This is a genomic window from Phenylobacterium sp. J426 (assembly GCF_024699945.1).
Lineage (GTDB): Bacteria > Pseudomonadota > Alphaproteobacteria > Caulobacterales > Caulobacteraceae > Phenylobacterium.
Window position 1 is genome coordinate 387376 of sequence record NZ_JAJOMY010000001.1, and the last position, 888143, is coordinate 1275518.

At 69.3% G+C, this 888143-nt stretch carries 838 protein-coding genes, 5 tRNA genes, 1 other RNA gene, 120 pseudogenes and 1 riboswitch (2 of these 965 only partly in view); of the genes and pseudogenes, 451 read left to right on the forward strand and 513 right to left on the reverse strand.

Translation table 11 applies throughout. The annotated features are described in order from the left end of the window. The 4 genes in view from LRS10_RS02005 to LRS10_RS02020 are tightly spaced (each overlapping or abutting the next) and all read left to right on the forward strand, a layout consistent with a single transcriptional unit that may run on beyond the window. Nucleotides 1-917, forward strand: partial view of a hypothetical protein gene (locus LRS10_RS02005; protein WP_257835796.1) — the 3' portion only. 457 nt of this gene lie to the left of the window's left edge; only the last 917 of its 1374 coding nucleotides appear in the window; its start codon lies beyond the left edge, outside the window; its stop codon occupies nucleotides 915-917. Beyond that, nucleotides 914-1873, forward strand: a complete 960-nt coding sequence (locus tag LRS10_RS02010; protein WP_257835797.1) for a glycosyltransferase family 2 protein — start codon at nucleotides 914-916, stop codon at nucleotides 1871-1873. The genes LRS10_RS02005 and LRS10_RS02010 overlap by 4 nt, the downstream gene beginning before the upstream one ends. Next, on the forward strand, nucleotides 1874-2605 hold the full coding sequence (locus LRS10_RS02015; RefSeq protein ID WP_257835798.1) for a bifunctional 2-polyprenyl-6-hydroxyphenol methylase/3-demethylubiquinol 3-O-methyltransferase UbiG: 732 nt from the start codon (nucleotides 1874-1876) through the stop codon (nucleotides 2603-2605). Next, nucleotides 2602-2997, forward strand: a complete 396-nt coding sequence (locus tag LRS10_RS02020; protein WP_257835799.1) for a GtrA family protein — start codon at nucleotides 2602-2604, stop codon at nucleotides 2995-2997. Before LRS10_RS02015 ends, LRS10_RS02020 begins: the two co-directional genes overlap by 4 nt. Here LRS10_RS02020 and LRS10_RS02025 read toward each other — a convergent pair. Next, nucleotides 2982-3786 (reverse strand): annotated as a pseudogene (locus LRS10_RS02025) (TIGR00730 family Rossman fold protein). The gene LRS10_RS02020 and the pseudogene LRS10_RS02025 overlap by 16 nt on opposite strands. A 65-nt stretch (nucleotides 3787-3851) precedes the next feature. Here LRS10_RS02025 and LRS10_RS02030 point away from each other — a divergent pair. From LRS10_RS02030 to LRS10_RS02065, 9 genes and pseudogenes are all read left to right on the forward strand, one after another. Next, entirely contained in the window at nucleotides 3852-4400 is a 549-nt protein-coding gene (locus LRS10_RS02030; protein ID WP_257835800.1) for a hypothetical protein, read from the forward strand. Between the two features lie 750 nt (nucleotides 4401-5150). Further along, nucleotides 5151-5702 carry a hypothetical protein gene (locus tag LRS10_RS02035; protein WP_257835801.1) on the forward strand — a complete coding sequence of 184 codons (552 nt, stop codon included), beginning with the start codon at nucleotides 5151-5153 and terminating at the stop codon, nucleotides 5700-5702. Then, the gene (locus LRS10_RS02040) at nucleotides 5699-6580 is read left to right on the forward strand and encodes a hypothetical protein (RefSeq protein WP_257835802.1); all 882 of its coding nucleotides are present in this window, start codon (nucleotides 5699-5701) and stop codon (nucleotides 6578-6580) included. The genes LRS10_RS02035 and LRS10_RS02040 overlap by 4 nt, the downstream gene beginning before the upstream one ends. An 18-nt stretch (nucleotides 6581-6598) precedes the next feature. Beyond that, the gene (locus LRS10_RS02045) at nucleotides 6599-7594 is read left to right on the forward strand and encodes a hypothetical protein (protein WP_257835803.1); all 996 of its coding nucleotides are present in this window, start codon (nucleotides 6599-6601) and stop codon (nucleotides 7592-7594) included. Between the two features lie 294 nt (nucleotides 7595-7888). Next, nucleotides 7889-7993 (forward strand): annotated as a pseudogene (locus LRS10_RS24810) (transcriptional regulator); the annotation flags it as partial. A gap of 40 nt (nucleotides 7994-8033) precedes the next feature. After that, nucleotides 8034-8501: a type IV toxin-antitoxin system AbiEi family antitoxin gene (locus LRS10_RS02050; RefSeq protein WP_257835804.1), complete on the forward strand. Its 468-nt coding sequence runs from the start codon at nucleotides 8034-8036 to the stop codon at nucleotides 8499-8501. Continuing rightward, complete coding sequence (locus tag LRS10_RS02055; protein ID WP_257835805.1) at nucleotides 8498-9406, forward strand: nucleotidyl transferase AbiEii/AbiGii toxin family protein; 909 nt, start codon at nucleotides 8498-8500, stop codon at nucleotides 9404-9406. The genes LRS10_RS02050 and LRS10_RS02055 overlap by 4 nt, the downstream gene beginning before the upstream one ends. 118 nt (nucleotides 9407-9524) lie before the next feature. Beyond that, nucleotides 9525-10301, forward strand: coding sequence for a DUF5131 family protein (locus LRS10_RS02060; protein WP_257835806.1), 777 nt, complete (start codon nucleotides 9525-9527; stop codon nucleotides 10299-10301). Between the two features lie 37 nt (nucleotides 10302-10338). Further along, nucleotides 10339-11598, forward strand: a complete 1260-nt coding sequence (locus tag LRS10_RS02065) for a three-Cys-motif partner protein TcmP (RefSeq protein ID WP_257835807.1) — start codon at nucleotides 10339-10341, stop codon at nucleotides 11596-11598. Between the two features lie 444 nt (nucleotides 11599-12042). Here LRS10_RS02065 and LRS10_RS02070 read toward each other — a convergent pair whose 3' ends face one another. Further along, nucleotides 12043-12465, reverse strand: a complete 423-nt coding sequence (locus LRS10_RS02070; RefSeq protein ID WP_257835808.1) for a hypothetical protein — start codon at nucleotides 12463-12465, stop codon at nucleotides 12043-12045. Between the two features lie 16 nt (nucleotides 12466-12481). Here LRS10_RS02070 and LRS10_RS02075 point away from each other — a divergent pair, with 16 nt between their 5' ends. Further along, a complete protein-coding gene (locus tag LRS10_RS02075) occupies nucleotides 12482-12757 on the forward strand; it encodes a hypothetical protein (protein ID WP_257835809.1) in 276 nt (91 codons plus the stop codon). Between the two features lie 2 nt (nucleotides 12758-12759). Here the strand turns inward: LRS10_RS02075 and LRS10_RS02080 are convergent, their stop codons facing one another. Both LRS10_RS02080 and LRS10_RS02085 read right to left on the reverse strand, forming a co-directional pair. Then, nucleotides 12760-12963, reverse strand: a complete 204-nt coding sequence (locus tag LRS10_RS02080) for a hypothetical protein (RefSeq protein ID WP_257835810.1) — start codon at nucleotides 12961-12963, stop codon at nucleotides 12760-12762. After that, complete coding sequence (locus tag LRS10_RS02085; RefSeq protein WP_257835811.1) at nucleotides 12932-13531, reverse strand: hypothetical protein; 600 nt, start codon at nucleotides 13529-13531, stop codon at nucleotides 12932-12934. Before LRS10_RS02085 ends, LRS10_RS02080 begins: the two co-directional genes overlap by 32 nt. 175 nt (nucleotides 13532-13706) lie before the next feature. On the opposite strand from LRS10_RS02085, the gene LRS10_RS02090 reads away from it, so the two are divergent. Beyond that, a complete protein-coding gene (locus LRS10_RS02090) occupies nucleotides 13707-13916 on the forward strand; it encodes a hypothetical protein (protein ID WP_257835812.1) in 210 nt (69 codons plus the stop codon). A 551-nt stretch (nucleotides 13917-14467) separates the two neighbouring features. On the opposite strand, the gene traA is transcribed toward LRS10_RS02090, so the two are convergent. Continuing rightward, nucleotides 14468-16951 (reverse strand): Ti-type conjugative transfer relaxase TraA, encoded by a 2484-nt coding sequence (traA, locus tag LRS10_RS02095; RefSeq protein WP_257835813.1) that lies wholly within the window; start codon nucleotides 16949-16951, stop codon nucleotides 14468-14470. A 300-nt stretch (nucleotides 16952-17251) separates the two neighbouring features. Between traA and traD the strand changes: the two genes are divergently transcribed. The 3 genes and pseudogenes from traD to LRS10_RS02110 form a co-directional block, all read left to right on the forward strand. Next, a complete protein-coding gene (traD, locus tag LRS10_RS02100; protein WP_257835814.1) occupies nucleotides 17252-17401 on the forward strand; it encodes a conjugal transfer protein TraD in 150 nt (49 codons plus the stop codon). Nucleotides 17402-17465: 64 nt separating this feature from the next. Further along, a complete protein-coding gene (locus LRS10_RS02105; RefSeq protein ID WP_257835815.1) occupies nucleotides 17466-17714 on the forward strand; it encodes a conjugal transfer protein TraD in 249 nt (82 codons plus the stop codon). Between the two features lie 95 nt (nucleotides 17715-17809). Then, nucleotides 17810-19206: pseudogene (locus tag LRS10_RS02110) on the forward strand (TraM recognition domain-containing protein); the annotation flags it as partial. A 64-nt stretch (nucleotides 19207-19270) separates the two neighbouring features. Here the strand turns inward: LRS10_RS02110 and LRS10_RS02115 are convergent. Further along, nucleotides 19271-20623, reverse strand: coding sequence for a site-specific integrase (locus tag LRS10_RS02115; RefSeq protein WP_257835816.1), 1353 nt, complete (start codon nucleotides 20621-20623; stop codon nucleotides 19271-19273). A gap of 164 nt (nucleotides 20624-20787) precedes the next feature. On the opposite strand from LRS10_RS02115, the pseudogene LRS10_RS24815 reads away from it, so the two are divergent. Together LRS10_RS24815 and LRS10_RS02120 are read left to right on the forward strand one after the other, a co-directional pair. Beyond that, nucleotides 20788-20955 (forward strand): annotated as a pseudogene (locus tag LRS10_RS24815) (DUF3703 domain-containing protein); the annotation flags it as partial. 25 nt (nucleotides 20956-20980) lie between these two features. Then, nucleotides 20981-21154: pseudogene (locus LRS10_RS02120) on the forward strand (DUF3703 domain-containing protein); the annotation flags it as partial. Between the two features lie 17 nt (nucleotides 21155-21171). Here the strand turns inward: LRS10_RS02120 and LRS10_RS02125 are convergent. Together LRS10_RS02125 and LRS10_RS02130 are read right to left on the reverse strand one after the other, a co-directional pair. Then, nucleotides 21172-22083 (reverse strand): ArdC family protein, encoded by a 912-nt coding sequence (locus tag LRS10_RS02125; RefSeq protein ID WP_257835817.1) that lies wholly within the window; start codon nucleotides 22081-22083, stop codon nucleotides 21172-21174. Nucleotides 22084-22154: 71 nt separating this feature from the next. Continuing rightward, nucleotides 22155-22466: a DUF736 domain-containing protein gene (locus tag LRS10_RS02130; protein WP_257835818.1), complete on the reverse strand. Its 312-nt coding sequence runs from the start codon at nucleotides 22464-22466 to the stop codon at nucleotides 22155-22157. Between the two features lie 423 nt (nucleotides 22467-22889). Here LRS10_RS02130 and LRS10_RS02135 point away from each other — a divergent pair, with 423 nt between their 5' ends. The 3 genes from LRS10_RS02135 to LRS10_RS02145 all read left to right on the forward strand — a co-directional run bounded on the left by LRS10_RS02135 (nucleotide 22890) and on the right by LRS10_RS02145 (nucleotide 24825). Further along, nucleotides 22890-23894, forward strand: coding sequence for a DnaB-like helicase N-terminal domain-containing protein (locus LRS10_RS02135; protein ID WP_257835819.1), 1005 nt, complete (start codon nucleotides 22890-22892; stop codon nucleotides 23892-23894). After that, a complete protein-coding gene (locus LRS10_RS02140) occupies nucleotides 23895-24500 on the forward strand; it encodes an RES family NAD+ phosphorylase (RefSeq protein WP_257835820.1) in 606 nt (201 codons plus the stop codon). A 136-nt stretch (nucleotides 24501-24636) separates the two neighbouring features. Then, complete coding sequence (locus LRS10_RS02145) at nucleotides 24637-24825, forward strand: hypothetical protein (protein ID WP_257835821.1); 189 nt, start codon at nucleotides 24637-24639, stop codon at nucleotides 24823-24825. A 57-nt stretch (nucleotides 24826-24882) separates the two neighbouring features. Here LRS10_RS02145 and LRS10_RS02150 read toward each other — a convergent pair whose 3' ends face one another. The 3 genes from LRS10_RS02150 to LRS10_RS02160 all read right to left on the reverse strand — a co-directional run bounded on the left by LRS10_RS02150 (nucleotide 24883) and on the right by LRS10_RS02160 (nucleotide 28893). Beyond that, entirely contained in the window at nucleotides 24883-26853 is a 1971-nt protein-coding gene (locus tag LRS10_RS02150; protein WP_257835822.1) for a ParB N-terminal domain-containing protein, read from the reverse strand. Nucleotides 26854-27331: 478 nt separating this feature from the next. Then, entirely contained in the window at nucleotides 27332-28438 is a 1107-nt protein-coding gene (locus tag LRS10_RS02155; RefSeq protein ID WP_257835823.1) for an IS110 family transposase, read from the reverse strand. A 122-nt stretch (nucleotides 28439-28560) separates the two neighbouring features. Further along, a complete protein-coding gene (locus tag LRS10_RS02160; protein ID WP_257835824.1) occupies nucleotides 28561-28893 on the reverse strand; it encodes a MerR family DNA-binding protein in 333 nt (110 codons plus the stop codon). A 236-nt stretch (nucleotides 28894-29129) separates the two neighbouring features. Between LRS10_RS02160 and LRS10_RS02165 the strand changes: the two genes are divergently transcribed. Continuing rightward, nucleotides 29130-29447: an MFS transporter permease gene (locus tag LRS10_RS02165; RefSeq protein ID WP_257835825.1), complete on the forward strand. Its 318-nt coding sequence runs from the start codon at nucleotides 29130-29132 to the stop codon at nucleotides 29445-29447. Next, nucleotides 29444-29692: a GDCCVxC domain-containing (seleno)protein gene (locus LRS10_RS24200; RefSeq protein WP_293383824.1), complete on the forward strand. Its 249-nt coding sequence runs from the start codon at nucleotides 29444-29446 to the stop codon at nucleotides 29690-29692. Before LRS10_RS02165 ends, LRS10_RS24200 begins: the two co-directional genes overlap by 4 nt. 200 nt (nucleotides 29693-29892) lie before the next feature. Here the strand turns inward: LRS10_RS24200 and LRS10_RS02170 are convergent, their stop codons facing one another. Both LRS10_RS02170 and LRS10_RS24820 read right to left on the reverse strand, forming a co-directional pair. After that, nucleotides 29893-30165, reverse strand: coding sequence for an AlpA family transcriptional regulator (locus LRS10_RS02170; protein WP_257835826.1), 273 nt, complete (start codon nucleotides 30163-30165; stop codon nucleotides 29893-29895). A 184-nt stretch (nucleotides 30166-30349) separates the two neighbouring features. Continuing rightward, on the reverse strand, nucleotides 30350-30589 hold the full coding sequence (locus LRS10_RS24820) for a multiprotein-bridging factor 1 family protein (protein WP_367133058.1): 240 nt from the start codon (nucleotides 30587-30589) through the stop codon (nucleotides 30350-30352). A gap of 96 nt (nucleotides 30590-30685) precedes the next feature. Here LRS10_RS24820 and LRS10_RS02175 point away from each other — a divergent pair, with 96 nt between their 5' ends. From LRS10_RS02175 to LRS10_RS02205, 7 genes and pseudogenes are all read left to right on the forward strand, one after another. Next, nucleotides 30686-31210, forward strand: coding sequence for a helicase (locus LRS10_RS02175; RefSeq protein WP_257835827.1), 525 nt, complete (start codon nucleotides 30686-30688; stop codon nucleotides 31208-31210). A 173-nt stretch (nucleotides 31211-31383) separates the two neighbouring features. Continuing rightward, complete coding sequence (locus LRS10_RS02180; protein ID WP_257835828.1) at nucleotides 31384-31725, forward strand: hypothetical protein; 342 nt, start codon at nucleotides 31384-31386, stop codon at nucleotides 31723-31725. A gap of 16 nt (nucleotides 31726-31741) precedes the next feature. Next, a complete protein-coding gene (locus LRS10_RS02185; protein ID WP_257835829.1) occupies nucleotides 31742-31954 on the forward strand; it encodes a hypothetical protein in 213 nt (70 codons plus the stop codon). Nucleotides 31955-32303: 349 nt separating this feature from the next. Then, nucleotides 32304-32975: a DUF305 domain-containing protein gene (locus LRS10_RS02190; RefSeq protein ID WP_257835830.1), complete on the forward strand. Its 672-nt coding sequence runs from the start codon at nucleotides 32304-32306 to the stop codon at nucleotides 32973-32975. Nucleotides 32976-33080: 105 nt separating this feature from the next. Continuing rightward, nucleotides 33081-33443 carry a copper homeostasis periplasmic binding protein CopC gene (gene copC / locus LRS10_RS02195; RefSeq protein WP_257817735.1) on the forward strand — a complete coding sequence of 121 codons (363 nt, stop codon included), beginning with the start codon at nucleotides 33081-33083 and terminating at the stop codon, nucleotides 33441-33443. A gap of 613 nt (nucleotides 33444-34056) precedes the next feature. After that, entirely contained in the window at nucleotides 34057-34374 is a 318-nt protein-coding gene (locus LRS10_RS02200) for a CopD family protein (protein ID WP_257835831.1), read from the forward strand. A gap of 23 nt (nucleotides 34375-34397) precedes the next feature. Next, nucleotides 34398-35461 (forward strand): annotated as a pseudogene (locus LRS10_RS02205) (efflux RND transporter permease subunit); the annotation flags it as partial. On the opposite strand, the pseudogene hutC (LRS10_RS02210) reads toward LRS10_RS02205, so the two are convergent. The 12 genes and pseudogenes from hutC (LRS10_RS02210) to LRS10_RS02265 all read right to left on the reverse strand — a co-directional run bounded on the left by hutC (LRS10_RS02210) (nucleotide 35448) and on the right by LRS10_RS02265 (nucleotide 44223). Continuing rightward, nucleotides 35448-36181: pseudogene (hutC, locus tag LRS10_RS02210) on the reverse strand (histidine utilization repressor). The pseudogenes LRS10_RS02205 and hutC (LRS10_RS02210) sit on opposite strands and share 14 nt — an antisense overlap. Nucleotides 36182-36237: 56 nt before the next feature. Beyond that, nucleotides 36238-37029, reverse strand: coding sequence for a PepSY domain-containing protein (locus tag LRS10_RS02215; RefSeq protein ID WP_257835832.1), 792 nt, complete (start codon nucleotides 37027-37029; stop codon nucleotides 36238-36240). After that, nucleotides 37026-37169, reverse strand: a complete 144-nt coding sequence (locus LRS10_RS02220; protein WP_257835833.1) for a hypothetical protein — start codon at nucleotides 37167-37169, stop codon at nucleotides 37026-37028. The genes LRS10_RS02215 and LRS10_RS02220 overlap by 4 nt, the downstream gene beginning before the upstream one ends. Then, nucleotides 37156-37734 carry a PepSY domain-containing protein gene (locus LRS10_RS02225; RefSeq protein WP_257835834.1) on the reverse strand — a complete coding sequence of 193 codons (579 nt, stop codon included), beginning with the start codon at nucleotides 37732-37734 and terminating at the stop codon, nucleotides 37156-37158. The genes LRS10_RS02220 and LRS10_RS02225 overlap by 14 nt, the downstream gene beginning before the upstream one ends. A gap of 72 nt (nucleotides 37735-37806) precedes the next feature. Further along, a complete protein-coding gene (locus LRS10_RS02230) occupies nucleotides 37807-40482 on the reverse strand; it encodes a TonB-dependent receptor (protein WP_257835835.1) in 2676 nt (891 codons plus the stop codon). Between the two features lie 600 nt (nucleotides 40483-41082). Then, entirely contained in the window at nucleotides 41083-41532 is a 450-nt protein-coding gene (locus LRS10_RS02235; RefSeq protein WP_257835836.1) for a DUF4198 domain-containing protein, read from the reverse strand. A 60-nt stretch (nucleotides 41533-41592) separates the two neighbouring features. Then, complete coding sequence (locus LRS10_RS02240) at nucleotides 41593-41877, reverse strand: hypothetical protein (RefSeq protein WP_257835837.1); 285 nt, start codon at nucleotides 41875-41877, stop codon at nucleotides 41593-41595. A gap of 32 nt (nucleotides 41878-41909) precedes the next feature. Beyond that, nucleotides 41910-42446, reverse strand: a complete 537-nt coding sequence (locus LRS10_RS02245; RefSeq protein ID WP_308238009.1) for a TonB-dependent receptor domain-containing protein — start codon at nucleotides 42444-42446, stop codon at nucleotides 41910-41912. A gap of 20 nt (nucleotides 42447-42466) precedes the next feature. Next, nucleotides 42467-42727 (reverse strand): annotated as a pseudogene (locus LRS10_RS02250) (MFS transporter); the annotation flags it as partial. A 256-nt stretch (nucleotides 42728-42983) separates the two neighbouring features. Next, nucleotides 42984-43361: a hypothetical protein gene (locus tag LRS10_RS02255; RefSeq protein WP_257835838.1), complete on the reverse strand. Its 378-nt coding sequence runs from the start codon at nucleotides 43359-43361 to the stop codon at nucleotides 42984-42986. Continuing rightward, nucleotides 43337-43909 carry a cation diffusion facilitator family transporter gene (locus LRS10_RS02260; protein ID WP_257817728.1) on the reverse strand — a complete coding sequence of 191 codons (573 nt, stop codon included), beginning with the start codon at nucleotides 43907-43909 and terminating at the stop codon, nucleotides 43337-43339. Before LRS10_RS02260 ends, LRS10_RS02255 begins: the two co-directional genes overlap by 25 nt. 38 nt (nucleotides 43910-43947) lie before the next feature. Next, nucleotides 43948-44223 carry a metal/formaldehyde-sensitive transcriptional repressor gene (locus LRS10_RS02265; protein WP_066680703.1) on the reverse strand — a complete coding sequence of 92 codons (276 nt, stop codon included), beginning with the start codon at nucleotides 44221-44223 and terminating at the stop codon, nucleotides 43948-43950. Between the two features lie 241 nt (nucleotides 44224-44464). Here LRS10_RS02265 and copC (LRS10_RS02270) point away from each other — a divergent pair, with 241 nt between their 5' ends. From copC (LRS10_RS02270) to LRS10_RS02285, 4 genes are all read left to right on the forward strand, one after another. Further along, a complete protein-coding gene (copC, locus tag LRS10_RS02270) occupies nucleotides 44465-44836 on the forward strand; it encodes a copper homeostasis periplasmic binding protein CopC (protein WP_066680701.1) in 372 nt (123 codons plus the stop codon). Nucleotide 44837: 1 nt separating this feature from the next. Continuing rightward, nucleotides 44838-45767: a copper homeostasis membrane protein CopD gene (gene copD / locus LRS10_RS02275; RefSeq protein WP_257835839.1), complete on the forward strand. Its 930-nt coding sequence runs from the start codon at nucleotides 44838-44840 to the stop codon at nucleotides 45765-45767. A gap of 70 nt (nucleotides 45768-45837) precedes the next feature. Next, the gene (locus LRS10_RS02280; protein WP_257835840.1) at nucleotides 45838-46218 is read left to right on the forward strand and encodes a hypothetical protein; all 381 of its coding nucleotides are present in this window, start codon (nucleotides 45838-45840) and stop codon (nucleotides 46216-46218) included. 93 nt (nucleotides 46219-46311) lie between these two features. After that, entirely contained in the window at nucleotides 46312-46605 is a 294-nt protein-coding gene (locus LRS10_RS02285; RefSeq protein WP_257835841.1) for a hypothetical protein, read from the forward strand. A gap of 416 nt (nucleotides 46606-47021) precedes the next feature. Here the strand turns inward: LRS10_RS02285 and LRS10_RS02290 are convergent, their stop codons facing one another. The 8 genes from LRS10_RS02290 to LRS10_RS02325 form a co-directional block, all read right to left on the reverse strand. Continuing rightward, on the reverse strand, nucleotides 47022-47471 hold the full coding sequence (locus tag LRS10_RS02290) for a DUF411 domain-containing protein (protein WP_257817722.1): 450 nt from the start codon (nucleotides 47469-47471) through the stop codon (nucleotides 47022-47024). A gap of 20 nt (nucleotides 47472-47491) precedes the next feature. Beyond that, on the reverse strand, nucleotides 47492-47737 hold the full coding sequence (locus LRS10_RS02295) for a heavy-metal-associated domain-containing protein (protein ID WP_257817721.1): 246 nt from the start codon (nucleotides 47735-47737) through the stop codon (nucleotides 47492-47494). Nucleotides 47738-47811: 74 nt separating this feature from the next. Continuing rightward, a complete protein-coding gene (locus LRS10_RS02300; protein ID WP_374570879.1) occupies nucleotides 47812-48279 on the reverse strand; it encodes a DUF305 domain-containing protein in 468 nt (155 codons plus the stop codon). A gap of 171 nt (nucleotides 48280-48450) precedes the next feature. Then, nucleotides 48451-49593 carry a copper resistance protein B gene (locus LRS10_RS02305; RefSeq protein WP_257835842.1) on the reverse strand — a complete coding sequence of 381 codons (1143 nt, stop codon included), beginning with the start codon at nucleotides 49591-49593 and terminating at the stop codon, nucleotides 48451-48453. Further along, nucleotides 49590-51440: a copper resistance system multicopper oxidase gene (locus tag LRS10_RS02310; RefSeq protein WP_257835843.1), complete on the reverse strand. Its 1851-nt coding sequence runs from the start codon at nucleotides 51438-51440 to the stop codon at nucleotides 49590-49592. The genes LRS10_RS02305 and LRS10_RS02310 overlap by 4 nt, the downstream gene beginning before the upstream one ends. Further along, nucleotides 51421-52056: an RNA polymerase sigma factor gene (locus LRS10_RS02315; protein ID WP_257835844.1), complete on the reverse strand. Its 636-nt coding sequence runs from the start codon at nucleotides 52054-52056 to the stop codon at nucleotides 51421-51423. The genes LRS10_RS02310 and LRS10_RS02315 overlap by 20 nt, the downstream gene beginning before the upstream one ends. A 74-nt stretch (nucleotides 52057-52130) precedes the next feature. Beyond that, nucleotides 52131-52571: a periplasmic heavy metal sensor gene (locus tag LRS10_RS02320; protein WP_257835845.1), complete on the reverse strand. Its 441-nt coding sequence runs from the start codon at nucleotides 52569-52571 to the stop codon at nucleotides 52131-52133. Beyond that, nucleotides 52568-52861, reverse strand: a complete 294-nt coding sequence (locus LRS10_RS02325; protein WP_257835846.1) for a hypothetical protein — start codon at nucleotides 52859-52861, stop codon at nucleotides 52568-52570. The genes LRS10_RS02320 and LRS10_RS02325 overlap by 4 nt, the downstream gene beginning before the upstream one ends. 257 nt (nucleotides 52862-53118) lie before the next feature. Between LRS10_RS02325 and LRS10_RS02330 the strand changes: the two are divergent. Beyond that, nucleotides 53119-54153: pseudogene (locus LRS10_RS02330) on the forward strand (acyltransferase family protein). Between the two features lie 68 nt (nucleotides 54154-54221). Here the strand turns inward: LRS10_RS02330 and LRS10_RS02335 are convergent. From LRS10_RS02335 to LRS10_RS02355, 5 genes are all read right to left on the reverse strand, one after another. Beyond that, a complete protein-coding gene (locus LRS10_RS02335) occupies nucleotides 54222-54581 on the reverse strand; it encodes a DUF305 domain-containing protein (RefSeq protein ID WP_257835847.1) in 360 nt (119 codons plus the stop codon). A 17-nt stretch (nucleotides 54582-54598) separates the two neighbouring features. Next, on the reverse strand, nucleotides 54599-54862 hold the full coding sequence (locus LRS10_RS02340) for a hypothetical protein (RefSeq protein WP_257835848.1): 264 nt from the start codon (nucleotides 54860-54862) through the stop codon (nucleotides 54599-54601). Nucleotides 54863-55341: 479 nt separating this feature from the next. Next, nucleotides 55342-55716 (reverse strand): hypothetical protein, encoded by a 375-nt coding sequence (locus tag LRS10_RS02345; protein WP_257835849.1) that lies wholly within the window; start codon nucleotides 55714-55716, stop codon nucleotides 55342-55344. A gap of 91 nt (nucleotides 55717-55807) precedes the next feature. Then, complete coding sequence (locus LRS10_RS02350) at nucleotides 55808-56113, reverse strand: hypothetical protein (RefSeq protein WP_066680675.1); 306 nt, start codon at nucleotides 56111-56113, stop codon at nucleotides 55808-55810. 131 nt (nucleotides 56114-56244) lie between these two features. Continuing rightward, entirely contained in the window at nucleotides 56245-56523 is a 279-nt protein-coding gene (locus tag LRS10_RS02355) for a metal-sensitive transcriptional regulator (protein WP_066680674.1), read from the reverse strand. A 92-nt stretch (nucleotides 56524-56615) separates the two neighbouring features. On the opposite strand from LRS10_RS02355, the pseudogene LRS10_RS02360 reads away from it, so the two are divergent. Next, a pseudogene (locus LRS10_RS02360) lies at nucleotides 56616-58970 on the forward strand (heavy metal translocating P-type ATPase). A 273-nt stretch (nucleotides 58971-59243) separates the two neighbouring features. On the opposite strand, the gene LRS10_RS02365 reads toward LRS10_RS02360, so the two are convergent. The 10 genes from LRS10_RS02365 to LRS10_RS02410 form a co-directional block, all read right to left on the reverse strand. Then, the gene (locus LRS10_RS02365; RefSeq protein WP_257835850.1) at nucleotides 59244-59813 is read right to left on the reverse strand and encodes an SRPBCC family protein; all 570 of its coding nucleotides are present in this window, start codon (nucleotides 59811-59813) and stop codon (nucleotides 59244-59246) included. 66 nt (nucleotides 59814-59879) lie between these two features. After that, entirely contained in the window at nucleotides 59880-60332 is a 453-nt protein-coding gene (locus LRS10_RS02370; RefSeq protein ID WP_257835851.1) for an MgtC/SapB family protein, read from the reverse strand. Further along, nucleotides 60325-61212, reverse strand: coding sequence for a ribose-phosphate diphosphokinase (locus LRS10_RS02375; protein WP_257835852.1), 888 nt, complete (start codon nucleotides 61210-61212; stop codon nucleotides 60325-60327). Before LRS10_RS02375 ends, LRS10_RS02370 begins: the two co-directional genes overlap by 8 nt. Nucleotide 61213: 1 nt before the next feature. Further along, complete coding sequence (locus tag LRS10_RS02380; protein ID WP_257835853.1) at nucleotides 61214-62737, reverse strand: thymidine phosphorylase family protein; 1524 nt, start codon at nucleotides 62735-62737, stop codon at nucleotides 61214-61216. Further along, the gene (locus LRS10_RS02385) at nucleotides 62734-62922 is read right to left on the reverse strand and encodes an MBL fold metallo-hydrolase RNA specificity domain-containing protein (protein WP_257835854.1); all 189 of its coding nucleotides are present in this window, start codon (nucleotides 62920-62922) and stop codon (nucleotides 62734-62736) included. The genes LRS10_RS02380 and LRS10_RS02385 overlap by 4 nt, the downstream gene beginning before the upstream one ends. Nucleotides 62923-62972: 50 nt before the next feature. Next, nucleotides 62973-64100, reverse strand: a complete 1128-nt coding sequence (locus LRS10_RS02390; protein ID WP_257835855.1) for an MBL fold metallo-hydrolase — start codon at nucleotides 64098-64100, stop codon at nucleotides 62973-62975. A gap of 85 nt (nucleotides 64101-64185) precedes the next feature. Then, entirely contained in the window at nucleotides 64186-65460 is a 1275-nt protein-coding gene (locus LRS10_RS02395; RefSeq protein WP_257835856.1) for a hypothetical protein, read from the reverse strand. Nucleotides 65461-65700: 240 nt separating this feature from the next. Further along, the gene (locus LRS10_RS02400) at nucleotides 65701-66396 is read right to left on the reverse strand and encodes a cytochrome C (RefSeq protein WP_257835857.1); all 696 of its coding nucleotides are present in this window, start codon (nucleotides 66394-66396) and stop codon (nucleotides 65701-65703) included. Continuing rightward, entirely contained in the window at nucleotides 66393-67079 is a 687-nt protein-coding gene (locus LRS10_RS02405) for a hypothetical protein (protein ID WP_257835858.1), read from the reverse strand. The genes LRS10_RS02400 and LRS10_RS02405 overlap by 4 nt, the downstream gene beginning before the upstream one ends. 1 nt (nucleotide 67080) lies before the next feature. Further along, a complete protein-coding gene (locus tag LRS10_RS02410; RefSeq protein ID WP_257835859.1) occupies nucleotides 67081-68295 on the reverse strand; it encodes an FAD-binding oxidoreductase in 1215 nt (404 codons plus the stop codon). Nucleotides 68296-69238: 943 nt separating this feature from the next. On the opposite strand from LRS10_RS02410, the gene LRS10_RS02415 reads away from it, so the two are divergent. Further along, nucleotides 69239-70288 carry a type II glyceraldehyde-3-phosphate dehydrogenase gene (locus tag LRS10_RS02415; protein WP_257835860.1) on the forward strand — a complete coding sequence of 350 codons (1050 nt, stop codon included), beginning with the start codon at nucleotides 69239-69241 and terminating at the stop codon, nucleotides 70286-70288. 44 nt (nucleotides 70289-70332) lie between these two features. Here the strand turns inward: LRS10_RS02415 and LRS10_RS02420 are convergent, their stop codons facing one another. The 7 genes from LRS10_RS02420 to LRS10_RS02445 form a co-directional block, all read right to left on the reverse strand. After that, on the reverse strand, nucleotides 70333-70782 hold the full coding sequence (locus tag LRS10_RS02420) for a DUF411 domain-containing protein (RefSeq protein WP_257835861.1): 450 nt from the start codon (nucleotides 70780-70782) through the stop codon (nucleotides 70333-70335). 20 nt (nucleotides 70783-70802) lie between these two features. After that, nucleotides 70803-71057, reverse strand: a complete 255-nt coding sequence (locus tag LRS10_RS24825) for a heavy-metal-associated domain-containing protein (protein WP_367133096.1) — start codon at nucleotides 71055-71057, stop codon at nucleotides 70803-70805. A 144-nt stretch (nucleotides 71058-71201) separates the two neighbouring features. Further along, the gene (gene gnd, locus LRS10_RS02425; protein WP_257835862.1) at nucleotides 71202-72188 is read right to left on the reverse strand and encodes a phosphogluconate dehydrogenase (NAD(+)-dependent, decarboxylating); all 987 of its coding nucleotides are present in this window, start codon (nucleotides 72186-72188) and stop codon (nucleotides 71202-71204) included. Then, on the reverse strand, nucleotides 72179-73399 hold the full coding sequence (gene tal / locus LRS10_RS02430; RefSeq protein ID WP_257835863.1) for a transaldolase: 1221 nt from the start codon (nucleotides 73397-73399) through the stop codon (nucleotides 72179-72181). The genes gnd and tal overlap by 10 nt, the downstream gene beginning before the upstream one ends. Then, nucleotides 73396-75486, reverse strand: a complete 2091-nt coding sequence (gene tkt, locus LRS10_RS02435; protein ID WP_257835864.1) for a transketolase — start codon at nucleotides 75484-75486, stop codon at nucleotides 73396-73398. Before tkt ends, tal begins: the two co-directional genes overlap by 4 nt. 337 nt (nucleotides 75487-75823) lie before the next feature. Continuing rightward, nucleotides 75824-76159 (reverse strand): hypothetical protein, encoded by a 336-nt coding sequence (locus LRS10_RS02440; protein ID WP_257835865.1) that lies wholly within the window; start codon nucleotides 76157-76159, stop codon nucleotides 75824-75826. A 99-nt stretch (nucleotides 76160-76258) separates the two neighbouring features. Then, nucleotides 76259-77779, reverse strand: coding sequence for an aldehyde dehydrogenase family protein (locus LRS10_RS02445; protein ID WP_257835866.1), 1521 nt, complete (start codon nucleotides 77777-77779; stop codon nucleotides 76259-76261). Between the two features lie 204 nt (nucleotides 77780-77983). Between LRS10_RS02445 and adhP the strand changes: the two genes are divergently transcribed. From adhP to LRS10_RS02465, 4 genes are all read left to right on the forward strand, one after another. Next, nucleotides 77984-79009 carry an alcohol dehydrogenase AdhP gene (adhP, locus tag LRS10_RS02450; protein ID WP_257835867.1) on the forward strand — a complete coding sequence of 342 codons (1026 nt, stop codon included), beginning with the start codon at nucleotides 77984-77986 and terminating at the stop codon, nucleotides 79007-79009. Nucleotides 79010-79266: 257 nt separating this feature from the next. Continuing rightward, nucleotides 79267-79632 carry a hypothetical protein gene (locus LRS10_RS02455; RefSeq protein WP_257835868.1) on the forward strand — a complete coding sequence of 122 codons (366 nt, stop codon included), beginning with the start codon at nucleotides 79267-79269 and terminating at the stop codon, nucleotides 79630-79632. Nucleotides 79633-79856: 224 nt separating this feature from the next. After that, the gene (locus tag LRS10_RS02460) at nucleotides 79857-80291 is read left to right on the forward strand and encodes a four-helix bundle copper-binding protein (protein WP_257835869.1); all 435 of its coding nucleotides are present in this window, start codon (nucleotides 79857-79859) and stop codon (nucleotides 80289-80291) included. 889 nt (nucleotides 80292-81180) lie between these two features. Continuing rightward, nucleotides 81181-81600 (forward strand): DUF1622 domain-containing protein, encoded by a 420-nt coding sequence (locus LRS10_RS02465; RefSeq protein ID WP_257835870.1) that lies wholly within the window; start codon nucleotides 81181-81183, stop codon nucleotides 81598-81600. Nucleotides 81601-81605: 5 nt separating this feature from the next. Here the strand turns inward: LRS10_RS02465 and LRS10_RS02470 are convergent, their stop codons facing one another. From LRS10_RS02470 to LRS10_RS02480, 3 genes are all read right to left on the reverse strand, one after another. Then, nucleotides 81606-82463, reverse strand: a complete 858-nt coding sequence (locus LRS10_RS02470) for a copper resistance protein B (RefSeq protein WP_257835871.1) — start codon at nucleotides 82461-82463, stop codon at nucleotides 81606-81608. A gap of 9 nt (nucleotides 82464-82472) precedes the next feature. Then, nucleotides 82473-84401: a copper resistance system multicopper oxidase gene (locus LRS10_RS02475; protein WP_257835872.1), complete on the reverse strand. Its 1929-nt coding sequence runs from the start codon at nucleotides 84399-84401 to the stop codon at nucleotides 82473-82475. A gap of 257 nt (nucleotides 84402-84658) precedes the next feature. After that, nucleotides 84659-84874 (reverse strand): hypothetical protein, encoded by a 216-nt coding sequence (locus LRS10_RS02480; protein ID WP_257817688.1) that lies wholly within the window; start codon nucleotides 84872-84874, stop codon nucleotides 84659-84661. A gap of 283 nt (nucleotides 84875-85157) precedes the next feature. Between LRS10_RS02480 and LRS10_RS02485 the strand changes: the two genes are divergently transcribed. Continuing rightward, the gene (locus LRS10_RS02485; protein ID WP_257835873.1) at nucleotides 85158-85811 is read left to right on the forward strand and encodes an RNA polymerase sigma factor; all 654 of its coding nucleotides are present in this window, start codon (nucleotides 85158-85160) and stop codon (nucleotides 85809-85811) included. 129 nt (nucleotides 85812-85940) lie between these two features. Here the strand turns inward: LRS10_RS02485 and LRS10_RS02490 are convergent, their stop codons facing one another. From LRS10_RS02490 to LRS10_RS02515, 6 genes are read right to left on the reverse strand one after another with little or no spacing between them, the layout of a single operon-like run. Then, nucleotides 85941-87590, reverse strand: a complete 1650-nt coding sequence (locus tag LRS10_RS02490) for a phosphoglucomutase (RefSeq protein ID WP_257835874.1) — start codon at nucleotides 87588-87590, stop codon at nucleotides 85941-85943. Next, nucleotides 87587-88033, reverse strand: coding sequence for a GH36-type glycosyl hydrolase domain-containing protein (locus tag LRS10_RS02495; protein WP_257835875.1), 447 nt, complete (start codon nucleotides 88031-88033; stop codon nucleotides 87587-87589). Before LRS10_RS02495 ends, LRS10_RS02490 begins: the two co-directional genes overlap by 4 nt. 22 nt (nucleotides 88034-88055) lie before the next feature. Continuing rightward, complete coding sequence (locus tag LRS10_RS02500; RefSeq protein WP_257835876.1) at nucleotides 88056-90428, reverse strand: GH36-type glycosyl hydrolase domain-containing protein; 2373 nt, start codon at nucleotides 90426-90428, stop codon at nucleotides 88056-88058. Between the two features lie 5 nt (nucleotides 90429-90433). Further along, complete coding sequence (locus tag LRS10_RS02505) at nucleotides 90434-92113, reverse strand: glucoamylase family protein (protein ID WP_308238010.1); 1680 nt, start codon at nucleotides 92111-92113, stop codon at nucleotides 90434-90436. 18 nt (nucleotides 92114-92131) lie between these two features. After that, nucleotides 92132-92536 carry a hypothetical protein gene (locus LRS10_RS02510; RefSeq protein ID WP_257835877.1) on the reverse strand — a complete coding sequence of 135 codons (405 nt, stop codon included), beginning with the start codon at nucleotides 92534-92536 and terminating at the stop codon, nucleotides 92132-92134. After that, nucleotides 92491-96090 carry a hypothetical protein gene (locus LRS10_RS02515; protein WP_257835878.1) on the reverse strand — a complete coding sequence of 1200 codons (3600 nt, stop codon included), beginning with the start codon at nucleotides 96088-96090 and terminating at the stop codon, nucleotides 92491-92493. Before LRS10_RS02515 ends, LRS10_RS02510 begins: the two co-directional genes overlap by 46 nt. A 362-nt stretch (nucleotides 96091-96452) precedes the next feature. On the opposite strand from LRS10_RS02515, the gene LRS10_RS02520 reads away from it, so the two are divergent. The 12 genes from LRS10_RS02520 to LRS10_RS02575 all read left to right on the forward strand — a co-directional run bounded on the left by LRS10_RS02520 (nucleotide 96453) and on the right by LRS10_RS02575 (nucleotide 111380). Beyond that, the gene (locus LRS10_RS02520; RefSeq protein ID WP_257835879.1) at nucleotides 96453-96740 is read left to right on the forward strand and encodes a hypothetical protein; all 288 of its coding nucleotides are present in this window, start codon (nucleotides 96453-96455) and stop codon (nucleotides 96738-96740) included. Between the two features lie 578 nt (nucleotides 96741-97318). Further along, nucleotides 97319-97852, forward strand: a complete 534-nt coding sequence (locus LRS10_RS02525) for an RNA polymerase sigma factor (protein ID WP_257835880.1) — start codon at nucleotides 97319-97321, stop codon at nucleotides 97850-97852. Nucleotides 97853-97900: 48 nt separating this feature from the next. Beyond that, nucleotides 97901-98365: a DUF2933 domain-containing protein gene (locus tag LRS10_RS24830; RefSeq protein WP_257835881.1), complete on the forward strand. Its 465-nt coding sequence runs from the start codon at nucleotides 97901-97903 to the stop codon at nucleotides 98363-98365. Nucleotides 98366-98376: 11 nt separating this feature from the next. Then, nucleotides 98377-99036 carry an isoprenylcysteine carboxylmethyltransferase family protein gene (locus LRS10_RS02535; protein ID WP_257835882.1) on the forward strand — a complete coding sequence of 220 codons (660 nt, stop codon included), beginning with the start codon at nucleotides 98377-98379 and terminating at the stop codon, nucleotides 99034-99036. A 36-nt stretch (nucleotides 99037-99072) separates the two neighbouring features. Then, nucleotides 99073-101448 (forward strand): cation-translocating P-type ATPase, encoded by a 2376-nt coding sequence (locus LRS10_RS02540; RefSeq protein WP_257835883.1) that lies wholly within the window; start codon nucleotides 99073-99075, stop codon nucleotides 101446-101448. A 1456-nt stretch (nucleotides 101449-102904) separates the two neighbouring features. Next, the gene (locus tag LRS10_RS02545) at nucleotides 102905-105388 is read left to right on the forward strand and encodes a heavy metal translocating P-type ATPase (protein WP_257817679.1); all 2484 of its coding nucleotides are present in this window, start codon (nucleotides 102905-102907) and stop codon (nucleotides 105386-105388) included. Continuing rightward, nucleotides 105385-105819 (forward strand): Cu(I)-responsive transcriptional regulator, encoded by a 435-nt coding sequence (gene cueR, locus LRS10_RS02550; protein ID WP_257817678.1) that lies wholly within the window; start codon nucleotides 105385-105387, stop codon nucleotides 105817-105819. The genes LRS10_RS02545 and cueR overlap by 4 nt, the downstream gene beginning before the upstream one ends. A 133-nt stretch (nucleotides 105820-105952) precedes the next feature. Continuing rightward, nucleotides 105953-106300, forward strand: a complete 348-nt coding sequence (locus LRS10_RS02555) for a hypothetical protein (protein ID WP_257835884.1) — start codon at nucleotides 105953-105955, stop codon at nucleotides 106298-106300. Continuing rightward, a complete protein-coding gene (locus LRS10_RS02560; protein WP_257835885.1) occupies nucleotides 106255-107439 on the forward strand; it encodes a calcium-binding protein in 1185 nt (394 codons plus the stop codon). The genes LRS10_RS02555 and LRS10_RS02560 overlap by 46 nt, the downstream gene beginning before the upstream one ends. A 63-nt stretch (nucleotides 107440-107502) precedes the next feature. Next, nucleotides 107503-108162: a DUF2231 domain-containing protein gene (locus tag LRS10_RS02565; RefSeq protein ID WP_257835886.1), complete on the forward strand. Its 660-nt coding sequence runs from the start codon at nucleotides 107503-107505 to the stop codon at nucleotides 108160-108162. A 180-nt stretch (nucleotides 108163-108342) separates the two neighbouring features. Then, the gene (locus LRS10_RS02570) at nucleotides 108343-110913 is read left to right on the forward strand and encodes a TonB-dependent siderophore receptor (protein ID WP_257835887.1); all 2571 of its coding nucleotides are present in this window, start codon (nucleotides 108343-108345) and stop codon (nucleotides 110911-110913) included. Continuing rightward, nucleotides 110910-111380: a RidA family protein gene (locus LRS10_RS02575; protein WP_257817674.1), complete on the forward strand. Its 471-nt coding sequence runs from the start codon at nucleotides 110910-110912 to the stop codon at nucleotides 111378-111380. Before LRS10_RS02570 ends, LRS10_RS02575 begins: the two co-directional genes overlap by 4 nt. Here the strand turns inward: LRS10_RS02575 and LRS10_RS02580 are convergent. Continuing rightward, nucleotides 111377-112309 (reverse strand): LysR substrate-binding domain-containing protein, encoded by a 933-nt coding sequence (locus LRS10_RS02580; protein WP_257817673.1) that lies wholly within the window; start codon nucleotides 112307-112309, stop codon nucleotides 111377-111379. The two genes, LRS10_RS02575 and LRS10_RS02580, sit on opposite strands and share 4 nt — an antisense overlap. Before the next feature lie 95 nt (nucleotides 112310-112404). Here LRS10_RS02580 and metC point away from each other — a divergent pair, with 95 nt between their 5' ends. The 8 genes from metC (at nucleotide 112405) to LRS10_RS02620 (ending at nucleotide 118906) form a co-directional block, all read left to right on the forward strand. Then, nucleotides 112405-113601 carry a cystathionine beta-lyase gene (gene metC / locus LRS10_RS02585; protein WP_257835888.1) on the forward strand — a complete coding sequence of 399 codons (1197 nt, stop codon included), beginning with the start codon at nucleotides 112405-112407 and terminating at the stop codon, nucleotides 113599-113601. 3 nt (nucleotides 113602-113604) lie between these two features. Beyond that, nucleotides 113605-115233 carry a transporter substrate-binding domain-containing protein gene (locus tag LRS10_RS02590; protein ID WP_257835889.1) on the forward strand — a complete coding sequence of 543 codons (1629 nt, stop codon included), beginning with the start codon at nucleotides 113605-113607 and terminating at the stop codon, nucleotides 115231-115233. After that, complete coding sequence (locus LRS10_RS02595) at nucleotides 115188-115850, forward strand: ABC transporter permease subunit (protein ID WP_257835890.1); 663 nt, start codon at nucleotides 115188-115190, stop codon at nucleotides 115848-115850. The genes LRS10_RS02590 and LRS10_RS02595 overlap by 46 nt, the downstream gene beginning before the upstream one ends. Before the next feature lies 1 nt (nucleotide 115851). Next, on the forward strand, nucleotides 115852-116928 hold the full coding sequence (locus LRS10_RS02600; RefSeq protein WP_257835891.1) for an amino acid ABC transporter permease: 1077 nt from the start codon (nucleotides 115852-115854) through the stop codon (nucleotides 116926-116928). Next, a complete protein-coding gene (locus tag LRS10_RS02605) occupies nucleotides 116925-117686 on the forward strand; it encodes an amino acid ABC transporter ATP-binding protein (RefSeq protein ID WP_257835892.1) in 762 nt (253 codons plus the stop codon). Before LRS10_RS02600 ends, LRS10_RS02605 begins: the two co-directional genes overlap by 4 nt. A gap of 14 nt (nucleotides 117687-117700) precedes the next feature. Continuing rightward, entirely contained in the window at nucleotides 117701-118018 is a 318-nt protein-coding gene (locus tag LRS10_RS02610) for a helix-turn-helix domain-containing protein (protein ID WP_257835893.1), read from the forward strand. Between the two features lie 34 nt (nucleotides 118019-118052). Then, complete coding sequence (locus tag LRS10_RS02615; protein WP_257835894.1) at nucleotides 118053-118439, forward strand: hypothetical protein; 387 nt, start codon at nucleotides 118053-118055, stop codon at nucleotides 118437-118439. 206 nt (nucleotides 118440-118645) lie between these two features. Next, nucleotides 118646-118906: a hypothetical protein gene (locus LRS10_RS02620; RefSeq protein WP_257835895.1), complete on the forward strand. Its 261-nt coding sequence runs from the start codon at nucleotides 118646-118648 to the stop codon at nucleotides 118904-118906. Between the two features lie 219 nt (nucleotides 118907-119125). Here LRS10_RS02620 and LRS10_RS02625 read toward each other — a convergent pair whose 3' ends face one another. The 3 genes from LRS10_RS02625 to LRS10_RS02635 all read right to left on the reverse strand — a co-directional run bounded on the left by LRS10_RS02625 (nucleotide 119126) and on the right by LRS10_RS02635 (nucleotide 124244). Next, nucleotides 119126-119917 (reverse strand): DUF4198 domain-containing protein, encoded by a 792-nt coding sequence (locus tag LRS10_RS02625; protein ID WP_236611880.1) that lies wholly within the window; start codon nucleotides 119915-119917, stop codon nucleotides 119126-119128. Between the two features lie 37 nt (nucleotides 119918-119954). Continuing rightward, complete coding sequence (locus tag LRS10_RS02630) at nucleotides 119955-122942, reverse strand: TonB-dependent receptor domain-containing protein (protein WP_257835896.1); 2988 nt, start codon at nucleotides 122940-122942, stop codon at nucleotides 119955-119957. Between the two features lie 933 nt (nucleotides 122943-123875). Next, nucleotides 123876-124244 (reverse strand): cation transporter, encoded by a 369-nt coding sequence (locus tag LRS10_RS02635; protein WP_308237894.1) that lies wholly within the window; start codon nucleotides 124242-124244, stop codon nucleotides 123876-123878. Between LRS10_RS02635 and LRS10_RS02640 the strand changes: the two genes are divergently transcribed. From LRS10_RS02640 to LRS10_RS02665, 6 genes and pseudogenes are all read left to right on the forward strand, one after another. Beyond that, a complete protein-coding gene (locus tag LRS10_RS02640; RefSeq protein WP_257835898.1) occupies nucleotides 124159-124905 on the forward strand; it encodes a calcium-binding protein in 747 nt (248 codons plus the stop codon). The genes LRS10_RS02635 and LRS10_RS02640 overlap by 86 nt on opposite strands. A gap of 203 nt (nucleotides 124906-125108) precedes the next feature. Then, nucleotides 125109-125594, forward strand: a complete 486-nt coding sequence (locus LRS10_RS02645; RefSeq protein ID WP_257835899.1) for a hypothetical protein — start codon at nucleotides 125109-125111, stop codon at nucleotides 125592-125594. A gap of 98 nt (nucleotides 125595-125692) precedes the next feature. Then, on the forward strand, nucleotides 125693-126901 hold the full coding sequence (locus LRS10_RS02650) for a TolC family protein (protein WP_257839065.1): 1209 nt from the start codon (nucleotides 125693-125695) through the stop codon (nucleotides 126899-126901). Next, nucleotides 126898-128371: pseudogene (locus LRS10_RS02655) on the forward strand (efflux RND transporter periplasmic adaptor subunit). Before LRS10_RS02650 ends, LRS10_RS02655 begins: the two are co-directional and overlap by 4 nt. Then, a pseudogene (locus LRS10_RS02660) lies at nucleotides 128368-131521 on the forward strand (efflux RND transporter permease subunit). The pseudogenes LRS10_RS02655 and LRS10_RS02660 overlap by 4 nt, the downstream one beginning before the upstream one ends. Continuing rightward, nucleotides 131518-131913, forward strand: a complete 396-nt coding sequence (locus LRS10_RS02665; protein WP_257835900.1) for a copper-binding protein — start codon at nucleotides 131518-131520, stop codon at nucleotides 131911-131913. Before LRS10_RS02660 ends, LRS10_RS02665 begins: the two are co-directional and overlap by 4 nt. Nucleotides 131914-131950: 37 nt before the next feature. Here LRS10_RS02665 and LRS10_RS02670 read toward each other — a convergent pair whose 3' ends face one another. The 5 genes and pseudogenes from LRS10_RS02670 to LRS10_RS24835 form a co-directional block, all read right to left on the reverse strand. Then, nucleotides 131951-132592 carry an MAPEG family protein gene (locus LRS10_RS02670; protein ID WP_257835901.1) on the reverse strand — a complete coding sequence of 214 codons (642 nt, stop codon included), beginning with the start codon at nucleotides 132590-132592 and terminating at the stop codon, nucleotides 131951-131953. Further along, the gene (locus LRS10_RS02675) at nucleotides 132589-133794 is read right to left on the reverse strand and encodes a methyltransferase (RefSeq protein WP_257835902.1); all 1206 of its coding nucleotides are present in this window, start codon (nucleotides 133792-133794) and stop codon (nucleotides 132589-132591) included. The genes LRS10_RS02670 and LRS10_RS02675 overlap by 4 nt, the downstream gene beginning before the upstream one ends. Nucleotides 133795-134200: 406 nt before the next feature. Then, nucleotides 134201-134863, reverse strand: a pseudogene (locus LRS10_RS02680) (tetratricopeptide repeat protein); the annotation flags it as partial. 7 nt (nucleotides 134864-134870) lie between these two features. Continuing rightward, nucleotides 134871-135044 (reverse strand): hypothetical protein, encoded by a 174-nt coding sequence (locus LRS10_RS02685; RefSeq protein WP_257839066.1) that lies wholly within the window; start codon nucleotides 135042-135044, stop codon nucleotides 134871-134873. A gap of 541 nt (nucleotides 135045-135585) precedes the next feature. Beyond that, nucleotides 135586-135744: pseudogene (locus LRS10_RS24835) on the reverse strand (cation transporter); the annotation flags it as partial. Nucleotides 135745-135907: 163 nt separating this feature from the next. Here LRS10_RS24835 and LRS10_RS02695 point away from each other — a divergent pair. Beyond that, complete coding sequence (locus tag LRS10_RS02695) at nucleotides 135908-137845, forward strand: cytochrome c/FTR1 family iron permease (RefSeq protein ID WP_257835903.1); 1938 nt, start codon at nucleotides 135908-135910, stop codon at nucleotides 137843-137845. Here the strand turns inward: LRS10_RS02695 and LRS10_RS02700 are convergent. Continuing rightward, nucleotides 137842-139887 carry an NAD(+) synthase gene (locus LRS10_RS02700; protein WP_257835904.1) on the reverse strand — a complete coding sequence of 682 codons (2046 nt, stop codon included), beginning with the start codon at nucleotides 139885-139887 and terminating at the stop codon, nucleotides 137842-137844. The two genes, LRS10_RS02695 and LRS10_RS02700, sit on opposite strands and share 4 nt — an antisense overlap. Nucleotides 139888-140349: 462 nt before the next feature. Here LRS10_RS02700 and LRS10_RS02705 point away from each other — a divergent pair, with 462 nt between their 5' ends. Beyond that, nucleotides 140350-140934, forward strand: coding sequence for a sterol desaturase family protein (locus LRS10_RS02705; protein WP_257835905.1), 585 nt, complete (start codon nucleotides 140350-140352; stop codon nucleotides 140932-140934). A gap of 18 nt (nucleotides 140935-140952) precedes the next feature. Here the strand turns inward: LRS10_RS02705 and LRS10_RS02710 are convergent, their stop codons facing one another. The 10 genes and pseudogenes from LRS10_RS02710 to LRS10_RS24220 form a co-directional block, all read right to left on the reverse strand. Then, complete coding sequence (locus LRS10_RS02710) at nucleotides 140953-141594, reverse strand: helix-turn-helix domain-containing protein (protein WP_257835906.1); 642 nt, start codon at nucleotides 141592-141594, stop codon at nucleotides 140953-140955. A 139-nt stretch (nucleotides 141595-141733) separates the two neighbouring features. Beyond that, a complete protein-coding gene (locus tag LRS10_RS02715) occupies nucleotides 141734-142687 on the reverse strand; it encodes a cytochrome P450 (RefSeq protein ID WP_257835907.1) in 954 nt (317 codons plus the stop codon). A 28-nt stretch (nucleotides 142688-142715) separates the two neighbouring features. Continuing rightward, complete coding sequence (locus LRS10_RS02720) at nucleotides 142716-142979, reverse strand: hypothetical protein (protein WP_257835908.1); 264 nt, start codon at nucleotides 142977-142979, stop codon at nucleotides 142716-142718. Continuing rightward, complete coding sequence (gene lspA, locus LRS10_RS02725) at nucleotides 142976-143470, reverse strand: signal peptidase II (RefSeq protein ID WP_257835909.1); 495 nt, start codon at nucleotides 143468-143470, stop codon at nucleotides 142976-142978. Before lspA ends, LRS10_RS02720 begins: the two co-directional genes overlap by 4 nt. A gap of 237 nt (nucleotides 143471-143707) precedes the next feature. Next, a pseudogene (locus tag LRS10_RS24210) lies at nucleotides 143708-146165 on the reverse strand (heavy metal translocating P-type ATPase). 11 nt (nucleotides 146166-146176) lie between these two features. Beyond that, nucleotides 146177-146779 (reverse strand): cation transporter, encoded by a 603-nt coding sequence (locus LRS10_RS02740; RefSeq protein ID WP_257835910.1) that lies wholly within the window; start codon nucleotides 146777-146779, stop codon nucleotides 146177-146179. 32 nt (nucleotides 146780-146811) lie between these two features. Then, nucleotides 146812-147153, reverse strand: coding sequence for a hypothetical protein (locus LRS10_RS02745; protein WP_257835911.1), 342 nt, complete (start codon nucleotides 147151-147153; stop codon nucleotides 146812-146814). 148 nt (nucleotides 147154-147301) lie between these two features. Next, nucleotides 147302-150521: pseudogene (locus LRS10_RS02750) on the reverse strand (efflux RND transporter permease subunit). A gap of 8 nt (nucleotides 150522-150529) precedes the next feature. Further along, complete coding sequence (locus tag LRS10_RS24215) at nucleotides 150530-150745, reverse strand: hypothetical protein (protein WP_308237895.1); 216 nt, start codon at nucleotides 150743-150745, stop codon at nucleotides 150530-150532. Nucleotides 150746-150786: 41 nt separating this feature from the next. After that, nucleotides 150787-151092: an HlyD family secretion protein gene (locus LRS10_RS24220; protein WP_308237896.1), complete on the reverse strand. Its 306-nt coding sequence runs from the start codon at nucleotides 151090-151092 to the stop codon at nucleotides 150787-150789. Between the two features lie 77 nt (nucleotides 151093-151169). On the opposite strand from LRS10_RS24220, the gene LRS10_RS24840 reads away from it, so the two are divergent. Continuing rightward, the gene (locus LRS10_RS24840) at nucleotides 151170-151694 is read left to right on the forward strand and encodes a hypothetical protein (RefSeq protein ID WP_374569431.1); all 525 of its coding nucleotides are present in this window, start codon (nucleotides 151170-151172) and stop codon (nucleotides 151692-151694) included. A 26-nt stretch (nucleotides 151695-151720) separates the two neighbouring features. On the opposite strand, the gene LRS10_RS02760 is transcribed toward LRS10_RS24840, so the two are convergent. The 3 genes from LRS10_RS02760 to LRS10_RS02770 all read right to left on the reverse strand — a co-directional run bounded on the left by LRS10_RS02760 (nucleotide 151721) and on the right by LRS10_RS02770 (nucleotide 154097). Further along, nucleotides 151721-152974, reverse strand: coding sequence for a TolC family protein (locus tag LRS10_RS02760; protein WP_257835912.1), 1254 nt, complete (start codon nucleotides 152972-152974; stop codon nucleotides 151721-151723). A gap of 48 nt (nucleotides 152975-153022) precedes the next feature. Then, nucleotides 153023-153352 (reverse strand): hypothetical protein, encoded by a 330-nt coding sequence (locus tag LRS10_RS02765; protein WP_257835913.1) that lies wholly within the window; start codon nucleotides 153350-153352, stop codon nucleotides 153023-153025. Between the two features lie 115 nt (nucleotides 153353-153467). Next, complete coding sequence (locus tag LRS10_RS02770; RefSeq protein ID WP_257835914.1) at nucleotides 153468-154097, reverse strand: cation transporter; 630 nt, start codon at nucleotides 154095-154097, stop codon at nucleotides 153468-153470. A gap of 69 nt (nucleotides 154098-154166) precedes the next feature. On the opposite strand from LRS10_RS02770, the gene LRS10_RS02775 reads away from it, so the two are divergent. Genes LRS10_RS02775 through LRS10_RS02785 form a run of 3 tightly spaced genes read left to right on the forward strand, consistent with a single transcriptional unit; the run spans nucleotide 154167 to nucleotide 155499 of the window. Further along, nucleotides 154167-154607, forward strand: coding sequence for a helix-turn-helix domain-containing protein (locus LRS10_RS02775; RefSeq protein ID WP_257835915.1), 441 nt, complete (start codon nucleotides 154167-154169; stop codon nucleotides 154605-154607). 23 nt (nucleotides 154608-154630) lie between these two features. Continuing rightward, nucleotides 154631-155002, forward strand: coding sequence for a copper-binding protein (locus LRS10_RS02780; RefSeq protein ID WP_257835916.1), 372 nt, complete (start codon nucleotides 154631-154633; stop codon nucleotides 155000-155002). Further along, the gene (locus LRS10_RS02785) at nucleotides 155002-155499 is read left to right on the forward strand and encodes a Fur family transcriptional regulator (RefSeq protein ID WP_308237898.1); all 498 of its coding nucleotides are present in this window, start codon (nucleotides 155002-155004) and stop codon (nucleotides 155497-155499) included. The genes LRS10_RS02780 and LRS10_RS02785 overlap by 1 nt, the downstream gene beginning before the upstream one ends. A 35-nt stretch (nucleotides 155500-155534) precedes the next feature. Here the strand turns inward: LRS10_RS02785 and LRS10_RS02790 are convergent. Then, nucleotides 155535-155619, reverse strand: a tRNA-Leu gene (locus LRS10_RS02790). Nucleotides 155620-155665: 46 nt separating this feature from the next. Next, nucleotides 155666-156898 (reverse strand): site-specific integrase, encoded by a 1233-nt coding sequence (locus LRS10_RS02795; RefSeq protein WP_257835917.1) that lies wholly within the window; start codon nucleotides 156896-156898, stop codon nucleotides 155666-155668. Between the two features lie 276 nt (nucleotides 156899-157174). Here LRS10_RS02795 and LRS10_RS02800 point away from each other — a divergent pair, with 276 nt between their 5' ends. The 3 genes and pseudogenes from LRS10_RS02800 (at nucleotide 157175) to LRS10_RS02810 (ending at nucleotide 159777) form a co-directional block, all read left to right on the forward strand. Then, nucleotides 157175-157477, forward strand: a complete 303-nt coding sequence (locus tag LRS10_RS02800) for a ferrous iron transport protein A (RefSeq protein WP_374569435.1) — start codon at nucleotides 157175-157177, stop codon at nucleotides 157475-157477. After that, nucleotides 157474-159352, forward strand: a pseudogene (locus LRS10_RS02805) (ferrous iron transporter B). The gene LRS10_RS02800 and the pseudogene LRS10_RS02805 overlap by 4 nt, the downstream one beginning before the upstream one ends. 101 nt (nucleotides 159353-159453) lie before the next feature. Beyond that, nucleotides 159454-159777: a hypothetical protein gene (locus LRS10_RS02810; protein WP_257835918.1), complete on the forward strand. Its 324-nt coding sequence runs from the start codon at nucleotides 159454-159456 to the stop codon at nucleotides 159775-159777. Between the two features lie 13 nt (nucleotides 159778-159790). Here LRS10_RS02810 and LRS10_RS02815 read toward each other — a convergent pair whose 3' ends face one another. From LRS10_RS02815 to hppD, 6 genes are read right to left on the reverse strand one after another with little or no spacing between them, the layout of a single operon-like run. Then, nucleotides 159791-160291 (reverse strand): MarR family winged helix-turn-helix transcriptional regulator, encoded by a 501-nt coding sequence (locus LRS10_RS02815; protein WP_257835919.1) that lies wholly within the window; start codon nucleotides 160289-160291, stop codon nucleotides 159791-159793. Further along, on the reverse strand, nucleotides 160291-161295 hold the full coding sequence (locus LRS10_RS02820; RefSeq protein ID WP_257835920.1) for a fumarylacetoacetate hydrolase family protein: 1005 nt from the start codon (nucleotides 161293-161295) through the stop codon (nucleotides 160291-160293). Before LRS10_RS02820 ends, LRS10_RS02815 begins: the two co-directional genes overlap by 1 nt. Next, nucleotides 161295-161579: a hypothetical protein gene (locus tag LRS10_RS02825; RefSeq protein ID WP_257835921.1), complete on the reverse strand. Its 285-nt coding sequence runs from the start codon at nucleotides 161577-161579 to the stop codon at nucleotides 161295-161297. Before LRS10_RS02825 ends, LRS10_RS02820 begins: the two co-directional genes overlap by 1 nt. Then, the gene (locus tag LRS10_RS02830; RefSeq protein WP_257835922.1) at nucleotides 161576-162709 is read right to left on the reverse strand and encodes a homogentisate 1,2-dioxygenase; all 1134 of its coding nucleotides are present in this window, start codon (nucleotides 162707-162709) and stop codon (nucleotides 161576-161578) included. Before LRS10_RS02830 ends, LRS10_RS02825 begins: the two co-directional genes overlap by 4 nt. Further along, nucleotides 162709-163812, reverse strand: coding sequence for an isoaspartyl peptidase/L-asparaginase family protein (locus tag LRS10_RS02835; protein ID WP_257835923.1), 1104 nt, complete (start codon nucleotides 163810-163812; stop codon nucleotides 162709-162711). Before LRS10_RS02835 ends, LRS10_RS02830 begins: the two co-directional genes overlap by 1 nt. Next, nucleotides 163812-164912, reverse strand: a complete 1101-nt coding sequence (hppD, locus tag LRS10_RS02840; RefSeq protein ID WP_257835924.1) for a 4-hydroxyphenylpyruvate dioxygenase — start codon at nucleotides 164910-164912, stop codon at nucleotides 163812-163814. The genes LRS10_RS02835 and hppD overlap by 1 nt, the downstream gene beginning before the upstream one ends. 276 nt (nucleotides 164913-165188) lie before the next feature. Here hppD and LRS10_RS02845 point away from each other — a divergent pair, with 276 nt between their 5' ends. From LRS10_RS02845 to LRS10_RS02865, 5 genes and pseudogenes are all read left to right on the forward strand, one after another. Next, nucleotides 165189-165638 carry a YqaA family protein gene (locus LRS10_RS02845; protein WP_257835925.1) on the forward strand — a complete coding sequence of 150 codons (450 nt, stop codon included), beginning with the start codon at nucleotides 165189-165191 and terminating at the stop codon, nucleotides 165636-165638. Between the two features lie 28 nt (nucleotides 165639-165666). Then, nucleotides 165667-166116: a disulfide bond formation protein B gene (locus LRS10_RS02850; RefSeq protein ID WP_257835926.1), complete on the forward strand. Its 450-nt coding sequence runs from the start codon at nucleotides 165667-165669 to the stop codon at nucleotides 166114-166116. Further along, nucleotides 166095-166178: a hypothetical protein gene (locus LRS10_RS02855; protein ID WP_257839070.1), complete on the forward strand. Its 84-nt coding sequence runs from the start codon at nucleotides 166095-166097 to the stop codon at nucleotides 166176-166178. Before LRS10_RS02850 ends, LRS10_RS02855 begins: the two co-directional genes overlap by 22 nt. Further along, nucleotides 166175-166739 (forward strand): annotated as a pseudogene (locus LRS10_RS02860) (demethoxyubiquinone hydroxylase family protein). Before LRS10_RS02855 ends, LRS10_RS02860 begins: the two are co-directional and overlap by 4 nt. A 167-nt stretch (nucleotides 166740-166906) precedes the next feature. Then, entirely contained in the window at nucleotides 166907-167194 is a 288-nt protein-coding gene (locus LRS10_RS02865; RefSeq protein WP_257835927.1) for a hypothetical protein, read from the forward strand. Here the strand turns inward: LRS10_RS02865 and LRS10_RS02870 are convergent. After that, the gene (locus LRS10_RS02870) at nucleotides 167191-167472 is read right to left on the reverse strand and encodes a hypothetical protein (RefSeq protein WP_257835928.1); all 282 of its coding nucleotides are present in this window, start codon (nucleotides 167470-167472) and stop codon (nucleotides 167191-167193) included. The two genes, LRS10_RS02865 and LRS10_RS02870, sit on opposite strands and share 4 nt — an antisense overlap. 62 nt (nucleotides 167473-167534) lie before the next feature. Beyond that, nucleotides 167535-168096: pseudogene (locus tag LRS10_RS02875) on the reverse strand (HNH endonuclease). A gap of 785 nt (nucleotides 168097-168881) precedes the next feature. Between LRS10_RS02875 and LRS10_RS02880 the strand changes: the two are divergent. Further along, entirely contained in the window at nucleotides 168882-169511 is a 630-nt protein-coding gene (locus LRS10_RS02880) for a TetR/AcrR family transcriptional regulator (RefSeq protein WP_257835929.1), read from the forward strand. 9 nt (nucleotides 169512-169520) lie between these two features. After that, on the forward strand, nucleotides 169521-170357 hold the full coding sequence (gluQRS, locus tag LRS10_RS02885) for a tRNA glutamyl-Q(34) synthetase GluQRS (protein WP_257835930.1): 837 nt from the start codon (nucleotides 169521-169523) through the stop codon (nucleotides 170355-170357). A 92-nt stretch (nucleotides 170358-170449) separates the two neighbouring features. Here the strand turns inward: gluQRS and LRS10_RS02890 are convergent, their stop codons facing one another. Both LRS10_RS02890 and LRS10_RS02895 read right to left on the reverse strand, forming a co-directional pair. Beyond that, on the reverse strand, nucleotides 170450-171859 hold the full coding sequence (locus LRS10_RS02890; protein ID WP_257835931.1) for a protein adenylyltransferase SelO: 1410 nt from the start codon (nucleotides 171857-171859) through the stop codon (nucleotides 170450-170452). A gap of 169 nt (nucleotides 171860-172028) precedes the next feature. Then, the gene (locus LRS10_RS02895; protein WP_257835932.1) at nucleotides 172029-172613 is read right to left on the reverse strand and encodes a carboxymuconolactone decarboxylase family protein; all 585 of its coding nucleotides are present in this window, start codon (nucleotides 172611-172613) and stop codon (nucleotides 172029-172031) included. 199 nt (nucleotides 172614-172812) lie between these two features. Between LRS10_RS02895 and LRS10_RS24845 the strand changes: the two are divergent. Continuing rightward, nucleotides 172813-173528: pseudogene (locus LRS10_RS24845) on the forward strand (Na+/H+ antiporter NhaA); the annotation flags it as partial. Nucleotides 173529-173598: 70 nt separating this feature from the next. Next, a complete protein-coding gene (locus LRS10_RS02905) occupies nucleotides 173599-173925 on the forward strand; it encodes a Na+/H+ antiporter NhaA (protein WP_374570885.1) in 327 nt (108 codons plus the stop codon). 149 nt (nucleotides 173926-174074) lie between these two features. Here LRS10_RS02905 and LRS10_RS02910 read toward each other — a convergent pair whose 3' ends face one another. The 3 genes and pseudogenes from LRS10_RS02910 to LRS10_RS24850 form a co-directional block, all read right to left on the reverse strand. Continuing rightward, entirely contained in the window at nucleotides 174075-175511 is a 1437-nt protein-coding gene (locus LRS10_RS02910) for an aldehyde dehydrogenase family protein (protein WP_257835934.1), read from the reverse strand. Nucleotides 175512-175614: 103 nt separating this feature from the next. Further along, nucleotides 175615-176337 carry an SMP-30/gluconolactonase/LRE family protein gene (locus tag LRS10_RS02915; RefSeq protein ID WP_374569442.1) on the reverse strand — a complete coding sequence of 241 codons (723 nt, stop codon included), beginning with the start codon at nucleotides 176335-176337 and terminating at the stop codon, nucleotides 175615-175617. Nucleotides 176338-176452: 115 nt separating this feature from the next. Further along, nucleotides 176453-176551: pseudogene (locus LRS10_RS24850) on the reverse strand (hypothetical protein); the annotation flags it as partial. A 220-nt stretch (nucleotides 176552-176771) separates the two neighbouring features. Here LRS10_RS24850 and LRS10_RS02920 point away from each other — a divergent pair. The 7 genes and pseudogenes from LRS10_RS02920 to LRS10_RS02950 all read left to right on the forward strand — a co-directional run bounded on the left by LRS10_RS02920 (nucleotide 176772) and on the right by LRS10_RS02950 (nucleotide 181368). After that, nucleotides 176772-177501: pseudogene (locus tag LRS10_RS02920) on the forward strand (SDR family oxidoreductase). Beyond that, nucleotides 177498-177866, forward strand: coding sequence for a dihydroneopterin aldolase (gene folB, locus LRS10_RS02925; RefSeq protein WP_257835936.1), 369 nt, complete (start codon nucleotides 177498-177500; stop codon nucleotides 177864-177866). The pseudogene LRS10_RS02920 and the gene folB overlap by 4 nt, the downstream one beginning before the upstream one ends. A 65-nt stretch (nucleotides 177867-177931) precedes the next feature. Continuing rightward, complete coding sequence (locus tag LRS10_RS02930) at nucleotides 177932-178327, forward strand: hypothetical protein (RefSeq protein WP_257835937.1); 396 nt, start codon at nucleotides 177932-177934, stop codon at nucleotides 178325-178327. 49 nt (nucleotides 178328-178376) lie between these two features. After that, a complete protein-coding gene (locus tag LRS10_RS02935; RefSeq protein ID WP_257835938.1) occupies nucleotides 178377-178868 on the forward strand; it encodes a MarR family winged helix-turn-helix transcriptional regulator in 492 nt (163 codons plus the stop codon). Further along, nucleotides 178865-179572, forward strand: a complete 708-nt coding sequence (locus LRS10_RS02940) for a response regulator (protein ID WP_257835939.1) — start codon at nucleotides 178865-178867, stop codon at nucleotides 179570-179572. The genes LRS10_RS02935 and LRS10_RS02940 overlap by 4 nt, the downstream gene beginning before the upstream one ends. After that, nucleotides 179572-180933 carry an ATP-binding protein gene (locus LRS10_RS02945; protein WP_257835940.1) on the forward strand — a complete coding sequence of 454 codons (1362 nt, stop codon included), beginning with the start codon at nucleotides 179572-179574 and terminating at the stop codon, nucleotides 180931-180933. Before LRS10_RS02940 ends, LRS10_RS02945 begins: the two co-directional genes overlap by 1 nt. Before the next feature lie 24 nt (nucleotides 180934-180957). Next, nucleotides 180958-181368, forward strand: coding sequence for a DUF2147 domain-containing protein (locus LRS10_RS02950; RefSeq protein ID WP_257835941.1), 411 nt, complete (start codon nucleotides 180958-180960; stop codon nucleotides 181366-181368). On the opposite strand, the gene proC is transcribed toward LRS10_RS02950, so the two are convergent. The 3 genes from proC to LRS10_RS02965 all read right to left on the reverse strand — a co-directional run bounded on the left by proC (nucleotide 181365) and on the right by LRS10_RS02965 (nucleotide 183126). Beyond that, nucleotides 181365-182162, reverse strand: a complete 798-nt coding sequence (proC, locus tag LRS10_RS02955; RefSeq protein WP_257839072.1) for a pyrroline-5-carboxylate reductase — start codon at nucleotides 182160-182162, stop codon at nucleotides 181365-181367. The two genes, LRS10_RS02950 and proC, sit on opposite strands and share 4 nt — an antisense overlap. Nucleotides 182163-182208: 46 nt before the next feature. After that, on the reverse strand, nucleotides 182209-182712 hold the full coding sequence (locus tag LRS10_RS02960) for a YbjN domain-containing protein (protein WP_257835942.1): 504 nt from the start codon (nucleotides 182710-182712) through the stop codon (nucleotides 182209-182211). Nucleotides 182713-182856: 144 nt separating this feature from the next. Continuing rightward, nucleotides 182857-183126 (reverse strand): accessory factor UbiK family protein, encoded by a 270-nt coding sequence (locus LRS10_RS02965; protein WP_257835943.1) that lies wholly within the window; start codon nucleotides 183124-183126, stop codon nucleotides 182857-182859. A 119-nt stretch (nucleotides 183127-183245) separates the two neighbouring features. Between LRS10_RS02965 and lgt the strand changes: the two are divergent. The 3 genes and pseudogenes from lgt (at nucleotide 183246) to pgeF (ending at nucleotide 185936) form a co-directional block, all read left to right on the forward strand. After that, nucleotides 183246-184125, forward strand: a pseudogene (gene lgt / locus LRS10_RS02970) (prolipoprotein diacylglyceryl transferase). Beyond that, complete coding sequence (locus tag LRS10_RS02975) at nucleotides 184112-185167, forward strand: class I SAM-dependent methyltransferase (protein ID WP_257835944.1); 1056 nt, start codon at nucleotides 184112-184114, stop codon at nucleotides 185165-185167. Before lgt ends, LRS10_RS02975 begins: the two are co-directional and overlap by 14 nt. Nucleotides 185168-185171: 4 nt before the next feature. Continuing rightward, a complete protein-coding gene (gene pgeF / locus LRS10_RS02980) occupies nucleotides 185172-185936 on the forward strand; it encodes a peptidoglycan editing factor PgeF (RefSeq protein WP_257835945.1) in 765 nt (254 codons plus the stop codon). A gap of 88 nt (nucleotides 185937-186024) precedes the next feature. Here the strand turns inward: pgeF and LRS10_RS02985 are convergent, their stop codons facing one another. Then, nucleotides 186025-187461 (reverse strand): sensor histidine kinase, encoded by a 1437-nt coding sequence (locus LRS10_RS02985; RefSeq protein ID WP_257835946.1) that lies wholly within the window; start codon nucleotides 187459-187461, stop codon nucleotides 186025-186027. A gap of 154 nt (nucleotides 187462-187615) precedes the next feature. On the opposite strand from LRS10_RS02985, the gene LRS10_RS02990 reads away from it, so the two are divergent. The 7 genes from LRS10_RS02990 to LRS10_RS03020 all read left to right on the forward strand — a co-directional run bounded on the left by LRS10_RS02990 (nucleotide 187616) and on the right by LRS10_RS03020 (nucleotide 193643). Then, the gene (locus tag LRS10_RS02990) at nucleotides 187616-188551 is read left to right on the forward strand and encodes a ribose-phosphate pyrophosphokinase (protein WP_257835947.1); all 936 of its coding nucleotides are present in this window, start codon (nucleotides 187616-187618) and stop codon (nucleotides 188549-188551) included. A gap of 112 nt (nucleotides 188552-188663) precedes the next feature. Beyond that, complete coding sequence (locus LRS10_RS02995; RefSeq protein WP_257835948.1) at nucleotides 188664-189680, forward strand: hypothetical protein; 1017 nt, start codon at nucleotides 188664-188666, stop codon at nucleotides 189678-189680. Nucleotides 189681-189843: 163 nt separating this feature from the next. Beyond that, nucleotides 189844-190467, forward strand: coding sequence for a 50S ribosomal protein L25/general stress protein Ctc (locus tag LRS10_RS03000; RefSeq protein ID WP_257835949.1), 624 nt, complete (start codon nucleotides 189844-189846; stop codon nucleotides 190465-190467). 29 nt (nucleotides 190468-190496) lie between these two features. Beyond that, entirely contained in the window at nucleotides 190497-191114 is a 618-nt protein-coding gene (gene pth / locus LRS10_RS03005) for an aminoacyl-tRNA hydrolase (RefSeq protein WP_257835950.1), read from the forward strand. A 55-nt stretch (nucleotides 191115-191169) separates the two neighbouring features. Beyond that, entirely contained in the window at nucleotides 191170-192267 is a 1098-nt protein-coding gene (gene ychF / locus LRS10_RS03010) for a redox-regulated ATPase YchF (RefSeq protein ID WP_257835951.1), read from the forward strand. A 12-nt stretch (nucleotides 192268-192279) separates the two neighbouring features. Next, nucleotides 192280-192951 (forward strand): dienelactone hydrolase family protein, encoded by a 672-nt coding sequence (locus LRS10_RS03015; protein ID WP_257835952.1) that lies wholly within the window; start codon nucleotides 192280-192282, stop codon nucleotides 192949-192951. A gap of 5 nt (nucleotides 192952-192956) precedes the next feature. Continuing rightward, on the forward strand, nucleotides 192957-193643 hold the full coding sequence (locus LRS10_RS03020; RefSeq protein ID WP_257835953.1) for a dienelactone hydrolase family protein: 687 nt from the start codon (nucleotides 192957-192959) through the stop codon (nucleotides 193641-193643). On the opposite strand, the gene LRS10_RS03025 is transcribed toward LRS10_RS03020, so the two are convergent. The 5 genes and pseudogenes from LRS10_RS03025 to petA form a co-directional block, all read right to left on the reverse strand. Further along, the gene (locus LRS10_RS03025; RefSeq protein WP_257835954.1) at nucleotides 193640-194197 is read right to left on the reverse strand and encodes a hypothetical protein; all 558 of its coding nucleotides are present in this window, start codon (nucleotides 194195-194197) and stop codon (nucleotides 193640-193642) included. The genes LRS10_RS03020 and LRS10_RS03025 overlap by 4 nt on opposite strands. Then, nucleotides 194175-194696 carry a hypothetical protein gene (locus LRS10_RS03030; RefSeq protein WP_257835955.1) on the reverse strand — a complete coding sequence of 174 codons (522 nt, stop codon included), beginning with the start codon at nucleotides 194694-194696 and terminating at the stop codon, nucleotides 194175-194177. Before LRS10_RS03030 ends, LRS10_RS03025 begins: the two co-directional genes overlap by 23 nt. A gap of 363 nt (nucleotides 194697-195059) precedes the next feature. After that, nucleotides 195060-195908: a cytochrome c1 gene (locus LRS10_RS03035; RefSeq protein ID WP_257835956.1), complete on the reverse strand. Its 849-nt coding sequence runs from the start codon at nucleotides 195906-195908 to the stop codon at nucleotides 195060-195062. A gap of 8 nt (nucleotides 195909-195916) precedes the next feature. Next, nucleotides 195917-197201 (reverse strand): annotated as a pseudogene (locus LRS10_RS03040) (cytochrome bc complex cytochrome b subunit). A 5-nt stretch (nucleotides 197202-197206) separates the two neighbouring features. Next, complete coding sequence (gene petA / locus LRS10_RS03045) at nucleotides 197207-197761, reverse strand: ubiquinol-cytochrome c reductase iron-sulfur subunit (RefSeq protein WP_257835957.1); 555 nt, start codon at nucleotides 197759-197761, stop codon at nucleotides 197207-197209. Between the two features lie 190 nt (nucleotides 197762-197951). Here petA and LRS10_RS03050 point away from each other — a divergent pair, with 190 nt between their 5' ends. Then, nucleotides 197952-198332, forward strand: coding sequence for a TrmH family RNA methyltransferase (locus LRS10_RS03050; RefSeq protein ID WP_308237899.1), 381 nt, complete (start codon nucleotides 197952-197954; stop codon nucleotides 198330-198332). 87 nt (nucleotides 198333-198419) lie between these two features. After that, a complete protein-coding gene (gene hemF, locus LRS10_RS03055) occupies nucleotides 198420-199295 on the forward strand; it encodes an oxygen-dependent coproporphyrinogen oxidase (RefSeq protein ID WP_257835958.1) in 876 nt (291 codons plus the stop codon). A 121-nt stretch (nucleotides 199296-199416) separates the two neighbouring features. Here hemF and LRS10_RS03060 read toward each other — a convergent pair whose 3' ends face one another. The 6 genes and pseudogenes from LRS10_RS03060 to LRS10_RS03085 all read right to left on the reverse strand — a co-directional run bounded on the left by LRS10_RS03060 (nucleotide 199417) and on the right by LRS10_RS03085 (nucleotide 203354). After that, the gene (locus LRS10_RS03060) at nucleotides 199417-200127 is read right to left on the reverse strand and encodes a type 1 glutamine amidotransferase (RefSeq protein WP_257835959.1); all 711 of its coding nucleotides are present in this window, start codon (nucleotides 200125-200127) and stop codon (nucleotides 199417-199419) included. Then, a pseudogene (locus LRS10_RS24855) lies at nucleotides 200124-201373 on the reverse strand (CCA tRNA nucleotidyltransferase). The gene LRS10_RS03060 and the pseudogene LRS10_RS24855 overlap by 4 nt, the downstream one beginning before the upstream one ends. Then, the gene (locus LRS10_RS03070) at nucleotides 201370-201633 is read right to left on the reverse strand and encodes a hypothetical protein (RefSeq protein ID WP_257835960.1); all 264 of its coding nucleotides are present in this window, start codon (nucleotides 201631-201633) and stop codon (nucleotides 201370-201372) included. Before LRS10_RS03070 ends, LRS10_RS24855 begins: the two are co-directional and overlap by 4 nt. Continuing rightward, on the reverse strand, nucleotides 201626-202279 hold the full coding sequence (locus LRS10_RS03075) for a CoA pyrophosphatase (protein WP_374569452.1): 654 nt from the start codon (nucleotides 202277-202279) through the stop codon (nucleotides 201626-201628). Before LRS10_RS03075 ends, LRS10_RS03070 begins: the two co-directional genes overlap by 8 nt. Further along, nucleotides 202276-202806 carry a DUF1285 domain-containing protein gene (locus LRS10_RS03080; RefSeq protein WP_257835961.1) on the reverse strand — a complete coding sequence of 177 codons (531 nt, stop codon included), beginning with the start codon at nucleotides 202804-202806 and terminating at the stop codon, nucleotides 202276-202278. The genes LRS10_RS03075 and LRS10_RS03080 overlap by 4 nt, the downstream gene beginning before the upstream one ends. Before the next feature lie 35 nt (nucleotides 202807-202841). Continuing rightward, entirely contained in the window at nucleotides 202842-203354 is a 513-nt protein-coding gene (locus LRS10_RS03085) for a GNAT family N-acetyltransferase (protein ID WP_257835962.1), read from the reverse strand. 224 nt (nucleotides 203355-203578) lie between these two features. Between LRS10_RS03085 and LRS10_RS03090 the strand changes: the two genes are divergently transcribed. Both LRS10_RS03090 and LRS10_RS03095 read left to right on the forward strand, forming a co-directional pair. After that, entirely contained in the window at nucleotides 203579-204832 is a 1254-nt protein-coding gene (locus LRS10_RS03090; RefSeq protein WP_257835963.1) for an MFS transporter, read from the forward strand. A gap of 42 nt (nucleotides 204833-204874) precedes the next feature. After that, complete coding sequence (locus LRS10_RS03095; RefSeq protein ID WP_257835964.1) at nucleotides 204875-205801, forward strand: SDR family NAD(P)-dependent oxidoreductase; 927 nt, start codon at nucleotides 204875-204877, stop codon at nucleotides 205799-205801. A 12-nt stretch (nucleotides 205802-205813) separates the two neighbouring features. Here LRS10_RS03095 and LRS10_RS03100 read toward each other — a convergent pair whose 3' ends face one another. After that, on the reverse strand, nucleotides 205814-206155 hold the full coding sequence (locus LRS10_RS03100) for a glycine zipper 2TM domain-containing protein (RefSeq protein WP_257835965.1): 342 nt from the start codon (nucleotides 206153-206155) through the stop codon (nucleotides 205814-205816). Nucleotides 206156-206313: 158 nt separating this feature from the next. Here LRS10_RS03100 and LRS10_RS03105 point away from each other — a divergent pair, with 158 nt between their 5' ends. Continuing rightward, nucleotides 206314-206538 carry a hypothetical protein gene (locus tag LRS10_RS03105; RefSeq protein WP_257835966.1) on the forward strand — a complete coding sequence of 75 codons (225 nt, stop codon included), beginning with the start codon at nucleotides 206314-206316 and terminating at the stop codon, nucleotides 206536-206538. On the opposite strand, the gene LRS10_RS03110 is transcribed toward LRS10_RS03105, so the two are convergent. Together LRS10_RS03110 and LRS10_RS03115 are read right to left on the reverse strand one after the other, a co-directional pair. Further along, nucleotides 206535-207032: a GNAT family N-acetyltransferase gene (locus LRS10_RS03110; protein WP_257835967.1), complete on the reverse strand. Its 498-nt coding sequence runs from the start codon at nucleotides 207030-207032 to the stop codon at nucleotides 206535-206537. The two genes, LRS10_RS03105 and LRS10_RS03110, sit on opposite strands and share 4 nt — an antisense overlap. Nucleotides 207033-207052: 20 nt before the next feature. Beyond that, nucleotides 207053-207256, reverse strand: coding sequence for a hypothetical protein (locus LRS10_RS03115; protein ID WP_257835968.1), 204 nt, complete (start codon nucleotides 207254-207256; stop codon nucleotides 207053-207055). 250 nt (nucleotides 207257-207506) lie between these two features. Here LRS10_RS03115 and LRS10_RS03120 point away from each other — a divergent pair, with 250 nt between their 5' ends. Next, a complete protein-coding gene (locus tag LRS10_RS03120) occupies nucleotides 207507-208547 on the forward strand; it encodes a TIM44-like domain-containing protein (RefSeq protein ID WP_257835969.1) in 1041 nt (346 codons plus the stop codon). Between the two features lie 124 nt (nucleotides 208548-208671). Here LRS10_RS03120 and LRS10_RS03125 read toward each other — a convergent pair whose 3' ends face one another. After that, nucleotides 208672-209061, reverse strand: a complete 390-nt coding sequence (locus tag LRS10_RS03125) for a PEGA domain-containing protein (RefSeq protein WP_257835970.1) — start codon at nucleotides 209059-209061, stop codon at nucleotides 208672-208674. A 321-nt stretch (nucleotides 209062-209382) separates the two neighbouring features. Between LRS10_RS03125 and LRS10_RS03130 the strand changes: the two genes are divergently transcribed. From LRS10_RS03130 to LRS10_RS24245, 7 genes and pseudogenes are all read left to right on the forward strand, one after another. Then, entirely contained in the window at nucleotides 209383-209856 is a 474-nt protein-coding gene (locus LRS10_RS03130) for a GatB/YqeY domain-containing protein (RefSeq protein WP_257835971.1), read from the forward strand. Between the two features lie 1001 nt (nucleotides 209857-210857). Then, nucleotides 210858-210950, forward strand: a riboswitch (glycine riboswitch). 177 nt (nucleotides 210951-211127) lie between these two features. Beyond that, entirely contained in the window at nucleotides 211128-212306 is a 1179-nt protein-coding gene (gene gcvT, locus LRS10_RS03135) for a glycine cleavage system aminomethyltransferase GcvT (RefSeq protein ID WP_257835972.1), read from the forward strand. Nucleotides 212307-212321: 15 nt separating this feature from the next. Next, on the forward strand, nucleotides 212322-212687 hold the full coding sequence (gcvH, locus tag LRS10_RS03140) for a glycine cleavage system protein GcvH (protein ID WP_257835973.1): 366 nt from the start codon (nucleotides 212322-212324) through the stop codon (nucleotides 212685-212687). A gap of 18 nt (nucleotides 212688-212705) precedes the next feature. Then, nucleotides 212706-214037, forward strand: coding sequence for an aminomethyl-transferring glycine dehydrogenase subunit GcvPA (gene gcvPA, locus LRS10_RS03145; protein ID WP_257835974.1), 1332 nt, complete (start codon nucleotides 212706-212708; stop codon nucleotides 214035-214037). After that, nucleotides 214034-215600 (forward strand): annotated as a pseudogene (gene gcvPB / locus LRS10_RS03150) (aminomethyl-transferring glycine dehydrogenase subunit GcvPB). Before gcvPA ends, gcvPB begins: the two are co-directional and overlap by 4 nt. Nucleotides 215601-215729: 129 nt before the next feature. Next, nucleotides 215730-215897: a hypothetical protein gene (locus LRS10_RS24240; RefSeq protein ID WP_308237902.1), complete on the forward strand. Its 168-nt coding sequence runs from the start codon at nucleotides 215730-215732 to the stop codon at nucleotides 215895-215897. Further along, complete coding sequence (locus tag LRS10_RS24245) at nucleotides 215897-216115, forward strand: hypothetical protein (RefSeq protein ID WP_308237903.1); 219 nt, start codon at nucleotides 215897-215899, stop codon at nucleotides 216113-216115. Before LRS10_RS24240 ends, LRS10_RS24245 begins: the two co-directional genes overlap by 1 nt. A gap of 9 nt (nucleotides 216116-216124) precedes the next feature. Here the strand turns inward: LRS10_RS24245 and LRS10_RS03160 are convergent, their stop codons facing one another. The 9 genes and pseudogenes from LRS10_RS03160 to LRS10_RS03200 all read right to left on the reverse strand — a co-directional run bounded on the left by LRS10_RS03160 (nucleotide 216125) and on the right by LRS10_RS03200 (nucleotide 224310). Next, complete coding sequence (locus tag LRS10_RS03160) at nucleotides 216125-216628, reverse strand: F0F1 ATP synthase subunit B (protein ID WP_257835975.1); 504 nt, start codon at nucleotides 216626-216628, stop codon at nucleotides 216125-216127. 11 nt (nucleotides 216629-216639) lie between these two features. Continuing rightward, nucleotides 216640-217260: a hypothetical protein gene (locus tag LRS10_RS03165; RefSeq protein ID WP_257835976.1), complete on the reverse strand. Its 621-nt coding sequence runs from the start codon at nucleotides 217258-217260 to the stop codon at nucleotides 216640-216642. A gap of 79 nt (nucleotides 217261-217339) precedes the next feature. Then, on the reverse strand, nucleotides 217340-217564 hold the full coding sequence (locus LRS10_RS03170) for a F0F1 ATP synthase subunit C (RefSeq protein ID WP_012521147.1): 225 nt from the start codon (nucleotides 217562-217564) through the stop codon (nucleotides 217340-217342). Nucleotides 217565-217619: 55 nt separating this feature from the next. Beyond that, nucleotides 217620-218405, reverse strand: coding sequence for a F0F1 ATP synthase subunit A (locus tag LRS10_RS03175; protein WP_257835977.1), 786 nt, complete (start codon nucleotides 218403-218405; stop codon nucleotides 217620-217622). A gap of 16 nt (nucleotides 218406-218421) precedes the next feature. Then, nucleotides 218422-218775, reverse strand: a complete 354-nt coding sequence (locus LRS10_RS03180) for an AtpZ/AtpI family protein (RefSeq protein ID WP_257835978.1) — start codon at nucleotides 218773-218775, stop codon at nucleotides 218422-218424. Between the two features lie 189 nt (nucleotides 218776-218964). Next, nucleotides 218965-222409 (reverse strand): annotated as a pseudogene (gene smc / locus LRS10_RS03185) (chromosome segregation protein SMC). 1 nt (nucleotide 222410) lies between these two features. After that, complete coding sequence (locus LRS10_RS03190) at nucleotides 222411-223037, reverse strand: DsbA family protein (protein ID WP_257835979.1); 627 nt, start codon at nucleotides 223035-223037, stop codon at nucleotides 222411-222413. Next, nucleotides 223038-223658: a DsbA family protein gene (locus LRS10_RS03195; protein WP_257835980.1), complete on the reverse strand. Its 621-nt coding sequence runs from the start codon at nucleotides 223656-223658 to the stop codon at nucleotides 223038-223040. Between the two features lie 115 nt (nucleotides 223659-223773). Beyond that, nucleotides 223774-224310 (reverse strand): DUF721 domain-containing protein, encoded by a 537-nt coding sequence (locus LRS10_RS03200; protein WP_257835981.1) that lies wholly within the window; start codon nucleotides 224308-224310, stop codon nucleotides 223774-223776. Nucleotides 224311-224338: 28 nt separating this feature from the next. Between LRS10_RS03200 and mutY the strand changes: the two genes are divergently transcribed. Further along, the gene (gene mutY, locus LRS10_RS03205) at nucleotides 224339-225376 is read left to right on the forward strand and encodes an A/G-specific adenine glycosylase (RefSeq protein WP_257835982.1); all 1038 of its coding nucleotides are present in this window, start codon (nucleotides 224339-224341) and stop codon (nucleotides 225374-225376) included. On the opposite strand, the gene LRS10_RS03210 is transcribed toward mutY, so the two are convergent. From LRS10_RS03210 to LRS10_RS03235, 6 genes and pseudogenes are all read right to left on the reverse strand, one after another. After that, nucleotides 225373-225567, reverse strand: coding sequence for a hypothetical protein (locus LRS10_RS03210; protein WP_257835983.1), 195 nt, complete (start codon nucleotides 225565-225567; stop codon nucleotides 225373-225375). The genes mutY and LRS10_RS03210 overlap by 4 nt on opposite strands. Further along, entirely contained in the window at nucleotides 225560-226528 is a 969-nt protein-coding gene (locus LRS10_RS03215) for an MFS transporter (RefSeq protein ID WP_257835984.1), read from the reverse strand. Before LRS10_RS03215 ends, LRS10_RS03210 begins: the two co-directional genes overlap by 8 nt. A gap of 29 nt (nucleotides 226529-226557) precedes the next feature. Continuing rightward, complete coding sequence (locus tag LRS10_RS03220) at nucleotides 226558-227637, reverse strand: site-specific DNA-methyltransferase (RefSeq protein ID WP_257835985.1); 1080 nt, start codon at nucleotides 227635-227637, stop codon at nucleotides 226558-226560. An 80-nt stretch (nucleotides 227638-227717) separates the two neighbouring features. Then, the gene (locus tag LRS10_RS03225) at nucleotides 227718-228392 is read right to left on the reverse strand and encodes a ribonuclease HII (protein WP_257835986.1); all 675 of its coding nucleotides are present in this window, start codon (nucleotides 228390-228392) and stop codon (nucleotides 227718-227720) included. Next, entirely contained in the window at nucleotides 228392-228979 is a 588-nt protein-coding gene (locus LRS10_RS03230) for a DNA-3-methyladenine glycosylase I (RefSeq protein ID WP_257835987.1), read from the reverse strand. Before LRS10_RS03230 ends, LRS10_RS03225 begins: the two co-directional genes overlap by 1 nt. 62 nt (nucleotides 228980-229041) lie before the next feature. Further along, nucleotides 229042-229849: pseudogene (locus LRS10_RS03235) on the reverse strand (folate-binding protein YgfZ). 63 nt (nucleotides 229850-229912) lie between these two features. Between LRS10_RS03235 and LRS10_RS03240 the strand changes: the two are divergent. The 5 genes from LRS10_RS03240 to LRS10_RS03260 all read left to right on the forward strand — a co-directional run bounded on the left by LRS10_RS03240 (nucleotide 229913) and on the right by LRS10_RS03260 (nucleotide 233925). Next, nucleotides 229913-230515 (forward strand): glycosyltransferase family 9 protein, encoded by a 603-nt coding sequence (locus tag LRS10_RS03240; protein WP_257835988.1) that lies wholly within the window; start codon nucleotides 229913-229915, stop codon nucleotides 230513-230515. Then, entirely contained in the window at nucleotides 230512-230874 is a 363-nt protein-coding gene (locus tag LRS10_RS03245; RefSeq protein WP_257835989.1) for a glycosyltransferase family 9 protein, read from the forward strand. The genes LRS10_RS03240 and LRS10_RS03245 overlap by 4 nt, the downstream gene beginning before the upstream one ends. A gap of 3 nt (nucleotides 230875-230877) precedes the next feature. Next, complete coding sequence (locus LRS10_RS03250) at nucleotides 230878-232215, forward strand: dihydroorotase (protein ID WP_257835990.1); 1338 nt, start codon at nucleotides 230878-230880, stop codon at nucleotides 232213-232215. A 158-nt stretch (nucleotides 232216-232373) separates the two neighbouring features. Next, nucleotides 232374-233486 (forward strand): hypothetical protein, encoded by a 1113-nt coding sequence (locus LRS10_RS03255; RefSeq protein ID WP_257835991.1) that lies wholly within the window; start codon nucleotides 232374-232376, stop codon nucleotides 233484-233486. Nucleotides 233487-233778: 292 nt separating this feature from the next. After that, nucleotides 233779-233925, forward strand: coding sequence for a hypothetical protein (locus LRS10_RS03260; RefSeq protein ID WP_257835992.1), 147 nt, complete (start codon nucleotides 233779-233781; stop codon nucleotides 233923-233925). A 4-nt stretch (nucleotides 233926-233929) separates the two neighbouring features. Here the strand turns inward: LRS10_RS03260 and argS are convergent. Both argS and LRS10_RS03270 read right to left on the reverse strand, forming a co-directional pair. Then, nucleotides 233930-235700 (reverse strand): annotated as a pseudogene (gene argS, locus LRS10_RS03265) (arginine--tRNA ligase). Beyond that, nucleotides 235697-236392 carry a Tat pathway signal sequence domain protein gene (locus LRS10_RS03270; protein ID WP_257835993.1) on the reverse strand — a complete coding sequence of 232 codons (696 nt, stop codon included), beginning with the start codon at nucleotides 236390-236392 and terminating at the stop codon, nucleotides 235697-235699. Before LRS10_RS03270 ends, argS begins: the two are co-directional and overlap by 4 nt. A 162-nt stretch (nucleotides 236393-236554) precedes the next feature. Between LRS10_RS03270 and LRS10_RS03275 the strand changes: the two genes are divergently transcribed. The 7 genes and pseudogenes from LRS10_RS03275 (at nucleotide 236555) to LRS10_RS03305 (ending at nucleotide 242461) form a co-directional block, all read left to right on the forward strand. Further along, the gene (locus LRS10_RS03275; RefSeq protein WP_257835994.1) at nucleotides 236555-236716 is read left to right on the forward strand and encodes a hypothetical protein; all 162 of its coding nucleotides are present in this window, start codon (nucleotides 236555-236557) and stop codon (nucleotides 236714-236716) included. A 72-nt stretch (nucleotides 236717-236788) separates the two neighbouring features. Beyond that, entirely contained in the window at nucleotides 236789-237748 is a 960-nt protein-coding gene (ispH, locus tag LRS10_RS03280; RefSeq protein WP_257835995.1) for a 4-hydroxy-3-methylbut-2-enyl diphosphate reductase, read from the forward strand. 33 nt (nucleotides 237749-237781) lie between these two features. After that, a pseudogene (gene thrB / locus LRS10_RS03285) lies at nucleotides 237782-238748 on the forward strand (homoserine kinase). A 10-nt stretch (nucleotides 238749-238758) separates the two neighbouring features. Further along, nucleotides 238759-239208 carry a ribonuclease HI gene (rnhA, locus tag LRS10_RS03290; protein ID WP_257835996.1) on the forward strand — a complete coding sequence of 150 codons (450 nt, stop codon included), beginning with the start codon at nucleotides 238759-238761 and terminating at the stop codon, nucleotides 239206-239208. Nucleotides 239209-239309: 101 nt separating this feature from the next. Further along, on the forward strand, nucleotides 239310-240560 hold the full coding sequence (locus LRS10_RS03295) for a serine hydrolase (protein ID WP_257835997.1): 1251 nt from the start codon (nucleotides 239310-239312) through the stop codon (nucleotides 240558-240560). Nucleotides 240561-240801: 241 nt separating this feature from the next. Further along, a pseudogene (locus LRS10_RS03300) lies at nucleotides 240802-242025 on the forward strand (DUF885 family protein); the annotation flags it as partial. 121 nt (nucleotides 242026-242146) lie between these two features. Next, a complete protein-coding gene (locus LRS10_RS03305; RefSeq protein ID WP_257839074.1) occupies nucleotides 242147-242461 on the forward strand; it encodes a DUF885 domain-containing protein in 315 nt (104 codons plus the stop codon). On the opposite strand, the gene LRS10_RS24860 is transcribed toward LRS10_RS03305, so the two are convergent. From LRS10_RS24860 to LRS10_RS03330, 6 genes and pseudogenes are all read right to left on the reverse strand, one after another. After that, nucleotides 242458-242685: an ATP-binding protein gene (locus LRS10_RS24860; protein ID WP_374570890.1), complete on the reverse strand. Its 228-nt coding sequence runs from the start codon at nucleotides 242683-242685 to the stop codon at nucleotides 242458-242460. The two genes, LRS10_RS03305 and LRS10_RS24860, sit on opposite strands and share 4 nt — an antisense overlap. 283 nt (nucleotides 242686-242968) lie before the next feature. After that, nucleotides 242969-243274, reverse strand: a pseudogene (locus LRS10_RS24865) (HAMP domain-containing protein); the annotation flags it as partial. Further along, nucleotides 243168-243812, reverse strand: coding sequence for a hypothetical protein (locus tag LRS10_RS03315; protein WP_257835999.1), 645 nt, complete (start codon nucleotides 243810-243812; stop codon nucleotides 243168-243170). The pseudogene LRS10_RS24865 and the gene LRS10_RS03315, both read right to left, overlap by 107 nt. Beyond that, nucleotides 243809-244480: a response regulator transcription factor gene (locus tag LRS10_RS03320; protein WP_257836000.1), complete on the reverse strand. Its 672-nt coding sequence runs from the start codon at nucleotides 244478-244480 to the stop codon at nucleotides 243809-243811. The genes LRS10_RS03315 and LRS10_RS03320 overlap by 4 nt, the downstream gene beginning before the upstream one ends. 19 nt (nucleotides 244481-244499) lie before the next feature. Continuing rightward, nucleotides 244500-245033, reverse strand: coding sequence for a PepSY domain-containing protein (locus LRS10_RS03325; RefSeq protein WP_257836001.1), 534 nt, complete (start codon nucleotides 245031-245033; stop codon nucleotides 244500-244502). Nucleotide 245034: 1 nt separating this feature from the next. Further along, nucleotides 245035-246240, reverse strand: a complete 1206-nt coding sequence (locus LRS10_RS03330) for a glycosyltransferase (RefSeq protein WP_257836002.1) — start codon at nucleotides 246238-246240, stop codon at nucleotides 245035-245037. Nucleotides 246241-246394: 154 nt separating this feature from the next. Between LRS10_RS03330 and LRS10_RS03335 the strand changes: the two genes are divergently transcribed. The 4 genes from LRS10_RS03335 (at nucleotide 246395) to LRS10_RS03350 (ending at nucleotide 249285) form a co-directional block, all read left to right on the forward strand. Beyond that, nucleotides 246395-246841, forward strand: coding sequence for a MarR family winged helix-turn-helix transcriptional regulator (locus LRS10_RS03335; protein WP_257836003.1), 447 nt, complete (start codon nucleotides 246395-246397; stop codon nucleotides 246839-246841). Between the two features lie 63 nt (nucleotides 246842-246904). Next, complete coding sequence (locus LRS10_RS03340) at nucleotides 246905-247972, forward strand: MBL fold metallo-hydrolase (protein WP_257836004.1); 1068 nt, start codon at nucleotides 246905-246907, stop codon at nucleotides 247970-247972. Between the two features lie 36 nt (nucleotides 247973-248008). Then, entirely contained in the window at nucleotides 248009-248806 is a 798-nt protein-coding gene (locus LRS10_RS03345) for an enoyl-CoA hydratase-related protein (protein ID WP_257836005.1), read from the forward strand. Next, complete coding sequence (locus LRS10_RS03350) at nucleotides 248803-249285, forward strand: GNAT family N-acetyltransferase (protein WP_257839075.1); 483 nt, start codon at nucleotides 248803-248805, stop codon at nucleotides 249283-249285. Before LRS10_RS03345 ends, LRS10_RS03350 begins: the two co-directional genes overlap by 4 nt. 147 nt (nucleotides 249286-249432) lie before the next feature. Here LRS10_RS03350 and LRS10_RS03355 read toward each other — a convergent pair. Further along, nucleotides 249433-250506: pseudogene (locus LRS10_RS03355) on the reverse strand (serine hydrolase domain-containing protein); the annotation flags it as partial. A 299-nt stretch (nucleotides 250507-250805) separates the two neighbouring features. On the opposite strand from LRS10_RS03355, the gene LRS10_RS03360 reads away from it, so the two are divergent. From LRS10_RS03360 to LRS10_RS03375, 4 genes are all read left to right on the forward strand, one after another. Then, nucleotides 250806-251162: a YciI family protein gene (locus tag LRS10_RS03360; protein ID WP_257836006.1), complete on the forward strand. Its 357-nt coding sequence runs from the start codon at nucleotides 250806-250808 to the stop codon at nucleotides 251160-251162. Between the two features lie 93 nt (nucleotides 251163-251255). Next, nucleotides 251256-253028 carry a feruloyl-CoA synthase gene (locus tag LRS10_RS03365; protein WP_257836007.1) on the forward strand — a complete coding sequence of 591 codons (1773 nt, stop codon included), beginning with the start codon at nucleotides 251256-251258 and terminating at the stop codon, nucleotides 253026-253028. Nucleotides 253029-253032: 4 nt separating this feature from the next. Continuing rightward, nucleotides 253033-253665, forward strand: coding sequence for a thiamine pyrophosphate-binding protein (locus tag LRS10_RS03370; protein WP_257836008.1), 633 nt, complete (start codon nucleotides 253033-253035; stop codon nucleotides 253663-253665). Further along, complete coding sequence (locus tag LRS10_RS03375) at nucleotides 253547-254575, forward strand: acetolactate synthase large subunit (protein ID WP_257836009.1); 1029 nt, start codon at nucleotides 253547-253549, stop codon at nucleotides 254573-254575. The genes LRS10_RS03370 and LRS10_RS03375 overlap by 119 nt, the downstream gene beginning before the upstream one ends. Before the next feature lie 75 nt (nucleotides 254576-254650). Here the strand turns inward: LRS10_RS03375 and LRS10_RS03380 are convergent, their stop codons facing one another. The 4 genes from LRS10_RS03380 to LRS10_RS03395 all read right to left on the reverse strand — a co-directional run bounded on the left by LRS10_RS03380 (nucleotide 254651) and on the right by LRS10_RS03395 (nucleotide 258047). Then, nucleotides 254651-255964: a hypothetical protein gene (locus LRS10_RS03380; RefSeq protein WP_257836010.1), complete on the reverse strand. Its 1314-nt coding sequence runs from the start codon at nucleotides 255962-255964 to the stop codon at nucleotides 254651-254653. Between the two features lie 208 nt (nucleotides 255965-256172). Continuing rightward, entirely contained in the window at nucleotides 256173-256637 is a 465-nt protein-coding gene (locus LRS10_RS03385; RefSeq protein ID WP_257836011.1) for an NfeD family protein, read from the reverse strand. Between the two features lie 4 nt (nucleotides 256638-256641). Then, the gene (locus LRS10_RS03390) at nucleotides 256642-257610 is read right to left on the reverse strand and encodes an SPFH domain-containing protein (RefSeq protein WP_257836012.1); all 969 of its coding nucleotides are present in this window, start codon (nucleotides 257608-257610) and stop codon (nucleotides 256642-256644) included. A gap of 89 nt (nucleotides 257611-257699) precedes the next feature. Continuing rightward, nucleotides 257700-258047: a hypothetical protein gene (locus tag LRS10_RS03395; RefSeq protein ID WP_257836013.1), complete on the reverse strand. Its 348-nt coding sequence runs from the start codon at nucleotides 258045-258047 to the stop codon at nucleotides 257700-257702. Between the two features lie 120 nt (nucleotides 258048-258167). Here LRS10_RS03395 and LRS10_RS03400 point away from each other — a divergent pair, with 120 nt between their 5' ends. Beyond that, nucleotides 258168-258749: a hypothetical protein gene (locus tag LRS10_RS03400; RefSeq protein ID WP_257836014.1), complete on the forward strand. Its 582-nt coding sequence runs from the start codon at nucleotides 258168-258170 to the stop codon at nucleotides 258747-258749. A gap of 12 nt (nucleotides 258750-258761) precedes the next feature. Here the strand turns inward: LRS10_RS03400 and LRS10_RS03405 are convergent, their stop codons facing one another. The 5 genes from LRS10_RS03405 to LRS10_RS03425 form a co-directional block, all read right to left on the reverse strand. Then, nucleotides 258762-259745, reverse strand: a complete 984-nt coding sequence (locus tag LRS10_RS03405; protein ID WP_257836015.1) for a nitronate monooxygenase family protein — start codon at nucleotides 259743-259745, stop codon at nucleotides 258762-258764. Nucleotides 259746-259859: 114 nt separating this feature from the next. Then, nucleotides 259860-260657 (reverse strand): 3-hydroxybutyrate dehydrogenase, encoded by a 798-nt coding sequence (locus LRS10_RS03410; RefSeq protein WP_257836016.1) that lies wholly within the window; start codon nucleotides 260655-260657, stop codon nucleotides 259860-259862. 2 nt (nucleotides 260658-260659) lie between these two features. Next, nucleotides 260660-261460 carry a peroxide stress protein YaaA gene (gene yaaA, locus LRS10_RS03415; protein WP_257836017.1) on the reverse strand — a complete coding sequence of 267 codons (801 nt, stop codon included), beginning with the start codon at nucleotides 261458-261460 and terminating at the stop codon, nucleotides 260660-260662. A 41-nt stretch (nucleotides 261461-261501) separates the two neighbouring features. Further along, nucleotides 261502-262911, reverse strand: a complete 1410-nt coding sequence (locus tag LRS10_RS03420) for an FAD-binding oxidoreductase (protein WP_257836018.1) — start codon at nucleotides 262909-262911, stop codon at nucleotides 261502-261504. Nucleotides 262912-262924: 13 nt separating this feature from the next. Next, on the reverse strand, nucleotides 262925-263845 hold the full coding sequence (locus tag LRS10_RS03425; protein ID WP_257836019.1) for an L-threonylcarbamoyladenylate synthase: 921 nt from the start codon (nucleotides 263843-263845) through the stop codon (nucleotides 262925-262927). Nucleotides 263846-263918: 73 nt separating this feature from the next. Here LRS10_RS03425 and LRS10_RS03430 point away from each other — a divergent pair. Together LRS10_RS03430 and LRS10_RS03435 are read left to right on the forward strand one after the other, a co-directional pair. Then, nucleotides 263919-265681 (forward strand): annotated as a pseudogene (locus tag LRS10_RS03430) (acyl-CoA dehydrogenase). A 74-nt stretch (nucleotides 265682-265755) separates the two neighbouring features. Then, nucleotides 265756-267639 carry an ATP-binding protein gene (locus LRS10_RS03435; protein WP_257836020.1) on the forward strand — a complete coding sequence of 628 codons (1884 nt, stop codon included), beginning with the start codon at nucleotides 265756-265758 and terminating at the stop codon, nucleotides 267637-267639. Here LRS10_RS03435 and LRS10_RS03440 read toward each other — a convergent pair. Further along, nucleotides 267636-268823: an amidohydrolase family protein gene (locus LRS10_RS03440; protein ID WP_257836021.1), complete on the reverse strand. Its 1188-nt coding sequence runs from the start codon at nucleotides 268821-268823 to the stop codon at nucleotides 267636-267638. The genes LRS10_RS03435 and LRS10_RS03440 overlap by 4 nt on opposite strands. A 52-nt stretch (nucleotides 268824-268875) precedes the next feature. On the opposite strand from LRS10_RS03440, the gene LRS10_RS03445 reads away from it, so the two are divergent. Then, nucleotides 268876-269433 (forward strand): DNA-3-methyladenine glycosylase, encoded by a 558-nt coding sequence (locus tag LRS10_RS03445; protein WP_257836022.1) that lies wholly within the window; start codon nucleotides 268876-268878, stop codon nucleotides 269431-269433. On the opposite strand, the gene LRS10_RS03450 is transcribed toward LRS10_RS03445, so the two are convergent. After that, on the reverse strand, nucleotides 269430-269912 hold the full coding sequence (locus LRS10_RS03450) for a peroxiredoxin (protein ID WP_257836023.1): 483 nt from the start codon (nucleotides 269910-269912) through the stop codon (nucleotides 269430-269432). The two genes, LRS10_RS03445 and LRS10_RS03450, sit on opposite strands and share 4 nt — an antisense overlap. A gap of 83 nt (nucleotides 269913-269995) precedes the next feature. Here LRS10_RS03450 and LRS10_RS03455 point away from each other — a divergent pair, with 83 nt between their 5' ends. Next, nucleotides 269996-270559 carry a YqgE/AlgH family protein gene (locus LRS10_RS03455; RefSeq protein ID WP_257836024.1) on the forward strand — a complete coding sequence of 188 codons (564 nt, stop codon included), beginning with the start codon at nucleotides 269996-269998 and terminating at the stop codon, nucleotides 270557-270559. Between the two features lie 41 nt (nucleotides 270560-270600). On the opposite strand, the pseudogene LRS10_RS03460 reads toward LRS10_RS03455, so the two are convergent. The 12 genes and pseudogenes from LRS10_RS03460 to coxB form a co-directional block, all read right to left on the reverse strand. After that, nucleotides 270601-272263 (reverse strand): annotated as a pseudogene (locus tag LRS10_RS03460) (putative bifunctional diguanylate cyclase/phosphodiesterase). 32 nt (nucleotides 272264-272295) lie between these two features. Further along, nucleotides 272296-272907 (reverse strand): GNAT family N-acetyltransferase, encoded by a 612-nt coding sequence (locus LRS10_RS03465; RefSeq protein WP_257836025.1) that lies wholly within the window; start codon nucleotides 272905-272907, stop codon nucleotides 272296-272298. A gap of 47 nt (nucleotides 272908-272954) precedes the next feature. Then, entirely contained in the window at nucleotides 272955-274253 is a 1299-nt protein-coding gene (locus LRS10_RS03470; protein ID WP_257836026.1) for a pitrilysin family protein, read from the reverse strand. Continuing rightward, nucleotides 274228-275616, reverse strand: coding sequence for a threonine synthase (thrC, locus tag LRS10_RS03475; protein ID WP_257836027.1), 1389 nt, complete (start codon nucleotides 275614-275616; stop codon nucleotides 274228-274230). The genes LRS10_RS03470 and thrC overlap by 26 nt, the downstream gene beginning before the upstream one ends. After that, nucleotides 275616-276332, reverse strand: coding sequence for an SURF1 family protein (locus tag LRS10_RS03480; protein ID WP_257836028.1), 717 nt, complete (start codon nucleotides 276330-276332; stop codon nucleotides 275616-275618). Before LRS10_RS03480 ends, thrC begins: the two co-directional genes overlap by 1 nt. Before the next feature lie 25 nt (nucleotides 276333-276357). Continuing rightward, nucleotides 276358-277227, reverse strand: a complete 870-nt coding sequence (locus tag LRS10_RS03485; RefSeq protein ID WP_257836029.1) for a cytochrome c oxidase subunit 3 — start codon at nucleotides 277225-277227, stop codon at nucleotides 276358-276360. A gap of 140 nt (nucleotides 277228-277367) precedes the next feature. Further along, entirely contained in the window at nucleotides 277368-277817 is a 450-nt protein-coding gene (locus tag LRS10_RS03490) for a hypothetical protein (RefSeq protein WP_257836030.1), read from the reverse strand. Nucleotides 277818-277870: 53 nt separating this feature from the next. Next, the gene (locus tag LRS10_RS03495) at nucleotides 277871-278479 is read right to left on the reverse strand and encodes a cytochrome c oxidase assembly protein (protein WP_257836031.1); all 609 of its coding nucleotides are present in this window, start codon (nucleotides 278477-278479) and stop codon (nucleotides 277871-277873) included. Further along, nucleotides 278457-278609, reverse strand: coding sequence for a hypothetical protein (locus LRS10_RS03500; protein WP_257836032.1), 153 nt, complete (start codon nucleotides 278607-278609; stop codon nucleotides 278457-278459). Before LRS10_RS03500 ends, LRS10_RS03495 begins: the two co-directional genes overlap by 23 nt. Continuing rightward, nucleotides 278610-279590: a heme o synthase gene (cyoE, locus tag LRS10_RS03505; protein ID WP_257836033.1), complete on the reverse strand. Its 981-nt coding sequence runs from the start codon at nucleotides 279588-279590 to the stop codon at nucleotides 278610-278612. Between the two features lie 81 nt (nucleotides 279591-279671). Continuing rightward, nucleotides 279672-281330, reverse strand: coding sequence for a cytochrome c oxidase subunit I (gene ctaD / locus LRS10_RS03510; RefSeq protein ID WP_257836034.1), 1659 nt, complete (start codon nucleotides 281328-281330; stop codon nucleotides 279672-279674). A gap of 19 nt (nucleotides 281331-281349) precedes the next feature. Further along, the gene (gene coxB / locus LRS10_RS03515; RefSeq protein WP_257836035.1) at nucleotides 281350-282369 is read right to left on the reverse strand and encodes a cytochrome c oxidase subunit II; all 1020 of its coding nucleotides are present in this window, start codon (nucleotides 282367-282369) and stop codon (nucleotides 281350-281352) included. 264 nt (nucleotides 282370-282633) lie between these two features. Here coxB and LRS10_RS03520 point away from each other — a divergent pair, with 264 nt between their 5' ends. The 4 genes and pseudogenes from LRS10_RS03520 to LRS10_RS03535 all read left to right on the forward strand — a co-directional run bounded on the left by LRS10_RS03520 (nucleotide 282634) and on the right by LRS10_RS03535 (nucleotide 288855). Beyond that, nucleotides 282634-282990: a DUF3140 domain-containing protein gene (locus LRS10_RS03520; RefSeq protein ID WP_257836036.1), complete on the forward strand. Its 357-nt coding sequence runs from the start codon at nucleotides 282634-282636 to the stop codon at nucleotides 282988-282990. A 33-nt stretch (nucleotides 282991-283023) separates the two neighbouring features. Continuing rightward, nucleotides 283024-284455 (forward strand): annotated as a pseudogene (gene tldD / locus LRS10_RS03525) (metalloprotease TldD). A gap of 122 nt (nucleotides 284456-284577) precedes the next feature. Then, nucleotides 284578-286593, forward strand: a complete 2016-nt coding sequence (locus LRS10_RS03530; RefSeq protein ID WP_257836037.1) for a TonB-dependent siderophore receptor — start codon at nucleotides 284578-284580, stop codon at nucleotides 286591-286593. Nucleotides 286594-286737: 144 nt separating this feature from the next. Continuing rightward, nucleotides 286738-288855 carry a TonB-dependent siderophore receptor gene (locus LRS10_RS03535; protein WP_257836038.1) on the forward strand — a complete coding sequence of 706 codons (2118 nt, stop codon included), beginning with the start codon at nucleotides 286738-286740 and terminating at the stop codon, nucleotides 288853-288855. Here the strand turns inward: LRS10_RS03535 and LRS10_RS03540 are convergent. Next, nucleotides 288852-290699, reverse strand: coding sequence for a peptide MFS transporter (locus LRS10_RS03540; RefSeq protein WP_257836039.1), 1848 nt, complete (start codon nucleotides 290697-290699; stop codon nucleotides 288852-288854). The genes LRS10_RS03535 and LRS10_RS03540 overlap by 4 nt on opposite strands. A 209-nt stretch (nucleotides 290700-290908) precedes the next feature. Between LRS10_RS03540 and LRS10_RS03545 the strand changes: the two genes are divergently transcribed. Continuing rightward, on the forward strand, nucleotides 290909-291451 hold the full coding sequence (locus tag LRS10_RS03545) for a DUF427 domain-containing protein (protein ID WP_257836040.1): 543 nt from the start codon (nucleotides 290909-290911) through the stop codon (nucleotides 291449-291451). Here the strand turns inward: LRS10_RS03545 and LRS10_RS03550 are convergent. After that, nucleotides 291448-291807: a GFA family protein gene (locus LRS10_RS03550; RefSeq protein WP_257836041.1), complete on the reverse strand. Its 360-nt coding sequence runs from the start codon at nucleotides 291805-291807 to the stop codon at nucleotides 291448-291450. The genes LRS10_RS03545 and LRS10_RS03550 overlap by 4 nt on opposite strands. A 37-nt stretch (nucleotides 291808-291844) precedes the next feature. Continuing rightward, nucleotides 291845-293200, reverse strand: coding sequence for a glutamate--cysteine ligase (locus tag LRS10_RS03555; RefSeq protein ID WP_257836042.1), 1356 nt, complete (start codon nucleotides 293198-293200; stop codon nucleotides 291845-291847). 158 nt (nucleotides 293201-293358) lie between these two features. On the opposite strand from LRS10_RS03555, the gene LRS10_RS03560 reads away from it, so the two are divergent. Further along, entirely contained in the window at nucleotides 293359-293784 is a 426-nt protein-coding gene (locus LRS10_RS03560) for a glyoxalase/bleomycin resistance/extradiol dioxygenase family protein (protein ID WP_257836043.1), read from the forward strand. Here LRS10_RS03560 and LRS10_RS03565 read toward each other — a convergent pair. After that, nucleotides 293781-294497: a 16S rRNA (uracil(1498)-N(3))-methyltransferase gene (locus LRS10_RS03565; RefSeq protein ID WP_257836044.1), complete on the reverse strand. Its 717-nt coding sequence runs from the start codon at nucleotides 294495-294497 to the stop codon at nucleotides 293781-293783. The two genes, LRS10_RS03560 and LRS10_RS03565, sit on opposite strands and share 4 nt — an antisense overlap. A gap of 48 nt (nucleotides 294498-294545) precedes the next feature. Here LRS10_RS03565 and ppk2 point away from each other — a divergent pair, with 48 nt between their 5' ends. Next, nucleotides 294546-295298, forward strand: coding sequence for a polyphosphate kinase 2 (ppk2, locus tag LRS10_RS03570; protein WP_257836045.1), 753 nt, complete (start codon nucleotides 294546-294548; stop codon nucleotides 295296-295298). A gap of 345 nt (nucleotides 295299-295643) precedes the next feature. Continuing rightward, nucleotides 295644-296528, forward strand: coding sequence for a winged helix-turn-helix domain-containing protein (locus tag LRS10_RS03575; RefSeq protein ID WP_257836046.1), 885 nt, complete (start codon nucleotides 295644-295646; stop codon nucleotides 296526-296528). On the opposite strand, the gene LRS10_RS03580 is transcribed toward LRS10_RS03575, so the two are convergent. Together LRS10_RS03580 and LRS10_RS03585 are read right to left on the reverse strand one after the other, a co-directional pair. Beyond that, entirely contained in the window at nucleotides 296525-298195 is a 1671-nt protein-coding gene (locus LRS10_RS03580) for a carboxylesterase/lipase family protein (RefSeq protein WP_257836047.1), read from the reverse strand. The genes LRS10_RS03575 and LRS10_RS03580 overlap by 4 nt on opposite strands. 93 nt (nucleotides 298196-298288) lie before the next feature. After that, on the reverse strand, nucleotides 298289-300076 hold the full coding sequence (locus LRS10_RS03585) for an ABC transporter ATP-binding protein (protein ID WP_257836048.1): 1788 nt from the start codon (nucleotides 300074-300076) through the stop codon (nucleotides 298289-298291). A gap of 353 nt (nucleotides 300077-300429) precedes the next feature. Between LRS10_RS03585 and ubiA the strand changes: the two genes are divergently transcribed. The 5 genes and pseudogenes from ubiA (at nucleotide 300430) to LRS10_RS24870 (ending at nucleotide 304329) form a co-directional block, all read left to right on the forward strand. Beyond that, nucleotides 300430-301353 carry a 4-hydroxybenzoate octaprenyltransferase gene (gene ubiA / locus LRS10_RS03590; protein ID WP_257836049.1) on the forward strand — a complete coding sequence of 308 codons (924 nt, stop codon included), beginning with the start codon at nucleotides 300430-300432 and terminating at the stop codon, nucleotides 301351-301353. A gap of 43 nt (nucleotides 301354-301396) precedes the next feature. Further along, on the forward strand, nucleotides 301397-302011 hold the full coding sequence (locus tag LRS10_RS03595; RefSeq protein WP_257836050.1) for a TetR/AcrR family transcriptional regulator C-terminal domain-containing protein: 615 nt from the start codon (nucleotides 301397-301399) through the stop codon (nucleotides 302009-302011). Continuing rightward, nucleotides 302011-302958, forward strand: coding sequence for a fatty acid desaturase family protein (locus LRS10_RS03600; RefSeq protein ID WP_257836051.1), 948 nt, complete (start codon nucleotides 302011-302013; stop codon nucleotides 302956-302958). Before LRS10_RS03595 ends, LRS10_RS03600 begins: the two co-directional genes overlap by 1 nt. Continuing rightward, complete coding sequence (locus LRS10_RS03605) at nucleotides 302955-303617, forward strand: methyltransferase (protein WP_257836052.1); 663 nt, start codon at nucleotides 302955-302957, stop codon at nucleotides 303615-303617. The genes LRS10_RS03600 and LRS10_RS03605 overlap by 4 nt, the downstream gene beginning before the upstream one ends. Before the next feature lie 366 nt (nucleotides 303618-303983). Then, nucleotides 303984-304329 (forward strand): annotated as a pseudogene (locus LRS10_RS24870) (VOC family protein). Nucleotides 304330-304385: 56 nt separating this feature from the next. Here the strand turns inward: LRS10_RS24870 and LRS10_RS03620 are convergent. From LRS10_RS03620 to LRS10_RS03625, 3 genes and pseudogenes are all read right to left on the reverse strand, one after another. Continuing rightward, the gene (locus LRS10_RS03620; RefSeq protein WP_257836055.1) at nucleotides 304386-305369 is read right to left on the reverse strand and encodes a hypothetical protein; all 984 of its coding nucleotides are present in this window, start codon (nucleotides 305367-305369) and stop codon (nucleotides 304386-304388) included. 622 nt (nucleotides 305370-305991) lie between these two features. After that, a pseudogene (locus LRS10_RS24875) lies at nucleotides 305992-306363 on the reverse strand (hypothetical protein); the annotation flags it as partial. 97 nt (nucleotides 306364-306460) lie between these two features. Further along, nucleotides 306461-308031: pseudogene (locus LRS10_RS03625) on the reverse strand (M17 family metallopeptidase). 117 nt (nucleotides 308032-308148) lie between these two features. Between LRS10_RS03625 and LRS10_RS03630 the strand changes: the two are divergent. Further along, nucleotides 308149-309924 (forward strand): gamma-glutamyltransferase family protein, encoded by a 1776-nt coding sequence (locus tag LRS10_RS03630; RefSeq protein ID WP_257836056.1) that lies wholly within the window; start codon nucleotides 308149-308151, stop codon nucleotides 309922-309924. On the opposite strand, the gene LRS10_RS03635 is transcribed toward LRS10_RS03630, so the two are convergent. After that, entirely contained in the window at nucleotides 309918-310124 is a 207-nt protein-coding gene (locus LRS10_RS03635; RefSeq protein ID WP_257836057.1) for a hypothetical protein, read from the reverse strand. The two genes, LRS10_RS03630 and LRS10_RS03635, sit on opposite strands and share 7 nt — an antisense overlap. A 76-nt stretch (nucleotides 310125-310200) precedes the next feature. On the opposite strand from LRS10_RS03635, the gene LRS10_RS03640 reads away from it, so the two are divergent. Then, nucleotides 310201-310551 (forward strand): MmcQ/YjbR family DNA-binding protein, encoded by a 351-nt coding sequence (locus tag LRS10_RS03640; RefSeq protein WP_257836058.1) that lies wholly within the window; start codon nucleotides 310201-310203, stop codon nucleotides 310549-310551. Here the strand turns inward: LRS10_RS03640 and LRS10_RS03645 are convergent. Next, nucleotides 310548-310769: a hypothetical protein gene (locus LRS10_RS03645; RefSeq protein ID WP_257836059.1), complete on the reverse strand. Its 222-nt coding sequence runs from the start codon at nucleotides 310767-310769 to the stop codon at nucleotides 310548-310550. The two genes, LRS10_RS03640 and LRS10_RS03645, sit on opposite strands and share 4 nt — an antisense overlap. A 46-nt stretch (nucleotides 310770-310815) precedes the next feature. On the opposite strand from LRS10_RS03645, the pseudogene LRS10_RS03650 reads away from it, so the two are divergent. From LRS10_RS03650 to LRS10_RS03670, 5 genes and pseudogenes are all read left to right on the forward strand, one after another. Beyond that, a pseudogene (locus LRS10_RS03650) lies at nucleotides 310816-312343 on the forward strand (UbiD family decarboxylase). Nucleotides 312344-312399: 56 nt separating this feature from the next. Further along, on the forward strand, nucleotides 312400-312801 hold the full coding sequence (locus LRS10_RS03655) for an MAPEG family protein (RefSeq protein ID WP_257836060.1): 402 nt from the start codon (nucleotides 312400-312402) through the stop codon (nucleotides 312799-312801). 37 nt (nucleotides 312802-312838) lie between these two features. Further along, complete coding sequence (locus tag LRS10_RS03660; protein WP_257836061.1) at nucleotides 312839-314170, forward strand: TldD/PmbA family protein; 1332 nt, start codon at nucleotides 312839-312841, stop codon at nucleotides 314168-314170. A gap of 2 nt (nucleotides 314171-314172) precedes the next feature. Next, entirely contained in the window at nucleotides 314173-314955 is a 783-nt protein-coding gene (locus LRS10_RS03665; RefSeq protein ID WP_257839076.1) for a 3'(2'),5'-bisphosphate nucleotidase CysQ, read from the forward strand. A 33-nt stretch (nucleotides 314956-314988) separates the two neighbouring features. Next, nucleotides 314989-315222 carry a DUF4170 domain-containing protein gene (locus tag LRS10_RS03670; protein ID WP_257836062.1) on the forward strand — a complete coding sequence of 78 codons (234 nt, stop codon included), beginning with the start codon at nucleotides 314989-314991 and terminating at the stop codon, nucleotides 315220-315222. Here the strand turns inward: LRS10_RS03670 and LRS10_RS03675 are convergent, their stop codons facing one another. Then, nucleotides 315223-315438 (reverse strand): hypothetical protein, encoded by a 216-nt coding sequence (locus LRS10_RS03675; RefSeq protein ID WP_257836063.1) that lies wholly within the window; start codon nucleotides 315436-315438, stop codon nucleotides 315223-315225. 71 nt (nucleotides 315439-315509) lie between these two features. Next, nucleotides 315510-316193: a protein tyrosine phosphatase gene (locus LRS10_RS03680; protein ID WP_257836064.1), complete on the reverse strand. Its 684-nt coding sequence runs from the start codon at nucleotides 316191-316193 to the stop codon at nucleotides 315510-315512. 81 nt (nucleotides 316194-316274) lie between these two features. Here LRS10_RS03680 and LRS10_RS03685 point away from each other — a divergent pair, with 81 nt between their 5' ends. From LRS10_RS03685 to lpxK, 5 genes are read left to right on the forward strand one after another with little or no spacing between them, the layout of a single operon-like run. Then, nucleotides 316275-318044, forward strand: coding sequence for an ABC transporter ATP-binding protein (locus LRS10_RS03685; RefSeq protein ID WP_257836065.1), 1770 nt, complete (start codon nucleotides 316275-316277; stop codon nucleotides 318042-318044). Beyond that, nucleotides 318041-318763, forward strand: a complete 723-nt coding sequence (locus LRS10_RS03690) for a lysophospholipid acyltransferase family protein (RefSeq protein WP_257836066.1) — start codon at nucleotides 318041-318043, stop codon at nucleotides 318761-318763. Before LRS10_RS03685 ends, LRS10_RS03690 begins: the two co-directional genes overlap by 4 nt. A gap of 32 nt (nucleotides 318764-318795) precedes the next feature. Beyond that, on the forward strand, nucleotides 318796-319788 hold the full coding sequence (locus LRS10_RS03695; RefSeq protein ID WP_257836067.1) for a cation diffusion facilitator family transporter: 993 nt from the start codon (nucleotides 318796-318798) through the stop codon (nucleotides 319786-319788). Next, nucleotides 319785-321017, forward strand: coding sequence for a 3-deoxy-D-manno-octulosonic acid transferase (locus LRS10_RS03700; RefSeq protein ID WP_257836068.1), 1233 nt, complete (start codon nucleotides 319785-319787; stop codon nucleotides 321015-321017). Before LRS10_RS03695 ends, LRS10_RS03700 begins: the two co-directional genes overlap by 4 nt. Further along, nucleotides 321014-322000, forward strand: coding sequence for a tetraacyldisaccharide 4'-kinase (gene lpxK, locus LRS10_RS03705; protein ID WP_257836069.1), 987 nt, complete (start codon nucleotides 321014-321016; stop codon nucleotides 321998-322000). The genes LRS10_RS03700 and lpxK overlap by 4 nt, the downstream gene beginning before the upstream one ends. On the opposite strand, the gene LRS10_RS03710 is transcribed toward lpxK, so the two are convergent. After that, nucleotides 321997-323079 (reverse strand): phosphotransferase family protein, encoded by a 1083-nt coding sequence (locus LRS10_RS03710; RefSeq protein ID WP_257836070.1) that lies wholly within the window; start codon nucleotides 323077-323079, stop codon nucleotides 321997-321999. The two genes, lpxK and LRS10_RS03710, sit on opposite strands and share 4 nt — an antisense overlap. Nucleotides 323080-323192: 113 nt before the next feature. Here LRS10_RS03710 and LRS10_RS03715 point away from each other — a divergent pair, with 113 nt between their 5' ends. After that, the gene (locus tag LRS10_RS03715) at nucleotides 323193-323639 is read left to right on the forward strand and encodes an SRPBCC domain-containing protein (protein ID WP_257836071.1); all 447 of its coding nucleotides are present in this window, start codon (nucleotides 323193-323195) and stop codon (nucleotides 323637-323639) included. Here LRS10_RS03715 and purD read toward each other — a convergent pair. The 8 genes from purD to LRS10_RS03750 all read right to left on the reverse strand — a co-directional run bounded on the left by purD (nucleotide 323636) and on the right by LRS10_RS03750 (nucleotide 331478). Beyond that, nucleotides 323636-324907, reverse strand: a complete 1272-nt coding sequence (gene purD / locus LRS10_RS03720; protein ID WP_257836072.1) for a phosphoribosylamine--glycine ligase — start codon at nucleotides 324905-324907, stop codon at nucleotides 323636-323638. The two genes, LRS10_RS03715 and purD, sit on opposite strands and share 4 nt — an antisense overlap. Nucleotides 324908-324950: 43 nt before the next feature. Continuing rightward, complete coding sequence (phoB, locus tag LRS10_RS03725) at nucleotides 324951-325640, reverse strand: phosphate regulon transcriptional regulator PhoB (RefSeq protein ID WP_257836073.1); 690 nt, start codon at nucleotides 325638-325640, stop codon at nucleotides 324951-324953. Further along, nucleotides 325637-326344 carry a phosphate signaling complex protein PhoU gene (phoU, locus tag LRS10_RS03730; protein WP_257836074.1) on the reverse strand — a complete coding sequence of 236 codons (708 nt, stop codon included), beginning with the start codon at nucleotides 326342-326344 and terminating at the stop codon, nucleotides 325637-325639. Before phoU ends, phoB begins: the two co-directional genes overlap by 4 nt. Before the next feature lie 10 nt (nucleotides 326345-326354). Beyond that, the gene (pstB, locus tag LRS10_RS03735; protein WP_257836075.1) at nucleotides 326355-327191 is read right to left on the reverse strand and encodes a phosphate ABC transporter ATP-binding protein PstB; all 837 of its coding nucleotides are present in this window, start codon (nucleotides 327189-327191) and stop codon (nucleotides 326355-326357) included. 35 nt (nucleotides 327192-327226) lie between these two features. After that, complete coding sequence (pstA, locus tag LRS10_RS03740) at nucleotides 327227-328528, reverse strand: phosphate ABC transporter permease PstA (protein ID WP_257836076.1); 1302 nt, start codon at nucleotides 328526-328528, stop codon at nucleotides 327227-327229. Continuing rightward, complete coding sequence (gene pstC / locus LRS10_RS03745) at nucleotides 328521-329966, reverse strand: phosphate ABC transporter permease subunit PstC (protein WP_257836077.1); 1446 nt, start codon at nucleotides 329964-329966, stop codon at nucleotides 328521-328523. The genes pstA and pstC overlap by 8 nt, the downstream gene beginning before the upstream one ends. A gap of 85 nt (nucleotides 329967-330051) precedes the next feature. After that, a complete protein-coding gene (locus LRS10_RS24250) occupies nucleotides 330052-330441 on the reverse strand; it encodes an ATP-binding protein (protein WP_308237904.1) in 390 nt (129 codons plus the stop codon). After that, nucleotides 330438-331478 carry a histidine kinase dimerization/phospho-acceptor domain-containing protein gene (locus tag LRS10_RS03750; RefSeq protein ID WP_308237905.1) on the reverse strand — a complete coding sequence of 347 codons (1041 nt, stop codon included), beginning with the start codon at nucleotides 331476-331478 and terminating at the stop codon, nucleotides 330438-330440. Before LRS10_RS03750 ends, LRS10_RS24250 begins: the two co-directional genes overlap by 4 nt. Nucleotides 331479-331593: 115 nt before the next feature. Between LRS10_RS03750 and LRS10_RS03755 the strand changes: the two genes are divergently transcribed. From LRS10_RS03755 to LRS10_RS03770, 5 genes and pseudogenes are all read left to right on the forward strand, one after another. Then, nucleotides 331594-332232 (forward strand): sensor histidine kinase, encoded by a 639-nt coding sequence (locus tag LRS10_RS03755; RefSeq protein WP_257836078.1) that lies wholly within the window; start codon nucleotides 331594-331596, stop codon nucleotides 332230-332232. Nucleotides 332233-332238: 6 nt separating this feature from the next. Further along, the gene (locus LRS10_RS03760) at nucleotides 332239-332529 is read left to right on the forward strand and encodes a SemiSWEET family sugar transporter (RefSeq protein WP_257836079.1); all 291 of its coding nucleotides are present in this window, start codon (nucleotides 332239-332241) and stop codon (nucleotides 332527-332529) included. Nucleotides 332530-332611: 82 nt separating this feature from the next. Beyond that, nucleotides 332612-332890, forward strand: a complete 279-nt coding sequence (locus tag LRS10_RS03765; protein WP_257836080.1) for a tetratricopeptide repeat protein — start codon at nucleotides 332612-332614, stop codon at nucleotides 332888-332890. Continuing rightward, nucleotides 332827-333213: pseudogene (locus tag LRS10_RS24880) on the forward strand (tetratricopeptide repeat protein); the annotation flags it as partial. The gene LRS10_RS03765 and the pseudogene LRS10_RS24880, both read left to right, overlap by 64 nt. A 298-nt stretch (nucleotides 333214-333511) precedes the next feature. Further along, nucleotides 333512-334897: a hypothetical protein gene (locus tag LRS10_RS03770; RefSeq protein ID WP_257836081.1), complete on the forward strand. Its 1386-nt coding sequence runs from the start codon at nucleotides 333512-333514 to the stop codon at nucleotides 334895-334897. Here the strand turns inward: LRS10_RS03770 and LRS10_RS03775 are convergent. Genes LRS10_RS03775 through LRS10_RS03795 form a run of 5 tightly spaced genes read right to left on the reverse strand, consistent with a single transcriptional unit; the run spans nucleotide 334894 to nucleotide 339215 of the window. Further along, a complete protein-coding gene (locus LRS10_RS03775; RefSeq protein WP_257836082.1) occupies nucleotides 334894-335838 on the reverse strand; it encodes an NAD-dependent epimerase/dehydratase family protein in 945 nt (314 codons plus the stop codon). The two genes, LRS10_RS03770 and LRS10_RS03775, sit on opposite strands and share 4 nt — an antisense overlap. Next, on the reverse strand, nucleotides 335835-336365 hold the full coding sequence (locus LRS10_RS03780; protein ID WP_257836083.1) for a dTDP-4-dehydrorhamnose 3,5-epimerase family protein: 531 nt from the start codon (nucleotides 336363-336365) through the stop codon (nucleotides 335835-335837). The genes LRS10_RS03775 and LRS10_RS03780 overlap by 4 nt, the downstream gene beginning before the upstream one ends. Further along, nucleotides 336365-337603: a class I SAM-dependent methyltransferase gene (locus tag LRS10_RS03785; RefSeq protein WP_257836084.1), complete on the reverse strand. Its 1239-nt coding sequence runs from the start codon at nucleotides 337601-337603 to the stop codon at nucleotides 336365-336367. Before LRS10_RS03785 ends, LRS10_RS03780 begins: the two co-directional genes overlap by 1 nt. Next, a complete protein-coding gene (gene rfbG, locus LRS10_RS03790; protein ID WP_257836085.1) occupies nucleotides 337600-338661 on the reverse strand; it encodes a CDP-glucose 4,6-dehydratase in 1062 nt (353 codons plus the stop codon). Before rfbG ends, LRS10_RS03785 begins: the two co-directional genes overlap by 4 nt. Beyond that, complete coding sequence (locus tag LRS10_RS03795; protein WP_257836086.1) at nucleotides 338649-339215, reverse strand: sugar phosphate nucleotidyltransferase; 567 nt, start codon at nucleotides 339213-339215, stop codon at nucleotides 338649-338651. Before LRS10_RS03795 ends, rfbG begins: the two co-directional genes overlap by 13 nt. A gap of 4 nt (nucleotides 339216-339219) precedes the next feature. Between LRS10_RS03795 and LRS10_RS03800 the strand changes: the two genes are divergently transcribed. Together LRS10_RS03800 and LRS10_RS03805 are read left to right on the forward strand one after the other, a co-directional pair. Beyond that, nucleotides 339220-340227 carry a hypothetical protein gene (locus LRS10_RS03800; protein WP_257836087.1) on the forward strand — a complete coding sequence of 336 codons (1008 nt, stop codon included), beginning with the start codon at nucleotides 339220-339222 and terminating at the stop codon, nucleotides 340225-340227. Nucleotides 340228-340254: 27 nt separating this feature from the next. Next, nucleotides 340255-342111, forward strand: coding sequence for a hypothetical protein (locus tag LRS10_RS03805; protein WP_257836088.1), 1857 nt, complete (start codon nucleotides 340255-340257; stop codon nucleotides 342109-342111). Here the strand turns inward: LRS10_RS03805 and LRS10_RS03810 are convergent. Next, a complete protein-coding gene (locus LRS10_RS03810) occupies nucleotides 342108-342911 on the reverse strand; it encodes a sialate O-acetylesterase (RefSeq protein ID WP_257836089.1) in 804 nt (267 codons plus the stop codon). The two genes, LRS10_RS03805 and LRS10_RS03810, sit on opposite strands and share 4 nt — an antisense overlap. Nucleotides 342912-343639: 728 nt before the next feature. Between LRS10_RS03810 and LRS10_RS24885 the strand changes: the two are divergent. Continuing rightward, a pseudogene (locus tag LRS10_RS24885) lies at nucleotides 343640-343993 on the forward strand (glycosyltransferase); the annotation flags it as partial. Nucleotides 343994-344129: 136 nt separating this feature from the next. Then, nucleotides 344130-344657 (forward strand): glycosyltransferase, encoded by a 528-nt coding sequence (locus LRS10_RS03820; RefSeq protein ID WP_257836091.1) that lies wholly within the window; start codon nucleotides 344130-344132, stop codon nucleotides 344655-344657. Here LRS10_RS03820 and hutU read toward each other — a convergent pair. From hutU to hutI, 4 genes are read right to left on the reverse strand one after another with little or no spacing between them, the layout of a single operon-like run. Continuing rightward, the gene (gene hutU / locus LRS10_RS03825; RefSeq protein WP_257836092.1) at nucleotides 344654-346318 is read right to left on the reverse strand and encodes a urocanate hydratase; all 1665 of its coding nucleotides are present in this window, start codon (nucleotides 346316-346318) and stop codon (nucleotides 344654-344656) included. The genes LRS10_RS03820 and hutU overlap by 4 nt on opposite strands. Next, nucleotides 346315-347139 carry an N-formylglutamate deformylase gene (hutG, locus tag LRS10_RS03830; protein WP_257836093.1) on the reverse strand — a complete coding sequence of 275 codons (825 nt, stop codon included), beginning with the start codon at nucleotides 347137-347139 and terminating at the stop codon, nucleotides 346315-346317. Before hutG ends, hutU begins: the two co-directional genes overlap by 4 nt. Next, a complete protein-coding gene (gene hutH / locus LRS10_RS03835) occupies nucleotides 347139-348671 on the reverse strand; it encodes a histidine ammonia-lyase (RefSeq protein WP_257839077.1) in 1533 nt (510 codons plus the stop codon). Before hutH ends, hutG begins: the two co-directional genes overlap by 1 nt. Then, entirely contained in the window at nucleotides 348656-349849 is a 1194-nt protein-coding gene (gene hutI, locus LRS10_RS03840; RefSeq protein WP_257836094.1) for an imidazolonepropionase, read from the reverse strand. Before hutI ends, hutH begins: the two co-directional genes overlap by 16 nt. A 69-nt stretch (nucleotides 349850-349918) precedes the next feature. Here hutI and LRS10_RS24890 point away from each other — a divergent pair. From LRS10_RS24890 to hutC (LRS10_RS03850), 3 genes and pseudogenes are all read left to right on the forward strand, one after another. Next, nucleotides 349919-350005: pseudogene (locus LRS10_RS24890) on the forward strand (hypothetical protein); the annotation flags it as partial. Between the two features lie 577 nt (nucleotides 350006-350582). After that, nucleotides 350583-351278 (forward strand): amidohydrolase family protein, encoded by a 696-nt coding sequence (locus tag LRS10_RS24260; RefSeq protein ID WP_308237906.1) that lies wholly within the window; start codon nucleotides 350583-350585, stop codon nucleotides 351276-351278. Next, on the forward strand, nucleotides 351275-351988 hold the full coding sequence (hutC, locus tag LRS10_RS03850) for a histidine utilization repressor (RefSeq protein ID WP_257836095.1): 714 nt from the start codon (nucleotides 351275-351277) through the stop codon (nucleotides 351986-351988). Before LRS10_RS24260 ends, hutC (LRS10_RS03850) begins: the two co-directional genes overlap by 4 nt. A gap of 94 nt (nucleotides 351989-352082) precedes the next feature. Here the strand turns inward: hutC (LRS10_RS03850) and LRS10_RS03855 are convergent, their stop codons facing one another. Continuing rightward, the gene (locus LRS10_RS03855; RefSeq protein ID WP_257836096.1) at nucleotides 352083-352325 is read right to left on the reverse strand and encodes a hypothetical protein; all 243 of its coding nucleotides are present in this window, start codon (nucleotides 352323-352325) and stop codon (nucleotides 352083-352085) included. Between the two features lie 252 nt (nucleotides 352326-352577). Here LRS10_RS03855 and LRS10_RS03860 point away from each other — a divergent pair, with 252 nt between their 5' ends. Together LRS10_RS03860 and LRS10_RS03865 are read left to right on the forward strand one after the other, a co-directional pair. Then, on the forward strand, nucleotides 352578-352865 hold the full coding sequence (locus LRS10_RS03860) for an alcohol dehydrogenase catalytic domain-containing protein (RefSeq protein WP_257839078.1): 288 nt from the start codon (nucleotides 352578-352580) through the stop codon (nucleotides 352863-352865). Between the two features lie 425 nt (nucleotides 352866-353290). After that, the gene (locus LRS10_RS03865; protein WP_257836097.1) at nucleotides 353291-354289 is read left to right on the forward strand and encodes a DUF563 domain-containing protein; all 999 of its coding nucleotides are present in this window, start codon (nucleotides 353291-353293) and stop codon (nucleotides 354287-354289) included. A 367-nt stretch (nucleotides 354290-354656) separates the two neighbouring features. On the opposite strand, the gene LRS10_RS03870 is transcribed toward LRS10_RS03865, so the two are convergent. Continuing rightward, a tRNA-Arg gene (locus LRS10_RS03870) sits at nucleotides 354657-354733 on the reverse strand. A 176-nt stretch (nucleotides 354734-354909) separates the two neighbouring features. On the opposite strand from LRS10_RS03870, the gene LRS10_RS03875 reads away from it, so the two are divergent. Then, nucleotides 354910-355731, forward strand: a complete 822-nt coding sequence (locus tag LRS10_RS03875; RefSeq protein WP_257836098.1) for an FkbM family methyltransferase — start codon at nucleotides 354910-354912, stop codon at nucleotides 355729-355731. 4 nt (nucleotides 355732-355735) lie between these two features. Here LRS10_RS03875 and LRS10_RS03880 read toward each other — a convergent pair whose 3' ends face one another. The 3 genes and pseudogenes from LRS10_RS03880 to LRS10_RS24270 form a co-directional block, all read right to left on the reverse strand. Continuing rightward, nucleotides 355736-356656, reverse strand: a complete 921-nt coding sequence (locus LRS10_RS03880; RefSeq protein WP_308237907.1) for a hypothetical protein — start codon at nucleotides 356654-356656, stop codon at nucleotides 355736-355738. Between the two features lie 436 nt (nucleotides 356657-357092). Further along, on the reverse strand, nucleotides 357093-357380 hold the full coding sequence (locus LRS10_RS24265) for a P1 family peptidase (protein ID WP_308238011.1): 288 nt from the start codon (nucleotides 357378-357380) through the stop codon (nucleotides 357093-357095). A gap of 214 nt (nucleotides 357381-357594) precedes the next feature. Next, a pseudogene (locus LRS10_RS24270) lies at nucleotides 357595-358116 on the reverse strand (P1 family peptidase); the annotation flags it as partial. 128 nt (nucleotides 358117-358244) lie between these two features. Here LRS10_RS24270 and LRS10_RS03890 point away from each other — a divergent pair. Next, a pseudogene (locus LRS10_RS03890) lies at nucleotides 358245-359933 on the forward strand (gamma-glutamyltransferase family protein). A 9-nt stretch (nucleotides 359934-359942) separates the two neighbouring features. Here LRS10_RS03890 and LRS10_RS03895 read toward each other — a convergent pair. From LRS10_RS03895 to LRS10_RS03910, 4 genes and pseudogenes are all read right to left on the reverse strand, one after another. Beyond that, nucleotides 359943-361427: a sensor histidine kinase gene (locus LRS10_RS03895; protein WP_257836100.1), complete on the reverse strand. Its 1485-nt coding sequence runs from the start codon at nucleotides 361425-361427 to the stop codon at nucleotides 359943-359945. Nucleotides 361428-361499: 72 nt separating this feature from the next. Continuing rightward, a pseudogene (locus tag LRS10_RS03900) lies at nucleotides 361500-362544 on the reverse strand (quinone-dependent dihydroorotate dehydrogenase). After that, complete coding sequence (locus LRS10_RS03905) at nucleotides 362541-362882, reverse strand: DUF952 domain-containing protein (protein ID WP_257836101.1); 342 nt, start codon at nucleotides 362880-362882, stop codon at nucleotides 362541-362543. Before LRS10_RS03905 ends, LRS10_RS03900 begins: the two are co-directional and overlap by 4 nt. Further along, nucleotides 362879-363376, reverse strand: coding sequence for a histidine phosphatase family protein (locus tag LRS10_RS03910; protein WP_257836102.1), 498 nt, complete (start codon nucleotides 363374-363376; stop codon nucleotides 362879-362881). Before LRS10_RS03910 ends, LRS10_RS03905 begins: the two co-directional genes overlap by 4 nt. Before the next feature lie 89 nt (nucleotides 363377-363465). Between LRS10_RS03910 and LRS10_RS03915 the strand changes: the two genes are divergently transcribed. After that, nucleotides 363466-364623, forward strand: a complete 1158-nt coding sequence (locus tag LRS10_RS03915; protein WP_257836103.1) for a homoserine O-acetyltransferase — start codon at nucleotides 363466-363468, stop codon at nucleotides 364621-364623. A gap of 10 nt (nucleotides 364624-364633) precedes the next feature. After that, nucleotides 364634-365347, forward strand: a complete 714-nt coding sequence (metW, locus tag LRS10_RS03920; protein WP_257836104.1) for a methionine biosynthesis protein MetW — start codon at nucleotides 364634-364636, stop codon at nucleotides 365345-365347. Here metW and LRS10_RS03925 read toward each other — a convergent pair. Then, nucleotides 365344-365688 carry a P-II family nitrogen regulator gene (locus LRS10_RS03925; protein ID WP_257836105.1) on the reverse strand — a complete coding sequence of 115 codons (345 nt, stop codon included), beginning with the start codon at nucleotides 365686-365688 and terminating at the stop codon, nucleotides 365344-365346. The two genes, metW and LRS10_RS03925, sit on opposite strands and share 4 nt — an antisense overlap. 31 nt (nucleotides 365689-365719) lie before the next feature. Beyond that, nucleotides 365720-366535 (reverse strand): class I SAM-dependent methyltransferase, encoded by an 816-nt coding sequence (locus LRS10_RS03930; RefSeq protein WP_257836106.1) that lies wholly within the window; start codon nucleotides 366533-366535, stop codon nucleotides 365720-365722. 64 nt (nucleotides 366536-366599) lie between these two features. Here LRS10_RS03930 and gloB point away from each other — a divergent pair, with 64 nt between their 5' ends. Next, nucleotides 366600-367361: a hydroxyacylglutathione hydrolase gene (gene gloB / locus LRS10_RS03935; RefSeq protein WP_257836107.1), complete on the forward strand. Its 762-nt coding sequence runs from the start codon at nucleotides 366600-366602 to the stop codon at nucleotides 367359-367361. A 6-nt stretch (nucleotides 367362-367367) separates the two neighbouring features. Here the strand turns inward: gloB and LRS10_RS03940 are convergent, their stop codons facing one another. The 3 genes from LRS10_RS03940 to LRS10_RS03950 form a co-directional block, all read right to left on the reverse strand. Next, nucleotides 367368-368093: a DUF4908 domain-containing protein gene (locus tag LRS10_RS03940; protein WP_257836108.1), complete on the reverse strand. Its 726-nt coding sequence runs from the start codon at nucleotides 368091-368093 to the stop codon at nucleotides 367368-367370. A gap of 94 nt (nucleotides 368094-368187) precedes the next feature. Further along, on the reverse strand, nucleotides 368188-368913 hold the full coding sequence (locus tag LRS10_RS03945) for a beta-ketoacyl-ACP reductase (protein ID WP_257836109.1): 726 nt from the start codon (nucleotides 368911-368913) through the stop codon (nucleotides 368188-368190). Between the two features lie 34 nt (nucleotides 368914-368947). Beyond that, nucleotides 368948-370123: an acetyl-CoA C-acetyltransferase gene (locus LRS10_RS03950; protein ID WP_257836110.1), complete on the reverse strand. Its 1176-nt coding sequence runs from the start codon at nucleotides 370121-370123 to the stop codon at nucleotides 368948-368950. A gap of 179 nt (nucleotides 370124-370302) precedes the next feature. Here LRS10_RS03950 and phaR point away from each other — a divergent pair, with 179 nt between their 5' ends. Then, the gene (phaR, locus tag LRS10_RS03955) at nucleotides 370303-370929 is read left to right on the forward strand and encodes a polyhydroxyalkanoate synthesis repressor PhaR (RefSeq protein ID WP_257836111.1); all 627 of its coding nucleotides are present in this window, start codon (nucleotides 370303-370305) and stop codon (nucleotides 370927-370929) included. Nucleotides 370930-370962: 33 nt separating this feature from the next. Then, nucleotides 370963-371286 (forward strand): hypothetical protein, encoded by a 324-nt coding sequence (locus tag LRS10_RS03960; protein ID WP_257836112.1) that lies wholly within the window; start codon nucleotides 370963-370965, stop codon nucleotides 371284-371286. Here LRS10_RS03960 and LRS10_RS03965 read toward each other — a convergent pair. Next, complete coding sequence (locus LRS10_RS03965; RefSeq protein ID WP_257836113.1) at nucleotides 371283-371588, reverse strand: helix-turn-helix transcriptional regulator; 306 nt, start codon at nucleotides 371586-371588, stop codon at nucleotides 371283-371285. The two genes, LRS10_RS03960 and LRS10_RS03965, sit on opposite strands and share 4 nt — an antisense overlap. A gap of 132 nt (nucleotides 371589-371720) precedes the next feature. Continuing rightward, nucleotides 371721-372446, reverse strand: coding sequence for a glycosyltransferase family 2 protein (locus tag LRS10_RS03970; protein ID WP_257836114.1), 726 nt, complete (start codon nucleotides 372444-372446; stop codon nucleotides 371721-371723). A gap of 196 nt (nucleotides 372447-372642) precedes the next feature. On the opposite strand from LRS10_RS03970, the pseudogene LRS10_RS24275 reads away from it, so the two are divergent. The 3 genes and pseudogenes from LRS10_RS24275 to LRS10_RS03980 all read left to right on the forward strand — a co-directional run. Then, nucleotides 372643-373143 (forward strand): annotated as a pseudogene (locus LRS10_RS24275) (ArnT family glycosyltransferase); the annotation flags it as partial. A gap of 355 nt (nucleotides 373144-373498) precedes the next feature. Continuing rightward, on the forward strand, nucleotides 373499-374170 hold the full coding sequence (locus LRS10_RS24280) for a hypothetical protein (RefSeq protein ID WP_308238032.1): 672 nt from the start codon (nucleotides 373499-373501) through the stop codon (nucleotides 374168-374170). Next, nucleotides 374167-375081: a hydroxymethylglutaryl-CoA lyase gene (locus tag LRS10_RS03980; RefSeq protein ID WP_257836115.1), complete on the forward strand. Its 915-nt coding sequence runs from the start codon at nucleotides 374167-374169 to the stop codon at nucleotides 375079-375081. The genes LRS10_RS24280 and LRS10_RS03980 overlap by 4 nt, the downstream gene beginning before the upstream one ends. A 6-nt stretch (nucleotides 375082-375087) precedes the next feature. Here the strand turns inward: LRS10_RS03980 and LRS10_RS03985 are convergent, their stop codons facing one another. The 4 genes and pseudogenes from LRS10_RS03985 to LRS10_RS04000 all read right to left on the reverse strand — a co-directional run bounded on the left by LRS10_RS03985 (nucleotide 375088) and on the right by LRS10_RS04000 (nucleotide 378782). Further along, nucleotides 375088-376023 (reverse strand): glycosyltransferase family 2 protein, encoded by a 936-nt coding sequence (locus tag LRS10_RS03985; protein ID WP_257836116.1) that lies wholly within the window; start codon nucleotides 376021-376023, stop codon nucleotides 375088-375090. Between the two features lie 49 nt (nucleotides 376024-376072). Next, nucleotides 376073-377992, reverse strand: a pseudogene (gene thrS / locus LRS10_RS03990) (threonine--tRNA ligase); the annotation flags it as partial. Beyond that, nucleotides 377989-378261, reverse strand: coding sequence for a membrane protein insertion efficiency factor YidD (gene yidD, locus LRS10_RS03995; RefSeq protein ID WP_257836117.1), 273 nt, complete (start codon nucleotides 378259-378261; stop codon nucleotides 377989-377991). The gene yidD and the pseudogene thrS, both read right to left, overlap by 4 nt. A gap of 71 nt (nucleotides 378262-378332) precedes the next feature. After that, the gene (locus tag LRS10_RS04000) at nucleotides 378333-378782 is read right to left on the reverse strand and encodes an iron-sulfur cluster assembly scaffold protein (protein ID WP_257836118.1); all 450 of its coding nucleotides are present in this window, start codon (nucleotides 378780-378782) and stop codon (nucleotides 378333-378335) included. Between the two features lie 110 nt (nucleotides 378783-378892). On the opposite strand from LRS10_RS04000, the gene LRS10_RS04005 reads away from it, so the two are divergent. Then, nucleotides 378893-379651, forward strand: a complete 759-nt coding sequence (locus LRS10_RS04005; RefSeq protein WP_257836119.1) for a transglycosylase domain-containing protein — start codon at nucleotides 378893-378895, stop codon at nucleotides 379649-379651. A 239-nt stretch (nucleotides 379652-379890) separates the two neighbouring features. Continuing rightward, nucleotides 379891-380910 (forward strand): transglycosylase domain-containing protein, encoded by a 1020-nt coding sequence (locus LRS10_RS04010; RefSeq protein ID WP_257836120.1) that lies wholly within the window; start codon nucleotides 379891-379893, stop codon nucleotides 380908-380910. Nucleotides 380911-380920: 10 nt separating this feature from the next. Here LRS10_RS04010 and LRS10_RS04015 read toward each other — a convergent pair whose 3' ends face one another. Then, nucleotides 380921-381487, reverse strand: a complete 567-nt coding sequence (locus tag LRS10_RS04015) for an SRPBCC domain-containing protein (protein WP_257836121.1) — start codon at nucleotides 381485-381487, stop codon at nucleotides 380921-380923. Continuing rightward, nucleotides 381487-382902: a cysteine--tRNA ligase gene (gene cysS, locus LRS10_RS04020; protein WP_257836122.1), complete on the reverse strand. Its 1416-nt coding sequence runs from the start codon at nucleotides 382900-382902 to the stop codon at nucleotides 381487-381489. The genes LRS10_RS04015 and cysS overlap by 1 nt, the downstream gene beginning before the upstream one ends. 180 nt (nucleotides 382903-383082) lie before the next feature. On the opposite strand from cysS, the gene folE reads away from it, so the two are divergent. Further along, nucleotides 383083-383709 (forward strand): GTP cyclohydrolase I FolE, encoded by a 627-nt coding sequence (gene folE / locus LRS10_RS04025; RefSeq protein WP_257836123.1) that lies wholly within the window; start codon nucleotides 383083-383085, stop codon nucleotides 383707-383709. On the opposite strand, the gene LRS10_RS04030 is transcribed toward folE, so the two are convergent. Continuing rightward, complete coding sequence (locus LRS10_RS04030; protein ID WP_257836124.1) at nucleotides 383657-384583, reverse strand: DUF817 domain-containing protein; 927 nt, start codon at nucleotides 384581-384583, stop codon at nucleotides 383657-383659. The genes folE and LRS10_RS04030 overlap by 53 nt on opposite strands. Before the next feature lie 162 nt (nucleotides 384584-384745). Between LRS10_RS04030 and hisI the strand changes: the two genes are divergently transcribed. The 3 genes and pseudogenes from hisI to LRS10_RS24290 all read left to right on the forward strand — a co-directional run bounded on the left by hisI (nucleotide 384746) and on the right by LRS10_RS24290 (nucleotide 385762). Continuing rightward, nucleotides 384746-385138: a phosphoribosyl-AMP cyclohydrolase gene (hisI, locus tag LRS10_RS04035; protein ID WP_257839079.1), complete on the forward strand. Its 393-nt coding sequence runs from the start codon at nucleotides 384746-384748 to the stop codon at nucleotides 385136-385138. Further along, nucleotides 385135-385503 (forward strand): annotated as a pseudogene (locus LRS10_RS24285) (LysE family translocator); the annotation flags it as partial. The gene hisI and the pseudogene LRS10_RS24285, both read left to right, overlap by 4 nt. Nucleotides 385504-385639: 136 nt before the next feature. Continuing rightward, complete coding sequence (locus LRS10_RS24290) at nucleotides 385640-385762, forward strand: hypothetical protein (RefSeq protein ID WP_308238012.1); 123 nt, start codon at nucleotides 385640-385642, stop codon at nucleotides 385760-385762. 103 nt (nucleotides 385763-385865) lie between these two features. Here the strand turns inward: LRS10_RS24290 and LRS10_RS24895 are convergent. Then, nucleotides 385866-387514 (reverse strand): annotated as a pseudogene (locus LRS10_RS24895) (alkaline phosphatase). A 65-nt stretch (nucleotides 387515-387579) separates the two neighbouring features. Between LRS10_RS24895 and LRS10_RS04050 the strand changes: the two are divergent. Together LRS10_RS04050 and LRS10_RS04055 are read left to right on the forward strand one after the other, a co-directional pair. Further along, entirely contained in the window at nucleotides 387580-387897 is a 318-nt protein-coding gene (locus tag LRS10_RS04050) for a ferritin family protein (RefSeq protein ID WP_257836125.1), read from the forward strand. After that, entirely contained in the window at nucleotides 387887-388876 is a 990-nt protein-coding gene (locus LRS10_RS04055; protein WP_257836126.1) for an RluA family pseudouridine synthase, read from the forward strand. The genes LRS10_RS04050 and LRS10_RS04055 overlap by 11 nt, the downstream gene beginning before the upstream one ends. Here LRS10_RS04055 and LRS10_RS04060 read toward each other — a convergent pair. Further along, nucleotides 388873-389349, reverse strand: coding sequence for a VOC family protein (locus LRS10_RS04060; protein WP_257836127.1), 477 nt, complete (start codon nucleotides 389347-389349; stop codon nucleotides 388873-388875). The two genes, LRS10_RS04055 and LRS10_RS04060, sit on opposite strands and share 4 nt — an antisense overlap. A 341-nt stretch (nucleotides 389350-389690) precedes the next feature. On the opposite strand from LRS10_RS04060, the gene rpoH reads away from it, so the two are divergent. Then, the gene (gene rpoH, locus LRS10_RS04065) at nucleotides 389691-390578 is read left to right on the forward strand and encodes an RNA polymerase sigma factor RpoH (protein ID WP_257836128.1); all 888 of its coding nucleotides are present in this window, start codon (nucleotides 389691-389693) and stop codon (nucleotides 390576-390578) included. 42 nt (nucleotides 390579-390620) lie between these two features. On the opposite strand, the gene LRS10_RS04070 is transcribed toward rpoH, so the two are convergent. Beyond that, the gene (locus LRS10_RS04070; protein WP_257836129.1) at nucleotides 390621-391433 is read right to left on the reverse strand and encodes a two-component system response regulator; all 813 of its coding nucleotides are present in this window, start codon (nucleotides 391431-391433) and stop codon (nucleotides 390621-390623) included. An 85-nt stretch (nucleotides 391434-391518) separates the two neighbouring features. After that, nucleotides 391519-392806: pseudogene (locus tag LRS10_RS04075) on the reverse strand (adenylosuccinate synthase). 142 nt (nucleotides 392807-392948) lie between these two features. Here LRS10_RS04075 and LRS10_RS04080 point away from each other — a divergent pair. Both LRS10_RS04080 and LRS10_RS04085 read left to right on the forward strand, forming a co-directional pair. Further along, on the forward strand, nucleotides 392949-393368 hold the full coding sequence (locus tag LRS10_RS04080; protein WP_257836130.1) for a VOC family protein: 420 nt from the start codon (nucleotides 392949-392951) through the stop codon (nucleotides 393366-393368). Then, entirely contained in the window at nucleotides 393365-394345 is a 981-nt protein-coding gene (locus LRS10_RS04085; RefSeq protein WP_257836131.1) for a threonine/serine dehydratase, read from the forward strand. Before LRS10_RS04080 ends, LRS10_RS04085 begins: the two co-directional genes overlap by 4 nt. On the opposite strand, the gene LRS10_RS04090 is transcribed toward LRS10_RS04085, so the two are convergent. From LRS10_RS04090 to LRS10_RS04115, 7 genes and pseudogenes are all read right to left on the reverse strand, one after another. After that, nucleotides 394342-395430 carry an alkaline phosphatase family protein gene (locus LRS10_RS04090; protein ID WP_257836132.1) on the reverse strand — a complete coding sequence of 363 codons (1089 nt, stop codon included), beginning with the start codon at nucleotides 395428-395430 and terminating at the stop codon, nucleotides 394342-394344. The genes LRS10_RS04085 and LRS10_RS04090 overlap by 4 nt on opposite strands. 59 nt (nucleotides 395431-395489) lie before the next feature. Then, nucleotides 395490-396386 carry a hypothetical protein gene (locus LRS10_RS04095; RefSeq protein WP_257836133.1) on the reverse strand — a complete coding sequence of 299 codons (897 nt, stop codon included), beginning with the start codon at nucleotides 396384-396386 and terminating at the stop codon, nucleotides 395490-395492. A 62-nt stretch (nucleotides 396387-396448) separates the two neighbouring features. Beyond that, nucleotides 396449-397447, reverse strand: a complete 999-nt coding sequence (locus tag LRS10_RS04100) for a glutathione S-transferase family protein (protein ID WP_257836134.1) — start codon at nucleotides 397445-397447, stop codon at nucleotides 396449-396451. Between the two features lie 27 nt (nucleotides 397448-397474). Further along, nucleotides 397475-400617: pseudogene (locus tag LRS10_RS04105) on the reverse strand (efflux RND transporter permease subunit). Then, complete coding sequence (locus LRS10_RS04110; protein WP_257836135.1) at nucleotides 400614-401231, reverse strand: efflux RND transporter periplasmic adaptor subunit; 618 nt, start codon at nucleotides 401229-401231, stop codon at nucleotides 400614-400616. Before LRS10_RS04110 ends, LRS10_RS04105 begins: the two are co-directional and overlap by 4 nt. Before the next feature lie 209 nt (nucleotides 401232-401440). Beyond that, nucleotides 401441-401722, reverse strand: a pseudogene (locus tag LRS10_RS24305) (efflux RND transporter periplasmic adaptor subunit); the annotation flags it as partial. Continuing rightward, the gene (locus tag LRS10_RS04115; RefSeq protein ID WP_257836136.1) at nucleotides 401719-403200 is read right to left on the reverse strand and encodes an efflux transporter outer membrane subunit; all 1482 of its coding nucleotides are present in this window, start codon (nucleotides 403198-403200) and stop codon (nucleotides 401719-401721) included. The pseudogene LRS10_RS24305 and the gene LRS10_RS04115, both read right to left, overlap by 4 nt. Nucleotides 403201-403386: 186 nt before the next feature. On the opposite strand from LRS10_RS04115, the gene LRS10_RS04120 reads away from it, so the two are divergent. The 14 genes from LRS10_RS04120 (at nucleotide 403387) to LRS10_RS04180 (ending at nucleotide 415772) form a co-directional block, all read left to right on the forward strand. Next, a complete protein-coding gene (locus LRS10_RS04120) occupies nucleotides 403387-404166 on the forward strand; it encodes a TetR/AcrR family transcriptional regulator (protein WP_257836137.1) in 780 nt (259 codons plus the stop codon). 71 nt (nucleotides 404167-404237) lie between these two features. Further along, on the forward strand, nucleotides 404238-405182 hold the full coding sequence (locus LRS10_RS24310; RefSeq protein ID WP_308237910.1) for a PA domain-containing protein: 945 nt from the start codon (nucleotides 404238-404240) through the stop codon (nucleotides 405180-405182). Then, nucleotides 405148-405903, forward strand: coding sequence for a M28 family metallopeptidase (locus tag LRS10_RS24315; protein ID WP_308237911.1), 756 nt, complete (start codon nucleotides 405148-405150; stop codon nucleotides 405901-405903). Before LRS10_RS24310 ends, LRS10_RS24315 begins: the two co-directional genes overlap by 35 nt. Nucleotides 405904-406023: 120 nt before the next feature. After that, nucleotides 406024-406848: a DUF72 domain-containing protein gene (locus tag LRS10_RS04130; RefSeq protein ID WP_257836138.1), complete on the forward strand. Its 825-nt coding sequence runs from the start codon at nucleotides 406024-406026 to the stop codon at nucleotides 406846-406848. A 64-nt stretch (nucleotides 406849-406912) separates the two neighbouring features. Then, nucleotides 406913-407827, forward strand: coding sequence for an SDR family oxidoreductase (locus LRS10_RS04135; RefSeq protein ID WP_257836139.1), 915 nt, complete (start codon nucleotides 406913-406915; stop codon nucleotides 407825-407827). An 86-nt stretch (nucleotides 407828-407913) separates the two neighbouring features. Next, nucleotides 407914-408537, forward strand: coding sequence for a TetR/AcrR family transcriptional regulator (locus LRS10_RS04140; RefSeq protein WP_257836140.1), 624 nt, complete (start codon nucleotides 407914-407916; stop codon nucleotides 408535-408537). Then, entirely contained in the window at nucleotides 408537-409583 is a 1047-nt protein-coding gene (locus tag LRS10_RS04145) for an alpha/beta hydrolase (protein ID WP_257836141.1), read from the forward strand. Before LRS10_RS04140 ends, LRS10_RS04145 begins: the two co-directional genes overlap by 1 nt. Then, nucleotides 409583-410563: an NADPH:quinone oxidoreductase family protein gene (locus tag LRS10_RS04150; protein ID WP_257836142.1), complete on the forward strand. Its 981-nt coding sequence runs from the start codon at nucleotides 409583-409585 to the stop codon at nucleotides 410561-410563. The genes LRS10_RS04145 and LRS10_RS04150 overlap by 1 nt, the downstream gene beginning before the upstream one ends. A gap of 10 nt (nucleotides 410564-410573) precedes the next feature. After that, nucleotides 410574-411323 (forward strand): type I methionyl aminopeptidase, encoded by a 750-nt coding sequence (map, locus tag LRS10_RS04155; RefSeq protein ID WP_257836143.1) that lies wholly within the window; start codon nucleotides 410574-410576, stop codon nucleotides 411321-411323. 74 nt (nucleotides 411324-411397) lie between these two features. Beyond that, nucleotides 411398-411532, forward strand: a complete 135-nt coding sequence (gene rpmH / locus LRS10_RS04160) for a 50S ribosomal protein L34 (RefSeq protein ID WP_068877158.1) — start codon at nucleotides 411398-411400, stop codon at nucleotides 411530-411532. A 169-nt stretch (nucleotides 411533-411701) separates the two neighbouring features. Beyond that, on the forward strand, nucleotides 411702-412079 hold the full coding sequence (rnpA, locus tag LRS10_RS04165) for a ribonuclease P protein component (RefSeq protein ID WP_257836144.1): 378 nt from the start codon (nucleotides 411702-411704) through the stop codon (nucleotides 412077-412079). Between the two features lie 33 nt (nucleotides 412080-412112). Next, a complete protein-coding gene (yidC, locus tag LRS10_RS04170) occupies nucleotides 412113-413906 on the forward strand; it encodes a membrane protein insertase YidC (RefSeq protein WP_257836145.1) in 1794 nt (597 codons plus the stop codon). A 4-nt stretch (nucleotides 413907-413910) separates the two neighbouring features. Next, complete coding sequence (gene yihA, locus LRS10_RS04175) at nucleotides 413911-414567, forward strand: ribosome biogenesis GTP-binding protein YihA/YsxC (protein ID WP_257836146.1); 657 nt, start codon at nucleotides 413911-413913, stop codon at nucleotides 414565-414567. A 62-nt stretch (nucleotides 414568-414629) separates the two neighbouring features. Next, a complete protein-coding gene (locus LRS10_RS04180; RefSeq protein ID WP_257836147.1) occupies nucleotides 414630-415772 on the forward strand; it encodes an acyl-CoA dehydrogenase family protein in 1143 nt (380 codons plus the stop codon). 16 nt (nucleotides 415773-415788) lie between these two features. Here LRS10_RS04180 and LRS10_RS04185 read toward each other — a convergent pair whose 3' ends face one another. From LRS10_RS04185 to LRS10_RS04195, 3 genes are read right to left on the reverse strand one after another with little or no spacing between them, the layout of a single operon-like run. Further along, nucleotides 415789-416040: a hypothetical protein gene (locus LRS10_RS04185; RefSeq protein ID WP_257836148.1), complete on the reverse strand. Its 252-nt coding sequence runs from the start codon at nucleotides 416038-416040 to the stop codon at nucleotides 415789-415791. Beyond that, nucleotides 416021-416242, reverse strand: coding sequence for a hypothetical protein (locus tag LRS10_RS04190; RefSeq protein ID WP_257836149.1), 222 nt, complete (start codon nucleotides 416240-416242; stop codon nucleotides 416021-416023). Before LRS10_RS04190 ends, LRS10_RS04185 begins: the two co-directional genes overlap by 20 nt. A 9-nt stretch (nucleotides 416243-416251) precedes the next feature. Then, nucleotides 416252-417697 carry an NADP-dependent isocitrate dehydrogenase gene (locus LRS10_RS04195; RefSeq protein ID WP_257836150.1) on the reverse strand — a complete coding sequence of 482 codons (1446 nt, stop codon included), beginning with the start codon at nucleotides 417695-417697 and terminating at the stop codon, nucleotides 416252-416254. Between the two features lie 103 nt (nucleotides 417698-417800). Between LRS10_RS04195 and LRS10_RS04200 the strand changes: the two are divergent. Continuing rightward, nucleotides 417801-418430, forward strand: a pseudogene (locus LRS10_RS04200) (LysR family transcriptional regulator); the annotation flags it as partial. 85 nt (nucleotides 418431-418515) lie between these two features. Further along, nucleotides 418516-418689: a hypothetical protein gene (locus tag LRS10_RS04205; RefSeq protein ID WP_257836151.1), complete on the forward strand. Its 174-nt coding sequence runs from the start codon at nucleotides 418516-418518 to the stop codon at nucleotides 418687-418689. On the opposite strand, the gene LRS10_RS04210 is transcribed toward LRS10_RS04205, so the two are convergent. Then, complete coding sequence (locus LRS10_RS04210; RefSeq protein WP_257836152.1) at nucleotides 418686-419957, reverse strand: amidohydrolase family protein; 1272 nt, start codon at nucleotides 419955-419957, stop codon at nucleotides 418686-418688. The genes LRS10_RS04205 and LRS10_RS04210 overlap by 4 nt on opposite strands. Before the next feature lie 113 nt (nucleotides 419958-420070). Here LRS10_RS04210 and argB point away from each other — a divergent pair. The 6 genes and pseudogenes from argB (at nucleotide 420071) to LRS10_RS04240 (ending at nucleotide 424278) form a co-directional block, all read left to right on the forward strand. Beyond that, nucleotides 420071-421002: pseudogene (gene argB, locus LRS10_RS04215) on the forward strand (acetylglutamate kinase). A gap of 71 nt (nucleotides 421003-421073) precedes the next feature. After that, nucleotides 421074-421646, forward strand: a pseudogene (locus LRS10_RS04220) (pyrimidine 5'-nucleotidase); the annotation flags it as partial. A gap of 9 nt (nucleotides 421647-421655) precedes the next feature. Further along, nucleotides 421656-422474, forward strand: a complete 819-nt coding sequence (gene dapD, locus LRS10_RS04225) for a 2,3,4,5-tetrahydropyridine-2,6-dicarboxylate N-succinyltransferase (RefSeq protein ID WP_257836153.1) — start codon at nucleotides 421656-421658, stop codon at nucleotides 422472-422474. Between the two features lie 283 nt (nucleotides 422475-422757). Then, a pseudogene (locus tag LRS10_RS24900) lies at nucleotides 422758-422835 on the forward strand (histidine kinase); the annotation flags it as partial. A gap of 106 nt (nucleotides 422836-422941) precedes the next feature. Beyond that, nucleotides 422942-423652, forward strand: a pseudogene (locus LRS10_RS04235) (histidine kinase dimerization/phospho-acceptor domain-containing protein); the annotation flags it as partial. A gap of 245 nt (nucleotides 423653-423897) precedes the next feature. After that, on the forward strand, nucleotides 423898-424278 hold the full coding sequence (locus LRS10_RS04240) for a response regulator (RefSeq protein WP_257836155.1): 381 nt from the start codon (nucleotides 423898-423900) through the stop codon (nucleotides 424276-424278). A gap of 10 nt (nucleotides 424279-424288) precedes the next feature. On the opposite strand, the gene LRS10_RS04245 is transcribed toward LRS10_RS04240, so the two are convergent. The 4 genes from LRS10_RS04245 to LRS10_RS04260 all read right to left on the reverse strand — a co-directional run bounded on the left by LRS10_RS04245 (nucleotide 424289) and on the right by LRS10_RS04260 (nucleotide 425803). Then, on the reverse strand, nucleotides 424289-424570 hold the full coding sequence (locus LRS10_RS04245; RefSeq protein ID WP_257836156.1) for a hypothetical protein: 282 nt from the start codon (nucleotides 424568-424570) through the stop codon (nucleotides 424289-424291). A gap of 92 nt (nucleotides 424571-424662) precedes the next feature. Continuing rightward, entirely contained in the window at nucleotides 424663-424836 is a 174-nt protein-coding gene (locus LRS10_RS04250; protein ID WP_257836157.1) for a hypothetical protein, read from the reverse strand. A gap of 29 nt (nucleotides 424837-424865) precedes the next feature. Beyond that, complete coding sequence (locus tag LRS10_RS04255; protein ID WP_257836159.1) at nucleotides 424866-425345, reverse strand: cupin domain-containing protein; 480 nt, start codon at nucleotides 425343-425345, stop codon at nucleotides 424866-424868. Continuing rightward, nucleotides 425345-425803: a cupin domain-containing protein gene (locus LRS10_RS04260; protein WP_257836160.1), complete on the reverse strand. Its 459-nt coding sequence runs from the start codon at nucleotides 425801-425803 to the stop codon at nucleotides 425345-425347. Before LRS10_RS04260 ends, LRS10_RS04255 begins: the two co-directional genes overlap by 1 nt. A gap of 41 nt (nucleotides 425804-425844) precedes the next feature. Between LRS10_RS04260 and dapE the strand changes: the two genes are divergently transcribed. Further along, on the forward strand, nucleotides 425845-426993 hold the full coding sequence (dapE, locus tag LRS10_RS04265) for a succinyl-diaminopimelate desuccinylase (protein WP_257836161.1): 1149 nt from the start codon (nucleotides 425845-425847) through the stop codon (nucleotides 426991-426993). 68 nt (nucleotides 426994-427061) lie between these two features. Then, a complete protein-coding gene (locus LRS10_RS04270) occupies nucleotides 427062-427379 on the forward strand; it encodes a hypothetical protein (protein WP_257836162.1) in 318 nt (105 codons plus the stop codon). On the opposite strand, the gene lepB is transcribed toward LRS10_RS04270, so the two are convergent. The 3 genes and pseudogenes from lepB to fmt all read right to left on the reverse strand — a co-directional run bounded on the left by lepB (nucleotide 427376) and on the right by fmt (nucleotide 430343). Continuing rightward, nucleotides 427376-428131: a signal peptidase I gene (gene lepB, locus LRS10_RS04275; protein WP_257836163.1), complete on the reverse strand. Its 756-nt coding sequence runs from the start codon at nucleotides 428129-428131 to the stop codon at nucleotides 427376-427378. The two genes, LRS10_RS04270 and lepB, sit on opposite strands and share 4 nt — an antisense overlap. Nucleotides 428132-428666: 535 nt before the next feature. Beyond that, nucleotides 428667-429405 (reverse strand): annotated as a pseudogene (gene truA, locus LRS10_RS04280) (tRNA pseudouridine(38-40) synthase TruA). Next, nucleotides 429405-430343 carry a methionyl-tRNA formyltransferase gene (gene fmt, locus LRS10_RS04285; protein ID WP_257836164.1) on the reverse strand — a complete coding sequence of 313 codons (939 nt, stop codon included), beginning with the start codon at nucleotides 430341-430343 and terminating at the stop codon, nucleotides 429405-429407. The pseudogene truA and the gene fmt overlap by 1 nt, the downstream one beginning before the upstream one ends. An 84-nt stretch (nucleotides 430344-430427) precedes the next feature. On the opposite strand from fmt, the gene LRS10_RS04290 reads away from it, so the two are divergent. Continuing rightward, nucleotides 430428-430751: a hypothetical protein gene (locus tag LRS10_RS04290; RefSeq protein WP_257836165.1), complete on the forward strand. Its 324-nt coding sequence runs from the start codon at nucleotides 430428-430430 to the stop codon at nucleotides 430749-430751. A 145-nt stretch (nucleotides 430752-430896) separates the two neighbouring features. Then, nucleotides 430897-433413 (forward strand): hypothetical protein, encoded by a 2517-nt coding sequence (locus LRS10_RS04295; protein ID WP_257836166.1) that lies wholly within the window; start codon nucleotides 430897-430899, stop codon nucleotides 433411-433413. Here LRS10_RS04295 and LRS10_RS04300 read toward each other — a convergent pair. The 7 genes and pseudogenes from LRS10_RS04300 to ffs form a co-directional block, all read right to left on the reverse strand. After that, complete coding sequence (locus LRS10_RS04300; RefSeq protein WP_257839080.1) at nucleotides 433410-433919, reverse strand: peptide deformylase; 510 nt, start codon at nucleotides 433917-433919, stop codon at nucleotides 433410-433412. The two genes, LRS10_RS04295 and LRS10_RS04300, sit on opposite strands and share 4 nt — an antisense overlap. A 50-nt stretch (nucleotides 433920-433969) precedes the next feature. After that, nucleotides 433970-435187 (reverse strand): DNA recombination protein RmuC, encoded by a 1218-nt coding sequence (locus LRS10_RS04305; RefSeq protein ID WP_257836167.1) that lies wholly within the window; start codon nucleotides 435185-435187, stop codon nucleotides 433970-433972. Nucleotides 435188-435219: 32 nt separating this feature from the next. After that, nucleotides 435220-435822 carry a recombination mediator RecR gene (recR, locus tag LRS10_RS04310; RefSeq protein ID WP_257836168.1) on the reverse strand — a complete coding sequence of 201 codons (603 nt, stop codon included), beginning with the start codon at nucleotides 435820-435822 and terminating at the stop codon, nucleotides 435220-435222. Next, nucleotides 435823-436149: a YbaB/EbfC family nucleoid-associated protein gene (locus LRS10_RS04315; RefSeq protein WP_257836169.1), complete on the reverse strand. Its 327-nt coding sequence runs from the start codon at nucleotides 436147-436149 to the stop codon at nucleotides 435823-435825. It lies immediately after the preceding gene. A gap of 7 nt (nucleotides 436150-436156) precedes the next feature. Further along, nucleotides 436157-437951 (reverse strand): annotated as a pseudogene (locus LRS10_RS04320) (DNA polymerase III subunit gamma/tau). 40 nt (nucleotides 437952-437991) lie between these two features. Beyond that, nucleotides 437992-439585: pseudogene (locus tag LRS10_RS04325) on the reverse strand (family 43 glycosylhydrolase). Nucleotides 439586-439669: 84 nt separating this feature from the next. Then, nucleotides 439670-439768, reverse strand: an RNA gene (ffs, locus tag LRS10_RS04330) — signal recognition particle sRNA small type. Between the two features lie 144 nt (nucleotides 439769-439912). Between ffs and LRS10_RS04335 the strand changes: the two genes are divergently transcribed. The 4 genes and pseudogenes from LRS10_RS04335 to LRS10_RS04350 all read left to right on the forward strand — a co-directional run bounded on the left by LRS10_RS04335 (nucleotide 439913) and on the right by LRS10_RS04350 (nucleotide 441415). Next, nucleotides 439913-440281 (forward strand): glycine zipper 2TM domain-containing protein, encoded by a 369-nt coding sequence (locus LRS10_RS04335; protein ID WP_257836170.1) that lies wholly within the window; start codon nucleotides 439913-439915, stop codon nucleotides 440279-440281. A gap of 161 nt (nucleotides 440282-440442) precedes the next feature. After that, nucleotides 440443-440931: pseudogene (locus LRS10_RS04340) on the forward strand (calcium-binding protein); the annotation flags it as partial. Nucleotides 440932-441013: 82 nt separating this feature from the next. Continuing rightward, nucleotides 441014-441160 (forward strand): annotated as a pseudogene (locus tag LRS10_RS04345) (calcium-binding protein); the annotation flags it as partial. Between the two features lie 54 nt (nucleotides 441161-441214). Beyond that, nucleotides 441215-441415: a hypothetical protein gene (locus tag LRS10_RS04350; RefSeq protein ID WP_257839243.1), complete on the forward strand. Its 201-nt coding sequence runs from the start codon at nucleotides 441215-441217 to the stop codon at nucleotides 441413-441415. On the opposite strand, the gene LRS10_RS04355 is transcribed toward LRS10_RS04350, so the two are convergent. The 3 genes from LRS10_RS04355 to LRS10_RS04365 all read right to left on the reverse strand — a co-directional run bounded on the left by LRS10_RS04355 (nucleotide 441412) and on the right by LRS10_RS04365 (nucleotide 443601). Continuing rightward, a complete protein-coding gene (locus LRS10_RS04355) occupies nucleotides 441412-442200 on the reverse strand; it encodes a transglutaminase family protein (protein ID WP_257836171.1) in 789 nt (262 codons plus the stop codon). The genes LRS10_RS04350 and LRS10_RS04355 overlap by 4 nt on opposite strands. Nucleotides 442201-442203: 3 nt before the next feature. Next, nucleotides 442204-442458 (reverse strand): hypothetical protein, encoded by a 255-nt coding sequence (locus tag LRS10_RS04360; protein ID WP_257836172.1) that lies wholly within the window; start codon nucleotides 442456-442458, stop codon nucleotides 442204-442206. Nucleotides 442459-442581: 123 nt separating this feature from the next. Further along, nucleotides 442582-443601 carry a BON domain-containing protein gene (locus LRS10_RS04365; protein WP_257836173.1) on the reverse strand — a complete coding sequence of 340 codons (1020 nt, stop codon included), beginning with the start codon at nucleotides 443599-443601 and terminating at the stop codon, nucleotides 442582-442584. Between the two features lie 216 nt (nucleotides 443602-443817). Between LRS10_RS04365 and LRS10_RS04370 the strand changes: the two genes are divergently transcribed. The 3 genes from LRS10_RS04370 (at nucleotide 443818) to nudC (ending at nucleotide 445598) form a co-directional block, all read left to right on the forward strand. Next, nucleotides 443818-444411 (forward strand): alternative oxidase, encoded by a 594-nt coding sequence (locus LRS10_RS04370; protein WP_257836174.1) that lies wholly within the window; start codon nucleotides 443818-443820, stop codon nucleotides 444409-444411. Then, nucleotides 444404-444562, forward strand: coding sequence for an alternative oxidase (locus LRS10_RS04375; protein WP_257839081.1), 159 nt, complete (start codon nucleotides 444404-444406; stop codon nucleotides 444560-444562). The genes LRS10_RS04370 and LRS10_RS04375 overlap by 8 nt, the downstream gene beginning before the upstream one ends. 97 nt (nucleotides 444563-444659) lie before the next feature. Continuing rightward, a complete protein-coding gene (gene nudC / locus LRS10_RS04380) occupies nucleotides 444660-445598 on the forward strand; it encodes an NAD(+) diphosphatase (RefSeq protein WP_257836176.1) in 939 nt (312 codons plus the stop codon). A gap of 13 nt (nucleotides 445599-445611) precedes the next feature. On the opposite strand, the gene LRS10_RS04385 is transcribed toward nudC, so the two are convergent. Next, entirely contained in the window at nucleotides 445612-446457 is an 846-nt protein-coding gene (locus LRS10_RS04385) for a prephenate dehydratase (RefSeq protein ID WP_257836177.1), read from the reverse strand. Then, a complete protein-coding gene (locus tag LRS10_RS04390) occupies nucleotides 446454-447200 on the reverse strand; it encodes a 3-deoxy-manno-octulosonate cytidylyltransferase (RefSeq protein WP_257836178.1) in 747 nt (248 codons plus the stop codon). Before LRS10_RS04390 ends, LRS10_RS04385 begins: the two co-directional genes overlap by 4 nt. Before the next feature lie 125 nt (nucleotides 447201-447325). Here LRS10_RS04390 and LRS10_RS24325 point away from each other — a divergent pair, with 125 nt between their 5' ends. Then, nucleotides 447326-448264, forward strand: a complete 939-nt coding sequence (locus LRS10_RS24325) for a cytochrome c family protein (protein WP_308237913.1) — start codon at nucleotides 447326-447328, stop codon at nucleotides 448262-448264. On the opposite strand, the gene LRS10_RS04400 is transcribed toward LRS10_RS24325, so the two are convergent. The 5 genes from LRS10_RS04400 to LRS10_RS04420 all read right to left on the reverse strand — a co-directional run bounded on the left by LRS10_RS04400 (nucleotide 448158) and on the right by LRS10_RS04420 (nucleotide 452882). Then, nucleotides 448158-448985, reverse strand: coding sequence for a C40 family peptidase (locus LRS10_RS04400; protein WP_257836179.1), 828 nt, complete (start codon nucleotides 448983-448985; stop codon nucleotides 448158-448160). The two genes, LRS10_RS24325 and LRS10_RS04400, sit on opposite strands and share 107 nt — an antisense overlap. Further along, nucleotides 448982-450370 (reverse strand): M17 family metallopeptidase, encoded by a 1389-nt coding sequence (locus LRS10_RS04405; RefSeq protein WP_257836180.1) that lies wholly within the window; start codon nucleotides 450368-450370, stop codon nucleotides 448982-448984. Before LRS10_RS04405 ends, LRS10_RS04400 begins: the two co-directional genes overlap by 4 nt. 36 nt (nucleotides 450371-450406) lie before the next feature. After that, entirely contained in the window at nucleotides 450407-450925 is a 519-nt protein-coding gene (locus tag LRS10_RS04410; protein ID WP_257836181.1) for a prepilin peptidase, read from the reverse strand. A 103-nt stretch (nucleotides 450926-451028) separates the two neighbouring features. After that, entirely contained in the window at nucleotides 451029-451199 is a 171-nt protein-coding gene (locus LRS10_RS04415) for a Flp family type IVb pilin (protein WP_257836182.1), read from the reverse strand. Nucleotides 451200-451367: 168 nt separating this feature from the next. Then, nucleotides 451368-452882, reverse strand: coding sequence for an MFS transporter (locus tag LRS10_RS04420; RefSeq protein WP_257836183.1), 1515 nt, complete (start codon nucleotides 452880-452882; stop codon nucleotides 451368-451370). Between the two features lie 274 nt (nucleotides 452883-453156). Here LRS10_RS04420 and LRS10_RS04425 point away from each other — a divergent pair, with 274 nt between their 5' ends. From LRS10_RS04425 to LRS10_RS04435, 3 genes are all read left to right on the forward strand, one after another. Continuing rightward, nucleotides 453157-454161 carry an alpha/beta hydrolase gene (locus LRS10_RS04425; protein ID WP_257836184.1) on the forward strand — a complete coding sequence of 335 codons (1005 nt, stop codon included), beginning with the start codon at nucleotides 453157-453159 and terminating at the stop codon, nucleotides 454159-454161. A gap of 170 nt (nucleotides 454162-454331) precedes the next feature. After that, nucleotides 454332-454778: a carboxymuconolactone decarboxylase family protein gene (locus tag LRS10_RS04430; RefSeq protein WP_257836185.1), complete on the forward strand. Its 447-nt coding sequence runs from the start codon at nucleotides 454332-454334 to the stop codon at nucleotides 454776-454778. 114 nt (nucleotides 454779-454892) lie between these two features. Then, entirely contained in the window at nucleotides 454893-456329 is a 1437-nt protein-coding gene (locus LRS10_RS04435; protein WP_257835611.1) for an IS1182 family transposase, read from the forward strand. 159 nt (nucleotides 456330-456488) lie between these two features. On the opposite strand, the gene LRS10_RS04440 is transcribed toward LRS10_RS04435, so the two are convergent. After that, nucleotides 456489-457262: a tyrosine-protein phosphatase gene (locus LRS10_RS04440; RefSeq protein WP_257836186.1), complete on the reverse strand. Its 774-nt coding sequence runs from the start codon at nucleotides 457260-457262 to the stop codon at nucleotides 456489-456491. Between the two features lie 10 nt (nucleotides 457263-457272). Continuing rightward, nucleotides 457273-458721, reverse strand: a complete 1449-nt coding sequence (locus LRS10_RS04445) for an AMP nucleosidase (protein WP_257836188.1) — start codon at nucleotides 458719-458721, stop codon at nucleotides 457273-457275. 126 nt (nucleotides 458722-458847) lie between these two features. Between LRS10_RS04445 and LRS10_RS04450 the strand changes: the two genes are divergently transcribed. Beyond that, complete coding sequence (locus LRS10_RS04450; RefSeq protein WP_257836189.1) at nucleotides 458848-460104, forward strand: dicarboxylate/amino acid:cation symporter; 1257 nt, start codon at nucleotides 458848-458850, stop codon at nucleotides 460102-460104. A 1-nt stretch (nucleotide 460105) separates the two neighbouring features. Here LRS10_RS04450 and LRS10_RS04455 read toward each other — a convergent pair whose 3' ends face one another. Then, nucleotides 460106-461329: a dicarboxylate/amino acid:cation symporter gene (locus LRS10_RS04455; RefSeq protein WP_257839082.1), complete on the reverse strand. Its 1224-nt coding sequence runs from the start codon at nucleotides 461327-461329 to the stop codon at nucleotides 460106-460108. 219 nt (nucleotides 461330-461548) lie between these two features. Between LRS10_RS04455 and LRS10_RS04460 the strand changes: the two genes are divergently transcribed. Together LRS10_RS04460 and htpX are read left to right on the forward strand one after the other, a co-directional pair. After that, nucleotides 461549-462943, forward strand: coding sequence for a bifunctional diguanylate cyclase/phosphodiesterase (locus LRS10_RS04460; RefSeq protein ID WP_257836190.1), 1395 nt, complete (start codon nucleotides 461549-461551; stop codon nucleotides 462941-462943). A 76-nt stretch (nucleotides 462944-463019) separates the two neighbouring features. Continuing rightward, a pseudogene (htpX, locus tag LRS10_RS04465) lies at nucleotides 463020-463884 on the forward strand (zinc metalloprotease HtpX); the annotation flags it as partial. Between the two features lie 1150 nt (nucleotides 463885-465034). Here the strand turns inward: htpX and minE are convergent. From minE to LRS10_RS04490, 5 genes are all read right to left on the reverse strand, one after another. Continuing rightward, nucleotides 465035-465292 carry a cell division topological specificity factor MinE gene (gene minE, locus LRS10_RS04470; protein ID WP_257836193.1) on the reverse strand — a complete coding sequence of 86 codons (258 nt, stop codon included), beginning with the start codon at nucleotides 465290-465292 and terminating at the stop codon, nucleotides 465035-465037. Continuing rightward, nucleotides 465289-466110 carry a septum site-determining protein MinD gene (gene minD / locus LRS10_RS04475; protein ID WP_257836195.1) on the reverse strand — a complete coding sequence of 274 codons (822 nt, stop codon included), beginning with the start codon at nucleotides 466108-466110 and terminating at the stop codon, nucleotides 465289-465291. The genes minE and minD overlap by 4 nt, the downstream gene beginning before the upstream one ends. 13 nt (nucleotides 466111-466123) lie before the next feature. Further along, the gene (gene minC, locus LRS10_RS04480) at nucleotides 466124-466762 is read right to left on the reverse strand and encodes a septum site-determining protein MinC (RefSeq protein WP_257836196.1); all 639 of its coding nucleotides are present in this window, start codon (nucleotides 466760-466762) and stop codon (nucleotides 466124-466126) included. A gap of 216 nt (nucleotides 466763-466978) precedes the next feature. After that, nucleotides 466979-467191 carry a DUF2945 domain-containing protein gene (locus tag LRS10_RS04485; RefSeq protein ID WP_257836197.1) on the reverse strand — a complete coding sequence of 71 codons (213 nt, stop codon included), beginning with the start codon at nucleotides 467189-467191 and terminating at the stop codon, nucleotides 466979-466981. Between the two features lie 229 nt (nucleotides 467192-467420). Beyond that, nucleotides 467421-468473 carry a ribonucleotide-diphosphate reductase subunit beta gene (locus LRS10_RS04490; protein ID WP_257836199.1) on the reverse strand — a complete coding sequence of 351 codons (1053 nt, stop codon included), beginning with the start codon at nucleotides 468471-468473 and terminating at the stop codon, nucleotides 467421-467423. A gap of 103 nt (nucleotides 468474-468576) precedes the next feature. Between LRS10_RS04490 and LRS10_RS04495 the strand changes: the two genes are divergently transcribed. Further along, nucleotides 468577-469248 (forward strand): glutathione S-transferase family protein, encoded by a 672-nt coding sequence (locus tag LRS10_RS04495; RefSeq protein ID WP_257836200.1) that lies wholly within the window; start codon nucleotides 468577-468579, stop codon nucleotides 469246-469248. 40 nt (nucleotides 469249-469288) lie between these two features. Here LRS10_RS04495 and LRS10_RS04500 read toward each other — a convergent pair whose 3' ends face one another. The 5 genes and pseudogenes from LRS10_RS04500 to putA form a co-directional block, all read right to left on the reverse strand. Next, on the reverse strand, nucleotides 469289-469465 hold the full coding sequence (locus LRS10_RS04500; RefSeq protein ID WP_257836202.1) for a hypothetical protein: 177 nt from the start codon (nucleotides 469463-469465) through the stop codon (nucleotides 469289-469291). Between the two features lie 62 nt (nucleotides 469466-469527). Beyond that, nucleotides 469528-470346, reverse strand: a complete 819-nt coding sequence (locus tag LRS10_RS04505) for a lipid A deacylase LpxR family protein (protein ID WP_257836204.1) — start codon at nucleotides 470344-470346, stop codon at nucleotides 469528-469530. 207 nt (nucleotides 470347-470553) lie between these two features. Next, a complete protein-coding gene (locus LRS10_RS04510) occupies nucleotides 470554-472413 on the reverse strand; it encodes a ribonucleoside-diphosphate reductase subunit alpha (RefSeq protein WP_257836206.1) in 1860 nt (619 codons plus the stop codon). A 193-nt stretch (nucleotides 472414-472606) separates the two neighbouring features. After that, nucleotides 472607-474406, reverse strand: coding sequence for an SLC13 family permease (locus LRS10_RS04515; RefSeq protein WP_257836207.1), 1800 nt, complete (start codon nucleotides 474404-474406; stop codon nucleotides 472607-472609). Nucleotides 474407-474456: 50 nt separating this feature from the next. Next, nucleotides 474457-477549 (reverse strand): annotated as a pseudogene (gene putA, locus LRS10_RS04520) (bifunctional proline dehydrogenase/L-glutamate gamma-semialdehyde dehydrogenase PutA). 103 nt (nucleotides 477550-477652) lie between these two features. Here putA and LRS10_RS04525 point away from each other — a divergent pair. Then, nucleotides 477653-478123, forward strand: a complete 471-nt coding sequence (locus tag LRS10_RS04525; RefSeq protein ID WP_257836208.1) for a winged helix-turn-helix transcriptional regulator — start codon at nucleotides 477653-477655, stop codon at nucleotides 478121-478123. A gap of 305 nt (nucleotides 478124-478428) precedes the next feature. Here the strand turns inward: LRS10_RS04525 and LRS10_RS04530 are convergent, their stop codons facing one another. The 3 genes from LRS10_RS04530 to LRS10_RS24330 form a co-directional block, all read right to left on the reverse strand. After that, nucleotides 478429-479625 (reverse strand): OmpA family protein, encoded by a 1197-nt coding sequence (locus LRS10_RS04530; protein ID WP_257836209.1) that lies wholly within the window; start codon nucleotides 479623-479625, stop codon nucleotides 478429-478431. 571 nt (nucleotides 479626-480196) lie between these two features. Then, the gene (locus LRS10_RS04535; RefSeq protein ID WP_308237914.1) at nucleotides 480197-481810 is read right to left on the reverse strand and encodes a cation:proton antiporter; all 1614 of its coding nucleotides are present in this window, start codon (nucleotides 481808-481810) and stop codon (nucleotides 480197-480199) included. Beyond that, nucleotides 481807-481992, reverse strand: coding sequence for a hypothetical protein (locus tag LRS10_RS24330; protein ID WP_308237915.1), 186 nt, complete (start codon nucleotides 481990-481992; stop codon nucleotides 481807-481809). Before LRS10_RS24330 ends, LRS10_RS04535 begins: the two co-directional genes overlap by 4 nt. A gap of 156 nt (nucleotides 481993-482148) precedes the next feature. Here LRS10_RS24330 and LRS10_RS04540 point away from each other — a divergent pair, with 156 nt between their 5' ends. Both LRS10_RS04540 and LRS10_RS04545 read left to right on the forward strand, forming a co-directional pair. Then, on the forward strand, nucleotides 482149-482622 hold the full coding sequence (locus LRS10_RS04540) for a copper chaperone PCu(A)C (RefSeq protein ID WP_257836210.1): 474 nt from the start codon (nucleotides 482149-482151) through the stop codon (nucleotides 482620-482622). An 84-nt stretch (nucleotides 482623-482706) separates the two neighbouring features. Further along, complete coding sequence (locus LRS10_RS04545) at nucleotides 482707-484776, forward strand: M13 family metallopeptidase (RefSeq protein ID WP_257836211.1); 2070 nt, start codon at nucleotides 482707-482709, stop codon at nucleotides 484774-484776. 296 nt (nucleotides 484777-485072) lie between these two features. On the opposite strand, the gene hisG is transcribed toward LRS10_RS04545, so the two are convergent. The 6 genes from hisG to LRS10_RS04575 all read right to left on the reverse strand — a co-directional run bounded on the left by hisG (nucleotide 485073) and on the right by LRS10_RS04575 (nucleotide 493493). Then, the gene (gene hisG, locus LRS10_RS04550) at nucleotides 485073-486050 is read right to left on the reverse strand and encodes an ATP phosphoribosyltransferase (protein ID WP_257836212.1); all 978 of its coding nucleotides are present in this window, start codon (nucleotides 486048-486050) and stop codon (nucleotides 485073-485075) included. Continuing rightward, nucleotides 486047-487186, reverse strand: a complete 1140-nt coding sequence (locus LRS10_RS04555; protein WP_257836213.1) for an ATP phosphoribosyltransferase regulatory subunit — start codon at nucleotides 487184-487186, stop codon at nucleotides 486047-486049. Before LRS10_RS04555 ends, hisG begins: the two co-directional genes overlap by 4 nt. Continuing rightward, nucleotides 487186-488655, reverse strand: coding sequence for a histidine--tRNA ligase (gene hisS / locus LRS10_RS04560; RefSeq protein WP_257836214.1), 1470 nt, complete (start codon nucleotides 488653-488655; stop codon nucleotides 487186-487188). The genes LRS10_RS04555 and hisS overlap by 1 nt, the downstream gene beginning before the upstream one ends. Nucleotides 488656-488962: 307 nt before the next feature. After that, a complete protein-coding gene (gene pgi / locus LRS10_RS04565) occupies nucleotides 488963-490522 on the reverse strand; it encodes a glucose-6-phosphate isomerase (RefSeq protein WP_257836215.1) in 1560 nt (519 codons plus the stop codon). 191 nt (nucleotides 490523-490713) lie between these two features. Further along, nucleotides 490714-491328 (reverse strand): thioredoxin family protein, encoded by a 615-nt coding sequence (locus LRS10_RS04570; protein ID WP_257836216.1) that lies wholly within the window; start codon nucleotides 491326-491328, stop codon nucleotides 490714-490716. A 23-nt stretch (nucleotides 491329-491351) separates the two neighbouring features. Then, nucleotides 491352-493493 (reverse strand): protein-disulfide reductase DsbD, encoded by a 2142-nt coding sequence (locus LRS10_RS04575; RefSeq protein ID WP_257836217.1) that lies wholly within the window; start codon nucleotides 493491-493493, stop codon nucleotides 491352-491354. Nucleotides 493494-493635: 142 nt separating this feature from the next. On the opposite strand from LRS10_RS04575, the gene LRS10_RS04580 reads away from it, so the two are divergent. Beyond that, complete coding sequence (locus tag LRS10_RS04580; protein WP_257836218.1) at nucleotides 493636-494028, forward strand: acyl dehydratase; 393 nt, start codon at nucleotides 493636-493638, stop codon at nucleotides 494026-494028. Between the two features lie 132 nt (nucleotides 494029-494160). On the opposite strand, the gene LRS10_RS04585 is transcribed toward LRS10_RS04580, so the two are convergent. Then, nucleotides 494161-494964 (reverse strand): SapC family protein, encoded by an 804-nt coding sequence (locus LRS10_RS04585; RefSeq protein WP_257836219.1) that lies wholly within the window; start codon nucleotides 494962-494964, stop codon nucleotides 494161-494163. Nucleotides 494965-495146: 182 nt separating this feature from the next. Here LRS10_RS04585 and LRS10_RS04590 point away from each other — a divergent pair, with 182 nt between their 5' ends. Next, on the forward strand, nucleotides 495147-496037 hold the full coding sequence (locus tag LRS10_RS04590; protein WP_257836220.1) for a MaoC/PaaZ C-terminal domain-containing protein: 891 nt from the start codon (nucleotides 495147-495149) through the stop codon (nucleotides 496035-496037). A 14-nt stretch (nucleotides 496038-496051) separates the two neighbouring features. Then, nucleotides 496052-496828 carry a phosphatase PAP2 family protein gene (locus LRS10_RS04595; RefSeq protein ID WP_257836221.1) on the forward strand — a complete coding sequence of 259 codons (777 nt, stop codon included), beginning with the start codon at nucleotides 496052-496054 and terminating at the stop codon, nucleotides 496826-496828. On the opposite strand, the gene aguB is transcribed toward LRS10_RS04595, so the two are convergent. The 3 genes from aguB to LRS10_RS04610 all read right to left on the reverse strand — a co-directional run bounded on the left by aguB (nucleotide 496825) and on the right by LRS10_RS04610 (nucleotide 502121). After that, nucleotides 496825-497703: an N-carbamoylputrescine amidase gene (gene aguB, locus LRS10_RS04600; RefSeq protein WP_257836222.1), complete on the reverse strand. Its 879-nt coding sequence runs from the start codon at nucleotides 497701-497703 to the stop codon at nucleotides 496825-496827. The two genes, LRS10_RS04595 and aguB, sit on opposite strands and share 4 nt — an antisense overlap. Then, nucleotides 497703-498695 (reverse strand): agmatine deiminase family protein, encoded by a 993-nt coding sequence (locus tag LRS10_RS04605; protein ID WP_257836223.1) that lies wholly within the window; start codon nucleotides 498693-498695, stop codon nucleotides 497703-497705. Before LRS10_RS04605 ends, aguB begins: the two co-directional genes overlap by 1 nt. Nucleotides 498696-498827: 132 nt before the next feature. Beyond that, nucleotides 498828-502121 (reverse strand): TonB-dependent receptor, encoded by a 3294-nt coding sequence (locus LRS10_RS04610; RefSeq protein ID WP_257836224.1) that lies wholly within the window; start codon nucleotides 502119-502121, stop codon nucleotides 498828-498830. A gap of 453 nt (nucleotides 502122-502574) precedes the next feature. Here LRS10_RS04610 and LRS10_RS24335 point away from each other — a divergent pair. Then, nucleotides 502575-502994: pseudogene (locus LRS10_RS24335) on the forward strand (glycosyltransferase family 39 protein); the annotation flags it as partial. A 918-nt stretch (nucleotides 502995-503912) separates the two neighbouring features. Here the strand turns inward: LRS10_RS24335 and msrA are convergent. From msrA to LRS10_RS04640, 5 genes and pseudogenes are all read right to left on the reverse strand, one after another. Beyond that, the gene (gene msrA / locus LRS10_RS04620) at nucleotides 503913-504491 is read right to left on the reverse strand and encodes a peptide-methionine (S)-S-oxide reductase MsrA (RefSeq protein ID WP_257836225.1); all 579 of its coding nucleotides are present in this window, start codon (nucleotides 504489-504491) and stop codon (nucleotides 503913-503915) included. 77 nt (nucleotides 504492-504568) lie between these two features. Next, the gene (locus tag LRS10_RS04625) at nucleotides 504569-505219 is read right to left on the reverse strand and encodes a 3-oxoacid CoA-transferase subunit B (protein WP_257836226.1); all 651 of its coding nucleotides are present in this window, start codon (nucleotides 505217-505219) and stop codon (nucleotides 504569-504571) included. Between the two features lie 3 nt (nucleotides 505220-505222). Beyond that, nucleotides 505223-505931 (reverse strand): annotated as a pseudogene (locus LRS10_RS04630) (CoA transferase subunit A). Nucleotides 505932-506006: 75 nt separating this feature from the next. Next, entirely contained in the window at nucleotides 506007-506729 is a 723-nt protein-coding gene (locus LRS10_RS04635; protein ID WP_257836227.1) for an NAD-binding protein, read from the reverse strand. Beyond that, the gene (locus tag LRS10_RS04640) at nucleotides 506723-507865 is read right to left on the reverse strand and encodes a monovalent cation:proton antiporter-2 (CPA2) family protein (protein WP_257836228.1); all 1143 of its coding nucleotides are present in this window, start codon (nucleotides 507863-507865) and stop codon (nucleotides 506723-506725) included. Before LRS10_RS04640 ends, LRS10_RS04635 begins: the two co-directional genes overlap by 7 nt. Nucleotides 507866-507999: 134 nt before the next feature. On the opposite strand from LRS10_RS04640, the gene LRS10_RS04645 reads away from it, so the two are divergent. Beyond that, a complete protein-coding gene (locus LRS10_RS04645; protein ID WP_257836229.1) occupies nucleotides 508000-508953 on the forward strand; it encodes an isopenicillin N synthase family oxygenase in 954 nt (317 codons plus the stop codon). A gap of 86 nt (nucleotides 508954-509039) precedes the next feature. Here the strand turns inward: LRS10_RS04645 and LRS10_RS04650 are convergent, their stop codons facing one another. The 6 genes and pseudogenes from LRS10_RS04650 to LRS10_RS24905 form a co-directional block, all read right to left on the reverse strand. Further along, nucleotides 509040-510869, reverse strand: coding sequence for a M2 family metallopeptidase (locus LRS10_RS04650; protein WP_257836230.1), 1830 nt, complete (start codon nucleotides 510867-510869; stop codon nucleotides 509040-509042). A 77-nt stretch (nucleotides 510870-510946) separates the two neighbouring features. Next, a complete protein-coding gene (locus LRS10_RS04655) occupies nucleotides 510947-511594 on the reverse strand; it encodes a carbonic anhydrase (protein WP_257836231.1) in 648 nt (215 codons plus the stop codon). Continuing rightward, a complete protein-coding gene (gene maiA / locus LRS10_RS04660; RefSeq protein ID WP_257836232.1) occupies nucleotides 511594-512238 on the reverse strand; it encodes a maleylacetoacetate isomerase in 645 nt (214 codons plus the stop codon). The genes LRS10_RS04655 and maiA overlap by 1 nt, the downstream gene beginning before the upstream one ends. Further along, nucleotides 512238-512918 carry a fumarylacetoacetate hydrolase family protein gene (locus tag LRS10_RS04665; protein WP_257836233.1) on the reverse strand — a complete coding sequence of 227 codons (681 nt, stop codon included), beginning with the start codon at nucleotides 512916-512918 and terminating at the stop codon, nucleotides 512238-512240. The genes maiA and LRS10_RS04665 overlap by 1 nt, the downstream gene beginning before the upstream one ends. 261 nt (nucleotides 512919-513179) lie before the next feature. Continuing rightward, a complete protein-coding gene (locus LRS10_RS04670) occupies nucleotides 513180-513671 on the reverse strand; it encodes a hypothetical protein (RefSeq protein ID WP_257836234.1) in 492 nt (163 codons plus the stop codon). Nucleotides 513672-514002: 331 nt separating this feature from the next. Next, nucleotides 514003-514596 (reverse strand): annotated as a pseudogene (locus LRS10_RS24905) (HWE histidine kinase domain-containing protein); the annotation flags it as partial. Nucleotides 514597-514746: 150 nt separating this feature from the next. On the opposite strand from LRS10_RS24905, the gene LRS10_RS04680 reads away from it, so the two are divergent. The 3 genes from LRS10_RS04680 (at nucleotide 514747) to LRS10_RS04690 (ending at nucleotide 515705) form a co-directional block, all read left to right on the forward strand. Beyond that, entirely contained in the window at nucleotides 514747-515049 is a 303-nt protein-coding gene (locus LRS10_RS04680; protein WP_257836236.1) for a YqjD family protein, read from the forward strand. Then, nucleotides 515046-515450, forward strand: a complete 405-nt coding sequence (locus tag LRS10_RS04685; protein WP_257836237.1) for a hypothetical protein — start codon at nucleotides 515046-515048, stop codon at nucleotides 515448-515450. Before LRS10_RS04680 ends, LRS10_RS04685 begins: the two co-directional genes overlap by 4 nt. 72 nt (nucleotides 515451-515522) lie before the next feature. Further along, on the forward strand, nucleotides 515523-515705 hold the full coding sequence (locus tag LRS10_RS04690; protein WP_257836238.1) for a DUF1328 domain-containing protein: 183 nt from the start codon (nucleotides 515523-515525) through the stop codon (nucleotides 515703-515705). Nucleotides 515706-515719: 14 nt separating this feature from the next. On the opposite strand, the gene LRS10_RS04695 is transcribed toward LRS10_RS04690, so the two are convergent. From LRS10_RS04695 to LRS10_RS04705, 3 genes are read right to left on the reverse strand one after another with little or no spacing between them, the layout of a single operon-like run. Beyond that, complete coding sequence (locus LRS10_RS04695; protein ID WP_257836239.1) at nucleotides 515720-516508, reverse strand: metallophosphoesterase; 789 nt, start codon at nucleotides 516506-516508, stop codon at nucleotides 515720-515722. Then, complete coding sequence (locus LRS10_RS04700; protein WP_257836240.1) at nucleotides 516508-517374, reverse strand: diacylglycerol kinase family protein; 867 nt, start codon at nucleotides 517372-517374, stop codon at nucleotides 516508-516510. Before LRS10_RS04700 ends, LRS10_RS04695 begins: the two co-directional genes overlap by 1 nt. 31 nt (nucleotides 517375-517405) lie before the next feature. Then, nucleotides 517406-517561 (reverse strand): hypothetical protein, encoded by a 156-nt coding sequence (locus tag LRS10_RS04705; RefSeq protein WP_257836241.1) that lies wholly within the window; start codon nucleotides 517559-517561, stop codon nucleotides 517406-517408. 324 nt (nucleotides 517562-517885) lie between these two features. Between LRS10_RS04705 and LRS10_RS04710 the strand changes: the two genes are divergently transcribed. The 4 genes from LRS10_RS04710 (at nucleotide 517886) to LRS10_RS04725 (ending at nucleotide 519706) form a co-directional block, all read left to right on the forward strand. Next, nucleotides 517886-518227, forward strand: a complete 342-nt coding sequence (locus LRS10_RS04710) for a YMGG-like glycine zipper-containing protein (protein ID WP_257836242.1) — start codon at nucleotides 517886-517888, stop codon at nucleotides 518225-518227. 97 nt (nucleotides 518228-518324) lie between these two features. Next, nucleotides 518325-518771 carry an OmpA family protein gene (locus LRS10_RS04715; protein WP_257836243.1) on the forward strand — a complete coding sequence of 149 codons (447 nt, stop codon included), beginning with the start codon at nucleotides 518325-518327 and terminating at the stop codon, nucleotides 518769-518771. Nucleotides 518772-519165: 394 nt separating this feature from the next. Continuing rightward, on the forward strand, nucleotides 519166-519375 hold the full coding sequence (locus LRS10_RS04720; RefSeq protein WP_257836244.1) for a hypothetical protein: 210 nt from the start codon (nucleotides 519166-519168) through the stop codon (nucleotides 519373-519375). A 10-nt stretch (nucleotides 519376-519385) separates the two neighbouring features. Further along, nucleotides 519386-519706, forward strand: a complete 321-nt coding sequence (locus LRS10_RS04725) for a hypothetical protein (RefSeq protein ID WP_257836245.1) — start codon at nucleotides 519386-519388, stop codon at nucleotides 519704-519706. An 82-nt stretch (nucleotides 519707-519788) separates the two neighbouring features. Here the strand turns inward: LRS10_RS04725 and LRS10_RS04730 are convergent, their stop codons facing one another. After that, a complete protein-coding gene (locus LRS10_RS04730; RefSeq protein ID WP_257836246.1) occupies nucleotides 519789-520589 on the reverse strand; it encodes a response regulator in 801 nt (266 codons plus the stop codon). Nucleotides 520590-520824: 235 nt separating this feature from the next. Between LRS10_RS04730 and LRS10_RS04735 the strand changes: the two genes are divergently transcribed. Genes LRS10_RS04735 through LRS10_RS04750 form a run of 4 tightly spaced genes read left to right on the forward strand, consistent with a single transcriptional unit; the run spans nucleotide 520825 to nucleotide 523558 of the window. Next, on the forward strand, nucleotides 520825-521013 hold the full coding sequence (locus LRS10_RS04735) for a NepR family anti-sigma factor (RefSeq protein WP_257836247.1): 189 nt from the start codon (nucleotides 520825-520827) through the stop codon (nucleotides 521011-521013). Next, complete coding sequence (locus LRS10_RS04740) at nucleotides 521013-521618, forward strand: sigma-70 family RNA polymerase sigma factor (protein ID WP_257836248.1); 606 nt, start codon at nucleotides 521013-521015, stop codon at nucleotides 521616-521618. The genes LRS10_RS04735 and LRS10_RS04740 overlap by 1 nt, the downstream gene beginning before the upstream one ends. 19 nt (nucleotides 521619-521637) lie before the next feature. Then, entirely contained in the window at nucleotides 521638-523428 is a 1791-nt protein-coding gene (locus LRS10_RS04745; protein ID WP_308237916.1) for a histidine kinase dimerization/phosphoacceptor domain -containing protein, read from the forward strand. Next, nucleotides 523421-523558, forward strand: a complete 138-nt coding sequence (locus LRS10_RS04750; protein WP_257836249.1) for an entericidin A/B family lipoprotein — start codon at nucleotides 523421-523423, stop codon at nucleotides 523556-523558. Before LRS10_RS04745 ends, LRS10_RS04750 begins: the two co-directional genes overlap by 8 nt. Nucleotides 523559-523621: 63 nt before the next feature. On the opposite strand, the gene LRS10_RS04755 is transcribed toward LRS10_RS04750, so the two are convergent. From LRS10_RS04755 to chpT, 3 genes are all read right to left on the reverse strand, one after another. Then, the gene (locus tag LRS10_RS04755; RefSeq protein ID WP_257836250.1) at nucleotides 523622-524425 is read right to left on the reverse strand and encodes a protein-glutamate O-methyltransferase CheR; all 804 of its coding nucleotides are present in this window, start codon (nucleotides 524423-524425) and stop codon (nucleotides 523622-523624) included. Next, on the reverse strand, nucleotides 524422-524814 hold the full coding sequence (locus LRS10_RS04760) for a PleD family two-component system response regulator (protein ID WP_257836251.1): 393 nt from the start codon (nucleotides 524812-524814) through the stop codon (nucleotides 524422-524424). The genes LRS10_RS04755 and LRS10_RS04760 overlap by 4 nt, the downstream gene beginning before the upstream one ends. 66 nt (nucleotides 524815-524880) lie before the next feature. Then, nucleotides 524881-525555, reverse strand: coding sequence for a histidine phosphotransferase ChpT (gene chpT, locus LRS10_RS04765; protein ID WP_257836252.1), 675 nt, complete (start codon nucleotides 525553-525555; stop codon nucleotides 524881-524883). Between the two features lie 65 nt (nucleotides 525556-525620). On the opposite strand from chpT, the pseudogene LRS10_RS04770 reads away from it, so the two are divergent. Continuing rightward, nucleotides 525621-525828, forward strand: a pseudogene (locus LRS10_RS04770) (DUF3553 domain-containing protein). Next, complete coding sequence (gene cysQ, locus LRS10_RS04775; protein WP_257836253.1) at nucleotides 525800-526612, forward strand: 3'(2'),5'-bisphosphate nucleotidase CysQ; 813 nt, start codon at nucleotides 525800-525802, stop codon at nucleotides 526610-526612. Before LRS10_RS04770 ends, cysQ begins: the two are co-directional and overlap by 29 nt. Nucleotides 526613-526617: 5 nt before the next feature. Here the strand turns inward: cysQ and LRS10_RS04780 are convergent, their stop codons facing one another. After that, nucleotides 526618-526803, reverse strand: coding sequence for a hypothetical protein (locus LRS10_RS04780; RefSeq protein ID WP_257836254.1), 186 nt, complete (start codon nucleotides 526801-526803; stop codon nucleotides 526618-526620). A gap of 168 nt (nucleotides 526804-526971) precedes the next feature. On the opposite strand from LRS10_RS04780, the gene LRS10_RS24340 reads away from it, so the two are divergent. The 9 genes and pseudogenes from LRS10_RS24340 (at nucleotide 526972) to LRS10_RS04805 (ending at nucleotide 535483) form a co-directional block, all read left to right on the forward strand. Continuing rightward, on the forward strand, nucleotides 526972-527484 hold the full coding sequence (locus LRS10_RS24340) for a TonB-dependent receptor plug domain-containing protein (RefSeq protein WP_308237917.1): 513 nt from the start codon (nucleotides 526972-526974) through the stop codon (nucleotides 527482-527484). Between the two features lie 74 nt (nucleotides 527485-527558). Continuing rightward, a complete protein-coding gene (locus LRS10_RS04785; protein WP_308237918.1) occupies nucleotides 527559-529262 on the forward strand; it encodes a TonB-dependent receptor domain-containing protein in 1704 nt (567 codons plus the stop codon). 95 nt (nucleotides 529263-529357) lie between these two features. After that, a pseudogene (locus tag LRS10_RS04790) lies at nucleotides 529358-530040 on the forward strand (Fe2+-dependent dioxygenase). Nucleotides 530041-530105: 65 nt separating this feature from the next. Then, on the forward strand, nucleotides 530106-531293 hold the full coding sequence (locus tag LRS10_RS04795) for an acyl-CoA dehydrogenase (protein WP_257836255.1): 1188 nt from the start codon (nucleotides 530106-530108) through the stop codon (nucleotides 531291-531293). A 161-nt stretch (nucleotides 531294-531454) separates the two neighbouring features. Continuing rightward, nucleotides 531455-532015, forward strand: a pseudogene (locus LRS10_RS24345) (PAS domain-containing protein); the annotation flags it as partial. 190 nt (nucleotides 532016-532205) lie between these two features. Beyond that, the gene (locus LRS10_RS24350; protein ID WP_308237919.1) at nucleotides 532206-532514 is read left to right on the forward strand and encodes a PAS domain-containing protein; all 309 of its coding nucleotides are present in this window, start codon (nucleotides 532206-532208) and stop codon (nucleotides 532512-532514) included. 152 nt (nucleotides 532515-532666) lie between these two features. Next, nucleotides 532667-533074 (forward strand): annotated as a pseudogene (locus tag LRS10_RS24355) (sensor histidine kinase); the annotation flags it as partial. Continuing rightward, nucleotides 533013-533735 carry a response regulator gene (locus LRS10_RS24360; RefSeq protein ID WP_308237920.1) on the forward strand — a complete coding sequence of 241 codons (723 nt, stop codon included), beginning with the start codon at nucleotides 533013-533015 and terminating at the stop codon, nucleotides 533733-533735. The pseudogene LRS10_RS24355 and the gene LRS10_RS24360, both read left to right, overlap by 62 nt. Nucleotides 533736-533805: 70 nt before the next feature. After that, nucleotides 533806-535483, forward strand: a pseudogene (locus LRS10_RS04805) (MFS transporter). Here the strand turns inward: LRS10_RS04805 and LRS10_RS04810 are convergent. From LRS10_RS04810 to LRS10_RS04820, 3 genes are all read right to left on the reverse strand, one after another. Further along, a complete protein-coding gene (locus LRS10_RS04810; protein ID WP_257836256.1) occupies nucleotides 535480-536784 on the reverse strand; it encodes a dipeptidase in 1305 nt (434 codons plus the stop codon). The pseudogene LRS10_RS04805 and the gene LRS10_RS04810 sit on opposite strands and share 4 nt — an antisense overlap. Nucleotides 536785-536890: 106 nt before the next feature. After that, complete coding sequence (locus LRS10_RS04815; RefSeq protein ID WP_257836257.1) at nucleotides 536891-537775, reverse strand: siroheme synthase; 885 nt, start codon at nucleotides 537773-537775, stop codon at nucleotides 536891-536893. A gap of 16 nt (nucleotides 537776-537791) precedes the next feature. Continuing rightward, a complete protein-coding gene (locus LRS10_RS04820) occupies nucleotides 537792-538136 on the reverse strand; it encodes a cytochrome c family protein (RefSeq protein ID WP_257836258.1) in 345 nt (114 codons plus the stop codon). A gap of 157 nt (nucleotides 538137-538293) precedes the next feature. Between LRS10_RS04820 and LRS10_RS04825 the strand changes: the two genes are divergently transcribed. Together LRS10_RS04825 and LRS10_RS04830 are read left to right on the forward strand one after the other, a co-directional pair. Beyond that, entirely contained in the window at nucleotides 538294-538800 is a 507-nt protein-coding gene (locus LRS10_RS04825; protein ID WP_257836259.1) for a (2Fe-2S)-binding protein, read from the forward strand. Between the two features lie 11 nt (nucleotides 538801-538811). Continuing rightward, nucleotides 538812-541002 (forward strand): annotated as a pseudogene (locus LRS10_RS04830) (molybdopterin cofactor-binding domain-containing protein). A gap of 12 nt (nucleotides 541003-541014) precedes the next feature. On the opposite strand, the gene LRS10_RS04835 reads toward LRS10_RS04830, so the two are convergent. Beyond that, complete coding sequence (locus LRS10_RS04835; RefSeq protein WP_257836260.1) at nucleotides 541015-541299, reverse strand: NTP transferase domain-containing protein; 285 nt, start codon at nucleotides 541297-541299, stop codon at nucleotides 541015-541017. A 79-nt stretch (nucleotides 541300-541378) separates the two neighbouring features. After that, nucleotides 541379-541594 (reverse strand): annotated as a pseudogene (locus LRS10_RS04840) (NTP transferase domain-containing protein); the annotation flags it as partial. A 29-nt stretch (nucleotides 541595-541623) separates the two neighbouring features. Between LRS10_RS04840 and moaA the strand changes: the two are divergent. Genes moaA through glp form a run of 6 tightly spaced genes read left to right on the forward strand, consistent with a single transcriptional unit; the run spans nucleotide 541624 to nucleotide 545548 of the window. Then, the gene (gene moaA, locus LRS10_RS04845; RefSeq protein WP_257836261.1) at nucleotides 541624-542646 is read left to right on the forward strand and encodes a GTP 3',8-cyclase MoaA; all 1023 of its coding nucleotides are present in this window, start codon (nucleotides 541624-541626) and stop codon (nucleotides 542644-542646) included. A 2-nt stretch (nucleotides 542647-542648) separates the two neighbouring features. Then, entirely contained in the window at nucleotides 542649-542888 is a 240-nt protein-coding gene (locus tag LRS10_RS04850) for a MoaD/ThiS family protein (RefSeq protein WP_257836262.1), read from the forward strand. Then, nucleotides 542885-543343 carry a molybdenum cofactor biosynthesis protein MoaE gene (locus tag LRS10_RS04855; RefSeq protein ID WP_257836263.1) on the forward strand — a complete coding sequence of 153 codons (459 nt, stop codon included), beginning with the start codon at nucleotides 542885-542887 and terminating at the stop codon, nucleotides 543341-543343. Before LRS10_RS04850 ends, LRS10_RS04855 begins: the two co-directional genes overlap by 4 nt. After that, entirely contained in the window at nucleotides 543340-543885 is a 546-nt protein-coding gene (gene moaB / locus LRS10_RS04860; protein WP_257836264.1) for a molybdenum cofactor biosynthesis protein B, read from the forward strand. The genes LRS10_RS04855 and moaB overlap by 4 nt, the downstream gene beginning before the upstream one ends. Next, the gene (moaC, locus tag LRS10_RS04865; protein WP_257836265.1) at nucleotides 543882-544349 is read left to right on the forward strand and encodes a cyclic pyranopterin monophosphate synthase MoaC; all 468 of its coding nucleotides are present in this window, start codon (nucleotides 543882-543884) and stop codon (nucleotides 544347-544349) included. The genes moaB and moaC overlap by 4 nt, the downstream gene beginning before the upstream one ends. Then, a complete protein-coding gene (gene glp, locus LRS10_RS04870; protein ID WP_257836266.1) occupies nucleotides 544346-545548 on the forward strand; it encodes a gephyrin-like molybdotransferase Glp in 1203 nt (400 codons plus the stop codon). Before moaC ends, glp begins: the two co-directional genes overlap by 4 nt. Here glp and LRS10_RS04875 read toward each other — a convergent pair. Beyond that, nucleotides 545470-546501, reverse strand: a complete 1032-nt coding sequence (locus LRS10_RS04875) for an XdhC family protein (protein WP_257836267.1) — start codon at nucleotides 546499-546501, stop codon at nucleotides 545470-545472. The two genes, glp and LRS10_RS04875, sit on opposite strands and share 79 nt — an antisense overlap. 95 nt (nucleotides 546502-546596) lie before the next feature. Here LRS10_RS04875 and LRS10_RS04880 point away from each other — a divergent pair, with 95 nt between their 5' ends. Then, on the forward strand, nucleotides 546597-547460 hold the full coding sequence (locus LRS10_RS04880) for a bifunctional regulator KidO (RefSeq protein ID WP_257836268.1): 864 nt from the start codon (nucleotides 546597-546599) through the stop codon (nucleotides 547458-547460). Between the two features lie 107 nt (nucleotides 547461-547567). Here the strand turns inward: LRS10_RS04880 and LRS10_RS04885 are convergent, their stop codons facing one another. From LRS10_RS04885 to LRS10_RS24365, 4 genes and pseudogenes are all read right to left on the reverse strand, one after another. Continuing rightward, on the reverse strand, nucleotides 547568-548428 hold the full coding sequence (locus LRS10_RS04885) for a dienelactone hydrolase family protein (RefSeq protein WP_257836269.1): 861 nt from the start codon (nucleotides 548426-548428) through the stop codon (nucleotides 547568-547570). Nucleotides 548429-548561: 133 nt separating this feature from the next. After that, a pseudogene (ald, locus tag LRS10_RS04890) lies at nucleotides 548562-549675 on the reverse strand (alanine dehydrogenase). Between the two features lie 747 nt (nucleotides 549676-550422). After that, nucleotides 550423-550674 (reverse strand): biopolymer transporter ExbD, encoded by a 252-nt coding sequence (locus LRS10_RS04895; RefSeq protein ID WP_308237921.1) that lies wholly within the window; start codon nucleotides 550672-550674, stop codon nucleotides 550423-550425. Between the two features lie 73 nt (nucleotides 550675-550747). Then, nucleotides 550748-550804, reverse strand: a pseudogene (locus LRS10_RS24365) (biopolymer transporter ExbD); the annotation flags it as partial. Between the two features lie 196 nt (nucleotides 550805-551000). On the opposite strand from LRS10_RS24365, the gene LRS10_RS04905 reads away from it, so the two are divergent. Next, on the forward strand, nucleotides 551001-551987 hold the full coding sequence (locus LRS10_RS04905; RefSeq protein ID WP_257836270.1) for a WD40 repeat domain-containing protein: 987 nt from the start codon (nucleotides 551001-551003) through the stop codon (nucleotides 551985-551987). Here LRS10_RS04905 and LRS10_RS04910 read toward each other — a convergent pair. Further along, nucleotides 551984-552643, reverse strand: a complete 660-nt coding sequence (locus LRS10_RS04910; protein ID WP_257836271.1) for a nitroreductase — start codon at nucleotides 552641-552643, stop codon at nucleotides 551984-551986. The two genes, LRS10_RS04905 and LRS10_RS04910, sit on opposite strands and share 4 nt — an antisense overlap. Nucleotides 552644-552687: 44 nt before the next feature. On the opposite strand from LRS10_RS04910, the gene mtgA reads away from it, so the two are divergent. Next, complete coding sequence (mtgA, locus tag LRS10_RS04915; protein WP_374569556.1) at nucleotides 552688-553467, forward strand: monofunctional biosynthetic peptidoglycan transglycosylase; 780 nt, start codon at nucleotides 552688-552690, stop codon at nucleotides 553465-553467. 6 nt (nucleotides 553468-553473) lie between these two features. Here mtgA and LRS10_RS04920 read toward each other — a convergent pair whose 3' ends face one another. From LRS10_RS04920 to LRS10_RS04945, 6 genes are all read right to left on the reverse strand, one after another. Further along, entirely contained in the window at nucleotides 553474-553629 is a 156-nt protein-coding gene (locus LRS10_RS04920; RefSeq protein ID WP_257836272.1) for a hypothetical protein, read from the reverse strand. 206 nt (nucleotides 553630-553835) lie between these two features. After that, nucleotides 553836-554210, reverse strand: a complete 375-nt coding sequence (locus LRS10_RS04925) for a glycine zipper 2TM domain-containing protein (protein ID WP_257836273.1) — start codon at nucleotides 554208-554210, stop codon at nucleotides 553836-553838. A gap of 236 nt (nucleotides 554211-554446) precedes the next feature. Further along, a complete protein-coding gene (locus LRS10_RS04930) occupies nucleotides 554447-554872 on the reverse strand; it encodes an OsmC family protein (RefSeq protein ID WP_257836274.1) in 426 nt (141 codons plus the stop codon). A 57-nt stretch (nucleotides 554873-554929) separates the two neighbouring features. Further along, entirely contained in the window at nucleotides 554930-555121 is a 192-nt protein-coding gene (locus LRS10_RS04935) for a hypothetical protein (RefSeq protein ID WP_257836275.1), read from the reverse strand. Between the two features lie 50 nt (nucleotides 555122-555171). Then, nucleotides 555172-555408 (reverse strand): EamA family transporter, encoded by a 237-nt coding sequence (locus LRS10_RS04940; protein ID WP_257836276.1) that lies wholly within the window; start codon nucleotides 555406-555408, stop codon nucleotides 555172-555174. Then, nucleotides 555408-556076 (reverse strand): hypothetical protein, encoded by a 669-nt coding sequence (locus tag LRS10_RS04945; RefSeq protein ID WP_257836277.1) that lies wholly within the window; start codon nucleotides 556074-556076, stop codon nucleotides 555408-555410. The genes LRS10_RS04940 and LRS10_RS04945 overlap by 1 nt, the downstream gene beginning before the upstream one ends. Nucleotides 556077-556212: 136 nt before the next feature. Between LRS10_RS04945 and LRS10_RS04950 the strand changes: the two genes are divergently transcribed. From LRS10_RS04950 to LRS10_RS04960, 3 genes are all read left to right on the forward strand, one after another. Further along, nucleotides 556213-556644, forward strand: a complete 432-nt coding sequence (locus LRS10_RS04950) for an MAPEG family protein (protein ID WP_257836278.1) — start codon at nucleotides 556213-556215, stop codon at nucleotides 556642-556644. Between the two features lie 22 nt (nucleotides 556645-556666). Then, nucleotides 556667-556831, forward strand: a complete 165-nt coding sequence (locus LRS10_RS04955) for a hypothetical protein (protein ID WP_257836279.1) — start codon at nucleotides 556667-556669, stop codon at nucleotides 556829-556831. 74 nt (nucleotides 556832-556905) lie between these two features. Then, nucleotides 556906-557565, forward strand: a complete 660-nt coding sequence (locus tag LRS10_RS04960; RefSeq protein ID WP_257836280.1) for a DUF2726 domain-containing protein — start codon at nucleotides 556906-556908, stop codon at nucleotides 557563-557565. Here LRS10_RS04960 and LRS10_RS04965 read toward each other — a convergent pair. Then, entirely contained in the window at nucleotides 557562-557837 is a 276-nt protein-coding gene (locus LRS10_RS04965; protein ID WP_257836281.1) for a hypothetical protein, read from the reverse strand. The two genes, LRS10_RS04960 and LRS10_RS04965, sit on opposite strands and share 4 nt — an antisense overlap. Nucleotides 557838-558074: 237 nt before the next feature. Between LRS10_RS04965 and rplU the strand changes: the two are divergent. The 17 genes and pseudogenes from rplU to LRS10_RS05045 form a co-directional block, all read left to right on the forward strand. Beyond that, nucleotides 558075-558569, forward strand: a pseudogene (gene rplU, locus LRS10_RS04970) (50S ribosomal protein L21); the annotation flags it as partial. A gap of 215 nt (nucleotides 558570-558784) precedes the next feature. Then, nucleotides 558785-559063, forward strand: a complete 279-nt coding sequence (rpmA, locus tag LRS10_RS04975; protein WP_257836282.1) for a 50S ribosomal protein L27 — start codon at nucleotides 558785-558787, stop codon at nucleotides 559061-559063. A 134-nt stretch (nucleotides 559064-559197) separates the two neighbouring features. Next, on the forward strand, nucleotides 559198-559722 hold the full coding sequence (locus LRS10_RS04980; RefSeq protein ID WP_257836283.1) for a GNAT family N-acetyltransferase: 525 nt from the start codon (nucleotides 559198-559200) through the stop codon (nucleotides 559720-559722). 74 nt (nucleotides 559723-559796) lie between these two features. Beyond that, nucleotides 559797-560372, forward strand: coding sequence for a biotin transporter BioY (locus tag LRS10_RS04985; RefSeq protein WP_257836284.1), 576 nt, complete (start codon nucleotides 559797-559799; stop codon nucleotides 560370-560372). Next, nucleotides 560369-561413, forward strand: a pseudogene (obgE, locus tag LRS10_RS04990) (GTPase ObgE). Before LRS10_RS04985 ends, obgE begins: the two are co-directional and overlap by 4 nt. After that, nucleotides 561413-562544 (forward strand): annotated as a pseudogene (proB, locus tag LRS10_RS04995) (glutamate 5-kinase). Before obgE ends, proB begins: the two co-directional pseudogenes overlap by 1 nt. A 103-nt stretch (nucleotides 562545-562647) precedes the next feature. Beyond that, nucleotides 562648-564216, forward strand: a complete 1569-nt coding sequence (locus LRS10_RS05000; RefSeq protein ID WP_257836285.1) for a PAS domain-containing sensor histidine kinase — start codon at nucleotides 562648-562650, stop codon at nucleotides 564214-564216. Between the two features lie 73 nt (nucleotides 564217-564289). Continuing rightward, a complete protein-coding gene (locus tag LRS10_RS05005; RefSeq protein ID WP_257836286.1) occupies nucleotides 564290-565864 on the forward strand; it encodes an aldehyde dehydrogenase family protein in 1575 nt (524 codons plus the stop codon). Between the two features lie 8 nt (nucleotides 565865-565872). Continuing rightward, a complete protein-coding gene (locus LRS10_RS05010) occupies nucleotides 565873-566532 on the forward strand; it encodes a nicotinate-nucleotide adenylyltransferase (protein WP_257836287.1) in 660 nt (219 codons plus the stop codon). A 198-nt stretch (nucleotides 566533-566730) separates the two neighbouring features. Continuing rightward, nucleotides 566731-567000 (forward strand): ribosome silencing factor, encoded by a 270-nt coding sequence (gene rsfS, locus LRS10_RS05015; RefSeq protein WP_374570902.1) that lies wholly within the window; start codon nucleotides 566731-566733, stop codon nucleotides 566998-567000. Between the two features lie 9 nt (nucleotides 567001-567009). Next, nucleotides 567010-567474, forward strand: a complete 465-nt coding sequence (gene rlmH, locus LRS10_RS05020) for a 23S rRNA (pseudouridine(1915)-N(3))-methyltransferase RlmH (protein ID WP_257836288.1) — start codon at nucleotides 567010-567012, stop codon at nucleotides 567472-567474. Next, on the forward strand, nucleotides 567475-568167 hold the full coding sequence (locus tag LRS10_RS05025; RefSeq protein WP_257836289.1) for a hypothetical protein: 693 nt from the start codon (nucleotides 567475-567477) through the stop codon (nucleotides 568165-568167). Beyond that, nucleotides 568055-568324, forward strand: a complete 270-nt coding sequence (locus tag LRS10_RS24910) for a murein hydrolase activator EnvC (protein WP_374570905.1) — start codon at nucleotides 568055-568057, stop codon at nucleotides 568322-568324. Before LRS10_RS05025 ends, LRS10_RS24910 begins: the two co-directional genes overlap by 113 nt. 76 nt (nucleotides 568325-568400) lie before the next feature. After that, nucleotides 568401-569799, forward strand: a pseudogene (locus tag LRS10_RS05030) (S41 family peptidase). A 126-nt stretch (nucleotides 569800-569925) separates the two neighbouring features. Continuing rightward, complete coding sequence (locus tag LRS10_RS05035; RefSeq protein WP_257836290.1) at nucleotides 569926-571050, forward strand: divergent polysaccharide deacetylase family protein; 1125 nt, start codon at nucleotides 569926-569928, stop codon at nucleotides 571048-571050. Next, nucleotides 571050-571538 carry an RNA pyrophosphohydrolase gene (locus LRS10_RS05040; protein WP_257836291.1) on the forward strand — a complete coding sequence of 163 codons (489 nt, stop codon included), beginning with the start codon at nucleotides 571050-571052 and terminating at the stop codon, nucleotides 571536-571538. The genes LRS10_RS05035 and LRS10_RS05040 overlap by 1 nt, the downstream gene beginning before the upstream one ends. A gap of 73 nt (nucleotides 571539-571611) precedes the next feature. Further along, nucleotides 571612-572373 carry an alpha/beta hydrolase gene (locus tag LRS10_RS05045; RefSeq protein ID WP_257836292.1) on the forward strand — a complete coding sequence of 254 codons (762 nt, stop codon included), beginning with the start codon at nucleotides 571612-571614 and terminating at the stop codon, nucleotides 572371-572373. 9 nt (nucleotides 572374-572382) lie between these two features. Here the strand turns inward: LRS10_RS05045 and sugE are convergent. The 8 genes and pseudogenes from sugE to LRS10_RS05080 form a co-directional block, all read right to left on the reverse strand. Next, nucleotides 572383-572694 (reverse strand): annotated as a pseudogene (sugE, locus tag LRS10_RS05050) (quaternary ammonium compound efflux SMR transporter SugE); the annotation flags it as partial. A gap of 82 nt (nucleotides 572695-572776) precedes the next feature. Next, on the reverse strand, nucleotides 572777-573223 hold the full coding sequence (locus LRS10_RS05055) for a hypothetical protein (protein ID WP_257836293.1): 447 nt from the start codon (nucleotides 573221-573223) through the stop codon (nucleotides 572777-572779). Between the two features lie 265 nt (nucleotides 573224-573488). Then, nucleotides 573489-573752, reverse strand: a complete 264-nt coding sequence (locus tag LRS10_RS05060; protein WP_257836294.1) for an ATP synthase F1 subunit epsilon — start codon at nucleotides 573750-573752, stop codon at nucleotides 573489-573491. Nucleotides 573753-573758: 6 nt separating this feature from the next. Further along, the gene (gene atpD / locus LRS10_RS05065; protein WP_257836295.1) at nucleotides 573759-575291 is read right to left on the reverse strand and encodes a F0F1 ATP synthase subunit beta; all 1533 of its coding nucleotides are present in this window, start codon (nucleotides 575289-575291) and stop codon (nucleotides 573759-573761) included. An 18-nt stretch (nucleotides 575292-575309) separates the two neighbouring features. Then, on the reverse strand, nucleotides 575310-575531 hold the full coding sequence (locus LRS10_RS24915) for a F0F1 ATP synthase subunit gamma (protein WP_374570908.1): 222 nt from the start codon (nucleotides 575529-575531) through the stop codon (nucleotides 575310-575312). A gap of 64 nt (nucleotides 575532-575595) precedes the next feature. Then, nucleotides 575596-576183: pseudogene (locus LRS10_RS05070) on the reverse strand (FoF1 ATP synthase subunit gamma); the annotation flags it as partial. 31 nt (nucleotides 576184-576214) lie between these two features. Then, nucleotides 576215-577747, reverse strand: a complete 1533-nt coding sequence (gene atpA, locus LRS10_RS05075; RefSeq protein WP_257836296.1) for a F0F1 ATP synthase subunit alpha — start codon at nucleotides 577745-577747, stop codon at nucleotides 576215-576217. A gap of 5 nt (nucleotides 577748-577752) precedes the next feature. Next, nucleotides 577753-578307, reverse strand: coding sequence for a F0F1 ATP synthase subunit delta (locus LRS10_RS05080; RefSeq protein WP_257836297.1), 555 nt, complete (start codon nucleotides 578305-578307; stop codon nucleotides 577753-577755). Between the two features lie 1246 nt (nucleotides 578308-579553). Here LRS10_RS05080 and LRS10_RS24920 point away from each other — a divergent pair. The 3 genes and pseudogenes from LRS10_RS24920 to LRS10_RS05090 form a co-directional block, all read left to right on the forward strand. Then, nucleotides 579554-579655, forward strand: a pseudogene (locus LRS10_RS24920) (hypothetical protein); the annotation flags it as partial. 298 nt (nucleotides 579656-579953) lie between these two features. Beyond that, a pseudogene (locus LRS10_RS24925) lies at nucleotides 579954-580067 on the forward strand (hypothetical protein); the annotation flags it as partial. Nucleotides 580068-580433: 366 nt separating this feature from the next. Next, the gene (locus tag LRS10_RS05090; protein WP_257836299.1) at nucleotides 580434-580826 is read left to right on the forward strand and encodes a type I secretion C-terminal target domain-containing protein; all 393 of its coding nucleotides are present in this window, start codon (nucleotides 580434-580436) and stop codon (nucleotides 580824-580826) included. 113 nt (nucleotides 580827-580939) lie between these two features. Here LRS10_RS05090 and LRS10_RS05095 read toward each other — a convergent pair whose 3' ends face one another. After that, a complete protein-coding gene (locus LRS10_RS05095; protein ID WP_257836300.1) occupies nucleotides 580940-581284 on the reverse strand; it encodes a hypothetical protein in 345 nt (114 codons plus the stop codon). 316 nt (nucleotides 581285-581600) lie between these two features. On the opposite strand from LRS10_RS05095, the gene LRS10_RS05100 reads away from it, so the two are divergent. Continuing rightward, the gene (locus LRS10_RS05100; RefSeq protein WP_257836301.1) at nucleotides 581601-583580 is read left to right on the forward strand and encodes a transglycosylase domain-containing protein; all 1980 of its coding nucleotides are present in this window, start codon (nucleotides 581601-581603) and stop codon (nucleotides 583578-583580) included. On the opposite strand, the gene LRS10_RS05105 is transcribed toward LRS10_RS05100, so the two are convergent. The 3 genes from LRS10_RS05105 to LRS10_RS05115 form a co-directional block, all read right to left on the reverse strand. Beyond that, nucleotides 583577-584314 (reverse strand): M48 family metallopeptidase, encoded by a 738-nt coding sequence (locus tag LRS10_RS05105; protein WP_257836302.1) that lies wholly within the window; start codon nucleotides 584312-584314, stop codon nucleotides 583577-583579. The genes LRS10_RS05100 and LRS10_RS05105 overlap by 4 nt on opposite strands. 9 nt (nucleotides 584315-584323) lie before the next feature. Beyond that, on the reverse strand, nucleotides 584324-585595 hold the full coding sequence (locus tag LRS10_RS05110; RefSeq protein WP_257836303.1) for a polyhydroxyalkanoate depolymerase: 1272 nt from the start codon (nucleotides 585593-585595) through the stop codon (nucleotides 584324-584326). Nucleotides 585596-585681: 86 nt separating this feature from the next. Beyond that, nucleotides 585682-586293 carry an SCO family protein gene (locus LRS10_RS05115; protein ID WP_257836304.1) on the reverse strand — a complete coding sequence of 204 codons (612 nt, stop codon included), beginning with the start codon at nucleotides 586291-586293 and terminating at the stop codon, nucleotides 585682-585684. Between the two features lie 52 nt (nucleotides 586294-586345). On the opposite strand from LRS10_RS05115, the gene LRS10_RS05120 reads away from it, so the two are divergent. Together LRS10_RS05120 and LRS10_RS05125 are read left to right on the forward strand one after the other, a co-directional pair. Then, nucleotides 586346-587719: an ActS/PrrB/RegB family redox-sensitive histidine kinase gene (locus LRS10_RS05120; protein ID WP_257836305.1), complete on the forward strand. Its 1374-nt coding sequence runs from the start codon at nucleotides 586346-586348 to the stop codon at nucleotides 587717-587719. An 81-nt stretch (nucleotides 587720-587800) separates the two neighbouring features. Further along, nucleotides 587801-588358: an ActR/PrrA/RegA family redox response regulator transcription factor gene (locus LRS10_RS05125; protein WP_257836306.1), complete on the forward strand. Its 558-nt coding sequence runs from the start codon at nucleotides 587801-587803 to the stop codon at nucleotides 588356-588358. Between the two features lie 4 nt (nucleotides 588359-588362). Here LRS10_RS05125 and mmcB read toward each other — a convergent pair whose 3' ends face one another. The 5 genes and pseudogenes from mmcB to LRS10_RS05150 form a co-directional block, all read right to left on the reverse strand. After that, a complete protein-coding gene (gene mmcB / locus LRS10_RS05130) occupies nucleotides 588363-588818 on the reverse strand; it encodes a DNA repair putative endonuclease MmcB (RefSeq protein WP_257836307.1) in 456 nt (151 codons plus the stop codon). A 95-nt stretch (nucleotides 588819-588913) separates the two neighbouring features. Then, complete coding sequence (locus tag LRS10_RS05135) at nucleotides 588914-590038, reverse strand: ferritin-like domain-containing protein (protein ID WP_257836308.1); 1125 nt, start codon at nucleotides 590036-590038, stop codon at nucleotides 588914-588916. A 142-nt stretch (nucleotides 590039-590180) separates the two neighbouring features. Next, a pseudogene (locus LRS10_RS05140) lies at nucleotides 590181-591309 on the reverse strand (ferritin-like domain-containing protein). 132 nt (nucleotides 591310-591441) lie between these two features. Beyond that, nucleotides 591442-591849 (reverse strand): metallopeptidase family protein, encoded by a 408-nt coding sequence (locus LRS10_RS05145; RefSeq protein ID WP_257836309.1) that lies wholly within the window; start codon nucleotides 591847-591849, stop codon nucleotides 591442-591444. A 6-nt stretch (nucleotides 591850-591855) separates the two neighbouring features. Further along, a complete protein-coding gene (locus tag LRS10_RS05150) occupies nucleotides 591856-592389 on the reverse strand; it encodes a hypothetical protein (protein WP_257836310.1) in 534 nt (177 codons plus the stop codon). A gap of 103 nt (nucleotides 592390-592492) precedes the next feature. Here LRS10_RS05150 and LRS10_RS05155 point away from each other — a divergent pair, with 103 nt between their 5' ends. Beyond that, on the forward strand, nucleotides 592493-594811 hold the full coding sequence (locus tag LRS10_RS05155) for a PAS domain-containing sensor histidine kinase (RefSeq protein WP_257836311.1): 2319 nt from the start codon (nucleotides 592493-592495) through the stop codon (nucleotides 594809-594811). Nucleotides 594812-594842: 31 nt separating this feature from the next. Here LRS10_RS05155 and LRS10_RS05160 read toward each other — a convergent pair whose 3' ends face one another. The 7 genes and pseudogenes from LRS10_RS05160 to sdhC form a co-directional block, all read right to left on the reverse strand. Next, nucleotides 594843-595163, reverse strand: coding sequence for a 2Fe-2S iron-sulfur cluster-binding protein (locus LRS10_RS05160; protein ID WP_257836312.1), 321 nt, complete (start codon nucleotides 595161-595163; stop codon nucleotides 594843-594845). Between the two features lie 23 nt (nucleotides 595164-595186). Next, a pseudogene (locus LRS10_RS05165) lies at nucleotides 595187-596417 on the reverse strand (NAD(P)/FAD-dependent oxidoreductase). A 36-nt stretch (nucleotides 596418-596453) separates the two neighbouring features. Further along, nucleotides 596454-597464: an endonuclease/exonuclease/phosphatase family protein gene (locus tag LRS10_RS05170; RefSeq protein ID WP_257836313.1), complete on the reverse strand. Its 1011-nt coding sequence runs from the start codon at nucleotides 597462-597464 to the stop codon at nucleotides 596454-596456. Between the two features lie 86 nt (nucleotides 597465-597550). Then, nucleotides 597551-598333 (reverse strand): succinate dehydrogenase iron-sulfur subunit, encoded by a 783-nt coding sequence (locus LRS10_RS05175; RefSeq protein WP_257836314.1) that lies wholly within the window; start codon nucleotides 598331-598333, stop codon nucleotides 597551-597553. Between the two features lie 21 nt (nucleotides 598334-598354). Then, nucleotides 598355-600142 carry a succinate dehydrogenase flavoprotein subunit gene (sdhA, locus tag LRS10_RS05180; RefSeq protein WP_257836315.1) on the reverse strand — a complete coding sequence of 596 codons (1788 nt, stop codon included), beginning with the start codon at nucleotides 600140-600142 and terminating at the stop codon, nucleotides 598355-598357. Nucleotides 600143-600149: 7 nt separating this feature from the next. Further along, on the reverse strand, nucleotides 600150-600536 hold the full coding sequence (gene sdhD / locus LRS10_RS05185; protein WP_257836316.1) for a succinate dehydrogenase, hydrophobic membrane anchor protein: 387 nt from the start codon (nucleotides 600534-600536) through the stop codon (nucleotides 600150-600152). Beyond that, entirely contained in the window at nucleotides 600536-600943 is a 408-nt protein-coding gene (gene sdhC, locus LRS10_RS05190; protein WP_257836317.1) for a succinate dehydrogenase, cytochrome b556 subunit, read from the reverse strand. The genes sdhD and sdhC overlap by 1 nt, the downstream gene beginning before the upstream one ends. 174 nt (nucleotides 600944-601117) lie before the next feature. Here sdhC and LRS10_RS05195 point away from each other — a divergent pair, with 174 nt between their 5' ends. Next, nucleotides 601118-602005, forward strand: a complete 888-nt coding sequence (locus tag LRS10_RS05195) for a LysR substrate-binding domain-containing protein (protein ID WP_257836318.1) — start codon at nucleotides 601118-601120, stop codon at nucleotides 602003-602005. A 4-nt stretch (nucleotides 602006-602009) separates the two neighbouring features. Here LRS10_RS05195 and LRS10_RS05200 read toward each other — a convergent pair whose 3' ends face one another. Together LRS10_RS05200 and zapE are read right to left on the reverse strand one after the other, a co-directional pair. Continuing rightward, nucleotides 602010-602291 carry a DUF1801 domain-containing protein gene (locus LRS10_RS05200; RefSeq protein ID WP_257836319.1) on the reverse strand — a complete coding sequence of 94 codons (282 nt, stop codon included), beginning with the start codon at nucleotides 602289-602291 and terminating at the stop codon, nucleotides 602010-602012. A gap of 151 nt (nucleotides 602292-602442) precedes the next feature. Then, nucleotides 602443-603568 (reverse strand): annotated as a pseudogene (gene zapE, locus LRS10_RS05205) (cell division protein ZapE). A gap of 170 nt (nucleotides 603569-603738) precedes the next feature. Between zapE and LRS10_RS05210 the strand changes: the two are divergent. Beyond that, nucleotides 603739-604194: a hypothetical protein gene (locus tag LRS10_RS05210; RefSeq protein ID WP_257836321.1), complete on the forward strand. Its 456-nt coding sequence runs from the start codon at nucleotides 603739-603741 to the stop codon at nucleotides 604192-604194. A 49-nt stretch (nucleotides 604195-604243) separates the two neighbouring features. On the opposite strand, the gene LRS10_RS05215 is transcribed toward LRS10_RS05210, so the two are convergent. Next, a complete protein-coding gene (locus tag LRS10_RS05215; RefSeq protein ID WP_257836322.1) occupies nucleotides 604244-605740 on the reverse strand; it encodes a CoA-acylating methylmalonate-semialdehyde dehydrogenase in 1497 nt (498 codons plus the stop codon). A 74-nt stretch (nucleotides 605741-605814) separates the two neighbouring features. On the opposite strand from LRS10_RS05215, the pseudogene LRS10_RS05220 reads away from it, so the two are divergent. The 7 genes and pseudogenes from LRS10_RS05220 to trxA all read left to right on the forward strand — a co-directional run bounded on the left by LRS10_RS05220 (nucleotide 605815) and on the right by trxA (nucleotide 615833). After that, nucleotides 605815-606685, forward strand: a pseudogene (locus LRS10_RS05220) (GNAT family N-acetyltransferase). Next, a pseudogene (gene tsaE / locus LRS10_RS05225) lies at nucleotides 606682-607158 on the forward strand (tRNA (adenosine(37)-N6)-threonylcarbamoyltransferase complex ATPase subunit type 1 TsaE). The pseudogenes LRS10_RS05220 and tsaE overlap by 4 nt, the downstream one beginning before the upstream one ends. A gap of 1 nt (nucleotide 607159) precedes the next feature. Further along, nucleotides 607160-608249: pseudogene (gene amgK / locus LRS10_RS05230) on the forward strand (N-acetylmuramate/N-acetylglucosamine kinase AmgK). A gap of 17 nt (nucleotides 608250-608266) precedes the next feature. Further along, entirely contained in the window at nucleotides 608267-608971 is a 705-nt protein-coding gene (locus LRS10_RS05235) for a nucleotidyltransferase family protein (RefSeq protein WP_257839085.1), read from the forward strand. Then, nucleotides 608968-611958 (forward strand): double-strand break repair protein AddB, encoded by a 2991-nt coding sequence (gene addB, locus LRS10_RS05240; RefSeq protein WP_257836323.1) that lies wholly within the window; start codon nucleotides 608968-608970, stop codon nucleotides 611956-611958. The genes LRS10_RS05235 and addB overlap by 4 nt, the downstream gene beginning before the upstream one ends. Beyond that, nucleotides 611955-615404 carry a double-strand break repair helicase AddA gene (gene addA, locus LRS10_RS05245; RefSeq protein ID WP_257836324.1) on the forward strand — a complete coding sequence of 1150 codons (3450 nt, stop codon included), beginning with the start codon at nucleotides 611955-611957 and terminating at the stop codon, nucleotides 615402-615404. The genes addB and addA overlap by 4 nt, the downstream gene beginning before the upstream one ends. Nucleotides 615405-615503: 99 nt before the next feature. Further along, nucleotides 615504-615833, forward strand: coding sequence for a thioredoxin (gene trxA / locus LRS10_RS05250; RefSeq protein WP_257836325.1), 330 nt, complete (start codon nucleotides 615504-615506; stop codon nucleotides 615831-615833). A gap of 6 nt (nucleotides 615834-615839) precedes the next feature. Here the strand turns inward: trxA and LRS10_RS05255 are convergent, their stop codons facing one another. From LRS10_RS05255 to LRS10_RS05280, 6 genes and pseudogenes are all read right to left on the reverse strand, one after another. Next, the gene (locus tag LRS10_RS05255) at nucleotides 615840-616094 is read right to left on the reverse strand and encodes a hypothetical protein (protein ID WP_257836326.1); all 255 of its coding nucleotides are present in this window, start codon (nucleotides 616092-616094) and stop codon (nucleotides 615840-615842) included. Then, entirely contained in the window at nucleotides 616082-617440 is a 1359-nt protein-coding gene (locus tag LRS10_RS05260) for a folylpolyglutamate synthase/dihydrofolate synthase family protein (protein ID WP_257836327.1), read from the reverse strand. The genes LRS10_RS05255 and LRS10_RS05260 overlap by 13 nt, the downstream gene beginning before the upstream one ends. After that, nucleotides 617415-618342 (reverse strand): annotated as a pseudogene (gene accD, locus LRS10_RS05265) (acetyl-CoA carboxylase, carboxyltransferase subunit beta). Before accD ends, LRS10_RS05260 begins: the two are co-directional and overlap by 26 nt. A gap of 5 nt (nucleotides 618343-618347) precedes the next feature. Next, nucleotides 618348-619181 carry a tryptophan synthase subunit alpha gene (trpA, locus tag LRS10_RS05270; protein WP_257836328.1) on the reverse strand — a complete coding sequence of 278 codons (834 nt, stop codon included), beginning with the start codon at nucleotides 619179-619181 and terminating at the stop codon, nucleotides 618348-618350. 12 nt (nucleotides 619182-619193) lie between these two features. After that, the gene (trpB, locus tag LRS10_RS05275) at nucleotides 619194-620414 is read right to left on the reverse strand and encodes a tryptophan synthase subunit beta (RefSeq protein ID WP_257839086.1); all 1221 of its coding nucleotides are present in this window, start codon (nucleotides 620412-620414) and stop codon (nucleotides 619194-619196) included. A 10-nt stretch (nucleotides 620415-620424) separates the two neighbouring features. Continuing rightward, on the reverse strand, nucleotides 620425-621069 hold the full coding sequence (locus LRS10_RS05280; RefSeq protein ID WP_257836329.1) for a phosphoribosylanthranilate isomerase: 645 nt from the start codon (nucleotides 621067-621069) through the stop codon (nucleotides 620425-620427). Nucleotides 621070-621170: 101 nt separating this feature from the next. Here LRS10_RS05280 and LRS10_RS05285 point away from each other — a divergent pair, with 101 nt between their 5' ends. Together LRS10_RS05285 and LRS10_RS05290 are read left to right on the forward strand one after the other, a co-directional pair. Beyond that, nucleotides 621171-621728 (forward strand): hemerythrin domain-containing protein, encoded by a 558-nt coding sequence (locus LRS10_RS05285; protein WP_257836330.1) that lies wholly within the window; start codon nucleotides 621171-621173, stop codon nucleotides 621726-621728. A gap of 100 nt (nucleotides 621729-621828) precedes the next feature. Further along, nucleotides 621829-622374, forward strand: coding sequence for a hypothetical protein (locus LRS10_RS05290; RefSeq protein WP_257836331.1), 546 nt, complete (start codon nucleotides 621829-621831; stop codon nucleotides 622372-622374). Here LRS10_RS05290 and mscL read toward each other — a convergent pair. From mscL to aroA, 5 genes and pseudogenes are all read right to left on the reverse strand, one after another. Continuing rightward, nucleotides 622371-622808: a large-conductance mechanosensitive channel protein MscL gene (gene mscL / locus LRS10_RS05295; RefSeq protein WP_257836332.1), complete on the reverse strand. Its 438-nt coding sequence runs from the start codon at nucleotides 622806-622808 to the stop codon at nucleotides 622371-622373. The genes LRS10_RS05290 and mscL overlap by 4 nt on opposite strands. Before the next feature lie 15 nt (nucleotides 622809-622823). Then, nucleotides 622824-623114 carry an integration host factor subunit beta gene (locus LRS10_RS05300; RefSeq protein WP_257836333.1) on the reverse strand — a complete coding sequence of 97 codons (291 nt, stop codon included), beginning with the start codon at nucleotides 623112-623114 and terminating at the stop codon, nucleotides 622824-622826. A gap of 196 nt (nucleotides 623115-623310) precedes the next feature. Then, nucleotides 623311-625020, reverse strand: a complete 1710-nt coding sequence (gene rpsA, locus LRS10_RS05305; protein ID WP_257836334.1) for a 30S ribosomal protein S1 — start codon at nucleotides 625018-625020, stop codon at nucleotides 623311-623313. Nucleotides 625021-625146: 126 nt separating this feature from the next. Then, a pseudogene (gene cmk / locus LRS10_RS05310) lies at nucleotides 625147-625798 on the reverse strand ((d)CMP kinase). After that, a pseudogene (gene aroA, locus LRS10_RS05315) lies at nucleotides 625795-627127 on the reverse strand (3-phosphoshikimate 1-carboxyvinyltransferase). The pseudogenes cmk and aroA overlap by 4 nt, the downstream one beginning before the upstream one ends. A 126-nt stretch (nucleotides 627128-627253) precedes the next feature. Between aroA and LRS10_RS05320 the strand changes: the two are divergent. The 3 genes from LRS10_RS05320 to LRS10_RS05330 all read left to right on the forward strand — a co-directional run bounded on the left by LRS10_RS05320 (nucleotide 627254) and on the right by LRS10_RS05330 (nucleotide 628426). Continuing rightward, a complete protein-coding gene (locus tag LRS10_RS05320; protein WP_257836335.1) occupies nucleotides 627254-627724 on the forward strand; it encodes a TIGR02300 family protein in 471 nt (156 codons plus the stop codon). A gap of 102 nt (nucleotides 627725-627826) precedes the next feature. After that, nucleotides 627827-627902 (forward strand) — tRNA-Ala (locus LRS10_RS05325). A gap of 287 nt (nucleotides 627903-628189) precedes the next feature. Further along, a complete protein-coding gene (locus tag LRS10_RS05330; RefSeq protein WP_257836336.1) occupies nucleotides 628190-628426 on the forward strand; it encodes a hypothetical protein in 237 nt (78 codons plus the stop codon). A gap of 409 nt (nucleotides 628427-628835) precedes the next feature. On the opposite strand, the gene LRS10_RS05335 is transcribed toward LRS10_RS05330, so the two are convergent. Both LRS10_RS05335 and LRS10_RS05340 read right to left on the reverse strand, forming a co-directional pair. Further along, entirely contained in the window at nucleotides 628836-630077 is a 1242-nt protein-coding gene (locus tag LRS10_RS05335; RefSeq protein WP_257836337.1) for a DUF3363 domain-containing protein, read from the reverse strand. A 300-nt stretch (nucleotides 630078-630377) separates the two neighbouring features. Then, a complete protein-coding gene (locus LRS10_RS05340) occupies nucleotides 630378-631310 on the reverse strand; it encodes a DUF2493 domain-containing protein (RefSeq protein WP_257836338.1) in 933 nt (310 codons plus the stop codon). A 782-nt stretch (nucleotides 631311-632092) separates the two neighbouring features. Here LRS10_RS05340 and LRS10_RS05345 point away from each other — a divergent pair. Continuing rightward, nucleotides 632093-632533 carry a hypothetical protein gene (locus LRS10_RS05345; protein ID WP_257836339.1) on the forward strand — a complete coding sequence of 147 codons (441 nt, stop codon included), beginning with the start codon at nucleotides 632093-632095 and terminating at the stop codon, nucleotides 632531-632533. A gap of 397 nt (nucleotides 632534-632930) precedes the next feature. On the opposite strand, the gene LRS10_RS05350 is transcribed toward LRS10_RS05345, so the two are convergent. Together LRS10_RS05350 and LRS10_RS05355 are read right to left on the reverse strand one after the other, a co-directional pair. Next, nucleotides 632931-633986 (reverse strand): IS110 family transposase, encoded by a 1056-nt coding sequence (locus LRS10_RS05350; RefSeq protein WP_257836340.1) that lies wholly within the window; start codon nucleotides 633984-633986, stop codon nucleotides 632931-632933. 183 nt (nucleotides 633987-634169) lie between these two features. Further along, the gene (locus LRS10_RS05355; RefSeq protein ID WP_257836341.1) at nucleotides 634170-634904 is read right to left on the reverse strand and encodes a hypothetical protein; all 735 of its coding nucleotides are present in this window, start codon (nucleotides 634902-634904) and stop codon (nucleotides 634170-634172) included. Nucleotides 634905-634973: 69 nt separating this feature from the next. Between LRS10_RS05355 and LRS10_RS05360 the strand changes: the two genes are divergently transcribed. Continuing rightward, on the forward strand, nucleotides 634974-636308 hold the full coding sequence (locus LRS10_RS05360; protein WP_257836342.1) for a hypothetical protein: 1335 nt from the start codon (nucleotides 634974-634976) through the stop codon (nucleotides 636306-636308). A gap of 54 nt (nucleotides 636309-636362) precedes the next feature. Here the strand turns inward: LRS10_RS05360 and LRS10_RS05365 are convergent, their stop codons facing one another. The 4 genes from LRS10_RS05365 to LRS10_RS05380 all read right to left on the reverse strand — a co-directional run bounded on the left by LRS10_RS05365 (nucleotide 636363) and on the right by LRS10_RS05380 (nucleotide 639530). Then, nucleotides 636363-638036: an exonuclease domain-containing protein gene (locus LRS10_RS05365; protein WP_257836343.1), complete on the reverse strand. Its 1674-nt coding sequence runs from the start codon at nucleotides 638034-638036 to the stop codon at nucleotides 636363-636365. Between the two features lie 97 nt (nucleotides 638037-638133). After that, entirely contained in the window at nucleotides 638134-638607 is a 474-nt protein-coding gene (locus LRS10_RS05370) for a GcrA family cell cycle regulator (protein WP_257836344.1), read from the reverse strand. Nucleotides 638608-638743: 136 nt separating this feature from the next. Next, nucleotides 638744-639157: a single-stranded DNA-binding protein gene (locus LRS10_RS05375; protein ID WP_257836345.1), complete on the reverse strand. Its 414-nt coding sequence runs from the start codon at nucleotides 639155-639157 to the stop codon at nucleotides 638744-638746. Between the two features lie 25 nt (nucleotides 639158-639182). Then, nucleotides 639183-639530, reverse strand: coding sequence for a single-stranded DNA-binding protein (locus LRS10_RS05380; RefSeq protein WP_257836346.1), 348 nt, complete (start codon nucleotides 639528-639530; stop codon nucleotides 639183-639185). Nucleotides 639531-639701: 171 nt separating this feature from the next. Between LRS10_RS05380 and LRS10_RS05385 the strand changes: the two genes are divergently transcribed. After that, complete coding sequence (locus tag LRS10_RS05385) at nucleotides 639702-640016, forward strand: hypothetical protein (RefSeq protein WP_257836347.1); 315 nt, start codon at nucleotides 639702-639704, stop codon at nucleotides 640014-640016. Here LRS10_RS05385 and LRS10_RS05390 read toward each other — a convergent pair. The 3 genes and pseudogenes from LRS10_RS05390 to LRS10_RS05400 all read right to left on the reverse strand — a co-directional run bounded on the left by LRS10_RS05390 (nucleotide 640017) and on the right by LRS10_RS05400 (nucleotide 647451). Continuing rightward, a pseudogene (locus tag LRS10_RS05390) lies at nucleotides 640017-644269 on the reverse strand (strawberry notch-like NTP hydrolase domain-containing protein). A 273-nt stretch (nucleotides 644270-644542) separates the two neighbouring features. Then, the gene (locus LRS10_RS05395; RefSeq protein WP_257836348.1) at nucleotides 644543-646621 is read right to left on the reverse strand and encodes a ParB/RepB/Spo0J family partition protein; all 2079 of its coding nucleotides are present in this window, start codon (nucleotides 646619-646621) and stop codon (nucleotides 644543-644545) included. 68 nt (nucleotides 646622-646689) lie between these two features. After that, nucleotides 646690-647451, reverse strand: coding sequence for a toprim domain-containing protein (locus tag LRS10_RS05400; protein WP_257836349.1), 762 nt, complete (start codon nucleotides 647449-647451; stop codon nucleotides 646690-646692). Nucleotides 647452-647722: 271 nt separating this feature from the next. Between LRS10_RS05400 and LRS10_RS05405 the strand changes: the two genes are divergently transcribed. After that, on the forward strand, nucleotides 647723-647947 hold the full coding sequence (locus LRS10_RS05405; protein ID WP_257836350.1) for a hypothetical protein: 225 nt from the start codon (nucleotides 647723-647725) through the stop codon (nucleotides 647945-647947). A gap of 12 nt (nucleotides 647948-647959) precedes the next feature. Here LRS10_RS05405 and LRS10_RS05410 read toward each other — a convergent pair whose 3' ends face one another. From LRS10_RS05410 to LRS10_RS05420, 3 genes are all read right to left on the reverse strand, one after another. After that, nucleotides 647960-648151, reverse strand: coding sequence for a hypothetical protein (locus tag LRS10_RS05410; protein WP_257836351.1), 192 nt, complete (start codon nucleotides 648149-648151; stop codon nucleotides 647960-647962). Next, nucleotides 648129-649334: a Fic family protein gene (locus tag LRS10_RS05415; protein WP_257836352.1), complete on the reverse strand. Its 1206-nt coding sequence runs from the start codon at nucleotides 649332-649334 to the stop codon at nucleotides 648129-648131. Before LRS10_RS05415 ends, LRS10_RS05410 begins: the two co-directional genes overlap by 23 nt. Nucleotides 649335-649766: 432 nt before the next feature. Next, on the reverse strand, nucleotides 649767-649997 hold the full coding sequence (locus LRS10_RS05420) for a hypothetical protein (RefSeq protein WP_257836353.1): 231 nt from the start codon (nucleotides 649995-649997) through the stop codon (nucleotides 649767-649769). 436 nt (nucleotides 649998-650433) lie between these two features. Between LRS10_RS05420 and LRS10_RS05425 the strand changes: the two genes are divergently transcribed. From LRS10_RS05425 to LRS10_RS05455, 8 genes and pseudogenes are all read left to right on the forward strand, one after another. After that, nucleotides 650434-651057, forward strand: a complete 624-nt coding sequence (locus LRS10_RS05425; protein WP_257836354.1) for a type I restriction enzyme HsdR N-terminal domain-containing protein — start codon at nucleotides 650434-650436, stop codon at nucleotides 651055-651057. Then, on the forward strand, nucleotides 651020-652879 hold the full coding sequence (locus LRS10_RS05430; RefSeq protein WP_257836355.1) for a hypothetical protein: 1860 nt from the start codon (nucleotides 651020-651022) through the stop codon (nucleotides 652877-652879). Before LRS10_RS05425 ends, LRS10_RS05430 begins: the two co-directional genes overlap by 38 nt. A 280-nt stretch (nucleotides 652880-653159) precedes the next feature. Further along, on the forward strand, nucleotides 653160-654068 hold the full coding sequence (locus LRS10_RS05435; protein WP_257836356.1) for a HEPN domain-containing protein: 909 nt from the start codon (nucleotides 653160-653162) through the stop codon (nucleotides 654066-654068). Between the two features lie 223 nt (nucleotides 654069-654291). Beyond that, complete coding sequence (locus tag LRS10_RS05440; protein WP_257836357.1) at nucleotides 654292-654843, forward strand: RNA polymerase sigma factor; 552 nt, start codon at nucleotides 654292-654294, stop codon at nucleotides 654841-654843. Between the two features lie 17 nt (nucleotides 654844-654860). Next, on the forward strand, nucleotides 654861-655052 hold the full coding sequence (locus tag LRS10_RS05445; RefSeq protein WP_257836358.1) for a FecR/PupR family sigma factor regulator: 192 nt from the start codon (nucleotides 654861-654863) through the stop codon (nucleotides 655050-655052). Between the two features lie 67 nt (nucleotides 655053-655119). Then, entirely contained in the window at nucleotides 655120-655845 is a 726-nt protein-coding gene (locus LRS10_RS05450; RefSeq protein ID WP_257836359.1) for a FecR family protein, read from the forward strand. A 123-nt stretch (nucleotides 655846-655968) separates the two neighbouring features. Continuing rightward, a pseudogene (locus tag LRS10_RS24930) lies at nucleotides 655969-656280 on the forward strand (STN domain-containing protein); the annotation flags it as partial. A 28-nt stretch (nucleotides 656281-656308) separates the two neighbouring features. Beyond that, complete coding sequence (locus tag LRS10_RS05455) at nucleotides 656309-659020, forward strand: TonB-dependent receptor domain-containing protein (protein ID WP_257836360.1); 2712 nt, start codon at nucleotides 656309-656311, stop codon at nucleotides 659018-659020. A 52-nt stretch (nucleotides 659021-659072) separates the two neighbouring features. On the opposite strand, the gene LRS10_RS05460 is transcribed toward LRS10_RS05455, so the two are convergent. After that, on the reverse strand, nucleotides 659073-660137 hold the full coding sequence (locus LRS10_RS05460; protein ID WP_257836361.1) for a hypothetical protein: 1065 nt from the start codon (nucleotides 660135-660137) through the stop codon (nucleotides 659073-659075). A 535-nt stretch (nucleotides 660138-660672) separates the two neighbouring features. Between LRS10_RS05460 and LRS10_RS05465 the strand changes: the two genes are divergently transcribed. After that, entirely contained in the window at nucleotides 660673-661587 is a 915-nt protein-coding gene (locus tag LRS10_RS05465; protein WP_257836362.1) for a S9 family peptidase, read from the forward strand. Nucleotides 661588-661965: 378 nt separating this feature from the next. On the opposite strand, the gene LRS10_RS05470 is transcribed toward LRS10_RS05465, so the two are convergent. The 4 genes from LRS10_RS05470 to LRS10_RS05485 all read right to left on the reverse strand — a co-directional run bounded on the left by LRS10_RS05470 (nucleotide 661966) and on the right by LRS10_RS05485 (nucleotide 664838). Continuing rightward, a complete protein-coding gene (locus LRS10_RS05470; RefSeq protein ID WP_257836363.1) occupies nucleotides 661966-663267 on the reverse strand; it encodes an asparagine synthase-related protein in 1302 nt (433 codons plus the stop codon). Between the two features lies 1 nt (nucleotide 663268). Further along, nucleotides 663269-663940 (reverse strand): lasso peptide biosynthesis B2 protein, encoded by a 672-nt coding sequence (locus tag LRS10_RS05475; protein WP_257836364.1) that lies wholly within the window; start codon nucleotides 663938-663940, stop codon nucleotides 663269-663271. A gap of 54 nt (nucleotides 663941-663994) precedes the next feature. Further along, entirely contained in the window at nucleotides 663995-664117 is a 123-nt protein-coding gene (locus LRS10_RS05480) for a hypothetical protein (RefSeq protein WP_257836365.1), read from the reverse strand. 73 nt (nucleotides 664118-664190) lie between these two features. Beyond that, nucleotides 664191-664838, reverse strand: a complete 648-nt coding sequence (locus tag LRS10_RS05485; protein ID WP_257836366.1) for a GntR family transcriptional regulator — start codon at nucleotides 664836-664838, stop codon at nucleotides 664191-664193. A gap of 354 nt (nucleotides 664839-665192) precedes the next feature. Between LRS10_RS05485 and LRS10_RS05490 the strand changes: the two genes are divergently transcribed. The 18 genes and pseudogenes from LRS10_RS05490 to LRS10_RS05575 all read left to right on the forward strand — a co-directional run bounded on the left by LRS10_RS05490 (nucleotide 665193) and on the right by LRS10_RS05575 (nucleotide 681181). Beyond that, complete coding sequence (locus LRS10_RS05490; protein ID WP_257836367.1) at nucleotides 665193-665621, forward strand: helix-turn-helix transcriptional regulator; 429 nt, start codon at nucleotides 665193-665195, stop codon at nucleotides 665619-665621. A 139-nt stretch (nucleotides 665622-665760) separates the two neighbouring features. Next, on the forward strand, nucleotides 665761-667650 hold the full coding sequence (locus tag LRS10_RS05495; RefSeq protein ID WP_257836368.1) for a type IV secretory system conjugative DNA transfer family protein: 1890 nt from the start codon (nucleotides 665761-665763) through the stop codon (nucleotides 667648-667650). Next, complete coding sequence (locus LRS10_RS05500; protein ID WP_257836369.1) at nucleotides 667634-668080, forward strand: hypothetical protein; 447 nt, start codon at nucleotides 667634-667636, stop codon at nucleotides 668078-668080. Before LRS10_RS05495 ends, LRS10_RS05500 begins: the two co-directional genes overlap by 17 nt. Nucleotides 668081-668296: 216 nt before the next feature. Further along, nucleotides 668297-668869: pseudogene (locus tag LRS10_RS05505) on the forward strand (ATPase, T2SS/T4P/T4SS family); the annotation flags it as partial. A gap of 623 nt (nucleotides 668870-669492) precedes the next feature. Then, nucleotides 669493-670029, forward strand: a complete 537-nt coding sequence (locus tag LRS10_RS05510; RefSeq protein WP_257839245.1) for a hypothetical protein — start codon at nucleotides 669493-669495, stop codon at nucleotides 670027-670029. Next, nucleotides 670026-670727 (forward strand): hypothetical protein, encoded by a 702-nt coding sequence (locus LRS10_RS05515; RefSeq protein ID WP_257836370.1) that lies wholly within the window; start codon nucleotides 670026-670028, stop codon nucleotides 670725-670727. Before LRS10_RS05510 ends, LRS10_RS05515 begins: the two co-directional genes overlap by 4 nt. 588 nt (nucleotides 670728-671315) lie before the next feature. Next, nucleotides 671316-671636 carry a TrbC/VirB2 family protein gene (locus LRS10_RS05520; RefSeq protein WP_257836371.1) on the forward strand — a complete coding sequence of 107 codons (321 nt, stop codon included), beginning with the start codon at nucleotides 671316-671318 and terminating at the stop codon, nucleotides 671634-671636. Further along, the gene (locus tag LRS10_RS05525; RefSeq protein WP_257836372.1) at nucleotides 671636-671905 is read left to right on the forward strand and encodes a VirB3 family type IV secretion system protein; all 270 of its coding nucleotides are present in this window, start codon (nucleotides 671636-671638) and stop codon (nucleotides 671903-671905) included. Before LRS10_RS05520 ends, LRS10_RS05525 begins: the two co-directional genes overlap by 1 nt. 7 nt (nucleotides 671906-671912) lie before the next feature. Beyond that, entirely contained in the window at nucleotides 671913-674339 is a 2427-nt protein-coding gene (trbE, locus tag LRS10_RS05530; RefSeq protein ID WP_257836373.1) for a conjugal transfer protein TrbE, read from the forward strand. A gap of 257 nt (nucleotides 674340-674596) precedes the next feature. Continuing rightward, nucleotides 674597-675061 (forward strand): conjugal transfer protein TrbJ, encoded by a 465-nt coding sequence (locus tag LRS10_RS05535; protein WP_257836374.1) that lies wholly within the window; start codon nucleotides 674597-674599, stop codon nucleotides 675059-675061. A 122-nt stretch (nucleotides 675062-675183) separates the two neighbouring features. Beyond that, nucleotides 675184-675390 (forward strand): annotated as a pseudogene (locus tag LRS10_RS05540) (type IV secretion system protein); the annotation flags it as partial. 91 nt (nucleotides 675391-675481) lie between these two features. Continuing rightward, nucleotides 675482-676486 (forward strand): type IV secretion system protein, encoded by a 1005-nt coding sequence (locus tag LRS10_RS05545; RefSeq protein WP_257836375.1) that lies wholly within the window; start codon nucleotides 675482-675484, stop codon nucleotides 676484-676486. 5 nt (nucleotides 676487-676491) lie between these two features. Beyond that, nucleotides 676492-677175: a conjugal transfer protein TrbF gene (gene trbF / locus LRS10_RS05550; protein WP_257836376.1), complete on the forward strand. Its 684-nt coding sequence runs from the start codon at nucleotides 676492-676494 to the stop codon at nucleotides 677173-677175. Then, nucleotides 677154-678236 carry a TrbG/VirB9 family P-type conjugative transfer protein gene (locus tag LRS10_RS05555; protein WP_257836377.1) on the forward strand — a complete coding sequence of 361 codons (1083 nt, stop codon included), beginning with the start codon at nucleotides 677154-677156 and terminating at the stop codon, nucleotides 678234-678236. Before trbF ends, LRS10_RS05555 begins: the two co-directional genes overlap by 22 nt. Nucleotides 678237-678281: 45 nt before the next feature. After that, nucleotides 678282-679349 carry a TrbI/VirB10 family protein gene (locus tag LRS10_RS05560; protein ID WP_257836378.1) on the forward strand — a complete coding sequence of 356 codons (1068 nt, stop codon included), beginning with the start codon at nucleotides 678282-678284 and terminating at the stop codon, nucleotides 679347-679349. Then, nucleotides 679346-679837, forward strand: a complete 492-nt coding sequence (locus LRS10_RS05565; protein WP_257836379.1) for a S26 family signal peptidase — start codon at nucleotides 679346-679348, stop codon at nucleotides 679835-679837. Before LRS10_RS05560 ends, LRS10_RS05565 begins: the two co-directional genes overlap by 4 nt. Further along, nucleotides 679831-680424 (forward strand): lytic transglycosylase domain-containing protein, encoded by a 594-nt coding sequence (locus LRS10_RS05570; RefSeq protein WP_257836380.1) that lies wholly within the window; start codon nucleotides 679831-679833, stop codon nucleotides 680422-680424. The genes LRS10_RS05565 and LRS10_RS05570 overlap by 7 nt, the downstream gene beginning before the upstream one ends. A gap of 280 nt (nucleotides 680425-680704) precedes the next feature. Further along, nucleotides 680705-681181, forward strand: a complete 477-nt coding sequence (locus LRS10_RS05575) for an AlpA family transcriptional regulator (protein WP_257836381.1) — start codon at nucleotides 680705-680707, stop codon at nucleotides 681179-681181. Between the two features lie 318 nt (nucleotides 681182-681499). Here the strand turns inward: LRS10_RS05575 and LRS10_RS05580 are convergent, their stop codons facing one another. Then, nucleotides 681500-682375, reverse strand: coding sequence for an alpha/beta fold hydrolase (locus LRS10_RS05580; RefSeq protein WP_257836382.1), 876 nt, complete (start codon nucleotides 682373-682375; stop codon nucleotides 681500-681502). 161 nt (nucleotides 682376-682536) lie between these two features. On the opposite strand from LRS10_RS05580, the gene LRS10_RS05585 reads away from it, so the two are divergent. The 3 genes from LRS10_RS05585 to LRS10_RS05595 are packed head-to-tail and all read left to right on the forward strand — an operon-like array spanning nucleotide 682537 to nucleotide 684995. Continuing rightward, a complete protein-coding gene (locus LRS10_RS05585) occupies nucleotides 682537-683346 on the forward strand; it encodes an enoyl-CoA hydratase-related protein (protein WP_257836383.1) in 810 nt (269 codons plus the stop codon). 45 nt (nucleotides 683347-683391) lie between these two features. Beyond that, nucleotides 683392-684534 (forward strand): nitronate monooxygenase family protein, encoded by a 1143-nt coding sequence (locus LRS10_RS05590; RefSeq protein WP_257836384.1) that lies wholly within the window; start codon nucleotides 683392-683394, stop codon nucleotides 684532-684534. Between the two features lie 17 nt (nucleotides 684535-684551). Further along, nucleotides 684552-684995: a PaaI family thioesterase gene (locus LRS10_RS05595; RefSeq protein ID WP_257836385.1), complete on the forward strand. Its 444-nt coding sequence runs from the start codon at nucleotides 684552-684554 to the stop codon at nucleotides 684993-684995. A gap of 16 nt (nucleotides 684996-685011) precedes the next feature. On the opposite strand, the gene LRS10_RS05600 is transcribed toward LRS10_RS05595, so the two are convergent. The 5 genes and pseudogenes from LRS10_RS05600 to LRS10_RS05615 form a co-directional block, all read right to left on the reverse strand. Beyond that, nucleotides 685012-685794 (reverse strand): IclR family transcriptional regulator, encoded by a 783-nt coding sequence (locus LRS10_RS05600; RefSeq protein ID WP_257836386.1) that lies wholly within the window; start codon nucleotides 685792-685794, stop codon nucleotides 685012-685014. A 23-nt stretch (nucleotides 685795-685817) separates the two neighbouring features. Beyond that, complete coding sequence (locus LRS10_RS05605; RefSeq protein WP_308237922.1) at nucleotides 685818-687452, reverse strand: FAD-dependent oxidoreductase; 1635 nt, start codon at nucleotides 687450-687452, stop codon at nucleotides 685818-685820. Next, a pseudogene (locus LRS10_RS24370) lies at nucleotides 687388-687987 on the reverse strand (hypothetical protein); the annotation flags it as partial. The pseudogene LRS10_RS24370 and the gene LRS10_RS05605, both read right to left, overlap by 65 nt. Beyond that, entirely contained in the window at nucleotides 687869-688717 is an 849-nt protein-coding gene (locus LRS10_RS05610) for a MaoC/PaaZ C-terminal domain-containing protein (protein WP_257836387.1), read from the reverse strand. The gene LRS10_RS05610 and the pseudogene LRS10_RS24370, both read right to left, overlap by 119 nt. Further along, complete coding sequence (locus LRS10_RS05615) at nucleotides 688714-689322, reverse strand: carboxymuconolactone decarboxylase family protein (RefSeq protein WP_257836388.1); 609 nt, start codon at nucleotides 689320-689322, stop codon at nucleotides 688714-688716. The genes LRS10_RS05610 and LRS10_RS05615 overlap by 4 nt, the downstream gene beginning before the upstream one ends. A 198-nt stretch (nucleotides 689323-689520) precedes the next feature. Between LRS10_RS05615 and LRS10_RS24935 the strand changes: the two genes are divergently transcribed. From LRS10_RS24935 to LRS10_RS05675, 13 genes and pseudogenes are all read left to right on the forward strand, one after another. Next, nucleotides 689521-689802, forward strand: coding sequence for an alcohol dehydrogenase catalytic domain-containing protein (locus LRS10_RS24935; RefSeq protein WP_374570913.1), 282 nt, complete (start codon nucleotides 689521-689523; stop codon nucleotides 689800-689802). Further along, nucleotides 689729-690562, forward strand: coding sequence for a zinc-binding dehydrogenase (locus LRS10_RS05620; RefSeq protein ID WP_257836389.1), 834 nt, complete (start codon nucleotides 689729-689731; stop codon nucleotides 690560-690562). Before LRS10_RS24935 ends, LRS10_RS05620 begins: the two co-directional genes overlap by 74 nt. A gap of 61 nt (nucleotides 690563-690623) precedes the next feature. Then, on the forward strand, nucleotides 690624-691790 hold the full coding sequence (locus tag LRS10_RS05625) for a transporter (RefSeq protein WP_257836390.1): 1167 nt from the start codon (nucleotides 690624-690626) through the stop codon (nucleotides 691788-691790). Further along, nucleotides 691790-692263, forward strand: a complete 474-nt coding sequence (locus LRS10_RS05630; RefSeq protein WP_257836391.1) for a Zn-ribbon domain-containing OB-fold protein — start codon at nucleotides 691790-691792, stop codon at nucleotides 692261-692263. Before LRS10_RS05625 ends, LRS10_RS05630 begins: the two co-directional genes overlap by 1 nt. A 10-nt stretch (nucleotides 692264-692273) precedes the next feature. Then, nucleotides 692274-693479 carry an acyl-CoA dehydrogenase family protein gene (locus LRS10_RS05635; RefSeq protein ID WP_257836392.1) on the forward strand — a complete coding sequence of 402 codons (1206 nt, stop codon included), beginning with the start codon at nucleotides 692274-692276 and terminating at the stop codon, nucleotides 693477-693479. A gap of 29 nt (nucleotides 693480-693508) precedes the next feature. Beyond that, a pseudogene (locus LRS10_RS05640) lies at nucleotides 693509-693772 on the forward strand (acyl-CoA dehydrogenase family protein); the annotation flags it as partial. Nucleotides 693773-694055: 283 nt separating this feature from the next. Then, nucleotides 694056-694568, forward strand: a complete 513-nt coding sequence (locus LRS10_RS05645; protein ID WP_257836393.1) for an acyl-CoA dehydrogenase family protein — start codon at nucleotides 694056-694058, stop codon at nucleotides 694566-694568. A 146-nt stretch (nucleotides 694569-694714) separates the two neighbouring features. Then, on the forward strand, nucleotides 694715-696190 hold the full coding sequence (locus tag LRS10_RS05650) for an acyl-CoA synthetase (RefSeq protein ID WP_257839087.1): 1476 nt from the start codon (nucleotides 694715-694717) through the stop codon (nucleotides 696188-696190). A 4-nt stretch (nucleotides 696191-696194) separates the two neighbouring features. Continuing rightward, a complete protein-coding gene (locus tag LRS10_RS05655; RefSeq protein WP_257836394.1) occupies nucleotides 696195-697025 on the forward strand; it encodes an NAD(P)/FAD-dependent oxidoreductase in 831 nt (276 codons plus the stop codon). Then, complete coding sequence (locus LRS10_RS05660; protein ID WP_257836395.1) at nucleotides 696949-697854, forward strand: hypothetical protein; 906 nt, start codon at nucleotides 696949-696951, stop codon at nucleotides 697852-697854. Before LRS10_RS05655 ends, LRS10_RS05660 begins: the two co-directional genes overlap by 77 nt. A gap of 30 nt (nucleotides 697855-697884) precedes the next feature. Next, nucleotides 697885-699153 (forward strand): cytochrome P450, encoded by a 1269-nt coding sequence (locus LRS10_RS05665; protein ID WP_257836396.1) that lies wholly within the window; start codon nucleotides 697885-697887, stop codon nucleotides 699151-699153. A gap of 318 nt (nucleotides 699154-699471) precedes the next feature. Further along, on the forward strand, nucleotides 699472-699900 hold the full coding sequence (locus LRS10_RS05670) for a hypothetical protein (protein ID WP_257836397.1): 429 nt from the start codon (nucleotides 699472-699474) through the stop codon (nucleotides 699898-699900). 4 nt (nucleotides 699901-699904) lie between these two features. Next, complete coding sequence (locus LRS10_RS05675; RefSeq protein ID WP_257836398.1) at nucleotides 699905-701026, forward strand: patatin-like phospholipase family protein; 1122 nt, start codon at nucleotides 699905-699907, stop codon at nucleotides 701024-701026. A gap of 217 nt (nucleotides 701027-701243) precedes the next feature. On the opposite strand, the gene LRS10_RS05680 is transcribed toward LRS10_RS05675, so the two are convergent. The 5 genes from LRS10_RS05680 to LRS10_RS05700 form a co-directional block, all read right to left on the reverse strand. Then, entirely contained in the window at nucleotides 701244-703973 is a 2730-nt protein-coding gene (locus LRS10_RS05680) for a TonB-dependent receptor (protein WP_257836399.1), read from the reverse strand. A gap of 128 nt (nucleotides 703974-704101) precedes the next feature. After that, a complete protein-coding gene (locus tag LRS10_RS05685; RefSeq protein WP_308238015.1) occupies nucleotides 704102-705070 on the reverse strand; it encodes a TonB-dependent receptor domain-containing protein in 969 nt (322 codons plus the stop codon). Then, nucleotides 704970-705377, reverse strand: a complete 408-nt coding sequence (locus LRS10_RS05690; RefSeq protein WP_257836400.1) for a TonB-dependent receptor — start codon at nucleotides 705375-705377, stop codon at nucleotides 704970-704972. The genes LRS10_RS05685 and LRS10_RS05690 overlap by 101 nt, the downstream gene beginning before the upstream one ends. Then, on the reverse strand, nucleotides 705301-705903 hold the full coding sequence (locus LRS10_RS05695) for a hypothetical protein (RefSeq protein WP_257836401.1): 603 nt from the start codon (nucleotides 705901-705903) through the stop codon (nucleotides 705301-705303). Before LRS10_RS05695 ends, LRS10_RS05690 begins: the two co-directional genes overlap by 77 nt. Nucleotides 705904-706209: 306 nt before the next feature. Further along, nucleotides 706210-707226, reverse strand: a complete 1017-nt coding sequence (locus LRS10_RS05700; RefSeq protein WP_257836402.1) for a TonB-dependent siderophore receptor — start codon at nucleotides 707224-707226, stop codon at nucleotides 706210-706212. A 1128-nt stretch (nucleotides 707227-708354) separates the two neighbouring features. Between LRS10_RS05700 and LRS10_RS05705 the strand changes: the two genes are divergently transcribed. From LRS10_RS05705 to LRS10_RS05715, 4 genes are all read left to right on the forward strand, one after another. Then, on the forward strand, nucleotides 708355-708666 hold the full coding sequence (locus LRS10_RS05705; RefSeq protein ID WP_257836403.1) for a hypothetical protein: 312 nt from the start codon (nucleotides 708355-708357) through the stop codon (nucleotides 708664-708666). A 658-nt stretch (nucleotides 708667-709324) separates the two neighbouring features. Continuing rightward, on the forward strand, nucleotides 709325-709633 hold the full coding sequence (locus tag LRS10_RS24940; protein WP_374570918.1) for a MarR family winged helix-turn-helix transcriptional regulator: 309 nt from the start codon (nucleotides 709325-709327) through the stop codon (nucleotides 709631-709633). Between the two features lie 163 nt (nucleotides 709634-709796). Next, nucleotides 709797-711215 carry a hypothetical protein gene (locus LRS10_RS05710; RefSeq protein WP_257836404.1) on the forward strand — a complete coding sequence of 473 codons (1419 nt, stop codon included), beginning with the start codon at nucleotides 709797-709799 and terminating at the stop codon, nucleotides 711213-711215. Between the two features lie 180 nt (nucleotides 711216-711395). Next, on the forward strand, nucleotides 711396-712319 hold the full coding sequence (locus LRS10_RS05715; protein ID WP_257836405.1) for a lipopolysaccharide assembly protein LapB: 924 nt from the start codon (nucleotides 711396-711398) through the stop codon (nucleotides 712317-712319). A gap of 6 nt (nucleotides 712320-712325) precedes the next feature. On the opposite strand, the gene LRS10_RS05720 is transcribed toward LRS10_RS05715, so the two are convergent. The 4 genes from LRS10_RS05720 to LRS10_RS05735 form a co-directional block, all read right to left on the reverse strand. After that, the gene (locus tag LRS10_RS05720) at nucleotides 712326-712562 is read right to left on the reverse strand and encodes a hypothetical protein (protein WP_257836406.1); all 237 of its coding nucleotides are present in this window, start codon (nucleotides 712560-712562) and stop codon (nucleotides 712326-712328) included. An 8-nt stretch (nucleotides 712563-712570) separates the two neighbouring features. Further along, nucleotides 712571-713017, reverse strand: a complete 447-nt coding sequence (locus LRS10_RS05725) for a hypothetical protein (RefSeq protein ID WP_257836407.1) — start codon at nucleotides 713015-713017, stop codon at nucleotides 712571-712573. 17 nt (nucleotides 713018-713034) lie between these two features. After that, the gene (locus LRS10_RS05730) at nucleotides 713035-713514 is read right to left on the reverse strand and encodes a MarR family winged helix-turn-helix transcriptional regulator (RefSeq protein ID WP_257836408.1); all 480 of its coding nucleotides are present in this window, start codon (nucleotides 713512-713514) and stop codon (nucleotides 713035-713037) included. Between the two features lie 860 nt (nucleotides 713515-714374). Then, nucleotides 714375-715013 carry a TetR/AcrR family transcriptional regulator gene (locus LRS10_RS05735; protein WP_257836409.1) on the reverse strand — a complete coding sequence of 213 codons (639 nt, stop codon included), beginning with the start codon at nucleotides 715011-715013 and terminating at the stop codon, nucleotides 714375-714377. Nucleotides 715014-715255: 242 nt separating this feature from the next. On the opposite strand from LRS10_RS05735, the pseudogene LRS10_RS24945 reads away from it, so the two are divergent. The 5 genes and pseudogenes from LRS10_RS24945 to LRS10_RS05760 form a co-directional block, all read left to right on the forward strand. Next, nucleotides 715256-715438, forward strand: a pseudogene (locus LRS10_RS24945) (biotin/lipoyl-binding protein); the annotation flags it as partial. Between the two features lie 538 nt (nucleotides 715439-715976). Beyond that, on the forward strand, nucleotides 715977-716240 hold the full coding sequence (locus LRS10_RS05745; RefSeq protein WP_374569603.1) for an HlyD family secretion protein: 264 nt from the start codon (nucleotides 715977-715979) through the stop codon (nucleotides 716238-716240). Nucleotides 716241-716244: 4 nt separating this feature from the next. Continuing rightward, the gene (locus LRS10_RS05750; RefSeq protein ID WP_257836411.1) at nucleotides 716245-717744 is read left to right on the forward strand and encodes an efflux transporter outer membrane subunit; all 1500 of its coding nucleotides are present in this window, start codon (nucleotides 716245-716247) and stop codon (nucleotides 717742-717744) included. Continuing rightward, nucleotides 717722-719248 carry a DHA2 family efflux MFS transporter permease subunit gene (locus tag LRS10_RS05755; protein ID WP_257836412.1) on the forward strand — a complete coding sequence of 509 codons (1527 nt, stop codon included), beginning with the start codon at nucleotides 717722-717724 and terminating at the stop codon, nucleotides 719246-719248. The genes LRS10_RS05750 and LRS10_RS05755 overlap by 23 nt, the downstream gene beginning before the upstream one ends. A gap of 622 nt (nucleotides 719249-719870) precedes the next feature. Beyond that, the gene (locus LRS10_RS05760) at nucleotides 719871-721490 is read left to right on the forward strand and encodes an AarF/ABC1/UbiB kinase family protein (RefSeq protein ID WP_257836413.1); all 1620 of its coding nucleotides are present in this window, start codon (nucleotides 719871-719873) and stop codon (nucleotides 721488-721490) included. On the opposite strand, the gene LRS10_RS05765 is transcribed toward LRS10_RS05760, so the two are convergent. From LRS10_RS05765 to LRS10_RS05780, 4 genes are all read right to left on the reverse strand, one after another. Further along, a complete protein-coding gene (locus LRS10_RS05765) occupies nucleotides 721440-721925 on the reverse strand; it encodes an Hsp20/alpha crystallin family protein (protein ID WP_257836414.1) in 486 nt (161 codons plus the stop codon). The two genes, LRS10_RS05760 and LRS10_RS05765, sit on opposite strands and share 51 nt — an antisense overlap. 608 nt (nucleotides 721926-722533) lie before the next feature. After that, a complete protein-coding gene (locus LRS10_RS05770) occupies nucleotides 722534-723115 on the reverse strand; it encodes an SDR family NAD(P)-dependent oxidoreductase (protein ID WP_257836415.1) in 582 nt (193 codons plus the stop codon). Continuing rightward, nucleotides 723112-723612 carry an aldo/keto reductase gene (locus LRS10_RS05775; protein WP_257836416.1) on the reverse strand — a complete coding sequence of 167 codons (501 nt, stop codon included), beginning with the start codon at nucleotides 723610-723612 and terminating at the stop codon, nucleotides 723112-723114. The genes LRS10_RS05770 and LRS10_RS05775 overlap by 4 nt, the downstream gene beginning before the upstream one ends. 147 nt (nucleotides 723613-723759) lie before the next feature. Continuing rightward, nucleotides 723760-725193: a site-specific integrase gene (locus LRS10_RS05780; protein WP_257836417.1), complete on the reverse strand. Its 1434-nt coding sequence runs from the start codon at nucleotides 725191-725193 to the stop codon at nucleotides 723760-723762. 196 nt (nucleotides 725194-725389) lie between these two features. On the opposite strand from LRS10_RS05780, the gene LRS10_RS05785 reads away from it, so the two are divergent. Continuing rightward, entirely contained in the window at nucleotides 725390-725902 is a 513-nt protein-coding gene (locus LRS10_RS05785) for a hypothetical protein (RefSeq protein WP_257836418.1), read from the forward strand. Here LRS10_RS05785 and LRS10_RS05790 read toward each other — a convergent pair. Next, the gene (locus tag LRS10_RS05790; RefSeq protein ID WP_257836419.1) at nucleotides 725899-727026 is read right to left on the reverse strand and encodes a class I SAM-dependent methyltransferase; all 1128 of its coding nucleotides are present in this window, start codon (nucleotides 727024-727026) and stop codon (nucleotides 725899-725901) included. The genes LRS10_RS05785 and LRS10_RS05790 overlap by 4 nt on opposite strands. Before the next feature lie 261 nt (nucleotides 727027-727287). Here LRS10_RS05790 and LRS10_RS05795 point away from each other — a divergent pair, with 261 nt between their 5' ends. Both LRS10_RS05795 and LRS10_RS05800 read left to right on the forward strand, forming a co-directional pair. Continuing rightward, nucleotides 727288-727710 carry an Hsp20 family protein gene (locus LRS10_RS05795; protein WP_257836420.1) on the forward strand — a complete coding sequence of 141 codons (423 nt, stop codon included), beginning with the start codon at nucleotides 727288-727290 and terminating at the stop codon, nucleotides 727708-727710. A 114-nt stretch (nucleotides 727711-727824) separates the two neighbouring features. Next, entirely contained in the window at nucleotides 727825-728079 is a 255-nt protein-coding gene (locus tag LRS10_RS05800) for a DUF1150 domain-containing protein (protein ID WP_257836421.1), read from the forward strand. A 73-nt stretch (nucleotides 728080-728152) separates the two neighbouring features. Here LRS10_RS05800 and ptsN read toward each other — a convergent pair whose 3' ends face one another. The 6 genes from ptsN to LRS10_RS05830 form a co-directional block, all read right to left on the reverse strand. Further along, nucleotides 728153-728626, reverse strand: coding sequence for a PTS IIA-like nitrogen regulatory protein PtsN (gene ptsN, locus LRS10_RS05805; RefSeq protein WP_257836422.1), 474 nt, complete (start codon nucleotides 728624-728626; stop codon nucleotides 728153-728155). Between the two features lie 74 nt (nucleotides 728627-728700). Beyond that, the gene (gene hpf, locus LRS10_RS05810) at nucleotides 728701-729336 is read right to left on the reverse strand and encodes a ribosome hibernation-promoting factor, HPF/YfiA family (RefSeq protein ID WP_257836423.1); all 636 of its coding nucleotides are present in this window, start codon (nucleotides 729334-729336) and stop codon (nucleotides 728701-728703) included. Between the two features lie 32 nt (nucleotides 729337-729368). After that, the gene (locus tag LRS10_RS05815; protein WP_257836424.1) at nucleotides 729369-729989 is read right to left on the reverse strand and encodes an exopolysaccharide biosynthesis protein; all 621 of its coding nucleotides are present in this window, start codon (nucleotides 729987-729989) and stop codon (nucleotides 729369-729371) included. Nucleotides 729990-730057: 68 nt separating this feature from the next. After that, the gene (gene rpoN, locus LRS10_RS05820; RefSeq protein WP_257836425.1) at nucleotides 730058-731566 is read right to left on the reverse strand and encodes an RNA polymerase factor sigma-54; all 1509 of its coding nucleotides are present in this window, start codon (nucleotides 731564-731566) and stop codon (nucleotides 730058-730060) included. 87 nt (nucleotides 731567-731653) lie between these two features. Beyond that, on the reverse strand, nucleotides 731654-731965 hold the full coding sequence (locus tag LRS10_RS05825; protein WP_257836426.1) for a glutathione S-transferase C-terminal domain-containing protein: 312 nt from the start codon (nucleotides 731963-731965) through the stop codon (nucleotides 731654-731656). An 8-nt stretch (nucleotides 731966-731973) separates the two neighbouring features. Continuing rightward, nucleotides 731974-732246 carry a hypothetical protein gene (locus LRS10_RS05830; protein WP_257836427.1) on the reverse strand — a complete coding sequence of 91 codons (273 nt, stop codon included), beginning with the start codon at nucleotides 732244-732246 and terminating at the stop codon, nucleotides 731974-731976. A 96-nt stretch (nucleotides 732247-732342) separates the two neighbouring features. On the opposite strand from LRS10_RS05830, the gene LRS10_RS05835 reads away from it, so the two are divergent. Further along, the gene (locus LRS10_RS05835) at nucleotides 732343-733050 is read left to right on the forward strand and encodes a YafY family protein (RefSeq protein WP_257836428.1); all 708 of its coding nucleotides are present in this window, start codon (nucleotides 732343-732345) and stop codon (nucleotides 733048-733050) included. 51 nt (nucleotides 733051-733101) lie between these two features. On the opposite strand, the gene LRS10_RS05840 is transcribed toward LRS10_RS05835, so the two are convergent. Then, nucleotides 733102-733665 (reverse strand): hypothetical protein, encoded by a 564-nt coding sequence (locus tag LRS10_RS05840; protein WP_257836429.1) that lies wholly within the window; start codon nucleotides 733663-733665, stop codon nucleotides 733102-733104. A gap of 125 nt (nucleotides 733666-733790) precedes the next feature. Between LRS10_RS05840 and LRS10_RS05845 the strand changes: the two genes are divergently transcribed. Then, complete coding sequence (locus LRS10_RS05845; protein ID WP_257836430.1) at nucleotides 733791-734261, forward strand: hypothetical protein; 471 nt, start codon at nucleotides 733791-733793, stop codon at nucleotides 734259-734261. Here LRS10_RS05845 and LRS10_RS05850 read toward each other — a convergent pair. The 3 genes from LRS10_RS05850 to LRS10_RS05860 form a co-directional block, all read right to left on the reverse strand. Then, entirely contained in the window at nucleotides 734245-735567 is a 1323-nt protein-coding gene (locus tag LRS10_RS05850) for a PepSY domain-containing protein (RefSeq protein WP_257836431.1), read from the reverse strand. The genes LRS10_RS05845 and LRS10_RS05850 overlap by 17 nt on opposite strands. Before the next feature lie 2 nt (nucleotides 735568-735569). Continuing rightward, the gene (locus LRS10_RS05855) at nucleotides 735570-737660 is read right to left on the reverse strand and encodes a TonB-dependent receptor (protein ID WP_257836432.1); all 2091 of its coding nucleotides are present in this window, start codon (nucleotides 737658-737660) and stop codon (nucleotides 735570-735572) included. A gap of 61 nt (nucleotides 737661-737721) precedes the next feature. Further along, the gene (locus LRS10_RS05860; protein ID WP_257836433.1) at nucleotides 737722-738732 is read right to left on the reverse strand and encodes a LysR family transcriptional regulator; all 1011 of its coding nucleotides are present in this window, start codon (nucleotides 738730-738732) and stop codon (nucleotides 737722-737724) included. Between the two features lie 73 nt (nucleotides 738733-738805). Between LRS10_RS05860 and LRS10_RS05865 the strand changes: the two genes are divergently transcribed. Further along, complete coding sequence (locus LRS10_RS05865) at nucleotides 738806-739084, forward strand: hypothetical protein (RefSeq protein WP_257836434.1); 279 nt, start codon at nucleotides 738806-738808, stop codon at nucleotides 739082-739084. A gap of 27 nt (nucleotides 739085-739111) precedes the next feature. On the opposite strand, the gene lptB is transcribed toward LRS10_RS05865, so the two are convergent. From lptB to LRS10_RS05890, 5 genes are all read right to left on the reverse strand, one after another. Then, nucleotides 739112-739837: an LPS export ABC transporter ATP-binding protein gene (lptB, locus tag LRS10_RS05870; protein WP_257839090.1), complete on the reverse strand. Its 726-nt coding sequence runs from the start codon at nucleotides 739835-739837 to the stop codon at nucleotides 739112-739114. A gap of 32 nt (nucleotides 739838-739869) precedes the next feature. Beyond that, nucleotides 739870-740391, reverse strand: coding sequence for an LptA/OstA family protein (locus LRS10_RS05875; RefSeq protein ID WP_257836435.1), 522 nt, complete (start codon nucleotides 740389-740391; stop codon nucleotides 739870-739872). 55 nt (nucleotides 740392-740446) lie between these two features. Next, on the reverse strand, nucleotides 740447-741079 hold the full coding sequence (gene lptC / locus LRS10_RS05880; RefSeq protein ID WP_257836436.1) for an LPS export ABC transporter periplasmic protein LptC: 633 nt from the start codon (nucleotides 741077-741079) through the stop codon (nucleotides 740447-740449). Nucleotides 741080-741087: 8 nt separating this feature from the next. Then, a complete protein-coding gene (locus tag LRS10_RS05885; RefSeq protein WP_257836437.1) occupies nucleotides 741088-741705 on the reverse strand; it encodes a ribonuclease D in 618 nt (205 codons plus the stop codon). A 103-nt stretch (nucleotides 741706-741808) separates the two neighbouring features. After that, nucleotides 741809-741895, reverse strand: a tRNA-Leu gene (locus LRS10_RS05890). A gap of 152 nt (nucleotides 741896-742047) precedes the next feature. Between LRS10_RS05890 and LRS10_RS05895 the strand changes: the two are divergent. Then, nucleotides 742048-743027 (forward strand): annotated as a pseudogene (locus LRS10_RS05895) (complex I NDUFA9 subunit family protein). On the opposite strand, the gene LRS10_RS05900 reads toward LRS10_RS05895, so the two are convergent. Beyond that, nucleotides 743024-743824 carry an undecaprenyl-diphosphate phosphatase gene (locus LRS10_RS05900; RefSeq protein ID WP_257836438.1) on the reverse strand — a complete coding sequence of 267 codons (801 nt, stop codon included), beginning with the start codon at nucleotides 743822-743824 and terminating at the stop codon, nucleotides 743024-743026. The pseudogene LRS10_RS05895 and the gene LRS10_RS05900 sit on opposite strands and share 4 nt — an antisense overlap. A 210-nt stretch (nucleotides 743825-744034) precedes the next feature. Here LRS10_RS05900 and LRS10_RS05905 point away from each other — a divergent pair, with 210 nt between their 5' ends. Both LRS10_RS05905 and gltB read left to right on the forward strand, forming a co-directional pair. Next, nucleotides 744035-745471, forward strand: a complete 1437-nt coding sequence (locus LRS10_RS05905) for an NAD(P)-dependent oxidoreductase (protein WP_257836439.1) — start codon at nucleotides 744035-744037, stop codon at nucleotides 745469-745471. Between the two features lie 5 nt (nucleotides 745472-745476). Next, nucleotides 745477-750026: pseudogene (gene gltB, locus LRS10_RS05910) on the forward strand (glutamate synthase large subunit). Nucleotides 750027-750032: 6 nt separating this feature from the next. On the opposite strand, the gene LRS10_RS05915 reads toward gltB, so the two are convergent. Beyond that, complete coding sequence (locus tag LRS10_RS05915; protein ID WP_257836440.1) at nucleotides 750033-751196, reverse strand: citrate synthase; 1164 nt, start codon at nucleotides 751194-751196, stop codon at nucleotides 750033-750035. Nucleotides 751197-751275: 79 nt separating this feature from the next. On the opposite strand from LRS10_RS05915, the gene LRS10_RS05920 reads away from it, so the two are divergent. Beyond that, on the forward strand, nucleotides 751276-752349 hold the full coding sequence (locus tag LRS10_RS05920) for a citrate synthase/methylcitrate synthase (protein ID WP_257836441.1): 1074 nt from the start codon (nucleotides 751276-751278) through the stop codon (nucleotides 752347-752349). A 57-nt stretch (nucleotides 752350-752406) separates the two neighbouring features. Here LRS10_RS05920 and odhB read toward each other — a convergent pair whose 3' ends face one another. The 5 genes from odhB to LRS10_RS05945 form a co-directional block, all read right to left on the reverse strand. Further along, on the reverse strand, nucleotides 752407-753669 hold the full coding sequence (gene odhB / locus LRS10_RS05925; protein WP_257836442.1) for a 2-oxoglutarate dehydrogenase complex dihydrolipoyllysine-residue succinyltransferase: 1263 nt from the start codon (nucleotides 753667-753669) through the stop codon (nucleotides 752407-752409). A gap of 53 nt (nucleotides 753670-753722) precedes the next feature. Beyond that, nucleotides 753723-756671 (reverse strand): 2-oxoglutarate dehydrogenase E1 component, encoded by a 2949-nt coding sequence (locus LRS10_RS05930; RefSeq protein ID WP_257836443.1) that lies wholly within the window; start codon nucleotides 756669-756671, stop codon nucleotides 753723-753725. An 83-nt stretch (nucleotides 756672-756754) separates the two neighbouring features. After that, nucleotides 756755-757633: a succinate--CoA ligase subunit alpha gene (sucD, locus tag LRS10_RS05935; protein ID WP_257836444.1), complete on the reverse strand. Its 879-nt coding sequence runs from the start codon at nucleotides 757631-757633 to the stop codon at nucleotides 756755-756757. A 3-nt stretch (nucleotides 757634-757636) separates the two neighbouring features. Continuing rightward, nucleotides 757637-758836, reverse strand: a complete 1200-nt coding sequence (gene sucC / locus LRS10_RS05940) for an ADP-forming succinate--CoA ligase subunit beta (protein WP_257836445.1) — start codon at nucleotides 758834-758836, stop codon at nucleotides 757637-757639. A gap of 162 nt (nucleotides 758837-758998) precedes the next feature. Next, nucleotides 758999-759547 (reverse strand): DUF2306 domain-containing protein, encoded by a 549-nt coding sequence (locus LRS10_RS05945; protein ID WP_257836446.1) that lies wholly within the window; start codon nucleotides 759545-759547, stop codon nucleotides 758999-759001. Between the two features lie 159 nt (nucleotides 759548-759706). Here LRS10_RS05945 and LRS10_RS05950 point away from each other — a divergent pair, with 159 nt between their 5' ends. Continuing rightward, nucleotides 759707-760468: a LytTR family DNA-binding domain-containing protein gene (locus LRS10_RS05950; RefSeq protein ID WP_257836447.1), complete on the forward strand. Its 762-nt coding sequence runs from the start codon at nucleotides 759707-759709 to the stop codon at nucleotides 760466-760468. On the opposite strand, the gene LRS10_RS05955 is transcribed toward LRS10_RS05950, so the two are convergent. Continuing rightward, on the reverse strand, nucleotides 760465-761007 hold the full coding sequence (locus LRS10_RS05955) for a GNAT family N-acetyltransferase (protein WP_257836448.1): 543 nt from the start codon (nucleotides 761005-761007) through the stop codon (nucleotides 760465-760467). The two genes, LRS10_RS05950 and LRS10_RS05955, sit on opposite strands and share 4 nt — an antisense overlap. A gap of 131 nt (nucleotides 761008-761138) precedes the next feature. On the opposite strand from LRS10_RS05955, the gene LRS10_RS05960 reads away from it, so the two are divergent. Further along, nucleotides 761139-762350: a hypothetical protein gene (locus LRS10_RS05960; protein ID WP_257836449.1), complete on the forward strand. Its 1212-nt coding sequence runs from the start codon at nucleotides 761139-761141 to the stop codon at nucleotides 762348-762350. Nucleotides 762351-762487: 137 nt separating this feature from the next. Here LRS10_RS05960 and LRS10_RS05965 read toward each other — a convergent pair whose 3' ends face one another. Further along, nucleotides 762488-762823: a hypothetical protein gene (locus LRS10_RS05965; RefSeq protein WP_257836450.1), complete on the reverse strand. Its 336-nt coding sequence runs from the start codon at nucleotides 762821-762823 to the stop codon at nucleotides 762488-762490. Nucleotides 762824-763001: 178 nt separating this feature from the next. Here LRS10_RS05965 and LRS10_RS05970 point away from each other — a divergent pair, with 178 nt between their 5' ends. Continuing rightward, nucleotides 763002-763265: a lysozyme inhibitor LprI family protein gene (locus tag LRS10_RS05970; protein WP_257836451.1), complete on the forward strand. Its 264-nt coding sequence runs from the start codon at nucleotides 763002-763004 to the stop codon at nucleotides 763263-763265. A gap of 55 nt (nucleotides 763266-763320) precedes the next feature. Here LRS10_RS05970 and LRS10_RS05975 read toward each other — a convergent pair whose 3' ends face one another. Then, nucleotides 763321-764310 (reverse strand): malate dehydrogenase, encoded by a 990-nt coding sequence (locus LRS10_RS05975; protein ID WP_257836452.1) that lies wholly within the window; start codon nucleotides 764308-764310, stop codon nucleotides 763321-763323. 85 nt (nucleotides 764311-764395) lie between these two features. Here LRS10_RS05975 and LRS10_RS05980 point away from each other — a divergent pair, with 85 nt between their 5' ends. Further along, nucleotides 764396-764812 carry an HIT domain-containing protein gene (locus LRS10_RS05980; RefSeq protein WP_257836453.1) on the forward strand — a complete coding sequence of 139 codons (417 nt, stop codon included), beginning with the start codon at nucleotides 764396-764398 and terminating at the stop codon, nucleotides 764810-764812. On the opposite strand, the gene LRS10_RS05985 is transcribed toward LRS10_RS05980, so the two are convergent. After that, the gene (locus tag LRS10_RS05985; protein WP_257836454.1) at nucleotides 764787-765284 is read right to left on the reverse strand and encodes a hypothetical protein; all 498 of its coding nucleotides are present in this window, start codon (nucleotides 765282-765284) and stop codon (nucleotides 764787-764789) included. The two genes, LRS10_RS05980 and LRS10_RS05985, sit on opposite strands and share 26 nt — an antisense overlap. A 104-nt stretch (nucleotides 765285-765388) precedes the next feature. Here LRS10_RS05985 and LRS10_RS05990 point away from each other — a divergent pair, with 104 nt between their 5' ends. Then, nucleotides 765389-765778 (forward strand): DUF2237 family protein, encoded by a 390-nt coding sequence (locus LRS10_RS05990; RefSeq protein WP_257836455.1) that lies wholly within the window; start codon nucleotides 765389-765391, stop codon nucleotides 765776-765778. Between the two features lies 1 nt (nucleotide 765779). On the opposite strand, the pseudogene thpR reads toward LRS10_RS05990, so the two are convergent. After that, nucleotides 765780-766317 (reverse strand): annotated as a pseudogene (gene thpR / locus LRS10_RS05995) (RNA 2',3'-cyclic phosphodiesterase). A 9-nt stretch (nucleotides 766318-766326) separates the two neighbouring features. Beyond that, nucleotides 766327-766977, reverse strand: coding sequence for an arylesterase (locus tag LRS10_RS06000; RefSeq protein WP_257836456.1), 651 nt, complete (start codon nucleotides 766975-766977; stop codon nucleotides 766327-766329). Between the two features lie 160 nt (nucleotides 766978-767137). Here LRS10_RS06000 and LRS10_RS06005 point away from each other — a divergent pair, with 160 nt between their 5' ends. Next, the gene (locus tag LRS10_RS06005) at nucleotides 767138-767890 is read left to right on the forward strand and encodes a Bax inhibitor-1/YccA family protein (RefSeq protein WP_257836457.1); all 753 of its coding nucleotides are present in this window, start codon (nucleotides 767138-767140) and stop codon (nucleotides 767888-767890) included. Nucleotides 767891-767964: 74 nt separating this feature from the next. Here LRS10_RS06005 and LRS10_RS06010 read toward each other — a convergent pair whose 3' ends face one another. Then, complete coding sequence (locus LRS10_RS06010) at nucleotides 767965-768300, reverse strand: DUF2794 domain-containing protein (protein ID WP_257836458.1); 336 nt, start codon at nucleotides 768298-768300, stop codon at nucleotides 767965-767967. A 312-nt stretch (nucleotides 768301-768612) separates the two neighbouring features. Next, on the reverse strand, nucleotides 768613-769320 hold the full coding sequence (locus LRS10_RS06015) for a thioredoxin family protein (RefSeq protein WP_257836459.1): 708 nt from the start codon (nucleotides 769318-769320) through the stop codon (nucleotides 768613-768615). Between the two features lie 272 nt (nucleotides 769321-769592). On the opposite strand from LRS10_RS06015, the gene LRS10_RS06020 reads away from it, so the two are divergent. Further along, nucleotides 769593-769946 (forward strand): hypothetical protein, encoded by a 354-nt coding sequence (locus LRS10_RS06020; protein WP_257836460.1) that lies wholly within the window; start codon nucleotides 769593-769595, stop codon nucleotides 769944-769946. 62 nt (nucleotides 769947-770008) lie between these two features. Here the strand turns inward: LRS10_RS06020 and acnA are convergent, their stop codons facing one another. Beyond that, entirely contained in the window at nucleotides 770009-772699 is a 2691-nt protein-coding gene (acnA, locus tag LRS10_RS06025) for an aconitate hydratase AcnA (protein WP_257836461.1), read from the reverse strand. Nucleotides 772700-772924: 225 nt separating this feature from the next. Here acnA and ccmA point away from each other — a divergent pair, with 225 nt between their 5' ends. Beyond that, nucleotides 772925-773527, forward strand: coding sequence for a heme ABC exporter ATP-binding protein CcmA (gene ccmA, locus LRS10_RS06030; protein WP_257836462.1), 603 nt, complete (start codon nucleotides 772925-772927; stop codon nucleotides 773525-773527). After that, a pseudogene (ccmB, locus tag LRS10_RS06035) lies at nucleotides 773524-774190 on the forward strand (heme exporter protein CcmB). The gene ccmA and the pseudogene ccmB overlap by 4 nt, the downstream one beginning before the upstream one ends. Before the next feature lie 8 nt (nucleotides 774191-774198). Here ccmB and LRS10_RS06040 read toward each other — a convergent pair. Continuing rightward, nucleotides 774199-774681: a nuclear transport factor 2 family protein gene (locus tag LRS10_RS06040; RefSeq protein ID WP_308237923.1), complete on the reverse strand. Its 483-nt coding sequence runs from the start codon at nucleotides 774679-774681 to the stop codon at nucleotides 774199-774201. 104 nt (nucleotides 774682-774785) lie between these two features. Between LRS10_RS06040 and LRS10_RS06045 the strand changes: the two genes are divergently transcribed. From LRS10_RS06045 to LRS10_RS06070, 6 genes and pseudogenes are all read left to right on the forward strand, one after another. Beyond that, nucleotides 774786-775409, forward strand: a complete 624-nt coding sequence (locus LRS10_RS06045) for a Spy/CpxP family protein refolding chaperone (RefSeq protein ID WP_257836464.1) — start codon at nucleotides 774786-774788, stop codon at nucleotides 775407-775409. Nucleotides 775410-775451: 42 nt separating this feature from the next. After that, nucleotides 775452-776181, forward strand: a pseudogene (ccmC, locus tag LRS10_RS06050) (heme ABC transporter permease CcmC). A gap of 4 nt (nucleotides 776182-776185) precedes the next feature. Further along, entirely contained in the window at nucleotides 776186-776329 is a 144-nt protein-coding gene (ccmD, locus tag LRS10_RS06055) for a heme exporter protein CcmD (RefSeq protein WP_257836465.1), read from the forward strand. A 10-nt stretch (nucleotides 776330-776339) separates the two neighbouring features. Further along, nucleotides 776340-776855: a DsbE family thiol:disulfide interchange protein gene (locus LRS10_RS06060; protein WP_257836466.1), complete on the forward strand. Its 516-nt coding sequence runs from the start codon at nucleotides 776340-776342 to the stop codon at nucleotides 776853-776855. A gap of 66 nt (nucleotides 776856-776921) precedes the next feature. Further along, a complete protein-coding gene (locus LRS10_RS06065) occupies nucleotides 776922-777179 on the forward strand; it encodes a hypothetical protein (RefSeq protein WP_257836467.1) in 258 nt (85 codons plus the stop codon). A gap of 106 nt (nucleotides 777180-777285) precedes the next feature. Further along, nucleotides 777286-777474, forward strand: a complete 189-nt coding sequence (locus tag LRS10_RS06070; RefSeq protein ID WP_257836468.1) for a hypothetical protein — start codon at nucleotides 777286-777288, stop codon at nucleotides 777472-777474. Here the strand turns inward: LRS10_RS06070 and LRS10_RS06075 are convergent. The 4 genes from LRS10_RS06075 to ftsY form a co-directional block, all read right to left on the reverse strand. Continuing rightward, complete coding sequence (locus tag LRS10_RS06075; protein ID WP_257836469.1) at nucleotides 777471-778325, reverse strand: glycosyltransferase family 9 protein; 855 nt, start codon at nucleotides 778323-778325, stop codon at nucleotides 777471-777473. The genes LRS10_RS06070 and LRS10_RS06075 overlap by 4 nt on opposite strands. Nucleotides 778326-778364: 39 nt before the next feature. Then, the gene (locus LRS10_RS06080; protein WP_257836470.1) at nucleotides 778365-778931 is read right to left on the reverse strand and encodes a MarR family winged helix-turn-helix transcriptional regulator; all 567 of its coding nucleotides are present in this window, start codon (nucleotides 778929-778931) and stop codon (nucleotides 778365-778367) included. A gap of 86 nt (nucleotides 778932-779017) precedes the next feature. After that, nucleotides 779018-779608, reverse strand: a complete 591-nt coding sequence (locus LRS10_RS06085) for an inner membrane-spanning protein YciB (RefSeq protein ID WP_257836471.1) — start codon at nucleotides 779606-779608, stop codon at nucleotides 779018-779020. Further along, nucleotides 779605-780549 (reverse strand): signal recognition particle-docking protein FtsY, encoded by a 945-nt coding sequence (gene ftsY, locus LRS10_RS06090; RefSeq protein WP_257836472.1) that lies wholly within the window; start codon nucleotides 780547-780549, stop codon nucleotides 779605-779607. Before ftsY ends, LRS10_RS06085 begins: the two co-directional genes overlap by 4 nt. A gap of 56 nt (nucleotides 780550-780605) precedes the next feature. Here ftsY and LRS10_RS06095 point away from each other — a divergent pair, with 56 nt between their 5' ends. Then, entirely contained in the window at nucleotides 780606-781235 is a 630-nt protein-coding gene (locus LRS10_RS06095; protein ID WP_257836473.1) for a trimeric intracellular cation channel family protein, read from the forward strand. Between the two features lies 1 nt (nucleotide 781236). Here the strand turns inward: LRS10_RS06095 and LRS10_RS06100 are convergent, their stop codons facing one another. From LRS10_RS06100 to LRS10_RS24955, 6 genes and pseudogenes are all read right to left on the reverse strand, one after another. Further along, nucleotides 781237-781665: a GFA family protein gene (locus LRS10_RS06100; protein ID WP_257836474.1), complete on the reverse strand. Its 429-nt coding sequence runs from the start codon at nucleotides 781663-781665 to the stop codon at nucleotides 781237-781239. Continuing rightward, nucleotides 781662-782927, reverse strand: a complete 1266-nt coding sequence (gene mtaB / locus LRS10_RS06105; RefSeq protein ID WP_257836475.1) for a tRNA (N(6)-L-threonylcarbamoyladenosine(37)-C(2))-methylthiotransferase MtaB — start codon at nucleotides 782925-782927, stop codon at nucleotides 781662-781664. Before mtaB ends, LRS10_RS06100 begins: the two co-directional genes overlap by 4 nt. Continuing rightward, entirely contained in the window at nucleotides 782924-783745 is an 822-nt protein-coding gene (gene dapF / locus LRS10_RS06110; protein WP_257836476.1) for a diaminopimelate epimerase, read from the reverse strand. The genes mtaB and dapF overlap by 4 nt, the downstream gene beginning before the upstream one ends. A 49-nt stretch (nucleotides 783746-783794) precedes the next feature. Continuing rightward, nucleotides 783795-784199 carry a response regulator gene (locus LRS10_RS06115; RefSeq protein WP_257836477.1) on the reverse strand — a complete coding sequence of 135 codons (405 nt, stop codon included), beginning with the start codon at nucleotides 784197-784199 and terminating at the stop codon, nucleotides 783795-783797. A gap of 123 nt (nucleotides 784200-784322) precedes the next feature. Further along, nucleotides 784323-784580: pseudogene (locus LRS10_RS24950) on the reverse strand (ATP-binding protein); the annotation flags it as partial. A 169-nt stretch (nucleotides 784581-784749) separates the two neighbouring features. Next, nucleotides 784750-785553: pseudogene (locus LRS10_RS24955) on the reverse strand (histidine kinase dimerization/phospho-acceptor domain-containing protein); the annotation flags it as partial. Between the two features lie 246 nt (nucleotides 785554-785799). Between LRS10_RS24955 and LRS10_RS06125 the strand changes: the two are divergent. After that, nucleotides 785800-787722 (forward strand): prolyl oligopeptidase family serine peptidase, encoded by a 1923-nt coding sequence (locus tag LRS10_RS06125; protein WP_308237924.1) that lies wholly within the window; start codon nucleotides 785800-785802, stop codon nucleotides 787720-787722. A 4-nt stretch (nucleotides 787723-787726) separates the two neighbouring features. On the opposite strand, the gene LRS10_RS06130 is transcribed toward LRS10_RS06125, so the two are convergent. Together LRS10_RS06130 and LRS10_RS06135 are read right to left on the reverse strand one after the other, a co-directional pair. Then, nucleotides 787727-788623, reverse strand: a complete 897-nt coding sequence (locus tag LRS10_RS06130) for a hydrogen peroxide-inducible genes activator (protein ID WP_257836479.1) — start codon at nucleotides 788621-788623, stop codon at nucleotides 787727-787729. 228 nt (nucleotides 788624-788851) lie between these two features. Then, on the reverse strand, nucleotides 788852-790327 hold the full coding sequence (locus tag LRS10_RS06135; RefSeq protein WP_257836480.1) for a PLP-dependent aminotransferase family protein: 1476 nt from the start codon (nucleotides 790325-790327) through the stop codon (nucleotides 788852-788854). 94 nt (nucleotides 790328-790421) lie between these two features. On the opposite strand from LRS10_RS06135, the gene LRS10_RS06140 reads away from it, so the two are divergent. After that, a complete protein-coding gene (locus LRS10_RS06140) occupies nucleotides 790422-791141 on the forward strand; it encodes a pyridoxamine 5'-phosphate oxidase family protein (protein ID WP_257836481.1) in 720 nt (239 codons plus the stop codon). Here the strand turns inward: LRS10_RS06140 and LRS10_RS06145 are convergent. Beyond that, nucleotides 791098-791625 carry an SRPBCC family protein gene (locus LRS10_RS06145; RefSeq protein ID WP_257836482.1) on the reverse strand — a complete coding sequence of 176 codons (528 nt, stop codon included), beginning with the start codon at nucleotides 791623-791625 and terminating at the stop codon, nucleotides 791098-791100. The two genes, LRS10_RS06140 and LRS10_RS06145, sit on opposite strands and share 44 nt — an antisense overlap. A gap of 14 nt (nucleotides 791626-791639) precedes the next feature. Next, on the reverse strand, nucleotides 791640-792491 hold the full coding sequence (locus tag LRS10_RS06150; RefSeq protein ID WP_257836483.1) for a glutamate racemase: 852 nt from the start codon (nucleotides 792489-792491) through the stop codon (nucleotides 791640-791642). Between the two features lie 148 nt (nucleotides 792492-792639). Here LRS10_RS06150 and LRS10_RS06155 point away from each other — a divergent pair. Beyond that, nucleotides 792640-794762 (forward strand): annotated as a pseudogene (locus LRS10_RS06155) (M3 family metallopeptidase). Here LRS10_RS06155 and LRS10_RS06160 read toward each other — a convergent pair. Genes LRS10_RS06160 through LRS10_RS06170 form a run of 3 tightly spaced genes read right to left on the reverse strand, consistent with a single transcriptional unit; the run spans nucleotide 794759 to nucleotide 796918 of the window. After that, a complete protein-coding gene (locus LRS10_RS06160; RefSeq protein ID WP_257836484.1) occupies nucleotides 794759-795130 on the reverse strand; it encodes a DUF4345 domain-containing protein in 372 nt (123 codons plus the stop codon). The pseudogene LRS10_RS06155 and the gene LRS10_RS06160 overlap by 4 nt on opposite strands. Next, nucleotides 795127-795663: a methylated-DNA--[protein]-cysteine S-methyltransferase gene (locus tag LRS10_RS06165; protein ID WP_257836485.1), complete on the reverse strand. Its 537-nt coding sequence runs from the start codon at nucleotides 795661-795663 to the stop codon at nucleotides 795127-795129. Before LRS10_RS06165 ends, LRS10_RS06160 begins: the two co-directional genes overlap by 4 nt. 55 nt (nucleotides 795664-795718) lie before the next feature. Next, on the reverse strand, nucleotides 795719-796918 hold the full coding sequence (locus tag LRS10_RS06170; RefSeq protein WP_257836486.1) for a GAF domain-containing sensor histidine kinase: 1200 nt from the start codon (nucleotides 796916-796918) through the stop codon (nucleotides 795719-795721). A 336-nt stretch (nucleotides 796919-797254) separates the two neighbouring features. On the opposite strand from LRS10_RS06170, the pseudogene ffh reads away from it, so the two are divergent. The 3 genes and pseudogenes from ffh to rimM form a co-directional block, all read left to right on the forward strand. Then, nucleotides 797255-798607 (forward strand): annotated as a pseudogene (ffh, locus tag LRS10_RS06175) (signal recognition particle protein); the annotation flags it as partial. Between the two features lie 199 nt (nucleotides 798608-798806). Then, nucleotides 798807-799334: a 30S ribosomal protein S16 gene (gene rpsP, locus LRS10_RS06180; RefSeq protein WP_257836487.1), complete on the forward strand. Its 528-nt coding sequence runs from the start codon at nucleotides 798807-798809 to the stop codon at nucleotides 799332-799334. 11 nt (nucleotides 799335-799345) lie between these two features. After that, on the forward strand, nucleotides 799346-799861 hold the full coding sequence (gene rimM / locus LRS10_RS06185; RefSeq protein ID WP_257836488.1) for a ribosome maturation factor RimM: 516 nt from the start codon (nucleotides 799346-799348) through the stop codon (nucleotides 799859-799861). Here the strand turns inward: rimM and LRS10_RS06190 are convergent. Both LRS10_RS06190 and LRS10_RS06195 read right to left on the reverse strand, forming a co-directional pair. Then, a complete protein-coding gene (locus LRS10_RS06190) occupies nucleotides 799858-800733 on the reverse strand; it encodes an acyl-CoA thioesterase II (protein ID WP_257836489.1) in 876 nt (291 codons plus the stop codon). The genes rimM and LRS10_RS06190 overlap by 4 nt on opposite strands. Before the next feature lie 74 nt (nucleotides 800734-800807). Further along, nucleotides 800808-801680, reverse strand: coding sequence for an acyl-CoA thioesterase II (locus tag LRS10_RS06195; RefSeq protein WP_257836490.1), 873 nt, complete (start codon nucleotides 801678-801680; stop codon nucleotides 800808-800810). 78 nt (nucleotides 801681-801758) lie between these two features. On the opposite strand from LRS10_RS06195, the gene trmD reads away from it, so the two are divergent. Together trmD and rplS are read left to right on the forward strand one after the other, a co-directional pair. Then, a complete protein-coding gene (gene trmD / locus LRS10_RS06200) occupies nucleotides 801759-802469 on the forward strand; it encodes a tRNA (guanosine(37)-N1)-methyltransferase TrmD (protein ID WP_257836491.1) in 711 nt (236 codons plus the stop codon). A gap of 21 nt (nucleotides 802470-802490) precedes the next feature. Beyond that, nucleotides 802491-802892: a 50S ribosomal protein L19 gene (rplS, locus tag LRS10_RS06205; RefSeq protein ID WP_257836492.1), complete on the forward strand. Its 402-nt coding sequence runs from the start codon at nucleotides 802491-802493 to the stop codon at nucleotides 802890-802892. A 64-nt stretch (nucleotides 802893-802956) separates the two neighbouring features. On the opposite strand, the gene LRS10_RS06210 is transcribed toward rplS, so the two are convergent. Next, on the reverse strand, nucleotides 802957-803325 hold the full coding sequence (locus LRS10_RS06210) for a hypothetical protein (RefSeq protein ID WP_257836493.1): 369 nt from the start codon (nucleotides 803323-803325) through the stop codon (nucleotides 802957-802959). Nucleotides 803326-803504: 179 nt separating this feature from the next. Here LRS10_RS06210 and LRS10_RS06215 point away from each other — a divergent pair, with 179 nt between their 5' ends. After that, a complete protein-coding gene (locus LRS10_RS06215) occupies nucleotides 803505-804419 on the forward strand; it encodes a LysR family transcriptional regulator (protein WP_257836494.1) in 915 nt (304 codons plus the stop codon). Here the strand turns inward: LRS10_RS06215 and LRS10_RS06220 are convergent. After that, the gene (locus LRS10_RS06220) at nucleotides 804416-805309 is read right to left on the reverse strand and encodes a LysR family transcriptional regulator (RefSeq protein ID WP_257836495.1); all 894 of its coding nucleotides are present in this window, start codon (nucleotides 805307-805309) and stop codon (nucleotides 804416-804418) included. The two genes, LRS10_RS06215 and LRS10_RS06220, sit on opposite strands and share 4 nt — an antisense overlap. A 138-nt stretch (nucleotides 805310-805447) precedes the next feature. On the opposite strand from LRS10_RS06220, the gene leuC reads away from it, so the two are divergent. From leuC to LRS10_RS06250, 6 genes are read left to right on the forward strand one after another with little or no spacing between them, the layout of a single operon-like run. Further along, on the forward strand, nucleotides 805448-806872 hold the full coding sequence (gene leuC / locus LRS10_RS06225; RefSeq protein ID WP_257836496.1) for a 3-isopropylmalate dehydratase large subunit: 1425 nt from the start codon (nucleotides 805448-805450) through the stop codon (nucleotides 806870-806872). Beyond that, entirely contained in the window at nucleotides 806869-807741 is an 873-nt protein-coding gene (locus tag LRS10_RS06230) for a VOC family protein (RefSeq protein ID WP_257836497.1), read from the forward strand. Before leuC ends, LRS10_RS06230 begins: the two co-directional genes overlap by 4 nt. Continuing rightward, on the forward strand, nucleotides 807741-808352 hold the full coding sequence (leuD, locus tag LRS10_RS06235; RefSeq protein ID WP_257836498.1) for a 3-isopropylmalate dehydratase small subunit: 612 nt from the start codon (nucleotides 807741-807743) through the stop codon (nucleotides 808350-808352). Before LRS10_RS06230 ends, leuD begins: the two co-directional genes overlap by 1 nt. Then, nucleotides 808349-808651: a putative quinol monooxygenase gene (locus LRS10_RS06240; RefSeq protein ID WP_257836499.1), complete on the forward strand. Its 303-nt coding sequence runs from the start codon at nucleotides 808349-808351 to the stop codon at nucleotides 808649-808651. The genes leuD and LRS10_RS06240 overlap by 4 nt, the downstream gene beginning before the upstream one ends. A gap of 15 nt (nucleotides 808652-808666) precedes the next feature. Continuing rightward, on the forward strand, nucleotides 808667-809719 hold the full coding sequence (gene leuB, locus LRS10_RS06245; RefSeq protein WP_257836500.1) for a 3-isopropylmalate dehydrogenase: 1053 nt from the start codon (nucleotides 808667-808669) through the stop codon (nucleotides 809717-809719). 12 nt (nucleotides 809720-809731) lie between these two features. Further along, nucleotides 809732-810136 carry an EVE domain-containing protein gene (locus tag LRS10_RS06250; protein ID WP_257836501.1) on the forward strand — a complete coding sequence of 135 codons (405 nt, stop codon included), beginning with the start codon at nucleotides 809732-809734 and terminating at the stop codon, nucleotides 810134-810136. On the opposite strand, the gene LRS10_RS06255 is transcribed toward LRS10_RS06250, so the two are convergent. Further along, nucleotides 810133-810747 (reverse strand): GNAT family N-acetyltransferase, encoded by a 615-nt coding sequence (locus LRS10_RS06255; protein ID WP_257836502.1) that lies wholly within the window; start codon nucleotides 810745-810747, stop codon nucleotides 810133-810135. The two genes, LRS10_RS06250 and LRS10_RS06255, sit on opposite strands and share 4 nt — an antisense overlap. Next, complete coding sequence (locus LRS10_RS06260; RefSeq protein WP_257836503.1) at nucleotides 810710-811057, reverse strand: MarR family winged helix-turn-helix transcriptional regulator; 348 nt, start codon at nucleotides 811055-811057, stop codon at nucleotides 810710-810712. The genes LRS10_RS06255 and LRS10_RS06260 overlap by 38 nt, the downstream gene beginning before the upstream one ends. Before the next feature lie 207 nt (nucleotides 811058-811264). Here LRS10_RS06260 and LRS10_RS06265 point away from each other — a divergent pair, with 207 nt between their 5' ends. Together LRS10_RS06265 and LRS10_RS06270 are read left to right on the forward strand one after the other, a co-directional pair. Next, nucleotides 811265-811852 carry a response regulator gene (locus LRS10_RS06265; protein WP_257836504.1) on the forward strand — a complete coding sequence of 196 codons (588 nt, stop codon included), beginning with the start codon at nucleotides 811265-811267 and terminating at the stop codon, nucleotides 811850-811852. After that, nucleotides 811849-812310: a hypothetical protein gene (locus LRS10_RS06270; protein ID WP_257836505.1), complete on the forward strand. Its 462-nt coding sequence runs from the start codon at nucleotides 811849-811851 to the stop codon at nucleotides 812308-812310. Before LRS10_RS06265 ends, LRS10_RS06270 begins: the two co-directional genes overlap by 4 nt. A gap of 9 nt (nucleotides 812311-812319) precedes the next feature. Here the strand turns inward: LRS10_RS06270 and LRS10_RS06275 are convergent, their stop codons facing one another. Beyond that, nucleotides 812320-812616: a PaaI family thioesterase gene (locus LRS10_RS06275; RefSeq protein ID WP_257836506.1), complete on the reverse strand. Its 297-nt coding sequence runs from the start codon at nucleotides 812614-812616 to the stop codon at nucleotides 812320-812322. A 272-nt stretch (nucleotides 812617-812888) separates the two neighbouring features. Here LRS10_RS06275 and LRS10_RS06280 point away from each other — a divergent pair, with 272 nt between their 5' ends. From LRS10_RS06280 to LRS10_RS06295, 4 genes are all read left to right on the forward strand, one after another. Next, nucleotides 812889-813920: an aspartate-semialdehyde dehydrogenase gene (locus LRS10_RS06280; protein ID WP_257836507.1), complete on the forward strand. Its 1032-nt coding sequence runs from the start codon at nucleotides 812889-812891 to the stop codon at nucleotides 813918-813920. Nucleotide 813921: 1 nt separating this feature from the next. Further along, a complete protein-coding gene (rarD, locus tag LRS10_RS06285) occupies nucleotides 813922-814860 on the forward strand; it encodes an EamA family transporter RarD (RefSeq protein ID WP_257836508.1) in 939 nt (312 codons plus the stop codon). 183 nt (nucleotides 814861-815043) lie between these two features. Then, nucleotides 815044-815445 carry a response regulator gene (locus LRS10_RS06290; RefSeq protein WP_257836509.1) on the forward strand — a complete coding sequence of 134 codons (402 nt, stop codon included), beginning with the start codon at nucleotides 815044-815046 and terminating at the stop codon, nucleotides 815443-815445. A gap of 120 nt (nucleotides 815446-815565) precedes the next feature. Further along, nucleotides 815566-816123, forward strand: coding sequence for a porin family protein (locus LRS10_RS06295; protein WP_257836510.1), 558 nt, complete (start codon nucleotides 815566-815568; stop codon nucleotides 816121-816123). On the opposite strand, the gene LRS10_RS06300 is transcribed toward LRS10_RS06295, so the two are convergent. Next, a complete protein-coding gene (locus LRS10_RS06300) occupies nucleotides 816120-816530 on the reverse strand; it encodes a GNAT family N-acetyltransferase (protein ID WP_257836511.1) in 411 nt (136 codons plus the stop codon). The genes LRS10_RS06295 and LRS10_RS06300 overlap by 4 nt on opposite strands. A 112-nt stretch (nucleotides 816531-816642) precedes the next feature. Next, nucleotides 816643-817450 (reverse strand): annotated as a pseudogene (locus tag LRS10_RS06305) (SDR family NAD(P)-dependent oxidoreductase). Nucleotides 817451-817506: 56 nt separating this feature from the next. Between LRS10_RS06305 and LRS10_RS06310 the strand changes: the two are divergent. After that, a complete protein-coding gene (locus LRS10_RS06310; protein WP_257836512.1) occupies nucleotides 817507-817899 on the forward strand; it encodes a hypothetical protein in 393 nt (130 codons plus the stop codon). Here the strand turns inward: LRS10_RS06310 and LRS10_RS06315 are convergent. Then, entirely contained in the window at nucleotides 817865-818662 is a 798-nt protein-coding gene (locus LRS10_RS06315; RefSeq protein ID WP_257836513.1) for a CPBP family intramembrane glutamic endopeptidase, read from the reverse strand. The genes LRS10_RS06310 and LRS10_RS06315 overlap by 35 nt on opposite strands. 81 nt (nucleotides 818663-818743) lie before the next feature. Between LRS10_RS06315 and LRS10_RS06320 the strand changes: the two genes are divergently transcribed. After that, nucleotides 818744-819517 carry a CPBP family intramembrane glutamic endopeptidase gene (locus LRS10_RS06320; protein WP_257836514.1) on the forward strand — a complete coding sequence of 258 codons (774 nt, stop codon included), beginning with the start codon at nucleotides 818744-818746 and terminating at the stop codon, nucleotides 819515-819517. A gap of 43 nt (nucleotides 819518-819560) precedes the next feature. Here LRS10_RS06320 and LRS10_RS06325 read toward each other — a convergent pair whose 3' ends face one another. From LRS10_RS06325 to LRS10_RS06350, 6 genes are all read right to left on the reverse strand, one after another. Next, nucleotides 819561-821354 carry a PAS domain-containing methyl-accepting chemotaxis protein gene (locus LRS10_RS06325; RefSeq protein ID WP_257836515.1) on the reverse strand — a complete coding sequence of 598 codons (1794 nt, stop codon included), beginning with the start codon at nucleotides 821352-821354 and terminating at the stop codon, nucleotides 819561-819563. A 279-nt stretch (nucleotides 821355-821633) separates the two neighbouring features. Beyond that, nucleotides 821634-822758: a serine hydrolase domain-containing protein gene (locus LRS10_RS06330; protein ID WP_257836516.1), complete on the reverse strand. Its 1125-nt coding sequence runs from the start codon at nucleotides 822756-822758 to the stop codon at nucleotides 821634-821636. Further along, entirely contained in the window at nucleotides 822758-823039 is a 282-nt protein-coding gene (locus LRS10_RS06335; protein WP_257836517.1) for an acylphosphatase, read from the reverse strand. Before LRS10_RS06335 ends, LRS10_RS06330 begins: the two co-directional genes overlap by 1 nt. A 45-nt stretch (nucleotides 823040-823084) precedes the next feature. Continuing rightward, the gene (locus LRS10_RS06340; protein ID WP_257836518.1) at nucleotides 823085-823930 is read right to left on the reverse strand and encodes a PfkB family carbohydrate kinase; all 846 of its coding nucleotides are present in this window, start codon (nucleotides 823928-823930) and stop codon (nucleotides 823085-823087) included. Between the two features lie 102 nt (nucleotides 823931-824032). Next, entirely contained in the window at nucleotides 824033-825424 is a 1392-nt protein-coding gene (ahcY, locus tag LRS10_RS06345; protein ID WP_257836519.1) for an adenosylhomocysteinase, read from the reverse strand. Nucleotides 825425-825502: 78 nt separating this feature from the next. Then, a complete protein-coding gene (locus tag LRS10_RS06350) occupies nucleotides 825503-826078 on the reverse strand; it encodes a CYTH domain-containing protein (protein ID WP_257836520.1) in 576 nt (191 codons plus the stop codon). 75 nt (nucleotides 826079-826153) lie between these two features. On the opposite strand from LRS10_RS06350, the gene bioB reads away from it, so the two are divergent. Genes bioB through LRS10_RS06365 form a run of 3 tightly spaced genes read left to right on the forward strand, consistent with a single transcriptional unit; the run spans nucleotide 826154 to nucleotide 828892 of the window. Next, the gene (gene bioB, locus LRS10_RS06355; RefSeq protein ID WP_257836521.1) at nucleotides 826154-827161 is read left to right on the forward strand and encodes a biotin synthase BioB; all 1008 of its coding nucleotides are present in this window, start codon (nucleotides 826154-826156) and stop codon (nucleotides 827159-827161) included. A gap of 46 nt (nucleotides 827162-827207) precedes the next feature. Continuing rightward, nucleotides 827208-828134, forward strand: coding sequence for an ABC transporter ATP-binding protein (locus tag LRS10_RS06360; protein ID WP_257836522.1), 927 nt, complete (start codon nucleotides 827208-827210; stop codon nucleotides 828132-828134). After that, complete coding sequence (locus LRS10_RS06365; protein WP_257836523.1) at nucleotides 828131-828892, forward strand: ABC transporter permease; 762 nt, start codon at nucleotides 828131-828133, stop codon at nucleotides 828890-828892. The genes LRS10_RS06360 and LRS10_RS06365 overlap by 4 nt, the downstream gene beginning before the upstream one ends. A gap of 59 nt (nucleotides 828893-828951) precedes the next feature. Here the strand turns inward: LRS10_RS06365 and LRS10_RS06370 are convergent, their stop codons facing one another. The 5 genes and pseudogenes from LRS10_RS06370 to LRS10_RS06390 all read right to left on the reverse strand — a co-directional run bounded on the left by LRS10_RS06370 (nucleotide 828952) and on the right by LRS10_RS06390 (nucleotide 832415). Further along, complete coding sequence (locus LRS10_RS06370) at nucleotides 828952-829257, reverse strand: HPr family phosphocarrier protein (RefSeq protein WP_257836524.1); 306 nt, start codon at nucleotides 829255-829257, stop codon at nucleotides 828952-828954. Continuing rightward, nucleotides 829235-829641 (reverse strand): annotated as a pseudogene (locus tag LRS10_RS06375) (PTS sugar transporter subunit IIA). Before LRS10_RS06375 ends, LRS10_RS06370 begins: the two are co-directional and overlap by 23 nt. 59 nt (nucleotides 829642-829700) lie before the next feature. Further along, a complete protein-coding gene (locus LRS10_RS06380; RefSeq protein WP_257836525.1) occupies nucleotides 829701-830135 on the reverse strand; it encodes an HPr kinase/phosphorylase in 435 nt (144 codons plus the stop codon). Next, entirely contained in the window at nucleotides 830132-831730 is a 1599-nt protein-coding gene (locus tag LRS10_RS06385; protein WP_257836526.1) for a sensor histidine kinase, read from the reverse strand. Before LRS10_RS06385 ends, LRS10_RS06380 begins: the two co-directional genes overlap by 4 nt. Continuing rightward, nucleotides 831699-832415, reverse strand: coding sequence for a response regulator transcription factor (locus LRS10_RS06390; protein ID WP_257836527.1), 717 nt, complete (start codon nucleotides 832413-832415; stop codon nucleotides 831699-831701). Before LRS10_RS06390 ends, LRS10_RS06385 begins: the two co-directional genes overlap by 32 nt. Before the next feature lie 158 nt (nucleotides 832416-832573). Between LRS10_RS06390 and LRS10_RS06395 the strand changes: the two genes are divergently transcribed. Both LRS10_RS06395 and LRS10_RS06400 read left to right on the forward strand, forming a co-directional pair. Next, nucleotides 832574-834043: a hypothetical protein gene (locus LRS10_RS06395; RefSeq protein ID WP_257836528.1), complete on the forward strand. Its 1470-nt coding sequence runs from the start codon at nucleotides 832574-832576 to the stop codon at nucleotides 834041-834043. A 17-nt stretch (nucleotides 834044-834060) separates the two neighbouring features. Next, a complete protein-coding gene (locus tag LRS10_RS06400; RefSeq protein WP_257836529.1) occupies nucleotides 834061-834288 on the forward strand; it encodes a hypothetical protein in 228 nt (75 codons plus the stop codon). 26 nt (nucleotides 834289-834314) lie between these two features. On the opposite strand, the pseudogene pseC reads toward LRS10_RS06400, so the two are convergent. Together pseC and pseB are read right to left on the reverse strand one after the other, a co-directional pair. After that, a pseudogene (gene pseC, locus LRS10_RS06405) lies at nucleotides 834315-835480 on the reverse strand (UDP-4-amino-4,6-dideoxy-N-acetyl-beta-L-altrosamine transaminase). 5 nt (nucleotides 835481-835485) lie between these two features. Then, the gene (gene pseB / locus LRS10_RS06410; protein WP_257836530.1) at nucleotides 835486-836547 is read right to left on the reverse strand and encodes a UDP-N-acetylglucosamine 4,6-dehydratase (inverting); all 1062 of its coding nucleotides are present in this window, start codon (nucleotides 836545-836547) and stop codon (nucleotides 835486-835488) included. A 92-nt stretch (nucleotides 836548-836639) separates the two neighbouring features. On the opposite strand from pseB, the gene LRS10_RS06415 reads away from it, so the two are divergent. Beyond that, nucleotides 836640-837056: a hypothetical protein gene (locus LRS10_RS06415; RefSeq protein ID WP_257836531.1), complete on the forward strand. Its 417-nt coding sequence runs from the start codon at nucleotides 836640-836642 to the stop codon at nucleotides 837054-837056. A 16-nt stretch (nucleotides 837057-837072) separates the two neighbouring features. Here the strand turns inward: LRS10_RS06415 and LRS10_RS06420 are convergent, their stop codons facing one another. The 3 genes from LRS10_RS06420 to LRS10_RS06430 are packed head-to-tail and all read right to left on the reverse strand — an operon-like array spanning nucleotide 837073 to nucleotide 838811. Next, nucleotides 837073-837846 (reverse strand): SDR family oxidoreductase, encoded by a 774-nt coding sequence (locus LRS10_RS06420; RefSeq protein WP_257836532.1) that lies wholly within the window; start codon nucleotides 837844-837846, stop codon nucleotides 837073-837075. Nucleotides 837847-837857: 11 nt separating this feature from the next. After that, on the reverse strand, nucleotides 837858-838151 hold the full coding sequence (locus LRS10_RS06425; protein ID WP_257836533.1) for a 4a-hydroxytetrahydrobiopterin dehydratase: 294 nt from the start codon (nucleotides 838149-838151) through the stop codon (nucleotides 837858-837860). Between the two features lie 12 nt (nucleotides 838152-838163). After that, nucleotides 838164-838811 carry an HAD-IA family hydrolase gene (locus LRS10_RS06430; RefSeq protein ID WP_257836534.1) on the reverse strand — a complete coding sequence of 216 codons (648 nt, stop codon included), beginning with the start codon at nucleotides 838809-838811 and terminating at the stop codon, nucleotides 838164-838166. A 62-nt stretch (nucleotides 838812-838873) separates the two neighbouring features. Between LRS10_RS06430 and LRS10_RS06435 the strand changes: the two genes are divergently transcribed. Then, nucleotides 838874-839212: a hypothetical protein gene (locus tag LRS10_RS06435; protein ID WP_257836535.1), complete on the forward strand. Its 339-nt coding sequence runs from the start codon at nucleotides 838874-838876 to the stop codon at nucleotides 839210-839212. On the opposite strand, the gene LRS10_RS06440 is transcribed toward LRS10_RS06435, so the two are convergent. After that, nucleotides 839180-840691 carry an MFS transporter gene (locus tag LRS10_RS06440; RefSeq protein ID WP_257836536.1) on the reverse strand — a complete coding sequence of 504 codons (1512 nt, stop codon included), beginning with the start codon at nucleotides 840689-840691 and terminating at the stop codon, nucleotides 839180-839182. The genes LRS10_RS06435 and LRS10_RS06440 overlap by 33 nt on opposite strands. A gap of 213 nt (nucleotides 840692-840904) precedes the next feature. On the opposite strand from LRS10_RS06440, the gene LRS10_RS06445 reads away from it, so the two are divergent. Further along, nucleotides 840905-843274, forward strand: a complete 2370-nt coding sequence (locus tag LRS10_RS06445; RefSeq protein WP_257836537.1) for a transketolase — start codon at nucleotides 840905-840907, stop codon at nucleotides 843272-843274. Here the strand turns inward: LRS10_RS06445 and LRS10_RS06450 are convergent. The 4 genes and pseudogenes from LRS10_RS06450 to LRS10_RS24970 all read right to left on the reverse strand — a co-directional run. Further along, entirely contained in the window at nucleotides 843271-844443 is a 1173-nt protein-coding gene (locus tag LRS10_RS06450; protein WP_257836538.1) for a cystathionine gamma-synthase, read from the reverse strand. The genes LRS10_RS06445 and LRS10_RS06450 overlap by 4 nt on opposite strands. After that, nucleotides 844440-844736, reverse strand: a complete 297-nt coding sequence (locus LRS10_RS24960; protein WP_374570923.1) for a CBS domain-containing protein — start codon at nucleotides 844734-844736, stop codon at nucleotides 844440-844442. Before LRS10_RS24960 ends, LRS10_RS06450 begins: the two co-directional genes overlap by 4 nt. 226 nt (nucleotides 844737-844962) lie before the next feature. After that, nucleotides 844963-845163 (reverse strand): annotated as a pseudogene (locus LRS10_RS24965) (cystathionine beta-synthase); the annotation flags it as partial. A gap of 70 nt (nucleotides 845164-845233) precedes the next feature. Beyond that, nucleotides 845234-845761 (reverse strand): annotated as a pseudogene (locus tag LRS10_RS24970) (PLP-dependent cysteine synthase family protein); the annotation flags it as partial. Nucleotides 845762-846049: 288 nt separating this feature from the next. Between LRS10_RS24970 and LRS10_RS06460 the strand changes: the two are divergent. The 4 genes and pseudogenes from LRS10_RS06460 (at nucleotide 846050) to LRS10_RS06475 (ending at nucleotide 848976) form a co-directional block, all read left to right on the forward strand. Next, entirely contained in the window at nucleotides 846050-847084 is a 1035-nt protein-coding gene (locus LRS10_RS06460) for a CHASE3 domain-containing protein (RefSeq protein WP_257836539.1), read from the forward strand. Continuing rightward, nucleotides 847084-847266, forward strand: a pseudogene (locus LRS10_RS24975) (histidine kinase dimerization/phospho-acceptor domain-containing protein); the annotation flags it as partial. The gene LRS10_RS06460 and the pseudogene LRS10_RS24975, both read left to right, overlap by 1 nt. A 187-nt stretch (nucleotides 847267-847453) precedes the next feature. Further along, entirely contained in the window at nucleotides 847454-848584 is a 1131-nt protein-coding gene (locus LRS10_RS06470) for an ATP-binding protein (RefSeq protein WP_257836541.1), read from the forward strand. Then, the gene (locus LRS10_RS06475) at nucleotides 848581-848976 is read left to right on the forward strand and encodes a response regulator (protein WP_257836542.1); all 396 of its coding nucleotides are present in this window, start codon (nucleotides 848581-848583) and stop codon (nucleotides 848974-848976) included. Before LRS10_RS06470 ends, LRS10_RS06475 begins: the two co-directional genes overlap by 4 nt. 6 nt (nucleotides 848977-848982) lie before the next feature. Here the strand turns inward: LRS10_RS06475 and LRS10_RS06480 are convergent, their stop codons facing one another. From LRS10_RS06480 to LRS10_RS06550, 15 genes and pseudogenes are all read right to left on the reverse strand, one after another. Next, nucleotides 848983-850689 carry an NAD(P)/FAD-dependent oxidoreductase gene (locus LRS10_RS06480; protein ID WP_257836543.1) on the reverse strand — a complete coding sequence of 569 codons (1707 nt, stop codon included), beginning with the start codon at nucleotides 850687-850689 and terminating at the stop codon, nucleotides 848983-848985. Beyond that, the gene (locus tag LRS10_RS06485; protein ID WP_257836544.1) at nucleotides 850614-851096 is read right to left on the reverse strand and encodes a hypothetical protein; all 483 of its coding nucleotides are present in this window, start codon (nucleotides 851094-851096) and stop codon (nucleotides 850614-850616) included. Before LRS10_RS06485 ends, LRS10_RS06480 begins: the two co-directional genes overlap by 76 nt. Further along, the gene (locus tag LRS10_RS06490; RefSeq protein ID WP_257836545.1) at nucleotides 851096-851701 is read right to left on the reverse strand and encodes a two-component system response regulator; all 606 of its coding nucleotides are present in this window, start codon (nucleotides 851699-851701) and stop codon (nucleotides 851096-851098) included. Before LRS10_RS06490 ends, LRS10_RS06485 begins: the two co-directional genes overlap by 1 nt. Next, entirely contained in the window at nucleotides 851698-852054 is a 357-nt protein-coding gene (locus LRS10_RS06495) for a hypothetical protein (RefSeq protein ID WP_257836546.1), read from the reverse strand. Before LRS10_RS06495 ends, LRS10_RS06490 begins: the two co-directional genes overlap by 4 nt. 13 nt (nucleotides 852055-852067) lie before the next feature. Continuing rightward, a pseudogene (locus LRS10_RS06500) lies at nucleotides 852068-852651 on the reverse strand (chemotaxis protein CheD). Further along, nucleotides 852648-853037, reverse strand: coding sequence for a response regulator (locus LRS10_RS06505; RefSeq protein WP_257836547.1), 390 nt, complete (start codon nucleotides 853035-853037; stop codon nucleotides 852648-852650). The pseudogene LRS10_RS06500 and the gene LRS10_RS06505 overlap by 4 nt, the downstream one beginning before the upstream one ends. Then, entirely contained in the window at nucleotides 853037-854077 is a 1041-nt protein-coding gene (locus tag LRS10_RS06510) for a chemotaxis response regulator protein-glutamate methylesterase (RefSeq protein WP_257836548.1), read from the reverse strand. The genes LRS10_RS06505 and LRS10_RS06510 overlap by 1 nt, the downstream gene beginning before the upstream one ends. Then, nucleotides 854074-854928: a protein-glutamate O-methyltransferase CheR gene (locus LRS10_RS06515; RefSeq protein WP_257839091.1), complete on the reverse strand. Its 855-nt coding sequence runs from the start codon at nucleotides 854926-854928 to the stop codon at nucleotides 854074-854076. The genes LRS10_RS06510 and LRS10_RS06515 overlap by 4 nt, the downstream gene beginning before the upstream one ends. Before the next feature lie 17 nt (nucleotides 854929-854945). Next, nucleotides 854946-855410, reverse strand: coding sequence for a chemotaxis protein CheW (locus tag LRS10_RS06520; protein ID WP_257839092.1), 465 nt, complete (start codon nucleotides 855408-855410; stop codon nucleotides 854946-854948). 5 nt (nucleotides 855411-855415) lie between these two features. Further along, the gene (locus LRS10_RS06525) at nucleotides 855416-855667 is read right to left on the reverse strand and encodes a chemotaxis protein CheW (RefSeq protein ID WP_257839093.1); all 252 of its coding nucleotides are present in this window, start codon (nucleotides 855665-855667) and stop codon (nucleotides 855416-855418) included. 259 nt (nucleotides 855668-855926) lie between these two features. Further along, nucleotides 855927-856583, reverse strand: a pseudogene (locus LRS10_RS06530) (chemotaxis protein CheA); the annotation flags it as partial. A gap of 769 nt (nucleotides 856584-857352) precedes the next feature. Continuing rightward, a pseudogene (locus LRS10_RS06535) lies at nucleotides 857353-857580 on the reverse strand (Hpt domain-containing protein); the annotation flags it as partial. 11 nt (nucleotides 857581-857591) lie between these two features. Beyond that, nucleotides 857592-857957, reverse strand: a complete 366-nt coding sequence (locus tag LRS10_RS06540; RefSeq protein WP_257836549.1) for a response regulator — start codon at nucleotides 857955-857957, stop codon at nucleotides 857592-857594. After that, complete coding sequence (locus tag LRS10_RS06545) at nucleotides 857954-858253, reverse strand: STAS domain-containing protein (RefSeq protein WP_257836550.1); 300 nt, start codon at nucleotides 858251-858253, stop codon at nucleotides 857954-857956. The genes LRS10_RS06540 and LRS10_RS06545 overlap by 4 nt, the downstream gene beginning before the upstream one ends. A gap of 2 nt (nucleotides 858254-858255) precedes the next feature. Then, entirely contained in the window at nucleotides 858256-859989 is a 1734-nt protein-coding gene (locus LRS10_RS06550; RefSeq protein ID WP_308237925.1) for a methyl-accepting chemotaxis protein, read from the reverse strand. A 43-nt stretch (nucleotides 859990-860032) separates the two neighbouring features. Between LRS10_RS06550 and LRS10_RS06555 the strand changes: the two genes are divergently transcribed. After that, the gene (locus LRS10_RS06555) at nucleotides 860033-860260 is read left to right on the forward strand and encodes a hypothetical protein (protein WP_257836551.1); all 228 of its coding nucleotides are present in this window, start codon (nucleotides 860033-860035) and stop codon (nucleotides 860258-860260) included. Nucleotides 860261-860300: 40 nt separating this feature from the next. Here LRS10_RS06555 and LRS10_RS06560 read toward each other — a convergent pair whose 3' ends face one another. The 8 genes from LRS10_RS06560 to LRS10_RS06595 form a co-directional block, all read right to left on the reverse strand. After that, on the reverse strand, nucleotides 860301-862259 hold the full coding sequence (locus LRS10_RS06560) for a methyl-accepting chemotaxis protein (protein WP_308237926.1): 1959 nt from the start codon (nucleotides 862257-862259) through the stop codon (nucleotides 860301-860303). Between the two features lie 53 nt (nucleotides 862260-862312). Continuing rightward, the gene (locus LRS10_RS06565) at nucleotides 862313-863017 is read right to left on the reverse strand and encodes a TorF family putative porin (RefSeq protein WP_257836552.1); all 705 of its coding nucleotides are present in this window, start codon (nucleotides 863015-863017) and stop codon (nucleotides 862313-862315) included. Nucleotides 863018-863206: 189 nt separating this feature from the next. Beyond that, nucleotides 863207-863662 (reverse strand): MarR family winged helix-turn-helix transcriptional regulator, encoded by a 456-nt coding sequence (locus LRS10_RS06570; RefSeq protein ID WP_257836553.1) that lies wholly within the window; start codon nucleotides 863660-863662, stop codon nucleotides 863207-863209. A gap of 338 nt (nucleotides 863663-864000) precedes the next feature. Next, the gene (locus LRS10_RS06575; RefSeq protein ID WP_257836554.1) at nucleotides 864001-867039 is read right to left on the reverse strand and encodes a TonB-dependent siderophore receptor; all 3039 of its coding nucleotides are present in this window, start codon (nucleotides 867037-867039) and stop codon (nucleotides 864001-864003) included. Nucleotides 867040-867107: 68 nt separating this feature from the next. Next, entirely contained in the window at nucleotides 867108-868922 is a 1815-nt protein-coding gene (locus LRS10_RS06580; protein ID WP_257836555.1) for an amidohydrolase family protein, read from the reverse strand. A 118-nt stretch (nucleotides 868923-869040) separates the two neighbouring features. Next, nucleotides 869041-870654, reverse strand: a complete 1614-nt coding sequence (locus tag LRS10_RS06585; RefSeq protein ID WP_257836556.1) for an ATP-binding protein — start codon at nucleotides 870652-870654, stop codon at nucleotides 869041-869043. Between the two features lie 115 nt (nucleotides 870655-870769). After that, complete coding sequence (locus tag LRS10_RS06590) at nucleotides 870770-874693, reverse strand: putative Ig domain-containing protein (RefSeq protein WP_257836557.1); 3924 nt, start codon at nucleotides 874691-874693, stop codon at nucleotides 870770-870772. Continuing rightward, the gene (locus tag LRS10_RS06595) at nucleotides 874611-875477 is read right to left on the reverse strand and encodes an Ig-like domain-containing protein (RefSeq protein WP_257836558.1); all 867 of its coding nucleotides are present in this window, start codon (nucleotides 875475-875477) and stop codon (nucleotides 874611-874613) included. The genes LRS10_RS06590 and LRS10_RS06595 overlap by 83 nt, the downstream gene beginning before the upstream one ends. Nucleotides 875478-876007: 530 nt before the next feature. On the opposite strand from LRS10_RS06595, the gene LRS10_RS06600 reads away from it, so the two are divergent. Continuing rightward, nucleotides 876008-876280 (forward strand): nuclear transport factor 2 family protein, encoded by a 273-nt coding sequence (locus LRS10_RS06600; RefSeq protein ID WP_257839095.1) that lies wholly within the window; start codon nucleotides 876008-876010, stop codon nucleotides 876278-876280. A gap of 145 nt (nucleotides 876281-876425) precedes the next feature. Here the strand turns inward: LRS10_RS06600 and LRS10_RS06605 are convergent. Next, a tRNA-Arg gene (locus tag LRS10_RS06605) sits at nucleotides 876426-876502 on the reverse strand. Between the two features lie 161 nt (nucleotides 876503-876663). Between LRS10_RS06605 and LRS10_RS06610 the strand changes: the two genes are divergently transcribed. Next, a complete protein-coding gene (locus LRS10_RS06610; protein WP_257836559.1) occupies nucleotides 876664-878709 on the forward strand; it encodes a PQQ-binding-like beta-propeller repeat protein in 2046 nt (681 codons plus the stop codon). On the opposite strand, the gene LRS10_RS06615 is transcribed toward LRS10_RS06610, so the two are convergent. From LRS10_RS06615 to LRS10_RS06640, 6 genes are all read right to left on the reverse strand, one after another. Then, complete coding sequence (locus LRS10_RS06615) at nucleotides 878607-879236, reverse strand: response regulator transcription factor (RefSeq protein WP_257836560.1); 630 nt, start codon at nucleotides 879234-879236, stop codon at nucleotides 878607-878609. The two genes, LRS10_RS06610 and LRS10_RS06615, sit on opposite strands and share 103 nt — an antisense overlap. Before the next feature lie 58 nt (nucleotides 879237-879294). Continuing rightward, nucleotides 879295-880002, reverse strand: a complete 708-nt coding sequence (locus LRS10_RS06620) for a transglutaminase-like cysteine peptidase (protein WP_257836561.1) — start codon at nucleotides 880000-880002, stop codon at nucleotides 879295-879297. 114 nt (nucleotides 880003-880116) lie between these two features. Further along, on the reverse strand, nucleotides 880117-881286 hold the full coding sequence (gene dnaJ, locus LRS10_RS06625) for a molecular chaperone DnaJ (protein ID WP_257836562.1): 1170 nt from the start codon (nucleotides 881284-881286) through the stop codon (nucleotides 880117-880119). Between the two features lie 169 nt (nucleotides 881287-881455). Continuing rightward, entirely contained in the window at nucleotides 881456-883366 is a 1911-nt protein-coding gene (dnaK, locus tag LRS10_RS06630; RefSeq protein WP_257836563.1) for a molecular chaperone DnaK, read from the reverse strand. A gap of 203 nt (nucleotides 883367-883569) precedes the next feature. Further along, complete coding sequence (locus LRS10_RS06635; RefSeq protein WP_257836564.1) at nucleotides 883570-884073, reverse strand: hypothetical protein; 504 nt, start codon at nucleotides 884071-884073, stop codon at nucleotides 883570-883572. An 89-nt stretch (nucleotides 884074-884162) separates the two neighbouring features. Then, nucleotides 884163-884585, reverse strand: coding sequence for a hypothetical protein (locus LRS10_RS06640; RefSeq protein WP_257836565.1), 423 nt, complete (start codon nucleotides 884583-884585; stop codon nucleotides 884163-884165). Nucleotides 884586-884764: 179 nt separating this feature from the next. Between LRS10_RS06640 and LRS10_RS06645 the strand changes: the two are divergent. Continuing rightward, nucleotides 884765-885265: pseudogene (locus LRS10_RS06645) on the forward strand (DNA translocase FtsK 4TM domain-containing protein); the annotation flags it as partial. A 394-nt stretch (nucleotides 885266-885659) separates the two neighbouring features. Continuing rightward, complete coding sequence (locus tag LRS10_RS06650) at nucleotides 885660-887135, forward strand: DNA translocase FtsK (RefSeq protein WP_257836566.1); 1476 nt, start codon at nucleotides 885660-885662, stop codon at nucleotides 887133-887135. Between the two features lie 46 nt (nucleotides 887136-887181). Here the strand turns inward: LRS10_RS06650 and LRS10_RS06655 are convergent, their stop codons facing one another. Next, the gene (locus tag LRS10_RS06655; protein ID WP_257836567.1) at nucleotides 887182-887439 is read right to left on the reverse strand and encodes a UvrB/UvrC motif-containing protein; all 258 of its coding nucleotides are present in this window, start codon (nucleotides 887437-887439) and stop codon (nucleotides 887182-887184) included. A gap of 103 nt (nucleotides 887440-887542) precedes the next feature. Here LRS10_RS06655 and LRS10_RS06660 point away from each other — a divergent pair, with 103 nt between their 5' ends. Continuing rightward, nucleotides 887543-888143 carry the 5' portion of an outer membrane lipoprotein carrier protein LolA gene (locus LRS10_RS06660; protein WP_257836568.1) on the forward strand. Its footprint extends 38 nt past the window's final position, so 601 of the gene's 639 nt are visible here — the first part of the coding sequence; it begins with the start codon at nucleotides 887543-887545; the stop codon falls past the right edge of the window.

Genomic DNA, 888143 nt, shown 5'->3' on the forward strand with positions numbered 1-888143 from the left:
CCCGGCGAGCCGCCCTGTTGCTGCCGGCGGCCCTGATGCTCGGGATGAGCGTCTCGCTGCGCTACAACGCCTTCCCGCTGTTTGCCTTGATCGCGCCCCTGATGATCTGGCGGCCCCTGCTCGAGCGGCGGCCCACCGTCGCCCTGCGGGCCTTCGCGACCCTGGCGCTCGTGCTCGGCGTCGGCCTCGCCTGGGCCTCGTGGCAGTGGCGCCTGCCCGATTTCAAGCGCATGCCCGCCGCCGGGACCCTCTACCAGATCCAGCTGTTCGACCTGCTGGGCGTCTCCGCCTGCACGGATCGTAACCTGCTGCCGCCGCAGGTGACCGCCGGCCGGCCGATCACCCCCGCCCAGATCCGCGAAGCCTACGATCCGCGCCACGTCCAGATGGCGCACGAACCCGGCGCGAGCGATCCGCCGGTGCTGAAGACCGACGGCGACGGGGCGGTGGGCCGGGCCTGGCGCGCAGCCATCCCTCGTCATCTCGGCTGCTACCTCGACCACCGGCGCATCGTCATGGTGGAGCAGCTGGGCATGGCCAAGCGCGATGTCTTCTATCCCGTGCACGGCGGCATCGACGCCAACGCGCGCGGGCTCGCGCTGGCCCGGCCCGACCTGTCGCGCAACGTGAGCGCCTATGTGCAGCGCAACGCGCCGGAGTACTGGCGTCGGCCTGCCTTGCTCTACGTCCTGGCGCTTGGCGTCGCCGGGCTGCTGGCGCTGCGCCGCGATCCGCGGGCGCTGCTGGCGCTGGCGCTGACCGGCGGCGCGGCGGCCAACCTGGCGTTGCTGTTCCTGATCGGACCGGCTGCCGACGCGCGCTACATCTTCCCGTCGAACGCCCTGTGCGCCCTGGTCATCGCGGCGGGCGTGGCCATGCTCATCGAAGGTCCGCCGACCCGGAAGGCCCGTCGATGACCGTGCGCGCCAGAACCGGAAAGACGTTGTCGCTGGTCGTGCCGATGCATGACGAGGCGGATGGCCTGGCCCTGCTGTTCGAACGGCTCGACTCTGCCACGACCGGGCTGGACGTCGCGGTGGAGATCGTCTGCGTGGACGACGGCAGCCGTGACGGCACACTGGCCGCGCTGCGCGATCGGGCCGCGGCCGACGAGCGGGTGCGGGTCGTGGCGCTGAGCCGCAACTTCGGGAAGGAGGCGGCGCTGACCGCCGGGCTCGACGCGGCGCGGGGCGACATGGTCGTGCCGCTCGACGCCGACCTTCAGGATCCGCCCGAACTGATCGCCGAGTTCCTGGCGCTGTGGGAACAGGGTTACGACGTGGTCTACGGCGTGCGCACCGACCGCTCCAGCGACAGCTTCACCAAGCGGCAGACCGCCTCGATCTTCTACCGCCTGTTCAACGGGCTCTCGGACTATCCGATCCCGGACAGCGCAGGCGACTTCCGGTTGATGGACCGCGCGGTCGTCGAGGCCCTGAAGCAGTTGCCCGAGCGCAACCGGTTCATGAAGGGCCTGTTCTCATGGGTCGGGTTCCGGCAGGCGGGGGTGCCATATGCGCGGCCGCCGCGGGCGGCGGGCGGAACCTCCTGGAGCTATCGCAAGCTGTTCCGTTTCGCTCTCGACGGGCTGACGGCGTTCACGACCGCGCCGCTGCGGGTGTGGACCGGCGTCGGAGTCGTCTCGGCCCTCCTGGCGGTGATCTGGGCGCTGGTGCTGATCGTGCGGGTGCTCGTGGTGGGCCGCGACGTGCCAGGCTACGCCTCGCTGATGGTCGTGATCCTGTTCGCGTTCGCGATCCAGATGATCGCCCTGGGCATCCTCGGCGAGTACGTGGGCCGCATGTACCAGGAGGTGAAGCAGCGTCCGACCTATCTCGTCCGCGAGCGGATCGGCTTTGGGGAAGACGCCTAGGTGGAACGCGCGATCTATGACCGGCTTCGGGAGATCGAGCAGGACCACTGGTGGTTCGAAGGCCGGCGCGCCGTCCTGACTTCCGAGATCGAACGCCTGAGCTTGCCCGCGGACGCACGCGTTCTGGAGGTCGGCTGCGGCGCGGGCGGCAACCTCGCCATGCTGCGGCGGTTCGGCGAGGTGTCGGCCGTCGAGCCGGACGGTCCGTCGCGCGAGTACGCGGCCGGGCGGGGCCTTGCGGAGGTGCGAGGCGGCCTGCTGCCCGACGGGCTGCCGGATTTCGGCGGGCCCTTCGACCTGGTCTGCGCCTTCGACGTGGTCGAGCACGTAGACGACGACGCGGGCGCGGTGCGGGCGATGGCCGCCCAGCTGAGAACCGGTGGCAGGCTGGTGATCACGGTGCCGGCCTACGCCTGGATGTGGAGCGCCCACGACGCGGCCCACCATCACAAGCGCCGCTATGTCCGGCCCGAGGTGCGCAATCTGATCCAGGCCGCCGGCCTGAAGGTGCGGCGGGTCACCCATTTCAACACCCTGCTGTTTCCGCCGATCGCGGCGATCCGGCTGGCCAAGGCGGCCCTGAAGCGCGACGGCGGGGACGACGAGGCGCTGCCGCCGCCCGCGCTCAACCGGTTGCTGGCCTCGATGTTCGCCGCCGAACGCGGTCTGCTGCGGGCGGTGGACCTGCCGTTCGGGGTCTCCATCCTGGCGGTGGCGGAGAGGCCGGCGTGAGGCCTGTGGCCCGCCAGGCGGTGGTGTTCGCCGCGGTGGGCGCGGCGGCGACGGGCGCCCATGTGGCCGCCGCCCTCGCGTTCCGACACCTGGCCGGCCTCGAGCCGCTCGCCGCCAACCTGCTGGCCTATCTCGCCGCCGTGGCTGTGTCTTATCTCGGCAACGCGCGGCTGACCTTCGGGCGACCGGCGCTGCAGGGCGGGCAGTTCCTGCGCTTCCTGGTCGTCTCGTTGTTCGGCCTGGGCGTGACCCAGGTCCTGACCTGGCTGCTGGTCGTCGAGGCCGGCTGGCCGTTCGCCGCGGGCCTCGCGGTCGTCGCGGTCGTCACGCCGGCCGCCACGTTCACCGCCTCTAAGCTGTGGGCTTTCGCGGGTCCCTACTCCAGCCGCTGATCGCGGGCGGCCTGCCACGAGCCCCGCTCGCCGTAAGGCTTGAGCCCGCCCTTCAGCAGGCATTCCCAGACCTCTTCGGCCGTCTCGGCGTAATCGAACAGCTTCAGGTCGTCGGTCGAGATCATCCCGGCCTCGGCCAGGGCTTCCAGGTTCATGACCCGGCGCCAGTAAGCCTCGTCGAAGAGCACGATGGGGATCGGCGGGGCCTTGCTGGTCTGGCGGAGCGTCAGGATCTCGAACAGCTCGTCGAAGGTGCCGAAGCCGCCCGGGAAGACGACGAGCGCATTGGCCCGCATCGCCAGGTGCATCTTGCGCATGGCGAAGTAGTGGAAGCGGAAGGTCAGCGCCGGCGTCGAGAACGCGTTGGGCTCCTGCTCGTGCGGCAGGGTGATGTTGAGGCCGATCGACGGCGCGCCGACGTCGGCCGCGCCACGGTTGGCGGCCTCCATGATGCCTGGCCCGCCGCCGGTGCAGATGACGTTGTTGCGCTCCGTGCCGCCGTCCAGGTAGGCGCCGCCCCGTTGTGACGCCAGCGCGCCGAAAGCCCGGGCGGCGGCGTACCAGCGCCGATGCGGCTCGGGCCCGTCCTCATGGATGCGGGCGCTGCCGAACACCACGATCGTGGACTTCACGCCCCAGGCCTTCATCGCCTCGTCGGCCTTGGCGAACTCGAGCAGGAAGCGGACCCCCCCGCATCGAGTCGCCGAGCAGGAAATCCTGGTCCAGCGCGGCCAGCCGATAGGTCGGCGAAGCGATCTGCGGGGCGTTTGAAGGGGTGTCGTCGGTCATCGCCGGAAAGTGTCAGGTCCGACGCGCGGCGTCGACGTTGGACTGGAGTTGTGCGTTGGTGGCCCATGCGCGTGTTCCTGGACTTCGAGGCCTCTTCGCTGAAGGACGGCGGCTTTCCGGTGGAGGTCGCCTGGGTGTTCGAGGACGGACGCGCCGAGAGCCACCTGATCCGCCCGGCGGACGGCTGGACGACGTGGGACGCCGAGGCCGAGGCGATCCACGGTCTGGGCCGCGACCAGCTCGCGGAGGAAGGGGCCGACCACCGCGACGTCGCCGCGCGGATGATCGACCAGTTGAGCGGCCACGCGCTGTACGTCACCGCGCCCTCGTGGGACGGCCAGTGGCTGAGCCTGCTGCTGCGCGCCGCCGGCCTGCCGCGCCATGCGCTGCGACTGCGCGACGCCGACGAGGCGCATCGCGAAGCGGCGCTGAACATCCTGAAGGTCCTGGGTGCGAAGCACTCGGACGAAGATGCGGACGGGCTGATCGCCCAGGCGCGCGCCCATGTGCTGCCCGAGACGCCGGCGCATCGCGCCCTGGCCGACGCGGAGGCGGAGCGTCGGGTCTGCCTGGAAGTGCAGCGGCTGGCGCGGGAAGCCGTCAGAGGCGGCTGACGGCCGTTGGTGCGGGCGGTCGGGCTCGAACCGACACTCCTTGCGGAACCGGATTTTGAGTCCGGCGCACCTGAACCATATATCTGATCTTCTTAGCATTTTCCACCCGTGGCCGTAAGCTGTGTAACGCAGTGTGCAAGTCCAGCCACCCCACAGGGTGAGCTGCCGTGGTCCTTGGGGGGCCGAAGGGGTACGTCAGCAGCAGAATCGCGGACAGCCAGAGCAAAGGGGGCGTCAGCTTCGCACCAACGCCGGCATGGTCGCAGCATTCCGGACGCGCCTATCACTGGGCCGCAGCAGCCCGGCGCTACCCGCGCCTCCACGTGGTACGCCTGGTTCAGTAGAGACTTGAACCTGCACCGCGGCAACTCCATGTTCCTGTTTTGGACCAGGGGGGCACCTCATGGGAAATCGAGAAGCGTCCGGCAAAGCCGCGGCAAGCGCCGCCGGCAAAGTTCTGCGTGATCCAAAGGCGTCCGCCGCCGCGAAGAGCGCAGCGGCCTCCACCCTTACGCAGCGCGCCAGCCAGCTCGAGGAGACAAGCCGGGCCGCCGCGAGCGCCGCCGGCAAGGTGTTGAGCAATCCGAGCGCCTCAGCGGCACAGAAGCGGGCTGCGGCATCGGCTCTGACGCAGCGGCGCAATCGGGGCCGCTGACCTCCGTCTGGCCATCGCCACGAAGTCGAGCGGCGACGCTCGTGCGAAGGCACCATCCAACGTCTGGCGATCAGGACTCACGCTAAGGTCGAGGCATGGAAGAAAAGCTCGTCGAGACCTTTATGGAAGCCCGCGTCGCCGAGACCGGACGCGATCGCGCCTATTGGCTCTCCAGAAGTTGGGTCGACCAGCACCGGCGCGGCGCGGTCGCCGCGGCGCCGATCGTAGTGTTGCCCTGGGAGGACGCCGAGGGCGACAAGATTCATTATCCGACCGCCGCGCCGGAGTTCGTGCAAATGCTGCGCGAGGCTTTCGGTCCCGACCTGACGATCGCCATCCCGACCCGTCCGGAGGACTACGCCGAGCTGGTGCTGCATTCGCGTGAATGGCGGCTCCCCAAGCTATTGATCGGCTTTGTCCTGGTCCCGCTGCTGGTCAATCTCCTCTCGGACAAAGTGGCAGAGCTCCTGCCCGGCTTCGAGGTGGGCGACACCATAGAGATGGATTTGATCGTCGAGGGAGAGAACCACCGGTGCTTGTCGGTGACCTACAAGGGACCTCCCGACGCCATTCCTGAGGTCGTGCTCAAGCAGATCGAGCGATGCGGCCACTATCTGACCGAAGCAAAAGGGGCGGCACGCAAGTGACGGCCATCGACGAGATGGCCGAGAGTCTGACCGCGCGCGCGGCAGCGCCGCATGGGCTGGCATGGCAAGCGCTCGCCGATCAGGTCCTCGCGATGGAGATCGATGACGCGCCGACAGACGAGGCCAAGAACCGCCTGTGGTTTCTTCGCCAGTACGTCGCAATGGTAAGGGCCTATGTGGCGGCCTTCGAGGAAATGCGCGATCGGCGCTATTATCCCGCGTGGTGCCAACTGGAGCAGGTAGAGATCGGGCTAAAGGCGCTCCTTACCAACCGCTTCTACGATCCGTCGCGGTTCGACGTCCCTGGTCTCGTGAGCCGTATTGCCGCCTGGCAGGAGCTCTTTCCCTACGGGGTCTTTATCAGTCCGGGGATGCGGGTGCGGCGCGCGACCTGCTCAATCTGCGGCGCGGCGAACACCATCGACATCCACTGCGGGCATCGACCGGGCCGTGTGTACGCTGGCCGCTTCTGCGCACGTCGATTGGAAGAGGTGGAGCTGCGGGAGGTCTCCGTCGTCCTCAAGCCAGTGCAAAAGTACTCGGTGCTGTTTGCCGACGTGGACAATCCCGATCGCTACACGCTCGTCGGCAGCGTCGTGGAGATGGTTGGCGAGCCTTTTGCGCATTGGCGCGCCCATTGGACTTTCGCGTACCATCCCCACAGGCTTTTCGCTCATGTTCCGCCCAGCGGCCCCTGTCCCTGCGGCGGCGGCGGGCTCTACGAGACCTGTTGCGCGCCCCGCCCCGGCGTCCGGCGGCCGCACCTTGATATTGAGCTAGAGCGTCCGCCGCCGGCTGACTGGCGCGGAGCTCGTTTGCACGGCTATTCCGAGGAGCAGCTGGCGCGCCTTGAGAACGCCGGGGCCTCCTTGCCGTGAACGGTCAGGTCTGAACGCATGCTGCCGGACCTCACGCGCTATGACCGCTGGAAGTTAATCACGGCCAAGAATGTCAGGCTGAAACGCCTATGGCCGTGGGGCCTTTCCATTCAGCGCATCTTGGCGCCCAAGGAGCGGGGGCCCGCGCCAGTGCGGCAGCTCGTTGTGGCTTCCGATTTCGGCGGCGAGCACAAGTCTGCGACCCACATCCTCTATGTCTACCTCGTCGTCGCCACGGGCCTCGAAGACTGGACGACGCGCATGGCCGCCCTTCGTCATGAGACGCTTGGCGACCGAACGATGGCCTATAAGAAGCTTGGCGACGGAGTGCGCCAGGCCGCCCTCCCGGCCTTCTTGAGCGCGGCTGCCGACCTCGATGGGCACCTCGTAGCCATCGCCGTGGACAAGCGCCAGAAATGGCTGTCGACCCAGCCTGGCATGGCCGACGAGCTACGCCGGGTGTTCCAGCTGCAATGCTCCTGGAATCCGCGGGCCTTGGAGGCCCTCATGCGCAAGGCGCACTTCCTTGCGCTGCTGCTGTCCGTCTGGGCGCCTGCTGGAGCGCACGTGACCTGGCTTACGGATCAGGACGAATTTGTCGCCAACGATAAGCGGCATGACGACGCCCTGCTCGCCGCAGGTCGATTGTCATCGATGTACCTCGATCAACCGATGGGCATCTTCGCCCTCAACACGACGGCTCAGGACTCCGCGCGTCGGCACTTCGAGGATTTGTGCAGCGTCGCCGACCTCATGGCCGGGCTGCTCTCCGACGCTCGCGCTGGTCTGCCCTCGGAGGCGAATTGGGCGGTCGAGGAGCGGCGGGTTGTGGGGCCCGATCTGCCGCTCAAGGCCCAAGTGCTGTTGGATTGGTTCGCTGATCGCGGCATGCGCCTGCGAAAGACCCTGATTTCGATCGATTACCTCGGAGCACAGTCGATGGTCCGCGAACTCTGGACCGAATCTGACTTGATCCCGGAGCCGCCTAAGGAGGGCCGCGCCCTGTCGGTCTAGCCCGAGCGCGCCTTGTGCGGCAGCCTGCCCAACTCCGAAGCTCCCTCGCGCAAGCATGCGTAGGGTTCGCCTAGCCCTGAGCGACACGCTTGGAGGTCAGCTCACGAAGAAGAGGAAGAGCGAGAGGAAGAGGAAGAGCGAGAGGAAGAGGAAGAAAACGATGAAGATCATCATCGTGGGCGTGAACTTGGGACGATGCGGCCTAAGCGGGCTCGCAAGGTCAGACTTGCATGGCCAGGACTGTTACGAAACCTAGGACTTTGCGAACATTATCCGAGGATTTATAACATCTCCATGGAACCGAGAGGCCACCGTCAACGCGCCATCGAAGTCGCCCGCGCGCAAGGGATCGCCCGGGGATCGGACTTCGATGCAGCCGGCGTGCCGCGCATGTATCTCAAACGCCTCACCGAAGACGGCGTGCTGATGCAAGTGGGACGTGGACTCTATCGCCTGGCCGACTCCCCCCTCGGACGCGGCCTCCAGCCTGGCCGAGGCCGTGCGGATCCAGCCCCGCGGCGTGATCGGCCTGCTCTCGGCCCTGCAGTTCCACGACCTTACGACCCAGACGCCCCATGCGGTCTGGATGCTGCTCGGCCCCAAGGACTGGGCGCCCACCAGCGCGCCGGTGCAGATCCGGGTGATCCGCGCCAGCGGCCGCGCGCTCAGCGAGGGCGTCGAGCGCCACGAGATCGACCAGGTGCCGGTGCCGATCACCTCGCCCGCGAAGACGGTCGTCGACTGCTTCAAGTACCGCAACAAGATCGGTCTCGATGTGGCCGTGGAGGCGCTGCGCGACCTCGTGCGGCGCGCCGATCGCAAGCCGCCCATCGCCGAGCTCTGGCGCTTCGCCGAGATCGATCGCGTCCAGACCGTGATGCGCCCCTACCTCGAGGCGCTGACGTGAACGACAAGCCCAAGGACATGGCCGTCTCCGCGCGCGCCCGCCTGACCAACCGGGCCCGCGAGCGCAAGGAGAACGCCCAGCTGCTGATGACCCGCTACGTCATCGAGCGGCTCCTGTGGCGCCTCAGCGTCTCGCCCTACCGGCAGCTCTTCGTGCTGAAGGGCGCCATGCTCTTCAGCCTCTGGGCGCCCACGCCCTACCGGGCCACCGGCGACCTGGACCTCCTGGGCTTCGGCAACAACGACCCCGACCAGGTCGCCGGCCTCTTCCGGGAAGTCATGGCCATCGCGGCGGACGACGGGATCGTCTTCAAGCCGGACACCGTGGTCGCGGCGGCCGCGCGCGCCGAGGACGAGTACGCCGGGGTTCGCCTCGACTTCCAGGCCGAGCTCGCGGGCGCGCGACTACCGATCCATGTGGACATCGGCTTCGGCGACGCGATCACCCCGGGCGCCCAGGACATCGAGTATCCGTCCCTGCTCGACCTGCCGCCGCCGAAGCTTCGCGCCTACCCGCCGGAGACGGTGGTGGCCGAGAAGTTCCAGGCCATGACGGCGCTTGGCATGGTCAATTCGCGGATGAAGGACTTCTTCGATCTGTGGGCCATCGCCAACACCTTCGCCTTCGAAGGCACGGTTCTGGCCGACGCCATCGCCGCCACCTTCGCGCGCCGCGAGACGCCGCTGCCCACGGAGCCGCCCCTGGCGCTGACGGCGGCCTTCGCGGACGCCAAGCAGGCCCAGTGGACGGCGTTCCTGAAGCGGACCGAAATCTCGCTCGCGCCCGAGCCCTTTCCGGAGATTCAGGCCCAAATCGTTGAACTCGTGATGCCGCCGACGCTCAGCGCCTCCAAGGGTGAGCCGTTCGGGGCCCACTGGCCCGCCGGCGGCGGTTGGACAACGTGAAGTGCCGGCCGGCCGACCAGCGCAACGGTTGGTAAAGTATCGTTAGCCATAGTCGCCTGGCGCGCGAGCGCGCGGGGCTCCGCCGCAGGCGCTCCCCGACGCCGAGTAAGGACACCGCATGGCGGAAACGCAGATCGAATGGACCGACGCCACCTGGAACCCAGTGGCTGGCTGCTCCATCATCACGGCCGGCTGCACCAACTGCTACGCCATGGAGATGGCGCGCCGGCTCGAAGCCATGGGCGCCCCGAAGTACCAGGGCCTGACGCGTCGCAGTGGCGGCCGTACGATCTGGAACGGCGTGGTGCGGGAAGATGCGGCCGCGCTGGAGATTCCCTACACCTGGAAGAAGCCGCGTAAGATCTTCGTCAATTCAATGAGCGACCTCTTCCACGAGGCGGTCAGCGACGACTTCATCCTGTCGGTCTGGCGCGTGATGCGCGATACGCCGCACCACAACTACCAGATCCTCACGAAGCGGCCGGAGCGGATGGCGGAGGTCGTCGCGCGTCGCGTTCCCGATGTCTTGCCCAACGTCTGGCTCGGGACGAGCGTCGAGGACGCCCCGGCGCGGGGACGCATCGATCACCTTCGGCGCGCGCCGGCCGCCATCCGCTTCATCTCGTTCGAGCCGCTGATCGGCGCGGTGGGCGAGCTCGATCTGACCGGAATCCACTGGGCGATTGTTGGCGGCGAAAGCGGCCGCGCGGCCCGTCCGATCCGCGAGGCGTGGATTGACGAAATCTACGAACAGTGCGGCGACTATGGTACAGCTTTCTTCTTCAAGCAGTGGGGAACTTGGGGGAAGGACAACAAGCGGCGCTCGAAGAAGGCCAATGGCCGCGAGTACCGGGGGCGGACCTGGAACGAGATGCCGGTCACCGCGGACCTTTGAGCGCATAGACGCGGCGCGGCGGCGCCGGGAGCGATAGGTGGTCACCAAGGCTTATGCGTGGGCGGACGGCGCGCCGCTCGACGATCACACCGAGCGGAAGCACAAGATCCTGCGGGAGTATTTCTTCCGTTACATCACGGTGCGCTGTCAGATCCCGCTGCAGACTAAGTTCCGGCTTGCGGTCGTGGACGGCTTCTCGGGCGCGGGGCGGTATCGGTGCGGCAGCCCCGGCTCCCCGATCATCTTCATCGAGGAGCTGCAGCGCGCGCTCGAGGCCGTGAACCTACAGCGCGCCGTGCAGGGGCTCGGTCCGGTCGAGATCGAGTGCCTGCTGATCTTCAACGACGCGAAGCGGGACGTCACCGAACTGCTTAAGGCGCACTGCGCGCCCGTCGTGGCCGCCGCCAAGGAGACCTGCCCGAAGCTGCACTTGCAGGTCGGCTACATGTCCGAGGATTTCGAGGCGGCCTATCCGGCCATCCGGGATCTCGTCGCCGAAGGCCGCTACCGAAACGTCCTGTTCAACCTTGACCAGTGCGGTCATTCCGCCGTCGAGCGGGGAACGCTGGTCAACATCATGCGAGCCACGCCGTCGGCCGAGATCTTCTACACCTTCGCCATCGAGTCGCTGCTGGCCTTCCTGAGTCGGACCGATCCGGCGCTGCTGGAAACACAGGTGCGGCCGCTGGGGCTCTCCGCGGCGGACTTCCAGGGCTTCTCGGGGCCGGTCAGCAACCACGTCTGGTTGGGCGCGGCCGAACGGGTGGTTTTCGAGACGTTCAAGGGCTGTGCGCCGTTCGTGAGCCCGTTCTCGATCCACAATCCCGAGGGTTGGCGCTACTGGCTCGTTCACTTCGCCAACAACTACCGGGCGCGGCAGGTCTACAACGACGTGCTGCACGCCAATAGCAGCGAGCAGGCGCATTTCGGCCGCTCCGGCCTGAACATGCTGGCGTACGACCCGGCGCGCGACGGCGCGCTCTATCTCTTCGACACCGGCGGCCGCGGCGGCGCCAGGACCGAACTCCTGGCGGACATCCCACGCCTCGTGGCGGGTGCCGGCGACGTGATGAACGTCGGGGAGTTCTACGAGTCGATCTACAATGCGACCCCGGCGCATACCGACGACATCCACGCGGCTATGATCGAGAGCGACGAGCTTGAGATCATCACACCCACCGGCGGCGAGCGGCGCAAGCCGAACACGATCACCATCGGCGACACGCTGCGCCTGAAGAATCAGCGCACCTTCTTCCCCCTCTTCATCAAATCGGAAGGGCCGTCGGGCGACCACTGAACGACGGCAGCCAGCCTGAACACCCTCGCGCATCATCTGGCCCATCCCGAGATCACGATCGAGGCCCATACCAAGGCCCGCCAGATCGAACTGGCCCAAGCCCTGCCGCCGACCCGGGTCTATCTCGACACCAAGTTCTGGCTCATTGCGCGGGACGTCGTCCGGGGCGTCCGGACCGAGGCCGTCGATGTCGCGTTCGTCGACCGCCTGGCCGCACGGGTCGCCGCGCGCGAGGTGTTCTGCCCGATCAGCGAGACGGTGTTCCTCGAACTGATGAAGCAGTCCGACCGCACGTCGCGCCGCGCGACGGCGGAGTTGGTCGATGCGTGGAGCGCCCGCGCCACCTTGATCCCGGCCCAGACGCGCATCGCGACCGAGATCGCCCACTTCTTCCACGCCGTGCGCTATCCGGGCCACGTGCATCCGCTGGACGACCTGGTCTGGTCAAAGCTCAGCTACGTGATGGGGTTCGTGCATCCGTCGAAGACGCCTTTCGACGCCGCGACCGAACTTGCCCTGCAGAAGGCGTTTCTGGATCACATGTGGGACCGGCCGCTGGTCGAAATCGTCGACCACCTGGCCGGCGTGGACGCCGACGCCTTCGACATCGACCACGTCGCGCTGGCCCAAACCCTGAACGACGGCGTGGCGGCGCATGCGCACACCATCGACGGCTTCTCGGCGGCCTATGAGGAAGAGGTGCGCGGCGTCGTCGATCTGCTGGGCGACGTGGCGCTCGACGTCATGGCCGGCATGGCCGCGAAGGAAGGGATCGCCGGGCCGCTGCCGGCCGACCGGCCGGGCCAGGTTAACATGCTCAAGAACCTGCTGGTGGCCATGCTGAAGGCCCCCCGAACCTCGGCGCACCCTCCGGACGGCGCATGTGCTGGCGACGCTGCATGCCGCCGTGCGCGCCAACAAGGGCCGGAAGTTCAAGCCCAACGACCTGCCGGATTTCGATCACGCGGCCGCCGCCGTGGGCTATTGCGACGCCTTCTTCACCGATCACAAGCTCTGCAAGCTGCTCACGCTTCCGCCGGTTGGGCTCGACACCGCCTTCGTTTGTCGGGTGATGTCGGATGTCGGCGATGCGGTCGACTGGCTAGGCGTCCTGCCGCACGCCGACCGCACGCCCAAGGACAGCGCGGCCAGGGCCTGACGTCAGCCCTCGATCGCGGAGCCGGCGAGTGCGGAGGCGTCGAGCTCCACGAGGTTTTCCGGGTTGATCACCACGTGCAGGCCGTGCCGCGCGGCGAGGTCCTCGGCGTAGTCCTGCAGGTCCGCCACCGCCGGGCGCACGTCGAGCGGATCGAAGCTCGTCGACCGATACTCCTCAGTGTGGTCCGCGGCGGCCTTGAGCGTCACATTGAGCGCGTAGCTGACCGACGCTCCGGCCAGGCTGGCCGTGTTGATGTAGATGGCGTTCACGGGCTCGGCCGGCTCGCCGATGTCGCGTCTGTCGAAGGCGAACCAGGCGGTGGGGGGCGTCGCTGGAGAGGTCGGCCGCCAGGGCCACGCCGCGCGCCTCCCATAGGTCCTGCAGCGAAAAGGCGCCGCCGGGCGGTACGCCGGCCAAGGCCAAGAGCCGCTCCCAGGCTTCCAGGGCGCGGCTCCAGGCCGGGAGCAGCTGGAGATAGGGACCGTCTAGCCTTGAGCTCATCGGCAGGGTGACGGCCGCCGCTACGGACATCGACGGCGTCAGGACGATCACGCCGTCGCCGCGCGCCAGATAGCCAAGGCCGCGGAGCAACTGGATCCAGGCGCGCAAGGTCCGAGGCGTCGAGTCGAAGCTGGCCGTCGTGTTGAAGGTGGCGGCGCCGGCGCTCAGCTTCAGCGTGAAATCGGGATGGCGGATGAGCAGCCAGGTTCCTTCGCCCGCCGACGCCGGCAAGCCGGCGAGCATCTCCGTGTCGAACACTGCGGCCGGCGACAAGCCCGCCCCCTCGAATGGACACCGTGCAGCGGCCGACGCTCGGCGGTTCGATGCGCAACTCCTCGAGACCGTCCAGCACCGCGCCCACATAAGGCAGCCGAATGCCGAACCGCGTGTCGAAGGCCCGTAGCTGCTCCGGCTTGAGCGGCCGAAGACCGAGGACGACGTCACTGAGGTGATCGGCGCTTTCGACCCAGAACAGCGCTTCGGCCTCAAGGCCGCCGTCTTCGTAGCCAAGCTCTTCGAGCTGGCGCTGCTTTTCGATCCCGTAGGCCGCCCGGTCCTCCCCGCAGGCGCGCCGCAACGCCTCGGCGAGGCCTTCGGGCGACGGGGCGAACCGCACGCCGAATTTGGCAGGGTCGAAGGTCAGGGTGAGATTGTTTAGGTCGGATCGACCTTGAGCGTGGGCGGTCCGCAGCCGATGCAGGACCCGTTCAAGGGCGGGGCCCAGCAGGTGGATGAGGTAGCCGGTGCGTGCTTCGCCGTCGGGGGTCAGGCGAAGCACGACGACGAAGGAGGGACGAGGGTCCTTGGCCAATCGCTCAACGGCTGAGAGGCTCAGCTTCACCGGGCCGCCTCGCGCCGTGGATTTCAGCTGCGCGAGGCAGGCGGTCGGCAATCGCGCGTCGAGGGGCCGGTGTCGGGGCCCGACATCGGGAACTCGACGACAAAGTCCCAGCCCGTTCGGTCCCGGTTGCTCTTGTTGCAAGTCAGGCCGGCGCGGACGCACAGATGGGCGAAGAGGGTCTCGCCGGCTTCGCCCAGCTCATCCGATGTCAGTTCCTGCGACATGCCCCAAGCTAGCTGGCCGCAGGGTCGACCGCCTAGGCCCTCGGCGAACGCGGCGCGCCATGGCGCGCCGCGGTCGAGTAGCTGAAGGACTTGTTCAATGTCCCTCCCGGCCATAAATGCCAGTGGCCGTCTGCCTAGCCGTGCTCAGCGACCCCGATCCAATCCCCGCTCGCGCCCGACCGACCGGGCCAGTTCGTCAGCCAGCCCGCGCTGCGGTCCGCTCCGGTCGATGCCAAGTTCGCTCCGCCGACGCGCCAGCGCCTGCCGCAGCTCAGGATCCCGATGCAGCTGCGTCGCGAGGCGATGGAAGTCGCGCTCGACAGCCCGGCGAGCGAAAATGTCGCCACCGGCCTTTGCCGATCGGCTCTTTGCGTCAGTCCAATCGGCGATGAACCGGTCGGCGCGCCGCGTGATCGGATCCGTGCCGCTGACGCCGCGACGCGCCGCGAAGCCGTCGCTGTAGTCGAGCGTGGTGTCCTTGGGCCGCTCGCGGCTGAGCGTCGCCGCCAGCTCCGAGCGGCTGCGGAAGTCTTCACGTGCATAGTGCAGCGTCGCCTCGGAGCGATGCCGCGTCATCCCGACGTAGGTGGCGTGTCGATCGAGGCCGCTCGTCGCCAACAGGTGCGTCCGGTCGACGGTGACGCCCTGGCTCTTGTGGATGGTGGCGGCGTAGCCGTGATCGACGTGGGCGTATTCATGCGTCGAGAAGGCGACCTGGCGTGCGCCCGGCCCGTCGAGACGCACCGAAATCGTGCTGCCCTCCACGCGCTCGACCACGCCGAGGGAGCCGTTCTTCACGCCAAGGGAGCGCTCGTTGCGCAGGAACATGATCCGGTCGCCAGCGGCGAACGCCCGCTCGCCGCGCTCTGTTTGCACGACCTGGTCTTCGCCGAGGCGGCCGCTGTCCCTGAGCCGCTGCCGCGCGAGACCGTTCAGTTCGGCGACGTCGGTCCGGGTGTGCGCCAGCATGATCTGTCGGTCCGCTGGGTTGGCGAGCCGCGCCTCATTCCACTGCTCGACGAGGCCGGCGCGCGCATCAGCTCGCGTGGCGTGCTCGACCACCGACCCTTGCGCCGCGTAGCGATCAAGCGCCTGCGAGGTCCGGCCCGTGGCGAACTCCCGCGTCGCCTGCCGCTGCCAATCAGCAGTCTGCCGGCGGACCTCCGTGATCTCCGCGGCGCCATGCCGTTCGGCCAGTGCGCGGAAGGCCGCGCCGGCCTCAATAGCCTGCAACTGCTCGACGTCGCCGACCAGGACGACCTTGGCGCCCGCCTGCTCCGCATGCCCGAGCACGCGCTCCATCTGCCGGGAACCCACCATGCCGGCTTCGTCGATCACCAGCACGTCGTTCGGGCCCAGCCGGTCCCGGTCGTTCGCCCAGCTGTGTTCGAGGCTGGCAAGCGTTCGCGACCTGATGCCGGAGCTGCCTTCCAGGCTCTCGGCCGCGATGCCAGAGAGCGCCGCGCCGCGGACGTTCAGGCCGTCGGCTTCCCACGCCTCGCGCGCCGCGCCGAGCATGGCGCTCTTGCCGGAGCCGGCGTAGCCGACGACCAGCGAGAGATCGCCGCCGCCGGTGACATGCGCCAAGGCCTCGGACTGCTCCCGCCCGAGGGTGGCGGCGCGCCCGCCATCTTCTTGCGGGCGGACCGCAAGATCCTTGCGGGTGGCGAGCCGTTCGGCGGCGTCTTCCAGCCGCTGTTCGACAGCTAGCATCTCCCGCGTGGTGAAACGCTCGCGACCCCCGCCGTCCTTGCCGAGGGCCACTATCTCCGGCGACGTCCGCATCGCCGAAAGCGCGCGCTGGAACTGCTCGGCGTCATCCGTGTGCCGGTGCGCGAAGCGCATCAGGTCGTGGTCGGTGAAGGTGCTCTGCTGGCGGGTGATGGCGTTCAGCCCGACCGACGGGTTCGCCGCCAGGACCTCGCCGTTGCGACGCGCGATCTCGCGATGCTCGGCGAGCCGCTCCGCCGCCTCGCCGCGGTCCCCACGGCCGGACGCGGCGGCGCCGATCTTGTTCTGCGGCTCGAGGTCGATCCCCTGGTCCTTCAGGCTGCGGTGATCGATGGCGGCGTCAATGTCGAGTTCGGCGAGGCGCGCATTCACATGCTCGGCCCAGGCCTCGCGCCAGTGCGAGAGCAGCTCGGTGCGGTTCCAGTCCCGCGCCTTCTGCCCAAACCCGTCGCCTTCCACCTGGCGCATCGAGAGCATGACGTGGGCGTGCGGCTTGGGCGTGCCGTCCTCCGCCATGTCCCAATGCACATTGAGGTCGGCGACCATGCCGCGATCGACGAACTCGCGCTGCACGAAGTCACGCGCCAGGCGCACGCCTTCGGCCTGATTCATCTCGCGGGGAATGGCGAACTCGACCTCGCGGGCGAGCTGCGCATCCTTGCGCGCTTCGCCGGCCTCGACCGCGTTCCAGAGCGTTTCGCGATCGCGCCACTGCTCCGGTGCGCCGTCCGGCAGCATGACCTCGGAATGGACGACGCCGGCCTTGTTGCTGAAGTCGTGCGGGCGGGCGAGCCGCTCGTCGTTCAGGCGCGACGCCGAACGGTACGCAGCGGCGGCCACCGCGCTGGAGCCGTTGGCGCGGCTGATCACCTTCGCCGAGAAGTGATAGATCGCCATGACGGCGTCACTCCGCAGCCGACGTCGGTCACGACGTATAAGCGCGCACTCAGACCTGCGGCCGTTCGTGACTGGCGGGGCATTGCAGCATCGCCCACTTGGCGGACGAACTCAACCTGAGCTAGCATGTTGTCGGGGGCGCATCCGCTTGAAGGAGCGTACCTGCATGCGCAAACCTCGCGACATCGACGCCGAACTGAAGGCTCTGGCTGACAAGGCGAAGGGCCTGAAGGCGCGGAAGATCACCCAGCTCGGCGAGCTCGTCGCCGCCACCGGCGCCGACAGCCTCGACATCGACCCTTGGCCGGCGTCCTGCTCAGCGCCGCCGAAGAGAAAGACGCGTCCGCGAAGGAGGCGTGGCGCCGCAAGGGCGCGGCCTTCTTTCAACGCGCACGCCGGAGCGGCGCGTCGCGCAACGGATCTGAGGAACACGCTCGGGGCGCTCCGTAGCAACGCCGCCGCCGTTCGGCGGGCGGAAGCCTACCGGGCGCGCACAGACACGCGGAGCTGGGTCGTGGAAAGACGCGAACGCACCCATCGGCTGATCGAACTCGGCGGCCTGGTCCAGAAGTCAGGCCTGGCCGATGCCGTGGACGACGACCGGGCGACACTCTACGGCGCTCTGTTGGCGCTCGCTGAGACGCTGTCTCCGGCCGACCGCCAGGCCACGCTAGCGCTCTGGCGCCGTCGTGGGCAGCGGGCCTTCGAGGCCGAGCAGGACGCGAAGAAGGCGGCGGCCGACGCACCGGCGGTGTCGCCGTGATCGGCCGCTACATTCTCTGCGTCGTCTTCGTCATCTGGGGCTTGGTCCTCGGCCAGATTGCGGGCGGCCTCGCGGGCTGGTTCATCGACGAGGTGATGGGGGCCGGCGACATCTGGCGGCGCGTGTCGATCTTCTGCGGCAGTCTCCTCGGCGGCGTCATCGCCTTCGGCAACTGGCGCCTCCGCTACGAACGTGTGAACGACACCGTGCACGGCTCGGCGCAGTTCGCGTCGGACAAGCGCGTCCGCCAGACCCTGCGGCGCGACCGCGGCCTCATCGTTGGCCGCGAAAACCGGCGCGGCGGCGGGCTCCTACGCCACGATGCGCCGGGGCATCTGCTCACCATCGCGCCCACCCGGTCAGGCAAGGGCGTGGGCGCGATCATCCCCAATCTGCTGGCCTGCGATCGCTCTGTCTTCTGCCTCGACCCGAAGGGCGAGAACACTGGCGTCACCTACGACCGGCGCCGCCAGTTCGGTCCCGTCCATGTGCTCGACCCGTTCGGGGTCACGGGCATGCCACAGGCCCGCTACAATCCGATGGACGTTCTCGATCCCGATAACCCGGACCTCGCCGAAGACGCCGCCGTTCTGGCAGACGCGCTCGTCTACGATCCGCCGGCGCATCTCGGCGAAGCGCACTGGAACGAAGAGGCCAAGGCGCTGATCGCCGGCTTGATGCTGCACGTGGCCTGCAGCCGCCCGAAGCCGGAGCGCACGCTGGCGACCGTTCGCGACCTGTTAAGCGGCAGCCCCGACGAGTTCGACGCGACGCTGGCCGAAATGCAGAAGAGCACGAGCGCTGGCGGCCTCGTCCGCCGCGCCGCCAACCGCCACCTGTCAAAGAGCGACCGCGAGGCGGCGGGCGTGCTCTCGTCGGCGCAGCGGCACACCCACTTCCTCGACAGCGCCCGGCTGAACGCCGCCATGGCGGGCAGCGACTTCCGCTTCTCAGACCTGAAAACCTCCTGGTGCACCGTGTTCCTGGTGCTGCCGCCGGACCGCATCGACACCTACGCCCGGTGGCTCCGGCTGCTGGTGGCGCAGGGCCTGCGCGAACTGGCGCGCACGCCGGCCGAGGAAGGACCGCCGGTGCTCTTCCTGCTGGACGAGTTCGCCACGCTCGGACGGCTCGAGCCCATCGAGCGCGCGTTCGGCCTGATGGCCGGCTATGGCGTCCAGCTCTGGCCGATCCTGCAGGACATGCATCAGCTGTGGGCGCCTATGGCGAGCGCGCCGGCACCTTCCTCTCCAACGCCAGTCTGCTGCAGGTCTTCAACGTCGCCGACTACGACACCGCCGAGTGGATCTCGAAGTCGCTGGGCGCCACCACCGTGGCGTATGAGACGTCCGGCACATCCGTCTCGCGCGCCCCAAACCAGTTCTTCAGCACCCATGGGTCGTCGACCAGCACGCACCTGGCCCGCCGCGAGCTGATGACCCCCGACGAGGTGATGCGCCTGCATCCGTCGCTGGAAATCCTGCTGCGGCCCGGCGAGGCGCCGGTCGTGGCGCAGAAGGTCCGCTACTACGCCGACCCGGAGTTCCAGGGCCTGTTCACGGTGGCGACGCCTCAGACGCGGGCGATGCGGATCGCCGCGCGGGCGGCCGACGCGCCGCAGCTTTCGGAGCCGGAGCCTTCGCCGACGGCGCCGGGCCTGGCCGCCTCGGCCCGGCCGCCGGACGCGCCGCCGCCTTCCTGACGTTCACCGCGGCGGCGTCGATCGTGCCGGCGATGTGCGAGGCGTAGAACTTCTCGATCATCTCCACGCTGGTGCGGCAGTTCTTCGCGATCTGGTAGATGTCGGCGCCTTCCATCAGCCGCAGGCAGATGTAGGTGTGCCGCAGGCTGTAGGCGGTCCGGACATTGCCCTCCCGGTCGTGCTTGAGATCGAGCTCCGCCAGGACGGCGTTGAAGAGCTGCCGCTGCACCTTTCCGAAGATCAGGTCGGCCTGGGCCGGCGCGCCGCGCTTGGCCAGCCGCTCGAAGGGCAGCACCGCGCCCGGCATGCTCTTGCAGAAGCCGACCCCACGCTTCCCCCGCACCTCGATCTGCAGGATGCGTTCACCGCTGCCGGTATCGGAGATGACGCTGACGTCCCTGAACTGCAGCCGCGAGGCCTCGTCGGGCCTGAGGCCGGTGTTCGCCATGAACAGAACGTAGTCGTGCAGCTTCTCCGATTGCGCCCGCCAGCGTTCTTTCCTGGGCGTCCGGGCCCGCTCCCGCGTGGCCTCGTAAAGCCGCTTGTATTCCTCGGGCGAGAACCAGGCCCGGTGCGAGATCTTGCCGGACTGGCGGTAGGGGGCGCTCATGTCCGGCAAGGCATGGATCCAGCCCTGCCGGTTCGCCCACTTCAGGATCTGCCGAAGCGTCACCAACTCCTGGTGCAGGGTGCTCTTGGCCGGCGGCCGCCACGCCTTGGCCGCGTCGCCGTCCGGCGGGGTCATGCGGCTGACGCGGTAGGCCTGGATGCGGCCCGCGGTCATGCGGTGCAGCGGCGCCCTTCCGAAGAAGGGCTCCAGCCGCAGGCGCACGTGTCGGGCCTTGCCCTCCACATAGACGGCGTTGCGCTCGCCGAAGGTCAGGACCTGGTACTCGGCGAGGAATCCCTCGGCGGCCTCCTTGAAGGTGTGGCTCCGCCCACGCGGGGCCGGCAGGCGTGCTTGGCGCAAGCGAGCTTCCTCGGCGGCGACGATCTCGCCGCCGCGACTGCGGACCCGATGCTCCGTGTAGACGTCCATGTACCAGTCGCGGGCGAAGTCCATGGCCGCCGCGAGGTTCTCCTCTCGGGTGGACTGGCGATGGTTGCGGCTGCCGAGGTAGGTCGAGCACTGCCAGTACCGGCTGTTGGCCCGCCGGTAGACATGGACCTTCCCGTCCAGGAGCGTGTGTTGCTCCTCATCGGCCATTGCGCGCCTCCTGCTGGTCGCGCGCCCCCTGCCCAGTCCCATCATCGCCTGATGGGTGCGTTCGGCAAGAGGTAAACCGCCAGGGTTGCAAGCGCTCCGCAGAACGGCCTTGATCCTCCAGTGGCTAGAGCATGCACGCTCGCCGCGGATTGGGAGGCGGCGAGATGGCGAACCTGAAGACGACGGCGCGGCGGGAAGCCTACGAACGCGAGGCCGCGGCCGCGCGCGTGGGATACGCACGGGGCGACCTGCGCGAGGCGTTCCGCCTGGCTGAGCGCGCGCACATCCTGGGCCAGCCGTGGTTCGACGCCCACAGCTGGACGCACTGGCTGATGCTGAAGATCGGCTGGGCGCCGCCGCGACGCACGCGAGGTGCTGGGCCAGGTGTTGCGCCTTTCGACCGGCGGGCTGCTGTCGCTGCTGGGATGGCTGCCGCACGGCAACACCGGCGGCGCCGACGTGCCGCCCAAGAAGCCGATGCCGATCCCGGATGACCTGCGCCCCTACTGCGAAGCGCCCGGCGCGCGCTGAGCGCGCCGGGCCTCGCCTCAGGCGGCGACGGCGTTCGCCGGCTGACGGGCGTGCAGGAAGTCGCACGCGCGCTGGGCGTGGGCCGCGGCGGTGAAGACGAACCGCCGGTCGCCTTCAAGCACCTGCAGCCAGCTGTCGATGTAGCTGGCGTGGTCCTCGCGCGGGGTGAGCTCCAGGCCGAGGTCCGCGCAGAGGAAGGCGGCGCCCAGTTCGGCCACCAGCTCCTCCCGCGCGTAGCCCTCGTCGCCCCAGCGCTTGCGGCCGAAGTCGCGGTCGAGGCGGCTCGGGTGGCGGGTCCAGTGCGTGCACTCGTGGGCGAGCGTCGCGTAGTAGGCCTCCGGGTCCACGAAGGTCTCGAACGGCGGGCACTGCACGTAGTCTGGACCAATGGCGTAGTAGGCTTGGCCGCCGCCGTGGCGGATGTCGGCGCCCACGGCCCGGAAGAAGGCCTCGGCATGCTCGACCCGCTGCTGCGGCTCCGGCTGCGGTGCGGCCGGGGCGTGGAAATGCGCCGGCAGGCCCTCGATCTGTTCGACGTTGAACACGGTGTAGGCCTTCAGGAAGGGGATCTCGCGTTCGACATCCTGGCCGTCGTCGCCGGCTTCGGTGCGCTTGACCCGGTTGGCGTAGACGACAGTCGCGCCGTGCTCGCCCTTGCGGATGTGGGCGCCGAGCGCCAGCGCCTGGCGGAAGGTCATCCAGATCGGCGCGGCGTAGCCGTGGGCCACGGCTTCGGCCCAGAGCAGGACCACGTTGATACCGCTGTAGGGCTCGCCGGAGTGGCGGAGCGGGCGGCTGATGCGGCCGGCGAGGTGCTCGGCGGACCAGGGCTTGGTCCAGGGGCGGACGCCACGCTTCAGGTCCTCGACGATGGCTTGGGTGACGCGGCTGTAGAGGTCGGGGCGAGTGTGTTTGGGCGCGCGCGACATGGCGGCCTCCTTGAACTTGGATGATGGGGATGGGGCGCCGCCCCGCCGTGCGGGGCGGCGGCTCGGGGCGGTCAGTCGGCGCTGCGGCTGCGGGACCAGATCAGGCTGTAGCCGTCCTCGGCGTCGACCAGGCTGGCGTAGATCGGCGCCGGGAAGCTGGGGTCGTCGAGCTTGACCGAGAGGTAGTCGCGGTTCTCCCGAGAGGTCTTCTTCCAGGCGGCGCCGAATTCGGTCTGGCCGGAGAAGATGCGGAAGTCCGGGGCCTTCTCGTTGTCCTTGTCGGCCGCCCGGAACTGGGCCTGCTTGACGTTGAGGGTGAGGGTCTTGATGGCCCCGCTGTAGGAGCCGTCGGCTTGCTTGTGGAAGGCGCCGATGGTGGCCATGGGAAGTCTCCGTTTCGCTGGCGAGCCGCGCCCATCGCGGTCTCGATGGCGATCGGTCGGGCGGAGCCAGGCCGGACCTTCACCCTGCCGGGTCCCCACGCGCCCGCGCGTGGGGTGGCGAAGGGCCGGAGCGCAGCGGAGGGCGCCCGACCCAGAGGCTTTCTTGCCTCGCGAGGAATGAGGCGAACGCCTCAGGGGAAGAAAGCCGGCGGGTCGGCGTTGAAGGTCCGGATCGGCTTCGCCCAGATCAGCCAGCGAGAGAGACCGCGTCCGGCCGGGACTCGCGCGACGAAGACGTATGGCCGCCGGGGCCGCCAAGCATCGGCCTCACGGAACGGGCTCAAGTCCCTCGTTCGAGCCGGAACGAACCGCAGGTTGACGAAGTTGACGAGATTGCCCACCTTGACATCCCGGGAGCTCGCCATGACCCACGCCGTCACCAAGAAGACCGGAACGCCAGCCGGGGTCGCTCAGCGTAGCGCTGCGACCGGTGGCTTCGGCGGTGCTGCGCCCGCCTCCGCCCAGGCGGACCCGGAAAGCCCAGCCCTCGCCGCTCTGCTGCAGCAGGTGGAGCGCGCCGTTCGCGCCGCCTACAGCACGGGCCGGCCGACCCAGCTCACCGTCCGGCTGCAAGGTCCCTCATCCCAGGTGGACATCGACGTCGAGCCGCTGTCGGCGGACGCGCTCCCCGCCGACATCGAAGCAGAACAGGCGCTGCTGGGGGCCCTGCTGTACGACAATGACGGGTTCGAGCACCTGGGCCCCGCCCTCACCGCGGTGGACTTCTACGAGCCGTTCCACCAGCGGCTGTTCGCCGCCATGGAAGACGCCTGGCGCAGCGGGAAGCTCGCCGAGCCGATCCTGATGGCGGAGCAGTTCTCGAACGACGCGGCGTTCAGAGAGCTAGGCGGCGTCCGCTACCTGGCCGACCTGGTGGATCGCGCGCCATCCACGACAGACGTGCCGACGTTCGCCGCGCGGATCGGCGGGCTTGCCCTGCGTCGACGCCCCCCGGCGGAGGATGAGCTCGAAGCCGCCCTCCGCGACGCGCGCGCCCGCGGCGAGGCCCGTGCGGCCGAGGTCCTCGCCGCGCCTGACATGCTGGGCGCCGACGACTTCGCCGGGCTGATCGGCGCCACGCGCGAGACCGTGCGCCAGAAGCTCAAGCGCCGGGAGATCCTGGGGCTGCAGGGCGCGAAGCGCGGCGTCCGCTACCCGGCTTGGCAGGTGACCCGGGACGGCGGCCTGCTACCGGGCCTGCCGACGGTGTTCGAGCTGCTGGGCGACAGCCCCTGGGCGGTGTTCCGCTTCCTGACGCAGCCGTCGCCGGCTCTGGAAGGCGAGGCGCCGAAGGATAAGCTCCGCAGGGGCAAGGTCGCAGAGGTCCTGGACCTAGCTGAGAGCCAGGCGCGCGGAGATTTCGGCTGAGTGGCGACCGAACCGCCGGAGGGATTTCGCACCCGCTCGCTCGTCCTGCACGACGAGCCGGCCGGCGCGAAATGGCTGCGGCTCTATCGCCGGACCTTTCCCGATCCCTTGGGGTTCGGAAGGTCGGCGAAAAGCCGGTTCAGCCCGCCGCCTGAGGCCGCCGACCGATACGGCGTCGTCTATCTCGGCTCATCGGTGAATGTGACGGTCGCCGAGACCCTGGTGCGGGATCGCGGCGACGGCCGGCTTGGCGACCTCCCGATCGAACTTGCCGAGTTCGAGGCCTGGGCTTGCGCGGAGATCGAGGTGGTGACGCCGCTGCGGCTGGCGGACCTGCGCGGCGACGGGCCGCTGCGCATGGGCATCCCGTCGGACGTGGCGCATGCGGCGGACTGGCGGCTGGGCCAGCTCTGGTCTGCGGCGCTCCACGCGCATGACCTCCAGCCCGATGGGCTGATCTACCTGTCCCGGTTCACTGGCGAGCCGAACCTCGCGGTCTTCGAGCGGGCGCTGCCCAAGCTCGCTGCCACACGAATTGGAGCCCTGCTGGACCGGAGGGCGCAGCTTGCGGCGACGCTACGGCGCCTGGGCGTCGCGATCTTCTGACCGCCGCCCGGCGGCCGTTGGTCCGCCAACAACCGCCGCATGTCTGTCGCCCGGCAATGGCCGCGCTGAAACCGTGGACAGAGGACCACGGTTCGAGGTTCCATAGGATTGGGTCGACAAGACGACGTTCGGGAAGATGCCGGATCGGGACATCAATCGCCGCAGGGCGGAGGAGCTGCTGCGTCAGGCAGCCGAGACACAGAACCTCGCGGAACGGAGCCGGCTGATCGGCGAAGCCACCATGTTCCACATGCGCGCCGTGGAAGCCGAGGTTGGGAAGCTCGAAGGCGATCTTCACGCAACTCGAACTCCAGAGGAAGATTAGGCAGAGGGAAGCCCGCGCAGGCGGACCCGCGCGGGCGAGTTGGCCGAGCAGGAGCGCCTACTCGGCGGCCATCGCCGGCGAGTCCACCGGCGCCTCCGGCGTCTCGGCCTTCGTCGTGCGCAGCAGCGGCGGCAGCCATCCGGTCCCCGAAAGCAGGACTTCGGCCGTCTCCACCATCTCGGTCTTCTTCTGGTCGCTGATCCGCTCCGCGACCTCCGCCCCCCGCGCCTCGGCGACGGCCTCCAGGATGCGCGCCTTGGTCACGCGGCCAAGGTAGCGCTCGGCGGTCGGCGCCCACGTGGTGGTCATGTCGAGCCCCGCGGCGCGCGCCAGCCGCTCGACGTGGTCCCAGGCCGCCGGCTTGCGGTCGAGCGGATTGCGCACGGCGCTGATCCCGAGGCTCACGCAATGGGCCAGCAGGTCCATCAGCTCGCCCGCCCCGAAGCCCGACACGGCGTCCCACGCCTTCGAGGGCTCGCGCGGCAGGCGCGCCGCCCAGGCCTCGTGCCGTTCGGCGATCCGTCGTCCAGCTGGGCTGTCGCTGACGCCCGGCGCATGGCCGCCGAGGTAGGCGCTGACCAGCTTCACCTCCACGCACGACGCCTGCTCGCAAGGCGGATAGAAGGCCTTGAGCGCCAGGGCGTGCACCAGGGCGGTCAGCGCCAGGGTGGGGTCGGTCGCCACGGCGTCGCGCAGGCCGACGGTCCGGTAGGCGGTCAGGTCCAGCAACAGCCGTTCCGACAAGGGCGCGCCCGCATCCTCCTCGGGCTCGGCCTCCTTCGGCGCGGTTCCATCGCTGTCACCATCCGGTTCCGTCTCGCCTTGGGCATTGTCTTCGGCTTCGGCCTCCGCCACCGGCAGTTCGTCCTCGGGCCGGATCAGCCCTCGCTCGATGCGGGCCTGCCCGTCATGGCCGAGGATCACGAACACGCCGCCGCGCGCCACCTCGTCGGGATCGTAAGCCGGCCCGTCGCCGAAGGCGTCCAGGGCGGCATCAATCTCCTTGAAGCGGGCCTCCACTTCGGGCGGCAGCTCCTCCACCGCGTCCCACTGGCTCACCAGGGCGTCGTATTCCTCGGAGAGAGCGTCGATCTGCGCCTTGTCCGGCTCCGAGCGCTCCACCGGGTGCGGGTAGACCCGCCGCATCCCGTGGCCGTGCGGGTAGTCGAGCGAGGCCGCCGCCCACTTCCAGCCCTCCTGCGCCTGGACCTCCGAGGCGATGGCGTCCAGCTTCTCAGTCACCAGCCGGTCGAGCAGCGGCACGTCCTCGAACCAGCCGCCGCCGTCCTCGGTGAAGAGGTCGCGCAGGATGGTCCCCCCGGCCTCGCCGTAAGCCTCGGCCCCCACGAAGATCGCCCGCCGGTCGCTGGCCGGGACCTTGGCTTCGGTCATGGCGCGGCGGATCACCCCCGGCGAGCGATTGAAGGTGAGCTGGTCATAGACCTGCTCCTGCCGCCCATGATCCTCGCTGACCGCGAAGGCCATCAGCTGATCGAGCGCCAGCCCGCCCTCGCGGTAGATCGCCATCAGCTTGGGCGAGACCGCGCCGAGCCGCAGACGCTGGCGCACCACCTGGGCCGAGACGCCGAAGCGCGCCCCGATGTCCTCGGCGCCAAGACCGCGTTCTGCCGCCAGCCGCCGGAAAGCTTCGAACTGGTCCGCCGGGTGCATCTCGGTGCGGGTGACGTTCTCGTCCAGGCTGATCTCGTGGGCGTCGTTGGTCGTGTCGACCACACAGCGGACGGGCTCGCTCTTGCGGACCTCCTTGCGCTTGAGGCGGAGCAGCATGGCGAGGCGGCGGCCCTCGCCGATGGTCACCAGCCAGAAGCCGGTGGGCGCGCCGTCCTCACCCACTTCCGGCTCCACCACCGGCGCCTGCAGCATGCCCTTGGCGGCAATGGACGCGGCCAGGGCCGCGATGGCCGCTTCGCCGTGCGGGGTCTTGCGGGCGTTCTTCGGCGACTTCTTGAGCTTGTTGAGGGGCACTTCGATCACAGCGCCGGACTCGATCACGGTCTGGACGGTCATAAGGTCCTCCTTGGGCCTGGGTTGCAGGCGCACGCCGCGCCTGCAGCCCTGCCCGTCGGCGAGACCGGGTGTGCAAGCGGAGGGGCGGCTTCGCGGGGAACCGGCTGCAGGGTCCTGGAGGCCCGTCAGCCTGTGGCGCCCGGCGGAGGGGACCGAAGCTGGGCGGAAGCCGCTCCGAAGCGCGCCGAGGGCGGAGCCCTACGATGTCCTTTTGCAAGTGGGTAGACGTGCGAACCCCCCTCCGCGCCGCAGGCGCGGAGATTCCGGTTGTCGGAGTCCTGTTGGGTCGAGGGCGGGATGGCGAAGGCGACGGTCGATCAAACTACGATGCGCGGGTTGGGTACCGCATGAACGCGTGTCGTCGCGGGCAGCCTCGTACTAAGCACGGGCGTCAGCCGATGGCTGGCCCAAGGGGCTCTCGAGGATCACCCTGACCTCCACCCCGCCCCCGGCCGAACAGGCCGGCGGGGCTACGCGCTCAAGGCGCCGCCGGCTTGACCTGCTGTCCGATCGCCCAGACGAAGCCCGCCAGTTCGCGGGCGATGGCGGTCACCACCACGGTGGGCCTCTTCCCCGAACGAGTGAGCTTGCGGTACCGCTCGCAGAGCCGGACCTGCGCCTTCCAGGCGATGTCGCGCACCGGCTTCGGCAGGCGCACCAGCACCTCAACCTTCTCGCCGGCGACGCGCGGCGGATAGCGGTAGCTCCAGGCCGCCTCCACGAGCATGCGTCGGGCCTCGCTGTTGCCGGTCTTGGTGATGCCGCCGCGGTAGACGTGATCGCCGCTGGATCGCTCGGACGGAACCAGGCCGAGATAAGCCATCAGCTGGCTCGGGCTCTCGAAGCGGCCGAGGTCGCCGATGCCGGCCACAAAGGTGACGGCTGAGATCATCTCCAGGCCCCGCAGGCCGCGCAGCGCCTGCACCACCGGCCCCATCGACCAGGTGGGCAGCAACGCTTCGATCCGGGCGACGAGCTGGTCGCGCCGATCCTGGGCGGTGAAGATCGCCTCGACGTAGTCCTGGAAGACGATCTGGTGCACCGGCTGCTCGAACACCTGCTCGGCAAGCCAGACCCGGTGGCGTTGCGTCCACGGCTTGCCCTTCGGGTAGATCCGGCCATGTCGCAGCAGGAACGACAGGAGCTGCTGGCGGGCTCTCATCAGGGCTCCGACCGCGGCCAGCCGGGCCCGCACCAGGTCGCGCATGGCCTCGTGAACCGGGTCCGGAACCCAGACGCGCGTCAGGTCGCCCGAGCGGTGCAGGATGGCCAGCTTCTGGGAGTCGCGCCGATCCGTCTTCACCCGGTCGCCCGGCTTGCGCGGGATCAGCGACGGCGCGACCACCATGCAGCCGTGGCCGAGCTCGATGAGCTGCCGGTAGATGACGTAGCCGCAGCCACCGGCCTCGTAGCAGAACTCCAGCGGGCTGCCGTCCTTGGCCAAGCGCCTGGCCAGCTTGCCGACGTCCGTCGGCGTGTTGGGGATCTCGCCGAGAAAGCGCACCGCGCCGTCGCGGCCCTCCTCGGCGATGCTGACCGCAATGCTGAGCTTATGAACGTCTAGACCGATGTAGACCGTGCCCATGCCTTCCTCCGATGGTGCTGCATCGGATCAGGATGCGGCGCCTGACGGCCAGCCGGGTCCAGCGCCGGCGGGAAGGACATACGGACTAAGCGGGCGCCGGGCCAAAGGCGCGGCGATGGGAACTATGACGAGGCGACAGCATCCGCTTCAAGCAGGTCGAGAACCGGACATGCGGGCGCATCGGCTTGTCCGTCGCACTTGCGGATGGTGTCACTGAGAATGGTCTCCAGCCGGCGAAGATCAGCGATCTTTGCGCGGACCTCGTCCAGGTGCATCGCGGCGAGCTTCTTGACGTCACCGCACGCGCGTCGCCCAGGCTGGGCCAGGTCCAGCAGCGCACGAATCTCATCCAGGGAAAACCCAAGCTGTCGGCCCCGCCGGACAAAGACGAGGCGTCGCAGATGGTGATCCTCGTACACGCGGTGGCCCGCCGCGGTGCGGTCCGGCGCCGGCATCAGGCCGATCGCTCATAGTAACGGACGGTCTCGAGATTGACGCCGCTGGCGGTCGCCAACCCCCCGATCGTGAGGCCTCGGGAAGCGCGCATGTGATTAAGCCTTGACCCTGTAGTCGCTACGGGTGGGAGAGGTAGCAACGGTTAGAGGGAAGCGCGAGCGTGACAATCCAGGCGACAGCATCATCCGCGCGCAAAGACGCGGCTCTTAGTTGGTCAGCTGTTTGCGCCGCGTGCTTGGCGGTATTCGCCTGGGCCGCGTGCTGTGTGCTGCCAATGGCGCTCGCGGCCGCAGGCCTGGGCCTAACCGGGGCAGCCTTCGTCGCCGGCCAACGCCTGTGGCTGACCATCGGCGCAGCCCTGGTCCTGGGCGCTGGCTGGTGGCGCATCGGACGCCGGGCGCGGGCGTGCAAGATCGCTGGGGGCTGTGCGCCGCCTTCTCAGCTGTCCGTGATCCTGCTTTCACTCGCGACAGCGCTGCTGGTGCTGGCGATCCTTTGGCAGCCGTTCGTAGAGCCAAAGGCCCTGATGATCCTGAGGACCTTACGCGCATGAACGCGATGACCTTTGAGCTACGCTCCACGCTGACCTGCCCCGAGTGCGGTGGGCGGACAACGGAGACCATGCCGACGGACGCCTGCCAGTATTTCTATGACTGCCCGTGTTGCAGCGCAGTTCTGAAGCCGAACGCCGGCGATTGTTGCGTCTATTGCTCGTACGCCGACGTTCCGTGCCCGCCGGTCCAAGAAGCTCGCGCGAACGGCGGAGCACCGTCGTGCTGCAGCGCCGCCAGCGGCTGAAACGTTACGCGCCGGCGACCGCTTAGCAAGGATGCGGCCGCAAGGAGCCTGCGCGCGGCGGAGCCGGCGCTGCATGGCGGGACGCTGCCGCGAGCGGCGGGCGGCGCGACGCGCCCGAAGGGTCGCTCCCGCAGGAGCCGCGCCCGGCGCGGCGGGACCGCGAGCGACCGCCCGGCGCTCTCCCTAACGCTGCGAGAGCGTCAGCTTCCCAGGGTGCGGACGGGCCTCGTGCGGCGCTGATGCACGTCGGGCGAGGGTGCGCGTTCGAGCACCTGGTCCGGAGCCGGGTCCCGGCGCGCCGCCAGCCAGGCTTGGACCTCGTCGAAGCTCCAGGCGACGCAACGGGGCGTGAGGTTGAAGCGACGGGGGAACTCGCCGCGGCGCTCCATCTCATAGATCGTCGTGTCGCTCAGCGGCACGAGCCTCCGCAGCTCCGCACGTCGGATGCAGCGGGTGATGACAGGGTTGGGCATGAGCGCGCTCCGCAAGTTTCGAAGGACTGACAAAGTCACCTTCTTGCGAGTCGACCTGAGGGAGGAGCGGCCCCACAGGGCTGGGGAGCGGGGGCGTTGCGGGGGGCGCTCCCCCGCTGGAAGGGGTCGGACGAGACCGTCAGGGCTCGACCGCAGGGGAAGGGTTTCCCCTCTGAACTTTAGGCTACGCTCGCTTCAGGCGGACACCTGGCCCGCCAGCTTGATCAGCGGCGATGAACACCACCCCCGCTCCTTCAAGCGCCTGCTGCACGGCGTGAACGTTCGCAGCTGTGCTCCGCCCAGGCCCAACCTCACCTTCCATGCGTCGGATGGTCTGCAGGGAGACACCTGCGGCCGCGGCAAGTTGGGATCCACTCCACCCAAGAAGGGACCGCGCCGCTCGAATTTGCGCGGCGGTCACCACGACAAGGTACTTTTTGATACTTTCATGGTGCTTTTAGATTGATCTGGAAGCGTCATCTGTGGCACTAAAAGTCTAATACACCGGAGAAGCTTAATCATGGGCTCACGTCAATCGGCGGCGGGCGAGCGCGCCCGGCTGCCTGCGCTCTCCCGACGAGCCGTCCTGGTCGGGACCTCGGCGGCGGCCACCGCGCCTCAGGCTGGCGTGGCCCATCCGCTCCCGTCCGTCACAGCGCCCGGGACCGCCACGGGCCTCTACCGGCGCTGGGTCCATCTGGATCGAGAGATCGAGCGCCTGCTCCTGCGCTGGGGCGACATCGAGGGTTGGCTGTTCGAGACGCACAACTGGCACCGGCTGAGCGAAGCGGAGCAGGCGGCTTTGCCTGCGGGGCAGGCGCTGCGGGACGTGGACGCGCAGCTGAAGCGGCTGTGCGCGGAGCGGGACGGCTTGCTCGACAAACTTCCCCGGTCCGGCGCCGACACGCTCGAGACCGTCGCCGCGCGGCTGGCGGTCGTCGAGCGGCTCCTCTACCGCGACGACCATCCCGAAGCGTACGACATGATCCTCGGCTCCCGACGCGATCTCACGACGCTCGCGGCCCGTTCCGGGGAGCGCCCTTGATCATGGGCTCAGGACGTCCTCCCGTCGCACACCCGGCGCGCTTGGCAGCGGTCTCCCGCCGGACCCTGCTCGCCGGCGCCTCCGCCGCAGCCGCCGCGCGCCCCGTCGGCGCCGCGCCTCTGCAACTGCCGGCGGGCTCCTCGTCTCCGGACCCCACGAAGCCCTACCGGGCCTTGCTCCACCTCGACGCCAGGATCTCCCGGCTACGGCGCCGGTGGGCGCGGCTCGAAGCCTATATCGAAGACCAGCCCTCCCAGCCGGGAAGAATGCTGGCAGGCGCGCAGGAGCTCCGTGACATCGATGGTATGCTGGAGCTCCTCCTGGAGCAGCGCGCCGCGCTGCTGGAGGCCCTGCCCAAGCAGGGCGCGACAAGCCTGGAGGAGGTGATCGCCCGGCTCGCGGTCGCCGAGCAGCTGATCTGGACCGACGACCACCTGCAGGCCCAGGCGATGATCGCTGGCTCGCGCCGGGACCTCACCGCACTCTTGGGCGAGCGTCGCCCGCCGGCACGCTAGTCCGATGGAGACCCGCTTGGAGGACGCGCTCGCCTATCTGCTGGACCTGCGGCTGCGCTGCCGGGGAAACCCCGAGGCCATAGCGCTGGTCGACCGTTGCCTTGCGCTGCTGGCGCGCGCGGAGCGCGCGGACGCCGCCGAGCTGCCGCAGCTGGAGGCGGAGATCGAGGCCATCCGCCTAGAGCTCGCCGAACGCTTCGGACCGCCCGGCGAGTTCGTGCGGCACTGACCTGCGCCAACGATCAACCATGCTGAGCGAAGACCCAGGTCTTGCCGCCTGAAAGCAATAAGAGCGTGGCGTAGGCTTCGCTGCGTCCATCGTCCCGCACTGAGACGTGTTGGAGACTAGGCCGTCTTCATGGAGCTGCTCGGCCGCTGCTTTCAGCTTTGGCCCTACATTGTCGACCTCGTTGGTAAAGCCTTCGCCAAAGATCGAAAGGACCCCGGAAGCCCCGAACACCTCCGCATAACTTTCCCATCACGGGAGAGTCTGCCGCCGTACTTGGTTCCTGCTCTTGTAAATCCGGAACGCTGGCTGCGCTGTAGGCGTTGCCGCGACGGGAACAAAGGGAACGCCCATGCTGACGAACAATGGACTTGCACCACCCTGGCTCATGACGGGCGCAGCGATCGCCGTCCTGGGTCTCGCCGGGTGCAACAAGAACAACGAGAGCACCGAGGCGCCGGCCGCGACCCCGCCAGAGTCGGCGGCCTCACCCGCGAGCGCCAATGCGGCGATCCCGGCCAGCGGGCCCGCGGCGGTCTTCATGCCGATCGAGTCGGACATGAAGCAGAAGATGGCTGCAGCGGTCGGGTCCACCGTCGAAAGCACCTGGGCGATGAAGATGATGGCTCACCACCAGGGCGGTATCGACATGTCGCGGGCGCTGCTCAACCAGTCCCCCAACGGGGCGATGCACGACATGGCCCAGAAGACCATGGACATGCAGACCAAGGACCGCGCCGAGCTCGACAAATGGGTTCAGGCGCACGCCGGCGGGCAGGGCGGCCAAGCCAATCCGTTCGCCGAGATGGAAGCGACCATGAGCCAGAAGATGATGGCGGCGACCGGCGCCGACGCGGACCAGACCTGGGCGCGTAAGATGATCGAACACCACCAGGGCAGCATCGACATGTCGAAGCGGGTCCTGCAGGACGCGAAGGACCCTGAGATCCGGCGGATGGCGCAGAAGACCATCGACATGCAGACGAAAGAGATCGCCGAACTGCAGTCGAAGCTCGGCGGCTGATCCCACCTGCCGCCGGCAAGCCACCGCCGGCGGCAGGCCCGATCATGAGGGGTTCATGTGCCGGGTGCGTATATCCCTTTGAATACTTCAGTCGGGATATCCACCATGATCCGTCATCACCTCGGTGTCGCGGTCGCTGCGGCGACCCTTCTCGTGGCCTCGCAAGCCGCCGCCCATGCGAAACTCGTGTCGTCGAACCCGGCCGCCAACGCCACGGTCGCCGCGCCGAAGATCATCACCCTGACGTTCAGCGAGAAGCTGGTGCCGGCCTTCTCCAAGTTCGAGGTGGTCATGCCCGAGCACGGTGGAATGAAGGTCGCTGTGAAGACCACCGTCTCCAAGGACGGCAAGAGCCTCACGGGCGCGCCCACGGCGGCGCTGAGCGCCGGCGCCTACAAGGTTGTCTGGACGGCGGCGACGGCGGATGGCCACAAGATGTCCGGCGAAGTCGCCTTCAAGGTTGGCTGATCGTGCTTGAGCCTGCGGTCATCGTCCTCAGGCTGGCGCAATATCTAGGAGCGATGGTCCTGATGGGATCATCGCTCTTTTTCGTCTACGCACTGCCGGGGCGAGGAGATGGATCCGCGGCCGAGGCGCCATGGGCCAGCCGACTTCTCGCTTGCGCCGGAACGCTCCTGGCTGCGACGGCTCTGTTGTCGATCCTCGGGCAGGCCAGCATCCTCAGTGGCTCCTTTTCCGAAGGGTTGAAGCCCGAGACCCTGAGCGCCGTCGCCACCGGCATGGATCTCGGCAAGGCGGCCATAATCCGCGCCGCGGCTGCGGGGCTGGCGGTGCTGCTGATCCTCGTCCTCAAGCCCTCTCGCACCACCTGGATCGTGGCGGCCACGCTTGGCGCGATCGCAACAGCAAGCTTGGCCTGGATGGGTCACGGCGCGGCCACAGAGGGGTCGGCGCGTCCCTTCATCTCGTCTCTGACATCCTCCACGCCTGGGCTGCGGCGGTGTGGATCGGCGCGCTCGTCGCCTTTCTGCTGTTGCTTCGTACGCCCACCCCAACTCCAGCAGCGACGGGGGCCCTCCACCGCGCTCTACACGGCTTCTCCGGGGTCGGCACAGCTGTCGTGGCCGTGCTCCTCGCCACCGGTGCGATCAACGGCTGGTTCCTGGTCGGGCTCGATCATCTCAACGGCCTCTGGACCACGGCCTACGGCCGGCTCCTGTCGCTCAAGCTGGTCCTGTTTGTGGTCATGTTCGGGCTTGCGGCGGCAAACCGCTTCCAGCTGACGCCAGCGCTCGGACGCGGCCTCGGCGCTCAAGACAGCGAGGGTGCGGCCCTCGCCCACTTGCGTCGAAGCGTCATCCTCGAAACCGCGCTGGGCTTCGGTGTGCTGGCGCTGGTCGCATGGTTCGGCACGCTCGCGCCGCCAGGGGCCATGTGAGGACGTGAACCGAGTTGCCCGGCGCCGAGCGGCTGACAGGCGGGCGCTATGTTGACACGAGATCCACCGCGCCGCGGCTGCCCGCTACGGCCTGAACATCGCCGATGTCCAGGAAATCGTCTCCGGCGCAATCGGCGGTGAGACCATCGGCGAAACGGTGGAGGGCGTGGCGCGCTATCCGATCAGCCTCCGCTACCCGCGTGAGCTGCGCGACAGCCTTGAGGGGCTGCGAGGGCTGCCGATCCTGACGCCCACGGGCCAACAGATCACGCTCGGCACGCTGGCGGCCATCACGATCGCAGACGGCCCACCGATGGTGAAGACGGAGAACGCCCGCCCCTCCACGTGGGTCTATGTGGACGTCCGGGGCCGCGACCTAAGTTCGGTGATCGGCGACCTTCGCCAGACGCTCAGCGAGGACGTACAGCTGCCATCGGGTGTCTCGATCGCCTACTCGGGGCAGTTTGAGTACCTCGAACGGGCGGCCGAGCGGCTGAAGCTCGTCGTGCCCGCGACGCTCGCGATCATCTTCCTTCTGCTCTACGTCACCTTCCGTCGTTTGGACGAGGCGGCGCTCATAATGCTCACCTTGCCCTTCGCCCTCACCGGCGAGTTCTGGGCGCTCTACCTCCTTGGCTATGACCAGTCGGTGGCGACTGGGGTGGGCTTCATCGCCCTCGCCGGGGTCGCCGCGGAGTTCGGGGTCGTGATGCTCATCTACCTGAAGCACGCCCTTGCCGAGCGCGGGCCCGAACCGGGCCCCGGTGACGTCGAGGACGCCATTCGGGAAGGGGCGCTGCTGCGCGTACGTCCGAAAGCCATGGCGATGGCGGTGATCCTGGCGGGGCTCACGCCTGTGCTGATCGGCCATGGCGCCGGCTCGGAGGTGATGAGCCGGATCGCGGCGCCGATGATCGGGGGCATGCTGACGGCTCCCCTGCTCTCCATGCTTGTCATCCCAGCGGGGTACCTCCTGTTGCGCCGCCGGCGCCACCGCGCGCCCCGCGAGATTCCTGAGCGGCGCCGCTGTACTGCATCGCGGCGTCGGCGCGGAGCATCGTGGCCGCGCGGGATCAGGTCTCGGTAGATCCTCTCTTCGGGGCGAAGCGCGCGACGAGGTCGTAGGCCTCCCCGGGAAGATGAGCCGAACATGGGTGATGCGGTCCGCGCCTCGCCAGGTGCGGCGCTCCAGCAAGAGGCAGGCGGTCATCAGCTTGATGCCGAGCGCCGCCGCCACCGCCTTCGGCACGTTCGCCGCGCTGATCCGATGCTCGGCCTCCGTCCAGGGCACATGGCTCAGCAGCCAGCTGCCCGGCGCGGTGGCGGCGAAGTCGGCTTCGGCGGCCTGCGGCACTGTCTCGAGGTTGATCAGCCGCTCCTCCAGCGCGAAGGGCCGCCCGCCGGCCCGGTGAAGGCTTTTGAGGACGAGGACTTCGGCCGAACGCTCGAGGCCGAGCTCCTCCATCTCGCGAGCCGTGGCGGGTCGAACGCGTCGGGACAGGAGCTCATAGTCGTAAGCCTCGCCGCGCCCGCTCACCTCGGCCGGGATGTCCGGGATGTCGAGCACGGCGGAGTGAATCCTGGGCCGCGCCACGAACGTCCCGAACTTGCGACGTCGCTCAATGAGCCCGGCCTCGGCAAGCGGCGCGAGCGCCTTGTTCACCGTCATGCGTGAACAGCCGTACTCCACCATGAGTTCGTGCTCGTAAGGAATGCGGTGCCCCGGGGGCCATGCCCCCGACAAGATGCGCTCGGATATGTCCGAGCGGATCCGCTTGTGAAGCGTCAGGGCAGCGGCAGCACTCATGGACTCGCTTTCGGCCGCGCCTGCGTAACGCAGCCTTGCGCTTGCAATGCCACGTATCAAGCCCGGGGGCGGCTGTCCTTGGCGGCGGGCGGCAGCGGCGCCGTCCGCTTGGCCCGCCGGCGCTCCGCCAAGGCCTCAAGCGGGTCCAGGATCCAGGCCACGTCCGAGCGCCGGAAGCTGCGAAACAGCAGGATCAGGCCGCTGAGCGCCAGCCAGGTTGCCCCCGTCGCGAGCGTGACGATGAGCGGATGGTTGAAGCTCTGGCGGTCGTCGTAGTCCATGATGTGCAGCATCCAGGCCACGTCCCAGAGCCGCCAGGTGTCGTTCTTCGCGGCCAGCACCTCGCCGGTGCTGGCGGACACGAGCAGAGCGTGCCGCTCCTTGTCGGCGAACTCCACCCTCCAGACAGGCAGCGGAAGGTCGCGAGTCTCCAGCGTGGACTTGGCCACGTAGGTTACAGATTTGGGCGGCTCGTATCCGGTGAAGCCTGCCACGGCGAGCTCGCGCGCCTTGGCTGCGTCGATGACGACGGGCTGCCCCGTCGTTGCATTGATGACCCTGACGCCGAGGGGCGTGCTCACCTCGTACACCCAGCTGTCGTACAGCGGCTTCAGGCGCAGCTTGGTGATGGGTTCGCCGACCGCTCCGGCCACGCCGGTCAGCGGCAGCAGCGCAGCGGCAGCCGGCAGCTCAGCGGGCGGGGCGAGCGCATGTTCGCCTGAGACCTTGTGGTGATCGAGGAGCGCCATCACGGCGCCGCTCAGCGCCCACAGCAGGAACTGCAGGCCCAGGACCAGGCCGGACCACTTGTGCAGCCAGCGGATCAGGAACATGGGCGACCAGGTCATGCCGCGGCCTTTCGGACCCGCCGCTTGCGGCGGAAGCTGTAGAGGAGCAGCCACCCACCGGTGGCCGCCGTGGCGACGCCCATCCAGGTGAAGATGCGAATGAGGATGTTGTTCACGTCCTGACGGTCATCGTAGTCCATGATGTGGAACATCCAGACGAAGTCGAAGGTGCGCCACAGGTCGTGGCGGCGGGGAGACGAGCTCGCCGGTCTGGGGCGAGATGTAGAATGTCGGCCGCCAGGCGCCTTCAAACTCGACGCGCCAGATCGGCACGGGTCGGGTCTGAATCTCCAGCGGAGCCTTGGTGAGTAGCTCGGCGCTCACGATGTCGCCGTCCTCGGCGAACAGCGCCTTGGCCCGGGCCCGCGCCGCCCCCTCGCCCAAGGGGGACAGCTTCTCGCCGCTGCGGGCGTCGAACAGCGCCTTCCCCTCATCCGCGTCGACGACATAGACGGGCTGCCCCAGCTGGTTCTCAAGCCGCGCCGCCTTCAGTCCGGGCGCGAGGTGGGCGAGATGCGTCGGTTCCACGAGGCCGGCGAGCGCGATCGGCTGTGGGGCCTGGGCGCGCACGAGCCGGTCGCCGTGGATGATGTCGATGTGGACGGCCGTCATGTAGAGGCCGCTGAGGGTCCAGAACACCGCCTGGATGGCGAGGATCAGGGCGAACCACTTGTGCGTGGTGCGGGCGAGAGCGGGTAGCCGCATCGGGGGTCTCTAGAAAAGGGCAGGCGCCGGAGAGCATTGGGGCCTCTCTCCGGCGCCCGGAACCTACGTCCGTCAGAACGTGTATTGCAGGCGAACGTAGCCCCTACGACCCAGCAGGTCGTAAGTCATGGTGTCCGTGTTCGCGTCGGTCCAGCTCTGGATGAACGGCGCGTCGCGGTCGAACAGGTTGTCGACGCCGACGGCGATGTTGGCCTTCTCCGACACGCGGTAGGCGAACTGGACGTTGTGGTAGAAGACGTTCGGCGTCTCGTCGCCGATGTCGCCGGGCGAGGCGTTGAAGTCCTTCGCCTTACCGATCCACTGCACCGACCAGGTGGCGTTCCAGTTGACGTCCGACACCGTCAGGCTCGCGTTCGAACGCCAGTGCGGATAGCCGCCGTTGCCGCCGCCGATATAGCCGTCGAAGATGATCGGGTCGGCGCCCACGAAGGGGATCACCTCGTACTTGGCGAGGTAGGTCGTGTTCCAGTCGAGGTCGGCGCGAAGATGCGCCACGTCGAAGGCGTAGCGCACGCCGAAGTCGACCCCCTTCATCGTCTCCTTGCCGGCGTTGGTCGGCTGCGAGGAGAGGAAGTTCACCTCACCGGTCCGCGTGCTGCGGGTGAAGTGTTCGGGTCCGCAGAACGGGTGCGAAAGGTTCGGGCTGGCGTAGCATACGGCGAGCTTCGTAGAGCCCGGGATGTTCCGGATCGCGTCCTTGATCTGGATGTCGAAGTAATCGACCGTCACCGACAGGCCCGGCACGAACTCCGGCTGGAAGACCGCTCCGAGGGTCAGGTTCTCCGACTCTTCCGGCTGCAGGTTCTGGTTGCCGCCCACCGTCGTCAGCACCGTGTTGCCGAGCTGGACGTAGCCGGCCGGCACGCCGGAGGCCTGGCAGTTGGCGATCAGCGTCGCATCGCCGCTCGTGGAGTAGCGGCTGCACGGATCGGTGGTCGTCAGGTTGCCTTCGGCGACGCCGCCGAACAGCTCGGGGACGCTGGGGATACGGAAGCCGGTGCCGTACGTGGCCCGCAGGCGCAGGCCGGAGATGACCGTCCAGTCCAGGCCCAGCTTGTAGGTGATGTTGTTGCCGAACAGGTTGTAGTCCGAGTACCGGACCGCGCCGTTCAGTTCGACGCGCTCGGCGAAGGGCATGTCCGCCAGCAGCGGCGCCGAGAGCTCGAGATAGGCTTCCTTGGTGTTGACCGAGCCCGAGATCGGATCCTGCTGGTTGGTGTTCGCCACCCCCAGCACCGTCAGCGCGTCGGGGTCGCGCCAGCCCTTCTCCTCGCGGTAGACCACGCCGGCGGCGACGCCCAGCGGGCCGGCCGGAAGGTCGAACAGCGTGCCGGTGATGTCGGCGGTCACGCTGGCCTGCTCGTTACCGCCCGTGTCGCGCATCGTGAACAGGATGTAGTCCAGCACCTGCGGCGTCAGATCGCCGTAGCCGAGGTAGTCGGCGCAGGGCGCGGTCCCGGTGTAGCCCGGCACGCAGGCCGCTATTGTGTTCCGCACCCGCTCCAGGTTGGCGATGTTCGTGGAGCCGTCGATGCCGGTCGTGCGGCCGAAGTTGCCGGCCACTTCCCAAGACCAGTTCTCGCCGATGTCGCCGCGCAGGCCGGCGACGCCGCGCCAGGTGTCGGTCTCCTGGAAGAACTCGCGCGGGCCGGGTTCGGCCAGACGGCGCTGGATCAGCAGGAGTTCCTGGCCGGTCGGGTTCGTCGAGTTGTTGGCCGTGATGGTCAGGTTGCGCAGCGAACCGGGCGTGGCGATCTGCCCGGTCTCGCGGTGCGTGAACAGGAATTCGCCGAACAGTTCGATGCCGTCGGTCAGGTCATAGTCGCCGAACACGCCGACGCTCACCCGCTCGAGCGCGCTGACCGCGTTGAGGAAAGGGTTCGAGTTGAAGTTGTGCTTCGCCGCGCTGTACGGCTCGAAGAAGTTGCCGTTGCCGCCGGGCGTCTGGTTGAAGTTGATCTGCTGGCCATTGGGGAGAACCGCTCGACCGCCGATGGTGGCGGCGCTGCCCACGCAGACGAGCTGGCCGCCGACCTCTCCGAGACCGCAGGGCTCCCGGTCGGCCATGTTGACCGGGTCCATCTTCTGGTAGCTGACGCCGGCCGTGAACCCGCCCCGCTCGCCCCGCAGGCCCCAGAGCACGTCGACGGCGTATTCGTTGCCGTCGCCCTCGTCGGTGACGCCGTACTTGCCGGTGACCTGCACGCCTTCGAAGTCCGTGCGGGTGATGATGTTCACCACCCCGGCCACCGCATCGGCTCCGTAGATCGCCGAGGCGCCGTCCTTCAGGACGTCCATGCGGGCTATCATGCCGGTGGGGATGGTGTTTAGGTCGACGGCGCTGTTGGCGCCGGTGCCGCCATACACGACGCGGCGGCCGTTCAGCAGCACCAGGGTGCGATTGATGCCGAGGCCGCGAAGGTTGACCTGCGCCGTGCCCCAGCCGTTGCCGGTCCAGTAGGCGTTGGTCTGGTTGCCTGCGTTGCCGGCCGAGGCCGGGAGGCGCTGCAGCAGGGTCTCGACGTTCATCACCCCGGTGCGGGCGATCGCCTCCTCCGTGACGACCGTGGCCGGGCCGACGCCGGTGATGTCGGCGCGCTTGATGCGGCTGCCGGTGACCACCACTTCATCGACCGCGCCCGGGTCCTGCGCTACAGCCGCCGTCCCTGCCAGGCTAAGCGAGGCGCAGGCGCTCGCGAATAGCAGAGGCTTCGAAATCCGGTTCATGACTACCCCCCAATGTTGCGCCGCAGGGCCGCGTTCGAGCCGCGATCTTCCACCGGCGTCGGATTTGTCCAGCCGAGCGGAAGAGGGTGTCAACTCATGTATATACATAAGAGGCCGACGCCGCAGGTTGGAATTGCTCGTGACGGCTGCTGCGGAAAAGCGGACCGGTGTTCGGCCTGCTGGCCGCGGCACGTCATGCCCCAGCGGATGCGGTATTCGAGAAGAATCTCGCTTTTTTTACATTCTCTTCAGTTCAGCTTCCGGTGCACCCGGCGCCGCATATTGGGGCAGGACTCCGCTCCGGACCGCGCACGCGGCGGCGCGATCTCTTCGACTCGCGCTGAACGCCTACGGGAGGAACCGATGTGCGATGGGCTTACCGCGGCCGGGTCGGCGGGTCGGCTTGATGGCGGGGCTAGCGCCCGCACCTGAGGACAACACCAACCTGGCGGACAAAAGGTGCGGGGCGTCAGCGGGCCGGTCTGAACGAGTAGGTTGCGACGCCGCTCGCGGCTGCGGTCATCGCAGCATGCCATCCGCGCGGGCCCCGGAGGTTGGGGACCCCGAGCGGCCCGCGCGGATGGAGGGAGGCGCCCTAGGTCAGTGGGCGCCGCCGTGCGCCGGTTCCGCTTCGAACGTCACCGACGCATTGTTGGTGACGAAGCGTCCGCCGGGCTCCTTGGGGGGATCGAGCGTGGCGGCCACCAGCATCACCGGCCCGGACTTGCCGGCGGGAATGCGCACCCAGCCATCGTGATCGGTTAGGAGGTTCTGCCGCTCGCCCCGGGCCGGCCGCACCGTGACGGGATAGCCCGCCAACGGGCGGCCGTTCCGCACGAGCTGAAACCTAGACGGCGAAGCGGCGCCCGCATCGAACGCCGGGACCAGCTCGACCTCGAGCCCCGTCGGGGCCGCCGCAGCGGGCGTGCAGACCCGGACGCAGACGAGTGTCTTGGCTAGACGGCGCGAGCAGAATCTGGAGCGTGGATCCCTTCGGCAGGAGCCGGTGAACCTGCGCGACGTCCTCCGCCTTGAAGGGATGCTCCTCAAGGTAGATGTCCACCTGTTCGGGTCGCCAGGTGGACTCGCCCCAGATGGTCTGGAGGGTGATCACGCCCATGCCGGACGCTTTGGTGGAGACTGAAAGGGGCAGTGACTTGGCGTCTGCGCCTGCACCTCCACCGTGGCCGGCTGGCCGCCGACCACCGCACGCGCCTCTTGGACGCGCGTCCGCGGCGAGCCGACGTTCAGCGCCGGGAAGTCGGAGGAGGACGTCGCGTGGACGACGAGCGGCCGCCCGCTCGCGCCGACGAAGCCCTCCGGAATGAGGAAGAAGTCGTGTGCGGCGGCGCTGCCGGCGAACAGCAGCCCGAGGCCCGTGGCCACGGTCAGCAAAGATCTTCTCATCGGTTCGAACCTTTTCGAGCTTAGAAGCGGGCCGTGAGGCCGATGTAGTAGCGACGGCCGACCAGGTCGTAGCTGGAAGGGTCGGTGTTCGCCGCGATCGACGGCGAATAGACCCGGGGTTGCTTGTCCGTGAGGTTGTTCACCCCGCCGCGGACCGTCACCGTCTCGTTCAGCTTCCACGAGCCGTTCAGGTCGAAGTAGTTGACCGCGTCGAGGACCTGTTCCCGGTTGTTGAAGTTCTCGACGGAGCCCTGGTAGCGCCAGCGCACGCCCAGGCTGAAGGGGTCGTAGTTCCAGCTCAGGGTCGACAAAAACTTCCACTCCGGCAGGGTCAGGCCGAAGGTGTTGGAGATCGTCCCCTTGCGGTCGGTGAACGCGCCGCCGGGCAGGTCCTGCCGCTTCCACTCCTGCAGCTTGGTGCCGATGACGTTGAGCGCCACCGTGCCCCAGTGCGGCCCGCCGACATCGGCCAGGGCCACGACCCAGTCGACCTGGAAGTCGGTGCCGCTGGTCTTCAGCGTGCCGAGGTTCGCGTTGGTCTCAAGGGTGCTCGTGATCTGACCCGAGTTCGGGTCGCGGCGGCCCGGACGAGGTCCATCGAGACCAGAAAGCCGCGCCGCGGCAGACGGTCGACGAAGGCGTTCACAACCGGGCCTACCACGATATAGGCGATCATCTTGATCGCCAGGGCCCCGCCGAGCACGGCGCCGGCGTTCGCGCCCGCAAGATCGTAGGACAGGAGACCCAGCGCGACGGTCGCTAGGCCCGTGCCGATCAGGGCGATGACCTGGGCCAAAAAGAGATGCCGATAGGTGCGGTCTCCTAGAACGCTCAACATGACGTTCGCTTCCTCAGCGCGAACTTAAGCGTCGGACGCTCACAGGTATTTCGCGAGTCCGGATAGGCGCCCGAGTTGGTCGTGCGATGCGACTGAGCCGCGAAACGATGTCTTCGAGGTGATGTTCGATTTGGCCCTGCACGAGGGATGCCTTGGCCTTGCCGAGGGCGCTGATCAGGTCCGATAGGATCGATTGGGCGCGCAGCTCGGACGCACCTGTGAAGCCCCACCCTCAAACATTGTCGTGCTGTCGGATTCATCGGGGTTCGACCGTAACGTGCGCCAGCTCATGCACTCTGCGCAGACGTTGGCGCACGTCGGCGGCTGAAGCGTCGCCCGTGAAGCTGACAATCGCCGCGTGGGCGCCAGGCCCGATCCGCCAAACATGCAGGTCCGTGATCTTGGCGTCCCCGAGCCCTTCAACCTCCTGACGCACTTCGCCCTCCAGGTGAGCATCAGCCGTATCGAGCAGCACGGCGGCTGTGTCGCGCATCAGGTTCCAGGCCCAGACGGAGATCACGACCGCGCCGACGATGCCCATCACAGGGTCGAGCCAAACCCACCCCAGATATCGCCCGGCGACCAACGCCCCGATCGCCAGCACCGAGGTCAGCGCGTCGGCAAGGACGTGCACGAAGGCGGAGCGGAGATTGTTATCGTGATGCGCGTGCGCTCGATCGGAGGCGTGGCCGTGGTGATCACCGCCATCGGGATGCTCGTGAACATGAGCGTGGCCATGATGGTGATCGTGCCCCCCGACAGGAGAAGGGCGCTCACGACGTTTACGGCGAGCCCCACTACGGCCACGAGCGTGGCCTCGCCGAAGCTCACGGGCTGCGGGTTGAGAAGGCGGACGACGGATTCGACACCAATCGCGAGCGCGATCAGGGCGAGCACAAGCGCAGAGGCGAAGCCGGCCAAATCGCCGACCTTGCCCGTACCGAAGCTGAAGCGCCGGCTGCGCGCGTGACGGCGAGCGTAGGCGTAAGCCGCCGCCGCGACGGCCAGAGCGCCCGCGTGGGTCGCCATGTGGAATCCGTCGGCGAGCAGGGCCATCGAGTTGAAGACACTGCCGGCGATGATCTCGCCAACCATCATCACGGCGGTTAGGGCCACGACCCACAGCGTGCGTCGGGCATTTTCATCGTGCCGTTCGCCGAGGAAGACGTGGTCGTGGGACAAGGCCTCGTCTGAAGCTGACAGATTCAAGGCGGCTCTTCCTATTTTGCGTATCGGCGCACGACTGCGATCAGCTCTTCGGCGCCGGAAGCTCGGTCCGCATCCGTTAGGTCGGGCCGGGCCACGTGCTCGCGGACATGGTCCTCAATCAGCTCGTCCATCAGCCCGTTAACAGCCCCGCGCACGCCGGCAGCCTGATGCAGGATCGTCGAACAGCCCGCTTCGTCAGCGATGGCCCTCTCGATCGCGGCGACCTGGCCGGCAATACGCCGGACCCGGGCCAAGAGCTGCTCTTTGTTGTTCGTCGTATGCGCCATAGGCTACCCCCTACCCTATATGACGCGGAGCCGCCAGCCCTCGACTACGTGCGCACGCTCTCTGCGCGCTTCACGGACCAACCGCTGGCGAGGACTGGGCGAGGCGCCTTTCGACCGGAGGAGGCGCCTTGCTTCTCAAGTCGGGAACTCATTCACGCCCGGTGCAGGCGCGGCGGCTAGTTTGAGGGGTTGCCGCGCTGAGATGCGTAGACGTTCACAGACACCTTGTCGGGAGACCCCAATGAAGACCCGCCTTTTCGGACTTGCCGCCCTTGCGGGAGCAACGGCCCTCATCGCTTCCAGCCCGGCTTGGGCGCATGCGCACCTCGTGAGCTCCAATCCGGCGGCCAACGCCGCCGTCGCGGCCGCGCCGAAGGTCATCACCCTGACCTTCAACGAAAAGCTCGTACCGGCCTTCTCCAAGTTCGAGCTCACCATGCCGGAGCATGGCGGCATGAAAGTACCGGTGAAGACGACCGTCTCCAAGGACGGCAAGTCCATCACCGGTACGCCGCAGAGCGCGCTGACCAATGGAGCCTACAAGATCGTGTGGTCCGCGGCCTCGGCCGACGGCCATAAGATGACCGGCGAAGTGGCCTTCAAGGTCGGCTGACGTGCTCGAGCCTGCGGTCATCATCCTCAGGCTGCTGCAGTATGCGGGGGCGATGGTCCTCATGGGATCATCGCTCTTCTTCATCTATGCCCTCCCCGCCACGGGTCCGGGCTCGGCCGCGGAGGCGCCGTGGGCCCGCAGGCTGCTGGCGGGCGCGGGCGTGCTGCTGGCGCTCGCGACGCTGCTCTGGATCGCGGCCCAGGCCAGCGTGCTGGCCGGATCGATGGCGGAGGGACTCAAACCCGAGGCGCTCGGCGCCGTGGTGACGAGCATGGACCTCGGCAAGGCGGGTGTCCTTAGGGCGGGGGTCGCCCTCCTGGCCACGATCCTCGCCGTGATGCTGAGGCCAGCGCGAGCCAGCTGGATCGTCGCGGCCGCGCTCGGAACTGTCGCGACCGCAACCTTCGCCTGGATGGGTCATGGCGCGGCGACGGAGGGGCCAGGCGGTGTCATCCACCTTGTCTCCGACATCCTTCACAGCTGGGCAGGGGCCGTCTGGATCGGCGCGCTCGTGGCCTTCGCGCTGATCCTGCGCACCCGCAGCCGCACGCCGGCAGGGGTGGTCGCCCTGCACCGGGCGCTGCACGGCTTTTCAGGGATCGGCACGCTGCTGGTGGCGGTCCTGGTGGCGACTGGACTCGCCAACAGCTGGTTCTTGGTCGGGGCGGATCGGATCGACGGCCTTTGGACCACCTCTTATGGGCGGCTCTTGAGCCTCAAGCTCCTCCTGTTCGTGGCCATGCTCGGCCTGGCGGCCGCAAACCGCTTCCGGCTGACGCCTGTCCTGGCCCTGGCCTTGGACGACCCCTCACGGCAAGGCGCGGCGCTCGCGGATCTGCGCCGCAGCATCGCGCTGGAGACCGCCGCTGCGCTCGGGATCGTGGCTCTCGTGGCCTGGTTCGGCACGCTGGCGCCGCCGGCGGCGATGTGAAGTCATGACGCGCCGCCGCAACACGCGAAATCGGATGACAACGGTCGCTGTGGCGCTACCCTCGTGGACGATGCGCTTACTGCTCGCCCTTCTGGCCGTGATCGGCCTCCTGGCCAGCCCGGCGTCCGCCGCGGCGGCCCAGGCGACTTGCCTGGGTCATGGTGAGGCGATGATGAGCATGGCCATGCCGGACATGCCGGGGATGGACCACGACGACGACAAGGCCGACCCTTGCTGCGACCCCGCCAACGACAAGGCGCCCGCCAAGCACGACGACATGAGCTGCCTTCTCGCCTGCATGGCCATGTGCGGCGTGACGGCGGCGCTCCCCAGCGCCCCACCTGTCAGCCTCGCGAAGCCTGACCATGGCGCGCCGCCGCCTGGGCGGATGGCGTCGTTGACGCCTCACGACCCCGGACGCCTCGAACGACCTCCCAGACCGATCGCCTGACCCCTGCGCCGCCCCTAGGGCGGCGCATCGCGTGCAGAACCCGGCCGGAGTCCGTCCGGCCATGATGATCGATCCCACTGGGGAGAGTTTCCCATGACCTATCGCATTCACCTGACGGCAGCGGCGCTGGCCCTCGGCCTCGTCGCGGCCGCGAGCGCCGCCTCCGCCCAGCCCTACGGCAAGGGCGGCAATTACAGCATGGCTCAGCCGCCGGCGGCACAACCCCGCCCCGCGCGGGACTGCGACTGTCCGATGATGAAGGGCGACCAAGCCATGCGCGAGCAATGCATGACCATGATGCGGGATCATGCGCCACCGGCGCCAAGAACGGCCCGGCCCGTTGATCGCGATCGCCGCGCACCCCCCATCCCCTTAGGCGCGCGGTGAGCGAGGGCGTCGGCGGCCCCTGGCCGCCGACGCTTCCGCTTCATCTCCTGTTCTCTCCAGAGGAGACCCTCTTGCGGCCCCTATGGCTGATGCTAGGCGCAGCGCGTCTGTCGAGCCCGGCCCAGACCGGCGACATGGCGCGAATGAACACGGCCGATTCCGCGACCGTCAAGACCGCCGAGAGGCCCGGAACCGTGGAGTCCGTCGACGGCAGAGACGATTAAGATCGACCACGGCCCCGTTCCGGGAGCTGGCGGCGATGACCATGGACTTCAAGGCCGCGCCCGGCCCGGTCTAGAGCGTCAAGCCGAATGACAAGGTCGCCTTAGACCCGACTGAAGGATGGCTCAGGCGAGATCACGGCCATCACCAAGCAGCAGGAGGCGTGCGAAGGGGCACGCGTTCGCGTGTAGCCCTCAGCCGTGGCGCGCGAACACCCGCGTCTTGCCGCCCGGCAGCAGAAGCAGCGTCTGGTAAGGCTCCTTGCGTCCGTCAGGCATCTCCATGCCGGGCGAGCCCAGCGGCATGCCAGGTACGGTGATGCCCAGCGCCTTCGGCCGCTCTTTCAGCAGGCGGCCGACGTCAGCGGCCGGGACGTGGCCCACGACGACGTAGCCGCCGATCGTGGCGAGATGGCACGATGAGAGCTCGAACGGGACGCTATGACGCTTTCCGATCGGCGTGATGTCTTCGACGTTGACCACCTTCGGCCGATAGCCCGCCCGGGTCATGATGGTGATCCAGCCCCTGCAGCACCCACACGACGCGGTCTTGTAGACGGTCAAGGGCGGCGGCGCGGCCGCCCAGGCGTGCGGCGCCGCCAGGACGGCTGCTGCGGCGGCAAGCAGGTTACGGCGAAGTATCATCGACTATCAGCCTCCAAGGGTCAGCGCCGACCGCCGCAACAGGACGCCTTCGCGGTAGGCGCGGCCTTCCGAGCCTCCTGCGGGGTGTAGCCCGCCTCCCGAATGGCGTCGCGCACGGCCGAGTCGGCCGCGGTCGTCGCGACCTCCAGCGACTTGCTCGGCAGATCTATAGTGATCTGGGCGGCTGGATCGACGCCCTTCACCGCCGCGGTGATCGCCTGCACGCAATGGCCGCAGCTCATGTCGTCAACTTGATAGCGAAGCATGGAAACCTCCTGGTCAAAGCCTCGCCGCAACAGGTAGGGCTTCCAACGATGGGAAGGTCAAGACGCCGGCGCGCCTAAAGGCGCTCGAGGATTGCCTTCATCTGATTGATCTCTCGGGTCTGCGACTCGATGATGCCGCCGGGGCCGTAGCAGAGTGCGCGCAGCTCGGGATCCTTGAGCGAGGCTTCCTTGCACATCAGCAGGGCGCCGGAATGGTGCGGGATCATCGACTGCACGAACTGGCGATCGCCGACCAGGCCCTGCGCCCGGATGCCGATCAGCGAGAGCACGAAGATGGCGGCGAAGGCGACGTGCAAGGCCACGTTCAGCTTGGCGTTCATGTACATGGACTTCATCGTCAGCAACATGATGATGGCCATGGGAGCCCACATTACGAGCGCCATGTAGAAGAAGTTGATGTTCTGGATGAATTCGCCCCAGCCGAATATCATCGTGAACATGGCGAAATACATAACCGCCAGGCTCAGAGCCAGATTGATGGCGAGCATCACATAGTGATGCCGACCCTCCTTCGCGCTCATGCCGGACTCGCCGTGGTGTGCGTCTTTCACGTCAGCCTCCTGAGAGATGCTGTTCCCGAGAGCGCAAGCCTTGCTTGCAAACCTCCCTATCTTCCGAACGCGTCAGGCAACACCTGCCCTATTGGCCGGGCGTGAGACGTCTTGTTCCAGTCGCCTTCACCTCAGACCAACCTAAAACCACGCACGAAGTCCGACCACAAACGTCGTGCTCTCGACGTCCTCCCCGGCAGACTGCAGGAAATCCGCGGTCCCCCCGAAGGCGCGCTCATAAGCTACACCGATGTAAGGCGCGAATTCGCGGCGAATCTCATAGCGGAGGCGGAGCCCGAGTTCTGCGTGCGTGATTCCGGAGCCAGTGTTGAGTCTTGGGAGCTTCTGCGCCGAAAGCCTCAACTCTGCCTGCGGCTGAAGGATCACGCGCTGCGTTAGTCGCAGGTCGTAGGTTCCCTCGACCCGCCCAGTCAGGTCGCCGCGATCCGACAAAAACGCTGCGGCTTCGACTTCGAACCAGTAAGGGAAGAGGCTTTCAACCCCGACTGTCGCGTAGGTTCGCGAATTTCCGGACCCGAAGTCACGACGTACTCCGACTTGCACGTCGGTATAACGAGCCACTGCGCGGGAATAGAGTGCCTGAACTTCAGCGAGCTCGACCCCCTCGCCTCCAGAGCCCTCGCCTTCGGACTTGAAGACAAACCTGTTGATGTCGCCGCCGTACCAGCCTTCAACATCCCATCGATAGCCGCCGCCCGGTGGCTGGGATTGGTACTCTGCGAGGTTGAGCATCAGCTTCGCGATCCGTACGCCCCCGTGCTCGCGCGCGAGGATTCCCCGGGCGCGCTGCATCGGCCCCGTCCCGAAGACCTGATCGGCCACGTTGTCGGTGATCACGGCCGGCGCCGGCGCATTGCCGACAGGCAAGCCGGTCGCGGTCTGGCCGCCCTCCATCGGCGCCATCGTGTGTCCCGCATGAGGGTCCGCTGGGCCCGGCATGGTGTGTCCGGCATGCGGATCGGCGGGAGCCGCAGGTTGGCCGGGCATGGCGTGCCCGGCATGGGGGTCCACGGGTGCTGCTGAGGCGGCGCCTTGGGTCGGCTGCGATGGGCTCGAGGCCTTCGGCGGCTCCGGCATCGTGTGGCCCGCATGGGGGTCGGCCGACGGCTTCGGTGCGGCGCGCATGCCGTGACCTGCACGCGGATCCGCCGGCGCGGCGGGCTGCGCCGGCATCGCGTGACCGGCGTGGGGATCAGCGGCCTGGGCGGCGGCGGCTGTGGCCGAGCTGGCCAGCGCCAGAGCTAGGAGGGAGGTCCGGATCATGCCGCCGCTCCTTCGACCGGACGCACCTTGAAGACTTGGAACATGCCCGCGTGCATGTGGTAAAGCATGTGGCAGTGGAAAGCCCAGTCACCGCCCTCGGCGGTGAAATCGAACGACACCTTGCCGCCCGGCATCACGTTCACCGTATGCTTGCGAGGCAGATAGCCGACCGGCCCGTGCACAAGTTCGAAGAAGTGCCCGTGCAAGTGGATGGGGTGCGTCATCATCGAGTCGTTGACGAGGGTGACGCGCACCCGCTCACCGGCCCGGAAGGAATAGGCCGGCGGGTTCTCGCTGAACTTCCAGCCGTCGAAGCCCCAGATGAACCGCTCCATGTTGCCGGTGAGATGGATGTCCATCGCGCGATCCGGCGGCCTGGGGTCGGGGTTGGGATCCAGCGCGATGAGGTCCTTGTAGACCAGCACCCGATGACCGACGCTTTCCAGCCCAAGGCCGGGATCGCCGGTGCGATCCATCGGCATGGGCGCGATCATCTGCACGCCCGGCCCCTTCTTGATTTGAGGGGCCTTCGACCAGTCCAGCATGTTCATGTCCATGCCGCCCATGTCGCCCATCACATCCGAGCCACGCTGGCGCGGCGGCGCCATGCCGGGCGGCGGCCCGGCGGCCGCCATGCCCGGCATGGCCCCGTGATCCATCCCCGGCATGCTGGAATGGTCCATTCCAGCCATGCCCGTAGCGCCCATGCCGGCGTGCGCCGACATGTCCATGCCCATGTCCTTCATGGTCAGGATGGGCCGCTCACGTAGCGGCGGCACGGCCGCGCTCATGCCGGCACGGGGCGCCAGTGTCGCCCGTCCCATGCCAGAGCGGTCGATCGCCTCCGAAACGATCGTGTAGGCGCGATCCTCCGTCGGCTGGACGATCACGTCGTAGGTCTCCGCGTTGCCGATCTGGAACTCGTCCACCTCGACAGGGCGGACGTTCTGGCCGTCGGCGGCGACGACCGTGAGCTTCAGGCCGGGAATGCGGACGTTGAAGACCATCTGCGCGGCGCTGTTGATGAAGCGCAGGCGCACCCGCTCGCCGGGTTTGAAGAGCCCGGTCCAGTTGTCCTTGGGGCCGTGGCCGTTGACGAGGAAGGTCATCACCGCGCCGGTGACGTCCGAGATATCGGTCGGATCCATGAGCATCTTGGCCCATTCGATCCGTTCGCCGAGGGTTTGGTCCTTGCCGGCAAGCAGGCCGGCGATCGTCTGGCGCTGATAATTGAAGACCCCGCCCTGCTGCTTCAGCCGCTTGAAAATCAGGTGCGGGTGCATCTCGCTATGGTCGGCTAGCACCAAGACGTGCTCGCGGTCGTAAGCGACGGGATCGGGCTTCGCCGGCTCGATGACGATGGGGGCGTAGTGGCCCTCCGCCTCCTGCAGACCCGAGTGGCTATGGTACCAGTAGGTGCCTGACTGAATGATCGGGAACTCGTAGACGAAGGTCTCGCCGGGGCGGATGCCGGGAAAGCTGACCCCCGGAACGCCGTCCATCTCGAAAGGCACCAGCAGCCCATGCCAGTGGATCGAGGTGTCCTCATCGAGGGTGTTCGTCACCGCGATCCGGACCCGCTGACCTTCTTTCAGACGAATGAGCGGACCGGGCACGGTCCCATTGATCGTCACCGCGTGGCGGCGCTTGCCGTCGATCATGATCGGTGTGTGGCCGATCGTCAGCTTGATGTCCTCGCCCGAAAGGGTCGGCAGGGTCGAGACTAGGCCCGGGGTCGCGCTCTGCGCCCAGGCGGGCAGCAGCGAACTGATCGCCGCCCCGCCCCCGAGGATGGCCGCACCTTTGATCAGGGCGCGGCGGTCAAGGTCAGGTCGTGGCCTGGACATTCGAAATCCTACGATCGGAACAACAGACGAGGTGATGGGGCTTCCCCCGCGGGAAGGTCAAGCGCCCCGCCCACACAAACTCTACGCAGCTCAGGGCGCTTGCCCCTGAACTTCCTAGGATTAAATCGCCGAGCGGTCGATAAGCTCCGCAAGCTGCTGGCGGGCCCGGTAGACGCGCGTCTCTACGGTCTTGACGGTCACCCCCCAGGAGCGCGGCGGCTTCCTGCTGAGTGAGCTCGTCGAAATAGGTCAGGAGCAGCGGCTCTCTGAGCTTGATCGGTAGGCGGTCGACGGCTTTCTGGACGATGGCCCGGCGCTGCGCCGCAACGACCGACTCCTCCCCGTCGGGCGCCGGATCCGCTTGCGCCTGCGCCTCGGTCGATTGGTCGTCCTTCTCTCCCAGGATGAACCGACGAACCGCCAGACGGCGGGCGCGATCGCGGCACTTGTTGAGGGCTATGGCGCGCAGCCAGACCGGGAACGCCCGCAGATCGTCGAAACGCGCGAGCGCCTTCCACGCCGCGACGAAGGTCTCCTGGACGACATCGACAGCCGCGTCGGCGTCGCCGACGTAGCGGCGCACGAAGCCATACAGCGACGGCTTGTGGCGGCGCATGAGCGTGGTGAACGCCCGATCCTCTCCGCCGCGCGCGCGCAGGACGAGATCGGCGTCCGTCTCTTCCCTAAGCGTCACGGCGCCTGTTCGGTGAGGGCCTCGGAGACACGCTTGTCGAACTGCGCGGCCTGGTCCGGCGTCAACACGGTGCGCATCGCCAGGACGTGCAGGATGGTTTCGTTCTGAAGGGCCCCCATAGCGTCGTGGAACCGCTCGACCGCGGCCTTCACCTCCAGCGAATACTCGTGACGTATCTGAATGGCCCGGGCGAGCTCGGCGTTGGCGGCGCGCAGTTCGGCCTCCCGCGCCCGGCGACGGACTGCGAAATCCTGCTCAAGCACGTCGAGCCGCTTGCGCTGCTCGGCCGAAAGCTTCAGCTCTTTGTGGACAAACTCGTGCAGCGAAGGCTGGTGGCGCTGATCATAGATGTAGCGCGCGCCAATCCACGTTCCGCCGACGGCCGCGATGAGGGTCAGGAGGAGCGTGAGGATCAGCCCACGGCTGAAGAAACTCATCCGTGGTGATCCAAGAGGGTGGAGGGGGCGAGCTCCGCCTTCGTGGAGAAGGCGGACACCTCCTGGGATTGCGCGGCCACGGCGACCGCAGTCGCGCCGCCGCTCGCCACGCCCAATCCCAGCGCGCCGACGACGGCCGCGGCCCGTACGGCCAGGAGCGTTGGGGCGGCCGCCCGCGCCTGGCGCACGCGCTCGATGCCCTGCCAGACCCTCGCCTCCAGGCTCTCGTAGCCGGCGGGTAGCGGCTCCGATCGAAGCGCTCTCAGTTCGTCATCAAGTCTGTCGTCCATCGCAACACCCCGATCATCCGTCATGACTCTATACGCAGGATCTGGTGGGCTCCCCTCAACTGAGGGCCGGCGGCGCCGTCCCGCGTATGTCCTATAGAGGTCGGGAGCTGGGGGGCTGCAATGGTTCGTCGCGAAAGCGAAGCGCGCGAGGCTGGAGGCGTGTTTCCAGCCGATCTCCCGGCTCTTACCAGCGTACGCTTCTTGTTGGCCTTGGGGTGGTGCTCTTCCACTATCAGCTGCAGTGGCCTTGGGACGCCATGTCGTCGACCGGGTTCTTCGACCGGGCGCGACTCGGGGTCGACGCCTTCTTCATCCTCTCCGGCTTTGTCCTGACCCACGCCTATCGCGATGCGATGGCCGGAAACCGGATGAATTACGGCAGGTTCCTGGTCGCCCGCTTCGCCCGAATCTACCCGGCGCACCTTGCCGTACTCGCCTTCGTGCTGGTCATGGTCACGACGGCGAGCCTGGTGGGCGCTGAGTTCGACCGCAATCTCTACAATCCCGCCGGCCTCGTCACGACACTGCTCCTCGTCCACGCCTGGCTTCCCGAGGTGGTGAAAGCCGAATGGAACGGTCCGTCCTGGTCGCTGTCGGCTGAGTGGTTCGCATACCTGACCTTCCCCGCCTTCGCCTGGGCCGGTTTGAAGCTGCGCCGCCGACCGATCCTGCTCCTGGCCTTAACTGCCCTGATCTTCCTTGCCCTCGACTAGATCTATCAAGCCGTCTTCGGTCGCATCCTGGTTCATGCTGAGGCGAACATGGGGATCCTGCGCATCATCCCCGAAATCCTCTACGGCGTGGCCCTATACCGATTGGGCGAACGCCTGCTTCTTCGCCGGCAGGCCACCCTCCTGTTCGCCTGGGCGGCGGCGATCCTTCTCGTCGCGCTGATGCACCTGAAGGCCGATGACCGATGGGTCGTCGCCGCGGCGGGCCCGCTGGTGCTGGCTCTGGCTATGCTATCGAAGGTACGGGCCGAGGGTGTCCTCAAGGCGCGTTGGCCCCGCCTCGGGGGTGAAGCCTCCTACGCGCTCTATCTCGTCCACATGCCCATCCTGATCGCCTGGAAGGGCGTCTGGTCGGGCGCCCAGGGGCGCGACAGCAGCTATGTACTCGGCTGGTGGGAGGTAGCCGCGCTCCTGGCGCTGTCGCTTCTGGCGGCCATCGCCCTTCACCTCCTGTTCGAAGGTCCGGCGCGTGCTTGGATTCGCCGCCGGGCGGATCGTCTTTGGCCCGCCCCTGAAGCACGGGCGCAGATGCGGCCAGCCTCCCAGCCACCCGACGTCTAACACTAAGGAGGACGATTGAGCTAAACGGTTTGGGCGGGCGTAAGGGGCCCGCCACGCGGCGGATCAGCTTAAGGCTTCGGTGTGCGACCGCCATGCTTGTCGAGCCAGGCCTGCAGTTCGGCGATCTCTTTGCGCTGCATCTCCGCCGACTTCTGCGCCATCTGCTTGGCCTCCGCGTCGTCGCCATGCTTCAGCACCGCCTCGGACATCGCGATCGCCCCCCTATGGTGCTCGATCATCTTGAGCGCCCAGGCCCGATCGGCATCGGCGTCGTTGGCAGCCATCATCTTCTGATGCATGTCCTGCATGCCCTTCATGTAGTCTTGCTGGGCCATCTGGCCGTGCTGCATGCTGGTGGGGCCCTGCTGAGCGAGGGCCGGTGCGGCGAGCAGCGCGGCCGCAGCCGCAACGATGGCGATCATTTTCATCTGTGAGCCCTTTTCGATCAGTGAAACGTCTGGAGGGCGGCCTGACAGGCCTGTTCGCAGCGCCGGCACGATTCGGCGCAGATGCGGCAGTGCTCATGCATGCTGGCGTGACGGTCGCATTCCTCCGCGCAGAGCCGGCAGGCCTCCTCGCATGCCCTCAGCACACTCTGGATGATCGGTTCGTTTGAGCCGGTGCGGCGTGATGCGATGTGGCCAGCGGCCGTGCAAATGTCGGCGCAGTCGAGGTTCAGGCGAATGCATTGGGTCAGCTGCGCGACCATCTGCTCGCCCAGGCAGGCATCGGCGCACGACGTGCAGCTCTGAGCGCAGTCGAAGCATTCCTCGATGCAGCGGATCAGGCTGTCGTTTGTGTTTCCGCGCACCTGGGGGGTGCGTACTTATTATTTCATGGGCGTGCATGGCCGTCATCCTATGCAGGTGGATGGCCGCTGAACCCTCATTCTGGAGTTCCGTTCCGCCGCACGGGCCGAGGAGCGAAATCTTTTGTCCGTAGAACTGAAAAACCGAGGGAGCAGCCTTCCGCGTGCGTATTGCCGCTCGTCTTTTCCGGGCTCAAGCGGGTGGGGGGTGAACTCATCATGGGAGCGCAGTGACGCTCACGCGAAGCCTCACAGCTAGCTTGCCGGAGATGGGAAACGCACGGGAGTTCGTCAGTGGGCGGCTCCGGGCTAAGCGTCATTAACATCCCGTGCCCGTGCGCTACGGCAGAAATGCACAGGGCCGGACCCGACGGCGCCACCTACATGTGTCCGTCCATCTTCATCGGCGGATCCGCTTTCTTCATCGGGATGGAGCCGTCGTTCTTGGCGCCCATGCCGTCGGCATGCGCCTTGGCGCCCATCTCCATTCCGCGCTCATGCGCATCGCGTTCCATCTCCATCCCTTCACGGTGCCCCTCGGCGCGAGCCTCTTCTAGGGTTTCAGACGAACTGGAATGATGCTCGCCGGCTTCGCCCGGGGCGTCGGGCGTCGTCGCCGGAGCCGTGGCGACGGGCGACGGGGCGCCGGGCGCCGGAGCCTCCGTCTTCTGCTCGCACCCGGCCAGGCCGATCGCCGCCAAGGCGACGGAGCCAGCCAAGGCCTTTAGCAGACGGGGCGGCAAGAGATGGGTCATGGGTCGCGTCCTGTCGGTGGGTCAACGAAGCGGCAGATAAAGTGAGGCCGACCGGCTGCAGCATGAAGGGCGCAGCCGGTCGGCCGCTTTCCTACTTCTTGGCTTCAGCCATCTTTGCGGCGCACTTTCCGTGCATCTTATCCATCTCGGCCTTGCTGAGCGGCTTCATCTTCATGACCCCGGGAGTGCCTTTCATGGAGGCGTGGTCATGCATGACGCGGCCGTCCATCTTCCGGCCCATGACGCTCTTGCACTCTTCGTGGGTTGGGTTGGCGGGATCCTTGACCGAAACGGTGGCGTCGGCCGCGGCCTTGTGATCCCCGTGTTCCGGCTGCGCGTAGCTCTGGCTGGCGGTGGCGAGGCCGAGGGCCGCGATGGCGACGAATAGGGTACGCATGGGTGTGTCCTTTGCTGGTCGGCGGACAGCGGCTCGCCGTGCCCTCGATTGAAATATGCCAAACCCTAGCGTTCCCTCCAAACCCAACCTTGATATCGATCAAGCGCCGCTGCGGCGGGACGCCAGCGCCATCAGTTCCGGAGCTTGCCGATCAGCTCGACCAGCTCGGCTGTCTTCTGTTCGCGCTCCGCCACGTCGCCGCTGGCCGCCATCGCACCAGCGACGCAGTGTTCGAGGTGGTCTTTCACGAGTTCGCCCTCAACCCGACGCAGCGCCGCCCTCGCGGCGTGCAGTTGCGTCAGGATGTCGAGGCAGTAGCGATCCTGCTCCACCATGCGGGAGATGCCTCGCACCTGCCCTTCAACCCGGTTCAGCCGGTTGATCAGACGTGGCTTGTTCGTGCGTTCCATCAAAGCCTCCGCCGCTCGGTGCGGCAATATACAGAAAGCCGCGATTTGATCCATGCCCCACTGGGGTATATATACGCCGAACAGGAGGCCCCATGAGCGGTCAAGGCCATACCCACCATCATCATGCTGACCCCAGGGACCGCCAGGCGGCTGACGTGGCGGTCACCGACCCGGTCTGCGGCATGGCGGTTGATCCGGCGACCACGCCGCACCACGCGGAGCATGCGGGGCAGACCTTCCACTTCTGTTCGGCCGGGTGCCGCACCAAGTTCGTCGCCGATCCGGCGAAATACCTGACCAAGGATGAAGGCCCGTCCGCTGCGGCGCCGGCAGGGACGATCTACACCTGTCCGATGCACCCCCAGATCCGAAAGGAGGGTCCGGGCAACTGCCCCATCTGCGGCATGGCGCTCGAGCCGGAAACCGCGACCGCCGACAGCGGTCCGAACCCCGAGCTGATCGACATGACCCGCCGGTTCTGGGTGGGTCTCGTCCTCACCCTGCCCGTTCTCGCGCTCGAGATGGGCGCGCATGTTCTCGATCTGCACCGCTGGATTTCGCCCACGACGTCGAACTGGGTGCAGCTCGCCCTGGCGACCCCCGTCGTGCTGTGGGCCGGCTGGCCCTTCTTCGAACGGGGCTGGGCGTCCCTGCGGACGCGCAACCTCAACATGTTCACCCTCATCGCCATGGGGATCGGGGTGGCCTGGGCCTACAGCGTCGTGGCCACGCTGGCGCCCGCACATCTTCCCGTCGGCGTTCCGGCGCACCGATGGCAGCGTTGCAATCTACTTCGAAGCCGCGGCCGTGATCACGGTCCTGGTGCTGCTGGGTCAGGTGCTGGAACTGCGGGCCCGCGAGCAGACCTCGGGTGCGATCAAGGCGCTGCTGGACCTCGCGCCCAAGACCGCGCGACGGGTCCGGACGGATGGGACTGACGAAGAGGTCACGCTCGACCAGATCCTGGTGAGCGACCAGCTGCGGGTGCGGCCGGGCGAGAAAGTCCCCGTCGACGGCGAGGTCGTGGACGGCCGCGTCTCGATCGACGAGTCGATGGTCACCGGGGAATCGATGCCCGTGACCAAGGAAGCGGGCGACAAGGTCGTCGGCGGCTCGATCAACAAGACCGGCTCCTTCGTGATGCGGGCCGAGAAGGTCGGGGCCGACACCCTGCTGTCGCAGATCGTCCACATGGTCGCCCAGGCCCAGCGCTCTCGGGCGCCGATCCAGCGCATGGCCGACCAAGTCTCGGGCTGGTTCGTCCCAGTGGTGATCGTGATCGCTGTCCTGGCATTCGCCGGCTGGGGGGTCTTTGGTCCCGAGCCGAGGTTTGCCTTCGGCCTCATCGCGGCGGTCTCGGTGCTGATCATCGCCTGCCCGTGCGCACTTGGACTGGCGACGCCGATCTCGATCATGGTGGGGGGTCGGTCGCGGGCGCCGGGGCCGGCGTGCTCATCAAAAACGCCGAAGCCCTAGAGCGGTTCGAAAAGATAGACACGTTGGTGATCGATAAGACCGGAACTCTCACCGAGGGGCGGCCAGCGGTCACCGCCATCGTGCCCGCCGCGGGTTGGGACGAAGCCGAAGTGCTTCGCCTGGCCGCCAGCCTCGAGCGTGGCAGTGAGCATCCCCTCGCGGACGCCATCCTCCGCGCCGCAAGCGATCGCAAGCTAAGCCTTTCAGAGCCGTCCGACTTTGACTCGCCCGTCGGTAAGGGCGTTCTGGGCTCGATCGACGGGCGGCGTCTGGTGCTCGGATCCGGCAAGTTTCTGAAGGAACAGGGGGTCATCACCGGCGAACTCGATAGTCAGGCAGAGTCGCTCCGCACTGACGGCGCTACGGCAATCTTCATGGCGGTGGACGGACAGGCTGCAGCGGTGTTCGCCATCGCAGACCCCATCAAGGCCACCACGCCTGAAGCCGTTCGCCTCCTGAAGGCCGAAGGCGTGCGGCTCGTCATGATGACCGGCGACAACCGCACCACGGCGCTCGCCGTGGCCCGCAAGCTCGGCATCGACGAAGTCGAGGCCGAGGTTCTACCGCAGGACAAGGCGGCCGTGGTCGAGAAGTTCCGCGCCGAGGGCCGCAAGGTGGCGATGGCGGGAGATGGCGTGAACGATGCGCCGGCGCTGGCGGCGGCCGAAGTTGGGATCGCCATGGGCGCGGGGTCCGACGTGGCCATTGAGAGCGCGGGCGTGACCCTCCTGAAGGGCGATCTGCAGGGGATCGTCAAGGCGCGGCGGCTGTCCCGCGCCGTGATGCGGAATATCCGCCAGAACCTCTTCTTCGCCTTCGTCTATAATGCGGCGGGCGTGCCGGTAGCGGCCGGCGTCCTCTACCCGGTGTTTGGCTGGCTGCTCTCGCCGGCGATCGCGGCGGCGGCCATGGCGCTGTCCAGCGTCAGCGTGGTGACCAACGCCTTGCGGCTACGAAGCGTGAAGCTCTAGCGCGGACGGGTCCCGTCCGCCGGCGGCGCCGGGTGCAAATCGGGTTCGTCCGGCGACATGATGTCGGTTTGCGACGGGTCCTTCCCGAAGGCGGACTGGTCGTGGGGTTCCCCCATTTCGTCCGCCGCGGCGGCAGGCGCGACCTCGCCAGACCGCGGGCCGCCGGGCTCTGCGGAGCAGCTCGTCAGGATGAGGAGCACGGCGGCGGCGAGCCCTTTCGTCGATGTGAGATGAGCCTGCGCGCTGGCCAGCCATCGCATACGTGAGCCCTCGCTACGCCGACTGTCGTTCGGTCGACGCGAAATGCTGGACGGCGTCGATCACCATCCGACGCACGCACCAGCGCGCGTAAAGCCCCGCAAGGGCTGGAAGCCACCTCGCCCACCCCCGGCTCGGCAGGGCGTAGTCGATCCAGACGGACAGGCGCGAACCGGCCCCCTCTTCGGTGATGGCGAAGCCCATCTCGTATCCGCCGATGACCAGGAGCCTCGGCTCCCCCGTTGTGCGCCAGACCTTACGGTGCGGCGGGTCGCGGACCGTGACCACCTCGTCGACAAAGAGCGACAAGCCAAACGCCGCGCCGCCCATGCGGATGTGCGAGCCCACCGCCTGGCCACGCCCCGCGTCGAACTCGTAGGTCATACGACCGCCGCCCATCATCACGGACGGTCGGCCCATGTGCTCGGCCAACCGGGTCTGGTCGTCCAGGCGGTCGAACACGGCCCGCGGCCGCGCGGGCGTCCGAGCGGTCGCCTCGCGGCGATGGCGGAACGCACCGACCTGGGGCCGGGCGCCGCCACCGGCCCCGGTCAGCGATGGTCCAACGGACTTGGCTCTCGGCATGGCGACCTCCAATCGATCGTAGCGTGACGCCGGCCGGAGAGGCGCAGGCGCGACCGCGCCAGTGCGCTAGCGGCGCGGGGCTTTGTCCTTCGTTTCCTCCGCCGCCGGGGTCTTGGCGGCGAACGGCTCCGGCGCCATCAAGAGAATAAAGGTCAGTCCAGCGCCCAGCGCCATGAGCAGCCACTCCCCGAGGCCGGCGGCGAAGCCCGCGAGCGCGGATACCCAGACCGCTGCGGCGGTCGTCACGCCGTGGATCGAGCGGCCGCAGGCCGGGTGCATGATCACGCCGGCGCCGACGAATCCGACCCCCATCAGCACCCCTTGGAGCACGGTGCTGATGACCCGCGCGTCGTCGCTGTGGAGCCGCATGGCGATGATGCCGGCCATGGCGCCGGCTGTGGCGATCAACGCGAAAGTGCGCGCGCCGACGAAGCGGATCCGTCGGGACCGCTCGAGCCCGATCAGAAAGCCCACGGCCGCGGCGGCGACGACCCGAAGGACCAGGTCGAGATCAGACATCAGCGACTTCCTCGCGCAGGACGGTCGCGATGAGCGGGGCCACGGAGATGGCGTTCGTGGCGTGCGGCACTGCGTCGGTGGAGACGACGCGCGCCGAAGCGCCGGCGACCTCGGTCAGGGCGTCGCCCCCGAAGATCGCGTGCACGATGGCGCAGATCGGGGGCGGGAACCCCCGCAAGCCGAGCTCGCGGGCCGCCGCCGTCAAGGTACGGCCGGACGACGCAATGTCGTCGATCAGCACCGGCTGACGGCCGGCGAATGCGGTGAGGTCGGGAAAGGTGATCCTGACGTCGCGATCGCCGAACCGCTCTTTGCGCAACACGACCACCGGGGCGTCAGCGGCCGCGGCCACGTCCGAAGCCCATTGCTCACTCTCGCTGTCCGGTCCGATCACCAGCGCATTTGGGGCTTCGGAACGGATCCAGGCGCCGAGCAGGTCGGCCGAATGCAGGGTCACACAGGGGATGGTGTAGAGGTCGCTGAGGGCCTTGAAGCGATGTAGATGGGGATCGACGGTGATCAGCCGGTCGAAGGCGCCCGAAAGCAGTCGCGCGAACGCGCGTGACGTCACCGCCTCCCCCGCCTTGAACGCCTTGTCCTGGCGCATATAGCCGAGGTACGGCGCGACCAGCGTCACCCGTTTGGCGCCCTGCTCACGCGCGGCCGCAGCGACGAACAGGAGCGTCAGGATGACGCTGTCGATGCGCACGAGGCTGCAGACGATGTCGACCTGGCGGCCGGCCGGGTCGTCCAAGATGCGAACGTAGTGCTCGCCATCGGGGAACTGGCGCGTCTCGAGCCGCCCGAGCTCGGCGCCGGCGGCCTCAGCGAGCTTGGCGGCGAAGGCTTCATGGCCCGGCAGAGCCAGCATGAGACGCATGTCAGGCCTCCAGTTGCACGATGTCGGGGTTCGCCGCGGCGAATTCGAGCGCGTAGGCCAGCTCGCCTTCGGCCTCGGCGTGCACGGTCATGAGCATTTGTCCCTGGGCGACGTCGTCGCCCAGCCGCGCGTGCATCATGACGCCTGCCGACTTGGCGTCCGGGGCGCCCGCGAGCTTGGCCAGCCTGGCCAGCGTCCGGTTGTTGATGCTTGTCACCCGCCCTGCGCGGGATGCCAAAACCGGGTGCGTCAAGGCGGCCTTCGGCGGCTGCCGCAGCCCGCCTTGAGCCTCGCAAATGGCCTGAAACTTCGCCCACGCCCGTCCGTCTGCAAGAGTGGTCTCGGCCAGCGCCAACCCTTTTCCGGCGGCGGTTCGGCCGGCGAGTTCGAGCGCGGCGCCGGCCAGCATGCAGGCGCGCCGCCGCAGGTCCTGCGGAGCCTGGGGATCGTTCTTCAGCACGGCCAGAACGTCGTGCGCTTCCAGCGCAGGACCGATCCCGCGCCCGACCGGCTGCACGCCGTCGGTCATGACACACCGCAGCTCCACGCCGAACACGCGCCCGACCTCGGTCAGCTCCGCGGCGAGTTCGGCCGCCGCGTCGTCGGTCCTGACCTTGGCCGTCGCGCCCACCGGTATATCGATCACGATGTGGGTCGATCCGGCGGCGATCTTCTTCGACAGCACCGAGGCGATCAGTTGGCCTCGCGTGTCGATGTCCAGCACCCGCTCCACCCGGATCAGGATGTCGTCGGCGGGGCTGAGGCTGACCGACCCGCCCCACACCAGGCAGGCGCCCTCGCGGTCCACCACGCGCCGCATGGCCGCGACGTCCAGGTCGACGGGGGCGAGCGTCTCCATGGTGTCAGCCGTTCCGGCGGGACTGGTGATCGCGCGCGACGATGTCTTCGGCATCAGCAGACCGTGCGACGCGACGATGGCCACGACGATCGGGGTGGTGCGATTGCCGGGAAGCCCGCCGACCGAGTGCTTGTCGATGACAATCGGCGATGGCCAGGTCAGCCGCTCGCCGACCTCGATCATCGCGCGCGTGAGGCCGACCGTCTCCTCAAGGTCCAGAGGGAGCGCCGAGCAGGCGGTGAGGAAAGCGGAAAGGTGAACGTCCGTGTAGCGTGCGGCGGCGACGTCCCGGACGATCGACTGGAGCGCCGCCGGATCGAGCCGCTGTCCGTAGATCCGACGCCGGACCGCCGAGAGGGAGCCGAGGGGCGGCGGATGGCGCACGGTGAGCTCCGCCCCCTCGGCGATGCCCAGCCGCGCCCAGGCGGCTTCCGACAGGCCCGCTTCCCCATGGCCAAGAAGGCCGCCGGACACCTGGTAGAGAAGCGCGAGCACCTCGCGCCCATTCGCCATTAGCAACACCTGCGAGCGCGGGCCGAGACCCTCGGAGCGGCAGACGTGGCAGTCCGAACGCATGAGAACGACGGCGTCGTCCTGGGTGAACAGTCCCAGCCGCCGAGCCTTCAGGGTCGGTGTGGGAGAACGGGGTTGCGCCTCCACAGTCACGACAGGCCGTAGGCTTCGTCCTGAGCGGAGATCGTGCAATCCCACCCCAGGTCCGCCTCGATGCGCGCCTTCAGTCCGACTGGGCCGTCATCCTCCCCGTGGACGATGAACGTCCGGGCCGGCGGGCGCTTGAAGCCGGCCAGCCACCGCATGATCTCGTCCACGTCCGCGTGGGCCGAGAGCATCGGGAGGTTCGCCACCTCGGCTCGAATGGGGATCCACTGCCCGTGGACCTTCACTTCGCGGGCCCCCCGAGTAGCGCCTGCCCGCGGGTTCCGGCCGCTTGATAGCCTGAGAAGAGCACGGTGTTGCGGGCGTCCGGGCCGTACGCCTTCAGATGGTGCAGCACGCGCCCGCCGGTCGCCATGCCGCTGGCCGATATGATCACCTTGGGCATGCTGTTGTGGCTTAGAGCCTTCGACTCCTCGACGTCGCGCGTATAGGTCGCGACCTCGCAAGATGCCCGGCAGACATCCTCGCTCAGCTTGTGATCGGCCCCATGGCGACACAGAAGATCGGTCGCATCAGTCGCCATGGGACTGTCGAGATAGATGGGCGTCAACGGCAGCGCCCCATCCTGCTTGAGTTTCGATAGCAGGTAGAGCAGCTCCTGGGCGCGCCCGACGGCGAACGCCGGAATCACGACAGTGCCGCCCCGCGCGGTCGTGCGCTCGATCACCTGCAGCAGCGCTTGCGCTGGCGCCACCGGATCGTGGCGACGGTCTCCATAGGTGGACTCCACGATCAGGTAGTCGGCGTGCGGCACGGGCTCGGGATCGGGCGTGATCGGATCGTCGTAGCGGCCGAGGTCCCCCGAGAAGACGACGGTCTTCCCGCCCCATCGAATCTCGACGGTTGCGGCGCCCAGGATGTGGCCCGCGTAGCGGAACGTGGCCGTGGCGCCATGTCCAAGGTCCACCGGTTTGCCGAAGGCGACGGGCCGGAGCTGGCCAATGGCGCGTTCGGCGTCATGCTTGCCGTACAGCGGGAGCGCGGGCTTGTGCTTGGAAAAGCCATGCCGGTTCGCGAACTCGGCGTCGCTTTCCTGGATCTTGGCGCTGTCCAGCAGCAGGAGTTCCGCCAGATCGGCCGTTGCCGCCGAGCAGTAGATTGGGCCTCGGAAGCCCTCTCGCACCAGCCGTGGCAGGTAGCCGGAGTGATCGAGGTGCGCATGGGTCAACACCACGGCGTCGATGGAGGCCGCCTCGCGGAACAGCGGCTCCCAGTTCTTGAGGCGCAGGGCCTTCAGACCCTGGAACAGCCCGCAGTCCACGAGCAGGCTTCGCCCCCCAAGCTCAAGCAGGTGCTTCGAGCCCGTCACCGTTCCCGCGCCGCCTAGCGACGTCAGCGTCAATTTGGCCATGCGCCCTCCGCTCCCTGCTACAGAATACGCGCCCCGCCGGCTGCGCCCTTGCCCCAGATCAAAGCTGCGCCCGCTCTCCGCCCGTTCAGGTGACGAAGACGGGCGCAAAGCCGCCGCCCGGCGTGCGGAAGTTCGTTGTTTGCCCCTGATAGACTCGCGCCGCGGCGAGGAGCGGCGAGCCGGCGTAGGTGTAGAGACGTACGTCAAGCTTGAGCGCCTGGACCTCGCCGTCGATTCTAATGCGCCGCTCGGTCGGTGCGGCCAGTTCCTGGGCGATATAGCCGCCGCGCTGCACCTCCTCCCAGACCCCGCGGGTCATCTTGTCGCCGCGATAGACCGCCTTGCCGCCGTGGCCGCCGGCCGGCTTGAAGAAGTAGCGTTTGCGAGCCGACCACAGGGCCTCCGCGGACTCCGGGGTCACCAGGATCGTTCGAGGCACTGCCGAAAGACTGCGCTGCTGGGTGGGCGACAGTCCCCAACCGGCGGGCGCGGCGGGATCGGACAGCACCGTCAGGTTCCGCTTGTCCGCCAGGAGGGCGTGGTTGCGCGGATTGGGCGTGAGAACGACAGCGCCCGCCACATAGGCGTCACGTAGTGCCCGGTGTCTCTCGCCATCCAGCGCGAAGTCGACAAGCCGGTTGTAGACCAGATCGATCGCTTCGTCGCCGTGCCGAAGCTGGCCCTGGGCGAAGGACAACTCTGCAGGATCGACGATCCTGACCTTCAGGCCGCGCCGCTCGAACGCGCGCTGGGCGAGCAGGAACTCAGGGAAGAGGTACTGCTCGGTCGGGCGATCGTCGATGATGGCGAGGGTGCGCGGCTGACTGGCGCGACCCTGAGACCGCCACTCTTGCTCGAACATCCGCCACACGGCCGCCTCGAAATTCGCGGCCGGCGTCGCTTCGATTGCGTCTCGCGCCTCGCGGCAGCACGCACCCTGGGCGCGGGCGAGGAAGGCGTTCAGAAAGGCGCCGCCGGCGTTGGTGTTGACTTCGATCAGCTTCGGCCCGCTCGCGCCGAGATGGAAGTCGTACCCCGTGAAGACGCCGCGGGGCCCGAAGTCATGCCGCGCGATTTCGGGCGCCCAGGCCATCACCGCCGCCTGATAGGTGGGGTCGCTGGCCGCCGCCTCGATCGCATCGACGACCGCAAGCATGGCGTCCAGATCCGCGCGCGCGAGGAACACCGGCATTTCGGCGAAAAGGTGCGGCCGGCCGTCCAGCAGAGCCGCTGCGAGGTCGGCGTCCAGCGCTTCGGCCTGGATCGCCGCAACGAGGCTGGCACGATCCAGCGTGATGCAGAAGCACTCACGGTTGAGCACGGCGTCGCGGTTTTCAACACCTCGATCGTCGTGGGTCATGCCCCTCCCCTCTAAGCCAGTCGACATCAGCCGGACGAAACAGACGAGAACCCGGCATCTTCGCTACCCGCTCGGCGGGCGCGTCGCCCGCATTGATCGCGATCTTGATTGCGGCGATGGAATTGCCGGCGACCCAGGCGGGCTCGACAAGTCCCTCGGCCGGAGGCGCAGAGATGGCTGAAACGGTTCATGAGCAACGTCGGGAATCTAGGGCGGTCGCAACGTCGTGATACGTCCGGGTCAATGTACCTTTACCATGCCAACGCCCTTGATGTTGTTGAACGAGTCGGTCTGGTGACAGAGGTAACACTGTTCGACCCGAGCCCCCTTCTGGCCTGAGATGGGACGGTCCATCATTTCGAAGTGCATCATGTAGTGGCTGGGCGGCGCCTTGTGGCACTGCGCGCAGTCAGTGGACTTGGGACTCGGATGGAGGAAGGTCTTGATCTCCCAGCTCTCGGTCTGGTGACAGCTGGCGCACTGCTTGCCGAAGAAGCCGCCGTGAGGATCTTGAACCGCATGGCACGTGGCGCACTGCAGGCTCCCCGAGCCGCCATCGCGCCGCCGTGCGACCGCCTCGAGCACAGCGTGATCCATTTTGGTGGGCCGGACGGCGCGACCCTGGTGCTCGACGTGACAGCCTTTGCAGTCCCCGATGTTCTGGTGAAACGCGGTCGCGGGTTTCATCAGCAACTCCGGCGCCGGCGCATGGCAGGTGACGCACTTCTCCGCTGTCACACCCGCGACTGGCGCATGGCAGCTTTCACACTTGTCGCCCAGGAAGGCGTGGGCCTCGGAAAGGGCCCCCGGCCGCACCGCGCCCGTCCATCCAGGCAAGGCGTGGCTGCCACCTTGCCAAAGCGTCCACACGACCCCAGCGACGAAGACCATGCCGAATACGCTCAGCGCCGCGTAGATCTGGCCCGGCAGCTTCATGGGAGCCACCTCAGTCCATAGTAGACGCCGGACCAGATGTGCAGCGCGAGCAGCGTGTACATGACGATGGCGGCGAGGATGTGGGCGACCACCCACCGGTTCAGCGCGCGCTTCAAAGTCTCGCGGGCGCCGATGGCGAACTCCAGGTCGGAAATGGCGCCTAGCAGGTGATTGACCTTGAGGCCGGAGGGATCGACCACAACCTCATCCTTCAGGCCGACGGCGGACAGCGCGAGGCTGTCATAGCGATCCCTCAGCACGGAGAGCTGGCGTTGTTGATCCCGCAAATCCTGGCCAAGCTCGACGAGGAAGTAGCGTCCGACAAAGCCGGTGGCGACGACCAGAAGCATCGAGACCATGAGCCCCACCCCCAGGGGACTCACTAGCTTATGACCTGAGTGCAGGACGCCCAGCACCGCGCCGATCGCCCCGGCATAGACGTGGAAGGTCAGAATCGCGCCAAGGGAGACCCGCCGCGCGCTGAGCAGCGCCTTCACCCGCCCCTGCCGCTTCACGAGGGCGTACGCCAGTAGGGCGACAAAGAGCACAGCTGCGGCTATGCCCAGGGCCCCGCCGGCCAAGCTCCCGGGAAACCGCGGCGCTGAATGCAACAGGAAGGCGGGCGCGGTGAGCGCAAGTGCGCTCAGCAGGCCTTCCACAATGACCTTCTCACTTCGCGTCATGTCACGCGTCCACAACGAGGTCGCCGACGGACTTCGCCTGGCAGGCGAGAATGACCCCGTCGCGCTTTTCCCCCTCCGTCAGAGAATCCTGGACCTCCATGCTCACAGATCCCTGCCGCAGTGGCACCTTGCAGCGGCCGCAGATCCCGACCCGGCACTCGTAGTCGATGGCGACGCCGATGGCCTCGGCGGCCTCCAGCACCGACTGATCGGGCGCCAGGCGTCCGGACTTGTTGGACTTGGAAAAGGTCACCGTCGCCTGCGCCGACGGCGGGGCCGAGGGAGAGACGACTGCGACATCGACGACGGCCGTGACCTCGGCTGCGGGGGGCTGGGTTTCCAGAACTGGACCACCCTTCGGGGGCGCGAAGTTCTCCGTCTTCACCTGATCGTCGGGCACGCCCATTCCGCGAAGGACGCCCTTGACCGCTTCCATCATCGCGGGCGGGCCACAGAGATGGACCCGGCGGCGGACGATCTCCGGAACGGCCGCGATGATGAACTCGGGCGTCATGAACCCCACTGAACCAGCCCATTCGGTCCCTTCGGGCTGAGAGACGACAATCGTGACGTGGACGTTCGGGTGCCGGCGCGCGAGATGCGCCAGTTCCTCGCGGAAGATGATGTCGGCGGGCGTGCGCACCCCGTAGAGAAGGTAGATGTCGTGGGGATAGGCGCGGTCCGTGAGATAGCGCAGCACGCTCATCATAGGCGTAATGCCAACCCCGCCAGCGATCAGGACGATGCCTTCCGCCTCCTGACCGGTGAAGAAGAAGCTCCCGGCGGGGGCGGCCACCTCGATGAGATCGCCGGCGTCGACGCGGTCGTGGAGGTGGCGAGACTCCAATCCGTATTGCTCACGTTTCACGGTCAGTTCGATGTAGTCCCGTTGCGTGGGCGAAGAGGAGATGGTGTAGGATCGGCGGACCTTCTTGCCATCGATCTCGGAGGTGACCGTCGCGTACTGTCCCGGAAGGAAAGTGAACGGGAACGGGCCGAGGTTTGGCTCCATCAGCCGGAACGTCTTCACGCCGGGCGTTTCGTCGAAAATCGCCTTGATCCGCAGGACGCCGATCCAGGGACGCCGCGCGGGCGCTCCGGCTTCTGCCGCCTTGGACATGACAGCAGGGGCTGAACCCGGCGAAGCTGCGGGTTCAGCGGTCGATGGCTCAGCTGGAGCGCCGGGTGTCAGCCGCTCGGCCAGCGCCCCCCACACGGCGCGCGCGGATCCATTGCAGCCAGAGCGCCCCCCGTAAGAGCGGCGCCCAGAAGGATCATGAGCAGAACGTGCAGCCAGGAGAGACCGCGAAAGCCGCCAGCCATCTCTGAGCGGTCCGCCGGGGGCAGCGTCATCTCGTGTCGGAACCAGGCCAGAGCGGTCTGTTCAGGCGACTGGCCCGCCTCGAGCGCCCGAAGCGCGCCGGCCCCGCTTTGCGCCAACGAAAGACCGTCTCTGACGTCGCGCAGCGCGGTGAGCGCGGCAGCGGCGTCATTGGCCGCCTGGGCGCGATGCAGGGCCGCCTGCCCATCCGTGACCGCCTGCGACCCTGATCCCAGTCGCGTCAGCGCCTCAGGCCGGATCCGCGCGCGGGCTTCGTCGGTGAGCTTCGGAAAGTCCATCATAGACGCGTAGAACGGCTTGGGCCCCATGGGGCCACAGCAACCCGCTGCGCCTTCGCCTGCGCCCCCGCCCATGCCAGAGGGCGCCATCATATCTCCCATCATGCCGCCCATACCGCCGGCCGCCGCAGGCGCCGCTGGGGGACCGGCGCCCATTGTGGGGCTGGGGGGCCTTCATTCCGCTCATCCCTGAGGCCGCATCGGGGTTCGCGCCAGCTGGCGGCGGATGATGAGCGGCGTGGTCCTCGGCGGGGGCCTGCGCCCAGGCGAAGGTGGATGGTGTTGCGGCGGTTAGAGCCACAGCCGCGATGGTGGCGGCTCTTAGGGCTGTGACGAGAGGCGCCGACTGGGTGCCGTGCATATGCAGGTCAGATCCCTTATCCATAGCAACGCTTCTAGCCGAAACGCTCGGCCGCTTTGAAGGCAAGACGTAAGAGACGCTGCGATGGAGCGTCCCTTACAGCGCCACAGCAACAGAAGGCTCCGCCATAGCGCCCACCAGGCGCTGCTGGGGGGCCAGCGAAAAGAGGAGGTGCCAGATGGCAGGGGAGATTCGGGTCGGCGTCAACGGCTACGGGGTGATCGGCAAACGTGTTGCCGATGCTGTGCGTGCTCAGGCTGATATGCGCCTGGTGGGCGTCTCCGACGTCGCAGCAGACTGGCGGACGCGGGCCCTGCACCGCAAGGATATCCCACTGTTCGCCGCCACGTCCGAAGCACATGAGCACCTCGCGGCAAATCGGATTGCCGTGGAAGGGCGTCTGCAGGATCTGCTTGGAACCGTGGATGTCGTCGTAGACTGCACGCCCAAGCGGGTCGCTGCGGAGAATGTGCCGGTCTATCGCCAACTCGGCCGGAAGTTCATCGTGCAGGGCGGCGAAAAGCACAGCGTCACCGGTCACTCCTTCGTCGCGGAGTCCAACTATCAAAGCGCAGTCGGCCTCGACGCGACCCGCGTCGTCTCCTGCAATACGACGGCGACGGTGCGGACCTTGACCGCCCTGAAGCGGGCTGGGTTGCTCCGGCGCGCGCGCGGCACGCTCATGCGGCGCGCCACCGACCCGTGGGAGAGTCACCTTGGCGGTATCATCAACACCCTCGTCCCGGAACCGGAGATCCCGAGCCACCAAGGTCCTGATGCTCAGACGGTCGACCCGGACCTCGATGTGCTGACCATGGCCGTCAAGGTCCCCGAGACGATCGCCCACCTCCACTATTGGTCGGTTCAGCTTTCCCGAAGCGCCCCGAAGGAGGAGGTGCTGGACGCCTTCCGCGCGTCACCCCGCATTTTCCTCATGCCCGACAGCTATGGCCTAGCCGCGATCAATGCGGTCAAGGAGCTGATGGCGGACCTCGGCCGCTCCCGGGGCGATCTCTACGAGGTTGCGCTTTGGTCCGACATGCTGCGCGTGGAGGGCGATGAGGTGTTCTATACCTACATGGTCGACAACCAGGCTATTGTTGTGCCTGAGACGATCGACGCCATCCGGGCGCTCGCCGGCCGCGAGCCCTCTGGGGCCGCATCGATACGCGCGACCGACGAGGCCTTGCAGATCTGGCGCGATCCCTTCAGCCCTGCTCCGGGCTAGCGTTCGCATCACTAGCGGCGGCGGCGCCGCCGCTCACAATTAGATCAGCCATGGCGCGCGAAGACCCGCGTCTTGCCTCCCGGCATGAGCAGCAGCGTCTGGTAGGCCTCGACCTCACCCCTTTGGGACTCCATGCCGGGAGACCCGAAAGGCATGCCCGGAACGGCGATGCCTAGGGCTTTCGGCCTCTCGCGCAGCAAGCGTGCGATGTCGGCCGGCGGTATGTGGCCGACCACGACATAGCCACCGACCGTCGCGAGATGGCATGACGACAGCTCGAATGGCACGCCATGCTTGCGTCCGATCGGACTGACGTCCTCCACGACCACTTCCTTCATAAGGTAGCCCGACCGGCGCATGTGGGTGATCCAGCCCTTGCAACAGCCGCAGCTGGCGGTCTTGTAGACCGTCACAGGCGGCGGGCTCGCCGCGAGGGCGGGTGCTCCGGACACAAGCGCCGCGCTGGCGGCCAGCAGGTATCGACGAGTCAGCATCTCTGTCATTTCCTTGAGACTTAGCGGCGCGCGCCGCAGCAGCAGGAGCCGCTGCTTGTCGGGGCCGCCGCGTCCTGTGGGTACAAGGCCGGTGTATAGCCGGCCTTGCTGATCGCCCCCGCCACCGCAGACGGCTCGCGGTCAGACCGCACATCGACCCGCTTGCTGGGCAGGTCAATGGCGACCTCTGCGGCTGGATCCAGCGCGTTGATGGCGGCGGTTACAGCTTGGACACAGTGTCCGCAGCTAAGGTCGTTGACGTGATAACGAAGCACTGAAATCTCCTAGTTTGCTGGCCTCGCCTGATCAGATGGGGCTTCCCACGATGGCAAGGTCAAGGCCGCGCATCGCTGGTGCAGGCGTCGCCGATCGTCGGCGTTCCGAAGATGAGCGCCGCCGTCGGCACAGCCGGGCCTCGCTCATTGCGGCATCTCCACGTGCCCGCCGAACCCGAAGCGCATCGCTGACAAGACCTGATCGGCGAATGTGTGCTCCACCCGGCTGCGATAGCGCGCGAACAACGCTGCGGAGAGGACGTTGACTGGAACCGCCTCCTCCATCGCCGCCTCGATCGTCCACCGCCCTTCGCCTGAGTCGGAGACCCGGCCTGAGAACTGACTCAGCATCTGGTCCTTGGCCAAGGCCGCGGCGGTGAGGTCGAGCAGCCAGGAGGAGATGACGCTGCCGCGCCGCCAGACTTCGGCGATATCGGTCAGATTCAGATCGAACCGTTCCTCGGCCGGCAGCTTGGCCGAGTTCCGGCCCTTGAGGATGTCAAACCCCTCAGCGTAGGCCTGCATCAACCCGTATTCGATCCCGTTGTGGACCATCTTGACGAAGTGCCCGGCGCCGGCGGGACCGGCGTGAATGTAGCCCTGCTCGGCGCGCGGATCCTCGCCCTCCTGCTCCAAACGGTTCGGTGTGCGCGGAATGGCGCCGAGCCCTGGCGCCAAGGCTGAGAAGATCGGGTCGAGCAGAGCGACGGTCGCCTTGTCGCCGCCAATCATCATGCAGTAGCCGCGCTCCAGACCCCAGACTCCGCCGGAGGTGCCGACGTCCACATAGCAAAGGTTCTTCTCACCCAGCGCGCGCGCGCGTCGAATGTCGTCCTTGTAGAAGCTGTTGCCGCCGTCGATGATGATGTCGCCCGGCTCGGCCAGTTCGGTGAGTGCTTGGATGGTGTCCTCAGTGGGCAGGCCCGCGGGCAGCATCACCCAGAAAATGCGCGGGGACACCAGCTTGGCGGCGACGTCCTTCAGCGACGACGCCGCGATCGCGCCCTCTGCGGCGATCGCCTCGATGAGCGGTGGGTTGCGATCGAAGCCGACGACGCTGTGTCCCCCGCGCATCAGCCGGCGCGCGATATTGGCGCCCATCCGCCCCAGACCGATGACCGCTAGACGCATGGCGCTGTTTTCCTCATTGGGTAGGTGTGGCAGGGGCCGTCTCCGGGCTGTTCGCTGGGGGGCGCGTCCGTCGCCCTCTGGCGATCGCCGAGAAGCGTCGCGCGCTTGGCGTCGACTGCGCCGAGCAGGGCATCCGTGGCCTCCGCGAACAGCGTTATGCCCTCTTCAACGAGGCCACGGGTGACGGCGTCCAGGTCGAGGCCTAGGCGGGCCGCCTCCGAGAGCACGCGTCGCGCGCCCTCGATGTCCTCGGTGAGCGTGGGGCCGACCGCGCCGTGATCGCGGAACGCATCCAGGGTCTTGGGCGGCAGGGTGGTCACAGTGTTCGGCCCGACGAGAGCGTCAACATAGAGGGTGTCCGGATAGGCCGGGTCCCTGACGCCCGTGGACGCCCACAGCAGCCGCTGGGGCCTCGCGCCCTTCGCGGCCAGCGCCTGCCAGCGCTCGCTTGCGAGCAACGTCCGGAACCAGGCATAGGCGAGCTTGGCGTTGGCGATGGCCACCTTTCCGCGGATCGCCGCGAGGTCGGCGCTCTGCGGATCGTTTGCCGCAAGCCGCGCATCGATGGCCCGGTCGATCTGCGCGTCGATCCGGCTGACGAAGAAGCTGGCCACGCTGGCGATCCGGTCGATCGGCTCGCCCCGCGCCGCGCGCGCCTCGAGCCCGGCCATGTAGGTGTCCGCGACCGCCTGGTAGGCGCCGAGCGAAAACAGCAAGGTGATGTTGACGTTGACCCCAGCCTCGACCAGCACCCGCAGGGCGGTTACGCCGGCCTTTGTCCCAGGGACCTTGACCATCAGGTTGGGCTCGTCGACGGCCGCCCACAGCCGCCGCGCCTCCTCGACGGTCGCCGCGGCGTCGTTGGCGAGGCGCGGCGAAACCTCAAGGCTGACATAGCCGTCCTTGCCGCAGAGCCTGTCGTAGACACGCCGCAGGTCCGCTGCCGCGGCCTTGACGTCGCCGATGGCCTGGCTCTCGTAGAGGTCCTGCGCGCTCGCGTCGGCCCTGCCGGCGGCCGCCTGGAAGCCCGCATCATAGGCATCGCCGTGACCCATCGCCTTCTCGAAGATGGAAGGATTGGAGGTGACGCCGGTGAGGCCGTCTTCCTCGACCAGCTTGCGCAGGCCGCCGTCGGACAGGAACCGGCGATCGATGAAGTCGAGCCAGACCGCTTGTCCGGCCTCGCCAAGTGTCTTCAGACGACTGGTCATGAGTGCTTCCCGATGATGCCACGCGCGACGGCGCAGACATTTTCGATGGTGAAGCCGTAATGCTCCTGAAGCATGGCCAACGGGGCCGAGGCTCCGAATGTCTTCATCGTGATCGTGCAGCCGTCGCTTCCGACATAGCGATCCCAGCCGATCGAGCCAGCCTGCTCAACGGCAAGCCGTGCGCGTACCTCGTTGGGAAAAACGTGCTTGCGATAGGCATCGTCCTGCAGCTCGAACAGATACCAACTTGGCAGGGATACCACGCGCGACCGCACGCCTTCTGCGCTTAGCTTCTCGTGGGCCGCCACGACCAGCGGCAGTTCGCTACCAGTGCCTATCAGGATGACCTCGGGATCGCCGCCCTCGCAATCTGCAAGGATGTAACCGCCCCGCTGCAATCCGTCGGCCGACGCATACCTGACACGGTCCAGCGTGGGGATCGCTTGGCGGGACAATACCAGCGCAGTCGGCACGTTGCTCTGCTCCAGCGCGACGTTCCAGGCGACCGCCACCTCGTTGGCGTCGCCGGGGCGGATCGTGTTCAGCCCCGGAATGGCGCGCAGTGTTGCGAGATGTTCAACCGGTTGGTGGGTTGGACCGTCTTCGCCGACACCGATGCTGTCGTGTGTGAACACGAAGGTGACCGGCAATTCCATGATCGCCGCCAGCCGGATCGGTGCGCGCATATAGTCGGCGAAAACCAAGAAGGTGGAGCAGCAAGGGCGCAGATAGGACAGCGCCATGCCGTTGGCGATCGAGCCCATCGCATGCTCACGCACGCCGAAATGCAGGTTGCGGCCCGTAGGATCACCGCGCTCGAACGAGCCCGCCCCCTCGAAGGTCATTTTTGTCTTCGTCGAGGGCGATAGGTCCGCAGAACCGCCCATGAGCAGCGGGACGTGGGGCGCGATGGCGTTAAGCACCTTGCCGCCACTGTCGCGCGAGGCAAGGCCTATGGCGTCTGTCGGAAAGCTCGGAAGTGCGGCCTGCCAGCCACCGGGCAGCTTGCCTTCACGGAGCAGGTCGATCTGTGCGGCTTCCCTCGGAAAGGTATTGCGGTACCGGACGAGGGTCGCCTCCCAGGCCTCCCGCGCCGGCCTGCCGCGGGCCGCAATGGCCGCCTGGAACGCCTCCGCCACGCCCTCCGGCACGAGGAACTCGCTGTCCGCAGGCCATCCATAGACCGTCTTGGTCGTGCGGACGTTCTCCTCCCCAAGCGGCTCGCCGTGCGCTTTCTCGCTGCCGGCCTTTGGGCTCCCCCATCCAATCACGGACTGCACCACGATCAGTGTGGGCCTATCGTCGGTCGCCCTGAAGGCGTCAAACGCGCTTGCGAGTGCGGCGGTGTCGTTGGCGTCCCCCACATGGACGACGTTCCAGCCATAGCCCTCGAAGCGTTTGCCGACATCCTCGGTGAAGGCGAGGTCGGTCGATCCTTCGATCGAGATACGATTGCTGTCGTAGATCCAGCACAGGTTCGAGAGCGCCAGGTGTCCGGCGAGCGACGCCGCCTCGCTAGAGACGCCCTCCATCATGTCGCCGTCGCCACACAGCACATAGACGTCGTGGTCGAACAGGACGAAGCCGTCGCGGTTGAAACGCGAGGCCAGCGCACGCTCCGCAATCGCCATGCCGACGGAGTTTCCGCAGCCTTGGCCCAGGGGACCAGTGGTCGTCTCGACGCCCGTGGTGATCCGGTACTCGGGATGGCCGGGCGTCTTCGAGCCGAACTGCCGGAACTGCTTGATATCCTCCAAGCTGACCGCGGGCTTTCCAGTTCGCTTCCCGTCGGCGTTGACCTCCTTGACCCCGGCCAGGTGCAAGACCGCATAGAGGAGCATCGAGGCATGACCGACCGACAGAACGTAGCGATCGCGGTTCGGCCAATCGGGCGTGTCCGGATCGTAGCGCAGGAAGCCTCGCCACAGGGTGTAGGCCACCGGGGCCAGCGCCATCGGCGTGCCCGGATGGCCCGAATTCGCCTTCTGCACAGCATCCATCGCCAGCGTGCGGATCGTGTCGATCGCGAGCCTCTCGGGCGTTCCCGCCCTTGGCGAAGCGGCGGACCCAGGCGCCTGGTCGATCATCGGCCACCTTCTCCAGCCCTGCCCGATTGCGCGCCAGACGCCAGGAACCGGCCAGCCTTTCTGAGCATGACCGGTGAGGGGGGCCGGGTGAGGCATGTTTCGACAGCTTGGCGCCGCAATGTGGGCTACCGAAGGTCGGCACAGACCATGGTGGTCGGGGTCAGCCGCAGCCACGCGCTCCTCCTGCCTTCTGTCGTAGGGGGGCGGTCACAGGAAACAGCCAAGCGCCGGGTCCGCGAACAAGCGTTGGCGGTCGCGTGCTCATGACGCTAATCATCGCTTGGTCGCCAATGCCTCGGCTGGCCGGCGCCAGCGGACCCTACGCCGCCTGAGGGAACTAGTGTTCGTGAGCTTTCGGTGCGTCGCTCTTCGGCGCCGGCGGGTGGGATCCGGACTTCGGCTGGGCCATTCCGCCGTGGCCCATCATCTCGCCGCACATCTTGTGCATCTTGTCCATGTCCGCCTTGGCCATAGGCTTGCCGTCCGCCCCCTTCATGGCGCCCATCTGACCTTTGCCGGCAGGCATCTGGCCGCCCTTCATCCTGCCGCACATTTCATGCTGCGCCGCTGTGGCGGTGGGAGGCGGGGTCTTCGCGGGCGGCCCGTCCGCCAGGGCGTAGCTGGCTGCGAACAGGGCCGAAGCGGCGGTGATCGTAATGATGAGAGACTTCATGGTTTGGCTCCAGATCAGGCTTGCTGGTAAGGACGCTCGCGACGCCCTATCATTACGCGCACCGGCGGCGGGAGGCGCTCTTGCAGTGTTTTCTGCTCCCTAGAACAGCCCGCGGGGTTGATCGTCGTAGCTGACGAGCAGGTTCTTGGTCTGCTGGTAGTGGGCCAGCATCATCTTGTGGTTCTCCCGCCCGAAGCCTGAGGCCTTGTAACCGCCAAAGGCGGCATGCGCCGGGTAGACATGGTAGCAGTTTGTCCACACCCGACCGGCTTCGATCGCCCGTCCCATCCGGTATGCGGTCCCGCCGTCGCGGGACCAGACGCCGGCGCCCAGGCCGTAAGGGGTGTCGTTGGCGAGCCGCGCCGCCTCTTCCGGCGAGCTGAAGCGGGCCACCGCCAGAACCGGGCCGAAGATTTCCTCCTGGAAGATCCGCATGTGGTTCTCGCCCACGAACACGGTCGGCTGCACAAAGTAACCCGCGTCGAGCTCGCCGCCCGGCAGCGCACGCTCACCTCCGGTGAGGCACTGCGCGCCCTCCTGCTTGCCGATCTCGATGTAGTCCAGAATCTTGGTGAGCTGAGCTTCCGAGGCCTGGGCGCCCATCTGGGTGGTCGGCTCCAGGGGGTCGCCGACCTTGATGCTGGCGACGCGGCTGATCGCGCGTTCCATGAAGGCGTCGAAGATAGATTCGTGCACCAGGGCGCGCGACGGGCAGGTGCAGACCTCACCCTTGTTGAAGGCGAAGAGGGCTAGGCCCTCCACGGCCTTGTCGAGGAAGCTGTCGTCGGCGGCCATGACGTCGGGCATGAAGATGTTCGGAGACTTGCCGCCAAGCTCCAGGGTTTGCGGGATCAGGTGTTCGGCGGCGGCCTGCATGATCTGCCGTCCCGTCGTGGTCTCGCCGGTGAAGGCGACCTTGGCGATCCGCGGGTTGGCGGCGATCGCCCGGCCGACGGTGCCGCCCGGCCCGGTCACCACATTCAGCACGCCGGGCGGCAGGATGTCGGCGGTCAGCTCCGCGAACAGCATCAGCGTGAGCGGCGTCTGGGAAGCGGGCTTGATCACAGTGCAGTTGCCCGCTGCCAGCGCCGGGGCGAGCTTCCAGGCGGCCATGAGTAGCGGGAAGTTCCAGGGGATGATCTGGCCGACGACGCCAAGGGGTTCCTTGAAGTGGTAGGCGATCGTTTGTTCGTCGATTGTCGAGATCGAGCCTTCTTCGCTGCGGATACAGCCTGCGAAGTAGCGGAAGTGATCGACCGCAAGGGGCACGTCGGCGCCGCGTGTCTCGCGGATCGGCTTGCCGTTATCGATCGTCTCGGCGAGCGCGAAGAGTTCGAGGTTCTCCTCCAGCCGGTCAGCGATCTTGTTGAGCATCCGCGACCGCTCGCTGGGCGACAGCCGCGCCCAGCCCGCCTTGGCCACGTGCGCCGCGTCCAGCGCCGCCTCGACGTCCTCAACCGTCGACTGCGCGAACTCCGCGATCCGCGCGCCGTTGATCGGGCTGTGGTCGGTGAAATACTGCCCCCTCAGAGGCGGCGACCAGTGCCCCCCGATGAAGTTGCCGTAGCGGGCGGGGACCTTGCCCAGGGTCCGCACGGACTGAATGGCGCTCTGGAACAACGGGCTCTCCTTGTATTCGCACGCGAGCCGAAGTGCTCGCAACGGCCCTGCCCTGGCGGAATGTCGCCAGTTCAGAGATGAGCCCGTAGCGGACCCACTGGATACTCTTTCTGCACGGGAGGCGCGTCGCCTTGACAGGGATCAAAGGCAACCTTCGGCCAGATCATTACGAGGGATGCACGGCCAGGAGAGGAAAGCAGACCCATGGCGACGATGATGAAAGCCGCAGTCGTGCGGGAGTTCGGCAGGCCTCTAGCGATCGAGGAGGTCCCCATTCCGACGCCGGGACCCGATCAGGTTCTCGTGCGCCTGGCTGCCACCGGCGTCTGTCACACCGACCTGCACGCCGCCAAGGGCGACTGGCCGGTGAAGCCGAACCCACCGTTCATCCCCGGCCACGAGGGCGTGGGTGTGGTGGTCGGGGTCGGCGCGAACGTGCAGAGGGTGCGGGAGGGCGACCGCGTCGGCGTGCCCTGGCTGCATACCGCGTGCGGCTACTGCCCCCACTGCCGCACCGGCTGGGAGACCCTCTGCGGCTCTCAGAAGAACACCGGCTATTCCGTGAACGGCAGCTTCGCCGAATACGCGGTGGCGGATCCCAATTATGTGGGCCGCTTGCCCGATGGCCTGGATTGGGGCGCCGCAGCGCCGCTGCTTTGCGCCGGCGTGACCGTTTACAAGGGCCTGAAGGAAACCGAGGTGAGGCCCGGGCAGTGGGTCGCGATCTCGGGGATCGGCGGGCTGGGACACTTGGCGGTTCAGTACGCGAAGGCCATGGGCATGCACGTCGCGGCGATCGACATCCATCCCGAAAAGCTGGCGTTGGCCAAGCAGCTGGGCGCAGACCTCACGCTGCACGGCCGGGACACCGACCCCGTGGCCGAGATCCAGAAGCAGATCGGCGGGGTTCACGGGGTGCTTGTCACGGCCGTTTCGCCGGCGGCCTTCGAGCAGGCCTTCGGGGCGCTGCGGCCGCATGGGACCATGGCCATGATCGGTCTGCCCCCCGGCAAGTTCGCCATGCCGATTTTCGACACGGTGCTCAAGCGGATCACCGTCCGGGGCTCGATCGTCGGAACGCGACAGGATCTGGAAGAGGCGCTCGAGTTCGGGGGCGAAGGCAAGGTTGCGGCGCACTTCTCCTGGGACCGGCTCGAGAACATCAACGAGGTCTTCGAACGCATGGAACGCGGCGCGATCGATGGGCGCGTAGTCTTGAGTCTGGAGTAGCCGCTAGGCTCATCTAAAGCGCGGCAGGGCGGGGCGGGTGAGGCGTCTGGGCCGGCTCCGCCGTTTCGGCACGACCAGAAGGGCCGATTCGCCCCTCCAGTCGCGACGATGTAATCGTGACGTGACGGGTTGCGTCTGAATGGAGATCAACCGCCGTGCAACGTGCGGACCGAGTGCGGTCGCGCCGGGTTTAGGGAGCCCTCCAGGCCTCGGCCGGCTGCAGGTCTGCGCTGGTGGAGAGGACAAGGAGATTCGATGTGAACAGGACAATTGGACGGGCCCTCGGCCTTTCGGCCCTTTTTGCGCTCCTGCCTGTGCTGGGCTCTTCCGCCACAGCAGAGGTCTGGCACCGGTACATAATGCGCGGTCAGGTCGTGGAGATGCAGGGTCAGGCGGTGATCCTCTGTGTCGGGAGCGGCGATGGGGCCAAACCGGGACAGGTCCTTACGGTCGTCCGATTCATCGGAACGCCGGGGGTGTCGAAAGGCGCTCCGCCCGTCCCGCGCCGCGATGATGTCGGTGCTGTCCGCATCGACCGAGTTATCGACGAGCACTTTGCCGAGGCGACCCTGGTCAACGGCCAAGCCAGGAATTTCGATCTGGTCGAACTGAAAGCTCCCTAGCGAACACTACGCGGGGCGGCGGAACTCGCTCTCCGGTCGCACGGGCCACCGCGGTGCCAACGGCAAAGTGGCTCCCGGCGCGACTGTTGCGATCGGGGGGCGTGGACGCCTCCGACACCTTCCGCCGAGCGCTCGAACCCCGACCCTCAAGGTTATCATCGACACCAGAGAGACCCGTCCGACGGACAGCCCGGCATCAAGCCCTCAAACATAGCAGAACGGAGATGCAATTGCGCGACCGCAGAGAACTCTTGGCCGGCCTTACCCTCGCCGGGGCCGCAGCCGCCATGCCCGCCGCCGCGCAAGCCCCTCCTCCCAATGGTGATGGGATGTCGATGGATGATTGTGTCGCGCTCTGCATCGCCTCGCATCGGAGCTGCCTGACGAGCGCTCGCCATGTGATGGGACAGCCGCAACTGCGCACGCCGGCGCAGCTCGTGGCGCTGCTGCAGGACTGCGCGGAGCTCTGCCAGACCACGGCCAATTCGATGCTCCGGGGTGCGCCGACGCACACCCTTCTCTGTCGCGCCTGCGCCGACCTCTGTGAAGCGTGCGCTCAGGCTTGCGACGCCTTCAAGAACGACGCGGTGCTCACCCGATGCGCGGCGACGTGCCGGGAGTGCGGCGCGGCATGCCGGCACATGGCCATGGAGATGTAGGTGGGCGCCCGCCTCCGTCGGCGGGTTCCTGTTGCGCTGATAGCGGTTGCGCAGCCGCAGAGCGGCGCTTCGTTGAAAGCCACACCGGACCGGAACGGTAACCCCCGCAACTCGGGCGGTTGCCCGTTGTTTCCGAGCCGCCACACGGACCTACCTATCCCCAGTCGGCCGGCACACTCCGCCATTCACGGCTGTGGCTCCGGCTCCAGCATGCCCTCTCACTCCGGGCTCGGGCGCATGGAGCCGGCGCGGCCGTCTAATAATTGCTGAGGATGCCGAGTTGACGTGGATCACTACCCGAGCGTGCTCATGCTCATTCGCCACCCGGCTACATCGCCTTCAAGTCGGTGCTTCAGGCGCGCCAGGTCGGCGCATCTGAACGCCCGCACTGGGCCCCGAGGAATGCGTCGGACGGTGAAGGGGTCGCGCCGCCTGAGGGCGGCGCGACCCGTTATCCTCTGCGAACCGCAGCGCTTACATATGATCTTTCATCGGCGGGTCGGCCTTGGCCGGGGGGGCATCGGCATGCTGTCATCCTTCATCGGCGGCGAGCTGGCGCCGGACGACATGCCTGAGCCCTGGGCGTCTTTCTGCATACCCATGCCTTGGGCGTGCGCGTCTCGCTCCATTTGCATGCCTTCCTTGTGGCCCTGGGCGCGCGTTTCAGCCTCTGTCTCGCCATGCGCCGCCGCCGTAGCGGGCGTTGTGGTGTCGGTGGCCACAGCTGCCGCGTCCACAGCGGCTGCGGGGGGCCTTGTCCGTCTTCTGGTTGCAGCCGGTGATCGCGAGAGCGGCGACCGACGCGGTCAAAAGAGCAGTGGAGCGGCAAAGTTTAGATATAGTAGTCATTTGTTTCTCCTTCGGGGTTTGAATAGTGAGGGACGAACTGATGAGCATGGCGTTTGTCGAGCCACTGGCTGCCTGGCTGCAGCACGCTACGGTGACGATGGCGCTGTTCACGGATGCTATTGCCGTGGCTGTAATCGCCGTAGCGGTTCTCGGTGCGCTTTGGCGAACCGTGGAGCGCACTTGGAAGCGCAACGCGGAGGCGGACCGGCCTGGCGAGGGGCCCCGGCTCCGGCTCGCCCGCTCTCTGGCGCTGGGCCTTGAGTTCCTGTTGGCGGCGGACGTCATGCGGACGGCCGTCGCCCCGACGTGGACCGAGATCGGTCAACTGGCCGCGGTCGCAACGTTGCGAACGGCGTTGAACTTTTTCATCCAGCGCGAAATCGACGCCGCTGAACGCAGGAAAGGCAAAGACCCGCTTCCAGGCGCCCGACGAACGGCTGCGAAGGGACCAGGCGGCTGAGTGGCTCAAAACCACGCCCGGACCCCCACGACGACGGACAGGTTGCTCGCGGGCTCGCCCTCGGCGCGCGCCATTCTCTTTGTGCTGCCGTAGGCTTGTCGCCAGGAGACGCCGGCGTACGGAGCCAGCTCACGGCGCAGCTCGTAGCGAAGGCGGGCGCCGATCTCTGTGTCGTTGAGGCCCTTGCCGACGCCGAAGCTCCGATCAGCCCGGAGTGCGGCGTTCGCTTCAATGCGGGGCTGCAGGATCAGGCGCTGGCTCAGCAACACGTCATAGGAGGCGGTCACCCTTGCGGAGACCTTGCCATCCTGACCGACGAACAAGGCGGGCTCGAGTTCGTAGCGGTAGGGCGCCAGTCCTTGCACGCCGATGACGCCGTAGACGCGGGACCGGTCTGGACCTGGCCCCGAGCGTCGCGCGTATCGCACGCCGGCTTGGAAATCGAAGAACGGGGCGATGAGCTGACCGTAGAGCAACTGGGCCTCTTGCTCGCTGTCAGCCCGTTTGGACGTGCTCTGCGCGCCCTCGCTCTTGACCCACAGGCGCTTCACGTCGCCCCCATACCAGCCGAAGACGTCCCAGCGGATAACGCCCGGGTCGTCGCTCTCTCGGTACTCTAGGAGGTCGGCGAGGAAGTATCCGTAGTTGGCGCTATCGGCCGTGGGCTGTGGCCATCCCTCGCGCTCAGCGAGATTGGGCAGCGTCTCGGGACCTCGATCCGAAGCGGCGGGCGCCGCACGATTGGCGGCAGGCGACATAGCCATTCCGGAGGGCATGCCGGCGCCGGGCAAAGGGGGCGCCTCCTGCGCGTGAACAACGGCAGGGGCTGCCAGGAAGGCGATGGCAAGAGCGGCCGAGCGCATCGGGATCTCCTACTGAGGGGGCGAAGAGACTTCGATGACGCGGAACATCCCCATCTCCATGTGCAGCAGGAGGTGGCAATGCATGGCCCATTGGCCGGGCGCGTCGGCGGTGATGGCGACGGTCAGGCGCTCGGCCGGCTTGACGCTGACGGTGTGCTTGCGAGGTTGATGGGCTCCCGCACCGTTCTCCAGCTCCATCCACATGCCGTGCAGGTGGATGGGGTGCTCCATCATGGTGTCATTGACCAGCACCAGGCGCAGGCGCTCGCCGTAGGCAAAGGGGATGGGCGCGCGGGCCTCCGAGTACTTCTTTCCATCAAAGGACCACATGTAGCGTTCCATGTTGCCTGTGATGTGCAGCTCGATCTCGCGTGTGGGCGTGCGCTGGTCCTCCTGCGGCGTCACGCTTCGCAGGTCGGCGTAGACCAGCACCCGCGCCGCGGGATCGTCGAAGCCGGAGCCCGGTTCGTGGAGGCGGCTGCGCGCCACCATCGCTACGGATGAGTTCCCGACGCCATGCGTGTCGGGCCCATGGATGAACGTGGGCGCCGCGCCTGGCTTGGCGGCGAGCGGCGTTCCCATGCTAGCCATGGCGCTGGAGGCCCCGTTCGCCGCCACCGCGCCATGGGCGTGGGCGCTCGTGACCTGAGACTCGACCGCCGCACGATTACGTTCCACGGCGGCTATGTCGCCCGCCGCGTGCCCAGCTATGCCCATGACGGGAGCCTTGGGGGACGCCGTCGCATTGGACATGCCGGGCATGCCCGCCATGTCGCCGGACATCTCCATTCCCGACATGTCCATGCCCATGTCGGCCATGGTGCGCAGCGGCCTCTTGCGACGGGGTGGGATGGGCGCTGTCATTCCGGCGCGCGGCGCGAGCGTGCCGCGCGCAAAGCCACTGCGGTCCATCGCCTCTGCGAACAGGGTGTAGGCCTGGTCATCAGGCGTGACGATGACATCGAAAGTCTCGCCCGGCCCTATCCGGAACTCGTCCACGTCGACGGGCTGGACATTCTGCCCGTCCGCCTGGACCACAGTCATCTTCAGGCCCGGGATGCGGATGTCGAAATAAGTCATGGCGCCGGCAGCGATGAACCGAAGCCGCACGCGCTCGCCGCGGGTGAATAGGCCAGTCCAGTTCGCGTTCGCTGTCAGGCCATTGACGAGATAGGTGTAGGTGTAGCCGGTGACATCGGCGAAGTCTGTCGGGTCCATGCGCATCTTGGTCCAACTCAATCTCTCCCTAAGGGTCGCTGGCCAACCATCGCGCGCGGCATCCCGAAACAGGTCCGCGACCGTCCGCTTTTGGTAGTTGTAGTACCCCGCCTGCTTCTTGAGGTTCTTGATGATTTGCTCCGGCGGCTCGAAGCTCCAGTCCGACAGCATCACGACATAGTCGCGCTCGTAGGCGAACGGCTCAGGGGCGGCAGGGTCGATGATGAACGGGGCGTAGACGCCCAGCAATTCCTGTCCCCCGGAATGGCTGTGGCACCAGTAGGTGCCGCTTTGCAGCAGCGGGAAGCGATAGGTGAAGGTTTCGCCCGGCGCGATGCCACCGAAACTCACACCGGGGACGCCATCCATCGCGGGCGGCAGGATGATCCCATGCCAATGGATGGACGCAATTTCCTCGAGTCGGTTTGTGACCCGCAGGACGGCTTCCTCACCCTCCCGAAAACGCAGCAGCGGGCCTGGGATCGTCTGGTTGATGGCCATGGCGCGGCCGGGGCGATCTCCGACCATCAGCTGGAAGTGACCGATCTCAAGGTCTAGAGCGCGCTGGCCCCTCGTTCCCGCGACAGGAGCGAGCGCCGCCTGGACGACGCTGGTCCGAGCGTAGGCCGGCGCCGCACGTGCAAGTGCGGCGGAGAGCCCCAGACCCCCGCCGGCCGCCAGCACAGCGCGGCGACTGATGAGTTCACGCGAACCGAACATAGCCCCTCCTCGCCGCTCCCGGCGCTGATCAGACGCGGCGGCGCGCGTTACGTTACAAGCCTACGGGCTATCGGCGTCGCCGCTCCTCGAGGGCGCGACCGCGCGATCAGAACGACGGACAACGGACTGTTCGCCAACCTGTCCGCTACAACGGCCCGATGGAGATCGAGACGGCCACTGCCGTCACAGGGCCACCGCGCCGTCTACGGACTCAAATTGTGACCGGTGAAAGCCCTCTCTTACTTGAGTTCCAGCATCTATTCCTCGGTATCGCTCACGCGCATCTCCGCGCGCTCGCCATGCTGGCGGAGCACATCGACCATCCTTTGGGCCTGATCGACAGCGACCGCCTTGCACCAGCATGGCGTCATCATCTGGTGATCGCGCCGAACCGCCCAGCCGTAGGCTTCCTTGACCACTTCAAAGGTAATCGGTCCGCGATCCCGGCCGCTCGTCGTGTCAGGTTCCGCCATGGCTGGCCTCCCTCAATGGCTGCGTTCGCGACCAGTGATGACGCGGACGCATTCTTATGACGCGAGAGCCTGGCGCGCCTTACAGCGCGCGGCACGATTGCCCGTTATCTCGGCTCTGGCGGGATGTAACAATGAGGGCGATCAAGCGTCTTCGAGAGCGCGTCCTGGCTGCAGGAGTCGCTCACTGTCCGGAGCGTTAGCGTCCTTCAGCTAGTCGCTATTCGCGTCGCCAGGCCTGAGCCATGTCAAGGCGAGGCAAAACAGGAGCAATCAGGAACCTGCCATGAGCTCCCGTCCCGATCATTCTCCCGCCGCCGAATCCGACCCCGATGAGAACCTGTCAGCGGTGACGGCTGCTGACGCGGCCGTCCGGCGCGAGCTCGTCGAGTGTCATCGCGATTTTCTGACCTTCCTGCGTCGCCGGCTGGGGAACCCACATGACGCGGAGGACGTGCTGCAGGAGTTCATCGCCCGCGCGTTGGATCGCTCCAAGCACCTCCGGGACGTGCAGTCCGTTCGTGGCTGGCTCAGCCGGGTTCTGGCGACGACGCTGGTCGATCACTACCGGCGCGCGGCCCGTCGAAAAGACTCTCCGCGCGACCCGGCTGACCTTGAGGCGCTCGCCGTCGCGCCGGACCCTGAAATCGAAGCGGCCGTCTGCTTCTGTCTCTATCGTCTGCTCCCGACCCTAAAGCCCGAATACAGCGAACTGATCTGGCGGGTCGATCTACTCGACGAGCCCCGCGACCGGGTCGCCGCGTCGCTTGGGCTGACGCTCAACAACGTCAACGTGCGTCTCCACCGCGGGCGTAGGGCGCTGCGGGCGAGGCTCGAGGAGATCTGCCTGACCTGTCCACAACACGGATTCCTCGATTGCCGGTGCGATGAGGGTGAGCGGATCCGTCTGATCCGCGCGCGGCAGGCGGCCGCGGGCTAAGCCGCAGGCACGGGCCACGACATAAGGGACGATGTTCTGTCAATGCGGCGCGCTCACCAAGCAGATGGCTTCCTAGCGGCTACGATCTTCTCCGCTCCAGTAGGAATCTAAGGGGGTCGTTTCTTGGATTCAGCGCCCACCGCTCGAGCTAGCCAGGGCCTGCTGGGCGTCGCCCTGGATAACCGCTAGGTGATGCGGATCGACGAAACTCTCCGCATAAATCTTGTTGAGGGGCTCGGTCCCTGACGGGCGGGCGGCGAACCACCCGCTCTTGGCCTTAACCTTCACGCCGCCGAACGGCTCGCCGCGGGGGCTGGCGATCTCTACCGACAACACGGGCTCGCCGCCAAGCTCAGCAAGTTGCAGATCCTGCGGTCTGAGGCCCCGCAGCCAGGCTTTTTGCTGCGGTGTGGCTGGGGCATCTAGACGTTCATAGTAGGAGGGCCCGATTGCGTCGGCCACCGACGTGTAGACCATGCTGGGGTCCTGGCCGGTTCGCGCAAGGATTTCAGCGGCCAGAAGCCCGAGGCTGAAACCGTCCTTCTCCGTTGTCCAAAGCGACCCGTCGAGCCTTCGGAACACCGCGCCCGCACTCTCCTCGCCCGCGAAGCCCAGGGCGCCGTCGGAAAGTCCATCGACGAACCAGCGAAATCCCACCGGCGTCTCAACCAGCGGCCGCCGGAGTCTGGCGGCAAGCCTGTCGATGAGGGCGCTTGTGACCATGGTCTTGCCGATCGCTAGCCCCCCAGGCCAAGTGGGACGGTGTTTAAACAGGTAGGCGACCGCTGCGGCCAGGTAACGGTTCGGCTCCATCAGACCACCCGAAGGCGTCACCACACCGTGCCGGTCGGCGTCCGGGTCGTTGCCGAAGGCAATGTCGAAGCGCGCCCGCAGGTCGACCAGCCGGGCCATCGCATAGGGCGAGGAGCAATCCATACGAGTCTCGCCGTCATGGTCAGCGGTCATGAAGGCGAACCGCGGATCCACGACTTCGCTGACGACGGAGCCCTGCAGCCCGTAAGTCTCCAGGACCAGAGGCCAGTACTCGGCGCTGGCCCCGCCCAAGGGATCGATCCCAATACGCACCCCAGCGGCGCGGATCGCTCCAAGGTCCACCACCTGAGGCAACTCGGCGATGAAGGCAGTCCGATAGTCGTAATGCGCCGCACGCGAAGACCGAGCCGCGCGGGCATAAGGAACGCGCGGAACGTCGCGCAACGCCGTAGGAAGGGCAGCGTTGGCGAGCCGCTCGATCGCTTCGGTGATCCGGGGTTCGGCTGGCCCGCCGTGCGGCGGATTGTACTTCAAGCCGCCATCCTGGGGCGGATTGTGAGACGGCGTGAGAATGATCCCGTCCGCCAGCCCTGAGGTGCGCCCCCTATTGTAGTTCAGGATGGCGTGCGACACCGCAGGCGTCGGCGTGTAGCCGTCCCGGGTGTCGAGCATCACCGTAACGCCGGCGGCGACGAAGACCTCAACGGCCGTCCTGAGCGCGGGCTTCGAGAGCGCGTGGGTGTCGCCGGCCAGGAACAGCGGTCCATGGACGCTCGCAGCTTTGCGGTGACGACAGACGGCGGCGCAGATCGCCACGACATGCGCCTCATTGAAGGTCCCCGCGAGCGCCGAGCCGCGATGGCCGGAGGTCCCGAAGGCGACGCCTTGGGACGGATCTGTCGGGTCGGGGCGGACCGCCGTGTAGGCGTCGATGAGCTTGGAGACATCGATCAGATCCGCCTTCGCGACGGGGCGTCCTGCCCGGGAATCCACGCTACGGGTCAAGCCGCACCAGCCTTCGGGTCAACGGCGCCCAGCCGGACGCGCAGACGCCGGACGCCGTCCGCTGAGCTGAGGGGTATGCGCAACGGTCGCTCGCGCAGCCGAACGCCGTCCAGTACGGCTTCGGCGACGCCCCGGCAGACGCCGTCGGGGTTCTCCACCTCTATCTCGTAACGGGCGGCGCCAAACCGGTAGACGAGCTTGAAGCCTGGCCAGTGTCGCGGAATGCACGGATCGAGCAGCAGGGCGTCGCCATGGCGCCGCAGGCCGAGAAGCGACTCTAGTCCCGCGCGGTACATCCAGCCGGCGGCGCCTGTATACCAGGTCCAACCGCCCCGCCCGAGGTGTGCCGGGTGCGAATAGATGTCGGCAGCGACCACGTAGGGCTCAACCTTGTACCGCTGGGCCTCAGATGGCGTGCGGCTATGATTGATCGGATTGAGCATGGCGAGCAGGCTTGCGGTCCTGTCACCGTCCCCCCACCGCTGCGAAGGCCATCGCCGTCCAGACCGCGGCGTGAGTGTATTGGCCGCCGTTCTCTCGCACGCCGACCGGGTAGCCCTTGATATAACCGGGGTCCTTCGGACCCTTGTCGAAGGGCGGCGTGAACAACAGAGCTAGGCCGGCGTCGGCGTCGATCAACTCACGTTCAACCGCGGCCAACGCCTGCCGCGCGCGCTTCGGCTCCGCCGCCCCGGAGAGCACGGCCCACGATTGCGCAATGGCGTCGATGCGGCACTCGTCGCTGTTGGGAGAGCCCAGCGGCGAGCCGTCATCGTACCAGCCGCGAAGGTACCAGTCGCCGGCCCACGCGCTCCGCTCGAGCGCGGCCTTTAGGCCCTCGGCGTGGGCAGCCCAGCGCTCTGCGTGCACCGCCCGCCCCCGAGCCGCCGCCAGCGGCGCGAAATCCGTCAAGGTGCGGTGGAGGAACCAGCCCAGCCACACGCTCTCACCCCGACCGTGGTGGCCGACCCGGTTCATGCCGTCGTTCCAGTCGCCGCCACCGATCAACGGCGCGCCATGGCCCCCCACCTGCAGGCTGGCGTCGAGCGCCCGCGCGCAATGTTCGAAGAGGCTGGCGCTCTCGCCGGTTCCGGGATGGAAGAACGCCTCGGTTGCGGTCGGCTCAAGGGCCTGGCCTTCCAGGAACGGGATCGGCTCGTCGAGCACCGCTCGGTCGCCGGTCGCCGCGACATAGTTCGCGACCGCGTAGGCCAGCCACACCCGATCATCCGAGAAGCGTGTGCGGACCCCCTGGCCGGAGTGGGGCAGCCACCAATGCTGCACGTCGCCTTCGGGGAATTGGCGCGCCGCTGCCCTGAGCAAGTGCTCGCGTGCGGTTTCGGGGGACGCATGCACCAGCGCCATGACGTCCTGCAGCTGATCGCGGAAGCCATAGGCGCCGCTCGCCTGATAGAAGCCGGCCCTCGCCCATAAGCGGGACGCGACGGTCTGGTAGAGCAGCCAGCCATTGAGCATCAGGTCCAGGGCGGGGTCGGGGGTTTGCACCTGTACGCCCCCTAGGAGACGCTCCCAGTAGGCGTCTACTTCCGCCAGAACTTCATCCAAATCAGCCTGACGGTAACGCGCGATCAGCTCGCGGGCGGAGCCGGCGTCATCGCCCTCCCCGATGAGGAAGACCAGCTCGCCCGTCTCCCCGGGCGCGAGCGCCAGGGGCGCATCCATGGCCCCACAGGGATCGAGCGCGGCCCCTGTTCGGCCGGAGAGCGCCTCGCCCGCCAGACCCGCTGGCCGACGCAGGCTGCCGTTGCGACCGATGAATTCCCGCCGATCGCCCGTCCAGCTCGTCTGGCGGCCACAGGCGTCCAGAAACGCCACCCGCTCCCCAAAGCTGGGATCCCAGCGGTTCTGGGCCATCAGGGCCCCGCTCGCTTCATCGACGTGCGTGACCGTGAGGGGCGCTATCGCGCCCCGGCTTTTGCCGAGGACCCACTCCACATAGGCGCAGGCCGACAGGCGGCGCGGCCGGTTGGACAGATTGCGGACTTTCAGCCGCAGGATTTTCACCGGGTCGAGCAGCGGCGTATAGGCGAGGAGCTCCGTCTCGAAGTCGCCGACCGTGGCTTCAAACCGGCTGTAGCCGCGGCCGTGGCGGCAGACATAGGTCGCCTCTGGATCCCGCACCGGGTACGCGGTCGGGCTCCAGAGCTCGCCGGTTTCCATGTCGCGCAGGTACAACGCCTCGCCACCGCGATCGGCGACCGGGTCGTTCGACCAGGGGGTGAGCTGGTGCTCGCGGCTATTGAGGGCCCAGGTGTATCCCGAACCTTCCGCGGAGATCTGGAACCCGAAGCTCGGGTTGGCGACGACGTTGATCCAGGGCGCTGGCGTGGTCTGGCCAGGGCTGAGGACAACGACATACTCCCGGCCCTCGCGCGCGAAGCCGCCGATCCCGTTGTAGGCCTCCAGGTCTGGGACGGGCGATGACCGCAACGGCGTAGCGGGAACCTGCGGCGTCGCCAAAGGCGGCCGCGGCCACTCGCGCCGATCCCGGAGCCGGTCAAGCTGGTCTTCCAGCCGGCCGTGCTGCGCTGACAACACCACCCTCGCTACCGACAACAGCCGGGCCTGGAGCGCGGGCGAAACGAGGTCGCCGCGCAGCACGTAGACCCCGCCCGGTAGTGGCTCTTCGTCTGGCGCGCGGCGGGATTGCGTCACGCGCACCAAGGCCTCTAACGCGCCTTGCAGGTCTTGGATGTAGGAGGCCGCGTGGTCATTCAGGATCACGACATCCACCGGGAGCCGCTGCAGCTTCCAGTATTCCGCAGCGTGGAGCAGGTCGCGGGCGGTGGCGAGATGTTCGAGGTCGTCTATCCGCAATAGGATCAGAGGCAGGTCGCCTGATATGCCCAGGACCCAGAGGTCCGGCTGCCCCCCGCGCCCGCCGCTACCACCTCTGACGGGGATCTGAGCGCAGGCGCCGCGTAAATCAGGTGGCCGGCCAGGCGCTGGAAGTTGTCGGCGTCCCGGTGGGTGACGCCGAGATGGCGCAGCTGCACCTGCGCCCGGGTCCACGCCAAGGCTGCGGCCCGTTCGCAGGCTGCGGTGTGAAGATGCTGATCCAACACCTCCAAGATGGCTTCGCGCGAGCCGGCGGCGAAGGTCCAGAAGGAGACCTGGGCCGTAGAGCCGGGGGCGATCCGCACGCGTCGCCGAAGCGCGAAGATCGGATCGAGCACCGCGCCGGCCTGGCCGGTCAGCGGGCGGCCTTCGAAGACGGCGATCGGTGCGCGGACATCGCGGTTCCGGCCCAGGAAGCGCGCGCGATCGGTCTCGAATTCCGGCTTGCCGAGGGCAGCGCCTTCAACGATCGCCAGATGCGCGGCCCAGAGCTCAGGGTCCTCCGGCGCCCGGCGTCGACGGGTCGCAAGCAAGGCTCCCCCAAGCGCCGGATGATGTTCCGTCTCCACGAACAGCTTGGAGAACGCTGGGTGGGCGGCGTCGGCGGCGTCGGGCGCAAGGACCAGCTCGCCATATGAGGTGATTTCGACTTCGCGCTCGACGTCGCCTGCGTTGGTCAAGGTCACGCGTCGGAGCTCCCCGTCGTCCTCCGCGGAAACCAGCACCACGAGTTCAGTCACCAGGTCGCCATCGCGGCGCGAGTATTCCGCGCGGTCGGCGAAGAAGGTCACGCCATACTCCGACGGCTCGGCGGCGGTAGGCTGATAGCCGGTGGACCAAACGCGCCCGCTAGCCACATCGCGCAGATAGATGAAAGCGCCCCAGTCGTCGCGCACGCTGTCTTCGCGCCAACGCGTTAGCGCCTGGCTTCGCCAGCGGCTGCAACCGCCTCCCGCAGCGGTGAGCAGCACGCTGTAGCGACCGTTCGACAAAATGTGGGTGGCGGGACTCGCGCCGTGCGGTGTGGAGTAGTGGCGCCCGAGCGCCAGTTCCGACGCCTCGGTCAAGTGCGGGCCCGCGCGCTCGGCGGCGGCCGTCGCCGGCCGGACGTCGCGCGGCATGCGTTCGTGCAGGAGGAGCTCGGCGGCCTGAACGAGCGGATCCGCGTGGAAGCGCTCGCGTAACAGTCCGCCCAGCAACGTATTTGCCAAGGCGGTGACCGTCATCCCCTGGTGATGGGCCATGAACGATCGCACGATCGCGACACGGGCGCCTTCCGGCACCCGCGCGGGCGTGTAGTCCAAAGCCTCATAGAAGCCGTGGCGTCCCTTTGCGCCCGCCGCGGTCAAGACGCCGAAGTTGGCGACGGCTTCGCGCGGATCGATCATCGCGGCGAGCGCTGTCGCATAGGGTGCGACGACGGCCTCTTCGTCGAGGCCTCGCTTGAGACCGAGCCCCGGAATCCCGAAGTTGGAGTATTGGTAGGTGAACTCGAGATCCCGCGCGTTGAACCCAGATTCGAGACGCCCCAGGGGCGGCCATGGCTCCGCCCGTAGGCAATTTGGCGGCGGACGACCGCCCGCAGCGACCGCTCCAGCAGACTGCCGGCGGGCGAGCGCATCACCAGCGACGGCATCAGGTACTCGAACATGGACCCCGACCAGGAAATCAGGGCCGCGCCTTCAGGCGTGGGGGGTCACAGCATGACCGAGTCTAAACCAGTGACGCGCCGGCACGTCGCCCTTAGCGATGGCGAGGAAGCTCGCCAACCGGGCCTCAGAGGCCAACAAATCGTAGCAGTTGGCGTCCAACGCCCCATCGGCGACGCGGTAGCCGATCGACAGCAGCTTGCGGTCTTGATCGAGCAGGAAGCCGTACTCCATCTCCAGCGCCAGCTGGCGCGCGGCGGCTTCCGCCGCTGCGAGACGGCGGTCCAGCTCAGAGAATTCCAAGTCGCGGAGATGGCTGCGGAGCCCCGCCTCCACTGCGGATAGCCAATGGGCCAGCTCCGCAGCGTCCTCGCGTTCCGCCAGCAGACCCCTCAGCGGTTCGGCGAGTCCCGCCCATTCGCGCAGGACATCGTCCAAAGTTCGGGCGTCCTTTCCCTCCTCGCCTCGGCGCAAGGTCCCCGAGAGGTCCCGCAGCGCCTCCTCCAGGCGCCCCCAGGTCTGATGTGCGGACACCGCAGGCGCGCAGAGCGGCGCCAATTCCTCCCTGGCGAGGTCGATGGCGTCGGACACGCCGGCCCATCGCGCATGCGGGGGAGCGGCTGGGCCCGCCACGCGCGGCAGCTCGCCGCGAGCGTCAGCAGGCATCCAGCCAGGTTTCCGCTGTCCACGGTGGACACATAAAGCGGCTCCAGCGCGCGCAGATCGCGCGTGTCATACCAGTTGAGCAAGTGGCCGCGGCGGCGGTCCATGCGCTGCAAGGTGGCCAGCGTGGCCTCTATACGCTCGAGGGCGTCGCCGACGCCGATCCAACCGAGATCGCGCGCGCAGACGGTCGAGAGCAGGTAGAGACCAATGTTGGTGGGAGATGTGCGGTGGGCGACGGCCGGGGGATCTTCCTGGACGTTGTCCGGCGGCAGGTGGTTGTCGGCGGCGGTGACGTAGGTTTCGAAGTAGCGCCAGGTCCGGCGCGCCGTCAGACGCAGCGCGGCCGTGTCGGCCGCGGTCAGCTCGCCCGCTTCCGGCAGGGGTTGAATTCGGCTGATCCGCTGAGCGACCAACGGCGCGAACAGCCAGGCGAATGAGATGCTCACCCCGAGCGGCCAAGCCTCGCCGGACCCGATCGCACTGATCGCAAGGCCTGCGCAGGCCAGGGGCAATACGCCCCACATCCGTCGATAGAAGTCTGAGACGTCCAACGGCAGGCCTGCCGCGAGCTGGGCTGCGGGCACCCATTCCAGCAGTCGGCGGCGGGTGACAAACAGGCGCCATAGCGTCCGAACGATGGCGTCGGACATGAGCCAGGCCTGGTGGGGCAGAAGCGTGACCAGCAGCAGGGCGCGGGCGGTCGCGACGCGGAGGTCTGCGCCCATGCCTCTCAGTCGGTCTCGCGTGCGTATCCCTGCAGTGCGCGGCGCAAGGTCATCGATCAGCGGCATGAGCGCCGGCGCGACGACGGAGCCCAGCACGAACAGCGTCCAGACGATGGCATGGTTGCCGAGGGCGGCCCACCCCGCGAACAGCGCCGCTACGGCCGCTGGCGCGGTCAGGGTCCGTCGCAGGTTGTCGAGCATCTTCAGCCGCCCGATGACCGGGAGCGGCCCCGGCGCGAGGCATCTGCCGGCGGGTATGCGAAGAATCCAAGGCAACAACTGCCAGTCGCCGCGAGCCCAGCGATGGTGCCGAAGGCCCGCAACGTCGTAACGGGTGGGGGCGTCGTCCACCACCTCGACATCGGACACCAGACCGGTACGCGCATAGACCCCCTCGAACAGGTCATGGCTCAACATCGTTGATTCCGGTACGCGCCCGCAAAGCGCCGCCTCGAAGGCGTCTACGTCGTAGATCCCCTTGCCCCCGTAGGAGCCTTCGCCGAACAGGTCCTGATAGACGTCGCTTACCGCGGCGGCATAGGGGTCGATCCCGCTCGCTCCCGAAAACAGCCGGTGGAACAGCGAGCCGCTATGCCCCACCGGCAGCGCCGGCGAAACCCGCGGCTGCAGGATTCCGTAGCCTTCCACCACCCGCTGCTGTCCCGCATCCAGCCGTGGGCGGTTGAGGGGATGGGCCATCTTGCCGATAAGGCGGCGCACCGTGTCATGGGGCAGGCGCGTGTCGGCATCCAGTGTAATGACGTACCGCACACCCTCCGGGACGGTGATTGGCGCCTCGGGCGCGGGGACGAACGTCGTGTCCTGCGCCCCGCGCAGCAGGCGGTTCAACTCGTGAAGCTTGCCGCGCTTGCGCTCCCATCCGATCCAGCGGCCTTCACTGTCGTTCCATACCCGACGGCGATGCAGCAGCAGGAAACGGTCTCCCCCGGGCGCTGGACCATATTTCTGGTTGAGGCTCGCGATACCATCGACCGCCAGGGCGAGGAGTTCGGCATCGACCGGCTCGCTCTCCCGTTCCGCGTCCACCCAGTCCGACAGGAGTGCGTAATGGACGTCGCCTTCGACACTAGCCAGATAGTGGATCTCCAAGCCCTCGACCTGCGCCCGGATCGCCTCCGGGCTGGTGAGCATCATCGGCACCGCCACGAGAGTGCGATGCTCGGCGGGGACTCCGCCCGCGAGCTCGAGCGCTGGGAGAGCGTCTGCTCGAACGCTATGGGTAACGACCGCGTTGACGAGGGCGACGGCGAGCTCCAAGGCCGGGACGGCTCCGAGCACCGCCAAGACGCCCAGCCAGGCGCCGCCCAGGTCTCGCGCATGGAGGAGCGGCAATAGCAGGATAAACGCGGCTGCGGAGATGATCGCTGCGGCATAGCCCCAGGCTCCGAGGCGCTGGAACGCCCGGGTCAGGACCTCGCGCGGCGGCGGTCTAAATCCCAACGCCCGTTCGAAGCGAGGCCGTTCCGACCCGATCAGGTGACAGCCGACGTGGCAGCTCGCCACCTCGCCAGCACAGGCCTCAGCGCGTGCGATAGCGGCCCAAGTGACCTCCATCTCGCTCTTACCGCTGCCTCGCGAAAGGGCCTCGATTGCGGTGCGGTAAAGATTGCGCGTCGCGAAATCCATCTCCCCGAAATCGCCTGCCCCTGTAAGCGCCGCATCGATGAGGCTCATCCGTTCGACCAGGTCCAGCCAGTCCACTTCCGAGATGCGCCGCAGGCTCGTGACGATGTTGCGGACGGTGCCGGCGGCGGCGACCTGCCGATCGTGCTCCCCACGAACGACGGCGTCAGCTGTAACGCCGTGCTCTGCGAGCTGCTCGTCCAGCCAGCCCAACACGGGTGCGATCCTCGCGTCCTGATCGCGCAGCCGATGCACCAGCTGCATCGTGAAGGCGTCCGGGCGCTGCCGACCTTCCCAGCCCTGCAGTATGGCGGCAGCGGGTTCGGGGTCGCGTCCGTAGGCGCCGAGCAGGCGGTCCGCCAGGTGGTCGGCGGTGATGCGGGCCTCGCGACTGTCCAAGATTTGGTCGGCGAGGCGCCGTAGATTCTCCACCAGAATGAGGCGCAGGGTGATGGCCACCGCCCAAAGCTCGCCGATGGTGAGCGGGTGGACGCTCTGGTACGCATGAACGTAGCGCTGCAGCATCTCCACGTCGAAGCGGCTGTCGGTGTGGGCGACGAACGCCCAGACAAGCCCAAACACCCGCGGGTAGCCCGCGAAGGGCCCAGAGATCAGCTTCGGAAGCTGCCGGTAGTAGCCGGGCGGCAAGTCCCGACGGATTTCGCGGATCTGCTCCTCGACCACATGGAAGTTATCGAGTAGCCATTGCGCCGCGGGCGTTGCGCCGTCGTCGCCCCCACCCGAACGTTGCAGCACCTTGAAGGCTTCGATGAGCCGGCGCTGGTTGTCCAGCAACCGGCCAGTGAGGCTGCGACCAGCCTTGGGGCGGCGTTCGACGGGCTGAGCCAGGGCTAGGCTCTTGGCGTGCGCCTCAAGCCGCTCGATGCTGAACAGTTCGGCGCGGATCGGCGTCTGGTCCGACCACAGGCCGCCGGCCGGGAACAGGCCTAGCGACATGGCGGATGCGCCTCGGCTCGCAAGGCCAGAGAGGAATCCGCCAGATTGACGCGGGTCGTCGCCGACACCTGTGTGTTGTCCGGAGCCGCTGTTCATCCGCCAACAGACGCATTCGCACCGCCGCCATTACAGCGACGCTGCCGTTGGAGCGGGTGATTACGGGGTGCTGAAGAGAAGATTGAGCGCGGGGTCAAATCCTTGCTGTAGCGCTGCAACCCTTTCACGCACCCTGCAGTGAACTCGGCGCCGGACTAGCGCTACAGGGGGCTCCAAACTTCGCAGAACCCCCTTGTCTGTAAACTTCGGCCGACCCTGGCGTCTTGTTTCAAGGACGGCCCGAGCGGGCCATTGGAGGAGACGCGGTGAGCCGCAGGGAAGTGATGAATCAGCAGAGCATCAGGTCCGGCGTGCAGTTGATGGCCCTAGGTTGGAGCCTCTCGATCTTCTTTCTGCTGACGTTCGTGTTGTGCGCCGCGCTGGTCTATCTGCTGCCCGCGGATACCGAGCATCTGCTCGCCCGCGTCATGCCCTCGCTTGACTGGCGCGACCCGTCGAACACCGCGTTCGGGGCCGTCGCGGCTTTCGCCTCGGGCTGGTACGCGGCCTTTTTCGGCCGCGGTCTCTACAACTACTTTCGCGGCCGGCGCTGAGCCGCGGAAAGGGCGAGCGCCCCCCTCGCTCGCCCCTGGCCTGATCGTCCCCGGTCAGGTGATGCGCCGGGAGCGGGCCTAAGGGTCCGCTCCCAAGCGCGCTGGAACGGCAACTCGCTCAGAGTGCCTGGCCACTAAAGTCGCGGGCCCTCAGGGTCACGCCAAAAGCCACCGGATTCACGGCCAGGAACAAAGCCAGCAGCGTCAGGCCCGAATGCGCCGGCTCCCAACGCCGCAGGTAAAGTCGATCATCATGGCCGGAAGTGGGCTGTGCAAGACGTTCCCCGGAGCGGGATCGCCCTGCCAGCACACGCGACGCCCAAGATAAGCGGCAATACGCACGAGGTGACAAAACCCCTCAAATAGATTTTTGCTTTGCCACTTAAATGTTGAACTTGACCGCGATCAAAGAAGGCGGTTTCATTCCCGTTGAAGCTCCACGCGAACAGATCGGGGACATTCGAATGCTGCACGCGACAGCCGCAATATTTGAGAGTGCTGATAGTGGAGCGACATTCCATCCGTTGGAATCTTCGCGGGGCCTTGCTGATCCTCAAGGCGGCAGGGACGATCTGGCCTTGCAGCTGGCCGCCGAACGGCCCCGCCAGATACGCTTCCTGCGCAGCCGTCTGCCGTCGCAGCAAGACGCCGAGGACGCTTGGCAGGACGCCGCTATCAAGTTCCTGCAGCACGCTGAATCACTGGGCGCCGCCGAGCGCCCTCGGGCCTGGATGGGCGTCACCCTGCGCCGGCTGGTGGTCGACCGCTACCGCAGGGCCGCCGTCCGGCGCCGCACACTCGATGCTCTGGCCGTCCAGCCTGCGCCGGACGCGGCCGACACGGACGAGGACCTCGTCGCTCCGAGCGATTGCCTGAAGGCCGCCCTTCGCGAGCTCAAGTCGGAGTACCGCCAGATCCTCACCGAGACCTATCTCGATGAGCGCCCCCTGAAGGCTGTCGCCCACCATCTGGAGCTCACCGCCAACAACGCCGCCGTGCGCCTCCACCGCGCCCGCAACGCCCTGCGTCAGGTCATGGCCGAGAAGTGCCAGAGCTGCGCTCTTGCCGATTGCTGGGCCAGGACGAGGGCCGAAAAGCTGCTCAAGGCCTAGTGGCGGCCCCAGCGACGTTACGCGGGCCGTGTAATCTAGGAGAGTCCGATGACCAGCTACCCTCCAAGCGGTTGCGGCGGAGAGTCCTTCTCGTCGCGCTGTAATGACGTGTCCGATCTGCGTCGTCCTACGCGTCGGTTGTGCGAGGGCGCGGTCGAGCGCCTGGGTGAGGAGCTTTTCAGATGGAACATCGACAATCACCGCCAAGTCGCCCTGCATCGCTCTCAGGGGGCCCTTTTGGGCCTGGGACCCCCGATAGGCGCGCGCCCCACCCAGGGGCTGCGAATGCTCCTCACAGGGCTGGTCATCGCCGTCTTCGGCGCTGGCCTGATCTTCCTCTTGGTAGGCGAGCACCGTCTGCACGTGCTGGGTTGGCTGCCTTTCCTGTTGCTGCTCCTTTGCCCGCTTCTTCATCTGGGCATGCATGGGGGACATGGCGGTCACGACGGCAGTCGCGACGGTGAAGATCAGGCGCCGAAAACCGGGGTCCAGACCCACCAGCACAGGTTATAGAAGAGGCCGCAATGTCCGATACGCCCGCATACGGCCTCTGGTCCTTGGTGATCCTGAATTCAGCGCTATTCATCTTCTTCGCATTGACCTTCTTTAAACCGCGGACGGCGCGCGATTGGCGCTCGTTTGGCGCGTTCAGCGCTTTCCTCGTGGCCTTGTTCACTGAGATGTACGGCTTTCCGCTGACCATCTACTTCCTGTCAGGTTGGCTGCAGAGCCGTTTCCCGAACGTCGACTGGTGGTCGCACGACGCCGGTCACCTCCTCGAGATGATGTTCGGCTGGAAGGCTAACCCCCATTTTGGTCCGTTCCACTTGCTGAGCTTCGCCTCTATTGGCGGGGGTTTCTGGGCGATTTCGGCGGCTTGGCCGGTGCTGTATCGCGCCCAGCGTGAAGGCAAGCTGGCGACGACCGGCTCGTACAGCCGGGTCCGACATCCGCAATACGTCGGCTTCGTCCTGGTGATGTTCGGCTTCCTGCTGCAATGGCCGACACTGCTCACGCTCGCGATGTTCCCGGTCCTGGTGGTGATGTACTGGCGCTTGGCCGTCAGCGAAGAGCGCGAGACCGCGGCCCGCTTCGGCGAAGTCTATGCCGCGTACAAGCGCGCCACGCCCGCTTTCATCCCGCGCCTGCGCCGGTCAGGCGACGCCCAGCGTTCTCCAGTTTGATCCGCACGTCCAGCGCCGCCACCGCAGGGGTATGCCATGCGCACAACGACCGTCGACGTATCTGGCTTCCGGACGCCTTTGGATCCGCTGGTGGTCGAGAAGCAGCTCGCGGGTCTGAAGGGCGTCAGACAGGTCACGGCCAACTTCGCCTCAGCCAGCGCCACCGTGACCTACGACGAGGCGCAGGTCAGCCCCGCCGAGCTTGAACAGGCGGTGCGGGACTGCGGTTTTCATTGCGCCGGGCAAGTCGTGCCGCGCCACGTCTGCGCCCCTGGACAAGACGCGTTAAGAGCCGAGGCGATCGACGAGCATGGCCCCCCGCCGCCGGCCGCGGGCAGGGCCGCACCAAAGGCGGGACACGGCGAGCACGACGCTATGGCCGGCATGGGCCACGGGCCCAGCATGGATATGAAGTCCATGGCTCGCGATATGCGCAACCGCTTCGTGGTGGCGCTCGCCTTCACCATTCCCATCTTCTTTCTCGCCCCGATGGGCATGGACTTCCTGCGGGTAGAGCCGCCGTTTGGCTGGGATCTAGAACTGGTTCTGTTTGTACTCGCGAGCGGCGCAATTCTGTGGCCCGGTTGGCCCTTCTTCATCGCTGCGGCGCGAGCTCTGCGGCGCGGCGTGTTCAACATGGCCGTGCTCGTGCTGCTCAGCGTTGGGACGGGCTACCTCTTCAGCGTTGGCACGACCTTCTTCTTCGAGGCCGCGAACTTCTACGAGGCCTCGGCCCTGCTGCTCGTATTCATCCTGCTCGGACACTGGTTGGAGATGCGCGCGAGGGCTGGTGCGTCCGAGGCGATCCGGCGGCTGATGGATCTCGCCCCGCCGACCGCAAAGGTCATCCGCGACGGGGTCGAAGTAGAAATCTCAACCTCCGAGGTGGAGGTCGGCGACCTCGTGGCGGTCAGGCCCGGCGGCAAGATTCCGGTCGACGGCGTCATCGAAGAGGGCGCGTCGGAGATCGATGAGTCGATGCTCACCGGGGAATCTTTGCCGGTTTCCAAGAAGGTCCGCGATGCTGTCGTGGGCGGATCGATCAACAAGACCGGCGCCTTCCGCTACCGCGCCACCAAGGTGGGTTCCGACACCGCGCTCGCCCAGATCGTCAAGCTTGTCCAGGAGGCGCAAAATTCCAAGGCTCCAGCCCAGCTCTTGGCGGACAGGGCCTCGCAGTGGCTGGTGCTGGCGGCGATCGTCATTGGCCTGTTGACCTTCGCAATCTGGTTCTGGGTGATCGGCCAGACGCTGCTGTTCGCGCTGACGCTCACCATCACTGTCTTTGTCATCGCCTGCCCCGACGCGCTCGGCCTCGCCACCCCTATGGCCATCATGGTCGGCACCGGATTGGGCGCGGCCCATGGCATCCTGATCAAGGATGCCGCGGCGCTGGAGGACGCCGTGAAGCTCGATGTCATCATCTTCGACAAGACCGGCACGCTCACCATGGGCCAACCGAAGGTGGAGCAAGTGGTCCCTGGGCCAGGGTTCGACGAGGCGACGATCATCGCGATCGCCGCGGCCATCGAACAGGGTTCGGAGCACCACATCGCCGTCGCGGTGCTTGAACGAGCGCAGGGGCTCACATTCCCCCCGCTAACGGAGTTCGCTTCGTTCGAGGGCAAGGGTGTTCGCGCCCTCGTGGACGGACGGACTGTCTACTCGGGCAACCGCATGTTGATGGAGGAAAACAGTATCGATCTGGGTCCGCTCGCCGCGAAGTCCGCCGAATTGCAAGGCGCCGGCCGCACCGTGGCCCATATCGCCCGCGACGGTCGTGTGATCGGCCTCATCGCCATCGCCGATGCCCCGCGACCGACTGCACGCGAGACCATCGAGCGATTGCAGGCCCTGGGCGTCAAGGTGGCGATGATCACCGGCGACAACCTGGGTACGGCGCAGAGAATTGGTCGCGAGCTCGGGATCGATATCGTCCTGGCCGAAGTGCTGCCCGGCGACAAGGCCGCCAAAGTCAAAGAGCTGCAGGCGCAGGGCAACAAGGTCGGCATGGTGGGCGACGGGGTCAACGACGCCCCCGCCCTTACCCAGTCTGACGTCGGCTTCGCCATCGGCGCGGGCACGGACGTGGCGATCGAAAGCGCCAAGGTCGTCCTGATGCGCAGCGACACCCTCGATGTCGTCAAGGCTGTCGAGCTCTCCCGCGCGACCTTGCGCAAGATGCACCAGAACCTCTGGTGGGCCGTGGGCTACAATATTGTCGCCTTCCCCGCGGCCGCGGGCGTCTTCTACCCCATCACGCTCAGCCCCGAAGTCGCGGCCATCGCCATGTCTGGCAGCTCTGTGCTGGTCGCGGTCAACGCACTGCTGCTGAAGCGTCTACGCCTCGGCGAAGACGGGCCTCGGCATCAGCAAACACCCGCGGTCAACGTCACACAAAGGGCCGCTTAAAGTTGCGCTTGGCTGCGCCTCTCAGCTCGTCGCTTCCAGCCCTCCTGAAACGTCTGGCGTTGAATCGTAGCCTCTCGCCCCCAGGGGCACGATGCGACGGGCGCTTCTGCCTGCCCAAGATTGTTAGCGACAAAGGCGCCGAGCGACCTTCATGCCCTATCCGCTCGGCTACTGGTCTACCTCGCCTCGAGCTTCCCCGTCACCGCAGCGGCGTTCGGCGCTCCTAAGCTTTGTTTGGTGACTTCACCGAAACGGACCTCACCAGACAGCCTTGCGGACACGGCCATCAGCAACAAACGCTGACTTGACCCCTCCGTCCAGGCGTCCCTGCCTGGCGACGAACGCAGGGCAACTACGTCTCCGCTCATCTATATTCGTTCTGCGCAATCCTGAGGCATGCTTGAGCACTGTCTGCCCACTTCCTCATCACGCCAGCTCTCTAAACGTGTCAGAAACCACCATCACTATCATCTCAACCCGCACCGATGTTATCGGTGCAAGCGCCTAGTAGGAGAGACGGAAGAATGATGAAAAGGGTGTATATCTGGGGCTTGATCGCCGCAGCGGGTGCGCTTTCCGCGTGCGCGACAACGAATGAACCATCGACCCCTGAGCAGCGAGCGGCTTGTGAAAAGATGCTAGAAATGGGCGAAGGGGCCACGCACAGCCATTCGTCGGATAAGACTGGGGCGGTGAACACCATGGGCATGAGCCATGCGCAGTGCCGCCAGCTGCTAGGCAAATAGTCTCTTGGCAACGGTCCACTGACCCTCGCTAGGGAGAGCGGCGCCGTCTCAGTCCCTGGGCGCCGCCGCCGAGGGCGATAAACCTTTCGACGACCACCCGCGTATACGCGATAGCAGCGATGTCGCACGCCGGGGTCAGCGCCACGGTCTCGCCAGGGCGAGCTGTAGCGCTCACGCTGGCGGTTAGGACGCGGCCAGGTAGATGCCGCTGAGCGGCCTAAGGCCACGTTCGCGACGATGTCGGTGAGCGCTGGCGGATCCAGATGCTGTCTTTGGACCAAGCGGTGAACACGCAACAAGGACGCTCAGATCGGCCCGTGACGCTCGCTGTCGACCACGCACTCCACGCAAGCCGCGCTGCCACGCCGCTTCGAAGAGCCCTGCCCCGTTCTGCGCCAGGAGATCGCCGCTCGTAAAGGGTGGCCAGAACTGTAAGCCGAGCGTCCTGCGGGTGTTTGTGGCTGGTCAACCGAGCATCTCGGTGATCCGCAACTGTAACGCCGCCGACGCCTCGGTATGTCGTGAGCGTGAGGATCTGCTCGCGCCCCCTTTACCATTTGCCGTTCGCCGAGGGGCAGGCCCCTCTTGGCGCGTATCAGAAACAAGTTCCGGCGGCGCGCGGTCGCAGCCGACGGCCTGAATTCTCGCGCTTGACCTTCCTATCATGGGAAGGTCCATCTGCGTTGGGCATCGTCCTTGATGAGCTGCCAATGCCCGCACAAATCCTTCAGCCGCTGGAGATTCCCGTCCTGGGGATGACCTGTGCGAGCTGCGTCGGCCGCGTGGAGAAGGCGATCTCAGCCGTCCCTGGCGTCGTTCGCGCCTCGGTCAACCTCGCCGCCGAGCGCGCCCACGTGGAACTCACGCCCGACGGTCAAACCGAGGCCGTCGTCGAAGCGATCCGCAAGGCCGGCTACGAGCCGCTTGAACGAACCCTCGAGCTGAAGATCGAGGGCATGACCTGCGCTAGCTGCGTCGGGCGGGTGGAGCGGGCGCTTCGCGCCGCGCCGGGCGTGCTGCAAGCGCAGGTCAACCTGGCTACGGAGCGCGCCACAGTTGCCGTGCTCGAGGGCGCTGATATCGCCGCCCTCGTTTCCGCCGTCGAGAAGGCCGGCTACCACGCCGCCCCGATCGTCGAAGCCGGCCCGGACCTCTCCGATCGCGAACGCGAGACGCGCGCGGCGGAGATCCGGGGCTTGAAGCGCGCGGTGGGCCTCGCCGCCCTGGCGACGATCCCGCTGTTTCTGGTCGAGATGGGCCGCCACTTCGTGCCCGGCGCCCACCATCTTCTGGCGAGCACGATCGGCGAGCAGCCCTGGCGCTTGATCAGCTTCGCATTGGCCGCCTTCGTGCTGTTCGGTCCGGGCTTGCGCTTCTATCGCAAGGGCGTGCCGAACCTCGTTCGGCGCACGCCGGACATGAATTCCCTGGTGGTGCTCGGCGCGACGGCCGCGTTCGCTTATTCGACCGTCGCCACCTTCATGCCCGGGCTGCTGCCGGCCGGAGCCAACCACATCTATTTCGAAGCCGCCGCCGTGATCGTCACCCTGATCCTGGTCGGACGCCTGTTCGAGGCCCAGGCGAGGGGCCGCACGAGCGAGGCGATCAAGCGTCTGATGACGCTGCAGGCGAAGACCGCGCGCGTGGAGCGGGCGGGCGTCGTCCTCGAGGTTCCCGTCTCCGAGGTCCTGGTCGGCGACATCGTCGTGGTCCGGCCGGGCGAACGGGTGTCGGTGGACGGCGAGGTCCTGGACGGGGCCTCTTACGTCGATGAATCCATGATCACGGGCGAGCCGATCCCGGTCGAGAAAGGTCCGGGCGCCGCTGTGGTTGGCGGCACGGTCAACAAGACCGGGACTTTCCGCTTCCGCGCCACCAAGGTGGGCGCAGCCACCCTGCTCGCCCAGATCGTGCGGATGGTGGAGGCCGCCCAGGGCGCCAAGCTGCCGATCCAGGCTCTCGTCGACAAGGTCACCAGCTGGTTCGTGCCGGCTGTCATCGTCGGCGCTGTCCTGACCTTTGCCGCCTGGCTGGTCTTTGGCCCCAGCCCGGCGCTGAGCTTCGCGCTGGTCAACGCCGTGGCGGTGCTGATCATCGCCTGCCCGTGCGCCATGGGCCTGGCGACCCCCACTTCGATCATGGTCGGCACCGGCCGCGCCGCGGAGCTGGGCGTCCTTTTCCGCCGTGGCGAGGCCCTGCAGAGCCTGCGCGACGTCCAGGCGGTCGCCTTCGACAAGACAGGGACACTGACGCTCGGTCGGCCGGTCCTGACGGATGTCCGCGTCACGGATGGATTCGCGGAGTCCGATCTCCTGCGCCTGGTGGCGGCGGTCGAAAGCCGCTCGGAACATCCGATCGCCCAGGCGATCGTCGAGGCGGCCCAAGCCCGCGGCCTGCAGCTGCCCGAGACGTCCAGCTTCGAGGCCCTTCCCGGCTTCGGCGCTGAAGCGCTCGTCGATGGCCGGCGGATCCAGGTCGGCGCGGACCGCTTCATGGCGAAACTCGGCGTCTCGGTCGCCGCTTTCGCCGCCGACGCGGATCGCCTCTCGGGTGAGGCTAAGACGCCGATCTACGCGGCGGTCGACGGCGAGCTCGCCGCCATCCTCGCCGTGGCCGATCCGATCAAGGACACCACGGCCGAGGCCCTGGCGATGCTGCACGCAGCGGGTCTGAAGGTGGTGATGATCACCGGAGACAATCGGCGCACCGCGCAGGCAGTCGGCGCGGCGCTCGGCTTGGACGAGGTGGTTGCCGAGGTGCTGCCCGATGGCAAGGTCGCCGCCGTGAAGAACCTTCAGCAGCGCTATGGTCGCGTGGCCTTCGTCGGCGACGGGGTGAACGATGCCCCGGCCCTGGCGAGCGCCGACGTCGGGATCGCCATGGGGGCCGGAACAGACATCGCCATCGAGAGCGCCGACGTGGTGCTGATGCGCAGCGACCTGCGCGGCGTGACCACGGCGATCGCGCTCAGCCGTGCGGTGCTGCGGAACATCCGCCAGAACCTCGCCTGGGCGTTCGGGTACAACGTGGTGCTGATCCCCGTCGCCGCCGGCGCCCTTTACCCCGCCTTCGGCCTGCTGCTGTCCCCGATGGTGGCCGCTGGCGCCATGGCGCTGTCCAGCGTCAGCGTCCTGACGAACGCGCTTCGCCTGCGAGGCTTCCGCGACGCCGCCTTGCAAGGAGCACGGCCATGAACATCGGTCAGGCCTCGAAGGCCTCGGGCGTCACCACCAAGATGATCCGCTACTACGACGAGATCGGCCTGGTGCGCCCCGCGAGCCGGACCGACTCCAACTATCGCGAGTACGACGCCCGCCAGATCAACGAGCTTCGCTTCATCAAGCGCGCGCGTAGTCTCGGCTTCTCGATGGACGAGATCACGCAACTGCTGTCGCTGTGGCGGGATCGCGAGCGGCCGAGCCGCGAGGTCAAGGCGATCGCCGACCGACACGTCGCCGATCTCGACGCCCGGATCGCCGAAATGCAGGCCATGGCGGACACCCTGCGGCACCTGTCGCACTGCTGCGCCGGCGACGATCGTCCGGACTGCCCCATCCTTGCCGACCTGACGGCCGGGGCCGAGCCGACCACGCCGCTCGAGCGAGTGAAGGCAAGAGCGCGATAAGCTTAGCTGCGGCAGAGACAGGCGAACTGACAAAACTCGGAACTGCGAGCTTCAATACAGAGTTGACGGATCGCTCACCCGTTGTTGCGGGGAGAAACATTCCCATCGCTGTAATCTTGCGCAGGAACGGCCAATGTCACACAAACTATCCCATGGCTGGAGGGATGTTCCCATCCAGGAGCTGGCCAGTCAGTATCTCGCCCAAGACGGTCTAACATTCGATTTCGATGCCGGTCGCGAGTGCTACGACTATCAGGTCTCGATCGGGGATGAGGGGAACGACGCCCTCGTCGGACGCGGCGACCGCGATCACTTCTGGGGACTTGGCGGCAACGACCTGCTGAACGGGGACCGCGAAAACGACGTGCTCTATGGCGACTCCGGGCGCCGACACCCTCAGCGGGGGCGAGCGGCGCTGACCGGCTCACGGGCGGCATGGACGGAGACCGGCTCTATGGCGGCAGGGACGCTGACGCCCTGATGGGCGGCATGGGCAACGACTACCTGGACGAGGGCGCGGGCCATGGCGACCTGGAGGGCGGGATGGGCGACGACACGCTGGTCGGCGGGCTCGGACCCGACGCCTTCGCGGTCGACCCCACCAGCGGCAACGATGTGATCCGCGACTTCACCGCGGGTCCCGGCATGTTCGACCACCTCGCGCTGCGGGACCTCCGGTGGGAAGACCTGAGTTTCGAAGACACCCCTGCGGGTGTGCGGGTCAGCTGGCAGGGCGGCTCCGTGCTGCTGGAGGGCGTGCGTCAGGCGGATCTCGCGCAGGACGACTTCATGTTCGCGGAGGAGCCGGACCTTCCGCCCGCCTCGCGGCCGGCGACGGCGCCCACTCCCGAGCGGCCCACACCCAGCGTTGAAGGCCCGGACCCCAGGCACGGCGACCTGCCAGGCGAGCGTTTCGACCAAGCCGCCGACGCCGCGATGCGGGATGGTGATGTCGCGCTCACCTTTACGGGCGACGAAACCTACCAGGTGCTCGTCGGCGAGCGGGAAGCCGATCAGCTGACCGGCGGGGAAAGCGTCGACAACATCTTCGGTCGGGATGGCGCCGACACTCTGCTCGGCGCTGGCGGTGACGATGTGCTGCAAGGTGATGCGGGCGACGACCGATTGGAAGGCGGCGACGGCATGGATCGCCTCGACGGCGGCATGGGCGCGGACACACTGACCGGCGGCGCCATGGTCGACGACATCATGGGCATGGAGGGCGCGGACTCGATCGACGCCGGCGCCGGCCACGACATGATCGAAGGCGGCATGGGCAACGATACCATCACCGGCGGCACGGGGGCCGACGCCTTTATCGTCGATCCTCACAGCGGTTTCGACGTCATCACCGATATGGAAGTCCGCGGTGAGGCGCAGGGCGCGTTCGACCACCTCGCGCTGCGCGATATCCGGCCGGATCAGGTGTCCGTCGTGGATCGCGCGGAAGGGGCGTTCGTGTCCTGGAACACAGACCGCGACGCCGATCCCGAGGGCGGGGTCCTGCTGCAGGGGGTGTTCAAGGCGGACCTGCGGCAGAGCGACTTCATGTTCGTGGAGGAGCCCGGCTTCGTACCTGGGATCAGCACCGCAGGGTCGGATTGGATCTTCCCGGGCTGAGGCTGCGCCCGAGGAGGAGGGGTCGGCCGGCGCCGCGGATGCGGGTGCAGCGAAGGAGGCTGAATGACCACGCGCTCGCCGTTGCGGGTCCTGGGCGCCGGCCTGCTGGGCGCCGCGTTGATCTGGGCCGGCCCCAGCGCGGCCCACGAAGGCCACGCTCCAAAGCCTGGGCCGTCGCCGACAGCGGCGGCGGTCGGCCCGCACGGCGGCATGGAAGTGGCGACGCCGGAGGGGCAGATGTCGGCGGACGGCCGGCCGCCCGCCGACGACGCCGCGCCAACGACCTTCGGCGGCCGGCTGGTGAACTGGCTCGGCCGCTGGCACCCGAGCGTCGTCCATTTCCCGATCGCCCTGTTTATTGTCGTTGCCGTGCTCGAGGCGCGCGCCCTGCTGCTTCGCCGCGAACGGGTCGAAGAGGCCACACGACTCATGATCGCCCTGAGTGCGCTGTCGGCCCTGGCGGCTATCGTCCTCGGCTGGATGGCGATGGGTTGGACCTACGGTCGCTACGACCGCCTGCACACGGCCCACCAGACGCTGGGCACCTCCATTGCGCCGCTTGCGTTGGGCGTCTGGTGGGCGCACGAGCGATGGCTCAGCGCCCGACGGCCTGGCGCGGGCGTCGTCTACGCCGTCCTGCTCGCCGCAACGGTCGCCGCAATCGGGATCAACGGGTTCATCGGCGGAGCCCTGGTGCGGGGGCTCGACCATCTGAACTTCTGAGCTGGGGAAGCGGCAAGGCCGCCTTCTATCCACCCGTCGCGCTTGGCTTATCATCTGCATAACCTCGGCGCATAATGGCGGTCTATTGCGCATTTGAAGTCCTTCTCCCTGCGTGTTCGGCTCTGGCCAAGGCTTGCGGGTTTCCGCGGCCGCGACCGCAGCAGCGGCGCGAACACAAAGATGGGGGAAGGCATGGGATATCGGCGCTCGGCCGCTCGCGCGGCGCTTCTGGCTTCGGTCTCCGCTTTGGGAGGCGGCCTCACGCTCGGCCTGGCGACGGCCGCATCCGCGCAGGACGCTGCGGCCGGGCAGGTGGACGAGGTGGTCGTCACCGGCACCCGGCGCGCCGGTGTCACCCTGACCGAGTCCTCGACGCCTGTCGACGTGGTGTCGGGCGAGACGCTGCAGCGGCAGGGCGCCTCGGATCTCAACGACGCCCTGAAGACCACCGTCGTCTCGCTGAATGTTCAGAAGTTCGTGGCGCAGGACGCCTCGGCCTTCGTCCGTCCCTTCAGCCTCCGGGGGCTGCCGCCGGACCAGACCCTGGTGCTGGTGAACGGCAAGCGGCGACACCGCTCGGCCGTGGTGCAGATCACCAACCAGCCGCTCGCCGCCGGCGCGCAGGGACCCGACCTTTCGGCCATCCCGGCCATCGCCGTCGACCGCATCGAGGTGCTTCGCGACGGCGCGGCGGCCCAATACGGTTCCGACGCCATCGCCGGGGTGATCAACTTCCAACTGAAGCGGGCCCGCGAGGGCGTCACCGCCATCGCCCGGTATGGCCAGTTCTACGAGGGCGACGGCGAGGACTACAATCTGCAGCTCAACGTCGGACTGCGCCTCGGCGAAGAAGGCTTCTTCAACGTTAGCGGCGAGCTCTCGAGCTCGGCCAAGACGTCACGCGGGCTCCAGCGGCCCGACGCCCAAGCCCTGATCAACGCCGGCAACACGGCGGTGCCCGATCCTGCTCAGCGCTGGGGCGCGCCCAGCGTCGACGCCGCGCGGTTGTTCTTCAACGCTGAACTCCCCGCGACGGCGACGGCGACAGCCTACGCCTTCGGCAACTTCGGACAGGCCTCCGCCGAGTCCGACTTCTTCTACCGCCCGCTGAATCGCGCCGACGTGTTCGCCAGCGTGCCGCTGACCAACCAGCCCGGCGGCCCCCGCTTCAGCTTCACGAGCCGCTTCCCAGGCGGCTTTGCGCCGGTCTTTCGCAGCAACATGCTCGACATGGGTCTGACGGGGGGTGTGAAAGGGGAGGCCTTCGGGGGACTGCGCTACGACTTCAGCGCCGGCCTCGCGCAGAACGAGATCGAGTTCAAACTCGACAATACGGTCAACCCGTCCCTGGGGCCGGACTCCCCCGCCTCGTTCCGCGCCGGCGAACTGCAGCAGCGGGAGGCGCGGCTCAACGCCGACTTCGTCTATCCTGTGGACACCGGGATGTTCGCCGAGCCGCTGAACGTGGCGTTCGGAGCCGAGTACCGTCGCGAGACCTTCGAGATCAAAGCAGGCGAGCCCGCCTCTTACCAGGCCGGGCGGTTCGCCAGCCTCGCCGATCCGGACACCGGCCGGATCATCGGTCTTGCGGTGGGCTCCAGCGGCTTCCCAGGCTACACGCCGGCCTCTGCGGGCGCCTTCTCGCGCAGCAACTGGGCGGCCTACCTCGACTTGGAGACCGAAGTGGTCGACAGGCTCACCGTGGGGGCCGCCGCCCGCTACGAGGACTTTTCGGACTTCGGCTCCACCTTCAACTGGAAGCTGACCGCCCGCTACGAGCTCTTCGACGGCCTCGCCCTGCGGGGATCGGTCAACACCGGCTTCCGCGCGCCGACCCCCGGGCAGTCCAACATCTCCGATGTGGCCACCAACATCGACCCGCTCACCGGCGGGTTGCTGCTGATCGCCACGCGTCCACCCACCGATCCCATCGCCCAGTACTACGGGGCGAAGCCGCTCAAGGAGGAGGAGTCGAAGAACTTCGCCTTCGGCGCCGTGCTCGACGTAGCCGGCTGGGTGCTGACCGCCGACTACTTCAACATCGAGGTGAAGGACCGCATCGCGCTCACCTCACGCATCCCGATCACGGCGGCCGACCGGGCCGCGCTCGCCGCCCGCGGCACGCCGGCCGGGGACCTGCAGAGCGTTCGCTTTTTCGGCAACTTCTTCGACACCGAGACCGAGGGCGTCGATGTGGTGCTCTCCAGGTCCTGGCCCCTCGACATCGGGAAGATCGGTCTCACCGCGGCGGCCAACTACACCCGCAGCAAGGTGACGAACCTGCGCGACGCCCGGGCCGTGGACCGCGAACGCCGGATCGAGATCGGCCGGTTCAACCCCCGCTGGCGGGGCAATGTCACCGGCACCTGGGAGAGCGGCCGCTGGAACGTGCTGCTGCGGGCCAACTACTACGGCGAGTGGGTCGATGCGGTGCCCAACGCCACGCCGACCGCGTTGTCCTTCGACCAGGACTTCGGCGCGGAGTGGCTGGTGGACGCCGAAGTCAGCTACCAGGCGACGGAGACCTTCTCCATCGCCGTGGGGGGCGGACAACCTGCTGGACGCCTATCCCGACAAGGACCGGCGCCAGGCGCAGATCAACAACGGCATCGTCTATCCGCAGTTCTCGCCCTTCGGCTTCAACGGCGGATTCTGGTACGTGCGCCTGACCGGCAAGTTCTGACCGGCGCCCGTCCCCCCCCTCCGACTCACGAGAGGGCCGCCCCCGGCGCGCCCAAAGGCTCCGCATGACCTCCGCTTCCTTCGATGATCGCCTGAACGCCCTCGGGATCGCGCTGCCCCCAGCCGGCGCGCCGGTCGCCAACTATGTCCCCGTGGTGCTGCATGACGGGCTCGCCACGGTGTCGGGACAGTTGCCCCGCGACGGCCGAGGGCTCGTCACAGGCAAGGTCGGCGAGGACCTCAGCGCAGAGGCGGCGCGCGCCGCGGCGCGGCTGTGCGGACTTTCGGTGATCGCCCAGCTCCGGGCCGCCCTGGGCGGCCGCCTCGACCGGGTGGTCCGCTGCGTCCAGCTGACCGGCTTTGTGAACGCCGGACCAGCCTTCACCGATCATCCGCAGGTGGTGAACGGCGCCTCGGACCTGATGGTCGAGGTGTTCGGCGAGGCGGGCCGGCATGCCCGCGCCGCCGTGGGCGCCGGCAGCCTGCCGCTCGGAGCGGCGGTCGAGGTTGCGGCCGTCTTCGCCGTGCGGCCCTAGACGGGCGAGAACCGGTCGAAGCGGCTCTCGCACGCCTCGGCGAGCGCGTCGCGATCGGCCTCCAGGAACCCCACCAGTTCGTCCACCAATCGCGAGCGGGCCCGATGCGGCGGCAGAATCATCAGCGAGCGGAAGGCGATCGCCGGCTCGAACGGCCGCGCCGCCAGTCCGAGCGGTTCGAAGCGGTCGGACACATAGGTGAGCGAGTTCGTCAGGCCGACGCCCACGCCCTCCATAGCCAGTTGGCAGACCGTGGCGGCGAACTGGGTCTCCACCACGAACTTCGGGCTGGCGTCCGCCGACGCCAGCGCGGCGTTGAACTGGATGCGGGCAGTGTCGTCCGGCGCCAGGGAGATGACCCGCTCGCCGTGCAGCATTCCCGGGCGGATCACCGGCTCGCCGATCAGCCGGTGGCCCGGCGGCATGACGCAGATTCCGCGCGTCTCGATGAATGGCTTCACCATCAGGTTGGAGCGGTCGATCTCCTCGGCGCACAGACCGATGTCGTAGGAGCCGCTGGCCACCAGATTGCGGACCGTCACCGAGTTGCCGATCTCGAAGCGGATGGAGACATCCGGCCGATGCTCGGCGAACCGCTTCAGCACCTTCGGCACGAAGGACAGCCCAAGGGCCGCCGAGCTCGCGATCCGCACCGACCCGGTGCCCACCGCCCGAATGCGCGCCACGGACTGCCGCAGCCGGTCGAGGCCGACGAAGGTGTCGAGGACCTCCTGGTAGAGCAGGTGCGCTTCCGGGGTGGGCGTCAGCCGCGGGCCCGTGCGCTCGAACAGCTTCAGCTTCGTGGTGTCCTCCAGCCGCTTGAGCGAGCGGCTGATGGCCGGCTGCGACACCCGCAGCAACTCGGCGGCTGCGGTCGTGGAGCCGGTCTTCATCACGGCGCTGAAGGCTTCGATGAGCGTCAGGTTCATGCGGGCATCATAACCGCAACGCATGAATCGGCCGCAACTATGAATTTGAACGGGTTCCAAGGCCGGGCTACGCCTGGCCTCCAAGGGAGTAGAGCATGCGTGACCCCACACTCTGCGTGACGCCAGGCGATGGCCTGGGAGGTCCGTTCGAGAGCCTTGCGGTGCCCGTACACCGGGCCTCGACCGTGGTCTTCCCCACCGTGGCCGCCTACCAGGGCCGTCGGGACGAGATCTACGACGGCTTCTCCTACGGGCTCTACGGCACCCCCACGTCGCGCGAACTTGAGACGCGGCTGGCGCGCCTGGAAGGCGCGGCCCGGACGCTCGCCCTCCCTTCCGGTTTCGCGGCCATCGCGATGACCACCCTGGCGGCCGTGAGCCCAGGAGAAGAGGTACTGTTTCCCGACACCACCTACGACACCGTGCGACCGTTCGCCGAACGATTCCTCGCCGGCCTGGGCATCGCCTCCCGCTACTATGATCCGATGATCGGCGCAGGCCTGGCGGAGGTGCTCGACGAGCGGACCCGCCTGGTCTGGGTGGAGTCGCCCGGCTCCATGACCATGGAGGTGCAGGACGTGCCCGCCATCGCCGCAGCCGCCCACGCGCGCGGGGCGATGGTGGCGGCCGACAACACGTGGGCGACGCCGCTGCGGTTCAAGGCCCTGGCGCACGGCGTCGACTTCTCGGTCTGCGCCCTGTCGAAGTACGTGGCCGGCCATTCCGACGTGATGATGGGCTCGGTTTCGGTGGCCGACGTCGCGCTTTACCGCAAGCTCAAGGACTACAGCCGCTTCCTTGGGCTGGGGGTCTCGGCCGACGAAAGCAGCCTGGTGCTCCGCGGCCTCGAGACGCTGGCGATCCGCATGGACCGCGCCGAACAGTCCGCGCGGCGGCTGGTCGATTGGGTCGTCGCCCAGCCGGGCGTTGCCGAGGTCCGCTTCCCGCAGCTCGCGACCTCTCCGGGACACGCCCTGTGGCGGCGCGACTTCACCGGCGGCGCCGGCCTGTTCTCCGTGTTCCTCGAGGAATGGACCCGCCCGGCAGTGGCCGAAGCCGTGGAGTCGCTGCAGCTGTTCGCCATCGGCGCCAGCTGGGGCGGCACGCGCAGCCTCGTGGCGGTGCTTGACCGGCCGCCGCTGCGCACCGTCGCGCCGCCGGCCCACACCGGCCCTGTGGTCCGTTTCAGCATCGGCCTCGAGGATCCCGAGGATCTCCTGCGGGACCTCACCCAGGCCTTCGCCCGCCTTACGGTTCCGGGCCAGGGCGGCGGCGCCCAGCGGCGCGCCTAGGCCATGCAACCCAGTTCGGTCCAAACGCCCGAGACCCGACGGAACACCCGCAGACTGGGGCGCGCCGTCCTAAGCCTCGCCGGCGTCATGGTCGCCGCGGCCTGCGCCCCCGGCGCCTCCCAGGAGGAACGGGGGGCGATCGCGCGCATGAAGGGCCGCGACTATGTCACCTGCGGCGCCAGCCAGGGGATCACCGGCCTCTCACGTCCCGACGAGCGGGGCGTCTGGCGCGGATTCGACGTGGACGTCTGCCGCGCCTTCGCCACGGCATTGCTGGGCGACGCGCAGAAGATCCGCTTCATTCCGCTCAACGCCGCCCAGCGGCTGCCCGCCCTGCAGACCGGCGAGATCGACGTGCTCTCCCGCACCACCACCATGACCTTCACGCGGGATATGGCGGTGCGTTTCGTCACGGTCACCCAGTTCGACACCGACGTGCTGATCTTCCGCAAGCGTCTGGGGGCCGCTTCGCCCACGGACCTGAACGGCCGCACCGTCTGCCTGCAGAGCGGCGGGAGCTCGGCGGACAACACGCTCACACGGGTGGAGGCGGAGGCGAAGATCCGCTTCGAGCGCGTCTACTTCGACTCCACGATCACGGCCCGGGACGCCTACTTCTCGGGACGCTGCGACGTCTATGTCACCGACGGCTTCCTGGGCGCCAGCCAGGTGGCCACCGTGGCGCGCAAGCCTGACGACCACGCCCTCCTCTACCTGGACCACCTGCTGCCCCAGGGCGTCGCCATCGCCCGCGGCGACGATCGCTGGTTCGACGTGGTCCGCTGGACGGTCAATCTGCTGATCTGGGCCGAGCAGAATGGCGTGACCCAGGCCAATGTCGACGAGCTGCGGCGCAGCGGACCCGCCGATGTCCGACGCGTGCTGGGGGCCGACCCGGCTTTCGGGCGCGCCATCGGCCTCGAGCCAGACTGGGCGTACAAGGTGATCAAGCAAGTGGGGGAACTACGGGGAGATCTGGGAGCGCAACCTCGGCGCCGGCACCCGCATCAAGGCCGACCGCCGGCTCAACCGGCCCTACAAGGACGGCGGCCTGCTGTTCCCCTACCCCTGGGACGTGTGAGCGGATGGCGGGCCAGCCCTCCTTGTCGCCGCGTCCGCGCCGCGTCCCCGCCCCCCGGGGCCGTGCTGGCGCAGGCGGGCGCGGCCGCCCTGGTGGCGGCCGCGCTCCTGCTGGTCGCCGTCAGCACGGCGGCCAACCTGCAGGCCCGGGGGCTGCCGCTCGGCTTCGAGTTCTTGGGCGACCGCGCCGGCTTCAAGATCGCCGACACGGTTCTGCCCTTCGGTCCGGAGGACAGCTACCTGCAGGCGATCGGCGTCGCCGTGGCCAACACGGTGTTCCTGTCCGCCTTGGTCTGCGTCGCCGCCACATTCGTCGGAACCGCCCTGGGCATCGCCCGCCTGAGCGCCAACCCCCTCGTCGCGGGTCTGGCGGCGGTTTGGGTCGAGGCCATGCGCAACACCCCGCCCGTCCTGCTGCTCATCTTCCTTTACGCCTTGTGGGGCCACGTCATGCCGGTGGGCGGCGCGCGGGAACTGGCGCCCGGCGTGCTGGCCTCGATCCGGGGGTGGCCGCGCCCACCCTTTACGCCGAATGGTCCCCCCTTGCCCTGACGGCCGCCCTCGCCGCCGCCGTCGCCATCTTTGGCGCAGCCGGTCTCGCCGGCCGCGCCGCCGCCCGCCGCGGCCGGGCCCGCCCCTACCGGGCCGCCGCGGCGGGCGTGATCGTCGTGGGGGCGCTCGCCGCCTTCGCCGTTCACCCGCCGCTGCGGCTGGAGCTGCCCGCGGCGAACGGGGACGACCTGATAGGCGGGGCGCGCCTGACGCCTGAGTTCGCCACGGTTTTCGTGGGCCTCACAGTCTATACGGCCGCCTTCATCGCCGAGATCGTGCGCTCGGGCGTCCAGTCGGTGCCGCGAGGCCAGTGGGAGGCCGCCCGCGCGCTCGGGCTCAAGGAGGCGCAGACCCTGCGGCTGGTGGCCTTCCCGCAGATGCTGCGGGTGATCGTGCCGCCGATGACCAGCCAGTACATCAATACGGTCAAGAACAGCACGCTGGCCATCGCCATCGGCTATTCGGAGTTCATGACGGTGATGGGAACGGTGATCAACCGGACGAACCATCCGATCGAAGGCACCCTGATCATCGTCCTCGTCTACCTGGCGCTGAACCTGGCCCTGGCGGCGCTGCTCGACGTCTACAACCGACGCGTCCAGCTGGAGGCCCGCTGAGATGACCTCGGCCGCAATCCCCGCCCCGCCCCGCCCCGCCCGCGGCCCCGCCGCCCTGGCGGCGAAGCTGTTCGGCTCGCCGCTCAACGTGGTCCTGACCCTCGCCGTCGCCTGGGCGGCCTGGTCCCTGGCGGCGCCGCTGGTGCGCTGGGCGGTGCTCGACGCCGCCGTCCTGCCGGCCGAGCCGGCGGCCTGCCGCGACATCTCGGGCGCCTGCTGGAGCTTCGTCGTGGCCAAGAGCGGCCAAATCCTGTTCGGCATCTATCCCATCGAGGAGCGGTGGCGGCCGACCCTCGTCTGCGCCGTGCTGCTGGGCCTGCTCGCCTATTCGCTGCGGCCGGCCGCCTGGCGGCCGCACCTGGCCGCGCTCTGGGCCGCGGCCCTGCCCGGCGTGCTGCTCCTGATGTTCGGCGGCTTCGCCGGCCTGAGCTATGTGGCCACGACCATGTGGGGCGGCCTGCCCGTCACCCTCATCCTCACCGTCACCGCCATCGGCGGCGCCTTTCCGCTGGCCATCCTGCTGGCCCTCGGCCGCCGCGCCGACCTGCCGGTGATCCGTACGCTGTGCGTGCTGTTCATCGAGGTCACCCGGGCGATGCCGCTGCTGAGCCTGCTGTTCATCGCCTCGATCATGTTGCCGCTGCTGCTTCCGGAGCCGCTGCTGCCCGACAAGTTCTTCCGGGCGATGATCGCGCTGCTGCTCTTCGCCGCCGCCTACCTGGCGGAGGTGATCCGCGGCGGCCTGCAGGCCTTGCCGCCCGGCCAGGCCGAGGCGGCCCGGGCGCTGGGGCTCGGCTACTGGCGGACCCAGCGCTTCGTGGTGCTGCCGCAGGCCCTCGCCCTGGTGATCCCGAGCCTCACCAACACCATCATCGTGATGATCAAGAACACTAGCCTCGTCCTGGTGGTGGGACTGTTCGACCTGATCAGCTCCGGCCGGGCGGCCCTGGCCGACCCGGAGTGGAGCTCCCCCGCCATGGAGACCTACATCTTCATCGCGTCCGTCTATTTCGCCCTGTGCTTCGGCTTCGGCCGCTTCGCCCGGGCGCTCGAACGCCGCGCCGAGGCCACGCCATGACCCGAGAGACGCCTTCCTCCGCCGCAGACCTGGCCGTCGAGGTCCGCGACCTCCACAAGTGGTATGGCGAGTTCCACGCCCTGCGGGGCGTGGAACTCGCCGTCGCGGCGGGCGAGCGCATCGTTGTGTGCGGCCCGTCGGGCTCCGGCAAGTCGACGCTGATCCGCTGCATCAACCAGCTCGAGCGCCACCACGCCGGGGTCGTGCGCGTGGACGGCCTCGAAGCCACCGCCGAGCCCCGGCGCCTCGAGGCGATCCGGCGGGCCGCCGGCATGGTGTTCCAGAGCTTCAACCTCTTCCCGCACCTGACGGTGCTCGAAAACTGCACGCTCGCGCCCGTGCGGACGGGCGTCGCCACCCGCGCCGAGGCGGAGGCGCATGCGATGGCCCTGCTCGGGCGCGTGCGGGTCGCCGACCAGGCGCACAAGCGGCCGGGGCAGCTGTCCGGCGGCCAGCAGCAGCGGGTGGCCATCGCCCGGGCGCTCTGCATGCGGCCGAAGATCATGCTGTTCGACGAGCCCACCTCGGCGCTCGACCCGGAAATGGTCAAGGAGGTGCTCGACACCATGATCGAACTGGCCGGCGAAGGCATGACCATGCTGGCGGTCACCCACGAGATGGGCTTCGCCCGTCAGGTCGCCGACCGGGTGGTGTTCATGGACCAGGGCCAGATCGTCGAGTCCGCCCCGCCCGGCGACTTCTTCGCGCACCCTCGGCACGAACGCACCCGGGCTTTCCTCGGCCAGCTCCTGCATTGAGCCGGCCGCCGCCCATGCCCTTCGCCCGCCGGCCCAATCCGGTGTTCAGCGCCGAGTACCAGCAGGTGCGCGAGGTGCTTGTCGCCGCCCGTCGGGCTGCGGGCCTGTCGCAGCGCGACCTCGCCGCGGCTCTCGGCAAGGCCGGCTCGCACGTGTCGATGATCGAGCGCGGCCAGCGGCGGGTGGACCTGCTCGAATTCCACCGCATCGCCCTGGCGCTCGGGTGCGATCCGGCCAGCCTCTGCGCGGCGGTCCAGGCCCGCCTGGACTGGCTGGCGACGCCGGCCGCGGCGGACGAGCCTGGGGTTTCTCCTGAAGCAGAATTCATGTGACCCGGCGCGGGCGTCTGGCGTAACGTCCCAGCACATGCGGCTCCTGCTCGCCCTTCTGGCCCTTGTCGGCCTGCTGTTGTCGCCCGCTGCCGCCTCGGCGGGGGCCGCGGCCTGCGCCCACCACATGGGCGAAGGTCAGGCTATGGTGATGGACGGCGCCATGCCCGGCGCCGCCATGGCGCAGGCCGACACAGGGGCGGCCGGCGACCACGGCTGCTGCGATCCCGTCGGGGACAAGCACGACAGCAAGGCCTGCGCCCAGGCCTGCGCGCAGATTTGCGTCACCACGGCGGCGATCGCCGAACCCGGGCCGGCGCCGGCGCGCCGCATCGGGCACCTGGTGCTGGAAGCCGCCACGCCCAAGACCTACCGGGCCCACGCGCCCCCCGGGCTCGAACGCCCCCCTCGTCCCTTCGCCTGAGCCGGCCGCTTCGCGGCCGGGCGCCGTCGCCCGCAGGGACCTTCGGACCTGCGGACGCCGGGACGCGCCGCGCACCCCCGCGCGGATCTGCAACGCCCCTCTTCAGGTGAAACCGACATGGAAATTTCAACGCTCCTGGGCGCGGCCGCTGCGGCGACCCTCGCCCTCGCGCCGGCCGCCCACGCGGGGTCGCCGCCCCGGCGCTCATGGCGATTCTGGCCCGCAGGATGGAGCGCGAGCAGCAAGGCCGGCTGCAAGGGGCGAGCGTCGCGGTCCAGGGAGCGGCGAGCGCGGTGGGTCCCCTCCTCTTCGGGGCCGCCTATGCCCTGAATTCGCAGAACGGGGTTCCACACCGTGGCGCTGGCGCGATGCTCCTCGGCGCCGCGCTTCTCGCAGTGGCGGCCACGATCGCGCACGCCGCCGCGCGAGTTCCGCCGCGCATGCCGCGCGCGCGGTCCGAGCCGTGAGCCGCAGATTGGAACGCCGGAGACTATCCTGTGCCCCCTCGCGATGCGCATGCCGCCGGCGGCGGCGTGGGAAAAGGTCGGGCTCGCGCCCGGCGGGGGACGGCCACGCGGCCGGCGGGACCGGCGACGTCGGCTGCGCTCACCGCAACATGCCATCCGCGCGGGGCTCGGAGCGGGGGTCTCCGAGCGGCCCGCGCGGATGGACGGCGGCGCCCTAGATCAGTGGGCGCCGCCGTGCCCTTGCCCGGCTTCGAACGTCACCGACGCATTGTTGGTGACGAAGCGTCCCCCAGGCTCCTTCGGGGGATCCAGCGTGGCGGCCACCAGCATCACCGGCCCGGACAGGCCGGCGGGCATCCGCACCCAGCCGTCGTTATCGGTGAGGACGTTCTGCCGCTCCCCGCGGGCCGGCCGCACCGTGACGGGGTAACCCGCCAGGGGGCGGCCGTTCCGCACGAGCTGGAACCGCGACGGTGAGGCGCCGCCCGCGTCGAACGCCGGCACGAACTCCACCTCCAGCCCGGCCGGGGCCGACGTCGTCGGCGTGCAGGCGCGGACGCAGACCAGGGTCTTGGCCAGACGGCGGGAGCGGATCTGGAGCGGCGCGCCCTTCGGCAGGAGCCGGTGGACCGCGGCGACCTCCTCGGCCTTGAAGGGATGCTCCTCGAGGTAGATGTCCACCTGGTCAGGGCGCCAGTTGGACTCGCCCCAGATGGTCTGGACCGTCACCACCCCCATACCGGACGCCTCGGTGGAGACGGACAAGGGCAGCGACTTGGCGGCCTGCGCCTGCACCTCGACGGCGGCGGGCTGGCCGCCGACCACCGCGCGAGCCGATTCGATGCGCGTCCGCGGCGAGCCGACGTTCAGCGCCGGGAAGTCGGAGGAGGACGTGGCGTGGATGATGAGCGGTCGCCCGCCCGCGCCCACGAACCCCTCCGGAACCAGGAAGAAGTCGTGCGCAGCCGCGCTGCCGGCGAATAGCAGCCCGAGCGCCGTCGCGACGGTCAAAAGAGATCTTTTCATCGGTTCGAACCTTTTCTCGAGCTTAGAAGCGGGCGGTGAGGCCGAGATAATAGCGGCGGCCGACCAGGTCATAGGTGGAGGGGTCGGTGTTCGCCGCGATCGCCGGCGAGTAGACCGGAGGCTGCTTGTCCGTGAGGTTGTTCACCCCGCCGCGGAGCGTCACAGTCTTGTTCACTTTCCACGTGGTGTTCAGGTCGAAGTAGTTGACCGCGCCCAGGACCTGCTCGCGGTTGTTGAAGTTCTCGACCTCGCCCTGGTAGCGCCAGCGCACGCCGACGCTGAAGGGCTCGTAGTTCCAGCTCAGGGTCGACAGGAACTTCCACTCCGGCAGGGTGAGGCCGAAGGTGTTGGAGACCGTCCCCTTGCGATCGGTGAAGGCGCCGCCCGGCAGGTCCTGGCGCTTCCATTCCTGCAGCTTGGTTCCCATCACGTTGAGCGCCAGGGCGCCCCACTCCGGCCCACCCACGTCGGCCAGCGTGACGGCCCAATCAATCTGGAAGTCGATGCCGCTCGTCTTCAGCGTGCCCAGGTTGGCGTTCGTCTCGAGGGTGTTGGTGATCTGCCCCGAGTTCGGGTCGCGGCTGAACAGCTGACAGAAGAAGTTGCTGGGATCGTAGGTCGGGTTGGACGTGCCGTTCTGATTGAAGCAGCGGCGCAGCTGTTCCGTGGTGGCCAGCGTCCCAACCACGTCCTTGATGGTGATGTCATAATAGTCGATCGAGCCGGACAGGCGGCTCAACCACGGATTGGAGAACGGCGACTGCCAGGTTGCGCCGACGGTGAACGAGTCGGCGGTCTCTTCCTCCAGAAGTGGGTTGCCGCCTGTCAGGCCCGGGGTCTGCGAGTTCGAGAACGTGTAGGCGTCGATGACCTGGCCCGGCACGTTCTGCGCGAGGCACAGGGCGCGCACCTGAGCGGCGTTCGCCGCCCCCGGCGCCCTGTAGGCGCCCCGGATGTCGCACGGGTCGCCGGAGAACTGCGGCACACCCGCCGACGAGACCGGCACGCCGATGTTCATGAAGGTAAGGTTCTGCGTGGCGAACAGCTCGTTGATGGACGGCGCGCGAACGGCGCGTTGCAGGCCGCCGCGGATCCGCAGCCCCTCGACGATCTCCCAGCTCAGGTCCGCCTTGTAGGAACTCACACGGCCGATCGTGTCGTAATTGGAGAGCCGGTAGCCGAGGTTCGTCTCCAGGCTGTGCACGAAGGGCATGTCCCGGAGGAGCGGGATCAGGACTTCGCCGTAGATTTCGCGGACCTTGTCCGATCCCGAAAGCGGCTGACCGGAGGCGCCGGCGAGTTCGGGGCCGGTGGTTCCGTTCAGCGTGAAGGTCGCCAGCATCAATTCGTCGGGGACGAAGTCGTAGTTCTGCTCGCGGTGGGTGGCGCCGAGGGCCACCCGGACTTCACCGGCCGGAAGGTTGAAGACCCCGCCTTGCATGTTGATTTCAGCCACGCGCTGATCGTTTGTCGTGGTGTTCTTGGGCACCCGGCTGACGTAGTCGATGCAGGCGGCGCTCAGCGACTTCTCGCCAAAGGGGTTGAATCCGCCGGCGCAGATCGAGGCGCCGCCGTCCGGGGCGTCCAGCAGACGCTGGACCGCTGAGCGGGACAGGTAGCCGGTGTACGTCGTCCCGTTGTCCACGCGGCCATAGGAGAGGTAGGCATCGTAGGTCCAGTCGCGCACCGGCAGGCGACCGCGGAGGCCCGTGGTGATCTGGTAGACGTCGTAGGTCTCATTCTGCCGGCGCGGACCGAGTTCGTTGAAGCGCTTGTCGAGGCGGAAGCTGCCGTTCGGATTGGGGCGGGAGTTCAGGACCGCCCGCAGCTCGGCCGGGATGAAGGGGTTGGTCCCCGGGATCCGGAAGCCCGTGGTGGGGCCGGTCGCAGGGTTGGAAGCCAACTGGTTGCCGGCCTCATACTGCGAGAACAGGAAGTCGGCGTAGGCCTCCGCGAACGCTGTGATCTCGTAGTTCGCCGCGCCGTAGATGTTGTAGCGCTGCTGCGGAATGATCATGTAGTTCCGATCACCGGTCGTATAGGTGAAGTCGGTCTGCTGCAGCGGCCCCGGCATCCGAAAGCCTTCGTAGTCCAGGCCGCCGGGGCTGATGTATTCGCGGGCTCCCTGGTAGGCGAACAGCGTGCCGTTGTTGTTGAAGCCGAACGTGTTCCCGCGGGCGGCGCCAGGCACCGCCGCGCTCACGGCGGCGGCCGACGGAAGGTTGTTAGCGTCGAAGACGGTGGAGCCGAGAGGCGAGGTGCCGGCGAAGCCGGAGATGCGCGAGAATTCGCGCGCGGCGTTCAGGACCGAGTCCCGGTCCGAGTAGCTCAGCGACAGCACGGCATTGCCGCGACCCTCGGCGATGTCGCCGCCCATCGTGACGCTGTAGACTTCGCTCTCCGCATCGCCGCGATCGGAGACGCCGTACTGCACGTCGAGCTGGACGCCTTCGAAGTTCTCGTTCAGCCGGAAGTTCAACACGCCGGCTACGGCGTCAGAGCCATACGTCGACGAGGCGCCGCCGGTGATGGTTTCGACGCTTGAGATCAAAGGCGTCGGGAGCAGGTTCAGGTCGACGACGGATGAGGCGCTCGAAGGGACGACCCGGCGGCCATTCAGCAGCACCAAGGTGCGGATGGCGCCGAGGCCACGCAGCTGAACCTGAGCCTGGCCTGCCAGGTTCGGGCTGTTCGAAGACGCGCTGCCCAGCGGCGTGAACTGCGGGAGTTCATTGATCAGGGTCTCGATATTGGCCGAGCCGGTCGCCCGCACGTCGTCCTGCGTGACCGTTACAATCGGGCTGTTGGCCAGGTAGTCCTTGCGAGCGATCCGCGAACCGGTGACGACGACTTCGTCCAATTCGCCGGCCGTCTGTGCGTTCGCTGCGGCAGCCGCAGTGGCGTCTTGCGCCGCGGCGGGCGTGACCGCGAGCGCCGTGGCGGAAAGGAAGGCAACGCCTCCGAGGATGGATGAGCCGAGAATGCGGCTGCGAAAAGTGATGTCGGCCAAGACCGCTGCTCCAGAGCAATGTTTTTTCAGGCCGCCATGGGCCCCCTTCTGGAGCTACGCAGTGGGATGGTCGGCCCCTCAGACGCTCTGAATTTTTCTTTCCAAACCTCCGGCCGCAGGGGGTTTCTCCGGATCCGCAGCAGGGAAGTCGGGGGCGCCACGCCGACGGGAGAGCGTGCCGCGGACCGCGGTGGCCCAACGGGAGGTCAGCCCCGGACCTTGACGGAGGAGCCCCGGGGAGCCGGCTGCTGGGCCTACCGGCCCTGCCCTGCTGCCGCCCGAGCGAGAGACCGAAGCTGGGCGGCAGCCGCTCCGAAGTACGCCGAGGGCGGAGCCCTAAACCACGGCCGCCGCAGGCGGTCCAAGAAGAAGAAGGCTGCAAGGAGCCTGCGCGCCGCCAGGCGCTGCACGGCGGGACGCGCCGGCGAGCGGCCGCCGGCGCGCAAAGCGCGCCCGAAGGGCGACCCGTAGGAGCCGCGGCACGCGGCGGGACCGCGCACGCCCGCCGGCCGCTCGCCTTACCGGGGCGTTGCGGAGGCTTGCCCCGCTAGAAGGGGGCGGCGGAGAAGGCTTCCGCTCCGACGCAGGGGAAGCCGTTCCCCTACTCCGGCTGGATCAAACGCGAGCCACGCTCCTTGAGAAGGCCTCGACCGTCACGTGCTTTAACTCGTGAACGTGCGCCAGCCGGGTGCGGACCGCCTCAGGCGAAGCCTCACCCACATAACTGACGATCGCCCCGTGAGAGCCAGGACCGAGGCGCCAGACGTGGAGGTCGGTGATTCTCGCATCTCCTGGCCCTTAGACCTCGTCGCGCACCTCAGCTTCCAGGTGGTCGTCGGTGGCGTCGAGGAGCACGGCGGAGGTGTCCCGCATCAGGTTCCACGACCAGACGGCGATAACGGCGGCGCCCACCAGCCCCATCACCGGATCCAGCTACGTCCCGCCGAGGAAGCGGCCAGCCAGCAGGGCGGCGATGGCGAGCACGGAGGTCAGGGCGTCGGCCCGGACGTGCACGAATGCGGCGCGCAGGTTGTTGTCCTGGTGACGGCGCCCACCGTCGCCGTGGCCGTGGGCTGCATGATGATGCTCGTGGCCATGCTCGTGATGACTGTGGCGCTCATGACCGTGGTGATTATTTCTGTGGCCATGCGCATGGCCGCCGCCGAGCAGCAGAGCGCTGAGCAGGTTCACGGCCAAGCCGATCACCGCCACGACCGTGGCCTGGCCGAAGGCGACCGATTGCGGAGCCAGCAGTCGCAGGACGTACTCCCAAGCGATGCCGATGGCGACCACACCCAGCACAAGGGCCGAAGCGAAGAGCGTCGAGTGTCCGGACGCCAGGCACGGGGACCGGCCTGGCGAGCGTTTCGACCAAGCCGCCGACGCCGCGATGCGGGATGGTGATGTCGCGCTCACCTTTACAGGCGACGAAACCTACCAGGTGCTCGTCGGCGAGCGAGGAGCCGATCAGCTGACCGGTGGGGAAAGCGTCGACAACATCTTCGGTCGGGATGGCGCCGACACCCTGATCGGCGGCGCCTTGGTTGACGATATCATGGGCATGGAGGGCGGGGACTCGATCGACGCCCGCGCCGGCCACGACATGATCGAAGGCGGCATGGGCAACGACACCATCACCGGCGGCACGGGGGCGGACGCCTTCATCGTCGATCCGCACAGCGGCTTCGACGTCATCACCGACATGGAAGTCCGCGGTGAGGCGCAGGGCGCGTTCGACCACCTCGCGCTGCGCGATATCCGGCCGGATCAGGTGTCCGTCGTGGATCGCGCGGAAGGGGCGTTCGTGTCCTGGAACACAGACCGCGACGCCGATCCGGAGGGCGTCCTGCTGCTGGGCGTGTTCAGGGCCGATCTCCGGCAGAGCGACTTCATGTTCAGCGACGAGCCCGGATTCGTACCGGGGCTCAGCACCGCCGGTTCGGATTGGATTTTCCCGGCATGACGTGGGGCGGGTCGTCGCTTGACGCGCGGCGGCCCGCTCACCGCGAGTTGGCGACAAAGGTGGGGACGCCGGCACCGCGGGAGCCTGCAAGGCGTTCGCTCATGTGCCGACGATGCCTGCGTTTAGCGGCCGGGAGCGCTCAGCGGCCGGGAGGGCTCAGCGGTCCTCATGCTCCATCGCGACTGACACGAGTTCTGCGCCGCATGTGGCAGCCGCCCCTTCAATTTCCGTTCGCTGTTTGGATCCTCGAAGTCGCGCAGATTGCGCGCTCAACCGAACAGCGGCGTGAAGGCTTGCCCTTCCGCGCCTCAGGGATCATTTTCGCCTGCAGAAAGGACCGCCTTCTGCGCCATTGGCCCACCTTGCTCGCGTTCGTCGCGGCGATGCTGCTCGCATACGCCGGCGGACCGACTTTGGCCAAGACCGCGGCCTGCGATCCCTGCCCGCCGGATTGTCCGATGATGGCGGACGCCGCCCATAAGCCGTCTTCAGACCCTGCCGGGCAGAAGGAGAAAGCGCCTTGCGAGCGCAGCGTCCTCTGCCCCGCTGCGGTCGTTGTCGGGCCGGCTCCCATGGCGCCGGTCGAAGTCCAGCAAAGCGCGACCCTGATCGCCGTCCGCTGGACCGACTCTCCGCCGGCGCCATCTGGCCCGCCTGACCGAAGTCTAAGACCGCCCATCCACGCCTGATCCCCTGATCCCGGCTCGCCCGTGCGAGTCGTCGCAGGCGCATGCGCGCCGTTCCAGGAGATCAGAGCATGTCAGCTCGAAGAGGTTGGTTGGCCATCGTGGCCGCCGCCTGCGTTACGACCCCTGCTGTTGCGGGGCCCCTGACCTACGAAGAGGCGCTCGCGCGAGCGCGCCAGACGGCTCCTGCGCTTGCCGCCGCCGACCTCAAGGCGCGGGCGGCCCGGAGCAGCGCGGTCGCGGCGGGACGTCTGCCAGATCCTCAGCTGAGGTTCGGCGTGGAAAATTACCCGATCTCCGGCCCCATGGCGGGCCGGTTCGGCGCCGACGAGATGACCATGGCGACGGTCGGCGTCATGCAGGAGTTCCCGAATGCCGGGCGGCGGCGCGCGGAGGCTGCGGGCGCCCGCGCCGATGTCGCCATGGCGGAAGCGCAACGGGCGGTCACGACGCGTGAGGTCCAGCTCGGCGCTGCGTTGGCTTGGGTCGATCTGCATTACGCCCAGAGCCGCTTGGCGGCCTTGGATGCGATCCTGCGGCAGATCGAGCCCATCTGGCGCTCGGCCCCGGCCGGGGTGGCGTCGGGCGCGGACCGCGCGGCCATGGCGCTCGGTCCGATCCGCGCGCGAGCCGCCCTGCAGGACCAGCGCGATGAGCTCGCGGCCGCCGCCGGGCGGGCGAAGGCCGAGCTCTCACGCTGGACCGGCGACCTGGACCCAACCGTCGCCGGACCGCCGCCGTCGCCGGACATCGAGCCGGGGAGTCTGCGGGCCGGCCTTGAGGCGCATTCCACACTGCGGGCCTACGACTCGGCGCGAGCAAAGGCGCAAGCCGATGTGGACGTCACGCGGGCGGCAAAGCGGCCGGACTTTGCGCTGGAAGCCAGCTACGGGCGCCGCGACCCGATGTTCGGCGACATGGTCTCGGCGGGCGTGACGGTGCGGCTGCCCCTCTTCGCGGGTCAGCGGCAGGATCCGCTGATCGCCGCGCGGCGCGCCGACGCGGCTCGCGTGGATGCGGAGGCGGAAGTCGCGCGCCGCAGCCTGCGCGCCGGGCTCGACGGAGATCTCGCCGACCACCTGATGCACCATGAACAGTGGATGCGGTCCAAGGATGTCGTTCTGCCCGCGGCACAGCGGCAAGCTGATCTGGAGACCGCCAGCTACGGCGCCGGGCGCGCGGGGCTCGGCGACGTCCTGCAGGCGTTCACCGAGTTGGCCGAAGCCCGGCTCACCCTGCTCGAACGCGAGGCGGCGGTGGCCCGCGACGCGGTGCGCATCACCCTCACCTATGGAGCCGACGCGCCATGAGCATCCCCATCACGCGCGCGCAGCTGGCGGCCGGGGGCATGATCCTGCTCCTGCTGGGCGGCGCTGGCGGCTACGGCCTCTCGAGGCTGAGCTCATCCGACAAGCCGGCGCCGGCCCCAACCAGCGCCGGCCGCCAGGTGCTCTATTGGTACGACCCGATGGTCCCCAGCCAACGGTTCGACAAGCCGGGCAAATCCCCGTTCATGGACATGCAGCTGGTGCCCAAGTACGCCGACGAGGCGGGGGCGGACGCCGGTGTGCAGATCGATCCGGCGAGGGTCCAGAGCCTCGGCGTACGTCTGGCGACAGCCGAACCGGGGGCGCCTGCCTAGCGAGATCACCGCCCCGGGGGTCATTGACTTCAACGGGCGCGACCTCGTGGTGGTCCAGGCGCGGGCCGGCGGCTTCGTGCAGCGTGTCTATGCGCGTGCGCCCGGCGACATCATCGCCGCGGGCGCGCCGCTCGCCGACGTGCTCACGCCGGAGTGGGGCGGCGCCCAGACGGAGTTCCTGGCCGTTCGCCGCACCGGCGATCCGGCCTTGATCGCGGCCGCGCGCCAACGCCTGGCGCTGCTCGGCATGTCGCCCAGCCTGATCGCCTCGGTCGAACGCAGTGGTCGGCCGCAGACGGTCGTCCGCATCACAGCGCCGGGTGGCGGCGTGATCCGAACGCTGAGCGTGCGCAATGGCATGACGGTGAGCCAGGGCCAGACGCTCGCTGAGATCAGCGGGCTGGGGAGCGTCTGGCTCAACGTTTCGGTGCCCGAAGCCATGGCCGGCCAAGTCCGCCCCGGACAGACCGTGACGGTCACGCTCACCGCCTTCCCGGGCGAGCAGTTTGCCGGGCGTGTCTCAGCCATTCTGCCGGAAGCGGCCGCCGAGAGCCGCACCCTGACCGCGCGGGTCGAACTGCCGAACCGCGGCGGGCGCCTGCGGCCGGGCATGTACGGACAGGCGCAGTTCGCGGGCGCCGCCTCGCCCGCGCTGCTTGTCCCCTCCGAAGCGGTGATCCGGACGGGTCGCCGCGCACTCGTCATGCTGGCCCAGCCTGGGGGACGATTCCGTCCGGCCGAGGTGCAGGTCGGCCGCGAGGCGGGAGATCGGACTGAGATTCTGGCAGGCCTCCACGCGGGCGAACAGGTGGTCGCCTCCGGCCAGTTCCTGCTCGACTCAGAGGCCAGCCTTGCCGGCGTGCAGGCGCGGCCGATCCCGTCGACGCCGCCCGCGGCGGCCCCATCGACCGCCTACGAGACGACCGGACGGATCGAGCGGTTGCAGGGCCGGTCGATCACGCTCAGCCACCAGCCGGTCCCGGCCTTGCAATGGCCGGCGATGACCATGAGCTTCACCCTCGCCGACCCGAAGCTGGCCAAGGGTCTGAAGACCGGCGATCCGGTGCGCTTCGCCTTCGACCAGGCCGGCGGCGTACCTACCGTGCGGCGGATCGCCAAGCTGGATGCGGCCGGTTGATCGCCGCCCTTATCCGCGCCTCCGTCCGGGGACGGTTCTTCGTGCTGATCGCGGCCGCCGGCCTGTTGCTGGCCGGGCTCTGGGCGGTCCGCTCCACAGCGGTGGACGCGCTGCCTGACCTCTCCGACGTCCAGGTGGTGATCCGCACCAGCTACCCGGGACAGGCGCCTCAGCTCGTCGAGAACCAGGTCACCTATCCGCTCGCCACCACCATGCTCTCGGTCCCCGGAGCCAAGACGGTGCGGGGCTACTCCTTCTTCGGCGACAGCTTCGTCTATGTGCTCTTCGAAGATGGGACCGACCTCTATTGGGCGCGGTCGCGGGTGCTGGAATACCTCAACCAGGTGCAGGGGCGGCTCCCCGCGTCCGCCAAGCCGGCGCTTGGACCCGACGCCACCGGGGTCGGCTGGATCTACGAATATGCGTTGGTCGACCGCAGCGGGCGACACGACCTCTCCCAGCTTCGCAGCCTGCAGGACTGGTTCCTCCGCTATGAGCTGAAGAGCCTGCCCGGCGTCGCCGAGGTGGCGAGCGTCGGCGGGATGGTCCGCCAGTATCAGGTGGTCCTCGACCCGACCAAGCTCGCCGCCTATGGCGTCACCCACACTGAGGTGGTGGGCGCGCTGCGCAACGCCAACCAGGAAGCCGGCGGTTCGGTGCTCGAGCTGGGCGAAGCCGAATACATGGTCCGCTCAGGCGGCTATCTGGCGAGCCTCGACGACTTCCGCGCGGTGCCGTTGCGCGCGGCGGCAGGTGGCGTGCCAGTGCGCCTGGGAGATGTCGCCACGGTACAGGTTGGCCCGGAGATGCGGCGCGGCATCGCCGAGCTGGATGGCCAAGGCGAGGTGGCCGGCGGCGTGGTGATCCTGCGTTCTGGAAAGAACGCCCGCGAGACCATCGGGGCGGTGAAGTCGAAGCTGGCCGAACTAAAGGGCAGCCTGCCGGCCGGCGTGGAGGTCGTGACGACCTACGACCGGTCGCAGCTGATCGACCGCGCCATCGCCAATCTGACGCAGAAGCTGGTCGAGGAGTTCATCGTCGTCGCGATCGTCTGCGGCCTCTTCCTGTGGCACGCGCGCTCGGCGCTGGTGGCGATCCTCACCCTGCCGCTCGGCGTGCTGGCGGCTGTCCTGGTGATGCGCGGCCAGGGCGTGAACGCCAACATCATGTCGCTGGGCGGCATCGCCATCGCCATCGGCGCCATGGTCGACGCCGCCGTGGTGATGATCGAGAACGCGCACAAGCACCTCGAGCGGTGGACTCATGAGCATCCGGGCCGGACGCTCCGCGGCGAGGCCCGTTGGAAGGTGGTGACCGAGGCGGCCGCAGAGGTCGGGCCGGCCCTGTTCTTCAGCCTGGTGATCATCACCCTGTCCTTCGTGCCTGTGTTCACACTTCAGGCGCAGGAGGGCCGGCTCTTCGCGCCGCTGGCTTTCACGAAGACCTACGCCATGGCGGCCGCCGCGATCCTGTCGGTGACCCTCGTGCCGGTGCTGATGGGCTACCTGATCCGCGGTCGCATTCCCGCCGAGCAGGACAATCCGCTCAACCGGGCGCTGACCCGGGCCTACCGGCCAGCGCTCGACTGGGTCCTGCGGCGCCCTAGGACCACGCTGTTGCTGGCGGCCTTGGCCTTCACCACGACGGCCTGGCCGCTCAGCCGCCTGGGCGGCGAGTTCCTGCCGTCGATGGACGAGGGCGACCTGCTCTACATGCCCTCAGCCCTCCCCGGGATTTCGGCCGCCAAGGCCGCCGAGCTGCTGCAACAGACGGACCGGCTGATCCTCACGGTGCCTGAGGTGAAGACTGTGTTCGGCAAGGCCGGACGGGCGGAGACCGCCACGGACCCCGCCCCGCTGGAGATGTTCGAGACCACCATCCAGTTCAAGCCACGCGACCAATGGCGGGCGGGCATGACGCCTGAGAAGCTGGTCGAAGAACTCGACCGGACCGTGAAAGTCCCCGGTCTCGCCAATGTCTGGGTGCCGCCGATCCGCAACCGGATCGACATGCTGGCGACCGGGGTGAAGAGCCCGATCGGGGTGAAGGTCTCAGGACCAAACCTCGCCGAACTCGACCGCATCGCCGGCCGCATCGAAGCGGTCGCCAAGACCGTGCCGGGGGTGAGCTCCGCCCTCGCCGAGCGCTTGACCGGCGGACGCTACGTCGATGTCGACATCGACCGCGCCGCCGCCGCGCGCTTCGGGCTCAACATCAGCGACGTGCAGGCCATCGTGTCTGGCGCAATCGGCGGCGAGACCATCGGCGAGACGGTGGAAGGCCTCGCCCGCTATCCGATCAGCGTGCGCTACCCGCGCGAGCTGCGTGACAGCCTGGAAGGCCTACGTTCGCTGCCGATCGTCACGCCGGCCGGGCAGCAGATCACGCTCGGAACCGTCGCCCGGGTGCAGATCGCCGACGGCCCGCCGATGCTGAAGACGGAGAACGGCCGCCCCTCAACCTGGGTCTATGTGGACGTGCGTGGACGCGATCTCGCCTCGGTGGTCGGCGACCTGCAGACGGCGGTCGCCCGTGACGTGAAGCTCACGCCGGGGGGTCAGCGTCGCCTACTCGGGTCAGTTCGAGTACCTGCAGCGGGCGGCCGATCGGCTGAAGATCGTCGTGCCGGCGACCTTGGCTATCATCTTCCTCTTGCTCTACCTGACCTTCGGCCGCTTGGACGAAGCGGCGCTGATCATGGCCACCCTGCCGTTCGCGCTCACCGGCGGGATCTGGGCGCTTTATCTGCTCGGCTATCACCAGTCGGTGGCGACGGGGGTGGGCTTCATCGCCCTGGCCGGCGTCTCCGCCGAATTCGGCGTGGTGATGCTGATCTACCTGAAACACGCCCTGCAGGAGCGTGGTCCCGATCCCACGCCGAGCCAGGTCGCCGAGGCGGTGCGCGAAGGGGCGCTGCTTCGGGTGCGGCCGAAGGCGATGACTGTCGCAGTTATCCTGGCGGGCCTCTTCCCCATCCTGATCGGCCATGGCGCCGGTTCGGAGGTCATGGGCCGCATCGCTGCGCCCATGATCGGCGGCATGCTCACCGCCCCCTTGCTTTCCATGCTCGTCATCCCGGCAGGGTACCTCCTGCTGCGGCGTCGGCGCACGGATCCCCCAGCTTCAACCCCTAAAGGAGACTACCCATGAAGCGCGCTTATCTCATCGCCGGCGTCGTCAGCGCCGTTCTCGCTCTGGCCGCCTGCGGCCAAAAGACCGAGACCCAGGCGGAAGCCTCCACGGCCCCGGCCGAACCTGCCGCGGCGCCCGCCGCCACCGACAGCATGGCGGGCATCAACATGGCTTCGGCCGAGGCCGCCAAGACCGCCAAGGGGACCGGGACCGTCACCGCCGTGGATGCGGCGAGCGGCGCCATCACCATCAACCACGGGCCGATCCCGGAGGCCAACTGGCCGGCCATGACCATGGCCTTCAAGGCTGCGCCGGCCCTGACCCAAGGGCTCAAGGCCGGCGACAAGGTCGCCTTCGACTTGAAGCTCGAGAACGGCGGCGGCGAAGTCACCGCGATCCAGAAGCAGTAGGCGCCGCGCCTGTCGGACCACGGGGGATGGCTCAAGCTCAGCGCACCTGGGGGTGAGCCATCCCATCTGCGGCTGCGATGGCCCAGCGCCTGCCTTGGTGCGCGGATTGCGCCGTCACACCAGGTCTCGGGCAATCTCGATCAGGGTCCAGGCATAGGCCCCCACGGTCGGTATCGCAGTCGTGGCGACCCCCGAAGGCGCGTCCACCAGCGCCTTGCGGGTAGCCGTGCAAGAAGGTCACGCGGCCGAGGCCAAAGAGGGCTACGGCGCACGCAATATAGGCGAGCGGCGCCTCGCCGGAGGTTGTGGCGAGCGCCAAATGGCCAACCACCGCAATGAAGGCCTGCTCTAGGGTGTTCTGCAGAAAGGCCGCTGGGACTGCGAGGCGCGCGCTCGGCTGGCTGTACGCGGAACCGGCGTTGTCCTCGACGGAGGTGAACCGCACCTTCGCCACCATGCGCACGGCCAGAACGACCCACAGCGCGATCAGCAGGTCGGCTTTCAGCGCAAACGCGAGGCGCTCGGCGAGGTCCTGCGGAAAGGCGAGGCGTCGGGGGAGCCCCACGCAGGCGAGCACCAGGGTTGATCCGCAGACGGCGAAGGCTAGGAGCGCTCCGAGTTTCACGGTGCGCTGTTCCTTTGGCAGATCAACCCTTGGCCGCGTGGGCGGCTTGGTCATTGCGGTGACCTCTTCGCGCGGGCCCAAAGCCGATAGGTGTCCCCGAAGATCTCAGGGTGATCGAGCTCATGGCGATGCAAGGCGCGAAGATCACGCAAGGCGCCCGAGCGGGGGTTCTGCGCCAAGTATCGCGTCCGGTCGGCGGTATGGCCGAACTGGACGCCGAGGAACTCGAGACCCGCCACCCCGAACATCTCCCCGATCTGAGGCAGGGTGAAACGGTGCTCGTTCACGTGGAACAGGAGGTCACGACAGTCTGAAAGGGTCCAGAAGTCAGACGCGGGGCTCATTACGGCCTCCAGCGCGGGTGGCGCACCATCGAGCATCAGGGAACGGCGGAGCGCCCGGATGCCATCCGCGTCGTCGCGATATCCGGCGCGCGCAATGTGGGCGCGCGCTTCGATGACCGCACGTCGACCGATTTCGCTGTAGAGGCCAACGAAGAGGAGCCCAGATGAGCTCAGCAGCCCGGCAAGATCCCGCAGCCCCTGCGCCGGATCCTCCATGTGATGGAGCACGCCGAAGCTGTCGATCAGGTCAAAACGTTCCTCCAAGGCCGCTAGGTCCAGGATGTCCGCCTGCAGGTGTTCCACGTCGGTGAGCCTGTACTCCCGAGCCTTGCGCATGGCGTAGCCGAGACTGGCGGCGCTGAGGTCCACCGCCAGGATGGAGGCCCCGCGATAGGTCGTCGCGACCCGCATGGTCTCCAGCCCGGTGCCGCAGCCGGCGATCAACACGCGGGGGCGGGCAAGATCGGGAATGTCGCCGGCCGGCAGGTCAGGCAGGGCGTTCTGGACAGCCCTTCGGAAGGGCAGCGGCTCGCCGAGGCTGCAGCGCGTCCAGCGCGGGTAAGGGTTCTGCTCGTACTGTTGCTGGACGGCCCGCGAGACGACGTCCGTGGGAGGCTTGAGGACGGGCAGTCGGTCGCGCAGCTCGGCTTCCTGGTCCGGCTCACTGAGCTGCTCGCGAAGGAGGTCGGCGAGAAACGGCAGGGCGGCGCCCCGGAGCCGCGCAGCGAGCGGGGTTGCGGCGAGCGGACGATAGGCGGCGACGATCGCGATCTTGGTGAGATCGCCCGGCTGCTGTCCGAGGTCCTCGCGGTCGAGGGCCGTGATCAGGCTGCCGACGCGAGCCTGCTCGGCCGGCGCCCGCGAATAGGACGTACTCGTTGAGGAACGCCTGCCGGGCGAGACCGATCGCAATGCTGAGCTCCTCCTCAAGGGGTTCGGCCGCCCCCTCCGTGAGCCTCAAGAGATCGGACCGCAGCTGGACAAGCACGAATTCGATGGCCACGTCGGGCACGGGAGCGGTGGCCAGCAAGGTTTGAAATAGGTGATCCTGGATGAGCTGGGAGGCTGTCGTCGCCTCGCGCTCCAATGTCTCTGCGAGCTGACCGGGCGCCCCGGCGATACTTTCGAGGAGACGATCAATCTCTGGCTGCTGCCGCAACACTGCGATGGCGGCAGTCGCCAGATTGCGGGGGTTGACGTCCGGGCGGTCGAACAGCTGCAGCAAGATCTCTCTGAATGCCGGCGTCGGGGGCGCTAACCGAGTGTGGCGGAGTGCGCCAGCAAGGCGCCGCCAGGCCTCGGCGTCGCCGGGCGCGGCCTCCACGGCCTGGGCGAGCAACGCCAGCCCTTCCATGCCGTGACCGAGTTGCAGGCGCGCAAGGCCGAGGTTCGCCAGCAAAATCGCACGCAGGGGGTGCCCCGCCGGCGTCGCCTTTCTACCCCTATGGAAGTGTTCCGCAGCTCCCGCGGCGTCGCCGCTCTGCAGGCACAAGAGACCTAGCCCATTGAGGGCGGTCGGCAGTGCGGGCGCTCGTTTCAGTGCAGAGCGATAGCAACGCTCCGCGTCGGACCGTCGTCCGATCAGACGATAAGCGTCGCCGGCCGCAGCAAACGCCTCTGCGAAGTCTGGCTTGAGAGCTGCGGCCCGTTGGAAGAACGTCGCCGCGATCTCGTAAGCCTGCAGCCGTCGATGGGCTTCACCGAGATTGAACTGAATGAATGGGTTCTTCGGCTGCCCACTCGCCGCCTTTTCAAACCATGCGACCGCGTCGTCTGACCGCCCACGGTTCAAAGAGACCGTACCCAGGACATTCAGCGCTGAGGGATCCGAGGGCCTTGCCGCGAGAACCTTTCGAGCGTGCTTCTCTGCCTCAGGCCATCGGCCTGCGTTCACGTGCGCCACCGCCTGCTGCAGGTCGACCACCGCCTGAGGTGGCCCCGCAGGCGTCAGGCGCGGCGGCGGAGGCGGGAACCGTCTCATGCACTGATCAAGCGGCGCTCAGCGACCGCGCCTCCCTCAAATCGGCCCTGGCATCGCGAATGATCGACCACGCAGATTGGAGGAAGAGCCCCGAAATGATCACCGCTACGACGAGATCGGGCCAAGCGGTCTTGGTCCAGAACACCAGGCCTGCGGCGATCACGACGGCGAGGTTCCCCAGGGCGTCGTTGCGGGAGAAGAGCCAGACGGCGCGAACATTGGCGTCGCCGGCGCGGTGGGGGGATCAGGATGAGCGCCGCCGCAACGTTCGCCACCAGCGCGATCATGCCGAATACGCCCATGAGCTCGGCCTCTGGCTGGTTCAGCACCAGCACGCGATAGGCCGTGTTCAGAAGCACCCCGACGCCGAGCGCCGCCAGGAACAAGCCTTGGATAAGCGCAGAGCGCGCACGCCAGACGAGCGACCAGCCGATCGCCAGCAGGCCCAGGAACGTGATGAACCCGTCGCCCATGAAGTCGAGGGCGTCCGCCTTCAGCGCCTGCGAGCCGGCGACGAAGCCGGCGACGATCTCCACCAGGCCGTAGCCGGCATTGATCAGCACCACGATCCAGAGCGCCCGCCGGTAGGCGGGCGTGATATGGCTGAGGTTCTTCGGGAGCTCATCGTCATCCGCCGTCGCCGAAGGCTCCGCGCGATCGATGTGATAGCCAAGGTCGGTGACCGTGGCCTCTACGGTCGGCACAAGCTTCGCGGCATCGTCGACCTTCAACGTCATCATCGAAGACGCGATGGAGACACGCGCTTCCTGGACACCAGGCAGCTTGGCCACCGCCGACTGGATCTTTTCCGCGCAGCTGGAGCAATCCATGCCGGTCACACGGTACCGGAGGGACTCTGCGGCGGCTGTCGTGTTCGACATGTATTTTCTCCCGATGTGGCCACTCTAATTGCTCTAGCGGCTTGAGGATCAAGCCGTTGCGGCGGCTCTCCCGAGCCTCGCGAAGCCGGCTCTTGATCCTCTAGTAACTTGAGCATGTATCGTGCTGTTAAGACCTATTCGCAGTCGCACTCAGGACGCTTCGATGCCGGCGCTCGCACGCCTCTTCCTCGCGGTCGCCCTTCTCATGGCCGCCCAACTTCCCGCCACCGCCGTTGCCCAGGACGCGCCGCCCTCCGCGGCCGTCGCCTGGCGCCTGCTGGACTATATTGCGGTGGATTACCCCGGCGCTGTCTCCGACGGCCGGATCGTAAGCGAGGCCGAGTATGCGGAGATGCGGGAATTCTCCGCCTCTGTGCGCAGCCGCATCGCCGCCCTGCCGGCGAGTTCCGCCAAACCGCAGCTCCTGGCAGAGGCGAACGCACTCGTCGGATCCGTGGATCATCGTGCCGAGCCTGCCGAGGTGGCGCGCCGGGCCCGAACCCTCGCGGCCGATTTGCTAAAAGCGTACCCCGTGCCGCTCGCGCCGCAGCAGGCCCCAAACCTGGTCCGGGGTGCGGCCCTTTACGCCGAGCAGTGCGCGTCCTGCCACGGCGCCGTCGGCAGGGGTGACGGCCCCAACGCCAAAGGCCTTGATCCTCCGCCGATCGCCTTCACCGACGTGGCGCGCGCCAACGAGCGGAGCCTCTTCGGTCTCTATCAGGTGATTGGCCAGGGGCTCGACGGCACGGCCATGCCCAGCTTCGCCCACCTGTCGTCCGACGATCGCTGGGCGCTGGCGTACTATGTTGGGACCTTCGCCTATTCCCGAGAGGCCGAGCGCGCCGGCGAGCAGGCGTGGCGCGCGGGGTCGCAGCTGCACGCCGTCGTCCCCGACCTACAGGTCCTGACCCAAACGACCCCCGCAGCTCTGGCGGCCCGCGTAGGCGAGCCGCAGGCCACCCAGATCATGGCTTATCTGCGCCGCCATCCTGAGGCTGTAGCGCCGAAGTCGGGTGGCGGGCTGGACGTCGCCCGTCGCAAACTCGCGGAAAGCCTGAACGCCTACGAGGCGGGCGATCGCAAGCGGGCTGAGGAGCTCGCGCTGTCGGCGTATCTTGACGGGTTCGAGCCTGTCGAACCTCTGCTGCGCGCGCGAGACGGCGCCCTGATGGCGAAGGTCGAGGCGTCCATGGGCGAGCTCCGGGCCAGCCTTGCCCGCGGCGCGCCGTCGGCCGAAGTGGCCGCGCAGGTCCGAGGGCTGGATGGGTTGTTCGATGAAGCTGCGCGGGCGCTCGCGCCGGAGCAGGCCAGCGCCGCCTCAAGCTTCCTCGGCGCCTTCACCATTCTGCTGCGCGAGGGAGTCGAGGCGCTTCTGATTGTGATCGCGATGATCGCCTTCCTACGGAAGGCCGAACGCCAGGACGTACTGCCCTACGTCCACGGCGGCTGGATCGCCGCCCTTCTGGCGGGGGGGCTGACCTGGGCGGCGGCGACCTACCTCATCTCCATCAGCGGAGCGAGCCGCGAACTGACCGAAGGGTTCGGGTCCTTGGTCTCCGCAGTCGTGCTGATCTCGGTGGGGGTGTGGATGCATGGGAAGGCCCAGGCGGGCGCGTGGCAGGCGTATATTCGCGACAAGCTGTCGGCAGCGCTGTCAAAGCGGTCGGCCTGGTTCCTGTTCCTGTTGGCCTTCGTCGTCGTCTACCGGGAAGTGTTCGAGACCATCCTGTTCTACGCCGCCCTCTGGAGTCAGGGGGGGCAGCTCGCGATGGTGTCCGGCGCCGGCTTGGCGGTCATCTGCCTGGCGGTGATCGCCTGGGCGCTGCTGAGCTACAGCAAGCGCCTGCCCATCGCGCAGTTCTTCTCCTACAGCTCGATCCTCATCGCCGTATTGGCCGTGGTGCTCGCTGGGAAAGGCGTGGCGGGTCTGCAGGAAGCGGGGATGCTCGATGTCCGGCCCCTGGCGGCGCTGCCCCGAATTGAGGTGCTCGGCGTGTTCCCGACCTGGGAAGGGCTCCTAGCTCAGCTGCTCACGCTGACCGTCGTGGTGGTCGGGTTCTGGGCGGCGGGCCGGCGCGCCCAGGCCGAGGCGCGGGTCTAGGGCACATTCGCCTGGAGTTCATCGAGCCAGATACGGGCGGAGCCGTCCGACGGGGCGCGCCAGTCGCCGCGCGGGGAGAGGTTGCCGCCCGAGATCACCTTGGGGCCGTTCGGCATCGCTGAGCGCTTAAACTGGCTGATCTCGAAGAAGCGGAACAGGAACACGCCTAGCCAGTGCTTTATGGCCGCCAAGTCGTAAGCGTTGCGCGCCTCGACGGTGAAATGCGCCGGCCAATGCCCAGCATCGCGGTCCTTCCAGGCGTGCCAAGCGAGGAAGGCGACTTTCGAAGGCCGCAGGCCGTAGCGGGTAATGTAGTAGAGGTTGAAGTCCTGCAGCTCGTAGGGCCCGACCTTGGCCTGGGTGCTCTGGATCGCCCCCGAGGCGTCCGCCGGCACCAACTCCGGCGAGATCTCCGTGCTCAGCACCGAAAGCAGCGTCTGGGAGGCGTCGGCGTCGAACTGGCCCGTGGTCGCGACCCAGCGGATCAGGTGCTGGATCAGCGTCTTCGCCACCGAGCCATTGACGTTGTAGTGGCTCATCTGGTCACCCACGCCGTAGGTGCACCAGCCGAGCGCCAGCTCCGACAGGTCGCCCGTCCCGAGCACGAAGCCGCCGCGCTGGTTGGCGAGCCGGAACAGGTAATCCGTCCGCAGCCCAGCCTGAACGTTTTCAAAGGTCACGTCGTACACCGGTTCCCCCGCGGCGAAGGGGTGACCGAGGTCGGTGAGAAGCTGGCGTGCGGCCGGCTTGATGTCGATCTCTTCCCCGGCGACGCCGAGCGCCCGCATCAGTCGCCAGGCGTTCGACTTCGTGCCCTCGCTGGTTGCGAAGCCCGGCATGGTAAAGCCGAGAATGTCGGAGCGGGGCTTGCCGAGCGCGTCGAAGGCCTTGGCCGCGACAATGAGAGCGTGGGTGGAGTCCAGGCCGCCGGACACGCCGACCACAATGTGCCTGGACTTGGTGGCGTCGAGGCGTTTGGCGAGTCCCTGGACCTGGATGTTGAAGGCCTCGTAGCAATCCTTGTCGAGGCGCGTGAGGTCGTCCGGTACAAACGGGAACCGGTCAATCGCGCGTAGCAGACCGACGTCCTGGAAACTAGGCTTGTGGTGGAATTCCACCCGGCGGAAGCAGGTCTCAGGACGCCCTGACGCCACGGCGGCGTTGTTGAAAGTAGGTGTGCGCATGCGCTCAAGGCGCAGGCGTTCCACGTCGACGTCGGCCACGGCCATCTGCGCCTTGGCGGGGAAGCGATCCGTCTGGGCGAGCAGCACGCCAAGCTCGTGGATGGTCGCCTGACCGTCCCAGGCGAGGTCCGTTGTGCTCTCGCCCGGTCCGGCCGCCGAATAGAGATAGGCCGCCTGGCAGCGCAGCGACTGGGACGCACAAAGCAATGCTCGGTCGTCGGCTTTGCCGACCACGATGTTGGAGGCGGACAGATTGCAGAGGATCAGCGCGCCCGCGAGCGCGGCCTGGGTGGACGGCGGCGTCGCGGCCCAGAAGTCCTCACACATCTCCATGTGGAAGACGAAGTCCGGCAGATCGGCCGCCGTGAAGAGAAGGTCCGTCCCGAATGGAACGGATTGGCCGGCGATCTGCGTGTGCAGCCCGACAACGCCTGCGCCGGGAGCAAACCAACGGTTTTCGTAATACTCCCTATAGTTCGGCAGGAAGCTCTTCGGCACGACGCCCAAGATCCGCCCGCGAGAAATTGCGATCGCGCAGTTATAGAGCCGGCCATTGTGGGCGACCGGGGCGCCGACGATCAGCACTGGGGAGAGCGCGGTGCTCGCCTCGACCAAACGTGCGAGCTCAAGTTCCACGCGGCGCACCAGGGTGTCCTGCAGCAACAGATCGTCGATGGCGTAGGCCGACAGTCCCAGCTCCGGAAAGAGCATGAGATCGACGCCCCGACCGTGGCCGTCCTTCGCGAGACCTAGCGTCTCGGCCGCGTTGAAGCCCGGGTCGCCGACCGCTACGCGCGGCGTGCAGACGGCCACACGCACCAAGCCTTGCGTGTGAATGGCATAGAATTTCGAGGTCACGGGTACTCACCTCCGCTGTCACCGGTGAGCTAAGCCGGGAGAGGCCTGAGCGGTTGCGGCGTAGCTGCCCATTGGGACATCGCCCCCGACCCTGGGCTTGAACGGAGCGGCTGCTGGGAGCGGCCGAGCGCCAGCCGCCAGGTTCAAGCTCAGGCTCGCAAGATCACTTAGCTTTGCGGAGGGAATGCGAGGGATCTGTGATGCTTTGGTTTTTGAAGGCCGCCTACGCCCCGGCGTTCATGTTTGGGTTCATCGGCGCGGGGCTGGCGCTCGTCACGAGAGGCCAGTCCTTGGCGTGGCTCGCACCGCTCCTCGGCGCCGCGATCGCGGTCTCATTCTTCGTGGAGCGGGTCATTCCCTACGAACCGATCTGGAACAGACCGCGCGGGGATAGCCGCCGCGATGTCCTGCACGCGCTGGTCAACGAAGCCAGCGTCTATGCCGGCGCAGCGCTGATCCCCTGTGCTGACCCTGCTGTCGCCGGCCGCGGGCCTCTGGCCGGCCGCCTGGCCGATCTGGGCTCAGCTGGTGCTTGCGATCCTCTTGGCGGACCTCGGGATCACCCTTTGCCATTACTTCAGCCACAAGTTCCAATGGCTCTGGCGCTTCCACGCCGTCCATCACTCAGTAAAGCGGATGTACGGCTTCAACGGCCTCATGAAGCATCCTGTGCACCAAGCCGTGGAGACGCTCGCCGGGACTGCGCCCCTGATCCTGATGGGCATGCCGCTCCAGATCGGCGTCCTTCTCGGCTTCGCGGTCGCGATCCAGCTCCTGCTGCAGCATGCCAATGTCGACATGCGGCTCGGACCGCTGTGCTACGTGATGGCCTGGGCGCCCGTGCATCGCTTCCATCACCAGAAGGGGCCCGGCGTCGGCGACGTGAACTTTGGACTGTTCACCTGTCTCTGGGATTATCTTTTGCGCACGGCGTACTACGATCACAGCAAGCGCCTCAGCTCCGACGACATCGGCATCGGCGATCAGCCGAACTATCCGACGGACTATGTCGCCCAGCTGGCGGCCCCGTTTCGGAAAATCAGCTGAGACCAGGCGCTCGCCGGCCTAGGCGCTGGGCGTCGCGAGGTGGAGTTGGCTGGCGGTCACCCCGAACGTGGCCTTGAGGGTGCGGGCGAGGTGCGCGGCGTCGGCGAAACCCGCAGCATGCGCGGCGACCGTGGCGTCACGGCCAGCCAGGAGATGCTCGGCGGCCAGGCGAAGCCGCCGCCAGAGCAGGAAGCGCCGATAGGGCAAACCGACCTCCTCTGCGAAGAGGTGGCGGAAGCGCTCAGGAGACAAGCCCGCGACGGCGGCCGCCCGCTTGAGGGGCGTAGGCCCCTCCGATAGATCCTCCTCGAGCACAAGCATCGCCGCCTGGAGGCGCGGATCCAGGGGCCGGGGCGCAGGCGTGGGCGACGACAGCCACCTCGCCCAAAACTCTTGCCCCGGCGCGCCCCTCAACACGGCAAGAGATCGCGTTTGCCGGATTTGCCGCAGCTTGGCTTCCAGCTCCGTCGCCGCGTAGCGCGAGGGCTCCAGGAAGATGAGCTCGGCCGAAGGGGACGCCACGAGGCGATGGGGCGTCAAGGGATCGATCAGGACGCAGTCAGCGGAGACGCTGCGTCCCTCGGCATCGTGGACCGTGAGCGGCTCGCCGCTCAGGACGGCCTGTGCGGCGAAATGACGGTGGGCGGCGGCGTCGCCCACCGCGCCGCGCCAGACTGCCCATGTCGCTCCCAGCTCCAGTGCACCGGCCCAGCCCGGTTTATCCTTGCCCCCGGCAGGCCGACTCATGAGCGATTCCACAGTCCGATCCATGGAGCGGTCAGAGCGCCGTCGGGCGCCATCAGTTCAGGCCAACGCCGCGCATGATGAAACGGCTGCGCGGCAAGGCCGGCAATCGCCCGAAGTCGAGCCCGAGGTCCTGCTGGGGGACCTCGTAGCGAATCCTTCGGGTCAGCACCTCGAAGGCGCGCTCCATGATCTCAACTACGATCCACTCGCCCGGGCAGCGGTGGCCGGCCAGATGGTCACCGCCTCCCTGCGGCACGAAATCGAACGGACCGGGCGGATGGGCGGCGAACCGTCTGGGTCGAAAGGCGTCCGGATCGGACCAGGCGGACGGATCGTGGTTGGTGCCGTACAGGTCCAGGATCACCTGCCGGTCCGCCGGGAAGCTGAGGCCGCGCCAGGTGAAGGGCTGCCGCACGCGCGCGATGAGCGACGGGAAGAACGGGTAGAAGCGGCGCACCTCCTGGATGAAGGCGTTGCGTTGCACCGGTCCCTCACGCGCTACCTGCGCCGCTTCCGGATGGGTGTGCAGGGCGTGGGCGAGCAAGACCACGTAGACAGCGGTCGCGACGGTGGGACGCAGCACGTTGGCGAGCTCGACGGCGGCGATGTTCGCCGCGAGCAGCTCGCCGTTGAACTCCCGCGCATGCGCGATCCGGAAGGCGGCGGTGTCCTCATCCGGTGTCTGGCCGCCGTCCCGGATCGCCTCGACAACCCGCGAGAGCCAATGATCGACCTTGCGGCGTGCGTAGCGGGACCAGAGATGTCGAGGGCCGCGCGCGCCGGCCGCATCGAACAAAGCTCGGAGTTCTCGCGCGCGGCGCTGGACCTCTGCCGCCTCGAGCGGCACGCCAGCCCACGCGCACACCGCACGCGTGAGCATCGGATGCAGTTCATCGTAGAAGGTGATCTCGCGGCCGTCCGACGCCCAGCCCGCCGCGGCACGCATTAGTTCCGCTTCGAGAAGCTCTCCAAGCACCCTGATGCGCTCAGGCGCCATCAGGTCCATGAACAGCTGCTTGCGGTGGCGATGTGCGTCACCGTCGAGCCCCCTGAACGCCCCCTTCGCCGAGCAGGGTTTTGCGGATCGGCGACGGCATGGCGCCTTCTCGCTTGAAGCGGTCCACGTCGTAGAAGAGGGCCGCGGCTTCGGGTCCTTTCAGGCAGATCGTGTCCTTGAAGAGGACATGCGTTTCGAAGCCGTCTGCGCCGATCCGAATGCACTGTTTGGAGATGAAGCGATAGGGGTCAGTCACTAGGGCTAGAGTGGCGTCATGCGGCGGCTGGTGGCGGGCGGTCATGGATGCCCTTTCGCTGGAGGACTGGACGGGGTGGTGGCGGAGGCCTGCCGGCCAAGCGAGGTGAGCAGCAGCCATGCGACACCGACGGTGATCGCGGTGTCTGCGAGATTGAAGGTCGGCCAATGGAAATCGGCGATGTGGGCGTCGATGAAGTCGGTCACTGCGCCGAGGCGGACCCGGTCGACGATGTTCCCTAGGGCGCCACCGACAAACAGCGCGAGCGGCGCCGCCACGGCGAGACGGCGCTCGCGCCACATCCATGCCATGAGCCACAGCGCGACTGCCGCCGTGCCGGCGACCAGCAGCCAGCGCCCAAGTTCGCCTGAGCCGGCGAAGAGTCCTAAGGTGACGCCCGTATTGGACCCGAGCTGCAGGTTCAGAAATGGCCCCAGGGTCGCGGGCTCCGTGAGGTGGGCGCGCGCTATGAGCTTGGTGGCCTGATCGGCCGCGAGCACGCCGAGGCTAAGGGTGAGTCCAAGCGTCCTGTGCATCGAGGCTCCTTTAGCTGCTCAGCCTGCCACCTCTAGCTGCTAGAGGATCAAGCCCGATCTGGCGCCGCTCGAGCGCGCGAGCGGACCGGCCTGCGCCGGCGGCCCGCTGACAGAGCTTCAGGGAAGCGCGCTCGGTCCAGCGCCGCCGCAAAGGGACTGCGCAGCCCAACGTCGCGACGTGCGAGCCACTGCATTCGCTGGCAGGACTGTAGCAGTGCTTGTTGAAGCACAGCAATTTCAGGGCTTGTCCCGATGGCCCAGCAGGCGCAGGGCGTTGAACACTACGAGGAGCGTCGACCCTTCGTGGAAAACGACGGCCGCACCGATCTTCAGGCCAAAAATGGTCGCAGGGATCAGGAACGCGACCATCCCCAGGCTGACCAAGAGGTTCTGCTTGATGATGGCGCTGGTCTGACGGCTTAGGCTGACCGCGAAGGGCAGTCGCCGCAGGTCGTCCGCCATTAGGGCGACGTCTGCGGTCTCAAGCGCCACGTCGGATCCGGCTGCGCCCATCGCGATCCCCACGGTCGCGTTCGCCATGGCCGGCGCATCGTTGACGCCGTCCCCGACCATCGCGACGCCGCCCGCTTGCTCGCGGAGCGTCTTGATGAAGGCGACCTTGTCCTCCGGCATCAGTCCGCCGCGGGCGTCGGTCAGACCGAGCTTGGCGGCGATGGCGTCAGCGACGCCCTGATTGTCGCCCGACAGCATGATCATGCGCTTGACGCCCAGCCGGCGGAGGGCGGCGATGACCTCTGCGGCGCCCTCGCGCGGCGTGTCCTGTAGGCCGATCACGCCGAGGTAGGTCTCGCCGCTCCGAACTACCATGACGGTCCGCCCTGAGCTGGAGAGCCGCTCGACTTCACCGCGCACCTGCTCAGGCACGGGTCCCCCCGGAACGGTCTCGAAGAGCTTGAGTTTCCCGATGAAGACGTCTTCACCGCCAAAGCGCCCGCGGACACCTTGTCCGGTGATGCTCTCCACCGCCTCGGCGCGTCCGGGCGGGCCAGGCAGCCTTTCGGTGGCTGCCGTGACAACCGCTGCCGCAAGCGGATGGTCGCTCAGCCCCTCGACCGCCGCCGCCGTCTCCAGGAGCCGCGCTTCGTCTACGCCCACGGCAGGCACGACGTCGGTGACGCGGGGGCGTCCCTCCGTCAGGGTGCCGGTCTTGTCGAACGCCAGAGCCTGCAGCCTCCCAAGGTTCTCCAGCGGCCCGCCCCCCCTTCACCAGGACGCCGCCGCGTCCTGCGCGAGCCACGCCGCTGAGGACGGCGCTCGGGACGGAGATCGCCAGGGCGCAGGGGCTGGCGGCGACCAGGACCGCCATCGCGCGGTAGAAGCTCACGCTGAACGGCTCGTCGACCACGACCCAGGCGAACATCAGGGCGAAGACACCCAGGAGGACGGCCGGGACGAAGATCCGTTCGAACTTGTCGGTGAAGCGCTGCGTGGGCGAGCGCTGCGCCTCGGCCTCGGCGACCATGGTGACCACGCGAGCTAGGGTCGACTCACCGGAGAGGCGCGCCACGCGCACCTCCAGGGCTCCAGCCCCATTGATGGTGCCCGCGAACACCTTTTGCGCGGCATCGGCCGTTTCGAATGCGATGTCGTGGCCCGCCGCGCGCTTGTCGACCGGCATGCTCTCGCCGGTGACGGGGGCCTGATTGACCGAACTCTCGCCTACGACGACGACCCCGTCGGCCGGCAGCCGTTCGTTGGGCCGAACCATGACGATGTCGCCGATCTCGAGCGCCTCGACGGGGACATCTTCGAAGGTGTCGCCACGCTTGCGGCTTGCGCGCTCCGGCGCCAGTTCGGCCAGCGCCTCGATGGCCCTGCGAGCCCGCCCCATCGCGTAGTGTTCCAGTGCATGGCCTAGGCTGAAGAGCACGAGCAGCAGGGCGCCTTCGGCCCACTCGCCCAACGCCGCCGCACCCGCCGCGGCGACCAGCATCAGCGTGTCGATCTCGAAGCGGCGCTTACGGAGATTTTCGAGCGCTTCGCGCAGCGTGAAGTAGCCGCCGAACCCGTAAGCCAGGAGATAGAAGGCCAGCGGGATGGCGCCCTCAAGGCGGAAGGACGCAAGCCAGCCGATCAGCAACACCACGGCGGACAGCCCGGCGAAGACCAGTTCCGTCCGCTCGCCGAACGGGCCACCGTGCTTGTGCTCGTGTCCCTCTCCCGGCTTGTGCTCGTGGCCCCCGTGCTCGCCCTCCTTCGCGGAGGACTTGCGTCGTGCGGCTTCCGCATTTGACTGCCCAAGGGCGGCCGCGCGCTCCAGCAGGTAGGCCTCCAGGGCGACGGGCTCGACCTTCGCGGGGTCGAACTCGACCAGGACCGCGCCGGTCACGCCCACATCGGCGTGGAGCACCCCCGGACGGCCTCGGAGGTCGTCCGCCAGGGTCCGGGCGGCGCGGGCATGCAGCGGCTGGCTCAGGCGAAAGTTGGCGTGGCCGGAGGCGCTTGCGAGGCGGGCGCCCTGCTGCACGGCCAGGGCGCGAACCTGGGACGCAGAGATTTGGGCTGGATCGAAGTGCACGCAGAGCACCGCGTCCTCGCGGCCCTGCACATGCGCTTCGGCGACCCCGGGCCTTGAGGCAAGGACCTCCGCGAGTTGCTGCACACAGCGCTCGCAAGCCTCCGCGGCGGCCGGCAGCAGGACCGGGATCTCGAGACGAAGCTTGTCTTCAGCCACAGCGCGTCCTTTCAACTTTCCGTCGCGGGCTCTGCGCGGCTCTCGGCCGCGTCCCGTAGAATTTCCAGCCCGCCCTTCGCCGCGATCAGGGCCACCAGCACGCCCACGACCAAGTCCGGCCAGGCCTGGTTCAGCCACATGATCAAGGCCCCGGCGACGAGGATGCCGCCGTTGGACGCAAAGTCATTGAGGCTGAAGGTCTCTGCCGCGCGCATGTTCACGTCGTCGCTTTGCGCACGGCGCAGGAGGAATAAGCAAACGAGGTTCACGCCCGCAGCGACGAGCGCCAGGGCCATCATGGTCCAACCGACGGGCTCGGTTCCGAGCCACCAGCGGCGGATCACGTCCAGAAGCACGCCGCCCGCGAAGATCAGCAGCATGATACCGGAGACCCCCGCCGCTCGGCGTTTCCAGACGGCGGCGCGGCCGACGGCCAAGAAGCTGATCGCGTAGACGGCGGCGTCTGATGCGTTGTCAACGGCGTTGGCGATCAGCGCGCTCGAGTCGGCGAGCAGACCGGCTAGGCCAAGGCTGACGAACAGCGCTGCGTTGAGCACGAACACCCAAAGCAAGGTCCGCCGTTGCGCACGGTCGACGTCGCTCAATGCGGCCATGTCTCCTTGGCAGTTGACTTCGGAGACCTCCCTCATTGCTCGGGGCCGATGGGGTGCGCGCCCGCGGGTGCGTAGTTGACCCGGATGCGACCGATGAGGTCCGCGGGCACTCCGAGGCGAGCGGTATAGGCCGCTGCTGCCGGATGCCGGCCCACGAGGGAGCCGCGCCATCGGACGTGCTTCAACGCCAGCAGGCCGCCCTGCCGGTCGAAGGCGGCGACATCCAGGTGGCCCCCAGTGGGGAGCCTGGACGTTGGGCGGCGGCGCACCAAGCCGCGGACCACGGCCGGATGTTCGCCGACCCGCAGATAGCCGGTGAGGATCTTTAGCGGGCCTCCTTCGACGAGCTCGACGGCTGGGGTCGGCTCGGCCAAGGCCGCGCCGGACGCCGCAGCGATCAAGCCCGTGGCGAGAGTCGCTACACGGCAGAACCGCTGGGCAGCCCGGGGGCCCGGCCGTGGCGCGCCTCGCACCCGGCCGCTCCGGACCTTCAACGGGCCTCGTTCCATTCCGCTCATGGTGTCAGTCCTCAATCCCTTCGGCGCTCCGATGTCGGACCGCCTGGGCGGCAAACGTCGGCAACACCAACAGGGTCAGAGCGGTTGCTGTGAGCAGACCTCCGATGACGACTGTGGCGAGAGGCTTTTGCACCTCAGCGCCTGCGCCGTGTGCGATGGCCATGGGGATGAAGCCGACAATGGCGACAAGAGCGGTCGTCAGGACAGCGCGTAGCCGGCTAGACGCACCTTCGATGGCTGCATCCTTCGGGAGCAGCCCTGCTGTCAGGCGCTCGCGGATCGCCTGCATCAGGACGAGCCCGTTCAGTGTCGCCACGCCCGACACCGCGATGAACCCCACAGCCGCGGAGACGGAGAAGGGCATGCCCCGCAGGAGCAAGGCGACGGCGCCGCCGACGAGGGCGAGGGGGAACGCAGGCGAAGACGAGGGCCGCCTCCGCAAACGAGCCAAGCGCCATGAAGAGCAGAATGCCGATGAGCACGAAGACCACCGGGATCACCAGTCCTAGCCGTTGTTCGGCACGCTGCAGGTTCTCGAACTGACCGCCCCAGTCGAGGTAGACCCCGGTGGGCAGGGCGACTTTCGCGACGCGCTGCTGGGCGTCGCTCACAAATCCGCCGAGGTCGCGGCCTCGAACGTTGGCCTGCACCACCATCCGCCGGCTCCCGTTCTGCCGGCTGATCTGGTTGGGGCCTTCTGCTGTGTCGATGCGAGCCACGGACGCCAGAGGCACCACGGCGCCGGAGGTCGACACGACTGGCAGAGCTGCAAGGGCGGCGGGATCGTTGCGCGCCGCTTCCGGCAAGCGCACGACGACATCGAAACGGCGGTCGCCCTCGAAGATCTGACCCGCCTCAGCGCCCCCAATGCCCGCCGAGACGGCCTCACTCACGTCCGCCGCCGAAAGGCCGTAACTGGCCGCAGCGAACCGATCGACTTTGATGGTCAGGGTGGGCAGGCCGGAGGCCTGCTCGACCCGCACGTCCGCCGCGCCGGGGGTCTGCCGCAGGGCGGCGGCGACCTGATCGGCTGTTCGCTGCAACGTTCCGAAGTCGTCCCCATAGACCATCACAGCCAGGTCCGTGCGGACACCCGAGATCAATTCGTTGAAGCGAAGTTCGATCGGCTGGCTGAACTCGAAATTATTGCCGATCTGTTGGCCCGCCGCCTTCTCGATTCGTTCGATCAGTTCCTCTTTCTGAAGTCTCGGGTCCGGCCAGGCCTTGCGATCCTTCAGTACGATGACGCTGTCGGAGATGTTGGGCGGCATGGGATCCACCGCCGCTTCTGCGGTGCCTGTGCGGGAGAACATGGTCTCCACTTCCGGCTGAGCCTTGATGGCGCGCTCAAGCGCCATCTGCATGGCGATGGATTGCTCCAGAGAGGCCGACGGCACACGCAGGGCCTGCATCGCGATATCGCCTTCGTCCAGGGTCGGGATGAATTCGCGGCCGAGTGTGAAGAACGAGATCACGCCAACGAGCAGCGCCATGCCCGCCGCCATGAGCACCATCCTTGGTCGCGACACCGCCGCTCCGATCGCCGGCTGGATGCGCTGGCGCGCCCAGCGAAGGATGCGAGTCTCGTGCTCCTCCACCCTTCCGTCTGGGCCCGAGTGCACCGACTTAGGATCCCGCACGAGCAAGGCGGCCATGGCAGGCACGAAGGTGAAGGACAGGATGAACGCGCCGACCAGGGCAAGCATGACCGTCGCGCCCATGGGCTGGAAGGTCTTGCCTTCGACGCCTTCGAGGGTGAGCAACGGGGCGAACACGAGCAGGATGATGAGCTGACCAAAGGCGGCGGGCTTGACCATCTGCCGGGCGGCCTCAACCGCCGCGCCGAGACGCTCGTGTCGGGTCAGCACCCGACCCAACTCGGCACGGCGCTGGCTGAGCAGTAGCAGCGTATTCTCGATCACGACGACGCCGCCATCGACCATCAATCCGAAGTCGAGGGCACCGAGGCTCATCAGGTTTCCGCTGATCCCGAACCGGTTCATCCCGATCACCGCGAACAGGAAGGAGAGCGGGATCATCAGCGCCGTGATCGTCGCCGCGCGAATGTTGCCGAGCAGCAGGAAGAGGATGACGATGACGAGAAGCGCGCCTTCGGTCAGGTTGCGCGCAACGGTCTTGATGGTCGAGTTGACCAGCTCGCTTCGGTTGAGCACCGGAATCGCGACCACGTCGGGCGGAAGTGAATCATCCACTTCTGCCAGCCGTTCCGCCGCGGCTTGAGCGACGGTGCGACTGTTGCCCCCGGCGATCATCAGCGCGGTGCCGAGAACGGCCTCGTGGCCGTCGCGACTGGCGGCGCCGAGCCGCAGGCCCTGTCCGATCTCCACGGTCGCGACGTCTGCGACCCTCACGACCAGACCATCCCGGTTCACCACCGGAGCCTGCGCCAGGTCCTGAATGGACCCGGCGAGGGCGTCGCTCCGCACGACCAGGGCCTCGCCCGCCCGCTGAACGAAGCCTGCGCCAGCCTGGGTGTTTGCGCGCTCGAGCGCCTGCACAAGATCGCCCAGACTGAGCTTGTAGGCTGACAGTCGGGCGGCGTCCGGGCGGACTGCGTACTCCTTTACATAACCACCGACGGTATCCACGCCCGCCAGCCCCGGGGTGGAGCGCATCTGCGGCGCGATGATCCAGTCCTGCACCGTGCGCAGGTAGGTCGCCCTCTGCTGCGGAGTCGCCAGCCGCTCTCCCTCGGGCGTGAGGTAGACGCCATCCGGCTGCCAACCCGGCCGCCCAGCCCGCGCCTTCGCCTGGTCGAAGGCCGCGTAGTCGACTGTCCACATCAGGACTTCGCCGAGCCCGGTGGTCACGGGGGACAGCGCCGGCTCGACACCGTCGGGCAGGTTCTCCTGTGCTTCTCTCATCCGCTCGGCGACCTGCTGACGAGCGAAATAGATATCAGTCTGGTCGGTGAAGACGGCGGTGATCTGGCTGAAGCCGTTGCGCGAGAGTGAGCGGGTGCTCGTCAACCCTGGGATCCCCGCAAGGGCGGTCTCCAGCGGATAGGTGACCTGCCGTTCGATCTGCTCGGGGGCGAGCGAAGGCGCGACGGTCGTGATCTGGACCTGACGGTTGGTGATGTCCGGGACTGCATCGATCGGCAGCCGGGTGAGTTCGAAAAGCCCGAGGCCAGCCACAACGGCGACAGCGAGGATCACGAACCAGCGGAAGCGTACGGACGCTTCGATCAAGGCTTTAAACATAGGAAGTCCTAGTGTCCGTGCTCGGCTTCGCCCTTGGCGAGTTCGGCTTTCAGGAGGAAGGCGTTGGCCGCGGCGACCCGCTCCTCGCCGCCCAGCCCGCGGAGGATCTCGGTGCGGCCGCCGGCTTGGCGCCCAACCAGCACCGGTGTGGCACGGAAGCCTCCGTTCACCGCCACGAACACGACGCTCGAGCCCTCGATGCTCTGAACGGCATCGCTTGGCACTGTCAGCCCGCCTGCCTCAGCGCCGGTGATGACCGCGCCCGTCACCGCCGAGCCTGCCGGGGGAGCACGCCTCCAGCCGCGCGTGCGCGGATGACCGTCGCACCCGTCTGCTCGCCGGCAGCCGTCGCAACTCCGACGATCACGGCGTCAAATTCGCCCGTGGGCCCTTGGACCCGAATCCGGGATCCTGCGCGAACGCCGGTGGCGACACTCGGCGGTGCATTGAAGACCAGTTCGACCCGGTCGGGGTTGGTCACTTCGGCGACGACGCCGCCCTGCGTGACGAAGCCGCCAGGCCCGATCGCGACAGAGGTGACGACGCCGGAAATCGGGCTGGTGACGGTCAACCGGCCCGCAGCGTTCGGCCCCCCGACGCCGACGCCCGCGCACGGGCGGCCCGCGCCGCCGCCTCGGCGCTGAGCGCTTGAGCTCGCGACGTCTCGACCTCTTGCCGTGCAACGATCCCCTGGGAGCCAAGGCTCTGGTCACGTTGATAGGCGCGTCGCGCGGCGTCGGCCGCTGCGGCTGCAGCGTCGGCGTCGGCTCGGAAGGTAGCGGCTTCGCCGCTTACCAGGACCGCAAGGCCCTGGCCGGCGCGGACCGATTGCCCGGCGGCTACGAGAACCCGTTCCACGCGGCCGGCCACAGCCGCTCCAACGCTGGCCCGGGCATCGATCATCGGCTCGACACGCCCCGAAAGCCGGACTTCGCCGCCGCTGCCACGGGTGACCGCGACCAGCTGAATTCCGGAAGCGCGGATCTGCGTCGGCGTGAGCGCAACGACTCCTTCGGGCGCTGCGGCGCCCTCTTCGCTGTGGCCTTCTTCCTCCGCGCCTTCTTCCGCGTGCTCCTCGCCAGCGGCGGGAGCCGCGGGCTTGCTCATCATGTTCGACAGGACGAACCCGCCCCCGCCGGCCAGCATCACTGCGGCCGCGACCGCGCCATATAGGCGCGCATTGTCCCTCTTCATTGTCATCATTGTACTCCGGGGGTGGCGACGCCGCTGAGCCGAGCTTGCGCGGCCTGGGCGCTGATCCGCTCGACGGCGGCTGCAATGGTTTGGGCGCGCGCTTCAGTCAGGGCGCGGCGGGCGGCGACCAGTTCGGCGAGCGGGAGTTTGCCGGCCTCGTACCCGATGCGGGCGAGACGATAGGCTTCTTCGGCGGTGCTCTCGCCCTCGCGGGCTGCCGCGAGCCGGGTTTCGGCCGCTGAGATGCGCGCCGTGCTGGTGCGGACGGCGGCTTCGGCGTCGAGCCTGGCCGCGTTCAGCCGGGCCTCGGCGGCTGTCTGTTCAGCCCGAGCGGCGGCGATATTGCCGCGGTTCTGATCGAACAGCGGCAGGGGCACAGAGACGCCCGCGACGAGCGCGGTGGCGTCGTCCTCTTGGAAACGGCGCAGGCCGACGGAGAGGGTCACATCCGGAATGGCTCGACGTCGTTCAACGCTAAGGCGTCGCGCCGCCGCCTCTCGCTCAGCCTGTGCAGCGAGGAAGGCCGTCGTCGCGTTCGCTGCGGGATTGGCTCCGGAGAAGAGTGGAGCTTTCGCCTCGAGTAGGCTGACCGGGATCGAGGTGATTGGCGCCGACGCCCCGGCGAGGGCTGTCAGATTGCCGAAGGCAGTCGCACGCGCAGCCTGGGCTTCGTCCACCGCCGCACGGGCGGCTTGCACCGCCGCCTGAGCCTGGAGACGCCGCAGGTCGGCCTCCCGTCCCGCCGCGACCAGGGCTGTGGCGATGCGCGCATCCTCTTCCGCGAGGCTTCGCGAGTCATGGGCGAGTTTCAGTCTCCGTTCGGCCGCCTCGGCATCAGCATAGGCGGCCGCCAAATCGAAGGCGTATTCCGCTTCGATCCGGCGGGCCTGGGCGCGAGCCGCCTCGACTTCCGCACGCCCAGCCGCGACCCGCCCCGAGCGCTTGCCGCCAAGCTCGACAGTCTGACCGATCGTCGCGGTGGTCTCCGACAGGCTCGTCCCGCGGAAGGGACCGGAACCGGAGAAGTTTTCGATCTCGAGTCCCACGCTCGGGTTGGGGATCGCGCCTGCCTGCCTTGCGAGCCCTTCGGCCCGAGCGATGTTGGCGCGCGCCTCGGCGAGACGGGGGGCGGTGGCCTGCGCCTGGGCCAGCAGTGCGGCGAAGGGCGGCGCAGGTTCGGCCATAGCGGCGCCCGCTGCGCCGAGGCTGACCAGCAAGAGCAGTCCCGCCAAAGGCGAGCTGCGGAAGTCGGGTTTCATGGTGTCCCTCTTGAACGTGACGGAATGAGCGCGTCAGCGCGCGAGCCGTCAGGCTCTGGGAGGTCGGATCAGCCCGAACTTGGGATCGGAGATCGGCACCCGGTTGCGCACGAACGGGTGGGCAACCGCCAGCAGCGGAGCGGACAGCTCGCCGGCGGCTAGCGTGGCCGGTACGTAGGGCGCGCTGTGATGGCAATGTCCGTGGATGCAGATGCCGCGTCCCTCGTCGAGAGGCGGTGGACCAGCATCGTCGGCGGGGGCGGCGGCGACAGGCAGTTCAGCCGCAACGGCGCTCAGGCTGCCTTCGTCGCGGCAGATGAGGCCGTCGAGACCCGGCCCGAGCGTGAGCACGGTCAGCACGAGCGCAGCGAGCACCATGCCGACCTTCCGCCACCAGGGTGAGGTCCATTCCATCGCCCGTCCCTATATCGAGACTGACGAGCGCTGGGAATGCGTTACAAAATCACGTTCGGCTTTCGCCGCGCGACGCTCTTCACGGGCCTGAGCGGTGATCTGCCAAGCGGAGCGGAAAAAAGACCGCTGCCAGCAGCACGCCCACGATCACGTCCGGCCAGCGCGACCCTGCCACAGTGACAGCCACGCCGGTGGCTGCCACGGCAAGGCATTGGATGAGGTCATTGCGCGTGCAGAGCCAGACGGACCGGACGTTGGCGTCGCCCTCGCGGAAGCGCACCAGAAGCAGGGCCGCCAGGAGGTTGGCGGCTGCGCCGAACAGGCCCAGGCCGGAGATAGCGCCGCCCTCCGGCGAGGCCCCGGTGAGCGCCCGCCAGATGGCCAGGCCGAGGATGCCGGTCGCCATCACGGCGAGGCTGGCGCTTTTGATGAATGCGGCGCCGGAACGCAACTGGACGCTCTTGCCGATCACCCACAAGCTCAAGGCGTAGGTGGCCGCATCGGCTGCGAAGTCGAGTGTGTTGGCCGCCAGCGCAGCCGAGTCGGCGAGCCAGCTGCCGATGGCGACGACGACAAAGCCAACGATGTTGATAGCGATGACGGCGGTGAGGGCGCGCTTGTAGGCCGGAGACGCGCCGTCGAACGCGACGGCGCTCCCGCAGCCACATCCCGCGGCAGCCGGCCTCTCGGAGGTTGAACAACTGGACATGCAACCACCCTGCACCCTCTAGTGGCTAGAGGATCAAGCACCTATTTTGACGGCACGACAGGAGGCCGCATGCCAGCGCTCACAATCGGCAAACTCGCCAAGGCGACCGACGTGAAGGTCCCGACGATCCGCTTCTACGAGCAGATCGGGCTTCTGCTCAAACCGGACCGCACCGAGAGCGATCGCCGCATTTACGATGATCGGGCCGTGCGTCGGTTGGCGTTCATCAAGCACGCGCGCCAGCTTGGCTTTTCCGTCGACGCGATCCGCACCTTGCTCGACCTAGCCGATCATCCGGATTACGCCTGTGACGACGCAAACGCCCTCGCAGCAGAACAGCTGACCTCAATCGAGACGAAGATTGCCCAGTTGCAGGCGTTGCGGTCCGAGTTGAAGCGCATGGTTGCGACCAGCTGCCGTGGCCTCGCCGGCGACTGCCGCGTCATCGAAACTTTGGCCGATCACGCCCTTTGCGTCACGGATCACTCGACCTCCCGAGCGCTCCCGTGAGGCCGTTTGCTGGCGCCGCCCTGATGCTCCTGCTCGCCATCCTGTTGATCGGCTGCGAGCGGGAGCCGACCGTGGAGCTGACGCCAGAGGAGATGAGCCATTTGAGGCTCAAGCGGTTGGACCCGGAACACGGCCGACCAGTACGCCCGCTGATCTCGCAGTTCGGCACCGAGGAAGGACTTGGAGAGGTGGTCGCAATCGATCCGAGCAGGTTGACGGTCTCGCTTCGTCACACGCATCAATCCCGCAACGACTGGCCGAGCATGGTGATGAACTTTCGTGTCCGGCAAAGCGATATCGCACGCCTTCGGCCGGGCGCGCGCGTCTACTTCCGCGCTACCGTGCAGGATGAGGCGGGCGAGATCCTCTACGTTTCTCCAGCGCCGGCGAGCTGATGGGCCACCAGTTCGAGCCGCCGGGCATGGCGCGTAGCCACCGAACGAAGGGCGAGCTTGCCGACAATGCGGTCGAACGGCGGCTCGCCGAAGCCTCCGACCACTGTGCTCGGGTGGGCCAAACCTGGACTCCAGGGCGAGCACGCATCTACGACTTGTTGGTTCGCGCGGAGAGGCCGATCGGCGCCTATGAGCTGTTGCAGGCGCTCTCGAGGCCAAGCTACGCAGCCAAGCCACCGACGGTTTACCGGGCTCTGGAGTTCTTGGTTCGCGTCGGCCTCGCACACCGGATCGAGAGCTTGAATGCATTCGTGGCCTGCGACCGCCATCACGGCCGCTCAGCGATCGAATTCCTGATCTGCGACTGCTGCGGCAGGGCCCAGGAATGTGAACTCGAAATCGATCAGACCGCATTCGCGGCCGCTTCTGCACGAGGCTTCAAGCCCAACCGTCTCGTTCTGGAAGTCCACGGCGTGTGCCCAGACTGCGTCGGCTGAGTCCCGATAGCAGCCCGGCATTGTCGGAGATTGTTTGGTGCGGGCGGTCGGAATCGAACCGACATGACCGAGGTCGCGGCATTTTGAGTGCCGTGCGTCTACCAGTTTCGCCACGCCCGCGGCGGAGACCTATCTAGCTTCCGAGGAGGCGTTCGCCAAGAAGGCGCTAGGCGTTCGCCAGCGCCTTTCCCGCGGAAGGGACCTTCCGCGTTTTGGAACGGCCGTTAAGCGCTGCTGCATCCACGCGCGTCTTGATGTGGGACGCGTAGAATTTCTCGATCATCTCCACGCTCGTCCGGCAGTTCTTGGCCACCTGGTAGATGTCGGCGCCTTCGAGCAGGCGCAGGCAGATGTACGTGTGACGCAGGCTGTAGGCGGTGCGCGGGTTGCCGTCGCGATCCTCCTTCAGCCCTAGCTCGTCGAGCACTGCGTTCATGAGCTGCCGCTGGATCTTCCCGAACACGGGAGCTGTCGGCTTGCACACGCCGCGCCGCTTCAGCAGCCGCTCGAAGGGGGCGACCGCGTCGGGCGTGCTCTTGCAGAAGCCGACACCGCGTTTGCCGCGGACGTCGATCTCCAGAATGCGTTGCCGCGTGGCGGCGTCTGTCACGACCTTCACGTCTCGGAATTCGAGGCGCTGGGCCTCGTCGGGGCGGAGCCCAGTGTTCGCCATGAACTCCACGAAGTCGTGGAAGAGCTCGCACTCACTCCGCCAACGGTCGCGCTTCGGGCTGCGGGCGCGTTCTTCGGTCGCTGCGCGTAGCCGTTCGTACTCCTCAGGCGAGAACCACGCGCGGTGCGAGATCTTCCCCGACGTCTTGTACGGCGCCGACATGTCTGGAACGGCGGCGATCCATCCATGGCGGTTCGCCGACTTGAGCACCTGGCGAAGCGTGACCGTCTCCTGATGCAAGGTGCTCCGCGCCGGGCGCTTGCCGCCCGCGTTGCCGAGCCGCGCGACGCGATATTGCTGGATCAGACCCGCTGTCACCTCGCTGACCGGGCGTTTGCCGAAGAACGGGAGAAGATAGAGCTTGAGGTGCCGTTCCTTGTTCTCGACGTAGCGCGCATTCCGCTCACCGGCGGTCAGGACGCGGTACTCAGCCATGAACGCTTCCGCGGCCTGCTTGAAGGTCTTGGCCGTCGGGGAAGAGGGCAGTGGCGGGACGGTCGCGACCGCCCGGTTGAGCCCAAGGCTGCGAGAGCCCAACCGATCTTCGGCGATGCGGTCGAGCGCCCACTCACGAGCGACGGTCAGCGCCGCGTCGAGCCGGTCCTGGTGGGTCGACGCTCGATGGTTCCGGCCGCTGAGGTAGATGGCGCATTGCCAGAAGCGGCTGTTTTCGCGCCTGTAAACGTGAACTCGGCCGTCGAGAAGGGTATGGCGTTCGGCGGGCATGTCTTCGGCTCCTGCTGAGCAGGTGTGCAGGACATGTGTAAGTCCGAAGGCCTATTAAGCTGCTGTTTTTGCAGCGAAAGATAGACGCTCCTGGCTTTTGAGTCCGGCGCGTCTACCAATTTCACCACGCCCGCGCAGAAGGCGTTCTAGCCGCAGGCCGCGGCGTTCGCAAAGACGGTTTCGCCGCCAGTCGCAGGCGACTGGAGCTTGCTAACCGGGCCCGCGCAAACTAACTGATAATCGTTCGCAAAGTTCGCGGACGTCGGGGTCGTGCGCATGCACCAGATGCTGGCCAAGCCTTTGGCCGAAGACCTGACGCGGCTCAGCCGGGTGAAGCCCGGCGACCGCGGCGTGATCGTCGAGGTGCGGGCGGAGCACGGCGCCGATCATGGCGGCGTCGATGTGCACGAACTCGAGCGCCGGCTGCTGGAATTCGGCTTCGTCGAGGGCGCCTCGGTCGAGGTGCTGCACCAGGGCCTGATCGGACAGGACCCGATCGCGCTGCGGGTGGACGACATGCGCGTGGCGCTGCGCCGCCGCGACGCCGCCGACGTCTGGGTTCGGCTGGACGCCAGATGAGCGAAGCTGTGATCCGGCCGGCCCGCGTGGCGCTGGTCGGCAACCCGAACACCGGCAAGACCGCCCTCTTCAACGCGCTCACCGGCAGCCGCCAGAAGGTGGCGAACTACGCCGGCGTCACTGTCGAGCGGAAGGAAGGCTTCGTCACCACCGCCGGCGGCCGCACGCTGTCGGTGCTGGACCTGCCCGGCACCTATTCCTTGCGGGCCCGCAGCCCGGACGAGGCGGTGACGCGCGACGCCGTTCTCGGCCAGCTGGCCGGCGAAACCGCGCCCGACGTCGTGGTGGCCGTGGCGGACGCCACGAACCTGCGCCTGGTGCTGCGCCTGATCCTGGAGCTGAAGGCCGTCGGCCGGCCGATGGTGCTGGCGCTCAACATGTACGACATCGCCCAGCGGCAGGGCCTGCGCATCGACCTGGAGGGTCTGCGCGCCGAACTGGGCGTACCGATCGTCACCACCGTCGCCACCCGCAAGCGCGGCATCGAGGACCTGGTCGCCCAGGTGGACGCCGTGGTCGGCGCCGGCGCCCCTCCCCGAACACGAGAACCAGTGGCGGGCGCCGACGGCCGGCGAGATCCGCGACGCGCACCGGGAGGCCCAGCGCATCCTCAAGGCCTACGTCCGGCCGCCCGAGCACCCCGACACCCTGACCGGCCGCATCGACGCCGTGCTGCTGCACCCCGTGGCCGGCCTCGCCATCCTGCTGGGCCTGCTGTTCGTGATGTTCCAGGCGGTGTTCAGCTGGGCCGGGCCCCCGCAGGATCTGATCGACGCCAGCTTCGTGGCTCTGGGCGAACTGGTGGGGCGGGTGCTGCCAGACGGCCTCGTCCACAGCCTGATCGTCGACGGCCTGATCGCCGGCGTCGGCAGCGTGCTGGTCTTCCTGCCGCAGATCCTGATCCTGTTCTTCTTCATCATCCTGCTGGAAGACTTCGGGTACATGGCCCGGGCGGCCTTCCTGATGGACAAGATCATGGGCGGCGCCGGCCTGCACGGACGCGCCTTCATCCCGCTGCTCTCCAGCTTCGCCTGTGCGATCCCGGGGATCATGGCGGCCCGGGTGATCGACCAGAAGCGCGACCGGATGACCACCATCCTGGTGGCGCCGCTGATGACCTGCTCGGCGCGGATTCCGGTCTACACCCTGATCATCGGCGCCTTCATTCCCGACCGCACGGTGGGCCCCGGCCTGAACCTGCAGGGCCTCGTCATGTTCGGCCTCTATGCGGCCGGCATCTTCAGCGCGCTGCTCGTCTCGTTCGTCATCCGGAAGGTGTTCTGGCGCGGCGCGGTCGAGCCGTTCCTGATGGAGCTGCCGACCTACAAGTGGCCGTCGTTCGAGAACGTCGCCCGCAACCTGCTGCAGCGGGCCAGCATCTTCATCAACCGCGCCGGCCGCATGATCCTGCCGCTGATGATCCTCGTCTGGGTGCTGTCGACCTTCCCCTATCCGCCGGAGGGCGCGACCGGCCCGGCGATCGACTACAGCTTCGCCGGCATGATCGGCCACGCGATCCAGCCGATCTTCGCGCCGATCGGCTTCAACTGGCAGATGGTCGTCGCCCTGATCCCGGGCTTCGCCGCCCGCGAAGTGGCCGTGGCCGCGCTGGGCACCGTCTATGCGGTGGGCGACGCGGAGGCCAATGTCGGCGCGCTCGGCGCCCGGCTGGCGGAGAGCTGGTCGCTGGCGACGGGCCTGTCGTTCCTGGCCTGGTACATCTTCGCGCCCCAGTGCGTCGCGACGCTTGGCGTCGTGAAGCGGGAGACCAACTCCTGGGCCTGGGTGGGCGTCATGTTCCTCTACATGATCGCCCTGGCCTACGCGGCGTCCTTCGCCGTGTACCACACCGCAGTGGCCCTCGGCGCCGGCTGAGGGCGTTTACCGCCCGCTAAACCTTCGCGCGAAAATTAACCATCCATTCGCCCTAGCGTTTAACCGGGCGATAAATGAGCCGGCGCCAAGCTCGTGTCGTCATGCAGAAGACGCTTGAAAACACCCACGACGCGATCACCGGCAAAAAGCCGTTCGCCCGCAAGGATTCCCTGGCGAAGCGCGTCCGTGAGGTTCTCCTGTCGTTCGGCGGCGAAGCGCACCGGACGCTGGTGATCGAACAGGTGGCCCGCAGCCTGGGCCACGATGTCCGTCAGATCCCGGAAGAGCTCCAGCTCGCCCTGGTCAGCTCCTTCGAGGAGTACTGGCGCGACGAGCGGAAGCGGGCCGCCTTCGGCTTCCACCTTCCGTTCGGCGAGGGGTCGCACCGGTGGAGCGTCCGGCCCGAGCCGGCCTACATCCACTAGCGCGCACGCCCGCTCAGCGCAGGCTGACCGGCGGCGGATCTTCGCCCGAAAGCTGGCCTGCGGCCGATTGCAGGCGGGCGAGGAGGCGCTTCAGCAGGCCCACCTCGTCCGGCGAGAGCCCTGCGATCAGCGCGGCTTCGTAGGCCAGCGCCAGGGGCGCGATCTCGGCATAGAGCCGGCGGCCCTCCGCCGTCAGCTCCAGCACATGGCTACGGCCATCGGCATGATGGTCGGCACGGCTGACGAGGCGGCGTTTCACCAGCCCCTGGGCAGCCCGGCTGACGGTCACCTTGTCCATCACCGTGCGGGCGACGATCTGGCCCTGGGTCAGACCCTCCTCCTCAGCCAGCACGCACACGAGGCGCCATTGCGGAATGGTGAGCCCGAAGCGGTCCTGGTAGGCGCGCGCGATCAGGCCCGACACCGCGTTCGACGCCACCGACAGCCGGTAAGGCAGGTAGGCGTCCAGCCTCAGCGTTCCCGCTTCCGGCGCCTTGTCGCCCCCTTCGGGCATCAGACCTGGACCACCTGCTGCTCAATGGCCCCGAAGATCGTGTGCCGCTTGCCGTCGACCATCTCGATGCGCACCGTGTCCCCGGCCTTCAGGAACGGCGTCGCCGGCTTGCCGTCGCGGATCGTCTCGACCGTGCGGACCTCGGCCAGACAGGAGTAACCCACGCCGCCTTCGACGATGGCGCGCCCCGGGCCGCCGTCCTCGCCCCTATTGGAGACCGTCCCCGAGCCGATGATCGTGCCCGCCGAGAGGGCGCGGGTCTTGGCGGCGTGGGCGATCAGAGTGCCGAAGTCGAAGGTCATGTCCACGCCCGCGTCGGCGCAGCCCAGCGGCCGGCCGTTCAGCTCCACCTCGAGCGCCCCGTGCAGGCGGCCGTCCTTCCAGCCCGGCAGGGCGTCGGGCGTCACCGCCACCGGCGAGAAGGCCGAGGCCGGCTTGGACTGGAAGAAGCCGAAGCCTTTCGCGAGCTCGTTCGGGATCAGGTTACGGAGCGAGACGTCGTTGCAGAGCATGACCAGGCGGATCGCCGCCAGCGCCTCGTCGCGGCTGGCCCCCATCGGCACGTCGCCGGTGACGACGGCGATCTCGCCTTCGAGGTCGCAGCCCCACGCCTCGTCCTTCAGCGGGATCGGGTCGCGCGGTCCCAGGAAGCCGTCCGAACCGCCCTGGTACATCAGGGGATCGGTCCAGAAGCTCTCAGGCATCTCCGCCGCGCGGGCCTGCCGGACGAGAGCCACGTGATTCACATAGGCCGAGCCGTCGGCCCACTGGTAGGCGCGGGGCAACGGGCTCGCCGCATCATGCTCGTGGAAGCGTTCGCGCGGCACGGCGCCGTGTTCGAGGCTCTCGGCCAAACCCCTGAGCTCAGGCTCGCAGCGCTCCCAATCGTCCAGCGCCGCCTGCAGCGTCGGCGCAATGCGGTCGGCCGGCGCGCACCAGGCCACATCGTTGGAGACGACGACCAGCCGGCCATCGCGGCCACCCTTGAGAGACGCGAGCTTCATCAGTGACTCCGGATGTCCAAAGGTTCGCGGGGGATCTGACCCGTCAGTTTCACGCCAGCCTCGTAGGCCTCGGGCTCGTAGACCGTGACCTCGACGCGGATGTCGCCGCCCGGCTCGCCGTCCCACAGGTAGGCGCGCTCGAAACAGACCTCGCGGCCGGCCGGCGTGAAGCCTTCGAAGGTGTCGCCCCACGGCAGGTGATCGGCAAGCTGGCGCCAGCCCAGGGTGCAGGCGCGTTCCAGCTCGTCACGGGCGGCGGCCGAGAGATCGGCCTCGAGGGTCATGCGGTCTTCCAGCTGTCCACATAGGCGGGGTTCTCAACCGTACCCGCCGCCTCGCCCACGTCCAGAGGATCGCGCGTGTCGATCATCACGGCGTACTCGTCCGTGGCCGGCTTGGCCTGGACCAGCATGTTCTTCAGCGCCTTGGGGTGCGGCCCGTGCGTGAAGCCGGACGGATGGAAGGTCATCATCCCGGCCTCGATGTGGTCGCGGCTGAAGAAGTCGCCGGCGTGGTAGAACAGCACCTCGTCGTAGTCGTCGTTGTTGTGGAAGAACGGCACCTTCAGCGCGCCGGGGTCCGTCTCGAACGGGCGCGGGGCGAAGGTGCAGACCACGAACCGGTCGGACACGAAGGTCGAATGGACGCTGGGCGGCAGGTGGTAGCGGTGACTCATCACCGGCCGGATGTCGCGCACGTTGAGCCGCACGGGCGCGAGGTCGCCGTGCCAGCCCACGGCGTCCAGCGGATTGTAAGGATAGGTCACCGTCGAGACCTGGCCGCGCTTCTTGATCTCGACGCGGAACTCGCCCGCCTCGTCCTGGTGGGCCTTGAAGGCGTCGTCGAGGGCCGGCGTCTCCAGCACCGCCGGATCGAACTGGGCATGCCCGCCCATCAGGCCGCGATCGGGCAGCTTGAAGTGGGTGTTGGTGGCCTGGATCATCAGGACCGCCGTCGCGCTCGCCGGGCGCAGCCGCCACATCGTGCCACGCGGCAGGTAGAGGTAGTCGCCAGCCCGGAAGCGCAGCCGGCCGTAGTCGCAGAGAAGCTCGCCCTCGCCCTCATGGACGAAGAGGATCTGGTCGCCGTCCGCGTTGCGGGCCAGGGCCGGCATGGCTGCCTCCAGCTTCCAGAAGCGCACCTCGCAGGCGGCGTTCTGCAGCACCACGCGGGCGTCCCAGGGCGAGGCCTCGGCGGCGTTCAGGCGGTTCAGGTCGAAGGCCCGCGGACGCAGCGGCCCCTCGAAGGTCGTCCAGCTGGTCGGCGGACGGCGGTGGTGCAGGAAGGCGGCCGGCCCGAAGAACCCCTCCTTCGAGATCTCGCGCTCGTAGGTGCCCTCGGGGAGGTCGGCGTGGGCCTGCTTGGAGTGAACCCCCTCAGCGGCCCGGACCGGGATCCAGTCGCCCTTCGCCATCACGGATCGTCCTTGTAGATGCCCACCGTCAGCGGCTGGCCGTCGGCCAAGCGCGCCCGGTACATGCCCGAGGTGTTGAAGCTCCAGGCCATCTGACCGTCGGGCGCCACGGCGATGACGCCGCCGTCGCCGCCCAGCGCCGTCAGGTCCTTCTGGATCACCTGGTCGGCGGCCGCCTGCAGGCTGAGGCCCTTGTGCTCGACGAGGGCGCAGATCTCGCGCGCCACCGTCAGGCGGATGAAGTACTCGCCCGTGCCCGTGGCGGAGACGGCGCAGCTCTTGTTCGACGCGTAGGTCCCGGCGCCGATGATCGGCGCATCGCCGACGCGGCCCCAGCGCTTGGCGGTCGTGCCGCCGGTGGACGTGCCGGCGGCGACGTCGCCGTTCGCATCGCGCGCCACGACGCCCACGGTGCCGTATTTCTTGTCGACCTGCGCCAGCCAGGAGCGGTTGGCGCCTTCGTCATGCTGCAGCTCGGCGCGTTCGAACGGCTGGTCGAGCCCGGCCTGCGGCGCGCCCCTCGGGCGAGGCGGGATGGGCAGGTTCAGCTTCTTCAGCTCGCGCTCCAGCGCCTGCCAGCGACGCTCGGTGAAGAAGTAGCTGTTGTCGACCTGCTCGAGGTCCTGGGTCCGTGAGAACCGCTCGGCCCCCTCGCCGATCAGCATGACGTGGGGCGACTTCTCCATCACCGCGCGGGCGAGGCTGATGGGATGCCGCACCGTGGTGACGCCGGCGACAGCCCCGGCCTTGAGGGTCTTGCCGTCCATGACAGAGCTGTCGAGCTCGTTGCGCCCCTCGGCGGTGAAGACCGCGCCGCGGCCGGCGTTGAACAGCGGATCGTCCTCGAGGATCTTCACGGAGGCCTCGATAGCGTCGAGCGCCGAGCCGCCCTTCTTCAGGACCTCGGCGCCGACGTTCGCGACGCGGGTCATGGCCTCGCGATAGGCCTTGTCCTGCTCGGGCGTGAGGTCCTCGCGCTCGATGACCCCGGCGCCGCCGTGCACCACGATCGCCCACTTGGGCTTCGTCTGGGCCTCCGCCGCCCCCGCCATCGTCACCGTCGTCACCGCCGCCAGAACCGTACCGAGGACCTTCGACCGCATCAGCCTTCCTTCGCCGGGAGCACCCCTCGCCGGATCTGATCGAGTTCGATGCTCTCAAACAAGGCCTTGAAGTTGCCTTCGCCGAAACCTTCGTTGCCCTTGCGCTGGATGATCTCGAAGAAGATCGGACCGATCATGTTCTCGGTGAAGATCTGCAGCAGCAGCCCCTGGCCCTCGGTGGGCGCGCCGTCGATGAGGATCTTGTTGCGCTGGAGGCGCGCGACGTCCTCGCCGTGGCCCGGCACGCGGGCGTCGATGCCCTCGAAGTAGGTGTCGATGGTGTCCTGGAAGAGCACGCCGCGCTCGCGCATGGTCTCGACGGCGTAGAAGATGTCGTCGGTGCCCAGGGCGACGTGCTGGATGCCCTCGCCCTTGTAGTCCTTCAGGAACTCCTCGATCTGCGAGTGCTCGTCCTGGCTCTCGTTCAGCGGGATGCGGATCTTGCCGCAGGGGCTGGTCATGGCCTTGGACACCAGCGCCGTCTGCTTGCCCTCGATGTCGAAGTAGCGGATCTCGCGGAAGTTGAAGATGCGCTCGTAGAACTCGGCCCACGTCTTCATGTTGCCGCGGTGCACATTGTGGGTCAGGTGGTCGAGGTAGGTCAGGCCGACGCCGTTCTTCGACATGGCCTCCTCCGCGCCCGGGATGGCGACGAAGTCGACGTCGTAGATCTCCTGCGCGCCGTACCGGTCGACCAGGTACAGGTTCGAGCCGCCGATGCCCTCGATGGCGGGGATGTTCAGCTCCATCGGACCGACCGGCCCCTGCACCGGCTTCGCGCCACGCTCGATGGCCATCTGGAAGGCCCTGGCGGCGTCCTTGACACGGAAGGCCATGGCGTTCGCCGAAGGGCCGTGGGCGGCGCGGAAGTCGGCGGCCTGGCCGGTGGGCTCCATGTTGAGGATGAAGTTGATGTCGCCCTGGCGGAACCGCAGGACGTTCTTGGAGCGGTGCCTGGCGACGGCCGTGAAGCCCATCAGCTCGAACAGCGTCTTCAGCCGCTCGGGCTCGGGCGAGGTGAACTCGACGAACTCGAAGCCGTCGGTGCCCAGCGGGTTCTCGAAGAGGTCGCGGCCTTGCGGCTTCGTCTGCACGTTCATGGCGGAAGTCTCCCTGTCGTCCGACAGATAGTATCACATGAAACGACTTGGCAAGGCTCGGCTCGAACGGGCCGAGACAAGCAGCCGAACCCCTGCTAGCCAGAACGCTCGAACCTCCCCCTCGGACCCCGAAAACCGGACCCGGAATGATCCGCAAGCTCTACGACTGGGTGATGCGGCTGGCCGCCTCGCGCCAAGCCCCCCCGCTCCCTGGCCATCATCTCGTTCGCCGAGAGCTCGTTCTTCCCGGTCCCGCCCGACGTGATGCTTGCGCCGATGGTCCTGGCGAAGCCGAACAGGGCCTTCGTGTTCGCGGCCATCTGCACGGTGGCCTCCATCGTCGGGGGCGTGTTCGGCTACGGCATCGGCCATCTGCTGGAGCCGGTCGGCGTGCGCATCCTCGAGTTCTTCGGACATCCGGAGGGCAAGGCTGAATTCGAAGCCCTGTTCGACCGGTTCGGGGTGGTGTTCGTGATGGTGGCCGGCTTCACGCCCATTCCCTACAAGCTGATCACCATCTCCTCGGGCATGGCCCACCTGGACCTGCTGACCTTCGTCTGGGCCTCGGCCGTGTCACGCGGCGCCCGGTTCTTCGCCGTCGCGGCTGTGCTGAAGTACCTGGGCCCGGCGATGCTCCAGGAGTTCGAACGCCGGCTGACGCTCTATACGATCATCCTGGTGATCCTGGGCGTGGGCGGGTTCCTGGTGCTGAAGGTCTTCATGTGAGCGCCGCTTTGAGGTCATATCCGCGGCCATGACATTTCTGCGACCCTTCCTCGACCGCTGGCGGCTTTGTGCGCTGCTCGCATCGACGGCCATGCTGGCCACCGCCCACGCGTTCGAGACCTTCGGCGGCTATGCGCCCTGCACGCTCTGCCTGCGCCAGCGCGAGGTCTATTGGACGGCGCTGGGCCTGGCGGCGGCCTTCATGGTGATCGTGCGCCTGCCGGGCGGGCCGCGCTGGCGCGAGGCGACCTGCTGGATCCTGGGTCTGGTCTTCGCCGTCGGCGTCGGCGTGGCGGTCTATCACGCCGGCGCGGAGTGGAAGTTCTGGCCGGGCCCCACGGCGTGCGCCGCCACAGGCGGCGGGGTCGACGCCGCGGCGCTGAACGATTTCCTGGCCGGGGCCACCGTCCGCCCCCCGCCTGCGACGAGGCGCCCTGGGTGTTCGCCGGCCTCTCCATGGCCGGATGGAACGCCTTGATCTCGCTCGGGCTTGTGGGCCTTAGCGTGCTCGCCGCGCTCCGTGAAAGGGCCAAGCGATGAGCGACAAGCCTGTCCCGCCGCGGCCGGGCCGCGGCGCGATGTCCGCCCGGCTGGCGGAGATCCTGCGTGTCGATCACGCGGGCGAGCTGGGCGCCGTGCACATCTACCGCGGACAGCGCGCGGTCCTGGGCCAGGCGCCCGGCCGCGAGCGGATCGCGGGCCAACTGGCCGAGATGGAGGGCCACGAGGCCGAGCACCTCGCCCGGTTCGACCGCCTCCTGACCGAGCGGCGCGTGCGGCCCACCGCCATGGCTCCGGTCTGGCGGCTGGCCGGCTTTGCGCTGGGCGCGGGAACCGCGCTGCTGGGCGAGAAGGCGGCGCACGCCTGCACCGAAGCGGTGGAGACGGTGATCGAGGAGCACTACGCCGGCCAGATCGCCGAACTGGCCGACCGCGACCCCGAGCTCGCCGCCGAGCTCAGCAAATTCCGCGACGAGGAGTTGGCGCATCGCGACCTCGCCGTCGAAGAAGGCGCTCGCGAGGCGCCCCGGGTACGGCCTGCTGGCCGCGGTGATCCGCACCGGCTGCCGCGCCGCCATCAAGATCAGCGAAAAGGTGTGAATCCGCGACGTTCCGGCCGTTGAGCCCGGCGCGGAATCGCCAGCCTCTTTCATAGGCTCCCGCAGCGTTCCTACGCGGGGTTGAGAGGGTTGGGGAACACAGCCATGGCGGAGTCGACGGAAGCCTTAAGTTCTGCTTTTGTTCGCACCTCACACGAGGAGGCGGACATGGCGGACGGGATGTTCCATCAGGCCCTTGAGACGGCCTTCGCGGGCGAGCCCCGGCTGGCGCGGGCGACGGCGCCTCGGTCCAGCCTCTGGGCGCGTTGCAACTGCGGGCGCGAAGCGGCGGTCGACCCCAAGCCGTGGCTCGCCCAGGGCCTCGGCCGCCAGCATGTCGACGATCTTGAGGAACGTCTGCGCTGCCTGTGCGGCGCGCGGCGCGCCCGCCTTGAAATCCGAGGCCTGGCCGAGGCGCCGGGCGGCCTGACCGGCGGGATCTGGGTCTTCCGCTAGCGCTTGTTGCGACGCACGGAGTTCGCGCGGTCGCGAACCGGTCCTTCCGAGACGCTCCAGCGGCCGTCGTCCTCCGGCGACACCAGCACGGCCCAGCGCGTGTACCCCTTCGGCGTCGGCTGATGGTAGGTGCAGCGCACGAAACTGGGGCCGCTCTTGGCGCACTTCACATTGCGCACGGGCTCCGTCCTGCCGCGGACGTGGTCCAGCGCCTCCGAAAGCTCGCCCGGCGTCGGGATGTCGTCGACCGCGAGCGCCGCCGCCGGCCAGGCAACCATCAGAAGCGAAAGCGGAATCCACGGCCTCATGGCGGCGAGATTAGCTCGCTCGCCGAACGGCGTCACGCCTCCAGCTCGATATCCCAGTAGAGGTAATCCAGCCAGCTCTCGTGCAGGTGGTGCGGCGGGAACCGGCGGCCGCGCTCCTGCAGCTCGAAGGCGCTGGGACGGCGGGGCTTCATCCGCGGATGCATGTGCGCCTCATGCGGCGTACGCCCGCCCTTCGTCAGGTTGCACGGCGCGCAGGCGGTGACGATGTTCTCCCAGGTCGTGCGCCCGCCGCGGGAGCGGGGGATCACGTGGTCGAACGTCAGATCGTCCGTCGAGGTGCAGTACTGGCAGGTGAAGCTGTCGCGAAGGAACAGGTTGAAGCGGGTGAAGGCCGGGGGCCGGTCCTGGGCCACGTAGTGCTTCAGCGACACCACGCTCGGCAGCTTCATTTCGAAGGAGGGGGGAGTGGATCACCTGGTCGTAGGTGGAAACCACGTCCACGCGGTCGAGGAAGACCGCCTTGATCACGTCCTGCCACGGCCAGAGCGACAGGGGATAGTAGCTTAGAGGTCGGAAGTCCGCATTGAGCACGAGGCAGGGCCAGCCATTCGGCGGATGCCTAAGCACCTGCATGGCGAACCCTCCGTACACGCCGGACGGCGATGACAAGCGGAGCTATGAAGATCGACTTGGGACTGAAGACACGACCCTCGTCTTAAGAAGCTGCTTTCGGGAACTATAGGCTCGATTCGACGACATCTCTACGACGCGGCGCCTTGAGCCTCGCCCGGCGACCGGATCACCTGGGCGAGGCTTGTCCGCGGCGCATCCTCAGGGATCACGCGCCGAGGGCGGCGGTGGCGCCGGCGGTCGTCAGGGCCAGGCCCACGATCGCAAACGAGACGACCACGTCGAGGATCCGGTTCATCAGGATCGACATCGCATTTCTCCTTCATTCGGTTGGCGGCCCCAGCCCTCCTGGGCGCCGCATCCATCTGGACAATGCTTAGATAACACGATCTGAACATTGACCAGATAAGCTTTTGCGCCGGACAGCTATGCGATTTTGCATTGGCTGCGCCGACAAGGACGCAGGACGAAGAAGGGCCCCACGCGGGGGCCCTTCTAAGCATCGGCGTTCGGTGGGGGAGACCTTAGGCGCCGAGGGCGGCCGTCGCGCCTGCCGCGGTGAAACCGAGGAACAGGAGGAAGACGGGCGCGAAGCGGTCGAAGACGCGCTCGAAGTTGGCGAGAGACATGACACACACCTTTCAGTTTCAGACCCGCCGCCTGAACCGCCCTTTTTGAACTCGGGGAGGCCGACGACGTTTGTCATTTGAACAACGCTAAGATAACGTCGATCTGAGCGGCGTCAAGATATCTTTACGGCGATCAGATGCAGATTTATGGTTCAGGTGATGAGAGACGCTCATAGCGCCGAGTCCCGCCCCTACCACCACGGCGACCTGCGCCGCGCGCTGGTCGACGCCGCGCGCAGGCTGCTGGAGGCGGAGGGGCCCAGCGCGCTTTCGCTGCGCGCGGTGGCGCGCGAAGCCGGCGTCAGTCCCGCGGCACCTTACCACCACTTCAAGGACAAGGCCGAGCTGCTCGACGCGGTCGCCCATGAAGGCTGGGAGATGCTGAACGCCCGCATGGCCGAGGCCAAGGCCGCGGCGGAGGGCCGCCAGCAGCTGACGGCGCTCGGCATCGCCTACGTCTGCTTCGCCCGCGAGCATCCGGCGCTGTACCGCGTGATGTACGACGCCGCCCGCGACAAGGAGATGCTGCCGATCGAGATGGAGGACGGCAGCGACGACAGCGCCTACTGCCGGGTCCGCGACACCATGATCGAGCACGGCGCCGATCCGACCGCGGAAACCGATCTCGAGCTCGCCACGATCGCCTCCTGGTGCGCCGCCCACGGCCTCGCCGAAATGGCCGGCTTCAAGCAGTTCGAACACATGAAGGATGCGCTCGGCGGCGAGCAGCAGTTCATCGCCGCGGTGCTGCAGCACATGGGCCTGTTCCCGCACACCCACCGGGACTAATCAGGCCGGGTGTTCGTCACCCGCTTCGCCCCCTCGCCCACCGGCTATCTGCACAAGGGCCATGCGTTCTCGGCCCTCACGGCCTTCACGGCTGCGCGGGCCGAGGCCGGCCGCTTCCTCCTCCGCATCGAGGACATCGACGCCACCCGCTGCCGGCCGGCGTACGAGGCGGCGATCGGCGAGGATCTCACCTGGCTGGGCTTGAGCTGGGAAGCGCCGGTGCGGCGCCAATCCGAGCATCTTGACGACTACCACGGCGCGCTTGCGCGCCTGGAGGCTGACGGCCTGCTCTACCGCTGTTTCCGCACGCGCAGGGAGGTGGCCGACGAGATCGCCCGGGCCCCCCACGGCGCGATGGAGGTGTTCCGCGGCGCGCCGCTGCGGCCCGAGGAGGAAGCGCGGCGGCTGGCCGAGGGCGCGCCCTTCGCCTGGCGGCTCTCGTTGGAGGCGGCGGAGCGCCGGCTGGGCGGGTTCAAGGCGCTGACCTTTATCGAGGAGGGCTCCGGCGTGGCGCGCACGGTGCAGGCCCGGCCGCAGCTCGGCGGGGATGTGGTCCTGGCGCGCAAGGACGTCGGCGTCGCCTATCACCTGGCCGTGGTGCTCGACGACGCGCTCCAGGGCGTGACCCACGTGATCCGCGGCGAGGACCTCGCCGAGGCGACCCACGTCCAGCGCCTGCTGCAGGCGCTGCTGGGCCTGCCGACGCCCATCTACCGCCACCATCGGCTGCTCACCGGGTCGGACGGCCGACGCTTCGCCAAGCGCGACAAGGCCGAGACGCTGCGCGAGCTCCGGGCCCGCGGGATCACGCCGGCCGCTCTCCGCCAGGAGCTGGGTTTCGACTGACCCTAGTTCCCCGCCCGAAGCCCCGACATGGCAGGCTCTGGCCGACCTCGTCGCCCTCGGCGGCGCCGTCCTGGCGCAGCGGGTGTCCCGCGCTAGGGGCTAAAGCCCCATGCCTGGCGCGCCGCCTCGATCTTGAAGAGCTTGGCCTCGAGCGGCTCCCAGTCATCGGCCGCGGCGATGGGCGCCCAGATCGCCTCGATCTCGTCGTAGAGCAGCTCTTCCGGCTCGCGACCCGCGAAGTAGGGATGCGCCAGACGCTCGGGCCGGTCGGGCGCGTAGGCGCGGATCAGGTCCCGGAAGTCGGCGAAGGCCTCGCCGCTGTAGATGTCGGCCCGCGGCCCGGTCGGCTCCCGCTGGCAGAACCAGTCGAAGAAGAAGGGCTCCCACCGCAGGCGTTCGCCGCCTTCGGCCAGGTTCTTGAACGCCGCCTGGACCAGCAGGTCGTCCGGACCCTCGCCGCGCGGCTGCAGGCCCAGCCGGCGGATCACCGCCGCCACCAGCTCGCGGCGGTAGGCCGGGCCGAAGCCGTTCAGAGCCTCGACGAGGCGGTCGCTGTCGCTGACGAAGGTGAGGCAGCCGGCCAGCTGCTGCAGGTTCCAGAACACCGCCTCGGGCTGGCGGCCGAAGGCGTAGAGGCCGGCGTGATCGAAGTAGGCCGCCGTGAAGTTTGGGTCCGACTTGGGCAGGAAGCGATACGGGCCGTAGTCGAAGCTCTCGCCGGTGATGTTCATGTTGTCGGTGTTGAGCACGCCGTGGACGAAGCCCGCGGCCATCCAGCTGGCGGCCAGCCTGGCGGCGCGCTCGCCGACGGCGGCCAGCAGGGCCGCAGGGCGATCGTCCGCGCCCTCGAGCTCGGGGTAGTAGTTGGCGATCACGTGGTCGACGAGCGCGGCGATCCGGTCGGCGCGTTCGAAGAAGGCGTGCCGCTGAAACGTCCCGAAGCGGATGTGGCTGTGCGACAGCCGCACCAGCACCGAGGAGCGCGTCGGACTGGGCTCGTCGCCGCGGATCAGGTCCTCGCCGGTCTCGACCAGGGAGAACGAGCGCGATGTCGGGACGCCGAGCGCCTCCAGCATCGCGGTGGCCAACACCTCGCGCACCCCACCCTTCAGCGTCAGCCGGCCGTCGCCCGAGCGCGACCACGGCGTCTGGCCGGAGCCCTTGGTGCCGAGCTCCAGCAGCCGATCGGTTCCGAGCTCGCGCACCTGCGCGAAGGTGAAGCCGCGGCCGTCGCCGAGCTCGGGGTTGTAAACCCTGAACTGGTGGCCGTGGTAGCGCTGGGCCAGCGGCGGATCGATGTTGCCCGGCAGCGGGTGGAAGCGGCCGAAGTGGGCGATCCACTCCTCGTCGGTCAGCGCGTCGAGACCGACGGTGGCCGCCGCCCGGTCGTTGCGATAGCGCAGGATCGTCTTGGGGAAATGCGCCGCCGCCACCGGGTCGGCGAACTCGGACCCGAGCTCCGGGAACTTCGGATCGGGGCGATAGGCGGCGGAGACAGGCATCCGGAGCAGGTAGGCCCGGGGTGGCCCCCCGGCAACCTTTAGCGGATGCCGAGGAAGCCCAGGATGGCCAGGACGATCACGACCAGGCCGACAAGATAGATGATGCTGTTCATCTCAAGCTCCTCCGTGACCGGGCGCTAACGCCCCTACGGCGGAGCCGTTCCGGGAGCTACGCTCGCGAACGCGGAGGATCTTCGAAGTCGGGGTCCAGCGTCTGCCCCTCGTCGAGCTGAACGCCGAAGGTGTTCAGGATCATCGACACCTGGGTGTACTGGCCGACGGTGAACACCAGGTCCATGCGCTGCTTGTCGCTGAAGTGGCGGCCCAGCTCGGCCCAGGTCGCGTCGGATATGAACTTGTCGGCGTGCAACTCGTCGGTCGCCCGGATCAGCGCCGCGTCGGCGGCGTTCCACCCGGCCTCCGCCCCCTGCTTGACGCGGGCGATCTCGGCCGCGGTCAGCCCGCAGTCTAGGCCGATCCGGGTGTGCTGTACGAATTCGTAGCCGGAGCGGCACAGCCAGCCCACACGCAGAATGACGAGCTCCCGCTCCCGCGCCCCCAGGTCGTTGCGCCGCGACAGGACATAGCCGCCCCAGGCGTTGAAGCGCTCCAGCGCCTTGGGCGCGTGGGCCAGGGTCCGGAAGATATTGAGCACGCCCATCGTGCCTTCGCGCACCGGCTGCAGCGCCGCCTCCTGCTCCGGCGTCAGCTCGTCGTCGGCCAGGGGCGCTATGCGCGGGCGGCTAAGTCTCATGGGCTCGTTCCTCCGCCGCCGTTCCGACGGTCCTGTCGCGAGGTTAGCCAAGGGCCGGGGGCGGCGGCCACCACCGATTGCGGCGGAACGCCATTTCGCTGGAGCCGGGCGGTCGCGCTTGTTAGGCAGCGGCATGGCCTCCCGGTCGACCCTCGCCTTCCTGCGTACCGAAGCCGGTTCGGGGCTCCTGCTCGCAGGAATGGCCGCGCTCGCCATCCTTTGGGCGAACTCCCCTTGGGCGGCGGAGTACGCCGCCTTCGTCAGCTATGCGTTGCCGGTGCGCATCGGTCCCTTCGCGGAGACCCTCAGCGTGGGCGGCTGGGTGCGGACCGCGCTCATGCCGATCTTCTTCCTGGTCGTGGGCCTCAAGATCAAACAGGAGATCGTCCGCGGCGAGCTGTCCAACCCAAGGCGTCTCGCCCTGCCGGTGCTTGCCGCCGCGGGCGGCGTGCTGGGCGCGGCCCTGGTGTTCCTGGCGGTGAACCTGGGCGAGGATGGCGTTGCGCAGGCCTGGCCGGCCGCCGTCCCGACGGACGCCTCGATCGCGCTCGCGCTCGTGGCGGTGGCCGCCCCCGACTGCCCGCCCCGCTCCGCTCTCTGCTGCTCACGATCGCCATCGCCCAGGACCTGATCAGCGTGGTGCTGATCGCCGTCGTCTTCAGCGCCAAGCTGCAGCCGGCGATGCTGGGCGGCGCGATGGCCACCCTGCTCGTCCTCGCCGCGATGTCGCGCTGGCGCGCCGCGCCCTACGCCTTCTGGACCGCGGGATTCCTCATCCTGTGGGCCTTCGTGGTGAAGTCGGGCGTCGACGCCTCGCTCGCCGGCGTCCTCGCGGCGGTGTTCGTGCCGCTCCAGCCGAAGCGGGCCGGCGGGCCCGGGGTGCTCGACCAGTTGCTCGCGGCCCTGCACCCGTACGTCGCCTTCTTGGTTCTCCCCCTTTTCATCCTGACGGCGGCGGGCTTTCCGCTACGAGGCCTGCCCGCCGATACCCCCCACCGCGCCGGTCGCGCTGGGTCTGGGGCTGGCGCTGGTGCTCGGGAAGCAGGCCGGCGTCTTCGGCGCGACCGCCCTGGCGATCGGCCTGAAGTGGGCCCGGCGACCGATGGGGGCCAAGTGGCTGGACCTTTACGGGGTCTCGGTGCTGTGCGGCGTGGGCTTCACGGTCAGCCTCTACATCGGCGGCCTGGCCTTCCCGGCCGAAGCCGGCGTGCAGGCGAAGGCCCGCATCGGAGTCATCGTGGGATCGCTGGCGGCCGCCGTCTGGGGCATGTCAGTCCTGGCCTATTCGGATCGCCGCCGCAGGGCGGACTGAGGCCTGTCCTCGGAGAAGACGCCGGCCCGGCCGCCGGGTGACGGCGCCAAGGGCGCACGCACGAAGAAGGGCCGCACATCGCTGTGCGACCCCTCGTCCGGCCCGTTGCGCGGGGCCCCTTCTCCCGCCAGGGGAGAAGGCAGGTGGCGCTACTCCGCGGCCTTGGGCGCGTAGCCCATGATCGCCTTGGTCTCCAGGAACTCGTGGAAGGCGTAGTCGCCCCACTCGCGCCCGTTGCCCGACTGCTTGTAGCCGCCGAACGGCGCGGTCATGTCCGAGGCGCCGTTGATCGACACCTGGCCGGCGCGCAGCTTGAAGGCCACTTCCCGAGCCTTGGCCAGGTCGGCGCCGTTCACATATCCGGCGAGACCGTATTCGGTGTCGTTGCCGATCTTCACCGCCTGCTCGACGCTCTCGTAGCCGAGGATCGACAGCACCGGGCCGAAGATCTCTTCCTTGGCGATGGTCATGTCGCTGGTGACGTTGGCGAAGACGGTGGGCTTCACATAGTGGCCCTTCTCCAGGCCGTCCGGACGGCCCGTGCCCCCGACCACCAGGGTGGCGCCCTCGTCGACGCCCTTCTGGATCAGACCCTGGATCTTCTCCCACTGGGTCTTCGAGACGACCGGGCCCATGCTGAAGTTGCCATTGGGGTCGCCGACGGTCACGTTCTCGGCCGTGGCCTTGGCCACCGCCATCGCCTCGTCCATGCGCTTGGACGGGACCAGCATGCGGGTCGGCGCGTTGCAGCTCTGACCCGAGTTGGTCATCACGTGCATCACGCCGCGCGCCACGCTCTTCGAGAAGGCGTCGTCGTCCAGCACGATGTTCGGGCTCTTGCCGCCCAGTTCCTGGTGAACGCGCTTGACGGTCGGGGCGGCGGCCTTGGCCACCTCGATGCCCGCGCGGGTGGAACCGGTGAAGGAGACCATGTCCACGTCCGGGTGCGAGGAGAGCGCGGCGCCCACGCCCGGGCCGTCGCCGTGCACCAGGTTGAACACGCCGGCCGGTACGCCCGCGGCATGCATGATCTCGGCGAAGATGTGCCCGCTGAACGGTGCCACTTCCGACGGCTTAAGCACCATGGTGCAGCCCGTGGCGATGGCCGGGGCCACCTTGCAGGCGATCTGGTTGAGCGGCCAGTTCCAGGGCGTGATGAACGAGCAGACGCCGATCGGCTCCTTTACGATCAGGGTCTCGCCCCGATCTTCCTGGAACTTGAAATCCTTCAGGATGTTGGCCGCGGTCGCCAGGTGGCCCATGCCGGCCGGCACCTGGGCGCGCTGGGCGAGCGAGGCGGGCGCGCCCATTTCCTCGGTCACCGCCGCGGTGAGATCCCCGAAGCGCTTCTGGTACTCGGCCAGGATGCGCTGCAGGACTTCAAGGCGCTCTTCGCGGCTGGTCTGCGACCAGGTCTCGAAGGCCTTCCGGGCGGCCTTCACCGCCTTGTCCACGTCGGCGGCGGTGCCCAGCGCGATCTTGCCGACGGTTTCTTCGGTGGCCGGGTTCTCGACGTCCAGCGTCTTCAGGCCCTCGGCCGGGTCCACCCATGCCCCATCGATGTAGAACTTCAGGTACTCGCGCATGCGGTCCTCCTGGACTTTTCTGTTCGCCGCGGGACGTGAGGCCCCACCGTTCAAACAAGCATTTTAATCATCGGCGTGAAGGCGGGAAGCCCCCGACGCTACGTCACAGCTGGTGAATCTGCGGCTGGCCCGCAATCGGCGACCTGGCCTTCAGCACGTAATCGGCCCGGATCGAGCCGACGTACAGGTCCTTCAGGTCCGCGCCGCCCCAGGTCACGTTGGTCGGATGGTTGACGATCTTGCCGCTGGGATCGTGGATCACCGTCTCCACCTCGCCGGAGGGCGTGATCGCCACGACCTTGTTCGAGGCCGGGAGGCAGACCCACAGGTTCCCCTCGGAATCGAAACCTATGCCGTCGGTGTAGCCCAGGTCGCCCCCATGACTGTCCACCGCCTCGCCCGGCCGCATCAGCCGTCCGAGCACGGGGCCGTAGCGCTCGCCGGGTCCCAGACGTGCGCCGTCCAGCACCGGGAAGCGGAGCACGTCGGCGCCGCTGGTCTGGGCGCAGAAGAGGTGCGTCTCGTCGGCCGCCAACGCCAGGCCGTTGGGGAACTTCAGGCCCTCGGCCACCACGTCGGCCGATCCGTCCGGCCGCAGCACGAAGATGAAGCCGTCCTCCCGGCCGTCCAGCGCCTGGGGCCAGGTCTCGGCGTGGGTGGAGTTGGCGCACCAGATGTTGCCGCTCCGGTCGATCACCGGATAGTTGGCCGAGGTCAGTCGGCGGCCCTCCACCTCGGCGAGCAGCGTCTCGTGTTCGCCGCTGGCCGGATCGAACCGCTGCAGCGGCCCGTCCTGGCGGTCGTAGATGCCGAAGTTGGCGATCACGATCCGGCCTCGGGCGTCCATGTTGATGCCGTTGGGGGGCGCCGCCCTTCGGCCCCAGGCGCCGGAACGCCCCGCCGGGCAGCAGTTCGGCCACGGCGCACTGATGGTCGGAGGCGAACACCCGGCCGTCGCGGCCGACCACGACGTCCTCCGGGCGGTCGATGCCCAGGGCGATCTTCTCGAATGCGTCCACGGGGATCTGCGGCAGCGGCATTGGGCGTCTCCCGATCTCGTTGCGAAGAACCTTGACCGCCTCTCCGGCCGTTCGACAAGTCGGCTTGCGGGCGAGGGGCGCGCTCGGTAAAGCCCGGACACCTTCTTGAGGAGCTTGCCCGTGATCGGCATCTACAGCATCGCCATCTTCCTCGGCGTCATGGTCGCCCTGAACTGGTACGAGTTCGGCCGCATCGACTAGGCCGCCGGGAAGGCCTGAGGTGGCCAGCCGCGGCGCCGCGCTGGTGACGGGCGGCGCCCGTCGGATCGGCCGGGTGCTGGCGGCGGACGGCCGCCGACGCCGGCTTCGACGTCGCCATCCATGTCCGGACGGTAGACGACGCCGCCGAGGCCGCCGCCGCCGACGTGCGCGCCAGGGGCCGGCGGGCGGCCATCCTCGCCTGCGACCTGCGGAAGGAATCGACCACCGTCGCCTTGGTCGGCGAGGCCGAGGCCGAACTCGGGCCGGTCACCCTGTTGGTCAACTCGGCCAGCGTGTTCGAGGAAGACCGCTTCTCCGACTTCAACCGCGCGTCCTGGGACCTGCACCTGGAGACCAACCTGCGGGCCCCGCTGGTGCTGGCCCAGGCCTTCGCGCGCCGCCTCCCGGCCGATCGCGAGGGACTGATCGTCAACCTGCTCGACCAGCGGGTGCTGGGCTCCACGCCCGAATTCTTCTCCTACTCGCTCAGCAAGGCCGCGCTCTGGAACGCCACGCGGATGCTGGCGATCGACCTGGCGCCGCGCATCCGCGTGAACGGGATCGGGCCGGGCCCCACGCTGCCCTCGATCCACCAGGACCAGGCGGCCTTCGACGCCGAGGCCGCCTCCACCCTCCTCCGGCGGTCGGTGCCGCCGGCCGAGATCGGGCTCGCGCTGCGCTACCTGATCGACGCCGCAGCGGTGACCGGCCAGATGATCGCTGTCGATTCCGGGCAGCACCTGTCATGAGCGACGTGAGGCTGGCCGCCAGCCGGGTGTTCGTCACGGGCCTCAAGGTCCAGGCCGAGATCGGCGTCTATCGACACGAGATCGGCCGCGTTCAGCCGCTGATCGTCGACGTGGAGCTGGATGTGCCCACCGTCGAGACGGACCGGCTGGCCGACACCGTCAACTACGAGACCATCCTGGCGGCGGCCCAGGAGATCGCCGGCGGCGGCCACATCGACCTCGTCGAGACCTTCGCGCACCGCCTCGCCCGCCGCTGCCTCGAGGACGGCCGCGTCGCCCGCGCCCGCATCCGCATCGAGAAGCCGCTGGCCCTGGCGCCGGACGCCGTCGGCGCGGGCGTGGAGATCGTCCTCGAACGCACGTGACGTGAACCCCTTCCCTCGCGCGGCGGTTGAGGCATCATCGAATCATCGGGGACGGGAGCTCGACCATGACGGACCGCCTGGACTACGGGACCACGGAAGACCGGACCATGCCGGCCGTGGCCTATGCGCTCTACTTCCTGGCCTTCGCCACCGGCATCACGGTCATCATCGGCCTGATCCTGGCCTATGTGCAGCAAGGCTCGGCCGGCGCGAAGATGCGCACCCACTACGCCTTCCTGATCCGGACCTTCTGGATGGGCATCGGCTGGGCGATCATCGGCCTCTTGCTCTTCACTGTGGGCATCCCCCTGTCGCTCGTGCTGATCGGCCTGCCGATGGTGGCGCTCGCCTGGGTGATCTGGGCGCTGCTGGGCGTGTGGTACGCTGTCCGGCTGGTGGTGGGCGTCATCTACCTGGCCCGCGACGAAGCCTATCCGCGGCCCTACACGTGGCTGGCGTAGCCGCAGCCTGACCTAGCGCCCTCGGGGAGGCGCGGCTTATGGTGACGGCGTGAACGCGCCCGCCGATCCGCGCCTGATCCTCCGGGAAGACGAGCTCGACGCCGGGCTCGAGTTGCTGATGCTGTCCGAAGCGGCGTTGTGGGCCGGCGTGGATCAGGGCCTCGCCGATCAGAACCTGGGTCTTGGCCGCTCGCACTGGCGCGCCGCCTTCCTGCTGCGCCGCCGCCCCGGCATCGGCGTGCAGGAGCTCGCCCACCTCACCAGCCTGTCGAAGCAGGCCGCCAGCCGCATCCTCGTCGACCTGGCCGCCAAGGGGCTCGTGGAAAAGGCGGCGGGCGATCTCGACGGGCGGCGTCGGACCGCCGCGCTCACGGAACAAGGTCTGGCGTTCGAAGCCGCGATCGCCGAGCGGCTGCGCACCCAGCTTTCACGCGCCTATCGGACGGGCGGCCTGGACGGGGTGGCCGGCGCCCGGCGCATCCTGGCCGCGCTGGCCGGGGGCCGCACGCGAAGCCCCAACGCCGGAGGCGGTCTTTCATGAGCCTTGGTCATGCGAACGCACGTGGGCGGCACCTGCTGGTGGTCGACGACGACGACCGCATCCGCGACCTGCTGAAGGCCTACCTCAGCCGCGCCGGCTTCCGGGTGACCGCGGCTTCGGGCGGGGCGCCGGCCCGCCGCCTGCTGGAGACGCTGGACTTCGACCTCGCCGTCTTCGACGTGATGATGCCCGGCGAGGACGGGTTCTCGCTGACCCGCTGGCTGCGCGACCAGCGCGGGCCGGCCGGCAAGACGCCCGTGCTGATGCTCACCGCCCGCGCCGAGTCCGGCGACCGCATCGAGGGGCTGAAGCTGGGGGCCGACGACTACCTGCCCAAGCCCTTCGAGCCGGAAGAGCTGCTGCTGCGGATCGAGGCCATCCTGCGGCGCGCCCAGGACCGGCCGGCGCCGACCGGCGTGCTCTCCCTTGGCCGTTGCCGCTTCGACGCCGAACGCGGTGAGCTGATTTCCGACGGCGAGGTGGTGCGGCTCACCGAAGCCGAGATCGGCTTGCTGCGCCAGCTCGCCCGCGCGCCACACGAGCCCGTCGATCGGCTGGAACTGGCCCGCGACAGCGTCGACCCGTCCGGCCGCGCCGTCGATGTCCAGGTCACCCGCCTGCGCCGCAAGATCGAGGAAGACCCCAAGGCTCCCCGCTACCTGCAGACCGTGCGCGGGATAGGCTACCGCCTCGTTCCCGACTGATGAGCTCCACGTCCCTCACCCGTAGCCTGGGCCGCTGGTTTCGTCGTCGACTGCCCACCACCCTGTTCGGCCGCAGCCTGCTGATCATCGTGTTGCCGGTCGCGCTCATGCAGATCGCCGTCACCTACGTCTTTTTCGACGCGCATTGGCAGACGGTGACCAGCCGCCTGTCCGAGGGTCTCGCCGGCGACATCGCCTGGGCGGTCGACAGCTACAAGGACGACCCCAGGCCCGACGCGTTCGACCGGCTGGCGCGGAGGGCCGAGGAATCCATGGGGCTCTCCTTCGCCCTGCAGACCGGCCGCACGCTGCCGGAGCGCCGACGCGAACCGCCGGTGATCTGGGAGCCGTTCTTCGCGCCCATCGACCGCTCCCTCGAGCGGGCGCTCTCCGAGCGGCTCGACGATCCCTTCTGGTTCGACACCACCCGCTACCCGGCCTATGTCGACATCCGCGTGGCCGTGCCCGGCGGGGTCATGCGCGTGCTGGCGCCGAGGGACCGGGCGTTCGCCACCCAGGGGCACATCTTCGTCCTCTGGATGACCGTGGCCACGGTGCTTCTGACGGCCCTGGCGATCCTCTTCATCCGGAACCAGGTCCGCGCCATCGAGCGCCTCGCCAACGCCGCCGAGGCCTTCGGGCGGGGCGTCGACCACCCCAGCTTCAAGCCCCAGGGCGCCAAGGAGGTCCGCCGCGCAGCCCGCGCCTTCCTCGACATGCGCGCGCGGATCCAGCGCCACATCGACCAGCGCACGGCGCTCCTGGCCTCGGTCAGCCACGACCTGCGCACGCCGCTGACGCGCCTCAAGCTGGCGCTCGCGCTGGAGGAGACCGCCGGCGCCGCCGACATGAAGCGCGACCTCGCCGAGATGGAGCACATGATCGACGAGTACCTCGCCTTCGCGCGCGGCGAGGGCGGCGAGGCGCTGGAGTCGGCGCCTCTGCGCCGCCTGATCGAGGACGTCAGCGCCGGCGCCGTCCGGGCGGGGGCGCAGGTGAAGGTCGCCGCCGATCCCGAGCTGGCCGTCCGGGTGCGGCCGAATGCGCTGAAGCGGGCCCTTGCCAACCTGATCATGAACGCCGCCTCCCACGGCCAGCGCGTCGAGGTGGCGGCCCGCGGGCGGCCGCAGGGCGGCGTGGAGATCGTCGTCGACGACGACGGCCCAGGCATTCCGCCGGAACGTTACGAGGAGGCGTTCAAGGCCTTCGCCCGCCTGGACGACTCGCGCAACCAGAACACCAAGGGCGTGGGCCTCGGCCTCGCCATCGCCCGCGACGTGGCCCGCGGCCACGGCGGCGACATCACCCTCGACCGCTCGCCGCTGGGCGGTCTGCGCGCCATCGTCCGGCTCCCGGGTTAGTCTGCGCCCAAACGGAGGAACCCCATGCGTCCGATCCTCGCCGCCGCCGCCCTCTCGCTGCTCGCCGCGCCCGCCTTGGCGGCCGATCCGGTCGAAGGCGAATGGCTGACCCAGGCCGGGACGGCCAAGGTCCGGATCGCGCCCTGCGCCGCCAACGGCGAGCGCATGTGCGGCACGGTCGTGTGGCTGAAGAATCCCGCCGTGAAGGACACCGAGAACCCGAACGCGGCGCTGCGCGACCGGCCTATCCTCGGCATGAACCTGATCCGCGACTTCAAGCCCTCGGCGCCAGGCAGGTGGACGGGCGGCAAGATCTACGATCCGGAGTCCGGCAAGACCTACGACTCGAAGATCAGCGCCCATGCGAACGGCACGCTGAAGGTCGAGGGCTGCGTCCTGGTGGTCTGCCGAGCTCAGACCTGGAAGAAGAGCTAGCCTCCCAGCGCCTTGGACCGCCGCACGGCCGCGCCCACGGCTTCGCGGAGCAGGTCGGGCAGACCGCCCCTGCCGGCCAGCAGGACATTGAGCGCCGCTTCCGTGGTGCCGCCGGGCGAGGTCACCTGCCGACGCAGCTCGGCGGGATCCTCGCCGGTCTGGTCGAGCAGCGCCGCGGCCCCGGTCAAGGTCGAGCGGGCGAGCCGCCTGGCGTCCTCGGCCGACAGGCCGGCCGCCGCGCCCGCGCCCTCCAGCGCTTCGATGAAGGCGTAGAGGTAGGCTGGAGCCGAGCCCGAAACGGCGGTCGCCGCATGCATCTGCGCCTCGTCCGTCAGGTCGACCACCGCGCCCAACGGCTCGAACAGCGCGTGGGCGCGCGCGAGCGCCGCCGGATCGTCGGCGAAGAGGCTGGCCGTACCCTGGCCGATGGCCGCCGCCGTCGTCGGCATGACCCGGGCGACCGGCCGGCCGGCGAACGCCTGGGAGATGTCGGCGGCCTTCACCCCGGCGGCGATCGAGACGATCACCGCGTCTTGTGAAAGCCAAGAGACGGTCTCGGCCGCCGCGTCCCGCCACAGCTGGGGCTTCACGGCCAGCACGACGGTCCTGGCGCGGGCCAAATCGCCGTCAGCGGGGTTCAGGAGGGCGCCGGCCTCGGCCGCCGCCAGCGCCGAAGCGCCCGGCTGCGGATCGCGGATCATCAGGTCGGACGGCGGAAACGCGCCGGCGGCGCGCCAGCCCTCCAGCATGGCGCCGCCCATCCGGCCCGCGCCCAACATCAGGATCGGTGTGATCATCAGGGGCGAACCTAACGGCCGCGCCCCCGATGCGCGAGCGGCATCAGGCCTCGCCGACAGTCTCGAACATGCAGGCCGCGATCGCCTCCTGCGGGCTCTTGGCGCCGCGCAGCATGAAGTCGAAGGCCGGGAAGAAGCGGTCGCCCGCCTCGACGGCCACGTCGATCATCGCCGCCGCCTGGGCGAGGCTCGGCTGCTCCCCCGTCATCAGCGCCATGCCGTGCCGGAAGATGATCTCGCCGTCCTCCCAGAGCTCGTAGTGGCCAAGCCAGACCCGCGGGTTGATCGCCGCGATCAGCTCCTGGGCCGCCTGCCGCCGCTCCTTGGGGACCGCGAGGTCCATCGAAAGGCAGAGCTGCAGGGTCTCGCCCTCGGGCCGCCACGCGAACCAGAGCTCGTAGTCCTTCCAGTCGCCGGCGAGGGTGAAGGCGAGGTCACCGTCTTCCGTGCGGTCGAAGGGCAGGTTCTCGGCGGTCAGCACGTGCTCGACCACATCGAGCGGATCGTTGGAAAGCAGGACGGTTTCGTCCGACAGGGAGGTGTCCAATTCAGAACCCCTTTCGCTGCGGGCGGGGGACGGAGATCCGCCCCCGAATCGCCAGCGATACTGAAGGTAATCCGCTTCGCGGCGCGGCCGTCACCTCGTTATTGCGACGCTTGGCCACGGCGGGCGTGTTGTGCACAGGAAGCGTCAGGCGTCGCCGCCTTTCGGCGCACGCCTGGGCGTGGCCGGGGCCGCGTCGGCCGCGGCGCGCAGCGCTTCGACCTCGAGGCGAAGCGCGGCGAGTTCGGCTTTCAGGGCGTCGAAGTCTTCGCGACGGACGAGGTCGAGTTCGGCGGCGATGCGGTCGGCCTGGCTGCGGAAGGCCGCCTTGGCCTCTTCGCCGGCGGCCTGGGCCATGCCCATGGCGGCGGTGGTCAGCTTCGCGAGTTCGTCGAGGATCGGGTTCTGGGTCTGCATTCTGTGTCGTTCTGGGGCGGCGGAGGCCGTCCCTCGTCCTCTATATGGCCCTTCGGGGGTCGAAAGCGAAGGGCTTCTCGTCTAACACCCGGAACACCAACGCCGGAGCTGCCAAAACCGTGCCGTTTCCCGAATTCGATCCTGTCCTGGTCCAGCTGGGCCCCATCGCCATCCGCTGGTACGCCCTGGCCTATGTGGCCGGCATCCTGCTGGGCTGGCGCTACGCCGTCGCCATCGTTCGGAACCCGAAGCTGTGGGCGCACCGCCCGCCGCCCGTCACCAGCGAGCAGATCGACGACTTCGTGCTGTGGGTGACGCTGGCCATCATCATCGGCGGCCGGCTGGGCCATGTGATCTTCTACACACCCGAGCTGATCTGGACCGAGCCGCTGCGGATCCTTCAGATCTGGGAAGGCGGCATGAGCTTCCACGGCGGCGCCCTGGGCGTCCTCCTGGCCATCCTCCTGTTCGCGCGGCGCAACGGGATCGACCTTTTCCGGCTGGGCGACATCGTGACCGCCGTGGCCCCGATCGGCATCTTCTTCGGTCGGGTCGCGAACTTCATCAACGGAGAGCTCTGGGGGGCGCCCCACGGACGTCCCCTGGGGGATCCGCTTCTGCAATCAGAAGATCATCGACACGCTGGGCTGGTGCCCGGCGGGCGACGTCGTCCGCCATCCGAGCCAGCTTTATGAGGCCGCGCTGGAGGGCGTGATCCTGTTCCTGCTGCTCAGGTGGGCGACCCATGGCGCGAAGCTGCTGAATCGCCGCGGCGTCGTCGCGGGCCTCTTCTTCGCCTTCTATGGCCTCGTCCGGATCGGCCTGGAGAACGTGCGCCAGCCCGACGCCGGCCTCGAGAACCTGCCGCTGGGCCTGACCATGGGCATCTATCTCTCGATCCCGATGCTGGCCTTCGGCCTGTGGCTGATCTGGCGCGGCATGCGCGAGCCGCTGCCCCCCGCCTCGGAGACGCCGCGCCAGGCCCATGCCCCTGCTTGAGAAGCTGGCCGCGCAGATCGAGGCCGGCGGGCCGCTGAGCGTGGCCCAGTACATGACCGCCTGCCTGCACGATCCCGAGTTCGGCTACTACGCGACGCGGCCGGCCCTGGGCGAAGGCGGCGATTTCGTCACCGCGCCCCTCGTCAGCCAGATGTTCGGCGAGCTGATCGGCGTCTGGGCCGCGGTCGCCTGGCGCGAGATGGGCGCGCCCGCCGGCGTGCGGCTCGTGGAGATGGGCCCGGGCGACGGCACGCTGATGAGCGACGCGCTGCGCGCCGCCCGCATCGCCCCGGGGTTCCTTGAGGCGGCGGATGTCTGGCTGGTCGAGACCTCCGGCCCGCTGCAGGACCTGCAGGCCGAGACGCTGGGCGAGCGGGTCCGCTGGGCGAAGTCGCTCGACGAGGTTCCGGGCGGCGCGCCGCTGATCCTGGTGGCCAACGAGCTGCTGGACTGCCTGCCGGCCCGCCAGTTCGTCCGCACGGCCACGGGCTGGGCCGAGCAGCTCGTCGGCCTCGCGCCCACGGGCGGCCTGGCCTTCGGCCTCTCCGCCTCCCCGGCCGCCGGCCTGCTGCCGGACGCCCGCGAAGGCTCGGTCTTCGAGCAGTCGGCCGCACAGGAGGCCCTCGGCGCGGCGCTCGGCGCACGTCTCGTCCGTGACGGCGGCGTGGCGCTGCTGATCGACTACGGCCGCGACCAGCCGGGTTTCGGCGACACCCTGCAGGCGCTGAAGGGCCACGAGAAGGTCGATCCCCTGGCCTGCCCCGGCGAGGCCGACCTCACCGTGCACGCCGACTTCCCCGCCGTGATGGCCGCCGCCCAAAGGGAGGGCGCGGAGACCGCGATCCTGACCCAGGGAGCCTTCCTGGCCAGGCTGGGTGTCGGCGAGCGCGCCGAGGCCCTGGTCAGGGCGCGACCCGACAAGGCCACGGTCATAGGCCGCCAGCTGAACCGTCTCGTCGCCGCCGACCAGATGGGCGAGCTCTTCAAAGTCTGCTGCATCCATGCGCCGGGCTGGACGCCGCCCGCGTTCGAGGAGGAATAGCGCGATGAGCCCGCCGCCCGTCCTCACCTCCCCGCTCCTGGACCTGCCCGGCGTCCGGCACGCCTTCTTCACCCGCCGGGGCGGCGTCTCGGAGGGCGTCTACGCGAGCCTCAACGTCGGGGTGGGCTCCAGGGACGATCCGGACGCCGTCCTGGAGAACCGCCGCCGGGCGGCGGATCGCCTGAAGGGGACCCTCGTCACGGCCTACCAGGTCCATTCGGCCACGGCGCTCGTCGCCGACGGCCCCTGGCCGGCCGGGCCGCCTCAGGCCGACGCGGTGGTCAGCGCCACGCCGGGCGTGATCTGCGGCGCATTGTCGGCGGACTGCGCCCCCATCCTGATGGTCGATCCCGACGCCCGCGTCGTGGCCGCGGCTCACGCAGGCTGGAAAGGCGCGCTCACCGGCGTCGCCGAGGCCGCGATCGCCCGGATGGAGGGCCTGGGCGCCCGCCGCGACAACATCCGCGCCGCGGTCGGCCCGTGCATCGGCCCCGAGTCTTACGAGGTGGGCCTGGAGTTCGCACACCGCTTCCTGCAGGCCGACCGCGGCTATGCGAAGTTCTTCCATTCCGGCCGCACGGACGACAAGCGCATGTTCGACCTGCCGGGCTTCGTGCTGGCGCGGCTCAAGGCCGCCGGCGTCCGGAAATGCGAGTGGATTGGCCGCGACACCTGCGCCGAGCCGGACGACTTCTTCTCCAATCGCCGGGCGTTCAGGCAGGACGAACCCGACTACGGCCGCCTTCTCTCGGCGATCGTGCTCGCCTAGGCGTTTTCAGCCAGCCTCCCCCAATTCGCCGCGCAGGCGCTTCATCGCCCCGATGAACGGATGATCGGTCGCCGGCGAGGGCCTTGGCTCAGAGATCAGCTCGGCTCGCAGGCCATCCTCCTCCCAGGTCAGATCGAGGCGCCCCTCCAGCTCGGTGGCCAGGCGGCCCATGAGCCTCGAGCCGAACCCCCGGCGCTGAGGCGGGCTGACCGGAGGACCGCCGGACTCTCGCCAGGTCAGCCGCCAGCCTGCGGGTTGAACCCGGCTCCATTCGACGGCCACCCGGCCCGTCGGGGCGGAAAGCCCCCCCATACTTGAGCGCGTTTGTCGCCAGCTCGTGGAGGATCATGCTCAGGGGCTGCACCTGCTCAGGACGAAGCTCCACCTCGGGGCCGGCCGCGGTCCATTGCTCGCGCGGCGCGGCGGACGACAGCTCCTGGGCCACCACGTCCGCCACCCACCCGCCCTGCCACTGCCTCTGCGACAGCGACGCCTGCGCCCTGGCGAGGGCGTCGATGCGGCCCGAGACCACGGCCTTGAACCTCTGCGGCTCGGCGGCTTCGGTCAGGCGCACCATCGATTGCACGACCGTCAGGGCGTTCCGCGCCCGGTGGTCCACTTCCCGCATCAGCAGGTCGCGGGTCTCTTCGCTGCGGCGCTTCTCGTCCACATCCTGGGCGATCGCCACGAAATGGTCGGGATCCCCGCCGGCCGTCCGCGCGAGGCTCACCGTCAGATCGACCCAGATGCTGCGCCCATCGCTGCGGATATAGCGCTTCTCCATGGTGTAGGAGCCGATCCGGCCGGCCAGGAGATCGCTGAGATGAGCGAGATCGGCGTCGAGGTCCTCGGGATGGGTGATCCGCTGGAAGCCCCCCTTGAGCAGTTCCTCCCGGCGCCAGCCCGCGATCTGGCAGAAGCTCTCGTTCACCTCGAGAAAGGTCCCGTCCAGCGCGACGCGGGCGATCCCGACGGCGGCGTTCTCGAAGATCGAGCGCAGACGCGCCTCGCTGCGGTGGACCTCCTCGAGCAGGCGCGACTGCTGACGCTGGTGTTCCTCCATCCGCACCATGGACGCCATCGCCGCGCGCGCCTCGACCAGGGCGGCGTCGCGCTCGTCGATCCGCGCCTGCATCGCCGCAGTGGACGGAATGGCGATCGCCTTCGGAAGGAGAGGCCATAGGGCGACTGCGGTGACGATAGAGGCGAGAGCGGTCGCGGCCTTGATGAGCGCCTCGATCCCGTAGTCGGGATTCCACAGCGTCCAGACCATCATGAAGTGGGTGACGCCGCACAACATGATGAACAGGACGAACAGCCACACCGCCCATCCGAACCGGACGTCGCGGCGGTGATAGAGGAAGACGCCCAGCGCCAGCGGGATCGAGAAGTAGGCGAGACCGATCAGCACGTCCGAGATGGCGTGGGTCCAGATGAGCTCCGGCCGCCACAGCAGGCAGATCCCGTGGGGGTTCAGCGAGGCCGTTTCGAAGAACGGCCGCAGAGCCTCGATTGGATTGAGCACGCCCCCAGCACCTCCGTTCAGCGAGCGAGGCCAAACCTGCAGCAGACCGGGCCGGCGTCATAGTGCGTAGTCCGCGGATCCGCGACGAGCCCCGCATATGGACTCTGCGGCCGCCGCTGCTACAAGCGCGCGCATCTAGACATATGGGGGTCCGATGAAGCTGCTGGCCGGCAACTCCAACCGCACGTTGGCGCAAGCGGTGGCCTCCCATCTCGACCTGCCGCTGACGCGGGCCCAGGTGAAGCGCTTCCCCGACAACGAGGTGTGGGTCACCATCGACGAGAACGTCCGCGGCGAGGACGTCTTCGTCCTCCAGTCCACGGCCTACCCCGCCAACGACCACCTGATGGAGCTGCTGATCTGCATCGACGCGCTGAAGCGCGCGTCGGCCCGCCGGATCACCGCCGTGATGCCCTACTTCGGCTATGCGCGTCAGGACCGGAAGACCGGCGGCCGCACGCCCATCTCGGCCAAACTCGTGGCGAACCTGATCACCCGCGCCGGCGCCGACCGGGTGCTGACCATGGATCTGCACTCCGGCCAGATCCAGGGCTTCTTCGACATCCCCACCGACAACCTTCAGTCGGCGCCGCTGATGGCGAACGATATCAAGACCAACTACGCCAAGGCCGACGAGCTGCTGATCGTCTCGCCCGACGTGGGCGGCGTGGTCCGGGCCCTGGCCGTCGCCAGCCGCCTGAACGCCGACCTCGCGATCGTCGACAAGCGCCGCTCGGGTCCCGGGAAGTCGGAGGTCGCCAACATCATCGGCGACGTCACCGACCGCCGGCTGATCATCTTCGACGACATCGTCGATTCGGCCGGCACGCTCTGCTCGGCGGCGCAGTCGCTGATGGACGCCGGCGCCGCCGAGGTCTCCGCCTACATCACCCACGGCGTGCTGTCGGGCGCCGCGGCCGAGCGCGTGAAGAACTCGGTGCTGAAGGAGCTGGTCATCACCGACTCCATCGAGGCGTCGGACGAGGTGGCCGGCTGCGGCAAGATCCGCACGGTCAGCTGCGCAGCGCTGATCGGCGAGGCGATCCGCCGCATCGCCAACGAGGAGTCCGTCTCCAAACTCTTCGACTGAGAGAACACGCGCCCCGGTCACGCTTGCTCAGCAAGAATTTACCCTTCAAGGGGCATCGTCGCCGGGGGGCACATGATACGATCCGACCACTCGTAAGAGGGGGAGCCTCCTGATGCCGTCCTTTGTCCAGGCTCGCCGCGCGCTCGCCGCCGCCGCGATCGCCGCCGCCGCCGTCCTGGCCAGCTGCGCCGAGCCACCGCCCGTGATCACGCCGCCGCCGGCTCCGCCACCGGTGGCCCTGTCGCCCAAACTGATCGAACAGGCGGCGGCCTACCGCCGCTATGTGCAGACCGCCTCGGCCATCTCGCCCACCTTCGGCGACGGCGAGGCCGTGGCGCAGGGTGTTCGCACGGGCGCGGCCTACGAGCCGCAGCAGCTGCTGCGCGGGGCGATCGCCTACGGCGCGGTCGTCGCCCTCCAGGATCCTGGCTTCGTGGCCGGCGTGCAGACCTACGCGGCCGACCCGACCCAGCGCCGGACCATCGCCTACGAGATCATGAAGGACCCGGCCTACGTCATCGGCATCCAGGGTTCGGCCGGCGCCGCCGGCATGGTCATGAACGCCTTGGGCGAGGACGGCCGCAAGCTGCTGGCCCAGGGCAAGGCGGTTCGCCAGGCCGCCTACGAGGTGCAGCGCGCCGCCTGGTCGAAGAAGGACGTGGCCGGTCGCGACGCCCGTCTGACGCTGGCCAAGCAGCTTTCGGCGACGCCCGTTCTGGGCGAAGCGGACGAGACCGCGCGCCTGCACCAGGCGGTGAGTCAGCGCGGCGCGCTGGGCCTGACCGGCCAGTCGGCGGCGCCGCCCTACACACCCGTGGTGATCCGTTCGATGGCCGTGGCCGCTCTGGCCACGCTGGGCTTCGCCGAGGACGGCAGCCTTGAGCAGGTGATGCCGATCCTGGCCGACCCCAACGCCACCAGCTGCCTCAACATGTCCAAGCTGAACCTGTACCAGTGCCTGGCCGTCGCCAAGCCGCACTACGAGGACGTGTTCTGCCTCGGCGTGCACAGCCTGATGGACACGGGCCGCTGCGTGATGAAGAGCGCAGGCGTGCCCGAACCCGTCGAAACCCCGACCAAGCTGACGGCCGCTCCGGCCGCGGTCACGCCGGTCAACGCGACCCGTTAGAAGCGCCCGGCGTTCCCCTGTAACTTTAGAGGCCCCGGCCGTTGCGCAGGCCGGGGCTTTTGTGTATCTACGCGCACCTTTCGACCCGCATGGATCACCTGGGGGTTATCCGGAATTCCGTCGCCGCGCGGTTCGCGCGGCGGCTTCGTTTTGAGGCAAGGCCATGGCCGAGATCGTTTTGAACGTTGAAGTGCGCGAGCAGACCGGCACCGGTTCCGCACGCGCCACCCGCCGCTCGGGCCTGGTGCCCGGCGTCCTGTACGGCGGCGACAAGGACCCCGTGGCCATTGCGGTGAAGTCGAACGAGTTCCGCAAGGCGCTCTACACCGGCAAGCTGCTGGGCCACCTGGTGACCCTGAAGTACGGCGCCGAGACCCAGCCGGTCATCGCCAAGGCGGTCGACATGCACCCGGTCACCGACGAGCCGTGGCACTTCGACCTGTACCGCGTCGACGAGCACCAGCAGATCAAGATCGAAGTGCCGGTGCACTTCACCAACCAGGACGAGGCCCCCGGCCTGAAGCGGGGCGGCACGCTGAGCGTGGCCCTGCACACCCTCACCGTCTCCTGCCCGGCCGACCAGATCCCGGAAGAGATCGTGTTCGACCTGACCGGCCTCGACATCGGCGCGACGATCCGCGTCGGCGACCTGAAGCTGCCGGCCGGTGTCACCGCCGCGGTGGACGCCGATGCGCCGGTGGCCTCGCTGGCCGGCGCCATGGCCGAGGTCTCGGAAGAGACCGCTGAAGGCGGCGAAGGCGAAGCGGCCGAGGGCGGCGAGGAGTAGCGCTCCTCGCCCAGGACGGGCGCCGGACGATGCTTCTGATCGCAGGCCTGGGCAATCCTGGCCCGACCTACGCGAAGAACCGCCACAACATCGGCTTCATGGCCGTGGACGAGATTGCGCGCCGCTGGGGCTTCTCAGCGGCGCGTTCGCGTTTCCACAGCCACGCGTCCGAGGGCGCCATCGACACGCCGGACGGTCCTATCCGCGCCCTGATCCTGAAGCCGCAGACCTACTACAACGAGAGCGGCCGCGCCGTGGGCGAGGCCATGAAGTTCTTCAAGCTGAAGCCCGCCGACGTGGTCGTCTTCTACGACGAGATCGACCTCGCCCCGGGCCGCTTCCGGATGAAGACCGGCGGCGGAGCGGCGGGCAACAACGGCATCCGATCCGTGACCAGCCAGATCGGCCCCGACTTCCGGCGCGCGCGTCTGGGCACCGGCCATCCGGGCGACAAGGCCCTGGTGCACGGCCACGTGCTGTCGGACTTCCATAAGGCCGAGATGAAGTGGGTGGAGCCCCTCCTCCAGGCCTGCGCCGACGCCGCGCCGCTCCTGGCCCTCGGCGACGACGAGAAGTACCAGGCCGAGGTCATGCGCCTCGCCCCGGCCGAGAAGTTGGACCCGCGGAAGCTCGCCCGCGGGGAATGACGCATACGGCGACCCGTGCTAGGTCCGCCGCCACTCTAGGATTCCAGAAAGACCCATGGCCCTGAAAGTCGCCATCGTCGGGCTGCCGAACGTCGGCAAGTCGACCCTGTTCAATGCGCTGACCCAGACCGCCGCCGCCCAGGCCGCGAACTATCCGTTCTGCACCATCGAGCCGAACGTCGGCGACGTGGCCGTGCCAGAGCCGCGCCTGGAGAAGCTGGCGGCGATCATCCCGTCCAAGGAGATCATCCCGGCGCGCATGAACTTCGTGGACATCGCCGGCCTCGTGCGCGGCGCGTCCAAGGGCGAAGGCCTGGGCAACCAGTTCCTGGCCAACATCCGGGACTGCGACGCCGTGGCGTTCGTCGCCCGCTGCTTCGTCGACGACGACATCACCCACGTCGAGGGCAAGGTGGATCCGCTGGCCGACCTGGAGACCATCGAGACCGAGCTGATGCTCGCCGACCTCGAGAGCCTGGAGAAGCGCGTCGTCAACCTCGAGAAGCGTGCCAAGACGGGCGACAAGGAAAGCGCCCAGACCCTGCGTCTGGTGCAGGTCGCGCTGGCCGAGCTCAACGCCGGGCGCCCGGCGCGCAAGGCCAAGATCTCGGCCGAGGACGAGAAGGCCTGGCGCATGCTGCAGCTGCTGACCTCCAAGCCGGCCCTCTACGTCTCCAACGTCGACGAGGCCTCGGCCGCGACCGGCAACGAGCTATCGGCCGCCGTGGCCGAGCGGGCCAAGCGCGACGGCGCCGACCATGTGGTCATCTCGGCCCAGATCGAGAGCGAGATCGCCCTTCTCGACCCTGCCGAGCGCACCGAGTTCCTGGAGACGCTCGGCCTCGACGAACCCGGCCTCAACAAGCTCATCCGCGAGGCCTACCACCTGCTGGGCCTGCAGACCTACTTCACGGTAGGCCCCAAGGAGGCCCGCGCCTGGACGATCCACAAGGGCGACACCGCCCCGCAGGCCGCCGGCGTGATCCACACCGACTTCGAGAAGGGTTTCATCCGGGCCGAGACCATCGCCTACGAGGACTATGTGGCCCTCAAGGGCGAGGCCGGGGCGCGCGACGCCGGCAAGCTCCGCTCGGAAGGCAAGGAATATGTCGTCAAGGACGGCGATGTGATGAACTTCCGGTTCAACGTCTAGGGAGCAGGCGGAATGGCGGAGACGATCACCCTCACCGGAAGCGACGGATTCGAGTTCTCCGCCTACCACGAGCCGGCGTTCACGCCGCACAAGGGGGGCGTGATCGTCCTGCAGGAGATCTTCGGCATCGACCGGCATGTCCGGGCCGACGTCGAGCGCTGGGCCAAGATGGGCTACGAGGCCATCGCCCCGGCCCTGTTCGACCGGCTGCAGCGCGACTTCCACGCCGAGCACGACGACGCCGGCATCAAGGCGGGGCTGGAGAAGGCCCGCGCCACGCCCCTGGCCCAGGCGCTGGGCGACATCGGCGCCTGCCGGGACTTCCTCGCCAAGCACGGCGGCAAGGTCTGCGTGGTGGGCTACTGCTACGGCGGCTCGCTGGCGTGGCTCGCCGCCGCCAAGGTCGAGGGCTTGGCGGCCGCCTCCAGCTACTACGGCAGCCTGGTGCAGGCGAACGCCGGCCTGAAGCCGCTGTGTCCGGTCATCGTCCACCTGGGCCGCACCGATCCGGGCATCCCGGCCGACGAGGTCGCCGCCGCGCTCGCCGCCGAGAACCCGGAGGTGCCCGTCCACATCTACGAAGGTGCGGGCCACGGCTTCAACAACGCGAGCCCCGAGCGCTACAACGCCGAGGCCGCCGACCTCGCCCGCCACCGGACCCTGGAACTCTTCGACAAGGCGTAGCGGTCATGGGCGAGACGATCCGACTGAGGAGCCCCCTCGACGGCTTCGAGTTCGACGCCTACCGCGCCCGGCCCGACGACGCCCGGCGCGGCGGCCTGCTGCTGATCCAGGAGATCTTCGGCGTCACCGACCACATCCGCGAACTGGCCGACGGCTTCGCCGCCGACGGCTACGAGGTGATCGCGCCCGCCTTCTTCGATCGGCTGGAGCGCGGGTTCGCCGCCGACTACAGCCCGGACAGCATCCAGAAGGGCGTGGCGCATTCCATCGCCACGCCATGGGCTCAGGTGGCCGCCGACGCCCAGGCCGCCCTGGAGGCGCTGGAGGGCCCGCGCTTCGTGACGGGCTATTGCTGGGGCGGCGCCGCGACGTGGCTGGTCGCCTGCCGCTGCGAGGGGGTGGCCGCCGCCGCTGGCTTCTACGGGCGCCGGATCAGCGAACTCGTGGACGAGACGCCCCGCTGCCCGACCATCCTGCACTTCGGCAAGTCCGACGCCTCGATCCCGATGGAGAAGGTGGACGAGATCCGCGAGAAGCACCCGGAGCTGCCCATCTACCTCTACGACGCGGGCCACGGCTTCGTCTCGGATCGGCGCGCCGACTACCACGAGGACTCCGCCCGACTGGCCCGACTGCGGACCCTGCAGCTCTTCGCCCGCAACGGCGGCGGCAGCGGCCGGGGCGACGCCTAGGGTTCGGCTTCGATCTCGCGCTTCACCTCCGGGTGCCGCTCCAGCACCCGCACCAGCAGCGCCTGGGCGGCCAGGATGCCGATCCCCGCGCCGTAGCCGGAGAAGACGCCCGCCGGATAGCGGCCGCCGTTCGCCGCGCCTGCGATCTGCCAGTACATGAACAACGCGGCGCCCATCAGCAGGGCCACGCCGGTGACCACCGAGCCGGCGGTCTGGCCGAACCCCGCCTTGAAGCTCATCCACACATACCGCGCCAGCGGCCGCCGCACCGCGCCCAGGACCAGCGGCACGCCCATCGAGAGCAGCAGGAAGATCCCCGGCCAGACGAGGGTGCGCTGCACGATCAGCGCCGTCGGGCCCGGCAGCCGGTCGAAGGCGTGCAGCACGGCGCCGGCGTAGATCAGCACCGCCGCGGCGACGGTCATGTCCTGCATGCGGCGGAAGTTGCGCCAGCTGGCCTTCTGAAAGGGCATCGCCGTGATCTTACGCCTGTCGTTGCGGCGCGGGTAAGGCGCCATCCGCACGATGCGGCTATGGTCGGGCGTGACGCGCATCCGACTCATCCTGGCGGTCGCCGCGGCCGCCGCCGCGCCCGCGCTCGCCGCCGCGGGCGAGACCGCCTGCTGGTTCGAGGGCGGCGTCCTGGTCGTTCCGGCCGAGGTTGCGGGCATCGCCGGCGACTACGTGCTCGACACCGGTCAGCCCGTCACCCAGATCCACGACACCAAGGCCCAGGCCGAGGGCGTCGCGACCGAGGGCGTCGAGGCCCCCGCCACAGCGGGTCGGGTGCGCCTGGCGGGCCTTGATCTGCCGCCCCGGACCATCCCCGTCGCCGACCTCGACTGGCGCGGCTGGAACCTGCCGACGCCGATCGTGGGCGTGATCGGGGCCGACGTGCTGCGGGACATGGTCGTCGACGTCACCTTCGCGCCCTGCCGCGTGCGGCTGTCGCGGCCGTCCGATGCGCCGGCCTTCCGAGCTTCCGCCAGCCTGCCGCTCGCCTGGGACGCCGGCCGGCCGGTGATCGCGGCCGAGGTCCGCGACGGCGTCCATGCGGTCCGGGGGCTCTTCTCGCCCGCCACCGGCCAGCCGGCCGCCGTGCGGCTCGCAGACGACGTGGCGGGGGTGGCGAACACCAGCCGCCTGCAGGAACTGCAGCCGACCGGCGTCTGGCTCGCGCGACTGGCCGAGTTGCGCCTCGCCGGTCGCCGGCTGGCGGCGCCGCCGGCCGGCCTGGAACCCGCGCAGGGGCGCCTCGGCGGGACAGATCGGCGCCCCGGCGCTGGCCCGCTTCCGCCTCCGCTTCGACTTTCCGGGCGGCAGGCTGCTGCTGGCGCCGGCCAGATAGCGAAAGGGCCCGCCGGATCGCTCCGGCGGGCCCTTCGTGTCTTCAGGCTGTTCAGGCCGTTCGCGGCCCTAGTGGGCCACGTTGCGCCAGATCCGGCGGTAGCTGAACCACAGCAGCACCGAGAACAGCAGCAGATAGATCATCGCGCCGAAGCCGAACTCCTTGCGCTCCATCATCTTCGGCTCGGCCGCCCAGGTCAGGAACGCGGTGACGTCCTTGGCCTGCTGGTCGACCGTCGATGGCGTGCCGTCGTCGAAGCCGACCTTGTCGGGCGCCAGCTGCGGCGGCATGGCCAGCACGCCGCCCGGAGGCACGTGCTTGGGGTCGCCGCTCCACGCCGCCGTCAGGTCGCCGGGGAAGTACTTGTTGTAGTACTGCCCGGGCTGCACGGCGAGGCCGGCCGGCGGGTTCACGTAGCCCGTCATCAGCGAATAGATGTAACGCGGACCGCCCGAGCGGGCCTTGGCGATCACCGACAGGTCCGGCGGCATGGCGCCGCCGTTCGAGGCGCGCGCGGCGGCCTCGTTCGGGAACGGACGCGGGAAGTGGTCGGCCGTGGTGGCCGGACGCTGGATGGTGTCGCCCGTTTCCGAGTCGATGTCGTTCACCTGCACGTCCGCGGCCAGGGCCTTGACGTACGGGTTGTCGTTCGGGTTCGGGTACTTCGCGTCATAGAAGGGCCCGCCCTTCTCGGCGAGCGTGCGGAAGTAGACCAGGTCCATCGAGTGGCAGGCCGAGCAGACCTCCCGATAGACCTTGTAGCCCCGCTGGAGCTGGGCCTGGTCGAACTTGCCGAAGGGCCCCTCGAAGCCCCAGGTCTGCTGCCGCAGCGGGGCGGGATGGCCGCCGGCCGCCAGGGCGGGGCCGGCGATGAAGGCGAGCCCCAGCGCCGCGAGCGCGATAGGTTTGCGCAGCATCTTCAGGCTCAATCCTTCTTATCGTGGTCCAGGACCGGGGCCGAGATCGACTCCGGCACCGGCAGCGGCTTCTCGACCAGGCCGAGGATCGGCAGGACGATCAGGAAGTAGGCGAAGTAGTAGGCGGTGGCGATCCGGCTCAGCCAGACGAACGAGTTCAGGTCGGCGTCCAGCAGCTGGAACGTGTTGCCGATCGGGATCACGTGGTCGTCGGGCAGCTTGGCGCCGCACAGGCCCAGCACGATGCAGGCCAGCACGAAGATCAGGAAGTAGAGCTTCGCGGTCGGCCGGTAGCGCATCGAGCGCACCTTGGAGGTGTCGAGCCAGGGCAGCACGAACAGCACGCCAATGGCGCCGAACATGGCCAGCACGCCGCCCAGCTTGTCCGGGATCGCGCGCAGGATCGCGTAGAACGGCAGGAAGTACCATTCGGGCACGATGTGGGCCGGCGTCACCAGCGGGTTCGCCGGGATGTAGTTGTCGGCGTGGCCCAGGATGTTCGGGTTGTAGAACACGAAGCTGGCGAACAGGATCAGGAAGACGCTGATCGCGAAGCCGTCCTTCACCGTGTAGTACGGGTGGAAGGGAACGGTGTCCTCCGCGGACTTCACGTTCACGCCGGTCGGGTTGTTGTTGCCCGGCACGTGCAGCGCCCAGATGTGCAGGCCGACGACGCCGGCGATCACAAAGGGCAGCAGGTAGTGCAGCGAGAAGAAGCGGTTCAGCGTCGGATTGTCGACCGCGAAGCCGCCCCACAGCCACGTGGTGATGCTCTCGCCGACGATCGGCAGGGGCGCCCAGCAGGTTGGTGATCACCACCGCGCCATGGAAGGACATCTGGCCCCAGGGCAGCACGTAGCCCATGAAGGCCGTGGCCATCATCAGCAGGTAGATGATGCAGCCCAGGATCCACAGCACCTCGCGCGGCGCCTTGTAGGAGCCGTAGTACAGGTTGCGCAGGATGTGGATGTAGACGGCCACGAAGAACATCGAGGCGCCGTTGGCGTGCATGTAGCGGATCAGCCAACCGTAGTTGACGTCGCGCATGATGCGCTCGACCGAATTGAAGGCGTGGTCGACGTGCGGCACGTAATGCATCACCAGCACGATGCCGGTGACGATCTGGATGCCGAGCATCAGCGCCAGGATGCCGCCGAAGGTCCACCAGTAGTTCAGGTTCTTGGGCGTCGGGAACGCGACCACGCTGTCGTAGGCCAGCCGGATCACCGGCAGGCGCATGTCCATCCAGCGCTCGAAGCCGGTTTTCGGCTCGTAAGTGGAGTGTCCGCTCATCGATATCAGCCGATCTTGACCTTGGTGTCGGAGACGAAGGCGTACTCCGGAACGACGAGGTTCTTCGGCGCCGGGCCCTTACGGATCCGCCCCGAGGTGTCGTAGTGCGAGCCGTGGCAGGGGCAGAACCAGCCGCCGTAGTCGCCGCCGCCGAACGTGGGCACGCAGCCCAGGTGCGTGCAGGTGCCGACCAGCACCAGCCACTCCGGCTTGCCGGGCTTGTGCCGCGCCTCGTCGGGCTCCGGATCCGGCATCGGGGCGCTGTCGTCCTTGATGGCGGCGGCGATCTGCTGCGGCGTGCGGTTGCGCACGAACAGCGGCTTGCCGCGCCACTTCACCACCACCTGCTGGCCCGCGGCGACCTTGGTCAGGTCGAACTCGATCGAGGCCAGGGCGAGGGTGTCGCCCGAGGGGTTCATCTGGTCGACGAGCGGCCAGGCCAGCGCGGCGACCGCGCCGACCGCCGCGGCGCCGGCCGCGATGTGGATGAAGTCGCGACGGTTCGGGTCTTCACCCGAGACGTGCGGATCGGGATTTGCGCCCACGACGGTGTCGGCCACCTTAAAGCTACCCTTCGATGACGGCCCGCCCTGCAGCGACGGACCAGAAGCATTCGGACCTGATAAGGAGGCCCTCTCGAAACCGAGCTCGGGCAGCAGACCGAATTCGCGGCAGGCTTCGTATCTCGCGAAGGCCTGTCCGTGATTCTGTCTTTGCGCCCCGGCCTAGTCCCGTGGCGGGTGCCTTAGAATGCGTTTGGGCCTTTTTCAACCGGACATTCCGCAAAACCTGGGCGCCGCGATCCGGCTGGCAGCCTGCCTGGGCGTCCCCCTGGACGTCATCGAGCCCTGCGGCTTCCCCCTGGACGACCGGTCCATGCGCCGCGCGGCGATGGACTATGCGGGCCGGGCCGAGGTCGTTCGCCACCCCTCATGGAGCCGTTTCACCTCGGCGAAGCAGGGTCGTGTCGTGCTGTTCACCACCCGGGGCGCCACCCCGCTACACGCGTTCGTCTTCGAGCCCTCCGACATCCTGCTGTTCGGCCGGGAAAGCGCCGGCGTCCCCGACGACGTCCACGAGGCCGCCGACGCCCGCGTGATCATTCCGCTGGCTCCGGGGCCCGTTCACTGAACGTCGTCACCGCCGCGACCCTGGCGCTCGGCGAAGGCTTGAGGCAGATCAGGGCCTTCCCGACCCTTCGGACGCCAGACTGACCCGATGCCCGTTTCCGCCGAGATCGAAGCCCGCCGCGTGCGCGCCAAGGAATGGTTCGAGAGCCTGCAGCAGCGCATCTGCGCAGAGCTGGAGCGGCTGGAGGATGAGGCGCCGCCCGAGCTGTTCCCCGGCGACCCCGGACGGTTCGACTTCCGTCCGTGGACCCGCGAGAGCGGTGTCGGCGGCGGCGTCGGCGGCCATTTCAAGGGCCGGCTGTTCGAGAAGGCCGGCGTCCACACCTCGTCGGCCGTGGCGCAGTTCTCGCCCGAGATGGCCGCCCAGATGCCGGCGGCAGACAAGGACCCGTCCTACGTCTCGGCCTCGATCAGCCTGATCGTCCATCCGGTCAGCCCGCGCGTGCCGACGGTGCACATGAACACCCGCTTCCTCTCGACGGCCGTGAGCTGGTTCGGCGGCGGCGCCGACCTGACGCCGATGCTGGACGAACAGAGAAGCCAGGACGCCGACGACGCCCGGCTCTTCCACGCCGCGATGAAGGCCGCGTGCGACGCCTTCGATCCCGAGTACCATCCGAAGTTCAAGGCCTGGTGCGACGAGTATTTCTTCCTGCCGCACCGCAACGAGCACCGCGGCGTCGGCGGCATCTTCTACGACCGCCACGACACCGGCGACTTCGAGAAGGACTTCGCCTTCACCCGCGCCGTCGGCGAGGCCTTCCTGGACGTCTATCCGAAGATCGTCCGTCATCGCATGGTCGAACCCTGGGGCGAGGCCGAGCGGGCCGAACAGCTCGTCCGCCGCGGCCGCTATGTCGAGTTCAACCTGCTCTACGACCGCGGCACCATGTTCGGCCTGAAGGCCGGCGGCAACGTCGAGACGATCCTCTCGTCCATGCCGCCGATGGTGGCCTGGCCTTAGGGGTCCCTACGAGCCCAGAGCGGGTGTCGCGAGCCCGAAGACCAGCGCCGCCAGGGCGCTCGCCGCGATCAGCCAGTAGGCGTTTGGCTTCTTCATTCCGACCCAACCGCCGGGCAGGCGGTTATGTTGCGAGGAAGCGGTTGATCCAGGTCCCGACGCGCACGCGGTCGTCCGGCGCCGCATAGCTGGCGATGGCGGCGTCGGCCTGGGCGTCCGGATAGACGCTGCCGCGCCGGGCATCGATCAGGGCCTTGGCGTAGTCCGGCTCGAACTCGGGATGCAGCTGGATCGAAATCGCCGGCTGGTCGCGCCAGACGAGCGCGCCGAAGGGGGCGAAGTCGGAGCCGGCGAACACCTCGGCGCCCGGCGGCTTCTGCACCACCTGGTCCTGGTGCGAGGCCGGCAGGCGGATCGTCTCGACCCGATCCATCCAGGGCTCCGCAGAGATCACGCCATAGACATGTTCGCCGACGCCCCATCCCTTGTCCGACTTCACCACGCGACCACCGAACGCCTGGGCCATGGCCTGATGGCCGAAGCAGACGCCGACCAGCTTGGCGCGGCCCTTCGCCGCCTGCAGGAAGCCGATCAGCTCCGCGATCCACGGCTCGGCGTCGTAGACCCCGCAGGCCGAGCCCGTCACGATGTAGGCGTCATTGTCCTCGGGCGCGCCCGGCCACTCGCCCTCGTCCGCGGCATAGGTCCGCCAGGCGTAGGTGTCGGCCCCCAGCAGCCGCATGAACATGTCCGGGTAGGTCCCGAATCGCTCGACCGCCGGCTTCGGCGGCCGTCCTGTCTTCAGGATGCCGATCTTCAGGGGGTCAGCCGTCAATAGACCATGCCCTGGACGACCGCCTTGAGCTTCTCGATGGCGCTCAGCCGGTCGTCGAGGAAGTCGTGATCGATCCACCACTCCTCGACCTCGCGCAGGATGCGCCCGACCATCGGGCCCTTCGGCGCGCCGGCCTTGATGACGTCCTCGCCGGTCAGCGGCAGGACCGGGGGCGTCCAACCCTCGGCCAGAGCGATCATCCCCCGCCATTGGGTCGCCTGGGCGGTGCCGGGCGCCGCGGCCCAGGCCAGCTTCGCCCGGTCGCGGAAGACGGATTGCCCCGTGCGATAGACGGCCCGACGGATCTCGCGGGGGCTCATCCAGCTCTTCAGCTCAGGCGTCGGCGCAAGCGCCGCCACGATGCGGTCGCGGTCGGCGTTCGACAGCCGCAGCCGCTCGCCCAGCTTCAGCGCCGCCACCTGGTCGTCCGGAAAGAGGGCGGCCAGCCGCAGAACGGCGTCGGCCTCGAACAGCTGCTCGCTCTCGATCGCCGTCAGGCCGTCGAACCGCCCGAGATTGGCGGGCAGCTCCAGGATCACGCCCAGCACGCCGGCGTCCGCCATCCGGCGCACCGCTGCCCGCGGATCATCCGCCGCCAGCAGCTTCAGCAGCTCTTTCGAGATCCGCTCCGCCGCAAGGTTCCGGACGCCGTCCTTCAGCGCCGCACACGCCGCCACGGCCGCGGCGTCCGGCTCCCCCGGCCGTACCAGGCGTGGAACCGGAAGAACCGGAGGTTGCGCAGGTGGTCCTCGCGCAGCCGCTGCTCGGGCTCGCCCATGAAGATGATCCGCCCGGCCTTGGCGTCGGCTACTCCGTGGCCGCTGGGGTCGTAGATCGAGCCGTCACGGCGCGCATAGAGCGAGTTGACGGTGAAGTCCCGGCGCGCGGCGTCCTCGGCCCAGTCGTCGGTGAAGGCCACCGTGGCGCGGCGGCCGTCGGTGGTCACGTCGCGGCGCAGGGTGGTTATCTCATAGGGGGTGTGGTCGGCGACCGCGGTGACGGTGCCGTGTTCGACGCCGGTCGGCACGGCGCGGATCCCCGCCGCCTCCAGCGCCTTCGTCACCGCCTCCGGCGTCAGGCGGGTGGCGATGTCGACGTCGTCGACCTTCACGCCGATCAGGGTGTTGCGGACGCACCCCCCGACGAAGCGCGCGGAGTCGGGGCCGCCGGCGGCCTCGAGGGCGTCCATCACCCGCACCGCCGACCTGGCCGTCATCCAGGCGGGCTGTCCTACCGTGTCGGTCATCGGTCCTCGTAGCGCCCCTGCGTGACCCGCCCGTCGGGGCCCACCTCGGCGGGAACATAGGTCTGCCCGCGGGTGTCCGGATGGAATATCGCCGTCGCCATCAACGAAAGGGCCACCAGCACCGCGCCCACGGCGAACAGCCAGGGCCACGGCGTCGCGCCCGGCTCGCGGCCGCTTCGCCTCGCCCAGGCCCGCCAGACGAACCACAGGAGAAAGGGCGCCGCCATGAGCGCGCCACGGAGGAGCAGCAGCCTAAGCAAGGGCGGCTCCATACAGCCGATCGTACAACGCCCGCAGGATGCCCGCGGTCGCGCCCCAGATGAAACGCTCCTGGTGGGTCATGGCGTAGAACCGCCGCCGCTCGCCGTTGGGCAGCTCACGCTCGTGCTCCTCGTAGTTGCCGGGGTCCATCAGGAAGCCGAACGGTGTCTCGAAGATGTCGGCCACCTCGTCGGGATTGGGGTTCAGCTCGAAGCCGGGCGCCACGAAGCCGACGACGGGCGTGACCAGGTAGCCGGTGCCGGTCTGGTAGGGCGTCGAAAGGCCCGCCAGGCTGACGAACCTCCGCTCCAGGGCGATCTCCTCCTCCGCTTCGCGCAGGGCCGTTTCCCAGGGCGTCTCGCCCGGGTCCTGGCGCCCTCCCGGCAAGGCGACCTGGCCGGTGTGCCGCCGCAAGGTGTCCGAGCGCCGTGTCAGCAGCACCGTGTATCCCGCCTCCCGTTCCACGAGCCCGATCAGCACCGAGGCCGGCGTCAGGGTCTGGTCGGGTTGCGCCGACCAGCCGCCGGGGGCGAGGTCGTAGTCCGAGCGCCGGCGCAGGCCTGCCACCGGCTCGCCGTCGTGCAGCGGGTCCAGGTGGTCGGCGATCCAGCTCTTCAGGTCACGGGGTTTCGACAGGTCGTTCACGGGCGACCGACCTCGAAGAACTGACCGTTCGAGACCACGCCCAGGGCGCCGTCGCGCTCCTCGGCGACCTCCGCCAGCTCATAGAAGGCGGGCCGCGAGATCAGCGCCTCCAGTCCGCCGCGCACGTGCACATAGGGGCGCGGCTCGCCGCCTTCGCCCATTTCGACGCGGATCGGATGGTCGGGTCCGGCCTCGACCTCGTCGCCGACATTGGTGGTGAACCGCAGCGCGCCGCCGACCCGGTCGACGCGCACGGCGACGAACGGCGCGTCCTCGACGGTGATCTTCAGCTTCTCGACCGGCGTGACCAGCCAGGTCCCGTCCGGGTCCTTGCGCAGGATGGTGGAGAACAGCCGCACCAGCGCTTCGCGCTTGATCTCGCCGCCTTCGTGCACCCACGACCCGTCCTTGCGGATGACGATGTCGATCTGACCCGAGCGCTCCGGGTTCCACAGATGCACCGGCGGCAGGCCGCGCTTCGGCTGCGCGGCCTCAGCCAGCTGGTCGAGGGTGGTCTTGTTGCTCACCTGCGCAAGGTAGGCGCCCCGGGGAGTCGGCTCAACTACCGCGGCCTGACGGGGCCGCTGAGCGTCACCGGGCGGAACGGCAGCATCAGCACCCGCCGCTGCTCCACCGGCCCCGGCATCACCGCCGCGGGCGCCCCCTCGAAGCCGAAGCGCTCGAAATAGGGCGGATCCCCAACCAGCAGCACCGCGGCCTCGCCGGCCGCCTCCGCCGCCGCGCAGGCCTGCGCCACCAGCCGCCCGCCGACGCCGGCGCTCTGCAGGCCGGGTTCCACCGCCAGGGGGCCCAGGAACACCACCGGCGTCTCGCCCACCTTGACGCGCCACATCCGCACGACCCCGGCCAGTCTTCCGTCCTCGAAGGCGCAGAACGACAGCTCGGGCGCGAAGTCGGCGAACTCGCGCACCCGCTCGGACGATTTGGCGAAACGGCCCGGACCAAAGGCGCGGTCCAGCAGGGCCTCGATGGCGGCGGCGTCGCCGGGCGCTTCGTGGACGAGGGAGAGCGTACCGGAGGGAGCGCCGTCGGGCGCGCAGGGCATCACGGACATGATCGGGTCTTCTCGAGAGGGGACGGCGTACGCCGGACGGCTTCAATGCCGGACCGGACCTGGCGGTTCATGCGCGCTCAGGCGCAGGGACGTCGTCGCATCTCGGGGCCTCCTGGCCGCCTCTCGGAGTGCGCGCAAATAGGGCCCGCGCCCGCCGGCGTCAACGCCGTTGCCGCGCCCCCGTTGCGAAGCCCCACGACGCAGGCCAGTGTCGCAGGCTCCGCATGTCCCAGCCCCAAGATGACGACGTCCCCTCCGCCCGCGCGCTCCTCAAGGAGCGCGACTACCTGTCGTTCTGGGGCTCGCGCTGGACCGGCAGCTTCGCCAGCCAGATCCAGTCGGTGGCGATGGGCTGGCACATGTACGTCCTGGCCCGCGAGACCCGCTCGGTCGAGGAGAGCGCCTTCCTGGTCGGCATGATCGGCCTGGCCGCCTTCGTGCCCGTCCTGTTGCTGACGCTGCCGGCCGGCGAGGCCGCCGACCGCTACGACCGCAAGAAGGTGCTGCTGCTCTGCCTCTCGGGCGAGATCGCCAGCGTGCTCACCCTGGCGATCGCCACGGTGAACGGCTGGGCCAGCCCGGCCCTGCTGCTCGGCATCGCCGTTCTGTTCGGCGCCAGCCGGGCGTTCTTCGCGCCGGCCAACACGGCGCTGGGGCCCATGCTGGTGCCGCGCAAGCTGCTGCCCCGGGCCATCGCCTGGAATTCGCTGGCCTGGCAGACCGCCGCGATCGCCGGCCCGGCGGCCGGCGGCTTGCTGCTGATGCACGCGCCCGAGACGGCCTATTTCACCACCTTCGGCCTCTATGGCCTGGCCGCCGTCTTCGTCTTCTCCATCCACGGCAACGCCAAGCCGGACGTGAACCCCGGCAGCCGCTGGCAGCTGATGAAGGAGGGGCTGGCCTATGTCTGGCGTCAGAAGATCGTCTTCGGCGCCATCAGCCTCGATCTCTTCGCCGTCCTCCTGGGCGGGGCCACCGCCCTCCTGCCGGTGTTCGCCCGCGACGTCCTGCACGTGGGCCCGCAGGGCTTCGGCATCCTGCGCGCCGGGCCGGCCATCGGAGCCACGCTGGTGGCGCTGTGGCTCGCGGCCAACCCGATCCGCCGCAAGGCGGGCCTCTTCATGTTCGCGGGCGTCGCCCTGTTCGGCGCCGCCACCATCGTCTTCGGCCTTTCCAAGACGCTGTGGCTCTCGGTGGCCGCCCTCGCCGTGCTCGGCGGCGCCGACATGCTCAGCGTCTACATCCGCCAGACGCTCGTCCAGCTCGTGACCCCGGACGCCATGCGGGGCCGCGTCGCCGCCGTCTCCTCGGTGTTCATCGGCGCGTCCAACGAGCTCGGCGAGTTCGAGAGCGGCGTCGTCGCCCGCTGGCTGGGCCCCATCGGCGCCGCCATCTTCGGCGGCGTGGGCGCGCTGACCGTCACCGCGCTGTGGGCCCGCCTCTTCCCCGACTTGCGCCGCGCCGACCGGCTTGAATAGGCTCCGTCCCCATAAATTCAGCGAGATTTATGGGAGGATTTCATGGGCGTGTTGGAAGGCAAGGTCGTCCTGGTCACGGGCGGCGGAAACGGCATCGGCCGCGACTGCGCGCTGATCGCGGCGGCCGAGGGCGCAAGGGTGCTGGTCAACGACCTGGGCGCCGGGTTGAAGGGCGACGACGAAGGCTCCGCCAGTCCCGCCGAGGAGGTCGCCCGCCTCATCCGCGAGCGCGGCGGCGAGGCCGCCTCCAACTCCGACAGCGTCACCAGCTACCGCGCCGTGCAGGGCATGGTCGAGCAGGCGCTCGACACCTTCGGCGCCCTGCACGCCGTCATCAACCCGGCCGGGATCCTGCGCGACGTGATGTTCCACAAGATGACCGAGGACGACTGGGACAAGGTCATCGACGTCCACATGCGCGGCTCGTTCAACGTGGCGCGGGCCACCATCGAGCTGTTCCGCAACCAGCAGGACGGCGCCTACATGTTCTTCACGTCCACCTCGGGCCTCTACGGCAACATCGGCCAGGCCAATTACGGCGCGGCCAAGATGGGGATCGCCGGGCTCTCGCGGATCATCGCGATGGAGGGCGCCCGCAACAACGTCCGCGCCAACTGCATCGCCCCCGTCGCGTGGACGCGCATGACCCAGTCGGTGCCGATCCGCGACGAGGCGCACGCCGCCCGCCGGGCGGCCATGGCCGAGAAGATCCGCCCGGACCAGCCGGCCCGCTTCTCGGTCGCCCTCGTCAGCCCCGCGGCCCACGTCTCGGGACAGGTGTTCGGGGTCTCGGGCGAGACCATCCATCTCTATTCCCAGCCGCGCCCGATCGAGACCTGCACGAAGCCCGAGGGCGAGGCCTGGACGGTGGAGACCATCCTCTCCGAGGCGGTGCCGCAGATGGCCGGCAAGTTCTACGACCTCGGCGGGGCCGGCGCGCCGCCGCCGAAGAAGGTCGAGCCCGCCTGACGGTCAGCCGGCTCAGCGCACCCAGCGGCCGCGGCGCTCGTCCCAGTAGCCGTAGCGGCGATCCACCGGATAGCCGCTGAAGCCGTAGCCGCACGGGTCGTCGCGCTTGGCCAGCTGGTTGCCGATCACGCCGCCCGCCACAGCCCCGATGGCCGCGCCGGTCGCGTCGTCGCGGGCGATCGCCGCGCCGGCCGCGCCGCCCAGCACCGCGCCCGCCGCCGTCGCCGCGGCGCGGTTGCGCTCGTAGTCGCGTTCGCACGCCGAGGCGTAGCGGTCGCCGTAGCCGGTGCTCGCGCAGCCGCCCAGCACCATCACCAGGGCGCCTCCCGCGCCGATCATCATCGTCTTCTTCACTGTCCAGCTCCTTATGTCGGGCGTCGGACAAACGCCGGGCCGGCGCGGCCGTTCCGGCGGCGGGAGGCTGTCAAATGATGAGCACTGGAACGCCCCGCCCGGCCTCCCGTTCGCCGCAAGCCCGACAACAGACGCCACACCAGACAGGAGCCGCCGCCATGGTCGTCCGCCAGGAAAAGCCGATGAACGCCGCCGGCCAGGCGCCGAAGGGCCGCCTCACCTGGATGGCCATCGCCGGCATGGCGGTGTTCGCCATCCTGCTGGTGTTCCTGTTCGTGAAGCCCGGAACCGACGAGCGCAGCGGCGCAGGGACCGAACCCCCGGCCGCCCAGGGCGCCCCCACCGACGCCTCGCCGCCGCCGGGTTCGCAGCCGGCAGGCTAGCCGCCGCCCCGCTCGCGCGTCATCTCGACCATCGTCCGCCGGAAGCCCACGCGCTCGAACAGCCGCTGCGCCGCTGCGTTCTGCGTCGCGGAGAACAGCACCACCTGCGGCGCACCCAGCGCCTCCAGCCGTGCGATCAGGCCCTCGACCAGCCGCCGCCCGACGCCGTGCGCGCGCGCCGCGGGGTCGACCACCAGGTCGTAGATGACGCCGGCCGGCCCCCGCAGCGCCAGCCAGTCCATTCCCTCCAGCGCCCCGTAGGCATAGCCCACCACCCGGTCCTCCGCGTCCGCCGCCGTCAGCACGACGACGTCCGGCTTTGCCAGTTCGCCCACCAGGAAGTCCCCATAGCCGCGCGCGGCGTCCGGGCCCGGCGCGATGAACCGTCGGGGGTCGAACGCATGATGCTGGGCCACCAGCAGGGCGCCCAGTTCGCCGAGCTCACGGATGTCGGCCGGCGTCGCCGGTCGCAGCTGGATGTCGGAAATTTCCATGGCGCCCGGTCGCCCGCCCCTCAGGCCGAGGGGCCGAGCTCCTCCTCGGCCTCGCCCTCCAGGCCCAGTTCAGGGTGGCGCCGCACGAGGTCCGACCGCTCCTCGGCCATCTGCTCCCACGTCCGCGCCATCTCCAGCAGCTGGGCGCGCGCCTCGCCGTCGAGGCCCGCCGCCAGCCTGCGGCACTCCTGCGCGTGCTCCCGGAACTCGGACGCCTTCTTCATGCGCGAAGTCGTAGCGCCGGGCGTCCCCGGGCTCAACCTGCGGGGCGCGACCGGAATCACGGATCCCGCCCGCCGTGGCTTCGGCCGTACGACGCAACGGTATCCGAAATCTCGCAAACGCGCGGGGAGGTCAAGAACATATCGCGAACATGACGTCACATCGTGTTCAGGCTGGCGACTTCGGACGCGTTTGGCGGTGTCTTCGAGCCCGGGAGCGCCTATATCGGGCCCTCAGCGCAAGGAGCAGGCGATGAACGGTTTCAGGTCCAGGTCTTTCGCCGTCGCCGGCGTCGCCTTCTGCATCGGCCTGATGGCCGCCGACACCGCCGACGCCCGGCGCGGCGGCGGCTTCGGCAGCCGCGGCGCCCGCACCTATCAGGCGCCGCCGCCCACCCAGACGGCCCCCCAGCCCGCGGCTCCGATCCAGCGTTCGATGACCCCTCCCGCGCCCGGTGCGCAGACCGCAGCTCCCAAGGCCACGGCCCCGGCGGCCGCGCCTGCGGCCGCCCCGGCGGCGGCCCGCGCCGCCCAGGCGCCCCGCCGCGGCGGCATGATGGGCGGGCTGCTCGGCGGCCTGCTGCTGGGCGGCCTCATCGGCGCGGCCCTCGGCAACGGCTTCGGCGCCGGCATGATGGGCTTCCTGTCCGTGCTGCTCCAGTTGGCGGTCGTCGCCGGCGTCGTCTTCCTGCTCGTGAAGCTGTTCCGTCGCCGGTCGCACCAGCCGGCGATGGCGGGCGCAGCCGGCGCGGCGGGCGCCGCCTCGTGGCCGAACCCCACGGCCGCCCGCGCCCCCGTCTCGCCGCAGCCCGCCCCGCAGGGCTTCGGCCGGGTCAGCGCTCCGCCCGAACCCGGCTACGCCACGGCCGCGCCGCCCGCCTCGCCTGTCGAGATCCTGATCACGCCCAAGGACCGCGACACCTTCGAGCGGCTGCTGATGGAGGTCCAGGATGCTCTGAGCCGCGAGGACTACGGCGCGCTGCGCGAGCGCACGACGCCCGAGGTCATGGGTTTCCTCGCCGAGGACATGGCCCAGAACGCCACCGAGGGCCGCCGCAACGAGATCTCCGGCACGAAGCTGCTCGAGGCCGACGTGGCCGAAGCCTGGCGCGAGGACGACCGCGAATACGCCACCGCCGCAATGCGCTACGAGGCCCTCGACGTGGTCCGCGACCGCAGCACCGGCGCCGTCCTGGAAGGTGACCCCGACCGCCCGACCGAGACCACCGAACTCTGGACCTTCGTCCGCCACCAGGGCGGCGCCTGGAAGCTCTCCGCCATCCAGGAAGCCTAGGCGTCCCTGCCGCTCCGACGAAGCGGCAGGAGGGGGACCATCCGCCGAGGAGCGGATGGTGGAAGGGGCGAGCCTCACCCGCAGCACAAGCCGCCTACCCTCCACCCCCGGCTATCGGTCTCGACTAGTCGGCCTTCTCCAGCTTCACCATCGCGGGGTTCGGCGTGAGGTCCAGCATCGCGCCCGTGGCGATGTCCACACCGCCGCCGATGACCCCGCCGACCAGCACGTTGCCGGCCATGGCGGCGCCGCCAGCGCCGGCAACCTTGTTGGTCACCGTCACGGTCGCCGGCTTGTAGCCCGGCTTGGTCACGGTGGCCGTGAACTCCGACTTCCGCTTCATCTTGATGGAGCACGGCGTCGCCGGGCACTGGTGCCCGTTGGACGTCTCCACCTTAGCGCCCTGGGGATCGCTGTTGATCTCCCAGGCGGTGCTGCTGCCTCGGGTGACCGTCGCGCACGCACACAGGCTCATCGCCGCCGTCGATACGGCGGCCAGACGCAGAATGTTCAAGATGCAACCTCCCTTGCCTTGAGGAGGCAGCCTGATGGAACCCCCCATCGCCCCTTCCCCGGCTGAGTCGAAGTAGGCCCGCAAAAGTTGCGATCGGCAATGGTCGCAGCCTGAAGTTACACGCCGGTCTGTCCGGGACGCTGGCGTCGCGGCTGCAAGATCAAGGCCTCGGCTTCACGGCTACTGGCGCATGGCTGACGGGATGCAGGCAGGATATTGCGGAGAGCCTGCTACCCTTTCCCCAGGGGCGACCCCGCTCCTGAATGGCGGCTTCCGCCACTATATCACCGCCGAACAGAGTAGGATCGGAAGGACCGCGACATGGCTTTACTCGACGAGCTCAGAGCTGACCAACTCGCAGCACGCAAGTTGAACGACCGCCTGAAGGCTGACCTGCTCACAACGCTGATCGGCGAAGGTACGCAGATCACGACCGAGGAGTTCAAGCGGGGGGTGACCGAAGTCACGGACGGAAAGCTCGCCGCAACCGTCGCGAAGTTCCTGAAGAATACGAAGCTGACCCTGGAAAGTCTTGCGGGCGAGCGCGCGCGCCTGCTCGAAGCCGGTGGCGACACGCGGAAGGTCGACGAGCGCATCAAGGCGGCTGAAACCGAGCTGGCGATCCTCTCCTCGTATGGCCCAAAGCAGATGACGGAATCGGAACTGCGCGAGGCCATCAGCGATTTCCGGGCCAAGAACCCCGATGCGAACGTCGGGACCATCATGGCTCACCTGAAAAACAGCTTCAGCGGCCAGTATGACGGCAAGGCCGCCAGCGTGCTGGCGAGGGGTTGAGTGAAGGGCGCGCCCATCGCTTGAAGCTGAGCCGTTCTAGCGTCCGCAGCGGGTCGCCGGCGGACGTTGGGAAGGTCGGCTAGAGGCGGCGCGAAGCGGCAACGCCTACGCTCGGAGCCAAGTCGGATTGGAGACTGCATGAGCGCAGCGGAGTTCGCGTTTGCCACAGCGCTTGTCGTCATCCCCTCGGCTTGTTCGGGAGGCGCAACGTGGCTGATTGCTTCCCGGTCTTCCTTTGGCCGGCGTCACCCAAAGGCGCTCTTCGCCGGAGGGCTCATGCTCGGTCTACTCCTGACGCCGATTGCCATGGTCACGGTTGGGACGATAGGCGGCGGATACTGGGACTTGCTCGATCTTCCTGGCGGTCCGCTCGTCGGCGTGGTCACGGCCATAGCTGCGGGGTGCGCGCTTGCGGACGGCTTTCCTGGTCGGCGCGAGCCTGCTCCTTTTAAGTTCTGCGAGCTGGGCCGTAAGGCGGCGTCCGCTCATTGGCGAGCGTCGCTGAGCCAACGTCCGCTCACCACCCTGCCGACCTTCAGAGCGGCCGCCTTCGGCGTGGAATGGGTCAGCGCGGTCGAAAGAGTTCCAGCGAACCCGTAGTTCTCAGTTGCGTCTGTCGCTGCGCGCCTAGGCTACCGTGCGACGTCTCGCGCTAAAGGTCCGCAACGGGTCGCCTCCCGACGCACTTACCTTCCCGCCACGCTCCGCCTCCATCAAGGCAGACATCTCGGGCGACCTCCGGTGAGAGCCGAATATACGTCAGTAGGGCCAGGAGCCCGGCTCCGCAGAGCGCTGCAACGACGATCCATGGTCTACGCATCAACGGTGACGCTAGCTGTGCCAACGTCGCCTTTCCACCCATTGCTGACGTTCGCCGCGGCAGCTGACGGGAGCACCGTCGCGCAGCCACCCGAAGGTCCGCTGCTGGCGCAAGCCCGCCCTACGTGTGACCGCGCCTTCATCCCCCGTTGACTCCCGTTCGCGCTTCCCCGACACATCCGCCAACTCTCGCGGGAGAGGCCGGAGTCGCAAGCTCCGGCGCCGAAGGCGCAACCGCCCCGGAAACGCTCAGGCAAAAGGACCGCGCGGGCTGATGAACGCTGGAAAGTCTCGCCGCCCTTCGGGGTGAGCGGGCGCCGAAGGAGCAGAGGGCCGCCAGGCTAGCGCCGGCCCGAAATCTCTCAGGCCCAATGGACAGCGGGGGCGCGAACGAGACGGACCGCTCGCCGGTTGACCGTTCGCCGCATCGTCAGCCGGAGTCCGCGCGCGCCATGACCGATCCCACCGCCCCCCTGGCGCCCAACACCGTCAGCGAGCTGCCGGCCGAGGCCGTGCTGAAGACCACCCCGCTCACCGAGACCCACGTGGCGCTGGGCGCCCGCATGGTGCCGTTCGCCGGCTACGCGATGCCGGTGCAATACGCCGAGGGCGTCATGAAGGAGCACCTCTGGACGCGGGAGAGCGCCGGGCTGTTCGACGTCTCCCACATGGGCCAGGCGCGGATCCGCGGCGTCGCCCCGCTGGCGGCCTTCGAGGAGGTGGTCCCCGGCGACTTCATCGGCCTGAAGCCCGGCAAGCAGAAATACTCGCTGCTGCTGAACCGCCAGGGCGGGATCATCGACGACCTGATGGCGGGCCGCCCGATCGCTGTCGACGGCTCGGGCGATGACGGCCTGTTCGTGGTGGTCAACGGCGCCTGCAAGGACAACGACTTCAAGGTCATCGACGACGAGCTGTCGCCGCAGGTGCAGATCGAACGCCTCGAGGATCGCGCCCTCATCGCGATCCAGGGGCCGAAGGCGGTCGACGCCCTGAAGATCCACGTGCCCGAGGTGGTCACCATGGCGTTCATGGACATCCGCCTGATGGAGGGCTTCGGGACCGAGCTGATCGTCTCGCGCTCGGGCTACACGGGCGAGGACGGCTTCGAGATCTCGGTCCCGGCGCACGCCGCCACCACGGTCTGGAACAAGCTCTTGGCCGACGAGCGGGTGAAGCCGATCGGCCTCGGCGCGCGGGACAGCCTGCGCCTGGAGGCCGGCCTGCCGCTCTACGGCCACGACCTGGACGAGACCGTCTCGCCCGTCGAGGCGGGGCTGACCTTCGCCATCAACAAGAACCGCCGCGAGCAGCGTGACTTCCCGGGCGCCGCCCGGATCGCCAAGGAACTGGCCGACGGCCCGGCTCGCGTGCGCGTCGGCCTGAAGGTGCTGGAAGGCGCCCCGGCCCGCGAAGGCGCCGAAGTCGCCGACGAAAGCGGCAAGGTGGTCGGCGTGGTCACCTCCGGCGGCTATTCGCCGAGCCTGCGCTACGGAATCGCGCTGGCCTTCGTGCCGCCGGCGCTGGCCGAGGCCGGCACGCCGCTGAAAGTCATCGTCCGCGGCAAGGCCCAGGCCTGCGAAGTCGTGAAGACGCCCTTCGTCCCGCAACGCTACGTCCGCAAGATCTAGGAGAGAGACCCCAAGATGCGCTTCACCAAGGATCACGAGTGGGTGTCGCTGGACGGCGACGTGGCCACCATCGGCATCACCGAACACGCGGCCGGCCAGCTGGGCGATGTGGTGTTCGTCGAGGTTCCGCAGATCGGCAAGGCCGTGAAGGCCGGCGAGGCCTTCGCCGTCGTCGAGAGCGTGAAGGCGGCCTCCGACGTCTACGCCCCGGTCACCGGCGAGGTGGTCGAGGCCAATGACGCCCTGTCGGGCGCGCCCGAGACCGTCAACCAGTCGGCCGAGGGCGAAGGCTGGTTCGCCAAGGTCCGCGTCGCCAATCCGTCCGAGCTCGACGCCCTGATGGACAAGGCCGCCTACGACGCCTTCGTCGCCTCGCTCTAACCGCAGGGTCTCTCCGCGATGCGTTACCTCCCGCTCACCCCCGCCGACCGGGCCGAGATGCTCGGCGTCATCGGCGCGCCCGACGTCGACGCGCTGTTCGCCGACGTGCCGGCCGCCGCGCGCAAGGCCGACCTGTTCGACCTGCCGCTGCACGCGGGCGAGCTGGAGGTGGAGCGGGAGCTCAGCGCTCTGGCGGCGCTGAACCGTCCGGCCGGCGCGGGCCCGTTCTTCTGCGGCGCGGGCGCCTATCGGCACCATGTGCCGGCCAGCGTCGACCACATCATCCAGCGGTCGGAGTTCCTGACCAGCTACACGCCCTACCAGCCCGAGATCGCCCAGGGCACGCTGCAGGTCCTGTTCGAGTTCCAGACCCAGGTCGCGGCCCTGACCGGCCTCGATGTGGCCAACGCCTCGATGTACGACGGCTCCACCGCTTGCGCAGAAGCTGTGATGATGGCGCAACGCGTCACGCGTCGCGAGAAGGCCATCCTGTCGGGCGGCCTGCATCCGCACTACGCGGCCACCACCCAGACGATCGCCCATGCCGAGGGCATGGAGATCGTCCGCCAGGCCGCCGCCATCGACGCCGAGGCCGCGGTCATCGACGCCATCGACGAGGAGACCGCCTGCGTCGTCGTGCAGACCCCGAACGTCTTCGGCGTGGTCACCGACGTGAGCCGGATCGCCGAGGCGGCGCACGCCAAGGGCGCGCTGCTGATCGTGGTGACGACCGAGGCCGTCTCGTTCGGCCTGCTGAAGTCGCCGGGGGCCATGGGCGCCGACATCGCCGTCGCCGAGGGCCAGTCGATCGGCAACGCCCTGAACTACGGCGGGCCCTACGTCGGCCTGTTCGCCGCCCGCGAGAAGTTCGTCCGCCAGATGCCGGGCCGCCTCTGCGGCGAGACGGTCGACGCCGAGGGCCGCCGCGGCTACGTGCTGACGCTGTCGACCCGCGAGCAGCACATCCGCCGCGAGAAGGCGACGTCGAACATCTGCACCAACTCCGGCCTCTGCGCGCTCGCCTTCACCATCCACCTGTCGCTCCTGGGCGCGAAGGGGCTTAAGCAGCTGGCGGCGATCAACCACGCCAAGGCCCGCGAGCTGGCGGACGCCGTGAAGGCCGCCGGCCTCGAGGTGCTGACGCCGCGCTTCTTCAACGAGATCGCCGTGCGCACCAACGGCCCGGCCGCCGCTGTCGTCGATCGCCTGCTGGCCGACGGCATCGTCGCCGGCGGGCCGTTCTCCCGCCTGGATCCGGCGGCTGGCCTGGACGATGTCCTGCTGCTCGCCGCCACCGAAACCACCACGTCCGCCGACATCGCCGCGCTGAAGGACGCCCTTTCCCGATGAGCATCGTCAACGTGGGCCGCCCCACCCGTCCCGAAGGCGCCGCCGATACGACGGGCTTCCAGTCGCTGACCGGCGGCCGCGCCCTGCTGCAGGACGAGGCCCTGCTGTTCGACCTGGACGGCTGGGACAAGACCGGCGTCGACCTGCCGACGTGCGAACTCGACGCCTCGGACCTCGGCGACCTCGTCCGCGATGACCTGGCCCTGCCCGGCCTCTCCGAGCCCGAGGCCGTCCGCCACTACGTGCGCCTCTCCCAGAAGAACCACGCCATCGACCTGGCGCTCTATCCGCTGGGCTCGTGCACGATGAAGCACAATCCGCGGCTCAACGAGAAGATGGCCCGTCTCGCCGGCTTCGCCGACCTGCACCCGCTTCAGCCCGTGGCCACCACCCAGGGCGCGCTGCAGCTCATGGACCGCCTGGCCCACTGGCTGAAGACGTTGACCGGCATGCCCGCCGTGGCCCTGTCGCCCAAGGCCGGCGCCCACGGCGAGCTCTGCGGCCTGCTGTGCATCAAGGCCGCCCACGAGGCCAACGGCCAGGCCCACCGCCGCACCGTGCTGGTGCCCACCTCGGCCCACGGCACCAATCCGGCCACCGCCGCCTTCGTCGGCTATTCGGTCACTGAAATTGCTCAGACCACGGACGGTCGCGTCGACCTCGCCGACCTGGCCGCCAAGCTGGGTCCCGACGTCGCCGCGATCATGGTCACCAACCCGAACACCTGCGGCCTCTTCGAGCGCGACATCGTGGAGATCAGCCGCCTGACCCACGAGGCGGGCGCCTACTTCTACTGCGACGGCGCCAACTTCAACGCCATCGTCGGCCGCGTCCGGCCGGGCGACCTCGGCGTCGACGCCATGCACATCAACCTGCACAAGACCTTCTCCACGCCCCACGGCGGCGGCGGGCCGGGCGCCGGTCCCGTCGTCCTGTCCGAGGCGCTTGCGCCGCATGCGCCGGCCCCCTGGATCGTCGCTGGCGCCGCCGGCCTCGAGCTGAAGGAGGAGGGGCGCCGGTTTCGGCCGCCTCTGCGCGTTCCACGGCCAGATGGGCATGTTCGTCCGCGCGCTGGCCTACATGCTGAGCCACGGCTCGGACGGCCTGCGTCAGGTCGCCGAGGACGCCGTGCTCAACGCCAACTACGTCAAGGCCAGCCTGTCCGACGTCATGACGCCGGCCTTCCCGGAGGGCCCGTGCATGCACGAGGCGCTTTTCGACGACGCTTGGCTGGACGGAACCGGCGTGACCACGCTCGACTTCGCCAAGGCGATGATCGACGAGGGCTTCCACCCCATGACCATGTACTTCCCGCTGGTCGTGCACGGCGCGATGCTCATCGAACCCACGGAGACCGAGAGCAAGCAGGAGTTGGACCGCTTCTGCGGCGCCCTGCGAGCTCTCGCCCAGGCGGCGAAGGCTGGCGACGCTGAGCGTTTCAAGAACGCGCCGCACCTCGCGCCGATGCGGCGGTTGGACGAGACCCTGGCAGCCCGCAGGCCCAAGCTGGTGTGGCGGTCGGAACCCGCAGGTGTGGCGCCGGCGCCATTAGCCGCCGAATAGCGGCGCGTTAGGAGAATTTAACGCGCCGACCGCTTTACGACTCCGGCTCGGATTCACATATCTGGAAACGTGACGGCGGAACCTCCCCTTCCGCTGCGCGCTCCCAGGTCCGTTCACGTGTCTTTCGCCATGCCATCATTGCGCGTCTATCGCGCCACGGACGATCTCGCGCGCGAGATTGTGAGCCGCTTTGTGCGGTTCGGCCTCGTGCTGCTGGGGCTGGCCATCGTGGCGGTCGGCATCCTCATCGCCCCCTACCGGGACCGGGCGGCATCCCGGTCATCGTCGTCGGGCTGATGATCGTGCTGCGCAACTCGTTCTATGCGCGTCGCCAGTTCGTGAAGTTCCAGCGAGCCCACCCGAAGACGGTCTACCCCATCCGCCGCCTGCTGCGGCGCGAGCCGGAGGTGTTCCCGGTCTTCTGGCAGCAGACGCTGCGCGTCGAACGCGTCGTCCTGCCCAGCCGGTATCGCTTCGCCGTCAAGGCGCGGCGGCGCTTCCGCCGCCGCCGTTAGACTTTTCTTCTACTGGAGCTTCGAGGCTAACTGGCCGATCGCCTGATCGACGAGCGGGTCGCTCTTCGCGCCAGCGAGACGCCGGGCCAGGACCTGCTCGGCCATCTGAGCGGCCAGCTCGGCCGCCGCGGCCTTCACTTCGGCGGCGGCTTGCGCCTCGGCCGTGGCGATCTTCTGATCGGTGATCTTTCGACGGCGCTGGAGGCTCTCTTCCAGCTTCGCCTTCGCGTCAGCTTCGAACTGGCGAACCTGGGCCTCGGCCGAGGAGAGCATCTCCCTCGCCTGACGCTCCGCGTCGGCGCGTTCGGCCTGGAGGTCCTTCAGCAGTCGCTGGGCTTCGTCGCGGATCCGCGCCGCCTCGTCCAGGTTGGACTGAATGGCGGCGGCCTTGGCGTCCAGCGCCGCCGCAGCGGCCTTGTGGGCCTTGGCCACGAAGAAGACGATAGCCAGGAAGATGACCAGGCCGGCGCCGACCCAGAACTCCGCTTCGGCCGGATTGAGGAATGCGGGCATCGCTATCTCTATCAGGTACGGGCCGGACGCAGCGCGCCGGCTTCGGCGGCCGTCACGGCGGAACCGGTCAGCTTCTGGACGATTGCTTGCGCCGTGTCGGTTGCGATCGCCTCGACGTTCGCCAAGGCGCCGTCGCGCATCGCGCGGATGCGTTGTTCGGCTTCCTCGAGCTCGCCGTTGAGGCGCGCGTCCTCTGCCGCCTGGCTGCGAGCCAGTTCGGCGGCCGCCTTAGCGTTGGCGTCGGCGACCACGCGGCGCGCGTTGGCGCGGGCCTGGTCGATCTCGGCCTTGACGGCTTGCGCCTGGCTGTCCGCCTCCGCCTGCACGCGGCGGGCTTCTTCGAGGGCGCCGTCGATGGTGCTCTGGCGCGTCTCGATGATCTTCCGGTAGCGCGGCGTGAACACGCGCGCGAACAGGAAATAGAGGATCGCGAACAGGATCAGCAGCCAGACGATCTGGCCGCCCCAGTACTCGAAACGGAACTGCGGCAAGCCGCCGCCTTCGCCGCCGTGTGCAGCGACCTCGGTGACGCCGGCCGGAACCTCGTGGCCGTGAACGGCCTCCGCGGCTTCGGCGGCAGGGTTACCGTCGTGGTCGCCGGTCGCCGGCGCGGATTGGGACTCAGTCGCCATCTGGCTCGAAGGTCCTTGAAAGCACGAAGCCGACGCCGCCCACCGAAAGGAGCGCCGCCGGCTTCCGCGTAACTGTCGCTTAGCTGAAGAGGATCAGCAGGCCGAGCACGAAGGCCAGAATGCCCAGCGCTTCCGTCAGAGCGGCGCCGAGGATGAGGTTCGTGAACTGGCCGCCGGCGGCCGACGGGTTACGGGTGGCGCCTTGCAGGAACCCGCTGAAAAGGGTGCCCACGCCGATGCCCGCGCCGATCATGCCGAGGGTCGCGAGACCAGCGCCGATGTACTTAGCGGCTTCCGCTTCCATTGTTGTCCTAGTCCTACTGCGAAGTTGAAAGGTTGAAGGCTACTGTCCCGGCCGATCAGTGATGATGGCCGAGGTTGACCACGTCGTTGAGATAGACGCAGGCCAGAACTGCGAAGACGAAGGCCTGGAGGAACGCCACCAGGAACTCCAGGGCGGTCAGCGCCACGACGCCGCCCAGCGACAGCATGGCGCCCGGGATGCCGAGGAGCCCGAGGCCGCCGCCGGCGGCGAGCGCGCCGAGTGAGACCACGAAACCGGCGAAGACCTTCAGGGCCACGTGGCCGCCCAGCATGTTGCCGAACAGACGCAGGGCCAGGGTCACGGGGCGAAGGAGGAACGAGATCAGCTCGATCGGCGTGACGAGGATCAGCATGTACCAGGGCACGCCCGAGGGCACGAACAGCTTGTACATGTTGTGGCCGTTGCGAGCGAAGCCGACGATCAGCACCAGGAGGATGGTGATCGCCGCCAGCGTCGCGGTGACGGCGAGTTGCGAGGTCGCCGTAAACACCAGGAACAGGCCCAGCAGGTTCATTGCCAGGATGAACAGGAACAGCGTGAAGATGAAGGGGAAGAAGCGCTTGCCCTCGTGACCGATGATCGAGGTGACCAGATCGTCGATGTAGCCGAAAGCCGACTCGCCCAGCATCTGCAGCCGGCCCGGCACGACCTGCGCGCGAGCGGTCGCCAGACCGAAGAGCAGCGCAATGCCCGCCGCCGCCACGGTCATGGCCAGCGTCGAGTTGGTGAACGCCATGTCGATGACGCCCACGCCGGGGATGGTCACATCCGGGAGATCCACGATCTTCTGGATCTCGAACTGGTGCATCGGGTCGGCCATGCCGCCTCGAACTCCCTTAATCTTCCTCGTCGTCGTCGAAGGGTAGGTCCTTTGCGGGCCCCCAGTCCTTCGCCTCCGCGGACATCCGCTGCGCCGAGCGCACGGCCATCCAGATCGACACCCCGAAGCCCACCAGGACTCCGACAATCATCCCCCAAGGCCCCGTCTTGAGCAGGGCGTCGGCCAACGCGCCGAAACCCAGGCCCACGAACAGACCACCCAGCAACACGCCGAGCAGCCGGTAGCCGTAGCCCGCCGCCTTGGAGCCATAATCATGGAGCTCCTTGGGCGCGGTCCGGGCTTGCAAAGCCCGGGCCTGTGCGTCCAGGCGCCGAAGCGCCTCTTCGCGCGTCTCGTCCGTTTGCGGCATGGGTCGGAAGGCCAAAAGACCGCGACGTCGCCGCCACGGCGGGGGCTTGAAGTCGCGCGGAACCTATAGACGCGTGTGCAGTGCGTCAAGGTTGGGCGCGAAGTATATATCTATCTGTTTTAGTTGGACTTTTCCAGGCCGCGGCAGAACGTCCGCCACCTCACGCACGGGAACCCGGCGGGCCGCGCGCTACTGGGCGGCCATCGCCTCCGCCTGCCGCAGGTCCACCGACACCAGCTGCGACACCCCACGCTCAGCCATGGTCACCCCGAACAGGCGGTCGGTGCGGGCCATCGTCACCGGATTGTGGGTGATGACGATAAAGCGCGTCGCCGTGCGGCGGCACATCTCGTCGATCATGTTGCAGAACCGGTCGACGTTGGCGTCGTCCAGCGGCGCATCCACCTCGTCCAGGACGCAGATCGGCGCCGGCTGGGCCAGGAAGACGGCGAAGATCAGGGCCGCGGCGGTCAGCGCCTGCTCGCCGCCGCTCATCAGGCTCATCGAGGCCAGCCGCTTGCCCGGCGGACACGCGTAGATCTCGAGGCCGGCCTCCAGCGGGTCGTCCGATTCGACCAGCCGCAGCTCGGCCTGGCCGCCCTGGAACAGGGTCTGGAAGAGCGTCTTGAAGTGCTCGTTGATCACGCCAAACGCGGCGGTCAGGCGCTCGCGGCCCTCACCGTTCAACTGGTCGATCCCCTGGCGCAGCCTGGCGATGGCGCCCGTGAGGTCGGCGCGCTCGGCCTGCATGGTCTCGAGGCGCGACGCGTATTCCGCGGCCTCCTCCTCCGCCCGCAGGTTCACCGGTCCGATAGATTCGCGCTGTCGCTCAAGGTTGAAGAGGTGGGCCTCCATGCCCTCGGCGTCGGCCGGGATCGCCACCGCCTCGTCGCTGAGCTTCTGACTCAGCGCCTCAGGCTCCATCTGGGCCGTCTCGCGGATCATGGCGGTGACTTCGGCCAGCCGCTGGGTGGCGGCTTCCGCGTGCGCGGAGAAGCTGGCGCGCAACTCGCGGGCCTCGCCGGCCTGGGCCTCGGCGGCGCGGAGCGCGCGGTCGGCCTCGGTGCGCTCCTGCTCGGCGGCGGCGAGCGCATCCGAGGTCTTGGCGCGGCGAGCCTCGGCGGTGGACAGCTCGTCCAGCAGCTTTTCGCGCCGCGCCTGCAGGGTCGACGGCGCGGCCTTGGCGGCCTCGAGCGCGGCATGGGCCTTGGTCCGGGCCTCTGCCAGCTGCTCCAGACGTTTGGCGGCGGCCGTCGAACGGCGGGTCCAGTCGTCGCGGTCGCGGGCCAGGGCCTCGAAGCGGCGGGTGCGGCCGTCGCGCTCGCGGATCTCGACCTCATAGGCTGAGCGCGCGTTGGAAGCGGCTTCGCGCGCGGCGGCCGACGCGGCGCGTGCCGCAGCGAGGCGCTCGGCGAGACCGCTGTCCTCAGCTTCGCCCGAGGCCTCCTGCGTCACCGCGGCGAGCTGGGTCTCGTGCTCGGCGAGCTCGGCTTCGAAGCGGCCGATCAGGTCGTCCAGCGACGCGGCCCGGGCTTCGTTGCGGGCGGCCTCCTGGTCGAAGCGCTGCAGGGCGTTTCGCGCCTGGGCGGCCTTCTGCTCCAGGGCCGGCGGCTCGCGGCGGGCGTTGCGCAGCGCCTCCTCGGCCTTGCGCACCCGCTCGGCGGCGAGACCCTGCGTCTCGCGGGCCGCCTTGGCCTTCGGCTCCAGCTTCTCGATCTCGCCTTCGACCTCGGCCAGGCGGGTCTTCTGCTCCAGCCGTACGGCGGCGGGCTTCGGCGCCTCGGCGCGCGCCGTGAAGCCGTCCCAGCGCCAGAGGTCGCCCTCGCGGGAAACCAGCCGGCCGCCGGGCGGCAGCACCTTCTGCAGGCGGTCGCCGTCAGCGCGATCGACGATGGCCACATAGGCCAGGCGAGCGGCGAGCGCGGGAGGCGCTTCCACCAGTGGAGCGAGCGGCGTCGCGCCCTCGGGCCAGGCCGGCGCCGGCGCGTCACGGCCGCCCCAGTAGGCCGGAGCCGCCGGATCGAGGGCGGCGTCCAGGTCGTCGCCGACGGCGGCGGCAAGGGCCGCCTCATAGCCGCGCGCGGGGGCAACCGAATCCAGGGCCGGCGCGAAGCCGCCGCGCTTGGCCTGGGCCACGAGGCCGGCGAGAGCGCGAGCCTCGGCGGTGAAGCGGCCGAGCTGCTCCTCCAGCTTGCGAGCGGCCTCGCGGGCGGTCATCTCGCCGGCGACCGCCTGGCTGCGCTCCTCCTCGGCGGCGTCGAGGGCGGCGCGAGCGGCGGCGAGCGCGGTCTCGGCGGCCTCCAGTTCGGCCTTCGCCTGCAGCGCCTGCGGATTGGCGGTCGTGGCGACGGCGGCGCGTTCCTGGCGGGCCTGGTCGAGGGCGCGGCGGGTGCGGGCCACTCGGCCCTGGGCCTCCTCGACGCGAGCGCGGGCGGCGCGGGCGTGGGCTTCGCGGGCGGCCAGCTCGCCCGCCAGCCGCTCGACCTCGGCGTCGGCGTCGGCGCGGGCGGTCTCGGCGGTCTTGGCGGCCGCCTCCAGCTCGGGGCCGCGCTCGGGCGCGGCGGCGATGGCCGCCTCCACGCCCGAGAGATCTTCGGCCAGGCGCTTCAGCGCGACTTCGGCGTCCTCGACGATGTGGCTCTCGCGGGCGGCGTCGGCGTCGATCCGCTCAAGGTCGCCGCCCAGCCGGGCGAGCTCGGCGGCGTGAGCCTCCTCCTCGCGCTCGAGGCGGTCCTTGTCGATCGCCAACTTGTTGAGCACCGCCGCGGCGATCGTCTCGGCCTCGCGGAGCGGCCTCAGCGCCTCCTCGGCGGCGGCCGCGCGGGTGGTCGCCGCGGCGGCGGCCCGGGCGGTCTCCTCCACCGCGCGGACGGCGGCGGCGGCCTCTGCGGCGAGACGCTGTGCGGCGGCCCTGGCTTCGGCGTACTTGGCGTAGAGCACCGCGCCCTGCAGGGCGCAGAATCTCGGCGGACAGGCGCTTGTAGCGTTCCGCCTGACGGGCCTCGCGCTTCAGGCGGCCCAGCGCGCTTTCCAACTCGCCCGCGACGTCGTCCAGGCGCGCGAGGTTGGTCTCGGCGGCCCGCAGCCGCAGCTCGGCCTCGTGGCGGCGTGAGTGCAGGCCGCTGACGCCCGCGGCTTCTTCCAGGATCAGGCGGCGGTTCTGCGGCTTGGCCGCGATCAGCTCCGAGATCTGGCCCTGGCGCACCAGGGCCGGCGAACTGGCGCCGGTCGAGGCGTCGGCGAACAGCAGCTGGACGTCGCGGGCTCGGACCTCGCGGCCGTTGATCCGGTAGGTCGATCCCTCACCGCGGTCGATGCGGCGGACGACCTCGATCACCGGGTGGTCGTTGAAGGCCGGCGGCGCGCGCCGGTCCGAGTTGTCGATGGTGAGCGACACCTCGGCGTGGTTGCGGCCGGCGCGATTGCCGCTGCCGGCGAATATCACGTCGTCCATGCCGCCGGCCCGCATGGCCTTGGCGGAGTTGGCGCCCATAACCCAGCGGAGCGCTTCCAGGAGGTTGGACTTGCCGCAGCCGTTCGGGCCGACGATGCCCGTCACGCCCGTCTCGATCCGGAACTCGGTCGGATCGACGAAGGACTTGAAGCCCGACAGTCGCAGCCGCTGGAAGTGCACCTTAGGTCAGCGCCTCCCCACCTTTGGCGGCCGCCGCGATCGCGGCTTCCATGTCCGCAAGCGAGGGCACGCCGCCGTCCAGGCGCTTGCCGTTGACGAAGAACGTGGGTGTGCCCTGAACCTTGTCCGTTTCGACCGCGTAGCGGACCCGGGCCTCGAGGGCTTCAAGCGCGTTCTCGTCCCGCAGGCAGGCTTCGAACTGCGCCTCGGTGAGTCCGTTGTCCTTCGCAATCTCGACGAAGATTGGCTTGATGTTGCCCGTCTGCCAGCGTGACTGGCTGCGCAGGATCTCGTCGACCACCTTGAAGTACTTGCCGGGGCCGGCGCAACGCGCGGTCAGGAAGCCGGCGGCCGCGACCTGCTGCGGCGGCGTCAGGAGCTCGCGGTAGGTCCAGCGGACCTTGCCGGTGTCGATGTACTTCGCCTTCAGCGTCGGGAAGACCTCCTCGTTGAAGTGCGCGCAGTGCGAGCAGCTCACCGACAGGTATTCCACAATGTGCACCGGAGCCTTGGGCGAGCCCAAGGTCATGTCCGGGCTCGGATAGACCGCCTGAGCCCAGGCCGGGCCCGACGCCAGCGCGAAGCCGGCGCCGGTCAGCAGCAGGGCACGGCGGCCGATCGTAAGCATCTACCTCGAGGCCTCGGCGATGGCGGCGTCGAGCTCGGCCATGGTGATGTCGCCTTCCTTCACCTTCTTGCCGTTGATGACGAAGGTGGGCGTGGCCTGAATCCCGTCCTGACGGATGGCCTTCTCCACCCGGCTGTTCAGCGCCGTCAGCGCGGCTTCGTCGGCGACGCAGGCGTTGAACTGCTCCTCGGTCATGCCGGCGGATTGGGCGACCCGGAGAAGCCCGCCCCGCATGTCCCCACTCTGGAACATCTCCTGCTGCCCGCGGAAGAGCGCGTCGATGACGGTGAAGTACTTGTCCTTGCCGGCGCAGCGGGCGACCAGGAAGCCGGCGGCGGCCACCTGTTCCGGCGGGGTCAGGAACTCCTTGAAGGTGTAGTGGACCTTGCCGGTGTCGATGTACTTCGTCTTGAAGGCGGGGAAGGTAGTCTCGTTGAAGGCTGCGCAGTGGCTGCAGGTGACCGAGGCGTATTCCACCACCTTCACCTTCGCGTTCGGGTCGCCGAGCGTCATGTCCTCGGCGGAGGCGGCGGAGCCCGCGCCGCCCTTGCTGCAGCCGGCCAGCGCCAGGCTCGCGCCCGCGGCGGCGATGAGGAGAAGACGACGGCTGAGGATCGACATCGAAAGACCTTCCGGCAGTTCTGAACGAAAGATTAAAGCGCGATTCCCGTGAAGGGGCGCAAATGCCGCGCCTGGCAAGCCTAATCAGCTTGGCCACGGGGGTTTCAAGGCAAGTCTAGCGTCGGCTCCTGAGAACACCGCGACCGAGCGCCATCAGCGCCTGCTTCAGCTTGCCGTCAGGCGCGGCGGCGAGGGCTTTGGCCAGTTCGGCTTCCGCGGCCGCGTCGAGGGGCGCGCTGCGGCGGCGCGGCGCAGCGGCGGGCTCCTGCCGGGTGAGCGGTCCCTGCACGATGCGCAGCTTCTGGACGGCGTCGGCGCCCAGGAACAGGTTCACCCGCGCCAGGATTTCGTGCGCCTGGTGCTGGACGATGGCGGCGGAGGGACCGGCGACCCGGATCTCCAGTGACGAGGGGCCGCCGTTGCGGCCCCTCACCAGCTTCACCGGTTCGGTGCGCCGAGCAATGTCGGGGCCGACAACTTCCTTCCAGCGGGCCGACAGCGCGCTGGCGCCCTGGCCGAACTTGGCGTCGAGTTCGCGCACATAGCCGCCCAGCGCGCGGCCGGCCGGCGGCGGCGGTCGGTGGGCCGGCCGGCTCCGCTTGGTCTTCAAGATCTCCAGCGCCTCGGCGGTGCTGGGCAGGCGGCGTCGCATGTCGCCACTTTAGCCGGTATGAGGGGGCGTGTCCCTCCGCGCCCAACTGCTTTCCTGGTACGACGCGAACGCCCGAGACCTCGCCTGGCGGGTGGGGCCTGGCCACCACGCGGCGGGCGTACGGGCCGACCCTTACCGCGTCTGGCTTTCCGAGGTGATGCTGCAGCAGACCACCGTGCCCCACGCGACGCCTTACTTCCTGAAATTCACCGCCCGCTGGCCTACCGTGAACGAACTGGCCGCCGCGCCGGATGAAGACGTCATGGCCGCGTGGGCGGGGCTCGGCTACTACGCCCGCGCCCGCAACCTGCTGGCCTGCGCCCGCGCCGTGGCGAAGGACCACGGCGGCGTCTTTCCCGACACCGAAGAGGGCCTGCGGTCCCTGCCGGGGCTTGGCCCCTACACCGCCGCGGCCGTTGCGGCGATCGCCTTCGACCGGCCGGCCAATGTGGTCGACGGGAACGTGGAGCGGGTGATGTCGCGGCTGTTCGCGGTCGAACAGCCCCTGCCAGACGCCAAGCCCGAGCTGAAGCGACTCGCCGCCGCGCTCGTTGCCGAGGACCGCCCGGGCGACTGGGCCCAGGCGCTGATGGACCTGGGCGCCACGATCTGCCGGCCGAAGTCGCCGCTGTGCGAGCGCTGCCCGGTGATCGACCACTGCGCGGCGTTCGCGACCGGCGCGCCGGAAAGCTATCCCCGCAGGGCGGCGAAGGCCGAGCGCCCGCACCGCCACGGCGTGGCCTATGTCCTGACGCGCGGCGACGAGGTGGCCCTGGTCCGGCGGCCGCCCAAGGGGCTGCTGGGCGGGATGCTGGCGCTGCCGACCAGCGACTGGCGGGCCGAGCGCTGGAGCGACGCCGAGGCGCTCGCCGCCGCGCCGGCGGATGTGGACTGGCGGGGCGTCGGCGAGGTGGAACACGGCTTCACCCACTTCACCCTGACGCTGCGCCTGCTGCGGGCCGAGGGTGATGCGGACGGTGTGATCTGGAGGCCACGACGGGATCTGGACGCCCTGCCGAGCGTCTTTCTGAAGGCGGCGCGAGCAGGCCTCACGAACCTGCTCTAATCGGGATCGCGGGCGGGGAACACGAAGAGCAGGACCGTGAAGGCGATCGCAGACATCGCCAGCGCCGCACCCGGGATGGCCGGCACGCCGAAGGCCGCCAGCGCCGCGCCGCCGAGCGCGGAGCCCAGGGCCTGGCCCACCGAGATCACCGAGCCGTTCAGCGCCATGGCTACAGGCGCGCCGTCAGTCATCTGGATCAGCCGCGCCTGCACCACCGGCGTCATCGAGAAGAGCGCCGTGGCTGCGACGAAGATGGCGAGCGCCACCAGCACCATGCTGGGCCAGCCCGGCGGCAGGGCATGGTGGGTGGCGGCGAAGTGCAGGGTCATGGCGGCGGCCTGGATGCCGAAGCCCTGCAGGATCCAGGCCTTTCCCGCGTAGCGGTTGGCGGCCCGCCCGCCGAGCCAGAGGCCGAGGATCGAGCCCACCCCGATCATCATCTGGAACGCGCCGACGCCGGGCGCCGGTGACACCGGCCCCCACCCGCACCAGCGGCGCAATATAGAGGTTCACCGTCATATTGGCGGCGAACAGCAGGAAGGTCGTCAGGAACAGCGGCCAGATGTGGCCGATTGGCAGCCGGCCGCCCACGCGCCGGGGGGCCGGAGCCAAGCGCGGCATGAAGGCCAGGACGCCCGCCAGCGCGAGGCCCGAGAGCCCCGCGGCGAAGACGAAGGTGGCGCGCCAGCCGAACAGCGCGCCGATGACGCTGCCGAGCGGGATGCCGATGACGAAGGCGACCGTCATGCCCCCGCTGGTCATGGCGATGGCCGATCCCCGCCGCTCGGGCGAGGCCAGCGTCGCCGCGGCGATAGACGCCGCCGGCATGGCGACGGCGCCCGCGAGGCCGGCCAGGGCCCGCAGTCCTAGCAGGCTCGGAAAATCCGGCGTCATCGCGCAGGCCAGATGCGCCATCACGCCCAGCGTCAGCGCCCCCGTCAGCACGATCTTGCGGTCGACGCGGCCGAGCGCCCAGGCGACGAGCGGTCCCAGCAGGGCCGCGGTCAGGACATAGGCGGTCTGCAACTGGCCGGCCACGGCGGTCGAGACGCCGAGGTCGCGCGCCATCACCTCCAGCAGGCCCGCGAAGATGAAGGCCGCGGAGCCGAAGGCGAAGGTGCAGAGCGTGAAGACGTAGACGCGCGGGCTCATTCCCTCACGCGTCTAACAGGCGTCCGAAGCTAGGCCGAGAGCTGAGAGCGGACCTTGGCGCGCAACACGTCGATGGGGGCCAAGCCCTTGTCCGACTTGAAGTGCCAGTAGGTCCAGCCGTTGCAGGCCGGCGCCGACTGCACCATCGCGCCGACCTTGTGGATCGAGCCCGAAAGGTCGCCCACCACAAGGCTGCCGTCGGCGCGCACGCGGGCGGCGTTGCGGCCCTTCGGGCAGTACAACACGTCGCCGGGGCGCAACAGGCCGGCCTCGACCAGGGTGCCGAATGGAATACGCGGCTCGGCTCGCTTGGAGCCGGTGACGACCATCTCGTCGGCCGTCGCCGGAACGACCTTGGCGATCCGCTGCTTGGCGAGTTTGGCGTATTCGGCCTCGCGCTCAATGCCGACGAACTTTCGGCCCAGTCGCCTGGCGACCGCGCCCGTGGTGCCGGTGCCGAAGAACGGGTCCAGGATCACGTCGCCGGGCTTCGTCGAGGCCATGATCACCCGGAACAGCAGAGACTCCGGCTTCTGGGTCGGGTGGGCCTTGGCGCCCGCCTCGTCCTTCAGGCGCTCGTCGCCGGTGCACAGCGGCAGCGTCCAGTCCGAGCGCATCTGCAGCTCGTCATTGGCCATCTTCATGGCGTCGTAGTTGAAGGTGTAGCGGCGGCCGCCGCGCGATTTCGCCGCCCAGATCAGGGTCTCGTGCGCGTTCGTGAACCGGGTGCCCTTGAAGTTCGGCATCGGGTTCGACTTGCGCCAGACGATGTCGTTCAGGATCCAGAAACCCAGGTCCTGCACCGCGACGCCGACACGGAAGATGTTGTGATAGCTGCCGATCACCCAGATCGCGCCATCGTCCTTCAGCACCCGCCGGCACTCCCTCAGCCACGCCCGGGTGAAGGTGTCGTAGGCCTCGAAGCTCTCGAACTGGTCCCAGTGGTCGTCGACGGCGTCGACCTTGGAGTTATCGGGGCGCAGGAGGTCGCCGCCGAGTTGGAGGTTGTAGGGCGGATCCGCGAAAACGAGGTCTACGGAGCGGTCGGGAAGCTTGCGCAGCTCCTCCAGGCAGTCGCCCTGGATGATGGTGTCGACCGGCAGGCCCATGCTCAAACCCTTAAGGACAGGAGTCTGAATCCTCCGCCCTTATGGTGAAGGCCTCGTTGACGCGCGTGGTCAACGAGAGGTTAAGCCTCGCCGAACGGCAGCTCCTCCTGCAGCGCGTTTTCGAACGCCATCAGCGGGTCCCTGCCCATCAGGGCCAGCTTAACCGGGCCCCAGTTCAGGCGGTGGATCTCGCACGGGCCAAGATTGAGCAGGGCCTCGGCGTGGATCGGCGCCCGGTAGCCTTTATGGCTGGCGAAGCCGTAGCCCGGGTAGACGGCGTCCATTTCGGTCATCAGGCGGTCGCGGGCGACCTTGGCGAGGATCGACGCTGCGGCGATCGACTTCGACTTGGCGTCGCCGCCCACCACGGTCGTCACCTCGCAGGGCAGCTTGAAGCGATAGTTGCCGTCGACGAGCGCGAACATCGGCTGGACGGCCATGGCCTCGATGGCGCGGCACATGGCCAGCCCCGTGGCGTGCAGGATGTTTAGGCTGGCGATCTCCTCGACGCTGGCGAAGCCGACGCCCCACGCCACCGCCTTGGCCTTGATCTCGATCTCCAGACCCTCGCGGGCCTTGGCCGAGAGCTTCTTGGAGTCGTCGAGGCCCTTGGGCACCTTGCGCGGATTGGTGTCGAGGATCACGGCCGCGGCCGAGACCGGGCCTGCCCAGGGCCCGCGGCCCGCCTCGTCGACGCCGCAGACCGGTCCGCCGACGAAGGCTTTCTCAAGTAGGAGCGTCGGACCCTTGGGCACTAGCGGACAAGCCCCTTCACTTCATTGTGGCGAAAGCAGTCGGCGAGGTGGTCGTTGACCAGCCCGGTCGCCTGCATCCAGGCATAGACGATCACCGGCCCCACGAACTTGAAGCCCCGGGCCTTCAGCGCCTTGGAGACCTCGACGGCGAGCGGCGTCTGGGCCGGCACCTGGCCGGCGTTCCACCGGTTCTGGACCGGCTCGCCGCCCACGAAGCCCCAGCAGAACGCGGAGAAGTCTTCGCCGCGGTCGCGCATTTCGAGGAAGATCTGCGCGCCGGAGATGGCGGCGTCGATCTTGGCGTTGGAGCGGACGATGCCGGCGTTGGCCATCAGGCGCGCGCGATCGGCGTCGTCATAGCGGGCCACCTTCTCGGGATCGAAGCCGTCGAACGCCTCGCGGAAGGCGTCGCGCTTGCGCAGGATGGTGATCCACGACAGCCCGGCCTGGAAGCCGTCCAGCACCAGCTTCTCCCAGAGCGCGCGGGAGTCGTACTCGGGCACGCCCCACTCCTCGTCGTGGTAGCGCTCGTAGAACGGGTCGCCGTTCATCCCCTTCCAGGTGCAGCGGGCCAGGGTCTGCGTCATCGCGCGCACCCTCGCCTCACCGCGCGGGGAACCTCAAGGACCGTTTCGCCGCATCCGGACCTCTAAGCGGCGTTATCCCCAGGTTGATCGGCCGATTGGGGAAACCATTCGGGCGTCTCGACGCGCACCGGTCGGCCCTCGGCGGTGAGGTCGGCGCCCAGCGCCCGGTCGAGGCGGACGAGCGCCATGGCGCGGCCGTTGGCGCCGGAGAGCACCTCGCCGGCCCGGAGTTCGCCGGCCAGCACCTCAGTCCCCGGCGCAGGCGGGGGGCCGTCGAAGGTGATCGGCAGCATCCGGCTCTTGATCTGGCCGCGACGCTTCATGCGCGAGGTGGTCTCCTGGCCTACGAAGCAGCCCTTCTTGAAGTCGATGCCGCCCAGCAGGTCGAAGTCAGCCTCGATCGGATAGGCCTTGTCCGAGCCCCAGTCCGCCGGCCCTGGCACGCCGTGCGCCAGGCGGTGCGCCTCGTAGGCGGCCTCGTCGGCATCGGCGGTCGCGGGTCCATAGATGCGGCGGCCGAGCTCGGGCAGGCGGGGATCGACGACGCCGGCCGAGCCCGCCGGCCACTGGGCGAACACCGGCAGGTCGCTGGCGGCGAGGTCGACCTTGGCGCGCAGGCGGTAGATCGCCAGCCGCTGGAGCAGGGCGTCGCGATGCTCGCGCGCCACGTCGATGAGCGCGCCGTCCGGCGCACCGATCACAAAGAGGTCATAGAGCAGCCGCCCCTGCGGCGTCAGCAGGGCGCCGAAGCGGGCCTCTCCGGGCTGCAGCGTCTCCACGTCCTGGGTGAGGAGCCCCCTGCAGGAAGGGCCGCCAGTCGGGACCGCCGACGGCGATCAGGGCGCGGCTGTTCAGCGAAGCGACAGTCATGCCCGGCAATTTGGGATGCGCCGCGGTGGAGCGCCAGCACGCGCTTCGGGTATTGGATAAGGCATGGCGTCCGGTCCGTTCCCGATTCTGTTTATCACCGCCACGCGCATCGGCGACGCGGTGCTCTCTTCGGGGCTGATCAAGCGCCTGCACGACGAGATCCCCAACGCCCGCTTCACCATCGTGGCCGGCCCAGCCGCCGCGCCGCTGTTCGCGGAGGTCCCGAACCTGGATCGGGTGATCGTGATGCAGAAGGCGAAGTCGGGCGGACACTGGTTCGACCTGTGGCGCGAGACCCGCAAGCGGCGCTGGGGCCTGGTGGTCGACCTGCGCGGGTCGGGTCTGACCCGCTTCCTGCGGACGCGGCGGCGCGCCGTCCACCGCAAGAGCGCCGAGCCGGTCCACAAGGTGCTGGAGGCCGCCCGTCTGCTGAAGATCGAGGACGAGCCGGCGGCGCCTTTCCTGTTCACCTCGCCGGACACTGAGGCCTACGCCGCCGAACTGGTCGCCGGCGAAGGCCCTATCCTGGCGCTCGCGCCGGCGGCCAACTGGATCGGCAAGACCTGGCCGGTGGAGCGCTTCTCCCAGGTGGCCATGCGCCTGGTGCGCGGCGACGGCCCGCTGAGGGGCGGGCGGCTGATGGTGGTCGGGGGTCGGGCGACGTGAACCTGGTCAAGCCGCTGCGCGACGTGGCGCCCAGCCGGATCATCGACCTGACCGGCAAGGACCTGCTGACCGCCTATGCGGCGCTGAAGCACGCGCGCCTGTTCATCGGCAACGACAGCGGCGCGATGCATCTGGCCGCGGCCGCCGGCTGCCCGACCATAGGCCTTTTCGGCCCCTCGGACGAGCGGCTCTACGCACCGTGGGGGCCCGGCACGCGCGTCGTCCGCGGACCGCGCGACCTGGACCAGATCCGCCAGGTGGACCCCGGCCTCGACCAGGCCATCTGTCACATGATGGACCTGCCGGTGGAGAAGGTGGTACGCGCCGCCCACGAGCTTCTCGCCGCCACGGAAGGCTGAACCATGCCCGAGACCTACGACCTGATCGTGCGCGGCGGCGAGGTGGTGAACCACGCAGGCCGCGGCGCGGCCGACGTCGGCGTGCGGGGCGGCAAGATCGTCGCCATCGGCGACCTGTCGCAGGCCAGCGCTGGCGAGACCTTCGACGCCGCCGGCCTCACGGTGCTGCCGGGCGTCATAGACACCCAGGTGCATTTCCGCGAACCCGGTCTCGAGTGGAAGGAAGACCTGGAAACAGGTTCGCGCGCGGCGGTCCTGGGCGGCGTCGTCGCCGTGTTCGAGATGCCGAACACCGAACCCACGACGACGGACCCGGGGGCGCTGGAGGACAAGCTGGCGCGGGCGGCCGACCGCATGCACTGCGACCACGCCTTCTATGTCGGCGGCACCCACGAGAACGCGAAGTTCCTCGGCGAGCTGGAGCGCCTGCCCGGCTGTTGCGGGATCAAGGTGTTCATGGGCGCGTCCACCGGCACCCTGCTGGTGCAGGACGACGAGGGCATCGAGATGGTGCTCCGCCACATCCACCGGCGCGCCGCCTTCCACTCCGAGGACGAGTACCGCCTGGCCGACCGCCGACCGCTGGCCCGAACGGGCGACTGGACGAGCCACTACGAGGTCCGCGACGCCCAATCGGCGATCCAGTCCACCGAACGCCTGGTCCGGCTGGCCAAGCAGCTGGGCAAGCGCATCCACGTCCTGCACGTCACGACGCGCGAGGAGATCGCCTACCTGGCGGCGCACAAGGACGTGGCCAGCGTCGAGGTCACGCCGCAGCACCTGACGCTCGCGGGGCCAGAGGCCTACGAGCGGCTGAAGGGCTTCGCCCAGATGAATCCGCCGATCCGTGGGCCGGAACATCGCGAGGGTCTGTGGGCCGGCATCGCCAGCGGCGTGGCGGACGTCATCGGCTCGGACCATGCGCCTCACACCAGGGAGGAGAAGGCTCGCCCCTACCCGGCCTCGCCATCGGGGATGCCGGGCGTGCAGACCCTGCTTCCCGTGATGCTGACCCACGTAGCCGAGGGCCGGCTCTCCCTGGAGCGGCTGGTGGACCTGACCAGCCACGGCGCGAACCGTGTGTTCGGCCTGGCCGACAAGGGGCGGCTCGCCGTGGGCTACGACGCCGACCTGACCATCGTCGACCTGAAGGCCACGAGGACGATCCGCCACGAGGACATGGCGACGCGTGTCGGCTGGACGCCGTTCGATGGTTTCACCGCCAAGGGCTGGCCGATGGCGACGATCATCCGCGGACGCACGGTGATGCGCGACGGCGAGATCACCGCCCCCAGCCTGGGCCAGCCGGTGCGGTTCGCCGAGACCCTGGATCATCACTGAGCGCGGGCGTGCGCCCGGCGCGCGCAACGCAGGGGTACGCCTCCTGCGAGGCGAAATGACGCTGTTCCCGCCTGCGCAGGCGCGCTCCATAGTGACGGCGTCGGTGAAATGGACGGGCGCCGGCGACGAGTGACGACACGCGCCCGGGAAACACGCCGTTGCCACAGCTTGACCTGACCACCCTGAGCGGGCCGGAACTCCGGCAACTGCTGGACAGCGCGCGCTCGCGCGGCCATGCGGCGCAGTCCTACGAGATCCTGCAGGAGATGGCGCGGCGCCGGCAGCAAGACGGCGCCGCCGAGACCCGCAAGCGTCGGTTCGGCGGCCGGCGACGCATCGCGCACGCGCCGCACATCATCGACCTCGACCTGGGCGACCCGCTCGATCCGCAGCCGGAGCCGTGGGAGGTCGGCGACCTTCCCGAGGCGCCGCACGACGCGCTTGGCCTCACGCCACTTGAGGAAGACGACGGGTTCCTGCAACCGCCGCCGCCACCCGCCGAAGCCGCACCCGACGACGAGCCGCCGCTGACCCTGACCCGGGAGCCCGGATCGGCGGCCGCCGCGCCGCGTAGCGCGCCGAAGGCGCTCCGCCCCGCGAAGGCCGCGCGGCCCACGGCGCCGCCCAAGACATCCAAGACGGCCAAAGCGCCTCGGCCCGCCCGCCGCCCGGGATCCGCACTGGGCTTCGCCCTGGGCGGCCTGGCCGGGATTGTCCTGGGGGTCGGAGTCGGCGGCAGCCTGCGCGAGGCCCTGGCCCTGCCGCAGGAACCGGAGGAGCCGCCGCCGATGACGGTCGCCGAGGCCCCGCCCCCGCCGCCCATCGCGCCGGAGCCCGCGCTCGTCGCCGCGACCGAGATCCCCGCCGAACCGCAGCTCGCCGAAACGGCCATCGAGGCGCCGGAAGCGCTGGCGGCGGGCGAGGACGCGGCGGCGACCCTGGCGTCGCCCGAGGCGACGTCCGAGCCGCCGAAGCCGGAACCTCAGGCAGAGCCGAAGGCTCAGCTGGCGGACGGCTGCGCCGCAGAGCCGACACCCGCCGATCGCGCCATCTGCGGCGACGCCGGGCTGCAGAAGCTGCAGAAGGACCTGCGCCACGCCTATGCCGAGGCCCTGGCGGCCCACGCGGACCGGGATCTCCTGCGGCGCCGCCAGTTGGCCTGGCGTGAGGCCCGCAACGACGTGAGCGACACGACCCGGCTCGCGATGCTCTACGAGGCGCGGATCCGGAAGCTGAACGCCGCGACGGCCGACGCGCGTAGCCGGCGCTAAGTCGACTACCGTACTTTTGCGGGGATGGGGAACGGCTGCGCCTTAGCCGCGGTTGATCCTGTGCGCCGCAGCTTCCGGCGCGACGCTGGTCGACGACCCTCTGGCGGGATCCGTCCCTCGCCGCCAGAGGGTCTGTCGCTGTCCCAAGCAGCGGATCGCCCGCCCGAATTCACGACGCCAACGCCGCCGGCGAGGCGCTCAGCGTTGAGGCCCGTCAGCTCGAGGTTCGCCGGCCGCACTCCGGTCGCGTTTGCGCGTTCTGCTCCCGTCGACAACGGGAGGAGCGTCGGGGATGACCGGCTCGCAGGACACGTTCTGGTGGCTCATCGCCCTGGTGGCGGCCGCCGTCGTGATGTTCGCCGGCCTGCTGTGGCTTCGGCTGCGGCGGCAGGCGGAGCGGGAAGGCCGGGCGCGCCAGGTGCGGCGCGAGGAGGACTAGCCGCCTACATACGCTCCGGCGTCTCGACGCCCAGCACCTGCAGAGCCAGCTCCAGCTGTTTCAAGGCGGCGGCGGCAAGCGTCAGACGCGAGGCCCGGACCGGCGGTTCGGCCGACAGGATCGGGCAGGCGGCGTAGAACTTCGAGAAGGCCTGGCTGAGGCGGTAGGCATGCTCAGCCAGCGCATTCGGCCTTCTTGTCGTAGGCTTCCTGCAGCGCGGTTTCGAAGGCGTCGAGCGTCAGGACCAGGTCGCGCTCGGCGGGTTCGGCCACCACGACGGGGCCCGGCGTCGCGCCCTCGGCCTCGGCCTTGCGCAGCAGGCTTTTCACCCGGACCGCCTGGTAGAGCAGGTAGGGGCCGGTCTTGCCCTCGAAGCTGGTGAAGCGGTCGAGATCGAAGACGTAGGAGGTGCCGCGGAAGTTCTGCAGGTCGGCGAACTTCAGGGCGGCGACGGCGACCTTGCCGGCGATGTCCTCGAACTCGGCCTCGGGCAGGTTCTCGCCGAGGCCGGCCTCGTGCAGGCGCTCGCGAGCCTTTGACCGGGTCATCTCGATGAGGTCGTTCAGCTTCAGGACGCCGCCCTCGCGGGTCTTGAAGGGCTTGCCGTCCGTGCCGTTCATGGTGCCGAAGCCGATGTGCTCCAGCTGGCCCTCGGCGGCGTAGCCGGCCAGGTAGGCGGCGCGGAAGACGATCTCGAAATGGTCGGCTTGGCGCTGGTCGACGCAGTAGATGACCAGCTCGGGATCGAAGGTGCGCTTGCGGTCGAGGATGGTGGCGAGGTCGGTCGTGCCGTACATCGCCGAGCCCTCGGACGAGACCACCAGCAGCGGCGGCAGCTCGCGCTTGTCGCCTTCGCGCGCCACGCGGACGATCCGCGCGCCCTGGTCGTCGACCAGCAGGCCCTTGGCGTCCAGTTCGGCGACCATCTCCGGGATCAGCGGATCGGCGTCGGACTCGCCCTTCCACCAGTCGAAGTCGACGCCGAGCGCGTGGAAGTCGCGCTCCAGGGCCACCTGGGTGACGGCCCGGAACTGACGCCAGAGGACGTAGCAGCCGGGCTTGTGCGCCTGGAGTTCGGCCGTGAGCTTGCGGGCGCGGTCGCGATAGGCGGGATCTTCCTTCCCCTTGGCGGCGGCCTGCGGATAGAGCCGGTCGAGGTCGGCGAGGGTGATCCGCTCGAAGGCGGCCGGGATCGGCGCGTCCTTGTCGTCCAGGCTCTCGACCAGGCCGGCGATGTCGGGATGCTCGTCCATGACGGCCCCGATCAGCAGGCCCATCTGGTAGCCCCAATCGCCGAAATGGGCGTCGCCGATCACCTCGTCGCCGCGGAAGCGGTACAGCCGCTTGATGCTCTCGCCGATGATCGAGGCGCGCAGGTGGCCCACGTGCATCGGCTTGGCCACGTTGGGACCGCCGTAGTCGACGATCACCCGCCGCGGGCGGGCCAATGTCTCGGCCCCGGCCCGGGGGTCGGCGGCGATAGCGTTCGCCCGCTCGGCCAGGGCGGCGTCCGCGAGCTTCAGATTCAGGAAGCCGGGGCCGGCGATCTCGACCGCGGAGAGACGGGGGTCGCTCTTCAGCCGCTCGGCGACCGCCGCGGCGATCTCGCGCGGGTTCTTGCCCACGCGCTTGGCGGCGGCCAGGGCGCCGTTCGACTGGAAGTCGGCGAGGTCGGGACGGTCGGAGGCGGTGACGCGGGCCAGCTCAGCGGGAACGCCTTCGGCGACGAAGGCGGCCTCGACCGCTTCGCCCAGGGCCGATTTCAGGTCGCTCATTGGGGCGTGGGCGAGCCTGCGGTGGTGGAGGCCTGGCCGCCGACGTTGAGCCGGAAACGCTTGCCCTCACGGTTGAAGGCGGCCATCTGCGGCGTGACGTCAAAGCCCACCAGGATCTCGAAGTTGGCGCCCGAGGTGGTCATCTCGGCGCGCGGGATCACGATCCGCTTGAGGGTCTCGCGGACATAGACGCGATCCTCGCCTTCCTTGAAGGTCACCGGCAGGTCGAACACCTGCTTCTCGAGCACCGAGCGGTTGCGGTCGGTGACGGCCACCCAGTAGCGGTAGGTCTTGGCGCGGCCCTCGGCCTGGGGGCCGCGGCCGAGTTCGAAGAGCACCTCCATGGCGACCTCGATCGGCTTGTCGTCCTTGTATTCGCAGCCGGCGGAGATGCCCTGGATCTCGCCCGAGAAGCCGACGTTCGCCGAGGCCTCGCGGCCGTCCTTGAACTCGACGTAGCGGGCGGCGTCGTAGAGCGTCTTCACGAACGGGCACGGACCGGCGTTTCGCAGCGCCGGCAGCGGCGCGCGGCTGTCGCCCCATTCTGCGTCCCGCTTGCGGCGCTTGGCCGCGTCGTCTTCCTGCTGCTGTTGCTGGCCGCCCCGGCCACGGCCCTGGGCGTCGGCGATTTCAGGCAGGGCGACAGCGGCCGAAAGGACCGCAGCGGCGGCGACAAGCAGGTGGCGGCGCATGGGAAGGCGTCTCGGTACCAGAGGGCGCGGAGGTTCCGCGAAGTCGTGGCCTAGTTACAGCCTCACGATTGCGGCGGCAACGCGGCTCGGACGACCCCGGCGGGAACGCAAAGCTCCACCGTGCGCTCTGCAGGCCACGGCCAAGCCCTGTTGGAGCCCCACATGTCGATCCTTGTCTTCGCTATCATCGTCCTGATCGTCGCCGCCCTGATCGCCTGGGCGGTGCAGAAGCTGCCCCTGCCGTCGCCCTTCGGCACGATCATCCAGGCGCTGATCCTGATCATCGCCGCCGTCGTCATCGCCCAGCGGGCCGGCCTGTTCTGATCGGGCCCTGATCGCGGGACGCATCGGCGGTAGCGCTGGCGCGGAGGCGGGCGGCGCACTAGGTTCCGCGCCATGTCGACGCGTCCGCCGCTTACCGTCCTCCTGGCCAGTCCCCGTGGCTTCTGCGCGGGCGTGGACCGGGCGATCCAGATCGTCGAGCGGGCGATCGAGACCTATGGCGCGCCGGTCTATGTGCGCCACGAGATCGTCCACAACCGCCACGTCGTCGACCGGCTGAAGGCGCTGGGCGCGGTGTTCGTCGAGGAACTGGACCAGTGCCCCGAGGACCGGCCGGTGGTGTTCTCGGCCCACGGGGTGCCCAAGTCGGTGCCGGCCGCCGCCAAGGCGCGGAAGATGCTCTACCTCGACGCCACCTGCCCGCTCGTCTCGAAGGTGCACGTGGAAGCCCAGCGGCACCACGACGCCGGCCGCGAGATCGTGCTGATCGGCCACGCCGGCCACCCCGAGGTCGTGGGCACGATGGGCCAGTTGCCCGACGGCGCCGTGGCGCTGATCGAGACGGTGGAGGACGCCCGCGCCTTCACGCCGAAGGACCCGGCCAATGTGGCCTTCGTCACCCAGACGACCCTGTCGGTGGACGACACGGCCGAGATCGTGGAGGCGCTGCGCGCCCGCTTCCCGGGCATCGCCGCGCCGCACAAGGAAGACATCTGCTACGCCACCACCAATCGCCAGGAGGCGGTGAAGGCCATCGCGGCGCGGGCCGACGTGCTGCTGGTGCTGGGCAGCGCCAATTCCTCGAACTCGGTGCGCCTGGCCGAGGTGGGCCGGCGCGCGGGGGCCCAAGCCTATCTGATCGACGACGCCGGCAAGCTGGACTTCGCATGGCTGGCGGGCGCGCGGACGGTGGGCGTCACGGCCGGCGCCTCGGCGCCGGAGGTGCTGGTGCAGGGCCTGCTGGACCGGCTGGCCGAGCGGTTCGCGGTGACGCTGGAAGAGGCTGAGGTGGCCCGGGAGACCGTGACCTTCAAGCTGCCGCGGGCCCTGGTCGGGGCTGCGGCCGGCGCTTGACCGGCCCGGCGACCTGCCTCATGCGGGCTGGCCATGGCGGTCTATACGGACATCACCGACGCGGAGCTTTCGGCGCTCCTGGCCGACTTCGACCTCGGCCAGCCGCTGTCGTTCAAGGGCATCGCCGAGGGGATCGAGAACTCCAACTTCCTGCTCGAGACCGAGACCGGCCGGTACTTCCTGACCGTCTACGAGAAGCGGGTGCGGCCCGAGGAGCTGCCCTATTTCCTGGGCCTGATGCGGTGGCTGGCCGAGCACGGCTTCCCGTGCGCCACGCCGATCGCCGACCGCAAAGGCGAGATCCTGAAGACCGTGCGCGGGAAGCCCTGCGCCATGGTGAGCTACCTGTCGGGCCTGTCGGTGCGGCGGCCCACGGTGGCCCACTGCCGCGAGGCCGGCGAGAGCCTGGCCTGGCTGCATGCGGCGCAGGAGGGCTTCCCGATGACCCGCGCCAACGACCTTGGCCAGCCGCACTGGGCGCCGATGTTCGAGGGCCTGCACGAGGCGGCCGAGGGGCTGAAACCGGGGCTGTCGAAGACCGTCACCGAGGATCTGGAGCGCCTGGCGGCCCGCTGGCCTGGGGGGGCTGCCGCAGGGCGTGATCCACGCCGACTACTTCCCGGACAACGTCTTCTTCCAGGGCGGCAGGTTCGCGGCAGCCTTCGACTTCTATTTCGCCTGCAACGACGCCCTGGCCTATGACATCGCCGTCGCGCTGAACGCCTGGTGCTTCGAGGCGGACGGCAGCTTCAACATCACGGCGGCGCGGGCGCTGGTGGCGGGCTACGAGAGCCGTCGCAAGCTGTCGGACGCCGAGCGGGCGGCGCTGCCCGTGCTGGCGCACGGGGCGGCGATGCGGTTCTTCCTGACCAGGCTTGCCGACTGGGGCGCGACTCCGGCCGGCGCCCTGGTCAAGCCGAAGGATCCCCTGGAATACGAGCGCAAGCTGGCGGTGCATCGCTCATCGCCCGATCTCGTGCTGTTCGGAGCGGTTTCGTGAGCGTGACGGCGTGACTCCCCAGGTGGTGATCTACACGGACGGCGCGTGCTCCGGGAACCCGGGGCCGGGCGGATGGGGCGCGATCCTGCTGTACGGCGAGAAGCGGAAGGAGATCTTCGGCGGGGAGCTGGCGACCACCAACAATCGCATGGAGCTCATGGCGGCGATCCAGGCGCTGGAGGCGCTGACCAAGCCCTGCCGGGTCGAATTGCACACCGACAGCCAGTACGTCCAGAAGGGCATCCACGAGTGGATCCACTCCTGGAAGAAGCGCGGCTGGCTGACCGCGGACCGGAAGCCGGTGAAGAACGACGACCTGTGGAAGCGGCTCGACCAGGCCCGGGCGCGCCATCACGTCGACTGGCGCTGGGTCAAGGGCCATGCGGGCCATGAGCTGAACGAACGGGCGGACGCGCTCGCGCGCCAGGGCTTGACCGAGACGGTGTCCGCCCGCGCCTGACCCCAAATGCGTGGCAGGGCTGAAACACGCCGGTTGCCAAGCTGTGGCAGACCGCTTCTTCTAAAAGCAGACGGGGGGAAGCACTCATGACGAGCAGGTATATGAACGCGGCCGCCATGGCGGTCGTCGCGGCTCTGGCGTTCACGGCGACCGACGCGGGGGCAAGGAGCCCCAAGCGCGTCGATCCGGCGGTCTCGTCGATCGTCAAGGGCGACGCGGCGGCGCTGGGCTTCGATCCGGCCAAGCTGGACATCGCCCGGCAGGGCCTGAAGGCCGACGTCGCCTCGGGCAAGATCGCCGGGGCCTACCTGCTGGTGGGCCGCAAGGGCAAGGTGGTGTTCGAGGAAGGCTTCGGGGTGCAGGGCCCGGGCCAGACCGCCCCGGTCACCAACGAGACCATCTTCCGCATCTTCTCCATGACCAAGCCGGTGGTGTCGGTCACCGCCATGACCCTGGTCGAGGAGGGCAAGCTCGACATCGACGCGCCGGTCGCGAAGTACCTGCCCGAGTACGCCAACCTGGCGGTCTGGCAGGCGGACGGCACGACCAAGCCGGCGGTCCAGCCGATGCTGGTGCGCCACCTGATGAGCCACACCTCGGGACTGATCTACGGCTTCGTCCAGACGGGCACGCCTCTCGCCAAGGTGTGGGCGGCAGGCGGCGAGAACCGCAACGACCTGACCAACCGCGAATACGCCAAGGTCATCGCCAAGCTGCCGCTGAAGGCCGAACCTGGCACGGCGTGGAACTACTCACGCTCGACGGACGTCCTGGGCGCGGTGGTCGAGGCGGCCGGCGGCAAGCCGCTGGACGTGTTGATCCGCGAGCGGATCACCGACCCGCTCGGCATGACCGACACCGCCTTCTACCAGCCGGAGTCCAAGCGCGCCCGTTTCGCCGAGCCCGCCAAGGGCGACCCGATGGTCTATTACGACTACGCCAAGCCGACCCCGTTCCTGTCGGGCGGCGGCGGCCTGTCGTCGACGACTGAGGACTACCTGCGCTTCGTGCTGATGCTGGCGGGCGACGGCGAGTACAAGGGCGTCCGCATCCTGAAGAAGGACACCCTCGCCCGGATGCGGCAGGACGAGACCACGCCGGCGATCCGTCAGGCGGGCCAGTTCTTCCCGGGCCGCGGCATGGGCTTCGGCCTGGGCTTCAGCCTGGTGCTGGACGACACCGTGCAGCGGCCGGGCGCCGGCACCTTCTCCTGGTGGGGCATCGCCGGCACCGAGTTCTGGGTCGACCCGAAGAACGAGGTGTTCATGGTGTTCATGGTCCAGGCCCGCGAGGCGGCCAGCGAGTACCAGCGCCGGAACCGCAACTGGATCTACGACGCGCTCGTGAAGTGATCCCGCGCATAACGGCGATTTAATCGCCCGAAGACTTTTGCGGCGGCGCGGAGCTGATAGCTTCGCGCCGCTTTGCTTTCCTTGGAGTGTTGTGATGCGGCTTTCCCGGCGCGACTTCGCCCTCTCGCTCGTTGCGGCGACCATGCTCTCGCCGACGGCGGCCGCCGCCCAGTCGGACCTCGACCGCCAGCTCACCGCCTACCTCGACGCCGAGTTCGAGAAGGAACTGCAGATGGACCCGATGCGGCTCACCAACCTCGGGCGCAAGGAGCAGTACGACCGGCTGACGGAGCAAGGCGACGCCGCGGCCATGAGGCGGCTCGAATGGCGGCGGCGGAGCGTGGCCGAGATGAAGCGCCGGTTCGACCCCGCCAAGCTGTCGGACGAGGCCCGCGTGTCGTTCGACATGTGGTCGCTGGAGCTGACCCGCGCCGAGGAGGCGCACCGCTGGCGCAGCCACAACTACATCTTCGACCGCGGCGGTTATCACACGCGGCTGCCGAACTTCATGATCAACCAGCACCGCGTCGACACCAAGGCCGACATGGAGGCCTATATCAGCCGGGTGGCCCAAATCGGCCCGGCGCTGGACGTGCAGCTCGAACGGGCCAAGGCCGCGGCCGCCAAAGGCGTGCGGATGCCGCGGTTCGCCTACGAACAATCCGCCGAGGAGGTGAAGCGACTCACGGCGGGCGCGCCGTTCGGCGCGGGCGAGGACTCCGCCCTGTTCGCCGATGGCAAGGCGAAGATCGCCAAGTTGAACCTGCCCGCGGCGGACGCCGACCGGATGACCAAGGCGCTGGCCGCCGCCATGACCGGCCGGATGAAGCCGGCCTACGACCGGCTCGGCGCCTGGCTGGCCGCCGACGTGGCCAATACGACGCCCGACGCCAAGGGGGCAGGCGCGCTGCCGGACGGCGCAGCCTTCTACAACGCCATGCTGCGCCAGCAGACCACCACCGACCTCACCGCCGACCAGATCCACGAGCTGGGTCTGTCCGAGGTGAAGCGCATCCGCAGCGAGATGGAGACGCTGAAGGCCAAGATCGGCTACTCCGGCACGCTGGAAGAGTTCTTCGTGCATCTCCGCACGGACGACCGGTTCTATGTGCCCAACACCGACGCGGGACGGGCCGACTATCTGAGGCGGGCCGAGGTCCACCTCGCCGAGATGAAGGCCACCCTGCCCCGCTACTTCGGCCGGCTGCCGAAGTCGGACCTGATCGTGAAGCGCGTCGAGAGCTTCCGCGAGGAGCCGGGCGGCGCCGCCCACTACAGCTCGGGGGCGCCCGACGGGTCGCGGCCGGGCATCTATTACGTCCACCTGGCGGACACGCGGGCCACGCCGATCTACGAGATCGAGGGCACCAGCTACCACGAAGGCTGGCCCGGCCATCACATGCAGATCATGCTGGCGCAGGAGATGACCGGGACGCCGGCGTTCCGCGGCCAGTACGGCTACGGCGCATACATCGAAGGCTGGGGCCTCTACGTCGAGCTGCTGGCCAAGGAGGCCGGCTTCTACAGGGGATCCGTACAGCGACTTCGGCCGTCTGGGTCGCGAGATCTGGCGGGCCATCCGCCTGGTGGTCGACACCGGCATCCACGCCAAGGGCTGGAGCGAACAGCAGGCGTTGGACTTCTATTCGGCCAACTCGCCGCAGCCGATGGGCAAGATCCGCTCGGAGATCCGCCGCTACTTCGTCAATCCCGGCCAGGCCACTTCGTACAAGGTCGGCATGGTCAAGATCCTGGAGCTGCGGGCCAGGGCGAGGGCCGACCTGGGCGAGCGGTTCGACCTGAAGGGCTTCCACGAGGCGGTGCTGGGCGCCGGCTCCCTGCCGCTGAGCGTGCTGGAGGCCCGCGTGGACCGCTGGGTGGCGAGCCGGAAGGCCGCCTAGGCCGGAAATCGGACGGCGACGCGCAGGCCCGGACCGGCGTCGCCAAGGGTGATGGACGCGCCGTGCGCCTCGGCCGCGGCGGCCACCAGGCTGAGGCCGAGGCCAAAGCCTGGCGCGGCGCTGTCGCTCCGCCAGAAGCGTTCGAAGACATGGTCGCGGAGCTCGGCCGGAACGCCGGGGCCGTCGTCCGTCACGACGACCTCGGCGCCCGGAGTCCAACGCACGGCCCTCCAGCGTGACGCTGCCGCCCTCCGGCGCGAACTTCACGGCGTTGTCGAGCAGGTTGCTGATCATCTGGAAGACGAGGTCCCGGTCGCCGATGATCGCGAGGCCGTCGGGCGCGTGCTCCTCGAGGGTCTGGCCGCGCGCCTCGGCGGCGGCGCGGTGCAGATCGGCGGCGTCGGCCAGCAGAGACGACAGATCCAAGGGCGCCTTCACGATGCTGGGTCCGCTCTGCAGGCGGGCGATGCGCAGCAGGGCCTCGAACATGGACTGCAGCCGCCCCGCCTCCTCCAGAGCTGCGGCGGCCCTGGCGGGGGTCTCGGCGGGATCGGCAGCCGCCGCAAGGTCCTCCAGCTCGGCCCGCAGGCGGGTGAGCGGCGTGCGCAGCTCGTGGGCGATGCTGTCGGAGACCCGGCTGATGGACGCCACCAGGCGCTCGATGCGGGCGAGCATCTCATTCAGCGTGGCCGAGAGCTGATCGAAGTCATCGCCTGAGCCGCGCAGCTCCACCCGGCCGGAGAGGTCTCCGGCGATCACGGCGCGCGCGGCGCGGTTGATGCTCTCGAGGCGCTGGGAGATCGCATAGGTCATCACCAGGCCGCCGATAACGCCCAGCGCCAGCGTCATCCCCAGGCCCCAGGAGAGCGCCTCCTGGATAAGATCCTCGCGCTCGTCGAGGTCCTCGGTGTCGAGCCCCACCAGCAGGCGCCAGCCCCCGGGCAGGGGATACGTCGCGGACCACGGCCTCGTGCTCTTCCTCGGCGCCCGTCGCATAGGTCCCGAACTCGTAGCGCAGCCACTCGGGGCCGCGGCTGCGGGGCCAGTCGAGAAGGTTCGCAGCGACCACGGCGCCGTCGGGGGCGATCAGCACATGGTACGGCAGCCGGCCCTGCGCGGCGTCGGCCCGGCGTTCCAGCGCCCGGATCAGCGCGTCGCGCCCCTGGGCGGCGTAGATGCGCTTGAGGGCCTCGCTCTCGCCGGTGATCTGCCGCTCGACCTGCTGCAGAGGCCGCCAGACCCCGCCCACGTAACTCGCACCCAGCATCAGCCCGATCGAGGCATAGAACAGCGCCATGTAGACCAGGGTGAGCCTGAGGGTCAGGCTGCGGAGCGGATGGGGCCGCCTCATGCGCGCAGCGTGTAGCCCATGCCGCGCACCGTGTGGATCAGGGGCGGCTCGAAGTCCTTGTCGACCTTCTGGCGAAGACGGCTGACGTGCTGGTCGATGATATTGGTCTGGGGGTCGAAATTGTAGTCCCAGACCGCCTCCAGCAGCATGGTGCGGCTGACCACGCGGCCGGCGTTGCGGAGCAGGTATTCCAGGAGGCCGAACTCGCGCGCGGTCAGATCGATGGGCTTGCCGGCTCGTGTCACCGTTCGGGCGATGAGGTTCATCTCGAGATCGGCGAGGCTGAGCTGGGTGGTCTCCTGGACGGGCGCCTTGCGGCGGCTGAGCGCCTCCACGCGGGCCAGCAGCTCTGAGAAGGCGAAGGGCTTGGCCAGATAGTCGTCCCCGCCGGCCCGCAGCCCCTTCACCCGATTGTCGACGTCGCCCAGCGCCGAGAGGATCAGCACGGGCGTCGGATCTCCGGACGCCCGCATGGTCTGCAGGATCTTCAGCCCGTCGACGCTCGGCAGCATGCGGTCGAGGACCACGACGTCGTAGGTCTCGGACGCCACGCGGAACAGGGCCTCGCGCCCGTCGGCCACGTGGTCGACCAGCCAACCCTCGGCCTTCAGGCCCTTGACCACGTGGTCGGCGACGCGGACGTCATCCTCCACGACCAGAACATGCATGCCGAACTCCCGCCGGAGATCAGTCGTCGATCACCGGAGTGATGGCGCCGGTGCGCAGATCGACCCGCACCTCGCGGTCCTGCGCCCCGGCAAGCTCGGCCTCGTAGTAGTACCGGCCGCCTTCGCGCTCCAGCCCGATGTCCGACACCCGGCCCTTCGTGGCGCTCTCCACGAGCGCGATCGTCTCGCTGAGCGTGCGCGGCGCGGATTGGGCGGCCTTCAGGTGCTCGCCGGTGAACGGCAGGCGGACGGCGGCGAGCTTCTGCTGGCGCACGACCTTGCCGCTGGCGGCGTCGACGTGGACCTCGACGGCGCGGCCGTCCTTCACCAGGTCGATCTCATAGACCAGCACGCCCTTCTCGTGCTCCAGCTCGACGCCGAAGGCGCGGCCCCCGGACGGCCTGCTCCGCGGCCGAAACGGCCTGGGCGAGGGACACGGCAGGCGCGGCCTGAGCCACCGGCTGCGCGGGGAGCGCCTGGGGGGGCCTGGGCGATGGCCGGCAGGGCGGACGGCGGCGGCCGCAGCGGCAAGGAAGAGGGTCTTGGTCGGCATGTCAGTACTCCTTGTTCGTCCCCCGCAGATGTCCTCGTACCGGGCCAGGATGGCGTGCGCCTGCGGCCTGCATTTGGATTTCGTCATGTATGGCCGGTGTCGCGAGGACGAGCTGCGCCAGCCGATCGAGAGCCGCGGCCAGGTCGTAATCGCGGGCGCGATCCTGCGGCGCGATCCGCGTGACCGGATCGAGCTGTCGTGCGACGGCCCGGGCCAGCGACTGCGGGTCGGGTTCGGCCAGCGCGCCGTACCGCCCGCCGGCGAGGACCTCGGGCGCGCTGCCGGCGGTGACGGCGGCGACGGTCGGAACCCCGCACGCGAGGGCCTCCAGCAGGCTGTTCGAGGCCCCTTCCCAGCGGGACGGCAGAACATAGGCGGCGGCCCGGGCGACCAGCGGAAACGGGTTCTCCACCTCGCCCTCGAGGCGCACGGCGTGACCCAGCCCGAGGCGCCGGGCCCGCGCCTCGAGTGCGCGCCGGGCCGCGGGCTTGCCGCGGCCCAGGATCAGCAGACGCAGGTTGCGGCGGCCGTGGGCGCGCAGGATGGCCAGGGCTTCGATGAGCGCCTCGCAGTTCTTCTGCCGGTGCAGCCGCCCGACAGCCACGAGGTACGGCTGGCCGTCGGCGGCCCACGGGTGGCCGCAGGGCTCGGCCGCCCGGCTTGCTATGGCCGCGGCGTCGACGCCGTTCGGCGTGAGCGCGAGCCGACCGAGCGCCCGAACGCGATCGAACACCGGGCGCTGGGCGGCGGCGGCTGAGACGGAGATCAACCGGGTCGCATCGGCGGCGATCAGGCGCAGGCCCATCTCCCGCAGCAGCCGAGCGGGCGCGGCGTCGCCGGGGTGGAAGGGATCGTTGCTGATCCGGTAGAGGCGCGGGACCTGCGGCAGGCCGCGGAGGGCGGCCCAGACAGCCAGATGGGCGTGATTGCCCATGGAGACCACCGCCTGGGGTCGGGTGCGGACGAGGTGCTGGGCGAGGGCCGGGACGGCCAGCGCCAACGCCAGAGGGCGCGGACCGGGAGCGCGGCCCAGCCGGACGATGTCGGCCTGGACGAGCTCGTCGGCCAGGGGACCGCCGTCGAGACTGACCACCTGCACCTGGGCGCCCCGGGCGAGGAGGGCGCGGGCAAGGTTGACCGTATTGCGCGCGACGCCGTCCCTGGCGAGGGCGGCGGTGAACAGGACGACAGGACCACGGCGGGGCATCCGCCGCGGATGCCAGCGGGGCCTGACGGCCAGCTGCGGCCAAGATTTGATTTGCCAAATGTTGGGTGGCCGCAGGGTGCTTCAACATTGAAATACCCCGCCTGGACACGAGTGGTAATGATTCGCTCCGCGAGCGGAACGACGAGGACGGGGCATGGCGGCGCAGATCGAGGAGCACCCCGAGGTCCAGGTCTTCGACGAGATCAGCATGATCGAGCATGGCGTGCGCGTCGTGATCGGCGGCTGCCTACCGGTGGGGCTGAGCTACCCTCAGTTCGAGGTCATGAACCTGATCATGCGGCGCGGCGGCGAGCTTTCGCCGGCGCAGATCGCATCCGCCCTGCAAATGACCCCCGGCGCCATCACCAACACCCTGCAGCGGCTGGAAGCCCTGCGGCTGGTGGCGGTGGAGCCCTGCGAAAGCGACCGGCGCAAGAAGCGCGTCCGCCTGACCGCGGAAGGGCGCGAGACCTATGGCCGCTCGATGGCGGCGATCCGGCCCAAGATGGAGAAGCTGCGCGAGGCCTTCACCCAGAAGGAATTCCGCGAGGCGCTACCTTTCCTGCGCGCGCTCCGGGCGTGGATGACCGATCAGGGCTGAGGTGGAAGATTGCCGTCCGCAGCGGAAGTCGCCGAGAATGGCGGCAGGTAGGAGTTTCCCATCTTGCGCGACGGTATCGAGGACACGGCTGCGGAGCTGCCGCGACCGAAGCTGAGCTACCCCTTCGAGGGCGTTCCGGGCCCGGGCGAGGCGGTGGACATCGCGCCCGGCGTGAAGTGGCTGCGCATGCCGCTGGGCGGGCCGCTGGCGGCGATCAACGTCTGGGCGATCCGCGACGGGGACGGCTGGGCGATCGTGGACACCGGCATCGCCGGGGTCGGCACGCGCGACGCCTGGCGGGCGGCGTTCCAGGGGCCGCTGGAGGGCCGGCCGGTGACGCGGGTGTTCGTCACCCACATGCATCCCGACCATATCGGCATGGCCGGCTGGCTGACACGGAAGTTCGACTGCCAGCTGTGGATCACCCGGCTCGAGTTCGTCACCTGCCGCTCGCTGGCGCTGGACACCGGCCGCGAGGCGCCGGAGGTGGCGCTGCGCTTCTACAAGGCCTGCGGCTGGGACGAGGACGCCATCGACCAGTACAAGGCAAAGTTCGGCGGCTTCGGCCGGGGTCTCCACGTGCTGCCAGACAGCTTCCGGCGGCTGAACGACGGCGAGACCGTCCGCATCGGCGACCACGACTGGGAGGTGGTGGTGGGCTGCGGCCACAGCCCCGAACACGCCTCGCTCTGGTGCCCCGACCTGAAGCTGATGATTTCGGGCGACCAGGTCCTGCCGAAGATCTCGTCGAACGTGTCGGTCTTCCCGACCGAGCCGGAGGCCGATCCGCTGAGCGACTGGCTGAGCTCGCTGACGGCCATCAAGGGCCGGGTGCCGGACGACGTCCTGGTGCTGCCTGCGCACAACGAGCCGTTCCACGGCCTACACGCCCGACTGGACCACCTGGTGGCCGGGCACGAACGCAGCCTCGGCCGGCTCGCCAAGGAACTGGCGGAGCCGAGGCGGGTGACCGACGTCTTCCACGTGCTGTTCCGCCGGCCGATCGGGCCGGAACTGCTGGGCCTGGCGACTGGCGAGAGCCTGGCGCACCTGAACTGCCTGCGGCGCCGGGGGCTTGCGGTGCGCGAGCGAGACGCGGACGGGATCGACTGGTACCGCGCCGCCGCCTAAGCTTGGCTGTTAGGCCAGCCGTTGGGAGCACCTGAGATGTCGAACCATATCCTGTCCGAAAGCTCGGGCGGCGTGCTCACGCTGACCATGAACCGGCCCGAGAAGAAGAACGCGCTGACGCGGGCGATGTACCAGGCGCTGGCCGACGGCATCGACGCCGCCGACGCCGATCCGGACATCCGCTGCATCATCATCCAGGCCAACGGCGACATGTTCACCGCCGGCAACGACCTGGCCGATTTCGCCGCGGTGAACCGGGGCGATCCGGACGCGAACGCCGCGCGCGAAGACGGCAACCCGCTGCTGAACGCCCTGGAGCGGGCGAAGACCCCGATCGTGGCCGCCCTGAACGGCCGCGCCGTCGGAGTCGGCGTGACCATGCTGCTGCACTGCGACCTCGTCTATGTGGCCGAGGATGCCCTGCTGACGACGCCCTTCGTCAACCTGGCGCTGGTGCCTGAGGCGGCCTCCTCAATGCTGCTGCCGGCGCGGATCGGGCATGCGCGGGCCTTCGCCATGTTCGTGCTGGGCGAGGCGGTCGACGCCCGCAAGGCCGAGGCCTGGGGACTCGCCAACGCGGTCGTCCCTGCAGGCGATCTCCGGCCCCGCGCCCGAGCCGCGGCCGAGGCGGTGGCCTCGCGGGCCGCCAGTTCGGTCGCGGCGACCAAGGCGCTGATGCGCCGGCCGGCCGAGACCGTCCGCGAGCGCTACAAGGAAGAAGGCCGGTTGTTCGCGGCCCAGCTCAAGACCGCCGACGCCGCCGAGGCCTTCGCCGCCTTCGCCGAGAAGCGGCCGCCGGATTTCTCCAAGGCGCGATCGAAGACGCCGGCATGAGCCGGGTGACGATCCGCGTCGCCACCGTCGCCGACGCCCCGCTGATCCTGTCCTTCATCAAGGAGCTGGCCGAGTACGAGCGGCTGCTCCACGAGGTGGAGGCCACCGAGGCCGACATCCGCCGCGACCTGTTCGGCGAGAACCCGCGGGCCTTCTGCGACATCGCCGAGGCCGACGGCCGCCCGGTGGGCTTCGCGCTGTGGTTCTACAACTACTCGACCTTCCGCGGCCGCGCGGGAATCTACCTCGAAGATCTGTTCGTGCGGCCGGAGGCCCGCGGGCTGGGGGCCGGCAAGGCGCTGCTGCGAAGGTTGGCCCAGCGGTGCGTCGACGCGGACCTCGGCCGGCTGGAGTGGGCGGTGCTGAACTGGAACGCGCCGTCGATCGCCTTCTATGACAGCCTGGGCGCAGGTGCGATGACCGAGTGGACCGTGCGCCGCCTCGACGGCGAGGCGCTCACCAGCCTGGCCGGGAGTTAGAGCGCCGCCAGCACGTCGCGCGCGAAGGCGGCCTCGTCGAACCGCTTGCCGGCGGGATCGAAACCGCGGCGGACGATGATCACCCCCCCTGGACGGTACGATGAACACGTACTGCCCGCGGTTTCCGTTCATGGCGTAGGTCCCGGCCGGCAGCCCCTGCGCCTCGCCGTAGAGCCAGAAAGAGGCGCCGTAGCCGATATCGCGATCCAGCGGCTGGGCGGGGGCCGGCGTGGCCACGAACCTCGACCAGCCCTCCGGCAGCAGGCGTTCGCCGTTCCAGACGCCGTCGTTGATGTAGAGCAGGCCCAGCCGCGCCAGGTCGCGGGCCGTCGTCCAGACCTGGCTCGAGAGGATGTAGTTCCCCTGCCAGTCGGTCTCGGGCGTGGTCCGAGTCATGCCGATCTTCCAGAGGAGCTCGGTAAACGGGAAGGCCAGCGCCGCCTCGCCGTCGCCCAGCGCCGCGCGGACGCCCCGGGCGGCCAGTAGGGTGTCGTTGTTGGCGTAGCGGAAGCGGCTGCCGGGCGCGGCTTCCAGCGGCATGGCGGCGGCCGTCTGGGTGACGAGGGCCCCGCCGACATAGACCTCGTCGGTGCGGTTGCCGGGGCCGTCTGTCCAGAGGCCCGAACCCATGTGCAGCAGCTGGGCGAGCGTGATCTGGCGCCGAGGATCGCCGGCGGGCCACTCCGGGATGTCGGCCGGGTCGCCCACCTTCACATGGCCGAGCTGGACGGCGCGGCCGACGATGGTGGCGGTCAGGCTCTTGGCGGCCGACCAGGTGCGCTGGGGCGTGTGCGGGGCGAAGTCGGTGCGGTACCGCTCGGCGACGATCCTGCCGTCCTTCAGCACGACGACGGCGGTGGTCTTGGTCCCGGCGCCATAGGTCGTGGGATCGAAGGCGCCCGCGACCACCGACTGGAGCTTCGCGGTCGGGCGCGGACGGATGCCCGCTTCACCCTGAGGCCAGGCGCGAGCGTCGGTCTCGGGTCTGGCGCGGTCGAAGCGCGGCAGCTTGGCTGCCAGCGCCTCGGGCGCGCCGATGGGCAGCTGGCCGCAGCCCAGGTTCGACCGCCAGGCGGCGATGCGCGGGGGTAGCTTGTCGTCGAACCTGACGCTGACTCGCTTCGCTGCGCGGTCGATCTCAGCCGGCAGTTCACGGACCAACTGCTGATAGTCGGGGTAGATGCCCTCCAGGTCGTCCTGAGCCACCTGCTCGGGCGTCATGCCGGCGTTGAACAGGTTGGAGCACAGGAAGGCTGCCTTGTAGCCGGCGGCCAGCGCCCGGACGTGGGGGTCCGGCGCGGGGGCTGCGGTCTGGGCCGCTGCGGCGAATGGAGCCGTGGCGACCGCGGCGGCGATGAGCAGGTGACGCACGTGAGTCTTCCCCCAGCCTGAAGACCGCCAGCCTTACCGTCATCCCGGCGGCTGCGCGAAAAAAGTTTGAGCGGCGGCGAGGGCCGTGTCGGATGCGTCCGACGACTGCGCGTCCTTCAGGGCGAGTCATGCGAAACGGAGTCCTCGCCATGAAATACATGCTGCTGATCTACGATCCGGCCGACGGTTACGACGGCCCGGACGGAGCCGCCCTGCTGGACCAGGTCGTCGCCGGGCATATGGCGCTCGCAGATGAGTTGCGGCGCACGGGCGTCATGCTGAACGGCGCCGGGCTGCAGGGCCCCGAGACCGCAACCACCATCCTGCGCGGTGGCGACGGCCGGGTCGCAGTCCTGGACGGCCCCTTCGCCGAAACCAAGGAGGTGCTGGGCGGCTACTATGTGGTGGAGGTCGCCGACCTCGAGGCGGCCCACGCCATCGCCCAGCGGATCCCGGGTGCGCCGGGCACGAAGGTCGAGGTCCGGCCCCTGATGCCGCACGACTGAGGCTCGCGGACCATGGCCGTGACCGTCCGAGGCGGCCACGGCTTTTCCTTGCGGGAGTGGACTTCCGCAACGTCGGTCCGTACCCAAGGAGCCATGGACGCCGAGCTCCGCGTATCGACCGCACCGTTCCGGAATCCGCGCTACGCGCCGCGCCGCCTCGAGGTCGAGGCGCGCCCGGGCGGCGAATACGTCCTGACGAACCCGACGCCTTACGCCACCCAGCATCAGACCACGGTCTCGGCGCTGGAGTTCTGGGCCGACGCCACGCCGGATCGCGTGTGGCTGGCCGAGCGTTCGGGGGGCGGCTGGCGGACCGTCACCTTCGCGGAGGCGCGCCAGCGGATCGCCGCCCTGGCCGGCGGCCTGCGGGACCTGGGCGTGGTTGGCGAGCGGCCGCTGCTGATCCTGGCGCGGAACGGCGTCGATCATGCCCTGATCAAGTATGCGGCCATGAGCCAGGGGATGCCGGCGGCACCGGTGTCGCCCCAGTACGGGCTGCCGGGCGCGAACCTGATGCGGCTGGAGCACGCCTGCCAGGTGCTGAGGCCGGCCGCGGTCTATACCGAGGACGCGGCGCTGTTCGCCGACGGGCTGGGCGCCGAGGCGCTGGCGGCGCTGCCCGTAATCGCCGGGCGGAACACCGGGCCTGGCCACGTCCCGCTGGAGCGGCTCTATCGCGAGCCGGCGGCGGACTTCACCGCCCGGCCGGACGACCACGCCAAGTACCTGCTGACCTCCGGTTCGACGGGCCTGCCCAAGGCGGTGATCTGCGCGCACCGTGAGATCAGCCTGAACTCGGCCCAGATCACCGCCTGCTTCGACGATCCCGACCCGCCGGTGCTGCTGCACTCGGCGCCCTGGAGCCACAGCCTGGGCGCGAACGCGATCCTGCACTACTGCCTGCACCGCGGCGGGACGCTGTACATCGACGCCGGCCAGCCGACGGCGGCGAAGTTCGCCGAGACCCTCCGCAACCTGCGCGAGGTGCAGCCCACCTACCAGAATATGGTGCCGGCCGGCTGGATGCTGCTGGTGGACGAGCTGGAGCGGGACGAGGCCCTGGCCCGCAACTTCTTCTCGAAGCTTCGGCTGATGCAGTACGGCGGCGCGGCCCTGGGGCAGCCGACCGCGGACCGCATCCAGGCGGTGGCGGTGCGCACCGTCGGCGAGCGGATCAGCTTCTCGTCGGGCTATGGCGCGACCGAGACCGGCCCCACGGCGTGTAACGTCCACTGGACCAACGGCCGGATGGGCATGATCGGCGCGCCCCTGCCCGGGACGTCGGTCCGCCTGGTTCCCGAGGCCGGCAAGCTCGACTTCCGGGTCAAGGGGCCGCAGGTCACGAAAGGCTATCTCGGACGCCCTGAGCTGTCGGCCGCAGCCTTCGACGAGGAGGGCTTCTACCGCCTGGGCGACGCCGCGCGGTTCGTCGATCCGGCCGACCCCAAGGCGGGCATGATCTTCGACGGCCGCCTGTCCGAGAACTTCAAGCTGGCGAGCGGCACGTTCGTCACCGTCGGCGACCTGCGAATCAAGGCGATCGGGGCCATCGGCGGCGCCGTGACCGACGCCGTCGTCTGCGGCGAGGGCGAGGAGGCGGTCGGCCTGCTGCTCTATCCGAACCCCACGATGCCCCGGGCGGAGATCGAGACGGCGGTGCGCGACGGCCTTTCCCGCTATAACGCCGGCGCCTCGGGCGGAAACAAGGTGGCGCGCGCCCTGGTGCTGGGCGGGCCGCCCGACCCGAATTCCGGCGAAATCACCGACAAGGGCTACATCGCCCAGAGCCTGGCGCGCGCCAGGCACGCCGCCGCGGCCGAGCGGCTCTATGCCGACCCAATTTCCCCCGAAGTGATGGTGTTCTGACGACATGAACGGCGCCGACGCCCTGATCTCCACCCTGGTGGCCAACGAGGTCACCGCCTGTTTCGCCAATCCCGGCACCAGCGAGATGCAGTTCGTGGCGGCGCTGGACGGAGTGCCGGCGATGCGGCCGGTGCTGTGCCTGTTCGAGGGTGTCGCGACAGGGGCGGCGGACGGATATGGCCGTATCGCCGACAAGCCGGCGTGCACCCTGCTGCACCTGGGGCCCGGGTACGGCAATGGCGTGGCCAACCTGCACAATGCGCGGCGGGCCTACACGCCGATCGTCAATGTGGTGGGCGACCACGCCACCTATCACCGCCAGTACGACGCGCCCCTGAACTCGGACATCGCGACCCTGGTGAAGCCGAATTCGATCTGGGTGAAGTCGGCCGACAGCGCGGCGGAGGTGGCGTCGCTGACCGCTGAAGCCGTGGCGGCGAGCTACGGCCCGCCCGGCGGGCCCGTGAGCCTGATCCTGCCGGCCGACTCGGCCTGGCGGGGAGGCCGAGGGCGAGCCGGTGATCGCCCAGAAGGTGACGCGTCCGGCGCCGTCGGGGTCGGCAGTCGACGCGGCCGCCAAGGCCATCAAGGCGGCCAAGAAGCCGGTCGTCCTGCTCGGCGGGCAGGCCTGCCGTGAAGACGCGCTCAAGGAAGCTGCCCGCCTCGAGGCGGCGGGGGTCACGGTCTATTCCGACACCTTCGTGTCGCGGCAGCGGCGGGGCGCCGGCGTCTTCCTGCCGAAGAAGATGCAGTACTTCGGGGAGATGGCGCTGGCCGAGCTGGAGGGCGTGGACCTGATGGTGTTCGTCGGCACCACCACGCCGGTCGCCTTCTTCGCCTATCCGGACCGGCCAAGCGTGCTGCTGCCGGAAGGCTGCGAGACGCTGACGCTCGCCGAGCGCGGGGAGGACGCGGTCGCGGGGCTTTCGGCTCTGGCCCAAGCGCTGAAGGCGCCGAAGGAAGGTCCTGCGCAGTCGCTGACGATCGCGGAGGCGGCGCCCAGCGGCGGGCTCAACGCCTATTATGCAGGGGCTTCGATCGCCCGACACCTGCCCGAGAACGCCATCCTCTGCGACGACGCGGTGACCTCGGGCACGGGCGTGGCGGCGGGAACCGCCACCGCCCGGCCGCATGACGTGCTGGCGCTGACGGGCGGGGCCATCGGCATCGGCCTGCCCATGGCCATCGGGGCCGCGGTGGCGGCGCCCGACCGCAAGGTCGTCTCGCTGAATGGCGATGGGGCGGCGATGTATACCGTGCAGGCGCTGTGGACGATGGCCCGCGAGCAGCTGGACATCGCCGTCGTCGTCTTCGCCAACCACACCTATCGGATCCTCAACGTCGAGATGACCCGCACCGGCGCCGGCCAGGCGGGACCTCAGGCGGCCCGGCTGCTGGACCTGGGCGACCCGCGGATCGACTGGGTTTCGGTGGCCAACGGCCTGGGCGTGCCGGCCGTCCGCTGCGAGACGGCCGAGGACTTCGACAAGGCCTTCGCCGACGCCATGGCCAACAAGGGCCCACGCTTCATCGAAGCCGCGATCTAAGTCCCCGCCTCTCCCGCAAAGAAAAAGGCCCGCGGATCGCTCCGCGGGCCTTCTCATGTCAGCCGTGCCGAGAGCCTAGGTGTTGCCCTTCAGCTTGCAGTTGCCGGCGAAGGCGCAACCCAGGGCGTTCACCGCCTGGACCTTCGGGGCCGACTGGTACTCGATCACATAGCCCTTGAGGCCGTCGGCGCAGGCGACTTCCACGAAGGTGGTGCCCTTTTCCGACTTGCCGATCACCCGCGAGTCCGAGACGTCGCAGGAGTTGAAGTTGAACTTCTTCAGGTCGGCCGTGAGGTTCGAGTAGCCGGCGTCCTTCGACAGGCTGCACTTGTAGCCGGCGATCGGCGCGCGGCCGCAGTCGAGCACCTGGCTACCGGTGCCGCCGGCCTTGAACATGCCGATCGCGCCCTTGCCGTCCTTGCAGACCATCTCGACGATCTCCTCGCCCGGACGGGGCGGGAACAGGGCGTAGCGGTCGACTTCGCAATTCGAACCCGCGCCCTTGGCGAGACGCGTGTAGAGGGCGGCCTGCTCGGTCGCGGCCTGGCGGGCGTCGGTCAGGGTGCAGCCGCCCAGCAGGTGGCTGGCCTTGGCGCACTCGTAGGTCTCGGAGAGCTTGCCGTTCGCGACCTTGTAGATGTAGCCCTTGCCGTCCTGGCACGAGGCTTCGAAGTACTGCGAGTTGTCCTTGGCGGCGCCGAGGAACCGGCGGTCCTTCACTTGGCAGCCGTTGTTGGCGGACTGGGCGAGCGTGTCGACGACCGCGAGGCGCTTGGCCCGGTCGGTCAGCGTGCACTTAATGTTGGTCTCGGCGTCATCGTAGAGCAGGCAGTTCTGCGCCTGCACCGGCTTGGAGCCGTCGAACGGCGCGCTGGCCGAGACGATGTAGCCGTCGCCGGCCTGACAGGCGACTTCGATGTAGGTGGCGGTCTTCGTCTGACCGATGCCGCGCGCCTGCTCCGGCAGGCACTGGACGCCAGCCTGCTGGATCAGCGGAGTCAGAACGGCCTTGGGATCGGCGTTGCCCGGCAGCAGGCAGGGCGCCGAGGGCTTCTGGTCCGGACCGGGCGGGGTGTTCGCCTCGATGCAGGTGAAGACGGTGGGCGCGGCGCCGGCCGACGACTGGAGCACATAGCCCATCGTGCCGGTCGCGCACGCGACTTCGTAGTAGCCGGTCTTGGTCTTCTTATCTTCGCCGATCTTGCGGGCGTCGGAGACCTGGCAGGGCAAGCCTGCGGCCTGCACGAGCGCCGGGGCCTCGGCCATGCCGCTCTTGCGGGCTGCGGCCGGAATGTCGGCGTCCTTCTTGCCTTGCGACACGGCCGCGGCGGGGACGAGAACCAGCGCCGCCAGCGCCGCCGCGAGCCCGATAGCCTTGGGCGTCTTCACCTTGTGCTTCTCCTGGGATTCCTGGGGTGTCTTGTGGGGATGTTCTTTGGGCGTGTTCTTGGTTGGGCGCACATAAGCGCCGCATAACCCTCGGGGTCAAGTTGCCCGCCGAGCACGGCGCAAGTGTGACGGTTTGCGAGCCGCAGCGCGGCTCAACTCCGGCGTTTCCAGGGCGTTACGGGCGACCGGCGTTACGGCGCAGGCGCCTTCAGGCGCGGCGCACGGTGAGGCGGACGCCCTGGATTCCCGTGACTTCGACACGCGCTCCGGCCTCGGCGACGCCCTCCCCTTCGAGTTCGGCCGGCCACTCCTTGCCGTCGATCAACACCCGGCCGTCGCGGCCGCCGAGCGGCCGGACGACCGAGCCCGCACGGCCGACCAGCCGGTCGATGTTGTCGTTGATGTCGCCGGCCGCGGCGCCTTCAGCCACGGAGCGCGGCAGGTACCGGCGGGCCAGCAGGGTCGAGGCGATGGTCAGGAGGGCGAACACCAGGATCGACATGGCGAACGAAAGATCGCCAAGACCGGTGGCGATGGCCACCGCGCCCGCCGACGCCGAGGCCCAGAGCAGCCAGCCCGAGCCGGTCATGATCTCGATGGCGATCAAGGCGGCGGCCAGCGCCACCCAAATCCAGAAGGGCTGGGCCGCGTAGAGATCGGCGAGCGTCTGCATCACCTCAGGCTCCGGTGGGCGGCACGGCCGCGCCGCGGCCGCGCGGCGCCGCCTGCCGCGGCGGCGGATCGGCGTTGATCGCCTTCACCAGCTCGCCGATGCCGCCGACGGAGCCGACCAGGGCGCTCATTTCGGCGGGAACGATCACGGTCTTCTGCTGCGGGCTGCTGGCCAGCTGGGCGAAGGCTTCGACATAGCGCTGGGCGACGAAGTAGTTGATGGCGTTGACGTCGCCGCGGGCGATGGCGTTGGAGACCATCTCGGTCGCCTTGGCCTCGGCCTCGGCCTCGCGCTCGCGGGCCTCGGCGTCACGGAAGGCGGCTTCCCGGCGCCCCTCGGCCTCGAGGATGGCCGCCTGCTTGGCGCCCTCGGCGCGCGCGATCGCGGCGGACTTCTCGCCGTCGGCCTCGGTGATCACCGCCCGGCGCTCCCGCTCGGCCTTCATTTGCCGGGCCATCGCCGCGGTGATGTCCGGCGGCGGCTGCAGGTCCTTGATCTCGATGCGCGCGGCCTTGACGCCCCACGGGCCGGTCGCCTCGTCGATGACGTTCAGCAGGCGGGTGTTGATGGCGTCGCGCTGGCTCAGCACCTCGTCGAGCTCCATCGAACCCACGACCGTCCGCAGGTTGGTCATGGCCAGCTGCTGGATGGCGTAATTCAGATTGTCGACCCGGTAGGCTGCGGCGGCGGCGTCCATCACCTGTATGAAGACGATGCCGTCGACCTGGACCGCGGCGTTGTCCTTGGTGATCACCTCCTGGCGCGGCACGTCCAGGACCTGTTCCATCATGTTCACGCGCCGGCCCACGCCCTCGACGAAGGGCGTCAGGAAGCTGATGCCGGGCTTCAGCGTGCGTGTGTAGCGGCCAAAGCGCTCCACCGTGTACTCGCGGCCCTGCGGGACGATCTTGATGGCGCCGAAGGCCACCACCACCGCCAGAAACAGAAAGACGCCTGCGACTGCGAGTTCCATGGCTCCCACACCCTCCCTAGGTTCGGCCGAAGCTTAACCAGGGGTGGCGCAGGACGCTACGGAAACCGGGCGTGGCAGGCGTCGGAGCCTCAGCTCTTGCACGAGCGGCGGATCGAGGAGACCGCTGCGTGGTAGCCGTTGTCCTTGGCGATCTTGACCGCGTCGTCGCAGCGGCCGGCCATGATGGCCTCGTTGATCTGGACCTCGACGCTCTGGCGGTTGTCCTTGTCATCATCGCGGACGCTCTTGCGGACATAGCTGGCCATGCCGTCCTGCCGGGGCCCGAACTGCTTGTCGGCGAGCGTCTCGCGCTTGGTGGCGTCGCATAGCGCCGGATCCTTGGCCGTGCAGCCCTTCGGCTGGGCGGCGGCGGCCAGCGGGAGCGCCAGGGGCGCGGCCATAGCGGCCGCGACGATCGCGATGGTGAAACCGCGCATTCTCGAACTCTCCTCTGACAACATGTTATCCCAGATTCAGCGCCGTCATCGTGGTTTGACCACGGGTGGCGGACCGACGCCACGCTCGCGCCTAGATCGCACGTCTGTTAGCGCATGCCCATGACACGTTTCGCCACGATGCTGCTCGCCCTGCTCGCCGCTGGGACGATCGCCCAGGCCCAGACCGCGAAGCCCGCGCCCAAGGCGCCGACCCCGAAGGCAGCACCCGCCAAGCCCGCGCCGAAGGCGACCCCATCGCGGCCCGCCGCGGCCGGGGACTACGACGCCACCAACCCGCAGACCCTCGCCGACCTGCTGAAGGCGGAGGGCGCCGCCGCCGCCGCGCCGAGGCGTGAGGACGACAGCGTCTTCATCTCGGTGACCTCCACGGCCGCGAACTTCTCGCTGCAGTTCGCCGGCTGCAACGCCAACGGCCGCGCCTGCCAGGGGATGCTGTTCGATGCGCTGCTCGACGTCGGCCGCCCGACGCTGACCCAGATCAACGGCTTCAACCAGACCTCGGTGGTCTGCCGGATCTACCAGGACAAGCAGGCCAAGCCGCACGTGACCTACGCCGCCCTGCTGATGAAGTCCGACACACCGGACAGCGGCCGGACTCACCTGGCCGCCTGGCGCGGATGCCTGGCAGAGGGCGCCAGCTTCGTCCGCGATCCGAACGCCTATCTGGCGACGGCGCCGTAAGGCAGCGCCCCCTTAGGCCGGCGCCATCGCACGCCGGCGCAGGGTCGCGACCCGGTCGATGGCGGCCTCGGCCTCGGCGACGATGCTGGCGACGATCTCGCCCGCCGGACGGACATCGTGCACGCCGCCGGCCGACTGGCCCATGGCGAAGCACGAACGATCGGCGTCGAGGCCTTCGGTCTGGCCGCCGATCCCGCCCATAACGCCGGTCTGGTGGGAGTGGATCGCCTGCATCGGGAAGGGCTGGATGTCGCTGGGCCGGCTCTCCCAGTCCTCCACGTAGGGGTTCTTCTTCACCCGCATCGGCTTGCCCGAGTAGCAGCGGGTGCGGACCGTGTCCTCATCGGTCGCCTCGACGATGGTGTCACGGTACATCTGGCCGGCGTGGGCCTCGGCGGAGGCGATGAAGCGGGTGCCCATCCAGACGCCCACGGCGCCCAGGCTGAGCGCCGCCGCCAGGCCGCGCCCGTCGTAGAGGCCGCCGGCCGCCACCACCGGGATGCGCACCGCCTCGACCGCCTGGGCGACGAGCGGCATGGTGCCGACCAGCCCCGTATGGCCGCCGCCTTCGCCGCCCTGGCAGATCACCGCGTCGCAACCGGCGGCCTCGGCCTTCACGGCGTGCTTCACGGCCCCGCAGACCACCATCACCTTGAGGCCGGCGGCCTTCAGCTTCTGCATGATCGGCATCGGCACGCCGAGGCCGGCGATGAAGCTGGAGGCGCCTTCCTCGATGATCACGTCGACGGCGGCGGTGAGGCTTTCCGGACTGGCGGCCAGGAGGTCGACGCCGAACGGCTTGTCGGTGAGCTTGCGCACCTGGCGCATCTGCTCGCGGATAAACTCGGGGCCCTTCCCGGCCATGCCCAGGACGCCGTAGCCGCCGGCGTTGGACACCGCGGCGGCGAGTTCGGCGTAGGAGACCCCGCCCATGCCGGCCAGCATGACGGGATGCCGGATCCCCAGCAGATCGCAGAGTTCCGTATGCAGGGTCATCGCCGTCCTCCCGTCACGCTTGGCGGGAGCATGGCGCCACAGGTTATCGTTGAAAACTGTGACGCCGGGTCAGGTGGGGGCGGGAATCTACGGAGCGTTGGTCGGCTGTCCGACCTAGGCCGCCGTCCAGCCGCCGTCGGCCGTCAGCGCCGCGCCGGTCGTGGACCCGCCGAGGTCGGACACGAGGTACAGCAGCATGCCGGCCAGGTGCTCGTAGGCGACGAAGGTCTTGTTCGGCTGGGCGGCCAGGATGACGTCCTCCACCACCCGCTCCACCGCGATGCCCCGGGCCTTGGCCTGGTCGGCGATCTGGGCGTCGACGAGCGGCGTCTTCACATAGCCGGGGCAGATGGCGTTCACGGTCACGCCGCTGCGCGCGAGCTCCAGCGCACAGGACTTGGTGAAGCCGACGATGCCGTGCTTGGCCGCGACGTAGGCCGACTTGAACGGCGAGGCCACGAGGCCGTGCGCCGAGGCCACATTGACGATCCGGCCGCGGCCGGCCGCCTTCATGATGGGGATGGCGGCCTTCGTCGCGTGGAAGGCCGAGGTCAGGTTGATGGCGATGATCTGGTCCCACCGCTCGTCCGGGAAGTCCTCCACCGGCGCCACGTGCTGGACGCCGGCGTTGTTGACGAGGATATCCAGCCGGCCGAAGGCGCCATGGGCGAAAGCGACGAGGTCGCGGATCTGCTCGGGCCGGGTCATGTCGGCGCCGTGGTACATGGCCTTCACGCCGGTCTGCGCCTCGATCCGGGCGCGGTCGGCCTCGATCTGGGCCGCGTCGCCGAAGCCGTTCAGCACCACGTTGACGCCCTGGCCGGCGAGCGCCTCGGCCAGCGCCTGGCCGATGCCGCTGGATGAGCCGGTGACGACGGCGACCTGGCCTTCCAGATGGTAGTCGACGGCCATGATCAATCTTCCTTGGCTTTGGTCTGCGACGGCGGCGGAGGCTGGGACCGCGCGAAGGTGAATTCCTCGTCCGTGGAGAGCTCGCCGACAAAGCGGTAGCCGGCCGCGTCGAAACCCTTCAGGTCGGCCGCACGGTCGATCCGGTTGTCGATGGCGTAGCGGGCCATCAGCCCGCGCGCCTTCTTGGCGTAGAAGGAGATGATCCGGCGCTCGCCGTCCTTCTCCTCGTAGAAGCGGCACGAGACCACCGGCAGCTTCAGAGCCGCACGATCGACGGCGCCGAAGTACTCCTGGCTGGCGCAGTTGATGAGCGTCTTGTCCTTGTGGCCCGCGGCGGCCGCGTTCAGCGCCGCGCTCACCCGGTCGCCCCAGAAGTCGTAGAGACTATGGCCGCGCCTGGTCTTGATGCGCACGCCCATCTCCAGCCGGTAGGGCTGGATCGCGTCGAGCGGCCGGAGCACGCCGTAGAGGCCCGACAGGATGCGGACATGGTTCTGGGCCCAGGCCAGGCTCTTCTTGTCCAGCTCGCGAGCCCTCAGGCCGGCATAGACGTCGCCGTTGAAGGCGAACGCCGCCTGGAGCCCGTCCTCGGACGCCGGATCGAAGGCCTGGAAGCGTTCGCGGTTCAGCTTGGCCAGGCTGTCGGACAACGACATCATCCGCTTCAGCTCGGGCGCGGTGAGCTTCTTCGTGACCTTGGCCAGCTCGGCGGTCTGGTCCGTGAGCTCGGGCGTCGTCAGCGGCGCGGAGACGTGCGGCGCCGTGAAGTCGAGCGCCTTGGCCGGTGAGAGGACGATCAGCATTTCGGCCCTCTTAAGCGTGGCCGCCGCTCACGCCAAGGGAGCTAGAACAGAACTCTGGGATTCAGGATGCGGTGCGGGTCCAGCGCCTGTCGGATCGCCTTGAGCGCCTGAAGTTCGACCGGCGACTTGTAGCGCGCCGCTTCCGTGGTCTTCATCGCGCCCAGACCGTGCTCGGCGCTGATCGAGCCGCCCAGCTTCATCACCAGGTCGTGGACGATCCGGGAGCCCTCGCCGCGCCGCGCGGCGTGGGCCTCGTTGGAGCCCCCGTCGGGCCGCAACACGTCGTAGTGGATGTTGCCGTCGCCCACGTGCCCGAAGGCGGCGATGCGGCAGCCCGGCGCGAAGGCGCGCATGGCGGCGTCGGCCTCGCGCAGGAAGGCCGGGACCGCGCTGACCGGGACGGCGACGTCGTGCTTCCACGTGGCGCCCTCCGGCTTCTGGGCCGGCGACTGGTTCTCGCGGATCGCCCAAAGGGCCTTGGCCTGGGCTTCGGTCTGCGCGACGACGGCGTCGGCGATGAGGCCGGCCTCCAGGCCGTCCTCCAGGAAGCGCTGCATGGCGCGCTCGGCCGAACCGTCCTCGGCGGTGGCGAACTCGGCGAGCACATACCAGGGATGCGGTGTCGGCAGCGGGTCCCGCGTCCCCGCGATGTTCTTCACCGCGAAGTCGATGCCGATGCGGGCGATGAGCTCGAAGGCCTCGACCGCGCCGCCCGACGCGTCCTTCGCACGCGCCAGCAGCGCGATGGCAGCCTCGGGAGACGGAACGCCCAGGAACGCCACCGCCCGACTGGGCAGCTGCGGGTAGAGCTTGAGCCCCGCGGCGGTGACGACGCCGAGGGTGCCTTCGGCGCCGATCAGCAACTGCTTCAGGTCGTAGCCGGTGTTGTCCTTCCGCAGATGCTTCAGCCCGTTCCAGACTTCGCCGTTGGGCAGCACCGCCTCCAGGCCCAGCACCAGGTTCCGCGTCACGCCGTAGCGGACGACCTGCGTTCCCCCGGCGTTGGTGGAGACGAAACCGCCGACCGTGGCCGAGCCCTCCGAGGCCAGCCCCAGCGGGAACTTGCGCCGGACCGCGGCCGCCGCGGCGTGGATCTCCGACAACGTGACGCCGGCCTCGGCGGTAATGACGTCGTCCAGAGGCGAGACCTCGCGGATCGCCCGCAGCCGCTCGGTGGACAGCAACACCTCGCCCTGCGGGATCTGGCCGCCGACCAGGCCCGTGTTGCCGCCCTGGATAGTGATCGGCTGACGCGCCTCGGCGCAGATCCCGACCACGGCGGCGACCTGCGCGGTCGTCCTCGGCAGGGCCAGGAAGGTCGTCTGCCCGACCCATCGGTCACGCCATTCCACCAGCTTCGGCGCGATCCGCTCCGCGGCCTCGCTCCAGCCGCCCTCGCCCAGCACGGCCTTGAGGCGGGAGATGACGTCGGCAGGCACAGGCGCGGTCATGGAGGGCAGTCTATCACCCAACGAAGCCGGCGGCGCGCTTCAGGCGGTCGTTGATCGCCTCGCCCAGGCCCTCCTGAGGGATCGGGGCCACGGCGATGCCGGTCGCGCCCGAGCGGTCGGCCGCCCGCAGGTGGGCGAAGAGATTGGCGGCGGCCTCGGCAAGGTCGCGGGCTTCGCTCAGCTGGAAGACCAGGTCGTGCCGGGCGGGCCCGAACGCCAGATAGGCCTCGCCGCGCCCGGGCGTGCTCACATCGAGGCGGACCGGCAGGTCCGGGGCATAATGGCGGGCCAGCCGGCCCGGCGAACGTCTGGCGTCGGCTTCCGCCTCGGCGAGCGGTCCGACGAGCGCCTCGATCTGGGCGCGCGTGATCGCTCCCGGGCGCAGCAGGCGGGCCTCGTCCAGCAGCGCCACGACGGTGGACTCCAGCCCGACCTGGCAAGGTCCGCCGTCAAGCGCGGCCGCCGTACGGGCGCCGGTTTCCTCCACGGCCGCCTCGAAGGTTGTCGGGCTGGGGCGGCCGGATCGGTTGGCCGAGGGCGCGACAACCGGTCCGCCGAACGCCTCCAGCAGGGCCCGGGCGACCGGGTGGGCCGGCGCGCGGACGGCGACGGTGTCCAGTCCGGCGCGTGCGAGCTCGCAGACGGCATCGGCGTCCGCGACCGGAAGCACCAGCGTCAGCGGCCCGGGCCAGAACGCGGCCGCCAGCTTCTCGGCCCGGTCGTCGAACCTGGCGATCCGCCGAGCAGCCTCGAGGTCGGCGACATGAGCGATCAGCGGATTGAAGCTGGGCCGGTCCTTGGCGGCGAAAACCGCCGCCACCGCGCGTGGGTTCGCTGCATCCGCCGCCAGGCCATAGACGGTCTCGGTCGGCATCAGCACGAGCCCGCCGGCCTTTAGGGCGTCGGCCGCGGAGATGAGGTCGCTGGGGTCCACGTGCGGCGGTTACACGAGGGTTGACCCTTGCGGCAACTTTCCGAGGCGTCGGCGGGCGTCTAGAACGCGCGCCATGACCTTCCGCGCTCCCGTCCGTGACCTCGCCTTCGCCCTCAAGACCGTCGGCCATCCCGAGCTGGTCAAGCGCGCCTTCCCCGACCTCGACGAGGACACCGTCCAGGCGGTGCTGGAGGCGGCGGGCGCCTTCGCCGACAATGAGCTCGCGCCGCTGAACCGGGTGGGCGACCAGAAGGGCGCGACCTACGCCAACGGATCGGTGACGGCGGCGCCCGGCTTCGCGGCCGCCTACAAGGCGTTCGCGGAGCAGGGCTGGAACTCGCTCGCCGCCGAGCCCGAGTTCGGCGGCCAGGGCCTGCCTAAGGCGATGGAGCTGGCGGTCTTCGAGATGACCCATGCGGCCAACATGGCGTTCGGCCTCTGCCCCATGCTGACGCAGGCCGCCATCGAGGCCCTGACGCTGCACGGCACGGAGCGGCAGAAGACTCTGGTGCTGCCCAAGCTGGTGTCCGGCGAGTGGACCGGCGCCATGGTGCTGACGGAGCCGCAGGCCGGGTCCGACCTCGGCGCCCCTGACCGCTCGCGCCGAGCCGGACGGCGAAGGCGGCTATCGCCTCCATGGCCAGAAGATTTTCATCACCTGGGGCGACCACGACGCCACGGACAACATCATCCATCTGGTGCTCGCCCGCACCCCGGACGCGCCGCCCGGCGTGAAGGGCATCAGCCTGTTCCTCACCTCCAAGTTCGAGCTGAAGGACGACGGCTCGTTGGGTCCGCGCAACGACTTCCGGCCAGGCTCCATCGAGCACAAGCTGGGCATCCATGGCTCGCCCACCTGCGTGATGCTGTACGAGGGGGCGAAGGCGGAGCTGGTGGGGCAGCAGGGCCAGGGCCTGGCGCACATGTTCGTCATGATGAACGCCGCCCGCCTGCAGGTCGGCGTCGAGGGCGTGGGAATCGCCGAGCGGGCCTTCCAGCAGGCGCTGGCTTATGCCCAGGACCGCAGGCAGGGCCGCGCCGTCTGGTCGGACGAGCAGCCGGCGCCGATCTGGGGCCATCCTGACGTGCGACGGATGCTGACCCTGTCGAAGGCCAAGATCGAGGCCGCTCGCGGCATCTGCCTGACCACCGGCGTGCTCGCCGACCTGGCGCGCCTGGCCGACACGGAGGAGGAACGCGCCGCCGCGAAAGCCCGACAGGAGCTGCTCACCCCCATCGCCAAGGCCTGGTCGACCGATGTCGGAGTGGAGGTGGCGTCCCTGGGCGTGCAGGTGCACGGCGGCATGGGGTTCATCGAGGAGACCGGTGCCGCGCAGCATTACCGCGACGCCCGCATCGCACCGATCTACGAAGGCACCAACGGCATCCAGGCCGCCGATCTCGTCGGCCGAAAGGTGCGCTCGAACGGTGGAGAGACCATGCGGGCGCTATGCGCCGAGATGGCGCTGACCGCCCAGGTGCTGTCCGAGGGCGCCGGGTCTCGCGCCCGTCGGCCGTCGGCTGGCGCAGGGCGTGGCGGCTCTGGAACAGGCCACCGACTGGCTTCTCTCGGCCGGCAATCCGCAGGCGCTCGCGGCCTCGGTCCCGTACCTCAAGCTGGCCGGCGACGTGATCGGCGGCTGGATCCTGGGCCGCCAGGCGCTGGCGGCTGACGCCGCGCCCAACGCCGGGGCCGATCCGTGGCTGCGGAGCAAGGGCGCGCTGGCGAGGCTCTACGCCGCGCAGGTGCTGAGCGGCGCGCCCGGACTGGCCGAGGGCCTGGCCGAAGGCTGGGACGAGCTGGAGCAGGTCGCCGCCGAGGCGCTCGTCGGCTAACGCGTTCGAAATACGCTGTTTTTCTAAGCTTTACCTTTCATGTATAGGCTGCGCCCCGGGGAGACTGCGGGCGCATGTCGAAATCACGAATGGACCACCTGGCCGCCATGGGCTCGGCGGCCGGCGCTTTCAGCGCATATCAGCTCACGGTCGGGGCCCTGCTGTTCCCGATCTGGGCCCACGTCGTGTTCAACGCGTTGGGCGCTCTGGCCATTCTGCTGCTGGGCCACCCCCTGCTCGCCGCCATCGCCTTCGCGACATCCTGCGCGATCGATACGGTGCAGCAGTTGCTCCTCAGGCGCTGGATCGCCCGGAGCGACAGGGTCGACGAGAGCCGCGCGTTCCGCAAGCTGATCCTGCTGTGCGCCACCCGGATCACGATCTACATCGTCCCCACCGCCCTCATGGTCAGCCGCGGCGGTGAACCCGAACTCGCCTATTTCGCCACCCAGTCCTGCCTGATCGTCGCCCTCTCCCTCGCCACCGGGCCGCTCAGCAAGGGCATCTTCTGGAGCTTCCTGGGTCCTCTCCTCGTGGTGGGGATAGTACTGGCCCTGAGCCTGCTCTCGCCGGCTCATGCCGCGGGCGTGCTTCTGGGCTTCGGCATCCTGCTGGCGATCCTCGTCATGGTGTCCGAGAACACGATCCGGACGATCGGCACATGGCACGGCGCCTTCAACACCAACCTGGCCCTCGTGGCGGATCTCGAGCAGGCGCGCGATCAGGCGATCGCCGAGCGCGCCGCTGCCGACCTGGCCCGCGAGGAAGCTCGCCGGGCGAACCGTGCGAAGTCCAACTTCCTGGCCACGATGAGCCACGAGATCCGTACGCCGATGAACGGCGTGCTCGGCATGGCGCAGTTGCTGAAGCGCGACGAGGTCGACTCCGTCCAGCGTGAACGCCTGGAGACGCTGATCGACAGCGGCGAGTACCTGCTGCAGATCCTCAACGACATCCTGGACGTCTCGAAGATCGACGCCGGCAAGCTCGAAATCTTCGCGCGGCCGGAAGACCTCCGGCTGATGCTGGACCGCCTGATCGGCTTCTGGGGGGCGCGCGCCGACGAGAAGGGCGTGGCGCTGAACCTGGAGATGGCTGACGATGCGCCCGCCTTCGTGCTCGCCGATGCGCTCCGCCTGCGACAGATCCTCTTCAACCTCGTGGGCAATGCGCTGAAGTTCACGGAGAGCGGGTCGGTCGCCGTGGCGGTCTCGGCGCGGCCGATGGCCGACGGCCGGATGCTGACCTGCTTCTCGGTGCGCGACACCGGGCCCGGAATCGCCCCCGCCTACCTGCCGACCCTGTTCGACCGCTTCTCGCAAGGCGAGGAGGCGGAGGCCCGCAAGTTCGGCGGCACCGGCCTCGGCCTCGCGATCGTCAAACAGCTCACCGAACTGATGGACGGGCGGGTCTGGGCGGAGAGCGAGGTGGGGCGTGGATCCACCTTCCACGTCGAAATCCCGCTGGCGCTGGCTGGCAGCCATCGCACCCAGGCCCAGCCCGCGGAGGTTCCCCTGACGGCTCCCGCGGCGGCGCCAAGCATCGCGGGCGGCGTGGGCGGCCTGACGGTGCTGGCGGTGGACGATAACGCCGTGAATCTGCTGGTGCTGGACCAGCTGCTGAACGCCTTCGACGCCATGGTGATGAAGGCGGCGAGCGGGCCCGAGGCGCTGGAGCTCCTGGCGACCCAGCCGTTCGACCTTGTTCTGATGGACATCCAGATGCCCGGCATGACCGGCGTCGAGGTGCTGCAGCGGCTGCGCGCAGCCGCGGGGCCAAACCGGGCCGCGCCGGTGATCGCGCTGACGGCCGACGTCACCTCGGGCGGGCGCGAGCGTTACCTGGCGCTGGGCTTCGACGAGCATACCTCGAAGCCCATCCAGATCGGCGAGCTGATGGCCTCGATCGCCCGGGCCCTCGAGCCTCGGCCGGCGGCCGGCGCGGCGGACGTGGCCTAGGCTGCCGCCAGCTCGGGCAGGTCGTGCAGGGCCGGATCTAGCCCCTTGCCCATCAGGTCGATGAAATTGTCGCGGTAGAAGCGCCGGCGGGCGGCGTCCGACACGCCTTCGAGGCTCTCGTTGAACCGCTTCAGCGGATTGCGGCCGCCCTCCACGTGCGGGAAGTCGGAGGAGAAGAGCACCATCTCCTCGCCGGCGTTCTCCATGATCCAGCGGACGTCCTCGTGCGGATAGGGCGTGACGCGGAGCTGGCGACGCAGGATCTCGGACGGCCTGGCCGAGAGCTTCTGCAGCCGCTCCTCCCGGCCGAAGGCGGCGCAGCCGGAATCGAGGAATCGCATGAGGCTGGGCAGCCACGAGGCACCGAGCTCGATGGCGCCGAATTTCAGGCGCGGGAAGCGGTCGAAGACGCCATCGATCACCAGCACCGACAGCGTCTGCCAAATGCTGAGCGGGATGGCCATGAAGGTCAGCGAGGTGAAATTCTCGTCGCCGCCGTGGAAGTCCTTCACCCGCGGCAGGCCGTTCTCCAGGTAGTCGGCGTGCATCTTCTCCTCGCCGCCGACGTGGAAGAGGATCGGCAGGGCGGCCTCTTCCGCCAGCGCCCACAGCGGGTCGAGCTCGAGGTGGCTCGGCGAAAAGCCCGGCGGGTGACGCGACGGGACCACGAGCCCCTTGGCGCCCATGTCGATCGCCTCGCGCGCGATCAGCGGCGCGCGCGCGCGGTCGACCAGCGGGACATAGCCGGTGGCCAGCAGGCGGCGGTCGACCGAGCAGAACTCGGTCATCATCCGGTTGTGGGCCCGGGCGGCCTCGAGGGCGAGGTCGACCTCGCCCATCTGCTCCAGCCCCCAATTCGAGAGGCAGGCGGTCGTGAAGACGAGCTGCGAGGCGAAGCCCAGGTGGTCGAGCGTGGCCGGTCGGTCCTGCGCCCGGAAGGCGCCCAGGGCTTCGTAGTTCTTGCGCAGCAGGATGTTGGCCTCGGCGCCGGCGCGGAACTCGGCGTCCTCCTGCTGGGCCGCAGCCTTCGCGAACCATTCCGGCAGGACGTCCTTCTTGCCGGTCTTCTCGATGAAGGCGTCCCGCACCTTGGGATCCAGGTAACGATGGATGGTGCCCGGCAGCTCCATGATGTGGCTGTCGGCGTCATGGACGGTCTGGCCTTGAACGTAAGGCATCGTCATCCTCCCGCTTATGCGTTCTGTCGTTGTGAGCCATCCCGAACCTTCGAACCCGATGCGTCAAGAGTTCTGGGTCCGCCATCCCGTGGAGGTGGCGCGCGACCTGATTGGCTGGGAGCTGACGGTGAACGGCGTGGGCGGACGGATCGTCGAGACCGAGGCCTACCACCAGGAGGATCCCGCCTCGCACAGCTTCTCGGGCCCCACGCCGCGCAACCGGGTGATGTTCGGGCCGCCGGCGCATGTCTACGTCTACCGCAGCTACGGCATCCACTGGTGCATGAACCTGGTGTGCGGGGCCGACGGCGACGGGGCCGCGGTGCTGATCCGGGCGCTGGAGCCGACGCACGGGCTCGAGCTCATGGCCGAGCGGCGCGGGCTCATCGACAGGCGAGCGATGTGCTCGGGGCCCGGCAAGCTGTGCCAGGCGCTGGCGGTCACGCGGGAGCACGACGGCATGCGGGCGGACCACCCGCCGTTCGCGCTGCAACCGGGCGCCGCGGCGGGCGTCGTCGCTGGACCGCGGATCGGCATCACCAAGGCGATGGAAAAGCCCTGGCGGTTCGGTGAGGCCGGCTCGCGCTACCTGAGCCGGCCGTTTCCGAAGGCCTAGAGCTGGGCCAGCAGGTAGTCGGCCGACGAGACCTTGAATTCGCCGGCCTGCTCGACGTTGAGCTGCTGCACGACGCCGTCGCTGACGATCATCGAATAGCGCTGCGAACGCGGGCCCATGCCGAACTTCGAGCCGTCGAAGTCGAGACCGATCTCCTTGGCGAACTGGCCGTTGCCGTCCGCGAGCATGACGATGTCCTCGCCCACGGCCTGGTCCTCGGCCCAGGCGCGCATGACGAACGCGTCGTTGACCGAGATGCAGGCGATCTCGTCGACACCCTTGGCCTTGAGGTTCGACGCCTCCTGCTTGAACCCCGGCAGGTGCTTAGCCGAACAGGTCGGGGTGAAGGCGCCGGGCACGGCGAAGAGCGCCACGGTCCTGCCCTTGAAGAACTCGTCGCTGGAAACCGGCTTCGGCCCCTCGGCGGTGGCCTGGGTGAGGGTCACGCTGGGCAGCTTGTCACCGACTTTGATGGTCATGGAGCGTCTCCTGAAAGGCTTTGACGACGCTGATAGCCGAAGCTCCTTGAAAGCGCCACGAAAGGGCTCGACACTCGGGCGCAATGGAAAGCGGCTTCCTGTCCGGCCAGCTCCTGATCTCGATGCCGGGGATATCCGACCCGCGGTTCGAGCGGACGCTCATCCTCATCTGCGCCCATGACGCCCAGCATGCCATGGGCCTGGCGCTGAACCATCCGGTCGAGGGCCTGACCGTGCCCGATCTGCTGGAGAAGCTCGACATCAAGTCGGACATCACCCTGCCGCCCAACCTGGTGCTGGTCGGGGGGCCGGTGGAGCGGGAGCGCGGTTTCGTGTTGCACACCGACGACTACCAGGGCGAGTTCAGCCTGAAGGTGGGCGCCGGCGTCGGACTGACGGCCACGCGCGAGGTGCTGGAGGCCATGGCCAGCGAGACCGCTCGGCCCCGTCGTTCCTTGCTCGCGCTCGGCTATGCCGGCTGGGGCGCCGGACAGCTCGAGTACGAGATCCGCGAGAACGTCTGGCTCACCTGCGAGGCTGACGAGGACCTGATCTTCGACGGCGACCATCGCACGAAGTGGAGCCGAGCGCTGGCCAAGCTGGGCATCGACCCCAAGTTCCTGGGTGCGGAAGCCGGACGGGCTTGAGCCCAGACGTCGTCGCGCCCGCCGGGAGCGACCAACCTGCCTTAGCCCCGCGCCTTCAGCGGGGCGGCGCCGTCGACGTAGCTCTCGTTGAGGTAGACCTCGGCCTCCTGTGCAGACAGGGCCGGCGCATAGCCGAAGCCCTGGCCGTAGTCGCAGCCGAGCGCCAGCAGGTTGCGCGCCATGCCGGCGTTCTCGACGCCCTCGGCGACGACCTCCATGTCGAGGTCCTGTCCGAGCTTGACCACCGAGGAAACGATCTTCGTCGAGCCTTCATTGGTGGCCATGGTGCGAACGAAGTAGCGGTCGATCTTGAGCGTGTCGAAGGGCAGCCGGGTCAGGTAGCTCAGCGACGAAAAGCCGGTGCCGAAATCGTCGAGGGCGAGCGCCGCGCCGGCAGCGCGGAGCGCCCGCAGCGTCACCGCCGCGCGCTCGGGATCGCGCATGACGTCGCCCTCGGTCACCTCCAGCTTCAATGCGCCGGCGGGCAGGCCGGTCTCGCGCCGGATGGTCTGCACGTCGGACACGAGGTCCGGCCTGTCGATCTCGCCGGTCGAGAGGTTCACGGCGACCGAAAGTTCGCCGGCCGCGCGATGGCGATGGCGCCACACGGCGAGCTGGCGGGCGGCCTCGCGCATCATCATTGCGCCGATATCGCTCATCAGGCCCATCTCGTCGCAAAGCGGCAGGAACTGCTCGGGCATAAGCAGACCGCGGCGCGGGTGGCGCCAGCGGACGAGGGCCTCGAAGCCGGAGAGCGCGCCGGTCGAGAGGCGCACGATCGGCTGGTAGAAGGGCGTCAGTTCGCCGCGATTGAGCGCGCCCTTCAGGTCGCCCTCCAAAGCCAGACGGGACAGGCCGTCGGTCTCCAGGCTACGGCCGTAGGCGGCCGCGCCCCCGCCGCGGCCGTGGCTGCGGGCGGATCTCGACCGCGAGCTCGGCCCGGCGCAGCAGTTCGGCCGCCTCGGGGGCGTCTTCGCCGCCCGGGGCTTCGACCGCGCCGATCGAGAGCGTGGGATGGATGTCGAAGCCGGCGACGCGCAGCGGCTGCTCGAGCGCGCGCCGGAGGGCGTCCGCGCCAGGCGACTCGGCCTTGGGGCAGAGGGCGGCGAACTCGTCCTCGCCGACGCGGGCCAGCAGCGCCCCGGGCGGGAAGGCCGCGGCCAGGCGAGAGCCCAGGGCGGCGAGCACCAGATCGGCGCGCTCGTGGCCCAGCGCCTCGTTCAGCCGGCGCAAGCGGTCGAGGTCAGCGACGATCAATTCGTGGGTGGCGGGCGACTGCAGGCGCTCGCGGGCGCGGGCGATGAAGCTGCGGCGGTCCAGGAGCCCGGTGAGCGCGTCTTGATCGGACGCGGCGAACTTGATCTCGGGGGCGACGACGCCGGACGCGCGGACGCCGTCCTCCAGCCAGACGCCCCGCCAGATGCAGACTCCCCCGCCGCGCATGCGCAACCTGACGGCCACCTCTCCGCCAGGCTGCTGGAGGCGGAGGACCTCATCGGCCTGGGCGCGGTCCTGCGGCAGGGCGAGCGCGCGCAGGGCGGCGGAGGAGCATTCCGGCGCCAGCGGTCCCAGCCCGAGGGCCCGGGTCGCGCCCGTCAGCCGAAGGCGGTCCTTTTCGGGCTCCCACACCCAAAGCGCGATGTCGGCCGCGCCCAACGCTTCGAGCGTGGCCGTGGCGTCCCACATCCAGCGGTCGTTCGACATCGGTACTCGGTCGCGCTCGATACGGCGCCGGCCTAGACCGACACCCCCTCGTCCGGACCATCGTGCCCGCCATAGGGGCTGACTCGGCCGAACAGCACATGATCGCGCCAGGCGCCGTTAATTTTGAGATAAGCCTTGGCGAAGCCTTCCTCGGCGAACCCCGCCTTGCCCAGCAGGTCGCGGGACGGCGCGTTCTCGGGGATGCAGGCCGCCTCCAGGCGGTGAAGACCAAGGGTGCGGAACGAGAACTCGCTGATCGCCTTCACGGCCGCCAGCGTCAGGCCCTGGCGGGTGTAGGGCCGGCCGCACCAGTAGCCGATGGATCCCATCTGGGCGACGCCGCGGCGGACGTTCGAGAGCGTGATGCCGCCGGTGATCGCCTCGTCCGAGGCGCGGATGACGAAGAACGGATAGGCCGCCCCGACCTCTCGATCCCGGGCATAGGCTAGCAGGCGCCGGCGGAAGGCTCCGCGCGACAGGTCGTCCGCCGGCCAGGTGGGCTCCCACGGCTGCAGGAAGGCGCGGCTGACGGCGCGCAGCTCGCGCCACTCGGCGTAGTCGCCGGCCCGCGGCGGACGCAGCCAGACGCCCTCGCCTTCGACGCGAAGGCCGCTCTCCGGCGCGATCCAGTCCAGCAGGGCCATGGCCCCAAGGTCGCCGATTTGACGACCGAAGCAAAGACAACTCGCCGCTAGCCGGCGACCGCGCGCTGGAACGTCTCGGCCGCCTTCAGCGCCGCCTTGGGGCCAAGCACCGCCACGGCGGCCTTCTTCTGGTCGAGGATGCGGGCGGTCAGCGACGCCAGCCGCTGCGGCGTGACGGCGTCGACCTCGGCGGCGACCTGTTCGGGGTCCAGCGCCTCGCCGAACAGCAGGACCTGGCCTGCCGCCTGTTCGGCCCGGGCCAGGGCAGACTCGCGCCCCATGAACATCGAGCCCTTCAGCTGAGCCTTGGCGCGAGCCAGTTCGGCGGCCGGAACCGGCTCCGCCAGGTTGGCGATCTCGCCAACGGTCACTTCGGCCAACTCCACGGCGTCCTCGGCCGCGCAGCCGGCGAAGACGCCCAGCACGCCCGTCTCGGCGTAGGTCTCCGAATAGGCGTCGATCGCATAGGCGAGGCCGCGCTTTTCGCGGGCTTCCTGGAACAGCCGTGAGGCCATGCCGCCGCCGAGAATCTCGGCCAGCAGGCGCAGCGTGAAGTAGTCGGGATCGTGGACGCCCACGGCCGGCAGCAGGAGAACCACGTTGGCCTGCTCCAGCCGCTTGGCCACAGTGCGAACGCCGCCGACGAACGCCGCGTCGACGGGCGGCGGCAGGGCCGCGCCGTCGGCCCCGCCGAAGTCGCGCTCGGCGAGCCTGAGAAGTTCGTCCTCATCCACCGCCCCTGCGGCGCTGACCACCAGGGAGGGCGCGGCGTAGAGCGCCTGACGCCAGGCGCCGAGCGTCTGCGGGGTGGCGGCCCCGATGGACGTGGTGGTGCCGAGGATCGGCCGGCCCAGGGGCTGGCCGCCGAAGGCCGCCTCCTGGGCCAGTTCGAAGACGAGGTCGTCGGGCGTGTCGGCAGCCTCGGCGATCTCCTGGCCCACCACCTGCTTCTCACGGGCGAGGTCGGCGGCGTCCATCGCGGGCCGTTGCACGAGGTCGGCGACGATGGCCGAGCCAAGATCCAGCCCGTCCTTAAGAGCGCGGACCTGGAAGCTGGTGCGCTCGTAGCCGGTGGCCGCGTTGATATGGCCCCCGCCGGCTTCGATGACCTCGACGATGTCGCGCGCCGAACGACCGCCGGCGCCCTTGAAGACCATGTGCTCGAGGAGATGCGACCAGCCCGAGCGGCCCTCGTCTTCGAATCGCGCGCCGCGGCCAGCGACGACGGACAGCGCGACCGTCTGCCAGCCGGACAGAGGGTCGCAAACGACGCGGACGCCGTTGGCCAGCGTGTGCACGCGCGGCGTGGCGCGCGAGCCGTCAGGCTTCGGCGAAGGCGCGGACATAGGCCTTGATGGTGTCGGCCTCGGCCGGCAGACGGTCGAACGTTTCGCGACGGTCGGCGAGGCTGGCGACACCCCGCGGCAGGGCCGGCGTCACCCCGCAGGCCTTGGCCACATCGTCCGGGAACTTGGCGGCGTGAGCGGTGGACAGCACGACGATCGGACCCGGAACCTCGACGTGACGGAGGGCCGCGACGCCGACCGCCGTGTGCGGGTCGATGAGCTCGCCGGTTTCGTTGAGGGTCGAGAGGATGGTCCGCGCAGTCTCGTCTTCGCCGATCGTCACACCCCGGAACGTCTCGCGCATCTGGGCATGGGCGGCGGGCGGCAGGTCGAGCGCGCCGGCGTCGGCGAAGGCCTGGAACGCGCGCGCGGTCTCGACCGGCTCGCGGTTCACCGTTTCGAAGTAGAGCCGCTCGAAGTTCGAAGCCGACTGGATGTCCATGGCCGGAGATATGGTGGGCTGCACCGCGCCGCGCACGTAGCGGCCGCTCTCGAAAGCACGCGCCAGGATGTCGTTGGAGTTGGTGGCGGCGACGATCCTGGCGATCGGCAGGCCCATCCGCAGGGCCACATAGCCGGCGAAGGCGTCCCCGAAGTTGCCGGAGGGCACGCAGAAGCTGACTGGCCGATGCGGCGCGCCCAGGGCTACGGCGGTCGTGAAGTAGTAGACGGCCTGGGCCGCGATGCGCGCGAAGTTGATCGAGTTGACGCCCGAGAGATCGACGGCCTGGCGCAGGGACCGGTCCTGGAACGCCTGTTTCACGATCGCCTGGCAATCGTCGAAGGTTCCGGAGACCGCCACGCAGGCGACGTTGTCCTCTTCCGCGGTGGTCATGAACCGCCGCTGGACCTCCGAGATGCGGCCTTCCGGGAAGAGCGCCACGATCTTCACGTTCCGGCGGCCGCGGAACGCCTCGACGGCGGCGCCGCCCGTGTCGCCCGACGTGGCGCACAGGATGGTCTGCGTCCGGTTCTGGGCGCCCAACAGGTGGTCGTACAGGCGGGCCAGAATCTGCATGGCCACGTCCTTGAACGCCAGGGATGGTCCATGGAACAGCTCGGCCAGGTGCGTGTCCGGCCCGAGCTGCACCAGCGGCACGACGGCGGCGTGGCTGAAGGTGGCGTAGGCCTCGCGGCACATCTCGGCCATGTCGTCGGACGAGATCTCGTCGCCCGCGAAGGCGCCGATGACCGCGGCGGCGACCTCGGCGTAGGGCTTGCCTGCGAAGTCGGCGATCTGTTCACGCGTGAGGCTCGGCCAGGCCTCGGGCACGTAGAGGCCGCCGTCGGGGGCGAGGCCGGAGAGCACCGCATCGGCGAAGCCGACCGCCGGGGCCTGCCCGCGGGTCGAGACGTAGCGCATCAACTCTTCCGCCGTTTCAGGAGCATGGCGGCATAGACGCCCGCCAAGGCGGCGGCAAGGCCGTACCACGTGCCGGCGTATTCGAGATGCCGGTTGGAGATGTTGGCCGGCACGGGCGCTGGCGTCAGGGCCTTCCACTCGGGATTGGTAGGCGTCTCGGCCATCAGGAAGACCGGCGCCGGGGCCGATGCGCCGAGGGCGGCGGCCATGGCCTGGGCGTCGCGGGTGAACCAGCGTTCGGGGCGGTTCGGCGGCGAGAAGCGGCTGGCCGGGTCGGGGCTGCGCAGGACGCCCGTGACGGTGAGCGGCGCGCGGCTTGCGGGATCGACCGGAGGCCGGGACGAGACCGTGTCGGCGACGAAGCCGCGGTCGACGAGGACCGCGCGGTAGGGCGGCGCGTCCACCGCGCAGGCGGAGATCAGCCGCGCGCCCGCCTGCCCCTCCCGGAGGCCGTAGAGCTCGAGGTAGGGGGCGGCGGCGAGGCCGGGGCACTCCACGCGCACGCGGGTGAAGTCCACGTCCTGGCCGGCGGCGCGCCGCGCGAGCGCCGGGCCGATCGGGCCGGCGGGCGCGGCCTGCAGGGCCTCGATGCGGCGGAGGAGATCGCGTTTCCAGTGCAGGCGCTGGACCTGCCATGTCCCCAGAGAAACGAGGATCAGAAACGCAATCGCCGTGGCGACCGTCAGGATGACGGGGAAGCCACGGCGAACGGTCATTCGAATGTTGTCCGGATGGCGCGGGCTAGTGCCCGGCGCCGCCGAAGATCACGTAGATGAAGGCGAAGAGGAACAGCCACACCACGTCGACGAAGTGCCAGTACCAGGCCGCCGCCTCGAAGCCGAAGTGCTTCTGCGGGGTCATGCCGCCGTTCATCAGGCGCAGCAGGCACACCAGCAGGAAGATTGTGCCGATGAGGACGTGGAAACCGTGGAAACCCGTCGCCATGAAGAAGGTCGAACCATAGAGGCCCGCGTTGGCCGCTTCCTCGTTGAAGAAGTACTGGTGCGACAGGATGTGGTGGTACTCGTAGACCTGCACCGCGGTGAAGAGCGCGCCGAGGACGACGGTGAGGATCAGGCCGTACTTGGCGCCCTTGCGGTCGCCTTGCTGCAGCGCGTGGTGAGCCCAGGTGACCGTGGTGCCCGAGAGCAGCAGGATCAGGGTGTTGACGAGGGGCAGTTCCCAGGCAGGCACCGTCTCGACGCCGGCCGGCGGCCACGTGGCCCAGGCGGTGCGGACTTCCTCGATCGCCGAGTGGGTGCGGACCTCGTTGAAGAGGGCCATCTCGAAGAACATCCAGAACCAGGCGACGAAGAACATCACCTCGGAGGCGATGAACAGCACCATGCCGTAGCGCAGGCCGATCGAGACCACCGGCGTATGGTCGCCGGCGTTGCCTTCCTTGATGACGTCCCGCCACCAGCCGAACATCGTGTAGAGGACGCCCGCGAGGCCGGCGGCGAACAGCCACCAGGTGCCTTCCGGGAAGCCGAACAGGCCCTTCATCCACATCACGCCGCCCATGGCCATCACGGTGGCCGACAGCGACCCGACGAGCGGCCAGGGGCTCGGATTGACCAGGTGGTAGTCGTGTTTGACGCCTTCGGCCATTGCGGTCCTAACCCCTCAGATCCCACGCAAGGCGCCTGAACGCGCTCCTTGCGGAGTCGCCAGACGCGAAAGTCGCGGACGCTATAGCCTTGCGTCGACCCTCCCGCCAAGGGGGAAAGGCCGCCGATAACGCAGGGATTTCAGTCGGCGGCGCCCATGGCCGTCTCCGCAGGCCCCGTCCGGCGGCGGCGCTCCTCGCCCCCGCGGCAGCCACGGGCCTGGTAGAGCCCGGCCAGGAGCGAGCGGCGGACCTGGGCGGCCTCCAGCCTGCGGATCGCACCACGCTCCCGGGCCTGGTGGGCCGCAGCGGCGCCGGGCGAGCGGGCGGGACGCGCCGCCGCCGCAGGCAGCTTCCGGTCGCCGATGAACGCGGCGCGGGTGATCGGCCCCGCATCGGCGAGCTGAATATCCCGCAGGCGCGCCGATCGCCGGATGGCGTCGGCCTCGAGGGCGACCATCTCGAGCCGCAGCTGATCACAGCTGAGCGCGCCGTCCTCGCGGTAGCCTGCAAGCGGCCCCACGGGCGCTGCGGCCTGCACGGCGCCGGCGGCGGCGAGCGCCAGGACGAAGACGGGCAGACGGCGCAGCATCGGAGGCCTCCTCGATCAGAACCGAGGTCAGCACGATCTGGCCCCGCCGTCACCTAGTCCCCGGCGGCGGCGCTGACCTTGGCCGGATGGAGGTCGGCGCGGGCGGGCGCCGGCGCGGTGGTCGACGGGAAGAAGGTGTACGACAGCGTCACCTCCTGCTTGCCCTTCGTCTCGAAGTCGGACGCATACTTCGGATCGATGAAGTACAGCACCGGCATGTCGATCGTCTGGCCGGGCGCCACCGTCTGGTCCGAGAAGCAGAAGCAGTCGAGCTTCTGGAAGTAGGGACCGGCCTGCTCGGGCACGACATTGAACACGGCGCGGCCCGTAATCGGCTTGTCCGAGTTGTTGGTCACCTGGAAGAAGGCGACCTTCGTCTCGCCGATCCTGGTCTCCTGCTTCGTCTGCTTGGTCTCGAAGGTCCAGGGCAGTTCGCGGACGTTGGCGTCGAAGCGGACCGTGATCGCGCGGTCGAGGACGACGTCAGAGGCCTTGTCGGCCTTGCGGGTCGTGCCGTCGAAGCCCGTCAGCTGGCAGAACGCGCGGTAGAGGGGCACGGACGCGTAAGCCGCGCCGATCATGCCGAAGAAGGCCGCCGCACAGATCAGGGCGACCTTGGCGTTACGTTTGCGCGCCGGATCAGAAGGGACGTTCTGCGACATTCCCGCCAAGCCTCACGATGGTGACGACGAAGATCAGGACGACGAATAGCAGAAGACCCAGGGCCAGGGCGATGTTGCGGCCGCGACGGGCCTTCGCCTCGGCGTCGCTCTCACGAGAAGGATCGCTCATCTAGAGGAGCTCCAGGGGCTTGAGGCCCGCCAGGTGTTCACCGAGCAGGGTGGCGAACAGGAGGGCGAGATAGAGGATGGAGAAGGCGAAGAGGTTGCGGGCGTCGCGGGCGCCGGCGCGGACATCGTACAGGCCCCCGTTGGCCTCGGGGGCGTTGCGCGGATCGGGCGTTTCGCCGGCCTTGGAGCGGAACAACCGCCAAGCCAGCAGCAGATAGACCGCGCCGCCCAAGCCCGCCACGGCCAGATAGGCCACGCTGCCCAGGCCGGTGAAGGCCGGCGCGATGCAGAATGGGATCAGCAGCACGCTGTAGATCCACACCTGGCGGCGGGTGGATGCGGCGCCGCGCACGACGGGCATCATCGGCACGCCGGCGCGGGCATAGTCCTCGGACGTGTAGAGCGACAGCGCCCAGAAGTGCGAAGGCGTCCAGACGAAAATGATGGCGCACAACAGCCAGGCGTTGAGCGGCGCTGCGCCGTCGGCCGCGGCCCAGCCGATCACCGGCGGCAGCGCCCCGGCCAGCCCGCCGATGACGATGTTCTGCGCCGTCCAGCGCTTCAGCCACATGGTGTAGACGACCGCGTAGAACAGGATGGTGAAGGCGAGCAGGCCGGCGGCCACCCAGTTCACCGCCATGCCCATCAGCATCACCGAGAACAGCGAGAGCACGACGCCCAGCGCCGCGGCGTCGGAGCCCTGCACCTTGCCGGCCGGCACCGGGCGGCCGCGGGTGCGGCGCATCTTGGCGTCGATGTCGGCGTCCCACCACATGTTCAGCGCGCCCGATGCGCCCGCACCGACGGCGATGCAGAGGATCGCCACCGCGCCCAGCACGGGATGGATGTTGCGGTCGGCGCAGACGAGGCCGGTCAGCGCCGTGAACACCACCAGCGACATGACGCGCGGCTTGAGCAGCTGGAGGAAGTCCTGCCAGCGCGCCGGCGCCTTCGAGGTGTTCAGGGCCTCAAGCATGGCCATGCATATACTCTCAAATGCGGGAAGGGCGCGCCCTTCCCGGACGCGCCCCCCGTAAGTTTTGATCCCGGAGGAGCCTGGCGCTTAGTGGGCGTCGGGCTTCACCACCGGCAGTTCGTTGAACTGGTGGAACGGCGGCGGCGAGGACAGCGTCCACTCCAGCGTCGTCGCACCTTCGCCCCACGGATTGGCCTCGGCCTTGCGGCGGAAGATCATCGCGTCGAGCAGCACCACCAGGAAGACGCCCACGCCCACCAGGGTGACGGCGTAGCCGACCGAGGAGACCTGGTTCCAGAGGGTGAAGGCTTCCGGATAGTCGATATAGCGGCGGGGCATGCCCTGCAGGCCCAGGAAGTGCTGCGGGAAGAAGATCAGGTTCACGCCGATGAACATGACCCAGAAGTGCAGCTGGCCGAGCCACTCGCGGTACTTCACGCCGAAGATCTTCTCGAACCAGTAGTAGAAGCCCGCGAAGATCGCGAACACGGCGCCCAGCGACAGCACGTAGTGGAAGTGGGCGACCACGTAGTAGGTGTCGTGCAGGCTGTAGTCGATGCCGGCGTTGGCCAGCACAACGCCCGTGACGCCGCCCACCGTGAACAGGAAGATGAAGCCGATCGCCCAGACCATGGGCGTCTTGAACTCGATGGAGCCGCCCCACATCGTGGCGATCCACGAGAACACCTTCACGCCCGTCGGCACCGCGATGACCATGGTCGCCGCGACGAAGTAGGCGCGCAGGTTGATGGGCATGCCGACCGTGTACATGTGGTGCGCCCACACGACGAAGCCGATGAAGCCGATGGCGACCATGGCGTAGGCCATGGCGAGGTAGCCGAAGACGGGCTTCTTGGAGAACGTCGACACGATGTGGCTGATGATGCCGAAGCCCGGCAGGATCAGGATGTACACCTCGGGGTGACCGAAGAACCAGAACAGGTGCTGGTACATGACCGGGTCACCGCCGCCGGCGGCGTCGAAGAAGTGGGTGTTAAAGTTGCGGTCCGTCAGCAGCATGGTGATGGCGCCCGCCAGAACCGGCAGCGACAGCAGCAGCAGGAAGACAGTGACCAGCACCGACCAGACGAACAGCGGCATCCGGTGCAGGGTCATGCCCGGCGCGCGCATGTTGAAGATGGTGGTGATGAAGTTGATCGCGCCCAGGATCGAGCTGGCGCCGGCCAGGTGGAGCGACAGGATCGCCAAGTCCATCGACGGGCCGGCATGGCCCGAGGTGGAGAGCGGCGGATAGGCCGTCCAGCCGCCGCCGAAGCCCAGGCCCGGGCCGCCGTCGACGAACATCGACGTGCAGATCAGGATCCAGGCGGCGACCAGCAACCAGAACGAGATGTTGTTCATCCGCGGGAAGGCCATGTCCGGCGCGCCGATCATCAGCGGGACGAACCAGTTGCCGAAGCCGCCGATCAGCGCGGGCATGACCATGAAGAAGATCATGATCAGGGCGTGGGCGGTGACGACCACATTGTAGCCGTGCTTGGTCGGCTCGATCAGGCCGGTCTGGGCCAGCAGCGAGCCTTCGCGGAACACCTGGATACCCGGCTCGGCCAGTTCCCAGCGGATCAGGCCCGACAGCGCGCCGCCCACCAGGCCCGCCATGATGGCGAACAGCAGGTAGAGGGTGCCGATGTCCTTGTGGTTGGTCGAGAAGAACCAGCGGGCGAAGAAGCCCGGCTTGTGATCGTGCCCGTGGTCGTGGGCGTCGTGAGCGGCGGCGTTGGCCATCTTACTCTCTAGGTCCTGCTTATTTCTTCGCCGGAGCGGCGGCGGGCGCGGCGGCGGCCGCAACGGGCGCCTTCGGCTCGGGCGTGGCGGGCGCGGGGGCGGCCGGGTTCACCGGGGCGGCGGCGGCCGGGACGGCCGCGTCGCCCGCGGCCGGCGCGGCCTCGGTGTTGGCGGCTCCGGCCGCGTTGGCCTCGGCGGCCAGGGCGCTGGGCGTGGGCGCCGGCGCGCCGCCGCCCTTGGACGCCACCCAGGCGTCGAACTCGGGCTGGGTCACGACGCGGACCTCGATCGGCATGAAGGCGTGGTCGACGCCGCACAGCTCACGGCAGTTGCCGTAGTAGGTGCCGACCTTGTCGGCGCGGAACCAGGTCTCGTTCACGCGGCCGGGGATGGCGTCGGTGATCACGCCGAACGAGGGAACGGCGAAGGCGTGAATGACGTCGGCGCCGGTCACCAGCACGCGGACGGTCTTTCCGACCGGAACGACCATGGGCTCGGTGGCCGCCAGGCGGAAGGGCACGTTCTTCGCCTTGGCCTGGTCTTCCGGCAGCATGTTGGAGACGAACTCCGAGACCTCGAGATCGGGGTACTCGTAGCCCCAGTACCACTGGTAGCCGGTCGCCTTCACGGTGACGTCCGGCTTCGGCATGTCGTGATAGGCGTACAGCAGGCGGAACGAGAAGACCGCGATCACCATCAGGATCAGCACGGGGACGACTGTCCAGATCACCTCGATCGGCGTGTTGTGGCTCCAGCGCGCCGGCACCGGATTGGCCCGCTTGTTGTAGCGGACGATCACCCAGACCAGCAGGGCCAGCACGAACAGCGTGATGATCGTGATGATCGGCAGCAGGATCACGTTGTGGAACCAGATCGCGTCCGCGCGCAGCGGGGTCACCCCCGGCTGCAGGTCGATCGCGCCCGGCGTCGGTTGGCCGACCCAGTCCTCAGCGAGCGCGCTCGCGCTCCAGAACGCGCCCGTAGCGGTCGCGACGAGACCCGCCGCCAGCGCCCGCAAACCCTGAAACCTCGACTTCATGTCCCCTCGGTCTGGTTGTCCGACGGCGCGCCCCGGTAGGTGCGGCGCACTCGGCTGACTTCGGAACAGGCGCGCAGACGCGCTCGCTGGCGCCCGCCCGGCCCACTCAGCGCGGGTCCATACGCGCATCGCCGGGCCTTGCCAAGGCCGCGGCGCGCCCTATGGGCCGCCGGTGCGTCCTTGCCTGGGGAGGAGCCGTAGATTTGCGGCGGGAACGGCCGTCGCGGCGTTCCGCTGACAGAGCGGCGTTTGGGGAGAATCAGCTTGCACCGCAGTCCTGAGGAAGAGGCCGAGATCCGCAGCGCCTTCGCCGGCGTGGTCAACCTTTCGCCCAAGGAGCTGAAGGCCTGGCTGGAGACACCGGAGAGTCGGAAGGTGGGGATGGTCCGCCGCGGCGAGACGGAATCGGTCGGCCGCCAGTCGGCGCGCAGGATCCTCGCCATCAAGGCGAAGGCGGTCGACGACCTGACCGACGCCGACTACGCCCACATGAAGAAGGTCATCGGCTACTGCCGCCGCCACTTGGCGCAGCGCCCGTGGGGGGACATCACCGACACCCGCTGGCGCTGGAGCCTGATGAACTGGGGACATGATCCCCTCCGCGGCCGAAAGGACCCGTGACGCGCGGGGGGCGGGCTCCCTATCTTGCACGCCATGAACGCGCACACGCCCGCCCCCTCGATCCTCGAATCCGCCGGTGTCGACGCCGGCCGCGCCCGCGACATCCTGGGCGACGCCCTGGCCGGAGCCGACGACGGCGAGCTGTTCGTCGAGCGTTCGGAGAGCGAGAGCTTCCTGTTCGACGACGGCCGGCTGAAATCGGCGGCCTACGACTCCACCGAGGGCTTCGGGCTGCGCGTGGTGGCGGGCGAGACCGCCGGCTACGCCCACGCCAGTGAGATTTCGGAGGCTGCCATCCGCCGGGCGGCGGACAGCGCCAAGCTGGCCAAGCGCGGCTATGCGGGCGTGGCGGCCGAGGGCCCGCGCGCCACCAATGCGAAGCTCTATTCCGAGGACGACCCGCTGGCCTCGCCCGGCTTCTCGGATAAGGTCGCGCTGCTGGAGGAGATCAACGCCTGGGCCCGGGCCCGCGACCCGCGCGTGGTGCAGGTGATGGTCAGCCTGGCCGGCGAGCGCCGCACCATCGAGATCCTGCGGGCCGAGGGCGGGCTGATCCGTGACGTACGACCGCTGTCGCGCATCAACGTCCAGGTCACCGTCGAGAGGGATGGCCGCCGCGAGAACGGCTACACCGGCGCCGGGGGACGCGCCGGCTTCGAGACCTGGATCACGCCCGACAAGTGGCAGGCCCAGGTGGACGAGGCGCTCCGCCAGGCGCTGGTCAACCTGGACGCCGTCCCGTGCCCTGCGGGCGAGATGGACGTGGTGCTGGGTCCGGGCTGGAACGGCGTGCTGCTGCACGAAGCCGTGGGCCACGGGCTGGAAGGGGATTTCAACCGCAAGGGCACTTCGGCGTTCTCTGGAAAGATCGGCGAACGCGTCGCCGCGCCCGGCGTCACGGTCTTCGACGACGGCGCGATCCTGGGCCGCCGCGGCTCGCTGACCGTCGACGACGAGGGCACCCCCCACCCAGCGCACCATCCTGATCGAGGACGGCATCCTGGTGGGCTACATGCACGATCGGCAGAGCGCCCGGCTGATGGGCCTGGAGCCGACTGGCAACGCCCGGCGACAGTCTTATGCGCACATGCCGATGCCGCGCATGACCAACACCGGCATGCTGGGCGGCGACACCCCGCGCGAGGAGATGATCGCCTCGACGAAGCGCGGCCTCTACTGCGCCAACTTCGGCGGCGGTCAGGTGGACATCACCAATGGCAAGTTCGTCTTCCAGTGCACCGAGGCCTACCTCATCGAGGACGGCAAGCTGACCACCCCGGTGAAGGGCGCGACCCTGATCGGCGACGGCCCGTCGGCGCTGACGCGCGTGACCATGCTGGGCGACGATTTCGCCTTTGATCCCGGCATTGGCGTGTGCGGAAAGTCGGGTCAGAGCGTGCCCGTGGGCGTGGGCCAGCCCTCGCTGAAGATCACCGGCCTGACGGTTGGCGGCACAAGCGTCTGACGGTGGGCTGCGGCACGGCCCGGCGCCGCGACCTGTCCGGAATTTAACCGACCTTACAGCCATTTAATTGGCCCTTCCCGAGCGGACGCGGTTCACCTGCGGGGCTTGGGGAGAGTTGTTCTATGCTTGTCGCACACGTTCTGGTGCAGGCCGCCGCCGCCCTCACGCCCGCCCCGCCGGCCACCCAGGGCGTGACCAGCTATCCCGCGAGCTTCTTCGCCAGCCAGCAGCCGGCCAATGCCGCCGAGATGGTGAACCGTATCCCGGGCTTCACGCTCGACAGCGGCGATTCCGTGCGGGGGTTCGAGGGCGCGGCAGGCAATGTGATCATCGACGGCCGCCGCCCGGCGAGCAAGACGGACAACATCGAGGCCATCCTGCGCCGCATCCCGGCCAGCCGCATCGAGCGCATCGACATCATCCGCGGCGGCGCGCCGGGCATCGACATGCAGGGCAAGACGGTCATCGCCAACGTCATCCGCAAGGCTGGCGGCGGACTGACCGGCCTCGTGGCCGCGGCCCAGAACCATACCGCTGACGGGCGCACCGCCCTGGCGGTGCGTGCCGAGGCGCAGGGCGAGATGGGCCCCCGCACCTGGGAGCTCGGCTTCTACGCGGGCAAGGGCATCGACGACGGCTACGGCAAGGGTTCGGCCGTCCGACGGTACGCCGACGGCCGCCCCACCGTGACCGCCGACCTGGACCAGGAAGGCGACCTCCTCGACTGGCAGGGCACCGGCACGTTCGAGACTCCGCTGGCGGGCGGCGTGGCCCGGGTCAACGGCCGCGCGTCCGAGCGCAAGTACAAGTTCGACGAGGACTTCCGGATCCTTGCGCCGACGCCGGGGCTCGAGGCGAGCTCCGAGATGTTCCACAAGAACGACGCTGAGCTGGGCGTAAACTACACGCGCAGCCTGAACGGCCGGACGGCCATCGAACTCGTCGGCCTGCGCCAGGAGGGCTCGTTCGATGTCGCCTCGCTGTTTGCCGCGGGCGCCGCGAACTCGGTCTTCGAGCTCGACCGGGAGACCACCGAGACCATCGGCCGAGCGGTGCTGAAGTACCGTCACGACGATCGGCTCTCGTTCGAGGGCGGCGGCGAGTTCGCCGTCAACGAGCTGGACAGCGCAGCCCGTCTCTTCGTGAACGGAGTGAACCAGGACCTGCCGGCCGGGAACGTCCACGTGAAGGAAGAACGGGGCGAGGCCTTCGTGAAGGCCACATGGCGCCCGATCACCGCCTGGACGGTCGACTCGTCGCTCCGCTACGAAACCTCGACCATCTCCGCCGACGGCGACGTGGTGCTGGAGAAGACCCTGCACTACTGGAAGCCGCGGGTCTCGGTGGCCTGGGACGTGCTCAGCCGCACGCAGCTGCGGTTCCGGCTGGAGCGCGAAGTCGGCCAGCTCAACTTCGACGACTTCGTCGCCTCCTCCCGCTTCTCGAGCGGGGGCGGCGTGACGGCGGGCAACCCGGACCTCAACCCCGAGCAGGCCTGGGTGGCTGAAGCGGCCGTCGAGCAGCGGTTCTGGGGCTCGGGCTCGATCCTGGTGGCCTTCCGCCACTATGAGCTCAAGGACGTCGTCGATCGGGGCCCCGTGTTCGGCCCCGCCGGCGAGGTCTTCGACCGACCCGCGAACATCGGCGACGGGACCAAGGACGAGCTGGCGCTCGAGGCCAGCGTCCCGTTCGACGAGATCGGCCTGAAGGGCGTTCTGCTGCGCGGCGAGGTTGTGAAGCGCTGGTCCGACGTCACCGACCCCACCACCGGCGAGAAGCGCGAGATTTCGCGGCTCGAGCCGCTGGAGTGGGAAGCCAGCCTGACCCACGACCTGCCCCAGTGGCGTATCAACTACGGCGTCGACGCCTATGGCGGGTTCCGCGAAACCTACTACCGCTACAACATCGTCGAGACGGTCAAGTTCAGCACCTACGTCCACCCATTCCTCGAGTGGAAGCCGCGGCCCGACGTCCACATCCGCTTCGAGGCGCCGAACGTCACAGGCCGTGGGGTGCGACGCACGATCGTGAGCTATCCGGGACCGCGCAACGCCGGCGGCCCGCCGGCCATGGAGCACCGCGACACCAACGCGCCGCAGATGTGGTACGTCCGCGTGCGGAAGACGTTCGGCGGCTGAGGCCCCATCGCACCGCGCAACACGTTCGGCGGGTAGACCCGCTCCAGCGCAAACATTTCCCCGATTTAATCCACCTTACGGGCATTTAATTGGCCCCCAGCCCGCCCCCCAGGCCATCTGCTCCCACTTGGGGAGTTCAGAGACATGTTGATCGCAAACATCCTGGCGCAGGCGGCTGTCGCCGCCGCGCCGCCTGCCGCCGTCCCGGCTCAGCCGCAGCAGGGCGTGATCAGCTACCCCGCCAGCTTCTTCGAGGGCCAGCAGGCCTCCAACGCCGCCGAGATGCTGGCCCGCGTGCCCGGCTTCAATCTCGATACCGGCGACAACGTCCGCGGATTCGAAGGCGCGGCCGGCAATGTGCTGATCGACGGGCAGCGGCCGGCCAGCAAGAGCGACAACCTGGAAGAAATCCTGCGCCGGGTGCCGGTGAGCGCGGTTGAGCGCATCGACATCATCCGCGGCGGCGCGCCGGGCATCGACATGCAGGGCAAGTCGGTGCTGGCCAACGTGGTGCGGAAGCAGGGCGCGAGCTTCCGCGGCCTCTTCGCCGTGGCCAACAACCACCTTTGGGACGGCCGCAACATGCACGGCATGCGCCTGGAACTGTCGGGCGGCGACGGCCAGCGCACCTGGGAGACGACGATCCGCTACGGCTACGGCAACGACGACGGCGGCCAGTTCGGCCCCTCGGTCCGCATCGCGCCCGATGGCCGGATTCTCCGCCGCGCCGACTACGAGTCCGAGAGCGACGGCCTGCAGCAGACCATCACCGCCGGCTACAGTCAGCCTCTGCTCGGCGGCCGGCTCACGCTCAACGGGCGCGCCTTCTGGGACAGCTGGAAGAGCGAGAACACCATCCGCTACCTCGAGCCGGCCGATCTGGCCACGGCCAACATCACCTCGCCCTACGACGAGTTCGAGACGGAGGTCGGCGCCCGCTACAACCGCGATTTCGGACCCCGGACCAAGCTGGAGGTCGTCGCCCTGCGCAGCGACTCCGACTTCCACCGCTTCGATCTGTTCCGCCAGGGAGCCGTCGTCGACGACTTCCGCAATGAGCGCACCTACAACGAGACGATCGGTCGGGCCGTGCTGAAGCATCAGCGCTCGGCGACCTTATCCTTCGAGGCCGGTGGCGAGACCGCGCTCAACAAGCTCGACAGTCAGTCCGAGCAGTTCACCAATGGCGTCCGCCAGCCTCTGCCTGCGGGCGACGTCCAGGTGGAGGAGCTGCGCGGCGAGGCCTTCGCCAAGGTCGTGTGGCGGCCGGCCCCCCAGTGGACGCTGGACGGCGGGTTGCGCTTCGAGGCCTCCGACATCTCATCCGACGGCGACGTGGTCCTGGAGAAGAGCCTCAGCTTCCTGAAGCCCCGCCTGGCGGTGGCTTGGCAGCCGCTGCCCAGCACCCAACTCCGCGGCCGCATCGAGCGCGTGGTCGGTCAGCTGAACTTCGACGACTTCGTCGCCGGCGCCGACTTCGAGGAAGGCACCGGCGTCACGGTCGGAAATCCCGACCTCGATCCGGAACAGGCCTGGGTCGGCGAGATCGCGCTCGAGCAGCGGTTCTGGAAGAGCGGCGCCGTGACCGTCACCTACCGCCATTCCGAACTGACCGACGTCATCGACCGCGGCCCGGAACGGGCGCCGGACGGCAAGATCTTCGACCGCCCGACGAACATCGGCGACGGGACCAAGGACGAGCTAATCGTGACGCTGCAGGTCCCGACGGACCCCCTGGGCTGGAAGGGCGGCATCCTGCAGGGCGAGCTGAACCGGCGCTGGTCGGAGGTGATCGACCCGACGACGCTCACCAAGCGCGAGATTTCGCGCCTGCGGCCGCTGGAATGGGAGGCCCGCTACACCCAGGACCTGCCGCAGTGGGGCGCGAGCGTCGGCGTGGCGGTGTTCAGTGGCTGGTCGCAGACCACCTATCGCTACAACTCGGTCACGGACGTGAAGCTGCACAACGCCTACGTCACCGCCTGGGTCGATAAGCGGCTCAGCCCCGACACCATCCTGCGCGTGGAGTTCGGCAACCTCGCCGAGCGCGGCATCCGCTTCAACACCCAGTCCTACAACGGCGATCGGCGCACCGGCTCGCTGGCCTACACCGACGACCGCGACCTCACCCCCCGGACGCACGCTCTATGTGCGCGTCCGAAAGACTTTCGGCGGCTAGCTCGCCCCGCAAGCCCCGGAAGCAGAGAAGGCCGCGGAGCGATCCGCGGCCTTCGTCTTTTTCAGCGCTGCGGCCTGACTTAGCTGTTCAGGTCCCGCCGGATCGCCGCCGGGCTGACCGCCTGGCGCTCGCCGTCGAGCACAGGGGCGATCGGCTCGGGCTGAGCATGGCCCGACGGGTCGTTCGCGCCATGCGCCCAGTGCTTGATGAAGAAGCTGAGCAGCACGAAGGCCACGCCGATGCCCATGCCCCAGAGACCGAGCATGTTGAACACCTTCAGCGAGGCCGCCAGCGAGGCCGCCGGGTCGGTCACCTGGCCGCCCACCGTGTGGGTGCCGGCCATGCCCGCGATCCAGCCGCCGACGTACTGGGCGACGGATGAAGACAGGAACCAGACGGCCATCATGAAGGAGACCACCTTGGCGATGCTGAGCTTGGTGATTTCCGACAGGCCCACGGGCGACAGGAACAGCTCGCCCGTCGTGTGGAACATGTAGAGCAGCGCCAGGAAGATCATCGGCAGGCGGTAGTTCTCGTCGGCGAAGCTCGCGCCCCAGACGACGACCATGAAGCCCAGGCCCACCTGGAAGAGGCCCAGACCGAACTTCAGCGTCGGATTCGGGTCGCGGCCGCGCTGGGCGAGCCACGCCCACATGGCCGCGAAGATCGGGGCGAAGATCAGGATGTAGCCAGCGTTGAACGACTGGGTCTGGGCGGCGCTGACGCCCACCAGCTCCACGTTACGGGCTGCGAACAGGTTCAGCGATGTGCCGGCCTGTTCGAAGAGGGTGAAGAACACGACGGCGCCGAGGATGAGCACGGTAGCCAGCATCATCCGCTGCCGCTCGACCCAGGTCTTGGCCATGAAGGCGATGATCAGGCCGATGCCGATGAACGAGGCGACGGTCGAGATACCCAGCGCCACGCCGACGACGGCGTTGCGCTGCACCAGCCACCAGACCGGCAGGACGCCGAGGATGGCCAGGCCGTAGATCAGCCATTCGCGGTTGATCGGTCCCGCCACGGGCTTCTTGAGCAGTTCGGGGTTCGGCGGCTCGCCGTTGCCCTGCAGATGTTTCTTGCCGAGCACGAAGACGATGAAGCCGGCGAGCATGCCGACGCCGGCCAGGCCGAAGCCCGCCCACCAGCCGAACTTCACGCCCAGGAGGCCGCAGAGGACCGAGGCCCAGAACGCGCCCAGGTTGATGCCGTAGTAGTAGAGGGTGAAGCCGGAATCCCGCCGCGGGTCGCCCTGCGGGTAGAGCTGCCCCACCAGGGTGGAGATGTTCGGCTTGAGGAAGCCCACGCCCATGATGATCAGAGAGACCGCCAGGTAGAAGGCGTTCTTGCCGAACGGATCCACGGTGTTCGTCAGCTGATACGATCCATCCGGCAGCACCGACGGGAGCGGCGCGGTCGCCGGCAGGTTCTTGATCTCCAGGCCGCCGCCGGCCGCCGGGCCGAACTCGTGCGCCTGGCCATCGACCACCAGCCGGACCTGGCGCTCCTCCATTAGGCCCTGCGAGGCGATCTGATAGGTCTGGCCCGCGTAGGTCAGGGTCTGGGTCGCCGGATTGCCTTCCACGGCCATCGTCAGGTGGCCGGCCACCAGCAGGAGGGCCCCGAACGCCACCGCCTTGCGCGTGCCGATGTAGCGGTCCGCGAGAATGCCGCCGAGCAGCGGCAGCAGGTACACCAGCGAGGTGTACGAACCGTACTGGGCGTTGGCCGTCTCGTCGTCGAACAGCAGGTGCTGGGTCAGGTAGAAGATCAGGATGGAGCGCATGCCGTAGTAGGAGAAGCGCTCCCACATCTCGGCGAAGAACAGGATGATCAGCCCGCGCGGGTGGTTCTTGCGGAGCTGCATCAGCACGGGCAGGCCCGTGATGAGCGTGATCGCTATGCCGATCAGGACGATGAGATTCATGCGGAGGAGGTTCCGATTTCCCTATGGACTTCCGTAGCTTCGGGAAGGTTTGTCCCGACGGCCCGAGATTTGCGGGAGAAAATCACGCGGAACCGGCAAGCACAAGCAACCGTCTCTCCCCATATCGGCGATACGTCGCACCCGGCGGAGCTTTGATCGCACCTGCGGCGTTCTCAGGCGGACAGATCCGCCCGAAGCAGGAGCCTCGCATGCTGACCCCCGGCGCCGACCATCCGATCACCATCCAACCCGCGAACACCCGCTGGCGCGCCTATTTCGCCGGCCACGTGATCGCCGACACCAACGACGCCCTGATCCTGCAGGAGGCCAACCTCGGCCCGGTGGTGTATTTCCCGCGCGGCGACGTGGCGATGGAGTACTTCACCCGCACCGACCACGTGACCCACTGCCCGTACAAGGGCGACGCCGGCCACTACAGCCTCTACATGGACGGCGAGCTGGTCGAGAAGGCGGCCTGGACCTACGAGAGCCCGTACGACGCCGTCGGCGAGATCAACGGGCGCATCGCCTTCTATCCCGAGGTCGAGGTCTATGCCGTGGATGACGCCAAGGTGAATCCGCACCACAAGGACACGGCGCCCGCCGAAGACCGCAGCTACATGACGCGCGAAGAGGTGGACGAGATCATCCAGCACACGGACGCCGGCGACGGCACGACGCAGCGCGAGCACTGGGAGCCGAACGTGAAGGGCCCCGGTCCCGGCAGCGGCCCGGACGGCGGCTTGCGCTAGTCGTCGGGCGGCCCGGTCCAGTCCGCGCGGCCGCCGGGCCGCACGCTCATGTCCGTCCCCTCCGACCAGCGATAGGGCGTGCCGGCGGGCGCCTTGAAGTTGTCTAGGCAGCCCACGTTGACCCCGTAGTGGTCGGGCATCGAACGCTTCTTGTGGAAGGGATAGATCCCGCACGTGCGGCAGAAGTAGTGCCGCGCGACGCCGGTGTTCCAGCGGTAGAGGCTGAGGTTGTCCTCGCCCGCCTGGATGATCAGCGCGCTCTCGTGGACCGTGGCCATTTCGGCGCCCTTGCGACGGCATAGCGAGCAGCCGCAACGGATGGTCTCCTTGATCTCGCCCTCGACGCGGAAACGCACCGCGCCGCAATGGCAGGACCCTGACCAGACGCCCATCCTAGTAGGCGAAGTCCTCGAAGACGCGGCTCACGTCGCCGTTCCAGCGGGTCTCGTAGAGCTCCAGCAGACGCTCGGCGGGCGTGACCCCGGTCTCGGCGATGTGCTGCAGCTCGGAGAGGTAGCCGCTCTCGTCGACGAGGCCCCCCGACAGCCGATTGCGGCGCTTCAGGCCTTCAGCGGCGATGGCCAGCATGTCCCTGGCCACGTCCTGGACGCTGCGGCCGCCGACCTCCGCCTTCAGGCCCAGGCGCGCCACGTCGGCGCGGAGGCGCTCGTGGTCCTCGATGTCCCAGCCCTTGGCCAGGTCCCAGGCGGCGGCGAGTGCGGCGCTGTCATACAGCACCCCCATCCAGAGCGCCGGCAGGGCGCACAGGCGGCTCCACGGCCCGGAATCGGCGCCGCGCATCTCAAGGTACTGCTTCAGCCGGACCTCGGGGAAGATCGTCGTGGTGTGGTCGGCCCAATCCTTCAGCGTCGGCTTCTCGCCCGGAAGCTCCGGCAGTTTGCCGGCCATGAAGTCGCGGAACGAACGGCCGGCGACGTCGATGTACCGGCCGTCGCGCTTCACGAAGTACATCGGCACGTCGAGGGCGTAGTTGGCATAGGCTTCGAAGCCGAAGCCGTCGCGGAACACGAAGTCCAGCATGCCCGTGCGGTCGGGATCGGTGTCGGTCCAGACGTTGGCGCGGCTCGACAGAAGGCCTGTCGGCTTACCTTCCTTGAACGGCGAATTGGCGAACAGCGCCGTCGCGATCGGCTGCAGGGCCAGGGACGTGCGGAACTTGGCGACCATGTCGGCTTCCGAGCCGAAGTCGAGGTTGGCCTGCACCGTGCAGGTGCGGAACATCATGTCGAGTCCCATCGAGCCGACCTTGGGCATGTACTCCCGCATGATTTTGTAGCGCCCCTTGGGCATCACGGGGATCTGCTCGCGGGTCCACAGCGGGGTGAAGCCCAGGCCCAGGAAGCCGAGGCCCAACTCGTCGGCGACGACCTTCACCTCCTGCAGGTGCTGCCCGGTCTCCTCGCAGATGTCGTGCACCGTCTCGAGCGGCGCGCCCGAGAGCTCGAACTGACCGCCCGGCTCCAGGCTGACATTGGCCAGGCCGCGCTCCAGCGCGATGACGTTGTCGCCCTCGGACACCGGCCGCCACCCGAAGCGGGTCAGGCCGTCCAGCAGCGCCTTGATGCCGCCGGGCTCGTAGGGGACGGGCTCATGGCTGCCCAGCCTGAAGACGAATTTCTCGTGCTCCGCGCCTACGCGCCATTCGCTGGCTGGCTTTGCGCCCTTCTCGAACCAGCGGACGAGGTCCTCGAACACCAGCGGGCGATCGCTGCACGCGACTTCGGCCATTCCCAATACCTCCCCAGCCCAACCCGGATCGCCCAGACAAGGTCCCCAGAAGGGCGAGGTCCCGTGCGGCCGTGATCTTTACGTCGTTCAGGTAGGTGGGGGCAATTCCCGCAAGCTCAAGTGGGCGGTACCGTAGCGCTTCCGCACGGAGGGGACCCATGGCTGAAGTGTCCGCGTCCGCCGCCAACATCCGCGAGGCGGTCCCATTCTTCAACGTCGCCGACATGGCCCAGTCGCTGCGCTTCTACGAAGCCGGCCTGGGCTTCGAGGTGACCCACCGCTGGATCGATGAAGGCTTGCTCCGCTGGTGCGCGCTGCGGCGAGACGGTGTGTCGATCATGCTCCAGGCTTACCGCCCGGATCGCCGGCCGGAGGGCGCTCCGGGCGTCGGCGTCTCGATCTGCTTCATGTGCGACGACGCCATCGCTGTCTGGCGCGAGGCGCGCGCCCGGGGGCTTTCTCCGGCTCGCCCCTTCGTGGGCAACGGGCTGTGGGTGACCGGATTCACGGATCCCGACGGATATCGCCTGGACTTCGAGAGCCCCACGGACGCCGAGGAGGAGAGCGAGTACGCCGGCGACTAGCGCCAGTCGCCGGCCGCCGCCTGCCAGAGGGTCAATGCGCTGATCGCAGCGGTGTCGGCCCGCAGGATCCGCGGCCCCAGCGTCGCGGCGACCGCGAACGGGAGGCCCCGCAGGATCTCGCGCTCGCGTGGCGAGAAGCCGCCTTCCGGACCGATCAGGACAGCCCACGGCCCTGCCGCCCCCTTCAGAGCTTGCAGCGCCGGCTGGGCGCCGCCCGCTTCGTCGCAGAACAGCAGCCGCCGTCCGGCCTCCCAGCCGGCGATCAGCGCCTCCAGCTTCACGGGTTCGGCGACCTCAGGCACGTCCAACCGCCCCGTCTGCTCCGAGGCCTCCGTTGCAATGACCCGCAGCCGCTCGACGCGAGTGTGGTCCGCATTCGTCCGTTCGGTAATCACCGGCCGGATGCGCCGAACGCCCAGTTCTGCCGCCTTCTCCACGATGGTCTCCAGGGGCCCGCGCTTCACCAGCGCCACGACGAGGTCCAGGTCGGGACCCGCTCCCTGCGGCCGGGCGGGGTCGATCACCTGCAGCGTCACCGCGCGCTTGCCGACGGCCGCCACGAGCGCCCGCCACTCGCCGTCACGGCCATTGAAGACGCGGAGCTCGTCGCCCGCCTTCGCCCGCATCACCGCGCCCAGATAGCGGCTCTGTCCTTCGTCGAGGGTGAGCTCGGCGGCGGCAGCCAGGTCGTGCGTCACGAACAGACGGATCATCTGGCGCGTTCTAGCCTCCCCGCACATTCCCCGCATAGGCTGAGCCGCATGGCGAAGAACGATGACTACGACCGCGAGATCGAGGCGCTGCAGCTGGGCTTTGTCCGATTCCAGCAGCGGGCCATCGAGGCCGGCGAGAAGGATCTTGTCATCTTCGAGGGGCGCGACGCGGCCGGCAAGGACGGCGCCATAAAGCGCATCGTCGAGCACCTCTCGATCCGCCAGACCCGCGTCGTCGCCCTGCCGAAGCCCACCGAACGCGAGCAGACGCAGTGGTACTTCCAGCGCTACACGGCTCATCTGCCCGCCGTGGGCGAGCTCGTGATCCTCAACCGCTCATGGTACAATCGCGGGGGCGTTGAGCGGGTCATGGGCTTCTCCACCCTGAGCGAGCAGGAGGTCTTCCTGCAGGACGCGCCGATCTTCGAACGGATGCTGACCGACGGCGGGCTGCAGGTGGTCAAGCTGTGGCTCGACATCTCACGCGAGGAGCAGGGCCGCCGGCTCGACGAGCGACGCTCTGACCCGCTGAAAGCGCTCAAGGTGAGCCCGCTGGACGCCGTCGCCCAGGAGAAGTGGGACGCCTATTCGGCCGCACGCGACGAGATGCTGGCCCGCACCCACTCCAGTCACGCGCCCTGGACCATCGTGAAGACCGACGACAAGAAGCAGGCGCGGCTCAACATCCTTCGCTTCCTGCTCAAGAGCCTGGCGCCGGAGATCGGCCGAACCGAGAAGGAGCCGGATCCGAACGTGGTCTTCAGCTACTCGGCCGACGCGGCGAACCGCCTGTTCCGTTGACCCATGTTCTTCGTTCGTTCTAGCTTGGCCGAATGAGGGATTCCCTGACTGCCGGCGAAGCCCGGCGCATCGCGCTGGCGGCCCAAGGGTTCGGCGGCGACCGCGAGGCCGAGGTCGGTCGCCGGCAGCTGACGAAGCTCGTGGAGCGGCTCGGCGTCGTGCAGATCGACAGCGTCAACGTGGTCTCGCGCACCCACTACCTGCCGGCCTTCTCCCGACTGGGCGCCTATCCGCGGGAGCTGCTCGAGGAGCTGGCCTGGGGCCGGAAGAAGGCCTTCTTCGAGTACTGGGCCCACGAGGCCTCCCTGCTCCCCCCTCGCCAGCCAGCCGCTGTTCCGCTGGCGGATGCAGGACGCGAGAGACGGCGTCGGCACGTGGAAAGGCATCGCCAAGTTCCTGCGGGAGCGCCGCGACTTTCTCGACGACGTGCTGGACGAGATCGACCGACGAGGCCCGCTCTCGTCGTCGGAACTCGAGATGGGCCACAAGGGCCAGGGCGGCTGGTGGGGCTGGAGCGAATCCAAGAAGGCGCTCGAGTGCCTGTTCTGGGCGGGCGAGCTCACCACCGCCACTCGGCGCGGGACCTTCGAGCGCGTCTATGGGCTGCCGGACAAGGTGCTGCCAACGCCGGTGCGCGACGCGCCGACACCGTCCCGCGAGGCGGCCCAACGCGAGCTGCTGAAGATCGCCGCCCGCGCGATGGGGATCGCGACAGCCCGGGACCTGCGCGACTACTTCCGAATGGGCGTGGAAGAGACGAGGCAGCGACTGGCCGAGCTCGTCGAAGCGGGCGACCTCGTGGCGGTGACGGTGAAGGGCTGGCGCGAGGCGGCCTATCTTGATCCGGCCGCCCGCCGGCCTCGGAGGATCGGAGCCCACGCCCTGCTCTCGCCCTTCGACAACCTGATCTGGTTCCGCGACCGTACCGAGCGGATGTTCGGCGTCAGGGTTCGGCTGGAGATCTACACGCCGGCCGAGAAGCGTACCCACGGCTACTATGTCCTGCCGTTCCTCGAGGGCGACGCCCTCACGGCCCGCGTAGATCTGAAGGCCGACCGCAAGGCGGGAGCCCTGCTCGTGCAGGCCAGCCACGCGGAGCCCTGGGCTAGCGACGCCACCGCACCCGCCCTGGCTCAGGAACTGAGGCGGATGGCGGCCTGGCTGAACCTCGCGGAGGTCCGGGTCGCCCGCCGCGGAGACTTGGCGGGCGCCTTGGAAGCGGCGATCTAGCCCGGTGCGTCGCCACCGGTCTGGCCGGGTGGCGGGAGCTCGCTCTGGCGATCCTGCTGGGAGCCGAAGCTGGCCATCAGCTTTCGCTCCGCGCCGCGGGGATCGTTCTCGATCCGGCTCCGAAGGTCGAGGACCATCGTCGGCCGGGTTCTGGAATTGTAGGCCGGCCAGGACGGCAGGCCCGGCGCCGACGGCCTGCCGGTCTTGGCGAAGTTGGCCCAGGCGGCGCTGACCTGGTCGGCGAAAGCCTGGTCCTCCGGGGTCACGGGGCCGACCATACGATCGGCGTTGGCGAGCGTGTCGAAGACGTAGGGGATCTCCATGGCGTGCGGGGTGAAGTAGCGCCCACCCTGCACCGGCGTCTGCCGGTAGAAGGCATAGTAGTAGGCTGGCGCGCCGCCCTGATCCGCCTTCCGCGCGGCCTGGATCGTGGAATCCAGGAAATAGCTGCGGTCCGTTGTGATCATGTAGGCGAGCTCGGCGAGGCTCTTCTGCGGATGCAGGCGGCGATAGAGCGCCACGGTCTCGTCGGCCCGGCCCGGTGGGACCCACGCGGCCGCGAGCTTCGTCAGTCCCTCCTGGGTCAGGTTGTCCATGGCCGGATCGCCGCCAAGGAACACCGACTGCTCGGTGCGGTTCGTGCCGATCATCATCGGCACGTGCTTCGAGAGCTGGGGCGCGGCCGGATCGAAGGGGTGCCCCGGCACATAGTCTCCGTCCACCTGAGGCCGCCACTGGCCCAGGCCCGCGGCGGCCCTGGCCCCGGCGCGGACGAGGTCCGCCACCGGCACGTTCTGCAGCTTGTCGACTTCGCCCGGCGCGATCTCCAGCGCCTTCAGCAGCCGGGCCGCCTTCTCCCGGGCGAGCGCCTGACTGTCGAGGCGAAGCTGCGAGCCGCTCTGCACGACCGCCCGGTGGAACAGCCCCACCGCCGGGGTGAAGCCCATCATCACGCTGGTTTTCCGGCCGCCCCCGGATTCCCCGTGGATCAGCACGCGGTCGGGATCGCCGCCGAACCGGGCGATGTTGTCCCGCACCCACTGGAGCGCCAGGACGCAGTCCAGCATGCCCACATGGCCGCTGTGCGCGAAGCGGCCGCCGAGGCCCGAGAGGTCGCAGTAGCCCAGAACGTTGAGGCGATGGTTGATCGTGACGATCACAACGTCCTGCTTCCGGGCGATGTTGGTCCCGTCGTACCAGGTGGAGGAGCCCGAGCCGGTGGAGAAGCCGCCGCCGTGCATCCAGAACAGCACCGCGCGCTTGCCGCTCGTCGATGGCGTCCAGACGTTGAGCACCAGGCAGTCTTCGCTGACCGGCGGCTCGGGGACTGGCGAGCCGCCGCCGATCGGGCTGGGCAGTCTGGGGCCGGGCGTCTGGCCCGGGCGGAGCGTCGGCACGTTCATCTGCGGCGCGGTGGGGCCGTAGGCCAGGCAATCGCGGACGCCGTCCCAGGCCGCCTTCGGCTTCGGCGGCATAAAGCGGTTCGCGCCCGCGGTGCTCTCGCCGTAGGGGACTCCCTTGAAGACCAGCACTCCGCCGGCCTGTCGCCCGCGCACCTGGCCGGCCGTGGTCTTCACAACTGGATCCGCCCCCTGGCCGAATGCGGGAGCGGACAGCATGGCCGCCCCTGCGCCCAGCACGAAACGTCGATCGAAGCCGTGCCCCATGATCCCTCTCCCCCGAACGCCCGGGATCTTGAGCCCAGGAACATACCGAGTTTACGAAATCGGAGAACCGGCGCAACAGCCGTTCTGCGGTACTCAGATCATCCCTTCGGTAACCGCATGCAGCCGGGCGTAGGCTCCGCCGCGCTTGACCAGGTCGGCATGACGCCCTTCCTCCACGATGCGGCCGTTCTCGAACACCAGGATCCGGTCGGCGCCGCGGATGGTCGACAGGCGGTGAGCGATGACGATGGTGGTCCGTCCCGCCATCAGCTCCTCCATCGCCTGCTGCACCTGGCGCTCGGTCTCGACGTCCAAGGATGAGGTGGCCTCGTCCAGCACCAGGATCGGGGCGTCGGCCAGGAACGCCCGGGCGATGGCCACCCTCTGCCGCTCGCCGCCGGACAGCTTCACGCCACGCTCGCCGACCAGGGTGTCGTAGCCCTTGGGCAGGCGGGCGATGAAGTCGTGGGCGCGGGCGCGCTTCGCCGCCAGCTCGATCTCGGCCTGGGTCGCGTCGGGACGGGCATAGGCGATGTTCTCGGCAATCGTCCGATGGAAGAGCGCCGGATCCTGCGGGACCACCGCGATCGCCTGGCGGAGGCTGGCCTGGGCCACCTGCGAGACGTCCTGGCCATCGATCAGGATGCGTCCGCCCTGTACGTCGTAGAGGCGCTGCACCAGCTTCACGAACGTCGACTTGCCCGAGCCCGTCGGCCCCACCAGCGCCACGCGTTCTCCCGGCGCGATCACCAGGCTGAAGTCGCGGTAGAGGTCCTGGTCCGCCGACTTGTAGCGGAAGGTCACCCGGTCGAAGGCGATCTCGCCGAGGTCGCGCCGGAATGGCCGGGCCTTCGGGTTGTCGAGGACCTGGGGGTCGGTCTGCAGATAGCGGGCGACATCCTCGATGTCGTCCATGCCCCGCTGCGCCATCCGGATGTTCTCGCCGATGTTGCGCAGGTAACCGGTCATGAGCATGAAGGAGGTGATGGCGAAGGCGATGTCGCCCGCGCCGGCGCGGCCCTGCGTCCACTCCCGAACCAGCAGCCCGGTGAGGCCCGCCTGCAGCGCGACGAGCAGCAGGTTGTGGAACAGCCAAAGGTCGGTGAAGCGGCTCCAACTACGGATGGTGGCGCGGCGCCAGGTTTCGGTGACCGCACCGATCCGGGCCTCCTCTCGCGCCTCGGCGCCGAAGGCCTTCACCGTCGCATTCGAGGAGATGGAGTCGGCCAGCGCTCCGCCGATGCGCGAGTCCAGCGCCACCGACTTCTGGTTGGCGGGGCGGGCATAGAGGCCGGTGAGGAAGATGTTCGAGGCCACATAGGCGACGACCACGACGGCGGCGAAGAGGCCGACCACGGGCCAGCGCAGCAGCATCATCACGCAGAGGCCGCCCAGCACCAGAAAAGCCGGGCCGAACCAGATCACCGTGGCGTCGGTGACGGTGTCGTACCCCCACATCGCGCGCGACAGGCGCCTGACCGTGGCTCCGGCGAAGGTGTCGGCGTGCCAGTCGGCCGAGAACGACTGCACCCGCCGGAAGGCGTCGTCGGTCATCGCCTTCATGTTGTTGGCGCTCATCGGGATGAGGAAGCGCATGGCGGTGTTCCGGATTACCGAGAAGGCGAAGTACACGCCCACGAACAGCGCCCAGGCGGCCCAGGCGGGGTCGGGGTTGGCCGGACCGGCGACGACGGCTTCAACCAGCCGGCCAGCCGCCCAGGGCATGGCCAGATCGAAGCCGATGGCCAGCAGCGTCAGGCCCACCGTGCCGGCGAGCAGCCAGGGTTGGCGGCGCCAGTAGCTGGCGACGAAGCCCAGCACCTGCCGGTTCGAGAGCACGCGCCGACGGTTCTCCTCGGCGTCTTCGTAATGGTCGGTCATGGTCGGTCTCGGGAACGGAGATCCGGCGGGTTGCGTCGCGGGCGGCGCACGCCGAACGTCCGGGAGTTTGGCGATGGGATGACGTGAGGCGGCCGGACCGAGCGACAGGGCGAGCTCGCGCGGATCAACCGGCGAGAGCGGGCCCGGGACAGGCTGTCCGAGCGAAGCTAGGGGTGCGGCGGCGGCCCGGGGCGTTGGCGGGAAAGCGGCGCGACGAACGTCATGCTGTCCTCCCTCCTCGGCCTCGAAGGCTTTGAGTTAGGCCCGGGTCCGTCGAGGGTCAAGCCGACCGCAGAACATGGTTTCACAAGCGGCATTTCGGCCACACCGCCACTTCTGCTAAGCCGCCGGCCATGACCAGCACCGACCGCCTCCCCGACGCGGCCCCGACCAACTGGGTGGACCGGCACGCGCCGCGGGCGCTGCGGCCGTGGCTGAAGCTCGGGCGGTTCGACCGGCCGGCGGGGATCTGGCTGCTGATGCTGCCCGGCTGGCAAGGGATCGCCCTCGCCTGCGCGATGGCCGGCCGCTGGCCGGACGCCACGCTGCTCCTCAAGTTCTTCCTCGGCGCCGCGCTCATGCGGGCGGCCGGCTGCGCCTACAACGACATCGTCGACCGAGACATCGACGCGAGGGTGGCCCGCACCGCGGCGAGGCCGGTGGCGTCCGGGCGGATCAGCGTCAAGCAGGCCTGGGCGTTCGTGATCGGCTGCAGCCTGGTCTCGCTCGCCATCCTCCTGACCCTGGGCCAGCTGGCGTTCGGGCTCGGCGTCGCCTCCTGCCTGCTCGTCGCCGCCTATCCGTTCATGAAGCGGATCACCTGGTGGCCGCAGGCGTGGCTGGGCCTGACCTTCAACTGGGGCGCCCTGATGGGCTTCGCCGCCGCGGCCGGAGAACTGACGCTGGCGCCCGTGCTGCTGTACCTCGGCGGTGTCTTCTGGACCCTCGGCTACGACACCATCTACGCGATCCAGGACCTGGAGGACGACGCTCTCGTCGGCGTGAAATCCTCTACCCGCAGGCTGGGCGCGAACGTCCGGCGAGGCGTGGCGGTCTTTTACGGCATCAGCCTGGCCCTGACGCTCGCGGCGGGGTTCACGGCGGCGCTCACCGTGTTCTTCCTGCCGCTGTTCGCGCTCTATGGCGTCCACCTGGTGCTTCAGGCGAGGCGGGTGCGGGCGGACCAGCCGGCGCAGGCGTTGTTTCTGTTCAAGTCGAACGCATGGGCGGGGCTGGTGCTGTTCGCGGCCATTGCGGCGGGCGCTTACACGCTCTGAGCCGGCTTTGACTTCGTTTCTTGTATGACATACAAATAAGTGCATGGCCGACGTCCATGCGCTTGCTGAGGTACGTCCGCTCCGGGAGCCCGGGAAGCGGATGCGCTCGCGCCTGCTGGATGCTGCCGTCGAGCTCTTCAAGGCGAAGGGGCTGGCCGGGGTCGCGGTCGCCGAGATCGCCATGGCCGCCGGCGCCTATCCCAGCCAGGTGACCTACTACTTCCGCACCAAGGAGGCCCTGTTCGTCGAGGCTGCCTGCCGCGAGGTGCTGTACGTGGCGCGTCAGGCCGAACAGGCGGCGTCCACCGCGGCCAGCGGCCGGGACTACAACCGTCGCCTCGTGGAGACGGTGATCGGCTCCCCCGGCCTCGCGCTGTTCGTCGAGGCCCTCTCGCTGACGCGACGCCGCCAGGACCTTGCGCCCCTGATCGAACGCACGTTCGAGCGGCTGCACGCCGAGGGCGACCGTGCCTACGCCGACGTGCGCGCCCGCCGCGGCTGGAACGCCGGCGAGGATGCGGGCGCCGTCGCCCGGCGGTTCTGGACCCTGGCGCTCGGCATCGCCCTGCGCGAAGGCGCCACGGACGCCACAGTCGAGCAGGCCGTCGAGGAGATGGTCGTTCTGCTGCGACACCGTCCAAAAGCCGGAGCCGCCTGATGCCCGCCGCCGCCCGCGTGAGTCCGAAGGACTATTTCACACCCGAGGAGTGGGCGCCTCTGGCGAAGAAGTCGGCCTGGAAGGGACCGGCCATTATGGCCCACGCCTGGCTGGTCATCGGCGCGGCCGCCGCCATGGCCCTGGCCTTCCCGATCACCATACCGCTGGCGGTCATGATCATCGGCGCCCGGCAGCTCGGCCTCGCCATCCTGATGCACGACGCCGCCCACGGCGCGCTGCACCCGGACCTCAAGGTCAACGACTTCCTGGGCGACAAGCTCACCCCCGGCGGCCTCGTCGCCTACCGGACCTATCACCTCGGCCATCACAAGTACGCCCAGCAGACCGAGGACCCGGACCTCGTCCTGTCGGCCCCGTTCCCGATCACCCGCACCTCGCTCCGCCGCAAGATCGTCCGCGATCTGACGGGCCAGACCTATTACAAGCAGCGCTGGGCCGGTCTGGTGAAGCGGTTGCGCGTGCGCAAGGCGGGCGAGCCCCTGTGGCCCATCCTCCGCGACGCCGTCGTCTCTCGGAAGCGCTTCTTCACGGGGATGGTCGCGACCATCGCTCTTACCGCACCGTTCGGGTTCTGGTGGGCCTGGTTCGTCCTTTGGCTGCTGCCCCAGGCGACCTGGCTGCCGATGGTCACCCGCCTGCGGAACATCGCCGAACACGCCCTCGTGGCCAAGGACGAGCCCGATCCGCTGCGCCATGCCCGGACCACCCACGCGAACTGGCTGGAACGCGCCCTGCTCGCCCCCTACTGGGTGAACTACCACTGCGAGCACCACATGTTCATGCACGTGCCCTGCTACAACCTGCCGAAGGTCCGGGCCCATCTGGAGCGCAGCGGCGTCACCGGGAAGATGCTGTCGGCGCCCGGCTATCTCGACGTGCTGAAGCTTGCGTCCGGCAAGCCCGAGCGCGTAGCCGTGGCGGCGTGATCGCCCCCACCCTCGAAGCGCGCCGCGCCTTCATCCTCGAGAACACCCGTCCGCAGCGGCCGCCGCACACGCCGGAGCTGACGCTTCATCTCGCCGACGAGATCACGCCCATCTGGCGCATGACCGAGGAGGCGCTCGCCGAGATCGGCCTGCCGCCGCCGTTCTGGGCCTTCGCCTGGGCGGGGGGCCAAGCGCTCTCACGCTATGTGCTCGACAATCCGGGTCTCGTCGCAGGCAAGGGCGTGGTCGACTTCGCCTCGGGCTCGGGGATCGTAGCCATCGCGGCGCTGAAGGCTGGCGCGGGGCGCGTGCTGGCCGCCGACATCGACACGTTCTGCGGCGCGGCGCTGGCGGTGAACAGCGAAGCCAACGATGTCGCGCCGGAGTTCACCGACGCCGACCTGCTGGAGGCGCCGGCCCCCGCCTGGGCCGAGGTGATCCTGGCGGGCGACATCTGCTACGAGAAGCCGCTCGCCGCGCGCGTGATGGCCTGGCTCGGCGAGGCGCGGGACCGCGGCGCGGCCGTGCTGATCGGCGACCCGGGCCGCAGCTACTTCCCACGCGAGGGCCTGGTGAAGCTCGCCGAATACCAGGTGCCCACCACCCGCGAGCTGGAGGACATGGAAGTCAAGAGGACGGCCGTCTGGGCCCTGCCCTAGCGCGCCGCGGCGAAATACCGGGTCGTGCCCACCAGCCGATGCCTCCGATCGTGGACCAGCACCCGAGCGTCCGCGCCGCCGCCGGCGAGTTTCTGCGCCAAAGCGTGCGCCTGGCCTCGGCTCGCGCGCCCGAGCCGAACACGACCGGCTCGACGCCGGCGCTGCAGTCCATCAGCCACCCGCCGGGCAACGGCCGCACACTCACCAGAACGTCCTGCACCGACACCTGGACACCAATTCTCCCGTTGGATGAGGACCTTAGTCCGCCTGCGGGCTCCCCGCGTTCACCTAGGCGAACAGCGTCACTGCTTGCGCGCGGCGCCTGCGCCGTCTAGAACAATACAGGAACACGAAAGAAGGCGGGTGATGAGAGAAGACGGCAAGATCGACTACGTGGAGCTGCCCGCCGAGGACATGGCCGCGCAGACGGCGTTCTACGGCGCGGCGTTCGGCTGGACCTTCCAGGCCTACGGTCCAAACTATCAAGCGTTCGACCAGGGGCTCGACGGGGGGCTTCTACAATCCGGACGCCGAGAATCCGAAGAAGCCCCCGCTGGTGGTGCTCTACGCCCATGACCTCGAGGCCATGGAGGCCAGGGTGAAAGCCGCTGGCGGCGTGATCACCGCCCCGATCTTCAGCTTCCCCGGCGGCCGCCGCTTCCATTTCCAGGATCCAGGCGGCAACGAACTGGCTGTCTGGAGCGAGGGTTAAGCGCAAAGAAAGGGCCGCGGTCTGCGGCCGCGGCCCCTTCTCGACTGGGCGCCGAGCTAGTTGCCGCCGGCCTTCGGCGCTTCGGTCTCGGCCGATTGCCGGCGGCGCGGCATCAGCTTCTGCGCCTCGCGCAGTTCGTCGGGGTCGAGAGCGCCGTCGGCGTTCTTGTCGATGACGCCGAAGAACTTGGCCATCATGTCGCCAGTCTGCCCCTTCAGCTCGGCCTTCTGCAGCTTGCCGTCGAAGTTGTCGTCCATGGCGCCCATGAAGAGCGTGGCCTGCAGCTGCTTGTCGTAGTCCGGCCGCTGGTCCTGCACGGTCTCGTCGACCCAGCGGTAGTGCAGGTAGGTGGCGAGCATCTCCTCCCACGACTGCTCGCCCCAGGTGACCACCTTGTTGGGGTCGGGGTTCGCGGGGTTCCGTTTGGAGTTGTCGTAGGTGTAGCGCGTCACGACCTTGGTCCCGGCCGGGATCTTCAACGGCTCGGCCAGGAAGTACTCGTACTGCCAGTTGAAGTCGTAGCGCGGCAGCGAGAGCAGCATCTGCTCGCGACCGTCCGGATAGATCACCGAGACGCTCGCCGACGAGCCGCGGTGGTGGGCGTGCGGCGTCAGGCCGTAGATGATCGCGTCCTTCGGGAACTGGAGGTAGGCCTGCTCGTGGTGCTCCTCGGTGTTGGCCGGGATCACGATCGAGAAGTCGAAGATACCCATGGTGCGGAGCACGTACTTGGGCTCCTGCCCCTTGGGATAGAAGTACATCCCCATCTGGGTCTTCTCGACCGTCTCGCGGCCGTAGGGCGTGTAGTGGTTCTGGAACGCCACGCCGCCGGACGGCGGCACCCAGACGCCGTGGTCGTCGGGATTGATGTTCGATCCGCGGCCCGGGCCGTAGCCGCCGAGCGAAGCGCCCCACTGGGTCTCGGTCGCGGTGTCGCCGGTCTTGAACTCGCCGTCGACCACGCCGGTCAGGATGTGGTGCACCGCCTGCCGGTCGGTGACCCGGAAGGTCGTCGCCTTCATCCAGCGGCCCTCGGTCATCACGCTCGGCACAACGGGGCGCTGGTAGTCCAGCACGCCCTGGGCGGGGATGGTGAAGGGCGGGAATCTCGACGATCACGTCCGGCTTGCCCAGCGGCCAGTCGGGCGCCTTGAAGTCGATCTTGGCGAGCGGGTCCTCGCCCTCGCCTCGCGGCGCGCCCGCCTCGATCCAGTGGACGAGGGTCTTGATCTGGTCAGGGCTGAGGCGGTCGTCGTCCTTGAAATGGCCCACCGTCTGGTCAGCCATGTAGGGCGGCATGCGGCCCGTGCGGATCACTTCGCGGATCATCGGCGAGAAGCCCTTGACCTGCTCGTAGGTGTTCAGCGGCATCGGGCCGATGCCGCCCGGCTGGTGGCACGTGGCGCACTTGGCCTGGATGATCGGCGCGACCTCGTTGGCGTAGCTGATCTTGGCGAAGCTCGCGGCCTTGGCGCGCTCGGGGAAGGCGATGGCCCCACCCTTGGCGGCAACCTTCGTGAAGGCGGCCGGGCGGCCGGCGACGAGGCCATCGACCGCGGCGCGGGGGCCCGCCGTGGGGCCGCGATAGACGACCTGCCAGCTCTTCGGGTCGACCACGAAGACCTCGGCCGCCCGGGTTACGCCCAGCTGCTCGCCGACGAGCTGCTGGTAGTCGAAGAGGATGGGCGCGTCGAAGCCGATCGCCGCGGCGTCCTTCTTCACCGCCTCGCGCTTCTCGCCGAGGCGCGAGGCCACCGCGAGCATTTCCACGCCCTTGCCGGCGTAGTCGCGCTTCAGGGCCGCCAGAGCCGGCGCATCCTTGCGAAGCTGGGCGTCGCCCGAGGCGTAGGCCACCAGCACGACCGCCTTGGCGTCGCCGAACCGATAGAGCTCGCGGGCGATCAGGTTCTGATCGGCCAGCCGAAAGTTGTCGACCGTCTGGGCCGCGTGGGCAGGGCCCACGACGAGGGCGGCGACGCCTGCAACCAGCGCCACGACCGCGGACCACACGCCCGACCTACGCGCCAAACCCATCTCCAGCCTCCCGTCCGGAATTTCTTGTTATCCGAACGAGATGATCCGAGCCGCATTGCGCAATTATGTCAGGCCGCTCGGAAAGTTGACGCGGGCGTCAGTCCTGGGCCGCACGCCCCGCCGCCTTGCCGGCGTCGAACCGGCGGACGAAGTCGTCCAGCAGCCGGACGCCGAAGCCCTGGGAGCCCTTTGGCGCCGTCGGCTGGTCGCGTTCGATCCAGGTGACCGAGGCGATGTCCAGGTGCGCCCAGGGCGTGGTCGGCTCGGCGAAGTAGCCGATGAAGTGGGCGCCAATGCCCGCCCCGGCCGCGCCGCCGCCCTCGGCGATGTCGCGGATGTCGGCGATCGGGCTCTCCAGGTCCTTGGCGTAGCTGGGATGGAGGGGCAGGCGCCACACCGGCTCACCCGAGGCCTTTGACGAGGCCTGCAGCTGTTCGACCAGGCCGTCGTGGCGGCTGAAGAGGCCGGCGTAGTCGTCGCCGAGCGCTGTCCCGACAGCGCCAGTGAGGGTGGCGAGGTTGACGATGGCGGCGGGCTTGTAGCGCTTGTCGGCGTACGCGGTGGCGTCCGCCAGGACGATGCGACCTTCGGCGTCGGTGTTCAGGCGTTCGATGCTCTTGCCGTTGTAGGCGCGGATCACGTCGCCCGGCCGGGCGGCGCCGCCGTCCGGCATGTTCTCGGCGAGGGCGGCGACACCCACGACGTGCACCGGCGCGCCGGACTTGGCCAAGGAGAGCACGGCGGCGATGGCCGACGCGGCCCCGGCCATGTCGTCCTTCATCTTCCACATGCCAGAGCCGGGCTTCAGCGACGTGCCGCCGGAATCGAAGGTGATCCCCTTGCCGGTCAGCACCACCGGGGGCCGCCGGCGCCCGCACCCCTGTATTCCACGATCAACAGCCGCGGCGGCCTCGGAGAGCCCTGGCCGACACTGAGGATCGCGTTCATGCCCAGCTTCTGCATCGCCGGCACATCGAGCGCCTCGATGGTCACGCCGGACACGCCCCTGAAGGCCGCCCGCGTGCGCTCTACGAAGACCTCCGGATAGACGATGTTGGCCGGCTCGGTCGTCAGGTCGCGGGCGAAGGCCACCGCCTCGGCCAGGGCGCGGCCCTGGCGCGCATAAGCGGCCTGGGCGGCGGCGGCGTCGGGGGTCACGACGACCAGCGCCTGCGGCTCCGCGGCCTCTCCAGGCGTCTTCGTCTTGTAACTGGCGGCGAACCGGTAGGCGCCCAGCGCCGCGCCGACAGCCGGTTGCAAGGGGTCGCCGAGGCCGGTGGCCACAAACGCGGTCGGGCGTTCGGACTTGGCGGTGGCCCGCGCCGCCTGGCCTCCGAGGTTCTGCAGGTCGACGGCGGTGAGGGCGGAGCCCTCCGCGGGCTTTGCGCCCAGGATCAGGATCTCGTCATAGGCGCCCAGCCCGCGCAGGCTGAGGCTGGAACCGGCCTTGTAGTCGAACTTGGCCGAAGCGAGTGCGCGGGCGACCGCGGCGCGCACCGTGGGGTCGAGCACGGCGCCGCGCGTCGCCAGGTCGGCGTCCGACGCCAGCGGCAGCACGAGGCCACCGTCCTGCGGCGCCTGGGCGGCGAAGCTGATGGGCCGCGCCTCGGCGGCGGCGGCGGCGGCAAGGGCGAGGGTCGAGGCCAGCGTCAGAGCGGCAAGGCGCATGAAGGTCTCCGGACAGACAGTGTGCCGCTTGTTTAGCAGGCGGACGCGGGCTGGCTAGGCGGTGGCGACCGGCGCCGCTAAGACTTCGACCACCGCGTTCCCCGGAGCTTCCCGCCCATGCGCCGCCGCACGTTCCTCGCCACCCTGCCCGCCGTCGCCGCCGCGGGCCCGGCGCTGGCTCAGTCGCAGATCGTGGCCGGCGACAACCCGAACCGTAAGCGGCCCGACGTGCATGCCGGCGACCGGATCGCCGGCGCCAACTTCGCCTCTCGTTCGGCGGCCTGGGGCGTGAACGGCGCGGCGGCGACCGCCCACCCGCTGGCGACGCAGGCCGCGATCGGCGTGCTGAAGAGGGGCGGCTCGGCGGCGGACGCGGCTGTCGCCGCCAACGCCTGCCTGGGCCTGATGGAGCCCATCGCCTGCGGGATTGGCGGCGATTGCTACGTGCTGCTGTGGGACCCGAAGGCCGGGAAGGTCATGGGCCTGAACAGCTCCGGCCGCTCCCCGCGCGGCCTGTCCCTGGAGACGGTGCGCAGCCGAGCCGACGCGCGAGGACTGCTGCCCTCATGGGGCGCGGTGACGGTGAGCGTACCCGGCACGGTGGACGCCTGGCGGGCCCTGCACGAGCGCTACGGCAAGCTAAAGTGGGCCGAGCTGTTCGATGACGCCATCCACTACGCCGAGGCCGGCCACCCGATCACCCAGAACGTCGCCTTCTACCTGGCGGGAAGCCAGAAGAGGTTCACCGACCCGGCCTCCAAGATCGAGGAGGTGGAGAACTTCCTGAAGGTCTGGGCGCCCACGGGCCGGACGCCGGCCGAGGGCGAGATCTTCAAGAACCCGGCGCTGGGGCGCACCTACCGCCTGATCGCCCAGGGCGGCGGCCGCGCGTTCTACGAGGGCGAGATCGCCGAGACCATCGAGCGCTACTTCAGACGGATCGGCGGCTGGATGACCAGGGCCGACCTGGCGGCGCACAAGGCCGTCTGGACCCAGGTCCACGCCACCCGCTACCGGGGCGTCGAGGTGCACGCTTTGGGCGACAACACCCAGGGCCTGGCCACTCTCCAGATGCTAAACATCATGGAGACCTTCGACTACCGCCGCTTCGGTTTCCAGTCGGCGGCGGCGATCCACCATTCGGTGGAAGCCAAGCGCCTCGCCTACGAAGACCGCGCTCGCTTCTACGCCGACCAGGACTTCTATAAGTCGCCCGTGGAGTGGCTGATCTCCAAGGACTATGCCCGCGAGCGCGCCCGGCTGATCCGGCCCGACAGGATCCTGACGCCCGTGTATCCGGGCCAGGCCCCCAGCCGCGGCGACACCACCTACTTCACGACCGCCGATGCGGACGGGATGATGGTGTCGATCATCCAGTCGAACTACCGGGGCATGGGGTCGGGTCTCTCGCCGGACGGCCTCGGCTTCATGTTGCAGGATCGCGGCGAGCTGTTCGCCACCCAGGACGGCCACCCCAACATCTACGCGCCGGGCAAGCGGCCCTTCCAGACCATCATCCCCGGCTTCGCGACGCGGGACGGCCAGCCCTGGCTCGCCTTCGGCGTGATGGGCGGCGACATGCAGCCCCAGGGTCAGGTGCAGATCATCTCGAACATGGTCGATTTCGGCCTGGGCGTGCAGGAGGCCGGGGACAGCCCGCGTTGGCACCATGGCGGGTCTTCCGAGCCGACCGGCGAGCCGCAGCAGGGGGTGGGCGTGCTCAACCTTGAGACCGGCGTGCCCGCGGCGACCCAGAAGGCGCTGGCGGCGCTTGGCTGGAGTCTCAGGCCAGATCCCGGCGGCTATGGCGGCTATCAGGCGATCGAGCGGTGGCCGGGCCGCTACGCCGCCGCCACCGAGATGCGCAAGGACGGCGTGGCCCTGGCCTACTGAGAGGCGTCGGCCTCCAGCAGCCGGCCCTTGGAGTCCACGGCGAAGAGCGGGGTCGTCCCCGCGGTCACCTCGATCCGTTCGCAATCGTGGTGACGGCGCAGCACCTCGGGGATCGAGGTCAGGATGTCGGCGGCCCGCGTGACGGTGACCGTCTCGCGTGGGATGGCGCTCCCTTCGTGGATCACGTGCAGGCGGTACATGACGCCTGTTTGGAAGAACGGCGATTCCGTTCACAGCCAGGAGAAATACCTAAGGGAAGTTGCTAGGGGTGACCGCATGACCCACGACGAGATGGAAGCCATCGTCCTGTCCTTCCCCGGTACGGCGACGGGAACCAGCTACGGCAAGCCAGCCTATCTCGTGGACGGCAAGTTCTTCACGCGCCTGCGCCGCGACGATGCAAGCCTCGTCCTGATGGACGTCTCGTTCGACGAGCGCGAGATGCTGATGGAGGCCGAACCGGCCACCTTCCACATCACCCCGCACTACAAGGATTATCCGAGCGTGCTGGCGCGGATGGAGAGCCTGCACCCGGGTTCCTTCCGCAACTTCCTGGAGCGCCGCTTCCGCAAGATCGCGAAGAAGGCGGCCGTGAAGGCCTGGGAGAAGGCTCAGGCCGGGGCCTAGAACTCGTCCTCGATGGCGGAGCGGAAGGCCTCGAACACCTCGCGCGCGTTCTGCTCCGGCGGGAGTTCCGGCTCGGTCGGGAGGAGCGGCGCCCCGACCGCCGCCAGCCGGCCGACCCTCGCGCCATGCTGTACGAGCAGGAGCTCCTCGCCGACCTCCAGCCCCTTCAGCACGGCGGCGGCGTTCGGGGGCAGGTCGTCGAGATCCAGGCGCTTCATGGCGCCATCCTAGACCCGGGGGAGCCCGCCGGGTAAATCGCCGCTCATGGCTTACCGATCGCTGCGCGAGTTCCTGACGAAGCTGGAGGCCGCGGGCGAGCTGGTCCGCGTGACGGAGCCGGTGTCCTCCGTGCTGGAAATGACCGAGATCCAGCGCCGCCTCCTGGCCACCGGCGGGCCCGCCGTGTTGTTCGAGAACGTGATCCGAGCCGACGGCGAGCGCTCGTCGATGCCGGCCCTCATCAACCTGTTCGGGACGGTGAAGCGGGTCGCCATGGGCGTGACCCTCGAAGGCAAGGAACGCACCACGGCCGACGAACTGCGCGAGGTGGGCGAGCTGCTGGCGTTCCTGCGCCAGCCGGAGCCGCCGCGCGGCCTCAAGGACGCGTGGGACATGCTGCCGCTCGCCAAGACGGTGATGGGAATGCGGCCGCAGGTGCGGAAATCGGGCCCCGTGCAGGACGTGGTGCTGAAGGGCGACCAGGTCGACCTCACGAAGCTGCCGATCCAGACCTGCTGGCCGGGCGAGCCCGCGCCGCTGATCACCTGGCCGCTGGTGGTCACCAAGGGCCCGTCCGAAGACCGCGAAGACGACTACAACCTCGGCATCTACCGCATGCAGGTGCTGGGGAAGAACAGGACGATCATGCGCTGGCTGGCGCATCGTGGCGGGGCCCAGCACCACCGCCGCTGGAAGGGCGCGGGCAAGCGCGACCCGCTGCCGGCCTGTGCGGTGATCGGGGCCGACCCCGGGACGATCCTGGCCGCTGTGACGCCGGTGCCGGACACCTTGTCGGAGTACCAGTTCGCGGGCCTGATGCGCGGCGCGAAGCTCGACCTCGTTCCGGCCAAGACCGTGCCGCTGATGGTCCCGGCCCAGGCGGAGATCGTTCTCGAGGGCCACGTGCACCTGGACGAGTACGCCGACGAAGGCCCCTACGGCGACCACACCGGCTACTACAATTCGGTCGAGCGCTTCCCGGTGTTCGAGGTGACGGCGGTCACCATGCGCAAGGACCCGATCTACCTGACGACCTTCACCGGCCGGCCGCCGGACGAGCCCAGCGTGCTGGGCGAGGCGCTGAACGAGGTCTTCATCCCGCTGATCCGACAGCAGTTCCCGGAAATCGTCGACTTCTGGCTGCCGCCCGAGGGCTGCAGCTACCGCATCGCCGTCGTGTCGATGAAGAAGGCGTACCCGGGACACGCCAAGCGCGTGATGATGGGGGGTCTGGAGCTACCTTCGGCAATTCATGTACACGAAGTGGGTGATCGTCGTGGACGACGACATCGACGCCCGCGATTGGAAGGACGTCATGTGGGCCGTCTCGACCCGCATGGACCCGGCCCGTGACATCACCGTCGTCGAGAACACGCCGATCGACTACCTGGACTTCGCCAGTCCCCAGAGCGGCCTGGGCTCCAAGATCGGCCTCGACGCCACCAACAAGTGGCCGCCCGAGACCCATCGCGAGTGGGGCGAGAAGCTGTTCATGGACCAGGCGGTGATCGACACCGTCACCGCGAAGTGGGCCAGGCTCGGACTCCCCGGCGACGGCACGCCGGTCGACTAAGCGGTTGCGCCGCTTCTCGAAGCGGCGGCAACTGAGCCTTTGGGGGAGGGACGCCCATGGACATCGCCGCATCCGCCCACGCGGCCGCCCTCTGGGCCGGTCTGCACATCTTCCTGCTGCTGGTGCTGTCGGTGCTGGTCACCCGCCAGCGGCGAAAGCACCACGTCTCCCTGGGAGACGGCGGCGTGCCGGCGTTGGAGCAGGCGATCCGCGCGTTCGGCAACGCGAGCGAATACGTTCCGCCGGCGCTGATCGGGCTCGCCATCCTCGCACTGGCCGGCGCGCCGCCGCTCCTGATCCATCCGATCGGCCTCGTGCTGTTCGTCGGGCGGGTGATGCACGCCGTCGGCATTTCGCGAAGCGGTGGAGCGACGCTGCCGCGGGCTCTGGGAACGCTCGCCACCTGGATCGCCTACGTGGCGGTCGGCGCGGCGCTGCTTTTCTACGCCATCCCGTAAGCTTGTTCCGGCGCGCCCGGTCGGCCATATGGCCAGGATGGACGAAAACCTGCTGAACGACGTCGTGGCCGCTGCGCTCAAGGCGGGGGCCGACGCGGCCGAAGCCGTGGGCGCCGAACGGCGCAGCCTCTCCGTCAATGTCCGGGAAGGGGAACTCGAGGAGGTCGAGCGCGAGGAATCCCGCGACCTCGGCCTACGCGTCTTCGTGGGCCGCCGACAGGCGACCGTCTCCGGGTCGGACATCTCGTCAGAGGCCCGGGCAAAGCTGGTCGAGCGCGCCGTCGCCATGGCCAGGCTCGCGCCCGAGGATCCCTACGCCAGCCTGGCCGACCCCGACGCCCTGGCCCGTGGTGACCTTCCCGAACTCGACCTCTACGACCCGACCGAACCCACGCCCGAGGCCCTGGAGGAGCGCGCCCGCATCGCGGAGGCCGCCGCCCGCGCCCAGCCCAAGGTGACCAACTCCGACGGAGCCAGCGGGTCGTGGTCGTCGTCGCGCTGGGTGCTGGTGACCAGCGACGGCTTCACGGGCGTACACCGCGCCTCCGGCTTCTCGATCGGCGCGTCGGCGATCGCGGGGGACGAGGGCGGCATGGAGACGGGCTACGACGGCCGCTCGGCCCGATGGGAGTCCGACCTGCCGCCGCCGGAGAGCCTCGGCGCCGAGGCGGGCCGCCGGGCCGCGGCGCGGCTGGGCGCCCGCAAGATCGCCTCGACGACCGCCCCCGTGATCTTCGAGAACCGGCTGGCCGCCTCGCTGATGAGCCCGCTGATCGGCGCCATCTCCGGCCCCGCCATCGCCCGCGGCACCTCGTTCCTGAAGGACAAGCTGGGCCAGCAGGTGTTCGCCGAGCGCATCACCATCACCGACGATCCGCACAAGCGCCGGGGCCTGGGCTCCTCGCCCTTCGATGACGAGGGCGTCCGCAACGAGCGCCGCGAACTGGTCGACGCCGGCGTCCTCACCACCTGGCTGCTCAACACGTCCTCGGCGCGCCAACTGGGCCTCAAGACCACCGGCCACGCCTCGCGTGGGCTTGCCGGCCCGTCGGGCGTCTCGCCGAGCAACCTGACCCTGCAACCCGGCGACAAGGACCTGAACGGCCTGATGAAGGACGCAGGCTCGGGCCTCCTGGTGACCTCGATGTTCGGCCCGTCGCTGAACGGCAACACCGGCGACTGGTCGGTGGGGTGCTCGGGCTTCTGGTTCGAGAACGGGGAGATCGCCTATCCCGTCAACGAGATTACCGTGGCCGGCAACCTGCTCGACGTCTATGGGCGGCTCGTGCCGGGTTCGGACCTGGAGTTCCGCGGCGCGTCGAACGCACCGTCGCTGCTGGTCGACAACCTGGCCATCGCGGGGCGCTGACGCTGCACGACCTGGACCTCCTGCTGGATGCGGCCCGCGAGGCGGGTGAACTGGCCGGGCGGCTGCGCCGGCAGGGGCTCGAGATCGAATACAAGGCCGGCAATTCGCCGGTCACCAACGCCGACCTCGCCGCGGACCGGCTGCTGAAGGCGCGGCTGCTGACCGCCCGGCCGAACTACGGCTGGCTGTCGGAGGAAACGGCCGACGACCCCGCGCGGCTCGCCCAGCGGCGGATCTTCGTGGTCGACCCGATCGACGGCACCCGAGCCTTCCTCAACGACCGGCCCTGGTGGGCGGTGTCGATCGCGGTGGTCGACGGCGAGCGGCCGGTGGCGGGGGTCGTCTTCGCGCCGGAAGTCGGCGAGACCTACGCCGCGCAGGCGGGCCAGGGCGCCACCCTGGACGGGCGGCCGATCCGGGCCGGCGACGCAAGTACGCTGGAAGCCTGCCGCATGGCCGGCGACCCAAACATGTTCCGCCATCCGAGTTGGCCGGTGCCATGGCCGGAGATGCGGGTGGAGCCCCGCAACTCCACCGCCTACCGCATGTGCCTTGTGGCCGCCGGATCGTTCGACGCCGCCGTGGCTCCGGTGGCGAAGCACGACTGGGACCTGGCGGCCGCCGATCTGATCGCCAGCGAAGCCGGTGCGTTCGTCGGCGACCACCACGGCCGGACGTTCCGCTACAACCGCCCGAAGCCGGTGCAGGCGAGCCTCGTCTGCGCCGCCCCGGGCCTCACCCCATTGATCCTGGACCGGGTCCGGCATATCCGCAGCGGAAACTGACCCCTTCCGCTACGAAAGCGTTTGCAGATCACCATGCCTGACAGCCAACAGCTCCTTCACCTCGTCATCGGCGGCGAGCTGAAGTCCCTGAACGGTCCGCCGGAATTCCGCGACCTGTCCAAGGTCGACCTCGTGGGCGCCTTCCCGTCCTACGACGAAGCCGTCCGCGCATGGCGCGCCAAGGCGCAGGAGACCGTGGACAACGCGCACATGCGCTATTTCGTGATCCACGCCCACAAGCTGCTGTCCCCCGCCGCGGGCGAGTAGTCAGCTCCGGACGATGCGGTCGACGAGGGCGCCGCCGCGCCAGAGCTCGACCGCATCACAGCTCTGATGCTCCCGCAGCAGCCGCTCGGCGCGCCCTTGGAGATGTTCCAGTTCGGTCCAGGGGGCCAGATCGACCACCGGCGCGATACCGTCCGCCCTGACGCACAGCAGGGTGCAGTATTCTTCCGCCGCGATGAGGGTCAGCCCTTCCTCCATGCGTGCACCTTGGCACGCGAGGGGCGAGCCGTCTGTTACAAAGGTCACTTTCGGGGGGCCTGAAACTGCGACTATTCGCGCCGCAGGAGCCGCTCGGTTACGAGCGACCCGATCATCTGGCTGCGGAACTTCGCCTTCATGCCGGGCGGGTCGTACATCGGGCTCTGCACCCATTCGAGAAAGCTCATGCCCGCGGGCTCGCCTTCCTCGAGATAGCGCTCGAAGGTGTAGTCCAGCACGCCGGTCTTGCCCTGCTTGATGTGCAGGTAGCGCAGATGGAGCTGGTCCATCGCCTCGCGGATGGTCTTGCCCTTCCGGAAGTGCATGTAGAGCACGCTCATGATGCCGGCACGGTCCGCGCCGGACTTGCAGTGCATCAGGGCGGGATACTCGATCGTCTCGAACAGCCGCTTGGCGCCGAGCACGCGCTGGACGCTGGGCACCTCACGCGAGGTGATGGTGAAGTCGACCATCGTCAGCCCCAGCCGATCGCAGGCGTCTTTCTCCAGGGCGTGGAAGCTGGCGTCGAAGCCACCCCGCAGGTTGATCACCGTCTTGATGCCGCGCGCCTTCCATAGCGCCAGCTGGTGGGGCCAGGGCTGGTTGGTCCGAACCAGCTCCTCCGAGATCCAGTGGGCGTTGGAAAAGCCCAGCCGCAGGTAGGCGTGGTCCTTCCAGAGGTAGTCCAGATAGGCCTTCACCCGCCCGCCCGGCGTGCTGAGGTCGAAGTCGTTCCGGACCGGCTGTTCGTTCATGGCCGCTAAGTAGGGCGAAGAGCCCGCCAGAGGAAGCCGCCCGCGCTTGACTTCGCCGCCCCAACGTCCGACCCCAGGCCCATGAGCGACAGCCCGCCCGAGCTATCTGGCCGCGACCTGATCGCGCGGGTGGCCAGGGCTTATCTCGCGCCCCGCTGGATGGCCTGGACGGGCGCCCTCGTGGCGGGGATCGCCGCGGCCTGGTTCACGACCCGGCTCGTGCAGATCCTCGAGCCGGCCACCAACGATCTGATGGTCAACCACAAGCCGGGCGCCCTGGTGGTCCTGCCGGTGACGATCGCCGTCTACGCCGTGCTCCGGGCTCTGTCGCAGGTCGTCCAGGCGACGCTGGTGAACCGGATCGGCAACGCGGTCGTGGGCGACATCCAGGTGCAGCTGTTCGGCAAGCTGGTGCGCGCCGACCTGGCGCGGCTGCGCAGCGCCCACTCCGGCTCCTACGTTTCCTCGGTGCTGTACGACGCCGGCCTGATCCGCGAGGCGGCGACGGCCGGCGTGATCAACTACACCCAGCATCTGCTGATCGTGATCGGCGCGATCACGGTGATGATCTCGAACGACCGCAACCTCTCGCTGCTGCTGATCGTCGCCCTGCCGCTGGCCAGCCTGATCATGCGCCGCTTCGCCAAACGGACCACCAAGGCGGCCAAGGGCGCCATGGCCGAGACCTCCGCCCTCTCGACGGCCATCATGGAGAGCCTCGACGGCGTCCGCGTGGTCAAGCTGGAGAACCGCGAGGCTTACGAGGAGCAACGAGTCGGCGACGTCGTCCGTCGGCGGCAGAAGCACCTCACCAAGGGCGCCGACGCCCGCGCCCGCGCCGCCCCGTCCACCGAGCTGCTCATGACGCTGATCACCGCGGCGGTGATCGCTTACGCCGGCTGGCGCTCCCAGCAGGGCGGCATGACGGTCGGCGCCTTCGTGGCGTTCATCGCCGCGCTGGGCGTGGCTTCGCAGTCGCTGCGCCAGCTCGCCAACCTCCAGACCGTGTTCGCCGAGGGCATGTCGGCGGCGCGGCGTCTCTTCGCGGCGCTCGATGTCGAACCCGAGGTTCGCGAGAAGGCGGGCGCCCGGCCGCTGCCGCGCGGCGAGGCCACGGTACGGTTCGAGGATGTCGGCTTCAGCTACGGCCGCGACGGCGCGCCGACGCTGAGCGGCGTCACCCTGGAAGCCCGACGCGGCGAGACCGTGGCCCTGGTCGGGCCGTCGGGCGGCGGCAAGAGCACCATCCTCAACCTGATCCCGCGCTTCTACGACGCCACCTCGGGGCGGGTGAGCATCGACGGCCACGACGTGCGCGACGTCACCCTCGCCTCACTGCGCGATCAGATCGCCCTCGTCACCCAGGAGCCGTTCCTGTTCGACGACACCATCCGCGCCAACATCTGCTACGCCCGCCCCGACGCGAGCGAACACGAGATCGAAGCCGCGGCGCGGGCGGCGGCGGCGCACGACTTCATTCTGGCCTTGCCGCACGGCTACGCGACGACGGTGGGTGAGGCCGGCGCGCGTCTGTCGGGCGGCCAGCGGCAGCGCATCGCCATCGCCCGCGCCTTCCTGAAGGACGCCCCGATCCTGCTGCTGGACGAGGCGACCAGCGCCCTGGACACGGAGAGCGAGGCCCAGGTGCAGGCGGCGCTGTCGCGGCTGATGACCGGACGCACGACCATGCTGATCGCCCACCGCCTGTCGACGGTGCGGGGCGCCGACCGCATCTATGTCATCGACAGGGGACGCATCGTCGAGACCGGCGACCACACGAGCCTGGTGAAGAAGCGCGGCCTCTATGCTCGGCTCGCCAAGAGCCAGCATCTCGAGGCCGAACCCGCTTGAAGAAGCTGCTGCGGAGCGACGGCGTCCAGGGCTTCCTGGGCTGGCTGCTGGGGACTTATCTTCGGGTCGTGCTGCGCACGGTCCGCTGGCGGCACGAGAACGTCGACTGCGTCGAGCCGGTGCTCGCCGACGACGCCACAGGGGCCATAGCCCTGTTCTGGCACGGCCGCATTCCCTTGTGCCTGGCCACGGCCCCGCAGTGGTGGCGGAAGCGCACGCGCTGCCTGGTTTCTCCCTCGGCGGATGGCGAGTTCATCGCTCAGGCGCTGCAGATGTCCGGCTTCCCGGCGATCCGCGTCTCCTCGGCGAAGAAGGGCGACTCGGCCAAGGCGCGCCAGGCGGTGGCGGCGATCCGCGACGCGACCGGCTGGGTCGCCGGCGGCGGCGCGCTGGTGGTCACGCCGGACGGCCCGCGCGGCCCAAACGAGATTATCCAGGCCGGCGCGCTGCAGATCGCCCGCCGGTCGGGCCAGCCGGTGTTCCTGATGGGCATCGCGGCGAACCCCGCCTGGCAGCTTCAGGATACCTGGGACAAGGTGATGTTCGCCGCCCCCTTCGGCCGCGGCGCCGTGGTCTGGGAAGGTCCGCTCTACGTTCCCCATGACGCCGGCGAGGCCGATATCGCCGGCCTGATCGCGGATTGGTCGGCCCGTCTCTCCGCCGCGACCCGGAGGGCCGAGGGCCTGGTCCGACGCCGCGCGTCGTCCGGGTCGCATTGATCCCGCACCCGGTTCGCGGGACATAGGCTCCTATGGCGCACGCCCACTCGCACCACCACCATGACCACGGGCATGATCAGCCCGATCATGACCATCATGGTCACGGCCACGCCCATGGCTTCGGGCGCCATCATCATCATCATCATGCGCCGACCGACATGGGCCGGGCGTTCGCCATCGGCATCGCCCTCAACATCGCCTTCGTGGTGGCGGAGGTCGCCGCCGGCCTGTGGACCGGCTCTCTGGCCCTGCTGGCCGACGCCGGCCACAACCTGTCCGACGTGTTGTCGCTGGTCATGGCCTGGGGCGCGACCGTGCTGGCGAAGCGGGCGCCGTCCGGCCGCCGCACCTACGGCCTGCGAAAGGCGACCATCCTTGCGTCGCTCGCCAACGCCGTGCTGCTGCTGGTGGCGGTGGGAGCCATCGTTTCGGAAGCCGCGCACCGCCTGCGCGAGCCAGCGAGCGTCGAGGCGCAGATCGTCATGCTGGTGGCGGGGCTCGGCGTCGTGATCAACGGCATCACCGCCGCCTTCTTCATGCGCGGCAGCCACTCCGACCTGAACGTGCGGGGCGCCTTCCTGCACATGGCGGCCGACGCGGCCGTCTCCCTGGCCGTGGTGGTGGGCGCGTTCGCCATGGCGCAGACGGGCCTGCTGTGGATCGACCCCGTACTCAGCCTGCTGATCGCCGCGGTCATCGTGGTCGGGACTTGGGGGCTGCTGCGGGATTCCGCCGATCTGGCCCTGGATGCGGCCCCGCGCGGCATCGACGTCGAAGAGGTCCGCCGCTGGCTGGCGGCCCAGCCGGGGGTCGCCGAGGTACACGACCTGCACATCTGGGCCATGAGCACGACCGAGACGGCGCTGACCGCGCATGTCTGCCGGCCGGAGAACGCCGACAGTGACGGCTTCCTGCACGCCGTCTGCGAAGGTCTGGAGCGGAGATTCAACATCATCCACGCCACCGTCCAGGTGGAGACAGACGCCGCCCACGTCTGTCGGCTGCGGCCCGCCGAGGTGGTGTGATCGCGCTCGCGCTCTACGGCGCGCTGACGGGGCTGTTCGAGCCCTTCGCGCCTCTCGCTCTGAAGGCGCGCGCCCGGCGCGGCAAGGAAGAGCCTGCCCGCCTCGGCGAGCGGCTGGGGCGAACGTCGCGACCACGGCCGCCAGGTCCGCTCGTCTGGCTGCACGGCGTCAGCGTCGGCGAGAGCGTCTCGCTGCTGCCGCTCGTCGAGGCGCTGCAGGCGGCGCGTCCCGGCGTCTCGATCCTGGTCACGTCCGGAACGGTCACCTCAGCCCAGGTCCTGGCCAAACGCCTGCCCGCAGGGGTGATCCACCAGTATGCGCCGGTGGACGCCCCAGGCGCCGTCGGCCGCTTCCTCGACCACTGGAGGCCGGAGGCGGCCATTTTCGTCGAGAGCGAGCTCTGGCCCAACCTCATCACCGCCGCTCGCCGACGCGGCGTGAAACTCGCGCTGCTGTCGGCTCGGATGACCGAGGCCAGCGCCCGCGGCTGGAGGCGCGCGCCTGGCGCGGCGCGAGCACTGCTGTCCGCCTTCGATCTCGTGATGGCGCAGGACGCCGCCACCGCCGAGCGCCTGTCGGCCCTGGGGGCCCAGCTCGGCGAGCCGCTGAACCTGAAGCGCCTGGGTCAAGCGCTGGCGGCGCACCCGCCCGAACTGACGCGGCTGCGCGATGGTCTGGAAGGACGGCGCATCGTCCTCGCCGCCAGCACCCATCCGGGCGAGGAGCGGCTGATCGTCGACGCACTGGCGGGCCTCGACGCGCTGCTGATCCTCGCTCCACGCCACCCGGAGCGAGGCGCAGCGTTGGCGGCCGAGTTCGGCGCTCCACGCCGCAGCGCCGGAACACTGCCGACCGGTGGGACCCGGATCTACCTCGCCGACACCCTGGGCGAACTCGGGCTGTTCTTTCGCCTGGCCGACGTGACCATCATGGGTGGCGCCTTCGTCCAAGGTGTCGGCGGGCATAACCCGCTGGAGCCCGCCCGCTGCGGCGCGGCGATCGTCACGGGGCCCCACGTGTTCAACGCCGCAGACCTCTATGCGGAGATGACGTCCGAGCGCGCGGCGGTGCAGGTCGCGGACGCCGCCGAGCTTCGGAGGGTGGTCGAGGCGCTGCTCGATGTTCCGCCGGCGCGAGAGCGGCTGGCGGAGGCGGCGCTGGCCTATGCCCGCCGTCAAGGCGCCCAGCTTGACCGCGCGATGGCCGCCCTCGAGCCCCTGCTGCCATGAAGCTCGCCACGCCCCGCTGGTGGTACAGCCGCGACCGCCGTGTCATGCCGATGACCCGCCGCCTGCTCACGCCGCTGTCATGGATCTGGGCCGGTGTCACGGCACGGAAGATCGCCAAGACGACGCCGTCCGATCCCGGCGCGCCCGTGATCTGTATCGGCAACCTCACCATGGGCGGCGCCGGCAAGACGCCGGTCGCACGCGAGATCGCTCGCCGGGTGAGCGGCCACGTGCTGACGCGTGGCTACGGCGGCCGGGAAGCCGGACCGCTGCGGGTGGATTCCACCCGGCACAATGCCGCCGATGTCGGCGACGAGCCGCTGATGCTGGCCACCGACTTGCCCGTCTGGGTGTCGCGGGACCGGCCTGCCGGCGCGAGAGCAGCGGCGGCGGCCGGCGCCCGCGTCATCGTCATGGATGACGGCCACCAGAACCCGTCTCTTAGGAAGACCCTGTCGCTGGTCGTCGTGGACGGCGAGACCCGGAACGGCGAGTGGCCTTTCGGCGACGGCCGGGTCTTCCCCGCCGGACCCATGCGCGAACCGCTGCAGGCGGGACTCGCCCGGGCCGACGCGGCCATCGTCCTGCTGCCGGCGGATCTCGACGCCCCCGACCCTGAACTGTTGCAGGCCCTGGCGGAGACGCCCGTCCTGGTCGCCCGGCTGCAGCCGGCGGCCCCGCCGCCGCCAGGCCCTGTCGTGGGCTTCGCCGGGATCGGCAAGCCCTGGAAGTTCGAGCGGGCGCTGCAGGCCGCCGGCGCAGACCTGGCGGACTTCGCCCCGTTCCCCGACCACTTCGCCTATGACGCGGCGACGCTGAAACTGCTGGCCGACCGCGCGGCGCAGTTCAACGCCGGCCTGGTCACCACCGAAAAGGATTGGGTTCGCCTGCCGCCGGAGTGGCGGCCCCGAGTGAAGCCCTGGCCGGTTCGCGTCGTGTTTGACGATGAGGCGGCCCTGGACCGCCTGCTCGCCGCCCTCTAGCTCGCACCCGCCTTCTGCGCGAAGGCCCAGCTGGTTTCGGCCAGCGCCTGGACGCGCGGCCCCATGTTGGCGGCGTCGGGGTGGTTGGCGGTGCCGTCTCGAACCCGGCCCAGGATGCCCTGGATGATCCCCGCCAGCCGGAAGGTGTTGTAGGCGAAGAACCAGTTGAGATCGGGCAGCCCCGAACGGCCGGTGCGCGCGCAGTAGAGCTCCACCGCCTCTTCGATAGTCGGGATGCCGTGGGCCTTCAGGTCCGGCAGCTGCGAGACCGTGCCGTTCACCCAGTTCATAAGCAGGTAGGCGAAGTCGGCCAGCGGCTCGCCCAGCGTGGCGAGCTCCCAGTCGAGCACGGCGGCGACGCGCGGCTCGGTCGGGTGAAAGATCATGTTGTCCAGACGGTAGTCCCCGTGGACGATCGAGGTGCGCTCCTGGTTGGGCACGGTCGCCGGCAGCCAGGCGATGAGCCGCTCCATCTCGGGGATCTCGCGGTCTTCGGACGCCTTGTACTGCTTGGTCCACCGGTCGACCTGGCGGGCCATGTAGTTGCCCGGCTTACCGAAATCCTCCAGGCCGATGGCGACGTAGTCGGTGTTGTGGAGGTCGGCCAGCGTGTTGATCTTCGCCTCGAAGATCGCCCGGCGCTCGGCGGGCGTGTAGGCCGGCAGGGTCTGGTCCCAGAGCACCCGGCCCTCGACGCAGTCCATGACGTAGAACCAGGTGCCGATGACGCCATCGTCGGTACAGAGCCCATAGGTCCTGGCGACCGGGAAGCCGGTCGGCCCAAGGGCGGAAATCACCTTGTACTCGCGGTCCACCGCATGCGCCGAGGGCAGCAGCTTGCCTGGCGGCTTGCGGCGCAGGACGTACTTCTTGGCCGGCGTGATGAGCTGGTACGTCGGATTGGACTGGCCGCCCTTGAACTTGCGGAGCTCCAGCGGGCCTTCGTAGCCGGCTACATTGGCCTGCAGCCATCGCTCCAGCGACGCCTGGTCGAACTGCTGGGCCTCGGGAACGGCTTCCGTGCCGGTGTTGGCCTTTTCGCGCTCCTGCTCGGCGGCGACGTCGGCGGTGACGGCCATGGCGTTCCCCTTCGTACAATTGTTTGAACCCTTGTAGCGACCGGTCCCTTGGGGGAGCAAGGCGAGAAGGGCGGACTTGACCTTGCGATGGGAAGCAGGTTTGCGGGAGGCCCATGGCGAGCGCCGACATCGAGGCCATCATCGAGATCGAGGGGCCACCCGAGCGCGTCTGGCAGGTGATGACCGACACCGCCCTGGCCTGGCGCTGGCTGGGCGCCTTCGGCTTCCGGCTCAAGGTCGGGCAAACCTTCGTGATGCAACCCAGCCGCCGGAGGCGCGAGACCGACGACCTGGCGGGCGCGATCCCCTGCCGGCTCGAGGTGATCGATCCGAACCGTCGGCTACGGTTCTCTTGGATGTATCCCGGCCGCCCGGCGACCGACGTCGCCATCGCCCTGACGCCGATCCATGGCGGCACCCACGTGCGCCTGACCCACGAGGGCTGGGAAGCCTACGAGGACGACGTCGACCCCGCCGACATGGAGGCCGCGCTCCTGGCTATCGGCGAAGCCTGGTCGGAGGAGGTTCTGCCGACCCTCAAGGCGCTGGTGGAGGGCTAGCGGGCCAGGGCGCGCCAGCCGATGTCACGGCGGCAGAACCCGTCGGGGAAATCGATCTTGTCGACGGCGGCGTACGCGCGATCCAGCGCGGTCTTAAGGTCCGGCCCGCGGGCGCAGACGTTCAGCACGCGGCCGCCTGCGGCGCGCAGGCTTCCGTCGGCCTCGCGCCGCGTGCCGGCGTGGAAGACGACGGCGGCCTCGGCGAGGTCGCTGTCCAGACCGCGAATCACGCCGCCGGCGACGGGCGTGCCGGGATAGCCCTTCGCGGCCAGCACGACACAGACCGCCGGCTCGTCACGCCACTTCGGCGCCGGCATTTCGTGCAGCGTCCCTTTCGCGCAGGCCTGGAGATAGGGCACGAGGTCGCTCTCGAGACGCAGCATCAGCACCTGGCACTCGGGATCGCCAAAACGGACGTTGAACTCCACGAGCTTGGGGCCAGTCCTGGTCGCCATCAGTTCCACGAAGAGGACGCCGCGGTACGGCGAACCGTCGGCCGCGATCCCGGCGAAGGCCGGCTCCACCAATCGCGTGCGGATCTGCTCCACCAGCTCGGGCGTGAAGACCGGCGCCGGCGAATAGGCGCCCATGCCGCCGGTGTTCGGCCCCTGCTCGCCGTCGAAGGCGCGCTTGTGATCCTGCGCCCAGCCGAACAGCATCGAGGTCTCGCCGTCGCAGAGGGCGAACAGGGAGCCGATCTCGCCGTCCAGGAACTCTTCCAGGACCACGCGGGCGCCGGCCGCGCCGAAGCGGCCGCCGAAAGCGTCGTCTATGGCCGCCTCCGCTTCGGCGCGCTCGTGCGCGATCACCACGCCCTTGCCGGCCGCCAGGCCGTCGGCCTTGATTACGTAGGGGGCTTCGAAGCGGTCCAACGCGGCCTTGGCCTCGTCCGCGCTCTCGCAAACCGCGTAGGCCGACGTAGGCAGGCCGTGGCGGTCGCAAAACGCCTTGGTGAAGGCCTTCGAGCTCTCCAGCTGACCCGCGGCGGCGCTGGGACCGAAGCAGGGGATCCCGGCGGCCTCAAGGGCGTCGCCGAGGCCCGCGTCCACGGCGGATTCGGGTCCGATCACCACCAGGTCCGCCGCGATCTCCCTGGCCAGCGCCACCAGGCCATCGACGTCTGTCGCCGAGACCGCGCGCAGCTCGGCCTGGGCCGCCATGCCGGGATTGCCCGGCGCCGCCACCAGCCGGGTGACGAGCGGCGAGGCCGCGATCTTCCAGGCGAGAGCATGCTCACGGCCGCCGGAGCCGACGAGAAGGATGTTCATGGGGGGCCGCTTTGGCGGGCGGCCCCCTCGCGGTCAAGCCGCTTTAGGCTTCGAGGTCCAGCGCGTAGCCGGCCGAGCGGACGGTGCGGATCGGATCGCCGCCCGCCGAGGCGTTCAACGCCTTGCGCAGCCGGCCGATGTGAACGTCGACGGTGCGGGCCTCGACATAGACGTCGGAGCCCCAGACGGCGTCCAGCAACTGCTCGCGGCTGAACACCCGGCCGGGATGCTGCATGAAGTGGTCCAGCAACCGGAACTCGGTCGGCCCCAGGTGAACCTCGGACCCGTCGCGCTTCACGCGGTGGGCGACCCGGTCGATGACGATGTCGCCGCAACGGACCCGATCCTCGGCGAGCCCGGGGCGCAGACGACGCAGCACGGCTCGGATCCGCGCGGCCAGTTCGCTCATCGCGAAGGGCTTCACCACATAGTCGTCGGCGCCGGTGTCCAGGCCGCGGATCCGGTCCGTCTCTTCGCCACGCGCCGTCAGCATGATGATCGGCACATTGCGGCTCTCGGCGCGCTGGCGAATGCGGCGGCAGACCTCGATCCCGGAGACCTTGGGCAGCATCCAGTCGAGCACCACCAGGTCGGGCAGCCGCTCCTGGATCTGGAGCAGAGCCTCCTCGCCGTCGCCGGCGAGCGTGACCTCGTAGCCTTCCTTCTCGAGGTTGTACTGCAGCAGCGTGGCGAGGCTGTCCTCGTCCTCGACCACGAGAATGCGGGGCGTCACGGCGCGGAACCTCCTTCGAGTGCGTCGGTCTTGGGCCGGGCGCCGGAGATCGTGTCCTCGCCCGTGATCTCGTAGTGGATGAGCTCGGCGATGTTGGTCGCGTGGTCGCCGATGCGTTCGAGGTTCTTCGCCGCGAACAGCATGTGCGTGCAGGCGGTGATCGTGCGCGGATCGCCCATCATGTAGGTGAGCAGTTCGCGGAAGAGGCTGTTGTAGTGCTCGTCGACCTCGTCGTCCTGCGACCAGACCGACAGCGCACGCTCCATGTCCGAGCGGCTGTAGGCGTCGAGCACCGCCGTGAGGCGGTTCAGCACCAGCTTGCCCATCCGCTCGATGGAGCGGGTGAGCGGCGTCATCGGCTCCTCTTCGAGGATCACCAGGGTGCGCTTGGAGATGTTCTTGGCCAGGTCGCCGATCCGCTCGAGGTTGTTGGCGATCTTCATCGCCGCCACCGTCTTGCGCAGATCGTTGGCCATCGGCTGGCGCAGCGCGATCAGCCGGATCGCCCGCCGCTCGATGTCCCGCTCGGCCACGTCCAACCGCTCGTCACGCGCGACGACGGCCACGGCCAGGTCCTCGTCGCGCCTGACCACCGCCTGCAGGCAGTCGGCCACCGCCGCCTCGGCCAGGCCGCCCATGCGGACGGTCTCGGCGGTAAGCGCGTTCAGCTCGTCTTCGTACGATTTGACGATGTGTTCGTTCATCGGAGCCATCTCACCCGAACCGGCCGGTGATGTAGTCCTGGGTCCGCGTGTCCCGCGGGTTGGTGAAGATCTCGTCCGTGTTGCCGGACTCGATCAGCTTGCCCAGGTGGAAGAAGGCGGTCTTCTGCGAGACCCGCGCGGCCTGCGCCATCGAGTGGGTGACGATGACGATGCAGTACTCCTCGCGAAGCTCGTCGATCAGTTCCTCGACGCGCGCCGTGGCGATGGGATCGAGCGCCGAGCAGGGCTCGTCCATCAGGATCACCTCGGGGTTCACGGCGATGGCGCGGGCGATCACCAGGCGTTGCTGCTGGCCGCCCGACAGGCTGGTGCCCGGCGCCTGCAGGCGATCGGCCACCTCGTTCCAGAGGCCGGCCCGCTTCAGCGACGTTTCGACGACGTGCTCCAGCTCGCGCTTCCCCGTGGCGATGCCGTGGATGCGCGGACCGTAGGCGACGTTCTCGAAGATGCTCTTCGGGAACGGGTTCGGCTTCTGGAACACCATGCCCACCCGGGCGCGCAGCAAGACGGGGTCGATGCTGCGGTCGTTGACGTCCTCGCCGTCCAACTCGATCCGGCCGGTGACCCGGGCGGTGGCGATGGTGTCGTTCATGCGGTTGATGCAACGCAGGAAGGTGGACTTCCCGCAGCCGGAGGGGCCGATCAGGGCCGTGACAGCCTTCTCGGGCACGTCGAGCGAGGCGTCGAACAGCGCCTGCTTGTCGCCGTAAAAGACGTTGACGTCGCGGGCGCGCAGCTTGGCTGGCGCATCGACCGCGTGCGCCGACTGCGGGCGCAGCTCGATGTGGACCGGGCCGTCCTTCGAGCCTTCGGGTTGGCTGAGCATGTTGGACCTCGAGATGGGGCGACGGATGGACACGGCTACCACCGCCGCTCGAACCGACGCCGCAGCAGGATCGCGGCGAGGTTCATGACGATCATGAAGACGAGCAGCACCATGATGGCGGCCGCCGTCCGTTCGTGGAATGCGCGCTCCGACGCGTTTTCCCAGATGAACACCTGGACGGGCAGGACGGTCGCGCTCTCGGTGAAGCCGGCCGGAACGCCGGGTACGAACGAGACCATTCCCACCATCAGCAGCGGCGCGGTTTCGCCCAGCGCATGGGCCAGCGACAGGATCGCGCCAGTCATCACGCCCGGCATCGCCAGCGGCAGCACGTGGTGGAACACGGTCTGGGTCCGGGAGGCGCCCACGCCCAGCGCGGCCTCGCGGATCGAGGGCGGCACGGCCTTCAGCGCCGAACGGGTGGCGATGATCACGGTCGGCAGGCTCATGAGCGCCAGCACCAGGCCGCCGACCAGCGGCGAGGAGCGCGGCACGGCCAGCCAGTTGATGAACACCGCCAGGCCCAGCAGCCCGTAGACGATGGAGGGCACGGCCGCGAGGTTGTTGATGTTCACCTCGATGATGCTCGTCCAGCGGTTCTTCGGTGCGAACTCCTCGAGATAGACCGCCGCCAGGACGCCGATGGGCACCGACAACAGCCCCGTGACGAGCAGCATGAGCGCCGAGCCCACCACCGCACCCAGGACGCCGGCCTGCTCGGGCTCGGTGGAGTCGGACCGCGTCAGGAAGCTGGTGTTGAAGCCGGAGGAAACCATGCCGAGCGACCGCAGCTTCTCCAGCCAGGCGATCTGACGGTCGTCGAGCTTGCGGTCGGTTTCGGCCGCCGAGGCGTCCACCAGCCCCTTGAAGTAGAGCGAAGCGTCGGCCCGGACAGGGCCGGTCACGGTGACGGTCTGGCCGATCAGGCGGGGATCGGCCCGCACCTTGTCCAGAAGCTGGAAGCCGAGGTCGGTCGACAGCAGCGCCATCAGCTTGCCGGACGTCGTTCCGAGGGCGTCGTCGGTCTCGCCCAGCTTTGCGAGCACGGCGTCGGCGACCATCAGATCGTAGTTCGCGCCCGTCGGGTCCGTCGGATCGATCCTGGCGGGATCCAGATAGACCGGGACGCTCATCCGATAGTCGACGAAGGTGGTGTAGCCCTGGCTGACGATCCGGCCGAGCAGGACGGCCAGGAAGAGCAGGGCCGCGGTGATCGCCAGCCGCCCATACCAGCGGAAGCGCGCCTCGCGCGCACGGCGCGCCTTCAGCCGAGCCTCGATGGCCGACCGCTGCAGGGCGGGCTGGGCGCCCGCCGGAGGGAGGGCCGCGTCAGTCATACTGTTCCCGGTACTTCTGCACGATCCGAAGCGCGATCACGTTCAGGATCAGGGTGATGACGAACAGGGTGAGGCCAAGGCCGAACGCCGACAGCGTCTTGGGGCTGTCGAACTCCTGGTCCCCGGTGAGCAGGGTGACGATCTGCACGGTCACCGTTGTCACGGTGTCCAGCGGATTCAGGGTGGTCTTGGCCTGCAGCCCGGCGGCCATGGTGACGATCATGGTCTCGCCGATGGCCCGCGAGACCGCCAGCAGCAGCGCCGCTACGATGCCCGGCAAGGCCGCAGGCATGACCACCTTCTTGATCGTCTCCGACGGCGTGGCGCCCATGGCCAGGCTCCCGTCGCGCAGCGACTGAGGCACGGCGTTGATGATGTCGTCCGACAGCGAGGAGACGAAGGGGATCAGCATGATCCCCATCACCGCGCCGGCGACGAGCGCCATCTGGTTCTGCACCTGGCTGAGGTAGAGGCCGAGCTCGTGGAAGGGACCGCCCAGCAGTTGCGCGCCGATGGCGTTGAAGGTGGAGCGGAACAGGGGGCCGACCGTCAGGGCCGCAAAGAAGCCGTAGACGACGGTCGGTACGCCGGCCAGCACCTCGAGCAGCGGCTTCACCACCGCCCGGGTCGGCCGGCTTGCGTACTCGGCGAGGTAGATGGCTGACAGCAGACCGATGGGCGCCGCCACGACCATGGCGATCAGCATGATCAGGAAGGTGCCGACGAACAGCGGCACGGCGCCGAACGCCCCCGAGGTCGCGAACTGGTCCGACCGCATGGCGATCTGCGGATCCCAGTCGAGGCCGAACAGAAATTGATGCGGCGGCACCGCCTGGAAGAAGCGGAAGCTCTCGAAGGCCAGCGAGGCGACGATACCGACTGTCGTCAGGATCGCGGCGGCCGAGCAGGCGAACAGCAGGACCGCGGTCCAGCCCTCGACGTGTTGGCGAGCGCGGAACTCCGGCCGGACGCGCCGGTAGGAGAAGACGAAGCCCGCCACGGCAAGCACGAGGGCGGCCGCCACGGCCGCCAGGCGCAGGCCCATTTCGATGCGAACGGCCTCGCGCGCCTCTGCGTCGAGGGCCTCACGCACGTCGGGCGCATAGATGATCTCGCTGGGCGTCCGCCCGACGACAGTCGATTGGACGTCGTCGTAGAACACCATCCGCTGCTGCGGCGTCAGCGCCGCGACCGCGGCCGGCTTTTCCGCCTGCACAGCGGCGGCGGCGATGCGTCCGCCGAACGCGCCGTGCAGCAGCAGAACCGCGGCGGCGGGCACGGCCACCCACAGCATCACATACGCGCCGTGATAGCCCGGTCGGGAGTGGGCGCGGTCACGCCCCTGCCCCGCCGCCTGGGCCGTCAGCTTGCGCCGGCCCAGGGCGTAGGTCACCGCGGAGAAGAGGACGAGCGCCGCCAGGACGGCCCAGCTGATCATGGCTTGGTTCCGGCGCCCTGAGGGGCGGAGGTTGGAGCAGGATCTCTAGCGCCGACGATGTTGCCCGCGCCGCGACGCCCCTTTGCTACATTTCGATGACAGTTTTACGACGCAGGCCGGCCTCGACGCCAGCGTGGACCGGCTCCGGCAGATAGACGCTGAAGGTCGTGCCCTCGCCGCGCACGCTTTCGACCTGCAGGCCGCCGCGGTGCCGATTGACGATGTGCTTGACGATCGCGAGCCCCAGGCCGGTGCCCGACCGTTCGCCGCTCTTCTGGCCTTCGACACGGTAGAAGCGCTCCGTCAGGCGCGGCAGGAACTCGCGCGCGATGCCGGGGCCGGCGTCGCGGACCCGCACGGTCGCATAGGTCTCGCCGGTGTGGTCCGGCGTCAGCAGAGAGACGCGTGGGGCGTCGGCGCGCTCGGCGGCGGCGGCGGCCTCGGCCGTCTGGCCGGCCTCCACCGAGATCGTCACCGCCCCCCGTCGGGCGAGTACTTCAGCGCATTGTCGACGAGATTCTGGACCACCTGCACGAGCTGGTCGCGGGCGCCGACGACCGGCGCCCGCCCGCCCGCCGGTCGGGTGACGTCGAGTTTCACGCCCCGCTCCGCGGCGATGGGTCCCACCGCATCGATGACGTCGGCCACCACATCGGCGAGGTCGACCTCCTCGCTCGGGGCGATGTGCTCTGCGAGTTCGATGCGGCTGAGAGACATCAGATCGTCGATCAGCCGGTTCATCCGCTCGGCCTGGACCTGCATGATGCCGAGGAAGCGATCCCGTGCCCCCTCGTCCCCCTTGGCGTGACCTCGAAGCGTCTCGATGAACCCGGACAAGGACGCCAGCGGCGTGCGCAGCTCGTGACTGGCGTTGGCCAGGAAGTCGACGCGCGTGCGCTCGACCTGTCGAAGCTCGGTCTCGTCGCGCAGGGACATCAGCGCCAGATGGGCCCCATCGAAGCCCAGGCCGATCGGCCTGGCGAAGGCGCGGAAGGTGCGGGATTGGGCCCCGCCTGTCTCGTAGACCGCCTCCGCGTCCCGCGCGTGAAACAGCGCCTGGTCGACCGCCTCCAGCAGCTGCGGATCGCGGATCAGGCTGACCAGCAGACCCTCGACCCCCTCGATCCGGAACAGCTCCCGCGCGGCGCTGTTCGCGAAGATGTACCTGCGGCCGGTGAAATCGTCGGGCTCGAGACCGGACACCACCAGGATCGGGTCGGGCAGAACGTTGATCAGCGCGGCATAGGGGAGAGCCTCTGCCACCGCGCCGGGCGCGACTGGGATGAGTGGATCCAGTTCGTCCTCGGCCCGCCGATCCGCGACGATCACCGCGACGGCGGTGACGCCCGCGACGAAGACCATGGCCGCCACCGCGCCGGCGCCCGCGACCGCACCCTGCAACGCGAACGCCGCGACCGCGGCGAGGCCGGCTGCGCCCGCCGCCAGCGTCGGCCACAGCGGCGCTTCGCTCCGGCGGAGCGCCGTCGGCTGTGGCGGCTGCGGCAGGCTCAAGGCGAATCTCCGTCGACAGACTGTCCAGCATGGCGAAGCGTGTGTCACGGCCGTGACAACTGCCGCCGTCATGCGTTTCAGCGCATGCTGTGGCGCAACCGCCTGGAGGTTTCCCATGTCCGCCGATGAGATCGACAGCCTCCGGCAGGCGCTCGCCGCACAGGCCGAGCTTCAGCGGGAAGCCGACCATCGGGTCAAGAACAACCTCCAGCTCATCTCCTCGCTCGTGATGCTGCACGGACGTCGCGCCACCGACGACGGTGCGAAGCGGGCGCTGAAATCCGTCCAGCAGCGGATCACGGCGGTGAGCGCGGCCCACCGCCATGTCAGCCGCGACACCGGCTCGGAACGGGTCGACCTCGCCGCCCTCGTCCGGGAGCTGACCGGCGATCTTGCCGCGGCTGCGGGGCGCGAGGGGATCGAGATCACCCTGGAGCTGGAGCCGGTGTTCGTGGCCGCGCCAGACGCGGCGCCCCTCGCGCTCATTCTCAACGAAGCGCTCGGCAACGCGCTGACACACGCCTTTCCCGGGGCGCGGGCCGGACGGATCGTCGTCGCGCTTCGGCGCACGCCGGACGGTTTCGATCTGGCGGTGTCCGACGATGGCGTGGGTCAGGCCGGGGCGGCGCCGGGATTTGGCCGCATGATCCTGCAACTGCTGGCCCAGCAGCTTCGGGCGAAGCTCGAGGTGACCGCCGCGCAACCCGGGCTGCGGGTCGCCGTTAGCGTCCCAGCAGGTCAGCCCAAGCCTTGAGGACGGATGGAAGGTTCGCAGATCGCCAACATCGTGGGCACCGGCGCGGCGCTGTGTTCGATGACCAGCTTCGCGCCGCAGATCCTGAAGATCTGGCGCGAGCGCGACGCCTCATCCGTTTCCCTGCGGATGTATGTCGTCACCGTCACCGGCTTCAGCCTGTGGATCGCCTATGGCGTGCTCATCAAGAGCTGGCCGGTGACCGGCGCCAACACGGTCTGCCTGATCATGTCGGCAACCATCCTGGCGCTGAAGTGGCGCTTCTCCCGCCACGCCGGAGAGGCGCGCCAGGTCTAGCCAGCGGCTGGCGCGCGCCGTAAGTCCGAACGCGGCGCGAGCGACGCCGCCAGTGGCTTCCCAGTGGCTTCAAGGAGATCGGATGCGCGAACGGTTGGCGGCGGCCCAGGCGGCCCTGCAAGGCGGACGTCCGGCCGAGGCCGTCGAACTCCTGTCCGCCGTCCTCACCGAGGCCCCCGACCAGCCGGCGGGCGTGTACCAGACGCTGGCGCTGCAACTCTACCGCGCCGGGCGCTACGCGGACGCCGAACGGTGGTCGGAACTGGCTGTGCAGCGCTATCCACGCGCCTTCGACCTGTGGAACCTGCGGGGGTATTGCTGCGCCGCCTCGGGCGGCTGGACGATGCGCTGGAGGCGTTGAAGGCCGCGCTCAGGCTGCAGCCGTCGAATATCGCCGTCCTGACGAATCTGGCGAACATCCATCTGGACCGGGAGGACGCCGCGGCCGCGGAGCCCGTGCTGACCCGCCTCGTCCGCGCCGAACCCAAGAACGGCGAGCATCAGCGCCTGTTGGCGCGCGCCCTGCGCCGGCAGGGCCGGCACGACGCCGCCCTGGCGCGTCTGCGCCAGGCGATCCTGCTGGACCGCAAGAACGTCAACGCCTGGCTCGACCTCGTCGGGCTGCTGATGGACATGCGGCGCGACGACGAGCTCGGCGATCTGCTGGAGCGAGCCTCGGCGCTGTTTCCGGACAACGACAAGTTCCGTGAGGGCCGCATCTCCGTCTTGCGCCGCAAGGCGGGACAGGACGCCGCCATCGCCGCGTTGGAAGCGGAGCTGGCCAAGACCCCGAACCTCGCCTGGGCTCATCGGCAGCTCGGCCTCTTTCTGGGGGGACGTCGATCGCGCGCGGGCCAACGAGCACCTCCGGCGCGCCGCCGCCCTTGCGCCTGCCGACATCGACACCCGGTTCAGCCTCGCGGAGGGTCTGCAGCGATCGCGCTACGGCGACGAGGCGGCGCACATCGAAGAGTCCTACCAGGTGCTCAGGGACGTCCCTGCGCTGCGCAACCTGAACGCCCGTCACCGAAAGATCGCCGCCGAGATCTTCCAGCGGGTGGGCGACTACGAGCGCCTGGACCAGCTCGGGCCGGTCCAGGAGCTCAGCCGGGCTTTCGTCGGCGCCGGCATGCATGCGCCGCTGATGAGCCTGCTGTCGCGGGTGAAGACCGCCCAGGACCGCCGCGATCTCGTGGAAGCGCATCGCGCCTGGGGCCGGCAGATCGAGAGCATCGCCGCCCAGGCGCCGATCACCCGGACGCCGCGGCCAGCCGACCGGAGGAAGCTTCGGATCGGCTTCATGTCGTCGGACCTTCGCGCCCATCCCGTCGGCTGGTTCACCCTCCCGCTGCTGCGGCACTACGACCGCGAGCGCTTCGAGGTCTACTGCTACTCCTACAAGCAGGGCGCGGAGGATCAGGCGCAGCAGGGCATGGCCGCGATGGTCGACGCCTTCCGCTGGCGGCCGGACATCTCGGATCGTGACGCCGCGCAGATGATCGCCGACGATCAGCTCGACATGCTGATCGAGCTCGGCGGCTCGACCCATATGAACAAGATCGAGGTGATGGCCTACAGGCCCGCGCCGCTGTCCGCGAGCTGGCTGGGCTACGCCCACTCCGTGGGCCTGTCGACCATCGATTGCCTGATCGTCGACCCCTTCATGACACCGGAGGATCCGGCGCTGCTGGTCGAGCAGCCGCTCATGCTGCCGCACTGCTGGTACAGCCTGGCGCCGGACATCTACCGCGCAGAGCCCGCCTTAGAGCCTCAAGCTCCGGCCGAGCGGAACGGCTATGTCACCTTCGGCACCGCCAACAATCCATACAAGTATGGCCCGGAATTGCTGGCGGCGTGGGCGCGGATCATGGCCCGCACGCCGAACTCCCGCTTCCTCTTCATCCGTCCGGAGGGTGGCTCGCCGAGCTTCCGCGCGCACATGACGGCGGCGTTCGTGGCCGAAGGTGTCGAGGCGGAACGCATTCTGTTCGAACCGGTCCGCGGCAAGCACCTGCCCTTCTACAACCAGATCGACATGTCGCTGGACACCTTCCCACAGACCGGCGGTACGACGACCTGCGAGTCGCTGTGGATGGGTGCGCCGGTGGTCACGCTGGTGGGCGAGGCGCTGTACGAACGGCTGAGCTACTCGGTGCTGACGAACCTGGGCCTCGGCGAGTTCTGCGGCCGGACGGTGCAGGAGTACGAGGACATCGCCGTCGCCCTCGCCGCCGATCCGGCCCGAATCGGCGAGCTGCGCCGCGGGATGCGGGCGCGCATGCAGGACAGCCCGCTGGGCCGCACCAAAGACTGGGCGGAGGACTTCTTCGAGGCCGCGGCCGCCGAGATCAGCCGCCGCAGCGCCTAAGCGGCCGTCGCCTGCAGCAGACCGCTGGTCTGAACCTGGTCGTAGTAGTCGACATAGATGTCCCAGAAGGGCGCCTCTTCGGCGTCGTCCAGGAGCGGCTCGGCGTTCGCCCGGCGTCGAGGCTCCGGAAACGCCGTCTGCACGTGCTCGACGAGGTCGCAGGCCATAGCCGTGCGGGCGCGGACTTCGCCGGCCACGCGCGTCGCGAAATCGCCCACCCGTTCCACGTAGCCCGACGGGCGGAAGGTCTGCTCGCCGCCATCCTCGCGAAGCCGCGCCGCGGCCCAGGCGTAGGCGAGGGCCAGATATGGCGCCGGTAGATGATCGCGGACGTATTCGGGCGTGCGGATCTCGGCCGCCCGTCCCTGCGTCCAGGCCTGGAACAGAGACCAGACCAGACGCCCCTCCTCCCAGGGTCCGAACGGCGCCGGGATGACGAACTTGCCGAACGCCAAGCCCGCGTTCCGCGCGAGATCCCGCTGCGCCGCGTTGGTCAGCGACTTGGAGAGCCCATACGGGCTCGCCGCCTCGTCGCCGCCGCCTTCTCCGGCCTCGAAGTAGGTGCCGGTCGCCAGCACGGCCCGGCCGCCCGCAGACGCGAAGGCGGCGATGGTCTCCGGGATGCCCGCCATGTTCCGGGCGACCCCCGCCTCCACGTCGTAGTCGGGCAGGCGATAGCCTGGGATGTCGGCGGCGTGATGGGCAAGGAGGTCCGGCCGCTTCGCGCCGACGAGGTCGAGGAAGGCCGGCGAGCCCACTGGGGCCTCGAAGACGACCTCGGCGACATCTTCCAGCGTCCTCACCCGTTCCGCCCGGATCCCTGCGTAATCGCCGCGCGCGCGGAGCACCGGGGCCACCACATGCCAGCCCTCACCGGCCAGAGCGTCGGCCATCCAGAGGCCGGTGAAGGAGCTGGCGCCGGTGAGGAGGACGGTTGTCACGCGGGATAATCCGGATAGGTGCGGTCGCGCTCCGAGACCAGCAGCGGCGACGCAGGCCAGGCGATCTCGAAGGCGGGGTCGTCGAAGCGCACGCCGGCTTCATGGCCGGGCCGATAGGCGGGGCTGATCTGATACAGGACGTCGGTGTCCGGCTCCAGCGTCAGGAAACCGTGGGCCACCCCCTCGGGGATGAGCAGGGCGTTCATGGCTTCGGCGGAGAGCTCGGCGGCGACCCATTGGCGGTGCGTCGGGCTGTCCGCCCGCAGGTCGACCGCCACGTCGAAGACCCGTCCCCGAACCGCGCGCACCAGCTTCGTCTCGCCATGGGGCGCGGGCTGGTAGTGCATGCCCCGCAGCGTCAGGCGGTGCGGGTTGCGCGAGAGACTGGTCTGTGCGGGCGCGAACGGCGCGCCGGCGGCGGCCATTTCCTCCGGACAGTGAAGGCGCGCAAAGCCGCCGCGCTCATCCGTCCGCGGCTCCGCTTCGACGCGCATCACCCCGGCGATGGCCGTGGGCAGGACCCTCATCAGTCCAGTACCCGGGTCGCCGGCGAGGCCACCACGAAGCGACCGCCCCACTCACGGATGTAGGCCAGCTGGCCCATGATCTCGTCCTTCAGGTTCCACGGCAGGATGAGGACGTAGTCGGGGCGGACCTCCGCCACCTTCTCAGGCGGCAGGATGGGCGCATGGCTGCCCGGCAGGTAGCGGCCCTGTTTCGCGGGATTGGCGTCGAAGGCGCAGACGATGTCGTCGGCGGTGGCGCCGCAATAGTTGAGGAAGGTGTTGCCTTTCGCCGCTGCGCCGTAGGCGGCGATCTCGCGACCGTCGTCCTTGGCCTCGGCGAGGAACGCCTGGAAGCTTGCGCGCACCGCCTCCACCCGCGGCGTGAAGTCCGCATAGGTCTCGATCCGGTCGAGGCCCGCCGCCGTTTCGTCGGCGCGGAGCTGACGCAACGCCTCGGTTTCGGCATGGCCCGAGGACCTGAGCGCGCAGTAGAGGCGCAGGGAGCCGCCATGGGTCGGCAGCCGCTCCACGTCGAAGGCCATCAGGCTGTGGGCGGCCAGCACCTGCTCCACCGCCAGCAGCGAGAGATAGCTGAAATGCTCGTGGTAGATGGTGTCAAACTGGACCTGGTCGATCAGGTTCAGGAGGTGCGGGAACTCGAAGGTCAGCACGCCCTCGGGCTTCAGCACGTGACGGAAGCCGGCCACGAAGCCGTTGATGTCGGGTACGTGCGCCAGGACGTTGTTGGCCGCGACCAGGTCGGCCCGGTCGCCGCGGGCGGCGAGCTGCATCGCCGTCTGCTCGTTGAAGAAGACGGTTTCGGTCCGGACGCCCCTCGCCCGGGCGGCTTCCGCGGTGTTGGCCGTCGGCTCGATGCCGAGCACCGGGATATCCATGCCAACGAAGTGCTGCAGCAGGTAACCGTCGTTGCTGGCCACTTCGATGACCAGCGACTCCGGTCCCAGGTCGAAGCGCTCGGCCATCGCCGTGGCGTAGCGGCGCGCGTGCTCCACCCAGCCGGCGGAGTACGACGAGAAGTAGGCATAGTCGGCGTCGAAGATGTCCTCGGCGGGAACGACGTCGTCGGCCTGCACGAGGAAGCACTGGCCGCAGACGCGGGTGTGCAGCGGATAGGTCTTCTCGGCCCCCGCCTGCAGTTGCTCGAGCGTCAGGTTGCTGTTCGCCAGGGGCTGATCGCCCAGGTCGAGGAAGGTCTGGGTGAGCGGGGCGCGGCAGAAGCGGCAGGCGGGCGGACTCATGGCCGGCCTTCGTAGGCCGCGATCTGCTCCTCGCACAAGGCGCGGGCGGCGATCCCTTCGCCCTGGCGCCGGTACCACTCCATGGTGAGCGTCACCGCCTCTGGCGCCTCCAGCCGGCTTTCGAAGCCAAGCGCCTCGCGCGCCAGGGTGGCGTCGATGGCCAGCGACTTCGCCTCGATCGAGTTCGGGTCCCGTTCGTGCCGCCACGGTTGCCCGCCCAGCGCCTCGACGCCGAGCGTCGCGAGTTCGCCCACGCTCACCGACGGGCCGCCGGGACGCGGGCCGAAGTTGAGCGCACGCGGGGTGTCGGGATCGCTGGCCAGGGACTCGAGGTGTCGGAAGTATCCCGCCAGGCAATCGAGCACGTGCTGCCAGGGTCGCGTGGCCTCCGGGTGGCGCAGCACGACGGCCTCGCCCGCCTGGGCCGCCCGAACGATGTCGGCCGTCAGGCGGTCGCGAGAGTAGTCGCCGCCGCCGATGACGTTGCCGCCGCGGGCAGTGCCCACAGGCACGCCCCAGGCGTCGAAGTAGGTCCGGGCGAAGCTCTGGACCACGATCTCCGTCGCCGCCTTGGACGCCGAATAGGGGTCCTTGCCGCCCAGCGGATCCGCTTCCTGGAAGGCGCGCCCGGTCTCTGCATTGGCGTAGACCTTGTCCGAGGTGACCACCAGGACGGCCTTCAGCTCGGGCTGATCCCGCAGCGCCTGCAGCAGGTGAGCCGTGCCCATCACATTGGCCGAGAACGCGCCGACCGGATCCTCGATCGAGGTGCGCACGATGGCCTGGGCGGCCATGTGGAGCACGAGGTCGAAGGTGCGGCCGCTGACCGCCGCCGACACCGCGTGAGGGTTCCTCAGGTCGACGAAGCGCGACTCGATCAGTTCGTGGACGCCGGCCAACTGGAACAGGCTGGGGGATTGGTCCGGCGGCAGGGCGAGACCCGTGACCTGAGCGCCCATCCGGGCCAGCCAGATCGAAGCCCAGGCGCCCTTGAAGCCGGTATGGCCGGTGAGCAGGACCCGCTTGCCGGCCCAGAAGTCGGAATTCACCGCCGCCACGGCGCCTCCCCAGACGCCCAGAGGGCCTCGAGGTGGTTCTTGTCGCGCAGGGTGTCCATCGCCGCCCAGAAGCCATCGTGCCGGTAGGCCATCAGTTCGCCGTCTCTCGCGAGGCCTTCGAGGGGCGCCGCCTCCCAGGAGGTGGCGTCCCCGTCGATACGATCGATCACCTCCGGCTGCAGCACGAAGAAGCCGCCGTTGATGAGCCCGTTGTCGCCCGGCGGCTTCTCGGTGAACCGCTGGACCCGGCCTTCGGACAGTTCGAGCGCCCCGTATCGGCCAGGCGGCGCGACCGCCGTGATGGTGGCCGCCTTGCCATGGCTGCGGTGGAAATCGGCCAGGGCGCGCGGGTCCACATCGGACACGCCGTCGCCGTAGGTGAAGAAGAACGGCTCGCCGGGATCGAGATATTTGGCCACCCGCTTCAGGCGTCCGCCGGTCATGGTCTCCGCGCCCGTCTCCACCAGGGTGACCCGCCACGGCTCGTGGTTCGTCGCGTGGTACTCGATCGATCCTCTGTCGAGGTCGACCGTCAGGTCGGCGCTGTGGAGCACGTAGTTGGCGAAGTACGACGAGCGACAGGAAGATGTCGGATCCTGCCCACAGTCGGCCCAACCGTTCGCGATCGTTGCCGTCCTCGAAACGAACCTCGACATCGCCCGCGTGCGCCCGGGCCGCTTCGGCGTAGCGGTCGCGGTCGGCTGCGTCCGGAAACCAGCCGGCAAGGGCGAACACCACCTTGGCGCCGGTCGCCTCCTGGGCCCGCCGCACCGCCTTGAACATCGGCTGCGGGAACGCCTTTTCGAAGAACGACAGCCGCCCGACCCAGAGAACCAGTACGTCCTCGTCGGCAAGGCCAAGCTCCTGCCGCAGCGCCGCACGCGCCTGGGGCCGATCCGCCGTCGCACGGAAGGCCTCGCCGTCGACGCCCAGCGGGATGATCGGCAAGGCGGGCTGCGGCGGCGGAGCGCCACGCGTCCGTTCGGCCAGGTGCTCGCCCAGGTCGGCGAACATCCGCGCCAGTCCGTCCTGGACGCTGGGCGAGGTGCAGATGACCGCATCCCACGGATGGGTCGGAGCCATCAGGCTCGCGGCGATCATCTCGCGAACCGCCGGCGGCGCCAGGGTGTGAGCCAGGCCCAGGAGGCTGTAGGCCCGGTCGCCGCCGCCCCGCCGGCGCAGCCACGCCAGTTCGCTGATGTAGGGTTGGCCCCGCAGAAGCGCGCCCGACGCCGAGGGCGCGCCTGTCCCCAGCAGCGGGGCCCAGCCCAGCCGGGTCGCGTTGCCCTCGCCGCCCAGATCTCGCAGTTCGGCTTCGGACGGCTGCCGGGCCGACAGGATGTCCACCTGTTCGAAATCCCCGTGCCGCGCCAGCGCCTGGAAGAGCTGGAGGTTGGCCACATCCTTGCCGAACGGATTGGCGCCCAGGCTGACCTGTCCGGACGGGTGATAGATGGAAAGCCGAGACCCCATGAAAGCTCCCTACACCACCGCGCGCCGAACGCCACGTCCTCGGCCGGCCGATGCTCCGCGGGTCGGCTTGGACTCGCGGTCGCCGACCGCTAAACGGCGTGGCGGATCTCAGGGAACAGCATGCAGATCGACCTCGCCGGCCTGGAACACGCGGCGCTCAACCGGACGCCGGATCGGTGGGCCAGGCTGCTGGCCGCCCTTCGCGCCCTCGTCAACCGCGCCGCGACCCAGCGGGTCGAGCATCCCGCCTTCGCCGGGCGGTTCGCCGCCGCCATCGGCCAGATCGTCGCCGATCCCGAGCTGACCGTCACGCCCGACGAGATCATGGAAGCTCTCGTCTACCGCCAGGAGCTGGAGAACCTGGTGCGGGCGAGCCCGGTCCGCAGCTTCGACCACGTTCTACGCGCCATGGGCTTCCAGCCGCGGGGCGGGACACCGGCCGCCCGCGCGGTCGAGCCGGCGCGGCTTGCGCGTGCGATGCTGCTCGTCACCCTCGACTCCGATGTGCAGTTCGGACCCGACGACGTGCTGGCCCTGCGCAGCGACCTCGCCCAGGTCGCCTACATTTCCTTCGTCGCCACGAAGCCGGTGGTGTCCGAGCTCGGCGCGGCGCGCCGGGAGGCCTTCGTCGCCCGCGCCGACGCCCTGCGCCCTGCGCCCCTGCCGGCGACCCTCAGCCAGCTCACCGCGCTGAGCGTCGCTTGGATGCTGTCCAGCTACGCCAGCCATCCACGCAAGCACCAGATCAAGGCCCCGCTCAACCGCACCCTCGTGGAGCTCGCCCGGCAGATCGGCATCGTCGAACCCCAGCTGCCAGCGCAGCGCGAGATCAAGGATCGACCGCGCATGGTCGTGGCGGCCGAGATCATGCACTCGAACCATGTGCAGTACCGCTACTTCGGACAGTACCTGCGCCAGCTGCGCCAGCGGTTCGAGATGGTGCTGATCACCGAGGAGACTGAGGTCGACGACGCCGTCCGCGGCCTCTACGACGAGGTCCATGCTTTCAAGCGCGGCGGACGCGGCGAGCACCTCAGCGAGATCGCCCGGCTCCTTACCGACACCCGGCCCGACATCGTCTTCTGGCCCAGCGTCGGAATGCGCCACTGGGGGCCGCTGCTCGCCAACCTGCGGTTCGCGCCGATCCAGATGACGGCCCTGGGCCACTCGGCCTCGACGTTCTGCCCGAACGTCGACTACTACCTGACAGAAGAGGGCTATGTGTCCGACCCGTCGCTGTTCGGCGAGCGGCTGCTCCTGCTGCCGGACGAGGCCCTGGTCTTCGAGCGTTCCCCCTCCTACGCGCCCGTACCGCCGGAAATCCGCGAGACGGCGAGGCCGCTGCGCGTCGCCCTGCCCAGCAACCTGCTGAAGCTGAACCCGCACTTCTTTGCGGTCCTGCGGACCATCCGCGAGCGCGCCGCGCGCGAGCTGGACTTCCATCTGTTCCCGAACGTCGGCGGGTCCGAGCATCTCGCCATCCGCCGTGTCGTCGACACCGCCCTGCCCGGGGCCACAGTCCACGGCCGCCTGCACTACGCCGACTATCTACGCCTGCTGTCGGCCTGCGACCTGAACCTCAGCCCGTTCCCCTTCGGCGGCTTGCACAGCGTCGTCGATTCGCTTCGCCAGGGGCTGCCGGTGGTGGCGCTGGAATGCCCCGAGCCGCACGGACGCACCGATTCCATGCTGCTGCGGCGGCTCGGCATGCCCGATTGGCTCGTCGCGACGACGGAGGACGAGTACGTGGCGGCCGCCCTGAAGGTGATCGAGGACGACGCGTTGCGGGTGCAGCTCTCGCAGCAGGCGCTCGGCCTGCAGATCGACCAGGTGCTGTTCGGCGACGGCTCCACCCCCTTGCGGCGCGAGGTGATCGACGCCGTCTGGTGGGCGTACCTGCACCACGATGAGGTCGTGGCGCGCGACCGGCGGGTGATCCGGCCGGCGGACTGGCGGGCGTCCTCGGGCGCGCTCTAGCGGATCATCGGCAGGACGGCCTCGGCCAAAGCCTGGCCCAGGCGGACCTGCCCCGCCGCGGCTATGTGCAGGCCGTCGGCCTGCATGGGGAGGCCCTGTGCGTCGACGGAGAAGGTCAGCGTGTCGGCGTTGTCCACCGCGGCCTGGGCGGCGCGCACCTCGCTCGCATGGGCTCCGAAGTCGGGGATCCGCGCCAGGACCACCGGCGCCGCAGGCTCGCGCCAGCCTTGCCGCATCGCCTTGATAAGCGCAGTAAGGTTGGCCCGGTAGGCGCGCGCGGCGGAGGCGTCCATCGCGTCGGCTTCGCCCTGGATCCAGACCACCGCGGCGATGCGGGGCTGAAGCCCCCTCGCCGCCAGCGCCGCCTTCGCCGCCTGCACCTCTGCGCTGGTCTCGGCGAAGAGCTCCTTCGAAGCGGGCGACCAGTCGAGACCCTCGCTCGGGGCCAGCGACGTCGAGCCGCGCGCCAGCTTCACGAGATAGAGAGGTCGATCGGGCCGCGCCGCGCGCCAGGTCCGCGCGAACCCGGCCTCCGGCCCCCATGCCCCCGGCCGGTTCGGAGAGCCCGTGTTGCGTCCGGGCTCCAGGACCTGGAACCGGCTGTCGCGCCAGATCATCGCCTGCGGATCCCGCTCGCGGAACTCCGCGGGAAGGTCCGCCCCCGATAGCCCGTAGCCCAGAGCATTGGACTGGCCCGCGATCACCACGAGGTCCGCCTCCGGCCGCCCGGCGCATCCCAGCGCCAGCAGCGCCAGGGCCGTCACGGCAAGGCGACGCGTTCGGATCATCTTCTCGATCACCGCTCGCCCCCAAACTCCGCTGTCGCCCGTAAAGGATGCGGCCGCGGATCGCAATGAAGCCCCGCCGCTTGGGCGACGTGGCAGGGTCATGCTAGTCGCCGCCCATGGACGCGGCGATCCTCTTCGAACCCGACGGATACCGGCTGGACCGGGGCAAGCTGATGGGCCGCCAGGCCGCCGGCAACGGTTTCCTGCGCGCGGTCGTGGCCGCCCACGCGGGCAGGCCGATCTGGGGCTATTCGCCGTTCGGCGATGCGTCGCAGAGCTTCCGCGAAACCGTCCGGGAGCTCGATCCGAACGGACGAACCGAATGGATTCGGCGCGAGGACCTGCGGGCCATGGCCGAACGCGGCGTGCTCTTCCGCCCGGACGGCGATCTCGGTCCTCAGGCGGACTTCCGCCTGCGCGCCGGCGTCGGCCGCTACAGCCTCTGCGGCGTCACCCACACGCTGTCGGGCCGGCCCATGGCCGCCTTCAGCGACTATCCTGTCGAGGCCCTGGCGCCGTGGGATGCGCTGATTTGCACCTCACGGGCGGCCGTCGCGGTCCTGGAGGGCGCGATCGTTGCGGGCGAGGAATACCTGTCGTGGCGCGTGGGGACCACGGTGCGCCCACAGCGTCCGCAGCTGCCGGTGATCCCGCTGGGGGTGCATGTCGCGGATTTCGACTTCGGTCCGGGTGAGCGCGTCGCGGCGCGTCGGGAGCTCGGGATCGCGGACGACGAGGTCATGGCCCTCTCGGCCGGCCGGCTCGTGTTTCACGCCAAGGCACACCCCTTCCAGATGTTCGAGGGCCTCGAAGCCGCGGCCCGGGCCACAGGGAACAAGATCGTCCTTGCCCTTGCCGGCCAAGCCTCCAATCCGCAGACGGCCCAGGCATATGCCGACGGAGCCGCCCGCTACTGCCCCAGCGTGCGAACGATATTCATCGACGGCAAGGACTTCGCCCGCTACCGCGCCGGCTGGGCCGCCGCCGACCTGTTCATCTCCATCTCCGACAACATCCAGGAAACCTTCGGCATCACCCCGCTGGAAGCGATGGCCGCCGGCCTGCCGGTCGTGGTCAGCGATTGGGACGGCTACCGCGACACGGTGCGCGACGGCCAGGACGGCTTCTGCATCACCACCTACGCCCCGGCCGCCGGCGCCCGGCCCCGCCATCGGCCGCGCCTTCGAGGCCGGCACGCTGAACTACGACTATCTGCTCTACCGCACCTGCATGGCGGTTTCCGTCGACATGCCCATGCTGGTCGAGCGCCTGACGGCCCTGGTTTCGGACGGCGCGCTCCGCCGACGTATGGGCGAGACGGGCCGCAGGCGGGCCCGCGAGGATTACGACTGGTCCCACATCTACCGGCGCTACCAGGCGCTCTGGGACGAGCTCAGCGCAATCCGTGTGCGCGAGTACGAGGGGAACCGCGCGTATTGGGACCGCGCCCCCCGCAGCGCCCCCGGCCACCGCGACCCGTTCGAGGTCTTCGCCGGCTTCCCTACCCGGACGTTGGGGCCCAGGGCTCGTGTGGAGCGCACCGAGACAGGTTCTGCCGAGGCCTACGTCGCGCTCGAGAGCGACGTCCTGTTCAGCCATTGGAAGATCGCGCCCCCCATTGTCGAGGCGCTCTTCCAACGCCTGGCGGCGGGCCCGGCCACCATGACCGAACTTCAGGCGGTCTCGACCCTGGACATGGCGCTGACCGCGGAGGTGGTCGGACGCCTGGCCAAGATGAACCTGGTGCGCCCCCTCTAGAGTATGCCCGGCAGGTCCAGGCCCTTCTCGCGGGCCGCGTCGAGGGCGATGTCGTAGCCGGCGTCGGCGTGGCGCATCACGCCCGTGGCGGGATCGTTCCAGAGCACGCGCTCGATCCGCTTCGCGGCCGCTTCGGTGCCGTCGCAGACGATGACCATGCCCGAGTGCTGGGAGTAGCCCATGCCCACGCCGCCGCCGTGGTGCAGGCTGACCCAGGTCGCCCCCGAGGCCGTGTTGAGCAGGGCGTTCAGCAACGGCCAGTCCGAGACGGCGTCGGAGCCATCGCGCATCGCCTCTGTTTCCCGGTTCGGCGAGGCGACGGAGCCGGAATCAAGGTGGTCGCGGCCGATGACCACTGGAGCCTTCAGTTCGCCCCGGGCCACCATCTCATTGAACGCCAGGCCCAGCCGGTGCCGGTCGCCCAGGCCCACCCAGCAGATGCGCGCCGGCAGCCCCTGGAACTTGATCTTCTTCCCGGCCATGTCGAGCCAGTTGTGCAGGTGCGGATTGTCGGGGATCAGTTCCTTCACCTTGGCGTCGGTGCGGGCAATGTCCTCCGGATCGCCGGATAGCGCCGCCCATCGGAAGGGCCCGATCCCTCGGCAGAACAATGGGCGGATATAAGCTGGCACGAAGCCGGGAAAGTCGAAGGCGTCCGTGACGCCCGCGTCCTTGGCCACCTGGCGGATGTTGTTGCCGTAGTCCACGGTCGGCACGCCGCGCTTGCGGAAGTCCAGCATCGCCCGGACGTGCTCGGCCATCGAGGCGCGGGCCGCCTCCTCCACCTGATCCGGCGCCTGCTCGCGCATCGCCGCCCAGCGCTCCAGGCTCCAGCCCTTCGGCAGGTAGCCGTTGATCGGATCATGCGCCGAGGTCTGGTCGGTCAGCAGGTCGGGCAGCACGCCGCGGGCCAGGATTTCCGGCAGCACCTCGCAGGCGTTGCCCAGGAGGCCAATCGAAACCGCCTGTCGCTCGGCCCTGGCGCGCTCGATGATCTGAAGCGCCTCGTCCAGCGTCTCGGCGGCGTGGTCAAGGTAGCCGGTGCGCAGGCGCATCTCGATCCGGCTCGGCTGGCACTCGATGGCGAGGCACGAAGCGCCGGCCATCACGGCCGCCAGGGGCTGCGCCCCACCCATGCCGCCCAGGCCCGCCGTCAGGAGCCAGCGGCCGGACAGGTCTCCGCCGTAGTGCTGGCGGCCCATCTCGACGAAGGTCTCGTAGGTGCCCTGAACGATGCCCTGCGTGCCGATGTAGATCCACGACCCGGCGGTCATCTGGCCATACATGGCGAGCCCCTTGCGATCGAGCTCGTTGAAGTGCTCCCAGCTCGCCCACTTCGGCACGAGGTTGGAATTCGCCAGCAGCACGCGCGGGGCGTCCGGGTGCGTGCGGAACACGCCCACCGGCTTGCCGGATTGAATCAGCAGGGTCTCGTCCTCGCCGAGCCGCTTCAGCGTCTCGACGATCGTGTCGTAGCTCTCCCAGTCCCGGGCCGCCTTGCCGATCCCGCCGTAGACCACGAGGTCTTCCGGCCGCTCGGCCACGTCCGGATGCAGGTTGTTCATCAGCATCCTGAGCGGCGCTTCGGTGAGCCAGCTCTTCGTCGTCAGCTCTGGGCCGACGGGCGGACGAATGACGCGGGTGGGGTCGTGACGGGTCATCGGCGGGCAAAATCCAGGCAGGCGTTGAGAACGTGGCTGAGGGCGCTACGCATGCTGCGGGCGCGGTCGTGATCGTACGGCGTCGGCCAGACGCCGGGCTGCAGCGGGCCGTCCGGTTCGTCCATGTAGCCGCGGCAGGCCAGCTCCATCTGGACGGCGTGAACACCGTCGCCGGGGCGGCCGTAGTGGCGGGTCGTCCAGCCGCCCTTGAAGCGCCCATTGGTCACTCGGCTGTAGCCCGATACGTCGCACGCGGCCTCGACGGCAGTCGCCAGCGCGGGATCGCAGCTCGCGCCGGAATGCGTCCCGATGTTGAAGTTCGGGAGCTCGCCTTCAAACAGCCTCGGGACCCGCGAGCGGATGGAATGGGCCTCGTACAGCACCACCTTGCCATGGGCGGCGCGCAGGCGGTCGAGCTCGGCGGCCAGCGTGGCGTGATAAGGCTCGAACCAGGTCGCCCGCCGCTGGTCGATCTCGGCAGCGCACGGCCCCTGCCCCTCCAGATACAGCGGCTCGCCGTCGAAGGTGGTCGTCGGGCAGAGTTCGGTCGTCGCCTGGCCCGGATAAAGCGACGCGCCCGACGGATCGCGGTTCACATCGATGACCGTCCGCGAGATGTTCGTCCGCACCGTGGTCGCTCCGAGGTCGGCGGCGAAGTCGTACAGGCGCTCGATCCACCAGTCGGCGTCCTTGCGCGCCAGCCAAGGCGAGACCAGTCGCGCTTCGATCTCGGGCGGGATGTCCGTGCCCGTGTGCGGAAAGCTGACGACCAGGGGCGCTTCGCCGCGCGCGACCTCCAGCCAGTCGGTGGACGGCGCCATCACGCGACACCCGGCAGGTCGGCCAGCGCCAGCTCCCCCGCCCGCAGAATGGCGACGGCGGCCTCGATGTCCGGGGCGAAGTGGCGGTCGTTGTCGAGGGCCGGCACGTCCCGGCGCAGGCGCGCGCGGACGGTCTCCAGCGCCGCGCTCGACGCCAGCGGCGCATGGAAGTCGCAACCTTGCGCCGCCGCCAGCAGCTCCACCGCCAGCACGCCCTCGAGATTGCGGGTCATCGCGAGAAGGCGACGGGCTCCATGCGCGGCCATCGAGACGTGGTCCTCCTGGTTGGCGCTGGTCGGGATGGAATCGACGCTCGCCGGATGGGCCAGCTGCTTGTTCTCCGACACGAGCGCGGCGGCGGTCACCTGTGGGATCATGAAGCCCGAGTTCAAACCGGGTTTCGGCGTGAGGAAGGCGGGCAGGCCCGACAGCGCCGGGTCCACCAGCATGGCCACCCGCCGCTCGGCGATTGAACCGATCTCGCAGACCGCCAGGGCGATCATGTCGGCCGCGAAGGCAACCGGTTCGGCATGGAAGTTGCCGCCCGACAGCGCCTCGTCCGCATCCGGGAAGATCAGCGGATTGTCCGAGACCCCGTTCGCCTCGACCGTGAGCGTCGCCGCGGCCTGACGCAGCACGTCCAGAGCCGCGCCCATCACCTGCGGCTGGCAGCGCAGGCAGTACGGGTCCTGCACCCGCTCGTCGTCCTTGAGATGCGAGGCGCGGATGGCGGACCCGGCCATCAGCGCGCGCAGGGCGTCGGCGGCTTCGATCTGGCCCGGCTGGCGGCGCAGCGCATGAATTCGAGGGTCGAACGGCGTGTCCGAGCCCTTGGCGGCCTCGGTCGACAGGGCGCCGGTCACCAGGGCTGAGCGGAACAGACGCTCCGCCTCGAAAAGCCCTGCGAGCGCGTTGGCGGTCGAGAACTGGGTTCCGTTCAGCAGCGCGAGGCCCTCCTTGGGCCCCAGCTCCAGTGGCGCAAGGCCTGCGGCCGCCAGCGCCTGGCCGGCCTCGGCGCGGCGGCCGCCTGCCTCGATCTCGCCAACCCCGATCATGGCCGCAGCCATGTGCGCCAGGGGCGCGAGGTCTCCCGAGGCGCCGACCGAGCCCTGCCCCGGCACGACGGGGATCAGGTCGAGCTGGATCATCTTCTCCAGCAACTGGATGGTCGCGGGAGCCACGCCCGAGGCCCCCTGGGCCAGACTGGCCAGCTTCAGCGCCATCATCAGCCGCACCACGGCGCGCGGCGACGGATCGCCGACCCCCGCGGCATGACTGAGCACCAGGTTCCGCTGCAGGGTCGCCAGGTCGGCGTCGGCGATGCGCACGGTGGCGAGCTTTCCGAAACCGGTGTTGATCCCGTAGACCGGCTCGCCCTTGGCCAGGATGCGCGCCACGGCGGCCGCGCTCTCGGCGACGACGGCGTCGGTCGCGGGGTCGAGGCGTACCGCAGCGCCGTTCCAGATGGCGCGCCAGTCGGCCAGCGGCGTGTCGCCGGGCCGGATCACGATCTCGGTCAATGGCCCCTCCAGACGCGGGCGTGCAGCGGATTGAATCCCATCCGGTAGACGAGCTCGGCCGGGCGCTCGATGTCCCAGATGGCGAGGTCGCAGATCTTGCCCGGCTCCAGCGTGCCGACATCGTCCTGACGGCCGAGGGCCCGGGCGGCGTTGCGCGTGACGCCCGTGAGGCATTCCTCCACGGTCAGGCGGAAGAGCGTCGCGCCCATGTTCATGGCCAGCAGCAACGAGGTCAGCGGCGAGGTGCCGGGATTGCAGTCGGTCGCGATCGCCATCGGCACGTTCGCAGCCCGCAGGCCCGCGATCGGCGGGACCTTCTCGTCCCGCAGGAAGTAGAAGGCTCCCGGCAGCAGCACCGCGGTCGTGCCCGCCTGGGCCATCGCCTGCACTCCGGCGTCGTCCAGGTGCTCGAGATGGTCGGCCGAAAGTGCGCCGTAGCGGGCGGCGAGCGCCGCGCCGTCCAGGTTCGACAACTGCTCGGCATGCAGCTTCACCGGCAGCCCCGCGGCCTGCGCCGCCTGGAACACCCGCTCCGTCTGGACCGGCGTGAAGCCTATGCCCTCGCAGAAGGCGTCCACAGCGTCAGCGAGGCCCGCCTGGGCCACCGCAGGGATCATCTCCTCGCAGACGACGTCGATGTAGCCGTCGGGATCGCCGGCGAATTCCGGCGGTAGGGCGTGGGCCCCGAGGAAGGTGGCCGCGATCGTCGCCCGATCGCCAAGGGCGCGGGCCGCGCGCAGCAGCTTGAGCTCGTCGGCCGTCGACAGGCCGTAACCGGACTTCACCTCCACCGTGGTGACGCCTTCGGCGACCAGAGCCTCCAGCCTTGGCCGGGCGGCCGACGTCAGCTCGACCTCGGACGCCGCCCGTGTCGCCGCAACCGTCGAAGCGATGCCGCCGCCAGCCCTGGCGATCTCCTCGTAGGTCGCTCCCTGCAGGCGCAGCTCGAACTCATGAGCGCGGTCGCCCGCATGGACGAGGTGGGTATGGCAGTCGATCAGGCCAGGGGTGATCCACCGGCCTTCGCAGTCGATCCGCCGTCCCGCCAGGACCTCGCCGGGCGCGTCGGCGGCGGGGCCGACATAGACGATCCGCTCGCCGTCCGCCGCCACCGCGCCGTCCTCGATGACGCCAAGGCCCGGCAGGCGCGGGTCGACCGTCGCGAGCCGGGCGTTCACCCAGATGTTCATGCGGCCTCCCTCCGTGCTTGCGGCCATCGATATGTATAGACATTATGGCGCAGGCCGAAAGGGTGTCCAGTGACTGAAAGCTCCCTCTGGTTCGAACATGCGTTGCTGAGCGATGGCTGGGCGCGTGGGGTCCGACTGTCGTTCGTCGACGGACGGATCGCGCACATCGTTTGCGATGCGACCCGCCGGCCCGACGACTCCGCCCATGGCGCGGCCCTGCCCGGCCTCTGCAACCTGCACAGCCACGCCTTTCAACGCGGCATGGCGGGGATGGCCGAGGTTGCGGGGCCCGAGGGCGACAACTTCTGGACCTGGCGTGAAGCCATGTACCTGTTCGTCGATCGCCTCACGCCCGACGACAACCGCGCCATCGCCGAGCTCGCCTTCGCCGAAATGCTGGAAGCCGGCTTCACCCGGGTGGGCGAGTTCCACTACCTGCACAACGACCTGGACGGCGGCGCCTATGCCGATCCCGCCGAAATGGCCCACGGCATCGTCGGCGCCGCCGAGACCACGGGGATCGCGCTCACCCTGCTGCCGGTCTTTTATGCCCACGCCAACTTTGGCGGCCTGCCGCCCAAGCCCGGTCAGCGGCGCTTCATCCAGCACGTCGAAGGCTTCGGCCGGCTGCTCGAAGCTAGCCGGGCCGCCGTCGCTGGCCTCCCGGACTCCGTCGTCGGCGCCCGCGCCCCACAGCCTGCGCGCGGTGACGCCGGACGAGCTCGCCGCGGTCGTGGCCCTCACCGAGGGGCCGGTCCACACTCACGCCGCCGAACAGGTGAAGGAGGTCGAGGACTGCCTGGCCTGGTCAGGCGCCAGGCCAGTGGAATGGCTCCTGGACAACGCCGCCGTGGACGATCGCTGGTGCCTGGTTCACGCCACCCACATGACGCCGGACGAGACGCGTGGCCTGGCCGCCAGCGGCGCCGTGGCCGGCCTCTGTCCGGTCACCGAGGCCAATCTCGGAGACGGCGTCTTCCCGACGCGAGACTATCTGCGGCACGGCGGCGCGCTGGGCGTCGGCACCGATTCCAACGTGCTCATCGACGCCGCCGCGGAGCTCCGCGGCCTGGAGTACGCCCAGCGCCTTGTCGCGCGGGCCCGGAACGTCACCGCGCCTGGCGCGGGCCGTTCCACCGGCGCCACCCTCTTCCAGGCGGCCTTGGCGGGCGGCGCGCAGGCGCTCGGCGCTCAGGCCGGCCTCCGGGTCGGCGCGCCCGCCGACCTCGTTGCGCTGGACCTCGACCACCCTTCGCTGGCGGGACGCGGCGGAGACGCCATCCTGGATGCCTGGATCTTCGCCTGCCGGGACAATCCGGTAAGCGCCGTCTGGCGGCGCGGGCGACAGGTGGTCGCTGACGGCCGGCATGTCGCCCGCGACGCCATCGTCGCCCGCTACCGCGAGACGCTCGCCCGGATCACGGCATGAGCGAGGCCTCGCTCCATCGACGCATCCGAGCGGACGTCCAGGCGCGCATCCTCTCCGGCGAATGGCCGCCGGGCCATCGCATCCCCGCCGAGCACGAACTGATGGCCGATTACGGCTGCTCGCGCATGACGGTGAACAAGGCTCTGGGTCCTCTGACCGAAGCCGGGCTGATCGAACGCCGCAGGCGGGCCGGCTCCTTTGTGGCCAGACCGAAGATCCACTCGGCCGTGCTCGACATCCCCGATATCGCCGCGGAAGTCGCCGCGCGTGGCGAGGCCTATGGCTACGAACTGCTCGCCCGCGAGGAACGGCCGGCCAACGATGAGGAAGCGCGGGCGCTCGACCTCGACCCCGCAGCGCCCGTACTGGCGCTGCGCTGCCTGCATCGGGCGGCGGGGCGGCCCTTCGCGCTGGAGGAGCGGCTGGTGAATCTGGCCGCCGTTCCCGAAGCCCGCGCCGTGGATTTCGAGCGGACGCCGCCCGGAAGCTGGTTGCTGGGCCACGTCCCATGGACCGAGGCCGAGCACCGCATCGGCGCGGCCGCGGCCGGGCGTGTCGCCGCCAAAACCCTCGGGATTTCGACAGGCGCAGCCTGCCTCGTGCTGCATCGCCGAACCTGGCGGGGCAGCGAGCGTATCACCGACGTACGCATGACCTTTCCGGGCGACGCTTACGACCTCGTCGCCCGCTTCACGCCCTCCCAGACCTGAGCGCGGCGAAAGCCGGGCGCAAACGAAAAGCCCCCGGCCGGCGGCCGGGGGCTTGCGTGACAGCGCCGGCGGACCGGCGCAATGTCTTGCCGTCTTACTTCGACGGGCTGGTGTCGGGCGTGTTCTGGGTGGTGGCGCCGCCGTCGGCGTTGCCGGCCTGTTGCTCGATGGCGTCGGCCTGGGCGTTCAGGGCCTTTTCCTGAGCTTCGTTCGGCGTCGCGGCAGCTTGGCTCTCAAGCGCATCGGCCTTCTGCTCGGCGGCCTGGTCCTGCGGGCTGCTGCACGCGGCGAGCGAGACAGCGGCGAGAGCGGCGAAAGCGGCAGTGCGGAGTTTCATGGTTCAGCCCCTTGTTTGGGTTGCAAGCTGGACCGTAACGGCGATCCTTATCTTTTGGTTCCTCGCGATCTTGTGATCGACCGGCCATTTGCGGCGAATACGGGGTCCTTCGCGCGGATTTCCGCAGCCTCCCGCCCCGGCAGGAGGCTAGCGCGCAGCGACGAAATTTGACGCGCATCAAGGTGTGGCGCGCGCCATCGGCTAGCCTCGACGCCTACACGCCAGGCCGGGCGGAGGCGGTCGATGCTGGGCATGAAGCTGTCGGCGCCGCGCAGGCCGCTTGCGCCGATACGCTGCGAAGATCCTGATCCGGGCCCTGGCGAGGTGCGGCTGCGGGTCCAGGCCTGCGGCGTTTGCCGGACCGACCTGCACATCGCCGACGGCGAGCTCGCCCTGCGCCCCGGGGGCGTGATCCCCGCGCTCCGCCCGGGCTATCGCTTTTGGGGTCGCGTCATCCTGCGAGACGCCCGCGGCGGTGAAGGCGCCTCTCGGCGCGCTTGTGCGGCGGGATGGCGGCTGGGCCGCCGATGCGATCGTTGACGGACGGGCGCGGCTGACGCCCATCGAAGCGGGCGCGCTGACGGTCCGCGAGGCCGAGGTGCGGTCCGGCCTGCAGCCCGGTCAGCAGCTCGTTGTCTTCCCCTCCGACAAGGTGAAGGACGGCGTCCGCGTCCGGCCGCGGCCGAGACCCGGTTTAACCTCGGCCCCCCCCACCTCGACACTTCCGCATCGGCCGCGAACCGGCTCACTGCCGTCACGGACACCTGCGAGGTGTCCCACACCGCCCCGTCGATCAGCCGTCGCAGATGCTTACTGAGCGACAATGGGCTCTTGCTCGAGTTCGCCGGCCCATGACGGACGGCCATGTGGCGGAGCGCCGCTCGCTTCGGCAACCTGAGCCCATTGTCGCTGGCCGCGACGCGCCCTAGGCAAGCGGAAGGGGCAGCGAAGCGGAGGGCTTGGCCTTGATCGTCGATGAGCTTCGCGACCAGCCCGCCTATCTATTGAGCCCCGCCGTGCTCATGGCCGGCTCGGCCCTCGCGTTCTCCACGGACCTTCAGACCGCCTACAGCGCCGCGCCGTTCGACCCGAAGCGTGAGCATCTTCAGGAAGAGATGATCCGCACGCTCGTGCGCACACCGGTAGGCGACCAGATCGGTTTCGAGTTCGCGCAGACGCCGGACATCGCCGCGCATCTGAGCCGCGACGCCATCCCGTTGAACCTGCTGCACTCCGGCAACTACTTCCACTTCCTCGTCGAGGCGCTTCCGAACCTGCTCGTGCTTCTGCAGAACGATCTGGTCGGCCCGAACAGCCTCATTGTCAGCGGCCTGCTCCACTCCAACATGTGGAGCGCTCTGCAGCTCGTGCTTCGCGGCCGCGAGACCCCGATCCTCCAACTCCGCAAGCACCAAGCCGTCTCAGCGGACCGTGCAATCCTGCTGCCGCCTGCGTGGCATGCCAGCGAATTGCTGGGCGGCGCCATCTCCGACAGCACCTATGACGTGACGAAGATCCAGCTGCTGCGCGATAGCTTCAGGCCGCTGTGGCCGGACGGCGCCAATGACCTGAAACTTTTCATCCGGCGCGCCAGCGGCCAGCGCATCGTGTCGAACGCGCAAGAGGTGGAACAGGCGGCGATCCAGGCCGGCTATCACGTGATCGATCCGGGTCAGTTCTCGTTCGAGGAGCAGGTCCGGATCTTCCAATCGGCAAGCCATGTGGCAGGACCGACCGGCGCCTGGCTTGCCAACCTTGTCTTCACCCGTGAAGACGCTCGAGTTTCGGTCTTCTACCCCGAGACGGGTCGGGTCGAACGAACGATCTGGCGCCTCCTGGCGGAAATCTGCGGCGTGGCGATCGACGAGATTTACTGCCCTGTTACTCTGTATCGGGAGCGGCAGCCTATCCACTCGGACTTCCTCATACCGGCGGAAGCGCTGGCGGAGAGCCTGCGCGTCTGAGGACGCTCTGGCCAAGGAAGTGACGCTTGGCTGCGTTCGAAGTGCAGCTGCTAGTAGCCGTACGATTGATGATCGGGAGTGCGGGCTCGCGGTGCGACGCCGCGTCGGCCCAGAGGCGGGTGGCGCGGCCACTTGATCGACGCGCATGCAGCATCCCACAGGCTCGCTGCGGCCTCAGGAACACGGCGCGAACATCGATTTGGGTGCCGCGAAAGGCGTGCAGTATGATGCTCAGTCTAGCTCCCACCCGAAAGATCGATCGATCGATTTCAGGAACCTAGAGGGCTTGCCTGGCGAATTCTTGCAGCCGGAATGTAAACTGCATCGGAAGCCCCGTCTGCGTAAACAGCTGATTTCCGGAGAAGAATGGCGCGCCCGGAACGATCTGAACGTCCGACCCTCAGATTCGTAGTCTGATGCTCTATCCAGCTGAGCTACGGGCGCGCATGCCTTTCGGCGAGGCGGGCTATCTAGCGAGGTGTAGAGACCGTTTCAACCCGTTTCCTCATTCCCACGCGCAAGACCCCTTGCCCCGCTCCCGCCCAGACCGCGGAAGACTGAGCGCCGCCGCGCCGAGCCGCGTTGCCAGTTCGCCGGTAACCAGAGTAACGGCTTGCGTCATGCTGAACAGCACCCGCGCCTCAGGGCTGACGTTCCTCTTCCCCGAAGGCGACACGGTCGTGGGACCCACGCTGCAGGCCTACGGCGAGTTCGCCCAGCCGGAGGTGGATTTCCTGGTCGAGGCGGCCGCCGCGCCGGAGGGCCGCTACCTCGATGTCGGCGCGAACATCGGGGCCATCGCACTGCCGTTCGCCCGGCGTCGGCCGGCCTGGAAAGTGACGGCGATCGAGGCTCACCGGGGGCTTGCCGCCATCCTGGCGGCCAACACCCACGGTAACCACCTGGCCAATGTCGACGTCATCAACGCCGCCGCCGGTCCCACTCGCGCCATAGCGGAGTTCCCGCTGCTGTCCCTCGATCAGAAGGTGAATTTCGGCGACTCGGGTTTCCACCGGGCCGCAGCCAAGACGCCCGTGCTGCAACTGCCGCTGGACGAGATCGCCTCCGACGCGGACGTCATCAAGGTCGACGTCCAGGGCTTCGAGGCCGAGGTGCTCAGGGGCTCGACCGCAATCCGGGCCGCGGGCAAGGCGATCTGGTTCCTCGAGACGCCCGCCGACGCGAAGGCTCGGGCCGAGGTCTTCGACCTGCTGCGCGCCGCCCGCTGCGAGCTGTTCTGGTTCTTCTCGCCCTTCGGCACGCGCCGCTCGCCGCGAAATCCCGTGGAGGGCAAGGGCGTCGGCGGCGACGCGAACTGGGTCGCCGTGCCGCCCGGCAGGGGCGCCGCCTGGCCGTTGACGCCAGTCCGGGACGCGCAGGAGCCGCGTCCCGGCCACGCCGACGCCTACCCGTACCTCGAGCGGTACGGCTTCAGCGGCTGAACGGTCAGGGCACCGGCACGCCCAGCGCCCCGCCCACCGCGCCGCCCAGGCCGCGCATGATCGCCTTCCGACGCTCGGCCTTCGGATCCTTGGGCGGCTGCTGCGCCTGGCCGGGCCGCGCGGGCCGGTCGTCCTCGTCGTCGGCAAAAGACGCGGCAGGGCCCATCCCCGGCATCGGCTGGCCCAGCAGACCGCCCGTGGCCGAGCGATAGCGGACCTTCACGGCCCACTCCTGGTTCCAGGCGATCTTCGGGTCCTCCGGCCGCGGCGGATGGACGAAATTCGCTTCGCCGCCATAGGCGACCAGCTGGAACATCGCCTGCGGCGCCGCCTCCAGAACCTCCTTCGGCACGGCGCAGCTCGTCGTCTGAGGCCCCATCAGGGCCTTGCTGGCCACCAGCCGGGTGATGTCGCCCTGGCTGAGGTAGTCGGGGTTCGAAAACGCCGTCGCCTGGGTCTCAGAGGACGACCACATGACCATCGTCTCGCCCTCGCCGCCCATGGCGCTGGCGTAATAGGCCCGGGCCTGGGGCACGGCGGCCCAGCCGAGGTTGGCCCAGCCGCCGGGGGCCTTCTGGTTCGTCGTGACGTTCAGCGGCGCGAGGAAGTCCTGCTCGGCGCCGAGGGTGAAGTTGATCTCCGGGCTGTAGTTGCCGCGGACGGCGTGCGCGCCCACCAGCGAACCGCGCGCCGGCACGAGGTCCCGGGTCTTCTCGTTCGGCCACTCGCCGTAGGTCCTGTTGCGACCCGGGCTGGGAGGCTGCATGGCGCGGTAGTCGATGCCGCGGAACATGCCCGCCGGGTTCTGCTTGCCCTCCGCCATATTGGCGAAATCGATCACATAGGGCTGACCCGGCCGGGCCTTCTCCCCGCAGCCCCAGAAGATCAGCATCTTGCCGCGGGGCTTGCGATACTCGGGCGGCACGGCCTCGTCCGGCGTTTCCTCGCGAAGGGCAGGCGCCTGTTTCGGCGTCAGCAGCGGCAGCTTCTGACCGGCCTGCAGGCCGGCCGGCGGCAGGTGGTCGGCGGCCGGAGACGGATTGGTCTGGCTGGAGCCCAGCTGCAGTTGCAGCGACTTGGAGGCCCCCCGCCGCCCATCATGGCGCGCATCATCGCGCCGGCGTCCGGCCCGCCGCCGGCCGTGGGCATCCCGAAGCCGGTTTGGGTCGCCGCGCTCATCCAATAGGTGGCGACCGGGCCGGTCACCTTCTGCTGCGGCTGGGCCGCGGGCTTGGTCTGGGCGATCGCGCCGGACACGGCGGCTGTGGCCAGCGCGGCAGCGCCCGCGGCGAGCGCCAGCTTGCGTGCGGAAGACATTCTTTCACTCCTGAAACAGCGACGCTCGTGTAACAGCGGTCGGTTCAGGCTGGAAGGTCTCGCCAGCAGCGCACGTCGCTTCCGGCCCACGCCGTCGCGGCATGAACGCCCCGCGCCACCGCGCGCGCCAGGGTGTCGGCGGCGAGAGCGCCCAGTCGCGCCACGGTGAGGTCCGCGGGCGCCTCCAGCCGCCTCCGGCCCGTCGACAGCGCAAAGACGATGTCCCCGTCGAACGGGGCGTGCACCGGACGGATGGCGCGGGCGAGACCGTCCTGCGCCATTACCGCCAACCGCTTGGCCTGGGCCGGAGTCAGAACCGCATCGGTGGCCACGCAGGCGATGGTCGTGTTCCGCGCGGCGTCCGGCCGCTTCGCCAGCCCCCCAGACGTCTGGCTCCGCCGCCAGTCCGGCCGAGCCGAGGCCGCCGAATTCGGCGCCGAGTTCGTAGGGCGCCGCCCAGAACGACCGTCCGCCGGGAGCGACCACCGATCCCCACGAATTCACCGCCACGAGGGCCCCGATCGCATAGCCGTCGTGGCTGGTCACCGACGCCGAGCCGATCCCGCCCTTCAGCGCTCCGGCCATCGCGCCGAAGCCCGCACCGGCCGTGCCCAGCTGGAAATCCTCACCGGCGCCCAGCGCCGCCATGCGACCCAGGGCGCGGTAGGGCGGCGCCTCACCCCAGGCCTTGTCGCCGCCATTGGCGATGTCGAAGAGGATCGCCGCCGGGACGACTGGCGACGGCGGAACACCGGGCATCAGTCCGAAGCCACGCCCCTGCGCGCCCAGCCAGGCGACGACGCCGTCCGCCGCCGCCAGCCCATAGACCGAGCCGCCCGACAGCACGACCGCGTCCACGGCGTCGACCAGGTTCTCCGGGGCCAGCGCGTCGGTCTCGCGGGTGCCGGGCGCGCCCCCGCGCACGTCCGCGGCGCAGACCGCACGCTCGTCCGGCAGGATCACCGTCACGCCGCTCCGCACGCGCGCGTCTTCGGCCTGCCCGACTTTCAAGCCCGGCACGTCGGTAATGAGGTTGCGGAGCCCAGGCCTTGCGCGCATCTCGACCATACCCCGACCTCGCACGAGCCGACGCTTGTTGTCCACGCAGGCGGGGCTATGGTCGCCGCCGCCCGCCTCCGGAGTGACCTGTGACCGTCAAGACGCGCTTCCTTCCGCTCGCCCTGTCCGCCCTGCTCATGGCATGCCAGTCGCCGGGCGGACCGGCGGTGTCGGCGGGACCTCCGTCACCTGCTGGGGCCGCGGCCGTGAAGGGCCAGGCGATGGTCGCCGCCGCCAATCCGTTGGCCGTGGAAGCGGGCCTGCGGGTGTTGCGCGAAGGCGGCTCGGCGATCGACGCCGCGGTCGCGGTCCAGGCTGTGCTGGGGCTCGTGGAGCCGCAGAGCTCGGGCCTCGGCGGCGGCGCCTTCCTCACATACTACGACGCCCGCACAAAGACGGTCACCGCCTACGACGGCCGCGAAACCGCGCCCGCCGGCGCCCACGCCCGACATGTTCCTCGATGAGGCGGGCAAGCCGCTCAACCGCGCGGCCGCCGTCCTGTCCGGCCGTTCCACCGGCGCGCCGGGCGCCGTGGCGATGCTGGCCATGGCCCAGGCCGATCACGGCAAACTGCCCTGGAATCGCCTGTTCCTCGACGCCGAGCGCCTCGCGGATCAGGGTTTCCCCGCCCCCGGCCGCATGGCCATGTCCGCGGCGAGCCGCTCGCCGCAGGCGTCGACGCCCGACGCGCTCGCCTATTTCACCAAGCCTGACGGGACCAAGATCCAAAAGGGCGACACCGTCCGCAATCCGGCCTATGCGGCCACGGTGCGCAAGATCGCCGCCGAGGGTCCCAAGGCCTTGCTGGAAGGTGAGATCGGCGAAGCCATCGTCGCCAAGGTCCGTGAAGGCGAGCGGCCCGGCACGCTCACCCTCGAGGACCTCAAGCGCTACAAGCCCCGCAAGGGGCAGGCGCTGTGCCGGCCGTTCCGGGTCTACATCGTCTGCACGCCCGGCGCGCCGCCGGGCGGACCCGCCGTCCTGCAGGGCCTTGGCCTGCTGGAGCGCACCGACGTCGCCGCCCATCCCAATGACGCCGAGGGCTGGTACCTCTTCAGCCAGGCCAGCCGGCTGATGTACGCCGATCGCGACCGCTACATCGGCGATCCGGCCTTCGTGCATGTGCCGATCGAGGGTCTGCTGGAGCCCGCCTACCTCGATCAGCGCGCCAAACTGATCGGCCCCGTCGCCAGCCCGACGGCCCCGCCCGCAGGCACGCCGCGCGGAGCCCAGGCCCGGGCCCCGGATCAGACGAAGGAGCCTGCCGGCACCACCCATTTTGTGGTCGTCGACCGCGCCGGCAACGTCGTGTCCATGACCACCACAGTGGAGAGCATCTTCGGCTCCGGCCGGATGGTCCACGGCTTCTTCCTGAACAACCAGCTCACGGACTTTTCCTTCTCGCCGACTGACAAGGACGGCGCGCCCATCGCCAATGCGGTGGGCCCGGGCAAGCGGCCACGTTCGTCGATGGCGCCGGCCATCGTGCTCGACCGCAACCGCAACTTCGTCGCTGCGGTGGGCTCCCCGGCGGCCCGGCGATCCTGGCCTATAATCTCAAGGCCCTCGTCGCCATGCTCGACTGGAAGATGCCGGTGCAGGAGGCGATCAGCCTGCCGAACCTGATCGCGTCCGGGACCTTCTATGCGGCCGAGGTCGACAAGTTCTCGCCCGAGATCGCCCAAGGCCTGGCGGCCAAGGGCATCGTGCTGCGCTCGGGCGCAGGGGCCGAAGGCTCGGGCCTGCACGGGATCGAGATGACGCGGCAGGGTCTTCGCGGCGGCGCCGATCCGCGGCGCGAGGGCGTTGCTGTCTTGCTGGACTAGCGCGCGCGCCTAGGCCGGATTCTTCGTCCGCCTCCGGCGTGCCGTCGCCTTCGTCGGCGCGCCGGGCAGGCGGATTTCGAAGGTTGCGCCTTCGGGCCCGGTGGACGCCAGGGTCAGCTCGCCGCCGTGCCCGATCGCGAGCTCCCGAGCGATGGCCAGGCCCAGCCCGGCGCCGTCCGGCCGTCCAGAGCCCGCGAACGGCTGGAACAGCCGCTCGCGCACCCGCTCTGGGATGCCAGGTCCGTTGTCCGAGACCCGTATCACGGAGGCGTTCGGAGCACTTTCCAGCGCCACCTCGATGCGCCCCTGCCGCTGGCGGCCGTCCTGGTGCTCGATCGCCTGGCGGGCGTTGCGGAACAGGTTGACCAGGATGCGGTGGAGCTGGTCCGGATCGGCCAAGACCTGGTCCGAGCTGTCCATGTGGCGCACCAGGCGCAGCCCGCGCTCGGTGACCCCGGCCTCGAAGGCCGCTTCGTCCACCGCATCGGCCAGCCGCAGCGGCCTGGGTTCGGGCGCCGCCTCCTGGGTCTTGCCGTAGGTCAGCACGTCCGAGGCCAGCTTCACCGCTCGGTCCAGCGCCCGCTCCAGCCTCGGCAGCGCCTGGCTGACCTTCGGGTCCTTCAGGGCCGCCAGCCGCTCCGACGCGATCTGGGCCGAAGTCAGCATGTTCTTGAGGTCGTGGTTGATCTTGGCCACCGCCTCGCCCAGCGCGGCGAGCCGGGCGCGGGAGTTCAGCGCTGCGCGCAGGTCGGCCTGCATCCGGTCGAGCTCCGCCTCGGCGCGGCCGATCTCGTCGCGGCGACCCGACAGCTCCACCCGCGCGCTGGGGTCTTCCGGGTCGGCCCGGAAGCGCTCCATCGCGTAGGTGATCCGCTGCATGGGCCGCACGAGGAACAGGTTCAGCGCCACGAACACCAGCACGCCGGCGAGGGTCGAGACGAAGGCCACGATGGCCAGCAGACGCCAGAGGTAGCTCGCGAGCGCCCGCTTCAGCTCGGTGTCGACGGCGACGAACTCGATGAACTCCGCCTCCCGGAAGCGGGGTTCGGCCACCACCCGGACGCGGCGCCCTTCGGGGCCGAAGATCGTCCGGAAGGGCGCGAACAGGCCAAGGCCGGCCGCCCGCGGCCGCAGGTCCACCAGATAGGGCGCTTCGGCCGGACGCGCGCCTGCGAACACCAGCGAACGCACGCCGTCCACCGAGATGGCCACGATCTCGACGCCTGCGCCTTCGAGGAGCTGGGTCTTGAGCTGCTCACTGACGACGCGGTCAGGCGCGACCTCGGGCGCAAGGGACGCCAGCTCGGCGGCCCGCACCCGGTCCAGCAGCCACTGGCGTTCATAGGCGGAGAGCGTCGGAGGAATGGCGATCAAGCCGCCCAAGAGGGCGAACAGCACCGTGAGCACCAGCAGGCGTGCGGAAAGGCCGCCGGGCCAGAAGATGCGGCGCCTGCTCCTTTCGGGAGGCTCCTTGGGCGCAGAGGCGTCCGCCATGATCTCCGAGTTAATCCGTAAGCCCTGCCAGAGCAACGCGGGGGAAACCCGTGAGGCTTCCGGCAAGCTGCGCTATTTCGCGCCTACCGCCGCGCTGAGCGAGCGGAAACCGTCCGCCTGCAATCTCTGAGCGAGCTCACGCTTGATCCGCGTCACCAGGGCGGGCCCCTCGAACACCAGGGCCGAATAGAGCTGCACGGCGGACGCGCCGGCGCGGATCTTGGCGTAGGCGTCGGCGCCGGAGGCTATGCCGCCCGCCCCGATCAGCACCAGCCGTCCGGCCGAAACCTCGGCGAACCGCGCCAGCACCTGCGTGGACAGCGCCATCAGCGGCGCTCCGGACATGCCGCCCGCCTCATCCCGGAAGCGCGACTTGAGCCCCTCGCGGCCGAGCGTCGTGTTCGAGACGATGATCCCGGAAAGACCATGCGCCGCCACCACCTCGGTGATGCTCTCGACCTCGCCGTCCTCCAGGTCGGGTGCGACCTTCAGGAACATCGGGACCAGCCCCGCCGCGGGCAGGCCGTCACGCGCCTCGGCGATCCTCCCCAGAAGTTCCTCCAGCGCCGCCCGGGTCTGGAGGGCCCTCAGTCCCGGCGTGTTCGGCGAGGAGATGTTGAGGGTGAAGTAGCTCGCCAGCCCCCACAGCCGCGTCAGCCCGGTGACGTAGTCGCCGACCTCGATCTTCGGAATCCTTGTTGGCTCCGATATTGGCGCCAACCACGCCAGGGCCGCGGCGCGCGAGCCGACCGGCGAAGGCCTCAAGCCCCTCATTGTTGAAGCCCATGCGGTTGATCACCGCCCGATCCTCGGTGAGCCGGAACAGCCGTGGACGGGGGTTTCCCGCCTGCGGTTTCGGGGTGACGGTGCCGCACTCCACGAAGCCGAAGCCGGCCTTCAGCATGGGGCCGAAGACCTCGGCGTTCTTGTCGAAGCCGGGCGCCAGGCCGACCGGATTTGGCAGCGTGAGCCCGGCCACTGCGGTCGAGAGGATCGGATCGTCTGGGGCGCCGTGCGGTCCCAGGCCCGCCTTCAACCCGCGGATGGCGAGGCGATGGGCGTCCTCGGGATCGAGCCCCCGCAATGCCCGCGTCGCCAGGCCGTGCAGCGCGCTCACGCCAGGACTCCGACCTGCGGCACGCCGTCCGCGTCCAGCGGCGCTTCCGTCACCGCGCGAACCTGAGCCATATCCAGCGCGCCGTAGAGGTGCGGGAAGAGGTCGCCGCCGCGTGACGGTTCGAACTTCAGCGCGGGCCCGAGGTCCTCGGTCTCGACCTCGAGCACCACGAGATCAGACTGCCCGGCGAAGTGTCGCCGTGCGGTCTCCTGCGCCTGCGCGGCGGTCGAGAAGTGGATGAAGCCGTCCGCGACGTCGATCTCGGAGCCCTCGAAGCGGCCGGACGCCTGCGCCGCGGCCCAGTCGGCCCGCGGCAGGATCTTGTAGATCCGGCTCATCGCGGCGGGTCGGGATAGAACAGGCCGCCGAAGCTCGGACGGCCGTTCGCGTCGAACAGGAACACCGACGTCGCCGCCGGCGGGAACTTGCGCTGGGCCTGGTTGATCAGGTCGGAGGGCGCCGAGCCCTCCATCAGCAGCTGGATGGTCAGCTCCTGCAGGCCCGGATTGTGCGCCACGATCATTACCGTGTCTGCGGCCTTGCCTGCGGCCTTCGCGGCGTGGCGCAGGGCGCCGGAATCGGCATGGTACAGATCGGGCTCGAAGCGGACGTCTGCGTCGGGGAAGGTCTTGGCCATCGCCTCCCAGGTGTCGCGCGTGCGGGCCGAGGTCGAGACCAGGACCACATCGGGCCGGAAGCCCAGGTCGTCCAGGCTGGCTCCCATGGCGGCCGATTCCAGCACGCCGCGCGGCGCGAGGCGTCGGTCGAAGTCGTCGCCGCTCAGCGAATCCGGTTCGGCCTTGCCGTGCCGGAAGAGGATCAGCCGCTGCATGAGGAATCCTTGGCCCGTGCGCCTTCTAGCCGAGCGCGGCGGCGCTGCAAGCCATTGACAGGGAAAGGCCCGGGCGGTCCAAGGCGGCCATGACGGCGCAAGCCCAGATCGGCGGGAGCTTCGAGACGGGCGGCGGGACCTGGCGGTTCCCGGCGAACCAGCCATTGCACCTGGACTCCGGCGGCCGGATCGCGCCGCTGGAGATCGCCTACAAGACGTACGGCCAGCTGAACGAGACCAGGTCCAACGCCGTGCTCGTCTGCCATGCGCTCACGGGCGATCAGCACCTGGCCTCCACCCACCCCGTCACAGGCAAGCCCGGCTGGTGGAGCCGCGTCGTGGGCCCTGGCCTGCCGCTCGACCCCGAGCGCTACTTCATCGTCTGCACCAATGTGGTCGGCGGCTGCATGGGCACGACGGGCCCGGCCAGCACCAACCCCGAAACCGGGGACCCCTACGGCCTCGCCTTCCCGGTCATCACCATCGCGGACATGGTCCGCGCCCAGGCCATGTTGATCGAGGCTCTGGGAATCGAGACCCTGTTCGCCGTCGTCGGCGGGTCCATGGGCGGCATGCAGGTGTTGCAGTGGGCGGCGGATTATCCGGAGAGACTGTTCAGCGCCGTCTGCATCGCCGCCGCGCCGCGCCATTCGGCGCAGAACATCGCCTTCCACGAGGTGGGCCGCCAGGCGATCATGGCCGATCCCAACTGGGTCGGCGGCGCCTATCTGAAGGCCGGCGTGCGCCCCGAGAAGGGTCTCGCCGTGGCGCGGATGGCCGCGCACATCACCTACCTCTCCGAGCCCGCCCTGCAGCGGAAGTTCGGCCGCGAACTGCAGCGGGACGGCCTCTCCTGGGGCTTCGACGCCGACTTCCAAGTGGAAAGCTATCTGCGGCACCAGGGCGCCAGCTTTGTCGATCGCTTCGATGCCAACAGCTACCTCTACATCACCCGCGCGCTCGACTACTTCGATCTGGCCGGCCAGGCCGGCGGCTCGCTGGCCGAGGCGTTCCGCAAGGCGCGCGGGGTGAAGTTCTGCGTGCTCTCGTTCTCGTCCGACTGGCTCTATCCGACCGCCGAAAGCCGCGACATCGTCCGCGCCCTCAACGCCGCCGGCTGCCGGGCCAGCTTCGTCGAGATCGAGAGCGACAAGGGCCACGACGCCTTCTTCCTCGACGAGCCGCAACTCGACGCCACCCTGCGCGGCTTCCTGGCCGCCCAGGCCTCCGCCCGTGGACTGGCCTGATGGGACGGGCATGACCGCGATGCGCGAAGACTTCCGCGAGATCCTGCGCCTGGTGCGCCCCGGCGCCCGCGTCCTCGACGTCGGCTGCGGCGAGGGCGAGTTGCTGGAGCTGCTGACCCGCGAGAAGCGCGTCGACGGCCAGGGCCTGGAGATCAGCCCCGAGGGCGTCTCCGCGTGCCTCGCCCGCGGCCTGGCGGTCGTGCAGGGCGACGGCGATCGCGACCTGGACCACTTCCCGACGCGCGCCTTCGACTACGCGATCCTTTCCAAGACCCTGCAGCAGATGCGCGAGCCGCGGCACGTGCTTTCCGAACTGCTGCGCATCGCCGACCAGGCGGTCGTCTCGGTGCCGAACTTCGGCCATTGGAAGGTCCGCTGGGCGCTGCTGTCGCGCGGCCGCATGCCGGAAACCGGGGCGCTGCCCGAGCCTTGGTGGTCGACGCCCAACATCCACCTCTGCACGCTGCGCGACTTCACCACGCTCTGCGAGGAGTTGGACCTGCGCATCGACGCCTGCGCGGCCCTGGAAGGCGGCAGGCCCGCGCGCCCCATCGACCCAGCCAAGCCGATCGAGAACTGGCGCGCCGAGACGGCGCTGTTCCTGCTGAGCCGAAGGACCGAGGCCGCGCCCGAGGGCATGCCGCAGAACCTGTTCGGAGAGGTCGAGCTGCCGACGCCGGAGGGCCTCGCGCCGAGGCCCCGGCGGAAGAAGGCGCGAGCCTAGCCCGCGATCGCCGCCGCGCCGGTCTCGCCCGTGCGGATGCGCAGCGCCTGTTCGAGGTCGATCACGAACACCTTGCCGTCACCGATCTTGCCGGTGTTGGCCGAGGCCTGGATCGCCTCGATCACCTTGTCGACGATGTCGGCCGGCGCGGCGATCTCGAGCTTCACCTTCGGAAGCAGCTTCACCTCGTACTCGGCCCCTCGATAGACCTCGGTCTTGCCGCGCTGGCGGCCGTAGCCCCGCACCTCGGTGACGGTAAGGCCCGAGGCGCCCGCCTCTGTGACTGCATCCAGCACCGCATCGAGGCGGCTGGGCTTGATGACCGCGATGATCAGCTTCATGCGCCACGCGACTCCGGTTTCCGCAATGAAGCTAAGGCTTTCGCGGCCTCTTCGCCAAGACCTCCCGCGCCGTGGCGGCCTTCGGCGCCGCCGAAACGGGCGCCGCGACCACAGGCGCCCGCGAGGTCACGCCGGCCGGCCGCGGCGCGAGCACCGGTCGCGCGACGCCGGCTCGCACGCGATGGCCCTTCGGCTTGACCGCATAGGTCTGCTTCACCGCCTCCATCAGCACCAGGCCGGCGAAACCGGGCCACAGGCGCGAGCCGGCCTGCTCGAAACCCTCGGCCCAGCGCGCCATCCAGGCCACCGGCGGCACATACAGCGCCCGGGTCCAGCCCGATGGCTCGAGCTCGGCCTCCCGCAGCAGTTCGGCCAACTGACCGCGGCTGTACGGTCGTCCGTGCCCAAGCGGCGTCTTCTCGGTGTTGGCCCAGAGCCCATTGCGCGAGGTCACCGTCACGATCACCCGGCCGGACGGCGCCAGCACCTGCCACACCTCCTTCAGCAGGGCGACGGGATCGGCGCTCTCCTCGATGGCGTGGATCACCAGGATCCGGTCGAACAGCGCGTTGCGGAACGGCAGGGCGTCCTCGGGTGTCAGAACCGCGAGATTCCGCCCGTCGTGCGGCCAGATCTCGACCCCTTGCTGCGCCGGCATGGCGGCCACGACCCGCCGCGCCGTCTGCCGGAACGGGCCGACGAAGGGCGTGCCGTAGCCCAGGGCCAGGACATCCAGGCCGTGGGCGTCGCCCCAGGCTTCGACCAGTTTGCGCTCGACCATGGCGCGAGCCGCCCGGCCGAGGTCCGAGCCGTAGAACTGGCGGAGTTCGAGGACGTCCCTTCGCATCGCTCCCGAGGTATGCTCGACGCAGCCTTACGACCAGCCTAAACCGGTTGCAGGAGATCGGAACATGCCACTCAAGGTCCATCAGTTCCCTTGCCTGGAAGACAACTACGGCTTCCTGATCCGGGATGAGGCCTCCGGCCTGGCGGCCTGCGTCGACACGCCCGAGTCGGGCGCCATCCTGCGCGAGCTCGACAAGCTCGGCTGGAAACTGGCCCTGATCCTCAACACCCACTGGCACCCGGACCACGCCGGCGGAAACGCCGACATCCAGGCCGCCACCGGCGCCAAGATCGTCGGACCCAAGGAAGTGACGCGCATCGCGCCGCTGGACCGCGAGGTGAAGGGTGGCGACGAGATCATGCTTGGGGAGACGCGCTTTCGGGTCATCGAGAGCGGTGGCCACACACTGGGCCATATCGCCTATCACGATCCCGACGACGGGGTCGCCTTCGTCGGCGACACCCTGTTCGCCCTGGGCTGCGGCCGCCTCTTCGAAGGCACGCCCGAGCAGATGTGGGCGAGCCTGCAGCGGCTGGCCGCCCTGCCCGACGACACCCGGGTCTACTGCGCCCACGAATACACCGCGTCGAACGCCCGCTTCGCGCTGTCGGTCGATGACGATCCAGGCCTCAAGGCCCGGGCAGAGGCGATCTTCGCCGCCCGTGAGCGCGGCGAGCCCACTGTGCCCACCACCATCGGCCTGGAGAAGGCGACCAACCCGTTCCTGCGGGCCCCGGCCCTCGCGAGCCGCGTCGGGGCGGCCGGCGAGCCGGACGCGAAGGCGTTCGCCGCCGTCCGGGCGGCCAAGGACGTGTTCCGCGGCTAGCGCGGCCTAGTTTCCGGCCGCGACCCGGATGATCCGGTCGGATGAGGGTCGTCCGGCGAGTCCCTGGGCGGGGGCGACGGTGATCCGCAGGACGTCGTCCTCGATCTCCGCTTCGGACCTCCGCCCTTCGACCAGCAGCACCTTGCTGAACTGCATGAGCAGCGCGCGACCGTCCTTGCGCCGCGACATCCGCACCACCGCCACGCTGGTGACCGTCGCCGCATCGGCGATCAGGGCCGAAGAAGCCGGCGTGGCCTCGGCTTCGAAGAGAATGGTGCGCCGCGCCGCCCGGCTGGCCCGCAGGCTGGCCTGCGCCAGGCGCTCGAGCAGAGCCTGGGGTCCGAGGGGCGCCAGCTTCAGCGGTGGACCGTCGCCGGCCAGGGCGGCGGCCGCGCCGGCGGGCCGCGCGTCGGTGAACAGCGTCACGCCGCCCAGCCGCGTGGCTCGCAGCACCGGCTCGCCGAGGTCGTTCTTGTAGATGACGTCGCCGCGCGGCGCGGGCATCGGTTGCAGCGCCCAGACCTCGGGACTGTCCTCGAACTTCAGCAGCGGGCGGCTGTGCGTGCGGTCCAGCACGAAGACCTGGCCATCTTCCGAGACGTAGCGGGCGATGGGCGGGGCCGATCCATGACGGCCGGAGCCGCCGTGCTTGCCGAACAGGCCTTCGCGCAGGCTCTCCTGCGCCACCGAGGGCGTGGCGAATCCGGCTGCAAGCGCTGCGAGCAGCGCCACGAAGACCGCTTTCCTGGACGCCGTCGGCTCGCCCGTCATGATTGGCCAGCAGATGCCGTGCGAGCGTGGCGCTTTTTGGACGCCCGAACGGCGGTTACCCGACGAGGTATTGTCCGCCATTCAGCGACAGCGTGGTGCCGTTCACGTAACCCGCGCGCTCGCCGGCCAGGAACGACACGGCGTCGGCGATCTCCTCGCCGCGCCCAAGGCGGCCCGCCGGGATCTGGGCGATGATGCCTTCCAGCACCTTCGGCGGCACGGCCTGGACCATCTCGGTGTCGACGTACCCGGGGGCCACACAGTTCACGGTGACGCCCTTCCGCGCGTTTTCCAGGGCCAGGGCCTTGGTGAAACCGATCACGCCCGCCTTGGCGGCGGAGTAGTTGGTCTGCCCCAGCTGGCCTTTCTGGCCGTTGATGGAGCTGATGTTGACGATGCGGCCCCACTCGCGCTCGCGCATCCCTTCGATGACCTGGCGCGTCATGTTGTAGAGCGAATCCATGTTCACGCGGATGACCTCGCTCCACTGCTCCGGGGTCATCTTGTGGAAGAACCCGTCGCGGGTGATCCCGGCGTTGTTCACCAGCACGTCGACGGGCCCCAGCTCCGCCTCCACCTCGCGGACCGCCCGCTGGCAGTCCTCGAACACGCCCACGTTCCCCTTCACCACCATCACGCCCAGGGACTTGGCGCAGGCCAAGGCGGCCTCGTCGTTGCCGGAGTAGCCCGCCGCCACCTTGAACCCATCGGCGCACAAGCGTTCGACGATCGCCCGGCCGATACCGCGCGTGCCGCCCGTCACCAGAGCTACCCTGGCCATCCGCGAACCTCCCTATCCGCGGGCTAAGTCCCGCTCAGATCTTCTCGACGCAGAGCGCCACGCCCATGCCGCCGCCGACGCAGAGCGTGGCGAGGCCCCTGGAGGCGTCGCTCCGCTTCATCTCGTGCAGCAGCGTGGTCAGCACCCGCGCGCCCGAGGCGCCGATCGGGTGGCCGATGGCGATCGCGCCACCGTTCACGTTGACCTTGTCCGGATCGAGGCCGAGCTCACGCACCACGCAGATCGACTGGGCGGCGAACGCCTCGTTGGATTCGACCAGGTCGAGGTCGGAGACCTTCCAGCCGGCCTTCTCCAGCGCCTTGCGGCTGGCCGGGATCGGGCCCGTGCCCATGATCTCGGGGTCGACGCCGGCATGCGCCCACGACGCAATGCGGGCCAGCGGCTTCAAGCCGCGCTTCTGCGCCTCTTCCGCGCTCATCAGCACGAGGGCCGCGGCGCCGTCGTTGATGCCCGAGGCGTTGGCGGCGGTGACCGAACCTTCCTTGGCGAAGGCCGGCTTCAGGCCGGAAACGCTGTCCAGCGTCACGCCGTGGCGGATGTACTCGTCCTGATCGACGATCGTGTCGCCCTTCCGGCCCTTGATGGTCACGGGCGCGATTTCGTCCGCGAACTTGCCGGCCTTCTGGGCCGCCTCGGCGCGGTTCTGCGAGTTCACCGCGAACCGGTCCTGGTCCTCGCGGGTGATCTGCCAGCGGGCGGCGATGTTCTCCGCCGTCTGACCCATGTGGTAGCCGTGGAAGGCGTCCCAGAGCCCATCCTTCAGCATCGTGTCGACAAGTCCGAGCTCGCCCATCTTCGTGCCGTTGCGCAGGTTCGCGGCATGGGGCGACTGGCTCATGCTCTCCTGACCGCCGGCGACGACGACCTTGGAGGAGCCTTCCGCGATCTGCTGGGCCGCCAGCGCGACGGCGCGGAGGCCCGACCCGCACAGCTGATTGAGGCTCCATGCCGGGCTCTCGACGGGCACGCCCGCGGCCACCGCCGCCTGGCGCGCCGGCCCCTGGCCCGCGCCGGCCTGAAGCACCTGGCCCATGATCACCTCGTCGACGTCCGAGGCCTGGATGCCGGCGCGCTCGACCGCCGCCTGAATCGCCACCTTGCCCAGTTCATGCGCCGGCACGCTGGCCAAGGCGCCGTTGAACGAGCCCACGGGCGTGCGGGCGGCGGAAACGATGACGATGTCGCTCATGACGGGGCTCCTCAGGACTGTTCGAACGCGGCCCGGCTTCTTCTATCGACAAGCTCAGCCCCTCGGGCAAGGCGCCTGGAAGAGAATCCTTTCGTGACATTTGCTTATGCGCTCGCATCCGCGATACTGCGCTGCAGAACGAGGCCGCGCCCGGCGCCGCCTACGCATAAGGGTCAGGGATGGCAGACACCCAGGAGTCCGGCGCCGCCGAGGGCGAGCGCGTCGTCATCAAGAAGTACGCCAACCGGCGGCTCTACAACACGGCCTCGTCCAGCTACGTCACCCTCGAACATCTCGCCGAGATGGTGAAGAAGGGCGTCGACTTCGTCGTCTACGACGCCAAGACCAACGAGGACATCACCCGCACGGTCCTCACCCAGATCATCTTCGAGGAGGAGGAAAAGAGCCAGGGCCAGTCCCTGCTGCCGATCCAGTTCCTCCGGCAGTTGATCAGCTTCTACGGCAACTCGATGCAGGCCTTCCTGCCGAGCTATCTGGAACTGTCGCTGGCCTCGTTCGCACAGCAGCAAGAGCGGCTGCGCGCGGCGATGAGCGGCGCGGGCCTCGCGCCGGGCGCTGGAGCCGGGATGGGCGTCTACGAGGACCAGATCCGCCAGAACCTGCAGCTCTTTGATCGGGCGATGAAGATGTTCTCGCCCTTCGCCTACGCGCCAGCCGGCAAGGCCGAGGAGCCGACCCCCGCCCCTGCCGCGGCGCCGAAGGCCGACGACGAGGCCCTCGACCAGCTGCGCAAGCAGATGGCCGAAATGCAGGCTCAGATCGAGAAGCTTGCGTCCAAGGGTTGAACCTGGCGCACCCTTTGCAGTTTAGGGGTCATGATGTCCCGAATTGACCGCATCCGGCGCGTTACCCAGGTAGGCGGCCTCGTCCGCGCCGATCAGGACCCGCACGAGGGGATGGACGAACCGAAGATCGTTCGCCTTCCGGCGGTTGCGCCCGCGGCCAAGTCGCCGCCGTCCGGCGATGGCGATCCGGGCGCCGTCTTCACCGCGCAGCTCATCGGCCAGGATGGCCAGAAGCGCGGCCTGCGCGCCGGCCCGCTGCACATCGAGGCCGCCCGTGGCGCCTACAACAAGGTCGAGTGGTCGGGCTCGAAGGACCGCCGCGCCCGCGCCGGCCGCAACGCGAAGACCGAAATCTAGCCTCTGAGCTTGGCGAGCTCCGCCTCCAGCGCCGCCACCCGCCGCTCCAGCGCGCCGATCCGGTCCTCACCGTCCTGGGGCGTCGGCGTCGAAATCCCGGCCCGATCGGCAACCTCCGCCGCCGTCACGCCCAGGAGCTCGGCAAAAGCCGCCACCTCGCGGGCGGAAAGTTCCCGCTGATCCTTGAAGATGAGCGTGAGCTCGTCCGCACCGATCCCGGCCGCGGTCGCCAGCACCGCGCGCGACAGCCCCCGCTCGGAGAGCCGGGCGTCGAACCATTCCGCATCGAAGAAGAGAGCCATGGGTTGGCGCCGGACTTGCTTAACCGTGATCGCAACCTTCGATCACGGACCCGGCGATGATTCAATTCGTGCTGAAGACCTTCGACCTGGCCGTCGTCACCCTGATCTTCACCGCCCTCACCTGAGGCGGGGCTAGACCTCGTCCCAGCCGCCGGGGATGCGGGCGCGCGACTGCAGCCACATCACCCCGAACAGGTCCGACAGCGAGGCCCAGAGGCGGCCGAGGTTGGTGTACTTCGACCGGCCGGTCTGCCGATGCCGGTGGTTCACCGGCCGGAACTCCGAACGGAAGCCTTCCCGGATCATCAGCGCCGGCAGATAGCGGTGCATATGGTCGAAGTAGGGAAGCCGCAGGAACGCCTCACGGCGGAAAGCCTTCAGCCCGCAGCCGGTGTCGTTGGCGGTGTCCTTCAGCAGGCGCTTGCGGACTCCGTTTCCGACCTTCGAGGCGATCTTCTTCGCCTGACTGTCCTGGCGCTTCACCCGTTCCCCGCCGACCATGGCGAGGTCGTCGGGGCCGGCCGCCAGCGCGTCCACCAGACCGGGACCGTCCGCCGGGTCGTTCTGGCCGTCCCCGTCGAGGGTCAGAATGATCGGCCCCCGCGCCGCCAGCACCCCGGTGCGGATCGCGCGGCTTTGGCCCGCGTTCTGGCGGTGCCCCACCACCCGCAGCTGCGGAATCTCGGCCTTCAGCGCCGACAGCGCCGCGCGCGTGCCGTCGCGGCTGGCGTCATCGACGAAGACGATCTCGAAATTGCGGCCCACGAACGCAGCCGCGATCTCCCGCGCGAGCGCGGGCGCTGCGCCCTCCTCGTCGAAGACCGGGACCACAACGGAGATGTCGGGCGTGTTCGCCATGCCTCCCCATAGCGGAAGGACGGATCGTGCTACTAGAGGCGCAATGACGCTCGAGCGCCTGATCACCGACTGGAGCCGCGGCTGGCGGGGGCCTGCGGGCGCCGCCTTCATCGCCTTCGTGGCCGGCCTGCCGGGCCTGCTGGCCGTACCGCCGCTGGATCGCGACGAGTCGCGATTCGCCCAAGCCACCGCCCAGATGCTCGAGACAGGCGACTATGTCGTCATCCAGTTCCAGGATCAGCCGCGCTTCAAGAAGCCGGTGGGCATCCATTGGCTGCAGGCCGCCAGCGTCGACCTCGTCTCCAGTCCCGAGGCCCGGGAGATCTGGGCCTATCGCCTGCCGTCGCTGCTGGGGGCGATGCTCGCCGCCGCAGCCTGCGCCTGGGGCGCGGCCGCGTTCTTCGGAGGCCCGGCCGGGTTGGCGGCCGGCGCGCTGCTGGGCGCGACGTTCCTGCTTTCGACAGAGGCCTTCATCGCCAAGACGGACGCCGTGCTGGCGGGCTCGGTCACCCTTGCGCTCGCCGCCCTGGGACGCCTCTACGCCGCCGCGCGCGGCGGGCCGCCGGCGGGGCGGCGAACCGAGCCGCTGTTCTGGGCGGGACTCGCCGTCTCGATTCTGGTGAAGGGGCCCGTCGGCCCTCTCGTGGTCGCGCTCACCATGCTCACCCTGGCCCTCTCGGATCGCCGCGTCGGCTGGATCGCGCGGCTGCGCTGGTACTGGGGCTTTATCGCCATCCTTGCAGTCGTCGGGCCGTGGGCGGGCGCCGTCACCGTGGCCACCGACGGCGGGTTCTGGACCGAGGCCATCGGCGCCGACCTCGCCCCCAAGTTGGCGGGCGGCCAGGAGAGCCACGGCGCGCCACCGGGCTATCACACCCTGCTCACGCCGCTGCTGGCCTTTCCGATCACCCTGTTGCTGCCGGCCGCCCTGGCCGTCGCCTGGACCCGGCGCAGCGAGCCGGGGGTCCGCTTCGCGGTGGCCTGGCTGCTTCCGGCCTGGCTGCTGTTCGAGCTGATGCCGACCAAGCTCCCGCATTATCCGCTGCCCGCCTATGGCGCCCTGGCCTGGCTGGCCGCCGCGGCCCTTTGTCCAGCCGATCGGCCCGCGGGCCCGCTGGATCGGGGCCATCCTCGCCGCGCTCGTCGGCCTCGCCCTCGCCGGCGGGGTGATCTACCTGCTGAGCCTCTACGGCGATCCGTCCGACGCGTGGGCCGCGGCGTTGACGGCCGCGCTGCTTCTCGCGGCCGGTCTCGTCGGCGGCTATCTGACGATCCGGGACGCGCCGCGCGCGGGGACCGCCGCCGCCCTCGGGCTCGCCGTCGCCGCCCACGGCGCCTTGGCCGCCGCCCTCGTGCCGCGCCTCGATCCGCTCTGGACTTCCGCCCGGGTTGGCCGCGCCATGGCCGACCTCCGCTTGCTGCCCCGCCAGGGCGTCGCCGAAGCGCCGGTCGCGGTGGCGGGCTACGCCGAACCCAGCCTCGTCTTCGCGCTCGGCACGCCCACCGAGCTCTTCGGCCCCGCCGAGGCCGCCCAGGCCATCGCCGAGAACCGTCCGGCGATCGTCGAAGCCCGCGAGGAGGCGCCGTTCCGCGAGCATCTCGCCGCGCGAGGAGTCACCGTACGTGAAGTGGCTCGGGTCGACGGCCTGAACTATTCCAAGGGCGACGAGGTGACGCTGCGGGTCTACATGCCCGCCCATCAGGTGCGTGAGGTGAGGCCATGAGCCGCCGGATCGAGATCGTGGAAGTGGGCCCGCGCGATGGCCTGCAGAACGAGAAGACGCTGCTCGAGGTGGAGCAGAAGCTCGAGCTGATCCGCAGGCTCGAGGACGCCGGCGCCCGGCGCATGGAAGTGGTCTCCTTCGTGAATCCCAAGCGCGTGCCGCAGATGGCCGGCGCCGAGGAGATCATGGCGGCTCTGCCGAAAACCTCCGGCCGCTCGCGCATAGGCCTTGTGCTGAACCAGCGCGGCTGGGACCGCTGCGTCGAGGCCAAGTGCGACGAGGCCAATGTCGTGGTCTGCGCCACGGACGGCTTCGGCATCCGCAACCAGGGCGCCTCGGTGGCCGAGCAGGTGGACGCGCTCGGTGCGATCGTCGCCGCACGCCGCCTGGAGGACCCGCCGATCTCGGTCACCGTCTCGGTGGCCTTCGGCTGCCCCTTCGACGGCGAGGTGCCCGAGGAGCGCGTTGTGGAAATCGTCCGCGCGGCCGCCGACATGCGGGTCGCCGAGATCGCCCTGGCCGACACCATCGGGGTCGCCGACCCTTGGACCGTGCGCAAGCGCGTGGAGGCTGCCCGCAAGGCCGCTGGCAAGACTCCGCTTCGCCTCCACTTCCACGACACGCGCAACACCGGCCTCGCCAATGCCTTCGCGGGCGTCGAGGCGGGGGTCGACGTGCTCGACGCCAGTGTCGGCGGGCTGGGCGGATGCCCGTTCGCGCCGAATGCCACCGGCAACGTCGGGACCGAGGATCTCGTCTACATGCTGGAGCGCGCCGGCTTCGAGACCGGCTACGACCTGGGCAAGCTGATCGGCATCGGCAAGTGGGTGTCGGACCTGTTGGGCAAGGCCCCGGCCGCCTCGCTGACCAAGGCCGGGCCGTTCCCGCTCCCGAAGCCGGCGGCGGCCTGACGGCCCCTAAGGCCGGGCCTTCATCCGCCACATGAGAGGCCGCACGAGGGCGGTGGCGACGATCACAGGGGACAGCAGCCAGGCGAGCGCCTGCTGGCCCACGCCCGCAGCGCGTTTGCGGAAGTAGCGGGCCAGGCCCACGCCCTTGTGGAACTCGACTTTCAACGGACTGGCCAGGCTGGTGTGACCCAGGTGGACCACCTCGGCCTTGGGGTGGAACAGCACCTCGCCGCCCGCCTCGCGGACGCGCCAGCACAGGTCCACGTCCTCGACGTGCAGGAAATAGCCCTCGTCGAAGCCGCCGACGGCGTCGAAGTCGCTCCGCCGCATGCAGAAGCAGGCGCCCGAGATGGTGGGCGCCGGCGCCGCGCCCTCGGGCAGGGTTTCGTCCTCCCAGTGCACCTCATAGCGCCCCAGCCCGGGCAGCCTGCGGGCCAGGCCGCTCAGCGAAAGCAGCGCGCTCATCGGGGTGATGTCCCCGCGTCGCGCGCCGCGCTGTTCGGTCCGGTCGGCGTTCAGCACGCGGCCGCCGACGATGCAGGGCGAGGCGCGGGTCTCCACCTCGCGCACCAGCTCAGCGATGCAGCCTGGTTGCAGGAAGGCGTCAGGGTTGAGGAACACCAGCAGGTCGCCCTGGGCGTTGCGGGCGCCCAGGTTCGCGCCCCGGGCGAACCCGACGTTGCCGTGACCGGTCAGCAGCAGCACCCGGTCGTCGCGCGCCGCCAGGCCGCGGAGGCGCTGGGCCTCTACGGGGCTGGAGCCGTTGTCCACGATGACGAACTCGTCGACCAGCGGGTCGGCCAACACGCGCTCGAGGCTCTGTTCCAGCGCCTCGCCGGTCATGTAGACAACCATCACCACGGAGACGCTGCGGCGGGGCCGCAGCGCTTCGGCCGTGGGCGCGCGAGTGGATGCGACGATGGGTGCGGCGACGCCGTTCATCCAGCCTCCTCTCGGTTCCAACCCTCGGCCGCCCCCCGGGCTGCGCCTTCCGCGCAAGATCGGGCGGAGTCGCTTCCGTGGCAAGCACGTTCCCGGCCTCGGCCAGCGCAAGGATCTCCTGCCGGTCCGAACCCAGGCGCCGCAGGGCCACCTTGCCTTCGTCGGCTTCACGGCGGCCGACCACGGCGATCACAGGCACCTTCGCGAGGCTGTGCTCGCGGACCTTGTAGTTGATCTTCTCGTTGCGCAGGTCGAGTTCCACACGCAGGCCTTTCGCCTTGAGCTCCTCGACGGCCTTCCGCGCATAGTCGTCGGCGTCCGAGGTGATCGTCGCCACTACAACCTGAACGGGCGCCAGCCACAAGGGGAACGCGCCGGCATAGTTTTCGATCAGCACGCCGATGAAGCGCTCCAGCGAGCCGCAGATCGCCCGATGCAACATCACGGGGCGCTGCTTTGATCCGTCCTCGGCCACGTACTCGGCGCCCAGACGCTCCGGCAGCACGTAGTCCAGCTGGATCGTGCCGCACGTCCAGGTGCGGCCGATGGAGTCCTTGAGCACCCAGTCCAGCTTGGGCGCATAGAACGCGCCGTCGCCCTCGGCGATGATCGGCTCGACGCCGGCCTTTCGGGCGGCCGAGAGCATCTGCGCCTCGGCCTTGTCCCAGAACTCGTCCGAGCCGGCGCGGATTTCGGGCCGCGTGGCGAGCGCGATGTGATCGCGCTCGAGACCGAAATCCGAATGGATGGAGTTGGCCAGCTCGATAAACCGGGCCGTCTCCTCCTCGATCTGGTCCTCGCGGCAGAAGATGTGGGCGTCGTCCTGGGTGAACGCCCGCACCCGCATCAGCCCGTGCAGCGAACCTGACGGTTCATAGCGGTGGCACGCCCCGAACTCGGCCATGCGCAGCGGCAGGTCGCGGTACGACTTCTGGCCAAACTTGAAGATCTGCACGTGGCCCGGGCAGTTCATCGGCTTCAGGGAAAGCTCCTCGCCCTCCTCCGTTTCGCACACGAACATGTTCCGCCGGTACTTGTCCCAGTGGCCGGACTTCTCCCAGAACACGCGATCCAGGACCTGCGGCGTGCGCACTTCCCGATAGCCGGCTTCGTCGAGGCGGCGGCGGACATAGCTTTCCACCGTGCGCCACAGCGTCAGGCCCTTCTCGTGCCAGAACACCATGCCCTTGCCTTCTTCCTGCATGTGGAAGAGGTCCATGGCCCGGCCGAGCTTGCGGTGGTCGCGCTTCTCGGCCTCCTCCAGGCGCCGGATGTAAGCCTCGAGGTCGGCTTCCGAGGCCCACGCCGTGCCGTAGATACGCTGCAGCTGGGCGTTGCGATGGTCGCCGCGCCAGTAGGCGCCGGCCAGCTTCGTCAGCTTGAAGGCCTTGCCGACATGCTTCGTCGACGGCAGGTGCGGCCCGCGGCACAGGTCCTTCCACTGGCCCTGGCGATACACCGTGATCTTCTCGCCGGCCGGGATGGCCTCGATGATCTGCGCCTTGTACTCCTCGCCGATCTCGCGGAAGTGCCTGATCGCCTCGTCGCGGTCCCACTCCTCGCGCTGGATGGGCTCGTCGCGGTCGACGATCTGCTTCATCCGCTCTTCGATCTTGGCGAGGTCGTCCAGGCTGAACGGCTCGTCACGCGCGAAGTCGTAGTAGAAGCCGTCCTCGATCGCCGGGCCGATGGTGACCTGCGTCCCGGGGAACAGCTCCTGCACCGCCTCGGCCAGCACGTGGCTTGCGTCGTGGCGGATCGTCTCCAGCGCCTCGGGCGCCTCGCGCGTCAGGATCTTGAACGCGCCGCCCTTCTCGAGCTTGCGGTCGAGGTCCAGCAGTTCGCCGTCCACCTCCACCAGGATCGCCTTCTTCTCGAGGCTCTTCGAGATGCCGGCGGCGATCTCGCGGCCCGTCACGCCCTCTGCGAATTCACGCTTGGAGCCGTCGGGAAAAACCAGTTCGATCATGTCTCACACGTCCAGTTCGCGCCCCGCCCGTCCTTGGGGCGGCGCGGCGGCGGCGGCGGCGGGTCCCAGCCCGACGCGCCCCAGGGATGACAACGGCACAGCCGGCGCACGGTCAGCCAGGAGCCGCGCACCGGTCCATGCCCGATCAGCGCCTGCGCCGCATACTCCGAACAGCTCGGGGCGAACCGGCAGTGGCGGCCGATCAGGGGTGAAAGCGTCCACTTGTAGGCGCGGAGCGCCCCTCTGACGCATCTCTCGTAGAGGTTCATGCCGGCGGCGGATGCTTTTTGGGTTCGGCCCTGCGTTACGCTGGGGGCCGGAATGGATCAAGCCGAGAGGATCAAGCCGCGCCGGCGGGGCTAGTTCGTGTGGCGGCCGTGCGGACAGCCTCCACCGCGGCCTCGAACGCCAGCAGCGTGGAGGCGTGGCGGGCGGGATAGTCCTTCACCGGGGCCAGCATCTGAAGATCCGAAAAGCGTCCATCGGGCGGTGGCCCGCCCGCCTTCAACATAGCACGGAACTGGTCGGCGGCCACTTCCAGCTCGGAAAGGCTGGCCCCCATGACGTTCGCGCCCAGCACCGAGGCGGCCGCCTGGCCCAGCGCGCAGGCCTTCACGTCCTGGGCGAAGTCGGCGACGCGGTCGCCGTCGAGGGCCACGTCCACGACCACGCGGCTGCCGCACAGCTTCGACACCTTCTCGGCCGAGCCGTCGGGCGCAGCAAGCCGTCCGGCGTGCGGGATTTCCGCCGCCAGCCGCAGCAACTTCGCCGAGTAGAGGTCGTCGATCATGGCCCGCCTTAGGTCGGCGTCCGAGGGGCCTCTGTCAAATCGCAAACGCGCCGTCGAACCCGAACCGGCCGTCGCCGTTGTCGCAGGAGCGCAGTCTTCCGGGTTCGTGAATGACAATCAGCCCCGCCGAGGCGTCCGGCCCGCCGCCGACGGAATCGGCCGAGCGGCCCTGGTGGCGCCGGCGGCGTCTTCAGGTCGCCGGCGGGATCGCGGCCACGCTGGCCCTCGTCTTCCTCTGGCTGACCTGGTCGCTGCCGCTCGGGCGCGCCCTGGAGCCGCTCGGCGCACCGACGCTCGTGCTCATCACCGCCGACGGCAAGCCTTTCGCGCGCCGCGGCTCCTACAAGGAAGCGCCGGTCGACGCCGCCCGCCTGCCGGCGCACGTGACGAGCGCCTTCATCGCCGTCGAGGACCGGCGCTTCAACCGTCACATGGGCCTCGATCTGCGAGCCATCGGGCGAGCGATGGCGGCGAACCTGCGCAGCGGCCAGGTCCGCCAGGGCGGGTCCACCATCACCCAGCAGTTGGCCAAGAACGCCTTCCTCTCCAACGAACGCAGTTTCCGCCGCAAGGCGCAGGAGGCAGTGATCGCGGTCTATCTGGAGATGCGCCTCAGCAAGGCCGAGATCCTCTCGCGCTATCTCTCCAGCGTCTATTTTGGCGACGGCGTCTTCGGCCTGCGGGCGGCGGCGCGGCACTATTTCGACAAGGCCCCGGAACAGCTCAGCCTGGGCGAGGCGGCCATGCTGGCCGGTATGGTCAAGGCGCCGACGCGGCTGGCCCCCCACCGCCGATTTCGAGGCCGCCCGCAATCGGACGCGCATCGTCCTGGGCGAGATGGTCGACGCCGGCATGATCACCGAGGCTGAGGCCGGCCGCGCCCTGCGCAGCGTGCGCGTGCAGGAAGGGCGCGCCAGCCTGCCCGTGGGATCCTACTTCGCCGACTGGATCTCGCCTCAGGTGAAGCAGGCCTTCAACCGCGCCTATGGCGAGGTGGAGGTCTGGACCACGCTCGACCTCGGCCTTGCAGCGCCAGGCGCAAAACTCGGTCCGCCGGGTGATGGCAGGCGCCGGGCCCTACAGCGCCGGTCAGGCGGCGCTCGTCGCCATGCGCACAGACGGCCGCGTCGTGGCGATGGTCGGCGGCCTCGACTATCGCAAGAGCCAGTTCAACAGGGCGGTCCAGGCCGAGCGGCAGCCCGGCTCCGCCTTCAAGCTGTTCGTCTACCTCGCGGCGCTGCGGCGCGGGATGACGCCCGACACCACGGTGCTGGACCAGCCGGTGACGATCGGCGGCTGGAGCCCCGAGAACCACGAAGGCCGCTATGCGGGTGGTCCGGTGCCCCTGCGCGACGCCTTCGCCAGGTCCAGCAATGTCGCCGCCGCGCGGCTGATACAGCAGGTGGGTCCTCGCGCCGTCATCGACGCCGCCCGCGATCTCGGCATCGAAGGGCCGCTCCCCGAGGACGCCACCCTGGCGCTGGGCACCGGCGAGACGACCCTGCTGAATCTCACCTCGGCCTATGCGAGCGTCGCGGCCGGCCGCACGGTCAAGCCTCGCGGCATCCTGGCGGACCGGCCGCGCGCCGAAGGTCGGCCCCTGTCGCGGCGCGAGCGCGACGGCCTGCTCGTCCTGCTGCACGACGTGGTCCAGCGCGGCACCGGCGCGGCGGCCAACGCCGGCTCGGGCGTGTACGGCAAGACGGGCACCAGCCAGGACTATCGCGACGCCTGGTTCGTGGGCTTCGCCGGCGACCTCGTGGTGGGCGTCTGGGTCGGCAACGACGACAACCAGCCGATGCGTCGCGTCACCGGCGGCATGCTGCCGGCGCAGATCTTCCGGGACTTCATCGGCGTCGCCATGCGGCGCGAGGACTTCGCCGCCCCGTCGGACGTCGAGGACGTCCCGCTCCTCGACCTCGAGACCTTCTCCGACGAGGGGCTCACGTCGCCGCCGGACTTCGGCGGCCTGGGCGATCCGCCGCTGGAGCCGCCTCCAGCCCCCGGCGGCGCGCCGACCCTGGCCCCGCCGCCGCAGATTCGGCCCGATGAACTGGTGGTCCCGCCGATCGGGCCCGAGCCGGCGCCCGAACCGTCCGACGACGGACCTTTCGAAGGCGCGGCCTGAAGGCCGGCAGCTAGCCCTTCCTTTCGCTCCAGATCGTCTCAGCCCGGGCCTTCAGCGCCTCGTTCATCGCGCGGAAGCCGTGCCTCACGGGCCTCGACATGCGCCGCCCCAGCGACGGCCCCATCAGGCCGCCGAAAATCTCGCCATTGTCGATGATGCAGCTCGCCTCGGCCAGCGACTGGATCTCGATGTAGCGCAGCGTCTTGATCATCCCGCCCAGAAGGCTGAGCTGCCAGTGGAGCTGTTCGTTGGGGACCCACTCCATCACCCGCGGCCGGATTTCCTGCTGCGCCTGGCCCGGCAGCGCCAGGGTGAGCGTCAGCGGCTCGCCGATGCGGATGACGCCCGAGGCCGCCGTATAGGTGGGGTTCCAGGCCTCCCAGCTCTCGAGATCGTAGACGACTTCCCAGATCACCTCGGCCGGCGCCTGGATCCCGATGCGGTCCTCGACGCGATAGCCGCGCGGGGCTTTCGGCGGCGGGGGCCGACCCTCGGTCTTGAGGCTCATGGTCTTGGGCCCCATCCCGCCGCCGCGGCCAAAGGGCTGCGACTTCAGTTCGCCTGGCTTGAAGGCCATCACGCCTGCTCCTTGACCCGCCAGGTCGCGCCGGACGGGCCGTCCATCACCTCGACATTCAACGCCGCCAGTTCCGCCCGGATGCGGTCGGCCTCGGGCCAGTTCTTTTCCGCCCGCGCCGTCTGGCGCGCCGCAATCAGATCCTCGACCTTCGACTTCAGGTCATCGTCGGCGCCTGCCTGGAACCAGGCCTGCGGGGCTTCCGCGAGGAAGCCCATCAAGTTCGCCGAGCCCAGCAGCCGCGCCCGCGCGCGGGCCGCGGCGGCCTTGTCCTTCTTGGTGATCGCGGCCCGCAGCTCGTCCGAGAGCTGGAACAGCGCCGCCATGGCCGCGGGCGTGTTCAGGTCGTCGTGCAGCGCGCGCGCCACCTCCGGCGCGATCGCCGGCTCGTCCACCTCGTCGCCGGCTTCGCGCAGGCTGTCGTCCAGCGTCCGGTACAGGCGGTCGAGGTTGGTCTTCGCCTGCTCGATCAAGGTGTCGGTCCACTCCAGCGGCTGGCGGTAGTGACCGCTCAGCAGCGCCCAGCGCAGCGCCTCTCCGGGATAGGTCTTCAGCAGATCGTGGGCCAGGGCCACGTTGCCCAGGCTCTTCGACATCTTCTCGTCGGCCATGTTGAGGAAGCCGTTGTGCATCCAGTAACGCGCATACGTCTGGCCGTGTCCGCCCGGATGCGCCGCGCAGACGCCCTGGGCCAGTTCGTTCTCGTGATGCGGGAAGACGAGGTCGATGCCGCCGCCGTGGATGTCGATCGGCAGCCCCAGGGCCGCCTCGATCATCGCCGAGCACTCGATGTGCCAGCCCGGCCGGCCCGCGCCCCACGGGCTCTCCCATTCCGGCTCGCCCGGCTTCGACGGCTTCCACAGCACGAAGTCGCGAGGGTCCTGCTTGTAGGGCGCGACGTCCACCCGGGCCCCCGCGATGAGGTCGTCCATCGGCTTGCCGGAGAGCTGGCCGTATTGCGGGAAGCTCGCCGTCGAGAACAGCACATGGCCCTCGGCGGCATAGGCCGAGCCGTTGTCCACCAAGCGGCCGATCATGGCGATGATCTCGTCCATCGTCTCGGTGACGCGCGGCTGGAAGGTGGGCCGCAGGGCCCCCAGCGCCCTGGCGTCGGCGTTGTAGGCCTCCAGGTAGCGGTCGGTGACGGTCGCGATCGGCACGCCCTCTTCGGCGGCCTTCTTGTTGATCTTGTCGTCCACGTCGGTGACGTTGGCGGCATAGACCACGGCGTCTCGGCCGTAGAGCTCGCGGAGCACCCGGAACAGCAGGTCGAAGACTACGACGGGCCGGAAATTCCCGATGTGGGCGAAGTTGTAGACCGTCGGCCCGCAGACATACATCGTCACCCGCGCGGGATCGGTGGGAGCGAAGGGCCGCTTCTCGCGGGCCATGGTGTCGTAGAGGGCGAGGCTCATCAGAGGGTCACTGTCACGCTAACGCTGCGGCACGGTTGCCGCTCGGGTGCTCCGACCCATATACAGATCGGCCGGACCTGAAGCCAACGCGCCAGCGGGTCCGTAAGGAGAAGGGTGGCACGCGTCATTTCCGGGACCTTCGTTCCGGCGCAACTCAGCCCTCAGGAAGATCGCTCTCTCATGGACGCTCCAGCTCGCGACCGGACCCTGATCGGGACCGACGAGAACCTCGAACCGGTGAAGCGCCCCACGCGGGAAGAGGCCATGGAGGCCGTGCGCACGCTCATCGCCTGGGCCGGCGACGATCCCCGCCGTGAAGGCGTCATCGATACGCCCAAGCGCGTCGTCGACGCCTATGCCGAATGGTTCGAGGGCTATCAGCTCGATCCGGCGAAGGAGCTGTCGCGCACCTTCGAGGACGTCCAGGGCTACGACGACATCGTCATGCTCCGCGACATCGAGGTCGAGAGCCACTGCGAGCACCACATGGCGCCGTTCCTCGGCAAGGCCTACGTGGCCTACATGCCGACGAACCGCGTGGTCGGCATTTCCAAGCTGGCCAAGGTGGTGGAGATCTTCGCCCGCCGTCTCCAGACCCAGGAGACCATGACCCAGCAGATCGCCGACGCCATCACCGACAGTCTGCGCCCCGCCGGCGTCGCCGTGCTGATCGACGCGGCCCACCAGTGCATGACCACGCGCGGCGTGCACCACCGCCACGTCTCGACCATCACCACCCAGTTCACCGGCGTCTTCAAGACCGACCCGACGCTGCGCCAGCGCTTCCTGGACTTCGTGAACCGCTAGCCGCGCGCCCTGAGGGCGGGGCCTGGCGCTCCGCTCGTTCAGGGCGGTGCACGAGGCTGACCAGCACGAAGCTCAGCATCACGAGCAGGTACCAGCTGCCCAGCTTGGCCAGGCCTACGACGCGCCAGCCCGCCGCCTGATCGGGATAGATCCAGGCGTTGGCGAAGGTGCCGAGGTTCTCGGCGATCCAGATGAACAGCGCCACCAGCAGCGCACCGACGATCATCGGCATGCGCCGCACCGCGTGGTCCGGCCTGAAGGTGAAGCGCGTCCGCCAGAAGATCAGCCCGGAAAGCGCGAACAGCCCCCAGCGGACGTCTACGATATAGTGGTGGGTGAAGAAGTTGGCGTAGGCGGCCAGCGCCAGCAACCAGGGCGCCCACAGGGGCGGATAGCGCTCGAACCGCACGTCGAACAGCCGCCAGATCCGAGCGATATAGCTGCCGATGGCCGCGTACATGAAGCCCGAGTACAGCGGCACGCCGCCCAGTCGCAGCAGGCTGGCCTCAGGATAGATCCACGACCCCTGCGCCGTCTTGAACAGCTCCATGGCCGTCCCCACCGCGTGGAAGATCAGGATCACCAGCGCCTCGTCCCAGCGCTCCAGCCGGGTCGCCAGCATGAACGCCTGGATGGCCAGCGCACCCAACACGAGGAAATCGTACCGTGCCAGCGGCGCCGTCTCCAGCCACCACAGCCGCGTCGCAAGCAGCAGGACCAGCATCGCCGCCCCGAACAGGCTGGCCCACGCCTGCTTCAGGCCGAACAGCAGGAACTCGTAGGCCCAGCCGCGCAGCCGCGACCGGGAGGCCCACGGCCGCGCCGCTGCGTCGAGCGCCGCCACGCCCTGCTTGATCCGATCGTTCAGGCTCATCGGCCTCGACGCTAGAGTGCGTTCCGCAATCGTGGACAGAGGTTTTGGGGCGGGAACGGGCCCAGACTTTTGAATCTGAAGCACGGCCTGACGATCGGACGACGCCGCCTGTTCGGATCGTTGCTCTGGCGTGACAGGGCGGCGAGGCGCCATATGGCGGCGATGACCAACTTCCCCACCGCCTCCGACAAGAAGCTCCTCGAAGAGGGCGCGAAGCTCGCGCCGCGCTTCGACGACAACGGCCTGATCGCCGCCGTCGCCACCCACGCCGAAACCGGCGAGGTGCTGATGCTGGCCTGGATGAACGCCGAGGCGCTCAACCGCACCATGGAAACGGGCGAGGCCCACTACTGGAGCCGCTCGCGCCAGGAACTCTGGCACAAGGGTGCGACCTCAGGGCAGGTCCAGGTGCTGGAGGAGATGCGGATCGACTGCGACCAGGACGCCGTCTGGTTGAAGGTCTGGCCGCAAGGCGATGGCGGCGCCTGCCACACCGGCCGACCGTCCTGCTTCTACCGGACCATCGAGAACGGCAAACTGGTCAAGCGGCCGTGACCGTCGCACAGGCCCTGCTGGCGTTCTCGCTGGCCGCCGCCCTGCTCACCATAACCCCTGGGCTGGACACCGCGCTCGTCCTGCGCACAGCCGCCGTCGAGGGCCCCAGGCGCGCGGCGCTGGCCGGTTTGGGCATCATATCGGGCTGCCTCGTCTGGGGCGCGGCCGTGGCCCTGGGCCTCGGCGCCCTCTTCGCCGCGTCGCAGCTCGCCTTCACAGTGCTGAAATGGGCCGGAGCCGCCTACCTCGTCTGGCTCGGCCTCAACCTGATGCTGAAGCCGCGGAGCCGCTTCGACACAGAGGGCGCGCCGCAGGTCGGCGGACACGACTTAGCCTGGATGCGGCGCGGCTTCCTGACCAACCTGCTGAACCCGAAGGTCGGCGTCTTCTACGTCAGCTTCCTGCCGCAGTTCCTGGCCGAGGGCGTGCCGGCGGCGCCCCTTCATCTTCGGCCTCGCCGCTCTGCACGGCCTGCTGAGCGTCTTCTGGTTCGCCGCCCTGATCGCCGCCACCCAGCCGCTGGCGGCGGCCCTGCGCCGAGCGATCGTCGTCCGTTGGCTGGACCGTCTGACGGGGGGCGTCTTCCTCGGCTTCGGCCTGCGCCTGGCCCTGGAACGCCGCTGAAAAGAAGCCCCCGCCGCGGGGGGCGGCGAGGGCTGCTGAGTGCTGACAATGGCAAGGCTAAACGGCCGCGGCCGCTTCCGGCGATCCCGTGCTTTTACGGGCCTCACGCGCCGCTGAGCGCCGAGAGCCCGTCACCGTCGGGCGAGACGCGGAAGCTCTTGACCGGCGCGGCCTTGAAGTCTCGCGACGTGATGGTGGAGACGCCCACCAGGTCGGCCTTAGCCGCATCGCGAGTCAGGGTCAGCAGCACGAAGCCCTTGGCCACCTGGTTGTTGTAGACCACCTCGAGGTTGGTCCGGGCGATCAGCTCGCCCGTGTCGATCCCGGGAGCGAACTCGCCGGCCCCGGGGCTGGTGATCCCCGTCGTGCCGAACTCGCAGGCGACGCGCCGCCCCTCGGCGTCGTGCAGCTCGTTGGCCCAGAACGAATGGCTGTCTCCGGACACCACGATCGGCCGGGCGCGCGCCGCGCGGAACAGTCCGTAGAGCCGCTCCCGGTCGGCGGGGTAGCCGTCCCACATGTCCAGCGCCACCGGCAGGCCGAGCTCGGCCGCCTGGGCGTTGCGGTCCAGGCGCTGCAGCGCCCGCGGCGTCGCAGCGGCGACCTCCTCGGGCTTCAGGTCCTTGCGGCTGAAGGCGTTGACCCTGGCCATCACCACCTGGTTGCCGATCACCTGCCAGGTGTGGCCGGCCTTCACCGAGCGAGCCAGCTCCTTCCCGACCCAGGCCTCCTGCCGCGCGCCCATCATGCGGCGGTTCGGATCGTTGAGCTTGGCGCGGAAGGCCGCCACGTCCGGCTTGCCGTCGACGACCGGCAGGTCCGTCTCGAGGTCCAGCTGCAGGTCGCGCGCGCCCAGCCGCGTCTCGATCATGATCAGCGAGGCGAGGTCGCCGAAGTGGAACGCCCGCTCCGTCGCCGAGACGAAGTCCTGTCCGGCCGCCGGCTCGCGGATCGGCATCCACTCGAAATAGGCCTTCAGCGCCGCCGCCTTGCGGGCGTTCCAGTCGCCCTCCTGCGCCGGCGTATGGTTCTCCGCCCCGTGCATCCAGCTGTTGTTGGCCGTCTCGTGATCGTCCCACGCCACGATCCAGGGCGCGCGCGCATGGGCCGCCTGCAGGTCCGATCGGCCTTGTACTGGGCGTGCCGCTGGCGGTAGTCCGCCAGGCTGATGATCTCGCGCGGCGGGTCGTGTGGCCGCTCGCCCGCGACGGGCGAGTTCATGCCGTAGCTGCCCGGCCCGCCGTACTCGTAGATGTAGTCGCCCAAGTGCAGCACCGCATCGACCCGCGGCAGGTCGGCGATGGCGCGATAGGCGTTGAAATAGCCGTTCGGGTAGAGCGTGCAGGACGCCACGGCGAGCACCACGTCCTTGGTCCCGCCCTTCGGCAGGGTGATCGTGCGGCCCGTCGGCGACGTGACGCCCTCGGCCTCGAACTCGAAGGTGTAGGCGCGGCCCGGGTCGAGCCCCGTCACGTCGACCTTGGCCGTGTAGTCGCGGTCGGCTCCGGTGACGCCCGAGCCCTGCTTCGCGCCGCCGGCTCGCCGATCGACCGGGTTCACCCGCCAGCGGTAGGCCACCGTTCCGCCCGGCGACGCCGGCGTGATGCGCGTCCAGATCACCACCCGGTCCTGCAGCGGGTCGCCGGACGCCACGCCATGGTTGAAGGCGACCTTGCCGGCGGCCTGCGCCATTGCCGGCGTCGCCGCGCCCAGACCCAGCAGCGCGATTGCTTTGCGTCGATCGACCTTCATCGCCGTTCCCCCTGAACCATCGCCCACGTATTAGTCGGCGCAACACCACAGGAGCATGACAATCGATGTCGAAGGAAGGCCTCCACGTCCCGCGCGAGAAGCTGTCGCGCGACACCCTCAACAAGCACTACGCGATCACCTCGATCATCGAGGAGCTGGAGGCCGTCGACTGGTACCGGCAGCGCGCCGACGACTGCGACGACGAGGAGCTGAAGAAGATCCTGCTGCACAACGCGCGCGAGGAGCTGGAGCACGCGGCGATGGTGCTGGAGTGGCTGCGCCGTAACGACGAGGAAGCGCACGAGCAGTTCTCGGAATACCTCTTCAAGGAAGGCTCCATCGCCGGCCACGAGGAGGGCGCCAGCGAGAAGCATGGCCTCTGAGGACGACGTCGCCGTCGAAGGCGAACTCCGGACCGTCGAGGTTCCGGAGCACGCCGCGGGCGAGCGCATCGACAAGGTGCTGGCGGGGCTGCTCCCGGAGCTGTCCCGCGCCCGCCTGCAGGCGCTGATCGCCGAGGGTCGCGTGACCTTCGGCGACGCCCCCGTGCCGGACGGCAAGCTGAAGGCCCGCGCCGGCGCCTACACGGTCGAGGTGCCGCCGCCCGAGCCCGCCGAGCCGCAGCCCGAGGCGATCCCGCTCACGGTTCTCTACGAAGACGCGGACCTGGTCGTGATCGACAAGCCGCCGGGCGTGGCGATGCACCCGGCGCCCGGCAGCGAGACCGGCACCCTCGTCAACGCCCTGCTGCACCATTGCGGCGACACCCTGTCGGGCATCGGCGGCGTCGCCCGCCCGGGCATCGTCCATCGTATCGACAAGGAGACGTCAGGCGTCGTCGTCGTCGCCAAGACCGACGCCGCGCACCAGGGCCTCTCCGCGCTCTTCGCCGCCCACGACATCGAGCGCCTTTACATCGCGCTGACCCGCGGCGCGCCGCATCCGCTGAAGGGCACGATCGAGGGCGCCATCGCCCGCTCGACGAACGACCGCAAGAAGATGGCGATGGTGAAGACCGGCGGCCGCCACGCGATCACGCACTACGCGGTCGAGCGCACCTTCGGTCCGCAGGAGAGGCCGCTGGCGGGCCGCGTCGCCTGCCGGCTGGAAACCGGCCGCACGCATCAGATCCGCGTGCACCTGGCGTCGAAAGGGACGCCGTGCCTCGGCGATCCCGTCTACGGCTCCGGCCCCCCGGCCGAGGTCGTGCGCGCGGCCATCCGCGAAGCCGGCCTCGGCCGCCAGGCCCTCCACGCGGCCGTCCTCGGCTTCCGCCACCCCGTCACGGGCGAGACGCTGCGCTTCGAAAGCCCGCTCCCCGAGGACATGGCCCGGCTGGAAGCGCTGCTGGGCCGGCTCTAGCCCGCCGCTGCGGCCTCGAGCTTGGCGATGTCCAGCTTGACCATCTGCATCATGGCCGCCGCGACCCGGTTCGCGGCCGCCTTGTCGGGGCTGCTCATCAGCCGGCTGAGCTGCACCGGAACCACCTGCCACGAGACGCCGAAGCGGTCCTTCAGCCAGCCGCACTGGCTCTCCTGGCCGCCGCCGCCCAGCAGGGCGTCCCAGTAGCGGTCGACCTCCGCCTGGGTGTGGCACTCGATCTGGAAGCTGATCGCCTCGTCGAACTTGAACTCCGGACCGCCGTTCAGGCCGGTGAAGGGCGTGCCGTCCAGTTCGAAAGCCACCGTCAGCACCTGCCCCGCGCGGTCGCCCGGCAGACCTTCCGGATAGTACGACGTCTCGGTGATCTTCGAGTTGGGGAAGATCGCGCAATAGAACTCGGCGGCCTCGCCGGCGTCGCGGTCGAACCACAGGCAGTTGGTGATCTTCGGCATCTTCCGTCCTCCGGTTGCGTGCGGCCGACGAGACCCTATCTTCGGGACCAGCGCCGCCTTCGAGCACAGGACGATCGGGGCAGGTCGAAGCCGACAGCCTCTCGGTGAAAACGCCGCCGCTGCGAGCTTCGCTAACACCGCATGTGAGAAAGCCTGCCTTGATGACGCCCAAGTCGAGGCGTACATAATGCCCCACTAGAGCAGTCGGACTTTCTGGGCCTTCTCCCACGGCCTAGCTTCCTCGAAACTTCGTACCTATCTGAAAGGTTGGAGGGGGCGATGGTCCTTTGCGCGTCGGGTTGGCGCGCGGCCTGAGGTCCGCATCCGAGAGGGGATATTCCATGGCCGCGAACGCGCTTGCCGTCATGTCGCCGGAAGGCGGCCTCAGCCGGTATCTTTCCGAAATCCGCAAATTCCCGATGCTGGCCAAGGACGAGGAGTTCATGCTGGCCAAGCGGTGGACCGAGCACCAGGACCCCGAGGCGGCGCACCGCCTGGTGACCAGCCACCTGCGTCTCGTGGCGAAGATCGCCATGGGCTACCGCGGCTACGGCCTGCCCATCGGCGAGGTGATCTCCGAAGGCAACGTCGGCCTGATGCAGGCGGTGAAGAAGTTCGACCCGGACAAGGGCTTCCGCCTTGCGACCTACGCCATGTGGTGGATCCGCGCCTCGATCCAGGAATACATCCTGCGGTCCTGGAGCCTCGTGAAGATGGGAACCACCGCGGCGCAGAAGAAGCTGTTCTTCAACCTGCGGAAGGCCAAGTCCGAGATCGCCGCCCTGCAGGAGGGCGACCTTCGCCCCGACCAGGTCAGCCAGATCGCCACCAAGCTGGGCGTGCTGGACGAGGAAGTCGTGTCGATGAACCGTCGGCTGTCCGGCGGCGACGCCTCGCTGAACTCGCCGCTGCGTTCGGACAGCGAGAGCGAATGGCAGGACTGGTTGGTCGACGATCAGACGCCCTCGCAGGAGAGCGTGATCGCCGACACGCAGGAGAAGAACCTGCGCATGAGCCTGCTCGAAGAGGCGATGACCGAGCTCACCGACCGTGAGCGGCACATCCTCACCGAGCGCCGCCTGAAGGACGAGCCCACCACCCTGGAAGAGCTCGCCTCGCAGTACGGGGTCAGCCGCGAGCGCGTGCGTCAGATCGAGGTGCGCGCCTTCGAGAAGCTGCAGAAGTCGATGCGCGCCGCCGCCGAAGAGCGGAACTTGGTCGACGCCTGATCTCTCGCCTCTCCCCTCTTGCTGCACGTGGGGGGGAGAGGATCAGGCCGCGATGATGACCTCTTCCCTCGGCATGTAAGCCAGGAGGGATGCGGCGTGCTTGGCCACTTCCGGCCCCTTGAGCGGCACGCCGGCCTTCTTGCACGTCACCATGTAGCGGGCGAGCTCGGCCGCCGCGGTGGTCAGCTTCAGGTCGGCCGCGGCCGTTGCCGCCTTCTGGATCGCTTGCACCTGCGTCTCGATGGCCCGGGTCGCCTGCGCCGGATCGGTGTCGAACGACGCCACGGCCGAACGCAGAATCTTCAGGGCCTGAGCCAGCCGGGCGGCGTCAGGGGTCTGGCGGCTGTCGGTGCGCCGCTTCAGCGGGCCCGTGTAATCGCCCGAGTTGAACCGTCGCCGGTCCGGGCCGACGTAGCCCACCGCCTCGATCCAGTCGCGCTGGCGCAGCGTCACCGCCTCCAGCCGCCGCAGCAGGTCCTTCATCGTGAAAGGCCGGCGCAGGAACTCGTGCACGCCGGCGTCGCGGGCGGCCAGGATGCTGGCGGCCGTCGCCGTGCCGGTCACCATGATCACCGGGACCTTGCGGGCCCCGAACTGGCTGCGTCGCAGCTTCTTGGTGAACTCCACGCCGGTGGTCTTGGCGAAGGTCAGCTCGACGAAGACGATCTGCGGGTCGACCTGTTCGCACAGCTTCAGGCCGCGTTCCGGCGTCGTGGCGATCCAGGTCTGCGAGCGGGCGATGTTGCGCATCGCCTCGCCGATCATCGCGGCGCTCGTCGCCTGCGGATCGACGATCAGCACCCTTTGCAGGTGCGGAGCCATCCGCCGGATCGTTCTCTTGTCGTCGTCGAACACGGAGACCTCTTCAGCCCCTCGCTTACGACGCTTGCGTAAAGGAACTCAGATCGAACGCCGTGCTGCGGCGATCCGTCTGGGCTCCCTAGTCCTGGAAGGGATCCCGCATGAGGATGGTGTCGTCCCGCTCCGGACTCGTCGACAGCAGGGCCACCGGCGCGCCGATCAGCTCCTCGATCCGCCGGACGTACTTCACGGCATTGGCCGGCAGGTCCTTCCAGGACCTGGCGCCCTGCGTGGTCTCGCTCCAGCCCTCCATCTCCTCGTAGACGGGCGTCAGCTGGCCCTGCGCCTTCAGGCCCGCCGGCAGGTAGCCGACGGGCTCGCCGTTCAGCGCGTAGCCGGTGCAGATCTTCAGCTTCGGCAGCCCGTCCAGGACGTCGAGCTTGGTCAGCGCGATGCCCGCGATGCCGTTCAGCGCCACCGACTGGCGCACCAGCGCCGCGTCGAACCAGCCGCAACGGCGCGAGCGCCCGGTCACCGTGCCGAACTCCCTGCCGACCGTGCCCAGGTGCTGTCCGACCTCGTCCTTGAGCTCGGTCGGGAACGGCCCTTCGCCGACGCGAGTGGTGTAGGCCTTCACGATGCCCAGCACATAGCCCGGCCCTTTCGGCCCCAGACCCGAGCCCGCAGCCGCCTGGCCGGCCACCGTGTTCGACGAGGTCACATACGGATAGGTGCCGTGGTCGACGTCCAGCAGCGCCCCTTGCGCGCCTTCGAACAGGACCCGTCGGCCCTTCTTCACCACCTCGTCGAGCATCAGCCACGCAGGACGCGCGAAGGGCAGGATCTTCGGCGCCATCTCCTCCAGCTCTGCCAGCAGGGCGGCGCCGTCGTATTCCGGGAGGCCCAGGCCCCGCCGCAGCGGCGTGTGGTGCGCCAGCAGGCGGTCGATCTTGGCCTCGAGCGCCGCGCGGTCGGCGAGGTCCGCGACGCGGATCGCCCGGCGGCCCACCTTGTCCTCATAGGCCGGGCCGATGCCGCGGCCGGTGGTGCCGATCTTGTTCACCGCAGCGGCTTCCCGCGCCTGGTCGAGGTCCCGATGCAGCGGCAGGATGAGGCACGCGTTGTCGGCCAGGACCAGCAGTTCCGGCGTGATCTTCACGCCCTGCTCGCCCAGCGTCGCGATCTCCTTCAGCAGGTGCCAGGGATCGACGACCACGCCGTTGCCGATGATCGACAGCTTGCCCTGCACCACGCCTGAGGGCAGCAGCGACAGCTTGTACACCTGGTCGCCCACCACGAGCGTGTGGCCGGCGTTATGGCCGCCCTGGAAGCGCACGACCACGTCGGCGCGATTGGACAGCCAGTCCACCAGCTTGCCCTTGCCCTCGTCGCCCCACTGGGGCGCCGATCACCGTCACATTGGCCATGGGTACGATCCTTCCACCTGCCCGGAGAAACGCCTCCCGGCCCTTCGACAGGTGCTCGGCGGGGGGCGGGGATCGATTGCGGCGCCCGTTTAGACCAAGTGGCCCTCGCCCTCAAGGCGCCCCGGCGCTATCACCCGCCTTCATGGACATCCCGCGCTTCCACCTCGCCTTCCCCGTCCGCGATCTCGAAGAGGCTCGCGCCTTCTACGGGGGCTTGCTCGGGTGCCCCGAGGGCCGTTCCAGCCCCGAGTGGATCGACTTTGATTTCCACGGCCATCAGATCGTTGCTCACCTCGCGCCGGGCGAGATCGGCCACAGGTCTACGAACGCCGTCGACGGCGAGGACGTGCCGGTCCGCCACTTTGGCGTGATCCTGCCCCTGCCGGAATGGCATGAGCTGTCCGAGAAGCTGGTCTCCGCCGGCGTGAAGTTCATCATCGAACCGCAGATCCGCTTCAAGGGTCAGCCCGGCGAGCAGGCGACCATGTTCTTCCTCGACCCCTCGGGCAATGCGCTGGAGTTCAAGGCCTTCGCCGACGACGCCATGGTCTTCGCCAAGTGACGGTCACCCTCCAGGACATCGAGGCCGCCGCCAGCCGGCTGAAGGGCGTCGCGGTCGAGACCCCGCTGATCGAGAGCCCGGCGCTGAACGACCGCCTTGGCCTGCGCGTGCTGATCAAGCCCGAGACCCTGCAGCGGGTCGGCGCCTTTAAGTTCCGCGGCGCCTACAACCGGCTGGTCCAGCTCACCGAAGACGAGCGCCGCCGCGGCGTGGTGGCCTTCTCGTCCGGCAACCACGCCCAGGGCGTGGCGCTCGCCGCCCAGCTGCTGGGTGTCCCCGCCGTGATCGTCATGCCGAAGGACGCCCCGGCCATCAAGGTGGCGGGGACCCGCGGCTACGGCGCCGAAGTGATGTTCTACGACCGCCTGACCGAGAGCCGCGAAGCGATCGCCGCGAAGATCTCGGAAGAGCGCGGCTCGGTCGTGGTCCCGGCCTTCGACGACCCGCACATCGTCGCGGGCCAAGGCACGGCCGGCCTCGAACTGGTCCGTCAGGCCGAGGCGATGGGCGCGAGCCTCGACGTGGTCGCGACGGGCGTCAGCGGCGGCGGCCTGATCTCCGGCGTCGCGACCGCCGTGAAGGCGCTCTCGCCAAAGACCGCGATCGTCGGCATCGAGCCCGCCGGCTTCGACGATGCGCTGAAGTCCCTCCGGAAGGGCGAGATCGTGGTGCAGAAGGCCACGGGCCGCTCGCTGTGCGATGCGCTGGAGAGCCCCTTCGTCGGCGACATCACCTTCCCGATCATGAAGCAGCACGTCGCCGACGTGGCGCTCGTCACCGACGCCGAGGTGACCGAGGCGATGCGTTACGCCTTCCAGACCCTGAAGCTGGTGGTCGAGCCTGGCGGCGCCGTCAGCCTGGCCGCCCTCCTGGCGGGCAAGCTCGACACCTTCGGCGGGACGACCGTGGCGCTCATCCTGTCCGGCGGCAACGTCGATCCTGAGCAGTTCGCCCGGATCCTCCGCGGCGAGCTCTAGCGCCCCGTCAGGATCGGCAGCGGCTGGCCGGCCTGCGGATCGAACGCCGTCCAGTCCTCGCCCAACACGGTCAGCGCCGTGGCCGCGATCTGGCTTTGCGAAACGCAGCCCTCCGGCTTCGCCCCCGCCGCCACGCCCCGCCCGATGGCGCCGATCCAGATGGCGTCCGAGCCTTTGTGAAGCGGCTTGCCGTGGTGCTTCCACGCGTCGGGCGCGCCCTCGCCGCGGCCGTGGTCGGTGGTGACGATCAGCGTCGTCTTGCCGCGATAGGCGGGGTCCGCCTGCAGCGTCCGCCACAGCTCCGCGATGTAGCCGTCGGTGCGCTGGGCGGCGTCGAGCATCATGTCGTAGCGGCCCTCATGAGCGAAGTCGTCGGTCTCGCCATATGACACGAACAGCACCCGCGGCTTGTCGCGCTTCAGCGTCTCCAGCGCATAGCCGTGGGTGATGGCGTCGAGGCGCACCGTCGGCCACAGCCGGGGGCTCCATCGGGCGAAATCCGCGAGCCTGGCCTCGGCAGGGGTCCGCGCCGGCAGGTCGTCCCAACCGTCGTTCACCGGAACGCCGCTGCGGCCTGCGTTGATGATGTCCTCGAAGTGATCCCAAGAGCCAAGCGCCCGCACCTTGCCGCGGAACCCCGGGCGCCGGTTCACCCACTCCAGGAAGCTCACGTTGGCGTTGGGCCCATGCTCGTTCGACCGGATTCGCGGATCAGGCTTGCCGGTGAGGATCTCGTTGTAGCCCGGATACGAGAACCACATCTCGTTCGAGACCTTCGCGCAGCTGCCGTGATCCCGGTCGCCGATCAGCACGCCGTCCCGCGCGACCACGCCGTTGAGGAACGGCATGAGCGCCGCCGCGCGGTCCGCCGGCGTTACGAACCGGCGGCGCACGTCGTCGATCTCATGGACGAAGTCGCGGTTCGCCGCGCGCTCGCGGTCTGCGCCGTGGAAGACCTCCTGCCAGGGCAGCCCGTCCAGCGTCACCAGCACCAGCCGCCGGTCGTCGGCCGCCCGCGCCGTCGAGCCGAGCGCCACAGCGGTCAGCGCGACGACCGCCGCCAGGAACGTGATGATGCGCCGCATGGAGTTCTCCCTCCGCCCGCGCCTGGTTAGCGCGGCTGCGGCACGGATCGATGACGGTTTCAGCCGGCCGCCGAGGCGTCGGCCGCACCGGCCTTCAGCGCGCGGTAGATGTCGACGTAGGGCGCAGCCATCGCCGTATAGATCACGCCGGCGAAGACGGTGAAGAAGACCAGTCCGCCGAGCGCGAGCAGCGAAGTGACCACCATGGCGGCTCCGCCCCCCGACATTTCGGCCACGCCAAGCACGATGCCGGCGACGATGGCCAGGGGGATCAACACGACCGCCCAGATGATCAGCATCAGGAAGATCAGAGCCAGGATGGTCAGGACGATGCGCCAGCCCTGCCCGCGCGTGAGCCGCCACGCGTCGAGCAGCACGAACCGCTCCTCGTCCCAGGCCTGCACCCACGCCAGGCTGAACCGGGCTGCGATGTAGACGTATGCAAGCGTGGCTGGGATGGCCAGAAGCACGCCTGCGAGGGGATAGCGCCCCTGTCCGCCGCCAAGGAGGTCGAGGAGCGTGAAGAAGCCGAAGCTGATCGGCAGGACTGCGAGAAGCGCCAGCGCGCACAAGGCCAACGCGGTCAGAAACATCCAAAGCTCGCCGCGTCCGAACTTCACGTAGAAGAAGCCGCGCTGCTCCGGCCGCAGCAGCGCCCGGCAGACCGCGCCATAGAAGAGCACGACCCCGGCGCCCCCGAGGATCAGCATCAGCGGCGCGGTAAGCAGCCAGACGGCGGGCGGGGCTTGTTCCGCCATGACGCCTGCGGCCGCCGGATCCTCGAGCAGCGTCTGGAAGTAGCCCGGGACCGCCGCGCCCAGCAGCGTCAGCTGAAGCACCTGCATCGCCACGGTCAGCAGCATGTAGCCGGCGCCCCACACCAGGATCGCCTTCCAGTCGCGCCGCGCCAGGGCGAATCCGGATTTCAGCGCAGCATCGATCGAGAACCCGGCCATGTGTCGCCCCCTGACATCCGTGGTTGCGGGAGCATAGGCGCCGGAACCGCCGATTGAACAGCCTAGCTGAGCAGGCTGCGGTCCAGTCCGGCCAGATCGAACTCGGGGTCGACGATGCCGCGCCCTTCGGGCGAGAGCGCCGCATAGGCTGCCCGCAGTTCAGCCAGGCACTTCGCCTGATACCTGAACACGCCCTGGCTGTACGGCCGGCCCAGCAACTCCACTTCGAACACGTCGCGGCCGGCCGCGACGGCCTCGGCGTTGGCGCGCAGGAACGGCAGATAGACCTCGCCCGCTAGGCCCAGCAGTCGACGGGCGGCGGCGCCGGGCTCCTGCCACTCGCCGTCCACGCCGCTCGCATCGTCGATGTTGAGCAGCCACCGCATCAGCAGCGGCGCGCGCTCTCGCATGAGGTCGTGCGGCGTCGGGTCTGTGGCGAGCTGCGAGAGCTGGCCGTACCAGCCGAAATCGGCCAGCGACGGCCGCGTGCCGAACAGGAAGGCCTCGTCCGCCGCGAGATCATCGAAGATCGCGAAGATGCGCTCGGTCGTGGCCTCGATGACGGGCGCGTTCTCCGGCGTGCAGCCGACCAGGGCCATCCGGCCGACCTGGCGCTCGCGGAAGGCGTCGGCGGCGGCCTGGATCGCACCGCGGCCCTGGCCCTTCAGGCGGTCGAACGCCAGCCACCGGCTCATCTGCGCCTGGTCCCGCTCGCGGAACCAGCGGTAGTGGAACATCGCCTTCGTGCCCCACTCGTCGGCCATGTCCTCGAGCAGGAACGCGAGGAAGGCCTGCGCCTCGTCGGCCGGAACGACGCCGCGATCATCCGCATGCCGCCGCTCCAGCTCCCGGATCAGCGGCGTCGAGTCGTTCATCACCCCGCCGTCGGGAAAGACCAGCACCGGGATGACCGGCGCCTTCACCCTGGCGAACAGCTCGGCCATCTGTTCGGGCCGGCCGACCTGGATCCAGCGGTGCGGCAGCCGGCGGTAGCGCAGCACCGCCCGCATCTTCATCGAATAAGGGGACCCCAGTCCGCCGTAGAGCAGGTACTCCGACATGCCTCGGTCCTCCGTATTCGCTTCCGCCTAAAGCCGATCCTCCGGCGCCAGTCGCGGCGGCTCCTCGCGCGGGGTGATCAGCTTGGCGGCCCTGGGCCGGATCCAGTTCTCGAAATCGTCCACGAAGCGATAGACCACCGGCACCAGCACCAGCGACAGCAGCGTCGAGGTGATCAGGCCGCCGATCACCGCCACCGCCATCGGCTGGCGGAACTCGGCGCCCTTCTCGAGCGCCATCGCGGTGGGCAGCATGCCCGCGGCCATGGCGACCGTCGTCATCACGATCGGCCGCGCCCGCTCCCGGCAGGCGTCGATCAGGGCGTCGTGCTGGCTCATGCCCTCGCGTTCGCGTTCGATGGCGTACTCGACCAGCAGGATCGAGTTCTTCGCCGCCAGGCCCATCAGCATCAGGAAGCCGATCAGCGAGGGGATCGACAGCGAGAGATTGAAGATCAGCAGGCCGATGAACGCCCCGCCGACGGCCAGCGGCAGGGCCGCTAGGATGACGATCGGCTTGAAGAAGCTCTTGAAGAGCAGCACCAGCACCGCGAACATCAGGAAGACGGCGGTGGCGAAGGCCACCACGAAGCCCCCGAACATCTCCTGCATGGCCTCGGCGTCGCCGATGGCGCCCGGCTTCACGCCTTCGGGCAGGTTCTTCATGATCGGCAGGTCGTGCACCGCCTTGGTCGCCTCGCCCAGCTCGACGCCGTCCCCCAGCTCGGCCTGGATGGTCACCTGGCGCATGCGGTTCAGTCGGTCGATGCGGGCCGGGCCGGCCTGGAAGTCCACGTCGGCCACGGCGCCCAGGGTCGTCACGCCACCGGTCGCAGTCGGCAGCCGCAGTTGGCGGATCTGCTCGATGTCCGCGCGAGCGGTCTCGGGCAGCCGGATGCGGATCGGGATCCGCCGCTCGCCCTCGTTCAGCTTGGGCACGTTGGCGTCGATGTCGCCGACGGTCGCCACGCGCGCCGCCTGGGCGATCGTGGCGACCGAGACCCCGAGGCGCGCCGCCTCGTCCGGGCGCGGACGGATGACCACTTCGGGTCCCACCGGCGGGTTCGCCGGGCGCGGGTCCTTCACGATGTCGACCGCGCGCATCTGCTGCTCAAGGGCCAGGGCGGCGGCCGCCAGCTTGTCCGGATCCTGGCCGGTCAGCACCTGCTGGAAGCCGGACGAGCCGTCGAAGCTCAGGAAGTTCAGGCGAACGTCCGGGATGGCGGCGATCTGCGCCCGCACCCGGTCCTTCAGCTCATTGCCGCTGACGTCGCGCTTGGACCTCAGCAGGACCGTGATGGTGCCCGAGCGCACGTCGCTCGCGCCTGGCCCCCGCCGGGGCCGAAGTTCGCAACCGTCGAACCCACCTGGGTGAAGACGTCGGTCACCTCCGGCTGGGCCTTCATCACGCGGGTGACGGCCTGGGTCGCCTCCTCCATGTCCTGGAGGGTGGCGCCGGGGGGGGCCCTGGACGTTGACGTAGATGTAGTCGGGGTCCCCGGCCGGCTGGAAACCCTGCGGCAGCAGGCCCACCAGCGCCACGGAGGCGATGAACAGCACCAGGCCGGCCACCGCCGAGATGATCCGGTGCGCCAGCGCCCATTCCAGGGCGTTGCGGTAGAAGCCCTCGAAGGGCTTGCGGGCGTGGGGCTTGGTGGCGGGCTTCAGGAAGTAGGCCGCCATCAGCGGCGTGATCAGGCGGGCGACCAGCAGGGAGAACAGCACCGCCACCGAGACGGTCAGGCCGAACTCCTTGAAGAATTGGCCCGGGATGCCCGGCATGAAGCTGACCGGGGTGAACACCACCACGATGGCGAAGGTGGTCGCCACCACCGCGAGGCCGATGGCGTCGGCGCCCTGCAGCGCGGCCTGATAGGGCCGCACGCCCTGGGCCACCCGCTTTTCGATGTTCTCGATCTCGACGATCGCATCGTCGACGAGGATGCCGATGACCAGGGTCAGCGCCAGCAGGGTGACGAGGTTCAGCGAGAACCCGGCGATGTCCATCACGAAGAAGGTCGGGATCAGGGAGATGGGCATGGCCACCACCGAGATCAGCGTCGCGCGCCAGTCCCGCAGGAACAGCAGCACCACCAGCGCGGCCAGCACCATGCCTTCCAGAAGCACGTGCTGGGTGGCGCGGAAGTTGTCCCGCGTCTCGTCCACCGAGGCGTAGATCTTGGTGAAGGTCACGCCCGGATAGGTCTTCTCCATCTGCTCGAGCTTGACGTTCACCGCGTCCTCGGTGTCGACGTCGGAGGCTTCCTTGGTCTTGGCGACCTGGAAACCCACCACCGGCTGGCCGTTGAGGCGCGCGAAGCCGCGCGGTTCGGAGGCGCCGTCGCCGATCTCGGCCACGTCCGACAGGCGAACATAGCCGCCGGTCCCCGTCGGGATCGTCATGTTGCGCAGCTGGGCCACCGTCTCGACCGAGCCGAGCACGCGCACCGTCTGCTCGCGGCCGCCCACCTCGAGCCGCCCCCCGGCGCATCGAGCTGAAACCCGGAGAGCGCCTGGTTCACCTGCGAGGCGGTCAGACCGCGAGCGGCCAGGCGCATGGGATCGATGACCACATTGATCTCGCGGGCCACCCCGCCGACGCGGGTCACCTGCGCCACGCCCTTGGCGGTCTGCAGCTCCCGGCTGATCGTGTCGTCGACGAACCACGACAGCTGCTCGTCCGACATGGCCGGCGCGGCCACGGCGTAGGTGATGATCGGGAAGGCGCTGTCGATCTCGACCTGGGTGATCTGCGGCTCGTCGATGTCGCGCGGCAGGATCATCCGCGTCTGATCGATCTTGGCCCGGACCTCGTCGGTCTTCTTCTGCAGGTCCTCGCCCATGTTGAACTGGATCGAGGTTGTGGAGACGCCCTGGGTCACCACCGACTGCACGTTGTCGACGCCGGTGATGCCGGCGATGGCGTCCTCGACCGGGCGCGTGATCTGGGTCTCCATCTCGCCCGGCGCGGCCCCGGACTGGGTGACGGTCACGGCCACGACGGGGAACTGGATGTTCGGGAACTGCTTCACCGGCAGCCGGGAGTACGAGAGCATCCCCGAGATCAGCAGGCCGATGAACAGCAGGGTGACTGGAACGGGATTGCGGATCGCCCAGGCCGAGATGGCGAAGCTGCCGCTGCCCGGCGGGCCGTGGTGGTGGGGGTCGCTCATCGCTTGGCGCCCGCCGTGGCCGGACGCGCCGGCGCCTGAGCTTGGGCGGCGGCCTGGCCGCCCTCGACGGGCTGCACCTTGTCGCCGTCCAGCAGGAAGGCGGCGGCGTTCTGCACGACACGGGCGCCGGCCTCAGGCCCGCGCACGATCTGCACGAGCCCGGAGCCGCGCTGACCCGTCTGCACCGGCACGCGGCGAACGCGATTGTCGGCGCCCACGACCATCACGCTGGCGCCGTTGGCGTCGTAGCGGATCGCCGACTCCGGAAGCGCGAGCACCGAGGCGGACACGTCTTCGAACACCGCCTGGCCGAAGCCGCCGGCGCGGATATCGCTGCGCACCGGCAGGGTGACGCGCACTTCGCCAAGCTTGGTCTGCGGATCGATCTGCGGGCTGACGATGCGCACGCGCCCTTGCGCCTGCACGCCGCTCGGCAGGGTCACCGTCGCGGTCTGGCCCGGCCGGATGCGCGCGAGGACGTCCTCGCTAAGGTCGGCCGAGAGCTCGACCTGGCCGTCCCGGGCGATGCGGAACCACGGCGTGCCACCGCCGCCCGCCAGGTCGCCGGGCCGCACGGTGCGTTCGAGGATGACGCCGGACACCGGCGCGACCACAGCGGTCTTCCGGAGTCGCGTCCGAAGGTCCTGCAGCTGCGCGCGCGGGCAGCCTGGGCCTGGAACCTGCGCTGGGCGATCTGCTCCTGGGCCAGCACGCCCTGGTCGTCGAGGCCCTGCACCCGCCGCGCCTGATCCTCGGCCTGGGCCGCCTGGGCTTCGGCCTGGGCGATCTGGCCTTGCAGCAGGGCGGGATCGAGCTGCACCAGCGTCTGGCCGGCCCGGACGTAGTCGCCCACATCGGCCATCACCCGCAGCACGCGGAAGCCGGTGATCTCGGAGGCGACGGCCGCCTCTTCGCGCGGGATCAGGTCGCCCGAACCGCTCACGGAGCCGGCGATCGGCCGCGCCTCGAGGCGCACGACGCTGACGCTGCGGGCCTTGTCCTCGGCCTTCGGCGCGGGCTCGGGCTTGCCGCAGGCGGCCAGCGCCAACACGGCGCAGAGCGGCAGGATCTTCAGGGTGAGCTTCAGTCGCATCCCGTCTCTCATTGCGCGGTCGTTGCGGCGGCCCGCGGGCGGGCGTCGGCATAGGCCTGGGCCGGCCAGCCGCCGCCGATGGCCTTGTAGGCCTGCACGGACTGTCGCAGCGCCTGGACCTGGGCCGAGGTCAGCTGCGTCCGGGTGGCCCGCCATGCGGTTTCGTTGTTCAGCAGGGTGTTGAGGTCGGTCAGGCCGCGCTGGTATCCCAGCCGCGAGGCTTCGAAGGCCCAGCGCGCCCGCGCCTCGCCCTCCACCAGCAGCTCGACCCGCCGGCGCTCGGCGTCGAGGCGAACCAGCGAGCTTTCCGCCTCCTGGAAGGCGGTGCGCACCGTCTTCTCGTACTGGGTCACCGCCTGGTCGGTGCGGGCGTTCTGCACCTTCAGCTCGGCCAGCAGGCGGGGGATCGACAGCACCGGCTGCAGCACGCTGCCGCCGATCGTCCAGCTCTGGCTTTCGGACGAGAAGCCGGGCTGCTCCTGGCGCGACCAGCCGATACCCGGCGTGAAGGTGAAGGTCGGGAAGAAGGCCAGCGCCGCCAGCTGCTGCTGGCCGGCAGCCGAGCGCACCCGCTGCTGCGCCTCGCGCACGTCCGGCCGGCGCTGCAGCAGCTCGCTGGGCAGCGACGCCGGGATCGGCGGCGCCTCGCCCACCCGAGGCGGCGCGGTCACGCTGGCGGTCGGCTCCACCACGCGCCCTGCCAGGATCAGGAGCGCACGCTTCTGGACCTGCAGCTCGGCCTCGAGCGAGGCGATGGAACCCTCGGCGCGCGACAGATCGCCGGCCAGCCGGTCGGCTTCCGACGTCGCCGACAGGCCCAGCGACCCCCGCTTCGAGGCCAGATCGTAGAGTTCGCGGGCGATCCGCGCCGTCTCCTGCGCGTCGGCCAGCTGGATGGCGAGGCCGCGGGCCTGGAAGTAAGCGTCGGCGGTCTGGGCGGCGATGGCGGCGCGGGTGCCCTCATAGGCGAACCGCGCCGCCGCCACTTCCGCGTTGGCGGCGCGGCCGGCGGCGAAGGAGCGGCCGAACAGGTCGATTTCCCAGCTGACGTTCAGGTCGGCTGTGTAGCGTTCGCTGGTCCCGCTCGTGGAAAAGCCCGGGATGTCCACCCGCGTGCCCGACAGCTGGTCCGTCTCGGTGCGGCTGGCCGTGCCCCTGGCATCCCCCTGAGGAAGGTATTGCAGGATCACGCTCGTGCGTTGGGCGCGGATTTCGCGGAGCCTGGCGGCGGCCAACTGCACGTCGGTGTTGCGCACCAGGGCCTGTTGCACGAGCTCGGTGAGCTGCGGGTCGCCATAGGCGGTCCACCATTGGTCGAGGGCGATCGCGCCGGCGGGCGCGGCGTCGGCGGGCGCCTCGTAGGCGCCGGGCAGGCGCACGTCGGCGGGACGCGGCGTTGTGCAGGCGGCCAGGGACAGGGCGCCCAGCGACAGGGCGGCCAGGCCGGCCAGCGGGACGCCGAGGGAAGCTGCGGAGCGCATCTGGATCATGGGTCCCGGGGAGAAGACCGGCGTTGGTTGAACAAAGTTTGAGCGCCCGGCGCAATCCTCGCCGTTCGCGTTCGCGGTCCTGTTCGTCACGTCCCCGCCGGAGTTTCTATCGAACCCCGTGCGGACCGCCGTTTGCCGCAAATGCCGTATGATGTAAAGTGTTAGTTGCGAAACAACTGGAGCGGCATGGCCAAGGAACATCCCAAGCAGCACTCCGGGGACGACGATCCCCGGCGCAGCATTGAGCTGTTGTGGGGTGCGCACGAGCCGGGGAAGCGAGGTCCGAAGCCACGGTTCTCGACCCAGGACGTGGTCGCGGCGGCGATAAGCCTGGCCGATCGCGAGGGCCTGTCGGCGATCTCCATGCGCAGCGTGGCCCAGGCCGTCGGCGTCTCCCCGATGGCGATCTACACCTATGTGCGGTCCAAGAACGAGCTGCTGGCCCTGATGTTCGACCGCGTGCTCGGCGAGGGCGAGATGGCGCCGCCCGGTTTGGACTGGCGCGAGGCCCTGGCCTTCATGGCCCGGGCCCGGTGGAACCTGGCCAAGCAGCACCCCTGGCTGCTGGAGCTGGCGCTGCACCGGCCGCCGCTTGGACCCAACCTTCTGATCCGCATCGAGAGCGTCATGGCCGCCCTCGACCAGGCCGGCCTCGGCACGCTTGAGAAGGGCCTGGCGGTGGACGTGCTCCGCAATTTCATCGAAGGCGCGCTGCACGAGGCGCGCAAGGCCCGCAGCGCCGCTCAGCAGGACAGCCTGTCCGACGAGGAGTGGCTGGCCGCGGTCGAACCCGCCCTGCAGGAGCGCCTGGACCCCGACCGTTACCCGCAGATGCTGCGGCTGGCGCAGGCCAGGCGAGAACAGCGTCATCACGCGAAGGACCCGGGCGAGCGTTTCGAGCAGGGTCTGCAGGTCGTCCTGGACGGAATCGGCGCGTTCATCGCGCGACGGGGGGCAAACGCCTAGGCGGGCGCTAGCCGAGCGGCGTCCGGCGTGATTAGGCTCGCGCCACCTTCAACCAGACCCGAGTTCCAGTCTTGAAGACGCTTCTGCTCTGCGCCGCCGCCGCCGCGGCGTTCGCCACCGCTTCCATCGCCGCCCCGGCGGGCGCTCCGGCGCTGGACGGCGCCCGGATCAAGGAAGATATCCGCATCCTGTCGGCCGACGATTTCGAAGGCCGCGCTCCGGCCTCGAAGGGCGAGGAGAAGACCGTCGCCTACCTGATCCAGCAGCTCAAGGCCGCGGGCGTCCAGCCGGCCGGCGATCGGCTTCCCGGCGGCGGGCGCGCGTACACCCAGGACGTCCCCCTGGCGCGCTTCGCGACCAAGGGCCCGGTGAACGTCTCGGTGAACGCCGCCGGCAAGACCGAAACCTGGACGCAGGGCGAGCAGATCGCCATCCGCGCCGCCCAGACCGGGATCGACCGCCTGACGCTGAAGGACGTGCCGATCGTCTTCGCCGGCTATGGCGTGAAGGCCCCCGAGCGCAACTGGGACGACTTCAAGGGCATGGACCTGAAGGGCAAGATCGCCCTCGTCCTCGTCAACGACCCCGACTTCGAAACCGGCGAGGGCGACTTCGGCGGCAAGGCCATGACCTACTACGGCCGCTGGACCTACAAGTACGAGGAGGCCGCGCGGCAGGGCGCCGTCGGATTCCTGGTGATCCACGAGACCGCCCCGGCCTCCTACGGCTGGAACACCGTCAAGAACTCCAACACCAACGAGATCTTCGACGTCATCCGCAAGAACCCGTCCGAGGCCCATGCGCCGCTGGAAGGCTGGGTCCAGCGCGACAACGCCGTGGCCCTCCTCAAGGCTGCCGGCCTTGACTTCGAGACCCCTGAAGAAGCAGGCGCAGACGCGAGAGTTCAAGCCGGTCGAGCTGAAGGGCGTCACCCTTTCCACGGACTACGCGATCGACGCCCAGAAGGTCGTCTCCAAGAACGTGGTCGGCGTCGTGCCGGGCTCCAAGCGCCCTGAGGAGCGCGTCGTCTACACCGCCCACTGGGACCATCTGGGCGTCGGCGCGCCCGACGCGCGGGGCGACACCATCTACAACGGCGCCCTCGACAACGCCTCGGGCACGGCGGCGCTGGTCGAACTCGGCCGGGCCTTCGCCAAAGGTCCCCGGCCGGAGCGTTCGGTGATGTTCCTGGCGGTCACGGCCGAGGAGAAGGGGCTGCTGGGCTCGGAGTACTATGCCGACAATCCCCTCTACCCGCTCGCCACCACCGTCGGCGTGCTCAATATGGACGGCATGAACTTCCTGGGTCGCGCCAAGGACATCACCATGTCGGGCAACGCGCCGCTCACCCTGCAGGACGATATGATCAAGGTCGCCGCCAAGTACGGCATGACCTTCAGCCCGGACCCCAACCCGCAGGCCGGCAGCTTCTACCGCTCGGACCACTTCCCCTTCGCCAAGCGCGGCGTCCCCGCGATCTCGTTCGGCGCCGGCCAGGACCTGGAGAAGGGCGGCAAGGAAGCCGGCAAGGCCGCCTCCGAGGCCTACACCAAGGACAAGTACCACCAGCCGGCCGACGAGTTCGACCCGAACTGGGACATGTCCGGCGTGATCCAGGAGCTCTCGGTCTTCTACGAGCTGGGCTCCGAGCTCGCGAACTCCGGCCGCTGGCCCGAATGGAAGCAGGGGGCCGAGTTCAAGGCCACCCGCGACGCCACCAAGGCGCAGCGGAAATAGGCGCTCTCGAACTCCTCTCCCCCCGCGAAGCGGGAGGGGAGAGGAGACGATATCAGAACATCTTGAGAACTTCACCGTTCGGCATTAGCTAGAATCTCGTTCCTTGGAGGGAGGCGAGCCATGGCCGGCGAGGGCAGGATCCGCTGCGGGATCGGGGGCTGGACGTTCGAGCCCTGGCGCGGCGTCTTCTATCCCAAGGGGCTGAAGCACGCCGACGAGCTGGCCTATGCGTCGCGCCATCTCACCGCCATCGAGATCAACGGCACCTACTATTCCAGCTTCAAGCCCGACAACTGGGCCAAGTGGCGCGCCGCCACGCCGGACGGCTTCAAGTTCGCGGTGAAGGCCAGCCGGTTCTGCACCAACCGCAAGGTGCTGTCGGACGGCAAGGGCAGCATGGACATCTTCCTGGGCCAGGGCCTGACCGAGCTCGGCGACCGGCTGGGTCCCATCCTCTGGCAGTTCGCACCCACCAAGAAGTTCGACTACGACGAGTTCGCCGCTTGGCTCGACCTCTTGCCCCGCCACCTCGAAGGCCTGGGGCTGAAGCACGTGGTCGAGGTGCGCAACGCCAGTTTCGCGGACGCCAAGTTCGTCGGCCTCTGCCGGGATCGGAACGTGGCGATCTGCAACTCCGAGAACGAGAACTACCCCTTCATCCCGGACGTCACCGCCGACTTCGTCTATCTGCGCCTGCTGTCCGCAAACGACGAGATCCCCACCGGCTATGAGGCGCCCGTCCTCGACGAATGGGCGGACCGGTTCCGGGCCTATGCGCAAGGCGGCGTGCCCGGCGACTTCCAGCCGCTCGACCGCACCGGCCCGCCGGAAGAACCGCGCGACGTCTACGCCTTCGTCATCCATGAGGGGAAGGTGCGCGCCCCGGCCGCCGCCATGGAGTTCATCAAGCGCGTCGATCCTGACTTCAAACCCCAGGACCTCTAAGCGCGGTTGACCGACGCGGCGTCAGGGCGGCCCACTTCCATCAAACAAGGATTGGGAGGCCGCCATGACCCACTTCACCGCCGAAGACCTGATGTTCCGGCCGGGCCTGATGAAGGGCCAGCGGGTGCTGATCACCGGCGGCGGGACAGGCTTGGGCAAGGTGATGGCGGAGGCCTGCCTGATGCTGGGCGCGGACGTCTACATCTGGGGCCGGCGCGGCAATGTCATTGAGGACGCCGCCAAGGAGCTTATGGACCTTCACGGCGACGCCGGCGGCCGCTGCATCGGCCAGGCCTGCGACATCCGTGTGCCGGAGGCCATCCACGAGGCGATGGACGAGATCTGGGCGGGCGGCGCGCTCACCGGCCTCGTCAACAACGCCGCCGGCAACTTCATCAGCCGAACCGAGGACCTGACGCCGAAGGGCTTCGACGCTATCGCGAACATCGTGTTTCGCGGCTCGTTCTTCGTCACCCTCGACGCCGGCAAGCGCTGGCTCGCCGAGGGCAAGCCCGCCTCGGTCGTCTCGATTCTCACGACCTGGGTCTGGCACGGCGGGCCGTTCACGGTGCCCTCGGCCATGTCGAAGGCCGGCCTCAACGTCATGACCCAGTCGCTGGCGGTCGAGTGGGGCAACCGCGGCGTCCGCTTCAACGCCATCGCCCCCGGCCCCTTCCCGACCGAGGGGATGAGCGCCCGCCTCAACCCCAGCGGCGGCGCGATGGCCGAGGACAAGGACCCGATGATCCCGCTGGGCCGCAACGGCGAGATGCGCGAACTGGCCAACCTCGCCGTGTACCTGCTGCACCCGCTGTCGGCCTATGTGAACGGCCAGACCATCGCGATCGACGGCGGCTCCCACCTGCAGGGCGGCGGCGGCTTCGCCCGCCTCGCCTCCTGGGGCGACGCCGAGTGGGAGCAGGCCCGCAATGCGATCCGCGCCACCAACGAAAAGGACCGCGCCCAAAGAACGGTATGATGACGCTGCTTAAGCCCTTGCCGACATTGGAATCGATCGCGAGAATGACGCCCGTCACTTTCGGGGTGGAGTTCCGTACGCGTCACATGGCACAGGTCGCCTATCTCCCGGTCGGCAAGCGCGAGCAGACCAAGGTCCAGAACCGCCAGGCGATCCTGGACGCGGCGCGCGAGGTGTTCGGCGAGCTGGGCTACGAGGCCGCAACCGTCCGCGACATCATCCGCCGCACCGGTCTCGCGGCCGGCACGTTCTACAACTACTACCGCTCCAAGGAGGAGGTGTTCGCCGCCCTGGCCGACGACGGCGCGCGGCGCTTCGCCCCCATGCTGAAGGCGATCCGGGCCCAGTCGCACGACGACTTCGAAGCCTTCGTGCGCCAGGCGATCTCGGCCTACTTCCGGTTCATGGCCGATGAGCACTCCAGCTGGCTGGCCAAGCGCCCGCCGGGCGAGCCGCACCCGCACGTGCACGGTGAGACGCCCGAGATGGCCGCCGTCTTCCGCGAGGTGCGCGACGCCATCGTCGAGGCGGTCGCGATCGGCAAGGGCCCGGCGTCGGATCCGGACTACATGACCGCCGCCTGCATCGCGGTGGCGCGCGAGGTGGGGGACAAGATGCTGGAACGCCGGCCGATCGACACCGAGGCCGCTGCGGACTTCGCCGTGGCCATGATCCTGAACGGCCTGCGCGGCCTGCCGGCGGCCCGCTGATGGCCTCCGCCGCCGCCCAGCGCGCCGTCGCCAACCTCATCCTGTCGCTGCCCGCGCCGCTCCTGCGCCTCATGTGTGGCGGCGGCGTGGTCCACGTGGGCGGGCGCACCCTCGACCCGCGCCTGCAGTTCCTCGCCGCTCAGGCCCGCAAGCAGCCGGCGATGACCCAGGCCACCCCGGAACAGGCCCGGGCGGGCATGACCGGCCTGATCCGGGCCGTGGCCGGCAAGCCCGAGCCGGGCGTCGCCTGCGAGGACCTCTACGTCCAGGGCGCCGCCGGCGACATCCCGGCCCGCGCCTATCGGCCGGCGAACCAGGATCCCGACGCCCCCTTGATGGTTTGGGCCCATATGGGCGGCGGGGTCATCGGCGACATCGAGACCACCCACGTCTTCTGCACCGTGCTGGCGAAAGTCACCCGCGGCCCGGTGCTGTCGATCGACTATCGCCTGGCGCCGGAGCATCGCTTCCCCGCCGGGATCGACGATACCCTGGCCGCATATCGCTGGGCGCGCGAGCACGCCGCTCGCTTCGGCGCGCCGGCGGGCAAGGTCGCCATGGGCGGCGATTCCATGGGCGGCAACTTCACCGCCATCGTCTGCCAGGAGCTGAAGCGGGTCGGCGAGCCGCAGCCGGTGCTGCAGCTGCTCGTCTATCCCTGCACCGACGTCGCCTCGCAGACGCCCTCGATGACGACCTACGGCGAGGCGTTCCCGCTGACCAGCGCCACCATGGACTGGTTCATGGGCCACTACCTGAATCCCGGCGACGATCCGGCCCATCCGAAGCTGTCGCCGCTGAAGGAGAAGGACCTCTCGGGCCTGGCCCCGGCCGTCATCGCCACCGCCGGTTTCGACCCCCTCGTCGACCAGGGCGAGGCCTACGCGAAGGCGCTGAAGGCGGCGGGCGTGCCGGTCGCCTACCGCTGCTACGACAGCCTGGCCCACGCCTTCGTGGCCTTCACCGGCGCCGTGCCGGCCGCTGACGCCGCCAGCCGCGAGGTGGCGCGCCTGGTCCGCGAGGCCTACGAAGGCCGCATCGGCTGATGCGGGCGCTCGTCGTCGAGGAGCTCCTGCCGGACTACGCCGGCGTCCACGTCCGCGAGATCGCCACGCCCGAGCCGGGTCCCGGCGAGGTGCGGGTCAGGATCCTGGCCGCGGCCGTCAACTTCCCCGACCTGATGCAGACCCGCGGCGAGCACCAGCACAAGCCGGCGCTCCCCTTCATCGGCGGCATGGAGATGGCCGGGGTCGTCGACGCCGTCGGCTCCGGCGTCACAAGCTTCGAGGAAGGCGACGAGGTCTGTTCCGGCGGCCGCGGCGTCTTCGCCGAATACGCCGTCTTCCCGGCCACCAGCCTGCAGAAGAAGCCCCAGCGCCTGACCTTCGCCCAGGCCGCCGGCTATCCGGTCGCCTACCTCACCGCCCATGTCGCCCTGAAACGCTGCGCCGACGCCCAGGCCGGCGAATGGGTGCTGGTCCACGGCGCGGCCGGCGGCGTGGGCCTCGCCGCCGTCGACTACGCCAAGGTCCTGGGCTGCAAGGTCATCGCCGCCTCGGCCTCCGACGAGAAGCTGGCCGTCATCGCCGCCGAATACGACGTCGACGCCACCGTGAACGTCACCGGCGGCTTCCGCGAGCGGGTGAAGGAGATCACCGGCGGCAAGGGCGCGAACGTCATCTACGACCCCGTCGGCGGCGACGTCTTCGACGAGAGCACCCGCTGCATCGCGTTCGGCGGCCGCATCCTCTCCATCGGCTTCACCTCGGGCCGGCTCCCCGTCCTCCCGGTCAACATCGCCCTCATCAAGGGCTTCTCGCTCATGGGCGTCCGGGCCGGGGAATACGGCCGCCAGTTCCCCGAGAAGGGCCGCGAGAACAACGAAGCCATCTGGAAACTCGCCGAGGACGGGCTGGTGAAGCCCCGTGTCGACGGCGAATACCCGCTGGCCGACTGGCGCGAGGCGTACGAGACGCTCGCCCGGCGCAAGGTGGTCGGCAAGACCATCATCCGGCCGGACCTCTAGGAAGCGAAGCATGACCATCGGCAACGAAGACGAACTCGAGAAGCTGAAGGCCGCCGGCAGGCTGGTGGCCCGCACGCTCAAGGCCATGGGCGAGGCGCTCGAGCCCGGGATCACGACCCGTGAGCTGGACCAGCTCGGTCGCAAGATGCTGGAGGACGCCGGCGCGAAATCGGCGCCGGAGCTCACCTACAACTTCCCCGGCGCTACCTGCATCTCGGTCGGTCCCGACTGCGCCCACGGAATCCCCGACGACCGCCGCGTCAAGGCCGGCGACCTCATCAACATCGACGTCTCCTGCGAACTGGACGGCTTCTTCGGCGACACCGGCGCGAGCTTCGCGGTCCCGCCCGTCGCGCCGAAGATCGAGAAGCTGTGCCGCGACGGCCGCCGCGCCATGTGGGCGGGCATCCGCGCGGTGCGCCCCGGCGGGCCGCTGAACGGCATCGGTAAGTCCATCGAGGCCTTCGCCGACAAGAACGGCTACAGCCTCGTGCGCAACCTCGCGAGCCACGGCGTGGGCAAGAGCCTGCACGAGGAGCCGACCGAGCTCGCCACCTGGTACGAGCCGAACGACAGGCGCCGCATCGCCGAAGGCTCGGTGTTCACCATCGAGCCCTTCCTGTCGCTCGGCGCCGACTGGGTCGAGGAGCTGGACGACGGCTGGACCCTGCGCCCGCCGGGCGGCGAGCCCACCGTCCAGTACGAGCATACCCTCGTGGCCACCCGCCGCGGCCCGCTGGTGCTGACGCTGGCGGAATAGGCCCTGGCGGTGTTGACACCGTCGCGGCGTTCCACTATCCACCGCGCCTCGATTTTGGACCCCGGAGCCTCCTCGTGAAGCGCACCTTCCAGCCCTCCCGCCTCGTGCGTGCGCGCCGCCACGGCTTCCGTCTGCGCATGTCGACGAAGAACGGCCAAAAGATCCTCGCGCGCCGCCGCGCGAAGGGCCGTAAGCGCCTCAGCGCCTAATCCCGGCCGTCATCCCGGTCCCGCGTCAGCGAAGACCGGGATCTACCGACTCCGATCTGGCCTGTGATCCGCAGCCGCGAAGCCTCACGCTCGCCGGCTGCGTTCGCGCGCGTGGGTCCTGGTCTTGCGCTTGCCGCGGAAACCGGGATGACCCGGTAAAGTGCCGCCCATGACCGCGCCCTTCCCCATCGAACGCCTGAAAAAGCGCCCGGATTTCCTGGCCTGCGCGCAAGGCCCGTCGCTGGCCAAGGGCGCCGTCGTCGTCCAGGCGCGTCCGCGCAACGACGAGGACCCGCGGGTCCGGGCCGGCTTCACCGCCACCAAACGCATCGGCGGCGCCGTCGTGCGCAACCGCGCCAAGCGCCGGATGCGCGAGGCCGCCCGCCTGCTCCTGCCCGAGCATGCCCGCCCCGGTCACGACTATGTCTTCATCGCCCGCGGCGGTGTGACCACCCGTCCCTGGGCCCGTTTGCTTGACGATGTGAAAACCGCGCTGATAAGGCTCGCCGCCGACGGTGAGGCCTCTCCCGAGACCCTCAAGGCGTAACGCCCGGCCCCCTCTTCGGAACCCTTCCCCGACATGAGAGACGACAACACCCGCAACACGATCATCTTCGTCGTGTGCGCGGTCCTCCTCCTCTTGGTCTACCAGGTCTTCGTCATCGATCCGCAGACGAAGCGCCGCCAGGCCGAGCTCGCCCGCCAGGCGCCTTCCGCGGCCGCGACCCAGCAGGGGAATATCGCCGCACCGCAGGTCCCGCAGGCGATGACGCGCCAGGCCGCGGTCGACGCCTCGCCGCGGGTGGTGATCGACACGCCATCGCTGACCGGATCGCTTTCGCTGCGCGGCGCGCGGATCGACGACCTCTATCTCGACCAGTATCGCCAGACGGTGAAGAAGGGTTCGCCGGCCGTCGAGCTGCTGCGGCCGGAAGGCGCGCAATATCCTTGGTTCGCCGAGATCGGCTGGGTCGGTCAGAACGTCCCCGGCCTGCCCAACGCCCAGACCGTCTGGACGCTGGCCGAGGGCTCCAAGCTCGCCCCCAACCAGCCGATCGTGCTGACCTACTCCAACGGCCAGGGCCTGACCTTCACGCGCCGGATCGCGGTCGACGAAAGGTACATGTTCACGGTCACGGACGCCGTCGCCAACACCACCGGCCAGCCGGTGACGCTGGCCCGCTACGGCGCCGTGCAGCGCCAGGGCGTGCCCGCCGACCTCGGCAAGAACCAGATCGTCCACGAGGGCGCCATCGGCTGGCTCGACGGCAAGCTGCGGCAGGTCAAGTACGGCAAGTGGCAGAAGGAGGGTGGCGGTCCCGCCTACACCTCGTCCAGCGGCTGGCTCGGCATCACAGACAAGTACTGGCTGGCGGCCATGATCCCGGGCCAGGGCGAACAGATCACGGGCCAGTTCCGCCGCACCGAGGCCCTCGGCCAGACCGTGCTCGACGCCAACTTCGTCGGCCCGCCGCGCATCATCGGCGCCGGCCAGCAGGTGACTGAGACCACCCACTTTTTCGCGGGCGCGAAGAACGTGCCCCTGCTGCGCCAGTACGAGAAGGCCCTGCAGATCGACCACTTCGATAACGCGGTCGACTGGGGCAACTTCTGGTTCCTGACCCGTCCGATCTTCCAGTTCCTGGAGTTCATCCACCGGCACGTCGGCACGTTCGGCCTGGCCATCCTGGCGCTGACGGTGGTGGTCCGCCTCCTCTTCTTCCCGCTGGCGAACAAGCAGTACGAGTCGCTGACGAAGATGAAGAAGGTGCAGCCCCAGATGGAGGAGCTGCGCAAGAAGTACAAGGACGACCCGGCCAAGCAGCAGCAGGAGCTACTCGCGCTCTATCAGCGCGAGAAGGTGAACCCGCTGGCCGGCTGCCTGCCGCTGCTGCTCCAGATCCCGGTCTTCTACGCCCTCTACAAGGTGCTGACCGTCACCATCGAGATGCGCCACGCCCCATTCCTTGGCTTCATCAAGGACCTCTCGGCCCGCGATCCGACGACCATCTGGAACCTGTTCGGCCTGATCCCCTGGAATCCGGGGACGTTGCCGCTCCTGGGCGGCTTCCTCGACGGACCGCTGCACATCGGCGTGGTCGTCATCCTCTACGGCATCACCATGTGGCTCACGACCGCGATGAGCCCGCCGGCCGGCGACCCGATCCAGCAGAAGATCTTCCAGCTCATGCCGCTGATCTTCACCTTCATCATGGCGCCGTTCGCCGTGGGGCTGATCATCTACTGGACCTGGTCCAACGTCCTGACGATCCTCCAGCAGTACGTGATCATGCGCCGGTTCAAGGTGGACAATCCGATCGACCAGATCCTCCGCAGGCTCTCCGGCGGCGGCGCAGCCAAGAACGTCGGCTAGGGCCATGGGCGACGACGCGGTCTTCAAGCCTGAAGAACTGGAGGCCGCGCGCGTCCTCTTCGCCCACCCCGTCCGTTTCCTGATGGGGGCGGCCTCGATCTCGGGCCTGCCCGACACGGACCTGCCCGAAGTGGCCTTTGCCGGCCGCTCCAACGTCGGCAAGAGTTCGCTGATCAACGCCGTCACGGGCCGAAAGGAGCTGGCCAGGGCCTCCAACGAGCCCGGCCGCACCCGCGAGGTGAACTTCTTCGTCGCCGACGAGAAACTGCGCCTCGTGGACCTGCCCGGTTACGGCTGGGCGCGGGCGTCCAAGTCGGTGGCCCGCAAGTTCCAGAACCTCGGCCGCGACTACCTGCGCGGCCGCCCGAACCTGCACCGGGTCTATCTGCTCATCGACGGCCGCCACGGCCTGAAGGAGCCCGACCGGGAGGCGCTGGACGCCCTGGACCTCGCCGCCGTCTCATACCAGGTCGTGCTGACCAAGGCCGACAAGCCGAAAGGCTCGGACCTCGCGCAGATCAAGGCCGAGACGGCGCGGGAGGTGTCCAAGCGCCCCGCGGCGTTCCCGCGCGTGCTGGCCACGTCGTCGGAGAAGGGCACGGGCATCCCGGAGCTGCGCGCCGAGATCCTGGCGGCCTGTCACATTTCGCCCGCGGTCTAGGGCTCCTCTTCCACGACCTAGCGTCACCCGGCTAACTGGTCCTCGACAGCTCAGAGGCCCAGATGCTCACCACCGACACCCGCACGATCTACGACGAGGACCTGAACGTCTTCCGCGACCAGGTCCGGAAGTTCTTCGAGCGCGAGCTCCACCCCCACCTCGACCGCTGGGAAGCGGAGGGCATCGTCGACCGCCAGTTCTGGCGCGCCTGCGGCGAGGCCGGTCTGCTCTGCCCGACGGTGGATCCCGAGTACGGCGGCCTGGGCCTCGACTTCCGGTACAACGCCGTCATCGACGAGGAGCTGGCCTACGCCGGCTCATCGGCCGGCATCACCCTGCAGTCCGACATCGTCGCCGACTACATCGAGAACTACGGCTCGGAAGAGCAGAAGCGCGAGTGGCTGCCCAAGATGGTCTCGGGCGAGGCGATCACCGCCATCGCCATGACCGAGCCCGGCACCGGCTCCGACCTCCAGGCCGTTCGCACCTCGGCCAAGAAGGACGGCGACCACTACGTCATCAACGGCTCGAAGACCTACATCACCAACGGCCAGAACGCCGACCTGATCGTGGTGGTCTGCAAGACCGATCCGGACGCCGGCTCCAAGGGCGTGTCGCTGATCCTGGTCGAAGCCACCCGCGACGGCTTCAAGCGCGGCCGCAACCTCGACAAGATCGGCCAGCACTCGGCCGACACCTCCGAACTGTTCTTCGAGGACGTCCGCGTGCCCCTCGCCAACTGTCTCGGCGAGGAGGGCAAAGGCTTCGCCTATCTGATGACCCAGCTGCCGCAGGAGCGCCTGGGCATCGCCGTCTCGGCCATGGGCGGCGCCCAGCGCGCCTTCGACGAGGCGGTCAAGTTCACCAAGGAGCGCAAGGCCTTCAAGCAGACGGTGTTCGACTTCCAGAACACCCGCTTCACCATGGCCGGCCTCAAGGCCAAGATGCAGGCCGGCTGGGCTCACCTCGACTGGTGCATCGCACGCCACCTCGAGGGCAAGCTCACCGCCGCCGAGGCCTCGGCGGCCAAGCTCTTCCACACCGAACTGCAGTGGGAGGTCTGCGACGCCGCCCTCCAGCTGCACGGCGGCGCCGGCTACATGAACGAGTACCCGATCGCCCGCCTGTGGCGCGACGCTCGGGTGCAGCGCATCTACGGCGGCACCTCCGAAATCATGAAGGAAGTGGTCGCCCGGACGATCTGACCGCCGGGCGCCACGTTCACTCGGCCTCGGCGCACCGCACCACGCTGAAGTGGACGTGGGCGTCGCCTGGCCAGATCGCCTCGAGCCGGCGGCGCATCGCCTCCGCCGGCTCGCGGTCGGCGAACGGCCCCACCACCTCCGACCATCGCCGCCACGTCCGGGTCTCGTCACCCCAGCAGCCGCCGATCACCCAGTAGAGCGTGGAGATGTCCCGCCGGGCCGCCCGCTGCGGCCCGGCCGACACCGCATCAGGCCGCTCGAGCCGCATGAGCCTCCTCCACGATGGTGAAGCGCACGCGCGCGTCGTGCGTGTGGGCGAAGCTCAGCCGCCGCCAGCACGCCTCGGCGTCGTAGCGCGTCGGGAATGGCCCCAGCGCCTCGCCCCAGACGCGGGCGGTGAAGCTGAGGTCGGTGTAGCCGCCGCCCACCACCCAGTAGCGGCCGTTCTCCGTCGGGTCCCAGGGGGTCATCGTCCCCTCCTACTGCCCTTGACCGAGGCTGAAGCCCGGCTCGCCGTCGAAGGTGCAGAGGTGTTCGGTCTTGATGAACGCCACGCCCGCCTCGGCCGCACGCGCGCTCAGCGCCGCGATCTCGGTCAGGGGCACCGGGCCGCCGCCGTTCATGAACCGGCAGCGCCAGTGGTCGGTGCAGAAGGTCTCCGGCAGGCCGTCCGGCCACACCTTCACCCCGCGATTGGTGATCATCTTCAGGCCCAGCGGCCCTTGTTCGATGGCCTTCAGGGTCTGGGCCAGATCCTCCGGCGCGCCGCGCCACTCCACGAACAGGTCGACCCCCACCGTCTCCTTCCGCGCCGCGGGACGCGGCTTCGAGACGGGCGGCGCGAAGGGACGGTCGGCGCCGTACCGCACCGGCGCCAGCTGTTGCGGCTCTTGGCCGAGGCGCTCGATCACCGCCGCGGCGAAGGCTTGCGTGCCCACCCGTTCGCGCGAGGTCCCCTCGCGCCAGATGTCCTTGGTGTGGACGCCGTCCTCCAGCGTCGCCAGCCAGGCGTTGTGCACGCGCTCCGCCACCTCGGCCTGGCCGATGTGGTTCAGCATCATCACGCCGGCCAGCAGCAGCCCCGAGGGATTGGCCGCATCCTGCCCGGCCAGGCGGGGCGCCGAACCGTGGATAGCCTCGAACATCGAGACGTGCTCGCCGATGTTGGCCGAGCCTGCGAGACCGACCGAACCTGCGATCTGCGCCGCCACGTCCGAGAGGATGTCGCCGTAGAGGTTCGGCATCACGATCACGTCGAACTGCTCGGGGCTGTCGGCCAGCTTGGCCGCGCCGATGTCCACGATCCAGTGCTCGTTCTCGATGTCCGGGTACTCGGCGGCCACCTCCTGGAAGACTTTGTGGAACAGTCCGTCCGTCAGCTTCATGATGTTGTCCTTGGTGAAGCCGGTGACCTTCTTCCGCCCGTGCGCACGGGCGTATTCGAAGGCGTAGCGGACGATCCGTTCGCAGCCCGGCCGGCTCACCAGCTTCAGGCACTGATAGACCTCGTCGGTCTGCCGGTGCTCGATGCCGGCGTAGAGGTCCTCCTCGTTCTCCCGGACGATCACCACGTCCATCTTCGGATGGCGGGTGGCGACGAACGGCGCGTAGGCGGCGCAGGGGCGCACATTGGCGTAGAGGCCCAGAGCCTTCCGCACGGTCACGTTCAGCGACTTGAAACCGCCGCCTTGGGGCGTGGTGATCGGCGCCTTGTAGAACACCTTGGTCCGACGAAGGCTGTCCCAGGCCGCCGGCTCGATACCGGCCGTCAGGCCACGCCGATAGACCGCCTCCCCGATCTGGATCGTCTCGATGTCCAGCGCCGCGCCTGCGGCCTGAAGCACGTCGAGGCTGGCGTGCATGATGTCGGGGCCGATGCCGTCGCCGTAGGCCACGGTGATCGGGGTCTTGTTCACTTGGGTCATGATCGCTCCGCAGGGCTCCAGCGCCCTTCGGCGGCGTCGATAGCTCAGCTCCCAAGATGCAGATGGTTGATTTTATCCATGGTTATGATCAACATCATAAATCATGCCCGCAGGGCCGAATCTCGAGATCGACCTGCTGCGGACCTTCGTGACGATCGCGGAGGCCCGCAGCTTCACGCGCGCCGGCGAACGGCTGGGCCGTTCCCAGTCGGCCATCAGCCTGCAGATGCGTCGGCTTGAAGATCGGCTGGGCCGGCAGCTCCTGTCGCGGGACCCGCGCCATGTCGTGCTCACCGCCGAGGGCGAGGCCATCCTGCCTCAGGTGCGCCGCATGCTGAGGCTGAACGACGAGATCGTCAGCCAGCTTCACGAGGAGGACGTCGCGGGCGAGGTGCGGCTGGGCGCGCCGGAAGACTTCGCCACCCTCCACCTGCCCGAGATCCTGGGCGCGTTCGCCAGGGCCCATCCGAAGGTGAACCTCACGGTCACCTGCGATCTCACGCTGCACCTTCTGGATCGCCTGCGCGACGGCGCCCTCGACCTGGCGCTCATCAAGCGTGAACCCATGGGGCCCGACGTTGGTGTGCGGGTCTGGCGCGAGCCCCTGGTCTGGGCCGCCGCCGACCGGGGCGTGCTCGAGCCGGGCGGCACGGCGCCCCTGGTCGTGGCCCCCAGCCCCTGCGTCTACCGGAAGCGGGCGATCACCGCGCTGGAGGGCGCGGGGCGGTCGTGGCGCGCGGCCTACACCAGCCCGTCGCTGGCGGGGCAGCACGCCGCCCTCCGCGCCGGCCTCAGGAATCACCGTCCTGCCGCGCGACATGATCCCGCCAGACCTCGTGACCCTGGACGCCCAGGACGGGCTGCCGGCGCTGGCGGACGCCGAAATCGCCCTGCTCCGGGCCCAGACGGCGGTGCCGCCTGCCGCCGAGCGGCTGGCCGACTTCGTGCTCTCCTCGCTCGACCGCCGCCACGCCATGGCGGCCAGCGGCTAGTTCCGCTTCACGACCTCGCCGCCCTTCACCACCACCACCGGCCGCTCCAGCACGGTGACGTCGGCGAGCGGGTCGCCGTTGACGCCGACGAGGTCGCCCCAGGCCCCCGGCGTGATGCGGCCCACCTGGCCGCTCTGGCCCAGCGCCTCGGCCGCCGTGGTCGTCGCCGCCTGGATCGCCTGCAGCGGAGTCGCGCCATAGCGCACCATCACCGCGAACTGCTTGGCGTTCTGGCCGTGCGGATAGATGCCGGCGTCGGTGGCGAACACATGCTTCACCCCGGCCTTCAGGCTCTTGCGGAAGCCCTCCCGCTGGACGTCGGCCACCTCGCGGTCCTTGGCCAGGTTCGCCTCGAGCACGCCGTTCTTCTTCCCCTCCGCCTGGGTGTAGTCGGTGTTGTAGATATCCATGGCGAAGTAGGTCCCGCGCGCCTTGGCCAGCTGGATGCCCTCGTCGTCCACCAGGCTGACGTGCTCGATGGTGTCGATCCCGGCCCGGATCGCGGCCTTGATGCCATCGGCGCCGTGGGCGTGGGCGGCGACCTTCAGGCCGGCCATGTGCGCCTCATCGGCGATGGCCTTCAGCTCCTCGACGCTTAGCTGCTGGGCGCCCACCGAGACGCCGCGCGAGAACACCCCGCCCGTGGCGCAGACCTTGATGACCTGGGCCCCGTACTTCTTGGCCAGCCGAACCTTGGCCCGCGCCTCGTCGGGGCTGTCGACGGTGAACGGGCTCTTCTCGGCCATCGACGGCGGGAAGAACGTCGAGTCGCAATGCCCGCCCGTCGCGCCAAGCGCATAGGTCGCCGTGACGATCCGCGGGCCCGGGATGTAGCCGCCGTCGATCGCCTCGCGCAGGCCGACGTCGGCGTAGTTCTCCGAGCCGACGTTTCGCACGGTGGTGAAGCCCGCCTCCAAGGTGGCCTTGGCGTGTTTCGTCGCGACCACCGGCCAGAAGGCGTCGGAGTATTCGAGGTAGTTGTAGCCGCCGATCTCGGCCACGCTCGTCAGGTGGACGTGCATGTCGATCAGGCCCGGCAGCAGGGTCACGCCCGGCAGGTCCAGGCGCTCGGCGCCGGCGGGGACGGCATCGCCCGCCTTGCCCACGGACTGCACCTTGCCGTCGACGATCAGCACCAGCGGCTTTTCGACATAGCGCCCGTTCGCGGGGTCCAGCAGCCGCTCGGCGCTCACCGCCAGCGTCCTGGCATCGGCCGCACCGGCCAGCGCCGCCATCGCGGCCGCAGCCGCCACTCCGAACCCGCGCATCTCAGGAACTCCCCCGTAACCGGCGTAACGGTTAGCACGCCCTCAGCCTCGTGACAGGGGCGCCCCGTCCGCTATCGGGACCGCGCACGGTTTTGAGGCGGAGCGCGGCGCGGGTGAGCGAGAAGACGGACGGCCAGGCGAGGGAAGGCCAGGGCTGGGCCACGGCCAAGACGCTGGCCGAGGCGCTGCCCTATATCCAGATCTACGACCGCGAGACCGTGGTCATCAAATACGGCGGCCACGCCATGGGCGAGGAAGAGGTCGCCAAGCTGTTCGCCGCCGACGTGGTGCTGCTGAAGATGCTGGGCCTACATCCGGTGGTGGTGCACGGCGGGGGGCCGCAGATCTCCGCCATGCTGGAACGCGCGGGGGTGAAGTCCACCTTCGTCGACGGCCTGCGGGTGACCGACGCGGCCACCATGGAGGTCGCCGAGATGGTGCTCTCGGGCGCCATCAACAAGGAGATCGCCAACTGGATCACCCAGGCCGGCGCCGAGGCCGAGGTGCGCGGGGGTGGGGCTGTCGGGCAAGGACGCGCGCCTGATCACCGTCGAGAAGGTGACCCGCACCAAGAAGGACCCGGGTTCGGAGCTCGAGAAGGTGGTCGACCTGGGCTACGTCGGCGAGCCGAAGGCGGTCGACACCACCCTGCTGAACGCCCTGATCACGGCCGAGGACGACTACATCCCCGTGGTCGCGCCCATCGGCGTGTCGCAGACGGGCGAGACCTACAACGTCAACGCCGACACGGTGGCCGGCGCCCTCGCCGGCGCCCTGGGCGCGAAGCGCATGTTGCTGCTCACCGATGTGGCCGGCGTGCTCGACAAGGACGGCGAACTGGTCCGCCAGATGACCGTCGCCGAGGCCCGCCAGGCCATTGCCGGACGGCGTCGCCACGGGCGGCATGATCCCCAAGCTCGAGACCGCGATCCACGCCGTCGAGGCCGGCGTCGAGGCAGTGGTCATCCTGGACGGCCGCCGCCCGCACGCCATGCTGGTCGAGCTCTTCACCGAGCACGGCGCGGGGACCCTGATTTGCCGGTAGACCTCAGCCATATAGACACCTGGCTGTTCGACCTGGACAACACCCTGTACCCGGCCGAGTCCGGCTTCATGGCCGCCATCGTCGACCGGATGACCGACTACGTGCAGAAGGTCACCGGCCTGCCGCGTGACGAGGCCTATGCGCTGCAGAAGACCTACCTGACCGAGCACGGCCTGACGCTGAAGGGGATGATGATCCACCACGGCGTCGACCCGCTCGAATTCCACGCCATCTTCCACGATCTCTCGCTGGAGGCCCTGGTCCACGATCCCGAAATGCTGGCCGCCCTGGAGCGCCTGCCCGGCCGCCGGCTGATCTTCACCAACGCCGACGACGTCCACGCCGAGCGCGTGCTGACCAGGCTCGGCCTCGGCCACCTGTTCGACGACGTCTTCCACATCGGCTCGGCCGGCTATTGGCCCAAGCCCAGCCCCGAGGCGTTCGCGCGGATCGGCGCGGCGCATGCGGTCGACCCGGCCGTCACCGCCTTCTTCGAGGACAGCGAGCGCAACCTCGCCCCGGCCCACGACCTCGGCATGACCACCGTCCTCGTGGGTCCCTGGGCTGCGCAGTCCCACGCCCCCCTTTGTCCACCACCGCACCGACAAGCTCGCGCCGTTCCTGCGGGACGCGCGCCTACGTGAGGCCGCCTGATGTCCGACCTGAAGACCACCATCGAACAGGCCTGGGAGGCCCGCGACGGCCTGAACACCGCCACCACCGGCGCCGTCCGCGATGCGGTGAACGCCGTCCTGGACCAACTCGACGCCGGCCAGCTCCGCGTCGCCGAGCGCGGCGCCGACGGCGCCTGGTCGGTCCATCAGTGGGTGAAGCAGGCGATCCTGCTGTCGTTCCGCCTCAACCCCAATTCGGTGATGGAGCCCGGTCCCTACTGGGACAAGGTCCCGCTGAAGTTCCAGGGCTGGGACGCCGCCCGCTTCGAACAGGCCGGCTTCCGCGCCGTCCCCGGCGCCGTCGTCCGCCGCAGCGCCTTCATCTCCAAGGGCGTGGTGCTCATGCCCTCGTTCGTCAACGTCGGCGCCTATGTCGGCGAAGGCACCATGGTCGACACCTGGGCCACCGTAGGCTCCTGCGCCCAGGTCGGGAAAAACTGCCACATCTCGGGCGGCGCCGGCCTCGGCGGCGTGCTGGAGCCGCTGCAGGCCAATCCCACCATCATCGAGGACAACTGCTTCATCGGCGCCCGCGCCGAGGTGGCCGAGGGCGTCATCGTCCGCGAGGGCAGCGTGCTGTCCATGGGCGTCTTCATCACCTCCACGACCCCCATCATCGACCGGCGCACCGGCGAGACCTTCCTGGGCGAAGTGCCGCCCTACTCCGTCGTCGTCTCCGGCAGCCGCCCCAACCCGCACGACCCGGCGCTGCCGTCCACCTACTGCGCGGTGATCATGAAGCGCGTCGACGAGCGCACCCGCTCCAAGACCAGCATCAACGAGCTGCTGCGCGACTGACGCCCGACAGCGTTTGTAACAAAAGTTGTGCTTCTGCGTTCAGACCTGCTCAGGAGAGCAGGCTGTGGCGGACGAGGAAAAGCAGATCGACGGCCCCGGCCGCGAGGTGGAAGGCGACGGCCAGAGCAGCGGCCTGGCCGCCCGCGGCGCCGTCGACGTAGGGCAGAGCGAGCCGCTGGGGCGCAGCGGCCAGCGCCACTGGAAGGAGGCCACCATCACCGAGGGCAGCCTCGACGAGCGCGGCAGCATCTTCTTCGCCGCCGTCGAGATGACCCGGATGCCGATGGTGATCTCCGACCCGCGCAAGCCGGACAACCCGATCGCCTTCGTCAATCGCGCCTTCCTCGACCTCACCGGCTACAGGGAGGACGAGGTGCTGGGCCGCAACTGCCGGTTCCTGCAGGGGCGCCCGGACCGATTCCGAGGCGGTCGACGAGCTGCGCCGGGGCGTCGCCGAGAAGCGCGCGGTGGCGGTCGAGCTCCTCAACTACAAGCGCGACGGCACCCCGTTCTGGAACGCCGTGTTCGTCGGCCCAGTCTTCGACGCCGACGGCCAGCTGATCTACTTCTTCTCCAGCCAGCTCGACGTCACCCGGCGCAAGAACACCGAGCAGAACCTGCGCCAGTCGCAGAAGATGGAGGCCATCGGCCAGCTCACCGCCGGCCTCGCCCACGACTTCAACAACCTGCTGCAGGTGGTCACCGGCAACCTGGAGCGGCTGCGCAAGAACCCGGCCTCGGAGCGTGCGCCGCGCTACCTTGAGAACGCGACCCTCGCCGCCGAGCGTGGCGCCCGCCTGACGCGCCAGCTCCTGGCCTTCGCCCGCAAGACCCGGCTGGAGCCGCAGCCCGTCGACCTCAGCGACCTGGTCACCGACATCCAGGAGATGATCGAAAGCACGGTGGGCGGCCGCGCCGAGCTGCAGCTTTCCCTGCGCCAACGGCTGCCGCGCGCCAACGTCGACCCGACGCACCTCGAGATGGCGCTGCTTAATCTCGTCATCAACGCCCGCGACGCGTCGACGCCCGGCGGGGTGATCACCATCTCCACCGGGCCGCTGCGCGATCCGCCGGAGACGCGCCACCTGCCGCCTGGCGACTATGTGGTGCTCTGCGTCGAGGACGAGGGCGTGGGCATGCCCCCGCACATCGTCGAGCGCGCCGCCGAGCCCTTCTTCTCCACCAAGGGCCGGATGAGGGCACGGGCCTCGGCCTCGCCATGGTCAGCGGTTTCGTCCAGCAGTCGCGCGGCAAGCTGGAGATCGACAGCGAGCTCGGCCGCGGCACCACCGTGCGCATCGTCCTGCCGGTGCACGGCGCGGCCCGCGGCGCCGTCGAGGCCCAGAGCTTCCGGCCCGCCGCCCTGCCCGTCACCCCGCGCCAGGACGCCCACATCCTGTTGGTCGAGGACAACCCCGACGTCATGGAGCTGGCGCTCGAGACGCTGCAGTCCCTGGGTTATGCGGTGACCGCCGCCGGCAACGCCCAGGAGGCGCTGGAGGCCTTCGAGTCCGCCAACGTCGTCCGCCCGATCGACCTCCTGTTCAGCGACATCATCATGCCGGGCGCCATGAACGGCATCGCCCTGGCCGCCGAGCTCCGGGCGCGGGCCCCCGACCTGAAGGTCCTGCTGGCCACTGGGTACAACGAGGAACTGGTCGACGCCCCGCACCGCCCGGACCTCGACGTGCTGAGCAAGCCCTACCGCCAGTCCGAGCTCGCCGACCGCATCCGCCAGGCGCTGAACGCCCAGGGCGGCGGCGACCGCCGGCCGCCGTCCGACCCGCCCTACATCCAGGCCTGATCGGCCGCGCCTAGCGGAAAATCCCCACCGCCAGCTCGGCCCACACCAGGATCACCACGAGCGCCACCGCAGCGGCGCCCGCCAGCCGCAGCCACGGCCGGCGGGTGGCCCGCGCCACCAGCTCATAGCCCAGGCAGCCGCCGGCCAGCAGCGCGCCCAGCGCCAGGACGTCCTCGCGGCCCCAGTTCATCTCGCCCCACAGCAGCGAGCCCGCGACCGCGGCGGCGAACACCAGCCCCGCGAGCCCCCAGGTCCACACGCGCAACCCGTCGCCGAACGCCCGCACCGTCATCCGCCGTCCTCCTCAGCGTCCCAGCCGAACCTGCCGTCCACATGCGGCCATGATGCGTCATATGTGGAGCCTCGTCGCAGGGTCCATGGACCCTACTGGACCTTCTCCCAGCGATAGGGCTCCCTCTCGCCCCTGCGGAAGAAGCCGCGCGTGTCGGGCTTGCCGTCGGCGTCGGTGTCGTAGAGCGCGCTGTCGATCGTGCCGTCGTGGCCATCGTCGAAATACATCCCGACGAAATCCTGCTCGGCGGCGCCATCGCCGGCCAAGCGGCCATCTTCCGGCTCAAGGCGAGCCCCTAGCGCTTGCGTCCCTCCGGCGTGTCGTAGGGTGTCCCGTCGCGGTGACGATAGACGCCCTCGCCCTGGCGCAACACGAGGTCGAGGTCGGGATAGTCGACCCCGTCCTCGTCCGGCCGCCGCGAGCCGATCTCCAGCAGCACGGCCTCCCGGTCGGAGCGGTTCTGGATGTGATGGCCGTTCGGCACGCCGGCCTTGAAGCCCGCGCAGTCGCCCGCGCGAAGCACCGTTTCGCCATCGGTCTCGACCAGCACCACCTCGCCGCCCACCACCCAGACGAACTCGTCCTCGGACGTGTGCCAGTGCCGCTGGCTCGTCCAGGCGCCGGGCGGCAGGCGTAGCAGGCTGACGCCGAACTGGTCGAGGCCAACCGCGTCGCCCAGCTTCCAGCGCTTCCTGGCCTGGCACGGTCCGTCGAAGGGCGCGGGATAGGCCGTGCCGAACCGCGTCGGCGCGTCGGCGATGTCGATCTTGGGCATCAGTCCTCCGGATACGGACGGCCGTCCCGGTGGTGGTAGCCCTGCGGTCCCGTGATCATGTCGATGTCGGGATAGTCGCAGGCGTCTTCGTCCGGCCTGCGCGAGCCGACCTCAAGATAGACCGCGTCCCGGTCGCCGCGGTTCTGCAGGTGGTGGCCGTTGGGCACGCCCGCCTTCCAGGCGGCGAAGTCGCCGGGCCGCAGGATCGTCTCGCCCTCGTCCTCGACCAGCACCGCCTCGCCCTCCAGCATGTAGACGAACTCGTCCTCGGCCGTGTGCCAGTGCCGCTGGCTCGACCACTTGCCGGGCGTCAGCCGCACGAGGTTGACGCCGAAGTCCGTCAGGTCCGCGGCGTCGCCCAGCTTGCGCCAGTTCGGCCCCAGGCAGATCTCCTTGAACGGATGCGGATAGGAGCAGCCGCTCCGCACCTCGACGGCGTCGATATCGATCTTCGGCATTGGCCCTCGCGTCTCTTCCCGCCAACAGGTAATGCGCTGCCATGAGCGCCGCCATAGATCCCGTCGAGCTCACCCGCGAGCTGATCCGCAAGCCCTCGGTCACCCCGGCCGACGAGGGGGCGATGGACGTCGTCGAGCGCACGCTTTCGGGCCTGGGCTTCGCCTGTCGGCGGATGAGGTTCGGCGACATCGAGAACCTCTACGCCCGGTTCGGGACCGCGCGGCCCAACCTCTGCTTCGCCGGCCATACCGACGTGGTGCCGGTGGGCGACGCGCAGGCCTGGTCGAAGGACGCCTTCGCCGCCGAGGTGGTCGACGGCGTGCTGATCGGCCGGGGCGCGGTCGACATGAAGTCGGCCATCGCCGCCTTCGCAGCCGCCGTCGCGGACGCCATCGGGTCGGGGCGCATTGCGGGCTCGGTGTCGTTCCTGATCACCGGCGACGAGGAGGGCGTGGCCACCCACGGCACGAAGAAGGTGGTCGAGGCCCTGCTGGCCGAGGGCGAGGCCATCGACCACTGCGTGGTCGGCGAGCCCACCTCGGCCGAGACCTTCGGCGACATGGTCAAGGTGGGCCGCCGCGGCTCGATCAACGCCGAGATCGTGGTCGAGGGGATCCAGGGCCACGTGGCCTATCCGCAGCGGGCGGCCAATCCGACGCCCGTGCTGATCCGCCTGCTGGCGGCGCTGCAGGACCGCCCTCTGGACGAGGGCTATCCCGAATTCCAGCCGTCCAACCTGGAAGTCACCATGATCGACGTGCCGAACACGGCGACGAACGTCATCCCGGGTGTGGCGAAGGCGCGGCTGAACATCCGCTTCAATCCGAACCACACGGGGCAGGCCCTGGCCGACTGGATCGAGGCCGAGGCGCGAAAGGCGGCCGAAGGCTTCAAAGGCACGGTGACCGTCACGCCCGCCATCAGCGGCGAGGCGTTCCTGACCGAGCGCGGGCCGTTCACCGAGCTGGTGGCCGCCGCGATCAAGGACGTGACCGGAAGCGATCCGGAGCTCTCCACCTCGGGCGGCACGTCTGACGCCCGCTTCATCCGCGCCCTGTGCCCGGTGGTCGAGGTCGGGCTGGTCGGCCGCACCATGCACCAGGTGGACGAGCGCGCGCCGGTCGAGGAGATCCGCCGGCTGCAGGCGGTCTATGGGCGCATCCTGGAGCGCTACTTCAAGGCGGCGTGAGGCCTGTCCGGACAAGATTTTCCGAAGATTCACTTGAGCGCGCGGGGCGATCGCGCATCCTCGCGCCCATGACCAGACCGCCGAAGAAGAGCGAGTTCCTGGAGGTGCGCATCCCGCACCCGACCAAGGAAGCCTTCATGGCCCGCTGCCGCGAGGACGGCCGCTCGGCCAGCGAGGCGGTCCGCGCGTTCATCGAGGCCGAGCTGGCCCCTGAGCCGCGCCGCCGCTTCCGGGCCGCCCATGTCGTCGCAGGCGCCCTGGCGCTCGCCGCGGCCGGCGCCGCAGCCGCCCCCTCGCTGGCCGACAGCCTGCGGACGGCGGAATTCCGCGCCCTCGACGCCAATCACGACGGCGTCGTCAGCCTGCCCGAGTACGTGAACCGCTAGCGCAGCGGCTTCAGGAAACGCTCGGGGGCCAGGTCCAGCCAGGTCCAGGGCTTCAGCACCGCCGCACCCTCGCGCCACGACACGATGACCCGTCGCGCCTTGCCCGCCACGTTGTCCGCAGGAACGAGGCCGACGCCCACCGCCTGCGGCCAGCGGCTGTCCAGCGAGTTGTCGCGGTTGTCGCCCAGCACGAAGTAGTGGCCCTGCGGTACGACGACGGGTCCGAAGTCGTCGCCCTCGTAGCCCGGGCCGCGGTCGTAGGTGAGATAGCTGCGGCCGTCGGGCCCAGTCTCGCGCACCTGCTCGACCATGACGCCCGCCGCCTCCGGATCCTCGATCACGCCCAGCCGCTGCTGCGGCAGAGGCCGGCCGTTCAGGATCACCTGGCCGCCGCGCAGTTCGACAGTGTCGCCGGCCAGGCCGATCACCCGCTTGATGTAAAGCTCGCGGGTGTCGCGCGGCAGCTTGAACACCGCCACGTCGCCGCGCTCGGGCGTCCGCGCGAACAGCCGTCCCGCCGGCAGCGGGGGCGAGAAGGGGACCGAGTGCCGGCTCCAGCCATAGTCGAACTTCGAGATCAGCAGGTAGTCGCCGGTCCGAACGCCCGGCTCCATCGAGCTCGACGGAATGGTGTTCGGCTGGAACAGCAGGACCCGCAGCACCAGCGCGATGAGTAGGGCCAGCAGCAGGGTCTTCAGCGTGTCCACGAGGTCGTGCGCGACGCCGGTCGCAGAGGCGGTGGCTTGGGTCATGACCGCAGCGTGGCGGCTTCGGGCCCGGATGCGAGGCCGGACCTGTCCGGACGCCCGCCGTTCGTGTCCGGACGTCCTACTGGGCGGCGAGCCCGCGGACCTTCATGGTCACCGGCGGGTCGGCGTCCGGGCCGCCGTTCGACAGCGCGCCCTGCACCAGCACCGGCTTCTGGACGACCATCTTGGCCATCTCGGCCGGCATATCCAGGCGCACGACAGTGACGTGGAAGGCCGCTGGCCGCTTCGGGTCCCCCTTCGACCCCCTGCAGGCAGATCCGCTCCGACATCACCAGGGCGTAGTAGTCGGTGTGTCGCTCGCGCGCCGCCGTATCGGCCTCCGCCTCGTCGAAAGCCTCGATGGCGTACACCGTGCCCTTCAGGAAGGTCGCGGAGTCGCCGTAGGGTACGCAGGCTGGACCCGTGTCGGCGGCCGCCCTGGCCGGGGCGGCGGCGAGGCTGGCGAGGGCGGCCACGGCCGCGAGCACGGCTGGGCGGATCACCGGAAATCCCTTCGTGGAGCTTGGCCGAGCCTGGGTCAGTAGGAGACCCCTGTCAAATAGAGCCCCTCCGCTGGGGCGACGGGACCGCAGGCCTTGCGGTCGCGGGCCTCCAGCGCCGCCTTGACGTCGGCCTTCGTCCAGCGGCCCACGCCCACCTCGGCCAGGGTGCCGGTCATAGAGCGCACCTGGCGGTGCAGGAACGAGCGCGACGCGAAGTCCAGCAGCACATAGTCGCCCTCCCGGCGCACCGCCGCCACGTCCAGCGTCTTACAGGGGGGACTTCGCCTGGCAGCCGAGGTCACGGAAGGTCGTGAAGTCATGGTGGCCCACCAGCACCTGGGCGGCCTCGTGCATGGCCTGAGCGTCCAGCGGCTTCTTCATGTGCCAGACCCGGCCCTGGTCCAGCGCGGGCGGCGCCATGCGGTTCAGGATCCTGTAGAGGTAGCGCCGCTCCTTGGCGGAGAACCGCGCGTGCCAGTCGCCCTCGGCGACCTGTGCGTCCAGGATCACGATCGGCTCGGTGACGAGGTGCGCGTTCAGCGCGTTGCGAACGGTCTCCGGGTTCCAGTCCTTCGCGAGGTCGATGTGGATCACCTGGCCGGTCGCGTGCACGCCGGTATCGGTGCGGCCCGCCGCCTGCAGGCGGAGCGTCTCGCCGCAGAATCCTTTCACCGCCCGCTCGATGGCGCCCTGCACACTGGGCAGGTCGGCCTGGGCCTGGAAGCCGTGATAGGGCCGGCCGTCGTACTCGATGAGCAGGCGGTAGCGGGGCATCAGCCGAGCGTCGTCCCGGCGGCCACCGGGGTTCCGCGCAGGAAGGCTTCGGCGTCCTGCGGCCCGCGGCCCTCCCGCTGCACGCGCAGCAGGCGCACCGCGCCCCTCTCATTGTCGGCGCCGCAGGCGACCCGCAGCCGATCGTCCAGCACCTCACCCGGCGCGCCCTCGCCCTCCGCCCGCTCCGACAGCAGAGCCTTCACCCGCACCGGCCCCTTCTCGGTCGGCAGCTCGAACCAGGCGCCCGGGAAAGGCGACAGCCCGCGGATCTTGCGGTCGACCTCGGGTGCGGGCCTGGTCCAGTCGATCCGCGCCTCCTTCGACCGGATCTTCTTGGCGTAGGTGACGCCGTCATCCGCCTGCGCCGCTTCCGCCGCCCGCCCCGCCGCGATCGCATCCAGGGTCGCGACGATCAGCTCGGCCCCCGCCGCCGCCAGACGGTCGTGCAGCGAGCCCGCCGTCTCCAGGGCGTCGATACGCACCGTCGCCGTCGACAGCACCGGCCCCTCGTCCAGCCCCTCGGTCATCCGCATGACCTGCACGCCGGTGACCTTGTCGCCGGCCATGATCGCCCGCTGGATGGGAGCCGCGCCGCGCCAGCGGGGCAGCAGAGAAGCGTGCACGTTGAACGACCCCAGCCGCGGCGCCTCCAGGACCTCCCGCGGCAGGATCTGGCCGAAGGCGACCACCACCGCGGCGTCGAGGTCCAGCGCGGCGAAGGCGGCGACCTCCGCAGGGTCGCGCATCGAAGCCGGCGTCCGTACCGGAATGCCTCGGCTCTGCGCGAATGCGTGCACCGGCGAGGGCTTCAGCTCGTGGCCGCGGCCGCGCGGGGCCGGGGGCTGGGAATAGACGCAGGCCACCTCATGGCCTGCGTCCACAATGGCGGACAGCGCCGAGACGGCGAAATCGGGAGTGCCCAGGAAGGCCAGACGCATGGGCGGGGTTTAGCCGCGCGAGGCGCATAAGGGAACTGAGGGGCAAGCGTCGCCGTTCGACGCCCGACAATCGGAGATGGACCCATGAACAAGCTGATCGCCGTCACCGCCTCCGGCCTCCTCGTCGCGCTCGCCGCCTGCAGCGAGCGTGAACGCGTCGACACGGGCAACGATGTGGAGGCGGCCGCCGGGAAGATCGCCGCCGAGGCGCGCGAAGCCGTCAACAGCCCCGAGCTCAAGGAAGTGGGATCCGAGATCAAAGAAGCCGCCGGTGACGCCGGCCAGGTCATCAAGGATACGGCCAAGGGCGCGGCCCGGGGTGCGCGCGAAGGCGCCGCCAAGGTCGAAGCCGAGACGCGCGACGAGGCGGGGGACGCCAACCGCGCGGCTCACGACGCCACCCACTAGGCCCGCTCCCTTAAGCTTGAAGGCGCAAATGCGGCGCGGCGGACACACGCCCGCAAACCGTGCGCTCTAGCTCGTGCCGGAACTGATCCTGGGGAGGAGCGGAAACGTTGGTGAGCCGATCCGTCGGCCAGGGAGTGTTTTGAGAGTGATCCGCCGTCCCCGCGCGCCCCGCTGGGCGCTTCTCCTCGCCGGCAGCGCCATGGCTCTGTCGCTGCCGCCGCTCGCCCACGCCCAGGCCCCCAGCCGACAGGCTGCGCCGGCGGACGAGGCGATGCTCGACGAGGAAGGCTATGAGGTCGACGAGCTGGTGGTCACCGCCGCTCGGGAGATCGCGCCGCGCGGCTCCGTCGTCGGCGTGGCCGAACCCGAGATCGTCCTCGACCAGCGCGAGATTCGCGCCCTCGGCGTCGGATCGGTGACGGAGTTGCTGGCCGCGCTCGAGCCGCAGCTCGCCTCGGGCCGCGGCCGCGCCGGCGGCCGACCGATCATTCTCCTCAACGGCCAGCGCATCTCGAGCTTCCGCGAGGTGCGCGACCTCCCGCCCGAGGCCATCGTCCGCATGGAGATCCTCCCCGAGGAGGTGGCGCTGCGCTACGGCTACCGCGCCGACCAGCGGGTGGTGAACTTCGTCCTGCGCCGCCGATTCCGCGCGATCACCGTCGAGACCGGCGTCACCCTTCCCACGGCCGGTGGGCAGGAGAGCTACGACGCCACCGTCGACGGCCTGCTGATCGGCGACGACGCCCGCCAGCAGGTGAACCTCAAGGCCGGCCTGCAGACGCCGCTGCTGGAATCTCAGCGCAATGTCGTCCGCATCCCCGACGAGACCGCCTTCCGCACCCTGGTCTCCCGGCAGGAGAACCTCTCGCTCAACGCCATCTACGCTCGCCCGCTCGGCGAGGGCGTCAGCGCCACCCTGAACGGCAGCCTGGAGTGGACCGACAGCACGGGACGTCTCGGGCAGGACCCCGGCGCGCTGGACGCGCTGCGCCGCCTCACCGACAGCAACGTGGCCCACCTCGGCGGCACGGTGAACGGCGCGGTCTCCGGCTGGCGCTGGACCCTCACCGGCAACGCCGACTGGAGCGAGACCCAGACGACGACCGAAGTGGCCTACGACCCCGTACTCGGCTGGCGCGCCCCGAACACCGCCCGCTCGACGGTCACCTCGGCCGACGTGCAGGGCCTGGTGAACGGCACGCTGTTCGACCTGCCGGCGGGCGCCGTCAACGCAGCCTTCACCGTCGCGGGCGGAACCCAGCGCGTGGAGAGCCAATCCTTCCGGCTCGGGACTCGCCTCGACACAGACCTCGATCGCCAGACGGTGACCGCCCAGGCCAACTTCGACGCCCCCCTCGCCAGCCGCCGGCGCGGCGGGATCGAAGGCCTCGGCGACCTTTCAGTGAACTTCAACGCCAACGTCGAGCACTACTCCGACTTCGGCTCGCTCTACACCTTGGGCGGCGGCGTCACCTGGTCGCCGATCCAGCCCGTGCGCCTGATCGCCTCGTTCACGGACGAGGACGGCGCGCCCACGATCCAACAGCTGGGCAATCCCGAGATCATCACGCCCAACGTCCGGGTCTTCGACTTCACGACCGGTCAGACGGTGGAGGTCGCCCAGGCGACCGGCGGCAACCCCGACCTCGCGGCCGACAACCGGCAGGTTCTGAAGCTCGGCCTGACAATCAAGCCGTTCGACGAAACCGACCTCACCTTCCGCGCCGACTACACCCGAACGCGCACGCGCGACGAGATCGCCAGCTTCCCGGCCATCACGCCCGAGATCGAGGCGGCGTTCCCGGATCGGATCGTCCGTGACGCCCTCACCAACCAACTCGTCCGCATCGATACCCGGCCGGTGAACTTCGACCGGCACGACGAGCAGCAGCTGCGCTGGGGCTTCAACTACTCCCGGCCCATTCGCAACACGCGGACGCCCGCCTTCGCCCAGCCGCGGCCGCAAGGCGCGGCGGCCGCCGAGGGCGCTCCGCCGGCGGAAGGCCCTCCGCGAGGCGAGGGCGGTGGGCGCGCAGCCGGTGGGTTCAGCGGCGGGGCCGGCGGCTTCGGCCCAGGCGGCGGGCGGCGCGGCGGCTTCGGCGGCGGCAACCTGCAGTTCGCCGTCTTCCACACGTGGCGAATCGAGGACGAGGTGCTGATCCGCCCGGGTGTCCCGGTGCTCGACCTGCTCGGCGGCTCGGCCCTGACGCAGGGCGGCGGCACGCCGAAGCATCAGGTCGACGTCCAGGCCGGCGTCTCCCGCAATGGTCTCGGCGCTCGTCTCAACGCCCGCTGGCAGCAGGGGACCGAGGTGGACGGCGGCGCCGGCGACCGGAGCCTGCGGTTCTCAGACCTGACCACCGTCGACCTGCGGCTCTTCGCGGACCTCGGCCTGCAGCCGATGGCGCGCAGCAATCCGTGGATGCGCGGCGCCCGGGTGAGCCTGAACATCGACAATGTCTTCGACCAGGTGCGCACCGTCCGCGACGAGGCGGGCCTCGTGCCGCTCACCTACCAGCCGGACCTGATCGACCCGCTGGGCCGCACGGTGCGGGTCAGCTTCCGCAAGCTCTTCCTGCCCAGGCGCGCCGTCCCGCCGCCTGGGCAAGGCCAAGGACGGCAGAACGAGGGCCGCGGCCAGCCGGCGCGGCCGGCGACCTAGGCCGCCTTGGTGAGCTTCTTGACCTTCTTCACCGCCTGTTCGCGCTTCAGGCGCGACAGGTGGTCGATGAACAGCACGCCTTCCAGGTGGTCCATCTCGTGCTGGATGCAGACCGCGAAGAGCCCTTCGGCGTCTTCTTCCACCTGCTGGCCGTTGTAGTCGAGGTAGCGGAGCTTCACCCGCGCCGGCCGTTCGACCTCGTCGAAATATTCAGGTACCGAGAGACAGCCTTCCTCGTACGGCGCGGTCTCCTCCGAGGCCCAGAGGATCTCAGGGTTCACGAAATAGCGCGGCTGCGGCTCTTCCTCGGGCCGGGCCAGATCCATGACGATGACGCGTTTCGGCACGCCGATTTGGATCGCCGCCAGCCCGATGCCGGGCGCGTCGTACATGGTCTCCAGCATGTCATCCATCAGCGCGCGCAGCGCGTCGTCAACGGCCTCGACGGGCTGCGACACCTGCTTCAGCACGGGATGGGGGACGGTAAGGATCTCGCGGATGGCCATGGCGTGCGAGGTAGGTTCGGAATTCCTGAGCGTCAAGGTGGGAGAAGCGCCTACGCCCCCTGGCCGGCGGCCAGTCGCACGGTTGGCTGTTCTTCGTCCGAGAGTTTCGACAGCGCACGGACGCCCACCTCGATCGGCGGCAGCTCGGCGATCTCCTTGCCCTGGTGGTCGACCTTCAGGTCCTCGAAGCGCTTGGCCTGGGTCAGCACCTGGCTTTCCAGCGAGCCCACGAAGCGATTGTAGCGCTCGACGGCTGCGGTCAGCGCCTTGCCGACCGAGCCTGCGTGCTCGCCCATCACCGCGATGCGCTTGTAGAGCTCCTTGCCAAGCTCGGCGATGTTCTGGGCGTTGGCCGCCTGCTCCTCCACGCGCCAGCCGTAGGCCACGGCCTTGCAGAGCGCGAACAAGGTCGTCGGGGTCACGATAACGACGCGGCGGTCCATCGCCTCGGTCATCAGGTCGGGGGCGCGGTCCAGCGCCGCCGCCAGCGCGCTATCCAGCGGCACGAACATCGCCACGAAGTCGGGCGAGGCGTCGAACTGGTCCCAGTAGGCCTTCGCCGACAGCCCCTGGATGTGGTTCTTCACCGAGGCCACGTGCCGCAGGCCCGCCCCATCGCGGGCGGCGTCGTCCAGCGCCTCCTGCAGTTCCAGGAAGGCGTTCAGCGAGCACTTGGCGTCGATCACGAACACGCCGCCGCCCGGCAGGCGCACGGTAACGTCCGGCCTGCGCCGGCCCTCCTCGGTGTCGGTCGAGGTCTGTTCGTCGAAGTCGTAGCGCGCCGACAGACCGGCGGCCTCCAGCACGTTGCGCAAGGTCTGTTCGCCCCACCGACCCTGCACGCCCGCGCCGCGGCGCAGCGCCGCCGAGAGCTTGCGCGCCTCCTCCTGCGTTGCTGTCGAAGCCTGCAGCAGCTGGGTGATCTGCTGTTTCAGGCCGCCGGCTTCCTCGGCCCGCTGCTTCTCGACCTGGGCCACCTGCTCCTGGAATTTCTGCAGCGTCTCGGCCACCGGCTTCAGCTGCGCCTCGAGCCGGGCCTGGGCCAGCTGCTCGCGGCTGCGCACCTGCTCCTCGTTCTTGCGCAGGATTTCCTCAGCGACGTTGGTCGCCGACTGGGTGAGCTGGCTGCGCAGCAGCTCGCCTTGCTCCTCCAGCATCTTCGCCCGCAGTTCCGCGGCGGCGACGCGCATCTGCGCCTTCAGCGCCCAGACGACCGCGCCCGCGGCCACGACCGCCAGCGCCAGCACGAGGATCAGCAGCATGTTCATGCTGCGTTCCTATCAGATTCCGTGAGTCGGTTCTACGCCGGCCGCCGGGCGCGCATGGCCTGGGCGATTGTGCCGTCGTCCAGCCAGTCGAGCTCGCCGCCGACCGGCACGCCGCGGGCCAGCATGGTCACGGCGACGTCCGCAGCGGAGAGCCGTTCGGCCAGATAGTGGGCGGTCGTCTGGCCGTCGACGGTCGCCGGCAGGGCCAGGATCACCTCGCGCACGCCCGCGTCGCTCGCCCGTCCAACGAGCGGCCCGACCCGCAGGGCGTCGGGCCCGACGCCATCCAGCGCCGACAGCAGTCCGCCCAGCACGTGATACCGCCCGCGAAAGGCGCCAGCCCGCTCCATGGCCCAGAGGGCGCCCACCTCCTCCACCACGCAGATCAGGCTTCCGTCGCGAACGTTGTCCGAACAGATGGCGCAGGGGTCCTGGGTGTCCAGCGAGCCGCAGACCTGACAGGTCTTCACCCGCGCCGCCGCTTCCGCCAGCGCGTCCGACAGCGGCAGCAACAGCTGATCGCGCCGCTTGAGCAGGGCCAGCGCCGCGCGCCGCGCCGACCGCGGCCCGAGCCCCGGCAGCTTGGCGAGCAGGCCGATCAGCCGCTCGATCTCAGGTCCCGCGGAAGCCGCCACCTAGAACTTCGGCATCCCCGGCAGGCCCATGCCGGCCAGCGGGCCGGCCGCTTCCCGCATCAGCTCGGCCTGCTGGGCGTCCAGCTTGCGCTTGGCGTCGGCGTGGGCGGCGACCACCAGGTCGGCCACGACCTCGCCTTCGCCTGGCTGCATCAGGCTCTCGTCCAGGTCGACCCTGGCCAGCTCGCCCGTGCCCTTCAGCACCACCTTCACCATGCCGCCGCCCGAGGTGCCCTCCACCTCCAGCTCCGCCAGCCTGTTCTGGGCGTCGGCCAGCTTCTGCTGCATGGCCTGGGCCTGCTTCATCAGCGAGTTCAGGTCTTTCATCGCTACGCTACTCCTCGTCGTCCTCGGCTTCCGGCGGGGGCTCGGCCGCCTCGGTCGTTTCCGGCTGGATGGTCGTGCGGATGCCGACGATCTCGGCGCCAGGGAAGGCGCTCATCACCGACTGCACGAAGGGATCCTGCTCGATCTTCTCGCGCACCTCGCGCTGTTCGCGCTTCTGCTTCTCCCACAGGCTCTCGGCGCCGCCGCCGCCCTGGGCCGAGATCAGCCAGCGCTCGCCGGTCCATTCCCGCAGTCGCGCCACCAGCCGCTGGGCCAGGTCGCGCGGCGTGCCCGGCGCGGGTTCGTACTCGATGGCCCCCGGCCGGAAGCTGATCGGGCGGACGAACCGCTCGACGTCCAGCTTCAGCGTGATGTCGCGCTTCTGGTCGATGAGCTTCAGCACGTCCTCGAAGCTCTGCAGCGTCACCGCCGGCTGGGCCTGAGCCTGCGGCATCACCTGCCGGGCCACGGCCGTGGCGCCGCCGCCCTGCGGGACGCCACCACTCCCGCCGCCTCCGCCGCCGCCGCCGGGACCACCGCCGAGCGGCTCACCCGACTGCAGCTTCTTCAGCGCCTCCTCGGGCCCCGGCAGATCAGCCGCATAGGCCAGCCGGATCAGGGCCATGTCGACAGCCGCCGCGGCGTCCGGCGCGCGGCGCACCTCCTCGTAGGCCTTCAGCGTCAGCTGCCACATGCGCGACAGGATGCCGGGCGACACCGCTGCGCCGACCGCCGCCAGCCGCTGTGCCTGTTCCTTCGGCATGACCAGGGCGTTCGGCCCGATGGCCTTGGCCACGCTCGCCCCGTGCACGTGGTCCAGCAGGTCCAGCATCACCTGATCGGGGTTGGCGCCGTAGCCGTACAGCGTGCGGAACGTCTCGATGGCCTCGCCCGCTTGGCCGCGCATCAGCTGTTCGAACAGCGCGATGGTCTGCGCCCGGTCGGCCAGGCCCAGCATGTCGCGGATCGTGGCCGCCGTCACCGTCTGGCCGGGCTCGGCCTGGACGATCGCCTGGTCCAGCATCGACTGGCCGTCGCGCACCGAACCCTCCGCGGCCCGGGCGATCAGCATCAGTCCCTCGGCCTCGACGCGGGCGCCCTCGTTCTCGCAGATCATCTCCAGGTTCTTGACCAGCATCTCGGGTTCGACCCGGCGCAGGTCGAACCTCTGGGTGCGGGACAGGATGGTCACCGGCACCTTGCGGATCTCGGTGGTGGCGAAGATGAACTTGGCGTGCGGCGGCGGCTCCTCCAGCGTCTTCAGGAGCGCGTTGAACGCCCCCGTCGACAGCATGTGGACCTCGTCGATGATGTAGACCTTGTAGCGGGCCTCTACGGGCGCATAGCGCACCCCGTCCAGCAGCTCGCGGATGTCGTTCACGCCGGTGCGCGAGGCGGCGTCCAGCTCAAGGACGTCCATGTGCCGGCCCTCGATGATCGACCGGCAGTGAAGCCCTTCCTCGGCCAGGTCCAGCGACGGCTCGTGGACGGTGGCGGTCTCGTAGTTCAGCGCCCGGGCCAGCAGGCGCGCGGTCGTCGTCTTGCCCACGCCGCGGACGCCGGTGAGCATGAAGGCGTGCGCGATCCGTCCCGAGGCGAAGGCGTTGCGCAGCGTCCGGACCATGGCCTCCTGGCCGTAAAGGTCCTCGAACCGGCGAGGCCGGTATTTCCGCGCGATGACGGTATAGGCCGACGAGCCCTCCTCCTGCGCAGGCGGCGCAGGCGGGGGGCGCGGCGCCGAACATGTCGCCCGTGTTCGGATCCCGCTCAGGAATCTCTTCGTCGTCCACCATCGCCGCCATCTAATGGCTCGCACCCGGTGAACGGAAGGGGAAACCGCCCCTACAGCGCCCGGTACCGGAAATCGCGGAACCGCGCCGCGCCCCGACCCGCCGAATAGAAACCCGGCTTCAGCATCATGAACCCGCCGCGGACGTTGTGGTGATAGCCCGAGACCTCCATCCCACGGTCGAACTTCGCCCACGTCGTCCCGCCGTCGCCGCTGGTCCAAAAGCTGACGATGTGCCGGTTGTTTCGCAGACGCATCTTCATGCGCCGCCCATGCGGATTGGCGGGTCGGCCGCGCTCGACGCCGTACTGATGGGTGACGAACCGCTGCGCGTCGAAGCCCAGGCCGCAATAGAGCTGCTTGTCGTAGAACAGGATCAGGCCCGCCGTGGTGCCGGGATCGATCTCGATGTCGCATTCGATCTCGTAGGCCGGGTCGCCGACGACCGTCAGCAGCGGCGAGCCGCTCGGACGGCGCGATGCCCGCCCCCTGCAGCGTCAGCACGCCATCGCCCCGTGTGATCCGCCTGGCCTCGTTCGGGTCCGGCGCAAAGAAGCTCCATTGCAGGCCGTACCGGTCCTGGCGGAAGTCGTCCGACAAAGCCCGCCCGTGCGGCTCCGCCTCGCCGCCCCGCGGCTTCGGCAGGGGCTCCGACAGATCTCCGCCGCCGATCTCGAACCAGCCGTCCGCGTCCCACGTCACCGGCGCCAGCAGCGCCTGCCGGCCCAGCGTCCAGAACCCGTTCTCATAGCCGTGGTAGACCGCCCACCAGTCGCCGGCCGGGCCCTCCACGAGGGTCGCGTGGCCGCGCGACCACCATTTTTCGGCAAGGCTCTCCGTCCGCACCAGGGGATTCTTCGGATGATCCTCCCACGGTCCCTTGAGCGACTTCGACCGCGCGGCGATCACCATGTGCCCGGTCGGCGGCCCCGCCGTCCCGCCCACGGCGGTAATCAGATAGTACCAGTCGCCCCGCCGGGTGATCTTCGGGCCCTCGGGCGAGAAGCTCTCGATGTCCCAGTCCTCGGGATAGCCGCGCCAGGGGTCGTAGACGTGCTCGGGCTGGCCCGCGAGCGACAGTCCGTCCGGCGACAGTTTCACCCGGTCGCCGCCCGACAGGAACAGCCACCGCTCGCCGGTCCTGGCGTCCACCGCATGGCCGGGGTCGATGTAGGTCGGGAGGCCCAGCTCGACCGGCGCGCTCCACGGCCCGTCGATGCGGTCGGCCCACACCACCCAAGTGCGGTTGCGGTTGGGCGCCTTGGCGGCGAAATAGATGAAGTAGCGCCCCTCGTGCTTGATCAGCTCCGGCGCCCACACCGAGCCGACGTTCTGCGTCAGCGCCGCCGCCAGCGGCCGCCAGTTCACCAGGTCGCGGCTGCGCCATACCTGCAAGCCTGGATAGGCCTCGAACGACGAGAAGGTCATGTAGTAGTCGCGACCATCCTTCAAGATTGAAGGATCAGGCCAGTCGCCGGGCAGGATCGGGTTCAGGAAGGTCCCGTCCCCGCGATCGGCCCTGCGCTGACCCTCCGGACCGACGCCCCAGGTGGCGGCAGGCTGCGTGGCGCTCGCGGCGCCGGCCGTTCCAACAGCCCCGAGCGAGGCCAGTCCAAGGGTCAGGGCGTCACGCCGATCCATACGCATCCGCCGACCCTAGGCCTGCGGCCTGAGCGCTCCCAACGAGAGACCGCGCGCTACGGACACCGCCGACGTTCAATTTTGGGGAAGAGGTGGAGACCGAACGACAACCCGAAGCGGGACCCGTTGTGGCTGCTTCCTTCCGGACCTGACCAGGTTGGCGAGGCGCTCGTCCGCCGCCGATCTCCGAGGCGCTATATGGCGTCAGAGGGGCGGGAGGGCAAGCCCGCAGCGGCCGCCGCACAGTTCCGCCCCGCTCGCGCCCCAGTCCCGCCACACGGCGTCGCGAACGAGGCCGCAGCGTAACAACCGACAGTCTGGGGGCCTTCTCTCATGCGCAAACTCGTAGTCGCCGCGGTTCTCGCCGCCGTCGCCGTTCCCGCCCTGCCGGCCGCGGCCGATCCGCCGGGACACGCGCCCGCCCACGGCCGCCGGGCCAAGGAGCGCATCTACGACGACCGCGGCCGCTATTACGAACCCCGCCGCGTCTCCTACGACAACGTCTGGCGCGGCTCGGACGGGCGCTACTACTGCAAGCGGGACAACGGCACGACGGGGCTGGTGATCGGCGCCGCCGTAGGCGCCCTGCTGGGTCGGGAGATCGACGGCGGCCGTGACCGCACCACCGGCACGATCCTCGGGGCCGCCGGCGGTGCGCTGCTGGGCCGCGAGATCGACAAGGGCGACCTCCGCTGCCGTTAGGCAGCGGTCGTCCGCCATCGTGACGGATCGATCCGCGTCCCTCCTGACCCTTTGAAAGACGCTTGGGTTCCCGGTCGGGAACCCAACGGCTCCGCTTGGAATTGATCGACCGCAGCGGCCAAGCTCTGCTCAGCGGCCGCTCGGAGCTTGGAGCGGAGATCATGGCCATCATCACGGGCACGCCCCACCCCGACCGCCTGGAGGGCGGAGCCGAGGCGGACCTGCTGATCGGACTTGCCGGCGACGACACCCTCTCGGGTCTCGGCGGCGGCGACGAGCTGGTCGGCGGCGCGGGCGACGACATCCTGGACGGCGGGGCCGGCGAGGACGTCCTGAAGCCGGGCGAGGGTTCGAACATCCTGGACGGCGGCGACGGCTTCGACACCGTCGACTACTCCGACCTCACGACCGCGATCGGCGTCGACCTTTACACCGGCGCCTGGCGTGACGCCGGCCAGCTGGTCGACCATTACAAGAGTATCGAGAACGCGGTCGGCACCGCCTTCAACGACACGCTGCTGGGCGACTGGCGCGACAACATCCTCATGGGCGGCGCCGGCGACGACCGGCTCGACGGCCGCGAGGGCCAGGACGTCCTGCGCGGCGAGGCCGGCAACGACAGCCTCTTCGGCGGCGAAGGCTTCGACGACCTGCACGGCAACACGGGCGACGACACCGTCGACGGCGGGCGCCGGCGGCGACTGGGTCGTCGGCGGCCAGGGCGCCGACCTGCTGTTTGGCGGCGACGACGACGCGGCCGACGTCGTCTACGGCAACCTCGGGAACGACACCTGCTACGGCGGCGGCGGCGACGACTGGATCCGCGGCGGCCAGGGGAACGACCTGCTGTTCGGCGGCGCCGGGAACGACCTGATCTGGGGCGACCGCGGCGACGACACCATCTCCGGCGGCGCCGGCGCCGACACCTTCCACGTGTTCGGCGAAGCCGGGCTCGACCGCATCCTCGACTTCAACTTCGGCGAGGGCGACCGGCTCCGCGTGGAGGCCGGCTACACCTGGACGACCGCCCAGGTCGGCGCCGACGTGGTGGTCAGCGTCAGCGGCGGGGCCAGCGTGGTGCTGGTCGGCGTCTCGCTCTCGGCCCTGGGGGAGGGCTGGATCTTCGGGGGCTAGCCCCGGCCGGGCGTCTCGCGCACCGCGAAGCTCTGGCTGACCAGCTCGGCCCGACCGAAGATGGTCATGAACGCGATGTCGGCGGCGTCGGCGCCGCTGGCGATCCGCACCAGGCCCTCGACCGGCGCCTTCCGCGTCGCGTCGGCCAGCCGCCAGCGGCCGCCGACGAACACCTCGACCACCGCGTGCAGGTCGGCCGGCTCCAGCTTCCAGGCATAGGCGCTCACCGCCCGAGCAGGGATGTCGGCCGCACGGCACAGGCTGATGGCCAGGTGTGCAAAGTCGCGGCACACCCCGGCGCGGTCGGCGAAGGTGTCCTCCGCCGTCGTTGAGGCGTTGCTGACGCCGGCCTCGTAATCGACGTGGGCGCAGATCCAGTCGAGGATCGCCTCAACCTTGTCGCCGCCGGCCAGGTCGCCGAATTCACGCGCCACGAACCGCTCGAACCGGTCGGAGGGGCAGTAGCGGCTGGGCCGCAGATAGCGCAGCGCCTCGCCGGGCAGCTCCCGGATCGGGCTGGCGGCCGCACCCTTCAGGGTGTGGTCGCGCGCCGTCACCTCGACGGTGGCCTCGTAGGCGATCTCCATGCGGCCCTGGGCCTGGATCACCGCCCGCCGCTCACCGGACAGGCTGTCGTCCAGCCGTGCGACGGTCCCCTCCGGCGACAGGCTCAGGCGCTCGGCGTGCACCGCCTGGTCCGCGCCCCGCGCGGCCTCGATCAGCAGCAGCGTCTCGCAGGGTTCGGCGAAGTCGTAGGTCAGCCGGGCCTGGACATCGAGCCACATGGGTCAGGCCGCCTGAGCCTGCGCCGGGACCGGGGCCGGCAGGTCCGCCGCCTCCGCCCGGCCCCCCACGTCGACGGGCGCGGCGATGCAGGCGACATGCTTCACGCCGCGCCAGATGTCCCAGGCCACCGCGCCCGGGAGGCTCGGCGGCAGGATGAGGGCCCGCTTCATGGCCACGGCGTCGTCCCACGCAGGCACAGCCACGGCCTCGCCGCGGCGCCCGTCGGGCGCGATCGGAACAAACTGGTACTTCGGCAACGGCAAGCCTCCCCGGCGCCTGCCAAACCCGCGTCTACGGCTAAGGTTCCCGTGGGGCCGGCCAGGCTAAGAAAAAGAGCGGCCCCGTCGCCGGGGCCGCCCTCCATCAGGCCTGCAGGGACCTTAGTTGGTTTTGTTCGAGCCGACCGTCGAACCGGTCGAAGTCGTGCCGCTGGCCAACGAGCTGCGGTCGCCGACGCCGCTGCCGGCCGCGCCCGTTGTCGAAGAGCCCGTTGTCGAGGAGCCCGTTGTCGAGGAGCCCTGCATCGACGAACCCATGGCGCTGGAGCTCGATTGCGACTGGATACGCAGATTGTTCTGCACGTGCTTCACGCCCGAGACCTGCTCGGCCAGGTCCTCGGCGCGGCGCTTGTCCTCGCGGCTGTCGACGGTCCCGGTCAGCGTCACCTCGCAGTTCGACACCGCTACGTCGATCTCGGAGGCGTCCAGCCACGAGTCGTCGGCCAACCGGTCGTTGACGTCGTCGCGGATGCGGTCATCCGAGCGGGTGTAGTTCTTCGGGCCCTTGCCGCGATGCTGGCCCATGCCTATCGCGCCGAACATCCGCCGCATGCCGCTGGGCTCGTCCCCGTCGGCGACGCGGCGAACTTCCTCGTTGGCGTCGCCGAACTGGCCGCCGCTCTCGCCGTGGGAGTGGCCATAGCCGGACGAGCCGCCGTACCGCTGGTCACGCCGGTCGTGCTCCCAGTCGCCGTGACCGCCGCCGTGGCCGCCGCGCCGGTCCTGTCCGCCGAAGCTGCGTCCGCCCCAGGTTTGCTGTCCGAAGCTCTGGCCGGACTGGCCGTGGCTTTCCCCCGAACCGTAGCTCTGACCGGGGTGGCCGGCGCCGCCGTAGCCTTGGCCATAGCTCTGTCCGCCATAGCCCTGGCCGCTCTGGGCATAGCCGGGCGCGCCCCGGTTCTGCCGCTCGCCGTAGCCGTAGCCCTGACCGCTGGAGCCCTGACCACTGTGGCTTTGGCCACTGTAGCTCTGGCCGGACTCGCCGCCGTAGAAGCTGCGCGGCTCGCGGCCGCCGCGACCGCCCTGGCCGCGGTAATTCCGGTCGCCGTCCTCCCAATCCCGGGTGCGGTCGTCGCTCTCGAAGCGACGCATATCGCGATCGTTCCTGTTCCACTCGCTCATGGCGCGTTCCTTCCTTGAGTTGGGGGACGCTCCGAACGCCGGAGCGTGGCCTGCCAACCCGGCGAAGCCGCGATCGTTCCTACGCTGGCGCTTGGCGGCAGACCCACGGCCAAGTCCTCCGGGCGACTACGTAAGGAGAGGCCCCGAATTTCGCGCGGCCGGTTCGATGGGTATCTCCCTGGCCACACGAACGAGATCCCAGTCCGGAGTACGCAGATGACCGCTCCCGCCGCCTTCGCCGCGCAAGCGCCTGGCCAGGCCCCCGCCGCCGCCCTCGAGAACGTCGATTTCACGGTACACCACCAGCCAAAGGGCGCGTCTGACCGCATCGCCTATGGCTTCGTGAAGGCCCTGCGCTTCTTCGCCGACACCTTCTTCGCCAAGCGCTACGGCCACCGCGCGGTGGTGCTCGAAACCGTCGCCGCCGTGCCGGGCATGGTGGGCGCCACCCTCAACCACCTGAAGTGCCTGCGCCGCATGGAAGACGACCGCGGCTGGATCAAGACACTGATGGACGAGGCCGAGAACGAGCGCATGCACCTGATGACGTTCATCGAGGTCTGCAAGCCGACCCTCTTCGAGCGCTTCGTGGTCGTCGCCGTCCAGTGGGTCTTCTATCTGTTCTTCTTCGGCCTCTACCTGGTCAGCAGCAAGACCGCCCACCGGGTCGTCGGCTACTTCGAGGAAGAGGCGGTGGTCAGCTACACCCACTACCTCGCCGAGATCGACGAGGGCCGCAGCGAGAACGTGCCGGCCCCCCAAGATCGCCCTCGACTACTGGAACCTGCCCGCCGGCGCCCGCCTGCGTGACGTGGTCGAGGTGGTCCGCGCCGACGAGGCCCACCACCGCGACGTGAACCACGGCTTCGCGAACGAACTGGCTGGCGGCCCCGTCGCCGAGCCGGTCCCCGCCGCCTGGCCGCACGAAGAACTGCTCCCGCAGTGGAAGCAGGCGGCCTAGAGGGGCGCGCCAGTCCCCTCGACCGCCGCGTGGCCCGCGTCCCATCCCCCAGGGACGCGGGCTATCGCGCGTTCCGCACGCGCTCTACAACAGGACCATGGCCCTCTCCGCCTTCCTCAACACCTTCGCCGGCAACCCGCTGGACCGCGTCAGCGATCGCCGTCCCGACGCCGCCTGGATCGCTTCGCACCTGAGCAGCGCCGAGTCCCTCGGCCTCGCCATGTGGAACGGCCGCCCCCTGGTCGAGAAGGCGGACGGCGCTTCCGGGGCCTCCGGCGGCGTCCAGATCGCCTACCTGCCCGCGCGGCTCGCCGGCGAGCTGGCCGGCGGCCCCGAGCGGCTGCTGTTCCTGGGCCTCTGGAAGGAGACCGCCGTCTTCGCCGTCGACCTGGAGGGGCAGGCCGACCCGACCGACGGCCCGCTGCAGGGCCTCGGCGTCTTCCAGGACCTTCGCCAGATCGCCCTGCAGCTCACGCCGGCGGAAGCGGGCATCTGCGCCACCGCCAAGGCCATGTTCGAGTGGCGCCGCCGGCACCGCCGCTGCGCCGTCTGCGGCGAACCGACCGAGCCCCGCGACGGCGGCTGGAAGCGCCAGTGCCCGTCCTGCGAGGCCGAGCACTTCCCGCGCACGGACCCGGTCGTGATCATGCTTCCGGTGCACGGCGACCGGTGCATGCTGGGCCGCCAGGAACTCTGGCCGAAAGGGATGTTTTCGGCGCTGGCCGGCTTCCTCGAGCCCGGCGAGAGCATCGAGGAGGCCTGTGCGCGCGAGCTGGCCGAAGAGGCCGGACTGCGCACCCGGACCGTTCGCTACCACTCCTCCCAGCCTTGGCCCTATCCGTCGTCATTGATGATCGGCCTGATCGCCGAGGTCGAGGATGACGAGGGAACGCCCGACCAGACCGAGCTTGCCGAGGTGCGCTGGTTCACCCGCGACCAGGCCCGGCAGATCCTTGCCGGCGGCTACGACGGCGTGATGGCGCCGACGTCCATGGCCATCGCCCACCAGCTGCTGAAGGCCTGGGTGGAGGAATAGGGGTCGAAGAGGGCTAGGCCTTCGCCCGGAACGGGTCGGCCGGATAGACGCCCAGGATCTCGAACCGCTCCGAGAAGAAGCCCAGTTCCTCGAAGGCGCGCGCCACGCCGATGTCTTCGGGCCGGCCGTCGACCTCGGCGTAGAAGAAGGTGGCGGTGAACGCCCCGTTCTCCATGTAGCTTTCGAGCTTGGTCATGTTGACGCCGTTGGTCGCAAACCCGCCCAGCGCCTTGTAGAGCGCCGCCGGCAGGTTCTTCACCCGGAAGATGAAGCTGGTCACGCAGGGGCTGGTGAACGGCGGCGGAGCCGGCGCCTTCTCGGCGGTCATCACCAGGAAGCGTGTGGTGTTGTTGTGCTCGTCCTCGAGGTCGCGGGCCAGGATCTCCAGGCCGTACAGCTCGGCGCACAGGGCCGGCGAGACCGCGGCCTTGGTGGGATCGGGATGCTCCGCCAGCTCCTTGGCCGCGCCGGCCGTGTCGCCCGCCGCCTGGGTCTTCAGCTTCATCTTGCGCAGCGTCTTGCGGCACTGGCCCAGCGCGATCGGCATCGAGACGGCCGTGGTGACCTGATCCAGCGTCACGCCCGGATTGACCATCAGCTGGAAGTGGATCGGCTTGAACCGCTCGCCGATGATCTTCAGCCCCGACGACGGCAGCAGGTGGTGCACGTCGGCCACCCGGCCGGCGATCGAGTTCTCCACCGGGATCATGCCCAGCTGGCAGTCGCCGGACTTCACCGCCTCGAAGGCGTCCTCGAAGCTGGCGTGCGGCACGGGCTCATGGTCGGGGAAGAAGGTCGCGCAGGCCTCGTGGCTGTTGGCGCCCAGCTCGCCCTGGAAGGCGATGCGGCCTTTGCTCATGGAGGTCCCCCGATGGTGTTGGCGAAGTGTCGTGCGGCGGCCAGGTCGGCGGGCGTGTCCACCGACATCGGGGCGGCGTCCGCCACCGTCGCCCAGATCGACAGCCCGAGCTCCAGCGCGCGTAGCTGCTCCAGCTTCTCCCGCCGCTCGAGAGGCGACGGTTGGGCGGCGTTGAACCGGACGAGCGCGTCGCGTCGGTAGCCGTAGATGCCCACATGCCGCCAGATCGAATGGTCGCCGTACAGGGTGGAGCGTGTGAAGTAGAGGGCGCGGCCCTCTCGCCCCCCGGGCGACATCGCCAGGACCGCCTTCACCACGTCGGGATTGGCGCGGTCTGCCGGCGAGGCCTCGGGCCCCACCACGGTGGCGATGTCGCACGCCGGCTGCTCGGCCAGCAGTCCCGCGCAGGCGGTGATCACGTCCGGCTCCACGAACGGCATGTCGCCCTGGAGGTTGATCACCACGTCCCGCTCGCCGGCCGGGTCCAGCACGTCCAGCGCCGCCAGGATCCGGTCAGAGCCCGAGGGTAGGTCGGGGTCGGTCAGCACCGCGCGGCCGCCCGCCGCCTCGACGGCCGCCACGATCTCGGGATCGCCTGCCGCAACCGCCACGGGGCCCGCGCCGGCGGCCTGCGCCTGCCGCAGGACGCGGACGATCATCGGTACGCCGCCGATGTCCGCCAACGGCTTGTCCGGCAGGCGGGTGGCGGCCATACGCGCCGGGATGAGGACGATGGGGTTCATGGCACTGTCTGGGCGGTTGCGCCCGCGCCGGTAGCGTGTAAGAGAGCCGCACGCAACAAGGGGCGGGATTCCCGCAGCGTGCGCCGGCGTGCCCGCTGGCCGAAGAGAGGCGTGATCTAGGGACTATGAGCGACCTGACGTTCAACAAAGTCGCCGGTGCGGTTCTGGCGACCGGTCTGGCCATCGTAGGCCTGCGCGAAGTCTCTAAGGGCGTGTTCACGCCCCATCCGCCCGAGAAGATGGGCTATCTGATCGAGGTCGCGGAAGAGACCGGTGGCGGCGCCGCCGCGGCCGAGGCCCCGATCGACTGGGGCACGGTGTTGCCGACCGCCGACGTCGCCGCGGGCGAGGCGGCCTTCGCCAAGTGCCAGTCCTGCCACAACATCGCCCAGGGCGGCGCCAACGGCACCGGCCCGAACCTCTGGGGCGTCGTCGGCGCCAAGCCGGGCGTTCACCCGGGCTTCGCCTACTCGCCGGCCATGACCGACTTCGGCGCCAAGCAGCCGGTGTGGGACGACGAGCACCTCAGCGAGTTCCTCAAGGCCCCGCAGAAGTACATCGCCGGCACCAAGATGACCTTCGTCGGCCTGAAGAAGGCGGAAGACCGCATCAACATGATTGCCTTCCTGCGCTCGAAGGGTGGCAACCTGCCCGTTCCGGCGCCGAACCCGGCCGCCGCCGCGGCCCCGGCGGACGCCGGCGCGGCTCCGGCCGAAGGCGCCGCGGCCGAGGGCGAGCCCACCGCGACCGGCTCGACGGCGACGCCGCCCACCACCTCGGGCGGTCCCGCCGGTCAGGGTGTCGGCGCCCCCGGCGTCGGCGCCGCGCCGTCGCAGCAGCAGGCCCCCCAGCCCTGCCTCGCCGACGGCCTCGGGCAACAGCCGCCAGTAGGCGGCGCCCCGGAATTCGAGAGATCGGGAAGGCCTCCGTTCCGCGGGGGCCTTCTTCGTTTGCGGCCTACAGCACCCGCCGGTAGCCCGTCGGCTCGCCGTAGGCAGGCCGCGCCACCGCGTCGGCCAGCGGCTCCACTGCGGTCATCATGTGCGAGGCGTTGGCGTGGATGATCTTCCCCTCGCCCAGGCCGATGGCCACATGCCCCTTCCAGAACACCAGGTCGTTGCGCCCGAACTCGGCGGCGGCGATCTCGCGGCCCAGGGTCTGCTGCTGGTCGGTGTCGCGCGGGCAGGCCATGCCGCAGGCGAACAGCGCCTGCTGCACCAGGCCCGAGCAGTCCAGGCCGAGGCTCTCGCGACCGCCCCACAGATAAGGCGCGCCCACGAAGCGCAGCGCCACCGCCGCCGGGTCCTCCTCGAAGACCCCGATCGGCGCCAGGTGGTCGGCGGCGACCCAGCCTGAGCCCGTCACCTTGGCCAGCCGGCCCTCCTCGGCCTCCACCGTCACCAGGCTGTTCAGCGAGAACAGGCCCATCGCCCGGCTCTTGATGCTCGGCCCCTCGAACGCATAGGTGCGGAGGGTCGCCACCCGGTGGGTCGCCCGCGGGCCGAGCGGCGTCAGCGCGCCCTTGGCCACATAGCCCACATAGCCGTCGCGCCGCGCCTGCCCCAGGACGAAGCCGCCGTCCTCCTCCAGTACGTCGAAGCGCTCGCCGAACAGCAGCTGGTCCATCTGTTCGGAGGCGGCGCTCGCCTCCCGATGGATGCCCGTCGCCGCCATGCCGCAGGTCATCGGCGTCGGGTCCAGATAGACCTCGGCGTCGACGATCCCTTCCAGGCCGCGGGCGGCGATCCCGTCGCGCAGCAGAGTCGTGCGCGTGTCGAAGCTCATGCGAACCGCTCCCGGATCATGCGGTAGAGGGCGCGGATGGTCTGGGCCTCGGCGCCGGACGGCGCGCCCGGCCTGGCCCTCGGATTCCACGCGAAGATGTCCAGATGGACCCAGGGGCCGGCATCGGCGCCCGCGGGTGCGAATTTCTGCAGGAACAGCGCCGCCGTCACCGAGCCGGCCTGGGCCCAGGCGTCGGGGTCGTTCTTGAGATCGGCGACGTCGCTCTCCAGCGCCTCGACATAGCCCTTCCACAGCGGCATCCGCCACATCGGGTCGGCCTCGGCCTCGGCGGCCGCGGCGATCTGCGCCGCCAGCTCGTCGTCCTCGGTGTAGAACGGGATCACCTGCGGCCCCAGCGCGATGCGCGCCGCGCCGGTCAGGGTCGCCAGGTCGATGGTCAGCGCCGGCGCGAGCTCGCCCGCCCGCGTCAGCGCGTCGGCGAGGATCAGCCGGCCCTCGGCGTCGGTGTTGCCCACCTCCACCGTCAGGCCCAGCCGGGTCGCCAGCACGTCGCCGGGCCGCATGGCGTCGCCCGAGATGGCGTTCTCCACCACGGGACACAGCACCGCCACCCGCACCGGCAGCTGGGCGGCCATGAGCATCCGGCCCAGCGCCAGCGCATGCGCCGCCCCGCCCATGTCCTTCTTCATCAGCCGCATGCCGGCCGACGGCTTGATGTCCAGCCCGCCGGTGTCGAACACCACGCCCTTGCCGACGATCGCTACGAGGGGATCGCCGTCCTTGCCCCACCCCAACTCGATCATCCGCGGCGCGCGGTCAGGGTGCGCCGCCCGCCCTACGGCGTGAACGGCCGGATAGTTGGCCTCCAGCAGACCCTCGCCCTCAACCACGGTGAGGGACGCGCCGTACTGATCGGCGATCTCGCGGGCGATGGTCTCGATCTGCCGCGGGCCCATGTCGTTGGCCGGCGTATTGACCATGTCGCGCGCCAGGGCGCAGGCGTGCGCCACCGCCTTGGCTTCCGCGAGCTCGGCGCCGGGGCAGACCAGCCGCGGCCGCTCGCCGTCGCGGGCCTTGTAGCGGTCGAAGCGGTAGCTCCCCAGCGCGAAGGCCAGGGCGATGCGCTCGACCGCAAGCCCCTCAGGCGCGGCTTCGATGCGGTAGGCTCCGGCCGGCAACCTCGCCGGCAGCGCCCGGAAGGCCATGGCGTCCGTCTGCGGACCCACGCCGAACAGCACCTTGGCCAGCGCTCCGTCCGCGCCCGGGACCAGCAGCACCTGGCCGGCCTTGCCCTTGAACTCGGAGGTCTTCGCCAGTCCGGCCGCGTAGGCGTCGCCCGCGAGCAACGCCTCGGCGGCGCTTTCCGACACCGCATGGACGGGGACGATCGGCCCGTCCCAGGCTTCGAGGATCACGTCGGACATGCTGTTCCTGTCGCCGATGTAGCCCAGACCCGCAACCTACAGCGCCGCGAAGGCGCTGAGGAACGGCGCATGCGGGAAGGCCGCCAGCGCACCCACGGCGATCGCCACGCCGTAGGGGATGCCCTCCTTGGGCTCAGCCAGGCGCACGACCCACGAGGGTCCCATCAGCACCACCGGTCGGAACAGCGGCCTGCGCATCCACAGCACCAGCAGGCTGAGCCCGCCACCGGCGACCGCCGTGGCCAGCAGGAAGCTCGGCAGGCCGGCCAGGCCCAGCCACAGCGCCGCGGCGGCGAACAGCTTGGCGTCCCCGCCGCCGATCCAACGGAGCGCGAAGAGGACCATGCCGGCGACCAGGGCGCCCAGCCCGACTGCCAGGTGCACGCCGACGTCCGTCAGCGGCAGTCCGGCGGCCAGCGCCGCGGGGGCGAAGGCTGCGGCCAGCGCCAGCGAGATCCAGTTGGGAATGGTGAAGCTCGTCACGTCCTTGACCGCGGCCACGATGACCAGGGCCGGGAGCGCAAGGGCGAGCAGCGCGGCGACGGGAGCGAGCATGGCGCGATCATGCCCGACAGCCGTGAACGAATGGAAAAGAGCGCAAATGAAAAGACCCCCGGCGTCGCCGCCGGGGGTCTCGTCAGTGCAGAAGCCGGTCGGCTTACGCGCCGTTGATCGCGCCTTCGATCTCTTCGAACTTCGAGTTCAGGCCGGTGCCGATCAGTTGCAGGGCGCCCACGAGCACCACCGCGATGAGGGCGGCGATCAGGCCATACTCGATGGCCGTGGCGCCCGACTCGTCCTTCATGAAGCGGGTAACGAACTTCGACATGGTCACTCTCCTTGGTCTTCAGCGAGCAGACGTTGGGGGGCTTCAAGCTGACGCCTGCTCGCCCCGATTGGCATGACCACAATCGCAAAGTGCGCTTAACCCCCAGTAAACACGGGAACTACTGGCGCGAATATTCTATGGTTTACTGATATTCAGCATTGATATCTATTAACCAAGCGGCCGGCTCCCGAGGTTTTCTTCAATGGAATCAGCCTTCGCCTCAGCCGCCACCGCATCGAGCCGCCCGCCGCCGCGCACGAAGAAAAGTCCCGCCAGACCGATCCCCAACAGCACGAGGATGGTCGCCAGGCCGCCCTGCTGGGTCCGGGTGAGCTCGGTTCCGAGGTTCACCAGGGTCGGCGCCAGCCACGCCGTCGCCACCCCTGAGAGCGCGAAGACCCCGAAGAACGCCCCGCTCTGCGCCGCCGGCGTCAGCCGCACCAGCATCGTGCGGCTGGACGCGTACTGGGCGGTGATGAAGATCGCCGAGACGAACCCCAGCCCCACATAGATCCAGTCCGGCAGCGTGCGGAACACCGGCCCCGCCCAGAGCGGCGCGTGCGCCGCGGCGTCATAGGGCCAGAAGAACAGGATCCGGTCGGGGGCCATGCCGAGGATCGCGGCGAGCGCGGCCATCGAGAACGCGATCTCGATCTTCAGCGCGGCCTTCGGCCCAAGCGCCCCGTCCAGCCAGCGGGCCACATAGCCGCCCAGCACCGCGAAGATCGACAGCAGCACGCCATAGGCCAGCATCTCCAGCGCGCCCCACTTCATCACGCCCACCGCCAGCACCCCGGCATAGATCAGGATGGCGTTCATGCCGTCGACGAAGAACATCCGCGCGCCCAGATAGACGGCCGCGTCGCGCTGCTGGCCCACCGTGCGGATCATCCGGCCAAGCTCGGCCGCGCCCTGGCGGAAGGCGCTCAGCGCAGGGATGCCGGTGCGCGGCGCATCCGGCGTGAACAGCAGCAGCGGGATGGTCCCCAGCGCCAGGAGGGCCGCGGCCATCAGGGCCACCACCCGCTCCGGCTCGTGCGTCGCGGGGTCCAGGCCGAACAGCGGCGCGGCCGGCACGAAACCCCAGTCCACCTTGCCCGGCAGCGCGAAGGCCCAGGCCGTGAACGCCAAGGCCCCCACCGAGAACAGGTTGCCCAGCGACAGCGCGAGGCCCGAGGCCTTGTGCGCCCCGCCGATCCCTGCCGCCCGCACCAGCAGCGAATTGTGCAGCACCTCGGTGTAGATGAAGAGCACGCGCGCGAACGCGCCCAGCGCCAGCACCGTCGTGAGCGTCATCCAGCCGCCTGGCTTCGCGAACCACATCAGGGCGATCGCCGGGACCATCAGGCCGACCGTCAGGGCGAGCCAGCCCTTCCGCGGCCCCAGCTTGTCGATCGAGGCGCCCAGGAAAGGCGCCGTCAGCATCACCGTCCAGCCGATGTACTGATCCCAGCGCGAGATCACCGCCTGGCCCTGCACCGGGTCGCCGACCAGGGTCGCGGCCACGTAGGGCATGAAGATGTAGATGGTGACCAGGATGATGAACGGGTCGCGCCCGCCCTGGAACACGGCCCAGGAGATCCCGCCGCGATCCAGCCTGCCGTCGCCGCCCACCGTCGCGGTCACCGGCGGATCGACCACCGCCGCAGGCCCGCGCGCATCCACCGCTTCCGGATCGAGCATGAACGTCCCCTCTTCGGGCCGCTCTCTCGTGTCCGGCGGCGCTTGGCCGACACGTTAGCCCCCTGACGCTGCGCCGCAATCATCACTCCGTGATTCACGCGCAGGTGATTGGGGCGGACGGGTCCGCGGGCGCACACTTCCCGCAGGCTTCTCTGGAGGTCTGTTCCCTGAAGCGCCCGCCACGGTTTGCGGAGGCCGTGGCGGGCGCGGCTGTGTCGGCTTGGCGCCCGGCCGTCCCCGCCGCTACGCTCGAAGCTCACATCGGGGGAGGTCCATGGGCAGGCTCTGGAGCGCGGCGCTCGCCGTCGCATGCGCGGTCGCCGCCGCTGGCGTCGCCCTGGCCCAGGTCCAGACCCAAGTTGCGCCACCGACACCCGCGTCGGCCGACGCCCTGGCGGATCCCGGCCCGCCGCTCAGCGGCTATCCCCGCAACGCCCTCCGTCCGCCGACGCCTGCCGAGCTGAAGACCGCCACCTACGTCCGCGACGTCATCTACGGCCACCGCGACGGCATGGCGCTCACCTACGACGTCTTCAGGCCGGTGCGGAAGGCGAACGGCGCGCTGGTGGTCAACATGGTGTCCGCCGGCTGGCGCTCGTCCTGGGCCCCGCCCGAAGAGCGCCAGGCCCGCTACCAGGCGCTGATCGACCAGGGTTTCACCGTCGTGGCGCTCTATCATTCCTCGGCCCCGCGCTTCCAGGTCCCCGACGCCGTCGCGGACGTGCGGCTGGGCCTGCGCCACATCCGGCTGCACGCCCGGGACTACGGCGCCGATCCCGCGCGCATCGGCGTGTGGGGCGCGAGCGCCGGCGGGCATCTCGCCCTCGTCGCCGGCATGATGGCCGACGACGGAGATCCGGCCGCCGCCAATCCTCTCGAGCAGTCCGGCAATCGCGTGGCCGCCGTCGTCGCCTACTTCCCGCCCACCGATCTCGAGGTGCTGCTCAAAGGGCGTCCGAAAGGCGGGGCCATCGCCTTCGACGACAAGCTGCTTGCCTCCGTCTCCCCGATCCACGGCGTCGATCCACGCGATCCGCCGACGCTGATCCTGCACGGCGACGCCGACAAGGGCGTGCCGCCGGCCCAGGCCGAACTCATGCGCGCCGCCCTCGAGAAGGCCGGCGTCGAGAACGAGCTGCGGCTGTTCGCCGGCGCCGACCACGACTTCTACGTCAAGGGCGACCCGGCCAGGACGGACGCCTACGCCACCAAAGCCATGACCGCCATGGTCGCCTGGTTCCAGCGCCACCTGAAGAGGTCAGCGAGCCCTGGCCGGTGAGGGTCGGCAGCGGACTTGAGCTCAGCGCCGCAAAGCTGACGTTCCGACGACCTGCCAGAAACCGCTTTACCGACTTCAGAGAGACGCGGCCCCCGAAGGAGGTAGCCTCATCCATGTCACAGCGAAGGCGCGCCGCACGTCTCCTGCTCACAGCCTAGACAGGAGATCCGATGGTACGTTTGACTTGGTCTGAGGTCGCCCCGGAGGGTGCGAAGGCCCTCTACGGCGTCCACCACTACGTGGTGACGCGTACCAAGCTCCCAGCGGAGCTGATCCATCTCGTGTTCCTTCGGGTGTCACAGATAAACGGCTGCGCCCACTGCATCGACCTGCACAGTCGCGATCTGCGGAAGACCATGTCGGTCGACAAGATCACGCTCGTGCCCGTGTGGGATGAGATTCCGCACCTCTTCTCCGACATGGAGCGAGCGGCGCTCGCCTGGGCGGAGGAGGTGACCCGCGTCAGCGAGACCCATGCATCGGACGAAGCCTATGCCGCAGCTTCGGCGGCCTTCGAGCCAAAGGATCTGGTGGACCTCACCATCGCAATCGCAGCGATGAATGCGTTCAACCGGCTGGGCGCGCCGTTCCGCTTGCCGGTCTCGGCGACGGTCTAGAACGGGAGGCCTTCCGCGGATCGGAAGCGGATGATCTTGATATCCGCTTCCGACCGAGGCTGTGTAAAAACGCGAAGCAGGGCAGACTCCTGACACACGGGTCGGGAGGCGCTGATGAGCCGCTTCGTCGAGGGTGAAGATCGCCGTCAGCCGGTGCTGCTTCCCAGCTGTCTGGACGACTACGTCAGCGACGAGAACCCGGCTCGGCTGATCGACGTCTTCGTTGATGAGCTGGATCTCGGCGGCCTGGGTTTCGAGATCGTCCCGGCTGCGACGGGCCGGCCGGCGTATCACCCGGCGATGCTGCTGAAGCTATACATCTATGGCTACCTCAACCGGGTGCAGTCGAGCCGGCGGCTGGAGCGCGAAGCACAGCGCAACGTCGAGCTGATGTGGCTGACGGGGAAGCTCGCGCCGGACCACAAGACCATCGCCAACTTCCGGAAGGACAACGGCGCAGCGATCCAGGCGGCCTGCGCCCACTTCATTGTGCTGTGCCGTCAGATCGGCCTGTTCACTCAGGCGGTGGCTGCGGTGGACGGCAGCAAATTCAAGGCGGTGAACACCCGCGACAAGAACTTCACGCCGGCCAAGCTGAAGAAGCGGATCGAGCAGGTCGCGGAGCACATCGCCGGCTATCTCCAGGAGCTGGACACCGCCGACCGTCTCGAGGGCGAGGCGGTCGAAGCCCGCACCGTGAAGCTCAAGGACAAGATCGCCACGCTGCGGGCGCAGATGCAGGCGCTGAAGGCGATGGAGGCGCAGGTGGAGGCGTCCCCTGACGGCCAGGTATCGCTGACCGATCCGGACGCGCGATCCATGGCCACGAGCGGCCGCGGCAGCGGCATCGTCGGCTACAACGTCCAGAGCGTCGTCGACGCCGAGCACCACCTGATCGTCGCCCATGACGTGATCACCACGGGCAGCGATCGCCAGCAGCTCGCCGAGATGAGCGGCAAGGCCAAGGACGCCATGGGCGTGGAGCGGCTCGAGATGCTGGCCGACCGAGGCTACTTCTCCGGCGAGGAGATCCTGGCCTGCGAGCAGATCGGCGTGACGCCGTACGTGCCCAAGCCGCTCACCTCAGGTGCCAAGGCCGATGGACGCTTCGGCAAGCAGGACTTTGCTTACGTGCCCGAGCAGGACGCCTATCGCTGTCCCGGCGGGAGCCTGCTCCGGCGGCGCATGACGACCGTCGAGAAGGGGCTCACCCTGCATCGCTACTGGGATCGGGCGAGCTGCCAGGCCTGCGCGCTGAAGCCCCAGTGCACGCCCAGCGTCGAGCGCCGGATCACCCGCTGGGAGCATGAAGCCACGATCGAGGCGCTGCAGCGGCGGATGGATCTCGCGCCCTACGCCATGCGGGCCCGCCGGCGGATCGTCGAACACCCCTTCGGGACGATCAAAGCCTGGATGGGCCACACCCACTTCCTAATGAAGCGGCTCCCGAACGTGAAGACGGAGATCAGTCTCCACATCCTCGCCTACAACATGAAGCGGGTGATGCAGATGCTCGGAACGGGGCCGCTGATCGCGGCGATCCGGACCTGAGGGAGCGGCGCGTCTAGCCCGCCTGCCATCAGCGGCTCAGCGCCGGCAGCGAGTTTTTACACGGCCTCGACCCATTGCGGACGTTGACGCCCGTTCGGGCCGCCGCGCGGACAGAGCCTCGCGCCCGACCGAAGCGAGCGACGCCGACCGGCCCCACCGCTAGGCCAAGAGCCGGTCGTGAATCCGCTCGCGCAGTTGCGGCGTCAGGCCCAGGGCCTCGTCCAGGTAGCCGTCGATCGAGCCGTGCCGTGCGCGCATCGCCGCGAACGCCCGCTCCAGGTACTCGGCCTCCACCCGCATGGCCACGATCAGCGCTTCGTCCGATGGCACGCGGCCGCCGATCTCGGTGAAGTGCTGGCGCATCACCGGCAGCCGGCGCGCGATCCGCTCCTCGTTGTTGGTCAGCAGATAGTCCTCGACGATGTCGTCGTCGTGGACGCCGGCTACGTGGTGGGTCAGCGCGCACAGGATGCCCGTGCGGTCCTTGCCCGCCGCGCAGTGCACCAGCACCGCGCCCTCGGCCTTGGCCAGCGTCTGGAAGTAGCGGGAATAGAGGTCGACGTGTCGGGCGGCGTGCGGGGCGCCGTCGTAGTACTCCAGCATGTAGGCGCGGAACGACTGGGCGGTCAGGTCCGAGCGGGCGATGAACTCGTGCCACTCGTCGGCGTGCTCCTGGCCGATGTCGTTGGCGATGACCTCGGCGGCGAAACCCTCCCAGCGGCGGCTGGGGTTGGTCTCGCGCTCGTTCGACCGGCGCAGGTCGACGATCACCGACAGGCCCAAGTCCCGCATCTTCTGCAGGTCGGCGTCGGTCGCCTGAGCATGGTTCGCCGAGCGGTACAGCAGGCCGCGCTTGAGCCGCCGCTGGCCGGCGGCGTAGTCGCCGAAGTCCCGGAAGTTCTCGATGCCTTCGAAGGGCAGCAGTCGGCTCATCGGTGAAGTCTCATCTGAACGGCGGTTCGTCGAAGCTGCGCAGCTTGCGCGAATGCAGGCGGGCGCCTTCCTGCCGGAGCAGGTCGACGGTGGCGAGGCCGATCTGCAGGTGCTGGCCGATCGCCCGCTCGTAGAAGGCGTTGGCCTGGCCCGGCATCTTGATCTCGCCGTGGAGCGGCTTGTCCGAGACGCATAACAGGGTGCCGTAGGGGACGCGGAAACGATAACCCTGGGCCGCGATCGTGGCGGACTCCATGTCGATCGCCACGGCCCGGCTCTGGTTGAAGCGCAGCGCGCTGGTCGAGTAGCGGAGCTCCCAGTTCCGGTCGTCCGTCGTCACCACGGTGCCGGTGCGCAGGCGCCGCTTCAGCACCTCGCCCGCCTCGCCGGTGACGATCTCGGCCGCGCGGTTGAACGCCACCTGCACCTCGGCGATCGGCGGGATGGGGATCTCCGGCGGCAGCACCCGGTCCAGCACGTGGTCGTCGCGGAGATAGGCGTGGGCCAGCACATAGTCGCCGATGGTCTGGCTGCCGCGCAGGCCGCCGCAGTGGCCGATCATCAGCCAGGCCTGCGGCCGCAGCACCGCCAGGTGGTCGCAGATGGTCTTGGCGTTCGAAGGCCCGACGCCGATGTTGACCAGCGTCACCCCCGCGCCGCCTTCGGCCATCAGGTGGTAGGCCGGCATCTGGTGCCGCCGCCACGGTCCCGAAGCGACCGCGCCTTCCGGATCGGGCGTGTCGGCGGTCACGGTGATTCGTCCCGGCGCGGACAGGGCCGTGTAGCGGCTGTCGGTCTTCAATTGCTCGGCCGCCCAGCGCACGAACTCGTCGACGTAGCGGTGGTAGTTGGTGAACAGCACGTACTGCTGCACGTGCTCGGCCGGGGTGCCGGTGTAGTGGGCGAGCCTCGCCAGCGAGAAGTCGGTGCGCAGGCCGTCGAACAGGGCGAGCGGTCGCGGCCCCTCGTGCGGGACGAGGAAGGCGCCGTCCGCGACCTCGTCGCCGATGTGCGCGAGCTCGGTCGAGGGGAAGTGCCGGGCGATCTGCGCGGCCCCGATGTCGGCGAGCGCCAGGTCGCGGGCGCCGTCCAGCACATAGGGGAAGGGGATCTCCTGTTCGGAGCGCCCGACGTCCAGCTCGACGTCGAAGTCCTGCTGCAGCAGGGACAGCTGTTCGACCAGATAGTCGCGGAACAGGTCCGGCCGCGTCACCGTCACCGCATAGCGACCGGGGATGCCGACCCGGGCGAAGGCGCGGCTGATGCGCGGATAGGGCTTTCCTTCCGGCCAGGTGAGCCGAAGCTCGGGATAGACGTAGGCGCCCGCCCGCCGCGCGACGGGGTCAGGCGGCGGGCCGCCGACCAGGAAGGATTTCAGGGAGGTCCGCAGCGCCGTGACGCTGGTGCGGTATTCGTGTTCCAGCCGATCGACGATGCCGGCTGCGTCTGTCTTCTTCATCGTGCGCGTTATAGCGGCGTCGTGTGACGGTTGCCATTCCCCCCGGCGACGGGCCTGCGGCGACCCGCTGGACGAGGGCTCGGTTCTTCGCGACAAAGGCGCCTCTTTCGATTGGCCGGGGGCCCAATGAACCGCCTTTTCACCTACCTCATCGTCGGCGCCATGGTGCTGGGCGTCCTGGTCGGATGGTTGATCAACGCCAACCTTCCGGCCGCCGAGGCGACGGTGTGGGCCGACAACCTCAACATCCTGACCACCATGTTCCTGCGGCTGATCAAGATGATCATCGCGCCGCTGGTGTTCTCCACCCTCGTGGTGGGCATCGCGCACATGGGCGACGCCACCGAGGTCGGACGCGTCGGGGTGAAGACCATCTTCTGGTTCATCCTGGCCTCGATCACCTCGCTGACCCTCGGCCTGGTGATGGTCCATCTGCTGCAGCCGGGCTCGGGGCTCTCCATCGCCCTGCCCGACGCCGCGGCCGGAGGCGCGGGCGTCGACATGTCCAAGTTCACCCTGGCCGAGTTCATCACCCACCTGGTGCCCAGCTCGATCGTCGACGCCATGGCGCGCAACGAGATCCTGCAGATCGTGGTCTTCTCGGTATTCGTGGGCGTCGCCATCTCGGCCATCGACGACAAGGCGCCCCAGGTGCTGGCCCTCGTCGAGCAGATCGCCCAGATCATGCTCAAGGTGACCGGCTATGTGATGCGGTTCGCGCCCATCGCGATCTTCTCCGCCCTGGCCGCCGCCATCGCCACCAAGGGCCTGGGCGTGCTCGTCACCTATGCCAAGTTCGTCGGCGGCTTCTACCTGTCGCTCGGCCTGCTCTGGGTGCTGCTGGTGGTGGTGGGCGTCCTGCTGGTCGGCCCGCGCATCCTGAAGCTGATCGGCAACCTGCGCAGCCCGATCCTGCTGGCCTTCTCGACCGCCTCGTCCGAGGCTGCCTATCCGCGCACCCTGGAGGAGCTCCAGAAGTGGGGCGTCAGCCGCAAGGTCGCCTCGTTCGTGCTGCCGCTCGGCTACTCGTTCAACCTCGACGGCTCGATGATGTACTGCACCTTCGCGGTGCTGTTCATCGCCCAGGTCTACGGCATCGAGCTGTCGATCGCCCAGCAGATCACCATGCTGGCGCTGCTGATGATCACATCGAAGGGCATGGCCGGCGTGCCGCGCGCCTCGATCGTCGTCATCGCCGCGACCCTCGCCTACTTCGACATGCCCGAGGCCGGGGTCGCCCTGATCCTCGCCGTCGATCAGCTGCTCGACATGGGCCGCTCGGCCACCAACGTGGTCGGCAACTCGGTCGCCAGCGCGGTTGTCGCCAAGTGGGAGAACCAGATCGAGGAACCCGCCGCGGCCGAACCCGTCCGCGCCGGCTGACCTACTCGATGGGCGGGGCGCGGTAGGTTTCCGCGTCCAGCTCGCCTTCCCATCGCGCCACCGTCACCGCCACGGCCAGGTCGGCGGTGTTGTTCGGGATGGTGCGGGTCATGTCGAGCGGACGGTCGAAAGGCAGCATGAAGCCGACCACCAGAGCCGTCTGCTCGGCGCTGACGCCGAGAGTGCTCAGCACCGCGGCCAGCATGAACAGCGACGCCGACGGGACCGGGGCCGAGCCCACCGCCACCAGGACGGTGGTTACGCCGGCGAACGCCAGCTGCGCCAGGGTCAGCTCGATGCCGAACGCCTGGGCCGCGAACATCGTCAGGATGCCGATGTAGAGCGCGGTGCCGTCCATCGACACCGTCGCGCCGATGGGCAGCGCCGTGGCCGCCACGGTCGGGCTGACGCCCAGGTTCTTCTCCGCCACTCGCATGGCCACCGGGAGGGTCGCCGCCGAGGAGGAGGTGGAGAACGCCACGAGCACCGCCTCGCTGATGCCGCGGAAGAACGGCAGCGCCGGCAGCCGCGCCACCAGCCTCAGAAGCCCGCCGTGGATCACGAGCACCTGCAGCAGGCTGCCCGCGACCAGCGCGCCGGCGATCAGCGCCACGTGGCCGAACACCGCGAAGCCCACGGTGCCCGTCACCCAGGCGATCAGCGCGAAGACGCCGAACGGCGCCGCCTCCATCACCACCCGGGTGATGAACAGCATCAGCGACACCCCGGCCTCGAACAGCCGGCGCACGGGCCCGGCCGCCTCGCCCTGCACCAGCACCGCCGCCCCCAGCAGGATGGCGAAGAAGATCACGGCCAGCATGTCGCCGGCCGCCAGGGCCTCGAACGGATTGAGCGGCACGATGGCCAGCAGCTGATCCACCACGGGCGGCGCCTCGCCCACCGCCTTGGGCGTCGTCCCGGCGAAGCTGACGCCCACGCCCGGCTGGAACAGCGCCCCCATCGACAGGCCGATGACGACCGCGCAGGCGGTGGTGGCGAGGTAGAGGGCCAGGGTGCGGCCCCCGATGGACCCCAGTCGCCGCACCTGGCCCATCCCCGCCACCGCCGAGACGATCGAGACGAACACCAGCGGCACGACAATCATCCGGATCAGCCGGATGAACAGGTCGCCCAGCCATTTCAACCCCTCCGCCGCCTCGCCCAGCAACAGCCCGGCCAGGCCGCCCAGCACCAGTGCGCCGAGGATCCGCTTCCACAGCGCGATGTCGAACCACCAGCGCTGGAGGGGGCTGCGGCTCGGTCGTGGCGCGTCCGTTGTCGGGGGCGTCGGGGGGCAAGCGGAGACCTCCGTCCTGTCAAGCTGTCCTGAACCCAGAAAGCCCCGCGTCCTGCAAAGGCTCCGTTAGGCATACCGCTTAACGCACCATTCGCCTCGTCCCGCCCAAAATAGGCCTCCCGTCGAGGTTGAGGCAGAACGCCGGCCGTGTCCGACACGCGAAACACACATGCGGAGCTCGCCCGGCGCGTGGCTGCGCTGGAGGCCGAGCGGGCGCTCACCCTGCGCCTGGCGCAGACGGATTCCCTGACCGGCCTCGTCAACCGCGGCGCCTTCACCTCGGCCCTGTGCGAGCGCCTCGAGGCCGCCCGCGAGACCGGCGGGACGGTCGCGCTCTTCGTCGTCGACCTCGACCGCTTCAAGTCGCTGAACGATACCCTGGGCCACCACGCCGGCGACCTGCTGCTGGCCGAGCTCGGCGAGCGGCTGCGCGGGGACTGCGCCGAGACCGAGATCGCCGCCCGCCTCGGCGGCGACGAGTTCGCCGTCATTTCCGACGTCCGGGACGTGGCCCGGCGCGCCCAGCGCCTGGTCAACCTCGTCTCCCAGCCGCAGATGATCTACGGTCGCCAGGTCTCGCCCGGCGCGTCCGTGGGCGTCGCCGTCTTCCCGACCGACGCCTGCGACGCCTCCGACCTGCAGCGGTTCGCCGACATGGCGCTCTACCGGGTGAAGACCAAGGGCGGCCGCCGCTACTCGGTGTTCGACGCCGAGCTGCGCGCTGAGACCGAGCGCCGCCGCACGCTGGAGGAGGACCTCCGCCGCGCGATTACCGCCGGCGAGATCGTTCCCTGGTTCCAGCCGGTGATCGACAGCGGCTCGGGCCGCACCGTCGGCGTCGAGGTTCTGGCCCGCTGGAACCACCCCGAGCAGGGCCTGCTGGCGCCCGCCGCCTTCGTGCCCATGGCCGAGGAGCTGGGCCTGATCCGGGCCATCGACGAGGCGGTTTTCGACGCCGCCTGCCGCCGGGCCGCCACCTGGGTCTCCGACGGCCTGATCGAGCTCGTCTCCTGCAACGTCAGTCCGCGCGACCTCCTGGACCCCGGCTTCTCGCGCAAGCTGATCGGCCGGCTCCAGCGCACCGACCTTCCGGCGACCGCCCTCACCGTCGAGATCACCGAGACCTTCCTGCTTCAGGACCTCGGCCTGGCGCGCCGCCACATCGAGCGCCTGGCCGCCCGCGGCGTGCGCGTGGCGCTCGACGACTTCGGCACCGGCTATTCGAACCTGCGGGCGCTCATGCACCTGCCGATCCAGACGGTGAAGCTCGACCGCTCGCTGATCTGCGACGTCGGCCGGGACGCCCGGGTCTCCAAGCTGGTGGCGGCCATGCTGCACGCGGCCCGAGCGCTTGGGGTCTCCATCGTCGCCGAGGGCGTCGAGGACGAGGCCCAGGCGCTGTTCCTGCGCTCCACCGGCTGCGACCGCATGCAGGGCTACTTCTTCGCCCGCCCGATGAGTGGCGAAGCCATGGACGCCCAGCTGCGCGCCGCCCAGGCCCAGGCCGAGCCCGTCCGAACGCCCCGCCGCGCGGCCCGCTGATCCGTCCTTAAATCCGCCTCCGCGAATCCCCATATTCCCCGTGGGGACGTTCCGGACTCGCATCGCCATAGGGACCATGCGCAACCACCTTCGCACCTTCATGCTGCTGGCCGCGCTCACCGCGCTGTTCGTCGGCATCGGCTACGTCATCGGCGGGCCCACCGGCATGCTGATCGCCTTCCTCTTCGCCGCCGGCATGAACCTGATCAGCTACTGGAACGCCGACAAGATCGTCCTCAAGATGTACCGGGCCGTGGAGGTCGACCGCGATCATCCCGAGCCGCTCATCCGGACCTACGTCGAAGACACGCTGGAGCTCGCCAACCGCGCCGGCCTGCCCAGGCCCAGGATCTACGTCATCGACCAGGACCAGCCGAACGCCTTCGCCACCGGCCGCGACCCGGCCCACGCCGCCGTCGCCGCGACGCGGGGCCTGCTGCGGATGCTCGACCGGCGCGAGATCCGCGGCGTCATGGCTCACGAACTGGCCCATGTGAAGAACCGCGACACGCTGACGATGACGGTCACCGCCACCATCGCCGGCGCCATCTCGGCGCTCGCCAACTTCGCCTTCTTCTTCGGCGGCCGCGACGAGGAAGGCCGCCCCGCCGGCATGATCCCGATGATCGTCGTGGCGCTGGTCGCGCCCATGGCCGCCGCCCTGGTCCAGTTCGCCATCAGCCGCGGCCGGGAGTACGAGGCCGACCGCCACGGCGCCGAGATCTCGGGCGACCCGGAAGCCCTGGCCTCGGCCCTGCAGAAGATCGAGGCCTACGCCCGCGGCGGCCACTTCAACCCGGACGCCGAGCGCAATCCGGCCACCGCCCACATGTTCATCATCAACCCGCTGGCGGGCGGGAAGGGCGACAACCTGTTCTCCACCCATCCGGCGACGCACAACCGGGTGGCGGCCCTGATGCAGCTCACCGGCGTCGCCGCCGAGGCGATCGTGCAGCCCGCCCGCGGCCGCGCCAGCGGAACGGCGGTGCCCGTCACCGCGCCCGCAAGAGCCCCTGGAACTAGCGCCTGCGTCTGCGGCGTTTTTGGCGGGTCGCTTGCCGCGCCCGCCCCGCCGCCGCATTCTGCTTCGCAGAACGGTGGTCGGAGATCGATGGAGAACGGTGACGGTCCGATCGGACGGCTGCGGCTGACCGGCCGCGCGACGGCGGCGTTCCTGCTCGACGTCGTCGCCATCACGCGCGGCGACGCCGATCTGCTCGACGCGCTGCTGGCCGCCGCGATCATCCAGGCGAACACCGCCGAGATCCGCGGCCATGCCGACCTGCAGGTGGCCTTCGCCGCCACGGACGAACTGCCGCCCGACGAGATGCGCCGGCCGATCAGCATCAGCGCCGTCGCCGCCTCCCTCAACGTCCCCTTCGAGACCACCCGCCGCCGGATCCACGCCATGGCCGCCGTCGGCTTCTGCGACATCGTCGAAGGCGGCGTCGTCGTGCCCAGTCGCACCCTGGGCGAGCCGCGCTACGCCGTCGACGCCTTCCGTGGTTACGAGAGGCTGCGCGCCTTCTACTACGAGCTGGCCGACCTCGGCCTGCTGCCGGAGCTGCCGCCGCCCTCGGTCGGCCTCGCGCCGGGCGTCGTGCCGATCCGTGCCGTGTCCCGCGTCGTGGGCGCCTTCGTCCTGCGCTGCGTCGAGGCGCTGTCCCTGGTCGGCGACCTCTTCGACGGCGTCATCGTGCTCGAGGTCTTCCGCAGCAATGTCGAGACCTGGCCCGCCGACCTGCGCGGCGGCGAGGGCTTCGCGGCCCAGGACATGGTCGCCGACCGCCTGCGCCGGCCGATCACCGTCACCGCGCTGGCCCGCCGGCTCGCCCTGCCGCGCGAGACGGTGCGCCGGCATGCCGACGCGCTGCGGGCCCGCGGCATCCTGCAGCCGGCGCTCGCGCGCCAGGGCCGCGGCTTGATCGTGCCGTCGCAGGCCCTGGCCCGCCCGCCGGTGCTCTCCGGCCTCACGGCGGCGTCCGGCAACCTCAACCGCATGTTCGCCACCCTGTCCCAGCTCGGCGTGCTGCGCATCTGGGACGAGGTGCGCGAGAGCCATCCGCCGGCGCTGGCCGTCGGCTGAGGCCCTCAGCGGGCCAGCGTCTCCTGCGGCATCTCGATGTCGATCTCCAGGGTCGAGACCTGCGCCCCGCGGTCCAGCTTCACCACCACCTTGTCCTGGTCGATGGGGATGTGCTTGGCGATCGCCGCGAGGATCTCCTTGTGGAGCACCGCCGCAAGATCGGTCCCGCCCGAGATTCGCTCGTGCGCCAAGAGCACCTGCAGCCGGTCGCGGGCCGCCGGCGCCGAACCGCGGCCGCGGTTGAAGAAGTTCAGGAAGCTCACGCCGCCGCCCTCCGGCCGAACAGCCGGCTCATCAGGCCCTTCTTCTCCGGTTCGTGCATCCGCAGCACGATCTCCTCGCCCATCAGCCGGCGCGCCGCATCCGCATAGGCCTTGGCCGCCGGCGAGGCCGGATTGTTCAGCGTCACCGGACAGCCGACGTTCGAGGCCGTCAGCACGTCGGGGCTCTCGGCCACCACGCCCAGCAGGGGGATGGCCAGGATTTCCAGCACGTCCTCCACCTTCATCATCTCGCCCCGGGCCGCGCGGGCCGGATCGTAGCGGGTGAGCAGCAGGTGCTTGTCGATCGGCTCGCCGCGCTCGGCCTTGCGCGTGCGGGCGTCCAGCATGCCGATGATCCGATCGCTATCCCGCACCGACGACACCTCGGGGTTGGTCACCACCACCGCGGTGTCGGCGAACCGCATGGCCAGCTGCGCGCCCTTCTCGATGCCCGCCGGGCTGTCGCAGATGATCCAGTCGAAGGTGGCCCTAAGCTCCTCGATCACCCGGCCGACGCCGGCCTCGGTCAGGGCGTCCTTGTCCCTGGTCTGCGAGGCCGGCAGCAGCCACAGCCCCTCCAGCCGCTTGTCGCGGATCAACGCCTGGGTCAGCTTCGCGTCGCCCTGTACGACGTTCACCAGGTCGAACACCACCCGCCGCTCGGCCCCCATGACGAGGTCGAGGTTACGGAGGCCCACGTCGAAATCGACCACCGCCACCCGCTTGCCGGCCTGAGCCAGCGCCGCGCCCAGCGACGCCGACGAGGTGGTCTTGCCCACCCCGCCCTTGCCGGAGGTCACCACCAGTACCTTGGACATCGGCCTTGCTCCTCTAATCGATGACGTTGAGGCGGATGGCGCCGCGGTCGCAGCGCACCTCCACGGGGCGGCCCTGCAGGTCCGGCCCCCAGTTCTCGGCGGTGCGGTACAGGCGATCGACGCCGACCATCTCGGCCTCCAAGCGGCGGCAGAAGATGCGCGCCTGCGCCCCGGCCCTAAGGCCCGCGATAGCCCGTCCCCGCAGCGCGCCGTAGATGTGGATCGAGCCGCCGGCGATCACCTCGGCGCCCGAGCTCACCGCGCCCAGCACGGTGACGTCGCCGTCCTCGAACACCACCTGCTGGCCCGACCGGACGTTGCCCTCGATCAGCAGCGAGGCCGGCGGCGGCGGCGCCACACGCGCCTCGGCCTCCCGCGGCAGATCGCGGCCCTGGATGCGCGGCAGCCTGGCCCAGCGCGTGCCCTCCAGCACCCGCGCGCTCACCCCGTCCACGCCCACCAGGCGCAGGTCACGGGCCTCCAGCCCCTCCAGCAGGATCGGCGCCACCTCCGGCCCGCCCGCCGCCACCGCGGCCGACAGGTCGGCCACCACCGGCCGCTCGGCGAACACCCCGGCAGCATCCCGCATCTGCGCGTCCAGGCCTGCGAACCACGCCGTCGCCGGCAGCTCCGGCGCCAGCACCAGCGCCATGAAGTTCCGCCCACGAATCCGGAAGGGGGCGTCGACCTTCGGCGCTGGCGCGGTCCCCCGTGATCCCGATCATCGCCTCGCCTCCTCCCGCTCGGAAGCGAGGAGGTGTGGGAAGCCTCGGGGGCCACAACGCGGCCCAAACATGGCCGTCCCCGCCCAAGATGTTTACAGGCGGTACGGCTCAGCTTGTTCAATCTTGAAGGATCGCATCCGATCCTAGGCCTTCCGCAGCTCCGACGGCTTGTGCGCGGCGATGGCGCCGGTCTGGTCGGACTTCACGATGTACTCGGGATTGTCCTTCGACGCGGCCACCTTGTGACCCTTGATCTTGGTCGGGGTGGTCTGCTTGCGCACCACCTTGCCCTTGGTGGTCCCCTGGGAGTGGTCCCACCTCACGGCGTCCCCCGCCTTGAACGTCTTCTCGGTCATCGCGGCGTTCTCCTCGTTCGCCACTTCAACCTTCAACGGTCATCTCGGTTTCGGCGGAGCCTCGCACGCTCAGCCTGCGGGGCCGGGCGTCTCAAGGACGCGCGGCGCGCGCCGCGGCCGCTTACGAGGCACGTGGATGGCCTGCGCGCCTTCAGAGGCCACGCCACAATCGGATGGATCGTGGCCTTCGCCATGATGGTCGCGGCGATGGCCGGACTGATCTAGGGCCTCACTCCGCCGGCACGCCCTCCGCCGCGCGCTTGGCCTGCATCTTCTCGAATTCGGCCCAGACGCCGGTCTCGCCGTGCCACTGGCCTCGCGTCGCGGCCTTCGAGTACTCGGTCGCGCGGGCCTCGAAGAAGTTGGCGTGTTCGACGCCCGACAGCATCGACTGCAGCCAGGGCAGCGGGTTCTCCTTGATGCCGTAGACTTCCGGCAGGTGGAGCTGCCGCAGGCGCCAGTCGGCGATGAAGCGGATGTAGCTCTTGATGTCCTCGGGCGTCATGCCCTGGACCTCGCCGGCCTCGAAGGCCAGGTCGATGAACTTGTCCTCCAGCCCCACCACGGTCTTGCAGCAGTCGACGATGTCGTCGGCGACGGCCTTGGTCACCGCGCCCGTCTCCTTGTTGAAGGCGTGGTACAGCTTGATGATGCCCTCGCAGTGCAGGCTCTCGTCCCGCACCGACCACGACACGATCTGGCCCATGCCCTTCATCTTGTTGTGGCGCGGGAAGTTCATCAGCATCGCGAAGCTGGCGAACAGCTGCAGGCCTTCCGTGAAGCCCCCGAACATGGCGAGCGTCCGGCAGATGTCGGCCTCGGTATCGACGCCGAACTGCTGCATGTAGTCGTGCTTGTCGCGCATGGCCTGGTAGTCGAGGAAAGCCGTGAACTCCGAGTCCGGCATGCCGATCGTCTCGAGCAGCAGCGCGTAGGCGGCGATGTGGACGGTCTCGATGTTCGAGAACGCCGCCAGCATCATCTTCACCTCGGTGGGTTTGAAGACGCGGCTGTAGCGCTCCATGTAGTTGTCGTTCACCTCGACGTCCGACTGGGTGAAGAACCGGAAGATCTGGGTCAGCAGGTTGCGCTCGCGGTCGTTCAGCTTGACCGCCCAGTCCTTCAGGTCCTCGCCCAGCGGCACCTCTTCCGGCATCCAGTGGACCTGCTGCTGGCGGCGCCAGAACTCGAAGGCCCAGGGATAGCGGAAGGGCTTGTAGGCGAACGAAGGGGTCATCAGGCCCGGCAGTTGCTTGCCGTTCGGAGTGATAAGTCCGCTCATGTGAGTCCGTCCTGCCCCAGGTGTTCAACCGAAAGGTGACGCAACATCTTGTGGGCGTAAAGTGCGCAGACGCCGCATCTAGAGTTTTCCACGGGGTTCTCGAATGACTGGGGATTATCTCGTCTATGGCGGCCAGGGCTCGGGCTCGACGCCTGTCGAGGCCACGCTGACGCTGCTCGGCGCGCCCTACCGGGTGGTCGAGCGACGGGTCTGGGAGGACAAGGCCGCCGCCGAGGAGATGGCCAAGGTGAACCCCCAGCGGCAGGTGCCGGCGCTGGTCCTGCCCGCGAGGCATTCCGGGCCGGGCGAACTGATGACCGAGAGCGCCGCCATCCTCATCCACCTGGCCGAGGCGCACCCCGAGGCCAACCTCGCGCCCGCGCCCGGCTCGCCGCTCCGCCCCCGCTTCCTGCGCTGGATGGCCTACATCTCGGCCCAGATCTATGCGCTCTACTGGATCCGGGACGACGCGAGCCGCCTCGCGGCCGACCCCGCGCATGAGCCTGTGATCCTGGAACGCACCGCCGCCCGCATCCTCGACTGCTGGCGGATGATGGACGCGCAGGTTCAGCCCGAAGGCCGCTTCCTGCTCGGCGACGACCTCTCGGTCCTCGACCTCTACCTCGCCGTCGTGTCGCGCTGGCGCCCTCGCCGCCGCGCGTTCTACGCCGCCGCCCCGGGCCTCGCCCCCGTGGTGAAGGCCGTCGACGCCGACCCGCGCCTCGCCGCCTTCTGGTCCGACCGCATGCCCTTCACGGACGGCTGGGAGGGCTGAGCTCCCTCGCTCGCGCAGCGGCGGGCGGCAAGAGGCTTGCCTACCGATCCTGCGACCGGCTCACGACCATGCCGACGCCCGCGCCCACCGCGGCGCCCACCGGACCCGCCACCACGGCGCCGGCGACCGCGCCGGTCGCCGCGCGCTGCTCGACGTTGTGGCCGCAGCCCGCCAGCAGCAGGGCGGTCGCCGAAAGGACCAGGAGGGATCGCGTCATGAACAGCTCCGCTTCGCGTGTGCGGAGCCTCATCGCCACAGGATTCGGACGGGAATCGGGCGCTACTTCTGCGGCCGGATCGAGAACGTGAAGGCGGCCACCGTGTCGTCTCGGGTGTGCTGGCCGAACACCATGTGGTTGCCCTTCACCTCTCGGTGGACCACGCCGAACGAGCTCTGCATGTCGCCCTTGCGCCAGCCGACGCCGATGTGGGCGTCGCCGACCAGCTCGCCGGTGTCGTCGGTCGTCCAGTTGCCGCGGCTCCAGTCGCCCTCGTTGCGCAGCATGTTCAGTCCGACAGCCCGGCCGCTGGCGGCGGCGAACAGGTACCAGCGGCCCCGGTCGCCATATTCGCTGCCCTCGCGGACGCCGATGTCCTTCAGCGCCTCGACCGCCTGCTTCTCGCGCTTCTGGCCGACGGTCAGCATGGCGCCGGCCTCGGCCGAGCCGCCGCGCGAGCCCACGCCCACGCCGGCGTGCGGCGAGACGTCGAACTCGTACTTGCCGTCCGAGAAGTTGATCGCCCGCGGCCACGAGCGGATCAGCGTGACGTCGTAGTCCTCGTTGGCGAACTCGCCCCGCTCCAGGTTGAGGGGCAGGCCGCCCTGGGTGCGCAGCGAGCCGCGGGTGCTGATCCGCAGTGAGTCGACCGCGCCGGCGCTCTGGTTCAGCTGCATCTCGCCGGTCCGCGCGCGGGTCAGGCCCCGCTCGCTGGCGTAGGTCTCGCGATCGATGAAGGCGGCGCCGGCGAGCTGGGCCTGGGCGGTGGGAATCAGCGGCTGATCCCGCGGCCCGCCGATGGGCGCGAAGTCTTGCCCGGCCGCAGCGGTGGCTGCGCCGCATCCCAGCACGGCGGCCATCACGGCCGTTCGCCGCACCATGCGCTCTCTCCCAGTCCGCCTTATGTAGCGGTTGCCTGGGGCCATAGTTCCACGATTGGAGGGCGCCGCAAGCCCAAAAGATCATTGGACTTTCAGCTCAGGCGCGCGAACGCCCGCGCCTTAACCATTCAGCCAAGGAAAAAGGCTGGCGTTTCCGCCAGCCTGCCGCCCGAAGACCGGAAATCCACCGTCGTGCGACCGGCCCGCCTACTGGCAGGCCAGGCACTCTTCGTAGTCGGTCTTGGCCGCGCCGCTCATGTCGACGACCTCGGCCTTCTCGCCGCCGGCATGCGCCGCCCGCTGCACCGACTTGGAGCGCAGGTAGTACAGCGACTTGCAGCCGCGCTCCCACGCCGTCCAGTGCAGCATGTGCAGGTCCCACTTGTCGACGTCGCCGGGCAGGAACACGTTCACCGACTGGGACTGACAGACGTCGGGCGTCCGGTCGGCCGCCAGTTCGATCACCCACCGCTGGTCGATCTCAAAGGCGGTCTTGAAGACGTCCTTCTCGTCCTGGGTCAGGAACTCGAGGTGCTGCACCGAGCCCTCGTTCTGCAGGATCCCGTCCCACACCTGCGGCGTGTTCTGGCCCTTCTCGTCGAGCAGGGCCTCCAGGTAGGGGTTCTTCACCGCGAAGGTGCCCGACAGGGTCTTGTGGCTGTAGATGTTGGCGGGGATCGGCTCGATGCCCGCCGAGGTGCCGCCGCAGATGATCGAGATCGAGGCCGTCGGCGCGATCGCGATCTTGTGGCTGAAGCGCTCCATGACGCCGCGCTCGGCCGCGTCCGGACACGGGCCGCGCTCGGCGGCGAGCGTCCGCGAGGCCGCATCGCACTGGCGGCGCAGCGTCTTGAACAGGCGCATGTTCCAGCTCTTCGCCAGCGCGCTCTCGAAGGGCACGTTCTGGGCCTGCAGGAACGAGTGGAAGCCCATCAGGCCCAGGCCCACCGAGCGCTCACGCTTGGCGGCATAGACCGCGTTCTTCATCTCGGGCGGCGCGCGCTGGATGAAGTCCTCCAGCACATTGTCGAGGAAGCGCATGACGTCCTCGATGAACGTCGGGTGGTCGCGCCACTCCAGGAACTTCTCGGCGTTGACCGACGACAGGCAGCAGACCGCGGTTCGCTCCTGGCCCAGGTGATCCTTGCCGGTGTGCAGCATGATCTCCGAGCACAGGTTCGACTGGCGCACGGACAGACCGAGGTCGCGCTGGTGCTGCGGCATCGCCCGGTTCACGGTGTCCGAGAAGATCAGGTAGGGCTCGCCGGTCTGCAGGCGGATCTCGAGGATCTTCTGCCACAGCGAACGGGCGTCGACCTCGCGGATCACCTCGCCGGTTTTCGGCGAGCGCAGGCCGAACATGGCGCCGTCGCGGACGGCCTCCATGAACTCGTCGGTGATCGACAGGCCGTGGTGGAGGTTCAGGCTCTTGCGGTTGAAGTCGCCCGAGGGTTTGCGGATCTCGAGGAACTCCTCGATCTCCGGGTGGTGGATGTCGAGATAGACCGCCGCCGAGCCGCGGCGCAGCGAGCCCTGGCTGATCGCCAGCGTCAGGCTGTCCATCACGCGGATGAACGGGATGATGCCGCTGGTCTGGCCAGCGCCCTTCACCTTCTCGCCGATCGAGCGGACGCCGCCCCAGTAGGTGCCGATGCCGCCGCCGTTGGAGGCCAGGGCGACGTTCTCGTTCCAGACGCTGACGATGCCGTCGAGGTTGTCGGGCACGGCGTTCAGGAAGCACGAGATCGGCAGGCCGCGCGACGCGCCGCCGTTCGACAGCACCGGCGTGGCCGGCATGAACCACAGCTGCGAGATGTAGTCGTAGATGCGCTGGGCGTGGTCGGCGTCGTCGGCGAAGGCCGTGGCGACGCGGGCGAACATGTCCTGGTAGCTCTCGCCCGGCAGCAGGTAGCGGTCTTCCAGCGTCGTCTTGCCGAAATCCGTCAGCAGGGCGTCGCGGCTGCGGTCGACCTCGACCTTGCGCACGAGCTGCAGCTGCGGCCGAGCCGGGGTTTCCCGAGCCCGTTCAGCATCTTCGGCAATCCCAACCTTCGCCGCTTCGCTCATCGTCCCTACTCAGCCCCTCGTCCCTACATCTTGTGGTTCAGCCCCCGAACCAGCCCACATATGGGGACACTTGGCTAATGACTCGTCAATGAGGCGACCTGTCCGCCCACAGCCTTTTTCGTAAACGAGAGGTTAACCTGGAGACTTCCCCCTCGACAGATCAATCGGTTGCATCTCCCCATCCACAGGCTCCTCACGAACCTGTGAACACGGAACTCTGGAGCGGCCAGACAGCGGCAATCAGCGGCGTCCCTAGCAGCAGCACCAGCGCCGTCAGCGGCGCGCCCAGCCGCGGATAGTCGCCGAACCGGTAGCCGCCGGGCGCCATGACCAGGGTGTTGCATTGGTGGCCGATGGGCGTGAGGAAGTCGCAGGCCGCGCCCAGGGCCACGGCCATGAGGAACGGGTCCGGGTTGAGCCCCAGCAGCTTGGCGAGCGCGGCCCCGATGGGGGCTACGATCAGCACGGTGGCGGCGTTGTTCAGGAACGGCGTGGCGGCCATGGCCACCGCCATGACCGCGCCGAGGGCCAGGATCGGCGGCCGCCCCTCGAAGATGTGCGCCAGCGTCGACGCCACGAGGTCCGCGCCGCCCGTCGCCCGGATCGCGTCCGAGACGGGGATGAGGGCTGCGATCAGCACCAGGACGGGCCCGTCCAGCGCGCTATAAGCCTCGCGCATCCGGATGGAGCCCGAGAGCACCATGGCCACCGCGGCCGCGAAGAACGCGATCGCCACGGGGGCCAGTTGCACCGCCACCAGGATCATCGCCGTCGCCAGGATGAGGGTCGGCAGGATCTGCTTGCGGATGCCGCCCAGCCGCAGCTGCCGCTCGGCGAGCGGCAACACCCCAAGGGCCTTCAGCGCCGCCGGCAGGGTCCGCTCGCCGCCCTGCAGGACGATGACGTCGCCCGCCCGCAGCCGCACGCCCTTCAGCTCGTTGCTCGTCCGATAGCCCGAGCGGCTGACCGCCAGCAGGTTCACGTTCTGCTGTCCGTAAAGGTCCTCCTGCTTGGCCGAGCGGCCGACCAGCGGCGAGTCCGAGCCGATGACCGCCTCGACGATGCGGACCTCCTCGGTAGGCTCCTCCATCGAGACCGGGCGGTCGGCGCGGGTCAGCTTCAGCCGGGCGCGGTTGATGAAGCCGTCGAGCTCCTGGTGCTCGCCCTCGAGCAGCAGCGTGTCGCCGGGACGAACGCGCAGGTTGCCCGATGGCGACGCCCGTCGCTCGCCGTCGCGGATCACCGCCACGATGGTCACGTCGCCGGCGGCGAGCCGGTGCAGGCTCGCGACCGTTCGCTTCTCCAGCGTCCAGTCCTCGGGGACGGCGACCTCGGTGAAATAGGGGGCAGTCTCGATGGCGGCGTCGAGGGTTTCGGTGGCGACGCGGGTCTGCGGCAGCAGGCGGTAGCCGAACGCGAGGAAGACGAGGCCCAGTGCGGTGATCCCGAGGCCCACCGGCGCGTAGTCGTACATCCCGAACGGCTTGCCCAGAACCTGCTCGCGGACCTCGGAAACCAGGATGTTCGGGGAGGTGCCCACCAGGGTGACGGTGCCGCCGATCAGGGAGCCGAAGGCCATCGGCATCAGCAGGCAGGACGGCGAGGTGCCTGTCCGGCGGGCGACCTGCAGGGCGATGGGCATCATCAGCGCGAGCGCGCCGACGTTCTTTGTGACCATCGAGAGCACCGCCACAACGGCGGTGAACAGCGGAACCTGGGTGCGGGCGCTGGTGAGGTACGGCAACATCGGCCGGAGCGCGGCCTCGACCACGCCGGAACGGGCGAAGGCGGCGCTGACCACCAAGGCGCAGGCGATGATGACGGTGACGTCGTTGGCGAACCCTGAGAAGGCGTTCTCGGTGGGCACCACGCCCAGCACCAGCCCGAGCAGCAGCGCCGTGACGGCGATCACGTCGTACCGCCACCGCCCCCAGATGAAGGCGACGATCGTCACGCCCACGAGCCCGAAGGCCAGGGCCTGCTGCAATGTCATTCGTTGTCCCTCGTACCGGCCGCAGCCGGCTCTCGGGAGCTAAACGCGCATCAAGCGTCGAGGTTGAGAAGGGCGGGATCACCCCCTGGGCGGTGATGTTGACGCTCACGGCGCGCTCCACGGCGTAACGCAGCAGGGCGTGCGGGCCACCCGCCTTGGGGCCGGTCCCGGAGAGACCCTCGCCGCCAAACGGCTGGACGCCGACAACCGCGCCGATCATCGAGCGGTTGACGTAGGCGTTGCCGGCCGGGACCGCGTTCTGGACCTCCTCGGCGAAGGCCTCGATGCGGCTGTGGACGCCGAGCGTCAGGCCATAGCGGGCCTGGACCAGCGGCGCGGCCGCCTCGGCGAGCTTGGCGGGGTCGTAGCGGACCACGTGCAGGATCGGCCCGAAGACCTCCTTCTGCAGCCAGCCGGCCTCGCTGATCTCTGCAAGGGTGGGGGGCGAAGAAGTGGCCGCCCGCCGGCGCCTCCAGGCGGTGGACGATCCTGCCGTCGGCCTCCAGCTTGCGGACGTGGACCTCCAGAGCCTCGCGCGCCTCGGCGTCGATGACCGGGCCGACGTCGGTGCGGGGGTCGGCGGGGTCGCCGATCACGAGCGTCTGCATGGCGCCTTTGAGCCCCTCGATGAGGGCGTCGGCGGTCTCATCCGGCGCGAACAGCAGGCGAAGCGCCGAGCAGCGCTGGCCCGCCGAGCCGAAGCCCGACAGCAGGACGTCGTCGATGACCTGTTCGCGCAGCGCCGTGGTGTCGACGAACATGGCGTTCAGGCCGCCGGTCTCGGCGATGAAGGGGACGATTGGCCCCTGGCGGGCGGCGAGCGCGCGGTTGATCGCCCAGGCGGTGTCGGTGCCGCCGGTGAAGGCGACGCCGTCGCAGCCGGGGTGCGCCGTCAACGCCGCGCCGACCGTCGCGCCGTCGCCTGGCAGCAGATGCAGCAGGTCGGCGGGCACGCCGGCCTGGTGGAACAGCTTCACCGCCTCGGTAGCGATGATCGGGGTCTGTTCGGCCGGCTTGGCCAGCACGGCGTTGCCGGCGGCGAGCGCCGCCGCCACCTGGCCGGTGAAGATGGCCAGCGGGAAATTCCAGGGGCTGATGCAGACGAACACGCCGCGGCCGTGCAGCGTCAGCTGGTTCGTCTCGCCCACGGGGCCGCGCAGGGTTTCGGGCGAAGCGAACTGCCGCTCGGCCAGGTAGGCGTAATAGCGGCAGAAGTCGGCCGCCTCGCGCACCTCGGCGATCCCGTCGGCGAGCGTCTTGCCCGCCTCCCGGACGCAGATCGCGATCAGGCGGTCGCGATGGGCTTCCAGGGCGTCGCCCATGGCGCGGAGCACCTTTGCCCGACCCTCGCCGCCCAGGTGGTCCCAGGGCTTCTGCGCGACTTGGGCGGCGGCGAAGGCTTCATCGATCAGCTCGGGCGTGGCCGGCACGGCGCGGCCGATGCGCTGGGCGTTGCGGGCCGGCGAGACGCGATCCTCCTTCGGGCCGTCGCGCAGCTTGCCGCGAACGATGGGCGCCCCCACCAGGTCTTCGCCGTCGAGCGCGGTGACGGCGGCGCCGAGCTGGTCGCGCACGGCGGCGATCGAAAGGTCGAGGCCCTCGGAGTTGCGACGGGCAGGGCCGTAGAGGTCGCGCGGGAGCGGGATCTTCGGGTGAGGCGCGCCGCCGCTCGCCTCGACCGCGGCGATGGGGTCCCCGACGACCTTGGCGACAGGGGTCTTCTCGTCCAACAGGGCGTGGACGAAGGAGGTGTTGGCGCCGTTCTCGAGCAGGCGGCGGACCAGGTAGGGCAGAAGGTCCTCATGGCTGCCGACCGGCGCGTAGACACGCAGCGGGAAGTCGCCGTAGCGATCCTTCGCGGCGCCGTAGAGCGCCTCGCCCATGCCATGCAGGCGCTGGCATTCGAACGGCGCCTGGGCTTGGCGGGCCATCTGGCGGACGGCGGCCAGGGTGTGGGCGTTGTGGGTGGCGAACTGCGGATAGAGGTTCGGCGCCGCGGCGATCAGGGCGCGCGCGCAGACGAGGTACGACAGGTCGGTGGCGGCCTTGGTCGTGAAGACCGGGTAGCCCGGCAGGCCGGCGACCTGGGCCCGCTTGATCTCCGAGTCCCAATAGGCGCCCTTCACGAGGCGGACCATCAGGCGGCGTCCCGACTCGCGCGCGATGCCGGCGACGGCCTCGATCACCTCGGGACCGCGCTTCTGATAGGCCTGAACGGCGAGGCCGAGGCCCTTCCACTGGCCGAGCGAAGGCTCGCGGGCCAGCCGGTCGAGCAGCTTAAGCGAGATGACGAGGCGGTCGGCCTCTTCGGCGTCGAGCGTGAAATTGATGTCGGCCTTGGCGGCCAGCTGGGCCAGCCGGAGGGTGCGCGGATAGAGGTCGGCGAAGACCCGCTCTTCCTGACGGGCTTCGTACCGCGGCGAGAGCGCAGAGAGCTTCACCGAGATGCCGTGGCCGGCCTCGGGGCCCTGCCCTTTGGCATGCTTCCCCACCGTCTCGATGGCGCGGGCGTAGGCCGCTTCGTAGCGGTCGGCGTCGGCGTCGGTGCGGGCCCCCTCGCCCAGCATGTCGAACGAACAGACGAAGCCGTCCTGACCGGCGCGCTTGATGGCCTTCTCAATGGTCGAGCCCAGGACAAACTGTTCGCCCATGATCTTCACGGCGGCGCCGACGGCCCGGCGGATGACCGGCTCGCCCAGCCGACCGGCCAGCTTCTTGATGAAGCCCGAGAGGTCGTTCTTCGCCTCTTCGTCCGGGTCTATCAGCTTGCCCGTGAGCATCAGGCTCCAGGTCGAGGCGTTGACCAGGACCGAGTCGGATTTGCCGGCATGGCTTGCCCAATCCGCGGAGGCGATCTTCTCGGCGATCAGGCGGTCGCGCGTCTCCTCGTCCGGGGTCCGCAACAGGGCCTCGGCCAGGCACATCAGCGCCAGGCCTTCTCGCGTCGACAGGCTGAACTCCTGGAGGAAGCTCTCCACGACGCCCTGGCGGCGGGCCGACCTGCGCGCCGCGCGGACCAGGGCCTCGGCCTCCTGGCGGACCGCCTCGCGGTCGTCGCCGGCCAGCGGCCGCGACGCCAAGTGGGCCGACAGCACCGCACGTTCGTCAGCGAACTTGAGGTCGTCCAGATGATCGAACGGCATGACAGGCCTTCCAGAAAGATGATCATCGGAGTAACCCAGCCATCGCAGCATGTGCTGCGGATCGGAGCGCGCGAGGCCGTAAATTCTGCGGCGGGAGGGCATAATGGCGAACAACGTGCGGCTGGACGACACCGATCGCCGACTGCTGCGCACGCTGCAGTCGGACGGTCGGATCAGCAACGCCGACCTGGCCGAGCGGTGCAACTTGTCGCCGTCGGCCTGTTCGGAGCGGGTGCGGCGGCTGCGGGAGGGCGGCTTCATCACCGGCTTCACCGCCCTCGTGGATCCGGAGAAGGTGGAGCGCGGGGTGCTGATCTTCGTGGAGGTGGTGCTGGACCGCACCACGCCGGAGGTGTTCGAGACGTTCGCGGCGGCGGCGCGACGCTCGCCTGACGTGCTGGAGTGCCACATGGTGGCCGGCGGCTTCGATTATCTGATCAAGTCGCGCGTGCGCGACCTCGCCGCATGGCGGGTCTTTCTCGAGGAGGTGCTGGTGCGCATCCCGGGCGTGCGGGAGACGCGCACTTATGCGGTGCTGGAAGAGGTGAAGTCTACCACGCAGCTGCCCGTCTGAGCGCGGGTCCTGCCTTCCCCGCCGCGCGGGGCCGGCAGGGGCTCAGGCGCTGCTTTGGAAGCCTGGGTCGCCGCCCTGGCGGGGCTGAGCCAATCCGGCGTCCCGCATCTCGAGCACGTCGGCGCCAACCGCTATGGGCAAAACCCCGAACAAGCGGCCGAGGGGAGGTCGAAAACTATCGTCCTGACCTCTTCGCGAAGGGCGCCCCCGGGAAGACCTGGGGACCGGCGCCAGCCCGCGCAAAGCAAAGGGCCCGGCGTTTCCGCCGGGCCCTCGCTTAGATCCGACTGTCGTCGGCGATCGACTTAGAAGTTGATGTCGATCGTCGAACGGCGGTTCAGCGGTTCCTTCACGCCGTCGCCGGTGGCGACCGCGGGTTGGGTCTCGCCCTTCCAGTCGACCGACAGGGCCGTCTGGTTCACGCCAGCGCCGACCAGGGCGTCAGCCACGGCCTTCGCACGGCGTTCGGACAGGCGGACGTTGTAGGTCTGCGAGCCCGAGGTGTCGGCGTGACCGACGACCACGACGCGGGTGGCGTTGCCGCCGCGGGCGTAGTTGGCGGCTTCCGAGACCACCGTCTGGGCTTCCGGCGTCAGCACGTACTGATCGAACGGGAAGTAGACGATGAACTGCCGGGCCTCGTAGGCCGCAGCCGGCGGAGGCGGCGGGGGCGGAGGCGGCGGGGGCGGAGGCGGCGGGGGCGGCGGGGGCGGCGGGGGCGGCGGCGGAGCCGCGAACGAGTACCGCAGGCCGAGCGTCACCGACGAGTCGCGGTATTCACCGCCGAACACGCCCGGCTGCAGGCCGCCAGCGGCCGAACCGGTCGAGGCGAAGTCGACGTCCGAACCGCCGAGGTAGCGGTAGGTCAGGTCGACGTTCAGGCGGTCGGTGGCGCGCCAGGCCAGGCCGGCGATCAGTTGCCAGGCGAAGGCCGTGTCGTCGTCGTCGATCGTCAGGTTCTGGATCGCCGGGTTAGCCGCCGTGAAGGGGCCCGGAACGTTCGAGAACTGGCCCACGGTCTCCATGGAGACGTGGTTGATGCCGATGCCGGCGCCGATGAACGGGTTGATCGTGGAGCCCGGCAGGATGTCGTAGATGACATTGCCCATGACCGTCCACGAGGTCACGTCGCCGTCCGGCGAGTTACAGGCCGGAGCCGCAGCCGTGCGGACGACGCCCGGGGTGCAGAGGCCGAGGACCGACTGGTTCGAGCCGCCACGGACCGACTCGAGGTCGCCGCCGCGGTAGCCGAGCTCGAGCTCGACGCGCCAGTTGTCGGTCAGTTGATAGCCGAGGCGGGCGAAGCCGGCCCAGTCATCTTCCTGATTGAAGTCCCAGGTGTAGGGACGGCCGTTCGCGGCGTTGTTCGAGCTTTCCAGCTCGAACTCTTGCGGCCAGTGGTACCCGAGGTCCACCGCGCCGTACCAGCCGACTTGCGCCTGGGCGGCGGACGCGGCGAACGCCGCAGCCATCGCAGCGCCTGCCAGGAGTTTAAACTTCATAATCAGAGCCCTCTCGTTGCCCTCAGGTGGTGCGGCCTATCGACCCAGCCGCCGTTATAACAAGGCCGTTGGAATGCGTAAGTGTCGCCGAAGCCACACTTGCGACCCAATCTGGCCCCCCTCTTCCGACATTCGCCAGGACGCTAAACAACACCTTAACAGTGATCGGTGTTGTGATGAGAGTTGATCCCCCACCCACGGCCCGGCTGCAGACCAGGATTGCGCCCGGTCCGCCGGAAAACCTCAGATCGAACACCTCCGCTGTTCAAGGCCAGGCTTCACCGCGTCGGCGCTGAATTCTGGACGAACTTTCTGGAAATATTTGTGAAGCGGCGACGGCGACGCAGGCGAACGCTGCGGGTCCGCGCCCGCGGCCTCGCGCTTGAATGCCTGGCTTCCCGCCGACATGAACCCCCTCAACCGATCCCTGCGCCCCTGTCGCGCTACCGCCGTCAACGGTCATGGCTACGCTTGGTTCCCGCAGATGAACGTGGGCTGACAGTTTTTTTGTCACCGCCGAAATGATGGCGCCGTTGCGCCTCACCTTCTAGCGCACGTCTCACGGCGGCGGCTACGGCTGGCCCCGGCGGAAATGGCGCGTCCGGCCGCCCATGGCTTCCGGCCGGTTCAGGGCCGTGCGGAACTCGTCCCGGCGCTCGTGGATCGAGGCGATCACCAGCCCCATCGGCACGCCGATCTCCACCAGAACCGCCTCGGACAGTTGAAGGCTCGCTTCGACCGTCTCCGGCACGGCGTCCGTGGCGCCGAGGTCATAGAGTCGCTGGGCATGCCGGGCGTCACGCGCCCGCGCAACGATGGTGAGGTCGGGCCGCAGACTGCGCGCGACCGCTACGATGGCCTCGACGCCCTCCGGATTGTCCATCGTCACGACCACGGCGGGCGCGTCGGCCAGGCCGCAGCGCTGCAGGAACTCGGGGCGCGAGGCGTCGCCGAAGTAGATGGCCTCGCCCGCCCGCCGGCCCTGCTCCACCAGCCGGGGGTCGAGCTCGGCGGCCACCCAGGGAATCTGGTGGCGCCGGAGCATTTCGCCGACGAGCCGGCCGACCCGGCCATACCCGACCACGAGGACCTGGGGCGGCGGTCGGCCTTCGGCGTCGGGATCGCCGCCGACCTCGGGCGGGAGTTCGGCCGGCGTCAGCTTCCGTCCGCCGAGCCTGAGACTGAGCATTGCGAGCAACGGAATGCAGAACATGGACACCGTGGCGGCGACCAGCGTGGTCTGACCGACGAGCGGATCGACGAGGCCGTCAGCCATGGCCTGACCCAGAATGACGAACGCGAACTCGCCAGCGCCCGCCAGCAGCAGCGCCGCTTCCAGCGCCGGGCGCGTCTTCAGCCCGAAGACGCGGGCTAGGCCGAACACCACGGCGATGTTGAACACGATCATCGCGGCCGCCGCGCCAAGGATGACCTGCGGCCGCTCGACCAGGAGCGGAACGTTCAGCTGCAGGCCGACCGAGATGAAGAACAGCCCCAGCAAGAGCCCCTTGAAGGGCTCGACCCTTGTCTCGACCTCGTGACGGAATTCGGTCTCGGCGAGCAACAGGCCGGCGATGAAGGCGCCCAGGGCCATGGACAGGCCGGTGAGCGCGCTGACCAGGCCGGCCCCGATCACCACCAGCAGGCAGGCGGCGAGGAACAGCTCCTCGCTCTTGGCCTTGGCCACCGAGCGCAGCATCGGCCGCAGCAGCAGGCGCCCGAGGATCAGCAGCACGCCGACGCCGAGGACCGAGGGCGCCATGGAGAAGAGCAGTCGCTGACCCAGCGCCTCATGGCTGCCGTCGCCACGCCCCAGCAGGGTTATGGTGACGAGCAGCGGCGCCACGGCCAGGTCCTGGAACAGCAGCACCGAGAAGGTGGCCCGACCCGCCTGGGCGTGCTGGCGCTTCTGTTCGGCCAGGGTCGGCATGACGATCGCGGTCGACGAGAGCGCCAGGGCGGCGCCGATGGCGATGGACGCCACCAGCGGCTGGCCCGTTAGCAGGGCGGCGGCGGCGAAGGCGACGAGACAGACGCCCACCTGCAGCGCCCCCAGCCCGAAGACCAGCCGCCGCATGGCCCGCAGCCGTTCCCAGGACAGCTCAAGGCCGATCATGAACAGGAGGAACACGACGCCCAGTTCGGCGAGCTGGGCGAGTTCGCCCGGGTTGTCGATGGTGATCACCGACAGCCATTCGAAATCGCGCGCGAGGGGGCCAGGCCGTAGGGGCCAAGCACCACCCCGGCCAGCAGGAAGCCCAGGATCGGACTGATCCGCCATCGACGGAACAGCGGGACGACGACCCCGGCGGTCGCCAGGAAGAGGACCACGTCCTTATAGGCGCCGGCTTCGACGTGGCCTTCCATTCGCTCTCCAGGTTGGAACGCCGCGCACTATGGCGCCCGCGAAGCGCTTGCGGAATCCCACTTGGGGTCTAAAGGCTGCGGCCGTGAATTCGCCGTCCGTTCAAGCCAGGGCGCAGACGCTGCGTCTTGCCGGCCGGCGTGGTGCGGAGACGTGACGTGGACCTGCTGAAGCTGACTGTCATCGCGGCGCTGGCCGCCCCGGCCGTCGCGCTGGCCGCGCCCAAGGCAAGCGACGCCTGGAGCCGGCCGGCGGCGGCGGGAACGACCGGCGCGGGCTTCATGACACTGAGCAATCCCGACAAGGCGCCCGACGCCCTCACCAGCGTCGAGGCCCCGTGGGCCGGCCGGGTGGAGATCCACCGCTCGATGATGAGCGGCGGCATGAGCAGCATGCAGAAGCAGCCGCGGGTGGCGCTGGCCCCGGGCGGCAAGGTGCTGTTCGCGCCGGGCGGATATCACCTGATGTTCCTGGAGCTCAAGCAGCCGCTGAAGATCGGAGACCGGCTGCCCGCAACGCTTGTGTTCGCGAGCGGCGCGCGCGTTAAGACGGAATTCGAGGTGCGCATCACGCCGCCGGGCGCTCCATCGACCGCCAAGCCGGGCGCGACGCCGGATCACGCACACCACTGATATCTAACGAAAATGTAACGGGCGGAACCATGGCGGCCGGGAGCATGGTCGCCGCCAACCGCCTCGCCCGAGAGTAGACACCCGATGAGATCCGTATGGCTCGCCGCCGCTGCGGCCGCCGCCCTGCTGACTGCGCCGCTTGGCGCCCATGCCGCCGGCGCCGCCGACGCCACCGCCGAAGCCCCCAAGGATCTTTCGAAGGCGCCGCGCATGGGCGCCTGGGGCTTCGACCTGGCCGGCCGCGACACGGCGGTGAGCCCCGGCCACAGCTTCTTCGAGCACGCCAACGGCAGCTACATGAAGCGGCTGGAGATCCCGGGCGACCGGTCGAGCTATGGCGCCTTCAACGCGCTGGCCGAGCTGTCGCAGGAGCGGCTGCGGGTGCTGGCCGAGCGGGCGGCGAGCCACCCCGACGCCGGCGGGCCGGAGGGCCAGGTGGGCACGCTCTACAAGAGCTTCATGGACGAGGCGCGGGTGAACGCCCTGGGCGCCACGCCGCTGGCCGCCAACCTCGCCAGGGTGCGGGCGGCGAAGACGCGTTCCGACGTGGCCCGGCTGATGGGCGAAACGTCCAAAGGCTTCGGCCAGAGCGTGTTCTCGGTGCAGGTCTATGACGACGCCAAGGACCCGCTTAAGTACGCCGTCTATCTGGGACAGGCGGGCCTGGGCATGCCCGACCGCGACTACTATCTGGTCGAGCGGTTCGCCCCGCAGAAGGCGGCCTACGAGGCCTATGTAGCCAGGATCCTGACGCTGGCCGGCTGGCCGGACGCGGCGGGCCACGCCAAGGCGATCCTGGCCATGGAGACCGAGATCGCCGAGGCCTCCTGGACCCGGGCCGAGCGCCGCGACGACGACAAGACCTACAATCCCTACGAGGTCGCCCAGCTGCCCGGCTTCGCGCCGGGCTTCGACTGGAACGCCTTCCTGGCCGGGGCCGACCTTTCCAAGGTCAAGCGAGTGATCGCCAGCGAGAACACCGCCTTCCCGAAGATCGCGGCGATCTATGCCAGGACGCCGGTGGAGACGCTGAAGGCCTGGCTCGCCTTCACCACGGCGGACCAGGCGGCGCCGTATCTGTCGGACGACTTCGTGCAGGCCCGGTTCGACTTCCGCTCGAAGACGCTGTCGGGGACGCCGGCGCAGCAGCCCCGCTGGAAGCGCGGCGTGAACCTGGTGGACGGCGCGATCGGCGAGGCGCTGGGCAAGCTCTATGTCGACGCCTATTTCCCGGCCGAGTCGAAGGCCAAGATGGAAGCCCTGGTCGCCGACCTGAAGACCGCCATGGGCCAGCGCATCGACCGGCTGGAGTGGATGAGCCCGGCCACCAAGGCCCGCGCCCACGAGAAGCTCGGCAAGTTCCGGGTGAAGATCGGCTACCCGGACGTCTGGCGTGACTATTCGGGCCTGGAGCTGAAGGCGGACGACCTCTACGGCAACCTGGAGCGCAGCTCGGCCTTCGAGTGGGCGCGGACGGTGGGCCGGCTGGACAAGCCGGTGGACCGCGACGAGTGGGAGATGACCCCGCCCACGATCAACGCCTACTACTCCTCGACCAAGAACGAGATCGTCTTCCCGGCCGCCATCCTGCAGCCGCCGTTCTTCGATCCCGAGGGCGATCCGGCCATCAACTACGGCGGCATCGGCGGGGTGATCGGCCACGAGATCACCCACGGCTTCGACGACCAGGGCCGCAAGTCGGACGGCGACGGCCGCCTCGCCGACTGGTGGACCGCCGAGGACGCGGCGAAGTTCAAGGTGCAGGCCGACCGCCTCGGCAGGCAGTACGAGGCGACCGAGATCCTGCCCGGCGCGCGCATCAACGGCGAGCTGACCATGGGCGAGAACATCGCCGACCTGGGCGGCCTCCTGCTGGCCCTGGACGCCTACAGGATCTCGCTGAAGGGCCAGCCGGCGCCGGCGCTGGATGGCCTCACCGGGGAGCAGCGGGTGTTCCTGGGCTGGGCGCAGGTCTGGCGGGCCAAGTACCGCGACGACTTCATGAAGCAGATCCTGGTGTCGGATCCCCACGCGCCGCCGCAGGCTCGCGTCGACGGGCCGGTGAAGAACATCGACGCCTTCTACCGGGCGTTCGGCGTCAAGCCTGGCGATCCCATGTACGTGCCGCCGGAGCAGCGCGTGCGGATATGGTGACGCTTCAGAAATAAGGCGGGAGGCGGGGCCCGGCTCCGCCTCTCTTTTTGACTCTTCCGTCAAAAACAACCAGAAGCCGAAAAGATTCGGCCCGCCGAGGGGGATAATCTCGGCGGGCCGTCTTGAGCAGTCGCTCTGATTGAGCGGGCGTTTCCTCCCCGAAACGCCGGAGACCTTGGGACTAGCGCCTTCATGTCTCTCGCCTGATGACAGAACGGCAATTTTCAGCCCGAGTCAACGGCTCCGGTCCGGGTTCAGAGCACTCCAGGATCAGAAATTCGCGATTGCGCGGAATTTTACACCGTCTTTTTGACTGTTCCGTCAAAAGTTCGCACCCTGAGGGTGTCGAAGGCGGGGCAGCGCACGTCGAAGACGAACTCCGGCCGGGCCGCGGTCACGGGACCCAGGCCTGCGGCGGTCAGGGCCTGAGCCGCATCGGCGATTCCCGACACCGCGACCAGGAGTCCGTTGGGGCGGCGGGATGCGCCCTTGGCCACGAGCGCGTCGACGACGGCGGCCTCCGCGGCGTCGCCCCGGGTGGGCCAGATCAACGTCGCCGAATTCAGCGCGGCGGCGCGGGCCTCCACGAGCCGCAGCAGGCGTTCGGCCGCGGCGAGCGCGGTTTCGCTCCAGGCCGCGCGCAGCGAGGCGGCGAGCTGGGCCTGGCTCTTCAGGATCACGCCGTCGGCCAGCACCTTCAGGCCGTTGGCGGCCAGCGTCGCCCCCGTGGTGGTGATGTCGACGACCAGTTCGGCCGAGCCCGCGGCCGGGGCGCCCTCGGTGGCGCCGCCCGATCTGACGATCCGGTAGTCGACGACGCCGTGGCGGGCGAAGAAGGCCCGTGTCTGGGCGAGGTACTTGGTGGCGACCCGCATTCGCCGGCCGGTGCGCGAGAGATACTCGTGAGCCACCTCCTCGAGGTCGGCCATGGTCTCGACGTCGAGCCAGCTCTTGGGCGCGGCCACCACCAGGTCGGCCCGGCCGAAGCCCAGCGCGCGGAGCAGCAAAAGCCGGCCCTCGAAGTCTTCGCCGCGTTCGCGCAGCAGGTCCTCGCCGGTGATCCCCAAGTGGACCTCGCCGGCGTCGAGGGCTTCGGCGATGTCGCCCGCCGACAGCAGGCGCACCTGGGCGCCTTCGAGGCCCTTCAGCGCGGCCATGTAGCCGCGCGATCCGCCGGAGACGGACAGCGACAGGCCGCTATCGGCGAGCCAGGCGTCGACCTGTTCCTTGAGGCGTCCCTTCGACGGGACGGCGATGATCAGTTCGCGGCTCATGCTTCGCCCCCGTTCCACGCACGCCAGGGCCGGACCATGCAGCCCACCGCGCGGCCTTCGCCGCCGCCCAGGCGGGCCAGAAGGCCGTCATAGCGACCGCCGACGGCGACCGGGCGATCGGCTCCGAGGGCGTCGGAGACCACCTCGAAGGTCAGGCCGTCGTAATAGTCGAAGGCGTGGCCCAGCGCGGGGGCGAAGGACATGCGGTGCGGGTCGGCGACCTTGGCCAGGGCCTCCAGGCGCCGGGCCCAGCGCGCCAGGGCCGCCTTGAGCGCCTTGTCCCTGCGGCCGGCGAGTTCGCCGACGCGGGCGAGCGCGGCGTCGGGGCTGTCGTCGATGGCCATGAAGGCTCGGATGGCGGCGGCCTGCTCCTCCGTGAGCGCGGGCGCGCTCGCGGCCTCGGCCTTGCGGACCAGGCGGGCGGCGATCTCGGCCGGACCGCGGCCGCCGACCGGCTCAACGCCGGCCAGCATCCAGACCTCTTCCAAGAGGGCGGCGGCCTGAGCTTCGTCCAGCCCCGAGAGAATCCCCGCCAGCGTGCCGCCTTGCGCGGAGGTCGCTTCGCCGACGCGGGCGAGTTCGGCCTGCAGCAGGCGCGGACGGCCGGCCACACGCTTCAACCTGGCGGCCAGCGCGTCGGCCAGCGACAGGCTCTCGATGAAGGGGCCGAACAGGCCGACGTCGCCAAGGCGCAGCGTCAGGTCCGCGCGGCCGCCCGCGAGCGCCGAGCGCCAGGCGAGGCCGGCGATCTCGGCGTCGGCGGCTTCGGTCGCGCCGACCGCCGAAGGGTCCTTGGGCGCGAACAGCTCCAGGCCCACCTGCAGGAATTCCTCGGGCCGTTCGGCGCCGGCCGAGGCCCGGAAGGCGGCCCCCTCGTAGGCGTACCGCCCCTCGCCGGCCCCACTCTCGATGTGCTGGCGGGCGATGGCGACGGTGAAGTCGGGACGCAGGCAGGCCTCGGCGCCGCCCTCGGCCTGCACCACGAACAGGCGGGCGCGCATGGCTTCGCCGGCCAGGTCCAGCAGCAGGTTGAGCGGCTGCAGCAGGGGCGCGTCGGCGCGCATGGCGCCGGCGGTCTCCAACGGCTGGCGGATGGCGGCGAGCGCCGCCTCCGGAACGGGCGGCTCGACGCGCATCAGCCGGCGTCCAGGATGCGGCGCAGGGCCGACGCCATCTCGGCGCGGGCGAGGGTCTGCTGGCCCGGACGCTGCTCGCGCCACTCGGCGTTGTCGGTGACCTTGCTGGCCAGCTCTCGGCCGAGGTCGAGGTCCTTGATGGTGACCGTGCCGGCGGCGAGCTCGTCCTCGCCGACGATGACGGCGGCCGGCGCGCGCCGGCGGTCGGCGTACTTCATCTGCGCCTTCATGCCGGACTGGCCGAGGTAGACTTCGGCGGGGATGCCGACGGCGCGGATTTCCGCGGCGAGCGCGAAGTAGTCGGCCATGCGGGCCTGGTCGAAGGCGATGACCACCACTGGCCCGCGAACCGCCGACGCCGCGTCGCGGCCGGCGGCGCGCAGGGCGGCGGCGAGCCGCGAGACGCCGAAGGAGAAGCCGGTCGCCGGCGTCCGCTCGCCGGTGAAGCGGGCCACGAGGTCGTCGTAGCGGCCACCGCCGCCGATGGAGCCGAAGGTGACCTTCTGGCCCTTTTCGTCCGTGGTCTGGAGCAGCAGCTCGGCCTCGAAGACCGCGCCGGTGTAGTACTCGAGGCCACGGACCACCGAGGGGTCGACGATCGCGCGGTCGGCGGCCACGCCCAGCGCCGTCAGCGCGGCGTCGATGGCGGCGAGTTCGGCCAGGCCTTCGTCGCCCTCGGCGGAGCCGCCGACCACGTCGGCCAGCTTGGCGATGGTCTCAGCGCGGCCGCCGACGCCGGCGGCGGTAAAGGCCAGGACACGCTCGGCGGCGGCCGCGTTCAGGCCCGCGCCCTTGGTGAAGGCCCCGGACTCGTCGAGGCGTCCCTCGCCCAGCAGCAGGCGGACGCCGTCGGGTCCGAGGCGATCCAGCTTGTCGACGGCGCGCAGCACGCCGAGCTTCTGGGCGTCTTCCGTCACGCCGGCCGCCGCCATCAGGCCGTTGAGCAGCTTGCGGTTGTTGATCTTGATGAGCGCCGACCCGGCCGGCAGGCCGGCGGCCTCCAGGCCCTGCACCGCCATGGCGATGATCTCGGCGTCGGCCTCGGGGCGGGCCGAGCCCACCGTGTCGGCGTCGCACTGGACGAACTCGCGGAAGCGGCCGGGGCCCGGCTTCTCGTTGCGCCACACCGGGCCGTAGGCGTAGCGGCGGAAGGGCTTGGGTAGGGTCTCCCAGTTCTGGGCGGCGAAGCGGGCGAGCGGCGCGGTCAGGTCGTAGCGCAGCGCCATCCACTGCTCGTCGTCGTCCTGCAGCGCGAAGACGCCTTCGTTCGGGCGGTCGGCGTCGGGCAGGAACTTGCCCAGCGCATCGGCATATTCGAAGGCGCCAGTCTCCAGCGGCTCGAAGCCCCACTGCTCGTAGACGCCCGAGACGGCGGCCAGGATGCGGCGCTCGGCGACCACGTCGCGGGCGCGGCGGTCGACGAACCCACGCGGGGCGCGGGCTTCGGGGCGTTGGGAGGCGTCGGTCATGGCAGCGCGCTTAGCGGCTGCCGCGTCGAGGCTCAAGGAAGGATCGGTCATCGTCGTCTCTCGGAGAAATCTGAGGGACGGACGGCGCTTGTCAGGAAGAAGCCCCGTCCGCTGTGGCGGGGCTTCGGGGACGGTGCGTCTAGGCCACGCAGCCGCCGTCCGAACCCGCCGGGGTCGGATGGTGGTGATGGCCGTGGTGGTGCGCGGACCGCGTCATGACGGGGCGGCGTATAGCGGAGGCGGCGGCGAAAGGGAAGGAAGCGCCTAACCTCCCGCCGTCGCTGCTGCGAGGGGCGGAGGTAGGGACCTATTTCAACCGATCGATCAGGGCCTGGGTCGACGGATCGTGGGGGTTCTGCGCCGTGCCGTCGAGGTCGGCGAGGACGCGGGCGGCCAAGGTCTTGCCGAGTTCAACACCCCACTGGTCGTAGCTGTTGATCTCCCAGAGCATGCCCTCGACGAAGGTCTTGTGCTCGTAGAGGGCGATCAGCGCGCCGAGCGCCTCGGGCGTCAGCTGGTCGAGCAGCAGGAAGCTGGTGGGGCGGTTTCCGGGGAAGTGCCGCTGCGGGTCGTCCGGCATGGCGCGGCCGATCATCAGGGCCTCGGCCTGGGCGACGGCGTTGGCCAGCAGCTTCTTCTGGGCGGCGGGGTCGCCTTCCGAGCCCTTGGCCACGGCGACGATGTCGACGGGCACCACGTCCGTGCCCTGGTGCAGCAGCTGGAAGAACGCATGCTGGCCGTTGGTGCCGGCGTCGCCGAACACGCTGGCGGCTGTCGCGTGCGGCGCGGGGCGGCCGTCGGCGGTGACCCGCTTGCCGTTCGACTCCATCTCCAGCTGCTGGAGGAAGGCCGCGAACAGCCGGAGGCGCTGGGCGTAGGGGACGACGGCGCGGATCGGGCGGCCGAGCCCATTGCGGTTGAAGACGTGGGCCAGCGCCAGCATCACCGGGGCGTTGCGCTCGAGCGGCGCGTCCTGGAAATGGGCGTCCATGGCCGCGGCGCCGGCGTGCAGGCGCTCGAAGGCGTCGTAGCCCAGGGCGATCGCGCAGGAGAGGCCAACCGCCGACCAGACGGAGTAGCGGCCGCCGACCCAGTCCCAGAAGCCGAACACCTGGTCCTCGGGTACGCCGAAGGCCTTGGCCTTGTCGGGCGCAGCGGAGACCGCGACGAGGTGGGCGTCGGACGCCTGGCCGAGGCTCGCGCGCAGCCAGGCGCGGGCGGTTTCGGCGTTGGCGAGTGTCTCCAGGGTGGTGAAGGTCTTGGAGACGGTGACCAGCAGGGTCTCGGCCGGATCCAGGCCGGTGAGCGCCTGGGCCAGCTCGTTCGGATCGACGTTGGCCGCGAAGCGCAGCTCGATCTGCGGATCGAGCGGCTTCAGCGCCTCCCAGATCAGGCGCGGGCCGAGGTCGGAGCCGCCGATGCCGATGTGGACGATGGCGCGGAACGGCTTGCCGGTGGCGCCGACCTTCCTCCCTGACCGGATAGCCTCGGCGAAGGTGCGCATGGCGGCGCGGGTGGCCTCGACCTCGCGCGAAACCGGGACGCCGTCGGCCTTGAAGTCGGCGCCGTCGGGGGCGCGCAGCGCCATGTGCAGGGCAGGCCGCTTCTCGGACGCATTGACGATCTCGCCGGCGAACAGCCGGGCGCGGGCGGCCTCGACGCCGGCGGCGCGGGCGAGGTTCAGGGCGGCCTCGACGCCGGCGGCGTTCCAGGACTGTTTGGAGAGGTCCAGGACGAGGCCGGCCGCCTCCAGGGTCAGCCGCTGCAGCCGGTCGGGCTCGGAATCGAACAGACCCGCGATGGGCCTGGCGGCGGACGCTTCGGCGGACGCGGAAAGCGCGCGCCAGGCGGCGGTCGTGTCAGTCAAAGCGATTCGCCCTCAAGCCCAGCAACATCTCGTCGTTATCCTGGCCGAACGTCCGGCAAGCGGACGGCAGAGCCCGAACCCAGGAGCCGTGCGCACCGCCCTGGGTCCCGGATCTGCCACGCGGCCGCCCGGGATGACAGACATGGTTATAGTCGTGCTTCCGCCCGTTGCGGAGCGGAGAGCAGCCCGGCCTAGTCGGCCGAGCCGTACTTAACGCTGCAGCCGTAGGGCTTGGTTGCGGCCTGGGCGACCGGGCGGCCGGCCTTCACGTCGGCCAGGGCGGCGGAGACGTAGTTCTTCGCGCCCTTGAGGGTGGCCGGATCGGCGGAGGGCTTGTCGTCGATGCCGCCCATGTAGACGAGCTTGCCGCCCTTATCGACGATGTACATGTGCGGGGTGGTCTTGGCGTCGTAGGCGCGGCCCACCTGGCCATCCGGATCCAGCAGAACGGCGGTCGAGCCGGCGTTCGCCTTGGCCTTCCAGGCCTTGGCCCCCGCGGGATCCTTGTGGCCCTGCATGCCCGGCGCGGACGAGATCACCGTCAGCCACACCGCGCCGTCCTTCACGGCCTGCTTCTGCAGCCCCTGCATGGCGCCGGAGTCATAGTGCTTCTTCACATAGGGGCAGCCCTCGTTGGTCCATTCGAGGACGACGGTCTTGCCCTTGAACTCGGCGAGCGAGCGGGTCTTGCCGTCGGCGTCCTTGACCTCGAAGGCCGGGGCTGGCTGGCCGACCACGGGGGCGGCGAAGGCCGGAGCCGCGACAGCGGCGGCGACGGCGGCGATGGCGAAAGTCCGGAACATCATGGGGAAGGCTCCTGGTTTCGGGGTCAGCTTGGTTTGGCCGCGGCGTCGAGGGCTTTCACCACGGCGCCTTCGGTGAGCAGGGCGGGGAGGATGCGCGGCTCGGCCTGGCCGGCGCCGTAGAGGAGGTAGAGCGGCACGCCGGCCCTGCCGAAGCGGGCGAGCTCGGCGGCGATCGACGCGTCCTTCTTGGTCCAGTCGGCCTTGAGGTACGCGACATTGTTGCGGGCCATGGCCTCGGCCACGCCCCTGGTGGACAGCGCCACCCGCTCGTTCACCTGGCAGCTCACGCACCAGGCCGCGGTGTAGTTGACGAACACCGGCCGGCCCTCGGCCCGGAGGGCGGCGAGGCGTTCGGGGCTGTAGAGTTCGTGCTCCGCCGAGGCGCCCTGGACGCCCGGCTCGGCCGACGCGGCCTGCGCCTCCGTGTAGCGGGGCCCGACGACGGCGGCGACGGCGAGGACGGCGAGGACCGCTGCGGCCAGGCCCTGGGGCAGCGGCCGACGACCGATGACGGCGCGGCGCTGGGCGATGCCGGCCAGCCAGGCGGCCACCGCGAGGACGACCGCGGCGGCGAACAGCCGGGCGAGGCCGTCGGCTCCGGCCTGCTGGGTCAGCACCCAGGCGAGCCAGGCGGCCGCGGCGTACATCGGGAAGGCCAGCGCCTTGCGGAAGGCGTCCATCCAGGGGCCCGGCTTCGGCAGGCGGGCCAGCAGGCGCGGGGCGAAGGCCACAGCCACGAACGGCAGGGCGAAGCCGGCGGCCAGCGCCAGGAAGACCACCAGGGCCGAGACTGCCGGCTGGGTCAGCGCCCAGCCGAGCGCGGGGCCCATGAACGGGGCGGTGCAGGGCGCGGCGACGACGACGGCGAGCGCGCCGGTGAAGAAGGCTCCCGCGATCCCGCCGCGGCCCGCCAGGCCCGAGCCGACGTTCTGCAGCGAGCCGGCCACCTCGAAGACGCCGGAGAGGTTGAGGGCCACCGCCAGCATCAGCAGGGCGAGGAAGGCCACCACCGGCGGCGACTGCAGCTGGAAGCCCCAGCCGATCTCGGAGCCGGCGGCTTTCAGGGCGATCAGCAGGCCGGCCAGGGCCAGGAAGGTGACGACGACGCCGGCCCCGAAGGCCAGGCCCTCGCGCCGCGCCTCGCCCGAGCCGCCGTGCTTGGCGAGCGAGGCGGCCTTCATGGCCAGCACCGGGAAGACGCACGGCATCAGGTTGAGGATCAGGCCGCCCAGCAGGGCGAAGACCGCCGCGCCGAGGAGCCCCATGCCGACGCCGCCGACGCCGCCGGATGCGGATCTGGCGGGGGGCGGGCCCAGACCGGCCGCCCCGGCAGGCGCCGGGCCGCGCGCGGCGGTGAGCTCATAGGCCTTGTCGCCGAAGGTCAGGACGCCCGCGATCTCGGCCGGCCCCTCGCCGGCCTGGAAGTCGACGCCGGGCGGCAAGGTCAGGGTGAGACCCTCCGGGCCACGTTCGATGGGCTGAGGCTTGGCGTGGTCTATGGCCGTACCCGAGAAGGGGAAGAAGTAGGCGTCGGCCAGGTCGGCGCCCGCCACGGCGGCGCCGGTGACGGCCAGTTTCAGGCCGGACGCATCACCCGAGAAGGCGGCCGATAGGCCCGCCGGCTTCGGGGTCTCGGCGAGCGCCTGGCGGATCGTCGGCCCCCAACGCGGATCGGCCGGCGCCGGCGCGGCGACGACCGGCAGGTCAAGCGTCAGGTCGGCGCTCTCTGGAATGCAGATCTCGGCGCAGACCAGGAAGGTGGCCTTCGCCTTGAGCGTGAGGGTCTCGCCCGGCCTGGCGGTGGCCGGGGCGGTGAGCGGAACGGGCAGGACCACCTGGCCCTCGTAGCCGTAGTTGACCAGCGGCCCGACCGGCAGCCGGTGCGGCGCGGGCCAGACGAACTCGCCGGCGGTCCAGCCGGCCGGCAGCTCCCAGGCGATGGAGGTGGGCTCCCCGCTGTCGCCCGGATTGCGCCAGTAGGTGTGCCAGCCGTCCTGGATCTTCTGGACGAGGGCGACGTGGATCGTCTGGCCCGGCGCGACGCCGCGGGCCTCAGGCGCGAGTTCGGCGATGAGATGGCCGGTGTTGACGGGCGCCGCCTTAGCCGCGCCCGCGATCGCCATCGTCGCTACCAGGGCCGAAAGCAGGCCCGCCAGGAACCGCATCGCCACTCCTCTGAACGATCAACCTCGACAAGTACGGCGGCTATATGGCCTGCGGATGTCTCGCCCGCAAAGCGGGGCTCGACTTGGGCTTCCGGCGTTGTCCATTCTGGCGGGAGAATCCGCCTGACCCATAGGAGTGCGCGTGCCCGCCAGCTTCGACGACATCGAGATCGGACAGGTCGTATCGCTGGGGGCCTGCGCGGTCGACCCGGCGGCGCTGAGCGCCTTCTGCGGATCCTTCACCCCCGGGTGGGACACCGAACGCGGCGCGCCCGACGCCATGCTCTATGCGCTTTGGGCCAAGCTGGACGCCGTGGCCGGGACGGAGTGGCCGCAGACCAAGCGGCTGGGCGTCGACGCCCTGCGCTGGATGCGCAACCCGCCGGCCGGCGAGTTGCTGCGTGGGCGGATGACGATCATGGCCAAGGACCCCGTGGGCGAAGGCAAGGGCATCGTCATCGCCCAGCACGACCTGCTGGACGAAGCCGGGCGCCTGGTCTTCTCGTGCCTGACGCGGAGCGTGTTCAGCCGGTAAAGAAAAGCCCTCCCCTTCACGGGGAGGGCGATCCGGCGAAGCCGGAGCAGGCCGGGGAATGAAGCCGCGGCGGCTTTCCCCACCCTGCCCGCTTCTCGGGCGTCCCTCCCCTGAACAGGAGGGACGAGGTTCTTAGGCGTTCGCCGCGACCGGCTGCTGCTGGGCCTGACGGGCCATGGCGACGGCGATCAGGCGATCCCAGCCGACCAGCGACAGCAGGTGGGCGTAGATCTGGCCCAGCGCCCCGTTGTCGCGCAGCTCGACCAGCTTCTCGGTCGGCAGCTTGTTCAGCTTCTCTTCCGAGACGCCGAAGTACTCCGCGATCTTCTGCGGCTCGGCCGGCGATCCGTCCGGGTTGGTCGGCGTGAACTGCGCGGTCTTGGTCTCGAACAGGTCGAGGTCCTTCAGCAGCTGCACGAAGCTCATCGTGCGCTGACGCTCGATCTCGAAGTTGTTGCAGAACTCGATGCACTGCTGGGTGTACTGGGTCGGTTCGCCCTTCTCGTCGAAGAACGGCAGGTCGCCGCCTTCCACGATGAACTCGGCGTTGCGGTCGACGCACAGGACCATCTGGTTGTTGGCCGTGTCGTTGGCGAAGACGAAGGGATAGCGGCGAACGTAGGCGGGGATGTAGACGCCCGGCTCGAACAGGCCGTTCTCCTGCACGAACATGTTCTCATTGGCGTTCAGGCCCATGACCGCGATCGGCAGCTTCTCTTCGCCGACGAAGATGATCGGGCCGGTGACGGCCGCCAGCGGGAACTCGCCCACCGTCAGCGGGATGGCGTGGCCGGCCTTGGCGAACTTGAACGGGCCGTCCATGCGCTTGACGCCGAGCTTGCCGTGCAGCTCGCGGGCCAGCGGTTCGGGCTTGCTATAGAACAGGACGCTGCCGGTCAGCTCGCCGCCTGCGGGCAGTTGGGTCGGTTCGGACATCGAAAACCTTCGGATCTCTCAAGGCGCGCCGACGAGGCCCTCCCGGCCCGCCTTGCGCGAAGGGGCCGCTTCTAGCCGATCCGGCAAGGAGCGGCAAATGCGGCCGGTGGTCCCCATGCGGTCCTTGCCTCGGGCGCGGGGAAGGCCTTTCAATCGCCGCAACGAAGAAGGGGAGCGCGCCCGTGCCGATCTACTATCCGGACATCCTGGAAAACCCGCCCACGACCTGGACCTTCAGCTACGGCGACAAGGACGTGATGCTGTACGCCCTGGGCATCGGACTGGGCGCCGATCCGCTGAACCGCGACGAGCTGCCGTTCGTCTACGAAAAGGGGCTGAAGGTGGTGCCGACGGCGGCCACGGTGCTGTCCTCGGCGGGCGTTGGACGGGCCCAGCGCACCCAGACGAGCGAACCCCGCGAAGGCTGGCGGCAGAGCGAGATCAACTACCTGATGGTCGTGCACGGCGAGCAGAAGGTGGAACTGCACAAGCCGCTGCCGGAGTACGGGAGCTTCACCGCCGAAATGCGGGTGGTGGGGGCCTATGACAAGGGCGCCGGCAAGGGCGCGGTGATCATCAACGAGACGACCTGGACCGACGACAAGGGCGAAAAGGTCGCCACGCTGACCGGCTCGACGTTCGCCCGCGGCGACGGCGGTTTTGGCGGGCCATCGGACGGCGCGCCCGAGCCGCATGTCGTGCCGGACCGCGCGCCCGACATCTCGGTGGACTTCGCAACCACGCCGGACCAGGCGCTGCTCTACCGGCTGAACGGCGACCGCAACCCGCTGCACTCGGACCCGGACATCGCCAAGGCGGCGGGCTTCGACCGGCCGATCCTGCATGGGCTGTGCACCTACGGCATCACCTGCCGCGCGGTGCTGCAGGAGATCACCGGGTGGGATCCGTCCGTGATCGAAAGCCATCAGGTGCGGTTTTCCGCGCCGGTGTTTCCCGGCGACACGATCACCGTGGATCTATGGCGCGATGGAAAGGTGATCTCGTTCGAAGCCCGGGTTAAGGAGCGCGGCGTCACGGTCATCAAGAACGGCAAGACCGTGCTGCGCGCCTAGAGGAAGACCCGAACTTGATCCGCATCCTGATGACCGCCTGCGCGGCCGCCGCCCTTGCGTCCTGCGCTGCCACCCCCGCCGAGGACGCCGCCCCGCCGCGCGCCGCGCACCAGGCGGCTCCGGGCGGCCAGACCACGGGCTATCTGACGGCGAGCGCCATGAGCGGCAAGGACATCCTGCCGGGTCCGCCCCCGGCCGGCTCGGCCTACGACATCGCCGACCGCGCGAACTACGACGCCACCCGCAGCCTGGAGGGCTCCGCGCGGTGGAAGCTGGCGCAGCAGGACAACGACCTGTGGCAGGGCGGGGCGCTGAAGCGGTTCTCGTGCGCCATGGGCCGGGAGGTGAACGCCACCCAGACGCCCGTCGCCTGGAAGCTGCTGCACAAGATCGAGCTGGACGTCCGCACCCTGGGCACGCCGGCCAAGAACCACTTCGACCGCAAGCGCCCGGCGTTGGGCAACGACAAGCCGATCTGCGTGCCGCGGGAGCCCTGGCTGGCGACCAACGCCTCGTATCCGTCGGGTCATTCGATGGTCGCCTGGGCCTGGGCGCTGATCCTCACCGAGGCCGCGCCGGACAAGGCCGACGCCCTGCTGAAGCTGGGCCAAGAATCCGGCGACAGTCGGGTGGTCTGCGGCGTGCACTATCCGTCGGACGTGGAGGCCGGCCGGGTGCTGGCGGCGGGGATGGTCGCGCGGCTGCACGCCGAGCCGGCGTTCAACGCCGACCTGGCGGCGCTGAAGCGCGAACTGACGTCGGCGCCGCCGGCGAGCGGCTGCGGGGTCTAGGCCGGCCGCTGCCCCACCAGCGCGCCGTAAAGGTCCGTCCGGCGATCGCGGAAGAACCCCCAGGCGGCGCGGTGGGTCTGCAGGAAATCCAGGTCGAACTCGGCCTGGACGATCCCCTCGTCCTCACGGCCGAGCGCCGAGACCAGGTCGCCGCGATGGTCGGCGATGAAGCTGGAGCCGTAGAACTGCTGGCCACCGTTCGGGTAGCCCGCCCAGGGCTCGAAGCCGGTGCGGTTCGCGCCCACCACCGGGATCACGTTCGAGACCGCGTGCCCCTGCATGGCCCGGCGCCAGGGCGCGGCGGTGTCCAGGGTCGGGTCGTGCGGTTCGGAGCCGATGGCGGTGGGATACAGCAGGATCTCGGCGCCCATCAGCGTCATGGCCCGCGCGCACTCCGGGTACCACTGGTCCCAGCAGATGCCGACGCCGATGCGGCCGAACCGGGTGTCCCAGACCTTGAAGCCGGTGTCGCCCGGCCGGAAGTAGTACTTCTCCATGTAGCCGGGGCCGTCGGGGATGTGGCTCTTGCGGTAGACGCCCATCAGCGCGCCGTCGGCGTCGATCATCACCAGGCTGTTGAAGTAGTGCGGCCCCTCGCGCTCGTAGATCGAGACGGGGATGACAACGCCCAGCTCCTTGGCTAGCGGCTGGAGCTCGGTCACGGCGGGGTGCTCGCGCCACGGGTAGGCGGTCGAGAACCAGCGTTCCTCCTGGGCGACGCAGAAGTACGGCCCCTGGAACAGCTCGGACGGCAGGATCACCTGCGCGCCCTGTGCGGCCGCGGCGCCGATGAAGCCCTTGGTCTTGTCGATGTTGGCCGCCATGTCCTCGCCGTACGAGGTCTGGATGGCGGCGACCTTCAGCGTGCGCGTCATCAGGCGGCGGGCTCCTGTTGGGTGATGCAGTGGAACGAGCCGCCGCCCGTGAGGATGGCGATCGAGGGCAGGCCAATGACCTTGCGATCGGGGAAGATCTGCTCCAGCGCCTGGACGGCCAGTTCGCCGGGCCGCTCCTCGTAGATCGGCACGATCACCGCCTGGTTGGCGATGAGGAAGTTCATGTGGCTGGCCGGGATCGGGCCGTCATCGCCCTCGACGAAGCCGGGCGACGGGATGCGGACCACCTTGAGCGCCTCGCCGCGGGCGTCGGTCTGGTGCGCCAGCCGGCGCGCGGCGTCGTCGTACGCCGCGGCGTTCGGATCGCCCCGGCCCCAGGCCACGGGCACGGCGATGACGCCCGGCGCGACGAAGCGGGCCAGGTTGTCGACGTGACCGTCGGTGTGGTCGTTGAGCAGGCCATCGCCCAGCCAGATGACCTTCTTCGCGCCCAGCGACCCCGCCAGCGCCGCCTCGGCCTTGGCGTCATCCCAGCCGGGATTGCGGTTGGCGTTCAGCAGGCATTGGCCGGTGGTCAGCACGGTGCCGAAACCGTCGTGGTCGACCGCGCCGCCTTCCAGGATGAAGTCGTGCGGCGCCAGCTCTGCGCCGGAGGCTTCGGCGATCTGGGCGGCGACGGTGTCGTCGTGCTCCAGGCTGTACTTGCCGCCCCAGCCGTTGAACCGGAAGCCCTGCGCCTTGCCGCCGGCGAAGATCGGGCCGGTGTCGCGCAGCCAGATGTCGCCGAAACGGCCCGGCACGATCTCGATATTGGCCACGTCGCCGAGCAGGCGACGAGCCGCGGCCTCGCCATCCGGATGGCCCGTCATCAGGCGCACGCGCTCGCCGCCGGGGCCGGCCAGGGCGCGGGCAAGCGCGGCCACCTCGGCCTGGGCCTCGTCGAGGTCGGCCTCCCACAGATCCGCATGGCTCGGGAAGCCAAGCCACATGGCCTTGTGCGGCGCCCATTCGGCGGGAACGGTGAAGCTCATCTGGCCCCTCTAGTCTCGAAGCCGGGCGCAGATGGCCCCCCGCGCCCCCTGCGTCAAGCATCCGCGACAAAAGAGAAAGGGCGGCTGCGTCGCCGCAGCCGCCCTTCCAACTCTTACGTCTCTCAGTTCGGCTTAGAACTTGTACTTCGCGCCGAACTTGATCTGCCAGAGCGACTGGTCGCGGCGGAAGGCCTTGACCGGCTCGACGAAGGCGCCGTTCGCGCCGGTGCCCGAGATCAGGTACCGGGCGTTCGGCGTGGCGCAGCCCGCCGCGGCGCCAGCGGGGCTGACGCAGCTGACGTTCACGACCGGGACCATTCGCGAGAAGTCGTACTGCTCGAGCACGCCCCAGTCGTCGTTCAGCAGGTTGCCGAGGTTCTCGACGTCCATGAAGACCTCGAGCTTCGCCCCGTTCGGGAAGAAAGCCGGCAGTTCCTGGCTGAGGCGCAGGTCGATGGTGGTGACGTCCGCCTGACGGAAGCCGTTACGCGGCGCGATCTTGCCGGCGTACTTCGAAAGGCCCGAGTTTTCCAGGAAGGTCTGGAAGCGCGCCTGGTCGAAGCCCGGAGCGTAGACCACGCGAGCGTCGTTCGCCGTCGGCACGTAGAGCAGCGCGTTCGACGTGGCCTGACGACCCGAGTAGCTCGAGGTGTAGTAGCCGAAGTCGTTGTCGAAGTTGCCGGTGCGGCTGTTGGCGAAGGTGTAGCTGAAGGGCAGGCCCGAGCGGTGCTGGGCGAAGACCGTCAGCTTGGTCTCGTTGTCGCCGAAGAACTTCTTCGCATAAAACACATTGAGCGCGTGACGGTGACGGACTTCGTAGTCCGAAGTCGCCGCCGGCGGATTCAGCGGATCCTGGCTGGCGAAGCGCGTGAAGCTCGACGAGGCGATCGAGCTGGTCATCGGGTTGGCATCTTCGGCGTCGGTGTAGGTGTAGCTGTAGTTGAAGCCGAGGCCGTCGAAGAGGCCGTCACGCCAATCCTTCGCCAGACTGATGGCCACCGAGTCCGAGCCGCCCTTGTCGATGTTGCGGAGCAGGAAGTCGGCCTGGTTGCCGGTCAGGTCGCCCGTGGTGGTCGGGCCGTACACCGGACGACCGTCCGGCGCGAGACCGATCACCCGCGCGCGCGCATCCGACCAGTAGAGGGCGTTCTCGTTGATCGCCTTCAGATAGTCGACCTGCACCAGCCAGCCGTCGCCCACGCCCCAGGGGGTGAGGTCGAACTCGTAGCCGATCGACAGGTTGGCCTTCCAGGTCGTCGGGATCTGGAAGCCCGGCGACAGGGCGTTCACGTCACCGCCGCGCGGCGTGAACGTACAGCCGGCCGGGGCCTGGGTGAGGCTCACGTTGGTGAACGGAGCCGCCGGGCAGACGGCGTTGGTCTGGCTGACGCCGGTGTTCGAGAAGGAGTTCGAGATCCAGACGTTCAGGCCCGTCGCCGAGAAGCGGCCGAAGCCGCCGCGGATGTTCAGGCGATCCATCGGCTCGTAGTTGAACGAGACGCGGGGCAGAACCACGGACTCGCCGTCGACGCTCTTGGTGTTGGCGAAGCCCTGACGCGACACGAAGGCCGTGTTCAGGATCGGCGCGTCATCCGTCGAGTACCAGTCGAAGCGGACGCCAGCCGTGACGTCGAGGTTGTCGAGGATCTGGATCCGGTCTTCAGCGTAGAGGCTGGAGAGGCGGAAGCCGAAGTCGGCGGCGCCGGCCCGGGCGGTGCCCAGCGTGGCCGGGACCGTGCCGGAGCTGGGGTCGATGCCGCCGGTCAGCGAGAACGCGCCGGCCCGGCGGGCCAGGAAGTCAGCGTAGCTGTTGAACGTATAGGAGCCGAGCGAGCGGGCGACGAAGACGTTGTAGATGTCGTCCTTCTCGGTGCGGAAGCCGAACAGCAGCTCATGAACGCCCAGGCGATAGCGGCCGATGGCCTCGATCGTCTCGAGCTTCACGTTCAGATAGTTGTCGTGGCGGTTGATGTCGGCGCCGAAGCGGATTTCCGGCGTGCCACCGCCGGCCTGCAGGCCGGGAAGGTCGTTGCCGCGGACGATGATCTCACCGACGGACAGGCCGTTCAGCGGGATCTGGGTGGTGTCCGTCTCCTTCGACGAATAGCGGAACTCGGTCGAGAAGTTCTCGGTCCAGTCGGAGTTCACCTGCACCGTGTAGGCGGTGAGCTCTTCATTCTTCACATACTGGCGCGATTCCAGGCCGATGGCCGGCTGGGTCGTGCTGTTGCCCTGGGCGAAGGTGTCGGACACCGACCCGTTGAACGAGTTGCCCTTGGTGTTCTGGTACGTGAACGACGCGCGGTGATTGTCGGTGATGTTCCAGTCGATCTTGCCGAGCCACTTCTCGTCCTCGACCGGGAAGGCGCCGATGACCGCGCCGCCCGGATCGTAGCCGTAGATGCGCTGGGTGTCGGCGCGGACCTGGTCGACGGTGGCGCGGGTGATGCGCGGGATGATCGTCGAGGCGCCGGAGTCGGCCGGACCTTCGTCGAAGCCGAGCACGCCTTCGAACTTCTCGTACGAGCCGAAGAAGAACAGGCGATCGCGCAGGATCGGGCCGCCGAGGGTGGCGCCGTAGGTTTTCTCTTCGAACGCGCGGTTGATCTTCACGCCTTCGAGGCTGTCACCGCGCAGGGTGTCGTCGGTGTACTCGTAGAAGGCGGTGCCGGAGAACCGGTTGCCGCCCGACTTGGTCACGGCGTTGATCTGGCCGCCGACGAAGCCGTTGTTGATGACGCTGTACGGCGCGACCGACACGTTCACGGCGGCGACGGCGTCGAGCGAGATCGGCGAGCGCTGGGTCGGGTAGCCGTTGTTGTTCAGGCCGAAGTCGTCGTTCTGGCGCACGCCGTCGACGGTCAGCTGGTTGAAGCGGGTGTTGGTCCCCGCGAACGACAGCGCGTCCTGGTTGGTCGGATCGATCGTGGCGAACGGGTCGATCCGGGCGACGTCCTTCAGGTCGCGGCTGATCGACGGCAGGGCCTCGATGTCGCGGGCGGTGAAGTTCGAAGCCGGACCGCCCTGGCTCTTGGCGGCGGCGGCGGCGGTGACGACCAGCTCGGCGACCTGGTTGCCAGCCGAGAACAGGACCACATCGACCGTGGCGGGTTCGCCGATGCCGATGGCGGCCACATTGGCGCTGGCGGCTTCGAAGTCAGCGGCGGAGGCGCTCACCCGGTATGGGCCGCCCGGGCGCAGGCCGCGCACCGAGAAGAAGCCGTCCTCGCCGGTGACCGACGTCGACACCGAACCGGTGGGCACATGGGTCACGGTGACGGTCGCGTTCGCCACCGGGGCGCCCGACTCGCTCGTGATCTGGCCGCGGACCGCGCCGGTGGTGGCCTGCGCGTACACCGCCGTCGAGGCGGCCGAGGCGAGGACCGTCAGCGCCGCGCCGCACGCGAGCCGATTGATCATTCTCATTAAGGTATCCCCTCATCCGATAGACTTCCGACAGCGGACGCCCCTTTCCGGCCGCTGCGAGTCTTGCGCGCCCCTATAGCGCTAAATTTCGCCGCGTGGGTGACGCTTTTGTTACGGTCACGGACGGACCGCGCAGATGCGTCGAAACGCGGCGCCGTTGCTTTACACCGCGCGGGCGGTGAGTAGGGTCCGCTCGCCCCGAAGGAGCCCCATGAGCGACGCCCCCGAATCCGGCCGAAAAACGCCCGAAAGAGGGACGCCCAAGCCGGGAATGCGCGGACGGGGGCCGCCCAGCCCGGAGACAACTGGCGCGCGGCGATCCTGCTGGTCGCCGCCCTCACCCTCGTGCGCCTCGTGGTGCTGTTCACCAGCCCCCTGGAGCTCTATCCGGACGAGGCCCAGTATTGGCTTTGGTCGCGCACGCTCGACTTCGGCTACTATTCAAAGCCGCCGATGATCGCCTGGGCGATCTGGGCCACCACCGCGTTCGGCGGCGATGCGGAGCCCTGGGTTCGGGCCTCGGCGGTGCTGTTCCAGGCCGGCGCGACGCTGGCGGTGTTCGCCATCGGGCGCAGGCTGTACGGGGGCGCCGCGGCGCTCGCGGGCGCGGCGCTCTACGCGCTGATGCCCGGCGTGCAGCTCTCGTCGCTGGTCGCGGCGACCGACGCTCCGCTGCTGTTCTTCCTGGGGCTGACGATCCTGGCCTATGTCTGCCTGCAGGGGGCGGAGGGTCGGCGGGCGCTGGGCTTCGCGGCGGCAGTGGGCGCCGCCCTGGGCCTGGCGTTCCTCTCCAAGTACGCCGCGGTCTACTTCCTGGTCGGATTGGCGGCGCACCTGGCGGTCTCCGCCGAGGCGCGGGCGGCCTGGACCCCCGCCCGGGCGGCCCTGGCGGCGCTCGCCTTCGCGGCGATCGTCGCGCCCAACGTGATCTGGAACGCCACGCACGGCTTCGCGACCCTGCATCACACGGCGGCGAACGCGGCCTGGGGCGGGCGGCAGCTGTTCAACTTCGCAGAGCTGGGCGAGTTCGCGCTGTCGCAGTTCGGCGTCTTCGGTCCGATCCCCATGGGCGTGCTGATCGCGGGGCTGGCGCTGGCGGCGGTGCGGCGCAGGCTGTCGGCGGCGGACCTGCTGCTGCTCTGCTTCACCCTCCCGCCGCTGCTGATCGTCACCGGTCAGGCGTTCATCAGCCGCGCCAACGCCAACTGGTCGGGCGCGGGCTATCTGACGGGCGCGATCCTGGTGGGCGCCTGGCTGGTCCGGTGGCGGGCCGGCAGTCGAAAGGCGGGAGGCTGGCTGATCGGGGCCCTGGCGACGCAGGCGATCGTGGCCGCGGCCTTCTTCGCTTTCCTGATCTCGCCCCGCCTCGCCGAGCAGTCGGGCATCGGCAACAGCTTCAAGCGGGCGAAGGGCTGGGCGGAGACCACCGACGTCGTTCTGGACCGCGCGAGCCTCGAACCCGGGCTCTCGGCCATCGCGGTGAACAACCGCTTCCTGTTCTACGCCATGAGCTACTACGGCCGCGACGACCTGCCCGGCCTCCCGCCCCTGCGCAGTTGGCTGCTCACGGGGGCCCCGAGAACCAGGCCGAGGCCAGCGCGGCGCTCTCGCCGGCCGAGGGGCAGCGCGTCCTGGCCGTCTCGATGGAAGGCGCCTACCGCGCCGAGATGGAGGGCGACTTCCGGCGCGCCTCCGGGCTGGAGATCGCGAGCATCTGGCTCGACGCCAAGCGCAAACGTCGGATCGAGATGTTCGTGGGCGAAGGCTTCGCGCCCAAGCCGCGCGACCCGGCTACCGGGCGCCCCAGATCTTCCTGAGCCACGGATCGCGGCCGCAGCCGATACGGTAGCGCTCGTACTGGGCCGGGTTCTTCTTGGCGAAGTCCTGGTGGTAGCCCTCGGCCATCCAGAACGGCGCGGCGTTGCGCACCTGGGTCGCCACCTTGGCCTTCAGCTCTCCCGCCACCCGCGACTTGGCCTGTTCGGCGATCCTCCGCTCCTCGGGCGTCGAGACGAAGACGGCCGTGCGATAGGCCGGGCCCTTGTCGCAGATCTGGCCGTTCGGATCGGTCGGGTCGATGTTGCGGAAGAAGTGGTCCACGAGCTCCGCGTACGAAACCTTGGCCGGGTCGTAGGTGACGCGGACCACCTCCATGTGGCCTTCGTGGTTCTCGTAGGTGGGGTTGCGCGAGGTTCCGCCCGCATAACCGGAGACGGCGCTGACAACGCCGGCCCTCGCCTCGAAGAACTTCTCGACCGACCAGAAGCAGCCGCCGGCGAAGACGGCGGTCTTGGCGCCGGCCGCGCCGGCGGCCGCCGGCGCGATCAGGAGGGCCGCGGCGGCCGCGGCCAGCAGGGTGCGGTGTCTCATGGGCCTAGAGCATGCCATTCCGGGACAGCGGGGTCACCTCGCATCTACGCGCGAGGGCCCCGGCCGGATGCGGCCGCCTAGACGGTCTGCAGCGCCACCTCGAAGTCGGCCTCGGTCTTGGCCTTCACCTCGTCCAACGTCACGTCGGGGGCGAGCTCGAGCAGGGTGAGCGGCGCCTTGCCCCGGCTGACGTCGAAGACCGCCAGGTCGGTGATGACCAGGTCGACCACGCCGGCGCCGGTCAGCGGCAGCGAGCAGGCGTTCACCAGCTTCGGCGCGCCCGACTTCTCGACGTGCTCCATGACCACGACCACGCGCTTGACGCCGGCCACCAGGTCCATGGCCCCGCCCATGCCCTTCACCATCTTGCCCGGCACCATCCAGTTGGCGAGGTCGCCGTTCTTCGCCACCTGCATCGCGCCCAGGATGGAGAGGTCGATGTGGCCGCCGCGGATCATCGCGAAGCTGTCGGCCGAGCTGAAGTAGGACGAGCTGGGCAGCTCGGTGATCGTCTGCTTGCCGGCGTTGATCAGGTCGGGGTCGGCCTCCCCCTCGAACGGGAACGGCCCCATGCCCAGCATGCCGTTCTCCGACTGCAGGGTCACCGACATGCCGGCGGGAATGTAGTTGGCGGTCAGCGTCGGAATGCCGATGCCGAGGTTCACGTAGAAGCCGTCGCGCAGCTCCTGCGCCGCGCGGGCGGCGATCTGGTCGCGGGTCCAGGCCATGCCTTAAGCTTCCTCGCGCTTGCGGACGGTGAGCTGTTCGATGCGCTTCTCGAACGTGCCCTGGACGATGCGGTCGACATAGACGCCGGGCGTGTGGATCTGGTCCGGGTCGATGGAGCCGATCTCCACCAGCTCCTCGACCTCGACGACCGTCACCTTGCCGGCCGTGGCCATCATCGGATTGAAGTTGCGGGCGGTCTTGCGGAACACGAGGTTGCCCTCGCGGTCGGCCTTCCAGGCCTTCACGATCGAGAGGTCCGCAGTCAGGCCCCGCTCCATGACGTACAGCTCGCCGTCGAACTCGCGCACTTCCTTGCCCTCGGCCACCAGGGTGCCGACGCCGGTCTTGGTGAAGAAGGCCGGGATGCCGGCGCCGCCGGCGCGGATGCGCTCGGCCAGGGTGCCCTGCGGGTTGAATTCCAGCTCGAGCTTGCCGGACAGGTACAGCTCGGCGAACAGCTTGTTCTCGCCGACGTAGGAGCTGACCATCTTGCGGATCTGGCCGCCGGCCAGCAGCACGCCGAGCCCGAAGTCGTCGACCCCGCAGTTGTTGGAGATGACCGTCAGGTCCTTCGTCCCCCGCCGCGCGGATCGCCGCGATGAGATTCTCCGGGATGCCGCAGAGGCCGAAGCCGCCCGCCATGATCGTCATGCCGTCGAAGAGCAGGCCAGCCAGCGCCTCGACCGCGTCGTTTCGAACCTTGTCCGCCATGCCTCGCCAATACGACGCAAATCGGCGGTTGAGAACCGGGCCGACGAAAAATTCATCGGACGATGAAGAACGCCGTCAGCCGGTCGTCTCCGGCGTGGCCGTCGATTCCCGCCGGGCCAGCACGTCGGCGGCCTCGGGATTGAGCGCCTCGCCGCTCTGGCGCGGCCGGGAGAACGGCTCGGGCGTCGGCGTGACCTGATTGTTCCGCATCAGGTAGCGGCCTGCGGCCAGCCCGCCCGAGAGCTGCAGCTGGAAGCGTTCCTTGTCGCGCTCGCGCACGTCGCGGATCACGTCGGCGGCCTCGATCTCGTCGGTCCCGAGGTCGATGAGCACCTGCTTGCCGAACTTAAGCGCCGACTCGAAGGTCTCGCGGATCTGGTAGTCGACGCCGGCCTGGACCAGCCGCATGGAATGGCCGCGGTCGAAGGCGCGGGCGAACACCTTGGCCAGGGGGAACTCGGCCTTCACCAGTTCGACGATCCGGTCGGCCACCTCGGGCTTGTCGACACAGACCAGGATCGCCTCGGCCCGCCCCGCGCCCGAGGCGTGCAGCACGTCGAGGCGCGTGCCGTCGCCGTAGTAGACCTTGAACCCGAAGTTCCCGGCGGCGCGGATCATCTCCACGTCGTTCTCGATCAGCGAGATCTCAATGCCCTTGGCCAGCAGCGGCTGGGAGACCACCTGGGCGAAGCGCCCGAAGCCGATCAGCAGCACCCGCCCCTCCAGACCGTTGGCGGCCTCGACACCTTCCATCGAGACTTTCGGCGGCGGCATCAGCCGGTTGAGCACGATCACCACCAGGGGGTGAGCGCCATGGAGAGGATCACGATCGCGGTCAGCTGGGCGCTCACTCGCGCCTCGATCACGCCGGCGGCGACGGCGGCGCCGTAGAGGACGAAGGCGAACTCCCCGCCCTGGGCGAACAGCGCCGCCCGCTGAACCGCCTCGCGATGGGCCGCCCGGAACAGGCGCGCGACCGCATAGATGGCGGCGCCCTTGGCGGCCATGAAGGCCAGCAGGCCAGCCACGACCATCACCCATTCGTCGGCGACCACGGCGAGATCGAGCGACATCCCCACCGAGAGGAAGAACAGCCCGAGCAGGATGCCGCGGAACGGCTCGATGTCGGCCTCGAGCTGGTGGCGGAACACGCTCTCCGACAGCAGCACGCCCGCCAGGAAGGCCCCCATGGCCATGGACAGCCCGCCCCACTGCATGAACAGCGCCGTGCCCAGCACCACCAGCAGGGCGGCGGCGGTCATGATCTCCCGCGCGCCCGAACGGGCCAGGATGCCGAAGAAGGGGTTGAGCAGCCACTTGCCGGCGGCGATCACCGCGGCGATGGCCCCGGCGGCGATCGCCAGGCTCTGCCAGACCGGCCTGGCGTCGGGGTCGGCCTGGCCGCCGACCGAGGCCAGCACGGCCACGAGGGCCAGGAGCGGGACGACGGCGAGATCCTCCAGCAGCAGGATTGAGATCGCCCGCTGGCCGGCGTCGGTGGCGGTCTCGCCGCGCTCGTCGAGCATCTTCATGATCACGGCGGTGGACGAGAGCACGAAGCCCGACGCGCCGATCACCGCCGATTGCCAGGACAGCCCCGCCAGCACGGCGATGGCCGACAGCACCGCGCAGCAGAGCGCCACCTGCGCCGCGCCCAGGCCGAAGATCTCCTTGCGCAGGGTCCAGAGCTTGGCGGGCCGCATCTCGAGCCCGATCAGGAACAGGAACAGCACCACGCCCAGTTCGGCCACGTGCAGGATGGCCTCCGGGTCGGCGAACAGCTTGAGGCCGAAGGGTCCGATGACCAGGCCCGCGGCCAGGTAGCCGAGAACCGAGCCCAGACCGAGCTTGCGGAACACGGGCACAGCCACGACGGCCGCCGCCATCAGCGCGACCGCGTGCCCCAAGTTCATCCCCGCCGCCGCGTCCGCCATCGTCGCTCCTGAGATCCTGCCGGCTATGTGGAGGTGAACGGCGCCGCTCCGCAACACCGGCGTCGACAGGCTGAGACACCCTGCCCGCCAAAAGCCCGTTCTAAGGCGCCGTGCGCGGGTGTAGATGTCGCCGCATGAGCCAAGCCCTTTCGGTCCAGGACCACATCGAGCCCGTCTCGTACGCGCTGTTCGAGCAAGACTTCGACGCCTTCACCCGGAAGCTGGGCGACAGCTTCCAGCGCTGGGGCTTCGCCGTGATCAAGGATCACGGCCTGCCGCAGGAGAAGGTCGACGCCGCCATCAGCCAGACCAAGGCGTTCTTCGCCCTGCCCGAGGACCAGAAGCTGAAGTACAAGCTGCCGGTCATGGGCCAGCGCGGCTACACGCCGTTCGGCGTCGAGACCGCCAAGGGCCACACCCACTACGACCTGAAGGAATTCTGGCATGTCGGCCGCGACCTGCCGCCGGGCCACCCCTTCCGCGACCACATGCCGGACAACGTCTGGCCCGACGCCGAGCTGCCGGAGTTCCAGGCCAAGGTCGGCTGGCTGTACGGGGCGCTGGACCAGATGGGCCTGAAGGTGCTGGAGGCGATCGCCACCTACCTCGGGCTCGACCGCCACTTCTTCGACCCCACCGTCGACTTCGGCAACTCGATCCTGCGCCTGCTGCACTATCCGCCGGTGCCGAAGGACGGGCCGCACATCCGGGCCGGCGCGCACGAGGACATCAACGTCATCACGCTGCTGCTGGGCGCGGAAGAGGCGGGGCTGGAGGTCCAGGACCACGACGGCCGCTGGATCGCCATCAACCCGCCGCCCGGCGCGCTGGTCGTCAACATTGGCGACATGCTGCAGCGGCTGACCAACCACCGCCTTCCGTCAACGACGCACCGGGTGGTCAATCCGGCCCCCGAGCGCCGCGGCTTCGCGCGCTACTCGACGCCGTTCTTCCTGCACTTCAACTCGGACTATTCGATCCGGACGTTGCCCAACTGCGTCGACGCCGAGCACCCCGACCGCTACCCGACGCCGATTACGGCGGACGAGTACCTCCAGGAGCGCCTGCGCGAGATCAAGCTGGCGTAGGACGAAAGAGGGGCCGCACGCCAGTGCGGCCCCTCTCGTCGTCCGCAGACGCCTTCGCCCCCAGGGGGAGAAGGGTCCTGCCGCCGTCACCAGCCGCAGCGCTCGCCCTTGTTCTGCTGCACCAGCCAGGTGTTCAGCGGCTTGAAGTAGTCGGCCACGGCCGAGGCGTCGGTGCGGGTCTCGCCGGTGAAGACCTTCAGGGTCTCGGGCCACGGCTGGGATTGGCCGAGCTCCATCATGGCGTTGAACTTCCGCCCCATCTCCTTCTGGTCATAGACCGAGCACCGGTGCAGCGGGCCTTTCCAGCCGGCCTGCTTGCAGGCCGCGCGGTGGAACTGGAACTGGTAGATATGGGCCAGGAAGTAACGCGTGTACGGCGTATTGCCCGGCACGTGATACTTGGCGCCCGGATCGAAGGCGTCGGCCGGCCGCTCGGCGGGTGGCGTCAGTCCCTGGTACTGCAGGCGCAGCTTCCACCAGTCCGAATTGTACTCGTTCGGCGTGGTCTCGCCCGAGAACACCTGCCAGCGCCAGCGGTCGACCAGCAGGCCGAACGGCAGGAAGGCGATCTTGTCGAGCGCCATCTTCAGCAGGAACGGGATGTCCTCCTGCGTGCCGGGGACGGTCTCCAGGAGGCCGATCTGCTGGAGGTAGGTGGGCGTCGAGGCCGAGAGCGCCGCGAAGTCGCCGATGGCCTCGTGGAAGCCGTCGTTGGCGGCGCCGCGGAACAGCACCGGCTGGTTCTTGTAGGCGCGCTGATAATAGTTGTGGCCGAGCTCGTGGTGCACCGTGCGGAAGTCGTCCGCGTTCACCTTGGTGCACATCTTGATGCGGATATCGTCCTGGTCGTCGATATCCCAGGCCGACGCATGGCACACGACCTCGCGGTCACGCGGGCGGGTGATCAGCGAGCGCTCCCAGAAGGTCTCGGGCAGCGGCGCGAAGCCGAGCGACGAGTAGAACGCCTCGCCGGTCTTCACCATCTTCACCGGGTCGTAGCCCTTCTCGACCAGCAGCTTGTCGAGATCGTAGCTGGACGCGATGCCCTTGGGCTGGACCACGTCGTAGATGTTGCCCCACTGCTGGGCCCACATGTTGCCCAGGAGGTCGGCGCGGATCGGACCGGTGCGGGGCTGCACCGCGTCGCCGTACTTCTCGTTCAGGCGGGCGCGCACGTAGCAGTGCAGGTTCTTGTAGAACGGCTCCACCTGCTTCCAGACCCGGTCCGTCTCGGCGGCGAAGGCGTCGGGCTCCATGTCGTAGTTGGAGCGCCAGAGCGCGCCGGTGTCCTTGTATCCGAGGCTGACCGCCCCCTCGTTGGAGAGCCTGGCGAACTGCTGGTAGTCCGACTTCATCACCCGGGCGGTGTTGTGCCAGCCCTCCCAGACAGTCTTCAGCTCGGCCGGGTCGCGGCTCTTGGCCAGCACGTCCTCGGCGTCGTTCAGGGTGATCGGCTTGCCCTTGAAGTCGAACTTGCCCGTCGAATAGGTGCTGTCCAGCTTGGTCAGCAGATTGGCCAGTTCGTCGGCCGCGCCCGGCCGGTCCGGCGCCGGCGAAACGATGTACAGCTTGAGCAGCTTCAGCTTGCGGGCGGTGACCGGATCGGTCTGCACCCCGTCGAAGCGGGCGGCCTCCTTGGCGAGGCGGGTGGCGAGCTCGTTCTGCTCGGCCGAGGCCTTGGCCTCGAGCCACTGGGTGTCGACCGTGATGAAGTTGGCGCGCACCCAGGCCGCGCGCGCGGCGAAGGCGTTGGCCTTCTCGAGTTGGGCTTCGGCGTTGTCGACGAAGGCCTTGGCGTCGGCGGCGGTGGGCCGACCGGCCGGCGCGGCCGCGGCCCGGGCCTGGCCCTGGGCGGCGGACGGCCCGACAGCCGCGAGAACGGCCACCGCGGCGGCGGCCATCAGCATGGATTTCATTGACGGTTCCTGAGCGTTTTCATCGGCCTTGCGGCCGTTGCGGGCGACATGAGGCCGCCCGGCTCGCCCCGTCAAGCTCAGCCGCCGGGCTGGCCCGGGATGTTGCGGAAGCGGTCCAGGCCGGCGGCGTCCTCGATGCTGGAGACGGTCGTGTTCAGATCCCGGACCAGACCATCCGCGATGGAATAGACCCAGCCGTGCACGTTCAGCTCCTGGCCGCGGGCCCAGGCGTCCTGGACGAAGACGTCGGAGGCGACGTTGCGCACCTGGCGGATGACGTTTAGCTCGACGAGCCGGTCCCAGCGGGCGCGGTCGTCGGGGATCGCCTCCAGCTCGTGCTGGTGGTCGTGGTGGACTTCCCGGATGGGATGCAGCCAGTGGTCGATGAGGCCGCGGCGCTTGCCGTCGACGGCCGCGGCGACGCCGCCGCAGCCGTAGTGGCCGACGACCAGGATGTGCTTCACCTTCAGCACATCGACCGAGAACTGCAGGACGCTGAGGTAGTTGGCGTCCTGCGGCGGGGCCAGGTTGGCGACGTTGCGGTGGACGAACAGTTCGCCGGGATCGAGGTCGACGATCTCGTTGGCCGGCACGCGGCTGTCCGAGCAGCCGATCCAAAGGTACTCCGGCGCCTGCTGGTTCTCGAGCCGCTTGAAGAAGCCGGGGTCGGCCGAAATCTTGCGGTCCGCCCAGCGGCGGTTGTTGGCTTTCAGATCTTCGAGCATCAGGCTTTGACCGCATCTGGCTGGTTGTCGGGATGGGCGGCGGCGAAGGCCGGGTGGCGCGCGGCCGCGTCGGCCACGGCCCGGATCGCCGGATAGGGCGCTAGGTCCACCGCATAGCGCTCGGCCGAATAGACCTGCGGAATGAGCAAGCAGTCGGCAAGCGTCGGCGCGTCCCCGAAGGCGAAGCCGCGGCCGTGGACGGCGACCATGGGCTCCAGGGCGCGGAACCCGTCGTTGATCCAGCGCTGCGTCCACACGTTGCGGCCGGCGTCGTCGACGCCCAATGCCGTGAGCTGCTTCTGGATCCGCAGGTTGTTCAGCGGGTGGATATCGCAGGCGACGATGGCGGCCATGGCGCGCACCGTGGCGCGATCGAAGGGGTTCTTGGGCAGCAGCGCGGGCTCGGGATGCACCTCTTCCAGCCATTCGAGGATGGCGAGGCTCTGGGTGAGCACATGACCGTCGCCGGTCCGCAGCGCCGGGATCAGCTCCTGGCGATTGAGGCCCGCGTAAGCCTCGTCGTTCTGCTCGGCCTTGAGGAGGTTCACCGGGGCGTAGTCGTAGGGCAGGCCCTTGAGGTTCAGGCCGATGCGAACCCGATAGGGCGCGGTTGCGCGCCAGTAGCTGTGCAGGGTGAGCGCCATCAGGCGACCTCGAACGTGAGCTGGCCGACGCCCTCGATCTCGCCCTCGACCCGGTCACCGGGGACCAGCGGGCCGACGCCCTCCGGCGTTCCGGTGAAGATCAGGTCGCCGGGCGCGAGCTTCCAGAGCTTGGAGGCCTCGGACACGATCTCGGGGATGTTCCAGATCATGTCGGCGAGGGTGGCGTTCTGGCGACTCTGGCCGTTGACGCTGAGACGGATGCGGCCGGCGGGCGGGGCTGCGGCCCAGCGGCGGATGGCGGAGATCGGCGCGCTGTCGTCGAAGCCCTTGGCGCTGTCCCAGGGCTTGCCGGCTCCCTTGGCGGCCGCCTGGAGATCGCGGCGTGTGAGGTCCACGCCCACGGCGTAGCCGAAGACCAGGTCGAGCGCAGCGTCGACCGGGACATCCGCCCCCGCCTTGCCGATCGCCACCACCAGTTCGATCTCGTGATGCAGGTTCTGCGTCCGGGACGGATAGGCCGGGTCGCGGCCGGGCGGGACCACGGCGTCGGCCGGCTTGGTGAAGAAGAACGGCGGCGCGCGGTCGTCGCCGCCCATCTCGGCTCGGTGGGCCGCGTAGTTCTGGCCCACGCAGAGGATGCGCCGGACCGGAAAGGCCGCCGCCTCTCCTTCGACCGGAACCGTGGGAACGGGGGCGGGTGCGATCGCGAACTCGGCCATGGTCGCGCATCTACGCCGGGCCGGCGGCGAAGTGAACCCCACGCAAGGGAAGGCTCGCGTCGGAGCCGACGCACAAGGATGACGGTCCGCGACCTCTGCCGCGGACCGCATTCGGAGGGAGGGGTCGCATGCTTCCGGGCGATGTCCCGTGGCCGCCGGTCCGGCCCCCGCGACGAGCCGCGGGCCTCCTGAGCCCCCGATTTAAGGCATAGCTGCACCTTAGCCGAGGCGACGCCTTGTCCCAGGACAGGCTGCCGCGCGTCAGGACGCCGCGAGCAGTTCGGCGACGGCGGCGGCGACCTGGGTGACGTCGTAGGGCTTGCGGATCACCGGCGCATCGAAGCCGCCGGGCGCGCCGCCCGCCTCGCCGTAGCCGGTGGCGAAGACGAAGGGGACCTTCCGCTGGGCCAGCACCTCGGCCACGGGCATGACCGAGCGGCCATTCAGGTTGGCGTCGAGCACCGCGGCGTCGATCGGGCGGTCCAGCAGGGCCATCGCCTCCTCGAGCTCGTAGGCGGGTCCCACCACCTCGGCGCCGGCCTCCGAGAGGCCGGTCTCCAACTCCAGCGCCAGCAGCACGGCGTCTTCGACGATCAGCACGCGCGAGCCCTTGAGGCTGGCGGGGCCGGTGGAGGTGACGACGGTCTCGGCGATCCGCTGGCTCGGCCCTTCCGGCACCGTCTCGGGCCGCGGGGCCACGGCCTGGCGGCCGGCTCGGAGCCGGGCCCGAACGCCGGCGGGCGGGTATTCCACCAGGGCGTCGCCGTTGAGCTCGCGGCCGGTGACCTGCTCCAGAAGGGTCGAGCCGAAGCCGCGGCGAAGCGGGCGCCGTGACGTGGGGCCCGCCGCTTTCCGTCCAGGTGAGCTCGAAGCCGCCGTCGGGCGTGCCGGACCAGCGCACATCGACCTGGCCGGCCTCGGTGGACAGCGCGCCGAACTTCACGGCGTTGGCGGCAAGTTCGTGCAGGGCCAGCGACAGGGCGTTGGCCGCGCGCGGCGTCAGGAACAGCTCCGGCCCGGCCGAGCGGGTCTGGCCGGGGGCCAGGGCCTTGAGCTCGGCGGCCACCAGGTGCTCGGCGGCCGCGCCGCGCCAGCGCGCAGCGGTGAGCAATTCGTTGGCCGAAGCCATGGCCTTCAGGCGACCGCCGAAATTGGAGAGGAAGGCCTGCAGAGAGGTCGTGCGTTTGGCGGTCTGGACGGCGAGCGCCTGGACCGTGGCGAGCACGTTCTTCACGCGGTGGTCCAGCTCGGCCATCAGTTCCTGGCGCTGGTCGTCCTCGAGGCGCCTGGCGGTGACATCCTGGACGATGCCGGTGACGCTGACCGCCCTGTCGCTGCTGTCGCGCTCGATGACGCCGGCGACGCGAAGGCACAGGGTGCGGCCGTCGTCGGGGCGGATGTGCCGGAACTCGGCGTCGAAGGCGTCTGACTCGGCGAGGTCCCGCGTCCGCTGGGCGATCATGCCATCGACGTCGTCGGGATGGATGTGCCCGTGGAGGGCGCGTCCGCCCTCCGCCGCAATCTCGCCGACCGGCAGGCCGGTGATCGCGGACATGCGCTCGCTGACCACGAAGACGTCGCGGTCGAGGTCCCATTCGAACTCGCCAAGGCCCGCCGCCTTCAGCGCCAGGTCGAGGCGTCGCCGGTCTGGACTGCGGCCAATTTCGCGGCGCGTCATGGTCGAACCATAGGCAAACCCAAAGGGCGACGCGAACGGTTTTGGCGCAACGTCGGTCGCCTTCCGACGGTCTGCCTGGCGAGCGGTCTTTGCGGCGTCACGTCGGCAGCCTACATTGCCGGCTCACAGCAAAGCTTCCTGGAGGCTGCCATGCCCAAGGCCGACGAGCTCACCCCCGAAGAAACCGTCGCCAACGACGTGACTCGCATGTCCGCCGAGGCCCAACGGGTCCTGGCCGACGCCGCCAAGCAGATCGAGGCCGCGGTCCAGCAGGGGCTGGAGCAGCTCCGCGCCCAGAGCCGCGTCGCCGCCGACGCCGCCAGCCAGCAGCTGGAGGAAGCCGGCGAGTACGTGAGCGAGCAGGTGCGCAGCCGTCCGCTGGCCGCCACCGGCCTGGCCCTGGGCGTCGGTGTCGTCATCGGCCTCCTGCTCGCCCAGCAGAGCCGCCGTTGATCGTCCGGCGCCTGCTGAGCCTCGCCGCGGCGATCGCCGCCGTCACGGCGGCGGTTGTCGTGTGCGTGGCGGCCGCCGCCTTCGCGCTCTACGCCGTCGGACGCATCTGGCTGACGCCAGCCGGCGCAGCCGCGGTCGTCGCCATCGCCTTCGCCCTGGTGGCCGCGGGCGTCGCGGCCCTCGCAGTGCCCAAGGCGCCTGAACTGCCGGACCCCCCCGAGCAGGCGCCGCTCGTCGACCAGCTGATCGCCATGGCCAAGGCGCGGCCGCTGGTGGCCCTGGGCGCCGCCGCCGCGGCGGTGACGGTGCTCGTCCGCAATCCGGCGGTGATCAGCGCCATCGTCGGCGCGTTCCTGGCCGGCGGCGCGGGCGCGCCCCAGACCCGGACCGACCCCAAGTAGGCGGAACGGCGCCGCTTGCCCGGACGTTGCCATGCTGCAGGCCAAGCTTCGCCTGTGCACGGAGACATTCCCATGCTCGGTTGGGCCCTGACCTTCCTGGTGGTCGCGCTCATCGCCGGCGTACTCGGCTTCACCACCGTGGCCGGCGCGGCGATCGAGATCGCCAAGGTCCTCTTCGTCGTCTTCCTGGTGCTGTTCCTGGTGTCCCTGGTGCTGCACCTCTTCCGCGGCCGCGGCGCCGGCCCGCTGCCGTAGGCGCTGCACCGGCCCTACCGCGCGCGTCGGTCGAGAGACCAGGTGCGGTAGGGCTCGTAGCGCGAGCCGGTCCAGGCCAGGGCCTTCACCCGGAAGCACGCGTCCTCCACCTCCACCACGTTGAAGCTCGGCGGCACGCCGCGTTCGCGCACCGACAGCGTGCCCGCCCCCACCGCATAGGTGCGTCCGTCGCCGTACGGATAAGGCCAGGTGAAGGGCGCGTGGATATGCCCCGACAGCACCAGGTCGACTTTAGCGTCCGCGAAGACCGCCGCCGCAGCCTCGCCGCCCCACACCTTGGCGGTCATCGGCCCGCCGATCATCTCGATCAGCGGATGGTGCACCACGACGATCCGCGCGCAGGCGGGATCCTGATCGCCGAACCAGGCCGCGGCGGCCTGGGCCTGGCGGGCCGCGATCTGGCCCTTGGACCAGTTCAGACGCGGCTGGACGCCCCGGGCGGTATTGACGCCGCGCACCGCGAAACCCCCGCCTGACCAGGTCTGGGCGGGAGCCGGGCCGATGAGGCGCTCGAAGCGGCGGAAGGGCGTGAAGATCCGCTCGGCCCAGGCCAGATAGGGCGCGTCGTGGTTGCCGGGCGTGACGAGAAGGCGCTCGGGCAGGCCGTCCAGCCAGGCCCTGGCCTTCTCGAACTCCCATACCTCGCCGTAGCGGGTGAGGTCGCCCGAGACGATCACCAGGTCGAAGGCCTCACGCGTGATGCATTCGGCCGCGGCGGCCACCGCCGCCTCGTTCTCGCCGCCGAAGTGGATGTCCGACAGATGCGCGATGCGGATCGTCATCAAACGTCCTTCGGGATCGTCAGCACCCGGGCCACCGTGGGGGTGTAACGGACCTCGGTCGAGGCCTTGAGCCGCACCGACTCACCGTCGAGCACGGCCGGGATGCCCTGCGACGACCATATGCGGGCCAGTCGGCAGCGGCGGCTGGCCACCGCGGGATCGTCGCGCCAGTCGCGGACCAGGGTGTTGACGCCGAGCCGCACGACGTCGGCGACGCCGCTCACATCGAGGGCGGCGGCCTCCAGCACCTGCTCCTCGTCGGCGAGGGCGCGGGAGGTGGTGGGGCACATGAAGATCAGCGCCTCGGCCTTCTCCCGCGGGCCGGCGTCGAGGGCGTAGCGGAGCCGGCCGGTGAACGCCTGGCGAAGCGCCCGCCGCGCGCGGGTCCAGGCGAGGCGCCGACGGCCGAAACGGGCGGCTTCCCGGGCCGGAGCCCAGAGCGCCGGGGAGCCCAGGATGGCGGCGACCATGAACCGGTGCCCCTCCACCTCGCCGCCGCCGATCGGCCGCTCCTCACCCTGCGCCAGGGCGATGGAGAGCGCGTCCTGCCATGGCCGCACGCCGTAGATCGCGTGTGGCAGCATGTTCATCGTGCCGCCCGGCAGGGGCGCGATCATCGGCCCGTCGGGACCGCAGAGCTCGGCCGCCGCGCGTGCGGTGCCGTCGCCGGCGAGCACGACCAGCAGGTCGGGACCCGCGTCGACAGCCCGCCGCAGGCAATCGGTCAGCTCGTGCGTCTCCGGGGCGCAGACGTTCGCCGCCACGCCGTGATCGGCGAAGATCTTGGCGAGTTGTTCGGGCGCGTCGTCGTCGACGCTGCCCGAGGCCACGTTGGCGATGACCTCGACCTTCTGGATCGGCCTCACCGCCCCCTCCGCCGCGTAATGGATGTCAGGCTCAGCGACCCGGCTGGGTGGCGTCGTTGCCGTCGGTGGCCGAGTTGATGGCCCGCCCGGCGTTGCCCGCCGCGTCGCGGACGACGGGCTCGGCCCTGTCGGCGGCCACCGACAGGTTCTGGTCGACGACCTGGCCGGCGCCCGCCGAACGAGCCATTGATGGCCGCCAGCGCCAGCAGGATCACGCCGATCGCCGCGGCGATGAACATGAAGGTCATCAGGACGGGGTGGCGCTTGCGTGCGGCGCGCGCATCGCGGCGGCCGCGCTCATAGGCCTCGCGCAGGTCGGCGCGGTCATCGGCGTCCCGGCGGACGCGGTCTTCTTCGTAGGGGCGTGCAACCACGGTTCGAGCCCTCCTCAGGCGATACCCTTCAGGCGATCCGGCGATGCAACGGCAAGCCTTGACCTTTGTTCCGGCGGAACTGTGAAGCTTCGAGGGCGTTAGGCAGGCCGTGGGGGACACGTAAGGAGAGCCAAGGAATGCTCAAGCCTCTTATCGCCCTCGTGGGCGCCGGCGTTCTCGCGTCGGCCTGCACCACCAGCGGGAATACGGAAGCGAACGCCGTCGGCGGCGCGGCGCTGGGCGCCCTCACCGGGGCCGCCATCGGCGCGGTGTCGGGCGACGTGGGCGTCGGCACGGGCGCGGCTGTCGGCGCCGGCGTCGGCGCGGTCGCCGGCGCGGTGAAGGGTTGCCGTGAAGACGGCGGCTGCGGCGCTGCGGCGCCGAACCGTCGCCAGTACTACGACGAGCGCGCCGGTCGTTATTACTACTACGACAGCGCGACCGGCCGCTATTACTGGGAAAACGGCACGCCTCGCTGACGGGCTTAGACGCCTCTTTTCAGACGGCGAGGGCGGTCGGATACGTTTCCGGCCGCCCTTTTCCGTGCGGGCAGGACATCAGGATGGGAGGGGCCTCATGAGGGCGACCACGACGGGTTTGCTGATCGTGACGGCGGCGATGGCGATGGCCGGCTGCCAGACGGTGCGCGATGCGCGCGAGCGTTGGGTGAAGGCGCCTTCGCGCTGCGAGGACCAGACGGTCCAGATCTATTTCGAACCCGACCAGGCGGAGCTGACGCCAGAGGGCCGGGGCGTGATCGCCGAGGCCGCGAACATGGCGCGCGGCTGCCAGGTCGCGCGGGTCAGCGTGCTCGGGCTGGCCGACGCGGCCGGCGACCCGGCGGCGAACCTCGAACTGTCGAAGCGACGCGCCCAGTCGGTGACCGCGGCCCTGGTCGCAGCCCAGCTGCCGGCCGCCGAGTTCCAGGTGGCCGCCGCCGGCCAGGCCGGCGCCGTGACTGCGGACGGCCGCACCGCCCCGCTGCGGCGCCGGGCTGACGTCACGCTGCACATGGCGAAATAGGACCGCCAGACGCAGCCCAGGCCGCTCGCCGCTCCGCCGCCATGGCGGGGAGGTGAGCGCACAAGAGAAGGGCGGGTCCTCGGACCCGCCCAGTGTGCATCATCGAGAAAAGGGGTGCGGAGACGGCAGACTGGCATGTGCGCCAGTCTCAAGTCGGGGGGGGGGCGTCGCCGCCTCCGCATGATGATAAACACAAGACCACACCAACCGTTCCGAGCGCCGAGCAACTTTTTTCGGCTTTTGTCGAGACCGGTTCGCCCAGCGCGATATTCCCTGGCGATTTCACCCATTTGCAAAGCTTGGCCGAAGGCCGGAACGCCGCTTCGCGCCCGCGCGTTTCGCTGGAGGGCGGGTGCAATGGGCGCGCCCGCGCAGAGAGAACAGGGCTCCGGTCATGCGAAGTTCGTTCGTCGTCGGCAGCGGCGCGCCGCTCGCCAAGACGCCCAACCTTCGGCGGCAGGCCGCCCGGCGGCGCTGGATGGTGGTGGGCGGGATGCTCACGCTGGCCCTTGTCAGCGGCGCGATCGGCTCCCTCACCGCCGGCCGCCAAGTTCCCAACGGCTCGGTGGAAACCGGCCCGTTCAGCTACTTCCCTTACCAGTAAGGAGACTTCCATGGCGTCCTCGACGCGCGACACTTCAAGGCCGGTCGTCGGCGCAACCCGGGCGCGGCAGGGCCGCTCCGGCCGTCACGTTCTGCTGGTCCTGGGCTTCGGCCTGCTGCTGGTGATCCTGGGCTTCACGATCGCCTACCTGTCCAACAGCGACGAAATGGGCCGCACCGCAGCGAACAACGGCCCGTCGGACCGCGCCGCGGTGTTCAACGCGCCCGAGCCCGCGCCGATCAACTCGGCCGTGGAGGGCAACAACGCCCCCGACAACCTGGCGCCTGCCGGCGGCCAGCAGCCCAACCCCTCGTCGCCGCCGGCGCAATAGGACCGCCGACGCCACAGGGAACATGAAAAGGGCCCCGCTCCGGATCGGAGCGGGGCCCTCTTCGTACGCTCTGGACCTGCCCTCAGGCGGCCTGCTTGTTGGCCTTCCGGGGGTGGAAGAACAGCGCCTGGCCGATGGCGGCCTTCACCGTCTCGGGCTGGAACGGCTTGGTGATCAGGAAGGTGGGCTCGGGCCGCTCCCCGGTCAGCAGGCGCTCGGGGAAGGCGGTGATGAAGATCACTGGCACGTCGTAGCGCTGGAGGATGTCCTTCACCGCATCGATGCCGGAGGAGCCGTCGGCGAGCTGGATATCGGCCAGCACCAGGCCCGGCGTCTTCCGGGCGACGGCGTCGACCGCCTCGGTGCGGGTGGCGGCGATGTCGACCACGGTGTGGCCGAGCTCCTTCACCAGCGCCTCGATGTCGGCGGCGATGACCGGCTCGTCCTCGATGATCAGCACGTCGGTGGCGAGTTCGGCGTCGATCTCGGCCTGGGCCTCGGCGATCAGCTTCTCCACCTCGGCGAAGTCGGCGCCCAGGATCTGGGCGGCCTCGGACGGGGTGAAGCCCTCGAGGGCGGTGAGCAGGAACGCCTGGCGCGAGCGCGGCGCGATTCGCATCAGGCGACGCGTGGTGTCGTCGGCGCCGATGTCCTCTTCCTGCGGACCTTCCAGCTGCGCGCCGGAGGTGCACCAGATGGCGTGGAACACATGATAGAGCGCGACGCGCGGGGTCATGTTGGCTTCCAGCACCCGCTCGCCGGCCGCGAGGGCCTCAAGCGCGACGCGGACGTAATGGTCGCCGGTGGACTGGTCGCCCGTGAGCGCACGGGCATAACGGCGCACATAAGGAAGATGCGGCGCCAGTCGGGCTAGAAGACTCAAAGGTGACCCCCTCCCGTTCAACGGATCGAAAGCCGCAGCCCAGAGCAGAGGCTGCGCCCCGGCCCCTGGCTGCATAATGGTGCGAAAACGCCAACGAATGGAACCGGTTCCCTTCGCTGCCGGTTTTCCGCATCTTGTGCGTTCCGATGTTGGAACCCGAACGTGAGTTGAGGCGTTGGACGGCGACAAGGAACCAGCGAGGGGGCGGCCTCCGCGCGAGCGGAACGCCGACGAAATGATAGAACAGCGTCCTTCACCGGATCGTACCCGGCCGTCCGCGGCCCTGGACGAAGCCCGCCTGCGTCAGCAGGCGATCGGCGTGCGCCTGCGCCAGATGTTCGACGAGGTGGTCAACGAGCAGGTGCCGGACGAATTCCTGGACATCCTGCGCAGGGCCGACGAACGCGGCGCGGGGAACGGCTGATGAGCGAAGAACGCCAAGCCAAGCCGCCCCGCACCGAGGCGGACGACAACGCCTTCAAGCGCGAGCTGGTCCAGCTCATTCCCCATCTGCGCGCCTTCGCCCGCACGCTGTGCGGCGACCCGGCGGCGGCCGACGATCTGGCGCAGGACGCCATGATGAAGGCCTGGGACGCGCGAGCCAGTTTCCAGATGGGCACGAACATGAAGGCCTGGACCTTCATGATCCTGCGCAACCAGTTCTACTCGGAGAAGCGCCGGTCGTGGCGGCAGAGCCAGCTCGACCAGGAAGCGGCCGAGCGGACGCTCGTCGCGGTCGACGATCCGGAAGCTCCGGTGGCGCTGGACGAACTGCGTCAGGGCCTGGCCATGCTGCCGCCGGAACAGCGCGAAGCGCTGATCCTGGTGGGCGCAGGCGGCTTCGCCTACGAAGAAGCGGCCGACATCTGCGGCTGCGCGGTGGGCACGGTGAAGAGCCGCGTCAGCCGCGCCCGTCGGGCGCTGCACGCCATCCTCGACGAGGGCGCGTACGACCGCGACGGAGCCTCGGCCGGTGACGCCATGCGCTCTATCCTGGCGGATGCGGAACGGCTAAGCACCGTCCGCTAAGGGACGGGACCAGCCGCCCATGCTCCGACTGCCCTCAGCCTCGCTGAGCACCATCCGCGTCCGCCTGATCGCGGCGCTGGCGGCCGCGCTGCTGCCGGTGCTGATGCTGGGCGTGCTGCAGTCGGTGATCGGCTTCCAGCGCGAAGGACGCTTGCTGCGCGAGAACCTCGGCTTCGCCGCCGAGCGGAGCGCCGCGACCGCCCGGGCGCGCATGGAAAGCGCCGACGTCCTGCTCCAGACCCTGGCGCCGGGCGCGGTGGGCTTCCAGTGCGCCCAGCGCCTGGCCCAGGTGAAGTCGCGGATCCCAGGCTACGAGAACCTGATCCGGTTGGACCGGCAGGGGCGGGTCGTCTGCGCGGCCGGCAGCGTGCCGTCCGACACCCAGCGATCCAGCCGATCCTGGTTCCAGCGCCTCGCCGGCGGGGAGGACCTGGTCATCACCCGGGACCCGGGCTCGCGTTACGCGACGACGCCGGCTGTCCTGACGGCGGCGCGGGCCACGGCGGCCGACGGGCGGTTCGACGGCGCCTTCGTGGCGGTGATCGCGCTGGCCAGCCTGCAGCCGGCGGTGACCGACCCCTCCCTCCCTCCGGGCGCCGAGGTCGGCCTGGTGGAGAAGACCGGCCAGTACATCAGCATGACCAACGCCGCCGCCTTCCCGCGCCTGCCGCAGGACTGGCGGGCGAAGGTGGACGCGGCAGGGACGCTCGTCTGGTACGGCAGCGACGCGGAAGGGCGGCGTCGGGTCTATTCGGCCGCGCCGGTCGTCGGCGAGGAAGTCTATGTCGTGCTGTCCGCCCAGTCGCCCGGGATCCTGTCCTGGGCCTGGCTCAACCCCCTCACCGGGGTCCTCTTCCCGCTGCTGACCTTCGCCCTGGCGCTGACCGCCGTCTCGATGGTGACCGATCGGGTGGTGGTGCGCTGGATCACCTATCTGCAGCGGATCGCGGCGCTCTACGCTCGCGGCCGGCTGAGCGTGCGGCCGGTGCAGGCCGAGCAGATGCCGCCCGAGATCCGCGAACTGGCCGAGACCCTCGAGGACATGGCCGACGCCATCGTGGGGCGCGACGCCAGCCTGCGCGACAACCTGGCCCAGAAGGACGCGCTCATGCGCGAGATCCACCACCGGGTGAAGAACAATCTTCAGGTGATCTCGTCGCTGTTGAACATGCAGCAGCGGTCGCTGACCGATCCCGCGGCGCGGTCAGCCATGAGCGACACGCGCCAGCGGATCACCGCTCTGGCCCTGATCTACCGCGCCCTCTACCAGGGGCCGGATCTGAAGCGGGTCGACCTCCGCCCCTTCCTCGAGGAGCTCACCGCCCAGCTGGTCGCGGGCGATCTGGCGCATGGGCCCGCCGTGCGGACCGAGCTGTCGGTGGATCCGCTGGTCATCGATCCGGACCGCCTGGGCGCCGCTGGCGCTGTTCGCCGTCGAAGCGATCACGAACGCCCAGAAGCATGCCTTCGCGGGACGCGGCGGGGTTCTGACCGTCGACTTCACGGTGCACGGCGAGGAGGCGGAACTGGCGATCTCGGACGACGGCGTCGCGAAGGCCGGCGACGACGGGCTGGAGGCCTCCGGCGTGGGCCGAACGCTGATGACCGCCTTCGCGCGGCAGCTCCGCGGCCGGGTGGAACTGAGCCGGAACGCTCAAGGCGGCGTCACCGCGCGGCTGTTCTTCCCCACTCCGGCGGCCGACGGCCATGCCCCGCTCGCCACGGCAGACGCGGCGAAGGGGAACCAGGCCGCGGCGTAGCCGTTCCGGCGTCGCTGAATGCAACACCCCGGGAGACCGCAAATGCGTAAGATCTTTGTCCTGGCGGCCATCGCCGCCAGCATGGCCGTGGCCGCCTGCAACACCGTCTCCGGCGCCGGCCGCGACGTTCAGGCGGCGGGCGCCGCCGTGACCTCGACCGCCGAAGACGCCAAGAACTAAGGGTCCGGCAGGATCCGGATCTGGGCCCCGTCGCGCGAGCGGCGGGGCCTTCGTCGTTCCGGCTCAGGCCGCAGCCGTCCCCAGGGCGAACACACCGGCCTCCGAAGCCACCGGGTCCAGCCAGGCCTCGGCCGCGTCACCCAGGCCCAGGACGAGCCGACCGCCGGGCGCCAGCGTCCGGGTCAGGCCTTCCAGCACCTGCTCCCGAGCCTCGCCGGTGAAGCCCGAGAGCACGTTGCGGCACAGGATTAGGTCGAAGCGGCCCAGGCGCGACAGGTCGTCCAGAAGGTTGATCCGACGCCAGCGGACCATCTGGCGGATCCGCGGCGAGAGCACGAAGAACTCGCCCTCGCGCTCGAAATGCCGCACCAGGCGGTGGGCCGGCAGGCCGCGCTGAACCTCGAACTGCGAATAGACGCCCGCCTGGGCCTTCTCGAGGCTGCGCTCTGAGATGTCGGACGCGAACAGTTCGACGCGATCCGCCAGCCCGGGGGTCTCGGCCAGCAACATGGCGAGGGAATAGACCTCCTGCCCAGCCCCGCAGGCGGCGCTCCACACACGTACGGGGCCCTCGGCGCGGCGGGCCAGTTCGGGCAGCACGTCGCGCGCGAGGGCCTCGAACACCGCCGGATCGCGGAAGAAGCGGGTCTCGGGCGGAACCATCGCCTCGACCATCGCCCAGATCAGCCGCTCCTCGGCGCGCTGGCGCACGCATTCGATAAAGTCGGAGAGCGCGCCGAACCCCTCGCGTCGCGCGACGGGCGCGAGGCGGCTCTCGATCAGATAGGCCTTGTCCGGATCGACGCGCAGGCCGGCCCGGCTAGCGCAGACGGCGGCCACGAGTTCGCGATCCTCGAGCGCGATCACGCCGCCAGGCTCCCCACGGAGGGCCCGATCAGGCCGACGAAACCCAGCTTGCCGGCCAGGATCTCGCCGTCGAACGGTTTCATGACGTATTCGTCGGCGCCCGCCTCCAGCGCCTCGCGGATGCGGGCCAGGTCGGTCTCGACGGAGCAGAAGATCACCCGCGGACGGTCGCCGCCGGGCTCGGCGCGCAGGCGGCGCACGAACTCCAGGCCGTCCATCACCGGCATCCGCCAGTCCAGCAGGATCGCATCGGGCATGGCCGCATGGCACCAGGCCATGGCCTCGACGCCGTCGCCGGCTTCGGCCACGTCGAATCCCAGGTCCTCCAGGATCCGGCGCGCGACCTTGCGGATCACGCGGCTGTCGTCGACGACCAGGCAGGTCTTCAAGGTTCTACGTCGCCCCCTAATGAGGCGAGTTGTCGCGCAAGAGGGTTAACGCCCGGTTGGGCGGCGTCACGCCGGCAGGGTGGCTGCGAAGACGATCCGCTCATCGTTGACGTCCGCGAACACGCGACCGCCGGCGTCCTGCACGAAGAGGTGGACGTAATAGGCCTGCACCCAGTGGCCGTGCAGTCCCTCGCCCAGCGGCTGGCCCTGGAGGCCGCGCAACACCTCCGGCCGCAGCCTGGCGCGGGGCCCGACAGCGTCCACGGCGAGCGCCACCTGCGCGCCCTCCTGCACCGCCCGGACGCGGGCCGTGCCGCCGGTGGGCAGCGCCGCGCCCGCCATTTGGGCGAGGTTGAGCAGGGTGCGGGCGCTCGGCTTGTTCACCGCCGGCGTCTCCACTGTCCATTCGAGATTGGCGCGCATGTGGGCGAAGACGCCCTGGGCCAGCTTCTCGAGGTCGCGGGCGTCGAAGGTCTCGGCCGAGGCCGAGGCGCCGAACGCCACCCGGGTGAAGGCGAGCAGATCGGCGAGCTTGCGCGCCGAGCTCTCGATGAGGCCCATGGCCTCTTCCTTCATATCCTGGGCGGAGGGGTCTTCCAGCAGGTCGAGCCCCGAGACGATGGCGCTCGCCGGGCTGATGAAGTCGTGGCACATCCGCGCCGCCAGATAGGCGGCCAGTTCCGCGGGGCGCACGGCTTCGGCGGGCGGATACGCCGGGACGTCTTCGGGCAGATCGGTCATGGCGGCGGACCTTGGCGTGATTTGAGCCTTTGGAAAACGCCCCGCCCTCTCTAATAGAGCCGCCGATGGCGCCGTTCGCGGACCCCTTCCTGGAGCCCGGCGTCCTGGTGCGGCACCCGACGCAGGACGACTGGGGGGCTGGGCCAGGTGCAGTCGGTGGCCGGCCGCATGGTCACCGTGAACTTCGAGAACGCGGGCAAGCAGACGATCGACGCCGCGGTCGTGCGGCTGGTGTTCGTGGGCGATGATCCGCGCGATCGGCAGAGACGCTGAGAGAGGTTTTTCGTTGAGGCTATCCGACACCGACGTGGGCGAGACCCTGGCCGAGATCTGCGAGGCGGCGGCGGCCGTGATCCTGCCCCTGTGGCGTTCGGGCCTGACGGTGCACTCGAAGTCGGACGAAAGCCCGGTCACGGAAGCGGATCGGCGTGGCGAGGCGCTGATCCTGGAGCGGCTGGCGGCGGCCTTCCCGGGCGTGCCGGTCGTCTCGGAAGAGGACGCCAGCGAATTTGGCACGCCGGACGAGATCGGGCCGGTCTTCTTCCTGGTCGATCCGCTGGACGGCACCAAGGCCTTCGTCCGCGGCGATCCGAACTTCACCGTCAACATCGGACTGATCGAGGACGGCCGCCCCGTGGCCGGCGCGGTGAACGCCCCGCCGACGGGCGAGACCTGGTTCACGAGGGGCGGCCAGACCTGGAAGCGCATCAACGGGGGCGTGGCGCAGCCCGTCCGCGTTCGGACCTGGGACGCGGGCGACGCGCTGGGCCTGATCAGCCACACCGCCACCGACGAGCAGATCCGCCATCTGACCGACGCCTACGGCTTCGCGCGCACGGAGGCGATGGATTCCTCGATCAAGCTGTGCCGGATCGCCGAAGGCGCGGCCGACATCTATCCGCGTCACGGCCCCACCATGGAGTGGGACATCGCCGCCGCCCACGCCGTGCTGCTGGGCGCCGGAGGTCGGCTGGCGACGCCGGAAGGCGAGGCGTTCGTCTACGGCAAGGCGGACAAGGGGTTTCGCAACGGCTGGTTCGTCGCCCGGGGCGGCTAGCGCGCTCAGATGTGCTTGGGCGTGTTCCATTCGTCGGAGACAGGGGCGGAGACCTGTGCGGTCCACGCCTCCGTCGCAGCCGTCCGGGCATCGAGCGGCCGCCCCAGCGCGACATAGCTGACGAAGCCCACCAGGAACGCGATCGCCGCGAGCCAGAGGAAGGGGCGGAGTACGTCGGCGGCGTCGATCATCGGCGAATTCTCGTTCGGGACTAAGGCCTTAACCCCTCCGGCCCCGCATGGTTGCGCACCGGCGGATTATCCACGGCGCTAATTGCGAACGATTCTCATTGCCACGACCCCGACTAGAAACTAAGAACGCCTCTCATTCTTATTCTCAAGGTTGAGGGACGGGGGATCATGGCAAGGACGGGCGTCGTCGCGCGGAAGAAGCGCGCCCTGGTGTTCGCGGTCGCGGGTGTCGCCGGACTGTCGATGGGCGCGGCGGCGCAAGCCGCGGACGTGGCGACCGATGCGGCCGCGCCGGCCCCTGCGGATCTGACGGGCGTGGACGTGGCGGGAGTCCGGCCGCGCGAGCCCGAGACGCCGAAGCACACCGCCCCCCTGATCGACACGCCGCGCAGTATCACGGTCATCCCGCGCCAGGTGATCGAGCAGACGGCCGCCACCTCGCTCACCGACATCCTGCGCACTTCGCCCGGGATCACCTTCGGCGCCGGCGAAGGCGGGCAGCCGCTGGCCGACCGGCCGTTCATCCGCGGCCAGGCCTCGGGCAACAACATCTTCGTCGACGGCGTGCGCGACACCGGCGGCCAGATGCGCGAGGTGTTCGCCATCGAGCAGGTGGAAGTCGTGAAGGGCGCCGACAGCGCCTACTCCGGCCGCGGCTCGGGGGCGGCAGCATCAACCTGACGACCAAGCGCCCGCGCCTCGACACCTTCGTCAACGGCCAGGCGGCCGTCGGGACCGACGACTACCGCCGCGGCGTGATCGACGCGAACTACCAGGTGGGCGACACCTCCGCGGTGCGGCTGAACCTGATGGGCATCGAGGCTGACAGCCCGGGGCGGGACGCCGCCGGCTCCAGCCGCTACGGCCTGCTCGCCGGGGCCGCGACGGGGATCGGCACGGAGACCCGCGCCACCCTGCTCTACTACCGCCTGCGCACCGATGACTTGCCGGACTACGGCGTTCCGCTGTTCACGAAGGTTCCCGGGCTGCCGCGCACCGACAGCGGCGTCCTGGATGTGCCGCGCGGCAGCTTCTACGGCCTGAAGGCCCGCGACTATCAGGAGACCGAGGCCGACATCGCCACCTTCATCGCCGAGCATGACGTCTCCGAGGCGCTCAAGCTGCGAAACGTCTTCCGGGCGGCGAAAACCCTCAACGACTATGTGGTGACCAACCCCGGCGACGGCGGCGCCGCCCAGCTGGTGGGCGGGCAGTACTGGATGAAGCGCGGGACCAAGGGGCGCTGGAACCCGACCCGGACGGTGGCCAACGTCACCGACATCTATGGCAAGTTCGGCCAAGGCTTCATCACCCACAGCTACGACGTGGGCCTGGAGCTGTCGCGCGAGCAGAACAAGAACGCCGCCTATGTGGTCTATACGACCGCCGGCGCCCCCTGCCCGGCGGGCTTCAGCGGCGCCAGCAACAACCTGGGCGTCGGGGATTGCACGCTGGTCTTCGCGCCGGACCCGAGCGACCCCTGGCAGGGGACCATCACCCGCCCGACCCCGTCGCGGAACATCACCAAGACGACCGGCGTCTACGCCTTCGACACCGTTTCGTTCGGCGACAGGTGGCTGCTGAACCTGGGCATCCGCCATGACCAGTACGAGGTGACGGGTACGGATGTCGCCGTGACCAGCGCCAATGGCGTGATCACCGGCGAGACGCTGACGCCGCGGGCCGGCGACTGGTCGTTCACCAACTACCAGGTGGGCCTGGTCTACAAGCCGACCGAGACCTCCAGCGTCTATGTGGCCTACGCGACCACCTCGACGCCGCCGACGATCGCTTCGGGCGACCAGAACACCGGCGCCGGGACGGGGACAGGCAACCTGGCGAACGTTCTGCTCGACCCCGAGGAGGTCACCAACTTCGAGGTCGGGGCCAAGGCCGCGTTCTTCGGCGAGCGCCTGAGCGCCTCGATCACCTATTTCGACCTCAAGCGCGAGAACGCTCAGGTCCAGGTGTCGGCCGGCGTCTATGCCCAGGTGGGCGAAGCCGCCGCCAAGGGCGTCGAGGTCGGCGTGACCGGCGCGGTGAGCGACCGATGGAACGTGTTCGGCGGCTACACCTACATGGACACCGAGCTGGTGCGCGGCGCCTACAATGTCGTCAACGTCGGCGATCCCCTGGCCAATTCGCCGAAGCACAGCTTCAGCCTGTTCACAACCTACGAGGCGACCGAAGCCCTGACGCTGGGCGGCGGGGCCTACCATGTCTCGAAGAGCTTCGGCGGCAACCAGGGCGGCGCGGGCGGAGGGACCAACCGCATCTACGCCCCTTCCTACTGGCGGTTCGACGCCTTCGCGTCCTACCGGATCAGCGCGAATGTCGACCTGCAGCTGAACATCCAGAACCTGGCCGACGAGGACTACATCATCCGGACGAACGGCGTGCACCACGCCGATTACGGGCCGGCCCGCCAGGCGATCCTCACCCTCAACGTCCGCTACTGACCTCCCCTTCGGGTACGGACGTGCGTCGGCCCCGCCTTCCCACGAGGCGGGGCCGCTTCGCATCCCCGACACCGACCGCTTAAGGTGGCTCCGCCATGATGCTGCACATTCCCGAGGTGCTGACGAAGACCCAGGTCGTCGAGCTGCGCGCCCTGATCGACGCCGCGCCGTGGGTGGACGGCAACGAGACCTCGGGGCCCAGGCCGCCCTGGCCAAGCGCAACGCCCAGCTTCCCGAGGGCTCGCCGGCCGCCGTCCAGGCCGGCGAGACGATCCTGGACGCGCTGTCGCGCAACCCGCTGTTCGTCGCCGCAGCCCTGCCGCAGGTGGTCTTCCCGCCGCTGTTCAACCGCTACGCCGGTGGCGAGGCGTTCGGGCTGCACGTGGACAATTCGATCCGCCAGAGCCGCGATGGTTCGGTGCGGATCCGCAGCGACCTGTCCGCGACGCTGTTCCTGACCGAGCCCGAGGCCTATGACGGCGGCGAGCTGGTGGTCGAGGACACCTTCGGAACCCACGAGGTGAAGCTGCCAGCGGGCGACATGATCCTCTATCCGGCCTCCAGCCTGCACCGGGTGACGCCGGTGACCCGCGGCGCGCGGGTCTCGAGCTTCTTCTGGATCCAGAGCCTGGTGCGCGAGGTCGCCAAGCGCGACCTGCTGTTTCAGATAGATCTCGCCATCCAGCAGCTGTCGGGTCGCGTCGGCGCCGACGCCCCCGAGCTGATCTCGCTGACCGGCGGGTATCACAACCTCTTGCGGATGTGGGCCGAGGTCTGAGGAGGGCCTACCGCCGCCCTTGAAAAACCGGTATGCCGCCGCGGAAAGAAGCAAGGGGAACCGCCATGCCGCTCGATTCCGCGCCGCAGAAGACCTACCGCTGGGACGATCCCCTGGACCTGTCCTCGCGCCTCTCGGAAGAGGAGCGGATGGTGTGGGAGGCCGCCCGCCAGTACGCCCGCGAGAAGCTGCTGCCCCGCGTCGTCTCGGCCTATGCCGAGGAACGGTTCGACCGCGAGATCATGACCGAGATGGGCGAGCTGGGCTTCCTGGGCCCGACGCTTCCGGAGGAGTACGGCTGCGCCGGCGTGAACCACGTCGCCTACGGCCTGATCGCCCGCGAGATCGAGGCGATCGACAGTGGCTACCGCTCGGCGATGAGCGTGCAGAGCTCTCTGGTGATGTACCCGATCTACGCCTTCGGGTCGGAGGAGCAGAAGCGCAAGTTCCTGCCCGGCATGGCGGCCGGCAGGATCATCGGCTGCTTCGGCCTCACCGAGCCCGATGGCGGCTCGGACCCCGCCTCGATGCGCACCACCGCCAAGAAGGTCGACGGCGGCTATGTGCTGAACGGCGCCAAGATGTGGATCACCAACTCGCCGATCAGCGACGTGGCCCTGGTCTGGGCCAAGCTGGACGGCAAGATCCGCGGCTTCCTGGTCGAGCGCGGCGCCCAAGGGTTCGAGACGCCCAAGATCCAGAACAAGCTCTCGCTTCGCGCCTCTGTGACCGGCGAGATCGCCCTCTCGGACGTGTTCGTGCCGGACGACATGATGCTGCCGGGCGTGGAAGGCCTGCGCGGGCCGTTCTCGTGCCTGAACAAGGCTCGCTATGGAATCGCGTGGGGCGCCATGGGCGCGGCGGAATTCTGCCTGCACGCCAGCCGCGACTATGTCTCCAGCCGCAGCCTGTTCGGCCGCACGCTGGCGTCGCGGCAGCTGGTGCAGAAGAAGCTGGCCGACATGTCGACCGAGATCGCGCTGGGCTTCGAGGGCGCGCTCGCGCTGGGTCGGCTGATCGACGAGGGCGCCTGGGTGCCGGAGGCGATCTCGATGCTGAAGCGCAACAATTGCGGCAAGGCGCTGGAGATCGCCCGCGTCGCGCGCGACATGCACGGCGGCAACGGCATCTCGGGCGAGTACCACGTGATGCGCCACGCCTCGAACCTGGAAACGGTGAACACCTACGAGGGCGCCCACGACGTGCACGCGCTGATCCTGGGCCGCGCGATCACCGGGGAAAGCGCGTTCTGATCACGGATAAAATAACGCAATTTCCGAACAACGTTGCGTTTACCCCGCCGGTGTAAGCCTCACCGCTCACCTGGGGGAAGCCGATGGCCGGGAAGAGCGCGAGCAGCGCCGCCGACAGGGCCGAAATGGTGCAGCAGCTGTTCGAACACAGCTGCGACCTGATGCACGTGGTCGGACCGGACGGACGGCTGCGGCTGGCCAATCCTGCCTGGTCGAAGCTGACTGGCTGGGCCGAGGACGAGCTGGTCGGCCGGCCGGCGCTGGAGCTGTTCCACCCCGACGATCGGCCGGGCATGGCCGCCCGCGTGGCGCACTCCAGGCCAGGCGAGATGTACGAGAGCGAGGTCCGCGTCCTCTTGAAGGACGGCGGCTCGCGGTGGGCGGCGGTTCGCCGCTCCATGCTGCCCGACGGCTGCCACCTGGTGACCATGCGCGACGCCACGCAGGAGCGCGCGCACCGGGACGAACTGGACGCGGCGCGCCGCACGCGCAAGGCGCTGGGCGCCTCGGCCGGCATCGGCATGTGGACGTTCGAGCCGGCGGACGGGCGCATCTGGTGGTCGGACGAGATCGTCAGCATGGTCGGCTTCGAGCCGCAGGCGCACGAGACGCCGGAGAGCTTCGCGGCCATCGTCCATCCGCGCGACCGCAGCCGGGTGATGGCGGCGTTCACCGCCGCGGTGAACGGCGGCGCGCCGATGCAGCTCGAACACCGGATCTGGGCGCGGGACAGCTGGATGACGGTGCGCGCCACGGTCGCCACCGAGCCCCGGCCGAACGGCAAGCACGCACTGAAGGGCATCTCCGAGGACATCACCGAGCTTGCGGCCGCGCGTGACGCCGCCCGCCACGGCGAGCAGCAGGCCCGCAAGGCCCGGCGCGAGGTCCAGGTGGCCGCCCGGCGCCCTCGAGATGGCGCTGAAGGCCGCCGAGGCGGGGGTCTACGAGATCGACCACGTGAACCGCAGCTTCTGGGCCTCGCCCGAGTTCGAGCGGATCACCGGCCGACGCGGCTCCAGCTACGAGGAGGCCGTCCAGCTCAGCTACCCCGGCTTCCATCCCGACGACCTGCCGCACGTCCGGGCCTCGTTCCGGGCGCTGCACCGCGGCGACAAGCGGTCGGGCGAGAGCTTCGAGGCCCGCATCGTCCGCCCCGACGGCGCCGAGCGCTGGGTTCGGGTCCACCATCACCTGAAGATCGGCCGGGGGGCCGCTGGCTGAAGGCCGTAGGGCTGATCCAGGACTGCGACGCGAACAAGCGCCAGGAACTGGCCCTGATCGAAGCCCAGCGCGCGGCCGAGGCAGCAGGCGAGGCCAAGGCTGCCTTCCTGGCCAACATGAGCCACGAGATCCGCACCCCGCTGAATGGGGTGATGGGCGTGCTGCATCTCCTGAAGTCCGAGCACCTGACCGACGACGGCCGGGCGCTCCTGGACGAGGCGCTGTCGTGCGGCCAGATGCTGGCCGAACTGCTCAACGACGTGATCGACTTCTCGAAGATCGAGGCGGGGCGGCTGGAGCTGGCCTGCGAGCCGGTGGACGTCCGCGCCCTGGTCGAGGGCGTCGCGCGCCTGCTGAAGCCGCAGGCCCAGGCCAAGGGCCTGCAGCTGATCGTCGACGCCGGGCTCGAGGTGGACTGGGTGCGGTCCGACCCGGTGCGGCTGCGGCAGGCGCTGTTCAACCTCGTCGGCAACGCCGTGAAGTTCACCGAGCGGGGCCATGTGGTGGTCCGCTGCCGCACCGCTGACGCCGGCGTGCTGCGTTTCGAGGTGGAGGACACCGGCATCGGCATCCCGGCGGACGCCCAGGCCCGCCTGTTCCAGCGCTTCAACCAGGCCGACGTCTCGACGACGCGCAAGTTCGGGGGGCTCGGGTCTGGGCCTGGCCATCACCCGGCGGCTGGCCGAGATGATGAACGGCGACGTGGGCTTCGCCTCGGTCGAGGGTCAGGGTTCGACCTTCTGGCTCGAGGTGGCGGCCGAGCCCGCCGAGGCCCAGGTCGCGGTCGAAGCGACCCCGCAGACGGTGCTGGAAGGCCTCCGGGTTCTGGTCGTCGAGGACAACGCCACCAACCGGCTGATCGCCACCAAGCTGCTCGAAAACCTGGGCGCCTCGGTCGAGACCGCCGCCGACGGCTATCTTGGCGTGGAGGCCGCCGCCCGCGGCGGCTTCGACCTCGTCCTGATGGACGTGCAGATGCCGGGGATCGACGGCCTGGAGGCGGCCCGCCGCATTCGCGCCCTGGGTGGCGCGGTCGCCGCGACGCCGATCGTCGCCCTTACCGCCAATGTGTTGTCGCACCAGCGACAGTCGTACCTCGACGCGGGCATGGACGGCGTGGTGGGCAAGCCGATCTCCCCGGCCCTCCTGCTGTCGGAGATCGCCCGGCTGAGCGCGCCCGCCGCGCTCGAGGCCGAGGCCGACGACGCGGCCGTCGCCTGACGCGACCTTCCCCCGCTTCGCGAAGCGGTGTTAGAGCAGATCGAACAAGATCCTGGGGGAGGATGCGGGGATGGCCGACATCGCGGCTGAGCGGGCGGACGCGCCGGAAAAGGAAACCTCGCTGAAGACCGTTGTCGCCGCCTCGTCGGCAGGCACTGCGTTCGAGTGGTACGACTTCTTCGTCTTCGGCAGCCTGGCGAGCGTGGTCGGGCGGGTGTTCTTCACCGGCCTGCCGGAGTCTGCGGGACTGGCGGCCGCCCTCGCGCTGTTCGGCGCGGGCTTCCTGTTCCGGCCCCTGGGCGCCCTGGTCTTCGGGCGCATCGGCGACAAGGCCGGCCGCAAGGGCGCCTTCCTGATGACCGTTCTGCTGATGGGCGGCGCGACCTTCGCCATCGGCCTGCTCCCGTCCTACGAACAGGCGGGGATGATCGGTCCCGCGCTCCTGATCCTCATGCGGATCATCCAGGGCTTCGCGCTGGGCGGAGAATATGGCGGCGCGGCGATCTACGTCGCCGAGCATGCTCCGGCGGACAAGCGCGGCTGGGCGACCAGCTGGGTGCAGACTTCGGCGGCGCTCGGCCTCTTCGGCGCCTTGCTGGTGATCCTGACCACGCGGGTGATCCTGGGCGAGTTCGTCGGGGCCGAGGCCTTCGACGCCTGGGGCTGGCGGATCCCCCTTCCTGTTCTCGGCCGGCCTCCTGGGCATCTCGGTCTGGATGCGGCTGAAGCTCTCGGAAAGCCCGGCCTTCGCCAAGTTGAAGGCCGAGGGGCAGCAGACGAAGGCGCCCTTCAAGGAGGCCTTCGGCCACTGGGGCAACCTCAAGCTCGTGCTGCTGGCGCTGTTCGCGATCATGTCGGCGCAAGGCGCCGTCTGGTACACGGCGTTCTTCTACGTCCAGACCTTCATGGAACGGTTCCTGAAGGCGCCGCCCGAGACGATCACCGCCCTGATGCTGTCGGCGACGGCGGTCAGCGCGATCGGCTATGTCTTCTTCGGCTGGCTGTCGGACCGCGTGGGCCGAAAGCCCGTGATGCTCTTCGGCATGACCCTGATGCTGGCCGCCTACTTCCCGGGCTTCCACATGCTGGCCCAGACGCTCAACCCGGCGCTGGCGGAGGCCGAGGCGCGGACCCCTGTGGTGGTCATCGCCGACCCGGCCGACTGTTCGCTGCAGTTCGATCCCGTCGGCAAGGCGCAGTTCACCTCGTCGTGCGACATCGCCAAGGGCGTGCTGGCCAACGCCGGCGTGTCCTACCGCAACGATGCCGGAACCCCCGGCCAGCCGGCGATGGTTCGGGTGGGCATGGCGACCATCACCTCGGCGGACGCCACAGGCCTGCCGGCCGACGCCGCCAAGGGGGTAAAGACCAGCGTCGAGACGCGCATCAAGCAGGGCCTGGCCCGCGCCGGCTACCCGGAGAAGGCCGACCCGTCGCGGATGAACTTCTTCGGGGCCTTCGGGGTGATGCTGGTGTTCGTCGTCGCGGCCACCGCGCTCTACGGACCGATGGCGGCGGCGCTCGTCGAGATGTTCCCGACGCGTGTGCGCTACACCGCGCTGTCCCTGCCGTACCACATCGGCACCGGCTGGGTGGGCGGCTTCGTCCCCTTCTCGGCCTTCGCCATCGTGACGGCGTACGGCAACATCTATTCCGGCCTGTGGTTCCCCGTGGTGTTCACCGCCATTTCGGTGGTCACCTGCCTGCTGTTCCTGCGCGAGACCAAGGGCCGGCCGCTGGACTTCTAGCGCTTCGGGCGATCCAGTTCGGCGATCGTGGCGTTGGACGCGGGGCGCGCCGCCTGCAGACGCTTGGCGGCGGCTTCGGCCTCGCGCATCACGCGCAGCACGTTTCCGCCCGCCAGCTTGGCGAGGTCGGCGTCGCTCCAGCCGCGACGGGCGAGTTCGATGAACAGGCCCGGGAATTTGTCGACGCCCTCGAGCCCCGCCGGCGTCGTCGGGATGCCGTCGAAGTCGGAGCCGATGCCGACGCAATCGACGCCGCAGACCTTGGCGATGTGCTCGATGTGGTCGGCGATCATGGCCAGGGTGACCGGCGGATGCGGGTTGGCCTTCTCCCAAGCCTCCAGCGCAGCCTGGGCCTTTTCGGGCTGGCCGATGAAGTTGCCGGCGTAGGGCGGGGCGTTGCCGCGGGTGCGCTCGGCGGCGCGGTCGGAAGCCCAGCGGGCCGCTTCGTTGGACGCGTAGCCCGGTGCGAAGTTGGCCATCACCACCCCGCGGTTCTGCTTCACGAGCAGGAGGATCTCGTCCGACACGTTGCGCGGATGGTCGGCCACGGCGCGCGAGCCGGAGTGCGAGAAGATCGCGGGAGCCTGCGCGACGCGCAGCGCATCCTTCATGGTGGCCTCCGAGACGTGGCTCAGGTCAACCAGCATGCCCAGCCAGTTCATCTCGCGCACGACCTGCTCCCCGAAGGGGCTGAGGCCGTCGAGCCTGGGATTGTCGGTGGCGCTGTCGGCCCAGGCGACGTTCCGCGCGTGGGTCAGCGTCATGTAGCGGGCGCCGGCAGCATACATCTGGCGCAGCGCCGGCAGGCTGTCGTTGATCTGGTGACCGCCCTCGATGCCGACCAGCGAGGCGACCCGGCCGGCCTTGTGGATGCGCACGACGTCGTCGGCGGTGTACGCCATCTCCAGGGCCTGCGGCCAGCGCTGGGTCATCTGCCGGACGATGTCGATCTGCTCCAGCGTGACCTGCACGGCCTCGGGGCCCTTGAGGTCGGCGGGAATCCAGACCGACCAGAACTGGCCTCCGACCCTGCCGGCCTTGAGGCGCCCGATGTCCGTCATCAGCGGCGGATCTCCCGCGGGCGCCGGCAGGGCCTTGGTGTCGCGGGCAAGGTCGACCTTGTCCATCTTGCCGTCGAACCGCTCGCGGATCGCCCACGGCAGGTCGTTGTGTCCGTCGATCAGCGGCGTCTTCGCCAGCACTCGGTCGACGCGGGCGGCGAGCGCCGCGTCCGACGGCTGGGCGGCGGCCGATGTGGCCAGCAACGCGAGCAGGGCGGCCGTGCAGAGAAGCTTGGTCATGCACAAGGGTTGGCAAGCACGGCCTTGGCGGTCAACCGTCGAAGAGGCCTGATCAGAAACATGCCGCCTGTTTAGGCCAGTGGGGGCGCGGGAGAAGGCCCGCAGCTCAGCCCGCGATCGGCAGGACCTCGGTCTCGACGCCCGCCGCCTCGAGCGCCGCCTGTTCGGTGCGCCACCCGGAGCCGGTGACCAGGCGGGCTACCCTGCGCCCGCCGCGAGCCAGATCGGCGAGCGCCTCAAGACCGAGGCCTTCCCGCCGTTCGGCGTCGCGGCGGGCGAGAGCCAGGACGTCCGCATGGGCCGCCGCGTCGCAGACCAGCACGTCGGCGGCGGCGAGCGCGCGCGCGGCGCGCAGGGTCAGGAGGTCGGCGGGCCCCCGGGCGTCGATGTACTGGACGGCGGCGGCCAGCGGCGCATCCTGGGCCAGACCCAGGCGCAGCAGATCCCTGGCCTGGTCCATGTCCCCCTCCATCGCCGCCCGGGCCGCGGGGCCGCGAAGGGCGTCACGCAGGAAGGCGCGCCGGCGATGGGCTTCGGGCAGGGCCTCACGCACCTCGTCCTGCATCTGACGGAACAGGGCCGCGACCCGGCCGGCCCCTTCCGGCACCCGGGCCTCCAGGTCGTGGCGCAGCATGGTCGCCAGCATGGGCGAGGCGCCGCCCGTGCCGATGGCGGCCACCACCTCGCCGCGGTCGATCACGGCGGGCGTGGTGAAGTCGCAGAGCGCCGGCCGGTCCACGACGTTCACCGGCACGCCGGCGGCGCGCGCGGCCTCGGCCGCCTGTCGCGCGAAGTGGTCGTCCTCGGCGGCGACGAAGGCGAGCGTGGCGGCGGCATAGGCGCGGCGGTCCAGCGCCTCCTCCTCGGAGAGGCGGACCACCGTGGCGGGCGAGCCCTCGAACAGCCGGGCCTTGGCCTCGGCCGCCTCGCCCTCCCCCGCGATCACCACCGTGCGGCCGGCGAGCGGGAAGAAGGCGGGAAAGGCGTCCATGCGCCCGAGCCTAGCGCTATTTGAGGGTCTTGAGGTACCCGATGATCGCCACGCGGCTCTCGTCGCTGGCGACGTTCATCATCATCTTGGTGCCGGGGGCAAACTGAGCCGGGGCCTTGAGGAAGGCGTCGAGGTTGGCGTCCGTCCAGGTCCCACCCTTCGCCTTCAGCGCCGGCGAGTAGGCGAAGCCCTCCTTCGACGCGATCTTCGCCCCGGCGACGCCCGTCAGGCTGGGACCCATCGGGCCGCCCGTGTGGCACATCTTGCACTGCATGTTGAACAGCTGCTGGCCGTCGGCGGCGGAGGCCGGAGCGGCAAGCGAAAGCGCCAATACGGAAGCGGCGGCGGCGACGCGGATCATGGACTCTCCCCAGAGGCGGTATTCAGAGAACGGGCGACGAATTCGTAAGAGCGGTACGCTTTAGCGGGCTCGGGCGCCGAAGGCCACCGCTCGCTTCCCCTCGACGCCCAGGCACAGCTACTATGCCTAAAGACGTGTCACGGGAGGGACGCAACTGATGGCCTCGACGCTCGATGTGAACGGCCGCGTTCTGAACGTCAACGCGGGCCCGGACACGCCGCTACTCTGGGTGCTGCGGGATGAACTGGGGCTGACCGGCACAAAATATGGCTGCGGCATCGCCCAGTGCGGCGCCTGCACGGTTCTGGCCGACGGACAGCCGATCCGCTCGTGCTCGGCGCCGGTGTCGGCCTTCACGGGCGTCAAGATCACCACCATCGAGGGGCTGGGCGGCGATCACCCGCTGCAGCAGGCGTGGGTGAAGCACGACGTGCCCCAGTGCGGCTACTGCCAGTCGGGCCAGATCATGGGCGCCGTCGCCCTGCTGAACCAGACGCCGAAGCCTGACGACGCGGCGATCACCGCGGCGATGGACGGACACATCTGCCGCTGCGGCGCCTACCAGCGGATTCGCGCCGCCATCAAGGAGGCCGCCGGCATGCCGGTCGTCACCACCGCGCCGGTCCCACCCCTCGCGCCGGCCGTCCCGGCGCCCAAGGCCTGAGGCGCGAACCGATGAACAAGCCCCTCCGTCCCGCGAAGCTCACCCGGCGCGACGCCCTGATCGTCGGCGCGACACTGACCGGCGGCGCCCTGCTGGTCGGCTGCTCGCCGGCCGACGTGCTGAGCGTCGGCGCGAAGAAGGACTTCGGCGCCTTCGGGCCGTTCATCCGCATCGCCGCGGACGGGACGGTCACCGTCATCTCCAAGCACATCGAGTTCGGCCAGGGGGAACCACGCGGGCCTCGCGGCCATCGTCGCCGAGGAGCTGGACGCGGACTGGGCGAAGGTGCGCGTCGAGCAGGCGCCGGCCATCGCCAACGTGTACGGCAACGCCAACATGGGCGGCACGCAGGGCACGGGCGGCTCCTCGGCGATCGCCAACTCGTGGGAACAGCTTCGCCGCGCGGGCGCCACGGCCCGCGCGATGTTCGTCCAGGCCGCGGCCGGCAAATGGAACGTGCCGGCCGGCGAGGTGCGGCTGGCCAACGGGGTGCTGACCCACGCCTCGGGCCAACAGGCCCACTTCGGCGAACTGCTGGAGGACGCGGCCAAGGTGACGCCGCCCGACCAGGTGACGCTGAAGGATCCCAAGACCTTCACCCTGATCGGCACCGACCGCGTGCGACGCAAGGATAGCGTCGCCAAGAGCACCGGCGCGGCCCGCTACACCCAGGACGTCCGGCTGCCGAACATGCTGGTGGCCATGGTGGCGCACCCGCCGAAGTTCGGGGCCAAGGTGAAGTCCTTCGACGGTTCCGCCGCGAAGAACGTCCCGGGCGTGGTCGAGGTCTATCAGATCCCGTCCGGCGTGGCGGTGGTGGCCAACGACACCTGGGCCGCGCGGCAGGGCCGCGACGCGCTCAAGGTGACCTGGGACGAGAGTGGGGCCGAGACCCGCGGCTCGGCGGCGATCCTGGCCAGCTTCAAGGACCTCGCCGCCGGCAAGAGCGCCGCGCCGGAAGGCAAGAACGGCTGGAAGGGCTTCGATTCCAAGGGCGAGGCCGCGCGGGCCGCCGGAGGAACCGCGGCCGTGGAAGTCGCCTACGACTTCCCGTACCTGGCCCACGCCACCATGGAGCCGATGAACTGCGTTGCCGTCGTGAAGGGCAACTCGGCGCAGCTGATCTTCGGCTCCCAGACCCAGACCCTGGACCAGCTCAACACGGCCAGGATCGTCGGCAATCTGCCGGGCGCGATCCAGATCGAGACCCTGCCGGCCGGCGGCTCCTTCGGGCGTCGTGCGAATTTCCAGTCGGACTACGTGGTCGAGTGCGTCCAGATCGCCAAGAAGGTCGGCGGCGGGCGTCCGGTGAAGCTGGTCTGGACGCGCGAGGACGACATGCGCGCCGGCTACTACCGGCCGATCGTGCACCACACGGTGCGCGTGACGACCGACGCCGAAGGTTATCCGGCGACCTGGCGCCACCGGATCGTCACCCAGTCGATCATGAAGGGCGCGCCGCCCGGCATGAGCGGCGACATCGACTTCACCGCCGCCGAGGGCGCGTTGGGCTCGCCCTATCTGAAGGCGACGCCGGTCGTGGACGCCCAGCTGCTGACGCCGGACGTGGGCGTGCCGGTGCTGTGGTGGCGCTCCGTCGGCGCGACCCACACGGCCTACGTCATGGAGCACACCATCGACCAGCTGGCGCGGGCGGCCGGCAAGGACCCGGTGGAATACCGCCGGGCGCTGTATGTGAAGGCCGGCGCCAACCGGCACCTGGCCGTGCTGAACACCGCCGCCGAGAAGGCGGGCTGGGCGACGCCGGCGCCCGCCGGCTGGACCCGGGGCGTGGCCGTGCATGAGAGCTTCGGCTCGGTCGTCGCCCAGATCGCCGAGGTGCAGCTCGAAAACGGCGTCCCGAAGGTCGGCCGGGTCGTCACCGCCATCGACTGCGGCGTCGCCATCTCGCCCGACCAGATCGCGGCACAGATGGAGGGCGGGACCTGCTACGGCCTCTCGGCGGCCCTGTTCGGCGAGATCACCTTGACGGATGGCGTCGTCGACCAAGGGAATTTCGACACCTACCGCGTGCTGCGCAATTCCGAGGCCCCGCGGGTCGAGACCTACATCGTGCCTTCGGCCAATCCGCCCAGCGGCGTGGGCGAGCCGGGGACGCCAGTGATCGGCCCGGCGGTGGCCAATGCGCTGCTGGCGATCAACGGCCAGCCGGTGCTCAGCCAGCCGTTCGTCAAGGCATAGGTGCGTGGAGGCCTAGGCGCGTTCCACGTCGCGGCGGTGATCGACGTCGAAGAGGATCCCGTCGTCGGGCGCCTCGACCAGGGCCAGGCGGTCGCCGAGCGCGTCGAGGATGCGGCGCGCGCCCACGTCGCCGCGCAACTGCAGCACGTCGGGGAACAGTGTGCGCGCCAGCACCACCGGGTTGCCGCGCTGGCCTTCGTAGACCGGGGCCGCGGCTGGCGCGCCGTTCGCCACCGCCTCGCACAGGGGCTTGAGCACCGCGTGCGGCACGCGCGGCATGTCGCCCAGGAACACCATGCAGGCCTCGGTGTCGGGGGGGCAGGCTGGAGATGGCGGCGCGAAGGGAGGCGGCCATGCCCTCCTCCCAGTCTTGGGCGTCGACGATCTGGACGCCGTGGTCGAACGCGATCGCGGCGTCCGCGACCTGCGAGCCATCGGCGCCGGTCACCACCGTCACCCGCCGCACCGGGGCCGCGAAGGCGGCGGCCAGGGCGCCGTCCAGCAGGACGCCCTTTCCGTAGGCCGTCAGCAGCTTGCCCCCGCCGAAACGCGAGCCCGATCCCGCCGCGAGTACAACCGCCTCTGTCGCCACGCCGTCATCGCCTCTATCCTGGAACGCACATGACGCTCACCGATCCCAGTTCGCCGCAAGAGGCGCCGCTGATCGACGGCTTCGGCCGGACGGTGACCTATCTGCGCCTCTCGGTCACCGATCGCTGCGACCTGCGCTGCGTCTACTGCATGGCCGAGCACATGACCTTCCTGCCGAAGGCGGAGGTCCTGAGCCTGGAGGAGCTGGACCGCATCGCCACGGCCTTCGTCGCGCTGGGCGTGAAGAAGCTGCGGCTGACCGGCGGCGAGCCGCTGGTGCGCAAGGGCGTGATGGAGCTGATCGAGGGGCTGTCGCGGCACCTGGCGAGCGGCGCCCTGACGGAGCTGACGCTCACCACCAACGGCACGCGGCTGACCGAATTCGCCGGCCGGCTGGCGGCGGCGGGCGTGAGGCGGATCAACGTCTCGCTCGACACCCTGAAGCCCGAGCTGTTCCGCACGCTCACGCGGGGCGGCAGCCTGGCGAAGGTTCTGGACGGGATCGCCGCGGCGCAGGCGGCGGGCCTCTCCGTCAAGATCAACGCCGTGGCCCTGAAGGACGACAACGCCGCGGAACTGCCGGACCTGATCGCATGGGCGCACGGCCAGGGCTGCGACATCACCCTGATCGAGACCATGCCGCTGGGCGAGGTGGAGGCCGATCGCACCGACCAGTTCCTGTCGCTCAAGGACGTACGCCGCGAACTCGAGAGCTTCTGGACGCTGGAGGACATCGGCCTGAACACCGGCGGCCCGGCCCGCTACGTGCGGGTCGTCGAGACCGGCGGCCGGCTCGGCTTCATCACCCCTCTGAGCCACAATTTCTGCGAGGCCTGCAACCGCGTGCGGCTGACCTGCACCGGCACCCTGCACACATGCCTCGGCCAGGAGGACAGCGCCGACCTGCGGGCGGTGCTGCGGGCCGGGGCCTCGGACGCGGACCTTGTCGAGGCGATCCGCAACGCCGTCGACGCCAAGCCCAGGGGCCACGATTTCGACGTCGCGCGCGCCAAGCCGGCGGTCGCGCGCCACATGTCCACCACGGGCGGCTGAGCATGGCCCGCGTGCTGCTGTTCGGGCCCTTGCGCGACCTCGCGGGATGGCGGGAGCGGACCATCGAGGCGGGCTCCCTGTCGGCGCTGAAGGCGGCTATCGCCGCGGAGGACGCGGCCCTGGCCGAGGCTCTGGACGGTCCGGGCGTGCAGGTGGCGCTGGATCAGGCCCTCGTGCGCGGCGACCCCAAGCTGGCGGCCGGCTCGGAAGTCGCGTTCCTGCCGCCGATGAGCGGCGGATGAGCATCACCCTGACCGAGGAACCGTTCGACGCCGGCGCCCTGCTCTCGGACTTCACCCGCGGGCGCACCGAGACCGGCGCCGTGGCCACCTTCACCGGCATCGCCCGGGCGGAGCAGGGCTCGACCGCCACCCTGGAGCTCGAGGCCTATCCCGGATTCACCGAGGCGGAGATCGGCAGGATCGCCGAACAGGCGCGGGCGCGGTTCGGGCTCGACGACCTCCTGATCCTGCACCGCGTGGGAGAGATCGCGCCGGGCGAGCCGATCGTCTTCGTCGCCACGGCCGCCGGACATCGCCGCGCGGCCTTCGAGGCCTGCGACTTCCTCATGGATTACTTGAAGTCCAAGGCCCCCTTCTGGAAGAAGGAGCACGGGCCGGGCGGGGCCCGTTGGATCGAGCCCACCGACGCCGACCACGCCGACCGCGCCCGCTGGGAACAGGAGACCGACCGATGAACGCTTTCACCCCTGGCGGCCGGATCGACGAGAGCAAGCCGATCAAGCCGGTGAAGGTCGCGGTGCTGACCATCTCCGACACCCGCGACGAGGAGAGCGACACCTCCGGTCATCTGCTGGCCGAGCGCGTGAAGAGCGCGGGTCACGAGTTGGCTGGCAAGGGCATCGTCCGCGACGACGTCGACGAAATCCGCAAGCAGGTGCTGGCCTGGGTCGAGCAGGGCGTCGAGGCCATCGTCACCACCGGCGGTACGGGCATCACCGGCCGCGACGTCACGCCCGAGGCCATCCGCCCGCTGTTCGACAAGGAGATCGACGGCTTCTCGGTGATCTTCCACCTGGTCAGCTACCAGTCGGTGGGTCTCTCGACCCTGCAGAGCCGTGCGCTGGCCGGCATCGTGAAGGGCTGCTTCGTCTTCTGCCTGCCGGGCTCGAACGGCGCGGTGAAGGACGGCTGGGACAAGGTGATCTCCGCCCAGCTCGACAGCCGCCACGGCCCCTGCAACATGGTCGAGCTCATGCCCCGGCTCATGGAAGCGTGACGAAGCTCACCCACATCGACGAGACCGGCCGCGCCCGCATGGTCGACGTCTCGGACAAGGCGGTCACCCCCCGAGAGGCCGTCGCTGAGGGCTTTCTGCGCATGGCGCCTGGGACCCTTGCGCTCGCCCTGTCGGGCGAGGGGAAGAAGGGCAATGTCCGCGCCGTGGCCGAGATCGCCGGCGTGATGGCGGCGAAGAAGACCGCCGACCTGATCCCGATGTGCCACCCGCTGCCGATCACCAAGGCCGAGGTGCGGGTCGAGCCGGGCGATGGCGGGCTGTCGGTGACCGCCCGCGTGAAGACCACGGGCCAGACCGGCGTCGAGATGGAGGCGCTGACGGCCGCCTCCGTGGCGCTCCTGACCCTCTACGACATGCTGAAGGCCGCAGAGAAGGGCATGGTCATCGAGGCCGTCCGCCTGGTCGAGAAGACCGGCGGCAAGTCGGGCGACTGGCGCGCGTGAAGCTGCTTCCGGTCGACGAGGCGCGGGCGCGGATGCTGGCGGAGGTTCCGGCGGCCGGCGTCGAGCGCGTGGCGCTGGCCCAGGCGAGCGGCCGCGTGCTGGCCGAGGATGTCGCCGCCGCGCGGGACCAGCCGCCGTTCCACGCCTCGGCCATGGACGGCTATGCCGTCCGCAGCGCGGACGGTGCGGCGACGCTGAAGGTCGTGGGCGAGAGCGCGGCGGGGACGGGCTACGCCGGCGTGCTGCGGGCGGGCGAGGCCGTGCGGATCTTCACCGGCGCGGCGCTGCCTGAGGGCGCCGACGCCGTCGTCATCCAGGAGGATGCGACGCGCGGCGGCGATTCGGTGATCGTCCCGGAGACGCCGGCCGGCAAGCACGTGCGTCCGGCGGGCGGAGACTTCCGGGCCGGCCAGGCGCTGCTGGCCGCTGGAGCGCGGCTGGATCCCTGGCGGGTGTCGCTGGGCGCGGCCGCGGGCCGGGCCGACCTGGTCGTGGCCCGACGCCCGCGCGTGGCCCTGTTCTCGACGGGCGAGGAGATCGTCGAGGCGCCGGCGAGCCCCGGCCCGTTCCAGATCTACGACTCCGGCTCGCCGGCCCTGTCGGCGATGATCGCCGGCTGGGGCGGCGAGGTCTCCCGCGCCCGGCCGGTCCGCGACGACCTGGACGCCACCGTTGAGGCGCTGCGAGCGGCGGACGGCGAGTTGGTCGTCACCATCGGCGGGGCGTCGGTGGGCGACCACGACCTGGTGCGCAAGGCCGGCGCCGCCCTGGGCCTGGAGCTCAAGGTCGCCAGCGTCAACGTCCGCCCCGGAAAGCCCACCTTCTTCGGCCGGCTCGCCGATGGGCGGCTGATGCTGGGGCTGCCGGGCAATCCCGCCTCGGCGTTCGTGTGCGCCGAGCTCTTCCTGCGGCCGATCCTCGCCCGGTGGCAGGGGGCCGATCCCGCCCCACGCACCCTCGCCGCGCGCTTGGAAGAAGACCTGCCGGCCAACGGCAGCCGCGAGCACTGGATGCGCGCCAAGCTCACGTTCTCGGACGGGGGCGTCAGCGTGCGGCCGTTCCGCGATCAGGACTCCTCGCTGGTCAGCGTGTTCGCGGCCGCCGACGGCCTGCTGGGCCGTCAGGCCGAGGCGCCGGCCGCCGCGGCAGGGGACGTGGTGGACGTGCTGCCGTTGTCGCGGCTGTTTTCGGGCGCATAACGCAGCGCGGTGATCTCGCCGATCACCGACACCGCCACTTCGAAGGGCGCCTTGCCGCCGATATCCAGACCAATGGGCGCGTGCAGGCGGGCGATCGCTGCGTCGGGCATGCCCTGCGCGCGCAGCTCCTCCAGCCTCCCCGACAGCCGACGCCGCGCCCCGAGGAGGCCCACATAGGCCGCCTTCGACGGCAAGGCGACCCGCAGCGCTTCGCGGTCGGTGTCGAGGTCGTGGGTGGCGACGGCGACATGGGTCCAGGGGTCAAGGCCGATCGCCGCCAGCGCCTGGGCCGGCTGGTCGCGGCGGTAGGCGATCCCGGTCACGGGCGGTGGGGTCTCCGGCCCTTTGGGCCTCACGAGTGTGGTCTCGAAGCCGGAACGCGCGCCCAGTTCGGCGATGGCGAGCGCGGTGGGATCGCCGCCGACGACGACCAGCCGGGGCGTGGGCTCATACGCCCGCTCGACCACCGCCTCCATCCAGGGCGAGACCTCCGCCGCGCAGACGCGGGCGTGGCCGTCGCTGACGTAGACGACGGGTCGGCGCTCGATCCAGGCCGCCAGCACCTCGCCGATGGCTGCATCGTCAGGCCGCACGCGCTCCAGGAAGATCTCGATGCGCGCGCCGCACAGCAGCCGGATGTCGGGCCAGGGACTGCCTTCGCCATAGACCAGCGTGCGCGGCTCGCCGTCGGCCAGGCAGGCGGCGGCATGGCCGGCCACGTCGCCCTCGACGCAGCCGCCGGAGAAGTAGCCGCTGACCACGCCGACGGCGAAGACCATCTGCGTGCCGGCGGGCCGCGGGCCGCCGCCCTCCACCGCGATCAGCGTGGCCAGCACGCAGGCCTCGCCTGCCGCGCGCGCCGCATCGAGCGCCGGCCGCACGTCGTCGGCGAGGCCGAACACCGGCCACTCGGCCAGGGGCCCGATCGGACTCGGGATCTGCGGCGGAATCACGCTTTAAGACTCACGAAAGGTCTCGGTCACGGCTTCTTAGGCCTTCCAGGTGAAGATGGCGGCTCAAGAGGACTACACCAAGCCTTCGCTCATTCATGACCTCCCTCCTCAACAAACTCGGCCTCGGATCGGGGCAGTTCGGCCTTGAGCAGCCGGCCCTTCGCGGCCGGCCGCGCGAGGTCGAGGCCCGCGACATCCTCTCGATCGCCGCGCGATCGGGCCTCGGTGTTCTGGAGGTGGGCCGCCATAGCCAGGTCGCCGAGAGCCAGCTGGGTCAGGCGCTGCCGCGCCCCTGCCCGTTCCGCATGACCCTGACCACCGTCCGCCCCGACCGCGGGCCGGACCTGGTGGAGACCGAAATCCGCGCCCAGATGGCCCGCATGGGCGTGGAGCGTGTAGACGCCCTGCTGGCGCCCTCGGCCACCGACCTGTTCTCGCCGCTGGGACCCAAGCTGTGGGACCGGCTGCGCAAGCTTAAGGACGAGGGCCTGTGCGCCAAGATCGGCGTCTCGGTCTATGCCTCGGACGATCCCGTGGGCCTCGCCAAGCGCTTCAAGCCGGACATCGTCCAGGCGCCCGCCTCGCTGCTGGACCAGCGCCTGCTGATCGACGGCACGCTCCGGGAACTCGCCGGCATGGGCGTCGAGGTGCACCTGCGTTCGATCTTCCTCAACGGCGTGCTGTTCCTGCCGCCTGACCGCGCGCCCAGCCACCTGAAGGCCGCCGCCGGCCGGATCAGCCGGGCCCGTCGCCTGATCGCCGAGGGTCGCTCCGACCCGCTGCAGGCCGCGCTGGGCTTCGCCCTCTCACGGCCCGAGGCTTCCGCCGTCCTCGTGGGCGTCAGCTCCGCCGCCGAGATGAGCGCGGTCGTGGCCGCCGCCATGAGCCCGCCGCCGGACCTCGACTGGGACGAGATGGCCCTAGACGACCCCGAAGCGCTGGCCTGGGCCGCAGCCTAGACACCCTCCAGACCAGCCACAGACACGAAGAAGGGCCGCGCGGACCTCCGCACGACCCCCTCACCCGCCAGCCTGGCTGACACCCTCTCCCGCGCGGGGGAAGGACGCTATTTCAGCGCCGTCTTGTACAGCTTGGTCAGTTCGGCCCAGGCGCGTTCGGCTTCGGCCTGGTTGTAGACCTGGCTTCCGGGGACGGTCCAACCGTGGTCGCCCTGATAGACCTCGACCGTCGCCGGTCGCTTCGTCTCCGCGAACGTGGCCTTCAGGATCTCCTTCGACTCGGGATCCCGCGCATCGTCGTTCTTGGCGACCGCGACCAGGTACGAGGCCTTTGTCTTGGCGACCAGAAGGTGCGGACTGGCCGGCTCCTTGGTGGTCAGGCCGCCGCCGTGGAAGCTGGCGACGGCGCCGATGCGGTTCGGCGCGGCGCCGGCCGTCTGGAACGACAGCGGGCCGCCCATGCAGTAGCCCTGCACGCCCATCATCTTCTTCTTGTTCACCTGCGGCTGGGCGTCGAGGAAGGCGACGTAGGCCTTGGCGTCCTCGAACGGGTTATCCCCCTCGACCAGCGCCATGCGGTAAGCCATCAGGGCCTTGCGGCCCTCAGGGTCGCCGAAGTTCAGCTTCTGGGTCTCGGCCTGCTTGGCCGAACGGTAGAAGGGGTTCACGACCAGGACCGCGTAGCCCTGCGCCGCCAGTCTGCGGCCCATGTCGCGGAACACGGGGCGCAGGCCGCCGATGTCCGGCCACACCAGCACGCCGGGCCACGGCCCCTTGCCGGCCGGATAGAAGAACGCCGCCTCGGACTCGCCGTCCGGCGTCTTCACCGTCACGTCCTTCTCGGTGACGCCGCCCTGAGCTTGCGCCTCGGCGGCGGTCAGCGAGACGGCGGCGACGCTGAGGGCGCCCAGCCCGATCGTCCGGCGCGAGACCGGCTCGGCCCACGGATTGATGTCCTCGTCGCACATGGCGCGTCCTCCCTTTGGCGTTTCACGGCAAGCGTGGGCGCGATTGTTGCGGGGTTATTTCGGAGAGGGGAACAAAGAAAAAGGCGCCGACCCTCAGGACCGGCGCCTTCGTCATTTGATCGGGCGGAAGCCTTTAGCCCCAGACGCCGTAGGCGTCCTTGAACGGCTTGTTCAGCGCCTCGGCGACCGCCGGGTGGGTGATCTCGCCCTTCAGCACGTTCAGGCCCTTGGCGAGATGCTTGTTGGTCTTCAGCGCGTCCAAACCCTTGTCCGCCAGCCTCAGTCCGAACGGCAGCGTGGCGTGGCCCAGGGCTTCGGACGAGGTGCGCAGGGGCGGCGCCCGGCATGTTGGCCACACAGTAGTGAACGACGCCGTCGACGGTGTAGGTCGGATTCTTGTGCGTGGTGGGCTTCGACGTCTCGAAGCAGCCGCCCTGGTCGATCGAGACGTCGACCAGGACCGCGCCCGGCTTCATCTTCGACAGGTGCTCGCGGCGGACGAGCTTCGGCGCCGCCGCGCCCGGCGTCAGCACGGCGCCGATGACCACGTCGGCCTTCAGGATCTCCTCCTCCACCGAGTCGTAGGTCGAGTAGCGGGTGATCACCCGGCCGGCGAAGATGTCGTCGATGTAGCGCATGCGCGGGATCGACCGCTCCATGATCACCACCTCGGCGCCGAGCCCCGCGGCCATGACCGCGGCGTTGGCGCCGACGACGCCGCCGCCCAGGATGCAGACCCGGGCCGGCGGCACGCCGGGCACGCCCGAGATGAGCAAGCCCATGCCGCCGTTGTGCTTCAGCAGCGTCTCGCCCGCCGAGAAGACGGCGATGCGGCCGGCGACTTCCGACATCGGCGCCAGCAGCGGCAGGCCGCCGTTGTCGTCGGTGACGGTCTCATAGGCGATGGCCGCGCAGCCGGAGGCCAGCAGGCCCTCGGTCTGGGCCGGATCGGGCGCCAGGTGCAGGTAGGTGAAGAGGATGTGCTTGTCGGTGAGGCGGGCCCACTCGACGGCCTGGGGCTCCTTCACCTTCACGATCATCTCGGCGCCCGAGAAGACCGCGTCGGCGTCCGGAACGATCTTGGCGCCCGCCCGGACATAGGCCTCGTCGCCGTAACCCGCGCCGCCGCCGGCGCCCTGCTCGACCAGCACCTCGTGGCCATGGGCCACATACTCGCGGACCGCCGCGGGCGTCAGGCCCACGCGATATTCGTCCGGCTTGATCTCACGAGGCACGCCAACGCGCATGAGGCCCTCCCTAAGGGTCCGTTATTGCGGAGAGCGCGTGGTTTGGGGGAGACTGTGCCGGTGTCAACCGGAGTTCTCCGGGGTCACATGAGGCTGTCCTCACGAACGGCGGCGCCAACGACGCCGTCCGGATGGCCCGCCGGCGTCGCAGTCAGGGCGCCTCCGCCCCAATCATCGGCTAAGATCCATTCCGCGGGAGCGGTTCAGCGCGCCGCCAGGTCGGCTCCGAAGCGGAAGCGGAACGGCAGGCCGTTGGCTTCGCCCACGCCGAAGGCGCGCCCCTGGGTGGGCTGCTGGAAGGTCATGGCGATACGGCCGCCGTCCGAGCACTTGAGGTCCAGCCGCGGCGCGCGCCGGCGGTTCTCGTACCAGCCCGCGCAGGCGAAGCCCGCGTCGGCGACGTCGGTCAGCGCGATGCGGCCCCGCAGGGCCCGGGCGCTCCGCCCGCCCGGTGAGCAGTCGATCGCCGTAGCGGGCCACAGCCGGCGTCTCGGCAGCGGGCCGACGCCCTTCCCATGTCGAGGCGAACGGCTGGATGTCCACCTGGGACACCACGGCGGACGGCGGCGCGCCGCCGACGAGCAGGGCCATCGAGGCCGCGAGGATCGTCAGAGCCATGCGCCGATCATGGCCACAACCCTGGGCCGCAGACAGTCGCCCGGCACAACCGCCCTCCATCACGATCGCGGCACGAAAAAGCCCGCCGCGGTTTCCCGGGCGGGCTCTCCGTAATCTGGGTCGAAGGGCCTAGAGCTCTTCGTTGATCAGCGCGACCTGGTAGAAGCCGTTGCCCTGCAGGTCGTTCATCACCGACATGAAGTCGCCGTAGCGGACGTCGCGGTCGGCGCGGATGTACACGCGCTGTTCGGTCGGCGGGGTGGCCGGGTCGTCCGCCTGCAGGCGGGCGCTCAGGTCGCCGGCCAGACGGTCGAGCCGGGTGGGCTGGTCGCCGATGAAGAGGCCGCCGCGCTGGATGTTCACCAGCGTGGGCTCCTTCACGATCGTGCCGGGCGGCGGCGGGATCGCGGGGGGGCAGGTCGAGCTTGATCGACACCGTGGCGGCCGGGATCGACACCATGAAGATGATGAGGAGCACGAGCATCACGTCCACGAAGGGCGTGACGTTCATGTCCGAGTTCTGGCCGAGGTCGAACTTGCTTCCGCCCCCCGCCGCCGACTTTCGCACCCATACGTCCTGGATCCTTCCCTCGGGCGTGCGCAACCTTGCGCGCCCGTTCGCCGGACCATTGGCAAGCCCAAAACGACTTGTAAAGCGTGAACGCGCGCGCCTTGCGGCCGGAGGGGCCCCGATCTAGGGGGAAGCCATGAATTTCAGCTTCGACGCCTATGTCTCGGCCGCGCTTTTCGACGGTTCGGGGAACGCCGGATTCGCTTTGGGCGACGGTACGGTTCGGTTCGCCGGGGGCCCGGGCCGCGACATGGCGGTCGAGGCGCACGACGGCGCCAGCCTCTCGGCCGCAGTCCATCCGAGCCGGCAGGGCCTGGTCTCGGGCGGCGACGACGGCCGCCTGGTCTGGGCGCGGCCGGACGGATCGTTCGACGTGCTGGCCGAGCTGAAGGGCAAGTGGATCGACACGGTGGCGGCCTCCGCCGAGTCCGGCCTGATCGCCTTCGGGGCCGGCCGCGAGCTGCATGTCCGCGACGTGAAGGACGCCGCCCTCCAGCGCACCTTCGGCCACGAGCGGACGATCGCCGACGTCGCCTTCGACCCGAAGGGCCGCCGACTGGCGGTGGCGAGCTATGGCGGCGCCTACCTCTGGTACGCGCGCATCGCAGACCAGAAGCCGGCGGTCCTCAAATGGGCCGGCAGCCACATCGCCGTGGTCTGGAGCCCGGACGGCAAGTTCCTGATCAGCGCCATGCAGGAGAACCAGCTGCACGGCTGGCGGGTGGCCGACGAAAAGAACATGCGGATGGGCGGCTATCCCACCAAGCCCCGCAGCCTGGCCTTCATGTCCAAGGGCTCCCTTCTCGCCACCTCCGGCGCCAACGGCGTGGTCGTCTGGCCGTTCTCCGGCCCCGCCGGCCCGATGGGCAAGGAGGCGGCCGAAGTCGGCTATGACGAGAGCACGACCGTGACGAAGGTGGCTGCGGCCTTCGCCACCAGCTGGCTCGCCGCGGGGACCGAGGACGGCCGCGTCTGGGCCTGCGACCTGACGGGCCAGCGGATCATCCCGCTGAAGGCCGAGAAGGGCAGCCAGATCACCGCGCTGGCCATCACGCCGGACGCCAGGCGGGTCGCCTGGGGCGACGAGGACGGCCACGCCGGCGTGGCGGAGGTCGTCGGCTAGAACCCTCTCAGTTCTCCCCAGACCTCGAACGGATCGCGCGCGGCCTTCAGGGTGTTGATCGGGTGGTCCGCGTCGCGCCAGCCGAGGGCCATCCCCGAGAACAGCATGTGGTCTTCGGCCAGGGCGAGCGCCCGGCCCACGGTCTGGGGATAACGGGCCCAGTACTCCTGGGCGCAGGTGTCGAGGCCGCGCTCCGTGGCCAGCAGCATCACCGTCTGCATGTACATGCCGAGGTCGGCCCACTGCGGCGGCCCGAGCTTGCGGTCGAGGCAGAAGAAGATTCCCACCGGCGCGCCGAAGAACTCGCCGTTCCTGGCCAGCTGGCGCAGGCGGGCGGGCTTGTCCTCCCGCGGGATGCCGATGGTGGCGTAGAGGTCCTCGCCGTTCTGGAACCGGCGGGTGCGGAACGGGTCCCAGAGGTTGGGCGGATAGACGTCGTATTCTGGCGGCTCGCCGAACGGATTGGCGCGCACCTCGGCCTTCAACGCCTCCAGCGGCTCGCCCGCCAGGGCGTAGACCCGCCATGGCTGCAGGTTGCCGCCTGAGGGGGCCTTGGCGGCCAGTTCGAGGATCTCGCGAACGAGGGCGCCCGGCACGGGGTCGGGCCGGAAGGCGCGGACGGAGATGCGGGCGGCGACCGCCTCGGTGACGTTCATCTTGCGGCAACCCTGATTTCGGACGCTCCCGCGGCGGGACTAACATGTGGTCCCAGGGTCAAGACAAGACGGCAGGTCGGCGCGTGGCGAGGCAGGGGGCGAAACCGAGGGCGAAGCGGGGCAAGGGCAAAGCGGGAGACGCGTTCCGGAAAACCGTTTCCGCGCTGCTCATCGCCGTGCTGATCGTCTTCTGGATCGGGCCCGTGCTGACCGTCGCCGTCTATCGCTTCGTGCCCGTGCCCCTGACCTATCTGATGGTGCAGAGGGTGTTCGAGGGCCAGGGCGTGGAACGCCAGTGGGTCCCGCTCGAGCAGATGTCGCCCCACCTGGTGCGGGCGGTCATGGCCGGCGAGGACGCCCGCTTCTGCGAGCACTTCGGCTTCGACTTCAACGCCATCCGCCGGGCCATGGCCTACAACGAGAGCGGCAAGCGGATCCGCGGCGGCTCCACCATCAGCCAGCAGACGGCCAAGAACGTCTTCCTGTGGCCGAGGCGAGATTGGGTGCGGAAGGGCCTGGAGGCCTATTTCACGGTGCTGATCGAGATCGGCTGGGGCAAGCGCCGCATCATGGAGGTCTATCTGAACTCCATCGAATGGGGCCCCGGCGTCTACGGCGCGGAAGCCGCGGCGCGGCGGAACTTCGGCGTCTCGGCCAAGGACCTTTCGGCGGCCCAGTCCGCCCGCCTGGCGGCGATCGTTCCCAAGCCGCTGTCCTGGAAGGCGGCGAAGCCGGGCCCCTACGTCCAGCGCCGGTCGGGCAGCATCCGGCGCAACGCCCAGGCCGTGCGCGGCCAGGGCCTGGCGTCCTGCGTGCTGGACTAGATCCGCCTAGGCCCCGCCCGCTTCAGCGTCTTCGATGTCACGGAGCTTGGCGCGCTCCTCCGCCAGCAGGGCCTCCAGCCGCTGTCGGTCTTCCGGCGCGACCGCCGATTCCAGGAGGTCTTGGAAGTGCTGGATGTTCTGTTGGATGACGAATTTCTGCATCCGCAGCAGTCCGCGCGCCGGCAAGAAAAAAGGTGGCCGCGACCACGACCACCTTTTCATTAGCATGGGACTCGCCTGACAGGCGAATCTTAGAGTCTTAAGGATCTGGACTACTTCACAACGCCTTCTGGAGAAGGGCGGCGGCGTGAACGGATCGGGTCGTTACTTAACGCCGATCAGTCGTCACGTCGCCGGCCGGCGGGCTATTAGCGGTAATAACCGTAGGGGTTGCCATACGACGGCTGATAATAGCGGCTGTCGTATCGGCCGTAGCGGTCGTACCGTTGGGCGTTGTTGTAGCGGCTGTAGTTCGAATAGCGCGGCGCCGTGCGGTAGCCGTAGCGGTAGTTGTTCTTGTCCTTGGCGGTCGCCGCGCCCAGAGCCGCGCCCGCGGCCGCGCCGATCAGGGCGCCCTGGGTGTCGTTCCGGGAAACGGCCGCGCCGGCCACGCCGCCGATCAGGGCCCCGATGATGGCCCGCTCGGTCTTTTCGCCCGCCGCGGCCGTGCCGGCCGGGAGCGCGATCGAGCCCGCGACAACGGCGGCGACGGCGATCTTCGACTTCTTGCCTTGCATGTTCATGGGTCAGCTCCTTGTTCGTTGGAGCCTGTTTTAAAGGACGGCCACTGAACCCACCCTGAGACGCCCTGTTCAGGTTCGCGTCATCTTCGGACGTCCCGCGACCGGCGGCCCAGCAAGGAAAACCCCGCGGACCGGGGACGTCCGCGGGGTCATTCAGGCTAGCTGCTCTCCCGACTGGTGGGAGGTCTCACTTGCGTGCAGCAAAGCTTGAGCGGCCGAACCGCCGCTCGGTTCCCTCAGCTCTCCAGCCGCGCGTCCAGCGTGATCTCCGCGTTCAGCACCTTGGACACCGGGCAGTTCTGCTCGGCGTCGCGAGCCAGCTCCTGGAACTTCGCCTCGTCCAGCCCGGGAACCCTGGCGCGCAGCGTGAGCGCCGACCTGGAGATCTTGAAGCCCGGACCGTCCTGGTCGAGCGAGACTGCGGCTTCGGTGGCGAGCTCATCGGGCGTGAAGCCCGCGCGCTGGAGAGCGAACGCCAGCGCCATGGTGAAGCAGCCGGCGTGGGCGGCGGCGATCAGCTCCTCCGGGTTCGTGCCGGGGTCGCCCTCGAACCGTGTCTTGAAACTGTAGGGCGTCTCCGACAGCACGCCGGAGGCGGAGGTCAGCGCGCCCTCGCCGTCGCGGCCCGTGCCGCGCCAAACCGCATTCGCCTTGCGGATCATTGGTGGAGCTCCCTCAATCTGGACCGGCGCCCGTCGCGCCCGGTCAGATATAGGGCCTCACCCGGGACGGTGCTCGTCCGCGGCCCAACTGCGCGGCTCGGGCTTGGCGATCGCCTGCATGCGCTCGGCGAGCGCGCGATAGCCTTCGGCAAGGTCGAGACAGCGCAGGCGGCCGGAAAGGCTCTGCGCGCGGGCCGCCAGCGCCTCGGCTTCGGCGGCGTGCTTGAGATAGGTTTCTGCCCTGGTCATGCGGCATCGAACGAGCTTGGCCGCGGGCCGGTTCCGCATCGTCTGCGAGGTCAGTTCGGAAGCGGCTCGTCGGGAGCCTGAACCTGGCTCGACCAGGCGGCCGCAGCGGCGGCGCCGACCACGAGACCGACGCCCGAAACCTGGGCCACGCTGAGCCGCTCGTGCAGCAGGAAGAGACCCGATAGCACGCCGAACGCCGGCTCCAGGCTCGTGAAGACGGCGAAGGTGCGGGCCGGCATGCGCGGCATGGCGAAGAACTCGAGCGCGAAGGGCATCGCCGTCGACATCAGCGCCACCAGCAGGGCGTAGGGCAGCAGCGCCGGCGAAAAAGCGCCAGGCCGGCCTTGGCGACGCCGACCGGCAGGACGGCGATGGCGGCGATCGCCACCGACAGGCCCGCGGTGGCCACGCCATAGTCGCCGCTGACGCCGCGGCCGATGAGGATGTAGGCGGCCCGGCAACCGCCGGCGCACAGACCCCAGCCGAGACCGATGGGATCCAGGGCCGCGCCGGTCGCGCCGAGCCCGACCAGCAGCCAGACGCCGACGCCCGCCATCGCCGCCCAAAGAAGGTCCATCGCCTTGCGCGAGCCGAAGACCGCCACCCCCAGCGGGCCCAGGAACTGCAGCGAGATCGCCACGCCCAGCGGCAGCCGCGCCATCGCCAGGTAGAAGAAGAGGATCACGCCGGCCACCGACAGGCCGAGACCGATCAGCGGCAGGGCGGACTCCCGGCCCGGGCCGTTCCCGCGCCTCCACGCCCGCCAGGGACGTCCGACGGCGAGCAGCATCAGCGCGCCCAGGGAAATGCGCAGGGCCGCCGCGCCTTCCGGACCGACCGCCGGGAACAGCCCCTTGGCCAGGGCCGCGCCCACCTGGAAGGCGCCCATCGCCATCGTCACGGCCGCCAGCGGCAGGATCATGCCCGAGGGCCAGGCCGAATTGCGATGCGCCACGAGGATCTCCCGTCCGAGGCCGCCCGACCTAAAGCCCGCGGGACCGCGAAGAAAGAGCCGCTTGGCCGAACACTGGTACGGCCAAGCTTTCCCGGCCATTCTCGCGCCAACGAGAACGAGTCGGAGGGAACTCGAGATGGAACTGACGATCGTGGCGCCGATCCTCAAACCCGTGGTCGCGCTGGTCCTGTGGTCGCTCGTGATGTGGCTGTGGCTCTACGCCACCCGCATCCCGGCCATGCAGAAGCTGAAGATCCCGCTGGATCCGAACAAGCCTCCGGGCGAACTCGCCGCCCAGCTGCCGCCGAATGTCCGGTGGAAGGCCGACAACTACAACCACCTGATGGAGCAGCCGACGATCTTCTACGCCACGGCGCTGGCGCTCACGCTCGCACAGGCGGGAGACGGCCTCAACGCGACGTTGGCCTGGGCCTATGTCGGCCTGCGCGTCGTCCACAGCCTGATCCAGGCGACGGTCAACGTCATCATGCTGCGCTGGGCGGTGTTCACGGCGGCGTCCGTCGTGCTGGTGGTGCTGGCGGTCCGCGCCGCCATGGTGGTGTTCTAGCCGTGCGTGCTAGGTTGGCGGGATGAGCGATCATTCCGCCGACAAGTCCGAAACCCCGATGCAGAAGGCCCTGCGGCTGAAGAAGGCCGCCCAGGCCACCCAGCAGCGCCCCGGCGCCGAACAGCACAGCGAACGCGCCGCCGCGCACGCCTCGTCCTCGAAATCCAAGCCCTGGATGAAGCGGTAGCCGTTCACCACGCTGCTTAATCCATAGGTTGGGATGCTCGCCCCATAGTCGCAACGAACGTGGGGAGAGCGGGCATGATCCTGAACGGGTCCGACATGATCGTCGTCGCGGCGGCCTCGGCCGCCGGCCTGATCGGCATGTACATCGAGCGCGGCCGCGTGGCGGCGGCGCGAGCGGCCAGGCGTGGGAGCCTCGCTCCGGACCGCAGGAGGGGACGGGTCGCGCCGTTCCGCAAGGACGGTCGCCCTCTTGCGCGGCCCCTGGACGCGTCCGAGCAGCTGCGGCTCGTGATGGACGCCGACTTCGAGGCCCGTCCGCTGATGAACCGCGGCGAGGCCCGCGTCTTCGAAGCCGCCGAACGCGCCATCGCCGAGCGGCGGCTGGCCTGGCGGGTGATGGCCCAGGTGAGCCTCGGCGAGATCCTCTCGGCGTCGGACGAGGCCGCGTTCCGCGCGATCAATTCCAAGCGGGTCGACGTGCTGATCGTCACGCGCGAGGGCCGGCCGCTGGCGGCGCTGGAGCATCAGGGCGCCGGGCATTACGTCGGCGGGACCGCGCCTGCGCGCGACGCGGTGAAGAAGGAAGCGCTGCGCAAGGCCGGCGTCCGCTACGTCGAGCTCACCCCCGAGCACGGGCCCGAGGACGTCGCCCGCGAGATCGAACGTCTGGCCGGCGGGGTACGGGCGGAAGCCGCGCGGGTGGGCGCACGGAAGCCGCGGAGCGTGTTGAGCTAGGCCCTCCGCAGCGTTCGCCGCGCCAGGAGCCATAGTCCCGCACCTCCGGCGGATATGGCGGCGTTCATGACAAGGCCGAAGGCCAGCATGAACAGCACCACGCCCAGCGCCTCGACGGGCGTAGAGGCCGGAGCGCCGTTCATCCGGAACAGGCCGGGCGCCAGGAGCGCGCTGACAGCGCCGACCACCGTCATCGTCGCCTGAAACGTGGCCGCGACGACGAACGTGACGGTGAAGAGCGCGCCGAACGGCGCGGTTCTGAGGAATTCCATGATAGTCGCCCCGATTGAGCCCGCATCCCCCGGATGCTGGCGCCCCTTGCCGCGGTCCGAAGCGAGCCTGCCGCAGCAGGCCTGTCAAGCGGTCGGCCTCCCAAGGCAGCGTTCCGCCCCCAGCCCCGCGCTTGACTCCGCGCCGCCGGGCCGTATAACCGCGCCTCCTCGCTCGTGAGCCCTGCTCGCGGGCGCAATCACGCTTTCAATCAAGAAGAAATACAAAGGCGCGCAACGATGTACGCGGTGATCAAGACCGGCGGCAAGCAATACCGGGTCCAGCCCGGCGACCTGCTGATCGTCGAAAAGCTGGACGGTGAGCCGGGCGCGAACGTCGCCTTCGGCGAGGTGCTGCTGCTGGGCGACGGCGAGGCCGTGACGGTCGGCGCGCCGCTCGTGGACGGCGCCTCGGTCGCCGCGACCCTGATCGAGACCCGCAAGGGCGAGAAGGTGAAGATCTTCAAGAAGATCCGCCGCCAGGGCTATCGCCGCACCCGCGGTCACCGCCAGGCCGAGACGGTCCTGCGCGTCACCGGCATCACCGCCGGCGGCAAGGAGACCAAGTGGGACGGCACGGTCGACCTGACGACCAAGGCCGAGCTGGACGCCCGCGCCCGCGGTTTCGACTTCGCCACGCTGAACAAGCCGAAGAAAGCCCTGGCCGCGGCGGAAGCCGCGCCGGCCGCCAAGGCCCCGGCCAAGAAGGCGGCTCCCAAGGCGAAGACCGCCGAGGAAGTCGCCGCCGATCCCGCGGTGAAGGAAGCCATGGCGTCGGCCGAGACCAACGCCCCGGTGGAGACCGAAGCCAAGAAGGCCGCGCCGAAGAAGGCCGCCGCCCCGAAGGCCGAAGGTGAAGCCAAGAAGCCGGCTGCCAAGAAGGCCGCCAAGAAGGACGACGGCGCCGCCGAGTAATCGGCCGCGTCATCCAGAGAGAGTAGGAGCACACAATGGCTCACAAGAAATCCGGTGGTTCGTCGCGCAACGGTCGTGACTCGGCTGGCCGCCGTCTCGGCGTGAAGAAGTTCGGCGGCGAAGCCATCAACGCCGGCAGCATCATCGTGCGTCAGCGCGGCACCAAGTTCTGGCCGGGCGAAGGCGTGGGCATGGGCAAGGACCATACCCTCTTCGCGCTCGTCACCGGCGCCGTGAGATCTGTCACCAAGCGCAACAACCGCACCTACGCCACCGTGGTGCCGGCCGAGCAGAAGGTGATTGCCGCCGAATAGGCGCGGACCTCCTTCCTCTGGTCCGCCACTTCGAACAGGCGGACCGGACATGACGATCCCAGCGGGGAGTCCGGTCAGCCGGGCTCCCCGCTGTCGTTATGGGCCGCCGTCAGAGCGGCCGGGAGGGTAGAGACATGTGTGCGATCGAAGCGACGCCGTTGATCCAGACGGACAGGCTGATCCTGCGCCGTCCGGTGATCTCGGACGCAGGCGAGCTGTGCCAGCTGGCCAACGATCTCGGCGTGGCCGGGATGCTCTCGACCATGCCCTATCCGTACACGCCCAAACACGCGGACGAATTCCTCGGCCGCGAGACCCACTGGCGCGAGCCGAACTTCGCGATCGAGCATCGCGAGTTCGGCTTCATGGGCATGATCGGCGTCTCGGAGAAGGAGCCCGGCCGGCCGGAGATCGGCTACTGGCTGGGCCGCCCCTTCTGGGGGCGCGGCTATGCGACCGAGGCCTTGCGCGGCGCGCTTGGCTGGATGACGTCGGACTGGCGGCGCAAGGTCGTCTGGGCCGGTCACTTCAGCGACAACAAGGCGTCCGGCCAGGTGCTGGTGAAGGCGGGCTTCCTCTACACCGGCGACGTCGTCCTGCAGGACTGCCTGGCCCGCGGCCAGCAGGTGCCGACCCGCAAGATGGTGTGGCTGGCGTAGCCCAGGACCCGTCATCCCGAACGGCCGCAGGGCCGCCGGGATGACGGGGTTTGACGTCATAGTGTGATAACGGAATGCCCATGGCCGCCGCCCTGCCCCTGCTGCCGACCACCGCGCCGTTCGCGACGCGGCTGCTGGCCGTGGTCGCCGGCGCGGCGGTGATGGCGCTCGCCTCCCAGGTCGCCCTTCCTGCGCCGGTGGCGCCCATCACGCTGCAGACCTATGCGCTGTTCGTGCTGAGCGGCCTGCTCGGCGGGTCGCTGACGCTGCGCGCCGTGCTGATCTGGCTGACGGCGGCGGCGCTGGGCGCGCCGGTGCTGGCGGACGGCGCCGGCGGGCCGGAAGCGCTGTTTGGACCGACCCAGGGCTATCTGTTCGGCATGGCGGTGGCCGGCGGGCTCGCGGGCTACGCGGCCCAGCGACGCCAGGGGCTCGGCGCCCTTCTCGCCATCTTCCTGATCGGGCACGCGCTGGTGCTCGCCATGGGCTTCCTGGGCCTGCTGGATCGCATGGATGTCGCCTCGGCGTTCGAGGGCGGCGTCCTGCCGTTCCTGCCGGGCGCGGCGGCGAAATCGCTCGCCGCGGCGTTGACCCTGAAAGCCGTCGGGGTGGCGCTGGCACGTCGCGGCGGGCTAGAGGCAGGCGAATGAAGTTCCTCGACCAGGTGAAGATCTACGCCCGCTCCGGCAACGGGGGCGGCGGCGCCGTCTCGTTCCGCCGGGAGAAGTACATCGAGTACGGCGGCCCCGACGGCGGCGACGGCGGCCGCGGGGGAGACGTGTGGATCGAGGCGGTCGAGGGCCTGAACACCCTCATCGACTATCGCTACCAGCAGCACTTCAAGGCGGGCACCGGCGTCCACGGCATGGGCCGCAACCGCCACGGCGCGGCGGGCGAGGACGTGGTGCTGAAGGTCCCCGTGGGCACCGAGGTGCTGGACGAGGACAAGAACCTGATCGTCGACATGGACGAGGCGGGCAAGCGCTTCCTGCTCCTGAAGGGCGGCAACGGCGGCTTCGGCAACACCCACTTCAAAGGCCCGGTGAACCAGGCGCCGCGCCATGCCAACCCGGGCCTGCCCGGCGAGGAGATGGCGCTGTGGCTGCGGCTGAAGCTGATCGCCGACGTGGGCCTCGTGGGCCTGCCGAACGCGGGCAAATCGACCTTCCTGGCCGCGGCCAGCGCGGCGAAGCCGAAGATCGCCGACTATCCCTTTACGACGCTCGCCCCCAATCTGGGCGTGGTCGACCTCTCGGTCGGCGAGCGCTTCGTCCTGGCCGACATTCCGGGGCTGATCGAAGGCGCGCATGAAGGAGCCGGCATCGGCACCCGCTTCCTGGGCCACATCGAGCGCACCGCCGTGCTGATCCACCTGGTGGACGGCACGCAGGAAGACATCGTGGGCGCCTGGAAGACCGTGCGCCACGAACTCGAGGCCTACGGGGGAGGACCTGGCCGACAAGCCCGAAATCCTGGCGCTGAACAAGATCGACGCCCTGGACGACGAGACCCGCGCCGAGAGGCAGGCCGAGCTCGCCGAGGCGGCGGGCACGGAGGTGCGGCTGGTGTCCGGCTTCACCGGCGAGTTCGTCACCGAACTGCTGCGCGAGGCCTACGGCCTGGTTCGCCGGCGCAAGGCCGAGGCGGCGGAGGAAGCCCAGGCGCAGTCGTCCGAAGGCTGGACCCCCTGATGGAGCTTTCGGCGGCGCGGCGGGTGGTGGTGAAGGTGGGCTCGGCGCTGCTGGTCGGACCCGACGGCGCCGCCCACTCCGCCTGGCTGGCCGATTTCGCGGCCGACGTGGCTCGCCTGCGGGCGCGCGGACAGCAGGTGGTCGTGGTGAGTTCGGGCGCGGTGGCTCTGGGCCGCCGCAGGCTGGGCCTGCCCGGGCGCGCCCTCACGCTCCCGGAGAAGCAGGCGGCCGCCGCCGCCGGCCAGTCGGCGCTGATGCGCGCCTGGGAAACGGCCCTGGAGCCCCACGGCGCGGCCTGCGCCCAGGTGCTGCTCACCCGCGACGACACCGAGGTCCGGCGCCGCTGGCTGAACGCCCGGGCCACGGTGGAAACGCTGCTGGCCCTGGGCGTCGTGCCCGTGGTCAACGAGAACGACACCGTCGTCACCGAGGAGATCCGCTACGGCGACAACGACCGGCTCGCGGCCCGCGTGGCGCAGCTCGTCGGCGCCGATGCGCTCGTGCTGCTGTCCGACGTGGACGGCCTCTACACCGCCGACCCGCGTCGCGACCCTTCGGCGCAGCACATCCCCCGCGTTGCGCGGCTGACCCCCGAGATCGAGGCGATGGCCGGCGGGGCGAACGCCGACGGCGGCGTCGGCACCGGCGGCATGGCCACCAAGATCGCCGCCGCCCGGATCGCCTCGGCCAGCGGGTGCGCCACCGTGATCACCATCGGCAGCCGCCAGGCGCCCGCTCGCCGCCGTCGAGGCCGGTGAACGCGCCACCGTCGTCGAGCCCGCGACCACCCCGGCCGCCGCCTACAAGGCCTGGATCGCCGGCAGCCTCGCCCCGGCGGGCGTGCTCGTCGTCGACGACGGCGCCGCGGCTGCGGTGGCCAGGGGCAAGAGCCTGCTGGCGGCGGGCCTGCGCCAGGTCGAGGGCCGCTTCGACAAGGGCGACGCCGTGATTGTCCGGGACGAGCGGGGCCGCGAGATCGCCCGCGGGCTCGTGCGCTACGAAGTTGAGGACGCCGAGCGGATCTGCGGCCTGAAGTCGGAGGCCATCGAGGCGGCCCTGGGCTACACGAGCGGACCGGTGATCCATGCCGACGACCTGGCCCTGCTGGAGACCGCCGCGCCCATCGACTGAGATCGCGACGAAACGCAGCAGCTTCACCGGGCCAAGATGTCGCGCTTCGCGTGCGTTCGAACAACCTTCGGTCGTGCGAAACTGTCCATCGAGGATCAGACGCATGACGCACCCGCCCGAACTCGAAGGCCTGAGAACGCTGCACGACACGGCGCTGCGCGAAGCCGCGCGCAAGGACCAGCTGCTCGAGCTCGTAGAGAGCATCGCCGGTGTCGGTCACTGGCGGCTGGACCTCGAGACGCAGGTGCTGACCTGGTCCGACGAAATCTACCGCATCCGCGGCGTCGAGAAGGATGACGTCGACCTGAGCTATGACGCGGCCGTCGATTTCTACACCCCCGAAGGACGGGCGAAGGTCGCCGAAGCGATCGCCCATGTGACCGCCACCGGCGAGGACATCGAACTGCAGCTGCAGATGCTCCGGCCGTCCGGCGAACTGCGCGACATCCAGCTCAAGTCGCGCTGCCAGACGGACGACCGGGGCCGGGTGGTGGCGCTGTTCGGCGTCCTGCAGGACATCACCGACCAGCTGCGCGGCCTGAAGGAGGCCGACGAGAGCCGCCGTCGCTACCAGCTGCTGGCGGATCACGTGAAGGACGTGATCGCCCGCTCCAACGTGAAGGGCGAAATCTTCTACATTTCGCCGAGCATCCAGGCGCTTACCGGCTTCGCGCCCGACGAGCTGCTGGGCCGCAGCATGATCCCCGACGTCCATCCCGACGACGTCGCAGCATTCCGCGACGCGTACGGCGAGGTCATCCGGGGCGTGCGCGCCGCCGGCCTGCCCGTGCGCTACCGCGTCCGCCACAAGGACGGCCGCTGGATCTGGGTCGAGGCCAATCCCAGCATGGTCCGCGACGGAGCGGGCCAACCCGAGTTCATCGACGTCCTGCGCGACGTGACCGAACAGGTGGCCCTGGAGGCCGAACTGACGCGGGCCCGCGACGCAGCCGACAAGGCGGCGCAGGCGCAGTCCGACTTCCTCGCCAACATGAGCCATGAGCTGCGCACGCCGCTGACGGCCGTGATCGGCTACGCCGGCATCCTGGGCGCCCGCCACGAACTCGCGCCGGAACCCAAGCGCTTCGTCGACAAGATCCGCTCGGCCAGCCAGGCGCTGCTGGCGACGATCAACGATGTGCTCGACTTCTCGAAGCTGGAGGCCGGCCAGGTTGAGATCCGCCCGCGGCCGGTCGAGGTGGCCGGGGTCGTCGAGGGCGTCATCAATGTCCTCGAAGAGCAGGCGCGGGCCAGGAACCTCGCCCTCATCGCCCGCGCCGGCATGCGGACGCCTGAGCGCCTCATGCTCGACCCCGACCGCCTGCGCCAGGTGCTGATGAACCTCGTGGGCAACGCCGTGAAGTTCACCGACGCGGGCTCCGTCTCCGTGTTCGCGGACTACGATCACGAGGCGCAGGCGCTCTGCGTGCGCGTCGTGGACACCGGCGGCGGCCTCGACTCCGCGCAGCAGCGGCAGCTCTTCAGGCGCTTCTCGCAGGTGGACTCCACGCCGACGCGTCGCCACGGCGGCACCGGCCTGGGACTGGCCATCTGCAAGGGGCTCGTCGAGGCGATGGGCGGCCGCATCGGCGTCGAATCGGCGCCTGGCGCAGGCACGACGTTCTGGTTCGTCGTCCCGGGCCCGCCCGCCGCCCTGGCCACCGCCGCCTAGAGTTCCGGCCCCGCCGCGACAGGCCGGAAAAAGTCGTCTAGGAAGTGCTCAAGTTGAGCATATGGGGTCGGCGGTGGACGACGGCGGATCGACGAAGCGGGGCGCGGCCCGGCTGGAGGCCCTGAGCCCCGGCCAGCCGATCCCGTTCGGCGGCGACCGTGTGGCCGTCGTGTCGCCCGAGCTTGCGACCGCCTTCCGGGCCGGCGACCGGCTGCTCGTGGCGGCGACGGGCGACGACGCCGCCCTGCTGCATGTGCCCGCCGCCCAGCACGCGCTCGTCGAGGAGGCGGTGGGCCGCGCGGCGGACGCGTTCGCGGCCATGGGCGAGGCATCCGATGCGGCGATCACCCGGTTCTTCGAACTCTTCGCCGCCCGTCTCGCCGATGACGGCGTCTGGACGAGAATCGCAGAGGCCAACGCCCGGGACGTCGAGGCCGCCCGCGCCCGGGGCCGCTCCACCACGCGGCTGCAGGTGTCCGGGGGGATGCGCGGGGACATGGTCGGGGGCCTTCGCGCCTGGGCCGAGGCCGAGGCGTCGCGCGGGAAGGTGCTGGAGCGCGTCGAGCATTCCGGCTGGACCGTCGAGCAGGTGGTCGCCCCCCTGGGCGTGGTGGGCTTCGTCTTCGAGGGGCGGCCCAACGTCTTCGCCGATGCGACGGGCGTGATCCGGACCGGCAACACCGTCGTCTTCCGCATCGGCTCGGACGCGCTGGGCACCGCGCGGGCCATCGTCGCCGAGGCCCTGGAGCCGGCGCTGGCCGAGGCCGGTCTGCCCAGGGGCGCGGCGGTTCTGGTGGACTCCGCCGCCCATGCCGCCGGCTGGGCCATGTTCGCCGATCCGCGGCTGTCACTGGCCGTCGCCCGTGGGTCGGGGCCGGCTGTCGCCCAGCTCGGCGCCATCGCGCGCCAGGCGGGAACGCCGGTCAGCCTGCACGGCACGGGCGGCGCCTGGATGGTCGTCGACGAGACCGCCGACGCCGACCGGTTCTTCGCCGCCGCCTATCACTCGCTCGACCGCAAGGTCTGCAACACGCTCAACGTCTGCTGCATCGTGGAAAGCCGGGCCGACGAGCTCGTGCCGGTGTTCCTCGAGGCGCTGAGGGCCGCCGGCCAGCGGCGCACCGGGTGCAAACTGCACATCGCCGAGGCCGATGCGATCCGTCTGCCCGCGCCGTGGAGAACCGGACGCGCCACGGTCATCCGCGCCGACGGCCCCCGCGAAGAGGCGCTCGCCGAGCCGATCGCCGATGCCGACCTCGGCCGAGAATGGGAATGGGAGGAGACGCCCGAGGTCAGCCTGAAGATCGTCCGTGACGTCGCCGAAGCGGCGGCCCTGTTCAACGCCCACAGCCCGCGCTTCGTCGCCACCCTGATCGCCGAAGACGCCGAGGCGCACCGCCGGTTCTTCGCCGCTGTCGACGCGCCCTTCGTCGGCGACGGCTTCACCCGCTGGGTGGACGGTCAGTACGCGCTGAACCGGCCGGAGCTCGGCCTGTCGAACTGGGAGAACGGCCGCCTGTTCGCCCGCGGCGGGGTGCTCGCCGGCGACGGCGTCTTCACGGTCCGCAGCCGCGTGATCCAGGCCGACCCGCATCTCGACCGCGGCGGTGCGCCGACCCCGGCGAGGCCACAGGGACGCCCGGCTTGAGCGGTCGCATGTGGTTCGCGGGCCCGGCCCGGCGCGCGCCGGTGGCCGGCCGCCCGGCCGCGCTGCGGCCGGGCTTCCAGCTCCAGCGCGGCATGCGCGTCGGCCTGTTCGGCGGCTCGTTCAACCCGCCGCACGCCGGCCATGCCCACGTCGCCGAGACCGCCAAGCGGCGGCTGAACCTGGATCGGGTGATCTGGCTGGTCTCGCCGCAGAACCCGCTGAAGTCGCGCCACGAGACGGCCGACCTGGCCGAGCGGATCGCGCTCACCCAGGCGATCGCCAACGAGCCCGGCATGATCGTCTCGGACCTCGAGACCCGTCTGGGCTCGGCCTACACCATCGACACCATCCGGTGGCTGAAGGCGCGGTTCCCCGGCGTGAAATTCGTCTGGATCATGGGGGCCGACAGCCTGGCCACGTTCCATCGCTGGCGCGGCTGGACGCAGATCATGCGCGAGGTGCCGGTGGCCGTTGTCTCCCGTCCGTGGATCTCGCTGAAGAGCCGGTTCTCGCCGGCGGCGCGGCGGTTCGCGGCGCACCGTCTGGCGCCTCACCAGGCGCGGATGCTCGCCGACCGGCGGCCGCCGGCCTGGGCGTTCCTGTTCGGCCGCTTCAATTTTCTGTCGTCGACGCTGTTGCGGGAACGCCTGCGCCGTCCCCGCTCTTGATGTCATCGCGACGCGATCCATGTTAGGGTCGCCGCTGCTGGGACACCAAAAGGAGCTACCCCGCTGCAACGCGAACCTGCGCCTAGCGCGCAGCCGGAGCCGTCCTCCGGCGACCACCAGGAGCCCATCGGCGCCCTGGAAGACCTGATCCTCGCGCGTCTGGACGAAGACAAGGCGCAGGACGTCGTCCTCATCGATCTGAAGGGCAAGAGCCCCGTCGCCGACGCCCTTGTCGTGGCGAGCGGCCGGTCGCAGCGCCATGTCGGCGCCATGGCCGACCACCTGCTGCGCGCGCTCAAGGAAGCCGGCTACGGCAAGTGCCGCGTCGAGGGGATGCCGCACGCCGACTGGGTGCTGATCGATACCGGCGACGTGATCGTCCATCTGTTCCGGCCCGAAGTCCGCGCCTTCTACAACATCGAGAAGATCTGGTCCGTCGAGACCGGCGGCCATCGCGCGGCCAACTAAGGCTTCGACTTGAAGCTCGCCATCGTCGCGATCGGGCGGCTCCCGCGCTCTCCCGAGACGGAGCTCGTGAAGCTGTACGTGGAGCGCGCGACGAACGCCGGCCGCGCACTGGGCCTCGGCCCCGTCGAGGTGGTCGAGGTCGAGAGCCGCAAGCCGGGCAAGGCCGCCGAGGCCGAGGCGCTGAGGGCGCACCTCGCCGACAGCCATGTCATCGCCTGCGACGAGCGCGGAACGGCGAGACCCAGCCGCGCCTTCGCCGACGAGATCGCCATGCTCCGCGACCGCGGCGTGCGCCGCCTGGTGTTCCTGATCGGCGGCGCCGATGGCCTGGATCCCCAGCTGGTGGACCAAGCCGCCGGCAAGCTCGCCTTCGGGCCGCAGACCTGGCCGCACGCGCTCGCCCGCGCCATGCTGGCCGAACAGGTCTATCGCGCCGTCTCAATTCTGGCGGGATCGCCATATCATAGGGACTAGATGCACGGCCGGCTTCTTCTCTCCGGAACCCTGGCTGCGGCGGCGCTGTCCGTCGCGGCCGTCGCGGCGACGAGCGATCGGCTGCAGCGGCTGAACGTCGCCGAGACCGAGATCTCGGCCGAGCAGGCCGCCACGCGCCACCAGCTGGCGCGGCTGCTGTCGGTGCTCGAGCAGCTCGAACGCGATCCGCCGCCCGCGCTCCTCGTCTCGCCCGAAGACGCCAAGGACGCGGTGCGCGCCGCCATCCTCGTGAAGGCTGTGACGCCGGAGCTTCAGGCCCGCGCCCAAAGCTACGCCAATGACGCCGGCGAGGTGATGCGCCAGCGCAGGCTGGCCGCCGTGCAGAGCGAGGCGCTGTTCGAGCGCGAGAGCCTGGCCGCCGAAGCCCTTCCCGAGCCGGAGTCGAACGCCGGCCTCGCCTTGCGCGGCGGGGGGACCCAGCCTGCCGCCGGGCGTCCTCAGGGCCCCGGCCAGCCTGATGATGCCCTCGCCCGGCCCCGTGGTGCGTGGGTTTGGCGAGCCGCTGGCCGGCGGCGGGCAGGCGAACGGCCTCACCATCGCGGCCCCGCGCGCGGCGCGCGTGGTCAGCCCCGGCGAGGGAACTGTCCAATACGTGGGCCCGGTGAAGGGCTGGGGCGTCATCGTGATTTTAAGACTAGCGGGCGGCTATCATCTCGTGTTGGCTGGCCTTGAAAGAACGTCGGTCCAGGCCGGACAATCCGTCGCGGCAGGTCAACCTGTCGGATGGGCCCCGGATGGTCGACAATCGACGTCGGAACTCTATCTGGAGGTCCGGGAGCAGGGTTCGCCCGTGGATCCCGGCCGATGGTTGAACAAAAGAGCGGGCTGAACGCTGCTGTAAAAGAAGTGTCGGGGGCCTGTCGCAAGCGCGGTGAACGCCGCGGAAGGGGAGCCTGAGGAAGGCCATGAAGAAGTACCTCGTGATCGGCGCGTCCGCGTTCGTCCTCGGCGCCCGGGTCCATGGCCTACGTGAGCCAGCAGGCGATCGCCTCGGCGGAGCCGCGAGCCAAGACCTATCGGATGCTCGGCCTGTTCGGCGACGTGCTGAATACCGTCGAGAACCAGTACGTGACCGGCGTCGACGACACCAAGCTGATCCAGGCGGCGATCGACGGCATGCTGACGTCGCTGGACCCGCACTCCGGCTATCTCAACCCGTCCGACTTCGACGACATGCGCGACCAGACGCGCGGCGAGTACGGCGGCCTCGGCATCGAGGTCACCAGCGAGGACGGCGTGGTCAAGGTGATCTCGCCGATGGACGGCACCCCCGCCTTCAAGGCGGGCGTGAAGGCCGGCGACTACATCACGGCGGTGAACGGTGAGAGCGTCCTGGGCCTCTCCGTCAACGACGCGGTCAAGCAGATGCGCGGCCGGCCGGGCGAGGCGGTGACCCTGACCATCGCCCGCGAGAAGTCCGACCCGTTCGACGTGAAGCTGGTCCGCGAGGTCATCAAGCCGAAGTCCGCCACGGCGCGGATGGAGGGCGACTACGGCCTGTTGCGCATCGGCGCCTTCAACGAGAAGACGACCGACGAGGCCGAGCGGGCGTTCGCCGAGCTGCGCGCCAAGAACCCGAACATGAAGGGGTTGATCCTCGATCTGCGGAACAACCCCGGCGGCCTGCTCGACCAGGCGGTGGGCGTCTCCGATCTGTTCCTGGAAGGCGGCGAGATCGTCAGCCAGCGCGGCCGCGATCCGCGCGACGTGGAACGCTACAACGCCCGCCCGGGCGACATCACCGGCGGCATGCCGATGGTGGTGCTGGTGAACTCCGGCTCGGCCTCGGCGGCCGAGATCGTCGCCGGTGCGCTGCAGGACCGCAAGCGGGCCGAGCTCGTCGGCCTGACCAGCTTCGGCAAGGGTTCGGTGCAGACCGTGATCCCGCTGCGTGGCGGGATCGACGGCGCGCTGAAGCTGACCACGGCGCGCTACTACACGCCGTCGGGCCGCTCTATCCAGAAGACCGGCATCGAGCCCGACCTTGAAGTGGCGCTGACCCGGGACGAGGCGCAGGCGATCGCCAACCGCAGCTACCAGTTCTCGGAGGCTTCGTTCCGCAATGCGCTGAACGCCGACGAGGGCAAGGCCCGTCGCGGCGCCCACGAACCGGCCGAGGCGCCGCCCGAGGGCTTCGACGAGAAGAAGGACTTCCAGATCGCCCGCGCTCAGGACGTGCTGAAGTTCGGCTCTGTCGCCCAGACGCCCAAGCTGCCGAAGCCGCAGCCCAAGCTTGCGGGCATCGTGGGGGTCAAGGACCAGGTGGCCATCGTGAAGCCGCCGCCGACCACCACCCAGAAGTAGGCCGGCAGGATCCTCTGAACGACGACGAGGGCGGTCCCGTGGGGCCGCCCTTTTCGCATCCGCCAAGCCCGGGTTGATGCGACGTTAACCATGTTGCGGGAGGTTCGAGGGCGAAGGAGTCCGCTCGTGGCGAACATCGCGATGCCGCAGATCAAGGCCCCCACGGTGGATGTCGCGGGCCTGCTGAAGAGCCCCGCCGTCGGCGCGGGCGCGGCGGCGGCTCTGTTCATCGGCGCCGCCTTCGCCCTGCTGCAGATGCTCGGCCCCTTCGGCCACGGCGGCGCCCGGGCCGAGATGTCCCTGGACGCCGCGTTCCGCGCCGCGCCGCCCGGCTGGCGCGAGGCGCTCAGGCCAGCCCAAGGTCCCGCGACGCCCGAGCCCGACGTCGTCCGCCTCTCGGAGCGGCCGCTGGCGCCGCTGGCGGGCGCCAGCTTCAACGGTCCGGCGGCGCCTGCGGTGCGCGCCCTGGCCGGCGGCGCATTGCCGGCGGCGCCGATCAGCGGCTTCTTCGCGCCCGGCCCCGGCGGTCCTCTCCCGATCATCGCCCAGGATGGGCGCACGCCGGCTCAGGCCTACGCCCGCCCCTTCACGTCGAACGGCCGTCCGAAGCTCGGGATCGTCGTCGGCGGCCTGGGCCTCAACGCCCGGGCGACCCGCCAGGCCATCGAGACGCTCCGCCCCGAGATCACCCTGTCCTTCGTGGTCTATGCCGAAGGCCTGCAAGGCTGGATCGACATGGCCCGCGCGCATGGCCACGAGGTGCTGCTGGAGACGCCGCTGGAGCCGCTCGACTACCCGGACAACGACCCGGGCCCCTACACCCTTATGACCGACGCCTCGCCGCCCGAGACGGCCAAGAAGTTGGAATGGATCCTTTCGCGAGCGACGGGCTACTTCGGCCTCACCAACTATCTCGGCTCGCGTTTCCTGGGCGACGACCGGGCCTACGAGGCGCTGGCGAGCTCGCTGCGCGCCCGCGGCCTGGCCTTCGTCGACGACGGCTCGGCCGCCCGGCGCGGCGGCGGCCTGCCGCGGGCCACGGCCGAGCGGGTCATCGACGACCAGCTCTCGGCGGCGGCCATCGACCAGCAGCTGTTGGCGCTGGAGGCGGGCGCCCTGCAACGCGGGCAGGCGCTGGGATCGGCCTTCGCCTATCCGATCACGCTCGAGACGGTTGCGCGGTGGGCGAACGAGGTGGAACAGAGGGGCTATCAGCTGGCCCCGGCGTCGGCGCTGACCACCCGAAAGTGATGACCGATCATTCGCTCTACCGCCCCAACGTGGGGGTGGTGCTGTTCCATCCCGACGGCCGCGTGTGGCTCGGGCGCCGCGCAGGCGCGCCGCCGCCCTACAACTGGCAGTTCCCGCAGGGCGGCGTCGACGACGGCGAAGACCTGGAGGCGGCCGCGCGGCGCGAGCTGGCGGAGGAAACGGGCGCGGTCAGCCTCACCTATCTGGCCCGGACCGACGGGTGGATCCTCTACGACTTCCCGCCGGACATGGGCGGTCCGAAGGCGTGGCGCGGCTTCAAGGGCCAGCGCCAGGTGTGGTTCGCGTTCCGCTTCGACGGCTCCGATACCGAAATCGACCTTGCGGCCCATCACGAGCCGGAGTTCGAGGAATGGCGCTGGGGCTACCTGGCCGAGGCTCCCGAGTTGATCGTGCCGTTCAAGCGCGCCGCCTACGATCAGGTGGCCCGCGCCTTCGCGAGCCTGGCCGCGACGAAGGGTGTCGGCTGAAACCCTCGACCGCTCCCCCGGGTTTGGGACTAGACTGACCTCCAGGGCGACGACTCCGGGGGAGCGAGGCTTCATGACGACTGTGGTGATGGTCCACGGCGCCTTCTGCGGCGGCTGGACCTTCGAGCATTTCCGATCGCCCTTCGAAGCGCGGGGCTGGCGCGTGCTCGCGCCGGACCTCCGCGGGCACGGGCTGGGCGCGACGGCGTCGGACGTCGCCGGCCTCTCCATGGAGGACTATGCCCGCGATCTCGTCGCCCTCTGCGCCGACCTCCCCGAGCCGCCCGTGCTGGTCGGCCATTCCATGGGCGGACTGGTCTGCCAGATGGCCGCGCGACGCGTGCGGCCGCAGGCCCTGGTGCTGCTGGCGCCGTCACCGCCGTGGGGGGTGACCGGCTCCAGCCTCGAGGAGGCGATCACCGCCACGGCCGTCGGGCTGCTGGATCCGTTCTGGTCAGGCGCGATCGCCCCCGACCACAGCGTGATGCGGCGGCACAGTCTGGATCGTGTGCCAAAGCCCTACCGCGACACCATCCTCGCGCGGATGGGTCACGAGAGCGCCCGGGCGCTGCGCGAGGTCCTGAACTGGTGGCTGGACCCGTTCATGACCACCAGTGTCGGCTCCGGCGCCTTGCCCACCCCCAGCCTCGCGATCGTCGGCGGCCGCGACCAGGTGCATCCGGCGGCGACCGTGCGCGGCGTCGCCGAGCGGATCGGCGCCGCCTACCGGGCGATGCCGCAGATGAGCCACTGGCTGGTCGGCGAGCCCGGCTGGGACGACGTGGCCGCCCTCGCCCTCGACTGGCTGGAGACCGAGCGCCGGGCCGCGGCCTAGGGGGCTCCTGGTCAGCAGTTTGAGGCCGAGGATGCCGGACAGGATCAGGCCCACGCAGAGGAGGCGGGCCACCGTGGCCGGCTCCTTGAAGAGCACGATCCCGAGAATGACCGTGCCGGCCGCGCCGATGCCGGTCCAGACCGCATAGGCTGTGCCCAGCGGCAGGCTGCGGACCGCCAGGCCCAGCAGGCCCATGCTGGCCACGAGGCTGACGGCCGTGAAGACCGTGGGGCCGAGGCGGGTGAAGCCTTCGGTGTACTTCAGGCCCACGGCCCACGCGATCTCGAACAGACCCGCGATGAACAGGATGACCCAGGCCATGAGATGACCCTCCTACTGACGGAGGTCGTCCTCCCTCGGAAAGGAGACGCGCCGGGGTCGTCCCCGGCGCGCGGCAGGCCCCTTAGAGCTTGCGTTCCTGATACTGGAACGTGGCGAGGTCGTAGCCACGGTTGACCGGCGTGTCGTCGGGCCTGCGCACGGTCGAGATGTTCAGGCCGACCGATTGCGCGGAGGACAGGTGCTCCCACGAGCGGCGAACGCGCTTGAGGCCGTCCGGGTCGACCGGCTGGGTGTAGTTGGCGGTGGGGTCCAGCGGCGGCTGCTGGACGAAGGCGTAGACGTTCAGCGCCTCCGTGATGGGGGCGTCCTGGCCGGGGGCGAAGCGGATCTCGCCGAAGCACACGTCCTTGTTCGAGCCCGGCGGGTACAGGACGATCTGGTAGGTCTTGGCGCCGCCGAGCGGCTTCGCCCAGGTCTGCTCGCGCTTGTTCAGCTTGAAGCCCTGCGCCTTGGCGATGTCGTCGAACTTGCCGCCGCGCACCGCGGGCTTGCAGACGTTCTCGATCACCGCGATCAGGGCGGGCGCCGTCGCCGGTCGTCGGCAGGGCCGGCGGGGCCTGCGGGGCCGCCGGCTGTTCGGCGGCGGGCGTGGCGGGTGCGGCCGGATCCTGCGCCTGGGCGGCGGTGGCCAGGCCGGCGGCCAGGATCAGGCTGGAGATGGCGAGACGCATGGACAGAGTTCCCCTGACTTCAGGCCGCGCATAAAACTTGAGCGAGGCGCCGGAGGCAAGGCCCGACGGCGCCCAACTCAAGGCGAATTTACTTCTGTCGTTTTATGCGGCTTCGGCAGCGTGCTCGGCCAGGATGGTGAGGCCCTCCGGCGTCACGTCGGCGAAACCGCCGCGGACGTCGTAAACCGTCACCTTGCCGTCCTGGTAGACGCGGACCTGGCCTTCCTTCAGCGCCGTCATGAACGGCGCGTGGTGGGCGAGGACGCCGAAGTCGCCTTCCGACCCCGGCGCGTCGACCTGGTCCACCAGGCCCGAGAACAGTTCGCGCTCGGGCGAGACCAGCGAGAAGTGGAGCTTGTCGGCCATCTTGCCTTACGCTTCCGACGCCAGCTTCTCAGCCTTGGCGACGGCCTCTTCGATGGCGCCAACCATGTAGAAGGCGGCTTCCGGCAGGTGGTCGTACTCACCGTCGCAGATGGCCTTGAACGAGCGGATCGTGTCCTTCAGCTCGACGAAGGCGCCGGGCGTGTTGGTGAACTGCTCGGCCACGTGGAACGGCTGGCTCAGGAAGCGCTGGATCTTACGGGCGCGGGCGACCGTCAGCTTGTCCTCTTCCGACAGCTCGTCCATGCCCAGGATGGCGATGATGTCCTTCAGGGCCTTGTACTGCTGCAGGATCTCCTGCGTGCGGCGGGCGACCTGATAGTGCTCTTCGCCGATCACCAGCGGGTCCATGATCCGCGAGGTGGAGTCCAGCGGGTCCACGGCGGGGAAGATGGCCTGGGCGGCGATGTCGCGCGACAGCACGGTCGTGGCGTCCAGGTGGGCGAACGAGGTGGCCGGCGCCGGGTCGGTCAGGTCGTCGGCGGGCACGTAGATGGCCTGGACCGAGGTGATCGAGCCCTTGTTGGTCGAGGTGATCCGCTCCTGCAGGTTGCCCATCTCGGTGGCCAGCGTCGGCTGATAGCCCACGGCCGAGGGGATGCGGCCCAGCAGCGCCGACACTTCGGCGCCGGCTTGCGTGAAGCGGAAGATGTTGTCGACGAACAGCAGCACGTCCTTGCCTTCCACGTCGCGGAAGTACTCGGCCTGGGTCAGGCCGGTCAGGGCGACGCGGGCGCGGGCGCCGGGCGGCTCGTTCATCTGGCCGTACACCAGGGCGCACTTGGAGCCCTCGGTGCCGCCGTTGTTCTTCTTCGGGTCCACGTTCACGTTGGACTCGATCATCTCGTGGTAGAGGTCGTTGCCCTCGCGGGTCCGCTCACCGACGCCGGCCAGCACGGAATAGCCGCCGTAGGCCTTGGCGATGTTGTTGATGAGCTCCTGCATCGTCACGGTCTTGCCGACGCCGGCGCCGCCGAACAGGCCGATCTTGCCGCCCTTGGTGTAGGGGCACATCAGGTCGATGACCTTGATCCCCGTGACGAGCACTTCGGCCGAGGTCGACTGCTCGGCGAAGCTCGGGGCTTCGCGGTGGATCGGAGCGCGTTCGCTGGTGCCGATCGGACCGGCTTCGTCGATCGGCTCGCCGATGACGTTCATGATGCGGCCCAGCGTCGCCGGGCCGACCGGCACGCGGATGGAGTCGCCGGTGTCGACCACGGGCTGACCGCGGGTCAGGCCTTCGGTGGTGTCCATGGCGATCGTGCGGACGGTGTTCTCACCCAGATGCTGGGCCACTTCCAGCACGAGGCGGAACGGGGCGCCGGTCCGCTGGTCGGTGTTGGTGGTCTCGAGCGCGTTCATGATCGCCGGCAGGTGGCCGACGAACTCCACGTCGACGACGGCGCCGATGACCTGGACGATCTTGCCCGTGGCGACGCCTTGGGCGGTCGGCGCTTGCGGGGCGGCGGCGGCCTTGGCCGGAGCGCGGCGGGCGGGCTTCTTGGCGGGAGCTTCAGACATGTCGGGCTCTTTCGGTGACTACAGCGCTTCGGCGCCGGAGATGATCTCGATCAGCTCCTTGGTGATCTGCGCCTGGCGTGAACGGTTGTATTGCAGGGTGAGGCTGGCGATCATGTCGCCGGCGTTGCGGGTGGCGTTGTCCATCGCCGTCATCTGGGCGGCGTAGAAGCCGGCCTGGTTTTCCAGGGTGGCCGAGAACAGCTGGGTGGTGACATTGCGCGGCAGCAGCGTCTCGAGGATCTCCCTCCTCGCCCGGCTCGTACTCGTAGACCGCGCCCTTCAGGTCCAGCGGGGCCTGGCCCGACGCCACTTCCGCCGGCACCAGCTGACGAGTGGTCGGCGTCTGGGTGACCACGGACTTGAAGCTCGAGAAGACCAGGTGGATCACGTCCACCTCGCCGGCCTCGAACATGTCCTGGATCTTCGTCGAGACTTCCTCGGCGACCACCAGTGAAGGGTTGCCGCCGGCCTCGTAGGTGGCGACCAGGCGGTCGCCGGCCAGACGGCGCAGCTGGTCACGGGCCTTGCGGCCGATGGTGATGACGCGGACGTCCTTACCTTCGGCCGAGAGGGCGTTGATCTTCTCGCGCGCGGCGCGGACGATCGAGCTGTTGAAGCCGCCCGCGAGGCCGCGGTCCGAGGTCGCCACCACCACCAGATGGCGGCGGTCCGAACCCGTGCCGGCCAGCAGCTTCGGCGCGCCCTCGCCCGAGACGCCGGCCGCCAGATTGGCGATGACGGCGGCCATCCGCTGGGCGTAGGGCCGAGCGTTCTGGGCGGCGTCCTGCGCCTTCCGCAGCTTGGCCGCGGCGACCATCTGCATCGCCTTCGTGATCTTCTGCGTGGCTTTCACGCTTCCGATCCGATTGCGCATTTCCTTGAGGCTGGCCATCGCCGGCTACTCGCTCCCGGGTCAGGTCGGCTTAGGCGAAGGTGTCGGCGAAGGCGGCCAGGGCCGACTTCAGCTGGTCCTCGACGGGGCCGAGGTCCTTCTTGGTGCGGATGGTGTCCAGGATGTCCTGGTGCTTGGCGTGCATGTGGGCCAGCAGCTCGGCCTCGAAGCGGCCGACCTGGGAGGTCGGGACCTTGTCGAGGTAGCCGCGGGTGCCGGCGTAGACCGACACGACCTGCTCTTCCACCGCCAGCGGCGAGTACTGCGGCTGCTTCAGCAGCTCGGTCAGGCGCTCGCCGCGCGCCAGCTGGCGCTGGGTGGCGACGTCGAGGTCCGAACCGAACTTCGCGAAGGCGGCCATTTCCCGGTACTGGGCGAGCTCGCCCTTGATGGGACCGGCGGCGGTCTTCATCGCCTTGATCTGGGCCGACGAGCCCACGCGCGACACCGAGATGCCGACGTTCACGGCCGGGCGGATGCCCTGGAAGAAGAGGTCGGTTTCCAGGAAGATCTGGCCGTCGGTGATCGAGATCACGTTCGTCGGGATATAGGCCGACACGTCGTTGGCCTGCGTCTCGATGACCGGGAGGGCGGTGAGCGAGCCCAGGCCGTTGTCCTCGTTCAGCTTCGCCGCACGCTCCAGCAGGCGCGAGTGCAGGTAGAACACGTCGCCCGGGTAGGCCTCGCGGCCCGGCGGACGGCGCAGCAGCAGCGACATCTGGCGATAGGCGACGGCCTGCTTGGACAGGTCGTCATAGATGATCACGGCGTGCATGCCGTTGTCGCGGAACCACTCGCCCATGGCGCAGCCGGCGAACGGGGCCAGGAACTGCAGCGGGGCCGGCTCGGAGGCCGTGGCCGACACGACGATGGTGTAGTCGAGGGCGCCGCGCTCCTCGAGCGTCTTCACGATCTGGGCGACGGTCGAACGCTTCTGACCGATGGCCACATAGATGCAGTACAGCTTGGCGCTCTCGTCGTCGCCGGCGTTGATCTGCTTCTGGTTCAGGATGGTGTCGATGGCGACGGCGGTCTTGCCGGTCTGGCGGTCGCCGATGATCAGCTCGCGCTGGCCCCGGCCGACCGGGATCAGGGTGTCGATCGCCTTCAGGCCGGTCTGCACCGGCTCGTGCACCGACTTCCGCGGAATGATGCCCGGCGCCTTCACGTCCACTCGGCGGCGCTCGGCCACGTTCTGGATCGGCCCCTTGCCGTCGATCGGCTCGCCCAGCGGGTTGACGACGCGGCCCAGCAGGCCCTTGCCGACCGGCACGTCCACGATCTCGCCCAGGCGGCGGACTTCGTCGCCTTCGCGGATGGCGCGGTCCTCGCCGAAGATCACGATGCCGACGTTGTCGCGCTCGAGGTTCAGGGCCATGCCCTTCACGCCGGCCGACGGGAACTCCACCATCTCACCGGCCTGGACGTTGTCGAGGCCGTAGACGCGGGCGATGCCGTCGCCCACCGACAGGACGGAGCCCACGTCCGAGACGTCGGCTTCCTCGCCGAAGTTGGCGATCTGGGACTTCAGGATGGCCGAAATCTCGGCGGCGCGGATATCCATGGGCTTTACGCTCTCTTGAGGGCGAATTTGAGGGAGTCGAGCTTCGAACGGAGCGAAGCGTCGAACAGACGGGAGCCGACCTTCACCTTGATGCCGCCCAGCAGGGACGGATCGACGCGGGTCGTGATTTCAGGGTCCTTGCCGAGCGCCTGACGGAGCGCGGCGGCAACGCCCTTGGCCTGCGCCGAGGACATGGGGACGGCGGTGACCACCTCGGCCGAGACCGCGCCGCGGGCGGCGGCGGCCAGGCGCTCGAAGGCGTCGATCGCGGCCGGCAGCGCTGCGGCGCGCCCGTTGGCGGCGACCAGGCCCAGGAACTTCTGGGTGATCGGGTTGAAGCGGGCCTTGGCGGCGATGGCGGCCAGGCCCTTGCGCTTGTCTTCGGCGGCGAAGGCCGGCGAGGACAGCAGCGTGCGCAGGTCCTTGCTGTCGGCGATGGCCGCCTTCAGGGACTTCAGGTCCGCCTCGACGGCCTGGACCTGCTTCTGTTCGTTCGCGAGATCGAACAGGGCCTGGGCGTACCTGGAACCCACATTCGAAGACTTGGAGTCGTCCGCCACTTAAATCTCGCCCGGTGCGTGCCATGAGCCGCTAGCGGAGCTTCCGTTGCGGCACTAAAGGCTTGAAAGCGCTTGAAAAAGGCACAAGAGGCCAAGAGCCCGAAAGGCCCCTGGCCCAAAGCCGCGCGCCTACTAGCACGCGTTCTTTTGCGCCGCAACCGAAGGGGGACCGCCCCGTGGCGATTCTGTCCGATGACGGCGCCGCAGGGTGAGACTCGCGGGGGCCTTGGCCATAACACGCGAGCGTGAACCTCGGCCTTTGGAACACACCGCACTTTCAAAGGGTTGGTGGTCGCTGCCGCGGATCTGGCGACCGCGGCGGCCCGTGATCGTGCGCCGTCGGGGAGCGCGACGCGGCTGGTCTTCGGAGTCTTGCATGTCCTGTCAGTGTTTCTCCGGCGCACGGGCGAAGCCCTGTTGCGCGGACGTCCCGCAATTCCGGACGGAGGGCTGACCCATGACCGGGACAACCCCCTCGATCTCCATCGCTTCGGTTCCCGGCGGACAGATCGGGGTTTCCGAGGCAGGCCTGCCGAACGGCAGCCAGGCCGGCCAGGTCAGCACCTCCGGCAGCTGGACCTTCACCATCGCAGCGCCGGACGGCGTGGGCGACCTCACGGTGGGCGGCTACCGGGCCATCGCCGACGGGGTCTTCACGGCTGGGTCCATCGCGTTCGGACCGGGCGTGCTCTCCGTCACTGCTTATAACGCAGCGGACGGCTCGGTGACCGCCGCCTTCCAGATCACCACGCCCTACCAGAGCCCCCACGCCGGGCCGCAACAGCGCTACGGCGATTTCCTGAGCGCCCCGATCATCCTGACCGACAGGGACGGAGATCGCGCCGAGGCCAGCCTCGGCATCCAGATCCGCGACGACGAGGCGCTGGTCCTTAGCCAGGACAGCGCGACGGTTCAGGCCGGCCGCGCGGTGACGGGCAATGTGATCACCGACGGCACGCCGGACCGGTTCACCGCGGACGGTTTCGGCAGCGTCACGCGGGCTGGCACGGATACGGCGGCGGCCCCCGTGGCCATGCCCGACCGGGGCGTCGCCACCGTGGAAGGCGCCTATGGAGTCCTGACCCTCGATCGCTGGGGCGGCTACACCTACACCGCCAACGCCGATGCGCCGGCCGGCGCGGTCGATCACCTCCGCTACTGGGCGAGCGACGGCGACGGCGACGAGGCGTCCTCCTGGCTGCACATCACCATTCAGGCCGGCGGCTCGTCGCCGACCGAGGGACGGATGGTCAACTCGCCCGGCCCCAATTCCAACGTGGTGGGCTCGGCCGGTGCGGACACGATCACCGCCAGCCAAGGCGGCGACACCATCACGACGGGCGCCGGCGCCGACGTGATCGTGATGTACACCACCCCCTGGTCTCCGCACGTGGTGAAGGACTTCACCCTGGGCGCCGACACGCTCGACCTTCGCCCGCTCGACGCCTACCTCGGATCGGATCCGGTGGGCGACAAGTACATCGTGTTCCTGGATGACGGGGCCGGCGGCACGAAGGTGCTCTACGACTCCGACGGCGCGGGCGCGGGCCAGCAGTGGCCATCGTACATCCTCCACCTGCAGGGCGTCTCATCCCAGGGCCTGACATGGCGCCAGCTCACTGGCGAGGCCGGCGGCGGCGGCGGCGATGACGGCGGCGGGAACGACGGCGGCTCCGGCCAGACGATCGTCGCCTCCGGGCCGAACTCGACGCTGGCCGGCGGGGGGTGGGGCCGACACGATCACCGCGAGCCGCGGCGGCGACGTCATCACCGGCGGCGCCGGTTCCGACCTCTTCGTCTTCGACACCAACCCCTGGTCGCCACACGCGGTGAAGGACTTCCGCGTCGGCGAGGACAAGTTGACGCTCTCGGCGCTGCTGCGGGACGCCGGCTACACCGGCTCCGATCCGGTCGCGGACAAATACGTCTGGCTGCTGGACGACGGCGCGGGCGGCCTCAACCTGCTCTTCGATTCTGGATGGCGCGGGCCCGAGCCCGCAATGGCCGAACTTCGTCGTGAAGCTCGAAGGCGTTTCGGCGTCGACCACCTGGGCCCAACTCACCGGCGGCGGCGGCGCGGGCGAACCGCCCCCCCGCCGCCGCCGCCGCCCTCTGGGGACGGCGAGGTGATCCAGTCGGCAGGCCCCGGCTCCACCCTGACCGGCGGCGCGGGCGCCGACACGCTGAACGCCAGCCGCGGCGAGGACGTGCTGACCGGGGGTGGTGGGGCCGACCGCTTCGTCTTCGCCGACGAGAACTGGGCCCCGGCCACGATCACGGACTTCAGCGCCGCCCAGGGCGACAAGATCGACCTGTCGGGGGTCTTCGCGGATTGGGGCTATGCGGGGTCCGATCCCTTCGCCGAGGGCCGCATCATCCTGCAGGGCGACGGTCAGGGCTCGACCCTGGTGCTGCTGGACGACGATGGTCCCGGCGGCGACTGGCCGAACTATGTGCTGCTGATCCGCGGCGTCGGCCTGGAAGTGATGCAGGACCCCGGCCACTGGATCTTCCGCTAGTCGGCCAGGCGAGCCCGCTCGCATCCGGCGGGTTGGATCCCAAAGAAAACCCCGCCGGCTCGGCCGGCGGGGCTAAGGCAACAGAGCTCGACTAGAGAGAGCTGCTGGGAGACTTACTGCTTCGCCAGCTGCGTGCCGTCGGCCTTGGCGACCGCCTTGGCATTGCAGTCGGCCAGCTTGGCGTCTTCCAGGGCCTTGCGGCCTTCGAACGACGACACGGCGCCGACCTTCGAGGCGATGGTCTTGCAGGTGGCGGTGGCGAAGGTCTGCGAGGTCGGGGCGGTCGCCACGCAGGCGTCGCCTTCGCAGACGAACATCGCGCCGCCGGCGATGAACTTGGTCTTTTCGGCGACCGGGGCTTGCAGCTTCGCGGTCACGGCGTCGGCGGCGAACGCGGCCGAACCGGCGGCCAGGGTGGTCAGGGCGGCGCAGGCGGCCGCAAGGGTACGGAGCTTCATCGAGGAGCCCTCCAGCGTTTCGGGGAGTGGCGACGCCCTGCTCGAGGCGCCGGCCCCTTCCGCCGCGTGGGACCGCCGCGAGTATCCCCACTCACGGCGCACGACGAACTGAGCAACGTAAAGATAACGGTGTTAAGATCGTATGCGCAACCGCTATTTGCGCAACGCGGCTATGCGGGAATGCAGAGCTGGCGCCCCGGCGGAAGGGCGACGAGGTGCGACGTTCATATCTCGTCAATCTTGTTTGGCGTTCCGTGCCGCTGAGATATGGCTGCACCGGGCTGGGGCGGCTCGGAACGGTTAGGACGACGCAGAGATGGCCAATGCGGGACAGGGTGGTCGAGGACCCCGGCCGCCCCGCGAGAAGCGTTCGCCCCTGCAGGCGCTGATCTATTGGGTGCTGGTCCTGGGGGTCTGGGGCCTGATCTTCCTGGTGGCGTTCTTCGCCGTCTTCGCGGTCGACCTGCCGGACACCTCCAGCCTCTACGACGTGAAGCGCCAGCCGTCGGTCTCCTATCTCGACCGGTCCGGCGCGCTCGTCGCCGTGCGCGGCAGCCAATATGCGCCGCCGGTCGACCTCGACCGGCTGCCGAAGCATGTGCCCGAGGCGTTCATCGCCATCGAGGACCGCTGGTATTACTGGCACTTCGGCTTCAACCCGTGGGGCATCGCCCGCAGCCAGATCTACAACATGAAGCGGGACAGCGGCCCGCTGAGGGGCGGTTCGACCATCACTCAGCAGCTGGCGCGCAACCTCTTCCTGACTCCCAGCCAGAACTATCGCCGCAAGGCCCAGGAGCTGATCCTGGCCGTCTGGCTGGAAGCGCGGTTCTCCAAGAAGCAGATCCTCGAGCTGTACCTGAACCGGGTCTATTTCGGCGCCGGCGCCTACGGCATCGAGGCCGCTTCGCAGCGCTACTTCGGAAAGCCTGCCGAGAAGCTGACGCTCGGCGAGGCCGCCCTGCTGGCCGGCATGATGAAGGGCCCGTCGCGCTATTCGCCGGTCGCAGCCACCGACCGCGCGGCCCGGCGCGCCACCGTCGTGCTCGACAAGATGGTCGAGGCGAAGTTCATCACGCCCCAGGAACGCGAAGCCGCCTTCCAGACCAAGGTGCGGGTCAACCCCGTTCTGGCCAATCAGCGCGCCCAGTACTTCACCGACTGGGTCGACGATCAGGTCCGGAGCCTGGTGGGCGAACCCACCGAGGACCTCGTGGTCGAGACCACGCTCGACCTGCCCCTGCAGGCCGCAGCCGAGCAGGCGGTGCAGCGCGGCGTCGAAGCCGCCAAGGGCCAGGGCGTGGAGCAGGGCGCGCTGGTCTCGATCGACGGTGAGGGCCGGGTGCGGGCCTATGTCGGCGGCACCAACTATCTGCAGACCCAGTTCGACCGGGCGACCATGGCCCGGCGCCAGGCGGGTTCGGCGTTCAAGCCGTTCGTCTATCTCACCGCCATGGAGGCGGGCCGTACGCCCGACACGCCCGTGGTGGACGAGCCGGTGAAGATCGGCAACTGGGAGCCGCGCAACTACACCGGCGAGTACCTGGGGCCGATCAACCTGCAGACGGCGCTCGCGCAGTCGGTGAACACGGTGGCCGCGCGGCTCGCCAACGAGGTCGGCACCTCCAACGTCGCGGCGACGGCGCGCCGCCTCGGCATCACCTCGAACATCCAGCTCGACCCCTCGATGGCCCTGGGCGCGGTGGAGGTCAGCCCGCTGGAGATGTCGCAGGCCTACGCCCCCTTCGCCAACGGCGGCTTCCTGGCGAGAGGCTATGGCATCGAGCGGATCCGCACCTCGAACGGCCGGGTGCTGTACGACCACAGCGTCGACCGGCCGCCGCGGCAGGCCGTGATCGGCCAGCCGTCGCTCGCCTACATGAACCAGATGATGCGGCAGGTGATCACGTCGGGCACCGGCACGCGCGCCAGGGTTTCGGGCTACGACATCGCCGGCAAGACGGGGACCACGAGCGATTATCGTGACGCCTGGTTCGTCGGCTACACCGGCGGCTTCGTGACCGCGGTCTGGGTCGGCAAGGACGACAACAAGCCGATGCGGCGCGTCACCGGCGGCGGCGCGCCGGCCGGGATCTGGAAGGACTTCATGACGGCGGCCCTGCCCCGGCTGAACGTTCAGCCGATCCCCGGCAGCATCGTGCCGGCCCCGGCCCAGCCCGATCCGATCGGCGACGTCATCGACGGCATCACCGACTTCTTCGGCGGCGGCCGCAACGATCCGCCGCCCTCGGAGTTCGACGCGCCCCAGCGCCGCCGCGAAGAGGTCCCGTTCTAGCGTCCGAAGGCGTGGAGCCGCGCGCCCTCCGCCCGCAGCCAGGCGCGGTGGCGACGCTCGTCGCCGACCAGGCTGCGGACGTGGGCCCAGAACCGAGGGCCGTGGTTGAGCTCCAGCAGATGGGCGCACTCGTGGGCGACCACATAGTCGGCGACTTCGAACGGGGCGAGCGCCAGCCGCCATGAGTAGCGGATCGACGCCGGCAGCCGGCCGGTGGCAGGCCGGCAGGAGCCCCAGCGGGACTTGGCGTCGGCCACCGCCACCTTCGGAACGGCGACACCCAGCCGGGCGCAGTGGAAGGCGGTGCGTTCCGCCAGCACGTCGGCCGCCCGGCGCTTGATCACCAGCATCACCGCCCGCGCGTAGCCCTCGCCCTCGCCCATGGCCGCGATGCGGGGCGTCGAGCCGTCATCGGGCTCGATCCACTTGGCGCGGCCGGTTCCCTGTTCCAGGCGCACCGGGCGGCCCAGCACCTCGATCAGCTGGCCGGGCGCGAGCGGCGCGGTCGCCGGCAGCTCGGCCAGCCGCTCGGCGATCCAGCCGGCGCGGTCCCGCGCGAACGCGGCGGCCTCGGCAAGGTGGCGAAGGCTGGGCGCCGTCGCCACGATCTCCCGCCGCGTGCGGTCGAGGCGCAGCGAGACGCGTCGCGCGCGTCGGTTCACCCGCAGGCGCACCACGGCGCCGGCGACCTGGAGCTCGTCTCCGTCGGAATAGGAAGCGCGGAAGGGACCCACCGCCCCTATTTAGGCAGCCGCCTCGCCCGTGTCGAAGGCCGGATCGGTGCGGCGGATGAACGCCCGGACCCTGGGATAGATCTCCTCCCGGAACCGCTTGCCGTTGAAGACGCCGTAGTGGCCGACGTGCGGCTGGACGTAGTCCTCCTTCAGCTCGCCCGGGATGCCGGAGCACAGCTCGTGCGCCGCCTGGGTCTGGCCGATGCCCGAGATGTCGTCGTTCTCGCCCTCGACCGTCAGCAGGCCGATGTCCGAGATCAGGTCAGGTCGCACGTGACGGCCGCGATGGTAGAGCTCGCCCCTGGGCAGCAGGTAGCGCTGGAACACCACGTCGACCGTCTGGAGGTAGAACTCTTCGGTCAGGTCGAGCACCGAAAGGTACTCGTCGTAGAACTCGAGGTGCTTCTCGGCGCTGTCGCCGTCGCCGTCCATGAGCTGCTGCAGGTAGCGCAGGTGAGCTTCCTGGTGCTTGTCGAGGTTCATCGACATGAAGCTGGCCAGCTGCACGAAGCCCGGATAGACGCGCCGACCCATGCCCGGATAGGGCCCGGGCACGGTGTAGATCATGTTGCTCTCGAACCAGGCGAACGGCCGCTCTTCCGCCAGCTTGTTGGTCACCGTCGGCGACAGGCGCGCGTCGATCGGCGAGCCCATGAAGGTCATGGAGGCGGGGCGGCTCTCCTCGCCGTCCTCGGCCATCAGCGCCGCGGCGGCCAGCACCGGCGGGCCCGGCTGGCAGACCGCCACGACGTGCGGACGGGGGCCCAGCGCCCGCAGCATCTCGCGGACGTGATCGATGTAGTCGTGGAAGTCGAAGCGGCCGTCCATCACCGGCACGTCCCGGGCGTTGGACCAGTCGGTGATGAACACCTCGTGGTCCTGCAGGAAGGCCTCCACCGTGCCGCGCAGCAGGGTCGCGTAGTGACCGGACAGCGGCGCCACGATCAGGACCGCCGGCTCCAGCTCGCGGCGGCCGGCCCGGCGCAGATCGGCGCGGTCGCGGGCGAAGTGGATCAGCCGGGCCCATGGACTGGACCAGACCTCGGTCTTCCGAACCCGGACGGGCTGGCCGGCGATCTCGACCGTGTCGATGCCCCAGACGGGCTTGCCGTAGCGGCGGGTCAGGTTGGTGACGAGATCGGAGACGGCGAACAGGCGGCGGCCGGCATCGGTCTCCGCCGCGGGGTTCAGCGGCGATCCCCAGAACTGCCGGGCGGCCAAGGCCGCGAACCGGAACGGCGTGGAGGCGTAATAGCCTGCCTCGTACAAGGTGTAGAGCATGGACGCCCCATTATGCTGCGTCGCAACATAACATGTGAACCGTAAAGAAGCTCCACAAGCTTCAGTGTCGCAGGACGACGGCGGGCTCAGCAGCGCTCGGCGTTCGGCCCCGCCTTCATGGCCGCGGCGATCTTCGCGGCGGTCTGGTCGGGCGTCAGTTCGTAGGGCAGCACGCAGACGAAGCGGCCCCTGGGGTTCATCAGATAGGTGTAGGAGGCGTGGTTGACGGTGTAGTCCGGCCCCTCGCCCGATTTCGAATAGTAGACGTGGTAGGCCTTGGCCGCCGCGTCGACCTGGGCGGGCGTGCCGGTCAGGCCGACCAGGCGCTTCGGGAAGGCCGGATTGTTCAGATAGGCGGCCATCTGCTGGACCGTGTCGCGCTCCGGATCCACCGAGATCAGCACCGTCTGCAGGTCGCCGGCGCGGTCGCCCAGCTGGCGCTCGACCTCGGCCATCTCGAAGAGGGTCGTCGGACAGATGTCGGGGCAATGGGTGAATCCGAAGAACACCGCGCTCCACTTGCCCTTCAGCACTTCCTGGTCGACGCTGGCGCCCGATGCGTCGACAAGCTGGAACGGTCCGCCGACGGTGGCGGTTTGCTCTTCCGAACCCAACAGACCCCGTTGGACGGCGAGACCGGTAAGGATGGCCAGCGCCAGAGCCAAGACCGCGACGAGCGCAAGGACGCGCCTGGACATGCCTCAATCCCTTGCCATGCGGCGCCGCCGCCACCGGCGGGCCTGAGCGGCCGTGGCGACGACTCGCGTGCAGACGGCGTCCGCCGCCGCCTCGGAGAGCGGGGATAGGACGGGCTCGCAGACGGCGCAAGGCGTGTGGGACCAGGCCGATGTCAGCCGCAGCCATCTGCGGGTCCGCACCCTCGTCACGCTCCGCTGGCTGATCCTCGCCATCCAGGTGGGAGTGGTGGTCGGCCTGTGGTTCGGCCTGGGCTATCCCGCGCCCTATCCGCTGGCCGTGGCCACGATCGGGGTGGGCGCCTGGGTCAATCTGCTGACCGGCGTGGCCTCGCCCCTCCAGCGGGTCACCCAGGACCGCGAGGCGGTCATCCACCTGTCGGTCGACGTGTTGCAGATCGCCGTGTTCCTGGTGCTGCTGGGCGGGACGGCGAACCCATTCGTGGTGCTGCTGATCGTTCCCGTGGCTCTGGCCGCCGCCACCCTGCCGTGGCGGGCGGTGCTGACGGTCGGCGCGCTGTCGGCGGCCGCGACCCTGGCCATCGCCTTTGTCTCGGCGCCCTTCCCGGCCTCTGAGCCGCCCTCGCTGGGCCTTCAGCATCGCCTGTTCGCCGCGGTGGCCAACGTCGCCGCCATGGCGCTGATCGCCGGCTACGTCCGCCAGTCGGCCGAGGAGGCGGCGCGGATGGCGCTCGCCCTCGACGTCACCCAGGCGGTGCTGGCGCGCGAGCAGCGGCTCTCGGCCCTCGGCGCGCTCGCCGCCGCCGCCGCCCATGAGCTGGGCACGCCGCTGGCGACCATCTCCATCGTCGCGAAAGAGATGGCCCGCGAGGCGACCACGCCCCAGGTCAAGGAAGACGCCGACCTGCTGATCGGGCAGGCCGAGCGCTGCCGCGAGATCCTCAAGCGCCTGTCGGAAACCCCCGACCAGGCCTCGGACGAGGTCCACGAGCGCCTGTCGCTACGCCAGCTGGTGCACGAGGTGATCGAGCCTCACGCCGCGATCAAGGACGTCCGTGTCGAGGCCATCGTCACCGGCGCCAAGGGGGTGAAGACGCCCGATATCCGCCGCCTGCCGGAGATCCTCCACGCCATGACCACCTTCGTGGAGAACGCCGTCGACTTCGCGGCTTCGGAAGTTCTCGTCACCGCCCGCTTCGACGCCGACACGGTGTCGATGGAGGTTCGCGACGATGGCCCCGGCTTCGCGCCGGACATCCTGGCCAAGCTGGGCGAGCCCTATGTCACCAGCCGCCCGGGCGTCGAGGGCGGCCGCACCGGGCACGTCGGCATGGGCCTGGGGTTCTTCATCGCCAAGACCCTGCTGGAACGCACCGGCGCGCAGGTGACCTTCCAGAACGGCAAGCCGCGCGGCGCGGTGGTTTCCGCCCGCTGGCCGCGGGCCACCATCGAGGCGAGCCAAGCATGACCGCAGCCAAGCTTGCACAAATGCGTTCAGGTGCGACAGACTGTCGCAGTACAACCATAGGGAGCCCTTAGGGGGCCGCGCATGACCGACCTGTCTTCCGAGATCGCCGCTCTGCCCGACAAGTCCTTGCTGGTGCTGGACGACGATGCGCCCCTACGCAACCGGCTGGGTCGGGCGCTCGAACAACGCGGCTTCGAGCCTACCCTGGTCGGCAGCGTCTCGGAAGCCATCGCGGCGGTCCGGGCGAAACCGCCGGCCTACGCCGTGCTCGACATGCGTCTGGAGGACGGTTCGGGCCTGAAGGTGGTCGAGGCGGTGCGCGACGCCCGCCCGGACGCCAAGATCATCATGCTCACCGGCTACGGCAACATCGCCACCGCGGTCCAGGCCGTGAAGGCCGGCGCGGTGGATTACCTCTCGAAGCCCGCCGACGCCGACGACGTCGCCCGCGCCCTTCTGGCCCGCGGCGACGCCGCGCCGCCGCCGCCCGAGAACCCGATGAGCGCCGATCGCGTGCGCTGGGAGCACATCCAGCGGGTCTATGAGCTCTGCAACCATAACGTTTCCGAGACGGCGCGCCGGCTGAACATGCACCGCCGGACGCTGCAGCGGATCCTGGCCAAGCGGGCGCCCCGCTAGGACCTCAGAGCGCGTTGGTCTCCACGCCCGCCGCGCGGAGCGCCGCCAGGCGGGCGAAGGCCAGGGTCAGCGCCTTGCGCCGCGCGCCCGCCAGCGGCGTCACGGGCGCCTCGCGCAGGATGGCGCCGCCGAAGCCGTCGGCGACGATCAGCCCGGGCTCGTCGGGCAGGATCTCGCGCGGGAACTCCGGACTCACCGCGAAGGCGAAGGCGTCGCAGTAGGGCAGGTACTCGTGCCACTTCTGGTCGGTGCGGAAGTCCTCCACCCCCGACTTGACCTCGACGATGAACACCTCGCCCTTCGGACCCAGCGCCATCAGGTCGGCCCGCCGGCCGTTCGGCAGCGTCACCTCCGCCAGCGGCGCATAGCCCAGCGCCGTCAGGAACCGCGCCGCGCCGCGCGTGACGGTTGCGGTGGTCTCGGGCCGGGAGATGGCGACGACGGTGACGGACACGTCCATGCCGCCACCTTGTTCCGGCTACGTTCCCGAGGCAAGCGCGGCCGTCGCTTTTCCGGCGGCCCCGATGTCGCGGCCCGGCGTGCGCAGCCGCCCGGCTATTCCGCCGCCACCGGCGCCGTTCGGGCGCGGTCGCGGAAGTTGATCTCCTGCAGGTAGCGGATGCCGTCCTCCGCGATCTCGTCGCCCACCATCCGGTCGCCCTCGCCGGCCAGTTCGTCCAGGTCGACGTACATGGCGTAGAAGCTGCGGGTGCGCCCTGTGATCAGTCCGGCCTTCAGCAGGGTCTTGATCAGCACCCGGAAGATGTTGGTGTCGCTACGGTAGCGGCGGTTCGGGTCGCGCGACTTCCGATACTCGACGATGTCGGCCACGACTCGCTCGGGATCCATGCCGAAGCCGCCGAACAGCTCGGCCATCTGGTGCGGCGCGCCGCGGTCGAACAGCAGCTTCTGGGCGCAGTGGGCGGTCCAGTCCTCCACCAGGTTCCGCTCGGCCTCGGTGAGCTGCGGAATGGTGCGGTCGGCCCAGATCTTCCCGAACTTGTGGTGGAAGGCCTCGTCGGTCATCACCAGCTGGAACAGCTTGCGGGCCAGCGGGTCGCGGTTGTGCCGGTAGCCGTGGGCGAAGGCCCCCATGGCGAGGCCCTCGACCAGCATCTGCATGCCGACGATCTTCTTGTACACCTCGGGCGCTTCGATGATCTCGACCAGCAGCGACTTCAGCGCCGCGCCGCATTCCACCGGCCGCCCCCAGCGGGCCTTCACGTAGCGGGCGAAGGCGGTGACGTGCCGGGCCTCCTCGCGGGTCTGGTTGGCGGCGTACTCCTGGGCGCCCTGGTCCTTCAGCACATGGCAGAGGCTGGCCGACAGGTTCAGCGCGCCCTGCTCGCCATGCAGGATCGAGGAGAAGTTGCGCAGCTGGAGATGGTTGATGAAGGCGGTCCGCTGTGCGCGGTCCCTCAGGCTGTCGTTCACGTAGGGCAGGCGCAGCAGCGGCACCTGGTCCTCGGGCATCATCGGCTCGGCCGCCAGGTCGAACGGCTCGTCGAAGTCGATGTACTTGATGTCCAGCGGATCCCAGAAGTGGTCGTGGGTCGCGCTGATGATCTTGTCGAAGGCGGTGGAGCGGGCGTTGTAGCGATCCAGCTCCAGCATGGATTCGAAGTCGTCCGGCGCTACCGCGCCGTACATCACGTCCTTGGTGATGTTGCCGTCGGCCATCTCGCGGCCTCCTCCCAACGGTCCGTCTGTCGCGAACCTGATCACCGATCAGCTTCGCGCCGGAGGCGGCGGCCGTCAAAGAGAAACGCCCGCCGCTCGATCGAGCGGCGGGCGCCGTATCGCCGATTCGTCGCGGCGGGGCCTACTCGGCCGCGATCAGGACCTGCTTGGCGCGATCCTTGAAGTTGATCTCCTGGAGGTACTTGATGCCCTCCTCGGCGATGTCGTCGCCGACCATCTTCTCGCCCTCGGTCTTCAGCTCCTCGAGGTCGACATAGGTGGCGTAGAACGCCTTCGTCCGGTCGGTGATGATCCCGGCGTTGAGCAGCGTCTTCACCAGCACCCGGAAGATGTTGGTCTGCTCCTTCATGTTCTCGCGGCGGGTCTCGTCGGTGACGATCTGCGCCATCTCCGCGATCACCCGCTCCGGATCCAGGCCGAACTCCTCGTACAGGTCGCGCTGCTGGGTCGGCGCCACGAGGTTGAACAGCAGCGTCTGGAAGCAGTGCGCCGCCCACATCTCGATGATCTCGTGCTCCTGCTCGGTCAGGTGCGGGATCGTGCGGTCGGCCCAGATCTTCCCGAACTTGTGGTGGAAGGCCTCGTCCGTCATCACCAGCTGGGTCAGCTTCTTGGCCAGCGGGTCGTTGGTCTTGGCGTAGATGGTCGCGAACGCGCCCATGGCCAGCCCCCTCGACCAGCATCTGCATGCCGATGATCTTCTTGTAGACCTCCGGGCTGCCGATGATCTCGACCAGCAGGGTCTTCAGCGTCGGGCCGCATTCCACCGGCCGGCCCCAGCGCGCCTTGATGTACTTGGCGAAGGCGGTGACGTGGCGGGCTTCCTCGCGGGTCTGGTTGGCGGCGTATTCCTGCGCGCCCTGGTCCTTGAGCACGTGGCACAGGCTGGCCGAGAGGTTCAGCGCGCCCTGCTCGCCGTGCAGGATCGAGGAGAAGGTCCGAAGGGTCGACTGGTTGACGAAACGCACCCGGGTCTTGTGGTCCTTCAGGTGGTTCGAGACGTAATCCGTCTGCAGCGAGACGATCATGTCCTCGGGGAGGATCATCTCGTTCTCGATGTCGAACGGCTCGTTGAAGTCGATGTACTTGGCGTCCAGCGGATCCCAGAAATGGTCGTGGGTCGCGCTGATGATCTTGTCGAAGGCGGTCGAGCGCGCGTTGTAGCGGTCGAGTTCGAGCATCGACTCGAAGTCGTCCGGCGCCACGGCGTCGTAGATGATGTCCTTGGTGATGTTGCCGTCGGCGGCCATTCGATCGCTCCTACCTGTCAAACGCGGCGCGCCCCCGCCGTCTTGTTGCGCGGAGCATGTGGCGGGATCGGCGATCCGTCAAATAAAATGACGCCTGCGTCATCTTCTCGGCTCGGGCTTCCTGCGTCCCGGCTACTCCGCCGCCGCTTCGATGCCGTCGATGTCGTCGTCGGAGAGGCCGAAGTGGTGGCCGATCTCGTGCACCAGCACGTGGGCGACCAGCTCTTCCAGGGTCACGTCCCCGCGCTCGGCCCATTCGTCGAGGATCGGCCGGCGGTACAGGAAGATCCGCGACGGCTCGGGCGAGATGTCGAACACCGAGCGCCGGGCGAGATCGACGCCCTGGTAGATCCCGGTAAGCTCGAAGGCGTCCTCGATGCCGAGGGCCTCCAGCACCTCCTGCTCCGGGAAGTCGTCGACCCGGAACACCACGTCGCCCGCCAGCTGCCGGAAGCCCTCCGGGAGGTCTGCGAAGGCGCGCTCGGCGATGGCGGCGAGGTCGTCGAGTGTCGGCGCACGCCAGACTGCGGTGTCACTCATCGGGCATCACGATGTGGGCGCCTCCGGCGGGCGGGTTTCGAATAGTCCGATGTCCAGGGGCTGCTGCGGCTTCACGGGCCGAAGCGGCGCGCGGGCGATCGCGCGCAGGGTGTCCGGCTCCAGCGCCTGCTTCGACTTCCGCGCCTGGCGGGCCTGGGGCGCCTCCAGCGGCCGTTCGGGCGTCGGCACGCGCCAGTAGGAGACGATCAGGCGCCAGGCGGTACGCGGCGGCGGAGCCGGCGCGGGCCAGCGGCGGCCGTCCTCGTAGGTCGGTTCCACCGGCTGCGGCGCGCGCCCGCCCTCCGCGACCACCTGCTCGACCAGCTGGCAGAAGCGGTCGGCGGGCTCGGCCGGCTCCAGCCGATCGCCATAGGCCGCAAGCGCCGCTTCCCGCGTCGGAAAGGCCGGGCCCGCCGGATCGGTCGTGAACGCCACCGCCTCGCCCGCCCGGCGCCGCGCCTCGCTCTCGCGCGCCGCCCGGCCGAGGGGCCGGGCGAGCGCCTGCTCGGCGTTGACGGCGACGGGGTAGAGGATCGTCATGGGGCCTATTGTCGCGAACTTTCCTGCACATAGGAACGTGCGTTCGCGTGCGGCAGGGGCGGAGCCGCCGTAAGCTCCGGAGGAGTGATTCGCCGGGGCGTGAATGAGCGCGGACCAATTGATCCTGGCGGCGGCGGCCGGCGCGGTGTCCCTGGCCATCTCCGCCGTCCTGTGGGCGCTGGCGCAACGCCGCCAGAACCAGGCGCGCCTGGATGAGCTGATCGCCAGGATCCGCGGCCTGGAGACCCGCGCCGAGGCGGCGACGGCCTCGGCCGAGGCCTTCGATTCCGCCCTGCTCGCTGTCGAGGACGGCCACGCCCTGCTGGCGTCGGGCGAGGAGAGCCTGGCGATCTGCACCGTGGCTCTTGGGCTTGCCGAGGCCGAGCCCCAGACCCTGTTGAACGCCCTGATGCGCGCGGACCCGGACCACGCCCGGCGGCTGCGCGCGCTGTTCGAGCGCGGCGAGCCCTGCGCCTTCGAGGTGCAGGGGCCCGGCGGCGTGGTGACGGTGGAAGGCCGCGCCGCGGGCGCGCTCGCCTGGCTGCGGGTCTCGGGCGTGCTCGGCGAGGACGCCGGCCTGCCGACCGCGCCGCGCTTCGCCGCCTTCCTGAACGCCCGGGCCTGCCCCGCCTGGATCGCCGCGGCCGACGGCTCGCCCGTCTGGGTCAACGCCGCCTGGCTGAAGGCCGTGGGGGCCGAGAGCCTCGACGAGGCCGCCAAGCGGGGCGCGGCCTTCGACCGGGGCGCCGACGCCGTCGCCTCCGAGGCCGCCAACCTCGGACAGAAGCGCGAGGCCGTGCGCTGGCTCTCGCTGGACGGCCGCCGCCGGGCCTTCCACATCGTCGCCCAGCCCCTGGAAGGCGGCGGCGTCGGCGTCTGGACCGACGACGTCACCGAGCTGGAGGAGCTGCGCGAACAGCTCAAGCGCAACATCGAGGCGCACGACCAGACGCTGAACCGGATCGACGACGCCGTCGCCATCTTCGGCTCGGGCCGCAAGCTCACCTTCCACAACACCGCCTTTGCCGAGCTGTGGGGTCTCGAGCCCGCCTGGCTCGAGGACGGGCCGACCCACGGCGAGGTCCTGGACCGGCTGCGCCAGCGTCGCCGCCTGCCCGAGACTGCCGACTACGCCAAGTGGAAGGCCGCCGAACTCGACCGCTACGAGAAGCTTGGCGAGGAGCCGGACGACATGTGGAGCCTGCCGGATGGCCGGACCCTGCGCGTCGTGCGACAGGCCCATCCGCTGGGCGGCATGGTGGTGCTGTTCTCCGACATCACCGGCGAACTGAAGCTCAAGACCCAATACAACGCCCAGATCCAGGTGCAGCAGGCGACCCTCGACAAGCTGTCGGACGCCGTCGCCGTGTTCGGCTCGGACGGGCGGCTGCGCCTGCACAACGAAAGCTTCGAGCGCTTCTGGGGCATCAGCCACGAGAAGCTCGAGGCGGCCGGCGATTTCGAGGGCGTGGTCGAGCTGTGCGTGCCCAAGCTGCACGACATGGGCTTCTGGCGCGAGCTGAAGGGCCGCGTCGCTGACCCCGATCCCAGCGCGCGGACGCCGATGACCGGGGAGACCCGCACCTCGGACGACCGCATCGTCGAATACCGCTCGCGGCCGCTGCCGGACGGCGCGACGCTGATCGCCTTCACCGACGTGACCGACGCGCGGCGCCTGGAGAGCGCGCTTGCCGACCGGGAGGCGGCGCTGTCCGAGGCCGAGCGGCTGAAGCGCGACTTCGTCGGCAACGTCTCCTACGAGCTTCGCACGCCGCTCACGACGATCATCGGCTACTCCGAGCTGCTGGAGCATTCGGGAGACGCCCTGCCCGAGCGGTCCCGCGGCCACGCCGCGGCGGTGAAGTCGGCCGCCACCCAGCTGGCGCGCTCGATCGACGACGTGCTCGACATGGCCCAGATCGACGCCGACGAGATGGCGCTTGACCTGGCCGACGTGAACGTCGCCGACCTGCTGATCGGCGTCGCCGGCCGCTGGCAGAAGCCGGCCGAGGCGGCCAGGGTCTCGCTGGTCATCGAGCGGCCCGACGACATCGGCCTGATCCGCGGCGACGCCAAACGGCTGGGCCAGGTGCTCGACCACCTCGTGGAGAATGCGCTCACCCAGACGCCGGCCGGCGGCACGGTGACCCTGGCGGCGCGGAAGGCCCTTGGCGAGATCCAGCTGCAGGTTTCGGACTCCGGCCGCGGAATCCCCTTCCACGTCCAGGCGCACATCTTCGACCGGTTCATCGGCCGCGAGCGCGGCGGGCCGGGCCTGGGCCTGGCGCTGGTCAAGGCGCTGACCGAACTGCACGGCGGCTGGGTCGCGCTGGAGAGCGAGCCCGGCGCCGGCGCGCGTTTCACCTGCCACCTGCCGGAAGGGGCCGAGGCGGTGACGGCGCAGCGGGAACTGGCGCTCTAGCGTTCCCTCCCGCGACGGGGAGGGAAGAACGTCAGTGCTGGCTTTCCGGCATGCGGACGATCAGGCCGTCCAGGTCGTCCGAAACCTTGATCTGGCAGGAGAGGCGGCTGTTCTCCTCGACGCCCTCGGCGAAGTCGAGCATCGACTCCTCCATGGCCGAGCGCGTGCCGGTCTTGGCCAGGAACGCCTCGTCCACATAGACGTGGCAGGTGGCGCAGGCGCAGGCGCCGCCGCAGTCGGCGTCGATGCCCGGGATGTTGTTCTTCACCGCGCCTTCCATCACCGACAGGCCATTCTTCACGTCGATGACGTGTTCGGTGCCGTCGTGTTCGATGTACGTGATCTTGGCCATGGATCCCCTCACGGGCCGCGCGACTAGGCGGCGACCTCTTTCATGGAAATGGACGGGTCCGCAAGCCTCGCCTTGTCGACGGCCTTGCGGCTGAGGATGAGCTGCTTGCCCATCATGAACTCCGGCGGAGCGTTGATCGCCTCGACCGCCTGCAGCTGGTTCCCCTTCAGGTGGAACACGGCGAACTTCGCCGTCGCCGGGTCGCCCCGCAGGACGATCTCGTCGGCGTCGAACGGATAGCCCGCGATCTGGAGCTTCAGATCGTACTGGTCCGACCACTGCCAGGGGCATTCGCCCGCAGGCCGCGGACGGCCGGTGATGGCGCTGGCCGCCTGCTTGGCCTGCTCCAGGGCGTTCGGCACGCTCTCCATCCGGAACATGCGGTCGTAGATCGGCATCGGCCGATGCGCGACGTCGCCGATGGCGAAGATGTTCGGGTCCGAGGTGCGGGCGTCGAGGTCGACGACGACGCCCCTCGCCGTCGCCAGCCCGGCCTCGGCGGCCAGTTCGTCGTTTGGCGCCGCGCCCACGCCGACCACCGCCGCGTCGCACGGCAGCACCCGGCCATCGGCCAGCTTCACGCCCGAGACGCGCCCATCCGTGCCCTCAAAGCCCACCACCGAGCAGCCCAGCTCGAAGCGGACGCCACGGGCCTCGTGATAGCTCCGGAAGAAGTCGGACAGGGCGTTGCAGGCGACGCGCGCCAGCAGGCGCGCCTCGCGCTCCAGCACCACCACCTCGGCGCCGAGGGCCCGGCCGGACGCCGCGACCTCGAGGCCGATGTAGCCGCCGCCGACCACCGCCAGCGTCTTGCCGGGGCCGATCGCCGCCTTCAGCTGTTCGGCGTCCGCGGCGGTCCGCAGGGCCATGATCCCCGCTAGGTCGGCGCCCGGAATCGGCAGCGCGAAGGCCCGCGCCCCGGTCGCCAGGATCAGCACGTCGTAGTTCAGCGTCGAGCCGTCCGAGAGCACGACGACCCTGTCGCTGCGCTTCAGCTGGACCGCGCGGACGCCGGGCCGGAAGTCGATGCCGTTCTCGGCGTAGAACTCCAGCGGCTTCAGGGCCAGGGAGTCGGCGTCGGCCTCGCCCTTCAGCCAGGCCTTGGATAGCGGGGGGCCGCTGGTACGGCGGGATCGGCTCCTCGCCGACCAGAGTGATCGGCCCCTCATGCCCGTACTGGCGCAGCAAGGCGGCCGCCGTGCCGCCTGCGTGGCCGGCGCCCAGGATGACGACGTGAGCCGAAGCTGCGCTCATGGAACCTCGATGCCCAAAAGTGACACTGGCGTCAACTTACCGCCTCGCCAGGCAGCGCGCGACCGGCGACGCGCCCGCCGCCCGCCAGGTCAGCTCATACACGACGCGCAGGCCGTCGTGATCCGAAAGCCGCGGACTGTCCGGCCGTCCGTCGAACAGGCTCGCCACCCGCACCGGCCGGATCGTCACGGTCGCGCCGTCGGCGAACAGCTGCAGGTCCTGGGTGTCCATCCAAGGCGCGTCGCCGTCCCAGGACAGCTCGGAGCGGCAGATGTCGGGGTTCTCGATGCAATGCCGGTGGACCAGGTGCATCGGCAACAGCGCATCGAACGTCTCGAAGCGCGCCTCCGAACCACGCATGTTGAAGTCGCCGCCGAGGATGGCGGGAAGCGCCGGGTCGCGCCGCTCCTCGATGAAGTCGTGCAGTTCGGCCGTCTGGATCGCGTGGGCCGCGAGGGTGCGGCTGCGCGGCGCGCGCGAGGCCTTGCGGGAATTCAGGTGGGTGTTGAACACGTCGAGGGTCACGGGCGCGCCGGGAATCGCCAGCCGGGCGTGCAGCGCGCCCTTGTTGCTCAGGCAGTCGAGGCCGGCGCAGCCACGGCGGTTGAAGGGCTCGCCCTGGGAGTCGACGATGGGATAGACGCTGGCGATCGCCAGGCCGCCCGTCGTCAGCCGCAGCCCCACCTCGCCGCGGGTCCAGACCCGGCGGCCGTCCGGCTTCCCGGCGGCCGGCAGTTGCCGACGGTGGCGGCGGCCGGGGCCGGCGACCACCGAGGGATAGCCGCTCGCCTCGACCGCGGCGGCCGCAGGGCGCGAGAACACCTCCTGGAACAGCACGATGTCCGGGCCCGACCCCGAGCGGCGCAGCTCGTCCAGCCGCCGGCCGATCTCCTCGAGCTGCGCCTGCCGGCCGCGCCGGGCCGGCCAGCCCAGGCCCTCGATATTGTAGGTCAGGACGTCGAGGCGCAGGCGCGACGTGCCGTCGGCCGCGGTCTCGATGGCGGGCCTCGGCGCCTCGGCGCAGGTCGCGCTGCGCGCCGCGGGCATGGTGGCGCAGGCCGCGCTGAGCAGGCTGGCCGCCAGGAGGGCGGCCAGGGCCGAACCGCGCCGCCGCCAGGCGGACCGGCCTGGGCTCAGACCACCCGCTCCACGAGCATCTTCTTGACCTCGGCGATGGCCTTGGCCGGGTTCAGGCCCTTCGGGCAGACCTGGGCGCAGTTCATGATGGTGTGGCAGCGGTAGAGCTTGAAGGGATCCTCCAGCTCGTCCAGCCGCTCGCCGGTGGCCTCGTCGCGGGAATCGATGATCCAGCGGTAGGCGTGCAGCAGGGCCGCGGGACCAAGATACTTCTCCTGGTTCCACCAGTAGCTCGGGCAGCTCGTCGAGCAGCAGGCGCACAGGATGCACTCGTAGAGCCCGTCCAGCTTCTCGCGGTCCTGCGGCGACTGCGCCCATTCCTTCTGCGGCTCAGGCGTCTCGGTCTTCAGCCAGGGCTCCACCGAAGCGTACTGGGCGTAGAACAGCGTCAGGTCCGGGATCAGGTCCTTCACCACCGGCATGTGCGGCAGGGGGCTGATCGAAACCTTGTCCCCGGGACACTCCTCGTGGCCATGGGTGCAGGCCAGCGTATTGCGGCCGGCGATGTTCATCGCGCACGAGCCGCAGATGCCTTCCCGGCACGAGCGCCGGAAGGTCAGCGTCGGGTCGATGGTGTTCTTGATGTGGATCAGCACGTCCAGGACCATCGGCCCGCACTGGCTGACGTCCACGTCATAGGTGTCCCAACGCGGGTTCTGGCCGCTGTCGGGGTCGTAGCGATAGACCTTGAAGGTCTTCACCTTGCCGGCGCCCTGCGGCGCCGGCCAGTGCTTGCCCGGCGTGACGCGGGAGTTCTTGGGAAGGCGGATTTCGGCCATCTCGGATCTCTTCCTTCCGACCTAGTACACGCGCGCCTTGGGCGGGAACGGCGCGATCTCGTTGGTCATGGTGTAGTCGTGCACCGGGCGGTAATCGATCTTCACCTTGCCGGTGGGATCGTCGAACCACGTCAGGGTGTGCTTCATCCACGTCTTGTCGTCGCGCTCGGGGAAGTCCTCGTGCGCGTGGGCGCCGCGGCTCTCCGTGCGGTTGTGGGCGCCCACCACCGTGACCAGCGCCTGGCCGATCAGGTTGTCCAGCTCCAGCGTCTCCATCAGGTCGCTGTTCCAGATCATCGAGCGATCCGTGACCTTCAGGTCCGGCCGCTTGGCGGCGACCGCGTGCATGCGCTTAACGCCCGAGGCCAGGGCCTCGCTCGTCCGATAGACGGCCGCGTCCTCCTGCATCGCCATCTGCATCTCGAGGCGCAGGGCCGCCGTCGGGGTCGATCCTTGCGCGTTGCGGAAGCGGTCGAGACGCGCGAGGTGCGCGTCGGTCATGTGGTCCTTCAGCTCGGGCTGGGTCGCGCCGGCCTTGATCGTGTCGGCCGCGCGCAGAGCCGCCGAGCGGCCGAACACCACCAGGTCGATCAGCGAGTTCGAGCCCAGGCGGTTCGCGCCGTGCACGCTGACGCAGGCGGCCTCGCCGACGGCCATCAGGCCCGGCACCGTCTTGTCGGGGTTCTTGCCGTCCTTGGTCACGACCTCCGAGTAGAAGTTCGTGGGGATGCCGCCCATGTTGTAGTGCACCGTCGGGAGCACCGGGATCGGCTCCTTGGTCACGTCGACGCCGGCGAAGATCTTGGCGCTCTCCGAGATGCCCGGCAGGCGCTCGGCCAGGATCTTCGGATCCAGGTGGTCGAGGTGCAGGAAGATGTGGTCCTTCTTCGGACCCACGCCCCGGCCCTCGCGGATCTCCATCGTCATCGCCCGGCTGACCATGTCCCGCGGCGCCAGGTCCTTCACGGTCGGCGCATAGCGCTCCATGAAGCGCTCGCCTTCCGAGTTGGTCAGGTAGCCGCCTTCGCCGCGCGCACCCTCGGTGATCAGGCAGCCGGCGCCGTAGATCCCCGTCGGGTGGAACTGCACGAACTCCATGTCCTGCAGCGGCAGGCCCGCCCGCAGCACCATCCCGCCGCCGTCGCCGGTGCAGGTGTGGGCCGAGGTGGCCGAGAAGTAGGCGCGGCCGTAGCCGCCGGTCGCCAGGATCACCAGCTGCGCCTGGAACCGGTGCAGGGTGCCGTCGTCCAGCTTCCAGGCGGTGACGCCCCGGCAGACGCCCTCGTCCATGATCAGGTCGAGGGCGAAGAACTCGATGAAGAACTCGGTGTCGTGCGCCAGCGACTGGCCGTACATGGTGTGCAGCATGGCGTGGCCGGTCCGGTCGGCCGCCGCGCAGGTGCGCTGGATCGGGGCCTCACCGAAGTTCCGCGTCATGCCGCCGAAGGCGCGCTGGTAGATCTTTCCGTCCGCCGTGCGCGAGAACGGCACGCCCCAGTGCTCCAGCTCGTAGACCGCCGCCGGCGCGTTCCGGCAGAGGTATTCGATGGCGTCCTGGTCGCCCAGCCAGTCCGACCCCTTGACGGTGTCGTACATGTGCCAGCGCCAGTCGTCCTCGCCCATGTTGCCCAGCGACGCCGAGATGCCGCCCTGGGCGGCGACCGTGTGCGAGCGGGTCGGGAAGACCTTGGTGATACAGGCCGTCTTCAGGCCGGCTTGCGCGCAGCCCAGCGCGGCCCGGAGGCCCGAGCCGCCGGCGCCGACGACGACGACGTCGAACTTGTGGTCGATGAATTCGTAGGTCGACATCGGTGTCTCACGCGCCTCCCAGCGCGACCTTCAGCACGGAGAAGACGGCGAGCGCGCCGGCCAGTCCGCACACGAAGAGGTTCAGGAGCAGGAGGCCCGTCTTGGTCAGGGTCTTGTGGATGTAGTCCTCCACGACGACCCGCAGGCCCGAATGCATGTGCCAGAAGCTGATGGCGAGCGTCAGCACCATCAGCGTCATGTTCAGCGGCGTGGAGATCCACTCCACCGCGCCGTAGTAGTCGAGGGCGGCCAGCCGCATGACGGCATAGACGGCCCAGATCGTCAGCGGGATCAGGGCGACGGCGCCCACGCGCTCGCCGATCCAGTGGCCGACGCCGTGCTTGGCGGAGCCCAGGCCGCGGGCCCGGGACAGGGGCGTGCGATAGCTGGCCATCAGAGGGCTCCCGTCATGCCGGCGATCACCCACACCGCCAGCGTCGCGGCGACGGCGAAGGCGATGACGCCGACGCCCGAGGCGTTGGCGCTCTTCACGTCCAGGCCGAAGCCCAGGTCCCAGGTCAGGTGCCGGACGCCGTTGCCCAGGTGATAGAAGGCCGCCAGCGTCAGGGCGAACAGCACCGCCTTTCCGAGGATCGAGCCCATCACCGCCTTGTAGGTCTCGTAGGTGTCGGGGCCGCCGGCCAGCGAGATCGCCCAGGCCGCCGCGATGAGCGCGCCGCCATACAGCGCAATGCCGGTGAAGCGATGCAGGATCGAGGTGGCCATGGTCAGGTGCCACCGCCAGATCGTCGTGTGCGGCGACGTCGGCCGTTCCCGCACCACTCTCGAAGCCTCAGCCATGCCCTGCCCTTGCCGTCTCATGTGTTCGAAGCTGGCCCGCTTGTAAGCCTGCGTCCTGCGCTGTCAACGCAGGCCCCGCGCAGCGTGCCTTCCTTCGCGAAGGCCGAAGCTCGCCCGCTTTAGCATTCGACACAATCTGTCTTTCCTGTAGCGTTCCTTCGCGGGAGACGAAGGATGCGGTTCGACCTGACGGACCTGAGACTGTTCTGCGAAGTGGTTGACGCAGGGTCCATCACCGCCGGCGCCGAGAAGAGCGCCCTGGCGCTGGCGGCCGCATCCACCCGGATCCGCAACATGGAGGCGGCCCTGGGCGCGCCGCTGCTGTCCCGGTCGCGCCAGGGCGTGCTCCCGACACCCGCCGGCCGCATGCTGCTGAAGCACGCCCGCACGATCCTGGTCCAGCAGGCGCGAATGCGCGAGGACCTCTCGGCCTACGCCGGCGGCCTGTCGGGCGAGGTGAAAGTGCTGGCCAACACCAATGCGCTCACCGAATTCCTGCCCGAGGCGCTGTCCAGCTTCCTGGCCGACCACCCTCACGTCAGCGTCGACCTCGAGGAGCGGCTTTCGGACGAGATCGTCGGCCTCATCGCCGAGGGCGTCGGCGACATCGGCATCGTCGCGGGCACCGTCGAGGTCGGCGCCCTGCAGACCTACCCCTTCCGCTCGGACCGCTTCGTGGTGGTCACCGCCACCCGCCATCCGCTCGCGGCGCGGCGCAGCGTGACCTTCGCCGAGGTGCTGGCCTATGACCTCGTCGGCCTGGAGCGGTCGAGCTCGCTGCAGCGGTTCCTCACCGCAAAGGCGGCGCGCGAGGGCCGACCGCTGAAGCTGCGCGTTCAGCTGCGCAGCTTCGACGCCGTCTGCCGGCTCGTGGAATGCGGCGTCGGCGTCGGCGTCGTGCCCAGGACGACCGCCCACCGGTCCTCGCGGACGATGTCGCTCGCCATTGTCGAGCTGGACGACGACTGGGCCCAGCGCGAGCTGAAGATCGTAGTCCGCGCCGAGGACGAGCTGCGCCCCTACGCCCGCGAGCTGGTGGAGAGCCTCCGGGCCCCGGTCTGAGAGCCTAGGCGGGATACTTCTCGGCCATCCAGGTGAGCGAGGCGGCGACGATCTGCTCCAGCACCTCGGCGTCCACGTCCGCGAGGCGGTTGATGTACAGGCACGACTTGCCGGTCTTCACCTTGCCGAGCCTCGCCACGAGTTCGTCACGCCCCTCGAAGCCGTCCATCACATAGAGCGTCAGCGCCGACTTGCGCGGCGAGAAGCCCACCCGCGGCGCATCGCCCTCATGGCCGCTGTCGTAGCGGTAGTGATAGCGGCCGAAGCCGACGATCGAGCTCCCCACATCTTCGCAGGCTCGCCGCTGACTTTCGACATCAGGGCGCAGACGGCGCGGGCGTCGGCGCGACGCGACTCGGGCTCGACGGCCGACAGGAAGGCCTCCACGTCGCCGGCGGTCTCTTTGGTCTTGGTCTCGGCCATGGGCCGAGCTTGACCTAACCGCGATCTTCGAGCCAGTCCGCCGAGCGCATTTCCTGCAGGCGCGACGCCGTGCGCTCGAACTCGAACGCGCCGTCGCCCTCCGGGTACAGCTTCGTGGGCTCGGCCTCGGCCAGCACGATGGTCCGCGTCCGCGCCTCGTAGAGCGCATCGATCAGGATCACGAACCGCCGCGCCTCCTCCCGGCGGTTGGCCGTCAGTTTCGGCACGCCGTCCAGGAAGACGGTGTGGAACCTCTCGGCAAGCGCCAGGTAGTCGTTGGGACCCAGCGCCACCGAGCACAGGCTGGCGAAACTGGCTCGCAGCAGGCCGCCGCTCGCGTGGGGGAACTCGATGCGCCGCCCCAGCACTTCCAGCGTCTCGCCGGTCTCCTCCTCCGGGCCCAGCATCTCGGCCCAGAGCTTGTCGAACTGCCGCTCGTTATCCGGATCGATCGGCGAGAACCAGGTGCCCGCCGCCCGCAGGCGATCGAGGCGATAGTCGTGGGGCCCGGCCACCGAGACGACGTCGACCCGGGATTTCAGCAGGTCGATGAAGGGCAGGAAGAGCTGGCGGTTGATGCCGTCCTTGTAGAGCTGGTCCGGCTCGCGATTGGAGGTCGCCACCAGGGTCACGCCGCGCTCGAACAGGGCCTCGAAAAGCCGCCCCAGGATCATGGCGTCGGCGATGTCGGTGACCTGGAACTCGTCGAAGCACAGCAGGGTCGCGGCGTCGGCGACCACGTCCGCGGCCGGCGGGATCGGGTCGTCGCCTTTCACCTGACCGAAGCGCGCCTTCCGCGCCGCCGCGTCGCCCTTGCGCCAGGCGTCGATCAGCCGGTGGATCTCGCCCATGAAGACGTGGAAGTGCGTGCGCCGCTTCTTCTCCACCGGAGCGGTCTCGAAGAAGAGGTCCATCAGCATGGACTTCCCCCGACCCACGGGGCCGACGAGATAGACGCCGTGCTGGCTCTGCGGCCTGGCCTTGCCGAACAGCTTTTTTCAGCCCGCCCGCCGGCCGCGCCGCCTCGAGGTCGGCCTCCAGCCGCACGAGCGACCCGAGCGCCGCGGCCTGGGCCGCGTCCGGACGTATCGAGCCCTCGGCCAGGCGGGCGTCGTAGGCGGCTTGCAGAGCGGACGGCATCGGGTCTCCGCCTAACGATCGCGAGATCACGACGCAAGGAACGGGCGCGCGCCGAACCGGTTGAGGAAGGACAACCAGCGAAGGAGCCCAGCCCATGGCCGAACCAGACGATCGCCGTTTCGACCCCAGCGAAACCGACGCCAACCGGACCCGGATGCAGGGCGGGGGGCGTGGGCGCGCGCGAGATGGACCAGCAGCGCGATCCGAACCGCTTCGAGACCGCAACCAACCCAGAGCAGCGCAGCTTCGAGGGCGACCTGGACGACGCCACAAACGCCGACCGGCCGAGCGAGGCCGACTTCGGCGACACCGATCTTCGGGCCGCCAACAGCGGCGGGACCGCCGGCGGCGAGGGCCCGCCCGAGGAGAGCAACGCCGCGCCGGCGCGGAACGTCGCCGGCCTCGGCGACGTCGACGGCGACCTCGGCGCGGGCACGCCGCCCAACGTCGACGTCCACAAGCTGGGCCAGGACGACAAGCCGGAACAGGACTGGGGCGAGCCCGCCGACGAGGGCGCGATGTTCTCGTCCAACAACACCCGCCGCGGCGTGAAGACGGAGGCCGAGCGCGGTCAGGGCGCCAAGACCCGCGCCGCGAACAAGGACATCTTCAGCCGGCGCAACTGATCCGACTCTGGAAATCCCTCCCCTTCATGGGGAGGGATTGGCGCTACGCCTACTTCATCGTCGGAATGACGAACGCCGAGTCCTCGACCGCGCCTTCCGGCCAGCGGGCGGTGATGGTCTTCACCTTGGTGTAGAACCGCACGCCCTCCATGCCGTGCTGGTTCACGTCGCCGAAGGCCGAGCGCTTCCAGCCGCCGAAGGTGTGGTAGGCCACCGGCACCGGGATCGGCACGTTGATGCCCACCATGCCCACCTGCACGCGGGCGGCGAACTCGCGCGCGGCGCGGCCGTTGCGGGTGAAGATGGCGACGCCATTCCCGTACTGGTGCGAGCTCGGCAGATCGAGCGCCTCCTCGAAGGTCTCGGCGCGGACGATCTGCAGCACGGGGCCGAAGATCTCCTCGTTGTAGGTCTTCATGCCCTTCTTCACGCCGTCGAACAGCGAGGGGCCGATGAAGAAGCCCTTCTCATAGCCCTGCAGGCTGAAGCCGCGGCCGTCGACCACCAGCTCGGCGCCCTCGTCGACGCCCATCTGGATGTAGCTCGCGATCTTGTCCTTGTGCGCCTGGCTGACCACCGGCCCGTACTGGGCGGCCGCGTCCGTGGAGACGCCGACCTTCAGCGTCTCGAGCTCGGCCAGCACCCGTTCGCGCACCTCGTCGGCGGTGGTCTTGCCCACCGGCACGACCACCGGCAGGGCCATGCAGCGCTCACCGGCCGAGCCGTAGGCGGCGCCGATGATGTCCTTGGTCGCCTGCTCGAGGTCGGCGTCGGGCAGGATGATGCCGTGGTTCTTGGCGCCGCCCATCGCCTGGACGCGCTTCCCGTTCGCGGTGCCGCGCGAATAGACGTAGTGGGCGATGTCGGACGAGCCCACGAAGCTGACCGCCTTGATGTCGGGATGGTCGAGGATGGCGTCCACGGCCGCCTTGTCGCCGTGCACGACGTTCAGCACGCCGCTCGGCGCGCCGGCCTCCATCATCAGCTCGGCGAGGCGGACCGGCACCGTCGGGTCCTTCTCGGACGGCTTCAGGATGAAGGTGTTGCCGGTCGCGATCGCGATGCCGAACATCCACATCGGGATCATCGCCGGGAAGTTGAACGGGGTGATGCCCGCGCACACGCCCAGCGGCTGGCGCATCGAATAGACGTCGATGCCGGGGCCGGCGCCCTCGGTGTACTCGCCCTTCAGCACGTGCGGGATGCCGCAGGCGAACTCGATCACCTCCAGGCCGCGCTGGATGTCGCCCTTGGAGTCGGCGATCACCTTGCCGTGCTCGGACGACAGGATCTCGGCCAGCTCGTCCATGTTGGCTTCGACCAGCCGCTTGAACTCGAACATCACCCGCGCCCGCCGCTGCGGGTTCACCAGCGCCCAGGTCTGCTGCGCCCGCAGCGCCGAGGCGACGGCCTGGTCGACCTCGCCCGTCGTCGCGAGCTGGACGCGGGCCTGCACCTCGCCGGTGTTGGGGTTGAAGACGTCGCCGAAGCGGCCCGATTGTCCGGCGAACGCAGCGCCGTCGATGAAGTGGCTGATCTCACGCATGGGAAGGGCTTTTAGGCTCCCCCAGCGGCGCCCGCTAGTTGCCCCAAGGGCGCCGGACGGCGAATGTGGAGCCCATGACCGTTCTTCCGTCCGCCCACGCCGTGAACGCCCGGCCGGCGCGGGACCATATCGTCGACGTGCTGATCGCGGAGCGGGCGCCGAAGCTGTCCGGCTCGGGCGCCTGGCCGGTGCTGCGGCCGCTGCTCTACGCCCTGCTCGACTACGGCAAGGCCCGGCGCATGGCGGACGCGATCGCCCCGATGCCCGGCAAGGCGGCCCTCGAACACGTCTCCCGCCTGCTGTCGGTGGACGTCTCGGCGAGCGGGCTGGACCGCGTGCCCCCGTCCGGCCGCGCCATCGTGGTCTGCAACCACCCGACCGGCATCGCTGACGGCGTGGCGGTGTACGATGCTCTGAAGGCGCTCCGTCCCGACATCTGCTTCTACGCCAATTCCGACGCCCACCGCGTGGCGCCCGGCTTCGACGAGGTGCTGATCCCCGTCGAGTGGGTCGAGGCCAAGCGCACCCGAGAACGCACCCGCGTCACCCTGCAGCTGACGCGCGAGGCCCTGGAGGCCGAGCGCTGCCTCTGCATTTTCCCCGCCGGGCCTGGCGCGGCGGCAGCCCGACGGGATGCTGGCCGACCCGCCGTGGATGCCGACCGCCGTGTCGCTGGCGCGCAAGTACGAGGCGCCGATCGTGCCGGTTCACGTCGCCGGGCCGTGGTCGACGCTGTTCCACCTCTTCAACGGGGTCTCGCAGGAGCTGCGCGACATCACCCTCTTCCACGAACTGCTGAACAAGCGAGGCCGCCGCTTCGCGCTCACCCTCGGCCACCCTATTGCCCCCGAAGCGCTGGCGGGCGATCCCGGCGAGGTGACCCTGAAGCTGAAGCACCACATCGAGCGGGTTCTGGTCGATCAGCCGGACCGGGCCTTCGCATGATCCTCGAGGCCGAGGGCGACTTCCGCCTCGACGACGAGGCGGCCACCGCGCGGCTAGGCGCGGCCATCGCCGCCGAGCTGAAGCCGGGCGAGGCAGTCTGCCTGACCGGCCCCCTCGGCGCGGGCAAGTCGACGCTGGCCCGGGCGCTGGTCCGTGCGCTGACCACGCCGGCCGAGGACGTGCCCTCGCCCACCTTCACCCTGGTCCAGTTCTACGAGGGGGCGCGGCTGAAGGTCGCCCACTTCGATCTCTATCGCCTCTCGGACCCGGATGAGGCCTATGAGATCGGCCTGGACGAGGCGCTGGAGGACGGCGCCGCCGTCATCGAATGGCCCGAACGGCTGGAGGGGCGGCTGCCCCCCGACCGACCTCGATGTAGAGATCGCGCCTTCGGAAGACGATGCAGACGGCAGGCGCGTGCGGCTGATCCCCACGGGGCCTGGGAAGGACGAGGGCTTGAGTTCCGCCCCTGAGATGTCGGACCGTGAGGTCCTGAAGGCCGAGTTCCTGAAGGCCGCCGGGTTCGGCCATGCCCGGCGCGAGCCGATGGGCGGCGACGCCTCCACGCGCAGCTACGAGCGCCTGCACGCCGCCGACGGCGCGCGCTTCATCTTCATGGATCAGCCGCCGGCGCTGGAAAGCGTCGTCTGTCCGCCGGGCGCCACGCCCGAGGAGCGGCTGGCGCTGGGCTACAACGCCGCCGCCCGGCTGGCCGCCGGCTCCATCGCCGCCTTCATCACCACCGCCGCCTTCCTGCGCGAGCGCGGCCTGTCCGCCCCGCGCATCCTGGCCCATGACGCCGAGGCCGGACTGGCGGTCATGGACGACCTTGGCGATGGCCTGTTCGCGTCCCTCATCGCCGACGGCGAGGCCGAGACGCCGCTCTACGAGGCCGCCGTCGACGTGCAGGTCGCCATGCAGGCCGAGCCGCCGCCGGACGTGATCCGCGCCGACGGCCTCGAATGGCCGCTGCTGACCTACGACACCCTGGCGCTGAAGATCGGGACGGACACCTTCCTCGAATGGTGGCCGAAGTTCGCCGGCCTGCCCGCCTTCGGCGCCGACGCGGTGGCGGAGTGGGACGCGCTGTGGGCGCCGGTCTGGGTGCGCGGCGAGGCGGGCGCCAGCGTCTTCACCCACCGCGACTACCACGCCCAGAACCTGCTCTGGCTGCCGGAGCGGGCAGGCGTCGCCCGCGTCGGGCTCATCGACTTCCAGGACGCCCTCAAGGCGCATCCGGCCTGGGACCTGACCCACCTGCTGCAGGACGCCCGGCGCGACGTCTCGGCCGAGCTCGAGGCGGCCATGCTCGGCCGCTTCCTCGCGGCGAAGCCGGCGTTGGACAGGGCCGAGTTCCTCGCCGACTACCGGGCGCTGGCCGCCTCCAACGCCGCCCGCATCCTGGGCCGGGTGTTCGCTCGCCAGGCTCTCCTCGGGCGCCCCCCAGTACAAGGCCTACATGCCTCGCACCTGGCGCTACCTGGAGCGCAACCTGGAAGACCCCGCCATGGCCGGCCTGAAGGCCTGGTTCGACCGGCATGTGCCTCGCGAGGCCCGCGCGTGAGCGCGCCGACCACCGCCATGGTGCTGGCCGCGGGTCTCGGCACCCGCATGCGGCCGCTGACGGACAGCCGCCCGAAGGCGCTCGTCGAGGTCGGCGGCCGCACCCTGATCGACCGCGTCCTGGACGAGCTGGTCGCCGCCGGGGTCACCCGCGCCGTGGTCAACGTCCACCACTTCGCCGACCGGATGGAAGCCCACCTCGCGAAGCGTACCGACCTCGAGGTGCTGATCTCCGACGAGCGGGCCCAGCTGCTGGATTCCGGCGGCGGCATCCAGCACGCCCGCCACCTGCTGGGCGAGGACCCGATCTTCGTCGCCAACATCGACAGCCTGTGGCTGGCCGAAGGCGAGCCGCCGATGGAGACGCTGAAGCGGCTCTGGGACCCGGCGGCGATGGACATCCTGCTGTTGCTGGTGAAGCGCGGCCACGGCCTCGGCTTCGAGGGACCGAACGGCTTCTTCATGGACGCCGATGGCCGGCTGACCCACTCGGTCGAGGCCGAGCCGCCGACGCCCTACGCCAACATCGGCTTCGGCGTGCTCAAACCCCAGGTGCTGGACGCCTCGCCGAAGACCGGTCCGTTCTCCATCCTGCCGGTCTGGCATGAGCTGCAGAAGACCGGCCGCCTGCACGGCGCGGTCATGGACGCCTTCTGGATGCACGTCGGCGATCCCGCCGCCCGCGACGCGGCGGAACAAAGGCTGGGGCAGAGGCTCCCGTGACCGCCTTCTTCGAGCGTCCGGGTCCGCGCTGGTTCAACATCCCCGCGCACCGGCCGTTCGCCGACGACCTGGCCCGCGGCCTCTACGAGGCGCTGAGCCCCTTCGGCCCCGAGGCCCTGTCCGACGCCCTGGTGCTCACCCCGACCCGCCGCGGCGCGCGCGCCGTCGCCGACGCCTTCGTCCGCGCGGCGGAAGGCCGGGCCGTGCTGCCGCCGCAGATGCGCCCGCTGGGCGACCTGGAGGCCGGCGAGCCGCCGTTCGAGCCCGGCGACTTGGCGCTGGACCTGCCCGCCGCCATCGACCCGCTGCGCCGCCGCTTCGAGCTGACGCGGCTGGTGGCCGAGAACTGGTCCCTGCTGCCCGGCCGCGAGCTCACCGCCTCGTCCGCCCTGGAGCTGGCTGACGCCCTGGGCGGCTTCCTCGACAGCCTGCAGATCGAGGAGGTCGAGGCCGGCGAGAAGCTGGCGGGCCTGGTCGAGGCCGATCTGGCTGAGCACTGGCGCGTCAGCCGCGACTTCCTGGAGACCGCCCTGGTCGAGTGGCCGAAGCGGCTGTCGGCGCTCGGCGTGGTCGACGTCTCCGAGCGCCGCGTGCGCCTGCTGCGCCGCCTGGCCGAGGTGTGGACCGCCAAGCCGCCGCAGGGCGTGCTGGTCGCCGCCGGCTCCACCGGCACCGCGCCCGCCACCGCCGATCTGCTGGCCGTCATCGCCGCCGCGCCCCGCGGCTCGGTCGTCGTGCCGGGCCTGGACGACAGCCTGGCGGAAACCGCCTGGAAGCACGTCGACGAACAGCATCCGCAGGGCGCGCTGCGGCGCCTGCTGGGCCGCTCCGGCATCGATCGCGAGAACGTCGAGGTCTGGCCGGCCTCGCTGGCCCATCGCGCCCAGGGCCGCTGGCGCCGGCGCGTGGTCAACGAGGCGCTGCGGCCGCCGCGCGCCACCGCCGACTGGCTGCGGGCCATCGACCAGCTCCGCGCCGAAGCCGAGGCCGAGGGGATCGATCCGGTCGCCGAGGGCCTGCGCGGCCTCTCCCTCGCCAGCGCCCGTTCCGAGGAGGAGGCCGCCACCGTCGCCGCCCTCTTGCTGCGCGAGGCGCTCGAGACGCCCGACAAGACCGCAGCCCTGGTCACGCCCGACCAGGTGCTGGCGCGCCGCGTCGTGGCCAAGCTCGGTCGCTGGGGCATCGCTCCGGACTCCTCGGCCGGCGAGAGCCTGGCCGGCTGCCGCTGCGGCGTCCTGGCCGGCCTCGTCGCCAAGGCCCTCGTCGATGCGTTGGCGCCCGTCAACCTTCTGGCGCTGCTGAAGCATCCCTACGTCCGCCTGGGCCTGGAGCCCGACGACCTCGGTCGCCGGCGCGAACTCCTCGAACGCCACGCCCTGCGCGGCGCCCGGCCCTGGACCTGGGCCACCCTGCGCGCCCGGCTGGCGGACAAGGGCCAGGCCGCCCTGCCGCTGGTCGACCGGCTGGAGGCCCTGCTCGGCGCGCCGCCCGAGGAGGGCGCCGTCGCCGACCTCGCCCGCGCCGTCACCGCCACCATGGAAGCTCTCGCCGCCGATGCGGACGGCCGGACCGGCGACCTCTGGAGCGGCCACGGCGGCGAGGCGATGAGCCGGCTGCTGGCCGGCCTGATCCACGAGACCGGCGGCCTGCCCGAGGTCTCGGCCCGCGGCTTCGCCGACCTGCTGTCGCGGCTGATGGAGGGCGAAACCGTCCGCAGCGGCGGCGCCACCCATCCGCGCCTGCGCATCCTGGGCGCCATCGAGGCCCGCCTGGTGCGCGCCGACCGGCTGGTGGTGGCCGGCCTTGAGGAAGGCGTCTGGCCCAGAGGCGCGCCCCTCGACCCGTTCCTGTCCCGGCCGATGCGCCAGACGCTGGGCCTGCCTCCGCCCGAGCGTCGCGTCGGCCTCGCCGCCCACGACTTCGCCCAGGCCGCCTGCGCGCCCGAGGTGATCCTGCTGCATTCCGAGCGCCGTGAGGGCCAGCCGGCGGTGAAGTCGCGCTGGCTGTGGCGGCTGGAGACGCTGGCCCGCGGGGCCGGCGTGGACATCCCCGACCAGGCCGAGGCGCTGGCCTGGGCCCGTCGCCTCGATCCGCCGGACGACTACCAGCCGGTCGGCCGCCCCGCGCCCTGCCCGCCGGTCGAGGCCCGCCCGCGCGAGCTGTTCGTCACCCGCGTCGAAACCCTGACCCGCGACCCCTACGCGGTCTGGGCGCGGGACATCCTGAACCTGCGCCTGCTGGATCGGCCCGACGAGCCGGTGGAGGCCCGCGCCCGCGGCACGGCCATCCACGCGGCCTTCGAACGCTTCGCCCTGGCCCATCCAGCAGAGCTGCCGCCGGGCGCCGCCGCCATCTTCGAGGGCCTCTACGTCGAGGAGCTGGAGAAGGCCGGCATGCCGCGCGAGGCGCTGGCCCGCGAGAGCGCGCTCGCGCGCGAGGCCGCCGCGTGGGTCGCCGAGCTCGAAGCCCGGCGCCGCGCCGACGGCCGCGCCATCCACGTCGAGAAGACCGGCAAGCTGCCGATCCGGGTCGACGGCCACGAGGTGGTGCTGGGCGCCAAGGCCGACCGCATCGAGGCGGATCCGCAAGGCTACGGCCACATCCTCGACTACAAGACCGGCCGCGCGCCGTCGCAGAAGGTGGTCGACGCCGGGTTCTCGCCGCAGCTCACCCTGACCGCCGCCATCCTGGCCCACGGCGGCTTCGGCGAGATCGGCCGCCTGACGCCCGGAGAGCTGGTCTATCTGGAGGTCACCGGCCGCCGGCCCGCGGGCCGCGAGGAGGTCCGCGCCAGCGTCGACGAGAGCGCGCACGCCGCCGAGCAGGCGCTGGACGGCGCGCGCCGCCTGCTCGCCCGCTACTTCCAGCGCGACCAGCCGTACGTCTCGCGAACCGCCCCGCAGTTCGTGAAGACCTACGCCTCCGACTACGACCACCTGGCCCGGGTCTTCGAATGGTCGACGAGCGGCGAGGAGGGCGAGGCGTGACCCTGCACCTTGTCCCGACACCCCAGGACCACCAGCGCAACGCCGCCGACCCCGGCGTCTCGGCCTTCGTCACCGCCAACGCCGGTTCGGGCAAGACCAAGACCCTGATCGACCGGGTCGCGCGCCTGCTGCTCACCGGCGCCGAGCCCGAGACCATCCTCTGCGTCACCTACACCAAGGCCGCGGCCGCCGAGATGCAGCGCCGCCTGTTCGCCCGCCTGGGCGGCTGGTCGGTGATGCCCGACGGGCCGCTGACCGAGGAGCTCGCCGACCTCGAGGGCCGCGACGGCGCCGCCTATGACGACCGCCGCCTTTCCGAGGCCCGCGCCCTGTTCGCCCGCGCCCTGGAGACGCCCGGCGGGCTGAAGATCCAGACCATCCACGCCTTCTGCGAGAAGCTGCTCCGCCGCTTCCCGCTGGAGGCGGGCATCTCGCCGGGTTTCCGGGTGATGGACGACGCCGCCTCGGCCGCCGTGGCGGCCGCCGCCCGCGCCGCGGTCGCCCGCCACGCCCTGAAGGGCGAGGGCCGCACGGCGCAAGCCTACGCCCGCCTCTCGGTGGCGCTGGACTTCGGGTCCTTCCAGCAGATGTTCCTCGACTTCGAGGGCCGCCGCGGGAAGCTGCGCGACTTCTTCGAGGCGCGGGGCGGGCATGAGGGCGCCGCGGCCTGGGTCTGGGAGACCTGCGGGCTCGAACCCGGGGAGGACGCCGAGGCCGTCGAGCGCGCGGCGCTGGCCGGCCTTGACCGCAACCTCTGGCGCGCGGCCGCCGAGACGCTCTTGGCCGGCACGGCCACCGACCAGAAGTGCGCCGGCCAGCTCCGCGCCGTCGCCGCCGAGCCCGCCTTCGCCGGCGCCCTGGCCGCGCTCTTCACCGACAAGGGCGAGGGCACGCCCGCGACCTGGGTCGCCAAGACCTCGGGCCTCAAGGCGCAGGAAGGCCTGCGCATGGCCCTGCTCAGCGAGCAGGATCGCCTGGCCGCCGCCCGCGAGAAGCTCCGCGCCGCCCGCGTCGCCGCCGACACCCTCGACGCCCTGACGCTGGCCGAGGCCTATCTCGCCGCCTACCGGATCGAGAAGACCGTCGCCGGGGCCCTCGACTTCGCCGACCTGATCGAGAAGACCCGCAGCCTGCTGGCCAGCCGGCCCGCCGCCGCCTGGGTGCTCTACAAGCTGGACGGCGGCATCGACCACATACTGGTCGACGAGGCGCAGGACACCGCCCCCGACCAGTGGGAGATCGTCCGCGCCCTCACCGGCGAGTTCTTCGCCGGCGACGGCATGCTCCGCCGCAGCGAGGCCGAGCGCACCCTGTTCGTGGTCGGCGACGAGAAGCAGTCGATCTACTCCTTCCAAGGCGCCGCGCCCGAACGCCTGCTGTCCGAGACCCGGCGCTACGTGGCCGAGATCGAAGCCGCCGGCCGCAAGGGCGCCGCCGTGCCGCTGCACGCCTCCTGGCGGTCCACCGAAGAGGTGCTGTCCTTCGTCGACGCGGTGTTCAGCACCGGCGTGCCGCCGGGCGTGGATGCGCTGGAACACATCCCGATGCGGGCCGGCGAGCGCGGCTGCGTCGACCTCTGGCCGCTCGTCCGCGAGCCCAAGAGTGAGGCGCGCGACGCCTGGGACGCGCCACTCGACGCCCAGGGCGAGGAGAGCGCGGTCAAGGTTCTCGCGCGCAACATCGCCTGTGAGATCCGGGCCCTGGTGGAGCGCGGCGACACGGTCGTGGAGCGCGGCCGGGCGCGCCCGGCGTCCTGGGGCGACGTGCTGATCCTGGTGCGCAAGCGCGGCGGCCTGTTCGAGGAGATCCTGCGGGCGCTGAAGCACGCGAGCATCCCCGTCGCCGGGGCCGACCGGCTGGCGCTCTCGGAGCACATCGTCTTCGACGACCTGATGGCGCTGGCCCGCTTCGCCCTCTTCCCCGACGACGACCTGACGCTCGCCGCGCTGCTGAAGAGCCCGTTCTGCGGCCTGACCGACGACGACCTGTTCCAGCTGGCCTGGAAGCGTGAAGGCCGCCTCTGGCGCGCGCTGACGACGCGGGCGGACGAACAGCCGGCCTGGCGGGCGGCCGCCGACTTCCTGGCCACCATGCGCAAGGCCGCCGCCGAGACGGGCCCCTTCGGCTTCTACACCCGTGCGCTCGGCGCCCGCGACGCCCAGGGCCGCTCGATGCGCATGCGCCTGCTGCGCCGGCTGGGGGCCGAGGCCGAGGATGCGCTCGACGAATTCCTGGCGCAGGTGCTGGCCGCCGAGGGCCGCGGCGTCCACGACCTGGAGAGCCTCGCCGCCGACTTCGCCAGCCTCGACATCGTCGTGAAGCGCGAGCTGGAGGGCGGCCGCGACGAAGTCCGGGTGATGACCGCCCACGGCGCCAAGGGCCTGGAGGCGCCGGTCGTCATCCTGCCCGAGACCACCTCGGAACAGGGCGCCCGCGGCTCGCCCCTGCTGGAGACGACCGACGGCGGCTTCCTCTGGTGCGCCAGCGGCAAGGCCGACTGCGAGGCCTCCGCCGCCGCGCGGACTCTGCGCCAGACCCGCGAGGCCGAGGAGTCCCTGCGGCTGCTCTATGTGGCGCTGACCCGCGCCCGCGAGCGGCTGATCCTCTGCGGCCGCATCGCCGCCAACCGCAAGGAGGAGGGCCTGAAGGCCTGGTGGTCGGCCATCAAGACCGGCTTCGCCCACGAACGGATCGCGCCGCAGGTGCGGCAGGCGGCCTGCGGCGACGTGCTGGCCGAGCGCTATGGCCCCGATCCGGTCGCCATGGGACCCGCCGCCCACGCCGGGGCGGCGCCGGCCGATGTCCCTGCCTGGGCGGGCGTCGACCCCGCGCCCGAGGCCTTCGCCCGCTACGCCTCGCCGTCCGATCTCGGTGAAGGGACCGTCGTGGCCGCGCCTTCGCCGCTCGCCGCCGCCGGCGGCCTCGGCCGCTTCCGGCGGGGCGACATCATCCACCGGCTCCTGCAGGTGCTGCCCGACCTGCCGCCCGAAGACCGAGCGTCGGGCGCCCGCGCGCTGCTGGCCCGCGAACCCGACCTCTCCGACGACCAGCGCGCCGAGATGGCCACGGCCGCGCTCTCGGTGCTGGAGGACGCCCGCTTCGCCGAGGTGTTCGGCCCGGGCTCCCGCGCCGAGGTCGCCATCGCCGGGTCCGCCGCGGCCCTGCCGCCCGACCTGAAGATCTCCGGCCGCATCGACCGGCTGGTGGTGCTGCCCGGCCGGGTGCTGGTGGCCGACTTCAAGACCAACCGGCCCTCGCCCGACCGCATCGAGGACGCCGACCCGGCCTATCTGCGCCAGATGGCGCTCTACGCCGCCGTGCTCGCCGAGGTCTTCCCCGGGCGACGGATCGAGGCGGCTCTGGTCTGGACGGACGGCCCGAAGCTGATGACCGTTCCAGAAAACCTGCTGGCCCGGACCCTTGCCGAGCTCCGCCGTGGCGGTTGATACCTGCGCAGGCTCCGCCTACATCGGCGGATCAAGAGGCGCGTGGCCGCGTTCTGAGGCCCAGATTCCCGTTCGGCCGCGCGCGAGAGGAGTTTTCCTATGAGCACCGTGAAGGTCACCGACGCCACCTTCGAGACCGACGTCCTGCAGGCGCAGGGCCCCGTGCTGGTCGACTTCTGGGCGGAGTGGTGCGGCCCCTGCAAGCAGATCGCGCCCGCCCTCGAGCAGCTGTCCGAAGAGCTGGCCGGCAAGGTGACGATCGCCAAGCTGGACATCGAGGACAGCCCCACCACGCCCTCGCGCTACGGCGTCCGCGGCATTCCCACCATGATGCTGTTCAAGGGCGGCCAGATGGCCTCGATGAAGGTCGGCGCCATGCCCAAGCAGAAGATCCTGGAGTGGCTGACCGAGGCCGGCGTCGCCGCCTGATCGGCTTCAATCGTCCAGACGGGTTTCAGGGCCGCCTTCGGGCGGCCCTTCTCGTTTGGGCCTCTGCCTCAGGACGTACCAGCGCACCGTGCGGGTCGCGACGAGGAAGCCGACCACCCAGCCGATCAGCACCACGTCGGTGCGACCGAACAGCTCGATCAGGACCCACAGGATCACGAGCGCGATGCCGAGGGTGATCAGGTAGTGGCGCGGCAGGGCGAAGCGCAGGCTGTAGGGTTTCGACGGCATCAGCTCGGCCACGTCTCGGGGCTCATCGCCAGCACCTCGCCGGCGAAATGCAGGCCCCCGCACACCAGCACATGCGGAGCCGGCCCTTCGGCCGCAAGGGCCAGCCGCACCGCCGCTTCGACGTTCGGCGCCATCTCCGCGGGAAGGCCCGCCTGCACCGCGGCGACGGCGATGTCCTCGGCGCTCGCGGCGTTCGGGCCTTCGAAGGTCGTGGCGATGACCCGCGGCCGCATCTCGGCGAAGGGGCGGAAGAACCCCTCGGCGTCCTTGCGGGCGAACATGCCGGTCACCAGCGTCAGCGGCCGGGGATCGCGATCGACGATGCGCGAGGCCGCCTCGGCCAGCGCCCGGCCGGCGTGCGGATTATGGCCGCCGTCCAGCCACAGGTCGGACCCGCGCCGACGGGCCAGTTCGGCCAGCGGCCCGGCGGTCAGCCGCTGCATCCGCGCCGGCCAGACCGCCGAGGCGACGCCGGCGCCCAGCACCTCGTCGCTCAGGGCGTGGTCGAAGGTCAGCGCCGCGGCCACCGCCAGGCCGGCGTTCTCGAACTGATAGCCGCCGAACAGGCTGGGCGCCGGCAGGTCCAACAGCCGGTCCGGCATCTGCACCAGCAGCCGGCCGCGCTCCTCCCAGGCGTCGAAGTCGGCGCCCATCTGGAGGATCGGCGCCATCCGGTCGTCGGCCTCGCGGGTGATCATCTCCAGCGCCTCTTCCATCTGGCGCGCCACCACCACGGGGCGGCCCCGCTTGATGATCCCGGCCTTTTCCCAGGCGATCTTGGACAGCCCCGGTCCCAGCATCTCCAGATGGTCGTAGTCCACCGGCGTGATCACGCTGACCGCCGGGGCGTCGAAGACGTTGGTCGCGTCGAACCGGCCGCCCAGTCCCACCTCGACGATGCACAGGTCGGCCGGCGTCTCGGCGAAGGCCAGCAGAGCCAGGACCGTCGTGATCTCGAAGAAGCTGATCGGCTCGCCGGCGTTGGCGGCCTCGACCCGGTCGGTGAGCTCGAGGAGGTGTTCGTCGGTGATCAGCTTGCCGGCCAGCCGGATGCGTTCGGCGAAGCGCACCAGATGGGGCGAGGTCAGCGCATGCACCCGCAGCCCCGCCGCCTCGCCGATGGCGCGCAGATAGGCGACCGTCGAGCCCTTGCCGTTGGTGCCCGCCACGTGGATCACCGGCGGCAGGCGCCTCTCGGGGTGATCGAGGGCGGCCAGCAGCCGCTCCACGCGTCCGGTGGTCAGGTCGATCAGCGTCGGATGATTGGCGCGCAGCCGCTGGATCACCGCGTCGGAGGCGCGGATCGGATCGAAGCCGGGATCGGACTTCAGGTCAGGCGGCGGAGGAAAGGCGCTCACGCCCCATCATAAGCGTCTTCAGGATCGAGCCCAGCCTGTCCGGCAGTTCGGCGCGCGGGACCACCTGGTCGATCATGCCCCGCTCGGCCAGGAACTCCGACTTCTGGAAGCCGGGCGGCAGGGTCTCGCGGATGGTCTGTTCGATCACCCGGCGGCCCGAGAAGCCGATCGTGGCGTTCGGCTCGGCCAGATGGATGTCGCCCAGCATGGCGTAGGAGGCGAGCACCCCGCCGGTGGTGGGATCGGTCAGCACGACGACGTAGGGCAGGCCGGCGGCCTTCACCTCGTTCAGCGCCAGCGTCGTGCGGGCCATCTGCATGAGGGACAGGGTGCCCTCCTGCATGCGCGCGCCGCCCGAGGCGGTGAAGATCACCAGCGGGACCTCGCGCTTCACAGCCTCCTTCGCCGCGGCGATGAACGCCTCGCCCGCGCCCATGCCCAGCGAACCGCCCATGAAGTGGAAGTCCTGGACCATCACCACGCAAGGCTGGCCCCGCACGTGACCGTAGGCGGCGGCGATCGAATCCCTGCTCGCCCGTGGCCTTCCGCGCCGCCTTCAGGCGGTCGGGATACGAACGGTCGTCCGGGAACTTGTGCGGGTCCTCGACCACCGGCGCCCAGTCGATCTTCTCGAACTGGCCGTCGTCGAACGTGATCGCCAGCCGCTGCGCCGCGCCGATCCGCATGTGGTGGCCGGACGGGGTGACCCACAGGGCCGCCTCGAGGTCGGGCCGGTAGATCATCTCGCCCGTCTCGGGGCATTTCACCCAGAGGTTCTCGGGCGTGGACTCGCGCTTGGCGAAGTTCCGCACCCCGGGGGCGATCCGGGAAAGCCAGCCGCGGCGTTCCCGGTTGCCGGCCGGACGGCCGGGCTTGTCGTTACGCTGATCAGCCATCGCCATGGTTTTCAGACCGCCGTTTGGCTCGTTCGCGCGAAGCGCACAGCCTTAGCCAAGGATTCCACTTTGGAAAGAACTCGCGCGGTCACGTCTTCGTTCATGTCCACTGCTTCGGCGACTTCGTCCACAAGAGCGGAACCGACCACGACCGCGTCGGCGACCTGGGCTACCTGCTTCGCCCTTTCCGAAGTCTTGATGCCGAAACCGACGGCGACCGGCAGGCCCGACGCCTTCCGCACCCGCTCGACGTTCGGGGCGGCGGCCGCCGCGTCGGCTTCCTTCACGCCCGTGACCCCCGCCACCGAGACGTAATAGACGAAGCCGGACGTGCGCTTGACCACCACCGCCAGGCGGCTGTCGTCGGTGGTCGGCGTCGCCAGCCGGATCAGTGAGATCCCGGCCGCATCCAGGGCGTCGGCCAACGGGCCGGCCTCTTCCGGCGGGCAGTCCACGACGATCAGCCCGTCGACCCCGGCGTCGGCGGCGTCGCGCGCGAAGGCCTCGAAGCCCCAGGTGACGATGGGGTTCATGTAGCCCATCAGGATCACCGGCGTATCCTGATCGCCGTCGCGGAAGTCACGGATCAGCTCCAGCGTCCCGCGCGTGGTCATGCCCTTGGCCAGCGCCCGCTGGGCGGCCCGCTGGATCGGCGGGCCTTCGGCCATGGGGTCCGAGAACGGGAAGCCCACCTCGATCAGGTCGGCGCCGGCCGCCGGCAGGCCCTGGAGGATCCTGAGCGCGGTCTCGCGATCCGGATCGCCGGCCATGACGTACGGGATGAAGGCCGCGCGGCCCTCCGCCTTGAGCGCCGCGAAGCGGGCGTCGATACGGGCTTTGGTCAAATCGGCCGTTCCCTAGATCTGCCGGCCGAGATGCGCGGCGACGGTGGCCACGTCCTTGTCGCCGCGGCCCGACAGGTTCAGCACCACGACGCCGTCCTTGCCGACCTCGCGCGCCACGTCGCCGATGCGGGCGATGGCGTGCGCGCTCTCGATGGCCGGCAGGATGCCTTCCAGCTTCGAGAGCAGCATGAAGGCGTCCAGGCTCTCCTGGTCCGTCGCCGTCAGGTAGGTCGCCCGGCCCACGTCATGCAGCCAGGCGTGCTCCGGGCCGATCCCGGGATAGTCGAGACCGGCTGAGATCGAGTGGGCCTCGGTGATCTGGCCGTCCCGGTCCTGCAGCAAATAGGTCATGTTCCCGTGCAGCACGCCCGGGCGGCCGCCGTTGATCGCCGCGGCGTGGCGGTCGGTGTCGATCCCCGAGCCCGCCGCCTCGACGCCGATCAGCTTCACCGAGGCGTCGTTCAGGAACGGGTGGAAGATGCCGATGGCGTTCGAGCCGCCGCCCACGCAGGCCACCACGGCGTCCGGCAGGCGGCCCTCGGCGGCCATGACCTGCTCGCGCACCTCGCGGCCGATCACCGACTGGAAGTCGCGAACCATCTCGGGGTACGGGTGCATCCCGGCGGCGCTGCCGATCAGGTAGTAGGTGTCCTCGACGTTGGTGACCCAGTCCCGCAGCGCCTCGTTCATGGCGTCCTTCAGCGTCGCCGAGCCGCTGGTCACCGGCCGCACTTCCGCGCCCAGCAGGTTCATCCGGAAGACGTTCGGCTTCTGCCGCTCCACGTCCACTGCGCCCATGTAGACCACGCACGGCAGGCCGAAGCGGGCGCAGACGGTGGCGGTCGCCACGCCGTGCTGGCCGGCGCCGGTCTCGGCGATGATCCGGGTCTTGCCCATCCGCATGGCCAGCAGGATCTGGCCCATGCAGTTGTTGATCTTATGGGAGCCGGTGTGGTTCAGCTCCTCGCGCTTCAGGTAGATCTTCGCCCCGCCGAAATGCTCGGTCAGCCGCGCGGCGTGGTACAGGGGCGACGGCCGGCCGACATAATGGGTCAGGTAGCCGGAGAGCTCGGCCTGGAATTCGGGATCGGCCTTGGCCCGGGCATAGGCCGCGGTCAGGTCGTGGACCAGCGGCATCAGGGTCTCGGGCACGTACTGGCCGCCGTAATCGCCGAAACGCCCCTGGGCGTCGGGATAGGCCGAATAGTCGTTGGGACGGGCAGGCGCGTTCAAAACGGTCATCTCAACCGCGTTCTACGGCGTGAAGGAACGCCTGGATCAAGGCCGGGTCCTTTAGTCCGGGACCGCGCTCCACGCCAGAGGAAACGTCCACCAGCGGGGCCCCGGAAATCCGCATCGCCTCGGCGACGTTCCAGGGATTGAGCCCGCCCGCCAGGAACCACGGCCTTGCGAAGCGTCGCCCCTCCAGCAGGCTCCAGTCGAACGCGACGCCCAGTCCGCCGGGCCGGTCCGCATCCCTGGGCGGCTTCGTCTCGAACATCAGGTGCGCGACGAGCGGCTCGTAGGCCTGGGCGGCGGCGAAGTCCGCGGGCTCGGACACCGGCAGCACCTTGACGAGCCCGCGTCCCCACCGCTGGCCGATCTCGCGCACCCGCGCGGGCGGCTCCTTGCCGTGGAGCTGGATGAGGTCGGGATCCAGGCCGGTCACGATGGCCTCCAGTTCGGCGTCGGTCGGATCGACGGTGACGGCCACGACCTTCGCTCCGCGCGCCCGCACGGGCGGCGCCAACCGGCCCGCGGCCTCGGGCGCGATGTTGCGGGGGCTCTTCTCGAAGAACATGAAGCCGAGGAAGCCGGCGCCGCCGTCCAGCGCCGCGCGGACCGCCTCCGGCGTCGTCACCCCGCAGATCTTGGCCTGGACCGTCATTCCGCAGGGCTTAGTCGCTGCGCCGCGGCCTCTGCAAGCGCCAGCACGGCGGAACAGGCTCCTCCGCCCGGCGGTTGTCCCGCCAAGCCTGGAGACGGAACATGCCCAACCATACCAACGGAAACCTCGGCCGGCTCGCCACCGGCGCAGCCCTCGGCTTCGTGGCCGGGCTCGCCCTGCCCCACGCCCGCAAGGCAGTGGCCCAGGGACCCTCCCTTGCCGCCGGCGACTGGGTCGACGCGCTGAAGGCCGAGCATCGGCTGGTGGAGAAGACCTTCGAAGCCCTCCTGCAGACCACCGCCGACGAGCCGATGAAGCGGCAGATGCTGCTGACCAAGATCGCCTACGCCCTGACCAAGCACGCGGTCGAGGAGGAGAACGTCATCTACCCCGCGATGATGGAGAACGGCCGCGAGGAGCAGGCGCGCCATCTGGTGGAGGACCATGGCGACGTGAAGACCTTCATCTACGACCTGCGCCGAATGCCCACCGACGACCCGCGGTGGATCGACACCGCCCGCCAGTTCTTCGCCCAGTTGCAGGAGCACGTGCGGGAGGAGGAGGACGACATCTTCCCCACCTTCCGTGAGGCTCTGCCCCAGGAGGAAAACGCCCGCCTCACGCGGATGATGAACTGGGAAGGCTTCAAGGTGGCCTGACCCCGGCGCGCGCATCTTTCGGCCGGCGGGGCGACCGCCTGTCGGAGATGCGCGCGGGTCGCCTCTGGCGGAGTCGACGCTTTGCGGCCAAGCTGCGCGCATGGGGGACACCGGCGACGCGACGGACATCTGGGATACCTGGCGGCGGCTGGTGCGGCAGCTGCCCGTCTGGCGCATGCCCTACGAGCTGTTCTTCTCGCCCAGCATCTGGACGCTGATGGGCGTCGACTTCATGAGCGGGCTTCTGAAGAACCGCTCGACCCGCCGGATTTTCGAGATCCTCGCGCCCCTGCCCGCCGGAGACCTGCGCCGGATCCACGCGCTCGCCCAGATGAACCACCGGCGCCACGAGGCGATCTCGCGGTGGTCGGCCATCGCGCTCATCACCCTGCCGGCCTCGGCCGCGCTGACGCTGTCCGAACTCTCGCCGCAGACCCTTCAGGCGATCACCCGCTGGGAGGGGTTCGCCCGCTGGTACCTGATGCTGGCCTATCTGGCGGCGGTGGTGGGCTTCTACCTGCTCTGCGCCTGGCGGGCGAGGCAGCTCGCGACGGTGGTGGAGCTGGCGTTCATCCAGCGTGACGTGCCCGTTGCGGCCGGCGCGACCGAGATCGAGGATCCGATCCAGGCGCCGGTCGGCGCCTAGGGCTTCTGCCCGGCCTGCGCCTTCAGCACGTCGCGGATTTCGATCAGCAGGGACTCCTCGGCCGTGGGCGCCGGCGGCGCGGCTTCCGCCTGCTGCTCGCGGTGGTGTGCGCGGCGCACGGCGTTGACCAGCTTCACCAGCATGAACACCGCCCAGGCGACGATCAGGAACCTTATGCAGGTGTTGATGAAGAGGCCGTACTGGATGGCGACCGCGTCCGCCTCGGGCGTGGCGGGATTGTCGCCCTTCAGCACCCACTGCAGGTCCGAGAAGTCGATGCCAGACAGCAGCAGGCCGATCGGCGGCATGATGACGTTGTCGACCAGGCTCTTGACGATGTCGTTGAAGGCCGCGCCGATGATCACGCCGACCGCCAGGTCGATGACGTTGCCGCGGGCGATGAACTCGCGGAACTCCTGGATGACGCCGGCCATGCCCGCCTCCGCCGCCTAGGCCTCGTCGTCGGCGTTCAGCCGCTCGCGCAGCTCCTTGCCGCTCTTGAAGAAGGGGACGTGCTTGGCCCGGACGTCCACCGGCTCGCCGGTGCGCGGGTTGCGGCCGGCGCGCGCGTCGCGCGACCGGACCGACAGGGCCCCGAAGCCGCGCAGCTCCACGCGGCCGCCGTCTTCCAGAGCCTCGATCATGCGCTCGAGGATCACGCCCACGACGCGCTCGATGTCCCGCTGGGTAAGATGCGGGTTCTCTTCGGCGAGTTTCGCGATCAGCTCAGACTTGATCATGAGGCCCCTCGAACCGGCGCGACCATGGGCGACTCTCTAGCGCGGTTCAAGGCGGAAATAGGGTTTACGGGCGCAACGGCCAAGCCTGTTCCCGAGCGGCGGCTTATCTTTTGAGGTCGACACGAAAAAAGCCCCGCCCGGCGAACCGGACGGGGCCTCTTCGAGCCTGGCGCCTGAGATCAGGCGCTGAAGGCTGCTACTCCTTCTGGGCCTTCTCGCGCAGAGCCGCGCCCAGGATGTCGCCCAGCGAGGCGCCGGAGTCCGACGAGCCGAACTGCTCGATGGCTTCCTTTTCCTCGGCCATTTCCAGCGACTTGATCGACAGCGAGACGCGGCGCGCGGCCTTGTCCAGGTTGGTGATCTGGGCGTCGACGCGGTCACCCACGGCGAAGCGCTCGGGACGCTGGTCGGCGCGGTCGCGGCTGAGGTCCGACTTGCGGATGAAGGCCGTCATCGGCGCTTCGTCCTCGCCGAACCGCACCTCGATGCCGCCCGAGGTGACCTCGGTGACGGTGCAGGTGACGGTCTGGCCCTTGCGGAACGTGTCGCCCTGCATCGGGTCGCCCGAGAGCTGCTTGATGCCCAGCGAGATGCGTTCCTTCTCGACGTCCACGTCCAGGACGCGCGCCTTGACGACGTCGCCCTTGTTGTAGCGCGCCATGGCCTCTTCGCCCGACACGGCCCAGTCGAGGTCCGACAGGTGCACCATGCCGTCGATGTCGTTATCGAGGCCGATGAACAGGCCGAACTCGGTGGCGTTCTTGACCTCGCCTTCCACGGTCGAGCCGACCGGGTGGGCCGCCAGGAACGCATCCCACGGGTTCGCCATGGCCTGCTTCAGGCCCAGCGACACGCGGCGCTTGGACGGATCGACGTCGAGGACGACGACTTCCACTTCCTGGCTGGTCGAGACGATCTTGCCGGGGTGGACGTTCTTCTTCGTCCACGACATTTCCGACACGTGCACCAGGCCCTCGACGCCCGGCTCCAGCTCCACGAAGGCGCCGTAGTCGGTGATGTTGGTGATGCGGCCGGTGAACTTCGCGCCCACCGGGTACTTGGCTTCCACGCCGTCCCACGGGTCGGACTGCAGCTGCTTCATGCCGAGCGAGATGCGCTGGGTCTCGGGGTTGATCTTGACGATCTGCACCTTGACCGTGTCGCCCACGGCCAGGACCTGGCTCGGGTGGTTGACGCGCTTCCAGCTCATGTCGGTGACGTGCAGCAGGCCGTCGATGCCGCCGAGGTCCACGAACGCACCGTAGTCGGTGATGTTCTTGACCACGCCTTCGCGGACTTCGCCCTCTTGCAGCTGGCTGACCAGCTCGGTGCGCTGTTCGGCGCGGGCTTCTTCCAGGATGGCGCGGCGCGAGACGACGATGTTGCCGCGCGGGCGGTCCATCTTGAGGATCGCGAACGGCTGCTCGCGGCCCATCAGCGGGCCGACGTCGCGCACCGGGCGGATGTCGACTTGGCTGCCCGGCAGGAACGCCGAGGCGCCGCCCAGGTCGACCGTGAAGCCGCCCTTCACGCGGCCGACGATCACGCCCATGACCGGCTCGTTGCGCTCGTACACGGCTTCCAGGCGCGTCCAGGCTTCCTCGCGGCGGGCCTTCTCGCGGCTGATCACCGCTTCGCCCATGGCGTTCTCGACGCGCTCCAGGAACACCTCGACGGTGTCGCCCGCCTTCAGCGGCGGCTTGTCCTCGCCGGGCTGGGTGAACTCCTTCAGGGCCACGCGACCTTCGGTCTTCAGACCGACGTCGATGATGGCGAAGTCCTTCTCGATGCCCACGACGGTGCCGCGCACCACCTGGCCTTCCATGATGTCACGGCCGCCCAGCGACTCGGTCAGCAGCGCTTCGAAGTCGTCGCGCGAGGGGTTCAGGCTAAGATCGTCAGCCATAAGGGTCTTTCGTTCGGGTTGGACGCGAGGCGCTCGGCGAAAAGCCAGGCGGAGTCCGCGCGTCGGGTTGAGGTGTGTGAGATTGCGTCCGCGGCCGTCTGGAAGCTGAAGCGCGGGTGGATTTGCCTATTGGGAAGTTTCCCAGCGGGCGCGCGCGGCCTCGACGATGCGGCGGGCGGCATCGAAGGCGCGGTCTATACTCAAATCGGACGTATCCAGCAAGACGGCGTCGTCCGCCTGGCGCATCGGGGCCGCGTCCCGGCCGCCGTCGCGGGCGTCGCGCCGGCGGATGTCGGCCAGGATGTCCTCGAAGCTCACGGCCTCGCCCTGGCCGGTCAGCTGCTTCCACCGGCGCTCGGCGCGAACCTCCGGCGTCGCGGTGACGTACAGCTTGGCCGGCGCGTCCGGCGCGATGACCGTGCCGATGTCGCGGCCGTCCAGCACCGCGCCGCCCGGCTGGGCGGCGAACGTCCGCTGGAAATCGAGCAGCGCGGCCCGCACCGCGGGATGGGCCCCGACACGGCTCGCCGCCTCGCCCGCGCCGCGGGTGCGCAGGGCGGGATCCTCCAGCTGCGAGGCGCTGAGCGCGCGGGCCGTCGCCGCCGCGGCGTCCGGGTCGTCCAGGTCGCCGCCGGCGCGCTCCGTCAGCACCCCCCACCGCCCGGTACAGCAGGCCGGTGTCGAGTACGGGCAGGCCGTACAGCGCGCCCAGCTTCGCGGCGATCGTCCCCTTGCCCGAGGCGGCCGGCCCGTCGACCGCGATCACGAAGCCGCTCATGCCGGCGTAAGCCCGGCCTCGAAGATCTCGGCCCCGAGCCCGCGCATCAGGTCGGTGAAGCCCGGGAAGCTGGTGGCGATCATGCCCGGCTCGTCCACGCTGACCGGCTCGGCCGAGGCCAGGCCCAGCACCAGATGGGACATGGCGATCCGGTGGTCGCCGTGGGTCGTGACCGTCGCCCCGCCGCGCACCTGGCCCGCGCCGCCGGTGACGATCAGGCCCTCGGGCTCCTCCTCGGACGGCGACGCCGCAGGCCGCCAGGCCCGCGGCCATCAGCGCGATCCGGTCGCTCTCCTTCACCCGCATCTCGCCGATGCCGCGCATCACGGTGCGGCCCGTCGCATAGGCCGCGGCCACCGCCAGGATCGGGTATTCGTCGATCATCGACGGCGCCCGCTCGGGCGGGACCTCGACGCCCTCCAGCTCCGAGTGGCGGGCGGTGACGTCGGCGACGCTCTCGCCGCCCTCGTCCCGCACATTGGTCACCGACAGGTCGGCGCCCATGTCGCCCAGGGTCTCCAGAAGGCCGATGCGCGACGGGTTGAGCAGCATGCCCTCGACGGTGACGCTCGAACCCGGCGTGATCAGCGCCGCCACCAGCGGGAAGGCGGCCGACGAGGGATCGCCCGGCACATGTACGCGGATGCCGCGGAGCTTCTGGCCGGGCGCGAGCCCGATCCGGCGGCCAGCGCCTTCCTCCGCCACCTCCACCTGGGCGCCGAAGCCGCGCAGCATGCGCTCGGTATGGTCGCGGGTCGCCTCGGGCTCGATCACGTCGCAGCCCCGACCGTTCAGGCCGGCCAGCAGGATCGCCGACTTCACCTGCGCCGAGGGCTCGGGGAGGCGGTAGGACAGGTGGCTGAGGCCGCCGCCCTTCAGCGTCAGCGGCAGTCGCCCGCCGGCCCGGCAGATCCACGTCGCGCCCATCTCGCCCAGTGGCTTCAGCACGCGGTTCATCGGCCGGCCGCGCAGCGAGGCGTCGCCGGTGAAGGTGGCGGCGAGGTCGAAGCCCGCCGCCGCGCCCATGATCAGCCGCACGCCGGTTCCGGCGTTGCCGCAGTCGATGACGTCCTCCGGTTCGGCGAAACCCCCCTTGCCCTCGACCCGCCAATGGCCTTCGCCCAGGCGCCGGACGTCGGCGCCGAACGCCTGCATGGCCGCCGCCGTGCGCCGCACGTCGTCGCCTTCGAGCAGGCCTTCGATCTCGGTCACGCCGCTCGCCAGCGCGCCCAGGATGAGCGCCCGATGGCTGATGGATTTGTCCCCGGGCGCCCGCACGGTCCCCTTGAGGGACCCCGCGCGCCTGGCGGTCAGATGGGCCGCCGTCATGAGCTGGAAACGAGCCTCCGGGAAAGGCGGGAAATCACGAGGGGGATTGCTTTGACAGCGGCGGCGCCGCGTGGCAAGGGAGCCCGCTTTTCCGCGCCACCTTACAAAATTTAGAGGTCGCCGCCTTTGGCCACTCCCGAGCTGGGTACGAAGCAACTCTGCCCCAACTGCCAAGCGAAATTCTATGACCTGGGCAAGCGTCCCGCGCATTGCCCCAAGTGCCACAGCGAGTTCGATCCCGACGAAGCCGTCCGCAACCGCCGCGTCCGCGCGCGCGCCGTGACGCCTGACACCGAGGCCGACGAGGAGCGCGAGGACCAGGTCGCCGAGGAGACCGAGCGCGACGAGGACGAGGAAGACGACGCCGTCACGCCGGAACTGGACGAGGTGGCGGACGAGCCGCCGCTGGCCGGCGACGACGATGACGACGCGGCCGAGCCCGGCCCGGCCGTGTCGGAAGACCTCGGCGAGTTCACGGATGACGAGGACGTCGAGGACGCCGACGACGTGCCCTTCCTCGAGGACGAGGAAGAGGACGACTTCGACGATTCCGAGATCGAAGGCCTTCCGGACGAGGGCGACGACGAGGATCGATAAGGTCTGCGAAAAAAGCCCGTCAGACGGGCTTGATCGCGGGAACCGAGTTGAATAGGTTCCGCGCCTTCCCGGCCGGCCAACAGCCGGGAAGGACTAGACCTTGGGGCTATAGCTCAGTTGGTAGAGCGCTTGAATGGCATTCAAGAGGTCAGCGGTTCGACTCCGCTTAGCTCCACCATGGAGGCCCCCAGTAACCCACTGGGGGCCTTCGCCTTTTTCGGGCAAGCGCTTGAGCGCGCATACCAATCCTACGAAGGCCGAGGCGGGCTGGGTACCACCGGGGTACCACTTGCAATCTGCCACTGCCCGGCGTTTCGCCGCATTCCACGCAGCGTCAGGTGTTTCGCCGGCGCCACCCCAAAGACTGGCCTGTCCGAAGCGCAGCCTTGCGGAAGGGGGGTAAGGTTACGTATCGACGGACGATCGTGATCGCGGCGATGATGTCGCCGGCACGGAGATCCGTAGATGCCTAATGCCCCAGCGTCCGATATCGAGTCCGCAAAGCGGCTCTACAGCAATCTCGTCAGGGCCGTTCTTGATCTTGCCGCGGACTGTCCTGAGAGCCGCCACGTCGTCGCGCTAGCCATCATCGTCGACGCCTTCCACGACGACATTCTGGGACCGCTCGAATGCGGGCGCCCCGCGGGACGGCCGACCCTGGTCGAGACCGACGAGGTAGCGGGTGACCGCAAGTTCCACTGACGTCGGGTCTGCGGCATACGTCCGCGGAGTTCTCGGCGAACCGAGGCGGTCTCCCGGCTCACGGCGCGGGAAGTCCACCGGCAGTGTGCATAGGTCGGCGGCGTTTCCAGACATGTGCGACGCATGTGCATAGGAAGCGGCACCTTTCATGACGCATCCAGCGGGCATGCAGGGAACTGCCGCGAGGTCTATACACGTCCCTGAGTCATGTATGGAAAATCGCCGAATCCTATACAGGTCGGTTCCGCATGGCCTTGGTCGCCAGCCACGTCCCGCCGCTTCTGGCGCTGTCTGGGGGGCTGGAGAGAGAGCGGCATTTCGGGATAGCGCAGCTAAGCGAAGGCCAGGTCGATGATCGGCCATCAGCACCTTCTTCTCCGCATCAGATACGCGTGAGAACGAAGAGCGTTTAGCGGTCGAGATCGATCGACCTCGACCTGCCCGCGATCTGCGCGCCCTGAGGTGTCGGCAAGAGTTCAATGCCTCGACCCAACGTCGGCAGGGGTTGTCCGAATTTCAGCCGCGCGTAGCGCTCCTGCCCTTGCGCCTCGCGCACGATGACCCAACCCGCGCCGCCCAGCTCGTCGTGGTGTCCCCGCGCAACGACACGACCGCGAACCGGTGCGTCGCCTAGCACCTGCGGCTCACGGCCCGTATCCAGGCGGCGCTGATGGAGGGTGCGGATGATGTCCTGACGAAGCTGCAGCGACCGCAACTTGGGCTGGAGCTCAGCGTCCAGCCGGTATCTTCCGCCGACGCGTTCGGCGAGACCCAGGGCCTCCAGCCGACGCAGTCGTCCCCGCGTCAGGGCCGACCAGGCGTCGTTCACCCCGACGCCGTCGTTCACACATCGGTCCGCGTCCGCTGCCTGGAGGAGCCTTCGGTCCAGCCCCGTGAACCGATCGGCCTGGGTCTCGCGCCAAACGCGGCGCTCCGCCTCCGCGCGGGTCAGGTCGCCAAGCCGCTCCTGTGCGACCTCCTGCGCCCGCGCACGGAAGCCAAACCCTACGTAGTCCCGAGGCATGACGAGGTCTCGGCCCGATCCTCGCCGGCCGCGGATCAGGACGTGGGCATGGGGGTGCCCGGTGTCGTAGTGGCAGGTGGCGATCCAGGTCAAACCGGGCTCCCCCAGGTCGTCCGCGACCCGCCGCATCACCTCCCGGGTGTAGCCTCTCAGGTCCGATATCCGCTCGCCGTGCTCGGGAGATACAATGAACCGGAAGTGGTGCCGATCCTCGCCCCAGGCCAGCGTGGCGGCGGCCGGGTCAATCACGTCCTGGCCGCGCTCGAAGAACTCCGGTGGTTGTTCGGCGAAACCGGCGCCGGATCGCCCGAGGTAGGCCACATGCGCCGCCAGGGCGGCCGAACGCGCGGCGCCGTGTCCGGAGTGGCGAGAGACCAGGGCCTTCACGATCACCCGTTGCCGCACATCCAGCCGAAAGGCGCGGCCGGAGCGTCGCTGTGCTGCGCTGAGCACGCCCGAGCGGTCTCCAAAGGCGAACAGCCGCGATGCCGCCAAACGCTGCATCATGGCCGTGCGAGCCGTGACAGGATCGGATTTCAGCCGGCCCGGCAGGCGCGCGATACGCCGAGGTGGCGCGTCCGTCGGTGCGCCAGTGAGACGGGCCTGGATGGCGTCACGGGTCAACACGACGGCGAGGTCCAGCGTTCGAAGCAACGCACGTCGTGACGACTTGTCGTCGCAGCTGTGCGCCTTGCTAAATCGCTGAAATTCTAGGGCAAAGCGCGAAGAAAAACACCTCTTTTATCTTGCCCTAAACCCTAATTTCTTCGCGATCATCAACGTCGATCAATACAGCGCAAACCAGACCAACTATCCGCCGGCTCGGCACTTCATACGATGCGCTGAGTCTCCCCGAAGCAGCCAAACGGAAAAACCCGCCCGGCCGAAGCCGAGCGGGTCAGGGCGATGGGGGGGGTGCAGTACCGACTATCCGGCGCGGGCTCGGATCGCCACATGCTGCACCCCCCGCGCCGTGGCTTGTTGCGCCAGGTTCAACGCGGGTCCGAACGGATGGGTCCCGGACGCCCGGCCTTCATCCAGCGACTGGGCCAGGGTGAGGCAGCATTCCGGCTCCAGCGCCATCAGCTCATCGTTGGCTCGGAAGGGGGCGGCCTTTCCGTGCCGGTCGAAGTCCGCCCGGGCGAGCACCAGGGTGACACCCTTCTGCTGCGCCCAGCGGATCGCCAGCCGTTCCGCGCCCTTGGCTCCGGTCGTCGCCAGCGCCATATCCGGCCACTCCGAGCGGGCCCAGTTCAGGGCGTCGAAGATGCGACCTGCGTCCACCCCGCTGTCCGCGAACGGCGCAGCCCTGAAGGCCACCACCGGCCCGCCCGGATTCGCCTCGGTCGCCTGCCGGCGTGCGATCGCGCGCAGGGCTTGCTTGGCGTCCAGCTGCGCTGCCGTCAGCCGCGTGCCCCGCCGGCTTCCGCGCCAGGGCGACCAAACCTCGCCGGTGGCTGTCGCGTAGACATCGGCTGCCGCATCGCGCACCAGCTCGCAAGCCGCCTGCGCCACATCCGCACCGCGCGCCGTCTGTGTTGCCTCCTGCAGTTCGGTGTCGGCCATCTCGGAGCCGTCGAAGTCCCGCTCCAGGAACCGCATCCGGTCGCGGGCGCGATCCGCATCCCGTTCGATCCGTCCCGCCGCCGAATGGAAAGCGCCGATCAGGCACTCCGCCAGGATCGCCTGCACATCCTCCAGCGCGGTGTTTCCCACCAGGTCGAGCAGCTCGGTCATGAACGCCTGCCCGAGCTGCACGAGAGCCGCTTCGGTCGGGTGCGGACGCACGTCTTCCAGCGCAGCCGCTTGGACGTCGAAACTGGTGTCGGAAGAGGAGAAGGCATGAAGGGAGAAGGTCATCGGAGCACTCCGTGATTTGAGAGGAGATGCCGATGCGCCCTACGCGCAACGACCTTGGTTTTGGCCACGTCGGGCCCCGGGCAGTCACCGGAGCGAAGCGCGCGCGTAGCGGAGGGAAACGGCCGCCAGGCCGTTGACGGCCAGGGTGACGTGACAAGATCAGAGGGCGTTGTGTGGGGGCGTTGCGCCCGCCCGTAGAGGCGGGCGCGCAATTCGGCGCACCACTTGCGCCGAGTGCTGAGCGAGCGGGTTCGCCGTCCCAAGCAGGCCGCGACTGACGCCCGGTCCGCGTGAGGGATCGTTCTCTAACCGCCTGCAACCCCCGGGCTGCTAACGCTTGGAATTCCCCAGGGATTTTGGGCCCGTAGCTCGGGCGTCGATGTCAGGTCAGCGCGAAGATCCCGAATCGAACATTCGGGGCGATCTGTCCTCGACAGCTGCTCTGTTCCGCGCAGGGATCGCAACGCCCAGCCTGAAGAGACCGAAGGGCTCAGAGGGCGGCTCCGGGGCGCGGAGACTCCCGTGGGAGGCTTCGGGAGGCGCAGCCGAGTAGAGCCCGACCCGCAGGGGCGCGTATTTGCGGAGTGCCTTCAAACCGCCCTCGCCATAAACTCGTCACCTGGTGAGGCTTCGCTTCTAACGCGATCTCACGCGGGGCGGTCATTTGGCACGTGGACGGGTTCCCCTTGGCGCAGCCGCGTTCTCGGTCCTCCTACATGTAGCTGCACTTAGCTGGCTGTTCCTGCGGGGGGACCGAGGAGAGGGTGGCGGAGCCTCCCCCGATGGTCGTCGAACTGGTGGATTTGAGTCGCCCAGAGCCCAAGCCACCGCAGCGCGAGGCTGCTCAAACAGGGCGACCGCAAGTCGTTCAGCGAGTAGCTCGAGAGCCGGTCGAGAAGCTCCAGCTTAACCCGCCTGCTTCGGCGTCGACGCCAGCAAATTCAGCGCCGGACCTGATGGCGGCGCCTTTTGCAGAAGGCCGTCGCAAAGCCCCGCCAACCGAAAGCCGGCGCCGCCCTTGTGATCCAAGGGTGATCGACGAGACGTTGGAAGAGTGTCGGCGAGAACAGGAGATCGCGCGTGGCGTCACGCGTTCCTTCGATCCCCAGAACGGAGACGACGAGTTCGCGAGAGAGGCACGCAGGAAGGAAGCGATGAGAGCCTATCGTGAAGGCTCGGGTGGCTACCCTGGCCTGCGGTGCGCGATCTTTCACCGTTGCTGAACTTCAACAGCGCTCAGGCCGTGGCCATGCGGTAGTTCTGCCTTCCGTTAGACAATGCTCAAATGGTCGGCCGGGCGCCCCTCAAAGTCACGCGCGCAGTGCCGATGGCGCGCGGAGCGCGCGATCGAGCCTGCCTACGATCCCTGCGAGATCGGGCGCCCGGCCGTTGCGCAGCAACGGCGGATGTCGTCGTACGCAATCGTGTGCCGCTACCGAGAAGGAGGTCCAGATGTCAGGCGCATGGTTCTCTTCGAGGTCGGGCGAGCCGCCTCATCCTGGGTGGTTCGGTGGGAGTGGCGTCTCAGGGTTACACGCGCGGTCGGGGCACGCGATTGACATTGCGAGATCGCCAGACCCGTCGTCCTGACACGGACGCTTCCGCCTGGGAGCGGAAGATTTAGATCAGGCCGCCGCGGTCGCGGGCGGCTCCGATCGCCATTCGAATTGTGTGCCGTCGACCCAGATCGCGTGGAGCAGCACCGCGAGTTTGCGGGCGGACGGCGACGCGCGCCCGCTTCAGACCGTTCTTGCGGGCGAGGCGCACGCCCCAGGCCTTCAAGGCGCACCACGAAGGGACCTGGTGCAGGAGGACGCCGGCGGCCTCGTACAAATATGTCCGCGCGAGCTCGTCTCCCGTCTTGGAGATGCGGCCGGTCCACTCGGACTCGCCCGACTGATAGACGCGGGGCACGAGGCCCAGATACGGGCCCACAGCCTGCGACTTGGTAAAGCGCTTCGGGTCGTCGATGGCGGCCTTGAAGGCCAGCGCCGAGATCGGGCCGATGCCGGGGACGGTCATCATCCGGCGGACGTCGTTGTCGTCTCGCGCCAGCCGGACGAGCTTCGTCGTGATGGCCTTCAGCTGCTCTTCGGTGGCGACCAAGACCGCCAGCAGAGGATCCAGCACCGGCCTCGCCCACTCATGCTCGGCAGCGAGCGCCTGCACCTTGGCGCGGAAGCCCTTGCCGGCGGTGGAGGTCCGCGCGAGTCCGAAGACCTTGAGGGTGCCGCGCAGCTGGTTGCTGACGTTGCGCACGACCTGCATGAGCTGCCGGCGGGACAGCAACAGGGCGCGCATGAACTGAGCGTCCATGCTGCGCACCCGCGCTTCGCGGTACCACCCCAGCCGCACCAGCTCGGCCAAGCCGCGCGCGTCGTTGCGATCGGTCTTCTGGACACGCAGGGACAGCGCTCGGTGAGCATGACGGGTGTCGAGACACACGACGGGCAAACCGTGGGCCTGAAGCTCGCGCCAAAGCCACGGCGCCGTGGTGCCGGTCTCCATACCCACGCGCTCAAGCTGCCCCACGGCATGCTTGCGGATAGCGCCGGCGATCATCGCGGCGTCGGTAGGGACCTTGGCCTCGAACAGCTTCTTGCCCGTGCCGTCGACAACGCACACGGCCGTCTCGGCCAACGAGACGTCCAGGCCAACATACGATTGTTGCTGCATCCCGAGATCCTCCTGCTGGTGGGTGCTGCCGCCCACCGTGCTGGTGGAATGGCGACGACAGGAAGGCGGTTATGCCAGGTCACCCGCATGGGCGGAGACCCGAAGGGGCTCCGGGAGCCGAAGGCGACTAGAGCCCGACCCGGCCAGCGGCCGGGGCACGCACGACTGCCTGCAAGTCAACGGTCAGTCGAAGAGCCCGTCTCCAAAGGCCTTCACGGCGGCCACGCCGCCTGCGACCGGGCCGCCGACGGCTGTCGCCAAACCGACCATCAGGACGTCGAACGCCTTCTGGGCGCCCTTCTCCGTGGCCTTGTCGAACAGCTTGGAGGCGAGGTCGGTCCCCCGCTTCTCCAGCGCCGCGCGCAGCGTCTTCTCATCCACCAGACGCTTGTCCTTGAGCAGCGCGATGACGCGATCGGCCTGCGAGCCCGAAATGAGGCTGGCGAGCACCGCCCCGAAGCGGCCGGGATCGACCCGCAGGATGTTGCCGCTCAGGGAGACGTCGGCGAATACGCCCTTCTCCTCCATCTTGGCGCTGACGGCGGCTTTGACTAGCGGCGAGGTCACGCCGAAGCTGAGCTTGTCACCGTCCTTCCAGTACCGGGCGGTGGTGATCGCCAGCACGATCTGGTGGTCCGTCTCCGCTTCGGAGACGTTCCGAAGCTGATACTGGAACAGCAGGCTCTGGGCCTTGGACGGCGTGATGTTCAGGGCCCGCGCGATGCGATAGCTGGCGCGATTGACCTCGACGACATCGAGCCCGACCAGGATGGAGAAGACCTGCAGGTCGATCTCGGATTTCGGAAGCGCGCCGAAGGCAGTCGCGAGATAGGCGTCCATGAAGCGGCGCCCGAAGGCCGCGGCCAGCTTGTCGTCTTGGAAGGCGTCGCGGACGCCCTTCAGATCATAGGCCACCATGCCGATCGCCCTCATCCACCTGCCAGGGGCCGATCATAGCGCCATTGCGACGCCGGTCACCCAGGCGGCGTGCGGGGTGCGGCGGCGCGGCGCGCGTGCGAGGATCGAAGCGTAGCCGCGCGGCGGGCGAGGGCGGCCGAGGCCAGCCAAACGCACGCGCGCCGGACTTCGGGGCGGTTGGGAAGGGGAGGTTTCATGACCTGGTCGACCAAGGACAAGGACCTGGCCGTCGCCAACACCCAGGGCCACACGATCCTGCAGCCCGGCCTCCTGGGCCGAGGCCCCGGCGTCGCGGGCATCACCTTCGCGCCCCTGGAGCTCTTCGGCGCCATGGCGCGCTGCCACTACACCCACCTGATCAATCCCCATGCCGTGACATGGGAGGTCCAGCACATGGCGAGCCTGCTGGAACAGCACGTCGACGACCACAGCTATCCGTTCGACATCCTGTCGTCGGCCGACACGATGAAGGACTATGTGAAGAGCTACTTCGTGGGCACCGTCGCCGCCGGCATCGCCTACCTGGTGATGGTCAACGACGGCTACGTCTGGTCCGATCATTGGGAGAATCTCGCCGGCGGCGCGCCCGGCGTCACCAAGAGCCCCGACTTCGTCTTCAGCAGCCCGACCCACGGCACGGCGCTCATGGAATCGAAGGGCACTCGCAGCGCCACCACCTCGGCCTTCAACACAACCGTTTCAAACGGCTACGACCAGCAGGTCGAGCCGCACCTCGGCCAATGGATCGGCGGCGCGCAGGCGACCCATGGGTACAGCATCGGCGCGCACCTCACGACCACGACCCACGCGAGTTTGAACATCCATCATACGGCTGTCCCGGCCTCGGTCGGTGGCGGGGGGGCCGCCGGGGGAACCTCGACATCGGTGCAGCGTCAGAGTTTCGCGACCGCGTTCACGCTCGCCCATGGCCCGAGCCTCGGACAACAGATCCGGGAGGGCCGCGCGCAGCAGCCGTTCGTCTTTTTCAGGTTCGCATGGGCGGGCCGAACCTGGGTGACGAAGTCGTGGCCCGGCAGCGGCGTGACCCTCGGCCCTGATCCCGCAGGCCAATGGCTCTCGGGTGGTCCCCGCCCACGCCAGGACTTCACCTTCGCCATTCAGGCAGACCGCGCGGCTCAGGCGCTTGGTCTCTTCCTCTCACCCGCAGGCGAGCCGCGTTTCCCCGGTGACCGAGACGCGGACTTTGGCGAGGCCATTGGCTTCGACAAGGGAATGTCCCGCATTCGCTCAGAGCGTGGCGAGGGCACGGAGGGGGTGATCTTCCCGGATGGCCTCGCCGTACTCGGCGACGTAATCGTGCCGCGCATGGAGCCCGTGTTCTGGGACGGGTACTCAAGGAACTTCCAGCCCATCATCGGTGGGGCCTGGCGGACGCGCTTTTAGCCCGCGCACGCTGTCGTCCGCGACAGGCAGCAGTTTCGAGGCGGCGCCGCACGATCAACGACGACCGCGCCCACCCTCCGGCGCGCCCGCGGCGCGCAACCGATCCGACAGCAGTCTCCCCTCAAGGCGACAGGTCGCCACGACCCGGTCGTAGCTGCGATGGCCAGCCACGCAGGTGAGCCGCCGACCCATGGCGATCCGCTCAAGGATTGCCTTGCCGCGGGCGCCTTCGGGATCGTGAAGCTCCGGGGCGTAGAAATCCGCCACGCGGACCTCCACCCAGCTCTCGGGACGACGACCTAACCCCACACACAGGCCGTCGCCGTCGCCGACGTAGACCACGGGCCCGCTGAACGAGGCTCCTGGCGCGACAGCGGACGGTATCGGCCCGCGTTCAGGGATCGCTTTGCACGGATCGGCCCGCGCCGCCGACGGCAAAAGCGCCACTGTCGCGACGCCCGCGACCGTGGCTAGGATGGCGCCTGCGCGACGCTGGCGTCGGCGCTTGGGAAACTTCGACATGACCCGGATCCTATCTCTGTTCGCCGCTCTGGCGATCCTGGCGTCGGCCCTGAGCGCTGGCGCCGCGCCCGCCCTGGACGCCGCCGGCAAGTGCCGTGACGCTGGCAAATTCGTGGCCGCGGATAAGTGCAAGTCGGCCAAGCCTGCGCCAAAGCAGGTCTGCAAGGACGCCAAGGGCAAGTTCGCCAAGTGCGGCAGCCCAGGCGCCAAGCCGGTCAAATAGAACTCCAAGACCGTGCCGTCCGTAATCATGGCGCTGAGCTCGCGCTCGCCCGCGATCCGGATGGCTTGGCCCAAAGCGATCATAGTCTCGGCGCGCCGGTAGATCGCGCTGCGCTCGAGGCCTTCGTCGAAAGGCCGGTTGCCCGCAACGGCCAACAGGTCGGTTCTTGCGCCCAGCGAGGTGACGACGCGCCCGCCGGCGGACGCGATCATCTGCGCCAACGGCCCGTCGCGCGGCTGGCCAAGGATGGCGATGCGCAGCCCGATCAGGGCGCCTGAATCGGCGGGCGTGGGCGCGGCGGAACGCGCCCGACGCCGTGTCGCGCCACGCCACGGCGAGGCCATCAGGCCGGCAAGGTCGAGGCCGGTGTGGTCGATGGCCTTCACCACCACCCAGCCGGCGACCCGCGCATCGCTGAGCGCGTCATGGTGCCGGTGCTCCAGCCCCAGGTGTTCGGCCAGAAGGTTCAACCTGTGGCTAGGAAGCTCGGGCCAGGCGTGGCGGGCGACCTGCACGCTGTCGAGCCACCGGCTCCGGATAGGCGGCAGACCGGCGACCTGGCACGCCGCGCCCAGCGCACCTTGGTCGAAGTTGGAGTGGGCGACGGTGATCCGCCCGCCGAGGTGCGCCGACAAGGCGCCATAGAGTTGCGGGAAGCGCGGCTTACCGCGAACGTGCCGGGGTCCGATGCCGTGCAGCCGCGTGTTGAAATCCGCGAACATGTCTTGCGGATCGACGAGGCTTTCCCAGGCCAATACCTCGCGGCCGCCCGCAAAGCCCACGATCCCGATCTGGCAGATGCTGGAGGACCGGCCACAGGCGGTCTCCACGTCGATCACCACGAAGTCCATCTCCGGCAGCGAGAGCTCCGCGATGGTGGCGGGTGCGCCGACCGACGCCGGCGTCGCCGCCGAAGCGCCGGCCGCAAACGCGGACCCCGTGACGAGGCCCAACTTGCCGGCCAGTCGCTCAAGGATCGTCAAGGCGGGCCGTCTCCACGCACAAGCAGGGCCCGGTCGGCTCAAGCCGGAATCGGGCCCGATTCCAACGCCCCAATCTCTCATCCTCGGCGACCGCCGCCTAGCGCACGCCAGCAATCCGCAGGAGGTGATCGCGCGGTGTCGGGCGATAGGCCAACGCCCCGTGCGGTGCGCAGTAGGCGCCGCGCGTCGCCGCCCGCCCACACAGGCAGAACCCCTCGTCGAACGGATCGCCGATCGGCCAGCGGCACCGGCCGTATCCCACCGACACGATCGACGCCGTTCCGGTCTCCGGCGGCGGCGCAACGACCACCACCGGTGGCAAGGCCCTCAGCGGGGTCCCTGCCACGACCGGCGCCCGGCGCAGTCGCTGTTCCCCCTTCGGCTTGGCGCGTCGTGCGCCAGGGGTGCTCGGCGTGGAGCGGCCCATCAGTCCCAGGCGATGGACCTTGCCGATCACGGCGTTCCGCGTCACTCCACCCAGGTCGCGGGCGATCTGGCTGGCGCTGGCGCCGTCGCGCCACAGCTGGGTGAGGGTCTCGACGCGATCGTCGGTCCAGTTGGACGCGGACATGGCGGATGCTCCGGAAGCGAGCCCGATCGGCTCGCCCCACGCCCGCCCTTCCTCCGGCCTCCAAGACGCGGGCCCAGCAAAATGGCCGACTCCTGAGGGAGCCGGCCACCCGTAGACACTCTTGCACTAAGCAAAATTAGAACGGGATCTCGTCGTCCAGTTCCGCCGTGAAGGGCGCGGCAGGGTCCGTCTCCTCGGCGGCGGGCTCGTCCTCATGGTCGGCGCGCCTCTTGATCCGCAGGCCCTCAACGACGAGCCGCAGGTCGTAGTGTGCGACGCCGTCGCGTCCGGTCCAGGTGTCGTTCTCGACGTGCCCGTTCACCACCACCCGAGACCCCTTCCGCGCATAGGCGGCGATGTAGTCCTCGGCCGTCCGCTCGTTGAAGCAGACGCAGTTGAAGCCTGTTGTGCGCTCGCCCGGCTGGCCGTCGCCACGACGGAACCGGACCGTTTCGAGCACGCGGAAGCTCGCGCGCTTCTTACCCGAGCCCTGGGCCGCGAGGATGGAGGGGTCAGCAGCCAGATAGCCTTCGATGGTCACGCTTTGCATGGTCAGTCTCCTGAGGATTTGAGGGTTAGGCCGCGCGCCGTTCGGCGGCGGCGGTGCGGTCGGCGGCCCAGTCAAGAACCGTGAGTTGGCGGATCACCAGCTCCTTGGCGGCGCGCTCGCTGCCGTCGCGGGCCTCGTAGCGGTTGTCCACAAAGGTCCCGATGACGACCACCTCGCAGCCGGCCGCCAAACCCTCCGCGATCACCTTCTCGTTGAGCCCCTTGGCCCAACTGATGCAGTTGATCCCGACGACGCGAGGATCCCCGGCGGCGTCGCGCCCTCGGTTCTCCAGCAGCCGGAAGACGGCCTTGGCGAAGTCGTCGGTCACCTGCGGATCTGCCGCCAGGCGGCCCACGAAAACCACGTTCTGCATGTCAGTCTCCTTGAGTTGGCGAAGCGTCCGGAACCAATCTTCCAACTCGCTTCACCCAGCGAAGCCCTCCCTCCACCTCCGGCCAGTGGCGCTCCGCGCCTGCGGCCAAGCCGCGAAGCGGCCACGATCCCGCCTTGGCGCGCGCCTGCGATGGCGGCTAAGGCAGGCGCAATGACCGATTTCGTCGAGCTGCAGGGCGCCTCGGGCGCCAGCTACCGCTTCCGCCGCGCCGTCCCGGGCGACCTACCGGCCATGGCTGGAAACGCCGTCATTGCTACGGGTGTGCCGGCCCGGCTCAAGGTGCTGTTCTGCGGTTCGGCGCGGAGCCTGGCCCAGGCCGCATCGACGCTCAGCCAGACCCTCTCCGCCCACAAGGGCGCGCGCCTCTATGTTCGTCTAAACGTCGCGCGCACCACCCGGGACGCCGAGCACGCCGATCTGGTCGCCGGCCTGAACCCTGAGGCCCACACCGGCGACCTCGACTGATCAGGCGCCGGGCTCCAGGGCCTGTTCCACGGCGTGGCGAGCCACCACGGACGCCACCACCTCCGGCCGGTCGAGCGGCACGAAGACCCTGAGCGTGTAGGCGATGATCTCGGTGAAGCAGCCCAGGGCGACCAGGGCGTCGCGGTCGCCGGCGCCGCCCACCACTTCGAGCCGCCATCGGTCCATCACCCGGGCGCGCCGGAGCCACAGGCCGCCCGCCAGCCGAAGCTGTACGCCGCGCTCAACGGTTTCGCCCAGCACCAGAGCGCCGTCGCTCCAGGCCTCGGCGAGGCTGGTCAGGCCAAGCGCGGATTTCAGGCTGGCGACCTGCGCCGGATCCAGGACCCGGCCCAGCCAGCGGCGGCCGTCCGGCGCCTTCACGCGCCGTACCTGCGCCCCGCGTCCCGGCAGCCGCGCCCAGACCGGCAGCAGCAGGCCGGTCGCCAGCGTGACCTCGCGGCTGCGCCACGGGTCCGTCGCCGCCACCTCCGCGTCCCAGGCCTCGCGCCAGGCCGACACCTCGACGGCCGCCCACGCCGACTCCTCGAAGACCTTGGCGGTCTCCAGCGAGCGACCCTCGGGCCGGCGAAGCCGCACTGCCGGCAACAGCCGGTCATTGTCGTCGGCGGTGGTCAGGCCGAGTTCGACAAGGGCGGCGCGTCCCGAACGCCCGTTGACCGCATAGACCGCCGCCGACCCCAGGGCCTCGCCCATCGAGAGCGCCGCCTCGGCGGAGAGCAGCTCGCGTCGGGTGCGCAGCGAGAAGGTCACGAGGCGCGTCTCCGCACCCGTCGCCGCGTCCGTGCGCACGACCTCCTCGGACAACACCTCGAGGTCCTCGGCCGCGATGTCCTCGACACCGTGGTCGAGCTGGCCGGAGGCCGCCGCCCGCTCCAGCACGCCGGACAGGATCGCCTCGAACTCCGCGAAGAGCGCATTCTGGTCGGCGATCTGCAGGGCAAGCAGCCGGTTCAGGAAGGTGTTGATCGGGGGTAGGTCCTCGGACCCGCGCAGCTGGCCCTCGGCGTCCATCAAGGACAGGCCGGTCTTCGTCTGGAAGTCCTCCAGCGTGAAGGTCGTGAGCTCCCCCCAGGCCAAGGCGCCGTAGAGCACCAGCAGCGCGCGCCTGGCCCACGGGCTCTCCAGATTGTCCTGCGCACGGAAGAGGCCTGCGCCCGCCAGACGGCGCTCGCCGCGGGTGAGCGCGCCCAGGGAGTCGAGACGCCGCGCGATGGTGGAGAGGAAGCGCTTCTCGCCGTGGATGTCGGTGGTCACCGGCCGGAACAGAGGCGCGCAGGCCTGGTGGGTGCGATGCGTGCGCCCCAGGCCCTGGATCGCGGCGTCCGCCCGCCAGCCCGGTTCGACGAGATAATGGACGCGGCGCTCGCGGTTCACCGCGTCGAGCGCGGCGTGGTAGCTGCGCCCCGTTCCCCCGGCGTCCGAGAACACCAGGATTCGCTTGCGCCCATCCATGAAGGCGTCGGTCTCGGCCTTTGCCGCCGAGGGCGCCGCGCCGCTCGACGACGCGCCGGCCCTCGCGCAACACCACGCGCCGCGACCGACCGGTGATTTCCGCCACCGCGCCGGTCCCGAAGGCGTCGAGCAGCGCGTCCAGTACGCTGGGCACGGCGGGCAGCGCCGCCAGGCCCGCAACGGTCTCGTCGCGCAACCGCAACGCCGCCTGGCTATGCACCGGCCGGCCGTCCTTCATCACGGGCACGAGGGTGACCTCGCCGTCCTCGCCCTCGATCGCCTCCATCAACGCGGTGGGGAAGGCGCCTTGCAGATAGTCGAGCACATAGTCCTTGGGCGTCAGGTCGACGGCGAGGTTCGACCACTCCTCGGGCGGGATCTCGGCGAGGCGGCGGTTCATCACCGCCTCGTTCGTCGAGACGATCTGGACGACGGCGGACCGCCCAGAGCCGAGGTCCCCACGGATCGCTCCGATCAGACTGGGCGCCTTCAGCCCGGCCAGGAGGTGGCCGAAGAAGCGCAGCTTCGCGCTCTCGAATGCTGACCGCAGCGCGCTGAGCGCCGCGCCGCTGACCACCTTGCCGTCCTCGTCCACCACACCGATGGCCTGGAGCGCGGCATGCAAATTGGTATGGATGATCTGGAAGGCGTCGGCCCAGGCGTCCCAGATCGCCACGTCGTCCGGCGTCAGCGGATGTTCGAGCGGCTCGTATTCGACGCCCTCGAAGGACAGGCTGCGTGCGATGTAGAGGCCCATGGCCTTCAGCTCGCGCGCCACCAGCTCCATGAAGGCGATGCCACCCGCCTCGGCCGCCTCGAGAAAGTCCGCGCGGGTCACAAAGGGCGCGTCCGGCCCGCCCCAGAGCCCGAGGCGGGCGGCGTAAGCCAAATTCGCAGGCTCGGTAGCGCCGGTGGCCGAGACGTAGAAGATCCGCGCGTGCGGGAGACGGTTCTGCAAGGCGAGGCCCGCCAGCCCCTGCTGCGAGGCCTTCTTCGGGCCGCGGCCGCCCACGCCGCCCGCCGCATTGGCCAGGGCGTGGGCCTCGTCGAAGACGATCACCCCGTCGAAGTCGGAGCCCAACCAGGCCAGGATCTGGTCAAGGCGTGACGGGCGCGCGCCTCGTGCCGGCTGGCGCAGCGTGGCGTAGGTGGTGAAGAGAATGCCGCGCGCCAGGCCGATCGCTTCGCCCTGCTTCCAGCGCGACTGCGCCACCAGGTCATGAGCGCTGCCGCCGAGCGCCTTCCAGTCGCGCTGGGCGTCCTCCAGCAGCGCTTCGTTTTTCGACAGCCACACGGCGCGGAGGCGGCCCTGCGCCATGTTGTCGGCGATGACCGCGGCGATCTGGCGGCCCTTGCCCGCCCCGGTGCCGTCACCGAGGAACATGCCCCGCCGGAACTGCACGGCGCCCTCGGCGTCCTCACGCACCAGCGCCACCCGGTGCGGCGCCTCGCCGAGCGTCCACCACCCTGGCAGCAGCGCGCCATGCGCCTCGCCGGCGTAGACGACGGTCTCCACCTGAGCGTCCGACAGGCGACCCTCCGCCCGCAGGGACCCCGGCAGCACCGGACGGTAGGTCGCTGCGGGGGGCGCGACCGACGCCATGGCGCCGGATTCCACCAGCGGCGTCGGGTGGGGCCGAGGGTCGGCAAAGTCGATCCGCCCGAGCCGCCAAGCTTGGTAGAGGCCGACATCGCGCCCTTCGCCCGACCAGTCCCGCAGCGCGTAGTCGAGCGGCGCGGCGCCCTCCAGGAACGCGAGCCCTGCGGCGCCCACCGTCCGTGTGCGCGACGCAAACCCCACCGGAGCCGCTCGCGCGACGCGGAGCTGCGCGCTTGGTCGGGCCGGCAGCGCCGCCGCCCAGACCGCCGCCGCCGAAAGGTCGGCCGCTTCGGCCACCTCGACGTTCACGACGTCCCTAGCGTCGACGCGGTCGAGCACGAGGAGGCCGGTCTCGACGCTCGTGCCGTGCTTTGCGAACGCCCGCGACGGCAGCCGCAACGCGCCCACCACCCGGGCCTGCCGGGAGAGCATGGTGAGCAGGCCGCGGTCCTCCAGCGCCGAGGCCGGCACGATGGCCGCGACCCGCCCACCGTCGGCCAGGCAGGCGATGGCCGCGAGGAGGTGCGACCCCAGACCCGCGAAGGGCGGGTTCATGACGACGGCGTGGAAGCCGCCCGCGTCGGGCAGTAGGTCGCCGAGGTGCGCGCCGTCGAGCCGGGCCCGCACGGGCGCCGGGGAAGAGCCCGTCCAGCAGCCCGGCCCGGCGACCGCTGAGTTCGTTGAGGGTCAGCGCACCGCCGCAGGCCGCCGCCACCGCAGCGACGAGGCCCACCCCGGCGGAGGGCTCCAGCACGCGGTCGCCGGGTCGGACCTGGGCGGCCAGCACCACGATCGCGGCGAGCGGCGCGGGCGTCGAGAACTGGTCCATCGCCAGCTGGTCTTCCGAGCGCCGGGTGTGGGTGAGGCCGAGGTCCGAGAGGCCCGCCAGCATCGCGACGATCTCGACGGGCGCGTCCTCCACCCGCCCGACCTGCGGCGCCAGCCGACGGATCTGCAGCACGACCGCGGCCTCGAGCGCCTCGTAGGCGTCGCGCCAGTCCCAGGCCCCCTCGGCGTCGGTGGCGCCGAAGGCGGTGGTCATCACGCCCGAGACCACGCGCCGTTCAAGCACCCGGCCGCGGGCGAGATGTGGCGCCAGGGCGCGTGCGGCGGCCAGGACGTTGGCGGGGCGATCGCTCTCCTCCGCGGCGGTGGCGAAGAGGGGCAGGGCAGCGTTCATGGCGGAGCTCCCGCCCGGCGCGGAGGGCGCCTCCCTCCAGTCCGCCGGGCTCGCCCCCGCCCGACCCTTCCTTCGCCTCCAGAAGGACGGCGCCGTCCCGGAGCGACCGGAACGGCGCCGCCAGCCAACCGGCGCACCGCGGTGGGAGCCGCCGCCCCTCCAAGGGGGCGACGGGAAGCGCTCCAGACGTGCCCACGCCCCGGCCGCACCAGCTTCCGCGGTGCGTGGCATCCAGGGCGTTCGCGACGGGCATGCGCCGTCAGCGTTCAACCATCACGCCGCCAGCGGGGCGGCGGCCTCTGCCGCCCCGTCTTCCGCCGCGGCGAGCGTGTCCTCAGCGGGCGCCTCAGCCGCGCCATCGTCCGCTTCGACCGTGTCGTCCTGCGGCGGTTCGGCCGCCCAGGACAGATAGGCCGGCGCCCAGGCGCGTTCGGCGGCACGTTCCGCGACGAGCGCCACCAACTCGTCCTTCTTGGCCGCGCCGGCGTGCGCCTCGCCCGCGCCCATCTCGTCGAGCATGTCGAGCAGCTTGGCCTTCGGGTGTGCGCCGAGGAACGCCGCGTCCGGCGTCCAGTGCTGGGTGATGTCGGCCTGGCAGAGGGCTGCGATCTCCACCGCGTCGGCCCGGGCCGATCGCCGGAGCGAGGTCGTGCGCTCCTCGCGGAGGTCTAGGCTGAGGGCCGCCAGCTCGGCCAGCATCGCCATCTTCTCGCCGTGGGGCAGGGCGTCCACCCAGCCCATGGCGGAGAGACCCGACGTCTCCCACGCGGCCTGCCGCTCGGCCAGGCGGCGGCGCACGTCGCCGTCCAAGGCCTCGATCGGCGGCGTCCGCGCCCGGCTGTAGGCGTCGGCGCGCAGCGACAGGGCGCCCGACCCTTTGCCCATCTCCCGCTCCAGGACCACGACCGTGAAGAGCCGCGCGATCACCGCCACCAGGGCGGTCGCGGGGTCGTCGGCCAGGGCCCGGATCAGCGCACGCGTGGCGATGTCGGTGCGCAGCTCGTGGAGCCCATGGTTGACCCCTTCCAGATCGACCTTGGGCGCCACGGCCACTGGGATCGGCGCCACCGGCGCAATCCGCGGCGTATGCGCCGGCAGGGTGAAGTCGGCGCCCTCGCCATCCTCGTCGTCCTCACCGTCGGCCGTCACGGCGTCCTCGACCTCGTCCGGGGCCGGCGGACCCCACACCCGGATGTCAAGACCGGTGGCGTTGTCGGCGTAGACGGTCAGCACGGTCACCTCCCGGTGGGGCTCGGCCAAGCTGTCGGCCTTGATGCGCGCCGCCAGATAGGCCACGAGGTCCGCCTCCACGTCGGCGTCGGCCAGAACACGTCCGTTGAGTGCGGCTTGCGCCGCCTCCACGTCAGCTGAGGCGTTGCGCCAGTCGGCGAGGGCCTCCGGCGACAGGCCCATGCCGTAGCCGTAGCCCAGAGGTTCGAGCTCGCCGTCGTCGATCTCCGGCTCGTCCACCGCCACGACCACGCGCCATCCCCGTCCCTCGACCAGCTGCGCGGCGATCGCCTCGGCCCGCGTGGTCCACGCCGCCTGCAGCCGGTCGGGGTCGAGCAGCACGTCGGCGCGCTCCCCGAACAGGTCGCCCTCGATGCGCCCACCGGCCTCGGCGTAGCGGGCCTCGCCCACCACGGCGTAACGCCGGTCGCGCACGGTGATGCTGCCGGCGTCCAGGCGCTCGGTCACCCGCCACTCCTGGAAGCCGAAACCGTTGAGCGCCGCCTCGGCGATCTCGGACTGCGCGGCGGGGTCGGGGAGGCGGGCCAGGAGCTTGGCTTGGCGCAGCGTGCACTTGCCGGCCCGCAGCGCCTCGAGCGCCTTCGGCGGCAGGCTCGACAGGGCGGCCAGCCGGCGGATCTCCACCTCGCCATAGCCAAGGGCGCCGGCGACGGCCGTGACCGAGAGCTTGGCCTTCAGCATCTTGCCGATGGCCACGATCACATCGGCCGGGTGCACCGGGACGGCGGTGTTGGTGAGCACGACGGCGGCCGCCTGGCGGGCCAGGTCCGTCTCGACGAAGCAGCTCACCGGATAGTCGTCGCCGATGCGGCCGGCCTCGAGGAGGACGCCCAGCGCCAGCAGCCGGCGGCGGCCATCCAGCGCCATGGCCGCGTGCTCGTCGCCACGGCCGGGACGCACGGTGAGGGGTTGCAGCAGGCCGGCCGCGAAGATCGTGTCGGCGAGCTCGGGAATCCCATCGTCGGCGGGTTCGGCGAAGCGCAGGTTCTCGGGCGCGACCGCGACGTCGCGCAAGGCGAACGCCACCGGCGTGCGGTCCGGCATGCCGGGTTCGACGCTCGGCGCGACAACCGTGAGCTTGGAACGTGAGGATCTGGACATCGGATGCCTTCCGCCCGGGCGTCGGGGACCACCCCCGCGCACCGGGCGCACCGGTCCGCCCTTCCTCCTCACCCCTTCCGGTCGAGGTCGTTCCAGTCGCCGAAGCCCACCGGCGGCAGCGCGACCCGAACCTCGACCCCAGCCGCCCGCAGAACGGCCCCGAGCTTGCCCGCCGAGCGCTCCCCGTCGGTTCCGCGATCGGCCGCGATCAGCACCCGTTCCACGCCGCTCGGCGCGCGCCAGCGGCGAAGGTTCGCCGTCGAGAGTAGCGCCCAGCCGGGCAGGCCGAACCGGCGCATCGCCGAGAGCGTGGTGAACACACCCTCCGCCACCACCATCTCGCTGGCGACGTCGGAGAGCCGCACCGCGCAGCCTGGCGGCATAACGCCCACGACCTTGCGTGGCGGCCGCGCCAAGGCGCTGCGCCGCCCGGCGGCATCGAGGTAGGTGATCTCCACCGCTGTCAGGTCACCCGACGCGGTGCGGACGGCCGCCACGAGCGCCGGCCGATAAGGACCGGCGTCGCGGTAGACGGCCGCCGGCGCCGCCGCGATCGCCCGCAGCACGCAGGCTCCAACCCGCGCGCCATCCACCCCGCGCCGCGCCAGATGACGGGCGGCCGCAGACCGATTCGTGATCGGGCCGGCCGCATCCCAGAGTCGCCTCGCAACGGCGATCCGCTCGGCCCGGGACACCTCGACCGCCCGATCCACCACGGGCGAGCAGGTCGCGCCAGCGCCATCCAGGAGGCGGTTCTCGGCGTCGATCCAGCCGCGGTCGCGTAGTTCGTCGAGCACCTCGCGCCAGTCCGCCCCGCCGAAGCTCTTCACGATGACGCGCCCGTCTCGCAGCCAAAGCGACGCCGAGCGGTCCCTCGCGCTGTGGCCCGGCGCCGGCACGGACGGCGCGGCGTCCGCCGGCGTAGGCGTCGCCGCCGAAGGCGCGGGCCAAGGCGCTCAGCGTCGCGCCGCCCCTCAGCTGTGCCGACATGGAAACCTCCCGGGTTCAGAAACCTGACCCGGGAGGCCCTTCCTTCACCTCCGGCGTCGCGAAGCGCCACGGCGACTTGCAGCCCTGAAAACGATGTCCCATTGGAGGCGCATGACGACCTCGCTGGATCAGGCGCTGCTGTACTTCGTCGACCTGCGCCTCCAGGTCCGCGGCAACCCCGCGGCGCGCGCCATCGTCGACCGCTGCCTGACGCTGCTGACGGCGGCTCGCACGGCCGACACCGCGACGATGGCGCGTCTCGACGCCGAGGTGGAGGTGCTGCGGGCGGAACTGCAAGCGCGCCTGGGGCAGCCCAATGCCCTCAAGGTCAATTGACCGTCGACCAGCTCACAATGGCGCGACCACCTGGACGGCCAACATGGGCCGGTCAGGCCGGTCGCCCAGCGCCTGCACCTGCAGCTCGGCGCTCACCGCGATGTGGTGCTCGCAAGCGAGCGCGACGAGCCGATTGAACTCGGCGACACTGGCTTCGATCTCGGCGGCCAGCAGCCCAGGGTCAACTCTGCGATGGTCCGTCATCGAACTGCTGGTCCTCGCGATTGTTCGAGAAGAGGCCGATGTAGGGATCGTAGCGGTACACGCGGTATCGCTCCTGGCCGGTCATTTCGAACAGAATGCCTGCGTCGACAAAGCGCTGAACAAGGTTGTTGGCCGGCGGGTAGGTGATGCCGAGGCGCTTCTGCACCTGGCTGACCGTGACGATCGGGCTTCGGAACAGGCCTTCCAGGATGGTGAGCCCATTGCCGGCCGCGCGACCAAACCGCTCGGTGACCAGCCGACGGTGGTTCTCGCGCAGATCGACGATCGCGCGCGCCGTCTCCGTCGCCTCCAGGCTGACGGCGGCGATGCCGGTCAGGAAGAACTTGATCCAGGCTTCCCATTCGCCGCGATCGCGCACCGCCTGCAGGCGGTCGTAATACTCCGCGCGATTCCGCCGGAAGTAGTGGGAGATGTAGAGGACGGGCTTGAGCAGGATTTCGTTCTGCATGAGCAGGAAGGTGATCAGCAGCCGGCCGACGCGCCCGTTGCCATCGAGGAACGGGTGGATGGTTTCGAACTGTGCGTGGATCAGGCCGATCTTCACCAGCGGCGGCAGATAGACCTCCGAATGCATGAACGCTTCGAGGTCACCGAGGGCGTTCATCACCTCGTGTGGCGGGGGTGGAACGAAGCTCGCGGTCTGGAGCGTGCAACCGCCCGGCCCGATCCAATTCTGCGACGTCCGCACCTCGCCGGGGTTCTTCTCCCTGCCGCGGACGTCATGCAGCAGCTCGTTGTGGATCTCCTTGATGAGCCGAACGCACAAGGGCAGGTCCTTCAGCCTGTCCAGGCCGTAGTTCATCGCCGTGACGTAGTTCAGGACCTCGCCCACATCGCTGGGGTGATGCGGGTCGAAAACGCTCGCCTCGACTTCGAGGACGTCGGCCAACGACGACTGCGTGCCTTCGATCTGGCTTGAGAGCACCGCCTCCTTGCGCACATACATGAAGACGAAGAGGTCCGGGTTCGGCAGCGTCTGGATGGAGCCGTCCAAACGGCCCAGCGCCCGGTCGGCGCGGGACAGCAGCGTCTGCATCTCGTTGTCGAAGACGAGGGGCGGTTCGGGCGGAAGCGCGGTGGGGATAAAGGCGGCATAACCCGTTGGCTGCCGGATGTATCGTCCGGCGCGATCGGATTTCGCCTTATCGCTAGCGACTGACATTCCGGCCTCTTATTAATCGCAGCTTTTAATTATGCCGGAATTCTCAGCCTAATAAATCGCAGCCTTTAATTATCAAGCATTTTTCGCGGACGCAATTCGAGGCTGGATAACGTTATCAAACGCTGGCGAGCGTTAGAGCGCATCGTTGGCGCTAACGAAGCGCTGACGTTCGCTAGCTGCGAACTTCTCCGCTGACTAAACGCAGCGGATCATAAGGGGCCAATTCCGCAGCTAATTATAGGAAGCCGAAACAGCGCTATTTTTTCCCGTCCACGACAGGGTGGGAAATCCGGCCGGTCCCGCTCACTGCGCATCATCGCCCTGGCTGCGACCTATGTCGCGTCTGGAGCCTGACGCGAACTTCAAGGCGGGTGGGACAGCCCCTGACGCAAGCTCCGGCGCCAATTCCAGCCCCTGACGGTCGGCGCGGAGCTAACGCGGGTCTTGCCCGACGCCGGGTGGCAGGCGACGTCTTCCGACGCCACGTTCCAGCGTCAAGCGTTGGCGCTTGGACGGACTATAGCCAATCAGCTCGTAGACGTTCCCCAAGCTTCCGAACCGTTCGATGTACTGCCGCGCCGAGGCGGTATCGGGGGCGACATCCAGCAGCGCGCTGGTCAGCCGCCCCTTGCGCGCAAGGAGCGCGCGCGCCGCATCGAGCATTTGGTCCGAGCTTCGCGCCATACCGATGATTAGGCCGGGATCATGCGAGCGTCACCATGCCGGGCCAACGCGGCAAACCCTTGCAGGCGGCTGCCGACCGCCACAGCCGCCTACGCTGCCCGCGCGCGTCCCAATCAAATGGCTCAGATGCGCCACGAGCCGACATTAAGATCACGCCGGAGAGCTGACGTTCGCCCGCTCGATTATCTACCGTAGTCGGCTACGGCAGGTTGTGGCCAAGCTTGGGGGCTAGCCTTGCCGCGCCAGGTCGCAACTTTCGTGATGCCGGACGCCACGATCAGGTTGGCTTGGACCGGCAGGATGGGGGTCCGTCGGCCCGAGATGCGAACCGTTGGCCGAAGGATGACCGCCTTCACGTCAATACACTGGAAGACCGCCGGGGCGCGGGATAGCGTAACTGTATGGATAGCCCAGCATGAAACCTGTCGCGGCCGGCGCAAGCGAGGGGGACGTTGAAACCCAGGTAGTGCTGCCCCTACTAACTCGCGGCGAATTCCTCGCGCTCGATAAGGTGGACGTCCGCAGTAAGGAAGGGATTTCCGCGAGGGACATCGGGAAGGGAGCCAAGAAGAAGATTGGCTACATCCCTGACTACTGCGTCTACAAGCGATCCCTGCCAGTCCTCATTATTGAAGCCAAGTCGCCGGCAGGCGACGTTGCGCAAGCGTACGCGGAAGCACGGCTCTACGCGGGTGAGATCAACAGGTCATTCCCCACGGGCGTGAACCCCTGCAGCCGCGTGCTCGCGACGAACGGGATTGACCTGTTCGCCGGCCATTGGGACGCCGAGCCCGCCCTGATCACGACTATCGCAGACCTGCAGGTTGGCGCCGCACCCCTCGACGAACTGATCCTCCTTTGCGGGAACCAAACGTTGCAGGGGATTAGCCAGCCCCTCAGCGATCTTTTGCGGTCGTCTGACTTTCGGCGGCCGTTCAATCGAGGGGCCGGCCAGGCCCAAATTCTGTCGCGGATCGACCCAAATACGTTCGCGGCGGACCTTGCCCCCGATCCTCCGCCGCTATTTCTCGTCTCATGATCAAAGTACCGATCCCGATATCTACAGCCGGGCCTACATTTCCTCGAACGAGGTGACTAGCTACGACCGGATTCTAGAGTCGTTCCTGAAAGATCGTCTGGCTCGCTCTAAGGCCCGGGTCGAAATCACCACCAGTCGCCGTCGCGCGGACGAGATCACAAAAACGATCTCGAAATTCGACGGGCAGAGACCCACGCGCGGAGACCTGCAGCTAGTCACCGGCGGAGTCGGGGCAGGCAAATCGCTCTTCGCCCGTCGCTACCGGGAATACCTGCAGCCGGGGCCGCTAGAGGAAAAGAACCACTGGGCGTTCCTGGACTTCAACACAGCGTCGCCCCAGGATTTCGTGAACATCAACGACTGGGTTTGCCAAAGTTTCGTCGAGAGCGTTCTGGACGAAGGCGCACCAATCGACCTTCGAGACGCAACGGATCAAGAGCGGGTCTTTGCTACCGACCTCGCTGATCGGGCCGCCTACTACGCTCGGATGGAATCCGCAGCGCCCGGTCGTGGTGCGCTCGAACTCGCACGGGACATCGAAGGATGGCGGCAAGACCCCCTGAAGCTGACTAAAGGCGTTGCTCGCTACCTCCAAGGCGACCGAGGCGAGAACCTCATAGTCGTGTTCGATAATGTGGATCGCCGCGAGACGGTCGCGCAGCTCGCGGCCTTCGAAGCAGCCCTTTGGTTTATCGAGCAGACGCGAGCGCTGGTGATCCTGCAGATGCGGGACTCGACCTTTGAAGCCTATAAAAATTCGCCGCCGCTCGACACATACAAGAGCGGGCAGATCTTCCACATTAGCCCCCCGCGGCTCGTGGATGTCGTTAAGCGCAGACTAGAACTCAGCCTCGAGGCCATCGACCAGGAAGCTCCTGAAATAGTCAAATACAGGACCAGGTCTGGCGCGCAGATTTCCTACCCTAAGCGCCGAGCTGGTGAATTTCTGCGCGGCATCTACGCCGAGCTATTCCAGCGGCCCACAAATCTCTCTCGGATCCTTGAAGCGTTGGCCGGAAGAAACGTACGCCGCGCACTTGACATGTTCATGGCGATCCTAACATCCGGCCACATGCCGGAAGATGTAATCGCATTAGTAGCACAGGGAAGCGGATTCCGCCCCTTCCCTGAATATCGAATACTACGCGCGCTAATGAGACAGGACTATAGGTTCTTCAATATTGATAGTGGATTTGTCGCAAACATACTTCACTGCGAATCTAGTTGGGTTCGACCTTCCAATTTTATTCTTCCGGAAATCCTATTCTATCTAATCGGAAGGCGAAAGGTGCGCGGAGACAACGGCCAGATGGGCTTTGTGGCCATGTCCCGCGTCCTGTCCGATTTGGAGTCTATGGGATTTGTGCGCTCTGACATCGAAAGCGCTTGTCTGTACGCGCTATCAAAAGAGCTAATTGAGACAGAAACTTCATCTCTGAAGGTGATTAGAGATGTTGATTGCGTAAAGGCCACCGCAAGCGGTTGGGTTCATATGCGCATGCTTTCATCACGGATTGAATATTTGGCGTCTATACTTCCAACAACATCAATATCCGACGACAAGTTTGGAAACCGCATTTACGATCTGATGCAAGATGAGAACAAGATTGGCCATCCGTCCTACCAGCGCTACGTCGCGCTGGTGGAACAACTCGTCCCGTACCTTCGACTGCAGATTGACAGGCTGATGGTCCATCCAGGGTACGCCGACATGCAGCAATCGGGCGCGAGCTACCTCTTGGGTAAAGTGGAAGAGGCTCTAAGTTACGCCCGTCGCGAGCCTAAAGATGGCTCGGCCCAACTCGATCTTTTGGACTACTGAACGCAACTGCGACGAGTGCCCAACATGGGAGCGAAACATGCGCTCCCTGCCGGTGCGACGTGTTCCATGCCGTCGGCATGCTGCCGTCACCAAGCAGACCTTCCGAACTTCGCCTTGGAGTCACATCCGGGCTTCGCTAGCCAGATCCGTTGCGTCTCTTAGGCTGCGTCGTGCTCTTCCAGTTTGGGCTTTGCTCGGTCACCCACCGAGCTGCTGTCGCGCCCACTGCCGCTACGGGTTAGATTCGTCGATCAAGCCGTTCATGGCTCGGGCAACTGGTATGAAAACGAGCCTCGAACATCTTCCGGATGGGAAACGCGCCGAGCTCACTCAGGTGCTCGAAGTGCTGTTCCGCGAGTTCGAGGACGTCACCAGGCGGAAGGGTTCCGCGCGCCTGCACGGCCGTATTCTAAAGGTAATCCTCTTCGGCAGCTACGCCCGGGGCAATTGGGTCGACGATCCCGTCGGGGGCTACAAGTCTGACTACGACCTCTTGATCGTCGTGAACCACGACGACTTCGCCGACGTCACCGACTACTGGATGGACGCCGAGGCGCATCTCGAGCAGGCCTTCGACATCGCCCACACGCTGACGGCGCCCGCGCAGTTCATCGTCCATTCGCTCGCGGACGTGAACCGCCAGCTCACGCGAGGCCGACCGTTCTTCACCCACATCTTCAACGATGGGATCGCGCTCTACGAAGCGCCCGATCATCCGTTCTCGCGGCCGGAGAAGCTTTCTCGCGATGATGCCTTTCGGGAGGCTGCTGCCAATTTCGAAAAGTGGTTTCCGAGCGCAAGCGGGTTCTTCGATACGGCTCAGTACGTGTTTGCGCAGGGGCGGAACAACGAAGCCGCTTTCCAACTCCATCAGACCACCGAACGCTACTACCACTGCGTCCTGCTCACCCAGACGCTGTACTCGACCAAGTCCCACAACCTGAACTTCCTCCGCGGCCAAGCCGAGCGGGTCGCGCCTGAGCTGATCCCGGCCTGGCCCCGCGGAAACCGCTTCGAGAAGCGCTGCTGGGAACTGCTGCGCCGCGCTTACGTCGAAGCCCGCTTCTCCGACCAGTACGAGATCTCGACCGAACAACTCGCCTGGCTGGTCGACCGGCTGAAAGACCTCCAGGCTCGCGTCGAGCAGAGCTGCCGCGACTACCTCGCGACCATCGCGCCACCTGCCTAAATCGCTGTGCGGCAAGGACTCTAGGCGGCCCCGGCGGCTTGTGCCACGCTGTGTTCGAGCCCGGCAAAGCCGGCTCACCGCGACGGCCGATCCGCCGCCGCTGGGCGCCCGCGCCATAGAAGACCGCACCGTCAGGTCCGGGAAAGCGCGGGGCGCAGGGACCTGAGCCCTGCGTTCGACACGCCCGGTCGCCACGACGCGCGGTTCACTACGAGGGGACGTCATGTCCCGCCCCGACCCCGTGCGCCGGTCGCGTGAGCCGGTGCTCGACGCGTCCGCGGATGCGCAAGCGCCAACAACCTCGGGCGAGCGACCCGACGCGACATGGCGCGGGCATCTGGTCTGGCTGCGGACCCGACTCCGTGGCCGTTTCAGCGCCGACCTCGCCGATGACCTGGCGCAGGAGACCTACCTGCGCGTCGTCGGCCGCGGGGTCGACGACCACGTCGAGAACCCCCGCGGCCTCCTGATGACCATCGCCAGCAACCTGGCACGCGACGTCTTCCGGCGAGATCGAGTTCGCGCGGACTATGCGGCCCGTGCGCCGCAGGTCTACGCGCCCGTGGCGGCAGCCCGCCACACGGCGGAGGACGATTTCCAGGTCCGGGAAGCCATCCGATCCCTGCCACCAAAACTTCGGGATGTCCTGCTGCTCAGCAAGATCGGGGGCTTGACGAACCGCGAGATCGCGCAACGCTACGGTTTATCGGTGCGCGCCATCGACAAACGGTTGCAACAGGCCGTTACGCTGTTCGTCGCTCGACTACGGGATTGAGGCTTCGCAATCTGGCCATGGGAACGCTCCGAGGAGGCGACCGCCGGACGCTCGAAGAGGCCGCGGCCTGGTTCACGCGGCTCAAGGGGGATTCCGTCAGCGAAGCGACGATCGACGACTTCATGGCGTGGCGGCGGACGCCCGCGAACGACGCCGCCTACACCGAAGTGGAAGCCCGCTGGCGCCCAGGCCGACCGCGTCACCAATGACCCAGAACTGGTCCGGCTGACGGAAGCGGCGCTGCGAAAGCCGAACCGGTGGGACGCGCTTCGAAGGTTGCTCGCGAAGAACCTGCTGCCGCTGAGCCTGGCCGGCGCGACCCTGGCCGGCGCCCTGTTCCTCCTGGTGACGCACCTCCAGCCGCAGGCCTACGAGACCGACGTCGGCGCCCAGCAGATCGTCCGGCTCACCGACGGCTCGACGCTACGGCTCAACACCGCCAGCCGGGCGGAGATTCATTTCTCCCGCAATGAGCGCCGCATCGTGCTGCAGCGGGGCGAGGGCTTCTTCGAAGTCGCCCACGATGCGGCCCGGCCGTTCATCGTCGTGGCCGGCGACACGGAGGTCCGCGCGATCGGCACCAAGTTCGACGTGCGGCGCACCAACGGCGCGACGCAGGTGATCCTCGCGGAAGGCCGCGTTCAAGTGATCCGGCCCGATCGCAAGGAGCAGTGGACCCTCGCACCCAACCAGAAGCTCACCCTCAACGGCGCGCCGCCCGTCCCCCAGGTGGCAGACGCGGCCATGACGACGAGCTGGACCACGGGGCGGCTGCGCTTCCAGGAGACGCCGCTGGCCGAGGCCGTCGCCGAGGTGAACCGCTACAGCCAGACCAAGATCGTGCTCGAGGCGCGACGCGTCCAGGCCGAGCGGGTCAGCGGCGTGTTCGACACGGGCGACACCAAGGCCTTCGTCTCCGCCGTGACCGAAATCTTTGGCCTCACGGCCACCACGTCGCCGGAGGGCATTCGCCTTCGGGCGCGCGAGCCAGCGGCCGGCTGAGCATTTTTTACGAAGGCCCAGGTTCGCGTTTCGCAGCGCTGGCGCGTCACCTTCACGACGCCGGCGAAAAGAACCCGAGGCCCCGCCCTCATGGCAGGCCAAGCGCGGCGTCGGGGGAGTGATATGGTCCGAGCCGCGCGTTCATCGTCTGACTTGAAATCTCGCCTTCTTGCCGGCTGCCTTTCGGCGTTGCTGGCGGCCACAGCCTCGACCGCCCTGGCCGAGACGGCCGGCCGCGTGGACGTGCCGGCCGGACCGCTTGATGCCGTCCTGACCAGCCTGGCCGGCCAAACGCGCCAGCAGATCCTCTACAAGGCGGAGCTTGTCGTGAACCGCCGCGCGCCCGCCGTCAAAGGGGTGCTGACCTCGGAGGAGGCCCTGCGCCTGGTGCTGCAGGGCACGGGGATCACCGTGAAGCGCACGGGCCCCAACGTGCTGGTGCTGCAAGTCGCTTCGGCCAACGGTGCGGGAGACGGAGACGGAGACGGGGCCGGCCGCCCTTTCGGCGTTGACGGATCGTCCGAACCTGGCCCCCCTCGGCCTGGAGCGCGGCCAACCGCAGCTCGTCGAGGAAGTGACGGTCACGGGCTCGAACCTGCGCGGCGTCCCGCCGACCTCGCCGTTGATCGTCATGGACCGGGGCGACCTCGAGCGGACGGGGCACACCACCATCGCCGACGCGCTTCGGGCGCTGCCCTCGAACTTCGGCGGCGGCGCCGGTGAATCGTTCGGCGTAGGCGCCGACAAGCTCTCGCGCAACGGATCGTTCGGCGCCGCGCTGAACCTGCGCGGCCTCGGCAACAATGCGACGCTCGTCCTCATGAACGGCCATCGCATCGCCGGCTCGGGCAGCTTCGCGGATTTCGTGGACATCTCCAGCATTCCCGGCGCGGCGGTCGAGCGGGTCGAGGTGCTGCTCGACGGGGCGTCGGCGCTCTACGGGTCCGATGCGGTCGGTGGCGTCGTGAACTTCATCATGCGTCGCGACTTCGAGGGCGCCGAGACGCGCCTCCTGGCCGGCACGTCGACCCAGGGCGGCCGGAGCCAGGCGCAGATCGACCAGACGTTCGGTCGCCGCTGGGACGGAGGCGGGTTCATCGTCGCCTACGAGCTGCGGCGCCAGGACGACCTGCGGGGCGGCCAGCGGCCCTTCGCCGGGAATGCCGACCTGCGCCCCCTGGGCGGGACCGACCAGCGGCTGACCTCCGCCTTCCCCGGCAACGTGCTCCTCCCCGATCCCGCCACCCGCGCACTGGTTCCCACCTACGCCATCCCCGCGGGGCAGAACGGCGTCGGCTTGCGACCCGGCGACTTCATCCTCGGAACACCCAACCGCTACAACCAGCGCCAGGGTGGCGACATCTTCCCGAAGCAGACCCTGAACTCGGTGTACGTCGCGGGCCACCAGGGGCTGGGCGGGCTGGAACTCGCCGCCGACGCGCGCTTCGCCAGCCGGCGCTACAAGAACATCAACGTCCCGCGCCCGGCGACCTTCACCGTCAGTCGCGGCAATCCTTTCTACGTCTCGCCGATCGGGGCGGCGACCCAGTCGATCTCCTACACCTTCGCCAACGACGTTCCGAACCCGACGGCCTACGGCACATCGGACACGCTGGCCGGAACGGTCTCGGCGAAGCTGGAGCTGCCGCGGGGCTGGCGCTCGGAAGCCTATGCGGCCTTCGCCCAGCAGAACGACGAGAACCGGGGCGGCGGCGTGGTCAACTCCGTCATCCTCAACGAAGCGCTGGGCAACACGGCGGACAACCCCGCCACGGCCTACAGCCCCGCGCTCCACGGCCATTTCAATCCGTTCAACGGCATTGCGGGCGGCGGCAACGCGACGGCGCTCGCCTTCATCAACTCGGGAACGATCCTGGCCCGCAGCCGGGACCGGGTGACATCGGTGAACGTCCAGGCCGATGGGCCGCTGTTCCGTCTTCCCGCCGGACAGGTGAAGCTCGCGCTGGGCGCGCAGGTGCGGCGCGAGGCCTTCACCTCCGAAAGCGCCATCTACGTGGCCACCACGTCGCCGACGCGGAGCGCGAGGCTCGACCTGGACCGCACGGTCAGCGCGGCGTTCGGCGAGCTTCAGGCGCCCCTGTTCGGGCCGGAGAACGCGCGGCCGGGCCTTCAGCGGCTGGAGCTTTCGCTCGCAGCCCGCGTCGAGCGCTACGAGAGCTTTGGGACGACGGTGAACCCCAAGGCGGGCATCCTGTGGTCGCCCACGTCGGGGCTGATCGTCCGGGGCACCTACGGCCGGTCGTTCCGAGCCCCGGCCTTGCGCGAAGTCGCCGACCCCGCCGTCTTCAACCCGCAGCTCCTGGCGCTCGGGACGGGCCGCGTGGTCACGCTCACGCTATCTGGCGGCAACCCGGATCTCGAGCCTGAGACCGCGGACTCCTGGACGGTCGGCTTCGACTGGCGCCCCGATGCCGTTCCAGGATTGGCGCTCAGCGCGACAGGCTTCGACGTCCGCTTCAAGAACCACATCGAGAAGCCGGTTTCGGCGAACCAGGCGAACGCCCTGCAGGACCCGACCCTGGCGGCCTTCGTGCAGCGGATTTCTCCGGCGACCTCGGCGGCGGACCTCGCCTTGATCCAGCGTTTGCTGGCGGATCCGGCGCTCAGCAATGCGACGGGGACCTTTCCGGCGGAGCAGTACGGCGCGATCCTGGACAATCGCTACGTCAACAGCGCGACCTTGCATGTGCGCGGGATCGATGTCTCCGCCAGCTACCGCTTCGACCTGGGCCGGGACACGTTCGCCCTCGCGGCAAACGCGACCTACATGCTCAAGTTCGACCAGCAGCTCACGCCGACGTCGGCCGTCGTGGAGCGGGTCAACCGGATCAACTTCCCGGTGCGGTTCCGCGGCAGGGCGACCGCGGACTGGACCCGTGGCGCGCTGACGCTTGGCGGCGCTTTCAACTACGTGAGCCGCTACCGCGATGACCTGGGTGTCCGCATCGGCGCCCAGCCGACCTTCGATCTGCAGGCTCGCGTGGCCCCGCCGAAGCGCGGCCCCCTGGCCGGCGTCGCGGTGCTCCTGAATGTGCGCAATGTCTTCGACCGGGACCCGCCCTTCTACAACAACAGCCTGGGCATCGGTTACGACGGCGCCTCCGGCGACCCGGTGGGACGCTATGTGTCCCTGCAGCTGACGCGCGCCTGGTGAGCACGGGTCATGCGCCAGTTCCTGGCAGCGGCCGCCCTCGCGGTCGGCTGTGTCACGCCCCCGAACCCGGCCGCGGCGGAAACCCTTCACCGTGGAAGACCTTCTCCAGGTCGAGACCCTGGGCGCGGCCGCCTTCGATCCGCAAGGCCGCCACCTCGTCTACGAGGCGCGCGGCGCCTACGCGACCGCATCGCGCTTCGACAGCGACCGGGGTGTGGTGCACGGACTCAGTCGCCTGAAGGTCGTCGCCACCGACGAGCCCGGGCCGGGGCGCCCGCTGCTCGCGGGCGACCCCGCGGGCGTCCTCCTCGGGGACTTCTCGCCCTCGGGGGACAGTCTGGCCGTGTATCGGGTGATCGGGCCCACGTGGCGGCTGGGCGTCGTGACGATGTCGACCGGCGCCGTTCGGTGGCTCCCGATCACGCCGCAGGGCGACACGCGCGGCCGCGCGCTGCAATGGCTGGATGACCGCCGGCTGCTGGTGCTCGATCGGCCAGATGGGCGCGGCCCTCTCGTGCTGCGCCAGGGCTCGACGTTCTCGCGGGAGCTGACGCGACGATGGGAAGCCGCCGCCACGGGGGCGGGCGCTCACACCGCCTACGGCAGCGGCGCCTATCTCGGTGTCCGGACGCGGGCCGCCAACCGCCTCCTCGTCGTCGATGCACAGACGGGCGACCGGGACGTGCTGGCCGAAGGCGAGTTCATCGACCTGGACGTCTCGCCCCAGGGCGATCGCGTGGCCCTGCTGCAGAGTGGGGAAGACCTTCAGCCCCGAGGCGAAGCGCCCGTACGGGGTCCCGCAGGCTCCGAGACCGAGGCGACCCGGCTGTCGATCCTCGATCTCCGCACGGGTGAGACGCGGTCGCCCTGCGTCCCGTGCGATGTCCTTCCGCAGGTGCTGGCGTGGTCGCCGAGCGGTCGGCGGCTCCTCGTGTTCACGCGCGGCCGCCACCAACTCTGGACCGACGGGCGACTTGCCGAGGTGAACGTCCAGACCGGCGCCGTGCGGGTGATCGGAGAACGCGTGAAGCCCCGGTTCGACCTCAACCCGGTGTCGGTCTGGACCGCGTGGATGGGCGAGACGCCCCTGGTCTTCGGGCGGCTGGAGGGGGCGCACACTGACCGCGATGACTGGTTCGCGCTCGGCGACGGGGCCCCGCGCAACCTGACGGGCCGCTTGCCTCCGCCCAGCCGCAGCGCGCGTGTCGCGGGGCGGGATCATCTGTGGGTGTGGGCGGGCGACCGGGCCTGGCGTGTCCGCCGTTCCGGCGACGTCACCGCTGCGGCGCCGGGATCGAGCGTGGCGGCCCTGCCGGATCGCCGGGTCGGGGCCGGCGGCCGGCTGGCGCGGGCGCCGGCGCCCGCGCTGTGGGTGACGGCGCAGGACGCCTCGGGAAAGCCGAGCCTGACCGGCCTCGGCGCCGAGGGACCGACCGCGACGGCGCTGGGTGCGCCCGCGGGCGGCGCATGGGAGGCGGCAGCGCCCGGGGGCGTCGCCCTCCAGCGCGCCACGGACGCCCATGGCGTGGAGACACTCACCCTATCGGTTGGCGGACGGAGCATCCCGACAGCCGCCGTCAACCGTGGCTGGGAGGCGCGCGATCCCCCCACAGATCGTCCAAGTGCGCCACCCCGGTCCGGTCGGGGAGCCCGTGGTCAGTTGGGTCTTTCTGCCCACGGGCTCTCCGGCGAGACAACCCGCGCCCCTGGTGGTGCGCGCGTATCCGGGCGCCGCCTATCCGGCGCCCCCGCAGGAGACGCCCGGGCGGCCGGAATTCTACCAGAACATCCGTGTGCTGACCGGACATGGCTATGCCGTCCTGGTTCCGAGCCTGCCGAACCCACCGGGCGGGATGAAGGAGCCTGCGCAGGGGTTGGCCGAGCGCATCCTGGCCATTGTCCAGGCTGCGATCGACGTGCCGGAGCTGGCCGACAAGCTCGATCCGACCCGCATGGCGATCATGGGCCACAGCTTCGGCGGCTACTCGGCCATGATCACGGCCGCGCAGACAGACTGCTTCGCGGCGGCCGTGTCGCTGAACGGCGTGAGCGACTTGGTCGGCTACTGGTCCACCATCCCGCAGCACCTGCAGCTGGACTCAGAGCTCGCCTACTGGAGCAACTGGCACACCGGCGTGGTGGAGCGCACGCAGCCTGAGATGGGCGCCCCGCCCTGGCGCGATCCGGCGCGTTACATCCGCAACAGCCCGCTGTTCCTGGCGGACCGCATCCAGACGCCCCTGCTGCTGATCCACGGTGCGCAGGACGGCCTCTCGGCGGCCCAATCCGAAGCGATGTATTCGGCCCTGTTCCGACAGGGGAAGGACGCGCTGCTGGTCGTCTACTGGGGCGCCATGCACGCCCCCTCGTCGCCGGGCGACATCCGCGACGTCTACGACCAGACGTTCCGGTTCCTCGACGCGCACTTCGCCCGTGCCTCTACAGGCGGCGTGGCGCCGTCCGCGAGTCCGGGACGCGCGTCTGCCAATAGCGCACCCAGGCCTCCGTCGACAGCGCCCAGAGGATGTCCGAGGGCTGCGCCGCCCAGATCAGATGCTCCGGGCTGAGCGCCAGCTCGAGACGTGCGCGGTCGAGTACGCCGGCCTCTGCAAGGCATCCATCGAGCAGGTAGGGCCGCAGCCAGCCCAGGCTGTTGGCGATGAGCCGGGCGAAGTAGACCGTGACGATGCCCTTGGCCCGGCGGTTCAGGACGCACTCCGGCAGGCGGTCGGCGAAGACGCTCCGGGCGAACGCCCGGTCGTAGCTTGAGCCCCCAAGGGCGGGGGGTCGGGATCCTGAGGCAGTGCTCGAGCACGGGCTGGGCGAACAGGGGATAGAGGATATCCGCCTCGTGCCGTCGGCGGCTCGGGCCCTCGTTCAGGAAGAACCGGGCGAGCGCGTGGATGTGCAGCTGCCTTCCGGGGCCAAGCCCGCATTGCTCGGCCTCACGCAACCACTTGGGCTTCAGGTCGGCCGTGGCGGCGCGCACCTCGCGCGAGATCAACGACGACCAAAGGCCCTCGACCGGTGGCGCTCGACCGACAGCTTCGGCGCGAGCCGATCGAAGGACCTCCCACACCGAGCGCCGGGTGCGGCGCGCGACATTCGCCAGGACAGGATCCCGAAGGACCGACCACCCCCTTCACCCGCCAGGCGTCCGCGACAATCCCGGCGCCGGCCATCTGCATGAAGATGGCGTCGCCGCCCTGGCCCGACACGATCGCCCCGGCTCCGCTCTCCCGAACCCGTTCGATCTCGTCGCGGTCCCACTTGGGGTCAACGGCGTTGGCGGAGGGGCGCTGCTCGCGGGCGAAGGCCTCCAGATCGCCGAGGGCCAGGGCTGAGGGCTCGTGCTGCCGTTGGACGAGGGTCAGGCCGGCCCGGGCCGCCACGGCGGTCGCGTAAGCCTGTTCGTCCGACTCCGGCCGTCCGAACGCGATGTTGATCGCCTCGACGACCCGGGAGGTCCGGCCGCTGGCGTGCAGGGACCCTGCGATGATGGCGGAGTCCAGGCCGCCGGAGACCTCCAGGATCACGCGGTCGTAGCCGTCAACCAGCGACGCGGCGCAGGCGCTGACGCGGGCGCGGAGCTCGTCGGCCGCGGCGTCGAGGTCATCGATGGGATCGCCGGCGAAGGCCGTGGGGCTCCACACGACGTCCGACGCGCCCAAGGACCGAAGTCGCAGCGCCTCCCCCGGCTGCACCGCGGTGACGTCATCCACCAGGACCTGGGTCGCGCAGACCGCGGGCTTCGCGACGAAGTCGGCGATCCTGTCCCAATTGAGCAGCGGCCACCGCGGCCCCAGGCCGAGGGGCAAGCCGCTCATCAGGGACGCAACCACCTCAAGTCCGTCGCCAAGCGACCAGGCGAAGGCGGGAAGGGCTCCGCTCGGATCGCGGTACACCCAGGTTTCGTCGCCGCGAGCACTGGCGGCCAGCGCGACGTAGCGGCCCCACCGACGCCGGCTGAGCTCCGCGATCAGCTGTCGTGGCGTGGCGTCGGGAAGCTCCCGGCAAGGCGTCGCCCCGGGCATGGCGAACGTCGCGCCGATCAGCACACCGCAGTCGCCATCGATCGGCTCCACGCTCAAGGGCGCTTGGGTCGACGTCCAGACCCGAAGGCTGGCGGCCGCATGGGCGAGGCTCCAGTCGGAGGTCGCGGCCAGGGCTTCCCCGAGCTGCCGCGCCCGGCTGGCGGCGCACGCCGACTCCAGGGGCCAGGACAGGGCGAGGAAGGCGGCGCGCACGTCACAACACCATGATCGGCGTGAAGGCCCTGATGCGGTCCGGTTCATCGTCGAGGACCAGGCCCTCGCACTGCAGCCAGCAGTGCGCATGGAAGGGCCAGGTTCTCACGCCGAAGACCCACAAGGCGTCGTGACCCCGACGGCGCAGGAGGCGGAGTAGCATGAAGGCGCGAAGCAGGCACTTGGCGCTCGTCGGCGCGAACGGCGCCCAGCGATGGAAATTGTCGACCGTCTCTATCAACTGTTCGCTCAGAGCGGGCGGTCGCGCGCGCTGAACCCGCGCGGCGTCGACGATCTCCTTGAACGTCCGGCCGCGATAGGCCGCCAGCAGATCGGCGACGGCGACACCGATCTGCGCGCCGTCGCGCCATCTCGGGCCGTCGTAGTAGTCGCGAAGGGCGCTCGTCATCGGAGGCTGGCGCCCACGCGGGTCCAGCCCGGCGCCTTCCATGTCCTGCGCCGGCGCGGCCGTACCGACCAGGTGGGCTGCGAGGAGATCCTGCGCCAGGCCTGATTGGGTCGTGGAAAGAGCTCGCCGGCTCGGCTCCAGGGGCGCTTGCTGCTCGCCCTGCGGCAGGCAGACGTAGGCGTCCCGTTCGACGTCGAGGAAGACGAGATCGCCGTTTACGCCAACGGCGTGGACCTGGTCTGCGAGGAACAGTCTCTCGGCCATGCGGAGTCGCCGGTGACCCGTCCCGGCGCGCAAACGCCGGGACGGGCGAAGGCCTTATTCCGGCAGGCCGTCGTCGGGCTGGCCTTCGGCGTCGCCGAAGTAGCCGGCCTTCGTGGCGAGCTTGGCGCCGCCCAGGCAGATGAGGCGGCTCGTCGGGATCGACAGATGCTTGGACATTGTAGTCTCCTGCTTCAGTGAATGCCGCGTTTGCAGCAGAAGCAGTTCGCGCCCCGGTTGTGCTATATTCAAACTATATCGACTCTATAGTGTCGGCCGCGTCCAGCGCCCTGATCAGGGCCGCGGCGACGCCGATGCGCCGGCCGAAGAAGGCCGTCAGCTCACTGCGGACCGTCTCCGTCGCGCCGGTCGATATGATGTCCAGGAGCTGACCGAACTCCGCCGGCAAGCCGTGCAGGACGCGGGGTTCGACGGCGCGCAGCGGCGCCAGCTGATCCTGCAATCGACCAAGATGCCGCGCCAGAGGCGGGCTTGAAGCCGACGCGAAGACTCGGAACAGCCGTTCGCTGGCAAGCACGAAGGTCGCGTCCGACGGAGTCTCCGTGGCCGTGGGGACGAGCCGGCCGAGGTCGATGTGGGGCAGCGAAGATCGCTCGCCTTCGCAGGCGACCAGAAGCAGTTCCAGCTGGAGGCGGAACAGCGCGATGAGATCCTGTTCGGCGAGGCTCTGAACGAAGAAGCCCTGCCCGCGACGGTCCAACAGCAGGCCTTCTCCGGCCAGCCGGGACAGTGCTTCGCGCACGGGGGTCTGGCTGAGGCTCAAACGTTCGGCGATATCGTTGGCCGTGAGCCTGGAGCCCGCGCTGTGGACGCCTGCCCGCAGCTCTTCCCTCAGCGTGTCGAGAGTGATCTTGAATGAATCCGCGCGCTTCCTCGCCATGGGGTACTCCGGGACAAGGCCGTAGACTGAAGCCAAAATCCGGATCATGTCGAGATGTCACAATTTGTGTGATTGATGATCCGACAATAATCGTCGGACCTTCTGACAAGAGGCGTCGGGCTAGGCGGCAAATTCGCCAAGCATAGACAATAATTACCATTACTAAGCTTGGCGCAGGCTGGAATGGCGTGCCGATTCCGGACCGGCACCCTCCCGGCCTGTGCATGGATCGTCTTTGACGGATTGACGACGACCTAGGGCTGCTCTGAGGATGCGCCAAAAGGCAGGGTTGATTGCGTGGTTCGAAAGGCGCTGCGTTCCAGTTCGAAAAAGGCGCCCGAACGCGACGAAGCGTTGTCGCGCGTCCTCAAGGCCATCCGCAATCACCGGCGGATGACCGTGCAACAGGTCGCCGACCTGATGACCCTGAACAAGCGGACCTACGAGCGCTTCGAGGCCGGCGAGGGCTTCCTCAAGGTCGACCGGATTTTCTGTTTCGCCCGTGCGACCGACAGCGATCCCTATGCGCTCTGGGCCAGCGTGAAGATGGGCACGCCCGACTTCGCCCTGGCCTGTATCGACAGCAAGCTGGTGCTGCTCTTCGTGGCGCACGCCCGCGAGCTTTTTCTCCAGGAGGGCGCTGACCTCGCCAGCCTCCAGGCCGCACCGATCGTCGAGGCGCTGAAGGTGGCCTTCACCATGCTGAGCGCAGAGCTCAACCGAAGCCGCAAGGCCGCCAGCCGCTGGCTTGGCGACCCGAACGATCCCCCGGCCAAGGGCTGATCGCAACGTCGCGACAACGACACTTTCCGTCGGACGGGCCGACAAGAATTGTCGTAAATTGCAATAAAAACAACCATTTGGAACGATTTTGACGTGGTGCGGGTTATGGCGTCAGCGAAGCGTCGGTGTAGGACCCGCGATGAGTGGCGTCGTCAGTCGTCTCACGGCCGTGGCCCTTGGCGCCATATTGGGCCTGCAAGCCGCGACCCAGTATGTCGCCTGGTCGTTTCGCTTCGCGTCTCCGCTCGGCGACGGCCTTCCGATCTCGGATGACGCCACGCTCTATCCGCCGTGGTCGGTGCTCCACTGGCGCGCCGAGTTCCTCAGCGAAGGTCCCAGGGTGTTCGCAGGCGCCGGCGGGCTCATGATGCTCGGCGTCGCCCTGGGGCTGGGGGCCTGCATGCTCCTGGAGCCCACGGCGGGACGGCGGCGTGTGCGGGGGTGGGGCGGTCATGACGAGGCGCGCCGGGCGGGCCTCACCGCCCGCACGGGCTGCGTCCTCGGCGAAATGGGCGGTCGCCTGCTCATCACGGCCGACCTGCGCCCCACCCTCGTCACCGGCGGCACGCGAAGCGGCAAGGGGAGGGGGCATGTGGTCCCCAGCCTGCTCTGCTGGACCGAGAGCGCCATGATCCACGATCCGAAGGGCGAGCTGTGGCGGGTCACCGCCGGGTGGCGCGCGACGTTCTCGCACGCGCTCAGCTTCAACCCGCGCGATCCGGCCTCCGTGCGCTGGAATCCCCTGGCCGAGATCCGTCCCGGCGCCGGCGAGCTGGCGCAGGTCCAGCGGCTGGTGGCGATCCTCTCCGACCCCGGGGGCGTGCGGGACGAGGAAGCGATCTGGGACAAGTCCGCGTCCGAGATCCTCGAGGCCTTGATCCTGCACGTCCTCTACGCCGCCGAGGACGAGGCCAAGACGCTGCTGAAGGTGCGCGAGCTGCTGGCCGACCTCGACGACGCGGCCGACGTCATGCTGCGGACGCTGCATCGGGCCAGCCCCGACGGCGAGCCCGAGACCCACCCCTTCATCCGCACCGCCGTCAAAGGCTATGCGGCGATGCACGACCGCTTCCGGACGTCCGTCCAGGGCACGGCGCGCTCCTACCTGAAGTGGTTGGCCGGCGAGGACGTGGAGCGGGCCTTGTCCGTGTCCGACTTCGCGGTCGGCGACCTGATGTGCGCAGACGCGCCGGCGAGCCTCTACGTCCAGGTGGCGCCCGCCGACGCCTCGGCGCTGAAGCCGCTCGTGCGCCTCCTGTTCTACGCCGCGGCGCAGTCGCTGACGGCCCACGAGACCTCCGACGCCGCCGGCCGGGCCAAGCGGCACAAGCTGCTCATGGCCATGGACGAGTTCCCGCTGCTGGGGCGGGTGGCGTTCTTCGAGAAGAGCCTGCGGCTGATGAGCGGCTATGGGCTGAAGACCATGTTCGTGGCCCAGAGCCTCAACGACATCGTCGAGACCTACGGCGCCCACAACACGATCCTCGACAACTGCCATGTGTTCACCGCCTTCGCGGCCCTGGACCCGCTCACCCAGGAGAAGGTCTCACGCCTCACCGGGACGATCGCCGAGACGCGCACGACGCGCAGCCGGCCTTCGGCGTTCGCCCCCGGCCATGGTTCGGTCTCCCGCTCGGAGTTCGAACGGCCCCTCCTGGAGCCCGGGGAGATCCGAGCCCTGCCCGACGACGAGCAGCTCGTGTTCGCCGCCGGCCACCGGCCGCTGCGCTGCCGCAAGGTGCGCTACGACCAGCGCTCACCCTTCCGCGAACGGGCCGCGATCCGCGCGCCGGACGGAGGCGCGCTCGATACGCCGGGTCGTCCCGTCCACCCCTGGGCCGGGGTCCGCGCCCTGGGCGAGGACCGGACCGCGAGCCTCTCCCTGTTCAAGGAGGTCGCCGGCGCGATCGACGAGAAGAAGGCCGCGGCCAAGGCGGCACAGATCTACGGGCGCGTCGCCGAGGAGTTCGCGGCGCAGGAGGCCGTCCTCGACCAGTTGCAGGAGCATCGTCATGGCAAGAGCGGCTGAGCGGCCGACGCCGCGCGTCCAAGTCTACTTCGAGAACCCCAAGACGGAACTCGCCCTGCGGCGGGAAGCCCGCGCCAACAAACAGACCCTGAGCCGGGCCGCGGAGAGCGCCATCGCCCGCGGCCTGCAGCGCCGGCCGGGCGCCGATCCTGACGACCGCCTGCTGGCCCTGGAGCGGGCGCTGCGCGACCACATGCGCTCCAACGCCCGCGACATGACGATCGTCCAGGAACTGCTGGTGGAGTTCGCGCGCGCCTTCTTCACGCGGTTGCCCGACGCCCCGGGAGACCACGATCCCCTCGTGCGGGCGGCGGTGGAGGCGCGCATCGAGACGCTCCTGGACGCCGCCGCCGCGCGGATCGTCGCCGGCCGGCGCCCCGACGGCGAGGCGGCGCTGGAGGCGCGCAGCTTCGCGGCGGCTGCGGAATGAACGCCGAGGCGTTGGCGCTGGCGCGCAAGCGCGAGGCGCTCGACCATGCCCTGGGCCCTGCGATCCTCGAAGCGCTGGCCGAACCCCGCGTGGTCGAGGTCCTGGCCAATCCGGACGGACGCCTGGTGGTCGATCGGCTCGGGTCGGGACGCGCGGACAGCGGCGCGGCCTTGCCCGCGCCGTCGCGCGAGCGGGTGATCCGCCTCGTCGCCGACTATGTGGGGGGAGCCGATCACCCGCGACGATCCCCGTCTCTCCGGCGTGCTGCCGAGCGGCGAGCGCTTCCAGGGCTTCCTGCCCCCGGTCTGCGCGCAGCCGGCGTTCTCCATCCGCAAGCGCCCGGCCGTCATCTGGGGCCTCGACGACTACGTCGCCTCCGGCGTGCTGGAACGCGGCGCGGCGGACACCTTGCGCGCTGCCGTGGAGGACAGGCGGAACATCCTGATCTCGGGGGGCACGGGGTCGGGGAAGACGACCCTGGCGAACGCCATCCTGGCCGAGCCGTCCTTCGCGAACGATCGGGTCTTCCTGATCGAGGACACACCGGAACTGCAATGCGCGGCCTGGGACTTCGTGGCCGTCCTGACACGCCGCCATCCGCGTCCGATCACCGTCGCAGACCTGGTTCGCGACGCCCTGCGGATGCGTCCAGACCGCATCGTCGTGGGCGAGATGCGCGACGGCGCCGCGGCGCTGGAGGCGTTGAAGGCCTGGAACACCGGCCACCCTGGGGGTGTGTCGACGATTCACGCCAACTCCGCGCGGGAATCGCTCCTGCGGCTGGAGGATCTGCTGGGCGAGGTCATGGCGCAGAACCCGGCCCGCGTGATCGCCCAGGCCATCGACCTCATCGTCCACATCGCGCGGCGTCCCACCGGGCGCACCGTCGAACCCATCCTGGTCCTGGACGGGATCGATCCGGACGGGGGGCTATCGATTTCGCACAAGCGCCTAAGGGCAATCCCGGTGGTCGCGACCCCAAGGCGGGTGCGCCCGGTCCGCCGCGCGGATCGGCGGCAGGTTTGGACGCCCGGGCCGGCGCCCTATGGTGACGCCATCCGCCATGTACGATTCCCAACTCATCGAACGAACGTGCGGCCCGGACGCGGCCGCCTACGCCCGGAACAAGCACCGCGGCGGGCGCAACAACGCCAATGGCGCGACGTTCGAGACCTACTACGCCGCGACCCGGCTCACCGAGGCGCTCGCGGACGCGCTGGCGGCCGGCGACGACGGCGCGACGACATCGATCTACGCCCAGCAGCTTTGCTTCATCGACGACCTGATCATCGATCGGCCCGCCGCTCGCCGTCTGAGCCAGCTGAAGAGCGGCGCCGCCAGCTGGACCGGCGGCGATCATCCGCTGGCCGACGATTTTCCGGCTGCAGGCGGCGCTCGACGCGGCGGCGGGGGTGGCGGCCGCCTACGAGCTCGTGGTGGCGCGCGAGGACCTGCGCGACGCGCTCGTCGCCGCGCGACCCGACGACCTCGATGTCGAGGTGGTGCGGTTCGCGTTCGACGCGGAGCTCGACAGCCTGCTGGCCGCCAACCCGTCGCTGGTCGCGGCAATCGACAGTATCTCGATCCAACTCCCCCGGCCGAGCGTGCGGCGCCAGGTCTTCAAGGCCATCCTCGCGGCCTGGGTGAGCTGGACCGGCGATCCGAGTCTGGCGGCCTTCGCCTTGCACGCGGCCGAGGCGCCCGGACCCGTGGTCGCCGTGCTCGGGCCGGAGTATGACCTGCCGGCGGAGGTCGCCGAGCATCTGGCCGCGCTCGGGATGGACATCAAGATTCGGAACAAGCACCTTTACTATCGATTCGGTGGACTCTCCGGCTACTCCGCTTTTCGTGGCGGCTCGCCCGAATCCGCCGCATTCGAGCGCTATGTCGTCGAGCGTCGGCCTGCCGACGTCTACGAGGTGGTCGTCGCCTTGCGAGGGGTTTCATGACGTTGCGGACGTCGTTGATCGACGCGACCCTCCTGAACGCCGCCCGCGAAACCCTGACGGTTGTCCAGAGCAAGTCCACGTCCGTGCGCGACTACCGCGCAGCGATGCAGCAGCTGGGCAGCTATCTGGGCGCGGCCATGGCGCGATCCGAGATCCGCAGGGGCGACGTCGTCTGCCTGGGCATGACGGTGGAGGACGCCGACTTCCTGGGACGCGGCGCGGTGAAGAGCCTCGAGGACGCTGGCGTGAAGGTCTCGGTCGCCTGCTTCTGGAACGAGCGCGGGGACGCCTTCGACCTCGACTGGGCGGACATGGCCCCGGTCGTTCAGCAATACCGCGAGCCCGCGCCGGAACGGATCGATCACCTGGTGATCCTGAAGTCCGTCATCTCCGGCGCGTGCGTGGTTCGCAGCAACCTCGAGTACCTGTTCGACGAGGTCAGCCCCGGCCGCGTCCACGTGGCCGCGCCGGTCATGCTGGAGGGTGCGGACGAGCGTCTCGAGAAAGGGTTCTCGAAGGAGCTCGCCGAGCGGTTCGAGTACTGGACATTCGAGGTCGATACGGTTCGCACCGACGAAGGTGAAATCGTGCCCGGTATCGGCGGCGAAATCTACGAGCGGCTCGGCCTTGGCCCGAAGCAGACCAAGAACGCCTTTGTCCCTGACTTTGTGAAAGAACGGGATTCGCAGGCCGCCTAGGCTTGGCGCGACGAAGCGGGCGATATCCGCTGATCAAGGCGATCACCCGGGCGCTGCGCTACGAGCGGCATGTTGATGTAGTCGTTGTTGCGCCCGAGTTGCTGCTTTTCAACGAACCCCGCCGCCGCCTGGCGCGAGATGCGCGGCCGCCACGATCGACGCCGGCGGCAGCTGCGGGATCTCATGTTCGTTTTTCGCGAACTTTTTAACACGTTCGCGGCGACCTGTTAAAAATAGCGGGCCCGGCATCCCCGTGCGGCCGCCGACAGTCAGAGCGGCGGGCTCAAGCCGTCCAGAAAAATATCCACAAGCCAAGTGAGTGTCCCGGCCACGTTGCAGGGCGGGTTCCGGTCCAACAGGTGTCCTCGGTTGGCGCTTCGGCGTCAGGTCGTGAATTTCCCCTCGCACATGGCAGCTCGGCGACGACGTTACAACAACGTGCGGGCAACGTCCGCATATGTCGTCGATAACTTGCCAGTAAGTCTCAGAGAAGTCGAAACAAAATCAAGACAAAGAGCTGTTGACAACCTCAATTCCGATACGTTCTGATTGCAATCAGAGCGCGATATCGCGCTGAGGATTGCACGAATGCGCAAGGTAGTCTTACGCGGCCTTTCGGCCGCGATGGCCTTCTGCGGCCTTGTCGTCAGCACCCCCGCCCTGGCCGGAGGCGCGGGAATGCCCTGGGAGGGCCCGCTCCAGCAGATCGTGGAGTCGGTCACCGGGCCCGTGGTCCAGGCCGCCGCGGTCTTCGCCGTCGTCATATTCGGGGCCGGCATCGCCATGAGCGAAAGCGGCTCGGGCATGCGCCGCGGCATCGGGATCCTGTTCGGCCTGTCGATCGCGTTTGCGGCCTCGACCTTCTTCCTGGACTTCTTCGGCTTTGCCGGCGGGGCGGAGATCGGGTGATGGACACACACCTGCACCGCGAGGGCTGGGAGCTGCCGATCGCTCAGGGCCTGTGCGAGCCGGTGCTCGTCGCCGGCATGCCGCGCGACTACGCCATCCTGATGGGCACCATCGCCCTCGTGCTGGGCCTCGCCCTGCGGATCTGGTGGCTGGGCCTGCTCTGGTGGACCCTGGCCCACGCGCTCGGCCTCGTCGTGGCCCGGACCGACAAGCGCTTCTTCGACGTGCTGCGCCGCCATCTCGGCCGCGCCGGCCACCTGGACGCGTGAGGCCGCCGTGCGTTTCCTCGAAGAGGCCCGCCGCCGCCCGGCCAGTCTCGCCGACCACCTGCCGTGGGCGGCGCTGGTCGCCCCGGGGATCATCCTCAACAAGGACGGTTCGTTCCTGACCGCCTTGCGGTTCCGCGGCCCCGACCTGGAGTCCTCGACCGAGGACGAGCTGATGTCCGTGCGCGCGCGCCTCAACAACGCCCTGCGGCGGCTGGGCACCGGCTGGTGCCTGCATGTCGACGCCCGCCGCAGACCGGCCCACGCCTATCCCGCCTCCGAGATGCCGGTGACCGCCGCCTGGCTCGTGGACGCCGAGCGGCAGGAAGCCTTCGACCGCGCCGAGCCCGCCTATGAGACCGACTACCACCTCTCGCTGACCTGGCTCCCGCCTGCCGAACAGACCCGGCGGGTCGAGCGGCTGCTGTTCGACGGCCTTGGTCGCGCGGACCGCGACTGGCGCGCCGCGCTCGAAGTCTTTCAGCGCGAAGCCGATGCCGTCCTGGATCTGCTGGGCGACACCCTGCCGGAAGCGGCGCGCCTGGATGACGGAGCCCTGCTGACCTGGCTGCACGCCTGCGCCTCGACGCGCGCCCATCCGGTCTCGCCGGCCGAGGCGCCGGTCTTTCTGGACGTGGCGCTGGCCGACGAGCCGCTCGTGGGGGGCCTCGCGCCGCGCCTCGGCGCGCAAGCGCTGAAGGTGGTGTCCGTCCGCAGCCTCCCGGCCGCGACCCGGCCAGGGCTGCTCGATGCCTTGTCGACCCTGCCGTTCGCCTACCGCTGGACCGCCCGCTGGATCGGCCTCGACAAGGCCGACGCCGAGCGGGAGATCGTCCGGCTGCGCAAACGCTGGTTCGCGAAGCGCAAGGGCGTGGGCGTCCTGCTGCGCGAGGCGATCACCAAGGAGGAGGTCCCGCTCCTCGACACGGACGCCGCCGGCAAGACCGAGGAGTGCGACGGCGCGCTGGCGGCGCTGGGCGCCGACGCCTGCGCGTTCGGCTACCTGACCCTCGCGGTCACGATCCTCGACCCCAACCCGGCGGTGGCGGCGGAGAAGGCGCGCGCCGTCGAGGCGGCCCTCAACGCCCAGGGCCTGGTGGCCCGCACCGAGGCGCTGAACGCCGTCGAGGCCTGGCTCGGGACCTTGCCCGGCGAGGCCTACGCCGACGTGCGCCGCCCCCTCGTCAGCACCCTCAACCTGGCTGACCTCCTGCCGGTCTCGGCCGTCTGGGCCGGGCCTGCCGAGGACGCGTGCCTCGCCGGTCCGCCGCTGGCGGTGGCCCGCACCACGGGCTCGACGCCGTTTCGCCTCGTGCTGCACGTCGGCGACGTCGGCCATGCGATGGTCGTGGGCCCGACAGGCTCGGGCAAGAGCGCCCTTCTGGCTTTCCTGTCCCTGCAATGGCTGCGCTATCCCGGCGCCCGGGTGGTGTTTCTGGACAAGGGGCGCAGCGCCCGCGCCGCGACCCTGGCCGCGGGCGGAACCTGGCGCGCGCTCGAGCCCGGGGCAGGCCTGTCCCTGCAGCCGTTGTCCCGGATCGACGAGGCCGGTGAGCGCGCCTGGGCCGCGGAGTGGATCGCGGACGCCGTGCGGAGCGCCGGCGCCCCGATCACGCCTCGCCTGCGCGAGGAGGTTTGGTCGGCGCTGGGCGCGCTCGCCGAGGCGCCGCCCGAGCAGCGTTCGTTGACCGTTTTCTGCGCGCTTGTGCAGGACCGCGCGGTCGCAGCGGCGCTCGAACCCCTTACGCTGAAGGGCCCCCACGGCGCGCTCCTGGACGGAGCGGCGAGCGACCTGAGCGTCGGCCTCTTCGACACCTTCGAGCTCGAGCAGCTGATGGCGACCCGATCTGTGCTGGGTCCGGTGCTGTCGGCGCTCTTCCACGAGCTGGAGCGCAGCTTTGATGGCCGTCCGACACTGCTGGTCTTGGACGAGGCCTGGCTGTTCCTCGACGACACTGTCTTCGCCGCCAAGATCCGCGAGTGGCTGAAGACCCTGCGCAAGCGGCGCGTCGCCGTGGTCTTCGCCACCCAGTCGCTGGAGGACGTCGCCGCTTCCTCGATCGCCGCCAGCCTGATCGAATCCTGCCCGACCCAGGTGTTCCTGCCGAACCCGCGCGCCCTCGAACCGGCCTCGGCCGAGCTCTACGCCGGTTTCGGCCTGACGCGCCGCCAGCTGGAGCTGATCGCCTTCGCCACGCCCAAGCGCGCCTACTACTGGCGCCAGCCCCAGGGGCGTCGGCTCTTCGACCTCAAGCTCTTCGGGGCCGGCCTCGCGTTCTGCGGCGCGTCGTCGCCCGAGGACCAGGCCCTCATCGACGAGATCCTCGCCCGCGCCGGCCCCGAGGGGTTCGCGCGCGCCTTCCTCGCAGCCAAGGGATTTGCACATGTGGACGCGCTCTTCGACGCGGTCGCGGGCCCACCGCTCGCCGCGGAATAGTTGCCTGGTGGCCCTCGCGCCGCTGGTCCTCGCCCTTGCGGCCTGCTCGGACCCGCAGCCGGCCCAGGCCCAGCAGGTGGTGTTCGATCCGAAGAACCACCTCGAGAACGCTCTGCAGGCGGCGCGCCAGCTCGAGAGCCTGACGAATGAAGCCCGGATGCTGGCCAACCAGGCCCGCGAGCTCGCAGGCTCGCCCTACAGCCACCTCGCGGAGACCTCCTCGGCCCTTCGGGACATCGGGGGAGCTCGCCCGCACCGTGAAGGGCGTCGCTTCCGACCTCGACACGCTGCAGGCCGACTTCGAGAGGATCTACCCGGCCACCGTGAACGGCCTGGATCCCCGCCGCGCCCTGGAGCAGGCGCGGGCCCGCAACAGCCAGGCGCGGGAGACGGCGCAGGATCTCGCCCGCACCGCCGCCGAGCTCGAGCGGCTCAGCCGCGGGCGCGGTGGCCGCCTCGAGGGCGCGATCACCGCCAGCCAGCGCGCCGACGGGCAGACGGCGGCGATCCAGTCCTCCACCCAGGTGCTGGCGGTCCTCGCCGAGGATCTCGGTTCCATGCGCACCCTGCTGATGGCGCAGTCGCGGATGCTGGCGGCGGAGAGCGCAAGGCGCGCCGCAGACCGGGCCGCGGGCGCCGAGGCCCGCCGGCAGTTCTGGGGGCGACAGCCCACAACCATACCAAACCCCGACTTCGACCCTCTGCCTCACTCGCGACGGTAGCGGAGTGAACGACCGTGGCCGCTTCCCCTGAGACCGCCAACGACCTGATGATCGTGTTTTCGAACACGATCTCAGCGGGCTTCGACGCGTTGAATGGGGCCGTCACGGGCGTGTTCGGCCTGATGATCGCCCTCGTGGTAGCGCTGACCGGTATCCATTGGGCGCTGTCATCGAACCGCGAGGTGCTGGCGAGCGGCTTCGGCAAGGTGCTGCTGATCGGCGCCTTCGCCTACCTGATCAACGACTGGCAGGGTCTGTCACAGACCATCTGGGATGGCTTCATCGAGCTCGGCCTCAGCGCCGGCGGCGGCAGTCTCTCCCGCGCCGACTTCCTGAACCCCGGCGCCATCCTCCAGCAGGGCTGGGACATCGTGAAGGCGCTGGGGGAGACCCCCGGCCTTCGGCGAGAACACCCTCGACGTGGTGGGCGCCTTCACAGACGCCCTGATCCTCGGTCTGGCGATGATCGGCATCATGATCGCCTTCGCGGTCCTGGCGCTGCAGATCATCGTCACCCTGCTGGAATTCAAGATCGTCACCCTGGGCGGCTTCGTCCTGCTGCCGTTCGGAATCTGGTCGAAGTCGTCCTTCCTGGCGGAGCGCCCGCTGGGCTTCGTGGTGTCGTCGGGCCTCAAGGTCCTGGCGCTCGCCATCGTCGTCTCGGGCGCGCGTTCGGTCTTCGACCAGCTTCAGCCCTCCGCCAACCCCGACCTCTACGAGGCCCTGGCGATCCTGGCCGCCTCGCTGTTGCTGGCCATGCTGGCGCTCTTCATCCCCAACCTCGCCGCGGCGCTGGTAAGCGGCGGCCCGGCGCTGGGCGCCGGCGCCTTCGCCTCCGGCGCCTTGGCGGTGGGCGGCGCCGCGGTGGGCGCCGTCGCCGGCGCGACCGGCCTCGGCGCCGCGACGGCCAATGTCGCCTCGCGCTTTCGCGCGGCGGCCGGCGCCATGAGCGGCCGGACGCCGCCTGCCGGAAGGGCGCCTCCGGGAGCGTCGCCCGGCGGCACGCCGCCTTCGGCCGGTCCGTCGCCGCGAGATCCTGGCGGCAGCGGCGGCAGCGCTCCGTCTCCCGGCGGCGCTCAGGGCCTCGACGGAGGTACGGTGCGACCGACCGTGCGATCCACCCCCGCATCCCCCGACACCAGCGGTCCGGCGCCGCCCGAAGCGACACCCACGGCGCCGGCCGACCCGGCAACCGATGGCGCGACGCCGCGGTCTTCCGAAACCATCGCCAAGGAGAGTGAAACGGCGCGGCGGGACTTCCACCGCGCCGCCCAGGGCGGGGATCGCGCCGCGCCAGCCCGGCCGCGCGGCGGCCGTGGCGCGGCCCTGCAGGCCTTCTTCGTGGCCAACGCCGGCCGGGCGCTGCTGCCCGGCAACGAGACCTCCGGCGCGATCTCACCGCAGCTCCGCGACGAGGAGACTTAGAGACGATGCATCCGTTCTTCCGGCCCAAGCGCCCCTTGTCCGCCGCCCCCGTCGCCACGCCCTACCAGCGTGCCGGCCAGGTCTGGGACGAGCGCATGGGCCTCAGCCTGGCCCACGCCCGAAACTGGCGGCGGATGGCCTTCGCCAACCTGGCCGTCGCCGCCTTCCTCGGCGCAGGCTGGTGGATGCAGGCCCAGCAGGCCGTGGTCCGGCCCTTCGTGGTGGAGGTCAGCCAGTGGGGCGAGACCCAGCGGATCACCGCCCTCGACGGCCGCTACGAGCCGACTGAGGCCCAGGTGGGCCATGCGCTGGCGGCCTGGATCCGCAATGTGCGCGCCAAGCCCGTGGACCCCGTGGTCATCCGTCAGAACTGGCTCTCGGCCTATGACTTCGCCACGCCGAAGGCGGCGAGCTTCCTGAACGCCTGGGCCCAGACCCATGACCCGTTCGCGGAGATCGGCCGCGAGGCGGTGAATGTCGAGATCCTGAACGTCGTGCGCCGCAGCGCGCGGACCTACGACCTCCAGTGGCGCGAGACCCGCTTCGTCAACGGCCAGCAGGCCGGGCAAGAGCGTTGGCGCGCCCTGATCACCTTCAAGCTGGAGCCGCCGAAGACGGAGGCCGAGCTGCTGAAGAACCCCCTCGGACTTCGCATTGAGGACGTGTCATGGACCCCCGACGCCTCGTAATCCTCGGCGCTGTCGCCCTCGCGCTGGCGGGCTGCCAGCACCTCTCGGTGCTGGTCGGGCCGAAGCCCACCGCCGGTGCGCCGGTCGCCGTCCCGGCGCCCCCACCTGCGATCTCGCTCGCCGCGCCACACGAGCCTCGCGGCGTCACGTCCGGCGAGACTCCGGCTGCGGCCGCTGAGGCCGGCGCGCGTCCGCCCCGCGCTTTCGCCACCATGTCGCCGATCCCCAACCCCGGCCGGGCACGGCGGCTGCCCACGCCCAGGTGGGGCGCCCAGCCGCGCGAACGCGCGACGCCGCCATCGGCGGCGCCGACCGGCCGCGCCGCGATCGCCGCGGCGAACCGCTCCGCCCGCGAGACCTCCCGGGCGCGCGGCTTTCTGGGCGGCGTGCAGGTGTTCGCCTACGATCCCGGCCGGGTCTACGAGGTGTGGACCGCGCCGCTGCGGGTGACGACCCTCACGCTCTCGCGCGGCGAGACGGTGATCTCCAAGGCCGCGGGCGACACGGTCCGCTGGCAGATCGGCGAGACGGTGTCGGGCGAAGGCCCCGAACAGCGGGCCCATGTGATGATCAAGCCGCTGGTGCGCGGGCTCGAGACCAACCTGGTCCTCGCCACCAACCGCCGAATCTACCTGCTGCAGCTGCGCAGCGGCGACGCCGATGCCTTCAACGCGGCGGTCACCTGGGATCTGGGATCGGTGATGGACGCCCCGATGCCCGCCACGGCGACCCCCGCTTCGGCGCCGACCACCCTCGTGGAGCCGCAAGGGCCGCTCGATGCCGGGTTCCGGATCAAGCCCAAGGGCCGCCCGCCGGCCTGGACGCCGTCGGCGGTCGCCACCGATGGCGTGCGCACATTCCTGAGCTTCCCGCCTGGCGTCATGGCCGCCGAGGCGCCGGCCCTCTTCGTCCTCAGCCGCTCGGGAGATCCGCAGCTGGTCAACTACCGCCAGCAGGGCGCCCTCTGGGTGGTCGACCGGGTGCTCTCCGCCGCCGAACTTCGCGTCGGCGGCCGGCGCCCGCAGGTGGTGCGGATCGAGCGCACGGGAGGGGCGTCGTGAGCGAGACCGTGACCGGTGGGCCCGACGCCCCTCTGCCGAAGGCCCATGCCGCGGCTGGACGCCCGTGCGCCCCGTCCCGCGGTCGTGCGACTGCGGCGGGGCGTTGTGGTGGGCGCGGTGATGGCCGGCGCCGGCCTCGTCGCCGGCTCCCTGGCCTGGGCTTTTGTCGTTCAGCCCGACCTGCGGGCGCGGGCCCATGACGCCAAGCTGGAGGGGCGGCCGGCGGAGACCCGTGGCGCGGTGCGCCCGAGCGATCGGGTCACCGACGGGCCGGCCACCTACGCCGAGCTGGACCGCCTCCCCGACCCGCGCGGCCCAGGGAGGCGCGAAGCCGAGGAGGCGCCCCCGGCGGCGGCTGCGAGGCGGCGGACACCACCGCCACCGCGCGCGACGCCCGCAGGCCTGGCCGGTGACGCCCGCGGCTCCGGGCTGTTCTTCGCGGCCAGCGTCGCACGCGCCGCCGCGGTGTCCGGGGAGGCCGCCGATCCGGGCCGGGCCGACCTCGCGGCCGTCTACAACACCCACCCGCTGCTCGCCCCGGTCAGTCCGTATGAGGTCAAGGCCGGGACCGTGGTGGCCGCTGCCCTCCTCACCGCCATCGACACGACCCGCAGCGGCCCGGTCACGGCGAGCGTCACCGAGAACGTCTTCGACACCGTCACGGGCCGCCATCTGCTAATTCCGCAAGGCGCGCGGCTCATCGGCCGCCACGAGGGCGAGAGCCGGCATGGCGACAAGCGCGCCTTCGTGGTTTGGGAGCGCCTGATCCTGCCGAACGGCAAAAGCCTGATCCTGCCGAAGGAGCCGGGTGTCGATGCGGCCGGCGCGATCGGCGTGCGCGGCGCGGTGGATCGCCGGCTGGGCGCCTTGGCGATCGCCACGCTGTTCGCCGGCGCCATCACCACCTTGGGGCAGGCCGCCCGCGACCGTGACGACACCGCGGGCGGCCTCCTCGGCGACGCCGGCGACGCCGCCGCGATCGAGGCTGCGCAGATCGGTGGAAAGCTGATCGACCGGGAGCTCGAGGTGCGGCCCTCCATCACCCTTCGGCCGGGGTCGCGCGTACGGGTCTTCGTGACCCGCGACCTGATCCTCGAACCGTACCAGCCATGACCTTCGCCCCACTCTCCTGCGGCCTCCTGGCTCTATCCGCCGCGGGCTTCGCGGCAGCCTGCCTGCGGGCATCTCCCGTCCTGATCATCAACGAGTCCGCGAGCCTGCCGAAAGGCGTCTACCGGCTGACGCGCGAACCGCCTGCGCTGGGCGCCATCGTCGCCTTCCAGCCGTCGCCCGAGGGCCGCCGCTACCTGGCGCGGCTGGGCGCGGGACCCGACGCACGCCTGCTCAAGCGGGTGGTCGCCACGGAGGGCGATCTGGCCTGCCGGACCCGGGATCGCCTCACCTGGCCCCGCCGCTCGGCGCTCGCCCTGGCGCAGGACCGTGAAGGACGAGCCCTGCCCCAGTGGCAGGGCTGTCACCGGCTCGGCGCCCGGGACGTCCTGGTGCTCGGCGACACCCCGCTGAGCTTCGACAGCCGATACCTGGGGCCGGTTCGGGCGGACGCGCTCCTGGGCGTCTACAGGGAGGTCTGGCGATGGTGAACCTTGGAGCCTTGGGCGCACTGGTCGCCCTGCTGGCGGGCGGGGCCTGCGCGGCCGAGCCGGACTGGCGCCGCGCCGGCGGGGACATCTTCGCCGTCGCTGCGCCTGCGGCGGCTCCCGGTCCCGAAGTGGCCGGCCCACCGCAGCTCGCTCCGGTGGCCCAGCCGCTCCAGACCGCCGTCGAAGACGCGGCGGCGCGGCACCGCCTCGACCCGAAGCTGCTCCATGCGCTTGTGGCTGTGGAAAGCTCATATCGGGCCCGCGCCGTCTCACCCGTTGGCGCGGGCGGCCTGACCCAGCTCATGCCCGCGACCGCCCGGGAGCTCGGGGTCGCAGACCGGTTCGACCCTGTCGCCAACCTCGCCGGCGGCGCCGACTACCTGGCCCGCCAGCTGCTTCGGTTCGGAGACGTGAGGCTCGCCCTGGCGGCCTACAACGCCGGGCCCGAGCGCGTGGCCCGCATGGGGCGGGTCCCGAATTTTCCCGAGACCCAGGCCTATGTCGCCGCTGTGGTCGATTGCTACCTGGCGCTCACCGCGGGACGCGCGATCCGAACCCGCGGCGATTGTCGGAGGGCGAATCCATGATCCCCTCCGAGCCGGAAACGACCGCAACGCGCGAGCACGACGAAGACCTCCTGACACGTGCAGAGGCCTCCGCCTACCTCTCCCGCTTCAACGTCCGCATGAAGCCGGCCACCCTGGCCCGCATCTGGTCGGTCGGGCAGGACGGCCCGCCGTGCCGTCACATAAGGCGCAAGCCGTTCTATCCCCGCGGCGAGCTTCGCGCCTGGGCGCTGCAGCAGCGGACGGGCCTGAGAGCCTCGCGCGCGCCGGGGCCCCCGTCCAGGAAAGCGACCGGTGAACGATGTCGAACTGGAAGGACTTTGTCGATCCTGACGCGCGTGGCGGGCGCTTCCTGCCGTGGAAGGAGGTCGCCCGCGCCACCGGCCTCAGCCGCACCACGGCCTGGCGCCTTCAGAAGCGCCACGAGTTCCCCGCGCCCTACGCCATCTCGCCGGGGCGGGTCGGCTACCGGGAGGACGAGGTCGAGGCCTGGCGTGTGTCGCGCGACCACAGTGCGGCGCGGGCCTCAAGGCCAACTCAGGCTACGGCTCCGGGTGGCGCGGCGATCTCAGAGCCCGCCCTCGCTGCAAGGTCCCGAGATACCGGGCCGTCGGAGGCGGCGTGCCCCAACAGTGGGTCCGCGCCGCCGCATCTCGACCGCAAATCTGACCTGCGCCCGGTACAGTCGGCCGCGGGCCTCGCGCCGCGCAAGCCCGCACTGCGTAGGCGATCGCAGCACGCCCAGGCCATCGCCCAACAAATGCGGTTCGACTTCTGACGCCGGATGACGGCTCGGGCCTGCTGCGGCTCGAGGCCACGCTCGTCGGCGGCTTGAGCGATTGGCAAGGTCCGCACCGTGGCGCCCTGTCGACAATGGCTGGTCGCAAGGATTTTGCGGCTTGGGTTGGTGGCCGTCGGGAAGCCGACCCGGAGGGGCCTCGCCGGGGCGGACTACTCCTGCCAGAGCAGCGAGCGCGTCACGCCCTTTCGCCTCATCCCACGGTCGACGGCGCCCAGCAGGTCGTCGAGCACCTCGTGACGCTCGGTTCTGAACCTCGGACGGAGAGGCGTCTGGGCGAAGATGCACGGCAACGCTTTAGCCGTCGTTGACTTGCGTCTGCCGGTCCAGGTCCTCAAGAAATCCGACCGCAGCGCTGAGAAAGGCGTCGTTGCGATCGCCCGCCACCATGTGCGAGGCGCCGGCGACATCGGTGAACCTTGCGTCGGGCAGCTGCGCGACGAAGGCCTCCGCCGCCTCTCGAGAAACCAGTTCGCTCAGCCGGCCCCTGATGAGATGCACCGGAAGCGTCAACGCCGGCAATCGGGCTTGGAACGCGTCGGCATCCCGCAAGGATCGACCGCGATGGACGCCGGAGACAAAGCCGGGATCCCAGTGCCAGCGCAGCCGACCATCGTCGCCCTGCCGCAGGTTCTTGGCCAGTCCAGAGTGATCCGCTGGCCGCGGACGGTGAGGCAGGTAGGCCGCAATGACCTCGGCGGCTTCTTCAAGGCTGCCAAATCCTTGGGCGACATGGGCGCTCATGAACTCCATGACCTTGGCGGCCCCGTTCGGGTCCATGCTCGGAACGATGTCGACCAGGGTGATCGAGCTGAAGCCGCCGGGCGCGATCTCGGCCTCCGCGTACAGTCCAGCGAGCCCGCCGAGCGACGCGCCGATCAGCGCCGGACGGCCACCCATCGCGCGCGCGACCTCCGCGAGATCTCCCGCGAACCGCTCAATCCCATAGTCGCCCGTCGGTGACCAGCCGCTGTCGCCATGGCCGCGGAGGTCGAGGGTGACCACTTCCCAGCCCCGATCCGCAAGCGCCGCCGCGGTCTTCGCCCAGGCATGCCGAGTCTGGCCGCCGCCGTGCGCCATGAGGACGGAGCCGCGCCTCGGCTGACCATACCGGTCTGCGGCGAGGTCCAGACCGTCGCTGCTTCTGAAGACAGCTGGGCTCGGTTCATTCATAGGTGGTTCTCACGTTTGCGCATGCCCCGACAGCTTCGCGGGTCGACAAGGTGCGCGAGCAGCCCCTAGCCAACAAGAGCGCCATATCCCGCTTTGCGTCCTGCAGCTAGCTAGCGTAGCATGAACGTGCCATCAGAAAACACATATGTGTCGGAGCATGCATGGGCGAGGTCGTCAATTTCGAGCGGCGCAGACACGTGGCGATCGTCACGCTCAATCGCCCCGAGGCGCGCAACGCCATCTCCCCGGAGATGCTCGTCCGCTTGGCCGAGGCCTGGACCCGGGTGCGAGACGACCAGGAGATCCGCGTCGCCGTCGTGACCGGCGCCGGCGACAAGGCGTTCTGCTCAGGGGCCGACCTGGGAAGGTTCATCCCGCTGATGAGCCGCGCGCGCCCGCCCGAAGACGAGTGGGACCGACGTGTCCTGGCGGACCGGGACATGCTCGGCACAGGGCTTCTGCGGACCTTCGATGTGGTCAAGCCGGTGATCGCGGCGATCAACGGCCATGCGATCGCGGGCGGCATGGAACTCGCCCAAGGCACGGACCTTCGTGTCGCGTCCGACACGGCCAAACTCGGCGTGCAGGAGGTCAAATGGGCCATTTTTCCCGGGGGCGGCTCGACCGTGCGGTTACCACGCCAGGTGCCCTATGCGCGCGCCATGGAGTTGTTGCTGACCGGCGACCTGATCACCGCCGCGGAGGCGCTTGAGTGGGGCTTCCTTAACCGGGTTGTGCCGCAGGGCGAAGTCCTGCCCGCCGCGCTCGAACTGGCCGAGCGCATCGCGGCGAACGGCCCGATCGCTGTGCAGGCGATCCGCCGGTCCGCCCGAGCCTGTCTGGGGCGCCCAGAAGCCGACGCCATGCAGATCGAGTCCGAAATGGCGGCGCCCGTCTTTCGCACCGAGGATGCGCGGGAGGGTCCGCTCGCCTTCATGCAGAAGCGTAGACCTGTCTTCAACGGCCGTTGATCCTCCACCCCGGCCATCGCCCGTTCGCAAAAGGACCCCCAAAACATGGCGTTGCACAGCCGCATCTGCGAAGTCTTCGGCATCAAGTATCCGATCGTCCTGGCCGGCATGGGCGGCGCCAGCGTGCCCCGTCTGGCGGCGGCCGTCTCGAACGCCGGGGGCCTGGGCGTCCTCGGGGCCGCGGCTTGCGCGCCGGAGGAGCTGCGCGCCTGGATCCGCGAGGTGAGATCCCTCACCGATAAGCCCTTCGGCGTCGACACCTTGCTGCCGGCCTCGGTGCGCCGCGACGTCGCAGATGCGGCGGCGGTCTCCGGCGACCGCGCCAAGCCGTCCTCGATGGAGTTGATCGGCGACCACCGCGCCTTCGCGGCGGACTTCATGCGCGCGGAAGGCCTTGAGCAGGTGGCGCGCGCGCGCGAACCCGCGAACGGCGAGGCGCACGGCGGCCCCGCGTTTTTCTCGAAGGAGTTCTTCGAGGCGCAAATGGAGGTGGTGGTCGAGGAGAAGGTCCCGGTCTATGCGGCCGGGTTGGGAAATCCCGGCCCCTGGATGGATCGGCTGAAGGCCAACGGCACCAAGGTGATGGCGGTGATCGGCTCAGTAAAACACGCGCTTCAGGTCGCTGCCTCCGGCATCGATGTCGTCGTCGCCCAGGGCCATGACGGAGGCGGGCACAATTCGCCAATCGGAACCATGGCGCTGATCCCCCAGGTCGTCGACGCCATGGCCGGCCGGATGCGGGTGCTCGGGGCCGGCGGGATCACCGATGGCCGTGGCGTGGCCGCCGCCATGATGCTGGGCGCCGAGGGCGCCTGGGTCGGCACCGCGTTCCTGGCCACCGAAGAGGCCGGGATCCAGCAGTTCCAGAAGGAAGTCCTGGTGGAGTACGGCGACGGAGACACGGTGGTGTCGAAGTCGGTCACCGGCAAGCCGGCGCGGATCATCCGCAACAAATGGGCGCAGGCTTGGGTCGATGCCGACAAGCAACCCCTGCCGATGCCATTCCAGTCGATGATCGCAGGACCCGTGCTGGCCGCCGCGACCCGCGACCAGCGCAAGGACATCGCCCCGGGATTCGCCGGCCAGGGCATCGGTTTGATCAAGGCGATCCGCCCGGCGCGAGAGGTCCTGGAGGATCTCGTCAGCGGGGCGGAGCAGGCTCTGTCCCGAGCCGACCGTTTCCGCTGAAGCTGAAAGGAACATCGATGGTCCCGCGCAGAATGCCTGAATTCCACGCCGAGATGGTCGAGGGCTTCATGGCCTCGAGCAATCGGATGACCGGTCTGCCGGAGTTCCTCGGCCTGAAGATCACGGGCATGGAGCCGGGCCGATTGACTGCGGAGATGGCCGTTGACCCCAAGCTGCTCACCGGCTTCGGCAACATGCACGGGGGCGTCCTGTCGGCGGCCTGCGACCATGTGTTGGGATGCGTCTGCTATCCACACATGGAGAAGGGCCAATGGGCGGCCACCACGGAATTCAAGATCAATCTTCTGGCCCCGGTCAGTCGCGGGACGGTCACGGCGCACGCGGAGATCATCTCGATGACCAAGCAGACCGCGGTCGTCCGGATCGAGATGGAGAATGAGGGTCGGCTCTGCTGTTCGGCGCAAGGCACTGTCCTGATCCAGAACCCCCGGCCCGCCTGACACCGCCCGGCGTCGGTCAAGCGGTCTTCTCAATCAAGCTACGGGCCGGCTCGCCAAGGTGGCCCAGGGGCGCCGCGCATGATCCGGAGCAGTTCGGGCGCCGCCCCCGGAAGAGGTCCTTCGGGGCGGCCAGGCCCAGCGCCAGGGGCCGCGCTGGGGGACCGATCGCGAGCGGAATGGCCAGCATCGCCGCCTGAGGGTTCACCAGTCCGGAGTTGAACGCGTGTCCGCGCGCGGCGACCTGGGCCACCTCCGCGGCGACATCCTGCGGGCGCGGCGCGACCTCGTCGCCGTCCCAGACCGCGAGCGCCTCGGCGATCAACTGCGCCCGGCGATCCGGGGTCTCCATCGCCAGCAGCGCGCTCCCGAGAGTCGAACGGGCAAGGCAGCGCCGCGTCCCGGCCTTGACGTGGTACCGGATCGGCGTCGTGCCCTCGATCACGCGCACATACTGGCAATAGCCGCCGCTCGCCGCGCCCAGCACCACGGTCATCTGGGTTTGCTCCGCGATCTCGCGCATCTGTTGCTGGATGCGCCGCAGCGGAAGGATCTCGTCCCCGACCCAGTGCCCAAGCAGTGACACCCGGATGGAAGGGAAGAAGGTCTTGTCTTCGGCGGAAAATTCCAGATAGCCGAGGTCGGCGAGGCTGCGGAGTAGCGCGCCGGTGCTGGAATGGGGATAGCCTAGCGCCACGGCCACGTCTTGGATATGCGCGGGCCGGCGCACTTCGTCGAAATATTCGAAGATCTCCAGCGTCCGGGCCGCGGATTTGACGATGGACGGATCGGGCTTCGGCATGCTTTCAGATCCTGGGCGCCCGCTCAGATCGCGAGCGCCGCCCGGGTTCCTTCCTCAATGGCCCGCACCGCATCCAGCCCGGCTGCGTCGCGAGCGCCCCCAACCAGGGAATACGGCATCTGCTTCGCCGCAAGCGCCGGGACGATTCCCGCCTGTGGCTCCTGGCCGATGCATAACACGAAGGTGTCGGCCACGATCAACCTTGGGACGCCGCCCACCGTGACATGGAGGCCCTCCGGGCTGAGATGGCCATAGTCGACCTCTCCGGTCATGGCCACGCCCCGCCGCACGACCTCCTGGATATTGGCCCAGCCCCGCGTCTTGCTCAGGCCCGCGCCGAACGCCGACCCCGGTTTGCGCTGGAAGAGTGTGATCTGTCGGGGCGAGGGCCAGGTCTTGGGAGGGGGTCGCAGGGCGCCGCGCTCGGTGAAGGCGGTGTCGATCCCCCATTCCTGGGAGAAGCCCTCGATGTCCGGAGCGGCGGGATCGCCTGTTCCGGTCGGGTGCGCCAGGAGCTGGGCCACATCGAAGCCGATGCCACCTGCGCCCAAAACCGCCACGGTGTCGCCCGCCAGTTCCGGCGTTTCAATCGCCTGTGCGTAGGTGAGAACACGAGGGTCATCCACACCGACCGAGTCCAGCGTTCGCGGTTCAACGCCGGTGGCCAGGATGACATGATCATATGCGGCGGCGATCAGTTCCTGCGGATCCACAAGTACTCCCAACCGCACGTCGACCCCGAGCTCTGACAGCCGCGCGCCGTAATATCCGATGGTTTCGGCGTAATCCTCCTTCCCCGGGATGCGGCTCGCAAGGTTGAATTGGCCGCCGATCTGGTCTGACCTCTCGAACAGAGTGACCTTGTGGCCCCGCTCCGCACCTGTCACCGCCGCAGCCAGGCCTGCGGGTCCCGCGCCAACAACCGCGATACGCTTGGGTTCGATCGGCGCTGCGACATCGCCGAATTCGGCCTCCCGGCAGGCGGCGGGATTGACCATGCAGGTCGTGAGCTTGCCGGTGAAGGCGTTGTCCAGACAGGCCTGATTGCAGCCGATGCATACATTGATCGCGGCGCGTCGCCCGGCCCGGGCCTTGGCGACGAAGTCGGGATCGGACAGAAAGGGCCGCGCCATCGAAACCATGTCGGCCTTGCCGTCTGCGATAAGACGGTCGGCGAGTTCCGGCGTGTTTATCCGGTTCGATGCGATGACCGGAACGTTGAGGTGCGACCTGAGCTGCGCCACCGCCCAGGCAAAGGCCCCGCGGGGCACCATGTGGGCGATGGTAGGGATCCGCGCCTCGTGCCAGCCGACCCCGGTGTTGACCAGGTTCGCGCCGGCAGCCGCGACAGCCTTGGCTTGATTGACCACCTCGTCGAAGGTGCTGCCACCCTCCACAAGGTCGAGCAGCGACTGTCGGTAGACGAGAATGAACCGCTCGCCGCAGCGGGCGCGAACCGCCCGGACGATCTCGGCAGGCAGCCGCTGGCGATTGGACGCCGAGCCACCCCAGTTGTCGGTGCGCTGATTGGTGCGCGGGCGCCAGGAACTGGTTGAGAAGGTAGCCTTCAGACCCCATGATTTCGACCCCGTCGTAGCCAGCCTCCTTGGCGAGCATCGCGGCGCTCGCAAAATCCTCGATCGTCTCGAAAATCTCATCCTCGCTCATCTCGCGTGGCGCCAACGGGTTGATCCTCGAGGCGATCCCCGAGGGGGCGACCAGACCCTCATGGCGCGCGTAGCGGCCAGCGTGCAGGAGCTGCAGCACAACCAGTCCGCCGGCGAGATGGACCGCCGACGCAATCCGGCCGTGGTCTGCCACGACGGCTTCGCTCATCACGGCGCCGTTCCTGCCGAGGCGGCCTGCCGCATTGGGCGATACGCCGCCTGTCACGATCAACCCCGCGCCGCCTTCAGCCCTCCGCGCAAAGAACCGAGCCTGGCGGTCGTATCCATCCGACGCCTCTTCGAGCCCGGTATGCATCGAGCCCATCAAGGTACGGTTGGGAAGGGTGACGAAACCCAGGTCCTGCGGCGACAACAGATGCGGATAGCGCGAAATGTCCATGCTGCGCCTAGACTGCGAAGCTTGCCCTGGATTGAGACAGCACGATACGGCCGTCTCCTGTCTCGCCCTGAATGATCGCCTCACCGTCGCCCGTGCGCCAGATCTTGGTGACGATCGTATCGCCATACTCCACCCGATCGGCGAAGCGGCCCTGGAACGCGCGGAACGCGGCAGGATCGTCGGCGCAGAGTTCTCGCAGGACGGCTCGGCCGACAATGCCGTAGGTGCAGAGCCCATGCATGAAGGGCGCGTCGAAGCCACCCATTTTTGCGAACGCCGGATCGATGTGGATCGGATTGCGGTCGCCGGAGAGCCGGTAGATCGCGCCCTGTTCCGGGCGCGTGTCGAAGCGGGCCACGATGTCCGGCGCCCGGTCGGGAAGGGTGCCGCCATCGCCCGCCGAGGGGCCGCGCTCGCCACCGAAGCCGCCGGCGCCGCGGACAAATAGCGTTGCGTGCGTCCGGAAGAGGTCACCGTCGGCGTCGCGACCCAGACTCTCCACGCCCAGCACAGCGGCTTTCCCCTTGTCCCAGACCTCGGTGATCCGGCCGGTCACCTCGACGGTTCCGTCCGGCGGAAGCGGCCGGAACAGCTCGATGGCCTGCTCGCCGTGCAAGAGCATTTCGAGGCGCATCTCGACAGCGCGCATCATGCCGCCCAGCGCTGTTCCGCCCGGAATGACCGCGTAGGTCGGAAGAACCTTCGGGCCCCGGCCTTCGTAGATGAAGTCCAGGTCCGCAGCCGGCCTCGCTCCGACGCCCAGGGCATAGAGCATCGTGTCCTTCGAAGACCAGGTCTCGGTGGAGACGGGAAACTCGAGCCCGACGAGATCGGGCGAGATCGGGTGGCGTGTCATGGGGCCTCGCGCGTTGGGGATGGCTGGCTCAAAGGCTGCGGCGCCCTGCCATCCGGCGGCCACGCTTCGACGCCCTCCTCCAAAGGAATCCGCAGACTCTTGAGGAGCTGAGAAAACATGGTCCAGTTGCCGATGGCGACCACCAGCTCGATCCGCTCGGCGTCCGTCGCCAGGTGGCGGCAGCAGGTTTCCCAGGTCGCGTCGTCGATCATGCCTCTATCGAGGGTGTCGTCGGTGGCCTGCAGCACCGCCCGGTCGGCCTCGGTGAGGTTCGGCGCGCCCTGCCAGTCCCGCGTTGCGGCCAGGTCGGCTTCAGGAATCTCGAGGCCACGGGCCACGCGCCAGTGCTGGGTCCATTCATAGACCGAGCCGGTCCGCCAGCCGATCCGCATGATGATCAGCTCGCGCAGTCTCGCATCGAGCCTGTTGCCGCGGAAAAGCAGCGTGGTGAGGGTCGAGGCCAGTTCCTCAGCGACGTCAGGATGCCGCAGCAAGACCCGGAAGACGCTGAGCGGCGCCATCTGCTCGGATACGCCCGCGGCGCTTGCCGCGGCTTTCGCCTGGGCCAGACTGAGAAGATCGACCCTCGCTCCACTGGCGGCCATCGCGTTCAATCCCTGTCAGGAGACGGTGTGCGGCAATCCGCAGATCGTCAGCCTGCACCCTCCGATCGCTCATTGCCATAACAGATATGAGTTGACTACGACATATACGTGTTACGATTGTGGGTGCGAACTGGAGTTCCGCCCGTGATCCCGGCTACGACATTTGCGATGGTTCAAACGGCGCCGCGCCGCTTGGAGATGCGCGATCTTCCGGTCCCCGAGATCGAAGCCGACAGCGCGATCCTTCGCATCGAGGCCTGCGGAATCTGCGGCAGCGACTACGAGCAGTTCGAAGGTGTGCTGAAAACGCCGATGCCGGTCATCCCCGGACATGAGCCGGTGGGGATCATTGAAGCCATCGGCGACAAGGCTGCCCGCCGATGGGGGGGTCGATGTCGGCGACCGGGTGGCCGTCGAGACCATGCTGTCCTGCCACAGCTGCGACACCTGCCTCGGGGGCCGCTATCACCTTTGCGCTGACCGCCAGATCTACTCTTACATCCCGCTCACCAACCAGCCCGGCCTCTGGGGCGCGTACGCCCAGTACATGTACCTGGCGCCCAACACGATCGTACACCGGATGGACAAGTCCTTGCCGGCCGAGCTCGCCGTGATGTTCAACCCGCTGGGCGCAGGTTTCCGCTGGGCTGTGGAGATTCCTCAGACTCAGGTGGGCGACACGGTGGTCATCCTCGGCCCCGGGCAAAGGGGCCTCGCCAGCGTCATCGCCGCCCGTCAGGCCGGGGCGGGGAAGATCATCGTCACAGGCATGGCTGCGGATGCGCGGAAACTCGACCTGGCCCGGACTTTCGGGGCGCATCACACCATCGACGTTCAGAACGAGAACGCCATCGAACGCATCAAGGAACTGACCGGCGGCCGGGGCGCCGACGTGGTCGTTGAGGTGACGTCCTACGCCACCGACCCGGTACGCGAGGCCCTGAGCTATGTGCGCGCCGGCGGGACGATCGTCCTGGCCGGGGTGAAAGGGTTCAAGCCCATACCGGACTTCGTCTCCGACCTGATCGTCTTCAAGGAAATCACAATCAAGGGGGCGATCGGTGTCACCTCATCGGGGTATCGCAAGGCCATCGACCTGATCGAAGCGCGCTCGCTGCCCCTTGAGCTGATGCACACGCACGACTTCGCGTTGGAGGACGCGGAGCTGGCCATCCGGACGCTCGCGCGGCAGGTGGACGGCGATGAGTCCATCCATTCCTGCCTGATCCCGCCCATCTAGCCGACCCGTGTCGTATCGCACCGCGGGACGCCGAAGAGGCGCCCGGAAACCCGGAGGAACCGTGAGCTTCAGCGACAAGGCGGCGATCGTCGGCATCGGTGAGACGGAGTATGTCAAGGGGTCCGAACGCACCGCCGTGGACCTCATGCTGGAGGCGGCGCGCAAGGCCATCGCCGACGCCGGGCTGCGGCCATCGGACATCGACGGCATGGTGCCGCCGCCGATCTACACCACCTCCGAGGAGCTGGCCGCGAACCTGGGCGTCGATGTCCTTCGCTATGCCTCGACGGTCCACATGGGCGGGGCGAGCCCGACAACGGCGCTTCAGAACGCAGCCATGGCCGTGGCCGCCGGCATTGCTGACAATGTGCTCGTGGTGCTGGGCTGGAACGGCTACTCCGCGCTCCGCCCCAAGCCAGGCCGGCCGCCACAGCGGGCCATGAACATGAACACCCTGACCCGCACCATCCAGGGCTTCTACATGCCCTATGGCGTGATGATGCCGGCGCAGATGTATTCCTGGATCGCGACGCGCCACCAGCAACTCTACGGCGTGCCCGACCAAGCGATGGGGGAAGTCGCCCTGGCCTGCCGGGCCCACGCCCAGCTGAACCCGAACGCCATGACCTACGGCCGGCCGCTGGACATGGAAGAGTACCTGAACGCGCGGTGGATTTCCGAACCCCTTCGACTCTACGACTGCTGCCTCGAGACGGACGGCGCCTGCGCGGTCGTCGTCACCAGCGCCGAGCGGGCGCGCGACCTGCCGCACCGACCAGTGCTGATCGCCGGTGCGGCCGAAGGCCATCCCTATCCCGCCGACGACATTCCTTCCCGTCCCGACATGCTGAAGATCGGTCTCGCCTACGCCGCGCCGCGGGCGTTCGAGATGGCCGGCGTCTCGGCCCGGGACATGGACTTCCTGCAGGTCTACGACTGCTTCACCTATGTGGTCCTCCTGCAGCTTGAAGCGCTGGGGTTCAGCGAGCCCGGCGCCATCCATGACTTCGTGAAGGATGGTCAAATCCAGCTGGGTGGCCGCTATCCCCTGAACACCCACGGGGGGCTCCTCAGCGAAGCGCATGTCTGGGGCCTCAATCACGTCCTCGAAGCGGTCAGGCAGCTGCGTGGCGACGCCGGCCCGCGTCAGGTTCCCGGCGCCAAATTGGGCCTGGTCACCGGCTGGGGCGATCTTGGCGACGGCAGCCTGGCGATCCTGAGGACCTGATGGCGATGCAGCCTCCTACCGTTCCCGCGCCGCTCCCCCGCACCCAGGACCCCATGGACGACGCCTTTTGGGCGCAATGCCAGGACGGCCGTCTTCGCTTCCAGCGGTGCGACCATTGCGGCGCGTGGCGGTTCCTGCCCCGCTACATGTGTGCGCAATGCGGGTCGCCGGACTTCGCCTGGTCCCCGGTCCGGGGAACCGGCAGCCTGTACTCCTGGACCATCACCCACCAGGCGCTACATCCCGCCTTCGCCGCGGACATCCCCTACATCGCCGCCCTGGTGGAGCTGGATGAGGGCGTGCGGATGGCGACTCGATTGTTGAACTGCGACCGCAGCGCGCTCCAGCTCGGCCTTCGCGTGGAATTGGTCTTCCAAGTGATCGGGGATGGCTTCCAGCTGCCTTGTTTCCAGCCCCTGGGGACGCTCGCGGCCAGCAAGGCGGCCTCATGGCCACCCGTAGGCCCAGCATGAGGACCCGCCGATGGACCTGACCTACAGTCCCGAGCACCAGGCCTTCCGACAGGAGGTTCTCGACTTTCTGGACGCGCATCGCGACGCGGCGCCTAAGGGGCGCGGGGCTGCGCAGCGTCCGTCCCCAGAAGCGGTGGCCTGGCAGAAGTTGCTGATCGAGCACGGCTACGCCGCGCGGACCATCCCCAAGGAGTATGGCGGCTTTGGCGCCGCGCCGGATATCCTGAAGTCGCGGATCATCGGCGAGGCGTTCACCGGCGCTCGGATTCCGCCCGGGCTGCAGAACCAGGGCATCTCGATGCTGGTCCCAACCTTGCTCGAGTTGGGGACCGAGGACCAGAAGCGGCAATGGATCGGACCGACGATCCGCGGCGAGGTGGTCTGGTGCCAGGGCTACTCGGAACCTGGATCGGGCTCGGACCTCGCCAGCCTTCAGACCCGCGCCACCGAGGATGGCGATGACTTCGTCATCAACGGCCAGAAGATCTGGACCAGCACCGCGCGCGAGGCGGACATGATCTTCTGCCTGGTCCGCACCGAGCCGGACAAGGCCAAGCACGACGGGATCAGCTACCTGATCTTCTCGATGTCGACGCCGGGCATCGAGGTCCGGCCCCTCGTGACCATGACGGGACGCGCCGAATTCAACGAGACGTTCTTCACCGACGTGCGGGTTCCGAAGACGCAGATCGTCGGGAAGCGCGGGCAGGGATGGTTCGTGGCCAACGCGACGCTCAAACACGAGCGGGGGATGCTGGGGGATCCCGGTCAGTTGGAATCCGGGTTCCATGCGCTGGTCGAGCTGATGCGGACCGAGACGGCGGGCGGCGCGGCGATCATGGACGACCCCGTGCTTCGCGATCGCCTGGTGCGGCTACAGGCTGAGATCGCCGCCATGAAATTCAACGGGCTGCGCGTGCTGAGCGCGTCGGCCAACGGCGGGGAGGCCGGGCTGGCGCGACTGGTCGTCAAGCTGCAGGCCTGCGAACTGGCCCACCAGATCTCGGCCCTGGGCATCGACGCCCTGGGCGAACTGGGTGTGCTCTACGATGGCGCGCCGCATCTGCGCGATCACGGCGCCTGGCAGCAGAACTACATGTTCCAGCTCGGCCTGATCATCGGCGGCGGCACCGCCCAAATCCAGAAGAACATCATCGCCGAGCGCGGGCTCGGCATGGCGCGCGAGCCGAAGCTCGCGGCGGAGGGAGCCCGCTGATGGAATTCGGGCTCTCGAGCGAGCAGCACATGCTGCAGGACAGCGTCGCGCGGTATCTGGCCGACGCCTGCCCTTTGCAGCACGTTCGCGATACCGCGGCCGGGGCGCAGGTCGTGAGCGCCACGCTCAAGGCGGGCCTGGCCGACCTTGGCGTCCCGGGCATCGTGATCCCCGCCGAGTACGGCGGCATGGGGCTTGGTCTCCTGGAAGCCGCCCTGGTCGCCGAGGCGCTGGGGCATCGGGTCGCTCCAGCGCACTTCACGGGCGCGCACATCATGGCGCCCCTGGCCATCATGAGCGGGGGATCAGCGGCTCAGCAACAGACCTGGCTGCCGAGGCTCGCCAGGGGCGAGGCGACGGCGGCCGTCGCAGTGACGGAGTCGATCCTGAGCCGCGACGGCGCCGGCGTCCGGGCCGAGGACGGGCGCCTCGAGGGGGAGCGCCCTTTTCATCCTCGATGCGGCCGATGCCGAGGTCATCGTCGTGGCCGACCAAACCGGGCGCCAGCACCTGGTCGCGGCGAACGCAGTCGGCGTCCAGTTGATCGCCCTCCCGACGATCGACAGGACACGGTCTGTGGGCGAGCTGCGCCTGTCCGGCGTGGCGGCCGAACCGCTGCCGGGGAGCGGACCCGAGACGACCCGCCGGATCGTCGACGCGGGACGCATCATGCTGGCCGCCGACACTCTGGGCGCGGGCGCCGCGATGATCGAACAGGCCGTGGCCTACGCCGGACAGCGGGTGCAGTTCGGGCGGCCGATCGGATCCTTCCAGGCTGTCAAACACATGTGCGCCGAGATGGCGGCAGCGCTTGAACCCTGCCGGTCGCTGGTTTGGTACGCAGCGCATGCGTTCGACCATATGCCGGACGAGGCGCCTCTGATGGCCTGCCATGCCAAATCGCATCTCTCGGAGGTCGGCCGGCTCGTCGCCCGCACCTCGACGGAGGTGCATGGAGGCATGGGGTTCACCGACCTCGCCGGGCTGCACTTCTGGTTCAAACGGATCGGCCTCGATCGCCAGCTGCTTGGCGGCCCCGAAACCGTGCGCAACGAAGCCGCGCGGCTGCAGGGCTGGATCGCGGCGTAGGAGGACCTGAGCATGGCTTGGAATTTCGGCGAAATCCTCGATGCGCTTCCGCGGGTCGTCCCCCCGGAGGCGCCCGCCTTCATTCACGGCGATCGCGTCGTGACGTGGGGGAAACCACCCGCCGTTCAAACAACTTGGCCAGGGCAATGTTGGCGCGCGGCGCGAGGCCGGGTGACAAGGTGGCCTTCTACATGCGCAACCGCCCGGAATATGGCGAGGCCATGGCCGCCTGTTTCAAGGGCCGGCTGACGCATGTGAACGTCAATTACCGCTACAAGCCCGACGAGGTGTCTTACATCTTCGACGACTCCGACGCTCAGACCGTGATCTACGGATCGGAGTTTCGCGATACGGTCCTGCAGCTCAAGGACCGGCTGGCCAAGGTCGTAACGTTCATCGAAGTCGGCGACGAGGGCGCGCCGCCGCCCTTCGCGGAATCCTACGAGAACCTGGCCACAGTCGGTGATGGCGCGCCGCTTGGCATCGAGCGATCCCCTGACGACCTGCTGTTCATCTATACCGGCGGCACGACGGGCATGCCCAAGGGCGTGATGTGGCGCCATGACGACTTGCGAGAAGCGCAACTCGACGCGCTGCGCCGGCTGGGCCCAGCGCCCGAATCCCTTGAGGCGCACCTGGATTCGATCCGCGCCGTCGGTCCGGGAAGTCGGACCTTGCCGGCCTGCCCGATGATGCACGGAACCGGTCTCATCACGGCGATCGGATGCATGATGGGCGGCGGGTGCGTCGTGACCCTGCAGACCCCCTCGTTCGATGCTGGCGAACTCTGGTCGGTTGTGGCGCGCCGGAAGGTGCAATCGATCGCCATCGTCGGAGACGCCTTCGCCAAGCCGATGTTGCAGGCCCTCGACACGAACCCGGGCCGCTTCGACACCTCGAGCCTCGTCTCGATAGTGTCGTCCGGCGTGATGTGGAGCCGCGAGGTGAAGGCCGGTCTGCTGCGCCATATTCCGCAAGTCGCGCTGATGGATTCCTTCGGCGCTTCAGAGGCGCTTGGCTTCGGCTCTTCAGCCATGACCAAGGACGGTGAGGTCAGGACTGCGTCGTTCCAGATCGGTCCCCGGTGCAAGGTTTTCGACGAGGACGAGAACCTTGTGGAGCCCGGCAGTGGCAAGGCCGGGATCATTGCCATCGGCGGCCCGATTCCTCTGGGCTACTACAGGGATCCGGAAAAGACCGCCAAGACCTTCCGAACCATCGGCGGCCAGCGATATTCCATCCCAGGGGACTGGTGCACGGTAGAGGCCGATGGCGCCATGACGCTGCTGGGACGGGGCAGCGCCTGTATCAACACCGCGGGCGAGAAGGTCTATCCCGAAGAAGTGGAAGAGGCGCTCAAGACCCACGCGGCGATCGAGGACGCGCTGGTGGTCGGCGTGCCCGACGACAAATGGGGCCAGGCCGTGACCGGCGTGGTGGCGGTGGCGAGCGGCGCCGCGTTCGACGAGGACGATGTGCGCCGCCACGTGCGCGCCAGCCTGGCCGGGTACAAGACCCCCAAACGCATCTTGGTGACCCGGGTGCCGCTCAGGGCCTCGAACGGCAAGGCCGACTACAAGACGGTGACGGATTTCGCGCGGCGCGACCTGGGACTGGGGTGAGGTCATGACAACCCAATCCAGCATCCCGTCCGAAACCCAAGCCGCCGAGGCGTTCGACATCCTGGTGGTCGGCGCGGGGTTCACCGGTCTCTACCAGCTCCATCGCCTGCGCCAGTTGGGGTTCTCGGTGCGGCTGCTCGAGGCCGGCGCCGACCTGGGCGGCATTTGGTACTGGAACTGCTATCCTGGCGCCCGCGTCGACACCCACGTCCCGATGTACGAGTTCTCCAGCGAGGACCTCTGGCGCGACTGGACCTGGACCGAGCGGTTCCCGGCTTGGGACGAGCTTCGTCGTTATTTTCATTATGTAGATCAAAAGCTCGATCTGAGCCGCGACATCCGATTCAACACCCGCGTTGAAGCCGCTGAATTCGACGAAGGCCGACAACAGTGGACCGTGAGGACGCAGGACGGCGGCGCTCTGCGGGCGCAGTTCCTGGTGCTTTGCACGGGGTTCGCCGCCAAGCCCTATGTTCCCAAACTCAAGGGTCTGGAGCAGTTCAAGGGCGCCAAGCACCATACCGCCTGGTGGCCGCAGAACGGCCTGGACTTGGCCGCCAAGCGCGTGGGCGTGATCGGCACCGGCGCCAGCGGCGTGCAGGTGGTGCAGGAAGCCGCGGCGGTGGCCGCCGAGCTGACGGTCTTCCAGCGCACGCCGATTCTGGCGTTGGCGATGCAGCAATGCGCACTGGACGAGTCGACCCAGGTCGAGATGAAACGGGATTATCCCGCCCGGTTCGCGCGGCGGCGAGAGAGCTTTGGGGGGCTTCGACTTCCACGCGACCGGGAAGTCTGCGCTCGAGGTCTCGCCGGAAGAGCGGAAGGCCATCTATGAGGCGAGCTGGGCCGCGGGTGGTTTCAGCTTCTGGGCCTCGACCTTCTACGACGTAATGATGAACCTGGAGGCCAATCGTACAGCCTACGACTTCTGGCGCGCAAAGGTGCAGGCGCGCATCCGGGATCCGAAGCTGGCGGAGCAGCTAGCGCCCCGGGAGCCGCCGCACCCCTTCGGGGTCAAGCGCCCGTCCCTGGAGCAGACCTACTACGACGTCTTCAACCAGGACAATGTGCGCCTCGTGGATCTGAAGGCCACTCCGATCCTGGAGATCACCCCAGGCGGCGTGAGGACGGCAGACGGCGAGTACGACCTCGACATCCTGGTCCTGGCCACCGGCTTCGATGCGGTCACCGGCGGGCTCACGCAGATCGACATCCGCGGCGTCGACGGGGTGACGCTGAAGGACAAGTGGGCGCAGGGCGCGCGGACCCACCTGGGTATGGCGAGCGCCGGCTTCCCCAACCTGTTGTTCCTCTACGGGCCCCAGAGCCCCTCGGGCTTCTGCAACGGTCCCACCTGCGCCGAGCTGCAGGGCGACTGGGTGCTCGAATTCCTGAAACACATGCGCGACGCGGGCGTGAGCCGGTTCGAGGCGACCCCCGCCGCCGAACAGACGTGGAAGGACCACGTGGAGGCCGTTGGCGCCATGACGCTCTTTCCCCTGGCTGACTCTTGGTACATGGGAGCCAACATACCCGGCAAGCCACGGGAACTGCTGAATTATCCCGGCGGCGTGCCGATGTACCTGCAGATGTGCCAGGCGAGCGCCGCCAACGGTTACGAGGGATTTTTGCTTAGAAGGACGACAACTCATGCGTCGGCTTGATCGACGAGTGAACGAGCCATGGAGACTTCGATGAGCGACGGTTCGATCGATCTGAGGGCCGAGGCCCGCGCAAAAGCCTACGCAATGCCGTTGGAGGACATCAATCTCGCCGACACCGAGTTATGGCGCACCGATACGGCGTGGCCGTATTTGGAGCGGCTGCGCAAGGAGGACCCGGTCCATCTGCATCCGGCTCACCACCACCCGGACGGCGCGTTTTGGTCGATCACCCGCTACGCCGACATCATGGCCGTCGACACCAACCACGAGGTGTTTTCGTCCGAGCCGTCGATCACCATCTTCGATCCCAAGGAAGACTTCACGCTTCCGATGTTCATCGCGATGGACCCGCCGAAGCATGACGTCCAGCGCAAGACCGTCAGCCCGATCGTGTCACCGGCCAACCTCCACCTGATGGAGCCGTTGATCCGCAGCCGTATCACCAAAACCCTGGACGAACTGCCGATCGGCGAGACCTTTGACTGGGTCGACCGGGTCTCCATCGAACTCACCACCCAGATGCTGGCCACGCTGTTCGACTTCCCCTGGGATGAACGGCGCAAGCTGACCCGCTGGTCGGACATCGCCACCGCGGGACCTGAGTCGGGCCTCTTCGTCACCGATGACTATGAGACCGAGCGCAGAATGGAGCTCTTCGGCTGTGTGGATTATTTCACGCGGCTCTGGAACGAGCGGGTCAACGCCCCGCCCAAGGGCGATCTGATCTCGATGCTGGCCCACGGTGAGGCCACGCGAAACATGGACCGCATGGAGTACCTCGGAAACCTGCTCCTGTTGATCATCGGCGGCAATGACACCACCCGCAATACGATGACCGGCTCGATCCTGGCCATGAACCAGAACCCCGAACAGCTACGAAAACTGCAGGCGAACCCAGACCTGATCCCCTCCATGGTTTCGGAGACCATCCGCTGGCAGACACCGCTGTCGAACATGAGGCGCACCGCCACCCGGGACTTCGAGATTGGCGGCAAGCTCATCAAGAAGGGTGACAAGGTGCTCATCTGGTATGCCTCGGGCAATCGGGACGAGACGGCGATCGACAATCCAGACTCCTACATCATCGACCGGGAGCGGCCTCGCAACCATCTGTCGTTCGGCTTCGGCATCCACCGCTGCGTCGGCAATCGCCTTGCCGAGCTGCAGCTCCGCATTCTGTGGGAGGAAATCTTGCCGCGCTTTGCAGAGATCCTGGTTGTCGAAGAGCCCGTTCGCGTGCCGTCAATGTTGATCCGCGGGTACAGCTCTATGCCGGTAGTTATTCCGCGGCGTCACTGAACCCTATGCAGTCGATGAGCAGGGGCCCCACTATTATAAGATCCTGGTGACGAGTTACTTTTCCATCCGCCACAGTGTACAAAATCCATAAGCTCTAAGTTCGTTGCATTTAACTCGCATAGCTGCAGAACTGGAAATGTAATGAGTAAAGCAAAGTCAATTTCTGCGACTCTTGTTGTCAGTTGCATGGTGGCGACCTCGGGCCCTGCCTTGGCCCAGACGCCAACATCGACCTCGGAGCCGGGGTCCAAGACCCAAGCCACGGCTCAACGCGCGCTGACGTCCTCGGAACAGAGTCGCGAAAGCCTTGAGGGGGCGGTGACTTCGCCGCTCCGCGACGCAAACCTCATCAAAACCGACATCCCCCCAATCCTCTCGCAGGCCGTTGACAATCCCTACGCGCGATCGGGCCAGCGCAGTTGCGCAACACTCCGGAGGGAAATCGTTGAGCTTAACCAAGTTCTGGGCGATGATTTCGATGAGCGAGGCTCCGAACCCGACCAAGGCGCCCTTGAACGGCGGGGGGCTTATGGCATCGTGGCTAGCATTGTCTCCGACATCATCCCGATGCGCAGTTGGATTCGGAAGCTGTCAGGGGCGGAGCGGCGTGATCGCCAAGTGCAAGAAGCTATTGCCGCGGGCATAGCCCGCCGAAGCTATTTGAAAGGAATTGGCCAGGCGCGCGGCTGCAAGCCGCCCGCCTCCGCGCGGCCGATCGGCGGCAAGCCGCCGGCCGTGAAACCTTAACTCGATGAGGCGGCTCGTCGGCGCCCTGGCGCTAGCGGCGCTCCTCCTAGGGGCGTGCCAGACACTTCCCCGTGTACCCTACGAACTGGAGACCCTTCACGCGGCGAGCCCGGATTACCGCTACAATTTCCTCGAACCCAAAACCCGCGCACGTTTCCTTGGCGAAATCCTCAGTGTGCAGCGCGAACATGCTGGTGGCGAGCTTGAGCTCCTCGCCCTTTCGGGCGGAGGAGCCAACGGCGCCTATGGCGCCGGCGTGATGTATGGTTGGAGCCAGCGGGGAGACCGGCCGGCATTCTCGGTCGTGACCGGCGTGAGCGCCGGCGCGTTAATCGCCCCGTTTGTCTTCGCAGGCCCGGCTTTCGACCCGGCTCTCCGGGAAGCGTTTACGGATGGCCGGGCAAAGAACCTGCTTCGATCCCGCGGCGTTGGCGCATTGTTTCTGCCCGGTGCCTTCAGGCCGGAACCGTTGGCAAAGCTCATCTCGGGCAGCATCACGCCGGCCCTCATCGACGCCGTGGCGGCAGAACACCGCAGGGGCCGACGTCTATTTGTCGCGACAACCAGCCTCGACACGCAGAGCCAGGTTGTTTGGGACATGGGGGCTTTGGCGCAGCAACGCGATCCCGGGTCGCGTCTTCTGTTCCAGAACATCCTCGTTGCTTCGTCGAGCGTGCCAGGCGTCTTTCCACCTGTGCTCCTAACCGTCCAAAGGAACGGGCGGGCTGTTTCGGAGCTCCACGCTGACGGCGGGACTGTGGCCAACTTCTTTGTCGCACCACAAGCATTGCTGGGCACCCCGACGCCCTCCGCGGGGACCGCGCATATCTTCATCCTGCTGAACAGCCGGACCGCGCCGCGATTTGCGGTGGTGCCGATTGGCGGGCTCAAGATCGTCGCACGAAGCTTCGACACCATGCTGAAATCTCTCACGCGCTCCGAAATCGCCAACGTGAAGCTTGCTGCAATCGATAAGGGACTAAAGCTCGATGTGGGGGAAATCCCCGCCCAGTTGGACGAGAATTTTCTCGACTTCAGCCAAGACCATATGAAGGCGCTGTTCTCTGCTGGCGAGCAACGGGGAGTTAGTGGCACGGCCTTCGATCCGCCTCCGCGGATTCAATAGATACCGCCCCAAAAGAACGCCCCCCACGACTTCGTGCGTTGCCATGATCGGGCGCCTGGCAAGGCCTCACTATGGACCCAGCGACACAAGATGGCCGCCTTTCTGGACCGCTTGTTCCGGCGGGATTAGACTAAAGTTTCCAGCCGGCCGTGCGACCTTAGGGCGCTCCGCGTTGTGGCGGAGCGCCCCAATATATGTGGCGTTGAATCGACGCGAACTAGAATCGATACTGGAGCTCCACGCCGTAGAGACGAGGCGGGGTGAGCTCCAGGTTCTGGGCGCCCGTGGCGAAGCGATCCGACGGAACGGTGGGACTGTTGTTGCGGTTGGAGCCCTCAAGCGCAGCTTGGTAGCCCTCGGTGTCAAACACGTTCTTGACATAGGCGATCACGGTGTACTTGCCGCCCGTCGGCGCCCAGTAGGCGCGGAGATCCACCTGATCCCAAGATGGGGCCTTATTGTACTCTCTGGTGAACACGTTGGCGTAGGCTTCGGATCGGTACAGATAGGTCGCGCCCAGGGTGAGCGCGCCGGGATCCATCTCGAAAGTGTAGGACCCGTTTAGCGCTAGCTTGTGCTTCGGCGCCTGCGGCAGGCGGTTTCCGACCACGCTGACGGGGCCGGTGTTGATGTTATCGTTGGTATCCACGAGCGTTACGCTCTTCCGGATCTTCGTCGGGTTGTAACCGTAGTCCATCGTCAGACGCACTGGCCGGATCGGCTGCCAGATCGTACCGAACTCCAGGCCGCTGGACCGCGACCTGGCGATGTTCACGAACTGGCCGACGTTGGTCGGACCAACCCGCACGGTGACCGGCGCCTGCAGGTTCCGGTAATCCAGATAAAATAGTGCAGCGTTCACCTGCAGCGTGGAGCCAACGTTTTTCTTTAGGCCGACCTCATAAGCGTTGACGGTCTCTTCGTCCGCCTTGGGATCGGCCAGGAACCCTCCAGCCGAAAACCCGAACGCCTTGTAGCCGCGGCTGTAGCGAGCATAGGCCATCGTATCGTCGTCGGGCTCCCACTGGAGTCCGAAGGTCCCCGTCCAGGCGTCCGAGGTATCGCCAAGCTTGCGGCTGGCGATCCCGTTGGCGCCGATCGTGTATTGGCGGCACACGCCCCCCGTGCAGACGGAAGGACTGGTGACCCCTTCGATCAGGCCGGCCGTGCTCTTTGGGGCGAGCGTGTCGGTCAGATCCATGGCGCCGTTGCCGAGACCGCCGAGAGGCGCGAGCGCATTGCCGAGCCCCAACGCCTGGCCGACTGCCGGCAGCGCGTTGAGATTGCCTAGGAGGCTGCCCCAGTTCGCCGCTGTGCCGGGACCGAAAGCGCCAAGACCGAGGGCCGGATATAGGCCTGGATAGCAGGCGTCCGAGTTGCAGACGATCCGCCGGAACTCCGTTCCGGACTTCTCGTCCTTGGTGTAGCGCAGGCCCGCGGTCACCTTCAGGGTCTCCGTCGCCTGCCAGTCCACCTGCCCGAACACGGCTTTGCTCTCGGTCGTCAGGTCGTAGTCGCCCAGCGACCAGAGGCCTTGCGGATTGGGCGCTGCGCCAAGGATCGGAGTGCGGAGGCTGGAGGGGCCGTTGAGGAAGAAGTCGGCGGTGGCGCCGGTCCCACTGTATTTCTCGTTGTAGTAGTACGCGCCCACAATCCATTGGAGGGGGCCGTCATCCGTGGACGAAATATTGATCTCGTGGCTGTACCATTTTGGATATTCAAAATAGTGGAACGTATTGTCCGCATTTACGGTCAATGGAGTGCAGTTGACCGCGGAGCGTCCGGCCGCAAACAGGGCACCAACGGTTCCACAGATCGATCCTGGAGCAAGTGGTATCTGGAAGGACTGGACGTTTGTGGCGTCGGTGTCGCCGTACAGGTCGTACTTGTACTCTTGGATGCCGCCCACGTAGCGGATATCGACGCTGGGCAGGTGGTAGACGAAGTTGGTCGTCAGCGAGTTGACGTCGCGTAGCCGGACGCGCTCAGCGTTGTTCGTATTGAACTCGTGTGAGTCCGCCAAAGCCGGATTGACCGTGATATTCGTGTTGCCGAACTGCCGTAGGCTGCCCGGCACAATCCCATTGACCCCCGTCTCCGGTGAATAGCCATGGGCGGAGTTGTAGACGATCGAGAAATTCGGATCGAGGCGCCCGGTCTCGTAGGGGGCGTTGCGATAGTCCGCCCGTGCGCCGGGGCCACCCCGATTGTGCCACACCAGCGTCTTGTACGAGACCCACAACTCGGCGTTCTCGCCGAGGTCTGCTTCGAGCTGGAATTGGGCTTGGTACTCGTCCCGCTTGCTACCTTCCGACGGGCCGCCGGCGAGGTTCTTGAAGTAGCCCTTCCGCTGGTCGAACTTGTAGCCCGAGACCCGGAACCTCAGATTGTCGGCGATGGGTCCGGACACGGCCGCCTGAAAGTTGGTGACGCCGTAGTTCTCGGCGATCGCGCGGACCTCGGCGTAGAAGTCCTTGGTCGGCCGCACGGAGATGACGTTGACGGTGCCGCCGATGGCGTTGCGGCCGTAAAGCGTGCCTTGCGGCCCGCGCAGGATCTCGACCCTCTCCACATCCAGCGGCGGGCCGCCTGCCAGCACGGTCGAGGTGGTGAACAGGCCGTCGATGTAGATCGACACGGCGCCGTCCACAGCGTGGATGTTGGTCAGGCGGCCGATGCCGCGCATGCTGGCCCGGTCGTTGCCAGACTGGTAGGTGAAGCCTGGAGTGAAGTTTGTGAGATCCTGAACCGAGTTCACACCCACCAGGTCGCGCTGCTTGCTGGTGAACGCCGAAATGGCCACCGGCACGTCCTGTAGGCTCTGCTCCCGCTTTTCGGCGGTGACGACCAGCTCCTCAATGACATTGACGGGCTGAGCGTTGGCCGATCCGGTGACAGCCGTAAGGGCGAGAGCGCTCGTTACCAGGAGATTGTGTCTGGAAGTCATGTTGCCGGCCTCCCCAGCCGATCTGATGAATTTGTTGCGTTTCCCGGCATGAGCCGGTGCGGCGCCTCTGGTGGCCCGAGACGACCGCGACCGGTCACGCCGCCATGATCTTGGAGGCTGTCGCCTGGCTAGAACCGCTTCTTGAAGCCGACCTCGAACACCCGGCCGAGCGGATTGCCATTCGTGTAATCGTAGTTGTACTGGCTCGCCACGTAGGGTGGATCGGTGTCGAACACGTTCTGCACGCTGGCCGTGATCGTCGTGTCCCAGGGCGCCTCCCAGCGGGCGACGAGGTCGTGCTGCCAGAAGTCCTTTGACTTTCCGACGGGAACCAGGTCGCGACCAGAGGGCGCGCTGGGATTGGGGACGGTCACGAACAACGGCGCTCCGAAGGCCGGCGACGTGCCTTCTGCGTACCGGGTCTGCCAGCGGACGGACAGTGGCCCCCGATTGAAGGCAAGGAACCCATTGGCCCGTAATTGAGAGTAGGAGAAGAACTCATTCACCAACTCGCTGAGTCCGGCGCGGTCCTCGGCCGGGGAGATGGCGATGTCGGTCCCGAGCAGTGACGTGGCACCTCGCTTGTACTCGATCAGATAGGTGGCCTCGCCGCCGACGGCCCAACGGCCTTCAAACCAGCCGTCCCAATCGTATTGGGCGCGGAACTCAAGACCCGATGTCTTGGTGTTTGGCCCGTTGATTGTGAAGCTGCGCAGACGCGCTACGTTGGCCGCGCCGCAGGCGCCCGCAAAGGTTAACCTGGCCTGGAGTTCGGCGAAGGCCGGGTTCCCGCAGTTCGCGTTGGAGCCGCCGGGGAACATGGTGGCATAGAGCCGACCGCCGCTCTCTTCGGTGATCTCGTCTTTGAACTTGAAGTTGAAATAGTCGAGTGTCGCCGTGAAGCCGCCGATCTCCAAGATGGCCCCCACATTGAAGGTGTCGGCCTTCTCGGGCTTTAGGTCCGGGTTCCCGCAGCTCTGGAAGGCGCGATAGGCGCTACCCAGGACACGCACGCCATTGTTGCAGCCGGTGCTGACGAGGCCGGGGGCCGGCGCGCGGAACGTCGTACTGGCGCTGCCGCGCAGGGGCCAGGAAATCGGTCACCTGCCATTTTGCGGCGACCTTCGGATTGGTGGTTGATCCGATTCCGCCCTGGTAATCTTCGTGACGGATCGCGAAGTTCAGGTTGAGGTTCTCGAGCACAGGGACTTGGACTTCCGCGAAAATCGCCTTGACATTTGCGTCGTCGTCGCGGTCCACCGCGGAGCCGAAGAACTGTAAGGGGCCGCTTTCGTCGGCGCAGGCCGGCCGGTCGGGGCACGGCGTTTCACCGGAATTGAAGAACTCGCCGTACTTGCGGATTTCCTGCGTGTAGCGATACTGGGCTCCTGCGGCCCAGGCCACCGCCCCCCGCAAGTTCGATACCCGTCTCGCCAGAGAACACTGTCTCGGCGACCAAGAGCTTGTTGGTTAGGACATTCGTGTAGTTTCCGTACAGCCAGGCGACGACCTGAGGATCGTTGGCGACGGCCGCATTGAAGAAGGGATTAGCGGCGCCGTTCACGGCGCTGGTTTGCACGCCGTTGGTGAAGGGGTTGAAGTAGTGGCACCCCAAGGCCGCATTGCCGGCTCCGGCGGTGAAGTTGTTGGTCTCCGCAGCGGTGCAACTGCCAGGGTCGCTCGCCCGCGCCCCGAAGCCGCGTAGCGCTAGCTGGATGCGCGACACCAACAGGTCGTTCGTGTTCGCGGTGTTCTTCTGCTCCATGTAGGTGAGCGCGGTGTCGAACTTGATGCCGGCAAAGAGCTCCCCCTTAAAGCCGCCCGAGATGCGGAAGGCGTCATTGACGATCTCCTGGTGGTCAGCCTTGTCCGGGTTGAGCGGATGCCCTGCGAAGGCGATCGCGCGCCAGCCGAGCTGGACGATATCCACACCACGGGCGCCGAGGGGCGCGCCAGGCTGCGCCCCCCACCGCGCTGTTGGCGGAGCCCCGGACGGCGGCGCATTGAGCGGCCGTGAGCGGCGCCCGGCAGTCGCTGAGAAGGGCCACGAGGCCGGGGTGATTGGCAGGGATGTTGTACGGAACGGCGAAGTTGGGACCATTAGGCGCGGTGGGGGGAGAAGGAGGTTCCCCCGATGGCCACCGGCGAGGGATACTGGGCCGTTAGGTTGGCCGGCGAGAGTCGCTGCATCGGCGTGTCGTTCTTGGTCCACGCCGCCTCGCCATGGAAAGACACCTTATCTGACAGGTTGAAATTCACCTCGGCGAAGAGCTGATAGTGGTCCTCTCGGTTCACTAGGTCGTTGAAGTTCGAAAACTGGAAGCGGCAAGTTGAACCGGCGGTCGCCGGACTTTGGGCGCTGACGGGCACAGCCACGGTCGCCGTCGCACCTTGGCCGAGGGTGCCGCTGAGCGGGTTGGGGTAGGTGACGTTGTTGGTGAGCGTGCCGCCGAGTTCTTGGCAGCCGTTGTCGCGGAACAGGTTGGCGCCCCCTAGGAAAAAGTCCTGGGTTCGACGCGCCGGTCCAACCGCCCGCGCCCGCATAGCCGCCGAAGTCGAAGGACCGGAGCGCCCAGTCCCGGTCATGGATGTCGAGTCGGGACCGGTGCCGGTAGCCGGCAGTCAGCAGCACGTTGCCGTTGTCGAACTGCTTTCCCCAGGCGACGTTACCCTGATAGTCGCCGTTGGAGCCGTCGATGAAGGCATATTCGCCATCCAACTCCAGCCCGTCCAGGTCCCGGCGGGTGATAAAGTTGACCACACCGCCGATCGCGTCCGAGCCATAGGTCGCCGCGGCCCCATCCTTGAGGACCTCGATGCGACCGACCGCTGCGGTCGGAATGAAGTTGAGGTTTGCTCCCCCGCCCTGGAAGGCGGCGGCGGGACTGTCCGCCAACCGGCGACCGTTCATCAGGGTCAGCGTGCGCGCGGCGCCGAAGCCCCGCAGGTTGATCGTCGCTGTTCCCGCCCCGCCGTTGTAGCGGTTGCTCTCGCCGAGCGAGGACTGCGAGGAGGTGATCGTCTTGACAAGCTGCACTACGGACGGGCTGCCCTGCGCTTCGAGCTCCTTGCTCGAAAGCACATCGACCGGCATGGCCGCGTCCTCCGGCGTCCCTGCAATGAAGGAGCCGGTGACGATAACTTCTTCGACCTCGGTGGGCCTGTCGGCGGTCTGTGCCGATGCGGTTCCTGCCAGGCCCAGTGCGAACACAACGGCCAGCATCGAGCTTCCGCAGAAATAGCGATGGTTCATCATCCTGTTTTCTCCCCCTTTGTCCGACCCGCATCGTTATCGTGCGGAGTTCTAGGACACCTTCATGCCGACGAGCTTCTGCATCGGCAGGAAATCTCGGTCATCTTGTCTGGGCCTGAGTTCGCCCCGAACCCGCTAGCACCCTTCGCTCCCGACGATGCGGCGGCGCATCGTCATGCATTTCATAACGTAACGCACAATAGTAGTTGTGCAAGCCCATGGTCGCTCAGGGCAGCGACGCGAGCGGCCCAGACGCTTGCAGAGGGATTTTCGACCGGCCACCGCGCGAACCGCATCCTTCGGAGTTGGAGGCGAGGGTGTCCATTGGGGCATCGGGGATGCAAATCCGGTAGGCCAAGCGCGGCCGTTGGCGACGCGGCCGGGTTTGGCCCGTGGGCCAATTGAAGAAGGCCCTTCCTCGCGCCTTCGACCGACCTCCCAGTGACAATCCGCGAAATCAAGCGCGCTGGAAGCGGCTCTGCCCGCATCTCGGCTCAGTCGTCAGCAGCGGCCCTGTTGATCTGCGCGTACGGGCCGATCGTTCCTCGGCCGAGGTCCGCTCGGTCACCAGTCCTGCCGAGGGATAGGGCCGATCGCCCCCCAGGCTCTCCAAGGTCTCAACCTTGCCTGCCGCCAATCCAAGAGGACCGGCGGAGTTGCGGCAACTCTGTATGGCCGGTCTGGCGCGAACAGACATCCGGGCCTGGCGTTCGTCGCGCCGGGAGCCCATTGACGGTCGGCCAGCGCTGATCCGTTGTCAGGGTTGAGCTTCGGCCTTGGCCACGCTGGCGCGCCCCGCCGCCGATCTCTTCTCGTGCAACACCGGCCAACCGGTGCGACCAAACTGCGCCCCGTGGGATCTGGGCCCGCGGCCTCACACCGATAAAGTGTGCGTACATACGTCTCTGTTCCTCCTCGCACAACGACGGAGCTCCCCACGCCGCGTTGCGGCGATGGTGCCGCCTCACGTGAACCCTGCACCTGCGGACGCCCGACGTCGGCGCGAGTCGCTCGAGTCTCACCAGACAATACTCGGATGAAGGAATAGTGCGGATAGGATACAAACTCGACTGTGGCGTCCCATGTACCAACCGGGCGCCGACGGCGCACACTTGAATCGGAGATCTCATGAGACTCGCTACAGCGCTCGCCACGGCCCTCATGCTGGCGACGCTCACAGGCGGAAGTGCGTCCGCGGCGGAACCCGTCGTGGCCAACCTTCGCGCTGCGATCGAGAAGAAGGTGAAGTTCGTTGCCGGCGGCACAATCTTCCAATGCGAAGGGACCCAGTGCGTGGCCGCCCGTCCCAACTACCGCACGATCACGCTTGAGGCCTGTCAGCAGCTCTCGCGGCGATTCGGGGCCATCGAGCGCCTGGGCGACGCACGACGCTCGCTTAGCGCGGAGAAGCTCGCGGCCTGCAACGGAAGCCGGGCCTAGCGAGAAAGTCATTGTGGGCGTCGGCCCGACGGAACGGCGGGTTCGTCTCCACGCGGATCCTGCCTTGCGCCTTTCGGACGGTTGCGCGGACGGCTGCGGGCGCGCAGGCCAATTGGCGTTTGCGAGACTGCGCGCCAATCTGAGTGCCGAACCCGCATGCTGAGAGCGTGTCGAACAGGCCAGGAAAATAGAGCCAAGCGGTTCAAAGGCGCGCCGCGCACCATCTGCTGGCGCGCGGCGCGAGTGATGCTCTGGGTAGGAATTAGAGTCCAAAAGCATTTGTATGCTACAATAATAATGGCCTGACGCAAGCCTGTCGTCTGCTGCGGGGACGATGTCCAGTTTCCGGATGGCGCCCCAAACGTCGCTTCAGCGACAGCCGTGCGCCAACATTCAACCTGGATCACCTCTCGGGGACTGGCCGGTGGCGGGGGGCGGGGTGGAACTGCTCGATGGACGCTCAGCTGCGGCTTCGAGACACTTGCGCCGCCGCACGGATATCTAGACTACTCCCGTCGTGGCACGAAAAATGACCAACACGCGATCTGCGGCGGAAGAGGAGAAGGTACGCAAGCCCACGGCTGGCCATGAAACCGCGTCGGTCGCTGCAGCCCGAATTGAGAACGTTGGTTTTCTTATTGCCGACGTGACCCGATTGATGCGGAAAGGCTTTGACCGCCGTGTTAGGTCGCTGGGGCTGACGCGTCCCCAGTGGCGCGTTCTGGTGTACGTCCTTGAGAATGAGGGCCTCTCACAGTCCATGCTGGCCCGGGCAATGGACCTTGAGCGCGCGCCGCTCGGCCAACTGGTGCGAGCGCTTGAGAACCTGCGCCTCGTCCGGCGGGTGCGCTCTTCGGCCGACCAGCGAGAATGGCTTATCTATGGGGGTGAGGATTCTGCGCGACATCATGCCCCGACTCGTCGAGGCGGCCGGCTGGCTGCGGGGCGTCTATTTCCAGGGGGTTGACGCGGAGCGAGGAGCAGATGCTGCGCCGACTTCTTGAACGGATGCGCTCGAACCTCAGCTACGAACTCGAACGCTGATCCCGCGGCGCACGGCGTATCCCTTAGCAACCCGGCAATTGAGCGCCACGCGCCTGGCGTGCGGCGCCAGAGGCGCTCCCGCAAGCTTGTGCCAGGGCAGTAGTATTGTATGGTACAACCTACCGCATACCTGCAAGATCGAAGTCGATACCGGCCTTACTTGCCCTTCGGGGGAAGCGGCGAGGACGCTACACCTCTTCGTACGCGCTTCCTCCGCGCCGACTGGGTTCGCACCTTTCGAGAGCCACCGCAGCGGGCGCGGAGCAGAGAGGGACCAGGTGCAACCGCCGTCGGCAGAATCCTCGCCACACGACCGCCGGCTCGATCGCGCGGCGCGGCGGTTCAACGCCCAGGGGATGGGACTCTGGACCCATGCGGAGTTCGCCGAGCAACTCGGCGGGGGGAGACCTGCCATCTGCGGCCCGACGACGGAGCGCAAGGACCTGCTGTTCCAAGTCTACCAGCGGTCCTTCGAGGTGGTAGCCTGGCACCTTCGCGGAGCGACGCGCCGGCGAGAGCAACCATTGAAGGTGGTGCGGTCTCTCGTCGCGACGGTCCTGAACCCCGCTCGCCCGGAAATCGCCGCACCGAGCGAGATCGAGCTCCTGTCGACCGCGAGAGGCGCCAAGCTGCGGAGCCTTCACGACGCGCTCGTCGCAGAACTCGCGGAGGTGCTCGCGGCGGGCGCTCAGACGGGCCAGGTTCGCGTCTGCGACTTCCCAGTGGCCGCGGGAGCCATCCTCGGGCTTGTCCTGTGGACGCCGGTCGCATCACACCGGATGCCGCCCGCAAAGCTCTTCAATCGCCCTCGCGTCATCGAGGCGCTTCAAGACCTCCTCACCTATGGCCGGGCAGGAGACCGGTCGGTCGAGGTGGAGGCGCCGCGCCTCGACCTTGCGCCACCACGCTTCCCGGCGGGCTTCGGCTTCCCTGAGCCTCAGAGCTTGAGCCGTGAGGAGGTGCTCGTGAACGCCTCGTATCTGCTCAACCGCTGCGGCGGATGGCTGGCTCCGCCGGAAGAGGTCTCGAAGCGCCTAAGCTGCGATTCACGCCCCCTCCTCGACCTCGCCGGCGACAAGGCGGGTCTGGTGCGAGCCTGCCAGGCCAGGACGATAGACGTTTTCTATCGAATACTCGAAGAGGCTTTCGCAAATGGTCGTGCCACAGACGCCGCCGCCCTCGCCTTCGCTCAGGCTTTGGCGGAGGCGTATCTTCGCGAAGATGTCCAGCCGCTGCGTCCCTTCGTGGGACTTGAGGCGCTTTCACCCGAAGACCTTGCGGCCCTGCGGATCCGGTGGCGCGTTTTATGGGCGAACCTGCGCGGCCGCCAGGTAGACGCGGTGGCAAATCACCAGCTCCGGGAACGCTACTATGACCTGACGCCGCTCATCTGGACGGCCCTCTGCGGCTGGCTCGCCTCAGGGCTCCTGGATGGCGGCGACCGTGCAAGCGACCATTCGCGCGAGGTCGCGCAACTCATGCGCCTTGGGCTCGCTCCGGTCTGACAACGGGATTCGGGGCCTCAAGCTCGCGCGCTGTGACGTTCCGGAACGAACGCTGGCGCAACGTCGGCGCGCTTCCGCGGCAGGATCCTGAAGGCGCCGGGGCGGAGCCTTGAACGTCGGTGCGCGGACCGCGCCGGCGCGCCCACCGCACCGCTGTCGGCGCGTTCGGCCACATCTCCGATGCTGGCGGCGCTCTGGACTTCATCTCCTGAAGCCTTCGGCCAGCCCATTCTTGTTCTAGTGTGGAGATCGATGCCGAAGCGCCCACCGCCAAGCCCCCAGCGGCCGAACGTCGTCAATCCGGCGTTGGAACACGCCGTGATCTCGCTGCGAGCGCAACGCCCCGATGACGCCGAGCGACTCGCTTCTGTGGTGCTCAAGGCCGACCGGGGCAATGTGATGGCCGCGCAGATTCTGGCCGAAGCCTTTCTGCTGCAGGACCGGGTCCAGGAGGCTATCGATCTGTTGCAGCGAACGGCGCGGCGCAGCCAAGAGCCGGGGACTGAAACCCTGCTGGCCATGGCGTTGAACGCCGCCGGTCGAGGCGACGAGGCGCTGGAGCAGTTGCGCCGGGCGACGATGCGGCGCCCCGTATTCCCGTTGGCGTTCCTCAAATTGGGAGAGCAACTCTCCGAGATCGGTCGCTTCGACGAGGCCATCGCCGTGCTCGAAGGCGGCCTTGCGCTTGTGCCTGATGGGGTGGGGTTGCGTGTCGGACTTGGATTCATCCACCTTGGACGCAATCAGCGCGATGTGGCGCGGCGTCTGTTTCTGCAGGTGCTCGCGACGGCCCCTGAGCGACACGACGCGACGGTCGGGCTGGCCCGGGTGATGGTCTCGGATGGCGAATACGCCGACGCCGCCGATCTCCTTCGGCGCGCGCTCGCGCTGCGGCCTGAAGACGTGGCGACTCTGCTTGAGCTCGGAAAATGTCAGCTGGAAATGGGTGCGCGCGGCGCTGGGGAAGCCACCCTGCGCGCCGCGGTGCGTCGTGCACGCCGGCTCGCGCCGCTGGCTATTGTGGCGCTTGCCACCACCTCGCATGGCCGCTTCTTCCTGCGGCCTAGCGAGGCTGCGGCATTCCTGGGGGGCACTGCAAGGTGAGCCCGTTCAGGCCCGGTAGTGGCGCCGGTAGACGCCCTTTTCGCGGCGGATCCGCTCGCTCAAATCGCGGTCCGCCGTCGCCTCCTCTGCGGTGAGGACCGCTGTCTCGGCGGTCCAGGCCTCCCGCTTGATCGGAATGCATTGCGCGACAGGCGTGCCCTTCGCCAGGACGCCGGTGAAGGCCATGTTGTGCCAGTGCGCCGGGAAGTGGATCCTGGCATCGTGGTATCGGTCGCAGTCCACCACGCCGCTCAGGGTGGTGAAAGGCAGATCGAATCGGTTGGCCGGATGCGTGAAAAGCAGCGAATAGCCAGCCGGCGCTCTATCGTCCATAGGTTGTGGAATTTGATGAGGAACCGATCCGGGTCGAACAGGGGCGAGCCGATGACCTGGCTGGAAGGATGGAAGCCAATTGGCGAGCGCTCGAACGCGACGCCTCTGGCCGGCGGGAGGTCGTTGTCCCAGGTGAACTCGCCATTCTCGACCTTCACGGCACAGATCAGCGGGATCAGGAATCCGGCGGTCATGGCGTCGATGAACGGGGGGCACCGCTTAACGGTGTCATCCTCAATGGAAGCAAGCGGGTTGAACGCCTGCTGCGGCATGGTTTTGAACCAGTCAGGCAGGCCGCGCGTCGCCGGGACGGGTAGGGGCAGCCGTCCATCCAGCTCCTGCGGGCACCGGAACTTCAGCGTCATGGGATCGGGTTGCGCCTTCACGTCTGAGCGCAGTCTTCCGTGAGCTCCCCCGGCCGCGGCTGATCGCGGTCCAGGCGGAGGTTCAGGATTCTCAGAATGGTGAGGCAAGTCTCCAGGGCCTCACCAGAGACATCGCCGAGCAGATCGCGCTGGAGGGCTGCGACCATCGCGTCGATCCGTTTCATCAGCGGCTTCGACCTCGCGGTCAGCCGCACACTTTGGGCGCGCCCGTCGCCTGCCCGGGGATAGCGTTCGATGAGGCCCAGCCGTTCCAGCTCCTCCAGATGACGCCCGATCGTGGGCCCGCCGACGGCCAGCCGGTCGGCGAGCTCCCGTTGGCGGACCCCGTCTTCGACCCTCGACAGGGTCAGCAACACCTGCCAGCGCGCGTTCGTGAGCCCGCTGGCCCGCAGGCGTTCGTCGATCAGCCCGCGCCATCGCCGCCCAAGCAGCGTCGCCTCGACTCCAATCTCGGCCGCCCGAATGTAATGTGCCATGCAGACAACTTACGACAGCGCCTAGGAACCGCCAACGAGCCGATTCTCCCCCGAAACCACAGAGACTTGACAGTAATGTATAATACAATTATTGCTACAAGTCTCCTCGGCAGTTTTGCTGTCATTTCGGGCGCGCCTTGGCGCGTCCGTTTTTTTCTGCTGATTGTCATTTCCGGCTGACGGGCCCTCCATGGGCCCGCTAGTCCAAAGTGTTCTGCCCTAGCCCGTCTGCCGCAGAACATTCAGCCAACCACGAAGCGGCACATATTGAGACCTTCGTTCCGCGCTGCGCGCTGGACGGATCCGACAGCAGCGTCGTGCGGTTCGACAGGATCCTAAACTGATCACCTCGTGCGCTCGGTGCATGACGTCTCGCGCTTCGATCTGGACAGTACCTCGGGCCTGCCGCGCTTCACCATGCCGCTGGAGCTGGGCGCGGACCTCGGCCCGCGGCTCAAGGGGCACACCCGCCTAGCGCCGGCGGCGCATCCAGGTGTCGGATGCGGAGGCGTACCGGCATGACCAACCTTGTCAGACATCGCCGGCCTGAGATCGACGACCTCATCCTCGAACCTATCGATTCTAATGGAGGTGGCGCATGCCCAAGCTGAAGCGCGTGGAAGTCCTCGACGAGATCCCGGTGAAGTGACGTCAAACTCCCGGCTGCGTAACACCGGAGGTCTCGTTGCCTATAGGCTGTGCTGGGCCGGGAAGGGGGCGAGCCCTCGAACCCCGTGAAGCTCGTCCACGCCGATGTTGGCTCCGTTCACGGGGACGACCGCGTGTTCTCGCGAATGAAGCGCCCGGCCCAAGCGAAAGCCCCGAGCTGGTGCAAAGCAGATCGAGGGGTTGCGATCGCGCTAGTCTGGAGCGAACGCGCGCATGAAGCGATGCGCAGCCTCGCAGGCGGTGGCTTCGATTTCCTCGTGGGACATGTCCGCGCGAGCGTTTAGCAGAAAGGCGGACTGGAGGCTCCCGATCACCATCCCCGCGTACATCTCTGCCGCCTCACTGGGATTGGGGATGCTGAGCCGTCCTGCCGAGGCCTCGACGACGAGGTAGTCGGCGAGACTGGTTCGACTCGTGCGGATCCCCGAATGATAGATCGCCCGCGCCAGTTCGGGCGACGTCGCGGCGCTGCCGATGGCGAAGCGCATGAAGCCGATGCTGCGGGCCGCGAGGAGCGCTTGCAGCAATGCGACGCCGTAGGCAGCGAGGGTCCGCTCGGGATGCTGGGCGGCATCCAGTCCAGCCAAGGGGGCCGCGATCGAGGCGGCCCGCCGAGCGGCGAGGGCGCGCACCACCTCGTTCTTCGAACCATAGTGGTTGTAGATCGTCTGTTTGGCGACACCGGCGCGGCGCGCAATGTCTTCTAGGGACGCCTCCACGCCACGCTCCACCAACAGTTCGATAGCGGCGTCCAGTATGGCTTCGTTCTTCGCCAGGTCGATCTGGCCTGTGCTTCTGGACATGTTCGACGCGTCGCCCCCCAAAAGCATCAATGACCAACCAGGTGCACGTCAACAAGCTCGGCGGTGTCGCCTTCGCGGCGCTGCGTGGGCGACGACGCTTGCCGAACGTAGGGTATGGTTGAATAGATGTGTCCACGAGTAGCCCGCGCCGGCTGGGACGCGGTGGGCCGTGCAGTGGGGCGTGAGGGGACTTGAGTACATCGGAGAACCAAAGGCCGGCTGCGCCCGGAGGAACCGCACGCCGCCAGTTCCGGCGGCGCTGGGTGGTTATGGCGGTGGGGCCGATCCTGATCCTGGCCGTCCTCGCCTACCTGATCCTCACCAGCGGGCGCTTCGAGACCACCGACAACGCCTACGTCCAGGTGGCCAAGACGCCGGTGGCGCCCTCGATCGGCGGCCGCGTCGTCGAAATCTATGTGAAGGAGAACCAGCCGATTCGGCGCGGCCAGGTGCTGTTCCGCCTGGATCAGCGTGATTTGAAGGCGAGCGTCGACCTCGCCCAGGCCCAGCTGAGTAACGCCCAGCTGGCGGTCAGCCAGGCGCGGGCGGCCTATCGGCGGGAGGTCGCGAGCGTCGCCGCCGCACGCGAGAATCTGCGGTTCGCGACGCGTGAGGTGACCCGCCAGCGCCAGCTCAACACGGCCGGGGCCGTCTCGGGCCAGGCGGTCGACCAGGCCGTGCACACCGCCAACCAGGCGCGCGACCAGCTGGCCGTGGCCCAGCAGCAGGCGGCCCAGGCCCTGGCGGCGCTGGGCGGAGACCCTAACGTCGCCGATCGTGCGCCGGCGGTACTGCAGGCCCGAGCCCAGCTGCAGCGCGCCCGGCTGAACCAGGACTTCGCCACGGTCGTCGCGCCCGCCGACGGCGTCGTGGCCCGCGTCGACCAGCTGCCCGTGGGCGCCTATCTGAACGCGTCCCAGACCGCCTTCTGGCTGCTGTCGGGCGCCCCCCTGGATCGAAGCCAACTTCAAGGAAGACCAGGTCCGCAACATGGAGGTGGGCCAGCCGGTGGAGATCGACGTCGACGCATATCCCGGCGGCGCGCTGCACGGCCACGTCGCCAGCTTCGCGCCCGGGACGGGCTCGGCCTTCTCGGTGCTGCCGGCCCAGAACGCCACGGGCAACTGGGTGAAGGTCACCCAGCGCCTGCCGGTGCGCATCGCGTTCGACCGCCCGCCTCCGCCGCGGGCGGCCCGCGCCGGCCTATCGGCCAAGGTGAAGGTCGACGTGCGCAATGCGTTGAAGAGGGACTAGGGCCGTGGGCCGCGCCTTCCGCGCCGTGGTTGTCGGACTGGGCCTCACGCTGGCGGCCTGCACAACGGTGGGGCCAGACTTCAAGGCCCCGCAGCCGGACAGTTCGCTCACCGGCTATGCGATGGCCGGCGAGGTTGCGCCAACCGGCGTCAGCCTGAGCCCTGAAGTCCGCTCCGCCGGCCCGTGGTGGCAGGCTTTCGGCTCGCCGGCGCTGGACGAGGTGATGCGGCTGGCGCTTGCCGACAGCCCCAGCGTGGCGGAAGCGCGGGCGAAGCTCGAACGCTATCAGGCCGCAGAGCGCGAGGCCGTGGGCGCGCGCAAGCCGGAGGTGGAGGCGACGGCCTCGGCGCAGCGGCAGAAGTTCAACCCGGCGTCGTTCGGCTTCACCGGGCCGGCCTCCGGCTCGCCGGCTTCCGAGTTCGGCCGGCCGCGGACGTTCGGCCTCTTCCAGCTCGGCGGCCGCGTCAGCTACGACCTGGATCTGTTCGGCGGCGGGCGGCGGCGCGTGGAGGCTGCTGCGGCGCGTACGGAACAGGCGGGGCATGAGGCGGACGCCGCCTACCTGACCCTCACCGCCAACGTCGCCCTGCAGGCGTCGCGCATCGCCGGCCTCAAGGGCGAAATCGCGGCGCTGGAGTCGATCATCGCCGACGACCGCACGCTGCTGGACCTCGCCCACAAGTCGTACGCGCTGGGCGGCGTTCCGCGCATCACCGTCACCCAGGTTGAGACGCAGTTGGCCGAGGACGAGGCCCTGATCCCGCCGCTGCGCCGGCAGTACGACGCCGCCCGCCACCAGCTGGCCCTGCTGGTGGGGCAGTCTCCGCCCGCCTGGACGCCGCCCGAGTTCGAGCTGGCGCAGCTGGCTGTCCCGGTGGCGACGCCCGTCAGCCTGCCGTCCGCCCTGGTGCGGCGGCGACCGGACATCCTGGCGGCCGAGGCGGAACTGCACGCGGCGACCGCCGCGATCGGCGCGGCTCGCGCGGACCAGTATCCGAACATCCGGCTCTCAGCGAACGGCGCGCTCGCGGCGGTCAACCCGCAGGACGTGATCTCGACCGACGCCTCGGGCTGGACGCTGCTGGGCGGCCTGACGGCGCCGATCTTCGACGGCGGCGCGCGCAAGGCCCGCACGCGGCAGGCGCAGGCCCAGGCGCGCGAGGCGCAGGCCCGCTACCGCCTGACGGTGCTGCGCGCGTTCGTCGAGGTGTCCGATGCAATGGCGGCGCTGGAGACCGACCGGCAGCGAAACGAGGCCCTGACCCGCGCCGTGTCGCTGAATCGCGAGTCAGCCGAAGTCACGCTGCACGCAGCCCAGCTGGGCGCGCGCACCGCGGCCGAAGTCGTGCAGGCCCGCCGGCAGCTCGACCGCGATCGCCGCGACCTGGCCAACGCCCAGGCTCAGCGGCTGAGCGACATGGTGAGCCTCTACGCCGCTTCGGCCGCCGACTGGGGCGGGCGTGAAACCTCCGGGGGTCGCGATGGCGTCGGCCCAGGACGTTAGGAACCGAATCCCGATCACCGGCTCGCTGATGCTGGCGACGCTGATGTACACGCTCGATTCCACGATCGCGAACGTCGCGCTGCCACACATGCAGGGCAGCCTCTCGGCCTCTCAGGACGAGATCACCTGGGTGCTCACCTCGTACATCCTGGCAACCGCCGTGGCGACGCCGCTGGCCGGCTGGCTGGCGCAGAAGATCGGCCGCAAGACCATGCTGTTGTGGTCGATCATCGGCTTCACCATCGCCTCGATGCTCTGCGGCCTCGCCCAGAACCTCCCCGAGATGGTGGCCTTCCGGGTCCTGCAGGGGCTGGCGGGCGCCGGGCTGATGCCGCTCTCGCAATCGGTCATGCTGGACATCTTCCCGATGACCATGATCCCGCGGGTGATGAGCATTTGGAGCGCCGCGGTGATCCTGGGCCCGATCGCCGGCCCCACGCTCGGCGGCTGGATCACCGAGGAGCTCGACTGGCGCTGGGTCTTCTACATCAACCTGCCGATCGGGATCCTGGCAACGCTGGGGGTGCTCAGGTTCATGGCCCATGACCCGGGAGGGCGGGCCCGGCCCTTCGACTTCGTCGGCTTCGGCGGGCTGATCGCCTTCATCGTCGGCCTCCAGGCGATGCTCGACCGCGGCCCCGGACGAGACTGGTTCGATCTGAAGGAGATCTGGGTCGAGACCGCGATCGCACTGGCCGGCCTTTGGGTCTTCATCGTCCAGACGGCGACGGCCAAGCATCCGTTCTTCCATCGCGACCTCGCCAAGGACCGCAACTTCATCGGCACCGCCCTGCTCGGGTTCTTCGTGGGCGTGCTGCTGTTCTCGACGACGGCGCTGCTGCCATCGTTCATGCAGAACCTGCTGGGCTATTCGGCGACGCAGGCCGGCGTCGCCAGCGTGACGCGCGGGCTGGGTTCACTGGTCTCGTTCCTGCTGGTGCCCATGGCCATGGTTCGCCTGGGCCCCCGCACGTGCCTGTTCCTGGGCCTCATCCTTTGCGTCTGCGGCTTGTGGATGATGGGCGGCTTCAGCCTCGAGATGACCTCGGGACCGATCCTCGTCAGCGGGTTCGTCCAGGGCCTCGGGATCGGCCTGCTGTTCTCGCCGCTCAGCACGCTGGCCTACGTGACCCTGGACCCGAGCCACCGCGTCGAGGGCACTGTCGTCTCAACCATGGTCCGCAGCCTGGGCTCCAGCGTCGGGATCTCGATCGTCCTGGCCGCGGTGCTCAGGAACTCGGCGGGGGCCCACAGCGAACTGGCCGGCCGTATCGACCCTTCCAGCCCGCTGCTGCGCTACCTGCTGCCTCCGCTGATGGATCCCCGCAGCGAGGTCGGCGCGCAGATCCTGAACGGTGAGATCACCCGGCAGTCCGCCATGATCGGCTACGCCAACATCTTCATGTGGATGGCCCTGGTGACCTGCGTGATCTTGCCGGCAGTCATATTCCTCAGGCCCGCGCGCACGGCGCCGTCTGACAAGGTCGAGATCCACACGGAATAGCTCACGGGAACGGACGCCGGCGCCGCGGCGGCCGCTCTCTCCCTGCGCCTCAGCGCCTGACGCGCGCCCAGCGGATCCGATCGATGTCCCCCTTCTCGGGCCCAGCGCAAGTTCTGCACCCGTCGAAGGTTTCGGAGCCGGCCCTTGCACATGAGGACGACCTGGCTCGACCAGCTTGAATGAAGGGCGAGACCTTCCCCTGCGGTGGAGCCCGGGATCTCGACCGACCCTTCGAGCGGGAAGGACCCCCAGGCTGTGCAAAAACTCACCGGGAAGGGCCTGCCGCTTGCGACGAAGGTCCGCGATTAAGAGCGGGCGTATAACAGAGGCAGATTTTGTATCAGGTGGCATCAACACCTGGAGCACGGTTCACGTGATCGGCATCATCGTGCGCGAGCCCCGAATGCCTAATCATCTGCTTATCTATTCTCGAAGGCGTTGGATGGCGAAACTCAGGCCCGTAATGCCCGCTAATCATCAGAGCGCTCAGACCCCCCAATGACGTAGCTCGTCAACAGCTGATCCTCCGCACGGGCCGCCAGAGATTACCCCTGAGTGCCCCATCGGTTCGTGCCCACGGCCTTGCGCCAAGGGGAGCGATCAAAACAAGCATTGAGGCTCCATGTCACCCTTGACCCTTTCGCCCAACGACTATCGTCGTCTCGCTAAGGTGATCCGTACCTTAGCCCCTACAGCCGCGCGCCCTGTTTTGGTGCGGCTGGGTCTGCTCCGGGGCGCGGCTTCCGACGAGGCGAACGAGGGCTCGGCATACGAGGCCTTCGTTGCGGCTCTTGAGGCACTCGGGCCCACATTCGTGAAGCTAGGCCAGATCATGGCGACACGGTCCGATCTGCTTCCGCCAGAGCTGACCGAGCGGCTCGGCCGGCTTCACGACGACGTGGCTCCAGTGCCCTTCGACCATTTGCGCGAACAGCTGACGATCGATCTGGGCGCGCCGCCGGAAGAGCTTTTCGCCGAATTTTCGACGACGCCAATTGCGGCTGCGTCCATTGCCCAGGTCTACGCCGCGCGGCTCATGACCGGTGAAGATGTCGTTCTCAAGGTTCGCAGACCGGGGATCGAGGCAGTCATGCGCGCTGATCTGCGGCTACTGTTGGCCGCTGCCCGCGTCATCGAGCGTCGCGCGCCGGCTCTGCGTCGACATCAGCCTGTGCGTGTCGTGACGGAGCTCAGCGAAGCCCTTCTCGAGGAGATCGATTTTCGGATTGAGGCTCGCAATCAAACGGAGGTCCGCAGGCGCGCGACCGTCTTCCATGTGCCGCTCGTACATGAGCGATTTACCACGGAAAGGACCATGGTCAGCGCACGCGTCCGTGGCCGCAGTCCTAACGCCGCGTTCCGCAACGAAGAGCCTGCCCTGGCGCGCGCCCTGGCGCCTGATGCGGCGAGGGGCCTGCTGGGCATGATCCTGCTGGACGGGGTGTTCCACGCGGATCCTCATCCAGGAAATATTCTCGTGACTCCCAATGGTCGTCTGGCGCTGTTGGACTTCGGCTCTGTCGGGCGGCTCTCGGCGAAACGGCGAGAGCAGGTCCTCGTGGTCCTCGGCTCTCTGGTGGATGCCGACGTCGCGGCGGTGTCTGATGTGCTGATGGAATGGGCTGGCCGCTCCGGACCCCCGCCGCCCGGGCTCGAACACGGTGTCGAGCGATTCTTTCTGCGTTACGCCGCCGATTCCGGGCGACCAATCCGGCTTGCGGAGGCGATCAGCGAATTCATCTCCATCGCCCGAGAAAATGCACTGACCTTGCCGCCGGACCTGCTGCTGCTCATGCGCGCTCTGGGCATCGCTGAAGGCTTGGCGAGGACGCTCGATCCCGACCTCGATGTCGTTGCCGCTATCGCGCCAGTGGTTCTCCGGGCCTTCGCGTCTCGGTTTGCGCCGAAAGCGCTCGCCACCCGCGCCTTCCGGACGTTCAAGGAACTGGATCAGATCCTCGCCATCGGGCCAGAGGCGATCCGGCGCGGCATCGGCCGCATCAGCCGTGACGGCATTGTCATCCAGGTCTCAAGCTCAGACTTGGCCGAGTTGCCGCGAGCGGTCAGACGGGCGAGCGATACCCTGTCGCTCGGGATCGTGGTCGCGGCCCTTATCGTCGCTGCTGCCGTCGTCATCGTCGCGAAGGACGATCAGGCCGCCGCGATCGGCCGGATCGCCATCGTCACCCTCTCAGGCGTGGGCTTGGCCGCTTTCGTGAGTCGCCTGTTCCGGCGGGATTGAAGCTTCGCGCACGGGAACACGTCTTGCTTCCCCGCGCACCCACGCGGCCTTGACCATTCTCGCGGTCAGAACGCCGTCTTCGAGGGTCGCCGTCACATCGTCGGGATCGACCGGCTCCGGGAGATCGACGCTCAGATCGAACGGACGCCCAATGGTCCCGGGCCGCCCTTGACGGCCGGCCGCACGCAGACGCAAACGAGTGGGAGTGACCTCCAGGACCATATCTCCGATGGCATACCCAGGGGCATCGACCTCAACGGTCACGTCCTCGATCGTCTGGGCGATTGCAAAAGCCGGAACCTCGCCCAAGGGATAACCGGGCTGGGTCTCAAGCCGGCGCCGAACACCCCTCAACCCGCGGCCGATAAGGCTGTCGTATTCCAGGGTGGCGGAATACACCCTCCGTCCCAATTTTACCGAGACACTGCCGATCATTTGAAACTCCTGGAACATTCTCCACCTGAAGACTTGCGCGCCTGATGGCGGCAAATTCATGGCGGTTAACGCGGGCATGGTTGGCCAAGCTGCGAGGGCGAGCAGCGGGGAGTGGCCGGGACGGTCTTCCGGCTCATTAAGCCGGGCTGCGAGGTACGTACACAGAGGGTCGTGACCCACCCACGCCAGATATGGCGGATCGTAAAACGCCGACGCGGCGACGGCGGTAGTGCCGAAAAGTCCCGGCTGCATTGTATCGGAGATGGGGTGCAATGCTATTGGCGTCGCGAAACACCGCCCACGTTCTTGAACAAGCCCATTTCAGCGTCCCGTTTTCCCTGTGTGCCAAGAGTCCTCGCATCAGCCGGTGGGCCATCCCGCGCCGTCCAGGGCCGCCTTGGCAGCCTTGGCAGCCTCAGCGTCCGACAGGTCCCCCCTCCAGCGCGAGGCGTCGAGCCGTCGGCCGCTCACCCGATCGGACGCTTCCGAGGCAAGCCAGAGAAGCGGTGGGACGATGACAGCAGGGTCAAGCAAGCCGGTTCGAGCCTGGTCGGGGAGGTCATCTGGAATCATGCCTGTCGCTGTCGCGCCACCGGGGAGAAGAGCGTTCACCGTGACGCCTGTGCCCTCAAGATCCTGAGCCCAGATGATCGTTTCGGATTCCAGCGCCGCCTTGGACGGCCCATAGGGCGAGAAGCCGCGCCGTCGCATGGTCGCATGGTCGCATGGTTCATGCTGATATTGACGATCCGCCCGCGGCCGGCTGCGATCATCACCGGTGCTGCCGCCCGGGCCATCAGGAAGGGCCCATTGACGTTGGTGTCAATCACCATGCGCCAGACGTCCGGGTCGGTCTCCCAGAAGCGGGTCGGCTCGGTCAGGAAGCGCTGGCTGACATATTTCATGCCGCGGCCGGCGTTGTTGACGAGAATATCGACCCGACCGAAGCGGTCACGCGCGCCCGACACGACGCGTGCGCAGTCTTCCTCGCGCGCAACATTGGCGAGCATCGGAATAACGCGGTCGCTCCCGGCTTCCCGGGCCACCGCCTCGACTTCGGCCGCCTCGCGCGATGCCGTTGTGACGACCCGTGCGCCCGCCGCCGCCAGCCCGAGAACCATCGCCCTGCCGAGCCCACGACCGCCGCCCGTGACGATCGCGACCTTGCCGGCGAGTCGCTCGCCGCTCACCGGTTCAGCGCCGCCATGTGCGGCGCGGCGTAGCGCGTCCCCGCGGCGGCGCCAGCAGGCAGGATGCGGTCGATGCGGGCGCGATCCTCAGCCGTGATCCGTACATCCATCGCCCCCAAGTTCTCCTCGAGCCGAGCGCGCTTCTTGGTTCCGGGGATGGGAACGATGTCCTCTCCTTGAGCCAGAAGCCAGGCGAGCGCCAACTGGGCAGGGGTGCAGCCCTTCTCGCGCGCCATCGTCTCGATCTCGGCCACCAAATCGAGGTTCTTCTGGAAGTTCTCGCCCTGGAAGCGTGGCGCGTTCGCCCGCGCACGAACGCGACTGCCCGCCAAGTCGCGCAGGGTAGCCGGCCCAGCGTCTCGATCAGCACGCCCGCGGTCCGGCGTTGCTGGACGAGCAGGACTGGCTGGACGTGTCGGCGGGGCTGAGTGGCGGCGAGGCCGCCGCGCTGCTCGCCGAATCCGGGTTCCCCCTGCCCAAAGTGTTGTCGGCGTCATCCGCGGCACTCGCGAGGGCCCGCTCGGACGCGTTTGGTCCGCCCACCTCAGCTCGAGGCATAGACGCTCGGACGACCCAACAGGGTGGGAATGGGCCGGTTGTATCCCATGATCACGATCCACCGTGGGCTCGCGAAGCCCGCCCGCCTATCCGCCCATTGCGGCGGCCACGCGGGACGCGGTGCGGTTCGCGACCTGTTTGATCGGGTCGTCGCTCAGGTGGGCGTAGATTTCGGTCGTGCGCGACTGCTTGTGGCCGAGCACCTTGCCGACCATGAAGAGCGACGCGCCGTCGGCGATGGCAAAGCTGGCGAAACTGTGCCGCAGATCGTGCAGGCGGACATTGGTCAGCGGCGCGACATCATCGGGGTGATCGCCGGCCTCCTGCGCCCGCTTGCGCGAGACCTGGTTCGCCCGGACGCGGACCATTTCCCAGTGATGGCCGAGACCGACATAGCAGCCGTCGCCTTTCATGGCGGGCAGCACGAAGGGCGAGCGACGCTTCGGCTCCGGATGTTCGCCGGAATTGTGCCCGCGCATGTCCGGCTCGGGGCGGTTCGTCTCCCAGCGGCGCTTCAGGATGGTCACGGCGGCGTCGGCGAGCGGAACGACCTTGGCGCCGGTCTTCGAGTCCGGCAGCCGCAGGCAGCTCTTGGTCCAGTCGACCCAGGCCCATTCCAGGGTCAGGATCTCGCTCTTCCGGCAGCCCGTGAGCATCAGCAGCCGCACGGCGTCCGCCATCACCTCCATGTGCGGCTGTTCGCGCTCGATCTCGGCGATCGCTTCGCTGAAGCAGGCGACCTCCCTTTCCGAGAGATAGCGCTCGCGGCGCGTCGTCTTGAAGCCTTTGACGCCGCGCGCCGGATTGTGGGTCACCCGGCCGGTTTCGATCCCCCACTGGTAGCAGGCGGCGAGCACCACGACGGCCATGGAGGCGATTCGCTTGCCGCCCTTCACGTTGGAGCGGCGCCGGTGACCGGTCTTCTCGGACCTGGCGGTCTTCCCCTTCGAGATGTCGAGCTGCATCATCGCCACGTCGTTCTTCGTGACTTCGCGGGCGAGGATCCGGCCGATCAGCGGCTTGACGTGGTTCCTGAAGATCCCGCGATCGGTGTCCCAGCTGCTCGCCTTCTTCTCGGGCTTCAGCGCGGGACCGTCCTCCAGGTAGGCGTCGGCGAGTTCGGAGACGCTGATCGCCCCGCGTTCCTCGGCCTTGGCGTCCTGTGGGTCGACGCCGCTGCGCAAGCCGTGCAGCAGATCGCCGGCGCGGTCGCGGGCTTCCTTCACGCCATAGTCCGCCCGCAGCGGACCCATGGTGTGCTTCCGTTTCTTGCCGCCCCGCCGGTAGACCAGGATGAAGCTTTTTGAGCCGGTGGGCCGGACCCGCACGCCCAGGCCGGTCACCTCGGTGTCCCAAACGACGTACTCCGCGGCCTCCGGAGCCAGTGCGGCGACCAGTTTTTCAGTCAGTTTCGGCATCGCAGGAGGCCCTTTTCTGGGTACCGCATGGGTACCAACAGGCAAAAGTGGTACCCAGGTTTCACCCGTTCCCAGTTTTGCCCAAGTCCTACATTTCTTCAACTCCTACAATGAGTTAGAAACGAAGTGAGATCGCCTGAAACAGGCCGAAAATGGCCTCCGGGGCCCATGGCATTCAAGAGGTCAGCGGTTCGACTCCGCTTAGCTCCACCATGAAGGCCCGCCGGTGACCCCGGCGGGCCTTCGCCTTTCCGAGCGTATCTTTACGGGGTCTCGGATCGGCGGCTAAGAAACGGCCATGCTGAACGTCGCCGTCAAACTCCCGCTCGTCGCCGTCGTCGGCCTGCCCCTCGTTCTGGCGGCCTGCGACCAGCCCAAGGACAGGAGCGACCCGCAGCCGCCGCCGCCCGCCGCGGCGACCGCGCCGCCACGACCTCCTCAGCCGGCCTGGGCGACCGACTATCTGGGCAAGGGCCTGCGCCAGCTGTTCCCCGAGACGGGCGACTGCGTGGGCAACACCGAGAGCGTCGAGACCCGATACGCCGACGGGGCTGCGGTCATCGGCTGGGGCTGGGACAACGCCGCGAAGACCTCGGTGGCGCGCATCGTGCTGGTGGACGAGGCCTATCGCGTGGTGGGCGCCGGCGAGACCGGCATGCCGCGGCCCGACGTGCCGGCCGCCCGGCCTGAGGTGACGGACCCCAACACCGGCTGGCGGGCGATCACGACGGTCCCCGCGGGCGCGCTCGACGCCTACGGGATCACCGACGGCGGCCAGGGCGCCTGCAAGCTGGGCCATATCAAGTTCTAGGCGTCAGCCTTCGGCCGCAGGGCCGTCAGCAGCCTCGAGGCCAGCCCGGGGATCAGGCCGCCGCGGCCGTTCGGCCGGCGCAGCAGCACCGCGTCCTGGGTGTTGTTGAGGTCGTGCGAGCCCACGTGCAGCACGTCGAAATACTTGGCCCACACGCGGCGGACGTAAGCCTCGGTGTGGTAGGCCAGCCGGTAGAAGCCCGGCAGGCCCTCGGTCGCGTCGGCGTCGCCCCAGTAGACGAAGCCGTCATTAACGCCCTTGGCGCACACGTCGTCCGGCAGGTCGTAGGCTCCAGGGTCCAGCTTGGTGGTCAGCAGGACGCCCCCCGGCTTCAGGATCCGCCGAAGCTCCGCCAGCATGCCATGCTGCATGTCCTCGGGCAGGTGGGTGAAGATCGAGATCGAGTAGATCAGGTCGAAGCTCTCGTCGGCGAAGGGCAGCGGCGGCGCGGGACCGTTCACCCGGAAGTCGCCCACGTCCTCGAGGTTCGCCCGGGCCCAGCCGATCGCCTCGCCGTCGATGTCCGAGCCGAACAGCTCGGCTTGCGGATGCATGTCCTTGATGGCCGAGATCACCCGCCCGGGCCCACAGCCGAAGTCGAGGATTCGCGCATGACGGCCGAGCGGCAGGCCGGCGCGTGCGAGGATGCCGGCGATCTGCTCGGCCACCCGGCGGCCGGTCAGGTGGAACTGCCCGGCGGCTGCGCCCGTCACCCGGATCTGCAGATGCTCCGGCGGGATCCGCCGCCGCCGCACGGGGCGGCCGAACACCGCCTGCAGCCAGCCCTCGCTGACCTCGTACTCGAACACCCGCGACCGGGCGCCCGAGGTGACCTCGACGCTCAACAGGAACGGCTCGGCGGGCGTGTGGCCCCGGAGCAGTTCGGCGAAGTTCACCCGCGCGAACAGGCTGCTGGCCGTCACCCCGGGGAAATGCTCGCGCACGTTGGGGTTGGGCGTCAGCTTCAAAGGCACGGGCGCGCCGTTGACCGTGACCGAGACGTCGGGATGGGCCTCGTCGTCCACCTCGGCCCAGCCGAACAGGTTGTAGACGACGTCCTCGTCGCCGAGCCGGTAGGGCGGATCGAGGCTGATCAGGACGAGATCGTGACGAACGACAGCCATCGCTTTCCTCGCGAATAAGCCGACGAGGTTCGCCCCAACCCGCCAGTGTTGTGTGACAGCCCTGGGTTTAGCTTAGCCTTCGCGAACGATGCAACCGTCGGTTCAGTCGACGTCCGGCGAACCCTGGAACGTGATCGGAGGTCGGTCGGCCCCGGCGTTGCAACACAGCCCGCGGCCCCCCAAATAGCGAGGGTCCGGCCCGCCGTGCCGACATCGGGCGGCAAGCCGGAGAGTCGCTTCTTCCGAGGGCTCCAAAAAGGCATGAACCGGTCTCTGATCTTTGACAGCCCCTTCCTGCTGGGCTTCGAGCACACCCGCTCGCTGATCGAGCGCGCCGCCAAGGCGGCGGCGGAGAGCTATCCGCCCTACAACGTCGAGGATCGCGGCGACGGCGGTCTGCGGATCACCCTGGCCGTGGCCGGCTTCTCGCCGGATCAGCTGCAGGTCACCGTGGAGGACCGCCAGCTGGTCATCGCCGGCAAGCGGGACGGCGGCGGCCCGAAGTCCGAGGACGCCTACCTGCACCGCGGCATCGCCGCCCGCGGCTTCGTGCGCAGCTTCGTGCTGGCGGACGGCATGGTGGTGGAAGGGGCGAGCCTGGAGCACGGCCTGCTCCACATCGATCTCGCGCGGCCGGCGCCGGAAAAACGGGTGCAGACCATCCCGATCCGGACCGCCGGCTAAGCTGAAGTCGAGATGTAAGTACCTCGTGGCCGGAATAGCCGGGACGAGGATCAATCGAACGGTTGGCTGAACCGGCGACCGTTCGGAGCGTTGAGTTTCACGGAGGTGGTCATGATGACGCCTGTACTTTCGACTGAAGCCTTTGCGGCGCTGGGCGCCCCGCATCTGGTCTATGTGCGCCCGGTGAAGGCGGCCGAAATCTTGGCCAGCGTGCCTTCCGCCCAGGTCCAGGGCTTCGAGCTCGACCCGGAACAGACCCTCTATGCGGTGCACCGCGCCGACGGCGAACGTCTCGCGGTGCTGACCGACCGCGAGTCGGCGGTGGCCGCGGCCCTCGCCCACGAGCTGGCGCCCGTCTCGGTGCACTAGCTCATCCGCAGTCCGGAACGTGAAAGGCCGGCGGGAGACCGCCGGCCTTTTCGTTTTTCCGATCCGATAGGGCTCAGGCCGCCGTGGAACGCGCCGAGCCGGTGTCCTGCACCAGCAGGGCGTAGATGGCGTCGGTCGTCCGCGCCTGGCGCAGCTGCTCGCGCAGCTCGGCCTGGCGCAGCAGGCGCGAAACCCGGGCCAGGGCCCGCAGGTGGTCGGCGCCGGCGTCCTTCGGGGCGAACAGGGCGAAGATCAGGTCGACCGGCTTGTCGTCGACCGCGTCGAACTCCACCGGCTGCTCCAGGCGCACGAAGACGCCGCGCATCCGATCCAGGCCTTCCAGCCGCGCATGCGGGGCGGCCACGCCGTGGCCCACCCCGGTCGAGCCGGCCGCCTCGCGCTCCATCAGGGCGTCCAGGATGTCGCCCGCGTCGAGACCGAGCTTGCGGGCGGCGATCTCGGCGACCACGGCCAGGACCTGGCGTTTGCTGGAGGCGCTGACGCGCAGGGAGATCGCGGTGCGATCGAGAAGGTCGCCGATGTTCATAATGCTCTTCAGGTACTCACAAATGACCGCCGCCGCGGCTCCTAGCGGCCGCGTGTGACGATCGTCTGATAGTGCTAGTGGGCCGGACCTGTTCCCTCCGCGTCTTCCCCGTTGCGGTTACGCGTGCGCTCGGGGTCGATCCAGCCGATGTTTCCGTCGGGGCGGCGATATACCACCGAGATGCCGCCGTGCGCAGCGTTTCGGAACACAATTGTTTGAGCCTCGGTCAGGTCGAGCTCCATCACCGCCATGGAGACCGTCATCGCCCGGACCGGCTTCTCGGTCTCGGCGATGATCATCGGCTCGGGGAAGCCCTGGGCCGCCCCGTCGTCCTCCTCGTCGTCATCGTCGCCCAGGTCCGGGGTCTGGATGACGAAATAGGCGGCGCTCTCGGCCTGCTTGGCCACCGCCTGCTGGTGGTGGTCCTTCAGCCGGTTCTTGTAGCGCCGGATGCGCTTGGCCATCTTCTGCATCGCGACGTCGAAGGCCATGTGGGCGTCGCCGCCCACGCCGTGCGTCGTCAGCTGCTGGCCCGAGGCCAGGGTGACCGCACAGTCGACCTTGAAGGCGTTGCCTTCGCGGCTGACCACCACGTCGGCCCCGCCGCCGCGGTCGAAGTACTTCTCGATGCTGGATGTAAGCTCGTCGGAGACTCGCGCGCGCAGAGCCTCGCCGACGTCGACGTGTTTGCCGGTGACCTGGACTTGCATGAGACGATCAACGCGCCTCCCGGCGGAAGGTGTCAAGCCGCGCCGATCAGAGTTCGCGCATGCTGGAAAACGCTGATGATCAGCGAGGCGGCGAGCACCAGCACCGAGGCGCTGGTCAGCGCCACGGCATAGCCCAGCAGCGCCAGCAGGCCGCCGCGCTGCACCAGCGACAGCGCCAGCACGCACACCGCCGCCGCCGGCAGCAGGTTGCCCAGCGGGATCGGCAGGATGAGCACCACGGCCAGCAGCGTGCACACGAAGCCGATCACCCGCTGGCCGACGCCGCCGAACAGGAACGTCAGCCGCGGCCGCGACAGGGCCTCGATCCGCTTCAGCCAGCGGGCCACCTTCGGCAGGCCGGCGCGGAGGTCGTCCAGCTCGATCGGCCGGTGGCGCAGGCGCTGCGGCAGCCAAGGCGCCTGAGCCCCCAGCATCAGTTGCGGCGCCAGCAGCAGCAGCGGCAGGCCGAAGATCGTGGTGCCGCCGGGCGGCAGCGGCAGCAGGCACAGCACGCCGAACACCAGCAGCAGGGCGCCCAGCGCCCGGCCGCCGAACCGGGCCGACAGCTCGTTCACCGAGATCCGCTCCGACGGCGTCTCGGCGATCTCCTGCAGCACCTCGGACAGAGGCTGATGGCGGTCGGACAGCAGCATTCGCCCTCATCTGGCGCGTCGGACGAGCTGCGCCAAGGGCCGGAACGCGGGAACCTGCCGGAAGGTGGCTAGACGGCTTCCTTCAACATCCGCCGCCGCTCCACCGACGAGGGGATGCGCATGGCCTCGCGGTACTTGGCCACCGTCCGGCGGGCGATGTCGACGCCGGCCTCCTTGAGGATCTCGACGATGCGGTCGTCGGAGTGGACGTCCTCCTCGCGCGCCTCGGCGTCGATCAGCTGGCGGATCTTGTGCCGCACGCTCTCGGCCGAGTGCGCCTCGCCGCCGTCCGCCGAGGCGATCGCCGAGGTGAAGAAGAACTTCATCTCGAACACGCCGCGCGGCGTCGCCATGTACTTGTTCGACGTCACCCGGCTGACCGTGCTCTCGTGCATGCCGATGGCGTCGGCCACCGTCTTCAGGTTCAGCGGCCGCAGGTGCTCGACCCCGTAGGCCAGGAAGGCGTCCTGCTGGCGGACGATCTCGGACGAGACCTTCAGGATGGTCTTCGCCCGCTGGTCCAGGCTCTTCATCAGCCAGTTGGCCTGCGCCATGCAGTCGGCGACGAAGGTCTTCTCCTGGTCCGAGCGCGCCTTGCCGCTGACATGCGCGTGGTAGCGCTGGTCGACCAGAAGGCGCGGCAGGGTGTCGCCGTTCAGCTCCACGTGCCACAGGCCGCCCGGCCCCTCGCGCACGAAGACGTCGGGGGGCGCGGGCTGGGCCGGCTCGCCGCCGAAGGCCGCGCCGGGCCGGGGCGTCAGGCCCTTCAGCTCGGCGATCATGTCGCGCAGGTCCTCGTCGTCGACGCCGCACACCTTGCGCAGCGCCGTCAGGTCGCGGCGGGCCAGGAGCTGCAGGTTGTCCAGCAGCGCCGCCATCGCGGGGTCGTAGCGGTTGCGGTCCTTCAGCTGCAGCATCAGGCACTCGCGGACGTCCCGGGCGCAGACGCCCACCGGCTCGAAGCCGTGCAGCACCGACAGCACCCGCTCGATCAGCTTGAGCTCGCAGCCCAGCCGGTCCGCCGTCTCGTCGAGGTCGATCTGCAGGTAGCCGCCCTCGTCGACCGAATCGATCAGCACCCCGGCCACCGCCGCCTCGGCGGGCGTGAAGCCGGCCACCGCGGCCTGATCGTGCAGGTGCTCGGCCAGGCTCTTCTCGTGCGCCAGCACGCCTTCCAGCCCGTCGAGGTCGCCGCCGAAGCCGCCGCCCCTGCCGGCTCGCGACCAGTCCACCGAACCGCCGGCGTCGCCCGCGGCCTCGGGCGCGTCGCCGGTGGCGCGTTCGCCAGGGGAGACCTCGTCGTGGGCGGCGTCCAGCTCGGCGCGGGCCCCGGCGTCGTCCACCCGGTCCAGCGACGAATCGGCCGAAGCCTCAGGGCCCTCCGGCTCGCCGGCGTCGCGCTCGGGCTCGTTCTCGCGCTCGTCGCGCTGCAGCAGCGGGTTGCGCTCCAGCTCGGCCTCCACGAAGGCCTCGAGCTCCATGTTGGACATCTGCAGCAGCTTGATGGCCTGCTGCAGCTGGGGCGTGATGACCAGCCCCTGCCCCTGACGAAGCTCCAAACGCGCGGCGAGCGCCAATCAAGCCCCCTCTGGCCTGTTTCTTGCTGAGGGAGGCTAGGCCTGCGTTCCCCACCGATTGGTTAACCGCGGGATTTACGCGCCCGCTCAGGCGGCGTGGGCCGTCTCCAACAGCCAGGGGAAGTCCGGATAGTAGCGGGCCATCAGCCGGTCGACGTAGGCCACCAGCGCCCCGAACGATTCGGCCCGCCGCCGCAGCACCGCATCGCCCCCCGGCGACATCAGCCTCGCCAGCACCGGGAAGACCGCCGCATCCGCCGCACACGGCCGCCGCCCGAACAGATAGGGACGGTCGCCCAGCAGCTCGGCCAGGGCCGCCAGCGAGCGCACCGCCAGCACCAGCGCCTCGCGCTCCACCTGAGCGCTCTCGGCCACGGGCCGCAGGTGGTCCTCGGCCATCCGCTCGATCACCCAGGCCTGGGCCCGGGCGGCCGGCTCCAGCCCCTCTTCGAAGTCGACCCCGTGGACCTGCTCCAGGAAGGCGCGGACCAGGGCGTCGCCGCCGAGCGCCAGGGGGAGGCCCCCTGTCCCATCACCTCCAGCACCGGCGACCCCGCCAGCCCAAGTTCGGCCTTGCGGTACCCCACCCCGGCGATCTGCAGCAGCACCTCCGACTTCATGGCCGAAAGGCTGGTCTCCGGCAGGCCGCCGCCGGGTCCGTATCCGTGCAGGGTGATCATGGCGGCCGCTCCGTCCTCTCGCGTCCTGTCTTGACAGACCCACGCTAGCGTCGCCTTGCTGACAGCATTCTGTCAGCAGCTTGGCGGGAGGGAGCCATGCGCCGCGCAGACCGCCTGTTCCAGATCATCCAGATCCTGCGCCGCAGCCGCCAGCCGGTGACCGCCGACGCCATCGCACTCGAGCTGGAGACGTCGAAGCGCACCGTCTATCGCGACATCGCCGACCTCGTCGGCCAGCGCGCGCCGATCCGCGGCGAGGCCGGCATCGGCTACATCCTGGAGGACGGCTTCGACCTGCCGCCCCTGATGCTGACGCCCGACGAGGTGGAGGCCGCCGTCCTCGGCGCCCAGATGGTCGCCGCCCGCGGCGATCCGGCCCTGAAGCGCGCGGCGGAAGACCTGGTCGCCAAGATCGCCGCCGTCATCCCCGAACAGCTCCGCCCGCTCGTCCTGGAGCCGGCCACCCGCGCCGCCCCCAGCTGGCACGCGGTGCCCGACAACGTCGACATGGCCGAGGTCCGTCGCTGCATCCGCACCGGCCGCAAGATCACGCTGACCTACCGCGACGAGCAGGAGCGCGAGACCCGCCGCACCGTCTGGCCGTTCGCCATCGGCTACTACGAGACCAGCCGCCTGCTGGTCACCTGGTGCGAGATGCGCCAGGCCTTCCGCAGCTTCCGCACCGACCGCGTCACCGCCGCCGAGTTCTCCGAAGACCGCTACCCCGAACGCCCCGCCACCCTCCGCGCCCGCTGGCGCCGCCTGCGCGAGGAGCACTGGAGCAAGATGAAGGAAGCCAGCTGACGCCCAGGCGCCCCCTGCGCCAGGTCCGCCTTTGGCGCTGAACCGCCCCCTTTACTGCCCCCCGGCCTCGCCGGGCGTGTACGTGATCCTCGCCGTCAGCATGCTGAACCGGAACAGCCGCCCCGGCGCCCCGGGCTCGGCGCCGCGCAGTTCGAGCGCGATGGCGGGCGCAGGCTCGTTGCGTTCGAGCCGGTAGACGATGGGATCGTAGCCCGGCTGGATCGGGACAGGCTTGAACGCCGGCAGCGTCTTGCGCGCGGCGTTCAGCACGCCTTTGAAGGTGCGCTCGACCGGCGCGCCGTAGGCCATCACCTTGCAGACGCCGGGCTTGGGCTCGGAGACCACGACGATGCCCTTGGCCGAGGCCACGTCCCAGAGCGGTCCTTTCGGATTGGACGCCTCGACCATGCCGCGCATCGTCTCGTCGGCCGGGGCGATCCCTTGGCGGGCCTCGGCCGGCAGATCGCCGACCGCTACGCCGCGCAGCGCGGCCTGCAGGCAGTAGGCGATCGCGCCCTCCTGGAACCCGGCGCTGATCTGCGCGGGCGTCATCGCCCAGGCGGCGCCGGCGCAGGCCTGCAGGGCGAGGACGGCGAAGGCCAGACGGTGTCGCATGGTCGGGCTCCAGCTGCGGGGCGTTACGGCGCCTCCGTCAGTTAACGTGCGGACCCGGCGCGCTGCAACGCGCCGCGCAGCGCGCCCCCCTTGTTCCCCCTACGTTCCCATCCCACATCCCCAGCATGCCGAAGCCGCCCAAACCCTACGTCCCCTTCAGCCGCGCCGTCGCCGACGAGATCCTGTTCGGCCTGGGCATGGGGTTCGGCCTGCGGGAGATCTGCCGGGGCGAGGCGATGCCGACGCGGGCGACGGTGATGCGGTGGCTCAAGAGCCGGCCGGGCTTCGCCGCCGAGGTCGCCGCCGCGCGGGCGGCGGGCGGGCTCGACGGCGTCGGGCGGCCCACCAGCTTCGGCGAGACGGTGCTGGAAAGCGTCTATCTGCGGCTCTGCGAGGGCGAGCCCCTGCGCTCGATCTGCTGGGACCCGGCGATGCCCGGCCGCAGCACGGTGCATGTCTGGCTGAAGCGCCATCCGGAAGCCGCGCGCCTGGTGGCCCTGGGTCGCGACATCGGCGACCTGATCAAGGCCGAGCGGCGGTGGCTGGCGCTCGGCGGCCCCGAGTGGAGCCAGCTCGCACCTACTCCGCTGGGCTGACGGCTATCCGCTTCGGGCGAGTGGCCGCGCCGGGCAGCCGGCTCACCGCGGCGATCCACCAGGCGACACCGCCAAGCGCAGTGACGGTCCAGGCGCCGCAGACCAGCCACACCCCCAGCGGGGCCTCAGGCCAGCCCGCGGGCGCATAGCCGCGGATCTCCTTGACGCCGAACGCGATCGCGCAGGCCAGGATGGCCAGCGTCGTTGCATGGGTGACGTGCAGGGTCAGGGCGTCGAGGCCCTTGTCTCGCGCGCGCCGCTTGGCCTGCAGGTAGGCTCCGGTCAGACACATCGCCGTCATGCCGAGGCCGAACACGAACCATGTCGCCTTGCTCACGAGGCCGCCGAAGTCGCCGAAATGCAGCGGGTCGGCGGTGTCGATCCAGCGGTGCAGCGGCGACATCTCGCCGGGCCGCCGGACCGCCAGGACCTCGCCCGTGCGGCTGTCCAGCCAGACGCGCGCTGCGCGGTCGCGCAGCAGGATCGAGCCGTCCTGGCCGTGGAACGCGACCAGGCCCTCGCGTTGCTGGTAGAGCGACGTCTCGCGGATGGTGAGTTCGGGGTAGGCGGCGCGGGCGCGTTCCAGAAGGGCCTGGAGCGGCAAGGTCCGGGTGACCGGCCCCTCCGCCGCCGGCGCGGCCGGCGTCGGCGGCTCCGACGTCACCTTCCACTCGGCCAGGTACCAGGCGCCGGTCACTCCCATCAGCAGGACGAACCAGATCGCCCAGACGCCGGTGAGCTTGTGGACGTCGCTCCAGAACACCTTTCCGCCCTTGCGGGTCTCCAGCCGCAGGAAGCCGCGCCAGAACCGGCGGTAGAAGACGAGCCCGGAGACCAGCTGCGCCAGCAGCGGCAGGGACAGCAGGGCGACGACCAGGTAGCCGAACGGAATGCCCCAGATTCTTCCCTCGCCGATGAACAGCGACATATGCAGGCTGCGGAAGAACCGCTGGACGTTGAAGTAGCTGGTCGTCCCCAGCAAGGCGCCGGTCGCCGGGTCGGCATAGACGCGACGGCTGATCTCGTCGGCGTCGGTCACATAGGCCTCGGCGGCGAAGCCCGGCGCTTCGGGCGCGTGGATCTGGTCGATGGTCCAGCCGGGATGCGCCGCGCGCACGTTCGCCTCGATCGCCGCCCAGGCGATGTCGGCGTCGGCGACGGCCGGAGCCCGCACGCGGGGATCGACCATCAGGTCCAGTTCGTGGCTGAACACCGCCACCGTGCCCGACCAGCAGACCACGAACAGCAGGAGGCCCGTCGTCAGGCCCAGCCAGCTGTGCAGGTCGAACCAGGTACGGCGGCTCATGGTCAGAACCTCGCGCGGTACCCGACGGTGACGCGGCGGCCTTCCGCCCGGTAGTAGGCGTAGTCGCCCGAGGCTTGGCTGGCGACGTTGACGTAGGATCGGTCGAACAGGTTGGCGACGCCCACATAGATGTCGCCCGGGCCTACGGCGTAGCGCGCCGAGGCGTCGAACAGCAGCACGTCGTCGGTTTCGATGCGGCCCAGCGCCAGCTCGCCCGGGCTGAAGTAGTCGGCCGCGCCATAGTAGGTCGCCTGCAGGCCAAGGCTCAGGCGCTCCAGCGGCCGCGTCTCGCCGCCCAGGGTGACGCGAAAGGGCGCCACGGTGTCGGAGCTGTAGTCCACATAGCCAAGCTGGGTGTCCCGGATCTGGCCGCGCTGCCAGGTGACCACGCCGCGCAGGTCCGTGGTGTCGCTCAGCGCATAGTCCAGCGCCGCCTCGAAGCCTTTGAAGCGCTGCGGCGCCCGCAGCGGAATCAGCGGGCAAAGCGTCTGGCCGGCGCAGGACGGATCGGCCTGCAGCAGCGAGGCCTTGTCGGACTCGGAATAGAACGCCGCGGCCTCGAAACGCAGGCCGGCATGCTGGCCGCGCACGCCGATCTCGTACTGGTCCGACGTCGCAGGTTCTGGCGAGATCAGGCCCGGATTTTGGATGCCGCGGGCCGCGCGGCCCAGCTGGCTGATCTCCGCCCCCTGGCTGAAGCCGCCGTACAGCTGGACGGCGTCGTTCAGGTCGTAGATCGCGCCCACATTGAACAGCGCGAGGTCGGCGTCGCGGAAGTCGCCGGGCCGGGCCGCCCGCGGCACGGCGGGATCGTAGCCCTTGGTCCCGACCTCGCCCGCGTACCACTCCTGCCGGACGCCGCCGACCAGGCGGAGCCGGCCCACGTCGACCTCGGCCTGGCCGAAGATCGCCTTGGTCCGCAGGATGGTCTCGGGCGCGATGTAGCCGGTCAGCTGGCCGGTCGCGGCGTTGATCTGCGGCCGGTAGTAGCGATTGCGGGTGTAGTCGAAGCCATAGCTGAACACGACGTCCGCGCCCGGCAGGCTGGCCCGCTTCACCAGGGTCGAGCGGAAGCCCAAGCGCTCGTTGTCCGAGTTCGAAGCGAAGAAGTCGTCCCCGAAGGCGACGCTGAAGAAGTTGTCGCGCTGGCGATAAAGCTGGTCCTGGGCGAAGCCGCTGATCGCCAGCTCGTGGCCCAGGATGTCCGGGTGGGTGTAGCCCAGCGCCAGCGACCAGGATCGCAGGAGGTTCTGATCGGCTTGGGGATGCTGGGCGATCGGCAAGACGATCGCCACCCGCTGTCCGACCGCCTGATCGCCGTCGGTCGCGTACTCGCGCCCCTTCTCCTCGTTGTAGAGCGCGCCGGTCGCCCGCAGCTCGCCACCCCCGACCTGGAGGCCCAGCGAGCCGTTGAGATGGACCGCTTCGTACTCGCGGGCGGGCACGTAAGGCCCGTCCGGCGTGCGGGCGCCGCCGCCGTCCGTGAACCCGGCGCCGACATAGTAGTCCCAGCCCGAGAAGCTCTGGCCCGCGCCGGCGAACAGGTTGGTGGTGAAGGTGTCGTCCGGCCCCGAGGTGTTGAAGCTGGTCTGCGCCACCGCGTCGATCTCGAGCGCGTCGCCGGCCGCCCGGCGCGTCACGAAGTTGATGATCCCGCCCGGCGCGCCTGCGCCGTACAGCGCCGTGCCGCCGCGCAGCACCTCCACCCGCTCGATGGCGAACGGGCTGAGCTGATAGACCTGGTCGCAGGTGCTCTGGCGGATGTCTTCGGTCACCGGCACGCCGTTGATCTGCACAGCGGTCAGCCGTCCGCGCACCTTCGGGCAGTTGACCCGGCCGCCCTGCTGCGGCGCGAGCCCGGGGACGGTGAACTCCAGCGCCCGCATGATGTTGGCGCTGACGTCGAGCTGGCTGCGCAGCGCCTCGGCCGGGACGACGGACACCGACACCGGCAGCTCCTGCACGGTCGAACCGGTGCGGGAGGCGGTCACCACCAGCTGGTCAACCGTCGGCGCGTCAGCCTCTTCGGCGTGCGCCTGCCCGCCGATCGCCATCACGAGCGCCGAAACGCTGATCCCCAGATATCGCCGCACGGCCGATGCCCCCGTAGAAACCACGGCTGGCGCAATAACAGCGGTTCGGCATTGTTGCAACTCATTCGCAGTTGCGTCGCCTCATCTCCCCTTCTCGGACGAGGCGGATGGCGGAGGCGGCGGTCTCGGGAAGTGTCGAACGGCCTCGGCGCCGGGAGTCGCCCCGCCGCAGGCCGCCCCGACCTCGGCGCGGATGATCTCCACGAGCTCGGCGAGGGCCGACGCCACCAGCGGATTGGCGGAAGTGGCGAGGTTCAGCGAGACCGTCGGAGGCGCCGCCTCGAACGCCAGTTCCACCAGCGCCCCGGACGCGAGCTCCTCGCTCACCGTGTAGGCGGGCAGCACTCCGATCGCGCCCTGCCTGGCGACCCCCGCGTTTGACCCCGTCCGTGCTTCCCGCCGAGGCCATGCGCAGGGTGTGGTCGCCGCCCAGCCATCGCTTCAGCACGTCGCTGAAGGCGCCTTCGGGATCGGCGAGGAGGAAGGTTCGGTCGGACAGCTCTGCGCGCCTCACCGGCCGCCCGTCCAGCGCGTCGCCGAGCGGGTCGTCCGCCGGGACGACGAACCGCAGGCGGATGCGCGCCAGTTCCTGGGCGCCGGGCTGCTCGAGCCGCCGGGGGACCTCCAGCGTCAGGGCGGCGTCGAGCTGCCGCTGCTCGACGCGGCCGAGCAGGTCGGCGCACACCCCGCTGGCGACGCGCACATCCACATGCGGGCTCCGGCGGCTGAAGGCGTCCAGGGGTCCGGGCAGCAGGTGGGAACTGACGGATTCCACCGCGCCCAACCGGATGACCGCGTCCTTGGAAGCCTGGGCCGAGGCCATCGCGGCCTCCGACGCGGCGACGAGCGCGCGGGCGTGGGGCAGGAGCCGCAGGGCGGCGGGCGTCAGGGTCGCCTCGCAGCCCGGACGCCGCACCGTCACAGCGAAACCGAGCAGGCGTTCCAACGAAAGCAGGGCCTCGGACAGCGTCGACTGCGCCACGCCCAGCGCTCGCGCGGCCGCCCCCACGCCCCCCTTTTCGTCGAGGGCGAGGAGGGCGCGGCAATGCCGAACCTCGAAGTCTTTCGCCATGGTCCCCCATCGGAAACGCCGATGACCTGATCGGTGTTCTGGCACGCCGTCGGCCCCGATCCAAGGTCTCGCCATGCAGGGACGAGGCCCGATCGCGGACGCACCGGGGCGGCACGGGCTGGGGGCCCGTCAGCCGGGCCTGCGGCTCGCACTCGCCGCCGCCTGCCTCGTGACAGCGGCGGCGGCCTTGGCCCTCGAAGGCAAGGTGCGGGACCACGGCCCGCAGCCGGAGACTGGGTGTGGCGAGGCGCGGGGCCGGGCGGCCCTGGCCGCCGACCTCATCGCCATCGCCCGCCTCCGTGACCCACGCGGGCTTGCCAGCCGCCTGGCGTACGGGCGCGATAGGCGGTGAGGCCTCCCGTTGGGCGGCAAGAACGCCTCAGCTGAACCTGTCGCCCAGGTACACGCGGCGCACCTCGGGGTCGTCGACGATCTCGTCGGGACTGCCCTCGAACAGCACCTCGCCTGCGTGGATGATCGAGGCGCGGTCGATGATGTCGAGCGTCTCGCGGACGTTGTGGTCGGTGATCAGGATGCCGATGCCGCGCTGCTTCAGATAGCTGATCACCTCGCGGATGTCGGCGATGGCCAGCGGGTCGATGCCGGCGAACGGCTCGTCCAGCAGCATGAACGACGGCTCCGAGGCCAGGGCGCGGGCGATCTCGACGCGGCGGCGCTCGCCGCCCGACAGCGAGACGGCCGGGGCGTTGCGCAGGTGCTCGATGTGCAGCTCTTCCAGCAGCCGCGTGACCGTGGCGCGGGCCTCCTTGGGGTCGCGCTGGCGCAGCTCGACCACCGCCATCACGTTTTCCCAGACGGTCATGCCGCGGAAGATCGACGTCTCCTGCGGCAGGTAGCCGACGCCCATGCGGGCGCGCTGGTACATCGGCTGGGCGGTGATGTTCTCGCCGTCCAGGTAGATGGCGCCGTAGTCGGCCGGGATCAGGCCGGTGATCATGTAGAAGGTGGTGGTCTTGCCGGCCCCGTTGGGGCCCAGCAGGCCGGCCACCTCGCCGCGCGCCAGCCGCAGCGAGACGCCCTTCACGACCGGGCGGCCGCGGAACGACTTGCCGATGTTGTCGACGACGAGGCCCTCGAGGGGCAGGCCGGCGCGCGCGTCGATCCGCTCGGGCTTGGTCACGGGTTGGACTTCTTGCTCGGATAGAAGACGCCGCGCGGGCGGCCGGTCTGGTTCGCCCCGCGGGCGTTCCCCTCCATCTTGCCCTCGCCGGTCTTGGTGTTGAACACCATGCGCGTCCCGCGCAGCACGTTCTGGCCCTGCACGGCCACCACGTCGCCGGTCAGGGTGATGGTCTCGGACTGGGCGTCGTAGACGCCGCGGTCGCCGCGGACCCGCTGCTGGGCGGTGACGTAGTAGACGCCGCCGTCGGCCTCGAGCCGGCGCAGCTCGCCGCAGCCGCCGGCCGCGCCGCCGGGCCGGCTCGCCGACTTCGTCATGTACATCCGCATGACATTGGCGCGCAGGCGGGTGTCGCCCTGCAGGGCCTCGGCGTTGCCGCGCCAGACCGAGACGCACTCGTTCTGCTGCACCTCGAGCTCGTCGGCGGTCACGTCGATCGGGCCGTCCGACGAGCGCGACAGCTGGGCGGCGGCCGGCGCCGCCGTGAGCAGCGCCCCGGAAACGCCCAGAAGGGTCACGGCCAGAAGGGGGGACGGCCAGGCGGGAGACGTGCGACTTCATGAGGTCCAGCTTCTATTCTTTCTTCTGGGGCTCGATGCGCGCACGCACCCCGCCCTTGAAGACCATGCGATCGCCTTTGCCGTAAACGCCATAGGACTTCGCTTCGATTTCTCCAAGGCCACCCGAGCCCTGAATGGGGCCTGAACCGACCAGTTCGCCGGTCTTGGTGTCGAACAGCGACGCCGCCGTCTGGAAGGCGTTGCGGGGGTCCTCCATCCTGACGCCGCCCGACAGCTGCAGCTTGCCGGTGGCCTCATGGAAGACGCCCTGGGCGCCGTTCAGCCGGAGCTGGTCGGGGCCGCCCTCGTCGAGGATCAGCGCCGGCTTTTCCAGCAGCACGCGCTGATAGTCGGCGCGGTCGCGCACGGCGGAGTCGGCGGTCAGCACGAAGGCGCGGCCCTTGTCGTCGCGGCCGACGAAGCGCGGGTTGATCAGCCGGATGGCTTCGTCGTCGCCGCCCGCCTGCCGCGGCTGGGCGCGGAAGGTGGACCAGGCGACGCTGCCCGCCAGGCCCAGGAAGATCACCACGATCAGCGCCGGCAGCAGGATGCGCAGCAGCCGGATCAGCTTCGACCGGCGGCGCCACCGCTCGAAATCGGCGCGGCGGGCGGGCGGTGGGCTGAACGATGCGTCCGTCGCCGTCATGGCGGCCTCTAGGCGTGGGCGAAGATGTCGACGTCTTCCCAGCCGGCGACGTCGAGCACCGCACGATGCGGCAGGAATTCGAAGCACGCCTTGGCCAGCGCGTCACGCCCCTCGCGGGTCAGCATGTCCTGCAGCCGTTCGCGCAGGGCGTGCAGGTGCAGGACGTCGGAGGCGGCGTAGGCGACCTGCTCGTCCGAGAGCTTGGCCTGGCCCCAGTCCGAGCTCTGCTGGGCCTTGGACATCTCGATGCCGAGCAGCTCGCGGGAGATGTCCTTCAGGCCGTGGCGGTCGGTGTAGGTGCGGGCGATCTTGGAGGCGATCTTGGTGCAGTAGACGGGCTGGGTCACGACGCCCAGATGCAGCCAGAACATGGCGATATCGAAGCGGCCGAAGTGGAAGATCTTCGTCACCGCCGGGTCGGTCAGCAGCCGCTTGAGGTTCGGCGCGTCGTAGGTGTCGCGGTTCAGCTTGACGAGATGGGCGTGCCCGTCGCCGGCCGACAGCTGCACGACGCAGAGCGGATCCCGCCCCAGCCTCAGCCCCATGGTCTCGGAATCGATGGCGACGAACGCCGCGCCCTGCAGCGCGCCGTCCGGAAGATCCCCGTCGTGAACGTACGTCGTCACCTTGCCTGAACTCCGACCTCGGACGCCCACCTTAGCCACGGCGGCGGCGACCGTCATATCCAACCTTGGAGATATCGGCGCCGGCCCTTTCGATTCGAAAGGGTGGTGCCCAGGAGAGGACTCGAACCTCCACGGCCGTTAAGCCACTGGCACCTGAAGCCAGCGCGTCTACCAATTCCGCCACCTGGGCCCCGTCCGTCGGATCGGGAGGCGGCTACATATGGCGCCGCCCACAGGAGGTCAACGGCGTCGCAGCAGAACCTTGCAAGTTGCGTTGCGGCGGGGGGCCGCATCGTCTATCCGCAGGCTCTCGAAAGCCCTCGTTTTCCTTGAGCGCGACCCATGCAGAACCTCGTCACCGTCTTCGGTGGATCCGGCTTCGTCGGCAATCAGGCCGTCCGCCAGCTCGCCCGGGCCGGCTGGCGCGTGCGGGTCGCCGTACGCAACCCGAGCCTCGGCTATCGCATGCGCCTGTTGGGCGACGTGGGCCAGATCGACGTGGTGCAAGCCAATGTCCGCGATGCGGAATCGGTGCGACGCGCGCTGGAGGGAGCGACCGCGTCGGTGAACCTGGTCGGCGTGCTGTATGAGACCGGCCGCCAGAAGTTTCAGGCGGTCCACGTCGACGGCGCTCGCGCTGTCGCAGAGGCGGCGGTGGCGGCCGGCGTGACGCGCCTCGTGCAGATGTCCGCCCTCGGCGCCGACTCCGCCGGGTTCTCGGCCTATTCGCGCAGCAAGGCCGAAGGCGAGGCGGCCGTCCGGGCCGTCCGTTCCGACGCCGTGATCCTGCGGCCATCCGTCGTGTTCGGCCCCGAGGACAAGTTCTTCAACAAGTTCGCCACCATGGCGTCCTTCTCGCCTGCCCTGCCGCTGATCGGCGGGGGTCAAACGCGCTTCCAGCCGGTCTTCGTCGGCGATGTCGGCAAGGCCATAGCGCGCGCGGTGACCGACAGCGAGGCGGCGGGCCAGACTTACGAGTTGGGCGGCCCCGCCGAGTTCACGTTCCGCCAGCTCATGGAAATGATGCTCGAAGAGACCCACAGCAGCGGCGCCTGCTCCTGCCGATGCCGTTCGGCGTCGCCGGCCTTCTGGGCGGCCTGGGCGATCTCATCGCGGGAATCGTGCCGCCGCCGGTGACCTCGGATCAGGTGAAAAGCCTGCAGGCCGACAACATACCGAGCGGCCAGCACCCGGGTCTGACCGCTCTTGGGATCACGCCCACAACACTGGAAGCGGTGCTGCCGACCTATCTCTATCGCTATCGCAAGGGCGGCCAATACGCCGACCAGGAAGCGCGGGCGATCGCGGGCGGCCGCGCCTAGCCCAGCATCGCCAGCCCGACGAGGCCAAGCAGGCCGACCCCGATCCGCCACCAGGCGAAGGGCGCGAAGCCGTGGCGGCCGACGAAGTCCACCACCTTACGGACGGTGATGACCGCCGCCACCAGCGCGCAAACGAAGCCTAGCGCAATGATTCCCGCGTCGTCGGCGTTCAGGAGCTTGTAGTTCTTGGCCAGGTCGACCGTGAACGCCCCGGCCATCGTCGGCATCGCCAGGAAGAACGAGAACTCCGCCGCCGAGCGCTTGTCGCATCGTAAGAGCAGTGCGCCCGCCACGGTGGCGCCCGACCGAGACACGCCGGGGATGAGCGCCAGGCACTGAAAAAGCCCAATCAGGAAGGCGGTCTTGAGCGGGAAGGCGCCGGCATCGGTGTGGACCGGCTCCTGCTTGATGCGATCGACCGCCAGGAGCGCAAAGCCGCCGAGGACCAGGCTGACGCAGATCACCACCGGCGTCTCGAACAGCACCGCCTTGATGTAGTCATGCAGCAGGAAGCCGGCGAAGCCCGCGGGCAGGAAGGCCAACACGATAGAGGCCACGAAACGCCGCGCTGCGGGATCGGTATGCAGGTGCGTCGCGACTGACCAGAGGCGGCCGAAGTACACGCTGATCACCGCCAGGATCGCCCCCAGCTGGATCATCACCTCGAAGACCTTCCCCTTGGATTCAAATCCCAGGAAGTGGCCGAGCAACAAGATGTGGCCCGTGGAGGAGACCGGAATGAATTCCGTTAGGCCCTCGACGATGCCGAGGATGATGGCGAGGGCCCAGTCCGGCATGAGTGCTCCATGTAAGCGGTGACGCGGCGCAAAGGGGCGGCACTATGGTGAAGAAGGAGTTCATCTCAAAATTGGACTAATAGCGGATCGGACGCCGGGGCCCTCGCGCAAAATGCTTCGAAGCCAATTCTGATAGTCTTGTTTTTGGATCATCATCTTTGCGACGGCCGGCTCCCCCTCTAAATGCGCGATCTGCGGAGGAGGCGTCCCATGGCCGAGCGCATGCTGAAGTTCACTGTCGTCGAGCGTTCTACGCCCGAAAAGCGGCCAGCCCTGGCGCGTTCGCACGACTTCCACGAGATCTATGCGGACTTCATCGACGCCAAGGCCGCCGAGCAGGCGTCACGTTGCTCGCAATGCGGGGTGCCGTTCTGCCAGAGCCACTGCCCGCTCCATAACAATATCCCGGACTGGCTGCGGATGACCGCCGAGGGCAGGCTCGAGGAAGCCTACGCCCTGTCGCAGGCCACCAACTCCATGCCGGAGATCTGCGGCCGCATTTGCCCGCAGGACCGCCTGTGCGAAGGCAACTGCGTCATCGAGCAGTCGGGCCACGGCACCGTCACCATCGGCGCGGTCGAGCGATATCTGTCGGACAAGGCCTGGGAAGAAGGTTGGGTCCAACCGCTGGTGGCCGGCGAGAGCCGCGGTAAGTCGGTGGGCGTCATCGGGGCCGGGCCTGCGGGCCTCGCCGCGGCCGAGCGGCTGGTCGAGCTGGGCTACAGCGTCACTGTCTACGACCGGCACGACCGGCCCGGCGGGCTTCTGATTTACGGCATTCCCGGCTTCAAGCTGGAGAAGGGGGTCGTCGAGCGCCGAACCAGGCGGCTGGCGGACGGCGGCGTGGAGTTCAAGCTGGGCTTCGAGGTCGGTCGCGACGCCACCTTGCCCGAGCTGAAGCAGCGCCATGACAGTGTGCTGGTCGCAACCGGCGTCTATGCGGCGCGCGATCTCGCCGTGCCGGGCGCCGGCTCCGAGGGCGTGGTCCCGGCGCTCGAGTACCTGATTGCGTCAAATCGCGAGCAGCTGGGCGATGGCGCGGTCGAGCCGCGCCTCAATGCCGTCGGCAAGCACGTGGTCGTGGTCGGCGGTGGCGACACCGCCATGGACTGCGTTCGGACCGCGATCCGCCAGGACGCAGCCTCGGTCACGTGCCTCTACCGTCGCGACAGGGCCAACATGCCCGGCTCGGCGCGTGAAGTGGCGCACGCCGAGGAGGAAGGCGTGGTCTTCGAGTGGTTGGCTGCGCCGAAGTCGGTGACCGGCGAGGCGCTAGCCGCCGCCGGAGTTCGGGCCGCGCGCATGCGCCTGGGCCCGCCCGACGCCAGCGGCCGCCAAAGCCCGGAAGAAGTGGAAGGCGCCGACTTCGAGCTCAAGGCGGACCTTGTCATCAAGGCGCTGGGCTTCGACCCCGAGGACCTGCCGCAGACGTTTCAGGCCGAGGACCTCGCCGTCACCCGCTGGGGCACGCTGAAGACCGACTTCCGATCGATGATGACGTCGCTACCGGGCGTGTTCGCCGCCGGCGACATCGTCCGGGGCGCCAGCCTCGTGGTCTGGGCCATCCGAGACGGCCGCGACGCGGCCGAAGCCATCGACCGCTACCTGACCGCCCACGCCCAAGCCGCCCTGATGGCGGCGGAGTAGGACCTATGACGGACATCCTCGCCCGCTACGAACGCGACCGGGAAGCCCTGCTCGAGGCCAACGGGGGCTACGACATCACCGCTCAGCATGACGCCTGCGGTGTCGGCCTGGTCTGCGCGATCGACGGCAAGCCGCGCCGCGAGGTGGTCGAACTCGCCATCCGCGCACTCAAGGCTGTCTGGCACCGCGGCGCCATCGACGCCGACGGAAAGACCGGCGACGGCGCCGGCGTGCTCGTGTCGGTCCCGCAGGACTTCTTCGCCGCCCACGTCGAACGCATCGGCCATAAGGTGCGACCGGGCCCGATCGCAGTCGGCCAGGTGTTTCTGCCGCGTACGGACTTGGCTTCCCAGGAGGCCGCCCGGACCATCGTGGAGAGCGAAGCGCTGCGCTTCGACTTCTACATCTACGGCTGGCGCCAGGTTCCGGTCGACACCTCGGTGATCGGCGAGAAGGCCAACGCCACCCGGCCCGAAATTGAGCAGATCATGCTCTCGCCGCCGCCCGGCATGGAGGGGGCCGCCTTGGAGCGCGCCCTGTTCCTCTGCCGCAAGCGCATCGAGAAGCGTGTCGCCGCCGCCAACATCCAGCACTTCTACATCTGCTCGCTGTCGGCCCGGTCGCTGATCTACAAGGGCATGTTCCTCGCCGAGCACATCGACACGTTCTATCCGGACCTGACCGATCCGCGGTTCATGGCTGCGGTGGCGATCTTCCACCAGCGCTACTCGACCAACACCTTCCCCGAGTGGCGGCTGGCCCAGCCGTTCCGCATGCTCGCCCACAACGGCGAGATCAACACGCTGAAGGGCAATACGAACTGGATGAAGTCGCACGAGATCCGCATGGCGGCCTCGGCCTTCGGCGACTACCAGGACGACATCAAGCCGGTGATCCAACCGGGCGGCTCGGACAGCGCGGCCCTGGACAACACCTTCGAGGTGCTGGTGCGCGCCGGCCGCGACGCACCGATGGCCAAGACCCTGCTGATCCCGGAGGCGTGGAACACGCGCTCCGACGCCCAGATGAAGGCCAGCCATCGCGCCCTTTACGCCTATTGCAACGCCGTGATGGAGCCGTGGGACGGCCCCGCGGCCATGTGCGCGACGGACGGCCGCTGGGTGGTGGCCGGCAAGGACCGCAACGGCCTGCGCCCGCTCCGTGTCGCCGAGACATCCGACGGCCTGCTGATCGTCGGTTCGGAAGCAGGCATGTGCCGCGTCGAAGACGCGCGCATCGTCCGCAAGGCGCACATCGAGCCCGGCCGCATGCTGGCGGTCGATCTCGCCGAAGGCCGGCTTTACCATGAGGAGGCGATCATCGACCGCCTCGCCGCCCAGCACCCCCTACGACCGCTGGCTGGGCAACATGGTCGAACTGGAGGAAGCCATCGGGCCCGGCCCCGAGCCGCGACTCTACCCTCGCGAAGAACTGGTGCGCCGCCAGGCGGCGGCCGGCCTCACGCTCGAGGACCTGGAGCTGATCCTCGCGCCGATGGTCGAGGAGGCGAAGGAGGCCGTCGGCTCCATGGGTGACGACACGCCCTTGGCGGTGCTGTCGAACGAGTACCGGCCGCTCAGCCACTTCTTCCGGCAGAACTTCAGCCAGGTGACCAACCCGCCGATCGACTCGCTGCGCGAGACGGCGGTCATGAGCCTCAAGACCCGATTCAAGAACCTCGGCAACGTCCTGGCCGAGGACGAAACACAGACCGATGTGTTCGTCCTCAACTCGCCGGTGCTGACCACCGGCATGTACGACCGGGTCATCGGCGTGATCGGCGAGAAGAACATCGCCGAGATCGACTGCACCATGCCGATCCCGCACGCAGAATCGCGGTCCGGCGACGCGCTTCGCGCCAACCTTGACCGCATCCGCGCCGAGGCCGAGGAGGCGGCGCTGCGCGGATGCTCGACGATCGTACTCACCGATACCGCGACGGGGCCGGATCGCGTCGCCCTGCCGATGATCCTCGCCACGGGCGGCGTTCACGCCTGGCTGGTTTCCAAGGGCTTGCGGTCGTATGTCTCGATCATCGTGCGCGCCGCCGAGTGCCTCGACACCCATTACTTCGCTGTGCTGGTCGGCGTCGGCGCCACGGCGGTGAACGCTTATCTGGCGCAGGAGAGCTTCCTGGACCGGCAGGAGCGCGGCCTGACGGGCGAGCTCACGCTCCGCGACCTGTGCCTGAACCACAAGAAGGCTATCGAAGGCGGACTGCTGAAGATCATCTCCAAGATGGGCATCAGCGTCATCTCCTCGTACCGCGGCGGCTACAACTTCGAGGCGGTCGGCCTCTCGCGGTCGCTGGTCGCCGAGTTCTTCCCCGGCATGCCGTCGCGCATCTCAGGCATCGGCCTGGCTGGCCTGGAGGCCAAGGCGGTCGAGCTGCATCGCCGCGCCTGGAACCCGGCGGCGCTCAGCCTGCCGGTCGGCGGCTTCTACAAGGCTCGCCGGGCCGGCGAAGCGCACGCGTTCGAGGCGCGCTCGATCCACGTGCTGCAGAGCGCCTGCGACCGCGGGGACTACGAGCTTTTCAGGCGCTACTCCGAGATGCTGCGCGGCCAGCCGCAGATTCAGCTCCGCGACCTGCTGGAGTGGCGCAATGACCTCAGCACGCCCGTGGCGCTCGATGAGGTCGAAAGCGTCAACGAAATCCGCAAGCGCTTCGTCACGCCGGGCATGAGCTTGGGCGCGCTCAGCCCTGAGGCGCACGGCGTGCTGAACATCGCCATGAACCGGATCGGCGCGAAGTCGGTGTCCGGAGAGGGCGGTGAGGACCGTGCGCGGTACAAGCCGCTGCCGAACGGCGACAACCCGAACTCGGCGGTGAAGCAGATCGCGTCCGGCCGGTTCGGCGTCACCGCCGAGTACCTGAACCAGTGCCGCGAGATCGAGATCAAGGTCAGCCAGGGCGCCAAGCCCGGCGAAGGCGGCCAGCTGCCCGGCTTCAAGGTGACCGAGCTGATCGCCAAGCTGCGGCACGCGACGCCGGGCGTGATGCTGATCTCGCCGCCGCCACACCACGACATCTACTCGATCGAGGACCTGGCCCAGCTCATCTACGACCTGAAGCAGATCAACCCCGTCGCCAGGGTCACCGTGAAGCTGGTGGCCATGACCGGCATCGGCGCGATCGCCGCGGGCGTGGCCAAAGCCAAGGCCGACATCATCCTGATCTCGGGCAACGTGGGCGGCACCGGCGCCTCGCCCCAGACCTCGATCAAATATGCCGGCGGACCCTGGGAGATGGGCCTCTCGGAAGCTCATCAGGTGCTGACGCTGAACAATCTGCGTCACTTCGTCCGGCTGCGGACGGATGGCGGGATCTGCACAGGTCGGGATGTGGTGATCGCCGCGATGCTGGGCGCCGAGGAGTTCGGCATCGGCACGGCCAGCCTGATCGCCATGGGCTGCATCATGGTCCGTCAGTGCCACTCCAACACCTGCCCGGTGGGCGTCTGCACCCAGGACGAGGCGCTCCGCGCCAAGTTCACCGGCACGCCGGAGAAGGTGATCAACCTCTTCACCTTCATCGCCGAGGAGGTGCGCGAGATCCTGAGCCAGTTGGGCGCGCGGAGCCTGCAGGACATCGTCGGCCGCACCGACCTGCTGATGCAGGTCTCCCGCGGCGGCGAGCACCTGGACGACCTCGATCTGAACCCGCTCCCTCGTGAAGGCCGACCCTGGCCTCAACAAGCCGTACTGCACCATGACCGGTCGCAACGAGGTGCCGGACACACTTGACGCCCAGATCGTCCGCGACGCCGCCCCGCTGCTGGAGCGCGGCGAGAAGATGCAGCTGACCTACACGGTGGCGAACACCGCGCGGGCCATCGGCACCCGGACGTCGTCGCACATTGTGCGCAAGTTCGGCATGGACGGGCTCGCGCCCGGCCACCTGACCGTGCAGCTGAGAGGCTCGGCTGGCCAGAGCCTCGGCGCCTTCGCCGTGCAAGGACTGCGGCTGGAGGTGACCGGTGAGGCCAACGACTACGTGGGCAAGGGGCTGTCGGGCGCCACCATCGTCGTGCGGCCCTCGCCCCACTTGGCGGGCCGGGCGCGCGAGAACGCCATCATCGGCAACACCGTGCTGTACGGGGCGACCGCGGGCCGGCTATTCGCGGCCGGCCTCGCGGGCGAGCGCTTCGCCGTCCGGAACTCCGGCGCAACGGCGGTCGTCGAGGGCGTGGGCGCCAACGGCCTCGAGTACATGACCGGGGGCGTGGCCGTGATCCTGGGCAAGGTCGGCTTCAACTTCGCGGCTGGCATGACCGGCGGCATGGCCTTCGTGCTGGACGAGGACGGCGAGTTCCAGATGTCGCTGAACGCGGACAGCGTGATCACGTGCAAGGTGGCGAACGCCCACTGGCGGGGCGTGCTGAAGGGCCTCGTCGAGGAGCACGCCCGCGAGACAGGCTCGATGCTGGCCCAGGACCTGCTGCGCAACTGGGACGTCGCACTGGAGAAGTTCTGGCAGGTCTGCCCGAAGGAGATGGTCGGCCGCCTCGACCATGCCCTCGAGGCCGAGGAAGCGGTGCACAGAAGGGCCTAGCGCCGGCTAGGCGAACTCCGGTTCCGGCCCCACGTAGCGCGCACGGGGCCGGATCAGGGCGTCCGACTGGCCCTGCTCGATGGCGTGGGCGATCCAGCCCGCGCAGCGGGCGACGCTGAACAGCGCAAACGGCGCATCGTTGGGCAGCCTTAGGGCTTCGCACGCCGCCATTAGCGCGAAGTCGATGTTGGCCGGCAGGCCCGCGACCTCCATCGCCGCTCGCTGCAGATCGGCGAGCGGTTTGGGCATATTGAAGCGCTCCAACAAGGCCGACGCCCGCGGGTCGCCGTCCGGGTAGAGCGGGTGGCCGAAACCCGGCAGGGCGCGGTCGTCCTGCAGCCGGCGGCGGATCGCCTCCGCGGGACCCGCCTGAGCCGCCTCGGCGGCGAAGGTCCGCACCGCCGCCGTTGCGCCGCCGTGGCGAGGCCCGGACAGGGTCGCCAAGCCCGCCAGCGCCGAGGCCGCCAGCGACGCGCCGGTCGACGCCGCCACCCGCGCCGCGAAAGCCGAGGCGTTCAGCTCGTGATCGGCGACCAGGACGAGGATCCGCCGGATCACATCCGCGCCTGCGCCACCGGGCGCATGGCCCCAGGCCAGCGCCAGCCGATTGTGGATCGCGCCCGCGCCGACATCGCGGGCCACCGCATCCGTCAGCACGTCCATCAGCGTCGCCGCCTCGACGGCCAGCGCTAGCGGAGCCCGTCCGCGCGCGGGCGGATCGACGGCGGCGCGGGCGGCCAACGCCGCATACGCCCGCATTCGCATGTCGACGCCGTCTGGTGGCGGAGGGCGCTCGGTCCGCTTGAGCGCTGCGCCGTGTCCGCCGCGCAGGAGGCGTGCAATCGCCTCCAGCGTTTCCGTCTCGGCCAGCCGGATGGCGTCTCGGCCACGGTAGAAGAGCCGCCCGCCGGCCACCGTCGTGATCTCCGACGCCAGCACCGGCTCGCCCCAATGGATCGCCCCGGCCGCCACGTCGGACAGCCGGCGACTGCGCGACTTGCGCTCCGCCAAGGCCGCGATGTCCGCCGCCCGGTAGAGCCTGCGCCGTGGGTCCTTCGGGTCGACGCGCACCTGGACGCGGCCGCGGCTCACGTAGGCGTAGAGCGTCTGCGGCCGCACCCCCAAACGCATCAGCGCGTCGTCGGCGGCGATCCAGTCAGGTCGGAGCATATATTGATTAGGTTGATCAAGATTGACCCGAAGAGGATCAGCCCAGATCTGTCGTCCGGCAAGAGCTTAGGAGCTTCACATGTCGGACGGACTTGAAGGCGTCGTCGCCGCACACACGGTGCTCTCGGAGGTAGACGGCCAAGCCGGTCGTCTGATCATCCGCGGCCGCTCGCTGGACGAACTCGCCGGGCGGACGAGCTTCGAGGATCTCGTCGGTCTGCTGTTCGGCGGCTTCTACCCTGACCTGCCGACCGATATCCGCGCCGCACTCGGGCGCGCGCGGATCGAGGTCTTCGGAGAGGTCGCGGCGCTCGACACCGGCTTGCTGGACCGCACGCCGATCGAGGCCATGCGGGCCTTGACCGCCCGCCTCGCTGACGGCGACGACGCCGCCACCGCGTTCCGGCTGCTGGCCGCACCGGCGGTGTTCACGGCCGCCGTGGTCCGCGCCCAGGCCGGCGAGGCGCCGGTCGCACCCAACGCCGAGCTGCGCCACGCAGCCGACGCCCTGCGCATGCTCCGGGGCACGCCGGCGACGGAGGCGGAGGCCGATGCGCTGGACACCTACCTCGTCACCGTCAGCGACCACGGCCTCAACGCCTCGACCTTCGCCGCCCGCGTGGTGGCCTCCACCCGCGCCGGTCTGACCTCGGCCGTGCTTGCTGGCATCAGCGCACTCAAGGGCCCGCTGCACGGCGGGGCTCCTGGGCCCGTGATCGAAATGCTGGACGAAATCGGTGAGCCTGCGCACGCCCGGGTGTGGATCGAGGCGGCGCTGGCCCGCGGCGACCGGCTGATGGGCTTCGGCCACCGCATCTATCGGGTCCGCGATCCCCGCGCGGACGCCCTCAAGCAAGCCGTCCGCTGGCTCGACGCACGTCAAGGTCGGATTGAGTTCGCCGAGGCCGTCGAGGCGGCCGCGCTGGCCATCCTGCGCGAGAAGAAGCCGGACCGGGCGCTGGAGACCAACGTCGAGTTCTACACGGCGCTCCTGCTCGAGGCCCTGCAGTTCCCACCGAGCGCGTTCACGTGCGTCTTCGCCATGGGCCGCGTCGCCGGCTGGCTGGCGCATGCCCGCGAACAGCTCGCCGGCGGCCGCATCATCCGCCCGCAATCGGTCTACGTGGGCCCGCAGCCGAAGCAGGCGGCCTGAGAGCGAAGGGCCGCGCGACCTTCGCCGCGCGGCCCTTCGTCAGCTCTTTGCCTGACTTTAGACGTCCAGCAGCAGGCGCTGCGGGTCTTCGATGGCTTCCTTGACGTGGACCAGGAAGGTCACAGCGCCCTTTCCGTCGACGATCCGGTGATCGTAGCTCAGCGCGAGATACATCATCGGCCGCGCCACGATCTGGCCGTTCACGACCATCGGGCGCTCCTGGATCTTGTGCATGCCCAGGATGCCCGACTGGGGCGCATTCAGGATCGGCGTCGACATCAGCGAGCCGTACACGCCGCCGTTCGAGATGGTGAAGGTGCCGCCCTGCAGGTCTTCGAGCGCCAGCTGGCCGTCGCGGGCCTTCTTGCCCAGCGCGCCGATCTCCTTCTCGATCTCGGCGAGGCTCATCAGGTCGGCGTCACGGACGACCGGGGTCACGAGGCCCTTCTCGGTGCCGACGGCGACCGAGATATCGTAGTGGTTCTTGAAGATGATGTCCGTGCCGTCGATCTCGGCGTTGACCTCGGGCACCTGCTTCAGGCCGTGGATCACCGCGCGCACGAAGAAGCTCATGAAACCCAGCTTCACGCCGTGCTTCTTCTCGAACTGATCCTTGTAGGAATTCCGCAGCGCCATGACGTTGGTCATGTCCACCTCGTTGAAGGTGGTGAGCATGGCCGCTGCGTTCTGGGCCTCCTTCAGCCGGCGCGCGATCGTCTGGCGCAGGCGGGTCATCTTCACGCGCTCTTCGCGCTCGTGGAGTTCCCGCGGCGCGGACGGCGCGGTGGGCGCGGCCGGAGCCTTGGCGCGGTTCTCGAGCGCGGCCAGGGCGTCGGCCTTGGTCACGCGGCCGTCCTTGCCGGTGCCGGAGATCGACGCAGCATCCAGCTTGTTCTCGCCGACGATGCGCTGGGCCGAGGGCGCCAGCACCTTCTCGGCTTTCGGGGCCGAGGTGTCGGGGATCGGAGCCGAGGTCGGCGGGGCCTTGCCGGGCGTGGGCTCCGGCTGCAGCTCGCCGGCCGGGACAGGCGTCGGCGTGGAGGTCGGCGCGGCGGCGGGCGGCGCCTTAGGAGCGGCGGCCGCCGCGCCCTCGGTGATCTTGCCCAGCACCGCGCCGGGCTCGACCGTCGCGCCTTCCGGCGCGGTGATCTCGCCCAGCACGCCGTCCGATGGCGCAGCCACTTCCAGGCTCACCTTGTCCGTCTCGAGCTCGACCAGGATCTCGTCCTTGCGAACCGCATCGCCGGCCTTCTTGGTCCAGCGCGCCACCGTGGCTTCGGTGACGGACTCGCCCAGCGCCGGGGTCATGATGTCGGCCATTTTCGGGATCGCTCCTTAGATCTCGGACACAAACAAAGTCGGTTGGCAGTGCTTTACGCGAAGGCTTCCGTAAGGAAAGCCTCCAGTTCCTTCAGGTGGCGGCTCATCAGGCCGGCGGCCGTCGACGCCGAGGCCGGACGGCCGACGTAACGCGCGCGCTTGGACTTCACGTTCATCCGCTCCAGCGTCAGCTCCAGCCACGGGTCCACGAACTGCCAGCCGCCCATGTTCTTGGGCTCCTCCTGGCACCAGACCAGTTCGGCGTTCTTGAACCGCTTGAGCTCGTTGGTGAGCGACTTCAGCGGCCAAGGGTAGAACTGCTCGAGGCGCAGGATGTAGATGTCGTCGCGGCCGGTCTTGGCCCGCTGCTCCACCAGGTCGAAGTAGACCTTGCCCGAGCAGACGATGACACGGCTGATCTTGTCGTCCGCCTGGAGCCTGATGCCGCCCACGTCGCAGCCGGCCTCGGCCCCGTCGATCATCACCCGGTGGAAGCCGGTGCCCTCAGCCATGTCGGTGAGGTTGGAGACCGCCCGCTTGTGGCGCAGCAGGCTCTTCGGCGACATGACGATCAGCGGCTTGCGGAAGTCGCGCAGCAGCTGCCGGCGCAGCACGTGGAAGTAGTTGGCCGGGGTGGTGCAGTTCACCACCTGCATGTTGTCTTCGGCGCAGAGCTGCAGGAAGCGCTCCAGGCGGGCGGACGAGTGCTCCGGCCCCTGGCCCTCGTACCCGTGCGGCAGCAGCATGACGAGGCCGCTCATCCGCAGCCACTTGCGTTCGCCCGAGCTGATGAACTGGTCGATCACCACCTGGGCGCCGTTCACGAAGTCGCCGAACTGGGCTTCCCACAGGGTCAGCGTGTCGGGATCCGTCAGCGAGAAGCCGTACTCGAAGCCGAGCACCGCCTCTTCCGAGAGCGCCGAATCCAGCACCTCGAAGTGCGCCTGTCCCGGGCCGAGGTTGCGGAGCGGGAAGTAGACCTCCTCGCTCTTCTGGTCGATGACGCCGGCGTGGCGATGACTGAAGGTGCCGCGCACGCTGTCCTGCCCCGACAGGCGGACCGGATAGCCCTGGTCCAGCAGGGTGGCGAAGGCCAGGTGCTCGGCGGTGGCCCAGTCGATGCCAGAGCCGCTCTCGATCGCCTCGCGACGGCCTCCGATGACGCGCTCGACCGTCTTGTGAACGCTAACCCGCTCCGGGATCGAGGTGATCTTGCGCCCGAGGTCCAGCAGCTTCTGCTTCGGCACGCCCGTGGCGTACTTCTCCTCGCCGGAGGGCTTGCGTCCCGACCACTTGCCGTCCAGCCAATCGGCCTTGTTCGGCTTGTAGGTCTTGCCGGCCTCGAATTCGGCGTCGAGGAACTGGTCGAACTCCGACACCCAGCCGTCGATCTCGGCCTGGCTCGCCACGCCCTCGGCCACCAGCCGCTGGGCGTACAGGTCACGGACCGACGGGTGGCCCTTGATCTTCGCGTACATCAGCGGCTGGGTCATCGTGGGGTCGTCCCCCTCGTTGTGACCGAACCGCCGGTAGCAGAACATGTCGACGACCACGTCCTTGCCGAACAGCTGGCGGTATTCCGTGGCCACCTTGGCCGCGAACGTCACCGCTTCGGGATCATCGCCGTTCACGTGGAAGATCGGCGCCTCGACCATCAGCGCCACGTCGGACGGGTAGGGCGAGGATCGCGAATTCTTGGGGCTGGTGGTGAATCCGATTTGGTTGTTCACCACGAAGTGCATGGTGCCGCCGACGCCGTAGCCCTTCAGGCCCGAGAGCGCGAAGCACTCGGCGACCACGCCCTGGCCGGCGAAAGCGGCGTCGCCGTGCAGCAGCAGCGGCAGGACATGGCTGCGGCCGGCGTCCTGCTGCTCGCGCAGCGTGAACGCCTGCTTGGCGCGCGCCTTGCCGATGACGACCGGATTGACGATCTCGAGGTGCGACGGGTTGGCGGTCAGCGACAGGTGGACGCTGTTGCCGTCGAACTCGCGGTCCGACGAGGCGCCCAGGTGGTACTTCACGTCGCCCGAGCCCTCGATGTCCGAGGGCACCGACGAGCCGCCCTGGAACTCGTGGAAGATCACGTGATAGGGCTTGCCCATCACGGCGGCCAGCACGTTCAGGCGGCCGCGGTGCGGCATGCCGACGATGAGATCCTTCACACCCATCGCGCCGCCGCGCTTGATGATCTGCTCCAGCGCCGGAACCATGGCCTCGCCGCCGTCCAGGCCGAAGCGCTTGGTCCCGGGGAACCGACGGTGCAGGAAGGCCTCGAAACCCTGGGCCTCGATCAGCTTCTTCAGGATGGCGATCTTGCCTTCCTTGGTGAAGGCGATTTCCTTGTCGCGCCCTTCGATCCGCTCCTGCAGCCAGGCCTTTTCCTTCGGATCGGAGATGTGCATGTACTGCACGCCGACGTTGCCGCAGTAGGTGCGACGCAGGATCTCGATGATCTCACGCAGCGTCGCCGTCTCGAGGCCCAGCACGTAGTCGAGGAAGATCGGCCGGTCGAAATCCGCCTCGGCGAAGCCGTAGCTGGCAGGATCGAGCTCGGAAGCGTCGCCTGGCGTCGTGGCGATCTGCAGCGGGTCGAGGTTGGCCTTCAGGTGGCCGCGCATCCGGTAGGCCCGGATCATCATGATGGCGCGCAGCGAATCCAGCGTCGCCGCGCGCACTTCGTCCTGGCTTGCAGCCGGCTTCTTGTCCGCAATGGCCTTGCCGACCTTCGCCTCGACCGCCGGCCAGAGGCCGTCGATCGCCGACAGCCAGTCAGGCCGCGCCTGGGGCGCAGCGGGCTTGGCCCAGGCGGGCTTTCGGGCCGCCGCCTTCACCTCGTCGGCGCGGTCCGCCAGAGACGCGAAGAAGGCGCGCCAGGACGGCTCCACCGACTCCGGGTTCGCCGCCCATTTGGCGTAGAGGTCTTCCACGAACGCGGCATTGCCGCCGTACAGGAAACTCGTCTCGGCCAGGACTTCGTTGATAAGGCCTGCGTCGTCCGCCATCTCGTCTTCGCCTTCCGGGGCAGAGCCGCGGACTTCTGGAGAAGGAGCCTGGCGCGGACCGCCCTACGCTAGAAATATGTGGTTCAGGCGCCCTTCAGCACCTCGACCAGGGTCTCACCGAGCTTCGCCGGCGACGGCGAGACGCGGATGCCCGCGGCTTCCATCGCGGCGATCTTATCCTCTGCGCCACCCTTGCCGCCGGAGATGATCGCGCCCGCGTGGCCCATGCGGCGGCCCGGAGGCGCCGTGCGACCCGCGATGAAGCCGACCATAGGCTTCTTGATCGCTGAATTCTTGATGAACTCCGCGGCGTCTTCCTCGGCCGAACCACCGATTTCGCCGATCATGATGATCGACTCGGTCTCCGGATCCTTCAGGAACATGTCGAGCACGTCGATGAACTCGGTCCCCTTCACGGGGTCGCCGCCGATGCCCACGGCCGTTGTCTGGCCAAGGCCCACCTGGGAGGTCTGGAACACGGCCTCATAGGTAAGCGTGCCGGAGCGCGAGACAACGCCCACCGAGCCCTTCTTGAAGATGTTGCCCGGCATGATGCCGATCTTGCACTCGCCAGGCGTCAGCACGCCGGGACAGTTCGGACCGATCAGACGCGACTTCGAGCCCGACAGCGCCCGCTTCACCTTGATCATGTCGGCCACCGGGATGCCCTCGGTGATGCAGATGATCAGCGGCACTTCCGCGTCGATCGCTTCCAGGATCGAGTCCGCCGCGAACGGCGGCGGCACATAGATCACCGAGGCGTCGGCGCCGGTCTGCTTCACTGCCTCTTCGACGGTATCGTACACCGGCAGGCCGATGTGCGTCTGGCCGCCTTTGCCGGGGGTCACGCCGCCGACCATCTTGGTGCCATAGGCGATGGCCTGTTCCGTGTGGAAGGTGCCCTGGCTGCCGGTGATGCCCTGGCAGATGACGCGGGTGTCTTTGTTGATCAGGATCGACATGTCTTAAGCAGCGCCCCGCACAGCCTGGACGATCTTCTCGGCGCCGTCCGAGAGGTCGTTCGCGGCGATGACGTTCAAGCCGCTCTCATTGATGATCTTCTTGCCCAGGTCGACGTTGGTGCCCTCCAGACGGACGACCAGCGGCACCTTCAGCCCCACTTCCTTCACCGCCTCGACAACGCCTTCGGCGATGATGTCGCAGCGCATGATGCCGCCGAAGATGTTCACCAGGATGCCCTTCACGTTCGGGTCCGCGGTGATGATCTTGAAGGCCGCCGTCACCTTCTCCTTCGAGGCGCCGCCACCCACGTCCAGGAAGTTGGCGGGCTCGGCGCCGTAGAGCTTGATGATGTCCATGGTGGCCATGGCCAGGCCGGCGCCATTGACCATGCAGCCGATCTCGCCGTCGAGCGCGATGTAGCTGAGGTCGTACTTGGAGGCCTCGATCTCCTTCGGGTCCTCCTCGCTCTCGTCGCGAAGCTCGACGACATCCTTGTGACGGAAGAGCGCGTTCGAGTCGAAGCTCACCTTGGCGTCGAGCACACGCAGGTGGTCGTCGCCCGTGACGATCAGCGGGTTGATCTCCAGCATCGACATGTCCTTGGCCAGGAACGCCGTGTAGAGCTGGTTCAGCAGCGTCGCCGCTTCCTTCGCCAGGCCGCCGGTCAGGCCGAGCGCCTTGGCCAGCTTCCGGGTGTGGTGCGGGAAGACGCCGGTGGCCGGATCGATCGAGAAGGTGACGATCTTCTCGGGCGTGTCGTGAGCGACTTCCTCGATGTCCATGCCGCCTTCGGTGGACGCCACGACCGAGACCCAGCTCGTTTCGCGGTCGACCAGCAGCGACAGGTAGAATTCCTTGGCGATCTGGGCGCCTTCCTCGATGTAGAGGCGGTTCACCTGCTTGCCGGCGGGGCCCGTCTGGTGCGTCACCAGCACCCGGCCCAGCATCTCGGCGGCATTGGCCTTCACGTCCTCGACGCTCTTGACCACACGCACGCCGCCCTTGGCGTCGGGGCCCAGCCCCTCGAACTTGCCTTTGCCGCGCCCGCCGGCGTGGATCTGCGACTTCACCACGAAGACCGGCCCGCCCAGCTTTTCGGCGGCTTGCACGGCTTCATCGACGGAGAACGCGGGATAGCCGCGCGGGACCGCGACGCCGAACTCTGCGAGGACGGCTTTGGCTTGGTGTTCGTGGATGTTCATGAGGCCTTGGAGCGCTTTTCCAGAGGCTCGCCGCGGTCGGAGCCGGGGCGAGTGACGGGGCTTATAGGCGCCGCGTCCCACGATGACAACCGCGCGAGGCCCCCTGAACAGCGTTCTCGTGCGCGATGCTCTCCCAGGGTGAGCAAGCCTGCGGCAGACCGATTATCCGAAGAACATCTGCCACATCGTTCGCCCCGGGATGAAGGCGATGAAGAAGTTGATCGCGAAGGCTCCGTAGAACAGACCCATCATGCTGCGGCGGTGCCGGGCGACGTTGTGGCGCTTCGCCGCGAGAACCGCCAGCGGCAGGATGAGCAGGGTCCAGCCGGTGAAGAGGTGCAGCAGCGACCAGGCGCCATCGTTGAGCTCGGTGATGAGCAGGGTGACGCCGGCCGTCACCGAAACCAGCGACACCCAGGTCCAGCCGGCCAAACGGTGGAACGCGCGGCCCTTCCGCGCCGCCATCAGAACGCCGCCGAGCACGAGCGCGGCCAGCGCCGTGATCAGGTGGATCTTGATCGGCGTCGACAGGTCGGCGAACAGCTCAAGATCCGGTGCGTGCGGGCGGGCCCGCCCGACCATCTGGAACACCGCCAACCAGAAAGGGCCAAGCGCCAGCGCCAGGATCAGCGCCACGACGCCCATGCTGAGGGCGAACCAGGGCGCGAAGCCCATCGGCTTGCGGACGGGCTTTCCGAGGGGTTGCGACATGCTCTATCTCCGATGCTCGAGGGCGCTCCACGCGGGCGGCGCCGGCTTCGAACCGGGTGATGACGGGGTGTCGGTGAGGGCGCGACAGGCGATGCGTCGGACAACGGCCAGGCTTCGCGAACGGCCGCGGGTCGCCGTTCACGCTTCGCGAGCGGCGCCGTGAGCGGCTTCTTGCAACGCTTCACGCCCTATGAAGAAGCCCGCGGTTGGCTGCGCGGCTTGGCGGTGGCGGGTGCGTCCGGGCTCTTCCTGACGATCGCCGGCGCGTTCGGCACCATCGACGCCCCGCTCCACGTGCGCTTCGCTTACTGGATGAGCCTCATGCTGCTCGGCTACGGCTGGGGCGCGTTCGTCGCGCGCTGGTTCTTCCGCGGCGGCCGCCGCCGGACGAGCAGCCTCTGGCTGGATGCGGCCCTGGCGGCCCTGTTGATGTCGATTCCGTTCACCGGCGTAGTGGCCGTCGCTTCGGGCCTCATGTTCGGCGCCCGGTTCGACCTCAGCGCGATCCCGGTCCTGTTCATCTCGGTGCTCGCCGTGGCCATCGCCATCACGGTGATCAACATGCTGATCAGATCCCGCCAGGCGGCGAAAGCCGCCGCCGCGCCGGCGCCCCCGAAGTTCCTGGAACGCCTCCCGCTCAAGCTTCGGGGGGCCGAGGTCTGGGCGGTCGAGGCCGAGGACCATTACCTGCGCCTGCACACCTCCAAGGGGCAGGACCTGATCCTGATGCGGCTGGCTGATGCGATCGCCGAACTGGACGGGATCGAGGGACTGCAGGTTCACCGCTCCTGGTGGGTGGCCCGCGACGCCATCACCGACGCCAGGCGCGGCGACGGTCGTGCGACGCTGACGTTGAAGGGGGCCCAAGTGCCCGTCAGCCGCACCTACGCCGGCGTGCTGCGCGAGCGCGGCTGGATCTAGCGCGGCCGCCGGGCCATCCACGCGTCGCGGCTCTGCCCCCAGACGTCGACGGGAACGTTCAGCGGCGGGGGCAACACCGCCTGGCGCAGGATGCGCGAGCCCAATCGCTGCGCCACGCGCTGTGAGTTCACATTGGCGTCTTCGATGGTGTGGATCACCTCGTCCCAGCCCAGGGTGTGGAAGGCCCAATCGATCGCAGCCTCCGCCGCTTCCGGCGCATAGCCTCGGCCCCACCGTCCGCGCACAATCCCCCACCCGACCTCAGTGCCCGGCCAGCCCTCCGGCTGCCACGGTCCGACGCGGCCGACCCACGCGCCGGTCGCCTTCTCGACGACGGAGAACATCGAGAAGCCGCGCACCAGCCACGCTCCGGCCATCGTCGCCATCACACGCCAGGCGCCCGCCCGGGTCTGGACGCCGCCGATCCAGCGCGCCGCTTCCTCGTCCGCGGCGAACGCGGCCCACGGCTCGAAGTCCTCGGGTCTGGGCGCCCGCAGAATGAGGCGTTCTGTCTCAAGCGTCGGTATTGGATTCTCCACGTTTTTGAGCCCTTATCTGGAATCGGGAGAGAGTTCGGGGTGTGGGGCGTCACGCGCGCGGCTGGGGAGCCGCGCCGGTCAGCAAGCTCCTGCCTTCAGCGTCGAGGGACCCGTACCACGCGAGGTCGCCGATGGCGTACGACCAGTTCGAAGACGAAGTGCAGACCGGTCCGGCCCGCCGGGCGGGCGGCGGCGGTCGTCTTGTCGTGGCCGGCGTCGTCTCCGCCTGTGCGCTGGGTGTGGGCTTCGGCCTGTGGGCTCGACCCTCGGCCGCCGAACGTGGCGATGCGCCCCTGCCGCCCAAGCCCGAGCTCGAGATCGAGGCCCCGAACCGCAAGCTGCAGATCGTGCTCGACGACAGCCCGGCCCCCATGGGCCCCCTGCTGGATGTCATGCCGTCCTATGACGCCGGGACCCACGCACCGGCGCCCGCGCCCGAGCTGCTGGCGCCGAAGGGCCCGCGCGCCGGCCTGATGAAGGTGGACGCCGTCGCCGTTCCGGTCGCGGCGGCGCCCGCGGTGATCCCGGCTGTCGTCCCGCCAAGGTCCGAACCCGCTGCGGCCAAGGCGGAGGCCCCGAAGCCCGCGGCCGCCAAGGTCGAGAAGCGCAAGGCCGAGAGGAAGCCGGCAGGTGACCCCGCCAAGGCCGCGGCGGCGAAGAGTTCTGAGGTCAGGAAGGTCGCGAAGACCGAGAAGGTCCAGCCGAAGAAGGCCGCGTCCGCCACCGCCAGCAGGGCGCGGGAGGTCAAGGTCGCCAAGGCCCAGGCCAAGACGCAGAAGGCCGAGCCCAGGGCGCAGAAGGCGGATCCGAACAAGCTGAGCAAGCTGACCAAGGCTGTGCAGACGGCGCCCAAGACCATCAAGGCCAAGGCCGAGGTGGCCGAACGGAAGGCCAGGCGGGAGTTGGAGCTGGCCGAAGGCAAACGAGCGGAGCGGGCGAAAGCCAAGAAGCTCGCCGAACCCAAGGCGAAGGGTGCGGCCGCGAAAGCCAAGCCCCAGGTCGAGAAGGCCGCCGCGCCGAAGAAGCAGGTCACGCCGCGCGGAGAGGGACCGATGCGCGTGGCGCGCAACAACGCCCGGCCGGCCGGTTGCGCCTCGGCCGATCCGGGTGAGGCGCTGGTCTGCGCAGACCCCCGGCTCACCCAGCGAGATCGCCAGCTGCAGCGGGCCTTCCGCAACGCGGAAGCCGCCGGCGTTCCGGCGTCGGCCCTGCAACGGCAGCAGGAGCGCTGGCGCCAGGCCCGCGCCGCCGCCGCCCGAGACGGCTCCTGGGCGGTGGAGGACGTCTATGAGGCTCGTATCGCCGAGTTGAACGACTTGGCCCGGGACGCGCGCGACGACTAGTTCAGAACGACCTTTGCTTTTGCAACGGCGCTCGCCGTCGCGCGCTTTGCATGCCTTGAGGGACGCAGACGACGGACTGCGCGATGACGAGCGAGCACCCGGGCGGGAGCTACAACGGCTTTTCCGGACAGGGATTTTCAAGGCCGGGAGGGCCGGATACCGGCCTCCGGATCGAGCGGCCCGCGGCGAACCATGAGCCGCGCCCCGAGGCTCGGCAGTTCGAGCCCCACGAATACCGCCTGCCGCAGCCGCGGCGCGGGGTCTCCCGCGGCATGCTGCTGGGCGGGGTTGGCGTCGCTCTTGGCCTGGGCCTGCTGTTCGGCGTGTTCGCCAAGCCCGACTTCGGCGCCGGACGGCCGCGATCGCGGGCCGATGCAGCCGGTGACCCGCACGGCCGAAGACACGGTGAGCACGCCGGTCCCGGTCGAAGTCGCGGCCGTCGCACCGACGCCGCCGCCTAAGCCGGCAGGCAAGCTCGATGTTCTGCCGCCTGACCTCGCCCGCGCCGCGGAGGCGAACGCATCGATCGCCGCCGCGCGTGCGCCCGCCCCACGACCTCAGCCTCGGCCGGCGCCGACGCTTGAGGCCCCCGCCCCCGCGCCACGAGAGATCGCGCCGGCTCCCAGGTTCGCGGAAGCGCCGGCTCCCGCCATGGCTCGGCCCAGCTTCGACTGCCGCTACGCCGGCACCCGGGCCGAGCGGATGGTCTGCGGCGACGCCGAACTGGCCCGCCTCGACCGGCAGCTGGATCGCGCCTTCGATCGTGCGGTCTCGTCGGGCATACCGTATCGCGCGTTGCGCGCCGAGCAGGACGACTGGCTGTCGATCCGCGAACAGGCGGCCCGCCGATCACCCGAGGCGGTGGAGAGCATCTACCGGCAACGCATCGCCGAACTGGACGACCTCAGCCGCTAACGAAAAGGCCTCCGGTTCGCACCGGAGGCCTCTGGATCGCCTGAAGCGCTGAGCCTCAGCCCAGCATGTCCTTCACCGTGTCGCGCTCGCCGACCAGCTCGTCGTTGGTGATCGCGATCTTCGACTTGGCGAAGTCGTCCATCTCGTAACTGGTGACGACCTCGTAGGCGCCGGGCGCCGTCGTCTTCACGGGCATGCCGGCCCAGACGCCGTCGGCGAAGCCGTAACGGCCTTCCGACGCGACGGCGACCGAGTGGATCGCGCCGGGGGTCACAAGGTCCCGCACATGGTCGATCAGGGCATTGGCCGCCGAGGCCGCGGAGCTCTGGCCGCGGGCCTCGATAATGGCCGCGCCGCGCTTGCCCACCGTCGGCAGGTATTCGTTCTCCAGCCAGGCCCGGTCGGTGATGACGTCCGTCACCGCCTTGCCGCCGATCTTGGCGTGGGTGAAGTCAGCGAACATCGTCGGGCTGTGGTTGCCGTAGATGAACAGCTCGCTGACATCGTTGATGGAGACGCCCGCCTTCTTGGCCAGCTGTGCGCGGCCGCGGTTCTCGTCCAGGCGAACCATGGCGGTGAAGCGGTCCGGCGTCAGGCGCTTCGCCTGGCTCGCCGCGATCATGCAGTTGGTGTTGCAGGGATTGCCCACCACCGCGACGCGGGCGTCGTCGGCGGCCACCTCGTCGATCGCCCGGCCCTGGGCGATGAAGATCTTGCCGTTGTCCTTCAGGAGGTCAGCGCGCTCCATGCCGGGACCGCGGGGCTTGGAGCCGACCAGCAGGTTCCAGTTCGCGTCCTTGAAGGCGACCTTCGGATCGTCGGTCAGCACCATGTCCTGCAGCAGCGGAAAGGCGCAGTCCTCCAGCTCCATCGCCACGCCCTTCAGCGCCTTCTGCGGACCCTCCGCCGGAATTTCGAGCAGTTGCAGGATGACCGGTTGGTCCTTGCCCAGCATTTCGCCCGAGGCGATGCGGAACAGCAGCGCGTAGCCGATGTTGCCGGCGGCTCCGGTGACGGCGACGCGGATGGGCGGCTTCGAGGCCATGGGGCGGCTCCTTGGAAAGCTGGGAATGTCGGCCGGGTCCCTAACCAATTGACGGGCATGCTGCAATGCCGCAGCGGTGGCGCCGATGTTCAAGCTCGATCCCGCCTTCGAAGCCACGTCCGAGCCGCTGGTCGAACTCGACCTCTGCCACGCCCGGCTCCAGGACGATGCGCGCTATCCGTGGATCGTGCTGATCCCGCGGCGGGCAACGATCCGCGAATTGGACCAGCTCAGCGCGGACGATCGCGCGCGCCTGATGGAAGAAATGGTCCTCGCCGGCGCCGCCGTGCGCCGGATTGGCCACGAGTTGGCGCGACCGGTGGAGAAACTCAACATCGGGCAGCTCGGCAATGTCACGCCGCAGCTGCATGTCCACGTCGTCGGACGCCGGGCCGACGACCCCGCCTGGCCGGGTCCGGTGTGGGGGAATGGCGAGGCCCGGCGCTATCGGCCGGCCGAACTGTCGACCGCCCTGCTTACGGGGCGCGCCGCGTTAGCGTGACGGGCTGGCCATTCATCTCGCCTCGCCAACCGTTCGGCCCATAGCTCAGCGTCGCGGTCTTGCCGCCATCGAAGGTCAGCCGAACGCCTGCGCCGTCCCGTTCCACGGCGTCCAGGAAGCCGGAGCCCGCAGGCGCGCCGGCCCGGCTCAAGTCGCGCCAGGCGCCTTCCACCACGCCGTTGTTCCGGTCCACGAGTTGCAAGTCGTAGAGCGAGCCGCCGGCGCCGGCGAGCCGCCAGCCGCCATCCAGCGGGCCCTGGAAGCTCTGGGCCGAAACCAGCGACGCTTTCAGCCGGCTATCGTAGGCCGGGCCGCTTAGTTGGGGCGCCGGCGCGACGAGGGGAATCGCCTCTGTCGGATCCACCTGCTCGGCCACCGGCGTGGCTGGGACCTGAAGCGCGGGCTGCGCGTTCGCGGCCCAGGCGCCCAGCGCCGCCGCGATGCCCACCAGAGCTCCCGTCGTCGTCTTCATCCCACGCACTGTCCTCTGCAACGCCAAGCTTGGCTATGGATTTGACGAGCCGTTCAGGCTCGCGAAGCCCTATGAACGCGCGAGTTCGCGATTAGGATGGGCCCATGGCCCCTCGCCCGCTCCGCTACGACGCCGACGCCCGCAACGTCCTGGGCGAGGAACTCCAGCCGTGTTCGCTGGATCCGGTGACCGGCTTCTTCCGCAACGGCTGCTGCGAGACCGGCCCTCACGACACGGGCATGCACACCGTGTGTGCGGTCATGACCGCCGAGTTCCTCGCCTATTCGAAGGCCGCCGGAAACGATCTCTCGACGCCATTGCCGGAATACGGCTTCCCGGGCCTCAAGCCGGGCGACCGTTGGTGCCTTTGCGCCCCGCGGTGGAAGGAGGCGCTGGACGCCGGCGCCGCGCCGAGGGTGGTGCTCGAGAGCACGCATGAGGAGACCCTGGCGATCGTGCCCTTGGGGGTCCTCAAGGACCACGCCGCGGCGTGAGCTAGCCGAGCGGGTACTCGGCCTCCAGGCGATAATGCGCGCCCTCGCTACCCAGCGTCGAGGAGTAGAGACCGAAACGGTCGACCGTGATCGGCGGCGACTTCAGCAGGTTATGTCCCTGGATCCAGGCGCCGACCTCGGCCGGGTCGGCCTGTTTCAGATAGGCCAGGGTCACATGCGGCTTGTAGTTGCGCTTCTCGGGCTTCAGGCCGGCGCGCCGGGCCGCCGTCTCGCACGCATCGGCCAGGCGGCGCAGCATCGGGCTCTCCTCGACGCCGGCCCAGATCGCGTGGATGTCGCGGCCTTCGCCGAAGGCGCCCTGCGCCCTCCAGCACGATCTCGAAAGGCGGCACGTCGATCCCGGACAATTCCGCATCGAGGTCACGGGCCACGTCCTGACGCACCTCGCCGAAGAAGCGAAGGGTTATGTGCAGGCTCTCCGGCGGCCGCCAGCGCGCGAATTCGACGCCGCTCTGACGGCGGATCAGGCCCTTCACGATCTCTGGCGGCAGGGCGAGCGCCGCGAACAGGCGTATCATGCCCTCTGCTTAGCGCGCGGCGATGGTCTTTGGCAGCACCTGCGCCACGACCGGCGCCAGCCGGCGGGCGATCACGCCAACCCCGGCCGCGTTCGGATGGATGCCGTCGCTCTGGTTGAGGTTCGGATTGAGCGCGACGCCGGCCAACATGTCGGGGACAAAGACCACCCCGTGGCGTTGGGCGACGTTGGCGAAGGCGCCGTTGAAGCTGCGGCCCCAGGCCCCCGCGAGGATCACCGGCGCCTGGACGCCCGCGAGCACCACCGTCACGCCGCGCGCCTTCAGGCGTGTGACGATGCCCTCCAGGTTGCGCTCCACCGCCCTCGGGTCTGCGCCGAGCAGCAGGTCGTTGCCGCCCAAGGCCACGACGCAGACGTCGGCGGCCTCGCTGACCCGGTCCACCCGGCGCAGTCCACCGGCGGTCGTGTCGCCGTTCACGCCGGCCGCCGTCACCTCGACGCTGCGGCCGAGGCGGACGAGCTCCCGCTCGAGCTGCGCGGGCAGCGCCTGGCTGCGAGGGAGACCGTACCCCGCGGTAATGGAGTCGCCCAGAATGGCCACGCGGACGGGCCGAGCAGGCTGCGCCGCCGTCGCGCGACCGGTCAACAGCGCCGCTGCGGTCGCGGCGACAGCCGTGCGGCGAGTGAATTCGTTCGTCATATCCGGGATTTAGACCGCGTTTGCGGCGGCTCAAGGGCCTGCGGCCTTCCGCGCGAAAATGGAACCGACCCGGTCCGTTAGGCCTTGCTTACGCTCGTAACCCTCACGATATTTCGGACTGCGTCCGCTTGGGACGCGAACTGAAAGGGCTAAGCCTCTCATGAGCGACTTCAACCGCGGCTACGCGCGCTCGATCCCGGCGGATCGCGCCGACATGTCGGTGGACGCGGGACTTCGCAGCTTCATGCTCGGCGTCTACAACAAGGTGGCGTTGGGCCTCGTGGTCTCCGCCGCCCTGGCGTACCTGACCGGCCAGTTCGCGCCGGTGCGCGACCTCCTCTATGTCGTCACTCCGGACGGCCGCCTGGCGGGCATGACCATGCTCGGCATGATCATCGGCTTCGCGCCGCTGGCGGTGATGCTGTTCGGCATGTTCGCCCTGCGCAACGCGAGCCCGCGCAGCTCCGGCATCTTCTACTGGACCATCGTCGCTCTGATCGGCGCGGGTCTGGGCGTCTGGACCCTGCTCTACACGGGTGCGTCCATCGCCACGACCTTCCTGATCACGGCGACGGCCTTCGGCGGGCTCAGCCTCTTCGGCTACACGACGAAGAAGGATCTGACCGGCTTCGGCAGCTTCCTGATCGTTGGCCTCATCGGTCTGGTGATCGCCTCGATCGTGAACATCTTCCTGCGCAGCGACATGATGCAGTTCATGATCAGCGTGCTGGGCGTGTTCATCTTCGCCGGCCTGATCGCCTACGACACCCAGCGCCTGAAAATGACCTACTACGAGCTGGGCGGGAACCAGGCGGCCATGGGCGTGGCCACCAACTACGGCGCGCTCAGCCTCTACATCAACTTCATCAACCTCTTCCAATTCCTGCTGCAGTTCTTCGGCCAACGCCGCTAGGCGCCAGATGGCCCACACGACGGGAAGCCCCGGCGGAGCGATCCGCCGGGGCTTTTCCTTGCCGGCCGCACTCGTCAGTCGACGACCTTGAATCGGCCCTTGTCGAAGAAGCGCAGCACCTGTTCCAGGTCGTGCCCGCGCCGCAGTACGTGGCCGCCCTGGCCCACCACCGCCCAGGAGCCCTGACGCCGGGCTAGCGCCGGGCGCTTCTCGATCCGGTAGAGCGGGGCCTCGGCGGTTCGGCGGAACACCGAGAAAACGGCGGCGTCGGCCAGGCTGTCCATGCCATAGTCACGCCATTCGCCCTGGGCGACCATGCGCCCGTAGAGGCGGAGCAGGCGCTCCAGCTCGCGCCGTTCGAAGAAGACGCCGGCCTGGCGCGGGGCCGAATAGCTCGGATCGAAGGCCATGGAACAGTGAGCCTGCCGCAATTCTGTGGGGTCGGCCACATGAAATAAGCGGCCGCTTGGGAGGGCCAAGCGCCCCGCACCCGGCCCGGTTCCCCGCCGCGAAATGACCTTATTTCGGTCCAGCGAAGGTCGGATGCGCCTTCGATATTCACATCGTCGGTTGGTCGGAACCCCGGTCCCGGATCCTGAACAGCCCCCCCAGCCCCCCTGGATCGAGGCCTGGCCAACCGACGCTCTCATCCAAAAAGCGCAAGCCCGCGTGGTCGCTCTCCAGCCGCGCGGGCTTTCGTTTGTGCGTCGCCGGGCCGGCGCCTAGTCTCGCTTCTGAGCGACGCCCACGACCCGACCGCCATTGGCGGCCTGGACCACCACGACCGTCTTCAGCCCCTCGTCCGAAGCCTCATTCAGGCGGTAGGCCTGCGGCCGGCCGCGCCAGCTGCCGAGCCGCTGGATCTCGCGCACCAGATTCCTCTGCACGACGGTCTCGCCGCGATTGTCGCCGGCCTTGACGACCGTCTCCACCGCCCGCGGGTCGTACCGGATCAGCCACACCTCGGCTCCGCCAGCGGGGACGCGGCCCGAGCCGACGTCGACCCGCCTGGGGCCGATGAACTGCATGTCGGGCGCATTCCGCGGCGCGCTGGTCGCGGCTCGAACCAGGCGATCCACCTCGGCGGTCTTCAGGCCCGGGGCCTCCTCACGGCCGTCAATGACCACCTGGGGCGTATAAGGCTCGCGCAACTTCAGCCGAGTGACATAGGCCTTCTGACGCTCGGTGAACTCGGGCTGGGCGAAGGTGTCGGTCCAGCCGAGGTAGTCCCAATAGTCCACCGGGAACGTCAGCGCGACGACGCCCGGCCGCTCGGCCAGCTTGCCCAGGTGGACGTTGGCCTCTGCGCATGAGGCGCAGCCCTGGGCCGTGTAGAGTTCGACCAGCACCGGCGACTTGGCCGCCGCGTGCAAAGGCGCGAGCGAAGCCGCCGCGGCCAGGATCAGGCTGAGGAGCGCCGCTTTCCGCATCGCCCTCGACTTAGAAGCTGCGCCCGAAGCTGTAAATCTCAACAAGCCGTGACCTGTAGACCGCCTCCCGCTGACGGCTAAGCTTCATCACCGATTGAGGGAGACCATGATGTTCGAGGCTCCGCCGCCCCCCGACACCGCCGACCCCCGAGGTTCTCCGCACAGAGAGCCTGAACCTCTCGATAGCCGCGGAGGACCGGCCTGTCCTCTTCATCAAGGGTCAACAGACTGAGAAGGGTCTGGTCCGGTATCAGCTGTTCCAGCGGCTGGAGATGCGCGCGGTGCGTGCCCAGGCGGCCGCCGACGCCGTGGCGCCGCCGCCCATCCTTTGCGAATGGGTCGTGTCGATCTGGCTGCAACGAGACCCCTGCGTGGAATCCCTCACGGGTCGCCTCGCCTGCATGCAGGGCTACAACACACGTCTGGAAGATCGAGATCGCGGCTCTGAACCCGTGAGCGAGGCAACGGCGTGCACGCCGGACCATCCCGCCACCGTTGCGGCCTCCAAGAGGCTTGCCCAGGCCGTGGCCGGGACATCGGTTGCATTGTTCGAGACCGACATGAAGCGCCGGTTCGCCCCCGAGCTGTCGTACGCCGGCGTCACCTTGCGTCCCCGTACACGCTGAAACGCAAAGCGGGCCCCCGTCGCCGGAGGCCCGCCCTGAAGGAACGCGATCGCTGCCGAGGGTTAGGCGGCAGGCTTCGCCAGGCTGCGCAGCACGTAGTTCAGCACGCCGCCCTGCTTGAAGTACTCGAGCTCGGTCGGGGTATCGATGCGGCAGCGGACCGGGAAACGGGCGATGCGGCCGTCCGACGGACGGTACATCTCGACGATCAGCTGCTTGCGCGGGGCAAGCTCGGTCAGGCCGCGGATCGTGACGATCTCCTCGCCCGTCAGGTTCAGCTTGTGCCAGCCTTCCTGCAGGAACTGCAGCGGCAGCACGCCCATGCCGACCAGGTTCGAGCGGTGGATCCGCTCGAAGCTCTCGGCCACCACGGCGCGGACGCCCAGCAGCTTCGTGCCCTTGGCCGCCCAGTCGCGCGACGAGCCGGTGCCATATTCCTTGCCCGCGAACACCACCAGCGGCCGGCCTTCGGCCTGGTAGCGCATCGCCGCGTCGTAGATCGACATGACCTCGCCCGAAGGGAAGTGCTTGGTCACCCCGCCTTCGATGTCCGGCGTGATGCGGTTGCGGATGCGGATGTTGGCGAAGGTGCCGCGCATCATCACTTCGTGGTTGCCGCGCCGCGCGCCGTAGGAGTTGAACTCCGACTGCGGCACTTGACGCTCACGCAGATAGACGCCCGCGGGCGAGCTGGCCTTGATCGAACCGGCCGGCGAGATGTGGTCGGTGGTGATCGAGTCGCCGAACACGCCCAGCACGCGGGCCTCGACGATGTCGGTCACCGGCGCCGGCTCCATCGACATGTCCTGGAAGTACGGCGGGTTCTGCACATAGGTGCTGCCCATGTCCCAGGTGTAGGTCTGACCGCCGGCGACCTTAATGCCCTGCCAGTTCTTGTCGCCCTTGAAGACGTCGGCGTAGCGGCTGGCGAACATCTTGTTCGTCACGTGCTTGCGCTGCAGGGCGGCGATCTCGGCCGTCGTCGGCCAGATGTCCTTGAGATAGACCGGCTTGCCGTCCTTGCCTTCGCCGAGCGGCTCGTTGGCCAGGTCGATCAGCATCGAGCCGGCGAGCGCATAGGCCACCACCAGCGGCGGGGAGGCCAGGTAGTTGGCGCGCACGTCCGGGTTCACGCGGCCTTCGAAGTTCCGGTTGCCCGAGAGCACCGAGACGGCGACCAGGTCGTTTTTCTGGACGGCGTCGGAGATCGCTTCCGGCAGCGGGCCCGAGTTGCCGATGCAGGTGGTGCAGCCGTAGCCGACCAGGTTGAAGCCCAGGGCGTCCAGCGACTTGTCCAGCTTCGCGGCCTTCAGGTAGTCGGTGACGACCTGGGAGCCGGGAGCCAGCGAGGTCTTCACCCACGGCTTCACCTGCAGGCCCTTCTCGACCGCCTTCTTTGCGACGAGACCCGCGGCGATCAGCACGCTGGGGTTCGACGTGTTGGTGCACGACGTGATGGCCGCGATGACCACGTCGCCGTTGCCGACGTCGAAGTTCTCGCCTTCCACCTTGAAGCGCTCGCCGTAGCCGTCGGCCTTGCCGAAGTCGCCGGCCAGCGCCGAGCGGAATTCCGCGGCGGCGTCGGTCAGCAGCACGCGGTCCTGCGGACGCTTCGGGCCAGCCAGCGAAGCCGCGACGGTCGAGAGGTCCAGCGCCAGCGTGTCGGTGAACACCGGATCGGGATCCGACGGGTCACGCCACAGGCCCTGCTCCTTGGCGTAGGCCTCGACGAGGGCCACGCGCGCCGGATCGCGGCCGGTGGCGGTCAGGTAGTCGAGGGTCGCCTGGGTGATCGGGAAGAAGCCGCAGGTGGCGCCATACTCGGGAGCCATGTTGGCGATGGTCGCCTGGTCTTCGAGGGTCAGGTGCTGCAGGCCCGGGCCGTAGAACTCGACGAACTTGCCGACAACGCCCTTCTTGCGGAGCATCTGGGTGACGGTCAGCACCAGGTCGGTGGCCGTCGTGCCCTCGGGCAGGACGCCGTCCAGGCGGAAGCCGATGACTTCCGGGATCAGCATGGGGATCGGCTGGCCCAGCATGGCCGCCTCGGCCTCGATGCCGCCGACGCCCCAACCCAGCACGGCCAGGCCGTTGATCATGGTCGTGTGGCTGTCGGTGCCGACGACGGTGTCCGGATAGGCGACCTCCTGGCCGTCCTCGGAGTTCGTCCAGACGGTCTGGGCGAGGTACTCCAGGTTCACCTGGTGGCAGATGCCGGTGCCGGGCGGCACGACGCGGAAGTTGTTGAAGGCCGACGAGCCCCAGCGCAGGAAGCGGTAGCGCTCCATGTTGCGCTCGTATTCGCGCTCGACGTTGGCGCCGAACGACTTAGGCGTGCCGAAGTAGTCGACCATCACCGAGTGGTCGATCACGAGGTCGACGGGGTTCAGCGGGTTGATCTTCTCCGGGTCGCCGCCCAGCGCGGTCATCGCGTCGCGCATGGCCGCCAGGTCGACGACCGCGGGCACGCCGGTGAAGTCCTGCATCAGCACGCGCGCCGGACGGAAGCTGATCTCGTGCTCGACGGCCCCCTTGTTCTCGATCCAGGCGGCGATCGCCTTCAGATCGTCGGCCCCGACCGACTGGCCGTCTTCGTTGCGGAGCAGGTTCTCCAGCAGGACCTTCATCGAGATCGGCAGGCGCGACACGCCCGAAAGTCCGGCTTCCTCCGCCGCGCGAAGGCTGTAGTAAGCGTAGGTCTTGTCGCCCACCGTGAGTTCGCGGCGGGTTTTCAGGCTGTCGACAGACGCCATGAGGGGAGATCCTTTCTCTGTTCCCGGCCGCCCATCGACCACCCCAGGGTTCGCGCGCTCTGGAGGGACGGACACACAGCGTTCGTCCCCGCGCGGCGTTGCCCCCTGGGGCTGCGGCGGCCGGCGGCTTCATAGCCCCGACCGGCGCCTCCGTCCACGGCAAGGGCATCTTGCGAATGGCTCGCAAAATCCGGGATCTAGCCGAACCTGGAGGGCGTCCGGCGAATGATCCCCGAATTGTCGATCTCAGAGGCGTCAGTGCGCCGCGGCGGGCGCGTGCTGTTCGAGGGCGTGTCACTGTCGCTGCGCCCCGGAGAAGCCTGTGCGCTGACGGGGCCGAACGGCTCCGGGAAGACCAGCCTGCTCCGCGCCGTGGCCGGCCTTGTCCGCCTCGAAGCTGGCGAGATCGGCTTCGGAAAGGTGGAGCCGGCCGAGGCCCGCGCCGAAGCCCTGCACTTCGTCGGTCACCAGGATGGTCTCAAGCCCGCCCGCACGGTCCGCGAGGAGCTCGATTTCTGGACCCTCTGGTCGGGCGGGACCGATGCGGCCGCGCGGGAAGCCGCCGACGCCTTCGACCTGGTCCGCCTCCTCGATCTGGAGGTGCGGCGACTGTCGGCTGGCCAGCGCCGGCGGCTCGCGCTCTCTCGCCTCACGTCGGCGCCGCGCGCCCTGTGGCTCCTGGACGAGCCGCTCAGCCCGCTGGACTCCGTCTGGCGCGCGAGGCTGGGCGAGATGATGGGCGCGCACCTCGCAGGCGGCGGCATGATCCTCGCCGCCGTGCATGACCCGCTGCCCATCGCGGCCAAGGGCCTGGAGCTGGCCGCATGAGCCGCCTCTGGTCGCTGCTCGTACGCGAAACGACGCTTGCGTGGGGTCGCGGCGGCGGCCCTCTGGTGTCGGTCGGATTCTACGCCGGCGTCGCCACCCTCATGCCGCTCGCCATCGGCCCGGAGCCGGAACGCCTGGCGGCCATCGCGCCGGGCGCGGCCTGGGTGGCCCTGGCGCTGGCGGCGCTGCTCTCGCTCGATCGCCTGTTCGAGCGCGACTACGAGGACGGGGCGCTGGACCTCCTGACCCTCTCGCCCATCCCGCTTGAACTGGTCTGCGCGATCAAGTGCCTGGGCCAGTGGCTGGCGACGGGCGCACCCCTGGCCCTGGCCGCGCCGGTCGCGGCGATCGCGCTCGGCGCGTCCCCGGCGCTGGCGCCGCTGATTTTCGCCTGCGCCCTGATGGGCGGGCTGGCCTTCGCGTTCATGGGCGGCATCGGCGCGGCCCTCAGCCTCGGGGCGCGGCGCGGCGGACTGCTGACGGCGGTGATCGTCCTGCCGCTGTTCGTACCGCCGGTCATCTTCGGGGGCGGCGCCCTCGACGCCCTCGCTGGCGGACTGCCGTGGCAGGGCGGCTTCGCCCCTGCTGGGGGCCTATGCCGCCGCCGCCGTCGCCCTCGGCCCGCTGGCCATGGCTGGCGCCTGCCGCAACGCGCTCTCCTAGCGCGCGACCTAGGAGCCGGCCGCGGTTCGCGGCTTCGGCTGCCACATGGCGTTGACGATCACCCACCGGCCGTCGAACCGCCCCAGGTGGAAAAAGTCGGTGAACCAAGGGGTGTCGACCCGCGCCACCGCCACGTCGCCGGCGATGTCGAGCACCCGCACCGAACGGCTCCACTGGTCCTTGGGCGTTTTCAGCACGCCCTGAGCCGTCAGCTCGACGAGTTCGTCCTTCGACATGCGCCGCAGGGGGAAAACCTCATCCGCGCTCTTTTCCACCGCCCGCTTGGCGAGGTCCGGGTGCAGCGAACGCGCGACGCGGCGCGCATCGCCTTCGAGCTGGCCGTCCACATAGTCGTAGGCCACCGCCTCAACCGCCTTCGCCTCGGCTGGATCCAACGCGGCCGGCGCGGTGGCGACCGCGGCGGCGGCGAGCAAGGTTGAAATCATGGCGCTCTCCCAAGGTTCGAAGCTGCGCCGTATGCCCGCATCCATCGGAAATCGCACATGAACAAAGCTTCATGCCGACTGCCGTCTTTTCGCCGCATCCTGAAGGCGCAGCTTGTCTGATCGGATCACCTTCTCGGGGAAGCATTCAGATGAACAGGACCCTCACCTGCCTCCTGGCCGGCGCCACGCTCGCCGCCACGGCCGGCATCGCCCTCGCCCACGACGCCTCGGCTGAAGCGGCCCGAGAGCAGGCCCGCACGGACGCCCGACCGGAACGCCATGTCCACGTCTACCGCAGCGACGACAGCGACCGCGACCGCAAGGGTCCGCGGAAGAACGTCATGATCTACCGCTCAGGCGAGGGGCGAGAGCAGCACCTCAAGGACGTGCTGCAGCTGCGTCCGAACCAGGAACCGGCCCTGAAGGCGTTCCTCGCGGCCACCCAGCCGGAGCCCGGCCGGCATGATGTCGTGAAGTTCGGCAAGGATGATCTGGACAAGTCCACGGCCGAGCGACTTGCGCAGATGGAAGCGAAGGCCGACGAGCACCATCAGGCGATGAAGCGTCGTATCGCAGCGACCCGGACCTTCTACGCTCAGCTCGACGAGAAGCAGAAGAAGGCGTTCGACGCCATGCCCATGCTGATGATGGCTGGGCCCGGGTTCGGGCCGATGATGATCCCTGTAGGCCATCACATGCCGGCGCCGCCCATGCCGCCGATGCCGCCGCGTCCCCCGATGCCGCCGGCGCCGCCGGCGCCTGGCGACATCTGATCAGTTGCGAGGCGGGCCGCCGGGCCTTAAGCGGGATTTCCGATGATCCCGGCGCCCGCCTTCCTCGCCAATCCCGAACGCTTCATGGCGTTTTCGCGCTGGGCGGCGCCCATGTTCGGCGCGATCGCCAGCGCCCTTGCCGTCGTGGGCCTCTACCTGGCTTTCACGGGCGCCGGCGGACTACCAGCAGGGCCTGACTGTGAGGATCATGTTCATCCATGTCCCGGCGGCCCAGGTCTCGATGTTCGCCTACGCCTGCTTGGCCGTCGCCAGCTTCCTGGCGCTGGTGTTCCGGCACACGCTCGCCGACGCCGCGGCTCAGGCCGTGGCGCCTCTGGGCGCGGCCTTCGCCTTCCTGACGCTGGTCACCGGTTCGCTGTGGGGCCGTCCGATGTGGGGCGCCTGGTGGGTCTGGGATGCGCGCCTCACCTCGGTGCTGATCCTCTTCCTGCTCTACGTCGCCTACATCGCGCTCCGCGCTTCGCTCGACGACGAGGCCAAGGCGGCCCGGGCGGCTGCGATCCTGGCCCTGGTCGGTTCGGTGAACCTGCCGATCATCCACTACAGCGTCGAATGGTGGAACTCGCTGCACCAGGGCTCCTCGATCTTCGCCGAGGGCGGCCCTGCCATGCCGCCGGTTTTCCTCGTGCCGCTGCTGCTGATGAGCCTTGCGTTCCTGTCGGCGTTCGGCTCGCTCTGGCTCGTCCGCATCCGGGGCGAGATCTGGCGCCGCCGCGCCGAAGCGGCAGCCCTGCGCGCGGCGAGAGGCTGACCCGATGCCCGAGACCCTGCCCGACTACGGTGCCTACATCTGGCCCGCCTTCATCATCACGGGCGCGACCTTCGCTCTGCTGATCTGGATGTCTCTCGCCCACGCGCGCCGGTGGAAACGCCGCTTCGAGGAGCGGACCCGGAAATGAGGGTCGATGCATGAACCGCTGGCTCGCCTTTGCGCCCCTGGCGATCCTCGTGGCCCTGGGCCTGCTGTTCGGCCTCTATGCGCTGAACCGTAATCCGCAGGTCCAGCCGCAGGCCCTGGTCGGCCAGCCGGTCCCGACCGTCGATCTGCCGACGCTCGCGCAGGGCCAGCCGGTCTCGCTCCGCGCCATGGCCGCGGAAGGTCCCATGCTGGTCAACTTCTTCGCATCCTGGTGCGCGCCCTGCGAGATCGAGCATCCCGTGCTGATGGGCCTGAAGGGCCAGCCGGTGCGCGTGGTGGGCATCGCCTACAAGGATGCGCCGCAGAACACCCAGGCGTTCCTGACCCGCCTGGGCGACCCGTTCGCCGAAGTGCTGGTCGACCGCGACGGGCGCGCGGGGGTGGAGTTCGGCGTCACCGGCGTCCCCGAGACCTACGTCGTCGGCCGTGACGGCCTCATACTCGCCAAACACACCGGCCCCCTGACCGACGCCGACGCCCGCCGCCTCGCCGGCCTCGCTCGTTAACCTGTTCTCAAGGCGGAGCGCGGCACGCCTGGAACCGTCCCGTTAACCATGTTCGGCTGACCGCCCGTGACCACGATCCGACCGAACCTTCCGCCCTCTGTACCGCCGCAGCCGCAACGCGCCATCGATCCCGCTCGGCTCGCCGCTCAGAAGGCGTTCTTCGCTGCGGCGATGGGCCAGGCGCCGCCCGCCGCTCCCGCCGCACTCACCCCGGCTGCCGAGCCCATCCCGGCGGCCCGCCCGGCGCCCGCGACGGGCGGCGCAGACGGTCCCCAGCCGGCGCGGATCCTACGGCCCGGCTCCGTCCTCGACATCCGCGTCTGACCGCCCGATTCGGCTAAGCCGCCGGGAATTAACCATATTTCAGGTTGGAACACCTCGGCCGCCGCCGGTGTTTTGCCGTTTGTTGAGATGGTTTCTCTGGGACGGCATGGGACGGGAAGACCGCATTCGTGAAGAGGCCGCTGCGCTGTGGCGGGAGCTCTTCGGCGAGCCGCCGCCGGTGAAGGCGGACGGCGACATGATGCTCGACGCCATCATGAAGGGGCTCCCTGAGATGGGCTACCAGCGCCTGCGCTCGCCCTTCCTGCGGGACAGCGACGTCGCCATGCCGCGCTAGCGGCCGGCCAGCCGCTGCACCACCTCGGACACCACCGGCGTCCAGTCGCCCGCCGTCCGTTGCCGTATGAGCGTCGCCGAAGGATACCAAGGGCTGTCCGCCCGATCCTCGGTCAGCCAACGCCAGTCGGCGGGCCTGTGCAAGAGCACCCAGACCGGCTTTCCCATCGCCCCGGCCAGGTGCGCCACGGCGGTGTCCACTGTGACCACCAGATCCAGCCCCGCGATGATGTCGGCCGTCTCGCCGAGATCGCGCACGCCGGTGTCCTCCGGATGGAGACTGACGCCGCCCAGCGTGACCAGCCGCCGAGCCTCGACCTCCGGCAGGGTCTTGGCCGGAGCCACGACCCCGGTGACGCTCGTCCTCCAGACGAGCCCGAAGCCCGGTTGCCACGGGCGGGGACGCATCGCGCGGACGTAGGGCTCCGCCGGAAGGTTCTCCAGAGTGATCCCCAGCCGTTCCGGCAGGCTGAAGTATCGCGTCCAGAGCTGGTGGCGTGGGATTGCGGCCGAGCCTCCCACCGGAATGGCGATCACTTCGTCGACGCCGGAGATGGTGGCCAGCACGGGCGCGGCCGGCGGCCGGCAGATCAGGGTGACCTTTCCGGCCCCGAGCTGCTTCAGCATCGTCGCGAAGCGGCCGAACATGATCTGGTCGCCCAGCCCCTGCTCGATCCAAACGAGGATGGAACGCCCGTCCAGCGGCTCCCCCAGCCATTCCGGGTAGGTGGTCGGGCCCGGCGGCACGAGGTCGGGCGCGAGCCTTGTCCGCGCGTCCAGCAGCGGCCAGCCCTCGGCCCAGCGCCCCTGGCGCAACAGCTCCTGGCCCTGGAGGAATCGGTGGGCGTCCATGTCCGCCGATCCTAGCGCCCGGCGGCTCCGCTGGAAGCGCTAGGCAGCCTTCTTCAGCTTCTTCTTCTTGGCCTCGGGCTTGGCCGCCTTCGGCTTGGAACTCTTCAGTTTCGGCGATTTCTCGGCCTTGACGGGCTCCTCGCCCGCGAGCGCCAGATCCTTCAGCAGCTTGAGGAAGGCGTCCCGGCGCGTTCGGCCGGCGATCAGCTTCATCAGCCGGGCGTCGGCGGCGGCCATCTTCGGCTCGGCGTCGGCCAGCACCGCCTGACCCTCCGGCGTCAGCCGGACGGCGTTCGCGCGCGCGTCGGCGGTGGAGCGCTCGCGCGCCAGGAGGCCCTTGGCGATCATTCGCGCAGCCATGTCGGCGAGCGTCGAGCGGTCGATTCCAGTAGAGCGGACGAGGTCGGTCTGGGTCGCGCCCTCCTGGGCGGCGACCGCAGCGAGCACCGCGTACTGGCGCTGTGTGATGCCGCGGGGTCCGAATTCGGCAGCGTATTCGTCCAGGGCGCGCTGCACCGCCCGGTGCAGCAGGTGAGTGGCCGATCCGTCGAGCGCCGGCGCCCCCGTCTTCAGCCCGCCCTTCGAACGCGACTTGGCTTTGGCCATGGTCGTTCCATCCCCCGCTCTGGACGGATCCGACACTTAGCGACGGTGTGCGACGGTTTGACGACGGACGATCTCGCCCGGCCGGCCTACTCCGTGGGCGGCGGAGGCGGCGCCTCGCCCGGCAGGGCGTGTTTCATCATCAGCGGGACCTGGGTGAGCGAGAACGCCACCGCCAGGACCTGCAGGCCCGGGAAGCGGAAATAGGCCCACACCTCCGTCGACTGCGTCCGCCAGACGATCTCGTTCAGGATCGCGACCAGCACGAAGAACAGGCCGTACCGCACCGTCAGCACCCGCCAGATCGGGTCCGGCAGATGGATGGCGCCGGCCAGCAACGCCTTGAGCGGGTTCTTCTTCAGCATCAGCCCGCCCAGCAGGAAGCCCGCGAAGCCGAGGTTCAGCACGGTCGGCTTGATCTTGATGAAGCGCTCGTCGTGGAAGGCGATGGTCAGGCCGCCGAAGATCAGCGCGGCGACGCCGGCCACCAGCGGCATCGGCGCGATCCGTCGCTCCACCAGCCAACCGACCGCCAGGGCGACGGCCGAAGCCGCCACCAACGCCCAGGTGGCCGTGATGGTGTCGCGGCTGATCAGGAAGGCCACCAGGAAGGCCAGCGGGCCGCCGTAGTCGACCGCGCTTCGCACCCAGCCCTTGGCCCGGGGACTCAACTGGCTCACCGGATGGGCTCCTCGAGGCCGACCAGGCTGCGGGCGAACGCCCGCGCGTCGAACGGCTGCAGGTCGTCGATGCCCTCGCCGACGCCGATCAGCTTGATGGGCGAATCCGACGCCTGGGCCACCGGCACCAGCACGCCGCCGCGCGCTGTCCCGTCGAGCTTGGTCATGACGATGCCCGACACGCCGATCCGATTGCCGAAGATGTTCTCCTGGCTGAGCGCGTTGCGGCCCACGGTGGCGTCCAGCACCAGCAACGTCTCGTGCGGCGCGTCCTCGTCCAGCTTCTTGACCACGCGGATGATCTTCAGGAGCTCGTCCATCAGACCCTCCTTGTTCTGCAGGCGCCCGGCGGTGTCGATCAGCACGACGTCATAAGCCTCGGCCTTGGCCTTCTGCACGGCGTCGAACGCGAGGCCGGCGGCATCCGAGCCGGTCGGTCGCCCCATGAAGTCCACGCCCGACCGCTCGGCCCACACCTTCAGTTGCTCGACCGCGGCGGCGCGGAAGGTGTCGCCGGCCACCACCAGCACCTTGGCGCCGCGCGACTTCAGGTCCTGGGCGATCTTGCCGAGGGTGGTGGTCTTGCCCGAGCCGTTCACCCCGATGAACAGCACGACGTAGGGCCTGGGCCCCGACAACGGGTCGAAGGTCCCCTGGCGGCTCGACAGTTCGTCGCCGATCGCCTGGGCCAAAGCTTCCTTGATCTCGTCCTCGCCGACGTCCTTGCCGAACTTCTCTTCGGCGAAGCGGGCCGTGATGCGGGCGGCGGAATGCGGGCCGAGGTCGGCCTCGATCAGCATCTCCTCCAGTTCGTCGAGCTTCGTCTGATCCAGCGGCGCCTTGGCCACGAAGACCTCGGCGATCTGGTCGCCGATCTGCTTGGACGACTTGGTGAGCCCCTGGGTGAGGCGCTGGAACCAGCCGCGTTTGGGTTCTGACATGGGCCGCTTCTAGCGAGGCGCTTGCCGCGCGTCACCTCTCACCGCATGACAGGGTCATGGATGGATTGGCCGCCAGCCTCACCGTGCTCGACTACGCCGCGGTCGCCGTTTTCGGCGCGACCGGGGCATTGGCCGCCGCCCGGCGCAAGCACGACATCATCACCTTTGGCTTCTTCGCCGCCGTCACGGGTGTCGGCGGCGGGACACTGCGCGACCTCCTGATCGACGCACCCGTCTTCTGGGTCGCCCGGCCCGAGTACCTCATGGTCTGCCTGGCCGCAGCCGTCGCCGTCTGGGTCTTCGGGGGCGGTCGCGGGCGCGGGCGGCTGCTGCTGTGGCTCGACGCCCTGGGCATGGCCGCCTACACCTCGGTCGGGGCCATGAAGGCGACCTCGCTGGGCGCGCCGCCCTTCACCGCCATCGTCATGGGCGTCCTCACCGCCACGTTCGGCGGGGTGCTTCGAGACGTGCTGGCGCACGAACCCTCGGTCCTGCTGCGGCGCGAGCTCTACGTCACGCCGGCGCTGGTGGGCGCGATCGCGTTCGTCGCGCTGAACGCCTTGGCCGTGCCGCTGGGGGTCGCCGGCCTAGGCGGCTTCCTTGTGGCGTTCTCGATCCGCGCGGGCGCGATCTTGTTCGGCTGGAAGATGCCGGGCTTTCCGGGCCGGCCGCCGCCTGAGGACTAGATCAGGCCTCCGCGTCGGGGTGCTGGTAGCTCTGGATCCGCTCGTAGTAGCCGGGCGGCGGCCGCTGCACCTCGAGCTCGCCGATATGCGCCATCCAGGGCGGCGAGCTTTCAGGCTCAAGCTGCACGGTCGGCGCGATCTCCGAGGCCTTGTCGAACGCGAAGATCGTGATGTCGAAGCTCTTCGCGGTCTCGAAGGTCAGCGGCGTGCCGCACGCCGGGCAGAAGCCGCGTTGCACCAGGTTCGAGCTCTGGAAGCGGGCCGGCTCCTGCGTCCAGGTCAGCCGCTCGCGGTCGACGGTGACGAAGGCGCCGAACGGTCCCGCCGTCGCCTTCTGGCACATGCGACAGTGGCAGATGCTGGCGCGGCCCAGCTCGCCTTCGACGCGGAAGCGCACCTTCCCGCACTGGCAACCGCCCGACCAGCTCATGCCGCCACCCTCTGCCTCAACCGGGCGATCGCCCGCTTGCCGTCGTGTCCGGTGACCACCAGTTCGGTGACGGCGCCCACGGTCGCGTCTCCCGTGAAGACGATCTCGGTGAAGTCCTCCGCCCGCGCCAGGCCCGGCTTCTCGACAAGACCCGCCAGCGTCCGGCCCATCTGCGCCTCAAGGTGACGGCGCAGCGCCGCCTCCCCCGCCGCGCGCAGGCGCGCGGCGCGCGCCTTGACCACGTCGCGCTTCACCTGCGGCATCCGCGCCGCCGGCGTGCCGGGCCTGGGGCTGAACGGGAAGACGTGGAGGAACGACAGCCCCGCCTCTTCCACGAGCCTGAGGCTGTTGTCGAACATCTCGTCGGTCTCGGTCGGGAACCCGGCGATCAGGTCGGCGCCGAACGCCACGTCCGGCCGCACGGCGCGGACCTCGGCCACCAGCTTCAGCGCGTCCGCCCGCAGGTGGCGGCGTTTCATGCGCTTCAGGATCATGTCGTCGCCCGCCTGAAGGCTCAGGTGGAGATAGGGCATCAGGCGCGGCTCTTCGGCGAAGCAGCGCAGCAGGTCGGCGTCGATGTCGGCCGCGTCGATCGACGACAGCCGCAACCTCGGCAGCTCCGGGACCAGCTTCAGGATCCGCGACACGAGCTGGCCGAGCGTCGGCTGGCCTGGCAGGTCGGCGCCCCAGCTCGTCACGTCGACGCCGGTCAGCACCACCTCCTGGTAGCCCTCGACCGTCAGCCGGCGGACCTGCTCCACCACCTCGCCCGCCGGGGCGGAGCGTGAATTGCCCCGCCCGTAGGGAATGATGCAGAAGGTGCAGCGGTGGTCGCAGCCGTTCTGCACCTCGACGAACGCCCGCGCGCGATCCTTCAGCCCATCGATCAGGTGCCCGGCCGTCTCGCGCACGCTCATGATGTCGTTGACGCGCACGCGGCCCAGCTCGGCCGCAGCCGGCGCGTAGGCGCCGGCCTGACTCTTCTCGGCGTTGCCCAGCACCAGGTCGACCTCGCCCATGGCCGCGAAAGCGGCCGGGTCGATTTGCGCCGCACAGCCGGTGACGATGAGCTTCGCGCCCGGCCGTTCGCGTCGCGCCTTGCGGATCGCCTGCCGCGCCTGGCGCACCGCCTCGTTGGTGACCGCGCAGGTGTTGAAGACGACGGCGTCGGTCAGTCCGTCCTCGGCCGCCCGCTTGCGGATGACCTCGCTCTCGTAGCTATTGAGGCGACAGCCGAACGTGACGATGTCGACGTTGCTCACGGCAGTTCACCCGCGAAGTCGGCGGCCGCCGGGCCCGTCATGATCACGTGACCGTCGTCCCGCCACTCGATGAACAGCTCGCCGCCGTCGAGCTCCATCGTGGCGTAGCGCCCGACGAGGTCCCGCCGCGACGCCGCGACGAGGGCCGCGCAGGCGCCCGTGCCGCAGGCCTTGGTCAGGCCCGCGCCGCGCTCCCACACGCGCAGGCGGATGCGGTCGCGGCCCTTGATCTGGGCGAAGCCGACATTCACGTGCTCCGGAAACAGCGGGTGCTTCTCGACCGCGGGGCCCGCCTCGGCGACCGGCGCCTGGTCGACATCCGGCACGAAGAACACCACGTGCGGATTGCCCATGGAGACGCAGCCCGGCGGGGCCATCAGGTCGGCGTGATGGTAGAGCGCGACGCCCAGGGCCTGGGTGTCCTGCTCCTCCGCCAGCGGGATTTCGCGCCAGTCGAGGCGCGGCGGCCCCATGTCGACGCTGACCAGACGCTCGCCGGCCCGTGTGGCGATCAGGCGCCCGGCCTTGGTCTCCAGCTCCACGCGGTCCTTGCCGGCGGACTGCATCAAGAGCCAGCCCACGCAGCGGGTCCCGTTCCCGCAGGCCGAGATCTCCTCACCATCGGCGTTCCAGAACCGGACGAACGCATCGGCGCCCTCATGGCGGTCGATGGCGATCAGCTGGTCGCAGCCGACGCCGCTGGTCCGGTCCGCGATCGCGCGCACCTCGTCCGCCGTCGGTTCGAACGGCTGGCTGCGGGTCTCGACCACGACGAAGTCGTTGCCGAGCCCGTTCATCTTCAGGAACGGACGGCCCATGGAGGCCGCTATATAGGCGAAGACGGCGCCCGCCGCACCCCGCGCGAAGTCACGCGGCGGCGCTGGCGGCGTCGACCACGCCGGTTCGGCGGCCGCCGAGCGCGATGTTCATCTGCTCCACCAGCCGCGACAGCTCGATGGGCTTGGCGGCGACGCCGTCCATCCCGGCGTCGGCGTACTCGGCCAGATGGTGCGACATGGCGTTGGCGGTGAGCGCGACGATCGGCGTGTGGGCGCGGCCGGTCTCCGCCTCGATGGCGCGGATGCGGCGGGCGGCCGCCAGCCCGTCCATCACCGGCATCTGCACGTCCATGAGGATCAGATCGAAGCCGCCGCTGCGCCAGGCTTCCACCGCCTCTTCGCCGTCGGCTGTCATCTCGGCGGCGATACCCAGCTGATCTAGAAGGGTCCTCAACACCAGGCGGTTGGTCTCATTGTCCTCGGCGACCAGCACCCGCAGTGAGCCGATCTCCGGCCGGGCCGCCGCTTCCCGCTCCGCAGGTGGCGCTTCCGCCCGCGTGAGCGGCAGCCAGGCGGTGAACGTCGACCCGAGACCCGGCTCGCTTTCGGCGGTGATATCGCCTCCCATGCGCCGGGCGAGCTCGCGGGAGATGGCAAGGCCCAGCCCTGATCCGCCGTAGCGGCGCGTGGTCGAGGCGTCGGCCTGGATGAAGCGTTCGAACAGGGTCGGCAGCCGGTCGGGCGCAACTCCCGGGCCGGTGTCCCGGACGCGGATCGCGACGCGCTCGCCATTGTGGAACAGGGTGGCCTGGACTCCGCCGGCATCCGTGAACTTCACGGCGTTGGCCAGGAGGTTGTGGAAGATCTGCCGCACCCGCGTCGCGTCTGCCGCCCAGGGCGCCGACGGCGTCTGGCGCAACAGTGACGCGCAGCTCCAGGCCCTTCGCGGCCGCCAGCGGCGCGAAGGCCGCCTCGGCCTGGGCGGCGAGTTCCTCGAGGTCCAGGACCGCCATCTCCAGCTCCAGCTTCGCGGCCTCGATCTTCGAGATGTCCAAGAGGTCGTTCAGAAGGACCAGCAGCACCTCGCCCGACTGGCGGATCACCTCCAGTCGTTCGCGCTGGCGCTTGGGCAGCGGGTCGTGGGCCATGGCCTGGACCATGCCGAGCACCCCGTTCATCGGCGTGCGGATTTCGTGGCTCATGGTGGCCAGGAAGTCGCTCTTGGCTGCGTTCGCATCCTCGGCCCGGGCGCGCTCGGTCTGAGCGGCGTGGACCGCAGCGGTCAGATCAGCCTGGACCTGCCGATTGCGCTTCAGCGCGATGAACAGGTGGCCGATGTAGAGCACGGAGCCGAGCACCACGAACGCCATGCCGGCGGGGTTCGTACTCTCCTCGAACACGATCGAGAGGATCGGCAGACTCAGCAGGTACAGCGCATGCGGCGTGCAGCCGGCCCAGAACAGCTTGGGCTCGGACTGCGCCTGCAGGGCCACGTTCAGCAGGCCGGCGGTCGGGATCAGCAGGGCGAAGAGGTGCCCTTCCAGCCCGCCCTGCAGCCAGCACAGCGGCGTCAGCGAGGAATAGACGGCCACATGCAGGACCACGGAGGCGAGGTAGGCCGCCTCCTGTCCCCGCGTGGGCCGGAACTGCGGGTCGCGCCGCATGGGACGCGTCAGATGAAGGTCGATGAACTGGGTGGCGATGACCGCGGCGAACCACGCAAAGACCCAGGGACTGTGGGTGACCGCCCAGGTGGCGCCGCCGATCACCAAGGCGAGGCCCACGCGCATGGGCAGTTCCCTCGCCCGGGTGATTGCGACGCGGTGGTAACTGGAGCCCGGCGGCATGCACCCTCCCTTGTTCGCGACGTTGGCATTCGCGCGCTTAACAATTGCTTCAAAGGAGAGGGGTCTTTGCGCCCGTCGGCCGGCGCCGCTAGATGCGGGCCATGAAGTTGCCTGCCGCCGCCGCGCTCACCCTTGCCCTGCTGTCCGGCCCCGCCCTGGCGCAGGACGATCCCTTTCTCTGGTTGGAAGGGGTCGATGATCCCAAGGCGCTCGCGTGGGCCGAAGCCGAGAACGTCAAGACCGCCGATGTCCTGGAGAAGGACCCGCGCTACGCCCCGATGCTGGCCGAGGCGCGGGCGATCTTCACCGCCAAGGACCGCATCCCGACGCCGCAGTTCCGGGCGGGGGGGCATCGACAACCTGTGGCAGGACGCCGAGCACCCGCACGGCCTCTGGCGCCATACGAGCGAGGCCTCCTACCGCACGGCGGCGCCCGCCTGGGAGACACTGGTCGACGTCGACGCACTGGCCAGGGCCGAGGGCAAGCGCTGGTTCCTCAAGGGGGCGGTCTGCCTCAAGCCCGCCGAGACCACCTGCCTGGTGCGCCTCTCCAACGGCGGCGGCGACGCCGTCGAGCTGCGCGAGTTCGACACCCGCAGCAAGCGGTTCGTTGACGGCGGGTTCCGCTTCGCCGAGGGCAAGCAGTACGTCCAGTGGCTGGACCGCGACACGCTCGCCGTCGCCCGCGAGTGGACGCCCGGCGAGGTCACGGCGTCGGGCTATCCCTACGTCGCCAAGCTCGTGGGCCGCGACGGCTCGGCGCGTGAGGTGTTCCGCGGGCAGAAGGCCGACATGTCGGCGGCCGCCAGCGTGCTGCGCGGCGCAGGCTCACGGGTCGACGGCGTGCTGATCACCCGCAACGTGACCTTCTACGAGCGCGAGTTCAGCCTGCTCGGTGAAAAAGGGCTGATCCCGGTGCCGCTCGCCCGCAAGGCCGAGGAAGAGGCCTATGTCGACGGCCAGGTCGTCTTCAGCCTGCAGGAGGCCTGGGGCGGCTTCCAGCCGGGCGCTCTGATCGCCTACGACCTCGCGGCCCTGAAGGCGGACCCGAAGTCCGCCAAGCCGAAGCTCATCTTCCAGCCCGGTCCGCGCCAGGCCGTGCAGCAGGTCTCGTCCACCGACGGCAAGCTGGTAGTCGTGCTGCTGGAGGACGTGAAGGGCGCGGTCGACGTCTATGATGTCCAGGCCGGCCGGTGGACGGCCAGGCGGCTGCCGCTGCCGAAGGACGCCAACATCAACCTCGTCGACACGGCCGGCTCGGACGACGAGCTGTTCGTCACCGTCGAGAGCTTCCTCACGCCCACCAGCCTGTGGCTCGCCGACGCCGACGCCGGCACGGCAGCCCAGGTGAAGGCGCTGCCGGCGCGTTTCGACGCTTCGACCCACGTGGTGGAGCAGTTCTGGGCGACGTCCTCCGACGGGGCGAAGATTCCCTACTTCGTGGTTCGGCCGAAGGCGGCGAAGCTCGACGGCAGCCTGCCGACACTGATGTATGGCTACGGCGGCTTCCAGGTCGCCAAGCCGCCGATCTACATGCCCGAAGCGGGCAAGCTGTGGATGGAACGCGGCGGCGCCTACGTTATCGCCAACATCCGCGGCGGCGGTGAGTTCGGCCCCGCCTGGCACCAGTCGGTGCTGCGCGAAAAGCGCCAGCTCGCCTTCGACGACTTCGCCGCGGTGGCTCGCGACCTCGCCGCCCGCAAGATCACCTCGGCCCGCCGGCTCGGCATCTACGGCCGCTCCAACGGCGGCGTGCTGACCACCGTCTCGATGACCCAGCATCCCGAGCTGTGGAACGCAGTGGTGGTGGAGAGCCCCCTGATCGACATGCTGCGCTATCACAAGCTGTCGGCGGGCGCGTCTTGGGTGGGCGAGTACGGCGATCCGGACGTGCCGGGCGACCGGGCGTTCATCGCCAAGTACTCGGGCTACCAGGCGCTGAAGCCGGGCGTGGAGTATCCCCTGGCCTACATCACCACCAACACCCGCGACGACCGGGTGCACCCGGGCCATGCGCGCAAGTACGCGGCGATGTTGCAGAAGCTGGGCGTGCCGTACCTCTACTACGAGCAGACGTTCGGCGGGCACGCCAACGACGCCGACCCCGAGCTGAACGCCCGGCGCTGGGCCCGGCACTATGTGTACCTGGCCCAGCGGCTGATGGATTGAGGCCTCAGGCCTCCTTCAGCACCTCGGCCAGCAGGCGCCCTTCGGCGCGTCGGTTCGAGCCGGCCCGCCAGGCCACGACGATCTCGCGGGCGGGGTGGTCGGCATCGATCGGCCGCACCGCAACGGGCGCGGCGTCCGCCAATCCGGCGGTCACCGCCATCTTCGGGATGAACGTCACCCCGAGCCCGGAGCCTACCATCTGCACCACGGTCGGCAGTGACGTGGCGGCGAACGGTTCCTCTCCCGCCGCGCTGCGCGGCGCGTTTAGCCGGCAGGCCGACAGGGAGTGCTCCCGCAGGCAGTGGCCGTCCTCGAGCAGGATCAGGTTTTCGCGGGCCAGCGCCTCCGGCGAGGCGGACTTGCCGCGGGCCAACGGGTGATCGGCGGGCACGGCGGCCATCAGTTCGTCGTCCGAGACGTGCGCCCATTCCAGGCCCTGGGTGTCGAACGGCAGCGCGATCAAGGCCGCGTCGAGGCGGCCGGCCTTGAGTTGGGCGATCAGCCGCTGGGTCAGGTCTTCGCGCAGGAAAAGGCGCAGCTTCGGAAAGCGCTCCCGCAGCAACGGCAGCACGGCCGGCAGGAGAAAGGGCGCGATGGTCGGAATGACGCCCAGCCGGAAACGACCGGTCAGGGGCTGGCCGGCGTTCTTGGCCGCCTCGACGAGCTCCTCGGCCTCGTTGAGGATCGCTGTGGCCCGTCGGAGCGCCTCCTCACCCACGGGCGTCAGGATCACACCCGAGCGCGCCCGGTCGACCACGGCGGCGCCGAGGGTCCGCTCCAGCTCCTGGATCCCGGCCGAGAGCGTGGGCTGAGTCACGTGAGCCGCCTCCGCGGCGCGTCCGAAGGTCCCGTGCTCGGCGAGCAGCTTCAGGTACTGCAGCTGGCGGATCGTGGGCAGCATCACGGTGGACCATCCTGACAAATGACGGCCGAAAGGCGCCGATAGCCGGGGTCTATTCCAATCTCAAAAACAATCGATTGGCCATGTCTGTTACCGATCACTATTTCCCCGCCATCGACGGCGGGCGCGTGATCCTTCCACCCCGCCGCCATTCTGAAGCTGTGTCACACACCGCACTTCAGTCGGCCCCGGGGGGCGCAGCCCTCCTCCCCCCATGCGTCTCCCGGGTTACCGACTTCCCCGACCATCGAGATCGCCGAAGGCGTCCGCCAGCTTCGCCACGCCGCCGGCCATGCTGCGCGCCGGGAAGCCGGTGAAGCCCAGCAATAGTCCTGGCCGCGCCCGAGCCGTGCGGTAGAGCGGGCTGATGGCCCGCACCGTCACGCCGCGGCCGGCCGCAGCGTCCTGGACCGCAACGTCATCGCCGCCATCCTTGAGGAACGCCATCAGGTGCATGCCCTGATCCGGGACGTCGACCTCGAGGCGGTCGCCCAGCCTGGCGGTCAGCGCTTCGGCCAGAACGTCGCGCTGCGTCCGGTAGGCGAGACGCCGCCGGCGGATGTGGGCCGCGAACTGGCCGCTCTCCATGAAGTCCAGCATCACCGCCTGGGTCAGGGTCGGCGGCTGCCGGTCGGTCAGCTGGCGGGCCTTGGCCAGGGCGCCCGCCAAGGGTCGCGGCGCGACCATGTAGCCGAGCCGCAGCCCCGGAAAGAGCGCCTTGTTGAGGGTGCCGACGTAGATCACCCGCTCACCTCCATCGAGCCCTTGCAAGGCGGCGAGCGGCGGGCCGGCGTAACGGAACTCCGAGGAGTAGTCGTCCTCGACGATCCAGGCGCCGGCCTCGCGCGCCCACGCCAGCAGCTCGAGCCTGCGGCCCATCGAGAGCGTGACGCCCAGCGGGTACTGGTGGGACGGCGTCACGAAGGCGAGCCGGGCTCCGGGCGCGGCGGCGACGCCCGCGGACACGTCCAGCCCGGCGCGATCCACAGGCACGGCGTGCAGCTCGGCCCCGGCCGCGCTCAGCGCGTGCCAGGTCGGCTGGTAGCCGGGATCCTCCATCCACACCGGGTCGCCGGGCTGCAGCAGGACGCGCACGGCGATGTCGACAGCATGCTGCGCGCCTGCCGTGATGATCACTTGGTCCGGTTCGCAGACCACGCCACGGGCGGCGCGCAGATAGTCGGCCACCACCGCGCGGAGCCGCGGCTCGCCGCGGGGATCGGAGTAGCCGAAGTGCACAGGCTCCAGCGTGCGCAGCGCCCGTCGCGTAGAGGCGGCCCAGGCGTCCAGCGCACGGGCGTCCATCAGCGTACGGCCGTTGGAGAACAGCCGCTCGCCCGCCGCGGCCGGCGGCAGGGAAACGGCCTCCAGCGCCCGCAGGCCGGGTGGCGCTTCGGGCGCCGGCCCGGCCGCCAGGCGGTATGGGGTCTTCAGGTCCAGAACGCCGGAGAGGTCGCCGCAGACATAGGTGCCTGAGCCCGGCCGGCCCTCGGCGTAGCCTTCCGCCAGCAGCAGGTCGTAGGCCGCAACCACGGAGGCGCGCGAGACGCCCAGTCGCTGGGCGAGGTCGCGGCTGGACGGCAGCCGGCCGCCGGGCTTCAGGGCGCCGGTGTGGATCGCATCTCGGACCTGGTCGTACACCTGGCGGATGACCGGCCCGCCGGAACGGGGCGCTTGCCACGGATAGATCTCGGACCAGCTCATCGTCGTTCCAAGTGGACTGCTGCTCCCGGCCCAACTGGACCTGCCTTCCAGACCACATATGGCCTAGCTGCGACCTCCTGAGAAGGAGGTCGCCATGGACGGGTCCGCGCCGCCGCAGTTCCACCCCACCCCGCGGTCGCAGGTGCGTCGCCGGCCCCAGCGGGCAGCCTATGACGAGGCGACCGTCTTCTCGATCCTGGACGCCGGGCTGATGGCGCACGTCGGCTACGTGATCGAGGGGCAGCCGTTCGTCACGCCGACGGCCTACTGGCGCGAGGGCCGCACCCTCTATTGGCATGGCTCGGCGGCGAGCCGGATGTTGGACGCCGTCGGCGACGGCGCGCCCGTCTGCGTGACGGTCAGCTTCCTGGACGGCCTGATCGTCGGCCGCTCTGGCATCACCCACTCGGTCAACTACCGTTCGGTCATGGCCTATGGCACGGCTCGCGTGGTCGCTGATCCGACAGCCAAGCGCGCGGCCATGGAGGCCTTCATCGACCGGCTGTACGCGGGGCGGAACGTCAAGCTGCGCCCCACGACGGACGCCGAGCTCGCCGCCATCACCCTTGTCGCGATGAAAATCGAGGAGGCCTCGGCGAAGATGAAGGCCACGGCCCCCGCCGAGCTGCCGGCCGACGAAGGCTGGACGGCCTGGTCCGGCGTGCTGCCCGTCGAGACCCGCATCGGTCCGGCGATCGCCGAACCTCGGGAAGGCCCACGCACGGACGACCTTTCGCCCTACGGCCCCGGCGTGCGGCTCGACGAAGCGCTCACTCGGGCTTGCCGGTCTCCACGTAGCGCGCGAAACGCCTGAAGCCTTCGCCCATGACACCGTCGGCGGCGGGCGCGAGCGTCGTCACGAAGTCCCGGGCGCCGGCGACGTTGTAGGTCATCACCACCTCCGTGCCGCCGGCGTTCGGCTTGAGATCGAAGGCCCAGGCCGCGCCGACGCCCTCGTCCTGCAGCGGCCCGAGCGCCGCCGCGACGCGCACCTGCTTGTTGGGGATCACCAGCTCGACGACCCCGTGGCGCACGCCGCCCCCGCCGGGCAGGGCCTCGCAGTAGCAGGCGTTGGCGGCGAGCGGCATCGAGAGGTTCGACGCCTGGCCGGAATAGGTGTGCGCAGGGCTCCACCATCGGTCGATCTCGCCGATCGCCCTGAACACCTTCTCGGGCGATGCGGCCACCTTGGCCGTATATTTGAGCCGGAAGCCATAGCTCCCCTTGTCGACCACCTCGGCCGAGGCGGCGCCGCCGAAGCTCAGCGCCGCAAGGAAGGCCAGGAGTGCGTTTCTCATCGTAAGCCCCCGGTTCAGGCCGGCTCGAAGCTTAGCGGCGCTCCCCAGAAGGTCTCAACCAGACTGTGCTGTGCGCCAGGCTTGCCGGTCGTCAGGAAGCGCCGACCGCCGCCGCGCCCGGCGTCGAACTCCGGATGCCGTTCCATGTAGCGCGCCAGCGCGTCGGCTGTGGCTTCCGGCTGGCGGATCAGCGGCGTGCCGGGCGGCAGGGCCTCCTGGAAGAGGTCGGCGGTGATTTCGTAGTGGGTGCAGCCCAGGATCGCCCGGTCCGGCGCGCGGCCAATGCGGGTGGTCAGCGCCTTCACATGGCCCTGGATCACCGCCGCGAGCTCGTCCCGCGAGGCGCCGCTCTCGATCATCCGCGCCAGCTCCGGGCACGGCTCGGAGAAGACGGCGACGTCCTGGCGGCGCTTGTCGATCTCGATCTCGTAGACCCTGCTGTTCGCCGTGGCCGGCGTCGAGAAGATGCCGAGGATGTCCAGCTTCTCGATCTTGTCGCCGCGGCGCTCGGCCTCGTGCTCCCAGGGCAGCCCGGTGGCCGCCTCGATGGTGGGCACCACGATCCCCAAGACGTTCACGGGCCGGCCCAGCGCCTTTCGATAGCCGGGCAGCCAGGTCTGCTGCAGCCGCCGCAGCGCGACGCTGGCGGCGGTGTTGCAGGCCAGCACGACCACGTCGCAGCCTTCTTCGAACAGCCGGATGCAGCCGGCCTTCGTCAGCTCGACGATCTCCTCGCCGGGCCGGCCGCCGTAGGGAGCGTTGGCCTGGTCGGCCAGATAGAAGAAGTCGGCGTCGGGGAAGCGCTCCACGAGCCTGTGATGGACGGTCAGACCGCCCACGCCGGAGTCGAATACGCCGATGGCCATGCCCGCTGCTTAGACTGCGTCCCGCCCGGCCGCTAGACGGCCTGAGCGGCCCTGCGAAAACGGTGGCCACATCAAGCCAGGGTCACGTGACGTTCAGGCGCGTTCCTGCTTAACCTCCGGCCCAAAGTTCGATCCGCTCGGAGACCCCATGCGCCGCCGCACCTTTCTGGCCGCCTCGTCCGCCCTCGTCGCCACCACCACGCTGCCCGTCACCGTCCTCGCCCAGGGCGCCAATCCCGTGTCGGCCGAATGGACGGGCCCCTTCGGCGGCGTGCCGGCTTTCGACAAGGTGCGCGTCGAGCACTTCAAGCCGGCGCTGGAAGCCGGCATGGCGGCCGAGTGGGCCGAGGTCGAGGCCATCGCCAACAACCCGCAGCCGGCGACCTTCGACAACACCATCGCAGCCATGGAGCGCAGCGGCGCGGCCCTCGACCGGGCTCAGACCATCTACGGCATCTGGGTCGCCACGCTGTCTACGCCCGAACTTCGGGCGATCGACAAGGAGATGCAGCCGAAGCTCGCCGCCCATAACGACCGCATCCTGCAGAACGCCAAGCTCTTCCAACGCATCGACGCCGTCTATCAGCAGCGTTCGAAGCTGAAGCTGACGCCCGAGCAGGACCGGCTCGTCTGGCTGCGCTGGAACACCTTCGTGCGCAACGGCGCCAAGCTGGACGCCGCCGCCAAGGCCCGCGTGGCGGCGATCAACAGCGAACTGGCGACCGCCTTCACCGCCTTCAGCCAGAACCTTCTGCACGACGAGAACGAGTACGACCTCTATCTGAAGGAGGCCGACCTCGCCGGCCTGCCCGCCGACGTCCGCGCCGCGATGGGCTCGGCCGCCAAGGGCAAGGGCCGCGACGGCGAGTACGTGATCGTCAACACCCGCTCGTCGGTCGACCCGTTCCTCACCTATTCCGAACGGCGCGACCTGCGCGAGAAGGTCTGGAAGACGTTCTACAGCCGGGGCGACAACGGCGACGCCCATGACAACAACGCGCTCATCAAGAAGATTCTGAAGCTGCGGGCCGAGCGCGCCAAGCTGTTCGGATATCCAACCCATGCGCACTGGCGCCTCGCCAACAACTCCATGGCCGAGACGCCGCAGGCGGGCATGGAGCTGATGGAGCGCGTCTGGCCGTTCGCCGTGGCCCGCGTGAAGGAGGAGGTGGCCGAGATGCAGGCCATCGCCGACAAGGAGAAGGCGAAGATCAGGATCGCCCCCTGGGACTACCGCTTCTACGCCGAGAAGGTCCGCAAGGCGCGCTACGACCTCGATATGAACGAGGTGAAGCCGTACCTGCAGCTCGAGAAGCTGCGCGAGGGCATGTTCTGGGCCGCAGGCGAACTCTACGGCTTCAGCTTCACGCCGGTGACCGACGTCCCCGTCCAGCACTCGGACGTGCGCGTCTGGGAGGTGAAGCGCGGCCCCGAGCACATCGGCCTCTGGTACTTCGACCCCCTACGCCCGCACCGGCAAGCGCTCGGGCGCCTGGATGAACGCCTATCGCACGCAGGAGACCTTCGACGGCAAGGTTACAACGATCGTTTCGAACAACTCGAACTTCGTGAAGGGCGCGCTGGGCGAGGCGGTGCTGATCTCCTGGGACGACGCAGAGACCATGTTCCACGAGTTCGGCCACGCCCTGCATGGCCTGAACTCCGCGGTGAGCTATCCGTCGGTGTCGGGCACGCGGGTGTTCCGTGACTACGTCGAGTTCCCCTCGACGGTGAACGAGTCCTGGCTGCGGACGCCGCAGGTGCTGAACCGCTTCGCCCTGCACCATCAGACCGGCAAGCCGATCCCGGCCGAGCTCGTCGCCAAGATCGAGCAGGCGTCCACCTTCCGCCAGGGCTTCGACGTCACCGAGTTCCTGGCCTCGGCGCTGATCGACATGAAGCTGCACCTCGCCGGCGACGCCGACATCGATCCGGACGCCTTCGAGCGCGAGGAGCTGGCCAAGCTCGGCATGCCGGCCGAGCTGCCGATGCGCCACCGCACGCCGCAATTCGGGCACATCTTCGCGTCGGACGGCTATTCGGCCGGCTACTACTCGTACCTGTGGTCCGAGGTGATCGCGCTCGACGCCGTGGAAGCCTTCCGCGAGAGCGCCCGGCGGGCTCTACGACAAGGCCGTGGCCAAGCGGCTGCACGACAACGTCATGAGCGTCGGCAACTCGATCCATCCCCGGGACGGCTACCGCAAGTTCCGCGGTCGCGACCCGGACGTGAAGGCCTACCTGAAGGACAAGGGGTTCCCGACCACCTAGGCGGCGGTCAGGCGCCGCTCCGCGCGCTCACGCCAGAGCGCGAGCAGCGGCGTCACCGTCAGCTCCATCATCAGCGGCAGGATCGCAGACCCTGCGAGCTCACCGGCTTGGATCGTCGCCGCCAGCCGCGCGAGCCCACCCAGCACGACGATCGGCGCCAGCGTCCGATAGACGGCGCCCCGGCGCTCCAGCGTCGGGATCGTCCACCAGAACGTCAGCCCGATCCCGAGCAGCAAGCCGGAGAGATAGCGGAAGTGGCCGCTGTCGCTGAGCCGGCCCAGCACGCCCATGCCGCCGCCATAGACCGGCACGATCCCGGCGACCGCTACGGCGAGCTGCAGCAGGCGGCGTTCCAAAGCTGGCGTCACGCGAACAGGTCCCCCTGGGCGGCGGCCTTCGCGCCCTCGATCGCCAGCAGTCTTAGCTTGGTGTTGACCCCGCCGCGCGCGGAAAAGCCGCCCGGCTTGCCGCCGGCCGCCGTCACCCGGTGGCACGGCACCACGATCGGCCAGGGGTTCTTGCCCAGCGCCTCGCCGACGTCGCGCGCCAGCAGCTTGTCGCCCAGCTTCTCGGCGATCTCGCCATAGGTGAGCGTCTCGCCGGCGGGGATGGCGCGGGCGATCTCATAGACCCGGGCGTGAAACTCCGGCGTTCGCGACAGGTCCAGCGGCGCGGCCGACAAGTCGGCCTTCTCGCCGCGCATCAGCGCCTGGATGCCCGCGATCGTCGGCCGCAGCGACCCCGGCGGCTCAGCCTCCACACTATCGGGGAAGCGCCGCAGGAAGCCCCGCCGCGCGGTCTCGGCCTCGCGTTCCGGCAGGTGGCAGGCGACGAGGCCGGCTTCGTTCCAGGCGATGCCGGCGACGCCGATGGCGGTCTCGAACAGGGCGTATTCGGTCATGCCGAAAAGATAGCCGCGTTCCCCGATCGTCGCTGGCGGCTTTCGGACATTGAGCCTACTCGGCGGCGGAGACCGTCGCGGGCGACTCCACCGTCAGCGGCATGCGGCACGTGAAGCAGGTCTCCTTCGCGTCCGACCGGACGCTGAGCGTCCCGCCATGGGCGCGGGCGACCTCCGAAGCGATCCATAGACCCAGACCCAGGCCGCGCGACCCCAGGTCCGTGCGCTTGAACGGCTGGAACAGCTTCGCCTGCGCCGTGCGCGGAATGGGCGGCCCTCCGTTGGTGACGCTGATCTCGAAATCGCGACCTCGGGTCACGGCGCGCACGACGATCGGCTGGTCCGGGGCTCCATGGGTCAGCGCGTTCCCAAGCAGGTTGGACAGCAGCTGGGCCACCCGGCGGCTGTCGGCCTCGATCGGATGCGCGATGGCGATCTCCGTGCGGATTTCCTGGTGCGGATAGGCCAGCGCCAGCTCGGCGACGACCTGTCTCAGGGCCTCTGCAAGCTTCGGGTCGCGCGTCCGTTCGACCGCGAAGCCCCCGCCGAGGCGGCCTCGGGCGAGGTCGAGCACATTGTCGATCAGCCCCGCCATCCGCTGCACGCTGCCGTCGACGGCGTCCAGCAGCGTCTTCGCCCGATCCTGCAGCTCGGTCTTGCGGATCAGCCGGGCGGCAGACTGAACGGACGCCAGCGGGTTGCGCAGGTCGTGACCGAGCACGGCGATGAACTGCTCGCGCAGTTCGGCCGTCTCCCGCTCGCTCATCAGCGCCTCACGGCTGCGCTCAAGACGACCGCACGCCGCCAGGTGCGCGCCGATCAGTTCGGCGAACAACTCGAACAGCGGCAAGGCCGTCGAGCCCTTCAGCTTGGCCGGCTTCGGATCGATGGCGCAGAGGGTGCCGAAGAACTCGCCCTCGTGGCAGATCGGCACGGAAATGTAGCTGCGGAAGCCATACATCGCGGGCGTCCGGTGCGTCCGGTAGGCGGGATCGGCCGGCACGTCGTCGATGACCACCGGCTCGCCATGGCCGCGGATCTCATTGCAGATCGTGGTGACGAGATCGAGCTCGCCGCCAGGCTCCAGCCCGAAGGCGATCTCATCGCGCACAGCCAAGGCGACCCAGCGGGATTCGGTGACGCGCGCCACGGCGGCGAAGCCCATGCCGGTCGAGCGACAGACCACTTCCAGCAGCTTCGGGACGGCGTCTATGACGGCGAGGGTCGCGACATCGTCCCCTATCGTGCGCGACATGATGAAGCTCCGGATGTCGGCGGGGGCTGCGATTCTTAGGCCACGAAGGGCTGCCGGAGTCACGGCCTCTCTCGGCCCAAAGGCGTCCAAAACCGCCAGTTCCTTGACTCGGACTTACCCACAGGCGCATAAGCGCGCCCTTCCGGCCCTGATCTCGGTCAGCGCCCTCTACCGCCACGACCCCCAGGACCTATCTGGGACGAGGGCGGCGAGGCCCCCCGTCGACGCAATCGTCCACGGGGGCTGATTGCGTTTGGGGCCCGCGTTCTCGCTGAAGCGACAACGCAAGGAAGCAAAAGCGGGCAATTCGCAGCTGCGAATTGCCATGGAGTTCGAATGTTCGACGCGCTTTCTGATCGGCTGACAACCGTCTTTGACCGGCTTTCCGGTCGCGGCGTGCTGTCCGAGAAGGACATCGACGAGGCGATGCGCGAGGTGCGCGTGGCCCTGCTCGAGGCCGACGTCGCCCTGCCGGTCGTCCGGCAATTCATCGACAAGGCCAAGGAACGCGCCACCGGCGAGGCGGTGATCCGCTCGGTGAAGCCCGCCGACCAGGTGATCAAGATCACCTACGACGGCCTCGTCGAGATGCTGGGCGGCGATGCCGAGCCGGAAGGCCTGCGCATCTCCTCGAACCCGCCGACGGTCATCCTGATGGCCGGCCTCCAGGGCTCGGGCAAGACCACCACCGCCGGCAAGCTGGCCCTGCGGCTCCAGAAGGAGCGGAAGAAGGTCCTGCTGGCCTCGCTGGACACCCGTCGTCCGGCCGCCATGGAACAGCTGGCGATGCTGGCGACCCAGGCCGGCGTCGACAGCCTGCCGATCGTTCCAGGCCAACCCGCGCCCGAGATCGCCAAGCGCGCCATGTCGGCGGCAAAGCTGCAGGGCTACGACATCCTCATCCTCGACACCGCCGGCCGCACGACGCTGGACGAGGCGATGATGAGCGAGGCGGCAGAGATCGCGAGGATCTCGAACCCCTCCGAGACCCTGCTCGTCGCCGACGCCCTGACCGGTCAGGACGCGGTCCGTACCGCCAAGGCCTTCCACGAGCGCCTTCCCCTGACGGGCCTGGTGCTGACCCGCGCAGACGGCGACGGCCGCGGCGGCGCCTCACTCTCGATGCGCGCCGTCACCGGCCTGCCGATCAAGTTCCTGGGCGTCTCGGAGAAGATCGACGGTCTTGACGTCTTCGACGCCCACCGCGTGGCCGGCCGCATCCTCGGCCGCGGGGACGTTGTGGCGCTGGTCGAGAAGGCGGCCCAGGACCTCGACATGGCCAAGGCCGAGGCCATGGCCAAGAAGCTGGCCAAGGGACGCTTCGACCTCGACATGATGGCCGAGCAGCTCAAGCAGATGAAGCGCATGGGCGGCATGGAAGGCCTGATGGGCATGCTGCCCGGCGTCCAGAAGATGAAGAAGCAGATCTCGGAGTCCGGGATCAGCGACAAGACCTTCGACCGCCAGATCGCGATCATCTCCTCGATGACCAAGGCCGAGCGCGAGAAGCCCGACATCCTGGCCGCCTCGCGCAAGCGGCGCATCGCAGCCGGCGCCGGCGTCGACGTCGCCGAGGTGAACCGCGTGCTGAAGCAGCACCGGCAGATGGCGGACGCCTTCAAGTCGCTGAGCAAGAACGGCGGCAAGGGCTTCGGCCAGATGGCCAAGATGCTCGGCGGCGGCGACATGGACATCGGCAAGATCGCCCAGATGACCGGCCAGCCGGCCCACGCCCGAGCAGATGGAAGAGATCCAGGCTCAGCTGAAGAACCTGGGCGGCCCGAAGGGCGCGCTCGGCGGCCTCCCCAAGCTTCCCGGCCTCGGCGGCGGCCTGCCGCCGGGCTTCAACCCCTTCAAGAAATAGCTTTCAGACCAAGGACTAGAGAGAATGCTGAAGATCCGTCTCGCCCGTGGCGGCGCCAAGAAGCGCCCCTACTACTCGATCGTCGTCGCCGACAGCCACTCGCCGCGCGACGGCCGCTTCATCGAGAAGGTGGGCAGCTACAACCCGCTGCTGAAGAAGGACGACCCGAACCGCGTCGTGCTGAAGCAGGAGCGCATCCAGGAATGGCTCGCCAAGGGCGCCCAGCCGACCGACCGCGTCGCCCGTGAACTCGGCAAGCTCGGCCTGGTGAAGTGGGAAGCCGGCAACAACCCGAAGAAGGCCGAGCCGGGCACGAAGGCCAAGGAACGCGCGGAAGAGCGCGCCCAGCGCGAGGCCGACCGCGCCGCCGCTGCGGCCGAAGCCGCCGCCGCCCCGCCGGCCGAAGAGCCGGCCGCGGAAGAGGCTCCCGCCGCCGAAGCTCCCGCGGCTGAGGAAGCTCCGGCTGCGGAAGCCGCCGCGGAAGAAGCTCCTGCGGCTGAAGCTCCGGCTGCTGAAGAGGCTCCCGCCGCGGAAGGCGAAGAGCAAGCCTAAGAACCCAAGAGATGGGCGACAGCCTCATCCTGGTCGGCCGCGTCGCGGGCGCCTTCGGCGTCCGCGGCGAGGTCCGCATAACCAGCTTCACGGCCGAAGCCTCGGCCCTGCTGGACTACCGCGATCTGAAGCGCGAGGACGGCGCTCCGGCGCTCACCTTGACCTCGGGCCGTCCTGCGAAGGGCGGCCTTGTCGTCCGCGCCGCCGAGGTCGAAACCCGCGAACAGGCCGAGGCGCTGCGCGGGCTGAAGCTCTTCGTCCCGCGCGAGGCCTTGCCCGCGCCCGACGAGGACGAGTTCTACATCACCGATCTGATCGGACTTGCCGTGGTCGACCCAGAGGGCGCGCCCCTCGGGACCATCAAGAACGTCCACGACTTCGGAGCCGGCGACCTGCTCGAGGTCCAGCCGCCGCAGGGCGCCAGCTGGTACCTCCCCTTCACCCGCGAGGCCGTGCCCGAGGTGAAGCTGGCCGACGGCGTCCTGGTCGGCGTGAAGCCCGCCGAGGCCGAAGAGGCGGAAGACTAGGCTTCAGCCTTCGGCTTCCGCAGCCGCATCAGGCCTTCCTGGGCGCAGCTCGCCACAAGCGCCCCGTCTGACGCGCGGTAGATCTGTCCGACGTTGAACCCGCGTCCGCCGGACGAGGACGGCGCCTCCTGATGATAGAGGTGCCACTCGTTGAAGTCGGTCGGCCGGTGGAACCACATGGCGTGATCCAGGCTCGCGGTCTGCATCCCGGGCGTCCGCCAGTTCACCGCGTGCGGCCTGAGGCTCGTCCCCAGAAGGCTCATGTCGGACGCATAGGCGAGGATCACCTGGTGCATGGCCGGGTCGCTGCCAATAGGGTCCTTGGCCCGGAACCACACCTGCTGCACCGGCTCCAGCTGGGTCGGACGACGGATGTCGAAGCGGCCGCCCACGGTGCGCATCTCGATCGGCTCGGGCCGCTGCAGCCACTCGCGCATCTCGGCCGGCAGCTTGTCGGCCCGCTTCAGCTGGGCCTCGCGGTCGTCCTCCACCTCCTCCCAGTGGGGCGCGGCCGGCATTTCGGCCTGGTGCTCGAAACCGTCTTCCTCGACCTGGAAGCTGGCCGCCAGGTTGAAGATCTGCTGGCCGTGCTGGACCGCGATCACCCGCCGGGTCGTGAAGCTGCCGCCGTCACGCGAACGGTCGACCTCGAAGATGATCGGCACGTTCGGGTCGCCGGGCCGGATGAAATAGCAATGCAGCGAGTGGCAGACCCGCGCCTCGACCGTCGCATAGGCGGCCAGCAGCGACTGGGCGATCACCTGGCCGCCGTAGATGCGAACGCGCGACTCCTCCTCGGGCGTCGTGCCCCGGAAGAGGTTCACCTCGAGCCGCTCCAGCTTGAGCGTCTGCATGAGGGTCTGGGTATCCATGGCGGCCGGGCTTTGCTGCAACTGCGAAGGCGCGAGGCATTACGCCCGACGCCCGCCCATGGGAAGAGGCGGCGCTACTTCCCGCTTCGCATCCGCATCAGTCCCTCCTGGGCCACCGTGGCCACCAGAGTGCCGTCTTCGGCATAGATGGAGCCGCGGATCAGGCCGCGCCCGTCTGACGCCGACGGACTGTCGTGCGCGTAGAGATGCCACGTGTTGAAGTCCGTCGGCTTGTGGAACCACATGGCGTGATCGAGGCTCGCCGACTGGAAGTCCTTGGTCTGCCAGTGCACCTGATGCGGCCGCATTGCGGTCGACAGCAGGTTCATGTCCGAGGCGTACGCCAGGATCACCTGGTGCATCCGCGGGTCGCCGCCGATCGGCGTGCGGCAACGGAACCAGTTCTGCGAAACGGGCTCCTTCGGACCGTCCATCCAGTAGGTGCGCGCGTCCTTGGAGCGCATCTCGATGGGCATCGGCCGGGAAAGCCAGCGCTTGGCCTGCTCGGGCGCGTCCTTCATCAACTCTCGCAGCACCTCCATCTGGTCCTTCAGTTCGGACCAGTGCGGACCCGGCGGCATATCGGCCTGGTGCTGGAAGCCGTCTTCCGGGTCCTTGAACGAGGCGGCAAGGTTGAAGATCTGCTTGCCGCGCTGGATCGCCACCACGCGCCGGGTCGTGAAGCTGCCGCCGTCGCGCGAGCGGTCGACCTCGAAGAGGATGGGCACGGTGGGATCGCCGGGCCGCAGGAAGTAGCAGTGCAGCGAATGGCACACGCGGTCCTCGACCGTGCCGTACGCCGCCAGCAGGGATTGCGCGATGACCTGGCCGCCGAAGATCCGGCCCGGCGCGGTGTCAGGCGATGTTCCTCGGAAGAGGTTCTCCTCGATCCGCTCCAGCTGCAGCGTCTCGACCAGCGTCTCGTCTTGGGCGTCGACTTCACTCATTGGAAGCGGCGATACGCGGGGGCGAAGGCGGCGGCAAGACTTGACGGCGGAGACGCCATGCCGCCCTAGGGGCCCGCCATGCCGTTCGACTGCACCGTGCTGACCATGTTCCCGGATGCGTTTCCGGGCCCGCTTGGCGTCTCGCTCATCGGCACGGCTTGGCGCGAGCAGAACCTGTGGTCCCTGGAAACGGTGGACATTCGGGGCTTTTCCAAGGATAAGCGCGGCTTCCTCGACGACACCCCTGCGGGTGGCGGTCCTGGACAGGTGATGCGGGCCGACGTGATCGCCTCCGCGCTGGACAGCGTGGAGCGGCGCGAACGCCCGCTTTTGTACATGAGCGCCAGAGGTCGGCCCCTGACCCAGGCGCGCGTGCGTGAGTGGGCCAAAGGCCCCGGGCTGATCGTCCTGTGCGGTCGGTTCGAAGGGGTGGACCAGCGGGTGCTCGACGGCCGCGGGTTCGAGGAGGTCTCCGTCGGAGACGCGGTTCTCGCCGGCGGCGAGGCGGCGGCGCTGGTGGCGATCGAGGCGTGCGTACGGCTGGTGCCCGGTGTGTTGGGCCAGGCCGAGAGTTTGAGTGAAGAGAGTTTCGAGGATGGCCTCCTCGAGCACCCGCAGTATACGCGACCGCGGGACTTCGAGGGCCAGGACATCCCCGAGGTGCTGCTTTCGGGCAATCACGCGGCGATCCGCCGCTGGCGCCAGGAACAGCGTGAACTGACCACGCGGGAGCGGCGTCCGGATCTCTGGGCGCAGCGAGCCGCCAATCAACAGGCAAAGGGCGGGTAAAGCCCAGTAAGGATGAAGACCATGAACGTGATCGAACAGCTCCGTAAGGAAGAAGCAGACCGTCTGCTGGCGGCCCGCAAGATCCCCGAATTCCGCCCCGGCGACACCGTGCGCGTGAACGTGCGGATCAAGGAAGGCGACCGTGAACGCGTGCAGGCCTATGAAGGCGTCTGCATCGCCCGCGCCGGCCAGGGCGTCGACGAGAGCTTCACCGTCCGCAAGATTTCGTTCGGCGAAGGCGTGGAGCGTCTGTTCCCGATCATGTCGCCGAACATCGAGAGCATCGAGGTGAAGCGTCGCGGCGTCGTCCGTCGCGCCAAGCTGTACTACCTGCGCGACCGTCGCGGTAAGTCGGCCCGGATCGCCGAGCGTCAGATGACGGCCGCCGCCAAGGACGAGCCGACCGAGACCCCGGAAGCCTAAGGCTCCCAAGGTCAATCCAGAGTTTCGAGACGGCGGCCGGGGCGATCCGGCCGCCGTTTTCGTTTCACGCCGCCGGCGCGTCGGCCGCTGCCGCCAACGCCGCCCGCCAGCCGGCGGGTGTCATGGCCGCCAGATACTCCGCCTGCATCTCGGGCGTCAGCACCTCGACCATGAAGCGGTTCTCGACCCAGAACTCGATGACGCCGAAGGCGCCGCCGCGCCTGCGGGACTTGGCCGTCCAGCCATGCTCCGCCGCCAGCGCCAGGATGTCGGTTTCGGCCAGGTCGCTGGCGATCGCGACGTGAGTCGCCGAATGGCCGCTGGGCCGCGGGTTGGCGACACCCACCGCATCGGCATCCCCGTCGGCTGGGTGTAGTTCGAGCCCGCGAGGATAGACCTCGACAGCGCTGTTGCGGTCGTCGCCGGCCAACACGATCAGCGACCCTTCGCCGAGCGGGGGAAAGGATGCGCCTCGGCCTGCCAGAGGCGGGCCAGTGCGGCGGCCACGCGGGCGGGATCGTCGGCGTCGATGGAGATGTGGAAGATCATCGGAAAGGCTCCGGTCTGAGGAGCCCTCCAACTAGTCTCGGCGATCGAACGCCGAAATCCGAGATGTTGCAATCCGACCCTGCAGGAACGCAGGGTGGCGACATGCTGGATTGGGACGACATCCGAGTGTTCCTGGCGGTGGCGAAGGCGGGGAGCACCGCAGGCGCGGGCCGCACGCTCCGCGTGGACCCGACCACCGTCGCGCGTCGCATCGCGGCGCTCGAAACCGCCGTTGGCGCACGGCTCTTCGATCGCAGCCGGGACGGCTACGTCCTGCGAGCGGACGCCGCCGAGCTCGTGGAGGCTGCCGCCGCCATGTCCCGCGAGGCGCATCTCTTCGACAGTCGGGCGCAGGCGCTCGCGCGCGGCGTTGACCGGCTGCGGGTCACGACCAACGAGCCGCTCGCCAACGCCATCGTCGCGCCGGCCATCGTGGTGTTCCAGGCCGAACACCCGGAGGTCCGCATCGACCTTGTCGTGGGTCCCGGCCAGCTCGACCTGGACCGCGGCGAGGCCGACGTCGCCCTGCGCGCCGCGCCCGAGCCCGGGCCCGGCGATCTCGTGGCCCGCCGACTGGCCGACGCCCGCTGGGCCGTCTACTGCAGTCGGGCCTATGCAGCGCGCCACGGCGCGCCCGCGGGGGTCGGCGACCTTGCCGCGCATACCATCATCGCGACGGGCGAGCCGAGTTCGCTGCACCTGGCCGCTCGGGCTCCGGACGCCCGGTCCGAGCGGCGCGACACCATGAACGACCTCGTCATCGCCGTGCGGGCGGGTCAGGGGGTGGCGAGCCTGCCCTGCATCATCGGCGATCCGCACCCGGACTTCGTCCGTTGCTTCTCCCAGGACGAGCCGGTCACGCCGGTCTGGCTGATCTGCCACCAGCGGCTGCGCCACACCCCGTCCGTCCGCCGGTTCCTGGACTTGGTGGCCGAACACACCGTTGCGGCGCGGCCGGTTCTGGAAGGACGCGGCTAGCCGGCTTCCGCCGCATAGGCGGCCAGGTCCCCGGCCAGGTGATCGAACATCAGTCGCATGCGTGGATTGCTGCGCAGCGCCTCGTGCATGCAGATCCAGATGTCGAGGCGAAAGCCGAACGCGCCGCGGACGACCTGCACGAGGCCCGCGCGGCGGCCGATCTGGTGCTGGCAGACGCCGATGCCGAAGCCTGCACGCAGCAGAGCCAGCTGGGCCGCGTCGCTGTCCGTGCGCAGCGCGAAGATGTCCCGGGTGATCGGGCGGCCGAGGTCGACGTCCACCTTGGCTGGGGGCGGCGTGCGGTCGAAGCCGATCAGGGTGTGGGCGTAGAGCTCGTCCAGCGTCTGCGGCAGGCCGTGCCGCTCCACATAGCCGGGGGTGGCGTAGAAGCCGAAGCCCACCTCGCCGACCTTCTTCGCCACGATGGCGTTCTGCGTCGGCCGCGCCATGCGGACGGCGATGTCCGCATCGCGCCGCGAAAGGTCCTCGACCTTGTTGGAGACGGCGATCTCGACATCGATCTTGGGATGCAGGTCGCGAAACCGGGCCAGGATGGGCGGCAGCACCTCGACGCCCATCACCTCGCTCGCGGCCACGCGCACGACCCCCACCGCGTCGTCCGCCGCCCCCACCGCATCCCGGGAGGCCGCGCCGGCGGCGGCGGCCATGTCGGCGAGATGCGGCGCCAGAGCGAGCGCCAGGTCGGTCGGCTGCAGCCCTCGCGGACTTCGAAGGAACAGCGGCGCACCCAACTGGCGCTCCAGCTGGTCGATGTGGCGGCCGAGCGTCGGCTGGGTCAGCCGCCTCAGCCGGGCCGCGGCCGAGAACGTCCCCGCCTCCAACACGGCGTGCAGGCTCTGCAGCAGATCCCAGTCCGGCGTTCCAGGCATGCAGGGATGCATACCCTAAGGTGAGGCTCGGCAATATGGCTTGGCAGCAACTCCGGGGCACAAATTTGCTGCAACCGCGCGTCGATTGCGGCATCGCAGCACTAGACGTGCGCGCCCCTGCGGACCTAGATGCGCGCCATGCCCGGCAAGACCCTGTACGACAAGATTTGGGATGCGCACGTCGTCGCCGAAACCGACGGCGAGGCGATCCTCTACATCGACCTGCATGTCATCCACGAGGTGACGACGCCCCAGGCTTTCGCCGGGCTCCGGGAGGCGGGTCGTCCGGTCCGCCGGCCCGATCGCACCCTCGCCGTCGCCGACCACAACATCCCGACCGAGGGCCAGGCCCTGGGCGTCGACGCCGTCGCCGACCACGAGGCGCGTCTGCAGCTCCAGACGCTGGGTAAGAACGTCGCCGAGCACGGCATCGAATACTATCCGATGGGCGACATCCGGAACGGCATCGTCCACGTGGTGGCGCCCGAGCAGGGCCGCACCCAGCCTGGCATGACCATCGTCTGCGGCGACAGCCACACCTCGACCCACGGAGCCTTCGGGGCGCTGGCGCACGGCATCGGCACGTCCGAGGTCGAGCACGTGCTCGCCACCCAGACCCTTCGCCAGAAGAAGGCGAAGAACATGCGCGTCCGCATCGAGGGCGAGCCCGTTCCCGGCGTCGGCGCCAAGGACTACGCCCTGGCGGTCATCGGCGAGATCGGCACCGCCGGCGGCACCGGCTACGTCATCGAATACGCGGGCTCCGCGGTCCGGGCGCTGTCGATGGAAGGGCGGATGACGCTCTGCAACCTGACCATCGAGGGCGGCGCCAAGGCGGGCCTCGTCGCGCCCGACGAGACCACCTTCGAGTACCTCAAGGGCCGGCCGTCGGCGCCGAAGGGCGGCGCCTGGGAGATGGCCCTCGACTACTGGAAGACCTTCTTCACCGACGAGGACGCCGTCTTCGACCGGGAGATCGTGCTCGACGCCTCCAAGATCGCGCCCACCGTCACCTGGGGCACCAGCCCCGAGGACGTGATCCCGGTCACCGCCGTCGTGCCCGCGCCGGAAACCTTCGCCACCCCGGACAAGCGCGCCTCGGCCACCCGCGCGCTGGAGTACATGGGCCTCGAGGCTGGCCAGCCGATCACCAACGCGAAGATCGACGTGGTCTTCATCGGCTCCTGCACGAACAGCCGCATCGAGGACCTCCGCGCCGCGGCCGATGTGGTGCAGCACGCCTTCCTGAACGGCCGCCTGGTCGCCCCGCACGTCCGCGCCATGGTCGTGCCGGGCTCCGGCCTCGTGAAGGAACAGGCCGAGGCCGAAGGCCTCGACGCCATCTTCAAGGCCGCCGGCTTCGACTGGCGCGAGCCCGGCTGCTCGATGTGCCTCGGCATGAACCCGGACCGCCTGAAGCCGGGCGAGCGCTGCGCCTCCACCTCCAACCGCAACTTCGAGGGCCGCCAGGGCCGCGGCGGCCGCACGCACCTGATGAGCCCGGCCATGGCCGCCGCCGCCGCCATCGCCGGCCACATCGCCGACGTCCGCGACTTCCTGTGATCACCGCGATCGACCATGTCGCGCTCGCGGTCCGCGACCTCGACGCGGCGGTTGACGGCTATACCCGCCTGCTGGGCGTCGAGCCCAACTGGCTGGGCGGCGACGGCGGGGCGCGGCACGCCTGGTTCCAGTTCCCGAACATGGCGCTGGATGTGATCACCCCGCACGGCGAAGGCGCGTTCGGCGACCGGATGCGGGCGCATCTCGACGCTCACGGCGAGGGGATCTGGGCCGTCGCCTACACCGTCGGGCGGACCGTCGACGACCTGGCGCCGTTCGCGACGCTGATGAACCGGCGCGGCCTGAAGACCACCGAGCCTGCGCTCACCCGCTCCACCCACGACGACGGCCGCAAGCGCTACTGGCTGGGCGCCAATCCGGCCGCCGAGGACACCGGCGGGCTGCAGACCCTGCTGATCGCCCCGCCGCGCGACGGCCAGCCCTGGCCGCTGTCGACACCGACCGGCAGCGCGCCCGTCGCCAGGCTCGACCACGTGGTGATCTATACGGCCAACGTCGACCGGGCGCTGGGCGTCTATGGCGCCAAGCTCGGCCTGGACCTGCGGCTCGACCGCGAGAACCCGAAGTGGAACGCCCGCCAGCTGTTCTTCCGCGCCGGCGACGCCGTCGTCGAGATCGGCGCGAAGATCGGCGAGCCGGCCACCGACGCCCCGGATCGCTTCGGCGGACTGGCCTGGCGCGTCGAGGATCCCGAAGCCGCGCGCGCACGGATGGCTGCCGCCGGCTTCGACGTCTCGGAGGTCCGCCCCGGCCGCAAGCCCGGCACCAAGGTCTTCACCGTCCGCGACGCGCCGGCCGGCGTGCCGACCCTGATGCTCAGCGCAGAACCCCAAACGGAAGCCGCCTGATGGAAGCCTTCACCCGCCTAGACGCCAAGGTCGCGCCCCTGCCGCTGGCCAACATCGACACCGACCAGATCATCCCCAAGCAGTTCCTGAAGGGCGTGGACCGCAAGGGCCTCGCGCGCGGCCTGTTCTACGACTTCCGCTTCGACGAGCAGGGCCGCGAGATTCCCGACTTCGTGCTGAACCGGCCGGAGTACAAGGGCGCGGGCGTGCTGGTGGCCGGCGACAACTTCGGCTGCGGCTCGAGCCGCGAACACGCGCCCTGGGCGCTGATGGACTTCGGCGTCCGCTGCGTGATCAGCACCAGCTTCGCTGACATCTTCTACAACAACTGCTTCCAGAACGGCCTGCTACCCGTCGTGCTCAAGGCCGAGGAGGTCCAGCAGTTGATGGAGGAGGCCCGCGGCGGCAATCACGTCGTCAGCGTCGACCTCGCGGCACAGACCGTCACCTCGCCCTCGGGCGCGGTCTTCCATTTCGAGATCGACCCGGTCCGCAAGGACAAGATGCTGAAGGGGCTCGACGCCATCGGCGAGACCCTGCAGGCCAAGGACAGCATCGACGTCTACGAGATGAAGCGGGCGCTCGCCCAGCCCTGGTTCGAAGGCGCATGAGCCTGATCGTGGCCGGCACGGTCCGCGTGCCGCCGGAGAATCTCGAGGCCTTCCGTCCGCACATGGAGGCCATGCTGGCCAAGAGCCGGGCCGAGGATGGCTGCGTCGCCTATTCCTATGCCATCGACGTCCAGGACCCCGGCCTGATCCGGGTCTTCGAGGTCTGGCGCGACCGCGCGGCCCTCGACGCCCACTTCGCCGCGCCGCACTTGGCCGAGTGGCGCGCCGCCTGGCCGGCGCTCGGGGTTTCCGACCGGCGGCTGACCCTCTACCACGTGGCGGCCGAGACTCCGCTCTAGCTTCCAGGGACGACCATGACCGACTTGCTGCTCCTGCCCGGCGACGGGATCGGGCCGGAAGTGACCGCCGAGGTGCGCCGCGTGGCGCAGGCGCTCGCGCCCGAACTCTCGATCGACGAGCGGCCGTTCGGTGGCGCGAGCTACGACGCCCACGGCGTTCCGCTCACCGACGAGGCGCTGGCCGCCGCCAAGGCCGCCCGCGCCGTGCTGATGGGCGCGGTCGGCGGGCCGAAGTGGAACGGCGTCCCGCGCGACAAGCGGCCGGAGGCCGGCCTGCTGAACCTGCGTGCCGGCATGGGTGTGTTCGCCAACCTGCGGCCGGCGCTCTGCTTCGGCCCCCTCGCCGACGCGTCCAGCCTCAAGCGCGAGCTGGTCGAGGGCCTGGACATCATGATCGTCCGCGAACTGACGGGCGGCATCTATTTCGGCGAGCCGCGGTTCATCGAAGACCTGCCCGGCGGCGGGAAGCGCGCCGTCGACACCCAGGTCTATACGACCTCCGAGATCGAGCGTGTCGCCCGCGTCGCCTTCGAACTGGCCCGCGGCCGGCGCAACAAGGTGGCCAGCGCCGAGAAGTCCAACGTCATGGATTCCGGCCTGCTCTGGCGCGAGGTGGTCACCGACCTGCACAGGCGCGAGTACGCCGACGTCGAGCTGACCCACATCCTCGCCGACAACGCCGCCATGCAGATCGTCAAGGCGCCGAAGCAGTTCGACGTCCTGCTGACCGACAACCTGTTCGGCGACATCCTGTCGGACGCCGCGGCCCAGCTCACCGGCTCGCTCGGCATGCTGCCGTCGGCGGCCCTGGGGGTTCCCGGCGCGCCCGGCCTCTACGAACCCATCCACGGCTCGGCGCCCGACATCGCGGGCAAGGGGATCGCCAATCCGCTGGCCGCCATCCTGTCGTTCGAAATGGCGCTGCGCTGGTCGTTGGACCGCGCTGACCTGGCCGACCGCCTGTTCGCCGCCGTCGAGCGGGCGCTGGACAAGGGCGCGCGCACGCCGGACCTTGGCGGCCAGCTCACCACCGCGCAGATGGGAGACGCGGTGCTCGCCGAGCTCTAGAGGGGGCGGAAGATGGCAGGCTGGCTCGTGAAGTCGGAGCCCAACACCTACAGCTTCGAGGACCTGCAGCGGGACGGCCGCACCGTCTGGGACGGCGTGCGCAACAACGCCGCCGCCCTGCACCTCAAGGCCATGAAGGTCGGCGACGAGGTGCTCTTCTACCACTCCCAGGAAGGCCTGGCGGTCGTGGGGATCGCCAAGGTGGCCAAGGAAGCCTTCCCGGACGCGAGCGACCCCTCGGGCCGCTTCGTCGCCGTCGAGCTCACGCCGGTGCGGCCGCTGAAGACTCCCGTCACCCTGCAGCAGATGAAGGCCGAGCCAGCGCTCGCCGACATGGCCATGATCCGCCAGTCGCGCCTGTCGGTCTCGCCGGTCACCGCCGCCGAGTGGGACGCCATCCTGAAGATGGCTGGCTAGAGGTCCAGGTCCCAGCGCTCGCTGGTTAGGCCGTAGCCGCCGAAGTCGCGGTTCGGCCAGCTCTCCTTCAGCTCGAAGCCGGCGCTCGCATAGATCCTCCGGGCGGCCACGAGGATGCTTTGCGTCCAGAGCGTCATCCGCCGGTAGCCTACGGCCCGCGCCTCGGCGATGCAGGCATCGACCAGGCGCCGGCCAAGGCCCGTGCCGCGCGCCGAAGGGTCCACCAGCAACAGCCGCAGCTTGGCGGTGTCGTCATCCCCCTTGGCCAGGACGATGGAGCCGACGTTCCGGCCCGCCTGTTCGGCGATCCAGACGCGCTCACGCTCCGGATCGAAAGCGTCGATCAGCTCGGCCACGATGCGGGCGACCATCGCCTCGAACCGGGCGTCCCACCCGTACTCGCGCGCATAGAGCTCGCCGTGCGCCTGGACGATCCAGCCGTAGTCGCCGGTTCGGGGCGCGCGCAGGATCCAGGGCTCCGGCCGCGGCGCGCCGTGCAGGAGCCGCTCCACCGTCTCCAACGCGCGTGTGAGCTCAGCCCGCTGGTCAGCGGACAGGTTGGCGATCAGCGCCTCAGCGTGGGCGGCGGACCGCTGCTGAAGCATCTCCATCAGCGCCGCGCCGGCGCCCGCTTGGCCGGATCACCACACTGCGGCCATCCACGTCCGATCGCTCGCGTACGATCAGACCGTCACGCTCGAGACGCTTCAGGATCCGGCTCAGGTAGCCGGCGTCCAGGCCAGTGCGTTCGGATACGAGTTTGGGCGTCACGCCGCCTGAGGTCGCAATCTCGTACAGCGTCCGCGTCTCGGCGAGCGTGTAGGGGCTGCCGACGTGGCCCTTGTCCATCACGCCGATGGCGCGGGTGTAGAAGCGGTTGAAGCGGCGTATGACCGCCACAGTGTCTCGCGAAGCCGTCATGCCGCCACTGTGGCGCTTGAAGCTTGACGGAGTCAACTAACCCGGTCGTTACCCATTTTGGGGCGAGGGGCCATCTCCGATTGCGTATTTTCGCCCGCTGGTTGTGTTGCAGAAAAGGTCGGAAATTCACTGTTAACGTCACGGGTCGAACCTCGCGACTGATGAGGCCGCACCGGCGGCCGGTGCGCGGAGGCCAGGGACAGCGCCATGTCGCTCGATGCCGCTTCGCGCGCGCGCTTCAACCTCGAGCGCGCCGCGGTCATGCTGCTGGACGACACGCCCCTGGGCATGTCGATCCTGGTCCAGATCGTGACGGGGCTGGGGGCCAAGACCCTCTATCGCTGCGCCACCGTGGAGCAGGCAGAGCAGGTCGCTTCGAATTACGAGCTCGACCTTGCCATCGTCGACGGCATGGCGCCCTCGGGGCGAGGCTACGACTTCGTTCGCTGGTTGCGGACCGAGGCTAAGGAGCCCAACTGCTACACCCCGGTGCTGATCACCACCGCCCACACGCCGGCCAGCGACGTGGCCCGGGCCCGCGACTGCGGCGGCCATATCATCATCAAGAAGCCGATCGCGCCGAAGGTGATGCTCGAGCGCATCCTCTGGGTCGCCAAGGAGGGCCGGCCGTTCCTGTTTTCCGGGGGCTATGTCGGGCCCGATCGCCGTTTCCGCAACGACGGGCCTCCCGGCGGCGTCGGCCGTCGCCGGGAGGATCTCGCCGCCGCGGCGGCCGCGGAAGCCGCCGCGCAGACATCACCCGAGACCCCGCCCGAAATCCGGCAGGCCTCATGACCAGCGTCCGGTTCGTCTTCCCGAAAGTCCGGTTGGCTGAGCTCATCAAGACGCCTGGCGGGCTGACGGTCGCCGAGGCGCTGGAGCGCGCCCAGGACAACCTCGACACCTTGAAGCCGACGTGCGTCGCCGAACTCACCGCGCTGCTGGAGTTCGCCGAGGCCGCTCTGGATCGCCTCGACCCCGCGTTCGACGATGCAGGCCTCGCCGATCTGTACGCCATCGCCGTCCGCGGGATCGGCGCAGGCGCGGTCTGCGGTCTGCCCGCCGCCGACGAGGCGCTGGGCAGCCTGTGCGACCTCGTCGACCATCTGCGGACCGGAGGCGCGTACGATCGCGCAGCCGTCGGCGTCCATGTGCAGTCCTGGCGGTTGCTGATGAACCCCGACCTGCCGTCGGAAGCGGCCCGGCTCATGCTGGACGGCCTGCGCAAGGTAAGCGCCCGCTACGCCGCGTGATCCCGGCTGTCAGGCCTCGAGGGTCATCTGGGTCTGGGTGACCATCGCCAGCAGCTTGCCGTCAGAGCCGGTGATCCGCGTCTGCCAGACGCTGGAGCGGCGGCCCACATGCAGCGGCGTGGCCTCGCCCTGCACCGTCGAGCCGACCGGAGCCGCGCGCAGGAAGTTGGTCTTGCTCTCCAGCGTCGTCGTCCGGGCGCCGGCGCCGAGGTTCATGACCGCGCCGATCGCGCCCAAGGCGTCCGCAAATGCCATGAAAGCGCCGCCGTGCAGGATGCCGCCCGCCGTGCAGAGGTCGTCGCGCACCGCGAGGGCCCGATCACGCGCTCCTTCGACCGCTCCACGATCTCGACGCCCATCAGATCGGAGAACGGCATGCCTGTGGTCATGAGATCTTCCCTGTCCCGTCGGCCCGAACCTTGGCCATTACCTCGCACGTCATGCCGCGGCTGAATTGCGCCAGACGTGCGTGAGCCTATCTGATGAGGGGTTGAGGATCGCTGCCTTGCCTTGGGGAAACGCAAGGCGTAACGGGACCGGCCCGGCAAGTCGTTCGGGCTTTCTTTTGGAGAATTGAGATGGGTTACCGGGTCGCCGTGGTCGGCGCCACGGGCAACGTGGGCCGCGAAATGCTGAACATCCTCGAGGAAGTGAACTTCCCCGTGGAGAAGATTCACGCGATCGCCTCGCGGAAATCCATCGGCCAGCTCGTCTCTTTCGGCAATCAGAACATCGCCTGCGAGGACGTCGAGCAGTTCGACTTCTCCAAGGTCGACGTGGTCCTGATGAGCGTCTCCGGCGGCTTCTCCAAGGAGTGGGCGCCGAAGATCGGCGCGGCCGGCCCGATCGTCATCGACAACTCGTCGGCCTGGCGCATGGACCCGGACGTCCCGCTCATCGTGCCGGAAGTGAACCCGGACGACGTGGAGTGGGCGAGCCGCAAGAACATCATCGCCAATCCGAACTGCTCGACCGCTCAGCTCGTCGTGGCCCTGAAGCCGCTGCATGACCGGGCGAAGATCAAGCGCGTGGTGGTGGCGACCTACCAGTCGGTCTCCGGAGCCGGGAAGGAAGGCATGGACGAGCTCTGGGACCAGACCAAGGGCGTCTTCGTCCTGGGCGCCCCCGAGCCCAAGAAGTTCCCCAAGCAGATCGCGTTCAACGTGATCCCCTTCATCGGCGCGTTCCGCGACGACGGCTTCACCGACGAGGAAGCCAAGATGTGGAACGAGACCCACAAGATTATCGACCCGGCCATCAAGCTGACGGTCACCTGCGTGCGCGTGCCGGTGATGGTCGGCCACTCCGAAGCGGTCAACATCGAGTTCGAGAACCCGCTCGACGAGGACGAGGCGCGCGAGATCCTTCGCGAGTCGCCGGGGCTGGTGGTCGTCGATAAGCACGAGCCCACGGGCTACATCACGCCGAAGGAGGCCCAGGGCGAGTTCCCGGTCTTCGTCAGCCGCATCCGCAAGGACGACACGGTCGAGCACGGTCTGTCCATGTGGGTGGTGGCCGACAACCTGCGGAAGGGCGCTGCGCTCAACGCTGTTCAGATCGCCGAACTGCTGCACCAGCGCGGCCTGATCCGCCAGAAGGCCCTCGTCTAGAATGCCTTCGTCGTCGGCGCCCGGCGGCGAGTCCCGCCTGGCGCTGACGGCGGGGATCGCCTGCTACCTCATCTGGGGTTTCGTACCGCTGGCCTTCCAGGCCATCGGCCGCCTCGGCGTAGGACCATGGGAGATACTCGCCCAGCGCATCGTCTGGAGCATCCCCGCCGCAGCGCTGTTCGTGCTGGTGGCCGGCCAGTTCCGGCAGGTGCTGAGCGTGCTCCGCCGTCCGCGGGTGCTGGCATGGCTGGGACTTTCGTCCCTGCTCATCGCGCTGAACTGGGTCGTCTTCATCTGGGCCGTGAACTCGGGCCGGCTGCTGGAAACCAGCCTCGGCTACTACATCAATCCGCTGGTCAACATGGCCGCCGGCGCCCTGCTGTTCCGGGAGCGGATCCCGGGTCTCGGAAAGGTCGCCATCGGCCTGGCCCTGATCGGCGTGGTGGTTCAGGCCGTCGCCCTCGGTCACCTGCCCTGGGTCTCGCTCGTCCTCGCCCTCAGCTTCGGCGGGTATGGCGTGGTTCGCAAGCAGGTGGCCGCCGACGCGCAGACGGGCCTCCTGGTGGAATGCCTGATCCTCGGCCTGCCTAGCCTGGCCTACATCGTCTGGCTGGAGACCGCCGGCCTCGGGCACTTCACCGACAGCGCGATCAGCATCGCCTGGCTTGTCGCCTCGGGCCCGATCACCGCCGTGCCGCTGGTGCTGTTTGCCTGGGCGGCCCGGCGCGTGCCGCTGTCGGCCATGGGCTTCCTCCAGTTCATAGCGCCCACCATCAGCTTCGGCTTCGGCCTGATGCAAGGTGAGCACTTCACGCCGCTGCGGGCGCTCTCGTTCGTGTTCATCTGGTTCGGCGCGGCGACCTTCGCGTACGCCGCTTGGCGCCGGAGCCGCACGCCCGCGGCGGTGACGCCGGTGGCCGAGGCGCAGGCCGCGGAATAGGCGGGATGACCGTGCGGCGTGGCGCCGCACGGCCGCGCTTGCTTCGCCCCTCGGCAGGAGGACCGCCGCACAGGCTGCAACCTTGGCTGGCGGCGCACGCCCCCAACTTGAGTAGGGCCCGACCTGTTCGGCGTCAGATCCTCGGCGCATCTGTCATGGCAGACGACTGTCACGGAGGTTCCGATGACCATATCCGAGACGCCGATCGCGCTCGTGGTCGACGACAACGACGCCAACCGCCTCGTCCTGGAGCTGATGCTGCAGGCCGCGGGCCTGCGGACCATCGGCGCGGCGTCCGGCGCCGACGCCCTGGCGCGCCTGCACGAGCAGGGCTTCGACCTCGTGGTCACCGATCTGCGCATGCCCGGCATCGACGGCCTTGGTCTGCTGGCCGCGATCCGCGCGATGCCGGAGACCCGTCACCTGCCCGTGGTCGCCACCTCCGCCGCACTGGTCTCCAGCCGCACCGACGTCTTCCTCGAGCAGGGCTTCACCGCCTTCCTCGCGAAGCCGATGCTCGTCGCAGACGTCCAGGCCTGCGTCGAGGCGCTTGGCCTTGCCCGCCCCTGGGCTGTCGCCGCCTGAACCCGCGCCTTAGGCGCGAAACCGCCGCCGAATACAACGCCACACTGTAGCCCGGTTTCATCCCCCAAATGGGCTGTGTCCGCCATCGACCGTTGGCGCAGCTTGTTCGAGGAGATGACCATGAGCCTGTCCGCCCGCCTGCTTGCGGCGGCCGCCGCCGCGTACGCCTGCGCTCTCGCCGGCTCGGCCGTCGCCCAGACGTCGGCGCCGCATATCTACGGCTCGGCCGGCTACGGCCAGAAGGATGACAGTGATCTGGGCGCGGTCCAGCTCCGGCTCGGGACCCGCTTTGGCGCCTACTTCGGCGTCGAGGGCGAGTATGGCTTCGGTGTGAAATCCGACAAGGTCGACATCGCGGTCAGCCCGCCCGGCTACATCAAGCGCGAACTGCGCCACGAACTCGCCGCCTATGCCGTGGGCTACCTGCCCCTCTCGCCGCAGGCAGACCTGTTCGCCCGCGTCGGCTACGGCTCCACCTGGTTCAAGAGCGCCACCGACCTGACCCCCGACCGCTCGCGGATCACCTACAAGGACGACGCCACCTCACTGAACCTCGGCGTCGGCGGCCAGTACTTCTTCGACGCCAGCAATGGCGTGCGGGTCGATTACGTCCGCCAGGACTACAAGGGCGCGCCCACCGACGACGTCTGGAGCATCGCCTATACGCGTCGCTTCTAGGCGAGCGGCTTCTCCATCACCGCCAGCACCAGCGGCGGGTCGAGCACTTCCGGGAACGGCTTGCTCTGGCCCGTCAGCCGGTAGCCGCGCCGCTCGTAGTAGGCGATGAGCTCGGTGCGGACCGAAACGACCGACAGCTCCATCGCGCGCGCGCCCCAGCGCTCGGCGGCCCAGGCTTCGGCGGCGGCGATCAGCGCCCGACCGAGGCCGCCCGCCTGCCGCGTCGGCCGTACCGTCAGCATGCCGAAATAGGCCATCTCGGGGGCGACGCGACTGACACGCACGCAGCCCACGAGGGCTGCGCCCTCGCAGGCCAGCAGCACCACCTCGTTCGGGTCGGCGATCGCCGCGGCCAGTTCCTCCGTGCTGGTCCGGGGGTCTCCAGCAGGTCGGCCTCGTGGGTCCAACCGGCACGCGCGCTGTCGCCGCGATAGGCCGCCTCCACCAGATGGTGCATCGCCGGAACGTCCGCGGCCTTGGCTGGGCGAAAGGTCAGTCGGTCAGGGGCCATGCCCCGCCTTAGCGGCTCCCCTGGCCGTCATCCACCTTGATGCAGGTTCCGGTCACGGCGTCCGACGCCGGCGAGACGAGGTACAGCAGGGTCGAGTCCAGTTGCGCCGGATCGCCGATCCGCTTGCGCGGCATGTGCTGCGAGATGTCGCCCATCCGCTCGAGCATCCCGTCCATCATCTCCGACTTGAAAGCCCCCGGCGCGATGGCGTTCACATTGATGCCGAACCTGGCCCACTCCACCGCCAGCGCCTCGGTCATCCGCACCACGGCGGCCTTGCTGACCGAATAGAGCGCCGCGCCGTTGCCGCTGTAGTTGAAGGCCGCGATCGACGCGATGTTGACGATCCGGCCCTGCCGCTCGGCCGCGATCAGCCGCTTGGCCACCTCGCACGAGAGGACGAACGGCGCCCGCACGTTGACGTCCAGAACCCGGTCGATCAGCTCGAGCGGCATCTTGTGCGCCCGCTGGGCGTCGGGGGATGCCGGCGTTGTTGACGAGGATGCTCACCGGCCCCAGGGCGTCCTCCGCCACGTCCACCGCCCGCGGCAGGGCCTCTGCCTCGGCCATGTCGACCACCACCGACGCGGCCTGACCGCCGGCTGCCTCGATCTCGGCCACCAGCTCGTCCAGCCGGTCCGCGCGCCGCGCAGCCACCGCCACCTTGGCGCCGCAGGAGGCGAGCACGCGGGCGAACCGCCGCCCAAGCCCCGACGAGGCGCCGGTGATCAGGGCCGTCTGGCCAGAAAGGTCGTGCGAGGTGTTGGGCAGGTCGTAGCTCACCGGGCGTCTCCTCTTGTCCCTGTCTTTTCCCATGAGCCTGGGGCAGATGACGTGACGGACGGCCAGGACAAAGAACGGGCGCGAGAGCCATGAAACAGCATGAGGACGAGGACGGCGGCGGCTTTGATGTCGACGACTGGGGCCGCCTGCAACCGTTCGCCGGACGGGTCGCGACACTGGAGGACGTCCAGGCCCGCCGCGCCGTCTTCGCTCTGGGCGAGACGGGCGATCCTCGCCCGCTCGACATGGAACTGCCACAGCCGGTGATCTGGTGGGAGGAAGACGGGGAACAGGCCGCCGTCGCCGTTCAGGCCGAGGCCCACGTGGGCCCCGACGGCGAGACCATGGAAGTGCTGGGCCTCATCCTGCCGGATGGCGAGGGCGCCGTGGCCCTGCTCGAAGACGTCGATCTGGTCGACGACACCGACCCGACGTGGCGCGATCTGGTCACCCGGGCCGTGGACGGGGCCGACGACGCATAGCCCAGAGCGTGACAGCCGCCGCGACACCGCTCATCAACAGCGCGTCCAGGCGCGGGTCGAACCGCGTGGCCCCGCCGGGCGCCAGTTGCCAGCTCAGGTTCGACATCGCGTGAAAGACCGCGACCGCGAGCACGCTGCCGCCGGCGCCGTTGAACAGCCAGACCATCACCACCCGCGCCGCCACGGCGCCGAGCGTCCACCATGCGATCCAGGCCAAGGAGCGGCCCACCTGCAGCAGCGCCGGATAGTGCCATAGGGCCCAAGCCAGGCCGATGATCAGCCCCGCAGCCAGCGGGCCGTACCGCGCCTGAAGCCTCGGCGTCGCATAGCCCGACCAGCCGAGCTCCTCGGCCAGGCCGCCCAGCAGGAACAGCGCGAAGAGCGCGATCATGGATGCGGGAGCGATGTCGGGGGTCGGCAGGTCGCTGCCGCCGAGCCGCAGGATGAGGAACGCCGCGAGGGCGACAGCAGGCTGGATCAGCACCGCCGGTCCCCACCAGGCCCGCGGCGCGCGGCGGCCGTCCCACACCCGCGCCAGGAGCGCCCGAACCGCCGCAGGTCCGCCTGCTCGCCAGCAGAGGGCCGCCGCCGCCGTGGCCGGGCAGATCACCGCCAGTCCGGCCAGCGGGAGGCCCGGGAGAAGCAGCACCTCGCTGCGCGCGCTCGCGAGCCAGAACGGCACGGTCAGGAGAGCGGTGAGGGCGAAGAACGCCGCCGCCGATGCGGCTCCGCGGGGCGGTCGCGCCCGAAGTTGATCCGCCATCGGCCCTGGCTCCGCCGCCTTGATTCCCCGGCCGGCCCCGGCCCATGCTTGGCCGGCCCCGATCCTGATCATGGACCCAAATTGGTCGAGCGGCGATCACCCCTGCTGTTCTTCGCGCTCCTGCTGGCGCTGGCCCTGCCCGTATGGCTGGCCAGCGAGCGGTTCGGCGTGATGGGATCGCTGCGCATACCGGTCAGCGACCTTGTGCTGGCGTTCACGCCGATGGCCGCCGCCCTGATCCTGGTGACCTGGCGCGAGGGGTGGCGAGCGGCGATGTCGCTGCTTCGCCAGGCGTTCGACCCGACGTCGCTGCGGGCCCGGCATCTTGCCCTGTCCGCGGTCCTGGCGCCGGCAATCTATCTGCTCACCTGGCTGGTGATGCGAGCGATGGGCGGCGGCCAAGGCCCGCCGCTGGACCTGGTCCGTCTCGTCTTTCTGTTCGCGCTGTTCTTGGTGCTCGCGGCGGGGGAGGAGGTCGGCTGGATGGGCTATGCGTTCGATCCGCTGCAGCAACGCTGGGGGCCGATCGGCGCCAGCCTGATCCTCTCTGGCCCCTGGTGGGTGGGCCACCTGCCCTCGATGCAAGCGATCGGCGCGACGCCGGCGGACATGGCGGGCTGGGCGGTGGGCGCGGTCGCGCTGCGGGTGCTGATCGGCTGGCTCTACAACCTCAGCGGCGGGGCGCTGGTCACCGCCGTACTCTTCCACGCGCTGCTCAACCTCGGGCGCATCGCCACCTATCCGGCGACCGGCGCGCACTACAGCAGCGCGTGGCAGGTGACCGGCTACCTCGTTGCAGGCGTCCTTGCCGGCGCGGTGATCCTGCAAGGCCGGATGTCCGGCCGATCGGCCTGAGGTTCAGGCGCGGCGGCCGTCTGCGTCCGCCGCCCTGGCCCGGCTAGAACGCTTCCCACTCGGCGGCGGCGGGCTCCGCAGCCTTCCTCAGCGCGCCGCCGCCCGTTCCGTGGGTCGACACCGACTTCAGGGCCACGACCCGGGCAGGCGCGGGGCGTCGCTCCTCGGCTGCGGCCTCGGCCGGCGCTCCGCCGACTTCGAAGCGGCTGATCAGCCTGGCCATCTCCTCGGTTTCCTGGGCCAGGCTGTGGCTGGCGGCGGTGGACTGCTCCACCATGGCCGCGTTCTGCTGCGTCGCCTGATCCATCTGGTTCACCGCGGTGTTCACCTGCTGGAGGCCCGTGGACTGCTCCTGCGCCGAGGCGGCGATCTCGGTCACGGCCGTGTTGATCTCTGCCACCTGGGCGACGATCCGCTGCAGCGCCGAGCCGGTGCGGTCCACGAGGCTCACGCCCTCGGAGACCTGGCTGGTGGAGGTCGAGATCAGGGCCTTGATCTCCTTGGCGGCGTCGGCCGAGCGCTGGGCCAGCGCGCGGACTTCCGAGGCCACGACCGCGAAGCCCTTGCCGGCGTCGCCGGCGCGAGCGGCTTCCACGCCGGCGTTCAGCGCCAGCAGGTTGGTCTGGAACGCGATCTCGTCGATCACCCCGATGATCTGGCTGATCTCGTTGGAGGACCGTTCGATCTCGCCCATCGCGGCGATCGCCTCGCGCACGACTTCGCCCGAATGCTCGGCCTCGTCCTTGGCGCTGGAGACCACCTGCTGGGCGTGTTTCGCGCCGTCGGCCGTGGTCCGCACGGCGGCGGTGATCTCATCCAGCGCTGCGGCGGTTTCCTCGAGCGAGGCGGCCTGCTGTTCGGTGCGGCGGGCGAGATCGTCCGAGGCGCGGCTGATCTCGTCGGTGCCCGAGCGGATTCCGTGCGCCGCGCCGTTGATGACCCGCATGGCCTGCTCCAGCGTCTCCATGGCGCTGTTGTAGTCCGAGCGAAGCTTCTCGTACTCGGGCGGGAATCGGGTCTCCAGCCGGCGCGTGAGCTGGCCGGCGGCGAGAGCCGCCAGCCCTTCCCCGACGCCCTGCACCGCGTTTACACGAGCGGTCACGTCGGTGGCGAACTTCACCACCTTCATCACCCGTCCGTTCATGTCGAAGATCGGGTTGTAGGACGCGCTGATCCACACCTCGCGGCCGTTCTTGCCGAAGCGCTTGAACTCGGCCGCGACGAACTCACCGGCGTTCAGCTTGCGCCAGAAATCGGCGTACTCGGCGGACTCCGCATAGGCGGGCTCGACGAACATCCGGTGCTGCCGGCCCCGGATCTCCGCGAGGCTGTAGCCCACCGTCGACAGGAACGCATCGTTGGCCGTGATGATCGTTCCGTCGGTTTCGAACTCGATGATCGCCTGGGCTCGGGAGATGGCGTTCAGCTTCCCCTCGAACTCGGCGTTGCGCAGCTTGGCCTCGGTGATGTCCGTCGCCGCCTTGACGACCCCCACGACCTTGCCGGCGCCATTGCGCACCGGATTGTAGCTGGCCTGGATCCAGACCTCGCGGCCGCCCTTGCCGATCCGCTTGTACTCGCGCGCGTCGAACTCGCCGTCGGCGAGCTTCTTCCAGAACGCCTTGTACTCGGCGGACTGTGCGTACTCGGGCTCGACGAACATGCTGTGATGCCGGCCGATGATCTCCGAGGCCTCGTAACCGATCGCCGCGCAGAAGTTGGCGTTAGCCGCCAGGATCTTGCCGGTGGGGTCGAACTCAATGATGGCGAGCGAGCGATTCAGCGCCCCCAGCAGCGCATCCGGGCGAAAGGCATATGAGGTTTTGCGTCCGAGCATGTGCAGTCCTCAAGCCGCGTCGAAGTCGGACGCCGTCGTCCGATTCGAACCGCGTTACGGCTCGAGGTGTGAGATATGTGGCACTAATGACGTATTAATCTCATAGTTTATCTAGGCATAGCTGCAAATGTTCAGGCCGCGAGTTACCTCCGGTTGCGCACATTTTGGGTAAGAGTACCTGCGGTGTTCCGGTTTCAACCAGAGATGCGCTCCCACCGGAGCGCGCAAGGTCCGCCGGCAGCTCGCGCAAGGGGCGAGACGCCCGTGCCGGGGGCCGAACTACAGGCCCTTATAGGCGGCCTCGATGAGCCGCCGGGGGCGCGCATCGCCCATCAGCGCCACGCCCTGCTTGTTCATGACATAGGCGCCGCCAAGCCTTCGTTCGGGATCGGCGAAGCCGCAACTGCCGCCCCAGCCGGAGTGACCGAACGTCAGCGCACCGGGGCCCCAGGGATGGTTGGGCGCGTTGCGCATGACGCCCGCGCCCCAACTCATGTCGAACGGCAGCACCAGGTCCTGGCCGCGGACCCGCTCGCGCGACATCTCGGCGATCAGCGCCGGCGACAGGATCTGCTCGCCGCCGAGCCACCCGTCGTCAGCCAGCGCGCCCATCAGCCGCGCCAGGGAATGGGCCGTGGCGTAGCCGTTGGCGGACGGGACCTGGGTCTTGCGCCAGACCTCCGCCGGCACGCCGCCGACCGAAGACCAGGGGCTCAGGAAGGCCGCGCGCGTCGCCTCGTTGATCTCGCCGAATTGCGGCAGGGCGCTCGGCCGCTGCAGCTCGGCTAACCGGCCGAACTCGCTCTCGGGCAGGCCGATCCACAGGTCGAGGCCGAAAGGCTCGTGGAAGTCCTCGCGCAGCGCGTCGCCCATCATCCGGCCGTCGGTGCGCCGGAACAGCTCGCCGGCCAGGTAGCCGAAGGTGATCGGGTGGTAGCCGCTGGCGGTCCCCGGCGGCCACAGCGGGGACATGGCCGCCAGCTTGCCGGTGATGGCCTCCCAGTCGACCCAGAGCGACGGCTCCATGGGCTCGACGAAGCCGGACAGACCCGCCTGATGCGACAGCGCCTGCTCGACGGTGATGGTCTCCTTGCCGGCCTGGGCGAACTCAGGCCACAGCTCGGCGACGCGCTGGCCGTAGTCGAGCTTGCCCGCGTCCACCTGCCGGGCCGTCAGCATCGCCGCCAGCGCCTTGGTGGTCGAGAAGATGCAGGTCAGCGTCTGGTCGTCGAACGGCCGCGTGCGCTTGCGGTCGGCGTGCCCCGCCCAAAGGTCCAGCACCACCTCGCCTGCCTCGACGAGGGTGAAGCGCGCGCCCAGCTCCTCGCCGGCCTCGAAGTTCGCGGCGAAGGCGTCCTTCACCTGGCTGAAGCGCGATGGCGCGAAACCGGAGATCTCCACCATCAGACCGTCGCCTTCTCCGAAAAGTCCACGCTGCCGTCGTCGTCGGCCTCTGCGCGGATCACCGCCGTCACCCGCGCCGCTTCAGGCCCGCGGGCGCAGGCGCGTTCCAGCGCCGCCACCGCGTCCGCGCCGCCGATCGCCATCAGCTCGACCCAGCCCTCGCGCCGGTTGCGCACCCAGCCGCGCAGGGACAGCGACCGCGCCTGGCCCGCCGCCCACCAGCGGTAGCCCACGCCCTGCACGCGCCCCTCGATCCGGAAGACGGCCGCCGTCTCAGCCATGGGTCGGGCATGCCCCTGCGACGCGGGGAAATCAACCGCCCGGGATCAAAGCCGCTGGATGCGCACCTCGGCGCGCGGCGACACGAGCCGGTCGGCAAGCGCGACGATCGGCAGTTCCTGCGCCCGCCAGGCCAGCGTCGCCTCCACTGTCTCCGCCGCCGCGCGGGCCGCCCGGTGGGCGGCGGCTTCCGGCGCCAGACCTTCCACGAGACCCGCGCCGAAGCTTGCGGCGACGAGGTCTCCGGTGCCGTTGGGCATTCGCTCCACTTTCTGGTGGCTGAACAGCACGGCCGTCTCAGGCGTCACGAACAGCAGGCCGATCTCGTCCTGGGCCATCGGGACGGACGTCACCAGGGCGCCCTTGCCCAGGGCGCGCGCCGCGGCGACAGCCTCGGCGGCGTCGCGCACCGGACGCCCGGTCAGGTGCGACAGCTCCCAGACGTTCGGGGTGATCCAGTCGGCCACGGGCACGAGGCGTCGGGCCAGCACCTCCGCCACCTCAGGCCTCACGTACAGGCCCTTGGGCAGGTCCCCCATGACCGGGTCGACCACGACCACCGGCCGGTCGGCGTAGGCGCCCTCACGGTTGGCGGCGCGCACCCGTTCCAGCACGCCAGCGGCGATCTCCACCTGCTCCGGCAGCGAGAAGTGGCCGGTGACCACCAGGTCGACGAGGCCGAAGACCGCGTCGGCCTCGATGTCGGCCAGCATGCGGGCCAGCACCTCGGGCGAGGTGACTTCGCCCTGCGCGCCCTTCGCGGGACTCCGGCCGAACATCACGGTGGGCGCCAGCACAGGATCGATCTTGTGCGCCGCCAGCACGTACTGCTGGGCGCCGCCGCCGATGCGGCTGGCGGCCACGAACGAGGACAGGACGAGCGCCAGGGGCATGGCGCAGCTTAGCAGCGGATGACGGACGACGCGTTACCGGAAACGAAGAAGGCCCCCACGGCTCGCGCCGGGAGGCCTTCCGTCATGCATCTGGAGAGATGACTAGTAGCGATAGTGCTCGGGCTTGAACGGGCCCTCGACGGTCACGCCGATGTAGTCGGCCTGGTCCTTCGACAGCTTGGTGAGCTTGGCGCCCAGCTTCTCGAGGTGAAGGAAGGCCACTTTCTCGTCGAGGTGCTTGGGCAGCGTGTAGACCTTGGTCTCGTACTTGGCGCCGTTGGTCCACAGCTCGATCTGGGCCAGCGTCTGGTTGGTGAACGAGGCCGACATCACGAAGCTCGGGTGGCCCGTGGCGTTCCCCAGGTTCACCAGGCGCCCCTCCGACAGCACGATGATCTTCTTGCTGTCCGGGAACTCCACGTGGTGGACCTGCGGCTTGATCTCGTCCCACTTGAAGTTGCGCAGGCCCGCGATCTGGATCTCGGAGTCGAAGTGGCCGATGTTGCAGACGATGGCGTTGTTCTTCATCCGCCGCATGTGGTCGACGGTCAGCACGTCCTTGTTGCCGGTCGCCGTGACGAAGATGTCGGCCTTGTCGGCGACGTCTTCCATGGTCACGACTTCATAGCCTTCCATCGCCGCCTGCAGGGCGCAGATCGGGTCGATCTCGGTGACCATGACGCGCGCGCCGCCGTTGCGCAGCGAGGCGGCCGAGCCCTTGCCGACGTCGCCATAGCCCAGGACCACGGCGGTCTTGCCGGCCAGCATCACGTCGGTGCCGCGGCGGATCGCGTCCACAAGGCTCTCGCGGCAGCCGTAGAGATTGTCGAACTTCGACTTGGTCACACTGTCGTTGACGTTGATCGCCGGGAACGGCAGCTCGCCGCGCTCGGCCATCTGGTACAGGCGATGCACGCCCGTGGTGGTCTCTTCCGAGACGCCCTTACAGGCCGCGCGGATGGCCGAATAGAAGCCCGGCTTTTCCTTGAGGTAGCGCTTCATAACGGTGAAGAGCGCCTCCTCCTCCTCGTTCTGCGGGTTGTTCAGCACCGAGGGATCAGCCTCGGCCTTCGGACCCAGCACGCAGAGCAGGGTGGCGTCGCCGCCGTCGTCGAGGATCAGGTTCGGGTAGCCGCCATCGTGCCACTCGAAGATCTTGTGAGCGTACTCCCAGTACTCGATCAGCGTCTCGCCCTTGATGGCGAACACCGGCGTGCCCTTCACCGCGATGGCGGCGGCGGCATGGTCCTGGGTCGAGAAGATGTTGCACGAGGCCCAGCGGACCTCCGCGCCCAGCGCCTGCAGCGTCTCGATGAGCACGGCGGTCTGGATGGTCATGTGCAGGGAGCCCGCGATCCGGGCGCCCTTCAGCGGCTGGGCCTTCGCAAACTCGGCGCGGACCGCCATGAGGCCGGGCATCTCGGTCTCGGCGATCTCGATTTCCTTGCGGCCCCAGTCGGCGAGCGCGATGTCCTTCACGACGTAGTCGGTCATGGTGTCCTCGGTGGGAATGTCTTGGCGCGCTCTATAGCCGCCACCTGCCCAAGGAGCAACAATCATATAAGGAAATCTTTATATGCCTCTCAGCGCGCGGCCCTGCGCGGCCTTGCTTTCGGTGGAAGGATGCAGCGGCGCCGCCTGGGCCAGCAGGCGCGCCAGTTCGAACAAGGCGCCCTCCGGTCCCGACTTCAGCTCGAGCTCGATCTCGCTGACCGGACTGGCGCGCCCGGCGGCGGAGACCTCGCCCACGTCGGCGGCGATCTCGATCTCGGCGCCGCCGAACGCGATCAGCCGCTGCCGGCGCGTGATCCGCGCAACCGAGACTTCCGACAGCGTGTCGACCTGCGCCGCGTCGAGCAGCCCCCGCAACGCCGGCATCGTCAGGTCGGGTTCAGGCCCTGCGACCTCCACCTCATGCTCTTCGCGCGAGAAGCCCTTGCCGCGCTTGAGCGTCTGGATCCAGCGGCCGCCCACGGATCGCACACGGAACGAGGCCTCGGCCCGCGCGAGGGCTCCGTCCGGCGTGTCGTAGTAGGTCGAAACCATCTCGCGGACCTCGTCGTCTCCCGGCGGGGCGGCGGCCAGGACCGCATCCATGTCGCCCGTGGCACAGAGGAACTTCAGCTCAATCTCGCGGCCCGCCGCCATCGCCGTCCTCGCTGGTGACCCGTTGCTGACCGAAGGGAAACCCCGCTAAGTCGGGCGCCCTGCTCGGAGGACCTCATGAACGCCCCATTCCGACGTGTCGACCCCGCCCAGGATTTCGGCGCGCCGCGCCACGACTGGACGCTCGAGGAGGTCGAGGCGCTGTTCGAACTGCCGTTCACCGAGCTCGTCTTCCGCGCCGCCGAGGTCCACCGGCGCTGGTTCGACCCGACCGAGCTTCAGCTCTCCCAGCTGCTGTCCATCAAGACGGGCGGCTGCCCCGAGAACTGCGGCTATTGCAGCCAGTCGCAGCACTTCAAGACCGCCACCACAGCCTCGAAACTGATGGACGCCGAAACCGTGCTCGCCGCCGCCCGCGACGCCAAGGCCGGCGGCGCGCAGCGCTTCTGCATGGGCGCCGCTTGGCGTGACGTGAAGGACCGCGACCTGCCGAAGGTCGCCGCGATGATCTCCGGCGTGAAGGCCCTGGGCCTCGAGACCTGCGCCACCCTCGGCATGCTGACGCCCGAGCAGGCCAAGGCGCTCAAGGCCGCCGGCCTCGACTACTACAACCACAACCTCGATACGGGCCCCGACTACTACGACAAGGTCGTCACCACCCGGACCTACCAGGATCGCCTCGACACCCTGGCCGCCGTCCGCGACGCCGGCATGAGCACCTGCTGCGGCGGCATCGTCGGCATGGGCGAGACCCGCCGCGACCGCGCCGGCCTGCTGCACCAGCTCGCCACCCTCCCGGCCCACCCGGAAAGCCTCCCGATCAACGACCTGATGCCGATCCCCGGCACGCCGCTGGGCGAGAGCAAGGCCGTCGATCCGCTGGAGTTCGTCCGCATGATCGCCGTCGCCCGCCTGGTCTGCCCGAAGGCGATGGTCCGGATCGCCGCCGGCCGCGAGCACATGAGCAAGGAATTGCAGGCGCTGTGCTTCCTGGCCGGCGCCAACTCGATCTTCGTCGGCGGCCGCCTGCTGACCACCAACAACCCCGAGAAAAGCGCCGACGAGGCCCTGCTCGAGGACCTGAAGATGAAGCCGATGGGCATGAAGGTGTCGGAGCGGGCCTAGCTTAAGCGTCCTACGGATCCTATCTGGGGGGCTCCGGAGGGGACGTTTGGATCCGATCATCTCAGTGAAAGGTCTGTCGAAGACCTATGCCTCGGGCCATCAGGCGCTGAAGGACGTGAACCTCGACATCCGCAAGGGCGAAATCTTCGCCCTGCTGGGGCCGAACGGCGCGGGCAAGACGACGCTGATCGGGATCATCTGCGGCCTGGTGCGCTCGAGCGGAGGCCAGGTGGTCGCCGACGGGCATGACATCCACAAGGACTATCGCGCCGCCCGCACCAAGATAGGCCTGGTGCCGCAGGAGCTCTCCACCGACGCCTTCGAGACCGTCTGGGCGACGGTGAAGTTCAGCCGCGGCCTGTTCGGCAAGCCGCCGAACGACGCCCTGCTGGAGAAGGTCCTCAAGGACCTCAGTCTCTGGGACAAGAAGGACGCCAAGATCATGGCGCTGTCCGGCGGCATGAAGCGCCGGGTGATGATCGCCAAGGCCCTGTCCCACGAACCCACGATCCTGTTCCTCGACGAGCCGACCGCCGGCGTGGACGTCGAGCTGCGCCGCGACATGTGGGAGATGGTCCGCGGTCTGCGCGAACAGGGCGTGACCGTCATTTTGACCACCCACTACATCGAGGAAGCCGAGGAGATGGCCGACCGCATCGGCGTGATCTCCAGGGGCGAGCTGATCCTCGTGGAGGACAAGGACGTCCTCATGCGCAAGCTCGGCAAGAAGCAGCTGACGCTGCACCTGCAGGAGCCGCTGGCCGCGGTGCCGCCGGGACTCGACAATTACCAGCTGGAGCTCGCCGCCGAGGGCGCGGAGCTCGTCTACACCTTCGACGCCCAGGCCGAACGCACCGGCATCGCCGACCTGATCCGACGCCTCACCGAGCAGGGCGTCGACTTCAAGGACCTGCGGACTCAGGAGAGCTCGCTCGAGGAAATCTTCGTGAACCTGGTGAGGAGCCGCGCATGAACGTCCATGCCGTCAAGGCCATCTACCGGTTCGAGATGCAGCGCTGGTTCCGGACCATCGTCCAGAGCCTGGCAGCGCCGGTTATCACCACCTCCCTCTACTTCATCGTCTTCGGCGCCGCGATTGGCCGCCGGATGCCCGAGATCGACGGTGTGAGTTATGGGGCCTTCATCATCCCCGGCCTGATCATGCTCTCGATCCTGACCGAGAGCATCTCCAACGGCTCGTTCGGCATCTACATGCCGAAGTTCGCGGGCACCATCTACGAGCTCCTGTCGGCGCCCATCTCCACCGCCGAGGTGGTGCTGGGCTACGTCGGCGCCGCGGCCACCAAGTCGGTCGTCCTCGGCCTGGTGATCCTGGCGACGGCGCGGCTGTTCGTGGACTTCTCCATCGCCCACCCGTTCGTGATGCTGGCCTTTCTGGTGCTGACTTCCGCGACCTTCAGCCTTTTCGGCTTTCTCACGGGAATCTGGGCCGACGGCTGGGAGAAGCTGTCGATCATTCCGATCCTGGTGGTCACGCCGCTGACCTTCCTGGGCGGCAGCTTCTATTCCATCGACATGCTGCCGGAGTTCTGGCGCAACGTCGCCCTGGTGAACCCGGTGGTCTATCTGGTCAGCGGCTTCCGCTGGGCGTTCTACGGCGTCTCCGACGTGGGCGTGGGCGTGAGCCTGGCAGCCACGTTCGGGTTCCTGGCGCTTTGCCTTGCGGCGGTGGCGTGGATCTTCAAGACCGGCTGGCGGCTGAAGACCTAGAGCGCGCTAGGCGAAAGTGTGAGCGGTTTCGCCGCTCGAGCGCGCTCTCGACCCCGCGCCTACTCGTCTTCGTCGAAGCGCGCGGCGACCAGGTCGGCGAGGGCGGCGACCGCCTGCTCGGCCTCGTCGCCCTCGGCTTCGATCTCGATGCAGCAACCGGGCGCGGCGGCCAGCATCATCAGGCCCATGATCGAACGGGCGTCGACCGTCTGGCCGTCCTTCGAGACCCGGACCTCGGCGTCGAAACCGGCGGCCATCTTCACGAACTTCGCCGAGGCGCGGGCATGCAGCCCACGCTTGTTGACGATCTCGACGGTGCGGGTGACGGCGGTCTCGCTCAGCTCACTTCTCTCCGGCCAGGACATAGGAGGCGACGGAGATGTACTTTCGCCCGGCTTCCTGCGCCGCTGCAACCGAGTCTTCGAGGCTGAAGCGGGTCCGCACGCTCGCCAGCTTGATTAGCATGGGCAGATTGAGCCCCGCGATCACCTCGGCCTTCGTCTGCTCCATTACCGAGATGGCGAGGTTCGAGGGCGTACCGCCGAACATGTCGGTGAGCAGGATCACGCCCGCGCCGGCATCCACACGGCCGCAGGCCTCCAGGATGTCCTTCCGGCGACGCTCCATGTCGTCGTCCGGCCCGATGCAGATCGCCGCGCGACGGCGGCCTGCGGTCCGACCACGTGCTCCATGGCGAAGACGAACTCCTCCGCCAGTCGCCCGTGGGTAACGATCACGAGGCCGATCATGCCTGTTGTTCCAAGGGGTATCCCCACCCGATGGCGCCATAGCCGGGGCGCGAGCGGAGCTAAATACGCCTGTTGTGCGCCGCGTCAAAGCTTGAGAGCGCGCGACTGAGTTTCGCAGGCGCGGACTCTTCAAACGCGGAAGTGGTCATCGCCGGAATGCTCACGCCAAGGATGTCGTGGAATTCAGGGTCCGGGATGCGGTCCGGCTCGCCCAGGCGGGCGACGAGCCCCACCTCCGCGAGGGACAGCGCGTCAGCGCGGATCACGTCCAGCCCACGTACCTCGATCAGGCCGTGAAGCGCCTCGGGCGCGCGGCCGTACAGGCGCCCGCCCGACGTCCACAGCACCACCCGATCATCGGCGACGAGCCGGAAGCCCTGCCCGATGGCCCGCAACGCCAGGTCGCTCTTGCCCGCCCCCGAGGGCCCCTCGATCAGCACGCCGATCCAGCGGCCGCCGACCCGCTGGGCGATCAGGCCCGCATGCCGGATCACAGCGTCGGCTCCGGCAGGGTCAGGATGAAGATCGCGCCCCCGACCCGGCCCTCTGCGTCCAGCCGGTTCTGGGCCTGCAGCGAGCCCCCGTGGGCCTCGGCGATCTGGCGGGCGATGGAGAGCCCCAGGCCCGAGTTTCCGCCGAACGCCGCGCCCTTCGGCCGGGACGTGTAGAACCGCTCGAAGACCGTCTCCAGGTTCTCTGACGGGATGCCGGGACCGTTGTCCGACACCGTGGCGACCACCCGGCCCTGCCCGCGGCCCAGCGCCACCGTCACCTCGTCGCCCGGAGGGCTGAACGAGCGGGCGTTGTCGATGAGGTTGCGGAAGATCTGGCCGAGCGGACCTTCCCGGCCCAGCACGCGGATCGGCTCGACGCCGGGCGCGATCTCGAGCCTGACGCGGACGTCGCCGCTCTTGGCGGTCGCCTGATAGAGGCTGGTGATGTCGGCGACGAGACGGCCCAGGTCGATCATCTTCGGCTGGTCGCGGGAAAGCTCGGCGTCCAGCCGCGAGGCGTTGGAGATGTCGGTGACGAGCCGGTCCAGCCGCTGGACGTCGTTCTTCAGGATGCCCAGCAGCCGGTCGCGGGCGGCGGGATCCGTGATCAGGTCCAGCGTCTCCACGGCCGAGCGCATGGAGGTGAGCGGATTGCGGATCTCGTGGGCGACGTCGGCGGCGAACGCCTCGATCGCATCCATCCGCTCCGACAGCGCATGCGTCATGTCCTCCAAGCTTCGGGTCAGGCCGCCGATCTCGTCGTCCCGGCGGGCCAGATCAGGCAGGGAAATGGCGCGGGCCCGGGAGAGGCGCACGCTGTCGGCGGCCCGCGCCAGCCGGTTCACCGGCTGGGCGATCAGGCTGTTCAGCAGGATGGACGAGGCCAGGGTGACGCCGATGGCGATCAGGATGAACGGGATCAGGGCCAGGCGCTCGCCGGCGATGATCTCGTCGACGTCGCTGGCCTCCAGGGTGATCACGCCCAGCACGGCCTGGACGTGACGGATCGGGATCGAGACCGACACCACGCGGTCGCCGTCCGGCCCGCGCCGCATGCCGGACCAGCGGCGCCCCTTCAACGCCTGCTCGACCTCGGCCGACAGCGCCTTCTGGGCGTCGGCGGCGCTGGGTTCGGGCTTGTGCGGAATGATGTCCAGCCGCACGCCCTCCTCCTCGCGGGCCCGGGCAGGCGGCAGCACCTTCCACTCCACGCGGTCGGCCACGAGGTCGGTGTCGGCGACCAGGCGGCCGTCGGCGTCGAAGAGCCGGGCCCGCTGGGTCTCCGGGCTCTTGAAGGTCTGCATGATCTCGGTGGCGAGAGCCGCGTCCATTTCCGGCTCGGGCTCGCCTACCGTGGCGGCGCGGTTGATGATGTCGGCGATCAGTTCGCCCTGCGCCGACAGGCTATCGATGCGGGCGTTGACCAGGCCCTGCCGATACTCGTTGAGCACCAGGGCGCCGACCACCAGGATCATCAGGCCCAGCAGGTTCAGCGCAAGGATCAGCCGGCCGAGCTTGGAGCCCGGCAGCCAGCGCACCTTCGACGGCCTGAGCCTGCGCCGCTCAGCTTTCCCGGTAGCGGTAGCCGACGCCATAGAGGGTCTCGATCGCGTCGAACTCAGGGTCCACCTCGCGGAATTTCTTCCGCATGCGTTTGATGTGGCTGTCGATCGTACGGTCGTCGACATAGACCTGGTCTTCGTAGGCCGCGTCCATCAGGTTGTCGCGGCTCTTCACGAAGCCTGGGCGCTGAGCGAGCGACTGCAGGAGCAGGAATTCGGTGACAGTGAGCTTCACCGGCTTGCCGTCCCACAGGCAGTCGTGGCGGGCGGGGTCCAGGGTCAGCTTGCCGCGCTTGATCGCCCGGGCGCTCACCTCGGCCGCCGTGGCGGGGCCGGCGACGGCGTCCTCCTCACCGCGGCCCGCCCGTCGCAGCACCGCCTTCACCCGTTCGATGAGCAGGCGCTGGCTGAACGGCTTGTGGATGTAGTCGTCCGCGCCGAGGTTGAAGCCCAGGATCTCGTCGATCTCCTCGTCCTTCGACGTGAGGATTATGACCGGGATGTCCGAGGTGCGGCGCAGTCGGCGCAGGACCTCCATCCCGTCCATCCGCGGCATCTTCACGTCGAGGATGGCGAGATCGGGAGGATCGTTCTCCAGCGCGGCGAGTCCGGCGGCGCCGTCGTAGTAGGCCTTGATGGCGTGGCCGTGGCTTTCGAGAGCCAGGCTGACGGAGGTGACGATGTTCTCGTCGTCATCCACCAGAGTGATCTTGGCCATGTGGTCTCGAGGTCTCCTAGTCCGAGATGTCGGAAGCTATTCGCGGCGAAGCGTGGCCTCAATGGGGCCGCGCGCTTGCCGTCGGTAGGTGTTTCCGTAAGTCAACGCGCTCTTAAGCTTGTTGGGTGAACGTGCAAGCGTCCGGGGGGGATGCTGGCATGGATGGATTCAGCGTGCATTACGAGGTGTTCGTCCGGAAAACCCCGGGCGCATCGTGGTCGCTCGACATGGCCAGCGAGAACCGCAGCGCGGCCATCCAGGCCGCCGAGGACCTCTACAACGAGGGTCGCGTCGCCGCGGCGAAGGTCACCAAGGAGACCCTCGACGAGGATACGCGCGAGTTCCAGTCGGTCACTATCCTGAAGCTCGGCGCCGCCGAGGTGACCCGCAAGTCCAAGCCGCAGCCCGACGCCCAGCCGCTGTGCGTCACCCCGCAGGACCTCTACACCCTGCACGCCCGCGAGCGGATCGGCCGCCTGCTGGAAGGCTGGCTCGACCGCAACAGCGCCACGCCCTTCGAACTGCTGCACCGCCCCGACCTGGTCGAGAAGCTGGAAGCCTCCGGCACCGACCTGCAGCATGCCATCCAGAAGATCGCCGTCCCCGAGGCCCACGCCCGCGGCATGTCGGTCCACGAGCTGATGCGGGTGTTCCAGAGCCTGGTCGAGCGTGCCGTCGACCGGCTGATGAAGGACCACAAGAAGGGCTCGCTCCCGGACGTGGACAAGGAAGGTTTCGCGGCCGCGGCCGAGCGCGTGGCGAAGGAGCCCGAGCGCGCCTACCTCCTGGGCGCCGGCGTCGCGGCCTCGATCGCGCCCGCCGCCACCTGGTCCGAGAAGGTGCTGCGCCTGCTGGACCTGGCCGACGCCGCGCCGCGCGGCCAGGCCGCCCGGGCCTTGGCGTTCTCCACCCTGGAGCAGCCGCTGGCCGAGATCCTGGAGTCGAAGCCCGGGATCGGCGATCTGCTCGGCAAGGGCCTGGACCTGGGATCCAGCCTCGCCGCCCTCACCCGTCTCACGGCCTTCGACGCTGTCGAATCCCTGATCCGTGTCGAGCCCTCGGTCGCCAAGGTCATGCCGCAGCTGTCGCCGACGGCCCAGCGCCTCGCCAAGTGGCTGGCCGCGGAGGACTTCGCCGACGTGCGCACCGCGCTCGGCAAACGCATCCTGCGGGAACTGAACGGGCCGCGCCGGCTGAAGCCCGGCGACGCGGAGGCGGAGATCGACGTGCTGCGCGCGCTGGCGATGTCCCTCACCGCCGCCTCGGGCAAGCTCCTGCCCATCGAGGACGTGCAACAGGCGTTTTCGCACCGTTCGCGCATGCTGATCACGGGCGACTTCGTCGAGGCCTACCTCGGCCAGGGCCGGACCTCGCAGCAGGAGGTCGAGGCGCTCATCTGGCTCACCGAGAACGTGATCGGAGGCGCGAACAAGCGCCAGGCCGGCCGCTGGCTCCGGGCCGTGGTCGCCTCGCTGCGCTTCGAGAAGGAGACGCTGAAGCTGGGCGACGAGTCGGCCGCCACCCGGCTGGCCCAGCTGGCCGCCCTGCAGCGCTCGGTGGGTCGCTGCGGCCTCGCGCCCGAGGACCCGAACCGATTCAAGCCAAGCTCGGCGACCTCGGCGGATTGATCGAGGGTGAGGCGAAGATGACGTCGGCCCTGGCCAGGGCGAACGCCTCGGCCGTCCAGCGGCTGACCCTGCTGCTGAAACTGGCCTGCGGCGAGACCGCGCCGATCGGCCCCGCCGCCACCCGGGCCAAGGCCGAGGCGATGAAGCTCGTCCGCCACGACGACACCCGCGCCGAACTGGCGAACGCCCCTGAACAGGTCACCGCCATGCGCGAACTGATCCAGCAGGCGGGTCTGGCGGCTTAAGTCCCTCCCGGGTCGGGTCGGGAGGGCTAGAGGCCGAGCGCCGCCCTCAGTGCGTGGGCCACGCGCTCCACGTCTCCATCCTGCATGCCGGGATACAGCGGCAGCGACAGGCATCGTGCGTACCAGGCGTCGGCGCCGGGCAGATCGAGCGCGCCGTAGCGATCGCGGTAGTAGGGCTGGCGGTGGACCGGGATGTAGTGAACCTGGCTGCCAACGCCGCGGGCCTTGAGCGCGTCGACCACCTGCAGGCGGGTCGTTCCGGCGACCTCGAAATCGATCAGCACGGTCATCAGGTGCAGGACCGGGTCACTCCAGGCCGGCTGGGCGGCCTGGACCACGACCGGCGCCAAAGGGGCCCAGGGCTTCGCGGTAGAGGGTCGCCAGCGCGCGGCGGCGGGCGGCGAATGTCGGCAGCTTGGCGAGTTGCGACAGGCCTAGGGCGCAGAGCACATCCGGCAGTCGATAGTTGAAGCCCGGTTCCGGCATCTCGTACCACCACGGCTCGCAGCCTTCGGGCCGGACCATCCCGTGCGAACGCATCACGCGCAGGCGCTCGGCCAGCGCGGGGTCATTGGTGGTCACCATGCCGCCCTCGCCCGTGGCGATGGTCTTCACGGGATGGAACGAGAAGGTCGCCATCGCCGAATGGCGCACATCGCCGACCGTTTCGGTTGAATCGCCGAAGCGCATCGTCGTTCCGAGCGCATGGGGCGCGTCTTCGACCAAGACGGCGCCGGCCTCCGCAGCCTGGACCGCTAGCGCGGGAAGCTCGGACGGCGTCCCCGCGCAGATGCACGGGCAGAACGGCGCGCAGGCGGCGGCCTTGCAGGCGCGCCATGGCCTCGGCCAGGGTGTCGGGCGTCATCAGGCCCGTGTGCGGGTCGACGTCGGCGAACACCACCTCGGCCCCGACGTAGCGGGCGCAGTTGGCGGTCGCCAGGAAGGTGATCGAGGGCGCGATCACGACCTCGCCAGGCTGAACGTCCAGCGCCAGCATGGCCAGATGCAGCGCCGCCGTGCCGTTGGCGCAGGCGACCGCGTGGTGGGCGCCCACAGTCTCGGCGAAGCGGCGCTCGAAGCGCTCGACCATCGGGCCCGTGGTGAGGAAGTCCCCGCGAAGCGCCTCGGCCACCGCGGCGATGTCGTCGTCGTCGATGGTCTGGCGGCCGTAGGGCAGGATCTGGCCGGTCATGGAGATCAGTCGGTCGCCCGGCGGCGGCGCTTCGGCGCGTCGATCTCGAGCATGGCCAGGAAGCCGTTGGCGTCGAGCCAGTCGTCGTTGGTGTCGGAGGCGTAGGAGAAGCCTTCAGGCGCCTGGCCGCCGTCGATCGGCGCGCGTTGGTATTCGGCGAAGGCCGGCTCGATGACATAGCGGTCGCCGAGATCGACGGTGGTGCGCGCGTCGTCGGACGAGATCATCATCTCGTGCAGCTTCTCGCCGGGGCGGATGCCCACCACCTTGATCGGCAGGTCGGGCGCCATGGCGGCGGCGATGTCGGTGATCTTCATCGACGGGATCTTGGGGACGAAGATTTCGCCGCCGCGCATGACGGCCAGCGACGACAGGACGAAGTCGACGCCCTCGTCCAGGGTGATCAGGAACCGTGTCATCCGCGGGTCGGTGATCGGCAGCTCCGTCGCGCCCTTGGCGATGAGCCGCTGGAACAGCGGCGCGATCGAGCCCCGCGAGCCGACGACGTTGCCGTAGCGCACCACCGCGAAGCGGGTGCCGATGTCCCCCGACAGATTGTTGGCGGCGACGAACGTCTTGTCCGAAGCCAGCTTGGTGGCGCCGTACAGGTTGATCGGGTTGCAGGCCTTGTCCGTGGAGAGCGCCACCACCCGCTTCACGCGGTTCGAGAGGCACGCCCAGACCACGTTCTCGGCCCCCAGCACATTCGTGTGGATGCACTCCGACGGATTGTACTCGGCCGCCGGCACCTGTTTCAGCGCTGCGGCGTGAATGACCACGTCGACGCCGCGCACGGCCAGGGTCAGCCGCTCCCGGTCGCGGATGTCGCCCAGGAAGAAGCGCATCCGGGCGAGTTTCTCCGCACCGAACTTCTCGGCGAGATCGATCTGCATCTCGCTCTGCTTCAACTCGTCCCGCGAATAGACGATCAGCTTCCGCGGATTGGCGCGCGCCAGGACGGTCTCGATGAACCGGCGGCCGAAGCTGCCGGTGCCGCCGGTGACGAGGATGACCCTGCCGTCGAGGTCGAGCCTGGCCTGGTCGGGATTGGGGGCAAATCGGCCCAAGGGGCGCTCCGCGATGCGATTCGGTCTCGCGCCGACTCTCGGGGGCCGCACGTAAAGAGACCGCTAACCATAGGCGGCGCCTGATGGCTGCGATGAACCGCCGTCTTTTCACAGGCTATCTGGCGCTGGTCGCGCCCCTGGTGTTCGCCGCGGGCGATGCGCAGGCGGCCGGCGGCGAGAAGGCCGAGAAGAAGCTGAGCGGCGGTCCGACCTACGTGCCGATCCAGACCGTCCTTGGAACCACCAAGCGAGCTGATGGCCGCCGCGGCGTGCTGTCGGTGGAGTGCGGCCTGGACGTGCCTGACGACAGCCTGCGCGAACGGGCGACCATGTCGATCCCCCGCCTGCGCTCGGCCTATATGTCCACGGTCCAGACCTATGCGTCCGGCCTGCCTGCGGGCGAGCCGCCGAACGTCGACTTCATCGCCCGCGCCCTGCAGCAGCAGACCGACGCCGTGCTGGGCCGCCGCGGCGCCAAGCTGCTCCTCGGCGCGGTGATGGTGAACTAGGCGGGCGCCGCCGCCGTCACATCGCCGAGATGCCGCCGTCGAGCTTGAGCTCGGCCCCGGTCATGAAGCGGCTCTCGTCGGACGCGAGATAGAGCACCGCATTGGCGATGTCGTCCGGCTCGCCAATCCGGCCGAGCGGCACCTGGCGGGCAAGCTTGGCCTCGGCCGCTTCCTTGCCGAAGCGCTGGCGCAGCGGGTCGAGGATCGGCGTGTCGATGAAGGTGGGATGGATCGAGTTGGAGCGGACGTCGAGCCCCTGCTTGGCGCAGTGCAGGGCGATGCCCTTCGACAGCAGCCAGACCGCGGCCTTCGAGGCGTTGTAGGAGGGGCTGTTGTGGGCGGCGATCAGGCCCGCGATCGAGCTGATGTTGATGATCGAGCCCGGCTGGTTCTGGCGCAGGTACTTGAGCGCGTGCTTCGCGCCGAGGAAGACCGAGTCGACGTTGACGCTCATGACCAGCTTCCAGTCCTCGAGGCTCAGGCTCTCGATGTCGCCGCCCCGGCTGATCCCGGCGTTGTTCACCAGCACGGAAATTCCGCCCATGGCCGCGTCGGCCTCCTCCAGGGCGAAGATCCACTGGGCTTCCTGGGTGACGTCCAGCGGGAAGGCGAAGGCCGTGCCCTCGCCATGGGCCTGGTTGATCTCCGCCGCCACCGCCTCGGCGCCGCCGGCGTTGACGTCGGCGAGGCTGACCTTGGCGCCCTCGGCGGCGAGCCGGCGGGCGAAGGCGGCGCCCAGCCCCTGGGCCGCGCCCGTAATGAAGGCCTTCTTTCCAGCAACGCGTCCCATGTTCCCTCTCCCTATGCCGCGGCGATCTCGTCCATGAACCCGGCCAGCGTCACGTCCAGCTCGGTCACGCCGTCAGCGTCATGGGTGGTGAGGACCACCTCGACCCGATTGTAGACGTTGAACCACTCCGGATGGTGGTCGAGCTGGTCGGCGCGGATCGCCACGCGGGTCATGAAGCCGAAGGCCTGGTTGAAGTCCTTGAACCTGAACGTCTTGGCGATGGCGTCGCGCGCGCCCTCGGGCCTGGTCCAGCCCGACAGGCGGGCGACGGCGGCCTCTGCGCCGATCTTCTGCGGACGGCTCATCAGGCGAACTCCTCAGTTGAACGTCAGGCCGACGATCCGGGACAGGTCGTCCAGCGCCTGGGCCTCGCCCGTCACCTTGATGGCCTGCATGCCGAGGCCGGCCGCCGGCTTGCAGTTGATGCCGAGGTCGTCGAGGTAGACGCAGGCCTGCGGCTGCACGGCCAGCAGGTCGCACATCATCAGATAGATGCGCGGGTCCGGCTTGCGGACGCCGGCCTTCGAGCTTTCGATGATGGCGTCGAACAGCGGCATCACCTGGGCCATGGCGCCGGCCATCCGCTGGCCCTCGTCCTGCCCCGGACTGTGCTCCGAGACGACGTTGTTGGTGATGCAGCCGACCTTGAACCCGGCCGCCTTGCAGGCCTTCAGGGCCTCGACCATCCGCGGGCGCAGCGCGCCCGACAGCAGCGGCAGGACGTCGGCGCCGCGGACGGGGTGGCCCAGCGCGGCGGATTCCTCGAGAAACAGCGAGTCGAAGCGCGCAGCGTCGATCTCGTTCCGCTCGAACAAGGCCCAGGCGTTGTGGTCGGGATTGGTGGCGTTGACCTTGCGGATCAGGTCGGCCGGCAGCCCCTTGTCCGCCTCGTAGCGGTTGAAGGCCTCGAAGGGCGAGGTCGTGAAGACCCCGCCGAAATCCCAGATCACCGCCTCGATCGCCATGCCGTCTCCTCGTCGTTGCATCGGGCTCTAGAGAGCCGGGCGCGGCCATGCAAGTAAGCGGCATGCTCCGCTTCGTCGCCTACGGCCTCGTCTGCGCCGCCATCCTCTACGTGTGCCTGGCGCCTACCGAGGCGCTGCCGACCGTGAACGTCTGGGACAAGGCCGAGCACGCCGTCACCTGGGGCGCGCTGGCGGGCCTTGGCTTCCTGTTCTGGCCGCGGCGGACGGCGGCGGTGGCGGTGTTCGCGCTCGCCTTCGGCGCCGCCATCGAGCTGCTGCAGGGGACGATGGGCCTCGGCCGCAGCGCCGACGGCTTCGACCTGCTGGCCGACGCCGTGGGCGTGCTGGGCGCGCTGGGCGTCTTCGCCCTACTCCGCCGGAGCCGGCGCGGCCGCGCCTAGCGTCCCGCCCTTGGCCTGCGGCGGACCGGGCGGCGGCTGCATCTTCCGCTTCGCCTCCAGCGCGGCCCGCGTCTCTTCGTAGGTGCGGCGGTTGATGCCGTAGAGCGAATAGAAGACCGCGGCGATGACGCCGGGGATCGCCGCCAGCACGCTGTCCCAAAGCGCCAGGTTGAACAGCACCTCGGGCGGCACGTCCGCGATCGAGCGCGCGGTCTTCGGGAAGCCGATCAGGGTGATGACGGCGCCGGCCACGGCCGTGCCGACCGCCATGTCGATCTTCCCCGCCATGTTGCGGGTGGAGTAGAGGATGCCCTCCTGGCGCACGCCGTACTTCAGCTCGTTCTGGTCGGCGATGTCGGCCAGGGCGGACATGGCGCTGATCTGCAGCACGCTGATCGCGCCGTACTGGACCGCCGCGAACGCCACCAGCATCGGCAGGAGGCCCGGTGTGGCCGGCGAGATGATCCCCATCATGCCCAGCACCAGCGGGATCGGCGGGATGATGGCGTAGACCAGGGCCGAGAACATCATGGTCTTCTTCTTGTCGAACCGGCCGTGCAGGCGGGCGGCGAACAGGAAGGCGGTCAGGTAGCCGGCCAGGCTGCCGAACACGAAGACCGCGAGCTCCTTGGACGAAAGGTCCCAGTAGAAGGTGTTCACGTACATCCGCATGCCCTCGCGCATGCCGATCATCAGAGCGACGAAGAAGTAGGCCACCAGCAGCCAGACGTAGTTGATGTTGGCCAGCGCCTTGCCGAAGTCGCCGAAGAAGCCGCGGGCGCTGAACGCCGGCTGGTCCGGCCGGGCCTTGGGCAGCAGCGGAACGCGGTCGCGGGTGAACCAGGCCGAGGCGAACAGGGCGGTTATGGTCACCAGGCCGATGGCGGCGGCGTAGCGGGGCCACGGTTCCGGGTTCAGAAGGCCGCGGGGATACTCAGGCGTGGCCGGAAAGAACAGCAGCGTGGCGCCGAGGAAGGTCAGGGAGCCGCCGGCCCAGTTGAAGAAGCTGTAGTAGGACATCACCTTCGAGCGCTCGGTGTAGTGGGGCGACAGCTCGCCCCCGAGCGCGAGATGGGGGACGTAGAAGAAGGTCATCGCCTGCCGCATCAGGATCACCGCGGCGCCGAGCCAGATCAGCAGTCCGGTCTGACCCAGCCCCGCCGGCGGCGAGAAGATCGCCCAGACCGTGAGCCCCGTCGGCAGCGCGGCCCCGAACAGGAAAGGATGCCGCCGGCCCCACTTCGACTTGGTGCGGTCCGAGATCGAGCCGATGATCGGGTCCGAGAAGGCGTCCAGCACCAGGCTCGCCGAAATCGCCAGGCCGACGAGGTGCGCCGGCACGCCCAGCACCTGGCTGTAGAAGAGCAGGGCGAAGCTGGAGACCGAGTAGAGCGCCACCATCTCGGCCGCTCCGCCCAGGCCGAAGGCCAGCTTGGTCTTCATGGGCAGCGGCGCAGCCGCAGCGGGGGCCTCAGCCATCGTCTTCTCCCTGCGAGGCGCGTCTGCGGCGCTCTTCGGAAGGCAGCAAGCCGCAAGGCGGACCCAGCGTCAACCGGGGCGTACCGATGTTTCGAGACGCCGGCGCCGGATGACCTTCCACCCAAGAACCTGCTAGAGACGGGATCAAAGCGTCCCGCACCGAGGATCGGGCGCAAGGAACGTCCTCGATCCTCCTGCGACCAGGAAATATCCATGCCCTCGGCTCAGAAGCGTCCCGCCCCCGGTCACAACCTCGGGACCGCCCCGCACATCGCGCGTCTCCAGAAGATCGACGAGCGCCTTCGGTGGCTGGCGACCTGGACGATCCACAACGCCAACCACCTTCGGGAGAGCCGCGACGGCCTGAAAGTCGGCGGCCACCAGGCCTCCTGCGCCTCGATGACCTCGATCCTGACGGCGCTCTACTTCCATGCCTTGGGGCCGAAGGACCGGGTGGCGGTGAAGCCCCACGCCTCGCCCGTGTTCCACGCCGCCCAGTACCTGATGGGCCGCCAGACCCGCCAGCAACTGGAGGACTTCCGCAGCTTCGGCGGCGCGCAGTCCTACCCCTCGCGGACCAAGGACAGGGACGATGTCGACTTCTCGACCGGGTCGGTCGGCCTTGGGGTGGCCATCACCGCCTTCGCCTCGCTGACCCAGGACTATCTGAAGGCGCACGGCTGGCTGGATCCGGCGCGCGAAGGGCGAATGGTGGCGACCCTGGGCGACGCCGAGCTCGACGAAGGCAACATCTACGAATGCCTGATCGAGGCCTATAAGCACGACATCCGGAACTGCTGGTGGATCGTCGACTACAACCGCCAGAGCCTCGATGCGACCACCGCCGACCGGATGTTCGACAGGTTCGACGACATCTTCGAGACGGCGGGCTGGCGCGTCGTCACATTGAAGTGGGGCAAGGCCCAGCAGCGGGCGTTCTCGCGGCCCGGCGGGGCGGCGCTGAAGAGCTGGATCGAGGGGTGCTCCAACGCCGAGTACGCCGCGCTCACCTACCAGGGCGGCGCGGCCTGGCGGCAGCGGCTGACCCGCGACATCGGCGGCGCCCCCGGGGCCGCCGGTCTGCTGGAGAGCTTCTCCGACGACGAGCTGCACGCGCTGATGATCGGGCTCGGCGGCCACTGCATGGAGACCTTGGTCGAGGCCTTCGACGAAGCGTCCAGGGACGACACGCCCACGCTCTTCATCGCCTACACGGTCAAGGGCTTTGGCCTCCCGCTGCAGGGGCACAAGGACAATCACGCCGGACTGATGACGCCGTCCCAGGTGGAGGCGCTGCGGCGGAGCCTGGAGATCCCCGAAGGCGCCGAGTGGGAGCCCTATGGCGGCCTCCCCGCCGAAGACGCCGAGGCCCTGAGCGCCTTCGTCGCCCAGGCGCCCTTCGCCCAGGATGCCGAGCGGACGGCCCGCGGCGCGGAGAATCCCCGTGCCGGCCGAGGCCGAGTTCCCGGTTCCGGAAGGCGCGGAGCAGTCCACCCAGGCCGCCTTCGGCAAGATCCTCCTGGAGCTCGCAAAGTCGAGGGCGCCGCTGGCCGATCGGATCGTGACGACAAGCCCGGACGTCACGGTCTCCACCAACCTCGGCGGGTTCGTGAACCAGCGCGGCCTGTTCCGTCGCCGCGAGACGGCCGATGTCTTCCGCGACGCGAAGATCCCTCGGCGCAGAAGTGGGCCGGCGGCCACGCGGGCCAGCATGTCGAGCTGGGCATCGCCGAACACAACCTGTTCCTGAACCTCGCCGCCCTGGGCCTCGCCGGACCGCTGTGGGGCGAGCGCCTGCTGCCGATCGGGACGGTCTACGACCCCTTCATCAGCCGCGGCCTCGATGCCCTGAACTACGCCTGCTATCAGGACGCACGGTTCATGCTGGTGGCCACGCCTTCGGGCCTGACGCTCGGGCCGGAAGGCGGGGCGCACCAGTCGATCTACACGCCGCTGATCGGCATCGGCCAGCCGGGCCTGACCTACTTCGAGCCGGCCTTCGTGGACGAGCTGTCGCTGGTGATGCGCTGGTCGTTCGAGCACATGCAGGCCGACGACGGCGGCTCGGTCTATCTGCGGCTGACGACGCGGAACCTGGCGCAAGCTCCGCGTACGGATGATCTCTGGAAGCCCGACGCCCTGAAGGGCGCCTATTGGCTGAAGGCTCCGGCCGAGGGCTCCGACGCGGCCATCGTGTTCTGCGGCGCCGTGGCTCCGGAAGTGCTCGCCGCCGCCGAACAGCTGGCCGAGGACCTGCCGGGCCTGGGCGTGCTGAACGTCATCTCGCCCGGCCTGCTGCACCGCGACTGGATGGCCGCCCGCCGCGGCCGCTGGACGAGCGGCGAGACGCGCGAGAGCCACGCCGAGGCGCTGCTCGGTCGCCTCGCGCCCGGCGCCGGCCTCGTGACGGTGGTCGACGGCTCCCCGGCCACGCTGTCCTGGCTGGGCGGCGTGCGGGGATCGCGCGTCAGCGCGCTGGGTCTCGACAGCTTCGGCCAGGTCGGCGACCTGCCCGACCTCTACCGGCACTATCGCCTCGACGTGGACGCCATCGTCGACGCGGCGGCGGAGCTGTTCCTCTAGGCCAGGGCCTGCTCGAGATCGGCGATGAGGTCGGTGGTGCTCTCCACCCCGACCGACAGCCGGATCAGGCCGTCCTCGATGCCGATGCGGGCGCGGGTCTCGGCCGGGATCGAGGCGTGGGTCATGATCGCCGGATGCTCGATCAGGCTCTCCACGCCGCCGAGGCTTTCGGCGAGGGTGAAGAGCCGGGTGCGCTCCAGCATCCTGCGCGTGCCGTCAAGATCGCGGTCGAGGACGGCGGTGATCATGCCGCCGAAGCCGTTCATCTGTCGGCGCGCCAGTTCGTGCTGGGGGTGGCTTTCCAGGCCCGGATAGATGACCTTCCGGACGTCGCGGCGGCCTTCCAGCCAGCGGGCGATCGCCAGGCCGTTCTCGCAGTGGCGCTCCATCCGCAGCGCCAGGGTCTTCATCCCGCGCAGCGTCAGAAAGCTGTCGAAGGGCGAGGCCACGGCGCCGACGGCGTTCTGGAGGAACGTCATCCTGTCCCGCAGCTCGGCGTTGTCGCCGACGACGAGAGCGCCGCCGACCACGTCCGAGTGGCCGCCGAGGTACTTCGTCGTGGAGTGCATCACCACGTCGAAGCCCAGCTCCAGCGGGCGCTGGATGTAGGGGCTGGCGAAGGTGTTGTCGGCGGCGGCGATGATCCCCCGCCGCTTGCACAGGTCGGCGATGGCTTCGAGGTCGGCCAGCCGCAGCAGCGGGTTGGTCGGGGTCTCCACCCAGACCATCTTCGTCTTCGGCGTGATCGCCGCCTCGATGGCCGAGAGGTCGGCGAGATCGACGTACGAGAACGTCAGGCCGGCCGAGCGCTGCTTCACCTTATCGAACAGCCGGAAGCTGCCGCCGTAGAGATCCTCCGACGAGATCACGTGGTCGCCGGGCTCGAGCGACTCCAGCAGCGTGGAGATGGCCGCCAGGCCAGAGGCGAAGGCGTAGCCTTTCGTCCCGCTCTCCAGATCGGCCAGCCCGCGCTCCAGGGCGAAACGGGTCGGGTTCTGGCTGCGCGAGTACTCGAAGCCCGTGTGCACGCCCGGAGAGGACTGCGCATAGGTCGAGGTGGCGTAGATCGGCGGCATCACCGCGCCGGTGGTCGGATCGTGCTCCTGGCCGCCGTGGATGGCGCGGGTGGCGAAGTCCAGTCGGTTTTTGCCGTGCAGTTCGTCCGTCACGCCGAGCGCCTCAGATAGTTGATCAGGTCGATACGGGTGATGAGCCCGAGGAAGTCCTTGCCGTCCATCACGATGGCGACCTGATCCAGCTCGAACACCGGCAGCAGCGCGTCCAGCGGCTGGTGCGCCTGCAGCGTGGTGAGCTTGGCGGTCATGGCGGTGGAGACCGGCTGCTTGAAACGGCCCTCCGCCGTGCGGCGCTCGACGGCCTCCAGCAGGTCGCTCTCGTCGATGAGGCCGATCAACCGGCCGTCGTCCATCACCGGCAGCTGGCTGACGTCGGCCTGGCGCATGCGGTTGTAGGCGGTGAGCAGGGGTGTCGTCGGGGCCGACGGTGACGGCCTCGCCCTCCGTGCGCGCGATCAGGTCGCGCAGATCGCCGTGCAGCTTGCGGTCGGTCAGGCCCTGCTCGGCCACCCAGCTGTCGTTGTACATCTTGGACAGGTAGCGGGAGCCCGTGTCGCAGACGAGCGTGACGACCCGCTTCGGCTCGGTCTGTTCACGGCAGTAGCGCAGCGCCGCGGCCAGCAGAGTGCCCGACGACGACCCTGCCAGGATACCGGCCTTGGTCAGGAGCTCGCGGGCGGTGGCGACGCTCTCCTGGTCGCTGATGGCGTAGGCCTTCTCCACCAGGTCGAGGTCGCAGATGTCCGGCACGAAGTCCTCGCCGATGCCTTCCACGATCCACGAGCCGGCCTCGACGGTCTTCCCCTCGTTCACCAGCGGCGCCAAGGATCGAGCCGACCGGGTCGGCGAGGATCATCTTGGTCTTCGGCGAGACCTTCCTGAAATAGCGGCCGAGGCCGGTCAGAGTGCCGCCCGAGCCGACGCCGACCACCATCGCATCGAGGTCGCCGTCCATCTGTTCGAAGATCTCGGGGCCGGTGGTGGTCTCGTGCGCCAGCGGGTTCGCCGGGTTCTCGAACTGGTTGATGTAGACGGCGTTGTTCAGCTTCGCCGCGATCGCGGCCGCCATGTCCTGGTAGTACTCCGGATGGCCCTTGCCGACATCCGACCGCGTGATCCGCACGTCGACCCCCATGGCGCGCAGGTGCTGGATCTTCTCGCGCGCCATCTTGTCCGGCACGACCAGCAGCAGCTTGTAGCCCTTCAGCAGACCCACCTGCGCGAGCCCCAGCCCCGTATTCCCGGCGGTCGCCTCGACGATGGTGCCGCCGGGCTGCAGCCGCCCGTCCTGCTCGGCCGCCTCGATCATCGACCGGGCGATACGGTCCTTGATCGAGCCGCCGGGATTGGCGTTCTCCAGCTTCACGAACAGCCGGCAGGGGCCGGTGTCGAAGCCTTTCAGTTCGACCATGGGCGTGCGCCCGATCAGATCGAGGGCGGTGTCCGCCAGCGGCGGCAGGGGCAGGGTGTTCACTGAGAGGCCTCTAGTTTGCGGAAGCGCACGGCCTGCAAACGGAACCGGATTGCTTCGAGTTCAGCGATCGGAGGTAGACAACAGGCGAATGCGCGGCGCAAGGCGGGATTTCCTTGCCGCACCGCACACAAAGCGGGGCATGTCCCGCCGGACCTACGTAGGATATCGGAGCTTGCGCAGTCTCCGGACGTTGATGCAGCGTCTTCGCGCGCTACGGGAGACTTCATGATCGGCGGTTGGACGGCGACGCTGCGGCGGCGGTTCTCTCAGGACGCGCTCTTCTGGCTATGCGCCGCCACGGTGATCCTGCTGATCCCGATCCTGCTGGCCGTGGCCTGGCGCGCGACGTCGGACGAACAGAGGCAGCAGGACGCGGCCCAGGCCGCGATGGTCAGGTCGGCCGACCGGCGCGCGTCGATCCAAGCGTTCGCCCTCACGCTCAAGGACGCCGAGAGCAGCCATCGGGGCTACCTGCTGGCGGGCGACCGGGACTTCCTGCGCCGCTACGAGGCCGTTGCGCCGGCGCTGGAGCAGCGGATCGCGAGCCTGGAGCTGGCCTACGCCGACCAGCCGGAGCAGCAGGCGCGCCTCGCCGACATCCGGGCGCTCGCCCAAAAGCGGTTCGCGACGATGGAAGAGGCCCGCCGGGTTCGGGACGTGCAGGGCCTGTCGGCGGCGGCGGCTATCGTCGCCACCGGCCGCGGTGAGGCCTTGATGGAGCAGCTGCGCGCCGCCACGGACGCCATCACCGCCGCCGAGGCCCGCAATCTCGCCGAGCGGCTGCGGAGCGCCGAGCGACAGACGCAACAGGCGCGCGCCGTGGCTTCGGTGAGCTACGGCCTCGTGCTGCTGGCCATCCTGCTCGCCGCGGTGATGGCCTTCCGGTACACGGCTCTGCGCACCTCGCTGATCGGCCGCGCCCGGGCCGAGGCCGAGCGCCGGCAGGCGATTTTCGACGCCGCCATGGACGCGATCGTGACCTTCAATCCGAGCGGCGGCGTGGAGACCATGAACCGGGCGGCCGAGCAGATGTTCGGCTACACGGCTGAGGAGCTGCAGGGCCGCGACATCTCGGTGCTGGTGCCGGAGGCCCTGGGGGGCGACGCCCTGTTCCTGGAGCGGATCCGGCGCGAACGCGGCCTTCGCGAGGGCGCGAGCTGCGAACTGGAGGCGCGGGCGCCGGGACGGCGCGACCTTCCCCGTCGACATCAATTTCGGGGAGATGGTCCTACCCGGACGGCGTCCATGCGGTGGCGGTGATGCGCGACTGCACCGAGCGGCGGCGGGCGGAACAGGCCAAGGCCGAGTTCGTCTCGACCGTCAGCCACGAGCTGCGCACGCCGCTCACCTCGATCGCGGGCTCGCTGGGACTGCTGGCGGGCGGCGTGGCCGGCGAACTGCCCGAACGCGCGGGACGGCTGATCGGCATCGCCGAGAGCAACAGCCGCCGGCTGGTGCGGCTGATCAACGACATCCTCGACCTCGAGAAGATCGATTCCGGCAAGCTCGCCTTCGACCGGCAGCCGCTGGACCTGGCCGACCTCGCCCGGCGCACCGCCGAGTCGCTCGGCGGCCTCGGCCAGGAGACCGGCGTCAGCGTGGACTACGAGCCGCCGCCCGAGCCCCCTGATGATCAATGGCGATCCCGACCGTCTGGTCCAGGTGGCGACCAACCTGATCTCGAACGCCGTCAAGTTCTCGGACGCCGGCGGAACGGTCAGAGTGCGCCTGCGCGCGGAAGGTCCGCGCGTGCGGCTCTCGGTGAAGGACGACGGCGCCGGGATCCCGCCGGACTTCCACGACCGGATCTTCGGCCGCTTCGCCCAGGCCGACTCCTCCGACACCCGGCAGAAGGGCGGCACCGGCCTCGGCCTGGCGATCAGCAAGGAGATCGTCGAGCGCCACGGCGGCCGCATCTGGTTCGAGAGCCCGCCCGGCGAAGGCGCGACCTTCCACGTCGAGCTCCCGCGCCACCTCGCGACCGAGCCTGCCCAGCCGGCGGACGGCCGCGGCGCGCGGCTGCTCCTGTGCGAGGACGACGCCGACGTGGCGCGCGTGCTGCAGGCGGCGCTGGAGGCCCAGGGCTTCCGCACCGAGGTGGCGGCGACGCTGAAGGCGGCCGCGGCCGCCCTGGCCGAGCCCGGCCGTTTCGACGCCCTGCTGCTGGACCTGCGCCTGCCGGACGGGTCTGGCCTGGACCTGCTGCGACGGCTGCGGGCCGATCCGGCCACGGGGCGCCTGCCGGCGATCATCGTCTCGGCCGACAGCGCCGATCCCGCGGCGATCGCCAATCTCGACCTGATCGACTGGATCGAGAAGCCGGTCGACATGGCCCGCCTGCAGGCGGCGCTCGAGCAGGCCACCGACGACTCGGCCGACGGGCCCCTGGTCCTGCACGTGGACGACGATCCCGACCTGCGACAGCTCGTGGCCGAGGCCTTCGCCGGCCGCTGCCGGCTGGTCTCGGCGGCCAGCCTGGACGCGGCGCGGGAGGCGCTGGCCGGCGGCAAGCCGGCGCTGGCGATCCTCGACGTCGGCCTGCCCGACGGCTCGGGGCTGGACCTGCTGCCCGAACTGCTGGACGAGGGCGGCCAGCCGATCCCCGTCGTCGTCTTCTCGGCCCAGGCCGTGGACGACGCGGCCCTGGCCCAGGCGGTGGATGCGGTGCTGGTCAAGTCGCGTTCGTCGCTGGACCAGCTGATCGCCACGGTGCGCCGGCTGACGGCCGCGCCTAGCCCCTCCGCCGGAGCCGACGCATGAGTACGCTGAAGATCCTCTACGTGGACGACGAGCCCGACATCCGCGAGGTCGCGTGCCTTTCGCTCGAGATGGATCCGGACATGGAAGTCCGCGCCGCCGCCTCCGCCGAGGAGGCGCTGGCGCTGCTCGACGCTGCGGCTGCGGCCGGCGCCTGGGCGCCGGACCTGTTCCTGCTGGACGTTATGATGCCGGGCACGGACGGCCCCACGCTGCTGAAGGCGATCCGGGAGCGGCCGCAGTTCGACGCCGCGCCGGCGGTGTTCATCACCGCCCGGGCCCAACGCCAGGAGAGCGAGCGGCTGATGGGGCTGGGCGCCGTCGCGGTCATCGCCAAGCCGTTCGACCCCATGAGCCTGGCCGCCGAGGTCAAGGCGGCCGCGGGACGCGCCTGACCACTCTCAGACGCGCCGGCGCTTCACGTCCTTCAGGACTTCCCGCGCCGCGTTGTGCCCCGGCGCCCCGGTGACGCCGCCGCCCGGATGCGTGCCGGCGCCGCACTGGTAGAGGCCGCGAACCGGCGTGCGGTAGTCGCCGGCGCCCAGCACGGGCCGCGCCGAGAAGAGCTGATCCAGGCTCAGGGCGCCGTGCATGATGTCGCCGCCGACGAGGCCGAAGGTCCGCTCCAGGTCGAGGGGCGAGAGCACCTGGCGACCGAGCACGGACTTCGCGAAGCCCGGCGCGTGGCGGTCGACCGTGGCGATCATCAGATCGGCCACCGCCTCGCGATGGTCGTCCCAGCTGCGGCCGCCCAGGGGGCCGTCGGGCAGCGTCGGCGCGACGTGCTGGCAGAACAGGCTGGCGACGTGCCGGCCGGCCGGCGCGAGGCTGTCGTCCAGGGTCGACGGGATCAGCATCTCGACGATCGGCTCGCGTGACCAGCCGTGGGCGCGGGCGTCCATGTAGGCGCGGTCCATGTATGCGAGCGTCGGCGCGATGATGATCCCCGCGGTCAGGTGGTCGCCGGGACCCGGCCGGACCGGGAAGCTCGGGAGTTCGGACAGGGCCACATTCATCCGGAAGGTGCCGGAGCCGGAACGGTAGCGGGCGATGCGTTCCGCGAAATCGGCCGGAATGGCGCCCGGATCGACCTTGGAGAACAGCAGCTTCGGGTGGAGGTTGGAGACCACCATCCGCGCCTTCAGGACCTCGCCGGCCGCAGTGACCACGCCGGTGGCGCGGCCCTTCTCCGTGAGCACCTCGGCGACGTCTGTCCGTGTACGGATTTCCACTCCGCGCGCCCGGCAGCAGGCGGCCATCGCGCCGGTGATCGCCCCCATGCCGCCGACGGCATGGCCCCACGCGCCCTTCTTGCCGTTCACCTCGCCGAACACGTGGTGCAGCAGAACGTACGCCGAACCCGGCGTATAGGGGCTGGCGTAGTTGCCGACGACGCCGCCGAAGCCCAGCACCGCCTTGATGGGTTCGCTCTCGAACCAGCCGTCGAGCCAGTCGCCGGCCGACTGGGCGAACAGGGCCAGCAGGTCGCGCTTCGCCGTGAGGTCGAGCTTGGTCAGGCGACGTCCCAGGCTCGCGGACTTCAGCAGTTCCGGGATCGCCTGGGCGAGACCGCCCTCGACCAGATTGGGCGGCGTCTCCAGCACCAGCTCACGCAGCACGTCGGCGATGCGGTCGAGGCGGTCGTTGTAGGCGTCCAGCCGCTCGGCGTCCTTCGCAGAGAACCGCGCGACCTCGGCCCTGGTGCGGCCTTCGCCGGTCAGCAGGCTGTCGCCGTCGAACGGCAGGAAATTGGCGGCGCGGCGCTCGACGACCGTCAGGCCGTGCCGGTGAAGCTCGAGGTCGCGGATGACCTTGGGGTTGAGCAGCGAGACCGTGTAGCTGGCCACCGAGTTGCGGAAGCCGGGGTGGAACTCCTCGGTCACGGCGGCGCCGCCGACGACGTCCCGCCGCTCGAGCACCGTCACCTCGAGGCCCGCGGCGGCCAGGTACGCGGCGCAGGTCAGGCCGTTGTGCCCCGCCCCGACAACGATCACATCGCGCGTCATGTCCGAAACCATAACCCGGGGGTCTGCTACGGACCGCCGAGCTTGGCAATCAGGCGACGGATTCTGACGACCTTGCGGAGGCCGAGCTTCAGCGCCGTGCAATGGGCGGGATCGTGGTCCTGCACCTGACGCATCACCTGCAGGGCGTCGACGTGCACGGCCACCATGGCGGCGCTCCACTTGCCGTGGTTCCGGAAGCGGGTGATCAGCTCGCAGAGGCTGTAGGCCGCCTCGCCCAGCTCGGTCTTCTCGAACACCCCCGCCATGGCGATGATGCGATTGGCCGCGCCGTAGATCTCCTGCACGCGGGGATCGTCCAGGCTGGTCACCTGCTTGGCCAGGTCCAGGATGTGGCAGACCGTCTGGTCGATCTCGTTGAGGGTGTTCTCGCGGAGCTGGACAAGGCGCCCGTCGGCGGCCTTGATCGCCTCGGACTGGGTCAAGCCGCTGTGCTTGGTGAGCGCCTTGGCCAGGCGGTTGACGTACTTGAAGGTCCTGGCTGCAGTCATTACGCGACCGCCTTTCGGGGATTGAGCAAAGCGTCGATCTCGGACTGGGCGAGATCGGGGCCGGCGGGGAAGCCGACCTCGGGCGACAGGTCGTCCTTGCGCCGACCCTTGATGCCGGGCGGCGGACCGAAGGCCTTGTGGCGGCGGTCGGGACCCATGTAGCCGTCGCTCTCGACGAACTCGCGCTGGTCCTGGACCAGCCACAGGATACGGTCGAACAGCACCTTGGGCGTGATCGGCTTGGCGACGACGAAGTTCGCGCCGCAGTCGCGGGCGCGGTAGATCTGGCTCTGCGGCGTGTGCCCGGCGACCAGCAGGACGGGCGCCAGGCGGTTGCGGCCCTCACGCTCGCGGCGTAGGCGCTCGACGAAGGCGAAGCCCGCGCCGTCCTCGAAGTCGCCATCGACGACGATCAGGTCGAAGTCGACGCGGCGGGCCACCTCTTCGGCGTCCTGCAGCGACAGGTACTTGCGGATCGCCTTCACCCCGAACCCGATGAACACCTGACCCAGGATGTCGAGCTCGGACTGGTTGTTCTGGACGATCAGGACGACGGTCTTGGAGAGGTTGAGACGCGGATCCGAGCCCGCCGGACGCATGCTCATTCGAACAGCTCCAGGTCGCCGGGGTCGGAGCGCGCCTGGACCGGCGCCAGGCTCAGCGCCGCGGCCATGTCCTCCAGCGGCAGGGACCGCGCGACGGCGGCGGCGTCGACGGTCCAGTCCGCGGGCAGGCGGTCGGACAACGAGGCGAGGAAGTAGGAGAGGCTGGCCAGCCCCTGGGTGACGTAGTCGAGGTCCTGCATCGCCATCGGGCGCGCGCCCTGACCCACCGCGGGGCTGAGCGCGTCCTGCAGCCCCACGCAGCGGCCCTCCATCTGCTGGAGCAGGCCGGCGGCGACGACGAGCACGTCGCTCACCGGGACCGGGCTGGCGGGTTCGGGATCTCGGCGCGTCATGGCAAGGCTTCTCTCAGAACAGCTCCAGTTCGCCCGCGGCGGCGGGGGCGGGCGGCGGCTTGCGGACGCGCTCGCGCTCGGCCTCGAAGGGGGTGACGACCTGATGCGGCAGCAGGATCTGGCGCGCGCGGCCGCTGGCCGGCCAGTACTGCACGCGCCGCGCCTGGTCGCCCCGCAGGCTGCCGCCGGCGTAGGTCAGGCCCTCGTCGCGCAGGTAGCCCTCGGCGAAGGTCGCGTTCGAGGCCCCGACATCGGTCAGCCCCTTCAGCATGCGGGCGCCGCCGAACAGCTTCACCTCCAGCCGGTTACGTTGCGCGCCGCGCTGCAGCAGCGCGTTCACCAGCAGCTCCATGGCGTAGGCCCCGAACCGCTGGGCGTCGCCCCCGGAGTCGTCGCGGGCGGCGTCCTGGGGCCCGGGAGCAGGAAGTGGTTCATGCCGCCAATGCCGAGGACGGGGTCGCGCATGCATGCGGCCACGCACGAGCCGAGCACGGTCGTCAGCACCGCATCAGGGTGCTCGGCGACGCGGAACTCGCCCTGCACCACGTGCTCGGGGCGCTGGACCAGGCCTTCGTAGCGGGCGGCCCATGTGCTCATGTGATGGGGCCGAAGACCGCTTCGATCTTCTCCTTGAGGGTGCCGACGGTGAACGGCTTCACCAGGTAGTTGTTGACGCCGAACTGCACCGCCCGCTGGACCAGCTCCTTGTCGGCCCGGCCGGTCAGCATGATGTACGGCGTCTGGCGGATGGGCTCATGCCCGCGGATCGCCCGCAGCAGGCCCAGGCCGTCCAGCTTGGGCATGTTGTAGTCCGAGATCACCAGGTGGACCTTGGTCGTCAGCAGGACGCGCAGCCCCGCCTCGCCGTCCGGCGCCTCCTTGATCTCGCGGAAGCCCAGCTCCTGCAGCCCAGTGCGGACCAGCGAGCGCATCGTCTGTTGGTCGTCCACCACGAGGACGGTCATCGAAGCCGCAGCGGGCATCAGTGTCTCTCCACAGTCTGTTGGGTGGGCGCCTTCAGGAGCTCGGCGGCGATCCTGTCGATGGGCGCCTGGCGCTCCACGGCGCCGATCTCGAAGGCGGCCTTGGGCATGCCGTAGACGACGCTCGTGGCCTCGTCCTGGCCGACGGTCCGGGCGCCGGCCTCCCGCATTTCCAGCAGGCCCCGGGCGCCATCCCGGCCCATGCCGGTGAGGATGCAGCCGACCGCGCGGGGGCCGGCGGCGCGGGCCACCGACGAGAACAGGACGTCCACCGAGGGCCGGTGGCCGTTCACCCGGTCGCCGGCCGCGATGCGGCAGCGCAACTTGCCGCTGCCGGCCACCTCCAGGTGGCTCTCGCCGCCGGGAGCGACATAGACCCGGCCCACGTCCAGCGGCGCGCCATCGGTCGCCTCTTCGACCCGCGGGGCGCAGAGGCGGTCCAGCCGTTCCGAGAAGCTCTTGGTGAAGCTCTCGGGCATGTGCTGGGTGATCACCGTCGGCGGGCAGTTGGCCGGGAAGCGCGACAGCACGTTGATCAGGGCCTCGACGCCGCCGGTGGAGGAGCCGATCGCGATCACCCGGCCGTCCGGGGCGTGATCGATGCGGGTCGGAGCCGGCGCGGCCGTTCCGGCGGGAGGGCGGTCCAGCGGGCGCACGCGGGCGCCGGCGGCGGCCTTCACCTTCTCCGGCAGTTCCCGGAAGCCTTCGAGGCCTCCGGTGGAGGGCTTGGCGACGCAGTCGACCGCGCCGATCTCGAGCGCCTCAAGGGTGATCTCGGCGCCGCGCGTGGTGAGGGTCGAGACCATCACCACCGGCATCGGCCGCAGACGCATCACCTTCTCGAGGAATTCGATGCCGTTCATGTTCGGCATCTCGACGTCCAGGGTCATGACGTCGGGATTGAGCTGCTTGATCGCCTCGCGCGCCTCGTACGGGTCGCCGGCCTGGCCGATGACCTCGATCTCGGGATCGCGGGAAAGCACGGCCGAGATCAGGCTGCGCATGGTGGCGGAATCGTCGACGACGAGCACCCGGATCATCGGGCCGGTTCCTTGAGGCGGTAGATGGTCACGCCGTCGGTTTCGAGACTGGCGGCCGCCGGGCCGCAGATCCGCTCGGAATGGCCGATGTAGAGCCGCGCATGCGGCGCCATCAGCGGCAGGAAGCGGCTGAAGACGCGGGCCTGAGTGGGCTCTTCGAAATAGATCACGACGTTGCGGCAGAAGATGGCGTCGTACCGGCGCTTCATCGGCCAGTCGCCCATCAGGTTCAGTTCGTTGAAGACGATCAGCTTGCGGAGCGCCTCGCCGGCCTGCCAGCGCTCGCCGTCCTTGTCGAACCAGCGGCTGCGCAGGTCGCCGGGGATCTGCAGCATGTTGGACGCGCCGTACACGCCGGCCCGCCCGTGGGCGATCATGTTGGTGTCGATGTCGGTGGCGAGGATGCGAACGTCGAGGTCCGCGGCCTCGGGCATCAGCGACAGGATCGTCAGCGCGATCGAATAGGGTTCCTCGCCGCTGGAGCAGCCGGCCGACCAGATGCGCACCGAGCCGCCGCTGCGCGCGGCGTTGAGGAGCGGCGGCAGGACGCGGGTCTTCAGGTGATCGAAGTGGTGCGGCTCGCGGAAGAAGCGGGTCACGTTCGTCGTCAGCGCCGCGATCATCTTCTGGCGCTCGTCGACGTTGTTCGCGTCGGCGACCAGCGCGCAGTAGTCCCGGAAGCTCTCGAGGCCCAGGGTGCGCAGCCGCTTGGCCAGGCGCGAGTAGACCAGCGTCGCCTTCGACTCCGAAAGCGCGATGCCGGCCGACTCGTGGAGGATGGCGGCGATGCGGCGGAAATCGTCGGCCCGGAAGACGAACTCGCCGTCCACCAGCCGCTGACCGTCCGACATCGCCGTAGACGGCTGGGTCACGCAGCGACCTCCAGGTCGTCCTGCGGGAACAGCCCGCCCAGCGACAGGAAGCTGACCATCCGGCCGTCGATCGCCAGCAGGCCGCGCACCGACGAGCGGGCGAAGTCGGAGCCGACGTCCGGGGTGGGCTGGATCTGGTCTTCCGTGATCGTCAGGATATCCGAGACCGCGTCGACCAGCAGACCCACGACCTGGTTCTGCACCTGGGCCACGATGATCACGTGGCGGGCGGTCGGGTCGGCCGCGCCCAGGCCCAGGCGGGCGCCCAGGTCCATGATCGGCAGCACGGCGCCGCGCAGGTTGATGACCCCGCGCACGAAGGCCGGTGAGTCAGGAATGGCCGTCGCCGGGGTCCAGCCCCGGATCTCACGCACGTCCATGATATCGACGCAGAATTCCTGCGCGCCGATCCGGAACGAGATCAGCTCTTGGCCGCCAGCGGTGTTCGAGATGTCGTTCATGGGGTTCAACCTGCTTGGAGGAGCCGAGGCGACTCGGCGGTGCGGGTGGCTGCGACGAGGGCGTCCACGTCGAGGATGAGGGCCACACGGCCGTCTCCCAGGATGGTGGCCGCGGCGATGCCGGGAACCCGGCGGTAGTTGGCTTCCAGGCTCTTGATGACGACCTGGCGCTGGCCCTGGATGGCCTCGACCATCAGCACCGAGCGGGCGCCGCCCTCGCCTTCGATCAGCAGCGCGACACCCTGTTCGGGCTCCAGCGCCTGGGCGCGGTAGCCGAGGGCCGCGCCGACATCGACGAGCTGCGTGTAGGCCCCGCGGGATCGAGATCACCCGGCCGCCGCCGGTCGTGGGATGCACGTCGGCGGGCTTCGGCTGCAGGGTCTCGACGATGGCGCTCAGCGGCACGACCAGCGTCTGGTCCCCGGCCGACACCACCATGCCGTCGAGCACGGCCAGGGTCAGAGGCAGGCTCATGACGAAGGTCGAGCCCTCGCCCGGCCGCGAGACGATCGAGATGCGGCCCCCCAGCTCCTGGATGGAACGCTTGACCACGTCCATGCCCACGCCGCGGCCCGAGATGTCCGAGATCGCGTCGGCGGTGGAGAAGCCGGGCATGAAGATCAGGTTGTCGATCTCCTCGTCCGACAGTTGGGCGTCGGCGGAGATCAGTCCCTTCTCGACGGCGATGGCCTTCACGCGGGCGCGGTTGATGCCGCCGCCGTCGTCGGCCACCTCGATGACGATCCGGCCCGACCGGTGGAGGGCCGAGAGCCGCACCGTGCCCTCGGCCGGCTTGCCGACCTCCAGCCGCTTCTCGGGCTTCTCCAGGCCATGGTCGATGGCGTTGCGGATCATGTGGGTCAGCGGATCGGTCAGCCGTTCGATGACGGTCTTGTCGACCTCGGTGCCTTCGCCTTCGGTCACCAGGCGCACCTGCTTGCCGGTGGCGCTGGCCACCTCGCGCACGAGGCGCGGCATGCGCTGGAACACGGACTTCACGGGCTGGGCCCGGATGGCCATGACGCTGTCCTGGATCTCCCGGGTCAGCTGCTCCAGCTCGTCCAGGGCGACGGCGACGTTGGTGTCGCGGATCAGGCCCGCCTCGCTCACGCGCTGGGCCATCATCGCCTGGTTGATGACGAGCTCGCCCACCAGGTTGATCAGCCGGTCCACGCGATCGAGGTCGACGCGGATCGTCGGATTTCCGGCGCCCGGCCGGCTTGGTCTGGGCCTTGTCGCCGGCGGCCTGGGCCGTCTCGGCAGGAGCCGTGGCCGCGACGATGGCGGCGGGCTCGGGATCGGGCGCCACCGTGATCGGCGGCTCGCTGGCGGCGGCCTCCTGGGCCATGCTGATGAGGGCGGCGATGTCCAGGTCGTCGGCGCCGGGGCTTTCGGCCTCGGCCGCCGGTTCTCCGTCGCCGGTGATCTCCAGCTCGCAGTCGGTCTCGACGAATTCGAAGATCTCGGCCACGTCCTCGCGCTTGGCCTCGCCCTTCAGGCGCACGGTCCAGCCCAGGTAGGCGCCTTCGGGGTCGAGGTCGGGCAGCAGAGGCAGGTCGGCGGCGTCCAGCTCGACCTCGACGTCGCCCAGGCGGGCCAGCTCGCGCAGCAGCAGCGCGCTGTCGTTGGCCTTCTTGTAGAGCTCCGGGCGCGGCTTGAAGCGCACGGTCCAGCCGCCGCCGGCCGTGGGGGCGGGCGCATCGTCGAAGGTCGGAACGGCGAAGGCCACGGGCTGGAAGTCCAGGTCGCCCATGCCGTCGTCGCCGTCGTCGGCGGCGTGCGGATCGGCGCCGGTGAAGACCGAGAGCTCGGCCGCGACCGCGTCGGAGTGGGCGAGGTCGACCGAGCCGCCGTCGCGCGCCGCGCCCACCAGATCGGTGAGCACGTCGGCGGCGCGCAGCAGGGCGGCCACGATGTCGGGACCCGCCGCCAAACGGCCGGCGCGCAGTTCGTCGAGGGTCGTCTCGAACACGTGGGCGAACCGCACCAGATCGTCGAGGCCGAACGCCCCGGCGCCGCCCTTCACCGAGTGCACGGCGCGGAAGACGGCATTCACGGTGTCGTCCGAGCCCTCGCCCTCCTGCATCGCAAGAAGGCCGTTCTCCAGTTCGGCGAGCTGTTCCTCGCACTCCTGGAAGAACGTCGCCCGGATTTCCTGCATCGGATCCATGGAGGGGTTCCTCAGGCCGCCACGCGGCGGATGGCTTCGACGAGCTTCTCGGGGCTGAACGGCTTCACGATCCAGCCGCTGGCGCTGGCTTCGCGGGCGCGCATCTTCTTCTCCGGCGAGCTCTCGGTGGAGAGCACCAGGATCGGGGTGGCGCGGTACTGGGGATCGGCGCGCACGCCCTCGATGAAGCCGTAGCCGTCGAGGCGGGGCATGTTGATGTCGGTGACGATGACGTCCGGGACGCCCTCGCGCATGACCTCAAGGCCGTGCTCGCCGTCTTCGGCCTGGATCACGGTGAAGCCGGCGTCGACGAGCGCCAGGCGCAGCATGTCGCGCATCGTTCGGCTGTCGTCGACGGTCAGGACGATCTTGCTCATCGGCTGGTCTCCGAAGTCTGGGTGGGCGCCTCGCCCGAGAAGGACTGGGCCGCACCCATGAGGGCGAGGGCGGCGGTGAGTTCGGCCGAGGGCTCGGCCAGGGTCAGGGTCTGGCCATCGGCCGCCCAGGTCGCCTTGGCCGAGAGCAGGACCTGCAGGCAGGGTCCGCCCAGCCGCTGAACGGCCGAACCGTCGAGCACCAGGGGATGGCCGCGGCGCTCGGTGAGCGCCTGGGCGAGGGGGGCCGCCGCGTTCAGGTCGAGGACCGGCGCGAGGGTGACGGGTTCGCTGCTCATGCTCAGAACTCTTCCCAGCTATCGGTTTCAGGCGCGGCGTAGGTCTTGGGCTTCGACATCGCGCCGCCGCCGCCTGCGTGCGTCGACACGGTCTTCATGGCGGGCGCCGGGGGACGCGGAGCCGGAGCTGCGGCGCGAGGCGCTGGCGCGGGGGCGCGCGGCGGCGCGGCGGCCGGCTGGCGCACCGGCTGCTGGCCACGCTGGGCCCGTTGCTGGCCGGCGATCTCGCCCACCTGGAAGCGGCTGATCAGGCGGGCCAGCTCCTCGGTCTCCTGGGCCAGGCTGTGGCTGGCGGCGGTGGACTGCTCCACCATGGCCGCGTTCTGCTGGGTGACCTGGTCCATCTGGTTCACCGCCGTATTGACCTGGTTGAGGCCCGTGGCCTGTTCCTGGGCCGAGGCGGCGATCTCCGAGACGATGTTGGTGATCTCGGCCACCTGGCCGACGATCCGCTCCAGGGCCTGGCCGGTCTCGCCCACCAAGGTCACGCCCTGGCCCACCTGCTGGGTGGAAGCCGAGATGAGCGTCTTGATCTCCTTGGCGGCGTCCGCCGAACGCTGCGCCAGGGCGCGGACTTCCGAGGCGACGACCGCGAAGCCCTTGCCCGCGTCGCCGGCGCGGGCGGCTTCCACCCCCGCGTTGAGCGCCAGCAGGTTGGTCTGGAAGGCGATCTCGTCGATCACCCCGATGATCTGGCTGATCTGCTGGGCCGACTTCTCGATCTCGCTCATGGCGGCGACCGCGCTGCGGACCACCTCGCCCGAGTGCTCGGCGTCGCCCTTGGCCGTCGAGACGACGTCGCGCGCGTGGTTTGCGCCCTCGGCGGTCTTGCGCACCGTGGCGGTGATCTGGTCGAGGGCCGCAGCGGTTTCCTCCAGCGAGGCGGCCTGCTGCTCGGTGCGCTTGGAGAGGTCGTCGGCGGCCTGGCTGATCTCGTCCGTGCCCGAACGGATGCCCTGGGTGGCGCCGTTGATGACCTTCATCGTCTCCTGAAGCTGCTCCATGGCGCCGTTGAAGTCGGCGCGCAGCTTCTCGTACTCGGGCGCGAAGGGCTGGCTGATGCGGAAGACCAGCTCGCCGGCCGACAGCTTGGTGAGGCCCAGTGCGATCTGGTCCACCACCTGCTGCTGCTGGCGCGCGCTCTCGGCCTTGGCGGCCTCGTTGCGGGCGCGCTCCTGCTCGGCCGCCTTGGCCTGTTCGGCGGTCATGCCCTCCAGGCGCAGCTTCTCGATGGCGGCGTCCTTGAACACCTGGACGGCGCCGGCCATGTCGCCGATCTCGTCCTTGTGCTCGCGGGCCGGGACGTCGGTAGTGTTGTCGCCCGAGGCCAGCCGGCGCATCGCTTCGGTCATCGCCCGGATCGGCACGGCGATCATGCGGGACAGCAGGATGGCCATCGCCAGCGCCACGCCCGCGATCACCAGAGAGCTGATCGCGAAGATGGTGATCTCGTAGGCGATGGCGTCGCGCTGGGCCTTCAGGCGGCCGGCCTGGATTTCGTTCTGGGCGGTCTCGAGTTCGGCGATGGTCTTGCGCAGCTCGCCCAGGGTCTTCTTGCCGAGGATCTGGAAGGCCTGGTCGCGGGTGGCGGGATCCTTCGCCAGCGTCATCGGCTTGTCGGCGTATTCCGGCCGCCAGGCGGCGAACTGCTGCTGCAGCTTCTCGGCGCGCGCGCGTTGCTCGTCGCTGGACGTGTTCTCGATGAAGCTCGCCAGCGCCTTGTCGGTGATGGCCACCTGCTCGTCGTAGGTCTTCTCGAACGAGGCCTCGCCGCCCGAGATGACGAAGCCCCCGCACCGCGTTCTGCTGCTCGATCAGGCCGTGCATGATCGTCTGCACTTCCATCGAGCGCTGGTAGGTGCGGCCGCTCGCCTCGCTCTGCTCACGGATCTTGAGCAGGTTCAGGAACACGGCGCCGTTGGCCGCCAGGCTGATGACGATCACCGCGGCGAACGCGCCGGTGAGCTTCTGGGAGATCTTCAGTCGCGAGAACATAGTCGAAGCTGATCCTTGGCCCGGACGGCCGGGTGAGACGGGGGGCTGACGGTTAGAATTCTTCCCAGGCGTCGGCCTCGACGGCTGGCTTGGGCTGGGCTCCGCCGCCGCCCGAATGGGTGGAAACGGTCTTCATCATCGGGACGGACGCCGGCTGCGGCTCGGGACGTTCCGCCCGCTCGGCGCGGGCCGTGGGCGACTGGATGGCCGGCGCCCCCACCTGGAACCGCGAGATGAGGCGCGACAGCTCCTCGGTCTCCTGGGCCAGGCTGTGGCTGGCGGCGGTGGATTCCTCCACCATGGCCGCATTCTGCTGGGTGAGCTGGTCCATCTGGTTGACGGCGGTGTTCACCTGGGCAAGGCCCGAGGCCTGCTCCTGGGCCGAGGCGGCGATCTCCACCACGACCGTGTTGATCTCGGCCACCTGGGCCACGATGCGGTTGAGCGCCTCGCCCGCCTCGCCCACCAGGGTGACGCCCTGGCCCACCTGCTGGGTCGAAGCCGAGATCAGCGTCTTGATCTCCTTGGCGGCGTCGGCCGAACGCTGCGCCAGCGCGCGGACTTCCGAGGCGACGACCGCGAAGCCCTTGCCCGCGTCGCCGGCGCGGGCGGCTTCCACCCCCGCGTTGAGCGCCAGCAGGTTCGTCTGGAAGGCGATCTCGTCGATCACCCCGATGATCTGGCTGATCTGCTGAGCCGACTTCTCGATCTCGTTCATCGCCGCGAAGGCGTTGCGCACCACCTCGCCCGAGGTCTCGCCGTCCTGCTTGGCGGCGGCGACGGTGTCGCGGGCGTGGTTGGCGCCCTCGGCGGTCTTGCGGACCGTGGCGGTGATCTGTTCGAGCGCCGCGGCGGTTTCCTCGAGATTGGCGGCCTGCTGCTCGGTGCGGCGGGCCAGGTCGTCGGCGGCGCGGGTGATCTCGCCGCTGCCCGAGCGGATGCCGTGGGTGGCTCCGGTGATGACCTTCATCGTCTCCTGGAGCTGCTGCAGGGCGCCGTTGAAGTCGGCGCGCAGCTTTTCGTACTCGCCCGGGAACGGCGTCGAGATGCGGAACATCAGGTCGCCCGCCGCCAGCTTCGTCAGACCGGACGCGATCTGGTCGACCACGTGCTGCTGCTGGCGGGCGGCCTCGGCCTTGGCGGCCTCGTTGCGCTTGCGCTCTTCCTCGGCCGCCTTGGCCTGTTCGGCGGTCATGCCTTCCAGGCGCAGCTTCTCGATGGCGGCGTCCTTGAACACCTGGACGGCGTCCGACATCTGCCCGATCTCGTCGCGGCGGCCCTGGGCCGGGATCTCGGTGGTGTTGTCGCCCGAGGCCAGCCGGCGCATGGCGTCGGTCATCGCCACGATCGGCGCGGCCACGGTGCGAGCCAGCAGGAGGCCGGCGCCCAGGGCGATGAGGATCGCCAGCCCGACGCCGCCGTAGATCACCGCGTTCACCATCATGCGGGCCTTGCCCATGTGGGCGTGACGCTCGGCGAGCCGGCCTTCCTCGACCTCCACCATCTTCTCGATGGCGTCCTCGGCCGGGGCGATCTTGCCGTCGGCGATGCCGTCGGGTCCGACCATCTGGACGGCCTGGCCGTGGGTGGCGGGGTTGCGCGCCAGCTTCGAACCCTCGACCACGACGCTGGCGAACCAGGCGTCGGCGGAGGCCTGCAGGGCGTCGATCTGGGCCTGGGCCTCGGCGTTGTCGCCCTGCAGCGTGCGCAGCTCCTTCACCCGCGCTTCGAACGAGCCGCGATGCTTCTTGATGCGGCCCTCGTAGTAGGGGTCGGCCGACAGCAGCAGGCCGCGGAAGCTGTTCTCCTGGCGGGCGAGGGTGAACTCCACGCCCTGCAGCGTGCGCAGGATCTCGTAGCTGTGCTCGTTGGCGTCGCCCGCCTTCTCGATGGCGTGCAGGTTGACCAGCACGGTGGCGCCAAGCGCCATGATCATGGCGACGATCACGCCGAAGGCGATCGACTGCTTGTGCGTGATCTTCAGGTTGTTCAGCGACGAGATCTTGGGCACGGACACGCTCCTAATTCCTGTGACGGCCGCCTTCGGGCGTCCGGCGCGGGGGATCAGAACTTCAGGATGAGGCTGCCGACGAGGCCGGGACGGTATTCGCCGCGCAGGTCGTCGCCGCGGCTCGAGCCGTACCAGCGGACGTCGGCTTCGAGGTTCTTGGTCAGGCCCTGACGGACGCCGACGTTGTAGGCGGTGTAGTCCTTGCCCAGCTCGGCCTTGCGGACGCCCAGCGCGGCGCTGACCTTGGTCTTGGCCGCGACCTTGTAGGTGCCCTGGCCTTCGACCCACCAGGCTTCCTTCGTGCCGGCGAACCCGTCGGGCGTGTAGTTGACGCGCAGGCGCGCGCTGACCGGGCCGGCCTTCTTGGTCACGTCGGCCTCGACTTCCCAGTAGGTGGAGTCGACGCCGTCACGGGTGCCGGGGCGCAGGCGATAGATGGCCTTGAAATCGAACTCGAGGCCGGCGGCCTTCGGCGTGACGCCCACCGTCGTGAGGATCTCGCTGTCCGAGCCCTGCGACATTTCGACCGGTGTCGCGTAGACCTTGATGTAGGCGGGACCATTTGACGCGGTCACCGTGCCGTACACATGGGGCTCGCCCATGCTCTTGCCGATGCCTTTCGAGACGTATTCCGTCGCAGCGCCCAGTTCGACCGAGACGTCGACCTTCTCCGCAGCCGCCGCAGCGGCGGGAAGCGCGCCGGTTACAAACGAAACAACGGCAAAAACCACACCGGCAAGTTGAAGTCGATTGAGCACGACTACATTCCTCTAACTCAAGTCATGAGGAACCTATCGCTCACCTGTAAAATTAAGGTTGCCGGCTGAAGTCCGAAGTATATTCACAGTACATCGACTATGCCGTCGATATTGCATCGATAAACGCGTGCATATCGCCGCTATCTATGCCGCACCCATTGGGCCGGGAACGCAAAAGGCCGCGCCTTCTCAGGCGCGGCCGCTCGAAAGTCGTCCCGAAGAGGGGACCTCAGGCGCGCTCGTAGACCTCGACGATGCGGCGGGGCCCGCGCGATGACCCACGAGGCGCTCCAGCATCAGCTCCATGACCTCGCTGGCGCTCTCCAGGGCGGCGGCGTCAACGCCGCCGATCAGTCGTTCGTAGAGCTCGATGTTCTGCTCCAGCACCTCCTCACGCAGGGCCCGGCCCGCGGCGGTGAGGGTGATCTCGGTCAGCCGGCGGTCGTGGGCGACCTCCGTGCGCAGAAGCAGGCCGCGCGCCACCAGCTTGTCCACCGCCCGCGTGAGGCTCGTACGGTCGAGCGTGAGAAAGTCCGCCACCTCGTTCATGGTGCGGTTCTTCAGCTTGCTCAGCGTGTAGAGCAGCCGCCATTGCGTGAGGGACAGATCGTGCGGGCGTAGGATCTCGGAAAGGATTCTGGTCACGCCGCTCCCAGAGGTGGGCCATCACGTAAAATATACGCAGACGCTGCGCGCGATCCGATCCGCCCTGGATGCTCGGTGCCGCCACACTCATACCCCAGTCCCCCGAAATAAACCTCAGGTTCCCAGTACACGCAGGGAGCGTAGCCGTAATTATGTCAAATTGGCGCAGTTCGTCGGGTGGGCGACATTGCCCCCATGAGCGAACGCCGCCGGGACGAGATCCGCGGCGGTCGGAGCGCTGGGATCGGCCGAGTCGGACCCGCGCGCGATCCCGTAGTTCTACGTAAGACGCGACGCCCCGCGCGCAGAAGTCGCGCAGGGCGTCGCGGCATCCGGCGTCAGAACGTCTTGCGGACGTTGACGTACCAGTAGCGGCTGTAGGGCTGGTACAGTTCGCCGAGGTAGCCCTCGACCGCCAGCGGCGGCTTCTCGTCGGTGATGTTCCGCACGCCGACGCGGACGCGCGTGTCGCCGACCCAGCCGTCGCGGAACTGGTACTGGGCGTACAGATTGCCGGTGAGCTGGCTGTCCAGCAACCAGGGGTTCCCGGCCGCGTCACGCAGATCGGTGTCGTCGACATCGTCGATGTACTGGGTGAAGGCGCCGACCTGCCACTGGTCATAGCTCCAGGTCAGCGAGGCCGACCACTTCCACTCCGGACGGCCGTTTTGCCGGATCAGGTCGCCGCCGCCGGTGATGGTCGTCCCGGCGTTGATCGTCCCCGCGCTCCGCGCCTCCATCAAGGCGGCGATATCGGGCGAGGGCGAGCGGTAGAACTTCATCAGGTGAGCGGCGTTGAAGTTCACGTCGAAGCTGCCGTAGCGGTCGGTGTTCAGGCTCCAGATGACGCCGATGTCGAGCCCTTCCGCCTCCTGCGGCAGCAGGTTCTGGTACTGGTCGTTGACGTAGAGAACCGAACCCACCGGCGCGAGGCCGGTGTTCTGGAAGTTCGCGATATCGTCAGCGGTCGGCGCGGCCCGGATGACGTTCGGGTTCGACCGGCCCTGGACGCGCTCCAGGTAGTCCAGGATCAGCGCATTGCCCTCGCCGAACAGTCCGACGATCCCCTTCTGCTTCACGTTCCAGTAGTCGACCGTGAAGGTGAAGCGGCCGAACTCCGGCGGCACGAAGCGCGGCTGGAAGACGACGCCGGCGCCGAAGGTCTCGCTGGTCTCCGGCTTCAGGTCGGTGTTGCCGGCCCGGCGCGCGGTGGTCGACTGCGAGCGGGCGCAGTTGGCGAAGCTGTTGATGCGGCCGGCGCGCAGGTCGGCCTCGCACTTCACCCAGTCGGTGCGGGTGTTCGAGCGGGTGACCAGGGTGGCGTTGATCTGCTCGAGGTTCGGGGCCTTGAAGCCTTGCGCCCACGAGCCGCGGATGCGGAAACCGTCCCACAGGTCCCAGGCGCCGGCGATCTTCGGCTTGGCCACGTCGCCCACGTCCGAGAAATCCTCGTAACGGCCGGCGAGCTGGAACTCGAGGTTATGGACGAGCGGGATCCCCATGTCGGGCGAGATCACCGGCACCGCCAGCTCGGCATAGGCCGAGAACACTTCGCGCTTGCCCTTGGTGTCGGGCGAGGGCGAGGAGCCGATCAGGTCGTTGCCGTAGACCGTGCCCGTGACCGTGTCGGTGAAGGTGATCGTGCCGTCGAGGCGGCCGTCCCGATCGTCCTGCTGGGTCTCGCGGCGCCACTCGACACCGGCGGCGAAGCCCAGGTCGCCGCCCGGCAGGGCGAACAGATCGGCCTTCGAGATCTTGAAATCCGCCAGTGACAGCGAGCTGGTGGCGACCCGGGTGGTGCGGATCCTGATGGCGTCGATCGCGGCCTGGGAGGACGGCGTGGAGTCGCCGACGCTGGGCAGGCTGGGGTCGCCGCCGTTGAACGGGTTGTAGGCGTCGGGCGTCGACAGGGCGAGCTGGCGCTGGAGCAGGGTGGCGCTGATGCCGTCCGACACGTCCTTGGCCTTGGCGTGCGAGTAGAGCAGCGCGCTCTCCCAGTTGAAGCCGAACTTCTCGCCCCGCAGTCCGCCCAGGAAGCGGGTCTGCGTCAGGTTCACGTCCACCTCGTTCGGCCCCACGTCGGCGAAGGTGTAGCCGCGGAGAACGACCGCCAGGCCCGACGCCGGAGCGGTGATGCCGGGCAGACGGTTCGGGTTGACCTGGCCGTTGGCGAACACCGTCGGACCGAACGGGTTGTAGTAGTTCGACGCCGGGATGGTCAGCGGCAGCGAGCTCAGGGTCGCCGTCGGCGCCTGGATGCTGTGCGTGACGGCGCTGTAGTAGCCGACCTCGCCGAACGCCTCGATGTCGTCCGTCAGGTCCCAGTTGCCGGTCAGGAAGCCGTTGAACCGCTCGGTCGAGGGCATGACCGAGGTGTTGTAGCTGGCTGTGTCGTGCCGCAGGTCGCGGTCGCCCGCCGCCGTGGCCGGGGCGCCGTCATCGATGCAGTAGGACCCCAGCAGCACGGTGCAGCCGCCGAAGTTCGTGGGCTGGGTGTGGAAGGCGCCTGCGGTCGAGGTGACCAGCGCGCCGTTCTGCCGGACGGCGACGTTGCCGAGGGTCTGCAGCGAGGCCCAGGGCATGGTGGTGGTGCGGCTGTCGAGGCCGACGAGCCCCTCGAAGGCGGTGCCGACGAACAGCGGGCGGCGGTCCGACGAGGAGGTGTAGTCCTGGTCGAAGGCGCGCAGGGCCGAGCGGTCGTTGTAGCTCAGCGAGAGGGTCAGGTTGCCCCGGTCCCAGTTCTTGCCCGCCAGGACCGTGATCTCGCCTTCCTTCAGGTGCGTGCCCTCGGCCGCGCCGTACTGGGCCGTCACCTGCAGGCCTTCGAAGTTGTCCTGCAGCACGGTGTTGATCACGCCGGCCACGGCGTCCGAGCCGTAGAGGGCGGCGGCGCCGTCACGCAGCACTTCGAGGCGCTTCAGGCCCGACACCGGGATCGCGTTGGTGTTGTACGTCAGCACCGGCACGAGGTTCTCGTCGGCGCGGCTGGTCGGGTGGGCGACGACGCGGCGGCCGTTCAGCAGCACCAGCGTGTTGCCGACGCCCAGGTTGCGCAGGTTCACCGAGCCCACGTCGCCGCGAGCCGAGTTGGACGAGTTCGGCAGGTAGGACGAGTTGAAGCTGACGTCGCCCATCTGGGGGATAGACCGGAACAGGTCGTCGCCCGAGGTCGCGGCGGTCGCGGCGAGCTGCTCCTCGCCGACCACGGTCACGGGCAGGGCCGCAGTGACCTTGGCGCCCTGGATCTGCGAACCGACGACGACCAGCTCCTCGACCGTCGACTCATCGGCCGCCTGCGCCATGGCGCCGCTGGCGAACGCAAGGCCGCACAGCACGGTGGAGCCCAGCATCACGCTGCGCAACGAGACGAGTTTCATCTTCAACTACCCCCTTGGTTGCGGCGCGCCGCCGCTGTGCGGTCTTACGCGCCCGAAAGAAACGGCCCTCAGTAGAAGGCCACGTTGTCCAGCTCGAGCCAGAGCTTGCCGCCGCCCTTGCGGGACCCGGCGAACTCCACCTCGGTCAGGTCGGTCCCGGTCCACGGCCCTGTGCCCGCACCCCGTCCGGTGACGCGCTGGAACTCCGTGAACGGAACCTCGAACCGGCGCCACTCGGCGCCGGCGGTCACCTCGGCGGCCCAACGGCCGTTCAAGGTGTCGATCATCACCCGGTAAGGCCCGCCGTCGCCCCGGGCCTCGAACCGCACGCCCCTGAAGGCCCGCGCATCGGCCGGCTGCACCGAGCCCCGGGTCAGCGGCAGCACCACCGCGGCCTGCGGATCCGATTTGACCGCCATCTTCGCGGCGAGACTGAGCGCCTTGCCGCCGCCTTTTCCCTCGACAGGCGCGCGGTCGATCACCTGGCTGACCTGGACCGTGCGGTCGATGCCGCCGTCCATGTCGTCGACCCGCAGGGTGTCGAGCTGGGTGCGGCCGTCGGGCCGCTCGAAGTCGTCGATCAGCGCCGCGACCTTCACCGGCGGCATCGCGCGTTCCGAATTCGCCTTGGGCAGGACGACCCCCGGCCCATGCACCGCCTTGCCGTCGACGAAGACGCGGACGGTCCTGCGGACGTCCGAGATGTTCTCCCACGGGCGACCCTCGACCAGCACCAGGTCGGCCCGCTTCCCGGCCGCGATGGTCCCGCGGTCGGCAAGGACGTCCAGCACCTTGGCGCTGTTCGCCGTGCCGGCCATCAGCGCCTGGGTCGGCGTCAGGCCCGCCTGCACCAGCAGCTCCATCTCCCGCAGGGTCGAGACGCCGTGCGGTGTGTTCGGCATGCCGGCGTCGGTGCCCAGCGCGATCGGCACGCCGGCGTCGTGCAGGGCCTTCACGTTCTTCATCGCGAAGCCGAACTTGCGCACCGATTGCCGGAAGCGCGGATCGTCCGGGTTCTCCGGCGGCGCCATGCCGGGCTTCACCGGCTCATAGACGGCCAGCGTCGGCGCATAGGCCGTCCCGCCCTGCTTCAGCGCCGCGACCGTTTCGGCGTCGATCTCGCGGTCCTGCAGGCTGTGGGCGATGAAGTCGACCTTGGCCCGGCCGGCGGCGCGGCCGCGCTCGACGGTGACGGTGTGGGTGCCGACCTTCCAGTCGTTCTTGTGCGCCTCGTCGACGAGGGCCGCGAGCGTCGCCTCGTCCATGCTGGTGTTGTCGGCCGACGTTCCGTAGCGCCAGCCGTCGTGAAACGCCTTGATCACGTCGGGCTTGTAGGGGACGAGCTCCCGGATCGCCTGGCGCGCAGCTTCGGGCGTGTTCACCCACTTGGTCGTGTTGACGTCCGCCCAGTCGGCGCCGTGGCCGCCCGGGGTCGAGGTCCTCGCGGTGAAGTTGACGTGCGGCGCCGCCAGGGTCGCCAGCCAGGCGCGGCGCGGCGCCCAGCTCTCGGGCGACTGGTGGAAGTCGTTCACCGTCGTCACGCCCGCGGCGATGTAGGCGTTGGCGATCTCGGGCGTGATGTTGGGCGCGCCGGCGGGCGTCCAGTGGGTGTGCAGGTCGAAGAAGCCCGGCAGCAGCGCCTGGCCCTTGGCCTGGATCACCGTGGCGCCGCGCGGCGCGCGCACGGCCGGGCCCACGGCCACGATGCGGCCGTCGCGAATCACCACATTGGCGACGCGGGGCGCCTCGCCCGTGGCGGTGAAGACCGTCGCGCCGAGGATGGCGGTGACCCCGGAGGCCGGCGGCGCCTTGGCGGCGGACGCCAGGCAGAAGGCCATCGCGACGATACCCGTGTTACGGGCGACTCCCACCCAACGCGACATACTCAAACCCCCAAAAGACGCCAGCCCGGGCTGTTTGTCGCACGCCCCCCGCGGCCGCAAGCCATTGGTGGAATTTTCTGCCCGTGCGCCGCCTGCTGCGACGATCCCGCGCAGGCGCCTAAACCTCGGGCGCCGCCGCGGCGTTGAGGGCGGCCACCAGCCGGTCCAGCTGCACCGGCTTGGCCACCACATCGTCCATCCCGGCCCGGCGGTACTCGTCCACCTGATGCTGCATGGCGTTCGCGGTCAGCGCGACGATCGGCGTCCGTCGCCGCCCCTCCGCGGCCTCGCGCCGCCGGATCAGGCCCGTGGCCGTGGGGCCGTCCATCTCGGGCATCTGCACGTCCATCAGGACCGCGTCCCACGGCTCGCGCTCCCAGGCCTCGACCGCCAGGCGCCCGTCGGCCACCACCGTGGCCTCGACGCCGAGCTGGTCGAGCAGGGTCTTCAGCACCAGCTGGTTCACGGAGTTGTCCTCGGCCACCAGGACCTTGAGGCGGACCTCAGGCGCACTTGGCGCTTCGGCCGGGGCCCGCGGGGCGACCGCGTCGCCCAGCCGCTCCAGCGGCAGGCGCACCGTGAACCGCGCGCCGCGGCCGGGGGCGCTCTCCACGCCGATCGAGCCGCCCATCATCTCGGCCAGGTCACGGCAGATCGCCAGGCCCAGCCCCGTCCCGCCAAACCGCCGTGTGGTGGACACGTCGCCCTGCTCGAACTTCTGGAACAGCTGGGCCGCCTTGTCCGGGGCTATGCCGACGCCGGTGTCACGAACATCCAGCACCAGGCCCCGGCCCGCCTGGTCCTCTTCGGCGCGAACCGTCACCTGCACCTCGCCTGCGGCGGTGAACTTCAGGGCGTTGGAGATCAGGTTGTGGAGGATCTGCCGCACACGGAGCGAGTCGCCGCGATAGACCCCGGCCGCCGCCGGATCGACCGCCACGCCGAAGGTCAGTCCTTTCGCATCCGCCACCGCCGCGAAGGTCGCGTGCGCGCCCCGCGCCAGCTCCTGGATGTCGAACTCGCCGTCCTCCAGCTCCAGCTTCCCGGCCTCGATCTTCGACAGGTCCAGGAGGTCGTTGAGGATGGCGAGCAGGCTTTCGCCGGACTGCCGGATCACCGCCAGCCGCTCGCGCTGGTGCGGCGGCAGCTCCTCCATGGCCATGGCCTGGGCCATGCCCAGCACCCCGTTCAGCGGCGTGCGGATCTCGTGGCTCATCGCCGCCAGGAACGCGCTCTTGGCGAGGCTCGCCGCCTTGGCCTCCGCGGCCGCTTCGGCCAGCGCCCCTTCGGTCGCCTGTTGCTGCGTCACGTCACGCAGGATCGCCGTGTAGATCATCCCGCGCGCGGTCTCGAGCTTGGACAGCCCCACCTCCAGCGGGAACACCTCGCCGGACTTGCGCAGGCCGAAGATGTCTTGGCGCGCGCTCATCCGCCGGCTCTGCACCCGCGCCCCGGCGAAGGATTCCACGTGACGCCGATGCTCCGCGCGGTAGGGGGCCGGGATCAGCCGGTCCAGCGGCTGGCCCAGCATCTCGTCGGCCGTCCAGCCGAAGGCGGCTTCCGCCCCAGGGCTGAACACCAGGATGCGGAACCGGTCGTCGGCGACGACGATCCCCTCCGAGGAGATGTTCAGGATGCTGGCCAGGACGTCGTCGACGTTCTCGGCCAGCACCGTGCGGGCCAGCAGGGGCCCCTTCGCGGCCTTGCGCTTGACGGAGGAGGAGTCGCTCACGAAGCGCGTGATGGCCCAGCGGGCGCACGTGTGGCCAGCACGCGGCGCGCGATTTTCATCCCCGCGTTCAACTTGGCCGGCGGCATGACGGCCCGCGAGGCGGTTCTCGCCGCGCCTAGAAGCTCCGCGACACGCCCACCCGCGCCACGCCGGCCCGATGACGCCGCGCGGCTTCCGCCGACAGGTCCAGGTCGAGCGTCCAGCCGTTCGACCACGACACGCCGGCGCCCAGGCCCAGCGTCAGCCGGGTGCTCGCCCAGCCGTCGGCGTCGACGGCGTAGACCGGGCCGTCCAGCCAGTCGGCATAGCGGACCCGCTGCGCGTCGGTGCGCCGGAAGTCGTGCTGCAGCTCGATGCGGGCGTGCGGCGCCAGAACGGCGGCGCCGACCCGGGTCCCGCCCTGGGCGCGGAGGCCCAGTACGCCCACGAGGGAGTCGATGGTGCGGCTCTCGTACTGCAGGCCGTACAGGTCGGGGGCCGTCTCGCGGTACCTGTCCAGCTCGGCGCGCATCGCCTCCATCCGCCCATAGGCCGACCAGCCGCCGAGGCCGGCGTTCCGCTCGACCCCGGCCGTGACAGCGGCGAAGACCAGGTGGCCGTCCCGCTGGCCGCGAGCCAGCGCGCCGGTCGCGACGGCCCGGCGGAGGTCGAAGTCCAGCTCGGCGGCGCCCGCGACGCCGTCCAGGAACAGTCCCGGCGTCGGGACGTAGCTGCCGTAGACCGCGGCGGACCAGGCTGTGGCGTCGGCCCTGGAGCCGTCGGTGCCCACATCGGTGTCGCTGCGGGCGAAGCCGGCTCCGACGCCGACGCTCACCGCCTCGCTCAGGCGCACGTCGGCTCCGAGGCTCAGGCCGGAGGTGGCGAACGAGAGCTTGGCCCGGTCGGTCACGGCGTCGCGATGGCCGATGCTGACCGCGCCGCCCACCCAGGTCTCGACCTCCCCGATCGCGCGCGGTCCTGGGGCGGTGCGGATCTGGGCCGGGGCGGCAGCGGCGGTCGGCGACGCAGCCGGGGCGTCAGGACCGCCAATCGGGTCCAGGCCGGCGCGGGGCTGCGGGCGGTCGACGACGCCCGAGACGAACTGCAGGCTCGACCGCGACCGGCCGCCGCCGCGCAGGCTTTCCAGGCGGTTGCGGTAGTTGTCGATCTGGGCGCCGGCGAAACGGCGGGCCGTTTCGGTTTCGGCGCTGAGCAGCCCGCGCACCGTGGCGTCGCGCGACGGATCGGGCAGCGTGACGACGGTGATCGTCACCCGCAGCGGTTCGGACACGCCCTGGGCGTTGCTGAGCGTGTAGGTCAGGACGACCGGACCTGCGAAGCCGGCCGCGGAACGGAACTCGAGCCGATAGCTGCGCGCCCCGGCGACGCCGCCTTCGACCAGCCGGGCCTCGCCGGTGGAGGCGGGCGGGCGGCTGACCAGGGCGGCGGCCGCGAACGGGCCGTTCTGCGCCGGTCCGGTCAGATCGATCGAAACCTGCTGGCCGGCGAGCACCGTCCGCTCGATCGGCGCCGCCGTCGGCGCAGGGGCGACGACGTCGATGGTCACGATCGCGGGGGCGGAGACGCCGCCCGGGCCGATCGCCACGAAGGTGAAGCTGTCGCGCCCCACAAACCCGGCCTGCGGCGTATAGGCCGCTGAATAGGGCGGCAGCGCGGTGGCGGCCCTGGTCCGGCCGGTCGCCGCGTCGGACGCCGCCGCGGCCGCGCTCCGGCGGAGCACCACCGTGCCGTGCCGCGGCAGGTCGCGCAGCTGGATCTCGGACACCACGCCCGAGACCAGCGGGTTCATGTCGATGAAGGCGGTTTCGGAAATGCTCGTCGAGGTCGAAGCGGCGGCGTTGCCCAGCGTCTGGGTCGGAGGCGAGATCGCCGTCGGCGGGGCCGGCGGCTGCACGTCGATCGTCACCGCCACGGGCTGCGAAGCACCGGACGCGGTCACGATCACATAGGTGAAGACGTCGCGGCCGACATAGCCGGGCTCCGGAACGTAGTTCGCCACGCCGCCTTCCAGGGTGAGCACGCCGTGGGAGACGCCGCTGACGATCCGGACCGTGGCGCCATCCGGCCTCGCCAGATCGATCACGTAGTCCGGGCTCTCGAAGGGCACCGTGACGCTCTGCGGCGCCGTTTCGGGCGGCGGCGGCGGCGGCGCGGGGGGCTCCGGCGCAGCCGCGGGGATGATGGTGCCGGTGAAGCTCCGGCCGGCGGTGATGCTGTTCGTGTCGCTGGCCGTGATCGTGAAGCTGTAGGCCCCGGCCGTGGTCGGCGTCCCCGTGATCGCGCCGGTCGTCGCATCCAGGCTCAGCCCGGCGGGCAGGGCTCCGGCCGTAACGCTGAAGCTCACCGGCGCGGTCCCGCCGCTGGTCGACACCGTCCGGCTGTAGGCCGCGCCGATCACCGGCGTCGGCAGCGAGGTGGTGGTGATCGCCAGGCCCGCCCCGATGGTGCCGGAATAGGCCTGGGCGGCGGTGATGCTGTTCGTGTCGCTGGCCGTGATCGTGAAGCTGTAGGCCCCGGCCGTGGTCGGCGTCCCCGTGATCGCGCCGGTCGTCGCATCCAGGCTCAGCCCGGCGGGCAGGGCTCCGGCCGTAACGCTGAAGCTCACCGGCGCGGTCCCGCCGCTGGTCGACACCGTCCGGCTGTAGGCCGCGCCGATCACCGGCGTCGGCAGCGAGGTGGTGGTGATCGCCAGGCCCGCCCCGATGGTGCCGGAATAGGCCTGGGCGGCGGTGATGCTGTTCGTGTCGCTGGCCGTGATCGTGAAGCTGTAGGCCCCGGCCGTGGTCGGCGTCCCCGTGATCGCGCCGGTCGTCGCATCCAGGCTCAGCCCAGCGGGCAGGGCTCCGGCCGTGACGCTGAAGCTCACCGGGGCGGTCCCGCCGCTGGTCGACACCGTCTGGCTGTAAGGCACGCCGATCACCGGCGTCGGCAGCGAGGTGGTGGTGATCGCCAGGCCCGCCCCGATGGTGCCGGAATAGGCCTGGGCGGCGGTGATGCTGTTCGTGTCGCTGGCGGTGATCGTGAAGCTGTAGGCGCCGGCGGTGGTCGGCGTCCCCGTGATCGCGCCGGTCGTGGCATCCAGGCTCAGCCCGGCGGGCAGGGCTCCGGCCGTGACGCTGAAGCTCACCGGCGTCGTCCCGCCGCTGGTCGACACCGTCCGGCTGTAGGCCGCGCCGATCACCGGCGTCGGCAGCGTCGTCGTGGTGATCGCCAGGCCCGCCCCGATCGTCCCGGAATAGGCCTGGGCGGCGGTGATGCTGTTCGTGTCGCTGGCCGTGATCGTGAAACTGTAGGCCCCGGCCGTGGTCGGCGTCCCCGTGATCGCGCCGGTCGTCGCATCCAGGCTCAGCCCAGCGGGCAGGGCTCCGGCCGTGACGCTGAAGCTCACCGGCGCGGTCCCGCCGCTGGTCGACACCGTCCGGCTGTAGGCCACGCCGATCACCGGCGTCGGCAGCGAGGTGGTGGTGATCGCCAGGCCCGCCCCGATGGTCCCGGAATAGGCCTGGGCGGCGGTGATGCTGTTCGTGTCGCTGGCGGTGATCGTGAAGCTGTACGCCCCGGCCGTGGTCGGCGTCCCCGTGATCGCGCCGGTCGTCGCATCCAGGCTCAGCCCGGCGGGCAGGGCTCCGGCCGTGACGCTGAAGCTCACCGGCGCGGTCCCGCCGCTGGTCGACACCGTCTGGCTGTAAGGCACGCCGATCACCGGCGTCGGCAGCGAGGTGGTGGTGATCGCAACCGGCGCCGTCGTCACCGTGCTGAAATAGGGAGAACCCGGCAGCGGCGTCCCGTCCAGCTCGACGACGATGGTGTCGGTCCCGGCATGACCGGGCGTGTAGGTGACCTCGTAGGTTCCGTCGCCCTTGTCGACGATCGCGCTGAGGGCGGCGCCGGCGTTGGCGCCGCCGACCGACAGGGTCAGGCCGCCGCTGGCGCCGCGCACCAGGTCGCCGTCCCCATCACGGACGGTCACCACGATCTTGGTCGGCGCACCCACCACGCCGGCGGCGACGGTCGCGGTGGAACGGGCCGCGCTTCTCACTCCCACATAGGTGACCGAAACCGAGCCGGCGCTCGTCGCGGGTGCTGCCGCCGGCCGAGGCCACGGCGGTATAGGTCACGGTTCCCTTGGCCGTCCCCGTCACCGTGAAGCTGGCTTCGCCGCTGGCGTTGGTGACGGCGCTCGTCGGCGTGGTCGACGACAGGTTGGAGGGACTTGCGGCGAGCGTGACGGTGGCGCCCGACACGGCCGCGCCGGAGGTCAGCTTGACCGCCACCGTGATGGTGACGGAGGCCCCGACGTTGGCGGTGGCGCTGGCCGCGCCGTTGGCCCGGATCGAGGTCTGGGCGGAGTCCGGCGCGGTGGCCAGGATGTATTCGTTCAGGCGGTCGACGATGCCGTTCGAACTGCCGCCATAGCTGCTGGACGTCGTGTAGCTGCCGCCCAGCACGATCAGGCGGAAGCCGGCCGAGCCTTCGAACGCGACGGCGTCCACCACGACGTTTCCGTTCGGATAGCGCGCCTTCAGCTGGCCGGCTTCGGCGCGCGGCGCGCCCCCGACCGTGTAATAGAGGGTGCCGCTGGTGTTGTGGAACGTCCGCTGGGTCCCGTCGTCCGAGAACCGGATCGAACCGGGGTCGGCGTTGAGCAGCGTGGTCGTGGTGTAGGTCTGGCCCGACAGCGCGCCCAGGTAGGCCCGGTTGAAGGTCAGCTCGGCGGCGTGGCCGGCTGCGCTGAGGCCCAGCAGCCAGGCGAGCGCCAAGACGGCCACCGCGAACAGGCGCGCCGCCGCCGATCGGCGGGCGCTGAGAGTTGCGAACGACATGACGGCCCCGGAATCCCGAACAGGTGGCGCCGTCTAGAGAGAGCCGTCGGCTCCACCAACGATGGGCCGTACCCAATCTGGGGCGGCCGCCCTGCGTCGATCCGGCTCGGCCGGTCGGTGTCGCACGTCTCGCGCGCGGAGGCCCGAGGGGATCGCGCGCCGCTCAGCCGACGTGCGTCGGGCCGCCGGGCCGCGGCCCCCTGCGACAGCATGCCGGGCGACCGCGTGTCGCAGGCCGTTCGCTCGGGCCGTCGACTGGCGCCGGCTGCGCGTCCGCGACGGCCATTCCCGACCGGGACGATTGACCGGGCGCATCGGAGACCAAGGCGGAATCCTTCGCCCCCCGACGCCAATTTAGTTGCCGGGCAGCGGCGAGCTGGCATTAGTTAGCATACTAAGCGATCTAAGGCCTTGGGAGAGCCGACCGATGACGAACCTGGAAATGCTTCAGCGCATCTACGCCAAGGATCGCGCGGTTCTCTGGGGGAACATGCGCGACGATTTCACCGTCCACTCCCCCGGGCCAGAACATCCTCGCCGGAGTCTACGTCGGACCAGAAGCTTTCAAGGCCCACATCGCACGCATCCACGCGGAGACAGGCAACACCTTCCACGAAGAGCTGCAGGGCACGTTCTTCGCCGACGATACGTGGGGGCTGGTGGTCCATCGGATGACCGGCGAACGGAAGGGAAAGAAGCTCGACACCTGGGGCTTCGGCCTGTGGCGTTTCGAGGACGGCAAACTCACCGATCACTGGGAGAGCGTCGGAGATCAGGCTCACTGGGACGACTTCTGGTCCTGACGCAGCCGCCGGCCCGACTTGTCGGGCGCACGGCGGAGCACGAACTCTCGCCCTGCGGTGCGCCTGAGATTGCTTCCGGAGTGCTTCCTCGACCCCATCAACGGAGATCGAGCGACGCCCATGGGCCGTAAGTGGTTGAATTCGCTGGCGCACCCGACACGATCTGAACGTGTGACCTTTGCCTTCGGAGGGCAACGCTCTATCCAGCTGAGCTACGGGTGCGTCTTCAGCGGGCGGTCTCTCTAGCTGAAAGTGCGCCGTCCGGCAAACCGCCAGCGTCTTGCGCCCGCGGATTTCAGCGGGGCAATCTGCAAGGAACGCGCGGCGGTTAGCTTCCGCCGAGAGCGAGCCGTCGAACGGCCGGTATGTTTTGGGGGAAACCGATGGGCGTCTGGACGCGGGTTGCGGGCGGCGGGGCAGCGGCGGCTGCGGTGAGCGCGGCGGCGCTGGCGATCGGCCTGGGCGCCAGCTTCGGGTTCGGCCGCCTGGCCCAGGCGCAGGCCACCGACGACGTGCATCCCGGCAAGGCGGTCTATGAGCAGTTCTGCGCCGCCTGCCACGAGAAGCCTCCGGCCGGCGACCGCGCGGCTCCGGTCGCCACCCTGCGCAAGATGAGCGCCCAGACGCTCACGACGGCCCTGACCACCGGGGTGATGAAGCCGGTGGGCGACCAGCTCGACCGCCGCCAGCTCCGCGACGTGGTCGCGTATCTGGCCGCCCCCGAAGGTCCCGCCGGCACGGGCTGGATCGACGGCGCGAAATGCGCCGCCGACCGCGCCGCCGTTGATCTCACCGCCAGGCCTGCCCAGGTGGGCTTCGGCGTCGACCAGGACAACTCCCGCCGGATGAGCGCCGCTCAGGCGGGGCTGAAGACCCGCGACCTGGCGAACATGGAGGTCGCCTGGACCTTCGCCATGCCGAAGACGTCAGGCCTGCGCGGCGCAGGCGTCGTGGTGGGCGACACCGTCTTCTATCCCGCCGGCCAGGCCGGCTACGTGCTGGCGCTCGACACCGAGACCGGCTGTGTGAAGTGGGCCACGCCCACGCCCAGCGGGATCCGCAACAGCCTCGCCTATGGCCGGCTCGGCAAGGACGGCCCGATGGCCCTGGTGGGCGGCGACGGCGCCGGTCAGCTGGTGGCGCTGGACGCCAAGACCGGCGCGATCCTGTGGCGGACGGATCCGAAGCACGATCCGGCCTCGCCGCTGTCCGGTTCGGCGCTGTTCGCCGGCGACCGCATCATCGTCCCGGTCTCCGCCATGGACGTGGCGGCCGCCATGCGGCCCACGCACGAATGTTGCAAGAGCCACGGCGACGTGGTGTCGGTCGACGCCGCCACCGGCAAGCCCGTCTGGACTTGGCACACGATGGAGGCCGCCAAGCCGCTGGGCCGAAAGAACAGCCAGGGCGTCGAGATGTACGGCCCCTCGGGCGCGCCGATTTGGTCGAGCCCGGCCTACGATCCGAAGCGGAACGTGGTCTATGCCTCGACCGGCGAGAACACCTCGCCGCCGGCGACCGTGACATCCGACGCGATCGTGGCCATCGACGCAGCCACGGGCCGGCAGAAGTGGGTCTTCCAGGCGCTGGCCAACGATGTCTGGAACATGAGCTGCCCGGTCGGCCCGCCGCCCCCCGGCGAGCCGCTGAAGCCCAACTGCTTCTTCGCCAACGAAGGCAGCGTCCTTCTGGACCACGACTTCGGCGGCGGCCCGGTGATCTTCCGCGGCAAGGGGCGCGAGGTGATCCTGGCCGGCCAGAAGTCGGGCGAGCTCTGGGCCCTGAACCCGACGGACGGCAGGAAGCTGTGGCGCCACCAGTTCGGCAAGGGCACCCCGCTGGGCGGCGTGCACTGGGGCATCGCCATCGACGACCGGCGCGTCTTCGCGCCGATCAACGATCCCGCGACCATGGCCAATCCCTCGGCGGCCGGGATGTATGCGGTGGACGTCCTGACCGGCAAGATCGCCTGGGAATGGCGCGCCAGGCCCGACTGCTCGGGCGACCGCAAGACGCGCGTCTCCATCTGCGGCGACCGCTACGGCCTCTCGGCGGCGCCCCTGGTGATCGACGGCGCCCTGGTGGCGGGCTCGCTGGACGGGCGGCTCTATGTGTTCGAGGCCGCCACCGGCAAGGTGATGGCCACCTACGACACGGCGCTGGCCTACACGCCGGTGAACGGCATCCCCGGCGCCCGGCGGTTCGATCGACGCGGCCGGCCTCTTCGCCGGCGACGGCATGCTGTTCGTCAACTCCGGCTACGCCTCGTTCGGCCAGCAGGCCGGCAACGTCCTGGTCGCCTATCGGCCGAAGCGGAAGTAGGGGCCTATTCGGGGTCCGGCAGCGGCTCGACGCCGGCGGCGAGCGCGAGGCGCACGGCGGTGGAGAGGCCGCGCGCCTTGAGCTTGTCCATGACGTTGGCGCGGTAGATCTCTACCGTGCGGACGCTGAGGCCCAGCGCATAGGCGATGATCTTGTTGGGCATGCCGGCCAGCAGGCCCTGCATGACCTGCAGTTCGCGGGCCGACAGGGTGGCGATCAGCGCCTCGGCCCGGGCGACCTCGGCGCGCGCCTCGCGCTCGGCCTCGAAGGCCTCGAAGGCGGCCTCCAGCGTCGCGGTCAGGGCGGCGGGCTCGTAGGGCTTCTCGAGGAACTCGTAGGCGCCGTTCTTCATCGCCTCGACGGCGATGCGGACGTCGCCGCGCCCGGTCAGCACCACCACCGGCCAGGCGACGCCGCGCGCCTTGAGGGCCTCCTGCACCTGCAGGCCGCTGAGGCCCGGCATCTGGATGTCGAGCAGGATGCAGCCGGCCTCGGCCTCGGCCAGCGCGGACAGGAAGTCTTCGCCGGTCGGGTGTTGCAGGACCTGGTACCCCGCCTGCGAAAGGGCGTGGTCGGTGAAGTCCCGCAGCAGTTCGTCGTCGTCGACGACGTGCACCGTTCGGGTCGAGGCCATTCCAAACTCAGGCTAACGCATACGTTGCCGCGAGATTAGGCGCCCCGGCCCGGCGGGGCTAGTCCCCGGCGGCCACAGCGGCCCCGCGCCGCACCATCGCCCACTCGAACGCGCGGCCGCCCACCTGACGCTTGCCCCAGGCGTAGGGAACCTCATCCCAGCGCGAGACCTTGGCCTGCAGGTTGTCGAGCACGAAATCGCCGGCCGCCGCCGAGACGATGAGCACCGCATGGTTCTCGCCCCATGGGGTCACCGCCGTGGCGAGGTTCAGCGCGCTGCGCGGCACGCCGGCGGCGACGAGGGCGCGGACCTTCTCCAGCGCGTAATCCTCGCAGTCTCCGGCCCGGCGGCCGTCGGCCAGCGGCAGGGACCAGGTGTCGCGGGCGGCGCTGTCCTTCACGGGCCGGATGGCGCGGTTCACGCGCGCGTTCGCCTCGGTCAGGGCGCTCCACAGCGCCGGCGTGAGCTCGGGGGCGGCTTCGGGCGCCTCGTACGCGGCGGTGGGCGCCGCCGGCGCGGCGGGGCCGCCCAGCAGCGCCCGGCGTTCGGCTTCGGCCTGCGCCGCGCCGGCCAACACCTTGGCCGCGTCCGACCCGCAAGCCAGGGGCTGGCGGGCGCAGAGTTCGATGTAGGGCGTCGGCGGCAGGGCCGCGGCGCCGAGGATCATTCGAGGCGCGGTCTGGGTCCCGGCCGCCTGGGCCGCGGTCGCGCCGAACGTCGCCACCGCGGCAAGCGCGAGCGCCTGGACAAAGGACTTGAAGGACACGACGGCCGACCCCCGAACTGGACGGCCGCCGAATTAGTCGGGCTCAGCTGGTGGCTGGAGCCCGGTAAAATATCATCGCGTTTCCGCGTATGGCGGTATGTCGCAGCCTGAGGATCAGGCTGCGCCGGTCACATCATCCCAAAAGCGCTTGGCCTTCCCGAGGAAGTTTGCCGACTTCGGATGCTGCTGCTCGCCGCACAGTCCGGCCAACTCCCGCATCAGCTCCTTCTGGCGCGCGGTCAGCTTGGTGGGCGTCTCGACGAACAGCTCGACGACCAGGTCGCCGCGCTGCGGGCCGCGCAGCGAGGGCATGCCGCGGCCCTTCACGCGGAGGGTGCGGCCGGTCTGGGCGCCCTCGGGCACCTTGACCGTGATCTTGCATTCGCCGTCGCAGTTCTCCCCGCCCATCAGGCAGGGCGCCTCGATCTCCCCGCCCAGGGCCGCCGCACACATCGGCACCGGCACCGTGCAGAGCAGGTCCAGGCCGTCGCGCTCGAACAGCTCGTGCGGCTTGACCGAGATGAAGATGTAGAGGTCGCCGCGCGGGCCGCCGCGCAGCCCCGCGTCGCCCTCGCCGGCCAGGCGGATGCGCGCGCCGCCGTCGACCCCCGGCGGGATCCGCACCGCCAGCGTCCGTTCGCGGCGGATCTGGCCCATGCCGTGGCAGTCCTGGCACGGGTCGATGACGATCTTGCCCGAGCCGCCGCAGCGGGGGCAGGCGCGCTCGATCTGGAAGAAGCCCTGCGTCGCGCGGACCCGGCCCGCGCCATGGCAGGTGGTGCAGGTGGTCGGACTGGTGCCCGGCTTGGCGCCGGAACCGTCGCAGGTCTCGCAGTTCAGCGTCGAGGGGACGGTGATCTCGACTTCCGCCCCGGCGTAGGCCTGCTCGAGGCTGATCTCCAGGTCGTAGCGGAGGTCCGAGCCGCGGGCCGGGCCCGAGCGCTGGCCGCCGCGGCCGCCCGCGCGTCCCCCGAACATGTCGCCGAAGACGTCGCCGAACACCTCGTTGAAGATGTCGTGCACGTCGTGGAACTGCGCCCCGCCGCCGGGACCGCCGCCCCCGCCATTGACGCCGGCGTGGCCGAAGCGATCGTACGCCGCCCGCTTCTGCGGGTCCGACAGGACCGAATAGGCCTCGTTGATTTCCTTGAACCGGCCGGCGGCCTGCTCGCAACCGCCGTTGCGGTCGGGATGGTGCTCCATCGCGAGCTTGCGGAAGGCGGCTTTCAGCCCGGCCTCGTCGCAGCCGCGGTTGACGCCCAGGATCTCGTAATAGTCCCGCATCAAACGTTCAGGCGCTCAAAAGTGCTGGAAGGGAAGTGGGTGGGCCCCCGCCCGACTGCAAGGCTGCTTGCGCCGAGCGGGCGGGGGCTACCTTCTACCGCGAAGGCGGCGGCGACGTCCCCACGGCGGTCATCGCATCTGGTGCGGACGGCCGCCATGGGGCGCGATGTCACGCCGACTTCTTGTCGTCGCCGCCGACTTCCTCGAACTCGGCGTCGACGACGTCGTCCGAGGCGGCCTGCGGCTGTTCGCCCGAGGCTTGCGCCCCGGCGTCCTGCTGGGCCTTGTACATGGCCTCGCCCAGCTTCATCGACGCCTGGATCAGCGTCTGGGTCTTGGCCGCGATCGCCTCGGCGTCACCGCCTTCCAGCGAACCCTTCAGGTCGTCCAGCGCCGCCTGGATGGCGTCACGGTCCTCGGTCGAGACCTTGTCGCCATGTTCCGACAGCGCCTTCTCGGTCGAGTGGATGACCGCGTCGGCCTGGTTCTTGGCCTCGACGGCGGCCTTGCGCTTCTCGTCCTCCGCCTTGTTGGACTCGGCTTCCTTGACCATGGCGTCGATGTCGCTGTCCGAGAGGCCGCCGTTGGCCTGGATGCGGATCGACTGTTCCTTGGCGGTGGCCTTGTCGCGGGCCGAGACGTTGACGATGCCGTTGGCGTCGATGTCGAACGTGACCTCGATCTGCGGCACGCCGCGCGGCGCGGGCGGGATGCCGACCAGATCGAACTGGCCCAGCATCTTGTTGTCCTGCGCCATCGGGCGTTCGCCCTGGAACACCCGGATGGTCACCGCCGACTGGTTGTCGTCGGCCGTGGAGAACACCTGGCTGCGCTTGGTCGGGATGGTCGTGTTGCGCTCGATCAGCGGGGTGAACACGCCGCCCAGGGTCTCGATGCCCAGGGTCAGCGGCGTCACGTCCAGCAGCAGCACGTCCTTGACGTCGCCCTGCAGCACGCCCGCCTGGACCGCGGCGCCGAGCGCCACGACCTCGTCCGGGTTCACGCCCTTGTGGGGCTCGCGGCCGAAGAACTCCTTCACGGTCTCGACGACCTTCGGCATGCGGGTCATGCCGCCGACGAGGATGACCTCGTCGATGTCGGTCTTCTTCAGGCCGGCGTCCTTCAGCGCGTTCTCGCAGGGGCCGATCGTCTTGTTGATCAGGTCCTCGACGAGCGCTTCCAGCTTGGCGCGCGACAGCTTGATGTTCAGGTGCAGCGGGCCCGACGCGTTCATCGAGATGAAGGGCAGGTTCACCTCGTACTGGGTGACGCTGGACAGCTCCTTCTTGGCCTTCTCGGCCTCTTCCTTCAGGCGCTGCAGGGCCAGCTTGTCCTTCCGCAGGTCGACGCCCTGCTCCTTCTTGAACTCGTCGGCCAGGTAGTCGACGAGCCGCAGGTCGAAGTCCTCGCCGCCCAGGAAGGTGTCGCCGTTGGTCGACTTCACCTCGAAGACGCCGTCGCCGATCTCCAGGATCGAGACGTCGAAGGTGCCGCCGCCGAGGTCGTAGACGGCGATCTTCTTGCCCTCGTTCTTCTCGAGGCCATAGGCCAGCGCCGCCGCGGTCGGCTCGTTGATGATGCGCAGGACTTCCAGGCCCGCGATCTTGCCCGCGTCCTTGGTCGCCTGGCGTTGCGCGTCGTTGAAGTAGGCCGGAACGGTGATGACCGCCTTCTCGACCTTCTCGCCGAGGTGCTGCTCGGCGGCTTCCTTCATCTTCTGCAGGATGAAGGCCGAGATCTGCTGGGGCGAGTAGTCCTTGCCGTGGGCGCGCACCCAGGCGTCGCCCGTCGGGCCCTTCACGATGTCATAGGGCACCATGCCCTTGTCCTTCTCGACCATCGGGTCGGAGAAGTTGCGGCCGATGAGGCGCTTGATCGCGAAGAAGGTGTTCGACGGGTTGGTCACCGCCTGGCGCTTGGCCGGCTGGCCGACCAGACGCTCGCCGTCTTCCATGAAGGCCACGACCGACGGGGTGGTCCGGGCGCCTTCGGCGTTCTCGATCACCTTCGGCGTCTTGCCGTCCATGATGGCCACGCACGAGTTCGTGGTGCCGAGGTCGATGCCGATGATCTTGCTCATGTGAGAGTCTTGCTCGCTCCTAATTGGCGGACGCCGCGGGTGGGCCTTCTACTGAAGCGCCCTGATGACGACGCCCCCGGTTCGATCAGGTTCTCGGCCGGCCTCTTCGGGCTTGCACCCGCGGAAACCAGCGTCGCCAGCCGATATGGGGAAAGATGGGCGCCCTGCAAGGGGAATGTCCCTAATGCGGTCAAGGACATGCCTCAACCCTGGGCGCCGCCGCCGGGGCGGCTCGCGTCCCAGTTCGAACGGATGTTCGCATAGAGTTCCGGCGCGTGCGGCGTCCGTCCGCCGCGCGAGGCCAGGAAGGCGTGCTCCACCACCATGGCCTGCTGCTCGATGTTGAGGTCGGGGAAGGCCGGTCCCGCGGCGAGGTCATAGCTGTAGGACTCCGGCCGGTCGCCGGCCCTGAGCTTGGCGATCAGCAGGCTGACGCCGTTCTGCGCCTGCCACGCGTGGGTTAGCTCGTGGACGAACACCGCCTGGGTCCGCAGGGGCGTCTCGGCGGCCGAGAAGTCGAGGCGGGCCGAGGTGGCGGGCCAGACGATCAGGCCGGGTCCGGCCACGAACGCGCGGTTCCAGACGGGGAGGGCGAACAGTCGCACCCGGGCCGCATCGAGGCCCGCCCCGAACCACTCGGCGGCCAGCGCGCGCTCGCCGGCCGTCAGGCGGCGAAAGGTCAGCGGCTTCATGAGCAGCGCGGTCATCGGGAGGGGCCGGGCGGTGGGAGTCCAGTGCTAGACGTCCAGCTTGGCCGTGGGTTCCCTCATCCCCGCCGCTTCGCGGGGCCGTCCGGTCAGAACAGCGGTTCGTCGGGCGGCGGCTGGGCGGGTTGCGGCGCGGCCCTGGGCTGCGCCTTCTGCAGGACGTCGCCCAGCGGATCGGACGAGGCCTGCCCGTTCGGCGCCGCGGCGGCGTCGGCCTCGGCCTTCAGCCGCGCGGCCTCTTCCCGGGCCTTCCGCGCCTCTTCCTGCTTGGCCTTCTCCTCGGGCGTCAGCTCGGGCGGCGGCGGCGGGCCCTCGATGCGCTCCTGGTCGAGGGGGGTGGCTTCCTGCGCCTCGATGGCCTGGCCCTGGTCGCCGGCGCCGGCGCCGCGCTCGCCCGGCAGCCGGGCCGGCGCATCGGCGGTGATGACGCCGAGGGAAAAGGCGCCCAGGGCGGCCGCGCCGATCAGGACGGCGACGAGCTGCAGGGCGGGGCGAGGCATGGACCAGGTCATGGCGGGCGACCCTAATGCGGAGCCCCGCCGGACGGAAGCGGCAAGCGGCCCGCCGACCCGCCCGGCTCGGCGGGTCTTGGTAAACGCCCATTAACCCCGGGGCGGCCAAACAGGGACCTCAGGCGAAGGTTTCCACCAGGGGTTTCGAAGGCATGGCGCGGGCGGCGCGGAAAACCGGCATGGAGCTCGTGCTCCATATCGCCAGGCTGGTGTGGGACCACCCCAACACCGCGCGCCTGCGCGGCGGGCTGACCGCGGCGGCCGGCGTGATCCTGGCGATCGCCTTCGCCACCTACAACGCCGCCGATCCCAGCCTCAACGCCTCGGGCGCCCAGGCGCCGACCAATGCGCTGGGCGGGGCCGGGGCGGTGATCGCCGACATCGGCGTGCAGTCCCTGGGCGTGGCCTCGGGCCTCCTGGCCCTGCTGGTGGTGGTGCTCGGGCTGGCCCGTGTCGCCGACCCGACGCCCGCCGCCGGCCGCGCCCGGCTGCGCCTCCGCGCGGTCCTGGGCGCGCTGGGCGTCCTCACCGCCGCCGGCGCGCTCGCCGTCCTGCCGGCGCCGGTCGCCTGGCCGCTGGCCAAGGGCCTGGGCGGCTTCTGGGGCGACGCCCTTCTCACCGTCCTGGCGGGCCTCGCCGCCTACGCTCGCCTGCCGCTCGGCGAAACGATCGCCGGCGCGGTGCTGGCGCTTATCGGCGCCGTCGGCTTCGGCTACGCCATCGGCCTGTCGCGGCTGGACGTGCGCGCCGCGAGCGCCGCCATCAGCCAGGCCGTCGCCGGCGCCTTCAGGCCGAAGCTCCAGGCCGCAAGGCCCGAGAAGCCGCCTAAGCCCGCGAGGCCCCCCCGCCGCCGGCCGCTCGACAGCGTGTTGCCCGACGAGGTCCCCTTCGAGTCCTCCCGCGACGAGGCCGATGCGACCGCGCCGCTCGTGGCCGCCCCCATCGCCATGGGCGGCGAACCCAAGGTCAAGGCCCCCAAAGGCGCCGCCGAAGGAGAGCGTCCGCGAGCAGAAGGAGGCCCAGGCCACCTTCGAATTCGTCCAGCCCGGCGGCTTCAAGCTGCCCGAGCTCTCCATGCTGGCCAAGGCGCCGGCCCGCGCCGCCCAGTTCGACGAGGGTGCGCTGCGCCAGAACGCCCAGCTGCTGGAGAGCGTGCTGGCCGAGTTCGGGGTCCGCGGCCAGGTGGACCAGATCCGGCCCGGCCCGGTGGTCACCCTCTACGAACTGGTCCCGGCCGCCGGCGTGAAGTCGGCCCGCGTCGTGGCGCTCGCCGACGACATCGCCCGCTCGATGAGCGTCGCCGCCTGCAGGGTCTCCGTCGTCTCGGGCCGCAACGCCATCGGCATCGAGCTGCCGAACCAGCGCCGCGAGACCGTCTACCTGCGCGAGCTGCTGGCGGCGCCCGAGTATGAGCGCGGCGGCCAGAACCTGCCGGTCGTGCTGGGCGAGACCATCGGCGGGGAGCCCTACATCGCCGACCTGTCGAAGATGCCCCACCTGCTGATCGCCGGCACCACCGGCTCGGGCAAGTCGGTGGGCGTCAACGCCATGATCCTGTCGATCCTCTACCGGCTGCCGCCTGAGCAGTGCCGGCTGATCATGATCGACCCGAAGATGCTGGAGCTGTCGGTCTACGACGGCATCCCGCACCTGCTGGCGCCCGTCGTCACCGATCCGAAGAAGGCCATCGTCGCGCTGAAGTGGACCGTGCGCGAGATGGAGGACCGCTATCGCCGGATGTCCAAGATCGGCGTCCGCAACGTCGCCTCCTACAACGAGCGCGCCCGCGAGGCCGTGGCCCGCGGCGAGCATTTCGAGCGCACTGTTCAGACGGGCTTCGACGACGCCGGCCGGCCGATCTTCGAATCCGAGAAGATCGTCCCCGAGCCGATGCCCTACCTGGTCGTGATCATCGACGAGGTGGCCGACCTGATGATGGTCGCCGGCAAGGACATCGAAGGCGCCGTCCAGCGTCTCGCGCAGATGGCGCGGGCCGCCGGCATCCACCTGATCATGGCGACGCAACGACCGTCGGTGGACGTGATCACCGGCACCATCAAGGCCAACTTCCCGACCCGGATCAGCTTCCAGGTCACCTCGAAGATCGACAGCCGCACCATCCTGGGCGAGCAGGGGGCCGAGCAGCTGCTGGGTCAGGGCGACATGCTCTACATGGCCGGCGGCGGCCGCATCACCCGCCTGCACGGCCCGTTCGTGTCCGACGGCGAGGTCGAGGCGGTGGCCAAGTTCCTGCGCGAGCAGGGGACGCCCAGCTACCTCGAGGAGGTCACCGCCGGCGGCGACGAGGAGGAGGGCGAAGGCCCGAACCTCGGCTTCGGCGGCGACACGGGCGACGCCAACGACCTGTACGACCGCGCCGTCGCCATCGTCACCCGCGACGGCAAGGCCTCCACCAGCTACATCCAGCGCCGCCTGCAGATCGGCTACAACCGCGCCGCCTCGATCATGGAGCGGATGGAGAACGAGGGCGTCGTCGGCCCCGCCAACCACGCCGGCAAGCGCGAGATCCTGGCGTCGGCGGCGCCGTAGCCAAGGCTGTCATCCCGCGCCTTCGGGGATGACACGCGTTGGTGGCTCAGGATCCCCGTCGCCGCCCGCCGGGCTTGTGGCCGCTGGTCATCAGGTCGGGCTTCTTGGGCAGCGGCTTCTTCGGGTCCCGGCGATACATCTCCTGGCTCGAGCCCAGGCCCATGCGGCCCGGCCGCTGTTCCGTGAGATTGCTCTCGCCGCTTTTCAGCCTGTGGATCGCGTCCCGCAGCAGGCCCGCCGTCTCGAAGTCGCCGGCCTCCGCGGCCTCGGCCATCCGCCGTTCCAGGTCGTCGATTGCGCCCATCGCCTCGGAACACCCACATCTCGGAAGCGTTGCCTACGCCTCCCCATTTGAGCCCTATTGCCGCCGCTTGCGCGCGATAGGAAGCCTGCGCATGGAGTATGGAATGACCCTCGATCGCCGCAGCCTGACCCTGGCGCTGATCGCCAGCGCCTTCGCGGGCCCGGCCCTGGCCCAGGCGGCGCTCTCGCCGGCGGACCAGGCCCTCGTGGACCGGGCCGCCGCCTATCTTCAGGGCCTGACCGAGGCCAAGGCGCGCTTCGTGCAGACCGACGCCCGCGGCCGCTCGATCGGCGGCGACGTGTTCCTGAAGCGCCCCGGCAAGGCCCGGTTCGACTATGACGATCCCTCGGGCCTGCTCGTCGTCTCGGACGGCGGCGTGGTCTCGGTGCAGGACACCCGCCTCAAGACCTTCGACCGCTATCCGCTGTCGGCGACGCCGCTTTCGGTCTTCCTGGCCAAGAACATCCGCCTCGACAAGAGCGTCACGGTCACCCGCGTGGCGCGCCAGGCCGACGGGTTCTCGATCACCGCCCGCGACGGCAACAAGCGCACCGCGGGGCAGATCACGCTGAACTTCCGCGAGGCGCCGCAGCTCGCCCTGACCGGATGGACGATCGTCGACGCCCAGAACCGGCAGACCCGGGTGCAACTGCAGAACCTGCAGAAGGTCGCCGGCCTCGACGGCTCGCTGTTCGTGCTGAAGG

Bases quoted from the DNA above. Each gene is read 5' to 3' on its own strand.
- LRS10_RS02010 (WP_257835797.1), top strand. From the start codon at position 914: ATGACCGTGCGCGCCAGAACCGGAAAGACGTTGTCGCTGGTCGTGCCG.
- LRS10_RS02030 (WP_257835800.1), top strand. From the start codon at position 3,852: ATGCGCGTGTTCCTGGACTTCGAGGCCTCTTCGCTGAAGGACGGCGGC.
- LRS10_RS02035 (WP_257835801.1), top strand. From the start codon at position 5,151: ATGGAAGAAAAGCTCGTCGAGACCTTTATGGAAGCCCGCGTCGCCGAG.
- LRS10_RS02045 (WP_257835803.1), top strand. From the start codon at position 6,599: ATGCTGCCGGACCTCACGCGCTATGACCGCTGGAAGTTAATCACGGCC.
- LRS10_RS02060 (WP_257835806.1), top strand. From the start codon at position 9,525: ATGGCGGAAACGCAGATCGAATGGACCGACGCCACCTGGAACCCAGTG.
- traA (WP_257835813.1), bottom strand. From the start codon at position 16,951: ATGGCGATCTATCACTTCTCGGCGAAGGTGATCAGCCGCGCCAACGGC.
- LRS10_RS02115 (WP_257835816.1), bottom strand. From the start codon at position 20,623: ATGGCCGATGAGGAGCAACACACGCTCCTGGACGGGAAGGTCCATGTC.
- LRS10_RS02125 (WP_257835817.1), bottom strand. From the start codon at position 22,083: ATGTCGCGCGCGCCCAAACACACTCGCCCCGACCTCTACAGCCGCGTC.
- LRS10_RS02130 (WP_257835818.1), bottom strand. From the start codon at position 22,466: ATGGCCACCATCGGCGCCTTCCACAAGCAAGCCGACGGCTCCTACAGC.
- LRS10_RS02135 (WP_257835819.1), top strand. From the start codon at position 22,890: ATGACCCACGCCGTCACCAAGAAGACCGGAACGCCAGCCGGGGTCGCT.
- LRS10_RS02145 (WP_257835821.1), top strand. From the start codon at position 24,637: ATGCCGGATCGGGACATCAATCGCCGCAGGGCGGAGGAGCTGCTGCGT.
- LRS10_RS02150 (WP_257835822.1), bottom strand. From the start codon at position 26,853: ATGACCGTCCAGACCGTGATCGAGTCCGGCGCTGTGATCGAAGTGCCC.
- LRS10_RS02155 (WP_257835823.1), bottom strand. From the start codon at position 28,438: ATGGGCACGGTCTACATCGGTCTAGACGTTCATAAGCTCAGCATTGCG.
- LRS10_RS02160 (WP_257835824.1), bottom strand. From the start codon at position 28,893: ATGCCGGCGCCGGACCGCACCGCGGCGGGCCACCGCGTGTACGAGGAT.
- LRS10_RS24200 (WP_293383824.1), top strand. From the start codon at position 29,444: ATGAACGCGATGACCTTTGAGCTACGCTCCACGCTGACCTGCCCCGAG.
- LRS10_RS02170 (WP_257835826.1), bottom strand. From the start codon at position 30,165: ATGCCCAACCCTGTCATCACCCGCTGCATCCGACGTGCGGAGCTGCGG.
- LRS10_RS02175 (WP_257835827.1), top strand. From the start codon at position 30,686: ATGGGCTCACGTCAATCGGCGGCGGGCGAGCGCGCCCGGCTGCCTGCG.
- LRS10_RS02190 (WP_257835830.1), top strand. From the start codon at position 32,304: ATGCTGACGAACAATGGACTTGCACCACCCTGGCTCATGACGGGCGCA.
- copC (WP_257817735.1), top strand. From the start codon at position 33,081: ATGATCCGTCATCACCTCGGTGTCGCGGTCGCTGCGGCGACCCTTCTC.
- LRS10_RS02215 (WP_257835832.1), bottom strand. From the start codon at position 37,029: ATGACCTGGTCGCCCATGTTCCTGATCCGCTGGCTGCACAAGTGGTCC.
- LRS10_RS02220 (WP_257835833.1), bottom strand. From the start codon at position 37,169: ATGGACTACGATGACCGTCAGGACGTGAACAACATCCTCATTCGCATC.
- LRS10_RS02225 (WP_257835834.1), bottom strand. From the start codon at position 37,734: ATGCGGCTACCCGCTCTCGCCCGCACCACGCACAAGTGGTTCGCCCTG.
- LRS10_RS02230 (WP_257835835.1), bottom strand. From the start codon at position 40,482: ATGAACCGGATTTCGAAGCCTCTGCTATTCGCGAGCGCCTGCGCCTCG.
- LRS10_RS02265 (WP_066680703.1), bottom strand. From the start codon at position 44,223: ATGGCGCATACGACGAACAACAAAGAGCAGCTCTTGGCCCGGGTCCGG.
- copC (WP_066680701.1), top strand. From the start codon at position 44,465: ATGAAGACCCGCCTTTTCGGACTTGCCGCCCTTGCGGGAGCAACGGCC.
- LRS10_RS02280 (WP_257835840.1), top strand. From the start codon at position 45,838: ATGCGCTTACTGCTCGCCCTTCTGGCCGTGATCGGCCTCCTGGCCAGC.
- LRS10_RS02285 (WP_257835841.1), top strand. From the start codon at position 46,312: ATGACCTATCGCATTCACCTGACGGCAGCGGCGCTGGCCCTCGGCCTC.
- LRS10_RS02290 (WP_257817722.1), bottom strand. From the start codon at position 47,471: ATGATACTTCGCCGTAACCTGCTTGCCGCCGCAGCAGCCGTCCTGGCG.
- LRS10_RS02295 (WP_257817721.1), bottom strand. From the start codon at position 47,737: ATGCTTCGCTATCAAGTTGACGACATGAGCTGCGGCCATTGCGTGCAG.
- LRS10_RS02300 (WP_374570879.1), bottom strand. From the start codon at position 48,279: ATGAGCGCGAAGGAGGGTCGGCATCACTATGTGATGCTCGCCATCAAT.
- LRS10_RS02305 (WP_257835842.1), bottom strand. From the start codon at position 49,593: ATGATCCGGACCTCCCTCCTAGCTCTGGCGCTGGCCAGCTCGGCCACA.
- LRS10_RS02310 (WP_257835843.1), bottom strand. From the start codon at position 51,440: ATGTCCAGGCCACGACCTGACCTTGACCGCCGCGCCCTGATCAAAGGT.
- LRS10_RS02315 (WP_257835844.1), bottom strand. From the start codon at position 52,056: ATGCGCCGCCACAAGCCGTCGCTGTATGGCTTCGTGCGCCGCTACGTC.
- LRS10_RS02320 (WP_257835845.1), bottom strand. From the start codon at position 52,571: ATGAGTTTCTTCAGCCGTGGGCTGATCCTCACGCTCCTCCTGACCCTC.
- LRS10_RS02325 (WP_257835846.1), bottom strand. From the start codon at position 52,861: ATGGACGACAGACTTGATGACGAACTGAGAGCGCTTCGATCGGAGCCG.
- LRS10_RS02335 (WP_257835847.1), bottom strand. From the start codon at position 54,581: ATGAAAATGATCGCCATCGTTGCGGCTGCGGCCGCGCTGCTCGCCGCA.
- LRS10_RS02340 (WP_257835848.1), bottom strand. From the start codon at position 54,862: ATGGTCGCGCAGCTGACCCAATGCATTCGCCTGAACCTCGACTGCGCC.
- LRS10_RS02345 (WP_257835849.1), bottom strand. From the start codon at position 55,716: ATGACCCATCTCTTGCCGCCCCGTCTGCTAAAGGCCTTGGCTGGCTCC.
- LRS10_RS02350 (WP_066680675.1), bottom strand. From the start codon at position 56,113: ATGCGTACCCTATTCGTCGCCATCGCGGCCCTCGGCCTCGCCACCGCC.
- LRS10_RS02355 (WP_066680674.1), bottom strand. From the start codon at position 56,523: ATGGAACGCACGAACAAGCCACGTCTGATCAACCGGCTGAACCGGGTT.
- LRS10_RS02365 (WP_257835850.1), bottom strand. From the start codon at position 59,813: ATGCCGAGAGCCAAGTCCGTTGGACCATCGCTGACCGGGGCCGGTGGC.
- LRS10_RS02370 (WP_257835851.1), bottom strand. From the start codon at position 60,332: ATGTCTGATCTCGACCTGGTCCTTCGGGTCGTCGCCGCCGCGGCCGTG.
- LRS10_RS02375 (WP_257835852.1), bottom strand. From the start codon at position 61,212: ATGCGTCTCATGCTGGCTCTGCCGGGCCATGAAGCCTTCGCCGCCAAG.
- LRS10_RS02385 (WP_257835854.1), bottom strand. From the start codon at position 62,922: ATGCTCTCGGCCCACGCGGACGTGGACGAGATCATGCGGTGGCTGGCC.
- LRS10_RS02390 (WP_257835855.1), bottom strand. From the start codon at position 64,100: ATGGCCAAATTGACGCTGACGTCGCTAGGCGGCGCGGGAACGGTGACG.
- LRS10_RS02395 (WP_257835856.1), bottom strand. From the start codon at position 65,460: ATGACCCACGACGATCGAGGTGTTGAAAACCGCGACGCCGTGCTCAAC.
- LRS10_RS02400 (WP_257835857.1), bottom strand. From the start codon at position 66,396: ATGAAGCTGCCGGGCCAGATCTACGCGGCGCTGAGCGTATTCGGCATG.
- LRS10_RS02405 (WP_257835858.1), bottom strand. From the start codon at position 67,079: ATGACGCGAAGTGAGAAGGTCATTGTGGAAGGCCTGCTGAGCGCACTT.
- LRS10_RS02415 (WP_257835860.1), top strand. From the start codon at position 69,239: ATGGCAGGGGAGATTCGGGTCGGCGTCAACGGCTACGGGGTGATCGGC.
- LRS10_RS02420 (WP_257835861.1), bottom strand. From the start codon at position 70,782: ATGCTGACTCGTCGATACCTGCTGGCCGCCAGCGCGGCGCTTGTGTCC.
- gnd (WP_257835862.1), bottom strand. From the start codon at position 72,188: ATGCGTCTAGCGGTCATCGGTCTGGGGCGGATGGGCGCCAATATCGCG.
- tal (WP_257835863.1), bottom strand. From the start codon at position 73,399: ATGACCAGTCGTCTGAAGACACTTGGCGAGGCCGGACAAGCGGTCTGG.
- tkt (WP_257835864.1), bottom strand. From the start codon at position 75,486: ATGATCGACCAGGCGCCTGGGTCCGCCGCTTCGCCAAGGGCGGGAACG.
- LRS10_RS02440 (WP_257835865.1), bottom strand. From the start codon at position 76,159: ATGAAGTCTCTCATCATTACGATCACCGCCGCTTCGGCCCTGTTCGCA.
- adhP (WP_257835867.1), top strand. From the start codon at position 77,984: ATGGCGACGATGATGAAAGCCGCAGTCGTGCGGGAGTTCGGCAGGCCT.
- LRS10_RS02460 (WP_257835869.1), top strand. From the start codon at position 79,857: ATGCAATTGCGCGACCGCAGAGAACTCTTGGCCGGCCTTACCCTCGCC.
- LRS10_RS02465 (WP_257835870.1), top strand. From the start codon at position 81,181: ATGAGCATGGCGTTTGTCGAGCCACTGGCTGCCTGGCTGCAGCACGCT.
- LRS10_RS02470 (WP_257835871.1), bottom strand. From the start codon at position 82,463: ATGCGCTCGGCCGCTCTTGCCATCGCCTTCCTGGCAGCCCCTGCCGTT.
- LRS10_RS02475 (WP_257835872.1), bottom strand. From the start codon at position 84,401: ATGTTCGGTTCGCGTGAACTCATCAGTCGCCGCGCTGTGCTGGCGGCC.
- LRS10_RS02480 (WP_257817688.1), bottom strand. From the start codon at position 84,874: ATGGCGGAACCTGACACGACGAGCGGCCGGGATCGCGGACCGATTACC.
- LRS10_RS02485 (WP_257835873.1), top strand. From the start codon at position 85,158: ATGAGCTCCCGTCCCGATCATTCTCCCGCCGCCGAATCCGACCCCGAT.
- LRS10_RS02495 (WP_257835875.1), bottom strand. From the start codon at position 88,033: ATGCTCAATCCGATCAATCATAGCCGCACGCCATCTGAGGCCCAGCGG.
- LRS10_RS02515 (WP_257835878.1), bottom strand. From the start codon at position 96,090: ATGTCGCTAGGCCTGTTCCCGGCCGGCGGCCTGTGGTCGGACCAGACG.
- LRS10_RS24830 (WP_257835881.1), top strand. From the start codon at position 97,901: ATGACCAGCTACCCTCCAAGCGGTTGCGGCGGAGAGTCCTTCTCGTCG.
- LRS10_RS02535 (WP_257835882.1), top strand. From the start codon at position 98,377: ATGTCCGATACGCCCGCATACGGCCTCTGGTCCTTGGTGATCCTGAAT.
- LRS10_RS02540 (WP_257835883.1), top strand. From the start codon at position 99,073: ATGCGCACAACGACCGTCGACGTATCTGGCTTCCGGACGCCTTTGGAT.
- LRS10_RS02545 (WP_257817679.1), top strand. From the start codon at position 102,905: ATGCCCGCACAAATCCTTCAGCCGCTGGAGATTCCCGTCCTGGGGATG.
- cueR (WP_257817678.1), top strand. From the start codon at position 105,385: ATGAACATCGGTCAGGCCTCGAAGGCCTCGGGCGTCACCACCAAGATG.
- LRS10_RS02555 (WP_257835884.1), top strand. From the start codon at position 105,953: ATGTCACACAAACTATCCCATGGCTGGAGGGATGTTCCCATCCAGGAG.
- LRS10_RS02560 (WP_257835885.1), top strand. From the start codon at position 106,255: ATGGACGGAGACCGGCTCTATGGCGGCAGGGACGCTGACGCCCTGATG.
- LRS10_RS02565 (WP_257835886.1), top strand. From the start codon at position 107,503: ATGACCACGCGCTCGCCGTTGCGGGTCCTGGGCGCCGGCCTGCTGGGC.
- LRS10_RS02570 (WP_257835887.1), top strand. From the start codon at position 108,343: ATGGGGGAAGGCATGGGATATCGGCGCTCGGCCGCTCGCGCGGCGCTT.
- LRS10_RS02575 (WP_257817674.1), top strand. From the start codon at position 110,910: ATGACCTCCGCTTCCTTCGATGATCGCCTGAACGCCCTCGGGATCGCG.
- LRS10_RS02580 (WP_257817673.1), bottom strand. From the start codon at position 112,309: ATGAACCTGACGCTCATCGAAGCCTTCAGCGCCGTGATGAAGACCGGC.
- metC (WP_257835888.1), top strand. From the start codon at position 112,405: ATGCGTGACCCCACACTCTGCGTGACGCCAGGCGATGGCCTGGGAGGT.
- LRS10_RS02590 (WP_257835889.1), top strand. From the start codon at position 113,605: ATGCAACCCAGTTCGGTCCAAACGCCCGAGACCCGACGGAACACCCGC.
- LRS10_RS02600 (WP_257835891.1), top strand. From the start codon at position 115,852: ATGACCTCGGCCGCAATCCCCGCCCCGCCCCGCCCCGCCCGCGGCCCC.
- LRS10_RS02605 (WP_257835892.1), top strand. From the start codon at position 116,925: ATGACCCGAGAGACGCCTTCCTCCGCCGCAGACCTGGCCGTCGAGGTC.
- LRS10_RS02610 (WP_257835893.1), top strand. From the start codon at position 117,701: ATGCCCTTCGCCCGCCGGCCCAATCCGGTGTTCAGCGCCGAGTACCAG.
- LRS10_RS02615 (WP_257835894.1), top strand. From the start codon at position 118,053: ATGCGGCTCCTGCTCGCCCTTCTGGCCCTTGTCGGCCTGCTGTTGTCG.
- LRS10_RS02620 (WP_257835895.1), top strand. From the start codon at position 118,646: ATGGCGATTCTGGCCCGCAGGATGGAGCGCGAGCAGCAAGGCCGGCTG.
- LRS10_RS02645 (WP_257835899.1), top strand. From the start codon at position 125,109: ATGTGGCAGCCGCCCCTTCAATTTCCGTTCGCTGTTTGGATCCTCGAA.
- LRS10_RS02665 (WP_257835900.1), top strand. From the start codon at position 131,518: ATGAAGCGCGCTTATCTCATCGCCGGCGTCGTCAGCGCCGTTCTCGCT.
- LRS10_RS02670 (WP_257835901.1), bottom strand. From the start codon at position 132,592: ATGACCAAGCCGCCCACGCGGCCAAGGGTTGATCTGCCAAAGGAACAG.
- LRS10_RS02695 (WP_257835903.1), top strand. From the start codon at position 135,908: ATGCCGGCGCTCGCACGCCTCTTCCTCGCGGTCGCCCTTCTCATGGCC.
- LRS10_RS02715 (WP_257835907.1), bottom strand. From the start codon at position 142,687: ATGGACCTGATGGCGCCTGAGCGCATCAGGGTGCTTGGAGAGCTTCTC.
- LRS10_RS02720 (WP_257835908.1), bottom strand. From the start codon at position 142,979: ATGACCGCCCGCCACCAGCCGCCGCATGACGCCACTCTAGCCCTAGTG.
- lspA (WP_257835909.1), bottom strand. From the start codon at position 143,470: ATGCACAGGACGCTTGGACTCACCCTTAGCCTCGGCGTGCTCGCGGCC.
- LRS10_RS02740 (WP_257835910.1), bottom strand. From the start codon at position 146,779: ATGGCCGCATTGAGCGACGTCGACCGTGCGCAACGGCGGACCTTGCTT.
- LRS10_RS02760 (WP_257835912.1), bottom strand. From the start codon at position 152,974: ATGAAACCCGACTTCCGCAGCTCGCCTTTGGCGGGACTGCTCTTGCTG.
- LRS10_RS02765 (WP_257835913.1), bottom strand. From the start codon at position 153,352: ATGGTGCTCGCTGCGCTCGTGCTGACCGTGCTCACGCTCGGGCCGGGT.
- LRS10_RS02770 (WP_257835914.1), bottom strand. From the start codon at position 154,097: ATGTCCAGTTGTTCAACCTCCGAGAGGCCGGCTGCCGCGGGATGTGGC.
- LRS10_RS02775 (WP_257835915.1), top strand. From the start codon at position 154,167: ATGCCAGCGCTCACAATCGGCAAACTCGCCAAGGCGACCGACGTGAAG.
- LRS10_RS02780 (WP_257835916.1), top strand. From the start codon at position 154,631: ATGCTCCTGCTCGCCATCCTGTTGATCGGCTGCGAGCGGGAGCCGACC.
- LRS10_RS02785 (WP_308237898.1), top strand. From the start codon at position 155,002: ATGGGCCACCAGTTCGAGCCGCCGGGCATGGCGCGTAGCCACCGAACG.
- LRS10_RS02795 (WP_257835917.1), bottom strand. From the start codon at position 156,898: ATGCCCGCCGAACGCCATACCCTTCTCGACGGCCGAGTTCACGTTTAC.
- LRS10_RS02800 (WP_374569435.1), top strand. From the start codon at position 157,175: ATGCACCAGATGCTGGCCAAGCCTTTGGCCGAAGACCTGACGCGGCTC.
- LRS10_RS02810 (WP_257835918.1), top strand. From the start codon at position 159,454: ATGCAGAAGACGCTTGAAAACACCCACGACGCGATCACCGGCAAAAAG.
- LRS10_RS02815 (WP_257835919.1), bottom strand. From the start codon at position 160,291: ATGCCCGAAGGGGGCGACAAGGCGCCGGAAGCGGGAACGCTGAGGCTG.
- LRS10_RS02820 (WP_257835920.1), bottom strand. From the start codon at position 161,295: ATGAAGCTCGCGTCTCTCAAGGGTGGCCGCGATGGCCGGCTGGTCGTC.
- LRS10_RS02825 (WP_257835921.1), bottom strand. From the start codon at position 161,579: ATGACCCTCGAGGCCGATCTCTCGGCCGCCGCCCGTGACGAGCTGGAA.
- LRS10_RS02830 (WP_257835922.1), bottom strand. From the start codon at position 162,709: ATGGCGAAGGGCGACTGGATCCCGGTCCGGGCCGCTGAGGGGGTTCAC.
- LRS10_RS02835 (WP_257835923.1), bottom strand. From the start codon at position 163,812: ATGCGGTCGAAGGTCCTCGGTACGGTTCTGGCGGCGGTGACGACGGTG.
- hppD (WP_257835924.1), bottom strand. From the start codon at position 164,912: ATGAACGTGCAGACGAAGCCGCAAGGCCGCGACCTCTTCGAGAACCCG.
- LRS10_RS02845 (WP_257835925.1), top strand. From the start codon at position 165,189: ATGGTCCTGGCGAAGCCGAACAGGGCCTTCGTGTTCGCGGCCATCTGC.
- LRS10_RS02850 (WP_257835926.1), top strand. From the start codon at position 165,667: ATGACATTTCTGCGACCCTTCCTCGACCGCTGGCGGCTTTGTGCGCTG.
- LRS10_RS02855 (WP_257839070.1), top strand. From the start codon at position 166,095: ATGGCCGGATGGAACGCCTTGATCTCGCTCGGGCTTGTGGGCCTTAGC.
- LRS10_RS02865 (WP_257835927.1), top strand. From the start codon at position 166,907: ATGGCGGACGGGATGTTCCATCAGGCCCTTGAGACGGCCTTCGCGGGC.
- LRS10_RS02870 (WP_257835928.1), bottom strand. From the start codon at position 167,472: ATGGTTGCCTGGCCGGCGGCGGCGCTCGCGGTCGACGACATCCCGACG.
- LRS10_RS02880 (WP_257835929.1), top strand. From the start codon at position 168,882: ATGAGAGACGCTCATAGCGCCGAGTCCCGCCCCTACCACCACGGCGAC.
- LRS10_RS02890 (WP_257835931.1), bottom strand. From the start codon at position 171,859: ATGCCTGTCTCCGCCGCCTATCGCCCCGATCCGAAGTTCCCGGAGCTC.
- LRS10_RS02895 (WP_257835932.1), bottom strand. From the start codon at position 172,613: ATGAGACTTAGCCGCCCGCGCATAGCGCCCCTGGCCGACGACGAGCTG.
- LRS10_RS02910 (WP_257835934.1), bottom strand. From the start codon at position 175,511: ATGCGCGAGTACCTGAAGTTCTACATCGATGGGGCATGGGTGGACCCG.
- folB (WP_257835936.1), top strand. From the start codon at position 177,498: ATGAGCGACGTGAGGCTGGCCGCCAGCCGGGTGTTCGTCACGGGCCTC.
- LRS10_RS02930 (WP_257835937.1), top strand. From the start codon at position 177,932: ATGACGGACCGCCTGGACTACGGGACCACGGAAGACCGGACCATGCCG.
- LRS10_RS02940 (WP_257835939.1), top strand. From the start codon at position 178,865: ATGAGCCTTGGTCATGCGAACGCACGTGGGCGGCACCTGCTGGTGGTC.
- LRS10_RS02945 (WP_257835940.1), top strand. From the start codon at position 179,572: ATGAGCTCCACGTCCCTCACCCGTAGCCTGGGCCGCTGGTTTCGTCGT.
- LRS10_RS02950 (WP_257835941.1), top strand. From the start codon at position 180,958: ATGCGTCCGATCCTCGCCGCCGCCGCCCTCTCGCTGCTCGCCGCGCCC.
- LRS10_RS02965 (WP_257835943.1), bottom strand. From the start codon at position 183,126: ATGCAGACCCAGAACCCGATCCTCGACGAACTCGCGAAGCTGACCACC.
- LRS10_RS02975 (WP_257835944.1), top strand. From the start codon at position 184,112: ATGCCCCTGCTTGAGAAGCTGGCCGCGCAGATCGAGGCCGGCGGGCCG.
- pgeF (WP_257835945.1), top strand. From the start codon at position 185,172: ATGAGCCCGCCGCCCGTCCTCACCTCCCCGCTCCTGGACCTGCCCGGC.
- LRS10_RS02990 (WP_257835947.1), top strand. From the start codon at position 187,616: ATGAAGCTGCTGGCCGGCAACTCCAACCGCACGTTGGCGCAAGCGGTG.
- LRS10_RS02995 (WP_257835948.1), top strand. From the start codon at position 188,664: ATGCCGTCCTTTGTCCAGGCTCGCCGCGCGCTCGCCGCCGCCGCGATC.
- LRS10_RS03000 (WP_257835949.1), top strand. From the start codon at position 189,844: ATGGCCGAGATCGTTTTGAACGTTGAAGTGCGCGAGCAGACCGGCACC.
- pth (WP_257835950.1), top strand. From the start codon at position 190,497: ATGCTTCTGATCGCAGGCCTGGGCAATCCTGGCCCGACCTACGCGAAG.
- ychF (WP_257835951.1), top strand. From the start codon at position 191,170: ATGGCCCTGAAAGTCGCCATCGTCGGGCTGCCGAACGTCGGCAAGTCG.
- LRS10_RS03015 (WP_257835952.1), top strand. From the start codon at position 192,280: ATGGCGGAGACGATCACCCTCACCGGAAGCGACGGATTCGAGTTCTCC.
- LRS10_RS03020 (WP_257835953.1), top strand. From the start codon at position 192,957: ATGGGCGAGACGATCCGACTGAGGAGCCCCCTCGACGGCTTCGAGTTC.
- LRS10_RS03025 (WP_257835954.1), bottom strand. From the start codon at position 194,197: ATGCGCGTCACGCCCGACCATAGCCGCATCGTGCGGATGGCGCCTTAC.
- LRS10_RS03030 (WP_257835955.1), bottom strand. From the start codon at position 194,696: ATGGACGCCGTCGCGGACCTCGGCCGCGATCACCGGCCGGCCGGCGTC.
- LRS10_RS03035 (WP_257835956.1), bottom strand. From the start codon at position 195,908: ATGCTGCGCAAACCTATCGCGCTCGCGGCGCTGGGGCTCGCCTTCATC.
- LRS10_RS03050 (WP_308237899.1), top strand. From the start codon at position 197,952: ATGCGTTTGGGCCTTTTTCAACCGGACATTCCGCAAAACCTGGGCGCC.
- hemF (WP_257835958.1), top strand. From the start codon at position 198,420: ATGCCCGTTTCCGCCGAGATCGAAGCCCGCCGCGTGCGCGCCAAGGAA.
- LRS10_RS03085 (WP_257835962.1), bottom strand. From the start codon at position 203,354: ATGTCCGTGATGCCCTGCGCGCCCGACGGCGCTCCCTCCGGTACGCTC.
- LRS10_RS03090 (WP_257835963.1), top strand. From the start codon at position 203,579: ATGTCCCAGCCCCAAGATGACGACGTCCCCTCCGCCCGCGCGCTCCTC.
- LRS10_RS03095 (WP_257835964.1), top strand. From the start codon at position 204,875: ATGGGCGTGTTGGAAGGCAAGGTCGTCCTGGTCACGGGCGGCGGAAAC.
- LRS10_RS03105 (WP_257835966.1), top strand. From the start codon at position 206,314: ATGGTCGTCCGCCAGGAAAAGCCGATGAACGCCGCCGGCCAGGCGCCG.
- LRS10_RS03110 (WP_257835967.1), bottom strand. From the start codon at position 207,032: ATGGAAATTTCCGACATCCAGCTGCGACCGGCGACGCCGGCCGACATC.
- LRS10_RS03115 (WP_257835968.1), bottom strand. From the start codon at position 207,256: ATGAAGAAGGCGTCCGAGTTCCGGGAGCACGCGCAGGAGTGCCGCAGG.
- LRS10_RS03120 (WP_257835969.1), top strand. From the start codon at position 207,507: ATGAACGGTTTCAGGTCCAGGTCTTTCGCCGTCGCCGGCGTCGCCTTC.
- LRS10_RS03130 (WP_257835971.1), top strand. From the start codon at position 209,383: ATGGCTTTACTCGACGAGCTCAGAGCTGACCAACTCGCAGCACGCAAG.
- gcvT (WP_257835972.1), top strand. From the start codon at position 211,128: ATGACCGATCCCACCGCCCCCCTGGCGCCCAACACCGTCAGCGAGCTG.
- gcvH (WP_257835973.1), top strand. From the start codon at position 212,322: ATGCGCTTCACCAAGGATCACGAGTGGGTGTCGCTGGACGGCGACGTG.
- gcvPA (WP_257835974.1), top strand. From the start codon at position 212,706: ATGCGTTACCTCCCGCTCACCCCCGCCGACCGGGCCGAGATGCTCGGC.
- LRS10_RS24240 (WP_308237902.1), top strand. From the start codon at position 215,730: ATGCCATCATTGCGCGTCTATCGCGCCACGGACGATCTCGCGCGCGAG.
- LRS10_RS24245 (WP_308237903.1), top strand. From the start codon at position 215,897: ATGATCGTGCTGCGCAACTCGTTCTATGCGCGTCGCCAGTTCGTGAAG.
- LRS10_RS03160 (WP_257835975.1), bottom strand. From the start codon at position 216,628: ATGCCCGCATTCCTCAATCCGGCCGAAGCGGAGTTCTGGGTCGGCGCC.
- LRS10_RS03165 (WP_257835976.1), bottom strand. From the start codon at position 217,260: ATGGCGACTGAGTCCCAATCCGCGCCGGCGACCGGCGACCACGACGGT.
- LRS10_RS03170 (WP_012521147.1), bottom strand. From the start codon at position 217,564: ATGGAAGCGGAAGCCGCTAAGTACATCGGCGCTGGTCTCGCGACCCTC.
- LRS10_RS03175 (WP_257835977.1), bottom strand. From the start codon at position 218,405: ATGGCCGACCCGATGCACCAGTTCGAGATCCAGAAGATCGTGGATCTC.
- LRS10_RS03180 (WP_257835978.1), bottom strand. From the start codon at position 218,775: ATGCCGCAAACGGACGAGACGCGCGAAGAGGCGCTTCGGCGCCTGGAC.
- LRS10_RS03190 (WP_257835979.1), bottom strand. From the start codon at position 223,037: ATGCTTACGATCGGCCGCCGTGCCCTGCTGCTGACCGGCGCCGGCTTC.
- LRS10_RS03195 (WP_257835980.1), bottom strand. From the start codon at position 223,658: ATGTCGATCCTCAGCCGTCGTCTTCTCCTCATCGCCGCCGCGGGCGCG.
- LRS10_RS03200 (WP_257835981.1), bottom strand. From the start codon at position 224,310: ATGCGACGCCGCCTGCCCAGCACCGCCGAGGCGCTGGAGATCTTGAAG.
- LRS10_RS03210 (WP_257835983.1), bottom strand. From the start codon at position 225,567: ATGACTGACGGCGCGCCTGTAGCCATGGCGCTGAACGGCTCGGTGATC.
- LRS10_RS03215 (WP_257835984.1), bottom strand. From the start codon at position 226,528: ATGAGCCCGCGCGTCTACGTCTTCACGCTCTGCACCTTCGCCTTCGGC.
- LRS10_RS03220 (WP_257835985.1), bottom strand. From the start codon at position 227,637: ATGGGCCTGCCGGTCGACACCATCATCCAGGGCGACTGCCTGGAGGAG.
- LRS10_RS03230 (WP_257835987.1), bottom strand. From the start codon at position 228,979: ATGACGCAGACCCTGGCCCGCTGCACCTGGAAGGGGATGAACGGCGAC.
- LRS10_RS03240 (WP_257835988.1), top strand. From the start codon at position 229,913: ATGGCGTCCGGTCCGTTCCCGATTCTGTTTATCACCGCCACGCGCATC.
- LRS10_RS03250 (WP_257835990.1), top strand. From the start codon at position 230,878: ATGCCCGAGACCTACGACCTGATCGTGCGCGGCGGCGAGGTGGTGAAC.
- LRS10_RS03260 (WP_257835992.1), top strand. From the start codon at position 233,779: ATGACCGGCTCGCAGGACACGTTCTGGTGGCTCATCGCCCTGGTGGCG.
- LRS10_RS03270 (WP_257835993.1), bottom strand. From the start codon at position 236,392: ATGCGCCGCCACCTGCTTGTCGCCGCCGCTGCGGTCCTTTCGGCCGCT.
- LRS10_RS03275 (WP_257835994.1), top strand. From the start codon at position 236,555: ATGTCGATCCTTGTCTTCGCTATCATCGTCCTGATCGTCGCCGCCCTG.
- ispH (WP_257835995.1), top strand. From the start codon at position 236,789: ATGTCGACGCGTCCGCCGCTTACCGTCCTCCTGGCCAGTCCCCGTGGC.
- LRS10_RS03295 (WP_257835997.1), top strand. From the start codon at position 239,310: ATGAACGCGGCCGCCATGGCGGTCGTCGCGGCTCTGGCGTTCACGGCG.
- LRS10_RS03315 (WP_257835999.1), bottom strand. From the start codon at position 243,812: ATGAGGCGGCCCCATCCGCTCCGCAGCCTGACCCTCAGGCTCACCCTG.
- LRS10_RS03320 (WP_257836000.1), bottom strand. From the start codon at position 244,480: ATGCATGTTCTGGTCGTGGAGGATGACGTCCGCGTCGCCGACCACGTG.
- LRS10_RS03325 (WP_257836001.1), bottom strand. From the start codon at position 245,033: ATGCCGACCAAGACCCTCTTCCTTGCCGCTGCGGCCGCCGCCGTCCGC.
- LRS10_RS03330 (WP_257836002.1), bottom strand. From the start codon at position 246,240: ATGCCCCGCCGTGGTCCTGTCGTCCTGTTCACCGCCGCCCTCGCCAGG.
- LRS10_RS03335 (WP_257836003.1), top strand. From the start codon at position 246,395: ATGGCGGCGCAGATCGAGGAGCACCCCGAGGTCCAGGTCTTCGACGAG.
- LRS10_RS03345 (WP_257836005.1), top strand. From the start codon at position 248,009: ATGTCGAACCATATCCTGTCCGAAAGCTCGGGCGGCGTGCTCACGCTG.
- LRS10_RS03350 (WP_257839075.1), top strand. From the start codon at position 248,803: ATGAGCCGGGTGACGATCCGCGTCGCCACCGTCGCCGACGCCCCGCTG.
- LRS10_RS03360 (WP_257836006.1), top strand. From the start codon at position 250,806: ATGAAATACATGCTGCTGATCTACGATCCGGCCGACGGTTACGACGGC.
- LRS10_RS03365 (WP_257836007.1), top strand. From the start codon at position 251,256: ATGGACGCCGAGCTCCGCGTATCGACCGCACCGTTCCGGAATCCGCGC.
- LRS10_RS03370 (WP_257836008.1), top strand. From the start codon at position 253,033: ATGAACGGCGCCGACGCCCTGATCTCCACCCTGGTGGCCAACGAGGTC.
- LRS10_RS03385 (WP_257836011.1), bottom strand. From the start codon at position 256,637: ATGCAGACGCTCGCCGATCTCTACGCGGCCCAGCCCTTCTGGATTTGG.
- LRS10_RS03390 (WP_257836012.1), bottom strand. From the start codon at position 257,610: ATGGAACTCGCAGTCGCAGGCGTCTTTCTGTTTCTGGCGGTGGTGGTG.
- LRS10_RS03395 (WP_257836013.1), bottom strand. From the start codon at position 258,047: ATGCGCGGTTTCACCATCGCGATCGTCGCGGCCGCTATGGCCGCGCCC.
- LRS10_RS03400 (WP_257836014.1), top strand. From the start codon at position 258,168: ATGACACGTTTCGCCACGATGCTGCTCGCCCTGCTCGCCGCTGGGACG.
- LRS10_RS03405 (WP_257836015.1), bottom strand. From the start codon at position 259,745: ATGACCCTGCATACGGAACTCTGCGATCTGCTGGGGATCCGGCATCCC.
- LRS10_RS03410 (WP_257836016.1), bottom strand. From the start codon at position 260,657: ATGGCCGTCGACTACCATCTGGAAGGCCAGGTCGCCGTCGTCACCGGC.
- yaaA (WP_257836017.1), bottom strand. From the start codon at position 261,460: ATGCTGATCGTCCTCTCACCGGCCAAGGCGCTCGACTTCACGGCGCCG.
- LRS10_RS03420 (WP_257836018.1), bottom strand. From the start codon at position 262,911: ATGACCGCGCCTGTGCCTGCCGACGTCATCTCCCGCCTCAAGGCCGTG.
- LRS10_RS03435 (WP_257836020.1), top strand. From the start codon at position 265,756: ATGTCGAAATCACGAATGGACCACCTGGCCGCCATGGGCTCGGCGGCC.
- LRS10_RS03440 (WP_257836021.1), bottom strand. From the start codon at position 268,823: ATGACGATGCCTTACGTTCAAGGCCAGACCGTCCATGACGCCGACAGC.
- LRS10_RS03445 (WP_257836022.1), top strand. From the start codon at position 268,876: ATGCGTCAAGAGTTCTGGGTCCGCCATCCCGTGGAGGTGGCGCGCGAC.
- LRS10_RS03450 (WP_257836023.1), bottom strand. From the start codon at position 269,912: ATGACCATCAAAGTCGGTGACAAGCTGCCCAGCGTGACCCTCACCCAG.
- LRS10_RS03455 (WP_257836024.1), top strand. From the start codon at position 269,996: ATGGAAAGCGGCTTCCTGTCCGGCCAGCTCCTGATCTCGATGCCGGGG.
- LRS10_RS03465 (WP_257836025.1), bottom strand. From the start codon at position 272,907: ATGGCCCTGCTGGACTGGATCGCGCCGGAGAGCGGCCTTCGCGTCGAA.
- LRS10_RS03470 (WP_257836026.1), bottom strand. From the start codon at position 274,253: ATGTCCGCGCCTTCGCCGAAGCCTGACGGCTCGCGCGCCACGCCGCGC.
- thrC (WP_257836027.1), bottom strand. From the start codon at position 275,616: ATGCGCTACGTCTCGACCCGCGGGCAGGCCCCGGCGGTCGGCTTCGCC.
- LRS10_RS03480 (WP_257836028.1), bottom strand. From the start codon at position 276,332: ATGACCGTTCGCCGTGGCTTCCCCGTCATCCTGACGGTCGCCACGGCG.
- LRS10_RS03485 (WP_257836029.1), bottom strand. From the start codon at position 277,227: ATGGCCGAAGGCGTCAAACACGACTACCACCTGGTCAATCCGAGCCCC.
- LRS10_RS03490 (WP_257836030.1), bottom strand. From the start codon at position 277,817: ATGCTGCGCCGTCTGCCCGTCTTCGTCCTGGCGCTCGCCGCCGCCGGC.
- LRS10_RS03495 (WP_257836031.1), bottom strand. From the start codon at position 278,479: ATGTCGCAGAACGTCCCTTCTGATCCGGCGCGCAAACGTAACGCCAAG.
- LRS10_RS03500 (WP_257836032.1), bottom strand. From the start codon at position 278,609: ATGAGCGATCCTTCTCGTGAGAGCGACGCCGAGGCGAAGGCCCGTCGC.
- cyoE (WP_257836033.1), bottom strand. From the start codon at position 279,590: ATGGCCATGCTTGAGGCCCTGAACACCTCGAAGGCGCCGGCGCGCTGG.
- ctaD (WP_257836034.1), bottom strand. From the start codon at position 281,330: ATGGCCAACGCCGCCGCTCACGACGCCCACGACCACGGGCACGATCAC.
- coxB (WP_257836035.1), bottom strand. From the start codon at position 282,369: ATGAAGTCGAGGTTTCAGGGTTTGCGGGCGCTGGCGGCGGGTCTCGTC.
- LRS10_RS03530 (WP_257836037.1), top strand. From the start codon at position 284,578: ATGCTTGTCGCACACGTTCTGGTGCAGGCCGCCGCCGCCCTCACGCCC.
- LRS10_RS03535 (WP_257836038.1), top strand. From the start codon at position 286,738: ATGTTGATCGCAAACATCCTGGCGCAGGCGGCTGTCGCCGCCGCGCCG.
- LRS10_RS03540 (WP_257836039.1), bottom strand. From the start codon at position 290,699: ATGAATCTCATCGTCCTGATCGGCATAGCGATCACGCTCATCACGGGC.
- LRS10_RS03545 (WP_257836040.1), top strand. From the start codon at position 290,909: ATGCTGACCCCCGGCGCCGACCATCCGATCACCATCCAACCCGCGAAC.
- LRS10_RS03555 (WP_257836042.1), bottom strand. From the start codon at position 293,200: ATGGCCGAAGTCGCGTGCAGCGATCGCCCGCTGGTGTTCGAGGACCTC.
- LRS10_RS03560 (WP_257836043.1), top strand. From the start codon at position 293,359: ATGGCTGAAGTGTCCGCGTCCGCCGCCAACATCCGCGAGGCGGTCCCA.
- LRS10_RS03565 (WP_257836044.1), bottom strand. From the start codon at position 294,497: ATGATCCGTCTGTTCGTGACGCACGACCTGGCTGCCGCCGCCGAGCTC.
- ppk2 (WP_257836045.1), top strand. From the start codon at position 294,546: ATGGCGAAGAACGATGACTACGACCGCGAGATCGAGGCGCTGCAGCTG.
- LRS10_RS03575 (WP_257836046.1), top strand. From the start codon at position 295,644: ATGCAGGACGCGAGAGACGGCGTCGGCACGTGGAAAGGCATCGCCAAG.
- LRS10_RS03580 (WP_257836047.1), bottom strand. From the start codon at position 298,195: ATGGGGCACGGCTTCGATCGACGTTTCGTGCTGGGCGCAGGGGCGGCC.
- LRS10_RS03585 (WP_257836048.1), bottom strand. From the start codon at position 300,076: ATGACCGACCATTACGAAGACGCCGAGGAGAACCGTCGGCGCGTGCTC.
- ubiA (WP_257836049.1), top strand. From the start codon at position 300,430: ATGACCAGCACCGACCGCCTCCCCGACGCGGCCCCGACCAACTGGGTG.
- LRS10_RS03595 (WP_257836050.1), top strand. From the start codon at position 301,397: ATGGCCGACGTCCATGCGCTTGCTGAGGTACGTCCGCTCCGGGAGCCC.
- LRS10_RS03600 (WP_257836051.1), top strand. From the start codon at position 302,011: ATGCCCGCCGCCGCCCGCGTGAGTCCGAAGGACTATTTCACACCCGAG.
- LRS10_RS03620 (WP_257836055.1), bottom strand. From the start codon at position 305,369: ATGACCGAGGGCCGCTGGATGAAGGCGACGACCTTCCGGGTCACCGAC.
- LRS10_RS03630 (WP_257836056.1), top strand. From the start codon at position 308,149: ATGCGCCGCCGCACGTTCCTCGCCACCCTGCCCGCCGTCGCCGCCGCG.
- LRS10_RS03635 (WP_257836057.1), bottom strand. From the start codon at position 310,124: ATGTACCGCCTGCACGTGATCCACGAAGGGAGCGCCATCCCACGCGAG.
- LRS10_RS03640 (WP_257836058.1), top strand. From the start codon at position 310,201: ATGACCCACGACGAGATGGAAGCCATCGTCCTGTCCTTCCCCGGTACG.
- LRS10_RS03645 (WP_257836059.1), bottom strand. From the start codon at position 310,769: ATGAAGCGCCTGGATCTCGACGACCTGCCCCCGAACGCCGCCGCCGTG.
- LRS10_RS03655 (WP_257836060.1), top strand. From the start codon at position 312,400: ATGGACATCGCCGCATCCGCCCACGCGGCCGCCCTCTGGGCCGGTCTG.
- LRS10_RS03660 (WP_257836061.1), top strand. From the start codon at position 312,839: ATGGACGAAAACCTGCTGAACGACGTCGTGGCCGCTGCGCTCAAGGCG.
- LRS10_RS03670 (WP_257836062.1), top strand. From the start codon at position 314,989: ATGCCTGACAGCCAACAGCTCCTTCACCTCGTCATCGGCGGCGAGCTG.
- LRS10_RS03675 (WP_257836063.1), bottom strand. From the start codon at position 315,438: ATGGAGGAAGGGCTGACCCTCATCGCGGCGGAAGAATACTGCACCCTG.
- LRS10_RS03680 (WP_257836064.1), bottom strand. From the start codon at position 316,193: ATGAACGAACAGCCGGTCCGGAACGACTTCGACCTCAGCACGCCGGGC.
- LRS10_RS03685 (WP_257836065.1), top strand. From the start codon at position 316,275: ATGAGCGACAGCCCGCCCGAGCTATCTGGCCGCGACCTGATCGCGCGG.
- LRS10_RS03695 (WP_257836067.1), top strand. From the start codon at position 318,796: ATGGCGCACGCCCACTCGCACCACCACCATGACCACGGGCATGATCAG.
- lpxK (WP_257836069.1), top strand. From the start codon at position 321,014: ATGAAGCTCGCCACGCCCCGCTGGTGGTACAGCCGCGACCGCCGTGTC.
- LRS10_RS03710 (WP_257836070.1), bottom strand. From the start codon at position 323,079: ATGGCCGTCACCGCCGACGTCGCCGCCGAGCAGGAGCGCGAAAAGGCC.
- LRS10_RS03715 (WP_257836071.1), top strand. From the start codon at position 323,193: ATGGCGAGCGCCGACATCGAGGCCATCATCGAGATCGAGGGGCCACCC.
- purD (WP_257836072.1), bottom strand. From the start codon at position 324,907: ATGAACATCCTTCTCGTCGGCTCCGGCGGCCGTGAGCATGCTCTCGCC.
- phoU (WP_257836074.1), bottom strand. From the start codon at position 326,344: ATGAACGAACACATCGTCAAATCGTACGAAGACGAGCTGAACGCGCTT.
- pstB (WP_257836075.1), bottom strand. From the start codon at position 327,191: ATGCTCAGCCAACCCGAAGGCTCGAAGGACGGCCCGGTCCACATCGAG.
- pstA (WP_257836076.1), bottom strand. From the start codon at position 328,528: ATGACTGACGCGGCCCTCCCTCCGGCGGGCGCCCAGCCCGCCCTGCAG.
- pstC (WP_257836077.1), bottom strand. From the start codon at position 329,966: ATGATCAGCTGGGCCGTCCTGGCGGCGCTCGTCCTCTTCTCCGCGGTG.
- LRS10_RS03755 (WP_257836078.1), top strand. From the start codon at position 331,594: ATGTCCGCCGATGAGATCGACAGCCTCCGGCAGGCGCTCGCCGCACAG.
- LRS10_RS03760 (WP_257836079.1), top strand. From the start codon at position 332,239: ATGGAAGGTTCGCAGATCGCCAACATCGTGGGCACCGGCGCGGCGCTG.
- LRS10_RS03765 (WP_257836080.1), top strand. From the start codon at position 332,612: ATGCGCGAACGGTTGGCGGCGGCCCAGGCGGCCCTGCAAGGCGGACGT.
- LRS10_RS03780 (WP_257836083.1), bottom strand. From the start codon at position 336,365: ATGAGGGTCCTGCCCACGGCCATCGCCGGGGTGATGCGCGTCGAAGCG.
- LRS10_RS03785 (WP_257836084.1), bottom strand. From the start codon at position 337,603: ATGAGTCCGCCCGCCTGCCGCTTCTGCCGCGCCCCGCTCACCCAGACC.
- LRS10_RS03805 (WP_257836088.1), top strand. From the start codon at position 340,255: ATGCAGATCGACCTCGCCGGCCTGGAACACGCGGCGCTCAACCGGACG.
- LRS10_RS03820 (WP_257836091.1), top strand. From the start codon at position 344,130: ATGGCGGTTTCCGTCGACATGCCCATGCTGGTCGAGCGCCTGACGGCC.
- hutU (WP_257836092.1), bottom strand. From the start codon at position 346,318: ATGACCCGTCACGACCCCACCCGCGTCATTCGTCCGCCCGTCGGCCCA.
- hutG (WP_257836093.1), bottom strand. From the start codon at position 347,139: ATGGCGCCGTCCACCGACTGGCTGGAGGTCGCGCGCGGCGAAGCGCCC.
- hutI (WP_257836094.1), bottom strand. From the start codon at position 349,849: ATGAACATCTGGGTGAACGCCCGGCTCGCGACGGTCGACCCGCGCCTG.
- hutC (WP_257836095.1), top strand. From the start codon at position 351,275: ATGAGCGAGGCCTCGCTCCATCGACGCATCCGAGCGGACGTCCAGGCG.
- LRS10_RS03855 (WP_257836096.1), bottom strand. From the start codon at position 352,325: ATGAAACTCCGCACTGCCGCTTTCGCCGCTCTCGCCGCTGTCTCGCTC.
- LRS10_RS03860 (WP_257839078.1), top strand. From the start codon at position 352,578: ATGAAGCTGTCGGCGCCGCGCAGGCCGCTTGCGCCGATACGCTGCGAA.
- LRS10_RS03875 (WP_257836098.1), top strand. From the start codon at position 354,910: ATGCTGAACAGCACCCGCGCCTCAGGGCTGACGTTCCTCTTCCCCGAA.
- LRS10_RS03895 (WP_257836100.1), bottom strand. From the start codon at position 361,427: ATGGCGGACGCCTCTGCGCCCAAGGAGCCTCCCGAAAGGAGCAGGCGC.
- LRS10_RS03905 (WP_257836101.1), bottom strand. From the start codon at position 362,882: ATGAGCCGGATCTACAAGATCCTGCCGCGGGCCGACTGGGCCGCGGCG.
- LRS10_RS03910 (WP_257836102.1), bottom strand. From the start codon at position 363,376: ATGCAGCGGCTGATCCTCTTCCGGCACGGCAAGGCCGAACCGGATTCG.
- LRS10_RS03915 (WP_257836103.1), top strand. From the start codon at position 363,466: ATGACGGCGCAAGCCCAGATCGGCGGGAGCTTCGAGACGGGCGGCGGG.
- metW (WP_257836104.1), top strand. From the start codon at position 364,634: ATGACCGCGATGCGCGAAGACTTCCGCGAGATCCTGCGCCTGGTGCGC.
- LRS10_RS03925 (WP_257836105.1), bottom strand. From the start codon at position 365,688: ATGAAGCTGATCATCGCGGTCATCAAGCCCAGCCGCCTCGATGCGGTG.
- LRS10_RS03930 (WP_257836106.1), bottom strand. From the start codon at position 366,535: ATGCGAAGGGACGTCCTCGAACTCCGCCAGTTCTACGGCTCGGACCTC.
- gloB (WP_257836107.1), top strand. From the start codon at position 366,600: ATGCCACTCAAGGTCCATCAGTTCCCTTGCCTGGAAGACAACTACGGC.
- LRS10_RS03945 (WP_257836109.1), bottom strand. From the start codon at position 368,913: ATGGCCAGGGTAGCTCTGGTGACGGGCGGCACGCGCGGTATCGGCCGG.
- LRS10_RS03950 (WP_257836110.1), bottom strand. From the start codon at position 370,123: ATGAGCGACATCGTCATCGTTTCCGCCGCCCGCACGCCCGTGGGCTCG.
- phaR (WP_257836111.1), top strand. From the start codon at position 370,303: ATGGCAGACACCCAGGAGTCCGGCGCCGCCGAGGGCGAGCGCGTCGTC.
- LRS10_RS03960 (WP_257836112.1), top strand. From the start codon at position 370,963: ATGTCCCGAATTGACCGCATCCGGCGCGTTACCCAGGTAGGCGGCCTC.
- LRS10_RS03965 (WP_257836113.1), bottom strand. From the start codon at position 371,588: ATGGCTCTCTTCTTCGATGCGGAATGGTTCGACGCCCGGCTCTCCGAG.
- LRS10_RS03970 (WP_257836114.1), bottom strand. From the start codon at position 372,446: ATGGCGAACACGCCCGACATCTCCGTTGTGGTCCCGGTCTTCGACGAG.
- LRS10_RS24280 (WP_308238032.1), top strand. From the start codon at position 373,499: ATGGCGCCCTGGCCTGGCTGGCCGCCGCGGCCCTTTGTCCAGCCGATC.
- LRS10_RS03980 (WP_257836115.1), top strand. From the start codon at position 374,167: ATGAGCCGCCGGATCGAGATCGTGGAAGTGGGCCCGCGCGATGGCCTG.
- LRS10_RS03985 (WP_257836116.1), bottom strand. From the start codon at position 376,023: ATGAACGGCGTCGCCGCACCCATCGTCGCATCCACTCGCGCGCCCACG.
- yidD (WP_257836117.1), bottom strand. From the start codon at position 378,261: ATGAACCTCTACGAGAGATGCGTCAGAGGGGCGCTCCGCGCCTACAAG.
- LRS10_RS04000 (WP_257836118.1), bottom strand. From the start codon at position 378,782: ATGATCGACGACCTCTACTCGGCGAAGTTGCTGCGGCTGGCGGCGGAA.
- LRS10_RS04005 (WP_257836119.1), top strand. From the start codon at position 378,893: ATGACAATCAGCCCCGCCGAGGCGTCCGGCCCGCCGCCGACGGAATCG.
- LRS10_RS04010 (WP_257836120.1), top strand. From the start codon at position 379,891: ATGCGCACAGACGGCCGCGTCGTGGCGATGGTCGGCGGCCTCGACTAT.
- LRS10_RS04015 (WP_257836121.1), bottom strand. From the start codon at position 381,487: ATGGCCTTCAAGCCAGGCGAACTGAAGTCGCAGCCCTTTGGCCGCGGC.
- cysS (WP_257836122.1), bottom strand. From the start codon at position 382,902: ATGAGCCTCGCCCTCTACGACACCATGGCCCGCGAGAAGCGGCCCTTC.
- folE (WP_257836123.1), top strand. From the start codon at position 383,083: ATGGACGCTCCAGCTCGCGACCGGACCCTGATCGGGACCGACGAGAAC.
- LRS10_RS04030 (WP_257836124.1), bottom strand. From the start codon at position 384,583: ATGAGCCTGAACGATCGGATCAAGCAGGGCGTGGCGGCGCTCGACGCA.
- hisI (WP_257839079.1), top strand. From the start codon at position 384,746: ATGACCAACTTCCCCACCGCCTCCGACAAGAAGCTCCTCGAAGAGGGC.
- LRS10_RS04050 (WP_257836125.1), top strand. From the start codon at position 387,580: ATGTCGAAGGAAGGCCTCCACGTCCCGCGCGAGAAGCTGTCGCGCGAC.
- LRS10_RS04055 (WP_257836126.1), top strand. From the start codon at position 387,887: ATGGCCTCTGAGGACGACGTCGCCGTCGAAGGCGAACTCCGGACCGTC.
- LRS10_RS04060 (WP_257836127.1), bottom strand. From the start codon at position 389,349: ATGCCGAAGATCACCAACTGCCTGTGGTTCGACCGCGACGCCGGCGAG.
- rpoH (WP_257836128.1), top strand. From the start codon at position 389,691: ATGGCCGCGAACGCGCTTGCCGTCATGTCGCCGGAAGGCGGCCTCAGC.
- LRS10_RS04080 (WP_257836130.1), top strand. From the start codon at position 392,949: ATGGACATCCCGCGCTTCCACCTCGCCTTCCCCGTCCGCGATCTCGAA.
- LRS10_RS04090 (WP_257836132.1), bottom strand. From the start codon at position 395,430: ATGCGGCGCATCATCACGTTCCTGGCGGCGGTCGTCGCGCTGACCGCT.
- LRS10_RS04095 (WP_257836133.1), bottom strand. From the start codon at position 396,386: ATGGCCGGGTTCTCGATCGATGCTGCGCTGAAATCCGGATTCGCCCTG.
- LRS10_RS04100 (WP_257836134.1), bottom strand. From the start codon at position 397,447: ATGTCGGAGTACCTGCTCTACGGCGGACTGGGGTCCCCTTATTCGATG.
- LRS10_RS04115 (WP_257836136.1), bottom strand. From the start codon at position 403,200: ATGATCCAGATGCGCTCCGCAGCTTCCCTCGGCGTCCCGCTGGCCGGC.
- LRS10_RS04120 (WP_257836137.1), top strand. From the start codon at position 403,387: ATGGCCAAGGAACATCCCAAGCAGCACTCCGGGGACGACGATCCCCGG.
- LRS10_RS04130 (WP_257836138.1), top strand. From the start codon at position 406,024: ATGGCCGGCGAGGGCAGGATCCGCTGCGGGATCGGGGGCTGGACGTTC.
- LRS10_RS04135 (WP_257836139.1), top strand. From the start codon at position 406,913: ATGACCCACTTCACCGCCGAAGACCTGATGTTCCGGCCGGGCCTGATG.
- LRS10_RS04140 (WP_257836140.1), top strand. From the start codon at position 407,914: ATGGCACAGGTCGCCTATCTCCCGGTCGGCAAGCGCGAGCAGACCAAG.
- LRS10_RS04145 (WP_257836141.1), top strand. From the start codon at position 408,537: ATGGCCTCCGCCGCCGCCCAGCGCGCCGTCGCCAACCTCATCCTGTCG.
- LRS10_RS04150 (WP_257836142.1), top strand. From the start codon at position 409,583: ATGCGGGCGCTCGTCGTCGAGGAGCTCCTGCCGGACTACGCCGGCGTC.
- map (WP_257836143.1), top strand. From the start codon at position 410,574: ATGACCATCGGCAACGAAGACGAACTCGAGAAGCTGAAGGCCGCCGGC.
- rnpA (WP_257836144.1), top strand. From the start codon at position 411,702: ATGACCGCGCCCTTCCCCATCGAACGCCTGAAAAAGCGCCCGGATTTC.
- yidC (WP_257836145.1), top strand. From the start codon at position 412,113: ATGAGAGACGACAACACCCGCAACACGATCATCTTCGTCGTGTGCGCG.
- yihA (WP_257836146.1), top strand. From the start codon at position 413,911: ATGGGCGACGACGCGGTCTTCAAGCCTGAAGAACTGGAGGCCGCGCGC.
- LRS10_RS04180 (WP_257836147.1), top strand. From the start codon at position 414,630: ATGCTCACCACCGACACCCGCACGATCTACGACGAGGACCTGAACGTC.
- LRS10_RS04185 (WP_257836148.1), bottom strand. From the start codon at position 416,040: ATGCGGCTCGAGCGGCCTGATGCGGTGTCGGCCGGGCCGCAGCGGGCG.
- LRS10_RS04190 (WP_257836149.1), bottom strand. From the start codon at position 416,242: ATGACCCCCTGGGACCCGACGGAGAACGGCCGCTACTGGGTGGTGGGC.
- LRS10_RS04195 (WP_257836150.1), bottom strand. From the start codon at position 417,697: ATGACCCAAGTGAACAAGACCCCGATCACCGTGGCCTACGGCGACGGC.
- LRS10_RS04205 (WP_257836151.1), top strand. From the start codon at position 418,516: ATGATCCCGCCAGACCTCGTGACCCTGGACGCCCAGGACGGGCTGCCG.
- LRS10_RS04210 (WP_257836152.1), bottom strand. From the start codon at position 419,957: ATGCGCGGGTTCGGAGTGGCGGCTGCGGCCGCGATGGCGGCGCTGGCC.
- dapD (WP_257836153.1), top strand. From the start codon at position 421,656: ATGTCCGACCTGAAGACCACCATCGAACAGGCCTGGGAGGCCCGCGAC.
- LRS10_RS04240 (WP_257836155.1), top strand. From the start codon at position 423,898: ATGGAGCTGGCGCTCGAGACGCTGCAGTCCCTGGGTTATGCGGTGACC.
- LRS10_RS04245 (WP_257836156.1), bottom strand. From the start codon at position 424,570: ATGACGGTGCGGGCGTTCGGCGACGGGTTGCGCGTGTGGACCTGGGGG.
- LRS10_RS04255 (WP_257836159.1), bottom strand. From the start codon at position 425,345: ATGCCCAAGATCGACATCGCCGACGCGCCGACGCGGTTCGGCACGGCC.
- LRS10_RS04260 (WP_257836160.1), bottom strand. From the start codon at position 425,803: ATGCCGAAGATCGATATCGACGCCGTCGAGGTGCGGAGCGGCTGCTCC.
- dapE (WP_257836161.1), top strand. From the start codon at position 425,845: ATGAGCGCCGCCATAGATCCCGTCGAGCTCACCCGCGAGCTGATCCGC.
- LRS10_RS04270 (WP_257836162.1), top strand. From the start codon at position 427,062: ATGACCAGACCGCCGAAGAAGAGCGAGTTCCTGGAGGTGCGCATCCCG.
- lepB (WP_257836163.1), bottom strand. From the start codon at position 428,131: ATGACCCAAGCCACCGCCTCTGCGACCGGCGTCGCGCACGACCTCGTG.
- fmt (WP_257836164.1), bottom strand. From the start codon at position 430,343: ATGCGTCTGGCCTTCCTGGGCACTCCCGATTTCGCCGTCTCGGCGCTG.
- LRS10_RS04290 (WP_257836165.1), top strand. From the start codon at position 430,428: ATGAACAAGCTGATCGCCGTCACCGCCTCCGGCCTCCTCGTCGCGCTC.
- LRS10_RS04300 (WP_257839080.1), bottom strand. From the start codon at position 433,919: ATGGCCATCCGCGAGATCCTTACCGTCCCCCATCCCGTGCTGAAGCAG.
- LRS10_RS04305 (WP_257836167.1), bottom strand. From the start codon at position 435,187: ATGAACATGCTGCTGATCCTCGTGCTGGCGCTGGCGGTCGTGGCCGCG.
- LRS10_RS04315 (WP_257836169.1), bottom strand. From the start codon at position 436,149: ATGAAAGACCTGAACTCGCTGATGAAGCAGGCCCAGGCCATGCAGCAG.
- LRS10_RS04335 (WP_257836170.1), top strand. From the start codon at position 439,913: ATGCGCAAACTCGTAGTCGCCGCGGTTCTCGCCGCCGTCGCCGTTCCC.
- LRS10_RS04355 (WP_257836171.1), bottom strand. From the start codon at position 442,200: ATGTGGCTCGATGTCCAGGCCCGGCTGACCTACGACTTCGCCGAACCC.
- LRS10_RS04365 (WP_257836173.1), bottom strand. From the start codon at position 443,601: ATGAGCGAGTGGAACAGGAACGATCGCGATATGCGTCGCTTCGAGAGC.
- LRS10_RS04370 (WP_257836174.1), top strand. From the start codon at position 443,818: ATGACCGCTCCCGCCGCCTTCGCCGCGCAAGCGCCTGGCCAGGCCCCC.
- nudC (WP_257836176.1), top strand. From the start codon at position 444,660: ATGGCCCTCTCCGCCTTCCTCAACACCTTCGCCGGCAACCCGCTGGAC.
- LRS10_RS04385 (WP_257836177.1), bottom strand. From the start codon at position 446,457: ATGAGCAAAGGCCGCATCGCCTTCCAGGGCGAGCTGGGCGCCAACAGC.
- LRS10_RS04390 (WP_257836178.1), bottom strand. From the start codon at position 447,200: ATGAACCCCATCGTCCTCATCCCGGCGCGTATGGCCGCCACCCGCCTG.
- LRS10_RS24325 (WP_308237913.1), top strand. From the start codon at position 447,326: ATGAGCGACCTGACGTTCAACAAAGTCGCCGGTGCGGTTCTGGCGACC.
- LRS10_RS04400 (WP_257836179.1), bottom strand. From the start codon at position 448,985: ATGAGCTTCGACACGCGCACGACTCTGCTGCGCGACGGGATCGCCGCC.
- LRS10_RS04405 (WP_257836180.1), bottom strand. From the start codon at position 450,370: ATGTCCGACGTGATCCTCGAAGCCTGGGACGGGCCGATCGTCCCCGTC.
- LRS10_RS04410 (WP_257836181.1), bottom strand. From the start codon at position 450,925: ATGCTCGCTCCCGTCGCCGCGCTGCTCGCCCTTGCGCTCCCGGCCCTG.
- LRS10_RS04415 (WP_257836182.1), bottom strand. From the start codon at position 451,199: ATGTCGAAGTTCGTTACCCGCTTCATGAAGGACGAGTCGGGCGCCACG.
- LRS10_RS04420 (WP_257836183.1), bottom strand. From the start codon at position 452,882: ATGCTCGATCCGGAAGCGGTGGATGCGCGCGGGCCTGCGGCGGTGGTC.
- LRS10_RS04425 (WP_257836184.1), top strand. From the start codon at position 453,157: ATGGGCAGGCTCTGGAGCGCGGCGCTCGCCGTCGCATGCGCGGTCGCC.
- LRS10_RS04430 (WP_257836185.1), top strand. From the start codon at position 454,332: ATGGTACGTTTGACTTGGTCTGAGGTCGCCCCGGAGGGTGCGAAGGCC.
- LRS10_RS04435 (WP_257835611.1), top strand. From the start codon at position 454,893: ATGAGCCGCTTCGTCGAGGGTGAAGATCGCCGTCAGCCGGTGCTGCTT.
- LRS10_RS04440 (WP_257836186.1), bottom strand. From the start codon at position 457,262: ATGAGCCGACTGCTGCCCTTCGAAGGCATCGAGAACTTCCGGGACTTC.
- LRS10_RS04445 (WP_257836188.1), bottom strand. From the start codon at position 458,721: ATGAAGAAGACAGACGCAGCCGGCATCGTCGATCGGCTGGAACACGAA.
- LRS10_RS04450 (WP_257836189.1), top strand. From the start codon at position 458,848: ATGAACCGCCTTTTCACCTACCTCATCGTCGGCGCCATGGTGCTGGGC.
- minD (WP_257836195.1), bottom strand. From the start codon at position 466,110: ATGTCCAAGGTACTGGTGGTGACCTCCGGCAAGGGCGGGGTGGGCAAG.
- minC (WP_257836196.1), bottom strand. From the start codon at position 466,762: ATGGCGCTGGTGCTGGCGCCGGAGCTGCCGGCGACGGCGTGGTTCGCA.
- LRS10_RS04485 (WP_257836197.1), bottom strand. From the start codon at position 467,191: ATGACCGAGAAGACGTTCAAGGCGGGGGACGCCGTGAGGTGGGACCAC.
- LRS10_RS04490 (WP_257836199.1), bottom strand. From the start codon at position 468,473: ATGAGCGGACTTATCACTCCGAACGGCAAGCAACTGCCGGGCCTGATG.
- LRS10_RS04495 (WP_257836200.1), top strand. From the start codon at position 468,577: ATGACTGGGGATTATCTCGTCTATGGCGGCCAGGGCTCGGGCTCGACG.
- LRS10_RS04500 (WP_257836202.1), bottom strand. From the start codon at position 469,465: ATGACGCGATCCCTCCTGGTCCTTTCGGCGACCGCCCTGCTGCTGGCG.
- LRS10_RS04505 (WP_257836204.1), bottom strand. From the start codon at position 470,346: ATGGTGCGGCGAACGGCCGTGATGGCCGCCGTGCTGGGATGCGGCGCA.
- LRS10_RS04510 (WP_257836206.1), bottom strand. From the start codon at position 472,413: ATGAGCGAAGCGGCGAAGGTTGGGATTGCCGAAGATGCTGAACGGGCT.
- LRS10_RS04515 (WP_257836207.1), bottom strand. From the start codon at position 474,406: ATGACATTGCAGCAGGCCCTGGCCTTCGGGCTCGTGGGCGTGACGATC.
- LRS10_RS04525 (WP_257836208.1), top strand. From the start codon at position 477,653: ATGGCGAACAACGTGCGGCTGGACGACACCGATCGCCGACTGCTGCGC.
- LRS10_RS04530 (WP_257836209.1), bottom strand. From the start codon at position 479,625: ATGAAGTTTAAACTCCTGGCAGGCGCTGCGATGGCTGCGGCGTTCGCC.
- LRS10_RS24330 (WP_308237915.1), bottom strand. From the start codon at position 481,992: ATGGAAGGCCACGTCGAAGCCGGCGCCTATAAGGACGTGGTCCTCTTC.
- LRS10_RS04545 (WP_257836211.1), top strand. From the start codon at position 482,707: ATGAGATCCGTATGGCTCGCCGCCGCTGCGGCCGCCGCCCTGCTGACT.
- hisG (WP_257836212.1), bottom strand. From the start codon at position 486,050: ATGAGCCGCGAACTGATCATCGCCGTCCCGTCGAAGGGACGCCTCAAG.
- LRS10_RS04555 (WP_257836213.1), bottom strand. From the start codon at position 487,186: ATGCGCGTCGAGCCGCCCGTTCCGGAGGCGGCGCTCGCCGCCATCCGC.
- hisS (WP_257836214.1), bottom strand. From the start codon at position 488,655: ATGACCGACGCCTCCCAACGCCCCGAAGCCCGCGCCCCGCGTGGGTTC.
- LRS10_RS04570 (WP_257836216.1), bottom strand. From the start codon at position 491,328: ATGATGTTCCGGACTTTCGCCATCGCCGCCGTCGCCGCCGCTGTCGCG.
- LRS10_RS04575 (WP_257836217.1), bottom strand. From the start codon at position 493,493: ATGCGGTTCCTGGCGGGCCTGCTTTCGGCCCTGGTAGCGACGATGGCG.
- LRS10_RS04585 (WP_257836219.1), bottom strand. From the start codon at position 494,964: ATGTCCGAACCGACCCAACTGCCCGCAGGCGGCGAGCTGACCGGCAGC.
- aguB (WP_257836222.1), bottom strand. From the start codon at position 497,703: ATGACGCGCACGCTGAAGGTCGCCGCCATCCAGACCTCGTACGGCGAG.
- LRS10_RS04605 (WP_257836223.1), bottom strand. From the start codon at position 498,695: ATGAGCTTCACCGTTCCCGCCGAATGGGCGCCGCACAAGGCCATGTGG.
- LRS10_RS04610 (WP_257836224.1), bottom strand. From the start codon at position 502,121: ATGAGAATGATCAATCGGCTCGCGTGCGGCGCGGCGCTGACGGTCCTC.
- msrA (WP_257836225.1), bottom strand. From the start codon at position 504,491: ATGAGACACCGCACCCTGCTGGCCGCGGCCGCCGCGGCCCTCCTGATC.
- LRS10_RS04625 (WP_257836226.1), bottom strand. From the start codon at position 505,219: ATGGCCTGGACCCGCGACCAGATCGCCGCCCGCGCGGCGCAGGAGCTG.
- LRS10_RS04640 (WP_257836228.1), bottom strand. From the start codon at position 507,865: ATGGCGGACGCGGCGGCGGGGATGAACTTGGGGCACGCGGTCGCGCTG.
- LRS10_RS04645 (WP_257836229.1), top strand. From the start codon at position 508,000: ATGAGCCAAGCCCTTTCGGTCCAGGACCACATCGAGCCCGTCTCGTAC.
- LRS10_RS04650 (WP_257836230.1), bottom strand. From the start codon at position 510,869: ATGAAATCCATGCTGATGGCCGCCGCCGCGGTGGCCGTTCTCGCGGCT.
- LRS10_RS04655 (WP_257836231.1), bottom strand. From the start codon at position 511,594: ATGCTCGAAGATCTGAAAGCCAACAACCGCCGCTGGGCGGACCGCAAG.
- maiA (WP_257836232.1), bottom strand. From the start codon at position 512,238: ATGGCGCTCACCCTGCACAGCTACTGGCGCGCAACCGCGCCCTATCGG.
- LRS10_RS04665 (WP_257836233.1), bottom strand. From the start codon at position 512,918: ATGGCCGAGTTCGCGATCGCACCCGCCCCCGTTCCCACGGTTCCGGTC.
- LRS10_RS04680 (WP_257836236.1), top strand. From the start codon at position 514,747: ATGCCCAAGGCCGACGAGCTCACCCCCGAAGAAACCGTCGCCAACGAC.
- LRS10_RS04690 (WP_257836238.1), top strand. From the start codon at position 515,523: ATGCTCGGTTGGGCCCTGACCTTCCTGGTGGTCGCGCTCATCGCCGGC.
- LRS10_RS04695 (WP_257836239.1), bottom strand. From the start codon at position 516,508: ATGACGATCCGCATCGCGCATCTGTCGGACATCCACTTCGGCGGCGAG.
- LRS10_RS04705 (WP_257836241.1), bottom strand. From the start codon at position 517,561: ATGGCTCGTTCGGCGGGCGCCGGCCAGGTCGTCGACCAGAACCTGTCG.
- LRS10_RS04710 (WP_257836242.1), top strand. From the start codon at position 517,886: ATGCTCAAGCCTCTTATCGCCCTCGTGGGCGCCGGCGTTCTCGCGTCG.
- LRS10_RS04715 (WP_257836243.1), top strand. From the start codon at position 518,325: ATGAGGGCGACCACGACGGGTTTGCTGATCGTGACGGCGGCGATGGCG.
- LRS10_RS04720 (WP_257836244.1), top strand. From the start codon at position 519,166: ATGCGAAGTTCGTTCGTCGTCGGCAGCGGCGCGCCGCTCGCCAAGACG.
- LRS10_RS04725 (WP_257836245.1), top strand. From the start codon at position 519,386: ATGGCGTCCTCGACGCGCGACACTTCAAGGCCGGTCGTCGGCGCAACC.
- LRS10_RS04735 (WP_257836247.1), top strand. From the start codon at position 520,825: ATGATAGAACAGCGTCCTTCACCGGATCGTACCCGGCCGTCCGCGGCC.
- LRS10_RS04740 (WP_257836248.1), top strand. From the start codon at position 521,013: ATGAGCGAAGAACGCCAAGCCAAGCCGCCCCGCACCGAGGCGGACGAC.
- LRS10_RS04745 (WP_308237916.1), top strand. From the start codon at position 521,638: ATGCTCCGACTGCCCTCAGCCTCGCTGAGCACCATCCGCGTCCGCCTG.
- LRS10_RS04750 (WP_257836249.1), top strand. From the start codon at position 523,421: ATGCGTAAGATCTTTGTCCTGGCGGCCATCGCCGCCAGCATGGCCGTG.
- chpT (WP_257836252.1), bottom strand. From the start codon at position 525,555: ATGACCGATCTGCCCGAAGACGTCCCGGCGTATCCGCCCGCCGAAGCC.
- cysQ (WP_257836253.1), top strand. From the start codon at position 525,800: ATGATCCGCGCGATCGGCAGAGACGCTGAGAGAGGTTTTTCGTTGAGG.
- LRS10_RS04780 (WP_257836254.1), bottom strand. From the start codon at position 526,803: ATGATCGACGCCGCCGACGTACTCCGCCCCTTCCTCTGGCTCGCGGCG.
- LRS10_RS24340 (WP_308237917.1), top strand. From the start codon at position 526,972: ATGGCAAGGACGGGCGTCGTCGCGCGGAAGAAGCGCGCCCTGGTGTTC.
- LRS10_RS04795 (WP_257836255.1), top strand. From the start codon at position 530,106: ATGCCGCTCGATTCCGCGCCGCAGAAGACCTACCGCTGGGACGATCCC.
- LRS10_RS24350 (WP_308237919.1), top strand. From the start codon at position 532,206: ATGGCGCTGAAGGCCGCCGAGGCGGGGGTCTACGAGATCGACCACGTG.
- LRS10_RS24360 (WP_308237920.1), top strand. From the start codon at position 533,013: ATGTGGTGGTCCGCTGCCGCACCGCTGACGCCGGCGTGCTGCGTTTCG.
- LRS10_RS04810 (WP_257836256.1), bottom strand. From the start codon at position 536,784: ATGACCAAGCTTCTCTGCACGGCCGCCCTGCTCGCGTTGCTGGCCACA.
- LRS10_RS04815 (WP_257836257.1), bottom strand. From the start codon at position 537,775: ATGGACGCCTTTCCCGCCTTCTTCCCGCTCGCCGGCCGCACGGTGGTG.
- LRS10_RS04820 (WP_257836258.1), bottom strand. From the start codon at position 538,136: ATGATCCGCGTCGCCGCCGCCGCTTCCGTATTGGCGCTTTCGCTTGCC.
- LRS10_RS04825 (WP_257836259.1), top strand. From the start codon at position 538,294: ATGGCCTCGACGCTCGATGTGAACGGCCGCGTTCTGAACGTCAACGCG.
- LRS10_RS04835 (WP_257836260.1), bottom strand. From the start codon at position 541,299: ATGGTGTTCCTGGGCGACATGCCGCGCGTGCCGCACGCGGTGCTCAAG.
- moaA (WP_257836261.1), top strand. From the start codon at position 541,624: ATGACGCTCACCGATCCCAGTTCGCCGCAAGAGGCGCCGCTGATCGAC.
- LRS10_RS04850 (WP_257836262.1), top strand. From the start codon at position 542,649: ATGGCCCGCGTGCTGCTGTTCGGGCCCTTGCGCGACCTCGCGGGATGG.
- LRS10_RS04855 (WP_257836263.1), top strand. From the start codon at position 542,885: ATGAGCATCACCCTGACCGAGGAACCGTTCGACGCCGGCGCCCTGCTC.
- moaB (WP_257836264.1), top strand. From the start codon at position 543,340: ATGAACGCTTTCACCCCTGGCGGCCGGATCGACGAGAGCAAGCCGATC.
- LRS10_RS04880 (WP_257836268.1), top strand. From the start codon at position 546,597: ATGACCTCCCTCCTCAACAAACTCGGCCTCGGATCGGGGCAGTTCGGC.
- LRS10_RS04885 (WP_257836269.1), bottom strand. From the start codon at position 548,428: ATGTGCGACGAGGACATCAATCCGTGGGCCGAGCCGGTCTCGCGCCGG.
- LRS10_RS04905 (WP_257836270.1), top strand. From the start codon at position 551,001: ATGAATTTCAGCTTCGACGCCTATGTCTCGGCCGCGCTTTTCGACGGT.
- LRS10_RS04910 (WP_257836271.1), bottom strand. From the start codon at position 552,643: ATGAACGTCACCGAGGCGGTCGCCGCCCGCATCTCCGTCCGCGCCTTC.
- mtgA (WP_374569556.1), top strand. From the start codon at position 552,688: ATGTGGTCCCAGGGTCAAGACAAGACGGCAGGTCGGCGCGTGGCGAGG.
- LRS10_RS04920 (WP_257836272.1), bottom strand. From the start codon at position 553,629: ATGCAGAAATTCGTCATCCAACAGAACATCCAGCACTTCCAAGACCTC.
- LRS10_RS04925 (WP_257836273.1), bottom strand. From the start codon at position 554,210: ATGAACATGCAAGGCAAGAAGTCGAAGATCGCCGTCGCCGCCGTTGTC.
- LRS10_RS04930 (WP_257836274.1), bottom strand. From the start codon at position 554,872: ATGATCCGCAAGGCGAATGCGGTTTGGCGCGGCACGGGCCGCGACGGC.
- LRS10_RS04935 (WP_257836275.1), bottom strand. From the start codon at position 555,121: ATGACCAGGGCAGAAACCTATCTCAAGCACGCCGCCGAAGCCGAGGCG.
- LRS10_RS04940 (WP_257836276.1), bottom strand. From the start codon at position 555,408: ATGTCGACGGCGATGCCCTTCGCGCTCGAGTTCTTCGCCATGCCGCGC.
- LRS10_RS04950 (WP_257836278.1), top strand. From the start codon at position 556,213: ATGGAACTGACGATCGTGGCGCCGATCCTCAAACCCGTGGTCGCGCTG.
- LRS10_RS04955 (WP_257836279.1), top strand. From the start codon at position 556,667: ATGAGCGATCATTCCGCCGACAAGTCCGAAACCCCGATGCAGAAGGCC.
- LRS10_RS04960 (WP_257836280.1), top strand. From the start codon at position 556,906: ATGATCCTGAACGGGTCCGACATGATCGTCGTCGCGGCGGCCTCGGCC.
- LRS10_RS04965 (WP_257836281.1), bottom strand. From the start codon at position 557,837: ATGGAATTCCTCAGAACCGCGCCGTTCGGCGCGCTCTTCACCGTCACG.
- rpmA (WP_257836282.1), top strand. From the start codon at position 558,785: ATGGCTCACAAGAAATCCGGTGGTTCGTCGCGCAACGGTCGTGACTCG.
- LRS10_RS04980 (WP_257836283.1), top strand. From the start codon at position 559,198: ATGTGTGCGATCGAAGCGACGCCGTTGATCCAGACGGACAGGCTGATC.
- LRS10_RS04985 (WP_257836284.1), top strand. From the start codon at position 559,797: ATGCCCATGGCCGCCGCCCTGCCCCTGCTGCCGACCACCGCGCCGTTC.
- LRS10_RS05000 (WP_257836285.1), top strand. From the start codon at position 562,648: ATGACGCACCCGCCCGAACTCGAAGGCCTGAGAACGCTGCACGACACG.
- LRS10_RS05010 (WP_257836287.1), top strand. From the start codon at position 565,873: ATGTGGTTCGCGGGCCCGGCCCGGCGCGCGCCGGTGGCCGGCCGCCCG.
- LRS10_RS05025 (WP_257836289.1), top strand. From the start codon at position 567,475: ATGCACGGCCGGCTTCTTCTCTCCGGAACCCTGGCTGCGGCGGCGCTG.
- LRS10_RS05040 (WP_257836291.1), top strand. From the start codon at position 571,050: ATGACCGATCATTCGCTCTACCGCCCCAACGTGGGGGTGGTGCTGTTC.
- LRS10_RS05045 (WP_257836292.1), top strand. From the start codon at position 571,612: ATGACGACTGTGGTGATGGTCCACGGCGCCTTCTGCGGCGGCTGGACC.
- LRS10_RS05060 (WP_257836294.1), bottom strand. From the start codon at position 573,752: ATGGCCGACAAGCTCCACTTCTCGCTGGTCTCGCCCGAGCGCGAACTG.
- atpD (WP_257836295.1), bottom strand. From the start codon at position 575,291: ATGTCTGAAGCTCCCGCCAAGAAGCCCGCCCGCCGCGCTCCGGCCAAG.
- atpA (WP_257836296.1), bottom strand. From the start codon at position 577,747: ATGGATATCCGCGCCGCCGAGATTTCGGCCATCCTGAAGTCCCAGATC.
- LRS10_RS05095 (WP_257836300.1), bottom strand. From the start codon at position 581,284: ATGAAGCTCCGTACCCTTGCGGCCGCCTGCGCCGCCCTGACCACCCTG.
- LRS10_RS05100 (WP_257836301.1), top strand. From the start codon at position 581,601: ATGGCCAATGCGGGACAGGGTGGTCGAGGACCCCGGCCGCCCCGCGAG.
- LRS10_RS05110 (WP_257836303.1), bottom strand. From the start codon at position 585,595: ATGCTCTACACCTTGTACGAGGCAGGCTATTACGCCTCCACGCCGTTC.
- LRS10_RS05115 (WP_257836304.1), bottom strand. From the start codon at position 586,293: ATGTCCAGGCGCGTCCTTGCGCTCGTCGCGGTCTTGGCTCTGGCGCTG.
- LRS10_RS05125 (WP_257836306.1), top strand. From the start codon at position 587,801: ATGACCGACCTGTCTTCCGAGATCGCCGCTCTGCCCGACAAGTCCTTG.
- mmcB (WP_257836307.1), bottom strand. From the start codon at position 588,818: ATGGACGTGTCCGTCACCGTCGTCGCCATCTCCCGGCCCGAGACCACC.
- LRS10_RS05135 (WP_257836308.1), bottom strand. From the start codon at position 590,038: ATGGCCGACGGCAACATCACCAAGGACGTGATGTACGGCGCGGTAGCG.
- LRS10_RS05145 (WP_257836309.1), bottom strand. From the start codon at position 591,849: ATGAGTGACACCGCAGTCTGGCGTGCGCCGACACTCGACGACCTCGCC.
- LRS10_RS05150 (WP_257836310.1), bottom strand. From the start codon at position 592,389: ATGACGATCCTCTACCCCGTCGCCGTCAACGCCGAGCAGGCGCTCGCC.
- LRS10_RS05155 (WP_257836311.1), top strand. From the start codon at position 592,493: ATGAGCGCGGACCAATTGATCCTGGCGGCGGCGGCCGGCGCGGTGTCC.
- LRS10_RS05160 (WP_257836312.1), bottom strand. From the start codon at position 595,163: ATGGCCAAGATCACGTACATCGAACACGACGGCACCGAACACGTCATC.
- LRS10_RS05170 (WP_257836313.1), bottom strand. From the start codon at position 597,464: ATGCCCGCGGCGCGCAGCGCGACCTGCGCCGAGGCGCCGAGGCCCGCC.
- LRS10_RS05175 (WP_257836314.1), bottom strand. From the start codon at position 598,333: ATGGCCGAAATCCGCCTTCCCAAGAACTCCCGCGTCACGCCGGGCAAG.
- sdhA (WP_257836315.1), bottom strand. From the start codon at position 600,142: ATGTCGACCTACGAATTCATCGACCACAAGTTCGACGTCGTCGTCGTC.
- sdhD (WP_257836316.1), bottom strand. From the start codon at position 600,536: ATGGCCAGCTATCGCACGCCCCTGTCCCGGGCCCGCGGCCTGGGCTCC.
- sdhC (WP_257836317.1), bottom strand. From the start codon at position 600,943: ATGGCTGAGGCTTCGAGAGTGGTGCGGGAACGGCCGACGTCGCCGCAC.
- LRS10_RS05195 (WP_257836318.1), top strand. From the start codon at position 601,118: ATGCGGTTCGACCTGACGGACCTGAGACTGTTCTGCGAAGTGGTTGAC.
- LRS10_RS05215 (WP_257836322.1), bottom strand. From the start codon at position 605,740: ATGCGTGAGATCAGCCACTTCATCGACGGCGCTGCGTTCGCCGGACAA.
- LRS10_RS05235 (WP_257839085.1), top strand. From the start codon at position 608,267: ATGGTGCTGGCCGCGGGTCTCGGCACCCGCATGCGGCCGCTGACGGAC.
- trxA (WP_257836325.1), top strand. From the start codon at position 615,504: ATGAGCACCGTGAAGGTCACCGACGCCACCTTCGAGACCGACGTCCTG.
- LRS10_RS05280 (WP_257836329.1), bottom strand. From the start codon at position 621,069: ATGACGGTCCAGGCCAAGATCTGCGGGGTGACGACGCCGGAGGCGGTC.
- LRS10_RS05285 (WP_257836330.1), top strand. From the start codon at position 621,171: ATGCCCAACCATACCAACGGAAACCTCGGCCGGCTCGCCACCGGCGCA.
- LRS10_RS05290 (WP_257836331.1), top strand. From the start codon at position 621,829: ATGGGGGACACCGGCGACGCGACGGACATCTGGGATACCTGGCGGCGG.
- mscL (WP_257836332.1), bottom strand. From the start codon at position 622,808: ATGGCCGGCGTCATCCAGGAGTTCCGCGAGTTCATCGCCCGCGGCAAC.
- LRS10_RS05300 (WP_257836333.1), bottom strand. From the start codon at position 623,114: ATGATCAAGTCTGAGCTGATCGCGAAACTCGCCGAAGAGAACCCGCAT.
- rpsA (WP_257836334.1), bottom strand. From the start codon at position 625,020: ATGGCTGACGATCTTAGCCTGAACCCCTCGCGCGACGACTTCGAAGCG.
- LRS10_RS05330 (WP_257836336.1), top strand. From the start codon at position 628,190: ATGCCTAATGCCCCAGCGTCCGATATCGAGTCCGCAAAGCGGCTCTAC.
- LRS10_RS05340 (WP_257836338.1), bottom strand. From the start codon at position 631,310: ATGACCTTCTCCCTTCATGCCTTCTCCTCTTCCGACACCAGTTTCGAC.
- LRS10_RS05345 (WP_257836339.1), top strand. From the start codon at position 632,093: ATGGTCGTCGAACTGGTGGATTTGAGTCGCCCAGAGCCCAAGCCACCG.
- LRS10_RS05350 (WP_257836340.1), bottom strand. From the start codon at position 633,986: ATGCAGCAACAATCGTATGTTGGCCTGGACGTCTCGTTGGCCGAGACG.
- LRS10_RS05355 (WP_257836341.1), bottom strand. From the start codon at position 634,904: ATGGTGGCCTATGATCTGAAGGGCGTCCGCGACGCCTTCCAAGACGAC.
- LRS10_RS05370 (WP_257836344.1), bottom strand. From the start codon at position 638,607: ATGTCCGCGTCCAACTGGACCGACGATCGCGTCGAGACCCTCACCCAG.
- LRS10_RS05375 (WP_257836345.1), bottom strand. From the start codon at position 639,157: ATGCAAAGCGTGACCATCGAAGGCTATCTGGCTGCTGACCCCTCCATC.
- LRS10_RS05380 (WP_257836346.1), bottom strand. From the start codon at position 639,530: ATGCAGAACGTGGTTTTCGTGGGCCGCCTGGCGGCAGATCCGCAGGTG.
- LRS10_RS05385 (WP_257836347.1), top strand. From the start codon at position 639,702: ATGACCGATTTCGTCGAGCTGCAGGGCGCCTCGGGCGCCAGCTACCGC.
- LRS10_RS05395 (WP_257836348.1), bottom strand. From the start codon at position 646,621: ATGTCCAGATCCTCACGTTCCAAGCTCACGGTTGTCGCGCCGAGCGTC.
- LRS10_RS05405 (WP_257836350.1), top strand. From the start codon at position 647,723: ATGACGACCTCGCTGGATCAGGCGCTGCTGTACTTCGTCGACCTGCGC.
- LRS10_RS05410 (WP_257836351.1), bottom strand. From the start codon at position 648,151: ATGACGGACCATCGCAGAGTTGACCCTGGGCTGCTGGCCGCCGAGATC.
- LRS10_RS05415 (WP_257836352.1), bottom strand. From the start codon at position 649,334: ATGTCAGTCGCTAGCGATAAGGCGAAATCCGATCGCGCCGGACGATAC.
- LRS10_RS05420 (WP_257836353.1), bottom strand. From the start codon at position 649,997: ATGCTCGATGCGGCGCGCGCGCTCCTTGCGCGCAAGGGGCGGCTGACC.
- LRS10_RS05425 (WP_257836354.1), top strand. From the start codon at position 650,434: ATGAAACCTGTCGCGGCCGGCGCAAGCGAGGGGGACGTTGAAACCCAG.
- LRS10_RS05435 (WP_257836356.1), top strand. From the start codon at position 653,160: ATGAAAACGAGCCTCGAACATCTTCCGGATGGGAAACGCGCCGAGCTC.
- LRS10_RS05440 (WP_257836357.1), top strand. From the start codon at position 654,292: ATGTCCCGCCCCGACCCCGTGCGCCGGTCGCGTGAGCCGGTGCTCGAC.
- LRS10_RS05445 (WP_257836358.1), top strand. From the start codon at position 654,861: ATGGGAACGCTCCGAGGAGGCGACCGCCGGACGCTCGAAGAGGCCGCG.
- LRS10_RS05475 (WP_257836364.1), bottom strand. From the start codon at position 663,940: ATGGCCGAGAGACTGTTCCTCGCAGACCAGGTCCACGCCGTTGGCGTA.
- LRS10_RS05480 (WP_257836365.1), bottom strand. From the start codon at position 664,117: ATGTCCAAGCATCTGTCGATCCCGACGAGCCGCCTCATCTGCCTGGGC.
- LRS10_RS05485 (WP_257836366.1), bottom strand. From the start codon at position 664,838: ATGGCGAGGAAGCGCGCGGATTCATTCAAGATCACTCTCGACACGCTG.
- LRS10_RS05495 (WP_257836368.1), top strand. From the start codon at position 665,761: ATGAGTGGCGTCGTCAGTCGTCTCACGGCCGTGGCCCTTGGCGCCATA.
- LRS10_RS05500 (WP_257836369.1), top strand. From the start codon at position 667,634: ATGGCAAGAGCGGCTGAGCGGCCGACGCCGCGCGTCCAAGTCTACTTC.
- LRS10_RS05515 (WP_257836370.1), top strand. From the start codon at position 670,026: ATGACGTTGCGGACGTCGTTGATCGACGCGACCCTCCTGAACGCCGCC.
- LRS10_RS05520 (WP_257836371.1), top strand. From the start codon at position 671,316: ATGCGCAAGGTAGTCTTACGCGGCCTTTCGGCCGCGATGGCCTTCTGC.
- LRS10_RS05525 (WP_257836372.1), top strand. From the start codon at position 671,636: ATGGACACACACCTGCACCGCGAGGGCTGGGAGCTGCCGATCGCTCAG.
- trbF (WP_257836376.1), top strand. From the start codon at position 676,492: ATGCATCCGTTCTTCCGGCCCAAGCGCCCCTTGTCCGCCGCCCCCGTC.
- LRS10_RS05555 (WP_257836377.1), top strand. From the start codon at position 677,154: ATGGACCCCCGACGCCTCGTAATCCTCGGCGCTGTCGCCCTCGCGCTG.
- LRS10_RS05560 (WP_257836378.1), top strand. From the start codon at position 678,282: ATGCCGCGGCTGGACGCCCGTGCGCCCCGTCCCGCGGTCGTGCGACTG.
- LRS10_RS05565 (WP_257836379.1), top strand. From the start codon at position 679,346: ATGACCTTCGCCCCACTCTCCTGCGGCCTCCTGGCTCTATCCGCCGCG.
- LRS10_RS05570 (WP_257836380.1), top strand. From the start codon at position 679,831: ATGGTGAACCTTGGAGCCTTGGGCGCACTGGTCGCCCTGCTGGCGGGC.
- LRS10_RS05575 (WP_257836381.1), top strand. From the start codon at position 680,705: ATGTCGAACTGGAAGGACTTTGTCGATCCTGACGCGCGTGGCGGGCGC.
- LRS10_RS05580 (WP_257836382.1), bottom strand. From the start codon at position 682,375: ATGAATGAACCGAGCCCAGCTGTCTTCAGAAGCAGCGACGGTCTGGAC.
- LRS10_RS05585 (WP_257836383.1), top strand. From the start codon at position 682,537: ATGGGCGAGGTCGTCAATTTCGAGCGGCGCAGACACGTGGCGATCGTC.
- LRS10_RS05590 (WP_257836384.1), top strand. From the start codon at position 683,392: ATGGCGTTGCACAGCCGCATCTGCGAAGTCTTCGGCATCAAGTATCCG.
- LRS10_RS05595 (WP_257836385.1), top strand. From the start codon at position 684,552: ATGGTCCCGCGCAGAATGCCTGAATTCCACGCCGAGATGGTCGAGGGC.
- LRS10_RS05600 (WP_257836386.1), bottom strand. From the start codon at position 685,794: ATGCCGAAGCCCGATCCGTCCATCGTCAAATCCGCGGCCCGGACGCTG.
- LRS10_RS05605 (WP_308237922.1), bottom strand. From the start codon at position 687,452: ATGAGATTTTCGAGACGATCGAGGATTTTGCGAGCGCCGCGATGCTCG.
- LRS10_RS05610 (WP_257836387.1), bottom strand. From the start codon at position 688,717: ATGACACGCCACCCGATCTCGCCCGATCTCGTCGGGCTCGAGTTTCCC.
- LRS10_RS05615 (WP_257836388.1), bottom strand. From the start codon at position 689,322: ATGGCCGCCAGTGGAGCGAGGGTCGATCTTCTCAGTCTGGCCCAGGCG.
- LRS10_RS24935 (WP_374570913.1), top strand. From the start codon at position 689,521: ATGCGCGATCTTCCGGTCCCCGAGATCGAAGCCGACAGCGCGATCCTT.
- LRS10_RS05630 (WP_257836391.1), top strand. From the start codon at position 691,790: ATGGCGATGCAGCCTCCTACCGTTCCCGCGCCGCTCCCCCGCACCCAG.
- LRS10_RS05635 (WP_257836392.1), top strand. From the start codon at position 692,274: ATGGACCTGACCTACAGTCCCGAGCACCAGGCCTTCCGACAGGAGGTT.
- LRS10_RS05650 (WP_257839087.1), top strand. From the start codon at position 694,715: ATGTTGGCGCGCGGCGCGAGGCCGGGTGACAAGGTGGCCTTCTACATG.
- LRS10_RS05655 (WP_257836394.1), top strand. From the start codon at position 696,195: ATGACAACCCAATCCAGCATCCCGTCCGAAACCCAAGCCGCCGAGGCG.
- LRS10_RS05665 (WP_257836396.1), top strand. From the start codon at position 697,885: ATGAGCGACGGTTCGATCGATCTGAGGGCCGAGGCCCGCGCAAAAGCC.
- LRS10_RS05675 (WP_257836398.1), top strand. From the start codon at position 699,905: ATGAGGCGGCTCGTCGGCGCCCTGGCGCTAGCGGCGCTCCTCCTAGGG.
- LRS10_RS05680 (WP_257836399.1), bottom strand. From the start codon at position 703,973: ATGACTTCCAGACACAATCTCCTGGTAACGAGCGCTCTCGCCCTTACG.
- LRS10_RS05700 (WP_257836402.1), bottom strand. From the start codon at position 707,226: ATGAACCATCGCTATTTCTGCGGAAGCTCGATGCTGGCCGTTGTGTTC.
- LRS10_RS05705 (WP_257836403.1), top strand. From the start codon at position 708,355: ATGAGACTCGCTACAGCGCTCGCCACGGCCCTCATGCTGGCGACGCTC.
- LRS10_RS24940 (WP_374570918.1), top strand. From the start codon at position 709,325: ATGCGGAAAGGCTTTGACCGCCGTGTTAGGTCGCTGGGGCTGACGCGT.
- LRS10_RS05715 (WP_257836405.1), top strand. From the start codon at position 711,396: ATGCTGGCGGCGCTCTGGACTTCATCTCCTGAAGCCTTCGGCCAGCCC.
- LRS10_RS05725 (WP_257836407.1), bottom strand. From the start codon at position 713,017: ATGACGCTGAAGTTCCGGTGCCCGCAGGAGCTGGATGGACGGCTGCCC.
- LRS10_RS05730 (WP_257836408.1), bottom strand. From the start codon at position 713,514: ATGGCACATTACATTCGGGCGGCCGAGATTGGAGTCGAGGCGACGCTG.
- LRS10_RS05735 (WP_257836409.1), bottom strand. From the start codon at position 715,013: ATGCTTTTGGGGGGCGACGCGTCGAACATGTCCAGAAGCACAGGCCAG.
- LRS10_RS05745 (WP_374569603.1), top strand. From the start codon at position 715,977: ATGGAGGTGGGCCAGCCGGTGGAGATCGACGTCGACGCATATCCCGGC.
- LRS10_RS05755 (WP_257836412.1), top strand. From the start codon at position 717,722: ATGGCGTCGGCCCAGGACGTTAGGAACCGAATCCCGATCACCGGCTCG.
- LRS10_RS05760 (WP_257836413.1), top strand. From the start codon at position 719,871: ATGTCACCCTTGACCCTTTCGCCCAACGACTATCGTCGTCTCGCTAAG.
- LRS10_RS05765 (WP_257836414.1), bottom strand. From the start codon at position 721,925: ATGATCGGCAGTGTCTCGGTAAAATTGGGACGGAGGGTGTATTCCGCC.
- LRS10_RS05775 (WP_257836416.1), bottom strand. From the start codon at position 723,612: ATGACGCCGACAACACTTTGGGCAGGGGGAACCCGGATTCGGCGAGCA.
- LRS10_RS05785 (WP_257836418.1), top strand. From the start codon at position 725,390: ATGCTGAACGTCGCCGTCAAACTCCCGCTCGTCGCCGTCGTCGGCCTG.
- LRS10_RS05790 (WP_257836419.1), bottom strand. From the start codon at position 727,026: ATGGCTGTCGTTCGTCACGATCTCGTCCTGATCAGCCTCGATCCGCCC.
- LRS10_RS05795 (WP_257836420.1), top strand. From the start codon at position 727,288: ATGAACCGGTCTCTGATCTTTGACAGCCCCTTCCTGCTGGGCTTCGAG.
- LRS10_RS05800 (WP_257836421.1), top strand. From the start codon at position 727,825: ATGACGCCTGTACTTTCGACTGAAGCCTTTGCGGCGCTGGGCGCCCCG.
- ptsN (WP_257836422.1), bottom strand. From the start codon at position 728,626: ATGAACATCGGCGACCTTCTCGATCGCACCGCGATCTCCCTGCGCGTC.
- hpf (WP_257836423.1), bottom strand. From the start codon at position 729,336: ATGCAAGTCCAGGTCACCGGCAAACACGTCGACGTCGGCGAGGCTCTG.
- LRS10_RS05815 (WP_257836424.1), bottom strand. From the start codon at position 729,989: ATGCTGCTGTCCGACCGCCATCAGCCTCTGTCCGAGGTGCTGCAGGAG.
- LRS10_RS05825 (WP_257836426.1), bottom strand. From the start codon at position 731,965: ATGGCCGAGGACCACCTGCGGCCCGTGGCCGAGAGCGCTCAGGTGGAG.
- LRS10_RS05830 (WP_257836427.1), bottom strand. From the start codon at position 732,246: ATGATCACCCTGCACGGATACGGACCCGGCGGCGGCCTGCCGGAGACC.
- LRS10_RS05835 (WP_257836428.1), top strand. From the start codon at position 732,343: ATGCGCCGCGCAGACCGCCTGTTCCAGATCATCCAGATCCTGCGCCGC.
- LRS10_RS05840 (WP_257836429.1), bottom strand. From the start codon at position 733,665: ATGCGACACCGTCTGGCCTTCGCCGTCCTCGCCCTGCAGGCCTGCGCC.
- LRS10_RS05845 (WP_257836430.1), top strand. From the start codon at position 733,791: ATGCCGAAGCCGCCCAAACCCTACGTCCCCTTCAGCCGCGCCGTCGCC.
- LRS10_RS05850 (WP_257836431.1), bottom strand. From the start codon at position 735,567: ATGAGCCGCCGTACCTGGTTCGACCTGCACAGCTGGCTGGGCCTGACG.
- LRS10_RS05860 (WP_257836433.1), bottom strand. From the start codon at position 738,732: ATGGCGAAAGACTTCGAGGTTCGGCATTGCCGCGCCCTCCTCGCCCTC.
- LRS10_RS05865 (WP_257836434.1), top strand. From the start codon at position 738,806: ATGCAGGGACGAGGCCCGATCGCGGACGCACCGGGGCGGCACGGGCTG.
- lptC (WP_257836436.1), bottom strand. From the start codon at position 741,079: ATGACGGCGACGGACGCATCGTTCAGCCCACCGCCCGCCCGCCGCGCC.
- LRS10_RS05900 (WP_257836438.1), bottom strand. From the start codon at position 743,824: ATGCCGGACTGGGCCCTCGCCATCATCCTCGGCATCGTCGAGGGCCTA.
- LRS10_RS05905 (WP_257836439.1), top strand. From the start codon at position 744,035: ATGGCCGAGCGCATGCTGAAGTTCACTGTCGTCGAGCGTTCTACGCCC.
- LRS10_RS05915 (WP_257836440.1), bottom strand. From the start codon at position 751,196: ATGCTCCGACCTGACTGGATCGCCGCCGACGACGCGCTGATGCGTTTG.
- LRS10_RS05920 (WP_257836441.1), top strand. From the start codon at position 751,276: ATGTCGGACGGACTTGAAGGCGTCGTCGCCGCACACACGGTGCTCTCG.
- odhB (WP_257836442.1), bottom strand. From the start codon at position 753,669: ATGGCCGACATCATGACCCCGGCGCTGGGCGAGTCCGTCACCGAAGCC.
- LRS10_RS05930 (WP_257836443.1), bottom strand. From the start codon at position 756,671: ATGGCGGACGACGCAGGCCTTATCAACGAAGTCCTGGCCGAGACGAGT.
- sucD (WP_257836444.1), bottom strand. From the start codon at position 757,633: ATGTCGATCCTGATCAACAAAGACACCCGCGTCATCTGCCAGGGCATC.
- sucC (WP_257836445.1), bottom strand. From the start codon at position 758,836: ATGAACATCCACGAACACCAAGCCAAAGCCGTCCTCGCAGAGTTCGGC.
- LRS10_RS05945 (WP_257836446.1), bottom strand. From the start codon at position 759,547: ATGTCGCAACCCCTCGGAAAGCCCGTCCGCAAGCCGATGGGCTTCGCG.
- LRS10_RS05960 (WP_257836449.1), top strand. From the start codon at position 761,139: ATGGCGTACGACCAGTTCGAAGACGAAGTGCAGACCGGTCCGGCCCGC.
- LRS10_RS05970 (WP_257836451.1), top strand. From the start codon at position 763,002: ATGGCTCGGCCCAGCTTCGACTGCCGCTACGCCGGCACCCGGGCCGAG.
- LRS10_RS05975 (WP_257836452.1), bottom strand. From the start codon at position 764,310: ATGGCCTCGAAGCCGCCCATCCGCGTCGCCGTCACCGGAGCCGCCGGC.
- LRS10_RS05980 (WP_257836453.1), top strand. From the start codon at position 764,396: ATGTTCAAGCTCGATCCCGCCTTCGAAGCCACGTCCGAGCCGCTGGTC.
- LRS10_RS05985 (WP_257836454.1), bottom strand. From the start codon at position 765,284: ATGAAGACGACGACGGGAGCTCTGGTGGGCATCGCGGCGGCGCTGGGC.
- LRS10_RS05990 (WP_257836455.1), top strand. From the start codon at position 765,389: ATGGCCCCTCGCCCGCTCCGCTACGACGCCGACGCCCGCAACGTCCTG.
- LRS10_RS06000 (WP_257836456.1), bottom strand. From the start codon at position 766,977: ATGACGAACGAATTCACTCGCCGCACGGCTGTCGCCGCGACCGCAGCG.
- LRS10_RS06005 (WP_257836457.1), top strand. From the start codon at position 767,138: ATGAGCGACTTCAACCGCGGCTACGCGCGCTCGATCCCGGCGGATCGC.
- LRS10_RS06010 (WP_257836458.1), bottom strand. From the start codon at position 768,300: ATGGCCTTCGATCCGAGCTATTCGGCCCCGCGCCAGGCCGGCGTCTTC.
- LRS10_RS06015 (WP_257836459.1), bottom strand. From the start codon at position 769,320: ATGCGGAAAGCGGCGCTCCTCAGCCTGATCCTGGCCGCGGCGGCTTCG.
- LRS10_RS06020 (WP_257836460.1), top strand. From the start codon at position 769,593: ATGCGCGCGGTGCGTGCCCAGGCGGCCGCCGACGCCGTGGCGCCGCCG.
- acnA (WP_257836461.1), bottom strand. From the start codon at position 772,699: ATGGCGTCTGTCGACAGCCTGAAAACCCGCCGCGAACTCACGGTGGGC.
- ccmA (WP_257836462.1), top strand. From the start codon at position 772,925: ATGATCCCCGAATTGTCGATCTCAGAGGCGTCAGTGCGCCGCGGCGGG.
- LRS10_RS06040 (WP_308237923.1), bottom strand. From the start codon at position 774,681: ATGGATGCGGGCATACGGCGCAGCTTCGAACCTTGGGAGAGCGCCATG.
- LRS10_RS06045 (WP_257836464.1), top strand. From the start codon at position 774,786: ATGAACAGGACCCTCACCTGCCTCCTGGCCGGCGCCACGCTCGCCGCC.
- ccmD (WP_257836465.1), top strand. From the start codon at position 776,186: ATGCCCGAGACCCTGCCCGACTACGGTGCCTACATCTGGCCCGCCTTC.
- LRS10_RS06060 (WP_257836466.1), top strand. From the start codon at position 776,340: ATGAACCGCTGGCTCGCCTTTGCGCCCCTGGCGATCCTCGTGGCCCTG.
- LRS10_RS06070 (WP_257836468.1), top strand. From the start codon at position 777,286: ATGGGACGGGAAGACCGCATTCGTGAAGAGGCCGCTGCGCTGTGGCGG.
- LRS10_RS06075 (WP_257836469.1), bottom strand. From the start codon at position 778,325: ATGGACGCCCACCGATTCCTCCAGGGCCAGGAGCTGTTGCGCCAGGGG.
- LRS10_RS06080 (WP_257836470.1), bottom strand. From the start codon at position 778,931: ATGGCCAAAGCCAAGTCGCGTTCGAAGGGCGGGCTGAAGACGGGGGCG.
- ftsY (WP_257836472.1), bottom strand. From the start codon at position 780,549: ATGTCAGAACCCAAACGCGGCTGGTTCCAGCGCCTCACCCAGGGGCTC.
- LRS10_RS06095 (WP_257836473.1), top strand. From the start codon at position 780,606: ATGGATGGATTGGCCGCCAGCCTCACCGTGCTCGACTACGCCGCGGTC.
- LRS10_RS06100 (WP_257836474.1), bottom strand. From the start codon at position 781,665: ATGAGCTGGTCGGGCGGTTGCCAGTGCGGGAAGGTGCGCTTCCGCGTC.
- dapF (WP_257836476.1), bottom strand. From the start codon at position 783,745: ATGGGCCGTCCGTTCCTGAAGATGAACGGGCTCGGCAACGACTTCGTC.
- LRS10_RS06125 (WP_308237924.1), top strand. From the start codon at position 785,800: ATGTCCTGGAGAAGGACCCGCGCTACGCCCCGATGCTGGCCGAGGCGC.
- LRS10_RS06130 (WP_257836479.1), bottom strand. From the start codon at position 788,623: ATGCTGCCCACGATCCGCCAGCTGCAGTACCTGAAGCTGCTCGCCGAG.
- LRS10_RS06135 (WP_257836480.1), bottom strand. From the start codon at position 790,327: ATGAGCTGGTCCGAGATCTATCCGTGGCAAGCGCCCCGTTCCGGCGGG.
- LRS10_RS06140 (WP_257836481.1), top strand. From the start codon at position 790,422: ATGGACGGGTCCGCGCCGCCGCAGTTCCACCCCACCCCGCGGTCGCAG.
- LRS10_RS06145 (WP_257836482.1), bottom strand. From the start codon at position 791,625: ATGAGAAACGCACTCCTGGCCTTCCTTGCGGCGCTGAGCTTCGGCGGC.
- LRS10_RS06150 (WP_257836483.1), bottom strand. From the start codon at position 792,491: ATGGCCATCGGCGTATTCGACTCCGGCGTGGGCGGTCTGACCGTCCAT.
- LRS10_RS06165 (WP_257836485.1), bottom strand. From the start codon at position 795,663: ATGACCGAATACGCCCTGTTCGAGACCGCCATCGGCGTCGCCGGCATC.
- LRS10_RS06170 (WP_257836486.1), bottom strand. From the start codon at position 796,918: ATGTCGCGCACGATAGGGGACGATGTCGCGACCCTCGCCGTCATAGAC.
- rpsP (WP_257836487.1), top strand. From the start codon at position 798,807: ATGCTGAAGATCCGTCTCGCCCGTGGCGGCGCCAAGAAGCGCCCCTAC.
- rimM (WP_257836488.1), top strand. From the start codon at position 799,346: ATGGGCGACAGCCTCATCCTGGTCGGCCGCGTCGCGGGCGCCTTCGGC.
- LRS10_RS06190 (WP_257836489.1), bottom strand. From the start codon at position 800,733: ATGGATACCCAGACCCTCATGCAGACGCTCAAGCTGGAGCGGCTCGAG.
- LRS10_RS06195 (WP_257836490.1), bottom strand. From the start codon at position 801,680: ATGAGTGAAGTCGACGCCCAAGACGAGACGCTGGTCGAGACGCTGCAG.
- trmD (WP_257836491.1), top strand. From the start codon at position 801,759: ATGCCGTTCGACTGCACCGTGCTGACCATGTTCCCGGATGCGTTTCCG.
- rplS (WP_257836492.1), top strand. From the start codon at position 802,491: ATGAACGTGATCGAACAGCTCCGTAAGGAAGAAGCAGACCGTCTGCTG.
- LRS10_RS06215 (WP_257836494.1), top strand. From the start codon at position 803,505: ATGTTGCAATCCGACCCTGCAGGAACGCAGGGTGGCGACATGCTGGAT.
- LRS10_RS06220 (WP_257836495.1), bottom strand. From the start codon at position 805,309: ATGCCTGGAACGCCGGACTGGGATCTGCTGCAGAGCCTGCACGCCGTG.
- leuC (WP_257836496.1), top strand. From the start codon at position 805,448: ATGCCCGGCAAGACCCTGTACGACAAGATTTGGGATGCGCACGTCGTC.
- leuD (WP_257836498.1), top strand. From the start codon at position 807,741: ATGGAAGCCTTCACCCGCCTAGACGCCAAGGTCGCGCCCCTGCCGCTG.
- LRS10_RS06240 (WP_257836499.1), top strand. From the start codon at position 808,349: ATGAGCCTGATCGTGGCCGGCACGGTCCGCGTGCCGCCGGAGAATCTC.
- leuB (WP_257836500.1), top strand. From the start codon at position 808,667: ATGACCGACTTGCTGCTCCTGCCCGGCGACGGGATCGGGCCGGAAGTG.
- LRS10_RS06250 (WP_257836501.1), top strand. From the start codon at position 809,732: ATGGCAGGCTGGCTCGTGAAGTCGGAGCCCAACACCTACAGCTTCGAG.
- LRS10_RS06255 (WP_257836502.1), bottom strand. From the start codon at position 810,747: ATGGAGATGCTTCAGCAGCGGTCCGCCGCCCACGCTGAGGCGCTGATC.
- LRS10_RS06260 (WP_257836503.1), bottom strand. From the start codon at position 811,057: ATGACGGCTTCGCGAGACACTGTGGCGGTCATACGCCGCTTCAACCGC.
- LRS10_RS06265 (WP_257836504.1), top strand. From the start codon at position 811,265: ATGTCGCTCGATGCCGCTTCGCGCGCGCGCTTCAACCTCGAGCGCGCC.
- LRS10_RS06270 (WP_257836505.1), top strand. From the start codon at position 811,849: ATGACCAGCGTCCGGTTCGTCTTCCCGAAAGTCCGGTTGGCTGAGCTC.
- LRS10_RS06280 (WP_257836507.1), top strand. From the start codon at position 812,889: ATGGGTTACCGGGTCGCCGTGGTCGGCGCCACGGGCAACGTGGGCCGC.
- rarD (WP_257836508.1), top strand. From the start codon at position 813,922: ATGCCTTCGTCGTCGGCGCCCGGCGGCGAGTCCCGCCTGGCGCTGACG.
- LRS10_RS06290 (WP_257836509.1), top strand. From the start codon at position 815,044: ATGACCATATCCGAGACGCCGATCGCGCTCGTGGTCGACGACAACGAC.
- LRS10_RS06295 (WP_257836510.1), top strand. From the start codon at position 815,566: ATGAGCCTGTCCGCCCGCCTGCTTGCGGCGGCCGCCGCCGCGTACGCC.
- LRS10_RS06310 (WP_257836512.1), top strand. From the start codon at position 817,507: ATGAAACAGCATGAGGACGAGGACGGCGGCGGCTTTGATGTCGACGAC.
- LRS10_RS06315 (WP_257836513.1), bottom strand. From the start codon at position 818,662: ATGGCGGATCAACTTCGGGCGCGACCGCCCCGCGGAGCCGCATCGGCG.
- LRS10_RS06325 (WP_257836515.1), bottom strand. From the start codon at position 821,354: ATGCTCGGACGCAAAACCTCATATGCCTTTCGCCCGGATGCGCTGCTG.
- LRS10_RS06330 (WP_257836516.1), bottom strand. From the start codon at position 822,758: ATGGTGGAGATCTCCGGTTTCGCGCCATCGCGCTTCAGCCAGGTGAAG.
- LRS10_RS06335 (WP_257836517.1), bottom strand. From the start codon at position 823,039: ATGGCTGAGACGGCGGCCGTCTTCCGGATCGAGGGGCGCGTGCAGGGC.
- LRS10_RS06340 (WP_257836518.1), bottom strand. From the start codon at position 823,930: ATGCCCCTGGCGCTCGTCCTGTCCTCGTTCGTGGCCGCCAGCCGCATC.
- ahcY (WP_257836519.1), bottom strand. From the start codon at position 825,424: ATGACCGACTACGTCGTGAAGGACATCGCGCTCGCCGACTGGGGCCGC.
- LRS10_RS06350 (WP_257836520.1), bottom strand. From the start codon at position 826,078: ATGGCGGCGGGCCGCGAGATTGAGCTGAAGTTCCTCTGTGCCACGGGC.
- bioB (WP_257836521.1), top strand. From the start codon at position 826,154: ATGAACGCCCCATTCCGACGTGTCGACCCCGCCCAGGATTTCGGCGCG.
- LRS10_RS06365 (WP_257836523.1), top strand. From the start codon at position 828,131: ATGAACGTCCATGCCGTCAAGGCCATCTACCGGTTCGAGATGCAGCGC.
- LRS10_RS06370 (WP_257836524.1), bottom strand. From the start codon at position 829,257: ATGTCCTGGCCGGAGAGAAGTGAGCTGAGCGAGACCGCCGTCACCCGC.
- LRS10_RS06385 (WP_257836526.1), bottom strand. From the start codon at position 831,730: ATGGCGTCGGCTACCGCTACCGGGAAAGCTGAGCGGCGCAGGCTCAGG.
- LRS10_RS06390 (WP_257836527.1), bottom strand. From the start codon at position 832,415: ATGGCCAAGATCACTCTGGTGGATGACGACGAGAACATCGTCACCTCC.
- LRS10_RS06395 (WP_257836528.1), top strand. From the start codon at position 832,574: ATGGATGGATTCAGCGTGCATTACGAGGTGTTCGTCCGGAAAACCCCG.
- LRS10_RS06400 (WP_257836529.1), top strand. From the start codon at position 834,061: ATGACGTCGGCCCTGGCCAGGGCGAACGCCTCGGCCGTCCAGCGGCTG.
- LRS10_RS06415 (WP_257836531.1), top strand. From the start codon at position 836,640: ATGAACCGCCGTCTTTTCACAGGCTATCTGGCGCTGGTCGCGCCCCTG.
- LRS10_RS06420 (WP_257836532.1), bottom strand. From the start codon at position 837,846: ATGGGACGCGTTGCTGGAAAGAAGGCCTTCATTACGGGCGCGGCCCAG.
- LRS10_RS06425 (WP_257836533.1), bottom strand. From the start codon at position 838,151: ATGAGCCGTCCGCAGAAGATCGGCGCAGAGGCCGCCGTCGCCCGCCTG.
- LRS10_RS06430 (WP_257836534.1), bottom strand. From the start codon at position 838,811: ATGGCGATCGAGGCGGTGATCTGGGATTTCGGCGGGGTCTTCACGACC.
- LRS10_RS06435 (WP_257836535.1), top strand. From the start codon at position 838,874: ATGCTCCGCTTCGTCGCCTACGGCCTCGTCTGCGCCGCCATCCTCTAC.
- LRS10_RS06440 (WP_257836536.1), bottom strand. From the start codon at position 840,691: ATGGCTGAGGCCCCCGCTGCGGCTGCGCCGCTGCCCATGAAGACCAAG.
- LRS10_RS06445 (WP_257836537.1), top strand. From the start codon at position 840,905: ATGCCCTCGGCTCAGAAGCGTCCCGCCCCCGGTCACAACCTCGGGACC.
- LRS10_RS24960 (WP_374570923.1), bottom strand. From the start codon at position 844,736: ATGCGCCAGGCCGACGTCAGCCAGCTGCCGGTGATGGACGACGGCCGG.
- LRS10_RS06460 (WP_257836539.1), top strand. From the start codon at position 846,050: ATGATCGGCGGTTGGACGGCGACGCTGCGGCGGCGGTTCTCTCAGGAC.
- LRS10_RS06470 (WP_257836541.1), top strand. From the start codon at position 847,454: ATGATCAATGGCGATCCCGACCGTCTGGTCCAGGTGGCGACCAACCTG.
- LRS10_RS06475 (WP_257836542.1), top strand. From the start codon at position 848,581: ATGAGTACGCTGAAGATCCTCTACGTGGACGACGAGCCCGACATCCGC.
- LRS10_RS06485 (WP_257836544.1), bottom strand. From the start codon at position 851,096: ATGACTGCAGCCAGGACCTTCAAGTACGTCAACCGCCTGGCCAAGGCG.
- LRS10_RS06490 (WP_257836545.1), bottom strand. From the start codon at position 851,701: ATGAGCATGCGTCCGGCGGGCTCGGATCCGCGTCTCAACCTCTCCAAG.
- LRS10_RS06495 (WP_257836546.1), bottom strand. From the start codon at position 852,054: ATGACGCGCCGAGATCCCGAACCCGCCAGCCCGGTCCCGGTGAGCGAC.
- LRS10_RS06505 (WP_257836547.1), bottom strand. From the start codon at position 853,037: ATGCCCGCTGCGGCTTCGATGACCGTCCTCGTGGTGGACGACCAACAG.
- LRS10_RS06510 (WP_257836548.1), bottom strand. From the start codon at position 854,077: ATGATCCGGGTGCTCGTCGTCGACGATTCCGCCACCATGCGCAGCCTG.
- LRS10_RS06515 (WP_257839091.1), bottom strand. From the start codon at position 854,928: ATGTCGGACGGTCAGCGGCTGGTGGACGGCGAGTTCGTCTTCCGGGCC.
- LRS10_RS06520 (WP_257839092.1), bottom strand. From the start codon at position 855,410: ATGAACGACATCTCGAACACCGCTGGCGGCCAAGAGCTGATCTCGTTC.
- LRS10_RS06540 (WP_257836549.1), bottom strand. From the start codon at position 857,957: ATGAGCAAGATCGTCCTGACCGTCGACGACAGCCGAACGATGCGCGAC.
- LRS10_RS06545 (WP_257836550.1), bottom strand. From the start codon at position 858,253: ATGAGCAGCGAACCCGTCACCCTCGCGCCGGTCCTCGACCTGAACGCG.
- LRS10_RS06555 (WP_257836551.1), top strand. From the start codon at position 860,033: ATGACGAAGCCCCCGCACCGCGTTCTGCTGCTCGATCAGGCCGTGCAT.
- LRS10_RS06575 (WP_257836554.1), bottom strand. From the start codon at position 867,039: ATGAAACTCGTCTCGTTGCGCAGCGTGATGCTGGGCTCCACCGTGCTG.
- LRS10_RS06580 (WP_257836555.1), bottom strand. From the start codon at position 868,922: ATGTCGCGTTGGGTGGGAGTCGCCCGTAACACGGGTATCGTCGCGATG.
- LRS10_RS06595 (WP_257836558.1), bottom strand. From the start codon at position 875,477: ATGTCGTTCGCAACTCTCAGCGCCCGCCGATCGGCGGCGGCGCGCCTG.
- LRS10_RS06610 (WP_257836559.1), top strand. From the start codon at position 876,664: ATGGGCGTCTGGACGCGGGTTGCGGGCGGCGGGGCAGCGGCGGCTGCG.
- LRS10_RS06615 (WP_257836560.1), bottom strand. From the start codon at position 879,236: ATGGCCTCGACCCGAACGGTGCACGTCGTCGACGACGACGAACTGCTG.
- dnaJ (WP_257836562.1), bottom strand. From the start codon at position 881,286: ATGCGGGACTATTACGAGATCCTGGGCGTCAACCGCGGCTGCGACGAG.
- dnaK (WP_257836563.1), bottom strand. From the start codon at position 883,366: ATGAGCAAGATCATCGGCATCGACCTCGGCACCACGAACTCGTGCGTG.
- LRS10_RS06635 (WP_257836564.1), bottom strand. From the start codon at position 884,073: ATGACCGCGCTGCTCATGAAGCCGCTGACCTTTCGCCGCCTGACGGCC.
- LRS10_RS06640 (WP_257836565.1), bottom strand. From the start codon at position 884,585: ATGACCTGGTCCATGCCTCGCCCCGCCCTGCAGCTCGTCGCCGTCCTG.
- LRS10_RS06650 (WP_257836566.1), top strand. From the start codon at position 885,660: ATGCTGGCCAAGGCGCCGGCCCGCGCCGCCCAGTTCGACGAGGGTGCG.
- LRS10_RS06655 (WP_257836567.1), bottom strand. From the start codon at position 887,439: ATGGGCGCAATCGACGACCTGGAACGGCGGATGGCCGAGGCCGCGGAG.